Source organism: Amycolatopsis alba DSM 44262 (assembly GCF_000384215.1).
GTDB classification, from domain to species: domain Bacteria; phylum Actinomycetota; class Actinomycetes; order Mycobacteriales; family Pseudonocardiaceae; genus Amycolatopsis; species Amycolatopsis alba.
In genome coordinates this window covers 3,875,458-4,777,548 of record NZ_KB913032.1, presented here as the reverse complement: position 1 = coordinate 4,777,548, position 902,091 = coordinate 3,875,458, and the positions used below count along the sequence as shown (strand labels likewise).

General features: G+C 68.5%; 899 protein-coding genes, 12 tRNA genes and 1 pseudogene (2 of these 912 cut by a window edge). 357 read left to right on the top strand and 555 right to left on the bottom strand.

Annotated features, from left to right (window positions below; translation table 11 throughout):
* The 15 genes from AMYAL_RS0122965 to AMYAL_RS49285 form a co-directional block, all read left to right on the top strand.
* Window positions 1–370 carry the 3' portion of a DUF4433 domain-containing protein gene (locus AMYAL_RS0122965; protein WP_026467359.1) on the top strand. The gene continues 326 nt to the left of window position 1, outside the view, so the window shows 370 of its 696 coding nt (coding positions 327–696); its start codon lies off the left edge, out of view; it ends in the stop codon at window positions 368–370.
* A gap of 10 nt (window positions 371–380) precedes the next feature.
* Complete coding sequence (gene darG / locus AMYAL_RS48505; protein ID WP_084702143.1) at window positions 381–1,460, top strand: type II toxin-antitoxin system antitoxin DNA ADP-ribosyl glycohydrolase DarG; 1,080 nt, start codon at window positions 381–383, stop codon at window positions 1,458–1,460.
* A gap of 68 nt (window positions 1,461–1,528) precedes the next feature.
* A complete protein-coding gene (locus AMYAL_RS0122955) occupies window positions 1,529–2,767 on the top strand; it encodes a helix-turn-helix domain-containing protein (protein WP_026467358.1) in 1,239 nt (412 codons plus the stop codon).
* A 5-nt stretch (window positions 2,768–2,772) separates the two neighbouring features.
* Window positions 2,773–3,333 (top strand): flavoprotein, encoded by a 561-nt coding sequence (locus AMYAL_RS0122950; protein WP_026467357.1) that lies wholly within the window; start codon window positions 2,773–2,775, stop codon window positions 3,331–3,333.
* A gap of 105 nt (window positions 3,334–3,438) precedes the next feature.
* Entirely contained in the window at window positions 3,439–3,735 is a 297-nt protein-coding gene (locus AMYAL_RS0122945) for a hypothetical protein (RefSeq protein WP_020633608.1), read from the top strand.
* Window positions 3,736–3,757: 22 nt separating this feature from the next.
* On the top strand, window positions 3,758–4,219 hold the full coding sequence (locus AMYAL_RS0122940; RefSeq protein ID WP_020633607.1) for a hypothetical protein: 462 nt from the start codon (window positions 3,758–3,760) through the stop codon (window positions 4,217–4,219).
* 303 nt (window positions 4,220–4,522) lie between these two features.
* Complete coding sequence (locus AMYAL_RS0122935) at window positions 4,523–4,771, top strand: hypothetical protein (protein ID WP_020633606.1); 249 nt, start codon at window positions 4,523–4,525, stop codon at window positions 4,769–4,771.
* Window positions 4,749–5,003 carry an AMED_5909 family protein gene (locus tag AMYAL_RS0122930; protein WP_037319352.1) on the top strand — a complete coding sequence of 85 codons (255 nt, stop codon included), beginning with the start codon at window positions 4,749–4,751 and terminating at the stop codon, window positions 5,001–5,003. Before AMYAL_RS0122935 ends, AMYAL_RS0122930 begins: the two co-directional genes overlap by 23 nt.
* A 307-nt stretch (window positions 5,004–5,310) precedes the next feature.
* On the top strand, window positions 5,311–6,873 hold the full coding sequence (locus AMYAL_RS0122925) for an FtsK/SpoIIIE domain-containing protein (RefSeq protein ID WP_020633604.1): 1,563 nt from the start codon (window positions 5,311–5,313) through the stop codon (window positions 6,871–6,873).
* Window positions 6,870–7,256 carry a hypothetical protein gene (locus AMYAL_RS0122920; protein ID WP_020633603.1) on the top strand — a complete coding sequence of 129 codons (387 nt, stop codon included), beginning with the start codon at window positions 6,870–6,872 and terminating at the stop codon, window positions 7,254–7,256. The genes AMYAL_RS0122925 and AMYAL_RS0122920 overlap by 4 nt, the downstream gene beginning before the upstream one ends.
* Complete coding sequence (locus tag AMYAL_RS0122915; protein ID WP_020633602.1) at window positions 7,256–8,875, top strand: replication initiator; 1,620 nt, start codon at window positions 7,256–7,258, stop codon at window positions 8,873–8,875. The genes AMYAL_RS0122920 and AMYAL_RS0122915 overlap by 1 nt, the downstream gene beginning before the upstream one ends.
* Before the next feature lie 9 nt (window positions 8,876–8,884).
* On the top strand, window positions 8,885–9,076 hold the full coding sequence (locus AMYAL_RS0122910; protein WP_020633601.1) for a helix-turn-helix transcriptional regulator: 192 nt from the start codon (window positions 8,885–8,887) through the stop codon (window positions 9,074–9,076).
* Window positions 9,076–10,320, top strand: a complete 1,245-nt coding sequence (locus tag AMYAL_RS0122905) for a tyrosine-type recombinase/integrase (protein ID WP_020633600.1) — start codon at window positions 9,076–9,078, stop codon at window positions 10,318–10,320. The genes AMYAL_RS0122910 and AMYAL_RS0122905 overlap by 1 nt, the downstream gene beginning before the upstream one ends.
* A 128-nt stretch (window positions 10,321–10,448) precedes the next feature.
* Window positions 10,449–10,586 (top strand): hypothetical protein, encoded by a 138-nt coding sequence (locus AMYAL_RS49290; protein WP_020633599.1) that lies wholly within the window; start codon window positions 10,449–10,451, stop codon window positions 10,584–10,586.
* Between the two features lie 13 nt (window positions 10,587–10,599).
* Window positions 10,600–11,376: a DUF6338 family protein gene (locus AMYAL_RS49285; RefSeq protein ID WP_039794082.1), complete on the top strand. Its 777-nt coding sequence runs from the start codon at window positions 10,600–10,602 to the stop codon at window positions 11,374–11,376.
* 116 nt (window positions 11,377–11,492) lie between these two features.
* On the opposite strand, the gene AMYAL_RS0122895 is transcribed toward AMYAL_RS49285, so the two are convergent.
* Window positions 11,493–12,665: an acyl-CoA dehydrogenase family protein gene (locus AMYAL_RS0122895; RefSeq protein ID WP_020633598.1), complete on the bottom strand. Its 1,173-nt coding sequence runs from the start codon at window positions 12,663–12,665 to the stop codon at window positions 11,493–11,495.
* 104 nt (window positions 12,666–12,769) lie between these two features.
* On the opposite strand from AMYAL_RS0122895, the gene AMYAL_RS0122890 reads away from it, so the two are divergent.
* Window positions 12,770–14,419, top strand: a complete 1,650-nt coding sequence (locus AMYAL_RS0122890) for a class I adenylate-forming enzyme family protein (RefSeq protein ID WP_020633597.1) — start codon at window positions 12,770–12,772, stop codon at window positions 14,417–14,419.
* A gap of 90 nt (window positions 14,420–14,509) precedes the next feature.
* On the opposite strand, the gene purE is transcribed toward AMYAL_RS0122890, so the two are convergent.
* The 5 genes from purE to AMYAL_RS0122865 all read right to left on the bottom strand — a co-directional run bounded on the left by purE (window position 14,510) and on the right by AMYAL_RS0122865 (window position 19,680).
* Window positions 14,510–15,007, bottom strand: a complete 498-nt coding sequence (gene purE, locus AMYAL_RS0122885) for a 5-(carboxyamino)imidazole ribonucleotide mutase (RefSeq protein WP_020633596.1) — start codon at window positions 15,005–15,007, stop codon at window positions 14,510–14,512.
* A gap of 12 nt (window positions 15,008–15,019) precedes the next feature.
* The gene (locus AMYAL_RS0122880) at window positions 15,020–16,204 is read right to left on the bottom strand and encodes a 5-(carboxyamino)imidazole ribonucleotide synthase (RefSeq protein WP_020633595.1); all 1,185 of its coding nucleotides are present in this window, start codon (window positions 16,202–16,204) and stop codon (window positions 15,020–15,022) included.
* 13 nt (window positions 16,205–16,217) lie between these two features.
* Window positions 16,218–17,423, bottom strand: a complete 1,206-nt coding sequence (locus AMYAL_RS0122875; protein ID WP_026467997.1) for a glycosyltransferase 87 family protein — start codon at window positions 17,421–17,423, stop codon at window positions 16,218–16,220.
* A complete protein-coding gene (locus tag AMYAL_RS0122870) occupies window positions 17,398–18,750 on the bottom strand; it encodes a glycosyltransferase 87 family protein (protein WP_020633593.1) in 1,353 nt (450 codons plus the stop codon). The genes AMYAL_RS0122875 and AMYAL_RS0122870 overlap by 26 nt, the downstream gene beginning before the upstream one ends.
* Window positions 18,751–18,819: 69 nt before the next feature.
* The gene (locus tag AMYAL_RS0122865) at window positions 18,820–19,680 is read right to left on the bottom strand and encodes a hypothetical protein (RefSeq protein ID WP_020633592.1); all 861 of its coding nucleotides are present in this window, start codon (window positions 19,678–19,680) and stop codon (window positions 18,820–18,822) included.
* A 256-nt stretch (window positions 19,681–19,936) separates the two neighbouring features.
* Between AMYAL_RS0122865 and AMYAL_RS0122860 the strand changes: the two genes are divergently transcribed.
* The 8 genes from AMYAL_RS0122860 to AMYAL_RS0122825 all read left to right on the top strand — a co-directional run bounded on the left by AMYAL_RS0122860 (window position 19,937) and on the right by AMYAL_RS0122825 (window position 28,014).
* Entirely contained in the window at window positions 19,937–22,267 is a 2,331-nt protein-coding gene (locus AMYAL_RS0122860) for a sigma-70 family RNA polymerase sigma factor (RefSeq protein ID WP_020633591.1), read from the top strand.
* A 9-nt stretch (window positions 22,268–22,276) separates the two neighbouring features.
* Window positions 22,277–22,777: a GtrA family protein gene (locus tag AMYAL_RS0122855; protein WP_020633590.1), complete on the top strand. Its 501-nt coding sequence runs from the start codon at window positions 22,277–22,279 to the stop codon at window positions 22,775–22,777.
* Window positions 22,778–22,883: 106 nt separating this feature from the next.
* The gene (locus AMYAL_RS0122850; RefSeq protein ID WP_020633589.1) at window positions 22,884–23,423 is read left to right on the top strand and encodes a GtrA family protein; all 540 of its coding nucleotides are present in this window, start codon (window positions 22,884–22,886) and stop codon (window positions 23,421–23,423) included.
* Window positions 23,424–23,658: 235 nt separating this feature from the next.
* Window positions 23,659–25,017 (top strand): MDR family MFS transporter, encoded by a 1,359-nt coding sequence (locus tag AMYAL_RS0122845; protein ID WP_026467355.1) that lies wholly within the window; start codon window positions 23,659–23,661, stop codon window positions 25,015–25,017.
* A gap of 11 nt (window positions 25,018–25,028) precedes the next feature.
* Entirely contained in the window at window positions 25,029–25,865 is an 837-nt protein-coding gene (locus AMYAL_RS0122840) for an NAD(P)H-binding protein (protein ID WP_020633587.1), read from the top strand.
* A 299-nt stretch (window positions 25,866–26,164) separates the two neighbouring features.
* Complete coding sequence (locus AMYAL_RS0122835) at window positions 26,165–26,812, top strand: response regulator (RefSeq protein WP_020633586.1); 648 nt, start codon at window positions 26,165–26,167, stop codon at window positions 26,810–26,812.
* 151 nt (window positions 26,813–26,963) lie between these two features.
* Window positions 26,964–27,596 (top strand): helix-turn-helix transcriptional regulator, encoded by a 633-nt coding sequence (locus tag AMYAL_RS0122830; protein ID WP_020633585.1) that lies wholly within the window; start codon window positions 26,964–26,966, stop codon window positions 27,594–27,596.
* Between the two features lie 4 nt (window positions 27,597–27,600).
* Window positions 27,601–28,014 carry a Pvc16 family protein gene (locus tag AMYAL_RS0122825; protein ID WP_020633584.1) on the top strand — a complete coding sequence of 138 codons (414 nt, stop codon included), beginning with the start codon at window positions 27,601–27,603 and terminating at the stop codon, window positions 28,012–28,014.
* On the opposite strand, the gene AMYAL_RS0122820 is transcribed toward AMYAL_RS0122825, so the two are convergent.
* From AMYAL_RS0122820 to AMYAL_RS0122810, 3 genes are all read right to left on the bottom strand, one after another.
* Window positions 27,992–28,504, bottom strand: a complete 513-nt coding sequence (locus AMYAL_RS0122820; protein WP_020633583.1) for a hypothetical protein — start codon at window positions 28,502–28,504, stop codon at window positions 27,992–27,994. The genes AMYAL_RS0122825 and AMYAL_RS0122820 overlap by 23 nt on opposite strands.
* Window positions 28,505–28,567: 63 nt before the next feature.
* Window positions 28,568–29,851, bottom strand: a complete 1,284-nt coding sequence (locus tag AMYAL_RS0122815) for an ATP-binding protein (RefSeq protein WP_020633582.1) — start codon at window positions 29,849–29,851, stop codon at window positions 28,568–28,570.
* Window position 29,852: 1 nt separating this feature from the next.
* Complete coding sequence (locus AMYAL_RS0122810; RefSeq protein WP_026467353.1) at window positions 29,853–30,557, bottom strand: response regulator transcription factor; 705 nt, start codon at window positions 30,555–30,557, stop codon at window positions 29,853–29,855.
* Between the two features lie 42 nt (window positions 30,558–30,599).
* On the opposite strand from AMYAL_RS0122810, the gene hisN reads away from it, so the two are divergent.
* Window positions 30,600–31,385 (top strand): histidinol-phosphatase, encoded by a 786-nt coding sequence (hisN, locus tag AMYAL_RS0122805; RefSeq protein WP_020633580.1) that lies wholly within the window; start codon window positions 30,600–30,602, stop codon window positions 31,383–31,385.
* 15 nt (window positions 31,386–31,400) lie between these two features.
* Here hisN and AMYAL_RS0122800 read toward each other — a convergent pair whose 3' ends face one another.
* The 5 genes from AMYAL_RS0122800 to AMYAL_RS0122780 all read right to left on the bottom strand — a co-directional run bounded on the left by AMYAL_RS0122800 (window position 31,401) and on the right by AMYAL_RS0122780 (window position 35,050).
* Window positions 31,401–31,676, bottom strand: a complete 276-nt coding sequence (locus AMYAL_RS0122800; protein WP_020633579.1) for a hypothetical protein — start codon at window positions 31,674–31,676, stop codon at window positions 31,401–31,403.
* Complete coding sequence (locus tag AMYAL_RS0122795; RefSeq protein WP_026467352.1) at window positions 31,673–32,491, bottom strand: TNT domain-containing protein; 819 nt, start codon at window positions 32,489–32,491, stop codon at window positions 31,673–31,675. Before AMYAL_RS0122795 ends, AMYAL_RS0122800 begins: the two co-directional genes overlap by 4 nt.
* Before the next feature lie 120 nt (window positions 32,492–32,611).
* Window positions 32,612–33,544, bottom strand: coding sequence for a hydroxymethylglutaryl-CoA lyase (locus tag AMYAL_RS0122790; RefSeq protein ID WP_020633577.1), 933 nt, complete (start codon window positions 33,542–33,544; stop codon window positions 32,612–32,614).
* Window positions 33,544–34,128 (bottom strand): PH domain-containing protein, encoded by a 585-nt coding sequence (locus AMYAL_RS0122785; RefSeq protein ID WP_020633576.1) that lies wholly within the window; start codon window positions 34,126–34,128, stop codon window positions 33,544–33,546. The genes AMYAL_RS0122790 and AMYAL_RS0122785 overlap by 1 nt, the downstream gene beginning before the upstream one ends.
* 97 nt (window positions 34,129–34,225) lie before the next feature.
* On the bottom strand, window positions 34,226–35,050 hold the full coding sequence (locus AMYAL_RS0122780; protein ID WP_020633575.1) for a biotin--[acetyl-CoA-carboxylase] ligase: 825 nt from the start codon (window positions 35,048–35,050) through the stop codon (window positions 34,226–34,228).
* Between the two features lie 80 nt (window positions 35,051–35,130).
* Here AMYAL_RS0122780 and AMYAL_RS0122775 point away from each other — a divergent pair, with 80 nt between their 5' ends.
* Window positions 35,131–36,246: a C40 family peptidase gene (locus AMYAL_RS0122775; RefSeq protein WP_209447245.1), complete on the top strand. Its 1,116-nt coding sequence runs from the start codon at window positions 35,131–35,133 to the stop codon at window positions 36,244–36,246.
* 94 nt (window positions 36,247–36,340) lie between these two features.
* Here AMYAL_RS0122775 and AMYAL_RS0122770 read toward each other — a convergent pair whose 3' ends face one another.
* The gene (locus AMYAL_RS0122770) at window positions 36,341–37,168 is read right to left on the bottom strand and encodes an alpha/beta fold hydrolase (protein ID WP_020633573.1); all 828 of its coding nucleotides are present in this window, start codon (window positions 37,166–37,168) and stop codon (window positions 36,341–36,343) included.
* A 27-nt stretch (window positions 37,169–37,195) separates the two neighbouring features.
* Here AMYAL_RS0122770 and AMYAL_RS0122765 point away from each other — a divergent pair, with 27 nt between their 5' ends.
* The 5 genes from AMYAL_RS0122765 to AMYAL_RS0122745 all read left to right on the top strand — a co-directional run bounded on the left by AMYAL_RS0122765 (window position 37,196) and on the right by AMYAL_RS0122745 (window position 39,734).
* On the top strand, window positions 37,196–37,591 hold the full coding sequence (locus AMYAL_RS0122765; protein WP_020633572.1) for a nitroreductase/quinone reductase family protein: 396 nt from the start codon (window positions 37,196–37,198) through the stop codon (window positions 37,589–37,591).
* A 41-nt stretch (window positions 37,592–37,632) separates the two neighbouring features.
* Complete coding sequence (locus AMYAL_RS0122760) at window positions 37,633–38,028, top strand: MerR family transcriptional regulator (protein ID WP_020633571.1); 396 nt, start codon at window positions 37,633–37,635, stop codon at window positions 38,026–38,028.
* Window positions 38,029–38,364, top strand: a complete 336-nt coding sequence (gene trxA / locus AMYAL_RS0122755) for a thioredoxin (protein ID WP_020633570.1) — start codon at window positions 38,029–38,031, stop codon at window positions 38,362–38,364.
* 257 nt (window positions 38,365–38,621) lie between these two features.
* A complete protein-coding gene (locus tag AMYAL_RS0122750; protein WP_020633569.1) occupies window positions 38,622–39,245 on the top strand; it encodes a LysE/ArgO family amino acid transporter in 624 nt (207 codons plus the stop codon).
* A 54-nt stretch (window positions 39,246–39,299) separates the two neighbouring features.
* A complete protein-coding gene (locus tag AMYAL_RS0122745) occupies window positions 39,300–39,734 on the top strand; it encodes a VOC family protein (RefSeq protein WP_020633568.1) in 435 nt (144 codons plus the stop codon).
* Here AMYAL_RS0122745 and AMYAL_RS0122740 read toward each other — a convergent pair.
* The 5 genes from AMYAL_RS0122740 to AMYAL_RS0122720 all read right to left on the bottom strand — a co-directional run bounded on the left by AMYAL_RS0122740 (window position 39,731) and on the right by AMYAL_RS0122720 (window position 44,082).
* Entirely contained in the window at window positions 39,731–41,485 is a 1,755-nt protein-coding gene (locus AMYAL_RS0122740; protein WP_020633567.1) for a S9 family peptidase, read from the bottom strand. The genes AMYAL_RS0122745 and AMYAL_RS0122740 overlap by 4 nt on opposite strands.
* A gap of 4 nt (window positions 41,486–41,489) precedes the next feature.
* Entirely contained in the window at window positions 41,490–41,930 is a 441-nt protein-coding gene (locus AMYAL_RS0122735) for an SRPBCC domain-containing protein (protein ID WP_020633566.1), read from the bottom strand.
* Window positions 41,927–42,244 carry an ArsR/SmtB family transcription factor gene (locus AMYAL_RS0122730; protein ID WP_020633565.1) on the bottom strand — a complete coding sequence of 106 codons (318 nt, stop codon included), beginning with the start codon at window positions 42,242–42,244 and terminating at the stop codon, window positions 41,927–41,929. The genes AMYAL_RS0122735 and AMYAL_RS0122730 overlap by 4 nt, the downstream gene beginning before the upstream one ends.
* 67 nt (window positions 42,245–42,311) lie before the next feature.
* A complete protein-coding gene (locus tag AMYAL_RS0122725) occupies window positions 42,312–43,010 on the bottom strand; it encodes a lysoplasmalogenase family protein (protein WP_020633564.1) in 699 nt (232 codons plus the stop codon).
* 61 nt (window positions 43,011–43,071) lie between these two features.
* Complete coding sequence (locus AMYAL_RS0122720; RefSeq protein WP_020633563.1) at window positions 43,072–44,082, bottom strand: GlxA family transcriptional regulator; 1,011 nt, start codon at window positions 44,080–44,082, stop codon at window positions 43,072–43,074.
* Window positions 44,083–44,125: 43 nt separating this feature from the next.
* Between AMYAL_RS0122720 and AMYAL_RS0122715 the strand changes: the two genes are divergently transcribed.
* Complete coding sequence (locus AMYAL_RS0122715) at window positions 44,126–44,893, top strand: NAD(P)H-dependent oxidoreductase (RefSeq protein WP_020633562.1); 768 nt, start codon at window positions 44,126–44,128, stop codon at window positions 44,891–44,893.
* 4 nt (window positions 44,894–44,897) lie between these two features.
* On the opposite strand, the gene AMYAL_RS0122710 is transcribed toward AMYAL_RS0122715, so the two are convergent.
* On the bottom strand, window positions 44,898–45,467 hold the full coding sequence (locus AMYAL_RS0122710; RefSeq protein WP_020633561.1) for a flavodoxin family protein: 570 nt from the start codon (window positions 45,465–45,467) through the stop codon (window positions 44,898–44,900).
* A 98-nt stretch (window positions 45,468–45,565) separates the two neighbouring features.
* Between AMYAL_RS0122710 and AMYAL_RS0122705 the strand changes: the two genes are divergently transcribed.
* The 9 genes from AMYAL_RS0122705 (at window position 45,566) to AMYAL_RS0122665 (ending at window position 52,521) form a co-directional block, all read left to right on the top strand.
* A complete protein-coding gene (locus tag AMYAL_RS0122705; RefSeq protein ID WP_020633560.1) occupies window positions 45,566–45,979 on the top strand; it encodes a MarR family winged helix-turn-helix transcriptional regulator in 414 nt (137 codons plus the stop codon).
* Window positions 45,980–46,031: 52 nt separating this feature from the next.
* Window positions 46,032–46,850, top strand: a complete 819-nt coding sequence (locus AMYAL_RS0122700; RefSeq protein WP_026467350.1) for an SRPBCC family protein — start codon at window positions 46,032–46,034, stop codon at window positions 46,848–46,850.
* A gap of 68 nt (window positions 46,851–46,918) precedes the next feature.
* Window positions 46,919–48,070 (top strand): sensor histidine kinase, encoded by a 1,152-nt coding sequence (locus AMYAL_RS0122695; protein WP_020633558.1) that lies wholly within the window; start codon window positions 46,919–46,921, stop codon window positions 48,068–48,070.
* The gene (locus AMYAL_RS0122690) at window positions 48,067–48,729 is read left to right on the top strand and encodes a response regulator (RefSeq protein WP_020633557.1); all 663 of its coding nucleotides are present in this window, start codon (window positions 48,067–48,069) and stop codon (window positions 48,727–48,729) included. The genes AMYAL_RS0122695 and AMYAL_RS0122690 overlap by 4 nt, the downstream gene beginning before the upstream one ends.
* A gap of 264 nt (window positions 48,730–48,993) precedes the next feature.
* The gene (locus AMYAL_RS0122685; RefSeq protein ID WP_020633556.1) at window positions 48,994–50,631 is read left to right on the top strand and encodes an acyl-CoA carboxylase subunit beta; all 1,638 of its coding nucleotides are present in this window, start codon (window positions 48,994–48,996) and stop codon (window positions 50,629–50,631) included.
* Complete coding sequence (locus AMYAL_RS0122680) at window positions 50,628–50,846, top strand: acyl-CoA carboxylase subunit epsilon (protein ID WP_020633555.1); 219 nt, start codon at window positions 50,628–50,630, stop codon at window positions 50,844–50,846. Before AMYAL_RS0122685 ends, AMYAL_RS0122680 begins: the two co-directional genes overlap by 4 nt.
* Window positions 50,847–50,966: 120 nt before the next feature.
* Window positions 50,967–51,800, top strand: coding sequence for a helix-turn-helix domain-containing protein (locus AMYAL_RS0122675; RefSeq protein WP_026467349.1), 834 nt, complete (start codon window positions 50,967–50,969; stop codon window positions 51,798–51,800).
* 197 nt (window positions 51,801–51,997) lie between these two features.
* Window positions 51,998–52,204: a DUF397 domain-containing protein gene (locus tag AMYAL_RS0122670; protein ID WP_020633553.1), complete on the top strand. Its 207-nt coding sequence runs from the start codon at window positions 51,998–52,000 to the stop codon at window positions 52,202–52,204.
* Window positions 52,201–52,521 carry a hypothetical protein gene (locus AMYAL_RS0122665; RefSeq protein ID WP_020633552.1) on the top strand — a complete coding sequence of 107 codons (321 nt, stop codon included), beginning with the start codon at window positions 52,201–52,203 and terminating at the stop codon, window positions 52,519–52,521. The genes AMYAL_RS0122670 and AMYAL_RS0122665 overlap by 4 nt, the downstream gene beginning before the upstream one ends.
* Here the strand turns inward: AMYAL_RS0122665 and AMYAL_RS0122660 are convergent.
* Window positions 52,518–53,897 (bottom strand): serine hydrolase domain-containing protein, encoded by a 1,380-nt coding sequence (locus AMYAL_RS0122660; protein ID WP_020633551.1) that lies wholly within the window; start codon window positions 53,895–53,897, stop codon window positions 52,518–52,520. The genes AMYAL_RS0122665 and AMYAL_RS0122660 overlap by 4 nt on opposite strands.
* Window positions 53,898–54,058: 161 nt before the next feature.
* On the opposite strand from AMYAL_RS0122660, the gene AMYAL_RS0122655 reads away from it, so the two are divergent.
* Together AMYAL_RS0122655 and AMYAL_RS0122650 are read left to right on the top strand one after the other, a co-directional pair.
* Window positions 54,059–54,685 (top strand): PadR family transcriptional regulator, encoded by a 627-nt coding sequence (locus tag AMYAL_RS0122655; protein ID WP_020633550.1) that lies wholly within the window; start codon window positions 54,059–54,061, stop codon window positions 54,683–54,685.
* Complete coding sequence (locus AMYAL_RS0122650; protein ID WP_084702142.1) at window positions 54,666–56,279, top strand: DHA2 family efflux MFS transporter permease subunit; 1,614 nt, start codon at window positions 54,666–54,668, stop codon at window positions 56,277–56,279. The genes AMYAL_RS0122655 and AMYAL_RS0122650 overlap by 20 nt, the downstream gene beginning before the upstream one ends.
* Before the next feature lie 299 nt (window positions 56,280–56,578).
* Here the strand turns inward: AMYAL_RS0122650 and AMYAL_RS0122645 are convergent, their stop codons facing one another.
* On the bottom strand, window positions 56,579–58,384 hold the full coding sequence (locus tag AMYAL_RS0122645) for a glycoside hydrolase family 3 protein (RefSeq protein WP_020633548.1): 1,806 nt from the start codon (window positions 58,382–58,384) through the stop codon (window positions 56,579–56,581).
* A 166-nt stretch (window positions 58,385–58,550) separates the two neighbouring features.
* On the opposite strand from AMYAL_RS0122645, the gene AMYAL_RS0122640 reads away from it, so the two are divergent.
* Together AMYAL_RS0122640 and AMYAL_RS0122635 are read left to right on the top strand one after the other, a co-directional pair.
* The gene (locus tag AMYAL_RS0122640) at window positions 58,551–59,180 is read left to right on the top strand and encodes a Maf family protein (RefSeq protein WP_026467348.1); all 630 of its coding nucleotides are present in this window, start codon (window positions 58,551–58,553) and stop codon (window positions 59,178–59,180) included.
* A gap of 99 nt (window positions 59,181–59,279) precedes the next feature.
* Entirely contained in the window at window positions 59,280–60,638 is a 1,359-nt protein-coding gene (locus tag AMYAL_RS0122635; RefSeq protein ID WP_020633546.1) for a dicarboxylate/amino acid:cation symporter, read from the top strand.
* A gap of 161 nt (window positions 60,639–60,799) precedes the next feature.
* Here the strand turns inward: AMYAL_RS0122635 and AMYAL_RS0122630 are convergent, their stop codons facing one another.
* Window positions 60,800–61,483: a hypothetical protein gene (locus tag AMYAL_RS0122630; protein ID WP_020633545.1), complete on the bottom strand. Its 684-nt coding sequence runs from the start codon at window positions 61,481–61,483 to the stop codon at window positions 60,800–60,802.
* Between the two features lie 83 nt (window positions 61,484–61,566).
* Between AMYAL_RS0122630 and AMYAL_RS0122625 the strand changes: the two genes are divergently transcribed.
* From AMYAL_RS0122625 to AMYAL_RS0122605, 5 genes are all read left to right on the top strand, one after another.
* Window positions 61,567–61,851 carry an SAV_915 family protein gene (locus AMYAL_RS0122625; protein ID WP_020633544.1) on the top strand — a complete coding sequence of 95 codons (285 nt, stop codon included), beginning with the start codon at window positions 61,567–61,569 and terminating at the stop codon, window positions 61,849–61,851.
* Window positions 61,852–61,960: 109 nt separating this feature from the next.
* A complete protein-coding gene (locus AMYAL_RS0122620) occupies window positions 61,961–63,748 on the top strand; it encodes an acetyl/propionyl/methylcrotonyl-CoA carboxylase subunit alpha (protein ID WP_020633543.1) in 1,788 nt (595 codons plus the stop codon).
* A 46-nt stretch (window positions 63,749–63,794) separates the two neighbouring features.
* Window positions 63,795–64,259 carry a DUF1707 SHOCT-like domain-containing protein gene (locus tag AMYAL_RS0122615; RefSeq protein WP_020633542.1) on the top strand — a complete coding sequence of 155 codons (465 nt, stop codon included), beginning with the start codon at window positions 63,795–63,797 and terminating at the stop codon, window positions 64,257–64,259.
* Between the two features lie 41 nt (window positions 64,260–64,300).
* Window positions 64,301–64,675, top strand: a complete 375-nt coding sequence (locus tag AMYAL_RS0122610; protein ID WP_020633541.1) for a DUF1707 SHOCT-like domain-containing protein — start codon at window positions 64,301–64,303, stop codon at window positions 64,673–64,675.
* Between the two features lie 22 nt (window positions 64,676–64,697).
* Window positions 64,698–65,228, top strand: a complete 531-nt coding sequence (locus tag AMYAL_RS0122605) for a GNAT family N-acetyltransferase (RefSeq protein ID WP_020633540.1) — start codon at window positions 64,698–64,700, stop codon at window positions 65,226–65,228.
* A 108-nt stretch (window positions 65,229–65,336) separates the two neighbouring features.
* Here the strand turns inward: AMYAL_RS0122605 and AMYAL_RS0122600 are convergent, their stop codons facing one another.
* Window positions 65,337–66,800, bottom strand: a complete 1,464-nt coding sequence (locus AMYAL_RS0122600; protein WP_020633539.1) for an aldehyde dehydrogenase family protein — start codon at window positions 66,798–66,800, stop codon at window positions 65,337–65,339.
* 98 nt (window positions 66,801–66,898) lie between these two features.
* The gene (locus AMYAL_RS0122595) at window positions 66,899–68,638 is read right to left on the bottom strand and encodes a glycerol-3-phosphate dehydrogenase/oxidase (protein ID WP_020633538.1); all 1,740 of its coding nucleotides are present in this window, start codon (window positions 68,636–68,638) and stop codon (window positions 66,899–66,901) included.
* A 264-nt stretch (window positions 68,639–68,902) separates the two neighbouring features.
* On the opposite strand from AMYAL_RS0122595, the gene AMYAL_RS0122590 reads away from it, so the two are divergent.
* Both AMYAL_RS0122590 and glpK read left to right on the top strand, forming a co-directional pair.
* The gene (locus AMYAL_RS0122590; protein WP_026467347.1) at window positions 68,903–69,658 is read left to right on the top strand and encodes an MIP/aquaporin family protein; all 756 of its coding nucleotides are present in this window, start codon (window positions 68,903–68,905) and stop codon (window positions 69,656–69,658) included.
* A 15-nt stretch (window positions 69,659–69,673) separates the two neighbouring features.
* Window positions 69,674–71,188 (top strand): glycerol kinase GlpK, encoded by a 1,515-nt coding sequence (gene glpK, locus AMYAL_RS0122585; protein ID WP_020633536.1) that lies wholly within the window; start codon window positions 69,674–69,676, stop codon window positions 71,186–71,188.
* Between the two features lie 88 nt (window positions 71,189–71,276).
* On the opposite strand, the gene AMYAL_RS49280 is transcribed toward glpK, so the two are convergent.
* The 6 genes from AMYAL_RS49280 to AMYAL_RS0122550 all read right to left on the bottom strand — a co-directional run bounded on the left by AMYAL_RS49280 (window position 71,277) and on the right by AMYAL_RS0122550 (window position 76,088).
* Window positions 71,277–71,876, bottom strand: coding sequence for a hypothetical protein (locus AMYAL_RS49280; RefSeq protein WP_143267718.1), 600 nt, complete (start codon window positions 71,874–71,876; stop codon window positions 71,277–71,279).
* A 106-nt stretch (window positions 71,877–71,982) separates the two neighbouring features.
* Window positions 71,983–72,504: a hypothetical protein gene (locus tag AMYAL_RS0122570; RefSeq protein WP_051137541.1), complete on the bottom strand. Its 522-nt coding sequence runs from the start codon at window positions 72,502–72,504 to the stop codon at window positions 71,983–71,985.
* A gap of 5 nt (window positions 72,505–72,509) precedes the next feature.
* Window positions 72,510–73,178 (bottom strand): class F sortase, encoded by a 669-nt coding sequence (locus AMYAL_RS0122565; protein WP_020633532.1) that lies wholly within the window; start codon window positions 73,176–73,178, stop codon window positions 72,510–72,512.
* 147 nt (window positions 73,179–73,325) lie between these two features.
* On the bottom strand, window positions 73,326–73,919 hold the full coding sequence (locus tag AMYAL_RS0122560) for a hypothetical protein (protein ID WP_020633531.1): 594 nt from the start codon (window positions 73,917–73,919) through the stop codon (window positions 73,326–73,328).
* 212 nt (window positions 73,920–74,131) lie between these two features.
* Window positions 74,132–74,569 carry a hypothetical protein gene (locus AMYAL_RS0122555; protein WP_020633530.1) on the bottom strand — a complete coding sequence of 146 codons (438 nt, stop codon included), beginning with the start codon at window positions 74,567–74,569 and terminating at the stop codon, window positions 74,132–74,134.
* 115 nt (window positions 74,570–74,684) lie between these two features.
* Window positions 74,685–76,088, bottom strand: coding sequence for an NAD(P)H-quinone dehydrogenase (locus tag AMYAL_RS0122550; protein WP_020633529.1), 1,404 nt, complete (start codon window positions 76,086–76,088; stop codon window positions 74,685–74,687).
* Between the two features lie 128 nt (window positions 76,089–76,216).
* On the opposite strand from AMYAL_RS0122550, the gene AMYAL_RS0122545 reads away from it, so the two are divergent.
* Window positions 76,217–76,669: a gamma-glutamylcyclotransferase family protein gene (locus AMYAL_RS0122545; protein WP_209447244.1), complete on the top strand. Its 453-nt coding sequence runs from the start codon at window positions 76,217–76,219 to the stop codon at window positions 76,667–76,669.
* Window positions 76,670–76,732: 63 nt separating this feature from the next.
* Here the strand turns inward: AMYAL_RS0122545 and AMYAL_RS0122540 are convergent, their stop codons facing one another.
* From AMYAL_RS0122540 to AMYAL_RS0122515, 6 genes are all read right to left on the bottom strand, one after another.
* Window positions 76,733–77,575 carry a DUF559 domain-containing protein gene (locus tag AMYAL_RS0122540; RefSeq protein ID WP_026467343.1) on the bottom strand — a complete coding sequence of 281 codons (843 nt, stop codon included), beginning with the start codon at window positions 77,573–77,575 and terminating at the stop codon, window positions 76,733–76,735.
* Between the two features lie 238 nt (window positions 77,576–77,813).
* Window positions 77,814–79,112 (bottom strand): amidohydrolase, encoded by a 1,299-nt coding sequence (locus tag AMYAL_RS0122535; protein ID WP_020633526.1) that lies wholly within the window; start codon window positions 79,110–79,112, stop codon window positions 77,814–77,816.
* A gap of 239 nt (window positions 79,113–79,351) precedes the next feature.
* Entirely contained in the window at window positions 79,352–79,651 is a 300-nt protein-coding gene (locus tag AMYAL_RS0122530; protein WP_020633525.1) for a hypothetical protein, read from the bottom strand.
* A gap of 57 nt (window positions 79,652–79,708) precedes the next feature.
* The gene (gene meaB, locus AMYAL_RS0122525) at window positions 79,709–80,707 is read right to left on the bottom strand and encodes a methylmalonyl Co-A mutase-associated GTPase MeaB (RefSeq protein ID WP_020633524.1); all 999 of its coding nucleotides are present in this window, start codon (window positions 80,705–80,707) and stop codon (window positions 79,709–79,711) included.
* A 3-nt stretch (window positions 80,708–80,710) separates the two neighbouring features.
* On the bottom strand, window positions 80,711–82,879 hold the full coding sequence (gene scpA, locus AMYAL_RS0122520; protein ID WP_026467342.1) for a methylmalonyl-CoA mutase: 2,169 nt from the start codon (window positions 82,877–82,879) through the stop codon (window positions 80,711–80,713).
* Window positions 82,879–84,759, bottom strand: a complete 1,881-nt coding sequence (locus tag AMYAL_RS0122515) for a methylmalonyl-CoA mutase family protein (protein WP_020633522.1) — start codon at window positions 84,757–84,759, stop codon at window positions 82,879–82,881. The genes scpA and AMYAL_RS0122515 overlap by 1 nt, the downstream gene beginning before the upstream one ends.
* A 107-nt stretch (window positions 84,760–84,866) precedes the next feature.
* Here AMYAL_RS0122515 and AMYAL_RS0122510 point away from each other — a divergent pair, with 107 nt between their 5' ends.
* Window positions 84,867–86,639, top strand: coding sequence for a serine/threonine-protein kinase (locus tag AMYAL_RS0122510; protein WP_020633521.1), 1,773 nt, complete (start codon window positions 84,867–84,869; stop codon window positions 86,637–86,639).
* On the opposite strand, the gene AMYAL_RS0122505 is transcribed toward AMYAL_RS0122510, so the two are convergent.
* A complete protein-coding gene (locus AMYAL_RS0122505; RefSeq protein ID WP_020633520.1) occupies window positions 86,619–87,305 on the bottom strand; it encodes a MerR family transcriptional regulator in 687 nt (228 codons plus the stop codon). The genes AMYAL_RS0122510 and AMYAL_RS0122505 overlap by 21 nt on opposite strands.
* A gap of 75 nt (window positions 87,306–87,380) precedes the next feature.
* Between AMYAL_RS0122505 and AMYAL_RS0122500 the strand changes: the two genes are divergently transcribed.
* Genes AMYAL_RS0122500 through AMYAL_RS0122490 form a run of 3 tightly spaced genes read left to right on the top strand, consistent with a single transcriptional unit; the run spans window position 87,381 to window position 89,561 of the window.
* Window positions 87,381–88,355 carry a hypothetical protein gene (locus AMYAL_RS0122500; protein ID WP_020633519.1) on the top strand — a complete coding sequence of 325 codons (975 nt, stop codon included), beginning with the start codon at window positions 87,381–87,383 and terminating at the stop codon, window positions 88,353–88,355.
* On the top strand, window positions 88,352–88,783 hold the full coding sequence (locus AMYAL_RS0122495; protein WP_020633518.1) for an ABA4-like family protein: 432 nt from the start codon (window positions 88,352–88,354) through the stop codon (window positions 88,781–88,783). The genes AMYAL_RS0122500 and AMYAL_RS0122495 overlap by 4 nt, the downstream gene beginning before the upstream one ends.
* Complete coding sequence (locus AMYAL_RS0122490; protein ID WP_020633517.1) at window positions 88,776–89,561, top strand: purine-nucleoside phosphorylase; 786 nt, start codon at window positions 88,776–88,778, stop codon at window positions 89,559–89,561. The genes AMYAL_RS0122495 and AMYAL_RS0122490 overlap by 8 nt, the downstream gene beginning before the upstream one ends.
* Window positions 89,562–89,626: 65 nt before the next feature.
* Here AMYAL_RS0122490 and AMYAL_RS0122485 read toward each other — a convergent pair whose 3' ends face one another.
* A complete protein-coding gene (locus AMYAL_RS0122485) occupies window positions 89,627–90,784 on the bottom strand; it encodes a glycosyltransferase (protein ID WP_026467341.1) in 1,158 nt (385 codons plus the stop codon).
* A 29-nt stretch (window positions 90,785–90,813) separates the two neighbouring features.
* On the opposite strand from AMYAL_RS0122485, the gene AMYAL_RS0122480 reads away from it, so the two are divergent.
* The 8 genes from AMYAL_RS0122480 to hisS all read left to right on the top strand — a co-directional run bounded on the left by AMYAL_RS0122480 (window position 90,814) and on the right by hisS (window position 98,346).
* Window positions 90,814–92,451 (top strand): phospho-sugar mutase, encoded by a 1,638-nt coding sequence (locus AMYAL_RS0122480; protein ID WP_020633515.1) that lies wholly within the window; start codon window positions 90,814–90,816, stop codon window positions 92,449–92,451.
* Window position 92,452: 1 nt separating this feature from the next.
* A complete protein-coding gene (locus tag AMYAL_RS0122475) occupies window positions 92,453–92,905 on the top strand; it encodes a flavodoxin family protein (RefSeq protein WP_020633514.1) in 453 nt (150 codons plus the stop codon).
* Between the two features lie 323 nt (window positions 92,906–93,228).
* Window positions 93,229–93,621, top strand: coding sequence for a helix-turn-helix domain-containing protein (locus AMYAL_RS0122470; protein ID WP_020633513.1), 393 nt, complete (start codon window positions 93,229–93,231; stop codon window positions 93,619–93,621).
* The gene (locus AMYAL_RS0122465) at window positions 93,618–94,139 is read left to right on the top strand and encodes a hypothetical protein (protein ID WP_020633512.1); all 522 of its coding nucleotides are present in this window, start codon (window positions 93,618–93,620) and stop codon (window positions 94,137–94,139) included. The genes AMYAL_RS0122470 and AMYAL_RS0122465 overlap by 4 nt, the downstream gene beginning before the upstream one ends.
* Window positions 94,136–95,269, top strand: a complete 1,134-nt coding sequence (locus AMYAL_RS0122460; protein ID WP_020633511.1) for an MAB_1171c family putative transporter — start codon at window positions 94,136–94,138, stop codon at window positions 95,267–95,269. Before AMYAL_RS0122465 ends, AMYAL_RS0122460 begins: the two co-directional genes overlap by 4 nt.
* Entirely contained in the window at window positions 95,266–96,465 is a 1,200-nt protein-coding gene (locus AMYAL_RS0122455) for an amidohydrolase family protein (protein ID WP_020633510.1), read from the top strand. Before AMYAL_RS0122460 ends, AMYAL_RS0122455 begins: the two co-directional genes overlap by 4 nt.
* Before the next feature lie 168 nt (window positions 96,466–96,633).
* Window positions 96,634–97,023 (top strand): hypothetical protein, encoded by a 390-nt coding sequence (locus tag AMYAL_RS0122450; protein ID WP_020633509.1) that lies wholly within the window; start codon window positions 96,634–96,636, stop codon window positions 97,021–97,023.
* Between the two features lie 36 nt (window positions 97,024–97,059).
* Complete coding sequence (gene hisS, locus AMYAL_RS0122445; RefSeq protein WP_020633508.1) at window positions 97,060–98,346, top strand: histidine--tRNA ligase; 1,287 nt, start codon at window positions 97,060–97,062, stop codon at window positions 98,344–98,346.
* 84 nt (window positions 98,347–98,430) lie between these two features.
* Here the strand turns inward: hisS and AMYAL_RS0122440 are convergent, their stop codons facing one another.
* The 3 genes from AMYAL_RS0122440 to AMYAL_RS0122430 are packed head-to-tail and all read right to left on the bottom strand — an operon-like array spanning window position 98,431 to window position 100,840.
* Window positions 98,431–99,432 (bottom strand): aldo/keto reductase, encoded by a 1,002-nt coding sequence (locus AMYAL_RS0122440; RefSeq protein WP_020633507.1) that lies wholly within the window; start codon window positions 99,430–99,432, stop codon window positions 98,431–98,433.
* Between the two features lie 26 nt (window positions 99,433–99,458).
* Window positions 99,459–100,442: an aldo/keto reductase gene (locus tag AMYAL_RS0122435; protein WP_020633506.1), complete on the bottom strand. Its 984-nt coding sequence runs from the start codon at window positions 100,440–100,442 to the stop codon at window positions 99,459–99,461.
* Window positions 100,439–100,840 carry a MerR family transcriptional regulator gene (locus AMYAL_RS0122430; RefSeq protein ID WP_020633505.1) on the bottom strand — a complete coding sequence of 134 codons (402 nt, stop codon included), beginning with the start codon at window positions 100,838–100,840 and terminating at the stop codon, window positions 100,439–100,441. The genes AMYAL_RS0122435 and AMYAL_RS0122430 overlap by 4 nt, the downstream gene beginning before the upstream one ends.
* A gap of 84 nt (window positions 100,841–100,924) precedes the next feature.
* Between AMYAL_RS0122430 and AMYAL_RS0122425 the strand changes: the two genes are divergently transcribed.
* On the top strand, window positions 100,925–101,518 hold the full coding sequence (locus AMYAL_RS0122425) for a TetR/AcrR family transcriptional regulator (RefSeq protein WP_020633504.1): 594 nt from the start codon (window positions 100,925–100,927) through the stop codon (window positions 101,516–101,518).
* 103 nt (window positions 101,519–101,621) lie between these two features.
* Here the strand turns inward: AMYAL_RS0122425 and AMYAL_RS0122420 are convergent, their stop codons facing one another.
* Genes AMYAL_RS0122420 through AMYAL_RS0122405 form a run of 4 tightly spaced genes read right to left on the bottom strand, consistent with a single transcriptional unit; the run spans window position 101,622 to window position 104,635 of the window.
* On the bottom strand, window positions 101,622–102,905 hold the full coding sequence (locus tag AMYAL_RS0122420) for a hypothetical protein (protein ID WP_020633503.1): 1,284 nt from the start codon (window positions 102,903–102,905) through the stop codon (window positions 101,622–101,624).
* Window positions 102,902–103,507 (bottom strand): RNA polymerase sigma factor, encoded by a 606-nt coding sequence (locus AMYAL_RS0122415; protein ID WP_039794076.1) that lies wholly within the window; start codon window positions 103,505–103,507, stop codon window positions 102,902–102,904. Before AMYAL_RS0122415 ends, AMYAL_RS0122420 begins: the two co-directional genes overlap by 4 nt.
* Window positions 103,508–103,549: 42 nt before the next feature.
* On the bottom strand, window positions 103,550–104,173 hold the full coding sequence (upp, locus tag AMYAL_RS0122410; RefSeq protein ID WP_020633501.1) for a uracil phosphoribosyltransferase: 624 nt from the start codon (window positions 104,171–104,173) through the stop codon (window positions 103,550–103,552).
* A gap of 18 nt (window positions 104,174–104,191) precedes the next feature.
* Window positions 104,192–104,635 carry a protein-tyrosine phosphatase family protein gene (locus AMYAL_RS0122405; RefSeq protein WP_026467340.1) on the bottom strand — a complete coding sequence of 148 codons (444 nt, stop codon included), beginning with the start codon at window positions 104,633–104,635 and terminating at the stop codon, window positions 104,192–104,194.
* 105 nt (window positions 104,636–104,740) lie between these two features.
* Here AMYAL_RS0122405 and AMYAL_RS0122400 point away from each other — a divergent pair, with 105 nt between their 5' ends.
* From AMYAL_RS0122400 to AMYAL_RS0122380, 5 genes are read left to right on the top strand one after another with little or no spacing between them, the layout of a single operon-like run.
* Window positions 104,741–105,352, top strand: a complete 612-nt coding sequence (locus tag AMYAL_RS0122400; RefSeq protein ID WP_020633499.1) for a DUF1707 SHOCT-like domain-containing protein — start codon at window positions 104,741–104,743, stop codon at window positions 105,350–105,352.
* Between the two features lie 22 nt (window positions 105,353–105,374).
* A complete protein-coding gene (locus AMYAL_RS0122395; protein WP_020633498.1) occupies window positions 105,375–106,538 on the top strand; it encodes a serine hydrolase domain-containing protein in 1,164 nt (387 codons plus the stop codon).
* A 19-nt stretch (window positions 106,539–106,557) separates the two neighbouring features.
* A complete protein-coding gene (deoC, locus tag AMYAL_RS0122390; RefSeq protein WP_020633497.1) occupies window positions 106,558–107,532 on the top strand; it encodes a deoxyribose-phosphate aldolase in 975 nt (324 codons plus the stop codon).
* Between the two features lie 3 nt (window positions 107,533–107,535).
* Window positions 107,536–108,969, top strand: a complete 1,434-nt coding sequence (locus AMYAL_RS0122385) for an aldehyde dehydrogenase family protein (RefSeq protein ID WP_020633496.1) — start codon at window positions 107,536–107,538, stop codon at window positions 108,967–108,969.
* A complete protein-coding gene (locus AMYAL_RS0122380; RefSeq protein WP_020633495.1) occupies window positions 108,962–109,828 on the top strand; it encodes an aldehyde dehydrogenase family protein in 867 nt (288 codons plus the stop codon). The genes AMYAL_RS0122385 and AMYAL_RS0122380 overlap by 8 nt, the downstream gene beginning before the upstream one ends.
* A gap of 42 nt (window positions 109,829–109,870) precedes the next feature.
* Here AMYAL_RS0122380 and AMYAL_RS0122375 read toward each other — a convergent pair whose 3' ends face one another.
* A complete protein-coding gene (locus AMYAL_RS0122375; RefSeq protein ID WP_020633494.1) occupies window positions 109,871–110,506 on the bottom strand; it encodes a TetR/AcrR family transcriptional regulator in 636 nt (211 codons plus the stop codon).
* A gap of 216 nt (window positions 110,507–110,722) precedes the next feature.
* Here AMYAL_RS0122375 and AMYAL_RS0122370 point away from each other — a divergent pair, with 216 nt between their 5' ends.
* Together AMYAL_RS0122370 and AMYAL_RS0122365 are read left to right on the top strand one after the other, a co-directional pair.
* Entirely contained in the window at window positions 110,723–111,937 is a 1,215-nt protein-coding gene (locus tag AMYAL_RS0122370; protein WP_020633493.1) for a cytochrome P450, read from the top strand.
* 8 nt (window positions 111,938–111,945) lie between these two features.
* On the top strand, window positions 111,946–112,140 hold the full coding sequence (locus tag AMYAL_RS0122365; RefSeq protein WP_020633492.1) for a ferredoxin: 195 nt from the start codon (window positions 111,946–111,948) through the stop codon (window positions 112,138–112,140).
* 74 nt (window positions 112,141–112,214) lie between these two features.
* On the opposite strand, the gene AMYAL_RS0122360 is transcribed toward AMYAL_RS0122365, so the two are convergent.
* From AMYAL_RS0122360 to AMYAL_RS0122345, 4 genes are read right to left on the bottom strand one after another with little or no spacing between them, the layout of a single operon-like run.
* A complete protein-coding gene (locus tag AMYAL_RS0122360; protein ID WP_020633491.1) occupies window positions 112,215–113,030 on the bottom strand; it encodes a carbohydrate ABC transporter permease in 816 nt (271 codons plus the stop codon).
* Complete coding sequence (locus tag AMYAL_RS0122355; protein ID WP_020633490.1) at window positions 113,027–113,962, bottom strand: carbohydrate ABC transporter permease; 936 nt, start codon at window positions 113,960–113,962, stop codon at window positions 113,027–113,029. Before AMYAL_RS0122355 ends, AMYAL_RS0122360 begins: the two co-directional genes overlap by 4 nt.
* Window positions 113,962–115,302 carry an ABC transporter substrate-binding protein gene (locus AMYAL_RS0122350; protein WP_020633489.1) on the bottom strand — a complete coding sequence of 447 codons (1,341 nt, stop codon included), beginning with the start codon at window positions 115,300–115,302 and terminating at the stop codon, window positions 113,962–113,964. Before AMYAL_RS0122350 ends, AMYAL_RS0122355 begins: the two co-directional genes overlap by 1 nt.
* Window positions 115,295–116,299: a zinc-dependent alcohol dehydrogenase family protein gene (locus tag AMYAL_RS0122345; protein ID WP_020633488.1), complete on the bottom strand. Its 1,005-nt coding sequence runs from the start codon at window positions 116,297–116,299 to the stop codon at window positions 115,295–115,297. The genes AMYAL_RS0122350 and AMYAL_RS0122345 overlap by 8 nt, the downstream gene beginning before the upstream one ends.
* A 142-nt stretch (window positions 116,300–116,441) precedes the next feature.
* Here AMYAL_RS0122345 and AMYAL_RS0122340 point away from each other — a divergent pair, with 142 nt between their 5' ends.
* Complete coding sequence (locus tag AMYAL_RS0122340) at window positions 116,442–117,422, top strand: sugar-binding transcriptional regulator (RefSeq protein WP_026467339.1); 981 nt, start codon at window positions 116,442–116,444, stop codon at window positions 117,420–117,422.
* A 63-nt stretch (window positions 117,423–117,485) separates the two neighbouring features.
* Here AMYAL_RS0122340 and AMYAL_RS0122335 read toward each other — a convergent pair whose 3' ends face one another.
* Entirely contained in the window at window positions 117,486–117,863 is a 378-nt protein-coding gene (locus AMYAL_RS0122335) for a winged helix-turn-helix transcriptional regulator (protein WP_020633486.1), read from the bottom strand.
* Window positions 117,864–117,938: 75 nt separating this feature from the next.
* Here AMYAL_RS0122335 and AMYAL_RS0122330 point away from each other — a divergent pair, with 75 nt between their 5' ends.
* Together AMYAL_RS0122330 and AMYAL_RS0122325 are read left to right on the top strand one after the other, a co-directional pair.
* Window positions 117,939–118,532, top strand: a complete 594-nt coding sequence (locus tag AMYAL_RS0122330; protein WP_020633485.1) for an NADPH-dependent F420 reductase — start codon at window positions 117,939–117,941, stop codon at window positions 118,530–118,532.
* A 54-nt stretch (window positions 118,533–118,586) separates the two neighbouring features.
* On the top strand, window positions 118,587–119,231 hold the full coding sequence (locus AMYAL_RS0122325) for a hypothetical protein (protein WP_020633484.1): 645 nt from the start codon (window positions 118,587–118,589) through the stop codon (window positions 119,229–119,231).
* Window position 119,232: 1 nt separating this feature from the next.
* Here the strand turns inward: AMYAL_RS0122325 and AMYAL_RS0122320 are convergent, their stop codons facing one another.
* Window positions 119,233–121,737 (bottom strand): DEAD/DEAH box helicase, encoded by a 2,505-nt coding sequence (locus AMYAL_RS0122320; protein WP_020633483.1) that lies wholly within the window; start codon window positions 121,735–121,737, stop codon window positions 119,233–119,235.
* A 153-nt stretch (window positions 121,738–121,890) separates the two neighbouring features.
* On the opposite strand from AMYAL_RS0122320, the gene AMYAL_RS0122315 reads away from it, so the two are divergent.
* On the top strand, window positions 121,891–123,141 hold the full coding sequence (locus tag AMYAL_RS0122315; RefSeq protein ID WP_020633482.1) for a hypothetical protein: 1,251 nt from the start codon (window positions 121,891–121,893) through the stop codon (window positions 123,139–123,141).
* A gap of 189 nt (window positions 123,142–123,330) precedes the next feature.
* On the opposite strand, the gene AMYAL_RS0122310 is transcribed toward AMYAL_RS0122315, so the two are convergent.
* The gene (locus tag AMYAL_RS0122310) at window positions 123,331–124,539 is read right to left on the bottom strand and encodes an MFS transporter (RefSeq protein ID WP_039795652.1); all 1,209 of its coding nucleotides are present in this window, start codon (window positions 124,537–124,539) and stop codon (window positions 123,331–123,333) included.
* A gap of 65 nt (window positions 124,540–124,604) precedes the next feature.
* Window positions 124,605–125,705, bottom strand: a complete 1,101-nt coding sequence (locus AMYAL_RS0122305) for an adenosine deaminase (protein WP_020633480.1) — start codon at window positions 125,703–125,705, stop codon at window positions 124,605–124,607.
* A gap of 209 nt (window positions 125,706–125,914) precedes the next feature.
* Between AMYAL_RS0122305 and AMYAL_RS0122300 the strand changes: the two genes are divergently transcribed.
* Complete coding sequence (locus tag AMYAL_RS0122300; protein WP_026467337.1) at window positions 125,915–127,003, top strand: hypothetical protein; 1,089 nt, start codon at window positions 125,915–125,917, stop codon at window positions 127,001–127,003.
* A gap of 207 nt (window positions 127,004–127,210) precedes the next feature.
* Here AMYAL_RS0122300 and AMYAL_RS0122295 read toward each other — a convergent pair whose 3' ends face one another.
* The 8 genes from AMYAL_RS0122295 to AMYAL_RS0122260 form a co-directional block, all read right to left on the bottom strand.
* Window positions 127,211–128,491, bottom strand: a complete 1,281-nt coding sequence (locus tag AMYAL_RS0122295; protein WP_020633478.1) for a thymidine phosphorylase — start codon at window positions 128,489–128,491, stop codon at window positions 127,211–127,213.
* Window positions 128,488–128,877, bottom strand: a complete 390-nt coding sequence (locus AMYAL_RS0122290) for a cytidine deaminase (protein WP_020633477.1) — start codon at window positions 128,875–128,877, stop codon at window positions 128,488–128,490. Before AMYAL_RS0122290 ends, AMYAL_RS0122295 begins: the two co-directional genes overlap by 4 nt.
* 1 nt (window position 128,878) lies before the next feature.
* The gene (locus AMYAL_RS0122285; protein ID WP_093976516.1) at window positions 128,879–130,108 is read right to left on the bottom strand and encodes an ABC transporter permease; all 1,230 of its coding nucleotides are present in this window, start codon (window positions 130,106–130,108) and stop codon (window positions 128,879–128,881) included.
* Window positions 130,109–130,149: 41 nt separating this feature from the next.
* Complete coding sequence (locus AMYAL_RS0122280; protein WP_020633475.1) at window positions 130,150–131,238, bottom strand: ABC transporter permease; 1,089 nt, start codon at window positions 131,236–131,238, stop codon at window positions 130,150–130,152.
* Window positions 131,235–132,812 carry an ABC transporter ATP-binding protein gene (locus AMYAL_RS0122275; protein WP_020633474.1) on the bottom strand — a complete coding sequence of 526 codons (1,578 nt, stop codon included), beginning with the start codon at window positions 132,810–132,812 and terminating at the stop codon, window positions 131,235–131,237. Before AMYAL_RS0122275 ends, AMYAL_RS0122280 begins: the two co-directional genes overlap by 4 nt.
* Before the next feature lie 78 nt (window positions 132,813–132,890).
* On the bottom strand, window positions 132,891–134,030 hold the full coding sequence (locus AMYAL_RS0122270) for a BMP family lipoprotein (protein WP_020633473.1): 1,140 nt from the start codon (window positions 134,028–134,030) through the stop codon (window positions 132,891–132,893).
* 339 nt (window positions 134,031–134,369) lie between these two features.
* A complete protein-coding gene (locus AMYAL_RS0122265) occupies window positions 134,370–135,128 on the bottom strand; it encodes a hypothetical protein (protein WP_020633472.1) in 759 nt (252 codons plus the stop codon).
* A 2-nt stretch (window positions 135,129–135,130) separates the two neighbouring features.
* Window positions 135,131–137,983 (bottom strand): glycosyl hydrolase family 95 catalytic domain-containing protein, encoded by a 2,853-nt coding sequence (locus tag AMYAL_RS0122260; RefSeq protein WP_051137690.1) that lies wholly within the window; start codon window positions 137,981–137,983, stop codon window positions 135,131–135,133.
* Between the two features lie 421 nt (window positions 137,984–138,404).
* Here AMYAL_RS0122260 and sdhC point away from each other — a divergent pair, with 421 nt between their 5' ends.
* The 5 genes from sdhC to AMYAL_RS0122235 all read left to right on the top strand — a co-directional run bounded on the left by sdhC (window position 138,405) and on the right by AMYAL_RS0122235 (window position 142,939).
* A complete protein-coding gene (gene sdhC, locus AMYAL_RS0122255) occupies window positions 138,405–138,848 on the top strand; it encodes a succinate dehydrogenase, cytochrome b556 subunit (protein ID WP_081736504.1) in 444 nt (147 codons plus the stop codon).
* Window positions 138,849–138,850: 2 nt separating this feature from the next.
* On the top strand, window positions 138,851–139,264 hold the full coding sequence (locus AMYAL_RS0122250; protein WP_005165555.1) for a succinate dehydrogenase hydrophobic membrane anchor subunit: 414 nt from the start codon (window positions 138,851–138,853) through the stop codon (window positions 139,262–139,264).
* Window positions 139,265–139,292: 28 nt separating this feature from the next.
* A complete protein-coding gene (gene sdhA / locus AMYAL_RS0122245; protein WP_020633470.1) occupies window positions 139,293–141,047 on the top strand; it encodes a succinate dehydrogenase flavoprotein subunit in 1,755 nt (584 codons plus the stop codon).
* The gene (locus tag AMYAL_RS0122240; RefSeq protein WP_005165560.1) at window positions 141,047–141,817 is read left to right on the top strand and encodes a succinate dehydrogenase iron-sulfur subunit; all 771 of its coding nucleotides are present in this window, start codon (window positions 141,047–141,049) and stop codon (window positions 141,815–141,817) included. The genes sdhA and AMYAL_RS0122240 overlap by 1 nt, the downstream gene beginning before the upstream one ends.
* A gap of 156 nt (window positions 141,818–141,973) precedes the next feature.
* On the top strand, window positions 141,974–142,939 hold the full coding sequence (locus tag AMYAL_RS0122235) for a hypothetical protein (protein WP_020633469.1): 966 nt from the start codon (window positions 141,974–141,976) through the stop codon (window positions 142,937–142,939).
* 64 nt (window positions 142,940–143,003) lie between these two features.
* Here AMYAL_RS0122235 and AMYAL_RS0122230 read toward each other — a convergent pair whose 3' ends face one another.
* Window positions 143,004–144,215: a M14 family zinc carboxypeptidase gene (locus AMYAL_RS0122230; protein ID WP_245192993.1), complete on the bottom strand. Its 1,212-nt coding sequence runs from the start codon at window positions 144,213–144,215 to the stop codon at window positions 143,004–143,006.
* A 192-nt stretch (window positions 144,216–144,407) separates the two neighbouring features.
* On the opposite strand from AMYAL_RS0122230, the gene AMYAL_RS0122225 reads away from it, so the two are divergent.
* Window positions 144,408–145,274, top strand: coding sequence for a hypothetical protein (locus AMYAL_RS0122225; protein WP_143267717.1), 867 nt, complete (start codon window positions 144,408–144,410; stop codon window positions 145,272–145,274).
* Between the two features lie 54 nt (window positions 145,275–145,328).
* Here the strand turns inward: AMYAL_RS0122225 and AMYAL_RS0122220 are convergent, their stop codons facing one another.
* On the bottom strand, window positions 145,329–146,741 hold the full coding sequence (locus AMYAL_RS0122220) for a S8 family peptidase (RefSeq protein WP_020633466.1): 1,413 nt from the start codon (window positions 146,739–146,741) through the stop codon (window positions 145,329–145,331).
* 78 nt (window positions 146,742–146,819) lie between these two features.
* Window positions 146,820–147,074, bottom strand: coding sequence for an SCO4848 family membrane protein (locus AMYAL_RS0122215; RefSeq protein ID WP_026467335.1), 255 nt, complete (start codon window positions 147,072–147,074; stop codon window positions 146,820–146,822).
* 43 nt (window positions 147,075–147,117) lie between these two features.
* Between AMYAL_RS0122215 and AMYAL_RS0122210 the strand changes: the two genes are divergently transcribed.
* Together AMYAL_RS0122210 and AMYAL_RS0122205 are read left to right on the top strand one after the other, a co-directional pair.
* On the top strand, window positions 147,118–148,356 hold the full coding sequence (locus AMYAL_RS0122210; protein ID WP_026467334.1) for a D-alanyl-D-alanine carboxypeptidase family protein: 1,239 nt from the start codon (window positions 147,118–147,120) through the stop codon (window positions 148,354–148,356).
* A 132-nt stretch (window positions 148,357–148,488) separates the two neighbouring features.
* Window positions 148,489–148,716, top strand: coding sequence for a hypothetical protein (locus AMYAL_RS0122205; protein WP_020633464.1), 228 nt, complete (start codon window positions 148,489–148,491; stop codon window positions 148,714–148,716).
* Here AMYAL_RS0122205 and AMYAL_RS0122200 read toward each other — a convergent pair whose 3' ends face one another.
* Together AMYAL_RS0122200 and trpS are read right to left on the bottom strand one after the other, a co-directional pair.
* The gene (locus tag AMYAL_RS0122200) at window positions 148,717–149,745 is read right to left on the bottom strand and encodes a YhjD/YihY/BrkB family envelope integrity protein (protein ID WP_020633463.1); all 1,029 of its coding nucleotides are present in this window, start codon (window positions 149,743–149,745) and stop codon (window positions 148,717–148,719) included. It lies immediately after the preceding gene.
* Between the two features lie 35 nt (window positions 149,746–149,780).
* Window positions 149,781–150,800: a tryptophan--tRNA ligase gene (trpS, locus tag AMYAL_RS0122195; RefSeq protein ID WP_020633462.1), complete on the bottom strand. Its 1,020-nt coding sequence runs from the start codon at window positions 150,798–150,800 to the stop codon at window positions 149,781–149,783.
* 163 nt (window positions 150,801–150,963) lie between these two features.
* On the opposite strand from trpS, the gene AMYAL_RS0122190 reads away from it, so the two are divergent.
* Window positions 150,964–151,710: a S1 family peptidase gene (locus AMYAL_RS0122190; protein WP_020633461.1), complete on the top strand. Its 747-nt coding sequence runs from the start codon at window positions 150,964–150,966 to the stop codon at window positions 151,708–151,710.
* A gap of 516 nt (window positions 151,711–152,226) precedes the next feature.
* Here the strand turns inward: AMYAL_RS0122190 and AMYAL_RS0122185 are convergent.
* Entirely contained in the window at window positions 152,227–152,544 is a 318-nt protein-coding gene (locus AMYAL_RS0122185) for a hypothetical protein (protein WP_020633460.1), read from the bottom strand.
* Between the two features lie 401 nt (window positions 152,545–152,945).
* Here AMYAL_RS0122185 and AMYAL_RS0122180 point away from each other — a divergent pair, with 401 nt between their 5' ends.
* A complete protein-coding gene (locus tag AMYAL_RS0122180) occupies window positions 152,946–153,833 on the top strand; it encodes a glycoside hydrolase family 19 protein (RefSeq protein WP_020633459.1) in 888 nt (295 codons plus the stop codon).
* Between the two features lie 60 nt (window positions 153,834–153,893).
* Here AMYAL_RS0122180 and AMYAL_RS0122175 read toward each other — a convergent pair whose 3' ends face one another.
* A complete protein-coding gene (locus AMYAL_RS0122175) occupies window positions 153,894–154,391 on the bottom strand; it encodes a MarR family winged helix-turn-helix transcriptional regulator (RefSeq protein ID WP_020633458.1) in 498 nt (165 codons plus the stop codon).
* A gap of 65 nt (window positions 154,392–154,456) precedes the next feature.
* Here AMYAL_RS0122175 and AMYAL_RS0122170 point away from each other — a divergent pair, with 65 nt between their 5' ends.
* The gene (locus AMYAL_RS0122170) at window positions 154,457–154,957 is read left to right on the top strand and encodes a cupin domain-containing protein (protein WP_026467332.1); all 501 of its coding nucleotides are present in this window, start codon (window positions 154,457–154,459) and stop codon (window positions 154,955–154,957) included.
* On the opposite strand, the gene AMYAL_RS0122165 is transcribed toward AMYAL_RS0122170, so the two are convergent.
* Entirely contained in the window at window positions 154,951–155,847 is an 897-nt protein-coding gene (locus tag AMYAL_RS0122165; protein WP_020633456.1) for a hypothetical protein, read from the bottom strand. The two genes, AMYAL_RS0122170 and AMYAL_RS0122165, sit on opposite strands and share 7 nt — an antisense overlap.
* Before the next feature lie 12 nt (window positions 155,848–155,859).
* Complete coding sequence (locus tag AMYAL_RS0122160; protein ID WP_039794074.1) at window positions 155,860–156,666, bottom strand: exodeoxyribonuclease III; 807 nt, start codon at window positions 156,664–156,666, stop codon at window positions 155,860–155,862.
* 56 nt (window positions 156,667–156,722) lie between these two features.
* On the opposite strand from AMYAL_RS0122160, the gene AMYAL_RS0122155 reads away from it, so the two are divergent.
* Window positions 156,723–157,466, top strand: a complete 744-nt coding sequence (locus AMYAL_RS0122155) for an MBL fold metallo-hydrolase (RefSeq protein WP_020633454.1) — start codon at window positions 156,723–156,725, stop codon at window positions 157,464–157,466.
* A 61-nt stretch (window positions 157,467–157,527) separates the two neighbouring features.
* Here AMYAL_RS0122155 and AMYAL_RS0122150 read toward each other — a convergent pair whose 3' ends face one another.
* Together AMYAL_RS0122150 and AMYAL_RS0122145 are read right to left on the bottom strand one after the other, a co-directional pair.
* Window positions 157,528–157,830, bottom strand: a complete 303-nt coding sequence (locus tag AMYAL_RS0122150) for a hypothetical protein (protein WP_039795648.1) — start codon at window positions 157,828–157,830, stop codon at window positions 157,528–157,530.
* A 183-nt stretch (window positions 157,831–158,013) separates the two neighbouring features.
* Window positions 158,014–159,237: an NADP-dependent isocitrate dehydrogenase gene (locus AMYAL_RS0122145; protein ID WP_005166487.1), complete on the bottom strand. Its 1,224-nt coding sequence runs from the start codon at window positions 159,235–159,237 to the stop codon at window positions 158,014–158,016.
* 229 nt (window positions 159,238–159,466) lie between these two features.
* Between AMYAL_RS0122145 and AMYAL_RS0122140 the strand changes: the two genes are divergently transcribed.
* The 3 genes from AMYAL_RS0122140 to AMYAL_RS51065 all read left to right on the top strand — a co-directional run bounded on the left by AMYAL_RS0122140 (window position 159,467) and on the right by AMYAL_RS51065 (window position 161,657).
* Window positions 159,467–159,976 (top strand): hypothetical protein, encoded by a 510-nt coding sequence (locus AMYAL_RS0122140; RefSeq protein ID WP_245192991.1) that lies wholly within the window; start codon window positions 159,467–159,469, stop codon window positions 159,974–159,976.
* An 82-nt stretch (window positions 159,977–160,058) separates the two neighbouring features.
* The gene (locus AMYAL_RS0122135) at window positions 160,059–160,643 is read left to right on the top strand and encodes a hypothetical protein (protein ID WP_020633451.1); all 585 of its coding nucleotides are present in this window, start codon (window positions 160,059–160,061) and stop codon (window positions 160,641–160,643) included.
* A 21-nt stretch (window positions 160,644–160,664) separates the two neighbouring features.
* Entirely contained in the window at window positions 160,665–161,657 is a 993-nt protein-coding gene (locus AMYAL_RS51065) for a DUF2203 family protein (RefSeq protein WP_020633450.1), read from the top strand.
* A gap of 3 nt (window positions 161,658–161,660) precedes the next feature.
* On the opposite strand, the gene AMYAL_RS0122125 is transcribed toward AMYAL_RS51065, so the two are convergent.
* Both AMYAL_RS0122125 and AMYAL_RS0122120 read right to left on the bottom strand, forming a co-directional pair.
* On the bottom strand, window positions 161,661–162,548 hold the full coding sequence (locus AMYAL_RS0122125) for an esterase/lipase family protein (RefSeq protein WP_020633449.1): 888 nt from the start codon (window positions 162,546–162,548) through the stop codon (window positions 161,661–161,663).
* A 119-nt stretch (window positions 162,549–162,667) separates the two neighbouring features.
* Complete coding sequence (locus AMYAL_RS0122120) at window positions 162,668–163,282, bottom strand: LysE/ArgO family amino acid transporter (RefSeq protein WP_020633448.1); 615 nt, start codon at window positions 163,280–163,282, stop codon at window positions 162,668–162,670.
* A gap of 66 nt (window positions 163,283–163,348) precedes the next feature.
* On the opposite strand from AMYAL_RS0122120, the gene AMYAL_RS0122115 reads away from it, so the two are divergent.
* Both AMYAL_RS0122115 and AMYAL_RS0122110 read left to right on the top strand, forming a co-directional pair.
* Window positions 163,349–164,227 carry a LysR family transcriptional regulator ArgP gene (locus AMYAL_RS0122115; protein WP_020633447.1) on the top strand — a complete coding sequence of 293 codons (879 nt, stop codon included), beginning with the start codon at window positions 163,349–163,351 and terminating at the stop codon, window positions 164,225–164,227.
* A gap of 38 nt (window positions 164,228–164,265) precedes the next feature.
* The gene (locus tag AMYAL_RS0122110; RefSeq protein ID WP_020633446.1) at window positions 164,266–164,841 is read left to right on the top strand and encodes an HhH-GPD-type base excision DNA repair protein; all 576 of its coding nucleotides are present in this window, start codon (window positions 164,266–164,268) and stop codon (window positions 164,839–164,841) included.
* Here AMYAL_RS0122110 and AMYAL_RS0122105 read toward each other — a convergent pair whose 3' ends face one another.
* Window positions 164,842–165,420, bottom strand: a complete 579-nt coding sequence (locus AMYAL_RS0122105; protein WP_020633445.1) for a GNAT family N-acetyltransferase — start codon at window positions 165,418–165,420, stop codon at window positions 164,842–164,844.
* A gap of 26 nt (window positions 165,421–165,446) precedes the next feature.
* On the bottom strand, window positions 165,447–166,091 hold the full coding sequence (locus tag AMYAL_RS0122100) for a spermine/spermidine synthase domain-containing protein (RefSeq protein WP_020633444.1): 645 nt from the start codon (window positions 166,089–166,091) through the stop codon (window positions 165,447–165,449).
* A gap of 201 nt (window positions 166,092–166,292) precedes the next feature.
* Between AMYAL_RS0122100 and AMYAL_RS0122095 the strand changes: the two genes are divergently transcribed.
* Window positions 166,293–166,481 carry a DUF1918 domain-containing protein gene (locus AMYAL_RS0122095; RefSeq protein WP_020633443.1) on the top strand — a complete coding sequence of 63 codons (189 nt, stop codon included), beginning with the start codon at window positions 166,293–166,295 and terminating at the stop codon, window positions 166,479–166,481.
* Window positions 166,482–166,484: 3 nt separating this feature from the next.
* Here the strand turns inward: AMYAL_RS0122095 and AMYAL_RS0122090 are convergent, their stop codons facing one another.
* Window positions 166,485–167,654, bottom strand: a complete 1,170-nt coding sequence (locus AMYAL_RS0122090; protein WP_020633442.1) for an MFS transporter — start codon at window positions 167,652–167,654, stop codon at window positions 166,485–166,487.
* A gap of 222 nt (window positions 167,655–167,876) precedes the next feature.
* Here AMYAL_RS0122090 and AMYAL_RS0122085 point away from each other — a divergent pair, with 222 nt between their 5' ends.
* Together AMYAL_RS0122085 and AMYAL_RS0122080 are read left to right on the top strand one after the other, a co-directional pair.
* On the top strand, window positions 167,877–168,194 hold the full coding sequence (locus tag AMYAL_RS0122085; protein ID WP_020633441.1) for an ArsR/SmtB family transcription factor: 318 nt from the start codon (window positions 167,877–167,879) through the stop codon (window positions 168,192–168,194).
* A 194-nt stretch (window positions 168,195–168,388) separates the two neighbouring features.
* Window positions 168,389–169,561, top strand: coding sequence for an MFS transporter (locus tag AMYAL_RS0122080; RefSeq protein WP_020633440.1), 1,173 nt, complete (start codon window positions 168,389–168,391; stop codon window positions 169,559–169,561).
* Between the two features lie 4 nt (window positions 169,562–169,565).
* On the opposite strand, the gene AMYAL_RS0122075 is transcribed toward AMYAL_RS0122080, so the two are convergent.
* Window positions 169,566–169,865, bottom strand: coding sequence for a DUF3017 domain-containing protein (locus AMYAL_RS0122075; protein WP_020633439.1), 300 nt, complete (start codon window positions 169,863–169,865; stop codon window positions 169,566–169,568).
* A gap of 153 nt (window positions 169,866–170,018) precedes the next feature.
* Here AMYAL_RS0122075 and AMYAL_RS0122070 point away from each other — a divergent pair, with 153 nt between their 5' ends.
* Entirely contained in the window at window positions 170,019–172,688 is a 2,670-nt protein-coding gene (locus AMYAL_RS0122070; protein WP_026467330.1) for a TNT domain-containing protein, read from the top strand.
* A 68-nt stretch (window positions 172,689–172,756) separates the two neighbouring features.
* Here the strand turns inward: AMYAL_RS0122070 and AMYAL_RS0122065 are convergent, their stop codons facing one another.
* The 8 genes from AMYAL_RS0122065 to AMYAL_RS0122030 form a co-directional block, all read right to left on the bottom strand.
* Window positions 172,757–173,344, bottom strand: a complete 588-nt coding sequence (locus AMYAL_RS0122065; RefSeq protein WP_020633437.1) for a pentapeptide repeat-containing protein — start codon at window positions 173,342–173,344, stop codon at window positions 172,757–172,759.
* 4 nt (window positions 173,345–173,348) lie between these two features.
* Entirely contained in the window at window positions 173,349–174,434 is a 1,086-nt protein-coding gene (locus tag AMYAL_RS0122060) for a reverse transcriptase family protein (protein ID WP_026467329.1), read from the bottom strand.
* A gap of 139 nt (window positions 174,435–174,573) precedes the next feature.
* The gene (locus AMYAL_RS0122055; RefSeq protein WP_020633435.1) at window positions 174,574–175,056 is read right to left on the bottom strand and encodes a VOC family protein; all 483 of its coding nucleotides are present in this window, start codon (window positions 175,054–175,056) and stop codon (window positions 174,574–174,576) included.
* Between the two features lie 68 nt (window positions 175,057–175,124).
* The gene (locus tag AMYAL_RS0122050) at window positions 175,125–175,634 is read right to left on the bottom strand and encodes a hemerythrin domain-containing protein (protein WP_026467328.1); all 510 of its coding nucleotides are present in this window, start codon (window positions 175,632–175,634) and stop codon (window positions 175,125–175,127) included.
* A 106-nt stretch (window positions 175,635–175,740) separates the two neighbouring features.
* Window positions 175,741–179,094 (bottom strand): error-prone DNA polymerase, encoded by a 3,354-nt coding sequence (locus tag AMYAL_RS0122045; RefSeq protein WP_020633433.1) that lies wholly within the window; start codon window positions 179,092–179,094, stop codon window positions 175,741–175,743.
* 4 nt (window positions 179,095–179,098) lie between these two features.
* Window positions 179,099–179,251, bottom strand: coding sequence for a hypothetical protein (locus AMYAL_RS49920; protein ID WP_020633432.1), 153 nt, complete (start codon window positions 179,249–179,251; stop codon window positions 179,099–179,101).
* 2 nt (window positions 179,252–179,253) lie between these two features.
* On the bottom strand, window positions 179,254–180,855 hold the full coding sequence (locus AMYAL_RS0122035; protein ID WP_026467327.1) for a DNA polymerase Y family protein: 1,602 nt from the start codon (window positions 180,853–180,855) through the stop codon (window positions 179,254–179,256).
* A 14-nt stretch (window positions 180,856–180,869) separates the two neighbouring features.
* Window positions 180,870–181,574: a hypothetical protein gene (locus tag AMYAL_RS0122030; protein WP_026467326.1), complete on the bottom strand. Its 705-nt coding sequence runs from the start codon at window positions 181,572–181,574 to the stop codon at window positions 180,870–180,872.
* A 200-nt stretch (window positions 181,575–181,774) separates the two neighbouring features.
* Here AMYAL_RS0122030 and AMYAL_RS0122025 point away from each other — a divergent pair, with 200 nt between their 5' ends.
* Both AMYAL_RS0122025 and AMYAL_RS0122020 read left to right on the top strand, forming a co-directional pair.
* Window positions 181,775–182,593: a hypothetical protein gene (locus AMYAL_RS0122025; RefSeq protein WP_020633429.1), complete on the top strand. Its 819-nt coding sequence runs from the start codon at window positions 181,775–181,777 to the stop codon at window positions 182,591–182,593.
* 27 nt (window positions 182,594–182,620) lie between these two features.
* Window positions 182,621–183,211 carry an HD domain-containing protein gene (locus tag AMYAL_RS0122020; RefSeq protein WP_026467325.1) on the top strand — a complete coding sequence of 197 codons (591 nt, stop codon included), beginning with the start codon at window positions 182,621–182,623 and terminating at the stop codon, window positions 183,209–183,211.
* 4 nt (window positions 183,212–183,215) lie between these two features.
* Here the strand turns inward: AMYAL_RS0122020 and AMYAL_RS0122015 are convergent, their stop codons facing one another.
* The 3 genes from AMYAL_RS0122015 to AMYAL_RS0122005 are packed head-to-tail and all read right to left on the bottom strand — an operon-like array spanning window position 183,216 to window position 185,556.
* Window positions 183,216–184,562: a hypothetical protein gene (locus AMYAL_RS0122015; RefSeq protein ID WP_020633427.1), complete on the bottom strand. Its 1,347-nt coding sequence runs from the start codon at window positions 184,560–184,562 to the stop codon at window positions 183,216–183,218.
* A 58-nt stretch (window positions 184,563–184,620) separates the two neighbouring features.
* Window positions 184,621–185,058, bottom strand: coding sequence for a VOC family protein (locus AMYAL_RS0122010; RefSeq protein ID WP_020633426.1), 438 nt, complete (start codon window positions 185,056–185,058; stop codon window positions 184,621–184,623).
* A gap of 12 nt (window positions 185,059–185,070) precedes the next feature.
* Entirely contained in the window at window positions 185,071–185,556 is a 486-nt protein-coding gene (locus AMYAL_RS0122005) for a pyridoxamine 5'-phosphate oxidase family protein (protein WP_020633425.1), read from the bottom strand.
* Window positions 185,557–185,737: 181 nt separating this feature from the next.
* Here AMYAL_RS0122005 and AMYAL_RS0122000 point away from each other — a divergent pair, with 181 nt between their 5' ends.
* Window positions 185,738–186,445, top strand: coding sequence for an SRPBCC family protein (locus tag AMYAL_RS0122000; RefSeq protein WP_020633424.1), 708 nt, complete (start codon window positions 185,738–185,740; stop codon window positions 186,443–186,445).
* Here AMYAL_RS0122000 and AMYAL_RS0121995 read toward each other — a convergent pair.
* The 10 genes from AMYAL_RS0121995 to AMYAL_RS0121950 form a co-directional block, all read right to left on the bottom strand.
* Window positions 186,442–187,242, bottom strand: coding sequence for a hypothetical protein (locus AMYAL_RS0121995; protein ID WP_020633423.1), 801 nt, complete (start codon window positions 187,240–187,242; stop codon window positions 186,442–186,444). The genes AMYAL_RS0122000 and AMYAL_RS0121995 overlap by 4 nt on opposite strands.
* A 108-nt stretch (window positions 187,243–187,350) precedes the next feature.
* The gene (locus tag AMYAL_RS0121990; protein WP_020633422.1) at window positions 187,351–188,034 is read right to left on the bottom strand and encodes a hypothetical protein; all 684 of its coding nucleotides are present in this window, start codon (window positions 188,032–188,034) and stop codon (window positions 187,351–187,353) included.
* 79 nt (window positions 188,035–188,113) lie between these two features.
* Window positions 188,114–189,676, bottom strand: coding sequence for a bifunctional phosphoribosylaminoimidazolecarboxamide formyltransferase/IMP cyclohydrolase (gene purH / locus AMYAL_RS0121985; RefSeq protein ID WP_020633421.1), 1,563 nt, complete (start codon window positions 189,674–189,676; stop codon window positions 188,114–188,116).
* Complete coding sequence (gene purN, locus AMYAL_RS0121980) at window positions 189,673–190,290, bottom strand: phosphoribosylglycinamide formyltransferase (protein ID WP_026467324.1); 618 nt, start codon at window positions 190,288–190,290, stop codon at window positions 189,673–189,675. Before purN ends, purH begins: the two co-directional genes overlap by 4 nt.
* 76 nt (window positions 190,291–190,366) lie before the next feature.
* On the bottom strand, window positions 190,367–191,839 hold the full coding sequence (locus AMYAL_RS0121975) for a cell division protein PerM (protein WP_020633419.1): 1,473 nt from the start codon (window positions 191,837–191,839) through the stop codon (window positions 190,367–190,369).
* Between the two features lie 143 nt (window positions 191,840–191,982).
* Window positions 191,983–192,810 (bottom strand): DUF5336 domain-containing protein, encoded by an 828-nt coding sequence (locus AMYAL_RS0121970; RefSeq protein ID WP_020633418.1) that lies wholly within the window; start codon window positions 192,808–192,810, stop codon window positions 191,983–191,985.
* Between the two features lie 313 nt (window positions 192,811–193,123).
* A complete protein-coding gene (gene sucD / locus AMYAL_RS0121965) occupies window positions 193,124–194,011 on the bottom strand; it encodes a succinate--CoA ligase subunit alpha (protein WP_026467323.1) in 888 nt (295 codons plus the stop codon).
* Between the two features lies 1 nt (window position 194,012).
* Window positions 194,013–195,182 (bottom strand): ADP-forming succinate--CoA ligase subunit beta, encoded by a 1,170-nt coding sequence (sucC, locus tag AMYAL_RS0121960; RefSeq protein WP_020633416.1) that lies wholly within the window; start codon window positions 195,180–195,182, stop codon window positions 194,013–194,015.
* A 117-nt stretch (window positions 195,183–195,299) separates the two neighbouring features.
* A complete protein-coding gene (locus tag AMYAL_RS0121955; RefSeq protein WP_020633415.1) occupies window positions 195,300–195,659 on the bottom strand; it encodes a hypothetical protein in 360 nt (119 codons plus the stop codon).
* Window positions 195,656–197,482: a hypothetical protein gene (locus tag AMYAL_RS0121950; protein ID WP_051137688.1), complete on the bottom strand. Its 1,827-nt coding sequence runs from the start codon at window positions 197,480–197,482 to the stop codon at window positions 195,656–195,658. Before AMYAL_RS0121950 ends, AMYAL_RS0121955 begins: the two co-directional genes overlap by 4 nt.
* Before the next feature lie 576 nt (window positions 197,483–198,058).
* On the opposite strand from AMYAL_RS0121950, the gene AMYAL_RS0121945 reads away from it, so the two are divergent.
* Window positions 198,059–198,745: a M23 family metallopeptidase gene (locus AMYAL_RS0121945; protein WP_020633413.1), complete on the top strand. Its 687-nt coding sequence runs from the start codon at window positions 198,059–198,061 to the stop codon at window positions 198,743–198,745.
* A gap of 169 nt (window positions 198,746–198,914) precedes the next feature.
* Here AMYAL_RS0121945 and AMYAL_RS0121940 read toward each other — a convergent pair whose 3' ends face one another.
* From AMYAL_RS0121940 to pcrA, 4 genes are all read right to left on the bottom strand, one after another.
* Window positions 198,915–199,163: a hypothetical protein gene (locus AMYAL_RS0121940; protein ID WP_020633412.1), complete on the bottom strand. Its 249-nt coding sequence runs from the start codon at window positions 199,161–199,163 to the stop codon at window positions 198,915–198,917.
* A 221-nt stretch (window positions 199,164–199,384) separates the two neighbouring features.
* On the bottom strand, window positions 199,385–200,392 hold the full coding sequence (locus AMYAL_RS0121935; RefSeq protein ID WP_020633411.1) for a MerR family transcriptional regulator: 1,008 nt from the start codon (window positions 200,390–200,392) through the stop codon (window positions 199,385–199,387).
* Complete coding sequence (locus AMYAL_RS0121930; protein WP_020633410.1) at window positions 200,393–201,064, bottom strand: HEAT repeat domain-containing protein; 672 nt, start codon at window positions 201,062–201,064, stop codon at window positions 200,393–200,395.
* Between the two features lie 70 nt (window positions 201,065–201,134).
* The gene (pcrA, locus tag AMYAL_RS0121925) at window positions 201,135–203,540 is read right to left on the bottom strand and encodes a DNA helicase PcrA (RefSeq protein ID WP_020633409.1); all 2,406 of its coding nucleotides are present in this window, start codon (window positions 203,538–203,540) and stop codon (window positions 201,135–201,137) included.
* A gap of 90 nt (window positions 203,541–203,630) precedes the next feature.
* Between pcrA and AMYAL_RS0121920 the strand changes: the two genes are divergently transcribed.
* The 7 genes from AMYAL_RS0121920 (at window position 203,631) to AMYAL_RS0121890 (ending at window position 210,518) form a co-directional block, all read left to right on the top strand.
* Window positions 203,631–204,050 carry a DUF1707 SHOCT-like domain-containing protein gene (locus AMYAL_RS0121920; protein ID WP_020633408.1) on the top strand — a complete coding sequence of 140 codons (420 nt, stop codon included), beginning with the start codon at window positions 203,631–203,633 and terminating at the stop codon, window positions 204,048–204,050.
* Window positions 204,051–204,216: 166 nt separating this feature from the next.
* Entirely contained in the window at window positions 204,217–204,504 is a 288-nt protein-coding gene (locus tag AMYAL_RS0121915) for a chorismate mutase (RefSeq protein WP_020633407.1), read from the top strand.
* Window positions 204,505–204,621: 117 nt separating this feature from the next.
* Complete coding sequence (locus AMYAL_RS0121910; protein ID WP_020633406.1) at window positions 204,622–204,927, top strand: hypothetical protein; 306 nt, start codon at window positions 204,622–204,624, stop codon at window positions 204,925–204,927.
* A 339-nt stretch (window positions 204,928–205,266) separates the two neighbouring features.
* Window positions 205,267–206,502: a hypothetical protein gene (locus tag AMYAL_RS0121905; protein ID WP_245192987.1), complete on the top strand. Its 1,236-nt coding sequence runs from the start codon at window positions 205,267–205,269 to the stop codon at window positions 206,500–206,502.
* A 256-nt stretch (window positions 206,503–206,758) separates the two neighbouring features.
* Window positions 206,759–207,604 (top strand): hypothetical protein, encoded by an 846-nt coding sequence (locus AMYAL_RS0121900; protein WP_020633404.1) that lies wholly within the window; start codon window positions 206,759–206,761, stop codon window positions 207,602–207,604.
* Window positions 207,605–207,823: 219 nt separating this feature from the next.
* Entirely contained in the window at window positions 207,824–209,455 is a 1,632-nt protein-coding gene (locus tag AMYAL_RS0121895) for a serine/threonine-protein kinase (protein WP_020633403.1), read from the top strand.
* Window positions 209,456–209,468: 13 nt separating this feature from the next.
* Entirely contained in the window at window positions 209,469–210,518 is a 1,050-nt protein-coding gene (locus tag AMYAL_RS0121890) for a serine/threonine-protein kinase (RefSeq protein ID WP_020633402.1), read from the top strand.
* Here the strand turns inward: AMYAL_RS0121890 and AMYAL_RS0121885 are convergent, their stop codons facing one another.
* Together AMYAL_RS0121885 and AMYAL_RS0121880 are read right to left on the bottom strand one after the other, a co-directional pair.
* Window positions 210,519–211,187, bottom strand: a complete 669-nt coding sequence (locus AMYAL_RS0121885; RefSeq protein WP_020633401.1) for an alpha/beta hydrolase — start codon at window positions 211,185–211,187, stop codon at window positions 210,519–210,521.
* Window positions 211,188–211,305: 118 nt separating this feature from the next.
* On the bottom strand, window positions 211,306–212,205 hold the full coding sequence (locus AMYAL_RS0121880) for a LysR family transcriptional regulator (RefSeq protein ID WP_020633400.1): 900 nt from the start codon (window positions 212,203–212,205) through the stop codon (window positions 211,306–211,308).
* Between the two features lie 101 nt (window positions 212,206–212,306).
* Here AMYAL_RS0121880 and AMYAL_RS0121875 point away from each other — a divergent pair, with 101 nt between their 5' ends.
* Window positions 212,307–213,248 carry a DMT family transporter gene (locus tag AMYAL_RS0121875; protein ID WP_020633399.1) on the top strand — a complete coding sequence of 314 codons (942 nt, stop codon included), beginning with the start codon at window positions 212,307–212,309 and terminating at the stop codon, window positions 213,246–213,248.
* Window positions 213,249–213,373: 125 nt separating this feature from the next.
* Here the strand turns inward: AMYAL_RS0121875 and AMYAL_RS0121870 are convergent, their stop codons facing one another.
* The 3 genes from AMYAL_RS0121870 to AMYAL_RS0121860 are packed head-to-tail and all read right to left on the bottom strand — an operon-like array spanning window position 213,374 to window position 215,814.
* A complete protein-coding gene (locus AMYAL_RS0121870) occupies window positions 213,374–213,742 on the bottom strand; it encodes a DUF4345 family protein (protein ID WP_020633398.1) in 369 nt (122 codons plus the stop codon).
* Window positions 213,743–214,417, bottom strand: a complete 675-nt coding sequence (locus AMYAL_RS0121865; RefSeq protein WP_020633397.1) for a response regulator — start codon at window positions 214,415–214,417, stop codon at window positions 213,743–213,745. It lies immediately after the preceding gene.
* A 41-nt stretch (window positions 214,418–214,458) separates the two neighbouring features.
* Window positions 214,459–215,814 (bottom strand): ATP-binding protein, encoded by a 1,356-nt coding sequence (locus AMYAL_RS0121860; RefSeq protein ID WP_020633396.1) that lies wholly within the window; start codon window positions 215,812–215,814, stop codon window positions 214,459–214,461.
* A gap of 111 nt (window positions 215,815–215,925) precedes the next feature.
* Between AMYAL_RS0121860 and AMYAL_RS0121855 the strand changes: the two genes are divergently transcribed.
* Window positions 215,926–217,197, top strand: coding sequence for a PspC domain-containing protein (locus AMYAL_RS0121855; RefSeq protein ID WP_026467321.1), 1,272 nt, complete (start codon window positions 215,926–215,928; stop codon window positions 217,195–217,197).
* The gene (locus AMYAL_RS0121850; protein WP_020633394.1) at window positions 217,190–217,426 is read left to right on the top strand and encodes a hypothetical protein; all 237 of its coding nucleotides are present in this window, start codon (window positions 217,190–217,192) and stop codon (window positions 217,424–217,426) included. The genes AMYAL_RS0121855 and AMYAL_RS0121850 overlap by 8 nt, the downstream gene beginning before the upstream one ends.
* A 170-nt stretch (window positions 217,427–217,596) precedes the next feature.
* Here the strand turns inward: AMYAL_RS0121850 and guaA are convergent, their stop codons facing one another.
* Complete coding sequence (gene guaA / locus AMYAL_RS0121845; protein WP_020633393.1) at window positions 217,597–219,153, bottom strand: glutamine-hydrolyzing GMP synthase; 1,557 nt, start codon at window positions 219,151–219,153, stop codon at window positions 217,597–217,599.
* A 127-nt stretch (window positions 219,154–219,280) separates the two neighbouring features.
* On the opposite strand from guaA, the gene AMYAL_RS0121840 reads away from it, so the two are divergent.
* From AMYAL_RS0121840 to AMYAL_RS0121830, 3 genes are all read left to right on the top strand, one after another.
* Window positions 219,281–219,811, top strand: coding sequence for a DinB family protein (locus AMYAL_RS0121840; protein ID WP_020633392.1), 531 nt, complete (start codon window positions 219,281–219,283; stop codon window positions 219,809–219,811).
* Between the two features lie 88 nt (window positions 219,812–219,899).
* The gene (locus AMYAL_RS0121835) at window positions 219,900–220,934 is read left to right on the top strand and encodes a zinc-dependent alcohol dehydrogenase family protein (RefSeq protein WP_020633391.1); all 1,035 of its coding nucleotides are present in this window, start codon (window positions 219,900–219,902) and stop codon (window positions 220,932–220,934) included.
* 19 nt (window positions 220,935–220,953) lie between these two features.
* Entirely contained in the window at window positions 220,954–222,399 is a 1,446-nt protein-coding gene (locus AMYAL_RS0121830) for an aldehyde dehydrogenase family protein (protein ID WP_020633390.1), read from the top strand.
* Here the strand turns inward: AMYAL_RS0121830 and AMYAL_RS0121825 are convergent.
* From AMYAL_RS0121825 to AMYAL_RS0121810, 4 genes are read right to left on the bottom strand one after another with little or no spacing between them, the layout of a single operon-like run.
* Window positions 222,396–223,850 carry an FAD-binding oxidoreductase gene (locus AMYAL_RS0121825; RefSeq protein WP_020633389.1) on the bottom strand — a complete coding sequence of 485 codons (1,455 nt, stop codon included), beginning with the start codon at window positions 223,848–223,850 and terminating at the stop codon, window positions 222,396–222,398. The genes AMYAL_RS0121830 and AMYAL_RS0121825 overlap by 4 nt on opposite strands.
* Before the next feature lie 52 nt (window positions 223,851–223,902).
* Window positions 223,903–224,610, bottom strand: coding sequence for a flavodoxin family protein (locus tag AMYAL_RS0121820; RefSeq protein ID WP_020633388.1), 708 nt, complete (start codon window positions 224,608–224,610; stop codon window positions 223,903–223,905).
* 58 nt (window positions 224,611–224,668) lie between these two features.
* Window positions 224,669–225,388, bottom strand: coding sequence for a maleylpyruvate isomerase N-terminal domain-containing protein (locus AMYAL_RS0121815; protein ID WP_026467319.1), 720 nt, complete (start codon window positions 225,386–225,388; stop codon window positions 224,669–224,671).
* A 10-nt stretch (window positions 225,389–225,398) separates the two neighbouring features.
* Window positions 225,399–227,105, bottom strand: coding sequence for a GMC family oxidoreductase N-terminal domain-containing protein (locus AMYAL_RS0121810; protein WP_020633386.1), 1,707 nt, complete (start codon window positions 227,103–227,105; stop codon window positions 225,399–225,401).
* A 77-nt stretch (window positions 227,106–227,182) separates the two neighbouring features.
* Between AMYAL_RS0121810 and AMYAL_RS0121805 the strand changes: the two genes are divergently transcribed.
* From AMYAL_RS0121805 to AMYAL_RS0121795, 3 genes are all read left to right on the top strand, one after another.
* Complete coding sequence (locus AMYAL_RS0121805) at window positions 227,183–227,737, top strand: DinB family protein (protein WP_020633385.1); 555 nt, start codon at window positions 227,183–227,185, stop codon at window positions 227,735–227,737.
* 75 nt (window positions 227,738–227,812) lie between these two features.
* Window positions 227,813–228,454, top strand: coding sequence for a hypothetical protein (locus AMYAL_RS0121800; RefSeq protein WP_020633384.1), 642 nt, complete (start codon window positions 227,813–227,815; stop codon window positions 228,452–228,454).
* Complete coding sequence (locus AMYAL_RS0121795; protein ID WP_020633383.1) at window positions 228,451–229,572, top strand: PrsW family intramembrane metalloprotease; 1,122 nt, start codon at window positions 228,451–228,453, stop codon at window positions 229,570–229,572. The genes AMYAL_RS0121800 and AMYAL_RS0121795 overlap by 4 nt, the downstream gene beginning before the upstream one ends.
* Before the next feature lie 133 nt (window positions 229,573–229,705).
* On the opposite strand, the gene AMYAL_RS0121790 is transcribed toward AMYAL_RS0121795, so the two are convergent.
* The 3 genes from AMYAL_RS0121790 to guaB form a co-directional block, all read right to left on the bottom strand.
* The gene (locus tag AMYAL_RS0121790; RefSeq protein ID WP_020633382.1) at window positions 229,706–230,839 is read right to left on the bottom strand and encodes a GuaB3 family IMP dehydrogenase-related protein; all 1,134 of its coding nucleotides are present in this window, start codon (window positions 230,837–230,839) and stop codon (window positions 229,706–229,708) included.
* 171 nt (window positions 230,840–231,010) lie between these two features.
* Window positions 231,011–231,493: a DUF3574 domain-containing protein gene (locus AMYAL_RS0121785; RefSeq protein WP_020633381.1), complete on the bottom strand. Its 483-nt coding sequence runs from the start codon at window positions 231,491–231,493 to the stop codon at window positions 231,011–231,013.
* A gap of 81 nt (window positions 231,494–231,574) precedes the next feature.
* Window positions 231,575–233,086, bottom strand: a complete 1,512-nt coding sequence (gene guaB / locus AMYAL_RS0121780) for an IMP dehydrogenase (RefSeq protein WP_020633380.1) — start codon at window positions 233,084–233,086, stop codon at window positions 231,575–231,577.
* A 135-nt stretch (window positions 233,087–233,221) separates the two neighbouring features.
* On the opposite strand from guaB, the gene AMYAL_RS0121775 reads away from it, so the two are divergent.
* A complete protein-coding gene (locus tag AMYAL_RS0121775; protein WP_005166667.1) occupies window positions 233,222–233,608 on the top strand; it encodes a DUF5319 domain-containing protein in 387 nt (128 codons plus the stop codon).
* A 77-nt stretch (window positions 233,609–233,685) separates the two neighbouring features.
* Here the strand turns inward: AMYAL_RS0121775 and AMYAL_RS0121770 are convergent, their stop codons facing one another.
* The 5 genes from AMYAL_RS0121770 to AMYAL_RS0121750 form a co-directional block, all read right to left on the bottom strand.
* Window positions 233,686–234,639, bottom strand: a complete 954-nt coding sequence (locus AMYAL_RS0121770; protein ID WP_020633379.1) for an anti-sigma-D factor RsdA — start codon at window positions 234,637–234,639, stop codon at window positions 233,686–233,688.
* Entirely contained in the window at window positions 234,640–235,212 is a 573-nt protein-coding gene (locus tag AMYAL_RS0121765; RefSeq protein WP_026467317.1) for a sigma-70 family RNA polymerase sigma factor, read from the bottom strand. It abuts the gene before it with no gap.
* Window positions 235,213–235,594: 382 nt separating this feature from the next.
* A complete protein-coding gene (locus tag AMYAL_RS0121760) occupies window positions 235,595–236,191 on the bottom strand; it encodes a response regulator transcription factor (protein ID WP_003073605.1) in 597 nt (198 codons plus the stop codon).
* Between the two features lie 140 nt (window positions 236,192–236,331).
* Window positions 236,332–237,171 (bottom strand): hypothetical protein, encoded by an 840-nt coding sequence (locus AMYAL_RS0121755; protein WP_020633378.1) that lies wholly within the window; start codon window positions 237,169–237,171, stop codon window positions 236,332–236,334.
* A gap of 9 nt (window positions 237,172–237,180) precedes the next feature.
* Window positions 237,181–238,095 (bottom strand): MerR family transcriptional regulator, encoded by a 915-nt coding sequence (locus tag AMYAL_RS0121750; protein ID WP_209447315.1) that lies wholly within the window; start codon window positions 238,093–238,095, stop codon window positions 237,181–237,183.
* Window positions 238,096–238,343: 248 nt separating this feature from the next.
* On the opposite strand from AMYAL_RS0121750, the gene AMYAL_RS0121745 reads away from it, so the two are divergent.
* Entirely contained in the window at window positions 238,344–238,646 is a 303-nt protein-coding gene (locus AMYAL_RS0121745; protein WP_037335869.1) for a WhiB family transcriptional regulator, read from the top strand.
* Window positions 238,647–238,870: 224 nt separating this feature from the next.
* Here the strand turns inward: AMYAL_RS0121745 and groL are convergent, their stop codons facing one another.
* Together groL and groES are read right to left on the bottom strand one after the other, a co-directional pair.
* Complete coding sequence (gene groL, locus AMYAL_RS0121740; protein ID WP_020633376.1) at window positions 238,871–240,484, bottom strand: chaperonin GroEL; 1,614 nt, start codon at window positions 240,482–240,484, stop codon at window positions 238,871–238,873.
* 99 nt (window positions 240,485–240,583) lie between these two features.
* Window positions 240,584–240,877 (bottom strand): co-chaperone GroES, encoded by a 294-nt coding sequence (groES, locus tag AMYAL_RS0121735; protein ID WP_007031106.1) that lies wholly within the window; start codon window positions 240,875–240,877, stop codon window positions 240,584–240,586.
* A 305-nt stretch (window positions 240,878–241,182) separates the two neighbouring features.
* Here groES and ubiA point away from each other — a divergent pair, with 305 nt between their 5' ends.
* Window positions 241,183–242,046: a 4-hydroxybenzoate octaprenyltransferase gene (gene ubiA / locus AMYAL_RS0121730; protein ID WP_020633375.1), complete on the top strand. Its 864-nt coding sequence runs from the start codon at window positions 241,183–241,185 to the stop codon at window positions 242,044–242,046.
* On the opposite strand, the gene AMYAL_RS0121725 is transcribed toward ubiA, so the two are convergent.
* Window positions 242,043–242,705 (bottom strand): HAD family hydrolase, encoded by a 663-nt coding sequence (locus AMYAL_RS0121725; protein WP_020633374.1) that lies wholly within the window; start codon window positions 242,703–242,705, stop codon window positions 242,043–242,045. The two genes, ubiA and AMYAL_RS0121725, sit on opposite strands and share 4 nt — an antisense overlap.
* Window positions 242,706–242,847: 142 nt before the next feature.
* Here AMYAL_RS0121725 and AMYAL_RS0121720 point away from each other — a divergent pair, with 142 nt between their 5' ends.
* On the top strand, window positions 242,848–244,743 hold the full coding sequence (locus AMYAL_RS0121720) for an N-acetylmuramoyl-L-alanine amidase (protein WP_020633373.1): 1,896 nt from the start codon (window positions 242,848–242,850) through the stop codon (window positions 244,741–244,743).
* Window positions 244,744–244,758: 15 nt separating this feature from the next.
* On the opposite strand, the gene AMYAL_RS0121715 is transcribed toward AMYAL_RS0121720, so the two are convergent.
* Together AMYAL_RS0121715 and xrtP are read right to left on the bottom strand one after the other, a co-directional pair.
* Window positions 244,759–246,147 (bottom strand): XrtP-associated glycosyltransferase, encoded by a 1,389-nt coding sequence (locus AMYAL_RS0121715; protein ID WP_020633372.1) that lies wholly within the window; start codon window positions 246,145–246,147, stop codon window positions 244,759–244,761.
* The gene (xrtP, locus tag AMYAL_RS0121710) at window positions 246,147–246,638 is read right to left on the bottom strand and encodes an exosortase P (protein WP_026467316.1); all 492 of its coding nucleotides are present in this window, start codon (window positions 246,636–246,638) and stop codon (window positions 246,147–246,149) included. Before xrtP ends, AMYAL_RS0121715 begins: the two co-directional genes overlap by 1 nt.
* A gap of 428 nt (window positions 246,639–247,066) precedes the next feature.
* Here xrtP and AMYAL_RS0121705 point away from each other — a divergent pair, with 428 nt between their 5' ends.
* The 3 genes from AMYAL_RS0121705 (at window position 247,067) to wecB (ending at window position 249,301) form a co-directional block, all read left to right on the top strand.
* Window positions 247,067–247,843: a choice-of-anchor protein CoaP gene (locus AMYAL_RS0121705; protein ID WP_026467315.1), complete on the top strand. Its 777-nt coding sequence runs from the start codon at window positions 247,067–247,069 to the stop codon at window positions 247,841–247,843.
* Between the two features lie 21 nt (window positions 247,844–247,864).
* Window positions 247,865–248,044 carry an LPXTG cell wall anchor domain-containing protein gene (locus tag AMYAL_RS0121700; RefSeq protein ID WP_020633370.1) on the top strand — a complete coding sequence of 60 codons (180 nt, stop codon included), beginning with the start codon at window positions 247,865–247,867 and terminating at the stop codon, window positions 248,042–248,044.
* 105 nt (window positions 248,045–248,149) lie between these two features.
* On the top strand, window positions 248,150–249,301 hold the full coding sequence (gene wecB, locus AMYAL_RS0121695) for a non-hydrolyzing UDP-N-acetylglucosamine 2-epimerase (protein ID WP_026467314.1): 1,152 nt from the start codon (window positions 248,150–248,152) through the stop codon (window positions 249,299–249,301).
* Here wecB and tsaD read toward each other — a convergent pair.
* Genes tsaD through tsaB form a run of 3 tightly spaced genes read right to left on the bottom strand, consistent with a single transcriptional unit; the run spans window position 249,298 to window position 251,473 of the window.
* A complete protein-coding gene (gene tsaD, locus AMYAL_RS0121690; protein ID WP_020633368.1) occupies window positions 249,298–250,344 on the bottom strand; it encodes a tRNA (adenosine(37)-N6)-threonylcarbamoyltransferase complex transferase subunit TsaD in 1,047 nt (348 codons plus the stop codon). The two genes, wecB and tsaD, sit on opposite strands and share 4 nt — an antisense overlap.
* Window positions 250,344–250,817: a ribosomal protein S18-alanine N-acetyltransferase gene (gene rimI, locus AMYAL_RS0121685; protein ID WP_020633367.1), complete on the bottom strand. Its 474-nt coding sequence runs from the start codon at window positions 250,815–250,817 to the stop codon at window positions 250,344–250,346. The genes tsaD and rimI overlap by 1 nt, the downstream gene beginning before the upstream one ends.
* Window positions 250,814–251,473: a tRNA (adenosine(37)-N6)-threonylcarbamoyltransferase complex dimerization subunit type 1 TsaB gene (gene tsaB, locus AMYAL_RS0121680; protein ID WP_020633366.1), complete on the bottom strand. Its 660-nt coding sequence runs from the start codon at window positions 251,471–251,473 to the stop codon at window positions 250,814–250,816. Before tsaB ends, rimI begins: the two co-directional genes overlap by 4 nt.
* A gap of 353 nt (window positions 251,474–251,826) precedes the next feature.
* On the opposite strand from tsaB, the gene AMYAL_RS0121675 reads away from it, so the two are divergent.
* Complete coding sequence (locus AMYAL_RS0121675; protein WP_020633365.1) at window positions 251,827–253,242, top strand: acyl-CoA synthetase; 1,416 nt, start codon at window positions 251,827–251,829, stop codon at window positions 253,240–253,242.
* Window positions 253,239–254,570 carry a carboxyl transferase domain-containing protein gene (locus tag AMYAL_RS0121670; RefSeq protein ID WP_020633364.1) on the top strand — a complete coding sequence of 444 codons (1,332 nt, stop codon included), beginning with the start codon at window positions 253,239–253,241 and terminating at the stop codon, window positions 254,568–254,570. Before AMYAL_RS0121675 ends, AMYAL_RS0121670 begins: the two co-directional genes overlap by 4 nt.
* Here the strand turns inward: AMYAL_RS0121670 and tsaE are convergent.
* From tsaE to glmS, 8 genes are all read right to left on the bottom strand, one after another.
* Window positions 254,567–255,031, bottom strand: coding sequence for a tRNA (adenosine(37)-N6)-threonylcarbamoyltransferase complex ATPase subunit type 1 TsaE (gene tsaE, locus AMYAL_RS0121665; protein WP_020633363.1), 465 nt, complete (start codon window positions 255,029–255,031; stop codon window positions 254,567–254,569). The two genes, AMYAL_RS0121670 and tsaE, sit on opposite strands and share 4 nt — an antisense overlap.
* Window positions 255,031–256,128, bottom strand: coding sequence for an alpha/beta fold hydrolase (locus AMYAL_RS0121660; RefSeq protein WP_020633362.1), 1,098 nt, complete (start codon window positions 256,126–256,128; stop codon window positions 255,031–255,033). The genes tsaE and AMYAL_RS0121660 overlap by 1 nt, the downstream gene beginning before the upstream one ends.
* Window positions 256,125–257,264, bottom strand: coding sequence for an alanine racemase (alr, locus tag AMYAL_RS0121655; RefSeq protein ID WP_020633361.1), 1,140 nt, complete (start codon window positions 257,262–257,264; stop codon window positions 256,125–256,127). Before alr ends, AMYAL_RS0121660 begins: the two co-directional genes overlap by 4 nt.
* 28 nt (window positions 257,265–257,292) lie before the next feature.
* Window positions 257,293–258,384: an ABC transporter ATP-binding protein gene (locus AMYAL_RS0121650; protein ID WP_020633360.1), complete on the bottom strand. Its 1,092-nt coding sequence runs from the start codon at window positions 258,382–258,384 to the stop codon at window positions 257,293–257,295.
* A gap of 4 nt (window positions 258,385–258,388) precedes the next feature.
* Window positions 258,389–259,816: a xylulokinase gene (gene xylB / locus AMYAL_RS0121645; protein ID WP_020633359.1), complete on the bottom strand. Its 1,428-nt coding sequence runs from the start codon at window positions 259,814–259,816 to the stop codon at window positions 258,389–258,391.
* Window positions 259,806–260,621: a DeoR/GlpR family DNA-binding transcription regulator gene (locus AMYAL_RS0121640; protein ID WP_020633358.1), complete on the bottom strand. Its 816-nt coding sequence runs from the start codon at window positions 260,619–260,621 to the stop codon at window positions 259,806–259,808. The genes xylB and AMYAL_RS0121640 overlap by 11 nt, the downstream gene beginning before the upstream one ends.
* 234 nt (window positions 260,622–260,855) lie before the next feature.
* Window positions 260,856–262,301 (bottom strand): bifunctional ADP-dependent NAD(P)H-hydrate dehydratase/NAD(P)H-hydrate epimerase, encoded by a 1,446-nt coding sequence (locus AMYAL_RS0121635; protein WP_020633357.1) that lies wholly within the window; start codon window positions 262,299–262,301, stop codon window positions 260,856–260,858.
* Between the two features lie 15 nt (window positions 262,302–262,316).
* Window positions 262,317–264,179, bottom strand: coding sequence for a glutamine--fructose-6-phosphate transaminase (isomerizing) (glmS, locus tag AMYAL_RS0121630; RefSeq protein ID WP_020633356.1), 1,863 nt, complete (start codon window positions 264,177–264,179; stop codon window positions 262,317–262,319).
* 129 nt (window positions 264,180–264,308) lie between these two features.
* Here glmS and AMYAL_RS0121625 point away from each other — a divergent pair, with 129 nt between their 5' ends.
* A complete protein-coding gene (locus AMYAL_RS0121625; RefSeq protein WP_020633355.1) occupies window positions 264,309–265,133 on the top strand; it encodes a dienelactone hydrolase family protein in 825 nt (274 codons plus the stop codon).
* Window positions 265,134–265,335: 202 nt separating this feature from the next.
* Here the strand turns inward: AMYAL_RS0121625 and AMYAL_RS0121620 are convergent, their stop codons facing one another.
* From AMYAL_RS0121620 to AMYAL_RS0121600, 5 genes are all read right to left on the bottom strand, one after another.
* Window positions 265,336–265,872, bottom strand: a complete 537-nt coding sequence (locus AMYAL_RS0121620; RefSeq protein WP_020633354.1) for a hypothetical protein — start codon at window positions 265,870–265,872, stop codon at window positions 265,336–265,338.
* 28 nt (window positions 265,873–265,900) lie between these two features.
* On the bottom strand, window positions 265,901–268,291 hold the full coding sequence (locus AMYAL_RS0121615; protein WP_020633353.1) for a collagen-like domain-containing protein: 2,391 nt from the start codon (window positions 268,289–268,291) through the stop codon (window positions 265,901–265,903).
* Window positions 268,288–268,602, bottom strand: coding sequence for a hypothetical protein (locus AMYAL_RS0121610; RefSeq protein WP_020633352.1), 315 nt, complete (start codon window positions 268,600–268,602; stop codon window positions 268,288–268,290). Before AMYAL_RS0121610 ends, AMYAL_RS0121615 begins: the two co-directional genes overlap by 4 nt.
* Window positions 268,603–268,740: 138 nt before the next feature.
* Entirely contained in the window at window positions 268,741–269,046 is a 306-nt protein-coding gene (locus AMYAL_RS0121605) for an acyl carrier protein (RefSeq protein WP_020633351.1), read from the bottom strand.
* Window positions 269,036–270,742: a fatty acyl-AMP ligase gene (locus AMYAL_RS0121600; protein ID WP_039795643.1), complete on the bottom strand. Its 1,707-nt coding sequence runs from the start codon at window positions 270,740–270,742 to the stop codon at window positions 269,036–269,038. Before AMYAL_RS0121600 ends, AMYAL_RS0121605 begins: the two co-directional genes overlap by 11 nt.
* 15 nt (window positions 270,743–270,757) lie before the next feature.
* Between AMYAL_RS0121600 and AMYAL_RS0121595 the strand changes: the two genes are divergently transcribed.
* Window positions 270,758–271,690 (top strand): cytochrome P450 family protein, encoded by a 933-nt coding sequence (locus AMYAL_RS0121595; protein ID WP_020633349.1) that lies wholly within the window; start codon window positions 270,758–270,760, stop codon window positions 271,688–271,690.
* Between the two features lie 4 nt (window positions 271,691–271,694).
* Here AMYAL_RS0121595 and AMYAL_RS0121590 read toward each other — a convergent pair whose 3' ends face one another.
* From AMYAL_RS0121590 to rplM, 6 genes are all read right to left on the bottom strand, one after another.
* Entirely contained in the window at window positions 271,695–272,174 is a 480-nt protein-coding gene (locus AMYAL_RS0121590; RefSeq protein WP_026467313.1) for a hypothetical protein, read from the bottom strand.
* A gap of 19 nt (window positions 272,175–272,193) precedes the next feature.
* The gene (locus AMYAL_RS0121585; protein WP_020633348.1) at window positions 272,194–274,689 is read right to left on the bottom strand and encodes a hypothetical protein; all 2,496 of its coding nucleotides are present in this window, start codon (window positions 274,687–274,689) and stop codon (window positions 272,194–272,196) included.
* Complete coding sequence (locus AMYAL_RS0121580) at window positions 274,689–274,997, bottom strand: type VII secretion target (RefSeq protein ID WP_020633347.1); 309 nt, start codon at window positions 274,995–274,997, stop codon at window positions 274,689–274,691. Before AMYAL_RS0121580 ends, AMYAL_RS0121585 begins: the two co-directional genes overlap by 1 nt.
* Before the next feature lie 126 nt (window positions 274,998–275,123).
* Window positions 275,124–276,458, bottom strand: coding sequence for a phosphoglucosamine mutase (gene glmM, locus AMYAL_RS0121575; protein ID WP_020633346.1), 1,335 nt, complete (start codon window positions 276,456–276,458; stop codon window positions 275,124–275,126).
* A 251-nt stretch (window positions 276,459–276,709) separates the two neighbouring features.
* On the bottom strand, window positions 276,710–277,213 hold the full coding sequence (gene rpsI, locus AMYAL_RS0121570; protein WP_020633345.1) for a 30S ribosomal protein S9: 504 nt from the start codon (window positions 277,211–277,213) through the stop codon (window positions 276,710–276,712).
* Between the two features lie 14 nt (window positions 277,214–277,227).
* Window positions 277,228–277,680 (bottom strand): 50S ribosomal protein L13, encoded by a 453-nt coding sequence (rplM, locus tag AMYAL_RS0121565; protein ID WP_005166833.1) that lies wholly within the window; start codon window positions 277,678–277,680, stop codon window positions 277,228–277,230.
* A gap of 275 nt (window positions 277,681–277,955) precedes the next feature.
* Here rplM and AMYAL_RS0121560 point away from each other — a divergent pair, with 275 nt between their 5' ends.
* Both AMYAL_RS0121560 and AMYAL_RS0121555 read left to right on the top strand, forming a co-directional pair.
* Entirely contained in the window at window positions 277,956–278,846 is an 891-nt protein-coding gene (locus AMYAL_RS0121560; RefSeq protein ID WP_026467312.1) for a hypothetical protein, read from the top strand.
* Between the two features lie 2 nt (window positions 278,847–278,848).
* Complete coding sequence (locus AMYAL_RS0121555) at window positions 278,849–279,589, top strand: DUF4333 domain-containing protein (RefSeq protein WP_020633343.1); 741 nt, start codon at window positions 278,849–278,851, stop codon at window positions 279,587–279,589.
* A 113-nt stretch (window positions 279,590–279,702) separates the two neighbouring features.
* Here the strand turns inward: AMYAL_RS0121555 and AMYAL_RS0121550 are convergent, their stop codons facing one another.
* The 5 genes from AMYAL_RS0121550 to AMYAL_RS0121530 form a co-directional block, all read right to left on the bottom strand.
* Window positions 279,703–279,987: a WXG100 family type VII secretion target gene (locus tag AMYAL_RS0121550; RefSeq protein WP_020633342.1), complete on the bottom strand. Its 285-nt coding sequence runs from the start codon at window positions 279,985–279,987 to the stop codon at window positions 279,703–279,705.
* A gap of 53 nt (window positions 279,988–280,040) precedes the next feature.
* Entirely contained in the window at window positions 280,041–280,361 is a 321-nt protein-coding gene (locus tag AMYAL_RS0121545) for a WXG100 family type VII secretion target (protein WP_026467310.1), read from the bottom strand.
* Between the two features lie 232 nt (window positions 280,362–280,593).
* Window positions 280,594–280,956: a hypothetical protein gene (locus AMYAL_RS0121540; protein WP_020633340.1), complete on the bottom strand. Its 363-nt coding sequence runs from the start codon at window positions 280,954–280,956 to the stop codon at window positions 280,594–280,596.
* A gap of 12 nt (window positions 280,957–280,968) precedes the next feature.
* A complete protein-coding gene (locus tag AMYAL_RS0121535) occupies window positions 280,969–282,903 on the bottom strand; it encodes a type VII secretion-associated protein (RefSeq protein ID WP_026467309.1) in 1,935 nt (644 codons plus the stop codon).
* Between the two features lie 68 nt (window positions 282,904–282,971).
* Window positions 282,972–286,979 (bottom strand): type VII secretion protein EccC, encoded by a 4,008-nt coding sequence (locus AMYAL_RS0121530; RefSeq protein ID WP_020633338.1) that lies wholly within the window; start codon window positions 286,977–286,979, stop codon window positions 282,972–282,974.
* Between the two features lie 471 nt (window positions 286,980–287,450).
* Between AMYAL_RS0121530 and eccD the strand changes: the two genes are divergently transcribed.
* Together eccD and AMYAL_RS0121520 are read left to right on the top strand one after the other, a co-directional pair.
* Window positions 287,451–288,815 carry a type VII secretion integral membrane protein EccD gene (gene eccD / locus AMYAL_RS0121525; protein WP_020633337.1) on the top strand — a complete coding sequence of 455 codons (1,365 nt, stop codon included), beginning with the start codon at window positions 287,451–287,453 and terminating at the stop codon, window positions 288,813–288,815.
* Window positions 288,816–288,838: 23 nt separating this feature from the next.
* Window positions 288,839–290,497 (top strand): S8 family serine peptidase, encoded by a 1,659-nt coding sequence (locus AMYAL_RS0121520; RefSeq protein ID WP_020633336.1) that lies wholly within the window; start codon window positions 288,839–288,841, stop codon window positions 290,495–290,497.
* Between the two features lie 101 nt (window positions 290,498–290,598).
* On the opposite strand, the gene AMYAL_RS0121515 is transcribed toward AMYAL_RS0121520, so the two are convergent.
* The 3 genes from AMYAL_RS0121515 to eccB all read right to left on the bottom strand — a co-directional run bounded on the left by AMYAL_RS0121515 (window position 290,599) and on the right by eccB (window position 293,765).
* The gene (locus AMYAL_RS0121515) at window positions 290,599–291,750 is read right to left on the bottom strand and encodes a WXG100 family type VII secretion target (protein ID WP_020633335.1); all 1,152 of its coding nucleotides are present in this window, start codon (window positions 291,748–291,750) and stop codon (window positions 290,599–290,601) included.
* A 5-nt stretch (window positions 291,751–291,755) separates the two neighbouring features.
* A complete protein-coding gene (locus AMYAL_RS0121510) occupies window positions 291,756–292,070 on the bottom strand; it encodes a hypothetical protein (RefSeq protein ID WP_020633334.1) in 315 nt (104 codons plus the stop codon).
* Between the two features lie 72 nt (window positions 292,071–292,142).
* Entirely contained in the window at window positions 292,143–293,765 is a 1,623-nt protein-coding gene (gene eccB, locus AMYAL_RS0121505; RefSeq protein WP_084702141.1) for a type VII secretion protein EccB, read from the bottom strand.
* A 555-nt stretch (window positions 293,766–294,320) separates the two neighbouring features.
* Here eccB and eccE point away from each other — a divergent pair.
* From eccE to AMYAL_RS0121485, 3 genes are all read left to right on the top strand, one after another.
* Window positions 294,321–295,502, top strand: coding sequence for a type VII secretion protein EccE (gene eccE, locus AMYAL_RS0121495; RefSeq protein WP_020633331.1), 1,182 nt, complete (start codon window positions 294,321–294,323; stop codon window positions 295,500–295,502).
* On the top strand, window positions 295,499–296,221 hold the full coding sequence (locus tag AMYAL_RS0121490) for a hypothetical protein (RefSeq protein ID WP_005166815.1): 723 nt from the start codon (window positions 295,499–295,501) through the stop codon (window positions 296,219–296,221). The genes eccE and AMYAL_RS0121490 overlap by 4 nt, the downstream gene beginning before the upstream one ends.
* A gap of 255 nt (window positions 296,222–296,476) precedes the next feature.
* Entirely contained in the window at window positions 296,477–297,436 is a 960-nt protein-coding gene (locus tag AMYAL_RS0121485; protein WP_026467307.1) for an endonuclease domain-containing protein, read from the top strand.
* Here AMYAL_RS0121485 and truA read toward each other — a convergent pair.
* The 40 genes from truA to AMYAL_RS49915 form a co-directional block, all read right to left on the bottom strand.
* Window positions 297,406–298,239: a tRNA pseudouridine(38-40) synthase TruA gene (gene truA / locus AMYAL_RS0121480; RefSeq protein WP_084702326.1), complete on the bottom strand. Its 834-nt coding sequence runs from the start codon at window positions 298,237–298,239 to the stop codon at window positions 297,406–297,408. The two genes, AMYAL_RS0121485 and truA, sit on opposite strands and share 31 nt — an antisense overlap.
* A gap of 73 nt (window positions 298,240–298,312) precedes the next feature.
* Window positions 298,313–298,876, bottom strand: coding sequence for a 50S ribosomal protein L17 (gene rplQ / locus AMYAL_RS0121475; RefSeq protein ID WP_020633327.1), 564 nt, complete (start codon window positions 298,874–298,876; stop codon window positions 298,313–298,315).
* Window positions 298,877–298,951: 75 nt separating this feature from the next.
* A complete protein-coding gene (locus AMYAL_RS0121470) occupies window positions 298,952–300,025 on the bottom strand; it encodes a DNA-directed RNA polymerase subunit alpha (protein WP_005166811.1) in 1,074 nt (357 codons plus the stop codon).
* 127 nt (window positions 300,026–300,152) lie between these two features.
* Window positions 300,153–300,758, bottom strand: a complete 606-nt coding sequence (gene rpsD, locus AMYAL_RS0121465) for a 30S ribosomal protein S4 (protein WP_005166810.1) — start codon at window positions 300,756–300,758, stop codon at window positions 300,153–300,155.
* A 23-nt stretch (window positions 300,759–300,781) separates the two neighbouring features.
* Window positions 300,782–301,189 carry a 30S ribosomal protein S11 gene (gene rpsK / locus AMYAL_RS0121460; protein WP_004558885.1) on the bottom strand — a complete coding sequence of 136 codons (408 nt, stop codon included), beginning with the start codon at window positions 301,187–301,189 and terminating at the stop codon, window positions 300,782–300,784.
* Window positions 301,190–301,207: 18 nt separating this feature from the next.
* Window positions 301,208–301,393 (bottom strand): hypothetical protein, encoded by a 186-nt coding sequence (locus AMYAL_RS0121455; protein WP_005166807.1) that lies wholly within the window; start codon window positions 301,391–301,393, stop codon window positions 301,208–301,210.
* Window positions 301,390–301,770, bottom strand: a complete 381-nt coding sequence (gene rpsM, locus AMYAL_RS0121450; protein ID WP_005166805.1) for a 30S ribosomal protein S13 — start codon at window positions 301,768–301,770, stop codon at window positions 301,390–301,392. The genes AMYAL_RS0121455 and rpsM overlap by 4 nt, the downstream gene beginning before the upstream one ends.
* Before the next feature lie 205 nt (window positions 301,771–301,975).
* Window positions 301,976–302,089 (bottom strand): 50S ribosomal protein L36, encoded by a 114-nt coding sequence (gene rpmJ / locus AMYAL_RS0121445; protein WP_004558882.1) that lies wholly within the window; start codon window positions 302,087–302,089, stop codon window positions 301,976–301,978.
* 36 nt (window positions 302,090–302,125) lie between these two features.
* The gene (gene infA, locus AMYAL_RS0121440) at window positions 302,126–302,347 is read right to left on the bottom strand and encodes a translation initiation factor IF-1 (RefSeq protein WP_005166804.1); all 222 of its coding nucleotides are present in this window, start codon (window positions 302,345–302,347) and stop codon (window positions 302,126–302,128) included.
* Between the two features lie 429 nt (window positions 302,348–302,776).
* A complete protein-coding gene (map, locus tag AMYAL_RS0121435; protein ID WP_020633326.1) occupies window positions 302,777–303,553 on the bottom strand; it encodes a type I methionyl aminopeptidase in 777 nt (258 codons plus the stop codon).
* 44 nt (window positions 303,554–303,597) lie between these two features.
* Entirely contained in the window at window positions 303,598–304,152 is a 555-nt protein-coding gene (locus AMYAL_RS0121430; RefSeq protein WP_007031052.1) for an adenylate kinase, read from the bottom strand.
* The gene (secY, locus tag AMYAL_RS0121425; RefSeq protein WP_020633325.1) at window positions 304,149–305,456 is read right to left on the bottom strand and encodes a preprotein translocase subunit SecY; all 1,308 of its coding nucleotides are present in this window, start codon (window positions 305,454–305,456) and stop codon (window positions 304,149–304,151) included. Before secY ends, AMYAL_RS0121430 begins: the two co-directional genes overlap by 4 nt.
* 308 nt (window positions 305,457–305,764) lie before the next feature.
* Entirely contained in the window at window positions 305,765–306,397 is a 633-nt protein-coding gene (locus AMYAL_RS0121420; protein WP_026467306.1) for a LysE family translocator, read from the bottom strand.
* Between the two features lie 46 nt (window positions 306,398–306,443).
* Window positions 306,444–307,280: a hypothetical protein gene (locus AMYAL_RS0121415; protein ID WP_245192982.1), complete on the bottom strand. Its 837-nt coding sequence runs from the start codon at window positions 307,278–307,280 to the stop codon at window positions 306,444–306,446.
* 252 nt (window positions 307,281–307,532) lie between these two features.
* Window positions 307,533–307,979, bottom strand: coding sequence for a 50S ribosomal protein L15 (gene rplO / locus AMYAL_RS0121410; protein WP_020633322.1), 447 nt, complete (start codon window positions 307,977–307,979; stop codon window positions 307,533–307,535).
* Complete coding sequence (gene rpmD / locus AMYAL_RS0121405; RefSeq protein WP_005166796.1) at window positions 307,976–308,161, bottom strand: 50S ribosomal protein L30; 186 nt, start codon at window positions 308,159–308,161, stop codon at window positions 307,976–307,978. Before rpmD ends, rplO begins: the two co-directional genes overlap by 4 nt.
* A 1-nt stretch (window position 308,162) precedes the next feature.
* On the bottom strand, window positions 308,163–308,807 hold the full coding sequence (gene rpsE / locus AMYAL_RS0121400) for a 30S ribosomal protein S5 (protein WP_005166795.1): 645 nt from the start codon (window positions 308,805–308,807) through the stop codon (window positions 308,163–308,165).
* Window positions 308,808–308,838: 31 nt separating this feature from the next.
* Complete coding sequence (rplR, locus tag AMYAL_RS0121395) at window positions 308,839–309,237, bottom strand: 50S ribosomal protein L18 (RefSeq protein ID WP_039795639.1); 399 nt, start codon at window positions 309,235–309,237, stop codon at window positions 308,839–308,841.
* A gap of 2 nt (window positions 309,238–309,239) precedes the next feature.
* On the bottom strand, window positions 309,240–309,779 hold the full coding sequence (gene rplF / locus AMYAL_RS0121390) for a 50S ribosomal protein L6 (RefSeq protein ID WP_020633320.1): 540 nt from the start codon (window positions 309,777–309,779) through the stop codon (window positions 309,240–309,242).
* Between the two features lie 16 nt (window positions 309,780–309,795).
* Window positions 309,796–310,194: a 30S ribosomal protein S8 gene (rpsH, locus tag AMYAL_RS0121385; RefSeq protein ID WP_005166791.1), complete on the bottom strand. Its 399-nt coding sequence runs from the start codon at window positions 310,192–310,194 to the stop codon at window positions 309,796–309,798.
* 80 nt (window positions 310,195–310,274) lie between these two features.
* Window positions 310,275–310,460: a type Z 30S ribosomal protein S14 gene (locus tag AMYAL_RS0121380; RefSeq protein WP_005166789.1), complete on the bottom strand. Its 186-nt coding sequence runs from the start codon at window positions 310,458–310,460 to the stop codon at window positions 310,275–310,277.
* A gap of 4 nt (window positions 310,461–310,464) precedes the next feature.
* Entirely contained in the window at window positions 310,465–311,028 is a 564-nt protein-coding gene (rplE, locus tag AMYAL_RS0121375; RefSeq protein WP_005166787.1) for a 50S ribosomal protein L5, read from the bottom strand.
* Window positions 311,029–311,030: 2 nt separating this feature from the next.
* Complete coding sequence (gene rplX / locus AMYAL_RS0121370; RefSeq protein ID WP_005166786.1) at window positions 311,031–311,345, bottom strand: 50S ribosomal protein L24; 315 nt, start codon at window positions 311,343–311,345, stop codon at window positions 311,031–311,033.
* A 3-nt stretch (window positions 311,346–311,348) separates the two neighbouring features.
* Window positions 311,349–311,717: a 50S ribosomal protein L14 gene (rplN, locus tag AMYAL_RS0121365; RefSeq protein WP_005166785.1), complete on the bottom strand. Its 369-nt coding sequence runs from the start codon at window positions 311,715–311,717 to the stop codon at window positions 311,349–311,351.
* Between the two features lie 79 nt (window positions 311,718–311,796).
* Window positions 311,797–312,075: a 30S ribosomal protein S17 gene (gene rpsQ, locus AMYAL_RS0121360; RefSeq protein WP_005166784.1), complete on the bottom strand. Its 279-nt coding sequence runs from the start codon at window positions 312,073–312,075 to the stop codon at window positions 311,797–311,799.
* A complete protein-coding gene (gene rpmC, locus AMYAL_RS0121355) occupies window positions 312,072–312,320 on the bottom strand; it encodes a 50S ribosomal protein L29 (protein ID WP_005166783.1) in 249 nt (82 codons plus the stop codon). Before rpmC ends, rpsQ begins: the two co-directional genes overlap by 4 nt.
* Window positions 312,320–312,739, bottom strand: coding sequence for a 50S ribosomal protein L16 (gene rplP, locus AMYAL_RS0121350; protein WP_004558864.1), 420 nt, complete (start codon window positions 312,737–312,739; stop codon window positions 312,320–312,322). The genes rpmC and rplP overlap by 1 nt, the downstream gene beginning before the upstream one ends.
* 3 nt (window positions 312,740–312,742) lie before the next feature.
* Entirely contained in the window at window positions 312,743–313,594 is an 852-nt protein-coding gene (rpsC, locus tag AMYAL_RS0121345; RefSeq protein WP_020633319.1) for a 30S ribosomal protein S3, read from the bottom strand.
* Complete coding sequence (rplV, locus tag AMYAL_RS0121340; RefSeq protein ID WP_005166780.1) at window positions 313,594–314,010, bottom strand: 50S ribosomal protein L22; 417 nt, start codon at window positions 314,008–314,010, stop codon at window positions 313,594–313,596. Before rplV ends, rpsC begins: the two co-directional genes overlap by 1 nt.
* A gap of 28 nt (window positions 314,011–314,038) precedes the next feature.
* Entirely contained in the window at window positions 314,039–314,320 is a 282-nt protein-coding gene (gene rpsS / locus AMYAL_RS0121335) for a 30S ribosomal protein S19 (protein ID WP_003102083.1), read from the bottom strand.
* An 18-nt stretch (window positions 314,321–314,338) separates the two neighbouring features.
* Entirely contained in the window at window positions 314,339–315,172 is an 834-nt protein-coding gene (rplB, locus tag AMYAL_RS0121330; RefSeq protein ID WP_005166779.1) for a 50S ribosomal protein L2, read from the bottom strand.
* A gap of 16 nt (window positions 315,173–315,188) precedes the next feature.
* Complete coding sequence (gene rplW, locus AMYAL_RS0121325) at window positions 315,189–315,500, bottom strand: 50S ribosomal protein L23 (protein ID WP_005166778.1); 312 nt, start codon at window positions 315,498–315,500, stop codon at window positions 315,189–315,191.
* Entirely contained in the window at window positions 315,497–316,183 is a 687-nt protein-coding gene (gene rplD, locus AMYAL_RS0121320; RefSeq protein WP_020633318.1) for a 50S ribosomal protein L4, read from the bottom strand. The genes rplW and rplD overlap by 4 nt, the downstream gene beginning before the upstream one ends.
* Window positions 316,184–316,185: 2 nt before the next feature.
* Window positions 316,186–316,836 carry a 50S ribosomal protein L3 gene (rplC, locus tag AMYAL_RS0121315; RefSeq protein ID WP_020633317.1) on the bottom strand — a complete coding sequence of 217 codons (651 nt, stop codon included), beginning with the start codon at window positions 316,834–316,836 and terminating at the stop codon, window positions 316,186–316,188.
* 34 nt (window positions 316,837–316,870) lie between these two features.
* Window positions 316,871–317,176, bottom strand: coding sequence for a 30S ribosomal protein S10 (rpsJ, locus tag AMYAL_RS0121310; protein ID WP_003102098.1), 306 nt, complete (start codon window positions 317,174–317,176; stop codon window positions 316,871–316,873).
* Between the two features lie 410 nt (window positions 317,177–317,586).
* Window positions 317,587–318,780 (bottom strand): elongation factor Tu, encoded by a 1,194-nt coding sequence (gene tuf / locus AMYAL_RS0121305; RefSeq protein WP_005166772.1) that lies wholly within the window; start codon window positions 318,778–318,780, stop codon window positions 317,587–317,589.
* A 124-nt stretch (window positions 318,781–318,904) separates the two neighbouring features.
* A complete protein-coding gene (fusA, locus tag AMYAL_RS0121300; RefSeq protein ID WP_020633315.1) occupies window positions 318,905–321,004 on the bottom strand; it encodes an elongation factor G in 2,100 nt (699 codons plus the stop codon).
* Window positions 321,005–321,067: 63 nt separating this feature from the next.
* Window positions 321,068–321,538: a 30S ribosomal protein S7 gene (rpsG, locus tag AMYAL_RS0121295; protein WP_005166770.1), complete on the bottom strand. Its 471-nt coding sequence runs from the start codon at window positions 321,536–321,538 to the stop codon at window positions 321,068–321,070.
* Window positions 321,538–321,912 (bottom strand): 30S ribosomal protein S12, encoded by a 375-nt coding sequence (gene rpsL / locus AMYAL_RS0121290; RefSeq protein WP_003102113.1) that lies wholly within the window; start codon window positions 321,910–321,912, stop codon window positions 321,538–321,540. Before rpsL ends, rpsG begins: the two co-directional genes overlap by 1 nt.
* Window positions 321,913–322,322: 410 nt before the next feature.
* The gene (locus AMYAL_RS49915; RefSeq protein ID WP_020633314.1) at window positions 322,323–322,469 is read right to left on the bottom strand and encodes a hypothetical protein; all 147 of its coding nucleotides are present in this window, start codon (window positions 322,467–322,469) and stop codon (window positions 322,323–322,325) included.
* Between the two features lie 171 nt (window positions 322,470–322,640).
* Between AMYAL_RS49915 and AMYAL_RS0121280 the strand changes: the two genes are divergently transcribed.
* Genes AMYAL_RS0121280 through AMYAL_RS0121265 form a run of 4 tightly spaced genes read left to right on the top strand, consistent with a single transcriptional unit; the run spans window position 322,641 to window position 326,168 of the window.
* Window positions 322,641–323,216 (top strand): YbaB/EbfC family nucleoid-associated protein, encoded by a 576-nt coding sequence (locus AMYAL_RS0121280; RefSeq protein WP_020633313.1) that lies wholly within the window; start codon window positions 322,641–322,643, stop codon window positions 323,214–323,216.
* Window positions 323,216–323,554, top strand: a complete 339-nt coding sequence (locus tag AMYAL_RS0121275; protein ID WP_020633312.1) for a hypothetical protein — start codon at window positions 323,216–323,218, stop codon at window positions 323,552–323,554. Before AMYAL_RS0121280 ends, AMYAL_RS0121275 begins: the two co-directional genes overlap by 1 nt.
* Window positions 323,555–323,567: 13 nt before the next feature.
* Complete coding sequence (locus tag AMYAL_RS0121270) at window positions 323,568–324,731, top strand: hypothetical protein (protein ID WP_020633311.1); 1,164 nt, start codon at window positions 323,568–323,570, stop codon at window positions 324,729–324,731.
* A 9-nt stretch (window positions 324,732–324,740) separates the two neighbouring features.
* Window positions 324,741–326,168, top strand: coding sequence for a hypothetical protein (locus AMYAL_RS0121265; protein WP_020633310.1), 1,428 nt, complete (start codon window positions 324,741–324,743; stop codon window positions 326,166–326,168).
* Here the strand turns inward: AMYAL_RS0121265 and AMYAL_RS0121260 are convergent.
* The 10 genes from AMYAL_RS0121260 to rpoB form a co-directional block, all read right to left on the bottom strand.
* On the bottom strand, window positions 326,165–326,662 hold the full coding sequence (locus AMYAL_RS0121260; RefSeq protein WP_020633309.1) for a GNAT family N-acetyltransferase: 498 nt from the start codon (window positions 326,660–326,662) through the stop codon (window positions 326,165–326,167). The two genes, AMYAL_RS0121265 and AMYAL_RS0121260, sit on opposite strands and share 4 nt — an antisense overlap.
* 132 nt (window positions 326,663–326,794) lie before the next feature.
* Window positions 326,795–327,286, bottom strand: coding sequence for a hypothetical protein (locus AMYAL_RS0121255; RefSeq protein ID WP_020633308.1), 492 nt, complete (start codon window positions 327,284–327,286; stop codon window positions 326,795–326,797).
* Between the two features lie 62 nt (window positions 327,287–327,348).
* A complete protein-coding gene (locus tag AMYAL_RS0121250; RefSeq protein WP_020633307.1) occupies window positions 327,349–327,582 on the bottom strand; it encodes a hypothetical protein in 234 nt (77 codons plus the stop codon).
* A gap of 26 nt (window positions 327,583–327,608) precedes the next feature.
* Complete coding sequence (locus AMYAL_RS0121245) at window positions 327,609–327,842, bottom strand: hypothetical protein (protein WP_016331078.1); 234 nt, start codon at window positions 327,840–327,842, stop codon at window positions 327,609–327,611.
* A gap of 62 nt (window positions 327,843–327,904) precedes the next feature.
* A complete protein-coding gene (locus AMYAL_RS0121240; RefSeq protein WP_020633306.1) occupies window positions 327,905–329,656 on the bottom strand; it encodes a hypothetical protein in 1,752 nt (583 codons plus the stop codon).
* Window positions 329,657–329,737: 81 nt separating this feature from the next.
* Window positions 329,738–331,537, bottom strand: a complete 1,800-nt coding sequence (locus AMYAL_RS0121235) for a hypothetical protein (RefSeq protein WP_020633305.1) — start codon at window positions 331,535–331,537, stop codon at window positions 329,738–329,740.
* 828 nt (window positions 331,538–332,365) lie between these two features.
* Window positions 332,366–332,926 carry a serine hydrolase domain-containing protein gene (locus tag AMYAL_RS50825; RefSeq protein ID WP_280632826.1) on the bottom strand — a complete coding sequence of 187 codons (561 nt, stop codon included), beginning with the start codon at window positions 332,924–332,926 and terminating at the stop codon, window positions 332,366–332,368.
* A complete protein-coding gene (locus AMYAL_RS50820; RefSeq protein ID WP_280632809.1) occupies window positions 332,923–333,480 on the bottom strand; it encodes a serine hydrolase domain-containing protein in 558 nt (185 codons plus the stop codon). The genes AMYAL_RS50825 and AMYAL_RS50820 overlap by 4 nt, the downstream gene beginning before the upstream one ends.
* A gap of 280 nt (window positions 333,481–333,760) precedes the next feature.
* Entirely contained in the window at window positions 333,761–337,672 is a 3,912-nt protein-coding gene (locus tag AMYAL_RS0121225; RefSeq protein ID WP_020633304.1) for a DNA-directed RNA polymerase subunit beta', read from the bottom strand.
* A gap of 85 nt (window positions 337,673–337,757) precedes the next feature.
* Window positions 337,758–341,258 (bottom strand): DNA-directed RNA polymerase subunit beta, encoded by a 3,501-nt coding sequence (gene rpoB, locus AMYAL_RS0121220; RefSeq protein ID WP_026467304.1) that lies wholly within the window; start codon window positions 341,256–341,258, stop codon window positions 337,758–337,760.
* A 627-nt stretch (window positions 341,259–341,885) separates the two neighbouring features.
* Between rpoB and AMYAL_RS0121215 the strand changes: the two genes are divergently transcribed.
* Window positions 341,886–343,124, top strand: a complete 1,239-nt coding sequence (locus tag AMYAL_RS0121215; protein ID WP_020633302.1) for a hypothetical protein — start codon at window positions 341,886–341,888, stop codon at window positions 343,122–343,124.
* Window positions 343,125–343,148: 24 nt separating this feature from the next.
* Here AMYAL_RS0121215 and AMYAL_RS0121210 read toward each other — a convergent pair whose 3' ends face one another.
* The 14 genes from AMYAL_RS0121210 to rplJ all read right to left on the bottom strand — a co-directional run bounded on the left by AMYAL_RS0121210 (window position 343,149) and on the right by rplJ (window position 356,306).
* Window positions 343,149–344,102 (bottom strand): hypothetical protein, encoded by a 954-nt coding sequence (locus tag AMYAL_RS0121210; RefSeq protein ID WP_026467303.1) that lies wholly within the window; start codon window positions 344,100–344,102, stop codon window positions 343,149–343,151.
* Window positions 344,103–344,186: 84 nt separating this feature from the next.
* On the bottom strand, window positions 344,187–344,708 hold the full coding sequence (locus tag AMYAL_RS0121205) for a hypothetical protein (protein ID WP_020633300.1): 522 nt from the start codon (window positions 344,706–344,708) through the stop codon (window positions 344,187–344,189).
* 31 nt (window positions 344,709–344,739) lie between these two features.
* Window positions 344,740–346,005, bottom strand: a complete 1,266-nt coding sequence (locus AMYAL_RS0121200) for an MCE family protein (RefSeq protein ID WP_020633299.1) — start codon at window positions 346,003–346,005, stop codon at window positions 344,740–344,742.
* Window positions 346,005–347,207, bottom strand: coding sequence for an MCE family protein (locus AMYAL_RS0121195; RefSeq protein WP_020633298.1), 1,203 nt, complete (start codon window positions 347,205–347,207; stop codon window positions 346,005–346,007). The genes AMYAL_RS0121200 and AMYAL_RS0121195 overlap by 1 nt, the downstream gene beginning before the upstream one ends.
* Window positions 347,207–348,385: an MCE family protein gene (locus tag AMYAL_RS0121190; protein WP_020633297.1), complete on the bottom strand. Its 1,179-nt coding sequence runs from the start codon at window positions 348,383–348,385 to the stop codon at window positions 347,207–347,209. The genes AMYAL_RS0121195 and AMYAL_RS0121190 overlap by 1 nt, the downstream gene beginning before the upstream one ends.
* The gene (locus AMYAL_RS0121185) at window positions 348,382–349,368 is read right to left on the bottom strand and encodes an MCE family protein (RefSeq protein ID WP_026467302.1); all 987 of its coding nucleotides are present in this window, start codon (window positions 349,366–349,368) and stop codon (window positions 348,382–348,384) included. The genes AMYAL_RS0121190 and AMYAL_RS0121185 overlap by 4 nt, the downstream gene beginning before the upstream one ends.
* Window positions 349,365–350,396: an MCE family protein gene (locus AMYAL_RS0121180; protein ID WP_026467301.1), complete on the bottom strand. Its 1,032-nt coding sequence runs from the start codon at window positions 350,394–350,396 to the stop codon at window positions 349,365–349,367. Before AMYAL_RS0121180 ends, AMYAL_RS0121185 begins: the two co-directional genes overlap by 4 nt.
* Window positions 350,393–351,730, bottom strand: a complete 1,338-nt coding sequence (locus AMYAL_RS0121175; RefSeq protein ID WP_020633294.1) for an MCE family protein — start codon at window positions 351,728–351,730, stop codon at window positions 350,393–350,395. The genes AMYAL_RS0121180 and AMYAL_RS0121175 overlap by 4 nt, the downstream gene beginning before the upstream one ends.
* The gene (locus AMYAL_RS0121170; protein WP_020633293.1) at window positions 351,727–352,563 is read right to left on the bottom strand and encodes an MlaE family ABC transporter permease; all 837 of its coding nucleotides are present in this window, start codon (window positions 352,561–352,563) and stop codon (window positions 351,727–351,729) included. The genes AMYAL_RS0121175 and AMYAL_RS0121170 overlap by 4 nt, the downstream gene beginning before the upstream one ends.
* A 3-nt stretch (window positions 352,564–352,566) precedes the next feature.
* A complete protein-coding gene (locus tag AMYAL_RS0121165) occupies window positions 352,567–353,319 on the bottom strand; it encodes an MlaE family ABC transporter permease (RefSeq protein WP_020633292.1) in 753 nt (250 codons plus the stop codon).
* A gap of 38 nt (window positions 353,320–353,357) precedes the next feature.
* Window positions 353,358–354,530: an ABC transporter ATP-binding protein gene (locus AMYAL_RS0121160; protein ID WP_020633291.1), complete on the bottom strand. Its 1,173-nt coding sequence runs from the start codon at window positions 354,528–354,530 to the stop codon at window positions 353,358–353,360.
* A 307-nt stretch (window positions 354,531–354,837) separates the two neighbouring features.
* Window positions 354,838–355,170, bottom strand: a complete 333-nt coding sequence (locus AMYAL_RS0121155) for a Med9 domain-containing protein (protein ID WP_020633290.1) — start codon at window positions 355,168–355,170, stop codon at window positions 354,838–354,840.
* A gap of 149 nt (window positions 355,171–355,319) precedes the next feature.
* Entirely contained in the window at window positions 355,320–355,706 is a 387-nt protein-coding gene (gene rplL / locus AMYAL_RS0121150; protein WP_020633289.1) for a 50S ribosomal protein L7/L12, read from the bottom strand.
* A 48-nt stretch (window positions 355,707–355,754) separates the two neighbouring features.
* The gene (rplJ, locus tag AMYAL_RS0121145; RefSeq protein WP_020633288.1) at window positions 355,755–356,306 is read right to left on the bottom strand and encodes a 50S ribosomal protein L10; all 552 of its coding nucleotides are present in this window, start codon (window positions 356,304–356,306) and stop codon (window positions 355,755–355,757) included.
* Between the two features lie 340 nt (window positions 356,307–356,646).
* Here rplJ and AMYAL_RS0121140 point away from each other — a divergent pair, with 340 nt between their 5' ends.
* Window positions 356,647–357,492: a hypothetical protein gene (locus tag AMYAL_RS0121140; RefSeq protein WP_020633287.1), complete on the top strand. Its 846-nt coding sequence runs from the start codon at window positions 356,647–356,649 to the stop codon at window positions 357,490–357,492.
* Between the two features lie 99 nt (window positions 357,493–357,591).
* Here AMYAL_RS0121140 and AMYAL_RS0121135 read toward each other — a convergent pair whose 3' ends face one another.
* The 6 genes from AMYAL_RS0121135 to AMYAL_RS0121110 form a co-directional block, all read right to left on the bottom strand.
* The gene (locus AMYAL_RS0121135) at window positions 357,592–358,356 is read right to left on the bottom strand and encodes an alpha/beta fold hydrolase (RefSeq protein ID WP_020633286.1); all 765 of its coding nucleotides are present in this window, start codon (window positions 358,354–358,356) and stop codon (window positions 357,592–357,594) included.
* Between the two features lie 76 nt (window positions 358,357–358,432).
* Entirely contained in the window at window positions 358,433–359,146 is a 714-nt protein-coding gene (rplA, locus tag AMYAL_RS0121130) for a 50S ribosomal protein L1 (protein WP_020633285.1), read from the bottom strand.
* Window positions 359,147–359,227: 81 nt separating this feature from the next.
* A complete protein-coding gene (gene rplK / locus AMYAL_RS0121125; RefSeq protein WP_020633284.1) occupies window positions 359,228–359,662 on the bottom strand; it encodes a 50S ribosomal protein L11 in 435 nt (144 codons plus the stop codon).
* Window positions 359,663–359,740: 78 nt separating this feature from the next.
* A complete protein-coding gene (gene nusG / locus AMYAL_RS0121120; protein ID WP_020633283.1) occupies window positions 359,741–360,604 on the bottom strand; it encodes a transcription termination/antitermination protein NusG in 864 nt (287 codons plus the stop codon).
* Window positions 360,605–360,680: 76 nt separating this feature from the next.
* Entirely contained in the window at window positions 360,681–361,133 is a 453-nt protein-coding gene (gene secE, locus AMYAL_RS0121115) for a preprotein translocase subunit SecE (RefSeq protein ID WP_007031001.1), read from the bottom strand.
* 27 nt (window positions 361,134–361,160) lie between these two features.
* A tRNA-Trp gene (locus AMYAL_RS0121110) sits at window positions 361,161–361,233 on the bottom strand.
* A gap of 205 nt (window positions 361,234–361,438) precedes the next feature.
* Between AMYAL_RS0121110 and AMYAL_RS0121105 the strand changes: the two genes are divergently transcribed.
* On the top strand, window positions 361,439–362,668 hold the full coding sequence (locus AMYAL_RS0121105; protein ID WP_020633282.1) for a pyridoxal phosphate-dependent aminotransferase: 1,230 nt from the start codon (window positions 361,439–361,441) through the stop codon (window positions 362,666–362,668).
* Window positions 362,665–363,558, top strand: coding sequence for a TIGR03619 family F420-dependent LLM class oxidoreductase (locus AMYAL_RS0121100; RefSeq protein ID WP_020633281.1), 894 nt, complete (start codon window positions 362,665–362,667; stop codon window positions 363,556–363,558). The genes AMYAL_RS0121105 and AMYAL_RS0121100 overlap by 4 nt, the downstream gene beginning before the upstream one ends.
* 35 nt (window positions 363,559–363,593) lie before the next feature.
* Here the strand turns inward: AMYAL_RS0121100 and AMYAL_RS0121095 are convergent, their stop codons facing one another.
* On the bottom strand, window positions 363,594–363,809 hold the full coding sequence (locus tag AMYAL_RS0121095) for a hypothetical protein (protein ID WP_020633280.1): 216 nt from the start codon (window positions 363,807–363,809) through the stop codon (window positions 363,594–363,596).
* A gap of 118 nt (window positions 363,810–363,927) precedes the next feature.
* Between AMYAL_RS0121095 and AMYAL_RS0121090 the strand changes: the two genes are divergently transcribed.
* Complete coding sequence (locus tag AMYAL_RS0121090) at window positions 363,928–364,860, top strand: SGNH/GDSL hydrolase family protein (protein WP_020633279.1); 933 nt, start codon at window positions 363,928–363,930, stop codon at window positions 364,858–364,860.
* Window positions 364,861–365,051: 191 nt separating this feature from the next.
* Here AMYAL_RS0121090 and AMYAL_RS0121085 read toward each other — a convergent pair whose 3' ends face one another.
* From AMYAL_RS0121085 to AMYAL_RS0121060, 6 genes are all read right to left on the bottom strand, one after another.
* Window positions 365,052–365,456, bottom strand: a complete 405-nt coding sequence (locus AMYAL_RS0121085; protein WP_020633278.1) for a MaoC family dehydratase — start codon at window positions 365,454–365,456, stop codon at window positions 365,052–365,054.
* Window positions 365,453–365,902 (bottom strand): MaoC family dehydratase N-terminal domain-containing protein, encoded by a 450-nt coding sequence (locus AMYAL_RS0121080; RefSeq protein ID WP_020633277.1) that lies wholly within the window; start codon window positions 365,900–365,902, stop codon window positions 365,453–365,455. Before AMYAL_RS0121080 ends, AMYAL_RS0121085 begins: the two co-directional genes overlap by 4 nt.
* Window positions 365,903–365,990: 88 nt before the next feature.
* Entirely contained in the window at window positions 365,991–366,155 is a 165-nt protein-coding gene (gene rpmG / locus AMYAL_RS0121075) for a 50S ribosomal protein L33 (protein ID WP_005152047.1), read from the bottom strand.
* Between the two features lie 45 nt (window positions 366,156–366,200).
* A tRNA-Met gene (locus AMYAL_RS0121070) sits at window positions 366,201–366,273 on the bottom strand.
* Window positions 366,274–366,323: 50 nt separating this feature from the next.
* Window positions 366,324–366,396: transfer RNA gene (locus AMYAL_RS0121065), tRNA-Thr, on the bottom strand.
* 79 nt (window positions 366,397–366,475) lie between these two features.
* On the bottom strand, window positions 366,476–369,091 hold the full coding sequence (locus AMYAL_RS0121060; RefSeq protein ID WP_020633276.1) for a putative bifunctional diguanylate cyclase/phosphodiesterase: 2,616 nt from the start codon (window positions 369,089–369,091) through the stop codon (window positions 366,476–366,478).
* 280 nt (window positions 369,092–369,371) lie between these two features.
* Here AMYAL_RS0121060 and AMYAL_RS0121055 point away from each other — a divergent pair, with 280 nt between their 5' ends.
* The 6 genes from AMYAL_RS0121055 (at window position 369,372) to AMYAL_RS0121030 (ending at window position 375,791) form a co-directional block, all read left to right on the top strand.
* On the top strand, window positions 369,372–370,319 hold the full coding sequence (locus tag AMYAL_RS0121055; RefSeq protein ID WP_026467298.1) for a GNAT family N-acetyltransferase: 948 nt from the start codon (window positions 369,372–369,374) through the stop codon (window positions 370,317–370,319).
* Window positions 370,320–370,348: 29 nt separating this feature from the next.
* Window positions 370,349–371,197 carry an SAM-dependent methyltransferase gene (locus tag AMYAL_RS0121050; protein WP_020633274.1) on the top strand — a complete coding sequence of 283 codons (849 nt, stop codon included), beginning with the start codon at window positions 370,349–370,351 and terminating at the stop codon, window positions 371,195–371,197.
* Window positions 371,198–371,364: 167 nt separating this feature from the next.
* Window positions 371,365–373,767 carry an endopeptidase La gene (gene lon / locus AMYAL_RS0121045; RefSeq protein WP_020633273.1) on the top strand — a complete coding sequence of 801 codons (2,403 nt, stop codon included), beginning with the start codon at window positions 371,365–371,367 and terminating at the stop codon, window positions 373,765–373,767.
* A gap of 175 nt (window positions 373,768–373,942) precedes the next feature.
* Entirely contained in the window at window positions 373,943–374,143 is a 201-nt protein-coding gene (locus AMYAL_RS0121040) for a hypothetical protein (RefSeq protein ID WP_020633272.1), read from the top strand.
* The gene (locus AMYAL_RS49275; protein ID WP_143267661.1) at window positions 374,140–374,634 is read left to right on the top strand and encodes a helix-turn-helix domain-containing protein; all 495 of its coding nucleotides are present in this window, start codon (window positions 374,140–374,142) and stop codon (window positions 374,632–374,634) included. Before AMYAL_RS0121040 ends, AMYAL_RS49275 begins: the two co-directional genes overlap by 4 nt.
* Window positions 374,631–375,791: an alkaline phosphatase PhoX gene (locus AMYAL_RS0121030; RefSeq protein WP_020633270.1), complete on the top strand. Its 1,161-nt coding sequence runs from the start codon at window positions 374,631–374,633 to the stop codon at window positions 375,789–375,791. The genes AMYAL_RS49275 and AMYAL_RS0121030 overlap by 4 nt, the downstream gene beginning before the upstream one ends.
* 40 nt (window positions 375,792–375,831) lie before the next feature.
* Here AMYAL_RS0121030 and AMYAL_RS0121025 read toward each other — a convergent pair whose 3' ends face one another.
* Window positions 375,832–376,482 carry a DedA family protein gene (locus tag AMYAL_RS0121025; protein WP_020633269.1) on the bottom strand — a complete coding sequence of 217 codons (651 nt, stop codon included), beginning with the start codon at window positions 376,480–376,482 and terminating at the stop codon, window positions 375,832–375,834.
* Window positions 376,483–376,617: 135 nt separating this feature from the next.
* On the opposite strand from AMYAL_RS0121025, the gene AMYAL_RS0121020 reads away from it, so the two are divergent.
* From AMYAL_RS0121020 to AMYAL_RS0121005, 4 genes are read left to right on the top strand one after another with little or no spacing between them, the layout of a single operon-like run.
* Complete coding sequence (locus AMYAL_RS0121020; protein ID WP_020633268.1) at window positions 376,618–377,751, top strand: sensor histidine kinase; 1,134 nt, start codon at window positions 376,618–376,620, stop codon at window positions 377,749–377,751.
* The gene (locus AMYAL_RS0121015) at window positions 377,742–378,386 is read left to right on the top strand and encodes a response regulator transcription factor (protein WP_020633267.1); all 645 of its coding nucleotides are present in this window, start codon (window positions 377,742–377,744) and stop codon (window positions 378,384–378,386) included. The genes AMYAL_RS0121020 and AMYAL_RS0121015 overlap by 10 nt, the downstream gene beginning before the upstream one ends.
* A 43-nt stretch (window positions 378,387–378,429) precedes the next feature.
* Entirely contained in the window at window positions 378,430–378,720 is a 291-nt protein-coding gene (locus AMYAL_RS0121010) for an ArsR/SmtB family transcription factor (RefSeq protein WP_020633266.1), read from the top strand.
* Window positions 378,717–379,106: a VOC family protein gene (locus AMYAL_RS0121005; RefSeq protein ID WP_020633265.1), complete on the top strand. Its 390-nt coding sequence runs from the start codon at window positions 378,717–378,719 to the stop codon at window positions 379,104–379,106. The genes AMYAL_RS0121010 and AMYAL_RS0121005 overlap by 4 nt, the downstream gene beginning before the upstream one ends.
* Before the next feature lie 49 nt (window positions 379,107–379,155).
* Here the strand turns inward: AMYAL_RS0121005 and AMYAL_RS0121000 are convergent, their stop codons facing one another.
* The gene (locus AMYAL_RS0121000) at window positions 379,156–379,536 is read right to left on the bottom strand and encodes a VOC family protein (protein ID WP_020633264.1); all 381 of its coding nucleotides are present in this window, start codon (window positions 379,534–379,536) and stop codon (window positions 379,156–379,158) included.
* A 208-nt stretch (window positions 379,537–379,744) separates the two neighbouring features.
* On the opposite strand from AMYAL_RS0121000, the gene AMYAL_RS0120995 reads away from it, so the two are divergent.
* The 5 genes from AMYAL_RS0120995 (at window position 379,745) to AMYAL_RS0120970 (ending at window position 383,283) form a co-directional block, all read left to right on the top strand.
* Complete coding sequence (locus tag AMYAL_RS0120995; RefSeq protein WP_020633263.1) at window positions 379,745–380,383, top strand: TetR/AcrR family transcriptional regulator; 639 nt, start codon at window positions 379,745–379,747, stop codon at window positions 380,381–380,383.
* Between the two features lie 41 nt (window positions 380,384–380,424).
* Entirely contained in the window at window positions 380,425–381,639 is a 1,215-nt protein-coding gene (locus AMYAL_RS0120990; RefSeq protein WP_020633262.1) for a DUF4241 domain-containing protein, read from the top strand.
* Between the two features lie 17 nt (window positions 381,640–381,656).
* Entirely contained in the window at window positions 381,657–382,079 is a 423-nt protein-coding gene (locus tag AMYAL_RS0120985) for a PPOX class F420-dependent oxidoreductase (RefSeq protein WP_020633261.1), read from the top strand.
* Between the two features lie 244 nt (window positions 382,080–382,323).
* Window positions 382,324–382,869 (top strand): dihydrofolate reductase family protein, encoded by a 546-nt coding sequence (locus AMYAL_RS0120975; protein ID WP_020633259.1) that lies wholly within the window; start codon window positions 382,324–382,326, stop codon window positions 382,867–382,869.
* Between the two features lie 39 nt (window positions 382,870–382,908).
* Window positions 382,909–383,283: a hypothetical protein gene (locus AMYAL_RS0120970; protein ID WP_026467296.1), complete on the top strand. Its 375-nt coding sequence runs from the start codon at window positions 382,909–382,911 to the stop codon at window positions 383,281–383,283.
* Between the two features lie 102 nt (window positions 383,284–383,385).
* Here AMYAL_RS0120970 and AMYAL_RS0120965 read toward each other — a convergent pair.
* Window positions 383,386–383,467 (bottom strand) — tRNA-Tyr (locus AMYAL_RS0120965).
* A gap of 119 nt (window positions 383,468–383,586) precedes the next feature.
* On the opposite strand from AMYAL_RS0120965, the gene AMYAL_RS0120960 reads away from it, so the two are divergent.
* A complete protein-coding gene (locus tag AMYAL_RS0120960; RefSeq protein WP_020633257.1) occupies window positions 383,587–384,078 on the top strand; it encodes a YajQ family cyclic di-GMP-binding protein in 492 nt (163 codons plus the stop codon).
* Window positions 384,079–384,132: 54 nt separating this feature from the next.
* Here the strand turns inward: AMYAL_RS0120960 and AMYAL_RS0120955 are convergent, their stop codons facing one another.
* Window positions 384,133–384,819 carry a hypothetical protein gene (locus tag AMYAL_RS0120955; protein WP_020633256.1) on the bottom strand — a complete coding sequence of 229 codons (687 nt, stop codon included), beginning with the start codon at window positions 384,817–384,819 and terminating at the stop codon, window positions 384,133–384,135.
* A gap of 183 nt (window positions 384,820–385,002) precedes the next feature.
* On the opposite strand from AMYAL_RS0120955, the gene AMYAL_RS0120950 reads away from it, so the two are divergent.
* Together AMYAL_RS0120950 and rfbA are read left to right on the top strand one after the other, a co-directional pair.
* Window positions 385,003–386,151: a sialidase family protein gene (locus tag AMYAL_RS0120950; protein WP_020633255.1), complete on the top strand. Its 1,149-nt coding sequence runs from the start codon at window positions 385,003–385,005 to the stop codon at window positions 386,149–386,151.
* A 53-nt stretch (window positions 386,152–386,204) separates the two neighbouring features.
* Complete coding sequence (rfbA, locus tag AMYAL_RS0120945; RefSeq protein ID WP_020633254.1) at window positions 386,205–387,086, top strand: glucose-1-phosphate thymidylyltransferase RfbA; 882 nt, start codon at window positions 386,205–386,207, stop codon at window positions 387,084–387,086.
* On the opposite strand, the gene AMYAL_RS0120940 is transcribed toward rfbA, so the two are convergent.
* From AMYAL_RS0120940 to htpX, 3 genes are all read right to left on the bottom strand, one after another.
* Window positions 387,076–388,392, bottom strand: a complete 1,317-nt coding sequence (locus AMYAL_RS0120940) for an NtaA/DmoA family FMN-dependent monooxygenase (RefSeq protein WP_020633253.1) — start codon at window positions 388,390–388,392, stop codon at window positions 387,076–387,078. The genes rfbA and AMYAL_RS0120940 overlap by 11 nt on opposite strands.
* A gap of 3 nt (window positions 388,393–388,395) precedes the next feature.
* Window positions 388,396–389,466 (bottom strand): LLM class flavin-dependent oxidoreductase, encoded by a 1,071-nt coding sequence (locus AMYAL_RS0120935; RefSeq protein ID WP_020633252.1) that lies wholly within the window; start codon window positions 389,464–389,466, stop codon window positions 388,396–388,398.
* A 256-nt stretch (window positions 389,467–389,722) separates the two neighbouring features.
* Window positions 389,723–390,589 carry a zinc metalloprotease HtpX gene (gene htpX, locus AMYAL_RS0120930; protein ID WP_020633251.1) on the bottom strand — a complete coding sequence of 289 codons (867 nt, stop codon included), beginning with the start codon at window positions 390,587–390,589 and terminating at the stop codon, window positions 389,723–389,725.
* 134 nt (window positions 390,590–390,723) lie between these two features.
* Between htpX and AMYAL_RS0120925 the strand changes: the two genes are divergently transcribed.
* The 18 genes from AMYAL_RS0120925 (at window position 390,724) to AMYAL_RS50355 (ending at window position 411,230) form a co-directional block, all read left to right on the top strand.
* Window positions 390,724–391,692 carry a YncE family protein gene (locus AMYAL_RS0120925; RefSeq protein ID WP_020633250.1) on the top strand — a complete coding sequence of 323 codons (969 nt, stop codon included), beginning with the start codon at window positions 390,724–390,726 and terminating at the stop codon, window positions 391,690–391,692.
* Between the two features lie 39 nt (window positions 391,693–391,731).
* On the top strand, window positions 391,732–392,604 hold the full coding sequence (locus AMYAL_RS0120920) for an LLM class F420-dependent oxidoreductase (RefSeq protein ID WP_020633249.1): 873 nt from the start codon (window positions 391,732–391,734) through the stop codon (window positions 392,602–392,604).
* Between the two features lie 41 nt (window positions 392,605–392,645).
* Window positions 392,646–393,833: a BtrH N-terminal domain-containing protein gene (locus AMYAL_RS0120915; RefSeq protein WP_026467295.1), complete on the top strand. Its 1,188-nt coding sequence runs from the start codon at window positions 392,646–392,648 to the stop codon at window positions 393,831–393,833.
* 9 nt (window positions 393,834–393,842) lie between these two features.
* The gene (locus AMYAL_RS0120910; RefSeq protein ID WP_020633247.1) at window positions 393,843–394,367 is read left to right on the top strand and encodes an acyl-CoA thioesterase; all 525 of its coding nucleotides are present in this window, start codon (window positions 393,843–393,845) and stop codon (window positions 394,365–394,367) included.
* A 135-nt stretch (window positions 394,368–394,502) separates the two neighbouring features.
* Entirely contained in the window at window positions 394,503–396,428 is a 1,926-nt protein-coding gene (locus tag AMYAL_RS0120905) for a S8 family serine peptidase (protein WP_020633246.1), read from the top strand.
* Between the two features lie 288 nt (window positions 396,429–396,716).
* Window positions 396,717–397,952: a class I SAM-dependent methyltransferase gene (locus AMYAL_RS0120900; protein ID WP_020633245.1), complete on the top strand. Its 1,236-nt coding sequence runs from the start codon at window positions 396,717–396,719 to the stop codon at window positions 397,950–397,952.
* Window positions 397,949–398,746 carry a sugar phosphate nucleotidyltransferase gene (locus AMYAL_RS0120895; RefSeq protein ID WP_020633244.1) on the top strand — a complete coding sequence of 266 codons (798 nt, stop codon included), beginning with the start codon at window positions 397,949–397,951 and terminating at the stop codon, window positions 398,744–398,746. Before AMYAL_RS0120900 ends, AMYAL_RS0120895 begins: the two co-directional genes overlap by 4 nt.
* Window positions 398,743–399,396 (top strand): PIG-L deacetylase family protein, encoded by a 654-nt coding sequence (locus tag AMYAL_RS0120890; protein ID WP_026467294.1) that lies wholly within the window; start codon window positions 398,743–398,745, stop codon window positions 399,394–399,396. Before AMYAL_RS0120895 ends, AMYAL_RS0120890 begins: the two co-directional genes overlap by 4 nt.
* Window positions 399,397–399,401: 5 nt before the next feature.
* Window positions 399,402–400,424 (top strand): NAD-dependent epimerase/dehydratase family protein, encoded by a 1,023-nt coding sequence (locus AMYAL_RS0120885; protein WP_020633242.1) that lies wholly within the window; start codon window positions 399,402–399,404, stop codon window positions 400,422–400,424.
* A 28-nt stretch (window positions 400,425–400,452) separates the two neighbouring features.
* The gene (locus tag AMYAL_RS0120880) at window positions 400,453–401,871 is read left to right on the top strand and encodes a DUF4910 domain-containing protein (RefSeq protein WP_245192980.1); all 1,419 of its coding nucleotides are present in this window, start codon (window positions 400,453–400,455) and stop codon (window positions 401,869–401,871) included.
* A gap of 6 nt (window positions 401,872–401,877) precedes the next feature.
* Window positions 401,878–403,152: an MATE family efflux transporter gene (locus tag AMYAL_RS0120875; protein WP_026467292.1), complete on the top strand. Its 1,275-nt coding sequence runs from the start codon at window positions 401,878–401,880 to the stop codon at window positions 403,150–403,152.
* Complete coding sequence (locus AMYAL_RS0120870; protein WP_020633239.1) at window positions 403,149–404,099, top strand: glycosyltransferase family 2 protein; 951 nt, start codon at window positions 403,149–403,151, stop codon at window positions 404,097–404,099. Before AMYAL_RS0120875 ends, AMYAL_RS0120870 begins: the two co-directional genes overlap by 4 nt.
* Complete coding sequence (locus AMYAL_RS0120865; RefSeq protein ID WP_020633238.1) at window positions 404,096–405,283, top strand: polysaccharide pyruvyl transferase family protein; 1,188 nt, start codon at window positions 404,096–404,098, stop codon at window positions 405,281–405,283. Before AMYAL_RS0120870 ends, AMYAL_RS0120865 begins: the two co-directional genes overlap by 4 nt.
* On the top strand, window positions 405,280–405,828 hold the full coding sequence (locus tag AMYAL_RS0120860; RefSeq protein ID WP_020633237.1) for a dTDP-4-dehydrorhamnose 3,5-epimerase family protein: 549 nt from the start codon (window positions 405,280–405,282) through the stop codon (window positions 405,826–405,828). Before AMYAL_RS0120865 ends, AMYAL_RS0120860 begins: the two co-directional genes overlap by 4 nt.
* A gap of 4 nt (window positions 405,829–405,832) precedes the next feature.
* On the top strand, window positions 405,833–407,149 hold the full coding sequence (locus AMYAL_RS0120855) for a glutamate-1-semialdehyde 2,1-aminomutase (RefSeq protein WP_039794062.1): 1,317 nt from the start codon (window positions 405,833–405,835) through the stop codon (window positions 407,147–407,149).
* Window positions 407,146–408,645, top strand: a complete 1,500-nt coding sequence (locus AMYAL_RS0120850; protein ID WP_425332212.1) for a right-handed parallel beta-helix repeat-containing protein — start codon at window positions 407,146–407,148, stop codon at window positions 408,643–408,645. Before AMYAL_RS0120855 ends, AMYAL_RS0120850 begins: the two co-directional genes overlap by 4 nt.
* A gap of 55 nt (window positions 408,646–408,700) precedes the next feature.
* Window positions 408,701–410,134 (top strand): right-handed parallel beta-helix repeat-containing protein, encoded by a 1,434-nt coding sequence (locus AMYAL_RS0120845; RefSeq protein WP_026467291.1) that lies wholly within the window; start codon window positions 408,701–408,703, stop codon window positions 410,132–410,134.
* Between the two features lie 541 nt (window positions 410,135–410,675).
* Window positions 410,676–411,230 carry a hypothetical protein gene (locus AMYAL_RS50355; protein WP_020633232.1) on the top strand — a complete coding sequence of 185 codons (555 nt, stop codon included), beginning with the start codon at window positions 410,676–410,678 and terminating at the stop codon, window positions 411,228–411,230.
* A 74-nt stretch (window positions 411,231–411,304) separates the two neighbouring features.
* Here AMYAL_RS50355 and AMYAL_RS0120835 read toward each other — a convergent pair whose 3' ends face one another.
* The 11 genes from AMYAL_RS0120835 to AMYAL_RS0120785 all read right to left on the bottom strand — a co-directional run bounded on the left by AMYAL_RS0120835 (window position 411,305) and on the right by AMYAL_RS0120785 (window position 427,617).
* Window positions 411,305–411,943, bottom strand: coding sequence for a phosphatase PAP2 family protein (locus AMYAL_RS0120835; protein WP_020633231.1), 639 nt, complete (start codon window positions 411,941–411,943; stop codon window positions 411,305–411,307).
* Window positions 411,940–413,133 (bottom strand): glycosyltransferase family 4 protein, encoded by a 1,194-nt coding sequence (locus AMYAL_RS0120830; protein ID WP_020633230.1) that lies wholly within the window; start codon window positions 413,131–413,133, stop codon window positions 411,940–411,942. The genes AMYAL_RS0120835 and AMYAL_RS0120830 overlap by 4 nt, the downstream gene beginning before the upstream one ends.
* Complete coding sequence (locus AMYAL_RS0120825; protein WP_020633229.1) at window positions 413,130–414,347, bottom strand: O-antigen ligase family protein; 1,218 nt, start codon at window positions 414,345–414,347, stop codon at window positions 413,130–413,132. The genes AMYAL_RS0120830 and AMYAL_RS0120825 overlap by 4 nt, the downstream gene beginning before the upstream one ends.
* A 1-nt stretch (window position 414,348) precedes the next feature.
* Window positions 414,349–415,872: a right-handed parallel beta-helix repeat-containing protein gene (locus AMYAL_RS0120820; RefSeq protein WP_020633228.1), complete on the bottom strand. Its 1,524-nt coding sequence runs from the start codon at window positions 415,870–415,872 to the stop codon at window positions 414,349–414,351.
* Complete coding sequence (locus AMYAL_RS0120815; protein WP_020633227.1) at window positions 415,869–417,815, bottom strand: heparinase II/III family protein; 1,947 nt, start codon at window positions 417,813–417,815, stop codon at window positions 415,869–415,871. Before AMYAL_RS0120815 ends, AMYAL_RS0120820 begins: the two co-directional genes overlap by 4 nt.
* Window positions 417,815–419,995 (bottom strand): bi-domain-containing oxidoreductase, encoded by a 2,181-nt coding sequence (locus tag AMYAL_RS0120810; RefSeq protein WP_020633226.1) that lies wholly within the window; start codon window positions 419,993–419,995, stop codon window positions 417,815–417,817. Before AMYAL_RS0120810 ends, AMYAL_RS0120815 begins: the two co-directional genes overlap by 1 nt.
* 15 nt (window positions 419,996–420,010) lie before the next feature.
* On the bottom strand, window positions 420,011–421,918 hold the full coding sequence (gene asnB, locus AMYAL_RS0120805; protein ID WP_020633225.1) for an asparagine synthase (glutamine-hydrolyzing): 1,908 nt from the start codon (window positions 421,916–421,918) through the stop codon (window positions 420,011–420,013).
* A gap of 13 nt (window positions 421,919–421,931) precedes the next feature.
* Entirely contained in the window at window positions 421,932–423,716 is a 1,785-nt protein-coding gene (locus AMYAL_RS0120800) for a Wzz/FepE/Etk N-terminal domain-containing protein (RefSeq protein WP_020633224.1), read from the bottom strand.
* Window positions 423,713–424,993 (bottom strand): exopolysaccharide biosynthesis protein, encoded by a 1,281-nt coding sequence (locus tag AMYAL_RS0120795; protein WP_051137685.1) that lies wholly within the window; start codon window positions 424,991–424,993, stop codon window positions 423,713–423,715. Before AMYAL_RS0120795 ends, AMYAL_RS0120800 begins: the two co-directional genes overlap by 4 nt.
* A 139-nt stretch (window positions 424,994–425,132) precedes the next feature.
* A complete protein-coding gene (locus AMYAL_RS0120790; RefSeq protein WP_020633222.1) occupies window positions 425,133–426,320 on the bottom strand; it encodes a glycosyltransferase family 4 protein in 1,188 nt (395 codons plus the stop codon).
* On the bottom strand, window positions 426,301–427,617 hold the full coding sequence (locus tag AMYAL_RS0120785; protein ID WP_026467289.1) for a nucleotide sugar dehydrogenase: 1,317 nt from the start codon (window positions 427,615–427,617) through the stop codon (window positions 426,301–426,303). The genes AMYAL_RS0120790 and AMYAL_RS0120785 overlap by 20 nt, the downstream gene beginning before the upstream one ends.
* Window positions 427,618–427,931: 314 nt before the next feature.
* Between AMYAL_RS0120785 and AMYAL_RS0120780 the strand changes: the two genes are divergently transcribed.
* Window positions 427,932–429,347, top strand: coding sequence for an SdrD B-like domain-containing protein (locus AMYAL_RS0120780; protein ID WP_039795629.1), 1,416 nt, complete (start codon window positions 427,932–427,934; stop codon window positions 429,345–429,347).
* Between the two features lie 67 nt (window positions 429,348–429,414).
* On the opposite strand, the gene AMYAL_RS0120775 is transcribed toward AMYAL_RS0120780, so the two are convergent.
* From AMYAL_RS0120775 to ddaH, 3 genes are all read right to left on the bottom strand, one after another.
* On the bottom strand, window positions 429,415–430,101 hold the full coding sequence (locus AMYAL_RS0120775) for a glycoside hydrolase family 75 protein (protein WP_020633219.1): 687 nt from the start codon (window positions 430,099–430,101) through the stop codon (window positions 429,415–429,417).
* A 117-nt stretch (window positions 430,102–430,218) separates the two neighbouring features.
* Window positions 430,219–430,875, bottom strand: a complete 657-nt coding sequence (locus tag AMYAL_RS0120770) for a polysaccharide deacetylase family protein (protein WP_020633218.1) — start codon at window positions 430,873–430,875, stop codon at window positions 430,219–430,221.
* A 91-nt stretch (window positions 430,876–430,966) separates the two neighbouring features.
* Window positions 430,967–431,812 carry a dimethylargininase gene (gene ddaH / locus AMYAL_RS0120765; protein WP_020633217.1) on the bottom strand — a complete coding sequence of 282 codons (846 nt, stop codon included), beginning with the start codon at window positions 431,810–431,812 and terminating at the stop codon, window positions 430,967–430,969.
* Between the two features lie 74 nt (window positions 431,813–431,886).
* Between ddaH and AMYAL_RS0120760 the strand changes: the two genes are divergently transcribed.
* The 4 genes from AMYAL_RS0120760 to AMYAL_RS0120745 all read left to right on the top strand — a co-directional run bounded on the left by AMYAL_RS0120760 (window position 431,887) and on the right by AMYAL_RS0120745 (window position 436,358).
* Window positions 431,887–432,333, top strand: a complete 447-nt coding sequence (locus AMYAL_RS0120760; RefSeq protein WP_005151923.1) for an Lrp/AsnC family transcriptional regulator — start codon at window positions 431,887–431,889, stop codon at window positions 432,331–432,333.
* A 13-nt stretch (window positions 432,334–432,346) separates the two neighbouring features.
* A complete protein-coding gene (locus AMYAL_RS0120755; protein ID WP_020633215.1) occupies window positions 432,347–433,099 on the top strand; it encodes an enoyl-CoA hydratase in 753 nt (250 codons plus the stop codon).
* 290 nt (window positions 433,100–433,389) lie between these two features.
* The gene (locus AMYAL_RS0120750; protein ID WP_020633214.1) at window positions 433,390–435,297 is read left to right on the top strand and encodes a 2-oxoacid:acceptor oxidoreductase subunit alpha; all 1,908 of its coding nucleotides are present in this window, start codon (window positions 433,390–433,392) and stop codon (window positions 435,295–435,297) included.
* On the top strand, window positions 435,294–436,358 hold the full coding sequence (locus tag AMYAL_RS0120745) for a 2-oxoacid:ferredoxin oxidoreductase subunit beta (RefSeq protein ID WP_026467286.1): 1,065 nt from the start codon (window positions 435,294–435,296) through the stop codon (window positions 436,356–436,358). Before AMYAL_RS0120750 ends, AMYAL_RS0120745 begins: the two co-directional genes overlap by 4 nt.
* Window positions 436,359–436,424: 66 nt before the next feature.
* Here the strand turns inward: AMYAL_RS0120745 and AMYAL_RS0120740 are convergent, their stop codons facing one another.
* Both AMYAL_RS0120740 and AMYAL_RS0120735 read right to left on the bottom strand, forming a co-directional pair.
* Entirely contained in the window at window positions 436,425–437,756 is a 1,332-nt protein-coding gene (locus AMYAL_RS0120740) for a sunset domain-containing protein (protein ID WP_020633212.1), read from the bottom strand.
* A gap of 15 nt (window positions 437,757–437,771) precedes the next feature.
* Entirely contained in the window at window positions 437,772–438,797 is a 1,026-nt protein-coding gene (locus AMYAL_RS0120735) for a polyprenyl synthetase family protein (RefSeq protein ID WP_020633211.1), read from the bottom strand.
* Between the two features lie 159 nt (window positions 438,798–438,956).
* Between AMYAL_RS0120735 and AMYAL_RS0120730 the strand changes: the two genes are divergently transcribed.
* The gene (locus AMYAL_RS0120730) at window positions 438,957–439,907 is read left to right on the top strand and encodes a neutral zinc metallopeptidase (RefSeq protein ID WP_020633210.1); all 951 of its coding nucleotides are present in this window, start codon (window positions 438,957–438,959) and stop codon (window positions 439,905–439,907) included.
* Between the two features lie 10 nt (window positions 439,908–439,917).
* Here the strand turns inward: AMYAL_RS0120730 and AMYAL_RS0120725 are convergent, their stop codons facing one another.
* Complete coding sequence (locus AMYAL_RS0120725; protein ID WP_020633209.1) at window positions 439,918–440,223, bottom strand: DUF6204 family protein; 306 nt, start codon at window positions 440,221–440,223, stop codon at window positions 439,918–439,920.
* 179 nt (window positions 440,224–440,402) lie between these two features.
* On the opposite strand from AMYAL_RS0120725, the gene AMYAL_RS0120720 reads away from it, so the two are divergent.
* The gene (locus AMYAL_RS0120720) at window positions 440,403–441,062 is read left to right on the top strand and encodes a hypothetical protein (RefSeq protein ID WP_020633208.1); all 660 of its coding nucleotides are present in this window, start codon (window positions 440,403–440,405) and stop codon (window positions 441,060–441,062) included.
* A gap of 113 nt (window positions 441,063–441,175) precedes the next feature.
* Window positions 441,176–441,811 carry an SRPBCC family protein gene (locus tag AMYAL_RS0120715; RefSeq protein WP_020633207.1) on the top strand — a complete coding sequence of 212 codons (636 nt, stop codon included), beginning with the start codon at window positions 441,176–441,178 and terminating at the stop codon, window positions 441,809–441,811.
* Here AMYAL_RS0120715 and AMYAL_RS0120710 read toward each other — a convergent pair.
* Genes AMYAL_RS0120710 through AMYAL_RS0120700 form a run of 3 tightly spaced genes read right to left on the bottom strand, consistent with a single transcriptional unit; the run spans window position 441,787 to window position 444,883 of the window.
* Window positions 441,787–442,527, bottom strand: coding sequence for an HNH endonuclease (locus AMYAL_RS0120710; protein ID WP_020633206.1), 741 nt, complete (start codon window positions 442,525–442,527; stop codon window positions 441,787–441,789). The two genes, AMYAL_RS0120715 and AMYAL_RS0120710, sit on opposite strands and share 25 nt — an antisense overlap.
* Complete coding sequence (locus AMYAL_RS0120705; RefSeq protein WP_020633205.1) at window positions 442,524–443,711, bottom strand: AAA family ATPase; 1,188 nt, start codon at window positions 443,709–443,711, stop codon at window positions 442,524–442,526. Before AMYAL_RS0120705 ends, AMYAL_RS0120710 begins: the two co-directional genes overlap by 4 nt.
* A gap of 26 nt (window positions 443,712–443,737) precedes the next feature.
* A complete protein-coding gene (locus tag AMYAL_RS0120700) occupies window positions 443,738–444,883 on the bottom strand; it encodes a hypothetical protein (protein WP_245192978.1) in 1,146 nt (381 codons plus the stop codon).
* A gap of 305 nt (window positions 444,884–445,188) precedes the next feature.
* Here AMYAL_RS0120700 and AMYAL_RS0120695 point away from each other — a divergent pair, with 305 nt between their 5' ends.
* Genes AMYAL_RS0120695 through AMYAL_RS0120680 form a run of 4 tightly spaced genes read left to right on the top strand, consistent with a single transcriptional unit; the run spans window position 445,189 to window position 448,321 of the window.
* Entirely contained in the window at window positions 445,189–445,611 is a 423-nt protein-coding gene (locus tag AMYAL_RS0120695) for a hypothetical protein (protein ID WP_039795627.1), read from the top strand.
* Window positions 445,611–446,216 carry a DUF3558 domain-containing protein gene (locus AMYAL_RS0120690; protein WP_084702140.1) on the top strand — a complete coding sequence of 202 codons (606 nt, stop codon included), beginning with the start codon at window positions 445,611–445,613 and terminating at the stop codon, window positions 446,214–446,216. The genes AMYAL_RS0120695 and AMYAL_RS0120690 overlap by 1 nt, the downstream gene beginning before the upstream one ends.
* Complete coding sequence (locus tag AMYAL_RS0120685) at window positions 446,216–447,541, top strand: PPE domain-containing protein (RefSeq protein WP_020633201.1); 1,326 nt, start codon at window positions 446,216–446,218, stop codon at window positions 447,539–447,541. Before AMYAL_RS0120690 ends, AMYAL_RS0120685 begins: the two co-directional genes overlap by 1 nt.
* A 27-nt stretch (window positions 447,542–447,568) precedes the next feature.
* Window positions 447,569–448,321, top strand: coding sequence for an ESX secretion-associated protein EspG (locus AMYAL_RS0120680; protein ID WP_020633200.1), 753 nt, complete (start codon window positions 447,569–447,571; stop codon window positions 448,319–448,321).
* On the opposite strand, the gene AMYAL_RS0120675 is transcribed toward AMYAL_RS0120680, so the two are convergent.
* The 18 genes from AMYAL_RS0120675 to AMYAL_RS0120590 all read right to left on the bottom strand — a co-directional run bounded on the left by AMYAL_RS0120675 (window position 448,274) and on the right by AMYAL_RS0120590 (window position 468,107).
* On the bottom strand, window positions 448,274–449,053 hold the full coding sequence (locus tag AMYAL_RS0120675; RefSeq protein WP_020633199.1) for a DUF5753 domain-containing protein: 780 nt from the start codon (window positions 449,051–449,053) through the stop codon (window positions 448,274–448,276). The genes AMYAL_RS0120680 and AMYAL_RS0120675 overlap by 48 nt on opposite strands.
* Window positions 449,054–449,085: 32 nt before the next feature.
* Window positions 449,086–449,871 carry an alpha/beta fold hydrolase gene (locus AMYAL_RS0120670; RefSeq protein WP_020633198.1) on the bottom strand — a complete coding sequence of 262 codons (786 nt, stop codon included), beginning with the start codon at window positions 449,869–449,871 and terminating at the stop codon, window positions 449,086–449,088.
* Window positions 449,872–449,969: 98 nt separating this feature from the next.
* Window positions 449,970–451,535: an NADH-quinone oxidoreductase subunit NuoN gene (nuoN, locus tag AMYAL_RS0120665; protein ID WP_020633197.1), complete on the bottom strand. Its 1,566-nt coding sequence runs from the start codon at window positions 451,533–451,535 to the stop codon at window positions 449,970–449,972.
* 2 nt (window positions 451,536–451,537) lie between these two features.
* Complete coding sequence (locus AMYAL_RS0120660) at window positions 451,538–453,088, bottom strand: NADH-quinone oxidoreductase subunit M (RefSeq protein ID WP_020633196.1); 1,551 nt, start codon at window positions 453,086–453,088, stop codon at window positions 451,538–451,540.
* Entirely contained in the window at window positions 453,088–454,986 is a 1,899-nt protein-coding gene (nuoL, locus tag AMYAL_RS0120655) for an NADH-quinone oxidoreductase subunit L (protein ID WP_020633195.1), read from the bottom strand. Before nuoL ends, AMYAL_RS0120660 begins: the two co-directional genes overlap by 1 nt.
* 12 nt (window positions 454,987–454,998) lie before the next feature.
* The gene (gene nuoK / locus AMYAL_RS0120650) at window positions 454,999–455,298 is read right to left on the bottom strand and encodes an NADH-quinone oxidoreductase subunit NuoK (protein WP_005151882.1); all 300 of its coding nucleotides are present in this window, start codon (window positions 455,296–455,298) and stop codon (window positions 454,999–455,001) included.
* Complete coding sequence (locus AMYAL_RS0120645; RefSeq protein WP_020633194.1) at window positions 455,295–456,140, bottom strand: NADH-quinone oxidoreductase subunit J; 846 nt, start codon at window positions 456,138–456,140, stop codon at window positions 455,295–455,297. Before AMYAL_RS0120645 ends, nuoK begins: the two co-directional genes overlap by 4 nt.
* Entirely contained in the window at window positions 456,137–456,676 is a 540-nt protein-coding gene (gene nuoI, locus AMYAL_RS0120640) for an NADH-quinone oxidoreductase subunit NuoI (protein ID WP_020633193.1), read from the bottom strand. The genes AMYAL_RS0120645 and nuoI overlap by 4 nt, the downstream gene beginning before the upstream one ends.
* Window positions 456,663–458,003 (bottom strand): NADH-quinone oxidoreductase subunit NuoH, encoded by a 1,341-nt coding sequence (nuoH, locus tag AMYAL_RS0120635; protein WP_020633192.1) that lies wholly within the window; start codon window positions 458,001–458,003, stop codon window positions 456,663–456,665. The genes nuoI and nuoH overlap by 14 nt, the downstream gene beginning before the upstream one ends.
* Window positions 458,000–460,468 (bottom strand): NADH-quinone oxidoreductase subunit G, encoded by a 2,469-nt coding sequence (locus AMYAL_RS0120630; protein ID WP_020633191.1) that lies wholly within the window; start codon window positions 460,466–460,468, stop codon window positions 458,000–458,002. Before AMYAL_RS0120630 ends, nuoH begins: the two co-directional genes overlap by 4 nt.
* Complete coding sequence (gene nuoF / locus AMYAL_RS0120625; protein ID WP_020633190.1) at window positions 460,465–461,745, bottom strand: NADH-quinone oxidoreductase subunit NuoF; 1,281 nt, start codon at window positions 461,743–461,745, stop codon at window positions 460,465–460,467. The genes AMYAL_RS0120630 and nuoF overlap by 4 nt, the downstream gene beginning before the upstream one ends.
* A complete protein-coding gene (nuoE, locus tag AMYAL_RS0120620; RefSeq protein WP_026467282.1) occupies window positions 461,745–462,482 on the bottom strand; it encodes an NADH-quinone oxidoreductase subunit NuoE in 738 nt (245 codons plus the stop codon). The genes nuoF and nuoE overlap by 1 nt, the downstream gene beginning before the upstream one ends.
* Window positions 462,479–463,819, bottom strand: a complete 1,341-nt coding sequence (locus AMYAL_RS0120615) for an NADH-quinone oxidoreductase subunit D (protein WP_020633188.1) — start codon at window positions 463,817–463,819, stop codon at window positions 462,479–462,481. Before AMYAL_RS0120615 ends, nuoE begins: the two co-directional genes overlap by 4 nt.
* On the bottom strand, window positions 463,816–464,589 hold the full coding sequence (locus AMYAL_RS0120610) for an NADH-quinone oxidoreductase subunit C (protein ID WP_026467281.1): 774 nt from the start codon (window positions 464,587–464,589) through the stop codon (window positions 463,816–463,818). The genes AMYAL_RS0120615 and AMYAL_RS0120610 overlap by 4 nt, the downstream gene beginning before the upstream one ends.
* A 5-nt stretch (window positions 464,590–464,594) precedes the next feature.
* The gene (locus tag AMYAL_RS0120605; protein WP_005151847.1) at window positions 464,595–465,143 is read right to left on the bottom strand and encodes a NuoB/complex I 20 kDa subunit family protein; all 549 of its coding nucleotides are present in this window, start codon (window positions 465,141–465,143) and stop codon (window positions 464,595–464,597) included.
* Between the two features lie 6 nt (window positions 465,144–465,149).
* A complete protein-coding gene (locus tag AMYAL_RS0120600; protein ID WP_039795625.1) occupies window positions 465,150–465,557 on the bottom strand; it encodes an NADH-quinone oxidoreductase subunit A in 408 nt (135 codons plus the stop codon).
* Between the two features lie 563 nt (window positions 465,558–466,120).
* The gene (locus AMYAL_RS0120595) at window positions 466,121–467,407 is read right to left on the bottom strand and encodes a geranylgeranyl reductase family protein (protein WP_020633185.1); all 1,287 of its coding nucleotides are present in this window, start codon (window positions 467,405–467,407) and stop codon (window positions 466,121–466,123) included.
* A gap of 10 nt (window positions 467,408–467,417) precedes the next feature.
* Window positions 467,418–468,107 (bottom strand): demethylmenaquinone methyltransferase, encoded by a 690-nt coding sequence (locus tag AMYAL_RS0120590; protein WP_026467280.1) that lies wholly within the window; start codon window positions 468,105–468,107, stop codon window positions 467,418–467,420.
* Between the two features lie 309 nt (window positions 468,108–468,416).
* On the opposite strand from AMYAL_RS0120590, the gene AMYAL_RS48475 reads away from it, so the two are divergent.
* Entirely contained in the window at window positions 468,417–470,129 is a 1,713-nt protein-coding gene (locus AMYAL_RS48475; protein ID WP_084702139.1) for an ATP-dependent nuclease, read from the top strand.
* A 138-nt stretch (window positions 470,130–470,267) separates the two neighbouring features.
* On the opposite strand, the gene AMYAL_RS0120585 is transcribed toward AMYAL_RS48475, so the two are convergent.
* From AMYAL_RS0120585 to AMYAL_RS0120575, 3 genes are all read right to left on the bottom strand, one after another.
* Window positions 470,268–471,038, bottom strand: a complete 771-nt coding sequence (locus AMYAL_RS0120585) for an AfsR/SARP family transcriptional regulator (protein ID WP_020633183.1) — start codon at window positions 471,036–471,038, stop codon at window positions 470,268–470,270.
* A 69-nt stretch (window positions 471,039–471,107) separates the two neighbouring features.
* The gene (locus AMYAL_RS0120580) at window positions 471,108–472,211 is read right to left on the bottom strand and encodes a glycosyltransferase family 4 protein (RefSeq protein WP_020633182.1); all 1,104 of its coding nucleotides are present in this window, start codon (window positions 472,209–472,211) and stop codon (window positions 471,108–471,110) included.
* Between the two features lie 3 nt (window positions 472,212–472,214).
* Window positions 472,215–473,333 (bottom strand): glycosyltransferase family 4 protein, encoded by a 1,119-nt coding sequence (locus tag AMYAL_RS0120575; protein WP_209447242.1) that lies wholly within the window; start codon window positions 473,331–473,333, stop codon window positions 472,215–472,217.
* Between the two features lie 111 nt (window positions 473,334–473,444).
* Between AMYAL_RS0120575 and AMYAL_RS0120570 the strand changes: the two genes are divergently transcribed.
* Window positions 473,445–474,275, top strand: a complete 831-nt coding sequence (locus tag AMYAL_RS0120570; RefSeq protein WP_020633180.1) for an inositol monophosphatase family protein — start codon at window positions 473,445–473,447, stop codon at window positions 474,273–474,275.
* 263 nt (window positions 474,276–474,538) lie between these two features.
* Here AMYAL_RS0120570 and AMYAL_RS0120565 read toward each other — a convergent pair whose 3' ends face one another.
* From AMYAL_RS0120565 to menD, 3 genes are all read right to left on the bottom strand, one after another.
* Window positions 474,539–474,994: a DUF3592 domain-containing protein gene (locus tag AMYAL_RS0120565; protein WP_020633179.1), complete on the bottom strand. Its 456-nt coding sequence runs from the start codon at window positions 474,992–474,994 to the stop codon at window positions 474,539–474,541.
* Between the two features lie 22 nt (window positions 474,995–475,016).
* The gene (locus AMYAL_RS0120560) at window positions 475,017–476,537 is read right to left on the bottom strand and encodes a M1 family metallopeptidase (protein WP_020633178.1); all 1,521 of its coding nucleotides are present in this window, start codon (window positions 476,535–476,537) and stop codon (window positions 475,017–475,019) included.
* A gap of 108 nt (window positions 476,538–476,645) precedes the next feature.
* Entirely contained in the window at window positions 476,646–478,322 is a 1,677-nt protein-coding gene (gene menD, locus AMYAL_RS0120555; protein ID WP_020633177.1) for a 2-succinyl-5-enolpyruvyl-6-hydroxy-3-cyclohexene-1-carboxylic-acid synthase, read from the bottom strand.
* Window positions 478,323–478,379: 57 nt separating this feature from the next.
* On the opposite strand from menD, the gene AMYAL_RS0120550 reads away from it, so the two are divergent.
* From AMYAL_RS0120550 to AMYAL_RS0120535, 4 genes are all read left to right on the top strand, one after another.
* Complete coding sequence (locus tag AMYAL_RS0120550; protein ID WP_020633176.1) at window positions 478,380–479,303, top strand: 1,4-dihydroxy-2-naphthoyl-CoA synthase; 924 nt, start codon at window positions 478,380–478,382, stop codon at window positions 479,301–479,303.
* A gap of 59 nt (window positions 479,304–479,362) precedes the next feature.
* Window positions 479,363–480,487, top strand: coding sequence for an o-succinylbenzoate--CoA ligase (gene menE, locus AMYAL_RS0120545; RefSeq protein WP_020633175.1), 1,125 nt, complete (start codon window positions 479,363–479,365; stop codon window positions 480,485–480,487).
* Between the two features lie 62 nt (window positions 480,488–480,549).
* Window positions 480,550–480,708 carry a hypothetical protein gene (locus AMYAL_RS49905; RefSeq protein ID WP_167336152.1) on the top strand — a complete coding sequence of 53 codons (159 nt, stop codon included), beginning with the start codon at window positions 480,550–480,552 and terminating at the stop codon, window positions 480,706–480,708.
* Between the two features lie 93 nt (window positions 480,709–480,801).
* The gene (locus tag AMYAL_RS0120535) at window positions 480,802–481,671 is read left to right on the top strand and encodes a 1,4-dihydroxy-2-naphthoate polyprenyltransferase (protein ID WP_020633173.1); all 870 of its coding nucleotides are present in this window, start codon (window positions 480,802–480,804) and stop codon (window positions 481,669–481,671) included.
* A 256-nt stretch (window positions 481,672–481,927) separates the two neighbouring features.
* Here the strand turns inward: AMYAL_RS0120535 and cds1 are convergent, their stop codons facing one another.
* From cds1 to AMYAL_RS0120520, 3 genes are read right to left on the bottom strand one after another with little or no spacing between them, the layout of a single operon-like run.
* Window positions 481,928–483,010, bottom strand: a complete 1,083-nt coding sequence (gene cds1, locus AMYAL_RS0120530; RefSeq protein ID WP_020633172.1) for an L-cysteine desulfhydrase Cds1 — start codon at window positions 483,008–483,010, stop codon at window positions 481,928–481,930.
* Window positions 483,007–483,285: a DUF4229 domain-containing protein gene (locus tag AMYAL_RS0120525; protein WP_020633171.1), complete on the bottom strand. Its 279-nt coding sequence runs from the start codon at window positions 483,283–483,285 to the stop codon at window positions 483,007–483,009. The genes cds1 and AMYAL_RS0120525 overlap by 4 nt, the downstream gene beginning before the upstream one ends.
* A gap of 11 nt (window positions 483,286–483,296) precedes the next feature.
* Complete coding sequence (locus AMYAL_RS0120520) at window positions 483,297–483,770, bottom strand: Lrp/AsnC family transcriptional regulator (protein ID WP_020633170.1); 474 nt, start codon at window positions 483,768–483,770, stop codon at window positions 483,297–483,299.
* A 247-nt stretch (window positions 483,771–484,017) separates the two neighbouring features.
* On the opposite strand from AMYAL_RS0120520, the gene AMYAL_RS0120515 reads away from it, so the two are divergent.
* Window positions 484,018–484,230, top strand: a complete 213-nt coding sequence (locus AMYAL_RS0120515; protein ID WP_005151795.1) for a BldC family transcriptional regulator — start codon at window positions 484,018–484,020, stop codon at window positions 484,228–484,230.
* 150 nt (window positions 484,231–484,380) lie between these two features.
* On the top strand, window positions 484,381–484,563 hold the full coding sequence (locus tag AMYAL_RS0120510; RefSeq protein ID WP_005151794.1) for a hypothetical protein: 183 nt from the start codon (window positions 484,381–484,383) through the stop codon (window positions 484,561–484,563).
* On the opposite strand, the gene AMYAL_RS0120505 is transcribed toward AMYAL_RS0120510, so the two are convergent.
* The 8 genes from AMYAL_RS0120505 to hemL all read right to left on the bottom strand — a co-directional run bounded on the left by AMYAL_RS0120505 (window position 484,564) and on the right by hemL (window position 492,651).
* Window positions 484,564–485,904 carry a MinD/ParA family ATP-binding protein gene (locus AMYAL_RS0120505; protein WP_020633169.1) on the bottom strand — a complete coding sequence of 447 codons (1,341 nt, stop codon included), beginning with the start codon at window positions 485,902–485,904 and terminating at the stop codon, window positions 484,564–484,566. It lies immediately after the preceding gene.
* 79 nt (window positions 485,905–485,983) lie between these two features.
* The gene (gene ccsB / locus AMYAL_RS0120500; protein ID WP_020633168.1) at window positions 485,984–486,955 is read right to left on the bottom strand and encodes a c-type cytochrome biogenesis protein CcsB; all 972 of its coding nucleotides are present in this window, start codon (window positions 486,953–486,955) and stop codon (window positions 485,984–485,986) included.
* 5 nt (window positions 486,956–486,960) lie between these two features.
* Entirely contained in the window at window positions 486,961–488,538 is a 1,578-nt protein-coding gene (resB, locus tag AMYAL_RS0120495; RefSeq protein ID WP_020633167.1) for a cytochrome c biogenesis protein ResB, read from the bottom strand.
* On the bottom strand, window positions 488,535–489,308 hold the full coding sequence (locus tag AMYAL_RS0120490) for a cytochrome c biogenesis CcdA family protein (RefSeq protein ID WP_020633166.1): 774 nt from the start codon (window positions 489,306–489,308) through the stop codon (window positions 488,535–488,537). Before AMYAL_RS0120490 ends, resB begins: the two co-directional genes overlap by 4 nt.
* A gap of 96 nt (window positions 489,309–489,404) precedes the next feature.
* Window positions 489,405–490,076, bottom strand: a complete 672-nt coding sequence (locus AMYAL_RS0120485; RefSeq protein WP_020633165.1) for a rhomboid family intramembrane serine protease — start codon at window positions 490,074–490,076, stop codon at window positions 489,405–489,407.
* Between the two features lie 63 nt (window positions 490,077–490,139).
* On the bottom strand, window positions 490,140–490,721 hold the full coding sequence (locus AMYAL_RS0120480) for a TlpA family protein disulfide reductase (protein WP_020633164.1): 582 nt from the start codon (window positions 490,719–490,721) through the stop codon (window positions 490,140–490,142).
* A complete protein-coding gene (locus AMYAL_RS0120475) occupies window positions 490,718–491,350 on the bottom strand; it encodes a histidine phosphatase family protein (protein WP_020633163.1) in 633 nt (210 codons plus the stop codon). Before AMYAL_RS0120475 ends, AMYAL_RS0120480 begins: the two co-directional genes overlap by 4 nt.
* On the bottom strand, window positions 491,347–492,651 hold the full coding sequence (hemL, locus tag AMYAL_RS0120470) for a glutamate-1-semialdehyde 2,1-aminomutase (RefSeq protein WP_020633162.1): 1,305 nt from the start codon (window positions 492,649–492,651) through the stop codon (window positions 491,347–491,349). Before hemL ends, AMYAL_RS0120475 begins: the two co-directional genes overlap by 4 nt.
* Window positions 492,652–492,774: 123 nt before the next feature.
* Between hemL and AMYAL_RS0120465 the strand changes: the two genes are divergently transcribed.
* Window positions 492,775–493,266 carry a TspO/MBR family protein gene (locus AMYAL_RS0120465; RefSeq protein WP_020633161.1) on the top strand — a complete coding sequence of 164 codons (492 nt, stop codon included), beginning with the start codon at window positions 492,775–492,777 and terminating at the stop codon, window positions 493,264–493,266.
* A 6-nt stretch (window positions 493,267–493,272) separates the two neighbouring features.
* Here the strand turns inward: AMYAL_RS0120465 and AMYAL_RS0120460 are convergent, their stop codons facing one another.
* From AMYAL_RS0120460 to AMYAL_RS0120405, 12 genes are all read right to left on the bottom strand, one after another.
* Window positions 493,273–493,647 carry a hypothetical protein gene (locus AMYAL_RS0120460; protein WP_020633160.1) on the bottom strand — a complete coding sequence of 125 codons (375 nt, stop codon included), beginning with the start codon at window positions 493,645–493,647 and terminating at the stop codon, window positions 493,273–493,275.
* The gene (locus AMYAL_RS0120455; protein ID WP_020633159.1) at window positions 493,625–494,080 is read right to left on the bottom strand and encodes a hypothetical protein; all 456 of its coding nucleotides are present in this window, start codon (window positions 494,078–494,080) and stop codon (window positions 493,625–493,627) included. The genes AMYAL_RS0120460 and AMYAL_RS0120455 overlap by 23 nt, the downstream gene beginning before the upstream one ends.
* Window positions 494,077–494,628: a hypothetical protein gene (locus AMYAL_RS0120450; RefSeq protein ID WP_020633158.1), complete on the bottom strand. Its 552-nt coding sequence runs from the start codon at window positions 494,626–494,628 to the stop codon at window positions 494,077–494,079. Before AMYAL_RS0120450 ends, AMYAL_RS0120455 begins: the two co-directional genes overlap by 4 nt.
* Window positions 494,629–494,638: 10 nt before the next feature.
* Entirely contained in the window at window positions 494,639–495,610 is a 972-nt protein-coding gene (gene hemB, locus AMYAL_RS0120445; protein ID WP_084702138.1) for a porphobilinogen synthase, read from the bottom strand.
* A gap of 148 nt (window positions 495,611–495,758) precedes the next feature.
* Complete coding sequence (locus tag AMYAL_RS0120440) at window positions 495,759–496,157, bottom strand: hypothetical protein (protein ID WP_039795619.1); 399 nt, start codon at window positions 496,155–496,157, stop codon at window positions 495,759–495,761.
* Between the two features lie 144 nt (window positions 496,158–496,301).
* On the bottom strand, window positions 496,302–497,834 hold the full coding sequence (locus AMYAL_RS0120435) for a bifunctional uroporphyrinogen-III C-methyltransferase/uroporphyrinogen-III synthase (protein ID WP_020633155.1): 1,533 nt from the start codon (window positions 497,832–497,834) through the stop codon (window positions 496,302–496,304).
* Between the two features lie 60 nt (window positions 497,835–497,894).
* Entirely contained in the window at window positions 497,895–498,842 is a 948-nt protein-coding gene (gene hemC, locus AMYAL_RS0120430; protein ID WP_020633154.1) for a hydroxymethylbilane synthase, read from the bottom strand.
* Window positions 498,843–498,849: 7 nt separating this feature from the next.
* Window positions 498,850–500,154: a glutamyl-tRNA reductase gene (locus AMYAL_RS0120425; protein WP_020633153.1), complete on the bottom strand. Its 1,305-nt coding sequence runs from the start codon at window positions 500,152–500,154 to the stop codon at window positions 498,850–498,852.
* Window position 500,155: 1 nt separating this feature from the next.
* Complete coding sequence (locus AMYAL_RS0120420; RefSeq protein ID WP_026467278.1) at window positions 500,156–500,983, bottom strand: redox-sensing transcriptional repressor Rex; 828 nt, start codon at window positions 500,981–500,983, stop codon at window positions 500,156–500,158.
* A 916-nt stretch (window positions 500,984–501,899) separates the two neighbouring features.
* Entirely contained in the window at window positions 501,900–503,435 is a 1,536-nt protein-coding gene (locus AMYAL_RS0120415; RefSeq protein WP_020633151.1) for a molybdopterin-dependent oxidoreductase, read from the bottom strand.
* A gap of 58 nt (window positions 503,436–503,493) precedes the next feature.
* A complete protein-coding gene (locus AMYAL_RS0120410) occupies window positions 503,494–503,730 on the bottom strand; it encodes a glutaredoxin family protein (protein WP_005151738.1) in 237 nt (78 codons plus the stop codon).
* A 10-nt stretch (window positions 503,731–503,740) separates the two neighbouring features.
* Window positions 503,741–505,225 (bottom strand): AMP-binding protein, encoded by a 1,485-nt coding sequence (locus AMYAL_RS0120405; protein ID WP_020633150.1) that lies wholly within the window; start codon window positions 505,223–505,225, stop codon window positions 503,741–503,743.
* A 292-nt stretch (window positions 505,226–505,517) separates the two neighbouring features.
* Between AMYAL_RS0120405 and AMYAL_RS0120400 the strand changes: the two genes are divergently transcribed.
* From AMYAL_RS0120400 to AMYAL_RS0120390, 3 genes are all read left to right on the top strand, one after another.
* On the top strand, window positions 505,518–506,216 hold the full coding sequence (locus AMYAL_RS0120400) for a sigma-70 family RNA polymerase sigma factor (protein ID WP_020633149.1): 699 nt from the start codon (window positions 505,518–505,520) through the stop codon (window positions 506,214–506,216).
* A gap of 110 nt (window positions 506,217–506,326) precedes the next feature.
* On the top strand, window positions 506,327–507,415 hold the full coding sequence (locus AMYAL_RS0120395) for a DUF5667 domain-containing protein (RefSeq protein WP_020633148.1): 1,089 nt from the start codon (window positions 506,327–506,329) through the stop codon (window positions 507,413–507,415).
* Window positions 507,416–507,512: 97 nt separating this feature from the next.
* Window positions 507,513–508,415 (top strand): HAD family hydrolase, encoded by a 903-nt coding sequence (locus AMYAL_RS0120390; RefSeq protein WP_005151723.1) that lies wholly within the window; start codon window positions 507,513–507,515, stop codon window positions 508,413–508,415.
* Between the two features lie 109 nt (window positions 508,416–508,524).
* Here AMYAL_RS0120390 and AMYAL_RS0120385 read toward each other — a convergent pair whose 3' ends face one another.
* The 11 genes from AMYAL_RS0120385 to AMYAL_RS0120340 all read right to left on the bottom strand — a co-directional run bounded on the left by AMYAL_RS0120385 (window position 508,525) and on the right by AMYAL_RS0120340 (window position 518,910).
* Window positions 508,525–509,616: a lysophospholipid acyltransferase family protein gene (locus tag AMYAL_RS0120385; RefSeq protein ID WP_026467277.1), complete on the bottom strand. Its 1,092-nt coding sequence runs from the start codon at window positions 509,614–509,616 to the stop codon at window positions 508,525–508,527.
* Complete coding sequence (locus AMYAL_RS0120380) at window positions 509,613–510,662, bottom strand: NAD-dependent epimerase/dehydratase family protein (protein WP_020633146.1); 1,050 nt, start codon at window positions 510,660–510,662, stop codon at window positions 509,613–509,615. Before AMYAL_RS0120380 ends, AMYAL_RS0120385 begins: the two co-directional genes overlap by 4 nt.
* Before the next feature lie 287 nt (window positions 510,663–510,949).
* Window positions 510,950–511,051 carry a 30S ribosomal protein bS22 gene (locus tag AMYAL_RS48470; RefSeq protein WP_007030867.1) on the bottom strand — a complete coding sequence of 34 codons (102 nt, stop codon included), beginning with the start codon at window positions 511,049–511,051 and terminating at the stop codon, window positions 510,950–510,952.
* A 145-nt stretch (window positions 511,052–511,196) separates the two neighbouring features.
* Window positions 511,197–511,421, bottom strand: a complete 225-nt coding sequence (locus tag AMYAL_RS0120375) for a helix-turn-helix domain-containing protein (RefSeq protein WP_020633145.1) — start codon at window positions 511,419–511,421, stop codon at window positions 511,197–511,199.
* Window positions 511,422–511,614: 193 nt separating this feature from the next.
* Window positions 511,615–512,430, bottom strand: a complete 816-nt coding sequence (gene proC, locus AMYAL_RS0120370) for a pyrroline-5-carboxylate reductase (protein ID WP_020633144.1) — start codon at window positions 512,428–512,430, stop codon at window positions 511,615–511,617.
* 24 nt (window positions 512,431–512,454) lie between these two features.
* On the bottom strand, window positions 512,455–513,285 hold the full coding sequence (locus tag AMYAL_RS0120365) for a thioesterase family protein (RefSeq protein ID WP_026467276.1): 831 nt from the start codon (window positions 513,283–513,285) through the stop codon (window positions 512,455–512,457).
* A 141-nt stretch (window positions 513,286–513,426) separates the two neighbouring features.
* Window positions 513,427–514,224 carry a sugar phosphate isomerase/epimerase family protein gene (locus tag AMYAL_RS0120360; protein ID WP_020633142.1) on the bottom strand — a complete coding sequence of 266 codons (798 nt, stop codon included), beginning with the start codon at window positions 514,222–514,224 and terminating at the stop codon, window positions 513,427–513,429.
* A gap of 22 nt (window positions 514,225–514,246) precedes the next feature.
* Complete coding sequence (locus AMYAL_RS0120355) at window positions 514,247–515,815, bottom strand: hypothetical protein (RefSeq protein WP_026467275.1); 1,569 nt, start codon at window positions 515,813–515,815, stop codon at window positions 514,247–514,249.
* 105 nt (window positions 515,816–515,920) lie between these two features.
* Entirely contained in the window at window positions 515,921–516,910 is a 990-nt protein-coding gene (locus tag AMYAL_RS0120350) for a Ppx/GppA family phosphatase (RefSeq protein WP_020633141.1), read from the bottom strand.
* An 81-nt stretch (window positions 516,911–516,991) separates the two neighbouring features.
* A complete protein-coding gene (locus AMYAL_RS0120345; protein ID WP_020633140.1) occupies window positions 516,992–517,681 on the bottom strand; it encodes a response regulator transcription factor in 690 nt (229 codons plus the stop codon).
* Entirely contained in the window at window positions 517,678–518,910 is a 1,233-nt protein-coding gene (locus AMYAL_RS0120340) for a sensor histidine kinase (RefSeq protein WP_020633139.1), read from the bottom strand. The genes AMYAL_RS0120345 and AMYAL_RS0120340 overlap by 4 nt, the downstream gene beginning before the upstream one ends.
* Window positions 518,911–519,202: 292 nt before the next feature.
* Here AMYAL_RS0120340 and AMYAL_RS0120335 point away from each other — a divergent pair, with 292 nt between their 5' ends.
* Together AMYAL_RS0120335 and AMYAL_RS0120330 are read left to right on the top strand one after the other, a co-directional pair.
* Window positions 519,203–519,850, top strand: coding sequence for a helix-turn-helix domain-containing protein (locus tag AMYAL_RS0120335; protein WP_020633138.1), 648 nt, complete (start codon window positions 519,203–519,205; stop codon window positions 519,848–519,850).
* The gene (locus AMYAL_RS0120330) at window positions 519,847–520,764 is read left to right on the top strand and encodes a hypothetical protein (RefSeq protein ID WP_020633137.1); all 918 of its coding nucleotides are present in this window, start codon (window positions 519,847–519,849) and stop codon (window positions 520,762–520,764) included. Before AMYAL_RS0120335 ends, AMYAL_RS0120330 begins: the two co-directional genes overlap by 4 nt.
* A gap of 71 nt (window positions 520,765–520,835) precedes the next feature.
* On the opposite strand, the gene AMYAL_RS0120325 is transcribed toward AMYAL_RS0120330, so the two are convergent.
* The 7 genes from AMYAL_RS0120325 to AMYAL_RS0120295 all read right to left on the bottom strand — a co-directional run bounded on the left by AMYAL_RS0120325 (window position 520,836) and on the right by AMYAL_RS0120295 (window position 528,153).
* Entirely contained in the window at window positions 520,836–521,585 is a 750-nt protein-coding gene (locus AMYAL_RS0120325) for a phosphoglyceromutase (RefSeq protein ID WP_026467274.1), read from the bottom strand.
* Window positions 521,586–522,020: 435 nt separating this feature from the next.
* Window positions 522,021–522,938: a DUF4349 domain-containing protein gene (locus tag AMYAL_RS0120320; RefSeq protein WP_020633135.1), complete on the bottom strand. Its 918-nt coding sequence runs from the start codon at window positions 522,936–522,938 to the stop codon at window positions 522,021–522,023.
* A 68-nt stretch (window positions 522,939–523,006) separates the two neighbouring features.
* On the bottom strand, window positions 523,007–523,522 hold the full coding sequence (locus AMYAL_RS0120315) for a type III secretion system chaperone family protein (RefSeq protein ID WP_020633134.1): 516 nt from the start codon (window positions 523,520–523,522) through the stop codon (window positions 523,007–523,009).
* On the bottom strand, window positions 523,519–524,823 hold the full coding sequence (mshA, locus tag AMYAL_RS0120310) for a D-inositol-3-phosphate glycosyltransferase (RefSeq protein WP_020633133.1): 1,305 nt from the start codon (window positions 524,821–524,823) through the stop codon (window positions 523,519–523,521). The genes AMYAL_RS0120315 and mshA overlap by 4 nt, the downstream gene beginning before the upstream one ends.
* A 21-nt stretch (window positions 524,824–524,844) precedes the next feature.
* On the bottom strand, window positions 524,845–525,657 hold the full coding sequence (locus tag AMYAL_RS0120305) for an alpha/beta fold hydrolase (protein WP_020633132.1): 813 nt from the start codon (window positions 525,655–525,657) through the stop codon (window positions 524,845–524,847).
* 118 nt (window positions 525,658–525,775) lie between these two features.
* Window positions 525,776–526,954 (bottom strand): L,D-transpeptidase, encoded by a 1,179-nt coding sequence (locus tag AMYAL_RS0120300; RefSeq protein WP_020633131.1) that lies wholly within the window; start codon window positions 526,952–526,954, stop codon window positions 525,776–525,778.
* Between the two features lie 146 nt (window positions 526,955–527,100).
* Window positions 527,101–528,153: a UDP-N-acetylmuramate dehydrogenase gene (locus AMYAL_RS0120295; protein ID WP_020633130.1), complete on the bottom strand. Its 1,053-nt coding sequence runs from the start codon at window positions 528,151–528,153 to the stop codon at window positions 527,101–527,103.
* Between the two features lie 26 nt (window positions 528,154–528,179).
* Here AMYAL_RS0120295 and AMYAL_RS0120290 point away from each other — a divergent pair, with 26 nt between their 5' ends.
* The 5 genes from AMYAL_RS0120290 to AMYAL_RS0120270 all read left to right on the top strand — a co-directional run bounded on the left by AMYAL_RS0120290 (window position 528,180) and on the right by AMYAL_RS0120270 (window position 531,706).
* Entirely contained in the window at window positions 528,180–528,677 is a 498-nt protein-coding gene (locus AMYAL_RS0120290; protein WP_020633129.1) for a DUF2505 domain-containing protein, read from the top strand.
* The gene (locus tag AMYAL_RS0120285) at window positions 528,659–529,465 is read left to right on the top strand and encodes a hypothetical protein (protein WP_020633128.1); all 807 of its coding nucleotides are present in this window, start codon (window positions 528,659–528,661) and stop codon (window positions 529,463–529,465) included. Before AMYAL_RS0120290 ends, AMYAL_RS0120285 begins: the two co-directional genes overlap by 19 nt.
* A 74-nt stretch (window positions 529,466–529,539) precedes the next feature.
* Window positions 529,540–530,199, top strand: coding sequence for a DedA family protein (locus AMYAL_RS0120280; RefSeq protein WP_020633127.1), 660 nt, complete (start codon window positions 529,540–529,542; stop codon window positions 530,197–530,199).
* Window positions 530,177–531,061, top strand: a complete 885-nt coding sequence (gene purU / locus AMYAL_RS0120275) for a formyltetrahydrofolate deformylase (RefSeq protein ID WP_209447241.1) — start codon at window positions 530,177–530,179, stop codon at window positions 531,059–531,061. Before AMYAL_RS0120280 ends, purU begins: the two co-directional genes overlap by 23 nt.
* 15 nt (window positions 531,062–531,076) lie before the next feature.
* Window positions 531,077–531,706: a pyridoxamine 5'-phosphate oxidase family protein gene (locus tag AMYAL_RS0120270; RefSeq protein ID WP_020633126.1), complete on the top strand. Its 630-nt coding sequence runs from the start codon at window positions 531,077–531,079 to the stop codon at window positions 531,704–531,706.
* 25 nt (window positions 531,707–531,731) lie between these two features.
* On the opposite strand, the gene AMYAL_RS0120265 is transcribed toward AMYAL_RS0120270, so the two are convergent.
* The 3 genes from AMYAL_RS0120265 to AMYAL_RS0120250 form a co-directional block, all read right to left on the bottom strand.
* Window positions 531,732–532,730, bottom strand: a complete 999-nt coding sequence (locus tag AMYAL_RS0120265; protein WP_020633125.1) for an NADP-dependent oxidoreductase — start codon at window positions 532,728–532,730, stop codon at window positions 531,732–531,734.
* Window positions 532,731–532,828: 98 nt separating this feature from the next.
* Window positions 532,829–533,263 (bottom strand): SRPBCC family protein, encoded by a 435-nt coding sequence (locus AMYAL_RS0120260; RefSeq protein WP_020633124.1) that lies wholly within the window; start codon window positions 533,261–533,263, stop codon window positions 532,829–532,831.
* A 790-nt stretch (window positions 533,264–534,053) separates the two neighbouring features.
* On the bottom strand, window positions 534,054–534,950 hold the full coding sequence (locus AMYAL_RS0120250) for an ABC transporter substrate-binding protein (protein ID WP_020633122.1): 897 nt from the start codon (window positions 534,948–534,950) through the stop codon (window positions 534,054–534,056).
* A gap of 175 nt (window positions 534,951–535,125) precedes the next feature.
* Between AMYAL_RS0120250 and AMYAL_RS0120245 the strand changes: the two genes are divergently transcribed.
* Both AMYAL_RS0120245 and AMYAL_RS0120240 read left to right on the top strand, forming a co-directional pair.
* On the top strand, window positions 535,126–535,812 hold the full coding sequence (locus AMYAL_RS0120245; RefSeq protein ID WP_020633121.1) for an ABC transporter permease: 687 nt from the start codon (window positions 535,126–535,128) through the stop codon (window positions 535,810–535,812).
* Window positions 535,809–536,525, top strand: coding sequence for an ABC transporter permease (locus tag AMYAL_RS0120240; RefSeq protein ID WP_026467271.1), 717 nt, complete (start codon window positions 535,809–535,811; stop codon window positions 536,523–536,525). Before AMYAL_RS0120245 ends, AMYAL_RS0120240 begins: the two co-directional genes overlap by 4 nt.
* Here AMYAL_RS0120240 and AMYAL_RS0120235 read toward each other — a convergent pair.
* The 6 genes from AMYAL_RS0120235 to AMYAL_RS0120210 all read right to left on the bottom strand — a co-directional run bounded on the left by AMYAL_RS0120235 (window position 536,522) and on the right by AMYAL_RS0120210 (window position 541,306).
* Complete coding sequence (locus tag AMYAL_RS0120235) at window positions 536,522–537,796, bottom strand: hypothetical protein (RefSeq protein WP_063712239.1); 1,275 nt, start codon at window positions 537,794–537,796, stop codon at window positions 536,522–536,524. The genes AMYAL_RS0120240 and AMYAL_RS0120235 overlap by 4 nt on opposite strands.
* Window positions 537,797–537,863: 67 nt before the next feature.
* On the bottom strand, window positions 537,864–539,285 hold the full coding sequence (locus AMYAL_RS0120230; protein ID WP_020633118.1) for an aromatic amino acid lyase: 1,422 nt from the start codon (window positions 539,283–539,285) through the stop codon (window positions 537,864–537,866).
* Complete coding sequence (locus tag AMYAL_RS0120225) at window positions 539,282–539,836, bottom strand: YbaK/EbsC family protein (protein ID WP_020633117.1); 555 nt, start codon at window positions 539,834–539,836, stop codon at window positions 539,282–539,284. Before AMYAL_RS0120225 ends, AMYAL_RS0120230 begins: the two co-directional genes overlap by 4 nt.
* A 13-nt stretch (window positions 539,837–539,849) precedes the next feature.
* Window positions 539,850–540,143: a DUF2516 family protein gene (locus AMYAL_RS0120220; RefSeq protein WP_020633116.1), complete on the bottom strand. Its 294-nt coding sequence runs from the start codon at window positions 540,141–540,143 to the stop codon at window positions 539,850–539,852.
* A gap of 84 nt (window positions 540,144–540,227) precedes the next feature.
* On the bottom strand, window positions 540,228–540,905 hold the full coding sequence (locus tag AMYAL_RS0120215) for a hypothetical protein (protein WP_020633115.1): 678 nt from the start codon (window positions 540,903–540,905) through the stop codon (window positions 540,228–540,230).
* Window positions 540,902–541,306 carry a helix-turn-helix domain-containing protein gene (locus AMYAL_RS0120210; protein ID WP_026467269.1) on the bottom strand — a complete coding sequence of 135 codons (405 nt, stop codon included), beginning with the start codon at window positions 541,304–541,306 and terminating at the stop codon, window positions 540,902–540,904. The genes AMYAL_RS0120215 and AMYAL_RS0120210 overlap by 4 nt, the downstream gene beginning before the upstream one ends.
* 151 nt (window positions 541,307–541,457) lie before the next feature.
* Here AMYAL_RS0120210 and AMYAL_RS0120205 point away from each other — a divergent pair, with 151 nt between their 5' ends.
* Window positions 541,458–542,588 (top strand): methyltransferase domain-containing protein, encoded by a 1,131-nt coding sequence (locus tag AMYAL_RS0120205; RefSeq protein WP_020633113.1) that lies wholly within the window; start codon window positions 541,458–541,460, stop codon window positions 542,586–542,588.
* Here AMYAL_RS0120205 and AMYAL_RS0120200 read toward each other — a convergent pair.
* Genes AMYAL_RS0120200 through AMYAL_RS0120190 form a run of 3 tightly spaced genes read right to left on the bottom strand, consistent with a single transcriptional unit; the run spans window position 542,534 to window position 543,984 of the window.
* On the bottom strand, window positions 542,534–543,208 hold the full coding sequence (locus tag AMYAL_RS0120200) for an AAA family ATPase (protein ID WP_020633112.1): 675 nt from the start codon (window positions 543,206–543,208) through the stop codon (window positions 542,534–542,536). The genes AMYAL_RS0120205 and AMYAL_RS0120200 overlap by 55 nt on opposite strands.
* A gap of 2 nt (window positions 543,209–543,210) precedes the next feature.
* Complete coding sequence (locus AMYAL_RS0120195) at window positions 543,211–543,582, bottom strand: TFIIB-type zinc ribbon-containing protein (RefSeq protein WP_084702137.1); 372 nt, start codon at window positions 543,580–543,582, stop codon at window positions 543,211–543,213.
* A 33-nt stretch (window positions 543,583–543,615) separates the two neighbouring features.
* Window positions 543,616–543,984 (bottom strand): VOC family protein, encoded by a 369-nt coding sequence (locus AMYAL_RS0120190; RefSeq protein WP_020633110.1) that lies wholly within the window; start codon window positions 543,982–543,984, stop codon window positions 543,616–543,618.
* Between the two features lie 92 nt (window positions 543,985–544,076).
* Between AMYAL_RS0120190 and AMYAL_RS0120185 the strand changes: the two genes are divergently transcribed.
* Window positions 544,077–544,544, top strand: a complete 468-nt coding sequence (locus tag AMYAL_RS0120185; RefSeq protein WP_020633109.1) for a CGNR zinc finger domain-containing protein — start codon at window positions 544,077–544,079, stop codon at window positions 544,542–544,544.
* Between the two features lie 466 nt (window positions 544,545–545,010).
* On the opposite strand, the gene AMYAL_RS0120180 is transcribed toward AMYAL_RS0120185, so the two are convergent.
* Entirely contained in the window at window positions 545,011–546,309 is a 1,299-nt protein-coding gene (locus AMYAL_RS0120180; RefSeq protein WP_020633108.1) for a DUF445 domain-containing protein, read from the bottom strand.
* A gap of 29 nt (window positions 546,310–546,338) precedes the next feature.
* Here AMYAL_RS0120180 and AMYAL_RS0120175 point away from each other — a divergent pair, with 29 nt between their 5' ends.
* Window positions 546,339–547,502, top strand: a complete 1,164-nt coding sequence (locus AMYAL_RS0120175) for a pyridoxal phosphate-dependent aminotransferase (RefSeq protein WP_020633107.1) — start codon at window positions 546,339–546,341, stop codon at window positions 547,500–547,502.
* Window positions 547,503–547,517: 15 nt separating this feature from the next.
* Here the strand turns inward: AMYAL_RS0120175 and AMYAL_RS0120170 are convergent, their stop codons facing one another.
* On the bottom strand, window positions 547,518–547,991 hold the full coding sequence (locus AMYAL_RS0120170; RefSeq protein ID WP_020633106.1) for an RNA polymerase sigma factor: 474 nt from the start codon (window positions 547,989–547,991) through the stop codon (window positions 547,518–547,520).
* Between the two features lie 365 nt (window positions 547,992–548,356).
* Here AMYAL_RS0120170 and AMYAL_RS0120165 point away from each other — a divergent pair, with 365 nt between their 5' ends.
* The gene (locus AMYAL_RS0120165; RefSeq protein ID WP_020633105.1) at window positions 548,357–549,466 is read left to right on the top strand and encodes a hypothetical protein; all 1,110 of its coding nucleotides are present in this window, start codon (window positions 548,357–548,359) and stop codon (window positions 549,464–549,466) included.
* Between the two features lie 443 nt (window positions 549,467–549,909).
* Here the strand turns inward: AMYAL_RS0120165 and yczR are convergent, their stop codons facing one another.
* The gene (yczR, locus tag AMYAL_RS0120160; RefSeq protein ID WP_039794057.1) at window positions 549,910–551,364 is read right to left on the bottom strand and encodes a MocR-like transcription factor YczR; all 1,455 of its coding nucleotides are present in this window, start codon (window positions 551,362–551,364) and stop codon (window positions 549,910–549,912) included.
* 61 nt (window positions 551,365–551,425) lie between these two features.
* Here yczR and yczE point away from each other — a divergent pair, with 61 nt between their 5' ends.
* A complete protein-coding gene (gene yczE, locus AMYAL_RS0120155; protein ID WP_020633103.1) occupies window positions 551,426–552,091 on the top strand; it encodes a membrane protein YczE in 666 nt (221 codons plus the stop codon).
* 5 nt (window positions 552,092–552,096) lie between these two features.
* Here the strand turns inward: yczE and AMYAL_RS0120150 are convergent, their stop codons facing one another.
* Window positions 552,097–552,612 carry a Clp protease N-terminal domain-containing protein gene (locus AMYAL_RS0120150; protein ID WP_020633102.1) on the bottom strand — a complete coding sequence of 172 codons (516 nt, stop codon included), beginning with the start codon at window positions 552,610–552,612 and terminating at the stop codon, window positions 552,097–552,099.
* Window positions 552,612–552,821, bottom strand: coding sequence for a sigma factor-like helix-turn-helix DNA-binding protein (locus AMYAL_RS0120145; RefSeq protein WP_004559389.1), 210 nt, complete (start codon window positions 552,819–552,821; stop codon window positions 552,612–552,614). Before AMYAL_RS0120145 ends, AMYAL_RS0120150 begins: the two co-directional genes overlap by 1 nt.
* 62 nt (window positions 552,822–552,883) lie before the next feature.
* Between AMYAL_RS0120145 and AMYAL_RS0120140 the strand changes: the two genes are divergently transcribed.
* Window positions 552,884–553,657 carry a protein phosphatase 2C domain-containing protein gene (locus tag AMYAL_RS0120140; protein ID WP_020633101.1) on the top strand — a complete coding sequence of 258 codons (774 nt, stop codon included), beginning with the start codon at window positions 552,884–552,886 and terminating at the stop codon, window positions 553,655–553,657.
* 53 nt (window positions 553,658–553,710) lie between these two features.
* A pseudogene (locus tag AMYAL_RS48465) lies at window positions 553,711–554,262 on the top strand (DUF998 domain-containing protein); the annotation flags it as partial.
* Window positions 554,263–554,340: 78 nt separating this feature from the next.
* Here AMYAL_RS48465 and AMYAL_RS0120125 read toward each other — a convergent pair.
* Window positions 554,341–555,345, bottom strand: a complete 1,005-nt coding sequence (locus tag AMYAL_RS0120125) for a D-cysteine desulfhydrase family protein (RefSeq protein ID WP_020633098.1) — start codon at window positions 555,343–555,345, stop codon at window positions 554,341–554,343.
* 88 nt (window positions 555,346–555,433) lie between these two features.
* Here AMYAL_RS0120125 and AMYAL_RS0120120 point away from each other — a divergent pair, with 88 nt between their 5' ends.
* The 7 genes from AMYAL_RS0120120 (at window position 555,434) to AMYAL_RS0120090 (ending at window position 561,864) form a co-directional block, all read left to right on the top strand.
* The gene (locus tag AMYAL_RS0120120; RefSeq protein WP_020633097.1) at window positions 555,434–556,816 is read left to right on the top strand and encodes an amidase; all 1,383 of its coding nucleotides are present in this window, start codon (window positions 555,434–555,436) and stop codon (window positions 556,814–556,816) included.
* On the top strand, window positions 556,813–557,361 hold the full coding sequence (locus tag AMYAL_RS0120115) for a TetR/AcrR family transcriptional regulator (protein WP_020633096.1): 549 nt from the start codon (window positions 556,813–556,815) through the stop codon (window positions 557,359–557,361). Before AMYAL_RS0120120 ends, AMYAL_RS0120115 begins: the two co-directional genes overlap by 4 nt.
* Window positions 557,358–558,200, top strand: a complete 843-nt coding sequence (locus AMYAL_RS0120110; protein WP_020633095.1) for an oxygenase MpaB family protein — start codon at window positions 557,358–557,360, stop codon at window positions 558,198–558,200. The genes AMYAL_RS0120115 and AMYAL_RS0120110 overlap by 4 nt, the downstream gene beginning before the upstream one ends.
* A gap of 112 nt (window positions 558,201–558,312) precedes the next feature.
* Window positions 558,313–559,761: a hypothetical protein gene (locus AMYAL_RS0120105; RefSeq protein ID WP_026467266.1), complete on the top strand. Its 1,449-nt coding sequence runs from the start codon at window positions 558,313–558,315 to the stop codon at window positions 559,759–559,761.
* Window positions 559,762–559,769: 8 nt separating this feature from the next.
* The gene (locus tag AMYAL_RS0120100; protein WP_020633093.1) at window positions 559,770–560,171 is read left to right on the top strand and encodes a FixH family protein; all 402 of its coding nucleotides are present in this window, start codon (window positions 559,770–559,772) and stop codon (window positions 560,169–560,171) included.
* An 18-nt stretch (window positions 560,172–560,189) separates the two neighbouring features.
* On the top strand, window positions 560,190–561,323 hold the full coding sequence (locus tag AMYAL_RS0120095; protein WP_020633092.1) for a hypothetical protein: 1,134 nt from the start codon (window positions 560,190–560,192) through the stop codon (window positions 561,321–561,323).
* On the top strand, window positions 561,316–561,864 hold the full coding sequence (locus AMYAL_RS0120090; protein WP_026467264.1) for a hypothetical protein: 549 nt from the start codon (window positions 561,316–561,318) through the stop codon (window positions 561,862–561,864). Before AMYAL_RS0120095 ends, AMYAL_RS0120090 begins: the two co-directional genes overlap by 8 nt.
* Before the next feature lie 58 nt (window positions 561,865–561,922).
* On the opposite strand, the gene AMYAL_RS0120085 is transcribed toward AMYAL_RS0120090, so the two are convergent.
* On the bottom strand, window positions 561,923–562,177 hold the full coding sequence (locus AMYAL_RS0120085) for a DUF397 domain-containing protein (RefSeq protein WP_020633090.1): 255 nt from the start codon (window positions 562,175–562,177) through the stop codon (window positions 561,923–561,925).
* A gap of 349 nt (window positions 562,178–562,526) precedes the next feature.
* On the opposite strand from AMYAL_RS0120085, the gene AMYAL_RS0120080 reads away from it, so the two are divergent.
* Both AMYAL_RS0120080 and AMYAL_RS0120075 read left to right on the top strand, forming a co-directional pair.
* Complete coding sequence (locus AMYAL_RS0120080; protein WP_020633089.1) at window positions 562,527–562,799, top strand: hypothetical protein; 273 nt, start codon at window positions 562,527–562,529, stop codon at window positions 562,797–562,799.
* Window positions 562,800–562,804: 5 nt separating this feature from the next.
* Complete coding sequence (locus AMYAL_RS0120075) at window positions 562,805–563,071, top strand: hypothetical protein (protein WP_026467263.1); 267 nt, start codon at window positions 562,805–562,807, stop codon at window positions 563,069–563,071.
* Between the two features lie 4 nt (window positions 563,072–563,075).
* Here AMYAL_RS0120075 and AMYAL_RS0120070 read toward each other — a convergent pair whose 3' ends face one another.
* Genes AMYAL_RS0120070 through AMYAL_RS0120060 form a run of 3 tightly spaced genes read right to left on the bottom strand, consistent with a single transcriptional unit; the run spans window position 563,076 to window position 565,656 of the window.
* Entirely contained in the window at window positions 563,076–563,933 is an 858-nt protein-coding gene (locus AMYAL_RS0120070; RefSeq protein ID WP_020633087.1) for an SAM-dependent methyltransferase, read from the bottom strand.
* Window positions 563,934–563,948: 15 nt separating this feature from the next.
* The gene (locus tag AMYAL_RS0120065) at window positions 563,949–564,764 is read right to left on the bottom strand and encodes an SAM-dependent methyltransferase (protein ID WP_026467262.1); all 816 of its coding nucleotides are present in this window, start codon (window positions 564,762–564,764) and stop codon (window positions 563,949–563,951) included.
* Window positions 564,765–564,798: 34 nt separating this feature from the next.
* Window positions 564,799–565,656, bottom strand: a complete 858-nt coding sequence (locus tag AMYAL_RS0120060) for a helix-turn-helix domain-containing protein (protein ID WP_005163455.1) — start codon at window positions 565,654–565,656, stop codon at window positions 564,799–564,801.
* Between the two features lie 220 nt (window positions 565,657–565,876).
* On the opposite strand from AMYAL_RS0120060, the gene AMYAL_RS0120055 reads away from it, so the two are divergent.
* The gene (locus AMYAL_RS0120055) at window positions 565,877–566,785 is read left to right on the top strand and encodes an MBL fold metallo-hydrolase (RefSeq protein WP_026467261.1); all 909 of its coding nucleotides are present in this window, start codon (window positions 565,877–565,879) and stop codon (window positions 566,783–566,785) included.
* 5 nt (window positions 566,786–566,790) lie between these two features.
* On the opposite strand, the gene AMYAL_RS0120050 is transcribed toward AMYAL_RS0120055, so the two are convergent.
* Window positions 566,791–567,717, bottom strand: a complete 927-nt coding sequence (locus AMYAL_RS0120050) for an NADP-dependent oxidoreductase (protein WP_020633084.1) — start codon at window positions 567,715–567,717, stop codon at window positions 566,791–566,793.
* Between the two features lie 48 nt (window positions 567,718–567,765).
* Between AMYAL_RS0120050 and AMYAL_RS0120045 the strand changes: the two genes are divergently transcribed.
* Both AMYAL_RS0120045 and gndA read left to right on the top strand, forming a co-directional pair.
* Window positions 567,766–568,140 carry a winged helix-turn-helix transcriptional regulator gene (locus AMYAL_RS0120045; protein WP_020633083.1) on the top strand — a complete coding sequence of 125 codons (375 nt, stop codon included), beginning with the start codon at window positions 567,766–567,768 and terminating at the stop codon, window positions 568,138–568,140.
* 214 nt (window positions 568,141–568,354) lie between these two features.
* Window positions 568,355–569,794, top strand: coding sequence for an NADP-dependent phosphogluconate dehydrogenase (gene gndA, locus AMYAL_RS0120040; RefSeq protein ID WP_020633082.1), 1,440 nt, complete (start codon window positions 568,355–568,357; stop codon window positions 569,792–569,794).
* A gap of 114 nt (window positions 569,795–569,908) precedes the next feature.
* Here the strand turns inward: gndA and AMYAL_RS0120035 are convergent, their stop codons facing one another.
* The 3 genes from AMYAL_RS0120035 to AMYAL_RS0120025 form a co-directional block, all read right to left on the bottom strand.
* Window positions 569,909–570,628 (bottom strand): Clp protease N-terminal domain-containing protein, encoded by a 720-nt coding sequence (locus AMYAL_RS0120035; protein ID WP_020633081.1) that lies wholly within the window; start codon window positions 570,626–570,628, stop codon window positions 569,909–569,911.
* A 32-nt stretch (window positions 570,629–570,660) separates the two neighbouring features.
* Entirely contained in the window at window positions 570,661–571,875 is a 1,215-nt protein-coding gene (locus AMYAL_RS0120030; protein WP_020633080.1) for an NAD(P)/FAD-dependent oxidoreductase, read from the bottom strand.
* A gap of 128 nt (window positions 571,876–572,003) precedes the next feature.
* On the bottom strand, window positions 572,004–572,525 hold the full coding sequence (locus AMYAL_RS0120025; protein ID WP_020633079.1) for a hypothetical protein: 522 nt from the start codon (window positions 572,523–572,525) through the stop codon (window positions 572,004–572,006).
* Window positions 572,526–572,771: 246 nt separating this feature from the next.
* On the opposite strand from AMYAL_RS0120025, the gene AMYAL_RS0120020 reads away from it, so the two are divergent.
* Complete coding sequence (locus AMYAL_RS0120020; protein WP_020633078.1) at window positions 572,772–575,549, top strand: sensor domain-containing protein; 2,778 nt, start codon at window positions 572,772–572,774, stop codon at window positions 575,547–575,549.
* Complete coding sequence (locus AMYAL_RS0120015; protein WP_020633077.1) at window positions 575,546–575,845, top strand: GNAT family N-acetyltransferase; 300 nt, start codon at window positions 575,546–575,548, stop codon at window positions 575,843–575,845. Before AMYAL_RS0120020 ends, AMYAL_RS0120015 begins: the two co-directional genes overlap by 4 nt.
* A 4-nt stretch (window positions 575,846–575,849) precedes the next feature.
* Here AMYAL_RS0120015 and AMYAL_RS0120010 read toward each other — a convergent pair whose 3' ends face one another.
* From AMYAL_RS0120010 to AMYAL_RS0119965, 10 genes are all read right to left on the bottom strand, one after another.
* Window positions 575,850–576,671 carry an arylamine N-acetyltransferase family protein gene (locus tag AMYAL_RS0120010; RefSeq protein ID WP_020633076.1) on the bottom strand — a complete coding sequence of 274 codons (822 nt, stop codon included), beginning with the start codon at window positions 576,669–576,671 and terminating at the stop codon, window positions 575,850–575,852.
* 39 nt (window positions 576,672–576,710) lie between these two features.
* A complete protein-coding gene (locus AMYAL_RS0120005) occupies window positions 576,711–577,202 on the bottom strand; it encodes a hypothetical protein (RefSeq protein WP_020633075.1) in 492 nt (163 codons plus the stop codon).
* An 8-nt stretch (window positions 577,203–577,210) separates the two neighbouring features.
* The gene (locus AMYAL_RS0120000) at window positions 577,211–578,413 is read right to left on the bottom strand and encodes an ABC transporter permease (protein ID WP_020633074.1); all 1,203 of its coding nucleotides are present in this window, start codon (window positions 578,411–578,413) and stop codon (window positions 577,211–577,213) included.
* Entirely contained in the window at window positions 578,410–579,114 is a 705-nt protein-coding gene (locus tag AMYAL_RS0119995) for an ABC transporter ATP-binding protein (RefSeq protein WP_020633073.1), read from the bottom strand. The genes AMYAL_RS0120000 and AMYAL_RS0119995 overlap by 4 nt, the downstream gene beginning before the upstream one ends.
* Window positions 579,111–580,343, bottom strand: coding sequence for an efflux RND transporter periplasmic adaptor subunit (locus tag AMYAL_RS0119990; protein WP_026467260.1), 1,233 nt, complete (start codon window positions 580,341–580,343; stop codon window positions 579,111–579,113). The genes AMYAL_RS0119995 and AMYAL_RS0119990 overlap by 4 nt, the downstream gene beginning before the upstream one ends.
* Window positions 580,344–580,543: 200 nt before the next feature.
* Window positions 580,544–580,617: transfer RNA gene (locus AMYAL_RS0119985), tRNA-Phe, on the bottom strand.
* Between the two features lie 31 nt (window positions 580,618–580,648).
* Window positions 580,649–580,722: transfer RNA gene (locus tag AMYAL_RS0119980), tRNA-Asp, on the bottom strand.
* 28 nt (window positions 580,723–580,750) lie between these two features.
* Window positions 580,751–580,823 (bottom strand) — tRNA-Glu (locus AMYAL_RS0119975).
* A 145-nt stretch (window positions 580,824–580,968) separates the two neighbouring features.
* Window positions 580,969–581,748, bottom strand: a complete 780-nt coding sequence (locus AMYAL_RS0119970; RefSeq protein ID WP_020633071.1) for an SCO6745 family protein — start codon at window positions 581,746–581,748, stop codon at window positions 580,969–580,971.
* Between the two features lie 127 nt (window positions 581,749–581,875).
* Window positions 581,876–582,133, bottom strand: a complete 258-nt coding sequence (locus tag AMYAL_RS0119965; protein WP_020633070.1) for a hypothetical protein — start codon at window positions 582,131–582,133, stop codon at window positions 581,876–581,878.
* A 547-nt stretch (window positions 582,134–582,680) separates the two neighbouring features.
* On the opposite strand from AMYAL_RS0119965, the gene AMYAL_RS0119960 reads away from it, so the two are divergent.
* Window positions 582,681–583,100, top strand: coding sequence for a hypothetical protein (locus AMYAL_RS0119960; protein ID WP_020633069.1), 420 nt, complete (start codon window positions 582,681–582,683; stop codon window positions 583,098–583,100).
* Between the two features lie 117 nt (window positions 583,101–583,217).
* Here AMYAL_RS0119960 and AMYAL_RS0119955 read toward each other — a convergent pair whose 3' ends face one another.
* Window positions 583,218–583,421, bottom strand: coding sequence for a cold-shock protein (locus tag AMYAL_RS0119955; RefSeq protein ID WP_003097368.1), 204 nt, complete (start codon window positions 583,419–583,421; stop codon window positions 583,218–583,220).
* Window positions 583,422–583,842: 421 nt separating this feature from the next.
* Between AMYAL_RS0119955 and AMYAL_RS0119950 the strand changes: the two genes are divergently transcribed.
* The 6 genes from AMYAL_RS0119950 (at window position 583,843) to AMYAL_RS0119925 (ending at window position 588,907) form a co-directional block, all read left to right on the top strand.
* On the top strand, window positions 583,843–585,081 hold the full coding sequence (locus AMYAL_RS0119950; RefSeq protein ID WP_020633068.1) for a L,D-transpeptidase: 1,239 nt from the start codon (window positions 583,843–583,845) through the stop codon (window positions 585,079–585,081).
* A gap of 227 nt (window positions 585,082–585,308) precedes the next feature.
* Complete coding sequence (locus AMYAL_RS0119945; protein ID WP_020633067.1) at window positions 585,309–585,656, top strand: hypothetical protein; 348 nt, start codon at window positions 585,309–585,311, stop codon at window positions 585,654–585,656.
* Entirely contained in the window at window positions 585,657–586,214 is a 558-nt protein-coding gene (locus AMYAL_RS0119940; protein WP_020633066.1) for a SigE family RNA polymerase sigma factor, read from the top strand.
* A 4-nt stretch (window positions 586,215–586,218) separates the two neighbouring features.
* On the top strand, window positions 586,219–586,683 hold the full coding sequence (locus AMYAL_RS0119935) for a hypothetical protein (protein ID WP_245192973.1): 465 nt from the start codon (window positions 586,219–586,221) through the stop codon (window positions 586,681–586,683).
* 214 nt (window positions 586,684–586,897) lie between these two features.
* Window positions 586,898–588,313 (top strand): MFS transporter, encoded by a 1,416-nt coding sequence (locus AMYAL_RS0119930; protein WP_020633064.1) that lies wholly within the window; start codon window positions 586,898–586,900, stop codon window positions 588,311–588,313.
* A gap of 9 nt (window positions 588,314–588,322) precedes the next feature.
* Window positions 588,323–588,907: a PaaI family thioesterase gene (locus tag AMYAL_RS0119925; RefSeq protein ID WP_020633063.1), complete on the top strand. Its 585-nt coding sequence runs from the start codon at window positions 588,323–588,325 to the stop codon at window positions 588,905–588,907.
* A 1-nt stretch (window position 588,908) separates the two neighbouring features.
* On the opposite strand, the gene AMYAL_RS0119920 is transcribed toward AMYAL_RS0119925, so the two are convergent.
* Complete coding sequence (locus AMYAL_RS0119920; protein ID WP_020633062.1) at window positions 588,909–591,572, bottom strand: tetratricopeptide repeat protein; 2,664 nt, start codon at window positions 591,570–591,572, stop codon at window positions 588,909–588,911.
* Window positions 591,573–591,706: 134 nt separating this feature from the next.
* Between AMYAL_RS0119920 and AMYAL_RS0119915 the strand changes: the two genes are divergently transcribed.
* From AMYAL_RS0119915 to AMYAL_RS49270, 4 genes are all read left to right on the top strand, one after another.
* On the top strand, window positions 591,707–592,459 hold the full coding sequence (locus tag AMYAL_RS0119915) for an ESX secretion-associated protein EspG (RefSeq protein ID WP_245192971.1): 753 nt from the start codon (window positions 591,707–591,709) through the stop codon (window positions 592,457–592,459).
* 94 nt (window positions 592,460–592,553) lie between these two features.
* A complete protein-coding gene (locus AMYAL_RS0119910; protein WP_020633060.1) occupies window positions 592,554–592,970 on the top strand; it encodes a hypothetical protein in 417 nt (138 codons plus the stop codon).
* Window positions 592,971–592,982: 12 nt separating this feature from the next.
* The gene (locus tag AMYAL_RS47805) at window positions 592,983–593,534 is read left to right on the top strand and encodes a DUF3558 family protein (protein WP_020633059.1); all 552 of its coding nucleotides are present in this window, start codon (window positions 592,983–592,985) and stop codon (window positions 593,532–593,534) included.
* A gap of 17 nt (window positions 593,535–593,551) precedes the next feature.
* Window positions 593,552–595,039, top strand: coding sequence for a PPE domain-containing protein (locus AMYAL_RS49270; protein WP_020633058.1), 1,488 nt, complete (start codon window positions 593,552–593,554; stop codon window positions 595,037–595,039).
* Window positions 595,040–595,079: 40 nt separating this feature from the next.
* On the opposite strand, the gene AMYAL_RS0119895 is transcribed toward AMYAL_RS49270, so the two are convergent.
* The 9 genes from AMYAL_RS0119895 to AMYAL_RS0119855 all read right to left on the bottom strand — a co-directional run bounded on the left by AMYAL_RS0119895 (window position 595,080) and on the right by AMYAL_RS0119855 (window position 603,080).
* Window positions 595,080–596,045 (bottom strand): glutamate ABC transporter substrate-binding protein, encoded by a 966-nt coding sequence (locus tag AMYAL_RS0119895; RefSeq protein ID WP_020633057.1) that lies wholly within the window; start codon window positions 596,043–596,045, stop codon window positions 595,080–595,082.
* Entirely contained in the window at window positions 596,045–597,439 is a 1,395-nt protein-coding gene (locus AMYAL_RS0119890; RefSeq protein ID WP_020633056.1) for a hypothetical protein, read from the bottom strand. Before AMYAL_RS0119890 ends, AMYAL_RS0119895 begins: the two co-directional genes overlap by 1 nt.
* 106 nt (window positions 597,440–597,545) lie before the next feature.
* On the bottom strand, window positions 597,546–598,184 hold the full coding sequence (locus AMYAL_RS0119885; RefSeq protein ID WP_020633055.1) for a response regulator: 639 nt from the start codon (window positions 598,182–598,184) through the stop codon (window positions 597,546–597,548).
* The gene (locus AMYAL_RS0119880; protein ID WP_020633054.1) at window positions 598,181–599,302 is read right to left on the bottom strand and encodes a sensor histidine kinase; all 1,122 of its coding nucleotides are present in this window, start codon (window positions 599,300–599,302) and stop codon (window positions 598,181–598,183) included. Before AMYAL_RS0119880 ends, AMYAL_RS0119885 begins: the two co-directional genes overlap by 4 nt.
* A gap of 8 nt (window positions 599,303–599,310) precedes the next feature.
* Window positions 599,311–599,433 carry a hypothetical protein gene (locus AMYAL_RS50815; protein WP_279629241.1) on the bottom strand — a complete coding sequence of 41 codons (123 nt, stop codon included), beginning with the start codon at window positions 599,431–599,433 and terminating at the stop codon, window positions 599,311–599,313.
* Window positions 599,434–599,511: 78 nt separating this feature from the next.
* Complete coding sequence (locus AMYAL_RS0119870) at window positions 599,512–600,393, bottom strand: NAD(+)/NADH kinase (RefSeq protein ID WP_020633052.1); 882 nt, start codon at window positions 600,391–600,393, stop codon at window positions 599,512–599,514.
* 182 nt (window positions 600,394–600,575) lie between these two features.
* Window positions 600,576–600,779, bottom strand: a complete 204-nt coding sequence (locus AMYAL_RS0119865; protein ID WP_005163378.1) for a cold-shock protein — start codon at window positions 600,777–600,779, stop codon at window positions 600,576–600,578.
* 233 nt (window positions 600,780–601,012) lie between these two features.
* A complete protein-coding gene (locus AMYAL_RS49900; RefSeq protein WP_020633051.1) occupies window positions 601,013–601,183 on the bottom strand; it encodes a hypothetical protein in 171 nt (56 codons plus the stop codon).
* 235 nt (window positions 601,184–601,418) lie between these two features.
* A complete protein-coding gene (locus AMYAL_RS0119855; protein WP_280632825.1) occupies window positions 601,419–603,080 on the bottom strand; it encodes a thiamine pyrophosphate-binding protein in 1,662 nt (553 codons plus the stop codon).
* Window positions 603,081–603,196: 116 nt separating this feature from the next.
* On the opposite strand from AMYAL_RS0119855, the gene AMYAL_RS0119850 reads away from it, so the two are divergent.
* The gene (locus AMYAL_RS0119850) at window positions 603,197–604,483 is read left to right on the top strand and encodes a hydroxyacid-oxoacid transhydrogenase (RefSeq protein ID WP_020633049.1); all 1,287 of its coding nucleotides are present in this window, start codon (window positions 603,197–603,199) and stop codon (window positions 604,481–604,483) included.
* Window positions 604,477–604,896, top strand: coding sequence for an acyl-CoA thioesterase (locus AMYAL_RS0119845; protein WP_020633048.1), 420 nt, complete (start codon window positions 604,477–604,479; stop codon window positions 604,894–604,896). The genes AMYAL_RS0119850 and AMYAL_RS0119845 overlap by 7 nt, the downstream gene beginning before the upstream one ends.
* Here AMYAL_RS0119845 and AMYAL_RS0119840 read toward each other — a convergent pair.
* The 4 genes from AMYAL_RS0119840 to lanKC all read right to left on the bottom strand — a co-directional run bounded on the left by AMYAL_RS0119840 (window position 604,852) and on the right by lanKC (window position 611,103).
* Window positions 604,852–606,588: an ABC transporter ATP-binding protein gene (locus AMYAL_RS0119840; protein WP_020633047.1), complete on the bottom strand. Its 1,737-nt coding sequence runs from the start codon at window positions 606,586–606,588 to the stop codon at window positions 604,852–604,854. The genes AMYAL_RS0119845 and AMYAL_RS0119840 overlap by 45 nt on opposite strands.
* Complete coding sequence (locus AMYAL_RS0119835; protein WP_020633046.1) at window positions 606,585–608,252, bottom strand: ABC transporter ATP-binding protein; 1,668 nt, start codon at window positions 608,250–608,252, stop codon at window positions 606,585–606,587. Before AMYAL_RS0119835 ends, AMYAL_RS0119840 begins: the two co-directional genes overlap by 4 nt.
* Before the next feature lie 112 nt (window positions 608,253–608,364).
* The gene (locus AMYAL_RS49265; RefSeq protein ID WP_093976479.1) at window positions 608,365–608,511 is read right to left on the bottom strand and encodes a SapB/AmfS family lanthipeptide; all 147 of its coding nucleotides are present in this window, start codon (window positions 608,509–608,511) and stop codon (window positions 608,365–608,367) included.
* 39 nt (window positions 608,512–608,550) lie between these two features.
* Entirely contained in the window at window positions 608,551–611,103 is a 2,553-nt protein-coding gene (gene lanKC, locus AMYAL_RS0119825; protein WP_020633044.1) for a class III lanthionine synthetase LanKC, read from the bottom strand.
* A 426-nt stretch (window positions 611,104–611,529) separates the two neighbouring features.
* On the opposite strand from lanKC, the gene AMYAL_RS0119820 reads away from it, so the two are divergent.
* Both AMYAL_RS0119820 and AMYAL_RS0119815 read left to right on the top strand, forming a co-directional pair.
* Entirely contained in the window at window positions 611,530–611,895 is a 366-nt protein-coding gene (locus AMYAL_RS0119820; RefSeq protein WP_020633043.1) for a hypothetical protein, read from the top strand.
* Entirely contained in the window at window positions 611,888–612,310 is a 423-nt protein-coding gene (locus AMYAL_RS0119815) for a hypothetical protein (RefSeq protein ID WP_020633042.1), read from the top strand. The genes AMYAL_RS0119820 and AMYAL_RS0119815 overlap by 8 nt, the downstream gene beginning before the upstream one ends.
* A 702-nt stretch (window positions 612,311–613,012) precedes the next feature.
* Here the strand turns inward: AMYAL_RS0119815 and AMYAL_RS0119810 are convergent.
* Both AMYAL_RS0119810 and AMYAL_RS0119805 read right to left on the bottom strand, forming a co-directional pair.
* The gene (locus tag AMYAL_RS0119810; protein WP_020633041.1) at window positions 613,013–613,999 is read right to left on the bottom strand and encodes an MCE family protein; all 987 of its coding nucleotides are present in this window, start codon (window positions 613,997–613,999) and stop codon (window positions 613,013–613,015) included.
* Between the two features lie 111 nt (window positions 614,000–614,110).
* Entirely contained in the window at window positions 614,111–614,503 is a 393-nt protein-coding gene (locus AMYAL_RS0119805) for a MerR family transcriptional regulator (protein WP_020633040.1), read from the bottom strand.
* Between the two features lie 55 nt (window positions 614,504–614,558).
* Between AMYAL_RS0119805 and AMYAL_RS0119800 the strand changes: the two genes are divergently transcribed.
* Window positions 614,559–615,515 (top strand): SDR family NAD(P)-dependent oxidoreductase, encoded by a 957-nt coding sequence (locus AMYAL_RS0119800; protein WP_020633039.1) that lies wholly within the window; start codon window positions 614,559–614,561, stop codon window positions 615,513–615,515.
* Here the strand turns inward: AMYAL_RS0119800 and AMYAL_RS0119795 are convergent.
* On the bottom strand, window positions 615,512–616,600 hold the full coding sequence (locus AMYAL_RS0119795) for an alpha/beta hydrolase family protein (RefSeq protein WP_026467257.1): 1,089 nt from the start codon (window positions 616,598–616,600) through the stop codon (window positions 615,512–615,514). The genes AMYAL_RS0119800 and AMYAL_RS0119795 overlap by 4 nt on opposite strands.
* A 138-nt stretch (window positions 616,601–616,738) precedes the next feature.
* On the opposite strand from AMYAL_RS0119795, the gene AMYAL_RS0119790 reads away from it, so the two are divergent.
* Together AMYAL_RS0119790 and AMYAL_RS0119785 are read left to right on the top strand one after the other, a co-directional pair.
* Window positions 616,739–617,941 carry a sensor histidine kinase gene (locus AMYAL_RS0119790; protein WP_020633037.1) on the top strand — a complete coding sequence of 401 codons (1,203 nt, stop codon included), beginning with the start codon at window positions 616,739–616,741 and terminating at the stop codon, window positions 617,939–617,941.
* The gene (locus AMYAL_RS0119785; protein WP_020633036.1) at window positions 617,938–618,585 is read left to right on the top strand and encodes a response regulator; all 648 of its coding nucleotides are present in this window, start codon (window positions 617,938–617,940) and stop codon (window positions 618,583–618,585) included. The genes AMYAL_RS0119790 and AMYAL_RS0119785 overlap by 4 nt, the downstream gene beginning before the upstream one ends.
* Here the strand turns inward: AMYAL_RS0119785 and AMYAL_RS0119780 are convergent.
* From AMYAL_RS0119780 to AMYAL_RS0119765, 4 genes are all read right to left on the bottom strand, one after another.
* Window positions 618,575–619,219: a GNAT family N-acetyltransferase gene (locus tag AMYAL_RS0119780; protein ID WP_020633035.1), complete on the bottom strand. Its 645-nt coding sequence runs from the start codon at window positions 619,217–619,219 to the stop codon at window positions 618,575–618,577. The two genes, AMYAL_RS0119785 and AMYAL_RS0119780, sit on opposite strands and share 11 nt — an antisense overlap.
* Window positions 619,220–619,294: 75 nt before the next feature.
* On the bottom strand, window positions 619,295–620,524 hold the full coding sequence (locus AMYAL_RS0119775; RefSeq protein WP_026467256.1) for a lipase family protein: 1,230 nt from the start codon (window positions 620,522–620,524) through the stop codon (window positions 619,295–619,297).
* 219 nt (window positions 620,525–620,743) lie between these two features.
* Complete coding sequence (locus AMYAL_RS0119770) at window positions 620,744–620,947, bottom strand: cold-shock protein (RefSeq protein WP_005149851.1); 204 nt, start codon at window positions 620,945–620,947, stop codon at window positions 620,744–620,746.
* 128 nt (window positions 620,948–621,075) lie between these two features.
* Window positions 621,076–621,771, bottom strand: a complete 696-nt coding sequence (locus AMYAL_RS0119765; RefSeq protein ID WP_020633033.1) for an SDR family oxidoreductase — start codon at window positions 621,769–621,771, stop codon at window positions 621,076–621,078.
* Between the two features lie 27 nt (window positions 621,772–621,798).
* Between AMYAL_RS0119765 and AMYAL_RS0119760 the strand changes: the two genes are divergently transcribed.
* From AMYAL_RS0119760 to AMYAL_RS46005, 4 genes are read left to right on the top strand one after another with little or no spacing between them, the layout of a single operon-like run.
* Window positions 621,799–622,398, top strand: a complete 600-nt coding sequence (locus AMYAL_RS0119760; protein ID WP_084702134.1) for a TetR/AcrR family transcriptional regulator — start codon at window positions 621,799–621,801, stop codon at window positions 622,396–622,398.
* 34 nt (window positions 622,399–622,432) lie between these two features.
* Complete coding sequence (locus AMYAL_RS46010; RefSeq protein ID WP_020633031.1) at window positions 622,433–622,975, top strand: alpha/beta fold hydrolase; 543 nt, start codon at window positions 622,433–622,435, stop codon at window positions 622,973–622,975.
* Window positions 622,972–623,265, top strand: a complete 294-nt coding sequence (locus tag AMYAL_RS50350; RefSeq protein WP_020633030.1) for a hypothetical protein — start codon at window positions 622,972–622,974, stop codon at window positions 623,263–623,265. The genes AMYAL_RS46010 and AMYAL_RS50350 overlap by 4 nt, the downstream gene beginning before the upstream one ends.
* A gap of 32 nt (window positions 623,266–623,297) precedes the next feature.
* Complete coding sequence (locus tag AMYAL_RS46005) at window positions 623,298–623,918, top strand: MerR family transcriptional regulator (RefSeq protein WP_245192969.1); 621 nt, start codon at window positions 623,298–623,300, stop codon at window positions 623,916–623,918.
* Here the strand turns inward: AMYAL_RS46005 and AMYAL_RS0119745 are convergent.
* Complete coding sequence (locus AMYAL_RS0119745; RefSeq protein ID WP_020633029.1) at window positions 623,884–624,444, bottom strand: dihydrofolate reductase family protein; 561 nt, start codon at window positions 624,442–624,444, stop codon at window positions 623,884–623,886. The two genes, AMYAL_RS46005 and AMYAL_RS0119745, sit on opposite strands and share 35 nt — an antisense overlap.
* Window positions 624,445–624,521: 77 nt before the next feature.
* Window positions 624,522–625,397, bottom strand: a complete 876-nt coding sequence (locus AMYAL_RS0119740; RefSeq protein WP_020633028.1) for a trypsin-like serine peptidase — start codon at window positions 625,395–625,397, stop codon at window positions 624,522–624,524.
* A 156-nt stretch (window positions 625,398–625,553) separates the two neighbouring features.
* Here AMYAL_RS0119740 and AMYAL_RS0119735 point away from each other — a divergent pair, with 156 nt between their 5' ends.
* From AMYAL_RS0119735 to AMYAL_RS0119725, 3 genes are read left to right on the top strand one after another with little or no spacing between them, the layout of a single operon-like run.
* Window positions 625,554–626,765, top strand: a complete 1,212-nt coding sequence (locus tag AMYAL_RS0119735; RefSeq protein WP_020633027.1) for an amidohydrolase family protein — start codon at window positions 625,554–625,556, stop codon at window positions 626,763–626,765.
* A 46-nt stretch (window positions 626,766–626,811) separates the two neighbouring features.
* Window positions 626,812–627,792, top strand: coding sequence for a glycosyltransferase (locus tag AMYAL_RS0119730; RefSeq protein ID WP_020633026.1), 981 nt, complete (start codon window positions 626,812–626,814; stop codon window positions 627,790–627,792).
* Window positions 627,789–628,382 carry a DUF2625 family protein gene (locus AMYAL_RS0119725; RefSeq protein ID WP_143267681.1) on the top strand — a complete coding sequence of 198 codons (594 nt, stop codon included), beginning with the start codon at window positions 627,789–627,791 and terminating at the stop codon, window positions 628,380–628,382. The genes AMYAL_RS0119730 and AMYAL_RS0119725 overlap by 4 nt, the downstream gene beginning before the upstream one ends.
* Window positions 628,383–628,418: 36 nt before the next feature.
* Here the strand turns inward: AMYAL_RS0119725 and AMYAL_RS0119720 are convergent.
* Window positions 628,419–628,491, bottom strand: a tRNA-Lys gene (locus tag AMYAL_RS0119720).
* A gap of 99 nt (window positions 628,492–628,590) precedes the next feature.
* Between AMYAL_RS0119720 and AMYAL_RS0119715 the strand changes: the two genes are divergently transcribed.
* The 3 genes from AMYAL_RS0119715 to AMYAL_RS0119705 all read left to right on the top strand — a co-directional run bounded on the left by AMYAL_RS0119715 (window position 628,591) and on the right by AMYAL_RS0119705 (window position 631,605).
* Window positions 628,591–629,130 (top strand): DinB family protein, encoded by a 540-nt coding sequence (locus tag AMYAL_RS0119715; protein ID WP_020633024.1) that lies wholly within the window; start codon window positions 628,591–628,593, stop codon window positions 629,128–629,130.
* 25 nt (window positions 629,131–629,155) lie between these two features.
* The gene (locus tag AMYAL_RS0119710) at window positions 629,156–630,529 is read left to right on the top strand and encodes a nitrosuccinate lyase (RefSeq protein ID WP_020633023.1); all 1,374 of its coding nucleotides are present in this window, start codon (window positions 629,156–629,158) and stop codon (window positions 630,527–630,529) included.
* A gap of 83 nt (window positions 630,530–630,612) precedes the next feature.
* Window positions 630,613–631,605: an SCO0930 family lipoprotein gene (locus AMYAL_RS0119705; protein WP_020633022.1), complete on the top strand. Its 993-nt coding sequence runs from the start codon at window positions 630,613–630,615 to the stop codon at window positions 631,603–631,605.
* A 10-nt stretch (window positions 631,606–631,615) separates the two neighbouring features.
* Here the strand turns inward: AMYAL_RS0119705 and AMYAL_RS0119700 are convergent, their stop codons facing one another.
* Window positions 631,616–632,212, bottom strand: coding sequence for a DUF4383 domain-containing protein (locus tag AMYAL_RS0119700; RefSeq protein ID WP_020633021.1), 597 nt, complete (start codon window positions 632,210–632,212; stop codon window positions 631,616–631,618).
* Window positions 632,213–632,396: 184 nt separating this feature from the next.
* On the opposite strand from AMYAL_RS0119700, the gene AMYAL_RS0119695 reads away from it, so the two are divergent.
* The gene (locus AMYAL_RS0119695; protein ID WP_020633020.1) at window positions 632,397–633,308 is read left to right on the top strand and encodes a serine hydrolase; all 912 of its coding nucleotides are present in this window, start codon (window positions 632,397–632,399) and stop codon (window positions 633,306–633,308) included.
* Between the two features lie 45 nt (window positions 633,309–633,353).
* Entirely contained in the window at window positions 633,354–634,241 is an 888-nt protein-coding gene (locus tag AMYAL_RS0119690; protein ID WP_020633019.1) for an oxygenase MpaB family protein, read from the top strand.
* Here the strand turns inward: AMYAL_RS0119690 and AMYAL_RS0119685 are convergent.
* Window positions 634,180–635,397, bottom strand: a complete 1,218-nt coding sequence (locus tag AMYAL_RS0119685; protein WP_020633018.1) for an alpha/beta hydrolase — start codon at window positions 635,395–635,397, stop codon at window positions 634,180–634,182. The two genes, AMYAL_RS0119690 and AMYAL_RS0119685, sit on opposite strands and share 62 nt — an antisense overlap.
* Window positions 635,398–635,533: 136 nt before the next feature.
* A complete protein-coding gene (locus AMYAL_RS0119680) occupies window positions 635,534–636,481 on the bottom strand; it encodes an alpha/beta hydrolase (RefSeq protein ID WP_020633017.1) in 948 nt (315 codons plus the stop codon).
* A 143-nt stretch (window positions 636,482–636,624) separates the two neighbouring features.
* Here AMYAL_RS0119680 and AMYAL_RS0119675 point away from each other — a divergent pair, with 143 nt between their 5' ends.
* The 5 genes from AMYAL_RS0119675 to AMYAL_RS0119655 all read left to right on the top strand — a co-directional run bounded on the left by AMYAL_RS0119675 (window position 636,625) and on the right by AMYAL_RS0119655 (window position 641,654).
* A complete protein-coding gene (locus AMYAL_RS0119675) occupies window positions 636,625–637,092 on the top strand; it encodes a MarR family winged helix-turn-helix transcriptional regulator (RefSeq protein ID WP_020633016.1) in 468 nt (155 codons plus the stop codon).
* Between the two features lie 27 nt (window positions 637,093–637,119).
* Entirely contained in the window at window positions 637,120–637,968 is an 849-nt protein-coding gene (locus tag AMYAL_RS0119670) for an SAM-dependent methyltransferase (RefSeq protein WP_020633015.1), read from the top strand.
* A gap of 118 nt (window positions 637,969–638,086) precedes the next feature.
* Window positions 638,087–638,623 (top strand): PadR family transcriptional regulator, encoded by a 537-nt coding sequence (locus AMYAL_RS0119665; protein WP_020633014.1) that lies wholly within the window; start codon window positions 638,087–638,089, stop codon window positions 638,621–638,623.
* Between the two features lie 10 nt (window positions 638,624–638,633).
* Entirely contained in the window at window positions 638,634–640,652 is a 2,019-nt protein-coding gene (locus AMYAL_RS0119660; protein WP_026467253.1) for an FAD-dependent oxidoreductase, read from the top strand.
* Between the two features lie 48 nt (window positions 640,653–640,700).
* Window positions 640,701–641,654, top strand: coding sequence for a prephenate dehydrogenase (locus AMYAL_RS0119655; RefSeq protein WP_020633012.1), 954 nt, complete (start codon window positions 640,701–640,703; stop codon window positions 641,652–641,654).
* Between the two features lie 69 nt (window positions 641,655–641,723).
* Here AMYAL_RS0119655 and AMYAL_RS0119650 read toward each other — a convergent pair whose 3' ends face one another.
* The 5 genes from AMYAL_RS0119650 to AMYAL_RS0119630 form a co-directional block, all read right to left on the bottom strand.
* The gene (locus AMYAL_RS0119650; RefSeq protein ID WP_020633011.1) at window positions 641,724–641,954 is read right to left on the bottom strand and encodes an antitoxin; all 231 of its coding nucleotides are present in this window, start codon (window positions 641,952–641,954) and stop codon (window positions 641,724–641,726) included.
* Between the two features lie 63 nt (window positions 641,955–642,017).
* Entirely contained in the window at window positions 642,018–642,950 is a 933-nt protein-coding gene (locus AMYAL_RS0119645; protein ID WP_020633010.1) for a TauD/TfdA dioxygenase family protein, read from the bottom strand.
* Window positions 642,951–643,154: 204 nt separating this feature from the next.
* Entirely contained in the window at window positions 643,155–643,493 is a 339-nt protein-coding gene (locus AMYAL_RS0119640; RefSeq protein WP_020633009.1) for a hypothetical protein, read from the bottom strand.
* A gap of 117 nt (window positions 643,494–643,610) precedes the next feature.
* Complete coding sequence (locus tag AMYAL_RS0119635) at window positions 643,611–644,543, bottom strand: carbon-nitrogen hydrolase family protein (RefSeq protein ID WP_026467252.1); 933 nt, start codon at window positions 644,541–644,543, stop codon at window positions 643,611–643,613.
* A 150-nt stretch (window positions 644,544–644,693) separates the two neighbouring features.
* On the bottom strand, window positions 644,694–646,658 hold the full coding sequence (locus AMYAL_RS0119630; RefSeq protein ID WP_020633007.1) for an FUSC family protein: 1,965 nt from the start codon (window positions 646,656–646,658) through the stop codon (window positions 644,694–644,696).
* Window positions 646,659–646,707: 49 nt separating this feature from the next.
* Here AMYAL_RS0119630 and AMYAL_RS0119625 point away from each other — a divergent pair, with 49 nt between their 5' ends.
* On the top strand, window positions 646,708–647,148 hold the full coding sequence (locus AMYAL_RS0119625) for an SRPBCC family protein (RefSeq protein ID WP_020633006.1): 441 nt from the start codon (window positions 646,708–646,710) through the stop codon (window positions 647,146–647,148).
* A gap of 180 nt (window positions 647,149–647,328) precedes the next feature.
* On the opposite strand, the gene AMYAL_RS0119620 is transcribed toward AMYAL_RS0119625, so the two are convergent.
* The 6 genes from AMYAL_RS0119620 to AMYAL_RS0119595 form a co-directional block, all read right to left on the bottom strand.
* Window positions 647,329–649,782, bottom strand: coding sequence for a CHAT domain-containing protein (locus AMYAL_RS0119620; RefSeq protein ID WP_020633005.1), 2,454 nt, complete (start codon window positions 649,780–649,782; stop codon window positions 647,329–647,331).
* Window positions 649,783–649,974: 192 nt separating this feature from the next.
* Window positions 649,975–650,454, bottom strand: coding sequence for a hypothetical protein (locus AMYAL_RS0119615; protein WP_007030725.1), 480 nt, complete (start codon window positions 650,452–650,454; stop codon window positions 649,975–649,977).
* A complete protein-coding gene (locus AMYAL_RS0119610; RefSeq protein ID WP_007030724.1) occupies window positions 650,451–651,056 on the bottom strand; it encodes an RNA polymerase sigma factor in 606 nt (201 codons plus the stop codon). The genes AMYAL_RS0119615 and AMYAL_RS0119610 overlap by 4 nt, the downstream gene beginning before the upstream one ends.
* Before the next feature lie 329 nt (window positions 651,057–651,385).
* Window positions 651,386–651,553, bottom strand: a complete 168-nt coding sequence (locus tag AMYAL_RS49895) for a hypothetical protein (RefSeq protein ID WP_020633004.1) — start codon at window positions 651,551–651,553, stop codon at window positions 651,386–651,388.
* A 124-nt stretch (window positions 651,554–651,677) separates the two neighbouring features.
* Entirely contained in the window at window positions 651,678–652,394 is a 717-nt protein-coding gene (locus tag AMYAL_RS0119600; RefSeq protein ID WP_020633003.1) for an SGNH/GDSL hydrolase family protein, read from the bottom strand.
* Between the two features lie 84 nt (window positions 652,395–652,478).
* Window positions 652,479–653,111, bottom strand: a complete 633-nt coding sequence (locus tag AMYAL_RS0119595; protein WP_020633002.1) for an NAD(P)-dependent oxidoreductase — start codon at window positions 653,109–653,111, stop codon at window positions 652,479–652,481.
* Between the two features lie 96 nt (window positions 653,112–653,207).
* Here AMYAL_RS0119595 and AMYAL_RS0119590 point away from each other — a divergent pair, with 96 nt between their 5' ends.
* Window positions 653,208–653,798, top strand: a complete 591-nt coding sequence (locus AMYAL_RS0119590; protein WP_020633001.1) for a TetR/AcrR family transcriptional regulator — start codon at window positions 653,208–653,210, stop codon at window positions 653,796–653,798.
* A 62-nt stretch (window positions 653,799–653,860) separates the two neighbouring features.
* Here AMYAL_RS0119590 and AMYAL_RS0119585 read toward each other — a convergent pair whose 3' ends face one another.
* On the bottom strand, window positions 653,861–654,364 hold the full coding sequence (locus AMYAL_RS0119585) for a GbsR/MarR family transcriptional regulator (RefSeq protein WP_026467251.1): 504 nt from the start codon (window positions 654,362–654,364) through the stop codon (window positions 653,861–653,863).
* Window positions 654,365–654,458: 94 nt separating this feature from the next.
* Between AMYAL_RS0119585 and AMYAL_RS0119580 the strand changes: the two genes are divergently transcribed.
* Both AMYAL_RS0119580 and AMYAL_RS0119575 read left to right on the top strand, forming a co-directional pair.
* Window positions 654,459–655,355 (top strand): ABC transporter ATP-binding protein, encoded by an 897-nt coding sequence (locus tag AMYAL_RS0119580; protein WP_020632999.1) that lies wholly within the window; start codon window positions 654,459–654,461, stop codon window positions 655,353–655,355.
* Window positions 655,352–656,974 (top strand): ABC transporter permease, encoded by a 1,623-nt coding sequence (locus AMYAL_RS0119575; RefSeq protein WP_020632998.1) that lies wholly within the window; start codon window positions 655,352–655,354, stop codon window positions 656,972–656,974. Before AMYAL_RS0119580 ends, AMYAL_RS0119575 begins: the two co-directional genes overlap by 4 nt.
* 54 nt (window positions 656,975–657,028) lie before the next feature.
* Here the strand turns inward: AMYAL_RS0119575 and AMYAL_RS0119570 are convergent, their stop codons facing one another.
* The 5 genes from AMYAL_RS0119570 to AMYAL_RS0119550 form a co-directional block, all read right to left on the bottom strand.
* Window positions 657,029–657,352 carry a superantigen-like protein SSL4 gene (locus AMYAL_RS0119570; RefSeq protein ID WP_020632997.1) on the bottom strand — a complete coding sequence of 108 codons (324 nt, stop codon included), beginning with the start codon at window positions 657,350–657,352 and terminating at the stop codon, window positions 657,029–657,031.
* 53 nt (window positions 657,353–657,405) lie between these two features.
* Window positions 657,406–657,981: a TetR/AcrR family transcriptional regulator gene (locus AMYAL_RS46000; protein WP_020632996.1), complete on the bottom strand. Its 576-nt coding sequence runs from the start codon at window positions 657,979–657,981 to the stop codon at window positions 657,406–657,408.
* 62 nt (window positions 657,982–658,043) lie between these two features.
* A complete protein-coding gene (locus AMYAL_RS0119560; RefSeq protein WP_020632995.1) occupies window positions 658,044–658,829 on the bottom strand; it encodes a metal-dependent hydrolase in 786 nt (261 codons plus the stop codon).
* Window positions 658,830–658,886: 57 nt separating this feature from the next.
* A complete protein-coding gene (locus tag AMYAL_RS0119555; protein ID WP_005149764.1) occupies window positions 658,887–659,240 on the bottom strand; it encodes an STAS domain-containing protein in 354 nt (117 codons plus the stop codon).
* A gap of 214 nt (window positions 659,241–659,454) precedes the next feature.
* Entirely contained in the window at window positions 659,455–659,763 is a 309-nt protein-coding gene (locus AMYAL_RS0119550) for a WhiB family transcriptional regulator (RefSeq protein ID WP_020632994.1), read from the bottom strand.
* A 136-nt stretch (window positions 659,764–659,899) separates the two neighbouring features.
* Between AMYAL_RS0119550 and AMYAL_RS0119545 the strand changes: the two genes are divergently transcribed.
* From AMYAL_RS0119545 to AMYAL_RS0119535, 3 genes are all read left to right on the top strand, one after another.
* The gene (locus AMYAL_RS0119545; RefSeq protein WP_020632993.1) at window positions 659,900–660,316 is read left to right on the top strand and encodes an ATP-binding protein; all 417 of its coding nucleotides are present in this window, start codon (window positions 659,900–659,902) and stop codon (window positions 660,314–660,316) included.
* Complete coding sequence (locus AMYAL_RS0119540; RefSeq protein WP_020632992.1) at window positions 660,313–661,086, top strand: SigB/SigF/SigG family RNA polymerase sigma factor; 774 nt, start codon at window positions 660,313–660,315, stop codon at window positions 661,084–661,086. Before AMYAL_RS0119545 ends, AMYAL_RS0119540 begins: the two co-directional genes overlap by 4 nt.
* 77 nt (window positions 661,087–661,163) lie before the next feature.
* Window positions 661,164–661,571 carry an ATP-binding protein gene (locus AMYAL_RS0119535; protein ID WP_020632991.1) on the top strand — a complete coding sequence of 136 codons (408 nt, stop codon included), beginning with the start codon at window positions 661,164–661,166 and terminating at the stop codon, window positions 661,569–661,571.
* On the opposite strand, the gene AMYAL_RS0119530 is transcribed toward AMYAL_RS0119535, so the two are convergent.
* The gene (locus AMYAL_RS0119530) at window positions 661,558–662,022 is read right to left on the bottom strand and encodes a MarR family transcriptional regulator (protein ID WP_020632990.1); all 465 of its coding nucleotides are present in this window, start codon (window positions 662,020–662,022) and stop codon (window positions 661,558–661,560) included. The genes AMYAL_RS0119535 and AMYAL_RS0119530 overlap by 14 nt on opposite strands.
* Before the next feature lie 55 nt (window positions 662,023–662,077).
* On the opposite strand from AMYAL_RS0119530, the gene AMYAL_RS0119525 reads away from it, so the two are divergent.
* On the top strand, window positions 662,078–662,713 hold the full coding sequence (locus AMYAL_RS0119525; protein ID WP_020632989.1) for a nitroreductase family protein: 636 nt from the start codon (window positions 662,078–662,080) through the stop codon (window positions 662,711–662,713).
* Here the strand turns inward: AMYAL_RS0119525 and AMYAL_RS0119520 are convergent.
* Together AMYAL_RS0119520 and AMYAL_RS0119515 are read right to left on the bottom strand one after the other, a co-directional pair.
* Entirely contained in the window at window positions 662,691–663,347 is a 657-nt protein-coding gene (locus AMYAL_RS0119520; protein ID WP_020632988.1) for an alpha/beta fold hydrolase, read from the bottom strand. The two genes, AMYAL_RS0119525 and AMYAL_RS0119520, sit on opposite strands and share 23 nt — an antisense overlap.
* 28 nt (window positions 663,348–663,375) lie before the next feature.
* Window positions 663,376–664,044: an HNH endonuclease family protein gene (locus AMYAL_RS0119515; RefSeq protein WP_026467249.1), complete on the bottom strand. Its 669-nt coding sequence runs from the start codon at window positions 664,042–664,044 to the stop codon at window positions 663,376–663,378.
* Between the two features lie 156 nt (window positions 664,045–664,200).
* On the opposite strand from AMYAL_RS0119515, the gene AMYAL_RS0119510 reads away from it, so the two are divergent.
* Window positions 664,201–665,208 (top strand): SEL1-like repeat protein, encoded by a 1,008-nt coding sequence (locus AMYAL_RS0119510; protein ID WP_020632986.1) that lies wholly within the window; start codon window positions 664,201–664,203, stop codon window positions 665,206–665,208.
* Here AMYAL_RS0119510 and AMYAL_RS0119505 read toward each other — a convergent pair.
* Both AMYAL_RS0119505 and AMYAL_RS0119500 read right to left on the bottom strand, forming a co-directional pair.
* Complete coding sequence (locus AMYAL_RS0119505; RefSeq protein ID WP_020632985.1) at window positions 665,205–666,098, bottom strand: SWIM zinc finger family protein; 894 nt, start codon at window positions 666,096–666,098, stop codon at window positions 665,205–665,207. The two genes, AMYAL_RS0119510 and AMYAL_RS0119505, sit on opposite strands and share 4 nt — an antisense overlap.
* A gap of 4 nt (window positions 666,099–666,102) precedes the next feature.
* On the bottom strand, window positions 666,103–666,771 hold the full coding sequence (locus AMYAL_RS0119500; RefSeq protein ID WP_026467248.1) for an SDR family oxidoreductase: 669 nt from the start codon (window positions 666,769–666,771) through the stop codon (window positions 666,103–666,105).
* Window positions 666,772–666,807: 36 nt separating this feature from the next.
* Between AMYAL_RS0119500 and AMYAL_RS0119495 the strand changes: the two genes are divergently transcribed.
* Window positions 666,808–667,368, top strand: coding sequence for a TetR/AcrR family transcriptional regulator (locus tag AMYAL_RS0119495; protein ID WP_020632983.1), 561 nt, complete (start codon window positions 666,808–666,810; stop codon window positions 667,366–667,368).
* Between the two features lie 72 nt (window positions 667,369–667,440).
* On the top strand, window positions 667,441–667,821 hold the full coding sequence (locus tag AMYAL_RS0119490; RefSeq protein ID WP_039794054.1) for a very short patch repair endonuclease: 381 nt from the start codon (window positions 667,441–667,443) through the stop codon (window positions 667,819–667,821).
* Window positions 667,822–667,830: 9 nt separating this feature from the next.
* Here AMYAL_RS0119490 and drmB read toward each other — a convergent pair whose 3' ends face one another.
* From drmB to AMYAL_RS0119465, 4 genes are read right to left on the bottom strand one after another with little or no spacing between them, the layout of a single operon-like run.
* Entirely contained in the window at window positions 667,831–669,675 is a 1,845-nt protein-coding gene (gene drmB / locus AMYAL_RS45995) for a DUF1998 domain-containing protein (protein ID WP_039794053.1), read from the bottom strand.
* A 10-nt stretch (window positions 669,676–669,685) separates the two neighbouring features.
* Window positions 669,686–672,901: a helicase-related protein gene (locus AMYAL_RS0119475; protein WP_020632979.1), complete on the bottom strand. Its 3,216-nt coding sequence runs from the start codon at window positions 672,899–672,901 to the stop codon at window positions 669,686–669,688.
* Window positions 672,898–674,793 (bottom strand): UvrD-helicase domain-containing protein, encoded by a 1,896-nt coding sequence (locus AMYAL_RS45990; protein WP_020632978.1) that lies wholly within the window; start codon window positions 674,791–674,793, stop codon window positions 672,898–672,900. Before AMYAL_RS45990 ends, AMYAL_RS0119475 begins: the two co-directional genes overlap by 4 nt.
* Window positions 674,793–679,550: a DEAD/DEAH box helicase gene (locus AMYAL_RS0119465; RefSeq protein WP_039795599.1), complete on the bottom strand. Its 4,758-nt coding sequence runs from the start codon at window positions 679,548–679,550 to the stop codon at window positions 674,793–674,795. The genes AMYAL_RS45990 and AMYAL_RS0119465 overlap by 1 nt, the downstream gene beginning before the upstream one ends.
* A gap of 443 nt (window positions 679,551–679,993) precedes the next feature.
* On the opposite strand from AMYAL_RS0119465, the gene AMYAL_RS0119460 reads away from it, so the two are divergent.
* The 3 genes from AMYAL_RS0119460 to AMYAL_RS0119450 are packed head-to-tail and all read left to right on the top strand — an operon-like array spanning window position 679,994 to window position 683,945.
* The gene (locus AMYAL_RS0119460) at window positions 679,994–682,087 is read left to right on the top strand and encodes a helix-turn-helix domain-containing protein (protein WP_020632976.1); all 2,094 of its coding nucleotides are present in this window, start codon (window positions 679,994–679,996) and stop codon (window positions 682,085–682,087) included.
* A complete protein-coding gene (locus tag AMYAL_RS0119455) occupies window positions 682,084–683,064 on the top strand; it encodes a hypothetical protein (protein ID WP_020632975.1) in 981 nt (326 codons plus the stop codon). Before AMYAL_RS0119460 ends, AMYAL_RS0119455 begins: the two co-directional genes overlap by 4 nt.
* On the top strand, window positions 683,061–683,945 hold the full coding sequence (locus AMYAL_RS0119450) for a DUF6339 family protein (protein WP_051137535.1): 885 nt from the start codon (window positions 683,061–683,063) through the stop codon (window positions 683,943–683,945). Before AMYAL_RS0119455 ends, AMYAL_RS0119450 begins: the two co-directional genes overlap by 4 nt.
* On the opposite strand, the gene AMYAL_RS0119445 is transcribed toward AMYAL_RS0119450, so the two are convergent.
* The 10 genes from AMYAL_RS0119445 to AMYAL_RS0119400 all read right to left on the bottom strand — a co-directional run bounded on the left by AMYAL_RS0119445 (window position 683,905) and on the right by AMYAL_RS0119400 (window position 693,370).
* A complete protein-coding gene (locus AMYAL_RS0119445) occupies window positions 683,905–685,107 on the bottom strand; it encodes a DNA cytosine methyltransferase (RefSeq protein ID WP_020632973.1) in 1,203 nt (400 codons plus the stop codon). The genes AMYAL_RS0119450 and AMYAL_RS0119445 overlap by 41 nt on opposite strands.
* Before the next feature lie 40 nt (window positions 685,108–685,147).
* Window positions 685,148–686,140 (bottom strand): DNA cytosine methyltransferase, encoded by a 993-nt coding sequence (locus AMYAL_RS0119440; protein ID WP_026467245.1) that lies wholly within the window; start codon window positions 686,138–686,140, stop codon window positions 685,148–685,150.
* A 154-nt stretch (window positions 686,141–686,294) separates the two neighbouring features.
* Window positions 686,295–686,368 (bottom strand) — tRNA-Arg (locus tag AMYAL_RS0119435).
* A 42-nt stretch (window positions 686,369–686,410) separates the two neighbouring features.
* Window positions 686,411–686,499: transfer RNA gene (locus tag AMYAL_RS0119430), tRNA-Ser, on the bottom strand.
* Between the two features lie 65 nt (window positions 686,500–686,564).
* Window positions 686,565–688,220: a phosphatidylglycerol lysyltransferase domain-containing protein gene (locus AMYAL_RS0119425; RefSeq protein WP_051137534.1), complete on the bottom strand. Its 1,656-nt coding sequence runs from the start codon at window positions 688,218–688,220 to the stop codon at window positions 686,565–686,567.
* Between the two features lie 106 nt (window positions 688,221–688,326).
* A complete protein-coding gene (locus tag AMYAL_RS0119420) occupies window positions 688,327–690,303 on the bottom strand; it encodes an acetoacetate--CoA ligase (protein ID WP_020632970.1) in 1,977 nt (658 codons plus the stop codon).
* 19 nt (window positions 690,304–690,322) lie between these two features.
* Entirely contained in the window at window positions 690,323–691,084 is a 762-nt protein-coding gene (locus AMYAL_RS0119415) for an ESX secretion-associated protein EspG (protein WP_020632969.1), read from the bottom strand.
* Window positions 691,084–692,211 carry a PPE domain-containing protein gene (locus tag AMYAL_RS0119410; RefSeq protein WP_020632968.1) on the bottom strand — a complete coding sequence of 376 codons (1,128 nt, stop codon included), beginning with the start codon at window positions 692,209–692,211 and terminating at the stop codon, window positions 691,084–691,086. Before AMYAL_RS0119410 ends, AMYAL_RS0119415 begins: the two co-directional genes overlap by 1 nt.
* A complete protein-coding gene (locus tag AMYAL_RS0119405; RefSeq protein WP_245192964.1) occupies window positions 692,211–692,690 on the bottom strand; it encodes a hypothetical protein in 480 nt (159 codons plus the stop codon). The genes AMYAL_RS0119410 and AMYAL_RS0119405 overlap by 1 nt, the downstream gene beginning before the upstream one ends.
* A gap of 47 nt (window positions 692,691–692,737) precedes the next feature.
* Window positions 692,738–693,370 carry a dienelactone hydrolase family protein gene (locus AMYAL_RS0119400; protein ID WP_020632966.1) on the bottom strand — a complete coding sequence of 211 codons (633 nt, stop codon included), beginning with the start codon at window positions 693,368–693,370 and terminating at the stop codon, window positions 692,738–692,740.
* Between the two features lie 97 nt (window positions 693,371–693,467).
* Between AMYAL_RS0119400 and hisC the strand changes: the two genes are divergently transcribed.
* Window positions 693,468–694,523 (top strand): histidinol-phosphate transaminase, encoded by a 1,056-nt coding sequence (gene hisC / locus AMYAL_RS0119395; RefSeq protein ID WP_020632965.1) that lies wholly within the window; start codon window positions 693,468–693,470, stop codon window positions 694,521–694,523.
* 42 nt (window positions 694,524–694,565) lie between these two features.
* On the opposite strand, the gene AMYAL_RS0119390 is transcribed toward hisC, so the two are convergent.
* Both AMYAL_RS0119390 and AMYAL_RS0119385 read right to left on the bottom strand, forming a co-directional pair.
* The gene (locus AMYAL_RS0119390) at window positions 694,566–695,327 is read right to left on the bottom strand and encodes a sulfite exporter TauE/SafE family protein (RefSeq protein ID WP_026467244.1); all 762 of its coding nucleotides are present in this window, start codon (window positions 695,325–695,327) and stop codon (window positions 694,566–694,568) included.
* 143 nt (window positions 695,328–695,470) lie between these two features.
* On the bottom strand, window positions 695,471–696,097 hold the full coding sequence (locus AMYAL_RS0119385) for a GNAT family N-acetyltransferase (protein ID WP_026467243.1): 627 nt from the start codon (window positions 696,095–696,097) through the stop codon (window positions 695,471–695,473).
* Window positions 696,098–696,172: 75 nt separating this feature from the next.
* Between AMYAL_RS0119385 and AMYAL_RS0119380 the strand changes: the two genes are divergently transcribed.
* Both AMYAL_RS0119380 and AMYAL_RS0119375 read left to right on the top strand, forming a co-directional pair.
* A complete protein-coding gene (locus AMYAL_RS0119380) occupies window positions 696,173–696,865 on the top strand; it encodes a FadR/GntR family transcriptional regulator (RefSeq protein ID WP_020632962.1) in 693 nt (230 codons plus the stop codon).
* Between the two features lie 77 nt (window positions 696,866–696,942).
* Window positions 696,943–697,758 (top strand): class I SAM-dependent methyltransferase, encoded by an 816-nt coding sequence (locus AMYAL_RS0119375; protein ID WP_020632961.1) that lies wholly within the window; start codon window positions 696,943–696,945, stop codon window positions 697,756–697,758.
* Window positions 697,759–698,055: 297 nt separating this feature from the next.
* Here the strand turns inward: AMYAL_RS0119375 and AMYAL_RS0119370 are convergent, their stop codons facing one another.
* Window positions 698,056–698,556, bottom strand: a complete 501-nt coding sequence (locus tag AMYAL_RS0119370) for an FBP domain-containing protein (RefSeq protein ID WP_020632960.1) — start codon at window positions 698,554–698,556, stop codon at window positions 698,056–698,058.
* A gap of 84 nt (window positions 698,557–698,640) precedes the next feature.
* Here AMYAL_RS0119370 and AMYAL_RS0119365 point away from each other — a divergent pair, with 84 nt between their 5' ends.
* Complete coding sequence (locus tag AMYAL_RS0119365; protein WP_020632959.1) at window positions 698,641–700,122, top strand: adenylate/guanylate cyclase domain-containing protein; 1,482 nt, start codon at window positions 698,641–698,643, stop codon at window positions 700,120–700,122.
* Here AMYAL_RS0119365 and AMYAL_RS0119360 read toward each other — a convergent pair.
* Window positions 700,109–701,146, bottom strand: coding sequence for a beta-ketoacyl-ACP synthase III (locus AMYAL_RS0119360; RefSeq protein ID WP_084702133.1), 1,038 nt, complete (start codon window positions 701,144–701,146; stop codon window positions 700,109–700,111). The genes AMYAL_RS0119365 and AMYAL_RS0119360 overlap by 14 nt on opposite strands.
* Before the next feature lie 155 nt (window positions 701,147–701,301).
* Here AMYAL_RS0119360 and AMYAL_RS0119355 point away from each other — a divergent pair, with 155 nt between their 5' ends.
* Both AMYAL_RS0119355 and AMYAL_RS0119350 read left to right on the top strand, forming a co-directional pair.
* On the top strand, window positions 701,302–701,775 hold the full coding sequence (locus tag AMYAL_RS0119355; protein WP_020632957.1) for an Lrp/AsnC family transcriptional regulator: 474 nt from the start codon (window positions 701,302–701,304) through the stop codon (window positions 701,773–701,775).
* A 207-nt stretch (window positions 701,776–701,982) separates the two neighbouring features.
* Window positions 701,983–702,387 (top strand): SsgA family sporulation/cell division regulator, encoded by a 405-nt coding sequence (locus AMYAL_RS0119350; protein WP_026467240.1) that lies wholly within the window; start codon window positions 701,983–701,985, stop codon window positions 702,385–702,387.
* 112 nt (window positions 702,388–702,499) lie between these two features.
* Here the strand turns inward: AMYAL_RS0119350 and AMYAL_RS0119345 are convergent, their stop codons facing one another.
* On the bottom strand, window positions 702,500–703,609 hold the full coding sequence (locus AMYAL_RS0119345; RefSeq protein WP_020632955.1) for a S1 family peptidase: 1,110 nt from the start codon (window positions 703,607–703,609) through the stop codon (window positions 702,500–702,502).
* A 473-nt stretch (window positions 703,610–704,082) separates the two neighbouring features.
* Here AMYAL_RS0119345 and AMYAL_RS0119340 point away from each other — a divergent pair, with 473 nt between their 5' ends.
* From AMYAL_RS0119340 to AMYAL_RS0119310, 7 genes are all read left to right on the top strand, one after another.
* On the top strand, window positions 704,083–707,022 hold the full coding sequence (locus tag AMYAL_RS0119340) for an ATP-binding protein (RefSeq protein WP_026467239.1): 2,940 nt from the start codon (window positions 704,083–704,085) through the stop codon (window positions 707,020–707,022).
* A 212-nt stretch (window positions 707,023–707,234) separates the two neighbouring features.
* Window positions 707,235–708,086 (top strand): ESX secretion-associated protein EspG, encoded by an 852-nt coding sequence (locus AMYAL_RS0119335; protein ID WP_026467238.1) that lies wholly within the window; start codon window positions 707,235–707,237, stop codon window positions 708,084–708,086.
* 30 nt (window positions 708,087–708,116) lie between these two features.
* A complete protein-coding gene (locus AMYAL_RS0119330; protein ID WP_026467237.1) occupies window positions 708,117–708,527 on the top strand; it encodes a hypothetical protein in 411 nt (136 codons plus the stop codon).
* 11 nt (window positions 708,528–708,538) lie between these two features.
* Window positions 708,539–710,548 (top strand): WXG100 family type VII secretion target, encoded by a 2,010-nt coding sequence (locus AMYAL_RS0119325; RefSeq protein ID WP_020632951.1) that lies wholly within the window; start codon window positions 708,539–708,541, stop codon window positions 710,546–710,548.
* Window positions 710,545–710,874 carry a type VII secretion target gene (locus AMYAL_RS0119320; protein ID WP_020632950.1) on the top strand — a complete coding sequence of 110 codons (330 nt, stop codon included), beginning with the start codon at window positions 710,545–710,547 and terminating at the stop codon, window positions 710,872–710,874. Before AMYAL_RS0119325 ends, AMYAL_RS0119320 begins: the two co-directional genes overlap by 4 nt.
* Entirely contained in the window at window positions 710,871–711,386 is a 516-nt protein-coding gene (locus tag AMYAL_RS0119315; protein WP_020632949.1) for a YbaB/EbfC family nucleoid-associated protein, read from the top strand. The genes AMYAL_RS0119320 and AMYAL_RS0119315 overlap by 4 nt, the downstream gene beginning before the upstream one ends.
* 36 nt (window positions 711,387–711,422) lie before the next feature.
* Window positions 711,423–716,396, top strand: a complete 4,974-nt coding sequence (locus AMYAL_RS0119310; RefSeq protein ID WP_020632948.1) for an RHS repeat-associated core domain-containing protein — start codon at window positions 711,423–711,425, stop codon at window positions 716,394–716,396.
* 63 nt (window positions 716,397–716,459) lie between these two features.
* Here the strand turns inward: AMYAL_RS0119310 and AMYAL_RS0119305 are convergent, their stop codons facing one another.
* The 4 genes from AMYAL_RS0119305 to AMYAL_RS0119290 form a co-directional block, all read right to left on the bottom strand.
* Window positions 716,460–717,596: a GGDEF domain-containing protein gene (locus tag AMYAL_RS0119305; protein ID WP_425332209.1), complete on the bottom strand. Its 1,137-nt coding sequence runs from the start codon at window positions 717,594–717,596 to the stop codon at window positions 716,460–716,462.
* A gap of 294 nt (window positions 717,597–717,890) precedes the next feature.
* Window positions 717,891–719,153, bottom strand: coding sequence for an MFS transporter (locus AMYAL_RS0119300; RefSeq protein WP_020632946.1), 1,263 nt, complete (start codon window positions 719,151–719,153; stop codon window positions 717,891–717,893).
* Window positions 719,154–719,259: 106 nt separating this feature from the next.
* Complete coding sequence (locus AMYAL_RS0119295; RefSeq protein WP_245192962.1) at window positions 719,260–719,940, bottom strand: hypothetical protein; 681 nt, start codon at window positions 719,938–719,940, stop codon at window positions 719,260–719,262.
* Window positions 719,941–720,036: 96 nt separating this feature from the next.
* Window positions 720,037–720,861: an SDR family NAD(P)-dependent oxidoreductase gene (locus AMYAL_RS0119290; protein WP_020632944.1), complete on the bottom strand. Its 825-nt coding sequence runs from the start codon at window positions 720,859–720,861 to the stop codon at window positions 720,037–720,039.
* Between the two features lie 144 nt (window positions 720,862–721,005).
* Between AMYAL_RS0119290 and AMYAL_RS0119285 the strand changes: the two genes are divergently transcribed.
* Window positions 721,006–721,767, top strand: a complete 762-nt coding sequence (locus AMYAL_RS0119285) for a trypsin-like serine peptidase (RefSeq protein WP_020632943.1) — start codon at window positions 721,006–721,008, stop codon at window positions 721,765–721,767.
* Window positions 721,768–721,774: 7 nt separating this feature from the next.
* Entirely contained in the window at window positions 721,775–721,993 is a 219-nt protein-coding gene (locus tag AMYAL_RS0119280; RefSeq protein ID WP_005149665.1) for an RNA-binding S4 domain-containing protein, read from the top strand.
* A gap of 8 nt (window positions 721,994–722,001) precedes the next feature.
* On the opposite strand, the gene AMYAL_RS50345 is transcribed toward AMYAL_RS0119280, so the two are convergent.
* The 11 genes from AMYAL_RS50345 to AMYAL_RS0119220 form a co-directional block, all read right to left on the bottom strand.
* Window positions 722,002–722,256 (bottom strand): hypothetical protein, encoded by a 255-nt coding sequence (locus AMYAL_RS50345; RefSeq protein ID WP_245192960.1) that lies wholly within the window; start codon window positions 722,254–722,256, stop codon window positions 722,002–722,004.
* 473 nt (window positions 722,257–722,729) lie between these two features.
* Window positions 722,730–723,170, bottom strand: coding sequence for a hypothetical protein (locus AMYAL_RS0119270; protein WP_245192958.1), 441 nt, complete (start codon window positions 723,168–723,170; stop codon window positions 722,730–722,732).
* A gap of 17 nt (window positions 723,171–723,187) precedes the next feature.
* Window positions 723,188–723,886 carry a vWA domain-containing protein gene (locus tag AMYAL_RS0119265; protein ID WP_020632940.1) on the bottom strand — a complete coding sequence of 233 codons (699 nt, stop codon included), beginning with the start codon at window positions 723,884–723,886 and terminating at the stop codon, window positions 723,188–723,190.
* Between the two features lie 16 nt (window positions 723,887–723,902).
* Window positions 723,903–724,823 (bottom strand): protein kinase domain-containing protein, encoded by a 921-nt coding sequence (locus AMYAL_RS0119260; protein WP_020632939.1) that lies wholly within the window; start codon window positions 724,821–724,823, stop codon window positions 723,903–723,905.
* The gene (locus AMYAL_RS0119255) at window positions 724,820–725,848 is read right to left on the bottom strand and encodes a serine/threonine protein phosphatase (protein ID WP_245192955.1); all 1,029 of its coding nucleotides are present in this window, start codon (window positions 725,846–725,848) and stop codon (window positions 724,820–724,822) included. Before AMYAL_RS0119255 ends, AMYAL_RS0119260 begins: the two co-directional genes overlap by 4 nt.
* A gap of 10 nt (window positions 725,849–725,858) precedes the next feature.
* On the bottom strand, window positions 725,859–726,803 hold the full coding sequence (locus tag AMYAL_RS0119250; RefSeq protein WP_245192954.1) for a hypothetical protein: 945 nt from the start codon (window positions 726,801–726,803) through the stop codon (window positions 725,859–725,861).
* Window positions 726,804–726,814: 11 nt separating this feature from the next.
* A complete protein-coding gene (locus tag AMYAL_RS0119245; protein WP_020632936.1) occupies window positions 726,815–728,956 on the bottom strand; it encodes a hypothetical protein in 2,142 nt (713 codons plus the stop codon).
* Between the two features lie 15 nt (window positions 728,957–728,971).
* Window positions 728,972–729,679, bottom strand: coding sequence for a nucleotidyl cyclase domain-containing protein (locus AMYAL_RS0119240; RefSeq protein ID WP_039795596.1), 708 nt, complete (start codon window positions 729,677–729,679; stop codon window positions 728,972–728,974).
* Window positions 729,680–730,198: 519 nt separating this feature from the next.
* On the bottom strand, window positions 730,199–730,900 hold the full coding sequence (locus AMYAL_RS47800; RefSeq protein ID WP_020632934.1) for a Crp/Fnr family transcriptional regulator: 702 nt from the start codon (window positions 730,898–730,900) through the stop codon (window positions 730,199–730,201).
* Window positions 730,897–731,862, bottom strand: a complete 966-nt coding sequence (locus tag AMYAL_RS0119225) for a hypothetical protein (RefSeq protein WP_020632933.1) — start codon at window positions 731,860–731,862, stop codon at window positions 730,897–730,899. The genes AMYAL_RS47800 and AMYAL_RS0119225 overlap by 4 nt, the downstream gene beginning before the upstream one ends.
* Window positions 731,863–732,020: 158 nt before the next feature.
* Window positions 732,021–732,965 carry an Ldh family oxidoreductase gene (locus AMYAL_RS0119220; RefSeq protein WP_020632932.1) on the bottom strand — a complete coding sequence of 315 codons (945 nt, stop codon included), beginning with the start codon at window positions 732,963–732,965 and terminating at the stop codon, window positions 732,021–732,023.
* A gap of 113 nt (window positions 732,966–733,078) precedes the next feature.
* Here AMYAL_RS0119220 and AMYAL_RS0119215 point away from each other — a divergent pair, with 113 nt between their 5' ends.
* The 3 genes from AMYAL_RS0119215 to AMYAL_RS0119205 all read left to right on the top strand — a co-directional run bounded on the left by AMYAL_RS0119215 (window position 733,079) and on the right by AMYAL_RS0119205 (window position 733,899).
* A complete protein-coding gene (locus tag AMYAL_RS0119215; protein WP_020632931.1) occupies window positions 733,079–733,357 on the top strand; it encodes a DUF2277 domain-containing protein in 279 nt (92 codons plus the stop codon).
* 28 nt (window positions 733,358–733,385) lie between these two features.
* A complete protein-coding gene (locus AMYAL_RS0119210) occupies window positions 733,386–733,766 on the top strand; it encodes a DUF4190 domain-containing protein (protein ID WP_020632930.1) in 381 nt (126 codons plus the stop codon).
* A gap of 44 nt (window positions 733,767–733,810) precedes the next feature.
* Window positions 733,811–733,899, top strand: a tRNA-Ser gene (locus tag AMYAL_RS0119205).
* 50 nt (window positions 733,900–733,949) lie between these two features.
* Here AMYAL_RS0119205 and AMYAL_RS0119200 read toward each other — a convergent pair.
* Window positions 733,950–735,737 carry an RICIN domain-containing protein gene (locus AMYAL_RS0119200; RefSeq protein WP_026467235.1) on the bottom strand — a complete coding sequence of 596 codons (1,788 nt, stop codon included), beginning with the start codon at window positions 735,735–735,737 and terminating at the stop codon, window positions 733,950–733,952.
* A 102-nt stretch (window positions 735,738–735,839) separates the two neighbouring features.
* Here AMYAL_RS0119200 and AMYAL_RS0119195 point away from each other — a divergent pair, with 102 nt between their 5' ends.
* Window positions 735,840–736,247, top strand: coding sequence for a YciI family protein (locus AMYAL_RS0119195; RefSeq protein WP_020632929.1), 408 nt, complete (start codon window positions 735,840–735,842; stop codon window positions 736,245–736,247).
* A gap of 8 nt (window positions 736,248–736,255) precedes the next feature.
* Window positions 736,256–737,398 carry an RNA polymerase sigma factor gene (locus AMYAL_RS0119190; protein ID WP_026467234.1) on the top strand — a complete coding sequence of 381 codons (1,143 nt, stop codon included), beginning with the start codon at window positions 736,256–736,258 and terminating at the stop codon, window positions 737,396–737,398.
* Here AMYAL_RS0119190 and AMYAL_RS0119185 read toward each other — a convergent pair.
* Entirely contained in the window at window positions 737,388–737,891 is a 504-nt protein-coding gene (locus tag AMYAL_RS0119185) for a MarR family winged helix-turn-helix transcriptional regulator (protein ID WP_039794052.1), read from the bottom strand. The two genes, AMYAL_RS0119190 and AMYAL_RS0119185, sit on opposite strands and share 11 nt — an antisense overlap.
* Window positions 737,892–738,432: 541 nt before the next feature.
* On the opposite strand from AMYAL_RS0119185, the gene ypfJ reads away from it, so the two are divergent.
* A complete protein-coding gene (gene ypfJ, locus AMYAL_RS0119180) occupies window positions 738,433–739,359 on the top strand; it encodes a KPN_02809 family neutral zinc metallopeptidase (protein WP_020632926.1) in 927 nt (308 codons plus the stop codon).
* Window positions 739,360–739,427: 68 nt separating this feature from the next.
* On the opposite strand, the gene AMYAL_RS0119175 is transcribed toward ypfJ, so the two are convergent.
* A complete protein-coding gene (locus tag AMYAL_RS0119175) occupies window positions 739,428–740,975 on the bottom strand; it encodes a M28 family metallopeptidase (protein WP_026467233.1) in 1,548 nt (515 codons plus the stop codon).
* 80 nt (window positions 740,976–741,055) lie between these two features.
* Between AMYAL_RS0119175 and AMYAL_RS0119170 the strand changes: the two genes are divergently transcribed.
* A complete protein-coding gene (locus AMYAL_RS0119170; protein WP_020632924.1) occupies window positions 741,056–742,033 on the top strand; it encodes an NAD(P)H-quinone oxidoreductase in 978 nt (325 codons plus the stop codon).
* Here the strand turns inward: AMYAL_RS0119170 and AMYAL_RS0119165 are convergent.
* Window positions 742,030–743,229 carry a cysteine desulfurase-like protein gene (locus AMYAL_RS0119165; protein WP_005149639.1) on the bottom strand — a complete coding sequence of 400 codons (1,200 nt, stop codon included), beginning with the start codon at window positions 743,227–743,229 and terminating at the stop codon, window positions 742,030–742,032. The genes AMYAL_RS0119170 and AMYAL_RS0119165 overlap by 4 nt on opposite strands.
* Before the next feature lie 135 nt (window positions 743,230–743,364).
* Between AMYAL_RS0119165 and AMYAL_RS0119160 the strand changes: the two genes are divergently transcribed.
* Window positions 743,365–743,967, top strand: coding sequence for a bacterial proteasome activator family protein (locus AMYAL_RS0119160; RefSeq protein WP_020632923.1), 603 nt, complete (start codon window positions 743,365–743,367; stop codon window positions 743,965–743,967).
* On the opposite strand, the gene AMYAL_RS0119155 is transcribed toward AMYAL_RS0119160, so the two are convergent.
* The 5 genes from AMYAL_RS0119155 to AMYAL_RS0119135 all read right to left on the bottom strand — a co-directional run bounded on the left by AMYAL_RS0119155 (window position 743,955) and on the right by AMYAL_RS0119135 (window position 748,720).
* Window positions 743,955–745,070, bottom strand: coding sequence for an epoxide hydrolase family protein (locus AMYAL_RS0119155; RefSeq protein WP_020632922.1), 1,116 nt, complete (start codon window positions 745,068–745,070; stop codon window positions 743,955–743,957). The two genes, AMYAL_RS0119160 and AMYAL_RS0119155, sit on opposite strands and share 13 nt — an antisense overlap.
* Before the next feature lie 114 nt (window positions 745,071–745,184).
* On the bottom strand, window positions 745,185–745,430 hold the full coding sequence (locus tag AMYAL_RS0119150) for a hypothetical protein (RefSeq protein WP_020632921.1): 246 nt from the start codon (window positions 745,428–745,430) through the stop codon (window positions 745,185–745,187).
* A gap of 4 nt (window positions 745,431–745,434) precedes the next feature.
* Window positions 745,435–747,012, bottom strand: a complete 1,578-nt coding sequence (locus AMYAL_RS0119145) for a hypothetical protein (RefSeq protein WP_020632920.1) — start codon at window positions 747,010–747,012, stop codon at window positions 745,435–745,437.
* Window positions 747,009–747,977, bottom strand: a complete 969-nt coding sequence (locus tag AMYAL_RS0119140; RefSeq protein WP_020632919.1) for a hypothetical protein — start codon at window positions 747,975–747,977, stop codon at window positions 747,009–747,011. The genes AMYAL_RS0119145 and AMYAL_RS0119140 overlap by 4 nt, the downstream gene beginning before the upstream one ends.
* Window positions 747,974–748,720 (bottom strand): cytidylyltransferase domain-containing protein, encoded by a 747-nt coding sequence (locus tag AMYAL_RS0119135; RefSeq protein WP_020632918.1) that lies wholly within the window; start codon window positions 748,718–748,720, stop codon window positions 747,974–747,976. The genes AMYAL_RS0119140 and AMYAL_RS0119135 overlap by 4 nt, the downstream gene beginning before the upstream one ends.
* A 49-nt stretch (window positions 748,721–748,769) precedes the next feature.
* On the opposite strand from AMYAL_RS0119135, the gene pseB reads away from it, so the two are divergent.
* Both pseB and AMYAL_RS0119125 read left to right on the top strand, forming a co-directional pair.
* Complete coding sequence (pseB, locus tag AMYAL_RS0119130; protein ID WP_020632917.1) at window positions 748,770–749,753, top strand: UDP-N-acetylglucosamine 4,6-dehydratase (inverting); 984 nt, start codon at window positions 748,770–748,772, stop codon at window positions 749,751–749,753.
* A complete protein-coding gene (locus AMYAL_RS0119125; protein WP_020632916.1) occupies window positions 749,746–750,882 on the top strand; it encodes a DegT/DnrJ/EryC1/StrS family aminotransferase in 1,137 nt (378 codons plus the stop codon). The genes pseB and AMYAL_RS0119125 overlap by 8 nt, the downstream gene beginning before the upstream one ends.
* Here the strand turns inward: AMYAL_RS0119125 and AMYAL_RS45980 are convergent.
* The 5 genes from AMYAL_RS45980 to AMYAL_RS0119100 form a co-directional block, all read right to left on the bottom strand.
* Entirely contained in the window at window positions 750,879–751,949 is a 1,071-nt protein-coding gene (locus tag AMYAL_RS45980) for an SMI1/KNR4 family protein (RefSeq protein ID WP_143267679.1), read from the bottom strand. The genes AMYAL_RS0119125 and AMYAL_RS45980 overlap by 4 nt on opposite strands.
* Window positions 751,950–752,097: 148 nt before the next feature.
* Window positions 752,098–753,153, bottom strand: coding sequence for a pseudaminic acid synthase (gene pseI, locus AMYAL_RS0119115; RefSeq protein WP_020632914.1), 1,056 nt, complete (start codon window positions 753,151–753,153; stop codon window positions 752,098–752,100).
* A gap of 10 nt (window positions 753,154–753,163) precedes the next feature.
* Window positions 753,164–753,679: a GNAT family N-acetyltransferase gene (locus AMYAL_RS0119110; protein ID WP_020632913.1), complete on the bottom strand. Its 516-nt coding sequence runs from the start codon at window positions 753,677–753,679 to the stop codon at window positions 753,164–753,166.
* Complete coding sequence (locus AMYAL_RS0119105; protein ID WP_020632912.1) at window positions 753,676–754,116, bottom strand: hypothetical protein; 441 nt, start codon at window positions 754,114–754,116, stop codon at window positions 753,676–753,678. The genes AMYAL_RS0119110 and AMYAL_RS0119105 overlap by 4 nt, the downstream gene beginning before the upstream one ends.
* A 38-nt stretch (window positions 754,117–754,154) precedes the next feature.
* On the bottom strand, window positions 754,155–754,784 hold the full coding sequence (locus AMYAL_RS0119100) for a glycosyltransferase family 29 protein (RefSeq protein ID WP_026467231.1): 630 nt from the start codon (window positions 754,782–754,784) through the stop codon (window positions 754,155–754,157).
* Between the two features lie 145 nt (window positions 754,785–754,929).
* Here AMYAL_RS0119100 and wzm point away from each other — a divergent pair, with 145 nt between their 5' ends.
* The 4 genes from wzm to AMYAL_RS45975 all read left to right on the top strand — a co-directional run bounded on the left by wzm (window position 754,930) and on the right by AMYAL_RS45975 (window position 759,511).
* Window positions 754,930–755,883, top strand: coding sequence for a galactan export ABC transporter permease subunit Wzm/RfbD (gene wzm / locus AMYAL_RS0119095; RefSeq protein WP_020632910.1), 954 nt, complete (start codon window positions 754,930–754,932; stop codon window positions 755,881–755,883).
* A gap of 3 nt (window positions 755,884–755,886) precedes the next feature.
* A complete protein-coding gene (wzt, locus tag AMYAL_RS0119090) occupies window positions 755,887–756,711 on the top strand; it encodes a galactan export ABC transporter ATP-binding subunit Wzt/RfbE (protein WP_026467230.1) in 825 nt (274 codons plus the stop codon).
* A complete protein-coding gene (glfT1, locus tag AMYAL_RS0119085; RefSeq protein ID WP_020632908.1) occupies window positions 756,708–757,616 on the top strand; it encodes a galactofuranosyltransferase GlfT1 in 909 nt (302 codons plus the stop codon). Before wzt ends, glfT1 begins: the two co-directional genes overlap by 4 nt.
* 173 nt (window positions 757,617–757,789) lie before the next feature.
* Window positions 757,790–759,511: an arabinofuranosyltransferase AftB family protein gene (locus tag AMYAL_RS45975; RefSeq protein WP_020632907.1), complete on the top strand. Its 1,722-nt coding sequence runs from the start codon at window positions 757,790–757,792 to the stop codon at window positions 759,509–759,511.
* A 55-nt stretch (window positions 759,512–759,566) separates the two neighbouring features.
* Here the strand turns inward: AMYAL_RS45975 and AMYAL_RS0119075 are convergent, their stop codons facing one another.
* The 4 genes from AMYAL_RS0119075 to AMYAL_RS0119060 all read right to left on the bottom strand — a co-directional run bounded on the left by AMYAL_RS0119075 (window position 759,567) and on the right by AMYAL_RS0119060 (window position 763,013).
* The gene (locus tag AMYAL_RS0119075; protein ID WP_020632906.1) at window positions 759,567–761,051 is read right to left on the bottom strand and encodes a hypothetical protein; all 1,485 of its coding nucleotides are present in this window, start codon (window positions 761,049–761,051) and stop codon (window positions 759,567–759,569) included.
* Window positions 761,052–761,063: 12 nt separating this feature from the next.
* Complete coding sequence (locus AMYAL_RS0119070) at window positions 761,064–761,612, bottom strand: DUF3558 family protein (RefSeq protein WP_020632905.1); 549 nt, start codon at window positions 761,610–761,612, stop codon at window positions 761,064–761,066.
* A gap of 5 nt (window positions 761,613–761,617) precedes the next feature.
* On the bottom strand, window positions 761,618–762,094 hold the full coding sequence (locus tag AMYAL_RS0119065; protein WP_143267678.1) for a hypothetical protein: 477 nt from the start codon (window positions 762,092–762,094) through the stop codon (window positions 761,618–761,620).
* Window positions 762,095–762,248: 154 nt separating this feature from the next.
* The gene (locus AMYAL_RS0119060; RefSeq protein ID WP_020632903.1) at window positions 762,249–763,013 is read right to left on the bottom strand and encodes an ESX secretion-associated protein EspG; all 765 of its coding nucleotides are present in this window, start codon (window positions 763,011–763,013) and stop codon (window positions 762,249–762,251) included.
* Window positions 763,014–763,127: 114 nt separating this feature from the next.
* Between AMYAL_RS0119060 and AMYAL_RS0119055 the strand changes: the two genes are divergently transcribed.
* A complete protein-coding gene (locus tag AMYAL_RS0119055) occupies window positions 763,128–763,370 on the top strand; it encodes a hypothetical protein (protein WP_020632902.1) in 243 nt (80 codons plus the stop codon).
* On the opposite strand, the gene AMYAL_RS0119050 is transcribed toward AMYAL_RS0119055, so the two are convergent.
* The 3 genes from AMYAL_RS0119050 to AMYAL_RS0119040 form a co-directional block, all read right to left on the bottom strand.
* Window positions 763,367–764,380 (bottom strand): acyl-CoA dehydrogenase family protein, encoded by a 1,014-nt coding sequence (locus tag AMYAL_RS0119050; RefSeq protein WP_020632901.1) that lies wholly within the window; start codon window positions 764,378–764,380, stop codon window positions 763,367–763,369. The two genes, AMYAL_RS0119055 and AMYAL_RS0119050, sit on opposite strands and share 4 nt — an antisense overlap.
* A 105-nt stretch (window positions 764,381–764,485) precedes the next feature.
* Window positions 764,486–766,411: a glycosyltransferase gene (locus AMYAL_RS0119045; RefSeq protein ID WP_020632900.1), complete on the bottom strand. Its 1,926-nt coding sequence runs from the start codon at window positions 766,409–766,411 to the stop codon at window positions 764,486–764,488.
* Between the two features lie 6 nt (window positions 766,412–766,417).
* On the bottom strand, window positions 766,418–766,900 hold the full coding sequence (locus AMYAL_RS0119040) for a GtrA family protein (RefSeq protein ID WP_020632899.1): 483 nt from the start codon (window positions 766,898–766,900) through the stop codon (window positions 766,418–766,420).
* Window positions 766,901–767,037: 137 nt separating this feature from the next.
* On the opposite strand from AMYAL_RS0119040, the gene dprE1 reads away from it, so the two are divergent.
* The 6 genes from dprE1 (at window position 767,038) to AMYAL_RS0119005 (ending at window position 772,482) form a co-directional block, all read left to right on the top strand.
* Window positions 767,038–768,372 carry a decaprenylphosphoryl-beta-D-ribose oxidase gene (gene dprE1, locus AMYAL_RS0119035; protein ID WP_209447313.1) on the top strand — a complete coding sequence of 445 codons (1,335 nt, stop codon included), beginning with the start codon at window positions 767,038–767,040 and terminating at the stop codon, window positions 768,370–768,372.
* On the top strand, window positions 768,369–769,124 hold the full coding sequence (dprE2, locus tag AMYAL_RS0119030; protein ID WP_020632896.1) for a decaprenylphospho-beta-D-erythro-pentofuranosid-2-ulose 2-reductase: 756 nt from the start codon (window positions 768,369–768,371) through the stop codon (window positions 769,122–769,124). Before dprE1 ends, dprE2 begins: the two co-directional genes overlap by 4 nt.
* A 73-nt stretch (window positions 769,125–769,197) precedes the next feature.
* Complete coding sequence (locus AMYAL_RS0119025) at window positions 769,198–769,689, top strand: YbaB/EbfC family nucleoid-associated protein (protein WP_020632895.1); 492 nt, start codon at window positions 769,198–769,200, stop codon at window positions 769,687–769,689.
* Window positions 769,686–771,176, top strand: a complete 1,491-nt coding sequence (locus AMYAL_RS0119020) for a WXG100 family type VII secretion target (protein WP_020632894.1) — start codon at window positions 769,686–769,688, stop codon at window positions 771,174–771,176. The genes AMYAL_RS0119025 and AMYAL_RS0119020 overlap by 4 nt, the downstream gene beginning before the upstream one ends.
* Window positions 771,173–771,889, top strand: coding sequence for a hypothetical protein (locus tag AMYAL_RS45970; RefSeq protein ID WP_020632893.1), 717 nt, complete (start codon window positions 771,173–771,175; stop codon window positions 771,887–771,889). The genes AMYAL_RS0119020 and AMYAL_RS45970 overlap by 4 nt, the downstream gene beginning before the upstream one ends.
* Complete coding sequence (locus tag AMYAL_RS0119005; RefSeq protein ID WP_020632892.1) at window positions 771,889–772,482, top strand: hypothetical protein; 594 nt, start codon at window positions 771,889–771,891, stop codon at window positions 772,480–772,482. Before AMYAL_RS45970 ends, AMYAL_RS0119005 begins: the two co-directional genes overlap by 1 nt.
* 159 nt (window positions 772,483–772,641) lie before the next feature.
* On the opposite strand, the gene AMYAL_RS0119000 is transcribed toward AMYAL_RS0119005, so the two are convergent.
* The 5 genes from AMYAL_RS0119000 to glf all read right to left on the bottom strand — a co-directional run bounded on the left by AMYAL_RS0119000 (window position 772,642) and on the right by glf (window position 777,416).
* Window positions 772,642–774,147, bottom strand: coding sequence for a hypothetical protein (locus AMYAL_RS0119000; RefSeq protein ID WP_026467227.1), 1,506 nt, complete (start codon window positions 774,145–774,147; stop codon window positions 772,642–772,644).
* 89 nt (window positions 774,148–774,236) lie between these two features.
* Window positions 774,237–774,629, bottom strand: a complete 393-nt coding sequence (locus tag AMYAL_RS0118995; protein WP_020632890.1) for a hypothetical protein — start codon at window positions 774,627–774,629, stop codon at window positions 774,237–774,239.
* Window positions 774,630–774,725: 96 nt separating this feature from the next.
* A complete protein-coding gene (locus tag AMYAL_RS0118990) occupies window positions 774,726–775,685 on the bottom strand; it encodes a decaprenyl-phosphate phosphoribosyltransferase (RefSeq protein WP_020632889.1) in 960 nt (319 codons plus the stop codon).
* Window positions 775,682–776,197 (bottom strand): phosphatase PAP2 family protein, encoded by a 516-nt coding sequence (locus tag AMYAL_RS0118985; protein ID WP_026467226.1) that lies wholly within the window; start codon window positions 776,195–776,197, stop codon window positions 775,682–775,684. Before AMYAL_RS0118985 ends, AMYAL_RS0118990 begins: the two co-directional genes overlap by 4 nt.
* Entirely contained in the window at window positions 776,190–777,416 is a 1,227-nt protein-coding gene (gene glf, locus AMYAL_RS0118980; RefSeq protein WP_020632887.1) for a UDP-galactopyranose mutase, read from the bottom strand. Before glf ends, AMYAL_RS0118985 begins: the two co-directional genes overlap by 8 nt.
* Window positions 777,417–777,498: 82 nt before the next feature.
* Between glf and AMYAL_RS0118975 the strand changes: the two genes are divergently transcribed.
* A complete protein-coding gene (locus tag AMYAL_RS0118975; protein WP_020632886.1) occupies window positions 777,499–779,508 on the top strand; it encodes a DUF6541 family protein in 2,010 nt (669 codons plus the stop codon).
* A gap of 416 nt (window positions 779,509–779,924) precedes the next feature.
* Here AMYAL_RS0118975 and AMYAL_RS0118970 read toward each other — a convergent pair whose 3' ends face one another.
* Window positions 779,925–780,818 (bottom strand): LLM class flavin-dependent oxidoreductase, encoded by an 894-nt coding sequence (locus tag AMYAL_RS0118970; protein ID WP_020632885.1) that lies wholly within the window; start codon window positions 780,816–780,818, stop codon window positions 779,925–779,927.
* 82 nt (window positions 780,819–780,900) lie between these two features.
* On the opposite strand from AMYAL_RS0118970, the gene AMYAL_RS0118965 reads away from it, so the two are divergent.
* Window positions 780,901–781,701: a Cof-type HAD-IIB family hydrolase gene (locus tag AMYAL_RS0118965; protein WP_026467225.1), complete on the top strand. Its 801-nt coding sequence runs from the start codon at window positions 780,901–780,903 to the stop codon at window positions 781,699–781,701.
* Here AMYAL_RS0118965 and AMYAL_RS0118960 read toward each other — a convergent pair.
* The 3 genes from AMYAL_RS0118960 to AMYAL_RS0118950 are packed head-to-tail and all read right to left on the bottom strand — an operon-like array spanning window position 781,698 to window position 785,524.
* Entirely contained in the window at window positions 781,698–782,429 is a 732-nt protein-coding gene (locus tag AMYAL_RS0118960; RefSeq protein WP_020632883.1) for a lysophospholipid acyltransferase family protein, read from the bottom strand. The two genes, AMYAL_RS0118965 and AMYAL_RS0118960, sit on opposite strands and share 4 nt — an antisense overlap.
* Before the next feature lie 48 nt (window positions 782,430–782,477).
* Window positions 782,478–783,917, bottom strand: a complete 1,440-nt coding sequence (gene wsfD / locus AMYAL_RS0118955) for a glycan biosynthesis hexose transferase WsfD (protein ID WP_026467224.1) — start codon at window positions 783,915–783,917, stop codon at window positions 782,478–782,480.
* The gene (locus tag AMYAL_RS0118950; RefSeq protein ID WP_020632881.1) at window positions 783,914–785,524 is read right to left on the bottom strand and encodes a hypothetical protein; all 1,611 of its coding nucleotides are present in this window, start codon (window positions 785,522–785,524) and stop codon (window positions 783,914–783,916) included. Before AMYAL_RS0118950 ends, wsfD begins: the two co-directional genes overlap by 4 nt.
* Before the next feature lie 292 nt (window positions 785,525–785,816).
* Here AMYAL_RS0118950 and AMYAL_RS0118945 point away from each other — a divergent pair, with 292 nt between their 5' ends.
* Window positions 785,817–787,736, top strand: coding sequence for a DUF6541 family protein (locus tag AMYAL_RS0118945; protein WP_020632880.1), 1,920 nt, complete (start codon window positions 785,817–785,819; stop codon window positions 787,734–787,736).
* A 227-nt stretch (window positions 787,737–787,963) separates the two neighbouring features.
* On the opposite strand, the gene AMYAL_RS0118940 is transcribed toward AMYAL_RS0118945, so the two are convergent.
* The 7 genes from AMYAL_RS0118940 to AMYAL_RS0118910 are packed head-to-tail and all read right to left on the bottom strand — an operon-like array spanning window position 787,964 to window position 794,372.
* On the bottom strand, window positions 787,964–788,935 hold the full coding sequence (locus tag AMYAL_RS0118940) for a lysylphosphatidylglycerol synthase transmembrane domain-containing protein (protein WP_020632879.1): 972 nt from the start codon (window positions 788,933–788,935) through the stop codon (window positions 787,964–787,966).
* 34 nt (window positions 788,936–788,969) lie between these two features.
* Window positions 788,970–790,211 carry an acyl-CoA reductase gene (locus tag AMYAL_RS0118935; RefSeq protein WP_020632878.1) on the bottom strand — a complete coding sequence of 414 codons (1,242 nt, stop codon included), beginning with the start codon at window positions 790,209–790,211 and terminating at the stop codon, window positions 788,970–788,972.
* The gene (locus tag AMYAL_RS0118930; RefSeq protein WP_020632877.1) at window positions 790,208–791,260 is read right to left on the bottom strand and encodes a LuxE/PaaK family acyltransferase; all 1,053 of its coding nucleotides are present in this window, start codon (window positions 791,258–791,260) and stop codon (window positions 790,208–790,210) included. The genes AMYAL_RS0118935 and AMYAL_RS0118930 overlap by 4 nt, the downstream gene beginning before the upstream one ends.
* Window positions 791,257–792,666 carry an AMP-binding protein gene (locus AMYAL_RS0118925; RefSeq protein WP_020632876.1) on the bottom strand — a complete coding sequence of 470 codons (1,410 nt, stop codon included), beginning with the start codon at window positions 792,664–792,666 and terminating at the stop codon, window positions 791,257–791,259. The genes AMYAL_RS0118930 and AMYAL_RS0118925 overlap by 4 nt, the downstream gene beginning before the upstream one ends.
* Window positions 792,666–793,391, bottom strand: a complete 726-nt coding sequence (locus AMYAL_RS0118920) for an SDR family NAD(P)-dependent oxidoreductase (RefSeq protein WP_020632875.1) — start codon at window positions 793,389–793,391, stop codon at window positions 792,666–792,668. Before AMYAL_RS0118920 ends, AMYAL_RS0118925 begins: the two co-directional genes overlap by 1 nt.
* On the bottom strand, window positions 793,391–793,630 hold the full coding sequence (locus tag AMYAL_RS0118915; protein WP_005149592.1) for an acyl carrier protein: 240 nt from the start codon (window positions 793,628–793,630) through the stop codon (window positions 793,391–793,393). The genes AMYAL_RS0118920 and AMYAL_RS0118915 overlap by 1 nt, the downstream gene beginning before the upstream one ends.
* 10 nt (window positions 793,631–793,640) lie before the next feature.
* Window positions 793,641–794,372, bottom strand: a complete 732-nt coding sequence (locus AMYAL_RS0118910) for an acyl-ACP--UDP-N-acetylglucosamine O-acyltransferase family protein (protein ID WP_020632874.1) — start codon at window positions 794,370–794,372, stop codon at window positions 793,641–793,643.
* Between the two features lie 158 nt (window positions 794,373–794,530).
* Between AMYAL_RS0118910 and AMYAL_RS0118905 the strand changes: the two genes are divergently transcribed.
* Together AMYAL_RS0118905 and AMYAL_RS0118900 are read left to right on the top strand one after the other, a co-directional pair.
* Entirely contained in the window at window positions 794,531–795,637 is a 1,107-nt protein-coding gene (locus AMYAL_RS0118905) for a DegT/DnrJ/EryC1/StrS family aminotransferase (RefSeq protein WP_026467222.1), read from the top strand.
* Window positions 795,634–796,593: a Gfo/Idh/MocA family protein gene (locus tag AMYAL_RS0118900; protein WP_020632872.1), complete on the top strand. Its 960-nt coding sequence runs from the start codon at window positions 795,634–795,636 to the stop codon at window positions 796,591–796,593. Before AMYAL_RS0118905 ends, AMYAL_RS0118900 begins: the two co-directional genes overlap by 4 nt.
* Before the next feature lies 1 nt (window position 796,594).
* On the opposite strand, the gene AMYAL_RS0118895 is transcribed toward AMYAL_RS0118900, so the two are convergent.
* From AMYAL_RS0118895 to AMYAL_RS0118875, 5 genes are all read right to left on the bottom strand, one after another.
* A complete protein-coding gene (locus tag AMYAL_RS0118895) occupies window positions 796,595–797,350 on the bottom strand; it encodes a hypothetical protein (RefSeq protein WP_020632871.1) in 756 nt (251 codons plus the stop codon).
* On the bottom strand, window positions 797,347–797,856 hold the full coding sequence (locus AMYAL_RS0118890) for a SigE family RNA polymerase sigma factor (protein WP_020632870.1): 510 nt from the start codon (window positions 797,854–797,856) through the stop codon (window positions 797,347–797,349). Before AMYAL_RS0118890 ends, AMYAL_RS0118895 begins: the two co-directional genes overlap by 4 nt.
* Window positions 797,857–797,927: 71 nt before the next feature.
* Complete coding sequence (locus AMYAL_RS0118885; protein WP_020632869.1) at window positions 797,928–798,491, bottom strand: copper resistance CopC family protein; 564 nt, start codon at window positions 798,489–798,491, stop codon at window positions 797,928–797,930.
* Between the two features lie 179 nt (window positions 798,492–798,670).
* A complete protein-coding gene (locus tag AMYAL_RS0118880; RefSeq protein WP_020632868.1) occupies window positions 798,671–799,246 on the bottom strand; it encodes a Uma2 family endonuclease in 576 nt (191 codons plus the stop codon).
* Window positions 799,247–799,397: 151 nt separating this feature from the next.
* Complete coding sequence (locus AMYAL_RS0118875) at window positions 799,398–799,661, bottom strand: hypothetical protein (protein WP_143267821.1); 264 nt, start codon at window positions 799,659–799,661, stop codon at window positions 799,398–799,400.
* Between AMYAL_RS0118875 and AMYAL_RS0118870 the strand changes: the two genes are divergently transcribed.
* Window positions 799,651–799,992: a hypothetical protein gene (locus tag AMYAL_RS0118870; protein WP_020632866.1), complete on the top strand. Its 342-nt coding sequence runs from the start codon at window positions 799,651–799,653 to the stop codon at window positions 799,990–799,992. The two genes, AMYAL_RS0118875 and AMYAL_RS0118870, sit on opposite strands and share 11 nt — an antisense overlap.
* On the opposite strand, the gene AMYAL_RS0118865 is transcribed toward AMYAL_RS0118870, so the two are convergent.
* The 4 genes from AMYAL_RS0118865 to AMYAL_RS0118850 are packed head-to-tail and all read right to left on the bottom strand — an operon-like array spanning window position 799,993 to window position 803,896.
* On the bottom strand, window positions 799,993–800,619 hold the full coding sequence (locus tag AMYAL_RS0118865; RefSeq protein WP_020632865.1) for an acyltransferase: 627 nt from the start codon (window positions 800,617–800,619) through the stop codon (window positions 799,993–799,995). It lies immediately after the preceding gene.
* Window positions 800,606–801,802 carry a glycosyltransferase family 4 protein gene (locus AMYAL_RS0118860; protein ID WP_020632864.1) on the bottom strand — a complete coding sequence of 399 codons (1,197 nt, stop codon included), beginning with the start codon at window positions 801,800–801,802 and terminating at the stop codon, window positions 800,606–800,608. The genes AMYAL_RS0118865 and AMYAL_RS0118860 overlap by 14 nt, the downstream gene beginning before the upstream one ends.
* A 26-nt stretch (window positions 801,803–801,828) precedes the next feature.
* Window positions 801,829–802,758 carry an NAD-dependent epimerase/dehydratase family protein gene (locus tag AMYAL_RS0118855; protein ID WP_020632863.1) on the bottom strand — a complete coding sequence of 310 codons (930 nt, stop codon included), beginning with the start codon at window positions 802,756–802,758 and terminating at the stop codon, window positions 801,829–801,831.
* 7 nt (window positions 802,759–802,765) lie between these two features.
* Window positions 802,766–803,896 (bottom strand): DegT/DnrJ/EryC1/StrS family aminotransferase, encoded by a 1,131-nt coding sequence (locus AMYAL_RS0118850; protein ID WP_039794051.1) that lies wholly within the window; start codon window positions 803,894–803,896, stop codon window positions 802,766–802,768.
* A 158-nt stretch (window positions 803,897–804,054) separates the two neighbouring features.
* Here AMYAL_RS0118850 and AMYAL_RS0118845 point away from each other — a divergent pair, with 158 nt between their 5' ends.
* Entirely contained in the window at window positions 804,055–807,189 is a 3,135-nt protein-coding gene (locus AMYAL_RS0118845) for an AfsR/SARP family transcriptional regulator (protein ID WP_020632861.1), read from the top strand.
* On the opposite strand, the gene AMYAL_RS0118840 is transcribed toward AMYAL_RS0118845, so the two are convergent.
* Entirely contained in the window at window positions 807,159–807,854 is a 696-nt protein-coding gene (locus tag AMYAL_RS0118840; protein ID WP_020632860.1) for a hypothetical protein, read from the bottom strand. The genes AMYAL_RS0118845 and AMYAL_RS0118840 overlap by 31 nt on opposite strands.
* Window positions 807,851–808,048: a hypothetical protein gene (locus tag AMYAL_RS0118835; RefSeq protein ID WP_020632859.1), complete on the bottom strand. Its 198-nt coding sequence runs from the start codon at window positions 808,046–808,048 to the stop codon at window positions 807,851–807,853. The genes AMYAL_RS0118840 and AMYAL_RS0118835 overlap by 4 nt, the downstream gene beginning before the upstream one ends.
* Window positions 808,049–808,170: 122 nt before the next feature.
* On the opposite strand from AMYAL_RS0118835, the gene AMYAL_RS0118830 reads away from it, so the two are divergent.
* Window positions 808,171–809,268, top strand: coding sequence for a C45 family autoproteolytic acyltransferase/hydrolase (locus tag AMYAL_RS0118830; protein ID WP_020632858.1), 1,098 nt, complete (start codon window positions 808,171–808,173; stop codon window positions 809,266–809,268).
* Window positions 809,265–810,851, top strand: a complete 1,587-nt coding sequence (locus AMYAL_RS0118825; RefSeq protein WP_020632857.1) for an MFS transporter — start codon at window positions 809,265–809,267, stop codon at window positions 810,849–810,851. Before AMYAL_RS0118830 ends, AMYAL_RS0118825 begins: the two co-directional genes overlap by 4 nt.
* Here the strand turns inward: AMYAL_RS0118825 and AMYAL_RS0118820 are convergent.
* Window positions 810,807–811,298 carry a nuclear transport factor 2 family protein gene (locus AMYAL_RS0118820; RefSeq protein WP_020632856.1) on the bottom strand — a complete coding sequence of 164 codons (492 nt, stop codon included), beginning with the start codon at window positions 811,296–811,298 and terminating at the stop codon, window positions 810,807–810,809. The genes AMYAL_RS0118825 and AMYAL_RS0118820 overlap by 45 nt on opposite strands.
* Entirely contained in the window at window positions 811,295–811,891 is a 597-nt protein-coding gene (locus AMYAL_RS0118815) for a TetR/AcrR family transcriptional regulator (protein ID WP_020632855.1), read from the bottom strand. The genes AMYAL_RS0118820 and AMYAL_RS0118815 overlap by 4 nt, the downstream gene beginning before the upstream one ends.
* A gap of 8 nt (window positions 811,892–811,899) precedes the next feature.
* Between AMYAL_RS0118815 and lhgO the strand changes: the two genes are divergently transcribed.
* On the top strand, window positions 811,900–813,156 hold the full coding sequence (lhgO, locus tag AMYAL_RS0118810) for an L-2-hydroxyglutarate oxidase (RefSeq protein ID WP_342364871.1): 1,257 nt from the start codon (window positions 811,900–811,902) through the stop codon (window positions 813,154–813,156).
* On the opposite strand, the gene AMYAL_RS0118805 is transcribed toward lhgO, so the two are convergent.
* From AMYAL_RS0118805 to serS, 3 genes are read right to left on the bottom strand one after another with little or no spacing between them, the layout of a single operon-like run.
* Window positions 813,153–814,157, bottom strand: coding sequence for a DUF3558 family protein (locus tag AMYAL_RS0118805; RefSeq protein WP_020632853.1), 1,005 nt, complete (start codon window positions 814,155–814,157; stop codon window positions 813,153–813,155). The two genes, lhgO and AMYAL_RS0118805, sit on opposite strands and share 4 nt — an antisense overlap.
* 47 nt (window positions 814,158–814,204) lie before the next feature.
* Window positions 814,205–815,215: a DUF3558 family protein gene (locus AMYAL_RS0118800; RefSeq protein ID WP_020632852.1), complete on the bottom strand. Its 1,011-nt coding sequence runs from the start codon at window positions 815,213–815,215 to the stop codon at window positions 814,205–814,207.
* 25 nt (window positions 815,216–815,240) lie between these two features.
* Window positions 815,241–816,509 carry a serine--tRNA ligase gene (gene serS / locus AMYAL_RS0118795; protein WP_026467221.1) on the bottom strand — a complete coding sequence of 423 codons (1,269 nt, stop codon included), beginning with the start codon at window positions 816,507–816,509 and terminating at the stop codon, window positions 815,241–815,243.
* Window positions 816,510–816,641: 132 nt separating this feature from the next.
* Here serS and AMYAL_RS0118790 point away from each other — a divergent pair, with 132 nt between their 5' ends.
* Window positions 816,642–817,925, top strand: a complete 1,284-nt coding sequence (locus tag AMYAL_RS0118790) for an aspartate aminotransferase family protein (RefSeq protein WP_020632850.1) — start codon at window positions 816,642–816,644, stop codon at window positions 817,923–817,925.
* Between the two features lie 129 nt (window positions 817,926–818,054).
* On the opposite strand, the gene AMYAL_RS0118785 is transcribed toward AMYAL_RS0118790, so the two are convergent.
* The 4 genes from AMYAL_RS0118785 to AMYAL_RS0118770 are packed head-to-tail and all read right to left on the bottom strand — an operon-like array spanning window position 818,055 to window position 821,295.
* Entirely contained in the window at window positions 818,055–818,960 is a 906-nt protein-coding gene (locus AMYAL_RS0118785) for a haloalkane dehalogenase (RefSeq protein WP_020632849.1), read from the bottom strand.
* Between the two features lie 54 nt (window positions 818,961–819,014).
* Entirely contained in the window at window positions 819,015–819,467 is a 453-nt protein-coding gene (locus tag AMYAL_RS0118780; RefSeq protein WP_005149563.1) for a DUF350 domain-containing protein, read from the bottom strand.
* A 55-nt stretch (window positions 819,468–819,522) separates the two neighbouring features.
* The gene (locus AMYAL_RS0118775; RefSeq protein WP_020632848.1) at window positions 819,523–820,689 is read right to left on the bottom strand and encodes a glutathionylspermidine synthase family protein; all 1,167 of its coding nucleotides are present in this window, start codon (window positions 820,687–820,689) and stop codon (window positions 819,523–819,525) included.
* Window positions 820,690–821,295: a hypothetical protein gene (locus AMYAL_RS0118770; protein ID WP_020632847.1), complete on the bottom strand. Its 606-nt coding sequence runs from the start codon at window positions 821,293–821,295 to the stop codon at window positions 820,690–820,692.
* A gap of 94 nt (window positions 821,296–821,389) precedes the next feature.
* Here AMYAL_RS0118770 and AMYAL_RS0118765 point away from each other — a divergent pair, with 94 nt between their 5' ends.
* The 4 genes from AMYAL_RS0118765 (at window position 821,390) to AMYAL_RS0118750 (ending at window position 824,746) form a co-directional block, all read left to right on the top strand.
* Complete coding sequence (locus tag AMYAL_RS0118765; RefSeq protein WP_026467218.1) at window positions 821,390–822,409, top strand: septum formation family protein; 1,020 nt, start codon at window positions 821,390–821,392, stop codon at window positions 822,407–822,409.
* A gap of 4 nt (window positions 822,410–822,413) precedes the next feature.
* Window positions 822,414–822,764 (top strand): metallopeptidase family protein, encoded by a 351-nt coding sequence (locus AMYAL_RS0118760; protein WP_020632845.1) that lies wholly within the window; start codon window positions 822,414–822,416, stop codon window positions 822,762–822,764.
* A gap of 215 nt (window positions 822,765–822,979) precedes the next feature.
* Window positions 822,980–824,251 carry an MFS transporter gene (locus AMYAL_RS0118755; protein ID WP_020632844.1) on the top strand — a complete coding sequence of 424 codons (1,272 nt, stop codon included), beginning with the start codon at window positions 822,980–822,982 and terminating at the stop codon, window positions 824,249–824,251.
* Window positions 824,252–824,311: 60 nt separating this feature from the next.
* Complete coding sequence (locus tag AMYAL_RS0118750) at window positions 824,312–824,746, top strand: hypothetical protein (RefSeq protein WP_020632843.1); 435 nt, start codon at window positions 824,312–824,314, stop codon at window positions 824,744–824,746.
* Here the strand turns inward: AMYAL_RS0118750 and AMYAL_RS0118745 are convergent.
* The 3 genes from AMYAL_RS0118745 to pheA all read right to left on the bottom strand — a co-directional run bounded on the left by AMYAL_RS0118745 (window position 824,743) and on the right by pheA (window position 827,067).
* On the bottom strand, window positions 824,743–825,396 hold the full coding sequence (locus tag AMYAL_RS0118745) for a DUF4232 domain-containing protein (protein ID WP_026467217.1): 654 nt from the start codon (window positions 825,394–825,396) through the stop codon (window positions 824,743–824,745). The two genes, AMYAL_RS0118750 and AMYAL_RS0118745, sit on opposite strands and share 4 nt — an antisense overlap.
* Window positions 825,397–825,541: 145 nt before the next feature.
* Window positions 825,542–826,162 carry a histidine phosphatase family protein gene (locus tag AMYAL_RS0118740; protein WP_020632841.1) on the bottom strand — a complete coding sequence of 207 codons (621 nt, stop codon included), beginning with the start codon at window positions 826,160–826,162 and terminating at the stop codon, window positions 825,542–825,544.
* Window positions 826,159–827,067, bottom strand: a complete 909-nt coding sequence (gene pheA, locus AMYAL_RS0118735) for a prephenate dehydratase (protein ID WP_020632840.1) — start codon at window positions 827,065–827,067, stop codon at window positions 826,159–826,161. Before pheA ends, AMYAL_RS0118740 begins: the two co-directional genes overlap by 4 nt.
* A gap of 97 nt (window positions 827,068–827,164) precedes the next feature.
* Here pheA and AMYAL_RS0118730 point away from each other — a divergent pair, with 97 nt between their 5' ends.
* From AMYAL_RS0118730 to AMYAL_RS49890, 3 genes are all read left to right on the top strand, one after another.
* Entirely contained in the window at window positions 827,165–827,806 is a 642-nt protein-coding gene (locus AMYAL_RS0118730) for a macro domain-containing protein (protein WP_020632839.1), read from the top strand.
* 159 nt (window positions 827,807–827,965) lie between these two features.
* A complete protein-coding gene (gene coaA / locus AMYAL_RS0118725; RefSeq protein ID WP_020632838.1) occupies window positions 827,966–828,898 on the top strand; it encodes a type I pantothenate kinase in 933 nt (310 codons plus the stop codon).
* Window positions 828,899–829,331: 433 nt separating this feature from the next.
* Window positions 829,332–829,502, top strand: a complete 171-nt coding sequence (locus AMYAL_RS49890) for a hypothetical protein (protein WP_020632837.1) — start codon at window positions 829,332–829,334, stop codon at window positions 829,500–829,502.
* Between the two features lie 126 nt (window positions 829,503–829,628).
* On the opposite strand, the gene AMYAL_RS0118715 is transcribed toward AMYAL_RS49890, so the two are convergent.
* The 5 genes from AMYAL_RS0118715 to AMYAL_RS0118690 form a co-directional block, all read right to left on the bottom strand.
* On the bottom strand, window positions 829,629–830,045 hold the full coding sequence (locus AMYAL_RS0118715) for a type II toxin-antitoxin system VapC family toxin (RefSeq protein WP_020632836.1): 417 nt from the start codon (window positions 830,043–830,045) through the stop codon (window positions 829,629–829,631).
* Entirely contained in the window at window positions 830,042–830,341 is a 300-nt protein-coding gene (locus AMYAL_RS0118710) for a type II toxin-antitoxin system Phd/YefM family antitoxin (protein WP_245192951.1), read from the bottom strand. Before AMYAL_RS0118710 ends, AMYAL_RS0118715 begins: the two co-directional genes overlap by 4 nt.
* 69 nt (window positions 830,342–830,410) lie before the next feature.
* Window positions 830,411–831,967, bottom strand: a complete 1,557-nt coding sequence (locus tag AMYAL_RS0118705) for a DUF1841 family protein (RefSeq protein ID WP_020632834.1) — start codon at window positions 831,965–831,967, stop codon at window positions 830,411–830,413.
* Window positions 831,968–832,166: 199 nt separating this feature from the next.
* Window positions 832,167–833,480: a hypothetical protein gene (locus AMYAL_RS0118695; RefSeq protein WP_020632833.1), complete on the bottom strand. Its 1,314-nt coding sequence runs from the start codon at window positions 833,478–833,480 to the stop codon at window positions 832,167–832,169.
* A complete protein-coding gene (locus AMYAL_RS0118690) occupies window positions 833,477–834,400 on the bottom strand; it encodes a nitrate- and nitrite sensing domain-containing protein (RefSeq protein WP_020632832.1) in 924 nt (307 codons plus the stop codon). The genes AMYAL_RS0118695 and AMYAL_RS0118690 overlap by 4 nt, the downstream gene beginning before the upstream one ends.
* Window positions 834,401–834,521: 121 nt before the next feature.
* Between AMYAL_RS0118690 and AMYAL_RS0118685 the strand changes: the two genes are divergently transcribed.
* The 4 genes from AMYAL_RS0118685 to AMYAL_RS0118670 all read left to right on the top strand — a co-directional run bounded on the left by AMYAL_RS0118685 (window position 834,522) and on the right by AMYAL_RS0118670 (window position 839,716).
* Entirely contained in the window at window positions 834,522–834,839 is a 318-nt protein-coding gene (locus AMYAL_RS0118685) for a nucleotide pyrophosphohydrolase (protein WP_020632831.1), read from the top strand.
* Window positions 834,840–834,908: 69 nt separating this feature from the next.
* A complete protein-coding gene (locus AMYAL_RS0118680) occupies window positions 834,909–837,440 on the top strand; it encodes a M14 family zinc carboxypeptidase (RefSeq protein ID WP_026467216.1) in 2,532 nt (843 codons plus the stop codon).
* A gap of 9 nt (window positions 837,441–837,449) precedes the next feature.
* Window positions 837,450–838,076 (top strand): response regulator, encoded by a 627-nt coding sequence (locus AMYAL_RS0118675; RefSeq protein ID WP_020632829.1) that lies wholly within the window; start codon window positions 837,450–837,452, stop codon window positions 838,074–838,076.
* On the top strand, window positions 838,076–839,716 hold the full coding sequence (locus tag AMYAL_RS0118670; protein WP_020632828.1) for a hypothetical protein: 1,641 nt from the start codon (window positions 838,076–838,078) through the stop codon (window positions 839,714–839,716). The genes AMYAL_RS0118675 and AMYAL_RS0118670 overlap by 1 nt, the downstream gene beginning before the upstream one ends.
* Here the strand turns inward: AMYAL_RS0118670 and AMYAL_RS0118665 are convergent.
* The 10 genes from AMYAL_RS0118665 to AMYAL_RS0118620 all read right to left on the bottom strand — a co-directional run bounded on the left by AMYAL_RS0118665 (window position 839,676) and on the right by AMYAL_RS0118620 (window position 853,442).
* Complete coding sequence (locus AMYAL_RS0118665; RefSeq protein WP_020632827.1) at window positions 839,676–841,868, bottom strand: tetratricopeptide repeat protein; 2,193 nt, start codon at window positions 841,866–841,868, stop codon at window positions 839,676–839,678. The two genes, AMYAL_RS0118670 and AMYAL_RS0118665, sit on opposite strands and share 41 nt — an antisense overlap.
* A gap of 73 nt (window positions 841,869–841,941) precedes the next feature.
* Window positions 841,942–843,207, bottom strand: a complete 1,266-nt coding sequence (locus AMYAL_RS0118660) for an HAD family hydrolase (protein ID WP_020632826.1) — start codon at window positions 843,205–843,207, stop codon at window positions 841,942–841,944.
* A gap of 42 nt (window positions 843,208–843,249) precedes the next feature.
* Window positions 843,250–843,858 carry a histidine phosphatase family protein gene (locus AMYAL_RS0118655; RefSeq protein WP_020632825.1) on the bottom strand — a complete coding sequence of 203 codons (609 nt, stop codon included), beginning with the start codon at window positions 843,856–843,858 and terminating at the stop codon, window positions 843,250–843,252.
* A 9-nt stretch (window positions 843,859–843,867) separates the two neighbouring features.
* Window positions 843,868–844,500 (bottom strand): class F sortase, encoded by a 633-nt coding sequence (locus AMYAL_RS0118650; protein WP_020632824.1) that lies wholly within the window; start codon window positions 844,498–844,500, stop codon window positions 843,868–843,870.
* Complete coding sequence (locus tag AMYAL_RS0118645) at window positions 844,497–844,976, bottom strand: excalibur calcium-binding domain-containing protein (protein WP_020632823.1); 480 nt, start codon at window positions 844,974–844,976, stop codon at window positions 844,497–844,499. The genes AMYAL_RS0118650 and AMYAL_RS0118645 overlap by 4 nt, the downstream gene beginning before the upstream one ends.
* Before the next feature lie 112 nt (window positions 844,977–845,088).
* Window positions 845,089–846,234 carry a GAF domain-containing sensor histidine kinase gene (locus AMYAL_RS0118640; protein ID WP_020632822.1) on the bottom strand — a complete coding sequence of 382 codons (1,146 nt, stop codon included), beginning with the start codon at window positions 846,232–846,234 and terminating at the stop codon, window positions 845,089–845,091.
* Window positions 846,235–846,248: 14 nt separating this feature from the next.
* Window positions 846,249–849,500, bottom strand: coding sequence for a thiol reductant ABC exporter subunit CydD (gene cydD / locus AMYAL_RS0118635; RefSeq protein WP_020632821.1), 3,252 nt, complete (start codon window positions 849,498–849,500; stop codon window positions 846,249–846,251).
* The gene (cydB, locus tag AMYAL_RS0118630; RefSeq protein WP_020632820.1) at window positions 849,497–850,504 is read right to left on the bottom strand and encodes a cytochrome d ubiquinol oxidase subunit II; all 1,008 of its coding nucleotides are present in this window, start codon (window positions 850,502–850,504) and stop codon (window positions 849,497–849,499) included. Before cydB ends, cydD begins: the two co-directional genes overlap by 4 nt.
* A 390-nt stretch (window positions 850,505–850,894) precedes the next feature.
* A complete protein-coding gene (locus AMYAL_RS0118625; RefSeq protein WP_020632819.1) occupies window positions 850,895–852,406 on the bottom strand; it encodes a cytochrome ubiquinol oxidase subunit I in 1,512 nt (503 codons plus the stop codon).
* A gap of 82 nt (window positions 852,407–852,488) precedes the next feature.
* Window positions 852,489–853,442: a S41 family peptidase gene (locus AMYAL_RS0118620; protein ID WP_020632818.1), complete on the bottom strand. Its 954-nt coding sequence runs from the start codon at window positions 853,440–853,442 to the stop codon at window positions 852,489–852,491.
* A gap of 188 nt (window positions 853,443–853,630) precedes the next feature.
* Between AMYAL_RS0118620 and AMYAL_RS0118615 the strand changes: the two genes are divergently transcribed.
* Window positions 853,631–854,218 (top strand): TMEM165/GDT1 family protein, encoded by a 588-nt coding sequence (locus AMYAL_RS0118615; protein ID WP_020632817.1) that lies wholly within the window; start codon window positions 853,631–853,633, stop codon window positions 854,216–854,218.
* 88 nt (window positions 854,219–854,306) lie between these two features.
* A complete protein-coding gene (locus AMYAL_RS0118610; protein WP_020632816.1) occupies window positions 854,307–854,978 on the top strand; it encodes a DUF998 domain-containing protein in 672 nt (223 codons plus the stop codon).
* A 32-nt stretch (window positions 854,979–855,010) separates the two neighbouring features.
* Here the strand turns inward: AMYAL_RS0118610 and AMYAL_RS0118605 are convergent, their stop codons facing one another.
* On the bottom strand, window positions 855,011–855,652 hold the full coding sequence (locus AMYAL_RS0118605) for an IclR family transcriptional regulator (RefSeq protein ID WP_020632815.1): 642 nt from the start codon (window positions 855,650–855,652) through the stop codon (window positions 855,011–855,013).
* Entirely contained in the window at window positions 855,649–856,503 is an 855-nt protein-coding gene (locus AMYAL_RS0118600) for a hypothetical protein (protein WP_020632814.1), read from the bottom strand. The genes AMYAL_RS0118605 and AMYAL_RS0118600 overlap by 4 nt, the downstream gene beginning before the upstream one ends.
* Window positions 856,504–856,588: 85 nt before the next feature.
* Between AMYAL_RS0118600 and AMYAL_RS0118595 the strand changes: the two genes are divergently transcribed.
* From AMYAL_RS0118595 to AMYAL_RS0118585, 3 genes are all read left to right on the top strand, one after another.
* Window positions 856,589–857,761 carry a homogentisate 1,2-dioxygenase gene (locus AMYAL_RS0118595; protein WP_020632813.1) on the top strand — a complete coding sequence of 391 codons (1,173 nt, stop codon included), beginning with the start codon at window positions 856,589–856,591 and terminating at the stop codon, window positions 857,759–857,761.
* A gap of 118 nt (window positions 857,762–857,879) precedes the next feature.
* Window positions 857,880–859,697, top strand: a complete 1,818-nt coding sequence (locus tag AMYAL_RS0118590; protein WP_020632812.1) for a substrate-binding and VWA domain-containing protein — start codon at window positions 857,880–857,882, stop codon at window positions 859,695–859,697.
* A gap of 11 nt (window positions 859,698–859,708) precedes the next feature.
* Window positions 859,709–860,449 carry a hypothetical protein gene (locus AMYAL_RS0118585; protein WP_020632811.1) on the top strand — a complete coding sequence of 247 codons (741 nt, stop codon included), beginning with the start codon at window positions 859,709–859,711 and terminating at the stop codon, window positions 860,447–860,449.
* A 133-nt stretch (window positions 860,450–860,582) separates the two neighbouring features.
* Here the strand turns inward: AMYAL_RS0118585 and AMYAL_RS0118580 are convergent, their stop codons facing one another.
* Window positions 860,583–861,590 (bottom strand): hypothetical protein, encoded by a 1,008-nt coding sequence (locus AMYAL_RS0118580; RefSeq protein WP_026467213.1) that lies wholly within the window; start codon window positions 861,588–861,590, stop codon window positions 860,583–860,585.
* A 95-nt stretch (window positions 861,591–861,685) separates the two neighbouring features.
* Between AMYAL_RS0118580 and AMYAL_RS0118575 the strand changes: the two genes are divergently transcribed.
* Window positions 861,686–862,474: a DUF2470 domain-containing protein gene (locus AMYAL_RS0118575; protein ID WP_020632809.1), complete on the top strand. Its 789-nt coding sequence runs from the start codon at window positions 861,686–861,688 to the stop codon at window positions 862,472–862,474.
* Here AMYAL_RS0118575 and AMYAL_RS0118570 read toward each other — a convergent pair.
* Window positions 862,471–862,932 carry a PPOX class F420-dependent oxidoreductase gene (locus AMYAL_RS0118570; protein WP_020632808.1) on the bottom strand — a complete coding sequence of 154 codons (462 nt, stop codon included), beginning with the start codon at window positions 862,930–862,932 and terminating at the stop codon, window positions 862,471–862,473. The two genes, AMYAL_RS0118575 and AMYAL_RS0118570, sit on opposite strands and share 4 nt — an antisense overlap.
* Before the next feature lie 23 nt (window positions 862,933–862,955).
* Here AMYAL_RS0118570 and AMYAL_RS0118565 point away from each other — a divergent pair, with 23 nt between their 5' ends.
* The 3 genes from AMYAL_RS0118565 to AMYAL_RS0118555 all read left to right on the top strand — a co-directional run bounded on the left by AMYAL_RS0118565 (window position 862,956) and on the right by AMYAL_RS0118555 (window position 865,687).
* Window positions 862,956–863,753: a CPBP family intramembrane glutamic endopeptidase gene (locus AMYAL_RS0118565; protein WP_020632807.1), complete on the top strand. Its 798-nt coding sequence runs from the start codon at window positions 862,956–862,958 to the stop codon at window positions 863,751–863,753.
* A 13-nt stretch (window positions 863,754–863,766) separates the two neighbouring features.
* Window positions 863,767–864,978, top strand: coding sequence for an arginine deiminase (locus AMYAL_RS0118560; protein ID WP_084702129.1), 1,212 nt, complete (start codon window positions 863,767–863,769; stop codon window positions 864,976–864,978).
* A gap of 157 nt (window positions 864,979–865,135) precedes the next feature.
* Window positions 865,136–865,687: a ferritin gene (locus AMYAL_RS0118555; protein ID WP_020632805.1), complete on the top strand. Its 552-nt coding sequence runs from the start codon at window positions 865,136–865,138 to the stop codon at window positions 865,685–865,687.
* A gap of 84 nt (window positions 865,688–865,771) precedes the next feature.
* Here AMYAL_RS0118555 and AMYAL_RS0118550 read toward each other — a convergent pair whose 3' ends face one another.
* From AMYAL_RS0118550 to AMYAL_RS0118530, 5 genes are all read right to left on the bottom strand, one after another.
* Window positions 865,772–866,611: a hypothetical protein gene (locus AMYAL_RS0118550; RefSeq protein WP_020632804.1), complete on the bottom strand. Its 840-nt coding sequence runs from the start codon at window positions 866,609–866,611 to the stop codon at window positions 865,772–865,774.
* A complete protein-coding gene (locus AMYAL_RS0118545) occupies window positions 866,608–867,120 on the bottom strand; it encodes a SigE family RNA polymerase sigma factor (RefSeq protein ID WP_026467212.1) in 513 nt (170 codons plus the stop codon). Before AMYAL_RS0118545 ends, AMYAL_RS0118550 begins: the two co-directional genes overlap by 4 nt.
* A 205-nt stretch (window positions 867,121–867,325) precedes the next feature.
* Window positions 867,326–867,679, bottom strand: coding sequence for a DUF952 domain-containing protein (locus AMYAL_RS0118540; RefSeq protein WP_020632802.1), 354 nt, complete (start codon window positions 867,677–867,679; stop codon window positions 867,326–867,328).
* Window positions 867,680–867,762: 83 nt separating this feature from the next.
* Entirely contained in the window at window positions 867,763–868,647 is an 885-nt protein-coding gene (locus AMYAL_RS0118535) for a DUF5926 family protein (protein ID WP_020632801.1), read from the bottom strand.
* Between the two features lie 82 nt (window positions 868,648–868,729).
* A complete protein-coding gene (locus AMYAL_RS0118530; RefSeq protein WP_020632800.1) occupies window positions 868,730–869,305 on the bottom strand; it encodes a hypothetical protein in 576 nt (191 codons plus the stop codon).
* A 350-nt stretch (window positions 869,306–869,655) separates the two neighbouring features.
* Here AMYAL_RS0118530 and AMYAL_RS0118525 point away from each other — a divergent pair, with 350 nt between their 5' ends.
* A complete protein-coding gene (locus AMYAL_RS0118525) occupies window positions 869,656–869,865 on the top strand; it encodes a hypothetical protein (RefSeq protein WP_020632799.1) in 210 nt (69 codons plus the stop codon).
* A 53-nt stretch (window positions 869,866–869,918) separates the two neighbouring features.
* Window positions 869,919–871,088 (top strand): cytochrome P450, encoded by a 1,170-nt coding sequence (locus tag AMYAL_RS0118520; RefSeq protein WP_020632798.1) that lies wholly within the window; start codon window positions 869,919–869,921, stop codon window positions 871,086–871,088.
* 28 nt (window positions 871,089–871,116) lie between these two features.
* Here AMYAL_RS0118520 and AMYAL_RS45965 read toward each other — a convergent pair whose 3' ends face one another.
* From AMYAL_RS45965 to AMYAL_RS0118460, 12 genes are all read right to left on the bottom strand, one after another.
* Entirely contained in the window at window positions 871,117–871,362 is a 246-nt protein-coding gene (locus tag AMYAL_RS45965) for a PIN domain-containing protein (protein WP_020632797.1), read from the bottom strand.
* A 26-nt stretch (window positions 871,363–871,388) separates the two neighbouring features.
* On the bottom strand, window positions 871,389–871,640 hold the full coding sequence (locus tag AMYAL_RS0118510; RefSeq protein WP_020632796.1) for a hypothetical protein: 252 nt from the start codon (window positions 871,638–871,640) through the stop codon (window positions 871,389–871,391).
* A gap of 75 nt (window positions 871,641–871,715) precedes the next feature.
* Window positions 871,716–872,657: a DUF4328 domain-containing protein gene (locus AMYAL_RS0118505; RefSeq protein ID WP_020632795.1), complete on the bottom strand. Its 942-nt coding sequence runs from the start codon at window positions 872,655–872,657 to the stop codon at window positions 871,716–871,718.
* 35 nt (window positions 872,658–872,692) lie between these two features.
* Window positions 872,693–873,043, bottom strand: a complete 351-nt coding sequence (locus AMYAL_RS0118500) for a rhodanese-like domain-containing protein (RefSeq protein WP_039794049.1) — start codon at window positions 873,041–873,043, stop codon at window positions 872,693–872,695.
* 47 nt (window positions 873,044–873,090) lie between these two features.
* Window positions 873,091–874,722 (bottom strand): solute symporter family protein, encoded by a 1,632-nt coding sequence (locus AMYAL_RS0118495; protein ID WP_020632793.1) that lies wholly within the window; start codon window positions 874,720–874,722, stop codon window positions 873,091–873,093.
* The gene (locus AMYAL_RS0118490) at window positions 874,719–875,063 is read right to left on the bottom strand and encodes a DUF485 domain-containing protein (RefSeq protein WP_020632792.1); all 345 of its coding nucleotides are present in this window, start codon (window positions 875,061–875,063) and stop codon (window positions 874,719–874,721) included. The genes AMYAL_RS0118495 and AMYAL_RS0118490 overlap by 4 nt, the downstream gene beginning before the upstream one ends.
* A 139-nt stretch (window positions 875,064–875,202) precedes the next feature.
* A complete protein-coding gene (locus AMYAL_RS0118485; RefSeq protein WP_026467211.1) occupies window positions 875,203–876,993 on the bottom strand; it encodes a sodium/solute symporter in 1,791 nt (596 codons plus the stop codon).
* A gap of 31 nt (window positions 876,994–877,024) precedes the next feature.
* Window positions 877,025–877,549, bottom strand: a complete 525-nt coding sequence (locus AMYAL_RS0118480; protein WP_020632790.1) for a hypothetical protein — start codon at window positions 877,547–877,549, stop codon at window positions 877,025–877,027.
* 6 nt (window positions 877,550–877,555) lie between these two features.
* Complete coding sequence (locus tag AMYAL_RS0118475; RefSeq protein WP_039794048.1) at window positions 877,556–878,392, bottom strand: LytR/AlgR family response regulator transcription factor; 837 nt, start codon at window positions 878,390–878,392, stop codon at window positions 877,556–877,558.
* Between the two features lie 149 nt (window positions 878,393–878,541).
* Window positions 878,542–879,495: a glycoside hydrolase family 16 protein gene (locus tag AMYAL_RS0118470; RefSeq protein ID WP_026467209.1), complete on the bottom strand. Its 954-nt coding sequence runs from the start codon at window positions 879,493–879,495 to the stop codon at window positions 878,542–878,544.
* A gap of 173 nt (window positions 879,496–879,668) precedes the next feature.
* Complete coding sequence (locus tag AMYAL_RS0118465; protein WP_020632787.1) at window positions 879,669–880,514, bottom strand: S49 family peptidase; 846 nt, start codon at window positions 880,512–880,514, stop codon at window positions 879,669–879,671.
* 19 nt (window positions 880,515–880,533) lie between these two features.
* Window positions 880,534–881,829 (bottom strand): histidine kinase, encoded by a 1,296-nt coding sequence (locus tag AMYAL_RS0118460; protein WP_020632786.1) that lies wholly within the window; start codon window positions 881,827–881,829, stop codon window positions 880,534–880,536.
* A 169-nt stretch (window positions 881,830–881,998) separates the two neighbouring features.
* Here AMYAL_RS0118460 and AMYAL_RS0118455 point away from each other — a divergent pair, with 169 nt between their 5' ends.
* Window positions 881,999–883,123: a serine hydrolase domain-containing protein gene (locus AMYAL_RS0118455; RefSeq protein WP_020632785.1), complete on the top strand. Its 1,125-nt coding sequence runs from the start codon at window positions 881,999–882,001 to the stop codon at window positions 883,121–883,123.
* Here AMYAL_RS0118455 and AMYAL_RS0118450 read toward each other — a convergent pair whose 3' ends face one another.
* The 3 genes from AMYAL_RS0118450 to AMYAL_RS0118440 all read right to left on the bottom strand — a co-directional run bounded on the left by AMYAL_RS0118450 (window position 883,124) and on the right by AMYAL_RS0118440 (window position 886,116).
* On the bottom strand, window positions 883,124–883,987 hold the full coding sequence (locus AMYAL_RS0118450) for an Fpg/Nei family DNA glycosylase (protein ID WP_020632784.1): 864 nt from the start codon (window positions 883,985–883,987) through the stop codon (window positions 883,124–883,126). It lies immediately after the preceding gene.
* Between the two features lie 32 nt (window positions 883,988–884,019).
* The gene (locus AMYAL_RS0118445) at window positions 884,020–884,460 is read right to left on the bottom strand and encodes a hypothetical protein (RefSeq protein WP_020632783.1); all 441 of its coding nucleotides are present in this window, start codon (window positions 884,458–884,460) and stop codon (window positions 884,020–884,022) included.
* Window positions 884,461–884,565: 105 nt separating this feature from the next.
* A complete protein-coding gene (locus AMYAL_RS0118440; RefSeq protein WP_020632782.1) occupies window positions 884,566–886,116 on the bottom strand; it encodes a sigma-70 family RNA polymerase sigma factor in 1,551 nt (516 codons plus the stop codon).
* Between the two features lie 197 nt (window positions 886,117–886,313).
* Between AMYAL_RS0118440 and AMYAL_RS0118435 the strand changes: the two genes are divergently transcribed.
* Window positions 886,314–886,386: transfer RNA gene (locus tag AMYAL_RS0118435), tRNA-Gly, on the top strand.
* Between the two features lie 280 nt (window positions 886,387–886,666).
* Here the strand turns inward: AMYAL_RS0118435 and AMYAL_RS0118430 are convergent.
* A complete protein-coding gene (locus tag AMYAL_RS0118430; RefSeq protein WP_245192949.1) occupies window positions 886,667–888,415 on the bottom strand; it encodes an ArnT family glycosyltransferase in 1,749 nt (582 codons plus the stop codon).
* Window positions 888,416–888,587: 172 nt separating this feature from the next.
* Between AMYAL_RS0118430 and AMYAL_RS50810 the strand changes: the two genes are divergently transcribed.
* On the top strand, window positions 888,588–888,716 hold the full coding sequence (locus AMYAL_RS50810) for a hypothetical protein (protein WP_020632780.1): 129 nt from the start codon (window positions 888,588–888,590) through the stop codon (window positions 888,714–888,716).
* Here AMYAL_RS50810 and AMYAL_RS0118420 read toward each other — a convergent pair.
* The 7 genes from AMYAL_RS0118420 to AMYAL_RS0118395 all read right to left on the bottom strand — a co-directional run.
* Window positions 888,713–889,006, bottom strand: a complete 294-nt coding sequence (locus tag AMYAL_RS0118420; protein ID WP_026467208.1) for a YiaA/YiaB family inner membrane protein — start codon at window positions 889,004–889,006, stop codon at window positions 888,713–888,715. The genes AMYAL_RS50810 and AMYAL_RS0118420 overlap by 4 nt on opposite strands.
* Window positions 889,007–889,137: 131 nt before the next feature.
* On the bottom strand, window positions 889,138–889,632 hold the full coding sequence (locus AMYAL_RS49260; protein WP_143267914.1) for a hypothetical protein: 495 nt from the start codon (window positions 889,630–889,632) through the stop codon (window positions 889,138–889,140).
* A gap of 10 nt (window positions 889,633–889,642) precedes the next feature.
* A complete protein-coding gene (locus tag AMYAL_RS45960) occupies window positions 889,643–896,506 on the bottom strand; it encodes an RHS repeat-associated core domain-containing protein (RefSeq protein ID WP_020632778.1) in 6,864 nt (2,287 codons plus the stop codon).
* A 55-nt stretch (window positions 896,507–896,561) separates the two neighbouring features.
* The gene (locus AMYAL_RS0118410) at window positions 896,562–900,710 is read right to left on the bottom strand and encodes a LamG domain-containing protein (protein WP_143267915.1); all 4,149 of its coding nucleotides are present in this window, start codon (window positions 900,708–900,710) and stop codon (window positions 896,562–896,564) included.
* Between the two features lie 182 nt (window positions 900,711–900,892).
* Complete coding sequence (locus AMYAL_RS0118405) at window positions 900,893–901,294, bottom strand: immunity 7 family protein (RefSeq protein WP_020632776.1); 402 nt, start codon at window positions 901,292–901,294, stop codon at window positions 900,893–900,895.
* 38 nt (window positions 901,295–901,332) lie between these two features.
* Window positions 901,333–901,872, bottom strand: coding sequence for a DUF2716 domain-containing protein (locus AMYAL_RS0118400; protein ID WP_020632775.1), 540 nt, complete (start codon window positions 901,870–901,872; stop codon window positions 901,333–901,335).
* Window positions 901,873–902,059: 187 nt separating this feature from the next.
* Window positions 902,060–902,091, bottom strand: partial view of a hypothetical protein gene (locus AMYAL_RS0118395; protein WP_020632774.1) — the 3' end only. Its footprint extends 577 nt past the window's final position; the window shows 32 of its 609 coding nt (coding positions 578–609); its start codon lies off the right edge, out of view; it ends in the stop codon at window positions 902,060–902,062.

The following is a 902,091-nucleotide window of genomic DNA, read 5'->3' as shown; positions in this document are numbered from 1 at the left end:
CGGAGGCGACACCGATCTCGTATTTCTAGGCCTTTCGATTGGCGCAATTGAAGACTCGGGAGTAACATGGTGCGCGAGTGACTCCAATGCAGCCTGCACTATCGTAGAATTCAGTCGGAAGGTGGACAACATCGGACAACTTGTTGACTACGACTTACTTTGCCAGAAGTGGTGGGGCAAGACTCCCGATGACCAAAACCGGCCCAGCAGGCGAGCGGCCGAGGTCCTGGTACTCGACACAGTCCCTCTTGAGATGATCACCCATGTCGTAGCTAAGACGCAGGTCACGCTGGACAAGGCTCGCGACCGACTCACTTCTGTCGGTGGCGTGCGGGAGTATCACGTGCTGCCAAGCTTCTACTACAACTAAGGGACTACAAATGATTGTCAATGGAACAGGCGACCTCCTTGCTTCCGACGTGGACGCATTAGTCAACACGGTTAATTGCGTCGGCGTGATGGGCAAAGGAATTGCCCTTCAGTTCAAGCGTCGATACCCCGACAACTTCGAGAGTTACGCTAAAGCGTGCAAGGTGCATGAAGTTCAACTTGGGAAAATGTACGTGGTTGAACTTCATTCGATCACCGGCCCTCGCTTTATAGTCAACTTCCCCACGAAAGATCACTGGAAGTCACGGTCCAAACTGAGAGATATCAGCGAAGGACTTAACGACCTAATCAAGGTAATCAAGGACCGCGGTATCCAATCTATCGCCATCCCCCCTCTCGGAGCAGGAAATGGCGGGCTCCCCTGGGAAGAGGTAGAGCCTCTTATCTACGAGAAACTGTCAGCTTTACCTGATACTAAAGTTGTACTGTTTACGCCATCCAATGCCGCCCGAAACCTCGCGCCAGATCCAGTAAAGATGACCTGGGGAAGAGCAACCCTTATCGAACTAATCAGAAGGTATACGCACGTAAGGCTTGAAGTTGAACCCTGGGAGGACTTTTCGGGTGCCTCCCACCTCGAAATCCAAAAATTGATGTATTTTGCCCATCTTGTAATGCCGCAGCTTCGCCTGCGTTTCGATCGCGGATTCTACGGGCCATATAGCGAGCAAGTTCGCCATCTCGTCCAGGGCATGGAGGGCACTTTTACTAGCGGTCTAGGCGATGGTACAGCGCCGGTCCAGAACCTTGACCCCATAAGCCCAACCAAGGAAGGAATTAGCGAAGCGGAGGAGTACCTTCGCCGCTTCGCTAGCGAGAAGGATGTCCACGGCCAAATTGTTGAGCCCGTAATGGAAATTATCCGCGGGTTCGAAGGTCCATACGCTATCGAGCTTCTTGCGAGCACTCATTGGACTAAGACACAGATGGGCGCAAACGATCCTCAAACAGCTTGGCGCGCGATACAAGAATGGACATCACGCAAAGGTCGCTTGTTCACCGAGGCTCACATTGAGGCAGCTTGGACCCATCTTTTGGAGGTCGAACCACTAGTCAAGAATAGCGACTAGCGAGGCATGAAATGGCTGTCGCTGGAAACGCGGGCGCAACGGTTGGCCAACACTGTTAGCCTGAAGGCATGCGTGGTGCGGGTGATCAGCTCAGCATCGGGGAGCGTATTGCCTTCTACCGGCGGCGGCGTGGTCTGTCGCAGGCGGTCCTTGCTGACTTGGTGGGTCGTACTGAGGACTGGCTGAGCAAGATCGAGCGCGGTGAACGCGAGATCCGGCGCCTGGATGTACTCGCCGACGTGGCGCGGGGCCTGCGTGTGACGCTGGGAGACCTCCTCGGCGAACCGGTGCTCATGGAGGACGAGGACAAGAACGACGACGTCCCGGCCATCCGTGACGCCCTGATGGCACCGAGGCGCCTGTCCCGCACCCTGTTCTCCTCGGCCATGTCGCCGGAGTACATCGACCCGGCCCCGGTGGCTCAACTGGTGGAAGGTGCCTGGTCCAGCTATCAGAAGGGCGACCTCGGCCGTGTCGTGGCCGCGCTGCCGGGCCTGATCAAGACCAGCCAGGGCATGGAGTCCGCCTCGGCCGATGATGCGGCCTACCGGCGGGCCTGTGCGGCGGTGTCGGCCCGCGTTCACCACCTGGCAGCGACGACGCTGAGCAAGATCGGTGAGGCTGACTTGGCGTGGATCGCGGCGGAACGCGCCATGCAGGCGGCCGACGAAGCGGATGATCCGCTGGTGCTGGCCTCGGCTGCCCGGTCGGGCACGCATGCGCTGCTGGCGGTTGGCCGGTTCGATGACGCGCTTGAGCTGGGCGACGTGGCCGCGAAGTGGCTGGTCCCGAGGATGCGCGACGGTGACCCGTCCGCGCTGAGTCTCTACGGCATGCTCTACCTGCGGACGGCCGTCGCCGCTGCTCGGCAACAGGACCGGTCGACGGCCAACGAGCTGCTGTCTCACGCGGGACGGGCGGCTGATCAGCTCGGCGTGGACGCCAACCACTGGCAGACCGGGTTCGGCCCGGCCAACGTCGAGCTTCACCGGCTGTCGGCGGCCCTGGATCTGGGCGACATTTCGCAGGTGATCGAGTCGGCTCCGAGGATCAGCGTGGACCACCTGCCGGTGGAACGGCAGGTCACGCATCTGATCGACTTCGCGCGGGCGTTGAGCCTGGTCGCGAAGGATGATGAGGCGTTGTCGGCGCTGCTGACGGCGGAGCAGAAGGCTCCGGGGATCGTCCGGCACAGCACAGCCGTGCGGGAGGTCGTGCGGTCGATGTATCGCCGTGCCCCGGCGACGGCTGGTAAGAAGTCCTCGCCCTTGTTGGCGTTGGCTGAGCGCTGCGGCGCGGTGAGGTAGGTCGGGTGGCGTCGCGTGTTCTGGGCCTGGTCGGCTCGGGTGCTGGTGGTGTTGAGGACCTTCTACCGCGCGTGATCCGGCCTCTCCAAGAGGATGGCTGGACGGTCGCGGTGACGTTGACCCCGACGGCGGGGCGCTGGCTGGACGAGAACGGCGGTCGCGCCGAGATCGAGGAGGCCACCGGGTTCCCGGTCCGGGTCGAGCCGCGCTCGCCGGCCGAAACCAGCCCGCATCCGGCCCCGGACTGCTACCTGGTCGCGCCCGCCTCGGCGAACATGGTCGCCAAACTCGCGATGGGCATCGCCGACAATCAAGCCCTGACGCAGGTCAACGAGGCCATCGGAACCCTGAACCTGCCAGTCATCGTCTTCCCGCGCGTGAACGCCGCGCACGCTCGTCACCCGTCCTGGGAAACCCACATCGACGCGTTGCGGCGAGCTGGCGTGCGGCTCGTGTACGGGGACGACGTGTGGCCGCTGCACGAACCGCGGAGCGCTCCGGGCCGAGAACTGCCCTGGTCAGCGGTGCTTTCCGCGGTGAACGAGGCCGTTCCGCTCCCCCGCTAGTCCCTACCCGGACAGTTTGTCCGGGGTGAGGCTCCTCACTGGGTGTCTCCTGTGTCCAGCGCGCCCGACCGGGCTCGCCGAGACCGAGACATCGGGAGAGCACACATGGGCATTCACGTGGTGATTCAGCCCCTCGTCGGCTACGGCGCGGCGGTGGTTTCACCCTCTCCTGGCGTTCGTCAGCTCGTCGCCGGAAGCGAAGAGACCTCCTTCATCGTCCAGGTGCCCGCCCGTATCGGCGGCCTGATGGACACCGCACGGTTCGCGCAGAGTCTCGCGACCGCTGCCAGCGAGTTCAGCGAGTGGTGCGAAACCCAGCACCGCACGCGCTCGCATTCCTCCTCCTTCCACGACCAATGGTCCGACGCTACCGACGACGCCGTCACGCGCAAAAAAGACTGATCACACGCACCTAGGAGCAAAAATGGCTATCTACAAGGGTTTCCGGTTCCCCATCGATTTCGACGACGCTTTCGGCCAGGGCTTGGTCATGGTCGGTGAGGTCTCGCCGGACAACGAGTACCAGTCGCGAGAGGACCGGGCCGCGGGTCGCCCGGCGCGTCAGCGGGTCGACGAGGTGACGGGCAAGCGTCAGTGGAAGGTCACCGTGACCGACCCCGACGAGGTCAAGGCCAAGCGCGCGTCTTTCGAGATCACGCTGCTGGCCGACGTGCAGCCCGTGCCGACCACGTCCGAGGTGCTGCCGGGTATGCGGCCGATCGAACTGGAGGGCCTGACGGCTGAGCCGAAGGTGGCTGGTCAGGGCGAGTTCAAGTACCAGTCCTACATGTTCCGCGCGACCGGCTTCAAGGCTGCGGCTTCGGGTGGGGCGTCGAAGTCGTCGCGGACGTCGGGCGCTGCCGAGTCAACGCCCAAGGCTGCGTGATGCCGGGCGGGGTGCCGGGGAGCCACCGTGTGGCCGTGGTTCCTCCGCACCTGGTCCAGGCGTGGGAGATGGCCTACCGCCACTACAGCGCACTGACGACCAGGACGGCATCCGCCGCCGATGCTCTGGCGGCGCATGACCTGGCTGTCGCCTCGGTGGCAGTGGCGGCGTCCTGGCGGGACCTGGCCGCTCATGGCCAGTTGCCGTGGTGGGTTCTCGCGGCCGTAACGGCTGCGGCAGAAGGTTTCGAGGAGAACGCGCGGTCGTGGGAGATGCGCGCCTACAGCGAGGAAGGGCAGGTCCGTGGCGTTCAACGCGATGTGGAAGCCGGGGCCGCAAGCGGTCGCGGGAATGCAGGGCAATGGTTCGGCGAACCCGGCACTGGTGATCTACCTGGATCCGGACAGCCTGGCGATCCTGCCGCCGTCCGACCCGGCCGCGTGGCCGGAGTTCATCCGGCTCCTTCGCCAAATCCGCGACAGCGCGGACGAACTGGCCGTGTTCCTCGGCAAGCACAAGGCGGTGCGCGATGACGACACCGGGCCGGAATGAGCCACAGACATTGGCGGACGCGCACCTGGTCGCCTCGGCTCATCGTCCGAAGCCAGGGGCGAATCTGACGACGTGGCTGAAGTTTCATCAGGCCAACGCGCGCATGTACCGCGCGGTGTCCGATGTGGATCGCGCGCACCACCACGAACTCCGTTACTGGGTGGGCTACGAGGAACGCAAGGCGGAGGAGGTGGCCGCGAAGATCCAAGAGGGGAAGTCGCAAGCCAGCTGAAACTGAATGACAGAGCGAAAAACGCACGTGGCGACGTGCGGCGTACAAACACGTCCTCACACGCTTTTCTTGTCTTGTAAGGCGCAGAAGCGGAATCCGGCTACCAACCTTGCCGCTCCTGCGCTGTCCACAACCTCTGGAAGTGAACAATGACAACGCTAAACGATGGCAACAAGCGACCGCTAGACGGGGTCACCCGAACGCGCTGCACAGTCTGCAAGCGGTTCGCCAAGCTGCTCCCCGGTGAGACGGAATGTGCTCCCTGCCGGGGAGTGCTGCCGCTGGACCTGACCGGCGGTGGTCGCCGATGAACGGGATCGGTTTCCTTCTCGTCGGCGGTGGAGTGCTCGGCGTGGTGGTGTGGCTGCTGCACAAGATCGGTCGTGCTCTCGCCTCGATTTTGGAAGTCCTGGCGGCGGCCGCACTGGTGTTCATCGCCCTCTGGTGGCTGCTGAAATCGTTGCTGTGGCTGGGAAAGCAAGTCATCACGCGCTGGCGGACCAGCCTCACCGTCGTGGGAATCATGGCGTGGTGGCAGTACCTCGGGTGGCTGTCCCTGGCGATCGTGACAGGCTCGGTCGTCGCCGTGCTGGCGTCGTGGCGGCTGATCGACGTGGTGTCCTATGACCACCACTGCGGCCGCTTCCTGCGCTCCTGGTGGATGCGCTGGGCGGTCTACGCGCGCAAGCTCCCGGCCTGGCTGCACGCCTGCGGGCTGAGCATCCGAGACGAGACGCTACCGGTGGAAGTGACGGTGAACCTGGTCGGCCGCCGACGTTTGCTCTCCCGCAAAGCTGCCTCGGCATCACGGGCTGTTCAGGTGCCGAAGGTCCTCAAGGTCCGATCGGGACCGTCGTGGGATGAGGTGCGGGTCCAGCTCGTTCCGGGGCAAAAGCCCGAGGACTTCGACGAGGCCGCGCGGGTACTCGCCGTGGCGCGCAAGGTCAAGCGCTGCCAGGTGCGGGAGCTGGAGCCCAACGTGGTCTCCATCGACTTCCAGCGCCGTGACCTACTCAAATCCGCGGTGACCTCCCTGCCTGTTCCCGACCTGGTCTCGCCCGATGGGCTCGGCGTGGAACTGCGGCATGTGTGGTCCGGGACCACGGAGTACGGCTCGGACTGGCGGGTTCCGCTGGTCGGCTCGGGCGCGCATTGCCTGACCGCTGGCGCGACCGGATCGGGCAAGAACTCGGTGATGTGGTGCCCGCTGGTGTCGGCCGCACCCGCGATTCGGTCCGGTGTGGTCCGGGTGTCCGGTATCGACCCGAAGGGGATGGAACTCGCCTACGGGCGCGGGATCTTCGCCCGGTATGCGGTGACCGGTAAGCAGGCGCTCGAACTCCTCGACGGCCTGCTTGAGGAAATGGAAGCCCGCAAGCATGAGTTCGCCGGACGCGTGCGCATGATCCCGATCAGCGTCGAGCATCCGCTTGAGGTGCTGGAGTTCGACGAGATCGGTGCGCTGACCAAGTACACCGACCGCAAGACCCGTGACGCGATCGTCGAGAAGGTCGCGCTTCTCACGACGCAGGGGCGGGCCTTGGGCATCACGGTGCGCGGCTACGTCCAGGAACCCACGAAGGACACCGTCCCGGTTCGAGAACTGTTCCCGCGCCGCGTGTGCCTGCGGGTGACCTCCAAGACCCATGTCGGGATGGTCCTCGGCGACGGCGCATACGAACGAGGCGCGTGGGCGAACCGGATCGGTGATTCCGAAGCCGGTGTCGGCTACGTCTGGGGCGAAGGCGTCCGCGAACCCCTGCGCGTCCGGGCTGGATGGGTCGCCGATGAGGAGATCAAGGCCCTGGAGACCTACGTGACCAACTGTGGCACTCACGTGGTTGGACTCTCCGAAGGGAGGGCGGCATGAACCGGCTGATGGTCTTCCTCGACGCGATCCGCGACCACCTCGACTCGTTCGCCCTTCCCCCGGCCGCCTCGGTGCGGGTCGGGGTGGGTCCTGATCCGATCACGGTGCAACTCGACTCCGACCGCCTGGAGGACGTCGCCCGTGGGCTGCTCACCTGGGCTGCCTCGCTCGACGACGTGACGGCGTCCCTGTGGCGTCCTGCGGGCGGCGGGTCGGTGCACCTGGAACTGAGCGGCAGGACTCCGTGCGGCATCCCGGTGGTGGTCTACGGCGGTGTCTGGTTCGACGAAGCGACTTTCCCTGATCTGCCTGCGGGGATGCGGCAGGACATGCCGGTGTTCGTCCTGCGGCAGTGGAACGCCCCTGGGGAGATGGCCGCCTGATGAGCACCCACGAATCCGCGGTGACCATGCCGGCCAAAACCCGGGCCGTTCGGATGCGGGAACCCCTCGCCTCCGACGTAGTGAAAGCGACCGCTGAGAAGCACGGCGTCTGTGTCCGGCCGTTCACGATGGAGGTCGGCGACACCGACACCGGAGAACTCCGCTACGTCCCCGTTCCCTGCGGCTCGACGGTCGAATCGGTGTGTCTCCCGTGTGCTCGGAAAGCGAAGGCGCTGCGACAGGTCCAGTGCCGCGAGGGCTGGCACATGGAGACCGAACCCGACTTCACCTCCGAGCCGCCCTCCGAGACCCAAACGGACCTGCTGGCATTCCGGGCTGACCTCGTCGCCGCTTACCGGCAACAGACGGACCAGACGGAGGCCGACGAACTGCGAGAGGAGATCCAGAGTGTCGACGAAGAACTTCGGCAACTCGGCATGCGCGGCCGCCTACCCTCCATCGACCTGCCCACGAAGAAGGCAGTGAAGCGCTCGACCAAGCGGCGGCAGGAGGCGCCGAACCTGCCTCGACGCAAGGTCACCAAGACCACGGTCGGCCGTGAGTACGCGGGGCGGTTCCGGCCGTCGATGTTCGTCACGCTCACCTGCGACACCTACGGCCCGGTCCGCTCTGATGGCGCACCGGTCGGCCCGTCGACCTATGACTACCGGCGGGCCGCTCGGGACGCGGTCCACTTCTCCGCGCTCGTCGACCGGTGGTGGCAGAACCTCCGGCGGGTCGTGGGCTGGGACGCGCAGTACTTCGCGACCGTAGAACCGCAGCGGCGGGCGGCTCCGCACCTGCACGCGGCGATTCGGGGATCGGTCCCGCACGACGTGATCCGCCAAGTCACCGAAGCGACCTATCACCAGGTCTGGTGGCCCAACCATGACCAGGTCGTCTACGTCGACCGAATGCCGCTCTGGGACGGCGACCGCAGAGTGTTTGTCGACCCGGACACGCGAGAGCCGCTGACCGACTGGGACGACGCGGTAGAGGCCGTGGAGGACCCGGCGCACGTGGTCACCTTCGGACGACAGGTGCACTCCAAGGGCATCCTCGGCGGCTCGGAGGAGGCCGGACGGCACATCGGCTACCTGACCAAGTACCTCACCAAGTCCACCGGTGAGGTGGTCGAAGCCGACACCGTCAGGCAGAGGGATCACCACGACCGGTTGCACGCGGAGCTGTCGGTGACGCCCTGCTCGCCTCGGTGCGCGGTGTGGCTGCTCTACGGCATCAACCCCAAGGGCGCCAACGGAAAGACCACGCCAGGGCACTGCAAGGGACGAGCCCACCGGCGGACCACCCTCGGCCTGCCGGGGCGTCGCGTGCTGGTGTCGCGCAAGTGGTCCGGGAAGACCCTCGTGGACCACAAGGCCGATCGGAAAGCATTCGTCCTGGAAGCGCTGGCGGCAGTCGGGATCGAGAAACCAGCACCGGACCCGGCTCGGCTGATCTGGCGCAAGGTCGACTCCGGCGACCCCTCCGTGCCTCCTCGGGACCACCTGGTCATGCACGCCATCTCCGAACGCATCACCTGGAAAGCCGAGTACGACAAAGCACTACTAGCCGCGCAGAGTCCACCGGATCTTTCGGCAACTCCGCTAGCGGCCTGAGGAGGCGAGATGGACAACGTAAGCAGTGTTGACCGGCTTTGGTCGGTAGAGGACGTCTCGGCCTACCTCGGCGTGCCGGTCAAGACGCTCTACCAGTGGAAGTGGCTCGGCGAAGGTCCGCCGGTCCGCAAGATCGGCCGTCACCTCCGGTACGACCCGGCCAAGGTCCGCGCTTGGAGCACAGACGAGGCGGCGGCCTGATGGGACACATTCAAGATCGCTGGTACCGCCCCGCCCGTGACAAGGAGACCGGAAAGGTCATCCTCAACGGGCGGGGCAAGCCCGTGCTCGAAAAGACCGACCTGTACGGCATCGGCATGCGGTACAAGGTCCGCTACCTCGACCCCGACAACGAGGAACGCTCGAAAGCCTTTCCAGACAAGCAAAAGAAGCGCGCTGAAGACTTCCTCATCGGTGTGGAGTCGGACAAGCGTGAAGACAAGTACATCGATCCGCGGGCGTCGTCGAAGGTCTTCCGGAAGCAGGGTGAGAACTGGCTCAAGGCCACCTCACCCGATCCGGCCACGCGTGAGATTCTGCGTAGCCGACTGGAAAGTCAGATCTATCCCACCTTCGGACACTTGAAGTTCGGCCAGATCAAGCCGTCCACCATTCGTGACTGGGTGGGCGATATGGACGAACGGGGGCTGTCCTCGAACTACCAGGTAGTCCTGTTCACCATCGTGGCTGGAGTGCTGGACTCAGCGGTCGACGACAGGCTGATTCGAGAGAACCCCTGTCATGCCAAGACGGTTCGACGGCCGGTCGGTGAAAGCCCGCAGGTCGTCGTGTGGCCGGAGGAGCGAGTGCACAAGGTGCGGAAAGGGCTCGCCGAGCGGTTCCGAATCGCTGTCCCGCTGGGCTCTGGGCTGGGCCTGCGGCAAGGGGAAATCCTCGGGTACTCCCCGGACGACATCGACCGGGACGCGATGACCGTCCACGTTCAGCGGCAGATCAAGACCGTCAAGGGCGTGATGATGTTCGCCCCACCGAAGGGTGGCAAGACGCGAACTGTGCCGCTCTCCCCCGCCATGCTCGCCGAGATCGACGACCATCAGGACCGGTTCCCGTCCGTCGCGGTCACGCTGCCCTGGCGGAAGCCGGACGGCGAACCCGTGACGGTCCGGCTCCTGATGACAGGAGAAGACGGGCGGCTCTACACCGGAGACCTGTTCACCAAGGTGGTCTGGCAGGGCGCGTTCAGGACGGCGGAGATCACCTACCGTGGCCGGGCGGACGGCATGCACGCGCTGCGGCACTTCTTCGCCTCGACGCTGCTGTCTCGCGCCGTGTCGATCAAGGAACTCGCCGAGTACCTCGGCCACTCCGATGCCGGGTTCACCCTGCGGACGTACACGCACCTCGTCCCGTCGAGCCACGAGCGGGCTCGTCAGGCGATCGACGCGGTGTTCGGGCAAGCGACCGCAGCAGCGGACGCGGCATAGCCGCCTAACGCTCTACAAGAGCTACTACCGGAGATGGCGCCGCACGGCCGGTTGGCGTAACACCAACATCACCTCGCGCGACTACGTGCCACAGCCTTATACCGACATTGGCGCCAAGGAGGAAACAAATGAACAAGGACAACGCTGGCAAGAAGTCGCAAAGCCCGAAGCAGCCGATCAGCAAGACCGGAGGAAAGCCACAAGATCGCGGCCAGATGGACAAGAACAAGAGCACACCTCCAGTGAAGGGTGGCGACGTCGACTAACTAGTACAGCACGATGATCCCACAGACATTAGGCGCCCTATTCGCATTCCTTGGCCTAGTAGCACCCGGCCTCGTGTTTGAACTAACCCGCGAACGCAAGCGACTTCATGCACCATGCTCAACTTTTAGGGAAGCATCACGCGTAGCTCTGGCCAGCTTCAGCTTAATCCTCGGCGCAGCGACCATACAGGCAGCTGTCTGGACAGTCTTTCCCGGTCTCTCAATAAATCTGAGCGAGTGGCTAAGAACCGGTGGATCGTACACACAGGAACACATCACCAGGATTACCGGCAACCTTATCTTCACGACAGCGACGGCCTGCGCATTAGCGTTGATCGTCGCTCAGGCAGTATCGGCCATAAAGCGCGAGACAGCCTCGTTGTCGAACGGAAACCCCTGGCAAGAAGCGCTTCGATCCGATCGACCACGAGACAGCAACGCCTGGGCACATGTGCAGCTACAGGACGGGACAGGCTTTTTTGGCTATGTCGAGTCATGGACATTGAACGAGAAGTCAGAGGAGCGAGACATACTGCTCTACGGAACGAGCATGAAGAGAGTCAAGTCGACAGCCGCGAGTACGGACGACGCTGACGACATAGGCCTACGCTGGGAGAAAGTTGTTATCTCCGCTTCCCAAATATCCTACATTCGAGTTCAGTACCGTGATGCCCTCGGCGAGTTGGTTCCTTCGAAACGAAGGAAGGTTGAGCTGAACGTTTTGGAGCAAGCACACGAGGATCTAGCGGCAACCGCTACCGGTCCGACAACCGACAAGCTTGAATCTTGAGCCATGCCGTTCGAAGGAACTGCCACAGCAGCCGGGCGGCCTGGTGCCCATGACGGCCTGGAGGCGGCCTGATCATGAGCAGCCAGGGCCGCCCGAACTACCGGGTCAAGATCAAATCAGCCCTTGAGCAGGGCGCGCGCCATGACCATGCGCTGGATCTGGTTGGTGCCTTCGTAGATCTGCGTGATCTTCGCGTCGCGCATCATGCGCTCCACCGGGAAGTCGCGCGTGTAGCCCGCGCCGCCGAAGAGCTGCACCGCGTCCGTCGTGACCGACATCGCGATGTCCGACGCGTACGCCTTCGCGGCCGCGGCCATGTAGCCGCCGCGCTTGTCGCCGCGTTCGGTCGCCGCGGCGGAGGCGTAGACGAGGTTCCGGGCGGCCTCGATCTTGATGCCCATGTCGGCCAGCATGAACTGGACACCCTGGAACTCCGAGATCGACTTGCCGAACTGCTTGCGCTCCTTGACGTACGCGATGGACGCGTCGAGCGCGCCCTGCGCGATGCCCAGCGCCTGCGCGCCGATGGTCGGGCGAGTGTGGTCGAGGGTGCGCAGCGCGGTCTTCAGGCCGGTGCCGGGCTCGCCGATGATGCGGTCGGCCGGGATGGTGCAGTTCTCGAAGTGGATCTCGCGGGTCGGCGAGCCCTTGATGCCGAGCTTCCGCTCCTTCGAGCCGACGGTGAAGCCGGGGTCGTCCTTGTGCACGACGAACGCGGAGATGCCGTTGGCCTTCTTCTCGGCGTTGGGGTCGGTCACCGCCATCACGGTGTACCAGGACGATTCACCCGCGTTGGTGATCCAGCACTTGGTGCCGTTCAGCACCCAGTGGTCGCCGTCGAGCTTCGCGCGGGTGCGCATCGAGGCGGTGTCCGAGCCGGCTTCGCGCTCCGAAAGCGCGTAGGACGCCGAGGTCTCGCCCGAGGCGATCGACGGCAGCACGAGCTTCTTGAGGTCTTCCGACGCCGAAAGGATGATCGGCACCGTGCCCAGCTTGTTCACCGCCGGGATCAGCGACGCCGACGCGTCGACACGCGCGACCTCTTCGATCACGATGCAGGCGGCGATGGCGTCCGCGCCCTGGCCGTCGTAGGCCTCCTCGATGTGGACGGCGTTGAAACCCGACTTGACCAGCGCGTTGTACGCCTCGATCGGGTAGCGCTCGTCCTCATCGACCTCGGCCGCGTACGGCTCGATCTCCTTCTCCGCGAGGGCACGCACCGCGGCCCGCAGCTCCTCGTGCTCCTCGGCAAGCTGGTACAGACCCGGACCGTCAGACACCTTCGTCACCTCTTCTAACCGCGCTTGGGAGTTTGTCCGATGTTAGCGCTCGTTCACATTGAGCGACATCGCGAGCCTTGTGTCCTTGGCCGCAAAGTCCGTACGTTCGGGTGATGCAGCTCACCCAGGTCCCCCGGTCGCTCGACTATCCCGAGGTCCCGGTCGGCTCGGTGCTGGCAGGCGCCGCTGCTCGCTGGGGCTCCCGCACGGCCTTCGCCCACGGAGACCAGCGCCTCACCTTCGCCGAGACGTACAGCGCGGCCTGCCGGTTCGCGAACGCCCTGCGCGCCGAGGGCATCGGCCGGGGCGACGTCGTGGCGCTCCACCTGCCGAACTGCCTGGCGTACCCGATCGCGTACTACGGGACGCTGCTCGCGGGGGCCACCTTCAGCCCGGCGAATCCCCTGCTCCCGCCGGACGACCTCGCCTTCCAGCTGGCCGACGCCGGAGCGGTCGCCGCTGTCACCGTCGGCCCGGTCGCGCGCGTGCTGGCTTCGGTGCGTGATCGGACGTCGGTCCGGCTGAGCATCGTCGTCCACCCGCCGGACGGGCTCGCCGAGGGAGAGATCGAGTTCACGGAGTTCTACTCCGGTCACCCCGACGAGCGGCCGGACGTCGAGATCGACATCTACCGCGATCTCGCCCACCTGGCGTACACCGGCGGCACCACCGGCCGCTCGAAAGGTGTCTGCCTGCCGCATCGGAACGTCGTGGTCAACAGCCTGCAGAGTTCCTGCTACCGGCTGGGCGCGGTCCCCGCCGTCGACGCCTCGGGCGAGGTGATCGTCGAGCAGTTCGGGGAGCCGGACGAATGGCCGTCCCGGATCGGCACCGGGATCGCCCTCAACCTGACGCCGTGGTTCCACGCGATGGGCACCATCGCCGCGCTCAACGTCCCGCTGCTCGACGGCGCCACCATCGTCCTGCACGACCGCTTCGACCCGGCCGCGTACGTGGCCGACGCCGAACTGCTGCGGGTCACCACCATCGGCGGGGCGCCCGCGCTGTTCGCAGCGCTGCTTTCCTGCCCCGAGTTTCACACAGCCGACCTGTCCTCGGTGCTGACCATCGGCTCCGGCGCGGCACCGATGAACCACGCGATGATCCGCGCCCTGCAGAACCGCTTCCCCGGCGTACTCATCATCGAGGGTTACGGCCTCACCGAGGTCACCATGGGCGCCGTCATCGCGCCGTCCTACCGGTCCGCCGTGCGGAAGGTCGGTTCGGTCGGCCTGCCGCTCCCCGACACCGAGATCAAGATCGTCTCGGCCGAAGGCGGCGAAGATCCTTTGCCCGCCGGGGAAAGCGGCGAGGTGTGCCTGCGCGGCCCGCAGGTGATGGTCGGCTATCGCAACCGCCCCGAGGAAACCTCTGCCGCGCTCGTCGACGGCTGGCTGCACACCGGCGACATCGGCCTCCTCGACGAGGACGGCTATCTATCCATTGTGGACCGCAAGAAGGACATGCTGCTGTACAAGGGCTACAACGTCTTCCCGCGTGAACTGGAAGAGCTGCTGATCACCCTGCCCGGTGTCTCCGCGGCGGCCGTGGTCGGCAAGCCGGACACCGAGGTCGGCGAGCTGCCGGTCGCGTTCGTGGTCCGCAGCGACGAGAACGTCACCGCCGAGCAGCTCTTGGAGGCCGTCGGCGCTCGCGTGCTGCCGTACAAACGACTGCGGGCGGTCCACTTCGTCGACCAGATCCCGGTGTCGGCCGCCGGGAAGGTGCTGAAACGGGAACTACGAAAGCAACTCACCGACTGAACTCAGTGGCCGGGCACCTTCGGTCGAACTGACCGAAGGTGCCCGGCCGAAACCTTACAGTTATCGGCAGAATTCAGAGGACGAAATGCGTCAGCCTTCGACGCGTTTGCGCAGGGCGGCGTCCTTGTCGAGCACCAGCTGCTCCAGATCCGCCTGGAAACGGGCCATCTTCGCCTGCAGCCCCTCGTCGGACGCGGCGAGGATGCGCACCGCGAGCAGGCCGGCGTTCCGTGCCCCGCCGACGGAAACCGTCGCGACCGGGACACCGGCGGGCATCTGCACGATCGAGAGCAGCGAGTCCATGCCGTCGAGGTACTTCAGCGGCACCGGCACGCCGATCACCGGCAGCACCGTCGCCGACGCGACCATGCCCGGCAGGTGCGCGGCCCCGCCGGCGCCCGCGATGATCACGCGCACGCCCCGCGAAGCGGCCGAAGTCGCGTAGTCGAGCATCCGCTGCGGAGTGCGGTGTGCCGAGTAGACGCCGACCTCGTATTCGATACCGAACTCGGCCAGGGCCTGCCCGGCCGCTTCCATCGTCGGCCAGTCCGAATCGCTGCCCATGATCAGGCCAACCTGCGGCGACATTCTCAGTTACTCCTAGTGGATCTCGTAGCCGTCGAGCCAGACGGCGTGGGAAAGCCAGTGCGCGGCGAGCAGCGCGCGGTCGCGCAGCTCCTCCATGCGTTCGCCAACGAGGTTGACGTGGCCGAGTTTGCGGCCGGGCCGCTCCCCCTTGCCGTACAGGTGGACGCGGATGTCCGGGTACCGCGCGAACAGGTGGTGCAGCCGCTCGTCCGGCCCCATCTCCGGCGCTTCGGGAGCGCCGAGGACGTTCGCCATCACGCAGGCGGGGGCGATCAGGTCGGTCAGCCCGAGCGGGTAGTCGAGCACCGCCCGCAAGTGCTGCTCGAACTGCGACGTCCGCGAGCCATCCTGCGTCCAGTGTCCCGAGTTGTGCGGGCGCATGGCGAGTTCGTTGACCAGCAGGCCTTCGTCGGTCTCGAACAGCTCGACGGCGAGCAGCCCGGTCACGTTCAACGTGGCCGCGATCCGCAGCGCGAGGTCCTGCGCCTCCTGCGTGCGCTCGATGCTCAGCCCCGGCGCCGGGGCGAGCACCTCGGTGTTGATCCCGCCGGACTGCACGGTCTCCACGACCGGCCACGCCGCGCCCTGCCCGAACGGGGACCGGGCCACCAGCGCGGACAGTTCGCGCCGCATGACGACCTTTTCCTCGACCAGCAAAGGGGTTCCGGCGTCGAGGAGTTCGGGGACGGTCTCGCGCGCGTGCTGCGCGGTGTCGAGCATCCAGACGCCGCGGCCGTCGTAGCCGCCCTGCGCCGCCTTGAGCACCACCGGCCAGGAGTGCTTGTCACCGAAGAAGATCACGTCGTCCACAGAGGACACTTCGGCGAAGTCGGGGCCGGGGATCTCCAGCCCCGCCATCATCTCGCGCATGACGAGCTTGTTCTGCGCCATCGACAACGCGGCCGGATCTGGCCGGATGGTGACGCCTTCCATCGCGAGCGTCAGCAGGTGCTCGCCGGGAACGTGCTCGTGGTCGAAGGTCAGCACGTCGACCCCGGCGGCGAACGAGCGCAGCGCTTCGAGGTCGGTGTGGTGCCCTTGCACGACCTCGCCCGCGACGAGGCCGGCGGATTCGTTCTCCCCGGCGGCCAGCACGCGCAGGGACTGGCCGAGGGAGATCGCCGCCTGGTGGGTCATCCTGGCCAGCTGTCCGCCGCCCACCATGCCCACGATCGGAAGACCGGTTCGTTTGTCCATAACAAGGTGCAGATTACTTGGCCGCCACGGCCGCGACCTGGGCGGACCCGCGTCGCAGCTCCCGCACGGCCAGGGCTGTGATGGCGATCGCAGCGGTGAGGACGTAGACGTTGCCGAGCAGCGACCAGCCCAGTCCCCAGCCGAACTCGGTCACCCCGCCGTTGGGCACGAACATGATCACGCCGCTCGCGAACAGCACCGCGACGCCCGCGGCCGGAACCCACGACCGGCGGATGACGAGCAGGACCAGCAGCGGCACCGTCCACACCCAGTGGTGTGACCACGACACCGGCGAGAGCAGCAGCCCGTAGAACGCGGTCACCAGCAGCGCGCCGACCACGTCGCCGCGGCGGTGCAGGCGCACGACCAGCCAGACGGCGGGAACAGCGAGGACGGCGGCGATCGCGATGGCCATCGTCAATGACCACGGCGCGAGTTCCGAAGCGCGGTTCACCAGCCCGTTGAGTGATTGGTTGAAGATCCAGTGCACGGAGCCGACCCGGCTGGGATCGGTCGCCGACTCGGTCCAGAAGCGGACGGCGTCGCCGGGGATCACCGCGAACATCACGGCTTCGAGCCCGGCGAACGTGCCGAGCGCCCGCAGCGCGTCCTTCCAGCGACCGGTGAACAGCAGATGCGGCACGAAGATCAGCGGCGTCAGCTTGATCGCCGCCGAGATCCCGATCAGCACCCCGGCCCAGCGCGAACCGCGGGCCGAAAGCACCAGGACGTCGAGGACGACCAGCGCCATCAGGATGAGGTTGATCTGCCCGAGGAAGAGCGTCTTCCACACCGGCTCCAGCGCCAGCGCGCCCGCCGTGGCCAGCGGCAGCACCCACCACCGGGTGATCGGCGCTCCGCAGGCGCGGGCGACCACGGAGATCACGACGCTCAGGCAGACCAAGGAGAGCGCGCCGGCGACGCCCCAGGTCAGCCCGGCCGGGACGATCGCGAGCGGCAGGAACAGCGGCGCCGCGGCCGGGGTGTAGGTGAACGGCAGCAGCACCCACGGCGGCAGCGTCGTCAGCGCCTCGCGGGTGTAGAGCGGTTCACCTTTCAGCAGGGTGAGGGCACCGGCGCGGTAAACGGCGCTGTCCGCGCCGAGGTGCCATTCGCCGAGCCAGGCGACGACGCCCAGCGCGAGCATCGCCAGCGCGAGCGCGCCCGCCAGCGCGGCCCCGAGTACACGGGGCTCAGCCGCCGGACGCGACTTCAGCATGTTTTTCTTCGTCCCCCGTGCCCTGCTTCCGGCGCAGGTACCACCAGCGCCCGGCCAGCGCGAGCGCCAGCACCAGCGGCATGAAGATGTACGCGCTGCCGAGGATGTTCTGCCACACCTTCCAGTGCAGCTCGACGTTGCGGCCGTTCGGCAGGATCAGCAGCACGCAGCTGATGAAGACGAAGAACACCGCGAAGGTGCCGAGCCAGCGTTTCCACGCTGTCGCGGGAGTGGTCTTCGGCAGGCGCGAGACCAGCAGGACGACCAGCGGCGCCACCCAGACCCAGTGGTGGGTCCAGGAGATCGGCGAGATCAGCAGGATCCAGAACGCCGTCACCAGCATCGCCGCGAGCGCCTGGCCCTTGCGGTGGAAGCGGAGCACCAGCCAGATCGCCGGGATCGCGAGCAGCGCGCCGATCCCCATCGCCGCCTTCGACGCCCAGGGCGCGAGCTCGGTGAAGCGGTTCATCAGCGCGTTCAGCGACTGGTTGCCCGCCCAGTGCACCGGGCCGATCCGGCCGGTGTCGGGCAGCGTGTAGGTCCAGTACCGGGCCGCGTCGTGCGGGATGATCAGGAACATCAGGCCCTGCAGCACGATGAACGTGATGAGCCCGCGGATGGCGTCCATCCGGCGGCCGGTGATGAACAGATGCCCCAGGAAGACGATCGGGGTGAGCTTGATCGCGGCCGCGACGCCGACGAGCACCCCGCCCCAGCGGCTGCCCCTCGCCCCGATGACCAGGATGTCCAGCATCACCAGCGCCATCAGGATGATGTTGATCTGGCCGAGGAAGGTCGTGCGCCACACCGGTTCGAGGCCGAGGAAGACCAGGAAGAACGCGATCGTGGACCGGGCGGGCGAGGCCCACCAGCGGGGGCCGTCGGTCGAGGGCTTCGGCAGCGCGCCGATGGCGATCCGGACGCACAGTGCCAGCGCGAGCAGCGAAACCGCGGTCAGGAGCCCCCAGGCGACCTGCGTCGGGACCAGCGCGAGCGGGATGAAGAACAGCGCCGCCGTCGGCGGATAGGTGAACGGCAACAGCGCCCACCACGGCTCCACCGGAAGCGTGTTCGCGTCGTACAGTGGATCACCGTTGAGCAGTGTCTCGGCACCGGCGCGGTACACCGCGCTGTCCACGCCGAGCACCCAGTCGTGCTGCCAGCCCCAGATACCGAAACCGATCGCGACCAGCGGGATCACCGACAGGATCAGGATCGATCTCGGCCGGACGGACAAGCGGGCGAGCGACCTCCGCAGCGACAGACGATGCTGCGGGCGGCTCGCCGAAACGTCGCCGTTGGTGTCGGCGGGAACAGTCCGGGTCACGCAAACAGGAAATCATGAACCGGGTCCCCGCACCTCGACAGGGTCGCCCGCGACCTGGAGAACGTCCGGTCAGGACCGGGCGAGACCGCTGAGGAGATCGCACGCCTGGTCGTAGGTCGCCGGGAGCCGGACGGCCGAAATCTGCGGGCGGCCGGTGTCCCGCAGCTGGGCGTCCACCGAAAGCCGCTCGTTGAGCGCCCTTCGCAGCGCGACGCCGGACGAAGCGAGCCTCACGTCCTTCGGCACCAGCACACCCGCGACGGACGGCCCGAGCGAGGCGACGCTCTCCCCGCCGTCGAACACCTGCTTCAACGCGTCCGCGACCAGGATCATGCCGGTCAGCCGGGGCCAGCCCGCGACCGCACTGAAGTCCATCGAGACCACGAGCAGGGTGTGCACCTCCGAGACCGGCCGTTCGTCACGGCGGGCCTGGCGGTACAGCTCACTCAACCGGGTCCTCAAGTACGCGGCGGTCGGCAGCCCGGTGAGAGGTTCGGTGACTTCGGTGTTCACGAGCTGATCGGTCGCGACGTCCGCCCAAGCCAGCGCTGTCACCCGGAGTAACCGGGAGGGCGTGGTGTCGACATCCGGTGCGATGAACCCGTCCACCGCGTCCGGGTCGGCGAGCACGGCGTGCAACGCCGCGAGATCCGCGAGCGTTTCGGCCAGCCCGGCACCCGCCGCGGCACGCGCCCGGCCCAGCCCCGCGAGGGCGGTTTCCGCCACCTCCGCGGTGGCGACCCGGCCGTTCTTGATCACCGCCGCGCAGACGGCGTCGACCTCGGGGAGGCCCCAGTCACTGGGGAAACGCCAGCCCGCGGCCAGGCTGGCCGTCCGCCAGCGGGCCCGCAGGGCGCGAAGAGAGCGATCTCGTTCGAACCGGTTCCAGGCGGCTTGCCCATCGGGCGCACCAGTCGCCGGTACGTCCACTGCCCACCGCCCCTTCCATTCCGATCTTTTCGATCTTGCGATCGCTTCACGGTGGGGACGCCGGTCCACGTCGTGCGTGACGGCGTTTTCCAAGGATCTTTCCGAACTCTTCGGTAACCCGTCATGGGTGAAGGCGTTGCGCTCTCCGGGTCATCGGCGGGGCCGCGAGGTGACGTGCGTCGCCCGTTCCGTCACACTGAGCGTGTTCAGGCGTTAGGAAGAGTAGACCCGCCTAACCCGCAGATGAAGGAGTCCCGTGTCCACCGTTCCCGCCGATCTCACCGGTAAGAGTGACGCCGAGCTGATCGCCGAGGTGCGTGACGGGAAGATCGCGTCTTACGGAACGCTTTACGAACGTCACGCCGGCGCGGCGCACAATCTCGCCCGCCAGCTCGCCCGCTCGAGTTCCGAAGCCGACGACCTTGTTTCGGAAGCCTTCGCGAAGGTGCTGGACACGCTGCGCGGCGGCAAGGGCCCCGACGCCGCTTTCCGCGCGTACCTGCTGACAGCGCTGCGGCACACCGCTTACGACAAGACGCGCAAGGACAAGCGCGTCGACCTGAACGAGGACATGTCCGACGTCGGCGGTGCCGTCGGCGAAGCTCTGACGGTCCCCTTCTCCGACACCGCCGTCGCCGGGCTCGAGCGCACGCTCGCCGCGAAGGCGTTCGCCCGGCTGCCCGAGCGGTGGCAGGCGGTGCTGTGGCATACCGAGATCGAGGGCCAGAACCCGGCCGAGGTCGCGCCGCTGCTGGGGTTGACCGCGAACGGTGTCTCCGCGCTCGCCTACCGCGCCCGTGAGGGCCTGCGGCAGGCCTATCTGCAGGTCCACCTGGCCGAGAACTCCGGCGAACGCTGCCGCGCGAGTGCCGACAAGCTCGGCGCGTGGACTCGCGACGGGTTGTCCAAACGTGAACGCGCCCAGGTGGAGAGCCATCTGGACGAATGCGAGAAGTGCCGCGCGCTGGCCGCGGAACTGGCCGACGTCAACACCGGTCTGCGCGGGATCATCGCGCCGATCGTGCTCGGTGGCGCGGCTCTCGGGTACCTCGCGACGACTGGGGCGGGCAAAGCCGCCGCGGCCACCGCGGCCGGGACGGCCATCACCGCGGGCACGACTTCGGCCGCCGCGGCGGGCACGACAGCGTCGGGCACGGGCGCGGCGGGTTCGAACGCGAGCGGTGCCGCCGGCGCCGCCGCGGCCGGACCGCGCCAGTTCGTCACGGTGGCCGGATCGAGCGCGGCCATCGTCGCCGCCGTCGCGGTGGCGCTCGCCGCCGGTGGTGGCACCCAGGAGATCCCGGCCGCGGCCGCCGTCCCGCCACCCGCCGTGGCGCCGGCACCGGCCCCGGTGAACCCGCCGCCGGTAGTGCCGCCCGCGCCGCCGGTGGCTCCTCCAGCGCCGCCCGCGCCACCTGCTCCTCCCGCGCCTCCCGCGCCGCCTGCTCCCCCCGCTCCTCCCACGGAGCAGCCGCCGCCCGCTCAGCAGCCTCCGCCCTCCCAGACGCCCCCGCCCGCGTCCTCGCCGACGATCCCGTCGCCTCCGGCGATGACGGCGTCGACCCCCGCCGGGGGCGTCCACCTCGAACCGGGTGAAGACGCCAACCTGCCGATCACCGTGCGCAACGACGGTGGGTCGAAGTCCGAGCCCGTCGCGGTTTCGCTGAACCTGCCGAAGGGTGTGACGGCTGTTCCCGCCGGTGGCGGTGGCGCGATGGGCGTCACCGGCTTCCGGCAGCAGGCGGGACCCGCCCCGATCGCGGTGAGCTGCCCCGGCGGCAGTGGCACGGTGACCTGCAAGACCGGGACCGGTCTCGAACCGGGACAGTCCGCGGTGCTGACGTTCCGCCTGCGTGCCGACGAGACGGCCGAACCGGGCAGCATGGTGACCGGTTCGGTGACCGCGGGCGCGCAGATCAAGGTGTCGGTTGCGGTGAAGGTCACCGTGAAGCCGCCGCCGGACGACCTCACCCTGCGGGCCGAGAGCGACGGGCTGTCGGCGTTCCCGTGGAACCGCAATCCGCTGGTGCTGATCCGCGTGAAGAACACGGGCAAGTCGACGAAGCCGGTGACGATCACCCTCGACCACCGCGTGCTCAGTTCCTGGAGCGTGTACGGCATCCCGTGCACTCCGACCGGCGAAGGCGCTTCGTGCACTTCGCGCGGCTCGCTGGCTCCGGGCCGTCAGGCCAGCCTGTGGGTCCGGCTGAAGGGCCGCCCCGCGGACAATGTCCCGGTGACGGTGAACGCCACCCTCGGTGTCGCGAAGGCGAAGCCTGTCGAGGTCCACTTCGGCTGCTGGCACCACTGGTGCGACGACAACGCGCTGCTTCCGCCCACCACTGTGCCGACGATGCCTACGCTGCCTTCGGTCACTTCGAAGCCTCCGTCCACTTCGCAGACTCCGAAGCCAGGGCGGCCTGGGTGGCCTTCGCCGTCGAAGAAGCCTTTGCCGTCCGTGACGCCTTCAGAGTCGGCGAAGCAGGTGCCCACCCCGCCCGCCGCGACCACGAGCGCGCCGCCGCGACCGGGCAAAGCGAAGCCGACCACGCAGCCCAACGGGATCGTGGACCGCGTCTTCGAGTAGCGTGCCCGCATGCTGGGGAGGCACCGGGAGCTGCTGCGTTTCGCCGTGGTCGGGGGCGCGAGTTTCGTCATCACGATGACGATCACCTACGGGCTGAAGTTCACCGTGCTGACCGACAAACCGGTGACCGCGCTGATGATCGGCGTGCTGGTGGCGACCGTTTTCTCCTACGTCGCGAACCGTGAATGGTCGTTCCGTTTCCGCGGTGGCCGTGAGCGTGCCCACGAAGCCGCGCTTTTCTTCTTCCTCAGCGCGATCGCGCTCGGCCTCAACGCGCTTCCGCAGCTGATTTCGCGGCACGTGCTCAACCTGGAAGAACCGCACGTCGATCTGCTGACGCAGGAGATCGCCGATTTCGTCAGCGGCGTGGTCATCGGGACGCTGCTCGGCACGGTGTTCCGCTGGTGGTCGTTCAAGAAGTGGGTCTTCCCGGAGGCGGGCGCGCGGCCGCGGCTGCTGCGGGGCGAGGGGCGGCGCGCTTCCGACATTCCCGAGGACCCCGCCGCCTGACAGGCGACAAGAATTCCGCCTACTGGAAACACCCAAACTGCCCTATACCACTCCACCTCGCCCCCTCCCGACCCATTCGATGGCCCGCGCGAATTAGACTGACCGAGTGACCGTGGTCGAATCCGTCCTTTCCCGGACGCCCGAGCCGCTCCGATCGGTGCTGATCAAGCACCGGGAGCTGCTGAAGTTCGCGATCGTGGGCGGTACGACGTTCCTGGTCGACAACGGCGTCTGGTACCTGCTGAAACTCAGTGTGCTGGAGTCGAAGCCGACCACGGCGAAGGCGATCGCGATCATCGTCGCGACGATCGTGTCCTACATCCTCAACCGCGAATGGTCCTTCCGGACCCGCGGCGGCCGCGAACGGCATCACGAGGCGGCGCTGTTCTTCGTGATCAGCGGGATCGCCGTGGTGGTCAACCTGATCCCGCTCTACACGTCGCGCTACGTCTTCGATCTCGAAGTACCGCACGTGACGCGGTTCGTGCAGGAGTTCGCGGACTTCACGAGCGGGTCGATCATCGGCATGCTCCTGGCGATGTTCTTCCGCTTCTGGGGTCTCAAGAAGTGGGTCTTCCCCGACGAGCTGGGCAAACGCCGCCGGGACAGCGACGAGCCGGACGAAGACGTCGTCCCTCTTCGCTAACTACTTGCCAAAAGACATGTGATTGTCTAGGGTCATCCATGTCAACGTACCTTCACTGATGACGCCGGCCGGGTTCGTACGGTCGAGCGGGACGAATTCGAGGTGATCGCCAAGCGCGAAGAGGACCGCATCCGGTTCGGATGACGGTTGAGCCTTTTCCCGTCTTGGCGGGGATACGGAGCACTGCTCCGCGTCCTTCGCGATCCCTCGTTTCTTCCAGTGAACGGATCCTTTCTTGAGCACCGCTCTCGGCGCGCCTCCGCGCGCCCGAAACACCCTTGCCCTCGTCGGGCTCTTCGTCGCCGTGTTCCTGGCGATGCTCGACTCCCAGGTCGTCGCGACCGCCCTGCCCCGGCTGGTCGGCGAACTCGGCGGCGCCACGTCGTTCGCCTGGGTCACCACCGCCTACCTGCTGGCGGGCAGCGTCAGCGCGCCCGCCTACGGAAAACTCGGCGACCTCTTCGGCCGCAAACGCGTCGTTCTCGTCGCGATCGCGCTGTTCGTCCTCGGCTCCCTGGCCTGCGCGCTCGCCCCGACGATGCCGCTCCTGATCGCCGCCCGCGTCCTGCAGGGCGTCGGCTCCGGCGGCCTGTTCGTCGCGGTCGCCGCGATCATCGGCGAACTGTTCCCCGGTCGCGAAGGCGCCCGCTATTTCGCCTGGTTCTCGATCTGCTTCGCCGGTTCCTCGCTGGCGGGTCCTGTCGTCGGCGGCGTGCTGACCGACTTCGCGGGCTGGCGCTCGATCTTCGGGCTCAACGTGCCGATCGGACTGGTCGCGCTCGTCATCGTCGCGCGATTCCTGCGGCTCGAGCGACGGCGGACGACCGCGCCGTTCGATTTCGCGGGTCTCGTCGTCCTGTCCGGCGCGATCGTCGGCCTGACCCTGGCGACTCCCTTGTCCGCGTCGATCGGCGCCGTGCTGCTCGTCGCCTTCCTGTTCATCGAACGGCGGGCGGCCGAGCCGATCATCCCGCTCCGGCTGTTCCGCGCCAGGATGTTCAGCCTGAGCGTGCTGGCCAGTGCCGCGGCCGGGTTCGTCTTCCTGGGTTCGGTCAACTACCTGGCGCTCTTCCTGCAGACCGCGGGTGGCGCCGGACCTTCGGAAGCCGGTCTCCTGCTGCTGCCCATGACGCTCGCGGTCGCCGCGTCGTCGATGGTCGCGGGCAAGATCATCGCCAGGACCGGCGCCTACCGGTGGGCGCCGATCCTCAGCATGACCCTCGGCCTCGCCGCCGCGCTCGCGATGTCCACAATGGACGAATCGACACCTTTGCCGCTCGTCGTCACCTATCTTGTCGTATTCGGCGCGGCGGCAGGGCTCAACATGCAGGTGCTCTCCATGGCGGCCCAGCAGAACGTCGCCCGGACCGATCTCGGCGCCGTGTCCGCGACCGTCGGTTTTCTCCGGTCGCTCGGCACCACGGCCGGGCTGACCGTTTTCGGCGCGGTGTTCACGGGCTCGTTCGGCACCGACAGCCCGGCCGGGTACGCCTCCGCGCTCAACGGCGTGTTCTGGGTGATGGTTCCCGCCCTGGTGACCGGCCTCGCCGCCGCCCTCTTCCTGCCGCGCGTTTCGCTGCGGCGCAACCACTAAGGAGTTCTTCGATGATCCTCGTTCTCGGTTCCACCGGCAAAATCGGCCGGGAACTCGTTCCCGCGCTGCTGGACAAGGGCGCTCGCGTGCGCGCACTGACCCGTGACCCCGCCCGCGCCCGGATCGATCCGCGCGCCGAAGTCGCCGCCTGCGATCTCGACGCTTTCGATCCCGCGCTGCTCGACGGTGTCGAACGTGTCTTCCTCCTGACCTCCGGGCACGGCTCCGATCCGCTCGCCCAGGAACAAGCCGTGCTCAAGGCCGCTTCCGACGTCCAGCACGTCGTCAAGCTGTCCACCACCGGCGTCCACTTCGGACAGACCGATCCGATCTCACTGGTGCACACCGCGGCCGAGCGGTCCGTGCGCGAGGCGGGGCCGGACTGGACGATCCTGCGACCCGGCACGTTCATGGACAACCGGTTCGCCTGGCTGCACGCCGTCCGCGGCGACGGGGTCATCCGCGTGCCCGAAGGCGATCCGGCGTCCGCGCTGGTGCACGTCCGCGACATCGCCGCCGTCGCCGCGACCGTGCTGACCACCGACGGGCACGCGGGCAAGACGTACCCGATCACCGGCGGCGAAGCGCTCACGACGCGGCGACAGGTCGAGATCCTCGGCGAGGCCCTCGACCGGCGGCTGACCTACGTCGAAGAACCCGAAGCCGACGCGCGCGCCCGGATGCTCGGCTTCGGCTGGCCCGCTTCGGCGGTCGACGGGATCTTCGAGCTCAAACGGCAGTCAGCCGGGAACGAGGAGATCGTGTTCGGCACCGTCGGCGAACTTCTCGGCCGGGCGCCGCTGACCTTCGCCGACTGGGCTCGCGAACACGCCGCCACCTTCGCCTGACCTGCGGAAAGACAGCAAGGGACCTTTGCTGTCGCGGTCCGTGAAGGCCTCCTTCCCTACCCTGAGAGTAGGGAAGGAGGCCTTCACGGACTTGCGACTCTCTCGACATCAAGAGAAGCGATAGCAAAGGTCCCTTGCTCCCCCGCCTGGTCCGAAAGGGTTAATGACTTGGGGCGGATCCCCGCGATACGCGACACTCATCAGGCGTTTAATTTATCGCCGGTCCGCTGTCCGGACCACGCGTTGTCCGCGACCGGCCCTCTCGCTAACGTGCCGCGTCGGGGAGACAGGGGGAGCCCATGAACGAACGCCTTCGCGTGCTCGTGGTCGACGACCATCCGCTGTTCCGGTTCGGGGTCTGCACGCTGCTCGCCAACGAGCCCCACGTCGACGTGGTCGGTGAGGCCGCGAGCGGGGCGCACGCGATCAGCGCGGCGAGCGCCCTCGCACCCGACGTCGTGGTCATGGACCTGCACTTGCCCGACATCAGCGGCGCCGAAGCGACCCGGCACATCGTCGCCGAACAGCCCGGCGTCGGCGTGCTCATGCTGACGATGGCGGACGAGAGCGAATCCGTTTTCTCCGCGATGCGCGCCGGGGCCCGCGGATATCTGCTGAAAGACGCCGAACCCGACGAAATCATCCGTGCCGTTCACGCTGTCGCGAGGCGCGAAGCGATCTTCGGGCCTGACATCGCGACGCGAGTCCTCGGCTTCTTCAATCACTCTCTGCCCAGCGCGGACACGGTGTTCCCGGAATTGACCGGCCGCGAACGAGAGGTCCTCTCGCTCATCGCCGGCGGGCACAGCAACACCGCCATCGCCAGCACGCTGTGCCTGAGCCCGAAGACCGTGCGGAACCACATTTCCAACGTGTTCAGCAAACTCCACGTCGCGGACCGCGCCGAGGCGATCGTGCTCGCCCGCGAAGCCGGGCTGGGCCGCTGAAAAGCGCCCCGGTGAAAAAGCGACCCCGATAGGGGCGGCTTTTCGGGCAATTTCGGGACCGGAGTCCCATGCGCACGGGACACCTCACCCGGCAGGGTGAGTAGCGCGAGGGGTGGGACCTTCGCATCGTTCGAGGGGAATGGGGAATCACATGTTCGAACCGAACAGGACACCGGTGGTCGTCCGCGCCACGGATCCGATCCTGCACAACGGCGTCTGCATGACGCTCCGCTCCCGTGACGACGTCTGGCTGGTGGACGGGGAGACAGCCGACCCGAGCATGGTGGCCCTCCTGGTCACCGACCGCCTCGACGAGGCGATGACTCAGCTGCTGTCCGCGTTGCACCACCAGGGGTTCACCCGCATCGTGCTCATCGCGGGTGAGGTCGACGACAACGAGATCCTCAACGCCATCGAGCACGGCGTCTGCGCGGTCGCCCGCCGTTCGGAGGCGGGTGCCGACGTCCTGGTCCGGTTGATCAAGGCGGCCGCCGCCGGGGAAGGCGCGCTTCCGCCGGACCTGCTCGGCAGGCTCCTGCACCGGGTCTCGCGGTTGCAACGTCAGGTCCTGCAGCCGCGTGGCCTGCATTTCGGTGGCATGAGCAGCCGGGAAACCGAGGTGCTCAAACTGGTCGCGTCGGGGTTCTCGACGCAGGAGATCGCCGATCAGCTGTGCTATTCGCAGCGCACGGTGAAGAGCATCCTGCACGACGTGACCAACCGGTTCCAGCTCCGGAACCGGTCGCACGCGGTGGCTTACGCACTGCGTGAGGGACTGATCTGACACCGTGATCAGTCAGGTCGACGAGGCGTTGTGCCGGCTCATCGCACCGCATCTGCCGGAGGGGACGGTGGTCCGGCTGGATCCGCCGAAACCCACCTGGCAGACCGGGACACCGGTGTCGAGCGTCGATCTGTTCCTCTTCGCCCTGCACGGCGCCGGCACGGGAACCGGCGCCGTGCGGGCGAAACGGTGCGAACTGTCCTATTTGATCACCGCGCGGGCGGACAAGGTCCGGGACGAGCACACCCTGCTCGACAGCTCGCTCCGGGTGTTGCTCGGGACCGAATTCCTCGTGGTCGACGAGCGGCCGCTGCGGCTGGCCATCGGGAAGACCGATCCGACCGGGCTGTGGGTCAGCCTCGGCCTGCCCGCACGGGCGGCGTTCGTCGTCACGGTCACGGCGGAGTACCGAGACTGAGCACCGAGGCCCGCCGCAGGACCACCCCGCCGATGGACGCCAGCTGCGCGCCGAAGAGTTCGCACCATTCGGTCGCGGTCTCGGGCGGGCCGCATTCGCCCGCGCGCGGGGCCCAGCAGGCACGGACTTCGAGGCGGTAGCCGAGCACGCCGGTCAGGGTCAGCCCGTTCCGGCTGGTACCGACCCAGCACCTGCCCTGGTAGACCCAGCTGCCCGGTGGCTGGAACACGGCGCTCTCCTGGACGAACCGATGCCCCGCCGTGCCGGTGACGGTCGCGACAGGGGTGTCGATCCCGCTGACGAACAGGCCTTTCGAAAGCAGGTCGAGGGCTTCGGCTTCCATCCGCTCCACCACCCCTGGCGGACGACGGCACGCGTACAGGTCGCCGTCGAAGGACAACTCCAAGGAGATCGCCACCTTGCCGATCTCCACGGTCGCCGCGGCCACCGGACTCACCGGCGGGCGGTACCGGAACGCCGTCGCTCGCACTCCCCGACGTTAGGGCGGCGCGCTTTCGTGGCCCTGCCCGATCGGGAGATCCTTCGGGAGTTCTTAGCGGGGGACCCGTTCGGCGGGCCACCGCACTTCGGCCACATCGCCCGGTCGCGGGACCTTCAGGAAGAGACTGAACACCGCGGGCTGCTTGCTCGACAGCTCCAGCCGTCCGCCGTCGGCCTCGATGAGCGCGCGGGCGAGGGCGAGCCCGACGCCGGTCGACCCGCCGCCGGAGAATCCGCGTTCGAAGATGTGCGGCGCCAGCTCGTCGGGCACCCCAGAGCCGGTGTCGGCGACCTCGATGACGACGGTGCCCTCCGTGTCACCGCGCCGGGCGGCGAGCGTGACCGTTCCCGCGCCGTGGCGCAACGCGTTGTCGAGCAGGACGCCGACGACCTCGCGCAAGCGGCCCGGCGTCGCCCTCGCCCTGAGCCCATCAGTGACGCGGATCCGGAGATGCCTGCCTTCGGCGCGAAGCAGCTGTCGCCATTCCTCCGAAATCTCGGGCAGCATCTGCGGCAGGTTCACCGGTTCCGCGCCGACCTCGCGCGCCGCCCGCGCGGCGGCCAGCAGTTCATCGAGCGCCTCGGCCAGCCGGTCCGCCTGTTCCTGCGCGGCCTTCGCCTCGTCGACGACGTCCTGATCGGGGTGGACGGTGAGCGGTTCGAGCCGCAGCTGCAACGCGGTCAACCGGCTCCGCAGCTGATGGGAGACGTCGCCGACGAGCTGTCGTTCTCGCTGGACGAGCTGGGCGAGCGCCGTGCCGGAGGCGTCGAGCGCTTCGGCGACCATGTCGAGTTCGCCGACGCCGTAGCGCTTCGGATCCGGCCGGAAATCACCGCCGCCGAGTTTGACCGCCCGATCGGCGACATGTCTGAGCGGTTTCGCGAGCCGCCGCGCGGTCACGGTCGCGACCACCGTGCCGGTGCCCACCGACAGCACGACCAGCAGCACCACGAGCAGGGTCACCTGGGTCTGGCGGGTGCGCATCGGCCCGGCGGGCACGGCCAGCTCGACTTCGCCGTGCAACGCGATCGGCGCTTTCTCCGACACCACGTCGGAGCCGGGATCGGAGCCGTACCGTTTCTCGATCTGGCCCTGCGCGCGGACGGTCAGCAACCCGCCCTGCGGGACGGCCACCCGGACCAGGTCGAGATTGATCGGCTGGCCGACGGCGATCTCGTTGTCCAGCGTCGCCGCGATCCCGCGGGCCGAGGACGCCAGGTTCTCGCGGTTGAGGTTCTCGACCAGCTGCCAGGCGGTGATCCCCAGCGGGATGCCCAGCACGGCCGCGGTGACCGCGACGGCGAGCAGTATCGCCAGGAGGATGCGGCGGCGCATGCTATTCCGCGTTGAAGCGGAAGCCGACGCCGCGGACCGTGGCGATCCGCCGTTCGCCGTCGCCGTTCCCGCCGGGTTTCCCCGACCGGCCCGCTGCCTCGTCCGCCGCGATGGAGAGCTTCCGGCGGAGCCAGGACATGTGCATGTCGAGCGTCTTCGAGGTCTTCGATTCGAGGTCGTTCCACACCTCGGCGAGGATCTCGTCGCGGCTGACCACCTGGCCCGCACGGCTCATCAGCACCCGCAGCAGCTCGAATTCCTTGTTCGCCAGCTGCACCTCGTGCAGGTCCACGGTGACCATCCGGGCACCGAGGTCCATCCGCACTCCCCCGGCTTCGAGCACTTCGGGGGCCCGCCGCCGGAGCAGCGCCCGGATGCGGGCCAGCAGTTCGGCGAGCCGGAACGGCTTGGCGACGTAGTCGTCGGCGCCGGCGTCGAGCCCGACCACGAAATCGACTTCGTCCGTGCGCGCGGTCAGCATCAGCACCGGCACCTCGGTGCCGCTGGCGCGCAGGCGGCGGCACACTTCGAGGCCGTCCATCCCCGGCAGGCCGAGATCGAGGACCAGCAGGTCCACCCGATCGCTCGCGGTCGCGTCGAGGGCGGCGGGCCCGTCGCCGACGACACGCACGTCGTATCCCTCCCGCTGGAGGGCGCGGGAAAGCGGATCGGCGATGGCCGGGTCGTCCTCGGCGAGTAGCACCATGCTCACCTGGCCAACTCTACGACTGCCGGGCGTGAAACCATCGTGACCGTGCCTGGCTACGAGAATGATCTGGAACTCGCCACCCGGCTGGCCGACGCCGCCGACGCCATCACCACCGCCCGCTTCCGCGCGCTCGACCTCGCCGTGGAACGCAAACCCGACCGGACCCCGGTCACCGACGCGGACACCGCGGTCGAAGACGCCATCCGTGCGATCCTCGCCACAGACCGGCCGGACGACGCGGTCCTCGGCGAGGAACGCGGCGGTTCGGCCGCGACCGGCCGCGCCTGGGTGCTCGACCCGATCGACGGGACCAAGAACTTCCTGCGCGGCGTCCCGGTCTGGGCGACGCTGATCGCGCTCGTCGAAGACGGCGATCCCGTGGTGGGCATGATCAGCGCTCCGCTGCTCGGCCGCCGCTGGTGGGCCGCCACCGGGGACGGCGCCTGGATGAGCGACTCCGCCGGGGAGCGCCGCATCTCGGTGTCGAAGGTCGCGTCGCTCGAAGACGCGTATCTGTCCACAACGGACCTGAACTCGTGGGTGGAGTACCACTCACGGGACAAGTACATCGACCTCGTCGACGCGTGCTGGGAAAGCCGCGCTTTCGGCGACTTCTGGCACCACTGCCTGGTCGCCGAGGGCGCGCTCGACGTCACCGCGGAATGCATCGTGAACCCGTGGGACGTCGCCGCGGCCCAGGTGCTGATCACCGAAGCCGGTGGCCGGTTCAGCGACCTGAACGGCGAAGCGCGCTATGACAACGGCTCGGCCCTGTCGACGAACGGCCTGCTCCACGACGAGGTCCTGGCGATCCTGAAGCGCTGAGTCACGCGCTCGGGGTCACTGCGCGCCGGGCAGCAGGCCGACGGCGCCCCGTGCGACCTGTGACCAGGCGAGACGTCCGAAGAGGTAGTGGCAGGCGACCTGTTCGCTGGTGAACCGTGCCCAGTCGTACCGGTTGCCCTGCTCACGCCAGAAAACCTCCCAGGCGGGCTCGGCTCCCTCTTCTTCGCTGAGCATGAGACACCAGGCGTTGTCCGCCTCCGTGCCGACCGAGACCACCTCGGCAGGCACGCCCAGCGCGGCCAGCCACCGCAAGATCGTCCCCGTGTTCACCGGACCTCCCCCGTGACGTCCGCCAGGAAGCCCAGCGTGACGAGTTCATCGGCGCCCAGCACCGTGCGAAAGCGCACTCCGCCGCCTGGCTGGCCGAACCACTCGGCGGCCACCGAGCGCCAGACCGGCAGTGGCCGGACGACGCGGTAACGCCGGTACGCGGCGACCCGGTCCGGCGGCAACGAGCGCATCGAAAACAAGGTCGCGTCCTCGGCGAGCATCCGGCCGTGCTGATCCCCGAAGCGGTCGAGATGGGTGCCGACGTCGAGCATCACCGGCGTCGCCGGGCCGATACCGCCGTCATCGGGGGGCCACACGTAACCCGTTTCACCCGCGAAGCGCTCTCGCCAGCCTTCCGGGGACTCCCCGCCCCACGGATCGTGTCCCCTGGTCAACGCGGGCGGAGCGGCGGCGGCCGGAGTCGTCGGCGAGCGCCGGAAACCACTGCTGACGTGCGACAACGCGTCGAGATCGTCCAGCACGCCCGCCTCGGGATGAGCCAGCGGGCCGGAACCGCCGTCGGGGAGCGGCAACTGGCGCGCCGGTTTCCCCATCGCGACCGGGAGATGCCCGATGGGGAACATGTGCACGAGGAACAGCGCGATCACGCTCTCGCGTTCGGTCCGCAAGGCCCCCATAGGCGGCAGCGGGGCGGGTTGAGGGGGCGGCTGCGGGAAGGGCACTCGCAACGGTGCCACCGCGGGCGGCCACGGCGAAGGCACGTACGGGGCGCGCGCCCCGTGAGGTGGTGTCGGGTCGTCGTAGCCGACAGGCAGCCGGATCGGCCCCGTTCCGGCCTCGCTCGGATCGGTCACCGCACCTCCCCCAAGAAATTCGGGCTCCACCGGTGGAAGGAGGAGGCAGCGGACAGGACGCGCTACGACTTTAGCGTCGACCGGCGTCCTCGTTGGTGGATACCCGAAAGCGCGCGAACCTCAGCCTGCCAGCGCGTTGACCACACGGGACGGGCTGGGCCTGCCGAGCTTCCCGGCCATCCACTTGCTCGTCGACACCAGCGCGTCGAGATCGACACCGGTTTCGACGCCGAGGCCGTCGAGCATCCACACCAGGTCCTCGGTCGCGAGGTTCCCGGTCGCCGATTCGGCGTACGGGCAGCCACCGAGCCCGCCCGCCGAAGAGTCCACAGTGGACACACCGCAGCGAAGGGCGGCGAGGGTGTTCGCGAGCGCCTGGCCGTAGGTGTCGTGGAAATGGACGGCCAGCGTGCCGACGTCGGGGAACTGCCCGATCAGCGCCTCGACCTGGCCCGCGGTGGCGACGCCGATGGTGTCCCCGAGCGAGAGCTGCGAGCAGCCGAGGTCCAGCAGCCGTTTGCCCACCCCGGCGACCTGCGTGGCCGGGACCGCGCCCTCCCACGGGTCGCCGAAGCACATCGACACGTACCCGCGGACGTCGAGACCTTCGGCCCGCGCGCGGGTGACGACCGGTTCGAACATCGCGAACTGGTCGTCCACCGTCGAATTGAGGTTCTTCTTGGCGAAGGTCTCGGTGGCGCTGGCGAAGATCGCGATCTGCGAGACCCCGGCTTCCAGCGCCCTGTCCAGTCCGCGCTCGTTCGGGACGAGCACCGGGTACCGGACGCCCTCGCGCTGGTCGAGCCCGGTGAGGAGCTGCTCGGCGTCGGCCAGCTGCGGCACCCATTTCGGGCTCACGAAACTGGTCGCCTCGAGCGTGGTCAGGCCCGAATCGGCGAGTCTGTCCAGGAATTCGAGTTTGACCTCGACCGGGACGATCGCCTTCTCGTTCTGGAGGCCGTCGCGCGGGCCGACCTCCCAGATCGTCACCCGCTCCGGCAGGGCCGAGGCGGACGGGACACGGTCGGGCAGGCCCAGCTCTCGCGTGCCCATCAACGACGCCGGTTTCCGCGAGGCTGGTGCCCCTGCGGCGGAAGCGGTTCGGTCTGCTGCGGTGCCCCTGGGACGGGCGGCGTGTAGTCGTCGTACGGGTTGTCGTTGACTTCGCGGTAGATGACCGTGTGCACGCGCTCGACCTTGGGGATGTCGTCGAACTTCAGCGGTTCGTCCGACGCGGACTCGATCACCAGCGTGCCGCAGCCGAAGACGCGGTCCAGCAACCCGTGCTCGAACTGGACGCTGTTGATCCGCGACATCGGGATGTCGATCCCGGTCCGCTTGAGCACCCCCTCACGGGCGATCAGCCTGTCCGTGGTGACGATGAAATGCGTCGTGCGCCAGCGGACGAACGGCGCCAGGAAGAGCCACACGACGAGACCGAGCCCGACCGCGGCGATCGCGATCTCGGAGATCAGGTCCCACGGGGCCGTCGCCTCCTTCGCGATGATCGCCAGCCAGATCCCCACGCCGAGCGTGACGATCAGCGCGAGGAAGGGGAAGATCAGCATCTTGAAATGCGGGTGACTGTGCACCACGACGTGCTCGTTTTCGCTGAGCAAATCGTCCGGATAGGCCACGACGGACGCTCCCAAAGTGTGGTCGACGCTGGTGAGCTCACCGTACCGGCGAACGGTCCCGGCGGAAGACCGGACGCCGCAAAACGCACCGCACGGATCAGGACGCGGCTGGCCGCACGTGGACGACGTCTCCGGCGAACACCGTGTACCGCTCACCACCGGGAACGTCGACCTGGAGCTGACCGGCGGGATCGATGTCGGCCGCGCGGCCGGTCAGCGACGAACCGTCGGGCAGCTGGACCTCGACGTCCTGGCCCAGCGTGGCGCAGTGCCTCCGGTAGTCCCCGAGCAGGCCCGCCTCGGCCAGCGAACCGCCGGCGAGGCGCCAGCGGCGTTCGAGGTCGTCGAACCCGGCGAGCAGCCGCGCGGCGATCTCGGCGCGGTCGGTCTCCGTCGCCCCCTGCTCGGCCAGCGACGTCGCGGGCAGGCCGCCGGGCCCGGCCGGGACGTTCTCGCCAAGCGGCAGCACGTTCAGGCCGATGCCGAGGATCACGGTGGTGTCGCCACCGGCGACGGCCTCCGCCAGGATGCCCGCGCATTTGGCGCGGCCCGGCCCAGCCAAGACGTCGTTCGGCCACTTGAGGACGGCGTCGACGCCCAGATTCGCGGCGACCTCCCGGACCGCGAGCCCCGCGACCACGGAAAGTGAACCCAAATTGGCGAACGGGACCTCGCGCGGGCGCAGCAGCACACTGACGTAAAGGCCGGATCCCTTCGGCGAGGACCACTGCCGGGCGCGGCGGCCGACCCCGGCCGTCTGCTCCTCGGCGATCAGCACCGTGCGGTCTTCAGCCCCCTTCGCGGCGGCTTCCCGCAGGTCGGCGTTGGTGGACCCGGTGCTCGCCACGACCTGGATCGCGGCGTACCGGCCGGACAGCGCGGCACTCAGACGCTCGGCGTCGAGCGCTCCCGTCTCACTCATCTGCCCAGAATATGAGAGTCCCCCTAACGTGCAAGGCGTTCGCTCGTTACGCAGAGGTGGTCTCAAATAACCTGGACGGCGTGACCGAGCCCGAGCCTGCCCCGAGCGCCTCCCCTGCCGCCCCGAAGAAGTCGTGGGCGCACGGCGTGGCGATGCGCGGCCTGGTGGCCCTCCCGCTGGTCGCGGGGCTCGCGACGGCGGGCTGGCTGCTGGCGGGCGGCAACGATCCGGCGCCCGCCGACGGGAACCAGCCGGTGCCGGTCCCTGCCGCCAAACAGGATCCGGCCACCGTGGGCGGCGGCGCCGGTCCGTCGGTCCTCGAAGTCAGCGCCCCGGTCAAGGCACAGGAGACCCCCAAGGGCGTCCGGCCGCTCGAAGAGTGGGCCACGAAACTCGCCGGGCCGCTCGACATCCCCGCGAAGTCGCTCATCGGTTACGCGAACGGCGAGCTGGCGCTGCGCGGCGAGCAGCCGAACTGTCACCTTTCCTGGGTCACCCTGGCCGGGATCGGCGCGGCGAGCTCGAACCACGGCCGCGGCGGCGACAATCCGCTCGGGCTTTCGGCTCAGCAGTGGAAGAAGCACGGCGCGTCGATCCCCGGCATCGCGAAGCCCGCGCTGGCCGATCCCGACTCCGCCTCGGTCGCCGCCGGTCGCGCCCTGTGCGCCTCCGGGGCCGACCTCGGCGGCGGCAACGGCTGGTGGAAGACGATCGCCGGCTACCAGGGCGGCAAGGGCAACGAGGCCGAGCTGTTCCGCCAGCGCGTCCTGGGCAACTCCCAGCTGTACGCGACCCTGTCCCTGGACCCCGCGCGGAGCGCGAGCCCCGCGGTGAAGGCGACCCGGTTCGCCCTCGGCCAGCTGGGACTCCCGTACGTGTGGGGCGGCAACGGGCCCGAAGCGGGCGCGGCGGGCTTCGACTGCTCCGGGCTGACGAAGGCGTCCTACGACGAGGCCGGGGTCGCGCTCCCGCGCACCGCGGACAGCCAGTTCCGCGCGCTGCTGCAGGTCCCCGGCGAGCCGAAGCTGGGCGATCTCGTGTTCTACGGGAACCCGGCGACGCGGATCCATCACGTCGGGCTGTACCTCGGGAACGGCCTGATGATCAACGCGCCCACCGAGGGCCAGGCGATCCAGATCCACACGTACCACTCGAAGGGCGACGACTACACCGGCGCAGGCCGCCCCTCTGCCTGATCCCCGCCTGATTTCCGCCTGATTTCCGGTGTCCCGAGCGCCACGCTTGAGACGTTGAGCGTCCCGTGCGTGGCGCTCGGGGCACCGGCGCAGGTCACAAGCGGTCGGCCAGCCAGTCGAGGGCGGCTACCGCGTGGCGCAGGACCGAGATGTGCCCGTCTTCGGGAAAGACGCGCAGTTCGGCCGTGGCGCACTGCCGGGCGAGCCACTCCCCGTGCCCGACGGGCGCGATCCGGTCGGCGCCGCCGTGCACGAGCAAGACCGGCGCCTTGACGTCGGACGGCTGGAATCCCCAAGGTGCGACATACGCGAGATCGTCGTCGATCAGCGCGCCGGGGCCGCCTTCGATCGCGGGGCCGACGACGTCGAGGAGCCACTTCCAGTCACCCGCCAAGGCCGCGTGATCCGACGGGGTGAACATCTCCGCGTCGTACTCGGCCGCCGCCTCGTGGCGTTCCTTCTCTTCCCGTCCCGCCAAAGCCGCCGACAGCGAGCCGACTCCGGCCGCGCTCATGCCCGCGAACCAGTCCCAGCTGTCGGAGTACGGAGCCATACTCGCGACGCCGACCATCGCCGAAACCCGCTTCGGCAGCAGAGCCGCGCACGCGAACGCGTGTGGTCCGCCGCCGGAATGCCCGAAGACCGCGAACTGCTCGATGCCCAGGGCGTCGGCGACCTTCTCGACGTCTGACGCCGCCGACGCGACATCCCGGCCGGGGCGCGGGGACGAACCGCCGTAACCGGGCCGGTCGTAGGAGACCCACCTCAGTCCCAGCCGTTCCGCGGCCGGGAACAGCGGTGCCGGCGGGGCGCCGACGTTCGGGGTCCCGTGATGCCAGATGACCACCGGACCGGTGCCGCCGGTGTCGTAGGCGTGCAGTGTGGTCCCGTCCCCCAGGTCCACGTCGGACTCGTTCACCATTTGCCGAGCGTAGGGCACCCTGGACCCATGTCGCGCTATCACGAGATCAAGCACCGGGTGGCCACGACCTTCCAGCGGCACGTCGGCAACCCGATCCTCGGCCGGTTGCCGAACCAACCGCTCCTCGAGACCACCGGCCGCAAGTCCGGGGTCCCCCGGCAAACGCCGATCGGTGGCCGCCGGGTGGGCCGCGAGTTCTGGATCGTCTCGGAGTTCGGCGAGAAGTCGCAGTACGTCCGCAACATCCACGCCGATCCGCGCGTCCGGCTCCGGCTGAAAGGCCGGTGGCACACCGGCACGGCGCACGTCCTCCCGGACGACGACCCCCGCGCCCGGCTGAAGGCACTGCCCAGGTTCAACAGCGCCGCCGTGCAGGCGATCGGCACGGACCTCCTCACCATCCGGATCGATCTCGACGACTGAGCTTTGCCTTGACGCCAAGGTCAAGGTTTACGCTCGGAACCATGCGGATCGGCGAACTCGCCGCGCGGACCGGGACCACCACGCGCGCGCTGCGTTTCTATGAGTCACAAGGGCTTCTCGACGCACGGCGCGCGTCGAACGGGTACCGGGAGTACGACGAGGACGACTACCGCCTGGTGAACGAGATCCTGACCCTGCAAGCGGTCGGGCTCAGCCTGGAGGACACCAGGCCGTTCGTGGAGTGCCTGCGCGCCGGTCACGAGACCGGCGACTCCTGTGCCGATTCGATCGAGGTCTACCAACGCAAACTCGCCGAGGTGGACGCCTGTCTCGCCAGGCTCAACGACGCGCGGGACAACCTGCTCGCCAAGCTGGCCGGCGCGTTGAAAACGCCGCCGGGACCGTGCGTCGTCGTGCCGCGAACCGAGGAGACCTGAATGTCCCTTTCCACCGTCACCGACGAAACCTTCCAGGAACTCGTCCTGGACCAGGACAAGCCCGTCCTGGTGGACTTCTGGGCGCAGTGGTGCCCGCCTTGCCACATGATCGTGCCGGTGCTGGCCGAGATCGCCGAAGAGCGCGCTGACACGCTGATCATCCGCAAGCTCAACTCCGACGAAAACCCGCTCACGGCGAGGAACTACCAGGTCATGTCCCTGCCGACGCTGATCCTCTTCCGGAACGGCAGTCCTGTGTGGACAACCGTCGGTGCCCGGCCGAAGGCCCGGCTACTGGCCGATCTGGACGCAGTTCTGCAAACAGCCGACGCGTGACTCACGTGATTGAGCACGTGACTCGCGTGATCAGAGACGGAACACGGGTGTGCGGCGTCTGAGCACGCGAGTTCCGGCTCTGATCACGCGAGTCCGGGGTTCGAGCACGCGATAATTGTGTTGCGCGCGGGGCCGTCCGTTCGCATCCTTCTGCACATGACATCGACCCTCGCCTTCCTGCCGTCACCCACCGTCGTCCGACGGGTGCGGGTGCAGCAGCAGAAGACGTCCTGGCGGAGGCCGACACCAGTCCGACCGTGAGCGCCGCGCTCGTCGCGGGCCTGCTCGCCGGCTATGGCATCGCCATTCCGGTGGGCGCGGTCGGCACCTATCTCGTGGTGCTGACGGCTCGCGCAGGACTCAAGATCGGCGCGTACGCCGCGTTGGGCGTCGCTACGGCGGATGGCCTCTACGCCCTGGTCGCGGTGCTCGGGGGCAGCGGCCTCGTCCGGGTCATCCAACCGATCGCCGAACCGTTGCGCTGGGTTTCGGTCGCGGTACTTCTCGTGCTGGCCATCCACATAGGAATCACCGGGGTAAGGAATTTCCGCGATTCGGCGAAACCCGAGGCGGCCGAGCCTGCCGCGATCGGACCGTTGAAGGCCTACGCGAGCCTGCTCGGGATCACGCTGCTCAACCCGACGACGGTCATCTACTTCACCGCGCTCGTGCTCGGCAGTGAGGACATGGCCGCTGCGACCACACCGGAACACGTGGTCTTCGTGCTCGCGGCGTTCGCAGCCTCGGCCAGCTGGCAACTGCTCCTCGCGGGCGGCGGCGCGGTGCTGGGCAAGGCGTTGACCGGACGTCGTGGACGGCTGGCGACCGCGCTCACGTCCAGCGCGCTCATCGCCGGGCTCGGCATCCGCCTGATCTGGTGACGCCGAAAAGAATCGAGGACCGTGGCTGTCCGCATCGGTTGCGAAGCTGTGCCCATGACCGAAACCCAGGAACGCCTCGCTTCTCTCCACTCCTACCTCGCCTACCGCGACGCCGCGAAGGCGCTCCGCTGGCTCGAACGCGCCTTCGGCTTCGAAACCGTCATGGAATACCCGGACGACAAGGGCCTGATCCAGCATTCGGAACTGCGGCTCGGCGGAGCCTCCATCATCGTGTTCAGCGCGGAGGAGGACTACGACCGCGCGACCCGCAAGGGGGAAACGGTCGGCCACGGCCTCTACGTCGGTCTTCCGACGCAAGAGGCCGTGGACGCCGTTTTCGCCTCCGCCATCGAGGCCGGTACGACGCCGGTCTGGAAGCCGGAGAAGACCGAATGGGGCAACTACCGCTGCCGCGTCGACGATCTCGAAGGCTACGAATGGACTTTCGGCACGCACATCCCCGGACAGCCGCAGACCGAGTGGAGCTAAAGCAAACGCGCGAACCACTCGTGCATGCGGCGAAGCAGATCCAGCTGGTTTTCCCGCTTGCGGAACGAATGCCCTTCGCCGGGGTAGACGACGAGGTCGTGTTCGACGCCGAAGTGCCGTAGCGCACGGTGGAAGTATTCCGCCTGGGACAACGGGACGTTCGTGTCGTCCGCACCGTGCGCGATCAGCACGGGGGTCTCGATCTTCGACGCGTAGGAGATCGGGCTCAGCCGATCGTGCCGGTGCGGGCCTTCCCCTTCCCAGCCGGTACTTCCGCCGAGGATGGCATCGTACGGACCGAATTCGCCGGTCCCGGCGAGCATCCCCCAGTCGCAGATCCCGGCCACCATCAGGGCCGCCTTGAACCGGCTGGTCTGCCCGACCGCCCAGGCCGTCATGAACCCGCCGTGACTCCCGCCCGCGATCCCCAGCCGGTCCGGATCGGCGACCCCTTCGGCGACAAGGAGGTCGATCCCGGTTTCGATGTCCCTCCATTCTTCGAGGCCGACCCGTCCGGCGACCGCAGCGGCGAACTCGTGGCCATGCCCTTGTCCCCCACGGGGATTCGGCAGGAAGACGGCGTGCCCCGCCGACGCCAGCCATTGCGCGGACGGGAACCAGCCGAGCCGGAACCCGTCCGCGTGCCGGTCGTACGGTCCGCCGTGCGGGATCGTGATCAGGGAGAAAGGTCCGTCTTCCCGCGTCTTCCCCGGCGGGAGGACGAGGAGACCGTCCAGGGTGAGGCCATCGAAAGCCTGGTAGGACAAACGTTCCTGCGATCCCCAGGTGATCCCGGCGAACTCCGGCACCAGGTCACCGACTCGTGTCAAAGCTCCACCCAAAGGTCCACTGTGGATGTTCTTCGGATGATGGGCGGTGCTCCGCACGATGGCCACGATCTCGCCGTTCGAAGCGAGCGCGTCCGCTTGACCGCGCCAGAGCGAAACCTCGCCGGACCCGAGCCGATACAGGGCGGTGTCGAGCCCGACGGCGACGAGCATCAGCGGAGCGCCGGAATCGACCTGCGCGAGCCTGATCGGGCAAGCCGATTCCGGTGTCAGGTTCCGATGCTCCCCCGTTTCCACGGGAACGTCGAAAACCCTCCGGCCACCCACCTTCTCCGGTGTCGCGAGATACGCGACGTGCCAGCTGTCGCCATCCCGCCACCAGACCGGGTTCTCGGCCTCGAACGAGGTCTTCCCGAGATCTCGCCGTTCCCCGGTTTCCAGGTCCAGCAAGGAAAGCCGGGGTTCGAGCCCGCCGGGGTCGAGTTCGGGCGTCCGCCAGGTGAGGACGGCGAGCGCCTCTTCGTCCTGACGACCTGCGAACTCGACCACGTGGTCTTCGATCAGTGTGGTGATTTCGCCGGTCTTCGGGTCGAAGCTCCGCAGCCGCGCCGGGCGGACGCTTTCGCTCCAGACCCAGATGTCCGTGACCGGCGTCTCGTCCTCGGCGATGAACACGATCCGGTCGCGCATCGGGACGAACGCGGTGATCTCACTCTCCCAGGCGAACAGCGGTCCGTCCACCGTGTGGACCTTGCCGTCCCGCAGGAAGTAGAGGGATTCCGACGACCATTTCGGCGAAGTTCCCTCGGCCAGCTTCCGAGGCTCTCCACCGCTGTCCGCGAGCCAGATCTCGGGGGCGCCTTTGGCGACAGCCTCGACCTGGTACGCGATCCGGTGTCCATCCGGGGACAGCGCGGGTTCCGACGGGACACGGTGGTCGACGATCAGCTCAGCGGTCAGCATGTTTTCATACTGCCGAAAAAACCTTTCCCAGGTTGTCGAGCCAGGTTCCGGTGCCCTGTTCCCGCCAGCTCGGTTCTTCCTGCCCGTCAAGGAAAGTGCCCTGTTCGATCAGCGTCAGCCGGGTGCCGTCGCCTTCGGCTTCGAGCAGCACCGTCGTGACCGACACGGTCGCGAGGACGTCGTTCGCGGAGAGCGTCCCCGAGTAGACGATCCGCTCGTTCTCGGCGATGTCCTCGTAGCGCGCGTCGAAGACCATCCCCTTTCCGTCATCGGGAGGACCGCTGGTGACCTCCCGGCCGCCGACGCGAAAGTCCAGGGAGTGCCCACCGCCGGGCACGGTGAACCAGCCGGCTTTCGCGGCGGGGTCGGCCCAGGCCGCGAAAACGCGCTCCGGCGACACGGGGTAGACGCGTTCGAGGGTGAAAGTGGCGTGCTTGACGGTCATGACCGTTTCCCTTCGTCGGTGTTCAGAAAGCCACCAAGACGGTCGAGCCGGTGTTCCCAGCCGGTGCGCTGCCCGCCGAGCCAGTCCTCGGCCATCCGCAGGCCGTCCGGTTCGAGATGACAGGTCCGCACGCGGCCCGCCTTCTCCGACCGGACGAGCCCGCAGGCTTCGAGCACCTGGAGGTGCTGCATCACGGCGGGCAGCGACATCGACAACGGCTGAGCGAGCTCCCCCACCGAGGCGGGGCCCCATGTGAGGCGCTCGATCATCTCGCGGCGCGTCCCGTCGGACAGCGCCTTGAACACCTGATCCATCCGTTGGTTAGGCACATGCTTAACTATGCGCCCACGCAGAGCAATAGTCAAGTAAGTCCTTAACTTTCTAGTCTTCCGCTGTCATGCCTTCGACGAGCAGCCACTGCGAGGCGAGGTACGAAGTCAGCACGAAAGTCTCGAGATTGGCCCGCACTCGCTCGCTGGTGACGAAGTTGCGACGGATCAGGATCGCCAGGTCCGACGCGGAGAACAGCAGCGCGCCCGCGGCGATCCAGGTCCGGCGGTCCCCCGACGGGACCACCATGCCGCCCGAGACCTTGGCCTTCGGCGCCAAGACCGGGTCTGCCGCGAGGGTCGACGTCGTACTCAGCAGACCTCCGTAGGCCGAAAGCACCGAAGACACCGGAGACGGCTTCGGCAGTGCCATCGCCACCGCGGCGGCCGCCCACGCTCCGAGCCGGGGCGGCGCGGTCGCGGCCCGCGGACGAGCACCGCGACGCCACAGCAGCACGGAGTACAGCACCTGCATCGCGCCGAACGACGTCGCGCCCTTGATCAGCTCGCCGTCCTCGTCGGACCTGCCCATGAAGTGGTCGCCCGCCCCGGCCGCGACCAGTGCGGCGACGAGCAGGCCCTTCTCTCCCGGCGCGAGCCCTCGCGCACGCGCGACCCTGGCCGCGAGCACCGGCACGGCGGCGGGTTTGGCCACCAGCTGCAGTTTCCGATTGCCCGTCCTGGCGGAATACACCGTGCCGATCGCGGCGGCGCCGAACAACACTCGTTCGGCGAACTTGAGGGCCTTCACTGACCACCTCCGGAACTTATTTCTGGGTAAGTTACCAGGAGGTCAGCACTCGGGTCGTCTCCTAGACGGCCTCGCGGAACGTATTCCGGTACGCGCTCGGCGAGACCCCCAAGGCCGCTTGCAGGTGCTGACGCAGTGACGCGGCGGTGCCGAAACCAGCCTCGGCGGCGACCTTGTCCACCGGCAGATCGGTCTCTTCGAGCAGCTGACGGGCCCGTTCGATCCGCTGCTGGGTCAGCCATTGCAATGCCGAGATCCCGACCTCGTCGCGGAACCGCCGGGTGAACGTCCTCGTGCTCATCGCCTCTTTCGCCGCGAGCTCGCGCAAAGTCAGCGGCCGGTCGAGGTTCTCCAGCGCCCAGGTCCGCGCGGTCGCCGTCGACGAGGACTGCGGTTCCGGCACCGGACGCCGGATGAACTGCGCCTGCCCGCCCTCCCGGTGCGGCGAGACGACCGTTCCCCGCGCGACCTCGTTCGCGACGGCGGCACCGTGGTCGCAGCGGATCATGTGCAGGCAGAGATCGATACCGGACGCGACACCCGCCGCGGTCAACACGTTCCCGTCGTCGGTGTAGAGCACATTGGGATCGAGGGCGACCTTCGGGAACTTCGCCTGGAAGTCCAGTGCCGAGCGCCAGTGCGTGGTCGCCTTCCGGCCGTCGAGCAGGCCGGCGGCGGCGAGCACGAAGGCACCCGTGCAGATCGACGCGATCCTGGCGTCCGGCCGGATCAGCTCCAAGGCCCTCGCGAGCGGTTCGGTGAGGTCCTGCCCGGTCGGCTCGTACTCGGTGGACGACGCCGGGATGACGACGGTGTCGGCCTCGGCCAGGACTTCCGGACCGGCCGGGACCGAGATGGTGACATCGGCGTCGGTCCGGATCTGCCCTGGCTCCGGTGTGCAGGTGACGACTTCGTAGAGCCGCTCGCCGTCGGCCGCTTTGGCCGTGCCGAACAGCCGGGTGACGATGCCCAGCTCCATCACCAGCATCCCGTGCCGGACCAGCACGGCGACCCGGTGACGACCGGGGTGCACGAAAGAGCCCATGGCTTGATTCTTGCACATGTTGGCCATCGGGCCACTCGCGCCGACTATCCGGCCACGAGACGGTGAGGAGATGAACGTGCTGTGGATCTTCGCCCACCCTGAACCCCGTTCCCTCGGCGGCTCGCTGCGCGACGAAGGCGTGCACACCCTCCGCGAGCGAGGCGACGAAGTCCGGGAATCCGACCTGTACGCGATGAAGTGGAACCCCGTCGTCGACGCCGACGACTTCGGCTCGGCCGCCGAAAGCGATCGGCTGATCGTCGGCTCGACGTCGAAGAACGCCTTCCGGACCGGCGAACTCAGCGCCGACATCCGCGCCGAACAGGAAAAGCTGGCGTGGGCTGACGCTGTGATCGTCCAGTTCCCTTTGTGGTGGTACGGAATGCCCGCCATCCTCAAGGGCTGGTTCGACCGTGTCTTCGTCAAGGGATTCGCGTACGGCGTTCAGCGGCCCGACGGCCGGACAGCCCGCTACGGCGAAGGCGCCCTGGCCGGAAAACGCGCCATGGTCGTGCTGACCGCGGGCGCACCGGAAGCCACCATCGGACCGCGTGGCGTGAACGGCGAAATCAACGACCTCCTTTTCCCTCTGCAGCACGGAACACTGTGGTACGCGGGGATGTCCGTCCTTCCCCCGCTGACGATCTGCGGCGCCGACCGCGTCTCCGCCGAGGAGTACGTCGCCGCCGCGGAAGCACTACGGGAGCGCCTGCGGACACTGTCCACTCAGGACCCGATCCCGTTCCGCCACCAGAACGGCGGCGACTACGACGACAGCCTGGTCCTGCGCGACGAACTCGCGCCCGGCCGGAGCGGCATCGGCGTGCACATCCTCTGAACTGCTAGGCGCGCACGAGGTCCGCCCCGGTGAAGAAGGTCTCGGCCGCCTTGAGCGCTCCCTCGTCGAGCAGGACGTCACCAGGGCGGCTCCCATTGCCGAGCAAGTGCCCACCCCACCGCATTCCGAGATATCCGGCGGTTTTGCGCAGCGTTCCGATCAGCGGTTCCGCCTGCTCCGGCGCCTCGGCGAGCGCGCTCACACCCCACAGGGTCTTGTCCCGCATCCGCCCCTTGAAATCCAGTTCCGGCTGATCCAGCCAGCTCGCCCAGTGGTCGAAGTACAGCTTCACGGACGCCGAAACGCTGTACCAGTACACCGGCGACGCGATCACCAGATCCGTGGCCGCCATGGTCGCGTCGAACAGCAACCTTTCGTTTCCGGCAGGCGGGATCAGGTCTTCGCCGTCGTGCTTCCGGTCGACGAAGGGCGTCAACGGAACCTCGGCCGTCCGGATCCACCGCTGCCCGGCGGCACGCGGCAGGGCCTTCGCCGCCCGCCTCGCCAGGATCTCCGTGTTGCCACCGGCCCGTGCACTGCCGACCAGGAACAAAAAGCTGCGTTCGTCGCTCATGGCGACCCCCTCCGAATCGTCGCAAAGTACATGTATGTACAAGCAGATGTTCGCACTGCATGTAAACTGCTGTCAAGCAAGGACCAAGGGAGGTCGCCATGACCGACGAGTCGTCATGGGGTCGCGTCGTCGCGTTGCACGGCCGCATCGAGCAGGAACTCGCGAAAGCACTGCAACGAAGGCACGGGCTCGGCCTGTCCGAGTACCGCGCGCTCGGCAAACTGGCCGCCAACGAGAAGGGCGTCCTGCGCATGCAGGAACTCGCCGAGGCGATCGGCCTCAACCAGAGTTCCGTGAGCCGGATGGTCGCCCGCCTCGACCTCGCCGGACTGACCGAGCGGGATCTCTGCGAGAACGACCGCCGGGGCGTCTATTCATGCATCACGCACGAAGGCCGGAAGCGACACGCCGAGACGGAGCCGACGTATCACGAGGTCCTGAAATCAGCCCTCGACAAGGCGGGGGCCGACCCCGAACTGAAGGCCGCTGTGTCGGCACTTCGCGGCGTTTGACCCAATATCACTTTGCGGTTATATTCCCCTGGAGGCACATTAGGAGGTAACCGTGCACCCTCGCGCCCGGTTGGAAACCACCGGAGAACGTCCCGCGCTGCGGATCGAACGCCGTCTCGCGCACCGCCCGGAACGCGTCTGGCGGGCCGTCACCGAGCCTTCGGAGCTCGCGAAGTGGTTCCCCGCGGCCGTCACCGTCGATCTGCGACCGGGCGGAACCATCGAGTTCACCTTCGAGGGCGAAGAGACCCCGACAGCGGGCAAGGTCCTCGAAGCCGACAAGCCTCGCGTGTTCGCGTTCAGCTGGAACGACGACGTGTTGCGCTGGGAGATCAGCCCGGAAGGTGACGGCAGCCGTCTGCTGTTCACGCATACGTTCGGCCGGGGCGAACCCGCCATCGCCAGGATCGCGGCGGGCCGCACCGCCGCCGGCTGGGACAGCTGCCTTGTCGCGCTCACCGCCCTGCTCGACGGCGAAGAGTACGAACGGCCGAAGGACTGGGCCGGCCCCATCGAGGCCTACGTCGAGGAGTTCGGGCTCGCGGACGGCGAAGTACTGGAAACCGGCGACGGCACCGTGATCCGCTTCCGCCGCGACCTGGTCTGGAAACCCCTTGACGAGGCCTGGGCCCTTCTCGCCGCCGAAAAGCCCGTGGGCACGATCATCCGCGAGGAACCCCCGCGGCTGCTGGAGTTCTCCCTGCCGCAAGGCGGCACCGTCCGCTGGGAGTTCACCCATTCCGAACTCGACGGCACCATGGTCGAGCTGACGCAAACCGTCCCGGACGGACACGAAGACGTCGTTCCCGAGGCGCTGCGAAGCTGGCGCGAGAAGCTGAAGGAGTTCTTCGCGGCGGCGCACGAAAGCTGATCTCCACCCAGGGGATGACCTCCACCGGATGGACGCGGAGACGCCGCGAGTCCGGTTAGGTTCGCCGTATGAAACAGCCGTCGGCGCTCCCCCGCCGGATCGCGAACACGATCGACGCGCTCCTCGCGCTGGTACTCGTCGTGGCCGTCGGCGGGAACCTCGGCGCGGGGACCTGGATGTTCATCGTCGCCCTCCCGATGTGGCTCGCCTGGGCGACGGTCGCCGCCAGCGGCATCGCGATCGCGCTGCGCCGTCACCGGCCCCTGGTCGCCTACGGACTCGGCCTCGGCAGCTTGATCCCGGCCCTGCTCGCAGGCAACGGGCTGGGCCCGGCCGCGCTCCTGGCCACCGGATGCGCCCTCTACACCGTCGCGCTGGAACATCCGCGGACCCGTTCGCTGATCGCGATGGGCCTGGGCCTGGTCGTCGTCATGATCTTCGAGCTCCTGCGGCTCGGGCCGAACACGATCGCGTCGACGGCCTTCGCGGGCGGCGGGGTGGCCGGCTCGTGGGCGCTGGGCTGGATGACGCGGCAACGGCGCGCGAATCTGGCCCAGCTCGCCGAAACCCAGGCCGATCAGGCGGTTTCCGACGAACGGCTGCGCATCGCCCGCGAAATGCACGACGTGGTCGCGCACAGCATGAGCCTGATCGCGGTCAAGGCGGCCGTCGGCAACCACGTCGCGAAGGAACAGCCCGAAGAAGCGCGCGAAGCGTTGCGGGTCATCGAGCTCACCAGCCGCGAAACCCTCGTCGAACTCCGGCGGATGCTCGGCGTCCTCCGGTCCGGTGACGGCACGCCCGAGGCCGCGCTCGGCCCCGCGCCGAAACTCGCCGACCTGCGCACCCTGGCCGAACGCGCCGGGCAGGCCGGGGTGCGCGTCGAGCTGACCGGAGAGGTGGTGGACGACCTTCCCGAAGGTGTCGCGCTTTCCGTCTACCGCATCACCCAGGAGGCGGTGACCAACGTCGTGAAGCACGCGGGGCCGTCGGCCTGCCGGATCACGATCTCCGAAGGCCCCGGCGAGGTCAGCGTCGAGATCGTCGACGACGGCCGCGGCGAAGGCTCGCCCGCGAGCGTCGGCGGCCACGGTTTGATCGGCATGCGCGAACGTGTCGCGGTCTACGGTGGTGACTTCGAAGCGGGCTCGCTGCCCGCCGGGGGATTCCGGGTGTACGCGCGGCTGCCGTACGCCGCCAAGGAAGTGGGGACACGATGATCCGCGTACTGATCGCCGACGACCAGGCGTTGCTGCGTGGCAGTTTCCGCGTGCTCGTCGACAGCGCGCCAGACCTCGAAGTCGTCGGTGAGGCGGGCGATGGCGCGGAGGCGGCGGCGATGGCCGAAAAGGAGCGCCCCGACGTCGTGCTGATGGACGTCCGCATGCCGGAACTGGACGGGATCGAGGCGACCCGGCGGATCTGCGCGTCGGCCGCCACCGAAGGCGTCCACGTGCTGATCCTGACGACCTTCGATCTCGACGCCTACGTTTACTCGGCGCTGCGCGCGGGCGCGAGCGGATTCCTGCTGAAGGACACCCCGCCCGCCGAGCTGCTGACCGCGATCCGCGTCGTCGCGGCGGGCGAAGGGCTGCTTGCCCCTTCGATCACGCGAAGGCTCATCGCCGAGTTCGCCCGGCTGCCCGAACCCGGCCAGCGCGTCGCGGCCTCGCTCGACAACATCACCACGCGCGAACGCGAGGTCCTGAGCCTGATCGCGCGCGGCCTCTCGAACGACGAGATCGCCGGGACCCTGCACCTCGGGCTGGCGACGGTGAAGACGCACATCGGCCATCTGCTGCACAAGCTCGCCGCACGGGACAGGGCGCAGCTGGTGATCGCGGCCTACGAGTCCGGCCTGGTCCGCGCCTCCGTCTAGCGCCATGTCCGTCTGGCCACGCGAAAGTAGCGTTTCGGGTTAGCGCCAGCCGTGTCTTAGGTACCTACGGGCGGGGGTTTCGCGTGACCGGTGGGACGACACGCGTGATCAGACGGACGGCACGCGGCGGGACACGACCCGCACCTCGCCCGGTACCCGAGACGCCTCGACCCCGGCATCCGGGCTGGTACACGCTTCCGCCCAGCCGAGGACGTTGCCTACGCCACACGCGAAGTGACCGTCGAGTAGCTAGGCTGCGGTTTCATGAGCAGTGCGACGGAGCCGCTCGGGACGCCGCCCGAGAACGAACCGGACATCCACACCACGGCCGGCAAGCTGGCCGACCTGTACCGCCGGTACGACGAGGCGGTGCACGCGGGTTCCGCGAGGGCGGTGGAGAAACAGCACGCCAAGGGCAAGAAGACCGCTCGTGAGCGGATCGAGCTGCTGCTGGACGAAGGCTCGTTCGTCGAGCTGGACGAGCTGGCGAAGCACCGCTCCGTCAACTTCGGCCAGGAAAAGAACCGGCCCTACGGCGACGGCGTTGTCACCGGCTACGGCACCGTCGACGGCCGCCCGGTGTGCGTGTTCAGCCAGGACGTCACCGTCTTCGGCGGCTCGCTCGGCGAGGTGTACGGCGAAAAGATCGTCAAGGTGATGGACCTGGCGATCAAGACCGGCCGCCCGATCATCGGCATCAACGAGGGCGGTGGCGCGCGGATCCAGGAGGGCGTCGTCTCGCTCGGGCTGTACGGCGAGATCTTCAACCGGAACGTCAAGGCGTCCGGCGTCATCCCGCAGATCTCGCTGATCATGGGCGCCAACGCGGGCGGGCACGTCTACTCCCCCGCGCTGACCGACTTCGTGGTGATGGTCGACAAGACCTCGCACATGTTCATCACCGGCCCGGACGTCGTGAAGACCGTGACCGGCGAGGAGGTCTCCTTCGAGGAACTCGGCGGCGGGCGCACGCACAACACCCGTTCGGGTGTCGCGCACTACCTCGGTTCCGACGACGAAGACGCCATCGCGTACGTCAAGGAACTGCTCTCGTTCCTCCCGGCGAACAACCTGTCCGAAGCGCCGCTGTTCGAGACGGACGCGGCGCCGGGCGGCTTCTTCGACGACGTCACCGAGACCGACCGCGAGCTGGACACGCTGATCCCGGACTCGCCGAACCAGCCGTACGACATGCACGAGGTCATCAACCGCGTCGTCGACGACGGTGACTTCCTCGAGGTGCACGAACTGTTCGCGCCCAACATCCTGGTCGGCTTCGGCCGGGTGGACGGGCGCAGCGTCGGCGTCGTGGCGAACCAGCCGACCCAGTTCGCCGGCTGCCTCGACATCGACGCGTCCGAGAAGGCCGCCCGGTTCGTGCGCACCTGCGACGCGTTCAACATCCCGGTACTGACCTTCGTCGACGTCCCCGGCTTCCTGCCCGGCACCGACCAGGAATGGAACGGCATCATCCGGCGCGGCGCGAAGCTGATCTACGCCTACGCCGAAGCGACCGTCCCGCTCGTCACCGTCATCACCCGCAAGGCCTACGGCGGCGCGTACGACGTCATGGGATCGAAACACCTCGGCGCGGACGTCAACCTGGCCTGGCCGACCGCGCAGGTCGCGGTCATGGGCGCCCAGGGCGCGGCGAACATCGTGCACCGCAAGACCCTCGCCGCGGCGGCCGCCGACGGCAAGGACGTCGACGCGCTGCGCGCGGAGCTCATCCAGGAGTACGAGGACACGCTCCTGAACCCGTACGCGGCAGCCGAGCGCGGCTACGTCGACTCAGTGATCGTGCCCGCGCACACCCGCGGCCACATCGCGAAGGCGCTCTCACTGCTCCAGGGCAAACGGGAAACACTGCCGCCCAAGAAGCACGGGAACATCCCGCTGTGACCGCGCCCGAAACCCCGCTGTTGCGGGTCGTCCGGGGCAATCCGAGCGACGCCGAACTCGCCGCGCTGACCGCCGTCGTCGCGGCGGCGGCGAGCGCGCGGGCACCGGAACCGGCGCCGAAACGGGATTCGTGGTGGGCGGACAAGTCTTCGCTGGTGCGAGCCCCGCTCGCTCCCGGCGAAGGCGCCTGGCGGGCTTCGGCACTTCCTCGCTGAAGCGGCTTCTCCGCGAACAGCGCGGAGAGGGCTTACGCGGGCTATCGTTGCAGATCTGGCAGTCCGGCTCGCCCGGTTTGCCAGGTCTTCGGTATCCGCGATCGCCCCAGAAAGCCGTGCGTGACGAACCAAGACCACCTCTCCGCTGAATTGCGCCGTCTTCGCAAGGCCGCCGGGCTGTCCGGCACCGAGGCGGCGAGTCTCACGAGCCTCAGCCAGTCCAAGGTTTCGCGCGTCGAAACCGGTGCCTTCATGCCGACCGAGGAGCAGGTCGTCGCGCTGTGCCGCGCCTACCGGGCGCCCGCGAAGATCCGGCGGGAACTGGTCGCGATCACACGGGACCTCCGCGAGGAGGCGTCGTCGGCCCGTGTCGTCTTCCAGCGCGGTGCCTGGCGGATGCAGCAGCGCATCGGCAAGATCGAGACGGCGTCCGCCCGCATCCGGAGTTTCCAGCCGACCATCGTCTTCGGCCTGCTCCAGACCCGCGCCTACATCACCGCGCTGTTCGGCGATTCCCTGCCGGACGGCGAACGCGACCAGACGGTCGACGCCCGGCTGGAGCGCCAGCGGATCCTCGACTCGGAGCGCGAGTTCCACTTCGTGGTGACCGAAGGCGCCCTGCGCTGGAACATGGGCGGGGCGGCGACCATGCAGGCCCAGCTCGATCACCTCATCGAGCTGTCGTGCCGCGGCCGGGTGCGCCTGGGCGTGATCCCGTGGACGACGGAGGTGTCGGTCCCCGTTCTCCACGGCTTCGACATCTACGACTCGCGCGCGGTGCTCCTCGGGACCCAGACGGCCACCGCGCTCGTCACGGACGAGCGGGAAGTCGCCGACTACGAAAAGAACTTCACCGAAGTCGAGCGCTACGCCACCTATGGCGACGTCGCCTGCTCTCATCTGGCGCGGATCGCGGCCGACTACCGACAGCTCGCGGTCGCACCACTTCGGTGACCAAAGACCCTTTGCGCTATGCACCCTCAGGGTGCATCGTGAGTAAAGCGGCTGTCGGTGAAGGTCCCTTTTCGTGCGCCGAACGCGATCACTCGAACCGCTTACCGACCAGCGGGAACAGATCACCCGATCTCGCCAACCTTGCTGCGGCGCAACCCGTCTACTTGCCGAAACAGTCACTGGGGAAAGGCCCTCCTATGACCACCTGGCACGAATACATGACCGACTGGCACAAGTCGACCTACACCCACTGGGAAGAGAACGCCTGCGTCGAAATCGGCGCCGCGCCCGGTCTCGTCGGCATCCGGGACACCAAGCAGTGGGCGCTGCCGGACGAGAACCGGCCGATCCTGGTACTCCCGGCCGGATCCTTCACCGCGCTCCTCGATCACCTCGGACGATGAACGACGTCGCCGAGCCGTACATGGTCCACCATCCGCAGGAGATGGCGGGCCAGCTGATCAACGGCAACTGGATCGTCGCGAGGTGGGAGCACCTCGGCGAGGACGAGGACCTGGACCACTGGACCGCCGTCCTGCGCGAGTACTGCGAAGAACTCGACGTCGATCCGTACGTCATCAACATCCCGAGGAAGAGCCTGACGATCGTCTTCAACGGGGCACTCCCCGCGCCGACGTTCGAACAGCTGGAGAATTCGATAGCGGCCATCGAGTACCACCGCTTCCTCGAGCGCGAGATCGGGCCGAGACCGCTGAACTAGGCGTCCTTCGGCGCGGCACGCATCCCGATGTAGACGCAGTCGGTGCCGTTCGACAGCGTCGAGAACACCACAGGCATCCAGTCTTCGCTGAACGACGGCCCGGCCCCTGCCGCGGCGAAGACCGTGTCCGTGACGGGCGTCAGGTCCATGTCCAGCGGCGGCGAGTAGCCCGCCATCCCGCCGACGAACTCGTACGTCAGTTTCAGCTCTTCGGTCACCGTGATGACCACGCCTTCCCGCCGGTAGACACCCGCGAACCGCTTCATGTCCACGACCGGCGGTTCGGCAGGCGGCGCGAAGGCGTCGGGGATCCGGACATCGGCGAGTTCGGCGAGCAGTTCACGGAACAGGGCCGCGTAAAGCTGCCGCGCGCCGCCGCCGTTGGTGACCAGTGCGACGGCGACGCCCGCCGACGGAATCACCCGCAGGTAGGCGTACTGCCCGATGGCCGCGCCGTCGTGGCCGAAGCCGGGCGTGCCGTCCCAGTCGTAGAGGGTCCAGCCGAGCCCCCAGCCGTCCGCGCTGACCGTCCACTTGTCGGGAACGTCCGTCTCGCGGCACTGCATCGCCTCGACCGTTTCCGGCGCCAGGACACGGGTCCCGTCCGGCGCCAGACCGCCGTCGAGGTGCATCCGCGCCAGCCGGACGACGTCGCCCGCGGAAGCGATGACCCGCGCGCCCGGTCCCGCCGATCGCGGCATCAGATCCCACGCGGGCGCCGGTTCCGGATCCTGGCCAGGGTCGCCGAGGTGGCTCATCGCCGCGCGGAAACTCAGTGCCTCTTCGGGCAGGGTCATCGACTGCTTCAGCCCGAGCGGCGCGAAGATCAGCTCCTGCAGCGCCTGATCCCAGGTCAGCCCGGTCACCACCTCGGCGATCCGGCCGAGCACGACGTAGCCGACGCTGCTGTAGGAGACCGCGGTTCCCGGCGGGCAGTCCATCGCGATGCCCTTGCTCGCCTCGACGTAGCGGGCGATGCAGTCGTCACCCCGGCCGGTGTCGAGGGTGAAATCGCAGGTGAGGCCACTGGTGTGGCTCAGCAGCCGCCGAATGGTGATCGCCTTGGTCGCCTCGGGATCGATGGTCTCGAAGTCCGGCAGCACCTCGACGACCGGAGCGTCGAGGTCCAGTTCGCCCGCTTCGGCCAGCCGCATGATCAGGGTGGCGGTGTAGATCTTGGCGATCGAACCGAGCTGGAACACCGAATCGGTCGTCGCGTCGACCCCGGTGCCGCGGTGCAGGACACCGCTCGCGAGCTCGTGGATTTCGCCGCCTGCCAGCACCGCGAGCGCGGCACCCGGAACGTGATGGGCCGCGCGGAGCTCGTCCAGCTTGGCCTGCCAGCGTGCCGCGTCCCAGTTCACCGTGGTCGTCATGGGTTTCCCTCTCGTTCGCGAGTACAACGTTCTCGCCTTGCGCACACTGTACGCATAAGCGATCGATGTGCGCAATCTCGAGAACCACTTGAAGACGATCTTGGTTCTGCCATATATTCCACGCGGAATACTCGACAAGGAATCTTCCGAGAGGAACAGGCGTGGCCACGAAGCTCACCCCGCTCGCGATGGCGGTGCTGGAACTCCTCCACGAGCGAGCCATGCATCCGTACGAAATGGCGCAGCTGATGAAGGAGCGCTACGTCAGCACTCGCGTCAAGGTGAAGGCCGGCTCGCTGTACCACACGGTGGATCGCTTGGTGCAGAACGGTTTCGTCGAGGTCGTCGAGACACAGCGGGACGGGAGGCGGCCCGAACGCACCGTTTACGCGATGACGGAGGCCGGTCGCGACGAGTTCGTCGTGCGCGCACAGAACATGCTGAGCACGCCGGCCGAGGAGTACCCCGAGTTCCTCAGCGCGCTCGCCGTCATCGACGAACTCGGCCCGGAAATGTCGATCATCCAGCTCAAACACCGCGTGCTGCGGCTCCAGGCCTCCTCCGCCGCCGACAAGGTCGTGCTCGACAGCATCGTCAACGAGCAGCACCTGCCCGAGATCTACTGGCTCGACTGGTCCTACGCCTCCGCACGGCGCGCCTTCGAGCTCGAGTGGACCCAAAAACTGATCGAAGACCTGGAATCCGGCCGCGTCCGGTTCCAGGACCACTGCAAGTCACATCTGAACCTGGTCACCGAGGACGACACCGATGAACGCAAGACAAGCTAATCCCTGGGCGGCACTTTCCGCGCTGTGCCTGGGTTTCTTCATGATCCTGCTGGACACCACGATCGTTTCGACGGCGATTCCCGCGATGCTGCGCGAACTCGGCGCCGGATTGAACGCCATCGTCTGGGTGATCAGCGTCTACCTGCTCACCTACGCGGTGCCGATGCTGTTCGCCAGCCGCCTCGGTGACCGCTTCGGCCCGAAGCGCGTCTATCTGGCCGGGCTCGTGGTGTTCACGCTGGCCTCGCTGTGGTGCGGCCTGTCCGGCTCGGTCGAGATGCTCATCGTGGCCCGCGCGGTGCAGGGTCTCGGCGCCGCGTTGATGACGCCCCAGACCTTGGCGTTCATCAGCCACCTGTTCCCGCCGTCGAAGCGCGGCCCGGCGATGGGCCTCTGGAGCGGGGTCGCCGGGATCGCGGCCATCGTCGGGCCGCTGCTCGGCGGCGTGCTCGTCGACCACCTCGGCTGGGAATGGATCTTCTTCGTCAACCTGCCGGTCGGCGTGGTCGCGATCGCGCTGGCGCTGCTCAAGGTGCCGGACTGGCAGCCGAAGCACTCGCATTCCTTCGACGTACCGGGAATCCTGTTGTCCGGCGCGGGACTGTTCTGCATCGTCTACGGCGTCCAAAATGGACAGCACTACGACTGGGGCCGCGTGTTCGGGCCGATCACCGTGTTCGAGATCATCGGCTTCGGTGTCGCCCTGCTGGTCGCCTTCGTGGTGTGGCAACGATTCAACCGCAAGGAACCGCTTCTGCCGCTGAACGTCTTCGGGAACCGCAACTTCTCGGCCGGGACGCTGACCTCGGTCACCGTCGGTTTCGCGATGACCGGCATGTTCCTGCCGCTGGTGATCTACATCCAGGCCGTGCTCGGCGAGACACCGACGATGTCCGGGCTGCTGTTCGCGCCGATGTCGCTGCTGGCAGGCATGATCGGCCCGTTCGTCGGGCGCGCTTCGGACAAGGTCAACGGCAAGGTCCTGCTGATCATCGGGCTGACCGCGCTGGCGGCGGGGATGGCGCTGGTGGCTCTGATCGCCCGCGCGGACGCCAACGCGTGGGCGCTCACCCCGGCGCTGCTGGTGGCGGGCGCCGGTATCGGGTTCATCTTCGCGCCGATGGGCAACCTGGCGATGAGCTCGGTCGAACCGCGGCTCATCGGGACCGCGTCGGGCATCTTCAACACCGCCCGCCAGGTCGGCGGGGTGCTCGGCAGTGCCGCCGTCGGCGTGCTGCTGCAGGCGCGGATCAGCGCTTCGATCGCCGACGAGGCGGCGATCGCCGCGAACGCGTTGCCGGAGCAGTACCGGGCGCCGTTCGCGGAAGGTATCGCGAAGGCCGCGGAATCGACCGGCGAGTTCGGTTCGTCCGGCCCCGCGACGTTGCCCGGCCTGCCTTCCGGCGTCGCCGAGCAGGCTCAGCGGCTGGCGCTCGAAGCCGTCCACAATGGACTGACCGACGCGGCTCGGGTGACGCTGCTGCTTCCGGCGGCGGTGCTGCTGCTGGGTGTGCTGGCCGCGCTGACCATGCGGCGCCCGGTTCCGCGGGCTCACCACTCCCCGGCTCCCGAGCCAGCCCCCAGCGCCGCCTGACCTCAGGGCCTCGTGAGTGATAAGGACGGTTAGGGCCAAGGGTGTCTTAGGTACCTGCTGTGGTGCGCGGGTGGCGGTGTCGTGTGTCCAGCGGGACGACACGCGTGACGGGATGGACGACACGTGTGTCTGGCGGGACGACTCGCGAGTCGTCCGTTGGCTCACGCGTGTCGTCCGTTCAATCACGCGTGTCGTCCGGGCAATCACGTGAGACGGCCAGTCTCGCATCGGGGTCGTGAGCGGTCAGGACGGTTAGAACCGTCCTTATCAGTCACGAGCTCCGCAGGAGGGGCGGAGTCTTACCGGCGGTACCGCAGGCCGTAGCCGTACGGGTACAACGCCTTCTTGCCGTCACCGACGTTCACCGGCTCCTGCGCCGCACTGGACGGCCAGCTGAACGTCAGCTTCCCGGTCGGGTTGTAGTCGCCGTAAAGGACATCGGCGACACCGGCGCCTTCGCTACCAGGGAGCCAGGCGGCGACGAGCCCGTTGAACCGCGGCAGCTGCGAAGCGATGTCGAGCGGGCGTCCCGACACGGTCACCGCGACGACCGGGACACCGGAGCTCTTCAGCTTGGCGATCGTGGCGAGGTCTTCCGCGTCGAGCCCGAAACCGTTCGGACGGTCTCCCTGCCCTTCGGCGTACGGCGTTTCGCCCACCACGGCGACCGCGACCCGGTAGCTCCTGTCGATTCCGTTACCCGCACGGTCATAGGTCACCGTGGTTCCCTTCCCGGCACCCGATTTCAGGCCGTCGAGGATGGTCGTGCCGGGGATGACCGGGCCGCTCTGGCCCTGCCAGGTGAGCGTCCAGCCGCCCGCCTGGTTGCCGATGTCGTTCGCGTTCTTGCCCGCGACGAAGATCTTGTTGTCCTTCTTCGCCAGTGGCAGCACACCGTCGTTCTTCAGCAGCACCTGGGATTCGCGGACGGCCTGCCGGGCCAGTTCGCGATGTTCCTTGCTGCCGAACGTCTTCTGGAGCGAGCGGTCGGTGTACGGATGCTCGAACAGGCCGAGCTTGAACTTCTCCGCCAGGATGCGGCGGTTCGCGTCGTCGATCCGGTCGCGCGAGACACGGCCGGCCTCGACCTCGGCCTTCAGGTAGGCGATGAACTGCGGCGCGTCCCACGGGACCATGAACATGTCGATACCCGCGTTGACCGAGAGCCGCACCTCCTCGGGGGTGAAGCCTTCCTTGCCGTCGATCTGGTTGATCGCGTTGTAGTCCGAGATCACCAGGCCCCGAAACCGCAGTTCCTTCTTGAGGACGTCGGTGATCAGGTACCGCTGGGCGTGCATGCGCACCCCCTGGAAGCTGGAGAACGAGATCATCACCGAGCCGACGCCGCGGTCGATCGCCTCGCGGAACGGCGGCAGGTGGATCTGGCGCAGTTCGCGTTCGCTGATCTCGGTGTTGCCCTGGTCGACGCCGTTCGTCGTGCCTCCGTCGCCGACGTAGTGCTTCGCCGTCGCGAGCACCGAGCCGGGCTTCTCCCCCAGTTCGCGCCCCTGAAGACCGGTGATGGCCGACGCGTTGGCGATGGCGTCGCGCGGGGATTCGCCGAAGGATTCGTAGGTCCGGCCCCAGCGGTCGTCGCGGGCGACGCACAGGCACGGCGAAAAGTCCCACTGCGGACCGGTTCCGGCGACTTCCAGCGCCGTCGCGCGGCCGATCTTCTCGACCAGGCGCGGATTGTTGGCGGCACCGAGACCGATGTTGTGCGGGAAGATCGTCGCGCCGTAGACGTTGTTGTGGCCGTGCACGGCGTCGACGCCGTAGAGCGTGGGAATGCCGAGCGGCGTCGAAACCGCCGCCTTCTGGTACGAGTCGACCATGTCGGCCCAGCCGGTCGGCGTATTGCTGGCGGGCACCGAGCCACCGCCGGACAACAGGGACCCCAGTCTGAGCGCGGCGGCCTGGTCGGGGGTGACAGCGCCGCGTTCGGCCTGCGTCATCTGGCCGATCTTGTCGTCGAGGCTCATCCGCTTGAGCAGGTCGTTCACCCGCGCGGACGTCGAAGCGTGAGGATTCTTGTACAGCGGCCCTGGAGCGGCCGACGCCATCGGCGCGAGGGCCGAACCGGCCACGAGCAGGCCTGCGAGCACTGTGGTTTGCGTCGTGCGAAGTGATCTTCTGACGCGGAGGCGGGGCGACATTGGTTCCTCCGTAGCTCGAACAATCCATATGTTGCGCGCCACAACAAACTAACCGCACGGTCGGGTGTTCCAGGTCACAATCGGGCAACGGAGGGCCGTCGAGTACCTTCCGGAGGTGCGTTTCGTCCTCGCGTCCCAGTCCCCCGCCCGCCTCGGCGTCCTGCGTTCCGCAGGCTTCGATCCGAGCGTCGTCGTCTCCGGCGTCGACGAGGACGCGGTAGCCGCGTCCCTGACCGATCCGGCCCCCGTCGAACTGGTCCGCGCGCTCGCCGTCGCGAAGGCCGAAGCCGTCTACGAGACGCTCGCCGGAACGCACGCCGACATGGTCATCGTGGGCTGCGACTCGATGCTGTCGATCAACGGCGAGATGGTCGGGAAGCCGATCACGCCGGAGGTGGCGCGCGAGCGCTGGGCGTCGATGGCGGGCAAAACCGGTGAACTTCTCACCGGGCACTCGATCATCCGCGTCGAGAACGGCGAGAGGACGAAGGAAGCGTCCGGGACCGAGGGCACCACTGTTCGCTTCGGCACACCGTCACACGAAGAGATCGAGGCGTACATCGCCTCCGGCGAGCCGCTTCAGGTCGCCGGCGCCTTCACTCTGGACGGTCTCGGTGGCTGGTTCATCGAGGGGATCGACGGCGACTTCTCGAGCGTCATCGGGATCAGCCTGCCGCTGACCCGGCGCCTGCTGACCGAGATCGGCGTGAGTGTCGTCGATCTCTGGACCCGTCCCGCATCCTGAGACAGCTCCCACACGATCGGGTGATCCGGAAGAGTCCCGCCTTGTCGAACGTTCTTCACGTTCGGCTAACAGGAAACTTTCACGCACCGGAGTCGCCCCGTGTCTTTCATTCGGACCTACACCAGGCCAAAAGTCTTCGCGGTGGCAGTCCTCGGCTCGCTCGTCGTGGGTGCCCTTCTCGGCGTCCTCGCCAGGAGCACCGACGCGAGCTGGCTGACCGAACTGCTCGCCCAGATCGGCTCGATCTTCACGACGCTGCTGCAGATCGCGGTGATCCCGCTGGTCTTCACGGCGATCGTGGTCGGCATCAGCAGCCTGCGCAACCTCGGCGGCGGCAAGAAGGCCGCGCGGCTGGGCGGCAAGACCGTGCTGTGGTTCGCGATCACCTCGTTCATCGCGTCGCTGATCGGCATCGCCGTCGCGAAGCTGTTCAACCCCGGCAGCGGCGGCCTCGGCGAAGGCGTCGCCGCGACCGCGAAGAACACGGACAAGGCAGCCAAGGCCACCTGGGGATCGTGGAGCGACTTCATCAACGGGTTGCTGCCGAAGAACTTCCTCACCGCCTTCACCGAGGGCGAGACGCTTCAGGTGCTGTTCCTGGCCGTCCTGATCGGCGCGGCCGCCTACAGCCTCGGTGACAAGGCGAAGCCGTTCGTCGACTTCACGAGCAGCGTCTTCGAGATCATCCAGCGCTACCTCGGCTGGATCGTGCGCCTGGCCCCGATCGGCATCATCGGCCTGATCGGCAAGGCCGTGTCGACCTACGGTGACTCGCTGTTCAAGCCGCTGTTCACCGCCACTCTCGCGGTGTACGTGGGCTGCTTCCTGGTGCTTCTGGTGGTCTACCCGATCCTGCTGCAGTTCGTGGCGAAGGTCAGCCCGCTGAAGTTCTTCTCCAAGGCGGGCACCGCGATCCAGTTCGCGTTCGCGTCGTCCTCCTCGGGCGCGACCCTGCCGCTGACCCGCCAGGCCGCGGTGAACCTGGGCGTCCAGCCCGGCTACGCGGGCTTCGCAACTCCGCTGGCCAGCGCCACGAAGATGGACGGCTGCGCGGCGGTGTTCCCGGCGATCGGGGCGATCTTCATCGCGAACCTCTCCGGTGTTTCGCTGAACTTCTGGCAGTACGTCGGGATCGTCGCGGCCGCGGTGTTCGGCGCGCTGGCGACCGCGGGCGTCACCGGCTGGCTGGCCGCGCTGACCCTGACCGCGTCGGTCATCGGGCTCGACCCGGCGCAGGTCGCGCTCGGGATCGCGCTGATCTACTCGGTCAACCCGATCATGGACATGATCCGGACCGCGACCAACGTCGCGGGCCAGATCGTCGTGCCGGTCGTCGTCGCCCGCAGCGAAGGCCTTCTGGACGACGACGTGCTCAACTCGCCGACGGACCCTTCGCCCACCGACAACGGCGAAGCGGCCACCACCCCTGAAAAGGAACCGGCCACCGCTGGCGCCTGACGGTTCTTCTTGAGGTCCGTGAAGGCCTCCTTCCCTACCTTCAGGGTAGGGAAGGAGGCCTTCACGGCGTTCTGACCTCGCGCGGGCGGCAGGAGAGCAAGGGACCTTTGCTCACGTTAGTTAGCGTGCTAAGCAACGTGAGCAAAGGTCCCTTGCTTCCCTCAGGGGCAGGCGCGCAGGTCCGCCTTCGTGAGCCGCACGTCCGGCCAGCCCCTCAGCTCCGACGGCGCGGTGTACCGGCGCGTGCAGCCCACCGACCCGCGGCCGACGTCATAGACCTCCGCGAGCACCGGCGCCGCCTGGCACCGGGCCGATCCGGATTGCGCGCCGGGGCATTCGTGCCGCACGACGATGACGTCCGCGACCCCGTCGGCGGTCACGTCGGCCAGTGCGACCGTCCCCGCGTCCGAGAAGTACGGCTTCCCGGTGTCCCGCCAGATCCCGCCGCGCGCGACGAACAGTTCGCCCGCCGAGCCTCCCCCGGTTTCACCGCGCACCAGACAGACCGGAGTCGCACCGTCGACGCAGCGCAAAGAATCGCCCTTGAGGGTGACCCCCATGTCGTTGATCATCAGCGGGATCACCGTGTCCGCCCCGATCTTGACCGTGCCCTGCTTCCCCGCTTCGTCGGCCAGCAGCACGACGGGCAGCCCGCCGACGGTCATCGCCCCGATCTCCCGGCAGGCCGAGTGGCCGCAGTTGACTCCGGGCGAGGCGGGAACGGTTTCGGTGACCGGGTATCCACCAGGCGCTCCCGACGGCGTCGGGGCACTCGGGCGGAGCAGGACGACGGCCACGATCACACCCGCCGTCACCACCACCGCCAGCAGCGCGGTGAACAGCACGGATCGCGGCGCCCGCGCTTCCTGAGTCCGCATATCCGAGAGCGTAAGTGATCTAGCACAGAGTGCACGTCTATGTTGTTCCTGTGACGAACCCCGGACTGCCCAACGCCCTGTTCCTCCCCACGGCGAAAAAGCCGAAGGACTACGCGAGCGCGGAGATCGAACTCCGCCCGACGAAGGACGGCCGGATGGCGCTGGTCGCCTTCAGCACGGTGCAGCGCCTGGTCGAGTGTTGCGGCCCGCATCAGCCGTGGGCGCTGGTCAAGGCGGAGCACCTCGGCCGGGTTTACCAGACACAGCCCTACGACCTGATCGTGCTCGATTCCGACCTTCCGGAAGAACTGCGGCACCGCCAGGCGCTGGTATAAAACAATGGTCACCGGGTGGCCTTGCTCTCATTATTCGGGGCGGTAACTTCCGTAAACTGCTGCGGAGCCGCATCGGGGCGGCCCGACGTGCGAACGCAGGAGGTACGGCGTGACCGAGCAGGCCGGCACAGGTGGTCCGGTGACCAAGATCCTGATCGCGAACCGCGGGGAGATCGCGGTACGGGTGATCAGGGCGGCGAAGGATGCCGGGCTGACCAGCGTGGCCGTCTACGCCGATCCGGATCGTGACGCACCCCATGTCCGCCTCGCGGACGAGGCCTTCGCTCTCGGCGGCACCACCGCGGCCGAGAGCTACCTGGTCTTCGACAAGCTGCTCGACGCTGCCAAGCGGTCGGGCGCGGACTCGGTCCACCCCGGTTACGGGTTCCTTTCCGAGAACGCGGACTTCGCGCAGGCCGTGATCGACGCGGGGCTGACCTGGATCGGGCCGAGCCCGCAGGCGATCCGCGACCTCGGCGACAAGGTCACCGCGCGCCACATCGCGCTGCGCGCCGGGGCCCCGCTCGTGCCCGGCACGAAGGATCCCGCCAAGAACGCCGACGAGATCGTCGCGTTCGCCGACGAGCACGGCCTGCCGGTCGCGATCAAGGCGGCGTTCGGCGGCGGCGGCCGCGGCCTCAAGGTCGCCCGCACCCGCGAGGAGATCCCGGAGCTGTTCGAATCCGCGACGCGTGAGGCGATCTCCGCGTTCGGCCGCGGTGAATGCTTCGTCGAGCGCTACCTGGACAAGCCGCGGCACGTCGAGGCCCAGGTCCTCGCCGACCAGCACGGCAACGCCATCGTCGTCGGCACCCGCGACTGCTCGCTGCAGCGCCGCCACCAGAAGCTGGTCGAGGAGGCGCCCGCGCCGTACCTGACCGACGATCAGCGCAAGCGCATCCACGAGTCCGCGAAGGCGATCTGCAAGGAAGCCGGTTACTACGGCGCCGGGACCGTCGAGTACCTCGTCGCCGTCGACGGCACGATCTCGTTCCTCGAAGTCAACACGCGGCTGCAGGTCGAGCACCCGGTGTCCGAGGAGACCACGGGCCTCGACCTCGTGCGCGAAATGTTCCGCATCGCGCGCGGCGAGAAGCTGCGCATCACCGAAGACCCGGAACCGCGGGGCCACTCGATCGAATTCCGCATCAACGGTGAGGACGCAGGCCGCGGTTTCCTGCCCGCGCCCGGCACCGTGACGAAGTTCGTCGCGCCGAGCGGCCCCGGAGTCCGGGTCGACTCGGGTGTCGAGTCCGGCAGCGTCATCGGCGGCCAGTTCGACTCGATGCTCGCGAAGCTGATCGTCACCGGTTCGGACCGGCAGAACGCGCTGGAGCGCAGCCGCCGGGCACTGGCCGAGATGGTCGCCGACGGCATGGCGACGGTCCTGCCGTTCCACCGCGTGATCGTGGACGACCCGGCCTTCATCGGCGACGAGAACGGGTTCAGCGTGCACACCCGCTGGATCGAGACCGAGTTCGAGAACAAGATCGAGCCGTTCGTGGCACCGGAGACCGAGCCCGAAGAGGAGCAGGCCCGCCAGAACGTCGTCGTCGAGGTCGGCGGCCGTCGTCTCGAAGTGTCGCTGCCCGGCGGATTCTCGCTCGACGGTGGTGGCGGCGGGACAGCCGTCAAGGCCAAGCCGCGCAAGCGCGCGGGCGGCACCAAGGCCGCGGTGAGCGGCGACGCGGTCACCGCGCCGATGCAGGGCACCATCGTCAAGGTCGCCGTCGAGGAAGGCCAGCAGGTCGAAGCGGGTGAGCTGGTCGTCGTGCTCGAAGCGATGAAGATGGAGAACCCGGTCACCGCGCACAAGGCGGGCACCGTGACCGGTCTTTCGGTCGAGGTCGGCGCCGCTGTGACGCAGGGAACCCAGCTGTTCGAGCTCAAAGACTGACGAATGTCGTGGTTGACGGACCCTCGCTCGGCTTACCATCGGAAGGGTGAGCGAGGTTCCGTCTCCGCAGCTGCGGATCAGTGATCAGGATCGCGAGTCCGCGCTGGCCGCGCTCGGCGAGCACATGAGCGTCGGCCGGATCGACATCGACGAGTTCGGCGAGCGGTCCGCCAAGATCACCGCGGCCAAGACACGCGGCGAGCTGTCCGAGGTCTTCCTCGACCTGCCCGAACCGCATCCGGGCTTCGACAAGGCCGAGGCGGTCGTGAGCGAACCGGTGAAGGCGGCGTCGCCGTATCCGGGTGTCTCCCCGGCGCAACGCGTGCTGGGCGCGCTCCTGCCGCTCCTGTTCATCGCCACCATCGTGTTCATCATCGGCACCGGCGCCAGCTGGTGGTTGATCGCCATCCCGATCGGGATCAGCGTCGCCGGTGAAGGGCTCTGGGGCAAAGGCTGGGAGAACACCCACAAGAAGCTGGGGAAGCGGCGTCGCCGGGAACTGGACGGCTGATCCGCCCGTAGACTCGGGACGTGAGTGCCGAGAGACCGGACATGCGGCTGAGCGACGCCGAACGCCAAGACGCGCTCGACGCGCTGGAGGAGCATGTCCGCACCGGCAGACTCGATCTCGACGAGTTCGGCACGCGGTCGGCGAAGGTCAGCACCGCGAGGATGGCGAGCGACCTCGAACCGCTGTTCACGGACCTGCCCTCGCCCCGGCCCAGCGCCCTGCTCCCCCTTCCGCCGATGCCCGGCGTCGCCCAGGCGTCCGCGAAGAACGACGTCCAGCCGTCGAAATGGCTGACGGCCAGCGCCGTGCCGATCGCCGCGGCGGTCGCGATCGCGTTGTTCTTCTTCACCCGCGGGACGTTCATCGTGTTCCTGCTCCCGCTGGCGGTCGCGCTGATCATGAGCCGCCGTCGCTGAAGCGCCGGTTACCCTCGTAAGGGTGGAACCGGTGGAGATCAACGCGGGCGAGTACTACCTGCGACAGCTGCGAGCGGACAAGGCCCTCGACGACCGTCCGGCGCTGGTCGCGGCCTTCGCCGACCCGACACATCGCAAGTACGTCCTGAACTACCGCCTGCGGGACCTCGCCGAGGCGACCGAGTACGTCGCGTTGCGCGCGGCGCAGTGGGCCGGTGACGAACGCTGTTCCTGGGCGGTGGCCGAGCCGACGACCGGGGATCTGCTGGGCGAGGTCGGCCTGCGGGACCTCGATCTCGACGTCGGGTACGCGGAGGCGTCGGTCTGGGTGCGCGCGGCTTCGCGGGGCAAGGGTGTCGCGAGCACCGCGCTCAGCGCGGCCCTGCGCTTCGGCTTCGGCGGGCTCGGCCTGCGCGAGGTCAGCTACCGCTACGAGGAGACGAACGAGGTCTCGGCCTCGGTCGCCCGCAAATGCGGGTTCACCCTGGTCGGGCCCGAGCTGGACCCGGCCCCGACCGGGGAACGCCTCATCCGCTGGCGCCGCACCGCCTGACCTGCGTTTCGCACGAGGTCACGAGCGCCACGCTCGAGACGTTGAGCGTCTCAGGCGAGGCGCACGACACGTTCACTACCGCGTCCAGAGGACGAAATGCGTGGGGTCTCAGAAGGGGTAGGTGGGCGGAGGGTTCCGGACGGTGACCCAGCGCGTCTCGGTGAAGGCCTCGATGTTCGCCGCCGCACCACCGAAACGGCTTCCGGTGCCCGAAGCGGCGACGCCACCGAAGGGGCTGTTCGCCTCGTCGCTGACGGTCTGGTCGTTGATGTGCACGATTCCGGTCGGGACGCGGTCTGCCAGCTCCAGTCCTTTGAGGACGTCGCGGGTGACGATCCCCAGCGAGAGACCGTATTCGCTCGCCGTGGCGAGGCGGACGGCCTCCTCCGCGTCGGAGAACCGCACGACCGGCGCGACCGGGCCGAAGATCTCCTCGGCGACCGCGGGCGCCGTCGGCGGCACGTCGGCGAGCACCGTCGCGGAGTAGAACAGCCGGTCGTATTCGGCGCCGGCGGCGACCCTGGCACCCGCGGCGACACTGGCGGTGACCAGCTCGTGGATCTTGTCCCGCTGCCCGGAGTCGATGATCGGCCCGAGCGCGACCTCTTCGCGTGCCGGGTCGCCCACTCGCAACGCGGCCGCCTTCGCCGCCAGCCGCTCGACGAAGTCGTCGTAGAGCCGCTCGTGCACCAGGTGCCGTCCGGTGGTCATGCAGATCTGGCCCTGGTGGAAGAAAGAACCGAACGCGGCGACCCCGGCGGCCTCGTCGACGTCCGCGTCGTCGAGCACGATGAGCGCGGAGTTCCCGCCCAGCTCCAGATGCGCCCGCTTCAGATGCTTTCCGGCGAGCTCGCCGACCTTGCGCCCGGCACCGGTCGACCCGGTGAACGAGATGACCCGGACCGCCGGATGCGTCACCAGCGTCTCGCCGACGTCCGCGCCGCCCGGCAGCATCTGCAGCACTCCCGGCGGCAGGCCCGCTTCCTCGAAGATCCGCGCGAGCACCACGCCACCGGTGACGGCGGTACGCGGGTCCGGCTTCAGGATGACCGCGTTGCCCAGCGCGAGCGCCGGGGCGACCGAGCGGATGCCCAGGATGATCGGCATGTTGAACGGCGAGATCACCGCGACGACCCCGGCGGGAACGCGGCGCGCCATCGAAAGACGCGGTTCCTCGCTCGGCAGGAGTTCGCCGTACGGGCGGCCGGGCAGCGCCGCCGCCTCGTAGCACTCCTGCTCCGCGACGTGCAGCGAAAAGCCCGCCACTCCCGGCACGGCGCCGACTTCGCGGACGTTCCACCAGCGGATCTCTTCGGCGTACTCGGACCACAGCCGCGCCGCCGTGCGCAGGACGGCGGCGCGCTGGACGTGCGGTGTCGCCGCCCAGGCCCGCTGCGCCTCGGCCGCGGTTTCCGCCGCCTTCGCGGCGTCTTCGGCCGAGGCGATCCCGATACTTCCCAAGACCGCGCCCGTCGCGGGTTCCGCGACCTCGCGGGTCCCGCCGGTACCGGGAACCCACGAGCCTCCGGCGAAGATCCGGTCCGTCCAGGTCGACGAGTCGAGAAAAGCCACGGGGCCACCTTCCGTATCGGGGATGGCCGACGCTATGCCAGATTCGCCCGATCAGGCAACGATCCCTGCGCGCGTGGCACACCGCCCCGCGGGAAGGGTCAACTCACCGGTTCGATGATCCCCGTCCGGGCTTCCGGCGCGGCCGAACGCAACGCGTCGGCGGCCTCGTCGCTCGGCTGCGACTGGGACTCCCGTTCCGCGTTGACCCGCGCCGTGTACACCTCGACCTCGCGCTTCTCCTGGTCCTTCGACCAGCCGAGCACCTCTCCGACCAGCGACGCGACCTGAGCGGCACAGTCGACGCCGCGGTGCGCGTACTCGATCGAGATCCGCGTCCGGCGCGCCAAGACGTCTTCCAGGTGAAGCGCGCCCTCGTGGCTGGCCGCGTAGACGACCTCGACACCGAGGTAGTCCGGAGCGTGCTCCAGCGGCTTCAGCAGTTCCGGCCGTCCTTCGCCGAGCGCGAGGACCTCGTGCACCATCGAGCCGTACCGGTCGAGCAGGTGACGGACGCGGTACGGGTGCAGCCCGTGCTCGGAAGCCAGGTGGTCGGCCTGGTTCACCAGCGCGTGATAACCGTCGGCGCCCAGCAGCGGCACCTTGTCCGTGATGGACGGCTGGGGCCTGCCGGGCAGGTCGACGGCCGCGGCGTCGACGGCGTCGGCCGCCATCACCCGGTAGGTCGTGTACTTGCCGCCCGCGATCGCGACCAGTCCCGGCGCGACCCGTGCGACCGCGTGCTCACGCGAAAGCTTCGACGTCTCTTCGCTTTCTCCGGCGAGCAAAGGCCGGAGTCCCGCGTAGACCCCTTCGATGTCGTCGTGCGTCAGCGGTGTCGCGAGCACGGTGTTGACGTGTTCGAGGAGGTAGTCGATGTCGTGCTTCGTCGCGGCGGGATGCGCGAGATCGAGATTCCAGTCCGTGTCGGTGGTTCCGACGATCCAGTGATTACGCCACGGGATGACGAACAGCACGGACTTCTCGGTGCGCAGGATCATGCCCGATTCCGAGACGATCCGGTCGCGCGGGACGACGATGTGCACGCCCTTGCTCGCGCGGACGCGGAACCGGCCGCGGCCACCGGAGAGCCGCTGCAGTTCGTCGGTCCAGACGCCGGTGCAGTTGACCACCGCGGACGCGTGGATGTCGGTCTCGCGGCCGTCCTCGACGTCGCGCACGCGGACGCCGGAAATGCGGTCCGCCTCGCGGAGGAACCCGACCACCTGGGTGGAGGTGCGCACCACGGCGCCGTAGTGCGCGGCGGTGCGGGCGACGGTCATCGTGTGCCGCGCGTCGTCGGATTGCGCGTCGTAGTAACGGATCCCGCCGATCAGCGCGGACCGCTTCAGCGCCGGGACCATCCGCAGCGCGCCCGCGCGGCTCAGGTGTTTCTGGCCGGGGACCGACCGCGCGCCGCCCATCGTGTCGTACATCAGCAGGCCTGCCGCGGTGTACGGCCGTTCCCAGATCCGGTGGGTCAGCGGGTACAGGAAGCTGACCGGCTTCACCAGATGGGGTGCGATCGTCGTCAGCATCAGCTCGCGTTCACGCAGAGCTTCCCGCACCAGGCCGAATTCCAGCTGTTCGAGGTAACGGAGCCCGCCGTGGAAGAGCTTGCTGGACCGGCTCGACGTCCCCGAAGCGAGGTCGCGCGCTTCGACCAGGGCGACCCGCAGACCGCGCGTCGCGGCGTCCAGCGCGGTGCCCGCGCCGACCACTCCGCCGCCGATGATCACGAGGTCGAACTTGTCCTCACCCAGCCTCTGCCACGACTCTTCCCGCTTGAGCGGTCCCAGCCTGGCGGGGCTGTTTTCGGCTTCGCGCTGAGAGCTTGCCACGTGACATTCCTCCTTGGTGCCGCTGTGGCTCCAGCATCGCACGATCGGCCGCGACCGGTCCGTTGTGCGGGTGACACGTGTGGCGTAACCCTCGCCGATCTTGCAGTGTGGCCCTCAAGGCGTAATTCGTACCCGCGACGCCTGGAAGGAACAAATACGCGGCGGTAACGTGCCACGAACGTGGGTCGGCAAGGGCGCCGTAGCACACTGTGTTCGGCCCTGCGCGGAATGTCCCATGCGGTATGTCCACAGTGGAGGTCAGCGGTGAGCGCAGGAGCCATATTCGTCTGGGAGTTGCTGGGAACGGCGGTCCTGATCCTGTTGGGTAACGGCGTGGTCGCCAACCACGTGTTGCGCAAGAACAACGGCCACAACGGCGGCGTCGTGATGATCACCCTCGGCTGGGGGTTCGCGGTCTTCACCGGTGCCAGCATCGCCGCGCCGAGCGGCGCGCACCTCAACCCGGCGGTCACCCTGGGCCTCGCCATCGCCGACAAGATCGAATGGGGCGACGTCCCGATCTACATCGCCGGGCAGATGATCGGCGCGATCCTCGGTGCCATCCTCTGCTGGGCCACCTACAAACTGCAGTTCGACGACCACCCCAACCGGGACGAGACGCTCGGCATCTTCTCGACCGGGCCGCAGATCCCGAACCGGGCGTGGAACCTCGTCACCGAGATCATCGGCACCTTCGTGCTGGTCGCGTGGATCCTGCTCAGCCCGGTCTACGCCAACGCCTCGGGTGAGGGCGGCACGCCGAACTTCGGGAACTCCGCGCTCGGTTACGCGGGTGTAGCGTTCGTCGTGCTGGTCATCGGCCAGTCCCTCGGTGGCCCGACCGGTTACGCCATCAACCCGGCCCGAGACCTCGGCCCCCGCATCGCGTACGCGTTCCTGCTGCCCATCAAGAACAAGGCCAACCCGAACTGGGGCTACTCCTGGGTCCCCGTCGTCGGCCCGCTGGTCGGCGGTGCCCTGGCCGCCTTGCTGTTCCTCGCCGTCCACAACCTCACCTGAGACTGGAGTTTTTCGATGACTTCGTACGTAGCCGCGATCGACCAGGGCACCACGTCGACCCGCTGCATGATCTTCGACCACTCCGGCCGCGTGGTCGCCGTCGACCAGCGGGAGCACGAGCAGATCTTCCCGAAGGCGGGCTGGGTCGAGCACGACGCCGAAGAGATCTGGGAGAACACGCGGGCCGTCGCGGCGGGCGCGCTCGCCAAGGGGGACCTGGTCGCAGGCGACATCGTCGCGGTCGGCATCACCAACCAGCGCGAGACCACGCTGGTCTGGGACCGCACCACCGGCAAGCCGGTGTACAACGCGATCGTGTGGCAGGACACCCGCACCGACAAGATCGTCAGCGACCTGGGCGCGCTCGGCGGCGGGCAGGAGCGTTACCGCGCGAAGGTGGGCCTGCCGCTGGCGACCTACTTCTCCGGGCCGAAGATCAAGTGGATCCTCGACAACGTTGACGGCGCCCGCGCACGGGCCGAAGCGGGCGACCTGATCTTCGGCAACATGGACACCTGGGTGCTGTGGAACATGACCGGCGGGGTCGACGGCGGCGTGCACGTCACCGACCCGACCAACGCGTCGCGGACCATGCTGATGGACCTCGACACGCTGACCTGGGACGCCGGGATCGCCGAAGAGATGACGATCCCGCTGGCGATGCTGCCGGAGATCCGGTCGTCCTCGGAGACCTACGGCAAGGTCCGCGAGAAGGGCGCGCTGGCCGGGGTCCCGATCTCGGGCATCCTGGGCGACCAGCAGGCGGCGACGTTCGGACAGGCATGCCTCTCGCCGGGCGAAGCGAAGAACACTTACGGCACCGGCAACTTCATGCTGCTCAACACCGGCACCGAGAAGGTCATGTCGGACAACGGGCTGCTCACCACGGTCTGCTACAAGATCGGCTCGAACGACACGGTGTACGCGCTCGAAGGTTCGATCGCGGTCACCGGCTCGCTCGTGCAGTGGCTGCGGGACAACCTCGGCCTGATCAGCTCCGCCGCCGAAGTCGAACAGCACGCCCGCACCGTCGAGGACAACGGTGGCGCGTACTTCGTGCCGGCGTTCTCGGGTCTCTTCGCGCCGTACTGGCGCTCCGACGCCCGCGGCGCGATCGTCGGCCTCACCCGGTTCGTCAACAAGGGGCACATTTCGCGGGCGGTCCTGGAGGCGACGGCGTTCCAGTCGCGCGAGGTGATCGACGCGATGAACGCCGACTCCGGTGTTCCGCTGAAGTCGCTGAAGGTCGACGGCGGCATGGTCGTCAACGAGCTGCTCATGCAGTTCCAGGCCGACATCCTCGGCGTGCCCGTGATCCGTCCGGTGGTCAACGAGACCACCGCGCTGGGCGCGGCTTACGCGGCCGGTCTCGCGGTGGGCTTCTGGAAGAGCGAAGACGACATCCGCAACAACTGGGCGCAGGACAAGCAGTGGGACCCGTCGATGGACGAGGCGCGCCGCGAGTCCGAGTACCGCAACTGGAAGAAGGCCGTCACGAAGACCTTCGACTGGGTCGAGGGCGAGGACTGACCGGCCCCTGCTGCGCGGTCCGTGAAGGCCTCCTTGAGGGACTCTGAGTCCCTCAAGGAGGCCTTCACGGACTTCCGTATTCAGAGGACTAAGCGCCGCCTCCGGTCTGCGGAGCACCCTTCGGGGTGACCTTCACCTGCGGCGTCTTGCCCGGTGACGGCGGCGTACCGCAAGGCTTCGTCAAGGCCGCCGGGACGACGTCGCCCGCGCTCGACGAGGGCGCACCGCTACTGCTGGACGGCGGGCGGCTGGTCGAAGGCGGCCTGCTGCTGGACGGAGGCTTGCTGCTCGACGGCGGCGTGCTCGACGGCGGTGTCGTGGGCGGCACGCAGGCGATCTCGAACTCGACGGTCGCCGTCCCGCTGGCGGCGGGGAGGTTCGGCCCGCCGTCACAGTGGAAACTGGCCTTGAACTTGCCGATCTTCCCGGCCGCCTTCCCGTGCCCGACGTACGGCGCGGTCCCCGAGCCCGGCTGGAGCGTGACCGGCCCCGTCAGACCCGCCGACGTCACCGCGGTGCGGGTGCCATAGCAGCTGGCCGTGAATTCCAGCGCCTGCCCCGGCGCGACCTTCGCCGGGCTGACCCAGAGCTTCGGCGGCGGCGCCGTCGCCGACGCCTGCGGGGCGAGGAACACCCCCGCCGTCATCGCGAGCAGACCCGCGCCCGCGACCATTCCCTTGATTCCCATGATCTTTCTCCCTCAGTGCGAGCCCTCGCCTCAAGAACACCCACGGGAAAGGGAATCGGTTGCCTTTCGACGGCGAAAAGCCCGCGAATTACTCCCTTCGCGAGAATCAGTGAGCCGTGCCCCCGCCGCCGGTTTGCGGCGCGCCCACCGGAATCTTCGAAACCTGACGGCCCGAAGCCGGTTTCACGACTGACACCGACGACGGAGGCCGCGAAGTGGGCTTATTCGAAGAAGTAGGCGTCTTTCCCGGCAAGATCTGCAGATTCGCCGTGATCGTCGTCTTCCCGCAGGTCGCCGTGATCGCGTAGAAAGCGGGCCGCGCCTTGGCGTCGATATGCGCGACAGCCCCCTGGATCACGGGCGTCTCGTTGGTCACCGAGAACTCGCCGACGCGGTCCAGCACCATCGACTTCACCTCGCCCAGCTCGCCGACCGGGCAGCCGACCGAAACCAGGATCTCCTCGTCCGCCGTCGACTGCTGCGGCGAGAGCCCGAGGAACGGGTACGGATCCGTCTTCCGGCTGGTGGTCGTGGTCGGCGGGGCCGAGACGTCTTGCGCGTACGCGACGGCCGGGGCGGCAAGGGCCACCCCGCACGCCACCACCAAGGCGGACCGGCACCTGATCATGGATCTCACCTCGCGATCAGCCGAGCGAAAACGATGATGTTGTCGAGATAGTTGCGCGACGTCTTGTCGAAGACCCCGCCGCAGGTGATGAGCCGCAGTTCCGGCGCGGCGGTGTCGCCGTAGACGGCGTCGGTGGGGAACTTGTCCTTCGCCACCCGCTCGACCTTCGTGACCGCGAACTCGGCCGTCGTGCCGTCCTTGCGGGCGATCGAGACCTTGTCGCCGGGCGCCAGTTCCTTCAGCCGGAAGAAGATGCCCTTCTGCTTGTTCCCGTCCACGTGCCCGAGGATCACCGAAGGCCCGACCTCCCCTGGCGTCGGCCCGTTCTCGTACCAGCCCGCCTGCAGCGGCTGGGTCACCGGCGGCACCTCGACGGTGTTGTCCGCGTTGAGGCCGAGCGGGACCAGGCTGGACTTCGCCTCGATCTTCGGCACGTCGATCGAGACCGGTTCGGCCTTCGGCATCCCTTCGACGGCGGCCCCTCCGTCGGCGGGTGTCCCTGACTCACTCGGCTCGGCCGACGGCGTCTCCGCCTGGCTCGCGACCGTCTGCGGCGCGGCCAGGCCGGTCTCCCCCGGACCGGACAGGACGATCGCCAGTGTCGCCAATACGGCCAGCAGGGCGACCGCGAGCAGCAGCGGTGCCCGGCGCCCTCGCCACCATGTCGACTTCATGTTCACCCCTGTAGTGAAACGGTGTGGCGGCGACGGAGCCGGTCCCGGCCCCCAGACCGGGACCGGCTCGTCGTTCACCCCCACGCCTGCCTTACGCCACGCGCGACCGGACGGTTGCCCGCCCAGGTCACGAAATGATCGCGATCGCTACGCCCGCGCCGCACGACGACGGTACGCCGCGATCCCGACTCCGCCCGCGGCCAGCGCGAGGCCGCCCCCGACGGCGGCGAGGACGCCGGTGTAGTCGGCGGGTCCCTCGGTGCCGCCGGTCTGCGGAGCACCGGCCGGCACCTTCGCGACCTGGTTCTTCTTGGCGAGCACCTCGAAGGTGACCGTCGACTTCTGGCCCCAGCAGGTCAGCGTCACCGGGTATTTGCCCGGCTTGATGTCCTTGACCGTCGCGGACCATTTCGCGGAGTCGATGGAGTTCGCGGAGTTGACGCTGAGGGCCACCGAAGTGACCTTCGGGCCGCCCTCGTTGTTGCGGGTGGCGCACTGGAAGTCCAGCTTCACCTTGTCCCCTGGCTTGCCCTTGGCGGGCGAGACGGTCAGATCCTTGAGAATCCCGACCGGCGACGCGTGCGGGCCGGGGCCGTCAGGGTCCTCGGTGGGCGTGGGAGAAGGCGAAGCCGAAGGAGTCGGGGAAGGGGACGCCGACGGGGTGGTCGCGAAAGCGGCGCCCGGCGCGAGAAGAAGGAATCCGGCGACGGTACCGGCGGCGAGCATGATGGTGCGCTTCATTGGTTTACCCCTGAAAGATGAATGTGGATGGAAATCGGAAAAGAAGAATCCCGCGCCCCTGTTCCCCCAGTGGCGGTTCTCTGTTTTTCCGACACCCTCATGACGCCTCGACAGGGGGTCGGGTTGCCCGGTTTCATCACGAAAAGGTCGCGAAATTCCGCACGACAAAAAACCGCCCCCGGACCAGATCCGAGGGCGGTTCGCGAGAAAACTCAGGAAGCCATACTGCCGTCACCCGCGTGAGCGGAACCGGAAGGCACCGCGCTCACCTGCCGCGGCGGCACGGTGAACGTTGCCGTATAAGGCTTTCCGTTGCAGTTGACGGTCAGCGGGTAGCGGCCCGGCGCCGTGCCCGCCTTGAGTTCGACGTCGGCGCTGACGTTGGCCGGGACCCCGATGAGCGGCCCGTAGTCGTACTTCCCGACGCTCAGCACCGGCGAAGAGAACGTCGTCGACGTCGGTGCCTTCAGCCCCTCGCCGGGGCACTGCGCCAGCGCGACGTTCGAATCGCCGTGCACATACTTGTTCACGAGCCCGAGGTCGTAGGCGGTGTTGTCGTTGAGCTGCACCGTGACACCGCCGGTATCGGGCTGGGGTTGCCGGGCGAGACCGGTCGACTGCCCGGCCAGCAACGCCGCCCCGATCGCCATCACTCCGACGACACCCCTGCGAACCCTGCGAACCACGAAAACCCCTAGCTGTCAACGAAACACCGACACGCGCTAGACGCGGTCACCCCCGCGAGGGTTGCTTCGCCGGAGAAGATCAGTTCAAGTCGTCGTGCCGCATCAGCTGGCGGCCCGCCTCGGTGATCGACCCCGACAGCGACGGGTACACCGAAAATGTCAGTGCCAGATGTTCCACTGTGAGCTGGTTCTGGACGGCGAGCGCGATGGGAAGGATGAGTTCGCTCGCGTTCGGCGCCACGACCACCCCGCCGACGACCACGCCAGTGGCGGGGCGGCAGAACAGCTTCACGAAACCGCGTCGCAGGCCTTCCATCTTCGCGCGGGCGTTCGTCGCGAGCGGGAGCATGATGGTGCGGGCGGGCACCTCACCCGAGTCGATCGCCTGCTGGCTGATGCCGACGGTCGCGATCTCGGGGTGGGTGAACACGTTGGCGGCCACGGTCTTGAGCTTGATCGGCGCGACACCCTCGCCGAGCGCGTGCCACATCGCGATGCGGCCCTGCATGCTGGCCACGGAGGCGAGCATGAGCACACCGGTGCAGTCGCCGGCGGCGTAGATGCCGGGCGCGCTGGTGCGGGAAACACGGTCGACGCCGATGTAGCCGCCGGGGCCGGGCTCGATGCCGACCTTCTCCAGGCCGATGTCGGTGGTGTTGGGCACCGAGCCGACGGTCATCAGCGCGTGGCTGGCTTCGATCACGCGGCCGTCGGCGAGGTGGATCTCGACGCCCTTTTCGGTGCGCACGACCTTGTCGGCGCGGGCCTGCTTGGCGACCGTGGTGCCGCGCTGGGAGAAGACCTCTTCGAGTACGGCGGCCGCATCGGCGTCTTCGTGCGGGAGCACGCGGTCGCGGCTGGACACGACGGTGACCTTGACACCCATCTCGGTGTAGGCCGAGGCGAATTCGGCGCCGGTGACACCCGAACCGATGACGGCCAGGTGCTCGGGCAGCTCGCGCAGGTCGTAGAGCTGACGCCAGTCGAGGATGCGCTCGCCGTCCGGCACCGCGCCGGGCAGCACCCGCGGGGTGGCGCCGGTCGAGATGAGGACGACGTCGGCGTCGAGCACCTCGGTCGAGCCGTCGTGCGTGGTGACGGCGACCTTGTGCGTGGCGAGCCCGGTCTCGTCGTCGTCGAACCGGGCCTGGCCGATGACGACGCGGACGCCCTCGCGCTGGACACGGGCGCGGATGTCGGCGGACTGCGCGAGCGCGAGGCCTTTCACCCGGCCGTGGACGGTCGGCAGGTCGACACTGGTGTCGGCCATGTCGGTGTTGATGCCGAGCTCACTCAGGTCGTGCATCTTCGCGAGCGCGCCGGACGAGGCGATGAACGTCTTCGACGGGACGCAGTCGTAGAGCACGCACGCGCCGCCGAGACCGTCGCGTTCGACGACGGTGACGTCGGCTCCGTGCTGGGCCGCGACCAGTGCCGCTTCGTAACCGGCGGGTCCTCCGCCCATGATCACGATCTTGGTCACTGGTTCTCCTCCTCGCAGCGGTGTCTGTGACTGCGTTTACCGTACGCGGACGACCGCTGGGCGGATTGAGTGGCCGGACACGGCACGTGCGTCCAGCCGGGTGACCGACAGGTCGCTACTCTGTCACCGTGCCGTTGTATGCCGCGTATGGATCCAATATGGAGCCCGCCCAGATGTTGGAGCGCGCTCCGCACTCGCCCATGGCCGGCACCGGCTGGCTGGAGGGCTGGAGGCTGACCTTCGGCGGCGAGGACCTCGGCTGGGAAGGCGCGCTGGCGACCATCGTCGAAGACCCCGGCTCCCGTGTCTTCGTCGTGCTGTACGACGTCACCTCCCTGGACGAGCCCAACCTCGACCGCTGGGAAGGCGGCGAGATGGGCATCCACTCCAAGATCCGGCTCCGCGTGCAGACCATGGACGGCTCCGTCCTGGCTTGGCTGTACGTCCTGGACGCCTACGAGGGCGGTCTCCCGTCGGCGCGCTATCTCGGCGTCCTGGCCGAGGCGGCCGAGACAGCCGGAGCTCCCGCGGACTACGTCGACGCCCTCCGGACCCGCCCCTGCCAGGGCATCTCCGGCTGATCACGCGAGTTCCGCCTTCAAGCACGCGAGTCGCGCCTTCAAGCACGCGAGTCCCGGCGCCGATCACGCGAGTCGCGCCGTACGACGCGCGAACGCCGCACGCAACTCCGTCAGCAGTCGCCGTGGATCCCGCAAGTCAGCCGCCGTCGCACGGATCGTGATCCATCCGCGCGCCGCCATCCGGGCGTCTCGTTCCGCGTCGTAGTCCTGCCTGCCCTCATGAGCGGCGTAGCCGTCGTACTCCAGGGCGATGCGCAACTCCGGCCACGCGAGGTCGAGCACGTACAGCTTCCGCCCGTCGATGGTGTTGATCTCGTACTGGGCGTCCGGTACCGGCAGCCCGGCCTCCACGACGATCAAGCGGAGCACACTCTCCGACGGCGATTCGGCCTCGCCCGTGGCAAGTGCGAGCAGCATCTGCGCCCTGTGGATACCTCGCCGGTCACGGCGGTCGACAAGACGATCGCGCACGTTGGTGTGAAGAATTCCCCTGTGGTCCGGCGTGAGGTTGTGCAGCGCCTCCTCGAGTGCGGCGAACGCTGTTCGCTTGTCGCCGTCGCAGAGGTGGTCGGCCAGCGCTCGATCCAACGAGAACACTGGAAGTTCGTCCAGTTCGACGATATCGGACGGGTGAAATTCCGCCCTGTGCACCTGTAGCCCTGGCCTCGATTCGACCCGTCTCGAGTAGGGCACGGTCAGGTGGACCGTCGTGCTGTCGGCAGCCGAAATCCCATGCAGGGAAAGGGATGTGGCAGAGGAAAGCACTGCAGGCCGGCCGACAGCGAGCAGCGCCGCCTGTGCCAGGCTCGGCAACTTGAGCAGATCTGCCGCGTGGACGACGACGCCTCGCCAAGGCTGAGCCAGCACACCAGATGCCAGCCCTTCGACGACGGCTCGCCGCCCCAAAATCTTGTCGGCCTCACTACGCAAGACCGCCCCATGACGTCCTCCCCAGTTGATCACATCTCCGAGAATCGGAGACCGGATCGGACTTGGGAAGGGCCAGTTTCCCGAGCTGTGGATAACTCACCCTGGCTGTGGATAACTCTGTGCACGGGTGTTCGGACCCGATAGGGCGAACACCCGTGCACAGAGACGGGGCTTGCGTGATTGGAGACGGAACTCGCGTGATTGAGGGCGGGACTCAGGCCAGGGTGGCCAGGGCGGTGTGGACCAGCGTGCGGACGCCGCACAGGAGCGAACGCTCGTCGAGGGTGAAGGTCGGGCGGTGGATGTCGGCCATCGGGCCTTCACCGGGCCACACGCCGAGGCGCGCGAAGGCACCCTGGACGTGCTCCAGGTACCACCCGAAGTCCTCGCCGCCGGACGACTGCTCGGTCCCGGCCACGGCGTCCTCGCCCAGCGCGGCTTCGACACCGGCCCGCATCAGCGCGTGCGACTCCGGGTCGGAGACGACCGGCGGCACCCCTCGGCGGTAGTCGAGGGAGAACCCGACGCCGGTCGGCGCGAGCAGCGACTCCACCGAAGACGCGACGAGCGGCTCCAGCATCGTCCACACCTCGTGGTCCGCGGTCCGGAGCGTGCCGCGCAGCACCCCGTCCTGCGGGACGGCGTTCGCGGCTTGCCCGGCGTGCACCGCGCCCCAGACCAGCACGGTCCCGGAACGCGGGTCGACCCGCCGCGAAAGGACCGCGGGCAGCGACGTGATCACGGTGCCGAGCGCGTGCACCAGGTCCGCGGTCAGATGCGGCCGCGAGGTGTGCCCGCCCGGCGAGGTGAGCCGCAGCTCGATGAGGTCGGCGGCCGAGGTCAGCGCGCCTTCGCGCAGTCCGACCTTGCCGACCTCGAGCCGCGGGTCGCAGTGCAGCCCGTAGATCCGCTCGACGCCTTCCATCGCGCCGGCGGCGATCATGTCCAGCGCGCCGCCGGGCATGACCTCCTCGGCGGGCTGGAAGATCAGCCGCACTCGTCCCGGCAGTTCCGGCGCGCCTGCCAGCGCCCGCGCCGCGCCGAGCAGGATCGCGGTGTGCGCGTCGTGCCCGCACATATGCGCGGCGCCGTCGTTCTTGGAGGCGTACGGGAGTCCCGTGGCCTCGGTCAGGGGCAGGGCGTCCATGTCGGCGCGGAGCGCGACGCAGCGGTCACCGCTGCCGATGTCGCAGACCACGCCGGTGCCCGTGGGGAGCACCCATGGCTTGAGCCCCACCGAGCGGAGCAGGGACATGACCATTTCGGTCGTGGCGAACTCGTGGCGGGAGAGCTCCGGGTGCGCGTGGATGTGCCGACGCCACGCGAGGACGTCGGTGGCGTTCGCGCGGAGCCAGTCGTCGAGCCAGAAAGGGCCGCGCCCGGCGCCCAGATCATGCACAGGTGCCATGCTGACGCCGACCTCGGAAATCAGCGCGGTGGGCGCTCCTATCGGGGTGACGACGCGACCCTCGGGGTCGCCTGGAATGTCCGGTCGTGAGTCGAGCACGGTCACGCCGCACCTCCTCCCGCAACACTGTTGCCTTCGTCTACCACCGTACGGGTGGTCGCTGAAGGCACGCTGGGTGCCGTTCGATCTGTGATACGCATTTGCGATAGATCGTGCACCATGCAGATGACAAGCCGCTCGTCGAGTGATCGAGCCGGAGATGGCCGGTAGTGGATCTGCGATGAACGGCTGCGAGGAGTTCGGTCCGGGCTAAGCGGAGAGTCCTTCTACTTACCGCCGGCGGTTCAGGACTTCTTTTTCTTGGAGCGGGAGCGACGGCCGAGGATCACCAGGCCGAGCAGGATCGCCGCGGCGATCCCCGCGATGACCTTGTTCTTGGTCTCCTGGCTGTTGGCCTTGTCGGTGTCGGCGGGGTCGAGCACCGGGCCGGGAGGCGCCTGTTCGAGCACCTCGTGCACCGCCGCTGCCTGCGCGATCGCCGGCGCGGACGCCTGGATCTCACCGGCCTGCGCGGCGGGCGCGCAGACGATCAGCCCGGCGGCGGCCAGACCGGCCAGCTGCCCGAGACGAGACCTTGTAGGCATGACTCCCTTTCGTCGACAGAGCGCGCCTTCGATTCTGCACTCTGCCGCGTTCCCGCGTCAGCCGCCACGCGGAGGACCGGAGAACGCCTCCAGAATCCGTTGAGCGGCCAGCGTCGGGGTCAGTTCACCGTCCCGGACCGCCCGTTCGACGTCCGGAACGACCGCTCGCACGTCCGGATGCGCGGCGAGGCGGCCGAGCAGCTGTTCGCGGACCATCGACCAGGTCCACTCGACCTGCTGCCGCCGTCGCCGCCCGTCGAGTTCGCCGGACGCGGTCAGCACGTCGCGGTGACGGCCGATTTCGGCCCACACCTCGTCCAGCCCGACGTCGGTGAGTGCGCTGCAGGTGAGCACCGGCGGCGTCCACTCGGCGTCCCGCCCGTAGATCATCCGCAAGGCGCCGGCGAGTTCGCGGGCCGCGCGCTTCGCGTCACGTTCGTGGTCGCCGTCGGCCTTGTTGACCGCGATGACGTCGGCGAGTTCGAGGACACCCTTCTTGATGCCCTGCAGCTGGTCGCCGGTGCGGGCCAGGGTCAGGAACAGGAAGCAGTCGACCATGTTCGCCACGGTCACCTCGGACTGCCCGACGCCGACGGTCTCGACCAGCACGATGTCGTATCCGGCCGCTTCCATCAGCACGATCGTTTCGCGCGTCGCGCGCGCGACACCGCCGAGCGTGCCCGAAGTCGGCGAAGGGCGGATGAACGCCTTCGGGTCCACCGCGAGCCGGGCCATCCGGGTCTTGTCGCCCAGGATCGAGCCGCCGGTCCGCGTCGACGACGGGTCGACGGCCAGCACGGCGACCTTGTGCCCGGCCTCGGTCAGATCCGTGCCGAGCTGGTCGATGAAGGTCGACTTGCCGACACCGGGGACGCCGGTGATGCCGACCCGCCGCGCGCCGCCCGCGTGCGGGAGCAGCTCGACCAGCAGTTCCTGCGCCTGCGCCCGGTGGTCTTCCCGGCTGGACTCGACGAGCGTGATCGCCTGCGACAGCAGGCCGCGGTCACCCGCGAGGACACCCTTGGCCAGCGCCCCGACGTCGATCTTGCGCGGCAACGCTCAGGACTCCTGTGCGGTCAGCTGCCCGATCAGGTCGATCGCCGCGTCGGCGATGACCGTGCCGGGGCCGAAGATCGCCGCCGCGCCCGCCGCGCGCAACTCCTCGTAGTCCTGCGGCGGGATGACACCGCCGACCACGACGATGATGTCCTCGCGGCCCTGGCCGGCGAGCTCGGAACGCAGCGCGGGGACCAGCGAGAGATGCCCGGCGGCCAGCGACGAAACGCCGATGACGTGCACGTCCGCCTCGATCGCCTGCCGCGCGACCTCGCCGGGGGTGGAGAACAGCGGGCCGACGTCGACGTCGAAACCGATGTCGGCGAAACCGGTCGCGATCACCTTCTGGCCGCGGTCGTGGCCGTCCTGGCCCATCTTCGCGACCAGGATCCGGGGACGGCGGCCTTCCTCCTCGGCGAACTTCTCGACCAGCTCGCGCGCCTGCTCGACGTTCTCGGCCTTGCCGACCTCCTCGCGGTACACACCGGAGATCGTACGAATCTGGCCGGAGTGGCGCCCCCAGATCTTCTCCAGCGAGTCGGAGATCTCGCCGACCGTGGCCTTCGCCCTGGCGGCGTCGATGGCCAGCGCGAGCAGGTTGCCGTCCGACTGGGCGCCCGCCGTGAGCCGTCGCAGCGCGTCCTGTGTGGCGTCCTCGTCCCGCTCTTCGCGCAGCCGACGGAGCTTCTCCAGCTGCTGTGTGCGCACGCCCGCGTTGTCGACCTTGAGCACGTCGATCTGCTCATCGTCGGTGACCAGGTATTTGTTGACCCCGATCACCGGCTGACGGCCGGAGTCGATCCGCGCCTGAGTCCTTGCCGCGGCCTCCTCGATGCGCAGCTTCGGGATGCCGGCGTCGATCGCCTTCGCCATCCCGCCCGCCTGCTCGACCTCGCTGATGTGGCCCCACGCCTTGCGCGCGAGGTCGTAGGTCAGCTTCTCGACGAACGCGCTGCCACCCCACGGGTCGATGACGCGCGTCGTGCCGGATTCCTGCTGGAGCAGCAGCTGCGTGTTCCGCGCGATGCGGGCGGAGAAGTCCGTGGGCAGCGCGAGCGCCTCGTCGAGGGCGTTGGTGTGCAGCGACTGCGTGTGCCCCTGCGTCGCCGCCATCGCCTCGACACAGGTGCGGACGACGTTGTTGTAGACGTCCTGAGCGGTCAGCGACCAGCCCGAGGTCTGCGAATGCGTCCGCAGCGAAAGCGACTTCGACGACTTGGGCTCGAAGCCCTTCACCAGCTTGGCCCACAGCAGCCGTGCGGCGCGGAGTTTCGCGACCTCCATGAAGAAGTTCATCCCGATCGCCCAGAAGAAGGACAGGCGCGGCGCGAACTTGTCGACATCGAGCCCCGCGTCGACCCCGGCGCGGATGTACTCGACGCCGTCCGCGAGCGTGTACGCCAGCTCCAGATCGGCGGTCGCCCCGGCTTCCTGCATGTGGTAGCCGGAGATGGAGATCGAGTTGTACTTCGGCATGTTCCGCGAGGTGAACGAGAAGATGTCCGAGATGATCCGCATCGACGGCTGCGGCGGGTAGATGTAGGTGTTGCGGACCATGAACTCCTTGAGGATGTCGTTCTGGATGGTCCCGGCCAGCTTGTCCGGCGAGACACCCTGTTCCTCGGCCGCGACGACGTACAGCGCGAGCACCGGCAGGACGGCGCCGTTCATGGTCATCGAAACACTCATCTTGTCGAGCGGGATGCCGTCGAAGAGCTGGCGCATGTCGTAGATCGAGTCGATCGCGACGCCCGCCATGCCGACGTCACCGGCGACGCGCGGGTGGTCGGAGTCGTAGCCGCGGTGCGTCGCGAGGTCGAAGGCGACCGAGAGGCCCTTCTGCCCGGCGGCGAGATTGCGGCGGTAGAAGGCGTTCGACTCCTCGGCGGTGGAGAACCCCGCGTACTGGCGGATGGTCCACGGCTGGTTGACGTACATCGTCGGGTACGGGCCACGCAGGTACGGCGCGACACCGGGATACGTCCCGAGGAAGTCCACTCCGGACAGATCGTCGGCGGTGTAGACCGGCTTGACGCCGATGCCCTCCGGGGTCTCCCACGCGAGCGCGTCGGGGCCTTTGCCGGTGGCGGCGTGCAACGCTTCGGTCCACTGAGGACGGTCGGCCGGGTCCGGGCCGCCGAGGTCGACACCGGCGAAGTTCGGGATGGTCATCACTGCACTCCGAGCTCGTTCAACGTGCCGGTCAGGACTTCGAGGGCGTCGCAGCCCGTGAAGAGATAGCCCGTGACGTCCGGGTGGTCGCCGGGTTTCCCGGCGAGAAGCACCGACGTGGCGCCCGCTTCCTTCAACGCCTTCGCGACGCTGTCCGCTTCTTCCGCGTAGGAGGTGTTGCTTCCGCAGAGACAGGCGACCGTCGTCCCGCTGGCCCGGAATTCCGCCACAATGTCTTCGGGGGCACCGGGGTTCACGGCCTCGATCCCGCCGGCTTGGAACAGGTTCGCCGCGAAACTCGCCCGCCCGGTATGCGCCGCGACCGGGCCGAGCGTGGCGAGGAAGACGCGAGGACGGCTGGGGTGCGCGTCCGCCCGGTCCCGCAGGGCTTCGAAGACCTCGGCGTACCGATAGCGGGGCAGCCCGCCGCCGGGCAGGTCTTCGACGGCGTCGCGGACGACCGTTTTCTCCGTCAGGTTGGGGAATTCGCTGACGCCGGTGATCGGATCGCGACGCGTCCCGATCCGCTTCGACCGCTTTTCCCAGGTTTCGGCGAGGCGTCCGGCGAGCGCGCCGGAGGCCAGTTCGGCCTCGATCCCGCCCGCCGCCTCGATCGCGGTGAACTCACGCCACGCAGCCTGGGCCAGGTCTTCGGTGAGGTTCTCGACGTACCAGGAGCCACCCGCCGGATCGATGACCCCGGCCAGTTTGGACTCCTCCAGCAGGACGGCGTGCGTATTGCGCGCGATCCGCGCGGAGAAGGCGTCCGGCTGGCCGATCGCGGCGTCGAACGGGAGCACGGTGATCGCGTCCGCGCCGCCGACCCCGGCGCCGAAACAGGCGAGCGTGGTCCGCAGCATGTTCACCCACGGGTCGCGCTGGGTCAGCATCGCGGGCGAGGTGACCGCGTGTTGCCGCATCCCCGCGCCCTTGCCGCCCGAAACCTCGGTGACACGGGCCCACAGCCGCCGCGCGGCGCGGAACTTGGCGATCGTGAGGAACTGATCCGCCGTGGCGGCGAGCCGGAATTCGAGCTGCCCGGCCGCGGCGTCGACGTCCAGCCCCGCTTCGGTGAGCGCCCGCAGATAGGCGACGCCGGCCGCGATGGTCGCGCCGAGCTCCTGCGCGTCCGAACCGCCCGCCTCGTGGAACGGCAGGCCGTCGGCGACGATCGTTCGCACCTTCGGGTGACTCTGCGCGACCCTCGCCGCCAGCTGAGCGGCGGGGGCGAGCGGATGCGCCGTGCCGGTGCGCGCGGTCAGTCCGATCGGGTCGGCGGCGAGGGTCGCGGTGACCGCGCTCGCCGGGATCTCGCGCTCGGCGAAGAGAGTGAACAACTCGTTCGCGGCGGCTTCGTACTCTTCGCCCGCGTCGAGGGTGACGGGCGCGAGGTCGACGTAGACCTCGTTCAGCGCGTCGCCCAGGTCCGCGACCGGGACCCCGGTCGCGCCGGCGCGCAGCCAGATCGAACTGACGCCGCCTTCGAGGTCGGCGAGGATCGCGGTGTTCGTGGCCTTGGCGTCGCGGCGCGCGTACCGGGCGCGGATGTCCCAGCCGGTCGTCACCGAACCCTCGGGCCGGGCACTTCGCACGAACGGCGGCAGACCGGGGAAACCCGTTCCCTCGACCGCGTCCTCGGCGGTGTAGAGCGGCTGGATCTCCAGGCCGTCATACGTCCGGGTGACCAGCTTGCTTTCAGGCAGGCCTTCGAAGCCTTCGTCGATCGCGCCGCTCTTGCGCAGCACTCCGGCGACGAGCTCCCGCCACTGCTCCCGGCTCGCTTCCGGGAACTCGGCCGCGAGCTTCAGCGCGTCGGGCTCGGCAGGTGCAGCGTGTCCACCGGGGGTCGGCACTGACTCCGTCTCGGCCACTTCCGTCATAACCAACGATGCTAACGGCCCACAAGAGGACCCACCTGTGACGCTAGTCGCGCCTGAAGGGTGACGTCGCATAGGCCCGCCACGGGGGCATACGACACAATTGGGCCGTGCCGTCCGACACCACCGAGTCCCCCGAGAGCCCTGGCGAAGAGAAGCGTGTCGTCGCCGGGCGATATCGGTTGCGCTCGGTGATCGGCTCGGGATCGATGGGCACGGTCTGGTCGGCCTACGACGAGTTCCTGCACCGCCCGGTCGCGGTCAAAGAGGTCCGCCTCCCGCCCGGCGTCCCGACCTCGCAGGCCGACGAACTGCGCGAACGCACTCTGCGCGAAGCCCGCGCGATCGCCGTTCTGAGTCACCCGAACGTGATCATCCTGCACGACGTCGCGCGCGAGAACGACGAACCCTTCGTCGTCATGGAGCTGCTGCCGTCGCGCAGCCTCGCGCACATCCTGCGCGACCACGGGCCGCTGACCGTCGAGCAGGCGGCGGCGGTCGGCATCGCGGTGGCGTCCGCGCTCGAGGCCGCGCACGCCGCCGGGATCACCCACCGTGACGTCAAACCGGGGAACGTCCTGGTCGCCGGGGACGGCCGGATCAAGCTCACCGACTTCGGCATCGCGCGCAACGTCTCCGAAGCCACCATGACCCGCACCGGGATGATGCTGGGCTCCCCCGCCTACATCGCGCCCGAGGTCGCCTCGGGTGGCGCGGTCGTGCCCGCCGCCGATCTGTGGGGTCTCGGCGCGACGTTGTTCGCCGCCATCGAGGGCTCGCCGCCCTACGACGCCGACGGTGACCCGCTCGAAACAGTCGGCAAGGTCGTCAACGGAAAGGTGCCGAAGCCCGGCCCCGGTCCGCTGTCCGACGTCATCGGCGCGCTCATGAAGAAGGAGCCGTCGAAGCGGATCACCCTGCGCGAGGTGCGGCGCCGCCTGTACCCGCTGCAGGCCAAGACGTTGATCGACCTCTTCCCCACCGAGCTGTTCCACACGCCCGACGGCAAGAAGACCATCGCGCATCTCGACGCGACCGACACCCAGGTGATCAAGACGGTCGCCCCGGAAAAACCGGCCGAAGGCACGAGTTCCGAACTCGCCGCCGACCCCGGCCCGCTGCCGTTCCTGAACCAGCCCGCCGCGGCACCCGTGCCGCCTGCCGAACTGCCGCCGATGCCGACCGTCGTCCCGCTGCCGCCCCGCCCGCCGGGCCGGTCCGCGGTGGCCCTAGTGCTGCTGGCGCTCGCGTCGGTCGTCGTCTTCCTGCTGGCCGCAGGCGGCGGGTTCGTGCTGGCCAGGACCGTCGGCGGGCAGGATCTGATGCCGCCGGTGGAGCAGCAGCAGGGCGACACGATCGCCACCCAGCCGCCGCCAAAGCTGATCACGCAGCAGGGTGACGCCAGCACGGTGAACGGCATCAAGGGCGGCCGGTTCACCATCGGTGTCCCGGAAGGCTGGCAGAAGTTCGTCGCGCCGCACATCACCAGGGGTGTGCCGAGCACGGTGGTCCAGTACGTCTCGCCCGACGGCCGCCAGGTCATCCGGATCGAGCGGCTGAGCGGTTTCCTGTCCGACAGCCCGCCGCCCGCCTACTTCAGCTGGCTGAAGTCGCAGCATCCGGACATCGCGCCCATCAACGATCCCGTCGCCGTGCCCGGCCGGGGCGAAAACAGCCTGCGCTACACCTACCGGACGAGCGAGCGCTCGCCGGGAGCCAGGGACGCCACGAACGAAACCATGCGGCGCACGACGTTCATGGACCTGTTCAGCGGCGGCACGGATCTGTGGATCTTCTCGGTGACCTCGCCGATCGAGCAGGAGTCCTCCACGAAGACCGCGGTGTTCGAGCCCGTCGCGCTGTCACTCATCGTCGACGGCTAGCCGCGCGAAGTGCGCCTTCGACGCGCGCTGCTGCGCCAGCCTGCGCAGTACCGAAAGCAGCCTGTCGCCCAGAACGGTTTCGACGACGGCGATCTCGATGATCCGTTCCAGTGACTCGACCCCGGCGATGCCTTCGAGGTCCAGGTCGGCGGTCCGGTCGGCGATCTCGGCGTAGGCGTCGAGTTTGTCGAGGTACCAGCCGTGCCCGACGTCCCGGATCGCGCACAGGACACCGATCAGGGCCTGGATGATCGGGTCTTCGGGATCTTTGCATGGCCAGTCCCGGCGCTCGGCCAGGTCGCGGACCGTGGCGAGGGCCCACTCCCGGCTTTCTTCGTCGACGACCTGGCGAGAGCTCGTGATGCCTTCCTGGGCGATGCCGAGGATGCGGTGGGGACTGGCCTTCCCTTCGTCGACCGCGGCGAGCACCTCGCCGACCGTCGCGAGGGAAAGGCCGCCGACGTCCATCAGCGCCCTGATCAGCTTGATCCGCTGGACGTGCCCGTCGGCGTACTTCGCCTGATTGGGGCTGGTCCGCTCGCCCGGCGGGAGCAGTCCTTCCCGCAGGTAGTACTTGATCGTGGCGACCGGGACCCCGGCTTTTTCACTCAGCTCCGCCATCCGCACGCGTAGCAACTCCGATCTCGGGGACGGTTCCAGGGTCATCCCTGAAGATTTCTCAGCATGGATAGTTTAACTTCCCATAACGGAGAGCTTGACTATCCATTCTGGGAGGGACCCATGACCATCTTGACCGATCTCCAGGACAGAACCCGCACCTGGCACCGTGGTTCGTATCGCTGCGCCCAGGTCTTCGCCGTGATCACCGCGCTGTGCGTCCTGGCCATGCTGATCGACCAGCGGACGCTGGAAGGCGCGCCGATCTGGGCGAAACCGTTCAAATTCGCCGTCTCCGGCTCGCTGTACTTCTTCACCTGGAGCTGGCTCGTCACGCTGCTGCCGAAGTTCCGGCGGACCGCGAGCGTGCTGACGAACGTGCTCGTCGTGATCTTCTCGGCCGAGTACGTGCTGGTGGTGTTCCAGGCCGCCCGCGTCCGCGCGAGCCACTTCAACAACGCGACCCCGCTGGACAACACGATCTTCCAGACCATGGGCGGGATGATCGCCGTGCTGTGGATGGTCAACCTCGTCCTGACGGTCGCCGTCATGTTCGTCAAGGTCCCCGACCGCGCGACCGGATGGGCGGCCAGGATCGGCGCGGTCCTCGGCATGATCGGGATCTCGCTGGCGACGCTGATGAGCAGCCCCACCCCGGACCAGCAGGCCCTGCTCGACGCGACCGGCCAGTCCGCGATGATCGGCGCGCACACCGTCGGCCTCTCCGACGGCGGCCCCGGCCTGCCGATCCTCGGCTGGAGCACGGTGGGCGGCGACCTGCGGATCCCGCACTTCCTCGGTCTGCACGGACTCCAGGCGCTTCCGCTGCTCGCGCTCGCTCTCGGCGTCCTGGCCGCGCGTTACCCGCGGCTGCGCGACGACGTCGTCCGGCTGCGGCTGGTGCTGATCGCCGGCGTCGGTTACGCGGGCCTTCTCGCGCTGCTCACTTGGCAGGCGCTGCGGGGCCAGTCCATCGTCGCCCCCGACGGCCAGACGCTGGCAGCCTTCGCCCTGCTCATCGCGGGCATCGCGTTCAGCGGGCTGATCGCGATCCGGCGGCCGGCGAAAGACCGAGAGCTGGAGGCTTCCGTCCGATGAGCGTCGAGACCCTGTTCACCTGGACCTTCCCGCTGGCGACGCCGTTCTGGCTGCTGATGATCTTCCTGCCGGGCTGGTCCTGGACGCGCCGGATCCTGTCCTCGCCCTGGGTGCCGCTGCTGCCGCTGATCCCCTACTTCGTGCTCGCCATCGCGCACCTCGGCGAGCTCTGGACGGCGGTCAGCAGGCCGGACCTGGACGTGCTCAGCGCGTTCACCGGAAGCCCGTACGGGGCGGCGACGATCTGGGCGCATCTGATCGCCTTCGACCTGTTCATCGCGCGCTGGATGTACTTCGAATCCCGCGAACACCGGATCCACCCGCTGGTGACCGGCCCGATCCTGGCGCTCACGATCTTCCTGTCGCCGTTCGGGCTGGTGGCGTTCCTGCTCGTGCGAAGTGTCCGGATACGCTCGTCGCATGAGTGAGAACGAGGTCGCGGCGGCCGCCGCCATCGCCGAACGCACCGGCGTCGAGAAGCACGACATCGCCGTCGTGCTCGGTTCGGGCTGGCGCCCGGCGGCGGACGTCATCGGGGAGCCCGAGGCGGAGATCCCGCTGGGCGAACTGCCGGGATTCGTCGCGCCGGGCGCGGTCGGGCACGGCGGGACCGCCCGGTCGGTCCGCGTCGGCGAGAAGCGCGCGCTGATCCTGCTGGGCCGCACGCATTTCTACGAGGGCAAGGGCATCGACCCGGTCGTGCACAACGTGCGCACCGCCGCGGCGGCGGGCGCCAAGACGGTGCTGCTGACCAACGCGGCAGGCGGCCTGCGCGAGGGTTTCCGCGTCGGGCAGCCGGTGCTGATCTCCGACCACCTGAACCTGACCGCGCGTTCGCCGATCGTCGGCGCGAACTTCGTCGACCTGACGGACCTGTACTCGAAGCGGCTGCGCGACATCGCGCGCGAAATCGACCCGTCGCTGGAAGAGGGCGTCTACGCGGGACTCACCGGGCCGCATTTCGAGACCCCGGCGGAGATCCACATGCTGCGGACCCTCGGCGCCGACCTCGTCGGCATGTCGACGGTGCTGGAGGCCATCGCCGCCCGCGCCGCCGGGATCGAGGTGTTCGGGCTTTCGCTGGTGACCAACCTGGCTGCCGGGATGACCGGGGAACCGCTGAACCACGAAGAGGTCCTCGAGGCGGGCCGACAGTCGGCCACCCGCATGGGCACTCTCCTGAAGGAACTCGTCACCCTCGCCTGAAGCTGAAGTACATGAAGGCCCCCATCCTTGCGCCTGGCGCAAGGATGGGGGCCTTCATGTACTTCTCAGCCCGCGAACTCGGGAAGCCGCTGGGCGACCTCCGCCGGCGACGGCATCGCGGCGACCTCATCGCCGAGTTTCCGTGCCGCGCCGAGGACCCCTTCGTCGGCGAGCAGCGTTCGAGCCTGTTCGTGGATGGCGTCCTCGACGATGGCGCCACCGATCAGCTGCGCGCCCACCCCAGCGGCGACGACGGCTTCGGCGTTCGTGAACTGGTCCGCCCCCTGCGGAAGCACCAGCTGCGGCAGCCCGGCCCCGAAGGCACCCAGCGTCGTCCCGCTACCACCGTGGTGGACCACGAGGTCGACGTGCGGCAGGAGCTCGGCCTGCGGCACCCACGCCTCGACCCGGACGTTGGCCGGGACGTTCCCCAGCTGCGCCGGGTCCACCGTCGGGCCCGCCGCGACGATGACGTCCGCGTCGATCCGTGCCAGGCCGCCGATGGCCCGCTTGAGCACGTCCTCGTCACCGAACGCGGTGCCGAGGGTGAGGTAGATCAGCGGACGGCTCTTGTCCCGCCCCACCACACCCGGCGGGAGATCGCCGGGCTCGGCCCAGCCGACGGGCCGCAGCGGGATCCGGTTCGCACCGGCCAGGAAATCCGGTGATTGCACCGATTCCGGGCAGATGTCGACGACCGGGTCGCCGTACGAGTGCAGGGCCGCACCCTCGAAACCGACCTCCGTGGCGAATTCCGCGAGACGGCCGTTGATGACGTCGATGACCTCGCCCGGCGAAACCCGGCCGAAACCGTGCCCGATCGCGGGAACGCCCGCCAGCCGGGCGGCGATGGCACCACCGGCGTTGCCGCTTTCGTAGACGACGAGATCCGGCCGGTGCCGTTCGAGCAACGGCGTCAGATCGGCGAGGAACCGACGCGGCAGCACATTTCCGAACACCTGCCCGATAACGGGATAAAACTCCTCGGGCGCACCGTTCGAGGCACGGGGCGGGGAAGCGTCGGGACCGAAGAAGGCGGCGAACGCCTCGCGCATCCCGAATCCGGCACTTTCCGAGGCCAAACCGGCCTTTTCGACCACCGGCCGCATGTCGTCACCGGTGGCGAACAAGACATCGTGCCCGGCGTCGCGAGCGGCGACGGCGAGCGGTAGTAGGGGATAGAGATGACCATGACTCACCAGAGAAGTGAAGATCAATCGCACCCTCTCCAACGTACCCGTAGGCTGACTCGGTGACGACTTCCTTGACCCCGGAACTCCGGGATCGGGCGTTCCGCTGGATCGCCGATGATCCGGACGACGATTCCCGCGTCGAACTGCAGGACATCCTCGCCCGCGCGATGGGCGGCGAAACCGGTGCGGCCGACGAGCTCGCGGACCGGATGGCCGGACCGCTCGAATTCGGCACCGCCGGACTGCGCGGCCCGGTGCGCGCGGGCCCCAACGGGATGAACGTCGCGGTCGTGACCCGCACGACCGCCGGGGTCGCGGACTGGCTGGCCGCACAAGGACATTCCGGTGGGGTCGTGGTGGTCGGCCGGGACGCGCGGCACGGTTCGGCAGCCTTCGCCAAGGCCGCCGCCGAGGTGCTGACGGCCGCCGGATTCGCGGTGAAGGTGCTGCCGGGGCCGCTGCCGACACCGGTACTCGCGTTCGCCGTGCTGGAACTCGGCGCGGTCGCGGGCATCCAGATCACCGCGTCGCACAATCCGCCCGCCGACAACGGCTACAAGCTTTACGACGCGACAGGCGGCCAGATCGTCCCGCCGTCGGACGGCCTGATCGAGCGCGCCATCGAAGCCGCTCCCCCGGCGATCAGCGTGCCGCGCGCGCCGGGCGCCGAGGTCCTTGGCGAGGAGCTGCGGGACGCGTACCTGGCCAAGGTCGCGCTTCTCCCGCGCGGCCCGGAACGCGGGGTGAAGGTCGCCGCGACGGCGTTGCACGGCGTCGGCGCGGAGACCCTGCGTGCCGCGTTCGAGCGGGCTGGTTTCACCGAGCTGAGCCTGGTCGCCGAGCAGTCGACCCCGGATCCGGACTTCCCGACGGTCACCTTCCCGAACCCGGAGGAACCGGGCGCGACGGACCTTTTGCTGGCGCTGGCGTCCGAAGTGGACGCCGAGCTGGCGATCGCGCTCGACCCCGACGCCGACCGGTGCGCGCTGGGCGTGCGCGAACGGGACGGTTCGTGGCGGATGCTGCGGGGCGACGAGACCGGCGTTCTGCTCGGCTGGCACGTTCTGTCCACTGTAGACAGCGTGGATCCGCTGGTGGCCACGACGATCGTGTCGTCGTCGATGCTCGGCGAAGTCGCGAAGGAGTTCGGCGCGCGCTACGCGGAGACGTTGACCGGCTTCAAATGGCTGGTCCGCGCGGGCGACGGGCTCGTGTTCGCCTACGAAGAGGCGCTCGGTCTCTGCGTGAACCCTGGTTTCGTCCGCGACAAGGACGGCATCTCCGCCGCCGTGCTCGCCGCCGGTTTGAGCGCTTCCCTGCGCGCGGCGGGCCGCGGGCCGCTGGACGTCCTCGACGAACTGGCCGTGAAGCACGGCGTGCACGTGACGGATCAGGTCTCGCTGCGGGTCACCGATCTGTCGGTGCGGGAGAAGCTGATGGCCGGCCTGCGCGCCACTCCCCCGGCGTCGCTGGGCGGCACCGCCGTCACCATGGAGGATCTCCTGCCCGACGCCGATGTCCTGCGCCTGACCGGAGAAGGCCTGCGCGTCGTCATCAGGCCTTCCGGAACCGAGCCGAAGCTGAAGGCGTACCTGCAGGTGAAGGAGCCGGTTTCCGGCGATCTCGCCGAGGCGCGCACCGCCGCGAACGCCCGGCTGGCCGCGCTCCGGGCCGACATCGAGTCCCGCCTGGCCTGACATGCCCAAGCTGCTGATCGTCCACCACACGCCGTCGCCCTCGACGCAGGCGATGTTCGAAGCCGTGCTCTCCGGCGCGAATCATCCCGACGTCGAGGGCGTCGACGTCGTGCGCCGTCCGGCGCTGGGCGCGACCGTGCCCGACGTCCTCGACGCGGACGGCTACCTGCTCGGCACCCCGGCGAATCTCGGCTACATGTCGGGCGCGCTGAAACATTTCTTCGACACCGTCTACTACCCGTGCCTGGATTCCACGCGCGGGAGGCCGTTCGGGTTCTTCGTGCACGGCAACAACGACACCGCGGGCACCGTGCGGGGGATCGAGAGCATCGCCACCGGCCTCGGCTGGGAACGCGCGGCTTCGCCGGTCCTCGTGACGGGAGAACCGGGCAAAGCGGATTTGGCGGCCTGTTTCGAACTGGGCGGCACCCTCGCCGCCACTCTCATGCCCTGACCCGGCCGGAAAAGTAAGGGGCCTGTCACCGGAAGCCCTGGGGGTCGACCTCCGGCAACAGGCCTAGGTCAAGGGTTCGCCGTGATGGCGATCAACCTCGACTGACCAAGCGTACTACATCCGGCACGATCTTGTGCACTCGCCTGGAAAAACGCCTCTCACTCCGGTGTCCGTACACCCCCAGGGCACGGATTCCGGAGCGAGAGGCCGGAACGCGGCACGAAACCGCCTGACAACTGTAAACCACTGCATACACATGCTGTCAACAGCTGCGGACAGCCCGAATCGCGTTACACTCCGACTACAGAACGGATGGGGGGATCATGTCGCCGGACCACACCTTCGCCCGGAAACTGAGCGCGCTGATCGACTCGGCGCGCGCGGACGAAGGCGCCCCGCACAGCTATCGCGAGCTGTCCGCGGCGATCGATCGCGCGGGCGGGCCCGCCATGTCGCCCGCGTATCTCCAGCAGCTCGCCACGGGCAAGCGGATCAACCCGAAGATCCATTACGTCGAAGCGCTGGCGAGGCTGTTCGGGGTCCCGGTCACCTACTTCTTCGACGAAGAGGAACCACAACCCACGGGAGAGGCGAAGCTCATGGCCATGCGCGCGCAGGAACTCTCCCCGCAAGGACGGCGTCAGGTCATGGACCTGCTGGAACTCGTCGAGCGGTACGAACGGGCCGAGCGCGACCAGCCGGGCGAGAGCCGATGAAGGAACGGGAGCTCCGCAAGCGCTGCCGCAAGATGCTGAACAACCTCGACATCGAGCCGCCACTCGACGTCGGCGTGCTGTGTGAGCGGCTCGGCGAGCAACGCGGCAGGCCGATCCGGCTGATGCCGTATCCGCTGGAGGTCCCCGGCCCGTTCGGCTGCTGGATCGCCACCGGCTCGGCGGACTACATCTTCTTCCAGCAGGAGACCACGAAGTCCCATCAGGACCACATCATCCTGCACGAACTCGGGCATATGCTCGCCGATCACCACCCCGGCGGCGACGCCCAGCCAGCCGACTTCCTGCGCGGCCCCGCCACCGGTCTCGACGGCGACGCCGTACACCGTGCCTTGCGCCGCACCTCCTACGATGAGGCGCACGAATGGGAAGCCGAGACCGTGGCGACCATCATCCTCGAATGGGCGTCGGTCTTGAACTACACGATTCCCCGTCGCGCCGACGACGATGACGTCCGCCGCGTCCAAGGCGCGCTGGGCGACCATCAAGGGTGGCTGTGAACGCACTGTTCTCCCCTCTCAACGTCGTGGCGATGGCGCTGTTCGCGACGGCGCTCGCCTGGCGGATCTACCAGACGTACCGGGCGCCGCGGGTCCTGCCGAACTGGGCGATCACCATCACGATCATCTGTGTCGCGGGTTCCTTCCTCGCGCAGCAGAAGGTCATTTCGGGCTGGCTCGACGGGCTGACCGGCAAAGGCACCGGACGGCTGGTCAACAACGTCCTGCTCGCCGTCGGGGTCTGCGCGCTGCTGATCGTCTTCCTCGGCTCCGCGCTGGGCCCGCGCAGACCGGGACGGGTCCTGTTCGAACTGCTCCCGCTGTCCGGCGCGATCGCGCTGATGCTGGTCGCGATGGCCGTCACCCCGCCGGAGGCGCGCGGGCTCGCGCTGAGCCCGAAGCTCGTGCACGAACCCGGCGTGGCGCTGTTCTACCTGGGCGCCGGGCTGTACCTGATCTACGGCCTGTCCGCCTGCGCCTGGTGGATCTTCCGGTACATCCGCACCGCGGACCGCCATCTGCGGACCGGGCTGAAACTCAGTGCCGCCGGGCTGATCGCTCTCTCGGTGGGCAGCGTCTTCCGCGCGCTCTACATCGTGATCGCCTGGGCGTTCGGGCCGTCGATCCCGCTTCTGCTCGCCGTCGCCGTCCCGTTGGTGCTCCTCGGGATCGTGCTCTTCCTCGCCGGGGTCACCTATCCCGGCGCCCGCGCCCGGTTCGCCGCGCTGCGACGCCGCCGCCAGCACCGGCTGCACCACGAACGGCTCACGCCCCTGTGGACCGCGCTGGCGGAGATCTACCCGAACATCGTGCTCCGGACGACACCGCAGGGGGTGTGGGAACGGTGGCGCCCGCGCACGGTCCACCGCCGGTACTACCGCCGGGTGATCGAGATCCGGGACGGGCTCGTGCAGCTGAGCCCCTATCTGGAAACCGATCTCACCGCCCTCGCCGCCGACGATCCGCGGGCGGCGGCGGACGCGCTGAAGACGGCGATCGCCAGGCAGACCGCGGGCGAGGAGACCGACGGGCGGGCGAAACTCGTGCTCCCCGGCGGCGCCTCGGACATCGAATCCGACGTGCGGCCCCTGCTCGCGCTGTCGGCCGCCGTATCCCGGAACGAGGCGTGACCTTGCAGCTTCTCCTTACCGCGGACCGGATCCTGCCGCGGCCGGGCACCCCCGTCCGGGACGGCGCCGTTCTCGTCGAGGACGGCCGGATCCTCGCGGCGGGACCGCGCGCCGAGGTCGTGGCACAGGCGGCACCGGACGCCGAACGGCTCGACTTCCCCGGCGCGACCGTGCTGCCCGGTCTGGTCAACGCCCATGTGCACCTGGCTTTCGACGCCACTCGCGAGATGCTGCCGAACTTCCTGGCGAGCGACGACACAGCTCTCCGCGCGGGCGCCAAGGACCGGTTGGGACAGCTGCTGCGCAGCGGCGTCACGACCGTGCGGGACCTCGGCGATCGCGACGCCCTCGGCGCACGGGTCCGGGCGGAACTCGACGCCGAGGGCACCGCGGCTCCGCGGCTGCTGACCGCGGGATCACCCCTGACAGTCCTCAATGGACACTGCCACTTCTTCGGCGGCGAGGTCGGCGACGACGACTCCGTCCGGGCCGTGATCGACGCCAACGCGGCCGACGGCGCCGACGTGATCAAGGTGATGGCCAGCGGCGGCCAGATCACCGAGGGCGGCGCGGACATGTGGGAGTCCCAGTTCGACGTCCGGACCCTGCGCCTGATCGTCGAACACGCGGCGGGCCACGGGCTCCCGGTCGCGGCGCACGCCCACGGCGCGGACGCGATCGAGGCGTCGGTCGAGGCGGGGGTGGCCACGATCGAGCACTGCACGTGGATGACCGGCCCGCAACGACAGGACCGGCGTGAAGACGTCGCCAAACGCATGGCGGCCGAAGGCATCGCGGCGTGTTCGACCAGCAGCCGCAACTGGCGGACGCTCGCCGAGCGCATGGGCGAGGAACTCGCGAAAACCGTCTACGGCAGGCTGTCCTGGCTGGAGGAACTGGGGGTCCCGCTCCTGGCGGGGACGGACGCGGGGCTGCCCGGTTCGGTCTTCGACGATCCCGTCGGCGCCCTCGAACTCTACGAATGGCTCGGTTTCGGCAGGCGGCGGATCCTCGAGATCGCGACCGAGGACAGCGCCGCCGGACTCGGCCTCGGCGCCGTCACCGGACGGCTCGCCCCCGGCCTGAGCGCCGACGTCCTGGTGGTCGACGGCGATCCGCTCGCCGACCTTTCCGCACTCCGGAACCCGCGCCTGGTGCTCGCCCGCGGGTCGGTCGTGAGGGGCGATTCGGGCTAGGCACTTTCGCGTGACCGAGTGGACGGCACGTGTGACTGGATGGACGGCACACGTGATCAGACGGACGACACCCCGGCCACGGCCGCCAAAGTGGGACGCAAGGTTTGGTGACAACGTTTTAAAACAGTGTTATCGTTCCCTTCGCACCCCACTGCGAAGGGAAAACCCATGGAAGGCCCGATCAGGCTGTTCACCGTCATCGCGCTCGTTTCGCTGCCGACGGTGATGTACGGCGGCTACGCGCTGATGGGCGTCTTGCGCGACAAGAAACTGACCGAACACCAGCGCGGGATGTTCCGCGCCGGGCACGCCCACGCCGGTGTCCTGCTGGTCCTGGCGCTGGTCGCGCTGCAGATCCTCGGGCAGACCGGGCTGCCGGGCACCGCGCGGTGGATCGTCTGCTTCCTGCTGCTGTTCGGCGTGCTCGCCCAGTCCGGCGGCTTCTTCCTGCACCTGCTGCCGAACAAGGGCAAGCTCGGCGGACGGGTCACCAGCGCCGGCGCCGTCCTGCTCGGGGCCGCGATCCTGACCACCGCGTACGGCGTCGCCTTCCCCTGACAAAAGCGGTGGCGACCGCTCGTTAAGCTTGCTGACGTGCCTGAATACCTGCCGACAGCCCCCGCCAAGGGGACCCGCGACTTCCTGCCCGCCGAGATGTCCGTCCGGACGCAGGTGTTCGGCCATCTCTACGACGTGCTCGAACTGCGGGGTTTCCTCCGCTACGACGGGCCGATCCTCGAACCCGCCGAGATCTACGAGCGGAAGTCCGGGCAGGAGATCGCGGACCAGCAGCTGTACACGCTGACCACCAAGGGCGGCGAGCGGCTCGCGCTGCGCCCGGAGATGACCCCGTCGGTCGCCAGGATGATCGCGGGCAACGCCAAGTCGCTGCAGTTCCCGGTGCGCTGGTACAGCCACCCGAACTGCCACCGCTACGAGCGGCCGCAGCGCGGGCGGGTCCGCGAACACTGGCAGATCAACGCGGACATCTTCGGTTCGGACAGCGCGAACTGCGAGATCGAGATCTTCGAGCTCGTCCACGACATGATGAGCGCGCTCGGGGCCACCCCGGACATGTTCCAGGTGCGGGCGAACGACCGGAACCTGCTCTCTTCGGCGCTCACCGACATCGTCGGCGTGACCGCGGAGCAGCTGCCGCAGGTGTTCACCCTGGTGGACCGCTGGGAGAAGTCGGACCGCACGAAGCTGAGCGACACCGCGACCGAGATCGGCCTGACCGAGAAGCAGTTCGAGAAGCTGGCCGAGATCCTGTCGTCCGGCACCGCGCTGCTCGACGAGCTGCCCGAGCAGGTCAAGGAGAACTCGAATCTGGTGAAGGTGCTGAACAGCGGCGCCGCGGACCTGATCACGTTCGACCCGATGATCGTGCGCGGGCTCGCGTACTACACGTCGACCGTGTTCGAGGTCTTCGACACCTCGCCGGAGAACCGCCGTGCCCTCTTCGGCGGCGGCCGGTACAGCGACCTCGCGTCGTTGTTCACGTCGCAGCAGATCCCCGGCATCGGCTTCGGCATGGGCGACGTCACGCTGATCGACTTCCTCGACACCCACGGCCTGACCCCGAAACCGCGCAGTGAGACCGATGTCGTGGTGATCCCGGTGGTCGAAGAGCTCACCGACGCCGCGCGCGAGGTCGCGGGACGGCTGCGCAAGGCCGGTCTGCGCACGTCCACCCCCGTCGAGCTCCGCAAGCTGGGCAAGGAACTCACCCGCGCCGACAAGGCCGGGGCGCGGGCCGTGGTGATCGTCGGCCAGGAGGACTGGGACGCCGGGAACGTGACCGTCCGCGGTCTCGCGACCCGTGAGCAGCAGACCGTCGCCGTCGACGGCGTGGTCTCGGCGGTCAATTCCCTGCTCTGACAACGTGACTCGCGTGTTTGGAGCCGGATCACGATGATCCGGCTCCAAACACGCGTGTGACGTTCCTGAGCACGCGAGTCAGGGTCAGCGTGACAGCGTCTTCATGGACGCTTCGTGGTAGCGCTCCCCCGCGATCGCGTCTGCCGGGACCGCCGCCTCGATCGCGGCCACGTCCTCGGCGGTCAGCTTCAGGCCGACGGCCGCGACGTTCTCTTCGAGGTACTTGCGCCGCTTCGTTCCCGGAATCGGCACGACGTCGTCGCCCTGGGCCTGCACCCAGGCCAGCGCGAGCTGTCCGGCGGTGACGCCCTTCTGCTCGGCCAGCGCGCGCAGCGCCTCGACGATCGCCAGGTTCCGCTCCAGGTTGCCCTCGGCGAACCGCGGCTGGATCGTCTGCCGGAAGTCGCCGTCCTCGAAGTCCTCTTTGGACTTGAAGCGGCCGGTGAGGAAACCGCGGCCCAGCGGGGAATACGGCACCAGCCCGATACCGAGCTCACGGCAGACCGGCACGACCTCGTTCTCGATGTCGCGTGACCACAGCGACCATTCGGTCTGCACCGCCGTCACCGGATGCACGGCGTGCGCCCGCCGGATCGTCTCCGGACCCGCCTCGGACAATCCGATGTGCCGGATCTTGCCCTGCTCGACCAGCGAGGACAGCGCGCCCGCGGTCTCCTCGATCGGCACGTCCGGGTCGACGCGGTGCTGGTAGTAGAGGTCGATGTGGTCGACGTTCAACCGGCGCAGCGACGCCTCGACCTGTTGCCGCACATAGAACTCGTCGCCGCGGATCCCGCGCTTCGATGGGTCGGCCTCGTCACGGACGACGCCGAACTTGGTCGCCAGCACGACCTGGTCCCGCTTGCCTGCCAGCGCGCGGCCGACCAGTTCCTCGTTGCGGCCGAAGCCGTACATGTCGGCGGTGTCGAGCAGGGTCACGCCGAGGTCGATCGCGCGGTGGATCGTCGCGATCGATTCGGTGTCGTCACCTTGGCCGTAGAACTCGCTCATGCCCATGCAGCCGAGCCCCTGCGCGCCGACTTCCAGCGTGCCGAGCCTGCGTGCGGGCAGGGTGGAACCCGTCATGATTTCTCTCTCGCAATTCTCTGGTTCTATTTACCGGCCGCGCGGGCGAGCCGCTCCGGGTACCGTTCCCCGGCGATCGCCTCGACGGGCGCGGCCTTTTCGATGGCCTCGATGTCCACTTCGGACAGTTCCAGCTCCGCGGCGGCGGCGTTCTCTTCGAGGTACTTGCGCCGCTTGGTGCCGGGGATCGGCACGACGTCGTCACCCTGGGCCTGCACCCAGGCCAGCGCGAGCTGTCCGGCGGTGACGCCCTTCTGCTCGGCCAGCGCGCGCAGCGCCTCGACGATCGCCATGTTGCGCTCGAAGTTGCCCTCGGCGAACCGGGGCAGCCCGCAGCGCAGGTCGTCCTCCGGAAGGTCCTTCACCGACGTCACGCTGCCGGTGAGGAAACCGCGGCCGAGCGGCGAGAACGGCACGACGCCGATCCCCAGCTCGCGGGTGGTCGACCGGATCTCGCCTTCGATGCCGCGCGTCCACAGCGACCATTCGCTCTGGAGCGCCGTCACCGGGTGGACGGCGTGCGCGCGACGGATCGTCCCGGCACTGGCCTCGGAGATCCCGGCGAAGCGGATCTTGCCCTCCTCGACCAGCTCCGCGAGCGCGCCCCAGGTCTCCTCGATCGGCGTGTTCGGATCGACGCGGTGCTGGTAGTAGAGGTCGATGTGGTCGACGTTCAGCCTGCGAAGGGACTCTTCACAGCTCTGCTTGACGTACGCCGCGTCGCCGCGAGCGGACATCCCGCCGTCCTTGTCCCATACGATGCCGAACTTGGTCGCCAGCACGACCTGGTCCCGCTTGCCCGCGATCGCCCGGCCGACCAGCTCTTCGTTCGCGCCGGCGCCGTAGACGTTCGCGGTGTCGAGCAGGGTCACGCCCAGTTCGAGGGCACGGTGGACGGTGGCGATCGACTCCGTGTCGTCGTCACGGACGCCGTAGGCCTGGCTCATCCCCATGCAGCCGAGCCCCTGCGCCCCGACTTCCAGACCGCCGAGCCTCCTGGTGCTGATCACGCTGAAATTCCCTCCACGGTGGCGCCGATGCCGAGCACGCTGCGCTCCACCTGGTCGTAGTGGTCGATCTTGTAGTCGAGGATGTCGAGGCAGGCCTGCAACTCGGCGATCCGGTCGGCGACCGAAGTGCGCTGGTCGACGAGGATCGCCTTGCGCCGCCCCGCGCTCGCCGCCCCGTGGTGGCGCAGGGAGGCGTACTCCCGCATGCGCTTGATGGGCATGCCGGTCAGGCGCAGCTTGGTCAGGAACCCCAGCCACCCGAGGTCCTCGTCGGTGTAGGCGCGGCGCCCCGCGGCGTCCCGCGCCGGGGGCTCGACGAGTTTGATGCGCTCGTAGTACCGGAGAGTGTCGATGGACAGTCCGCTACGTCGCGCGGCTTCCGCTATCGAGTAGCTCATGTGAACGACAGTACGACCTGGAGTGCGCTCCAGGTCAACTCCGAATCCGAGCGATTGATAACAGCGTTGCGATACGCTTCGATCATGCCCCGTCCCAGGACGCACGACGAGAACCTCCGGCTGAAACTGCTGGACCGCGCCGGTGAGCTCATCTCGGCCGACGGCCCGAAGGCCCTCAGCCTCCGCAAACTGGCCGCCGACGTCGGCACGTCCACCACCGCGGTCTATTCACTCTTCGGCGGGAAGACGGATCTGGTCGGTGCCCTCTTCGCCGAGGGTTTCCGCCGCTTCGGCCTGCGGATGTCCGGGGTCTCGCTGAGCGGTGACCCGGTCGAGGATCTCGTGCGGCTCGGCGTCGCGTACCGCGAGAGCGCGCTGGCCGATCCGCACCTCTACGCGATCATGTTCACGAAGTCGGTGCCGGGTTTCGAGCCGGCGGAGGAGACGTCCGATCAGGCTCGCGCGACGATGGCGCCGCTGGAGGAGACGATCCGGACGGCCGTCGCCGACTGCGTCTTCCTCGACGTGCCGCCCGAGGTCGTCACCGTGGCCTGCTGGGGATTCGTGCACGGACTCGTGTCGCTGGAGCTGACCGGGAACCTGCCGGACGAGTTCACCGTGAGCGCGGCCTACGAGACCGCGCTGCGGGCGAACGCCTCCGGCTGGCTGCGCCGCTGACCCCCGCACCCCACCCCTCGCCGCTCCGCGCTGCCGCCGCCGAAGTCCTTCACGGACCACACTGTCTGCCCCCGAGGCCCCTGGGAACGTGGAGCGGCAGGGGTCACGAGAGTGGCAGGGTGCCCTGGTGGAGCGTCTTTCCTGCGGCGTCGAGGACGACGATGCCCACCTTCGCGTTCGGGTCCGCCGGGTTGACGTCTTCCGGTCGCCACACCGCGAACGTCCCCGCGGTGACCACGGCGTCGACCTTTCTTCCCGCCCCGAAATCGAGCTTCACCGTGGCCGCGGCCTGGGGCACGATCCCGATGAACGGGGTCTTCCCGCGGCCGCTCCCGCCCTGTTCGGCAGCGCCGAGCGTTTCGGCGAACAGGGTGCGCACCGGCCGGGGGTCGGCGCGAGCATCCATGTCCTGGAAGACGCGGTAGTACTCGCTCTTCCCGTCGTGATAGCCGAGCCCGCCCTGACAGACGGCGGCCCTGTCACCGAGCCGTGCGACGACCACCTTCACGTCATCGCCTTCGAGCAGCGTGCCGACCTCGTAGGCGTCCTCGTCGGGCAGCGGTTCGGTCGCCCCCCGCACGCAGGTGTTGAAGAACTCACCGGCTGGTGTGTCCCGCGCCGGCACCGAAGGCGGGATGCGATCGATGTCCGTCACCGCCGGATCGGGCGCGGGCCGCAGGGCGTACGGCCCGACACCGCTCCCGTCACCAGGTGCCCCTGGGTACGGCCCGACCGAGTACGTCGTCCGCGACGGGATGCTCTGCGAAATCATCACGAACAGGTTCCCGTTCCGGAAGACGTTCACGTCGGTCGATCCGGTCCCGTCCGCGGTCCGGGAGTAGATCACCATTTTCTCCCATCCGGGGTCCGCAACGCCCGCGACCGTCCCGTAACGGCTCGTCAACAAGGCGGCGGTCTTGGTGCCGGTGGCGTAGAGCGGGGCGGCGGCGGGATCGGAGACCGTCACGGTGATCAACGTGGTCTCGCAGAAGAAGACCTTGTCTCCCCCTTTCACCGCGACGACCGTGACGGGTGTCCAGTACGGAGCGACGGTGAACTGCGGCACCCATTCGTCCCGCGCGGGGAAGTTCGCCGTCCGGTTCTGTTTCTGGATCGCCGCCCAGCAGCGGTCCATCGCCGGGATCGCCTTCGGCAGGTCCAGGGCGAAGTCGGGGTCCGAAGCGACCGCCGGTCCGTCCGGCTCACGGATGAGCACGGTCGTGACCAGCGCGCCCGCGAGGACCAGGACGACGGCAGCCGCGACGGCGACGACCGGCCATCGCCGCCGCGGCGGTTTTCCCATCCCCTCCCGCAACGACATCCGCAGGGTGTCCAGCACTTCCGGAGGGAGTTCACGCCTGCCGGGCAGGCCGAGGTCGTCGGTCATTTCTCCTCCAGGGCAGCCCGCAGCTGCGCGCGGGCCCGCGAGATGTGGGCGCGAACGGTCACCTCGGCGACACCGAGCAGTTCAGCGGCGTCGGAAAGGGAGAGATCCCCGAGAAGGCAGAGTTCGACGGACTTACGTTGTGACTTGGGCAGCTTCGCGACCAAGGCGAGCACCTGCCGGAGGCGCTCTTCGCCGTCGAGCTGATCGACGACGGTGTCGGCGTGGTCGGACACCGTCCTGGGTTCCGGCAGCCGCCGGACGAGCCGGAGCCGCCGCCCGGAGCTGCGGTGTTCGGTCCGCGCGAGATTCCCCACGACGGTGTACAGCCAGGGCAGTGCGCTCTCGCGGATGAGCGTGATGTCCGCCCTGCGCCGCCAGGCGGTGAGGAACGTGGTGGACGTCAGGTCTTCGGCCGACGCCCAAGACCCCGTCAGCCGATACGCGTGATTCCACACGGACTGGACGTGGCGTTCGAACAGCTCGGTGAACGCGGTGTGATCACCGCCCGCCGCCGTCTGCCAAAGCTCCGTGTCGCTCCTGCCGGGAGGAGGTTCGCACGAGTCCACCGGCACCCCCGCCGATCCGGTCGCTGTTCTGGTCACATCATTCAGTGGCCGTCAACGGCGGGGGGGTTGCGAAAAACGTCAGACCGCGCCGTACTGCCGGTCCCCGGCGTCCCCGAGCCCCGGCACGATGAAGCCGGAGTCGTTCAGCCGCTCGTCGATGCTCGCGGTCACCACACGCAGCGGCAGCCCGGTCTTCTCCAGGTGCGCGATGCCCTCGGGCGCCGCGAGCGCGCAGATCGCGGTGACGTCGGTGGCGCCCCGGCCGGTCAGCAGCCGGATCGTGTACTCCATCGATCCGCCGGTCGCCAGCATCGGATCGAGCACCAGCACCGGGCGGTCGGCGAGCGATTCGGGCAGCGACTCGAGGTACGGCGTCGGCTTGAGCGTCTCCTCGTCGCGGGCGAGGCCGACGAAGCCCATCTGGGCGTCCGGGATCAGCTTGTGCGCCTGGTCCGCCATGCCCAGCCCGGCCCGCAGCACCGGCACCAGCAGCGGCGGGCTCGCCAGCGCGTAACCGTCGGTGCGCGCCACGGGCGTGTGGATCCGCTCGATCCGCACGGGCATTTCGCGCGTGGCTTCGTAGACCAGCATGACGGTCAGTTCGTGCAGCGCCGCGCGGAAGGCGGCGCTGTCGGTGCGCGCGTCGCGCATGGTGGAGAGCCTGGCCTTGGCCAGCGGGTGATCAACGACGTGCACATCCATGCCGGTCAATTTATCTCCTCAGGCCTGCCGCGCGAACCAGCCGACCCAGCGGCGCTGCCACGGTGTCTCCACCGAACGCTTGTCGTGGTTCGCCCGCGCCCAGGCCACGGCCTCCTCGGCGGTCAGCCCACCGAGCGTGGCCAGACAGGACAGCACGGTCCCGGTCCGCCCGAGACCGCCGTAACAGGCGACCTCGACACCTTCCCCCGCCGCCGCGCGCTCGTGCAGGTCCACGATCCGCCGTCGCGCGTCCGCCCAGTCCGTCGGCAGCAGGAAGTCCGGCCAGCGGATCCACGCCCGCTCCCAGTCCATTTTGTGGTCGTGCTTCCGGCGCAGCTTCGCGCCACCGAGATACAGCCCGAAATCCGGCGAAGGCCCGTCTGGCCAGGGCCGACCCAGGCCCCGTCCCCGTACCTTCACCCCGTCCGGCAGCTCCAAGGCTCCGGGTAGTGAGTTCCCCATCACGGGAGAATGCCACTGTCGGCCATAAGATGGACGTCCGGCCCTCTCACCGGCGCTAGGCTCCTGCGGGTGAGCGAAGAGCCGGCCTTGCCAGGACCCGAACAGATGCGCATCTCCGACGCCGACCGCGAGCAGGTCGCGCAGGTGCTGCACGCGGCGATGTCCGAAGGGCGCATCACCATCAACGAGCTGGAAGAGCGGCTCACCGTCGTTTACGCGGCCAAGACCGTCGGGGACCTGAAACCGGTCACCGCGGACCTGCCGCAGCAGTCACGGTCGGCGATCGAACCCGCGACGTCGCGTGCGCTGGGCCTGCCCGACGACCGCATCGGCGGGCATCCGGGCTCCGGCGCCTCGATCGCCGTCATGTCCGGCGTCTCCCGCAAGGGCAGCTGGGTCGTCCCGCCGCAGCACAACAGTTTCGCGTTCTGGGGCGGCGCCGACCTCGACCTGAGGAACGCGCGGTTCGCCGAGAAGCACACGACGATCACCGCGGTCGCGATCATGGGCGGGATCGACATCATCGTGCCCGACGACATCAACGTGGACGTCACCGGAATCGGCTTCATGGGCGCCTTCGAGCTGGAGGACCGCGCCGGGACACCTGCCGCACCGCCGACCGCGCCGACGGTGAAGATCACCGGCCTGGCGTTCTGGGGCGGCGTCGTCGTCAAGCGGAAGCCACGTAAGAAAGAAGTACCTGAAATCGAAATCTGAGCCGAATCGGGGGATTCGAATCATGCGCCGAAGTTTCGTCGCCATCGCTTGTGCCGTAACGCTTTCCGTCACCGCCTTCCCGGCGTCCGCCGCCGGGAAGACCGATCCGCGCCAGGCCGCGATGGACGCTGCCGTCGCCGCGGGCATTCCGGGCATGGTCGCCGTCGCCGACGATTTCCGCGGCGTCAGTGGCGTCGCGAAGATCGACAGGCAGGGCAAGCCGGACGCCTCGGGACGCTGGCGGGTCGCGAGTGTTTCCAAGGTGTTCGTCGCGACACTCGTCCTGCAGCTCGTCGCCGAAAAGCGCGTCGGACTGGACGAACCCGTGCAGCGCTACCTGCCGGGGCTGCTGCCGTATCCGGAGCCGATCACCGTCCGCCAGCTGCTGCAGCACACCAGCGGAATGCCGCGTGACCTGCTCCCCGAGGATTCCTGGGCGTCGCTGCCGGAGATCGACGCCGAACGCTTCGAGCACTTCGACAGCGACGACGAGATCCGGCTGAGCACCTCGAAGCAGCCGCTGCTGTTCAAGCCGGGGACGAGCTGGGCGTATTCCAACACCGGCTACAACATCCTCGGCCTGCTGGTCGAGAAGACCACCCGGAAGCCGCTGGAACGCGCGCTGGCCGAACGCATCACCGGCCCGCTGCACCTGCGCGACACGTCGCTCCCGCGCGACTTCCCCTTCCTGATCGGGGCGGCCGCCCACGGCTACGAGCAGCTGTACGACGCGCCGCGCGGCCTCACCGACATCACCACCTACAACTACTCGCGCTACTTCGGCGCGGGTGACATCGTCTCTTCGGGCAAGGACCTCAACCGCTTCTTCGAGGCCCTGCTCGGCGGCCGTCTGCTGCCCGCGGACCTGCTCACCCAGATGAAGAAGACGGTCCCGGCGGGCGGCGCCCTCGAATACGGCCTCGGCCTGATGAAGCTGAACCTCAAGACCGCCGGTGCCTGCGCGGAGGATCACGTCGTCTGGGGCCACGGCGGTGACCTGCCGGGGTACAACACCCTCAGCTTCCACGACGAGTCCGGCAAGAACGTCTCCACACTGGCCACCGTGGACCTCACCGCGTCGCCGGACGCCGCGCTGAAGCGTCAGCTGCCGATGATCGCCGAGTTCTGCGCCCCGGCGGTGCCCTCGGCCATGGCCGCCGCCCAGGCCCCGGTGCCCAGCTTGTAGGCCGCTTACACTCACCCGTATGACAGCTACGACCAGCTCGTCGGCGGCGACGGCAACCCCGTCGCCGCTGACGGACGCGACTCGCGACGAGGCGAGCCTGCGCCGGTTCCTGCACGGGCTGCCTGGTGTCGACCAGGTCGGCGTCGAGCAGCGGGCCGCGGGCCTCGGCACGCGCAGCATCAAGAAGGCCGCCAAGCTCTGGGCGATCGACACCGCCATTTCGATGGTCGACCTGACGACCCTCGAAGGCGCCGACACCCGTGGCAAGGTCCGCGCGCTCGCCGCGAAGGCCAAGCGGCCGGACCCGGAACGCCCGGACACCCCGCAGGTGGCGGCCGTATGCGTGTACCCGGACATGGTCGAGACGGCTGTCGAGGCGCTGCGCGGCACCGGCATCCACGTCGCGAGTGTCGCCACCGGGTTCCCGGCAGGCCGCACGAGCCGCGAGATCAAGCTGGCCGACACCAAGATCGCCGTCGACGCCGGAGCCGCCGAGATCGACATGGTGATCGACCGCGGCGCCTTCCTGGAGGGCCGCTACCTGGAGGTCTTCGAGGAGATCCAGGCGATCAAGGCCGCCTGTGGCAGCGCTCACCTCAAGGTCATCCTCGAAACCGGTGAGCTGGCCACCTACGACAACGTCCGCCGCGCGTCCTGGCTCGCGCTGCTGGCAGGCGGCGACTTCATCAAGACCTCCACCGGCAAGGTGTCGCCCGCCGCGACGCTGCCGGTCACCCACGTCATGCTGCAGGCCGTCCGCGACTGGTTCGTCCAGACCGGTGAACTGCGCGGCGTCAAACCCGCCGGTGGCATCCGGACGACCAAGGACGCGATCAAGTACCTGGTCGCGGTGCACGAGGTCGCCGGCGAGCAGTGGCTGAACCCGGACCTGTTCCGCTTCGGGGCGTCCAGCCTGCTCAACGACCTCCTGCTGCAGCGCCGCACCCAGGCCGACGGCCACTACAGCGGCCCCGACTACGTGACGGTGGACTGATCCATGGGCATCTTCGAGTACGCGCCCGCGCCCGAATCGCGCGACCTCGCGAACCTCAAACCGCATTACCGGCCGTTCGTGAACGGCGAGTTCGTCGACGGCTCGGGTGAGCCGCTCAAGACGATCAACCCGGCCACCGAAGAGGTGCTCGCCGAGGTCGGCACCGCGTCGGTGTCCGATGTGGACATCGCGGTCAAGGCCGCGCGCAAGGCGTACAACACTGTCTGGTCCAAGATGCCGGGCTCCGAGCGCGCCAAGTACCTGTTCCGCATCGCGCGCCTGATCCAGGAGCGGTCGCGGGAGCTGGCCGTTCTGGAAAGCCTCGACAACGGCAAGCCGATCAAGGAATCACGCGATTCCGACGTGCCGACGGCCGCCGCGCACTTCTTCTACCACGCCGGCTGGGCCGACAAGCTCGACTACGCGGGCTACGGACCGAACCCGAAGCCGCTCGGCGTCGCGGGCCAGGTCATCCCGTGGAACTTCCCGCTGCTCATGCTGGCGTGGAAGATCGCGCCCGCGCTGGCCACCGGCAACACCGTGGTGCTCAAGCCGGCGGAGACCACGCCGCTGACCGCGCTGGTGTTCGCGGAGATCTGCCAGCAGGCCGAACTCCCGCCGGGCGTGGTCAACATCCTGCCCGGCGCCGGGGACATCGGCGCCGCGCTGGTCGGCCACGGCGACGTCAACAAGGTCGCCTTCACCGGATCGACCGAGGTCGGCAAGGCCATCCAGCGCCAGATCGCGGGCACCGCGAAGAAGCTGACGCTGGAACTGGGCGGCAAGGCGGCGAACGTCGTCTTCGATGACGCTCCGCTGGATCAGGCCGTCGAGGGGATCGTCAACGGGATCTTCTTCAACCAGGGCCACGTCTGCTGCGCGGGTTCGCGGCTGCTGGTGCAGGAGTCCATCGCCGAGGAGCTGATGGACAAGCTGCGCCACCGCGTCTCGACGCTGCGGCTGGGCGACCCGCTGGACAAGAACACCGACATCGGCGCGATCAACTCGGCCGAGCAGCTCGCGAAGATCAAGGGCCTGGTGGAATCCGGCGACGCCGAAGGGGCGGAGCGCTGGACCAGCCCGTGCCCGGTGCCGGAACGCGGTTTCTTCTTCGCCCCCACGGTGTTCTCGGACGTGCAGCAGTCGATGCGCATCGCCCGCGAGGAGATCTTCGGGCCGGTGCTTTCGGTGCTGACCTTCCGCACGCCGGACGAGGCCGTCACGAAGGCGAACAACACGCCGTACGGGCTCTCGGCCGGTATCTGGACCGAGAAGGGCTCGCGCATCCTGTGGATGGCGAACCAGCTCCGCGCCGGCGTCGTCTGGGCCAACACGTTCAACCGCTTCGATCCCGCCGCGCCGTTCGGCGGCTACCAGGAGTCGGGTTTCGGCCGCGAAGGCGGACGCACCGGACTGGAGGCCTACCTCGATGTCTGACCGTATTTCGGTAGCCAAGACCTACAAGCTCTACATCGGCGGCAAGTTCCCGCGCTCGGAATCGGGCCGCGTGTACCCGGTCAGCGACAGCAAGGGCAAGTTCCTCGCGAACGCCTCGCACGCGTCGCGCAAGGACGTCCGTGACGCGGTTTCCGCCGCCCGCAAGGCTTTCGGCGGCTGGTCGGCGGCGACGGCGTACAACCGCGGCCAGGTGCTGTACCGGGTGGCGGAGATGCTGGAAGGCCGTCGCGAGCAGTTCGTCGCGGAGGTGTCCGCGTCCGAAGGCGTCGCGGCGAAGAAGGCTCAGTCCCTTGTGGACGCTTCGATCGACCGCTGGGTCTGGTACGCGGGCTGGACGGACAAGATCGCGACCGTGCTCGGCGCGGCCAACCCCGTCGCGGGTCCGTACTTCTCCTTCACCGTGCCCGAGCCGACCGGCGTGGTCGGCGTGCTGGCTCCGCAGCAGTCGTCGCTGCTGGGCCTGGTGAGCGTGCTGGCCCCGGTGCTGGCGACGGGCTCGACCGCGGTGGTCGTCTCCAGCGCGGACAGGCCGCTGCCCGCGATCACGCTTTCGGAGGTCCTGGCGACGTCCGACCTGCCCGGCGGGGTCGCGAACATCCTGACCGGCCGGGCGTCCGAGCTGGGCTCGTGGCTGGCCTCGCACGGCGACGTCAACGCCCTCGACCCGACAGGCGCGGAGCCGTCCGCGCGGGCGGACCTGGCGCGCGACGCCGCAGGCACCGTGAAGCGTGTCCTGACCGTGCCGGACGCCGAGCCGGACTGGACGGCCGACGCCGACATCGCGCGGCTGCGGCGGTACCTGGAGGCGAAGACCGTCTGGCACCCGCTGGGCGTCTGACCTCTTATCCCCGGCGCGTTCGGTCCGCTGAATGCGCCGGGGTCACGGGTCCAGGTCGGCCCCGGTCAGCGCCCGGCCGGGAAGCGGCTCATTGTCCCCGGCCCGCAGACCGTCGATCATGATGCCGATGCACCGCCGGATCGCCATCCGCGCGACCTCGCCGTTCTTTCCCGGCATCTGCCGCAGCAACGTCGCGAACAGCATCGCGACGTCACCGGTGGCGACGTCCTTGCGGAGCCTGCCCTCCGCCTGCGCTCCCTGGACGAAACCGCCGAGCACCACCAGCAGTTCGTCACGCAGGGCCTTGATCGCGGGATCGCTCTTGAGGATCACCAGCGCCCGCGGGGACACCATCGCGAGCTGAATGCTCAGCTGCAACTCCATCGACTGGTGCAACAGCCGGATCAGGGCGTCCCAGTCCGAGGACTCCTGCTCCTTCGCGGCCCTCGCGTCCCTGAGGACCTTGTCGAAGTTGTCGACGGCGACCGCCCGGATCAGCGCGTCCCGGTCCGGGAAACGCCGGTAGAGGGTGCCGACGCCGACGCCGGCCGAGCGCGCGATCTCCTCCATCGGGACCTCGGCGCCCTGGGCGGCGAAGATCAGTCTCGCGGCGGCCAGGATCTGATCCCGGTTCCGGCGCGCGTCGGCACGCAAGCGGGTCTCGGGGTCGGCTGTCATGGTCCTCGCCTCTCGAAGGTCCTTCAGGCCCGTGATTCTCGCACGTGAGGACCTCCCCTTCACGCTTCCCGGGAAACCACCCCTTCGCGAGTGGACGACCTGCCTCCGCTTGAGTACCTTGGTGGCATAAGCGGAATGAAACCATCCGCATACGTTTTGGGGCCCCCTGTCCGATATCGCCCGAACCCACCCGACATTCTGGGGAAGGACAACCCGATGACCGACGTAGAGGAAACCACCGCGAACTTGCCCCTGATGCGCAAGTGCCCCTTTTCGCCACCGCCGGAATACGACGCGCTTCGCACGGAAAATCCGGTTTCACGGGTCGGCCTGCCTTCCGGGCAAACCGCTTGGGCCTTGACCAGGCTCGACGACATCCGCGAAATGCTGAGCAGCCCGCATTTCAGCTCCGACCGGCAGAATCCGGATTTCCCGCTGATGGTCAAGCGGCCGGTCCGGCGCGAGAACAAGCCGTTCCGCGCATCCCTCATCTCGATGGATCCGCCACAGCACAGCCAGGCCAGGCGCGATGTCGTCGGCGAATTCACGGTCAAGCGGATGAAAGCGCTGCAGCCGCGAATCCAGCAGATCGTCGACGAACATATCGACGCCCTGCTCGCGGGCCCCAAACCCGCCGATCTCGTCCAGGCGCTTTCGCTGCCGGTTCCGTCCTTGGTGATCTGCGAACTGCTCGGCGTCCCCTATTCGGACCACGAATTCTTCCAGGGCTGCAGTTCCAAGCTGCTCAGCCGGGAGGTCTCCGTCGAAGAACGCCAGGCGGCGTTCGAGCAGCTCGAGAACTATCTCGACGAGCTCGTCGACAAGAAAGAAGCGAACGCCACCGAGGACGACCTCCTCGGTCGCCAGATCCTCAAGCAGCGGGAGACGGGCGACGCCGACCACGACGAACTCGTCGGCCTGGCGTTCCTGCTGCTCATCGCCGGTCACGAGACGACGGCGAACATGATTTCGCTCGGCACGGTGACCCTGCTGGAGAACCCCGAGCAGCTGGAGAAGATCAAGGCGGACCCCGGCAAGACCCTCGCCGCGATCGAGGAACTCCTGCGGGTCTTCACCATCGCCGAGTCGGCGACCTCACGCCTCGCGACGGCGGACGTCGAGATCGGCGGCACGCTCATCCGTGCGGGTGAAGGCGTCATCGGCCTGAGCAACGCGGGCAACCACGACCCGGACGGCTTCGAGAACCCCGACGACTTCGACATCGAGCGCGGCGCGCGGCACCACGTCGCGTTCGGATTCGGGGTGCACCAGTGCCTCGGCCAGAACCTCGCGCGGATGGAACTCCAGATCGTGTTCGATACGTTGTTCCGGCGTATTCCGGGGATCAGGATCGCCGTTCCGGTCGACGAGCTGCCGTTCAAGCACGACTCGACGATCTACGGCCTCCACGCCCTCCCGGTCACCTGGTAGGAGGAGCCATGAAGATCATCGCGGACACCGGGAGGTGTGTGGGCGCGGGCCAGTGCGTGCTCACCGATCCCGATCTGTTCGACCAGAGCGAGGACGACGGCACGGTCATCGTGCTGAACGCCGAGCCCGAGGGGGAAGAGGCGGAAGAGAACGCCCGCACCGCCGTGCACATCTGCCCTGGTCAGGCGCTGTCGCTCGCGTAAGTCCGTGAAGGCCTCCTTGAGGGACTCTGAGTCCCTCAAGGAGGCCTTCACGGACCGGCCACGACGCCAGAGAGCTACTTGACCGCGCCCATGGAGAGGCCGCGGACCAGGTGGTTCTGCGCGATCCAGCCGACGATCATCACCGGCAGCGATGCGAGCAGGGCGGCCGCGGACAACTGCGCCCAGTACAGGCCCTCACTGGTGATGAACCCGACCAGGAACACCGGCACCGTCCCGGCCCGCGCGGCGGTGAGGTTGACCGAGTAGAAGAACTCGGTCCACGAGAAGATCACGCAGATCAGCGCGGTCGCGGCCACGCCGGGCGCGACCACCGGCATGATGATCTTCCGCAGCAGCACCGGCAGGGTCGCGCCGTCGATCCGGCCAGCCTCGATCATCTCGTGCGGCACTTCCAGGAAGAACGATCGCATCATCCAGATGGCCAGCGGCAGGTTCATCGACGTGTACAGGATGATCAGCGCCCACACGTTGTCCAGCAGCTGGGTGTTCTGCGAGATCACGTACAGCGGGATGATCGCCGCCACGATCGGCAGCATCTTCGTCGACAGGAAGAACCCGAGCGCGTTGCTCGTCCCCTTCACCGGCGCCAGCGACAGCGCGTACGCCGCCGGGATTCCCAGCAGCAGCACGAAAATCGTCGAAACAATGGTGACGAACGCCGAATTCGACAGGTACGGCAGGAAACCGCGTTCGAGCACGCCCGCGAACTGGTCGAGCGTCGGGGTGAAGAACAGCCGCGGCGGATCGGTATAGGCGTCGGCCTCCTGTTTGAAGGCCGTGAGGATCATCCACAGCAACGGGAACACGAACAGGATCGCGATCACCCAGGTCGCGACCGTCAGCGCGCCCGCGCCGAACCGGCCTTTCATTTCGCGCCTCCCTGCACCGAGAACGTGCGGAACATCAGCCGCAGCGCGAAGGTCGCGACGATCATCGTCAGGATCACGACGATCACGCCCATCGCGGACGACTGCCCGACGTCGAAACCTTGGAACGCCCGCTGATAGATGTAGAACGGCAGGTTCGTGCTGGCCGTCCCCGGACCACCCTGTGTCATCAGGAAGATCGCGTCGAAGCTGTTCACGATGTAGATCGCGCCCAGCAGCGTCGCCAGCTGCAGGAACCGGCTCAGATGCGGCAGCGTGATCGCGGTGAACGTCCGCCAGCGGCCGGCGCCGTCGACCGACGCGGCCTCCAGCACGTCCTTCGGCTGACTCTGCAGCCCGGCCAGGATCAGCAGCATCATGAACGGCGTCCACTGCCAGACGACCTGGGCCATCACGGCGGCCAGCGGGAATTCCGAAAGCCAGTCGACGTCGGTGCCGAACACGAAGTGCAGCAACCCGTAGGTCGGGTCGAACATCGTCGTCTTCCACAGCAGCGCGCCCGCCGCGGGCAGGATCAGGAACGGCGTGATCAGCAGCGTCCGGACCACCCCTCGGCCGAGGAACTTGCGGTCCAGCAGGATCGCGAGCCCCAGTCCGAGCAGCAGCGAGAAGAACACGCAGACGACCGTGAGGACGACGGTGTTCAGCAGCGCGCCGAGGAACGTCGAGTCGGCGAAGACGTCGATGTAGTTCTGCAACCCGACGAAATGCCGCGAGCCCGGCCGCACCAGGTTCCACGACTGGAACGAGTAGAACACCGTCAGCACGAACGGAAGCTGTGTCACGGCGACGACGAACAGCAGGGCGGGCAACAGCGGGAGCCGTCGTTTGAACGGCGTGTCGGTGCCGCGCTTCGGGGCCGCCTTCTTGGCTTCGGCGGGCTCGGTGCGGGCAGGAGCGGAGAGCGTGGCCATCACTGCACCTCCTGATACGACTTGCCGACGGTCTGCGCGTACTCCTGGGACTGCTTCAGCGCCTCGTCCACGGTGATCTGACCCGCGATCGCCGCCGAAAGCTGCTGGCTCACCCGTGTCCCGAGATCCTGGAACTCGGGGATGCCGACGAACTGGATGCCCGGATACGGCACCGGATTCGCCATCGCCTTGCGCTGGTCGGCGTCCGCGATCCCGTCCAGCGTCGGCTGCGCGTAGGCCTTGGCGGCTTCGCGGTACTGAGGAATGTCGTAGGTCGACTTCCGCACACCCGGCGGGACGCGGTTCCAGTCGCCGAACTCCTTGGCGACCCGCTGCACGTAGGCCTTGTCGGTCATCCAAGACATGAACTTGAAGGCGGCGTCCTTGTCTTTGGCGACCTTCGGGATCGCCAGCGCCCAGGTGTAGAGCCAGCCGCTCGCCTGCGTCTTCTCCACCGGCGCCGGGGCGTAGCCGGACTTGCCGACGACCTTGCTGGCCGACGGGTCCTCGTTCGTGCCGGCCATGACCGTGGCGTCGTACCACATCGCGGCCTGGCCTTGGGTGTACCGCGTGCCGCATTCGGAGAAGCCCGCGCTCGACGCGCCGACCTCGCCGTGGTTCCGCACGAGGTTCACGTAGAACTCGGCGGCCGCCTTGAACTCGGGGCTGGTCAGCTTGGCGTTCCAGTCCTTGTCGAACCACTGCGCGCCGAAGGTGTTGGCGACCGTGGTGAACGGTGCGAGACTCTCGCCCCAGCCGGGTTTGCCGCGCAGGCAGATCCCTGCGACCCCCTTCGCCTTGTCGTCGAGCTTCGCGGCGAACTCCGCGATCTGCGACCACGTCGGCTTGGCGGGCATCGTGAGTCCGGCCTGCTCGAACAGATCCTTGCGGTAGGCCAGGAACGACGACTCACCGTAGAAGGGCACCGCGTAGAGCGATCCGTTGTGCGACAAGGATTCCTTGATACTCGGGATGAAATCGCCCGCGTCGTAGGAGGGATTCGCCGCGATATGCGGTTCGAGGTTTTCGAGCCAGCCGTTCGCGGCCCACTGCGGTGCCTCGTAGTTGCTGATCATGACGACGTCGAATTCGCCGCCTTCGGTGGCCGTCGACGCGGTGATCTTCGCGCGGGCCTGGTTTTCCGGCAGCGAAACGAACTTGAGGGTGACACCGGGGTTCGCCTTCTCGAACTCGCCGGAAAGCTCGATGGCGTCCTTCATCTGCGGGTTCGCGACGATGCCGACGACGAGCGTCCGGTCGCCGGTCCCGAGGGCGCCCGCACCGGCGCATCCGGTGAGCGTCAGCAGGAGAACTCCGAGCAGAGCGGCTGCTTTACGCACTTTCGCCTCCCGGCAGGACCTGCACCTTCAAGCCGGCGCCGCTGCGCATGAGGGCGAGCGCGTCGGGGTACTGCTCCAGCGGGAGGGTGTCGGTGAGCAGCGCGCCGGTGTCGACGGCGCCACTGGCGACCAGGTCGAGTGCGGCACCGAAGCTGTTCATCACGGCCATCGAGCCGACGACGGTGATCTCGTCGTTGTAGATCCGGAACGGCGAAAGCGCGACGCGTGCTTCGGCGGGCGCGACCCCGAAGACCAGCAGGCGGCCTCCGCGCTGAAGCGAGTCGAAGGCGGCTTCGATGGCCGGTGCGGCGCCGGTGCAGTCCGCGGCCGCGTCGAACTTCTCGTCGTCGAGGTCCTTCACGTCACCCGCGACGGCGACCGCGCCGAGGTCCATGGCCCGGCCGAGGCGGCTGGTGTTGCGGTCGACCACCGTGACCTGGGCGCCCGCGCGCTGCAACAGCTGCTGCATGATCAGCCCCATCGTGCCCGCACCGACGACGAGGAACCGCTCCCCCGCCTCGACCCCGATCCGGCGCACGCCGTGGACCGCGCAGGAAACCGGCTCGACGAGGGCGCCCTGTTCCCAGGTCATCGTGTCCGGCATGCGGTAGCAGTTCGCGGAAGGAACGGCGACGTACTCGGCGAAAGCGCCGTTCACCGTGTCGCCGGTCGCGTTCCAGTTCTCGCAGAGGTTGCCGCGGCCGGACCGGCAAGGCTTGCAGTAGCCGCAGAACAGCGACGGGTCGACGGCCACCCGGTCGCCGACCTTCCAGCCGCCCGGCACGTCGGCGCCGAGTTCGACGATCTCGCCCGCGAATTCGTGGCCGGGGACGATCGGGTACGGCGTCGGCGGGAAATGCCCGTCGGCGATGTGGAGGTCGGTCCCGCAGATCCCGCAGGCACCCACCTTGACGACGACCTGGCGATCCCCCGGTTTGGGATCGGGTACCTCGCCGACCCTGATCTCCCCCGGCTTGTCCACGATCGCGGCACGCATGCCAGCTCCTCTTCTCTCGCTCAAATGAGCGGGGTGGGCCTATGCTTCGGACTGCATGTCAGGCTGTTGATGTCCCCGCATGGTGAACTTTTCCCAGTTGTTACGTCAACCTTTCGGGTTGTTTTCGCGCTATAGTGCTCAGATGAGCGGGAAGAAACAGAGTCCCGGCCTCGTGGAGTCACTGCTCCTCGCCGCCGTGGCCCGGCGGTTCTACGAACAGGGCGCCTCGAAACTGGAGATCGCCGACGAGTTCGGCGTCAGCCGGTTCAAGGTCGCCCGGATGCTGGACACGGCCAGGGAAGCCGGCATCGTCACGGTCGAATTCCGCTTGCCGGCGCCGGTCGATCTCGTACTGTCCGAGGAAATCCGCGTCGCGTACCGGCTGGACCGCGTCCTTGTGCTCGAACGAGCACCGGAACCGGAATCCCGCGAAGTGGCACGGCGGAAGATCGGCTCGCTCGCCGCCCGCCTCCTGACCGAGATCGTCACTACGGGCGACGTCATCGGCCTGTCCTGGGCACGTTCCGTGAACGCGATGACCGAAGCGATCGAGTCGCTGCCGAAATGCCCGGTCGTGCAACTGTGCGGGGTGCAGGCGGGGATGGACATGCGGGACCGGTCGGTGGAGACGGTAAGCCGGGTCGCGTCGGTGTCCGGCGGCCAGGCGTACCCGATCTTCGGCCCGCTCGTCCTCCCCGACCGCCGCACCACCGAGACACTGCGCAGGCAGCCGGGGATCGCGGAGACCTTCGGGCAGTTCAAGAACCTGACCAAGGCCGTCGTCAGCATCGGCGCGTGGAAGCCCGAGGAGTCGACGGTCTACGACGCGCTCGACGAGACGGAGCGGAGCGCGATAGCGAAACGCGGTGCCAAAGCGGAGGTTTCCGCGCGCCTGTTCGACGCCGACGGGACCCCCATGTCCACCGGGCTGGCCCACCACGTGCTGGCCATCAGCGCCGAAGAACTGCTGGCGGTCCCCGAGGTGATCGCGCTGGGCTACACGGAACCGAAGGCCGAAGCCATCGACGCCGTCCTGCGCTCCGGCATGGTCTCGACGCTGATCACCGACGCCGCCGCGGCCGTCCCCCTGCTCAAGCTGGCCGAGGCCCGCCCGCTTCCCTGACCGATCACGCGAGTTCCGCCTTCAATCACGCGAGTTCGCCGTCTGATCACGCGTGATCGTCGTTCAATCACATGTGATCGCCGTCTGATCACGCAGGGCCGGGGTCACCATGTCCTGAGCCGCCATCACCTCGTCGCCATGGCGGTGAGCCCACTCCCCGAAGGCCTCGATGGGCCCCAGCAAGGTGACCCCGAGGTCCGTCAGCGAGTACTCGACCTTCGCCGTCCGCCCGCAGTCGCGCCGGTGGACCAGGCCGTTGAACTCCAGCCGCCGGACCGTTTCCGTGAGCACCTTCGTGCTGATCCCGCCCAGCCGTCGCCGCAACTCTGCGGGTCGCAGCGGCCCCTCGCGCAGGGCCCACAGGACGACCGGGTTCCACGTGTTCGCCATCAGGTCGAAGGCGAGCCTGGCCCGGCAGTCGGCGAGGAAGACGTCGTTCATGGGACCTCCGGTAACCACTTGGTACCCGCGCCGCTTTCTACGGTCGTGTCGTAACTCGATCTTAGGGAGCGGCACATGCGTATCGGTATTTTCGGCGCGGGCGGGATGGCGGAGGCGCTCGGCGGCCAGTGGTCCGGGCACGAGATGATGGTCGCCGCGCGCGACCGGGCCAAGGCCTCGAAGATCGCCCCTCGAACCGGGAGCTGGGAAGAGACCGCTCGCGCGAGCGACGTGATCCTCCTGGCCCTCCCCGCGCCGTCGGTGACGGAAGTCCTTGCCGCGGCCGGGAATTCGCTCGCGGGGAAGATCCTGATCGACTGCACCAACGCGGTCGGCCCCGGCGCCGTGCTCACGATCCCCGCCCAGGCGGAGCGAATCGCCGCCGCCGCGCCGGACGCGCACGTGGTCAAGGCGTTCAATCTGTGCCATGTGGACGTCTGGCGGATGACTCCCCCGGTGTTCGACGGCCGCCCGCTCGCGGTGCCGCTCTGCGGCCCGCCGGAGGCTGTCGAGGTGGTGAGTTCCCTGGTGCGCGACATCGGTTGCACGCCGCTGAACGCCGGCGGGCTCGACCGGGCACGGCTCATGGAGGCGACCATGGCGTTCACGGTCGGGCTGTGGTTCGACGGCCACGACGCCCAGGCCTGTTTCCCGCCCCTTCCGGCCTGATTTCAGGGTCGCCCCGGATGTGCCGGGCGGGGCGGTCACGCGAAGGTGTGCGGCATGGGGAAGAAGACATGGCGGCAGCTGACCGTCTGGCTGCACGTCATCACCTCGGTGGGCTGGATGGGGCAGGCCTTGGCACTGTTCACCCTCCTGGCGATCAGCCGCACCACCGAGGATGACGCGATCCGCGTCGCCGCGACGTCCATGGCGCACGAGATCGACTCGCTCCTGCTGGCCCCGCTCGCCAACGCGTCGGCCTTCACCGGTTTCATGCTCGCCGCGGCGACGGCCTGGGGATTCGCCCGGCACTGGTGGGTGCTGGCGAAGTTCGCGATCACGCTCGTGCAGCTCTACGCCGGGATCTTCCTGCTGTCAGGCGCTTTGCAGGATTCCGTCGTGGCGGCGCGGGTGGGTGAACCGGCACCGGTAGCCCTGGTCGCCGGAACCGCGCTGATGGCGAGCGCGCTGGCGTTCCAGGCGTGGCTTTCGGTGGCGAAGCCGTGGGGCAAAGTCCGGACCGGCCCGAAGCTGCCCGTGGCGCCGACGTGGATGTTCGTCGCCGCCGTCGCCGCGCCGCTCATCGACATCACGGTGGGCCTTCTCCTGGGCTACCCGCTGCCCGCGCTCTCGTTGGTCGTGCTGATCGTGCAGCTGGTGCGACGCCGCCGGGAACTCCGCCCGGCGGCTGTCCCCGCCACCTGAATCAGAGCTGGTCCACCGCGGTGATCCGGATGACCGCTGAGCCCGCCTCGTCCGAAGCCGCCAGGTCGACCTCCGCGCTGATGCCCCAGTCGTGGTCGCCCGCCGGGTCGTCGAAGATCTGCCGCACCCGCCAGATCTCCGTCTCCTTCTCGATGATCAGCAGCTTGGGCCCGCGCGCGTCCGGCCCGATGCCGAGGGTTTCGTGCTCGTCGAAGTAGTCCTCGATGGCGTCTTCCCACGCGTCCGCGTCCCAGCCCGAAGCCGCGTCCAGCTCGCCGAGCGTCCCGTAGGACCGCCGGGCGGCCAGTTCGACCCGGCGGAACAGCTCGTTCCGCACGAGCACCCGGAACGCCCGCTCGTTCCGCGTGACCGCGGGCGGTTCGGACGGCGGCCGCGCCGAGACCGGGCCTTCCTCTTCGGGGTGCCGCAAGGCTTCCCACTCGTCGAGGAGGCTGGAGTCGACCTGGCGCACCAGTTCGCCGAGCCATTCGATGAGGTCCTGCAGCCCCTCGTCCTTGGCCTCGTCGGGAACCGTGTGCCGGAGCGAGTCATAGGTGTCGGTGAGATACCGCAGCACCAGCCCTTCCGAACGGGCGAGCTGGTAGAAACCGATGTACTCCACGAAGTTCATCGCGCGCTCGTACATGTCGCGCACGACCGATTTCGGCTTCAGCTCGTAGTCCTCGACCCACGGATGCCCTTGCCGGTAGCGGGAATACGCCGCCTCCAGCAATTCCTCCAGCGGCTTCGGGTACGTGACGTTTTCGAGCAGTTCCATCCGCTCGTCGTACTCGATGCCCTCGGCCTTCATCGCCTGGACGGCCTCGCCACGCGCCTTGAACTGCTGCTGCGAAAGCACCGGGCGCGGATTGTCCACTGTGGATTCCACAATGGACACGACGTCGAGCGGATACGACGGCGATTCGACGTCGAGCAGTTCGATCGCGGCCAGCGCGAACGGCGAGAGCGGCTGGTTCAGCGCGAAGTCGAACTGCAGGTCCACGGTGAGCCGGACGATCCGGCCCTGCTCGTCGGGTTCGTCGAGCCGCTCCACGACACCGGCCGCGAGCAGCGCTCGGTAGATCGCGATCGCGCGCAGGATCAGTTTCCGCTGGGCGGGACGGTCGGAGTGGTTGTCCTCCAGCAGATGCCGCATCGAGTCGAACGCGTTGCCCGGTCGGGAGATGACGTTCAGCAGCATCGAGTGGCTGACGTGGAAGCTCGACGTGAGCGGCTCCGGCTCGGCCGCGATCAGCCGGTCGAAGGTGCTCTCCGTCCAGTTGACGAACCCTTCGGGCGCCTTCTTGCGGACGATCTTCTTTTTCTTCTTCGGGTCGTCACCCGCCTTCTCCAGCGCCTTGGCGTTTTCGACGACGTGGTCCGGCGCCTGCACGACGACGTAGCCGTCGGTGTCGTACCCGGCCCGCCCCGCGCGCCCGGCGATCTGGTGGAACTCGCGCGCCTTGAGATGCCGTTGCCGTACGCCGTCGTACTTCGTCAGCGCTGAAAAGACCACTGTGCGAATAGGTACGTTGATGCCGACGCCGAGCGTGTCGGTCCCGCAGATCACCTTCAGCAGCCCGGCTTGCGCGAGCTGCTCGACCAGGCGCCGGTACTTCGGCAGCATCCCGGCGTGGTGGACGCCGATGCCGTGCCGGACCAGCCGGGACAACGTCTTCCCGAACCCGGCCGAGAAGCGGAAGTCGCCGAGCATCTCGGCGATCGCCTCCTTTTCCGCCTTCGAGGTGACGTTGATGCTCATCAGCGTCTGCGCCCGCTCGATCGCCGCCGCCTGCGAGAAGTGCACGACGTAGACCGGCGACTGACCGCCGTGGAGCAGCTCGGACATCGTCTCGTGCAACGGTGTCAGCGCGTAGCGGAAGGTCAGCGGCACCGGCCGTTCCGCCGAGGTGACCACCGCGGTCGGGCGGCCCGTGCGCCGGGTGAGATCTTTTTCGAAGAACGAGACGTCGCCCAGCGTCGCCGACATCAGCACGAACTGCGCGTTCGGCAGTTCCAGCAGCGGCACCTGCCAGGCCCAGCCGCGATCCGGCTCCGAGTAGAAGTGGAACTCGTCGGCGATGACCTGGCCGACCGGCGCGTCGGCACCGAACCGCAACGCCATGTTCGCCAGGATTTCCGCGGTACAGCAGATGATCGGCGCGTCGGCGTTCACCGCCGAGTCGCCGGTCATCATGCCGACGTTCTCGGGGCCGAAGATCTCGATGAGCTGGAAGAACTTCTCCGAGACCAGGGCTTTGATCGGCGCGGTGTAGTAGCTGCGGCGGCCGTGCGCGAGCGCGGTGAAGTGCGCCCCGACCGCGACCAGGCTCTTTCCCGAGCCCGTCGGCGTCGACAGGATCAGGTTCGCCCCGGAGACCACTTCGATGATGGCCTCCTCCTGCGCGGGGTACAGCTCAAGCCCGCGCTCGGCTGTCCAGGTCGAGAAGGCTTCGAACAGCGAGTCGGGGTCGGGAGCCGCAGGCAGGAGGTCTGTAAGTGTCATCAGAAGGCCTATCGTGCCATCCGTTGGTCGCTTCTTGCCCAGGGGTGATCGCGCCCATCGGCGGAAACCCGTAGGCTTCGCGGTACCGCGCACCCACCGGGCAAGCATCACCCGGCCGCGCGCACACAGGCGGTAATCCGAGAGGGCTAAGGAATGGCACAGGACATCATCCCGATCGAACTCGGCCTGCCACAGGGTGACGTCGTCACTCTCTGGGCGCCGCGCTGGCGGGAAGACGGCGAGGAGTGGGAAGCCTTCCTCGGCGACGAGGAGGACCTGTACGCCTTCCCGGACGCCGCGCACCTGGCCGCATTCGTGCGGACCTCCGAGCAGCACGACCTGCTCGACCACCCCGCGTGGGAGGTCGTGCCGGCACTGAACGTGCCCGAGCTGATCCCGGACGACGACCACACCTACGACCTGGTGGGCGTCCCCGAGCTGGTCGCCGAGAAGCCGGACCAGTGGACGCTCGGCGAGCTGGCCGAGATCATCGGCATCGTGCGTTCGCTCGCGGACGTGTGCGAGCTCGAAGAGGTCCACGAGGTCCTCGACGCGCACGAGAGCTTCTCGCTGCTGGACCAGGGCACGCTGCCCTTCTCCGGCCGTGACGGCGAGCGCCTCTGGGCGGACCTGTCCGAGGCGGTCTCCGAGAAGTGGGACATCGTGCTCGACGCGATCGACGGCCTGGTGACCGCGCCCGACGTCGACGAGAAGGTGCTGGAGCAGACGGCGGAGGAGCTCGCGACCTTCCTCGCGGAGTCCGCCGAAGCCGAGGCGGCCGCCGCCGAGAACGAGGACCTCGAAGACGTCGACGCGGATGACGACGAGGACGAAGACGACGAGCCCGTCGGTTTCTGGGGCGAGGTCGGCATCGACCCGATCAAGATCATCACCTCCGGCGCCGAGTACTACACGCTGCGCTGCTACCTCGACGACAAGCCGATCTTCCTCGGCAGCGAAGGCGAGATCGACGTCTTCTCCTCCGAGAAGGCGCTCCTCCGCGCGATCGCGGACGGCAAGGAGCTGGCGGGCAACGACCTCGCCCAAGTGTCCACTTGGGACGAGGTGACCACGAAGGCCACCGCGGGCGAGCTCGAGATCGACGTCGACTCCGAGAACACCTACGTGCTCAACGGCATCGCCGACGACATCGCCGAAGGGCCGGAGTCGATCGATCCGATCCAGCTGGAGCTGGCCGTCGAGCTGATCACCGACGCCGCCGACTGGGCCGACGACGACAGCGTCGAAACCGCGCTGGCCGCCAACGAAAGCCTCGGCTGGCTGGTGTCGTTCGTGCTGCGGCCGGACCCCTCGCGTCTCGAGCCGAGCGCTCCGTTCGACGCCGAGCAGTCCGAGTGGCGCAAGCTCGTCGAGACCTTCGAGAACCGGCTCACGGTGTTGTAGCTCGCGCGCTGACGAAAAGCGCGATGAAGGGGCGGTTCCCGTTCAACGTCACGTTGGGCGGGGAGGCGCCCCTTCATCGCGCTTTTCGTGGGCCTTCGGCCCGAAAGAGGGCGCGCGAGGTGAAGTCTCTCGTCGCGCTGGCGCGCTTCCGAGAGACAGTCCGCCGGTCACCTTGCAGGGCACGTCCGGTCACTTGGTGGGGCGCGCGGTCTTTTCGTCTTTGACGGGTACCAGGGCCACGGCCAGCGCCGGGAAGACCGCGGCCACGCAGAAGGCCAGCGCGTACCGCGAATCACCGATCACCAGGCCCAGCATCGGCGGGGTCAGCGCGGCGGCGATGTTCTGGCCGGTGTTCTGCGTGCCCATCGCCCGCCCCGCCCACGCTAGACCGGCCATCTCCGCCGACGCGGTGAATCCGAGCCCGTTGTCGGACACGGTGATCACCGCGGCCAGGACCAGCGCGAGCAGCACCAGCCATGGCCACGTCGCGTCCCCCAGCGCGACCAGCAGCATCGCCCCGGCGCTCGAGATCGCCAGCTGCCGCATCGGCCGCAGCCTGCTGCCGACGCGGTCGGACCAGTAGCCCGACACCAGCCTGCCCAGCGCGCCGAGGATCTGGACGGCGCCGACGAACCAGCCTGCCGACGCGGCCGTCCAGTGGTGCATGGTCACCAGGTACACGGGGGTGAACGCGGAAACGGTGAACTGCGGGACGACGAGCAGCGCGCTCGCGCCGTGGACCCGCCAAAGAGCAGGCTTCCGGTACGGCGACGGCGGCTTCTCCTCCTTGCCCGCTTCGGACTCCGGGCGCGGCGGGTCGACCAGGAGCCAGGCGACCAGGAGCGCGACGACGATCGCGGCCAGCGCGGGCAGCATCAGCGAGACCTGGAAACCCCAGCGGTCCGCGAGCGGCGGGAGGCCGAAGGCGGCGACCCCCACCCCGAGCGGCTGGGCCATCTGGCGGATGCCCATCGCGAGGCCGCGTTCGGCCGGGCCGAACCAGCCGAGGACGGCCCGGCCGCTCGCGGCGTTCACTGACGCGGTGCTCGCGCCGGCGAGCAGGAACACTCCAAAGAGAGTCCCGAGCGAGTGATCACCGACGGTCGCGTACACGAGGAGTAACCCCGAGACGCCGAGTCCGAGGGCCATTACCAAACGCTCTCCGTAACGGTCCGCGGCCGCACCCCACAGGATCAAGGTGAACAACAGGCCAAGACTCGGCGCCGCGACCACCGTTCCCGCCTCGGCGAGCGTGAGACCCTCCGCACGCTGCATGGACGGCACCAGGAACGGGATCCCGTAGAGGAACGAACAGCTCGCGGTCTGCGCGGCGAGGCCGAGCGCGAGGATGAGCCAGCGCCGTTTGCCGCCGATCCCCACGTTCGCGACCTGCGCCATCTTCGCCACCGTTTCACTATTTGGGATTGAACTCCTACATAGTGAACGATAGTTGCCGGTGCTAACTAACGCAAGGCGGCGTATCCGGGCTTGATCACCGTGTTGATGATGTCGAGCCGCTGGTCGAAATCGAGGAACGCGGATTTCATCGCATTGATGGTGAACCACTCGAGATCGGCCAGGCCGAAGCCGAACGCCTCGGCAAGGGCGGCGAATTCGCTGGTCATGGAGCAGCCGCTCATCAGCCGGTTGTCGGTGTTGACGGTGACCCGGAACCGCAGCCTGGCGAGCAGGCCGATGGGATGTTCGCCGATCGAGCGCGCCGCTCCCGTCTGGACATTGGACGTGGGGCAGATCTCCAGCGGGATCCGGCGGTCGCGGACGTAGGCGGCCAACCGTCCCAAATGGACCGTGCCGTCACTGTCGGTCTTGATGTCGTCGACGATGCGCACACCGTGGCCGAGCCGCTCCGCGCCGCAATGCTGAATCGCCTCCCAAATCGACGCGAGCCCGAACGCCTCACCGGCATGAATCGTGAAATGCGCATTATTCGTCCGCAGAAACTCGAATGCGTCGAGATTTCTGGTAGGCGGAAATCCGTCTTCCGGTCCGGCGATGTCGAACCCGACCACGCCGGCGTCGCGGTAGCGGACGGCGAGACCGGCGATCTCGAGCGCCCTGGCGTGCTGGCGCATCGCGCAGAGCAACGTCCCGACGCGGATCCGGCCGCCCGCCGCCGCCACTCTCCGTTCACCTTCCTCGAACCCGGCCTGAACAGCCTCGACCACCGCATCGAGTGACAGTCCGCGTTCGACGAAGAGTTCGGGCGCGTACCGCACCTCGGCGTAGACGACGCCGTCGGCCGCGAGGTCTTCCACCGCCTCGGCGGCCACTCTGACCAGCGCTTCCTCGGTCTGCATCACGCCACAGGTATGCGCGAACGTCTCAAGGTACGAGACGAGGGAGCCGGAATCGGCGGCGTCGCGGAACCATCGCCCGAGCTCGACGGGATCGCTGGCAGGCAAGGCCTGGTACCCGGTCCGTTCGGCGAGTTCGGCGACCGTGGCCGGACGGAGGCCGCCGTCCAGATGGTCGTGCAGGAGGACCTTGGGAGCGCGGGCCAGTACCGCCTCCGGGATGCGGGAACTGCTGCTTTCAGAGGACATACGTAACGGTAACCAGGCTGTCATTCCCCTACATGGCGGTAAGTCTCGCGCTTGACTTAACCCTCAGCTTTGTGGATCACGAGCTGAATCGGCCATCAGGGCAGAGCTCGGCATTGTCCGATACACGGGGGCCATACGCACAGCAATTTCGCAATGGATAAGCTTCACGGCACGTCCCTCCCATTTCCCCGCCCACGAAGGACACCGCAGTGACCACTGACAACCACATTGCAGCCCCGTCCTTCGACCGGATGCGCAACATGCTGGTGCGCGCGGCCGAAGTGCGTGAGAGCGAACAGCAGCAGATCTTCGACGCGCTCGACGACATCTACGCACGTCTGGCGCCGGTCGACTCGCTCGGCGCGGTCCGCAAGCGCCTCTCGGAGATGCCCGACCGCACCGAGACCAGCGTGCTCGCCGAGCGTCTCGACGAGACCATGTCGCGGCTCGAAGCGCAGGACACCGCGATCGCCGCGCTGACCCGCGCCGTCGAAAGCATCGTCGACAAGCTGGCCAAGCCGTTCGCCCAGCTCGACGGCCGCCTCGACGGCATGGCCGCGCGCCTCGAAGGCGTCGGGGGCCGGATGGACGGGCTCGAGGACAAGCTCCAGAACATCCACCGCCGTCTCGACGAGCTCGGCGCGCACCTCGACAAGCAGGACGTGAAGACCGACTCGCTGCCGCAGTCGGTGATCGGCCCGGTGCGCGAGCGCGTCGAGCAGGCCGAGTCGGCCCTGCGCGACCGCGTCGACACCGTCGACCGCGAGCTGCGCACCCGCGTCGAGAACCTCGACAAGGCCACCAAGGACAGCCTCACCGCGAACACCGAAGCGCTGAAGACCGCGCTGACCGAGACCGGCGAGATGATCGACGCCTCGGAGCGCCTCGACGGCCTCGGCGACCGCCTCGAGAAGGTCACCTCGCGCCTCGACGACCTGGCCGAGCGGCTCGACAAGGTCGAGGACGGCTTCACCGGACGCCTCGGCGACCTCGACGGCTCGATCCGCAGCGGCCTGTCGAAGGTCGAGAGCACGCTGCAGAAGCAGCCGGACACCGACTCGGTCGACACGCTGGTGCGCAAGAGCAACGACGAGTCCGTCCGCCGCATCGGCGGCCAGCTGGACGAGGCCATGGCGACCTTCGCGGAGCTGATGCTCGGCGGTGGCCCGGCCGTGCAGCAGATCGCCCCGCCGCCGCCCGCCCCGCGTCAGCCGCGTCGCAGCTCGCGCAACGGCCGTGCCCCCAAGGCGGCCGACGCCAAGGCGAAGGCCGACGGCACCGACGAGACCACCGACTGATCTCGCTTGACGCGTGAAGGCCCCCTTCCCCGGCTCCGCCTCGGGAAGGGGGCCTTCACGCTTCTCCGCCCCTCCGCTCCGCCGGCGCCGGACGTCCTGAAGGCCCCCTTTGAGACGTTGAACGTCTCAAAGGGGGCCTTCAGGACGCGAGGCCGCAACCCAGGGGTCCCGCGCCGCCACAGATCGCGATTAGCCCGCGAAAGTCGATTAGGCGCGCACGGTCTCCAGGACGAGCGGAGCGGAGTCCGGCGCCGAGGAGCCAACGGCGTAGGCGCCTTCGAGCGCAGCGAGAGCCGAAGGAACGGCGTCCGGAGTGTCGGTGTGCAGCTCCAGCAGCGGCTGCCCGGCCGTCACCTTGTCGCCCGGCTTCGCCAGGCACAGCACGCCGGCCGCGGCCTGCACCGGATCCTCCTTGCGCGCCCGCCCGGCCCCGAGCCGCCAAGCGGCGACCCCGACCGAATACGCGTCCAGCGAAGCCAAGACACCAGACGACGGCACCGGGACGATGTGGACATGCTTGGGCCGCGGCAGAGCGGCCTCCGGATCCCCGCCCTGAGCGGCGATCATCCGGCACCACGTCTCGTAGGCCTGACCCGACGCGAGCACCGCGGCCGGGTCCACATCGGACAGCCCGGCCAGCGCCAGCATCTCCCGCGCCAAAGCCACGGTCAGCTCGACGACGTCCGCCGGGCCACCGCCGCGCAGCACCTCGACCGACTCCGCGATCTCGATCGCGTTGCCGACTGCATGCCCCAACGGCACGTTCATGTCCGTGATCAGCGCCGTCGTCGCGACACCGTGCGCGGTCCCGATCTCCACCAGGGTCCGCGCGAGTTCCCGCGCCTGCGGCAGCGTCTTCATGAACGCGCCCGAACCGGTCTTCACGTCGAGAACGAGCCCGGCCGAGCCCTCGGCGATCTTCTTGCTCATGATCGAGCTCGCGATCAGCGGGATCGACTCCACCGTCGACGTCACGTCCCGCAGCGCGTACAGCTTCTTGTCCGCCGGAGCCAGCCCCGACGTCGCCGCGCACACCACCGCGCCGACCTCGTCCAGCTGCCGGATGATCTCCGACGTCGACAGCGCGGCACGCCAGCCGGGGATCGACTCCAGTTTGTCGAGCGTCCCGCCCGTGTGCCCGAGCCCGCGTCCGGACAGCTGCGGCACGGCCGCGCCACAAGCCGCGACGAGCGGTGCCAGCGGCAGCGTGATCTTGTCGCCGACCCCGCCGGTCGAATGCTTGTCGATCGTCGGACGGCTGACCTTCAGGTCCAGCCGCTCCCCCGATTCGATCATCGCGCCGGTCCACCGCGCGATCTCCCCGGAGTCCATCCCCCGCAGGAAGATGGCCATCGCGAGCGCGGCCATCTGTTCCTCGGCGATGTCTCCGCGCGTGTACGCGTCGATGGTCCAGTCGATCTGCTCGTCGGTGAGCCGTCCACCGTCCCGCTTCGCGCGGATGACGTCGACGGCGGCGAACGCGCTCATGGCAGGTCGTCCGGCCCGAAGGCGTCCGGCAGCACCGACGACATCGGCAGGATGCCGCTGGGAGTGTCCACAAGGCACTCCGCGCCGCCGTGCTCGAACAGGATCTGACGGCAACGTCCGCACGGCATCAGCAGATCGCCGGAGCCACTGCGGCAGGCGACGGCGACGAGCTTGCCGCCGCCGGTCAGCCGCAGCTGCCCCGCCATCGTGCATTCCGCACACATTCCCAAGCCGTACGAAGCGTTCTCGACGTTGCAGCCGACGACGATCCGGCCGTCGTCCACCACACCCGCGACACCGACGTGCAGGCCCGAGTACGGCGCGTACGCCGACTTCGCCGCTTCGACGGCTTGAGCCCGCAGGGCTTCCCAGTCGTACTCCGCCATGTCAGTCCTCACCTCGTCGGTACAGCGCGCCGTCCGCCTTGGGCGGCCGCAGCCGCTGCGAAGCCACCGCCAGCACGATCAGCGTCACGAAGTGCGCCGTGTACGGGATGAGGTCGCTGGGCAGGTCGTCGTTGGTCCAGTAGATCGCGTACAGCGCGCCCGCGCCGACGACACCGAGCGCGGCGGCGATCCACTGACGGCGGAACAGCTGCACGGCCACGATCACGGCCAGCAGGATCACCGCGCCGTAGAGCAGCGCGAGCACCGCCGTGCCGCCACCGGCGAGCTGGAGACCGTCGGCGTACCCGAACAGCGCCGCGCCGCCGAGCAGGCCACCCGGCCGCCAGTTGCCGAAGATCATCGCCGCGAGGCCGATGTACCCGCGGTTGTTGGTCTGGTTCTCCAGGTAGTCCGCCCCGCCCGCGAGCAGCACGAGCGACGCGCCACCCATCCCGGCGAGCCCGCCGGAGATGATCATGGCGACGTACTTGTGCAGGTAGACGTTCACGCCGAGCGACTCGGCCGCGACCGGGTTCTCCCCGCAGGACCGCAGCCGCAGGCCGAACCGCGTGCGCCACAGCACGAGGTAGCTGATCGGGACCAGCGCGATCGCGATCATCGTCAGCGGCGCGACCTCGGTGACCAGGCCGTTGAGGATCCCGGCGAGGTCGGAGATGAAGACGCGCTGCATCTTTTCCAGATCCGACAACCAGTCCGAGAGGAACGTCGCCGAATAGGTGTCGAACTTCGGCACCGGCGGCGACTGGCGCGGGTTCCCCGAAAGCGGGGTGAAGATCAGGTTCGCGAGGTACTTCGCGACCCCGAGACCGAGCAGGTTGATCGCCACACCGGAGACGATGTGGTTGACGTTGAAGGTCACCGTCGCGACGGCGTGCAGCAGACCGCCGAGCGCGCCGAACACGACCGCCGAGATCAGCCCGGCCCAGACCCCGCCGTGGTACGCGCCCCACGCGGCGCCCCAGGTGCCGAGGATCATCATGCCTTCGAGGCCGATGTTGATCACGCCCGCGCGTTCGGCCCACAGCCCGCCGAGCGCGCACAGCAGGATCGGCAGCGCCAGCCGCAACGCGGTGTGCGCGGTGTTGGTCGAGGTCAGCGTGTTGACGCCGGTGGCGTACGACGCGATCGCGAGCACCCCGACCGCCAGCAAACCCCAGATGGCGCCCTTGGCCCAGCCGGGGATACGCCGCTTCGGCGGTTTCACCGGCATGGTGGTCCCGCCCGAGTTGGGCGAAAGTACATCCGCGGTGGTCACACCGCACCTCCCTCGGACACGCTGGAACCCTTGCCCGCCAGCGCGCGACCCACGCGACGCTGTTCGGCGGCCAGGTCCGCGCGGCGCACGATCTCGTACGCGATGACGACCGACAGCACGATCACGCCCTGCATGATCGTGGCGATCTCTTTGGACACGTTGATCTGTTCGAGCGACACCGCGGACCGGTCGAGGAACGCCCACAGCAGCGCGCCCAGCGCGATCCCGGCCGGGTGGTTACGGCCGAGCAGCGCGACCGCGATGCCGGTGAAGCCGTACATCTGGGTCGAGGTGATGCCGTAGGTGAAGTCGCGGCCGAGCAGTTCCGGCATCGCGATCAGACCGGCGACGCCACCGGAAAGCAGCATCGCGATCAGCGTCATCTTCTTGGCGTTGACCCCGCCCGCGGCGGCGGCCGTCGTCGATTCGCCGGAGGCCTTCAGCTCGAACCCGAACCGGGTCCGGTTGAGCATGAACCAGTAGGCCGCGCCGATCAGCGCCGCGATGAACACGAAGCCGAACAGTTCGCCCGACCCGATCGGGACACCGGGGATCCGGCCGGTTTCGGCGATCTCGCGGGTGGCGATGTTGTTGCCGGTCTGCACGCCGAACTGGTCGGCGTTGACCAGGAACGCCACGATGCCGCCGACGATCGCGTTCAGCATGATCGTCGAGATGACCTCGGAAACGCCTCGGGTCACCTTCAGCACCGCGGGGATCGCCGCGTAGAGCATGCCGCTCAAGACCGCGACGACCAGGATCGCGAGCACGTGGATCACCGGCGGCAGCTTCAGCGCCCCGCCGATGATGGCGGTGACGATGGCGGCGAACCGGTACTGGCCCTCGACACCGATGTTGAAGAGGTTCATCTGGAAGCCGATGGCCACCGCGAGCCCGGACAGGTAGTAGACCGTCGCGAGGTTCACCGTGTCGACGGCTGTCGAGCCCTTGAAGAGCTGGCCGATCATCGTGCCGTAGGCCTGGAGCGGATCCGCGCCCGAGATGATCAGCGCGATGGCCGTCAGGATGACCGCGAAAACGATCGCGAGCAGAGGCGGCAGCAGCCTCGTACGCCAGGAACTCACGATGCACCTTCTTCGGAGTCTTCGGAGGCACCCGTCATCGCGGAGCCCAGTTGCTGCGGGGTCACGGTCGCGGGGTCGGCCTCGCCGACCAGCCGTCCGCGGAGCATGACCTGGATGGTGTCCGACAGCCCGATCAGCTCGTCGAGGTCGGCCGAAATCAACAGCACGGCCAGCCCGGCCGCTCGGGCCTGGCGGATCTGCTCCCAGATCAGCGCCTGCGCGCCGACGTCGACACCGCGGGTCGGATGTGAGGCGATCAGCAGGACCGGGTTACCGGAAAGCTCGCGCCCGACGATCAGCTTCTGCTGGTTGCCACCCGAAAGCGCGGCGGCGGGGACGTCGATACCCGGCGTGCGGACGTCGTACTCCTCGACGATGCGGCGGGTGTCCTCCCGCGCGCCGTCGATGTCGAGCAACTGTCCTTTCGCGACCGGCTTGCGGGTCTGGTAGCCGAGGATCCGGTTGACCCACAAGGGTTGCGTGAGCAGCAGGCTGTGCCGCGTGCGGTCTTCGGCGATGTAGCCGATGCCGGCCTCGCGGCGGGCGAGCGTCCCCAGTTTGTGGAGTTCGACGACGTCGCCGTCGGCCTCGGTCAGTTCGATCCGGCCGCCGCCCTTGCGCATGCCCATGATCGTCTCGACGAGCTCGGTCTGGCCGTTGCCCTCGACCCCGGCGATCCCGAGGACCTCACCCGCGTGCACGGTGAAGGAGATGTGGTCGAGCACGTTCCGCTCGGAACCCTCGACCTTCAGGCAGACGTCGTCCAGGCGCAGGACGTCCCGGTCGGTCACGGTGGACTCGCGGGTCTCCGGGCTGGGCAGCTCCGAGCCGACCATCATCTCGGCCAGCTGGCGCGAGGTGATCGTCTTCGGATCGGCCGAGCCGACCGTGGTGCCGCGGCGGATCACGGTGACCGTGTCGGCGATCGCGCGCACCTCGTCGAGCTTGTGCGAGATGAAGAGGAAGGTGAAGCCGTCCTTCTGCATGGCACGGACGGTCTCGAACAGCGCGTCGACCTCCTGCGGCACGAGCACCGCGGTGGGCTCGTCGAGGATGATGATCCGCGCGCCGCGGTAGAGCACCTTGACGATCTCCACGCGCTGGCGGTCGGCGACGCCGAGTTCCTCCAGCAGCGCGTCCGGGCGGGCGTGCAGGCCGACCCGGCCGGCGAGTTCCGCCAGTTTCGCCCTGGCGGCGCGGCCGATGCCGTGCAGGTTCTCCGCGCCGAGGAAGACGTTCTCCCCGACGGTGAGGTTGTCGGCGAGCATGAAGTGCTGGTGGACCATCCCGATCCCGGCCTTGATGGCGTCCTGCGGGTTGCGCAGTTTCACCGGTTCGCCGTTGATCGCGATGTCGCCCTCGTCCGGCTGTTGCATGCCGTAGAGGATTTTCATCAGGGTCGATTTGCCCGCGCCGTTCTCGCCGCAGACGGCGTGCACCTCGCCTTTGGTGACGGTGAGGTTGACGTCGGAGTTGGCCACGACACCGGGGAATCGCTTCGTGATCCCGGTCAGCTGCACGGCCGGTTCACCCCGGTCGGGGGCGTCGGTGACCTCGGCCTGGGGAGCGCTCATCAAAAAGCCATCCAGTTCTGGGTAAACAGGTGAGGGCTCGGAAGGGTCGTCCTTCCGAGCCCTGCTACCTGGTGGAGCTTACTTCTGCGGCTTGTCCGAGACGGTGATCGCCCCGGAGACGATCTGCGCCTTGTAGCCGTCGAGGACGTCCTTGATGTCGTCGATCTTGCCACCGGAGGTGGCGTAGCCGACGCCGTCGACCTTGAGGTCGAAGCGCTTCGGCAGCGACGTCAGGTCACCCTTGGCCAGGGCGCGCAGGTAGTCGAACACCGCCACGTCGACGCGCTTGAGCATCGAGGTGATGATGACGTCCTTCGACGCCTCGACCGTCTTCTGGTTGTACTGGTCGGAGTCGACGCCGATGGCGAGCGCGTTGTTCGACTTCGCGGCCTCGAAAACGCCCTTACCGGAGGCACCGGCGGCGTGGTAGACGACGTCCGCGCCCTTGGCGATCTGCGCGGCGGCCTTCACGTTGCCCTTCGCCGGGTCCTGGAACCCGGAGAAGTCACCGGCCGGGGTGAGGTACTCGTCCTCGATGACGGCCTTGGTCGACGCGGCCTTCACACCCTGCAGGAAGCCGGCCTCGAACTTCTGGATCAGCGGCGTGTTCACGCCGCCGACGAAGCCGACGTGGCACTTCTTCGACTTGTACGCGGCGGCGACACCGGCCAGGAACGAGCCCTGCTCCTCGGCGAAGACCAGCGGGGTGACGTTCGGCGCCTTGACGGAGTCGTCGTCGACGATCGCGAACTGGGTGTTCGGGTACTTCGGCGCGATGGCGCCGACGGCCTTGGCGTAGGCGAAGCCGACCGCGATGACCGGGCTGAAGCCCTGCGACGCGAGCTGGTCGAGACGCTGCGACTTGGCGGCCTCGTCCTCGGTCGCGGCGGCGGTGCTTTCGGTGACCGCGGTGACGCCGAGCTCGGTCTTGGCCTTGTCGGTACCGGCGGCGGCGGAGTCGTTGAACGACGCGTCGCCACGGCCGCCGACGTCGAAGGCCAGCGCGACCTTGAGCTTGCTGCCGTCGACCTTCTCACCGGCCTGCGCGGAGCTGGTCGTGGCGGCCGCCGCGGCGGGCGGCTTCGGCGCCGTCACGCAGCTGGCGGACTGGTCCCCAGTGCTCGCGTTGTTGTTGTTCCCCGCACCTGAATCCTTCGCGCACCCGGCCAGTACCAATGCACCGGCCATGGCGGCGGCGGCCAGCGCGGTTCCACGCATGCGACGCAACGTGTGTCTCCCTCCCCGCTGATCCAGCGGATGGTCCGAAGAAAGCGACCCGGCGACGCTGCCGGGTTCGACCGAGAGACGGTACCTAACGGCCGCTTTGCTGCCATAGGAAAGGCACGCTACGTAACACAAACGTTTACTCATGAGTCGTAAGCGCGACGAATGGAGTACTTACGGTGATCACAACGGAGCAGTCGCGGGACGGTCCCCTTCCCCCGTTCGAGCCGGGCGACGAGGGCGTTCACGCCCTGTTCAGGACCCCTGCGCGGGCGTGCCGAGGCGACGACCGACGCCCTGTCACCGGGGACGCCGTCGCCACCGTCGGTGACCTCAGACCAGCTGCGAGGACATCAGGCCGCGGATGTTCTGGTGGCAGTTCTTCAGGCCGGACGAGTTCAGGCTGCGGTAGACGCCCCATTTCGGCCGCAGGTAGTTCACGTCCCGCCACAGATCCGCGGCCTTCCGGACGTCGGCGACGGTCCGGGAACCGTCCTTGAGCACGCAGTGCAAGTAGCCATTGTGGGAGGCCTTGAACTCCCAGGACACGTCGATCCACTTGTTCTGGAGCGGCGCGTAGTCGGCGAGGTCGGCTTCCGCGCCCGAGTCACCGGCGATGGTCAGCACCCCTTTGCCGCCCTTCTGGCGCGGCGTGAGGGTCCACTGCGGAGGCCCGACGTCGGGGACCTTCATCTGGAACAGGTGGGTGAACGCCGTCGTCGCGGTCAGTTCGGTGGGCCAAAACGCCTGGTAGGAGATCCGCCAGGTCTCGTCCTTCAGGATCTTGTACGTCTTGTCGCCGTCGCGCATCCCCTTCGCCTCGTTGCGCTGCCGATCTGTCGATGTGTCGACATCCCGCGTGTGCATGTCGAAGCGCCAGTGGTCGCCTTCGGGGTAGATGTGCTTCACGCCGGGATGCGATCCGGCGCGGTCGTCCTCCAGGCCCTCGAACGCGCGCAGGCCGTCCTTCGCCGGGTCCGGGCTCCATCGCGGTGTCCAGGTGGCCGCGTGCGCGGTCCCGGTCCCGAGCGCGGCCGCGCCGAGCACGCCCGCTCCCAGGATGAGCGCCTTCCGGCGGTCGAAGTTCTCCATGGCTACTTTCCCTTCTCCAGGGTGACCGCGAAGACGTGCGGCCTCGGGGTGGCGGCGGGGAGCGTGACCGACACGACCTCGCGCGCCGGGTCGAGCGGGATCCGCTGGTGGAAGATCGCAAGCTTCACGGGCTGGATCCCGGACCGTGAGTGCAGCTGGTTCGTGGTGACGGCCTCGCTCTCGCCGAACGCCGCCGCCGCGCGCCAGCCGGTGAGCCGCAGGGGGACGTCCGCCGATCCATCCACATAGGACACCTTCAGCGTGGTCACGACGTTGCCGGTGTCGGCGGCGCCGAGCAGGTGCAGGGTGGCGTACTTCCCGGCGGGCAACGGGATCGTCGCGCCGACGACGTTGTTCGGCGTGCCCTCGCTGCCGTTGACGAACAGGAACGGGACACCGTCGTCGGCGACCTGTCCGGTCTGGGGCAGCTGGGCGGCGGGATAGGTGTTGCCCGAACCGTCGAAATCGCCGTCACCGAGGTAGAACTCACTGGTCACGCCGTCGGAGTTCAGCACCGCGGCGAGATCGACCGGGACCAGGTCACCGGCGGGCGGCAGCGCGGGAAGCCCCCACGCCGCCGCGGGCTCGCCGACCGGCACCGGCGCGATCGTCGTGTCCGGACGCCTCCCCCGCGCGTGGATCAGCACTTCGCGGCCCCGCACGAGGTCGATGGTCACCGTGCCGTCGGGACGCTGCCGCCAGGACCGCGCGCCTTCGACCTCCAGCCGTCCGGGGATGGACGGCCTGAGTTTCAGCGGCTCGCCCGCCAGGCTCAGGACGCGGACGAACTTCGTGACACCGGCCCTGCGCACTGCGCTGACCAGGAACGCGCCCTGCGTGCGGAAGTCGTGCAGAGTGACGTCGCGCCAGCCGTCAGGTACGGCGGGGAAGATCCGGATCGTGTCGCCCCAGCTCTGGCAGAGCATGTCGTGGATCGACTGCGCCGCGGACAACGGCGTTTCGATGACCGGGCCCGCTTCGTAGTACATGGTGTTGGGCTGCGCGAACCGCGTGACGAACGCGCGCAGATGCTTCAGCGCGTCGTCCCCGCGTTCCAGCGCCGCCGAAAGCGAAGCGGCGCCGGTGAAACTGAACCCGCGCAGGGCGCCCTCGAAGCTGATCCAGTGCGCCAGCGACTTCGAGATCAGCTCCGTCTGCGCGGGGTCGTCCACGTTCAGCAGATACAGCGGATAAGCCGCGAGGATGTGCGAGTAGTGGCGATGTGACTTGGCGAACGGGACGCCGGTGCCGACCATCAGGCCGTTCTCGTCGACGGGGAAGGCGACGAGCTTGTCGAGCACCTCACGCCACCTCAGCGCCTGCGGATCGTCGACCCGCAGGGTCTTCGCGGCGTCGAGCAGGGTTTGGCAGCTCCACCGGATCAGCGCGAGGTCGTAATTGCAGTCGGGCGCACGGCCGTACTCCGGCGAGAAGGTCGGCGGCAGGTGCAGCCGACCGTCGGCGCCGGGCTTCAAGAAGTGCAGGTAGTAGTTCATCGCCTTGCGCAGCACCGGGAACAGGACGTCGCGCAGAATCCCGGTGTCCATGGTGTGGCGGTAGCTCAGCCAGACGTTGTGCAGCAGCCACGGCAGATCGCCGATCTCGGCGTCCGCGTCCGGCCCCGGCACACCGACGAACCCGGCGTCCGCGAACCGCGCGTCGGCGCTGCGCCGCAGCCCCATCGAATCCGCGCGGTACTCGGGCCGCAGGCCGTCGATCAGCGTCCGGCCGTTCTCGGCGATCGTCCGCGGGATCGGGTCCAGTTCGAGGTGGTTGGACCCGTGCACCGGCCAGTATTCGAGCTGGGCGTTGAGGTTGTACCAGACCGACGGCCACGGCGTCGGCTCCAGCCAGGGCCCGGTGGTCGCCATGATCGGCGCTTCGGCGCGGGCGGCGGACGCCAGTTTGTACAGCTGGATCCAGTAGAAGCTCTGCAGCCTCGCGTCCGGAATGGACAGGAAGCTCCGGCGGTGGAACGCGTGCCACCAGCGCCGGTGGAGCATGGCCAGCGCGTCCACCGTGGACACTCCGGCGACGACGGAGCGCACCCGCCCCTCCGCCTCCGTGCCCGGATGACTGTGTGCCGTCGACAGGAAAAGCGTCTTGCCGCCGTGCCCCGCCCGGCGCGTCCGGTACGCCGTCGCGTTCTGCCCGCCCGCCACGAGCGGCTGGACGACCACGGTGGTGTCGCCCTCGGTCCGGGTCACCGGCGGCGGGTTGGGCTCGAAACCCTTCGGCGGCTGCTCGCGGACGATCCGCGGGCTCACCGCGGGCACCGGCGCGAAAGTGAGACCGAACCCTCGCTCCCCCGCGCTCGGTGCGACGTCCACCACCAGCAGATCGCGCGAAGCGTGCACGAACGCGCGGATCTCGAGGGTGCCCTTGTCGGTGGTCACGGTCCCGGTGAGCTCGGCGTTCCAGAGGTCGAGCCGCAGCCGGGCGCCGGTGAGTTCACCCACTGGTGTGAGCAGCACCTTCCCGATCGGGAGCCGCGCGACCCCCCATTCGTTACCGAAAGCGGGCCGGTGGTCCTGGGATTCGCTGTGGTCGACGGTGAATTTGAGCGCGTTCCGGTCCCGGTAGACCTGCGCGCCGACGAAACCGTTGCCCAGGAACGGGCCCTCGTACCAGGTGCGCGGCAACCGTTCCCAGCGTGGATCCTGCCCGGCGAGGAACCGCGACCAGTCCGCGTCCGTGCTCATCCCGTGGCATCCGGACGTCGTATCGCCGGTGTCCACAGAGGTCTCCGCGGCCTCCGCGGTCGCTGCGGTCTCCATGGGGAGTGCCCCGAGGAGGAGCCCGGCGGCGGTGCCGCCCAGCAGGTCGCGTCGTGGGAACCCAGCAGACTGGCCCATGATCACCCCATCGTGAACTCGGCCGATTCATCGGATGTCTGACCGAGTGAACGTAAGATATGACATATAACTCGTCAACAAGTCACTGGATTGACAACTCCTTCGGCCGAACCTTTCCGGATGTACCACTGAGAGAGATCAGATGTTCGGCGTCCGGAGCACCTGCGACCAGGGCGACTACGAGGGACTGGGGCGGATTCGCCGGTATCACCCGCGACAGGGCGTGATGTCTGGTCCATCACACAGACGAACCCGGAAGTGAGCCCACCGTGAGGAGCGGGTCTAGCATCCTTTTCATCCACGCTCGATGACCATGATCTCGGCACCGTCGCCGGAGCCGTCCCCAGGCGGACGTCCCGGCGGCAGGCGCGGAAACCAGCGGTCAGCGGGCCCAAGCCATGACGTTGGAGGCCGTTCACCGATGTCCACCACGGCTAGCACCGCCTCTGAGGCGGCCGCGAGCGATCGGGCGGGTGCCTCACGCCGGCAAGGGACTTTCTACCGGGGAGACCCCGGTATGTGGTCCTGGGTGCTGCACCGCATCACCGGCGTGCTGACATTCTTCTTCCTTTTCGTGCACGTGCTCGACACCGCGCTCGTGCGCGTGTCGCCCGACACGTACAACGAGGTCATCGAGACCTACAAGACCCCGCTGGTCAACCTCCTCGAGGTCGGCCTCGTCGGCGCGGTGCTGTTCCACGCGCTCAACGGCATCCGGGTCATGCTGGTCGACTTCTGGGAGAAGGGTCCCAAGTTCCAGAAGCCGATGCTCTGGACGATCCTGGCCATCTGGGTCGTGGTGATGATTCCGGGCGCCTTCTTCATGATGAAGCGCACCGTCGAGACGCTGTTCGGGGGTAACTGACCATGGCTGAACTCGCTCTCGAGCGCCCGCGCGCCCCGAAGCGCGCCGCCGCCCGTCGCAGCAACTTCGAGCTCTACAGCTGGCTCTTCATGCGCATCTCGGGCCTCGCCCTGATCGTGCTGGTGCTGGGCCACCTGTTCATCATGAACATCCTCGACGGCGGCGTGCACCGCATCAACTGGGGCTTCGTCGCCGGCCGCTGGGCTTCGCCGTTCTGGCAGTTCTGGGACCTGTCGATGCTGTGGCTCGCCGAGATCCACGGCGGCAACGGGCTGCGCACGATCATCGACGACTACGCCCGCAAGGACAGCACCCGGTTCTGGCTGAAGATCGTGCTCTACGTCTCGATGGTGCTCATCCTCGCCGTCGGCACGATGGTGATCTTCACCTTCGACCCAGGTATCTCGGCCAACTGACGCCCACCACACGTTAAGCGGAGTCCCCATGCAGTTCCACAAGTACGACGTGGTGATCGTCGGCGCCGGTGGCGCCGGCATGCGCGCGGCCATCGAATCCGGCCAGCGCACGCGCACCGCGGTCCTCACCAAGCTCTACCCGACGCGTTCGCACACCGGCGCCGCCCAGGGCGGTATGTGCGCCGCGCTGGCGAACGTCGAAGAGGACAACTGGGAGTGGCACACCTTCGACACGATCAAGGGCGGCGACTACCTGGTCGACCAGGACGCCGCCGAGATCATGGCGAAGGAAGCCATCGACGCGGTCCTCGACCTCGAGAAGATGGGCCTGCCGTTCAACCGGACGCCCGAAGGCAAGATCGACCAGCGCCGCTTCGGCGGGCACACCCGTGACCACGGCAAGGCCGCGGTGCGCCGCGCCTGCTACGCCGCGGACCGCACCGGGCACATGATCCTGCAGACGCTGTACCAAAACTGCGTCAAGCACGGCACCGAGTTCTACAACGAGTTCTACGTGCTCGACCTGGTGCTCACCCCGGACGAGAACGGCAACCCGGTCGCCTCCGGCGTCGTCGCCTACGAGCTGGCCACCGGCGAGCTGCACGTTTTCCAGGCGAAGTCGATCGTGTTCGCCACCGGCGGCGCGGGCAAGATCTTCAAGACCACGTCGAACGCGCACACCCTCACCGGTGACGGCCTCGGCATCATCTTCCGCAAGGGCCTGCCGCTGGAGGACATGGAGTTCTTCCAGTTCCACCCGACAGGTCTCGCCGGGCTCGGCATCCTCATCTCCGAGGCCGTTCGCGGTGAAGGCGGCATCCTCCGCAACGCCGACGGCGAGCGGTTCATGGAGCGCTACGCCCCCACCATCAAGGACCTCGCGCCGCGCGACATCGTCGCCCGGTCGATGGTGCAGGAAGTGCTGCAGGGCCGCGGTTGCGGGCCGAACAAGGACTACGTCGTCCTCGACGTCACGCACATCCCGGAAGAGACGCTGAACGCGAAACTCCCGGACATCATGGAATTCTCGCGGACGTACCTGGGCGTCGACCCGGTCACCGAGCCGGTGCCGGTGTTCCCGACCTGTCACTACGTGATGGGCGGCATCCCGACGAACATCCACGGCGAAGCGTTGCGGGACAACGAAAACGTCATCCCCGGCCTGTACGCCGCGGGTGAGGTGGCGTGCGTGTCCGTGCACGGCTCGAACCGGCTCGGCACCAACTCGTTGCTGGACATCAACGTCTTCGGCCGTCGCGCCGGCATCGCCGCCGCCGAATACGCGCTGGCGCACGACTTCGTCGAACTGCCGGAGAACCCGACCACCGTCGTCGAGAACCAGCTGTCGCTGCTGCTTTCGGAGCACGGTGACGAGCGCGTCGCCGACATCCGCACCGAACTGCAGAAGACGATGGACTCGCACGCTTCGGTGTACCGCACGGAGGACACGCTGAAGCAGGCGCTGACCGACGTGCAGGCGCTGAAGGAGCGGTACGAGCGGATCACCGTGTCGGACAAGGGGAAGCGGTACAACACCGACGTCCTCGAAGCCGTCGAGCTGGGCTTCCTGCTCGAACTCGCCGAGGTCCTCGTCGTCGGCGCCCTGGCGCGCAAGGAATCCCGCGGCGGGCACGCACGCGAGGACTACCCGAACCGCGACGACACGAACTTCATGCGGCACACCATGGCCTACAAGGAGGGCGACGGTCTTTCCGCCGATGTCCGCCTGGACTACAAGCCGGTGACCTTCACCCGCTACGAACCGATGGAGCGGAAGTACTGATGACCACGGCCACCCCCGAGAAGTCGGAGGCCGTGTCCTCCGACCACACGCCGATCACCGTCACGCTGAAGATCCTGCGGTTCAACCCCGAGGTCGACACCGAGCCGCACTGGGAGTCCTACGACGTCCCGGCGCAGCGCACCGACCGGCTGCTGAACCTGCTGTTCTACGTGAAGGACTACATCGACGGGACGTTCTCGTTCCGCCGCTCGTGCGCGCACGGCGTCTGCGGGTCCGACGCGATGCAGATCAACGGCATCAACCGGCTGGCGTGCAAGGTCCTGATGAAGGATCTGCTGTCGCAGGACGGCAAGAAGACGACCATCACCATCGCGCCGATCAAGGGTCTGACCACGCTCAAGGACCTTTACGTCGACATGGACCCGTTCTTCGAGGCGTACCGTGCGGTGAAGCCGTACCTGATCGCCTACGGGAACGAGCCCACGCGCGAGCGGATCCAGTCGCAGGCCGACCGCGACCGGTTCGACGACACGACCAAGTGCATCCTGTGCGCCTGCTGCACGTCCTCGTGCCCGGTGTATTGGAACGACGGCTCGTACTTCGGCCCGGCCGCGATCGTCAACGCGCACCGGTTCATCTTCGACTCGCGTGACGAAGGCGCCGAAGAGCGGCTCGACATCCTGAACGACTCCGAGGGCGTCTGGCGCTGCCGCACGACCTTCAACTGCACCGACGCCTGCCCGCGCGGCATCCAGGTCACCAAAGCAATCCAAGAGGTCAAGCGCGCCCTGCTCTTCAAGCGCGTCTAACGCTTCTGGCAAGTCCGTGAAGGCCTCCTTCCCTACCCTCAAGGTAGGGAAGGAGGCCTTCACGGCGTTCCGGGAGTTATCCACAAGTACCCGGTTATCCACAGGTTCGCAGAGTGTGACTGCCGCAGGAGGGCCCAGGCGGACAAGCTGGGCCACGTGGTCAAAAGGGGAAGATGGGCACAGCATCCCGAACTGCTGCTGGCGCACAGCCGTAATGGCGTCGCCAGGGCCGCCGACCTGGAATCACTGGAGATGCCCAGCAAGACGATCTACCAACGCTGTTTGCCGGGCGGGCCATGGCAACGGCTCCTTCCGGGCATCGTCCTTCTGCACGACCAGAAGCCGTCCTCGTCGGAGTTGGTCACCGCCGCCCTCCTCTATGCGGGGGCGAAGGCAATGCTCACCGGCATCGAAGCCTGTCGGCTCCACGGACTGCGCCCGTCCGCGCTGCCGGACGACCCTGGGCTGCATCTGTTGCTGCCGCACGACAGGAAGGTACGAAGCGTCGGCTTCGTGACCACGGAACGAACTGTGCGGCTACCGCCACCGACAGCCAGGGACGGGGTACAGCTCGCACCTTTGGTCCGCGCTGCGACTGACGCTGTCCGGCGGTTCACTGATCCGCACGCGTCGGAAGAACTCCTCATCGAGGCGATCCAGCAGGGCAGATGTCATCCCAAGTCGCTGCTCTGGGAACTGAATCACGGAACTCAGCGAGGAACCGCGGTGCCCAGGCGGCTCCTGACCGGCTGGGTGGACATCCGCTCGATGGCCGAGTCACGGGCGAAGGTACTCAGTCGGCGGCTGGAGACGCCTCCCAGCCATTGGAATGCCGAGCTCTTCGACGTTTCCGGCAAGTATCTGGGGCGGCCGGATGCTTGGTGGGACGACGTCGGCCTGGTCTGGGAAATCGATTCGTTCGATTTCCATTTCCGTCGTACCGGATACCAACGAACCGTGGACCGGAACACCCGGTACGCGACTTCCGGGATCGTCGTCGTCCAGACACTGCCTTCCCAGCTGCTGAACGATCCAGCCGCCGTGGTCGCCGATCTGGAGTCCGCCTGGCGGATCGCGGCTTCCCGCCCCCGCCCGCCGGTCCGCCTGGCCGTCGCTGCCTGATAGTCCGTGAAGGCCTCCTTCCCTACTCTGAGGGTAGGGGAGGAGGCCTTCACGGACCGACGGTCTACTCGAGGGTGCGAGCGGCCGACTCGGCGGTGCCGGGCAGCAGGTCGAAACCCTCCGGATCGATATCGCCGACGGCACCCGTGCTCACGTCCCGCAGCATGTTGTACAGCCCCGCCATCACCGCACGCGTGAAGTGCTCCCGGTACTGCTGCCCGAGCGTCTGCGTCTGCCCGCGCACCTCGAACAGCACCGTCCCCGTCCCGTTCAGAGCGAACGAGCACCGCGCCTGCCCCGGCAGATCGCGATCCGCGGCATGCGGATAGCGCGCCCCGACGAACCCGCGCGACGTCATCCCGGTGAACCCGCTGATCGCCAGCTGCCGTGATTCGTCCTTTGTGTACACATCGCGGTACTTCGCATATTTCTGGCCGGGTTCGAAGAACTTGTCGGGCAGCGGCGGATAGTCGATGCCGACGTCGAGGAGCCGGTTGCTGCCTTCCTGCCGGACGCACGCACCCTGGTGGTGCAGATCGACGTAGACGTCGGGCACCTTCCCGCGCTGCTTGGCCAGCCCGACGTACACCGAGCGCAAGGCCCGCGCCTCGGGCGTGATGAACCACCCCGGCTGATCGGGCGCGCCGGGGAAGTCTTCCGCGCGCGGGACGTAGTTCAGCTCCGGATTGAAGTCGCGGTTGACGTCGAAGCCGGGGCGCTTCCGGTAGTCGTCGCCCTGGATGACGTCGCTGAGGTAGTTCCAGGCGGGCGGGCGGTCCTTGAGCTGGGGGAACTTCTGCTGCACCTCGGCCAAGGACAGGTCGTTGCCGCGCCGGTCGAGTTCGGCGCCGTCCGGGTTCAGCTTCGGCACCGCGACGAACGTGATGGTCTTCCGCAGCCGCTCGGCGTCCCGCGACTCCGACGTGCCGAGATAGTCGAGGATGCGCAGAAGCGCGTCGGTGCCCGTCTTCTCGTTCCCGTGGATCTCGCTGGAGACCACGAAGACCTTCGGCCCGGTCCCGACGGTCGCCCGGTGGATCACCCGGCCGTGGTTGGACCGCCCGGCCTCCTCGACCGCCACCCGCCCCTTGCTCACGCGTTCGAGCCTGCCGAGTTCCCGCACCATCTCGCGATAGTCGGTGAACTCGTTGACGGGCAGTTCCCGCGGCTCCTCGCTGCAAGCCTGGACGGGCGCCGCCACCGCGGCGGGTGCGCTGACGAGCGGGAGTACCGCCAAGCCCACCATCACGGGAACCAACCGACCGAACACCGACATCGTGAACTCCCCACCGTCGAAGGTGTTCACAACGTAGCGAGAAGGACACCGCTCGCGAATCCGGCAAAAGTGCCGAGACACAGTGAACACGTGATCGAGCTAGCCTGGACGGTCATCGGCTGATCGATCCGAGGGGATCCCATGGAAGCGATGACCGAAGTGCGCACGACCTTGTCCCGGCGGCTCCTGCCGTTGCTCTCCGATCTCGAAGATCTCGTCTACCGGCACGGCTACCTCCGAATCATCGCGAGCGCCGTCGCGACCTTGGGCACGATCGGGCTACTCGGCCAGGTCCTCGGACTCACCTGGATGCGCACGACTTTCGCGACAGCGGCCGTCGTTCTTTTCGTCACCGCTGCACTGATCTCATTCTCCGCCACCCGGAAACTACGAGACCGCTTGACACAGACCGAGCAACTCCTTCATTCCTACCTTCCTGACTTACCCAAGACGGATCCGGTGAGCATTCGCCGATGGAAACAGGAGACGACGATCGAGGAGAACGGAGACACCTGGATTCGTCGAGAAGTGACGATGGTCAGGGCGGCTGATCGTCACCTTCGCTACCTCACATTCACCGCGGCCTGCTACCGCGTTGTCAAGTACACCGACCGCGAAAAACGAAGTGTCACGTATGACGTGGTCCACGCCACGGCAGGGACGTCGGGATCCGGAATACGGGTTCCCACCACGTCGAGATGGTCGGAGACGGAACGAGGCGAACCCACGCTGACGGTGTACATCCATCTCGGACGTGCCGTCGAAGAAGGCGATGTGGTGACCACCGAATGGTACTGGCCGAAGTGCTCGGCCGACCTGATGAAGGGAATTCGACCCGAGGAGTTCGACGTCTTTTTCGCCACCACGGTCGCCGAGTTCGATTTCACAGTGACGTTCCGAAACCTCAAGAACGACGCGGCACTGAGCGTGAAGTCTCTGCCCACGACAGAGGTGAAACGTTCACGGGATGGCCGAGACACGGTTCTCCGGCTCTCGGGTATCTCGCCGCGAAACGACGAACGCTTCGGTTTCATCGCCGACGTGCGGCGGGCCGAATGACCGGAGGCCGGCCCACGAACGTGGACCGGCCTCCGGAAACGCGCTACCAGCGACTTACTTCACCGCGTCCAGGGCGTTGACGCGGCCGTGCCCGTAGTACGAGTTGTCCTTCGCCGGGCCTTCACAGACCGGCGCCGCGGTTCCGCAGGGAACCGCGTCCGCCTGGTGTTCGAGCAGCCACCTCAGCGCCACGGGCGGCGCGTGACGGAAACGGGACGCCAGCAGCGCGGCGACGCCGGCGACGTGCGGGGACGCCATCGAGGTGCCGCACTTGGTGCCGTACGCACCGTTGAAGATCGTCGACAGCGGGCAGCCCGCACCCTGACCAGCGGGCGGCAGCTGGGCGCGGTCGCCGCCGGGGGCGGTGACCGAAACGTCGTCACCGTAGTTGCTGAACGACGACTTCGTGCCCGCGTAGCCGATGGACGAGACGTTGACGACGCCGTCGATGGCCTTGGGCAGGATGCCGCAGCTCTGGTCGACCGGGTGCGGCCGGTTCGGGTCGGTGGTCTGCTTGTCCGGGTCGAAGCCGCTGTTGCCTGCGGCGGCGACGTTCAGCACGCCACGGCCGGTCGAGTAGGTCACCGCGCGGCGGACGGCCTCGAACGCGGCAGCGTCGCCCGGCTCCTTCGTGCAGTAGAACATGCCAGGGTCGATGTAGTAGCTGTTGTTCGTGACCGGGAAGCGGTGCTTCGCCGCCCACATGAACCCGCACACGGCGGCTTCGGGGAGGATCAGGCCGTCGTCGTTCACGACCTTCACCGACGCCAGCTTGACGCCGGGCGCGATGCCCGTGAAGCCGCGCGCGGCGTCCTTGCCCGCGATGGTGCCGGCGACGTGCGTGCCGTGGTCGGAGTTCGTGGGCGCCCAGGCGGCGGGCGTCGTGTCAGGCGCGCCCGTGTTGCAACCCGCGGACGTCTTCGGGTCGATGGCCGCCTTCAGCGCGGGGTGGGTGGGCTCGATGCCCGAGTCCAGCACGCCGACGGTCACCGAGCGGCTGCCACCGGAGACCTTGTTCGCCTCGGGAGCCTGGATCGCCCGCATGTCCCACTGCTGGGCCGACAGGTCGTCTTCGGCGGCGACGCTGGTGGTCTCTTCGCTTTCCTTGGTGTCGACCACGGCGGAGCGGGTCGAACGGGCCGAGGCCGCGGGCGGGAACGCCACGTCACGGCCGCCCGAATAGGCGCGGAAGACGCCGATCTTCGCCTGGAAGTCGGCGTTGCGCGAGGTCGCCACCGCGACCCCGATCTCGGGGTAGTACGCGACCTTCTCGCCGCACTTGGCGCGCAGCTCGGTGTCGACCTTGCGCTCCGGGGTACGCGGGTTGTAGAGCACCACGTAGTTGAACGGCGCGCTCGCGGTGTCGCACTGCGGCGCGGGCGCCGCGCTCGCCGACGGGGCCGCGAAGACACTTCCCGCTGCCGCCGCGACGAGCGCGGGGACGAGCAGGCGTCTGATCCGGGACATTCCACCTCCATGATTCGGTGGAGTGAACGTAAGCGAGCCGAAGCCCGCCCACCACCGACAAAAGGACGACAAACCGGATCAGGCGTCAGCCTTTTCCGCGTCCCGTGACTTGGCGCCACGAAGCGTGCGCAGACCGATCAGGCCGATGATGGTGCCGAGCACGAACGAGACGACCGTCAGCACGGCGTGCACGATGAAGTAGGCGGTGGGCGAGCCGTCGGCGGCCCAGGCGCGGTCGCTGTCCCAGAGGTTCTTGGCGAACGTGATCCAGATGATCCACGACCACACGCCGAAACCCAGCAGGAACATCGAAGTACCTCGCGAAATGCGCATGCCCCTGAGTATGCAGCGGGCCCGGCGACGCTACATTGCTCGGGTGCACAGCGCTATCTCCCGGTCGCTCATGGTCCTCGTTTCCGGTGTGCTCGCCCTCGCGGTGACGCCGGTGGCCACAGCCGCGCCGAAGCCACCAGCCCAGGCGCAGCCGTGCGCGAACAAGACGACGCCTCCCGCGCCGATCGACACCTCGGAGAAGCCACGCCCCGGCGAGGCCGTGCCGGCGCCGTTGCCGGTTCCGCCGGTTCCGGTGGGCGGCGACCGGATGGCCGAATGCGGTCTCGTGCTCCCGAAGCGCGCGCTGAACCCGCCGGACGGCGACACCTCCGCGTCCTGGGTGCTGCAGGACCTGGAGAACGGCGACGTCATCGCCGCGAAGGATCCGCACGCCCGTCAGCGGCCGGCGTCGCTGATCAAGGTGCTGCTCGGGCTGGTCGTGGTCACCGAGCTCCCGCCGGAGAAGGTCATCGTCCCGACCAAGGAGGACGCCGAGCAGGAGTGCACCTGTGTCGGCATCGCCGCCGGCGGTCAGTACACAGTGGACCAGCTGCTGCACGGGCTGCTGATGCACTCCGGCAACGACGCGGCGCACGCGCTGTCCACCGTGCTCGGCGGTGTCGACGCCACGGTCGCGAAGATGAACGCGCTGGCCGCCCGCATCGGCGCCACGGACACCCGCGCCGCGACCCCGTCCGGGCTCGACGGCCCCGGCATGTCGACGTCGGCCTACGACATGAGCCTGATCTTCCACTACGCGATGAAGAAGCCGGAATTCGCGCAGGTGGTCAAGACCAAGAGCTTCGAGATCCCGCCCATCGCGGGAAAGCCGGTCATCACGATCTACAACGACAACAAGCTCCTCGGCTCCTACCCCGGATTCATCGGCGGGAAGACCGGCTTCACCGACGACGCGCGGCACACCTACGTCGGCGGCGCACTCCAGAACGGGCACCGGGTCGCGGTCGTGATGCTCCGTGCCGAACAGCGCCCGACGCGGGTCGTCGAACAGGCCGCGAAACTCCTCGACTACGGCATCGCGCTGCGCGAGGCCAAAGCCGAACCGGTCGGGCGTATCGAATACAAGGCGACGGAGGCCGTGGACGCGGGTCAGGCGTCGGCCACGCCGAACGCTGACGGCACGTCGAACAGCGGCGCCGCGGCGGCGGCCGAAGATCCGTTCGGGGTGACCGGCTGGATCATCACGCTGGTGGTCTTCCTGATCATCGTGGCGTCCTTCGTCATCGGTCACCAGCGCAAGAAGGCCATGGCGGGCGAGTAGGAAACCAGGACGCGAAATCGGCGGACATCGCGGCTGGAGACCGCTAACCTTTCGGTCTCCACCTGCGGACCGTTCGGGGGACGGCCGTGGGTGTCCCCGATTTCACGTACTCATTTCCGAGGTGTCTTTTCCATGCAGAGACTCGCGTTCCTGTTCATCCTGCTCGGTTTCGGCTCGGTGGCGCTGACCTACACCGACCGTCAGTTCGTCCTGCTGATGTGGGCCGAGGACTACCAGCCGGTGCTCGGCATCGTCGTCGGCGTTCTCGGTGTGGCCCTACTCGTCGCGGGCCTTCTCCGCAAAAAGAAGGTCGCGCAGGCGCCCGTCGCCCAGTCGGCGCCGCAGCAGCCCGGCCAGTAGTCACGGCTTCCGTCGGCCGAACCAGCCCAAAAGCGCTCCGGTCGCGAAAGCCCCGCCGACGGCACCGAGCCCCGGCCCCTGCTGGACGGTCACCCGAGGGTGGATCAGCACGGGGGCCGGTGGCTCGATGACCGTCTTCAGGTTCTCCTTCGCCGTCGCCGTCCACGCGGTGACGAACAGCAGGAACCGCGAGACGAGGTTCGCGAACACGAGCAGCCCGATCACCGGGCCGAACAAGGTGAACGCCGGTGATTTCGTGACGCTGCCGAGGTAGATGGTCGCGGCCTGCTGGAGCACGATGAACCCGACGGCGGCGAAGATCGCGCCCTTGACCGCGCTGCGCAGCGCGACGTGCTCACGAGGCAGCCTCGCGATGACCCACAGGAAGACCAGGGTGTTCGCGATCAGGCCGAGCAGGATCGTCGCGACCTTCAGCAGGAACACGGCCCAGCTCTGATTCTCCAGGCCGACCAGTTCCAGCAGGAAACGCCCGACGCCGCTGCCCGCCGCGGTGAGGCCGAACGAGACCACCAGCGCGAGACCGAGTCCGACGAGGGACAGCAGATCCTTGATGGTCGTCGAAACCAGCGGGAGCTTCTGCTTTTCCTGACCCCATTGGGCGGTCAGCGCGTCACGCAGGTTCGCCATCCAGCCGATACCGGAGTACAGGGCGAGCAGCAGGCCGAACACCCCGATACCGCCGCCGGAGTCCAGCGCGGCCTGGATGATGCTGCCGACCAGATCGCTCAGCCCTTCCGGGACCGACTTCTTGATGCCGTCGACGAGCTGGTTCTTCACCGCCTGGTCACCGGCGAGCACGATCTTGATGATCGCGAAGGCGACCATCAAGATCGGGATCACCGAAAGCACGCTGAAGTAGGTGATGGCGGCGGCGTAGTGGTTGCCGTAGCGCTCGGTGAAGGCGTCGTTGGCCCGGATGAGGTGATCGAGCCAGCCGTACTTCCGCCTCAGGCGCGGTAACAGCTTGTCCTCATCCGGCTTCGTGCCGTCATCTTTCGCCACCGTCAAACGCTAACCACGCATCGGCGACAGCGCAGCGCGAATCAGCCTGCCGGGGGAAGGAACCCGATGTTCTCGTAGACGTTCCGCAACGTCACCGAAGCGACTTCCCGCGCCCGTTGCGCACCGAGGGCCAGCGCCTTGTCGAGCTCGGCGACGTCGTCCATGTAGGACTGGACGCGTTCCTGCACCGGCGTGGCCCACTCGACGAACGCCTCGGCGACACCCTTTTTGAGGTCGCCGTAGCCCTTGCCTTCGTAGGCGGTGACGAGTTCGGCGACCGGCTGGTCGGTCAGCGCGGACAGGATCGTCAGCAAGTTGGAGACGCCCGGCTTGTTCTCGGTGTCGAAGACGATCTCGCGGCCGGTGTCGGTGACCGCCGACCGCACCTTCTTCGCCGACTTCTTCGGGTCTTCGAGCAACTCGATGAGGCCGTTGCCGGTCGACGAGGACTTGCTCATCTTCGCGGTCGGGTCCTGCAGGTCGTAGATCTTCGCCGTGTCCTTGACGATATGCGGCTCCGGCACGGTGAACGTCTTGCCGTAGCGGTTGTTGAACCGCTGCGCGAGGTTGCGCGTCAGCTCCAGGTGCTGCCGCTGGTCCTCGCCGACGGGGACCTCGTTCGCCTGGTAGAGCAGGATGTCCGCGGCCTGCAGGACCGGGTAGGTGAACAGGCCGACGCTGGCGCGATCCGTGCCCTGCTTCGCGGCCTTGTCCTTGAACTGCGTCATCCGGCTCGCCTCGCCGAACCCGGTCTGGCATTCCAGCACCCAGCTCAGCTGGGCGTGCTCGGGCACGTGGCTCTGGACGAACAAGGCGCTGCGTGCCGGGTCGACGCCGAGCGCGAGCAACTGCGCGGCCGACCGTCGCGTGCGCTCGCGCAGCACCTTCGGGTCCTGCTCGACGGTGATCGCGTGCAGGTCGACGACCATGTAGAAGGTGTCGTGGGTGTCCTGCAGCCGCACCCATTGCCGCAGCGCACCCAGGTAGTTGCCCAGGTGGAACGAGTCGGCGGTCGGCTGGATCCCGGAGAGCACCCGCGGGCGCTTCAGTTCGTCGGACACGTCCGGATTCTGTCAGGCCACGTCGCGGCGGGTCATCCGAGGTCGATCCCGCCAAACGGTCTAAACGGTTAAATGACACATACTTCCGACGGTTCTGGGCGCGGTGTCCGATTCCTAGCGTTCATGGCACCGGATCTTCCGGCCACACCGAAGGAGAACCCAGATGAAGGCACGATCCCTGCTGATGGGCTTGGCCATCGCGGCTGCGGCCGTGTTCACGCTTCCCGGAGTCGCGACGGCTGCCGAGCCCACCGGCGGCGTCCAGCCGAACATCGTCGGCGGAGGCAACGCGACGCAGGTCTATTCGTTCATGGTGTCCCAGCAGTCGAGCAGCGGCGGGCACCAGTGTGGTGGGTCATTGATCAGCGCGACCTGGGTGGTCACCGCGAAGCACTGTGGCACGCCGGCTCAGGTGCGCGTCGGGACCACGAACCGCACCAGTGGCGGCACCGTGGCCCGCGTGGCCCAGCGGATCGCCCACCCGAGCGCCGACCTGGCGCTGCTGCGGCTCTCGTCGTCGGTTTCGCAGGCGCCGGTCACGATCGCCGACGCGTCCGGGGCCGTCGGCACCGCGACGCGGATCATCGGCTGGGGCCAGACCTGCGCCCCGCAGGGTGGCTGTGGTGCCCCGGTCACCCTGCAGCAGCTGGACACCTCGATCGTCGCCGACAACAAGTGCCTCGGGATCAGCGGCGCGAGCGAGATCTGCACCAACAACCCCGGCGGGAACAAGGGCGCCTGCTACGGCGACTCGGGCGGCCCGCAGGTGAAGCAGGTCAACGGTGTCTGGCAGCTGATCGGCGCCACCAGCCGCGCCGGGAACAACAGCAGCACCTGCGCGACCGGGCCGTCGATCTACGTGGACGTCCCCTACTTCCGCAGCTGGATCCGCAGCAACGCCGGAGTCTGATCCGGTTCCCGCGTCGCCCCACCGTCCCCTGGGGCGACGCGGTCCCAGCCGGTTCAGCAAGGAACCGCGGGGAAGTTCGAAGAGCCGCTCCAGCAGCGCGACCGCCTTCAGGGAGTCGCACCGCTCGGGGCGGCTTCTTCCCGTCCGCCAGTAGCTCAAGGTGGCGACACTGATCCGGACGCCCTGCTGGGCGAGCCGGTGGCGGATCCGGTCGAGTCCGAGACCGCTGTCCGCGATCGCCTGGTCCAGGGCACGCGGGAAGGGATCCCCCGGCCGGCTGCGACGCCGCGTCACCGTCATGCACCTGAGCGTGGCGACCGCCACGTACCTAAACAATCCGGGCGGGACTAGGTGCCGCTACCCAAGAAATCCGCACTTCGACTTTCGCGGGCTAATCGCGATCTGCCCTGCCCCGAGCCCGTCTCGACTTTCGCGGGCTAATCGCGATGCGCCCCTGCCCGAGGGACCAGGTCGACTTTCGCGGGCTAATCTCGATCTGGGACGGGAAGGCGCAGGTCAGGGGCGCTGTTGGCGGGTGAGGGCGTCGTCGGCGAGGACGGCCTCGGCCATCGCGGCGACGTGCGGGGTGGCAGGCTGAGCCGGGGCGGCGGCAGCGGCCGCGCGGGCCTTCCGCCGCTGACGGAACACACCGAAGGCCATGCCGACGATGCCGAGCGCGACGGCGATCAGGCCGACCGGGCCCAGAAGACCGAACGCCATCTCCGAGCGCGAAGTCGCCTCAGCTGCCGACGCCGGGACTGCGCCCGCGACGAGCAATGCGACCGGGATCGCGATGACCGCGGCCGCCTTGGCCGCGAGCAGGGCCGATCGCATCAGGAGATGAACTGGGTTCCGCACCGGAGTGCCTCCCGTGACGTGACTTTGCCGAACCGGAACGCTAACCCGAACGAGTGAGCATTTCCAGGCTGCTGGTCAAAAAACTACCGAGCGTGTCAAGACCTGTGGGTTTTGATCAACTCGGGGCACGAGACTAGCCCCTCACAGGGGGGATCTTTCGAGCACCCCTCTTCCCAGAGTTGTCGTGCACGGAAACGGTTTCTGACAAAACCGGACAGGGTTAGGCCGTTCGGATGTCACCACACGGCCGAACAGGCACGATCCGACTTTCCCCGGTTGGTTTCTTGTCCGCAATGGTCTATACCTGTTGGCCATACCCCTTAAAAGGTATAGACCAATATCTCCCTGCATGGTCCCCTCGTACGAAGGAGCCACCGATGTCTCTTCGACGTATTCTCGCGGCGGTCGCCGCCACCTTCGCCGCCACCACGGTCGCCGTGGTCGTCCCGGCCCAGTCCGCCTCCGCCGCGGACTGCGTGGCACCGTGGAACGCGAGCTCGGTCTACTGGGGCGGCAACACCGCCTCCCACAACGGGCACAACTGGTCCGCGAAGTGGTGGACACAGAACGAAACCCCTGGTTCGGCGCAGGTTTGGGCCGATCAGGGCGCCTGCGGCGGCGGCACGACCAACCCGCCGAACCCGTCCGGCTTCGTGGTCAGCGAAGCTCAGTTCAACCAGATGTTCCCGAGCCGGAACGCCTTCTACACCTACAACGGCCTGGTCACCGCCCTCAGCGCGTACCCGGCCTTCGCAGGTACGGGCAGCGACACCGTGAAGAAGCAGGAAGCGGCCGCTTTCCTGGCGAACGTCAGCCACGAGACCGGCGGCCTGGTCTACGTCGTCGAGCAGAACGAGGCCAACTACCCGCACTACTGCGACACGAGCCAGTCCTACGGCTGCCCGGCGGGCAACGCCGCGTACTACGGCCGCGGCCCGATCCAGCTGAGCTGGAACTTCAACTACAAGGCCGCCGGCGACGCGCTGGGCCTGCCGCTGCTGACCAACCCGTGGCTGGTGCAGAACGACGCGGCTGTCGCCTGGAAGACCGGCATCTGGTACTGGATGACCCAGAACGGACCCGGCACGATGACCCCGCACAACGCGATGGTCAACAGCCGCGGCTTCGGCGAGACCATCCGCAGCATCAACGGGAGCCTCGAGTGCAACGGCGGCAACCCCGGCCAGGTGCAGAGCCGCGTGAGCAAGTACCAGCAGTTCACCGGGATCCTCGGCGTCGACCCCGGCGGCAACCTGTCCTGCTGATCCATCCAGGGAACTGAAGGGGCCCTTCGCCGCAAGTGACGCGGCGAAGGGCCCCTTTCGTCATTCCAGCGAACCGAGCAGCCGGCGCAGTGCCCCATCCAAGACGTCGAGCTCCGCACCCAGCGGCGAGAGGAGCTTCGCGACGTTCGCCGTGTGCTCGGTCATCGCGGCGTCGACGACCTCGAAACCACGCTCGGTCAGCGTCACCCGGAAGCTGCGCCGGTCCTCGGGATCGAGCGCCCGCTCGACCAGTCCCGCCGACTCGAGCCGGTCGATCCGGCTGGTCATCCCGGCCCTGGACATCATCAGCGTCGCGGACAGCTCGGACGGGATCAGCGTGTACGGCTTCCCGGACCGCCTGAGCGCCGCGAGCACGTCGAACTCACCTTGTTTCAAGCCGTGTCTCGCGAACACGGCCTCCACCATCGGCGTGGTCAGCATCGTCACGCGGCCGAGGCGACCGGCGACCCCTATCGCGGTCAAGTCCAGTTCCGGCCGTTCCCGCCGCCAGGCGCCGACCACCTCGTCGATCGCGTCGACGTTCCGCTCTTCACTCACGCCCGCCAGTCTATTCGACGGGAGATAGTTTGACAGCGAACTATCAGTGGTGGAACTATCTGGACATGACACAGCGCACCGAAACCCGCGAAACCGTCCTCGTCCGTGCCGCCGAAGCCGAGACCGTCGGCGCGGCCCCCACCCTCGTCACCCTGCTCGCCGACGTCTCGACCACAGGCGGAGTCCTGAGCAGCGCGAGAACACAGCTGGGCGTCGGCGCCGATGGAGCCGCGCCGCACTATCACACCGGCTCCTCCGAGATGTTCTTCATGCTCGGCGGAAAGCTGGAAGTCCTTGTGGGCGAAGAGATAGTCACCGTTTCCGAAGGTGACATGCTCGTGGTCCCGCCGCTGACCACACACGCTTTTCGCGCGGCCGTGGACTCAGCGGCGGACGTGCTGATCGTGTTCATTCCCGGCGTGGAACGGTTCGACTACTTCCGCCTGCTGGAAAAGGTCGGACACGGCGAAGCGACCGTCCAAGATCTCTTGGACAGCCAGGAAAAATTCGACAACCACTTCGTCGAAAGTCCAGTGTGGACGGAGAGCGCGAAGTCCCGTCAATAACCGCGCGGCGGGTATCCCGGTGGCGGTCCGTACGGCCCCGGCTGCGGATAACCCTGCGGCGGATACCCAGGCTGCGGATACTGCGGTGGCGGGTACTGGGGCGGCGGATATCCCGGATGCTGCGGCGGATACGGCTGCTGGCCGTACTGCGGCGGGGGCGGGTACTGCTGCGGATACCCTGGATTCTGCGGTGGGTACGGCTGCTGCGGGTGCTGGGGCTGCTGCTGCGGAGGCGGCGGGGCGGACTGCCCGCCACCGAGGTGGAACGGCAGCAGCGACACCAGGAGCCCGAGGTGTCCCAGCGTCAAGAGCACGTCGTCCGGCTTGGTCCGGCCGAACGTCGGATTCTCGACGTAGACCAGTTCCGCGCCCACCAGCGACCAGGTGTGCAGCTTCGACGACCGCATCGTGGCGGCGACCTGCGGCGTCAGCACTCCGACCGCGACATTCGGGTCAGTGTCGATCAGCTTGTACCAGCGATTGAACTTCCGGTCCGCGGTGGCGGGCTCGGGATACTTGTCGACGTCCCAGGCGGCTTCGATGCTCGACACGATTTGGAAGTTCGGCATCGGCGCGGGCAGGGCGACCACCCAGACGGTGTCGATCGAGATCGTGTCGAGCTCGTTGACCTTCTTGTTGGTCCACCGCGTGTGCACGCTCGTGACCGTCGGGCGGCGGTGGTAGTCGAAAACGCTGAACCGAAGCCCGTTGTACACGCCGCTCAGCGCGCCGAACGCCATCCGCTTGTCCCCGCGCTGGTTGAACGGCAGCACCGTCCACCGCTCCAGCAGGTTCGGCGCGTCCGGGCTGAACTCCCAGCCGTACTGGCCGGACATCGCGTAGCGCTCGGCGTTCGTCGCCTCGATCCGCCTGGCTTCGTTCGTCTCCATCGCAGCCTCAGGTCAGCCGGAGTACGTCGCCGTCACCGGCGCGTGGTCGGACCAGCGCTGGTCATAGGACTCGGCGCGCTCGACCACGACGGACGTGCACCGCTCGGCCAGACCGGGAGTGGCGATCTGGCAGTCGATGCGCCAGCCCGAGTCGTTGTCGAACGCCTTCCCGCGGTACGACCACCAGGTGTACGGGCCGGGGCCTTCCGGATCGAGTTTGCGCTGCACGTCGACATAACCGGCCTCGGTGAACACGCGGCCGAGCCATTCCCGCTCCTCCGGCAGGAAGCCCGAGCTCTTCTGGTTCCCGCGCCAGTTCTTCAGGTCGGTCTTCTCGTAGGCGATGTTCCAGTCGCCCACGACGACGACCTCACGGCCACCGGCCTCGGCCTTGGCGCGCAGATCGACGAGGTACGGCAGGAACGCCGCCATGAAGCGCTCCTTCTCGTCCTGGCGCGGGGTCCCGACGTCGCCGCTGGGCAGGTACAGGCTCGCGACCACGACATTCGGCAGGTGGATCTCCGCGTAACGGCCGCTGTCCTCGAATTCGGGCTCGCCGAAACCGATGCGGACCTCTTCCGGCTCGGCCCGACTGAAGAGCATGACGCCGTTGCGTCCCTTCTGCACGGACGGCGCGTGCACCACGTGCCAGCCCTCGGGCGCGGCGGCACCGGCCGGCAGCTCCTTGAGCTCGGCCCGGACCTCCTGGCAGGCGACGACATCGGCCTTCGTGGAGCCCAGCCACTCGACGAAGCCCTTTTTCGCGGCGGCACGGAGGCCGTTGACATTCACAGTGGAGACGGTCAGCACTCTCCGCACGCTACCCGGAGGGTCCGACAGAACCGTCAGGGAGTTCTCTCTGCGAGACTGCGCGCATGAGCGAGCTGACCGTGCTGGGCAGCTGCGGCGCCTGGCCGGAACCGGGGCGGGCCTGCGCCAGATTCCTCCTGGTCCACGAGGGTTTCAAGGTCGTACTCGACCTCGGCTACGGGGCTGCGTCACGGCTGTTCGAACACGCCCCCGGTGGCCGTGTCGACGCGGTGGTGGTGACGCACGAGCATCCCGATCACTGCGCCGACGTGAGCGCACTCGGCCGCGCCCGCGCCTACGGGCTGCCGGACGAGCCGAGGATCCCGCTCCACTGCACGCCGGGCACGGTGCGGCGGCTCGAAGCGATGGAGCCGCGACCGCATCCGACGACGATTTTCGATGTGCACGAACTCGGCCCGCCGCGCGAGGTCGGGCCGTTCCGGATGACGACGTTCCCGTTGCCGCACCATGTGCCGAACCACGGGGTCCGGCTGAGCGCGCCCGGACTCACCGTCGCGTACACCGGCGACAGCGGGCCCAGCCCGGTCCTGGCGGAGCTGGCGCGCGACGCCGACCTGCTCATCGCCGACGCCACCTTGCAGGGCCCGTCTCCCGACGAGACGCCGCGGCTGGTGTCGACGGCGGGCGAGGCCGGGTACTGGGCCGAGCGCGGAGGTGCCCGGCGGCTGCTGCTGACCCACTTCTGGCCCGGTTCCGACCTCGAGGTCTCGGTGGCCGAAGCGCGGGAGGAGTTCAGTGGCGAGGTGCTGGCGGCCGAGGAAGGCGCCCACTTCAGGTTCGCGGGCTAATCGCGATCCCCCAGGTCAAGGCACCCACTCGACTTTCGCGGGCTAATCGCGATCCCGCAGGTCAGGGGCCGCATTTGGCGCCTTCGACCGGGGGCGCGAACTGGGCCGAGACCCATTTGCCCTCGGCGATCTTGCGGAAGCCGTTCTCGACGACCGGCTGCGCGTCGATCTTCGCGTCCTTGACGTACTTGCCGACGATCTTCTGTCCACCGGGGACGTCGCGCGCGTTGAGCACGTCTGCCGTCACCACGACCTGGCAACCGGTCGGGCTCGCGCTCGACGCCTTGTCCTGTCCCGAGATGGCGACGACGACGATCAGCGCCGCGCCGGCGCCGAGGAACAAGACCGGTTTCGAGATGGCCATGATGGTCACTCCTCGAACAAGGGAATCGTTTTCTGTCTGTACCAGAGTGGCAGAAGCCGGGGCTGTCGCCCAGATCCCGGATTGCCAACCACCCGGAGGCGCCAACCGGACGGTGCCCGTACTACCCAGGGTCACAACGCGAAAAGGCCCCCTTCCGCGAGGAAGGGGGCCTTCAAGCGAGACTCAGCCCTGGGCGATCTTCTTGGCCAGGTTCTCGTCCAGCGTCGCGAGGAACTCCTCGGTGGTCTGGAACGCCTGCTCCTTGCTGATCAGCAGCGCGAGGTCCTTGGTCATCTTGCCGCTCTCGACGGTCTCGATGACGACCTGCTCCAGCTTGTTCGCGAACCCGATCAGCTCCGGGTTCGAGTCCAGCTTGCCGCGGTGCTCGAGGCCACGGGTCCACGCGAAGATGGACGCGATCGGGTTGGTCGAGGTCGGCTTGCCCTGCTGGTGCTGGCGGTAGTGCCGGGTGACCGTGCCGTGCGCGGCCTCGGCCTCGACGGTCTTGCCGTCCGGGGTGCGCAGCACCGACGTCATCAGGCCCAGCGAGCCGAAGCCCTGCGCGACCGTGTCGGACTGCACGTCACCGTCGTAGTTCTTGCAGGCCCAGACGTAGCCGCCCTCCCACTTCATCGCCGCGGCGACCATGTCGTCGATCAGGCGGTGCTCGTAGGAGATGCCCTTGGCGTCGAAGTCGGCCTTGAACTCGGCCTGGTAGATCTCCTCGAACACGTCCTTGAACATGCCGTCGTAGGCCTTGAGGATGGTGTTCTTGGTCGACATGTAGACCGGGTACTCGCGGTCGAGGCCGTACTGCAGCGAGGCGCGCGCGAAGTCCTCGATGGACTTGCGGTAGTTGTACATGCCCATGGCGACGCCGCCGCCCTCGGGGAACTTCGCGACGTCGAACTGCATCGGCTCGGAGCCGTCGTCCGGGGTGTAGCTGATGGTCAGCGTGCCGGGGCCGGGGACCTTGAAGTTGGTCGCCTTGTACTGGTCACCGTGCGCGTGACGGCCGATGATGATCGGCTTGGTCCAGCCGGGCACCAGGCGCGGGATGTTCTGGATGACGATCGGCTCGCGGAAGATCACGCCGCCGAGGATGTTGCGGATCGTGCCGTTGGGCGAGAGCCACATCTTCTTCAGGCCGAACTCTTCGACGCGCGCCTCGTCCGGCGTGATCGTGGCGCACTTGACGCCGACGCCGTGCTTCTTGATCGCGTTGGCGGAGTCGATGGTGATCTGGTCGTCGGTGCGATCCCGCTCCTCGATGCCCAGGTCGTAGTACTCCAGGTCCACGTCCAGGTACGGGTGGATCAGCCTGTCCTTGATGAACTGCCAAATGATGCGGGTCATCTCATCGCCGTCGAGCTCGACGACGGTGCCCTGGACCTTGATCTTGGCCATGAGCAGCGGTGCTCCTTCCGCGGATCTTCGCGTTCTTCTTCAGTCTCTCCGGTAGCGGTACAAGCGTACTGCTTTACGGTCCTGGATGGTTCCAGTAGTGGTGGGTATCAAGTCTCCACGAGGCCGATGTGGCCGACGTCACCCGGTCGGACGACGGCCATCCGGCCGTCACGGAACCCACGGGGACCGCGTCATCATCGAACCGCACTCCTCAGAAAGGGCGGTCCCCATGTCCACCAACCCCTACGCCGTGCCGCCGCACGAGCAGCCGTCGGCGCCGGAGCCTTACCTCCAGCCTAGGCAAAGCGGTCGCGCCGTGCCTCGTGTGATCAGCGCGCTCGGCGGGGTCCTCCTCACGCCGGTCGCGCTCGGGCTGGTGATCTACGGCGGCTCGCGGCTGCAGCGGACGTACGCGCAGGCCTACACCGTCGGCGAAGACCCGCTGGGCTTGACCCTGCTGATCGTCGGCGGCCTTCTCCTGCTCGGCGTCGCGCTGCTCGGCGTGCTGTCCGGACTCGGGCCGGTGCTCGGCGGCCTGCTCTGGGGAGTGATACCGGGACTGACCACGCTGCTGGGCGGGACAAGCGTCATGAGCACCCTGTACGACGTCGGCGGCCGCGAACTCGGCGTCGGCCTGGTGACCTGGCTGGTGATGGGCGCCCTGTTCGGGAGCGGTTTCCTGCTCGTCGGGGCGGGCTTGGTCGGGACCCTGACCCGGCGCGGCTCAAATCGCGTTTAGCGGGCTAAACGCGATCTGCGGAGATCGAAGTGAACCGAAAGGGCTTCGCGTCCGTAGTCCGGTTCAGGGAGGTGGCCCGCCCATGTCATCGCACCGGTACGTCGCGGAGTACGACGACGAGGACTACCAGGAGTACGGCGAGTACGAGCAGCCCAAGGATCCGCGAAGGCCGTACGAGGACGTCGAGTCGTATGAACCGTACGAGCCCTTCGAGGACGACGTAGGTTCCGAAGACCCCCGCGCGGGCCGAGGCGTCCGTCGCGTCCTCAGTGGCGCGGGCGGCCTGATCCTGACGCCGGTCGCTCTCGGCCTGCTGGCTTGGGGCGGTCTGCGGCAGCAGATGCTCGTCCAGGCGACGCTCAGCACCCAGCGTGACGTCCTCAGCATCGGCCTGCTCGTGGGCGGCGGGATCCTGCTGCTGTCGGTCGGGCTGCTCGGCGCGCTGTCGGCGACCGGCCCGATCCTCGGCGGGCTCGTCTGGGGCGTCGCACCCGGCGTGGCCACCGTCGCGGTCCCCGAATGGGGCTTCCGGCTCATGAAGTACCTGCCGCAGAACGACGTCACCTACGGCGTCACGAGCTGGCTGTTCATCGGCGGCCTGCTCGGGACGGGCTTCCTCCTGATCGGCGCGGGCCTCGCGTCGAGACTCGCCCGGCGGCGCCGCTGAGCGGGCTGGGACCATCGGCGCATGGGATTGTTCACCGTTCCTGAAGCCCGCGCCGAACTCGCCCGGCTACGCCCCGTGCTCGACGAACTCGTCCGCCTCCGCGCCGACGCCGCCGAACTCGCCGCGTCCTTGCGCCCTGGCGGCTGGGAGACCACGCTCGGCGGAATGCCGGAGTGGAAGGCCGCGCAGGCCCGGCTGGACGATCTGATGACCACTGTCCAGCGGACGGGCGCGGAACTGAAGGGGTTCGCCCCGCTCCTGGTCGACTTCCCCGCCGAACTCGACGGCGTCGACGTCCTGCTGTGCTGGCTCGAAGGCGACCCCGAGCTCTGCTGGTATCACCGCGTCGACCTGGGTTTCGCCGGACGCCGACGCCTGCCGGACAGGGTCGTCGTGACCGAGGAGATCGCGGCCGGACTGTTCGACGGCATGGCCGCGCACTACGACGAAGACACCTTTCACGGCCTCGTCGCCGAAGCGCTCGTCGACGGCCTCGGCCGCACGGCTCCCGAACGCGTTCTCGACGTCGCGACCGGCACCGGTGTGGCCGCGTTCGCCGCGCTGCGCCTGGAACCGGGCGAAGTGCTCGCGATCGACATCTCGCCGGGCATGATCGCCCAGGCCGAGATGAAAGCGGCGACACGCGATCCCGGCAAGGTCATCACCTGGCAGGTCGCTTCGGCTGTTCCGTCGCCGGTGGAGGACGACGGCGCCGACGCCGTGCTCTGCGCGTCCTCGCTGCACTTCCTCGGCGCGGCCGCGCTTCGCGACTGGCTGCGGGCGCTGCGCCCTGGCGGCAGGGTCGGTTTCAGCCTGCCGCTGGCGTCGGCGTTCCGGCCGTCGGAGGCGTTCGCCGCGATCGTCCCCGCCGACCTGAAACTGCCGGAAACCGAGGACGACGCGGCGGAACTGGCCGCTGAAGCAGGCTTCACCGAGGTGACCGTGAAGCGCCTCGACGTCGAGTCCGAGGACAGGGTCCGGTCGGTGTTCGTGGTGCACGCGACCAAACCCTGAGGCCTACAGCGGCGCGAAGAACGGCACGCACTTCGGCGCGGGCGCGCCTGCCGGGTCGAGCGCCTTGAGGATCAGGCTCGTCACGTTCGGGTCGATCGCCTGGCTCAAGTGCCCGGAGACGTCCACGCCACATTTGTCCTGAAGCGTGATGTCGGTCGTGCCCGGCTCGTTCAGCACACCGCTGGTGTACGGCGTGACCACTCGATCGTGGCGGCTGACGATGCTCGTGTAGGTCGGCCCCGGCACGCTCACCCCGCCGCGGGCGAGGTCGTCGAGGAAGGCCGACGGCGGGAGGTATTCGCGGCACGCCCCGCAGACGCCGTCGGCGAGCAGGTCGATGCCGGGCAGCGAAAGCGCGGCTTTGGCCAGCCCGGAAAGGCCGTTGAGCGACGTGCCCTTGAAGTTCGAGCCGAACCCGACGAAGTGCTTCACCTTCTCCGCGCCGCCCTCGAATTTGAGGTAGTACGCGGGCATCGTCGTGCCCTCGGAGTGCCCGACGATGTCGACCTTGTCCGCGCCGGTGCTCGACCGCACGCGGTCCACGAACGAGCCGAGTTCGACGGCGCTCTTCCGCATCGAGGCCATCCCGCCGAACAACTGTCCACCCAGGACGGTGCCGCCGTAGGTCAGCGAGTAGACGCAGTAACCGGCGTCTTTGAGTTTCGGCGCGTGATAGAACCAGTTGGTCGTCGCGTTGCCGCCGAGGCCGTGCACCAGCACGACGGGCTCGGGGTGGTTCGCGCCCGGTTTGCACGACCAGTCGTTCCAGCCGCTCGACGGCGCCGCGCTCGCCACCGCCGGGGCGGCGATCGTGAACGTCAAGGCCGCGACAAGCGTGGTGAGGATCTTCCTGGTCTTCGTGGCACCGCCGTTGGTGACCCGAGCCCGCATCCGTGCCTCCGGTTACTCGCCAGTATGGGATGCGATTCATCATGCGTCACAAACCCACGGCCGGAACCAGGAGAAGAACCAGACTTGCGCCTGGGGTTTTGTGATGGGTCACAAGCCGCTCAGGCGCTGGCCACCAGTGTCACCCCGAGGGCGATCATCGTGGCGGCGACCAGGCCGTCCAGCACCCGCCACGACGACGGTTTGCGGAAGAACCCACTGAGCAGCCTCGCGCCGAAGCCGAGCGCGAGGAACCAGAGCACGCTGGCCGTCACCGCGCCGGCGCCGAACGCCCACCGGCCGCCGCCGTGTCCCGCCGCGATGGCGCCGAGCAGGAGCAGGGTGTCGAGGTAGACATGCGGGTTCAGCCAGGTGATCGCCAGCGTGGTCAGCACGATGCGGCGCAGCGATCCGCCGGTCTCCGGGCCATCGGTTTCCAGTGCGGCCGGCCTGAACGCGCGACGGGCCGCGAGAGCGCCGTAGCAAAGCAGAAAAGCGCCGCCGACCAGGGCGACGATGGTCAGAGCTTCGGGCGATGTCCCCACCAGCGCGCCCACGCCGCCGACGCCGAGGCTGACCAGGATGGCGTCCGAGAAGATGCAGATCAGCACCACCACGAGCACGGCTTCGCGGCGGATGCCCTGGCGCAGCACGAACGCGTTCTGCGCGCCGATCGCGACGATGAGGGCCATGGTGGCGCCGAACCCGGCGCCCGCGCTGAACAGAACGTCTCCCATACGGGTGACACTAGGAAGCGGATCACCAACAGTACAGCTAAAGATTCTTACGTAACATTAGCGCTCATGATGACCGATCTGCCTCTCGACCTGGTCCGCACGTTGCTGGCGGTCGCCGACGAAGGCACGTTCGACGTGGCGGCGTCGGCGCTGCACGTGACGCCGTCGGCGATCAGCCAGCGCGTCAAGGCGCTCGAACAGCGCACCGGCCGGGTCCTGCTGATCCGCACGAAACCGGTGCGCCTGACCGAATCCGGCCAGGCCGTCGTGCGCTTCGGCCGTCAGCTGGCCCTGCTGGAGGCCGACACCCGCGCGGAACTCGGCCTGACCGCCGGCGACGAACCGGTCCGGCTGCCGATCGCGGTGAACGCCGATTCGCTGGCGACCTGGTTCCTGCCGGCGCTCACGCGAGTGCCGCCCGAGCAGAAGATCTGCTTCGAACTGCACCGCGAGGATCAGGACCACACCACGACCCTGCTGCGGGAGGGCCTGGTGATGGCCGCCGTGACGTCGTCGCCGGATCCGGTCACGGGGTGTTCGGTGCACCGGCTCGGGCACATGCGTTACCTGGCCGTCGTGAGCCCGGCCCTCGGCACGGATCTCGACCTGGCCGAAGCGCCCGTCGTCGTCTTCGACCGCCGCGACGACCTTCAGGACCGTTTCGCCCGCGAACGCGGCACGATCGCGAGTTCGCTGCGGCACTACGTCCCGTCGTCCGAAGGGTTCTTCGACGCCGTCGCCGCCGGGATGGGCTGGGGCATGGTGCCGCTCGCGCAAATCGGCGACCGGCTGCGCGACGGCAGGCTCGTCAGTTTCGACCCGGACCACCCGATCGACGTACCGCTGTTCTGGCAGCAGTGGAAACTCGACTCCCCCGCGCTGGCGGCGGTGTCGGCCGCCGTCACGAGCGCGGCCGCGGACCTGCTCGTCGACCCACACGGATGAGGACGCGCGCGGCGGCCCGGTCGTGAGATCCTGGGCGCATGACGCGCGCATTGCACCTGGTCGGGGAAGAGGAAGCGGACCGGCTGCTGACCGAAGACCCGTTCGCGCTGCTCGTCGGGATGCTCCTCGACCAGCAGTTCCCGATGGAACACGCGTTCCGCGGCCCGCAGAAGATCGCGGACCGGATGGACGGTTTCGACATCAAGAAGATCCACGCGATGGACACCGAGACCTTCGTCGAGCTGTGCGTGGTCCCGCCCGCGATCCACCGCTACGGCGGCTCGATGGCCCGCCGTGTGAAGGATCTCGCGGAGCACGTGGTCGAACGCTACGACGGCGACGCGGCCGGGATCTGGACCGCCGGGCGTCCCAAACCGGACGGCCCCGAAGTCCTCAAGCGACTCAAGGCGCTGCCCGGTTTCGGCGACCAGAAGGCCGCGATCTTCCTCGCGTTGCTCGGCAAGCAGCTCGGCATTCACCCCAAGGGCTGGCGCGCGGCCACCGGTTCCTACGGCGACCGCGGCTCCCGGCGTTCGATCGCCGACGTCGTCGACGCGAAGACCCTCGGCGAAGTGCGGGCGTTCAAGAAGGCGGCGAAGGCAGCGGCGAAGTAGCTACTTCTTCGCGGCTCCCGGCCACGGTCCCGGCGTCGTGGCGGGCAGTTCGGCCTGCTCGACCTCGGTGCGGAACAGCCGGAAGCCGCGGGCCTGGTAGTTCTTGAGCGCGGCGGGGCCGTCCGTGGTGCAGGTGTGGACCGTGACGTGGCGCGTCGGCGTCTTGCCCGGCCAACGCTCCGCGAGCGCCCACGCCTCCCGAAGCGCGACGGTCAGCAAATGCCCGCCGATCCCCTTCCCGACGAAGGACGACATCAGGCCGAAGTACGCGAGTTCCACAGTGCCCTCAAGACCGGCCTTCTCGCTGCCGTCGAGCTCGAAGTAGCCGCACGGAGTTCCCTGCACGTAGGCCACCCAGGTCTCGACGCCCGGCCTGTCCAGCCATTCGATCCACTGGGCCCAGCTCCAGCCGAGCCTGTCGATCCAGAACCAGTCGCCACCGACCGCCGTGTAGAGGTAGCGGTTCAGATCCGGGCTGACCAGCTCGGAGCGAGTGACCGTCACCGGGACGGCGGGCGGCTTCGCCGCGCTCAGGTCGTCCGGTGCGGTCTGTTCGAGGTGCCAGGTCGTGATCTCCATGCGGCGATCATTTCAGCCTGCGTCCGCTACACCCGCGCGAACCACAGCACGTCCGGTTCGCCTTGCGGCACCGGGATCTTCAGCTCCCGCACCTCACCGAACCGCGCTCTCAGCCGCTTCGCGAACGACGGCACCGACTCGGCGCTCCACACCGCGAGCACGCCGCCGGGCCGCAGCCGCGCGGCGAGCATGTCGAGCCCGTCCTCCCGGTACAGCTTCGCGTTGCCGTCGGTGACCGTCCATTCAGGACCGTTGTCGATGTCGAGGCACAGCGCGTCGAACCGTTCTTCCGTCCGGCGTAACCATTTCACCAGATCGGCCTCGACGACGGTGACCCGCTTGTCGGAAAGGGCGTCGTCATGGACGTCCCTGAGCGGGCCTTCCCGGTTCCACCCGATCACGGCGGGTTCACGTTCGATGACCACGACCTCACCGACACCGGGGTGGTCCAGCGCGGCGCGCAGCGAATAACCGACACCGAGGCCGCCGATCAGCATCCGCGCCTTGCCCGGCACCAGGTCTGCCGCCACCGATACGAGCAGCCGTTCGGATTCCCCGTTCCGGGTGTCCATCAGGAAGACGCCGTTGGCGATGACCTCGAAGTCGTTTCCTGCCCGGCGGAGCACCAATTCGCCGCTCTTCCCCGCCACTGTGTCGAGCACGTCGGTCATCCGGGCAGCCTATCGACGACGGTCACGGCAAGCCCGCCATTTTGCACAACACGAGACTGCCCGCATCGGCGAAAGGGTTCCGGGATTCGCGCCGTGCGGCGGCCACAGCGTCCGTGCCTCCAAGGATTTCGAGGATCATGCCCACGCTGTAGCGGGATCACCTCCGACGCTCCTAACCTTGAAGCGTCGGAGGTGGTTCTCATGCAGGCGACCGTCGGAGACGAGATCCACGTGCACGGACGCACGGTGGGCTCGGCCGAGCAGCGCGGCGAAATCCTCGAAGTACGCGGCGAACACGGCGGCCCGCCGTATCTCGTCCGGTTCGCGGACGGGCACGAAGGGCTGGTCTTCCCCGGCCCCGACTGCGTAGTCCAGACTCGCGCCGAATAGACGTCACTCGGCCATGGCGGGCTGCCTCACGCGGCTCCGCCAACCTGCCACGACCACGGCCGCGGCGATCGCGGTCAGCACCGCCGCGATCTCGGGCAGCAGGAGCGGCCCGCCGCCGCTGAGCACGGCTCCTCCGACCAGCCCGGAGAGGCCGACGCCGAGGTAGATCGCGGACGCGTTGAGCGACAGGAGAAGCCCGGCGTTCTGGCTGGACAGCTCGATCAGCCGGTGCTGGATCGGCGGGTTGATCGACCAGGTGGCCAATCCCCAGAGGAACAGCACGACGGCCGCGCCCGCGATGCTCGTCGCCACCAGCGGCAGCATCGCGAGCACCACCGTGATCCCGCCGAACACGACCAGCAGCGGCACCCTCGCACCCCACCGGTCGGTCGCACGCCCGCCGAGGACGTTGCCGAGCGCGCCGCCCGCGCCGTAGACGAACAGCAGCAGGCTGACCGTCGTGCCGTGGACGCCCGCCGTGGCCGACAGGACCGGCGAGATGAAGGTGTAGACGGAGAACGCGGCGAGGCAGCCGAGCACGGTCGCGCCGAGCATGGCGAGTACACGCGGGTCCTTGGCGACGGTGAACCGTTCGGCCAGCCGGACCGGAGGCGGCGCCGGGACGGCGGGCAGGACCAGCCGGACCGCGAAGGCGCCGAGGAGCGAGAAGGCCGCGACGAGCGCGAAGACAGCCTGGTAGCCGACGCTCTGCGAGAGGACGCTGCCGAGCGGGACGCCCAGGATCGTCGCGACCGTCAGGCCACCGAAGACGAGCGCGACCGCGCGGCCCCGGCGTTCCGGCGAGGTGAGTTCGGCGGCGACGGCACTCGCGGCCGGGGTGAAGACCGCCGCGCCGATCGCGGTGACGACCCTGGCGAGGAGCAGGGTCACGTAGCCGGGCGCGAGGGCGGCGAGAGCGTTGCCGATGGCGGTGACGACGAGGGCGGCGACCAGGAGCGAGCGCCGTTCCCAGCGGCCCGTGACCGCGGCGAACAACGGCGAGCCGATCGCGTACGCGATGGCGAAGGCGGTGACCAGCTGGGCGGCGGCCGTCTCGGAGACCGCGAGCTCACCGGTCAGCGCGGGCAGCAGCCCGGCGACCACGTAGCCACTGGTGCCGACCGCGAAGGTACCCAGCGCCAGCACCGCGGTCCTGGGTGGTGCGAAAGTCATGACTCCCCAGCTCCAGACCCCTTTTCACGCCTGCTCCGCGGTGGCAGCCAGATCGCGATTAGCCCGCGAAAGTCGATCCGGGGCCCCTGGGCGCCCTGCTGCCGCCAGATCGCGATTAGCCCGCGAAAGTGGCGTGGGGTCGTTGTTCGATGGTTGTCGTAGTTCGATGCAGACCGTACTACGAACTCGCGGAAAGTTCGAGAGGCGTCGTACTATGGGCGGATGGCCGCGACCGCTCAGCAGTACGTCTACCCCGATCAGGACGAGATCCGGATCGAGGCGGTCCTCGCCGCGCTGGCGGACCCCGTGCGGCTCGACATGGTCCGCCAGCTGGCCGAACCCGGCACCGAGATCTCGTGCAGCGGTTTCGACGTCGCCGTGACCAAGTCCACACTCACCCATCACCTGCGCACCCTGCGCGAAGCGGGCATCATCATGGGCCGCCAGCAGGGCACCGCCCGCTACAACTCCTTGCGCCGCAACGATCTCGACGAGCTCTTCCCCGGACTGCTCCAGGGAGTGCTCGCCGCCCGCCGCTGAGGGTGGGCAGCCTCACCCGAAACCGGGATGACAAAGGGCCCCTTGATCCGTTGAACTGGACGCCGGACAGCTCGTCGACGTCGAGGCCACACGCGCTGTCTTCTTTTGTGTCCGAGACCTAAATCGATTCAGCTCCCCATCCGCGACGCTGGGCGAGTAATCGTTTACTCACTTACCACCCCGGAAGGAGAGCCGTGCCCGTCGCGCTGCTCGCGCTCGCCATCGGTGCCTTCGGCATCGGGACCACCGAATTCGTCATGATGGGCGTGCTGCCCGAAGCCGCCGCCGACTTCGGCGTGTCGATCCCGTCGGCCGGCTACCTCATCTCCGGGTACGCCCTCGGCGTCGTGGTCGGCGCCCCGCTGCTCACCGCCGCCGCCGTCCGGCTGCCGCGCAAGACCATGCTGCTGGCGATGATGGGGCTGTTCACGCTCGGTAACACCCTCTTCGCGCTCTCGCCGAACCAGGAGTTCGGCGTCGCCTTCCGCTTCCTCGCCGGCTTGCCGCACGGCGCGTTCTTCGGTGCCGGCGCGGTCGTCGCGTCCAGCCTGGCCAAGCCGGGCGAACGCGCGAAGGCCGTCTCGATGATGTTCATGGGCCTGACCCTGGCCAACGTGGTCGGCGTGCCGCTGGGGACGCTGCTCGGCCAGAAGGTCGGCTGGCGCGCGACCTTCGGCGTCGTCGCCGTGATCGGCCTGCTCGCCATGGCCGCGATCGCGAAAATGGTCCCCCACCAGGGCAAACCGGTCGAGCCGTCGCTGCGCGGCGAACTCGGCGCCTTCCGCCGTCCGCAGGTGTGGCTCGCCCTCGCGATCGTCACCTTCGGCCTCGGCGGCGTGTTCGCCTGCCTGTCCTACATCGCGCCGATGCTGACCGACGTCACCGGCTACTCGCCGTCGAACGTCACCCTGCTGCTCTCACTCGCCGGGGTCGGCATGACGATCGGCAACTACCTCGGCGGCAGGCTCGCCGACAAGGCGCTGATGCCGAGTCTCTACGTCTCGCTGTTCGGGCTGGCCACGGTACTGGCGATCTTCACCTTCACCGCGAACGGCAAGGTCGGCGCGGCGGTGACGATCTTCTTCGTCGGCCTCGCCGGGTTCATGATCGGCCCGATGATGCAGGCCCGGATCATGGAGAAGGCGGGCGGGACGCCTTCACTGGTCTCCGCCGCCGTGCAGTCGGCGTTCAACATCGCGAACTCCATCGGCGCCTACCTCGGCGGCCTGGTGATCGCGGGCGGGCTCGGCCTGGTCGCGCCCAACTGGGTGGGTGCGTCGCTGGCCGTCCTGGGGCTCTCGCTGGCCGCGGTGTCCGGCGGTCTGGACCGCCGCGAAGCGCGGCTCACCCCCGCCATGGCCTCCTGACCCTTCAGGACAGTGGGCCACCGGTGATCGTGAAGGCGATGAACATGATCAAGACGGACAGCGCCCCGTAGGTCAGGACGTCGACCGGCTTGCCCCGGATCGCCAGCAGCCCGGCCTTCGCCTCGGGCAGGGCCGCCCGGAGCAGGCCGGCGAGCAGCAACGCCCCGCCGATCAGCACGGCGCCCTGGCGCCAGTGGTACTGGCCGATCCGCAGGGCGGCGACGGCCACCACCAGCATCACCAGCAGGAACGGCAGGTGATGGAGCAGTGCCCCACGGTCACGCCGCTGTCCGGCCACCGCCATCAGTCCTCGTCCTTTGTGGTCTCGCGGGCAAATCGGTTCACGTTTTCAGTATCCAGGGTGAGTGACGAGGCACCAGGTCAGGGCATCTTCCGGATTGTCAAGAGCGGCAAAACCCACATGCGGGGTGCACACGAGCGCGGATACGGTCAAAATGTGACCGTGGCACAACCGACGACTCAGTTGAACGCGACCGAGCAGGACACCCTGGTCAAACAGATCGGCCTCGCCCTGCTGCGGGCCGCGCCGCGCGATTGGCGGAAGGTGACCGCCGAGTACCGAGCCGTCGGCAGGTACCACGAGATGACCGGCGAGATCATCACCGAGGACGGCACCTCGCACGAGTGGGTCGCGACGCATGACATCGCGACGCTGTTCGGCAGGCTCCGTGCCGGGATGTACCGCGACGGCCGCGGCACCTGGTTCAACGCGCGTTACCAGCTAGACCACCCGTCCAGCTACAACCTCGAGTACAACCGCGACGAGCCCCAGTGGCGCCTCGCGCCGCCTCCGCAGGCGCTCTCGGACGAGCTGCGCATGTTCCCCCGTTCCGAGGAGAATGTGCCCGAATGGCTGATCCGGCGCATGTCCGGCCTCGGCCCGGAGCAGCCTGGGCCGCATTTCCGCATCGCCCGCATCTTCGACACCATCGGCCCGGCCGGGCGTCCGGTGATCAACCGGCCCGACCTGGAGATCGAGGAGCAGGACAGGCTGCTCGAGTACCTCGACCACGCGCCGCTGGTGGTCACCGAACGCGGCTACGACATCGACAGGCTCGCGCAGACCCCCGAGGCCACCGTCCCGGTCGCCTTCCACAGTGACGGGCAGTGGATCTGGCCCGCCGCCGTGAACTTCTACCTGCGTGAATACGGCGTCTCACCGGAACTCGACCTGATCGACCACGTCCGGCAGAACGACTTCGCGCTGCCCGAGGTCGACGCCCCGACGCTGCAGGCCGCGGCGGGGTACCTCACGCGGGGGAATCAGCCGCAGCAGCAGCGCCCCAACGGCCCGGCCGGACCGGGTGGCCCCAACGGCGGCCCCGTGGGCCCGCCTCCGCAGGGCCCGCCGCAGAACGGCCCCGTGCCGCCGCAGCAGCAGGCCCCGGTCAACCAGCCCGGACCTCAGGGTCCCGCGGGCCCTGGTCCGAACCAGGCCGCTCAGCCGCCCGTCCCGCCGCCGCATCAGCAGGGCCCGGACCCCGCCGTGGCAGCGGCCGCGGCGGCCGCACCGGTCGCCGCCGCGGCGGCCGTTCCCGCCGCCGAGTCCACGCTTCCGGATCAGGCCGAGCAGGCCCAGCGGTACGAAGAGGACTACGACACCCAGGACTACCAGGCGCAGGACTTCCACGAAGCCGCCGCCGAGCAGCGGTACGAAGACGGCTACGAAGACCAGTACGCGCACGACGAGGCGCAGTTCCACGAGTCCGAACAGGACGTCTACGCCGACCAGGAGCGGCAGGACGAAGCGCCGCACCAGCGTGCCGAGCCCGAACCGGAGCCGCAGGCCGCCGACCCGGAGGCCACCACGTACGCGCGGCCCGCGCAGGTCGACGCCTACGAGCAGCCGCACGAGGAAGAGCGGGACGCGTACACCCGCGCCGAAGAGAACCAGCCGTACGCGCCCCCCGAGGAAGAGACGACCGCCGGTTACACGCCGGTCGAGCAGGCCGACGCCGGTCCCGAACTGCCTCTCCTGACGCACGACGCGGAGCCGAACGTGCCCCCGCCGTCGGACTCCGAGGTCACGCAGGTCGACGCCCCGCCGCAGGAGCGGGGGACCTTTGCTACCGCCCCCGTGCCCCGCCCGGAGCCGGAGCGCGAGGAGGCCCCGCGCCGCGTCGAGCACCCCGTGCCCGTGCTGAACGAACTGCAGTCGAAGTTCGACGACCTCGACGTGCCCGACGACGTCTATCGCATCGGGGCTCCCGCCGACCACGGCTGGAGCGTCGAGCAGGTCGACGGCGGCGGCTGGCGGGTCGGCTGGTACGACGGGAAGCTGACCAACCCGGCGGTGTTCGGCGACGCCGAGGACGCGGCCGCGTTCATGCTCGGCAAGGTCCTGCTGAACCCGAACGGCGCTCCGCCCGCGGATGAGCAGGCCTTCGACGAGGAACCCGCCGCCGAAGAACCGCCTGTCGAGGAACCCGTTCCGGCGCGGCCCGTGCTGGCGACGCTGTCCCCCGAGATCGCGACCGGTTCGCATCCGGTGCCCCCGCGGGAGTCGATCCCGGCGCAGGAGCAGACGGCGTTCACGACGGCCGAGGAGCTGCTCGGGGACGATCTGGACGACGAGCCCGCCCCCGCACCGGTCCCGCCCGCGCCCCCGGTGCGGCCGAACCCGGTGCTGGCGAGCCCGCCGCCGCCAGCGCCGCCGCGCCGCGAACCGCCGGTGGCCCCGCCGCCGATGCGGCGCGAGGAACCGGCGCGCCCGCCTGCCGCGGCGAACGCCGGGCCTCCGGACGCCAAGCAGAACTGGCCGATCTCGCCGCTCAACGGCGAGCCGCCGCTGACGCTGTTCCGCGGCAAGGAACTGCGTGAGCTGCCCGCGGGCAGTGAACTGGACCGCTTCGGCGGCCCGAACGGCAACCTGACCTACGCGGCCGGGACACCGTTCGAGGAGCGCTCGCTCGTGCCGGAGTGGGTGAACCGGCCGTACCACGTGTATCGCGTGCAGCGGCCGCTCGAGGCTCTCGCCGGTGTCGCGATCCCGTGGTTCAACCAGCCGGGTGGCGGGTCGGCGTACCTGCTGCCGGCGTCCATCGAGGAGCTGCTCGCCGAGGGCGACCTCATCGAACTGGACCCTGGCGAACCGCCGATCGACTAGTCCGTTCCGCACCGAAGGGGCCTTTCACCGCGAATTTCGCGAGGAAAGGCCCCTTCGTCGTACGCGGGTCAGTGGATGACGAGGCCGTGCGCGGCGGCGTAGGCGATCGCGGTCTCGGTGTCCACGTGCACACCCGAGAGGTTCGCCTGCACCAGGCCGTTGGCGTCGATCCGCGCGCCCCGCAGGTCGGCACCCTCGAGTTTCGCGCCGGCCAGCCGGGCACCGGTGAGGTCGGCGCCGCGCAGGTCGGCGCCGGTGAGGTCCGCCTCCGTCAGGTTGGCCTCGCGCAGCCGCAGCCCGGAAAGATCCACTTTGGACAGACGGTTCCGGCTCAGTGACACCAGCGAAAGATCACATTCGGTGAAAGCGATCTTCTGGAACCGGCAGTCCACAAAGGACGATCCGAGCATCGAGCAGGAACTCCACCGGGTACCGGCGAGCACACTGCGGTCGAAGGTGCACGAGCGGAACGCCGACGCTTCGTGGCGCGAGCCCTCGAAGTCGACCTTGGTGAAGTCGCACTGGTCGAACGTGCACCCTTGGGTGCGCAGGCCCCGCAGATCGGCTTCGGTGAAGTCACAGCCGACGAAACTGCGTTTTTCCCACCATTGCTGGGAAAGGACGGCTTCTCGATAGTCTTCGGCGGTCTCGATCACCCGTTCAGGATCGCACACCCGCTCCAGGCCAGACGATCCCGTCGAACAACGCGCGCAGCTTCGCCGCCCGTGCCTGCGAAGACGCGGCGATCCAGCCGATCCGCCCGAGCAGATGAGCACGGAAATCCGGATGGGCGGCCCGGTTCTGCGCCTCCGGGCCGGTCCGGACACAGTTGTGGAGCAGCGCGCGCAGAGCGTCGTAGTCGGCGCGCGTCGCGGCGGGCGCGCTGTTGACCACCAGGCCCGCGACCCGTTGCCGCTGGTGCGCGGCGGCGACCGACGTCTTGTCGTCCCGCAGGCGGAAACCCTCGTCGGTCACGATCCGCCGGACACCGGGCAGCAACCGGTGCAGCGGCAGGGAATCCCCGGAGAACGCCAGATCGTCGGCATAGCGCGTGTACGCCGCGCCCAGCACTCGCGCGAGGCCGTCGAGCCGCCGGTCCAGGTGGTGCGTGACAGCGTTCGCGACCGCGGGTGAGGACGGCGCGCCCTGTGGCAGGTGCGTGGCCGCCAGGTTGTTCAGCAGCCGCGCCCTGGCCGGATCCCGTCGCCCGCCGGGCGCGGCGGCGAGGACATCGGGCGGAACGGCCGTGGTGAGCACGCCCGCCAGCGCCTCCGCCACGGCCGGCGGGTAACCGGCGAGCGCGAGCAGCGCCGAGATCCGACGCGCGGACACCGCCGGGAAGAACCCTTCGAGGTCCATCCTGACCACGGTCTCCCGCCCGGCGTGCGGCGCGGCGCAGGTCAGGGGTGAACGTCCGCGCCGGAACCCATGCGCGGCTTCGTGCACCGGCAGCGCCTCGACGACGTGCCGCAGGATCCGGCGCTGCAGTTCGGCGATCCGCGGTTTCGGCCGTTCGATGAGCCGCACCCCGCCGGACGCCGTCGGGATCCAGCGATAGCCGTAGTGCCGGACCGGATCGGCCGCGCGCCGGTTCCAGCCCCGCGAGTCGGCGAACCACGAGAGTTCACCCGGCGTCAGGTCGAGCGCGGCGGCACACTCGTCGAACGTCGTCCAGCGGGCGACCTGCCACCGCCAGACCGGCATCGGCCCGAGAAGCGACGCGGAGGTGACTCTTTCTCCTGTCATCCGCGCGAACCCGCACGCGAAGCATGCCGCTCTCGCGCGGGGCGCCTCGTCTTGCTGTCTTCGTGCTCTCCGGGGTTGCCCCGGAGTGGGTGGTGATCCACCGGCTCACCTCCGCGTCGCGAACACCACCCTACCGAATTCAGCGGCTCGGGATGATCTTCGAACCCGACACGTACCGCATGGCCTCGATGAACTTCGGATCGTTCATACGGCGTTCCATCTCCGGGAAGTCGAGGTCGACGAGCCGGGTCTGGATCCACCACAGGTTGCCGAACGGGTCGCGGACCCGGCCGACACGGTCGCCGAAGAAGAGTTCGGTCTGCCTGGTGACCTCTTCGGCGCCCGCCTCGACGGCCCGGCGCTGCGTCTCCACGCTGTCCTCGACGTAGAGCCGCAGATACGCCGGGGTGTCGATCCAGTCGTCCTGCGCGTCGAACAGCATGACGACCGAATCGCCGATCCGGACCTCGGCGTGCCCGATCTTCCCGCCTTCGACGTACACCGGATCGCCCAGCGGCTCGGCGTCGAAAACGCGCTTGAGGAAGTCGATCACGCCCGCGGTGTCGTGCGAGATGATCCACGGGGTGACCGAGTTGTAGCCGTCGGGGATCGGGTTGGTCATCGGAGTTCTCCTCAGTCGTCTTGGTGCGATGAGAAGAACGCTAGAACCCGTATAGGACAGATCGTGTCCTAATGGTTCTTCAGCAGGAAAGACGGCTTCGTCTCCCGCCACTCCGGCATGTCCAGTGAGTTGAGCGCCTCGACGATCCGCTTCTCCTCATAGCGGAAATGCGTCTCCATGATCGCCGTGAGCCCGTCGAGTTCCCGCTGCACATAAAGGATCTCGGCCTGGCTCGACTCCGGGCCGACCTCGGCGACGAGTTGTTCGAGCCGTTCGAGGATCCCGGTGACGATGTCGTGGTCATGCGCGAGTTCTTCGAGCACCGGCCGCAGTTCGGGGAATTTCTCCGCCAGCACGAGGAAAGCACCGCCGTCCTCGCCGGTGTGATGCCTGGTCAGCGCCGAGCAGAAGGTGAGGCAGTGCGCTCTGAGATCGCGCAGCCGCTCGGCCCGCCCTGCCGCGACCGACCCGAGGTCGTCGTGCAGCCTGGCCAGTTCTTTACGCAGCCACTGATGAACCTGAATGAGTTGATTTCCGAACGCCGTCAACCGGCCGTCCGTTCGAGAGGGGGTTTCCATGATTTCCCATGGTCCGGCGCCTCCATGCCCGCGACGGTCTCTTTGCCGGGTGCACTGCGACGCTGGAAGCACTTCAGCACGGCCTCCGGGTGATCGTCAAGGGGAATCAGTGGAAGTCACGGGACTTGGCGGTGATCCGCAGCGGCAGGTGCCGGATCTGTTCGGCGAGGACGTTCACCACCTCGCCGGTGCGCTCGACCACGCCGCGGACCAGCAACGCGGGGCTGCCGCGGGCGACCCGGTGGTAGCGCTGCCACACACCCATCGTGCAGATGACGTTGATCATCCCCGTCTCGTCTTCGAGGTTCATGAAGGTGACGCCGCCCGCGGTCGCCGGCCGCTGGCGATGGGTCACCGCGCCGCCGGTCAGCACCCGCGTGCCGTGCGGGACCTCACGCAGGCGCTCCGCCGTGACGACCCCGAGTTCGTCGAGGTTCTCCCGGATGAACTGGGTCGGGAAGCTGTCCGGCGACACCCCGGTGGCCCAGACGTCCGCGGCCGCGACGTCGATTTCGTCCATCCCCGGCAGCATCGGCGCCTTGACCCCGGTGGTGAGGCCCGGCAGTTTGTCCAGGCTTTCGTCGGCGACCGCGCCCGCCGCCCAGAGCGCGCTCCGCCTGCTCTCGCCGAAACAACCGAACGCGCCCGCCGCGGCCAGCGCCTCGACCTGCGGCGTGGTCAGCCGCACCCGCCGCGCGACCTCGGGCAGATCCGCGAACGGACCGGCGCGGTCCCGTTCCCCGACGATCTCCTTCGCCAGGTTCTCGCCGATCATCCGCACGGTGGACAGGCCGCCCCGCACGGCGAGCAGCTCTCCCCCTGCCGGCAAGGGTTCCAGCGTCGCGTGCGGGAGGCTCGCGTTGATGTCCGGGCCGAGCACGCGCACCCCGTGCCGCCGCGCGTCGGCGACCAGCGACTGCGGCGAGTAGAACCCCATCGGCTGGGCACGCAGCAAACCAGCCAGGAACGCGTCCGGGTGGTAGTACTTGAAGTACGCGCTCGCGAACACCAGCAGAGCGAAACTCAGGGCGTGACTCTCCGGGAAGCCGAAATTCGCGAACGCCTTGAGCTTGCCGAAGATCTTCTCCGCGAGCTCTCCCTCGATGTCGTTCTTCGCGGCTCCTTCGAGGAAACGCCGTTTGAGCCGTTCCATCTTCTGTTCGGAACGTTTGGCGCCCATGGCGTGCCGTAACCGGTCCGCTTCCGCCGGGGTGAAATCGGCGACGTCGAGCGCGATCTGCATCATCTGTTCCTGGAACAACGGGACACCGAGGGTCTTTCCCAGCGCTTTGGCCAGTTTCGGATGGTCGAAATCCCATTTCTCCTGGCCGTTCTTGCGCCGGATGTAGGGATGCACCGAACCACCCTGGATCGGGCCGGGCCGGATGAGCGCGACCTCGACCGCCAGATCGTAGAACTTCCTGGGGCGCAAACGAGGCAGCGTGGCCAGCTGCGCGCGGCTCTCCACCTGGAAGACGCCGATCGCGTCCGCCCGGCAGAGCATTTCGTAGACGTTCTGGTCCTTGAGATCCAATTCGGAGATGTCGACCTCTTCCCCTTTGTGGTCGCGTACAAGGTCGATCATATAGTTCAGGGCCGACAACATCCCGAGCCCGAGCAGATCGAATTTGACCAATCCCGCGGCGGCGCAGTCGTCCTTCTCCCACTGCACGACACTGCGGTTCTCCATCCGGGCCCATTCGATCGGCACCACTTCACTCACCGGCTGTTCGCAGATCACCATCCCGCCGGAATGGATACCGAGGTGCCGGGGGAAGTCTTCGAGCGCGCAAGCGAGTTCCACGACCTCTTCCGGAATGTCGTGGTCGTGGTCCTTCTCCGTGGCCCGCAACGCGCCCCAGCGGTCGATCTGCTTGCTCCACGCGTCCTGCTGGCCGGGCGAGTACCCCAGCGCCCGCGCCGCGTCCCGGACCGCGGACCGCGCCCGGTAGGTGATCACGTTCGCCACCTGCGCGGTGTTCAACCGCCCGTATTTCCCGTAGACGTACTGGATCGCCTCCTCACGACGATCGGATTCGATGTCGAGGTCGATGTCCGGGTAGCCGTCGCGATCCGGGGCGAGGAACCGTTCGAAGAGCAGGCCGTAGCGCACGGCGTCGACCTTGGTGATGCCGAGCGCGTAACAGACCGCCGAATTCGCGGCCGAACCCCTGCCCTGGCAGAGGATGTCGTTGTCCCGGCAGAACCGGACGATGTCCCAGACGATCAGGAAGTAGCCGGGGAAACCCAGCTTTTCGATGATCTCCAGTTCGTGGACGATCAGCTTCCGGGCTTTTCGGCGGTACTCGGGAGACTTGTTCTTCTCGTGCTCCTTCGCGCCCTCAAGGGTGAGCTCCTTCAAGTAGGACGCCTCGGTGTGCCCCTTCGGCACCTCGAACGGCGGCAGCTTCGGCTCGATGTGGTGCAGCTCGAACGCGCACTCCCGGCCGAGCAGCGCCGCCCGCTGCACCGCGCCGGGGTACCGCTTGAAGATCTCGGCCATCTCCTCCCCCGACCGCAGGAACGCCGTCCCCGCGGCGGGCAGCCAGCCCTCCATGTCCTCCAGCCCGCGCCGGGCGCGGATGGCGCTGAGCGCGTCGGCGAGCGGGGCCCGCTCCGGCCGGGCGTAGTGCGCGGCCGTGGTCGCCACCGTCGGGAGCCCGAACTCCTGGGCCATCTCGCTCAGCAGGTCGTTGTGCGTGCTGTCGAGAGGGAGACTGTGGTCGATGAGTTCGACGTAGACGTTTTCCCGGCCGAAGCAGTCGATGAGTTCTTTCAGTCTCTCGACGGCCGCGGCGGGACCGCCGGTGACCAGCGCCTTGCGCACCGCGCCCTTGCGGCAGCCGGTGAGCACGACACACTTCCCGTCGACCTCTTCGGCGACCGCGCGCAGGTCGTAGACGGGCCTGCCCTTCTCCGCCCTTTCCTTGGGCGACAACGACTCCCTGTCGAAGCCGTGCAGCCGGCCCGCGGTGATCGCGCGGTTCAGACTCAGGTAGCCGTCCTGTTGCTTGGCCAGCAGGAGAAGGTGCTCGCCCTCGGGATCGGCGAATCCGTTCTGCGGTCCGGACAGGCCGAAGCTGAGCTCCGTGCCGAAGACGGTGTGCACGCCCAGCTCCCTGGCCGCTTCGGCGAAGCGCACCACGCCGTACATGCCGTCGTGATCGGTGAGCGCGATCGCGTCCAGCCCCAGCCGCGCGGCCTCCTCCACCAGTTCCTCGGGATGACTCGCCCCGTCGAGGAAGCTGAAGTTCGAATGGCAGTGCAGTTCGGCGTACGGCACCCGGCGCGCGGTGGCCCCGTCGTCTCCGCCGAGCTGTCCCGTCAGATCCGGGGGCCGCTGATAGCCCTCCCGTTTGGCACTCCACGCGGGGCTGTCACCGCCGTCGCCGGGCTGGACCTCGCCCGCGAGCTCGCGGGCGAGATCCTTCCACGGCCGCGGAGGATTGTTCCAGCCCATCGGGTCACCGGTTCTCGGCCGAGCGTCTCGGCGCGGGGACGAAAACTTCCGCGCGAGGGACGCACGCCGCCCAAGCCGTGTCCAACTCCGCGCGCTGCACCGGGATGGCTGGTTCTTCCAGCCAGCGCCGCACCAGCCGCGTGTACTCCTCGTCCATGTTCAGTCGTACTTCCCTTCCAGTGTCCACATCGGATTCCCGTGGTGCTCGAAGCGGAGCAGCACCGCCTCTTCGTCTTCGTTCCCGTCGGCCAGCAGCACCTGCAACCGGATCCGGGTCCCCGACCGCGCGTGACCGGAGCCCGCCCGGACACCGACCAGCCACGGCCCTGCCCAGGCGAGAACCTCACGCGGCTCGTCTCCCTCGAAGCTCACGAGGAACGGCGCGGCGGTGACCCGCCGGCGCGCGGTGATCTCCACGACGCGCCCGTTCCCGTCCAGTACCTGGGCGGGCACCGGCCGGGCGAACACCGTCGCCGGGGAAGGCGACGGAAGCCTCCCCGCCCAGTTCGCGTCCGCCTGCGCCGACTTCTCCCGCCTGTCGCCCCACGGCACCAGCCGGACGCGCTCGACGGGATCACGGCCGCCGTCGAGCACCGCGGTGAAGACGCTCTCCGGGCCGAGCAACCCCTGCACCCGGACCAGGGCGCGACCGGCTCGCTCCCCGGACACGCCTTCGTCCTCGGTGGACGGCCGCAGGACGCCCGCCGCGCCCGGTCGCCACAACCCGAGTTGCAGCGACCGGCCTTCCACGGTCTCCTCCGGCTCCAGCCGCAGCCGGACGACGCCGGATCGCGGCCGCGCCGAGGTGTCCCGGACCTTCAGCCAGCCTTCGAACTGCCAGCGCACCCTGTCCGCGACGCCGAGCGGGGTCAGCGGTTCGGCGCAGCGCCATACCCGGCCGAGTTGTTCGCCGGTCTCGGTGGTGGCGTAGATGCCGAGGCGGGTGCAGGCCAGTCCGTGCGCGGAGAGCCCGGCGTGGAAGCGTTCGCCGAGCCCTTTCGCCACGAACGCGGCGGCGTCGACCCTGTCGATCGGCGGATCGAACGTCTTCGCGAGCGAGAGTTCGGGCGGCGGACGACGACGTGACGGCGGCCGTTCGGACCGCCCTCGTGCCAGCCTGTGGGCGAGCACTCCTTCCATTCCGAAACGCGCTGAGACGTCGCTTTCGTCAAGCGCCGCGAAGGCGCCCAGCGTGCGAAGGCCGAGCTGCTTGAGCAAGGTGACCAGCTCGGTTCGGCCGGCTTCGGGCTGGTCGAGTTCGCGGATGGGCAGCGGGGCCAGGAACTCCGCCGTCTCACCGGGCCCGACCAGCGTCGAACGACGGGCGGCGAGCGTCGCGGCGAACAGTCCTTCGGCGACGCCGACCTGGCATTCCACCCCCGCCGCCACGGACACCTCGTCCACCAGCCTTTCGAGGAGGCCGTGCTCACCGCCGAAATACCCGGCCGCGCCGCCGACCGGGACGGCGACGATCCCCGGCCGCACCACCTCGACCCCGACGGCCAGCTCCTCCACCGCCCGTGCGACGGATTCGAAGAGCCGGGCGTCACGACCGTCGTCCTCACCGAAGACCGCCAGCTCCGGGCAGCAGGACTGGGCCTCGCGCCGCCGCATCCCGCGGCGGACGCCGTACCCTCTGGCCACCGCGGTGCAGGCGACCACACGGTTCGCCGAGAAGACCGCCGCCGGGCGGCCGACGGCCTCCCCCGCGACGGCCGCGGCGGCGACCGCGGGCCAGTCCGGGCACCACAGCACCAGCATGCGTACAGGCAGGTTCACGCCGTCCCCCACCTCGCCGCGGGAAAGCCGACCCGCTGGACCTCGCCTTCACCGGGAAACCGCAGCGACACCGACATCGGCCGGGCGGCCGCACCCCGGCCACCCGTCCGTACCTCCACCTCACGAGCGCGCAGGTAGCCCGCGCCGTCACCGGTGAAACCCGTCCAGCGCGAGCGACGGCAGCTCAGTTCGACCTCCGCACCGGGCCAGGAACCCAGTGAGAGCAGCACCGAGCCACGGTTGCGGGCACGGGCGGACAGCCGTCTCGCCACGTCGGGCCGGGCGAGCCCCGGACCGACGACCACGAGATCGAAGCCGTCGAGCAAGGCCGCGGTCACCGCCGGGAACTCGGCACCGGGACGGGGGACCAGCGCCAGCCTGCCCACCTCGACCCCGAGTTCCGCGGCGGCGACCACCCCGAGCGCGGGCAGGCCGACCGCGACCGCCCACGCACCGCCGGCGGTCGCGGCGGCCAGCAGGGTGAGCATCAGTGACGTGGACCCCAGCACCGAAACGGTGCTCCCGCGCCGGAGCCCCGCGGCGGGCAGCAGACCGGACAACGCCGGGGACACCGGGAGCACCCTTCCCGTCGTCCTCGCGTGTTCGGCCTCGGAAGCCACGCCACTGGCCGTGCTCACTCCTGGCAAAGCCGCCAGCCTCGCCAACGGCAAGGCCCGTGCCTCGACCACCTCCGCTGTCACCGGACCTCGCCTCCCCACGACACCTAGACCGTCTTTTATGGACGGAACTGGACGCGCCACGGGGAAGGCGGCACTTCGAACGCTTGTTCGATATCTCCAGTAGACCGGGTCCCACGGCGGTTGTCAAGCGAGGTGGGAACGATCACCGGACCTGTCACGTCCGAGACCGGGAATCCCCGCACCGGAAAGGAAAACCCGCAGTGAACGACGCTTGGCCCGAGACGGTGAACGGCTGGGAACTCGCCAGGGAGGGCCACATCGAGAACTACCGCAAACGCTTGGCCAACCGGGTCACGGTCACCGCGACCTGGGAGAACGGGACCGGCCGGGGCCGGGTGGACGCCCGCACCGAACCGCTCGGCGGCGGCCGGACCCTGACCGGCAGCCGCAAGGACTTCCGGGACAAGGAGGCGTTCTGGACCGCCGCGACCTGCGTCCTGGAGATGGCCGCGAACCTGCCGTCACTGGACTGGCACACGAGCCCGGCGCCCACAGCGCTGGCGGGGACCGTGGCGGGCATGGTCGAGGCGGAGCCCGGCACCAGTGGCTACCCGGAGGCGGAACTGACGTTCACGCTGACCGACGGGCACACCGTGACCCTGTGCATGAGCGACGAGCAGGCCTTCGATCTGAGCAACGCCATCTCGCGGCTCGACCATCACGTGTGGTCCGAACAACGTGACGACGAAGATGAGGACGAAGACGACGAGTTCGAAGAAGCCGACTCTGACATCGACGAAGTTCCCGACGTCGAAGAAGTCCAGTCCGGTCCGGACACCGGGCACGACCTGGTCACCGTCCTGGATGAACGGTTCGGGATCACCGAGGACGACCTGCTGGCGCACGTCGACTGGTCCGCGCTCATCGTGGTGGGTGAACCCGCGGTGAGTTCGCTGATCGACCGGGGTGACGAGCTGACCGCCGCGGTCGCGCCACGGTGGTATCCGGTCGTCGCGGACCGGCCCGGCGAGCGCTGGGTCGTCCTCAAGCGCACCGGCGTGCGCTACCACGGGGAATGAGCGGCGGTTTCTGTCATTCTGGACGTCATGCCCTCGTCAGCCTTGCGCCGCGCCTTGACCGACACCGGCGAGCCGCCGCTCCGCCCCCTGCCGGACGAAGTGAGCGAACTACTGGAGGAACTGGCCGCTCCCCCGCGGCTGGCCGCGCATCTGCGCGCGGTCCACGACGTGGCCTGGTCACTGGCTGACTGGCTGGAGAAACATCATCCGGAAGTGGGCTTCGACCGCGAAGCGGCCTTGTTCGGCGCGGCCGTGCACGACATCGGAAAGACGATCCACCGCGAAGAACTGTCCGGTCCCGGCTCCGCGCATGAGCAAGCAGGCTACGAACTCCTTGTCTCCCAAGGAATCGACGCGAACCGGGCCCGGTTCGCGCGGACACACGCCGCCTGGGGTGCAGACGTCGGCATCGAAGATCTGCTCGTGAGCATCGCGGACAAGGTGTGGAAGGCGAAGCGGGTCACCGATCTCGAACAGCTGCTGGTCGACCGGCTGGCCGTCGCGAGTGGACAGCCACCGTGGGAGGTCTTCCTGACGCTGGACGACCTGCTCGACCGGATCGCGGCGGCCGCCGACGGGAGGCTGGCCTTCCAGGCGAGCCATCCCGTCGACGGCTGAGGCGTCAAGCCGGACGGGGCAACGGGGCCGGGTGATACCGCCGGAAAGCGGGGGCGGCGGTACCCGGCTCACCGTGCAGCCAGTCGTAAAGGAAACGGAGTTCCGGCGCGAACCGGTTCGCCTCGGCGTTCAGCCGTTCCGGTGACGTCGACGGCCAGCGGCCGGTCTCGACGCGGTCCCGCAACACTCGCAACGCCGTCAGTTCCTCGGCGGCGGTGTGCTGGCAGTGCCCGCCCCGGTTCACGAACAGCTGACGGATCCGGCCGGGATCGACGCGGTCGCCATAGGTCCGCTCGTGTTCGGGTGCGACGCCGTCACCGATCGGGTGCAGGGTGACGACGGGCTGACGCCCCTGCCCGGTCGGCGTCCCGGTGCGGGCGAGCCATCGGGCGGCGACGGTGTCGGCCTTGACGCGGGGCGCGGCCGCGAGCTTGGCGAGATCGGCGCCGAGGTCCAGGCCCGCGTCGCGGTAAGCCTGGTTCACGAGGTCACGTTCACTCGACCGCGCGAGCAGGCCGCGGTAGTCCACTCCGGTGTTCCCGGTCGGGTTCCCGCCGGCCTGCGCCTCCAGATCGGCCCGATGGGCACCCCAGGACAGCTGGTCGTAAACCGCCTCGACGAACTTCGTCTGCTGGCGGATCTGCCCGGCGACGTCGGCGGGACGAGGGTGGTGCGCCGTCGACCAGCCGGGGACGTCGGCGAACGCGTTGGCGAGGGCGAGCCGGGCTCGCCCATCGGGTGATTCCAGGGCCTTCGTGATCACCTGATGGGCTTTCGCGAGGTTCGCCCCCGTGTCGGCGACGCGGACGACCTCCAGTTCGGGCGCCAGCAGCGTCCGGACCGCGAACCCCAGGTCCAGCGCCTGACCGAACAACGCGGAGCCGCCTGCGACGGGACCGCACATCGCCAGCGCGCCGTCGATCCGCTGCGGGAGCCGTTCGGACAGCAGGACCGCGTTGAGCCCGCCGCCGGAAGCTCCCCAGGTGAGCACCTGCGCCGGACGGCCGACGTTGCGGTCGAACCAGGACAGCAGCGCTGTCTGGTCGTGAACGGCTTCGCGGGCCGAGAAGCCGTTCGGCTTGCTGTAGAGCGACGCGGCCAGCGCGTACCCCTCGCCGAGGAGGACCGGTTTCGCCTCCGGCCGGTTGGCGAGTTCGATCTCCTCGGGAACATAGCCCGGCGGGTAGATCCCGTGGTTGTACAACAACAACTTGCCGTTCCAGTGCGGCGGCACCTCGACCCGGTACTGGGCGCCGTCGAGCGCTCCGGTGTGGACACGGACGTCGTCCGCGGGGAGGGCGGGCGCGCCGGTGACGATCAGCGCGGCCGCCAGGATTCCTGTCAACGTCATGGCGGAAATGCTGGCAGCGCGCGGCTTCGCGGGAATCCGTCGAAACGCGGCTTCTCGCCTACGCTTCCCGGCGTACGAGCTCTTCCGCCAGCTCGACGGTGATCCCTTCCGGGCCGCGGACATAGCAGAGCCGGTAGCTGTCCTCGTACTGCACCAGCTCGCCGACGAGCTCGCCGCCATGTGACAGCAAGCGCTCCAGGACCTCCTCGATGCCCTCCACCGAGAACACGAAGTGGCGGATGCCGGGCGTGTTCATCGGCACGCGAGAGTCTCCGCCGCGGCTCGGGGCCCGGTACTTGATCAGCTCCAGCCCTCCGTGGCCGTCCGGCGTCCGCATCATCGCGATGTCCGTCCGGACGTCGTCGAGCCCGGTGAGGCGATCGACCGTGTCGCCCTTGAGTGACGCCTCGCCCTCCAGTTCGAGGCCGAGTTCGGTGAAGAAGGCCTTGGCCGCTTCGAGATCGTGGACGACCACGCCGATGTGTTCGAGCTTCATGACCGGTTCCTTTCAGGCGCTCTGCCGACGCATGAGCTCTTCGACGGCGGTGGGCAGCGTGTTCTCGAAGTCGATGAGCTTGACCCAGGTCGGGGTCACCACGACGCGGACCATGCCGTCGTAGAGCGACCGCACCTGCTTCTCCCACTCGACCCGCTGCTCGGGCGTCATCTCGTAGGTGCCGCTCCACTGCAGGTACTCGTCGGGGATGCCGTCGACGTGGTCCAGTTCGACCGTGCCGCGGATGAGCAGGATCTTCGGCGGATGCGATTCGGTGTCGATGGTCAGGGCGACCGCGGGGTTGCGGCGCAACGACGGCAGCTTCGGCGCGTTCGTCGGGGTGCACATGACGATCTCCCTGCCGTTCCAGTGGATGCCGATCGGGATCGACCGCGGTGTGCCGTCGAGCGCGGTGTAGGCCAGGCGGGCCAGGTCACGGGCCAGGAGCTCCTGGCTGAGCGGGCGGTTCAGGATCTCGTCGATCGTGTGCTGCTGCATGTCGCTCTCCTCGGGTCGCCGTCTTCGCGGACACCCCAGGGACGCCGCCGTCCCCCGCACTTCTACATCCCCGACCTGTGACCCGAGTCACATCGACTTTAGCGGGCTAATCGCGATCTGTGTGTCGAAACGGGCCCTGACCAGGCGACGCGTCAGTGAGGGAACGAAAGAGAGGACAGTCATGGCGAAGGAATCCGAGGTCCGCTTCGAGGGCTTCCTGCCCACCACACCCGCCGACACCTGGGCCGCGATCACCACCGGCAGCGGCGGGTGGCTCTGGCCGATCCAGTACGAGCCGCGGGACGGCGGCGCCGAGTCCGGCCTCACCCCGAACGGCGGCATGGTGACCGTCTGGAAGCCGTCACAGCACTTCGTCACCTACGCGGAAGACGAGAGCGGCTGGTTCAACACGCTCGAGTACGTCCTCGATCCGAAGGACGGCGGCACGTACTTGCGCTACGAGCACACCACGGTCCTCGACGACGTGGAGTACGACGCGTGCAAGCGGCACACAGCGTTCTACTACCACTCGCTGGGCGAGTACCTGACGCACTTCAACCGGCGCGAGGTGAAGTACTTCAAGACTGACGCGCCCGAAGCGTCGAAGGCTCCTGAAGCGTTCGAGGTCGTGCGTACGGCGATCGGCGCGACCGTCGCCGGCGACGAAGTGCGCTTCGAGGTGCCGGGGGTCGGCACCGTCGAAGGCGTCGTCGACTACATGACGTCGGCCTTCATCGGCGTCCGGACCGAAGACGCGCTGTACCGCTTCTACGGCCGGAACGCCTGGGGCTGGCCTGTCGGCATCGGGCACCACCTGTTCGCCGAAGACGCCGATGCGGACAAGGCCGCGAAGGCGTGGACGGCCTGGCTGAACGGCCTGTACGCCTAGCGGGGCAAGTTCTTCGCGATCTCGGCGCCGACGGACTTCGCCGCTTCGGCGGACTCCGCCGGCGGGATCGGCGAGTTCGAGAAGAACCCCTTGTCCCAGCCCTTGTAGGTGACGATGGCGACGTACACGCCCTGGGTGAAGCGCAGCTCGGCACCGCTGAAGGCGCTGTCGGTGTCGAGAGAGACGAGAACGGCCTTCTCCCCGATGCCCTGCACCTGCTGCTGACGCTCGGACGGCGCGGCCGACCCGACGGAGGACTCCTTCGCGCGCTTCTCGGCGTCCGGTCCTTCGTGGCGGTAGACCATGACCTGGAGGGCGCGGTCGTGGACGTTGTCGCCCTCCGGCGCCAGCCAGGAACAGCCGTACTGCTTGGTGACGATCTCGCCCGCCTTGATCTCGTTCTCGCGGACGCCCTGGAAGCTGTTGGTGACCGTCTTGTTCAAGGTCTCCGGGGCGACCTTGCACTCGGGAGGCGGCTGCTGGGAGACCGGCGCCTTGCCGACCGACGAGTAGTACTCCGACGCGAAGATGCCGCCGGGAATGCCCAGTCCGAGCAGCACCACGCCACCCACGACCAGGCCGACGATCAGCCCGGTCTTTTTCTTCTTGGGCGGCGGCCCGTAGCCAGGCGGGGCGTAACCGGGAGGCGGACCGTAGCCAGGTGGCTGCCCGTAGCCCGGCCCACCGGGCTGAGGCTGGCCGTAACCCGGCTGCTGTCCGTAGCCCGGCTGGCCTCCCTGTCCAGGCGGCGGGCCGTAACCCGGCCCCTGGCCGTACCCCTGCGGCGGCTGGTGCACCGATCCTCCTACCGATCCCTCACGTACGTCCCGCATCGCGATTAGCCCGCGAAAGTCGACACGCGGTCAGCATGGCACGGCGGCCGGGGTCGCGGGTGGCCAACGGGGTCAGCGCACCGAATCGAAGACGGCCATGGCGACCGTCTTGGTCTCGCCGGAGAGCACGTCGGCCGGTACGCGCTCGTCCACGAAGAAGCCCTTGTCCTTGGCGGAGTACATGACCCAGACCTGGACCTTGCCGCGCCGGGCCCACAGCTCCGCCGTGCTGTGCGCGCCGCCGGAGCTCTCGATCCGGGACCATGCCCGGTCCGAGATCTCCGGCAGCGGGACGATCTCGCCCTGCGTCGGAGGGTTGTAGTCGCTCGCCTGCCGCTCGGCATCAGGCCCGGTGAAGGCCTTGATCGTGACGTACAGAGATCGGTAACGCACGTGTTCGGCGGGGGTGGGCCGCCAGGTGCAGGAGGTGTCTTTCGACGACGTGGCGGCCGCGGACGGCAGGGTGACCTTGACCTCGTTGACGTTCGGGACGCCGAGGCGCTCCATCGTCGGCCGTAAGGCCTCGCACTCCGGCGGGACCGGGGTCGACGTCGGCGCCGCCCCTGTCGACTTGTAGTACTTCGACGCGAGGATGCCACCGGTGACACCGCCACCGACGAGCAGCGCCAGCAGCGCGACGATCACCAGGATCAAGACGATCCGGCGCTTCTTCTTCGCTTTCGCCTGCACCCAGGGCGGCTGAGGCGGAGCGAACCCCGGCGGTGGCCCGCCCGGCCCCTGCGGCTGCTGATACATCCGAGTTCCCCCCTCGGGATCGACTTTCGCGGGCTAATCGCGATCCGGATCGCGATTAGCCCGCGAAAGTCGAGACGGCCTAGTGAGCGAAGTGGCGCGTGCCGGTGAGGTACAGGGTGACCCCGGCGGCCTCGGCGGCGGCGATGACCTCGGCGTCGCGGATCGATCCGCCCGGCTGGACGACGGCGCGGACACCGGCCTCCAGCAGGACCTCGAGCCCGTCCGGGAACGGGAAGAAGGCGTCCGAAGCGGCGACGGAGCCCTTCGCCCGGTCGCCCGCCCGCGAGACCGCGAGCCGCGAGGAGTCGACCCGGTTGACCTGGCCCATGCCGACGCCGACGGTCGCGCCGTCGTTCGCCAGCAGGATCGCGTTCGACTTCACCGCGCGCAGCGAACGCCACGCGAACTCGAGGTCGGCCAGCGTCCGCTCGTCGGCGGCCGCACCGGTGGCCAGGGTCCAGTTCGCCGGGTCGTCGCCCTCGGCGGCGATCGTGTCGACGGTCTGCACCAGCATGCCGCCGGAGATCGGCCGGAACTCGATCGGATCCGGCGACGTGATCGCGGGCAGCTTCAGCAGCCGCACGTTCTTCTTGCGCTGCAGGATCTCCAGCGCTTCGGCGTCGAAGTCCGGCGCCAGGACGACCTCGGTGAACACCTCGGAGATCTGCTCGGCTGCCTCGCGGGTGACCGGCCGGTTGGTCGCGATCACCCCGCCGTAGGCCGAAACCGGGTCGCAAGCGTGCGCCTTCCGGTGCGCCTCGGCGATGTCCTCGCCGACCGCGATCCCGCACGGGTTGGCGTGCTTGATGATCGCGACGGCCGGGGCGTCGAAGTCGTAGGCGGCGCGGCGCGCGGCGTCGGTGTCGACGTAGTTGTTGTACGACATGGCCTTGCCGTGCAGCTGTTCCGCGTGCGCGAGGCCCGGCCGCCAGTGCTTGTACAGCGCGGCCTTCTGGTGCGGGTTCTCGCCGTAGCGCAGCACGTCGCCGCGCTCCCACGAAGCGCCGGTGAAGTCCGGGAAGCCGGAGTCGTCCGCGGGCGCGTAGACGTTGGCGAACCACGCGGCGACGGCGGTGTCGTACGCCGCCGTGTGCGCGTAGGCCTGCGCGGCGAGCCGCTTGCGGTCGGCCAGCTCGAAACCGCCGCCGGCGACGCGCTCCAGCACCCACTCGTAGCGGGACGGGTCGACCACGACGGCGACGCTGTTGTGGTTCTTCGCCGCGGCACGCACCATCGCCGGACCGCCGATGTCGATGTTCTCGACACAGTCCTCCGGGCTCGCGCCCGAGGCGACGGTCTGCGTGAACGGGTACAGGTTGACCACGAGCAGGTCGAACGGCGCGATGTCGAGCTGCTTGAGCTGCTCGACGTGCTCCGGGCGGTCACGGTCGGCGAGCAGGCCCGCGTGCACGCGCGGGTGCAGCGTCTTGACCCGGCCGTCGAGGGACTCGGGGAACCCGGTGACCTCTTCGACCGGTGTCACCGGCACCCCGGCGTTCGCGATGACCTTCGCCGTTCCGCCGGTCGACACGATCTCGACGCCCGCCGCGTGCAGCCCGGTGGCGAGCTCCAGCAGGCCTGCCTTGTCGGAGACGCCGATCAGCGCGCGCCGGACGGGACGCTGTCCCTGTGCGGTACTCACGAAAACCTCACCTTTCGTCCCTCGACCGCGCACCCGCTCCGGCCGAGTTTTTCGATCGTTTCCACCAGGAGCCTGCGTTCCACGGCCTTGATCCGCTCGTGCAGGACGTGTTCGTCGTCGTCGGTCTCCACGATCACCGGCTCCTGCGCGATGATCGGCCCGGTGTCGACTCCGGCGTCGACGAAATGGACCGTCGACCCGGTGACCTTGACCGCCATCGCCAGCGCGTCGGCCACGGCGTGCGCGCCGGGGAACGACGGCAGCAACGCCGGATGCGTGTTGATCACGCGGCCGGGGAACCGCGCGAGGAATTCGGCGCCGAGGATCTTCATGAACCCGGCCGAGACGACCAGATCCGGCTGGTAGGCGGCGACGGCTTCGGTGATCGCCTTGTCCCACGCCGCCCGGTCCGGGTGGTCGGCCATCCTGACGGTGAACGACGGCACGTCGGCGTGTTCGGCCCGCGTGAGCGCTTCGATCCCGGTGCGGTCCGCTCCGACGGCGACCACTTTCGCCGGGAAGTTCGGTTTTTCGACCGCGTCGAGCACGGCTTGCAGCAGCGTGCCGGAACCGGACGCGAGGACGACGAGCTTCACCGGAGTGGGCAGGTCCAACCGACTAGCCAGAACGGGCTCCTTGCCACGGCGGTACGCACTCGGGCGTACGGCGCTTCACCTGGTCGCGACAACCCTAACGGTCGCCGCCGGGGGCGCTTTCGTCGCCGGACCCGTCGGTGGACTCGGTCACAGCGTCGTCGACGGCACCGTCCTGCTCGGGCGCTGTTTCCGCCGGGGTCTCGTCGAGGTCTTCACCCAGTTCCCGCGCGAGTTCCGCCTCGGCTTCGTCGTCGAACTCGGCTTCGGGTTCTTCCGCGGGCTCCGCCGCTTCGTCCTCTTCAGTCTCGACGGCGTCTTCGTCGACAGCGACATCCTCGGCGATGACTTCGGCCTCGGGTTCCCCTGGAGGCTCCGGCGGCTCATGCGCGCCGGCGAAGAACGCGACGAAGCCGCCAGGGAGGACGATCCAGCAGAAGGCGATCACCGACGCGACCCCGACCGGCACGCTGACCGGGTCGAACGGCCCGTCGCCGAGCCTCCCACCGGCGAAGGTCCCGAGGACGACGCAGCCGAACGCGACGAGCGCGCCCGCGACGGCGACCGCCCGCATCCGCAGCATCGGGTCCTCGTCGATCGTGCGGATCTTCCAGCCGACCAGCACACCGACCAGCGCGGGCAGGAGCAGCAGCACCGGCCACCACACCGCGTGCTGCGACGGGATCCCCGCCAGCACCGGCACCCCCGGCAGCCGCCCTTCCCGGTAGCCGAACATGCCGACGGTCAGCGAACCGACCGAGAAGCCCGGCCCGGTGGCGAAGGACAACGCGGCGACGACCGCGTTCGGCAGGTAGGCCACGGAAAGCACGAACATGCCGAAGCTCGCGCCGAAGCCGGATTCGAACAGACTGTCCACAGTGGACCACGAGAGCGCGGTGGCAACGGTGAACACCACCGCGCCACAGGCGATCAGCGCGGCGAGGCCGAGCGCGCCCGCCCGCAGGCCGTGGACGGCCACCGGGTCGAACCGGTCCCGCACCGCGGCCGGGAGCCCGCAGACCTTGGCGACCCCCGCGACGGCGGCGAGCCCGGCGAGCAGTCCCGGCACGCAGAAGGCGGTCAGCGGGTTCACCGCGATCGGCGATCCGGCGGTCAGCATGGCGATGAGCACGCCGAACAGCGCGTGCGCCCCGGCGATCACGGCCACCACCGGGACGGCGTCCGCCGGGGTCCGGCCGCCGATCCGGCGGGCGGCCCGCGCGGCAGCCCTCGCCGTGAGCCACGCGACGACGAGCGTCGGCAGCAACGGCAGCACGCCGAGCGGATGCCCGCCGAGTTCGAGTTCCACCTGCCACGAGGCGAGCCAGCCCGGACCGGCGGCGAGCAGGGCGCCGGTGGCGGAGAACCGGGACCGGTCGGCGGTGAATGAGACCACCGCGAGGACGAGCGCGACGGCGGTGTAGGAGAACAGCAGGGGCGCGCAGGCCGCGGCGAGCGACACACGAACCCGCTTCGCCCTGGACACCTCCGGCTCGGGGACGAGGTCGCTCACCGGCTCTTCGCCCGGCGGGCGTTCGTCGCGGGTGAGCAGCTTCATGATCCGCACCATGACATCCGGGCTGGTCCGTCCGGGTGAGGCACGCCGCCGCCGGACGGCGCACGTGGCTCAACCCACCCGGTCGGGTAACCCGGAAAAGAAAAACACCCGCTGTGACACGGAGAGTCACAGCGGGTGTCTTACGTGCGAAAGATTCAGCTCTGCTGGCCGAAACCGCCCGGCGGCGTACCGGGGTTCTGGCTCTGCTCCGGCGAGGAAGACGGCGGCTGCTGGAAGAACTGGCCCTGCTGCGGCGCGTACGTCGTGGCCTGCTGGCCCGGCGGCTGCGTGACCGGCGGCTGGAACCCGCCAGGCTGCGCGAACGGGCCGGACGGCTCGCCCTGCTGCTGCCCCGGCTGACCCGGCTGCCCCTGCTGGCCCGCGCCGGGGAACGGCTGGACCTGGGTGGCGGCCGGACCCTGCTGGCCCTGCTGGCCGAACGGACCCTGCGGGCCCTGCTGCGCGAACTGCTGGCTGTAGGGGCCCTGCGTCGCCTGCTGCTGCGGCTTCGCGGCGGGCAGCTTGATGACGTCGTGCTCGAACAGCAGCGCCGCGACCGCGACCAGCATCTGCAGGATGCCGAGGATCAGCACCACGGTGAGGATGCCGGGGACCGAGACCTCTGCACGGCCGCTCCCGTAGCCGATGATCAGGTCGAGGCCGCCGAACGCGCCGAGGACGCTGAACAACGCGGCGAACGGCAGTGTCTTCGGGCCGCGCGGCAACGCGTGCAGCGCCGCGAGCAGACCACTGACCAGGAGGAAGACCGAGACCTGCCCGGCGGCGTCGGCTTCATCGGAGAAACCGATGAAGAACTGCACCAGGCCGAGGACGGTGACGGCGAGCGCGAGCAGCAGCGCCAGGTTCAGCGGAGCAGCCGCTGACGGCGCCTGCTGCTGCGGAAAGGCTCCCGAGCCGGGGTTGGGGTGTTGCTGGCCGCCACCCTGCTGGGGGTAGCCGGGCCCACCGCTGGGATAGGACATCCGAATGCTCTCCTGTCGTTCGACCGGCACCCCAGGGCGCGCGGAACTCCTGGGACAAACGAGGCGGCTGTGATGCTCGAACGCTAGCGCACGCACGCGGCCACCTCGCGTCTCGGGCTCTGAGACGTCTGTACACCCGATCGGGTTCCCGGCGGAACCCCTCCACGACGTCCGGATCGCGATTAGCCCGCGAAAGTCGACACGGCCCGGACTCGACTTTCGCGGGCTAATCGCGATCTGAAGGGCGAAAGCAGGCGGGCCGGGCACCGGTGAAGGTGCCCGGCCCGCCGGGGAAAGCTCAGTCTCCGAAGGATCAGAGGCTGTTGTACAGCTCGCGCGCCAGGACGGCGGTCTCGCTCGGGGTCTTCCCGACCTTGACGCCGGCGGCCTCGAGGGCCTCCTTCTTGGCGGCGGCCGTGCCGGAGGAGCCGGAGACGATGGCGCCGGCGTGGCCCATGGTCTTGCCCTCGGGCGCGGTGAAGCCGGCGACGTAGCCGACGACCGGCTTCGTCACGTTGTCCTTGATGTAGGCCGCGGCACGCTCTTCGGCGTCGCCACCGATCTCGCCGATCATCACGATGACCTTGGTCTCGGGGTCCGCCTCGAACGCCTCGAGGGCGTCGATGTGCGTGGTGCCGATGACCGGGTCGCCGCCGATGCCGACACCGGTCGAGAAACCGATGTCACGCAGCTCGTACATCATCTGGTAGGTCAGCGTGCCGGACTTCGACACGAGACCGATCGGGCCGGCACCGGTGATGTCGGCCGGGATGATGCCCGCGTTCGACTTGCCGGGGCTGATCACGCCGGGGCAGTTCGGCCCGATGATGCGGGTCTTGTTGCCGGTCGCGACGGCGTGCGCCCAGAAGTAGGCCGAGTCGTGCACCGGGATGCCCTCGGTGATCACCACGGCGAGCGGGATCCCCGCGTCGATCGCCTCGATGACCGCGTCCTTGGCGAACTTCGGCGGCACGAAGATGACCGAAACGTCGGCGCCGGTCTCCTTGATGGCCTCCTCGACCGTGCCGAACACGGTGAGGTCCTTGCCCTCGATGGAGACGGTCTGACCGGCCTTGCGGGCGTTGACGCCACCCACGATGTTCGTGCCGGACTTCAGCATCTTGGTCGCGTGCTTCATGCCCTCGGAGCCGGTGAGCCCCTGGACGATGACCTTGCTGTTCTCGTTGATGAAGATCGACATCTCACGCACCTGCCGCGGCGAGCTCGGCGGCCTTGTCGGCCGCGTTGTCCATTGTGTCCACCACGGTGACCAGCGGGTGGTTCGCGTCGGCGAGGATCTGGCGACCCTCGACGACGTTGTTGCCGTCCAGCCGCACGACGAGCGGCTTGGTGGCCTCGTCACCCAGGATCTTCAGCGCCTCGACGATGCCGTTCGCGACCGCGTCGCAAGCGGTGATGCCACCGAAGACGTTGACGAACACGCTCTTCACGTCGGTGTCGTTGAGGATGACGTCCAGACCGGCCGCCATGACCTCGGCCGAAGCGCCGCCGCCGATGTCGAGGAAGTTGGCGGGCTTGACGCCGCCGTGCTTCTCGCCCGCGTACGCCACGACGTCCAAAGTGGACATCACGAGGCCCGCGCCGTTGCCGATGATGCCGACCTCGCCGTCGAGCTTGACGTAGTTGAGGTCCTTGGCCTTGGCCTTCGCCTCGAGCGGGTTCTCCGCGTCCTTGTCGACCAGGGCCTCGTGGCCCGGCTGACGGAACGAGGCGTTCTCGTCGAGGGTGACCTTGCCGTCGAGGGCGATGATCTTGTCCTGCGGGTCACGGACCAGCGGGTTGACCTCGACCAGCGTCGCGTCCTCGGAGACGAAGGTCTCCCAGAGCTTCACGACGACGTCCGCGGCCTCGTCGACCACGTTCTCCGGGAACTTGCCCGCGGTCAGGATCTCGACGGCCTTCGCCTTGTCGACACCCACGATCGCGTCGACCGGGATCTTCGCGAGCGCTTCGGGACGCTCGACGGCCAGCTGCTCGATCTCCACGCCGCCTTCGGCCGAAGCCATCGCGAGGAAGGTGCGGTTCGCACGGTCCAGCAGGAAGGAGAAGTAGTACTCCTCGGCGATGTCCGAGGCTTCGGCCACCAGCACGCGACGCGTGATGTGGCCCTTGATGTCGAGACCGAGGATCGCCTCGGCCTTCTCCGCGGCCTCGTCGGGCGTCTGGGCCAGCTTGACGCCGCCGGCCTTGCCGCGGCCGCCGGTCTTGACCTGGGCCTTGATGACGACCTGGTTGCCGATCTTCTCGGCGGTGGCCTTGGCTTCTTCGGGGGTGTTTGCCACGGCACCCGGCAGAACCGGTACTCCGTGGGCGGCGAAGAGATCCCTCGCCTGGTATTCGTAGAGGTCCACTACTCCAGTCTCCTGACGACACGCCACTGTGGTGGTCCGTTGCCGGACCGCGCTGTCGGACCAGTCGAGGTTAGCGACCTGCGCAGAAGCAGGGGACTCCGCACCTGGTGAAGTCGGTCACCGTACGCGGTCAGACGGGGTTTCCACGGTGTGAGACCGCACACCGGAAACCCAGTTCGACGCCTCTTCCAGGCTTTCGAAGCCGTTTTCGAACCCGCTCGTGCCGTTACCGACCGCGAAGAGGAGAACGTCCGGGAGCGTTTCGGCGAGCCCTTCCGGTTCGCTCGCGCCGCACACGACACCCAGGATGTCCGGATCCTCCTGTTCGGCCGTCCGGACCAGTTGCTCGGCGGTGTCGAGGCGTCCCGTGTAGACGACCTCGACCCCGTCGTCGCGCAGCAGCCGCCCGAGCGCGACCGCCGAACCTTCCTCGACGCCGAACTCGGCCAGCACGACACGGAGGAGACGACGGGTCACTCGGGCCGCCGTGCGCCCGCGACGGCCATCCCGGCCGCGACGAGGGAGACGACGGCGGCACCCAGCGCGAGCCAGAACCCGATCCCCGCCGAGGCCGCGTCGTACTCCGAGCCGACGAGCGGCAGTTCGGCCGCGCGCAGGCCGAGCACCAGCGCGGCACCGGCCAAGGCGGCCGCGGCCGCGGCGGGCCGCGAACGCGGGACGAGCGCGTACAGGCCGAGAACCACGGCGAGCGCGCCGAGCAGGCCCCACGACGCCGCGCCGAAGTCCGACCACAGGCCCGGAGCGGTGTAGCCGGGCGCGATGAACACCGGCGTGCCGAACGCGGCGATCGCCAGCACCGCCGCCGCGACGACCGGGGTGAGCACGTTCCCGTTCGCCCGCGGTTCGTCCATTCCGCCGTCTTCGGAGACGTCGCGTTCCACTACACCGGTGATCACGGCGGCGAGCGCGGCCACGGCGGCCAGCGCGAGCGCGATGAACGTCCACGTGACGCCCTGAGCCGCCGAGTAACCGACCCTGTCCGGCAACGGCAGCGGAAGGTCGACGCCGAACGACGCCGGATCCACCGCCTTGTCCTCGGTCACCGACAGGGCCGCGCTCAGCACGGCCGCCCCGGCGAGCACGATACCCGCCCACGTCGCCGCGACGATGCCCCTGGCGAACGCCGAGAGCCGCGGCACGAAGACGAACAGCGCGGGCACCGCGAGCACGACGGCGGCGCCGAGCAGCAGCCAGCGCGCCGGCGTCTCGGGGACGGGCGTCGGACCGTTGGCCTTCAGTACCGGGGTCAGCGCGCCAGCGACCGCCGCCGCCGCGGCGAGCAGCGCCAGCCCACCGGTGGCCAGCCGCCACCAGAACAGCCCCGGCAGCCTGGCCTCACCGGCCAGATCCCCGGTGACCGCCTCGCCCGTTTCCTCGACGTCGAACCGGGTGAAGGCCAGCCCGAGCAGCCCCAGGCCCGCGACGGTCACCAGCACCGAACCCGGCGCGACCGAGAGCCGGTCCACGACCAGCCCCGCGACCATCGGCGGCACGCCGACCGCGAGCGCCGCCAGCCCCGCCCCGGCGAACCCGCCCTTGCCGACCCCGGCCGAGGGTGAACTCACCGCCACGAGCACGGTCAGCGGCAGCATGGCCGCGAGCAGCAGGTACCCGGCCATCGCGACCGTCGGTCCCTCGAAGGCGTTCTTGGCCAGGAGGTACGCGTTGCCCGAACCGAGCGGCGCGAGCAACAGGCCGATCCCGCCCGCGACCCCGAGCACGGGCCCGAGCAGCCGCCAGCGACGCCGTCCGTCGAGTTCACCGGCCAGTTCCGCCTCGTCGCGGGCGGTCCCGGCGGCGAACACCCCGGCGGCGAGCGTGAGCAGATGGCCGGCCACCAGCGGCCACAGTCCCGGCCCCGCCGGAGGCAACGTGAGGAGCCTGTCGGCGAGGAACAGTTCCGGACGCGCGGCGAGTGATCCGTCCGCGAGCAGCTGCAGGTCCAGCAGCAACCGCCCTGGCGCGAGCGCGGTCAGCCCCAGCACCAGCCCGGCCGCGAGCCCCGGACGTCCCGTCACCACCGCGTAGAGCACGGCCACCGCGGGCGCCAAGGCCAGCACGACCAGCAACGGACCGGCGGTGAAACCAGGCGAACCGTCGCGGACGGCGGGCATCAGCGCGCCGGCGGCCAGCGCGACCGCACCGGCCGACACCAGCCCCGCCGACAGCAGAAGCGCTCGCGGGCGGGCGCCCGGTTCGTTCCGGAGAAGTTCGGCGGACTCGGTCCCGTGGACGGCTTGCCCGGCGGTCTCGCCGGGGGGCCGTGAGCGCGAAGTCATCGACGGCGACGCTAGCAAGCCGGGCCTGGCCGGGCCCGCCAGCAGGGGCACCACAGGTCCTGGCGAGGTCTCGGGCACGGCTGAAAGCGGGTAAGCCTCCTTCAACATCACCGGGCAACCGGTTATTTCCCTCGTTTGCCTCCTTTCCGACCCTCCGGTACCCCCGAACGGCCGCATGATCTTGTAACGCAAATCACAAGGTTAAGAGTAAACCCACTCTAACTTTGAGTAATCTTCACTGGATAACAGCTAGATCTCCGTCGCCCGATCGGCCGAGGGCGCCGCCAGATCTTGCTGACCGGGGTGCCGCTTCGTTACTGTCCTCGGGTCCCCATTACAGTCAGATCACGAATGAGAGCACCGAACGAACCACCCCCGAGGTTCTTCACCGGGTTCCCCCGCCCGAGCTCTTGATCCGACTCCCCGAACACGGAAGGCCCCGTCTTGGCTTCACACCGCTCCCCCGGCGGCCAAGCTCCTTCCCCGGCGCTCGAGAACGCACTCGATGGTGCGGTCGTTCGCGTCCGGGGCTCGCACCGACTGTCGCCCCCGTCCTCGGCCCTTCGCGGCCGTGTCGTGGTCGCGGCCGTCGCTGCCGGCGCCTTCGCGGCCGCCGCTGCCGGGCAGACCCTGAAGTCCGTTTCGGAATCTTCCGACGCCGCCGTCACCCCGCTGGCCAGCACCCAGGACGCGAGCGCCTCGTTCGCCCTCGGTGGCGGAGCCGCAGGTGGCGCCCCGGAACTGCTGCCGACCAGCCAGTCGGCGAACGCCTCCGCCGAGGCCCAGAAGCTCTCGGACAACAACAGCATCACCCAGGCTCGCGTCAAGCGTGAGGCCGAAGCGGCCCGCAAGGCCGAAGAAGAGGCCAAGCGGCCCAAGACCTGCATGCCCGCCAAGGGCACCTTCACCTCGGGCTTCGGTGCCCGATGGGGCACGAGCCACCTCGGCATCGACCTCGCGGCCCCGATCGGCACCCCGATCGTCGCGGCCTCCGACGGCACGGTCATCGAAGCGGGCCCGGCCAGCGGTTTCGGCCTCTGGGTCAAGGTCCAGCTCTCCGACGGCACCATCCACGTCTACGGCCACATGAACTCGTTCTCCGTCCGCGAAGGCCAGAAGGTCAAGTGCGGCGAAGAGATCGCCGAGGTCGGCAACCGCGGTCAGAGCACCGGCCCGCACCTGCACTTCGAGGTGTGGCAGAACGGTACGAAGAAGATCGACCCGCGTCCGTGGCTCGCGGCCCGTGGCGTCAACGTCGGCTGATCGACTCTCGCTTCTCTTCTCACCGGTGATCCCGTCCGAACCCAGGGCGCGCCGGACCATGACGTTCTGACGCGTCTGCAAGACCTCCGCTTCCCCCGTTGAGGGCATCGAGAAGCGTCGTAGGCCTTCCGACCCGGAACTCAGGTGGTTTTTCGCACCCTGAGCACCCTCAGGTGACGTTGTCGGGCAGTTTTCGGATGAAGTACCCCACGGCGATCTGCCAGACCGTGCAGAGGCCCGCCGGGCGCCGTTCGATCGGCCGCCATCCGGCGAGAAATCCCCGTGAAAGATTTCGGTACCCGGCTGGCCGCGGCCCGAACAGCCATCGCCGCGCGTGCCCGCATACGGCACACCGTCCGGCCCCGTCCGGTTCGTGTGCCCGCAGTAACGCGCGCCAGGCCGCGACCAGCCTGAGCACTTCCGGCGGCTCCGGACCCCGATCCGGCCCCGCCCCTTTTTCAACACCCCGCAAGTACTCGAGTACCCCACTCGAGAGAACCCCAAACAAGACCCCGTCCACACCGGGCACCCCTCCTCTGATCGGGGGACACCGGCCTGTCCAGCATACCCCAGTGCATCGAACTCGTGTTCGATGACACAGGTATACGGGAGGGGTCCGACAGTTTTGGACGCGAGCCCTCAAGCGCGACGTCCGAGCACCCCCGCGAGCGCCGACGCGAGGCGGGCGACGGCCCGATCTGCGTCTTCGGACAGGCACCGCAGGGCGTCCCGTGCGAGGTCGGGCGGCATCTCGGCGAGGGCCTGGACGAGGCGTATCCGTGTCGCGGAATCCGCGGCGGGTGCGGCGAGCGCGCCGGTCAGCTCGCTCAGGATCCGGTCCGCGCGGACGGCGTCGCCCGCCAGGGCTCCGAGGACCTCCGCCGCCTCGACGTCGGTCGTGCCCTCGGCGACCATGCGGACGAGGGCAGGCACCGCCGCGGTCTCGCCACGCGAACCCAAGGCCAGCGCGGCCCGGCCGTGGACCGCCGGGTCCGGATCGTGAAGTGCCTGCGCCAGCACCGCGGCCGCCTCCTCACCGGGTATCCCGGCGATCGCGAGGACCGCACGCCGCCGGACGTCGACGTCCTCCGAACGCGCGCCGGCCGCCAGGCTCGCCACACCGTCGCCGCCCGCCCTCTCCAGGGCCCACCGCAGGGCCCCGGCGACGTTCGGATCGGCTTCGGCGAGGATCGCCTCGGCCAGCAGTTCGGTGGGCATCGGCACGTCCTCGGCCGGGGCCAGGACGGTCTGCTGCCGTCGCGCGGCGTGGGGCGAGTTGAGCCCGTGCAGGAGTTCGACGATGCGCAGGACACCCTCCCAGCCGAACGGCGCCGACGCGTCGACAGCCCGGAGCCGTTCGAGCAGCTCCTGCTCCCGCTTCAGCCGTTCCTCGGTCCGCTGGATGAGGTCGCCGACCAGATCGGACGGCTCGAAGGCGGGATCCTCCAGCGCGCGTCCGATCTGGCGCAGCGAAAGACCGAGGGACCGCAGGCTTTCCACATGGAAGATCCGGCGGATGTCCTCCTCGGAGTACTCGCGGTAGCCGCCGAAGGTACGGCCCGTCGGCCGCACCAGCCCGAGGGAGTCGTAATGCCGGAGCATCCGGCTGCTCACCCCCGAGCGGCGCGCCACCTCACCGATCAGCATTCACGCTCCCCCGGCTCGTTCCGGGCCGAGCGCGACGATCCGCCTCGCCTCGTCGAAACCGGCGTCCGGGTCGCGCGAGAGCTGTTCCGTGGCGCGAGCGTGCGCGCTCACCTCGGGGTCGGCACTCGCCAGGCCCGTCCGCAGGGCGGGCCTGATGGCGTCGTCTCCGAGCGCGACGAGCGCCCTGCTGAGACTCAGCCGCACCTTCCGGTCACCGCGGCCGAGCTGCGCGACCAGGTCCTCTGCCAGCCTCTGCCGCTCCCCGTCGGGGACGAGGACGACGGCGGCACGCCAGGCGCTTCGCGCGACCTCGTCGTCGGCGTCGTGCAGCAGCGACCGGGTGATCGCGGGCCACGCGGTGCCGTCCCCGATCTTGGACAGCGTGTGCAACGCCTGGCTCCGGGCCTGGGCGACCTCGGAACGGAGCTCCACCAGGAGCGACGGCACCGTGCTCGCCGACGGCAGGCGGGTCAACGCCCAGGTCAGCATGTCTCGTACGTAGAAGTCCGGCTCGATCGCGCACCGCGCCACCAGCGTGCCGACGAACCGGACGTCCGGGTGTGTCCCGGCAGCCAGGGCCGCTTGGAGCCGCGTCGACGAGTTCTCGGAGCTCAACGCGTCGAGCAGCCGTACGTCCGGCGAAGTCTTCTGTGTCGTGTCGATGGGGATCACCTCCTGCCCACCAGTGAAGACCTTGTCATCGTGTCAAGGTCAACAACGACAGAGAAGTCGCAGGTCAGGGTTACAGCTTGACCATCGGGACACTGCCGATGAGCATCAGCCGGACCTTGCCGGCGGCGCCGAAGTCGATCGTCGCCGTCGCGCGGGGCCCGGCACCGTCGCAGGCGACGACCGTCCCGAGCCCGTACTTGTCGTGGCTGACCCTGTCACCGACGTCGAGTTTGAGCGCGACGGTGTCCTTCCAGCCCTTGCCGAACGGGCTCGTGCTCGTCGACCTCGACGACGTCGAGCCGCCACCGCGGCTTCCCCATGTCGTCGCGGCCCGCGGCGAACCTCCCGAAGAACCGAAACCACCGGAAGAGGAGGAAGGCGCGAGCCTGCGCCAATCGACCAGTTCGGCGGGGAGCTCGTCGAGGAACCGCGAAGCCGGGTTCATCTGCGGCTGCCCCCAGGCGGAGCGCACCATCGAACGGGAGACGTACAGCCGCTTCCTGGCCCGCGTGATCGCGACATAGGCGAGACGGCGTTCCTCGGCCAGTTCGGCCGGGTCACCGAGCGCGCGCATATGCGGGAAGATCCCGTCTTCCCAGCCCGTGCCGAAGACGACCGGGTACTCGAGACCCTTCGCGGTGTGCACGGTCATCAGCGTGACGACGCCCGCGTCGTGCCCGTCGCCGTCTTCGCCGCCGTCGGCCGCGGGGATCGAGTCCGCGTCCGCCACCAGGGAGACCCGCTCCAGGAACGCGGGCAGCGAACCCGGCTCCGGCACTCCGGGATCCGCCTCGGGCAGTTCGCCGTCCGGACCGGCGACCTCGGCGGTGAATTCGGTGAACTCCCGCGCGACGGTGACGAGTTCCGTCAGGTTCTCCACCCGCGACGCGTCCTGCGGGTCGTCGGACTCCTCGAGTTCCGCGCGGTAGCCCGTGCGTTCCAGGACCGCTTCGAGGACGTCGGCGACTTCGGCGCCGCTCTCGACGACCTCGCCGAGTTCGTCCAGCAGCTCGACGAAACCGGTGATCGCCTTGGCGGAACGCGGGTTCAGCAGCGGGATCTCGCCGTTGACGGCACCGCGCAGCGCCTGCGCGAACGAGAGGCGCTCCCGCTCGGCGTACGTCGCGATGACCGCTTCGGCGCGGTCGCCGATGCCGCGTTTGGGGACGTTGAGGACCCGGCGCAAGCTGACTGTGTCCTCCGGGTTCGCCAGCACCCGCAGGTACGCGAGCATGTCGCGGACCTCGCGCCGTTCGTAGAACCGCACGCCGCCGACGACCTTGTACGGCAGGCCGAGGCGGATGAAGATCTCTTCGAAGACCCGCGACTGGTTGTTGGTGCGGTAGAAGACCGCGACGTCGGAGTAGTCCGCTTCGCCCTTGTCCGCCAGCGCGTCGATCTCGCCCGCGACGAACGCCGCTTCGTCGTGCTCGTTGTCCGCGACGTAACCGACGATCTTCTCGCCGTCACCGGAGTCGGTCCAGAGCCGCTTCGCGCGCCTGTTCGGGTTTCGCGCGATGACCGCGTTCGCCGCGTTCAGGATGGTCTGGGTCGAGCGGTAGTTCTGTTCCAGCAGAACGGTCCGCGCGTTCGGGAAGTCGCGTTCGAACTCCTCGATGTTGCGGATGGTCGCCCCGCGGAAGGCGTAGATCGACTGGTCCGCGTCGCCGACGACGCACAGCTCGGCTGGCTCGATCCCGTGCTCGTTCGTCTCGGTGCCGACCAGTTCGCGGATCAGCGTGTACTGCGCGTGGTTCGTGTCCTGGTACTCGTCGACCAGGACGTGCCGGAACCGCCGCCGGTAGTACTCGGCGACGTCCGGGAAGGTCTGCAGGAGTTCGACCGTCCGCATGATGAGGTCGTCGAAGTCGAACGCGTTGGCCTGGTTCAGCCGTCGCTGGTACTCGACGTAGACCTCGGCGACGCGGCGTTCGAGGTCGTTGCCCGCGTCGGCGACCGCGGTGTCCGGGTCGATCAGCTCGTTCTTGAGGTTCGAGATGTGCACGGCCAGCGTGCGCGCCGCGTACTTCTTCGGGTCGATGTCGAGATCGCGGGCGACGAGCGTGATGAGCCGCTTCGTGTCGTCCGAGTCGTAGATGGAGAAACTCGACGACATCTCCAGTGTTTTGGCCTCACGGCGCAGGATCCGCACGCACATGGAGTGGAACGTCGACACCCACATGGCGTTGGCGCGGCGGCCGACGAGGTCGCTCACCCGCTCCCGCATCTCCGCGGCCGCCTTGTTGGTGAACGTGATCGCCATGATCTGGCCGGGATGCACGTCCCGTTCGGCCAGCAGGTACGCGATCCGCCGGGTCAGCACCCGTGTCTTGCCGGAGCCCGCGCCCGCGACGACCAGCAGCGGCGAGCCCGCGTGGGTCACGGCCTCGCGCTGCGCCGGGTTCAGGTCGTCGAGCAGGTCCGTGTGCCGGGGCTTGGCCGGACCGTCCGCTGGGAGATCGAAGAGGGTGTTCATCGCCGGTCCACGCTACAGCGCCGGGCGTAGGCGGTGTTGTCGCCTGCCGTCCGACGCGCGGGCGGTGTTCGCGGCGGAGGATCGGATGCCATGGACACCAACGGAATTCCCTCCCGGCTCAGGGCGGCCGACGCGGACCGGGAGCGGGTCGCCTCGCTCGTCCAGGCCGCCGGCGGCGAAGGCCGTCTCACCCTCCAAGAAGTGGAAGACCGGCTCAGTGCTGTGTATTCCACCAAGTACACAGACGAACTCGCCGCGCTCACCTCGGATCTGCCGAAGCCCGCGCCGAAGCGGCGTCCCGTCGTCTTCGGGCATCGGGCGGTGCGGATCCACCTCGCGGTCGCCGTGGTGCTTTCGGTGCTGCTGATCGTCCGCTGGACGGCTTCGGGGGCACCGTTCTTCTGGCCCGCGATGCCGATGTTCTGGCTGGCCATGAGCGTCCTCGTGCACGCTCGGGTCCGCGGGGCGCGCCGCCGCTTCGAGCCTGAGGAGGGTTTCGCTGTGGCATAATGATCGGTATGCGGCACGCGACGCGATTTTTTTACGGGACCCGGACTCCGGCTCCCGTGATCGCATAGTGCCGAATGCCATCACCCGAAGCCCCGGAGTCCGCGGACCTCGGGGCTTTACGCTGTTCCGGGGGCCAGCAGGGAATCCGGACCGAAGAGAGGTCCCGATGAACACCACACAGAAGCCGGACGCCGAAGAGCCCTCCGCCACCGCCGAAGAGATCGGTGAACTCCGCCAGGAAATCGACTGGCTCGACGGCGAGATCCTGCGGCTGGTCAAACGCCGCGTGGAGGTCTCCAAGACGATCGGCGCGGCCAGGATGGCGGCGGGCGGCACCCGGATCGTCTACAACCGCGAGATGGACGTGCTGGCGCGGTACCGCGAACTCGGTCCGGAAGGACGACAGCTGGCGATGGCGCTGCTGAACCTCGGCCGGGGCAGGCTGGGGCGCTAGGAGCCGGGGCGATAGCAAAGGTCCCTTGCTCCCGCCGCGTCACGATCCCGTGCCGTGAGGTGAAACTCAGGGTGTTCCCCGAGCCACGACGGCTCGGGACCAGGCAAACTGGACAGCATGATTAACCTCATCGCCGTGATCATCGCGATCGCCGGTGTCCTGGCGGCATTGGGCCATCTCGGGTATCTCGCCATGCTGAACAACGCGGCGGGTAAGCGCGCGGGTGGTACTCCCATCGCCCAGTACGTCAAGACGCGCTGGCCGATCGCAGCGGGTACCACCGCGGCCTCCCTGTTCGCCTGGCTGCTCACGAGTGGGGGAACGCCGCTCGACATCATCGCCATTTTGCTTGCAGCGGGTAGCGGGATCACCGCCACCAAAGCCTTGCAATCGACCCAGCAGAAGTACCGCAGCGGCAGCTGATCCGGGCCACCAGCACCGATAGCACTGCGTAACGTCACCGAGGCCCATTCGGGCGCGCCCGACCGAGTGAAACATCTGCAACTTGCAGAGTGGGTGAAGACTTGCGGGGCGTCGGGCTCTTAATGTGGACCCCGTGAGGACCCTTGCGTCTGGGTCGGGCGGTGCCCGAATGGCGCGCGGGGGCTACGGCCCCGCGCGCCCGCAGTCGCATGCGCGTGCATTTGCTCACGAGAGTGCTTGGGAGTCTGCAAGCGAGGGATCCCGTGAAACCGCTGCTCCGTTCGGCTTAACCGGTGTCACATCGCCGTCAGGGCCGGCCCACGAGGGGGTCGCTCGGACATGAACGGCTGGGTGGAACACCAAGGACGGGACGGCGCCGCGCACGCGGGCCGCCACCGGGCGGGCGGCACCGAGAGCTGGACCCCACCCGTGCCGCCGCGGCGGCAACGCCCCACCGGGCACGGGCATCACGCACCCCGTGAGTTCGCCCCGCCCTCCACCGGTTCCCTTCCTCTGCCGCCACCGCGGAACGGGAGGGCGCCGAGCCCCGGCTATGCCCCATCGAGCGGCCGTCTGCCGCTCCCCCAGCCCGCTCGCGAGGTGCCCGTGGAACGCCCGGCCCGCGTCGAGGTCTCGTTCACGGAACCCGTCCTGTCCTCCGTCGAGGAAAGGCGTGCGAAGGCCGCGCAGCGCACGAAGGTGACGCTGACAGCGCCCGCTCCCCGCCGCCCCCAGCCGGTCGAGATCGACAGTGACGACGACGTCCGTGTCTACCTCGCCCCTCCCCTTGACGGCCTGAGCACGTTCGATCTCGGTTCGGTGCCCGCGTCGGTGACCCCGCCCAAGACCTGGCGCAAGGCCGCCTGGTTCGCGGCGGCGGCGTCCGCGCTGGTCGTCGTCGGCCTGCTCTTCGCCGGTTCGTTCCTGGTCGGCAAACCCGCCCCGGAGCAGCAGAGTCAGGGCGGCTGGCCCGGCTACCGCGGCGGCAGCCCGCTGACCAACGAAGGTCTCGCGGGCAATCCGGCCACGCCACCACCGGGCGGCGCGGCGGGCAACCCGTCCGATTCCGCGACCGACTCCTCCGCCAAGGACGACCGCAGTTCCAGCAACTCGGCCACCTCCGCGGACAGTGAGAACACCGGCAACAGCGAGTCGCGGCCCGGCTCGGGCGGGCCGGTCACGACCGGGCAGCCCACGTCGTCGTCGAGCGAGCGGCCGCAGAAACCGCCGGTCATGCCCGCCGCCCGCACCACCACGACCTCCCCCTGGTACGCGTCGCAGCCGGACGCCCAGGCGATGGGCGACAACACCGAGACCTTCCTCAACGCCGTCACCACCAACCCCCAGGAAGCCGCCGCGGTGACCTCCGGCGGCCTGCGCGAAGAAGGCGCACAGGGCCTCCGTGAGCGCTACGCCGACGTCGCCTACTTCGAGGTGAAGAAGGTCAGCATCGACCAGCGCCGGGGCGTCACGGTCAACACCGTCGAGGTCACGCACAAAGACGGAACGAAGACCATGGAGCAGCGCACACTGACCTTCGGTGACGACGACAAGATCGTCGACGACGGCATGTAGCCCGATCGCGCACGTGCAAGTGTCCTGTTCCGCTGCACGTGCGGTGCGCCGAGCGGTTGCCCCTGGTCCGGGTGGGTGACCTAAGCTGCCGTTCGTCGTATCGCGACGGCATTCCGGCGATAGATCCTGGCCGTGGGCCGCCTCCACAGGGTTACCTGACGACAGCAGGGTTCGCACCGTCCAGAAGACGGCCGCGCGGACCAGTGGCGTCGGCCGAACGGCCCAGCGCCTGCCCCGGACCAGAGCGAGGAATTTCGTGCTTGATCGACAGCGCATACGGCGTGAGGACGCCGTACGTGTCGAGGACGTCATCCCGGAAGAGATCCTGAACGACACCCGCGTCGACCGCGAGTACCTCGAGCAGGTCTTCCGTGAGCCGCAGAAGTTCGTTCCCGCCCGCACCCGTGAAGAGCCGTCGCCACGCCCCGAACCCGACGAGGAAGAGCCGGAAAGCCGCGCCGCCCGGCGGGCCAAGATGGCCGGTCTGGTCGCCGCCGGGCTGCTGGTCGCGGGCGCCGTCGTCACGGCGGGCGTGCTCGCGGGCAGCCAACGGCAGAGTCCGGTGGCGGGTGCCGCCGCACCCGAGGTGATGAGCGGTGCCGCCGCGCTCGGCGGGCTCGCCGTCCCGGACTCCACCGAACCGCAGCGGAACCGCGAGGCGCCCACGTCCACGGTCACCAGCACGACGGTCCAGCCGTCGTCGGGGACCGGCTCGGGCTCACTCTCGCGGCAAGGCTCGGCGACCAGAAGCACCAGTTCGGCCTCGGCCGTCAAGCCTGCCGCGATCAGCACGGCCGAGGGCAAGATCGACGCGGTCCGGAAGTTCTACCAGACCGTCGACGCCGATCCCTACGGCGCGAAGTCGCTGCTCGCGCCGGTGCTAGCCGAGTCGGAAATGGGCAGGCTGATCGAGGCGTGGAGCTCCATGGACGCCATCCAGCTCCAGGACGTCCGGGAACAGGCCGACGGCACCATCCTCGCCGTGGTGACCATGCGCAACGCCGACGGCGGCCTGGTGCGGGTCACGCAGGTGCTGGCGTTCGCCGACGAGAAGACGGGTCTGATCACCGACGCCCGGCTGCTGTCGGCGCAGCACATGTGACGGACACCCCGCGTAGATCGGCCCTCCACCCAGGGCAATCAGTGCGTACCGCGTGTGTGTGCGCAGAGTGAGCGCCTAGCCTTGTCACGAGTCGGTCTCGGAAAAGCCGGCACACAGACCACTACATGTGCATACGCTCCAACGCTGTGGCGTGCTGAAGGCCGCACCGCGTGCGCGGACGACTCCGCGACGTGAAGACGGAGCCCAAAGGGAGGTCGCGTGAGCGACGAGGGTCGCCTGGTCGCCGGTCGATACCGCATAGTCCAGCGGATCGGCACAGGCGCGATGGGTGCCGTCTGGCAAGCGCATGACGAGGTACTCGGGCGCACGGTGGCGATCAAGCAGCTGCTGCTGCAGCCCGGCCTCGAGGCCCAAGGCGCCGAGGACGCCCGCCAGCGCACGATGCGGGAAGGCCGGATCGCCGCCAGGCTGCACCACCCGAACGCCATCTCGGTGTTCGACGTCGTCACCGACGACAACGGTCAGCCCTGCCTGATCATGGAGTACCTGAACTCCACCAGCCTCGCCCAGGTGCTGCAGGAGGAGCGGACGCTGCCGCCGACGGAGGTGGCCCGGATCGGCGCGCAGGTCGCGGCGGCGCTGACCGAGGCGCACGCGGTCGGCATCGTGCACCGGGACATCAAGCCCGGCAACATCCTGCTGGCGCCCAACGGCACCGTGAAGATCACCGACTTCGGCATCTCGCGGGCGAAGGACGACGTCACGGTCACGAAGACCGGGATGATCGCCGGAACCCCCGCCTACCTGGCGCCCGAGGTGGCCATCGGCGGCGACCCCGGCCCGGAGTCCGACGTCTTCTCGCTCGGCTCGACGCTCTACGCGGCCTGCGAAGGCCAGCCGCCGTTCGGCCTCAGCGAGAACACGCTGAGCCTGCTGCACGCGGTCGCGGCCGGGCAGATCATCCCGCCGCGCCAGTCCGGCCCGCTCGCCAGTGTGCTGGCCGTCCTGCTGCACCCGGAGGTGCGGCACCGTCCCACCGCCGAAGAGTGCGAAGAGCTCCTCGCCGCTGTCGCGCGGGGTGAGACGCCGCTGGGCGGGCCCGCGGACGAAACCGTGCTCGCCGCCCCGGTCGCGGGCGCGCTCGCCGGCGGTCTCGCGGGAGCGGGCGTGACCCAGGCGCTCGACAGCGAATCGGCCGGTCATTCGGGCTCGCTCCTCGACGAGCAGGCCGCGGCGGGTTCGTACTACGACGAGGACGACTACCACCAGCCGCCCGCGTCGGGCTACCCGGAAGACGACTACGACGGGTACGACAACTACGACGAGACGGCGCTGCTGTCCGAACGCGGCCACCCCGGCGGCCCGGCGCCCACCCGCGCCGTCCCGATCCCCGCGAACGCCTACGACGACGATCCCTATGACGACGACTACGACGACCAGCCGCCGCCTCCTCCGCCTCCGCCGCCCACCAGGGCGCAGACCAGCCCGGTGGACGAGGACGACGAGAAGCCGGGCGCGTGGAAGAAACCCGCGATCATCGGCGGTGTCGTGGTCGTCGCGCTGGCCGCGCTGGGCTTCTGGCTGCTGAGCCCGAACAACCCGGAAGCGCCCGCGCAGGTGGGGAACTCCTCGACGAAGCCGTCCCCGACCCCGACGTCCTCGGCTCCCGAGACGACGGAATCGCCGTCGGAGACGCAGTCGGCCGAGCCGCCCAAGGAGACGTCTTCGTCGAAGAAGACGTCGAGCAAGGCGACGCAGACGCAGGAGCCGGATCCGCCGACGCCGACGAGGACGCCCACCAAGACGACTCCGACGAAGACGTCTCCAACGACGACGACGCCGCCGACGAAGTCCGAACCGACCGACACGTCCCCTCCGGCGACCCCGTGATCCGAGGCTGCAATTGAGTTCTGAAGGTTCCATCGTCGGCGGCCGGTACCGCCTGGACCAGCCCATCGGGCGTGGCCGGGCGGGCATCGTGTGGCTGGCGTTCGACACCCGCCTGCTGCGCACGGTCGCGATGAAGCGCATGTACCTGCCCGTCGGACTGCCGCCGGACCGGGCGGAGCAGGCCAAGGCCGTCGTCGTCCAGGAGGGCAAGGACGCGGCCAAGTTCGAGCACGCCACCGCCATCAAGGTGTACGACGTGCTGCCCGACGGGGCGGACGTGTGGCTGGTGATGGAGTACATCCCGTCGCGCGGGATGGCGACCTTCCTCGCCGAGCACGGCAGGCTGACCGCGGAACAGGCCGCCGCGCTGGGCATCATGCTCGGCCAGGCGCTGGCCGCGATGCACGAGGCCGGGGTGGTGCACCGGACCGTCGAACCGGGCACCGTCCTGCTGGCCGACGACGGTGGCGTGAAGCTCACCGACATCGGCATCACCGGTGGCGGCGCGAGTCCGGCGTACCGGGCGCCCGAGGTGGCGCGCGGCGAGCCGGCGACTTCGGCGTCCGACGTGTTCTCTCTCGGCGCGACGCTGTACACGGCCGTCGAGGGGGTGCCGCCGTTCGGCGAGGACGGCGAGTCTTCGGAACGGCCGCCGCAGACCGCCGGTCCGCTGGCAGGCGCGCTGCGCAAGATGCTGCGGGCCGAGCCGGACGTGCGGCCGACGATGGCCGACACCGTCCGCTCGCTGAGCGCGATCACCGAAGGGCGGCAGACGGCGTTCATCCCGCCGACCGCCCCCGCCATGCCGACGATGCCCGCGTCGATGCCGGTCCCGATGCCCCCGGCGCCGCAGCAGCAGTTCCCCCAGCATCAGCCGCAGCAGTACCAGCCGCCTCAGCCACCACCGCAGCAGCAGTACGTGCCACCGGTACAGCAGCAGTACGCTCCCGTCGCGCCGGCCGCGGCGAAGTCGCCCGACACCCGCAAGTGGCTGATCACCGCGGGTGCCGTACTGGCGGCGATCCTCATCGGAGTGCTGTTCGCGGAACTGTTCCTGATTTAGCTAAAGCTGCTCGCGGACCAGTGTCGCGAGTTCGACGGGACGGCTGAGGTACGGGCTGTGGCTCGCCCGCCAGGTCACCGTCGTCTGGCAGCGCGCGGCGAAGTGGGCGACCATTTCCGGGGCGAGCGCCCGGTCTTCGGAGCAGACGATGTAGGTGTTCGGGGTGTCCTTCCAGGACGCCCCGGTCGGCGATTCGGTGAAGATCGAGACGGGCTCCGGGCGCAGCAGAGCGGTGGCCCGCTCGACGACTGCGTCGGAGCAGTCGGCGTACATGGCTTCGCGGACGACGGCGTGGTCGAGGTGGGTCATGCCCTTGTCGTCGAAGATCAACGGCAGCGGCTCGGGTTCGCGGCCGGTTTCCTCCTTGACCCGGTCGATCCAGTACTGGGCGGTCTCACCCGGCTCGCTGACGATCGCGGCCAGGAGGATCAGGTGCGCGACGCCTTGCAGCCCGCCGGCGATCACTCCGCCGTAGGAGTGCGCGAGCACCACCGGTGGTTCGGCCGACCCGTCGACGATTTCCTGGACGGTCCGGGTGATCTCGGCGATCGGGCGTGCGCCGACGTCGGGGACGGTGACCTCGGCGCCTTCCCGGCGCAGGCGTTCGGCGACGTCGTCGAAATGGGCGGGCTGGTGCCAAGAGCCGTGCAGGATGATCAGGGGACGCACGGAGGTCCTTTCGCCGGCGGAGTTTGTGGGCTCTCTGCCAGGTTGTCGACCGCCGGTACGGCTGTTCAAGCTCAGCCGGGTTTCCTGCCCAACCGATCAGTCCCGCCTACCCGTAAGGTCAGGCCGCTCGGGCACCCTCGCGGATCGCGCTGAGGAACCGCCGCACCGCGGGGTGTTCCCTGGCGTGCGCGGCGATGGCCGCGTGGATGGACCGCACGGGATCGGGACGGCGGACCTTGCGGATGACGACGCCGGGGTGCGGGGCGCCGAGGCCGAGTTCCGGGATCAGCGCGACCCCGAGCCCGGCGGCCACGAACCCTTGCGCTGTCTGGTAATCCTCGGATTCGACGACGTGGTTCGGGGCGAATCCGGCCGCGCCGCAGGCGTCGAGGAGGATGTCGCGGCATGCGCCGGGGAGACCGTCGACGCCGACCCACGGATCCTCCGCCAGCTCGCCGAGGTCGAGGACGCGTTTGCGGGCGAGCCGGTGGTTCTTCGGCAGGATCGCGCGGTACGGGTCGTCGAGGAGGTGAATGTACTCGGCGCCCTTGATCCGGGGGTTGTCGCTGGGGAGCACGATCATCGCGACGTCGGCCTTGCCCGACTCGATCTCGGGCAGCGAATCGTCGGGCTCGACCAGTTTCAGGTCGAGACGGACGCCGGGGAAGTCCCTGCGCAGCGCGGCGACGGCCAAGGGCACCAACGAAGCGCCAGCTGTGGCGAAGTAGCGGATCGCGAGCCTGCCTGTGCGGCCTTCCTTGAGTTCGGTGAGCGCGGCTTCGGCCTTCGCGAGCTGGGTGCTCAGCGTTTCCGCGTGTTCGGACAGCAGCGAACCGGCCGGGGTCGGCCGCACGCCGCGGCCGACGCGTTCGAGCAACTCGACGCCCGCTTCCCTTTCCAGCGTGGACAATTGCTGGCTGATCGCGGAGGGTGTGTAGCCGAGGTTCCGGGCGGCGGCGGTGATCGAACCGCTGCTGATCACGGCTCGGAGGACCTGCATGCGGCGGACGTCCAGCATGCTCCGATCTTACAGTTCTCCTTAAGGCTTCCTGCAGTTATTTTCGCTTGTCCTTACGCGTCGGCGCGGCGAAGCTGGGCCAGGCACTTAAGGAGGACCGGGTGGGCGAGACGAAGACCCTGCTGCGGATCGGCGCGCTGGCGCTCATGTGGGGATCGAGTTTCTTCTGGATCAAACTGGGACTGGGCGCGTTTTCGCCGGTGCAGCTGGTGCTGGCGCGGGTCGCGCTCGGCGCGGCGGTGCTGATCGGGCTCTGCTACCTCGGCCGGGACCGGCTGCCGTCGGGACGGCGGATCTGGGGACATCTGGCCGTCGCGGCGTTCTTCCACAACGCGCTGCCGTTCCTGCTGTTCGCGTGGGGCGAGCTGACGGTCGACTCAGGGATCACCGGCGTCCTGAACTCGACGACACCGTTGTGGGTGCTGCTCGCCGCGCCGATGCTGGGAACGCGGACGAAGATGACCGCGCTCCGGGTCGCCGGGCTGATCGCCGGGCTCGCCGGGATCCTGCTGATCTTCGCGCCGTGGGAAGCGTCCGGCCTGCTCAGCTGGGGCGCGCTGGCGTGCCTCGCGGCGGCCGCGAGCTACGGTTTCGCGTTCGTGTACGAGGGCAAATACCTCACCGGCACCGGTGACTCGCCGATGTCGCTGGCTGGCGGACAGATGCTGCTCGCGACCGGGTTCCTGCTGCTGGCGCTGCCGATGGGCGGCTTCGAACCGGTGCACCTGAGCACCGGTGCGATCGTGGCGGTGGTGATCCTGGGGATCGGGTCGACCGGGATCGCCTTCGCGCTGAACTACCAGCTGCTCGCGAGCGAGGGCGCCGTCGCGGCGTCGATCGTCGGGTACCTGCTGCCGGTGGTCTCGGTGCTGCTGGGGGCGGTGTTCCTGGCCGAGCCGCTGAGCTTCCGGGTGATCGCCGGGATGGTCGTCGTGCTGGGCGGGGTCGCGCTGACCCGGCTCCGCCCGCGGGAGCGAGGGACCTTTGCTACCGCCCCCGTGGTGGAGCGCCCGCTCGCCGCCGCCGGGGAGGCCGCGCCGTGACGACCTGGAGCGTGCGGTTCGACGGGTCCGGCTCCGCGGCCTGACTCGACTTTCGCGGGCTAATCTCGATGCGGTGAGGCCCTGGACCTGCCGGATCGCGATTAGCCCGCGAAAGTCGAGACGGGTCAGAGGGCCGCGAAGACGAGCATGGCGGCCATGACGAGCTCGACCCAGAAGTAGAGCCAGCTCGGGTAGAACCGTTCGGGCCGTTCCGCGAATCGCGCGACCAGCCGCCCGAAGGCCATCCCGACGAGCGCGACGGCCACCGCGATCGCGGCACCCCGCTGGATCCCGCCGACGTCGAAGGCCGCGAACCCGAGCAACGCCGCGACAGCCACCCCGAAGCCGCCATAGACCGCGCGCACTTCGGTCCGCGCCGTGGCGGAGTCCAGCGTGATACCGAACGGCCGGATCAGCCGCCGCGGATCGACGAGCCCGAGCAGCCCCATCCCCAGGAAGAACACGGCCACCAGGCCGATGAGGACGGCCGCCACCTAGACGAGACGCCGGTCGGAAGCCCAGCGCGAAAGCTCGTACCGGTTCGAAAGCTGCGTCTTCCGCAGCACGCTCGAAACGTGCGTCTCCACGGTCTTCACCGAGATGAACAGCTCGGACGCGATCTCCTTGTACGCGTACCCGCGCGCGAGCAGCCGCAGCACGTCGCGTTCCCGCGGCGTCAGCAGGTCGAGGTCGGGGTCGCTGATCGGCGCGGAACCCGGCCGGTCGGCGAAAGCGTCGAGCACGAACCCGGCCAGCCGCGGCGAGAACACCGCGTCCCCGTCCGAGACCCGCACGACGGCGCGCACGAGTTCCTTCGACGAGATCGTCTTCGTGACGTAGCCGCGCGCCCCGGCGCGGATCACGGCGATCACGTCCTCCGCGGCGTCGGAGACCGACAGCGCGAGGAACACGACGTCCGGCAGTTCCGGCCGGACCCGGCGCAGCACCTCGGCGCCGCCGCCGTCCGGCATATGCACGTCGAGCAGGACGACCTGCGGTTTGGTCCGGACGATCCCCGCGACCGCCTCGGCCACCGAACCCGCCTCACCGACCACGCGGACGTCGTCGGTGATCGAATCCAGTTCGGTGCGCACGCCTGCCCGGAAGAGCGCGTGGTCGTCGACGAGGAAGACCTTGACCGGCTCCCGCGTCTGCTGGTTCTCCGTCACGATGCTCCCTCGCTCGCCCTGTCGGAGTGAGCATAGCGACCTCACGCCGCGCCCTTCCCCGCCTTGACCGGCATCTCCAGCTGGACCTCGGTTCCTTCACCCGGTGCGGTACGCAGTTTGAGCTTCCCGCCGTGCCGTTCCATCCGGCCGCGGATCGAATCCGCGAGACCGTGCCGGTCGCTCGGCACGACGTCGGGGTCGAACCCCTTGCCCCTGTCCCGCACGAAAACCGTCACCGCTGTCGGCTCGACCTCGGCATACACACTGACCTCGTCGACCCCGGCGTGCTTCGCGGCGTTGACGATCGCTTCGCGGGCCGCCTGAACCAGCGCGGTCAGCGGCTCGTCCAGTGTGGCCTCCCCCACGACGACCTGCTGCACCGAGATCGCGAACGCGTCCTCGACCTCGCCGCACGCGGCCGCCAGCACTTCGGACAGCTGCCCGCTGACGGCCTCTTCCTCGGTCTTCTTGCTCTTGCCGTACCCCGACGGCCCGTACAGCCAGCCGCGCAGCTCACGTTCCTGACCGCGCGCGAGCCTGGCGACCTCACGCGGCGATTCCGCCTGCTTCTGGATCAGCGCGAGGGTCTGCAGGACCGAGTCGTGCAGGTGCGCGGCGATCTCGGCGCGTTCGTCGGTGCGGATACGCGCGGTGCGCTCGTCGGACAGGTCGCGGACCAGGCGCAGCCAGAACGGGACGGTCAGCACGGCCACCCCGATCAGCGTCGCGATCACGGCGACGAGCGCGAACTTGACCTGGTCGATGCTGCCGCTCTCCAGGACGACGACGCCGATGCCGGTCATCACCAGCGCGACGCCGGCGACCACGCGGATCGCGGCCGACCAGCCACCGCCGCCGAGGAACGCCGTGGCGACCCCGCCCTTGGTGCTGAGTCGCCAGCGGCGTCGCTGCGACTCGTCGGCCTCACGCCAGACGACCGCCGCACCGATCATGGCCAGCGCCAGCGGGATGGCGACCCAGCCGCTGATCAAGCCGGTCAACGTGCCGCTGGCGACGGCGAGACCGACGCCCAGCGCTATCAGGCCGAAAGCCTGCTGCTTCTCCTTGGACGCCGGCTTCTCCGGCTCGACCTCACCGGATTGCTGCTGGACGAAGACCCAGAGCAGGCCGTACGCGAGAAGACCGGCGCCATTGAGCGCGGCCAGCAACGCGAACGCGGTCCGGACCCAGAGCACCTTGACGCCGAGGTGGTCGGCGAGGCCGCCGGCGACACCCGCGATGGCGCGGCCGGAGCGGCGGCGGTACATCTTGGGCGGCTCGAACGGTGCCGGGGACAGGCTGCCGGGAACGGGCACCGGAGGGCGCTCGATGATCGTCGGCTTCACCTGCGCGGCGAGGTCGTTGGGGGCGGATTCCTGCACGTTCTCCATGGTCACATGGAGTGTGGCACTGATCCATCGGGGAAACCCCTGACTCTTCCCGCTGGGGGAAACCTCAGGGACGATCCCGGATGTGGCGGGGGGTCATCGGCGCGCATTCTTTGTGGCATGAGTGGGAGTGAGACACACGTGCCGAAGCAGGGCCCAGCGGCCGGCTTCGAAGAGACCGTCAAGGATTTCTGGCGGAGCAGGCCGGTCCGGCCGGCCCACGGCCGCAAGTTCGCCGGCGTCGCCGCGGGGATCGGCTACCGGTACGGCATCGACCCGACCGTGGTCCGCGTCGCGCTGGTCGCCGCGACCGTGTTCGGCGGTTTCGGTGTCTTCGTCTATCTGCTGGGCTGGCTGTTCCTGCCGCAGGAGGGCGACCAGGTATCCGCGTTCGAGGGCCTGATCGGCCGGGGCCGCGCGTCGAGTTCGCCGGCGTTCGCGGTGCTGCTGCTGATCCTGCTGTTCCCCGGTCTCACCTGGACCTTGAGCGGGGGCTGGATGGCGGACGGCACCGGGCTGATCGGCTTCGCGCTGATGGCCGTCGCGCTGTACCTGCTGCACCGCAACCGCGGGCAGTTCAACCGGCCGACGATGCCAGCCCCGGCTCAGCCTGCCGCCGCGTTCTCGATGGCGTCGGCTTCGGCGGCCTCCGCTTCGACGGCGACCGAGGGCGGCTGGGACCCGCTCGCGGCCGACCCGTCCGCTTGGGACCTGCCGAACGCTTCGCCGTCCGGTGGTCTGCCGCCGCAGACGCCTCCGCCGCCTTCCGCGCCGCCGATGCCTCGTCGCCGCAAGTCGAAGATCGGCGCCGCGACCTTCGGGTTCGCCGTGCTGGTCGGCGGGGTCGGCACCGTCATGGGCCTGGACGGCGAGCCTTGGTTCACCATGCAGCACGTCGTCGGGCTCACCCTGGGTGTGGTCGGCATCGGGCTGGTGGCCGGTTCGTTCGTGCGGGGCGGTCGTGGGCTGATCGGGCTGGCGGTGCCGCTGGCGATCGTCGGGATGGCGCTGACCACGGTCCCGTTCGAGAACATCTCGGTGAAGGGCGGTCTCGGGGACCTGACGGCCACGCCTGTCCAGGCGTCCGAGGTGCTGCCGGAGTACCACCGCTCGGCGGGCGACATCGACCTCGACCTGACCAAGCTGCCCGCGGGAGCGTCGGTGTCCACGAAGGTCTCCAGCGGGGCAGGCAACTCGACGGTGCTCGTGCCGGCGGGTGCCGAAGTGAAGGTGTCCTGCGAGACGGGTGCGGGCGACGTCAACTGCCTCGGACAGGCCCGGTCGGGGGTCGGCGAGGACACGATCGACTTCACCTCGGCGGGCGACAGCGGGCAGAAGATCACTCTGAAGGTCAAGAACGGTGTCGGAAACGTGGAGGTGCGTCGTGGCTGAGTACGACGACTACGACAGCTCGCAGACCCAGGCGGCTCAGCCTGCGAAGCGCGGGGCGGACGTCATCACCCTGTTCGTCGGGATCGCGACGCTGCTGGTGGCGGGTTACGTCCTCTCGGACGGCGCCTCGTGGCTCCCGCGGTTCGACTTCCGGTGGGTCATGGCGGGCGGGGCGATCTTCGTCGGCGTCCTGCTGCTCGCCGCTTCGCTGCGCAAGAGCCGCCGCTAGCGGCCGCGCCCACGATCCACCCCACTCCGAAGGCCCCGGCCCCTCGCCGGGGCCTTCGCCTTGCTCCCACCCCGGCCCCGTTTCGACTTTCGCGGGCTAATCGCGATCAGGTGCCCACGGACCACCAGATCGCGATTAGCCCGCGAAAGTCGAGTCCGGGCGGGGGCGGGTCACTCCCACTCGATGGTGCCCGGCGGCTTGGACGTGACGTCCAGGACCACCCGGTTCACCTCGGCGACCTCGTTCGTGATGCGGGTCGAGATACGCTCCAGCACCTCGTACGGCAGCCGCGTCCAGTCCGCGGTCATCGCGTCCTCGGACGAGACCGGCCGCAGCACGATCGGGTGCCCGTAGGTCCGCCCGTCGCCCTGCACGCCGACGCTGCGGACGTCGGCCAGCAGCACCACCGGGCACTGCCAGATCTCGCCGTCCAGCCCGGCCGCGGTGAGTTCCTCGCGCGCGATGGCGTCCGCCGCGCGCAGCGTCTCGAGCCGCTCGGCGTCGACGGCGCCGATGATCCGGATGCCGAGTCCAGGGCCGGGGAACGGCTGCCGCTGCACGATCGTCTCCGGCAGCCCGAGCTCCAGCCCGACGCGCCGCACCTCGTCCTTGAACAGCAGCCGCAGCGGCTCGACGAGCTCGAACTGCAGGTCGTCGGGCAGCCCGCCGACGTTGTGGTGGCTCTTGATGTTCGCCGCGCCCTCGCCGCCGCCGGATTCGACGACGTCCGGGTACAGCGTGCCCTGGACCAGGAACTTGTAGTCGCCCTCGGCTTTGAGGTCACGCTCGGCCTGCTCGAACACGCGGATGAACTCGCGGCCGATGATCTTGCGCTTCTCCTCGGGGTCGGTGACCCCGGCCAGCGCGTCGAGGAACCGCTCACGCGCGTCGACGGTCACCAGGTTGACCCCGGTCGCGGCGACGAAATCGCGTTCGACCTGGGTGCGCTCACCGGAGCGAAGCAGGCCGTGGTCGACGAACACGCAGGTCAGCCGGTCACCGATGGCCCGCTGGACCAGCGCGGCGGCCACGGCCGAGTCGACGCCGCCGGACAGCCCGCAGATCGCCCGGCCGTCGCCGACCTGCTCGGCAATGCGCTTGACCTGGTCTTCGGCGATGGACGACGTCGTCCACTGCGGCTTGATGCCCGCGATGTCGTGCAGGAAGCGGCGGAGCACCTCTTGGCCGTGCGGCGAGTGGTGCACCTCGGGGTGGTACTGGACGCCGGCGAAGCGGCGCTCGACGTCTTCGAACCCGGCAACGGCCGCACCATCGCTCGACGCGGTCACGGTGGCGCCTTCGGGCGCCTTGGTGACGCTGTCGTTGTGGCTCATCCACGCGGGCTGGCTGCTCGGGAGCCCGGCGTGCAGGACGCCGCCTTCACCGGCGACGCGGACCTCGGTGCGGCCGAACTCGCGGATCCCGGTCGGCTCGACCGTGCCGCCGAGGGCCTGCGCGAGCACCTGGTGGCCGTAGCAGATGCCGAGGATCGGCACGCCCGCGTCGACCAGTCCGGGGGCCAGGGCGGGGGCGTTCTCCGCGTACACGCTGGAAGGACCACCGGAAAGGATGATCGCGGCGGGGTCCTTGGCGAGGATGTCCTCGGCGGTGGCGGTGTGCGGGACGACCTCGGAGTAGACCTGCGCCTCGCGCACGCGGCGCGCGATCAGCTGCGCGTACTGCGCCCCGAAGTCCACGACGAGTACCGGACCGGTGGGACTGGGCACCTGAAACCTCCAGATCAGAGCAGTACGCTTCCCCACCATCGTCCCAGGTGGGCCCGGTCACCCCGCCGCCAACCCCCTCACGATTCAGGACAGCGGATGACCGCGACGCGGCCTACCGTCCGAAGGCATGGGCATCGACTGGAGCAAGGAACTCTCCGAACAGCTCGACTGGCACTGGACGCACCACCTCCGGCCCCGGCTGGACACCCTCGCGGACGACGAATACTTCTGGGAGCCCGCCGAGGACTGCTGGACGATCCGACCGGACGAGAACGGCAAGCTCATGATCGATTGGGCGTACCCGGAGCCGTCACCGCCGCCGGTGACGACGATCGCCTGGCGCCTCGCGCACATCATCATCGGCGTCTTCGGGATGCGGAACGCGTCGCACTTCGGCGGCCCGCCTCTCGACTATCAGACCTTCCCGTACGCGGCCTCCGCCAAGGAAGCGCTGGAGCAGCTCGACGACGCGTACGCGCGCTGGCGCGACGGCGTTCGCGGCCTGACCGCCGAGGGCCTCGAGCGCCCCTGCGGCGACGCTGAAGGCCCGTACGCCGAGTACCCCTTCGTGGCCCTCGTCCTGCACATCAACCGCGAGGCCATCCACCACGGCGCCGAGGTCCTCCTCCTGCGCGATCTCCACGCGCATCGAGATTAGCCCGCGAAAGTCGATCCCGGCCCGGATCGCGATTAGCCCGCGAAAGTCGACGCGCCCATACTGGGGCCAGCCCAGGAAAGGACCCGTCTTGCGAGCGACTGTCATCTACGGCGCCGGCGACGTGCGTGTCGAGACCGTCCCGGACCCGAAGCTCAGCGAACCCACCGACGCTCTCCTCCGCGTGGTCCGCTCGTGCATCTGCGGCAGCGACCTCTGGCCGTACGGCAGCATGCCCGCGCGCGACCGCGGCGTCCGGATCGGTCACGAATTCCTCGGCATCGTCGAGGCCGTCGGCGCCGACGTCACCACGCTCAAGACCGGGGATCTCGTCGTCGCGCCGTTCGTCTACTCCGACAACACCTGCCGGTTCTGCCTCGAAGGCCTCCACACCTCATGCCTGCACGGCGGGAACTGGGGCGCGAAGGGTGTCGACGGCGGTCAGGGCGAGGCCGTCCGTGTCCCCCAGGCCGACGGCACGCTGGTGAAATTGCCGCACACCGAGGACGACGACCTGCTCGCCTCGCTCCTCACGCTCTCCGACGTGTTCTCGACCGGTCACCACGCCGCGGTCAGGGCGGGCGTGAACGAGCGCACCACGGTCACCGTCATCGGCGACGGCGCCGTCGGCCTCTCCGCGGTCCTCGCGGCGAAGCGCCTCGGCGCCGAACGCGTCATCCTGATGGGCAGGCACCAGGCCCGCACGGACCTCGGACGCGAGTTCGGCGCGACAGACGTCGTCGCCGAGCGTGGTGACGAAGGCATCGAGAAGGTGCGAGAGCTGACGAGCGGCGAAGGCACGCACACCGTCCTCGAATGCGTCGGTACGAAGCCCGCTTTCGAGATGGGCGTCGGCGCGGTCCGTCCCGGCGGCACGGTGAGCCGCGTCGGCGTGCCGCAGTACGACGAAGGCCCGATCGGCCCATCACTCTTCCGACGCAACATCACCGTCACCGGCGGGGTCGCTCCCGCCCGCCACTACATCCCCGAACTGCTCGACGACGTCGTCGAGGGCAGGTACCAGCCGGGCAAGGTGTTCGACCGGACCATCGGCCTGGAAGAGGTGCCCGGCGGTTACCGCGCGATGGCGGACCGCGAAGCGCTCAAGGTGCTCGTCAAGCCCTGACTGCAATACCTTGTCATCCATGGACATGATCACCCCGGAGCCGCGTCCCGCCTGGATCGCCGGCCGCCCTGAGCAGGGCGCTTCGACGCTCACCGTGCACCACCCCTACGACGGGAGCGAAGTCGCCACCGTCGCGGTGCCCGGTCCCGAGCAGGTCGAACGAGCGGTGAGCGCGGCGGCGAGCGTCGCGAAGGAGTTCCGGCGCTCCTCGGCGCACAGCCGCGCCGCGGCGCTCGACCATGTTTCGCGGGTCATCGCGGGCCGGGCCGAGGAGATCGCCGAGGTCATCACCGCCGAGAACGGCAAGCCGCTCAAGTGGGCCGACGCCGAAGTGCGGCGCGCGGTGTCGGTGTTCCGGATCGCCGCCGAGGAAGCCCGCCGGTTCAGCGGCGATCTGCAGCGCCTGGACACCGACCCGGCGGGCGAGGGCAGGCTGGCGATCACCCGCCGTATCCCGCGCGGCCCGGTGCTGGGTATCGCGCCGTTCAACTTCCCGCTGAACCTGGTGGCGCACAAGGTCGCGCCGTCGCTCGCGGTCGGCGCGCCGATCATCGTCAAACCCGCGCCGCGCACGCCGCTGGCCGCTTTGATCCTCGGCGAGATCCTGGCCGAGACGGACCTGCCGGAAGGCGCGTTCTCGGTGCTGCCGCTCGGCAACGAGGAGACCTCGGCGCTGGTCGCGGATCCTCGGCTGCCGGTCGTGTCGTTCACCGGATCGGGTCCGGTCGGCTGGTCGCTGGCGGACGCCGCCCCGCGCAAGCACGTGGTGCTCGAACTCGGCGGCAACGCGGCCGCCGTCGTGCTCCGGGACTGGCCGGATCCCGAGGGCGCGGCGCACCGCATCGCGACCTTCGGCAACTACCAGGCCGGACAGTCCTGCATCGCCGTGCAGCGGGTCATCGTCGAACGCGAGGTCGCCGAGGAATTCGTACCCGCCTTGGTGGAAGCCGTGCAGTCACAGCAAACCGGGGACCCGTACGACAAGAACACCGACGTGGGACCGGTCGTCGACGAAGCCGCCGCGGAGCGGATCGTCGCCTGGATCGACGAGGCCGTCGCCGCGGGCGCGAAGATCCTCACCGGCGGCAAACGGGACGGCGCGACGGTGGAGCCGACCGTGCTCACCGACGTCTCACCGTCCACAAAGGCCTGGGCGGAGGAGGTCTTCGGCCCGGTGCTCGCGGTGTCCATTGTGGATGGTGTCGACGAGGCTTTCGCTTCGGTCAACGAATCCGCGTACGGCTTGCAGGCCGGGGTGTTCACGCGCGACGTGCATCTCGCCTTCTACGCGTCGACCGAACTCGAAGTCGGCGGCGTGATCATCGGCGACGTCCCGTCCTACCGCGCGGACCAGATGCCTTACGGCGGCATCAAAGGATCGGGCGTCGGGCGCGAAGGTGTACTCGCCGCGATGAACGACCTCACCGAGGAACGCGTCACCGTCTTCACCGGCATCGATCTTTAAGCCGGGGTGACGGCCTGCGCGAACCCGAACACCTTGTCCGGGTCGTAGGTCTTCGCCACCTGCTTGAGCCGGGTGGCGTTGTCGCCGTAGTAGGCCGTCATCCAGTCGGGCAGGGCGGGGTCGATGTAGTTGACGTAGCCCCCGCTCAGCCCGATCCCCGTCACCACTTCCGCGACGGAATCCGTTGCCGCGGAACGGTTGCGAGTGTCGGCCTGGCTGTAGATCTGCACACTGCCGATCGCCTTCCGATGCCAGAACGCGGTGGCGTCCGGGGCGACGTCGGCGACGGCGCCGCCGAGACCGTCGACCAGAAGATCCATCCCACGCCTGCCATTGAGGATCGACGTCAGCTTCGCGGGATCCGCCGGTTCGCCGAGAATCCGCGATGAGGCCACAAAGGACTGTCGGCTCTCGCTGCCGGAGAAGTACTTCATGGCACCGAGATAGTCGAGCTGCTTCACCGTCCGCGTTCCGCCGACCTTGCCGGTCAGCTTGTCCAGCACCTTGGCGAGCGAAGCGGAATCGCCGACATAGCAACCGGAAATCCTCGCACCGACAGCAGATCCGCCGGACAGCACGACGTTTGCCCACAGTTCCGGCGGGGCTTCGGGCAGCCAGCGCTGCCATTCGGCGAGGACCTCGTTCGCACTCCCGGCCGGGAAGTGCAGGGAGAACACCGAAACGACCGAAGGTGACGGGTCGGTGCGGAAGGTGAACGACGTGACAACACCGAAGTTGCCACCTCCCCCACCACGCAACGCCCAGAACAGATCGGGTTCGGATTCCGCCGACGCTGTCCGGAGTTTCCCGTCCGCCGTGACCACTTGCGCGGACACCAGGTGATCACAGGTGAGGCCGTATTTGCGCGCGAGGACACCGATTCCGCCGCCGAGCGTCAGCCCGGCGATCCCGACACTGGGGCAGGAGCCCGCGGGCAGGCAACGGCCCGCACCGCCGAGCTTGGCGTAGACGTCCTTCAGCTTCGCGCCCGCGCCGATCACGACCTGTTCGCCCCGAACGTCCACTGAGGACATTTCACCGAGATCGATCATCAAGCCACCGTCGGGAACCGAGTAGCCGGCGTAACTGTGGCCGCCGCTACGTGCGGCGATCGGAACTCGCCTCGCCGCCGCTTCGACAGCGGCCTGCACGTCTTCCGGCCTGGCACATTTCGCGATCGCGGCGGGTTTGAGCCCGTCGAAGGCCGGGTTGAAGACGCGTTTGGCGCTTTCGTAGCCGGAATCCCCCGGCAGGAGCAGTGAGATCTTGGTCCGCAACGCCGCCCAGTCCGGCGGCCCGGACGGCGCCGTGACACTGGTACTCGGCGGCAACGACACACCCGGAGCCGAGGTGGGCGCTTGCGCGGGAGGCGTGCTGGAACACGCCGTCGCGGCCGCCCCGACCGCGGTCGCGCCGGCGAGCTTGAGAAAGTTCCTTCGCCCCAGCTTCATACTTGTGAAGACGCGCGGACCACGACGAGGTTGCCGTGATCACCCGGCCGGGTCAGCGGTATTCGGGGTTTTCGAAGTCGAAGCGGCAGCCCGCGTCCCACTCCGAGCGCTGGTTCCCGTGCGCGGGAACGCCACCCGCACGATGCAGCATCGAGGCCAGATGCAGCAGGTTCCAGGTCATGAACGTGGTGTTCCGGTTGGTGAAATCGTTCTCCGGTCCGCCGGAACCGGCGTCCAGATAGGACGGACCTGGCCCCGCCTCCCCGATCCACCCGGCGTCCGCCTGGGGCGGGATGGTGTAGCCCAGATGCTGAAGGCTGTAGAGCACGTTCATCGCGCAGTGCTTGATCCCGTCCTCGTTCCCGGTGATCAGGCAACCGCCGACACGACCGTAATAGGCGTACTGGCCGGCGGCGTTCAGCAGCGACGAGCAGGCGTAAAGCCGTTCGATGACGCGTTTCATCACCGAACTGTTGTCGCCCAGCCAAATGGGCCCGCAGAGCACGAGGATCTGCGCGTCCATCACCTGCCGGTACAGCTCCGGCCACGCGTCGGAGGCGGCGCCGTGCTCGGTCATGTCGGGCCAGACGCCGGTCGCGATGTCGTGATCCGCAGCGCGGAGCACGGAGACCTCGACGCCGTGCTTGACCATGATGTCGCGGCTGATCCCGATGAGGCCGTCGGTATTGCTCTTCTCCGGGGATCTCTTGAGGGTGCAGTTCACGAACAGGGCCTTGAGACCGCTGAAGTCGTAGTCCATCGGTCAAGGACAGCATCGGCGGCCGCGCGGGGAAAGCCCCCGAAGGCTTACGGATTTCTTAGAGCCAGTGCGGCAGCGGCGGCGCCTCGCCGTCCAAAGTGGATCCGTCACCGCGGCCGGTGATCCAGGCAAGGACATCGCCGGGTGAGCCGACCACCTTGACCGCGTCACCGGTGCCCATCCGCCACTCGTGCCGGGTCCCGTCGGCGGCGGCGACCAGGAGAACAGCGGGAAGCCCGTCACCGTACGACGCGATCGCGCTGCTCACGACCACTTCGAATTCGCTTCCGAGGAGAGCGGCGACACGGGCGAAGTCGTAGCCGAAGTCCAGGTCCACGAGATGAATCGAAGCTTCGGACAGCCGCTTGCCCAGCACACCTTCACCGGTCAGCTTATTGCCCAGCCGATCACGAGCCTCACCGGTCCACGCCTCGTCCGGCAGGGACGCGGCCAGGTCCGTGAACCGCTCGCCGGAATCCACGACGTCGGCGATGATCGCCGCGGCGGAGCGGTCGGCTCCGGCCTCGATACCCTCGTCGCGAGCCGTGGCCGTGGCGTACATCGGCGTCTCGACGCCGGTCTTGGCCCAGGTCAACAGGTTGCCGAGGCCGTCGGCGTTGCGCGCGACGTGCGAAAGCAGATGCGCTCTCGTCCAGCCGGGCAAGGCGCTGGGGGCACGCACGGCGTCCTCGTCGAGCGCGCGCACCACCCGCGCCCATTCCTCGTGCAAGGCACGGACTCGTCGGATCAGGACGTGGGCGCGTTCGGCGGCTGTCACGACTCCCAACCTAGCGCCGAAGTGCCGCCGGTGCGTCGGCCGGAACGGACGGGTTCTTCGGCGCGATCGGCTCGACCCGCGCGTATGGCGAGTCCTGCGAGGGCCGATTGTCCTTTTCGCCCTTGTTGGGCCACAGCGAGAACGCCCGCTCGGCCTGCGCGGTGATGGTCAGCGAGGGGTTCACGCCGAGGTTGGCCGTGATCGCCGAACCATCCACAATGGACAAACTGGGGTAGTTGAACACCCGGTGATACGGGTCGATCACGCCGTTGTCGGCCGCCGTGCCGATCGGGGCGCCGCCGATGAAGTGCGCCGTCAGCGGGATGTCGAAGATCTCGCCCCAGGTGCCGCCCGCCATTCCTCCGATGCGTTCGGCGGTGCGGAGGTTGGCTTCGTGTCCGGCGGGAATGAAGCTGGGATTCGGCTCGCCGTGGCCTTGTTTGGAGGTGTACTTGCGGCGGCCGAAGAGGCCGGGCTTGGTGTAGGTGGTGATGGAGTTGTCGAGGCTCTGCATCACCAGCAGGATCACCGTGCGCTCGCTCCAGCGGTAGCCGTTGAGCAGCTTCACCGTCTGGACCGGGTGTTTGAGCATGAAGTTCACGGCCTGGCGCCAGCGCGGGACCGCCGAATCGCCCTCGGTGGCGATGGTCTGGAGCAGGCTCATCGCGTTGCTGCCCTTGCCGTAGCGGACGGGCTCGATGTGCGTGTTGTCGTCGGGGTGGATCGACGACGTGATCGCGACGCCGCGGCTGAAGTTCCGCCCCTCGTCGACCGAGGTGCGGGCGGCGCCGATGATGGCCTCGGAGTTGGTGCGGGTCAGTTCGCCGAGGCGCGGCGAAAGCTTCGGCAGCTTGGCGGTGTCGCGCATGCTGTGGAGCAGGTTCTGCGTCCCCCACGTGCCAGCGGCCAGCACCACCTGCGCGGCGGTGAGCTTGTGCCGGAACTTGCGCGAAGTGGTCCCAGTCTTCTTGACGCTCACTTCGTACCCACCCGACTTCAGCGGGCTGATCGCGCTCACGGTGGTGAGCGGGATGACCTGCGCTCCGTCCTTCTCCGCGAGGTAGAGGTAGTTCTTGACCAGGGTGTTCTTGGCTCCGACGCGGCAGCCGGTCATACAGGCGCCGCATTCGGTGCAGCCGGTGCGCGCGGGGCCCGCTCCGCCGAAGTACGGGTCCTCGGCGCGCTCCCCCGGCTTGCCGAAGTACACGCCGACCGGCGTCGGGTGATACGAATCGGCGACGCCCATGTCCGCCGCGACGCCCTTCATCACGACGTCCGACGGTGTGACGCTGGGGTTGGTGACGACGCCCAGCATGCGGCTGGCCTGGTCGTAATGCGGGCCGAGCTCGGACTCCCAGTCGGTGATGTGGGACCACTGCGGGTCGACGTAGAACGGCTTCAGCGGGCGGTACAGCGTGTTCGCGTAGACCAGCGAGCCGCCGCCGACGCCCGCGCCGGCGAGCACCATGACGTCCTTGAGCATGTGGATGCGCTGGATGCCGAAGCAGCCGACTTGCGGCGCCCAGACGTAGCGGCGAAGGTCCCAGGACGTCCTCGCGAACTCGTCGTCGGCGAAGCGGCGGCCCGCTTCGATGACGGCGACGCGGTAGCCCTTCTCGGTCAGGCGGAGGGCAGCGACACTGCCGCCGAACCCGGAACCGACGACGATCACGTCGTAGTCGAAGTCGTCTTCAGTGGTGGTGTTACTGGCAGTCACACCCTCGACTGTAACCCCGGCCACCCCTTCTGACCAGAGGTAAGTTACTCGCCGGTTACCTTCCACTCGGATGGTGCATGCTCGGACTCGTGATCGATGACTTCGCGAAGGAATACCTGCACAGTGACCTGCGAGAAATCCGCGAAACGATGCTGGCGAAGCTCGACGGGCTGTCCGAGTACGACATCCGTCGTCCGCTGACCTCGACCGGTACCAACCTGCTCGGCCTGGTCAAGCACCTGGCGACGTGGGAGGCCCGGTACTTCGGCGAGGTCTTCGACCGGCCGTTCCCCGAGACTGTCCCCGAGCGCGGGACCGACCTGTGGGCGACCGAGCACGAAAGCCGCGAGGAGATCACCGGCTTCTACCGGCGCGTCTGGGAGCACTCCGACGCGACCATCGCCGCTCTCGACGTCGACTCACCGGGGCACGTGCCCTGGTGGCCGCGTCCCGACGTGAAGCTGTTCAACGTCCTGGTCCACATCCTCACCGAGACCAACCGGCACGCCGGGCACGCCGACATCCTGCGAGAGCAGCTCGACGGCACCGTCGACGCCCCTGGCGAGGACGCGGCCTTCTGGGAAGCCCGGCGGACGGAGATCGAACGAGCGGCTCAGGCGGCCGGGGCCTGACCGACTGGAAACGCGGAAAAGCCGGAACCTGCTTACAGTTCCGTGGACGAGTTTACCGAGGAGAGGAACAGTCGGGTGAGCACCAGCACGCGACAGCCGCCGGAAGACTGGGTTCCGGTCGAACACCGGCTCCTGGGACTCGATCGGCGGACTTTCAAGCCCGCGCTGATCGCGCTCGGCATCGCTCTGGTGCTGATCTACGGGCTCCCCGCACTGAACGCCTCGATCCCGTGGCGCAACGAGATCCGGGCCGGTGACGTACTGGATCTCGGCGCCGGGGCGACGGCCGTCCCGCCGGTGGGCTGGCAGCTGGAGAGCGGGACCCTCACCGGATCCGGCGCTCCGGCGAACCCGGCGAGCCTGCAGATCACGATCGCCGCGGGCGGCGCGTCGATCGAATTCCGCGGCACCGGGTACACCGGATCGGCGGAAGCGTTCCTCGACCAGGTCGAACGGGCGGAAGGGAACACGCCCGGCGTCGACGGCGAGCGAGGCACGGTCACGACCGCCGCCGGGCTGACCGGGGTCGCGCAAGCAGGCACCGGACCGGGCGGCGACGCACTCGACGTCGCGTTCAAGGTGCCTGGCCCCGGTCAGGCCGCCGAAACCGCGCCGGCGTTGCTCGTCCGGGTGCGCACCGCACCCGACCAGTTCGAGCACTACCGCGACGACGTGACGTCGCTCCTGCGCAGCATCACTCCCGGGGCGAACCGATGAGCGGCAAGGCGGCGCAGCTGACCGCGATCGAAGAGTCCGGCTGGGGAACCCCCTTCCGTTTCCTCCAGCGGCACAACCTGGCCTTCTGGGTCTACCTGCTCGGCCTGGGCGGGGGTGCGCTGACGATCGTGCGGTACTTCGGCTCCACGGGCTACTACACCCCGGCGCTGGCCGGAGGCATCCTGCTGTTCGGGCTCTACCTCGTGCCGTGGCTGATGCTGCTACGACAGCAGAACCGCTACACGTCCCAACCGGCAGGGCTGCTCGCGGCGGGATTCGCCTGGGGCGGTGTCGCGGCCCCGTTCTGGATCGCGCTCCCCGCCAACACCGCGCTGCTGGAGATCTGGTCGAAACTGGGCGGCACCGCTTTCGCCGGGAACTGGGCCGCCGGGCTCACCGCCCCGATCACCGAGGAATGGGGCAAGGCGCTCGGCCTCGTCCTGCTGATCGGGCTCGCGCCGCAGCTGATCCGCAGTGCCTACGACGGGTTCATCATCGGTGCGTTCATCGGCCTCGGCTTCCAGGTCTTCGAGGACGTGCTCTATGTGTACAACGGCGCGGCCCAGAGTTTCGGCGCCGACCAGTTCACCACCTCGCTGCAGGTGTTCGCCGCGCGCGGCGCCTCCGGGATCGTGTCGCACGCGCTGTTCAGCGCCATCTTCTGCGCCGGGCTGATGTGGATACTGGGCCGCGAACGCCGCGTCGCACTGGGCGTGTCGAGCATGCTGGCGGCCATGGTGTTCCACTTCGCGTGGGACGACATGGGTGGCATCGGCGGCGGCGGGCCGCTGGCCGTGGCGCTGCCGTTCGTGATCGCGGTGATCGAGCTCGTCACGTTGTTCGCCGTGCTGCGCCGGGCCGCCCGCGTGGAACGCGGCTGGATACGTGACCTGCTCGGGCCGGAGGTCGACGCCGGGGTGATCGACACCGCCCTGTTCGACGCCGTCAGTGGCCTGCGCAAGGACCGCCAGGCCTACCGCAAGCACGTACGCGGCCGCGGCCGGGCACGCCACCGCGTCGAAGCGGCGGGTGACCTCGCCCGGGAAATCGCCCGGGCAGGCGGCCGGGAAACGCACCGGGTCGCCCACGCCCGGGACGAGGTCGCGCGACTCGGCTAGGGACCGCTCCGCGCGACTTTAGCGGGCTAAACGCGAAACTGAAGGGGCGCGTGGGGCTGCTGGGACACGTGAACGCAAAGCGGCCCGGATCGCGTTTAGCGGGCTAAACGCGATCCGGGCCGGGAAGCGAGCGTCAGCGGCGGACGGTCAGGCCGACCCGCTGGAACTCCTTCAGGTCCGAGTAGCCCGTCTTCGCCATAGCGCGGCGAAGCGCGCCGAAGAGGTTCACGACGCCCTCAGCGTCCGCAGACGGCCCAAAGAGCAGCGTCTTGAGGTCGACGGCGTAGTCCGGGCCCAGTGCCACGCGCGAACGCGGCAGCGACGGGTGCGCGGCCGCCGACGTCCAGTAGAGCCCCTGCCCCGGCGCCTCGGAGGCGGCCGCCAGCGGCGCGCCCAGCATGACGGCGTCAGCACCGCAGGCGATGGCCTTGGCGATGTCGCCGGACACGCTCATCCCGCCGTCGGCGAGCACGTGCACGTACCGGCCGCCGGTCTCGTCGAGGTAGTCACGGCGCGCGGCCGCGGCGTCGACGATCGCGGTCGCCATCGGCGTCCCGATCCCGAGCACGCTGTCGGTGCTCGTCACGCCACGGCTGGCACCGTGCCCGACGATGACGCCGGCCGCGCCGGTGCGCATCAGGTGCATCGCGGTGCGGTAGTCGCTGACGCCGCCCGCGATCACCGGGACGTCGAGGCGCCCGATGAAGTCCTTCAGGTCCAGCGGCTCGGCGTCGCGCTGGACGTGCTCGGCGGAGATGATCGTGCCCTGCACGACGAGGATCTCGACACCCGCCGCCAGCAGGTCCGGCGTGAGCTCGGCGGCGTGCTGAGGGCTGACCCGCGCGGCCACGGTGACCCCGGACTCGCGGACGGTCTTGATCGCCTCGGTCAGCAGGTCCAGCCGGATCGGGGCGGAGTGCAGTTCCTGCAGCTCACGCACGATCGCAGTCGGGTCCTCCGTGTCTTCGGCGGCCCGGACGAGGCGGAAGATCGCCTCCTCGACGTTCGGGTGCCGGGCCCAGAGCCCTTCCGCGTTCAGGACTCCCAGCCCGCCGAGCTCGCCGACGGCCACCGCGGTTCCCGGCGACACGATCGCGTCGGTGGGGTGCGTGACCAGCGGCAACTCGAAGCGGTACGCGTCGATCTGCCACGCGGTGGACACGACCGAAGACGACCTGGTGCGCCGCGACGGCACGATCTCCACGTCATCGAGGTCATACGCCCGCCGCGCGGTGCGGCCCATGCCGATCTCGACCAGATCCCGCACGTCAAGTCCCTTCTCACCGACGACCGTTACACCCCATTGTCGCTAGGCCGCGTGGGTGACCTGCGACGGGGCTCCCGAACCGGGCCCGAAGTCACACCAGCCCCGCTCGCCCCACCCGTTTCGCGATTAGCGGGCTAAAGTCGCACAGGTGGGGCGGGTGGGGCAGGTGGGTCAGAAAGAGACCTTCTCCACCGAGTCGGTCCGGAGGACGGATTCCTGCTTGAAGGCCGTCTTGTAGGCGGTCCGGATCTCTTCGATCTCGCGGTTCGCGTCGCGGTCGCTGAACGGGTACACGACGACGATCACCTTCGACTTCTCCCGCGAGATCACCCCGCCCGAACCGCGCCACTGGCCGCGCCCGGTCAGCTCGGTGAACCCGTCCGGGAACCTCGGCGTGACGACCTTGTCGGTGAAGGCGGTGAACTCGGCGTCGGTCAGCTCCCCGCCGTCTGGCTTCGTCGTGCCGAAGTACAGCTCGGTGCGCTTCCACAGCTCACCCGGCGACGCCTGGAGACCGGCGGCCTCGACGACCGGAGGCGCGGCGGAAGCGCTGGGGACGGCCGAAGCCACCACCCCGCCCCCGAGCCCAAGGGCCGCGGCGGCGGCGACGGCGACGGCGAGCGCGGTACGCCGTGACATGGACGAAAAAGACATCCGGTTCCTCCCAGGAGACTTGATCAGCGGACCAAGTCTCCCGAGAACGGAACCGGATGCGTAAGTGTCCTAAAGGGCGGACTACCGGGTGGTGTAGTTCGGCGCCTCGACGGTCATCGTGATGTCGTGCGGGTGGCTCTCCTTGAGCCCGGCCGCGGTGATCCGCACCAGCTGCGCCTCCTGCAGCTCGGGGATCGTCGACGCGCCCGCGTAGCCCATGCCCGACCGCAGCCCGCCCACCAACTGGTGGACGACGTTCGCGAGCGGCCCGCGGAACGGGATCCGCCCCTCGATGCCCTCGGGGACCAGTTTGTCCTCGCTCAGCACGTCGTCCTGCGCGTAGCGGTCCTTCGAGTAGGACTTCGCCTGACCGCGCGACTGCATGGCGCCCAGCGAGCCCATGCCGCGGTAGGTCTTGAACTGCTTGCCGTTGACCAGGATCAGGTCGCCGGGCGATTCGGCGGTGCCCGCGAGCAGGCTGCCGAGCATCACCGTGGACGCGCCGGACGCGATCGCCTTCGCGATGTCGCCCGAGTACTGGATGCCGCCGTCGCCGATCACCGGGATCCCGGCCGGACGGGCAGCCTGGTCGGCCTCGTAGATCGCGGAGATCTGCGGGACGCCGACCCCGGCGACGATGCGGGTGGTGCAGATGGAGCCCGGTCCGACGCCGACCTTGATCCCGTCCGCCCCCGCCTCCACCAGCGCCTGCGCGCCGGCCCTGGTCGCGACGTTGCCGCCGACGACGTCGACGGTGTCGCCCAGTTCCTTCTTCAGCAGCGCGACTGTCTCGACGACGGCGCGGGAGTGCCCGTGCGCGGTGTCGACCATCAGCACGTCGACCCCGGCGTCGGCCAGCGCCATCGCGCGCTTGTGCCCGTCCGGGCCCACCCCGACGGCGGCACCGACCAGCAGGCGGCCGTTGGTGTCCTTCGAGGCGTTGGGGTACTGCTCGGTCTTCACGAAGTCCTTGACCGTGATCAGGCCGCGCAGCTTGCCGGCGCCGTCGACGATCGGCAGCTTCTCGATCTTGTGGCGGCGAAGCAGTCCGAGCGCGGCCTCCGCGGTGACCCCGACCTGCGCGGTGACCAGCGGCGGCTTCGTCATCACCTCGTGCACCGCACGGGTGAAATCGACCTCGAATCGCATGTCACGGTTGGTGATGATGCCCACCAGGCTGCCGGCGGCGTCCGTCACCGGCACACCCGAGATCCGGAACCGCGCGCACAGGGCGTCGACCTCGGCGAGAGTGTCCTCCGGCGAACACGTGACCGGGTCGGTCACCATGCCCGCTTCAGAACGCTTCACGACCTCGACGGCGGACGCCTGGTCGTCGATCGGCAGGTTGCGCTGCAGCACACCCATCCCGCCCTGGCGCGCCATCGCGATCGCCATCCGGCCTTCGGTGACCGTGTCCATGGCCGCGGAGACCAGCGGGATGTTCAGGGTGACGTTGCGGGAGAGCCGGGTGCGGGTGCTGACCGCACTGGGCACCACATCGGACTCGGCCGGCAGCAGCAGCACGTCGTCGAAGGTCAGCCCGAGCATGGCGAACTTGCTCGGGACGGGGGCGGTGACGCTGTCGCTGGTCATAGCAGGCGAAGGGCCTTCCTAGCGGTGACTAATGAGAGCCGCCGTGGCTTGTGACAACACGGCGGGGGCCTGCCCCTCATGATATCCGGGCCGGGCGGCCGCCCGGTCCGGGTGGGCGCCCGGTAGCGTGCAGGCGTGCCGCAAGATGCGTTGCCCCCAGACCCGTTCGCGGATGACCCGGACGACCCGGCCCGCGCGTTCATCGACGACGCTGACCGGCTCGACGAGCCGATCAGCGACGAAGAGCGCACCGAGTTGCTGGCCGACCTCTCCGATCTCGCCGTCTATCAGGCGCTTCTCGAACCGCGAGGAGTGCGCGGGATCGTGGTCGACTGCGGTGAATGCGACGAACCCCACTACCACGACTGGCATCTGCTGCGCGCCAGTCTCGAGCAGCTGCTCGCCGACGGCCGCATGCGGCCGCACGAGCCCGCGTTCGATCCGAACCCCGGTGACTATGTGAGCTGGGACTACTGCCGCGGCTTCGCGGACGGTGTGACGGCCAACGAGAGCGCCTACTGATCGCGATTAGCCCGCGAAAGTCGAAACGGAAGGGCCTGGTGAGAGATCTCACCAGGCCCTTCCGGCGTTCTGGGGTGCTACGGCGTCTGGACCGCGGCGGCGGGCGCCTGCGCTCCGGCTCCCGGCGACGGCTCGTTACGCGAGCCACCGGGGTCGTTGCCCGAGGCCGGCGGTGTCGTCGACGTCGTGGGCGGCGGAGGCTCGCTCGTCTTCGTCGAAGTCGGCGGAGTCGGTGTGGGAGTCGTGGTGCCCGGCAGACTGGTGCCGGGGTTGCCGCCTCCTGGCAGCGACGTCGGCGGAGCGGTCGGCTGCGGAGTGGGCTGCGGGGTCGTCGCGACCGGGGTCTGCGTGGTCGTCTGCTGATCCGGGGGCAGCGGCTGCTGACCGGGGTTCTGCAGCTGAGCACTCAACTGGCGGTGCTGCTCGAGCAGCTGGTCGCGGTTTTCGTCGTCGGTCACCTGGCTCAGCGCGGCCTGCGCCTCGTCGAGCGCCTTGCGCGCGTCGTCGAGGCGCCCGCCGGCGAGCGCGAGGTTGGCCTTCTCCAGATCGAGTTTGGCTGCCGCGGCAGCCTCGACCGACCGGGCGTGGTCGGCGTAAAGCACCTTGGTCAGGCCCCAGAGCGTGTCACCAGGCTGCGCGTCCTTCGCGGCGAGGCCAGTACCGGCGAAGGCGATGGCCAGGACGGCCGCGGCGGCGGCCACCGGGACCAGCAGCCGACGTCTTCCCCCGTGCTTGCGGGCGAGCGCGGCCGTCTTCACGGTGACGACGGCGGTGTCGACGTCGACGAGTTCCGCGAGCGGCTCGCTGTCGATGTCACGCCGCCAGGCCAGCAGCAGCGCGTTGAGTTCCTGATCGCCGAGGTCGTCGGCCATCTTCGGGTCGGAGCCACCGAGGGCGTCGAGCAGTGCGTCATCGGCCTGAACGGCCGACAGATCAGCGGCGAACTCGGCTTCGGAGGACGTCAGCCCCCTCTCGAAAGCCGTCAGTTCACGATCGGTCCCAGGGGAGAACCGATGGTCGCGGTCGGTCACTCAGATCACCTCCTCAGCGGCCAGAACCTTACGTAGGCGCGCCAAGGCGCGATGCTGGGCCACCCGGACGGCACCGGGCGTGGACCCCACGGCCTCGGCCGTCTCTTCGGCGGACAGCCCCACGACGACGCGCAGGACCACGATCTCACGCTGTTTGTCGGGCAGGACACGCAACAGCTGCGACATGCGCTCGTTCAGCTCGCCCTGAAGGGCGCGCTGTTCGGGGCCGACGCCGCCCTCGACCTCGTCGGGGACTTCGGCGACCGGTTCGGCGCGGTTACGGGCCGCGGCGCGATGCGCGTCGGCCACCTTGTGCTGGGCGATCCCGTAGACGAAGGCCAGGAACGGGCGGCCCTGATCACGGTACGAAGGCAATGCCGTGAGCACCGCGAGACACACCTCCTGAGCAACGTCGTCTGCGGAAGCGAACGAACGCTCCTGCCTGCCAACCCGAGCGCGGCAGTACCGCACTACCAAAGGACGGATGGCCGCCAGCAACCGCTCGACCGCTTGAGGATCACCCTCAACAGCCGCGGCGACCGGCTCATCCAGTCCGTCCCCCACATTGGCCATCGCAGACAACAGTCCCAGTGTTACGTATAGGCGTGCAAAGAGTCCGGCGTGTGACTTCGGATGCCACTACCGGTGACAGCTACCGTACCGCCCGGACGCGCCGCCTTGATTGACGACCGCCATCGGCGCGCCGCCTTTCCGGCGAGCACGCTGAACCCGGATCTTCCTGGCTCCCCGCACTCGTAGTCGAACTTTCAACGAGCGGGAACGCAGTGGGGTACGACGGTCCGCCCGGAGGCGGACACGCTCGGGCCAGAGTGCCCGAGCGGTGAGCATAAGTGTGCGAAGCGTGACAGGAAACACAGGTACGGGCCAGGGGTACGCCCCCGGCCCGTTTCGTCACCCGTCGTGCGATCCAACCAGCGAAGTCGAGAAAGCGGTGTCAGGAAACAAGTCCACGGCGGAATCCGTGGGCGACCGCCTGAGCGCGGTCCCGCACGCCGAGCTTGCGGAACAAGCGGCGCGCGTGGGTCTTCACGGTGTCCTCGGACAGGTACAGCTCGCGGCCGATCTGTCCGTTGCTCTTGCCCTGGCTCATCCCGCGGAGCACCTGGAGCTCGCGCTCGGTGAGCTGGACACCGGGGTCCGACGGCTGACGCGGCGCCGGCACCGAAGTGCTGGCGAGCGTATGCGCCAGTGCGGCGACCAGCTCGGGACGCGAGGCGTCCCAGCGCAGGTAGCCGCGGGCTCCGCCGGCGATGGCGGCGGCGATGCTGCCCGCATCGTCCGGGGCGCCGAACACGATCACGTTCGCTTGGGGGTTCGCCGAGACGAGCCGCCTGGTGGCTTCGACGCCAGTCGGGACAGCGCGCTGGGTTCCGACCAGCACGACGTCGACCGGCTGACGGGAGTACCGGGCCAGCAGCTCGTCACCGTGCGCTACGCAGTCGATGCGACTGACCCCTGGGACCGCGGACATCACTCGAGTGAGCCCTTCGCGGACACTGCGTCGGTCGTCGCAGATCAAGACCGTCGTCACGGGGTTTCCTTCCTGCAGCCGGGTGACATTCCACTTCCCCTATCGGACGCTTTAGCCCGAACCTTGACACGATCCGGTGGCTTTTTTTGAAAGTTCTTAGCCCGGTTGCCGGAATGGGCCCTCCAACAGGCTAGACGCCCTCAGAGGGGGACCCACGGAGATTCCCGTGCGAGCCACCTCCCGCAAGGATCCGCATGCCGTAACACTGCGTGCAACAGTTCGGCACCTCTGAATCGATACTCATCGGCGTGTCCTGCCGCCAAGTCGGCCTCGACCAGGCACGCCACCCACAGAAGTGAATTGAATTCGTATTTCTCGGCGGTCTCTCGCGCGCTCTCCACCAGCGCTTTCGCGCGGTCCCGCTCAGCGGAACTTCCATTCGCGACGGTCACGCCGAGTACAAGCTGCGATTTGACGACATGTCGGCACGCGCCACGGACCCGCGCTGTTTCCAGCGCCATTTCCGCAGGTGCGATCGCGGCGCCGGAAATGTTACTCGCCAGTTCGATTTCCGCGCCCACCCAACCGGCCCTGGTCCGGGTACGCCAGTTGCCGATGTGCGGCTCCGCACGCGCCAGCAACCGCCGGGCGGCGGTCAGCCTGCCGCGCCCGAGGTTGTCCGCCGCGAGACCGAGCAGGGCGTCCGCCCTCGCCCCCTCGGCGTCCAGGCCGTCGGGGTCGGGTTCGTCTCGCGGCTCCCCGATCGTCAGCGCGAGCGCCTCACCGTCGAGGACGAGAGCCGCCGCGTGCCCGCCAAGCTGCCGCCGATGCGACGCCAGCGTGCTCGCGGCCAGCGACGCGAGCACCGGATCGCCGCTCGCGCGTAACCCGGTCAGCAGGGTGGCCGCCGCCGCGTACCGGCCGCGGGCGCCGAGCCCGATCGCGGCGAGCAGCCGTCCGCGAGGTGACGCGGGCACCGCGAAGGGGTTCGGCGGCGGGACGCCGTCACCGAACGCGGCGGACCGCAAGGACTCTTCCATCGGTCCTTTCTAGCGCCTTCCACCGACAAGAACATGCTCGATCCGGTCCGCGGCCGTCTTCAGTTCGCCGAGGAGTTCGATCTTGTCCGGGAGCGTGGCGGGATCCCAGCCGGGGCCACAGGCGAACAGCCTGCTGCGCTGACGGCCGCGGGAGACCCTGGCGAACAGGCGCGGGTCCGCGGTCGCGGGCCGTCCCGACCACAACACCACCGCCGCCGGGACACTGCGGCGGACCGTCACCGCGAGCACCTCGGCGGGCAGGGAGGCGCCGAACAGCTGGGCGCCGATCCGCCGGCCGCCGAGCGCCGCCGCGAGCGCGTACATCGGCAGGTTGTCACGCTCGTCCGGCACGCAGGTCAGCAGAACCGGCCGCTGGTTGCGCGGTTCTCGGAGCACCGGCGTCGCGCGGACGAGGGCCGCGTAGACGCATTCGGCGAGCAGGTACTCGACCTCAGCGCCGGCGCTGACGCCGCGCCAGCGCGCGCCCAGCGCGGTCAGGACCGGCGACACCACCCCGGTCCAGGCGGGCAGGACGCCGAGTTCGCGGATCGTGTCGGCGAGCATGCGCTGAACCGCGCCGAAGTCCATCGCGAGCGCCGCCGTGCTCAAGCGTCTGGCGAGACGGGACGGGACGTCGTGATCCTCGGCCGTCGGCGCGGCGGCCCGCTCGTCCACTTGGACCACGGAGGATTCCGGGGTCTCCGTGGCCGTCCGGGGCATCTGTTCGAGCGCGTACTTCGCCGCTTCGGCCGTCGAGGCGCCGCGGAGCAACGCGCGCTGCATCAGTTCGAGACGGCCGATGTCGGAGCTGCCGTAGCGGCGGTGACGGCCGTTGGTGTGGCGGCTCGGCCCTACGCCGTATCTACGGTCCCAGGTGCGCAGGGTGGACGGTGCGACCCCGAGCCGGCGAGCGACCGAGGCCACCGGCAGGGTGGGTTCTTCACTGCTGATCCGAGATCCCACTCGACCCAATATCCAGGCAGGCCGGGGCGGGGGCAACCGGAACGGAAAGTACCGCTCACACATCCGGGGGATGCCTAACGGCTGAATCGTCTTGAATCTCTTGAACAAGTATTGGCGCGCTTCTAACGTTACGGCCGTTGCACCGAATGGAGTATCCGCAGCGCAGCAGAGCAGGTAAACGCTTCGACCGGATGACGGAGGCGGTCAGGATGGCGGACACACGCAGGCTCCCAGGACCCAACGCGGATGTGTGGGACTGGCAGCTGGAGGGGTCGTGCCGGGGCATGGACAGCGCGTCCTTCTTTCACCCTGACGGCGAACGCGGGCCTGCCAGAGCCCGCCGCGAGGCGAGGGCCAAAGCCGTGTGCCTGGCTTGCCCGGTGCTGGCCATGTGCCGGAACCACGCGCTCGCCGTGCACGAGCCGTACGGGATCTGGGGCGGGCTGTCTGAATCGGAACGCGAGCACATCATCAAGGCGGACAAGCGCACATTGAGCATGTCGAACGGCTGATCCGGCCGAGTCGGCGACGCGGAAGGGCGGCATCCGGGTGGGGTGCCGCCCTTCCGCGTCCCCGGCCCCGGATCGCGATTAGCCCGCGAAAGTCGATCTGCCTGCTCCTGGGCTCCCCCGCCACCGGATCGCGATTAGCCCGCGAACATCGCTCCGGTTCGAGGTCGGGACAGCAAAGCGGGGCGGCACTCCGGGTGGAGTGCCGCCCCGCTTCGGGGGTGGAACTAGTGCGCGTGGCCGTGACCGGCCGCGGCGGGCTCTTCCTCGGCCGGCTTCTCGACGACGGAGCTCTCCGTCGTGAGCACGAGCCGGGCGATGGAAGCGGCGTTCGCCACCGCGGACCGGGTCACCTTGACCGGGTCGACGATGCCGGCGGCCAGCAGGTCGGTGAGCTCACCGGTGGCGGCGTTGAAGCCGTGCCCCCAGTTCTGCTCCTGGACCTTGTTCACGATGACCGCACCCTCGTGGCCCGCGTTGGTCGCGATCCAGAACAGCGGGGCGGACAGCGCGTCGCGGACGATGCGCACACCGGTCGCTTCGTCGCCCTCGAGGCCGAGGCCACCGTCGAGCTCCTTGACCGCGTGCACGAGCGCCGAGCCACCACCGGGCAGGATGCCCTCTTCGACGGCCGCCTTGGTCGAAGCCACGGCGTCCTCGATGCGGTGCTTACGCTCGTTCAGCTCGGTCTCGGTGGCCGCGCCGACCTTGATCACCGCGACACCGCCGCCGAGCTTCGCCAGCCGCTCCTGCAGCTTTTCGCGGTCCCAGTCGGAGTCGGTGTTCTCGATCTCCTTGCGGATCTGCGAAACGCGCCCGGCGATGTCGTCCTTGGTGCCGGCACCGTCGACGAGCGTGGTGTCGTCCTTGGTGACGACGATCCGGCGCGCGTTGCCCAGCTGGGCGAGCGTGGTCTCGGACAGCTTGTGCCCGATCTCGGCCGAGATGACCTCGCCACCGGTGACGACCGCGAGGTCGTCCAGGAACGCCTTGCGGCGGTCGCCGAAGAACGGCGCCTTGACCGCGACGGCGGTGATCGTCTTGCGCAGCGAGTTCACGACGAGGGTCGACAGCGCTTCGCCGTCGACGTCCTCGGCGATGATCAGCAGCGGCTTCTTGGCCTCGACGACCTTCTCCAGCACCGGGAGCAGCTCGGCCAGGGCCGAGATCTTCTCGCGGACGAGCAGGATGTAGGCGTCCTCGAGGATCGCCTTCTGCTCTTCCGGGTTGGTCGCGAAGTGCGCCGACAGGAAACCCTTGTCGAACTGCACACCCTCGGTGATCACGAGCTCGGTCGCCAGCGTGGACGACTCCTCGATCGTGATGACGCCGTCTTCGCCGACCCGCTCGACGGCCTCGCCGAGCAGGGCGCCGATGGCCGCGTCACGCGAGGTGACGGTGCCGACCTGGGCGATGTTGTCGCGGCCCTTGACCGGGGTCGCCTTCTCCTTGAGGACCGCGATGACCTTCTCCGCGGCGGCCTCGATGCCGCGGCCGACGGCGGTCGGGTTGGCACCGGCGGCGACGTTGCGCAGGCCGACCTTCACCAGCGACTGCGCGAGCACGGTCGCGGTCGTGGTGCCGTCACCAGCGACGTCGTTGGTCTTGGTGGCGACGCTCTTGGCGAGCTGGGCACCGAGGTTCTCGAACGGGTCGTCGAGCTCGATCTCGCGAGCGACGGTGACGCCGTCGAGGGTGATGGTCGGGCCACCGAACTTCTTGTCGAGCACGACGTGGCGACCACGCGGGCCGAGGGTGACCTTGACCGCGTCGGCGAGCTTGTTCACCCCGCGCTCGAGCGCGCGACGAGCGTCCTCGTCGAAACTGATCTGCTTGGGCATGCCTGTTCCGCTTACCTTCCAGTCTTACTGCTCGGAAAACACGAACGCCCCGGTCCCCGGCAATGCGGGGCCCGGGGCGTCATGCGCTGAGAGCGGACGTCAGTTGATGACGGCCAGCACGTCGCGAGCGGAGAGGATCAAGTAGTCCTCACCGTTGTACTTCACTTCGGTGCCGCCGTACTTGGAGTAGATGACGACGTCGCCGACGGAAACGTCGAGCGGGACGCGGTTGCCCTTGTCGTCGATGCGGCCCGGACCAACGGCCAGAACCTTGCCCTCCTGGGGCTTCTCCTTGGCGGTGTCGGGGATGACGAGGCCGGAAGCGGTCGTCTCCTCGGCCTCACTCGTCTGGACAACGATCTTGTCCTCGAGCGGCTTGATGTTCACGCTCACCGGGTTGACCTCCACGGTCGTCGAAAGCGTTGGCAGGATGAGTTACGGCTCCTACCCACCCCCGCCGTCGCGGGTGCCGGGGCGTGTTCGGGCCGTGCAATTAGCACTCTAGCCATGTGAGTGCCAGTCTCGCAAGGAGGGTCCGCTCACCTCCCGAAAACGGCGTCGCCGAAGCCCTGACCGGCCGTTTTACCGCGCGGTGTGCCCATCCGATTACAGCACCTTGCCCCTGGGGGCCGAGTTCGGACCGCATCCGCCGTCGTGCCCCTACCTTCGGATCGACGCACGCCGGAGGGGGAGGAACGATGTCGCTGCTCCTCGCGCGGGACAAGCTGCCGGTGTACCTGCGCCTGATGCGGGCGGACAAGCCGATCGGCGCACTGCTGCTCCTGTGGCCGGCACTGTGGGCGTTGTGGATCGCCGGCCCGCCGTCGCCTTGGATCCTCACCGCTTTCGTCGCCGGGGTGTGGCTGATGCGCGCGGCGGGCTGTGTGGTGAACGACTACGCGGACCGCGGGTTCGACGGTCACGTCAAGCGCACCGCGAATCGTCCGCTGCCCAGTGGCGCGGCGACGGGCAAGGAGGCGCGCTACCTGTTCGGCGTCCTGGTCCTGCTTTCGTTCCTGGTGGTCACGACGCTCAACTCCTTGACCATCGTGCTCTCGGTGGTGGCACTGGCGCTGGCGTGCGCGTATCCGTTCGCGAAGCGCTACACGCATCTGCCGCAGGTGGTGCTGGGCGCGGCGTTCGGCTGGTCGATCCCGATGGCTTTCGCCGCCTCGGGGGAATCGCTGCCGCCGGTTTGCTGGCTCCTGTTCCTCGCGAACCTGCTGTGGGTCGTCGCGTACGACACGCAGTACGCCGCCGTCGACCGGGACGACGATCTGAAGATCGGCGTGAAGTCGACGGCGATCCTGTTCGGCCGCCACGACAGGCTGGCCGTCGGTGTCCTGCAGGGCGCGATGCTGGTGCTCATGGTGGTGATCGGCCACGTGGGCTCGCTCGGCTGGGAGTTCCACCTCGCCGTCGTGGTCGCGGGCGCGCTGTTCGTCCACCAGGCCCGGCTGACCGCGCGCCGGGAGCGAGACGGCTGGTTCCGGGCGTTCCTGAACAACAACCAGGTCGGCATGGTGCTCTTCCTGGGCTTCCTGCTGGCAGATCGCGTTTAGCCCGCTAAAGTCGAGTCCGCGAGGGCGCTCACCAGGGCATCGGGGTCGAGGGCGGCGAGAGTCCGGCGCTTGGCGGGCGTCGTTGCGAGAGCGATCGAAGCGACACCGGCGGCGCGGGCGGCCAGGACGTCCGCGGCCGAGTCGCCGACCATGACGCACTGCCGAGGCGAAGTGCCGAGAGCCTTCACAGCGGCGTCGAGGAGCGTCGGGTGCGGCTTCAGGTGCGCCGGGTCGCTGGTCGTCCGCGCGCTGATCCGGCGAACTTGTCCGGTGAGCTCGTGCAGCGTGAGGAAGGACCGGATCGCGTCCACGGAGTTGTTGCTGACGATCGTCACCGTGTACCCCTTCGCGACCCATCCGCGCAGCACCTCCTCGACGCCGGGAGCCGGCGAGACCTGCGCGACAGCCTCCCCCTCGAACCGGCTGAACTGCCGCTCCACGACGTGCGCGGTATTCGGACCGCATGAGGCCGCGTACCGGAGCACGTCGAACGGATCGGCGGAAGCGCTCACCTCGGCAGGCAGATCGGGCCCGACGAGGCGCTTGAGCCTGTCCGCCACCTCGCTCGCCGTCAGCTTGGCGAACACGTCGCACACCGGACCGTCGAAATCGAGGAAGACGTGGTCCTTCTCCCGCAGAAGCTCCTCCACCCCGGTCATGCCCCCCACCTTGCCACCGACTCGACTTTCGCCCCCTAATCGCGATCTGGAGGGACCTTACGGAAGGGGCGGGTTTCTGGTTAGGTTCCGACCATTGGGGTCGGTCCTGTTCAGCAGACCTAGTCACTGGGGGTATACGCCCATGTCGCGTCCCTTCCGTCCCGTTGCCCTCGAGCCGCTCCGGCGCCGGTCCAAACGGACCGCCGGGCTCGCGGTCCTCACCCTCGCCGCCGGCCTCCTCGCCGCCGCCCCCGCCGACGCCGCCCCGGCGGATCAGCAGCGGCAGCGGGACTTCACGGCCGCCGCGCGGGAGTTCGGCGTCCCCGAGCACGTCCTGCTCGGCGTCTCCTTCCTGGAGTCGCGCTGGGACTTCAACGCCGGCACGCCGAGCACGTCCGCCGGTTACGGCCCGATGCACCTGACCGACCTGCGCGAAGCGGGCACCGGCACGCATCACGACGCGGGCGAGGAGGATCCGCGCGGCGACGAAGCCCGCAGGCCGAAACTCCCCGTGACACCGGCGCCGAAGCCTCCCCCGCCCGGCCTCCAGACCATCGACGAGGCGGCCGCGCTGACCGGCCAGGCCGTCGCGACGCTGCGCACGGACACCACTCAGAACATCCGCGGTGGTGCCGCCCTGCTGGCGAAGTACCAGCGCGAAGCCGGTGACTGGTACGCCGCCGTCGCGCGCTACAGCGGCGCGAAGGACGAAGCGGGAGCGCGGTCCTTCGCCGACGAAGTCTTCGACACCATCTCCAAGGGCGTCAGCCGCAAAACCGACGACGGTCAGAGCGTCACCCTCGCCGCCACACCGGTGAGCCCGGTCCGCGCGCAGGCGGAGGACCCGAAGACGGAGTGCCCGAAGAAGGTCTCGTGCCTTTCGGTGCCCGCGCCATACCAAGAGCTGCCGAACAACGACTACGGCAACCACGACAAGGCGGACCGGCCGAAGAGCCAGAAGGTCGAATACATCGTCATCCACGACACCGAGGGCTACTGGGACACGGCGATGGACCTGGTCCGGGACCCGACGTACGTGAGCTGGCACTACACGATCCGCTCCTCCGACGGCCAGATCGCACAGCACGTGCCGACCAAGGACGTCGCCTGGCACGCGGGCAACTGGTACGTCAACGCGAAGTCCGTCGGCATCGAGCACGAGGGCTTCGCCGCGAAGGGCACTTGGTACACGGAGGCGATGTACCGCACCTCCGCGAAGCTCGTCGGCTATCTCGCGCGGAAGTACGACGTCCCGCTCGACCGCGCGCACATCATCGGCCACGACAACGTCCCCGGCACGATCCCCTCGACCATCAAGGGCATGCACTGGGATCCGGGCCCGTACTGGGACTGGTCGCACTACTTCGACCTGATGGGCGCGCCGCTGGCTGGCTTCGGCCGTCCCGGTTCGCCGCTGGTGACCATCACGCCGGACTTCGCCACGAACCAGCCCGCGTTCACCGGCTGCGAAGGCGGCGGAAAGCCTTGCCCGGCAAGGGGTTCCGGTTCGGTCGTGCTGCGCAGCGAGCCGACCGACGCGGCGCCGCTGCTCAAGGACATCGGCCTGCGCCCGGACGGTTCGGTGAGCACGATGGACGTCTCCGACGTCGGCAGCCGGGCGGAAACCGGCCAGCGGTACGTGATCGCCGAACGGCGTGACGGCTGGACGGCGATCTGGTACCTGGGCCAGAAGGGCTGGTTCCGCGACGCACGCGCGACGAGCCCGTCGTTCGGCCTGGTCGTCACGCCGAAGCCCGGTCTGGCGACCGTGCCGGTGTTCGGGCGCGCGTATCCCGAGGCGGAGGCCTATCCGGCGAACGTGCCGGTGCAGCAGGTCGTCCCGCTGCCGTACACGTTCTCCGCCGGGCAGCGGTACTCGCTCGGCAACGTGGTCGGCTCCGAGTACTTCTCGGCGACGACGTTCGACCCGGCGAACCATGTGGTCGTGAAGGGCAAGACGCGCTACGTGCAGATCCAGTTCGGGCACCGCATCGCCTTCGTGAAGGCGGACGACGTCCGGATCCTGCCCGCGTTCTGAGGCACGGGCCTGGGGTCAGGAGTCGAGGGCGACCTTGACCCCAGGAGCGTGCTCGGTGTTCCGCCGCGTCTTCGACCAGCCGTTCCGGCCGCGCACCAGGCGGAACAGCGCCCGCCACGACGTGATGTAGAACGTGTAGATGTACAGCGCGTAGGCGAAGCCCATCCCGATGCCGCGCAGCAGATTGCGGCTCTTGAGGCATTTGAACTCGTAGATCGGGCCCCACACGATGAACGGCAGCAGCCCGAACGAACCGTAGATCGCGAAAAGGATCCACGCGCCGTCGTCGGCGAACCAGGTCCACACCTGCGCCGGATCCCCCGCCGTGCTGAACAGCAGCAGGAGGAACGGGATCGGGTACAGCAGCGAGCCGAGCAGCTGCATCCACGGCTGCGCGAGGTAGTACATCATCTCCGCCGCGCCCAGCGTACTCACGTGCGGCGAATCCCAGATCCGCCGCAGATACCGCGAACACTGCATCGTGCCCTGGCCCCAGCGTGTGCGCTGCACCAGGAAACGCCGCAGGCTGTACAGACCTTCTTGTTTCACATGGGAATCCGGCGTATACCCGGTCCGCCAGCCCGCGGTCAGCAGGTGCACGCCGAGCTCGAAATCCTCCAGCAGCGAACCGCGCCACGGCTGTTCGTCGTCCCCGGCGATGGAGTCCAATGCGGACAGCCGCGTGAACTGACCGTTGCCGCCCATGGAGATCGTGCCGGTGAACCCGCGCGAGGTCTGGATCGCGGCGATGGCCGTGCGGAACTCGAGATCCTGCATCTGGGCCAGCTTCAGCCCGAAAGCGCGGGAGAACCAGTTCTTGCCGGGAGGACGGCTGTCGGCGTTGCCCATCCAGACGTCGAGTTGCACCGCGCCGATCGTCTCGTCGCCGAACAGATGGTCCGCGGCGCACACCTCGAGGCAGTTCTCCGCCGGGCGGCCGTCCGCGTCGACGACCACGACGACCACGTCGTCACGGCTCGCGTTCGGGCCCATCCAGAAGTTGAGCGCCTGGTAGGCGGCGTTGAGCGCGTCGCCCTTGCCTGTCCTCGCTTCCGGACGCCGCCGGGGAACGAGGTGCAGGTACGGGTCGTAGCCGCCGTTGCGCCGCCAGATCGACTTGACGACTCGGGCGGTGCGATCCTCGGAATCGTCGTCGACGACCCAGACGTGCGCGTGCCGGAACGTGGAACGCAGGTACCGCACCGTTTCGCGGATGACGGTCTGCTCGTCCCGGCACGGGACGAAGAAGTGCCAGGTGAAGTCGGCGGCGTCACCGACGGGCGCGGGTTTGCGCCGCAGGTACGGCACGACGATCACGACCACGTACACGATGAACGCGACGCTCATGGTGAGCGCGAACGCCTGGGTGATCGCGAGCAGGATCTTGATCGAACCGCCGCCCATCAGGCGCCCCTGGGCTTGCGGGTGCCCAGCCAGACGAACAGCACGAGGGCGACCGCGCCGCCGACGACGCTGACCATCGACCCGAGCAGGGTGTGACCCCAGTAATAACCTTCGTCCACCCCGAGCCGGTTCACGAGGCCGACGATCGCCAAAACCCTCATCTGATTGACAAGAATGACCACGACCGCCGAAATCGCCAGCGAGAAGAACAACCTCTTCGCATTCTTCGGGCGGAAATACAACATGACGGCTGTCACCAACAACAAGGGCAGCAGCATGAATGCCGAAGAGCATTCCGGCGTCATTCTCAACCCGAGTGGAGTATCGCCGGACAACCCAAAGTAGACAGTCTCGCGTTCACCGGCGACGAAGACACCCGATGTGGTGATAACCCTGAGTATCAAGCCCGCAAGCTGCACTTCGAACACCCGGTAGAGGCGTTCGGCCAGCACCAGGCCGACCGCGACGGCGATCACCGCCAGCACCGTCAGACGCAGCGGGAACCGGCTTGAACTCGGCAAAGGAGTGCTCGCAACAGCCACGATGACCCTCTCAGGAAAGGCGCAGCAGACGACGGGATTCAGCGAAACGGACAGGGACCTCGCCGACGAGAGTAAGTCAGCGGGAACCGGCCCTTTCGACCGGGGTTCGCATTCACAACGTGATCATGAGCCCTTTCGGCACGATCGTGGAAAAACTAACTAGGCCGAAAGAGTGACACTGTCGGCGACCTGCGACAAATGGCCGCAAGACCACCTGATCCGGTGATCCTCGCAGTTTTTCGTTCAATTTGGGAAACACTCGGCGATAGACGATCCGCGAGCCTAGTCAGGCCTGCTGAGGATTCGTCCGTAACGGTTGTGCCCACGTGCCGACCGCAGCTGAGAGAAACCCCCCACGAATCAATTCGGAGGACCAGTTGAAGAACACGCACCTCTTGCGACGAGGCGGACTGCTCGCCGCTGTGGTGGCGAGCGTGGCTCTCGCCGGTGCGGCGCCCGCCTCGGCGGCCCCCGGTGACGGCTCCGCGTACGGCGTCAAGGTCGATGTGAAACTCCTCGGCGCAGACGCGGTGAAGGCCGGACCGCTCGCCGAAGCGAAGACCTCCGGGCCGACCACCAACAGCCTCGCGAAGGCCAGCCTCACCGGCGTGCTCACCGCCGGCGCGATCAACACCGAAGCCAAGCGGGACGACAACTCCGGCGCCGTGACGGCCAAGGCCAGCACCGCCGATGTCGGCTTGCCGCTGCTCAAGGGCGCTCTCGGCGACGTCGGCGTCAAGGTCGTCGAAGCCACCTGCACCGCGACCCAGAAGGGGGTGCAGGGCGCGACGAACCTGGTCGGGGCGAACCTCGGCAGCGCGGGCGCGATCGACTCGACACCGGCGCCGAACACCCAGGTCAAGGTCGGTCTCGGCGCAGTCAACGTCGCGACGATCATCCTCAACGAGCAGATCAAGAACGGTGACGGCAGCCTCACGGTCAACGCGATCCACGTGAAGCTGCTCGGCGACGCGCTCACCCCGCTCGGCTCCGGTGACGTGATCGTCTCGTCGGCCACCTGCGGCCCGGCCGGTCTGCCCGTGCCGCTCGCTTCGGGCGCGGGACTGTGGATCGGTCTCGGCCTGCTCGGTGCCGTCGCCGTTCCGGTCGGTATCCGCGTCGTCCGCCGCCGTCGCCCGGCGACCACCGCCTGAGAAGGGTGAAGTGAGGTCGAGATGTACAAGTTGCCTGGCGCCGGAGTCGGCGTGGCCGGTGGCGGGGTGGGTGCCCTCGCCGCCACCGGAGCCGATGTCGGCTGGTGGCTGGCGGTCGGGGTGATCCTGCTGGTTCTCGGAACCATCGCGGTCATCGCCGGTTACCGCCGCACGAAACGGCTCGGCCAGACCGGGAGCTGACGCTCTCCCGGACAGGACGGCCGCCGGCGTGGGCCCCTCGCACGCCGGCGGCCGCCACCCGCGTTTTGCGGGACACTCGAAATCGTGGATGAGGAGCGCGAACGCGTGGACGTGATGTTGCTGGCCGGGACCCGGCCGGAGGCGGTCAAGCTCGCTCCGCTGGCACTGGCGCTGGCGGAGCACCCGAACCTGCGGCCCTTCGTCGTCCACAGTGGACAGCATCAGGGCATGGTCGAGCAGGCGCTGATCCCGTTCGGCCTGCCTGTCGACGCCTGGCTCGACACCCCGCCCAGAGCCACCGGCACGCAGGCGGAACTGGTTTCCGGGCTGCTGCCCGCGCTCGACGAGGTGCTGCGCCGGGTCGCACCGGCGGCTGTCGTCGTCCAGGGTGACACGACGACGGGACTGGCGGGCGCGCTCGCCGCGTTCTGGCTGGGTATCCCGGTGGTGCACCTGGAAGCGGGGCTGCGCACGCACGACCTCGCCGCGCCGTTCCCCGAAGAGGGCACCCGGCAGATGATCTCGCGCATCGCCGCCCTGCACCTCGCGCCGACACCGGCCGCCGCGGCCGCGCTGCGCACGGAAGGTGTTCCGCGCCAACAGATCGCCGTCACCGGCAACACCGTCGTCGACGCCGTGATCGCGATCGCCGAGCGCGATCTCCCGGCGAGGGACACCGCGCTCGCGTTGCTGGAGATGGAGATCGCCGAAGCCGGCGAACGCCTCATCCTCGTGACGTCACACCGGCGCGAGTCCTGGGGCGAGCCGCTGAGCCGCACGCTCGCGGCCATCGAACTGATCGTCGCGGAGCACAGCGACGTCCAGGTGCTGTTCCCCGCGCACCCCAATCCGGCCGTGCGGAAGCAGGTCGTGACCGCGCTCGGCGGGACGCCGCGGGTGACGATCACCGAGCCGCTCGAGTATCCCGATCTCGTGCGCGCGCTGCGGCTGGCCGAGCTCGTCCTGACCGATTCCGGTGGTATCCAAGAGGAAGCGCCGACCTTCGGCACGCCTGTGCTCGTGCTCCGCGACGTCACCGAACGACGCGAAGCCATCGAGGCGGGCTGCGCCTGGCTGGTCGGGACGGACACCGGTCTCATCGCCGACACCGCGGCGAAGATCCTGCGCGGTGATCTCCATCCGACGCATGCCGGAAACCCTTACGGCGACGGCAATGCCGCCGCCCTGACGGTGGCAGCGCTGGAAGAGCTGCTCAACCTCGCCCCGGCGCCGCGCACCGCCGCCGAACTGCGTTAGATCGAGACGATCTGGACCGGCAGCGCCGGATTGGCGGAGAAGTCGAGCGACGCTTGCGGACGTCCGGCGGCGACCACGTGCGCGCCGAGCGCGGCGATCATCGCGCCGTTGTCCGTGCACAGCCGCGGCCGCGGGACCCGCAGGGTGATCCCGGCCTCCGCGCAACGCTCGGCGGCGAGTTCGGACAGCCGTGAATTCGCCGCCACGCCACCGGAGATCACCAGCGTGTCCACTCCGTGTTCCTTGGCGGCCCGGATCGCCTTCTTGGTCAGAACGTCGGCGACGGCTTCCTGGAACGACGCGGCGACGTCGTCGACAGGGATCTCCTCGCCCCGGCGCTCGGCGCCCTCGACCCAACGCGCGACAGCGGTTTTCAAGCCGGAGAAGGAGAAATCGAATTTGGCGTCGCGCGGTCCGGTCATGCCACGAGGGAACGCGATGGCCGCGCCATCGCCGTTCTTGGCGGCCTTGTCGATGGGCGGGCCGCCGGGATACGGCAGTCCGAGAACGCGGGCGACCTTGTCGTAGGCCTCACCCGCCGCGTCGTCCACAGTGGACCCAAGTTCGGTGATCCCGGACGCGATGTCGTCCACCAGAAGCAATTGCGTATGTCCACCTGAGACGAGCAGGGCGAGGCAGCGCTCGGGCAACGGGCCGTGCTGGAGCGTGTCGACGGCGATGTGCCCGGCCAGGTGGTTGACGCCGTAGAGCGGGATGTCGAGCGCGGCGGCGTACGCTTTGGCCGCGGCGACACCGACCAGGAGCGCGCCGGCGAGACCGGGTCCGGCGGTCACCGCGATGGCGTCCACATCGGACAGTTTCAGCCCGGCCTTTTCGAAGGCCCGCTCGACCGTCGGGACCATCGCCTCGAGGTGCGCGCGGCTGGCGACCTCGGGCACGACGCCGCCGAAGCGGGCGTGCTGATCGACGCTGGAAGCGACCTCGTCGGCGAGGAGTTCGACCGTGCCGTCGTCGTGCAGGCGGACGAGGCCGACACCCGTCTCGTCGCACGAACTCTCGATGCCCATGATGATGCGTGGCATCAGCCCGCCACCTCGTCTCGGACCCGCGGACGGGCCATTGTGTAGGCGTCGGCGCCGGAGGGCTGGTAGTAGCGTTTCCGGAGGCCGACGCGTTCGAAACCGTGCCGCTCGTAGAGCGTGATCGCCGCGTCGTTGTCGGTGCGGACTTCGAGGAAGACCGGCGCGGCGAGTTCGTCCGCGCGGTCGAGGAGCGCCTTCAGCAGGATGGTGCCGATGCCCCTGCGCTGGTTCTCGGGGGCGACGCCGATGGTGTGGATGCTCGCCTCGTAGTCGCCGCGGCGGCCGACGACGGCGAGCCCGGCGTAACCGATGACCTCGTCGCTTTCATCCGGACGGGTGACCAGGTAGTAACCACCGCCGTCGAGTTCCGCGTGAAAGGCGTAGGCGGTCCACGGCGAATCGCCGGGGAAGAGGATCTTCTCTATCTCGACACAGCGGGGAATATCCTTGCGGCGTAAGGGTTCCAGCCTCACGGCGAGGTCACCTTCTTGCGCGCGGCCGGTTCGACGGCGTCCGGGCGGCGGAGGTAGAGCGGGGTGAGCGGGGCGGGCTCTTTGGTGAAGTCCTCGCGGGCGGCCTTGACCAGTCCGATGGGTGACGGGAAGCGCGGCTCGATCGGCTGGACGCCGAGGGCGTCCGCGTAAAGGAGGGCTCCGTCGCCCGCCGCGACCTTGACGGTGGTCTCGAGGTCGGCCGGGCGCTGGACGTGCGGGCCATCGATGCGGGAACCGTCGGCGGCGTACGCGGCCCAGTAGACCTCGCGGCGCCTCGCGTCGGTGAGGACGAGGAAGGGCGCTTCGCCGGGGGCGACGTCGGCTGCGATCGCGTCGAGGCTGCAGACCGGATGGGCGGGGATGCCGAGCGCGTGGGCGAGCGACGCGGCGGTGGCCATACCGGCGCGGAGGCCGGTGAAGGGGCCGGGGCCGACGCCGCAGACGATGGCGTCGAGGTCGCGAAGCGTGACGCCCGCGGCTTTGACGGCTTCGAGGGCGTGGGGCGTGATCAGCTCGCCGTGGGCTCGCGGGTCGACCGTCACGCGGTCGCCACGGGTTTCGAGCGTGTCGCCGTCCAGGGCGACGAGGCCCGCGGTGACCGCCGGGGTCGAGGTGTCGATGGCCAGTACCAGCACGGTTACCCAGCCTACGACCAGCGCCCCGGAGCGATGTTCGCGGGCTAATCGCGATCCGGTGCCGTGGCCGCTCCCCCCGCCGCCAGATCGCGATTAGCCCGCGAACATCGAAACGGCCGAGGCCGCCCTCCGGACCCACAGCCCTGGGCGCCAGATCGCGATTAGCCCGCGAAAGTCGAGTGGGCTGGGGGCGCCCGCCGGTCCCGTAGCCCGGTACCGGATCGCGATTAGCCCGCGAAAGTCGAGTGCCCGGCGCAGGGTGCGGGGGTGCAGGTGGGTGGGGCGGTACGGTCCGGAGAGGGGCCCTCGGATCCACGTTCCCCGGCAGGCGGAGTCGAGCAGGAGGTCACACGGTGAGGTTGTTCCCCACACTGGCGAGCGGCTCGGGCAAGGAGGCCCTGCGCTTCGGCGACACCTCCCTGACCTACGCCGACGTCGCGGCCATCGCCGGCACGCTCGCCCGCGACCTGCCGAGCGGCCGTATCGCCGTCTGGGCGACGCCGACCGTGCACACCAGCGTCGCCGTGATCGCCGCGCTGCTCGCCGGCGTCCCCGCCATCCCGCTCAACCCGAAGATCGGCGAGCGCGAACTCGCCCACATCCTCGCCGACAGCGAGCCCGTTCTCGTACTCGCCGAACCGGGCGCCGACCTGCCCACGGGTCTCGCCGGTCTGCCCCGCCGCGACATCGTCCTCGAAGGCACCCCCGGCGATCTCCCCGCGGAACCGGACACCGAAGCCCCGGCGCTGATCGTTTACACCTCAGGCACGACCGGCCCTCCCAAGGGCGTCGTCCTCCCCCGCCGCGCGATCTCGGCCACCCTCGACGCGCTCGAGGACGCCTGGGAGTGGACCTCGGACGACGTCCTGGTCCACGGTCTCCCGCTCTTCCACGTGCACGGCCTGATCCTCGGCATCCTCGGACCGCTCCGGCGCGGCGGCTCGGTCCGGCATCTCGGCCGATTCTCCACCGAAGGCGTCGCACGCGAACTCGCCGACGGAGCGACGATGATGTTCGGCGTCCCGACGATGTATCACCGCATCGCGGGCGAAGTCGCAGACGATCCGGCGCTCGCCGCGGCCCTGCGCGGCGCCCGGCTGCTTGTCTCCGGATCGGCCGCGCTGCCCGTCCACGATCACCAGCGAATCACAGCGGCGACCGGCCAGCGGGTGATCGAGCGCTACGGGATGACCGAGACCCTCATGAACACCAGCGTCCGCGCCGACGGCGAGCGCGTCCCCGGCACCGTCGGCGTCCCGCTGGGCGGCGTCGAGCTGCGGCTCGTGGACGAAGCAGGGCACCCAGTCGAGGAGCTCGAGACCGTCGGCGAGATCCAGGTCCGCGGGCCCAACCTGTTCACCGAGTACCTCAACCGTCCTGACGCCACCGAAGCCGCCTTCGACGACGGCTGGTTCCGGACCGGCGACATGGCGACCCGCGACGCCGCCGGTTACGTGAAGATCGTCGGCCGGAAGGCGACGGATCTGATCAAGAGCGGCGGCTACAAGATCGGCGCGGGCGAGATCGAGAACGCGCTGATGGAGCACCCCGGCGTCGCGGAGGTCGCGGTGACCGGCGAGCCCGACGACGACCTCGGCGAGCGCATCGTGGCCTGGGTGGTGCCCGACGGGGAACGCCCGGCGGAGTCGGAACTCGCCGACCATGTCTCGCGCCTGCTGTCGCCGCACAAGCGGCCTCGGGTGGTCCGCTATCTGGAGGCGTTGCCGCGCAACGACATGGGCAAGGTCATGAAACGGGCGCTCGGATGAGCAGGTCCTCCGCGCGGTCGGTGATCGAGCAGATCGCGACCGGTTTCGAGGACCTGGACGTTCCGCGTTCCGCCGAGCCCACCGACGGGCCGATCGACTGGCCGGGCTACCGCGCGGCGCGCGAAGCCGCCGAAAAACGGACTGGCGAGGACGAGTCCGTGCTCTGCGGGACAGCGAGGATCGGCGACGTCGAGGCGGTCGTGATCGCCTTCGAGTTCGGTTTTCTGGGCGGGTCGATCGGTCGGCGGACCGGTGATCGTGTCGAGGCGGCGTTCGCGCGGGCGGTGGCGTCCCGGTTGCCGGTGGTGTCGCTGATCGCGACCGGCGGCAGCCGCATGCAGCACGGGATGCGCGCGCTTTCGCAGCTCCAGCGCATCGCGCGGGCGACGGCGGGAGCCCGGTCGGTGCCGCAGATCTCGGTGCTTCGCGATCCGACCACGGGTGGCGGCTGGGCGACGCTCGGTGCGAGCGCCGACGTCGTTCTCGCGCTCCCTGAAGCGCAGGTCGGCTTCGCCGGTTCTCGGGTACGGCCTGCAGACGCGCCCGCCGAGGCGTACACGGCCGAGGCGAAGCTCGAGTGGGGCCAGGTCGACCGGATCGTGCCGCCCGCGGACCTTCCCGAAGTGCTGGAACGGTGGCTGCGCTTGCTGGCTTCGCCGTCGACGGAAGCCGTCAAGCCTCCCGACGCGCTCGGGTCGGCCGACTTGCCCGAAAGCGGGTGGGCCGCTGTTCAGGCGGCGCGCTCCGCTGATCGGCCGAGAGCAGCGGAGTACCTCGACGCGTACTTCGACTGGCGTGAGGACGTCTCGGGCGACAGGTGCGGCGGAGTCGACTTCGGCGTCTTGTGCGGCTTCGGCTGGCGAGGTGGCCGCGCGATCGCGTACGCGGCGCAGTGCGGGACGCCGACGCTGCCCGCGGGCTTCCGCACGGCGGCGCGTCTGGTGCGGCTCGCGTCGCGGCTCGGCATCCCGGTACTCACGCTCGTCGACACCCCTGGCGCGGCGAACGACGCGGCGGCCGAACGGGCCGGGGCCGGTGCGGCGATCGCGGAGTTGTTCGAGGCGGTCGCGGGCGCGGCCGTGCCGGTCACGACGCTGGTGATCGGGGAAGGCGGGTCCGGCGGCGCGCTCGCGTTCGCTGCGCCGGGTTCGACCTGGGTGACGCCCGGAGCGTATTTCTCGGTCACCTCGCCCGAGGCGGCCGCGGCGATCCTCAAGCTGCCTGCCGACGAAGTCCCCGCCCTCGCGGATCGGCTGCGGCTACGCCCCCAAGACCTGGTCAGCCTGGGAATCGCCCGCGCCGTCGTCGGTCCCGCAGATCGCGATTAGCCCGCGAAAGTCGATCCGGGCGTACGGGAGGCCCAGGTGCCGTGCGGCTCCAAGGTGACCTCGCGGACGTCGTCCTCGCGGCGGTCCATGCGCACGACGAGGTAGTCGTCCGACAGGCGCTCCGCGGCTCCCTCGCCCCATTCGACGACCAGAGCGGACCGCTCGAGTTCGGTGTCGAGGTCCAGGTCGTCCAGCTGCGAGAGATCCCCGCCGAGCCGGTACGCGTCGACATGCACCATGGCGACCCCGGATTCGCCCGCCGGATGCACCCTGGCCAGCACGAACGTCGGCGAGCTGACCCGCCCGCCGACACCGAGACCGTCCGCGATCCCGCGCGTCAGCGTCGTCTTGCCCGCCCCGAGCGGCCCGGCGAGCAGGACCAGGTCGCCCGCGCGCAGTGAACGTCCGAGTTCGCGCCCGAACTCCATCGTCGACTCGGGAGTCGGGAAAGCGAAATTCATCAGCGTTGCCACCACCAGGTTCGCCGGTCGGAAGATTCACCATCGGTGCCCGTGCACCGTTGCACCAAGTCGATCAGGTGACTGTTCACCAGTTCGGGTTGTTCCAGCTGCACCATGTGCCCCGCGCCGCGCACGCGCACCAGCTCCGCGTCCGGCAGTTCCGCCGCGATCCGCTCGGCGTGCGCGACCGGCGTGAACCGGTCGGAATCCCCGCCGACGACCAGCACATGCGCGTGCTTCAGCCCGGCGAGGGCGGCATACCGGTTGTGGCTGCCGAGCGTGTCGACGAAGTTCACGAGCCCGCGTACCGGCGTCACTTCGAGCATTTCCAGCATGAAGTCGACGAGCCGCGGAGACACGTCCCGGCTGCCGAAAGCCAGCCTGCGCACCGCCTGCCGGGTCAGCTGCCCTCCGGCCGCGCGCACGAACTCGACGAGTCCCGGCTGCCAGCCCGCCAGCCCGCCGACGCCCCGTGTGAGCGGGTTGTACTTCGAAAGCAGCGACCGCGGCAGTCCCCGAGCGCCGACTTCGCCCGCGGCCGTCGCGATGAACGCGACACCTTCGACGCGGTCGTCGAACAGCTCAGGATGCTCCGCGGCGAGCTCCATGATCACCATGCCGCCCATCGAGTGCCCCATGAGCACGATGGGCCCGTCCGGCACCACCGAGCGCAGGACCATGTCGAGGTCGCGCGCCAGCTGCTCGATGGTGCTGGTTTCGGCGGTCGCGGCGCCGGATTGCCCGTGCCCGCGATGGTCGTAGTAGACCTGACGCACCCGCGGCAGCTTCAGCGACGCGAGGTCTCGCCGCTGGAAGTGCCAGCAGCGCTTCGACAACGCGAAACCGTGCACGCCGACGACGGTCAGCTCCGATTTTCCCCCATCGGCCGGATCGATCTCCTCGACCGCCAGCGGCGTGCCGTCCTCCGCCGCCACTGTCGACGTCCGATCCGGTTCAAGATCCCCCAACGGCTCGTCCACGAACGGATCCTCACTCTGCCGCCGCTGCTGTGCGGCGACGGCGATCGCGGCGGCGGTGCCGGTGGCCACGGCTCCGACACCGCCGACGATGGCCAGCAGTCTCCGTGAAGGTGTCACGAACCCGCCTCCAGATACGTCCGGCGGAGCCGCGGCCGGTACATCGAGGTCACGATCTCGTAGTCGATCGTCCCCAGCTTGTCGGCCCATTCCCTGGCCGTCGGCTCGCCGAAAGCGCCCTGGCCAAAGAGGATGACTTCGCTGCCGACAGCCGGTTCGTCGTCCCCGCAGTCCACGATCAGCTGGTCCATGCAGACGCGGCCGACGACCGGACGGCGCTGTCCGCCGAGCCAGACGTCCATGCGTCCGGACAGCGACCGCGGCACGCCGTCGGCGTATCCGACCGGGACCAGGGCGAGGGTGCTGTCGCGCTCGGCCGTCCAGCTGTGGCCGTACGAGACCGATTCGCCGGCCGGGATCCGCTTGGTGAGGACGACCGACGACTTGAAGGTCATCGCCGGGCGCAGATCGTCGTCGGTGGGCACCGGGTTCAGCCCGTAGATCGCGATTCCGGGGCGTACGAGGTCGAAGTGCAGGTCGGGCCTGGTCAGGACGGCGGCGGAGTTCGCGAGGTGCCGCATCGGGTTCAGGCCGGCCGCGCGGGCGATGTCGTACGCCTCGTCGAACCGCTTCGCCTGCCCGTCGATGGAGGGGTGGCCGGGCTCGTCGGCGCAGGCGAGGTGCGACCAGATCGCGACGACCTCGACGAGCGGCTTCGCGGCCGCTGCTGCCTTGACCAGCGTCGGCCATTCCGCAGGTGGGCAGCCGTTTCGAGACAGCCCGGTGTCGATTTTGAGGTGCACCCTCGCGATCGAGATTAGCCCGCTAAAGTCGCGTGCCCGGCGCGCGCCGTCGGCTACGCGGGCGAGCTCGTCGAGGGAGCTGACGGCCACATCGATGTCTTCGGCGACCGCGGCCGCGAAGTCGGCTTCGGGAGTGTCGAGCCAGCTGAAGAGCCGGACCCCGATCCCCGCCCGGCGCAGCGCGAGCGCCTCGTCAAGGGAGCAGGTGCCGAGCCACGTGGCCCCGCCCTCGACGGCGGCACGGCCGACCTCGAGGGCTCCATGGCCGTAGCCGTCGGCCTTGACGACGGCCATCGTCTGGGCACCGGCGGCACGGGATGCGAGCAGGGCGACATTGTGCCGGATGGCGGACAGGTCGATGACGACCTCGGCACGCGGGAAACTGGCGGTCATAACGACCACCAGTTTCCCACGAACCGGCTCAGGACAGGCGCGCCCCGTCGGTGGCGGAGAACACGTGCAGCTCGTCGGGACGAACCCGCAGGTGCAGGGTGTCACCCATGGTCGGCGGTGTGCGCGGGTCCACACGGGTGACGACGTTCGACTTCGTGCCTTCGGCGTCGGTCTCGGCGAGCTTGCCGTAGACGTAGGCGTCCGAGCCAAGCTCCTCGACGAGGTCGACCTTGATCGGCAGCGTGCCGTCTTCGCTGGTGGTCACCTCGAGCGACTCCGGGCGGAAGCCGAGGGTGACCGTGTCGCCGTCGGCCTTGGCGAGGATCTCGCGGGGCAGCGGCACACGAGCGCCGCCCAGCTCGGCGCCGTCTTCGGTGAGCTTCGCGGTGACGAGGTTCATCGCGGGCGAACCGATGAATCCGGCGACGAAAGCGTTTGCGGGCTTGTCGTACAGCGCGCGCGGGGTGTCGCACTGCTGCAGGAGACCGTCCGAGAGGACGGCGACCCGGTCACCCATCGTCATGGCCTCGACCTGGTCGTGCGTGACGTACACGGTGGTGACGCCGAGGCGGCGCTGCAGCGCGGCGATCTGCGTACGGGTGGAGACACGCAGCTTCGCGTCGAGGTTCGACAGCGGCTCGTCCATCAGGAAGACCTGCGGCTCACGCACGATGGCGCGGCCCATCGCGACACGCTGGCGCTGACCACCGGAGAGCGCCTTCGGCTTGCGGTCGAGGTACTGCTCGATGTCGAGCAGCTTGGCCGCGTCGAGCACCTTCTGCTTGATCTCCGAAGCCGGGCGGCCCGCGATCTTCAGCGCGAAGCCCATGTTCTGACCCACGGTCATATGCGGGTACAGCGCGTAGTTCTGGAACACCATCGCGATGTCGCGGGCACGCGGCGGCAGCTGCGTGACGTCACGGTCGCCGATCCAGACGGCGCCTTCGTCGATGTCCTCGAGGCCGGCGAGCATCCGGAGGCTGGTGGACTTGCCACAGCCGGAAGGCCCGACCAGCACGAGGAACTCGCCGTCGGCGATCTCGAGGTCGAGTGCGTCCACAGCGGGCCGCTCGGAGCCCGCGTAGCGCCGGGTCGCCTTGTCGTAGGTGATCGTGGCCATCGGTTCAATCCTCTTTCGGTTTCGCGGAAATGCCGTGCCCGAGTTCGCGGGCTTCGAGATGTCGTTGCTGGATCCGGTGTCCCTCGGCGCGGTCGGCCTCGGTCGGTTCGAGCGGGGTGTCGCCGTGGTCTTCCTGCCAGCGGGGAGGTTCCGTGCTGGAAGCGAGTGCCCAGGCCGCCTGACGCGCGGCGCCGACCGCGACGTACTCGGCGACCTCGGGGATGACGACGGGCACGCCGAACACGATCGGCGCAACCGCGCGGACGGCGGCCGATTGCGCGCCACCGCCGATGAGGAGGACACGGCGGACTTCGAGCCCCTGATCACGCAGGGCGTCGAGACCGGCCGCGAGTCCGCACAGCATGCCTTCGACGGCGGCGCGCGCGAGATTCTCGGGCGTCATGTTCGCGCGGGTCAGGCCGAAGAGCGTGCCGTTGGCGTCCGGGAGGTTCGGCGTCCGCTCACCGTCGAGGTACGGGAGGAAGGTGAGGCCACCGGCGCCGGGCTCGGCGGCGAGCGCCAGCTTGTCGAACTCCGCGAGCTCGACACCGAGCATCGCGGACGTGGCGGTGAGGACGCGGGCGGCGTTGAGAGTGCAGGCCAGCGGGAGGAAACGGCCGGTGGCGTCGGCGAATCCGGCGACGATGCCGGAGGGGTCGGCGCTCGCGGTTTCGGAGACGCCGAAGACGGTGCCGCTGGTGCCCAGCGAGACCACGACGTCACCGGGAGCGAGTTCGAGTCCGAGCGCGGCGGCCATGTTGTCGCCTGTCCCGGCCGAGACCAGGATCCCGTCCGGGGTGTGGCCCGCGGCTTCGGCGGGGCCGATCACCTTGGGCAGTTCGGGGGTTCGGCCGCCGAAGGCAAGCGCGAGGAGGTCTTGGCGGTAGGTGCCGGTGGGCGGCGAGAAGTAGCCGGTGCCGGAGGCGTCGCCGCGATCGGTGACCGGTTCGGCGCCCGCGCCCAGCAGTCGCCAGGTCAGCCAGTCGTGGGGCAACAGGACGCGGGCGACGCGATCGGCCAGCTCGGGCTCGTGCTCCGCCATCCACCGCAGCTTCGTGACGGTGAAACTCGCGACCGGCAGCGAGCCGACCGACTTCGCCCAGTTCTCGGGGCCCAGTTCGGTGCCGAGGTCTTCGGCCGCCTTCGCGGACCGGGTGTCGTTCCACAGCAACGCGGGACGGACGACCTCGCCTGCCTCGTCGAGGGTGACCATGCCGTGCTGCTGACCGCCGACGCCGATGGCGCGCACGCCGTCGAGAAGGCCGTCGGTGGCCTCGCGGAACGCGTCCCACCACGCGGAGGGGGCGACTTCAGTGCCTTCGGGGTGCGAAGCGCGGCCGGTGCGGACGATCTCGCCGGTGTCCGCGTCGCAGACGACGACCTTCGTCGACTGGGTCGAGGAGTCGATTCCGGCGACCAGGTCAGATCTCATATTCCGGCCCTTCCGGGTCGCACTCGACCTGCTCGATGGCCGTTCCCGCGTTCAGCGCGGCCTCGATCTCCTCGGTGGGCGTCAGATCGTCGGTGATCAGGAGGTCGTAGTCGCCGATGTCGCCGTGCGCGAAGGTGGCTGTGCGGCCGAACTTGGAGTTGTCGACGACCAGCACGTTGTGGCTCGCGGTGCGCAATGCGGCCTGCTTGAGCGCGGCGTAGTCCTGGACCGGGTGGAACAGGCGGCCGACCGCGACCGCGGCGACCGAGACGAACGCGATGTCGGCGTGCGTGCGCTCGAGGAACGCGAGGACGTCCGGACCGGCGCACGAGTCGTACTCGTGGTGGTAGCGGCCGCCCGCGAGCACGACCTCGACGCTCTTGACCGGGCCGAGGATGCGGGCGGCTTCGAGCGAGTTGGTGATGACGGTGAGGTCCTCGATCCGGCCGAGGCGACGGACGAGCGGGAAAAGCGTCGTCGAGTCGTCGACGAAGACCGTCTGGCCGGAGTGGACGTGCGCCGCGGCGGCCTCGCCCAGCGTGTCCTTCGTGGCCTGGTTGAAGGTGTCGCGGAAGCGGGCGGCCGACTCCATGGTCGTCGCCGGATAGGCCTCGACCTTGCCGCGGAGTTTGCGGAGGAGGCGGCGCTCGGCGAGGTCGTCGAGGTCGCGGTGCATCGTCATCAGGCTGACGCCGAACCGGGTGGTGAGATCGTCGATGCGGACCTCGCCGGTGGCGATGACGTGGTCGAGGATCTCCTGGCGGCGGTGCTCGACGGCGGCGTCCGAAGGCCTGGTCTTAGACATGGGCGACACCGTTCACGACCCGGACCTTCACGGTCTCGGCGGGGTGGGTGTCGGCGCTCACACCTGCTTCTTACCAGATTATTCGCCCAGAGTTAACACGTAACTCGATAACTCTCATATTTCCCCGCCACCCGCCCCTGCCCCCTCCGTTTCGATGTTCGCTGCCTAATCGCGATCTGATGGCACCTGCCCGCAGAGCGCGATTAGGGGGCGAACATCGAAACGGGGCCCTGGTCAGGGGGTCAGGGAGAGGGCGGCCCGGATGGCGGCCGGGACGGCGCTCAGGATGCCGGACGCCGAGGTGGGGGCGCCGTCCGCGGCCAGGGACCCGGCGAGCGAATGGACGTGCGCGGCGGCCCCGGCCGCCAGCCACGGGTCGAGCCCGGCGGCGAGCAGCGCGCCGACCAGACCGGACAGCACGTCCCCCGAACCGGCCGTCGCGAGCCACGATCCTCTCGGCGTGTTCACCAGCACGCGCCCGTCCGGCGCCGCGACCACCGTGCAGTGCCCCTTCAGGAGCACGACGGCGTCGTACTTCCGCGCGGCCGACCGCGCCGCCGCGACCCGGTCCGCCCCCGGCGGCGAACCCATCAGCCGCTCGAACTCCCCCGCGTGCGGGGTCAGCACGAGCGGCGTGTCCGGATCCCGCGCGTCGAGCACGTCGGGCGATCGCGCGATGATCGTCGTCGCGTCCGCGTCCGCGCACACCGGCACGCCACGCCCGAGCACGAACCGCAGCACCTCCCGCCCCTCGTGCCCGGTGCCGATCCCCGGCCCGACGACCCACGCCTGCACCCGTCCGGCGTCCGTCACCGAACCCGTCGCGATGATCTCGGGCCAGTGCCCGCGCACCACGTCCGCGGCATGACCGGCGTACCGCACCAGCCCGGACGTCGCCCGCACCGCGGCACCGGCCGCGAGCACGGCCGCCCCCGGATACGTCGCCGATCCGGCCGCGACGCCGACCACGCCTTGGCTGTACTTGTCGTCGTCCGGACCGGGCGTCGGCCACGCCGCGGCGACATCGGCCGTGTCCAGCCGTCGCAGATCAGGCTCGCCGAGTTCCGGCCGCAGCCCGATGTCCACCAAGGCGATCTCGCCGCAGGACTCGGGCGCGAGGGCGTGCACCGGTTTGAGCGCGCCGAAGGTGACCGTCCGGTCGGCGACGACCGCCGGACCGTCGACGGCACCGGTGTCCGGATCCACCCCGCTCGGCAGATCGACGGCCAGCACCGGCGAGCTCACGTGCTCCAGCAGCGCGGCGGCCTCCGCCCGCAAGGGCCCGCGCGCCGAAATGCCGACGATCCCGTCGATGACGAGATCCGCTCGACGAATCCACTGTGGACCGTCTTCAATGGACACCACCTTGCCGCCGGATCGCTTCAAGGCAGCCAAACCCGGACCATGAGCGCGTTCGGGCTTCAGCAGGATCGCCGAGACGGCCACGTTGCGACGACGCAAGAACGCGCCGGCCCACAGGGCGTCACCGCCGTTGTTGCCCGACCCGACGAGCAGTGTCACCCGCCGTCCGGACACCGAACCCGTGTGCTCGGCCAGCATTTCGGCGGCGTGCACCGACAGGCCGAAAGCCGCGCGCCGCATGAGCTCGCCGTCGGGCGTGACGGCGAGCAACCGGTCCTCCGCCGCGCGAATCCGTTCCGTGGTCCAGATTCCCTGCACGACGCCTCCGGTCTTCTACTCGACGGTGACCGACTTCGCCAGGTTACGCGGCTTGTCGACGTCGTACCCGCGCGTGCGGGCGATCTCGGCCGCCAGCACCTGCAGCGGAACGGTGGAAACCAGCGGCTGCAGCAGGGTCGGGACGGCCGGGATTTCGATCAGCTCGTCGGCGAACGGGCGGACGGTCTCGTCGCCTTCCTCCGCGATCACGATCGTGCGGGCGCCGCGCGCCTGGATCTCGCTGATGTTCGACACCAGCTTCGAATGCAGCACCGCACGTCCCTTGGGCGACGGCATCACCACGACGACGGGCAGGCCTTCTTCGATCAGCGCGATCGGACCGTGCTTGAGCTCTCCCGCGGCGAAACCCTCGGCGTGCATGTACGCCAGTTCCTTGAGCTTCAGCGCGCCTTCGAGGGCGACCGGGAAACCGACGTGGCGGCCGAGGAACAGCACGGCCTTCGAGTCGGCGATCCGACGGCCGAGATCGCGGACCTGATCCACAGTGGACAGGACCTTCTGCACCGCGGCGGGCATGGCTTCGAGCTCGGCGAACTCGCGGGCGACCTCGTCCGGGTACTTGGTGCCGCGGGCCTGCGCGAGCGCCAGGCCGACCAGGTAGTTCGCCGCGATCTGCGCGAGGAACGCCTTGGTCGAGGCGACACCGATCTCCGGACCTGCGTGCGTGTAGAGGACGGCGTCGGACTCGCGCGGGATCTGCGCGCCGTTGGTGTTGCAGACGGCCAGGACGCGGGCCTTCTGTTCGCGCGCGTGACGGACGGCTTCGAGAGTGTCCGCGGTCTCGCCCGACTGGGAGACGGCGACGACCAGGGTCGCGCGGTCCAGCACCGGGTCGCGGTAGCGGAACTCGCTGGCCAGCTCGACCTCGACCGGGAGACGGCACCAGTGCTCGATGGCGTATTTGGCGACGAGGCCCGAGTGGTACGCGGAACCACAGGCGACGACGAAGACCTTGTCGACGTCACGCAGGTCCTGGTCGGAGATGCGCTGCTCGTCGAGGATGATCCGGCCGCCGTCGAAGTGACCGCGCAGCGTGTTCGCCAGCGCTTCCGGCTGCTCCTCGATCTCCTTGAGCATGAAGTACTCGTGGCCGCCCTTTTCCGCGGCCGAGAGGTCCCAGTCGACGGTGAACGGCTTGGCCTGGGCGGCGTCGCCGTGGAAGTCGGTGACCTCGTATCCCTCGCGGGTGATCACGACGAGCTGGTCCTGACCGAGCTCGACGGCCTCGCGGGTGTGCTCGATGAACGCGGCGACGTCGGAGGCGACGAAGTGCTCGCCCTCGCCGACGCCGACGACCAGCGGCGAGGAGCGGCGGGCGGCGACGATGGTGTCCGGCTGGTCGGCGATGGTCACGACCAGGGTGAACGCGCCCTCGAGACGACGGCAAACCGTGGCGACGCTGGCCGGGAAGTCGCCCTTCGTGTCGCCCTCGGTGTAGGCGCGGGAGATCAGGTGCGCGGCGGTCTCGGAGTCGGTGTCGCTCGCCATCTCGACGTTGTCGGCCTCGAGCTCGGCACGCAGGGCGGCGAAGTTCTCGATGATGCCGTTGTGCACGACCGCGACGCGCTGGGAGGCGTCGCGGTGCGGGTGCGAGTTGCGGTCGACCGGGGCGCCGTGGGTGGCCCAGCGGGTGTGGCCCATCCCGGCCGTGCCGGTGAAGGCGTCTCTGCCGACTGTGTCGAGCTGGGTCTCCAGGTTGGCCAGGCGGCCCGCCTTGCGCTCGACGTTCAGCGCGCCTGCGCCGTCGAGGACGGCGACGCCTGCCGAGTCATAGCCGCGGTACTCCATCCGGCGAAGCCCGCCGATGACGACGTCCAGGGCCGGGCGGTGTCCGACGTATCCCACGATTCCACACACGGCCGCCAGCCTAACGACGAAAATCCGGCCCCCGTCTTCCGGGCGGCCGCGTGCGACTTTCGCGGGCTAATCGCGATGCGCGGGGCGGCGCGCGGGCCGGACGGGGGTGCGGGCAGTAAGGTCACGCGCATGGCCAGCAAGCCCAAACAGCTGCTCGCGGAGCTGTCCCACCCAGGTCCGCACGAGGTGCTGCGCGGCAACCTCGCCCTGGTCGGACTGCCCGGTGTCGTGTTCACGCCCCGCTCCGGACTCGGTCTGCCCGCGATCGCGTTCGGACACGGCTGGCTGCAGCCCACCGGGAGCTACCGGCACCTGCTCCGGCACCTCGCGAGCTGGGGCATCGTCGCGGCGGCTCCGGCCACCCAGCGCGGACCTTTGCCGTCGCACCGGCTGCTGGCCGGTGACCTGCTCACCACGCTCGACCTGATCACGACGGTCCGCCTCGGACCGGACGGCATCAGCGTCGACCCGGCGAAACTCGGCTTGGCGGGGCACTCGACGGGCGGCGGTTCGGCGGTGTTGGCCGCCGCGCAGGCGGCCGAGAACGACGACCGGCCGCAGATTCGCGCCGTCGCGACCATCACCCCCGCGCAGACGCTGCCGCCGGCGACGGTGTCGGCCCGGTCGGTGACCGTGCCCGGCCTGCATCTCGCGGCTGGCGAAGACCTCGTCGCGCCGCCTGTCGGGCACGCCGAGGCCATCGCGGACGCGTGGGGCGGGCCGGTCCAGCTGCGGACGCTCGGGAAGTCTTCGCACCTCGGCGTCACCGAGGGCAGGCACTGGAGCCAGCTGCTGCTGCACGGGAAGCCGCACCGCGGGACCCAGCAGCTGACGAGGGCGCTGTTCACCGCGTTCTTCCTCACGCACCTGACGGGGACGACGAAGTACCAGCCCCTGCTGGACGCCGACGTCAAGCGCGCCCCGATCGAGGTCCAGGACGAACCCGCCGCCTGATCGCGATTAGCCCGCGAAAGTCGAAACGGGGCCCAGCAGAGCGCGGCGGCACCAGATCGCGATTAGCCCGCGAACATCGAAACGACCCCAGCCAGGGCACGACCGCGCCAGATCGCGATTAGCCCGCGAAAGTCGAGACGGGGGCCGGGCAGCAAGAAGGGCCCGGCTCTGGTGAGCCGGGCCCTGAAGTGCGGTGAAGCGGTCAGTCGACCATCCACGAGTTGTTCGAGAAGTCGTCGTCGTCGAAGCCCTTGTCGCGAGCGTGACGACCCCGACGACGCGCGGGCGTGCCGGGCGCTTCGGGTGCTCCGGCGCTCGGAGCGGCGGTGGGCGCTGGCGCAGCCGGCGGGACGTCCACGGTCGCGGGCACTCCCGGCGCGACCGGAAGAGGCGGCGGCGGAGGCATCGGCCGCGAAGTGTCGGTCCCCTGACGGGCACCGAATTCGGCGAACCGGGCGTCCGGCTTGTCGTCGTCCTCGATGTCGAAGCCGATCATGTGGCTGCGGTCGGCGGTCGTCTTGCCGGTCAGCCAGCCACCCGCCTCCTTGCTCCGCTTCCCCAGTTCCTGCATGTGGGCGGCGTACTTGTCGTGGACGGCGGCGTCCTTTTGCATGGTCTCCACCGCCTGGGACTTGGCATCGGCGAGATGCTTTTCCCGCAGCCCGCGCTGCTCCAACTGCTCCGTGATGGCGGCGTCCTGCCTGGACATGGCGGCCGCCAGCCGGTCAACAGCGCTCATCGGTCCTCCCTCGTTCCCCGGCTACCGATCATCGCTCGTAGCTGATCGAACGGTCGCCGCCCTCGTCGTCGAGCGATCCGCTGATCCGGCCGCCCGCGCCACTGGTCTCGAAAATGCCACCCTCGACGCGGTACTGGCTCGACCCGCGCTGCGTGTCACCCCCGCCACCACCGGCCGCGCCGCCCATGGCACCCATTCCACCCATCATGCCGCCCATTCCGGCGGACGAGCCAGAGGCACCCGCCCCGGCACCGGCGGGCGCCGGGTCCATTCCGCCGGGAGCCGCCCCGAGACCGGCATCGGCCGCGGCCGGCTGCGCGCCGCCCCCGGACTGGTTCCCCGTCTCAAGCGAACCGGCTTCGTTCAGCGACCCCGCCGAACCACCCTCGCCGACGCCACCGAGCGCGCCTTCGAAGCTGCCGCCGCCTCCGCCGCCACTGGCCGTCGGCACGGTGCCATCACCACCCGCGCCCGACGCGGCACCACCGGAAGCCTCAGCGGCGGTCCCTTCGGCGCCGACGCCCACCTCGACGCCCCCCGGAGCGCTGAAGCCACTGCCGCCACCGCCAGGAGGGGCCAGGCCATCAGCCGGGGCGGGCATCGTGCGGACCTCGTCGAGCTTTCCGGGCTGCGGATTACCGGGATTCCGGTCGTCGAGGCCGTTCTTGATGTCGTCGGTCTGGACGACATCGCCGGGCTTGAGTTCCTTCTTTTCACCCTTTTCATCGAGGGTGTAGGTGGTCGGCTCACCCTTGCCGTCGTCGACGGTCACCACGGTCGGGCCGTTCGGGCCGTCCGGCTGCTCGGCGGTGATCTTCAGGTTGCCGTCCTGAATGTGGATCTTGCCGTCCGGGCCGGGCCGGTAGACGCCGTCCTTGCCGGGCTCGCCTTCCTTGACCGCACCCTGCGGACCGAAGTCGCCGTCCTTGCCGTCCTTGGCCTTCTCGCCGTCCTTGCCCTCTTCGCCCTTGGGGTCGTCGAAGTCGAGCTTGTAGTCCTTCTCGTTGCCTTTGCCGTCGTCGACCTTGATATCCATTTTGCCGTCTTTATCCGGCTCGGACATCTCGATCTTGTTGTCGCCCTTTTCGACGGTCATGGTGTCCTGGCCGTCGATGCCGTCCTTGATCGCCTCACCCGTCGCCGGGTCGATCGGGTACGGCTTGCCGGTCTCGGGGTCCAGTTCGAGCGGCTTCCCGGTGACCGGGTTCGTGCCATCGGCAGGCTTGTCCTCCGGCTTCGGCGCCTCGGGGACAGAGGCCGCCGGCGGCGTGCCGCCACCTCCGCCGGGAGGCGTGCCACCCCCGCCACCGGGCGGAGTTCCGCCGCCACCACCGGGCGGGGTCCCGTTGCCATTGCCGTTTCCGTCGCTGCCCGGCGGCTTCTGGTTGCCCGGCGGCTTCTCGGATCCCGCCGCGGGGAACGGGTTCGTGTAGTCCTCCATGAACCGCGAAAGCTCGTGGTACTGCGTGTTGATCGTGTCGGTCGCGTTCTTGCAGAGCTTCTTGAAGTTCTCGAACCGCTCGCCGAACTCCGTGGCGAACGACCCCTTCAGCCACTGCTTCGCGGCCCCGATCGCGTATTCCTTGTTCCCGTCGTTCAGGTCGCAGTCGTCGTGACGCAACCGGTCGGCGAGGTTGTTGCCGGGGCACGCGGAGTCGAGCCAAACCGCGACGTCCATGAGCTTGTCTTTGGAGTCGACCTTGCCGTTCGCGATCTCGACGACCTGCTTCGCCGTGAACAGCGGCGCCGTGGCGACCTTGTCGACACGCAGCTTCAGCGTTTCGTCGACCTTCAGCTTGAGCGCGGTGTAGATCTTGTCGATCGTCGCGGGCACCAGTTTGATGGCGCCGTCCATCTGCGCGACGAGTTCCTTCGCGTCAGGCTGGATCCGCTGCTCGTACTTGACCTTCGCCGCCGTCGCGCCCTCGCCCTTCCAATCGTGGAAGAGCGTGGTCAGCGCCGAAGTGGCGTCGGTCCCGGTCTGCTCGACGGCCTTCTTGGCGTCGGTGAGGTCCTCGACCTCGTCGAACATCGCCTGGAAGTTGATCTCGCGGTTCTCGTGGAACCGGTCCCAGATGTCGGTCTTGTAGTTCATCTCGGACGGCTTGTCCGGCATCTTGTTCCAGACCTGCTCGATCCAGTCGGAGAAGAAGTCCAGCGCCGGGTTGCCGAGGTCGAGCACCTGATCGGACTTGGTCGTCGCACCGCCCGCGGCAGGCCTGGCCATGGAGTCGAGATCCTTGTCCGCCTTCTCCACGGCGGACTTCTGTTTCTTGTCCGCCGCCGCGTTCGAGTCACGCTCGGCGATGGCCTTCTCGTAGGCCGCGTCCCCACCGAAGATCAGCGCGTTCTTGGTGCCCTGCGTGATGTACGGGTCGTCGAGCAGAGCCTTCTTCTGCTCCCACGTGTACTTGCTCATTGCGTCCCCGCCTTGTTGGCAGCCGCGGCGTTCGCCTGGTCGGATGTGGTGTAGCGGGTCGACGCGGTGCTGACCCCGCCGGCGAGCTGGGTGAGCTGGCCCGCGTAGCCCTTCATCGCGTCGGAAATGGCGAGGATCCCGGCGGCGTAGCCCTTTTGGTAGTCCTTGTGCACCCGGCCGAAGTCCGCGGGCTGGACCTGGGTCGGCCCGACCTTCCCCGCCTCGGACGTCGTGTGCTGAGCCGCGCGATCCAACGACGTCGACGCCGTGAGCATCGCCTCTGAATCGGCTTTGTAGCCCCCGTCCGGCATGACCGGTGCCCCCTTCGTCCCGCTGTATCCGCCTCGTTGACCTACCTACGACGCACGACGGCGGCATCAGGTGCCGTCGCATATGCACACAGAATGTACCCACCGGTCACCGAAGCCGCAGGGACATTCATACCTTTGCTAACTCAAACGATTTCGGCGCAAGAAGCCTGGTAGACCGCGTTTTCGCGGTTTCGCGCCTGCCTCGACGGCTTCGGCGAGAACGGTCGCCGCGCCCCGGATGTCGACGAGGCGATCCAGCTCGTCGAGGTCGATGTCGATGCCGAACTCCACTTCGACCGTCGCGAGGAGACGGACCCGGCGCCGCGAGTCGACCCCCATCTCGGCGAAGGGCGTGTTCTCGTCGATGGTGTCCGGATCGACGTCGAAGGTCTCGCAGACGAGGGCCTTGATCTCGTCGACGTACTCGCTCCCGTCAGCTGCCATGGAGGGATTCTGTCCCATCCGCGGTCCAATACCGCGTTCTGGCCGCGGAACGCGCGACCTTGCCGCTGGACGTCCGCGGCAGCCCGCCGGGTTTCACCAGGAAGAAGGCACGAAGGCGCACGTCGTGCCGCTCGGCGACGGCGCGGGTGGCCGCCCGCGCGATATCGGGTTCGTCGAAGTCGGGGGCCTTCCGAGCGCGCTCGGCGACCACGACGACCCCCTCGCCTTCGTCGCTGTCGACCGCGAAGGCGGCGACGCGCTCGGGCCCGAGAAGCGGGTGGGCGTCGGCGACCGTCTCTTCGATGTCGTGGGGGCTGTGATTGCGGCCGTCGATGATGATCAGGTCCTTCAGGCGTCCGGTCACCGACAGCCTGCCGTTCCGGATCGTCCCCAGGTCGCCGGTGCGGAGCCAGCCTCGTTCCCCGTCGAGCTCGGCGTCGAACACCTCGGCGGTCAACTCCGGACGCCGCCAGTATCCGGCCGCAACGTTGGGCCCCTTGACCCAGATCTCGCCCGCCCCGCCCGTTTCGACTTTAGCGGGCAAATCGCGATCCGGTGGGGCGACGACGCGGACCCGCTGCCCACGGGGCCAGCCGATCTCGACGACTTCGCGGCCGTCCACTTCGGTCACCACCGGGCCGCTGGAATCGCCGCTGGCGACGTAGACCGTCGCTTCGGCCAGACCGTAGGACGGCCGGAAAGCACCCCGCGGGAAGCCGTGGGGTTCATACGCGGCGAGGAACTCCCGGACGGTCGCCGCCCGGACCGGTTCGCTGCCGCTGAGCGCGATCGACACCGTCGAGAGGTCGTACTCGGCGCGTTTCGGCTCGGGCACGGCCTCTGTCACCAGGTCGTATGCGAAGTTCGGGGCAGCCGTGAGCGTGTTCGGATACGCCGACATCAGCAGCAGCCAGCGCTCCGGGCGCCGGATGAATTCCAGCGGCGCGATGAACACCGTCCGGCCGCCGGAGTGCATCGTCCCGGCGAGCAGTTGCGCCAGCCCCATGTCGTGGAAGAACGGGATCCAGCCGACGCACGTCGTGTGCTCGCCGACGTCGTAGGCGTCGCAGATCTGCCAGCACGCGGCCGACAGCGCCCGATGCGTGATGATCACGCCGGCGGGTGCCCGCGTCGTGCCGGAGGTGTACTGCAGGTAGGCGGGGTCTTCGGGAGAGAACGGTGACGGCAGGGACCGGTCCGCCGGGTCCAGCGGCAGGGTGTCGACGGCGACGATCTCGCGGGGAGCCGGGACCGGCTCGGCCTCGGCGAACTCCGTCAGCCGCTGGACCAGGGCATCGGAGGTGAGCCAGATGTCGGCGTCGCAGTCGTTGAGGACCCCGACGAGCCGCTCGCGGTGAGCGCGGACGTCCGGAGCGGACAGTGGCACCGCGACGGCCCCGGCGTACAGCGCGCCGAAGAACGCGACGACGTAGGAAAGGTCCTGGCGTGCCGTGATCGCGACACGGTCTCCAGGCTGGATGACCTCGCGTAGCTTCGCCGCGACGGCGCGGACGTGAACGAGAAGATCGGCCCAGGTCAGCGTGTCCTCGACGGGCTCATGCCGGTTCGAGCAATCGAGGTGCGTGTACGCGGGGCGCTCGACGTCGGCGCGATCGAGCAGGCGACGCACGAGCGGGGTCCGCAGCACTTCTTCGGGCACTTCTCCTGACACTTGCACATCCTCCGGCCGCGGCATGGGCATCATACGAGCGTGGACGACTTCTTCGTGCTGAACGATCCGGCGGACCGCGTCAAAGCCCTGCGCGACCGCGAGCTCAGCTCGAATCCCGGTGGCGGCGCCGCCGAGACCCCGAACCTCCTGCTGATGGACGGCGCGGACCACCGGCGGCTGCGCGCGGTCGTCAAGGAGGTCATCGCCCTGGTCGAGCCCCTGCCGGACACCCTGCTCGCCGACCTGCGCATCGCGATTAGCCCGCTAAAGTCGAGTGCGCGGTTCGACCTGGTGGCCGACTTCGCCAGGCCCGTGGCGGCCAGGGTGACGGAAGCGGTGCTCGGCACGGTCGAGCCACTCGGCGAGACGCTGCTGACGAATCTGTCGGAGACCGCCGCGAACCTGGACGTCTGGTCGGGCGGGCCGGGCGGAGCCGACACCGCCGCGCTCAGGGTCGCGATGTTCTTCCTCAAAGCGACAGCCATCGAAGGCGGCGGGCTCGCGCTGCTCCGCGAAGCGCACGAAGCGGACCGCATCACCGCGGACGAGCTGATGATCACTCCGGTGATGCTCGCCCACGCGGCGTACGAGAACTCCATGAACTTCCTCGCTCTCGCCGGTCTCGAACTCCTAAGCCGCCCGGACGCCCTCGACGACGTACGCGGCCTGATCCACGAGATCGCCCCGACCCGCTTCGCCGCCCGCCGCGTGACCACACCGTTCTCCATGGCGGGCAAGGACTTCACAACCGGGGACAAACTGGCCATCCCGCTGGGCCCCGACGCCGAACTCGCGTTCGGCCTCGGACGGCACACCTGCCCCGGCTCCCGCGTCGCGGTCGCCGAGGGCGAAGTGGCGCTTCGTGCCCTTGCCGAGATCCTGACTCCCGACCATGTGGCCGAAGACGTGCGCTACAAGACGCACGCCGTCTTCCACGGTGTCGAGCGGGCCATCGTGGTGCGGCGAACCTGAGCGCTCAGGTCGCCAGCCAGTCGGTGTCGGCGAAATCGTCGTCGTCACTCCGCGCGGCCGCGCGCCGATGCCGTCCGGCGGGACGTTCTTCCGGCACGGGCGCCGGAGGAGGCGGGGGCGGCGGCGGAACCGCGGCAGGAGCGGGCGGCCGGTACGAGATCGGCGGCTCGTCGGCCGCGCGGTACCCGGCGCGGCGTTCGTTCTCGCTCTCGTCCTCCTCGAACCCGAAGTCGCCGTCGTCTTCGACCTTGTCGGCGAGGGTCGCCTCGGTCGCCCAGCCACCCGCGGCTTCCGCCCGCCGCTTCTGCTCGCTCCGCGCGGTCAGCGCCGCGCTCGTCTCCTGCTTGAGCTTGTCGCCCGCGGCCTGGGTCTCCTCGACGGCCTTGGCCGCCCGGTTGTCGACCAGGTACATCCGGTCGCCGTTCTCGCGCTCCAGCCCGGCCAGCTTGTGCCGGAGTCTGGCGAGATCCTCCTCAGGATTCACTGATCCCCTCCCGTGACCGCTAACGGAAGCCGATGACGCCGTCGTCGTCGAGCGAGCCGCTGATCCGGCTGCCCGTCGTCGTCGCGGTGTCGAACAGGCCACCGTCGACCCGGTATCCGCTGGACGTGCGCTGCTGGTCTTCACCGGACCCCTGCCCGCCGGCCGCACCGCCGCCCATCATGCCCATGCCGCCCATCATCCCCGCTCCGCCCGCGGCCGGATCTTGGGCGCCCCCACCAGGAGCGGAACCGAGTCCGGACGGCGCCGAGGGAGCGGCCGAGCCGCCACCGGCCCCGGCGGGATCCGAGGTGTCGCCGAGACCGTTGTCCCCGCTGTCGAGCGGATTGCCCAGCGACTGGGCCGTCGTCGATTCGGAAGGACCGTCGGCCGCCGCCGCCACCGGTTCGACCGGGTGCGCGGGTACCTCAGCGGGTGCTCCGCCACCGGTACCACCGGACGTCGTTTCGTGCGGGCCGGCGGCCTGCTCGGCGTGCTGACGAGCGACGTCCTCGACCGGCCGGGCCGCGACGTTCTCGACCGGTTGGGCCGCGGCGCTTTCCGCGGCGTGCCGTGGTGCCGCCTGCGGCGTGGACTCCGGGCTCGCGTGACGGCCGCCCGCGGGTTCGTCCTCACCCAGGGTGTACTTCGACGGATGCCCCGACCCGTCGTCGACGGTCACCAGCGTCGGCCCATCGGGACCGCTCGGCCGTTCCGCGGTGATCTTGAGGCCGCCGTCCTCGATGTGGATCTTGCCGTCGGGGCCTGGCTGATAAATCTGCCCCTGGCTCGCCGTGGGGCGCGAGGCCGCCTGCTGGTCCAGCCGCTCGGCGGTGTCCTTGTGGACAGGGCCGCCCGCCGCGTCTCCGGTCCCAGGTGTGGCCTTTCCGTCGCCGAAATCGAGGTTGTAGTCCTTGGCCTGACCGGCGGCGTCCTGGACGGAGATGCCCATCTTCCCGTCGGCGCCCGGCTCGGCCATGGAGATCTTGCGATCGCCCTGCTCGACCGTCACCTTCTCGGGTTCGGTGCCGGCAGCGTCGTTCTTGATCGACTCGCCCGTGCGCGGGTCGATCGGATACGGCTCCCCGGTGGCCGGGTCGATGTCGAGCGGCTTGTCCGTGACCGGGTTCTTCTCCTGTCCCGGCGCTTCGGGCGTCTCGGGCTTCTCCGGCTGCTTGTATTCGACGGCGCTCGGCGGTGGTTTCACACCGCCACCCGAGGAGTTCCCGCCTCCGCCGGAGGACGGGCCGCCGCCACCGCTGCCGGTGTCCTTGCCGCCGCCACCCTTCTCGACGGGCTTCTCGCCGCCCGTCTCCGGGGTCTTGCCCAGATCCGCGAACGGGTTCTCGACCACCTGACCGAGTGAATCGAAGTAGGCCTTCCACGCGCCGTTGATTGCGTCGCGGGTGTTCTTGCACACCAGCTGGAAGTTCTCGATGTGCTTGCCGAACCAGCCGAGGAAGACGTTCTTCAGCCAAGCCACCGACTGGGGTTTGAGGACCTCGTCGATGGTGCTCTGGTCGATGTCACCGCCGTCGTCGTTGAACGCGTTCTTGGCTTCGATGCTCAGGAACTTGATGCAGTGGATGATGTCGTTCTGGCTGCACGAACCGTCGGCGATGCGGATGATCCGCTCGATGTCCTGCGCCGTGGCACCGTCGATGTTGTCGGTGTACCACTTCTGCAGCCAATCGACCTTCTCCCGGCAGAACTTGCCCACCGAGGCATTGGTCCGGAGAAGCCCGTCACCGGCGGCCTTGAAGGCCTCGGCGACCAGACCGGTCTTGTCCGAATAGGCCTTCTGATAGGCACGCGCCTGGTCGGCCGCGGGGCCTTCCCAGGTGCCGAGTGAATTCCCCAGTTTCCCGGAGACGTCCTGCGCCGATCCGGTGATGGCCGTGCCGACCGCGGTCAGCTCGTCCGCGCTCGCCTTGAACAGGTTGAACGGGATGTTGTCCTGCTCGTGGTACAGCCGCTGGAGTTCGCCGAGTGAGATGGCCGCCCCGCCACCGGCCAGGCCCAGCGCGCGGACGTAGAGCGGGTGGAAGATCTCGTAGACCTTGAACCCCGACAAACCGGGGACCATGATGTCGTTCGAATTCCCGCAGCCGGGATCGGTTTCGGTGGCGCGCCCGGCGATCTCCTGGCTTTTCGCCGCGTCCCTGTTCAGCGCGTCGCGATCGCCCTGCCGCCCGGCGGCCTGGTTCGCGTCGTACTTCTCGTGCGCTGTCTTGTAGGCCTTTTTGACCTCTTCGAGCGAACCGTCGTTGACGTTGAGGTCGCCCTCGGTGATCCAGTCACCGTTCATCGACTTGAGGTAGTCCCGGAAACCGTTCCGCTCGGCTTCGCTGGCGAAACCGCAGCTTTCCGGCGACTCGTCTTCGATGTAGTCGATGTAGTTGAGGGCGAGTTCGCGTTTGGTGTCGCGGTCGATATTCGGGTCGTTGAGGATCTTTTCGACTTCGGCCCGACTGGGAATGTCGTGACCGGTGTCACCACCGACATCTGCGAGAGGCATCAGTGCTTCCTCATCTCGGCGGAGTTGGCGTCCTCATTGGACTGGTAGAGGTCCTTGGACTTCGCGAGTTTGCGGCCGAACTCGTCCGACGCCGCGAGGTAGCTGCGCGCGCATTTCGCCATGCGCTGGATGCTCGCGGAATAACCGGTGAAGCAATCACCGTGCGCCGGTCCGAAGCTCGCGGCGCTCAGATTGATCTGCTCGACCGCCCCGATCGGCCCTTCACAGGCCTGCTTCGGCAGGTCCTGCAAGACCTTGGCTGCCTCGTTCAGCTGCGCCGGATCGACCTTGTGCCCTTTGCCCGCCACTCTTCACCCTCCCCTGAGTGCTCACGTCCAGTCCATGATCGGACGCGCGCGACACCGTTTCGGTGCCGGTGACCCGCACACGGAATGTACCGGGCCGGTAACCAGGGCGCAGCGACTTGGGAAGACTTACGAAGCGGAGGAGACGACTCCCGCGAGCCTGTCGGCGGCCGCCTGTGCGGTGTCGTGCGCCGGGGCTTCGACCATGACGCGGACCAGCTGTTCGGTGCCCGACGGGCGCAGCAGGACACGGCCCTCTTCGCCGAGTTCGGCCTCGACGGCGCCGACGGCGTCGCGGACCGCGGCCGAGACGGCGACCGCCGCCTTGTCCGCCACCGGGACGTTCACCAGCACCTGCGGCAGGCGGTTCATGACGGCGGCGAGGTCGGCGAGCGATTTGCCGGTGGCCGCCATACGACTCATCACCCGCAGCGCGGTGAGGAGACCGTCGCCGGTGGTCGCGTAGGCGGGAAGGACGACGTGGCCCGACTGCTCGCCACCGAGCGCGAACCCGCTCGCGCGGAGCTCTTCGAGGACGTAGCGGTCGCCGACGGCGGTGGTGACGAGGTTGATGTCGTGCGCGCGCATCGCCAGGTGCAGGCCGAGGTTGCTCATCACGGTCGCGACCAGGGTGTTCTTGGTCAGCTCACCGGTCTCGGCGAGGGCGAGCGCGAGGACGGCCATGATCTGGTCGCCGTCGATGAGCTCGCCCGCGGCGTCGACCGCGACGCAGCGGTCGGCGTCACCGTCGTGCGCGATCCCGAGGTCGGCGCCGTGCTCGACGACGGCCGCGCGCAACGCGTCCGGGTGATTCGACCCACAGTGCTCGTTGATGTTGACGCCGTCCGGGTCGGCGTGGATCGCGATGACCTCGGCGCCGGCCTTGCGGTAGACGTCGGGGGCGGCGAAGGACGACGCGCCGTTGGCGCAGTCGACGACGACACGCAGGCCCGCGAGCGGATGCGGGGTGGCCGACAGCAGGTGCTCGATGTAGCGGTCACCCGCGTCGGGGACGTCCTTGACGCGGCCGACGCCGATCCCGGTCGGCCGGGTGACGGGAGCGGCGAGACCGGCCTCGATCTCGTCCTCGATCCCGTCGGGGAGCTTGTGGCCGCCCGCCGCGAAGAGCTTGATGCCGTTGTCGGGCATGGGGTTGTGGGAGGCGGAGATCATCACGCCGAGATCCGCTTCGAGCGCGCCGACCAGGTACGCGACGGCGGGCGTCGGGAGGACGCCGAGGCGGAGCACGTCGGCCCCGGCGGAGGTGAGACCCGCCACGACGGCGGCCTCGAGCATCTCGCCGCTGGCACGCGGGTCACGGCCGACGACCGCGACCGGACGGTGCGAACGGTCGTGGGCGGCGAGGACGCGCGCGGCGCTGGCGGCGAGCGAGAGCGCCAGCTCCGGGGTCAGCTCCTCGTTGGCGAGGCCACGTACGCCGTCGGTACCGAAAAGACGTGCCATCTGTCGACCTCCTTGAAAAACCACCACGACAACCTAGCCAGTGCCCCGGCCAGTCTCCCCGCACCCCCGGTTTCGACTTTCGCGGGCTAATCGCGCGATCCGCGTCGCGATTAGCCCGCGAAAGTCGAACGTGTGGGGCACGCGGGACTGCTGTGACAACGGGGTCCGAAGGAACGAAGGGACCCCGAAAACACGGAAGCGCCCATCCGAGAGACGGATGGGCGCTTCCGCGGGTTGCGCCAGAGGCGCGATCAGCGCTTGCTGTACTGCGGAGCCTTACGGGCCTTCTTGAGGCCGTACTTCTTCCGCTCCGTGGCGCGGGCGTCACGGGTCAGGAAGCCGGCCTTCTTCAGGGCCGGGCGGTCGTCGGCGTCGACCTCGACGAGCGCACGGGCGATCGCGAGACGGAGCGCACCGGCCTGGCCCGAGATCCCGCCACCGTGCAGGTTGGCGAAGATGTCGAACGAGTCGGGCTTGTCGACCGTCACCAGCGGCTCACGGATGAGCTGCTGGTGCACCTTGTTCGGGAAGTACTCTTCGAGCGTGCGGCCGTTGAGCTTGAACTCACCGGTACCGGGAACGACGCGCACCCGGACGACGGCTTCCTTGCGGCGGCCGACGGTCTGGGCGTTGCCACCGGCGGCACGCGACGGGCGCGGGGCGGCGGGGGTCTCGCTGGTCGCGACGGCGTCGCCGACCGGAGCGGTCTCCGTGGCCACGACGGCCTCGGTCACGGTCTCCTCGGTGCTGGTCACAGACTGTTCCTCACTCACTGCGCGACCTGCGCGATCTTGGTGATCTCGCGCGCCTGCGGCTGCTGCGCGGCGTGCGGGTGCTCGGCGCCGGCGTAGACCTTGAGCTTCTTCGCCTGGGCGCGGCCGAGCTTGTTCTTCGGGAGCATGCCCTTGACGACCTTCTCGAGCAGGTGCTCGGGCTTGGTGTCGAGCAGTTCGCCGAAGGAGCGCTTCCGCAGACCGCCGGGGTAACCGCTGTGCCGGTACGCGAACTTCTGCTCGCGCTTGTTTCCGGTGAGCGCAACCTTCTCGGCGTTGACGATGATGACGAAGTCACCGGTGTCCACGTGCGGGGCGTAGGTCGGCTTGTGCTTGCCGCGCAGCAGCGTGGCGACCTCGGTCGCGAGCCGGCCGAGCACGACATCCTCGGCGTCGATCACGTGCCAGGCACGAGTGACGTCGCCGGGCTTGGGGCTGTACGTGGGCAAGGGTCTACCTCGTCGTCAACATTGCGTGTGGGTTCTGTGCGGGCCTAGCGCTTACGCGCCGCAGCGCACAACGACATATGAAGATACCCCCACGCCCGACCCTACTGCGAAGCGGGGGTCGGTCCGGGGTCCCATACTAGGACCGGCGCCCGGCGGGCGCCCCGCAACTGTACCCCGCCGGTGTGGCGGAACCGCCCACGGCATCGTCGTTCGCGGGAGAGGATGAGACGATCCGGACGCGCACCGCGCGCGGGGACTCGATCAGGGGAACGGCGATGAACAAACGGCCAACGACCATCTTGTGCGTGCTGAGCGCCGTGCTGGCGCTCACCACCGCCTGCGGCCAGGGACGTGCGGGCACCGCCGTGCCGAAGGGCGACGACGCGGCGACCTACGTCGGCGTGAAGTTCGAAACGGCGATGAACAAGCTGCAGGAGACCATCGGCGACCAGCGCGACGTGACCAGCGAGTCGGGCGCTTACTTCCGGTTCGACGAGAAGTACGTCCGCAGCACGATCTCCTCGGCCCGCACCGGTTCCCCGGAAGGCCGGGTCAGCAGGCAGCGCTCGCAGAAGAACCCGGACGACAGCATCGACTGGTACACCCCGGCCGACGGCCCCGTCGAGTACGTGTACCTCGGGCCCGCCTACAAGAGCCTCGCCCCGACACCGTGGGTCTCGATGCTGAAGTCCGAGGCCGGGCTGACCATTCCGTGCGCCTGGGTCGGGATCATCACCGCCTGCAAGATGGCCGACGCGATCGCCGTGTCCTACAACGCGGACAAGAAGGTCGTGAAGGGCGCCAAAAGCCTCCCGGACAAGCGGATCGAACTGACCGCCGACGTCCCGTTCGGGAAGTTCATCGAACGGCGGGTCGAGATCCTCCCGCCGTCGATCAGCGGGGGGATCACGGACGAGATGAAGAAGGCGCCGGTGCGGACCACCGTCTCCCTGAACTCGGACGGGACGCTGAACCAGATCGTGATGGACGCGAAGATCGAGGGCAACGGGCACAAGATCGAGCTGCGCTACGACTTCCGCTTCACCGGCAAAGCGAGCACGCAGGATCTGCCGAAGCTGCCGGACGCCTCGCAGATCACCGTGCTGCCGGACAAGGCGGCCAAGGACGACTTCAACCGCCGGTTCAACGAGCTGAAGGGCGTCTGAGCATGACCGAGCAACAACCTCAGCAGCCGCAGCAGTGGTGGCAGCCGCCCGCGAATCCCGCGAACCAGCAGCAGGGCTGGCAGCAGGAGGGCCAGGCCACCGGGCCGCATGCCGGGCAGTGGCAGCAGAACGACGCGGGCGCGGCGAGCACCGGCTCGTACACGGGGCAGTGGCAGCAGGCCGGCCAGCCCGGCGTCACCGGCTCGTTTTCCGGGCCCTGGCAGCAAAGTGGCCCGCCGGCGCCGGGCGCGGCCTGGCAGCAACCGCAGCAGCAGCCCGCGCCCCAGCAGGATTGGCAGGCACAGCAACAAAATCCGGGCACTCCCCCGCAAGGACAGTACGGCGGAGGGTTCCAGCCCGCACAGCCCGCACAGTCGTCGCAGTACGGCGGGCTCGGCGCTTTCGGGTCCGGACCGGAGAAGAAGCCGAAGGTTTCCAAGAAGGCTTTGCTGATCGGCGGAATCGCCGCGGCCGTGGTGGTCGCGGGCGGTGTCGGGGCCTGGCTGCTGGGCGCGTTCGCCGGCGACACCCTCGATCAGAAGTCCGTTCAGGACGGTGTCACCCGTGTGCTCAGCGAGCACTACGGGGAGCCGGACGTGAAAAACGTGGCGTGTCCTTCCGGCCAACCGGTGGAGAACGGCACCACCTTCGAGTGCACGATCGATCTTTCCGGACAGCAGAAGAAGGTCACCGTCCGGGTGCTGAACACCACCCCGGAATTCGAGGTCGGCGCGCCGCACTGACGCGAAAATCCGCGGCGGCCCACCCGTCGCGGCTTTTTTCTTCCGGACAAACGAAACGGCGGGCTCGGCATCCGAAGATGCCTGCCCGCCGTTGCTCGTTCCGAGCGTGAGACTCAGAACAGGCCGGTGACGCCCTGCTCCGTGCTCTGGTAGCCGTCGGCCAGCTGCGGCAGCACGCCGGCGACCTGCGCGAGAAGCTGCTTGAGCTCCTCGAAGCTGTTGTCCCACTCCTGCTGAGCGGCCATGTACGCGACCTTCGCGTCACCGTCCCAGGTGTTGACCAGCGGCGACAGGTCGCTCTTCAGCTGCCCGAAGAGGCCTTCCAGCTCGCCACCGGTGCTCTTGCAGTCGTCGGCCGCCGCGTGAATCGTGGCGTAATCGACCTTCATCTCGCCCATAAGATCCTCCAGTCAAAAAGAAAAGTCGTGTGTTTTGGTGCGGTGGAGCCGAATCAGCCGAGGACGCCGAAGCCCTGGTTGACCGACTTGATGAGCTCCTGCTGCTGCTGCTCGGTCGCGTTGTACTTCGAACCGGCCTGCTCGAGGAGCTCACCGATGTTCTGGAGGGCCTGGTTGAGCTTGCGGCCCGCACCGTCGAAACGGGTCATCACGTTGTTGAACGCGAGCGCCGCGTCGCCGGTCCAGCCCGCGCGGGTGGCCTCGATGTTGTCGCGGAGCTTGCTGAGGTTCTGGTCCATCGCGACGCGGACCTCGGTCACGCGCTTCTCGGACTCGGTGAACTGCTCAACTGTCCCGGTAAATCCGCCAGCCATGGGAGTTGCCCCCTTCGTTCGTGGTTATCCGTACTCGGTGAAGTTCGTTTGGTACGGACCTACGACGGAGACACTGCCACGTCTGGTTCCCTCTTGTCGCTCCTTGGTTTCAAGTAGTTGCTTGCGTTAACGCTCCCGGCGGGAACCGAACGCGAGGACCCGGCGGGCACGCGGGGATTCGCGCGAAGAAAAGCGCTTTCACCACGGGATTTCGCAAGTGCACAGTGAACGATCAATCGACGCGGCGCATGATTCGCGACTGCGAAAAGTCCTCGTCGTCGTCACCCACACGTGGCCGCCGGGACACCGGTTCTGGCCGAAAGGGAACCAAGTCTGCCGCCGGGGGCAAAGCGGGAACCGGAAGACCGGCGCCCGCGCGGAACCGTTTCGCGGCGTTCCGCAGGACGCTCGGCGTCGGCGCGGTCTCGCCGCCGGCGAGCCGCCCCTTGCCGAATTGCTTCGCCAGTTCGGCGTTCTCGCCCCGGCGGCGTTCGTATCGCGCCTTGGCCGTGCGGGCGACCTGCCGGGCATAGGTGACCGCGTCGCGCCCTGTACGCGCGAAGTGTTCAGCGGCTGTCTCGGGTTCGGGTGGCATGCGCCTCCCCCTTCAGTTGACGACCGCCATCGTTTTGACGACCTGCTCGCAGGCCGCGCTCACCCGCTGTTCGAACGGTGAGCCGGTGCCGTACTGGCAACCGATGTGGACGCGGATCTTGCCCTGGGCGACGACGTACCAGTCGACGCGGGCCTTCGGCTTGGTCTCGCGGTAGTAGACGACGGTCTTGCCGGCGTAGTTCGCGGAACCGTTGAAGCCGCTGTATTTGGCCGGATCCGCTCCCGCGCCGGTGCCGAGTTCGTCGACGAGTTTCTGTCTGTCGGCGGTGGCGTCGTAGTCCATCACGTACTCCTGGGCGACCACGAGGTCGTCCCCGTCGAGGGACTCGTTCGGATGGATCACCACCTGGCGCTTGGCGACGCGGTCGTCGGTCTGGGTCCAGTCCATCGGCGCGATGAAGCGGTAGTCGTACTGGGCGAACGTCCGGCCTTCCGGCTCGGCATCCCCGCTGTTGACCGCGAAGAGGACACCGCCGACGACCGCCGCCACGGCCACCGCGGCCGCGGCGATGATCCAGGGCGTCTTCTTGCTCTTCCCGCCCCGCTCGGCGGGCTTGGTCTCGCGGGACGGCTCACCCGGCCGCCACGGCGCCGGGGCCGCTATCCCCTGCTGACCCATGGGCGGCGACGGCGGCCCCTGCGGCCGTGTCGAGTTTCGCGGGCTAAACGCGATCTGCGGGGGCGGGGCAGGCTGGTGGGGGAACTGGGGGCGCCGGTCGGCGGGGGCCGGGGCGGGGGCGCCACCGACCCGCGAGACCGCGGAGCCCGCCAGCGAGCCCGTCCGGTCCGGGTCGATCAGCACCGCGCGCAGGGCACCGCGGGCGACCACGGTCTCCGGCTGGTCCAGCGTGGTGGGCACGACACCGGTCCGCTCGTGCACCAGCCGGGACACCATCGGGATCCGGCTCGACCCGCCCACCAGGAAGATCGCCGTCAGCTGTTTGGGCCGCAGCCCGGAGTCACCGATCGCGGCCACGGTCAGCTCGACCGCCCGGCCGAGCGGGCCCGCGATGATCCGCTCGAGGTCCTCACGGGTCACGTGCGCGTCGGCGAACGGCGGCGGCATCGGCACGTCGGTGTACGCGTGCCGGGACAGCGTCTCCTTCGCGCCGCGCACGTCCTGCCGCAGAACTCGGCGGCGCCGCCTGTCGGTCAGTTCGCGGCCTTCGACCAGCTTCCGCCATTCCGGCGGGTCGGCGGACGACACCAGCGAACCCACGTGCTCCAGGAGCGCCTGGTCGACGTCGGCCCCGCCGAAGCTCGGATCCCCGCGGGTGGCCAGCACCTGGAACCCAGCGCGTTTAGCGGGCAAACCTCGATCCGCCGGTCCGCCGGGCATGCGCTGGACCACGGAGACGTCGACGGTGCCGCCGCCGAGGTCGAGTACCGCGAGGGCGTCGCCGGGGCGGCCGCTGAACTCGACGGTGCGTTCGGAGTTGAGATCGGCCGGGGCGAACGTCGCCGCGTGATAGACCGCCGCGGCGACCGGCTCCGGCACGAGGGCGACCTGACGCGCGAGCCCGCCCGCCGCCTGCCGGAGCAGACGGGTCCGGGTCGCGCCCCAATCGGCCGGGTGGGTCAGGACGAGCAGTTCGACCTCGGCGTCACCGGCGAGCCGGCGCGCCTCGGTCACCGCGCGTTTCAGCACGGCGTGGACGACGTCGGTCACGCGGAGGACGTTGTCACCCAGCAGCAGGTCGCCTTCGTCGATCCGGCGCTTCGGATTCGGCTCGTAGCGCGACGGATCGACCGCCGCCTGCCGTTCCGCCTCCTGGCCGACGAACAGCGTCCCGTCCGGCGCGGCGTAGACCGCCGACGACATCAGGGGCTGCCCGTCCACCACGACGACCTGCGGTTCGCGGCCGTTGATCGAAGCGACTACGCAGGTGCTCGATGTCCCGAAGTCCACCGCTACCCGCACAGTCACAAGCCACTCCCGCAGATCGTCGTCGTCACCCCACGCCCGGCCCGTCCCTCACCTGGTTCCGCGGGAGGTCAGTCCGGCTGGATCCACGAGACCTGCATGAGCTGCTTGCCGTGCTTCCGGGTCACCAGGTTTCCCCGGCCCGGAGGCATCTGGCTCGGCTTCACGTTGCCGACGAGGTTGCCCTCGTCCCGTGAGCCGTTCATGACCATACCGGGCGCCGCGATCTCCCTGAGCTTGCCGAGGATCGGGTCGAACATCGCCCGGCTCGCGCCACCGCTCCGGCGCACCGCGATGACGTGCAGACCGACGTCCTTCGCCTGCGCGAGGAACTCGGCGAGCGGCTTCAGCGGGTTGGCCGACTGCGTGGCGACCAGGTCGTAGTCGTCGACGATGACGAACAGCTCCGGACCGGTCCACCACGACCGGGTCTTCAGCTGCTCCTGCGTGACGTCCGGACCGGGGAGCCGCCGGGTCATCGACCCGTGGACGTCCTTGACCATGCTGTCCAGCTGCGCGGCGGAAACCGCGTAGCCGAGCAGCTGGTCCCCGCCGACGAAGCCGAGCATCGTGCGGCGGTAGTCGACGAGGATGATGACCGCTTCCTGCGTCGTGTACCGCTCGGTGATGCCCCTGGTGATCTGCCGCAGCAGGTTCGTCTTGCCCGACTCGCCGTCCGCGAACGCGTAGAAGTGCGAATCGGCGGCGAAGTCGAGGTAGATCGGCTGGAGGTCTTCCTCGTTGACGCCGATCGGCACCAGCTTCGTGTTGCGCTTGGAATCGATGGACAGGACCTCGTCGTAGGTGACCATCTCGGGCAGCAGGCGGACCTGCGGCGCCGGGCGGCCCCGCCACGCGGCCTTGATCTTCGCCACCGCGTCGGCGACACCGGCGGCGACGTCGTCCGGGTTGCTCGATCCGTCGATACGGGGAAGCCCGGTCAGCAGGTGCAGCTTGTCCCTGGTCAGCCCGCGGCCGGGACGTCCGGCCGGGACGTTCACCGCGACCCGGCGGTCGATGTCCGATTCGCTCGGGTCACCGAGGCGCAGCTCGAACCGGGTACCGATCATGTCCTTGATCGCCGGGCGGATGTCCGCCCACCGGTTCGCCGCGATGATCACGTGCACGCCGTAGGAAAGACCCTGGGTGGCGAGCTTGGTGATCGAGACCTCCAGCTCGTCGAAGTCGTCCCGCAGCGCCTTCCAGTTGTCGACGATCAGGAAGGCGTCACCGAAGGCGTCTTCCTCGGGCTTGATCTCGCCGCGGCGCTTGCGGTTGCGGAACTCGTTCATGGAGTCGATGCCCATGGCACCGAACCGGCCTTCCCGCTCGGTGAGCAGGGTGGTCAGCTCGGCCACGATCCGGCGGGCCTTGTCCGGCTCGCGCCGGGCGACGGCGACGCCACCGACGTGCGGCAGGCCCTGGAGACCGGCCAACGTACCGCCACCGAGGTCGAGCGCGTAGAACTGCGCTTCCTCGGGGGTGTGGGTCAGCGCCATCGACATGATCAGCGTCCGGAGCATGGTCGACTTGCCCGACTGCGGGCCACCGACGATCACACCGTGCCCGGCGGCACCGGCGAAGTCGGCCCAGAGCAGGTCACGTCGCTGTTCGTACGGACGGTCGACGATGCCCATCGGCACCTGCAGCCGTCCGTTGCCGAAGAACCCGACCGGGGAAAGACCGCGGTCGTCGGTGGGGTTCAGGTTCGGCAGCAGCGTATCGAGCGAGTTCGGTTCCTTCAGCGGCGGCAGCCACACCTCGTGCGCGGGCGGGCCCTGGCCGATCAGCCGGGACACGATCACGTCGAGCTCACTGGGCTCGACGGCCTCCTCCGACTTGGCCTCTTCCACCGGGGCGGCCTCGATCTGCTGCGGCTCCGGTTCCTTCGGCAGCTCGACGAAGTCCGGGACGAACAGCTGCGGCCGCTTGTCCGCGCGGACCACGGTCGCGACCGGGCCCGCCGCCTTGATGCCCGCGGGCCGGTACGGGCCCGAGACGTACGAGGCCTTGAAGCGGACCAGCGTCGAGGTGTCGTACTTGAGGTAACCGCCACCGGGCACGGACGGCAGCTCGAACGCGTCGGGCACGCCGATCGCGGCACGGGATTCCGCGGCGGAGAAGGTCTTCAGGCCGATGCGGTAGGACAGGTGCGAGTCGAGACCGCGCAGCTTGCCCTCTTCCAGCCGCTGCGACGCGAGAAGCATGTGCATCTGCAGCGACCGGCCCAGCCGTCCGATGGCGACGAACAGGTCGATGAAGTCCGGCTTCGCGGCCAGCAGCTCGGAGAACTCGTCACAGACGATGAAGAGCGCGGGCAGCGGGTCGAGGTCGGCGCCGTTCTCGCGGGCCTTCTCGTACTCCCAGACGTTCTTGAAGTTACCGCCGTTCTTCAGCGCCTCCTGGCGCCGGTTCATCTCGCCCGCCAGCGCGTCCTTCATACGGTCGACCAGCGTGACCTCGTCCGCGAGGTTGGTGATGACCGCGGAAACGTGCGGGGCGGCGTCCAGACCGAGGAACGTCGCACCACCCTTGAAGTCGACGAGGACGAAGTTCAGCGTGCTCGACGAGTGCGTGGCGAGCATGCCCAGCACCAGCGTCCGGAGGAACTCGGACTTACCGGAACCGGTCGCCCCGATGCACAGGCCGTGCGGGCCCATGCCCTCCATCGCGGCTTCCTTGATGTCCAGCTCGACCGGCTGGCCGTACTCGCCGACGCCGAACGGGACGCGGTAGCGGTCCCGCACCGGGCGCGGGCGCCAGGCCTGCTGGACGTCGAAGGTCATCGGGTCGCCGGGGATGCCCAGCAGTTCGAGCAGACCAGGGTTGGACAGCAGCGGCTCTTCCTCGGCGGCGTCCTGTGCGGCGGTGCCGACGCGGTACGGGGCGAGGAGGCGCGCCAGTGCTTCGGATTCGACCACGCTGAGCGTGTCCGGGCGGCCGAACCACTCGACGCCGCCGGCGCTGCGCGCGCCGAGGCGGTCTTCCTCGACGACCAGCCGCAGGCCACGACGGGCCGCGAGGTTGCCGATGGAGTCGGAAAGGTCGATCAGGGTGACGCCGACCAGACCCTCTTCGAGGATGATCTGCTCTTCGCGGGTGACCTCGGCGTCGTCGACGATGATGACGACGTGCGGCTGGTCCGGGGCGGGCGTCGCGTTGCGGGAGAACCGCTGGCGGTCACGGAGTTCCTCGTCGAGCCACTGCTCGATCTGCGCGAGGGAACCCGCCATCATGCGCAGCTGGCCGATACCGTCGGCGAGCGCCGGGTGCTGGGCGTGCGGCAGCCACTTCGCCCACTCCCACTCCTCCTTGGCGCGGCCCGCCGTCGCGACCGCGATGAGGACGTCGTCGGGGCTGTGGAAGGTGACCAGCTGGGCCAGCATCGCCCTGGTGAGGCCGCGGGTGAGGCCGCGGTCGCCCTGCATGCTGACCGCGGCGAACCCGCGGAGGGTGATCTGCGTCGGCAGGTCCGGGACGATCGAGTGCGCGCGGACGAACCGGCGCAGGGCCAGCGTGGCGATCGGCTCCAGTTCGTCGACCGGGCCGGTCTGCGGCGGCACGAGCCGCGTCGCGAGACGGTGCGAGCTGCGGCCGACGCGGAGGTGGAGGAAGTCCTGGTCGTTCTGGCGGCGTTCCCACATACGGCGGCTCGCGGCCAGCGACCACAGGGTCTGCGGGTCGGGGTGGACCCATTCGAGAGCGGCGCGCTGGTCGACCATGGCCTCGCGGGCCCTGTCGCGCATCTGGCCGAGGTAGCGCAGGTAGTCCTTGCGGTCCTCGTCCATCTCGGCCTTTTTGGCGCCGCCGCCCTTGCCCCCACCACCGGCCATCATGCCGACGGTGCTGAGCACCATCATGCCGCCCATCATCATCATCATGGGATTGCGTCCACCCGTGGTGAACATGAAGACCATCATCCCGAGGGAAGCGACGATCATCACCGCGGGAAGCAGCTTCATGACGATGTTGCCGGGGATAGTGCGCGGCACCTCAGGCGGCGGTTCGAGATGCACCTCGCCGCCCGGCGGGCGCGGCGCCGCCAGCCGCGGTGACTTCTTGAACTGCAGCGTGCTCATCGAAGGACCCCTCTTCAAACTCGACGATGGCGGCCACCGTTGGTGCGCGTACTGGTGCGCGAGACAACCTATCGAACGTGACCGGTGGAAATCCGGACAACGCCGAGAACGGCCCCTTCCGGGACCCTACGCATGTCGGGAGTGTAGGGCTCCGGCCCCGCCGACGTGCGTTTAGCGGGCTAATCGCGATCCGGCCGCCCCAGACCCCGGTCTCGACTTTCGCCCCCTAATCGCGATCTGGGGGCGGGCGCCCTCCGGAATGCTTAGGGACCCTAAGCATCGCGATTAGGGGGCGAAAGTCGAGTGCCGGCGGCCGCACGGAGGGGTCCCGGAGGTCGGCTCTCCTACTTTTGCCGGTCTTTTTCCGACAGTCGATGATGTGGGCACTCGGGTTCGGTATAGGTTCCCCGAGGACCAGAGTCTCAGGGCAGGGGGAAGGCAGTGGCAACGGGCACGACGGTATTCAGCAGGGTGACGGTGGTCGCGCCACGCACCCGGATCGACGTGGCTTTGCCGGCTGACGTCGCGGTGGCGGACCTGCTGCCCATGCTGTTGGAAATGGCGAAAGAGGCGACGCCGGACGGCGGCGCCCGCCACGGCGGCTGGGCATTGGCGAAACTAGGCGACGCGCCGCTCGACCCGAGCCGGACCCTCGCGTCCCTCGGTGTCGTCGACGGCGAACTGCTGCAGTTGCGCAAGCGCAACGAGAACCCGCCGCCCCCGCTGTACGACGACGTCGTCGACGCGATCGCCGAGTCGTCCCCGGACAGCTTCCGGCCGTGGACCAAGGAGACGGCGCGCCGCTTCGGGCACATCGCGGGTGGCCTGGCGCTGTTCTTCTCGGCTCTCGCGCTCTTCACCAGCGGGTCGTTCTACGGCGGGAACGCCCTCGCCGCCGCGATCGCGGGCGGTGTCGGCGCGATCGCGTGCGTCGCGGTCGGCGCGACGCTGGCCAAGGCCTACAAGGCCGAGGCGACCGGGGTGCTGATCGCCGCGACGGGCGGTCTGCCGCTGGCCTTCGTCAGTGGGTTCTACATCGTGCCGGGGCTGTCTCTGTGGGCGAATCTGCTGCTCGCGAGCACCCTCGTGATCATCGTGGCGGCGGTCTGCATCCTCGTCATCGGGCACGGGATCACCACCTTCATCGCGGCCGCGACGACGGCCACGATCTCGGCGCTGACGTTCCTGGCCGCGACCCTCATCGACACCCCGATCGCCGGTGTCGCCGCCGGCGCGACCGCGTTCTCGCTGGCCTGCATCTCGATCCTGCCGCGCGCGACGATCAAGCTCGCGGCGCTGCCGACACCGCATGTTCCCGGCAGCGCCGAAGAACTCAAGGAAGACTCGGGCTTCCCCGACTACCGCGCCATCGAGCGCCGTACCGCGGTCGCCCACGAATACATGACCGGTCTGCTGACCGGCTGCGGCGCGGCCACGGCGCTGTTCGCGATCATCGCCTCCACGTCTCCGTCGATCTTCGGGAAGATCCTCGGCGTGGTCGCCACGCTGGTCCTGCTCTTGAGGGCTCGGGCGTACGCGAACGGCGCGCAGGCCATCGCGCTGCTGACCACCGGCATGGTGTCCGGCGCGGGCATCCTGCTCGGCTGGATGTGGTCGGCGAGCCCGCTGAACCGCGTCCTGTTCGTGTTCGGCGCGCTGCTGCTGATCGGCGCCGCCGCGCTCGTGGTCGGCGTGATCTTCCCGAACCAGCGCTTCTCGCCGCCGCTGCGACGGACCGTGGAGATCTTCGAGGCCGTTTTCATCGCGACGGTGCTCCCGCTGGCGCTCGGCGTCATGGACCTCTACACGACGCTGCGCCACCTCAACTTCAAGTGACGACCCGATCGGATGATGCTCTGATGGCCGCAGCGCGGAAGTCCAGGGGGACGCGCGTCCGCCACCTCGGCCTCGCCGGACGTACCGGAACGGTGCTGCTGGCGGCCGGAATCGGTGTTCTCTCGCCGGCGTCGGTGGCGCTTCCCGCGTGGGCGCAGCAAAGCAATGTCGCGCCGGACGCCGGTGGCTACTACGCGACGCCACCTCCGGTGGACCCGTCCAAGAGGCCGGCGGACACAGGCAAGCCGGACGAGACTTACGAGCAGAAGACGCAGTGCGTGCAACGCAGCAAGCTCGGCGGCGACCAGGTCGACATCAAGAACCGCCCGTGGGGCCAGGAGTACCTGCAGATCCAGAAGGTGCACGAGCTCATGCGCGGCGCCACCGGTTCGGTCGGCGCGAACATCAAGGTCGCGGTGATCGACACCGGTGTCACCGCGCACCCTTACTTCAACGGTCGCGTCGAATCGGGGGGCGACTACGTCGCGACTCCCAACGGCGGCAAGGCACCGGGGCTCGAAGACTGCGACGGCCACGGCACCGAGGTTGCGGGGATCATCGCCGCGAACCCGCCCGACGCGAGTATCGGGTTCCGCGGGGTCGCACCGGACGCCACGATCATGTCGATCCGGCAGTCGAGCCAGAACTACGAGAAGGCGGAGAAGAAGGCCGAGCCGCCTGCGCCGCCCTCGTCCAGTTCCGGTCCGCCTGCTTCGTCGAACAACCCGCCGGGTTCACAGCTTCCGCCGTCCTCACAGGGAAACGGCGCTGTCGGAGGTTCGGCGGACGGGACAGCGCCCGGTCAGGACAAGGGCGGACGCCAGCAGGAACAGGGCAAGACCGCGGGGACTCTGAAGACGCTCGCGCAGGCCGTGGTCCGCGCCGTCGACAGGGGCGCTCAGGTGATCAACATGTCGGTCGACAACTGTCGCCCGGCCACCGGCGGCATCACCGAAGGCGAGCAGCAACTCCAGGCGGCGGTGAACTACGCCGTCGAGCACGACGTCGTCGTCGTCGCGGCGGCAGGCAACGTCGGTGACAAGTGCCCGCAGAACGACCAGCCGGACCCCAAGTCTCCCAAGATGATCGTCACGCCGCCGTGGTTCGCCGACGACGTGCTGTCCGTCGCGGCGATCGACGACACCGGCGGTGTCGCGGATTTCAGCGTCAACGGGCCGTGGGTCAGCGTCGCCGCCCCGGGCACCAAGATCATTTCGCTCGACCCGGCGGACGGATCGAGCAGCCTGGCCAACCTGACCATCGAGGGCAACGGGCAACCCGGCGCCATCCAGGGGACCAGCTTCGCCGCACCGTACGTCGCCGGAGTGGCCGCTCTTGTGCGCGCGAAGTTCAGAGGGCTGAAAGCGCGTGAAGTGATGAACCGGATCAAGGCGACGGCGCAGCACCCCGCGGCGCCGGGCGGCCGGGACAACTTCGTCGGCTTCGGGGTCATCGACCCGATCGCGGCGCTGACGGCGATCGTGCCGTCGGAGGCGGACAAGGCCAAGCCGGTCCCGCTGCCCGCGAATCTGCCGCCGTCGAACGACCGCGATTCCGCGCCGATGATCGTCGCGCTCGCCGGGACCGGCGGGGGCCTGGTGGCGTTGCTCGTCACACTGTTCGTGGTGCACTCGGTCCGCCGCAACCGGCCGACCCCCGCCCCCGCCCGCAAGACCCCCTAGAACGTGCGATGTTAGCGGGCTAATCGCGATCTGCCGGGACTCGCCTTCGAGCCGTCCAGATCGCGATTAGCCCGCGAACATCGAGTCGCCCGTGAGGGCACCTACTTGGCGGGCTTGGGTTTCGGAGCGGGCTTCCGCGGGGTGTCGTCCTCGCCGATCACGGGCGGGACGACCTGACCGGGCTCACCGACCACATCGGACGGTTTCGAGGCAGGCCGCGTCTTCGACTGGTGAGCGGTCCCGCCTCCGCCGCCGCCCGCGCCCATCCCCATCATGGGCGCCATCCCCATCGGCATCATCCCCGATCCCGACCCGGTGGCCTGCCCCTGAGCCGGAGCGGCCTGCACGGGCGCGACCTCCGGGATCGGCGCCTGTCCCTGCTCGATCAGAGGTTCCTGAGACCCGGTCTTCCGGCCGTCGGCCGGATCGGCCGCGGACGGCGACGTCGACTGCTCGTCGGACGCGGCACTGGAATCCGTTTCGGGGACGCCCTTCTCCTGCACCGGCTCGCTCGCCGGCGCGGAATCGTCTTGGAGCTTGAACTCGTCCTGCGGGTACCGATGGGCGATCTCGATGCTCCGCGACGCGCCGTCAGGATCGTCGACGCCATCACAAAGCCGTACGAAGCCCTCGATCACGTTGCGAGCGGCTTCGTAGAGCGCCTTGGCCGACTCCTGCGCGTCCTCCAGCTGAGTCCGCGCCCGTCGAACGCCGCCGACCGGCAGCATCGCGGTCTCGGAGGTCAATTCGGCCGTATCGACCAGGACCTCGACGAGATCGGTCAGGATGCGACGGATCGACAGCACCAGTTCGTCGAGCGAACCCGCCAGCGTGGTGAGTGCGTCCTCGACGTCGGAGCCCGCGATCTTGATGTCCCCGATGTACGCGACGAACGCGTCAGCGTCCTTGCCGGACCAGCCTGCGTCGAGGCGGCCGAGATCCTCCGACAGTTCTTTCGAAACGGTGCCGGCAGTCGCCGCCGCTTTCCGGAGCCGGTCGGCCTCGTCCTTCAGGTCCTCCCAGCGCCCCGCCAGCGGCGTCAAGTAGGCCTCGACAGGATCGATCAGTCCCAGGTGGCCGGACAGCTCCGAGACGAAGGCGAGATGCGGTGCCGCGGCCTCGACCAGGTCTTCACCGCCCGCCCCAGTCGAGTTTAGCGGGCTAATCTCGATCCGGGCCGCCTCCGGAGCGGCGGCGCGGGTGGCCTTCGGGTGCGGGATGGAATCGGTCGGGTTCTCCGACTCGGCGATCATGCGATTCAGAGCTCCACGGCGCGTTTGATCATCTGGGCGGCTTCTTCGTCGTGCCCGGCGTGCCGCGCGGTCACCGTGTGCAGGGCCTCCGACGCCGACCTCAGCGCGGCCGCGCCCTCCTCCAGCTGACGTCGGATGGCCTCGGCCGCACGCCCATAAGACGCGCCGAGGCCCAACTCCTCCCCCAACGCCCCGTGGGACTCGACGGTGATGCCGTCCCCGGTCACCTCGGCGGCCGCCAGATCGAGCTCTCCGGCGGCCGCGTCCACCCGCTTCGCATAGTCGACGACGATGGTGCCGTCGATCTTCAGGCCGGCCACTGCACCCTCCACTCACCCGATACCGCTTGGGCGTTCAGACGCGCGCGCCGTCCAAAGGGTTCCCCAGAACAGCTACCCGCCGGAGCCCTGCTGCGGCTGCGTGGCGACCGAGCCCGCCCTGTCGTCGATCGGCACCGTGTCGAAGGTGCGGAGCACGTCCTGCGTGTTCAGCGAAGCGCCCGTGGGCAGGATCCGGACGATGGACTCGGGCGCGGGAACGCGTTTGTTGAGCCCGATCGAGTCCGCCGTCACAGCGTCAGGGACGCCGTAACGGATGCCGCGATCGGAGATCAGCTGGATCGGCCCTTTGTCGAAGGTCTCCTTGCCGGTCGCCGACTGGACGACGGCCGCGTACCCCGGCTCCATGTAGAAGCTGTTGATCGGCGCGCCGACCGGGCCGGGAGTGCCGATCTTGACGCCGGGCGCGGATCCGTCGGCGTTCCTGCCCTTCGGCAGCTTGTCGTCGACGAAGACCGCGGTGTGCCCGTCCCGGCTGCCGCCTTCGCCGGCGATGGACCAGCTCAGGCAGGAGACCTTGGAGCCCTGAGTCGCGTTGAGCACCGTCGGCACGCTCTGGGGGTAGGCATCGAGCTCGACGAAGCCGTTTTGCCCTGTCGTCACCCGCGTGACGTTGCGGATCTTGCCCTGCGCGACGGACATCACCGAGGTGCTGCCGTCGTTCTTACCGGTCTGGACGATGTCCGCCACCGCCGGGGAAATGGGCTGGATACCTTCCCTCAGGATGAGGTGGAAGTTCTTCTGTCCTTCGGCCTGCTCGGTGGAGAAGACGTCTCCGACCCTCAGGCCTTCGATCTCGTAGTTGGGCTTCTCCCCCTTGCCAGGGACGTCCGGCAGCTTCAGCTCGGGCACCTCGGGAATCGCGTCCAGCAGGCCCTGGGAGATCCCGCGGGGCTGGTCCGGCAGCTTCAATGCGGAAAGGACGGCGCTCGCGTCGGGCTTGATCTCGGCTTTGACGGCGTTCGCGTTCGGCAGGTTGGGATTCGCCGCCAGCCGGTAGACCAGATAGGTCCTGCCGTTGGCCCCTTTGGCCAGCAGAGCCTCGTTCTGACCGAGCTCACGGCTTCCCAGCTGCTTCACACCCGCGTAGACGGTCGTCTCCGTCTTGGAGAGATCGGGCTTCGGCACCGACGGGTCGTAGATGACCTCATCGCACACGCCCCAGTCCGGGCTGGCGCGCTGGGCTTCCGTCGGCATCAGTTGCGGGCCGTTGGGAATGCCCATGAGCTGACCGCGGGGAATGCTCTTCAGTTGTTCATCCGAGACGACTGTGGGGTTCTTCACCTCGGAGGCCTGTTGCGGCCCGGAAGGCTTGGTCCCCGCTTGCTGCGCCCCTTGCTTCGACTGCGCGATGATCAGCAGCCGCGCGGAGGCGAGATTGAAGGTCGGAACCAGTTTCTTCGGGTTCCCCGCGACGACGTACACCGTTCCGGACTGTTCACCGATCACGATGTTGCCCGCGTCCGGCACGGAAGGCTTCGGGCTCAGCAGTCCCCAGATGACGAAGACCAGGACGCCCAGCGCGGCCAGCACGATACCCACGATGGTGGCTCGCGTATGCGTGCGCATCGGGTCATGGAGCATGACTGCATCGCGACGGACCAGCGCGGATTGCATCCGGCGCAGAACGAACTGATAAGCCTGAACTTGAGACTTAGTAGTCGGTGTTGATGGCATTCTCGACCTACAGTCCTCCCCGTCGCGGTACGGTTCCGCAGGATAGCCGTACGGGGACCGTCTGGTGTGGGGTTTCTACCAACTCCAGCTAGTGTCAAGTTCCTCGGGACCGGCTTTCCGGGTACGCAGCACGCACGAGGGGAAGAGAAAGCGCGGATGTCCGTCACCACTCCTCCACGTCCGCCCGGCCCTCCGGGGCCGCAACCGCCGGGTCGTCCGCCGGGGCCGCCGCCGAGGCCCGGCAGACCAGGCGGCCCTGGTGGCCCGGCCGGAGGCCCTGGCGGTCCCGGTGTTCCTCGCGGTCCCGGTGGCCCTGGAGGGCCCGGCGGACCACAGGGCCCTGGCCCCGGTGGTCCGGGAGGTCCTGGTGGCCCAAGAGGGCCTGGGGGCCCCGGTGGCCCTGGTGGTCCGGGAGGCCCCGGTGGGCCAGGCGGCCCTGGCGGTCCCCCGCCCGGTGACCCCGGCCCGCAGTCTGGTCCGCCCGCCGCTCCAGCGGCACGGATCGCCGCGCCGACGCGACGACGGACCGGCGGGATCAATCTCGGTCCGCTTCCCGTGGCGAATCTGGTCGTGCTCGAACTCGGGCTCGCGATCGGCCTGGTCCTGCTCGCGATCGACATGAAGCTGAAGTGGATCGCGATCGGCGTACTCGGGTTCGCGATCATCATCGCGTTCCTGCGCTGGGGCGGCCGCTGGTTCACCCAATGGGCCGGCCTCACCACGCGGTACATGTTCCGTTCGCACGATCGTGTGGCGAATCCGCTTCCGCCGAGCAGCATCGAGACGCTCGCCGCCGAAGAGGACGCTGTCACCGGCCCCGACGACGCCAGAGTGAACCTGCTTCGTCTCGCCGTTCCCGATCTCGTCGTCGCGCACGGCGTGGACCACGAGCGCCAGCAGGTCGGCCTCGCGTGGAACGACGGGACGTGGACCGCGGTCCTGCTCGTCGAGCCCGCGCCCGCGCTGATCACCCAGGCGGGTGGCGCGCCGAGTCTGCCACTGTCCGCGCTCGCTCCGTGCCTCGAGGACCGCGGCGTGGTCCTCGACTCGATCCAGATGATCTGGCACTGCTATCCGGGCAGCGCCGCGCTTCCGTCGGACTCGCCGGCACTCAGCTCCTACATGGAGGTGCTCGGCCCGCTTCCCGCGGCCGCGCGGCGGACCACATGGGTCGCCATCCGGCTCGACCCGCGCCGATGCCCGGCCGCCATCCGCGAACGTGGCGGCGGCGTCGTCGGCGCGCACCGCGCGCTGATCGGCGCGCTGTCGCGGGTGCGCAACGCCCTGGAGTCCCAGGGCGTGCCGACCCGGCCGCTCGACCCGGACGAGTTGCTGCGATCCAGCATTTCCGCCGCGGAACTGACCGCGGTCGCCGGTTCACCCGCGAAAGTCGGTCTGCAGGAACGCTGGACCGGCGTCACCGCGGCGGGCATCGGGCACGCGAGCTACGCGATCACCAGCTGGCCGAAGGGCAAGATCAGCGGCAGTCTGAACGCGCTGACCAGTGTCCGCGCGCTGTCGGCGACGGTGGCGATGTCGATCTCGCCGTCCGCGGACGAAGGCAAAATCGGCCTGCGGGGAATCGTGCGCCTGAGCGCGCGGAACCCGCGTGAACTGGACGCCGCCGACCAACGGCTGCAAAGTGTCTCGGACAAGCTGGGTGTGGCGCTGACGCCGTTGCGCGGCCTGCAGATCTCCGGGTTCTCCGCGACTTTGCCGATCGGAGGCACCGCATGAGTACCCGTATGCGCGACGCCGGCCAGAGCACCGGTGTCGCCCCGGAATTCACCGTCGACCCGGCGATGCTCGACGCGATCAGCCCGTCCGGCGACCGAGGCGGGATCGTCCTCGGCTCCGGGCTCAAGGGCGAACCGCTGACGATCTCCGCGCTGCGGTCGACGCCGACCCGGATCGTGCTGGTCGGTGGCCTGTACCTGGCTCGGCAGGTCGCGCTGCGGGCGATGGCGGTCGGGGCGTGGGTCGTCGTGGCGACCGGTCGCCCGGCCGCGTGGCAGGTCCTCCCGCAGGCCGCGGGGAATCAGCCCAACGGCAGGCCTTCGCCGCTGGTGCAGATCCGGCGGCTGTCGCCTGTGGACCTTCCGCGCCCGTCCGAGGACGCGCCGCTGCTGGTGGTGACCGACGGCGGTCCGACACCGCAGGACTTGTTCCCACCGCGGTCGCCGTGGCAGACGACGGTCTACGTGCTGCCGTACCTGCACCCGCAGGCCGGGGCGACCGCGAACGCGGCCGACCTGGTGCTGATGCAGCGGCTCCCGCCGGGACAGGCCGAACTGGCCGCACGGATCTGGCGTCTCCCGCCGCAGATGATGAAGCAGCTCACGACACTGAAGGACGACCAGGTCGTCGCCTTGGGCCGGAACCTCTGGCGCCCGCTTCGCCTGGTCACCACCGCGAAAGAGCAACAGCTCCTAGGCCCCGTACGCCGCGGCGACTGACCCGCCCGCGTCGACTTTAGCGGCCTAATCGCGATCTGCGGGGGCATTGTCCACATCGGACAGTGCCCCCGTTTTGCGTCCCACCCGCGTCGCGATTAGGCCGCTAAAGTCGACTTGGGTCGGGAAGCCGGTGGGAAGTTGGTCCGTCAAGGGGCAATAGCGCCGACTGTGGACAAGGCGGGGGTTGTGGATAGATAGCCCTTGCGGGGCCGGTGATGGCCAGGTGTTGTCGGCCTTGTCTATCACCGTGCAGACATGACCAAACCCTTCGATTCATCTCATCTCCCCGAAGTCTTCCGCGGCTCAGTGGCGCGCAAGGCGGGCCTCATCACGGCGAGCCAACTACTTGGCCCCAGCGTCCGAAGGCTGTTCCAGGACGTCTACACGCGTGCCGACGTGGAGGTCACGCACGAGCTGCGTTGCCGCGGCGCCGCATTGCTGGCGCCTCCGGAAGCTGTGCTGACCGGACGATCGGCCGCGACCATTCAAGGTGTCGAGCTGGCCAGGCCCAATGATCCGGTTGAGATGGTCGTACCGGAGAAACAACGCTTCGGCCCGATAGTCGGTATCAAGGTCCGGCGTACCGAGATCAAGCCCGAGGAATCGAAGCCGTGGAACGGCATTCGTATCGCGCGTAAAACTCGAATCGCACTGGACCTGCTACTCCGGCTTTCTCCTCGCAAATCCGGGTGGGTGCGACGACTCCGGATCGGCGTCCCGGATCTGGACCAGTTCATGAAAGCCGAGAAGCTGAGCGATCTACATCTCAACGGGGAGTTCTACGGACGCCGGAATCGGGGAATTCGCTTGGCCAGAACCGCTTTACGGCTGTCCGACCCTCGCGCGGAATCACCTCCGGAATCGGAAGTCCGCATCGTGCTGGCCGCCGGCGGCATTGCCGCGACACCTCAAGTCGAGGTCTTCTCCCGGACAGGCCACTTCATCGCCCGCCTCGACCTTGGAGACAAGGAGTACAAGGTCGCCATCGAATACGACGGCCAATGGCACAACACACCAAAACAACAAGCCTACGATCGCAAGCGCCGAAGACGTGCGGAGGCTGAGGGTTGGCGCTTCGTCATCGTCACCGCGGAAGACCTGGCGAACGACTTCAAAGGCATCGTCGATGCCGTCTGGCGCGCCCGCCGCAGCGCGATTAGCCCGCTAACGTCGCCGCGGCCGGGTCAGGAGGGGGTGCGCATGGCGCGCGTTTGATCGGCGCGGGCCGCGAGTTCGGTGTCCGGCGGGTAGTCGACGGCCATCAGCGTAAGGCCGTGTGCGGGAGCGACAGCGCTGTCTCGCGTCCGGCTCTCCAGGACGTCGCCTGGCCACGTCAGCGGACGACGGCCGTCACCGACCAGGAGCAGCGCACCCACCAGGCTTCGGACCATCGAGTGGCAGAAGGCGTCAGCGGAGACATCGACCTCGACAGCGTGCGGTCCGGTCCGGCGCCAGACAAGCCGCTGCAGCTCACGAATGGTCGTCCCGCCTTCGCGCTGTTTGCAGAAGGCCGCGAAGTCCTGAAGCCCCAAGAGAGACTCCGACGCCTCGTTCATCGCGTCGATCGAGAGCGGACGTCCCCAGGCCAGGGTGTCGTGACGCCTCAACGGATCGACACCCCACGGCGCGTCCGAGACGCGGTAGCGATAGTGCCGCCGCACGGCCGAGAACCGGGCGTCGAATCCGGGCGCGGCCACGCGAGCATCGAGCACGCGCACGTCACCCGGCAGGTACCGATTCCAGCGATGGCGCATCCGCCCCAGGTCAGGAATGCCCTGCCCGTCCAGTTCCAAGCGACCGGATCGAGTTTTGCCCGCTAAAGTCGACACGTCGACGTGGACCACCTGGCCGGCGGCGTGCACACCGGCATCGGTGCGGCCGGCGACGACGACGGACTTCGGGACCGAGGCTCCTGGAGGCTGCTTCGCGAGCGCCTCTTCGAGGACTCCCTGCACCGTGCGCCGCTCGGGCTGTCGCGCCCAGCCGGAGAAATCGGTGCCGTCGTAGGAAACGTCCAGACGCAGACGAACGAGCCCGCCCTCCGCAGTGGGAGTGGCGGGCTCGTCCGGGGTGTTCGGTGCCGTCAGGACGTCAGTCCTTCTTGCTGTCCGCGTCCGCGGCGGGGGCCTCAGCGGCCTCGTCAGCGGCGGGAGCCTCGGTGGCCTCCGGAGCCTCGGTGGCGGCCGTGTCGGCAACCTCAGGGGCCTCAGTGGTCTCCTCGGCGGCCGGGGCGGCAGCCTTCGGCTCGTCCTTGGCGAACTTCGTCTTGCGCGCGGCCTCGGCCTCGGCGGTGACGGTCTTCTCGGCCACCAGTTCGATGACGGCCATGGGGGCGTTGTCGCCCTTGCGCGCCATCGTCTTGGTGATCCGGGTGTAGCCACCCGGACGCTCCGCGAAGAACGGACCGATCTCGGCGATCAGCTTGTGCACGACATCCTTGTCGCGCACGATGCGCTGGATCTGACGACGGTTGTGCAGGTCGCCCCGCTTCGCCTTCGTGATCAGCTTCTCGGCCAGCGGGCGCACCCGCCGGGCCTTCGCCTCGGTCGTCGTGATCTTGCCGTGCTCGAACAGCTGGGTGGCCAGGTTGGCCAGGATCAGCCGCTCGTGCGCGGGCGACCCGCCGAGACGGGGTCCCTTTGTGGGGGTGGGCATCGGTTCTCCTCGTTCAGCTCACAGCTGGAGGCCGGGGCTCCCCCACCCCTACCGGTGAGGGAGCCGTAGCTGGCCTTACAGCTGCTCCGTCTCTGCGTAGTCCTGGCCATCGTCGTGGCCGTTGTCCGAAATTCCGTCCGTGATGCTGTCGACGCCCTCGGACCAGCCTTCACCGTCGTAGCTGGCCGCAGCCGCGGTCGGGTCGAACCCAGGCGGGCTGTCCTTCAGCGCGAGGCCGAGGCCGACGAGCTTGAGCTTGACCTCGTCGATCGACTTCGCACCGAAGTTGCGGATGTCCAGCAGGTCGGCCTCGCTGCGCGAGACCAGTTCGCCGACGGTGTGGATGCCCTCGCGCTTGAGGCAGTTGTACGACCGGACGGTGAGGTCCAGGTCCTCGATCGGCATCGCGTAGGCGGCGATGGTGTCCGCCTCCTGCGGCGACGGGCCGATCTCGATGCCCTCGGCGTCGACGTTCAGCTCGCGCGCGAGACCGAACAGCTCCACCAGCGTCTTACCGGCCGACGCGACGGCGTCCCGCGGCGTGATCGACGGCTTCGTCTCCACGTCCAGGATCAGCTTGTCGAAGTCGGTGCGCTGCTCGACACGGGTCGCCTCGACCTTGTAGGTCACCTTCAGCACCGGGGAGTAGATGGAGTCGACCGGGATCCGGCCGATCTCCGCGCCCGCCTGCTTGTTCTGCAGGGCCGGAACGTAACCGCGGCCGCGCTCGACGACGAGCTCGATCTCGAGCTTGCCCTTGCCGTTCAGCGACGCGATGTGCAGATCCGGGTTATGCACGGTGACACCGGCCGGGGGCACGATGTCGGCAGCGGTGACCTCACCGGGGCCCTGCTTGCGCAGGTACATGGTGACCGGCTCGTCCTCTTCCGAGGAGACCACGAGCTCCTTGAGGTTCAGGATGATGTCGGTGACATCTTCCTTCACTCCGGGAACGGTGGTGAACTCGTGCAGCACGCCGTCGATGCGGATGCTCGTCACGGCCGCGCCAGGAATGGACGACAGCAGCGTGCGCCGCAGCGAGTTGCCGAGCGTGTAGCCGAAGCCGGGCTCCAGCGGTTCGATGGTGAACCGGGAGCGGGTCTCGTTGACCGTCTCTTCGCCGAGAGCCGGCCGCTGGGAAATCAGCATCTTTCCTAATTCCTTTCCAAACGGCGCCCGCCATATGACACCGAAAGGGATGGCGACGCGGCGGCGCACTCTGGGCGCCGCCGCGCGAACCCATACCGGGCCGGAGGATCTCCGGCCCGGTAATGGATCACTTCGAGTAGAGCTCGACGATCAGCTGTTCCTGAACCGGAACGTCGATCTGAGCGCGCTCCGGGAGCTGGTGGACCAGCACCCGGAGGTTGGACGGAACAACCTGGAGCCACGCGGGAACGGGACGCTCGCCGAACGACTCCTTGGCAGCGACGAAGGGCAGCATCGCGAACGACTTCGGCCGCACGTCGATGATGTCCCACTTCGTGACCTGGTAGGACGGGACGTTGACCTTGACGCCATTGACCACGAAGTGGCCGTGGCTCACCAGCTGACGCGCCTGACGGCGGGTGCGGGCGATGCCGGCGCGGTAGATCACGTTGTCCAGACGGGACTCGAGGATCTGCAGCAGGTTCTCACCGGTCTTACCGGGACGCCGGACGGCTTCCTTGTAGTACCGGACGAACTGACGCTCGAGAACGCCGTAGGTGTAACGAGCCTTCTGCTTCTCCTGCGACTGCAGGAGGTACTCGGACTCCTTGATGCGCCCGCGGCCGTGCTGGCCCGGCGGGTAGGGGCGACGCTCGAAAGCCTGGTCGCCGCCGATGAGGTCAACCTTGAGGCGACGCGAAATACGCGTCGCGGGGCCGGTGTAACGAGCCATTTCTTCTTACTCCTCCCCGTTCCTCAGACCCGGCGCCGCTTGGGCGGGCGGCAGCCGTTGTGAGGCTGCGGGGTCACGTCCTGGATGGTGCCGACCTCGAGGCCGGCCGCCTGCAACGAGCGGATCGCCGTCTCGCGACCCGAACCAGGGCCCTTCACGAAGACGTCGACCTTCTTCATGCCGTGCTCAGCAGCCTTGCGGGCGGCGTTCTCGGCGGCCATCTGCGCGGCGAACGGGGTGGACTTACGCGAGCCCTTGAAGCCCACGTGACCACTCGACGCCCACGCGATCACGGCACCGGTCGGGTCCGTGATCGAGACGATGGTGTTGTTGAAGGTGCTCTTGATGTGCGCGTGACCGTGCGCGACATTCTTCTTTTCCTTACGGCGGACCTTCTTGGCCCCCGCCGCAGTACGAGACTTCGGTGGCATGTTTTGAGGGTTCTCCTGTTAGCGCGCGTTCTCTTGGTGAGCGGCGACCGCTTCGGCCTGTCCGCGCCGGATGATCGAACCGGCGTCGGTGTACAGGTTGCGGAGCGCCATCGGGCGGGCGTAGAGCGCCTTGGGCGAGACACAAGCCGAGCCGCGGCGGTGAACGCCGCCCATCCGCACGACCTTCTTGCCCTGGACGCTCACTTCTTGCCAGCCTTCTTCTTGCCGGCGACCGTCTTCTTCGGACCCTTACGGGTGCGGGCGTTCGTCTTGGTGCGCTGACCACGGACGGGAAGTCCGCGACGCCAGCGAAGGCCCTCGTAGCACCCGATCTCGATCTTCCGACGGATGTCGGCGTTCACCTCGCGGCGAAGGTCACCCTCGACCTTGAAGTTCTCCTCGATGTAGACCCGCAGCTTGGCGAGGTCGTCATCGCTCAGATCCTTGACGCGAGTGTCCGCGTTGAGCTCGGCAGCCGCGATGAGCTGCTTCGAGCGAGTACGGCCGATGCCGTAGATGTAGGTCAGCGCGATCTCCAACCGCTTTTCGCGGGGGAGGTCTACGCCAGCGAGTCGTGCCATTGGCGTTGATGCTCCTTCATAGAATTCATCTTCAGGTCTGCTCCCCGTCCGGTCCCGGGACCGACTCGCCTGTCGTGCCCTTGGCTTGCGCTTCGGGTGTCCCGGCCCCGGCCTGAAGTCCGGGGGTGAACCGGGCCGTTCGCACGGCCCGGCAGGTGCGGGGAGATTGTGTAGCCGTCAATCCACTCTGTACGAGTGCGAGTGATCAGCCCTGCCGCTGCTTGTGCCGCAGGTTCTCGCAGATCACCATGATCCGGCCGTGACGGCGGATCACCTTGCACTTGTCGCAGATCTTCTTGACGCTCGGCTGGACCTTCACGTCTCCTGCTCTCCTGCTTGTGCTAACTCGTCGTGATCACTTGTAGCGGTAGACGATGCGACCACGAGACAAGTCGTAGGGCGAGAGCTCCACGACAACCCTGTCCTCGGGCAGGATGCGGATGTAGTGCTGCCGCATCTTGCCGCTGATGTGTGCAAGGACCTTGTGGCCGTTCTCCAACTCGACGCGGAACATCGCGTTGGGGAGCGGCTCGACTACGCGGCCTTCGACCTCGATGGCCCCGTCTTTCTTGCCCATGTCCTCCGCATTTCCTGTCGCTACGCTGTGTTATCAGTCAGAGCTTGAGTGCTTGGCTGGGTGGTGCTTCGGCACACTCCTCCACGGGTCCAATGTCCGTTCGCGAGAATTCACGAGCGCGCAGGATCCGGGCGCGATGAGTACACCGACTTGACAGTGTACGCAACCCGTGTCGTGAGCCCCAAACGGGGGGTGACTGTGTTAGATGTCCCCCGAGTTCGCCGGAAGCGACCTTCACCATCGTACGCCTCCGCCGACCTGCGTTTAGCGGGCTAAACGCGATCTGACGGGCGGGTGCCCTGGGGCGCTCGGCGGAGGGGGTGCCTCCGATGAGGGCAGCGGGCGGGCGTCTCATCGGCGGGCCTGGGCACTGCGCCGACCAGCGGACGGACTCGACTTTAGCGGGCTAATCGCGATCCGGGGTGGGGGTCAGGCGTCTTCGGGGGCGGTGAGGACCCACGGGCCGTCATCGGTGATGGCGACGGTGTGTTCCCAGTGTGAGGCCCGCGAGCCGTCCGCGGTCACGACTGTCCAGCCGTCGTCGAGCTCGACGGTCTCTCCCCCGCCGCCGGTCAGCATGGGCTCGATCGCGAGCGCCATACCGGTCTTGAGCCGCGGTCCCTTGCCCGGTTTCCCGAGATTCGGCAGGAACGGGTCCATGTGCATCTGGCGCCCGATCCCGTGACCGCCATACTCGACGATCATCCCGTACTCGATGCCGTCATCCTGGCCTGCCTTCTCGGCAGCCGTCTGCACCGCGTACGAGATGTCCGTCAGCCTGCCGCCCGACGACACCGCGGCGATCCCAGCCCACATCGCCGCCTCGGTGGCCGCCGAGAGCGCCAGATCCGCCTTCGACACCTCACCGATCGCGAGGGTGACCGCGGAGTCGCCGTGCCAGCCGTCGAGGATCGCGCCACAGTCGACGGAGATGATGTCCCCATCGTTCAGGACCTGCGTCTTCGACGGGATGCCGTGGACGATCTGCTCGTTCACCGAAGCGCAGATCGACGCCGGGAACCCGTGGTACCCCTTGAACGAGGGCACCGCGCCGGCGTCGCGGATCGTCTGCTCGGCGAGTTCGTCGAGGTCGGCCGTGGTCACGCCCGGTTTGGCGATCTCGCCCACCGCGGTGAGGGTGCGCCAGACGACCAGGCCCGCGGCCCGCATCGCCTGGAGCTCACCAGGTGTCTTGATTTCGATCATGCGCCCACGACGAAGCCGTTGCAGTACACGCAGTCCTCCGAGGTTCACGTGCGGTCGCGCAGCGCTTCCAGCACGCGGGCGGAGATCTCGTCGACCGAGCCGACGCCGTCGACCGTGACCAGGATGTCCGCGTAGTACTCGAGCAGCGGAGCCGTCTCGGACACGTAGATCTGCTGGCGACGGCGGATGACCTCTTCGGTGTCGTCCGAGCGGCCGCGGGACAGCAGCCGCTCGACGACGACGTCTTCCGAGACCTGAAGCTGGATGACCGCGTTCAGTTTGGTGTCGACCTCGCCGAGGATCTCACCGAGGACGTCGGCCTGCTTGGTGTTCCGGGGGAACCCGTCCAGCAGGAAGCCGACCTTGGCGTCGGGTTCGGCGAGGCGCTCGCGCACCATCTCGTTCGTGACCGAGTCGGGCACGAGTTCGCCGGAGTCCAGGTAGCGCTTGGCTTCCTGGCCCAGCGGCGTCTGCTCGCCCACGTGGGCGCGGAACAGGTCGCCGGTCGAGATGTGCGGGATCCGGAGCTTCTCCGACAGTGCTACCGCCTGAGTACCTTTGCCCGCGCCAGGAGGGCCAACGAGAACCAGGCGCGTCACTTCAAGAACCCTTCGTAGTTACGTTGCATCAGCTGGCTTTCGATCTGCTTCACGGTGTCGAGACCGACACCGACCATGATCAGCACAGCCGTGCCACCGAACGGGAAGTTCTGGTTGTTCCCGCTGCCGGTGACGGACAGGAAGAAGTTCGGAAGGATCGCGATGATGCCCAGGTACAGCGAGCCCGGCAGGGTGATCCGGCCCAGGACGTAGCTGAGGTACTCCGCGGTGGGGCGACCCGGACGGATACCGGGGATGAAGCCACCGAACTTCTTCATCTCCTCCGCACGCTCGTCCACGTTGAACGTGATCGTGATGTAGAAGTACGTGAAGAAGATGATCAACGCGAAGTACAGCAGGACGTGTGCCCAGCTGGACTGGTTGACGATGTAGTTCTGGATGAAGACCTGCCAGCCGGAGTTGCTGTTGGCGTCGCCGACGAGGCGGCTGATCAGGTCCGGCAGGTAGAGCAGCGACGAGGCGAAGATGACCGGGATGACACCGGCCTGGTTCACCTTGATCGGCAGGTAGGTCGAGGTCCCGCCGTACATGCGGCGGCCGATCATGCGCTTGGCGTACTGCACCGGGATCCGGCGCTGCCCCTGCTCGACGAAGATGACGCTGGCGATGATCACCAGGCCGAACACGCAGACGAGAGCGAAGACCATGCCGCCCGCGCTGCTGAGGATGTTGCCACCCTCGATCGGGATACGCGCCGCGATGTTCAGGAAGATGAGGACGGACATGCCGTTGCCGACGCCGCGCTCGGTGATCAGCTCACCCAGCCACATCATGACGGCGGTACCGGCGGTCATCGTGACGACGATGATGGCCAGCGTGTAGACGCTGTTGTCCGGGATGATCGGGGTGTCGCACTGCGGGAAGAGCTGCTTGCGGTCGGCGAGCGCCACCACACCGGTGGCCTGCAGGACCGCGAGGGCGATCGTCAGGTACCGGGTGTACTGGGTCAGCTTGCCCTGACCGGACTGGCCTTCCTTCTTCAGCTCCTCGAACCGCGGGATGACCACGGTGAGAAGCTGGACGATGATGCTCGCCGTGATGTACGGCATGATGCCGGTCGAGAACAGCGAAAGCTGGAGCAGTGCGCCGCCGCTGAACAAGTTCAGCAGCTGATAGACGCCCTCCTGCGACCCGGTTTCCGTGCATTTCTGGACGGCGGAGTACGAGATGCCCGGAGCCGGGATGGTGGCACCGATTCGGTAGACCGCGACAATGGCTAGCGTGAACAGGATCTTCTTACGTAGATCCGGCGTCGCGAGAGCCGAGCGGAAGGCGCTGAGCACGCGGGGGACCTCCTCGGCGTCGTCGGCTGTCTTACCGACGATCGGCTTGGCCGACCTGGGGCCGGCGGGAACACACAGCTTTCTGGCACAAGCCAGGAACGCTTCGGGGCACACTCGTCCCGAAGCGTGTCGCCGACTCTAACAGCTTCACAGGGCGTGTCCGCAGTGCGTGTGGGTTTTCCGGACGAAGGTTGGTCCGTGGGGTTGATCGACTTGCGCTTCTTGCTCAGGAACCTTGACAGATCGCGTGAGCGTTCCCTGCTTTCCGGACCCATCAGATCGCGATCAGGCCACTGAACGCAACGTGATCAGGAGCTCGATGTGGCGAGGGCTCCCGCCATGCCGAGGAGCACGACACCTGTTCCGCGGTCGACGTTACGAGTCGCGCGGCGGGACAGCCGGAGCGACTTCACGAGCGTGCCTGCGCCGATGTAGGTCGCGCCCGCGACGAACTCGGCGAGCAGGTAGATGGCGCCGAGAATCGCGATCTGGCTGGGAAATGAGCCGTGAGCTGCGTCGATGAACTGGGGTACGAACGCCGTGAAGATGAGGATCGCCTTCGGGTTCGTGACCGCGACGACGAATTCCTTCCTCGCGATCCGCAGCGCTGATACGGACTCGGCGTCCTGCGGCGCCTGGACCAGCGCGGTTCGTCCGGCACGGAACGTCGACCACAGCAGCCGCCCGCCGATCCAGACCAGGTAGGTGACACCTGCCCATTTGATCACCGTGAGTGCAAGCTCCGAGGCCGCGAGAAGCTGCCCGAGCCCTGCCGCGACAGCCGCGATCAGCACCGTGAATGCGGCCAATCGGCCTAGCAGGCCGACGAGCCCTTTCCACGCCCCTTGTGTCATGCCGTGGTGCAGGCCGAGCAGGTTGTTCGCCCCTGGCGTAAAAGCCACGAGCACTGCCGCTCCGAAGAAGACCACTGCCCAAGTCATCGGCTACCTCCTCGCACCCCCGATATGAAGGATCGCGTTTAGCGGGCTAATCGCGATCCTTCGGAGGCGCGAAGGCTGAGTAGTCCGGCGGCTCCGGCGGAAGCACCGTGATGGAGATACCGTCTTTCGGCGTCGGCAGATCCGCGAGACTCGGGTGACCGCTCAGCGAGACCTCGTCCTCCTGGACGCGATGGCTCATCACGGCCGCAGCGACAACGGCGACGACCGCAGCGAAGAGCGCCCACATACCCGCTTCGAGAGTCAAGGTCACCTTGACGTCATCTCCCAGCTGGCGTCCGGCCCCCAGCGTGGCGACGCAGCTGACGACGCCGGTGAGGAACACCGCCGCGATGGTGGTGAACCACCTGTCCAAAGCTCCCGGTCGATGACGCCAGGCGAACCGCGTGCTGACGACCGCGGCCGCCAGCAGGAGCGTCGTGGCAATCAGGAGCGGAATACCGATAGGTGTCGTCGACGACACGACGGCAGGTTGGTCGCGCTGCTCCGCGATCGTGTCCCATGCACTCTGCACCAACACGAACATGCTCTGGTCGCTGGTGTCGAAGGCGAACCGATGCTCGGTCCTGAAGAGCGGGAAGAAGCAGCCTGCGAGGGTCAGCACCAGGGCCAGAGCGGCCAGCCCCGCCGCGACGAGCCTGCGGGGCTCAAGCCGACCGGACCGACTTGGTTCGCCTAGGGGATCCATGGGACCTGAAACGGATACGACCATCGGCGGGGCATCCGGCTGCTGGAAGGGCTGCGGATCCTGCCCGGAAGGTATGGCCACCTCATGATTCTTCCAGGTCAGCCCCCCGGCCGCCACGCTCGCGGCCCGAGGCCGGATCGACTTTAGCGGGCTAATCGCGATCTGGGCGGTGGGCACCTGGGCGACCGACAGATCGCGATTAGCCCGCTAAAGTCGGGTCGGCCGTTCCGGGGCCCGGATCGCGATTAGCGGGCTGAACAGAGGTCGTCGCAAGCGTGGGGAGCCCGAGGCGCCGGATCGCGATTAGCCCGCGAAACTCGATCCGGGGTGAGCGCAAGCGAAAGGCCCGCCGGGCGGAGCCGGGCGGGCCTTTCGGTGAAGCTGAGGCTCCCGCAGCGAAGCGGAGGGAGCCGGGTGAAGCGGGAGCGCTCAGAGCGTGGTGGCGGAGCCACCGGCGGCGGAGAGCTTCTCCTTGGCGGAGCCGGAGAAAGCGTCGGCGGTGATGTCCAGCTTGACGCCGTTCAGGTCACCGTTGCCGAGCACCTTCACGAGCTTGTTCTTGCGAACAAGGCCCTTCGCGACGAGCTCCTCGTTGCCGACCGTGCCACCGTCCGGGAACACGCGGGCGATGTCGCCCAGGTTCACGGGCTGGTACTCGGTGCGGAAACGGTTCTTGAAACCACGCAGCTTCGGGAGCCGCATGTGGATGGGCATCTGCCCACCCTCGAAACCGGCGGGCACGTTCTTCCGGGCCTTGGTGCCCTTGGTACCGCGACCGGCGGTCTTGCCCTTCGAGCCCTCACCACGGCCGACGCGGATCTTGTCGCGCTTCGCGCCCGGAGCCGGACGAAGGTGGTGGATCTTGATGGCAGTCATGCCTTGACCTCCTCGACCTCCACCAGGTGGCGGACCGTGTGGATGAGGCCGCGAACCTGGGGGGTGTCTTCACGCACGACGCTCTGGCGGATCTTGCGCAGCCCGAGGGTGCGCAGCGACTCGCGGTGAGCGTGCTTCGTGCCGATCTTGCTCTTGACCTGGGTCACCTTGAGCTGAGTCATGTCAGACCCCCTGGCCCGCGCGCTGACGCAGCATCCGAGCCGGGGCGACGTCCTCGAGCGGGAGACCGCGGCGGGCCGCGACCTCTTCGGGACGCTGGAGACCCTTCAGGGCCGCCACGGTCGCGTGCACGATGTTGATCGCGTTGTCGGAGCCAAGCGACTTCGACAGCACGTCGTGGACACCCGCGCACTCCAGCACCGCGCGCACCGGGCCACCGGCGATGACGCCGGTACCGGCCGAGGCCGGACGGAGCAGCACGACACCGGCGGCTTCCTCACCCTGGATCGGGTGGGGAATGGTGCCGCCGACGCGGGGAACGCGGAAGAAGTTCTTCTTCGCTTCCTCGACGCCCTTGGCGATGGCCGCGGGAACTTCCTTGGCCTTGCCGTAGCCGACGCCGACCTGACCGTCGCCGTCACCGACGACCACCAGAGCGGTGAAGCTGAAGCGACGACCACCCTTGACGACCTTGGCGACGCGGTTGATCGTCACGACCTTCTCGAGGTGCGGGGTCTTTTCCTGGCCGGCCCCGCCACGGCCACTGTCGCGCCGGTCACGGCGGTCGCGACGGTCATTGCGGTCGTTGCCGCCCTGCCCGCCGGGTCCACCCTGGCCGCCGCCGAATTGCCGCGTACGTCCCGGCATCAGGCTTTCCTTCCATTCACGAGCATCTGCATCAGAACTCCAACCCCGCCTCACGGGCAGCGTCGGCGAGCGCCGCGATGCGGCCGTGGTAGGCGTTGCCACCACGGTCGAACACCACGGTCGAGACGCCGGCGTTCTTGGCACGGGCGGCGAGAAGCTCCCCGACCTTGGCGGCCTTGGCCTTCTTGTCGCCGTCCAGCGCGCGAACGTCCGCCTCGAGGGTGGACGCCGACGCCAGGGTCTTGCCGACCAGGTCGTCGATCAGCTGCACGGCGATGTGCCGCGACGAACGCTTGACGACCAGGCGCGGACGCTGGTCCGTGCCGTTGATCTTCTTGCGAAGGCGGAAGTGCCGACGGGCCTTCGCGACGCGGCGGCGGGTCGAGATGTCCTTGCCGACCGGCTTGCGCTTCGTAGTCGTGTCGCTCATGATCACTTACCCGTCTTTCCGACCTTGCGGCGGATCTTCTCACCCTCGTAGCGCAGGCCCTTGCCCTTGTACGGGTCCGGGCGGCGCAGCTTGCGGATGACCGCGGCGATCTGGCCGACCTTCTGCTTGTCGATGCCCGAGACCGAGAACCGGGTGGGGGTCTCGACCTTGAAGGTGATGCCTTCCGGGGCCTCGATCTTCACCGGGTGGCTGTAGCCGAGGGCGAACTCGAGGTCCGAGCCCTTGGCCTGCACGCGGTAACCGACACCGTGGATCTCGAGCTTCTTCTCGTAGCCCTCGGTCACACCGACGACGAGGTTGTTGACCAGCGTCCGGGTGAGACCGTGCAGGGCACGGCTGGTGCGCTCCTCGTCGGGACGCTTCACCTCGAGAGTGCCGTTCTCGGCCTTCTCGACGATGATCGGCTCGGCGATGGTGTGCTCAAGGGTGCCCTTGGGCCCCTTGACCTTGATCTGCTGACCGTCGATGGTCACCTCGACCCCGGAGGGGACGGCGACCGGCAGCTTTCCGATGCGTGACATGTCTGTGCCCCCTTCCTTACCAGACGTAGGCGAGGACTTCGCCGCCCACGCTGTTGCGCTTGGCCTGACGGTCGGTCTGGAGGCCGGACGACGTCGAGATGATCGCGACGCCGAGGCCACCGAGAACCGACGGCAGTTCGGTCGATTTTGCGTAGACCCGCAGGCCGGGCTTGGACACGCGGCGGAGGCCGGCGATGCTGCGCTCACGGTTGGGGCCGTACTTCAGCTCCACGATGAGGTTCTTGTGCTTCTCGCCCGGCTCGTCGCGGTAGCCCGAGATGTAGCCCTCGCGCTTGAGGATCTCGGCGATGTTCGCCTTGATCTTCGAGTGGGGAAGCACGACCTCGTCGTGGTAAGCCGAGTTCGCGTTACGCAGACGGGTCAAGAAGTCTGCGATGGGGTCGGTCATCGTCATGGTGACCTGTCAACCTTTCTCGCCCTGGTTCCCTGCATTCGATGCAAGGCCTGTGGCGAAGTGGGAGTTAAAAAAGACTCTTACCAGCTGGACTTGCGGACACCGGGCAGCTCGCCCGCGTGTGCCATCTCGCGAAGGCAGATCCGGCAGAGCCCGAACTTGCGGAACACCGAGTGCGGGCGTCCGCACCGCTGGCAGCGCGTGTAACCGCGAACCTTGAACTTCGGCGTCTTCGCGGCCTTGTGGACCAGTGCTTTCTTGGCCATCGACTCAGTTCTCCTTGAACGGGAAGCCGAGCTTGCGAAGCAGCGCGCGGCCCTCGTCGTCGGTGTTGGCGGTGGTGACGACAGTGACGTCCATACCGCGGGGGCGGTCGATGGCGTCCGGGTCGATCTCGTGGAACATGGACTGCTCGTTGAGACCGAACGTGTAGTTGCCGTTGCCGTCGAACTGCTTCGGCGAAAGCCCGCGGAAGTCACGGATACGCGGAAGCGCGATGGTCAGCAGCCGGTCGAGGAACTCCCACATCCGGTCGCCGCGCAGCGTGACGCGCGCGCCGATCGGCTGGCCCTCACGCAGCTTGAACTGCGCGATGGACTTGCGGGCCTTGCGAACCTCGGGCTTCTGCCCGGTGATCGCGGCCAGGTCCTTGATGGCGCCTTCGATCAGCTTGCTGTCACGGGCGGCGTCACCGACACCCATGTTCACGACGACCTTGACGACGCCAGGGATCTGGTGGACGTTCTCGAAGGAGAACTCCGCCTGGAGCTGTCCCTTGATCTCCTCGCGGTACCGCACCTTGAGGCGCGGGGCGATCTTCTCTGCGGTGGTCATGATCAGATGTCCTTACCGTTCCGGCGCGAGACCCGGACCTTCTTGCCGTCCTCGCCGATGCGGTAGCCGACGCGGGTCGGCTTGCCGTCGGAGTCGACGACCATCACGTTCGAGACGTGGATGGGCGCCTCCTGCGTGACGATGCCGCCGGACTGCGCGCCGCGCTGGGTCTGGGAGATCCGCGTGTGCTTCTTGATCCGGTTCACGCCCTCGACCAGGACGCGCTCGCGCTCGGGGTAGGCCTGGATGACCTTGCCCTTGGCACCCTTGTCCTTGCCGGCGATGACGACGACCGTGTCGCCCTTCTTCACCTTCATGCTCTACAACACCTCCGGCGCGAGCGAAATGATCTTCATGAACTTTCGGTCGCGCAGCTCGCGGCCCACCGGGCCGAAGATGCGGGTGCCGCGGGGCTCATTGTCGTTCTTGATGAGCACAGCAGCGTTCTCGTCGAAGCGGATGTAAGAACCGTCCGGACGACGGCGCTCCTTGCGCGTGCGAACGATGACCGCCTTGACGACGTCACCCTTCTTCACGCCGGCAGCCGGCATGGCGTCCTTCACGGTGGCGACGATGATGTCGCCGATGCCCGCGTAGCGCCGCCCCGAGCCACCGAGAACGCGGATGCAAAGGATTTCCTTCGCGCCCGTGTTGTCGGCAACCCGAAGCCGCGACTCCTGCTGGATCACGTCTACTCCTGTATGTCGCGCTGGTTCTCGCGTTGAACTGCGAGCCTTGCGGAACTAAGGGACTCAAAAAGAGCCCTACTTACTTGGCCTTCTCCACGATCTGCACCAGACGCCAGCGCTTGGTCGCCGACAGCGGGCGGGTCTCCATCAAGGTGACCCGGTCGCCCACGCCCGCCTCGTTGTTCTCGTCGTGCACCTTGACCTTGCTGGTGCTGCGGAGAACCTTGGCGTAGCGACGGTGCTTCTTGCGGTCCTCGAGCTCGACCACGATCGTCTTGTTCATCTTGTCCGAGACGACATAGCCCTCACGGACCTTACGGTCGTTGCGGCCGGCCGCCTCGGTGGGCTGCTCGCTCATGCGGCACCTTCACTCTCGGCGTCAGGGGAAACGGACAGGCCGAGTTCACGCTCGCGCATGACCGTGTAGATCCGCGCGATGTCCGTGCGGACGGTACGCAGACGGCGGTTGTTGTCGAGCTGTCCGGTCGCCATCTGGAAGCGGAGGTTGAAGAGCTCCTCCTTGTATTCCTTCAGACGCAGGACGAGCTCTTCCGCGGTGAGCTCACGAAGCTCCGATGCCAGAGCGGCACCTGCCTTCGCCATCAGAACTCACCACCTTCACGGGTCACGATGCGGCACTTCATGGGCAGCTTGTGGATCGCGCGACGGAGCGCCTCACGGGCGGTCTCCTCGTTCGGGAACGAGATCTCGAACATCACGCGGCCCGGCTTCACGTTGGCGATCCACCACTCGGGCGAACCCTTACCGGAACCCATGCGGGTTTCCGCCGGCTTCTTGGTCAGCGGGCGGTCCGGGTAGATGGTCGTCCACACCTTGCCGCCACGCTTGATGTGACGCGTCATGGCGATACGAGCGGACTCGATCTGCCGGTTGGTCACGTAGCTGTGCTCAAGCGCCTGGATGCCGTACTCGCCGAAGCTCACCTTCGTACCGCCCTTGGCGGCACCGTGGCGCTTCGGGGAGTGCTGCTTCCGGTGCTTGACCCTGCGCGGGATGAGCACGTGTCAGCCCTCCGTCTTTTCTGCAGTCTCAGCAGCCGGGGCCTCAACGGCCGCGGGGGCGGTGTCGTCGCTCTTGGCGGCGGCAGCGGCCCGACCGGCTTCGGTCGAGGTCGGCGTCGTGCCCGACGAGCCGGAACGGCGCGGTCGGGACGGACGGTCACCACGGTCACGGCGCGGGGCGCGCTCGGCGGCCGCGGCGGCGTCACGCGCCTCCTTGGCCTTGAGGCCACCCACGAGCTCGCCCTTGTAGATCCACACCTTCACGCCGATGCGACCGAACGTCGTCTTGGCCTCGAAGAAGCCGTAGTCGATGTCGGCGCGCAGCGTGTGCAGCGGGACGCGGCCATCGCGGTAGTGCTCGGAGCGGGACATCTCGGCACCGCCGAGACGACCGCCGCACTGCACGCGGATGCCCTTGACCTGCGGCGAACGCATGGAGGTCTGGATCGCCTTGCGCATCGCGCGGCGGAACGCCACACGGTTGCTCAGCTGCTCCGCGACACCCTGAGCGACGAGCTGGGCGTCGGCCTCGGGGTTCTTGACCTCGAGGATGTTCAGCTGGACCTGCTTGGCGGTCAGCTTCTCCAGCGCGCCGCGGATACGGTCGGCCTCCGCGCCGCGACGGCCGATGACGATGCCCGGCCGGGCGGTGTGGATGTCGACGCGGACCCGGTCACGGGTGCGCTCGATCTCGACCTTGGAGATCCCGGCGCGCTCCATGCCCGTGGACAGCAGCTTCCGGATCTTGACGTCCTCGGCCACGTACTCCGCGTACTGCTTGTCGGCGTACCAACGCGACTTCCAGTCCGTGGTGATACCCAGGCGGAAGCCGTGCGGGTTGATCTTCTGGCCCACTACCGGCCACCTGCCTTCTTCTTGCCCTGTGCCTTCTTGGCCTCGGCCTTGGGACGCGACTCCACCTCGACGGTGATGTGGCTGGTCCGCTTGCGGATCCGGTACGCACGGCCCTGGGCCCGCGGACGGATGCGCTTGAGGGTCGGGCCCTCGTCGGCGTAGGCGTTCTTGACCCAGAGGGTGTCAGGGTCGAGATCGAGGTTGTTTTCGGCGTTGGCCACGGCGCTGGCGAGCACCTTCGCGACCGGCTCGCTTGCCGCCTGCGGGGCGAACTGGAGCACGGCCAAGGCGTCGGCGGCGCTACGTCCCTTGATCAGCTCGATCACCCGGCGCACCTTGGTAGGCGAGTCCCGGACGAAGCGAGCCCGCGCGTAAGCCGTCGGCAAAGCCTCGGCCACGTCGTTCTGGGCGTTCATCGCTAGTTCCTTGTTCTCTCGTGCCCGCTCAGCGGCGGCGCGACTTGCGGTCGTCCTTGATGTGGCCCTTGAAGGTCCGAGTCGGAGCGAATTCGCCCAACTTGTGACCCACCATCGCCTCGGTGACGAACACCGGGACGTGCTTGCGACCGTCGTGCACCGCGATCGTGTGACCCAGGAAATCCGGGATGATCGTGGAGCGTCGCGACCAGGTCTTGATGACGGTCTTCTTGCCCGACTCGTTGAGAGCGTCCACCTTCTTGAGCAGGTGGTCGTCCACGAAGGGGCCCTTTTTGAGGCTACGTGGCATGTTCTTCTACCTCCCTGCTCAGCGCTTCTTGCCGGTACGCCGGCGGCGGACGATCATGGCGTCGGAAGCCTTGCGGCGGCGGGTGCGGCCTTCGGGCTTACCGTTCGGGTTCACCGGGTGGCGACCACCGGAGGTCTTACCCTCACCACCACCGTGCGGGTGGTCGACCGGGTTCATGACGACACCACGGACGGTGGGGCGCTTGCCGCGCCAGCGGTTACGGCCCGCCTTGCCCCAGTTGATGTTGGAGTGCTCGGAGTTGCCGACCTCGCCGATGGTGGCGCGGTTGCGCACGTCGACGTTGCGGATCTCGCCCGAGGGGAGACGAAGCTGGGCGTAAGGCCCGTCCTTCGCCACCAGCTGCACCTTGGCACCGGCGGACCGCGCCATCTTCGCGCCGCCACCGGGGCGGAGCTCGATCGCGTGGATCACGGTACCGACCGGGATGTTGCGCAGCGGCAGGTTGTTACCCGGCTTGATGTCGGCGCGGGGGCCGTTCTCAACCGTGTCACCCTGCTTGAGCTTCTCCGGGGCGATGATGTAGCGCTTCTCGCCGTCGGCGTAGTGCAGCAGCGCGATACGAGCGGACCGGTTGGGGTCGTACTCGATGTGCGCGACCTTGGCGGGAACGCCGTCCTTGTCGTTCCGGCGGAAGTCGATCAGCCGGTACGCACGCTTGTGGCCACCGCCCTTGTGGCGGGTGGTGATCTTGCCGCTGGAGTTACGGCCGCCGGACTTGCTCAGCGGACGCAGCAGCGACTTCTCCGGCGTGGACCGAGTGATCTCGGCGAAGTCGGAGACGCTGGAACCGCGACGACCCGGAGTCGTCGGCTTGTACTTGCGGATGCCCATGTGTCAGCTCAGTCCTTTACGCGGTGGGTCCGCCGAAGATCTCGATCGGCTTGCTTTCAGCCGAAAGAGTCACGATGGCGCGCTTGGTGTCCTTGCGCTTGCCGAAGCCGGCGCGAGTCCGCTTACGCTTGCCCTGGCGGTTGGCCGTGTTGACGCTGACCACCTTGACGCCGAACACCTTCTCGACCGCGATCTTGATCTGGGTCTTGTTGGCGTCCGGGCGGACGATGAACGTGTACTTGTGGTCCTCGAGCAGCCCGTAGGACTTCTCGGAGATCACCGGCGCGAGCAAGATGTCGCGGGGATCGGGGATGGCGATCGCACTCACTGCTCGTCACTCCCTTCAACCTCGCTCGACCGCGCGCTGGCCTTCGCGCCCTTGCCCCGGACGGGACCGGCGACGAACACGTCGTAAGCGGCCTTGGTGAACACCACGTCGTCGTTGACCAACACGTCGTAGGTGTTGAGCTGGTCGGGCGTGATGATGTGGACCTCGGCCAGGTTCCGCAGCGAGTTCCAGCTCAGCTCGTCGTCGCGGTGCAGCACCACGAGAACGCGCTTGGCCTGGGTCACCGCGGCGATGGCGGCCTTGGCGGATTTGGTGGACGGCTTCTCGCCGGTCACCAGTTCGGTGACGACGTGCAGCTGTCCGGCACGGGCCCGGTCGGAGAGGGCGCCACGCAGAGCGGCGGCCTTCATCTTCTTCGGGGTCCGCTGGGTGTAGTCACGCGGCGTGGGGCCGTGGACGACGCCACCACCGGTGAACTGCGGCGCACGGGTCGAACCCTGGCGGGCGCGGCCGGTGCCCTTCTGGCGGTACGGCTTCTTGCCACCACCGCGGACTTCACCGCGGGTCTTGGTGTCATGCGTGCCCTGGCGCGCGGCGGCCAGCTGGCCAACCACGACCTGGTGCATGAGGGGCACGTTGGCCTGCACGTCGAAGATCTCCGAGGGGAGCTCGACCGTGCCGTCGGCTTTACCGGCCGGGGTCTTCAGCTCGACGCTGCTCATGTTCAGTTACCACCCTTCGCGGCGCTGCGAACGAACAGCAGGCCGCCCTTGGGACCGGGCACGGCGCCCTTGATCAGCAGCAGGCCGTCTTCGGCACGCACCGCGTGCACGGTCAGGTTCTGCGTGGTGACCCGGTCGTTGCCCATCCGGCCCGCCATGCGCAGGCCCTTGAAGACACGGCCCGGAGTGGCGCAGCCACCGATCGAGCCGGGCTTGCGGTGCACGGCCTGGGCACCGTGGCTCGCGCCCTGGCCCTTGAAGCCGTGACGCTTCATGACACCGGCGTAGCCCTTGCCCTTGCTGGTACCGGTCACGTCGACCTCGATACCGGCCTCGAACACCTCGGCGGTGATCTCCTGGCCGACCTCGTAGGTCTCGGCGTCGGTGGTACGCAGCTCCGCAAGGAAACGACGCGGGGTCACGCTCGCCTTGTCGAAGTGGCCGGTGCGCGGCTTGTTCACCCGGCGCGGGTCGACCGCGCCGAAAGCCAGCTGCACGGCCTTGTAGCCGTCGTTTTCCTGGGTCCGAACCTGGGTGACCACGTTCGGACCGGCCTGCACGACGGTCACCGGGACGACCCGGTTGTTCTCGTCGAAGACCTGGGTCATGCCGAGCTTGGTGCCCAGGATGCCCTTCACTTGCCTGTCAGACATGAGTCTCTTACTCTCCGCCGCTCGCCAGCCGCTGCTACTGGATGTTGACGTCGACGCTCGCCGGCAGGTCGATGCGCATGAGCGCGTCGACCGTCTTCGGCGTCGGGTCGAGGATGTCGATCAGACGCTTGTGCGTGCGCATCTCGAAGTGCTCGCGCGAGTCCTTGTACTTGTGCGGCGAGCGGATGACGCAGTAAACGTTCTTCTCGGTGGGCAGCGGCACCGGCCCGACAACACGGGCGCCGGTGCGCGTGACCGTCTCGACGATCTTGCGCGCCGAGGTGTCGATCGCCTCGTGGTCGTAGGCCTTGAGCCGGATGCGGATCTTCTGTCCCGCCATGGTGGCTGCTCGTTCCTTGTCGTCTCGTGCCGCTTTTGTCTTTTCAAACCTCAGTCTGACTGAGGTTTTCCCAGCTCAACGGCCCTGTCCCCGGTCCACGCGGTCGGGCGTGTCGTGCCCGACGCACAGACGGATCCCGCGGGATCTTCGTCTTGCCTGGTCTTCCTCAACGTGAGGAGGCATCGAGCCGGCTGAAAAGCTTGAATCGCCGTCTCAAACGCCCTTGCCCGCTAGCCTCACCCGAAGGAAGTGCTCCGCGGACCGTGGCCGCTCATACCAGGGCGGCCGGAACCCGATTTCCGAAGAAGAACGAGTTCGGCCGCCCCAGGACGAGCAACCTGAATAGTGTCGCACACGTGATTTGACGCCTTGAATCCGGGGGTGTATCAGACCCCCGGATCGGCGTTAAATCACTTGTTGATCTTGGTGACCTGGCCGGCGCCGACGGTCCGTCCACCCTCACGGATGGCGAAACGCAGGCCCTCGTCCATGGCGACCGGCTGGATCAGCACAACGCTGATGTCCGTGTTGTCGCCCGGCATGACCATCTCGACACCCTCCTTGAGGGTGACGACGCCGGTCACGTCCGTGGTACGGAAGTAGAACTGCGGGCGGTAGTTGTTGAAGAACGGGGTGTGACGGCCACCCTCGTCCTTCGACAGGATGTAGACCGAGCCCTCGAACTCCGTGTGCGGGGTGGTGGTGCCCGGCTTCACGACGACCTGGCCGCGCTCGACGTCCTCGCGCTTGATGCCGCGGACCAGCAGACCGACGTTGTCGCCGGCCTCACCCTGGTCGAGCAGCTTGCGGAACATCTCGACACCGGTGACGGTGGTCTTGGTCGACTTCTCCTTGATGCCGACGATCTCGACCTCTTCGTTCACGTTGACGCGGCCACGCTCGATACGGCCGGTCACGACCGTGCCACGGCCGGTGATCGTGAAGACGTCTTCGATCGGCATCAGGAACGGCTTGTCGAGCTCGCGCACCGGGTCCGGCACGTTCTCGTCGACGGCCGCCATGAGCTCGAGAACGCTCTCGCCCCACTTGGCGTCGCCCTCGAGGGCCTTCAGGCCGGAGACCTTGACGACCGGAGCGTCGTCACCAGGGAAGTCCTGGGAGGACAGCAGCTCGCGAACCTCGAGCTCGACGAGCTCCAGGATCTCTTCGTCGTCGACCATGTCGGCCTTGTTCAGCGCGACCACGATGTAGGGCACGCCGACCTGCTTCGCGAGCAGCACGTGCTCACGGGTCTGCGGCATCGGGCCGTCGGTCGCCGCGACCACGAGGATCGCGCCGTCCATCTGCGCCGCACCGGTGATCATGTTCTTGATGTAGTCCGCGTGACCGGGGGCGTCCACGTGGGCGTAGTGACGCTTCTCGGTCTGGTACTCGACGTGCGAGATGTTGATCGTGATGCCGCGCTGCTTCTCTTCCGGCGCGTTGTCGATCTGGTCGAACGCCGACGCCGTGTTCAGCTCGGGGTACTTGTCGTGCAGAACCTTGGTGATCGCCGCGGTCAGAGTGGTCTTACCGTGGTCGACGTGACCGATGGTCCCGATGTTGACGTGCGGCTTGGTCCGCTCGAATTTCGCCTTCGCCACTGGAATGTCCTCCTGGACTGTTTTGCTTACTCACCGGCCAACGTGGCTGTCGGACGGAGATTCGTTTGTTGACGGATGCTGCGGACGGTCAGGAGTGTCCCTTATGCCCGCGAGCGGACGGGAACTACTCCCCCGTCGCCTTCGCGATGATTTCCTTCGCGACGTTCGCGGGAACCTCGGCGTAGGAATCGAACACCATGGAGTAGTTGGCACGTCCCTGGGTGCGCGACCGCAGGTCACCGACGTAACCGAACATCTCCGACAGCGGGACCAGTGCCTTGACGACACGGGTACCGGCGCGCTCCTCCATGGCCTGGATCTGGCCACGGCGGGAGTTGAGGTCGCCGATCACATCGCCCATGTAGTCCTCGGGCGTGGTGACCTCGACCGCCATCAGCGGTTCGAGGATGACCGGACCGGCCTTCTTCGCGGCTTCCTTCATCGCCATGGAGCCGGCGATCTTGAAGGCCATTTCCGAAGAGTCGACCTCGTGGTACGCGCCGTCCAGCAAGGTGAACTTCAACCCGACGAGCGGGTAGCCGGCCAGCACGCCGTACTGCATGGCGTCCTGTGCGCCCGCGTCGACCGACGGGATGTACTCCCGCGGCACGCGGCCACCGGTGACCTTGTTGGAGAACTCGTAAAGAGCACCGTCGGTGGACTCGAGCGGCTCGAGCTTGACGATGACCTTCGCGAACTGACCGGAACCACCGGTCTGCTTCTTGTGCACGTAGTCGAGCTTCTCGACCGTCTTGCGCACCGTCTCGCGGTAGGCGACCTGCGGCTTACCGATGTTCGCCTCGACCTTGTAGTCGGACTTCATGCGGTTGACCAGCACCTCGAGGTGCAGCTCGCCCATACCCGCGATGATCGTCTGGCCGGTGTCCTCGTCCAGGTTGACCTGGAACGTCGGGTCCTCTTCGGCCAGCTTCTGGATCGCCAGGGACAGCTTCTCCTGGTCGGCCTTGGTCTTCGGCTCGATCGCGACGCGGATGACCGGCGCCGGGAACGTCATCGACTCGAGGACGACCGGGTTCTGCGGGTCGGCGAGGGTGTCACCGGTGGTGGTGTCCTTCAGGCCGATGACCGCGTAGATGTGGCCCGCCTGGGCCTCGTCGACCGGGTTCTCCTTGTTGGAGTGCATCTGGAAGAGCTTCCCGATGCGCTCCTTGCGCTCCTTGGTGGCGTTGATCAGCTGCGCGCCGGAGGCGACCTTGCCCGAGTACACCCGGATGTAGGTCAGCTTGCCGAAGAACGGGTGCGCGGCGATCTTGAACGCCAGAGCGGAGAACGGCTCGTCGACGGACGGCTTCCGGGTGACCGGGGTCTCGCCGTCGGGCAGCGTGCCCTCGACGGCGGGGACGTCCAGCGGCGACGGAAGGTAGTCGATGACCGCGTCGAGCATGGGCTGGACACCCTTGTTCTTGAACGCGGAACCGGTGAGCACCGGGTACGCCTCGCGGGCGATGGTGAGCTTCCGGATACCGGCCTTCAGCTCGGCCTCGGTCAGCTCTTCACCCTCGAGGAACTTCTCCATCAGTGAGTCGTCGGTCTCGGCGATGGCCTCGACCAGCTTCTCCCGGTACTCGCGCGCCTTGTCGGCGAGCTCGGCCGGGATCTCCTCGACGGCGTAGTCCTCGCCCTTCTGGACCTCGCCGCGCCAGGTCAGCGCCTTCATGCGGACCAGGTCGATGACGCCTTCGAACTCGTTCTCGGCGCCGATCGGCAGCTGGATGACCAGCGGGCGGGCGCCGAGGCGCTCCTCGATGGTGCGGACGGTGAAGTAGAAGTCCGCGCCGAGCTTGTCCATCTTGTTGACGAAGCAGACACGAGGAACCTCGTACTTGTCCGCCTGACGCCAGACCTGCTCGGACTGCGGCTCGACACCTTCCTTGCCGTCGAAGACGGCGACGGCACCGTCGAGCACGCGGAGCGAACGCTCCACCTCGACGGTGAAGTCGACGTGGCCGGGCGTGTCGATGATGTTGATCTGGTGATCGGCCCAGAAAGTGGTGGTGGCAGCCGAGGTGATGGTGATACCCCGCTTCTGCTCCTCCTCCATCCAGTCCATGGTGGCGGCGCCATCGTGGACTTCACCGATCTTGTAGTTGACCCCGGTGTAGAACAGGATCCGCTCGGTGGTGGTGGTCTTACCGGCGTCGATGTGGGCCATGATGCCGATGTTGCGGACCTGGTTCAGGTCGGTCAGCACTTCACGTGCCACGAGAGTGTTCCCCTGTCTCAAAATTGGGGCCCGGCAAGGCTTTGATCGGCAGCCGGGCGGTCATCACCAGCGGTAGTGCGCGAAGGCCTTGTTGGACTCGGCCATCTTGTGCGTGTCCTCGCGCCGCTTCACGCTGGCGCCGAGGCCGTTGCTCGCGTCGAGGAGTTCGTTCTGCAGGCGCTCGATCATGGTCTTCTCGCGGCGAGCCGCGGAGAAGGAGACCAGCCAGCGGAGCGCGAGAGTGGTCGAACGGCCCGGCTTGACCTCGATCGGCACCTGGTAGGTGGCACCACCGACGCGGCGGCTCTTCACCTCGATGGTGGGCTTCACGTTGTCGAGGGCGCGCTTCAGCGTGACGACCGGGTCGGTGCCGGTCTTCTCGCGAGCGCCTTCGAGGGCGCCGTAGACGATGCGCTCGGCCAGGGACCGCTTGCCGTCCTTCAGCACCTTGTTCACCAGCTGGGTGACCAGCGGGGATGCGTAGACGGGGTCAGAGATCAGCGGCCGCTTCGGGGCCGGACCCTTGCGGGGCATTAGCTCTTCTCCTTCTTCGCGCCGTACCGGCTGCGCGCCTGCTTACGGTTCTTGACACCCTGGGTGTCGAGCGAACCGCGGATGATCTTGTAACGGACACCCGGCAGGTCCTTCACACGACCACCGCGCACGAGCACCATCGAGTGCTCCTGCAGGTTGTGGCCTTCACCGGGAATGTAGGCGGTGACCTCGATGCCGCTGGTCAGCTTCACACGAGCGACCTTGCGAAGCGCCGAGTTCGGCTTCTTGGGGGTTGTGGTGTACACGCGAGTGCACACGCCACGCCGCTGCGGGCTCCCCTTGAGGGCCGCGGTCTTCTGCTTGGCAGCCTTGTCCTGGCGGCCCTTACGGACCAGCTGCTGGATCGTGGGCAATGGACCAGCTTTCTGTTCGCGATCTTGCTACTACGTGTCTGTCTCCGGCCCCCGCGGTCGGGCGTGTCGGCCCGCGTCACGGTCTTGCGACCGGTAACTTCCCGTAGGGATTTTCCGTCGGATCCCGTGTGGGCGAAGCCTTTGGACCGGATGCCTGAGCACCCCGTCCATGCCGCACGGCACACGGGACGGCCCGACGCCTGCCGGGCACGGTCTCCAAAGATACCCGGCCACTTCCGGCCCGACCAAATCGGGGGGTCGATAACTATATCGTGCCGGGCGTCACGCCGCGGCCACCCTGATGGAACGGCGTTTCGGGGCTGATTCATTCCCCGTAGGCCTCCGGCGCCGGATCTCCCGGTAGAGGGTCATTCCTGCCCCGCCCTCACCGGAGGCGCCGCGGCCTGCCATCACTCCTCGTCGGGCTTGGCGTGATCCGCCCGGCCCGGATGCGGGTCCCGGTTGAGGTCGATCAACGGGTGAACGGGCGCCCCCTCCGGCGCCGCGTGACTCCCCCGCCTGGGTTCTTCGGTGCTTTCCTGCTGCTCGGCGTCCACGACGCACTCCCCTCGTTCGTACTGATACCGCCCTGCTCGGCAAACCACGCTACCTATTCCCCTAACGGGTGAGCCGGATGGATCCGGAAAGCGCACCATCGCGTCCAACCGGTGAATGGGTCACGATGACTGCGGTGATAGCGGTCACACGCACTTGCACGGGGAGGCTCCATGTCGGCCGAGTTCGAACAGCTGGTCGCCGAGTTCGAAAAGTTCCAATCCAAGATCAAACAGGCCGAGACGCAGTTCGCGAAGGTCGGCGAAATGCAGAGCGAACTGGCGGAGCTGGAATCGGTCGCGGCGTCGCCGGACCGCTCGGTCACCGTCGTCGCGGGGCCCGGCGGGTCCGTGAAGGACATTCGCCTGTCCCCGGAAGCCCTTAGGCAGCAACCACAACAGCTCGCCGCCGCCATTCTGTCCACTTTGCACACCGCGGTGGCCGACGCGGCGCGGAAGCAGGCCGGGATCGTCGACGCGCAGTTCGGCGGGGCGTTCCACACGAACGTCGAAGAACAGGTCCTCGAAGCCCAGGCGGAAGCGTTGGGAACCACGAAGGACGATCTGCGGTCTCAGATGTCGGAGGAGCCGCCACAGGACACCACCCGCCGCCCTCGGAACGAGGACGACTTCAGCGAGGACACGGTGCTCCGGCGGTCGGACGAGCCGACCGCCGGGCAGCCGCCCGCGGGCGGGAACTCGGCCGGTGACCAGTTCCTCAAGAACCTGTTCGACGAGGAGGACCACTGATGACCGGACCAGGCGCCGGCGGGCACGCGGTCAAGACGCAGGACTTGACCGACTACGCGAACAAGCTCGGCTACTACAAGGACGAGGCCGGCAAGTTCGGCGGCCTCGTCGACCAGGCCGACGTCACGGACAAGTCGTGGGGGCTGATCGGGCTCGCGGTGAAGCAGACCTACACCGGCAAGCTCTCCGACCTGCGGGAACTGCTCGAACTGATGAAGACCGGGGTGGACTCGTTCTCCGGGAAGATGACCCAGGCGGCGTCGATCTACAACGGCTTCGAAAACGACGCGACGATCACCCTGGGGAAGTACGAAGCCAAGATCGACGGACCGAAGTGAGCTGGGGGACGGCATGACCGACGAGAAGGCGAGTATCGCCGGCGGCGTCAAGATCACGGGTGACGACAGCTTCGGCAAGAACGCGCTCGACGCGGCGAAGAAGGTGCCGATCGCGGGCAAGGGCGTCACCACGGTCGCCAACGCCTACGACAAGTTCAGTGCCGCGCAGGGCCCCGGCGACGTCGTGGCCGCCGGTGGGCAGCTGGTGCAGGACGGCGCCGGTTTCATCGCGGGCGCGGGCGCGGACCTCGCGAGTTTCGTGCTCGACCCGGTCGGCTGGCTGGTCAGCAACGGCCTGAACATCCTGATCGAGCTGATCCAGCCGCTGCAGGACGCGCTGCACTTCGTCACGGGTGACGGTCCGGCACTCAAGACCGCGGCAGGCAACTTCGGCAACATCGCCAAGGGTTTCGTCACGCTGGCCGACGACTTCGTGAAGACCGGCGACGAGTCGCTGAAGGACTGGGTGGGCGACGCGGGCGACGCGGCTCGCAACGCGCTCGGCGACTTCGCCGTCGGCATCAAGGGCATCGGCAACAGCGCCGGGACGGTGGCCGAGACGCTGCAGATGTGGTCGATGGTGATGACGGTCATCGAAGAGGTCGTCAAATCGATCATCTCCGAGCTGGTCACCTGGGCGATCTACATCTGGCTGCCCGCGCTGGCCGCGTCGATCGTGAGCCTCGGCTCGTCGGTGGCCGCCGCGATGACCGCGACGATCGCCAAGGCCGCGAGCGCGATGGGCAAGATCACCAAGCACCTCGGCAAACTCGGCAAGCTGCTCGACAAGTTCATGGGATTCATGCTCAAGTGGACCGATGACCTGGTGAAACAGGGTTCGAAGCTGACGAAGGCCGGCAAGATCGGGATGACGCCCGGTCAGGAGAAGTCGATCGTCGGCGCTTTCGCCAAGGGCTCCGGGACGCAGCTGGGCACGTTCGGCGATGCCGCGAAGGACGTCCTCAAGGGTGTGCCGAACCAGGCGATCAAGCAGGTCGTCGGGGTCAACCCGGCCGACATCTCGAAGGGGTCGGCGTACGCGGGCAAGGCGGGCTTCGACTTCGTGAACAAGACGATCGACAACTCGAGGACCACCATCGCCGGGCAGGAGTACGGCGACACCGGCGGGCACCACAGCGAGAAGGAGACCCGCGAGAACCTCGACATGGACCAGTAGGGTCGCCCGATGGACGATCAGCTGGCCGGGCCGTGGCTCATCGCCGGTGGCTACACCGTGGCCCTCGCGCTGTTGCTGCTCGGCGGGCGATTCGACGGACGGCGGCCGACAGCGGCGGCCGTCAGTTACGCGCTCAGCGGGGTCCTCGTCTCCGAGACGTCGCTGTACTGGCTCTCGACGGGGTCCGGCAGTGCGGTGCCCGGCTGGCTGTGGTTCGCGTTCCCGCTGGTCATCGCGGCTTTGGCGGCGTGGCGGGGGTATCGGCAGAAGACGTGGACCGGCAGGCTCGACGGGTCCGGTGAGCCTTCGTTCGGTGTGCTTCCCGTGCGCGGGATCGCGGTCACCCAGGCGTCTTCCGAGTCCGTGGTGACGGCGGTCGAGTTCGGCCACAACGGGCATCGGCTGCTCGGGGTCGAGTACCGGCTCGAAGCGTTCCCGGAGCCGGGCAGGACGGCTGACCTGATGGATGGGACGTACGCCCTGATCCAGCTTCGGACGCCGGTCGTGCCGTCGGTCGTCATCACCCCGGCCACGGGCGCTTTCGAGCCGGAGCGGTTCACGCCGTTGGAGGACGCCCGGATCACGCGGAACACCGTCGGGGCGCCGAAGCCGGACGCGTTGCTGCAACGGTTCGAGACCGGCACGGAGTTCGACCGCCGGTTCACCGTGACGACGTCGGATCCGGCGTTCGCGGAAGCGCTGCTCTCCACTGGCGTCCGGGAACTGCTGGAGCGCGATCCGTGGTTCCGGGTCCGCGAAGTGGCTTTCCACGGTGGTTCGCTGTGGGCTTCCGAAGCCGGGACGCTGACCGAGGAAATGATGTTCGCCGACTCCCGTCGCCTGGCCGTCCTGGCGTCCACGGTGGACTGGGATGACGCGGACTTCCGTTCGGTCGCAACGACTTCCGACACCAGTGACGCCGGATGGCTCGGCGGACGGCGGGGTCCGCTCGCCGGGCTCCGAGGCCCGCTCAACGCGCGCCGGGAAGCGACCGGCCGTCAGCCGCTGTCTTCGCTGTCGCTGGTGGCGCGGACGGTCGTCGCGCTCGCGCTGGTGCTGCCGGGGCTGGCGCTCGCGGTGAACTCGCTGACCGCGTTGACCGGGCTCGCGCCCGAGGCGCGGCTCACCGTGACCGCGACCCTGCGGGCGGAGGCGGGCACGTCGAACTGCACCAGCTGCGGCAACGGCAACCTGGTGGACGGCACCTACGAACTCGACGGGGAGCCGCACGAGGTCAAGGACCTGCGATGGATGTCGTTCGGGACGTTCCCGGAACGGGGCGACGTCGTCGACATCGCCGTCACGCCGCTGTGGTGGCATCCGCTGATCGAGGGCAAGGACACGGGCTTCTTCCTGCTGCTGATCGGCTTGGCCCCCGTCCTCGCCGGTGCCCTCCTCGCGAAGGCGACCTTCCGCCCGCGCCCGCGTCGCGTTTAGCCCGCTAAACGCGATCCGGCCAGGGACTTCGCGAAGTAGTGATGGGCGAAGGGGTCGTCGTTGAAGGGCTCGACCGTTTCGTAGCCGAGGCGCGCGTACAGGGCCCTCGCCTCGACGAGGTCGTCACGGGTGTCTAGGCGGATGGTCGTGGCCCCGAGATCGCGGGCGACGTCCTCGGCGGCGGCCACGAGCAGCGCCGCGCCGCCCTTGCCGCGTTCTTCCCGCCGGAGGAAGACGCGGGTGAGTTCGGTGATGTCGGGCGCTACGACCCGCAGCCCGGCGCAACCGGCGAGCACCCCTTCGCGCCAGGCGAGCAGGAAGGCGCCGGTCGGCGGGGTCAGGTGCCTGCTGTGGTGCTCCTCGAGCGCGGCGTCGAGCTCCTCGTCGGTGATCTGGCGCCCGTAGAACCGGGAAGCGATCTCGTCCAGGTACTCGCGCAGCAACTGGGCGGCGTCCGGGTGATCGACGGGCGTGACTTCGAAGCTCCAGGTCATGCCCCCATTCTGCCCACCCTGCCCAGCGAATTTCCCCGGCCACCAGATCGCGATTAGCCCGCTAAAGTCGCTCCGCCGCCCAGGCGCGTCCAGGGCCCCAGATCGCGATTAGCCCGCGAACATCGAAGTGGGTCAGGAGGGGGCGAGGCGGCCGGCGCAGGTCGCGACCTCGCCGGGGGCGGACTTCTCCGAGGTGACGACGGCGCCGCCCACGGCCACCCGGCATTCGACGGCACCCTCGCCCTGCCCCATCACCTGGACGGTCGGCGGGGTGCCGGTGTTCTTCCACGTGAGCTCCTTGCGCCACGGCAGCGTCACCTGGAGCTCCTGGTGCACGAGCCCCAGCCCGTTCGAGTCGTAGACCACGGTCGCGGTCCCCGTCCCGACGAGTTCGTAGGCGATCTGCCAGTCGTTCGACACCGGCTGCGGCTGCGGCTGGCTCAGCGTCCGCGTGATCGTGCGGTCCGGCCCCCGCGACGGCGCGGCCTCGGTCGGCTCGCCGACGACGGCCACGGTCTCGGCCCGTGGCTCCTCACCACCGTTGAGCAGCACCACACAGGTCGCGAGCGCGGCCACCACGATGCCCGCGATGGCGATGCGCCCGATCAGTTGTCTGTCGGCCATCGGTTCTCCTCACCGGAACGCCGGAAGCGGCGGCGCGGCCCGGAAGCCGCGCCGCCACGGGATCAGGACGGCAGCAGCTTGCCGGGGACGCCGTTGAGCGACTGGATGAGACCGAGCACCGGGACGCCGAGCGGAGCGAACGTCCAGATGTTGTTGAGGTCGCTCGTGTCGGGTTCGTCGACGACCACGACGTCGTTCGGGGCGGACTGGACGGCGAGTGCCGGGGCGGCCGAGCCGAGGACGACGAGACCGGCGAGCGCCGCGCCGGTGACCGCGCGGACGAACGTCTTCTTCATGAGATTCTCCTTTGCTGGTAACGGTTTTACGAAATGGGCGTGATGATCCCGTAGATCGGGGCGAGGACGTCGGTGGGCACGGGAACGGTCGGGCCGAGCAGTCCGCCGAGGTCGAGGCCGGGGATCAGCCAGACCGCGGGGTTGCCGCCGCCGGTGGGCAGGCCCGGCAGCGGGTCGGCCGAGGCAACCCCGCCGGCGAGTCCGGACAGCGCGCCCGCGACGGCGAGCGGCAGCAGCACACGGGCCGCGATTCGCTTCATCTCTTCTCCCTTTTCTTTCGTTGAAATCGAGCCTTACCGCTGCTGGAATCGAGCGGAATCCTTCACCGCAGTACCGAGCTGACCGGCACGATCGTGCCATCGGGGATCCATTGCCCCGCGTAGTTCCGGTCGGCGATCATCCCGACGGCGTGCGGTTCGCCGGGGTACATCGGCATGGCGTTGACCTGTGCGGCCGCGAAGATCTGGACGTCGCCGTTCAGCGGGGCTCCCAGCCAGTTCCGGAAGCCGCCGAGCGTGGGGCTTTCGCCGCCGAAAGCGTTGCCCGCGGCGACGGCGAAACTCACGGCGACCTGCTCACGCGGGTCGAACCTCAGCGGTACCGACGAGCTGGCGACGGAGTTGACGATCGGTCCGTTGAGCAGCCAGGGCGCCAGGTACAGGCCGTATTGGTGGGTCGGTTTGAGCCGCTGGGACTCGGCCGCGCGGGTCATCGCCGTGTAGCCGCCGGACCAGCCGGACACGACGACCAGCGCGGTGTTCGGGCCCGCTTCGGCCTGCACCGGGAGCCCGGAGCGCGCGGCGGTCTCCCGGACGAGCTTCGCGGCCGCGGCACTGCGCGGCGAGGTGTCTTCGACGAGGGTGAGCGCGGAAGGTTTGCGCACGGCGAGGAACTCGACGAGTTTGACGAGAGAACCGCTGTCCTCGCCGGAAAGCGCGTCCGCGGGGCATGAGGTGAGGACTTCGTGGCGGTCGGCGATCAAGCCGCCCAGCGCGGCCGAAGCGCATTCGGGCGCGTCCGCGTCCGCGATCACGGGTCCTTGCTCGTCACCGGCGTCGACCTCGACCGTCGTCTTCTCTTCGCCACGGCTGATGATCAGGTCACTGCGGCCGGCGGGGAGGTCGACCTCGGCCCAGGTGCCTTCGGCGCCGGGGCGCACGATGGCCTTGCCGATCAGGCCGCCTTCGATCCCGGCGGACAGGTCGTCTCCCGCGCTCGCGGGGAAATGGACGAGGTTCTTGCCGGGCCGCTGCGGGCTCACGAGCACCGGGAACTGCCGGTCACCGAGGGAAGCGTCGGCGAGCAGCGCGACACCGGGAGCAGGTGGTTCGGGTGGTTTGGGGATGGCCGCGAGGGCACTCCAGGCAACGAACCCGACCGTCACGGCGGCCGCGCCGATGCGGTAGGCACGCGTGGAGTCCTTGCCCGTGAAGAAAACTCCGGCGACGACGGTGGCGAAGACCGGCAGTACGGCGATCACCAGCAACGCGGCACCGAAGAGCGTGCCGTAGATCCTGCGGTCGAAACCAAGCCCTGAGGAAAACAGCTGGACCGTGCCCGCGACGACCAGAAGTCCGCCCAGGGTCAGGGAAAGCGGGCCGAGCCGGAAGTTCGTCTGGCGCCACTGTCCGGCGGGCACCCAGACGGAAAGAACGGTGACACCGAACCACAAAGCCGCGGCCGCGACGTAGACGGTGTCGATGGCGAACTCGACGCCTGTCCGCCCGAGCGAGGTTTCGAGCACCACCAGAGCGGCGAGCGCGAGGGAGGCCCAGCGGACGGCGGACGGCCTGCCGATCAGGACGGGGACGGCCAGCGCGAGCACGAGATGCACGATCAGCGCGATGACGTTGACGTCGGTCGCGAAGGCGGAAACAGTGGCGAGCGCGGCGGAAAGCCCGCCGAGGACGGTGATGGTGAGACGCAGGCGTTTGGGCAGCTCGCCCACCAGCGGGCGGAGGATTCCCGTACCGGCGAGGAAAGCGGTCGCCAGCAGGAGACCGAGCCGAAGCAGGACCAAGGCGATGTCGACTCCGGCCGAACCCGAGCTCGCCGGTATGACGTGGTGATCCATGGGGACCCTCTCCGAGTAGATCGGCGGGGTCGTGGGTGGCGGAGTGTGCCCGCCACCCACGACCTTCCGCGCCGAGCAGGGTTACTTGAGATCCGCGTCAGCCACGACGAACAGTTCGGAGTGCGGCTTGGCGTTGCCGAAGGACCCGTGCGGCCAGGTCTTCCGGTTGAAGTTGATCCCGACCTGTCCGGTGAACTCGTCGCGGAAGTTCTGGTCGACCGCGAGCTTTCCGTCCTGGCCGAGGTTCAGCAGGTTGACCTTGTGGTCACCGTCCAAACCGGACCGTGCGACGAAGTAGTTCGACACCGCGAGATGCTGCGGCTTGTCGGTTTCGTGGTAGAAGCCGTCGTCACCGAGCACGAAGTTGTCGTACGCGCCCCAGTGCGGGCCACCACCAGGGGTGCCAGGGTTGATCGGCGCCGCGCCGACGACGGTCGGCAGGTCGCCGCCGCCACCCTGCTGGGACTTTTCCTTCGTGTCGATCCGGCCGTTGATGTTCTCGACCTTGTCGCCCGCGGCGAGCAGCTTCTGGATGTCGAGGACGTACACGCCACCGGTGGTACCGGGGTCGTCCGGGCCGAGCGCGCCCTTGGACCGTCCGGTGATCGCGCGGTAGAGGTACTTGTCGTCGGGGCTGGTCTGGATCCAGCCACCGTTCGAGCCGCCGCCGTTGGAGTCGTTGTTCGGGTGGATCGCCTTGTTCGCGGCGCCGTCGTCGAACACCTGGATCCAGTGCGGCTCCTTGGCGGTGATGTCCGGCGTGTAGAACACCGCGCCGCCCTGCATGGTCTGGGCGAAGGCGCCCTTGTGACCGGGCAGATTGGTCACCGTGGTCTCCATGACCGCGCGGCTTTCGGCGTGCAACGGGTCCGCGGGATCGGCCCTCGGGCCGTCCGGCAGGTACGAAACCGCCTTGAGCTTCGGCTTGTTGCGGTCGGAGATGTCCCATGTGCGGACGGTCGGCCGTCGCAGATACGGCGACGGCTGCTTCACCGGGTCGAGGATGATGTTGCGCGGCTCGGCGTAGTCGCTGGTGACCAGGGTGTTCAGGTCCTCGCGGGCTTGGATGCCGTGCGGGTTGGCGCAGGTCGGCTTGTCCAGTTGCGGGAGGTTGTCGCACAGCTTCTTGTTGTCGCCCTGCGGTGTGGCAGCCGGGGACTCGGAGAGCACCTGCGCGTTCTGGTCGAAGTGGACGACCTCGCCGGGGCTGCCGGCGAAACCGTTGCCCACCACGGTGGAACCGTTGGCGTAGGTGTGCGGGCCGGGCACGACCGGGCCGCCCATGTACGTGCCGTAGGCGGTGCCGTCCTTGAGCACCCAGTACGCGTCCGGCACGGAACCGCCGAGGGTCTGGGTTGGCAGGCTGACACCCTTGAGCTTCAACTGCGGCAACGCGGAGACGTCAAAGGCGTACGTCGCGGCGGCGAACAACGCGCCGGCGTAGATCGTGTCGCCCTTGTGCCACACGTACTGCATGTGGTGCGGCTCGTTCTCGACGAGCGGTCCCACGGTGGCGGTGTTGACGACCTTGCCGTAGGTCGGCGAACCCTGCGTCGCGTCGATCACGGCGAGGAAGTCCGGACCGGGCAACGCGTTCTTGATCTTGTTCAGGCCGCCGCCGAGTGAACCCGGCAGATTCTTGATGTCCTTGACCAGGGTGTCGGCGATGTTCTCGTCGCCTGCCCAGACCAGCAGCCACTTCTTGCGCTGACCGTCCGCACTCCGGGACGCCGCGACGTCCTTGGACACCAGATGGTTCTGGACCCAATACTCCTTGCCGTCGGCCGCCTTCTTCGCGTCCTTGACGACCTGGACGTCGGCGTAGGCACTCGTCGCGGAACCGGTATAGGTCACCGCTCCCACGGCGAGCACCGCCGCCATGGCGCCTATCACCACTTTTCGCCACTTAGGCGAGTTGGATAGCATTCTTTCTCCCTGTTTTCGCTACCGAAGCGCCAGACAATCGGCACACCTCTCCCCCTTTTCGCGCAGACCTCACCGGCCCGGAGCAGAGGAAAGCAATCAACCGCGGGTTCGAGCAGCGAACCGTTGCGGCACAGCGGAAAGTGTCAGCGCGCGAAGAAGGGGCGCATCCGTTTGGGATACGCGGATTCAACTACGTCGCGACAAGCCCGGAATTGGTCAGGAATCCATACACAGCGCGCTTGCTTGCTGCCGCAAGTCAACGTGCCGGCGCCACACCAAGGCGACTGGGGATTGCATGGGCGAAATACTCGTGTGAACCCGCCGGAGTGTCAATCTCGTGATCAAAGAATGGGACATGCCACGACAGAGTGAATTTCCCACGATGCGGATAGGCCATTAGGCCGAACGAGTGGCGATTTTCCGAGTGCTGGGAACTAGGCCACTTGGCGGCACTACTGCAGGTCACAACGGACGAGTAACCTGCGTCCGGCACGCACGATGGCGTTACTAGTTCGTTATGCAATCTCGGGAACTCTGGGTCCGCAAGGCCGCTTGAGGAGGCAAGAAGGGCGCCTGCTGTCGCCGCGCTCGCCGCGATTCCCACGCTGCCCTGGCTTCGGAGCGAAGGGGCTGCACAACTTCCGACGGGTTCCGGAACCTCGCCGAGGAGTGGTGGCACTACACGCTCAACAGGGAGCCTTCCCCGTGTCCCACCACTCCCTGACCTGCGCTTCCCCACCCCCTGATCGCGATTAGGGGGCGAAAGTCGAGTCGGTCGCGGGGTCAGGCGGGGCCGCAGAGGGCCTGATGCTTGAGGGTCGCGAGAGCGACGTCGATGGGGTGCGGTGTTCCGTCGTCGGTCGGCTTGCGCCACCGCACGAGGTTGAACGCGGCGGAGAACTGCTGACCACCGTCGGGACGGGTCCAGGACATCGTCAAGGCTCCCCAGACCGTGCCGTCGTGACCCCAGAAGGTGCCATGATCAGGGAAGACGGTCTTGTACAGGCCGAGGCCGTAGTCGAGAGTCCGACCGTCCTGGGCGATGACCGGGACGGTGCGCTGCATCTCCGCCAGCGACGACGGGCTGACGATCTCGCCGCCGAGCAGCTTGCGGTAGAAGCGGTTGAGATCCTCGACGGTCGAGATCAAGCCGGCGCCGGTCATCACCCAGGACATGTTGTAGACGCTGTAGTCGCGCGGCGGATCGATCGCGCCGAAGAACGCTTCGTACATCCGCGAGTGCGGCCCCTCGATCTGAGGACCGGCGGGAAAGCCGGTGTTCGCGAGGCCCGCGGGTTCGATGATGGCGCGGGAGATGTGCTCCTCCACCGGAGTTCCGGTCAGGTGTTCCAGGAGTTCGCCCAGGAGCAGGTAGTTCGTGTTGGAGTAGATGCCGGGGTGCCTCCGGGCTCACCGGTCGCGGGTGCGCCGACGCCCAGCACGATCAACTCGGCCGGACGGAACTGCCGGAACCGGTTGTCGTCGAGGCTCCCAGGGGCGATCTCCTTGAACGACGGGAACGCGTAGGGCAGGTATTCGGCGAGGCCGCTGGTGTGGTTGAGCAGCATGCGGATCGTGATCTTCCGGCCGCGTTCGCCGGAGACCAGCAGCGGCAGGTGGTCGCCGATCGGCGTGTCCAGCTCGATCCGGCCGTCCTCGACCTGGCGCAGCACCGCGGCCGAGACGAAGGTCTTGGTGATGCTGCCGACGCGCTGCCGCATCGCGGGCTCGACGGGGCGGCCGGTTTCGAGGTCGGCGACCCCGGCGGCGCCGCGCCAGGTCAAGTCGCCTGCCCGCACCTCGGCGAACGCGCCCGGCACCCCTGCCCGATGGACGCCGTCCAAGGCGGATCGCAGGTTCTTCGTGGTCGTGCTCTCGTCTGTCTCAAGGGACTCCATGTCGACCATCCTTTCGGCCGACAGCACCGGGATCGCCCGCCAACCGTCGCGCATCCAGGCGGATACCGCACCGATCGTCGCCCTCCGGCCGGATCGACTTTAGCGGGCTAATCGCGATCTGCGGGGGCGTCGACTTTAGCGGGCTAATCGCGATCTGCGAGGGCAGGAAGCGGGACTCGACTTTCGCGGGCTAATCGCGATCCGGCAGGTGGGAGGGGGTGGGGAAAGCGAAGCGCCCCTGGCCGGGGGCCAGGGGCGCTTCGGGGTGGAGCGGGGTGGATCAGCGGAAGTCGCGGCCGAAGTCGTAGTCGTCCAGCGGCACCGCGGCGCCCGGCGTGGAGCCGAACACATCCGGGGTGTAGTAGCCGTCGTCGTAGGACGGGATCGCGTAAGCGGCGACCCGCGCCTCCTCGGTCGGCTGCACCTGGATGTTGCGGTACTTGTTGATCCCGGTACCGGCCGGGATCAGCTTACCGATGATCACGTTCTCCTTGAGGCCCACGAGCTTGTCCGAGCGGCCGTTGATGGCCGCGTCGGTCAGGACACGCGTGGTCTCCTGGAACGAGGCCGCCGACAGCCACGAGTCCGTGGTCAGCGAGGCCTTCGTGATCCCCATCAGCACCGGGCGACCCGAAGCAGGCTCGCCGCCTTCGGCGACCGACGCACGGTTCTTCGCCTCGAACTTGGTCCGCTCGGGCAGCTCGCCCGGCAGGAAGTCCGTGGCACCGGAGTCGATGATCGTCACGCGGCGCAGCATCTGCCGCACGATGACCTCGATGTGCTTGTCGTGGATCGACACACCCTGCGCCCGGTACACCTTCTGGACCTCGTCCACCAGGTGCATCTGCGCCTCGCGCGGCCCCATGACCCGCAGGACCTCGTGCGGGTCCGGCGTGCCCTCGAGCAGCTGCTGACCGACGGCGACACGGTCACCGTCGCCCAGCGGGCCGTTCGGGGTGTTCGCGAGCCGCTGACGCTTGGACAGCTTGTCGAAGACGATCTCTTCGCTGCCGTCGTCCGGGATCAGCGTGATCTTCCAGAACCGCTCGCTCTCCTCGATGCGCACGCGGCCATCGACGTCGGCGATCGGCGCCTTGCCCTTCGGGACACGGGCTTCGAACAGCTCCTGGACACGGGGCAGACCGGTCGTGATGTCGTCACCGGCCACACCACCCTGGTGGAACGTACGCATCGTCAGCTGCGTACCCGGCTCACCGATCGACTGGGCCGCGACGATACCCACGGCCTCGCCGACGTCGACGAGCTGACCGGTCGCCATGGACCGGCCGTAGCAGGTGGCGCAGATACCGACGGCCGACTCGCAGGTCAGGACCGAACGCACCTTGACCTTGGAGATCCCGCTGCCGATGAGCTTGTCGATCGCCGGGTCACCGATGTCGTCACCGGCGTTCAGCACGACGTTGCCCTTGGCGTCGACCGCGTCGGTCGCCAGGTTCCGCGCGTACACGCTGGTCTCGACGTGCTGGTCGCGCAGGACCTTGCCGTCGCCGATGTCCTCACCGATCGGCATGTTGATGCCGCGGGTGGTGCCACAGTCGATCTCGCGGACGATGACGTCCTGCGACACGTCCACCAGACGACGGGTCAGGTAACCCGAGTCGGCGGTACGGAGCGCCGTGTCCGCCAGACCCTTACGGGCACCGTGCGTCGCGATGAAGTACTCCGCCACCGACAGGCCTTCACGGAAGTTGGCCTTGATCGGACGCGGGATGTACTCACCCTTCGGGTTCGACACCAGACCACGCATACCGGCCAGCGACCGGACCTGCGTCATGTTGCCCGCCGCGCCCGACTTCACGATCATCGCGATCGGGTTGTCGTCCGGCAGCGCCGTCTCCATGATCTTGTGGACCTCTTCGGTGGCCTGCGTCCACACCTTGACGAGCTCGTTGTTGCGCTCGGCGTGCGACAGCTGACCACGCTGGTACCGCTTCTCGACCTGGTCGGCCTTGCCTTCGTACTCGTCCAGAATGGCCTTCTTGCCCTTCGGGACCAGCACGTCGGAGATCGCGACCGTGACGCCCGAACGGGTCGCCCAGTAGAAACCGGCGTCCTTCAGGCGGTCCAGGGTCTGCGCGACCTGGGTCATCGAGTAACGCTCGGCGAGGTCGTTCACGATCAGGGCCTGACGCTTCTTCGGCATCGGCTCGTTGATGAACGGGTAGTCCGCCGGCAGCAGCTCGTTGAACAGCACGCGGCCCAGGGTGGTCTCGGCCAGCCAAGCCTTGCCCGGCTCCCAGCCCTTCTCCGCGAGCGCCGCTTCGTCGGCCTTGGCGGGCTGACGGTCGACGATGCGGATCTTGACCGGAGCGTGCAGGCTCAGCGCCTTGCGGTCGTACGCCATGATCGCTTCGGCAGGCGAGGAGTACGCGAAGCCCGCGCCGTCGGCCTTTTCGTTCAGGCGGGTCAGGTGGAACAGACCGGTCACCATGTCCAGACGCGGCATGGCGAGCGGACGGCCCGACGCCGGCGAAAGGATGTTGTTCGCCGACAGCATCAGGATGCGGGCCTCGGCCTGCGCCTCCGCGGAAAGCGGGAGGTGCACGGCCATCTGGTCACCGTCGAAGTCCGCGTTGAACGCTTCACAGACCAGCGGGTGCAGCTGGATGGCCTTGCCTTCGACCAGCTGCGGTTCGAAGGCCTGGATACCGAGGCGGTGCAGGGTCGGCGCACGGTTCAGCATCACCGGGTGGCCGGTGATGACCTCTTCGAGGACGTCCCACACCTGCGGCCGCGAGCGCTCCACCATCCGCTTGGCGGACTTGATGTTCTGCGCGTGGTTCAGGTCGACCAGCCGCTTCATGACGAACGGCTTGAACAGCTCGAGCGCCATGTCCTTCGGCAGACCGCACTGGTGCAGCTTCAGCTGCGGGCCGACGATGATGACCGAACGGCCGGAGTAGTCGACACGCTTGCCGAGCAGGTTCTGACGGAACCGGCCCTGCTTGCCCTTGAGCAGGTCGGACAGCGACTTCAGCGGGCGGTTACCGGGACCGGTGACCGGGCGGCCGCGGCGGCCGTTGTCGAACAGCGCGTCGACGGCCTCCTGCAGCATCCGCTTCTCGTTGTTGACGATGATCTCGGGTGCGCCGAGGTCGATGAGCCGCTTCAACCGGTTGTTCCGGTTGATGACCCGGCGGTAGAGGTCGTTCAGGTCGGAGGTGGCGAACCGGCCACCGTCGAGCTGGACCATCGGGCGCAGGTCCGGCGGGATCACCGGGACGGCGTCGAGCACCATGCCGCGCGGGTCGTTGCCGGTGGCCTGGAAGGCCGCGACGACCTTGAGCCGCTTCAGCGCGCGGAGCTTCTTCTGCCCCTTGCCGTTGCGGATGGTGTCGCGCAGGTTGTCGGCTTCGGCCGCGACGTCGAACTCGGTGGCCAGCTTCTGGATGGCCTCCGCGCCCATGCCGCCGGTGAAGTACTCGCCGTACCGGTCGATGAGCTCGCGGTAGAGCAGCTCGTCGGCGATCAGCTGACGCACGTCGAGCTTGGTGAAGGTCGTCCAGACCTCTTCGAGACGGTCCAGCTCGCGACCGGCGCGGTCACGCAGCTGACGCATCTCGCGCTCGCCGCCTTCCTTGACCTTGCGGCGGACGTCGGACTTGGCGCCCTCCGCCTCCAGCTCGGCCAGGTCGGCTTCCAGCTTCTGCGCCCGTGCCTCGATGTCCGCGTCGCGCTTGGTCTCGAGGTTCTTGCGCTCGACGCCGATCTCGTTCTCGAGGGTCGGCAGGTCGTTGTGCCGCAGCTCGGTGTTCACACCGGTGATCACGTAGGCCGCGAAGTAAATGATCTTCTCGAGGTCCTTCGGCGCCAGGTCGAGCAGGTAGCCCAGGCGGGAGGGAACACCCTTGAAGTACCAGATGTGGGTGACGGGGGCGGCCAGCTCGATGTGGCCCATCCGCTCACGGCGCACCTTGGCGCGGGTGACCTCGACGCCACAGCGCTCGCAGATGATGCCCTTGAAGCGGACCCGCTTGTACTTACCGCAGTAGCACTCCCAGTCCCGAGTCGGGCCGAAGATCTTCTCGCAGAAGAGGCCGTCCTTCTCGGGCTTGAGCGTCCGGTAGTTGATGGTCTCCGGCTTCTTCACCTCGCCGAAGGACCACTGACGAATGTCGTCGGCGGTGGCGAGGCCGATGCGGAGCTCATCGAAGAAGTTGACGTCCAGCACGTCTTTACATCCCCTTGGGGTTGATGCGACTAGAGGAGTTGGCGAGCGGAGGTGGGAGCCTGGCGGGCTCCCACCTCATCGCGGGTCAGTGCACGACGTCGTCCACCGAGGGCGACTCGTTGCGGGACAGGTTGATGCCGAGGTTGGCCGCGGCACGCTCGAGGTCCTCGTCGTCGGAGTCGCGCATCTCGATCGCGGCGCCGTCGCTGGACAGCACCTCGACGTTGAGGCAGAGCGACTGGAGCTCCTTCAGGAGCACCTTGAACGACTCCGGGATACCCGGCTCGGGGATGTTCTCCCCCTTGACGATGGCCTCGTACACCTTCACGCGGCCGACCACGTCGTCCGACTTGATCGTCAGGAGCTCCTGCAGGGTGTATGCGGCGCCGTACGCCTGCATCGCCCAGCACTCCATCTCGCCGAACCGCTGGCCACCGAACTGCGCCTTACCACCCAGCGGCTGCTGCGTGATCATCGAGTACGGGCCGGTGGACCGGGCGTGGATCTTGTCGTCGACAAGGTGGTGCAGCTTCAGGATGTACATGTAGCCGACCGAGACCGGGTACGGGTACGGCTCGCCGGAGCGGCCGTCGAGCAGCGTGGCCTTGCCGTTCTGCTTGACCATGCGCTCGCCGTCGCGGTTCGGCTTGGTCGCCGCGAGCAGCCCGGTGAGCTCCTCTTCCTTGGCGCCGTCGAACACCGGGGTGGCGGTGTTCGTGCCGGGGTCGACGTCGTAGAGCTCCTCGTTGAGGTTCTTCGCCCAGTCGGGGTTGCCCTCGATCTTCCAGCCCTGCGACGCCAGCCAGCCCAGGTGAAGCTCCAGGACCTGACCGATGTTCATACGACGCGGGACACCGTGGGTGTTCAGGATGATGTCGACGGGCGTGCCGTCCTCCATGAACGGCATGTCCTCGGCGGGGAGGATCTTGCCGATGACACCCTTGTTCCCGTGGCGGCCGGCGAGCTTGTCGCCCGGCTGGATCTTCCGCTTCTGGGCCACGTAGACGCGGACCAGTTCGTTGACGCCGGGGGGCAGCTCGTCGTCGTCCTCGCGCGAGAACACGCGGATGCCGATGACCTTGCCGGTCTCGCCGTGCGGCACCTTCAGCGAGGTGTCGCGGACCTCGCGGGCCTTCTCACCGAAGATCGCGCGGAGCAGACGCTCTTCCGGGGTCAGCTCGGTCTCACCCTTGGGCGTGACCTTGCCGACCAGGATGTCGCCGTCGCGGACCTCGGCACCGATGCGGATGATGCCGCGCTCGTCGAGGTCGGCGAGGACCTCCTCGGAGACGTTCGGGATGTCCCGTGTGATCTCCTCGGCGCCCAGCTTGGTGTCGCGGGCGTCGATCTCGTGCTCCTCGATGTGGATCGACGTGAGCACGTCGTCCTGCACCAGGCGCTCGGAGAGGATGATCGCGTCTTCGTAGTTGTGGCCCTCCCACGGCATGACCGCGACGAGCAGGTTCTTGCCGAGCGCCATCTCACCGTTCTCGGTGGACGGGCCGTCGGCGATGACCTGACCCTGCTCGACCCGGTCGCCCTCGTTGACGATCGGGCGGTGGTTGAAGCAGGTGCCGTGGTTGGAGCGGCGGAACTTGTACAGTCCGTAGCTCTTCCGCGTGCCGTCGTCGTGCATGATCGTGATCAGGTCGGCCGAGAGCTCCTCGACGACACCGGACTGCTCGGCGACGAGCACGTCACCGGCGTCGACCGCGGCGCGCAGCTCCACACCGGTGCCGACGTACGGCGCCTGGTTGCGCAGCAGCGGAACGGCCTGACGCTGCATGTTCGCGCCCATCAGCGCGCGGTTCGCGTCGTCGTGCTCGAGGAACGGGATCATCGCCGTCGCGACCGAGACCATCTGCCGCGGCGAGACGTCCATGTAGTCCACGTCGAGCGGGTCGATCAGCTCGACCTCGCCGCCCTTCTTACGGACCAGGACGCGATCTTCGACGAAGGTGCCGTCGTCCGAGATCGGCGCGTTCGCCTGCGCCTTCACGAAGCGGTCTTCCTCGTCCGCGGTGAGGTAGTCGACCTGGTCGGTGACGCGACCCTCGACGACCTTGCGGTACGGGGTCTCGATGAAACCGAACGGGTTGACCCGTGCGTACGAGCAGAGCGAACCGATCAGGCCGATGTTCGGGCCTTCCGGCGTCTCGATCGGGCACATGCGGCCGTAGTGCGACGGGTGGACGTCACGGACCTCCATGCCGGCGCGCTCACGCGACAGACCGCCGGGGCCGAGGGCGGACAGACGACGCTTGTGCGTCAGCCCCGACAGCGGGTTGTTCTGGTCCATGAACTGCGACAGCTGCGAAGTACCGAAGAACTCCTTGATCGCCGCCACGACGGGGCGGATGTTGATCAGGGTCTGCGGCGTGATCGCTTCGACGTCCTGGGTGGTCATCCGCTCGCGGACGACGCGCTCCATCCGGGACAGACCCACGCGGATCTGGTTCTGGATGAGCTCGCCGACGGTGCGGAGACGACGGTTGCCGAAGTGGTCGATGTCGTCGGTCTCGACCGGGATGGTCTGGTCGCCGACGGTGACCTTGTCCTCGCCCGCGTGCAGGCGGACCAGGTACTCGATCGTCGAGACGATGTCCTCTTCGGTCAGCGTCCCGGTGTCGTACGGCGTGGTCAGGGCGAGCTTCTTGTTGACCTTGTACCGGCCGACCTTGGCCAGGTCGTAGCGCTTCGGCTTGAAGAACAGGTTCTCCAGCAGCGTCTGCGCGCTCTCCTTGGTGGGGGGTTCGCCCGGACGCAGCTTGCGGTAGATGTCGAGGAGCGCCTCGTCGGTGCCGGCGGTGTGGTCCTTCTCGAGGGTGGCGAGCAGCGTCTCGGAGAACGAGAAACGCTCGCGGATCGCCTCGGTGGTCCAGCCGAGCGCCTTCAGCAGCACGGTGACCGGCTGGCGGCGCTTGCGGTCGATGCGGACGCCGACGGTGTCGCGCTTGTCGACGTCGAACTCGAGCCAGGCACCCCGGCTCGGGATGACGCGGACGTTGAAGACGTCCTTGTCCGTGGTCTTGTCGACGCTGGTGTCGAAGTACACACCGGGCGAACGGACCAGCTGGGACACGACGACACGCTCGGTGCCGTTGATGACGAAGGTGCCCTTGTCGGTCATCACCGGGAAGTCGCCCATGAAGACCGTCTGGCTCTTGATCTCGCCGGTGTTGTTGTTCACGAACTCGGCGGTCACGAACAGCGGGGCCGCGTACGTCATGTCCTTGTCCTTGCACTCCTCGACGGAGGCCTTGACCTCGTCGAAGCGCGGGTCGGAGAAGGACAGCGACATGGATCCGGAGAAGTCTTCGATCGGCGAGATCTCGTTGAGGACCTCTTCCAGGCCGCCGACCGGGTTTTCTTCACCTTCTTCGACGCGGCGTTCGAACCACGCCTCGTCGCCGGTGAACCATTCAAAGGACCTGATCTGCACGTCGAGCAGGTTCGGGGTGCTGAGCGGCTCGCGAATCTTTGCGAAGGAGACCCGTTTGGGGGCTCCGGGGATTCCCGTGGACTCCGAGCGAGATACAGCCGAGGTGGTCGCAGCAGTGGCCTGGTTCGCGGGAGAGACTGCCAAGATGCGTCCTTCCGGGGACAATGAGCGGTGAGCAGCCGCGTCAGCAACAGCTGATGCGGACTGTCAAGGGTGCCGTGTGCCCACTATCCTAACTACCGGCTCCGGGCAGCCTGAAAGAGGGCAGCGCAAAGAAGCAGTCTAGCCCGAACGTCGCGGTCTGTCCAGGGGGCGCTCCCGATGGGGCCCAGCCTGCATCGCAACGTCTTCAGGTATGCCTCTCCTGGCTTCCCCGGACCGTCCCTCCCGCAAGGGCACCGCCGGTTCTCACCGTTGCCAGTAAGCGTGACCCCACAGGGGCTCTGAGTCAAGATGCCGCGCGGTGGTCCCGCCGGTTGGCGCAGCGTGGAAGTGGCTCCGCGCAGGACGCTTCACAGGACGATCATCCTGGTTACCGCCCGGTACCCGCAGGTGACGACGCTGGGGCGCCGACCTGCGTTTAGCGGGCTAAACGCGATCCCGCCGGTGGGGTGTTCCCCAGAGTCACCGGGTCGGAGCGGGGCGCTCCGAGGCCGCTGGGGGCCTGTGGCGGCTGTGGCCGGTGGGCTGGCTGGTGCGGCGCACAGGAAGGCCCCCGGATCGCGATTAGGGGGCGAAAGTCGATCCGGCCGACACTGCGAGACTGGAGGCATGACCGAGCAGAGGCCCGAGTCCGACGCGCCGCCGCCGATGCGCGCGGCTGTTCTGCCCACGGAGGCCGAGCTGCGGGTCGCCGCGGAGCAGAGCCTCGTCCTGAAGGACCTTCGCCGCTACGTCGCCGCTTTGGGCGAGCCCGGCGAACCTGACAACGCGCTGATCCCCCGCTGGGCCGAGGCCTGCGGGCTGGTCCGCGTCGTCGACGGAGCGCACGTAGCCGTCGAGGAGAACGCGAACCTCCTCGACAGCCCTGTCGAGCTCTGGGAGCGGGCGTATCTGACGATCGGCGAAACCGGCCCCGTCTTCATCGCCGAGGACGGCGACCTGCCTCCAGGTTTCGACCTGATGCTTCCCCGGCTGGTCTCGACGATCGCTTTCACGCTCTACGGATCGGGTCCGACCCCGATTCCCGTCGACCTCCTCCCCGAGGTCTTGGCGGCGCTGCTCGGCCTCGAACCGGGCGAGTCGACACGTCACGCGGTGGCGGTCACGCTGGACCTCCTGGAACGGCTCGGCGCCCTCCATCAGGGCGTCGCGGATCCGGCCGAACTCGCGGCGGTCACCAAGGTCACGGGCGATCCCAGCCCGTCACCGGCGATGATCTGGCTCACCCCGATCGCCGTATGGGCGATCAACCGGGAACTCCGCGCGGCCGGGGTGGACGCGCCGGTCGTCGGTGAATCCGCGGACGAAAGTCTCGACAGCCTGTGTTCGGGCCTCATCGGCACCGCACCGTCGATCATGGACGCCGAGCTGAAGGCCTGGGCCCGGCACCGATCGCCCTCCGCCACGATCGAGGAAGCGAGTGAGTTCCTCCGGACCACGAAGCGTCCCGAGGGGCGACTGTTCGCCCTGGTCGTGCTCGGGGCCACCGGCGAGCCCGGTATCGAAGCCGCGGCCGGAGTCCGCGCCGAGGGCGGCCTGCCCGGCGCGGTCGCCGCGATGTGGCTGTCCGAGCGGGGAGCGATCCGGCGCGAAACGGTCACCCGCGACGAAGTCGCCATCGGGATGACCGACCACTACGCGGCCATGCACGTGCTCGGCTCGTTCGTCCATCAGCTCGCCGACCTGGACGACGGCTTCGACGTGGTCGACCTGCTGACGTCCTCCGGCCACCCGGCCACCCGCGAGCTCCTGGACGTGGTCGGCGCGGAGCATCCGGACCGGGCGATGGCCAAGAAGGCGCGGACGGCGAGCTTCAAGCTCCGGTCCAGGGGGCCGGATCGCGTTTAGCGGGCTAAACGCGATCCGGGGGCGCTACTTGGAGGGGGCCGGGGAGGCGGGGGGTGAAGCGGAGGCCTGGGAGGCCGCCGGGTTCGGCGGAGCGGCGTAGGTGTTCATCGCCGTGATCTTCCACTTGTCGCCCTGCAGCTCCGCGTTCAAATGCAGCTGCGCGCTCCCGGCGGTGGTCTTGTTCGTGTCGGCCCGCGTCGAGCTCTGGTCGACGAACACCATAACGTCGGCCCGGTCGCCTTCCAGCCGGATGACGGCGCTGCGGGTGACCTTGCAGGTCACGACCATCTTCTGCTGCGGGGCCAGCCGCTTGACCTCGCCCATCAGCAGGTTGTACTTCGCCCGCACCTCGTCGTTGACCAGCAGGTCGCCCGCCGCGGTCTCGGTCTTCGAGATGTTCTTGTAGTCGTACGAGAACAGCGCCTCGGTCGCCTTCGCGACCTGGTCCTTGACCTGCGCGGTCTTCGCGACGTCCAGCAGCGCCGTGTTGTCCGTCGAGCTGGACACGTCGTCGGCCTGGATCTTGAACAGCACCGCGGTCGCGGCCAGCAGCAGCCCGATGACGACCAGCGCGCACGCCAGGATCAGCTTGCCGGAGCCCGGCTTCTTCTCGACCTCGGAAGCCTCAGCAGGCTCGGCAGGCTCGGAAGCGATCGCGGCTTCGGCCTCTTCGATGTCGTCCGGCTTCTGCTCGGCGACCGCACGCGTCTTCGCACGCGGGCTCGGCTTCGCGACGACCTCTTCTTCGGGAGCCTCTTCGACCTCCGTGGGCTCCTCGACGGTCTCGACAGCCTCAGCAACGTCAGCAACGTCCTCAGAGGACTCGGCAGGCTCAGGCTCAGGCGCCGGGCGCGGAGCGGGCCGCGGCGACGGACGGCGCACCGGCGTCTCGTCGACCTCCGAGACAGAGACTTCCGAAGCAGAGACCTCCGAGGCGGGGGCCTCGGGAGCGGAAGGGGGCCGCCGCAGACCGGCCACCCGTGGGCGGCGCACCGGTGGAGTGCTGCGAGGGGGCTGGCGACGGGAGGGGGGCACTACGAGGCTCCGTTCTAGGTGACGCGCTTACTGACCGGCCGCGACGAGGGGCACGTTGTCGATCCCGGACAACTTCCACTCATCGCCGACCCGTGTCATCGAGACCTCCAGGCGCAACGCCTTCGAGCTCGACTTGTCGCCCTGGGTGACCTGGGTGGTGATGGCGGCGAGGAAGCTCGCCTTGCCCTCGTGGTCGTCGAGTTCCTCGACCGCGATGTCCTGGATCGTGGTCGCGACCTTGGTCTTCGCGTCGCTGAGCGCCTTGCGGTAGGTCGGCTCCAGCTGCGCCAGCTGCTGGCTCATCTTGTCGTCGGAGACGGCCTTCTGCTGGTTGAAGAACGCGTCGAGGTTCTCGAAGTCGACCTCGGTGTACGCCTTGATCGCGCGGCCGCCCGCATCGGCCACCGCGTCCCGCGAGCGCGCCAGGTCGGCGTTGTCGTCCGACGCGGCCACGGCCCACTGGACACCGAAGATCGCCGCGGCGACGAAGGCGGCCAGGGCGAAGGCGGCCGCCCCGAGGACCAGGGTCCGCGATCGAGAAGAACTCATGACACTCCAGGGTAGGTATACGGTCTCGGGCTCAGCCGGGCAGGCCCAGCAGCGCACCCAGGCTGGCCAGGCTGACACCGGGGCTCTGCAGGACGCTCGGCATACCCTGTGCCGCGCGCAGGGCCGCCAGTTCCTCGGCGGACCGGCCGGCGTTCTTCGCGACGTCGCCTTCGGTCGGGATCTGCGGGACCCCGTTGTACGGCACGTTCTGCGAACCGCGCACGTTGATCGGGCTGCCCTTCGGCTCGGCGCAGTACGCGTCGTCCTTCGGCGGGCGAACCGTCGTGTCGGTGCCTTCGCGGTACTTGTCGAGGCCGATGTAGCCCTTGGTGCACGAAGGCGGGTTGAACAGGTTGAGCGCGAGACCCAGGTGCGCGGTGCCGTCGTTGGCGACGCTGTTCGCGCCCGCGGCCAGCATCGGGTACGTCACCAGGCCCTGCTCCAGCCCGTCCAGCCGGGTCACCAGCAGATTCGACGTCGTGAGCAGGTTCGCCGTCAGCGCGCCCAGCCCCGGTCCGGATTCGGCGAGCACCGAGCTGATCTGGTTCGCCACCTGCGGGGTGATCCCGATCAGCTTCCGGATGTCGGCGTCGGAGTTCTTCAGCGTGCCGGACAGCTTGTTGAGATCCGCGCTGAACGACTTCATCGAGCTCGCCATGTCGTTCTGCGTTTCGAGGACCTGTCCGCCCTTTTCCAGCAGCTGGACGGTCTGCGGCAGGTACTCCTGCGCGGTCGCGGTGAAGCTCCGCGCGGTGTCGAGCAGCCGCTGCAGGTCCGGGCCGGTGCCGTTGAAGGCGTTGTACGACTCGTCGACGACCTTGCGCAGCGAGTCGGTCGGCACCGACGCCGCGAGGCTGTCGAGGTCGCCGATGAGCTGTTCGGTGGGCACCGGCGTCTTGACCTTGTCTGCCGGGATGACCGAGCTCGCGTTGAGGAACGGCCCGTTCTCGCTCTTGGGCCGCAGGTCGACGAACTGCTCGCCGACCGCCGACCGGTTCGCGACCACGGCGTCCAGATCGGCGGGCACCTGCGGGGCGTCCGGCGCGATGTTGAGGTCGGCTTCCAGGCCGGTCTTGGTCAGGCGCAGCTGGCCGACCCGGCCGATGTTGAAGCCCCGGTAGGTGACCTCGGCGTTCTCGAAGATGCCGCCGGACTGCTTGAGCTGCATTTTCACCGTGTAGCCCTCGTCGCCGAAGACCTGGCCGAGCCCGGCGAACCGGATCAGCGCGTACACGATGAAGACCACGGAGATGATCGCGAACGCGACCAGCTGGATTTTCGTCCTACGGACCAGCATCAGCCGGCACCTCCCGACAGCAGGCCGAAGATCCCGGCGGGTCCGGTCTGTTGCGGCTTCCCGCCGCCCTGCGGCACGCTCGCCTGGCCGCCTGCCTGGGTCCCGCCGACACTGTCGGGGATCGGCAGCGGCGGGTTCACGCCCGGCCCTTCGGTCCCGCCGGTCAGCCCCGGCACCGGGATGACGTCCTGGAGCGGGTTCTGCCGGCTGCGGCCGAGGTTCTTGAGGATCTCGTTCAGGTTCAGGTCGACCTTCGCGAACAGGTTGAAGTAGTCGCCCTTGACCCCGTCGTACGCGGCGTCGCTGAACGGGAAGGTCAACAGGATCTCCAGGGCCTTGGGCAGATCCGAGCCAGCCTCGCCGAGCTTCTGCAGCGTCGGCTGAAGCGCCTTGAGGTCGGCGACGAGGTCTTCCTTGCTCTTGTTCACCGTGTCGACGGCGACCCCGGAGAGGCTGTTGAGCGCGTTCAGCATGGTCACCAGCTGGCCGCGCTGCTGTTCCAGCACGCCGAGGCCGGGGCCGAGGTTGTCGACCGCGCCGACCAGCTTGTCCTTCTGACCGTTCAGGGTGAGCGAGAGCCGGTTCAGCCCGTCGAGCGCCCGCGTGATGTTCGCGGACTGCCTGTCCAGGTTCGAGACCAGCTCGTTGGTGTTGTTCAGCAGCGCCTTGAGCTCCGGCGAGCGGCCGCTGGTGGCGTTGTTGAGTTCCTTGGTGATGGTGTTGAGCTGGTCGACGCCACCACCGTTGAGGAGCAGCGAAAGCGCGCCGAGCAGTTCCTCGACCTCGACGCTGCGGTTCGTGCGGGCCAGCGGGATCACCGCGTTGTCGGCGAGTTTGCCCTGCCCGTCGGCGGGCGCGGCCAGCTCGACGTACTTCTCGCCGAGGAGGCTCGACTGCTTGACGTTGGCCAGCGCGTTCGACGGCAGCTTCACGTCGCCGTTCACCCGGAGGGTGACTTCGGCGTTCCAGCCGTCCTGGGTCAGCCCGATCGCTTCGACACGGCCGATGGAGACCTCGTTGACCTTCACCCCGGCCTGCGGGGTCAGGTCGAGGACGTCCCGGAACTGCACTTTGACCGTGTACGGGTGGTCGCCGAGTTCGGCGCCACCGGGCAGCGGGACGTCGTAGATCCCGCTGAACCCGCAGCCGCTCAACGTCAGCGCCGCGACGGTCCCGACGGCCGCGAAAGCAAGTTTCTTCATCACTTGGCCGCCGATCCGTAGAGCTGCCCCGCGATGGGCAGCGGAAGCGGTGGCAACTGGCCCGCCTGCGAGGACTGGATCACCTGCGCGATGGACGGCAGCGGCACCAGCCCGTCGACCAGTCCGGCGATCCCCTTGCACGCGTCGCCCAGCGCGTCGAGCGCGTCCGGGGTCTGCTTGAGCAGGTTGCACACCATCACCAGCGGCGGCTGGGTGAGCTCGTTGAGGTTGGCCCGCGCGTCGAGCGTGCCCGACGAGGCGTTGTAGGTGTTGACCAGGTTCCCGAGGCCGACCGGGGCGACGTCGAGGATCTCGGCGAGCGCGCCGCGCTGGTCCACGAGCACCTTGGTCACGCTGGCCAGTTTGTCCACATTGGACTTGAGTCGGTCACGGTTCTTCTCGATGAACGCCTGGACCGCGGTGAGCGTGTCCGACAGCTGCTTGACCGTCGCGGCGAGGTTGTCCTTCTCCCCCGCGAGGAATCCGCTGACGTCGGCGAGCTGCCGCTCGAAGTCGCGGACCTGCGAATCGCTGTTCACCAGCGTCTGGGAGAAGGAGCCGAGGTTCTCGACGGTCTTGAACAGGTCGCCGGAGTTGCCGGACAACGTGCCCGCGGCCTGGCCGAGCTTCGTGATCGTGTCGTGCAGCGCCTGCCCGTTGCCGTCGAAGTTCTTCGCGGCGGTGTCGAGCAGGTTCGACAGCGAACCGTTCTTGTTGGCGCCGTTGGGCCCGAGCGACTTGCTGACCCTGGACAGGCTGGCGGCGAGTTCGTCGACTTCGAGGGGGACCTCGGTGCGGTCGAGGCCGATGACGGCGCCGTCGGCGATCCGCGCGCCGCCCTTGTAGGCCGGGGCCAGCTGCACGTATCGGTCGCTGACCAGCGACGGCGACACGATGATCGCCTTCGCGTCGGCGGGCACCGCCACCGAACGGTCGTATTCGAGTTCGACGCGGACCTGGTTGCCCATCGGCTGGATCTTGGTGACCGTGCCCATGTCGACGCCGAGCATGCGGACGCTGTTGCCCTCGTAGAGGCCGACAGCTCCGGCGAAGTAGGCGGTCACGTGGTTGCGGCCGGCGTCCTTGAGCGTCCACCACAGCGCGCCGGCGACGACCAGCGCGAGCACGATCGCGATGGTGAAGCCGCGCGCGAGGCTGGAACCGAGACGGGTACTCATTTCTCGTAGCACCCCTTGTCGTTGATCGGCCCGAACGACGGCAGGACCAGTCCGCAGATGTAGTTGTCGAACCAGCGGCCGTTGCCGATCGTGTTCGTGAACACCCGGATGAACGGCGCGAACCGCGCGACGCCCTGGCCGAGGGCGTCCTGGTTGCGCTGCAACATCGAGGTCAGCTGGTCGAGCTGGGTGAGTACCGGGTCGAGCTGCGCGTCGTTGTCGTCGACCAGGCCCTTGAGCTGGGTGGCGAGGTTGCGCGAACCGTCCAGCAGCGCGGTGATCGCGTCCTTGCGGCGGGACACCTCGCCGAGCAGCTTGTTGCCGTCGGCCAGGAGCTTCTGGAACTCGGCGTCGCGGTCGACGAGCGTCTGCGAGACCTGCCGCGTGTTCGCGAGCAGGCTCGACAGCTGCGAGTCACGCTTGGCGATCGTGTCCGAGAGACGCGAAAGGCCGTTCAGGGCGCCCTTCACGTCGGCCGGGGTGTCGGCGAAGGTCTCTGTGATGACGTCGAAGCTCTTCGCGAGCTGCGTCGTGTCGATGTCGTCGACGGTCTGCGAAAGCCCGCGGAAAGCGTCGAGGACGTCGAACGGCGACGCTGTGCGCTCACGCGGGATGGTCGCGCTCGGGTCGAGCGTGCGCTGGCCCTGCGGGTCGAGCGCCAGGTACTTCTGGCCGAGCACGGTCTTGATCTTGATCGCCGCGCTGGTCTTGTCGCCCAGCCAGGCGTCCTTGACCTTGAAGGAGACCCGAACCTTGTCGCCGTCGAGCTTGATGTCGGAGATCTTGCCGACCTTCACCCCGGCGACCCGGACGTCGTTGTCCTGCTGCAGCCCGGAGGCCTCGCTGAAGTCCGCGGTGTAGGTGGTGCCGCCGCCGATCACCGGCAGGTCCTCGGAGTTGAGCGCGGCGAGGAAACCGAGCAGCAGCACCGAGATGCCGACCAGCGCGATCGGGATCGGATTGCGTTTCTGGAACGACTTCATGCCGTGCACCTCGCCCGGTTCACCGGCAGCAGCGGCAGATCGATCGGCGCGTTGATCAGCGGAGGCAGGGCGACGGCCCCCTTCAGCTCGCAGGCGAAGAAGTTGAACCAGGAGCCGTAGTCGGCCGTGCGGGTCAGCGCCGTCACCTTCTGCGGCAGGAACTGGATGAAGTGCTCGACGATCGGCTGGCTGTCGTTGAGGTTCTTCGTCAGCGTGCCGAGCGCAGCGATGTCCTGCTTGAGCGGCTCGCGAGCCTCGCCGAGCAGGCCGGACGTGGTCTGCGCGAGCGTGCCGAGCGAGTCGATGGCGTCACCGATCGGCTCGCGGTCCGCGGCGAGGCCGGAGACCAGCTGCTGCAGCTTGACGATCAGGTCGTTCAGCTGCGGCGTATGCGCGTTGACCGTGTCGAGGACCGAGTTCAGGTTGTCGATGACCTCACCGATCACCTGGTCCTTGTCGGAGATCGTGGTGGCCAGCGAAGCAGTGTGCTTCAGCAGGCTCTCGATCGTGCCACCTTCGCCCTGCAGGACCTGGATGACCTCGTAGGACAGCTTGTTGATGTCGTCCGGGTTGAGCGCGGTGAACAGCGGCTTGAACCCGTTGAACAGCTGCGTCAGGTCGAGCGCGGGCGTGGTCCGCTCCAGGGGGATGTTGCCGCCGGGCGCCAGGTTCTTCCCGGAGGAGTCGGTGCCCTGTCCGAGCGAGACGTAGCGCTGGCCGACCAGGTTGCGGAACTTGATCTGCGCGGTGACCCCGGCGGGCAGCTTGCGGCCGGCGTCCACTTCGAACTCGACCTCGGCCTGGCGGCGGTCGACGATGCGGACGTCCTTGACCTGCCCGACCCGGACACCCGCGATGCGGACGTCGTCGTTGGGCAGCAGCAGGGTCGCGTCGCTGAACCGCGCCTTGTAGGCGTTGGTGCTGGTGGTGTTGATGTTGGCGATGCTGATCCCGAGGATCGTCGTGAACAGCACGGTGACCACGACGAAGACACAGAGCTTGATCAGCGGCGCGAGCAATCCCCTCACTGGACGTGCACCTCCGCTCCCCGGTAGAGCGGACCGACGAGCAGCGAACCCCAGCCGGGCACGTCCGAGGCGGACATGCCGACCTGCGGGGCGACCAGCTGCGAGAGGAAGTCCGATTCGGACGCGCTGTAGGACGGGCTACCGCCGGGCGCTCCCCCGCCGTTGTAACCGCCGATGTTCGCGTAGCCGTTCGAGGGCGAAAGGCCGTCGTTGGCCGACCGCGCCGGCGGTTTGGCCGTGCTGCCGTCCTTGATCGGGCCGTCCGGCGGGTACTGCGGGAACGGGTCCGGGAACTGCTTCAGGTCGTAACAGCGCGGACCGCGTTTGTCCTCGAACCTCGGCTCGTCCTTGCCCGGCAGGTACGGCCCGCGGTTGACGGTGATCTCGATGGTCGCGTGCAGACCGGGCCGGTCCGTGCCCTTGCCGAGGGCCTTGTCGATCTTCGGCAGGTTGGCGGCCATCTGCCCGATCACACACGGGTACTCCGGCGCGTACTTCGCCAGCAGTTCCGCCGTCGGGCGGGCGCTGTCGGCGAGCCGGATCAGGTTGTCCGCGTTGTTCTGCAGGAAGGTCTGCAGATCGACCGAGGCCTGGGTGACGCTGCCGTAGAGGTTCTGCAGGTTCATCTTCTGGTCCACCACGGTGCGTGTGGTGGTGCTCAGGTTGTCCAAGGTCTGCACCAGGTCCGGGGCGACGGCGTTGAGATTGTCCGAGAACTTCGCGAGTTCCTTGAGGTTCTGCTGGAGCTGGGGCTCGTGCGGGTTCAGGTCCCCGACGTAGGAGCCGAGCTGGGAGAGGGTGTCGCCGAGCTGACCGCCGCGGCCGTTGAGCGCGGTGGAGATCGCCGAAAGCGTGCTCGACAGCTTCTGCGGCTGGACGGCCTGAAGCACCGGCATCAGATGGGCGAAGGCCTGCTCCAGCTCGACAGCGCCGGACGTCCGGTCCTGGGGGATCACGTCACCCTCGGCGATCGTCCGCGCCGAAGGGGCGTCCGGGATTTCGAGGGAAACGAAACGCTCACCGAACAACGTCTTCGGCAGGAATCGTGCGGAAACGTTCTGGGGGATCAGTTTCGCCGACTCCGGATTCAGCGCGAGCGTGAGTTCCGCGCCGTCCGGGGTCGCGGCGATGTCCTTCACCGAGCCGACGATGAGACCGCGGACCTTCACGTCGGACTGCTTCAGCAACTGGTTCCCGATGCTGCCCGATTGGAGCTTCACGCTCACCACGGGCGTGAAGGCCTTCTGGTACAGCGCGATGCTCAGCACCACCCCGCCGACGAGCACGGCGACCAAGAGCAGGCCGAGCAACCTGCGCCGGACTGTCGCGATCATCCTGCGATCCTCACCGTGACGTCGGTTCCCCAGATCGCGAAACCGATGAAGAAGTTCATGATGGACACCGTGACGATGCTCAGCCGCACCGCCTTGCCGACAGCCACGCCGACACCGGCGGGGCCACCGGAGGCCCGGTATCCGAAATAGCAATGGGACAGGATGATCAAGACGCTGAACAACAGCACCTTGATGAACGAATAGAGCACATCCTGCGGTGGTAAGAACAGGTCGAAGTAATGGTCGTAGGTACCCGCTGACTGGTTGTAGATGTAGATAACGACCAACCGGGAAGCGAGATACGAACTCAGCAGGCCGATGACGTACAGCGGGATGACCGCGACGAAACCGGCGATGATCCGCGTGGTCACCAGGTACGGCAGGCTGGGCACGCCCATGACCTCGAGCGCGTCGATCTCCTCCGAGATCCGCATCGCGCCCAGCTGGGCGGTGAACCCGGCGCCGACGGTCGCCGAAAGCGCGAGGCCGGCGACCAGCGGCGCGATCTCACGGGTGTTGAAGAACGCGGTCAGGAAGCCGGTGAAGGCCGAGGTGCCGATCGAGTTCAGCGCCGAGTAGCCCTGCAGGCCGACGAGGACACCGGTGAACAGCGTCAGGCCGACCATCACGCCGACCGTGCCGCCGATGACGGCGAGCGAACCGGAACCGAAACTCACTTCGGCGAGCAGCCGCAGGACCTCTTTGGTGTAACGGCGCAGCGTCCGCGGCGTCCACAGCAACGCGCGGCCGTAGAACGACATCTGGTCACCGAGGCTGTCCAGCGTCTGCAATGGACGATTGGCGACCCGCTTGGCGCCCTGGAGGAAGGTCATGCGTCAGTCCAGCTTTCCGGGCACGATCTGCAGGTAGATCAGCGTGATCACGAAGTTCACCACGAACAGCATGAGGAACGTGATGACGACCGACTGGTTCACCGCGTCGCCGACGCCCTTCGGGCCGCCGGACGGGTTCAGTCCCCGGTAGGAGGCGACGACCGCGGCGATGAAGCCGAAGATCAGCGCCTTCAGCTCACCGACCCAGAGGTCCGGCAGCTGGGCCAGCGCGGAGAAGCTCGCCAGGTACGCGCCCGGCGTCCCACCCTGGAGGACGACGTTGAAGAAGTAGCCGCCGAGCACGCCGATGACGCTGACCATGCCGTTCAGCAGGAGCGCCACCAGCATCATCGCGAGCACACGCGGCACGATCAGCCGCTGCACCGCGGAGACGCCGAGTACCTCCATGGCGTCGATCTCTTCACGGATGGTCCGCGCGCCGATGTCGGCGCAGACCGCGCTGCCACCGGCCCCCGCGACCAGCAGCGCGGTGACCAGCGGACTGGCCTGCTGCACGGTGGCGAGCACCGACCCGGCGCCCGTGTAGGACTGGGCGCCGAGCTGGCGGGCAAGGGAACCGAACTGCAGCGAGATGACCGCGCCGAACGGGATCGCGACGAGCGCCGTCGGCAGGATCGTGACGCTCGCGATGAACCAGGCCTGCTGGATGAACTCCCGCAGCTGGAACGGGCGCTGGAAAATGCCACGAACGATGTCGAGGCCGAGAGCGAACAGGTTCCCGGTCTCGCGCAACATGCCGATTCCGGGGATCTTCGCCGATGAAGCGGGAGAGCTCACGCGCCACCTGACCCCGGATCATGTGGCCGCAAGCGGTGGTTGCCCGGTCTCCCCGGATGCGGGATCGAGGCGACCTGATCGTCGGGCAGCTGCCCCTGGTGGTGGTTCGGCATCGGACCGTCGCTCTGCGGTGCGGAACGGTGCCCCGCGGCGGCGAGGCGCTGCGGGCGGACGCCGTAGCGCTGCTGCTCCTCCGGGGAGAGCGACTCGATGATGCTCTGCTGTGCCTCGTGCGGCAGACCGGACAGGATCTGCATGACGCGGTCCTTGCGGCGGACCGCGCCCATCCGCGTCGGCACGCCAGGCGTCGGCTGCATCTGCGGCGGCACCCCGCTGATGTCCTCGACACCGCCCGCGTGGTGACCGGCCTCGAACATCGCGCGCTCCGCGGCGAGCTGGGCCGAGTCCTTCTCCTCACTCATGCCGATGGGGCCGTCCATCTTGCCGTTGAGGAACTGCTTGACGACCGGCTCCTCGCTGGTCAGCAGCACCTCGCGCGGGCCGAACATGACCAGTTCCTTGCGGAACAGCATGCCAAGGTTGTCCGGGACGGTGCGGGCGAGGTTGATGTTGTGCGTGACGATCAGGAACGTCGCGTCGATCTGCGCGTTGACGTCCAGGAAGAGCTGGGAGATGTAGGTGGTGCGGACCGGGTCGAGGCCGGAGTCCGGCTCGTCGACCAGGATGATCTGCGGGTCCAGCACCAGGGCGCGGGCGAGACCGGCGCGCTTGCGCATACCGCCGGAGATCTCGCCGGGCAGCTTCTTGTCGGCGCCGTTGAGGCCGGTCATCTCGAGTTTCTCGAGCACGATCCGGCGGACCTCGGTCTCCGACTTCTTCGTGTGCTCCCGCAGGGGGAACGCCACGTTGTCGTAGAGGTTCATCGAGCCGAAGAGGGCGCCGTCCTGGAAGAGGACACCGAAGAGCTTGCGCACCTCGTAGAGCTGGTGTTCGGAGCACGTCACGATGTCGACGCCGTTGATCATGCACCGGCCCTTGTCGGGCTTGAGCAGACCGATCATCGACTTCAAGAAGACGGACTTACCGGTTCCGGACGGACCGAGCATCGCCGAAACCTCGCCCGGAGGCAGGGTCAGCGTGACGTCCCGCCAGATGGCCTGCTTACCGAAGGACTTGGAAAGACCTTCGATGACCACCTCGGCACCCATCGCACCTCCAGGAGCTGTTCCGCGTCGTCGCGCACTGCCGTCCCGTGCCACTGGCCCGAGAGGACGCATGCGTTCGCGCAGCGATACCCGCGTCAACCAGGTGCAACGAGCTGAGTGCGAACAGGTTACTCACCAGTTTTCTTTTCTGGCCAGACCCGCGGGTAACTTTTCGCGCAGCCCGCCGCCCGCCCGTGCACCGCTAGCGGCACCGTAGTGCACGTCACCCCCGGCCGCAGATCCACAACTGGCCCCTCCCTCGGCGCCCGGATCGAGTTTCGCGGGCTAATCGCGATCCGGTGCCCTGGGCCTAGCAGCGATAGAGGCCGCAGTAGGAGGAAGACGACGAGCTGCTGGAGTGGGCGTTGGCCTCCGTGACCTGGACGGCGATGACGATCGCGCAGATCACCGAGGCGGCGACACCGAGCACGGCGATGACGGCGAGGGTCAGCAAATAGCGCCGAGCGGCGACCTGTTGAGCGAGAATCTCGACGAGCAACTGATCGGTGTAGACGGGACTGGGCTCATCCACGCCGTCAATGCCTTCGACCTGGGCCTTTGCGTTCTTGATCCGTTTCTCGACTTCATAGGGGTCGAGAGACGCGGTCGCGAAGTATCTGACGCGTGTGTGGCCGTCGGTCATCGCAAGTCACCTTCCGCAGCAGGACAAGTCCTCTGTAATCGGAGAGCATGAACCGGACGCAACGGTCGTGACCAAAGCGAAAGGGCGGGCATCCGTGGTGGATGCCCGCCCCTTCGACGGTGCTGCGGTAGGCGCTTACGCGCCCGAGATCACTTGATGGCGATCTTGGCGCCCGCGGCCTCGAGCTTCTCCTTGGCGGCCTCGGCGGCCTCCTTGTCGACCTTCTCCAGAAGGGCCTTGGGAGCGGCCTCGACCAGCTCCTTGGCCTCCTTCAGGCCCAGGCCCGAGACGACCTCACGGACGACCTTGATGACCTGGATCTTCTTCTCACCAGCGGACTCGAGGACGACGTCGAACTCGTCCTGCTCCTCGGCGGCGGCCGGGGCAGCGCCGACCGGGCCGGCGGCGACGACGGCAGCCGGGGCGGCCGCGGTCACGTCGAAGGTGGTCTCGAATTCCTTGACGAACTCGGACAGCTCAAGAAGGGTGAGCTCCTTGAAGGCGTCGATCAGCTCGGTGGTGCTCAGCTTCGCCATGGTGGCTTTCCTCTCTGAAACGAACTAAAAGTTCGGGGTGGGGGGTGTTCAGCTCTCGGCGGGTGCTTCGGCTGCTTCGGTACCGGCGTTGCGCTGCTTCTCCTCCAGCGCGGCAGCCAGGCGAGCGACCTGGGACGCCGGCGCCTGGAACAGCGCGGCGGCCTGGGACAGCTTCGCCTTGAACGCGCCCGCCGCCTTGGCGAGCAGGACCTCACGGCTGTCGAGATCGGCGATCTTGTTGATCTCGTCCACGGACAGCGTCTTGCCGTCCATGAAGCCGCCCTTGATCACAAGCGCGTTGTTGTCCTTCGCGAAGTCGCGAAGCGCCTTCGCGGCGTCAACAGCTTCACCTTCGACGAAGGCGATCGCGGTCGGGCCGACGAACAGGTCTTCAAGGCCCTCGATGCCCGCGTCCGTGGCGGCACGCTTGACGAGGGTGTTCTTCGCGACCCGGTACTTGGCACTGGTGCCGAGAGCGCGGCGCAGCTGGGACAGCTGGGACACGGAGAGGCCGGTGTACTGGGTAACGACTGTGGCCGAGCTGCTGCGGAAGCTCTCCGCGATCTCGGCGACGGCCGCCTCCTTGTCGGGCTTCGCCATGGTCGCCTCCTCTCTTGGCTAGTGGTCCACTGGCCTTGAGAGCCCTGAAACGACGAAACGCCCCAGCGCAGACAGGCGCGGGGCGTCAGGGCACACGACGACATGCATCGTGGACGAGCCTCGTTCCTCCTGCGCGGGTCGCCCGCCCTAGCGGGGCCTTCGTTCTCCAGGCCAGATGACCAGGAGAAGACCAGCGGTCTTCGGTAGAACCTTGACAAGAATACGCGACCCTCTCCCGCCCTCCGCACGGGGTCCGTTGAGGGTGGCGGCGGGGGCATGGATGGAGGGCTAAACGCGACCGGCGGAGTGCGCGGAAGGTCTCGGGAGGCATCATGGTGACGTGGCGGAGCAGCGTGATGACGGAAAGCCGGTCGACCAGCCCGGCACGGGCATCGAGCCCAAGGCGGGCGGTCAGCCCGCGCCCCGGCTGGACGAGGAGCAACTGCGCCAGTTCCAGCAGTTTCAGCAGTTCCAGGACTATCTGAAGTTCACCGAGGCGCAGAACCAGGGCCTCGTCCCGGCCCAGCCCACCCAGCCCGTGACCCAGCACTACGGAGGACAGCCACCGGCGCCTCCGGGACCGCCACCCGGCGAGCTCGTGCCCGCCCCTCGTCCGCGCCTGCCGCGTTGGCTGCGACGTCTCGGCGGGAAACTCCTCGCTTGGGTGATCGTGATCGTGCTGATCTGCGTCGGGGCCACCATCGCCTACCGGCAGATCTTCCCCAGCGACGCAGGTCAGGACACGGCGACGTTCGTCCAGGGCGGCGGCGGCAAGCACCACACCAACCAGGTGCTTTCGACCAATCCCTGGGAAGCCGTCCGGGCCATCTACGACACGATCGGCAAGCCGTACCCGCCCGCCACCCGTGTCGAGAAGGTCTGCCTGTCGATGAGCGAGCAGGCGCAAGCCCAGTTCGCCCGAGACCTCGGCTACCCGGACTGCGCGACCGCCGTCCCGGCGCTGAACGCCAAGGTCACCGACATCACGCCGTACATCTACGCGGTGCGCCCGATGTCGAGCGTGGTCCCGCGGCAGAACCTGACGATCCACTCCTGCTGGTACAGCATCCGCGGCGGCCCCCTGCTGGGCAGCTTCACCCTGCAGGAAGTCGAGATGGGCCAGTGGCTGATCACCGGCCACGCCAACTCCCCGGAGCCCTGCCCCGCTCCCCCCACCGGCAACTGACCCCCGCTGACCTGCGCTTCCTGCCACCAGATCGCGATTAGCCCGCGAAAGTCGAGTGGGCGCCGGATCGCGATTAGCCCGCGAAAGTCGACACGGGGGTCAGAGGTCGTGGGAGGTGAGGAAGGCGGCCAGGGTGGAGCCGAAGGCGGGGTGCATGACGGCGGCCATGTGGTCGCCGGGGACGCGGACGAGGCGGGCGCCGGCGATGGCGGCGGCCAGGCGTTCGGGTTCGGCGGCCAGCGGGTCGGTGTCCCCGGCCAGGATCAGGGTCGGGACGGCGATCGCCGTCAGGTCCAGTTTCGGGTTCGCCGTCCCGCGCGCGACGGCGGCCAGCGCGATCCTGTCGGCCCGCAGGGCGTCGGCCAAGGCCCGGAAAGGCGCCGAAGACGGCGGCAGGGTCGAAGGGTCCGAAGCGAGCAGCGCCTCGCTGATCGCCTCCGGCGTGACCACCCGCGTGTCCACGCCCCCGAAGTCGACGATCCCCGAACCGACCCCGCCGATGGCGAGACACCGGATCCGCGGGTCCGCGGCCACCGCGCCGAGCGCGATCATCGCGCCCATCGAGTAGCCGACCATCGACACCTCGTCGAGGTTCAGCTCGTCGAGCAGTGCCGACACGTCGCGGACCATCGCGTCGTCGCCGTAGCTCGCGTCGTCGTGCGGTTTCGCCGACCGCCCGTGCCCGCGCGCGTCGAGGCTGATCACGGGCAGCCCCGCGTCCTGGAGGGTGTCGACGACGCCGGGTGCGATCCAGTTGGCGTTCGTGTCCGCTGCGAAGCCGTGCTGCAGCAGCACCGGACGCCCTTCACCTTCCCAAGCGGTGTAGCTCAGCTGAAGCCCGTCGAACGACGCGAAGGTAGGCATCCCTCCAGCAAACACGAAAAAGGGGCGCCCCCGCCGTAGCGGGACCGCCCCTTTCTCAGTGATGTCTAACTCAGACTCACGCGTCCTCGGAGAGGAGGTTGCGGGTCCGGGCGGGGTCCACCGGGACACCAGGGCCCATCGTCGTGGAGATCGTGACCTTCTTCAGGTAGCGACCCTTGGCCGACGACGGCTTGGCGCGGAGGACCTCGTCCAGCGCGGCCGCGTAGTTCTCCACCAGCTTCTCGGTGTCGAACGAGGCCTTGCCGATGACGAAGTGCAGGTTGGCCTGCTTGTCCACGCGGAAGTTGATCTTACCGCCCTTGATGTCCGAAACGGCCTTCGCGACCGCGGGGGTCACGGTGCCGGTCTTCGGGTTCGGCATCAGGCCACGCGGGCCGAGGATCCGGGCGATACGCCCGACCTTGGCCATCTGGTCCGGCGTCGCGATCGCGGCGTCGAAGTCGAGCCAGCCACCCTGGATGCGCTCGATCAGTTCGTCGGTGCCGACCACGTCCGCGCCGGCGGCCTCGGCCTCGGCGGCCTTGTCACCAACGGCGAAAACGATGACGCGGGCGGTCTTACCGGTGCCGTGCGGCAGGTTCACGGTGCCGCGGACCATCTGGTCGGCCTTGCGAGGGTCGACACCGAGGCGCATGGCGACCTCGACGGTGGCGTCCATCTTCTTGGAGGAGGTCTCCTTGGCCAGCTTGGCGGCGTCGAGCGGGGCGTAGAGCCGCTCGCGGTCCACCAGCTCAAGAGCCTGACGGTAGGCCTTGCTGTGCTTGGGCATTGCTTCTGTCCTTAACTCTTCAACGGATCAGTGTGGTGTTGGAGCCAGCACTGGCTCTCCCACGGTGGTGCGGGGTGGAACTCAGTCGACGACCGTGATGCCCATCGAGCGGGCGGTGCCGGCGATGATCTTCGCGGCCTGGTCGATGTCGTGCGCGTTCAGGTCGGATTCCTTGGTCTTCGCGATGTCGCGGACCTGGTCCCAGGTGACCTTGGCGACCTTGGTCTTGTGCGGCTCGCCGGAGCCCTTCTCCACGCCCGCGGCCTTCAGCAGCAGCTTCGCGGCCGGCGGCGTCTTGAGCTTGAAGTCGAACGAACGGTCTTCGTACACGGAGATCTCGACCGGGACGACGTCCCCGCGCTGCGACTCGGTCGCGGCGTTGTAGGCCTTGCAGAACTCCATGATGTTGACGCCGTGCTGACCCAGCGCGGGGCCGACCGGCGGCGCGGGGTTGGCCGCACCCGCCTTGATCTGCAGCTTGATGATCGCCGCAAGCTTCTTCTTCTTGGGTGGCATTTCGTTTGTTCCTTCTTACTGACTTGAGTCCCCCGCACACCTGCCAGTACGCGGGGACTGCCGGCCGTCTGGCGGCCGTCAGATCTTGGAGACCTGGTTGAACGACAGCTCGACCGGGGTCTCCCGGCCGAAGATCGACACCAGGACCTTCAGCTTCTGTCCGTCCACGTTGACCTCGGAGATCGTCGCGGGCAGCGTCGCGAACGGGCCGTCCATGACGGTGACCGACTCGCCGATCTCGAAGTCGACCTCGACCGCGGGGGCGCCCAGCTGGGACTCGGCGGAGGAGGACTCGCCCTTGCCGGACTTGGCGGGGGCGGCCGTCTCGACCTTGGGCGCGAGGAACTTGAGCACCTCGTCCACGGTCAGCGGCGACGGACGCGACGTGGCGCCGACGAACCCGGTGACACCAGGGGTGTTGCGCACCGCGCTCCACGAGGCGTCGTTCAGGTCCATCCGGACCAGGATGTAGCCGGGCAGCACCTTGCGCTGCACCTGCTTGCGCTGGCCGTTCTTGATCTCGGTGACCTCTTCGGTCGGGACCTCGATCTGGAAGATGTAGTCCTCGACGTCCAGCGTCTGGGTACGGGTCTCGAGGTTGGTCTTCACCTTGTTCTCGTAACCCGCGTACGAATGCACGACGTACCACTCACCGGGAGCGGCGTTGAGTTCCGCGCGCAGCTTCGCGACCGGGTCGACGTCCTCGTCGGCCTCGGCCTCGACGGGCTCGGCGGCGGTGTCGTCGGCTGCGTTGTCGTCGGTCTCGTCGGACGCCTCATCGGCCTCCGCGACATCTCCGGCTTCGTCGACCTCGTCGCCTGCGGCGGGCACCTCGACGGAGTCCAGGTGCTCGGACTGCTCGTCGCCGAGTGCCGCGTGCACCTGCTCGTCGGAAAGCTCGGTCAGCTCATGACCGGCTGCTGTGCCGTTGTCGGAGGTCACGTTCCGTCCTCTCAGTTGATCGGTTGCCGTGGCGCAGGCCACCGTGCGGTGCGCTCAAGCACCGCTACCGGCTGCCTCAGCTGCCGAAGACGGCACCGACGACCTCTTTGAAGGCCAGGTCGAGGCCGCTCACCAGCGCCACCATGAACACCACGAAGACCAGCACCACCGCGGTGTAGGTGACCATCTGCTTGCGGTTCGGCCAGATGACCTTGCGCAGCTCGGCCCAGACTTCGCGGATGAAGCGCATCAGCCGGGCGAAGATCGACGCCTGCTTCGGCTTGCGGTCGCGCTTCGGGGTCGCCGTGCCCTTGGCGTCCTTGGACTTCTCGGTCTTGTCCCCGGCCTTCGCCTTGCCGGCGGGGCGGGTCTTGTCGTCCGACTTGGCGTCGGCCTTACCGGACGGGCGCGCGGACGCACGGCGCTCACGCCGGGCAGCGGCGGTCACCGGGCGGGACTGTTCGTCGGGCTTCTGCCCGGCGCCGTCCTGCGCCTTCTCACCGCTGGCGTCGCTGTCGCTCACGACCACTCCTCCGCCTTCACCAGTTCGCTTACGCAGGGGTGACAGGACTTGAACCTGCAACCTGCGGTTTTGGAGACCGCTGCTCTGCCAATTGAGCTACACCCCTTTGGAGCCCCGATGCTCTGGAGCTCCCGAGGACGCATTCCATCGTCCCCACCGCCGTGGCGGGGATGACCGTAGTGCGTTCCGAGACCAGAAGTCTACGGCAACCCCCGAACAGCTTCGCAACCGCGCCCCTCAAAGCGGCGCGGAGCAGCCTTCCGCGGGGAAACTCCCCACGGCCGACCCCATGATCGTGCCACGATGTCGCCATGAGCGCTCCCGCACCCTCGTCTTCGGCGGCTTCACGGGTCTCGGCCCGCATCGGTGCCATCACGCCGTCGGCCACGCTGGCCGTCGACGCGAAGGCCAGGGAGCTCAAGGCGCAGGGCCGCCCGGTGATCGGGTTCGGCGCCGGGCAGCCGGACTTCCCCACCCCGGCGAACGTGCTCGAAGCCGCCGAAGCGGCCGTCCGAGACAAGGTGAACCACGGCTACACCGCCGCGGGCGGGCTCCCGGAGCTGCGCGAGGCGATCGCGGCGAAGACCGCCCGCGACTCCGGATTCGAGGTCGACCCCGGCCGCGTCCTGGTGACCAACGGCGGCAAGCAGGCGGTCTACTCGGCGTTCGCGACGTTGCTCGATCCCGGCGACGAGGTGCTGCTGCCCGCGCCGTACTGGACGACCTACCCGGAGTCGATCGCCCTCGCCGGCGGGGTCGGAGTGCAGGTCACGGCCGACGAGACGACGGGTTACCTGGTCACCGTCGAGCAGCTCGAAGCCGCCAGGACGCCGCGCACGAAGGTGCTGCTGTTCGTGTCGCCGTCGAACCCGACGGGCGCGGTGTACCCGCGTGAGCAGGTCGAGGCGATCGGGCGCTGGGCGTACGAGAACGGCCTCTGGGTCATCACCGACGAGATCTACGAGCACCTGGTCTACGACGGTGCCGAAGCGCCCTCGATGCCCGTCCTGGTCCCGGAACTGGCCGACCGGACGATCGTCCTCAACGGGGTCGCGAAAACGTATTCGATGACCGGCTGGCGGGTGGGCTGGCTGCTCGGCCCGCAGGACGTGGTCAAGGCGGCGACGGCGTACCAGTCGCATTTGTGCGGCAACGTTTCGAACGTCGCGCAGCGGGCCGCGCTGGCGGCGGTGAGCGGTCCGCTCGACGCCGTCCACGCGATGCGTGCGGCGTTCGATTCACGGCGCAAGACGGCGCTCTCCCTGCTTTCCGAGATCCCTGGCGTGGAGACTCCGGTGCCACTCGGCGCTTTCTACCTCTACCCGTCGGTCAAAGCCTTGCTGGGCAAGGAGATCCGTGGCGAGCGACCGGCCGACACGGTGGCGCTGGCCGATCTGATCCTGCGCGCGGCCGAAGTCGCCGTGGTGCCGGGCGAGGCGTTCGGGACGCCGGGGTATTTCCGGATTTCCTATGCGCTGGGCGAAAACGATCTCGCCGAAGGGATCACCAGGATGGGCGGCCTGCTCGCGGAAGCACGATGACCGTGATGCGCCTGGGGATCGCTCTTCCGCAGTACGGTCCCCTCGCGTCGATGGAAGCCGTCACCGGTTTCGCCACGGCGGCGGAGGAACTCGGGTACGAGTCCCTGTGGGTCGGCGATCGGGTGCTGGCGCCGGTCTCACCGTCGGATTTCTACCCCGGCGGCACCCCGGAACGGCCGTATCCGCCCGAATTCGTCACCTTCGGTGATCCGCTGATCCTGTTGACGGTGGCCGCGAGCGTCACGAGGAAGGTCCGGCTCGGCACCAGCACGCTCACCGGGACGGTGTATCCGGCCGTGGTGCTCGCACGGATGCTCACTTCACTGGATCAGGTGAGCGGGGGCCGTCTGGACGTCGGGCTGGGCACCGGCTGGCTTCGCGACGAGTACACCGCGACGGGCACCCCCTGGCCGGGGCGCGGCGAGCAGTTGGAGGAGCTTCTCGACGTCCTTCGGAAGTTCTGGACCGGCGACCCGGTCGAGCACGAAGGCGAACGCTGGCGGATCCCGGCGTCGAAGGTGGGGCTGCGACCGGCGCAGCGCCCGCATCCGCCGGTGTTGCTGGGCGGGCGGTCGGCGACCGCGCTGGAACGCGTCGGCCGCCGGGCGGACGGCTGGCTGCCCGCGGGACTGCCCGCGCCGTATCTGGGGAAGCTCTGGGAGACCGTGACGAGCGCGGCTGAGAAGGCGGGCCGCGATCCCGGCGCGCTGCGGCGCGTGCTGCGGATCAATCCGAAGCCAGGCACGGATCTCAAGGACGTCGCGGCGCAGCTGGAGTCGGCCGCCGAAGTCGGGATCACCGAGGCCTTCGTCGATCCGCATTACCTCGCGCGGAACGTCGGTCATGCCCTGGAAATCGCCGCTGAGCTGCGCGGTCTCGTCCCGGACTGAAGGCCCCTCCCCGGCAGTGAAGGGGCCTTCAGCGGTCAGGATTCGCCGTCGGCGAGCTGGATGAGCGCGTGGGCCTTCGCGGCGTACTTCCAGTTGCCGAGGTCCCGGATGGTCTTGATCTTGAGTTCCGCGAGGAGTTCGTCGTGCTTCTTGGTCAGCCCCTCGAGCGCGGACGGCGGCGCGTCCAGCAGCTCGTTGATGCCCTTGTCCTCCCATGCCTTGTCGACCAGCTTGTTCAAGTTCAGGCTCACGTCGTTCGCCTTTCCTCGGGGCCAGGTACGCGCCTCACCCTGAACGTGATCCACGTCTCAGGCAACAGGTGATCACCCGTTCACGCGTAGTTCACCGACGGTCGGACCGATGACAAACGTGACCCTGGTCGAGTACAACGAACGGGTGACGCAGCGGAGAACTGGCGGCGGCTGCCTCTTCCTGGTGATCGTGCTGTCCGTCCTGGGGATCGCTTACCACCTGTGGGAGCGAGGGACGTCGGTGACACCGGCGGGGGTCACCACTTCGGATGGCGCGGGCCGGTATGTGGCTCTGGGTGATTCCTATACGGCTTCGCCGGGCACCGGACGGCCCGTGGGCGCGCCGTCGGGCTGCGACCGATCGGACAACAACTACCCGAGCCTGCTCGCCGCGAAGCTGCGGCCGGCGGAGTTCGTCGATGTCAGCTGCGGTGGCGCCACGACCGAGCACCTCACCGGCGAGCAGAAGACCCGTGACGGCACGAACGCTCCCCAGCTCGACGCGGTCACCGGGAGCACGACGCTGGTGACCGTCGGGATCGGTGGGAACGATGTCGGCTTCGTCGGCTTCGGGGGCCAGTGCGCGACGCAGAACCAGGCCGCTTCGCCCTGCAAGACCCAGCTGACCGCGGGCGGTCGTGACCAGCTCGCCGAGCGGATCACCGCCGCGGCGGACCGGCTCGGCGGGGTGCTGGACCAGATCCGCGCGAAGGCGCACGAAGCCCGCATCGTGGTCGTCGGGTACCCGACGGTGCTTCCGGACGACAACGGCGGCTGCTGGCCGGTCCTGCCGGTCGGAGAAGGGGACGTGGCCTACCTCCGCGACTCGCTGAAGCGGCTGAACACCACGCTGCAGGAGACGGCTAAGGCGCACGAAGCGGGCTTCGCCGACATGTCGACCGCGAGCAAGGGGCGCGACATGTGCAGCGCCGCGAACCGGCGGTGGGTGGAGGGCCCGGCGCCCGCGGTGCCGGGGGCGCCGCTGCATCCGAACGCGCGGGGCGAGGAAGGGATGGCGGAGGTCATCCAGAAGCTGCTGAAAGTCGCGTAGCGACGTTATTGGTTTAAGCGCGCGAAGCAGCCCCTCTTGGGCCTGCGAAGCGCCCTTCGCAGCGCTACGCGGGCCGACCTGGGTTCCCCGCACCCGCGTTGACCTGCGAAAAGAGAGCAAGGGACCTTCGCTATCGCTTCTCTCAACGTTGAGAGAGGCGATAGCAAAGGTCCCTTGCTATCGCTTTGAGGTCAGGTTCGGACGACCGCTTGCGCCTTCCCGAGGACGGCCTTGCCCTCGAATTTGGCGGTGATGTCGACGCGTGCGGTGCCGTCGTCGTTGACGACGGCGACCTTCCCGGTGAACTCGATCGTCGCGGCGCCGTCGTTCGGCACGACCACGGGGCGCGTGAAGCGCGCGAAGTAGTCGACGAGGCGGCCGGGGTCGCCGAGCCAGTCGGTGACGAGCCGCGCCCCGAGCGCCATGGTCAGCATGCCGTGCGCGATGACGTCCGGCAGGCCGACCTCCTTGGCGAAGGTCTCGTTCCAGTGGATGGGGTTGAAGTCCAGCGAGGCGCCCGCGTAGCGCACCAGCTGCTCCCTGGTGACCTCGATCGTCAGCGGAGCCAGTTCTTCCCCGGCGGTGAACGTGCTCACGCGCCCTCCCCTCGGACCACGAGCTGGGCGTACGTGGTGGCGATCGGGCCGCCGTCGGCGCCGGAGATCTCGGCGCGCAGGTTGATGAAGTCGTTCCCGGCGCGGGTCATGATGTTGTCGATGTACGTGGTGAGCGACAGGACGTCGCCCGCGTGCACCGGCCGCGTGTAGGTGAATCGCTGGTCGCCGTGGACCATCCGCGAGTAGTCGAGCCCCAGTTCGGGGTCGGAGACGATCGCGTTGATCGACGCGAGGTTGATGATCGTGAGGAACGTCGGCGGCGCGATGACGTCGGGGTAGCCGGCCGCCTTCGCCGCTTCGGTGTCGCGGTAGAGCGGGTTCGTGTCGCCGAGCGCGTCGGCGAACTCCCGGATCTTCTCGCGACTCACTTCATAGGTACTGGTCGGCGGGTACGCCCGCCCGGTGAACGACTGGTCCAAGGCCACCCGAGCAGGCTACCGAACCCGGAAAATACTCGAAGCCGCCCTGGTGACCAGGACGGCTTCGAGTAAGACAGGTAGAACCGCTAGACGCTCAGCGGGTCTCTTTGTGAGTCCGGTGCGTACCGCAGTTCGGGCAGAACTTCTTCATCTCCAGGCGATCCGGGTTGTTGCGCCGGTTCTTCTTGGTGATGTAGTTGCGGTGCTTGCACTCCTCACACGCGAGCGTGATCTTCGGTCGCACGTCAGTGGCAGCCACAGCATTTCCTTCTCTACTAGGCCTGGGAAACCCAGGATTACCGCGTAGCGGTGGCCGGACTTGAACCGGCGACACAGCGATTATGAGCCGCTTGCTCTGCCAGCTGAGCTACACCGCCCTTACATAACCCTAACCGCGACACGCTTGCGTGACGCGGTTGAGGTTGCGAGCCCCTTTACGGAATCGAACCGTAGACCTTTTCCTTACCATGGAAACGCTCTACCGACTGAGCTAAAGGGGCCTTGCCCTCTCGCGAGGACTTGGAAAGATTAGCAGGCCGGTCGAAGGGCCTGAACCGGGGGCCCAGTTACCGCAAAACCTCAGGTCAGCAGGGTCAAGACAGTCTCGGAGTGCCGTCCGGGCGAACGCGCCGTGCGGGCCTGCAGCCACGCCTCCAGGCGGTCCTCCGGCAGCGGCCGCGAGATGAGGTAGCCCTGTGCCACGTCACATCCCATGGCCTCGAGCTGATCCCGCGCGACGTCCTCCTCGACACCCTCCGCCACGACCGTGAGGCCGAGCGAGTGGCCCAGTTCGACGATGGAGCGCACGACGGCGAGGTCTCCGAGATCCGTGCCCATGCCGAGAACGAAGCTCTTGTCGATCTTGACCTGGTCGACCGGCAGCTGCCGCAGGTACGCCAGTGACGAGTAGCCGGTGCCGAAGTCGTCGACGGCGAGCACGATGCCCAGCGAGTGCAGTTCCCGCAGGATCGGCAGCGCCTTCTGCGGGTCGGACATCACACCGGATTCGGTGAGCTCGAAGGTGAGCAGCTCGGGCGGGATGCCGAAACGGTCGAGTTCACGCGCGACCTTCGTCGGGAAGTCCTCGTCGGCAAGGTTGCGCACCGAGAGGTTCACCGCGGCGGAGATCCGCAGGCCCTCGTCGAGCCACTTCCGCACGCGCTTCAACGACTCTTCGAGCACGAAGGACGTCAGGACACCGATGAGGCCCGCCGCTTCGATCGCCGGGACGAACTCGTCCGGGCCGAGCCTGCCGAACTCCGGGTGCACCCAGCGCACGAGCGCCTCGACGCCCTGGATCTGCCGGTTCGGCAAGGTGATCTTCGGCTGGTAGTGGACGCTCAGCTGGCCTTCTTCGAGCGACTGCCGGAACTGCGTGACCATCTGGAACCGGCGCATGAAGATCTGGCCCATGCTGGCCATGTAGCCGCGGACCTCTTCACCGCCCTTGGTCGCGCGGACGGCGACGTCGGCGCGCTGCAGGAGCCCGTCGACGTCGACCTGCTCGTCGTCATCGGCCGACGAAGTGACGTAGCCGATCATCGCGTTGGCTTCGACAGAGAGCCTGTCCACCGGGTACGGGGCGACGAGTTCCGCGCGGAGCAGTTCCGCGGCGGCCTGGGCGCGTTCCGGCGCGCAGCCGACGAGGAGCGCCGCGAAGGACGCGCCTTCGAGCCTGGCGAGCGGGACGTCGGGGCCGAGCGCGTCGCGGATCCGGCGACCCGCGGCGATGACCATCCTGTCGGCCCACACGTAGCCGAGTGCGTCGCTGACGGTGGAGAAGACGTCCAGGTCGACCCGGAGCACGACCGCGTCGACCTGTTCCCGCAACGGTTCCTTGGCGACCTGGCGGAAGCCCGGCCGGTTGAGGAGGCCGGTCAGCGGGTCGTGGTAGGCGTCGTGGCGCAGGGTCGCGAGCAGGCGCCGGTTGTCCAGCGACGTCGCGAGGTGGCTGGCCATGGTGCCGAGCAGCTGGACGTCGTACTTGCCGAAACCGCGCCAGCGGGACAGCCTGTCGTGCGCTTCGACGACGCCGAGGAGCTGGTTCGCGCTCCGCAGCGGTACGACCAGCGCCTCCTGCGCGCCGCGGTCGAGCAACGCGGAGCGGACGTCGGGATTGGCTTCGGTGATCCGGAAGTGCCGGACGTGCGCGCCGGGCAGGCGCAACAGCGGGTCGTCGGCGGCCGGGTCGACGGGTGGCAGTTCGTCACCCGCGACGACCATGCGCATGGTGTCCTTGGGTTCCAGCCGCAGCCTGAGCACGACACGGCCGGCGGCCAGCTGGTCCTTGATGCGTTCGGCGATGGTCGCCCACTCGCGGACGTCGACGCCGCCGACGAGTTCGTCGGCCCGCCCGGCGGGACGCGCGGCGGCCTGCTGGCCGGATCGCGCGACCATCAGGCTGACGTCGGACAGCGCTTCCATGTCGCGCTGTTCGCGGAGCAGATCGGAGTACGCCCAGTACAGCGCGGTCAGTCCGAGGAAGACGGCCAGCACGAGCGGCCAGGCCTTCGGCGTACCGGAAATGACCAAATAACCGGAAAGACCGACCGAGGCGTTGACGAAGCCGACGACGAGGATGCGGCCGGTCAGCCGGATCGCGGTGCTGACGCGCATGCGTCGGCGCAGCACGCGGACGGCGGCGAGCGCGAGCAGCGTGCTGACCAGCGGCGCGGTCAAAGTGCCTGCCAGCGCGGCGATCCACGTCATGTCGTGGGCGCCGGAGGCCTGTTTCACCAGTCCTGCCACGGCGAACGCGCCGGTGATCTCCAGCAGGAAGGCGCCGGCGTTGTAGAGGACGCGGCCCGCGACCTTGCGGGCCAGCAGGGTTCCGATGCCCGCCGCGAGATGCGCGGCGAGGACGACTTCGAAAGGTGCGACGAAGAATCCGATGACCAGCGGGATCTCGGTGAACGAGATCGTCCACGAGATACCGCTGCGGACGTCGACGTTGATCCCGAGCTGTTCGGCGAGGAGGAACGCGAGCGCGAGGATCGGCCCGATCCACAACAGATCGTCCGAGGCCTCGAAGTCCAGCCACAGGCTGACGGCGGCCGCGGCGGCGATGCCCATGGTGAGTACCGCGAAGGTGTAGACGCGGAACCGTCGCTCGTCGGTACGAGCCTCCGTAACGGCGCCTCCCTTGCCCGCTGCCGCCTGTGCGGCGCTCACGGGCCTGCCGTTCGTGTCCGGCATCCGACCTTCCTTCCCGGCTGCCCAACCGGTCTTGTCCTACCGCGACCTCGGGGACGAGGGCAATACAGTACCCCGGAGGGCGTACCCAAGTCCCATTCGAGACAGTATGAGATCACCCCAGGGTTAACAATGGGCGCGTCGCGCTGACCTGCGTGGACCAAGGGGTGAAATGGGAGCGATATTCGCGTTCCTTCCGACTACCGGAAGTCACCTGGCGGCACGGCGGAGCCAATCTCGTGAAGTTCCCGGCGGACCCGTCAGTAGGGGCTTGAATAGTCGTATGAATAGCCACGCCATCGCCGCCGGGCATACCGAGCGGCTCGCCACCGTGGACGCCCTGCTCCCGGAAATGCCTGCACTGGAGCCTGTCGAGGGCGCCGTGTCACTCTCCGCGACAGCAGGCGACTCGGTCGCCGCCGGATTGTCGGTACGGACCGAAGCAGGCCCCGATTCTGTTGACTCTCCGTGGCGGGCCCTCGTCGAGCATCGCCTCGAAGCCCGGCTCACCGGCCCTCGTCCGGAAGCGGCCCTTGACGCATTACTCACCCGATGGGATGAACATCTGAAGGCGGTCGCCCCACCTGGGGATGCCGAAACGGCGGCGACCGTGGTGCGGCCCAGCCGGGATTCGCCCGGCTCGGCCGAATTGCTGCGCCGAGGATTCGCTCCGGTGCTGGTGATCGCGGTCCGCCCGGCCGACCGGCTCGCCGTGACGGGGCCGCCCGCCACACCCGGCGTGCACATCCGGCCCGCCGAAGCGGATGATCTCGAAACCGCCGTCGGACTCGAACTGGAATTGCAGCGCTATGACGCGCAGTTCGGTTCCGTCACTTTGCGCGAGGGCGCGGAGGAAGCGATCACGGCGGACCTGTCGAAACAGCTGGGGCGGGAAAATCCGACGTTGTGGATCGCCGAGCTGTACGGACGTCCGCTGGGCATGGTGCGGGTGCAGTTCCCCGGCGAGACATCGTGGATCGGCCACCGGGTCGCGGCCGAGCGGGTCGGTTACCTGTCGTCGCTGGCGGTCGCCGAACCGGCGCGGTCGAGCGGGGTGGGATCGGCGCTCGCCGCGCACGCGCACCAGGTCTTCGACGAATGCGGGACCGAAGTCGTGCTGCTGCACCACGCGCTGGCCAATCCGCGGTCGACGCCGTTCTGGTACGGGCAGGGCTATCGGCCGCTCTGGACGTACTGGCAACGGCGACCGGCGGTGTACCGATCCCGATAGGCTCGGTCCTGGAAGATCAGGGGGGTTCTGTGACCAGGGACGATGAAACGGCCCCGGTGGCGCCGACCGGGGTCGACACCGAAAAACCGTCCGCGGCGAGGATCTACGATTGGTTTCTCGGCGGGACCCACAACTGGGCGGTCGACCGGGAGTTCGCGCGGCGGCTGGAACGGCAGTGGCGCTGGGTGAAACCGGGCGCGCGGCACAACCGCGAGTTCATGAACCGCGTCGTGCGCGCGGCGCTGGACGCCGGGATCCGGCAGTTCGTCGATCTGGGTTCCGGTGTCCCGACAGCCGGGAACGTGCACGAGATCGTCCGGGACGAACTGGCGCCCGGCGAAGAGGCGAAGGTCGTGTACGTCGACTACGAGCCGGTGGCGGTGGCGCACGCGGAGCTGATCCTCGAACGGCATGAGGCGACCGACTGGGCCGGGATCGTCCAGGCGGACATGCGACGGCCGAAGGACGTCCTGCGGCATCCGGAGACGCTGCGGCTGATCGACTTCTCGCAGCCCGTCTGCCTGATGATGATGGCCGTGCTGCATTTCGCCGGGCCGCACGACGATCCGCCCGCGCTCGTCGCGACCTATCGGAACGCGCTGGCGCCGGGCAGCTGGCTGGGGATTTCGCATATGAGCTTCGGCGGCCAGACCGGCGAGGACGCCGACGGGCTGCGCTGGATGGTCGAGCAGTACCGGCAGACGAGCAACCCGGTGTGGATGCGGGACCGCGAAGACATCGAGCCGCTCTTCGGGGACTGGCCGCTGCTGGAGCCCGGCGTCGTCCACCTGCCCGAGTGGCGGCCGGTCCGGGAGCTGCGGCGGGACGAGGAAGGCGCCCGGCCGTTCGCCTGGTGCGGTGTCGCCACCCACCCCTGACCTCCGACCTCTTCCCGCACCGTATCGACTTTAGCGGGCTAATCTCGATGCCTTTGGGCGGAGAGGTCGGAGGGGTGGGTGATCGCTGACGGCGAACGCGAGGAGGAAACAAACGGGTCGATCGGAGAGTTGAGCTAGGCAGACTCAACTAACCGAGGAGTGCACAGATGACCGACAACCGCCTCCTGCCCGTCCTCCCGCTCGATGACGACGTCGTGCTGCCGGGCATGATCGTCCCGCTCGACCTCGCCGACACGGAGACGCGCGCCGCGGTGGAGTCCGCCCAGGCCAACACGCCTGCCCAGGCTTCCTTCCCAGGGATCAGGTCCAGCGCCGCCACCAAGGCCGAGGTGCTGATCGTCCCCCGCGTCCACGGCGAGTACGCCGGGCTCGGCACCATCGCGACCGTCGAGCGCATCGGGCGCGTGCCCGGCGGCAAGACCGCGGTGCTGCTGCGCGGTACCCGCCGCGCCGTCGTCGGCCGCATCGCCGACGGTCCCGGCGCCGCCCGCTGGGTCCACGCCGAGGTCGCCACCGAGACCACCGACGACAACTCGGCGACGCTCGCGTCCGAGTACAAGAGCGTCGTCCTCGCGATCCTCCAGCAGCGCGGCGGCTGGCAGATGATCGACGCCGTCCAGGAGGTCGAGGATCCGTCCGCGCTCGCCGACCTCGCGGGCAACTCGTCGTACCTGAACACCGAGCAGAAGCTCGAATTGCTCTCCGCGCTCGACGTTTCGGCACGGCTCGAAAAGGCCCTCGAATGGAGCCGCGAGCAGCTGGCCGAACTGGAGGTCACCGACACCATCCGCAAGGACGTCCAGGAGGGCATGGAGAAGCAGCAGAAGGAGTTCCTGCTGCGCCGCCAGCTCGAAGCGATCCGCAAGGAGCTGGGCGAACTCGACGGCACCGCCAACGACGACGACTACCGCGCCCGCGTCGAGGCCGCCGAGCTGCCGGACGCGGTCAAGAAGGCCGCACTGTCCGAAGTGGACAAACTGGAGCGGACCTCGGACCAGTCCCCCGAGGGCGGCTGGATCCGCACGTGGCTGGACACCGTCCTCGAACTGCCGTGGAACGAGCGCACCACCGACGTCCACGACATCGCCGCCGCACGCGACATCCTCGACGCCGATCACGCCGGTCTCGACGACGTGAAGGAACGCATCATCGAGTACCTGGCCGTCCGCAAGCGCCGGGCCGAATCGGGTCTCGGCCCGGTCGGTGGACGGCGTTCGGGCGCCGTGCTCGCGCTCGCCGGTCCTCCCGGAGTCGGCAAGACCTCGCTCGGCGAGTCCGTGGCGAAGGCGATGGGACGCAAGTTCGTCCGCGTCGCACTGGGCGGCATCCGCGACGAGGCCGAGATCCGCGGGCATCGCCGCACCTATGTCGGCGCGCTGCCCGGCCGGATCGTCCGCGCCATCAAGGAAGCGGGGTCGATGAACCCGGTCGTGCTGCTCGACGAGATCGACAAGGTCGGCGCCGACTACCGGGGCGACCCGACGGCCGCGCTGCTGGAGGTGCTGGACCCGGAGCAGAACCACACGTTCCGCGACCACTACCTCGAGGTCGAGCTGGACCTGTCCGACGTCGTGTTCCTCGCGACGGCGAACGCGCTCGAGACCATCCCCGGCCCGCTGCTGGACCGGATGGAGCTGGTCACCCTCGACGGCTACACGGAGCACGAGAAGGTCACCATCGCCCGCGACCACCTGCTCCCCCGCGAGCTGGACCGCGCCGGCCTCGGCAAGGACGACGTCATCCTGACCGACGGCGCGTTCAGCCGTATCGCCGCCGAGTACACGCGGGAAGCCGGGGTGCGCAACGCGAACCGGACCATCGCGAAGGTGCTGCGGAAGGTGGCGACCAAGGTCGCGCTGGACGAGGTCGAGCTGCCGCTGACGATCGACGCCGACGGGCTCGAAACCTACCTCGGCCGCCCTCGGCACCTGCCGGAGTCCTCGCTGCCCGCGTCGACCCAGCGCACGTCGACGCCGGGCGTGGCGACCGGCCTGGCGGTGACCGGCGCCGGCGGTGACGTCCTCTACATCGAGGCGTCGCTGGCGGATCCGGAATCCGGCTCGACCGGGCTGGCCCTGACCGGTCAGCTGGGCGACGTGATGAAGGAGTCGGTGCAGATCGCGTTGTCGTACCTGCGCTCGCACGGCGCGGAGCTGGAGCTCCCGGTCGGTGACCTGAAGGACCGCGGCATCCACGTGCACGTCCCCGCGGGCGCGGTGCCCAAGGACGGGCCGAGCGCCGGGATCACGATGACGACCGCGCTGGCGTCGCTGCTTTCGGGCCGCGTCGTGAAATCGGACGTCGCGATGACCGGTGAGGTGTCGCTGACCGGTCGCGTGCTGCCGATCGGCGGGGTCAAGCAGAAGCTGCTGGCCGCGCACCGGGCCGGGATGAAGACGGTGATCATCCCGCAGCGCAACGAGCCGGATCTCGACGACGTCCCGGCCGAAGTGCTGGCGCAGCTGGATGTCCACGCTGTCGCGAACGTCCGCGAGGTACTGGACATCGCGCTGGCCCCGGCGTCCACTCCGGTCACCCAGGCGGCGTAAGGCGTAACGACCCGAGCGGGAGCCCCGGATCCGTCCAGGATCCGGGGCTCCCGGCATTTCCGGATCCGGACGAACCCGGACATTAATCGCCCTTAAACTCCCTATCACGGTTTGATAACGTATATTCCGTGCCACCCCGCCGGGTGCGGCCGCTGAACCTTGAGAGGGCAAGGTCATGAGTCACGGAATCCTGTCTTCCCCACAGCCGAGGCGCCGGTGCGTTTCGGCCGGTCAGATCGTTTGCCTGAGCATTCTCACCACATTCACCACACTGCTGACCTTCACCGGTACGAGCGCGCCGATCGCGGCGGGGATCGCGATCTCCCTGTTCGGCGCCGTCCTCGGCCGGACAGTGCCCGGACACGCGCGCCGATGAACACGGAATCGGAATTCATGGCGCGTTTACGCGAACTCCGCGACCGAAGCGGCCTCAGCATCCGCGCGCTGGCCGCCGCGACCGGCCAGTCCCGCAGCACCCTTGCCGACACCTTGGCCAGGAACACGTTGCCGGGCAACGAAAACCAGATGAGAGTCCTGCTCATCGTCCTGCTCCGGGCCGTCCCTGGCGAGCCCGGACTCGACGACCATCTCGCCGACTGGCGCCACCTGATCGGACGTCGTCACCACCGCAATGGCGGATATGCGCCGCTCGATCGGATACTCCTCGCTTTGGACGTCGCGGAACAGCGCGGCGGTGCCGAAGTGCCGGGCCTCCGCAAAGCGCGGGAAATAGTGCTGAGCGAAGGTTCCCTACGAAAGTTCCCCACCACCGGCGAATACGCCGCGAATTCACCTGGAAGTCCCGTTCCGCCCGTAACCTCCCCTCCGCTCCTTCCCGCACCACCACATCAGCGGAGGCACGAGTGAAGCGACGGAATTTCCTGCGCGCGGCCGTGGTCGGCGCCGGCGTCACGGCGTTCGGAAACAGGCTGTCGGGGACGGCTTTGGCGGCGCCCGCGCAGAACGGCCCCAGCCCGTACGGCGCGCTCCAGGCCGCCGACGCGAACGGGATCCAGCTGCCCGCGGGATTCACCAGCCGCGTCATCGCGCGGTCCGGGCAGAAGGTCGCGGGCACCGCGTACACCTGGCACAACGCGCCCGACGGCGGCGCGGTGTTCGCCGACGGCAGCGGCTGGATCTACGTGTCGAACTCGGAGATCAACCCCGGTGGCGGGGCCGGCGCGGTCAAATTCGACGCGAACGGGACGATCACCGGCGCCCACCGGGTACTGGCGAACACCCGCCAGAACTGCGCGGGCGGCAAAACTCCTTGGAACACTTGGCTTTCCTGTGAGGAGATCGACCTCGGCTTCGTCTACGAGTGCCAGCCGAACGGGCCTGCCTCGGCCGCCGTCCAGCGGCCCGCGATGGGGAAGTTCAAGCACGAGGCCGCGGCGGCCGACCCGGTGCGCAAGGTCGTCTACCTGACCGAGGACACCACGGACGGCTGTTTCTACCGCTTCGTCCCGACGACCTGGGGCGACCTTTCCGCCGGAACACTGCAGGTACTGAAGGCGGGTACGGCCACTTCTGGCAGCTTCACCTGGGCGAACGTGCCCGACCCCGACGGCTCCCCCACCGCCACGCGCAACCAGGTGTCCGGCGCGAAGCGGTTCAACGGCGGCGAAGGACTGCACTACGCCAACGACACCGCGTGGTTCACCACCAAGGGTGACAACCGCGTCTGGCAGCTCAACCTGACGAACAGCACTTACGAACTGGCTTACGACGACTCGCTGGTCAGCCCCGGTTCGGCGCCGCTGACCGGCGTCGACAACGTCACCGGGACCTCATCGGGTGACCTGTACGTCGCCGAAGACGGCGGCAACATGGAGATCTGCGTCATCACGCCGAACGACATCGTGGCACCGTTCCTGCGGATCACCGGGCAGAGCTCGTCGGAGATCTGCGGTCCCGCGTTCACCCCGGCGGGGAACCGGCTGTACTTCTCCTCGCAGCGCGGCACTTCCGGCTCGTCCTCCGGCGGGATCACCTACGAGGTGACCGGCCCGTTCCGGTCCTGAGACAGCGGTATGGGGCGCGCCAGGCGCCCCATACCGGCTCTCAAGCGTTGGTGCGGTTCTTTTCGCGGAGGCGGCTGACGACGAACAGCGCCAGCGCGATCGCGACGGCGGCGATCACGAAGTACTGGAAGAACCCGGCGTACTCCTCGACCAGGTGCCAGCTTTCCCCGAGCACGTAGCCGGCCAGCACGAACACCGTGTTCCAGATCAGGCTGCCCAGCGTGGTCAGGGTCAGGAACCGCCAGAACGGCATCCGCTCGATCCCCGCCGGCAGGGAGATGAGGCTGCGGAAGATCGGCACCATCCGGCCGAAGAACACCGCCTTGGTGCCGTGCTTCTGGAACCAGGCTTCGGTCTTGTCGAAGTCGGACGCCTTGACCAGCGGGATCTTCGCCATCAAGCGGCGCGTGCGGTCGCGGCCGAGCAGCAGGCCGAGGTAGTACACGATGATCGCGCCCGCGACCGACCCGAAGGTCGTCCACACCAGCGCTTCCAGCAGGGTGAACGTGCCCTGGCTGGCGGAGAACCCGGCGAGCGGCAGGACCAGCTCGCTGGGGATCGGCGGGAACAGGTTGTCCAGCCCGACGATGATCGCGGCTCCCGGACCGCCCAGTGAGTCCATCAGTGACACCGCCCAGCCGGCGAGACCGCCCATCGGTTCACTGGCGGCTTGGGCGAGGAGGAGGTTCATGGCGGCCTTTCGTGGTCGTCTGCAGGTGTCAACGAACGTACGAATTGCCCTGGTTCCGCACCCTGCGGTGAAGCGGCACAGATCACTGGGGAAAACCGCAGTACCGATCTCCGGTCACGCCGCTAGCCTGGCGTTATGCCTGCTCCGCGCCGCTACCTGCGCAAGATCCCCCGCGGCACGCTCGGCCTGGTGATCGGTTCCGCGACCGCGTTCGTGGAGCTCTTCTACGTCGTCTTCGGCGGTGCCGCGCTCGCGATCCCCGCGCTGCGGCGGCCCGTCTTCGCCGGCGCACGAGCACTGTCCGAAGTGGAGCGACGGCGGCTGGAGAAGTATCTCGGCGCCGAGAACGCGACCGACTACACCGGACGCCGCGCGATGACCTACCTCGTGCCGCGCTGCGTCGTCGGCCTCTTCAGCGCCGGGATCTTCCTGCTGGTCGGCTACGGGGTGGTGATCGGGACCTACGTCGCGTACCAGAAGACCTTCGGCGAGTGGCCGGGTGAAGGTGACGTCTCCGACCAGATCGCCACCGTCCTGCTCGGCGTCCTCCTGCTTTTCCTTTCCGTGCAGGGACTCCTCGGGATCGCGACGCTGGAGCGCAAGCTGGCGAGACACTTTTTCGGGCCCAGCAAGAAAGAACAGTTGCGCCGCCGGGTCTCCGAACTCGCGACCAGCCGGGCCGAAGTGGTCGAAGCGGTCAACGGCGAGCGCCGCCGGATCGAACGGGATCTGCACGACGGCGTCCAGCAGCGGCTGGTCGCGCTCGGGATGCTGCTCGGCCGGGCGCGGCGGACCGGTGACCCGGACCACGCGGCGGATCTGCTCCGTCAGGCGCACGAGGAGTCCCAGCGCGCCCTCGAAGACCTTCGCGAGGTGTCGTGGCGGGTGTATCCGATCGCGTTGGACTCGGACGGGCTGCACCCCGCGCTGGAGGCGCTCGCGGAGCGCTCCGACCTCCCGGTCCACCTGCGTGTCGACCTTCCGGAACGGCCACCGGCGGCGATCGAGACCGTCGTCTACTTCGTCACCTCCGAAGCGGTGACCAATACGATCAAGCACGCCGCGGCGACGCGGATCGACATCGAGGCCGGGCGGGACGGGGGCAGGGTGCGGGTGCGGATCACCGATGACGGCGCGGGCGGGGCGCGGGTGTCCGGCGGCGGTCTTTCCGGCCTCGCGCGGCGCGTCGCGGCGGCGGACGGCGAGTTCTCCGTGGACAGTCCGCCCGGCGGTCCGACCGTGGTGACGGCGGTGCTGCCGTGCGGGTGATCCTCGCCGAGGACTCGACCCTGCTGCGCGAGGGCCTGGTCCGGCTGCTGGTCGAAGAGGGGCACGACGTCGTGGCGTCGGTCGGCGACGGTGACTCGCTCGTCTCGACGACCGCCGCGTATCAGCCGGACGTGGTCGTCTCCGACGTCCGCATGCCGCCGACGCACACCGACGAAGGTCTTCGCGCGGCGCTCGAGATCCGGAAGCGCTGGCCGGGGATCGGGGTCCTCGTGCTTTCGCAGTACGTCGAGAAGCGCTACGCCGCCGAGCTGATCACCGGCGACGGCGAACGCGTCGGCTATCTCCTGAAGGACCGGGTCGCCCAGGTGGGCGAATTCCTGGACGCGCTCGACCGGGTCGCCGCGGGCGGGGCGGCGTTCGATCCGGAGGTGGTCCGGCGGCTGCTCGCGCGGACGACGCACACCGATCCGCTCGCGAAGCTGACCGCCCGCGAGCGCGAAGTGCTGGAGAAGATGGCGCAGGGCCACACGAACGCCGGGATCGCCGAGTCGCTGTACGTGTCGCAGAGCGCCGTCGAGAAGCACGTGAACGCCATCTTCGACAAGCTCGGACTGGCCAACACCGCGGGCTACAGCCGTCGCGTCCTCGCGATCCTGCGCTATCTGGGTTCCTGACCCGAGTTGACAGGCAAGTGACGACTTGCCTATAACTGGAGCGGTGGACGGCGACCTGTTCAAGGCGATCGGCGACGCGACGCGGCGCGTCATCCTGGACGAGCTGACCGAAAAGGACGGTCAGACCCTGTTCGAGATCTGCGGCAGGCTGACCATGAAGCACGGCCTGACCTCGTCGCGGCAGGCCATCTCGCAGCATCTCGCGATGCTCGAACAGGCAGGCCTGGTGCGCACCCGGCGACAGGGCCGCTACAAGTTCCACCACATCGACACGAGCCCGCTGCGGTCGATCGTCGAGCGGTGGCCCATCGACCGAGAGGAACCGAACCCGTGATCCGCATCAACATCACCAGCGTCTTCGTCGACGACCAGGCCAAGGCTCTCGCCTTCTACACCGAGAAGCTGGGGTTCACCAAGAAACACGACGTGCCCACCGGCGGCGCCCGCTGGCTCACCGTGGTCTCCCCCGCCGACCCCGACGGCGTCGAGCTGCTGCTGGAACCGGACGGCCACCCCGCGGCGAAGCCGTTCAAGAAGGCTCTCGCGGGCGACGGGATCCCGTTCACCCAGTTCGCCGTCGACGACGTGTACGCCGAGGTCGAGCGACTCAAGGGGCTGGGCGTCGAATTCACTCAGGACGCCGTCGATCTGGGGCCGGTGGTCACCGCCGTCTTCGACGACACCTGCGGAAACCTGATCCAGCTCGCCACGATGAAGTAGCCGAACCGGGGCTTGGTCCACTGTGGACCAAGCCCCGTTTCGTTTTTCCTTACTGCTGCACCCATTCCACGAGTTCCACGGGCACGCCGTTCGGGTCGGTGACCATGAAGAGGCGTTCTCCCCACGGCTCTTCCCGCAGCGGCAGCGTGATCTCGACACCTTCGGCGCGCAGGCGCTTCTCCTCGGCTTCGAGATTCTCGACCGTGAAGGCCACGATCACCCCGGACGCGCGCTTCTGCCGCAGCTCCTCCGGCAGGACCTCGATCCCCGCCTGGAGCAGGACGATGGCCAGCTTCGCGGTCTCATGCCCGAGGGAGACGAAACCCTCCGCGGCCATCTGTTCGGTGAAGCCGAAGTGCTCGGTGAAGAAGCGGCTGGAGGCGGCGACGTCGTCGACGGTCAGCGAGACGGTGGAGGCAAGGACGTTCATGGGCTATCCCCTTCGGTCGGCAGTGCGTTTCGGATGAGCTGATCGGTCAGTACGACCGGCGGACCTGCGCGCGGTCGGCGCCTTCGCTGCCTTGGGGGATTCGAGCGGTCAAGGATCCTCTTCTCTCTCATTCGGTAGTACGGACGTAAGTTTACATCCGGACTACTATAAGTCAAGAGTATTTTTACGACGGTGGTAAACTTCGCCCATGACCAGTGCGGATGTGGGTTTGCGAGAGCTCAAGAAGCAGGAGACGCGGCAGCTGATCTCCGACAAGGCGACGCTTCTCTTCATCGAGAAGGGCTTCGAAGAGACGACGATCGCCGAGATCGCCACGGCGGCGAGGGTCGCGAAGAAGACCGTGACCAACTACTTCGCGCGCAAAGAGGATCTGGCGCTGGACCAGCACGCGGAGTTCACCAACGGGCTGGCGGACGCCGTCCGCGACCGGAAGACGGGCGAGTCGGCGCTGGCCGCGCTGCGACGCACTTTCCTGGACGCGCTGGCGGAGCACTCGCATGTGATCGGTTTCACCGGGCCCGCCTTCGCGACGATGGTGCTGGAGAGCCCGACCCTGACCGCACGGCTGCGTGAACTGCACGAACTACGGGAGGCGGCGCTCGCCGGGCTGCTCGCGAACGAGACCGGAGCCGACGCGGACGACGTCACCCCGGTCATGGCGGCCGCCGAGCTCAACGCGATCGACCGCGTCCTCTTTCGCGAGGTCATGCGCCGCTCGCACGCCGGCGAGAGCGACGACGAGATCGCCGAAGCGGTGACGAAGGCCGCGCAGCGGGCTTTCGAGTTGCTGGAACCGGCCTTCGGCGACTACGCGATCCGCGGGTAACTCCTGGTTTTTTGTCGGCGGTGCCCACTAGGGTCCGCTCCATGTCTGAGGGGACTTCGCTCGAAGTCATCTGTTGCGAGGGCTGGGATCCGGCCGCCCGCGCGCTGGTCGGCAGGCTCACCCCCGACATCGCGCGGGAACGTGACGCCACCGGCGAGCAGTACGCCGTCGCCCTGGTGCCACCTGGCACCGAAGCGCCGTCGGTGCTGCTCGAAATCGCGTGGACGCACCACTTCGCCCGCTGCCGTCACCTCGACGAACAAGGCAGGCGGAACGCTTCGTACGAGTACCGCTTGCTCGAAGACGGCACGTTGTTCCTCGTGCGCGTCGAGCGATGGACGTACAAATCCCCCGATCAGGAAGAGTTCGACAAGAAGACCGCCGGTCGCGTGGAACTGTCCTTCGGCCCCGACGGCGAAGGCTGGGCGTATCAGGCACCCGACGGCTACGCGGGCGGCTCCAGCAGCGGCCGCGCGCACAAACCGCTGTCCGAGCTGACCATGCCGAAGCCCGCCTTCGGTGACTGGGAATCCCTCGCGAATTCGGGACCGGTGACCCTTCAGTTCCCGGACACCCCCGAGACCGATCCGCCGCTTCCCGACGAAAAACGTCCTTGGCGGCCGTCCGTTCCGCTGCGGCCGTCCGGCATGGGCGAGATGTTCACCGCGGGCACGCGCTTCGCGTTGAGCAACAACCGCGGCCTCGTCGAGATCGAGCTTCGGGACGCCGGGAAACTCCGGATGCCCAGCGGCAGGCTCGTCGCGTCGGACCCGGCCTTCCTTGACGCGGAATCCGATCACTTCACGGTCACGGCCCCGGCCGGGGAGCACCGGGTCGAACTCGCCATGATCCGCTTCGTCGACGAGCCGACGCACGAGCGGGTCGCCGCCGCCAAACTCGTCGTCGCCGACGTCCCGGTGACCACGTGGGAAGTCGCGCTCTGGCCGGGACAGAACGCGCTTTTCCTGGGAGACGGGGAGTTCTACGGCTACGGCGTGGACAGCGGCACCGGCTGTTTCGCCGACGCCGACGCCCTCCCCGACGAAGTGGACGACGAGCTCATGGAGAAGTTCGCCGAGGTGGATCCCCACGTCGACATCACCCCGGACGGAGCGAGCGGCAACATCATCGCTTTCGCCACCGGCTGGGGAGACGGGAGCTACCCGACCTGGATCGGCCGGGCAGCCGACGGCACCCTGGTCTGCTTCGTCACCGACATGCTGATCCTCAACGACGCGGAGGCGCTCACGGCTTAGGCGAGGATGATGGCGTCATGGCCTTCACCGAAGAGGAGATCGCGTACCTGCGCTCGCAACCCCTGGCCCGCTTCGCAACGCTGTCCGAGGACGGCGAGCAGCCCGACGTGGTCCCGCTGGCGTTCGAATTCGACGGGACACATTTCTGGGTCGGTGGCGGGGGCGCGTCAGTCCTCGCGACCCGGAAGTTCCGCAACATCCAAGCGGGACAACGGAAAGCCGCCTTGGTCATCGACGACCTGGTCTCACTGGACCCATTCGTCGCGCGTGGTGTCCGGATCTACGGCGAGGCCGCCGATCCCGTCGAACGCACGGGGATCGTCGGTCCGGGCACCTATGCGCGCGTCACGCCCACGGTGTCGTGGAGCTGGAACATGGCGGGCGAACCCGCGGGTGAGACGTGGTACCCATCGAGGCGCGCGGTTCACGGCGACACATAGAGGAGCAGAATCCCGATGCCTTCGGAGAGTTTCCGCAGCCAGAGACCGATCGTGCCGACTGCCGCCCCGTCCGCGGTGATCACGAAGGGGTAGCACCTTCCCTCGGCGTGCCGGGTCTGCTGCCGTCGCACCCAGTCTTCGGCTTCCTGGCGGGTCGGGTGCGCGGGCCCGCGACGCGGCGGGCCAGGGTGGCAGCGCGGTCATCGGTCCATTCTTGTCGGAGGGCGGCGGTACGGTCGGGCTCATGCGGGATCTGATCGTCACGGAGAACTGCACGATCGACGGCGTGATCGAACTGACGGGCGACTGGTTCACCCCAGGCGGCGATCCGGACGTCCTGGCCGCCCTCCGCGAGCAACGTGAAAACGCCGACGCGTTCCTCACCGGACGCGTCACCTTCGAAGACATGCACGGCTACTGGCCGAAGCAGACAGAGGACACGACAGGTATTTCGGCCTATCTGAACTCAGTGCGCAAATACGTGGTCTCCAGCACGCTGACGGAGCCGGAGTGGGAGCACACGACGGTGCTCTCCGGTGCCCTGCGCCCGGAGATCGAGCGGCTGAAGGCCGCCGAGGGCAAGGACATCGTGACCACCGGCAGCATCTCGCTGGTGCGGGCGCTCATCGCCGAGGGGCTCGTCGACGAGTACCGGCTGTTCGTCCACCCCGTCGTGGCCGGGGAAGGCCGTCGGCTGTTCGAGAGCGCCACCGGCGTACCGAAGCTTCGGCTCGTGGAGGAGCGGGCATTCGCTTCGGGGATCGTGCTGCTGCGCTACCGGGCTCGGTAGGGTCGGCGTGGCGGCGGGAGAACGACGGAGGTGCCGATCATGGTCGACGCGTCGAAGTTCACGGCCGAGGTGTTCCGCCTCGCGGCGGAGCGGCCCGACGCCTCGCCGCGGCTGACTCGGGCGGCGAACTGCGTCCGGGAGGGCAAGTTCAGCTGGGACGAGGTCGCCGCGGGGACCTGCGAGCATCCACTCGCGCAGGCCCTGTTCGCGCCGAAGGCCCAGGAGAAGCTGTGGCCGCAGCTGGCCGAGGTAGCCGCGAGCCTGGAGTCGGCCCCCGAACCGGCGGCCGCACCCCGGCGCGCGCGGAGAGCGCCCGCGACGGACGACGACTTCAGTGAGCACACGTACCTCGAAGACCTGGCCGAACCGAACAGCCATCCGGCGTGGCCGCAAAGGCGTGATCGCGGGCGATGAGCAGGGCCACCACCTGCTACCAGCCGCGCAGGGCTGCACACGACCGCACGAAACAAGATCGGCCCCCGGTCCTGGTTTCCCAGGTCAGAGGGCCGATCTGTGTGGCGAGTGAGGGATTCGAACCCCCGAAGGCGTAGCCGTCTGATTTACAGTCAGATCCCTTTGGCCGCTCGGGCAACTCGCCGTGGCCGGGCAAGCCCGGTCGAGACGAAAGAATACCCAATGCCGTGGCGGGCCGGTCAACCGGGTTCCACAGGGCTAGGGTGGAAGCTCCTGACAAGCGAGTACGAGGTGTGAGAACACGTGGCGGATCCCTCTTTCGACGTGGTGAGCAAGGTCGATCGCCAGGAGGTGGACAACGCCCTGAACCAGGCCAGCAAGGAACTCGGTACACGGTTCGACTTCCGGGGTACCGGGACCAAGATCGACTGGTCCGGTGAAGAGGCGATCGCGATCGAGTCCGAGACCGAGGAACGCGCGCTGGCCGCGGTCGAGGTGTTCAAGGAGAAGCTGATCAAGCGCAACATCTCCCTGAAGGCGTTCGAGGCGGACGAGCCGGCGTTGTCCGGCAAGATCTACAAGGTGGGCGGCAAGATCCTGCAGGGGATCGCGTCGGACAAGGCGAAGCAGATCGCCAAGTTCATCCGCGACGAGGGCCCCAAGGGTGTCCAGGCGCAGATCCAGGGCGACCAGCTGCGGGTGTCCGGCAAGAAGAAGGACCAGCTGCAGGACGTGATCGCCTTGCTGAAGGGCAAGGATTTCGAGATCGCGCTGCAGTTCACGAACTATCGCTGACAGCGGCACGGCAAGGGCCACCTTCGGAAGCCTCGAAGGTGGCCTTCGTCATCCCTACGACGCGGTGACCGTCCAGGTCCCGTCGCCTTCCACCGAGACGAAGGCCGGGCCGGAGACGGGCACGTCGCCCTTGTAGTCGCCGAGCTGGTTCACCGGGAGATCCGAGTAGTCGCCGCTGTGCACCCAAACCGCGGTGCGACCGCTGTTCTTGGTGGTGACGGCGACCGACGAGACGGCGTCGGGCACGGCGAAGACCGCTTCGCTCTTGCCGGAAAGGGGCTTGCCCGGTTCGAGCACGGGCAGGCCGCTTTCGTCGGTGATGGTCAGCGTCCAGGCGGCGTTGGCCTTGATGGTGAACGTCTTCGCCTGATCGCGGGGCATGTCGTTGATCCACTGCGTGCCCTTGTACGGGCCGACGTCGTTGACGATCAGCTCGTTCTCGGTGTTGACCGCGACGTGCCCGGAACACTTCGGGCAATCGAAGGTCACGAAGCCGAGGCGCGCCGGCCAGGTCATGGGGACCGACGCGTTCCCCTTGCCCGAGTGCTTCTCTTCCGGCTGCGGGCCGGGGCGCGGGGTGGTGGTGGACGTCGGCGGCGGCGTGAGGGTCGCCGACGGTGAGCGCAGCCCGTCCGGGGCGGCGGCCTGCGGGACGACGCGGCCAAGGTTCGGCGGCGAGCAGGCCATCAGGCCGACGGTCAGCAGCACGGCGGTCGACGCCGCGCACAAGCGCCTGATCACGGACTTCCCCCTAGTTGTTCAGTCATGGGATCTTCGTCGACCGATAGCCCAGCGTTACCGAGCCACCCGGCCGGGCGATTCAGGCCACTCGGGCGTGGGTTTCTGCCGCAACGCCTTCCTGGGAGTCCGAAATGGACAAATGTCCGTGTTGTAATCCGGCGACCGCGTTCGAGGAAGGTCCCGATGAAGCGCCGTTTCAGCTCCGCACTCGCACTCGCGCTGTCACTCACCGTGATCGCGTCCCTGTTCACCTCCGCGCAGGCCGCGGAGCGACAACAGCTCGTGCCCGGCTACGGCTCGTACGCCCGGCTCATCCGTTTGGAGCATTCCGCGATCGGGAAGGGCCGCATCATCGCGTCGCTGACCAGCGAAGACGCGAGCGGCAAGTTCACCCCGATCATGGAAAGCACCGACGAGGGCGAGACCTTCCACAAGATCGGCGAGGTCCGCGACCGTGACGGCCGCTACGGCATGTGCTGCGGGACGCTGTACGAGCTGCCGCAGCGGGTCGGCAGGCTTCGCGCGGGCACCCTGCTGTGGGCCGCGAGCTACCGCCAGGACGCCGGTCCGCAGCGGCGGATCGGCATCAAGATCTGGTACAGCCGCGACGCCGGCCGCACCTGGTCCTTCCTGTCCGAGGCCGCCCGTTCGCACAACCACGACGGCATCTGGGAGCCGGAGTTCGTCACCGACGCGGGCGGCACGCTGTGGCTGCACTACGCCGACGAGACCGAGGCGCCGCAGTTCGCGCAGGTGATGAACCGGGTCGCCTCCACCGACGGGGTGAACTGGGGCACCAAACAGCGCACCATGGCCATCCCGCCCCACCGGGTGCGGCCGGGGATGCCGATCATCCGCCGCCTGCCCGACGGCCGGTACTACCTGGCCTACGAGATCTGCAACTACGGCGACCGCTACTGCGACCCGTACTTCAAGATCTCCTCAGACGGCGCCAACTGGGGCGATCCTCTCGATCCCGGCACGCGCGTCACCACCGCCAGCGGCAACTACTTCCAGCACGCCCAGACGATCACGCTGTTCCCCGGCGGCCCGAACGGGGTGCGGCTGGTGATGGTCGGGCAGATCTACACCGACGCCGCCGGTGTCCCGCAGGACAAGAACGGCCAGGTCCTGCTCGCCAACGACAACTTCGGCGCCGGGAACTGGTACGAACTGCCCGCTCCGGTGCACATCGTCGGCATCCACAACAACTTCTGCCCCAACTACAGCTCGACGCTGCTGCCCGTCGACGGCGGCAAGAACGTGCTGCAGATCTCCACCGAGTACAACCTGGGCTGCAAGGCGTACTTCGCGAAAGGGCCGGCGTTCTGATCCACCCGGTAGTGTGAGTAGTCGAGGGAACGGCTACGGAGCGGGGGCTGCGGATGAAGGGCATCGTGCTGGCGGGGGGCAGCGGGACGCGTTTGCATCCCATCACCCAGGCGATCTCGAAGCAGCTGCTTCCGGTTTACGACAAACCGATGATCTACTACCCGATCTCGGTGCTGATGTTCGCCGGGATCCGCGAGATCCTGATCATCTCGACCCCCGTCGACCTGCCGCATTTCCGGCGGCTGCTCGGCGACGGCAGCCAGTTCGGGCTCAGCTTCAGCTACGCCGAACAGGCCGCCCCCAACGGGCTGGCCGAGGCGTTCGTCATCGGCGCGGACTTCATCGGCGATGACGACGTCGCGCTCGTGCTCGGCGACAACATCTTCTACGGCCAGGGGTTCTCCAGCAGGTTGCAGGCCGCCGCGACCACGCTCGACGGCTGTGTGCTGTTCGGCTACCCGGTCAAGGACCCGCAGCGCTACGGCGTCGGCGAGATCGACGCCGACGGCAAGCTCCTCTCCATCGAGGAGAAACCCGAGAGGCCGAAGTCGAACAAGGCCATCACCGGCCTGTACTTCTACGACAACGAGGTCGTCGAGATCGCCCGTGCCCTCAAGCCCTCGCCGCGTGGCGAACTCGAGATCACGGACGTCAACCTCACCTACCTGCGGCAGGACCGCGCGACCCTGATCGATCTCGGCCGCGGGTTCGCCTGGCTCGACACCGGCACCCATGACTCGCTGCTGGAAGCGGGCCAGTTCGTGCAGGTCCTCGAACACCGGACGGGCGTCCGGATCGCGTGTCTCGAGGAGGTCGCGCTGCGGATGGGCTTCATCGACGCGGACCAGTGCTTCGCGCTCGGCGCGAAGCTGGCGAAGTCCGGCTACGGCGAATATCTGATGAACGTCGCGAAGACCCAGGGCGCTACCGGCTGAACAGATGCTCCCGCAGGGTGTCTCCGGTGTAGTCGGTCCGGAAGACGCCCCGTTCCTGCAGGTGCGGGACGACGTCGTCGACGAAAGCGTCGAGCCCGCCAGGGGTCAGGTGCGGCACCAGCACGAATCCGTCGGCGGCGTCGCCCTGGACGTACTCGTCGATCGATTCCGCGACCTGGCGGGCGGTGCCGACGAACTGCTGGCGCGCGGTCACCTCGATGACGAGTTCGCGGATCGAGAGTTTCTTCTCCTCCGCGATCGAACGCCATTTCGCGGCCACGGCCAGCGGATCCTTCTCGTGCCGGACACGGCCCCAGGTCAGCGGTTCGGCGTCGGGATCCGGGTCGACCTCGGGCAGCGGGCCGTCGGCGTCGTAAGCGGAGAGGTCGCGGCTCCAGACCTGTTCGAGGAACTGGATCGCGGTCGCCGGGCGCACCTGCTGGTAGCGGATCTCGCGGGCGTACTCGTGCGCGTCCTCCTCGGTTTCGCCGAGGACGAAGGTCGCGGCGGGCATGATCAGCAGCTCGCCGGGCTCGCGGCCGTACGCGGGAAGCCTGCGTTTGACGTCGGCGAAGAACTCTTTGCCGCTTTCCAGCGAACCGTGGCGGCTGAAGATGACGTCGGCGGTCTTGGCGGCGAATTCCCTGCCCTCGTCGGAATCCCCGGCCTGGATGACGATCGGCTGTCCCTGCGGTGTCCTCGGGACGGTGAATTCGCCGCGGATGTCGAACTGCGGCCCGCTGTGGGCGAAGCGGTCGATGCCGCGGGCGAAGACGCCGTTCTCCTTGTCTCCCACCACCGCGTCGGGTGCCCAGCTGTCCCAGAGTTCACGCACGGTGGCGAGGAACTCCTCGGCACGGCGGTAGCGGTCCTCGCGTTTCAGGAAGCCGCCTCGCCGGAAGTTCTGCCCGGTCCACGCGTCCGGTGAGGTGACGACGTTCCACGCGGCGCGGCCGCCGGAGAGGTGGTCGATGCTCGCGACCTGCCGCGCGACCTCGTACGGCTCGTTGAAGGTCGACGACAGCGTGCCCGCGAGGCCGAGCCTGCTGGTGACCGCGGAGAGCGCGGCCAGCACGGTGGTGGTGTTCGGCCTGCCGACGACGTCGGAGTCGAGGATCTTGCCCGCGTGCTCGCGCAGGCGGAGGCCCTCGGCGAGGAACAGGAAGTCGAATTTGCCCCGCTCGGCCGTGCGTGCGAGATGTTCGAAGGACGAAAAGTCGATTTGACTACCCGAACGCGGGTCGCTCCACACGGTCGTGTTGTTGACGCCGGGGAAGTGTGCGGCGAGTTTGACCTGTTTGGGCATCTGTCACGCCTCCGCGTACTGGTTGGCGGCGATCCCGAGGCCGAGATGGTCGCGCAGGGTGGTGCCGGTGTAGGCCTGCCGGAACACGCCCGCGACCTGGAGCGCGGGGACGGTCTCGGCAGTGAAGAGCGCCAGGTCGTCAGGCAGGACGGCGGGGCGGAGGTGGAAGCCGTCGAGGCCGCCCGACGCCGCGATGCGGGGTAACTCGGCGGCGAGGTCTGCGGGAGTGCCGGTGAAACTCAGGCCTGGCGCGAAGGGCGCGTAGGCCTCTAGTGCGCGACGGCGATCGATGGCTGCCTGCTCGGTCTCGGCGAGCACGATCGACAGGCCGGCGAGGAGTTTGGCATCCGGGAATCGCTCGCGAGCGCCGCGGATCTCGTCGATCAAGACGACGTCGGCGCCGTGCGCGTACGGCGAGTCGCCGTAGACCGCGGTGACGGGATGCCCCTGCGGCGGGCGCGGCGTGATCGAAGGTCCCTTGATGCTGAAGAAGCGACCTTCGAAGTCGACGTAGTGGAGTTTCTCGCGGTCGATGAAGCGGCCGGTGGGCTCGTCGCGGATGATCGCGCCGTCCTCCCAGCTGTCCCAGAGGCGCGCGATGACGTCGACGACCTCGGCGTTCTCCGCTTCGGCGTCCACCTCGGACGGCAGCGTGCGCCTGCCGAAGTGCGCGACCTCGGCTTCGGTGCGCGAAGGCACCGCGAGGACGCCTGCGCGGCCGCGGCTCGCGAAGTCGAGCGAAGCGACGGCCGTCGAGATGTGGAACGGCTCGGTGTGGGTGGTGGTGACCGTCGGGACGAGGCCGATCCCGCTGGTCACGGGGGCTATCGCGGCGAAGGTCAGCAGCGCGTCGAGCCTTCCGCGGACGACCTCCTCGCCGCCCGGCTGGAGCGTGAGGGTGTCGTCGAGAGTGACGAAGTCGAGCGAAGCCGCTTCGGCGAGCTTCGCGTGGGCTAGGTAGTGGGCGGCGGTGAACAACGCGGCCGGGCGGACGCCGGACACCCGCCAGGCGGCCGGATGCTGCCCGGCCCCGTCGAGCGCGACCCCGAGGTGCAACTGCTGTGCGGAACCCATGCACGGGGAACTCCCCTGCTCACCCCTCGATTCCCGCTCCCACGACGTGGGACTTCGAGTTTCGCGGGCTAATCGCGATCCGGGGCGCTTCGATGTTCGCGGGCTAATCGCGATCTCGGCGGCAGATCGCGATTAGCCTGCGAACATCGATCTGGGGGCGGGAGACGGCAGATCGCGATTAGCCCGCGAACATCGATCTGGGGGCGGGAGGGGGCAGATCGCGATTAGGCCGCGAACATCGAAGCGGGGGTGAGGGTCAGAAGGGGTGGCGGGCCATTTCTTCGAGGCGCCGGATGCGCTCGGCCATGGGCGGGTGGGTCGAGAAGAGCTTCGTGAGGCCTTCGCCGGGGCGGAACGGGTTCGCGATCATCAGGTGCGACTGCGAGACCAGTTTCGGTTCCGGCACGAGCGGCGCCGCGCGTGTTCCCTGGTCGAGTTTCCGCAGCGCCGACGCGAGCCCGAGCGGGTCGCCGGTGAGTTCCGCGCCCGAAGCGTCGGCCTGGTACTCCCGCGACCGGCTCACCCCGAGCCTCACGATCGCGGCCGCGATCGGCCCGATCAGCACCAGGAGCAGCGCGACCAGCGGGCTGTCGCCGTCTTCGCGGTCGTTGCCGCCGAAGACGGTCGCGAACATCGCGATGTTGGCGATCACGCTGATCACGCTCGCCAGCGCGCCCGCGACGCAGGAAATGAGGATGTCCCGGTTGTAGACATGGGACAGTTCGTGCCCGAGCACCGCCCGCAGCTCGCGCTCGTCGAGCAGGTCGAGGATGCCGGTGGTGCAGCACACCGCCGCGTGCCGGGGGCTGCGACCGGTGGCGAAGGCGTTCGGGGCCTGCGTGGGACTGATGTAGAGCCTCGGCATCGGCTGACGCGCCGTGGTCGCCAGTTCGCGCACGATCCGGTACATCGCCGGCTGCTCGGCCTCGGAGACCGCCCGTGCCCGCATGGCCCGCAGGGCCAGTTTGTCGGAGTTGAAATACGCGTACGCGTTGACGCCGAGCGCCACCGCCAGGCCGATGAGCAGCGCTCCCCTGCCGAAGAACCCGCTGATCGCGACGATGAGCGCGGACAGCACGCCGAGCAGGACGACTGTTTTCAGCCCGTTCTGGTGTTTGTGCACGGCGTCCTGCTCCTTCCTTTCTCCAGGGTGGGGGTTACTCATCAGAAACAACGCGATCGGGGGACGCGAAGTTCCTTCGGCCGCCCGGATCGCGGGTTATCGTCGAACCCCGGAACGATCATGGGGAGGCGCCCGTGCGAGGACCCGAACTGAGCCGCCGAGCCCTGCTCACGCTGGCCGCGGCCGGAGCTTCCGCGGTCGCCTTCGCGCCGGCGGCCAGAGCCGAGGAAGTGCTCCTTGTCGAGGTCGGGGGCGCCCCGGAGGCGGTCGCGGTGAATTCCGTCACCGGCTTCGCCTACATCTCGGACCCGGCCACCGGCACGATCGTCGTCCTCGACTCGCGGAGCGGCACCGTCGGCGAGGTGATCCCGGTCGGCGGCGAACCCGCCGGGCTGGCCGTGGACACCGTGACCAACCGCGTCTACGTCACCAACCCGCCCGCCGGGACCGTCCTCGTCCTCGACGGACTGACCAACGACGTCGTCAGCGTGGTGCCCGCCGGTCCGGGAGCGTCCGATGTCGACGTCGACGAGCAGGCGAACCGCGTCTACGCGGTCAGCGATCTGACCGGGACACTCGCCGTGATCGACGGTGTCGGCTGCCGCCTGCTGAACCTGGTTCCCGGCCCGACGCGGGGATTGTCGTCGGTGGCGGTCGACAGCGGACGCAAGCTCGCGTACTGCACCAGCCCGGACACGGACTCGCTGGAGGTCTACGACATCGGTGCGCGGAAGTTCGCCGACGGGATCCCGGTCGGACAGTCACCGACCGGGGTCGCCGTGCACCGCGCGTCCGGGACGGTGTTCGTCGCGAATTCGGCGATCCACCACCTGTCCGTTGTGGACGGCGGCGCGCGCAAGGAGAAGGCGACCGTGCTGCTGCGCTCGGAATCGTCGGCGGTCGCGGTCCACGAAGGATCGAACACCGCCTACACCAACGGAGGCCCCAACGGGGTCGCCAGGATCGACGGCGTGACAAGCCTGCTCACCGGCGACCTGTCACTGGGCGTGAACCCAGGCGCGGTCGCGATCGACCAGCGCACCAGAACGGTGTACGTGACGGATCCCTTGCGTGGCAGGGTTTCCTTGATCAGGGATTTCTGAGCACTCACGTGGAGTAACTCCGGGTATACCGTCGATGACATGAAACTCGGTTTGCAGATCCCGGACCTCACCTGGCCGAAGGGTGCGAGCGCGCTGGGCGCCGATCTGGCGGCCGTCGCCAGGAAGGCCGACGAAGCAGGCTTCGACTCCATCGCCCTGATGGACCACTTCTTCCAGATCTCGGTCGTCGGCCCGCCCGAGAACGACATGATCGAGGCGTACACCGCGCTCGGTTTCCTCGCCGCGCACACCGAACGCGCGAAACTGCTCACCGTCGTCACCGGTGTGCACTATCGCGAGCCCGGCCTGCTGGCGAAGGCCATCACGACCCTCGACGTCCTTTCCGGCGGCCGCGCCATTCTCGGTATCGGCGCGGGCTGGAACGAGGAGGAATCACGCGGGCTCGGCTTCCCCTTCCCGTCGACAGCGGAACGGTTCGAGCGGCTTGAAGAGACGCTTCGGTACATCCGGCAGATGTGGAGTGACGACGACGGTCCCTTCCAGGGCAAGCACTATCAGGCCGACAGGCTGATGAACGTGCCGCAGGCGCTGTCGAAGCCGCATCCGCCGATCATGATCGGGGGCGGCGGCGAAAAGAAGACGCTGCGGTTCGTCGCGAAATACGGCGACATGTGCAATCTGTTCAACGGACCGGAACTCGTACGCAAACTCGACGTGCTCAAGCAGCACTGCGAGAACGAAGGCCGCGACTACGCCGAGATCACCAAGACCGTCTATCACCCCCTCGACATCGGGCCGAAGGGCGAGAAGACCGGCGAGCTGAACGACGCTCTCGGCAAGCTGGCCGAACTCGGCGTCGACGTCGCGATCGGGTCCATTCCGGGGCTCCCCGACCTCGACCTCGTCGAGAGGATCGGCGCGGACGTCATCCCGGTCGCGGAAAAACTCTGACGGCGCTCGCTCACCCCGCCGCCCGCGGGCATGATGGCGGGGTGAGCGAGTACGCATTGCGCGGCGGCCTGCAGCCGGACGTGTCGGCCGTGGCCGCCGTATTGGCACACCACGGTGTCGAAGGGCCGGACGGGCAGGCGCCCGGCGAGGCGCTGATCTTCGCCGTGTCGGGCGGGATCGGCGCGGGCTACATCCTGTGGGACTTCGCGCACGAGAAGACGTCGACGATCGTGTTCGGTTTCCGTGCGCGCTGGCAGTATCCGCAGGAATGGCTGAAGTCCACTGTGGACAGACTCGGGCTCGGCGCCGACCTCCACACCACCGGCGGCAAACGCGCCGCCGCGAAACGGCTCACCGCCGACCTCGAAGCGGGACGGCCGGTGATCGTCCTCCCCGACCGCGAGTCGCTCGGCTACTGGCAGCTGCCGCCGGAGCTCTCCGGTGGCGGCGGCCATTTCGTCGTCGCGTACGGCGAAGAGGACGGCCGGGTGCTCGTCGACGACCGGAACCTCGCGCCACTGACGGTCGACCGGAAGACGTTCGACACCGCGCGCGGCCGGGTCGGGTCGTACAAGAACCTGCTCGCGACGATCACGCCCGGTGAGGTCCCGGACTGGCGGGCGGCCGTGCGCGGCGGGCTGACGGACTGCGCGCGGAATCTCTCGGCGCCGTCGAAGTCGTTCTCGCTGCCCGCCTGGGGCCGCTGGGCGAAGGCGATGACCGACGAACGCGACCCCAAGGGCTGGCCGCGCGCGTTCGGCGAGCGGCGCGGGCTCGTCGGCGCGCTGTTCACCGTCTGGGAGAGCATCACCCCGGCCGGGATGGAGGGCGGGCACCTGCGCGGCCTGTTCGCCGACGCGCTCACCGAGGCCTCCGGTCTGCTCGAACTCCCCGAACTGGCCGAACAGGCCTCGACGTGGCGCGGGATCGCCGAACGCTGGGCCGAACTGGCCGAGGCCGCCGTCCCGGCGTCGGCAGCGGAGTTCGGTTGGATGCGCGGGCTGGTCAGCGCGGTCTCGGCGGGCGTCCGCGAAGGCGACGCCGGCCAGGAGGCGGCCGCGGAGGCCGGCGCGGAGATGTGGAAACTGCGCACGCACTACGACGACGAAACGCCGTTCACCGACGTCGAGGCCCGTGACCTCTTCGCCGCGATGGGCACGATGATCGGCGACATCCACACCGCCGAGACCGCCGCGATCCGCGAACTCTCCGAAACCCTGATGGAGTGAACCGGGCCGGTGTCGGCGGCGCCGTGCGGCGGGAACACCGCGCGATCGTTGAAGATCCACATCGTGCACGCACATCCGCTGGGGACGACCGGTGCGAATCCCGCCTCCGAAATCCATCTCTACCGTCATCGCCTGCGGGTCACCGACCTGGACCACCTCGGTCACGTCGGGAACGTGCGACTGCTGGACTACTTCCAGGAAGCCCAGGTCGCGATGCTCGACCCGCGGCGTGACCGGGTCTTCCAGACGAAGGGACCCACCTACCTGATCGCGAAGCACAACGTCAGCTACGTGCGGCGGCTGACGTTCCGCGACAACCCCGTCGAGGTGGAGACCGTGGTCGGGCGGGTCGGGACCTGCGACATCTTGGTGAACAGCAGACTGCGCGACGAGAAGGTCGTCTACGCGCGCTGTCGCACCATCTGGGTCGCGTGCACCCTGCCCGAAGGCAGCACGCGACGCCTCGACGAAGAGGAACGCGAGCGGCTGACGCGGTTCAGCGGGACGATCGACGAGATCCCCACCGCCCACTGAACGAGTTTTTAACCGTTTATGCTCCATTTCCCGCGGCGACGGAAAAGCGCTGGGCCGTTCAGCGGCTGATCATCGGGCATTTCGGTCGGTACCTTCGAAAGATCTCTCTCCCCGCAGAGCTCACCGGAGGTATTCATGCCACGGCCGAAATCTGTCCGCTTCCTCGCGCCCCTGGTCGGCGCGATGCTCCTGACGAGCGGGGTGGCCGCAGCCTCCCCGGCTCCCGAAGACCCCCAGTTCATCCGCCTGGCCAGCAGGACCTTCGACCCGCTCACCCAGCGGACCGCCGCGAGCAAGGACTGGAAGGGCTCGTACCTGCTACAGGTCCGGAACGCGCTGACCGACGCGCAGCGAGGGCAATTACGCGGACTCGGCGTGCGAATCGGGACCTACATTCCCGATTTCGCGTACGTGGTCAGGCTCAAGCCCGAGAACCGCGAATCGATCGCGAAATTGAGTTTCGTCCGCTGGCTCGGCGAATACCGGCCGGAGGACAAGACCGAAGTCTCACTGGCCGGGACGGGCAGCTACCTGGTGACGCTGGTCGAACCGGACGCGCGGGACCAGCGCGCGGTGGCCGAGCGGATCCTGCGGCTCGGCGGCGGCATCGAGGCGATCTCCCAGAGCGGCCAGCACCTTGTCGCGACCCTCGGCTCCGGTCAGATCGCGAACGTGGCGCAGGGCGCCGAGGTGCTCGCGGTCGGCGCGATCACCGCGCCGGAGACCGACATGGCCAACGCCAGGGAGAGCGGGGGCGCGAACTACATCGAGAGCGTCGGCGGCTACCGCGGCCAGGGCGTGCGCGGCGAGGTGATGGACGGCGGGCTGCGCGCCACCCACCAGGAGTTCAAGGCGCGGCCGACCGTGCTGCACGGCTCGAACTCGGCCGACACCAGCCACGGCACCTCGACGTACGGCGAGATCTTCGCTTCCGGGGTGAGCTCGGCGCACCGTGGCCTGCTGCCCGAGGGCCAGGGCATCTTCGCCCTCTACAACACGCCGAACCGCTACGCGCACACCAAGGAACTGGTCGACCCGGCAGGCAAGTACCGCGCGGTGTTCCAGAGCAACAGCTGGGGTGGCGGGCTCACGACGGCGTACAACTCGGTTTCGGCCGAACTCGACAAGATCGTCTTCGACCTCGACCTGCTGATCTGCCAGTCGCAGAGCAACGCGGGGACCCAGCAGTCACGACCGCAGGCGTGGTCGAAGAACGTGCTGTCGGTCGGCGGGCAGTACCACTACAACACCCTGAGCCGCACCGACGACAAGTGGAACCGCGGCGCCAGCATCGGCCCGGCCGCCGACGGCCGGATCAAGCCGGAGCTGTCGAACTACTACGACAAGATCGACACCACGTCGTCCGGCAGTGACACCTCGTACACGACGTCGTTCGGCGGCACGAGCGGCGCGACCCCGATCACCTGCGGAAACGCCGGTCTGCTGTTCCAGATGTGGGCCGACGGCGTATTCGACGGCGGACCGGGCAAGGGCCGCGACGTCTTCGCGAGCCGCCCGCACGCCGCGACCGCGAAGGCGCTGCTGGTCAACGGGGCCGACCAGTTCGCGTTCAGCGGCACCTCGCACGACATGACCCGGACGCATCAGGGCTGGGGCACCGCGAACGTGCGGTACCTGCACGAACAGGCCAAGGCGAACGGGTGGAAGCTGCCGGTGCTGGTCAACGAGACGGATCTGCTGGGCACCGGGCAGGCCATGAAGTACACGGTCGCGGTGAACGGGACGAAGCAGTTCAAGGCGACGCTGGCCTACACCGACCCGGCGGGCTCCCCGAGCGCGTCGGTCGCCAGGGTCAACGATCTGACACTGAAGGTCACCGCTCCGAACGGGACCGTCTACTACGGCAACAACGGGCTGAACGTGGGCAACTTCTCGACCGCGGGCGGATCGCCGAACACCGTCGACACGGTGGAGAACGTCATCCTCGAGAAGCCCGCCGCCGGTACCTGGACGGTGGAGGTCGTGGCGACGCAGGTCAACGCCGATGGACACCCGGAGACGCCGGCGACCGACGCTGACTACGCCCTGGTGGTTTCTTGACGATGTGAGCGGCGCCACTCGCCGCCTTTTCGGAAATGCGCGTGAAGGCCCCCTTCTCGGCTCAGTCGCGGGAAGGGGGCCTTCACGCGCGAACGGATCGCGTTCAGGTGACCGAATGCGATCGGGTTCCGAGATACCCGCGCCCGGATGGCCGAGGCAGGCACACCGATGGACGAGACGGCAGGTTTCGGTTGTGAGACGGAAGCGTGAGACCCAGGAAAGGCCTGTAACGAGGTGGCCCGAGGTGCCGACGTCTGGGATACGTGACGCGAGCCAAGGAGCCTCTCGATGACCACCTGCCGACTCTGCGGATCGGCCCATCTCGCCAGCGTCGTCGACCTCGGGGCGACGCCGCCGTGCGAACGATTCCTGACCGCGGAACAGCTCGCGGAACCGGAGCAGACCTATCCCCTGCACCTGCGGGTCTGCACCGAATGCTGGCTCGCCCAGATCCCGCCGCTGATCACCCCGGAAGAGACTTTCACCGAATACGCGTACTTCTCGTCGTATTCCGCCTCTTGGGTCGAACACGCCAAAACGTTCGTCGACGGCGCCGTCGAACGACTCGGGCTCGACGAGTCCTCGTTCGTCGTCGAGGTCGCGAGCAACGACGGCTACCTGCTGAAACACGTTGTGGCGCAGCAGATCCGCTGTCTTGGCGTGGAACCCTCGGTGAACGTGGGCCAAGCCGCTCGTGACGCCGGGGTGCCGACGAAGACCGCTTTCCTCAGCCCCGAAAGCGGACGTGACGTCCGCGAGGAGCACGGTCCGGCCGACCTCGTCGTGGCGAACAACGTTTACGCACACATTCCGGACATCATCGGTTTCACGCACGGGCTCCGCGCCCTCGTCGCCGATGACGGCTGGGTCAGCATCGAAGTCCAGCACCTGCTGACGCTGATCCAGGAGAACCAGTACGACACGATCTATCACGAGCATTTCCAGTACTACACGGTGGAATCCGCGCGCCGGGCCCTTTCGCGCGGCGGATTGTCCGTTGTGGACGTCGAACTGCTGCCGACCCACGGCGGGTCCATCCGGCTGTGGGCGCGCCCGGACGCCGTCGCCGGTGAGCCGAGCGAGCGGATGATGCAGGTCCTCGACGCCGAAAAGGCAGCCGGTCTGCACGAAATGTCCGGCTACACGGAGTTCTCCGAGCGGGTCACCAAGGTCCGGCTCGAGCTGAACAAGTTCCTCACCGACGCGGCGCTCGAAGGCAAGACCGTCGTCGGCTACGGCGCGCCGGGCAAGGGCAACACGCTGCTGAACCACTGCGGCATCCGCCCGGACGTGCTGCGCTACACCGTCGACCGCAACCCGTACAAGCACGGCCGCTTCACCCCCGGCACCCGGATCCCCATCCTGCCGCCGGAACGCATCGAAGCGGACAAGCCCGATTACGTGCTCGTCCTTCCGTGGAACCTCCGGAAGGAGCTGACCGCCCAGTTGTCCTTTGTGGACGAATGGGGCGGGAAACTGGTCTTCCCCATCCCGCACCTGGAAATCGTCGAGGTGAAGTCGTGAAGGTAGTCCTCTTCTGCGGCGGCTACGGCATGCGGATGCGCAACGGTGACGCGTCCGACGTGCCGAAGCCGATGGCCATGGTCGGCCCCAGACCCCTGATCTGGCACGTGATGCGCTATTACGCGCATTTCGGCCACACCGAGTTCGTGCTGTGCCTCGGTTACGGCGCGCACCACATCAAGGAGTTCTTCCTCAATTACCAGGAGACCGTCTCCAACGATTTCGTGCTGCGGAACGGCAAGGCGGAACTGCTGTCGACCGACATCGCGGACTGGTCGATCTCCTTCGTGCAGACCGGTCTCGAATCGGCCATCGGCGAGCGGCTGCGCCGGGTGCGCCCGTATCTCGAAGGCGACGAGATGTTCCTCGCCAACTACGCCGACGTCCTCACCGACGCCCCGCTCCCGGAGATGATCGAGCGGTTCAAGGACTCCGACGCCGGCGCGTCGATGATGGTCGTGCCGCCGCAGTCGTCGTTCCACTGCGTCGAGATGAACGAGGACGGCCGGATCGGCGCGCTGACCCCGGTCAGCGAGATGCCGCTGTGGGAGAACGGCGGCTACTTCGTGCTGCGCCAGGAGGTCTTCGACCACATCCCCGAGGGCGGCGACCTGGTCGCCGACGGCTGCGGTGAGCTCGCCAAACGCGGCAAGCTGCTCGCGTACCCGTACCGCGGGTTCTGGAAGCCGACCGACACCGTCAAGGAACGCGTCCAGCTGGACGACGCGTACGCGCACGGAGACCGCCCCTGGGCGCGGTGGGAACGCGAACCCGCGCCGGCGGTCACGGCGTGATCGGACTCGGCACCGGCCGGATCGGGCGGATCGTGGCGCTCGGCGCGCATTGTGACGACATCGCCATCGGGGCGGGCGGCACACTGCTGACGATCTGCGCGGACAATCCGGGCGTCCGGGTCGACGCGCTCGTCCTGTCCGGCGGCGGCACCGAACGGGAGGCCGAGGAACGCGCCGCGCTCGCGGCCTTCTGTCCGGGCGCCGACGTCGAGGTCACCGTGCTCAAACTGCCCGACGGCCGGTTCCCGTCGCATTGGGAAGAGGCCAAGAACGGGCTGGAGGACCTGCGCCGCCGCACGGATCCGGACCTCGTCCTGTCCCCGCGCACGGCCGACGCGCATCAGGACCACCGAGGCCTGGCGACGCTGGTGCCGACGGTGTTCCGCACCCATCTCCAGCTGGAGTACGAGATCGCCAAATGGGACGGCGACCTCGGCAAACCCACCGCCTACGTGCCGCTTTCCCCCGAGCGCGCCGAAGAGAAGGTCCGCCTGTTGCAGGAGCATTACGCCTCGCAGCGGCACCGGCCTTGGTACGACCGGGAAGCCTTCCTCGGCCTCGCCCGCATTCGCGGTATCGAATGCGGGCAGCGCTATGCCGAGGCCTTCGACCTCAAAAAACTGACGCTCGACCTCACTGCGAAAGGCTGAAAGTCATGCGTGTGCTGCTGACCGGGCACAAGGGTTACCTGGGCACGGTGATGGCCCCGGTGCTGGCCGCCGAAGGCCACGAGGTGATCGGCCTCGACTCCGGTCTCTACGACACCTGCGTGCTGGGCCCCCAGCCCGAAGACCCCGAGGGTTTCGAGGTCGACCTTCGTGACGTCACGGCCGAGCACGTGGCCGGGGTGGACGCCGTGATCCACCTCGGCGCGCTGTCCAACGACCCGCTCGGGTCGCTGGCGCCGGAGCTGACCTACGACATCAACCACCACGCTTCGGTCAAGCTCGCGAAGCTGGCGAAGGACGCCGGGGTCAAGCGGTACCTCTACGCCTCGACGTGTTCGGTCTACGGCGCTTCGGGCGGCGACGGCCTGGTCGACGAGGACGCGCCGCTGCGCCCGGTGACGCCGTACGCCGAGTCGAAGGTGCGGGTGGAGGACGACGTCCAGGAGCTCGCCGACGGCGACTTCAGCCCGGTGTACATGCGCAACGCCACCGCGTTCGGCTTCTCGCCGCGGCTGCGCGGCGACATCGTGCTCAACAACCTCACCGCGCACGCCCACCTCTCCGGCGAGGTGCTGGTGCTCTCCGACGGCACGCCGTGGCGGCCGCTGGTGCACGCCAAGGACATCGCGCGGGCCTTCGCGGCGGCCTTGGTGGCACCCAAGGAGGCCGTGCACGGCAAGGCGTTCAACATCGGCACCGAACGCAACAACGTGACCGTCGCCGAGATCGCCGAAGAGGTCGTCGAGGCCGTCCCCGGCTCCACGCTGCGGATCACCGGCGAAGCGGGCGCGGACCCGCGGTCCTATCGCGTCGATTTCTCCCGGTTCCGCGCGGCGATCCCCGGCTTCGACTGCGACTGGTCGGTCAAGGACGGCGCGCTCGAACTGATCGACGCCTACAAGACCCACGGCCTCACCGAACACGGCTTCCAGCGCCTGTTCACCCGGCTGGCGCGGCTGCAGGACCGCACCGCCGCCGGCGAGCTCGACGACACCCTCCGGCGTCGCTGAAAGCCTGTTGGCGGAGCTGGAGATGGACATGACAGGCGACGGAACGCGTGAACCCGCCCCGGCCGAAGGCCCCGCTATCGCGGTGGCAGGGCGCGTTGGCCGCAACCGTGACACGGATGACCAGGCGGCGCCCTGCCGACGTCGATCGCGGACGCGGGTTCACCAAACGGCACAGTCGTACCGGGGCCTCGAGACGAGCGCCGACCTGCGAAAGCTGGTCGAGCGCTTGTACCCGTTGTGCCGCAGCATCACCGGCGACGGCGTCCGCCGCACGCTGGAGATCGTCGGCGAGCACATCCCGTTGGAGATCCACGAGGTCCCCACCGGCACCCAGGTATTGGACTGGACGGTGCCGCAGGAATGGAACATCCGCGACGCGTACGTCAAGGACGCCTCCGGCCGCCGCGTGGTCGACTTCGGTGAGTCGAATCTGCACGTCGTCGGCTACAGCGTCCCGGTGTCGCGGAAGATGCCGCTCTCCGAGCTGCGCGAACATCTCCACACCCTGCCCGACCAGCCGTCCTGGGTGCCGTACCGGACCAGCTACTACGCACCGACCTGGGGTTTCTGCCTGGCGCAGGAAACCCTCGACGCGATGCCGGACGGCGAGTACGAGGTCTGCATCGACTCGACGCTGGCCGACGGGAGCCTCACCTACGCAGAGCACGTCGTGCCGGGCGAGGTCACCGACGAGGTGATCATCTCCTGTCACACGTGTCATCCGTCGCTGGCGAACGACAACGTCGCCGGGATCGCGATCGCCGCCGCGTTCGCGCAGACGCTCGAAAAGCCCCACTACACGTACCGGTTTCTGTTCATGCCGGGCACGATCGGCGCCATCACCTGGCTCGCGCGCAACAACGAACGCGTCGGCCGGATCAAGGCCGGGCTCGTGCTGGCGTGCGCCGGTGACCCTGGATCGCTGACGTACAAGCGAAGCCGCCGGGGCGACGCCGAGATCGACCGCGTACTCGCGTACGTCCTGGCCGATCGCGCGCACGAGATCGTGGACTTCTCGCCGTACGGCTACGACGAGCGCCAGTTCTGCTCCCCCGGCTTCAACCTGGGTGTCGGCTCGCTGACGAGGACGCCGTACGCGGGTTATCCCGAGTACCACACCTCGGCCGACAACCTCGATTTCGTCTCCACCGAGGCCATGGAGGAAACCCTCCAGACCCTGAAGGACACGTACGCCGTCCTCGACCGCAACCGCAGCTACGTCAACCTCAGTCCCTACGGCGAGCCGCAACTCGGCAAGCGCGGACTGTACGGCTCGCTCGGCGGGCGAAGCGACGCCAAACAAGCCCAGATGGCGATGCTCTGGGTGCTCAACCTCTCGGACGGCGAGCACAGCCTGCTCGACGTCGCCGAGCGGTCCGGGCTGCCGTTCGATTCCGTCGTCGCCGCCGCTCAGGCGCTGCACGACGCCGGATTGCTCAAGGATTAGAGGCCCATGCGATCACTTCTGCGTTCCCAAGCCATCCGGGCGATGGCCGGACGACTCAGCTGGGGCCTCGGCGACCAGGCCGTCTCGAGCATCACCAACTTCGTGGTCGGCCTCTACGTCGCGCGTTCCCTCGGCACGTTCGCGTTCGGCATGTTCAGCCTCGCCTGGGTCAGCTACGGCGTGGTGCTCAACCTTTCACGCGGGCTGACGACGGATCCGCTGATGGTGCGGTTCTCCGGGGTGTCCACCGAATCCTGGCGCGCCGCGACCGCGAGGGCGACCGGGACGGCGCTCACGGCGGGTGTCTTGTCCGGGATGATCAGCGTGGCCGCCGGTCTCATCGTGGGCGACACCACCGGCGGGGCGTTCGTCGCGCTCGGCGTCGTCATCCCCACGCTGCTCTTGCAGGACGCGTGGCGGTTCGCCTTCTTCGCCGCCGGGCACGGGAAGAAGGCGTTCCTCAACGACGTCGTCTGGGGGATCGCGCTGATCCCGGCCTTGTTCATCGCGCACCACACGTCCGACACGGTCGTCGCGTTCATCCTGGCGTGGGGCCTTTCCGGGGCGGTCGCCGCGGGCTTCGGCTGCCTGCAGTCCGGAGTCCGGCCGGATCCGCGCGGCACGCTCGACTGGATCAAGGCGCACCGCGACCTCGGCGCCCGCTACGTGATCGAAAACGTCAGCAACAGCGGCTCGTCGCAGCTGCGGATGTACGGGCTCGGCGCGATCGCCGGGATCGCGAGCGTCGGCGCGGTCCGCGGCGCCGAACTGCTCCTCGGGCCGTTCTTCGCCCTCTTGATGGGACTTTCCCTGGTCACAGTGGCCGAAAGCGCGCGGGTGCTCCAACGGGCCCCGCACCGCTTCCGGAAATTCTGCGCCGTCCTCGGCGCCGGCCAGGCGGCGGCGGCCCTGCTCTGGGGCCTCGCCTTGCTTCTGGTACCCCACGACGCCGGCCGGTTCGTCCTCGGTGACGTCTGGGATCCCGCTTCGAAACTGATCCTCCCGGTGACCATCGGTATCGCCGCGGCGGGATTCAACACCGGAGCGGCCGCCGGACTGCGTGCGCTCGGCGCTGCGAAACGGAGCCTTCGCGCCCAGCTGATCAACTCCGCCGGCTATGTCGGCTTCGGGCTCATTGGCGCCTTCTTGGCCGGGGCGTCCGGATCCGCTTGGGGGGTCGCGTTGGCGATCACCAGCGGTTCAGCGGTGTGGTGGCTCCAGCTGCACATCGCCTTCAGAGAACACAAGACTTCGGAGAAGGAAGAAATGAGGACGTCATGAGCACCGCTCCTCGGCTGAGCATCGGGCTCCCGGTCTACAACGGCGAGGACTACCTCGCCGAATCGCTGGACGCACTCCTCGGCCAAAGCTTCGGCGACTTCGAGCTGATCATCTCGGACAACGCGTCCACCGATCGCACCGAAGAGATCAGCCGTGACTACGCGAAGCTGGACTCCCGCGTCCGGTACGTGCGCCAGCCGGTGAACGTCGGCTGCTCGCCCAACCACAACTACTGCGTCGACGTCGCCCGCGGCGAACTGTTCAAGTGGGCCTCGGACGACGACCTGTACGCACGCGACCTGCTGGAGCGCTGCGTCGCGGCGCTCGACGAACACCCCGAGTTCGTCCTCTCGCATTCGTGGACGGCGATGATCGACGAGAAGGGCGTCGTCACGCAGGCGCTGGAGTACCCGCTCAACACGGTCTCGCCGCACGCCGCGGAACGCTTCCGCAGCACGCTGTTCGCCCCCGGCGGGGACGACGACGGCGCGGTCATCCGCACCGAGGTGCTGCGCCGCGTCGCGCCGCTGGACAGCTACCACCACGCCGACCGCACGATCATCTCGGAACTGGCCCTGCACGGCCCGTTCCACCAGGTGCCCGACTGGCTGTACTTCCGGCGCGACCACCCCGGCCGTTCCGAGCACGAGCACCCGACCGTGCGACGGCGTGCCACCAATCTCGACCCGAAGCGGGCCGACAAGCTGCGCCACCCGATGATCCGGCTGCTCGGCGAGTACGTCCTGGGGTACGTCAACGCGATCCGCAACGCGCCGATCTCCGGCGCCGAGAAGCGCGAATGCTTCCGCTACCTGCGGCAATGGGCGCTGAACCGGGCGGGGAACCCGGCCATGGGCCGGATGCCGGTGCAGGCCGAAGCCGAAACCGGCCCGCGTGAGGTCTCCGTCGTCTCAGTCGTCGCCGGCCAGGAGGGACGAGTCCCTTGACCCCGCCCGCGAGGATCGGGCTGTTCGGCCTCCTCGGATCGGGGAACCTCGGCAACGACGGTTCCTTCGAGGCGGTCCTCGGGTTCTTGCGCACGGACCATCCGGACGCCGCCATCAGCGTGATGTGCGGCGGACCGGAAATCGTCGCGTCGCGCTACGGGCTCGAGACGACCGCGTTGAACTGGTACGAGGGCGAGTACCGGACGGTCTCGGGACCGTTGTCCGTCGTGCTGAAGGGCTTCGGCAAACTCGTCGACGCCTTCCGCACGGCGGCTTGGGTACGACGTCACGACGTGGTGATCGTGCCGGGAATGGGTGTCCTGGAATCCACCCTTCCCTTGCGTCCCTGGGGTTTCCCGTACGCGTTGCTGCTGCTCTCGGCGTCCGGCCGTCTGGTCGGGACCAAGGTGGCGCTGGTGAGCGTCGGTGCCAGCGTGAGCTCGCAGCGGGCCACCCGGTCGGTCATCGGCTGGGCCGGGCGGCTGGCGTCGTTCCGGTCCTACCGGGACGAGCCGTCGCGGGACGCGATGCGCGAAATGGGGGTCGACGTCACGAACGACCGCGTCTACCCCGACCTCGCCTTCGCCCTCCCGGCACCCTCGGAACCGGTGCTGCCCCGCTCCGTCGGGGTCGGGGTGATGGCCTACCACGGCGGGAACGAGGACAGGGCGCGCGCCGCGGACATCTATGAGTCCTATGTGGACAACATAACACGGTTCGTCGCCGGACTGGTCTCGGATGGCCGTCCGGTGCGGCTGTTCATCGGCGACCGGGCCGACCGCCAGGTCGTCGACGAGATCATGCGGGAACTGGATTCCCCGCTGATCACCGCCGCCGACACGTCCACTTTGGACGACGTGCTGCGGGCGATGTCGGCCGTCGAGACCGTCGTCGCGACCCGCTACCACAACGTCCTGTGCGCGCTGAAACTGGCGAAACCGACGTTGTCCATCGGGTACGCGAACAAGAACAAGGTCCTCATGACCACACTGGGACTGGGGGAATTCTGCCAGTCGGCCAAGGAGATCGACTTCGACGCGCTGGTGCGCCAGTTCGCCGAACTGGAGTCCCGCGCCGCCGAACTGAGCGAGATCGTGGCGAAACGAGGCGCGAAGCAGGTGCGGCTACTGGACGAGCAGTTCGCCGAACTGTCGGCCGCCTTCCTGCCGATGGGAGTCCGATGAAGGTGATCCCGGTGCCCGCCATCGCGGGCGCGTACCTGTTCGAGCCGACCCCGCACGCCGACGAGCGCGGCTTCTTCAGCCGCACGTTCGACGCCGACGTCGTCCGGTCCGTCGGGATCGACCCGAACGGGTTCCTCCAGGACAGTGTTTCCCGCTCCCGCAAGGGAGTGCTGCGCGGGATGCATCTCCGCTCGGGTCTCGGCGAAGCGAAACTGGTCCGGTGCTCGTGGGGCGCCGTCTTCGACGTCGTCGTCGACCTGAGGCCGGATTCGCCGACGTACCTGGGCAAGGAGACGTTCGACCTGTCCGGGGAGACGCAGGTCTCGCTGTACATCCCGGCGGGCTGCGCGCACGGGTTCCAGGCGCTCACCGAGTACGCCGACGTCTCCTACCGGATCGACCGCACGCACGACGCGAGCGAAGACGTCGCGATCGCCTACGACGACCCGGAACTGGCGATCCCCTGGCCGCTTCCGGCGGCCTTCGTCTCGGAACGGGACCGCCAGGCCCTCCCCCTTTCCGCGGTCCTACAGAACACGAGGTGAAAGCATGACCCGTCATCTTCCCAAGTCCATGCGGGCCAACGAGCGCCTCCACGCGATGATCCCCGGCGGCGCGCACACCTACGCCAAGGGAGACGACCAGTACCCGGAGAACCTGGCGCCGGTCATCTCCCACGGGCGGGGCGCGCATGTCTGGGACGTCGACGGGAACGAATACATCGAGTACGGCTCGGGGCTGCGCGCGGTCAGCCTCGGGCACGTGCACCCGCGGGTCAGCGAAGCCGCCCACCGCGAGATCGACCGGGGCGCCAACTTCGCTCGTCCGTCCATTGTGGAGGAACGGGCGGCGGAGAAGTTCCTCGCGACCGTCCCGACCGCCGAGATGGTCAAATTCGCCAAGAACGGCTCGGACGCCACCACGGCCGCGGTCAAGCTCGCCAGGGCGGCCACCGGCAGGCCGCTGGTGGCGATCTGCCGCGACCACGCGTTCTTCTCCATCGACGACTGGTTCATCGGCACCACGGCGATGTCGTCGGGCATCCCCGGCGAGATCACCGATCTCACCGTGTCGTTCCCCTACGGCGACCTCCCGGAGACGGAACGGCTGCTGCGGGAAAACGCGGGCCGGATCGCCTGCCTCGTCCTGGAGGCGTCCGCCCAGCTCGAACCGCCCGCCGGGTACCTCGTCGGCCTGCGGGAACTGGCCGACCGGTACGGCTGCGTCCTGATCTTCGACGAGATGATCACCGGTTTCCGCTGGTCAGAGGCGGGAGCGCAGGGTCTCTACGGGGTCACCCCTGACCTCTCGACGTTCGGCAAGGCGCTCGGCAACGGGTTCGCCGTCTCCGCGCTCGCGGGCAAACGCGAGCTGATGGAGCTCGGCGGCCTGCGCACCGGCGGGGAACGCGTCTTCCTGCTGTCCACCACTCACGGCGCCGAGACGCATTCGCTGGCCGCCGCGATCGCGGTCATGGAGACCTACACCGAAGAAGGCATCGCCGCGCGGCTGCACGCGCTCGGCGACCGGCTCGCCGCCGGGGTCCGCGAAGTCGCGGCCTCGGCGGGGGTCGGGGAACACGTCGTCGTGCGCGGCCGGGCGAGCAACCTCGTCTTCGCCACGCTCGACGCCGAGAAGAAACCGTCGCAGGACTACCGCACGCTGTTCCTGCGGCAACTGGTCACGGGAGGGGTCCTCGGGCCGTCGTTCGTGGTCAGCAGCGCGTTGTCCGAAGAAGACATCGACCGGACGGTCGAAGTGGTCTCGCAGGCCTGCCTCGTGTACCGCAAAGCGCTCGACGCGGATGATCCGGTGCCGTGGCTGGGTGGTCGTTCGGTGAAGCCGGTTTTTCGGAGAAGGGTATGAGTCCAGGGAGAATATCTCGCTCGGCAGGCAGACGGACGCTCTGCGTCGCACTGTCGGCATTACTGCTCCAGGTCGCCGTTGAAAGCCCAGCGGTGGCATCCGACGAGCCGGTACGAGGGGTGTGCGACACGACCGTCGGTGTCCCCTCCGCGCCGGAAGGCGCCCAGGTCGTCCAACCGGGCACCGATCTGAACGAACGGACCCGGTCCAGCCCGCCGGGTACCACGTTCTGGCTGGCACCGGGCACCCATTACCTGGCCGACGACCAGTTCGGGCAGGTGCTGCCCAAGGACGGCAACGTCTACCTCGGCGCACCCGGTGCCGTGCTCGACGGACGCAGGCTCAACCGCGCGGCGTTCACCACGGCGGCCAGGGATGTGGTCATCCGCGGCCTCACCATCCGCGGCTTTCTCGGCCAGACGGATCAGGGCGTGGTCAACCACGACTCCGGCGAGCGCTGGACCATCGAAGGCAACGTCATCGAGGACAACGACGGCGCCGCGATGATGACCGGATCCGGCCAGCGGGTGATCGGGAACTGCCTGCGGAACAACGGCCAGTACGGCATCAACGCCTACCGCGCCGGCGGCGGGCTGGCCGGCCTGGTGATCGAAGGCAACGAGATCACCGGGAACAACACCGGTGACTGGGAGACGAAGATCCCCGGCTGCGGCTGCAGCGGCGGGGCGAAGTTCTGGGCCGTGAACGGCGCCGACATCGTCGGCAACTGGGTCCACCACAACCACGGTGTCGGGCTCTGGGCCGACACGAACAACAACGACTTCCTCATCCAGGACAACAAGATCGAGGACAACGCCTCCGAGGGACTGTTCTACGAGATCTCCTACAACCTGGAGCTGGTCGGGAACACGTTCCGCCGCAACGCGCTGGTGCAGGGCCGCAACCGGGCCGCCAAGGGCGACAGTTTCCCGGTCGCCGCGGTGTACATCAGCGAGTCCGGCGGAGAGCCGAGACTGCCCGCCCGGACCAGTCAGATCGACATCCGCGGGAACCTGTTCTCGGACAACTGGTCAGGGATCACGCTGTGGGAGAACGCGGACCGGTTCTGCAACAGCCCGGCCAACACGTCGTCGCTCTCCTGCACGGCGCTGGTCTCACCGACGTCCACCTGCTCGGATCCCGGCATCGCGACCGAGCCGCTGTACAGCGACTGCCGATGGAAGACCCAGCGCGTTTCGGTGCACGACAACACGTTCGAGTTCGATTCGACGCTGGAAGGCTGCCTGGAACGCTGCGGCCGGATGGCGGTGCTCTCGAACTACGGGACCTTCCCGGCTTGGTCGCCGTACCGGGGGAACGTGATCTCCGAGGCGATCACCTTCCGGCAGGAGAACCGGTGGTACGACAACCAGTACTACGGGCCATGGACGTTCGTCACCCAGGACGCGTCACGGCGGCTGACGGCGGCACAATGGCAGGCCGAGCCCTACCGGCAGGACGCCTGCAGCGGGTTCGAAGCCCCGGCGACCTGCTGAAGTTTCACCTGTAAGTGTCCACCTGGGACGGTCTACAGTGGCTTACCGTTTCGGTATGCCCGTGTTCCTGGTTGCCCTGCTGCTGCTCGCGACAGGAGTCGTCACAGCCTCTCCGGCTTCGGCGGCTCCTGTCGCGGCTTGCGACGCGGGACCGGTAAGCCCTTCGAAACCGGACGGCGCCGTGATCGTCCCGCCGGGGACCGACCTCTCCGAGAAGACGCGCGAACTCCCGGCCGGCACGACGTTCTGGCTGACCGAGGGCAAGCACACCCTGGGCCCGGACGAGTACGGCCAAGTCATCCCGAAGGACGGCAACACCTACCTCGGCGCACCCGGCGCCGTGCTGGACGGCGGCGGCGTCAACCGCTACGCGTTCACCCAGCAGGCTCGTGACGTCGTCATCCGCGGCCTCACCATCCGCGGTTTCGCGGCGCCGCGCGATCAGGGCGTGGTCAACCACGACTCCGGTGAACACTGGACCGTCGAAGGCAACACCATCGAGGACAACCGCGGCGCCGCGATGATGGCGGGCCCGCGTCAGGAGGTCCTGCGGAACTGCCTGCGGAACAACGGCCAGTACGGCATCAACGCCTACCGCGCGGGCGACGGGATCACCGGGCTGCTCGTCGAGGGCAACGAGATCACCGGGAACAACACCGACGACTGGGAGAAGCAGGTCCCCGGCTGCGGCTGCAGCGGTGGCGCGAAATTCTGGGCGGTGAACGGCGCCGACATCCGGGGGAACTGGGTCCACCACAACCACGGCGCCGGCCTGTGGGCGGACACGAACAACAACGACTTCCTCGTCGAGGACAACCTGATCGAGGACAACGAGGCGGAGGCGTTGTTCTACGAGATCTCGTACAACGCCGTGGTCCGCGGGAACACCTTCCGGCGGAACTCCCTCGTACAAGGGCGCGCTTTCGCCGCTCGCGGGGACAATTTCCCGGTCGGGACGATCTACCTTTCCGAATCCGGCGGCGAACCGCGTATCCGGGCCCGGACATCTTCGGTGGAGATCGTGGACAACGTCTTCGAGGACAACTGGGGCGGGATCACCGCTTGGGAAAATGCGGACCGCTTCTGCAACAGCCCGGCGAACACTTCTTCCGGGTCGTGCACGCTCCTTGTTCCTTCGGTCTCTTCGTGTTCTTCTCCGGGAATCGCGTCTCGTCCTTTGTACGATGACTGCCGATGGAAGACTCAGCGGGTTTCCATTCATGGCAACAAGTTCTCTTCCGGGTCCGAGTGTTCGGGGTTGTGCGGGCGGATGGCGCTACTGGCGAACTTCGGGACTTATCCGGAGTGGTCGCCTTATCGGGGCTCTTCCGTTTCGGACGCGGTCACTTTCCGGCAGGGGAATCGGTGGTACGACAACGCTTACTCGGGCTCTTGGCGATTTGTCGTTCAGGACACTTCGCGGACTGTGGGGGCTTCGGCTTGGCAGAGGGCTCCTTACTCGCAGGATGCTGGGTCGAGCTTCGCGTGACCGGAGGCGGCGGGCGACGGTGAAGGAATTGGGACGTTCAATGTCCCAATTCCTTCACCGTCGCGGCACTCGGGTTCGTGACTGGGACTTTCGTGCACACAAGAGCGAAATTGTCGGTGCTCGGCGGCACAGTGATCAGGTGCTACGAGGAACCTGGATCACCGATCCCTTACTCACCTCCCCGGACCGGCCGGAAGTGGTCCGCGCGACCGACCTCGAACGGATCGGCGTGCCACGCCGGACCGTGTCCCGACGCTGCGCGCCGGGCGGACCCTGGCGAATGTTGCTGCCCGGCGTCGTGCTGCTGAGCAGCGGGGCACCAACGGACGAGCACCGCGTGCGTGGCGCTTTGCTCCATGCCAGGAAGGACGCGGTACTCACCGGCACATGGGCACTCCGGCGCCACGGTTTGGAGAGGATCCCCGAGCAGGATGAAGTGCATGTCCTCATACCCGCGAGCCGCGACATCACCGATACCGGCTTCGTGCACGTCGAGCGGACAAGACACTTACCTCGCCCTCACCTGCGAGGGGATCTCCCGGTGGCACCGGTCCCACGGGCCGTCATCGACGCCGCCCGGCGGCTCACCGACGAAGACGAGATCCAAGCGATGATGGCCGAGTCCGTCCAACGCCGCTTCTGCACCACCGCCATGCTCACCGAGGAACTCGATCAAGCAGGCCGAACCGGAACAGCCTTACCCCGGAAAGCCCTGGTCCCGCTCCTGGCAGGAGCGAGATCCGTCGCCGAGGCCGACGCCTGGCGCCTCTGGCGAAGATCCGGTCTCCCGCCGGGCCACTGGAACGTCCCGATCTTCGACGCGAACGGGAACCACATCGCCACCCCGGACTTCTGGTGCGACGAGTTCGCCTTGGCCTGGGAGATCGACTCCTACCGCCATCACGCGAATCTCGACGACCATCGCGCCACCGTCGCCCGCAACGCCCGGTACGTGGCTGCGGGGATCGTCGTGCTCCAGACGCTGCCGTCCCGCCTTCGCACCGAACCGGAGCTGGTACTCGGCGAGCTTCACGCCGCCTTCCGGACCGCGCGAGCCCGGCCAAGGCCGAACGTCGTGATCAAGCGGGCCGCGTAGAGCGGGTGGAGGCCCCGAGCCGTCGCCGGTTTTCGGCGACAGCAGTGTGCTTCTCCATGCCCTCAGGCCGAACGTCAGGCGGGCCGCCGCGTGAGCCGGTCCACCGTCCACCCCACCACCGGCACCACCGCGACAGCGACCCCGAAACCCCCGAAGGTGTCCGTCGGGTAGTGCGCCCCCAGCGCCACCTCGGCCCACCCCATCACGAGCCCGGCGAAGGCGACCAGTCCCACCAGCACCCCAACACTGCCGACAGGTCCGAGCTCCCGCACGTCGATCACCAGCAGCGCGACAACGGTCGCCACGGTCACCGCGAAGGCCGTGTGCCCACTGGGGTAGGACAGGAACTCGCCGTGGATCAGCCTGCCGACCAGGGGTTTCAGCCCGGTGGTCAGCGCCACCGTCACCCCGCTGGCGGCCACCATCAGGATCGCGATCCGCGGCCGCCGGTGCCGCAGGCACAGCCAGCCGAACAGCGCGATGACCACGACCGCGCCCACCGGTTCGCCCGCGAAGTCGACAGCGGTGGCCACGTACCAGAGCGGGCCCTCGACCCGGTCGATGACGGGGAGCACGAGGGCGTCGAGTCCGGCGAGGTGGGAGGTTCCGGCGTAGCGCAGGCCGAGGACGAGGGCGACGACGAAGCCGAAAGTCCCCAGAACCCAGAGCGGAATCCGTGCGCGCGGCGGGAGCGCGGGCGGACCGGCGATCACGCGAAAGACGCGGCGTCGATCGCGGCCTGGTAGCCGCCGATGAGTCGTTCCAGACCGACCTTCGGCGTGAACTCCTGCTCGTAGACCAGCCGCGCGGCCCAGCCCATCTCCTGGTTCCGTTCGGCGTCGCCGACGATCTCCCGCAGACTGGCCGCCAGGGCCTCCGGGTTCCCTGGTTCGTGCAGCAGGCCGGTGACGCCGTCTTCGACGAGTTCGCGGAAGGCGCCGTGGGCGGCGGCGACCGTCGGGACACCGGCGGCCATCGCCTCGACCACGACCAGGCCGAAGGTCTCCAGCCATTCCGAGGGAGCGAGGACGGCGTTCGAGCGGGCGATCAGGTCGCGGCACTCCTCTTTGGACTGAAGACCGAGGTAGCGGACGTCGTCGCGGCCCTCCGCCCAGCGCGCGACCTCGTCCTGCATCGGGCCGGTGCCTGCGATCACCAGCGGCGGCAGCGGGCCGCCCGCCGCGACCAGCAGGTCCCAGGCGTTCATCAGCAGCCCGATCCCCTTTTCCGCGGTGATCCGGCCGAGGAACAGCAGGTGCTCCCCCGTGCCCTGGCGCGTTTTGCCGGGGTCGGCGACGTAGTTGTACTTCACCCCGAGCCGGTCGGCGGGCATCCCAGCGGCGATCAGCACCTCGCGTTGCGCCTTGGAGATACAGAAGAACCGCGACACCCCGGACCACCAGCGGGCGCGGTTCAGCATCAGGCTCGCCGCCATCGGCACGGTGGCGAGCCCCGAACCGCGGTAACACCCGTGCCGCACGGCGGGCACCGGCGACCGTCCGACACAGTCGGTGCACACCTGACCGTCGCGGTACAGCGTGCCGGGTGGGCAGATCAAGGTGTAGTTGTGCACGGTCGCGACCGTCGGGACCCCGGCGTCGGCACACGCCGCCAGCACCGACGGCGAAAGCAGCGGGAACGTGTTGTGGATGTGGACGACGTCCGGCCGGTCGTCGGCGAGGCGCCGGGCCAGGTCCGCGCGCACGGCCCGGTTCCACGGCACCTGGAGCGGGACGATGGCCTTGCGGGGCAAGGACATCTCCGCGATGTCGTCACTGCGGCGCTCGAACAGGCTGACCTCGTGCCCGGCCTCGGCCAGCAGCGCGGTCTCCTGGTCGACGACGTTGTTCTCACCGCTGGGCTGCTCGGATCTGTACCGGTTGTGGATCACGAGGACCTTCACGCGGGCTCCTTCAGAAACTCGGGTTCTTCGGCGGGCACACGCACGAGCAGCGACGCGGCCAGGGCCAGGTGCAGCAGGTACGGCGACGCGTCGCCGAGACCGGCCTCGGTGTAAGAGGCGGAAAGACAGTAGGTGATCAGGAAGATCGCGCAGGCCCGCGCCGGCGACGGCGGGCGCAGCACCGCGACCACGACCAGCACGAGCAGGAACGCCCCCACGATCACGATCCCGACGTACCCCTGTTCGTGATACACCGCGAGCCAGCTGCTGTCGATCGGGAGGCCGTCGTAGGACTTGTCGGTCAGGCCGACGCCGAACAGGTACTCCAGTGTCGTCCGCGGCGCGTCGAGCAGCGCGTCCCACACCTTCGCGCGGCCGGTGAGGCTGGAGAAGTTCTCCTCGGACTGGCCTCGCAGGAACCACGTCTGCAGCAGCCCGCCCAGCGCCACCACGACGAACACGCCGCCGAAGACCAGGCCGGTGAACACCTTGCGGGCGCGGGCGCTGGACATCCACTGCGACATCAGCGCCACGATGGTCCCGACCACCAGGCCGAGCATCGCGGTGCGGGTGTGGGTCAGCAGCAGGACCCCGAACGACGGGATGATGACGGTCAGCGCGTGCCGCCGGTCCAGCTTCCCCCCGAGCCACAGCAGGACCGTGAGGCCGATGACGATGGCCGCGTACTGGCCGACCTGCGGCGGGGTCAGCGGCCAGACCGTCCCGGTGAGCCGTCCGCCGTATTCGAACGGCAGCGCGTTGCCGGGGCTCAGCGCGAGCCCGATCACCACCGTGACCAGCATCGCGCCGTAGGTGCGGATGTGCTGGCGGACGAGGTCGAGGCCGCCGTCCCACCAGCGGGTCAGCAGCCACAGGGTGCTGAGGAAGAGACTGAACCGGAAGCAGCGGAACAGCGCGCCGAACCCGCCTTCGAGGTTCAGGCTCGCGACCACGCTCAGCACCAGCAACAGCGTGAGCAGGGACAGGTAGGCGCTCGGCCGGATCCGCAGCCTGGGGTTCAGGGCCAGCGCGATCACGAAAGCGGCCCCGAGCGAGCCCATGGTGATCAGCTGGCTGACCGACCTCGGCAGCGGGATGACCGTCTTCGCCCCTGTCGAGCCCAGAGTGTTGATGATCAGCAGCGTCCAGGCGATACCGGCCGCCTTGGGGAAGCCCCGGATCGCGGGAGCGGGCCGGACGGCGGGATCGAGCATGTCAGCCACCTCCCACGCGGGTCAGTTTGCTGCCTTGATCCTGACGATAGGGCGCGCCCTGCCATTCGCCGAAGCCCAGCACCCGGCTCGGCTCGAAAGCCACGAAGTTCCACGGACCGGAGTAGGTGTTGTCGTGGAGCCGGTTGTCCTGGTCGAAGGTGATCGCCTGCTGGACGACCTCGCCCTTGTACGGCGACCACTCCGGGAAGGTGCCGAAGTTCGCGAGCATCGCCATCCGCGCGCAGCTTTCCTCGCAGTTGGCGACGGCCGGGTCGAGCACGAACCGGTTGTGGTGGATCTCGACGCGCTGGGTCTTCCACCGGCAGTCCTCGTTCAGCGTGCCCGCGGCGATCGCGGGCTGCGCGCATTTCGCCTGTTCGGGCACCAGCCGTGTGCAGGATCCGGACGAGGTGTTGGCGGGGCTGTTGCAGAACCGGTCGGAGTTCTCCCACAGGGTGACGCCGTTCCAGTTGTTCTCGAACGAGTTGCCGGAGATCTCCAGTTTGTCCGTGCGCGCCTTCACCCTCGGCTCACCGCCGGATTCGGAAATGTAGATCGACGCCACCGGGAAGCTGTCGCCGCGGTCGATGTAGCCCTTGCCGTCCACCCAGTTGTTCCGGCGGATGGTGTTTCCCCTGATGACGGCGTTGTAGCTCGTCTCGTACATCAGGGCGGAGCCGTCGTTGTTCTCGATGACGTTGCCCTCGATGAGGAAGTCGTTGTTGTTCGTGTCGGCCCACAGCCCGACGCCGCGGTTGTCGTGCACCCAGTTGCCCCGGATGTCGGCGCCGTCGACCGACCAGAACTTGATCCCGCCGGAGCAGCCGCAGCCGTCGATCTTGCGTTCCCAGTCGCCGGTGTTGTTGCCGGAGATCTCGTTGCCCTCGACGACGAGACCCTTGATCGCGTTGTCCTGCGCGTAGGCGTTCATGCCGTACTGCCCGTTGCGCCGCAGGCAGTTCCCGCGGACCTGCTGCCGCGCGCCCGCCATCAGCGCCGCGCCGTCGTTGTCCTGGACGGTGCTGTGCTCGACGACCCAGCCGTCGGCCGAATCGTGGTTGACGACGCCTTCGTCGTGCGGCGCGGCGAAGCCCTGCACGGTCAGGTACTGGATCTTGACGTCGGCGGCGTGACCGGAGAAGGCGTACTGGTTGATCTTCCGGCCGTCGAAGACCGCGTTCGGCCCGCCGAGATAGACGTTGCCCGCCTTCGGGGTGACCTGGTCGTAGCGGTCGTCGCCGAGTTTGTGCGTTCCCGGCGCCAGCCAGAACGTCGTCCCGGCCGGGCTCGACCGCGTCTTCGCGGCGAGGTCGCCCGGCACCGCCGGGTCGATCTTCACCGCCCCCGCCGGCGCTTCGGCCGGCCCCGCTGCCACCTTCTCGCACACCTGCGCGACCGAACCGGACGGCGCCTGCGCCGGGTTCGGTCCGGATTCTTCGGCCGGGCTGGTGCAGGCGGTGAGCGTCAGCGGGCCGAGCAGCACCAGAAGCGCTGCCCGGCGGAGACGGTGCGATCGTGCGGTCACAATGGGGGATCCTCGTTACCTGAATCGAAGGTGAGCTCGGTGGTGAAGGTGGCGCCGTCGGCCGCGATCCCGCCGCCGAACAAGGTCCACGCGGGCTCGCGACGGCCGAATCCGGCCGAGTACCAGCCCATCGGCAAGCCAGTCTCGCCGCGATGCGCCGACCAGTCCAGCTCCGGCGGCAGCATGAGCGAAGCCGTCCGGACCTGGCCGTCGACCGTCCAGGACAACGTCGCCGTCCCTCCGGAGAGCGAGACCTCGACGGCCGGGCCGAAGTGGAACGCGAGACGGCAGTGCTGTGCCTCGCCGCCGCGAACCTCGTCGAGGATCCGGAGCACCGGGTCCTCCAGCTCGACCGAACGACGGTGGACCGCCGGGGCGTAGCCGTCGTGTTCCGCGCTCCAGCGCGACGGCGTTCCCGCCGCGATCACGGTGGTGACGGCGTGTTTCGTCCACAGGAACGGGCCACCGGAGACGGACTGGTCGGTGCGGGACAGTTCGAGCGTGTTGTGCGCGGCCGTCGACCGGAAGTACGACCGCCACTTCGGTTCACCGTGGTAGCAGTAGGTCCCCGGATCGGCGAGGATGTCGACGCCGTCGTGCCGGACCTCCACCGAGAGCGCGTCCGCGTGCGCGTGGGCGGCGATGGACAGGAAGCCGTGCGGCCCGCCGTCGCAGCGAGCCCAGATGTCGCCCTCGCGCAGGATGGTCATCCCGGCGTCGGCGAAGTCGTCCCGCCGCCGCACCGGACGCTGGACACGGACCTGGATGTCCTTGGCCAGCGAAGAGAACAGCGGCGTGCGAACGTCTCCGCCCCGCGTCTCCGGCCACCAGTCCAACCGTCCGAAAAGGACGGATCCGGTGTTGAGCAGCGACGCCCAGCGACTGGTCTCGTCGCCGTCCACGATCAGGCCGAAGCCGTCGTCCGCGTCGCCTTGCCGAGGCGGCCGCAGCCGGTTGTCCACAATGGACGCCAGTGCGTCGGTCATCCGAAGCAGCACGAGCCAGGTCGACTCGGGCACCGCGACCCCGGCGGCCTTCGCCTCCAGCGCCCCGGCGAGTCCCAGTTCCAGGACGAGCCCGTGGTACTCGGTGGCGAGTTCACGGTTGATCCCGGAATCGAAGGTGTTGTGGCGCAGCATCTTGTCCAGCGACGTCAGCGCCGCGTCCCGCCACCGGTCCGATTCGGGGAACCAGGCGAACGCGCAGGCGGCGGCGAGCTGCCCGGCGTCCTCGGCGATCACGTGGTTGTTCGCCGACGATCCCCGGCTCGGGAAGGCAGCCAGCCAGCGCTGGTGGTGCCAGATCTGCGTGAGGGCCTCGGGGTTGTCCTCGAACAGCGCCGGGGCCTGCGCCCAGCCGTCGAGCAGCCGCCGGACCCACACCCACGACAGCAGCCGGATGCCGAGTTCGATCCCGCTGACCCAGTGCACCCCGCGCAGCGGCGGGTTGGCCGCCCACCACGACTTCAGATGCGCGGCGACCCGCTCGGCGTACCGGTCGTCACCGGTCAGGGCGTACGCGGCGGCCAGCACGGTGAGATGCTGGTGCCGCGACGGCTCCCAGATCTGCTTGATGTCGCCGACGGTGTCCTCGCTTCGGTACGGGATGTCGAAGGAGTACACATCGGCAGGTGCGCGGCGGCCGGTCTTCGGGTCGTAGGACCAGTCCGGGTCGACGAGGTCGTCCCGTTCGACGCCGAAGTACTCGGCGTGCCCCTCCATCAGGCGATCCGCGGTGACGACCAGATCCTTCACCGCGTCACCCGAGACGGCGGCGAGGACGTCTTCACCGGGCACCGACGCGAACCGGCGGTCCGGCAGCCACGTCGGCTTGTCCCCCGCGACCCCGCGCCACTGGCGTTTGCGCACGACGTCGGTGACGCGGCCCGCGACCTCGGCCGGTCCCATCCGCGACAGTCTTCGCAGGTACCAGGACGGATCCATCAGCCCAGCCCCTCCTTGGCGTTGATCCGCACCGGGGACCCGGTTTCCAGGCTGCGGTTGACCGCGAGCGTGGCCAGCGTCGTCGAGACGAGGGACTCGACCGACACCGGCATCGCGACCCCGGTCTTCAGCGCGTTCACGAACGCTTCCAGCTCGGCGGCCTGGCCCTTGTCCCGGCCCTTGGGGATCCGGGAGCTGGCCCACTTCTTGCGGCCGAACACCGAAGCGCGCGCGAAGTCGTCGAACTTCAGCACCTTGCCGTCGGCGGTGACGTCGATCGTCTCCTTGGGGAACGCCGACGAACCGCTGGTGGTGTACGCGATCGACGCGGTCGAGCCGTCCGGGTAGCGCAGCAGGATCTGCAGGTCCTGGTGCCCCGGCGTCGCGGTGGCGTACACCGAGACCGGGTCGGCGCCCAGCAGCCAGCTCACCGTGTCGATGAAGTGCCCGCCCTCACCGGCGAAGCGGGAACCCTCGCTGTCGGCCTGGTTGTACCAGCTGCCGGCGTCGAGCTGACCGGCGTTGACCAGGTACCGCACGGAGGCCGGGCCGATCCGCGGGCCGAAGTGGAGCACGGACTCGTTCAGCAGCGGGGCGAACCGGCGGTTGAACCCGACCTGCAGCCGGTCGTTGCCGGACTCCTCGATCGCGCCGAGCACGACCTCGAGTTCCTTTTCCGACAGCGCGAGCGGCTTCTCGACGAAGACGGCCTTGCCCGCGAGCAGCGCCCGCCTGGTCAGCTCGGCGTGCGAGCTGTGCCGGGTCACGATGAACACGGCGTCGATCGAGGAATCGTCGAGCATCGTATCGAGGTCGGTGGTGGCGCGGGCGAAGCCGAACTTGCGCTTGGCGTTCGCGCCCGAGAGCGCGGAGGTGGTGACGACCTCGGTGAGGTCGACGCCCTCCATCTCCGTCAGATGCGGCAGGAGCATCGAGGACGCGTAGTTGCCGGCACCGATGAAGCCGATCCGCACGTTGCCGGACTTCGGCATCGCTCGCGCGGTCACCGTCTTCGGCACGGAAACCGAGGTGACCTGCTCGTTCGCGGCGGCGGCCCGCTTCTCGTACTCGAACAGCACCGCGACGGCCTTGAGCTCGCCCTCGTTCAGCTTCCGGTACGTCTCGACGGCGTCGGAGAACTCCGAGACGTGCGAGATCAGCGGCTCGACGTCGAGACGGCCGCTGCCCATCAGGTCGACGACGCATTCGAGGTTGCGGCGCTCGGTCCAGCGGACCTGGCCGATCGGGTAGTCGCGGCCCTCGAGTTCGTACTCCGGGTCGTAGCGACCGGGGCCGTACGAGCGGGAGAACCGGACGTCGAGTTCCTTTTCGTAGTAGGCGTTCCACGGCAGGTTCAGCGAGCACTTGCCGATGTCGATCACGCGGCCGCGGTCGCGGGCCAGCTTCGCGGCCAGTTCCACCGGCTCGTTCGTGCTGCCGCCCGCGGCGAGGTACACCTGATCGACGCCGTGCCCGGAGCTGATCTCCGCGACCGCTGTGTCGATGACGCCGGACGACGGGTCGCCGCACTTCAGGGCACCGAGCTGCTCGGCGAGCGCGCACCGCGACGGGTCCGGGTCGACGCCGACCACGCGGACCCCGGAGGCGACCAGCAGCTGCACGACCAGTTGGCCGATCAGGCCGAGGCCGATGACCAGCGCGATGTCGCCGATCTGCGGTTCACCCTGGCGGACACCCTGCATCGCGATCGAACCGACCGTGCCGAAAGCGGCGTGCCGGGGATCGACCCCGTCGGGCACCTTGGAATACAGGTTCTTGGGCACCCAGTTCAGTTCCGCGTGCAGCGCGTGCTCGTTCCCGGCGCACGCCACGTAATCCCCGACGGCGACGTCGTGGATGCCCGCGCCGACCTCCTCGACCACACCGCACAGCGAGTACCCCAGCGGCGTGTACGAGTCGAGTTTGTTCATCGCCTTGCGGTAGGTGGCGCCGAGCCCGTTGGTCGCGACGCTCTGCATCACCTTCGCGACCTGGTCCGGCCGTGCCTTCGCCTTGCCCACCAGGGAAAGGCTCGCCTCGGACACCTTCATCATCTCGGTGCCGGTGGAAATCAGCGAATAAGCGGTGCGGACCAGCACACCTCCCGGCTTGCACGCGGGAACTTCGACGTCGAGGAGCGCCAGCTCCCCGCTCTTGTAGTTCTGCACTACCTGCTTCACGTCGCTCCTCAGCGATCAGGTGGTCCGGGCCGCGACGGCGCCGCGGTACCAGTACTCGAGGGTCAAGATGTGCCAGAGGTGCTTGGACCGGTCCTGCTGCCCGGACGCGTCTTCGTCCACGAGCTTCTGCAGGGCCTCACGGCGGAGGAACCCGGCCTTCACCAATTCACCTTCGTTCGTCACCTCGCGCACCAGTGGCGCGAGGTCGCGGCTCATCCAGGCCCGCAGCGGCGCGCTGAACAGGCCCTTCGGCCGGTGCACGATCTCGGCGGGGAGGATCGACAGCGCCGCTTCCTTCAGCGCCATCTTCCCTTGGCGCTTCACGATCTTCTTGTCACCGGGGATCCGGAACGCGGCCTTCACGACCTCGATGTCGACGAACGGCGTGCGCACCTCGGTGGAGGCCGCCATGCTGGACCGGTCGGTGTAGGTGAGGTTGAGCCCCGGCAGGAAGAGCCGGGAATCGGCGAGGCACATGCGGTTCACGAAGTCCGACAGCGTGTTGTCGTGGTAGGTGTCCGCGTGCTCGGTGATCACGTCGTCGACGGCGCCGGCGAGGTCCGGGTTCAGCAGCCCGGCGAGTTCGGCCTGATCGTACATCGTGTAGCTGCGCCGGAACGCGGTCTCCTCCGGCAGTTCCGCGAACGAGAGGAACCGCTTGGCGAACCGGACCGAGCGGAACCCACGCTTCGACGTCGCCACCGGCAGTCTGTCCACAAGGGACTCGACCGGACGGCGGACGAGACCGGGAACCCGCTGGTACTGCACGGCGATCTTGTTCGCGAGGTGCTTGCGGTACCCGGCGAACAGCTCGTCCGCGCCCATGCCCGAGAGCATCACCTTGACGCCCGCCTCGCGGGCGGCGGTGCAGATCAGGTAGCTGTTGATCGCCGCCGGGTCGCCGATCGGCTCGTCGAGGTGATACGTCATCCGCGGCAGCAGGTCCAGCACCTGCGGCGCGATCTCGATCTCGTGCAGGTCGACACCGAACTTCGCGGCGACCTTCTTCGCGTACATCAGGTCGTCCGGCATCGCCTCGAACTTCGCGTCCTCGGCCCGGAAACCGATGGTGTACGCGGAGATCCCCGGCTGCTCGCGCGCGGCGAGCGCGGTCAGGTAGCTGGAGTCGAGGCCGCCGGAGAGGAACGTCGCGACCGGGACGTCGGCCATCAGGTGCTTGCGCGTGGAGTCCTCGATGACGGCGTTGAGGTCGAACTCGCCCTCGTACGCGGCGCCGTCTTCGGCCACCTGGCGCAGCGACCAGAAGGTGCCGCGTTCGACGTCGCCGTTCGGCCGGAACCGCGCCCAGCTGCCCGGCGGCAGCTTCTCGGCCTCGCTGAACGCGCAGCGGCCGTCCGGGACCCAGTAGTAGAGCAGGGACGCGACGAGCGCGGTGTCGTCGACGGTCAGCGAGCCGCCCAGTTCGGCGGCGAGCGCCTTCAGCTCGGACGCGAACGCGACGCCCTTGCCGCGGCGCACCAGGAAGAGCGGTTTGATGCCCAGCTGGTCCCGCACCAGGGTCAGGGCGCCGGTGCGCTCGTCGAAGACGCCGAACGCGAACATGCCGCGCAGCCGGTGCAGGCCCTCGGTGCCCCATTTGCGCCAGGCCTCCAGTACGACCTCGGTGTCGGAGGTCCCCCGGAAGCGCACACCGGCGGCTTCGAGTTCCTTGCGCAGTTCCGGCGAGTTGTACAGCTCGCCGTTGTAGGTCAGCGCGAGCCCGTCCTTGACCATCGGCTGCGCGCCGGTCTCGGTCAGGTCGACGATCGACAGCCGACGGTGTCCCAAGTGGACTTCACCCTCGCCTGCCCGGTGGTCGTACCGGCCCGAACCGTCGGGTCCGCGATGGGCGAGGATCTTCGTGAGCCGATCGGTGAGCGGTCCTCCGTCCGGCCAGAAGTAGGCCCCTGCGATGCCGCACATCTGTTTTCGCTCCTTAAAGCGCTTCGGCGTTATCCGGTGACACAGGTGAGAATCGTTTGGTCGGCTGATCGGCGTTGTCGTGGTCCTCGGGCCGCTTGTACGGCGTCGGTGGACGACGTCGCGCGGTCTTCTTCTCTCGAGGCGGCTCCAGCACCCGCTCGACGGTGCGCTCGGCGTCCGTCTCGACCGGCGCCACCGTGGAGAGCCGCCGCACCGGAGTGTCCTCGGGGAACATCTCGACCGGCTTCGGCGCGGGACGCGGCACCCGTCGTTCCGGCGCGGCCTTCCGCTCGGGCAGGACCTTGCGCTCCGGCGCCACCGGGCGGGCGGGCGCCACCGGACGCGCGGTCATCACCGGCCGCGCGGGCACGGGCACCGGTTCCGGCACGGCGCCTGCCCGTCCGCGCAACGCGGTGTGCAGGCCGTCCCACAACGTCCCGTCGGTGTGGTCACGCGGATCCGGATCCACCACGACCACCCCGATGACCGGGATGCGCCGGTCCGCCAGCTGACGGGCGACGGTGTGCAGCCATTCGGTGTTCGCGTGCGCGGTGCGGACGACGAGGATCGTCTCCTCACCGAGGAATTCGATGTCGGTCCACGCCGTGCCCGGCTCGATCGAGCCGACGCCGATGCGGCGTTCCTTGCCTGCCACCGGCGCGTCGGCGCGGTCCAGCACCTGGATCGGGCCGTCACCCGCCAGCTCGCGGAGGTTCGCCTTCGGCAGGTCGTCGACGAGCGAAACCGGCCCCTTCCCGGCCAGTTCGCGCGCCATGTCGACGGCGAGCTCGGCGGTGACCTTGCGGGCGCCGAGGTCGAGCAGCGACACCGAACCGCCCTCTTGCCGGACGGCGCGGACCAGGGTCGCCGCGACCCGCTGCCGCCGGGTGACCGCCCGCGAACGCCGCAGGAACCGCGGCGGTTTGGGCAGCTGCGCGATGACGGAGGCGCCGAGGTGCCGCGAAATCTCCCGGCGCAGCACCGGCCGGTCCTTGATCACGCTCAGGATGGCCGCGAGCCCCAGCCCGGTGAGCAGCCCGAGCGCGAGACCGACCCCCATGTCGGTGCCGAGGGTCTTGAGCAACGACTTCGGCAGGATCCGCGGCGCGTCCACGATCTGCGTCCCGGCGGCGACCTTCGGCGTGCCGATGCCCGCTTCCTGCGCGCGGCCGTCGTAGTCGGAGATCTTGGAGGTCAGCTGTGCCCGGCGCGAGTACAGCCGTTCCAGCTGCGCGGGGTTGGCGTTGCGGCCCTTGGCCTCTTCGGTGACGATCGACGCTTCGATCGGCGTGAGCTCGTTCTGCGCCTGGTTCCGCTGATCGAGCAAAGCCTTCTGCTGCGCCGCCGCGGCTGCCTGGTTGCGGCCGACGTACTCGGTGATGAACGCGTCGGAAATCGCCTGCGCGCGGGCCAGCGCCTCGTCCCTGGTCTTGCCCTTGACCGTCAGCTGGAGGACGTTGTTCGTCAGCCCGAGCCCGTCGTAGTCCTTGAGGAACTCCTCCGGAGCTTGCGTGCTGTTCAGCTTCTTGAGCGCCTCACCGGCGGTCTTCGTGGTCTTGAGGACGGCGACGTCGGTCCGCATCAGCGTTCCGCTGTCGGTCGGCGAGTCGTCGGGGTGGATGACGAGGATCTGCGCCACCGCGGTGGGCGGCGACGGCAGGAGCATCGCCACCAGGCCGCCGGCGATCAGCCCCAGCAGGGCGGTCGCCGCCCAGAGGCGACGCCGTCTCCTGATCGAGACGACCAGCCGCTGCAGGTCGATGAGCGGTTCGGATTTGGTCTTTTCGGCGCTGGTCACGCGGTACCTGCCAGAGCTTCGTGGTCGGAAGGGGTGGCGGTGCCGGACCGGGTGCGCGTCGGCCGGACCGGACGGATCAGCACGGCGCCCGCCACGGCGAGACCGGCGTCGGCGACGGCTTCGGCCATCCCGACCAGCTCCCAGGCGGACCGGGAACCGAGGCCTGCCACGACGACGATCCCCTCGGCGTCGGTGTCTTCGATGACGGGCCGCACCGGGGAAACCGTCACCACGGTGCACCACCGGCCGGTGAGGGCGGCGAGCCGTTCGGCGGCCGCCTGCCCGGCGTGATCGTCATCGGCGGCCACGATGAGCAGCCGCCGGTCCGGGAGCCGGGAAGCCAGCCGCTCGTAGTGGACGTCGACGTCGATCTCGTCGGCGTAGACGTCGACCCGCGGGATGTTCCACGGTCTGTCGTCACGGAGGAGCTTGGCGCGCAGGGTCTTCGCGGCGGGCCGTGCCTCGACGGCGTCGAAGGTGGCCAGCACCGGGGCGCCGATCGCCGCGGCGATCTCTTCCTCGTCCTTCAGCCGCCGGTCGGTGCGGGCGGTGAAGAGATGCCCGAACAGGCCGATGATGAAGAACAGCGCCGCGCCGCCGAGGGCGAGCTGCGGCAGCGTGGGCGCCGCGCCCGCGGACGGCAGCTCGGCCGAACCCATCACGACCATGTTGCCGAGCCCGCTGGCGGTGTCGGCCGCGTTGAGGCTGGACATGGCCGACTCGATCGACGTGCGCAGGCCCTGCAGTTCGGTGCGGAGCTGGACACTCTCGACGGTCGTCTTGCCTTCGTTGACCTTCGTGGAGAGTTCACTGATCCGCTGGTTCGTCTGCGCGACCTGCTGCCGCAGTGTCTCGCGGCGTTCCTGCGCCAGCTGGACCGCGGCGTCACCGGAACCGGCGATGATCTGCGTCGAGTACTTCACGAACTCGTTCGCGATCTGGTCGGCCGTCCGCTGCGTCTGTTCGGCGGTGTCACCGGTGACCCCGATGGTGATGACATTGCCTTGTGCGACCGACGTGGCCACCTTGTCCCGCAGGTCGGCGCCGGTCTCACCGTCCCCGAGAGCGGCGGCGGCCCGGTCGAGCACGACCGAACTGGTCGCCACCTCGGCCTGGGTGAGCAGTTCGTCCGCCTGGCGCGGGCCCTGCAGCAGCACGCTGGACGAGGTCCGGTAGCCGGGGGAAAGGATCACCGACGATCCCGCGCCGAGCAAGGCGCCGAGCAAGGCGAGGACCACCAGGGTCCGCCATCGCCCGCGCAGAACCTGTCCGATCATCGACAGGCGCACCGTGTCGTCAGTCAAAGCCGGGATCTCCCATCGGTGCGTGCGGGTGCAGCATCAATCCCGTCGGAGCGACCGCGATGTTGGTTACAGGTTTGCGCGAGTCTTGTTCAAAACGCGATCGGGAAGTCGATCAACGGACGGCGGCCGCATAGGCCGCGAGCAGGGCTTTCTGGGAGTTCTCCCAGGAGAGCGGACCGGCGACGCGCGCCCTGCCCAGCTCGCCCATCTTCGCGCGCTCCTCCGGCGAGTCGAGCAGATGCGCGATCAGCTTCGCGAACTCCGGCTCGTCGTTCGCCGGCGCGTACAGCGCGGCCTCCCCGGCCGAGACCCTGGCCTCCCGCAGTTCGAAGGAGACGATCGGACGGCTCATCGCCATGTACTCCATGATCTTGTTCATGGTCGACACGTCGTTGAGCGGGTTCAGGGGATCCGGTGACAGGCACACGTCGGCCGAGGACAGGTAGCGCAGCAGATCCTCGTCGGAGATGCGGCCGGTGAACTCGACCTGGTCGTCGAGCTTCAGTTCCTTGGACAACGCCACCATGGCGTCGAAAGCGTCGCCGGAGCCGATGAACACGGCGTGCCAGTCCGTGCGGCCGAGGGCGTCACGCAGCGAAGCGAGCGCGCGCAGGGCGTAGTCGACGCCGTCCTGCGGGCCCATCACGCCGAGGTATGCCAGCAGATGCGGCTTGCCCCTCTTCAGCTCGGGCTCGGCGGGGACCATGTGGAACCGCTCGACCACGGGCGCGCTGCGCACGACGAAGACGTCGTCCGGCGACTTGCCGCCGCGCTTCACGGCGACGTCCTTGTAACTCTCGTTGGTCGCGATGACGACGTCGGCCGTCTTGTAGGTGCGGCGCTCCAGCGCGCAGACCGCGCGGTAGAGGAGGTCCTCGCCGCGGTCGAAACGTGAAAGGTACAGCTCGGGGCAGAGGTCGTGCTGGTCGAAGATGAACTTCGCGCCCTGGCGCTTGAGGTACAGCGCGACGAGGAACAGCATGTCCGGCGGGTTGCAGGCGTGCACCACGTCCACGCGGCCGACCTTGCGGGCGAGCCGGAGCGTGTGCCACAGCGCGGAGCCGTACTCCTGGACGTACCCCGCCGGACCGCCGGTGGCGGCCTTCAGCGGGTACCGCAGGATGTGGACGCCGTCGATGGTGACTTCGGCTTCGGTGTCCCGTTTCGTCCCTTGTGGACAGATGACGTGGACTTCCCAGCCGGCGTCGCGGAGTGTCTGGCATTCCTGCCAGACGCGGCGATCGAAGGGGACGGAAAGGTTCTCGACGAGAATGAGAGCTTTACCAGGCAAGGCCGACATATCCCTCTTCAGCCCGGCGCCGGTCGGCGTCGGGTACGCGGACGAGATCGATGATGGTGCGGCCGCCGCCCACCGGATGCGCCGCGAGGACGTCCGGGTCGTTGCAGCCGATGAGGGAGACCTCGGCGTGGTCGAGGACCTCGTCGATGGAACCGGCCAGCAGCTGGCCGAGATGCGGCAGCCTGCCCTCGATGTACTCGCGGTTCGCGCCCATCAGCCGGGAAAGGCTGACGTTGGCGTCGTAGATGCGGAGGTCGTAACCCTTGCCGAGCAGCCGTTCGGCGAGCTCGACGAGCGGGCTCTCGCGGAGGTCGTCGGTGCCCGGTTTGAAGGACAGGCCGAACAGCCCGATCTTGCGTTTCCCGGTGTGCGCGACCAGATCGAAGGCACGCTGGAGGTGTTCGTCGTTGGAGGGCAGCACATGCGAAAGGATCGGGACGGCGACGTCCGCGCGGTGCGCCGCGTAGACCAGGCCGCGCAGATCCTTGGGGAGGCACGAGCCGCCGAAAGCGAACCCAGGGCGGAGGTAGGCGGGGCTGATGTTGAGCTTGCGGTCGGAGAGGAAGACGTCGATCACCTGGTGCGAGTCGAGCCCCAGTGCGCGGCAGATGGCGCCGAGCTCGTTCGCGAAGCCGATCTTGAGGCCGTGGAAGGAGTTGTCGGCGTACTTCGTCATCTCGGCGACCGGGATCGCGACACGGAAGACCTCGCCGGGAAGCCCTTCGTAAAGCGCCGCGACGACGTCACCGCTGGCCGGGTCGAGCTCGCCGATGACGGTCTTGGGCGGGTCGAAGAAGTCCTTGACGCTGCTCCCCTCGCGCAGGAACTCGGGGTTCACCGCGACCCCGAAGTCGACGCCGGCGGTGAGACCGGACGACTTCTCGAGGATGGGTACGAGCAGGTCCAGGCAGGTGCCGGGGAGCATCGTGCTGCGGAAGACGACGGTGTGCCGCTCGGCCTTGTCCCTGAGCGCCTCCCCGATCTCCTCGGCGACGCGCTCCAGGTACGCCGTCGACAGGCTGCCGTTCGGCGCCGACGGGGTACCGACGCAGATCAGGGAGACTTCGCTGTCCGCGATCGCCTGTCTGACGTCGGTGGTCGCTCTCAGCTTGCCTTGGGCGACCACTTCGGCGGTCAGTTCCCCGATGCGTTCTTCGACCACCGGCGCCTTGCCCCCGGAAATGAGGTCGATCTTCACCGGGTTCACGTCCACCCCGACGACCTCGTGCCCGCGCCCGGCAAGGCACGCCGCCGACACACAACCGACGTAACCGAGCCCGAAGACACTGATCTTCATGACGAATTCCTCCAGCCGCATTCCGCTGCCCGTTGGTCGGCGGACGGACCGGGTTCGTTACCGGCGTCCGCAAGTCGCCTACTTTTGGCGGAATGCCTGTGCGGCAAGGGAATTACCCATCGCTCGGAGGGCGCGAAACGCTACAGGGTGAGCGTAAGGGTTTCGTCTCGATTAGGACGGGGAGAGCAGTTGGTCATCCACTGGCCAATCGGACACTTCGCCCTCTAAGTTCGATCTAGTCAACGATGAACGCCGTGGGGGTGGCCGTCACGAGGGCGGACCACGCGTCCCACCTGTTCTCCAGGGGGAAATCGATGCGAAGAACCTTGTCCGGCAGAGCGATCCGTGGTCTCGGAGCGCTGACAGTGGCCTTCACGCTCGCCGGGACGGTGGCCGCCGCGCCCGCGTCCGCCGCGCCCGGCCCGAACCTCAAGATCACCGCGGTGGCCGCCGAGGGCCGGTGGCTGCGCGGTGACACGATCCCGATCGACCTCCAGGTCACCAATACCGGCGATGCCCCGGCGACCGGCGTTCGGGCGCAGGGAAGCACCCAGAGCGGCCCGTATTACGCATACGACTCGAACTCGTTGGGCGATCTGCGCTTCGACGGCCCAGGAGCGTCCTTCCAGCCGGGCGAAAGCCGCACTTACCGCCTGACCGGCAAGGTCTGGACCACTGAGGCGGGCAATCCGCTGGTGCGGATCAGCGTGCAGGCCGCGGCCGACACCGACCTCTCGGACAACACCGTCGACGTTCTGGTGGCACTGGTCCCGCTGGACACCACCGAGCGGGTCGCGGGTCAGGTCTACGGTGACGCGAACGGCGACGGCGTGGCCGGTCCCGGCGAAGGATTCGCCGGGCTCACGGTGCGAGTGGAGTCGTTCGACCTGCCGAACGAGCTGGTCACGGTCACCGGTCCGGACGGGCGCTTCTCCTTCGACGCGGTTCCGGTCGGCCCCCAGCGAGGGTTGCGCATCCAGCACGGCCCCGACGGCTGGTACTTACCGACGTACCAGGTGCTGCGCCTGGACGGAGGCGACGGGAACCTGGCCGTGAACATTCGCGGCGTCCGTCCGCTCACCGAGTCACTTCAGGCGAGCATCGCACTCGACAAGACGACTTACACGATCGGCGAGACGGCCACGGCCACCGTCACGCTGACGAACAAGGGCACCCGTCCGCTGTCCGGCCTTTACGCGACCTGCGACGATCCTCTCGGTTTCGGCACGAACCTCAAGATCCCGCAGGAACAGTGGGGCGCGTTCGGCTCTTCGCGGACCGGGGCGCTGGCCGTGGGTGAAAGCAAGGTCTTCACCTTCTCCAGCAAGGTTCCGGACAACGCGATCGACTTCGGCAGGACCTTCCTCGAGTGCGAGTTCAGCGGCACGACCGAACTCGCCGGTCCGCGTCCGTCAGCCGAAGGCAAGGTGCCGGGAAAGCGCGGCGACGTCCGTGGCCAGGTATGGGTGGACCGGAACGAGAACGGGACCCTTGACCCCGGCGAAGGGCTGGCAGGCACGGCCGTCTCCCTGTACACGTACTCGGCCGACGAGCAGCTGGTTTCCCTCGCACAGACGGACGCCAACGGTTTCGCCACCTTCGTCGACGTCGCTGTCGGCGAGTACACGCTCCGCCCCGCCGCTCCGTGGCGGGCGGCCGGCGACCCCGCCGTCCACCACTACGCGGCGCCCCACAACGCCGAGTGGAAGATCAAGGTGATCTCCGGCTGATGTGCTGAACGACGAACGGCCCCGGAGCGGATTCCGCTCCGGGGCCGTTGCCGTACAAAGACTTTCGTCAGCCGACCCACTTCGCGGCGAGGCCTTCGCCGACCGAGGTCGCCTTGTTGTGGTCTTCGGTCGGCGTCACCTTCGAGTTCTTGAAGCAGATGTAGGTGACCCCGGAGTCGACGCCGCCGTTCGCCGGGTCCGGGTTGATGCCCAACGCCTTCGCTGCCGCGTAGGAAGCTTCGCCGATGATGTCCTTCGGGCCGGTGTCGCCGATGACGGTGTACAGCACCTTGTTGTTGTAGATCACCGCGCACGATCCGGCCCCCTTGAGGCCGGCCTTCTCGAAGTTCCACGTGCTGCTGATGCTCGGCACGACGATGTAGGGCGTCTGGTCGGCGATCAGCGCCTTGCCGTCGGAGCGCGGGTACGCGGTGCCGTCCTGGAACCACGGGTCGGTGTTCTTGTTGCATCGCGGGGTCGGCTGCCCGTCGCAGTCGACGTCCATGTCGGCCTTCCAGAACACGGCGCTGCCCGCATCGCAGACCGCGATGGTCCGGCCGGTTTCCTCGTCGGTCTTGTACTTGCCGTTCGAGACCTGCTTGCAGCTGGTGGTCTTCGCCAGCAGCTGCTGAGCTGTCGGGCCCGCTTGAACGGAGACAGGCGCGGCCGAGGTCGCCGGTGAGGCCACGGCCACCGCGGCGGGGGCCAGTCCTGCGGCCACCACCATCGCCGAGAACAGGAGCAACTTCCGCATACCGTGCACCCCTTAGTTAATAAGGTTTCTTTACCGAAGGTGCTCAGGATGCAGCCAGTCACGGGCAGGCTCAAGAGCTAGCGGGGTGTTGTTTTCCAACTACGCAACGAAAATCGGTCAAAAGCGGGCAAGCCTGACGACTCGCGCCATCATCCGTCCCGCTCGGCGGTACAGGCCGTCCCGCTCACCGAGGACGCTGTCGATCCAATCCTGATCGACGTCGTGCCGGATCTCGGTCCGCGGCCGCAGCCAGCTGTCGCGCGACACCTCGCCACCCCCGGTCGTGTAGACCCTCGTCGCACCGGAACGCCGGAGCCTGCCGAGCACCCGCCGGTCATAGGCGCCGAACGGCGGCGCGTACGCGCGCACGGGCTTCCCACTCAGATCCTCGATCAGCTTCGGCGCGGCTTCGAGTTCGCGCCGGGCGTGCCTGCCGTCGAGCCGCCGCCAGTCACGGTGCTCCCAGCCGTGCGAACCGATCGACATCCCCGCGTCGGTCAGGCTCCGGACGTCGTCGGCGTCGACGAAGCCCCGCTGGCCGATCCGGCCCGCCAGCGGGAAGAACTCCGCCGTGAGATCGCGCTCCACCAGTTTGGGGAGCGCGATCTCGACGTCGGACACGTTGCCGTCGTCGAACGTGAGCCCGACGTCGTCCCGTCCGGCCACCGTGTCGAGCACACGCTCGAACTGGTCGACCGTCACCCAGGTTTCGTTTTCGCCTGGATCGAGCGCGCGCACGGGCCTGCCCACGCCGCCAATCGCCAGGATCACCATCCGCGCCTCATTCGGGACCGAGTGTGTTTCCCGATTAATCGAGTTGGCGAATGGAGTAGTTACACAATCCAGCGAAGTGTCCACGAACGGATTACTTGCGGATCTCCAGGGTGCAGCACTTCGGGCCGCCGCCGGCCTTCCTGAGCTCGGAAATGTCCAGGAAGACGACTTCGTAGCCGCGTTCGGTCAGCCGCGCCGCCAACCCGGTCGCCTCGACCGGCAGGACGACGTTGCGGCCGTCGGACACCCCGTTCAGCCCAAAGCACTCCGCGTCGGCCCGGTCCGCGATTACCGCGTCCGGGAACATCCGCTCCAGCACCTTGCGTGACCCGGCCGAGAAGGCCTCCGGGTAGTAGACGATCTGCGCGGACGTGGTGTCGGTGGCCTCGGCGAGCACGAACAGCGCGGTGTCGAGGTGGTAGTAGCTCGGGTCGATCAGCCGCAGCGAGACGACCGGGACACCAAGGACCTCCTGCGCCTCGGCGTGCGCGGCCGGGTCGGTCCGGAAGCCGGTGCCGGCGAGCAGGATCTTGCCGGTCCAGGCGAAGTCGCCTTCGGCTTCGTTGATCTTCTCGGGCATGGTGATGTCGCGGTAGCCGTGCTCGACGAACCAGCGGCGGAAGTGCTCGGCCTCGGCGGTGCGCTGCGGGGCGCGGAACCGCGAGCCGAGGACGCGGCCGTCGACGACGGTGCCGGAGTTCGCCGCGAACACCATGTCCGGCAGCCCTGGCTGGGCGTCGATCTCCTCGACCGTATGGCCGAGCCGTCGATAGGTGTCACGGAGTTCGGTCCATTGCGCCATCGCGGTGTCGACGCTGACCGGGACGGACGGATCCATCCAGGGGTTGATGACGTAGTCCACCGCGAAGTACCGCGGCGGGCACATGAGGTAGCGGCGCGTCGTGGGTACACGGGGCTGCTGCTCCAGTTCCGGCATACCCGAAGGGTAAGGCTCACCTAATTCCGCAATCAATCGCTGTTCGCTGCGCACATACCTGCTAAACATTGCGTGTGAACACCATCGACCAGCGAATCGTTTCATGCCTGATGGCCAACGCGAGATCCAGCTACGCCGACATCGGCAAAGTCGTCGGCCTGTCCGCGCCCGCGGTGAAACGACGGGTCGACCGGCTGCTCGAAACCGGGGTCCTGCGCGGGTTCACCGCGGTCGTGGACCCCGAGGCGCTGGGCTGGGGCACCGAGGCGTTCGTCGAGATGACCTGCAACGGCAACATCACCCCGGCCCGCATCCGTGCCCGGCTGGAGCCGTTGCCGGAGGTCGTCGCGGCCTACACGGTGTCCGGCGCGGCCGACGCGATCGTCCACCTGCGCGCGTCGGACATCCATCACCTGGAGACCGCGCTGGAGCGGCTGCGCGGGCTGGAGATCGTCGACCGCACGGTCTCCACCGTCGTGCTTTCCCGGTTGCTGGAGCGACCGCCGACCCCGGAAGCGTGACACCCTCGGCTCCGTGACCGATCAGATCCGCTCCAGCCACGACGGCGGCGTCGCCGTGCTCACCATCGACGCCCCCGCGACCCGCAACGCCCTGACCCTCGACCTGTCCGCGCAGCTGGCAGCGGCCGTCGCGCGCGCCGAAGCCGACGAGAGTGTCCACGCCTTGGTCGTCACCGGTGCGCCGCCCGCCTTCTGCGCGGGCGCGGACCTGGACACGCTCGCCACCGCGCGGGAAGACGGGCTCCGCGCTATCTATGACGGATTTCTCTCGGTGGCGCACTGTTCCCTGCCGACGATCGCCGCGGTCGGCGGCGCGGCCGTCGGCGCCGGATTGAACCTCGCACTCGCCGCGGACGTCCGCATCGTGGGACCGAAGGCGAAGTTCGTGGCCAGATTTCTCGATCTCGGCATCCATCCCGGCGGCGGGATGACGTGGATGATCCAGCGGCTCGTCGGACCGCAGAAGGCCGCGGCGATGACACTCTTCGGCGAAGTCGTCGGCGCCGAAGCCGCTGTAGAAACCGGGCTCGCGCTCCGGCTCGTCGAGGGGGATCTGGTCGAGGCCGCCCGTGAACTGGCGAAACCCGCCGTCGGTGCCCCGCGCGACGTCCTGCTGGCGACGAAGCGGACGCTCCGGCACACCGCGTCACTGACCGACCATTCGGCCGCCGTCGACGCCGAGATCGAGCCGCAACTCGCGTCACTCACCGCACCCGCGTTCCTCGAACGGCTCACCAGGTTGCGGGCGGCGATGACCGGCCAATGACCGATCCTCGACCGGACTTCACTACGCTGGAAGGAGATACGCCTCACAATCGGGGCGCATCCTTAACCGTTACCATCGGTAACACATAAACCGGAAAACCCCCGCTCAGCGCCGAGCTCAGGACACTCGAGGAGTAGGTCCAGACCCTTTTTGGGGCAACCTGGGAAGTGTGCCGAGGACTAACCTCGGGACATGGCACCTGTGACCTGGCCGACATCGCCGGGCGAGGCACGCCGATCTCCGGCACTGCCGGGGACGACGCACGTCGGGAGAGAGGGAATCCCTGTCCTATGAGCACGAGTGCGAACGGCAACGGCTCCTTGTCGGCCGTCAGGCCGACCGAGGTCGCCAAGCTGGACCGGGTGGTCATCCGGTTCGCCGGCGACTCCGGTGACGGCATGCAGCTGACGGGCGACAGGTTCACCTCGGAAGCGGCCGCCTTCGGCAACGACCTGTCCACCATGCCGAACTTCCCCGCGGAAATCCGCGCACCACAGGGCACCATCCCCGGCGTCTCGAGCTTCCAGGTGCACTTCGCCGACTACGACATCCTGACACCGGGCGACCGGCCGGACGTCCTGGTCGCCATGAACCCCGCCGCGCTGAAGGCCAACCTCGCCGATGTCCCGTCCGGTGGGACGATCATCCTCAACACCGACGAGTTCACGAAGCGGAACCTGGTCAAGGTCGGCTTCGAGAACGACCCCCTCGACGACGACACCCTTTCGGCCTATCAAGTCCACCGGGTGGCCATGTCGACGTTGACCAGAGGCGCGCTCGAAGCGACCGGACTGTCCAAAAAGGACGCCGAACGCGCGAAGAACATGTTCGCGCTCGGGCTGCTCTCCTGGATGTACCACCGGCCCACCGAGGGCACGGAACGGTTCCTGCGCGAGAAGTTCGCGAAGAAGGCCGACATCGCCGAGGCCAACATCCTGGCCTTCCGCGCCGGCTGGAACTACGGCGAGACGACGGAGTCGTTCGCGACGACGTACGAGGTCGCGCCCGCGAAGCTGAACCAGGGCACGTACCGCCAGATCACCGGGAACACCGCGCTGGCCTACGGGCTGGTCGCCGCCGGGCAGCAGTCCGGCCTGCAGATCCTGCTGGGCACGTACCCGATCACCCCGGCGTCGGACATCCTCCACGAGCTGTCCAAGCACAAGAACTACGGCATCCTCACCTTCCAGGCCGAGGACGAGATCGCCGGGATCGGCGCGGCGCTCGGCGCCTCCTACGGCGGCGCGCTGGGCGTCACCTCGACGTCCGGGCCCGGTGTCGCGCTGAAGTCCGAGGCCATCGGCCTCGCCGTGATGACCGAACTGCCGCTGGTCGTCGTCGACGTCCAGCGCGGCGGCCCGTCGACCGGGCTGCCGACCAAGACCGAGCAGGCCGATCTGCTGCAGGCGATGTTCGGCCGCAACGGCGAATCCCCGGTACCGATCGTCGCGCCGCTGTCCCCCGCGGACTGCTTCGACGCGGCGATGGAAGCCACCCGGATCGCGCTGAAGTACCGCACGCCGGTGTTCCTGCTGTCGGACGGCGCGATCGCGAACGGCTCTGAGCCGTGGCTGGTCCCGGACGTCGAGCAGCTGCCGGACCTGCGGGTGGAATTCGCCACCGAGCCGAACGCCGAGGACGGCTCCGGGGAGTTCTGGCCCTACGTCCGCGATCCCGAGACCCTCGCCCGCGCGTGGGCGGTGCCGGGCGCGGCCGGTCTGCAGCACCGGATCGGCGGGCTGGAGAAGGCCGACAAGACCGGCCACATCTCCTACGACCCGGACAACCACGAGAAGATGGTCCGCCTGCGCCAGGCCAAGATCGACGGCATCGACGTAGGAGACCTCGTCGTCGACGACCCGAGCGGCGGCAAGGCCAGGGTGCTCGCACTCGGCTGGGGCTCCTCCTACGGACCGATCGGCGCCGCGTGCCGCCGGGTCCGCAAGGAGGGCATGCCGATCGCGCAGGCGCATCTGCGGCATCTCAACCCGTTCCCCGGCAACCTCGGTGACGTACTCCGTTCGTACGACACCGTGGTCGTCCCTGAAATGAACCTCGGCCAGCTTTCGATGCTCCTGAGGGCCAAGTACCTCGTCGACGTGAAGTCGTACACGAAGGTCGCCGGGCTGCCCTTCAAGGCGGAGGAGCTGCAAGGCGTGTTCACGGAGATCATCACCAGTACGGAGGCGGCGAAGTGACCGCGATAGACCTGGGGATTCCTACACTCGGTGGCTTGGACCTCGTCCCGGCCGAAACCGAACCGCAGAAGGCGAAGGACTACAAGTCGGACCAGGAGGTCCGCTGGTGTCCCGGCTGCGGGGACTACGTCGTGCTCAACGCCGTGCAGTCGTTCCTGCCGACGCTCGGCCTCAAGCGCGAGAACATCGTCTTCATCTCGGGCATCGGGTGCTCGTCCCGGTTCCCGTACTACCTGAACACCTACGGCATGCACTCGATCCACGGCCGCGCGCCGTCGATCGCGACCGGGCTCGCGACCGCGCGGCCGGATCTGTCGGTGTGGGTCGTCACCGGTGACGGCGACGCGCTGTCCATCGGCGGCAACCACCTGATCCACGCGTTGCGGCGCAACGTGAACATCAAGATCCTGCTGTTCAACAACCGGATCTACGGTCTCACCAAGGGCCAGTACTCGCCGACGTCGGGGCCGGGCATGGTCACGAAGTCCACCCCGATGGGCTCGGTGGACACCCCGTTCAACCCGCTTTCGCTGGCGATCGGCGCCGAAGCGTCGTTCGTGGGCCGCGCGCTCGACTCGGACCGCAAGGGCCTGACCGAGGTGCTGGAGGCCGCCGCGAAGCACCGCGGGTCGGCGCTGGTGGAGATCTACCAGAACTGCCCGATCTTCAACGACGGCGCGTTCGACGTCCTCAAGGACAAGGACGAGGCCGCCACCCGGCTGATCCCGCTGCAGTCCGGCGAGCCGATCAAGTTCGGGCCGCAGGGCGAGTACGGCGTCACGCGCGGCGGCTTCGCCGGGCTGGAAGTCGGGAAGGTCGCGAACATCGGCGAGGAGAACCTCGTCGTGCACGACCCGACGATCGAGGACACGGCGTACGCGTTCGCACTTTCTCGGATCGGTGACCAGAACCTGAACCACGTGCCGACCGGCATCCTGCGGCAGGTCGAGCGGCCCACCTACGACGACCAGGCCCGCGCCCAGGTCGAAGAGGCCCGCGCGACCCGCAAGCCGGACCTGCAAGGGCTCTTGCGCGGTAAGGACACCTGGACGGTCGTGTAGCTAGTCAGAAGTACATGAAGGCCCCCTTCCTTGCGCCTGGCGCAAGGAAGGGGGCCTTCATGTACTTCAGGTGAGCGGACGGAAGCCCACGCGCTCCGCGTCGGCGGCGGTGCGGAACCAGACCTCCGCGACCATCTTCGGGAACTGGGGCGACTCTTCGGTGCAGTACCGCAGGGCGGTCACGCTGGCCTTGACCGCGAAGTCGTCGGCGGGACGGCCACCGCCCGGCCGCGGCATCGCCGAACCGGGACCGAACGGGCCGGGCGGAACGGACTCGGCCACCGGAGCGGCGGCCTGGCGCGCGGGCGGCGGTTCCGGGGCGGGCATCGCGTCACCCGGCTGGACGGCGGGCTCGAACAGCGAACCGCTCTGCCCACCGGACAGTTCCGGCTCACGACGTTCGATCGCCCGCATCGACGGCTGGATCGGCTGGGGCGGCTCGAAACCGCCGCGCACCGCTCCCCTCGGCGTGCGCTTGGGCAGCACCTGGGTGGCTTCGGCGGGTGTCTCGGGCTCCGAGTCGAGAAGGCCTGCCTGCGCCTCCTCGTCGGAACCGAAGGCGTACGCGGGTGGGTCGTGGAGCTCTTCTTCCCGCTCGAACCAGTTGGTCTCGGCGGGCGGCTGCTCCGTGTCCACGCGCGACGCGGGACTGAACAGCGACACCGGCTCCGGCTGCGACTCGGCGCCCTCGGGGTCCAGCTGGATCTCCAGGCGGGACCGGTACGGCGCTTCGACCGGCTGGACCGGCAGAGGCTCGGGCTCGGGCTCCGGTTCGAGTTCGACGTCCAGCTTCGAGGCGGGCTGGAGGTACTCGGTCGCCGCCGCGGCGTACGGGTTCTCCGGCTCGGGCTCGGGTTCCGGCTCCGGCTGCGCGGCGGGGATGTACTGCGTCCGTTCGGCCGCCTGCTCCGGCTCCGGCTCGGGCTCCAGGTCCGCCTGGGGCTCCGTGCGGTACTCGGCCTCGTACTTGTCTTCGTGCTTGTCTTGGGGCTCGAAGGTCTGCGTCGCGGCCGCGACGGGCTCCTCGACGACGTCCTCGACAGGTTCCGGAGCCTGCTCCTCGACCGGTTCCGGTTCGGTCCACTGCTGCGCGGGCTCGTGCTCGGTGAGCGTCTCGGGGTACGCGGGCGCCGGCTTCTCGGCGGCCGCGAACTCCTCGTCCAGCTCGTCGTGCGACGGCTTCGTGAGGTACGCGGTTCCGCCCGCGACGGCCGCGGCACCCGCGCCGAGGCTCACCCCGGCGGGCAGCCGGGACGTCTCGACGTGCGAGGCGGCCAACGAGCTTTCCAGCTCACGGATGCGCTTGCGCGCCGGGATCACCAGCACCAGCCAGGTGAGCAGCGCGCCGACGACGAACGCCAGCAGACTCCACAGCCAAACCTGTCCGAAAATGGACATCCAACCCGCCCTTTGTCAATGCGTTCGCGCGACCAGGTAGTCGGCGACCGATTCGCAGGCGTCCCGTGCGGGCGACGCGGGCAGCGCCGCGAGCTCGGCACGCGCCCGACGAGCGTAGTCGGAAAGAGTTTCGCGTGCGCGTTCGAGTCCGGACGAGGCGCGCAGCAGGTCCAGGGCCTCGGCGACGAGCTTGTCGTCGGAGATCGGCCCCGACAGCAGCTCGACCAGGCGCGGGTCGGTGGCCGGGTCGGCCAGCGCGTACAGCATCGGAAGCGTGCGGACACCTTCGCGCAGGTCCGTGCCCTGCGCCTTGCCGAGCTCGTCCGAGGCGGACGCGATGTCGATGACGTCGTCGGAGATCTGGAACGCCGTCCCGATGATGTCGCCGAAGCGGCGGAGCGCGTCGATGTAGTGATCGGGCGCGCCGGACATCATCCCGCCGAAGCGGCCGGAGGTCGCGATCAGCGAGCCGGTCTTCTGCGCGATGACCGTGAGGTAGTGCTCGACCGCGTCGTCGCCCTCGGCCGGGCCGACCGTCTCACGCATCTGGCCGGTGACCAGCTCGCCGAAGGTCTCGGCGATGATCCGGGCCGCGTCGGTGCCGAGGTCCGCGACCAGCCGCGAGGCGTGCGCGAACAGGAAGTCGCCGGTCAGGATGGCGATGGTGTTGTCCCAGCGGGCGTTGACGCTTTCCGCGCCGCGGCGCATCGTCGCCTCGTCCATCACGTCGTCGTGGTACAGCGTCGCGAGGTGCACCAGCTCGACCGCCGCGGCGGCGGTGACCACCTGGTCGCCCTGCTTCGGCCCGAACTGCGAGGACAGCAGCGTGAACAGCGGACGGAAACGTTTGCCCCCCGCCTCGACCAGGTGCGAAGCGGCGTCCTCGACGGCCTTGACGTCACTGCGGACGACGTCGCGGAGCAGGGTCTCGACCTCGGCGAGACCGGTCGCGAGGGTGCGCAGGAGCTGTTCGTCGGCGATCTGGAGCCCGACGGACGCGCGCAGGTCCTCGATGGCACCACCTGGGGCAGGTGAAGACACAGACACGTCGGCTCCGCTCTCTTTGACACCGTTCGGGATTGCTTCCAGCGTAGTGGCTACCCGCTGAGCCCTGTTGACCTGCTGTCCAGGGGAAACGGTGACGAACATGACACCCCCGCCGCGTATCCTGCCGACCTTGGCACGAACTGGGGGAACACCATGGAAAGACCGGACGATTCCGGCGACAGACCGGCGTGGGCGCCTCCCGCCGAAGACCACCGGGAGCAGCGTTCGACGGTGTGGATCACCGTCGTCCTCTTCGCCGTGTTCATGGCGGTGATGCTGGTGGTGGCCGTGCTCGTGGTGGGCGGCATGAAGGAGTCGAAGGCGGGCGCCGTCCAATCCCGGCCGCCGACCCCCACCACCACGTCCGTGACACCTGTGACGCCGTCGCCGTCGTCACGACCGGAGGTGCCGACCCGTAAGTACGAGACGGCGGCCAACCCGATCGTCGCTCCCGGCGCGACGATGCCGAAGGTGACCTGCGACCTGCCCAGGCTTCGCGGCACGAAGGAGCAACTGGAGGCGTTCTACCTGGCGCTGATCCCCTGCCTGGAGCGGGCGTGGCATCCGGTCCTGACCCAGGTCGGCGAACCGCGGATCCCGGTCACAGTCAACGCCGAGGACGTCAAGAACACCGCCTGTGGTCCTCCGCCGCCTCCGGAGGAGGCTCTGGGCTTCTACTGCGGGGAGGGCGCGACGATCTTCGTCCCGCTGCCGAGGCAGCTCGCGGACGGCGGGCCCGACCTCCTGACGCAGCTGTTCCTGCTCGCGCACGAGTACGGGCACCACGTCCAGGAGCAATCCGGCATCCTCTCGAAGCACGACATGCTCTACGGCGAGGCGGACGGCGACCGAGCGAAGATCCTCGACCTGAGCAGGCGGCTCGAACTGCAGGCCGACTGTTTCGGCGCGATGTTCCTCGCCAACGCCGCGGGCCGCGGTTCGATCGGCGCCGGGATGGTCACCCAGCTCAGGCAAAGCACGTTCGAGGACAGCGACACCCATGGCTCGTCGAAGAGCTCGGCTTTGTGGCGGAAGCGAGGCTTGAACGCGAAGGACACGTCGGCGTGCAACACCTTCGCCGCACCGGCGAACGAGGTCTCCTGAAGCTCCGGGTTCAGCGGCGGCGGATCTTGATGTCGTCCATGCAGGTCGCTTTCCCCGCGACGTCGCGATACGGGTAACCCTTCGCTTCCAGCAGCTCCATGACCTTCAGCTCGGCCTCGTCGAGCACGTCGCGTTCCTCTTCGCCTTGCAGCGTGACGCGATAGGTGAACGCGCCGAGGTGCGCGCTGTAGGTGAACAGGCCCTCCTCGGTGAAGCCGATCGCCTGGTGCCGATCCAGCTCGGCGAGGAGCTTCGCGCGGGTGTCGGCGTCCGGATGGTCGAACTTGCCGTTGACGAGGACGCGGTAGGTCGGCATGCGTTCGAATATACAGACCTGTATCCGGATACGAATCCGAATATCCAATGGGTGTCCATGATCCACGGTCGAGTGAAACGACCGTCACGCACGCAACGGTCGAATCCGACACGCAGATAGTGATCACAAAGGAAGAACGGCCGATCCGGCTCGCTCTCCGTCACGTGAGGAGGAAGCCCATGCGTATCACCATCGCAAGCCGGGCCGGCCTGGTCGGCGCGCTGCTGCTGGCAGGTCTCGGCGCCGGGGTGACACCGGCCGCCGCCGCGAACCCCGCGGGCGTTGCCTCGCTCGGCTCCGCCGCCTTCACCAAGGGCAGCTCGGCGCCGATTTCGATCCCGTCGCTCGCGGACTGCGCGGTCGAGGGACCGACCAGCAACTCGTCCGGGGCCGTGAGCAGGACCGGGATCACGTTCGGTGGCGGCACGTCGACGTGCACGACCACCGTCGTCGACCCCGCGAACGACGTGACCACGACGAAGTCGGAGGCCAAGGGGGAGAACTTCGAACTGTCGGCGCTGGTCTCGTCGAGCGGCCCGCGGATCAAGATCAGGTCGTACTCGGTCAGCTGTACGGCGACCCAGAACAACACGAACGCGAGCTGGACCTACGGCGGCGCGACCGGGATCGGCACCCTGCCGTCACCGGTGCCGGTGGGCTACGTCAAGCCGATCACCAAGTCCAACGGCACCTTGCTCGCCGAAGCGATCTTCAACGAGCAGACGCTGCCGGGTGACGGCAGCATCGGGCTGACCATGCTGCGGATCAAGTTCGCACCGGCGTCGAACATCACCGGCGAAGTGGTCCTCGGGCGCACGGCCTGCTCCCCCACCCCGTAAGCCACCCCTCCGAGAAGGGGCGTCCGCGGCCTTGCACGGGCGCCCCTTTTCTCTTCTGGCTTATATAAGCTTACGCTGATATCTTGGCCGCAACCGAGCCGAGGAGGGCACCGATGGCCGACGTGACCAGCCAGATCGACTCCGTCCAGCGCAAGCTGGGCAAGCGTGTGGTCGAAGCGGGCGAGGCGGTGACGGCGACCGTCAGCCAGGTCTACGACACCGGCATCGACGATCTCTGGAACGCCTGCACCGACCCCGAACGCATCCCGCGGTGGTTCCTGCCGGTCAGCGGCGACCTGCGCGCCGGAGGCAAGTACCAGCTCGAAGGCAACGCGGGCGGGACGATCGAACGCTGCGATCCGCCGAAGAGCTTCGCCGCGACCTGGGAGTACGGCGGCGACGTCAGCTGGATCGAAGTCCGGCTGAGCCCGGAGGCCGACGGACGCACCCGGTTCGAACTCGACCACACCGCCGTCCCGAACGAGCACTGGAACCAGTTCGGGCCAGGTGCCGTCGGCATCGGCTGGGACATGATGCTGAACGGGCTCGCGCTGCACCTCGAATCCGGCGAGGCCGCCGACCCCGAAGCGGCCATGGCCTGGATGACCAGCGAAGAGGGCGTGCGATTCATGACCCTGAGCAACGAAGCCTGGTACGAGGCCGACGTCGCCTCCGGAACCGGCGCGGCCACCGCCCGCACACGTGCCGACGCCACCCTGGCCGCTTACACGGCACCGCCGGAGAGCTGAAGGTCTTCGGCGAGTTCCGGGGTGCGAAGCAGGTCGATGAGCTCGTCGTCCGCCCGGAACACGGCGCGGGCTCCGGGCATCCACGCCTGCCGGAGCATCGCGTGGAGGACGTCGGCGTGCGGCTGGTCGAGCAGGGTCCAGGCCATCGCGCGGCGCTTCGCGTCGTCCCCCAGTTCGCGCGCGGTCCACCAGCCCACGACGAGCGCACTCACCTGGTTGACCGCCGTTTCCCGCCCGCGCGCCAGTTGCGCGCGGTTCAGCCCGCACACCTTGATGGTCTGCTCGCCCTTGTCGGTCAACGCGCGGTAGGTCCCGATCGACAGCACCAGGAACAGGTGGTCCAGCGGGTCTTCGGCGGTCGGGTCGATCAGCAGGCTGTTGCCGTCTTCGTCCACCGGGAACAGGTCGCGTTTGTGGTGGCTGTTGCAGTATTCGCAGGCGAGCACGTGGTTGAGCCAGTCGAACGCGCGCCCCGGATTCCGCGCGATCGGCTCGAAATGGTCCACAGTGGACCCAAGGCTGTCGCCGCAGTACATGCAGTAACCGCGGCCCGCGGCCATGACGTCCAGTCCTGCCCGCAAAGAACGCCGTACGGTACGGGAAACCCGCCAGAGTCGACGCGCCTCTTTGCTGTCACCGGAAGGGATCCGCGCGGTCAGGTCTTCGAGATCGGCCACCACCCGCTCCGGCAGCGCGATCCGGCGGATCCCGATCACCGATCGTCGGCCTCGAACCGCCTGGCCACCTCGTCCACCCGGCTCGGCGGCGAGCTGCTCAGCATGCCGCGCAGGCGCTCCCATTCCCGGACGCCCTTCGCGTCCGCCCGCCCGGAAGCCACCTGGAACTCGAGCTCGGCGAGATGCTCCCGCAGTTCGACCGCCTGCGGCGAATAAGGCGTGTCCAGTCCGAAAAGGTCGGACAGCACGGCGTCGTCCCCGCTGCCGAACACGACCCGCTCGTACAACTCCTCGGAAACCACGCGCGGCGGGACCTGCTCGTCGGGCCCGGAAAGCCGGATGAGGCCGCCGGGGTCGGCTGCCTGGCAGACATAGGGGCTGTGCGTGGTGACGATGAACTGGATCCGCGGGAAATGCGCCTTGAACCACGGCCCCATGCGTTTCTGCCACGACACGTGGAGATGCGCGTCGACCTCGTCGATGATCACGACACCGGGACTCTCGTGATCGAGGCCCGCGACGTCGAGTTGTTTGAGCAGGTCGACCACCAGCGCGGTCACCGTGCGATAGCCGTCGCTCATCTCGCGCAACGGAAACCGGTCGCCGCGATACTCGACCCAGAGCCCGTCCGAGTCGACGTCCCGGATCCGGTAGCCGCCGGGCAGGAGACCGTCACCGAGGATCTCCAGCGCCGTGTCCTTCAGCTCGCGCGCGCCCGCTTTTCCTTCCAGGGCACGGAGATGCTGGTTGATCAGCCAAGTGACCCCCTCGGCGAGCGAGGCGTCTTCGTGGAACAGGCTCGCCATCCGCGCCAGCGACCCCGCTCCCCGCATCCACGACTCGGCCTCACCGCTGCCGCCCGCAAGCCGCCGGAAAGGCCCGTAGGCCGCGCAGAACGGCTGGCCCGGCGGAAGCCCGGAGATCGGCAGCAGACCCGAGTCGAGCCAGCGAACCTCGACCGGCGCGGGCCCCTCCTCGCGCATCACCGACAACTCGATCGACCCGGAAGTCTGGTCCATCGAAATCCAGCTGCCCGCGTCCGACAGCAGCCCCCAGGCCACGTCCGGCGCCGCCGCGACCGCGATGGCCCGCAGCAGCGACGTCTTGCCCGAGCCGTTGCGCCCGGCGAGCACCACCCAGCCGGGGCCGGGCAGCCGGAGGTCGACGGCGCGGGCACCGCTGAAGCCGCGGATGTTCTCCAGCCGGACCCGCTCGATGTACATGGAGAAAGCTTACGACGCGGCGGGCGTCACCTGGGCGTCCGAAAGTGGGTCGCCATCACGAGTTCCATCACAGCGTGTGCCCTGGCGGCGTCCACCACCGAAACGCTCTTCGAGCGGTCCCAGTCGTCGATCCCGCGCTCCTGCTGGGGCGAGATCCTGAGCCGGACATGCCCTACTTTGCCGAGGTCGCCGAGCGGCGAGACGTAGAGGGAGAATTCGCGGTCGTCCTTCGAGCGGAACGTGACACCCGGATTGCCGCTGAAGGAGACCTGATGGTGGTCTTTGTAGATCTTGTTCGGATCCGCGAGCCACTCCCCCGGCGCGCCGCCGTTCGCGGTGGCCCCGGCCTCGATCTGCAGCCGATGCCGTGGCTCGACGAAGTAACAGGAACCCTGCGTGGCGATCGGCTCGAAGTCCTGGCCGAAGGTCTTCTTGACCGCGTCGCGGAACACCGCGCATTCGACGTTCGGGTCGGCGGCGCCGGCAGCGAGGATCAACTCGGCGCCCGTGGGCACCTGCGCGTTTGTGGCCGGATCACAGTTCTCGCCTTTGGTGTTGGAGACCCAGTCGGCGCAAGCCCCGACGCGCTCGTTGTCCTGGCCGCCGGGCGGGTAGACGAGGTCACGGGGAAGTTTCGCGGCTCCGGCGGTGGCGAAGTCGCGGAGGAGTCCGCAGTCCTTGCTCCGGCTCATCCCGAGTTCGAACTTGACCGCCCGCCGGAAGCTGACCGGCACCGTGATCGCACAGCCGCTGACCATGCCCTCACGACGGGTTTCGACCTGGTAAGCCTTCACCCCGCCCAGGTCGACGACAGCTCCGTCGTTCCGGAGCGATGTGTACTGCGGATCCATGTCCTGGACGTAAACGAGGTCTTCGTAACCGTCGCGGTAGAGCGTGCACGTCTTCCTGCCGTCCTTCACCTTGGGCTCGCGCGTGACGGGCCGGGGGTTGCCGCCCTTCCTGCGGTCGTAGGCCGCCAGGTCGATCAGCTCGCAGAAGTCGAGGGCGGCCAACGCCGCGTCGACAGCCTGTTCGTCACGATCGGCGGGACGCGGTTGTTTCGGCTGCCATTTCGGAAACTGCGGTCTCGGCGGGGGTGTATCGACGGAATCCGTACAAGCCGCCAACAGGCTGACAAGCACTGCGCCGAGAATCACTCTTCGGAACTTCATTACGCGGAGTATGCGAATTCAGGGTGTCCACTACCAGGTAGAACCCGATTTCCCTGACCAGGTTCACCTGAACGGTTTTCACGGATAGTCACCAGGTTCATTGACACTATTCAGTGAGGGACGGGACTTTATGCAGTCGGGTTCGCCCTTCCGGGAACCCTGGTAATCTTCCCGGCGTCGGATTACGCAGGGTGCATCGGGGAGACGCGCCTTGTAGCCACGGGAGGGGCATATGACGACGGTGACTTCGGGGCGGCTTCGGCCATTCAGCGGGGATCGGTTCGAGGCGTCAGGGGTGCATGGGCATGCCTGACGGGTCGCCGACTTATGAACCAGGGATTCGCTGGAACGACGCCCTCGGTATCGTCGCCCGGCCCACCGGGGGCTCGTACGGGACGCCTGTCACGGAAGGCGCGGGGTTCAAGTACGACGAGGCGACCCTTCACGAACTGGTGAAGGAGTGGACCGACCTCGCCAAGGAGTACGTGGCCGACCTCAACGATGCGAGGCGGATCGCCAAGGCTCAGCCGCCAGGACAGGAGTATGCGAGCGGCGATAACGCCGGAGTCACTCGACAGTCCGGCTCTGCGCTCATGGAAACCCTTGACCAGCGCATCACTTATTGTCAAAACATGGCCGCCAAGTACATAGCCGCACTCGGTAAGTACGCCACAGCTGAAGACCACGCCGTAACCGTCATCAACCAACAGCCGAAGGGCATCGCCTGATGCGCCGCACCATCCTTCTCGTCAGCGCCATCACGCTTGTCCTCACCGCGTGCTCACCCTCGAACAACGGCACTCCTAACCCGACCACCGGGGCAGCAAACTCGAGCTCGGCGAATCCGGCTTCTGACGTGCCAAGAGTCCAAAACTCGATCGACCTGGCACGGTTCAAACAGGCACCTTGCAACTCGCTAAGTGATCTCCAGGCTGAAGAGCTCCTCGGAGCCCCCACGGATCACAAGGCACGGGACGGCAATGCGGGCCCCGCCTGCATGTGGTCCATCCCGTCCTCTTCCCGGCCGACAGTTGACGTGATCTTCGGCAGGTCACCGGACGGAGGCACCGCAAAGGTCTACGAAGCCAAAGGGAAGGCTTACGAGCTCGTTGAACCGATCGAGCCGATCGATGGGTACCCGTTGACCATCTACGACACAAAGGATGAGCGCACGAGCAAGGGCCGCTGCTCGGTGGCGCTAGGAACCAGCGACACCGAGACGGTCAGCATCTCGCTGGAGCAGTCCGAGGCCAACATCGGCCACAAGGATCCCTGTGATGCAGCGCGCCAAGCGGCAGTCAGGGTGCTCGCCACCATCCGAGGGGGCAATTGATGGCCGCCGAAGGACCGCTCACCGCCGCTCAGATCTACGAGCAGATCACGAAGGGCGACGGCACTGACTCGCTCTCCGATGCTCAGCAAGGTGCCTACAACCTGGCCAAGCGGCATCAAGAGCGCATGCAGCGGCTCACGACGCTCGCCCAGAAGACCGCCTCGGGCTGGCAGGGCGGAGCCAGCGACGCTGCCGTAGCCGCGACGAAGCCACTCGTCGAGGCATCGATGGACGACGCCATGCATCTGGCGCGAGCTCAGAACGCCATCACAGCCCAGATGGACGCGTTCGGGTCCGCGAAGAACTCCGTCAAGCCGGTGCCGCCGCAGCCTCAGCCCACCGCTCAGGACGCGCTCGACCTGATGGCGGGCAAGCCTGTCGGCTACTTCGACAAGTTAAAGAGCTACCGGGACGACAGCCAGCACAACATCGATACCTTCTCGACTTACCACGCGGCCAGCACTTCCAACGGGGACGAGCTGCCCGCCCAGTACGCACAGCTCACCGACCCTGGCGGCAGCGTCACCCTGGACGACGGCGGCTCCGGGAAACCGACGGCGAAGGGGTTCGGCGACGGGTCCGACGGCAGGCGCGATCCCGGTATCGGCGAGCCTTACCGCGGCACGGGCGGGCCGAGTGGGCCGAACGGGCCGGGTACCGGCGCGCCCGGACCGGGGCAGGGCGGCCCCGCCGACAGCGGTCCGCAGCCGGGCCAGGGTCCGCAGCCCGGACAAGGCCCACAACCGGGCCAGCATCTGCCGGGCCAGCAGCCGGGCACGCACCAGCAGCCCGACGACGGCACCCGCGCGAATTCGTACACGCCGCCCCAGACCACACCGGTCGTACCACCGGCGACGAACCTCGACTTCGGGCCGAATGGCAGGCCTCCCGCCTCGTACAACCCGCCCGGCACCTTCCCGCCCGGCTACGGCCCGTTCGGTCCGGGAACCGGAGGGCCAGGGGTCGGCGGGCCAGGAACCGGAGCACCGGGAACGGGCGGCAAGGCGCCCGGAATGGCAGGCGGCGGCTTCCGAGGAGGCGTCCCAGGTGGCACGGCGGGGCAGCCCGGAATGGGTGGCCGGAGCGGCGCCGGGATGCCGGGCGAGGGCGTCGGCGGCAGGGGTACGGCGGGGGCAGCCGGGGCAGCCGGTCGTGGCGGCGCGAACGGGATGCCGATGGGGGCGGGCGCGGGTCGCGGCGGGAAGGGCGAGGAGGACAAGGAGAAGAAGGCTCCGGCCTACCTCCAGAACCCGGATCCGGACGAGACCTTCGGCGGCTACACCGAGAAGCCGATGCCGCCGGTGATCGGCGAGAAGAAGAACTAGCACCACAGTCCCAGGGGAGGGAGACACGTGGTGCTCGCGCGCCCGGTCGAGATCACGCTCGACACTTTGTTGACCGCGTTCCGTCACGCCGGTTGCGGGGATCCGCATCTGATCTTCGCGGGCGGGCTGCGGTATGTGCCGCCGTCGTCGCGGAACGGCGAAGACCGGGCGGCGTTCGAGGAGCTCGGGGGGCTCGGGTTCACCGAGGGCAGGCGGTTGACCAGCGATTTCGAGGACGTGCTGCACGTACTCGACCGGCCGAACACCGAGTACTACGCGACGGTGCGGACGGAGGCGGAGCAGTACAGCGTGCTCGTGGCCGTGCGCGGACGGGCCGCGGTGACGGCGATCTGCGAGGGAAGCCGGGTGTGGCTGAAGGAAGTGCGGACCGCCGATCGCGCGGCGGCGCTCGTGATGAACCTGCCCGAGTACCCGCCGGCGCGGTTCGCGCCGTTCTCCCTGCCTCAGGACGATTTCAAGCTTGACGCCGGAAACGAACTCTACGACGAACCCGAATCGCGAAGCCGCGAAGCGCGGAGGTTGGACGAAGTCTTCGAGCAGCCGTATTTCGGCGTCGGGTTCTTCGCCGCGGCGAAGCGTCCTGACGGGGGAAAACGCACCGAGGCCGTGGACGGCCTGACGTATCTGGACCTCGACACCGGACGGGTCGCCATGCACGTGACCGGTTCGCCCCGGAACCGGTACATCACCGTCCTGCCCGGCGAGCCCACGTTATTGGCCCAGAAGGTGGCCGCCTTGCGGGCCGGCCTCGATCACTGACTCGATCAGGCGCACCGACCGTGCGGGGTCCAGCGCCACTGCGTCCACAGTGGACTGTAGATAGGGTTCGACGTCGGCGGGGCGGTGCAGGAACAGTCCGGATCGCCGATGTTCCAAGTACACCACCGAACGCGCGTCGCCGAATTCCAGCAAAACGTAGGCGCCGCCGGGATGCGCTCCGGCCGCGAAGGGAATGACCCGTACTTGGACGTTGGGGCGTTCGGCCATCGAGACGAGGTGCCGGAGCTGGTTCGCCATCACCCGTGACCCCCCGACCTGACGGTGCAGCGCCCCTTCGTCGATATAGGCGACGACCTTCTTCTGCCGTTCGACAGCCGCGACGGGAGAACCGACAACCCTCGCGTAAGACGGGGTCCGAACCAGGCCAGGCAAGAGCACGGTGCCGAATTCGACGATCTTCACCGCCTCTTTTTCATACTGCGCAAGGGTTTTCCTCTGCAGAGACAAATCCGCGAACCACCAGGGCCCGCTGTCACGTGACAGCGAGAGCAGCACGTCCCGCGTCTCTCCGGTGACCCCGTAGACCGCCAGCAGCGCCGACGCCTCTTCGGCCGACGCCGCCCGCGCGCCGGTCTCGATCCGGCTGATGGTCGGCTGGGACCACGCCAGCTTGTCCGCTACCTCGGTCGCGGCCAGTCTGGCGGCCCTCCGCGCGTCTCGAAGTCCTTCGGCGAGCGCCCTCGCCTGGGGTGTGGGCTTCTGTTTCGGCATCGCCAGCAATCTGCCCGATGCGCCCCGGCAAGTCATTCCCCGAGGTGGGCGACCTCGCGGATCGCAGCCGAAATGGACTGGAAGTCCTTCTTCAGCAGCGCGCCGTGGTTGCTTTCGACCTTCGCGCTCACCTTGATGTTCGGGTTGCGGGCGGTCACGCCGTCGAGGCTGGTCCGGATCTGCTCCTGCTCGTCACCCTTGCTGCCCAAGGAAGTTCCCGAAGCGACGACGTAGCGCGTCTGGACGGTGATGCCGTCGAGCACCGGGCCCAGCTCGGACTCCCGCGAGAGTTTGCCGAGTTCGATGTTGCTTTCCGCCTGCTGTGCGGCGGACATGCGCGGCGCCAGGCCGGTCGGGCGCAGCAGCGGCATGAACAGGTTCAGGCGCTTGAACAGCTTCCGGATCCGCGCCTCCATGGCGTCGTCCAGCCAGTCGTACGGGAAGGCACCGTCGACGAGGACCGTGCCGAGCGTGCGCTCCGGGTTGCGGGCGGCCCAGTGCGCCGCGACGACCGCGCCGTAGGACCAGCCCACCACGACAGCCTTCTCCACTCCGCGGGCCGCGAGAACGGCATCGACGTCGCGGACGGCGGCTTCGAAGGAGTAGTCGGCCGAACGACCGGACTTGCCGCGCGCCCGCTCGTCGAAGGTGATGTGGCGGAAGTCCGTCCCCAGGTCGGCGAGGATCCGCTTCCAGTAGCCCTGGGTCGCGAACTGGCCGTTGAGGTAGACGACCGGGATGCCGGTGCCGCCGGTGTCGGTGACGGCCAGCTGGGTGTCTTCGACCGGGAGCATTCCGGTCCAGGAGGAGGAAGTCATGAGGGAACTATCGCGGCCCGGCCTGACACCATCCTGACGTCGCTCTGACACGAAAAAGCCCCCTCACGACAGCGAGGGGGCCTTCCGCGACAGCAGGACTACTTGAGGGCGAAACCGCCGGAGCCCGCCCAGTCGAGGGCGAACGCCGGGACCAGGCCCAGCACCAGCGTGACGATGACGCCGAGCGTGATCGCCGTCGTGGTGAACGCGCCGGGCACGGTGACGGTCGGGCCGTCGGCGGCCGGCTCGGAGAAGTACATCAGCACGATGACCCGCAGGTAGAAGAACGCGGCGACGGCGCTGAAGATCAGGGCGACGACGACCAGCGGCGCCATCCCGTCGGACAGGGCCGCCGAGAACACCACGAACTTGCCGACGAAACCGCTGGTGAGCGGGATACCGGCCAACGCGAGAAGCAGGAACGTGAACACGCCCGCCAACACCGGAGACCGCTTCGCAAGCCCTGCCCAGGCGGACAGGTGCGTCGCCTCGCCGTTCGAGTCCCGCACCAGCGAGACGACACCGAACGCGGCGAGCGTGGTGAAGCCGTAGGCCAGCAGGTAGAACAGCGTGCTCGACAGGCCTTCCTCGGTCATCGTGATCGCACCGATGAGCAGGAACCCGGCGTGCGCGATGGACGAGTAGGCGATCATGCGCTTCACGTCGGTCTGGGTCAGGCCCAGCACCGCGCCGATCAGCATCGAGAGGATCGCGACGCCCCAGAGCACGCCGCGCCATTCCCAGCTGGTCGATTCGAACGCCACCGAGAACACCCGGAGGATCCCGCCGAACGCGGCGACCTTGGTGCAGGCACCCATGAACGCGGTGACCGGGGTCGGCGCGCCCTGGTAGACGTCCGGGGTCCAAGTGTGGAACGGACCGACCGAACCCTTGAACAGCAGGCCGACCGCGAGCAGCCCGAGCCCGGCGAACAGCAGCGTGTCCGAACGGTCCGAACCGGCGGCCGCGTTGGCGATGTCCGACAGCTTCACGGAGTTCGCGTAGCCGTAGAGCAGCGCGAGACCGTAGAGGAAGAACGCCGACGAGAACGCGCCGAGCAGGAAGTACTTGACCGCGGATTCCTGCGAGAGCAGGCGGCGACGGCGGGCGAGACCGCACATCAGGTACAGCGGCAGGCTCAGCACTTCGAGCGCGATGAACATGGTCAGCAGGTCGTTGGCCGCGACGAACGCCATCATGCCGCCGAGCGCGAACAGCGTCAGCGGGAAGACCTCGGTCTGCATGCCGGTGGTGCCGACCTGCGCGCGGTCCTGGACCGTGCCGGGACGGATACCGGCCTGCGCGACGAACGCGCCGCCCGGTTCGACCGAACGGTCCGCGATCAGCAGGAGCGCGCCGAGCGCCAGCGCCAGCAGGGTGCCCCACAGGAACAGCGACGGCCGGTCGACGGCGATCGCGCCGCTGAAGGTCGTGACACCGTTCTTCGGCGCGGACGAGCTGGCGTACCAGACGAGGAAGACGGCCGCCGCCCCGATCCCGACCAGGGACAGGAAAACCTGCGAAGGCCACCGCATGTGCTTGGGCAGGAAGGCCTCGAACAACACGCTGACACACGCGGCCCCGAGGATGATCAGGATCGGTGTGACGGCGAAGTAGTCGATCGACGGCACCTGCACCGCCGGCGCCTGAGTCAAGAAGTGCACTGTTACTTGCCTCCCTGTACGGACGACATCGTCGCCTGCACCGACGGGGTGATCGTGTCGAGCACCGGCTTGGGATAGAACCCGAGCGCGATGATCAGCACGACCATCGGCGCCAGGATCGCGATCTCCTTGCCGCCGAGGTCCTTGATGGTCTTCTTCGCCCCGAGTTCGGGAGCGATGGCCGTGCCGGGGCCGCCGCCGGCGCCGAGAAGGGCGTCACCGCGGACGGGGCCCTGCATGACGCGCTGGTAGAGCCAGAGCACGTACGCCGCGGCCAGCACCATGCCGACCGTCGCGATGATCGTGTACACCGGATAGTCCACAAAGGACCCCAGCAGCACCAGGAACTCGCTGATGAAGGAGTTCGTGCCGGGCAGGGACAACGTGGACAGACCGGCGATGAGGAGCATCCCGCCGAGCAGCGGGGTCACCTTCGCCATGCCGCCGTAGTCGGAGATCCTGGTGGATCCGCCACGCATCACGATCAGCCCGACGACCACGATCAGCATGCCGGTGGCGAGGCTGTGGTTCAGCATGTACGACACCGAGCCGACCATCGCCTGCTCGTTGAAGGAGAAGATGCCGAGCGCGATGAACCCGAAGTGGGCGATCGACACGTAGGCGATGAACCGCTTCATGTCGCGCTGCCCGGCCGCGAGGATCGACCCGTAGAGGACACCCGCGACGGCGAGCACCAGCACCCACGGCGCGAGTTCCTTGCTGGCCTCGGGGAACATCGGGAGGCAGTACCGCAGGAACCCGAACGTGCCGACCTTGTCCAGCACACCGACCAGCAGCACCGCGACGCCGATGGGCGCCTGGCCCGCGGCGTCCGGCAGCCAGGTGTGGAACGGCACCAAAGGGGCCTTGATCGCGAAGGCGAGGAAGAACCCGAGGAACAGCCAGATCTGAGTGCCTGTCGGGGCGTCGCGGACGACGGTGACGAGCGTGGCCCAGTCGAAGGTGCCCTTGCCGAGCTTGTCCGACGCCAGCGAGTACGCCCCGATCGCCGAGGCCAGCATGATCAGGCCGCCGAGGAACGAGTACAGGAAGAACTTGACCGCCGCGTACTGCCGGTTCGCGCCGCCGTAGCCGCCGATCAGGAAGTACATCGGGATCAGCATGATCTCGAACAGCACGTAGAACAGGAAGACGTCGGTCGCGGCGAACACCGCGATGGTCAGCGCCTCCTGCACCAGGATCAGCGAGAGGAACCCGCCCGCCGAGCGCCCGGCCGGGAGCTTGTCGGTCAGGCCGAGCGCGCCGACCACGATCGGCACCAGCAGGCCGATGACCGCGATCATCACCAGCGCGATGCCGTCGATGCCGAACGAGATGTGGATGCCGAAGTTCGGGATCCAGTCCATCGACGTCTTCTGCTGGATCCGGTCCCCGGCTGGCGCGTAGCTCGCCCACATCGGGATCACCAGCAGGAACGTCAGGATGGACACCACGAGCGCGGTGAGCGTCGCCAGGCGGTCGTTTTTCTTCAGCCCGGCGACGACCGCCGCGCCGAGCAGCGGCAGCAGGATGGATGCGAGAACCCAGGTCATCAGGAGAACCTCACCAGCAGGAGTGCCGCCAGAAGCAGGAATGTGCCGCCCAGCATGGACAGTGCGTACGAGCGGACGAAGCCGGTCTGCAGGCGGCGCAGGCGCCCGGATCCGCCGCCGAGCCCGGCGGCGAGGCCGTTGACCGCGCCGTCGATCCCGCGGTTGTCCACGTAGACCAGCGCGCGGGCGAGCCAGGTGCCCGGACGGGCGACCAGCGTCTCGTTCAGGGTGTTGCCGTAGAGGTCGTTGCGCGCGGCCTTGACCACGGCGGAGACCCGCTCTGGCCGTTCCACCGGAACTTCCTTACGACCGACGAAGAGCCAAGCGGCGAGCGCGCCCACCACGGACAGCGCCACGGTGAGGATCGGGACCAGCGCGTGCGGGATGACACTGTGGCCACCCTCTTCGAGCGGGCCGACCACCGGCGAGAGCCATTCGGCGAACCGGTCACCGAGGGCGAAGAACGCGCCGGCGCCGATCGAACCGATCGCCAGGATGATCATCGGCCACTTCATCACCGCGGGGGACTCGTGCGGGTGGAAGTCGCGGCCGTCGCTGGACTTGATCTCCTTCCAGCGTTCCTTGCCGAAGAAGGTCATCACCATCAGGCGCGTCATGTAGAACGCGGTGAGCCCGGCGCCGAGCAGTGCCGCGCCCCCCATCACCCAGCCGCGCCAGCCGCCCTGGCTCAGCGCCGCTTCGATGATCGCGTCCTTGGTGAAGAAGCCCGAAAGCGGCGGGATGCCGATCAGCGCGAGGTAGCCGAGCGCGAAGGTCCAGAAGGTGACCGGCATGTGTTTGCGCAGCCCGCCGTACTTCCGCATGTCGACCTCGTCGTTCATGCCGTGCATGACCGAACCGGCCCCGAGGAACAGCCCGGCCTTGAAGAAACCGTGCGCCACCAGGTGCATGATGCCGAGCGCGTAGGCGATCGGCCCGAGGCCGACGGCGAGCATCATGTAACCGATCTGGCTGACCGTGGAGTAGGCCAGGACCTTCTTGATGTCGTCGTACGCGCAGCCGATGATGCACCCGATCAGCAGCGTGACCGTACCGACGAGGGTGACGATCAGGCGGCCGTCCGGGGTGGCGTTGAAGATCTCGTGCGCGCGGGCGACCAGGTAGACGCCGGCGGTGACCATCGTCGCGGCGTGGATGAGGGCCGAGACCGGGGTCGGGCCCTCCATCGCGTCCGGGAGCCAGGCCTGCAGCGGGAACTGGCCGGACTTACCGCAGGCGCCCAGCAGCAGCAGGATTGCGATCGCGGTGATGGCTCCGGTCGGGATCTTGTCGATCGCGCCGAAGACCTCGGCGTAGCCGGTGCTCCCGACGTACTTGAACATCAGGAAGATCGCCAGCGCGAGCCCGACGTCACCGACGCGGTTCATCAGGAACGCCTTCTTCGCCGCGGTGGCCGCGGACGGGCGGTCCTGGTACCAGCCGATGAGCAGGTACGACGCGAGGCCGACGCCTTCCCAGCCGAGGTACAGCGTCACGAAGCTGTTGCCCAGCACCAGGATCAGCATCGAGGCGACGAACAGGTTGAGGTAGGCGAAGAACCGCGAGCGGTCGCGGTCCTCGGCCATGTAGCCGATCGAGTAGAAGTGGATCAGCATGCCGACGCCGGTGATCAGCAGCACGAACGTCAGCGAAAGCGCGTCGATCCGGAGCCCGAAGTCGACCTGCAGCGCCGAGACCGGGATCCACGAGAACAGCTTGACGTCCGCGATGGCCTTCGTGTCGGCGGTGAAGAAGAGGATCAGGCCGTACACGAAGGACAGTGAGACGGTCGCGCTGCCGAGGAGGTGTCCCCAGCCCCGTGCTCGTTTACCGGCCAGCAGAAGGATCAGGGCGCCGAGGGCGGGAAAGGCCACCAGCAGCCACGATGATGCGGTCACTCTCGGTGCTCCCTAGTACTTCAGCAGGTTGGTGTCGTCGACCGAGGCCGAGCGCCGGGTGCGGAAGATCGCCATGATGATCGCGAGCCCCACCACGACCTCCGCGGCGGCGACGACCATCACGAAGAACGCCATCACCTGGCCGTCGAGCGACCCGTTGATCCGGGCGAACGTGACCAGCGACAGGTTCGCCGCGTTCAGCATCAGCTCGATGCACATGAACACGACGATCGCGTTGCGGCGCACCAGCACCCCGACCGCGCCGATGGCGAACAGCAGCGCGGACAGGAGCAGGTAGTAGGTCGGGGTCATTCCTCGTCCCCTTCTTTCTTGCCGACGAGCGCGTGGGCGTCCGGGCCCGGTTCCGAGCCGGTCACCTGCTTGCGCTCGTTCTCCAGCTGCGAGGCCGAGGTCGACTCGATGATCTCCGAGAGCGACTCCGGCGCGATCGAGCCGTCCGGCAGCAGCGCCGGGGTGGCGACCGAGTTGGCTGTCGCGAAGACACCGGGGCCGGGCAGCGGAGAAGGCCTGTCGTGCTTGCCGGTGAACCGGTCGACGACGAGTTCCTTCTGCGACTTCTTGCCGCCCTTGGCGTGCCGGTCGGTGAACGCCAGCACCATCGCGCCGAGCGCGGCGGTGATCAGCAGCGCCGAGGTGAGCTCGAACGGGAACAGGTACTTGGTGAAGATCAGCCGTCCCAGCCCGCCGGGGCCGCCGCCGTCGAGGTTCGCCGGGTCGCGCGGCAGCGCCGGGGTGACGTTGGCCAGCGCGCGGGCGAGACCCGCGGCGAGCAGCCCGCCGGTACCGATGCCGAGCAGGGTCGCCATGACCCGCTGCCCGCGCAGCACTTCCACGACCGAGTCCGAGCTCTCCCTGCCGACCAGCATCAGCACGAACAGGAACAGCATCATGATCGCGCCGGTGTAGACGATGATCTGCGTGAAGCCGAGGAACGGCGCCTGCTGGATCATGTACAGCGCGCCGAGGCACAGCATCGTGAGGACCAGCCACAGCGCCGAGTGCACGGCGTTGCGGGAGAAGATCATGCCGAGGCCGCCGAGCAGCGCGAGCGGGCCGAGCACCCAGAACGCGATGGTCTCGCCGGTGGTGATCCCGGCGGAGACGTCCGTCTGCGCGAGGAAAGCCGTGATCACTTGGCCGGCTCCTTCGGCTCAGCCGGCTGCCGGGCGAGTTCCGGGCCGTTGACGTAGTAGTCCTGCTCGTTCTCGCCGAGCCGCATCGGATGCGGCGGCTGCTCCATACCGGGCAGCAGCGGCGCGAGGAGGTCTTCCTTGGTGTAGATCAAATTCTGCCGGTCGTCGTCGGCCAGCTCGTAGAAGTTGATCATCGTCAGTGACCGGGTCGGGCAGGCCTCGACGCACAACCCGCAGCCGATGCAGCGCAGGTAGTTGATCTGGTAGTCGGCGCCGTACCGCTCACCGGGCGAGAAGCGTGCCTCTTCGGTGTTGTCGCCGCCTTCGACGAAGATCGCGTCCGCCGGGCAGGCCCACGCGCACAGCTCGCAGCCGACGCATTTCTCCAGCCCGTCCGGATGCCGGTTGAGCTGGTGCCTGCCGTGATAGCGCGGGGCGGCGGGGGCGCCCGCCTCCGGGTACTCCTCGGTGGCGACCTTCTTGAACATCATGCCGAAGGTGACACCGAAACCCTTGATGGGATCAAACATCCCCATCGCCGGCCTCCCTTCCACTGGAAACCGCCGCGGGCTTGCGCTTGGCAGCACGGGCTTCGGCCTTCTCGATGGCCTTCTGACGCGGAGTCTTGTCCGGAACCTGGAGGTCGAGCGGCGGCACCGGGAACCCGCCGCCGGTCACCGGGACGTAGTCGCCTTCCGGCACCTTCTTGTCCGGCAACAGCATGCTCACGATGACCAGGAAGACGAGGATGGCCCCGCCTCCGATGAGGATCTGCGGCACGGTCAGCCCGCCCTCCTGGCGCCGCAGCGCGCGGACCGTGACGATCACGACGATCCAGACCAGGTTGACCGGCACCAGGACCTTCCAGCCCAGCCGCATGAACTGGTCGTACCGCAGCCGCGGCAGCGTGCCGCGCAGCCAGATGAAGCCGAACAGCAGGATGAACAGCTTCGCGGTGAACCACAGCAGCGGGAGCCAGCCCTGGTTGAGCGCGTGGTCGGCGCCGACGAACGGGAACTTCCAGCCACCGAGGAACAACGTGGTCGCGAACGCCGAAACGATCACCATGTTGACGTACTCGGCGAGGAAGAACATCGCGAACTTCATCGAGCTGTACTCGGTGTGGAAACCGCCGACCAGCTCGGATTCGGCCTCGGGGAGGTCGAACGGGGCGCGGTTGGTCTCACCGACCATGGAGATCAGGTAGATCACGAAACTCGGCAGCAGCAGGTAGAAGTACCAGCCGCTCTGCTGCGACTCGACGATCTGCGAGGTCGACATCGAACCGGCGTAGAGGATCACGCCGACGATGGACAGGCCCATCGCGATCTCGTAGGAGATCACCTGGGCCGCGCTGCGCAGCCCACCGAGCAGCGGGTACGGCGAACCGGAGGACCAGCCGGCCAGCACCAGGCCGTACACGCCGATCGAGGAGCAGGCCAGGATCACCAGCACGCCGACCGGCAGGTCGACCAGCTGGAGCACGGTCTTCTCACCGAAGATCGAGACCACCGGGCCGAACGGGATCGCCGCCAGCGCGATCAGCGCGGGCACCGCCGAGATGACCGGGGCGAGGAAGTACACCTTGCGGTCGGCGGTGTCCGGGATGATCTGTTCCTTGAACGGCAGCTTGATCGCGTCCGCCAGGGACTGCAGGTAGCCGCCGGGGCCGACCCGGTTCGGGCCGGGACGGTTCTGCATCCGGCCGACGGCCTTGCGCTCCCAGACGATCAGGAAGATCGTCAGGATCGGGCCGATCAGCAGGATGACGACCGTCTTGATCAGGATCAGCCACAACGGGTCGTCCGCCAGCAGCGCCGCCCGCTCGGCGGCGTCCGGCATCTGGCTGAGCAACGGAGTCACTTCTCACCTCCGGTGAGCGAAACGGCCGAACCATGTCCGGCCGCGAGCGCGGCGCGGACGGCCGAGCCGTCGGAATTGCCCGGAAGCCACACGACGCCGTCCGGCAGGTCCGCGACCTCGATCGGCAACGTGATGGAACCGCGTTCGGTGGAGACCTTCACGGTGCCGCCCAGGCCTTCGGCGGTCTTCGCCGAGAGCTTCGCGACGATGTCGCGCTGGGTGCCCTTGAGGTGCGGCTCGTCGTCCTGCAGCGAACCGTTGTCGATCAGCTGCCGCCAGGTGGAGAGGAGGACCTTGCCGTCACCCGCGACCGCGGCCGCCGCGGCGACCGGCTCGAAGGTGGCGGGCTCGGTCTTGCCGGGCAGCTTGGCCAGATCGGCTGCCGAAGCGGCCGGGGTCTGGGTGAACAGGTCCGCGTCCATCTCGACGGCGAGGGTGTCGAGCACCCGGCAGTCCGGCAGGGCGCCGGTGCCTTCGAGGGTGACGGCGAACTCGCGGCGGCGGCCTTCCCAGTTCAGGTAGCTGCCCGCCTTCTCGACCGCCGGGGCGATCGGGAGGACGACGTCCGCGTGCTCGGTGACCCCGCCGGTCCGCAGTTCCAGGCTCACCACGAACTTCGCGTTCTCGAGCGCGCGGCGGGCCAGGTCCGGGTCCGGCAGGTCGTCCGGGTCGACGCCGCCGACGAGCAGGCCGTCGAGGTCGTTGCCGGAAGCGGCTTTGAGGATCGCGGTGGTGTCGCGGCCCGCGGCGGCGGGAAGCTCGACGCCCCAAGCCTTTTCGACCTCGGCGCGAGCCGCGGCGTCGGTGACCGAACGGCCGCCGGGCAGGAGCGTCGGCGCCGCGCCCGCCTCCAGTGCACCGCGTTCACCCGCGCGACGCGGGATCCACGCGAGCCGGGCGCCGGTGCGCTCCACCAGCCGGTGCAGGGCCGAGAACAGGCCGGGGACCTCGGCGGCACGTTCGCCGACGAGGATCACCGCGCCCTCCGACGTCAGTGCCTGGTCGACGTCCTGCGCGTGCTGCGCGATGCCGTCGATCGCGGCGGCTTCGCTGCCCGGCGCGCAGGCCAGCAGCTCACCGAAGGTCTTGCGGACCGACGAAGTGGTCCACTGTCCCAAGTGGACGACGCGGGTGCGGTTCTTGCGGGCCGCCTTTCGCAGCCGCAGGAACACGATCGGCGCCTCGTCCTCCGGCTCGAACGCGACGCACAGCACCGTGCGCGCCCGCTCGATCTCGCCGAAGGTGACGCCGCTTTCCGGCGTCGTCCCGACCACGTGCGCGGCGAGGAAGCCCAGTTCCTCGGCCGAATGCGGGCGGGCGCGGAAGTCGATGTCGTTGGTGCCCAAGGCGATCCGCGCGAACTTCGAGTACGCGTAGGCGTCTTCGACAGTCAGCCTGCCGCCGGTCAGCACCGCGGCGCCCTTGCCGTCACGTGCCTTGGCCAGCCCTGCGGCGGCCGCGCGCAGCGCGTCGGTCCAGGAAGCCTCTTCCAGCACACCGTCGGCGTTGCGGATCAGCGGACGGCGGATGCGGTCGTCGGCGGTGGCGTAGCGGAAGCCGAACCGGCCCTTGTCGCAGAGCCACTCTTCGTTGACCTCGGGGTCGTCGCCCGCGAGCTTCCGCATGACCTTGCCGCGGCGGAAGTCGGTCCGCTCGGCACAGCCGGACGAGCAGTGCTCGCAGACGCTCGGCGAGGACACCAGGTCGAACGGCCGCGAACGGAACCGGTACGCGGCCGACGTCAGCGCGCCGACCGGGCAGATCTGGATGACGTTGCCGGAGAAGTACGACTGGAACGGGTCACCCGACGTCGTGCGGGAGGCCAGGTCCAGCACGTCGGCGGTCTCGGCGGTGCCGATCTGCTGGTGGGCGCCGCGTTCGAGGAGTTCGATGAACGGGTCGCCGGCGATCTCGCGGGAGAACCGGGTGCAGCGCTGGCAGAGCACGCAGCGCTCCCGGTCCAGGAGCACCTGTGAGGAGATCGGCAGCGGCTTCGCGAACGTCCGCTTCGTGTCGACGAAGCGGGATTCCGCGCGGCCGTGCGCGAGCGCCTGGTTCTGCAGCGGGCACTCGCCGCCCTTGTCGCAGATCGGGCAGTCCAGCGGGTGGTTGATGAGCAGCAGCTCCATCACGCCCTGCTGGGCCTTGTCCGCGACGGCCGAGGTCAGCTGGGTCTTCACGACCATGCCGTCGGCGACCGTCATGGTGCACGAGGCCTGCGGCTTCGGCATCGGACGGCCGCCCATTTCGACCTCGACCAGGCACTGGCGGCAGGCGCCAGCCGGGTCGAGCAGCGGGTGGTCGCAGAAGCGCGGGATGACCGTGCCGAGCCGTTCGGCGGTGCGGATCAGCAGCTCGCCCTTGGGCGCGATGACCGTTTCACCGTCGATGACCAGCTTGACGTGGCCCTCGGGAACCGGAATGTCCTCTGTGGACGTTTCGGGCTTGTCGGGTGCGATCGTCATGCCTGCGCCCCCACCAATTCGCGCTTGTTTGCTTGACACAAAGCCAGGAACTCGTCCCGGAAGTACTTGATCCCGCTCTGGATCGGCGAGACCGCGCCGTCGCCGAGGGCGCAGAACGAGCGGCCGAGGATGTTGTCGCAGACGTCGAGGAGGGTGTCGATGTCCTCTTCGGTGCCCTTGCCCTCGACCATGCGCTCCAGGATCTGCGCCAGCCAGTACGTGCCCTCGCGACACGGCGTGCACTTGCCGCAGGACTCGTGCTCGTAGAACTGTGTCCACTTCATCACGGCCCACGGCACGGAAACGGTCTCGTTGAAGACCTGCACGGCCGTCGTGCCCAGCATCGACCCGGCTTCCGCCGCGCCCTCGAAGTCCAGCGGAACATCGAGGTGTTCCTTGGTGAACATCGGCGTGGACGAACCACCCGGCGTCCAGAACTTCAGCGGGACGCCGTCCTTCATGCCGCCCGCCATGTCCAGCAGCTCGCGCAGCGTGGTGCCGAGCGGGCATTCGTACTGGCCGGGGTTCTCGACGTGGCCGGAGATCGAGTAGATCTTCGGGCCGGGCGACTTCTCGCGGCCCATCTGGCGGAACCAGTCCGAGCCGCCGTTGATGATGTACGGCGCGCTGGCGATGGTCTCGACGTTGTTGACCGTGGTCGGCGCCGCGTAGAGACCGGCGGCGGCCGGGAACGGCGGCTTGAGCCGCGGCTGGCCGCGACGGCCTTCCAGCGAGTCGAGCAGCGCCGTCTCCTCGCCGCAGATGTACGCCCCGGCACCCGCGTGCACGGTGATGTCGAGGTCGAATCCGGAGTCGAGGATGTTCTTGCCGAGGTAGCCCGCGTCGTAGGCCTCGCGCACGGCCGCGTTGAGGCGGCGGATGCAGTGCAGCGCCTCGCCGCGGACGTAGATGAAGCAGTGGTGCGAGCGCATCGCGTACGAGGCGATGACGCAGCCCTCGATCAGCGAGTGCGGGTCCGCCATCATCAGCGGGATGTCCTTGCAGGTGCCCGGCTCGCCCTCGTCGGCGTTGATCACCAGGTAGTGCGGCTTGTCCTCGTTCGGCGGCATGAAGGACCACTTGATGCCGGCCGGGAAGCCCGCGCCGCCCCGGCCGCGGAGGCCGGAGTCCTTGACCAGCTGGACGATCTGCTCGGGAGTGGCCTTGAGAGCCTTGCGGATCGCGGTGTAGCCCTCAAGGGCTTCGTAGGACTGGATCGTCCAGGAGTTGGGCGAAAGCCAGCGCTTCGTGAGGACCGGAGTGATGGGGTCTGCCATTACTTCTTCTCCACTTCCGGGAGGGCCACGTCCTTCATGGCGGGCGCGGTCCAGCCGCGGTCTTGCGCGACCTGCGCGCCCCGCAGGGTCTCGACGGCCTGCGAAGGACCGTCGACGTCCGTGCGGTACTGCTGCGCGTCCTCCGGGAAGAACCCGGCGAGCTGCAGTTCGGCGCCCTTGAAGTCCGACAGCGGCGCGCCGCGCGTCGGGGCGGGCTTCTTGCCGGCCTGCAACGCGTCGACCAGCGCGACGGCCTTGTCCTCGGTCTGGTTGTCGAAGTACTCGTAGTTGACCTGGATGACCGGGGCGAGGTCACAGGCCGCGAGGCATTCGGCGTGTTCGAGGGTGATCGAGCCGGGCTCGTTCGGCGTGCCCGCGGTCTCGTTGTGCCCCAGCGGCTTCTCCTCGGAACCGAGGTGCGTCTGGAGCTTCTTGTAGATCGCGTCGCCGCCCATGGCCGCGCAGAGGGTGTTGGTGCAGACGCTCACCAGGTGCTCGCCGCACGGGCGGCGCTTGTACATGGTGTAGAACGTCGCGACCGCGCTGACCTCGGCGTCGGACAGGTCCAGGTTGCTCGCGCAGAAGGCGATGCCCTCCTGGCTCACGTAACCCTGCACCGACTGCACCAGGTGCAGCATCGGCAGCAGCGCCGACCTCGACTGCGGGTACCGCGAGATCAGGTCCTGCGCCTTGGCGACGATGTCGTCGTCGAAGATCACTTCAGGTGCTGCGGTCATCGGTCCACTCCCCCCATGACGGGGTCAATCGAGGCGATCGCGGCGATGACGTCCGCCACGAGCCCGCCTTCGGCCATCGCCGGCATCGACTGCAGGTTCACGAAACTCGGTTCGCGCACGTGGACCCGCAGCGGCCTGGTGCCGCCGTCGGAGACCAGGTGCACCCCGAGCTCGCCGCGCGGCGATTCGACCGCCGTGTAGGTCTGGCCCGGCGGGACCTTGAAGCCCTCGGTGACCAGCTTGAAGTGATGGATCAGCGATTCCATCGACTGGCCCATGATCTTGCGGACGTGCTCCAGCGAGTTGCCCATGCCGTCGCTGCCGAGCGAGAGCTGCGCGGGCCAGGCGACCTTCTTGTCCTCGACCATGACCGGGCCCGGCTCGAGCTTCTTCAGGCACTGCTTGATGATCCGCAGGCTCTGGTGCATCTCCTCGACCCGGATCAGGTACCGCGCCCAGCAGTCCGCGTCGGTCGAGGTCGGGATGTCGAACTCGAACTCGTCGTAGCGGGAGTACGGCTCGGTCTTGCGCATGTCCCACGGGAGACCCGCGCTGCGCAGCACCGGACCGGTGACACCGAGCGCGAGGCACGCGTCGACCGGCAGGTATCCGACGCCCTTGAGCCGGTTGCGCCAGATCGGCTGACCGGTGAAGAGCTTGTCGTACAAGGGAAGCCGCTCGTCCATCGTCTTGACGAACGCGCTGACGACCTCTTGGTAGTCGTCCGGCATGTCCTGCGCGAGACCACCGGGGCGGATGAACGCGTGGTTCATCCGGAGACCGGTGAGGTGCTCCAGCAGGTGCAGAACCTCTTCGCGCTCACGGAAACCGAGCGTCATCGCCGTGGTGGCACCGAGTTCCATCCCGCCGGTGGCGATGTAGACCAGATGCGAGCCGATGCGGTTGATCTCCAGCAGCATCACGCGCAGCAGCTCGGCCCGGCGCGGGGCCTGGATGCCGAGCAGCTTTTCGACGCCGAGGCAGTACGAGAGTTCGGTGGAGAGCGGCGCGAGGTAGTCCATGCGCGTCACGAAGGTGACGCCCTGGGTCCACGTGCGGTACTCGCAGTTCTTCTCGATCCCGGTGTGCAGGTAGCCGATGACCGAGCGGAGCTGGGTGACGGTCTCGCCCTCCATCTCCAGCACGAGCCGGAGCACGCCGTGCGTCGACGGGTGCTGCGGGCCCATGTTGATGACCATGCGCTCGTCGTGGCGGGAGTCCTCGATGAGGTCTTCCCAGTCACCGCCGGAAACGGTGTAGACGCGGCCTTCGGTGGTGTCGCGCGAGTCGGCTTCGGGGAGTTCCGTTGCTTCTGCTGCGTTCTCGCTGATGCTCACGAGTAAGACCTCCGCTGGTCCGGCGGCGGGATCTCCGCGCCCTTGTATTCGACCGGGATCCCGCCGAGCGGGTAGTCCTTGCGCTGGGGGTGACCGTCCCAGTCGTCCGGCATGAGGATGCGGGTGAGCGCCGGGTGCCCGTCGTAGACGATGCCGAACATGTCCCAGGTTTCCCGCTCCTGCCAGTCTGCGGTCGGGTACAGCCCGACCAGCGACGGGACGTGCGGGTCTTCGATGTCGAGGGTGACTTCCAGCCGGATGCGGCGGCGGTAGGTCATCGACGTGAAGTGGTAGACCGAGTGCAGCCGCTGCGGGACGTCCACGCCGTAGTCGACGCCGGAGACCGAGCTCAGCAGCTCGAAGCGGAGACCGGTGTCGTCGCGCAGGGTCCTGGCGATCTCGACGAGGTGCTCGCGGGCGACGTAGAAGGTGATCTCGCCGCGGTCGACCGTGGTCTGCAGGATCGCGTTCGCCGGAACCTTGTTGTCCGCCAAGGCCGCGTAGAACTCGTCGGCGAATTCGTCGAACCAGCCGCCGTACGGGCGCTCCGCCGGGGGCGGGCTGTACGCGGGGAGACGGACGCCGCCGTAGCCGGAGGTGTCACCGGTGCCGCGCACGCCGAACATGCCCTGGCGCTCTTTACCGGTGACGACCGGCTCGGCCGGGCGGGCACCCTGCGGTTCGAGACCGCCTTCGGGCCTGTCCGCGCTCGACTGCTCGCCGCCGGTCTCGGGGACTTCGGGAGTGTTGGCTGTGTTGTCGTCGGGCACGTCGCTCACTTCTTCGCGTACTTGATCGAGGAGGCGATCAGCTCGGTGCGCTCACCACTGGCGGCGCGGATCGCGGCCCGGCGGGCGTTGATCGGCTCGTCCTGGATCTTGGCGTGCAGCTTCAAAATCGCGTCGAGCAGCATTTCGGGGCGCGGCGGGCAGCCGGGGAGGTACATGTCGACCGGGACGATGTGGTCGACGCCCTGCACCACGGCGTAGTTGTTGAACATCCCGCCGGACGAGGCGCAGACGCCCATCGCCAGCACCCACTTGGGCTCGGCCATCTGGTCGTAGATCTGGCGCAGCACCGGCGCCATCTTCTGCGTGACCCGGCCGGCGACGATCATCAAGTCCGCCTGGCGCGGCGTCGCGCTGAAGCGCTCCATACCGAAGCGGGCGATGTCGTAGCGGGAACCGCCGACGGTCATCATCTCGATCGCGCAGCAGGCGAGACCGAAGGTGGCGGGCCACATCGAGTTCTTGCGGGCCCAGTTCACCAGGCCTTCGAGACTGGCCAGGAGGATGCCGTTGGGGAGTTTTTCTTCGAGGCCCATGCTTCTCTAGTTCCAATCCAGGCCGCCGCGACGCCATACGTAGGCGTACGCGAAACCGACCGTCGCGATGAACAGCACGATCTCCACCAGGCCGAACATGCCCAGCGCGTCCGCGGAGACCGCGAACGGGTAGAGGAAGACCATCTCGATGTCGAACAGGATGAACAGCATCGCGGTGATGTAGTACGCGACCGGCATCCGGCCGCCGCCGACGACCGGCTGCGGCGACGGTTCGATGCCGCATTCGTAGGCCGCGAGCTTCGCCTTGTTGGCCCGGCTCGGGCCGACGAGCGGGCCGAGCAGCACCGAAAGCACCGCGAATCCGAGCGCGAGGACGAACAGGAGGACCAAGGGGAGGTACATGTCCAGATTGGGCACCTTCGTGGTGTCCGCCTGGGCCAGCACGGGCAACATCAGCACGGGGTTTTCGCCATCCTTTCCGCGCCGCTGCGGTTTTCGAGTCGGGGTTCACCGCTTCCCTCGGTCGGCACCCTAAGTCACCTGGGTCACACCGCCGAGGGTTAGGCAACCCTTACGGGCCGTGCATGACGGCCCCCTTGCTTGTGAAATAGTTCACAAGCCTCCCGTCGAGGATGTGAAGCGATTCACAAAGCATGGGGGGAGTGTAGGACGTGACTCACATTCTTGTCCCTAGGCCCCGTGCTATAAGGCTGCCCTAACTTGACCGCACGGCCAGTACGGTTTCTTCCCGTGTGCGGTACCGGTGACCTGCGACGTCGTTCTCAAGATCGAGTCGGGGAGTCCGTTTGACCACGTTTGTCCTGTGACCGATACCACTGCCCGGAGTACCCGTGACTGGTCCAGACGTGTGGTCCGGCGCAGGTGGGAGCCGGGGTGAGCGGGCGCGCGACTCCCCCGGCGAGACGTTGCGAAAGCCACTTTCGCAACCTTCAGCGTTGCGAAAGTGGCTTTCGCAACCTCCCCGAGCAAGAGCGTGCGTTAGCGCGGAGTCGGCGTCAGCGCGGAGTGGGAGTGGCGCGCGCCAGAGCGGCGATGAGGCGGTCCACGCCGTCCCCGCCCTTGGCGTCGTAGCAGCCCGAGAGTCCCTTGTAGACCAACGGAAGGATCGAGTTGATCCGCAGCCCGTACTTCGTCGCGGCGTGCATGACCTTCGGCTTCCCGATCAGCTTCGCGAACACGTTGCCGAGCCGGTAGTAGCCGCCCATCAGCTCCCCGACGGCGCGCGGGTAGCCCTCCAGCGCACGCTCGCGCGAAGGTCCTTCGCGCCGCGCCAGCGCCTGCACGACGAACTCCGATGCCAGCTGCGCGGACTCCATCGCGGCCGAGATGCCCTCGCCGTTGAACGGGCTGACCATGCCGCCCGCGTCGCCGAGCAGCAGCAGGCCGTCGCGGTAGTGCGGGGTGCGGTTGAAGCCCATCGGGAGACCGGCGCCGCCGACCTTGCCGATGGCGTTCTCCTCGCGGTAGCCCCATTCCTCGGGCGTCCCGTCGAGCCACTGGCGCAGCAGCGCGCGGTAGTCGGTGCTGCGGAACGCGGCCGACGTCGACAGCATGCCGAGGCCGACGTTCACCGTGCCGTCGCCCAGCGGGAACGCCCAGCCGTAGCCGGGCAGGAGCTTGGGGTCGCGCGGGTCCGAGCGGTCCCACAGCTCCAGGTGGCCCTCGATGAACGGGTCGTCGTGGCGCGGGCTCTTGTAGTACTGCCGCACCGCGACGCCCATCGGGCGCTTCTCGTTCTTCTGGATTCCGACGCTCAGCGCGAGCCGCGCGGACACGCCGTCGCAGGCCAGGACCAGCGGAGCGCGGTAGCTCACCGGCGTCTTCTCCGGGCCGACCTTCGCCTCGACGCCGATCACGCGCCCGGTGGGGCTGGTGATCGCGCCGGTGACGGTGGTGCGCTCGTAGAGCCGCGCGCCCGCCTTGACCGCGGTCTTCGCGAGCAGGTCGTCGAAGTCCTGCCGGGTCCGCGAGACGCCGTAGGGCGGGTAGCTGGTGAGGTCCGGCCAGTCGAGTTCCAGCGTCAGCTCGCCGGTGAGGATCCGCAGACCGCGGCTGTGCACCCAGCCCGCGTCCTCACTGGTGTCGATCCCGAGGTCGATGAGCTGCTTGACGCCGCGCGGGGTCAAGCCGTCGCCGCACACCTTCTCGCGCGGGAACTCGGTCTTCTCCAGCAGCAGCACGTCGACGCCCGCGCGGGCGAGGTACGTGGCGGCGGTGGACCCGGCCGGACCGGCACCGACGACGATGACCTCGGCGTCGTGGTCAGGGTTGCGACGTGTCATGGCCGCGAGTTTAGGCGGGCTTTTTGGCGCGGTGGATGGCGACGACGCCGAACGTGAGGTTCAGCCACTCCACCTCGGTCCACCCGGCGCTCGCGATGATCTCCCCCAGCGTCCGCTGATCCGGCCACGCCAGCATGGATTCGGCCAGGTAGGAGTAGGCCTCGGGGTTCGTCGAGGTCCGGCTGCCGACCCAGGTGAGCAGCCGCAGGATGAACTTGCGGTGCAGGAACCGGATCGGCGGGAATGTGGGCGTCGACACCTCGCAGATCACCAGGCGACCGCCCGGTTTGACCACGCGCGCGATCTCGGTGAGCGCGGCCTTGGTGTCGACGAAGTTCCGCAGCGCGAGCGAGATGGTCACCGCGTCGAAGCTGTCGTCGGCGAACGGCAGCCTCAACGCGTCGGCGGCCACCATCGGGACGCCGCGATGCTTGCCCGCCTTGAGCATGCCGACCGAGAAGTCCGCGGCGAGGCACCAGGCGCCGTTGCGCGCGTACTCGACGGTGGACACGCCGGTGCCCGCCGCGAGGTCCAGCACCTTCTCGCCGCGTTTGGCGTCCAGCACCCGCGCAGTGATGGTGCGCCAACGGCGATCGAAGCCGAAGGTCATGAACGAATTCGCGCGGTCGTAGCCGTCCGCGACGTCGTCGAACATGGCGGCGACTTCGTGCGGATCCTTGTCAAGACTCGCTCGGGACATACCCCGAACACTAACCCGACTCCGCTGAGACACTGCGCACTCAGCCTCGCTGAGCGCGAAGCGGCAGCACCTTCCGCCCGACCGGCGCACGCGAAGTAGGCGTTTCATAAAGCCCCTGCCAGCACACGAGCCGCAGGGCTGACGTTCAACATTGCGCAACGCGCATCGATATCACACTTCGTGCATATGCAGTAACTTGAAGTAGCCATTCGCGTTAGGCTCGCACCTGACGGAGAGCCGATGATGCAGGTCACACGGCAGCAGCTAACCTCGTCGGTCGTTCCGGATGCAGTTCGCGAGGGGTAGTAGATGAGGCTAATAAAGACCGTAAGAGTCGAAAGCTTTCGGTCAATTCGAAATCTCAACGTGGACGACATCGAAGGATACGTGCCGATCATTGGACTCAACAGTTCAGGAAAGTCAAATATTTTACGCGCACTGAACCTGTTCTTCAACGGACTGGTCGATGAACGACACTCTAACGTCGACATGAGCAGAGATCTCTCCGATTATGCACCTCAAGGAAAAAAGAAGTTAATTTCAGTAGGCGTCGAATTCAACCTAGCCGATGGCTTCAAAGTACGCAAGCAAGAAGACTTTTTAAAAGAACACGGTCTCAAAGATCAGATTGCGATCCAAAGAACTTGGACAATCGACCCTCAAGGACAAGGGATTGCAGACTCGTTTTCATTTGGCCCAAGTCTTGACAAACTGCAGAATGCAGACCCGTCACAGGTTCCCAACCTCGCACTGTTCACGCGAGCGGTAACATTTAGATATATTCCAAATCATGCACGTCCTGCCGACCTAATCCAGCAATATGCGCAACCATTGCGCAGTGAACTAGTAAGACGCCTGCAGGGCACTCAAGCCTATAAGCAAGACGACGTCGCCAACCTCATGCTAGCCCTCTCTCGAACCGGCGAACAGATGCTATCCGACGTTTCCAAGAACGTCGGATCCGGAATTAAGAGCCTTTCGGTAAACCCGGCACTTCCAACTGATTTTGCCGAACTTGCCTTCGATGTGGCGATACAATCCGTATCAAACGGAGCTGGCCGCTCGCCAGAGTTCGAAGGCTCAGGCGCACAATCATTCATTTTGCTTCACTTTCTCGATCTGGTCGATAGGGTTTCCCGAGGAAGGGCGTTTGGCTGGGTCCAGGCAAGCATTTGGGCAATCGAGGAGCCCGAGTCCTTCCTGCATGCCGGACTTCGGACCAGGTTCGCGCAAGACCTCTTCAAATATGCACAAGATCCTCGTCGTCAAGTCTTCTTAACTACTCATCAGGATGAGTTTGTCCGGGTGGCTTCGCAAACATGGCTTGCGTCGCATCCACATACAGGCACTACCGTAGAGAAGCTCACGCCGCGCGATGCTCTAACCAGATCTACCAGACTTGCTATAACAACTTATCGCCATCCATTGCTTGAGTACTCAGATTTTCCAATGGTCATAGTCGAGGGCGCATTCGATGCGATTCATTTGAATGCGGCACTAAAGGAGGGCGGCATCCGACCAAGGTGGCGCCTGGTGGCACCTGACGAGATCTTCGGGGAAGGTACCGCCGGAGACACTCTTCTGCAGTACTTGAAATACAACAAGGGCGCATTGGCTTCTCGTCCCAATATAGCTCCCGTCCTAGTCCTTCGCGACTGGGAGACAAAAGATCTTGCACAATATCAAAAGGTAATCTCTCCACATGAATACTCAGGGGCAGCAATAACCCCCGTGGAGCTCGTTAATCCACTTCTTGGCGAGTCATTCAGAGGTATCGAACGCTATCTCGACAAGGACCTTATTGAATCGACAGCTCAAGCTCACATGCTTCTAGAAGACAAAGGCAAAAAGCCAGTCCTTGAGATCAAGAAGAGCGAGCTAAACTCGATAAAGAAGAAGATCGCAGATGCAGTTATAGAAAGTGGAAGCGTCGGCAAACACGCAGTTGACCTTGCAAAATGGGTAAATGAGGAGGTAGCGCGCCTTCTGTCCGCAGTGCCAGTAGATGAATTCTTGCGCTAACCTCATAGCCGAAGTATCCCGCTCCGGCTATGAGGTCCGTACTGCTTAGGCAGATTCAGGGCTTCTGGGACCCCGAACACTAACCCGACTCCGCTGAGACACTTCGGCCAAGCGGGAGCAAAGCGACGCCCCGTAGGTTCACCTGGTCCGGTGAAGCAACGCCGGGGCACGGTGCGCACCGGCCCCCGCGACCTCACCGGCGAGGATCCTCCGCTCCAGCACCCGCAGTTCCGGCCCCGGTTCGAGGCCGAGCTGGTCGACCGAGAACCGGCGCGCACGCCGGTACGCCGCCAGCGCGTCGGACGTGCGCCCGGCTCGCCACAGAGCGTCCATCAGGAGGTACTGGGCCCGCTGCCGCAGCGGATGCCGCCGCACCAGCTCCGTCAGCTCGACGGCCGCGCTCGCGTGCCGCCCGAGGTCCAGTTCGGCCTGGTAGAGCTCTTCGAGCAGGACCAGACGGTGTTCCGAGAGCCGCATCGTCTCGTCCGAAAGCAGCGGGACGTCCAGGCCGTCGTAGGGCGCGCCGTGCCAATGGGTGAGGGCCTGCCGGATCAGCGAGGCGCGCTGCGCGGGGTCCGCGGACTTCAGCGCCTGGCTTCCGAGCGTTTCGAAGGTCTCGACGTCCAGTTCGCCGGGGTGGACCTCCAGCCGGTAGCCGCCGTTGTCGAACCCGAGCCGGTCGCCTTCGGGCAGGGCCTGCCGCAGCTTGTGGACGTGCCAGTGCAGCTTCGGCACCGCGCGAGGCTCCCAGCGGCTCTCCCACAGGGCCTCGGTGAGCACGTTCACGGGCACGTAGGTGTTCGCGCGGACCAGCAGCACGCCGAGGAGGGTTCTTCTCATCCGGCCGTGCAGCGGGACCGACCGCGAACCGGAAGAGATGCTGAACGTTCCCAGTACTTCGAACCTCACGTGCCGTCCTCTCGCTCGATGGCGTGAGGGGACGATGAATGCCGGTTGTACAAAGAAGATACAAAGTGATCAAGTGTGCGCGGAGAGCATTCCCTGTACCGATCGTGGCCAGGCGAAATCCTCCGCGCGCGCCCGCGCCGCCGCACGCCGGGCGATCTCTGGTCTCTTCAAAAGCTCGGTGACCGCGCCCGCGAACGCCGGGGCGAGATCGTCGACGGCCGCGCCGCAACCCGGCCGGACGATCTCCCGCAGCGCCGACGACGCCGAGACCACCACCGGCGTCCCCGAAGCGAGCGCCTCCAGCGCGGCCAGCCCGAACGTCTCATGTGGACCGGGTGCGAGGGAGACGTCGGCGCTGGCCAGCAGGCGCGCGACGTCGCCGCGTCCGGCGAGGAAACCGAGGAAGGTCACCGGGAGCCCGCGCGCCCGGCGTTCCAGCGTTCGCCGCCGAGGCCCGTCGCCCGCGATCACGAGCCGTACGCGGTGTCCTGACTCGGTCAGCTCGGCGACGGTGTCCACGCTGCGCTCGACGTGCTTCTCCGGCGACAGACGTCCACAGTGGACGAGCAGCGTGTCCGCGTTCCCGGACAGCGTGTGCCGCCAGCCGTCGTCGCGCCGGGCCGGGGCGAACGTCGTGAGGTCGACACCGAGCGGGACCCGCCGCACGTTCGGCGCGGCGATCCGGTCGAATTCCGCGCGGGCGAACCCCGTCGTGCAGACGACCGTGTCATAGTGCCGCGCCATCCGCCGGTTCGCGACGTCCGCGACGCGCCGCGCGACGGGCTCCGGCATCAGGAACTGCTCCAGCAGCCTGTCCAGCCGCTCGTGTGAGATCACCATGCTGGGCACGCCGTTGCGCCGCGCCCAGACACCCATGCCGCGCAGCGTGAGCCTGTCGGACACTTCCAGTCTGTCCGGTTCGAGGCGATTCAGCACCGCGCGCACCCGATGCGGATCGACCGCGCGATAGCCGCCGGTGCCGGGGATCCGCGGTGCCGGAAGGGAACACCGGCGGACTCCCGACGGCAGCGTCTCGTCCGCATAGCGCTGCCCTGGCACCACGAGCGTCACCTGATGGCCGCTCGCCACATAGCCCGCGCCGAGATGGTGCAGCGCCGTCCGCAGCCCGCCCGAGCGTGGCCCGTAGAAGTTGGCGAGCTGGACGATGTGCACCGGTCAGGCCGCGCGAGCGACTTTGCCCTGAACCGCCTCGTAGTGGCCGACGAGTTCCCGGCAGACGGCGGGCCAGGTCCGGCCCAGCACCACCTTGCGCGCCTTCTCCCCCAGCCTGGCGCGCAGCGCGTCGTCGCGCAGGTCGTTCACCTTGTCCACCAGCGCCGTCGCGAACCCGGCCCGGTCCGCGGGCAGCAGGTAGCCGGTGCGGCCGGGCAGGACCAGATCCTTCGGGCCGCCCGCGTCCGGGGCGAGCACCGGCAGCCCGGACGCCATCGCCTCCTGGATGGCCTGGCAGAACGTCTCGTGCGGTCCTGTGTGGACGAAGATGTCGAAACTCGCGTACGCGGCGGAAAGCTCTTCGCCGTATCGGGCACCGAGGAACGCGGCGCCGGGGATCCGCTCGCGCAGCATCGGCAGCTCCGGCCCGTCACCGACGACGACCACGCGGATCCCGTCGACCCCGGCGAGCGCCGTCAGCCGCTCGACCTCCTTTTCGGGCGCGAGCCTGCCGACGAAACCGACCAGCAGTTCGCCGTTCGGCGCCAGCTCGGCGCGCAACGCGGGATCGGCGTGGACCGGCGAAAACCGCTCGATGTCGACACCCCGCGCCCAGCGGTGCACCCGCGGGATCCCGTGCAGTTTCAGCTGTTCCATCGAATCCGACGACGGCGCGAGCGTGCGGTCGGCCCGCGAGTGCAGGCGCCGCACCCAGCGCCAGGCCGCGCGGGCGGCGAGGCCGAAGCCATACGCGGCGGCGAAACCGGCGATGTCGGTCTGGTACACCGCGACACACGGCACCCTCAGCCGTCTCGCCGCGGCGAGCCCACGGGCCCCGACCACGAACGGCGACGCCAGATGCACCACGTCCGGCCCGAAATCGGCCAGCGCGGTGAGCACCGTCCGCGTCGGCACCCCGACCGGGAGGGAGTTCACGCCAGGGAAGTCGAGGGCGGGGATACGCACGACCGGGGCGCCGAGATACTCAGCGGGACCCGGCCCAGGAGCGATGATCAGCACGTCGTGCGCGCGGTCGCGGAGGTGTTCCACGACGCGGAGCACGGAGTTGGTCACGCCGTTCACCTGGGGCAGGAAACTTTCGGTGACTATCGCGACTCGCACGACGATCACTTTCGCATCCGGTTGTGACGCCCACGCCAACAAAAACGGAACAGACGACATGTCATCTCAAGGTCGTGTTCCGTAAACCAGTTTCGGCCACACTAGGCAGGCATGACCCTCCTGTCGTCAAGGGCGCCTCAGCCCGTCGAGCCCGGACTGCTGTCGAGGGCCCTCGAAGTGGCCGGGCGGCTGGCCAACGACGCGACCGACGTGATCACCGCGACCGCGGGCCGGGGCGCCCAGCCCGATCCGAGGGACTCACCCTTCGACTGGGTCACGGACACGGACCGCATCCTCGAACGCCACACCCGCCGCGTACTGACCGCCGAGTTCCCCGGCATCCCCGTCGTCGGCGGTGAATTCGGCGCCGACCACGGCGCCGACGTCGCCAAGTACCGCTGGGTGGTCGACCCGGTCGACGGCACCGCGAACTACGTCGCCGGTGTCCCCTGGTGCGCGTACAGCCTCGCCCTGATCGACGCGTCAGGACCGGTGGTGGGCGTGGTCGCGGACCCCTACCGCGCCCAGATCTACGCCGCCGCCCGCGGCCGCGGCGCCCGTGCCAACGGCAAGCCGATCACGCTCACCGACCGCCGCGGGACCGCCGGGGCGATCGTCTGCACCGAACTCACCCGCAAGGGCGTCTGGCCGGGAATGGGCCAGTTCATCGAACGGGCCGCCGCCGCGCACGCCGGGGTCCGGGTGCTCGGCTCGGCCGCACTGGCGATCGCGCAGGTCGCGCTGGGTCACGCGGCCGCGGCGGTGCTGCACAGCTACCGCGAATGGGACGTCGCCGGCTCGGTCGCGCTGGCCATCGAGGCGGGGGCCGTGGTGCTGGACCGGCACGGGGAAGACGCGGCGCTCCCCGTCGACGCCCTCCTGGTCGCGGCCCCTGGAGTGGCCGACGAGGTCTTGGGCTGGTGGCAGGAGTCGGTCGGCTGAGTCCCGCCTCCAATCACGCGAGTTCCGCCTCCGATCACGCGAGTTCGCCGCCTGATCACGCGAGTTCGCCGCCTGATCACGTGTGATGTCCGTCTGATCACACGTGCCGTCCGCCTGATCACGTGTGTCGTCCATCTGATCACGCGAGTTCGCCGATTCCGCACAGCGGCCTCGCGGACCGATCCGGACGACACGCGTGATCAGACGGACGACACGCGTGATTGGAAGGGGGACTCGCGTGATTGGAGGCGGGACTCGCGTGATCAGGCGGGGGTCGCCTCGGTGAGAGAGCGCCGGTAGGCCAGCCGCTGCCGCCGGATCCACCACAGCAGCGGACCGGCGATCAGCCAGGTGAAGAAGATCATGCTGCCCAGCGGCAGCAGCGTGTTCGCCGCCGAGCGCCCGGCCACCCGCGCGAGTTCCGGGTCGCCGACGTCGTACTCGATGTTCACCAGCTGCCCGGCGGCCAGGCCTGCCGGGTAGAGCACGCCGTTGGACGGGCTGTGCATGATGCCGTCGGGGGTGGCGTAGTTGATGATCGTCCGGTCGAACGCCACCGACTCGACCTGCGCTGTCGCCTGGCCGAGCTGGGCTTCGATCGCGCTGTCGTTGCGGAAGGCGGCGAACAGCAGCGAGACGCAGAGCACGGTGACGAGTGAGGCGACAACGAGGGCGGCAAACCACCCGATGCGCCTCACCCGCTCCGTTTTGGCCGTCACGCCGCGAGCGTATCGCTACCCGTCAGTGGGCGTGTCGCTCGGCGAGCAATTCCTGGGTCGCCTTGATCTGCGGGTAGGACTTGGGTGCGACCGGGGCCACAGCGGCCCGCTGAGCCGCGGCCGACACACCGTTCGGCCCCACGGCGGGCTTGCCCTTGGTGTACAACCAGGTCTGGAACAGGTCGTACAGCGGTTTGCCCGAGATCTTCTCCGCCAGCGCGATGAACTCCGGGATCACCGCCGACTTGCTCTTCTTCGCCTGCTGCCAGGTCTGCAGGATCCGGAAGAACGTGTCGTCACCCACAGCCTTGCGCAGCGCTTGCACCGCGAGCGCGCCGCGGTCGTAGACGGCCGCGTCGAACTGCTTGTCCGCACCGGGGTCGGCGGGCAGGACCTGCCAGAACGGGTCGGTGGCCGGATGCGCGTCGTAGATGTACTGGGCGAGTTCGTCGGCCGTTCCCTCGCCGGTCGCCTCCGACCACAGGAACTGGGCGTAGGAGGCGAAGCCCTCGTTCAGCCAGATGTCGCTCCACTTGCCGAGCGTGACGTTGTCGCCGAACCACTGGTGCGCCAGCTCGTGCGCGACGACCGAGGTGTTGGACCCGGACCGGAACGCCCGCGCGCCGTACACCGGCCGCGTCTGGTTCTCCAGCGCGAAGGTGATGCCGGTGGTGGCGACGCCGCCCTGCGCCTCGAATGGGTAGGGCCCGAACTTCGAGGCGAGGAACTCGGTGATCTCCGGCGTCCGCTCGATGCTGGCCTTGGCCGCGCCGAGCGAGTCGCCGAGGTCGGCGCCGTAGGCGGTGATGAACGGCTTGCCGTCCGGCGTGGTCTGCTCGTTCACCTCGAACTTGCCGACTTCCAGCGACGTGAGATACGTCGCCTGCGGTTTGGTGCTGCGCCAGTTCCAGCGCGTCCAGCCCGGCCGCTGCACGGTCTTGCGCACGAGCGTGCCGTTCGACAGCGCCGCGACGTCGTTCGGGACCTCGACCGAGATGTCGTAGGTGGCCAGGTCGGTCGGGTGGTCGTTGGACGGGAACCACCAGGCCGAGCTCTGCGGCTCGTCGACGGCCAGCGCGCCGTCCGGGGTCTTCTTCCAGGCGGTGAAGCCGTCGATCTTCACCTTCGACGGCGTGTCCGCGTAGGCCACGACGACGGTCGCCGTCTGGCCCTTCTTCAGCGGCGTGGCGGGCGTGACGCTCAGCTCGCCGGTGCCGTCGGTCGACGTCGCGAACTGCGCGGGCCGGTTGTCGACCCGGACGCTCGACACCTTCAGGCCGAAGTCGAGGTTGAACCGCGACAGGTCCTGAGTCGCGGTCAGCAGGATCGTCGTCGAGCCGGACAGCAGGTCCGTCGAAGGCTGATAGGTCAGCCGCAGGTCGTAGTGCCCGACGTCGTAGCCGCCGTTCCCGGCGTGCGGGTAGTACGGGTCACCGATGCCGATCGAGCCGGGTGCGGCCGCGGCGGACGCGGTGCCCACGAGCAGCACCGAGACGACGCCCGCGGTCAATCCGGCGAAGCCGGCGCGAGTCTTCAAGCGCATTGCGAATCCTCCCAGGATTTGTCAGCGCGCTCGAAACTATCCAGATGATCATGACGGAGACACGTCCGAAGGAGGGGTTCCTACCCTCTGGACTGAGACGCAAATCGGCTAGACAGCGCCCACCGCGGAGGAAACCGCCGTACGGAGTCGCGCGTGCAGCTCGCGGTGGCGCGTTCGGTCCACCCGGACCTCCACCACCCGCAGCCCCGGCGCGGGCTTCAGCGCCGCTCGAAACTCCGTGAGCGTCTCGGCGACGACGTGCGGGACGCGGTAACCGGCGCACAGCGCGCCGAGATCGGCGCCGTGCGGGGTCCCGAAAACGCGCTCGAAACCGGCGTTGTGCTCGGGCGCGCCCTGCTCCAGCAGGGAGAAGATCCCGCCGCCGTCGTCGTTGAGCACCACGATCGTCAGGTCGGGGCGCTGTTCGGCGGGCCCGGTGAGCAGGCCGCTCGCGTCGTGCAGGAAGGTCAGGTCGCCGAGCAGGGCGTACGAATGTCCCCTGTGGACGGTCGCGGCGCCGATCGCGGTCGACACCATGCCGTCGATCCCGGCGACGCCGCGGTTGCGGTGCACGAGGACGTCGGGCCGCAGCCGTCCGGCGAGCGCGACGTCACGGGTCGGATTGGACGAGCCGACGACCAGCAGCGACCCCTCCGGAACGGCGTCGACCAGCTCGGTGGCCAGGCGCAACCCGCTCGGCCACGGTTCGGCCGCCAGCGCTTCGGCCACCGCCGAAGACGCCGCCTTGTCCGCACGCTGCCAGCTGGCCAGCCAGTCCGGATCGGCCGGTTTGGTCGGCTCGTCGAACCACTGGCCGACCTGGCGGACGTTGTGCGCGGGCGCGGGCCAGTCCGAATCGGGCCGGACCAGCAGCACCTCGACGTCCGGATCGGACAGCACCCGCTGGACCTGCCGGAACACCGTCGGACGGCCGATGCACAGGACCTGCTCGGGCTTGTGCCGCGAGATGAACTCCTCGACGCCGAGCAGCCACGCGCCGGACGAGATCGCCGTCGCGCCTGCCAGCCCGATACCGCCGGTCTCGGAGACGACCGGCCAGCCGTGCTGCTCGGCCCATTCGCTGGCGGCCTGCACGCCGGTGTCGCACGCGATGACCAGGCCGTGGCGTGCCGAGGGCACCACGAACGAGGGAAGCGCGCCGAAGTCGGGGAGCTCGGTCCAGCGAGCGCCGTCAGGACGCCCTTCGAGTGACTCGTACCACTCGCCGTCATCGTTGATGTCGGGGACGAGCGGCTCGCGGAACGGGATGTTCAGATGCACCGGCCCGCACCGCCACTCGCCGTACGCGGCGTTCCAGGCGCGGCAGATCTGGCCACGCCAGTACGAGTTCTGCCCGGCGCGGCGTTCGGCGACGGCGAGCTCGTCGAAGTACCGGATGGCGTTGCCGTAGAGCTGATGCTGGTCGATGACCTGGCTCGCGCCCGCGGCCCGCATCTCGGGCGGGCGGTCGGCGGTCAGCACGATCAACGGGACACCCGCGCGGTCGGCCTCCAGCACGGCGGGGTGGAAGTTCGCGGCCGCGGTGCCCGAGGTGCACAGCACGGCGACGGGGCGGCCGGTGCGCGCGGCGATGCCGAGGGCGAGAAAGGCGGCGCCGCGTTCGTCGATGCGGACGTGCAACTGGAGCCGTCCGGCGGCCGCCGCGTCGTAGAGCGCGATCGACAGCGGGGCGTTGCGTGAGCCCGGACAGAGGACGACGTGCGAGACGGTGTTGCGGACGAGTTCGTCGACGATGACCCTTGCCTGCGCGGTGGAAGGATTCACCGGCAGACCTCGGGTTTCACTCTACGACTCACGGCCACACGTCCTATTCTCCCAAACGTGGATGACGCCCAGGTTTCCGAGCTGTTCGACCCCGCCTTGTGGACCGAGATCGAAGGTTTCGACTTCACCGACATCACCTATCACCGCTCCTCTGAGAGCCGCTCAGGCAAACGTGTCGTGCGTGTCGCGTTCGACCGTCCCGAGGTCCGCAACGCCTTCCGTCCGCACACCGTCGACGAGCTCTACCGCGCGCTCGACCACGCGCGGATGAGCTCGGACGTCGGCTGCGTCCTGCTCACCGGCAACGGCCCGTCGCCGAAGGACGGCGGCTGGGCGTTTTGTTCCGGCGGTGACCAGCGTATTCGCGGACGCTCCGGGTATCAGTACGCGGACGGGGAGACCTCCGACACGATCGATCCGGCCAGGGCCGGACGGCTGCACATTCTCGAGGTCCAGCGGCTGATCCGGTTCATGCCGAAGGTGGTCATCGCCGTGGTCCCCGGCTGGGCGGCGGGTGGCGGGCACTCGCTGCACGTGGTGTGCGACCTCACGCTCGCCTCGGCCGAGCACGCGCGGTTCAAGCAGACCGACGCCGACGTCGGCTCCTTCGACGGAGGCTACGGCTCGGCGTATCTGGCCAAGCAGGTCGGGCAGAAGTTCGCGCGGGAGATCTTCTTCCTCGGGCGCGAGTACACGGCCGAGCAGATGCAGGCGATGGGCGCGGTCAACTCCGCCGTCCCGCACGCGGAGCTCGAGGCCGAGGCGCTGGACTGGGCCTGGGCGATCAACGGCAAGTCGCCGACCGCGCAGCGGATGCTGAAGTACGCGTTCAACCTCACCGACGACGGTCTGGTCGGCCAGCAGCTCTTCGCCGGCGAGACCACTCGGCTGGCGTACATGCAGGACGAGGCCGTCGAAGGCCGCGACTCCTTCCTGGAGAAACGTTCCCCCGACTGGTCGGCCTTCCCCTACTACTACTGACCAGGCAAATCGCGTTTAGCGGGCTGAACGCGATCCGGGGGCGGACGTAGGGTGGCGGGATGCGTGCGGTGGAGGTGGACGGGAGTCCGGCGTCGATCACCGGGCTGACCTCGGCATTGGCCGAGGCGCTCGGCGGCGGCCCGGCCGTCCTCCCCTACGCGTCGGACGCCCTGCGGGACGCGATGGAGCCGACACGCCCGGCCGAGCACGGGACGGCGGTGATCATCGCCACCTCGGGATCCACCGGCGAACCGAAGGGCGTCCTGCTCTCGGCCGCCGCGCTGGCCGCGTCGGCGCACGCCACCCACGCGCGCCTCGGCGGACCGGGGCACTGGCTGCTCGCGACCCCGGCGCAGTACATCGGCGGACTGCAGGTCCTGGTCCGCTCGCTGCTGGCCGGGACGACGCCCGCCGCGATGCCCACCTCCGGGTTCCGGCCGGACGACTTCGCCGAGGCCGCCGCGCCGCTGCTCGCCCTGGACGGGCCGCGCTATACCGCTCTCGTGCCGACCCAGCTCGGACGGCTGCTCGACGCCGGTGGCGCGGGGCTCGCGGCGGCCCGCGCCTTCGACGCGATCGTGATCGGGGCCGCGGCGACCACCGCCGGGCTCCGCGAGCGCGCGGCCGAAGCGGGCGTGAAGATCGTCCCCGCGTACGGCATGAGCGAGACCGCCAGCGGCTGCGTCTACGAAGGCGTACCGCTGGACGGAGTACACGTCGAACTCGAAGAAGAGCGGGTGTGTATCACGGGTGACGTGCTCTCGCATGGCTACCGACTGCGACCTGACCTGACTTCGGAGGCTTTCGAGGGCGGCCGCTTCCGGACTTCCGACCGCGGCCGGTGGTCGGCCGACGGGCGGTTGGAGATCCTCGGGCGCGTTGACGACATGATCAACACCGGCGGGGTGAAGGTGGCCGCGGCCGCCGTCGAACGGATCTTGACCGCGCAGCCCGGAATCCGGGACGCGTGCGTGGTCGGAGTACCTGACCCCGAGTGGGGCGAGGCCGTCGTCGCGCTCGTCGTCGGCGCTGGTTGCGACGTCGATTCGCTCCGTGCGGCATGCCGCGAAGAGGCCGGTGTGGCGGCCGCGCCGAAGCGGGTCGAGTTCGCCGCAGAGCTCCCCTTGCGAGGCCCCGGCAAGGTCGACAGGACGGCCGTCAGGAATCTCCTACGAAGGTCGTGAATTCTCCACCGATTACCGGGACGTTGTTGACACGATCATTACCCACGGGTTTACGTCTAGGTATGACGCGCTGGACACGCACAGTATTGGCCTGCACCGCCGTCACGATGGGCCTGGTCGCTTTGGCCGGGCCCGCGCTGGCGGACGAACCGGAAACCGCCGTTCCGAACAGCGGCACACTCACCTGGACCCTGGAAGACACGATCAACAACCTGAAGTAGCGCGACCCGTCGTCCGCTCGCGGTGGCTCGGCACCGCGAGCGGGTGACGAGCCCCGCATACCGGCCGGTAGTGGCCAGGGCCAGAATGGCGGCATGGCGACTGCTGGTGAATGGATCGAAGGGGCGCGCCCGCGGACGCTGCCCAACGCGGTGGCGCCGGTGGTCGCCGGAGTCGGCGCCGCGATCGCGCTCGACGGCTTCTCCTGGTCCCGATCGGTTCTCGCGCTGCTGGTCTCACTGGCCTTGATCGTCGGTGTCAACTACGCCAACGACTACTCCGACGGCATCCGCGGCACCGACGAGAACCGCGTCGGCCCGCTGCGACTGGTCGGCTCCGGCGTCGCGAAGCCGAAGGCGGTCCTGGCGGCCGCTCTCGTTGCTCTCGGGCTCGCCGGAGTTCTCGGGCTCGTGCTCGTCGCGATCAGCGGCCTGTGGTGGCTGCTGGCGATGGGCGCGGTCTGCATCCTCGGCGCCTGGTTCTACACCGGCGGCAAGAAGCCTTACGGCTACTACGGTTTCGGTGAGATCGCGGTCTTCGTCTTCTTCGGGCTCGCCGGCGTGCTTGGCACGGTGTACGTCCAGGCCGGACAGCTCAGCTGGACCGCGCTCGGCTGCGCTGTCGCCGTCGGTTCGTTCTCGACCGGCGTACTGACCGCCAACAACCTCCGCGACATCCCGACCGACATCGAGTCCGGCAAGCGCACACTCGCCACCCGGCTCGGCGAGAAGGGCACCCGGAGGCTCTACCTGGTGCTGGTCACGGTGCCGTACGTCGTGAGCGTGCTGCTCGCCTTCGTGACGCCGTGGGCGCTGCTGGGCCTGCTGACCGCGCCGCTGCTGCTGAAGTCGGTCAAGGCCGTCGGCGGTGGCGCGCAGGGGCGGGCGCTGATCCCGGCGCTGCGGGACACCGGATTCGCCATGCTGGGGTGGGCGGTCCTGACCGCGGTCGCCCTCACGCTCTGAACGGGGCTGAACGGACCGTTCATCCCTTGGGTTTCCCGCTTCGACCCACTACCCGTGCCCGTCGCGGCACCAGGCAGCCACAAGATACGGCCCCGGCGATAGCAAAGGTCCCTTGCTCCTTTGGTGATCCGGCGAACCTGAGGTAGGGCCGCCCAGCCGAGGTTGCGAAAGCCACTTTCGCAACGTTGAAGGTTGCGAAAGTGGCTTTCGCAACACCCCCGCGGCACGCTGGATCAGCACCGAGCGACCCTGCCGGTCAGGCTTCCGGAGCGAGCTTCCCGCTCACCAGGAACTCCCGGTACTTCTCCAGGTAGGGCGCGATGTCGATGTCCTTCTGCGCCAGCCACGCGTCGTCGTAGTACGTGTTCGCGTACCGCTCGCCGCCGTCGCACAGCAGCGTGACGATGCTGCCGGCCTGGCCTTCCGAAACCATCCGCGAGATCAGGGTGAAAGCGCCGAAGAGGTTCGTGCCGGTCGAGCCGCCCGCCCAGTGCCCGGTCCGCTCGCGCAGCACGCGGATCGCCGCCAGCGAAGCGGCGTCCGGCACCTGCAGCATCTCGTCGATCACACCGGGCACGAACGACGGCTCGACGCGCGGCCGCCCGATTCCCTCGATCCGCGACGGCATGCCGGTCGCGTAGTCGAGCGCGCCGGTCTCCCATGCGCCGTAGAACGACGAGTTCTCCGGGTCGACGACGGCGATCTTCGTGGTGTGCCGCTTGTAGCGCACGTAGCGGCCGAAGGTCGCGCTCGTGCCGCCGGTCCCGGCGCCGACCACGATCCACGTCGGCACGGGGTGCCGCTCGGACTGCATCTGCGCGTACACCGATTCGGCGATGTTGTTGTTTCCGCGCCAGTCGGTCGCGCGCTCGGCGTAGGTGAACTGGTCGAGGTAGTGGCCGTTGCACTCCGAAGCGAGCCTCTCGGCCTCCGGGTACATGTCCGGCGCGCGGTCGACGTAGTGGCATTCGCCGCCGTAGAACTCGATGAGCGCGATCTTCTCCGGCGAGGTGCTGCGCGGCACCACGGTGATGAACCGCAGGCCGAGCATCCGCGCGAAGTACGCCTCCGAAACCGCCGTCGAGCCGCTGGAGGCCTCGACGAGCACGGTGTCCTGCCCGATCTGGCCGTTCACCAGGCCGTACAGGAACAGCGAGCGCGCGAGCCGGTGCTTGAGCGAGCCGGTCGGGTGGACGGACTCGTCCTTCAGGTACAGGTCGATGCCCCAGTCGACGGGCAGCGGGAAGACGTGCAGGTGCGTGTCAGCGCTGCGGTTCGCGTCGGCCTCGATGATGCGGACGGCTTCGCGGACCCAGCTGCGGCTGTGCAGCCGGCTCACGCTGCCCCGTCCACCCGGTCGCCGCGCAGCTGAGAGCGCAGATCGGCACGGGCGCGAGCCCGCTTTTCGTTGCGGCGGGCGAGCCCGGCCGTCACGCGCGCGTTCAGCGAGCGGAGCAGCAGCATGCCCAGCGGCAGCCCGACGACCAGCCCGATCAGCAGCGAGACCAGCAGTGGGACGTTGGCCAGCAGCAACCCGCCGGCGATGACCCCGACCAGGGCGAACCTGGCCAGCACATACAACGTCAGGTCGCGGGGCAGGTGATTGTCGCTCACATCAACGCAGGCTACGCGTTGCCGTTCCGCTCGTCCTCCAGGCCCGCGTTGTTGGGCCGCCCTTCGAAGCGGGTGGAGAGCACGACGGTGGTGTTCGTCCGGCCGACGCCGGGGATCCTCCGCAGCCGGTTGAGCGACCGCTCCAGATCGTCGACGGTCGCCACCCGCACCTTGACCACGAACGCTTCGTCACCTGCGACGGCGTAGCAGCTTTCGACCTCGTCCAGCGCCCCGAGCGCGGCCGCGACGTCTTCGTCGGTCGCGGTGTCGGTGGGGTGGATGCCGACCAGTGCCGTCACGCCCAGTCCGACCGTGCTGGGATCGACCATGGCGTGGTACCCGGTGATCACGCCGGCTGCCTCGAGTTTGCCGACCCGCTCGTGCACTGATGACGCCGAGAGGCCGACAGACCGGCCGAGGTCGGCGTAGGTAGCCCGACCGTTCTCCCGCAATGCCGCGATGATCTTCCGATCCACCTGGTCCACCGCTACACCTTAGGGGCCACGGCGGGATTCGCGGGATCAGGGCGCGTTTTCGTACTTCTGTGACAAGACCGCGGTGCCCGGCGGCCATGTCGCGGTTGTCGGTTTTGACCTTTAAGGGCTCTTTACTGTTGGACAACCGTTCGAGTACCTGACGGGTGAGATGCAACGATTGCCGTGTTGGCTACCCGGCACGACGGGCACTGTGCCCGCCTCCGGTTTAGCAGTGAAGCCGTGAAGGAGGCGGAAAATGACCGCGACCATGGGCGGAAGGTTGCTCACCCCCGGTGAAGTGGCGGCCCTGTTCCGGGTTGACCCCAAGACCGTTACCCGCTGGGCGACCGCGGGCCGGATCGGCTCGATCCGCACTCCCGGCGGGCACCGCCGGTTCCGTGAGGCCGAAGTGAACGAGCTCCTCGCCGAGCTGACCACCGACGCCAGCGAGCCCGCCCGCAAGGTCTGACCTGGGCATTTCTCCCAATTGGGACTCCGGTGACGAAGGGACCGCAATGGCCCTTCGTCACATTGGGGTATCCGTGGGTCCCCCCGTGCGCGGCAAAGAGGCTAGCCTCGTGGGACTGAGCAACGTCCTCCACGCGGAAAGGGACCGAGCATGATCTATCTGCTCGCGGCCATCGGAGCGCTCACCGTCGCCGTGGTGTTGTGGCGCGCGTTCGGGATCGAGCGAGTCGGAGTGCCCTCGTCGCGGCCGACACTGGCCCCGGACGACGACCCCGACTTCCTGCGCAAGCTCGGTGAGCAGCAGCGCAAAGGTAAAGACGAGGACAAAGAGTAACTAGGGCTGGATCGGCTGGTACTGCTGACCACCGAAGCCGTCGGCGACGGTGGCGGCCAGTTCCAGCAAGGCCAGCCGCGTGTCGGCGCCGAGCCGGTCCAGCTCGATCTCGGCGCCCTCTTCCAGGTGCGGGTCGAACGGGATGCGGCAGACCGAACGGACTCGCGCGCCGAAGTGCGCGGAGAGCTTGTCGAGGTCGACGGAGCCACCCTTGGGCCGGACCGAGTTGATCACCGCGACGGACCGTTTGACCAGGTCACCGTAGCCGTGCGCCTCCAGCCAGTCGAGGGTGGCCGAGGCACTGCGCGCCCCGTCCACGGAGCCTGACGAGACCACCACCAGCGCGTCCGCGACGTCCAGGACGCCCTTCATCGCCGAGTGCATCAAACCGGTCCCGCAGTCGGTGAGCACGATGTTGTAGAAGTGCTCCAGCAGGTTGACCGTACGCCGGTAGTCGTCCTCGGAGAACGCCTCCGAAACCGCCGGATCCTGCTCGCTGGCGAGGATCTCCAGCCGGCTCCCGCCCTGTGAGGTGTAGGAACGGACGTCGCTGTACCTGGTGATCTTGTCCGCGTCACGCAGCAGGTGGCGGACGGTCGCGGTGGTCTCGATCGGGATCTTCTGCGAAAGCGTCCCGCGGTCCGGGTTCGCGTCCACGGCGACGACCCGGTCACCGCGCAGCGAAGCGAACGTCGAGCCGAGCGTGGTCGTCGTGGTGGTCTTGCCGACGCCGCCCTTGAGGCTCAGCATCGCGATCTTGTAGCACCCGCGCAGCGGCTGGTTGATCTGCGCGATCAGTTCGCGCTTACGGGTGTCCGCGGGGCTCTCCCCAGGGTTCACGAGCTTGCCGGAGCCGACGTAAAGCGCCTTGCGCCAGCCCGACTGCGGCTTGCGCTTCTGCGGTTTGACCAGGCTCGCGGTGGCGAGCTCGTCCGGGAGCGCGTGCCTGCCCTGCGGCTGCGGGAGGCCCGGCACACCGGGCTGCTGGACGGCCTGCTGCGGCTGCGGCGCGTACTGCTGCTGCGGCGGGTACTGCTGGGCGGCAGGCTGCTGCTGCGGTGGCGCCTGCTGGGCCTGGTGCGGGTGCAACGGGGGCAGGTTCTGGTCGTAGGGCTGCTGGTACTGCCCTTGCGACGGCTGCGGCAGCGCCTGCTGCTGGGCGTACTGGCCCTGCTGCTGCGGGTACTGGGGCTGGACGACCTGGGTCGGCTCGGCCTCGAAGGCACTCGCGGCAGGGTGCGGCGCCGAGTCCGTCCTGTCCTCGGAGAACAGCTCCGAGGACTGGTCGCTCTCGGCGGGTTCGGGGTGGCCAGGAGCCGATTCTTCACTGGGTCCGGTCACCGCTGAATTCCTCCTCCGCGCACGTCTTCCCCCGCTACCTCAGTATTGACGGTAGTCGGCTCGCGTGCAGCGGCGACGGTCAGCCCCCGGCGTAGGAGTGCAGGCCCGAAGTCACCAGGTTCACGAAGAACAGGTTGAACACCGTCGCCGAGAATCCGACGACGTTGATGATCGCGGCCCGCTTCCCGCGCCAGCCCGCGGTGGCGCGGGAGTGCAGGTACGCGGCGTAGATGACCCAGGCGACGAACGCGACGGTCTCCTTCGGGTCCCAGCCCCAGAACCGGCCCCAAGCCGCTTCGGCCCAGACGGCGCCGCACAGCACGCCGAAGGTGAAGACGGGGAACGCGAAGATGGTCGTGCGGTAGGCGATGCGGTCGAGCACGTCCGCGGTCGGCAGCTTCGGGCCGAACTTGGGGAACTTGGCCGGGTTGTCCTCGTGGGCGGAGCGGAAGAGGTAAAGAACGCTCGCGACACCGGGGACCAGGAAGACGCCCGAGCCGATGATCGCCGCGGACACGTGGATGATCAGCCAGTACGACTGCAGCGCGGGCTGCACCGGCGCGGCCGTGGTGTACAGCATCGTGCCGTTGATGAACATCAGGATCACGACCGGCGTGAGCAGGAAGCCGGTGAGGTGGCGGACCGGGAACTTCCGCAGGATGACGATCCAGGTCAGGACCGCGATGAACGTCGTGGCCATGCCGTACTCGTACATGTTGCCCCAGGGCGCGCGGTGCACGGCGAATCCTCGCAGCACGATCGCGGCCAGGTGCAGCAGCGCGGCGAGCACCAGCAGCGCGGCGCCCATGCGGCCGATGCGCTCGGGGCGGCCGACCTCGCGGAGCGGCTCGGCGGGCGTCACGGTGGTCACCGAAGGACCGCCCGCGCCGACCAGCTCGCGGGCCTTCTGCTTGGAGCGCTCCGCCGCCAGGCGGCCCTTCGCCCCGAAGCCCTGCTCGATGAGCGCGAACATCAGCGCGAGGACGTAGATCGCCGTCGCGGTGGTGTAGGAGTAGTCGCTGTACTGGGACAGCGTCTCGTTGATCGGCATGACCTCTAGTTGCCTCTCTGCCCCTGGACCAGCTTGTCGCTGATCCGCTGGAACTCTTCGCCGTAGCCCGCCTGATCGGTGCGCGCCAGCCCGGCGACCTCGATCACGGTACCCGTCTCACCTTCACGCGCCGGGGTCACCCGGATCCACACCCGGCGCCGTTTGACCAGCAACGATCCCGCCAGCCCGATCAGCATCGCGACCGCGCAGCCCAGCACCCAGCCCTGCACCGGATCGTGCGAGACCTGGATGGCCACCCACTCCTGGACGCCGTCGAAGCGGACCTTCGTGCCGTCGTCCAGCACGGTCTCCTGGCCCTGGTCCAGGTTCTGCCGGGTGAGCTTCTTGAGCCTGCCGTCCTCGACGAGCGACTGGTCGATCTGGAAGACCGACTGCCCGCGACCGGCGTCGAGGCCGAGGTCGCCGCGGTAGATGTCGACGGCCACCGCCGGCTTGTTCGCCTCGGGCCGCGACGACGTCAGCACGTTGCCGTGCATGAACGCGGTCGGGGCGAGCAGGCCGGTGATCGCGAGCTGACGGGTGCGGCGTTCGATCGGGTCGGCGATGCCCGGCTGGTCGATCTTGGTCGCGCCTTCGGAGAGCTTCGTCGGCTCGTCGGCGGGACGCCACGGCGTGATGTTGGTGCGCACGGTGCCGTCGGGGAAGGTCACCGTGAACTTCGGGGAGTAGCCGAAGTTCAGCAGGTAGACGCGGTCGCCCGCGGTGCGCAGCGGCGAGTTGACCTCGAGCCCGTACGGCTTCCACGCGCCGGTCTGCAGGTCCTCGCCGGACTGGTACTCCATGTTGGAGTGGTAGTAGTTCGCCTGCCCGGACGCGGTGTAGCGCGCCTCGAAGTCCTTCAGCCGGATGCAGAAGGCGTTCAGGTCGGTGCCGTCGACGCGCAGCCCGGCGTTGAAGGTGTCGTAGCCGAGGATGCCGGAGTTGCACCACGGGCTGTTGTCGGCCTGGACGATGACCTGGCCTTCGTAGCCGAAGAGCTTGCCGAGCGCGAAGAAGACGATCAGGCCGAGCATGCCGAAGTGGAAGACGAGGTTGCCGGTCTCGCGGAGGTATCCGCGCTCGGCGGAGATGCTTCGGACCCCGTCGGCCTCTTCGCGCTCTACGCGACGCCAGCCTTTGAGCAGCTCGTGCGTGTCCTTCACGACCGTCTCGGGGGTCCGGTCGGTCGTGGTGGACAGGTGATGCGGCATCCGCGAGAGCTTGCGCGGCGTGATCACCGGCTTCGCGCGCATCGCCTTCGCGTATTCGAAACTGCGCGGCGCGAGACAGCCGATGAGCGAGACCATCAGCAGGATGTAGATCGCGGAGAACCAGACGCTGCCGTAGACCTCGAAGAACTGCGTGCGGTCGAGCAGCTCGCCCCACCAGCCGTGCGCGGCGATGTACTCGTCGGTCTTGGCGACGTTGAGGTTTCGCTGCGGCAGCAGGGCGCCGGGCATCGCGGCGAGCGCGAGCAGGAACAGCAGCACCAGCGCGGTGCGCATCGACGTCAGCCCGCGCCAGGTGTTGCGCAGGAAGGCGAGGACCCGCTTCAGCGGCGTCGGGCGGTATTCGGTGGTCACAAGGGCAGCCTGAGGTCGGTCACGAGGGTGTTCCTGATCCAGCCGGTCATGTCGCCCCACAGGCCGGTCACCAGCAGGAGGCCGACGATCAGCAGGAGGACGCCGCCGAAGATCTGCACCTGACGGCCGTGGCGGCGCAGCCAGTCGGTGGCCCGGACGGCCCAGCGGGCACCGAACGCGATGAGGAGGAACGGCAGGCCGAGGCCGAGGCAGTAGACCAGGATCAGCACATAGCCGCGTGCCGCCGCCCCGCCGGTGGCGCTGGCCATGGAGATGACCGCGGACAGCGTCGGCCCGATGCACGGCGTCCAGCCGAGCCCGAACACCGCGCCGAGCACCGGCGCGCCCCACAGTCCGCCGCGCGGCACGTGGTGCGACCGGAACTCGCGCTGCAGTCCGGGGATCCAGCCGATGAAGACCAGCGCCATGGCGATCGTCAGCACGCCGCCGATGCGCTGGAGGACTTCCAGGTTGAACGCGACGACGTCGGCGATCCAGACCAGCGTCCCGAGTGTCACGACGAAGACGACGGTGAACCCGAGCACGAACAGCGCCGCCGCGCCGACGACGGCGTAGCGGCCCTTCTTGCGCTCCTCGTCGGCGCTGACCGCGGGGGCGTCCGCGCCGACCAGCGCCGCCAGGTACGCGAGATATCCGGGCACCAGCGGCACGACGCACGGCGACGCGAAGGAGATCGTCCCGGCCAGCAGCGCGACACCCGCGGCGAGCAGCAACGGCCCGGAGAGGGCCAGCTCGGAAACGGAGTTCACCCGGCTGAGCGTAGGCAGTGTGGTCGAAGTGAAAACGCCGGGGCGTCCTCAACGGGACCTACGTCGCACCCGGTCAGGACGTTGGTCCCGGCTCGGCTACTTGAGAGAGTCGGGCGGCGTGAGCGGGATGGTCGGGAACGCGGGCGCGGTGACCTCCGGCTTGGGACGGCGGTCCCGGAACACCCAGCCGCCGATCAACCCGCCCAGGAAACCGAAGAGATGCGCCTGCCAGCTGACCCTCGCGTCCTGCGGGAACAGGTTCGTGAACTGGTACGCGAAGCACAACGCCATGACCAGGCCGATCACGATGTCGATCTTGTGCCGGTCGAAGATCCCGCGCACGAGCACGTACCCGAAGTACCCCATGACCAGGCCGCTCGCACCGACCCCGACCGTGCCGGAATCGTGCAGGGCCCACGCGCCGAGGCCGCTCGTCACCGCGATCAGCACCGTGACGCTGAGGAACTTCTTCACCCCGCGATACGCCGCGAGGAACCCGAAGATGAACAGCGGCCCGGAGTTGAACTCGATGTGTCCCCAGCTGGAGTGCATCAGCGGCGCGGTCAGCACGGTGGGCAGCGAGCTGATCTCCCGCGCCCGCGTCCCGTATTCGAGGGCGAGCGTGTAGCCGTCGATGGCGTTGTAGATCTGGATCAGCCAGAGCACCACGAGCAGGCCGACCATGACGAAGAGGGCCTTCTTGGCCTCCGCGATCATGGCCTCGGCGTCACGCTGACCGGATCTGGGCACGTCCGAAGCGGTCGTCATTTCTTTCTCCCCAGTTCAGAGCCGCTCCACGCGGCGGAACAGGAGGATAACCGCTCGCCGTGGTCAGGCCGGTTCGGCGGCCAGGCGCTGCACGACCGGCAGCAGATCCGAGGCCAGCAGATCCCGCAGGAACACCGCCGCCACGCGGTGCTGTTTGTCCAGCACGATCGTCGACGGGATGATGTTGCGCGGGTAGCCCGAGAGCTGCAGCAGCGTCCGGCCCGACGGGTCGTAGATCGACGGGTACGTCAGCTTCCGGTCCCGCATGAAGTCCTGCGCCGGGGCCCGGTCGTTGTCGCGAAGGTCGATGCCGACCACCTGGACACCGGACGCCTTGGTCTGGTCGTAGACCTTCTGCATCTCCGGCGCTTCGACGCGGCACGGCCCGCACCACTGGCCCCACAGGTTCAGCACGATGACCTTGCCGGGGAAGTCGGCGATCGAAAGCTGCTTGCCCTCGTTCATCAGGTCGTCGCCGGACAGCGTCGGCGACGGCTGGCGGTCCGCGACGTCGTAGGTGATGTCGACCTTCCCGCCCGGCGACACGAAGTTGAACGAGCCGCCGGTGACGACAGCGTCCTTGCCGGTGCTGCAGCCCGTGACCACGAGCGCCAGCACGGCAACGGCCGCCATGAGCCGCTTCATGCCCCGGTCACCTTCGGGTCGGTCGTGCCGGCGGGCTCGCTGTAGACGATCCGCACGAGTTCCTCGCCCTCGAAGACCAGGCTGGTCAGCGACGCGAGCGAGCACTGCCGGTTGCGAGGGTCGTGCCAGAGCCGCTTCGCCTCCAGGAACCGCCGCACGGTCCAGATCGGCAGCTGGTGCGAGACGCACAGCGCCTCGTGTCCCTCGGCCGCCCGCCGTGCCCGGTGGATCGCGCCGAGCATGCGGTGCGCGATCTCGACGTACGGCTCGCCCCAGGACGGCCGGAACGGGTTGACCAGCTTCGGCCAGTGCTTCGGCTGGCGAAGGGCGCCATCGCCGACGGCGACGCGCTCGCCCTCGAACTGGTTGTCCGCCTCGATGAGCCTTTCGTCGGTCTCGACGTCCAGCCGATGCGCGGCCGCGATCGGTGCCGCGGTCTCCTGAGCGCGCTGAAGCGGCGAAGCGACGACGTGCGTGATGTCGTGCGTCGCGACGGCTTCGGCGACGGTCAGTGCCTGGCGCTGACCGCGGTCGGAGAGCTTGAAGCCGGGCAGGCGGCCGTACAGGATCTTGTCCGGGTTGTGCACCTCACCGTGGCGGAGCAGGTGCACGATCGTCGTCTCGCTCACGCCTGGACCGCCTCGGCGGCGGCACGGGCGGCCACGCGCAGCGCGGAGGAGATGATCTCGAACTCGGCGTCACCCATCGCAGCGTTGACGAACCACGCTTCGTACGCGCTCGGCGGCCCGTACACGCCGTTGTCCAGCAGCGCGTGGAAGAACGCCGGGAACCGCCAGGTCTCCGATGCCTGCGCGCCGGGGTAGTTCGTCACCGGGTTCTCGCCGAAGAACACGCTGACCAGGTTGCCCGCGTACTGCACGGTGTGCGCGACGCCCGCTTCGGTCAGCGACCGGTCGAACAGGTCACCGAGCCGCTTCGCGTTGGCGTCGAGGGCCGCGTACACGGCGTCGTCGGCCGCGCGCAGTGTCGCGAGCCCTGCGGCGACGGCCACCGGGTTCCCCGACAGCGTCCCGGCCTGGTACACCGGCCCGCCCGGCGCCAGCTTCGCCATCACGTCGGCGCGACCGCCGAAGGCCGCGGCGGGCAGCCCGCCGGACATCACCTTGCCGAAGGTGTAGAGGTCGCCCGCGACGCCGTCGAGGCCGAACCAGCCCGCTTTCGAGACGCGGAACCCGGTCATCACCTCGTCCATGATCAGAAGCGCGCCGTGTTCGTGCGCGATCTCCTTGAGCCCGGCGTTGAAGCCTTCGGCCGGGGCGACGGCGCCCATGTTGCCGGCGGCGGCTTCGGTGATGATCGCGGCGATCGAGTCCGGGTTGTCCACAAAGGACTTGCGGACCGCGTCGAGGTCGTTGTAGGGCAGGACGATCGTGTCGGCCGCCTGCGCGCCGGTGACACCGGGCGACGTCGGGAGGCCCAGCGTCGCGACGCCGGAGCCCGCTTCGGCGAGCAGCGCGTCGACGTGACCGTGGTAGCAGCCCGCGAACTTGATGATCTTCGCCCGGCCGGTGAACCCCCTGGCCAGCCGGATCGCGCTCATCGTCGCCTCGGTGCCGGAGTTGACCAGGCGGACCTGCTCCACCGGCTCCACGCGCCCGACGATCTCCTCGGCCAGCTCGACTTCACCGCGCGTCGGGGTGCCGAAGGACAGGCCGTCGATGGCGGCTTCGCGGGCCGCGGCGACGACGTCCGGATGCGCGTGCCCGAGGATCATCGGCCCCCACGACGAGACCAGATCGACGTAGCGGTTGCCGTCGGCGTCCCAGAGATACGGACCCTCGCCGCGCACCATGAACCGCGGAGTGCCGCCGACGGAGTTGAAGGCCCGCACCGGGGAGTTCACCCCGCCGGGGATCGCGGCCTTCGCTCGTTCGAACCATGCCTTGGACTGATCGACTCCGGTAGTCACGCCTCCAGTCTCGCAAATCCTCCGATGACACCCGCCGCTGAGTCCTCGCGGTTCCGGGCGTGGCGTGACCAGCCCCACTAGGCTGGGAGGCACTCCCGTCGAAACCCTCGCGGAGGAATCCACGTGTCCACGGTGCCTTCACCGCCGACTCATCACCGCCGCCTGCGCTGGCAGGCCCTGGCCGGATTCGTCGCGCTGTCGGCGATCGTGGGGGCGGTGGCCGCGCTCGCCGTGGCCACCCGCCCGGAAGCGCAGGACGCGATGGCCCGCCCGTCGTGGGCGCCGCCCGGCTGGCTCTACGGCCCGGTGTGGTCGGCGCTGCTCCTTTTGGTCGCCGTCGCGGGCTGGTTCTACTGGCGGACAGACGGCGAAACGCGCGGCTTCGCCTTCTACGGCCTCTGCCTGCTGCTGACCTTGCTGTGGACGCCGTTGTTCTTCGCAGGCAGCGCGCACGCCCTGGCGCTCGCCGACGTCGTCGTCCTGGACTTCGTGGTGCCCATCACGATGATGGAATTCGGGCGCCGGTCGAAGCTCGCGGCCTGGCTGCTGGTGCCGTACCTGCTGTGGCTGCTGTTCTCGACCGCGGTCAACGCCGCCTTCGTCTGGCTCAACTAGGCCGGGCTAGTCCTTGGGCTTGCGGCCCTTGGCCCGGACGGCGAGCAGGAACTGGCGGATCGCGTCCACCAGCAGGATCGCGGCCAGCACGACCAGCCCGATCGCACCGGCGAGCGGACCACCGAAGTAACGCTGCGATTCCAGCGTCGTCGTTTCGCTGTAGGTGATCACGACCGGGACGACACCGGCCTTCCAGCACGCGAAGGCGCCCCACACCGCGAGCGCGGCGAGGATCACCTCGACAGCCCCCACCAGAGCGCGCAGGGGTTTGTGCAGCCGGGCTTCTCGCCGGGTGTCCTCCGGTGGCCACAGATCGGCGCCGGTCGGCTGGGGAAGGTCGATCACGGTGAGCAGTTTCTCATGACTCTGTGGTGCGAGCACGCACCAAATCCTCGAGAGCCTCGCGGAGGGCGTCCGGATCCTTGGCCCAGGCGCGCACGAAAACGCCGTCGTCGAGCTTCAACCCGACTTCGCCGTGCTTCTTGGGGATCGTCCAGCCACCGCCGAGGACCCGCGATCCGACCGGGGCTTCGTCCTCCCCGAGAACCTCGGAGAGCCGCGCCGCCTCCAGGGTTTCGCGGCCCTGCCGGTAGCCGTCGGCGGTGACTTCGAGCGAGAGGTACCGACGGCGGGCGTACACCCACGGCACGGTGATCGCCACCAGTCCCACCGCGACCAGGATCCAGGCGAGCCAGTGGACCGGACCGCCGGTCGCCAGCTCGGCGAGCAGACCGGCGAGCGCGAACAGCGGCGCCCACAGCAACGCTGTCCAGCCGACGCCGGGTTCGCTGTACAGAGCCGGCTCGGGCGTCATGGCAGGTTGCGCCCGACCTTCGGGAAGTAGTCGGAGACGCTGGGCAGGTACATCAGGATCAGCGCGATCGCCACCAGCAGGGTGGCCACCAGCAGGAAGACGTTGAGCGAGCCGCCGAGGACCAGCAGTTCCACCAGCACCAGGAACACCGCCCCCACGGTGAGGACCGTCCTGGCCGAACGCGTTCCCTCACGGGCCTTGTACGCGAACAGCGCGAACAGGACGGCGAAGGTGATCGCGCCGCCGAACAGCATCCACAGCAAGGTGGTCACGCCGGACGCGACCAGCGCCGGATCCGCGGGCTGGCCGTCGACCGGGTGCTCCTTGAGATTCTTGAGGATCCCGTCGATCAGTTCCTGTTTCAGCACCAGCAGGGCGATCTGGCCGGCGACCAGGACGACCCCGGCCAGGATCCACAGCCAGAACGAGATGGCGACCGGCTTCGGCGCCGTGATCTTCGGCGGCACCATGCCAGGGAGGATCGGGTCGGGCGCGCGGCCCCGCTTGCGGCGCTCGTCGTCCGTTTCGCCCGTTTTGCTGTCGCTCACGCGAGGCAGCCTAGTCCAGGCAAGCAGCGGCTTCGGCGGCCCAGTAGGTGAGGATCATGTCCGCGCCGGCGCGGCGGATCGACGTCAGCACCTCGAGGATCGTGCGCTCGCGGTCGAGCCAGCCGTTCGCGGCGGCGGCTTCGACCATCGCGTACTCACCCGAGATGTTGTACGCCGCCACGGGAACCGGCGAGGCTTCGGCGGCGGCCCTGATGACGTCCAGATAGGACAGCGCGGGCTTGACCATGACCATGTCGGCGCCCTCGGCGATGTCCAGCTCGATCTCCCGCAACGCTTCGCGCACGTTGCCAGGGTCCTGCTGGTACGTCTTACGGTCGCCCTTCAGCTGCGAGTCGACGGCCTCACGGAAGGGGCCGTAGAACGCGCTGGCGAACTTCGCCGAGTACGCGAGGATCCCGGTGTCGGTGCGCCCGGCGCGGTCGAGCGCGGCGCGGATGACGCCGACCTGGCCGTCCATCATGCCGCTGGGCCCGAGCAGATGCGCCCCGGCTTCCGCCTGCGCGAGACCCATTTCCGCGTACAGGCGCAGGGTCGCGTCGTTGTCGACACCGCCATCGGCGTCGAGGACGCCGCAGTGACCGTGGTCGGTGAACTCGTCGAGGCACGTGTCCGCCATCAGGACCGTCGCGTCGCCGAGCTCGGACCTCAGGTCGCGCAGGGCGACGTTGAGGATGCCGTCGGGGTCGATCGCGCCGGAACCCTCCGCGTCCCGCGTCTCCGGGATGCCGAACAGCATCAGGCCGCCGACACCGGCGTTGGCCGCGTCGACGGCGGCTTTGCGCAGCGTGTCACGGGTGTGCTGGACGACACCGGGCATGCTGGAGATCGGGCGGGGCGCGTCGATGCCCTCGGCCACGAACATCGGGAGGATCAGCTGGCGCGGGCGCAGCGTCGTCTCACCAACCAGCCTGCGCATGGCCGGAGTGGTACGGAGCCTGCGGGGACGATGCTCAGGAAACACCCTTACGACGGTACTCCGGCCCGATCGAGAGGCGGTCGCAGGCGCGGCGAACGGCCTCGTCGGCGAGGGCAGTACGTCCCGAGCGCCACGTTCGAGACGGTGAGCGTCCCAAGCGTGGCGCTCGGGACACGCTCACCGGCACGAGGAGCTACAGCGGCACTGTCACCGTGTTGCACCCAGGCGTGGGACCGACGGCGCAGGCGCTCACGATCAGTTCGGTGAAGGCGTCCGGCGCCGTGATCACCTGCCGCTTCGACTCGTTGTCGGCGTCGACCAGCTGCGCCAGGGACTGCGGCCCGCTCAGGACGAACCGCGCGGAAAGGGACGACGTCGTGGAACTGTCGGTGACGGTGGCGATGATCCGGGTCAGGCCTCCGGTCCTCTCGACGGTGCCCTGCACGCTCTGCACGGCACATCCGAGCGGACTGCAGACCTGGAACGGCGTGGGCAACGGCGCCGCGCCGGCGGTCCCCGCGAGAGCGGCGAAACCGAGTGCGAAAACGCCGGCGGCGGTACCGATCCTGGCAGCATGGGCCAGAGATTTCATGATCACTCCCCAGTGAGTTTTCCGGTGGACCATCGACGCTAGCGTTCGCCGCCACCCGCCCACCGCGGTTTCACCGGGGATTGAAAACGCCCCCTCACTCCGCGGGAAATGCGGAATGAGGGGGCGTTCCCGGTCTGCGAATCGTCAGGAGCGCCGGGCCCGCTTCGCCTTGCGCGGCGGCGGAAGCGCACCTTCGGCGCGGAGCCGGGCGGCGTGCTCGGCGAGCGCGTCGACCAGGTGCGGGACGTCGGCCTTTTCGGGCTGGACGTCGACCCGCAGCCCGAACTCCACGGCGGTTTCCGCGGTCTTCGGGCCGATGCACGCGACCAGCGTGCGGGTGTGCGGCTTGCCGGCGATGCCGACGAGGTTCCGCACGGTCGAGGACGAGGTGAAGCAGACCGCGTCGAAACCGCCGGTCTTGATCATCTCGCGGGTCTCGGCCGGCGGCGGCGCGGCCCGCACGGTGCGGTACGCCGTCACGTCGTCGATCTCCCAGCCGCGTTCACGCAGGCCTGCCGACAGGGTTTCGGTGGCGATGTCCGCCCGCGGCAGCAGCACGCGGTCGACCGGGTCGAGGACGTCGTCGTACGGCGGGAACTCGGCGAGGAGACCTTCCGAGGACTGCTCACCTTCCGGGATCAGCTCGGGGATGATGCCGAACGAGCGCACCTTCGCGGCGGTCGATTCGCCGACGCAGGCGATCTTCACGCCGGAGAACGCGCGGGCGTCCAGGCCGAACTCCTCGAACTTCTCCCACACCGCGCGGACGGCGTTGGTCGAGGTGAAGACGATCCACTGGTAGCGGCCGTCGACGAGGCCCTTGACCGAGCGCTCCATCTGGGCGGGGCTGCGCGGCGGCTCGACCGAGATGGTCGGGACCTCGTGCGAGGTGGCGCCGTGGCCGCGAAGCCGCTCCGCCATCTCACCGGCCTGCTCCTTGGTGCGCGGCACCAGGACCTTCCAGCCGTACAGCGCGCGCGACTCCCACCACGACAGCTTCGAGCGCTGGCCGACGGCCTGGCCGATGGTCACGATGAGCGGGCCGACGAGCTCGCCCGCTTCGTTCGCGACGGTGGCCAGCGTGGTGTCCAGGGTGCGCTGGGTGTTGATGGTGCCGTTGGAGGTCACCGCGACCGGGGTGGTCGGCGCCAGCCCGTGCTCGGTCAGCGCGGACGCGGCTTCGGCGAGGTGCGCCGACGTCGCGTGCAGCACGATCGGGCCGGGGGTGGCGGCCAGTGCGGCCCACTCCACGTCGCCGCGGACGTCGACCTCGGTGTGCGTGCCGCCGAGCGCGACACCGGCGTACGCCGGGACGGCCGCGCCGGGCGAGACGCCGGGGATGATGTCGAACACGGCGCTGGTCCGGGAAACGGCCTGCACCTCGGCGACGACGGCGGGCTGGGTCAGCGGGTCACCGGCGATCAGCCGGAGCACGAGCCGTCCTGCCTTGGCCTCGTTCACCAGGTCCTTGGCGACCTCGGTGGCCTCGCCGACGGCGGGGCGCACTTCGGCGCCCTCGGCGGTGAAGGCCAGGACGCCCGAAGGGACGTCCGGGTCGGTCACCACGACCTCGGCCTTGGCGAGCAGCTCCTGAGCGCGGACGGTCAGCAGACCGGCGTCACCGGGGCCCGAGCCCACGAAGGCGACACGCCCGGTGGTCTTACGCGCGGGGGTCATCTGTGCGTTCTCCTCTTGAGCGGCCGCAGTCGAGCGCGGCCCTACCTTCAACGTTCTGACTCACTGGGCGGGGCCGGACAGCGCGCCCGCCCCCAGGTCGAGCAGCTCGGCGGCCAGTGTCCGGCCGAGCTGTTCTGCATCACGGATGTCGGCGAGCGCGGAAGCGCGCACCATGTCGACCGCGTCCCCGTCTCCTTCGACGGCGGCGGTGCCGCGCAACGAGATCCGCTCGACGACCCGCCCTTCGGCGTCCAGGTCCTCGACGATCTCCGCCAGCGCTCCGACCGGTGCGCTGCACCCGGCTTCCAGCGCCGCGAGCAACGCCCGCTCGGCGGTCGCCACGGCACGGGTGCCTTCATCGTCCACTGTGGACCCGAGCAGGTGCTCGATGTCCACGTCACCGGTCCGGCACTCCACCGCCAGCGCACCCTGAGCGGGCGCGGGCAGCATCTGGATCGGGTCGAGGGTCTCGGTGATCTCCTCCGCCCGGCCGATCCTGGCCAGTCCGGCACGCGCCAGGACGACGGCGTCGAGCTCTCCGTCGGTCACCTTGCGCATGCGGGTGTCGATATTGCCTCGGATCGGCACGATTTCCAAACCGAGACCGAGCGAGCGCAGCTGCGCGGTGCGCCGCGGCGAGCCGGTGCCGACGGTCGAACCGGGCGGAAGCTCACCCAAGGTCAGCCCGTCACGGGCGATCAGCGCGTCACGCGGGTCCTCGCGGGACGGCACGGCGGCGAGCGTGATGCCCGGCTCCGGCTTCGTCGGCAGGTCCTTGTAGGAGTGCACGATGACGTCGACTTCTTCGCGCAGCAAGGCTTCGCGCAGCGCGGAAGTGAACACGCCGACCCCGATCGTGGGAATCGGCGCGGACGACCTGTCGCCAGGGGTCGTGACGGTGACGAGCTCGACCTCGGCCCCGGTGGCGCGCAGGGCGTCGGCGATGGTGCCGGTCTGCGCGAGGGCGAGTTTGCTGCCGCGCGTCCCGATGCGGATGACTCTGCTCACTGGATGATCACTCGTCTTTCGTAGCGGTGGGACTCGCCACGGCGGCGGGCGCCTGCGGGTCGAGGCAGAACAGCTCGCGCAGCGCGTTGGCGTAATCGGTGTCGGCCGTCTCGGCGGCCAGCTGCTTGACCCGCACCGTCGGCGCGTGCAGCAGCTTGTCGACCACGCGGCGGACCGTGCGGCCGACCTCCTCGCGGACCCCGGCTTCGAGGTCCGGCAGGCGATTGTCCAGGCGCAGCAGTTCGGCGTCGACCACCTCGGCCGCCCGGCGGCGCAGCGCCGTGACCGTCGGGGTGACCTCGGCGCTGCGCTGTCCGGCGAGGTACTCGCGCACCTCGTCGAGCACGATGCCGGTGGCCTTCGCGGTCTGGCGTTCGGTGGTCGGGGTGCCCGCTTCGCGCATGCGGCGCTGGATGGTTTCGAGGTCGACCACGGTCACGTCGGCCAGCTCGGCGACCTCGTGCTCGACGTCGCGCGGGAGGCCGAGGTCGCAGACGACCAGCGGGCGCCCGGCGCGGGCCGGGACGTGCTCGGTGGTGAACACCGCGGCGTTCGCGCCGGTGCAGCAGACGACGACGTCCGCCTCGGCGACGGCGGCCGCGATCCCGCTCATCGGGACGGCCTTCGCGGGCACGCCCTGCTCGACGCTCGCGGCGGCGAGACGGGCGGCCCTTGCCTCGGTGCGGTTGGCGATGGTGATCTCGCCGATCCCGGATTTGCGCAGGTGGGAGGCGGTGAGCGCGCCCATCGAACCGGCGCCGACGATCAGCGCGTGCTGGCCGGCGATGTCCCCGGCCGCGGCGAGCGCCTCAGAGACGACCGACGCGCCGAGCTTGTCCAGCCCGGTCTCGCTGTGGACGCGCTTGCCGACGCGGAGCGTGGTCTGGATCAGCTCGTGCAGCGTGCGGCCGACAGTGCCCGCCTCGCGCGCGGTGGCGTAGGAGGACCGGATCTGGCCGAGGATCTGCGTCTCGCCGACGACCATCGAGTCCAGCCCGGAGGTGACCGAGAACAGATGCTCGATCGCGGCGCCCGCGTAGTGCACGTACAGCGAGTCGTAGAGGTCCGCGGGCTGCATCCCGGCCTGGCGGGCGAGCACGTCGGAGACGTCGTTCAAACCGCCGTGGAAGGTCTCGACGACCGCGTAGACCTCGATGCGGTTGCAGGTCGAGACGAGGATCGCCTCGCTGACGTGCTCGGCCTGCTGCAGTTCGTGGAGCACCTTGGTCACCTCGGTCGCGGGGACCGCGACGCGTTCCAGGGTGTTCAGCTCGGCACTGCGGTGCGAGAGCCCGACCGCCAACACGCTCATTTCAGCGCACCACCATTCCGTTGCCGTGGCCGTTCACGCTGCCATTCTCGGCGCCCCCTGGGCCACCGTCTCCTCCGCCGTTGCCGTTAGCGGCCAGATCCGCACGACGAGCGACGTGGAACGACAGGATCTGCAGCTCGACCGCGAGATCGACCTTGCGAACCTCGATATGTGCCGGAACCTGCAGCACCACCGGGGCGAAATTCAGGATGCACTGCACGCCACCTGCGACAAGCCGGTCGCAGACCGACTGCGCGGCGGTGGGCGGAGTGGCGATGACGCCGATGGAGATCTGCCGTTCGGCGCAGACTTTGGGGATCTCGTCGAGATGCGAGACCAGGAGACCGCCGACCGGGACACCGACCAGATCCGGGTCGAGGTCGAACAGCGCCTCGACCGGGAAGCCGCGGCCGGGGAACCCGCCGTAGTTGGCCAGCGCGTGCCCGAGGTTGCCGATCCCGACCACGGCGACCTTGTGCTTGCGGGTCAGGCCGAGGATCCGTTCGATCTGGCTGACCAGGACCTGGACGTCGTAGCCGACGCCGCGGGTGCCGTAGGAGCCCAGGTAGGACAGGTCCTTGCGCAGTTTCGCGGAGTTGACGCCCGCGGCCTGCGAGAGTTCCTCGCTGGAGATCGTCGTCGCGCCCTGCTCGGCCAGTCCGGAGAGGACCCGGAGGTAGACGGCGAGGCGGGCGACGGCGGCCTCGGGGATCGACTTCGCGCGGACCGCTTCGGGTTCGGCGGTGGCCGCGACGGCAGGCATCTCCGCGGTGGGCGCGTTGTCGGCGTCCGGTGTCACCCGTGCGCGCCGGCCTCGTTGCGACACCACGCTTGTCCGCTCCTCTGGTCCTGCTGACGACATGATTCGCCCGAACCTGGAAATCGGCTCTTGACCCGCGGCGCTGAGTCCGGTTCGATGCCGGGCGCTTCCGGTGGCGACGTATCTACGGTAGCCACTTGTGAACGCAGGCACAAAGTCACTGGTAGGTGCTGTGGTCAAGGTCGCGTAAGGCCCGCCTCGGTCGTCCGGGCGCGTGGGTCGTGAGTGGTAAGTGTCGTTCCAGCGGACTCGTATCTCCCTGTCTACTGGGTCCGCACGTCGTCTGACACTGGACGTGGACGGCCTCGATCAGCGCGGCGCAGGTTGCGAAAGCCACTTTCGCAACGTTGAAGGTTGCGAAAGTGGCTTTCACAACACGAGCACCCCGCCCCGGCGGTCTCGGCGGCATCGAGCGTCGCGAAAGCCACTTTCGGGACACCAGACGTCCTGAAAGTGGCTTTCGCGACACGCCGCAGTGAGCCCTCTGAACACCCCGGCTGCCGGACTGGCGCGACCCCGCCACCACTCACGCGCAGGTCGGGCGTGGGTCGTGAGTGGTAATTGTCGTTCTGACGGACCCGTATTTGCCTACCCACTGGTGCGACTGGCGGTCGAGTGTGGAGGATTTGGGACGTTGAACGTCCCAAATCCTCCACGCTCGGTCTCGGTGATGAGGGATTCGGGACGTTGTACGTCCGGAAGCTTCCCCCGTCGCGTATCTGCCACCGGTCGTGACCGGTACGACCTTGAACGACGGAGAACTGGGGACGGTGAGTGTCCCGGATCTTCCGTCGATCAAGATTCAAGACCGGGCGACCCGCCCGACAGCCGCGAAACCGCCACCTTCGCTCAGGTCAGACGTGGGTAGGTAAATGCTGGTCCGCTCTAACGACACTTACCACTCACGATCACGGTGACCGAGGCGCTAACGCGCGTTGACCGTCACCGTGTGCCATCCGGTGGCGCCGTCGGGCACGGTACCGGCGCGTTCTTGAGTCTGCGTGTAGCCGGACTGGTCCGTCGCCCGGACGGCGATCTGATGCTGACCAGCGGCGACGTCGACCTCGGTCCACCACATCCGCCAGGTGTCCTTGGACGTCTCGGCGGACAGGACGGTCTCCTGCCACTTCCCCTCGTCGACGCGGACCTCGACCTTCGCGACGCCGGTGTGCTGCGCCCAGGCGGTCCCGGACACGACGACCTTGCCCGCGTTCACCGCCGAACCGGGCGCGTCGATCCGCGACTGCGTCTTCACCGGTCCCTCGCGGCCCCAGCCGCGGTCGAGCCAGTACGCCTGGCGCTCCTCCCAGGTGGTGATCTCCAGTTCGGTCACCCATTTCGTGGCGGACACGTAGCCGTAGAGGCCGGGGATCACGATCCGAGCGGGGAAGCCGTGCTCGATCGGGAGCGGTTCGCCGTCCATGCCGATCGCGAGCATCGCGCCGCGGCGCGGGTCCAGGGCCGCGTCGACCGGGGTTCCGCAGGTCCAGCCGTCGACGCTGGTCGCGAACATCTGCTCGGCGCCGGGTTTCACGCCCGCTTCGTTCAGCAGGTCACGCAGGTCGATGCCGAGCCAGCGCGCGTTGGAGATGTACGGGCCGCCGACCTCGTTGGAGACGCAGCACAGGGTGACGTCGCGTTCGATCAGCGGCCGCGAGCGGATGTCGTCATACGTGTAGGTGACCTCGCGGTCGACCATCCCGCGGATCTGGAGACTCCAGTCCTCGGTGCGGACCTGCGGGACCACCAGGGCCGTGTCGATCCGATAGAAATCCTTCGATGGGGTGAGATACGGCGGGGTGCCGAACTTCACGAAGTCCGCGTCGGGCGGGATCGGCGGCGCGGTCCTCGTCGCGACGATCCTGCCGACGGCGGCGCGCGAGTCCTCGGCGTTCTTCCTGGTCCCGGCGATCTGGCCGGTCAGCGCGGCGACGCCTGCCCCCGCCGCGACGGAGACGCCGGTGATCAGCACCTTCCGCCGGTCCGGCCCCTCGCCTTCGCGGTCGTCGAAGAACACTCGCGGGCGGAAGAACAGGTGCAGCCGGGTGAAGACGACCAGACCGGCGACCGTCGCGGCCACCGGCGCCAGCAGCGCGATCTGGCCGAGGTCGGTGCGGACGTAGACGGCGGCGACGCCCGCCGCGCCGAGCAGGCCGACGATCACCTGGCCAGGGCGCGGTTTGCTGCGCGACAGCTGCCCGGCGAGCAGCGCGATCAGCACCAGCACCACGGCCAGGCCGATCTTGAGGATCGGCTTGTCCCAGGTCTCCAGCGTCCGCTCGGCCCAGGCCACGACGGCGTGCGGGCTGTGGTCGATGACGAAGTTCGCGACGGCGACGAACGGCGACGCCGAGTACCCGACGAAGCCCGCGACGAGATGCCCGACGCCGAGCGCGGCCGCGAGTGACAGGAGCCCGGTCAGAGCGGCTTGCGGAAAGGTGAGCCTGCGTTCGTCGTCCACGACTCCATCTTCGGAGCGAATGCCGCTTCGGGTCGGCCGATCGCCCCTTACGAGTGTGTTACGCCAGTGCTTTCCGGAGCCTGTCCTCTTCGACGCGCCAGTAGCCGTGCTCGGCGTCGTCGATCAGGATCACCGGCACGCGGTCGCCGTATTCGGCCCGCCATTCGGGGTCGCTGTCGACGTCCTGCGCCGACCAGGCGACCCCCAGTTCGCCGCAGATCCGTTCGATGTCCTGTTCCGCGACCTCGCACAGGTGGCAGCCGGTGCGGGTCATGACGGTCACGTGGTGCGCCATGCGTCAATCCTTACCTGAGACGCAAACGCCGGAGCTTCCCGGTGGCCGAATGCGGCAGCGACTCGGCGAACTCGACGGTGTGCGGCACCTTGTACCCGGCCAGGTGCTCCGCGCAGTGCTCGACGACCTGCTGCTCCGAAAGCGACGCTCCGGGCGCGGGGACGACGACGGCCTTCACCGCTTCACCGGTCCGCTCGTCGACGACGCCGACGACACCCGCTTCGGCGACCTCGTCCAGCATCGAGATCACGTTCTCGACCTCGTGCGGGAAAACGTTGAAGCCGTTGACGATGATCAGGTCGTTGGCGCGGTCCACCAGGTGCAGGTCACCGTCGGTGTCGAGGTAGCCGACGTCGCCGGTGCGGAACCAGCCTTCCTCGTCGGGACCGTGGGAGCCGTCGGGCCAGTAGCCGGAGAACAGGTTCGCGCCGCGGATCGACACCAGGCCGGTGCCGCCGTCCTCGTCGAAGGCGTCGCCCAGGTCGTCCGGGTCCAGCGGGACGGGCTCGGCGTCGCCGTCGCTGTCGACCAGCCGGAGTTCGACACCGGGCAGCGGCCGCCCGACCGAGCCCGGCTTCGGATAGCCGGTGACCAGGGTCGTGGTGACCACGGGCGCGCATTCGGTGAGGCCGTAGCCCTCGTAGACGTCCAGGCCGGTGGCACCGCGCAGCGCGGTGAGGATCTTGGGGTGCAGCGGCGCCGCGCCCGAGGTCATCCGCCGGACGGTGGAAAGGCCCTGTCCGAGCTCGTCGGGGTCCATCGCGGCGAATTCGGCGTACATCGCGGGCACGCCGGCGATCGAGGTCACCCGGTACTCGGTGCAGTCGGCGAGGGTCCGCTCGGCGAGGAAACGTTCCGACAGGATCGCCGTCGCGCCGACCGAGGTGGTCTGCAGCAGGCCGGGTCCCAGGCCGTAGACATGGAACAACGGGATGGTGATGAGGACGCGGTCGCCGTGCACGAGCGGCGTCGGGACGATCCGGCTCAGCTGGTCAAGGTTCGCCAGGAGCGCCCGGTGCGACAGCATCACGCCGCGCGGCGGGCCGGTCGTGCCGGAGGTGTACGAGATGACCGCTATGTCCTCGCCGGAGCCTGCCGCGTCGACCGGTTCGGCTGCTCCATCCGAGGTAACAGGCGGTGAGAGGCTTGTCACTCCGTCGGGGAGTTCCTCGGTCGCTTCGCGTTCGAGGACGAGCCGCGCGCCGCTGTGCTCCAGCAGCCCGGTCAGCTCCGCGACCGGAGCCTGCGGCGAGATCGGGACGACCACCGCGCCCGCCCGGAGCGCCCCGAACAGCGAGACGGCGAAAGCGGCCGAAGTCGGCAGCCGCAACGCCACCCTGTCGCCGCGTTCGATTCCCGCGTCGAGCAGGGCGCGCGCCAGCGTGTTGGCGACGTTGTCGAGTTCCGCCCAGGTCAGCGCGACCCCGCCACCGGTCTCCTGGACGGCCGCCTTGCCGGGCCACTGGCGGGCGGCCTCGACGAGCAAGGTGGGCACACTTGAATCGGCAACCTGCTCCGCGCTCAACTGCGAACCTCTTCCCTCGGTGAACGGCGTTGCCAGTTTGTCATCTCGGCCACCGTCATGGGTGTCACTCGCTTTCGTCGCAGTTCCGTAACCCCGGCACCGCTACCTACTTCGCGGTAACTACACGTATGCTGCTGGGCGTCGTCGAGTGGTGTTGATCACTCGATGGTGAGAAAGGGAGTCCGGACGTGCAGATCTTGCAGGCCCACGCGGCGGTGGGACATGCGGGCCGGTCCTCCCTGTCCGGAACGGGAGGTACCGCGTGACTCTTCCCGCGCCGAACCCCGTCTCGATGCTGGCGGGCCACATCCTCCGCCGGAGCGGTTTCCCCGCGGCACCATCCTCCCGGCCGAAGGTCGAAGAGAACGACGCAGCCGCCGAAGCCGCGAAAGCCGAGGCCTGGGAGCTGGTCAGCGCCGCGCAAGGCGGCGACACGTCCGCCTTCGGCAGGCTCTACGACCGCTATGTCGACGTCGTCTACCGCTACGTCCTGTTCCGTCTCGGCGACCGGGACCTCGCCGAGGACGTCACCAGCGAGACCTTCCTCCGCGCCCTGCGCCGCATCACCTCGGTGAGCTACCAGGGACGTGACGTCGGCGCCTGGTTCGTCACCATCGCGCGCAACATCATCCTCGACCACGTGAAGTCGAGCCGGTTCCGGCTCGAAGTCGTCACGGACGAGGTCGCCGAGCCGAACGGGGCACCGATCGGGAACGTCGGCGTGCAGGCCGTCGCGGGGCCGGAACAACAGGCCATCAGCCGCGCCACCCGCGCCGAACTGCTGCGATGCGTCGCCGAACTCGGCGAAGACCAGCGCGAGTGCATCGTGCTGCGGTTCATGCAGGGACTTTCGGTCGCCGAGACCGCCGCGATCATGAAGCGCAACGAGGGCGCCATCAAGGCCCTTCAGCACCGCGCGGTACGCCGTTTGGCACAACTTCTGCCCACGGGACTGCGTTAAAGTTCCATATTTGGTCGTCACCGGGCCTTGCCGTAACCCATGGGCGTCTCCGCTCGTTTTCACTGCCAGACCGGTGGTCAGGACCGGGCTGATCAGATGGAGACTTCGCCGTGGGCGTGCCGGGATGGTTCGCGCGTGAGCGGGCGGACGGTGACCGCTTCGCAGACCTTGTCGACGGCACGGACACCCCGGAAGACGACGAGTTCGCGCACGAACTGGCCCTCGTCGGTGGCTTGCGCGAACTGGGCGCCGGTGGCGCTCCCGACGCGGAGACCCGGCAGCGGATCCGCGACGAGATCGCCGGACGCCTCGCCGAAGACGAAGTCCCGTCGAAGCGTCGTGGTCACGCCGTCGCCAACCTGGCCGCGGCCGCCGTCGCGCTCGTCCTCGCGCTGGGCGGCATCACCCTGCTGCTGTCCAAGGACGCGTTGCCGGGCGACCCGCTCTACGGCATCAAACGGGCGGGTGAATCGGCCGCGCTCGGGCTCACCTTCGACGAGCGGGACAAGGCGAAGAAGCATCTGGAGTTCGCCGCGAACCGCGTCGGCGAACTCGACGAACTGACCCGGCAGAACGCGTCCACCTCCGCGTACTTCACCGGCCTCGCCGATTTCGAGACCGATCTGCGGGCCGGCGTCTCACAGCTGACGGCGATCGTCACCGATCAGGGCGGCCAGACGCGGCTCTCCGAGCTCCGCACCTGGGCGCGGCAGCAGTCCGACCGGCTCGGTCTCCAGTCCGGGCACGCGCCCGCCGAGGCGCGTGACAAGTTCGCCGCGGCCCGCGTCCTGCTCGACAAGGTCCAGGCGCGCACGACGGATCTCGGCTCACGGCTGGTCTGCTACACGATCACCACGGGCTCGTCCGACGAACTGGGCGCGGTCCCGGCCGCCGGTGACTGCGTCCGCAACCCCGACTCCCCCGACGCCGTCCTGCCGCCGATCACGTCGGTCCCGCCGTCGTCGGCGCCGACCGGGTCACCGTCACCGACCTCGGCGCCGCCGACGTCGTCGTCCGGCGTGGACACCGCGACCCCGACCGGACCGCTCGTACCGCCGGCGGGCGGAACGCCGCCGCCCGTCGTGGCCACGCCCGCCCCGACGACGAGGACCGTGCCGCCGACGACCACCACGCCCAAACCGCCGCTGATTTCGATTCCGCCGCTCATTCCGGGATTACCCCCGATAACCATCGGCTGACACGGCGTCACGTGAGGGAGGCGCCACACCCGAGGACAGCGTGGTCGGCCGCTCGCTACGCTGTGTCCAGGCACCTGGGATTCCGGAGGCGGTGTGCGTGTCAGTTTGGCGGGGCAAGGATAAGAGTCAAGAGCTCGAACGGCTGGCCGAGCTGGCGGGGGAGGCTTCGGCCGAGGCCGCCATGGCGACCGCGTCCGCCGAAGCCCTCGAACCGCCCGCGCCGCCCGCACCGCCGGACCTGACAGCGGCCGCGTTCTTCGACGTCGACAACACCATGATGATGGGCGCGTCGATCTTCTACTTCGCCCGCGGCCTGGCCGCGCGCAAGTTCTTCACCTCCGCCGATCTGGCCGGATTCGTCTGGCAGCAGGTGAAATTCCGGCTCGGCGGCCGGGAGAACAAGGAAGACATCAAAACCCACCGCGAACGCGCACTGTCCTTTGTGGCCGGTCGCACCGTGCAGGAACTGACCGACATCAGCGAAGAGATCTACGACGAGCTGATGGCGGACAAGATCTGGTCCGGCACGCGGGCGCTCGCGCAGATGCACCTCGACGCCGGACAGCGCGTCTGGCTCGTCACCGCGACCCCGATCGAACTCGCGGCCATCATCTCGCGGCGCCTCGGCCTCACCGGCGCGCTGGGCACGGTCGCGGAGACCAAGGACGGGGTCTACACCGGCCGTCTCGTCGGCGACCTGCTGCACGGCCGCGCGAAAGCCCACGCGGTCCGCGCGCTCGCGTCACGCGAAGGACTGAATCTCAAGCGCTGCACGGCGTATTCGGACTCGCAGAACGACGTCCCGATGCTTTCGGTCGTCGGGACCGCGGTCGCGGTGAACCCCGACGGCGGTCTTCGCGACGTCGCGCGGGCACGTGGCTGGGAGATCCGCGACTTCCGGACCGGACGCAAGGCCGCGAAGATCGGCGTGCCTTCGGTGCTCGGCGTCGGTGCCGTGGCCGGTGCCGTCGCGGCCGGAATGGCTTACCGCCGCCGCTGACCCGTCACACGCGTGATCCAGACCGGAACTCGCGTGATTGGGGCCGGAACTCGAGAGTTCCGGCCCCAATCACGCGAGTTCCGGCTTCAAGCACGTGAGTGACGTGGCTCTAGCCCTTGAAGACGCTCTTACGCTGCGAAAGGCGTTTGTACAGCGACTGCTGGATCGACTCCCGCACCTGGTCGGTCAGCGTGAACACCAGCATCGGGTCGTCCACGGCGTCCGCGTCGTAGGTGTCCGTGCGGATGGGCTCGCCGAACTCGATGCTCCACTTCGTCGGCAGCGGGACCGCGCCGAGCGGGCCGAGCAGCGGGAAGAACGGCGTCACCGGGAAGTACGGCAGGCCGAGCACCCTGGCGAGCAGCTTGATCTCGCCCAGTTTCGGGTAGATCTCCTCCGCACCGATGACCGACACGGGAATGATCGGCACCCCGGTCCGCAGCGCGGCGGAGACGAAACCGCCGCGGCCGAACCGTTGCAGCTTGTACCGCGACGCGAACGGTTTCCCGATGCCCTTGAACCCTTCCGGCCAGACGCCGACGAGTTCTCCCTTGCGCAGCAAGCGTTCCGCGTCGGCGTTGCAGGCGAGTGTCTGCCCGGACTTGCGGGCGAAGGAGCCGACCAGCGGCACCTGGAACACCAGGTCCGCGCCGAGGCCGCGCAGGTACCGTCCACCGGGGACATGGTCGTGCACGGCGACGGCGGTCATCAGCGCGTCGAGCGGCAACGTGCCGGAGTGGTTCGACACCAGCAGCGCGCCGCCGTCGGTCGGCAGGTTCTCGACGCCGAAGGTGTCGACCCGGAACCACTTCTCGTACAGCGCGCGCAACGGCGGCAGCAGCAGGGTTTCGGTGAGCTCGGCGTCGAAGCCGAACTCGTCGACGGTGTAGTCACCGGTCAGCCTGTCCCGCAGGAACCCCAGCGCCGACCTGAGCGGGGCCGGGAGGAGGTCCGCGTCGGCGGGACGGGTCCTGGCGGGTGAGACCCGCGCCGTACCGGGGAATTCGACGACGGGCGCGTCCGCCCGGCGCTCCTGCTCGAGGTGCTCTTGCGCTTCTTCGGACTCGCGTAGATCCCGATCGGCCTGAGCGGCCGAGTCCGGCTTCTCTCTTCCGGGGCCGTGCAACGGGATGACCTGCGCTTCAGCGCCGCTCACGTCTTCCGCCTCGCCTTCATGAGAGTTCTCGTAAGGCCTGCTCACCGGCTCACCGCCTGCCCGGTCGCCGCGGCCACCAGGACCTTGTCCGCGAACCCGGCGAGCTTGCCGCCGTCCACCACGGGCCGGAGCCCGCGGCCGGTGATGTAGTCGTCGAACGCTTCCCGCGTCGTCCACCGCGGGGTGTAGCCGAAGTCCTTCTTGAGCTTCGTGATGTCCACGACGCGGCCGAAGTTCAGCAACCGGACCTGGTCGGCGGAGAAGTCGACCACCCTCGCTCCGCGCAGGACCTTGCCGATCGACGGCACGACACCGCTGGGCATCGGCAGTTCGACCCGGCCTGCCCGCCGGATCGCCTGAGACAGGGTGAGTACCCCTTCCGAGCCGACGTTGAACACGCCGGGTTTGTCGTTCAGCGTCGCCTGCTCGAACACTGCCAGCGCGTCACTGGCGTGGAGCAGCTGGATCCGCGCGTCGTAGCCGAAGACGGTCGGGACCACCGGGAGCGCGAAGTAGCGCGAGAGCACGGTGTCGATCTCAGGGCTGATGATGTTGGCGAACCGGAGCAGCGTCGTGGTGATGTCGGGACGGCGGCGCATGAGCCCGCGGACGTATCCCTCCATCTCGACGGCGTCCTTCGCGTAACCGCTGGTCGAGGTGGGGATGAGCTCGGAATCCTCGGTGAAGACCGCCTGCGAGCGCGCGCCGGCGCCGTAGACCGCGGCCGTCGACTTCACCACGAGCTTGCGCACGAGTGGCGAGCGCTGGCAGGCCGCCAGCAGGCGCATCGTGCCGATGACGTTGACCTCTTTGATCGCCGTGCGGCGAGCGGGACCGGCCGGATGCGCGGTGCACGAGGCGTGCACGACGGTGTCGACCTTGGCCGTGCTGATCACCTTGGCGATCAGCGGATTACGGATGTCGGCCCGGACGTATTCAGCGTGCCCCATGCGCTGCAGAACCGACTTCTGCGGGGGCGTGGTGTCCACGCCGATCACCCGCTCGAACTCCGGATTGTTGCCGAGTCTGGCGAGCAGCTTCCCGCCAAGGTCTCCCCCGACCCCGGTCACGAGCACGATGTTCGACGGCATAGGACTCCCTGCGTCTTTCGGGCGGTTCTCGGACTTCGATCACGGGGTCCTGATGACCTTTGAGCGCGAACTGATCTACCGAGTGTGCGCGTACCTGCACTCACTGGAAGCATCGCGCGGCTGCCCTTGAGATGTTACCGCTCATTAGGGGTAGTCGAGTCAGCGCTTACATGCTATTAACCCGCCGCTCGCAGAGGGGATGCACGTCTCACTCGAACGGGCGGACAACGTCCACCAAATGGGAATGGCCCGTCCAGAAACTGGACGGGCCATTCACCGGCTGTGTCTTACTTGCCGGCCTTCCTACGCTGAACTCGCGTCCGGCGCAGCAACTTGCGGTGCTTCTTCTTCGACATGCGCTTACGGCGCTTCTTGATCACAGAGCCCATCGAGAGCGCTCCTTCCTTCGTCGTCGGTCACGCTGCCCGGCGCAGCGTCCAACGGGTGGAGCGCACAGGCACGAGCGGTCTTCCAGGGTACTCGCGCCCCGGAAGACGCCCTCGGGCGGGCGGTCTGTGCTCCGCGAAGCGGGACTCAGCCCACGTCGAAGTACGCGCCCTGCAGATATTCGTGAACGGCCTTTTCGGGCACTCTGAACGACTTCCCGACGCGCACCGCGGGCAACTCGCCCGAGTGAACGAGGCGATAGACGGTCATCTTGGAGACCCGCATCAGCGTGGCCACCTCGGCGACCGTCAGGAACTGGACCTGTCCCACCGTGTTGACCTTGGGCAGATCATCCTTCTTGTTCGGCGGCATGATTCACCGTGTCCTTCGACACGTGTCGCGCCACGAGGCTTCCCCACCTGTGGTATCGACACGCACGTGCTCTCTTGAGAGTAGCGGGACACATGTGGCTAAAGCGACGCGAGTCACCGAGATGGGCCTGTCCGACTACGCATTTCGTCCTCTGAACGCGGTAGTTCGCCGGTGAACGACCGCTTCCAGCGGACTAAACGCGCGGATCGTGGGCGCGGCCCAGCTCGGTCGAGCGGTCCTTCGCGGCCTCGATGGCGGCCAGGAGCGCCGCGCGGACGCCGTGCTTCTCCAGCTCGCGGATGGCGTTGATGGTCGTCCCGGCGGGCGAGGTGACGGCCTCGCGCAGCAGCACCGGGTGCTCGTCGGACTCCGCGAGCATCTTCGCCGCCCCGACCGCCGACTGGATGATCAGCTGCCCGGCGAGCGCACGGGGCAGCCCGAGCAGGATCCCGGCGTCGATCATGGCCTCGACCAGGTAGAAGAAGTACGCGGGCCCGGATCCCGACAGCGCCGTGACGGCGTCCTGCTGCGACTCCGGCACCTCGACGACCTGCCCGACGTGCGAGAGCAGGTCCTTCACCACCGCGATGTGCTCGGCCGTCGCGTGCGCGCCGGCGGAGACGGCGCTCATCGCCTCTCCGACGAGCATCGGCGTGTTCGGCATGACCCGCACCACCGGGACACCCTCGGGCAGCCTGCGCTCGTACAGGGCGGTCGGCAGGCCCGCGCACAGCGAGACGACCAGCGACTCCTGGCCGAGCAGCGGCGCGAGCTCGTCCAGCACCGGGTCGATGTCCTGCGGTTTGACCGCGACGACCAGCACGTCGGCCCGGCGGGCGGCTTCGGCGACGGTGCCCCCGTGCACGCCGTAGCGCTCGGTCAGCTCGGCCGCGCGCGCCGGATATCGCTCGGTGAACAGCAGGTCGTCGGGGCTGTGCCCGCCGTGCAGCAGGCCCGAGAGCAGGGCCTCCCCGATCTTCCCGGCACCCAGAACCGCGATCACGCTCATGCGGTTCAGCGTGCCAAACCGTCGTCAGCCACCCGGCGCCGGGGCAAGCGCCAGCTGACGCGCCTGGCAGACCAGCCTGCCCTGCGAGTCCACCACGACGGCGTCGGAGTCGAACCAGGCCTCGTGCACCGACTGGGCCTGCACGATCACCCGGAGCCAGCCCGGCGCGGGCCGGGTGCGCAGCAACGCGGTCAGCTGCACGGTCGGCGCCCAGCCGACCCGGCCGAGGTTGTAGACCACCGGCGGGTTCACGTCGCTCGCGAGCAGGGCGAAGTACGGGTCGGGAAGACCGTGCCGGGGCCGGACCCACAGCCGGATCTTCGGCGGGTCGCCGATCCGGCCGTGCAGGTAGCCGACGCTCGCCGGGTCGAGCCGGACCTCGCAGCCCTTCGCGAGGTTGAACAGGCCTTCGGAGGTCTCGCCGGTCACGGGCACCGCGCCGGGCGGCGGCTCCGCGGGCATGGCCGGGACGTCGGTCCACTCGGGCCGCCGCATCGGCAGCCGCCCGGTGGTCACCCTGGCCTCGACGCAACTGCGGCCCCGCTGCTCCAGCAGGACCGCGACGACCGAGGCGCGCCTTCCGACCTTCCGGACGTCCATGCGCAGCAGCACCGGCCCCACGGCGGGCGGGTGCAGGAACTCCGCGCTGATCGCGAGGGGCTCGGACGGCGGCTCGCCGCGTTCGTGCAGGAACGACAGCGCCGCCCGTGCCATCAAGGCCATCAGGAAGCCGCCGTGCGGATGTCCGCCGATCGACCATTCGGTACGCAGTACCGCGGTGAACGTGCCGTCACCCAAAGATCTCGTCGCGCAAGCCGCGTCGAAGGAGGTACCCGTTTCGTCGGCCGCGTTCACCGAGCACTGACCCAGGCCACGAGCCGATCCATCGGGGTGCGGGAGATCAACAAGCGCAGCTGGTTCACGGTCGGAACTTTACGTGTACCAGCGCCTCGGGCGCAGGGAGGAATGAATCTCCGCACCAGGGGACGATCTTTGTCACTGGCCGAGGTGGAACCTCGCGAACAAGAGTGACTCCGCGAGATCTCTCGATCGCTGCGCCGCGCTCGGCGACCGGCGGGTGTTGATCTCCAAGACGATCTGTCCCGAGAAATCGCTGTTCACGAGCTTTTCGAGCAGTTCGGCGCAAGGTTCGATCCCGCGTCCGGGCACCAGGTGCTCGTCCTTCGGGAGGCCCGTGCCGTCCGCCAGATGGACGTGGGTGAGCCCGGAACCCATCCGTTCGGCCAGCGCGAGGGCGTCCATCCCGGCTGCCGCGGTATGGGACAGATCGAGCGTGTAGTGGCGAAACCCTACGTCCGTAGGGTCGATCGAGGGCCGGAAGGCCGACACACGCGAGGTCCGGGAGCCGCCGGGCGGGCGGACCTTGAACATGTTCTCGACCGCGACCTCGATGCCGCTGGATTCTTCGAGCTCGTCGACGAGATCGCCGAACGCGTCGCCGTAGCGGCGCTGCCACCGGAACGGCGGATGCACCACGACCGTGCGCGCGCCCAGTTCCAGTGCCGCGTCCACGGACATCCGCAGGCGCACCTCGGGATCCGGCGACCACACGCGCTGGGTGATCAGCAGCGACGGCGAGTGGATCGACAGCACCGGCACCCCGGTGCGACGCGACCAGCGGCGCAACGCGGAGACGTCCTGACTGACCGGGTCGGCCCAGACCATCACCTCGACACCGTCGTAGCCGAGGTCGGCGGCCAGCTCGAAGGCCGAACCGGCCTTCAACGGCCAGACGGACGCGGTCGAGACGCCTACCGGAATCTGCTGAACCATTCCGGCATCCTTCCCGAGGCCGCTAACGCGCGACCAGCAGGAGTGCGGCCGGTGAGACCGTCACCACCAGTCCGACCAGCACCGCGAGCACCAGGGTCTGCAGATCCTCCGCCTTGCGGATCTTCCGGACGATCCACACCAGCGCGACGATCACCAGCAACGCGGCGACCAGCGCGGCGGCGGGGATGTTCACCCACAGCCAGTTGAAGCCCAGCCAGACCCCGGCACCGCCGACCACGCCGAGCGCGAGCTGACCGGCCAACGCCAGCCACTGCTTCCCCGGCGAAGCGTTCTCCGCGGGCGCCTCGGGCTCGTCGTCCTCGACGTCAGCGACGCTGTCCTCGACCCGGTCGTCTTCGTAGTCGTCCTCGTACTCGTCGGCGCGGTACCCGTAGTCGTCACGCTCGAAGTCCGGGCCGCCGTCGGGGTACGCCGGGTCGGCGAACTCGCGCTCGTACTCGTCGAGGTTGTCCTGCCGCGTGCGGTCGTCGAGAGAATGCGGCGGCGCGAACGGCATCGGTGCGGGATGACCCATGGTCGGGGGACCCGCGTCGAACTGGTCCGGTTCGGGGTCGATATCCGGTTCGACCGGCGCGACCGGGGGCGGCACCGGCGGGATCCCGCCGATCTCGGTGTCCTCGGACTGCACCTTCTGCCTGCGCTTGCGCCAGCCGGCGAGCCCGGCGGGCGGCGCCGCCTGCTCGACGGGCGCGGGCGCCTCGGATTCGAGCGCGTCTTCGTCGCCGACCGCGGCGAACTGCTCCGTGCTCGGATCGGCCTTCGGCTGCGGCGGGCGGGCCGCCGGACGACGGCGGCGCGGCGGCTGCTGCACGGGCGGGGTCTGGAACGCGCCGCTGGCCATCGGGCCGGGCTGGTCCTGAACGTCGTCGGGCGCGGCGTCGAGACCGTCGAGCCTCGCCGACAGACCCGCGGACGGAGGTCCGGCGGGCGGTTCAGGACGGCGACGGACCGGCGGCACCGCGCCGCGAGTCTCCTCCGGACCGGCGGGACGCGGGCGGCCACGCGGGGGAAGGCCCTCGGAGTCCGGCGGACGCTGCTGATAGCCGGACTGCTCCTGCGGCGGGGCCGGCCGCGCGAACTGACCCGACTGCTGTGGCGGCTGCGGCGGACGCTGCTGGTAACCGCTCTGTTCCTGCGGCGGAGCCGGGCGCGCGAACTGACCCGACTGCTGGGGCGGCTGCGGCGGACGCTGCTGATAGCCGCTCTGCTCCTGCGGCGGGCGCACCGGCGGCGTCTGCCTGGTCGGGGTCGCGGCGTTCGGCGGCACCGGCAGCGACGCGGAGTCCTGCTGCGGCGGAAGCGGGCGCTGGCCGGAATCCTGGGGCCGCGCCCGGCGCGGAGGACGGTTGGGCGGCGGCGGGGTGTCACCCGACACCCTGTCGATGATCGCCTGCGGCGCGGTGTCGCTCACCGACGGCGCGCGACGGCTACGGGTGGGCTCGGGAGCCTCTTCCTCGTCGTCGGCCGCGCGGCGTCGCCGCCGACGGCCGCCTTCGGGCTGGGCTCCGTGCTGCGCGAGCAGCTCCGCCACGGTCTTCTGTGGCTGGCCGCTCTCTGTCTCGTCCGTCATACCGTGCTGTCCAATGCGCGCTCAAGCCGTTGCGAACCGGCACGCGACGGGGCATCGGCGGCGTCGCGCGCGCTGTCCACCGTCATCCGCATTTCCGTCACCTCTTCACCGTGCCCGTTCTCCGTCGACTAAGTCCAGTCGGGCGCTGCCGCCCACAGTCTCGTCCGCACCGTTCGAATGGTCCAGCCGTCGAAGGATGACACCTTCTCGCAGCGCCCACGGACAGATCTCCAGTTCTTCCAGGGAAAGCGCCCGCATGGTGGCTTGTGCGACGAGCGCGCCCGCCACCAATTGGTGCGACCGGCCGGCGCTGACCCCTTCGAGTTGTGCCAGGTCCTGGGCGGTCATCCGGGAGATGAACGCGATGAGCTGGCGCAACGCGGTGTCGGTCAGGGTACGACGCACATGCGGCCCGTTGGCCGACGGCGCCGCTCCGGTCAGCCGGGCGAGTGACCGGAACGTCTTCGACGTCGCCACGACACGATCGGGTTCACCCAATTTGGCGACCTTCTTCGCGAGCGGGGCGAGTTGTTCTTCGAGCCACGCCGAAGTCGCGATGAGCTCCGAGCGGGTCGGCGGGTCGTGGTGGAACCGGGTCCGGGTGGTCCGGCCCGCCCCGAGGGGAAGCGATTCGGCCAGGTCCGGCTCCTCGTCGCGGCCCATCGCGACCTCCAGCGAGCCGCCGCCGATGTCGAGCACGAGCAGCTTGCCCGCCGACCAGCCGAACCAGCGGCGGACGGCGAGGAAGGTGAGCCGGGATTCGTCGATCCCGGAAAGCACCTTCAGTTCGACGCCGGTCTGCTCGTGGACCTTCGCCAGCACCTTCGGGGCGTTCTTGGCTTCGCGGACGGCGGAGGTCGCGAACGCCATGACCTCTTCGCAGCCGAGCCTGGCCGCGGCCGCCTTCGCCGATTCGACCGCCCGCACGAGGCTGTCCGCGCCCGCCCGGCTCAGGTCACCGGAACGGGTGATCTGTTCGGCGAGCCGGAGGACGGCCTTTTCGGAATGCATCGGGGTCGGGTGGGCGCCACGGTGGGCGTCGACCACGAGCAGGTGGACGGTGTTGGAACCGACGTCGAGTACCCCTAGGCGCACGAGCGTCTACGGTACCCGCCCCTGCGCCAGGTCACGAAACCGTAACCGTGATCTGTATCGCAAGAGGCGGGTACCGGCAGCTCACGTCTCGAACTTGTAGCCCAGGCCACGCACCGTGACCAGGTGCCGGGGCGATCCGGGGTCCGGTTCGATCTTCGACCGCAGGCGCTTCACGTGGACGTCCAGCGTCTTGGTGTCGCCGACGTAGTCCGCGCCCCACACCCGGTCGATCAGCTGCCCGCGGGTGAGCACGCGGCCCACGTTGCGCAGCAGGTATTCGAGCAGGTCGAACTCCTTCAGCGGCAAGGAGACCTCCTGGCCGTCGACGGTCACCACATGCCGCTCGACGTCCATCCGCACCGGCCCGGCGGTCAGCACCAGGGGTGCCAGGTCGCCTTCGGCGCCCGGCTCGCCACCGCGGCGCAGCACCGCGCGCACCCGCGCGATGAGCTCACGGGCCGAGTACGGCTTGGTGACGTAGTCGTCGGCGCCGAGCTCCAGCCCGACGACCTTGTCGATCTCGCTGTCGCGCGCGGTCACCATGATCACCGGTACCGCGGAACGCTGCCGGAGCTGCTTGCACACGTCCGTGCCGCTCATGCCGGGGAGCATGAGGTCGAGAAGGACGATGTCGGCGCCGTTGCGGTCGAACTCCTCGAGCGCCTGCTGCCCCGTCACGGCGACGGCGGCGGTGAAGCCCTCTTTGCGGAGCAAGAACGCGAGCGGGTCGGCGAACGACTCTTCGTCCTCGACGATGAGAACCCTCGTCACAGGTTTCCTCCATGGTCGGGGCTTTCTTGCCCTGTTGCCACGAGACGGGGTGTCCGCTCGGGGGTCTTCTCCGGCCGGGATGCCGGCGGAGCCTGTTTCGCGGCCGCGGCCGGTTCGGCACCGATGTGCGCGGGGATCCGCAGGGTGAACGTCGACCCGGTGCCGGGACGGCTCCAGAGGCCGACCGAACCGCCGTGGTTGGCGGCCACGTGCTTGACGATCGCCAGCCCCAGCCCGGTGCCACCGGTGGACCGCGACCGCGCCTTGTCCGAACGGAAGAACCGCTCGAAGACACGCTGCTGCTCGTCCTCGGCGATGCCGATGCCGCGGTCGGTCACCGCGATCTCGACCTTGCCGTCGACCAGCCGCCTGCTGATCGACACCGGGCTGCCCGCCGGCGAGTACGCGACGGCGTTCTCCAGCAGGTTCGACAGCGCGGTGACCATCAGCGTCCGGTCACCCTCGATGAGCAGGCCGCTGGCCGAGTCGGTGGTGATGGTGATCTCGGCGGATTCCGCCGACAGCGTCGTCCGGCCGAGCGCCTCGCGGACGACGGCGTCGACCTCGACCACGTTCAGATCGGGCAGCCGCTCGGCGCCCTGCAGCCGCGAAAGCGCGATCAGCTCGGTGACGAGCTGGCCGAGCCGGGTGGACTCGCGGAGGATCTTGCCGCCGAACCGGCGGACCTCCTCGACGTCCTCCGCGGCGTCGAGGACGGCCTCGGTGAGCAGCGCGATCGCGCCGACCGGCGTCTTCAGTTCATGGCTGACGTTCGCGACGAAGTCCCGCCGGACGGCTTCGAGGCGGATCGCCTCGGAGTGGTCGACGGCCTCGACCACGGTGAACCCGTCGCCGAGCGGGCGAACCTCGCCGAGGACGGCTTCGGGCTGACGGCCCCTCGCCTCCAGCGGCGACAGGTCGATCTCCATCGGGTCGTCGGTCTCGACCACCTGCTCGGCGGCCTTGCGGGCCCGCGGATCGGCCTGGTTGACCTTCACCAGTCCGAGCTCGTAGGCGCGCGGGTTGTGCAGGACCATGTCCCCGAACTTGTTGAGGACGACGACGCCGTTGTTGCTGGAGCGCACGAGGCGTTCGAGCAGTTCGGCCACGGTGGGGCCGGTCGGGCGCCGCTCCTCGCGGCGGGCGCGGCCCCTCGCGATCAGGAAGCCGACGACCACACCGACGATCAGTCCGCCGATGGCCAGGGCGAGTGCAACAGGCGTGGTCACAGGGGAATCGTAAGCGTGCGGGTAGCCTTTTGGCCTAGTCCCGGCCGCGTACTCGTGATGCCTATGACACCTCCCGAGGCCCTGTTCGCCTGCGGGTCAGCCGCCGTTCACGTGACCGATTCCTGGCCGAGATCTCCTGGGTGAGGCGGGTCACCCGGCTCAGGGGCGCCGAGGGCGGCGCGTGCCCGGATCGCGACTTTCGTCGTGACTGTCCGGGCAGTGATCGTCCCACTCACGGGCGAATAGCGACGTTCCCGTCACGGCTGCCGGGGAATGTTGGAAGACTGTCGCCGTGGAACTCGTCAGTGACATCTCCCTGATTCGCGGAGAAGAAGAGCTGTTCGACCGGACGGCTCATCTGTTCGTCGCGGCGACCGACATCGCTTGCGCGGCCGACGACCTCTACACCTGGGCGCTTTCCCGGCCGTCGCTCACGCGGCAGGGCGAACGGCTGGTCCGGGACAAGCGGATCCGCAAGCTGTACCGGCCCGGTGTCCTGCTGAACGAGCAGACCGCGCAGCATCTGCACCGCCTCTCCGGCCTCGGCGCGCAGATCCGGATCGGCACCGAGGAGATCAACGAGACGATCCTGCTCGACGAACGGGTCGCGATCATGGCGGGCGACGAGGGCAAGGAAGTGCGCTCCTACAGCGTCATCTCGCGGCCGGAACTGGTGCAGGGCATCCTGTCGCTGTTCGAAACCGCCTGGCTGGCGGCCGCCACCCTGGAGACGTTCGACGCGCGGTTCGCCGACATCCGGGGCGAGACACCGCAGATCCTCGAGTTCCTGACCACCGGCCGCAAGGACGATCAGGCCGCGAAGAGCCTCGGCATGGGCGTGCGCACCTACCAGCGGCGTGTCTCGGAGCTGCTGGTCGCGCTCGGCGTGACGTCACGGCTCCAGGTCGACGCGCGGGCGAGGGAGCTCGGCCTCCTGTGAAGCGCTGGGCGGGACTCGCCGTGCTGCTCGCGCTCGCGGGCTGCACCACCTCGGTCTCCGGCACCGCCCGGCCCGAACCGGAGAGCCCGCCCGCGAATCTCGCGCTGGTCGATCCCGCGCGGACCGCGTCGGTGCTGACGGCCGTGAAGACGGCCACCGAAGCGGTGTTCTCCTACGACAGCACCGCCGCGCCCGCCTACGACAAGGCGCTCGCCGAGAACCTGACGCCGGGCGCGCGCGACCAGCTGACGAAGCTGTTCTCCGAGGTCCTGAACTCACCGGAGCCGATCAAGCTCGTGACACGGGTGATCGTGTCGGCCGCCGTCGAGCAGACGCCGGACAAGGCGCGGGTGCTGACCGTGCTCGACCAGACCAGCACCAGGGCGGGCGCCACCAGCAAGGGCGTCGCGTCGGTGCTGCTCGCGACGGTGCGAGAGGGCGAACGCTGGCGGATCGGCGAGGTCAAGGTGAACACGGCGGAGCCCCCGCCTGCGCCCGAACGGCCGGGCGCGGGAGACCGGGTGATCGCACGGGTGCGGGACTCGGCCCGCGACGGCGCCCTCCGCGTCGCGGGGGTCCTGCTGACCATCGATCCGGCTGATCCCGAAGCCGGCTACGCCCGCTACGAGTCCGTGTCGACCGGCGAGCTGCTGGCCGGTTTCCAGCGGGACAAGGCGGGGCGGATCGCCCAGATCCGCGCCGCGGGCACGAAGTCGTCGTTGGATCCGAACGCGGCGGCCGCGGTCATGGAGATCGTGGACGACAAGGCGAGCGTGCTGCTTCACGCGACGACGACCGTCTCGGACGCGGCAGGCCAGTCGACCAAGAAGTACCTGCCGATCGTCCTGCGGGTCCAGCGGCTGCCCGAGGGATGGAAGGCCGCCGGTATCGAGGCGGTCCAGCCTCTCCCCTGACGCAATTTCGTCCTCCGGACGCGATGGTTCGAGAGCGAACCACCACATCCGGAGGACGAAGTGCGAAAGGTCTAGCGGCCCTGGTTGGCGACGGCGGCCGCGGCTTCCTTGGCCGCTTCCGGGTCCAGGTAGGTCCCGCCGGCGGTGACCGGCTTGAGGTCCTCGGTGAGGTCGTAGCGCAGCGGGATGCCGGTCGGGATGTTGAGCCCGGCGATGGCGTCGTCGGAGATGCCGTCGAGGTGCTTCACCAGCGCCCGCAGCGAGTTGCCGTGCGCGGCGACCAGCACGGTCTTGCCCGCGCGCAGATCCGGCACGATCTCGGTCTCCCAGTACGGCAGCAGCCGCGCGACGACGTCCTTGAGGCACTCGGTCAGCGGGGCGGAGTCGCCGAGGTCGGCGTAGCGCGCGTCGCCGGACTGGCTGAACTCGTCGGCCGGGTCGATCGGGGGCGGCGGGGTGTCGTAGGAGCGGCGCCAGAGCATGAACTGCTCCTCGCCGAACTCGTCCAGGGTCTGCTTCTTGTTCTTGCCCTGGAGCGCGCCGTAGTGCCGCTCGTTGAGGCGCCAGTCGCGCTTCACCGGGATCCAGTGCCGGTCGGCGGCGTCGAGCGCCAGGTTGGCGGTCGAGATCGCCCGGCGCATCAGCGACGTGTGCACGACGTCCGGCAGCAGACCGGACTCCGCGAGCAGCTGCCCGCCCTTGCGCGCTTCCTGCTCGCCCTGGTCGGACAGTGGCACGTCCACCCAGCCGGTGAACAGGTTTTCGGCGTTCCACGTGCTCTGCCCGTGACGCAGCAGCACCAGAGTCCCAAGCTCAGCCATATGGTCAGCCTGCCAGAGTGAGCGGAAGCGCCGGTCAGAGGGCTGCGCTTGCGCTTTCTTCTACGGAGAGTGCGTTACCCGCGAGTAACACCTTCACCCGTCCAGAAGACGGGTTGCCAACAAGTCCAATTCCCCGGCAAACAAGCAGCGCTCCGTTATCCCGGTTTTCGAAGTTCACTCGAACGGAGTAACCGGTAGTCTTGTGATTACAGGTGGAGATCTGACAGGTTGACTAAGTCCCGCGCGGCCGGATTCCACGCACTCCCCGGCTCGACGCGGGTGACGACCGCGACTCGTCTCCCCCCTGCCGAGTCGCGGCGCCCGCCGGCCCCGTTGGCATCCCCCTCGTCACCGGGTCCACCTTGGCGGGAACTTCAGCGGGGCGGCTCGAGATCGCGACTCCCCCCTCCCTCGAGCCGTCCCGCCTGTTCATCTTCAGTCAAGCGGAGGCGCGGACGGCAGCTCCGAGGCGGTCGCCATCGCCGGTTCCGCCACCCGGCGCCGCTTGCGCAGCCACCACACCAGCGCCGCCGCGGGCACGCCGAAGACCAGCAGGAAAGGCGCCATCGCGCCGAGCACGGTCAGCAGGCCGCCGCCGAAGGTCAGGAACGCGTCCCAGCCTCCGGTGAGCCCGCCGAAGAACCCGCTGCGGGATTCCTCTTCCGCCGCCGCGACCGTCTCCGCCTTCACCTGCAGCGAAATCGTCGACATGGCGACACTTCCGGCCAGGCTCTCGCGCCGCTTCAGAAGCGACTCGAGTTCGGCTTCGCGGCTCGTCAGCTCGCTCTCCACGGAGGAGATCTCCGAAACCGACGTCGCCCTCGCGAGCAGCGCGCGGATGCGCTCGACACTCGCCCGCTGGGTGGCCAGCCGCGAATCGACGTCGACCATCTGCTCGGTCACGTCCGTCGCGGTGACCTCCCGCCGGATCTGCTTCCCGAGCTTCCCCAGCTGGTCCAGCACGCCGTCGAGGCGTTCGGAAGGCACGACGACGTTGATCGTCGCCCGCTTCTCCTGTGTGCTCTCCTGCCCGGTGTAACCGGCGGCGCCCTGGGTGATGACGCGCACCTGCGAGAGCACGTCGGCCACGTTGGGCGCGGTGAGCTCCAGGCTCGCCGTGCGCACCAGTTTGCGGTCGGCGATCCCCGGCTGCCCCGACGGCGCCTTCTCCTGGCCCGCTTTGCCCGCGCTGTCGGTGGCTTCCTTGTTCGGCGCGCCCTGATTCGGTGCCGCCTGCTTCCCGTCGGCCGTCATCGGCATCGCGGCGGATTCGCCGCCGGACTGGCTCGCCGAACAGCCGGCCAGCGCCAGCGCGACGCCGACGACGGCCACCCATCTCAATCGCTTGTACATCGGTCCGTTCTCCCTCCAGTGCTGCGGAGAGAGACGGAACCGCACTCGGCGCGGTTGCACCGTCCGGGTCACGAGTCGGTCAAGGCTCCGGGCTCGTGCCCGTTCGCGGGCTCGACGAGATGTTTGAACGCCGCCAGGTTCGCCAGCGACTCTCCACGCGAGACACGCCAGTCCCATTCGCGTTTGATCGACTCGGCGAACCCGAGTTCCAGCAGCGTGTTGAAGTCGCCGTCGGCGGCCTCCAGCACCTGCCCGAGGATCTTGTCCAATTCGGACTCGGTCACCGTGTCCAGGCCGAATTTGCCGACCAGGTAGATGTCGCCCATCGCGTCCACCGTGTAGTGCACGCCGTACAGTTTCGCGTTGCGGCGCAACAGAAAGCGGTAAACGTCCTCATGGGACTCGTCGGGACGGCGGCAGACGAAGGCCTCGACGGCGAAGGCGTGATCCCCGGCGACGAGCCAGCAGTTGGTCTGCAGCTTCTTGGTGCCGGGCAACGTGACGAAGTACTTTCCCTCGCCGCGCCTGTCGTACTCCAGGCCCGCACTGTCCAAAGAGGACCGCAAGGTCTCGTCGAGCGTCAAACCGCCACCTCCGCGCGCTGTTCGAGGGCACGCCGGAACGCGCCGGTCGCCTGAGCGTACGTGTCCAGCAGGCGGTCCGTCGTCCGGCGCCAGGAGAAGCGCCGCGCGTGGACGACGGCGTTGGCCGAAAGCTCGGCGCGCCAGCCGGGACGCAACGCGACGTTCGCGAGCGCGCCCGCCCAGTCCTTCGGATCGTGCGAAGGCACCAGCAGCCCGGAAACCCCGTGCGGGACCGCGACCGGCAGCCCGCCGACCTCGGCCGCGATCACCGGTGTCCCGCAGGCCTGCGCCTCGAGCGCGACCAGCCCGAACGACTCGTTGTAGCTCGGCACGGCCACGAGATCGGCCGCACGGTAGACGTTGACCAGCGACCGGCCCGGCTGCGGCGGCATGAACCGGGTCTGCTCCTCGATCCCGAGGGAGACGGCCAGTTCGCGCAGGGCCTGCGGCTGCTCCAGCCCGGTCCCGGACGGGCCGCCGACGATCAGCACCACCAGCCGCGACGCCAGCTCCGGACGTTCGCGCAGCATCTCGGCCGCGGCCAGCAGGAGCACGTCCGGCGCCTTCAGCGGCTGGATCCGGCCCGCGAAGGCAAGCACGATCGCGTCCTGCGGCAGACCGAGCGCGCGGCGCGCGGCCGAGCGGGAGCCGGGCGTGAAGCGGTCGAGGTCGACCCCCGGCGGGATGGCGTGCACGGCGTGCGGATCGGCGTCGTACAGCTCGATCAGCTCGCGGGCCTCGACGCGGGTGTTCGCGACCAGGCAGTCCGCCTCGTCGACGACCTGCTGCTCACCGATCACGCGGGTGCGCGGCTCGGGGGTGTCGCCCTCGGCCAGCGCGGCGTTCTTGACCTTGGCCAGGGTGTGCGCGGTGTGCACCAGCGGCACGCCCCAGCGGTCACGGGCGAGCCAGCCCGCCTGGCCGGAGAGCCAGTAGTGCGAATGGATGAGGTCGTAGTAGCCCGGCTCGTGGAACGCCTCGGCCCGCAGCACCCCGGCGGTGAACGCGCACAGCTGCGCGGGCAGCTCGTCGCGTCCCAGCGGCTCGAACGGCCCGGCCGGGATGTGCCGGACCAGCACGCCCGGCGCCAGTTCGGCCACCGGGGGCTGATCCGAAGACGTGGCCCGCGTGAACACCTCGACCTCGACGCCGCGGCGGGCCATCTCGGTGGCCGTCTGGCTCACGTAGACGTTCATCCCGCCCGCGTCGCCGGTACCCGGCTGTTCCAGCGGAGAGGTGTGCAACGACAGCACCGCGACGCGCCTGGGCGCGGCGTCGAACCCGTGCAGAGGGATCGTCACCTGGTCAACACTCCTGAAGTCCTACTGATCGGCGAATCCGCGCAGCAGCTCACCGAACTCGTCCGCCGCTTCGGCGAACGGCAGATGCCCCACCTCAGGTAACCAACGCAAGACGGCACCCGGAATCTTCCCGGCCGCGTATTCCGCGGACGTCGGATCGATCACAGCGTCCGCGAGACCATGGACGATCAGCGTCGGTTTGTCCAGTTCGCGAAGAACGTCCTCGCTGCCGACGTCACGCCGGAACAGCGCGGAACGCACCGCGGGCGGGGTGGACAGGCAGGCTCCGAGCAGCGACTGGGCGAGCGTACCGGACACCGGCGAGGCGGTCATCCGCGCGCTGAACTGCACCAACGCGGGAATCGCGACCGCCGGATCGTCCGACAGCACCGCCGGGATGGCCTCGCGCATGGCCGGGCCGACCTTGCCGCCGGGCCGGTTCTTGCCGATTTCTGTGATCGCGCCCACAAGGACGACACCACTGAGCCGGGACGAGCCGTGCACGCGAAGGTAGTCCGCGATGACGAGCCCGCCGTAGGACCAGCCGACGACGATCGCGTCGTCACCGGCGAAGTCGAGGACGGAGGCGAGGTCCTCGGCCCAGACACGGGAGTCGTCGTAGCCGGCGGAGGGCACTTCGGAGTCCCCGTGACCGCGCAGGTCCATCGCGACCAGGCGGAACCGCTCACTGAGCGAGGGATCCGCCAGCTGCGGCGCCCAGGCCCGGCCGGACTGGGCCCAGCCGTGCACGAACACGATCGGACGGGTGTTCTCGGCGCCCTCGACCCACAGGCCGATCCGCGTTCCGCCGTAGCCGACGACCTCGGTCTTCATGCCTCGCAGCCTAAAGGTCGACCTGGGTCACCCCCACCCGCCAGAAGTCCGTGAAGGCCTCCTTCCCTACCCTGAAGGTAGGCAAGGAGGCCTTCACGGACTTGCGGACCCGCGGCGACTACTTGATCGCGGAGAGGGCCTTCCAGGACTTCCAGTCGTAGAACCAGTTCTTGACGTCCGATTTGGTCGGACTGCCCAGTTTGGAACCGGTGATCTCGACCGGGTCGCCGATCAGCGCCGAGTCGAAGTACTTCTTCGCGTCCGCTTCCAGCAGGTTCACGCAGCCGTGCGAGGTGTTGGACCGGCCGATGTTCGACGCGTTGTCCTGGTTCTCGTGGATGTACTCGCCGTTGTTCGAGATCCGGCAGGCCCACTTCTTGTTGACGTTGGTGTAGCCGTAGCGGGCGTTGTCGAACCGCGCCGTCGGCTCCTTCGTCATCACGATGAACGTGCCGTTGGGGGTGTTGCGCTGGACGTCGCCGTCGAGCCCGTTCGAGCACGGGTAGCTCGCCGACTCGGCGCCACCGCGGTAGACCTTCATCGTGTGGTCCGGGGTGTTGACCTTGACCACCTGGTTGCGGCCGATCTTGAACTTGGTGGTGACGTCGGCCTTGCCGTACGCGCCGCCGCCGAGCGCGACGCCGTAGAGCTTCGCCTCGACGTTGACCGTGATGTTGGCGGGCCAGTACTCCTTGGGCCGCCAGTCGACCTGGGTGTCCGAAAGCCAGCCCCAGGAGCCCTCGACGTCCTTGTCGGTCTTCACCTTGAGCGCCTTCTCGGCGGCCGCCTTGTCCTTGACCGGGGACGCGAACTTCACGCTGATCGGCATCGCGACGCCGACCTCGGCGTTGTCGGCCGGGTTCAGCGTGGCGCGGACCTCTTTGGCGGGCTTGAGCGTGGTGAAGGAGCCCTTGAACTCGGCGGGCTTGTTGTCGCTGCCGGTGGCCTTCGCGGCGTAGGTGTACGTCTTGCCATAGCCGAGGACCTCGGAGCTGGTCCAGGTGAGCCCGTCGGCGGACAGTTCGCCCTTGACGTCCTTGCCGCCGTCCGCGGTGACCTTGACCTCGGTGAGCTTGCCGTCGGCGACCTTCACCACGACCGGGGTCACCACGGGGGCGTCCTTGGCGTCAGCGGCGGGCTCGGCGGTGATCTTGGCTACCGGAGCGGCTTCCTGCTCCCCGCCACCGCTGCTGCCCTCCGGCTTGGCGCTGCCGCCTTCTTCGCTGGAGCAGGCAGCTGCCAGCATGGCCGCACCCGCGGCGAGCGCGGCCTTGAACACCGTGCGCCGTTCGATCACCGTGTACCTCCCATGAGCCCCCCGCGAGCTTCTACCCGCTCAGCGCTGAAGACCTCTCCGACGTTACCCGTGGCGACGGAACTCACCCTCGCCCCTCGGAGTGATAGACGCACGTGGGTGGCCTGGGGTTGTTCACCCTCCCGCATTTAAAGCGAGCAGTTGATGAGCAGGGGCTCCGGGTGCAGCGAAACACCGAAGCGGGCCTCGACGCCGTCACGCACTTCGCGCGCCAGAGCGAGCAGGTCCTCCGTTGACGCCTTGCCCCGGTTGGTGAGCGCGAGCGTGTGCTTCGTCGAGAGCGAGACCCGGCCACCAGGCCCTTCATGGCCCTTCCCGAACCCGGCCCGCTCGATCAGCCACGCCGCGGACAGCTTCGTGCCGCCGGGCGCCGGGTACTGCGGGACGCGCACGTCCTCGCCCACCACGTCCACGATCCCCGCCAGCACCTTCGCCAGCTGCGCCTCACCGATGATCGGGTTGGTGAAGAACGAGCCCGCGCTCCACGTGTCGTGGTCGTCGGCGTCCAGGACCATGCCCTTGCCGCGACGCAGCCCGAGGACCGCTTCGCGTGCTTCGGCCACCGGGACCCGGTCTCCGATCTCGACGCCGAGCGTGCGGGCGAGTTCGGCGTAGCGGACCGGGGCCGAGAGGCCGTCTTCCGTGACCTTGAAGCGCACCGTGAGCACGACACCCGCGTCGGTCCCCTTCAGGATCGACGTGCGGTAGCCGAAGCCGAGTTCTTCGGCGGTCAGCGTGCGGATCTCGCGGGCGGCGCGGTCGTAGAGGTCGACCGAGACGAGTGATTCGGCGACCTCGCAGCCGTACGCGCCGACGTTCTGGATCGGCGTCGCACCGACCGAGCCGGGAATCCCGGAGAGGCATTCGAGCCCGCCGATGCCCTCGGCGACCAGGCCCTCGACGAAACCGTCCCAGTTCTGGCCCGCCGCGACCTCGACGAGACCTCCGTCACGTGTCCAGCCGGTATTGCCGACCTTCAGCACAGCGCCGTCGAAGCCGTCGTCGGCGACGATCAGGTTCGAGCCGCCGCCGAGCAGCAGGACCGGCTCGCCGGCGTCGTCGGCCTCGCGGACCGCGTCGACCAGGGCCTGCACGGTCTTCGCCTCGGCATAACGCCGCGCCGGGCCGCCGAGGCGCAGCGTGGTGTGGTCGGCGAGGGTGGGAGTTTCGGCAGTGCTCACGCCCGTGAACGGTACTGTCTGGCGCCATGGCCTCCCGTATCGAGCACCGCTCAGCGTTCTCCGCAGACCTCGCGACCACGTTCGACGCGGTCGCCGGCGAGACGGCGCTGCGGGCCAGGCTGGAGCAGATCGGCGGCGACGACGCGGAGCTGCTGGAGTACGCCCCGGCCGAGGACGGGGTGCGCTACAAGCTGCGTCAGGGCATCAGCTCGGACAAGCTCCCGTCCGCCGTGCGGACCCTGCACCGGGGCGATCTGATCGTCGAGCGCGAGCAGATCTGGAAGACCGCCGGAGCCGGGTACACCGGCACGGCGACGGCGTCGGTGTCGGGCGTGCCTGGCGAGATCACCGCGAAGACGTCCCTGACCGACGATGGTGAGCGGACGACGCTGGTGAACAGCGGCGAGGTCAAGGTGCGGATCCCGTTCGTCGGCGGGAAGCTGGAGAGCGTGATCGCCGAACAGGTCACCAAACTGCTGGAACGCGAGGCGGAGTTCGTCGCGAAGTGGCTGGCCGAGAGCTGAAGCCGGTCGGGGCACCGACTCGCGGGACGACCAACCCCAACCGGCTGCGCCGCGTCGACCGCTGGCTCGCGAGCGACGCAGGTGTGACGCGGCTGCTGCGCCGCGCGGACGAACCGCTGGTGGTCGACCTCGGCTACGGCGCCTCCCCGGTGACCACCGTGGAGCTGGCGCGCCGGCTGCGGTCCGTGCGCCGCGACGTCCGCGTGCTGGGCCTGGAACTGGACGCCGAACGGGTCGCCGTCGCGCAGTCCGCCGTCGACAAACCGTGGCTGGACTTCCGGCGCGGCGGCTTCGAACTCGCCGGGACGCGGCCGGTGCTGGTCCGCGCGTTCAACGTGCTGCGCCAGTACGACGAGGCCGAGGTGCCGGGGGCCTGGTCGCTGATGCTGGACGCGATGGCGCCGGACGGACTCCTGGTCGAAGGCACCTGCGACGAGATCGGACGGCTGAGCACCTGGGTCGCCGTCGGCAACGACGGACCGCGCACGCTGACCCTTTCGGTCCACCTCGCCAGCCTGGAACGTCCGTCCACAGTGGCCGAACGGCTGCCCAAGGTCCTCATCCACCGCAACGTTCCCGGCGAGCGGGTCCACGAACTACTGTCCACTCTCGACGTCTGCTGGGCGACGGCGGCGCCGCACCGGAACTTCGGCGTCCGTGCCCGCTGGGCGCATACCGTGCACCTGCTCACCGGCCGGGGCTGGCCGGTGCTGAACCGGCCGTCGCGCTGGCGGCTCGGCGAGCTGACCGTGCCCTGGTCCGCCGTCGCACCGCGTGACCCTGACTAGGACATTCGCGGGAATTCACCGGTAGCACCCCACTCCGTCACCCCGTAGCGACCTGCGGTGATCACCATGGAACCGTGGAACTGCTGGAGTACGTCACCGAGCTGCTTCGCGGCACGCTGGGATCACCCTGGCTGTGGGTGATCGTGTTCCTCGTGTCCGGGTTGGACGCGCTCCTGCCGTTCATGCCGAGCGAGACGGCGGTCATCACCGTCGCCGTGCTGATCGGCCCGGACTTCCCGCAGCTGATGCTGCTCGCGCTGGTCGCCGCGCTCGGCGCGTGGGTGGGCGACTGCCTCGGCTACACCGTCGGCGCGGCCGCGGGCCCACGGGCGCTCGCCCGACTCCAGCGCGGCCCGGACGGGGTCCGGCGCTACGAATGGGCGAAGATCCAGGTGCGGCGCAACGCTGTCCTGCTGATCCTCGCCGCCCGCTATCTGCCCGGCGGCCGCGTCGCGAGCGGTCTCGCCAACGGCAGTCTCGGCTATCCGCCGGGCAAGTTCGTCTGGCTCGACGCCGTCGGCGCGAGCATCTGGGCGGTGTACAGCGTCCTGATCGGTCTCGTCGGCGGAGCGGCCTTCGCGGACGAACCGGAGAAGGGCCTTCTGCTGTCCTTCACGCTCGGCCTGCTGCTGGTCGTGGCGATCGAGATCGGGCGGCGGGTCCGCGTCCGCATCCTGACCCGGCGCCGCGCGGCGGCCGAGACCAGCGACAATGGTGTGCGTGTCGAACCCTGAACGTCGCTATGTGATCTCCTTCGGCTGCCCCGACCGCACCGGCATCATCGCCCGGATCTCGGGCTTCCTCGCCGAGCACGGCGGCTGGATCGTCGAAGCGGCGTATCACACGGATCCGGACACCGGCTGGTTCTTCACGCGCCAGGTCGTCCGCGCCGACTCGCTCCCGTTCGACGCCACCGAACTCCGCACGCGCTTCGCCGAGGTCGCGAAGTCGCTTTCGGCCGAGTCGAGCTGGCAGGTCAGCGACACGGGTGAGCGACGTCGCGCCGTGATCCTCGTCTCCAAGGCCGGGCACTGCCTCTACGACCTCCTCGGCCGGGTCGCGTCCGGGGAACTGGACGTCGACGTCGCCGCCGTCATCGGCAACCACGCTTCGCTGGGCGACATCACCCGCGCCCACGGCATCCCGTTCCACCACGTCCCGTTCCCCGCGGGCGACGCCGCCGCCAAGGCGTCCGCCTTCGCCGAAGTACGGAAACTGGTCGACGAGCACGACCCGCACGCCGTCGTCCTCGCTCGGTTCATGCAGGTCCTGCCCGCGGAACTGTGCGAGGCCTGGGCCGGGCGGGCGCTCAACATCCACCACAGCTTCCTGCCGTCGTTCGTCGGCGCGCGGCCGTACCACCAGGCCCACGCGCGCGGGGTGAAGCTCATCGGCGCGACCTGTCACTACGTCACCGCGGACCTCGACGCGGGCCCGATCGTCGACCAGGACGTCATCCGCGTCGACCACGGCGACTCGGTCGACGACATGGTCCGCAAGGGCCGCGACATCGAGAAGGTGACGCTGGCACGCGGGCTGCGGTGGCACCTGGAGGGCCGCGTGCTGGTGCACGGTAACCGAACTGTCGTCTTCTGATGATTCACTGAGGTCATGGGGACTTCAGAGATCAAAACGATCGAGACGCTCGATGCGCTGCGTGAACACCTGGGCCACCCGGCCGAGCGGACGCGGGGGAAGATCATCCCCTTCATCGATCAGCACGCGCGCACGCTGATCGAGCACTCGCCGTTCTACCTGCTGGCGACGGCGTCGTCCGACGGCACCTGCGACGTCTCCCCGCGCGGCGACCCGGCGGGTTCGGTGAAGGTGCTCGACGACAACACCCTGGTGCTGGCGGACCGGCCGGGCAACAAGCTGCTCGACAGCCAGACCAACATCATCGAGAACCCGCACGCCGGACTGCTGTTCCTCGTGCCGGGCATGAACGAGACGCTGCGGATCAACGGCCGCGCGAAACTGGTCGCGGACGCGCCGTTCTTCGACGAACTCGTGGTCAAGGGCAAACGGCCCGCGCTGGCGATCCTGATCGAGGTCGAAGAGCTGTACATGCACTGCGCCAAGGCTTTCCTGCGATCCTCGCTGTGGAAGCCGGACACCTGGCCGGAGCGCTCCAGCCTGCCGACCGCGGGTCAGATCTTCCGTGACCAGATGAAGCTGGACGTCACGGCGGAGGCGCTCGACGCCGCACTGACCGAAGGCGCCCTCACGACGCAGTACTGAGCGGGTGAGGGCGCCGGGAACGGCGTCAGACGCGGACCAGCATCTTGCCGGTGTTCGCCCCGCCCAGCAGGTCCAGGAAGGCCTGCGGCGCGTTGCGGATACCGTCCACAATGGTCTCGGAGTACTTGAGCTCGCCGGAGGCGACCAGCGGCGCGACCTCCTTGACGAACTGCGGCTGCAGCGCGAAGTGGTCTCCCACGAGCATGCCGCGCATGGTGAACCGCTTCGCGATGATCGACGCGAGGTTGCGCGGTGCCGCGGCCGGTTCGGTGTTGTTGTAGACCGAGATCATCCCGCAGATCGCCATCCGGCCGTGCAGGTTGATCGAGTCGATGGCCGCTTCGAGGTGGTCGCCGCCGACGTTGTCGAAGTACACGTCGATGCCTTCGGGTGCCGCCGCGCGCAGCTGCTCGATGACCGGGGCGTCCTTGTAGTTGAACGCCGCGTCGAAGCCGAGCTCGTCGGTCAGCCACTTGACCTTGTCGTCCGTGCCCGCGCTGCCGATGACCCGCTTCGCGCCCTTCAGCTTCGCGAGCTGCCCGACGACGGACCCGACCGCGCCCGCCGCACCGGACACGAAGACGGTGTCGCCCTCCTTGAACTCCGCGACGTCGAGCAGCCCGGCGTACGCCGTGAGCCCGGTCATGCCGAGAACGCCGAGGTACGCGGTGACCGGCGCGGCCTCCGGGTCGACCTTCACCGCGTGCTTGGCGTCGACGACGGCGTGCGAACGCCAGCCGAGGCCGTGCAGCACGATGTCGCCCGGTTTGAAATCGTCCACCGTGGACTCGAGCACTTCACCGACGGCGCCGCCGTGCATGACCTTGCCGACCTCGTACGGCTCGGCGTAGGACTTCGCGTCGCTCATCCGGCCGCGCATGTACGGATCCACGCTCAGCACCTGGTTGCGGACCAGGATCTGGCCTGGCGCCGTCACCGGGATCTCGACGTCGGCGATTTCGAAATTCTCCAGCGTCGGGACACCGTGCGGACGGGAGGCGAGCCGGATCTCGGTTGCGTTCACGAGGTAACTCCAAGTCTGTTGCCGAAGCGGGGCGATCGCCCGTATTCATGCCCGGTACAACGGGCTAACCGGGGCGACCATTCCGATTGTGGCGAGCGCTACACGACCTCGGCGAGTTTGCCGAGGACTCCCTCGTAGATCCGCTTGAGCCCGCCGGGCGCGAAGGTCTTCTCGAAGAAGCCGCCGATACCGCCCGCGCCGTCCCAGGACGTCTCGATACGGACGAGGCTGCCGTCCGGCACCTCGCGAACGGTCCACGTGGTGACCATGCTGGAGTTCGCGTCGGTCTCGACGTAGGTGCCTTCGGACGGCTCGGTCACTGTTGCGGCGACGTCGCGTACGCGCTTCGACGTCGCCTGCAGCTTCCAGCTCGCCTTCGTGCCCGCGCCGACTCCGCCTTCGGTGACCTCGTAGTCGCGGTAGTGCTCGGTGAGCAGCTTCGGTCGGGTTTCGGCGTAGTCCGCGACGAGCGCCCTGACCTTGTCCGCCGGCGCTTCGATGGTGCGCTCCGCGATGGCCGTGACCTTTCCCATCCCACTCCCTTTCACCCGTGTTGCAAGACAGCGTCCACGATTCCACCGCCGCGCGCAGGAGGAGCGAGCGGGCCCTGCCTCGGACGCGAGAAAAGGTCCCTTGACCTCAGGCCTGGGTCACCGTGGTCGTGAGTGGCGTTTCGGGTTAGCGCCAAAGGCGCCTTAGGTACCTGCGGTCGCACGGTCTCGCGTGATCAGATGGACGACACACGTGACTGAACGGACGACGCGCGTGACGGGACGGACGACACGCGGCGGACACCGGCGGCGAGCGTGTCGTCCAGCCAGTCACGCGTGTCGTCCATCTGATCACACGTGCCGTCCACTCAGTCACGCGAAAGTACCGAGCTGGGCCACCTGCGCGAAGGTGGCGGTTCCGCGGCTATCGGCTCGACGGTGAAGGAATCAGGACGTTCAACGTCCTGATTCCTTCACCACCACGGGGTCGCCCGGTCTCGGATCTTGATCAAGGTCGTGCCGGTCATGTCCTGGGGCAGACGCCGCGACGGGGGAGGTTCCCGGACGTTCAACGTCCGGAATCTTCCCCGCTCGACCGCACCAAGACGAAGCAGGTCCACGAGTGTGGAGGATTCAGGACGTTCAACGTCCTGAATCCTCCACACCCGACCGCCACTCGCACCAGCGGATAGGCAAATACGGGGTCCGTCAGAACGATCATTGCCACTCACGACCACGGTGACCAAGCGCTCCGGCAGCGCCGCAAGTACATGAAGGCCCCCTTCCTGTACCTAGGCGCAAGGAAGGGGGCCTTCATGTACTTCAGCCGGGACTAGATGAGGGACTTTTCCTTCAGCCAGTCCTTCGCGACGTCGCCCGGCTTCTCGCCGTCCGAGTCGACGCGCTTGTTCAGCTCGCGCAGTTGCACGGTGTCGAGGGCCTTGCTCACGGCGTTGACGGCGGCCGCGAAGTCGGCGCCGCGCTCGTCGAGGACCTTCTTGTTCACCGCGGGCACGACGTTCTCGGTCGGCACGATGGCGAGGTCGTCCTCCAGCGCCACGAACTGCGGGTCGCCGACGAGCGGGCTCACCGAGTCGACCGGGATGACGGTGACCTTGCCGGACCGCAGCTGCTCGACGCGCGGACCCGCTTCCTGCACGGTCTGGAAGGTGGCCTTCAGCTTGTAGACGTCCGTGAAGCCCTTGAAGCACGGAAGCCGCTTCTCGCACTCCGGGCCGCCCGCGACGATGACGTTGTCGACCTTGGACAGGTCGCTGATCTTCGTGAGGCCCTTCTCCTTGGCGAGGTCGGCCTTCACGATGTAGGTGTTCTTGTCCTCCGCCGGCGAGTAGTCCAGCAGGCCGACGCCGTCGGCCTCGAACAGCTTCTTGAGCTGCTCGTGCTCACCGGCCGCGTCCTTCGCGGCTTCCTTGCCGAAACCGGTGGTGATGGCGGCGCCTTGGTACTCCGGGATGAACTGGAGTTCGCCCGACTTCAGTGCCGGGTAGATCAGCTCGCGCGAACCGAGGTTCAGCTTGCGGGTGATCGGGTAGCCCTTGGCCTCCAACGCGTTCGCGTACAGCTCCGCCAGGACCAGGCTGTCGGTGAAGTTGAAGGACGCGACGACGATCGGCGCCCCGCCCTTGCCCTGAGCGGCAGGGGCCGCCGCGTCGTCGCCGCCCCCGCAGGCGGTCATACCGAGGACGGCGGCGGCGAGCACCGCGCCCACTCGAACATTCCGTGTCCAGCGCACGTGCACACACTCCTATGACTCGTTCAGAGGAATGGACAGTATCTCCGGGTCACGACAGAATCCACATTTTGAGAGTTCCGCCCCGCGTGCTCCCGGATACCGGAATCGGGACGCCCGAACGGGGTAAGGTCGGCCGGTGCGAGCCTCCTCCGTGTTCCCCGTACCCGCCCAGGGCGGGCGGCCACTGTTCGAGTGGCGGTGGGTGGACCGCCACCTCGACGAGATCTTCGAGCGGCTCGGCGAGCACATCACGCTCACCGCGGTGGCGCTCGCCATCGGACTGGTGGTGTCGATCGGTGTTTCCGTGGTTTCGCTGCGTCGCCGGTGGTTCTACGCGCTCGCGCTGGGCGCGGCCGGTTCGTTGTACGTCATCCCGAGCCTCGGCGCCTTCGCCGTACTCGTGCCCTTCACCGGCCTGACGTCCTTCACCACGGCTGTCATCCCGCTGGCGACGTACACGTTGCTGATCCTCATCCGCAACATCGTCACCGGCGTCGAACAAGTGCCCAAGGAAGTCCGCGAAGCCGCGATAGGCATGGGTTTCACGCGTGCACGGTTGCTGTGGCAGGTCGAACTGCCGCTCGCGCTGCCGGTGGTGATCGCGGGCCTGCGGGTCGCGGCGGTGACCACGATCGGGCTCGTGACGGTCACTTCCATGCTCGGCAAGGGCGGTCTCGGGTACTTCATCCGCAACGGCATCCAGACCGCGACACCGAACCCGACGTCGATCATCGTCGGCGTCGGGCTTTCCGTGGTACTGGCCGTGGTGGTCGATCTGCTGCTGTGGCTCGGCGGGCGCGCGCTCGCGCCGTGGTCGCGGAAGGTGGCGTCGCGATGAGCATCATCGACCAGACCATCGACTGGTTCGGCGAACCGAACCGCTGGAGCTGGACCGATCCGGCCGGCGTGCCGTACCGGACCGTCGAGCACCTTCAGTTTTCGTTGCTGGCACTGGCGATCTCGGCCGTGCTGACGATCCCGGCCGCGTTGTGGCTCGCGCACTACCGCCGCGCCCAGTTCCTCGCGACGAGCGCGGTGAACATCGGCCGCGCGATCCCCAGCTTCGGGCTGGTGATCCTGTTCTGGTTCCTGGCTTCCCGGCTCGAAGTCGACACGACGTTCTGGCCGCTGATGCTCGCGCTGGTGGCACTGGCGCTGCCCCCGTTGTTCACCAACACCTACGCGGGCGTCATCCAGCTGGAGCAGGAAACCGTCGACGCCGCGCGCGGAACCGGCTACCGCGAGTGGCAGATCATGCTCCGCCTGGAGTTGCCGCTCGCGTCGCCGGTCATCCTCGCGGGTGCCCGCGTCGCTTTCCTGCAACTGGTGGCGACCGTCGCGATCGGCGCGATCGTCAACGACGGCGGCGGGCTCGGACGGTACATTGTGGACGGTTTCGCACTCGGGGATCCGGGCCACGGCGAAATCCTGGCGGGCGGCATCGCCGTCGTCGCACTGGCTTTGGTGTGCGAGGGCGTTTTCGCGCTCATCACGCGTTGGGTGACTCCGCGCGGGCTGGCGATCCAATCCCGCGCGGAAACCCGCTCCTAGTAGAGGATCCAGACCCAGTAGGTGTCACCGTCGAGGATGTGGTGCCTGCTGAGGAAGTCGTTCACGCTCCGCTCCATCGCCAGGTAGTCGCCCTCGAGGACCGGGTTGACCGCGAACGACGAGCCCTCCGAAGTGCCCGGCGAAAGGGCCGCCCCGTCCTTCGTGCTGTTGAACGGATAGACAGCGCACTCGCGGGGCCACCCGTTCGCGTCGCGGTGCCACTTCGGGCCCCACCGCTGCTGGCAGTACCGCTCGGCGATCAGCTTGTTGGCTTGCCAGGCCGCCTGGTCGTGGTGGATCCGGGTGATCGGGTGGTTGCGCTTCCCGTTGCTGTTGGAAAAATTCCCCGGAATGTAATGGCCTTCCAGTCTCCCCGGATAGACGCTGGAGACACTGCCGTGGAGCGCGTCGGCCACCAATCGCCCGTATTCCGCGGTCTCCGGATCGTGAAGATCCACGTAGAACATGGCAGGCCTCGGGAAGACACACTTGCTTCCTTGGACGTAATCGGCCACGTCGCACCGCGCTTGGGTCGAGAGGGTCGGCGCGTCCAGCACCTTGCCGTTCTCGCCCTCGACGAACAGGGTCCGGCCGAGGTTGTACCAAGCGCGCTTCTCGGCCCGGATCCCCGGCGGATCGGCGGGATCCGGGGCGTCCTGGCCGCGCATGGTGAACACGGTGTTCTCGACGGGCCGGGCCTTCCACTCCGCGATGCTCTTCGTGACCTTGGCTTCGGGCACGTCACAGACCGCGGTCCCGCCGGTGTTCTTCGCGGCGCACGTCATGGCGGCGCCGAACCGCGTGGTGTCGGGAAGGCCGCGGAGGACGGCGAATTGTATCCGGTGGCCGATGACGACGCGGCGCTGAGAAGGCACCATGTTCCGGGTGACGACCACGTACACGACCGCCTCGCCGATCAGCGGGCAGGCCGACGCGGGGCAGGCGTACCGCTGATAATGCAATTGCGTGATCTGACAGGTGGAAAAACGATTCTTGAAGTATCCGTCCGCGGGAGGCCGACTGACATAACATCCGTCGAAGGTGACCGGCTCCGGCGTGTTCTTGTCGGTGAGCGACTGTTCCGCGGTACCTTTTTCCGGAACCGTGCGCAGGTCCACGCCCGCCGGGAGATTCTCCCCCGGTGGTGACTCCCGCAGTATCTCCCAAGGTGTCGCGAGGGTGGCGGCTTGTGCCACGCTCACCATCGGAGCAACGAGCGAGACCACCGCGGAGATCATGAGCGCGACGCGCCAAGGTCTTCGAAAATTCATGGGTGTCCCCAATCAATAAACACTGTGGACTGCCCAGATTAAGGGAGCGCCGACGTCGGAATCGCCGTCAGAACGGCCCAAATCCGCCGGAGGAAAACGCGGCGACAAGAGCAGTCACTTCCGGCCCCAATGACCGATCGACGGCGACCGGCGGCACCAACTCCCGTAGCCGCGAGTACGCCGCCCGGAGTCCGGGCGCTCCCTCGCCGGACGCCAGCCACCGCGCCTGTGCGCCCGTGATCAGCTCGCAGGCCGTAATGGCGGACATCCGCGCGCAAGCGTCACGAAGCTGATTCCCCGCCGCCCACGCGAACGCCTGCACGTCCTCCTGCCCGGCGGAAGTGTCGACGGAGCCCAACGTCGCCGGTGTGGCCAGCCGCCGCAGCGCGTGCAACTCCCCCACCGCGCGTTTGTGCAGCGGTACCAGTCCCGCCTGCGGCCCCGGATCCGCCGCCAGCTGGGCGGGCAGACCGCTGAATCGCTCGTCCAGCAGCCGGTGCGTCCGCTGGACGCTCACCTCGCCGAGATGGACCAGCGCCGCCGTCACCGCGTCCATCCGCAGCCCGAGTTCGACGGCGTGGAAACCCGTCGTGGACACGAATCCGCCATCGAGGAACGCCGGGGAGTCGGTCGGCATCGAGCGGCGCACCGCCTCGTCGAGCTCACCGGAAACCCTCTCCAGATGGGCGATCGCCCGCGGAGCGACCCGGACGGAAACGGGCGCTTGCACGACCTCCGGCCGTTCGGCGGAGCCGCGGATCAGTCCGCTCACTTCGAGCAGGACCGAACGGAGAACCTGATCGTCTCCCGCCAGCGCGGGACGGTAGACCGCTTGCGGCGCACCGAGAACGTCGATCGCGATCGCCGCGGCCAGCGTCTGCAGCTCCCCGAGCCGCCGGACCTCGGTGAGTGCGAAGGCGGCGAGTGTCTCGGCCAGCGGCGAGCCCTGGATGAGGGTCGCACCCTCCTTGAGGCCCGGCTCGTACGGCTTCGCCAGCACCTCCGACGCGGGTGTCTCGACGCCGCCCACCAGCACGGTCCCGACGCCGAGGAAGGTCTGGAAGGCATGCGCCAGCGGGATGATCTCGCCGGCGCTGCCCAGCCCCGTCCTCGGCACGGCGGGCGTGAATCCCTCGTTCAGCCGGTCGACGAGGAACGTCACCAGTTCCGGGCTCGCGCCCGCCTCCGGCGCGAGCAGATCCCGCAAGCGCACCAGCAGCAGCCAGCGCACCTCCTCCGCCGAGAGCCAGGGCGGCCCGCCGACGGCACGGCCGATCAGCAGGTTCCGCTGATGCGCGCTCGACGCGGGCGAAGCGACTCCCGCGAGCCGCCCCATGCCGGTGTTCACGCCGTAGACGGGGCGATCGGTCAGCGCGCCGAGGACGCGGGCGCGGTTCTCCCCCAGCGTCGCCAGCAGCACGGGGTCGAGCTCGATGGACTCGGCCTCGAAGGCCAAGGCCAGCTCGAAGTCCTTTGTGGACAGCCTCACTCGACGGGACGGGCGAGCCCGTCGATCACCTCGGCGCCGGGCAGCGAGGCGAGGACCGGGCCGGGGATCAGCAGTTTGCCGCCGCGGACACCGCTTCCGATGACCAGTTCGGGTTCGTCGGCGACGCGCTGGTCGACGAGGATCGGCCAGGCCTCCGGCAGGCCGACCGGCGTGATGCCGCCGTACTCCATGCCGGTGAGCGAGACGGCCTCGTCCATCGGGGCGAAGGACGCCTTGCGGACGTCGAGACGGCGTTTGATCACGCCGTTCACGTCGGCGCGGGTGGTGGCGAGGATCATCGCGGCGGCGAAGCGGACCTCGCCGGCGCGTTTGCCGGAGACCACGACACAGTTCGCGGACGCGGAGAGCGGTGAGCCGTACGCCTCGCAGAAGGCGGCAGTGTCGGCCAGTTCGGCGTCGATCTCGACGACGCCGACGGCGTCCGGATCGGGAAGGGCGGCGAGCGCCTTGGCGACGGGCTCGGCGAGCAGGTCCGTCCGGGAGAGGGCGGGGACGACGGTGAGGCTTCCGGCGATGGTCCAGGTAGTCACGTCGCCACGATAGTCACCAATTGCGGCCGCCGCGCTGCACCTCGATGAGCTTGGGCCGGACGTCGACGAGGTAGACCAGGACCGCGACCAGGGCGGGCAGCCACAGGATCATGCCGCCGCCGTAGAACTTGAAGAGGGTCATCACGACGGTGGCCCCGCCGGTGATGAGCATCCAGATGGGTTTGGTCTTCCGATCGGCGGCCGAATACGCGTCCGAGCGCTGGAGCAGCGCATGCACGAAAGCGAATAGCCCCGTCAGTGCGCCGCCCCAATGGATGGCGATGAGGATCCAGTCGGCAACGAACACGAAGTCAGCTTACGTCAAACCGGGCGAATGCCCCCGACCCCTGGCACCGGAGCGGTGCCAGGGGCCAGGGAGTTCACGCGGACCTTACTTGTCGGTCGTCTTCGGCGCGGTGGCCGGCTTCTTGGCGGCAGGGCTGGTGGTGGTGCGACGCGGGGCCGGGGAGGTGGTCTTCGGCGCGGTCTTGTTGGCGACCTTGCGCGAAGCCGAGCGGGTCTCGTGCGCGAGGTCGTCGCCGATCTCCTCGACCTCGTCGGCGATCTCGCCCGCGACCTCGGTCACCTTGCGGGCGGTCTTCTCGCCCACCGAGCGGGTGCCCTTGGTGACCTTGCCGAGCACGGTGTCGATGCGCTCACGGGCGTCGGTGGTCACGTCTTCGACGCGGTCCTGCGCGGTGCTCAGCGCCTCTTCGATCTGCTCGATGGTCTTCTTGACCTGCGGCTGCGCGGCGAACTTGTCCCACGCCTGCTCGCCGGACTCGGCCAGCTTGTTGTACAGCTTCAGCGCGGCTTCGGTGTACTCGTCGATGACCTTGCGCAGCTCGGCCGGGTCCAGCTTCTCGCGGATGCCCTCGACGTCGTGCGGAAGCTCCTCGATGTTCTTGCGAGCCGCTTCGCCGCTCTCGACGACGCGCTCCTTGGCCTTCGACACGGCGTCGACGACGGCCTGGCCCGCCAGGTTTCCGGCGCCCAGCGCGGCCAGCAGCGGGGTGCGGACCTGGTCGAGGGCGGTGTGCTTGCGTTCGGTCTTGGTGGCCGTGGTCATGCTGACTCCTTGGTGTCTGCGGCTTGATCTGGGGTGGTCGCCTGCGCCGGTTTCGCGGCGGCGTTCTCGCGGCGGAACGATTCGTAGACGTCGAGCAGGACCTGCTTCTGCCGTTCGGTCAGCTCGGTGTCGGCGCGGATCGCGTCGCCGACCGGGCCGCCTGTCGGCAGATCGAGGATTCCCGCTTGCACGTAGAGCGCCTCGGCCGAGATTCGCAGGCCCTTGGCGATCTGCTGCAGGATCTCCGCGCTGGGTTTGCGGACCCCGCGCTCGATCTGGCTCAGGTACGGATTGGAAACGCCGGCGAGTTTCGACAGCTGCCGCAAGGAGATCTTCGCGTTGCTGCGCTGCTGGCGGATGTACTCGCCGATGTCGGAAGCGATGTCCGCGACCTTCTCCATCGGTCCGCCCGATGCGGGCTGATCCCGGTTGGTGTCTGACATCGGTCACCTCCTCGCGACGTCTTCAACGCTACGCGCGAGTGCTAGCTATTGCAAGCACTCTGCTTGCAACCATCGGGTGTGTTGGTGCTCACCCCGCTACCGTGGAGGGATGTCGAACGCGACGCGGCTGCGGCGGCGACTCGTCGAGCATCTGCTCGGCGAGGGCGTACTGCACGACGCGCGCTGGATGACCGCGTTCCGCACCGTGCCGAGGCATGTCTTCCTGCCGCGGTTCTTCGTGCCGGCGGCCAACGGCTGGGCCGCGATGGAGCACGGCGACGAAGGCTGGCTCAACCGCGTTTACTCCCCCGACGTGCTGGTCATCCAGCTCGACGACGATTCCGGGCTCTGGGAACGGGCGCGCTATCTCGGCGCGCAGCCGGGGACGCCGACGAGTTCGTCCAGCCAGCCGTCGATCATGGCGATCATGCTCGAAGAGCTCCGGGTCGCGGACGGGCACCGTGTACTGGAGATCGGCACGGGCACCGGCTACAACGCCGCCCTGCTGTGCCAGCGGCTCGGCTCCGGGCTCGTGTACACAGTGGACATCGACCCGGAACTGGTCGACGCCGCCCGCAAGCGGCTCGCGGAGGCGGGGTACGCGCCCTCGTGCGCCGCTGCCGACGGCGCTCAGGGCTTCCCGGCGGGCGTGCTCTACGACCGGGTGATCTGCACGTGTTCGGTGTCGTCGATCCCGCCCGCGTGGCTGGAACAGACGGTGCCGGGCGGTTTGATCGTCACCACGCTGAACCGGCCGATCGGCGGCGGGCTGGTCCGCATCGTCGCGGGCGAGGGCGCGACGGGCCACGGACGCGTGCTGGCGCGCGACGGTCGCTTCATGCCGCTGCGCGCACACCGGTTCAGGCCGTCGAAGATGCCGGACGGCGACATCGCCTGGCGGCCGACACCGCTGCCGCTGGGCGTGATCACCGAAGTCCGCAGCCGCTTCGAGTTCTTCGCCGGGCTCCAGCTCCCTGGCGTGACGGCGTTGCGGGAAGGCCAGCGCACCGCACTGGTCCATCCGGACGGCTCATGGGTACGGCATCGGCAGACCGGCGGCGAGTTCGAAGTGGCCGAAGGCGGCCCGCGGCGGCTGTGGGCGAACGTCGAACGCGCCCACGAGGAATGGCTGGAACTCGGTCAGCCGTGGCGGGACCGGTTCGGGCTCAGCCTCGACGGCGAGGATCAGGTGATCTGGCTCGACTCGCCCGATGGCCGCACCTGGCCGCTCTGCCCTTGAAGCAGGCGCCGCACCCACGACTCGACGTGGTCGACGGCGGCGTCCACCGGGATGCGGGTGGTGTCGAACAGCTCGACCGGCGGATCCATCGACGGCGCTTCCCGGCGCAGCCAGTCGTTGAACTCCAGCATCTCCTCGACCCGTTCCTCGTCCCACTCGCGCCAGGCCGGGCGCGCCAGCAAGCGTTTGCGCAGGGCTTCGGGCTCGCTGACGAGCGCCAGATAGTGGATGCCGGAGAAGAAGACGCGCTCGGGCAGCCGCTCGAACTCGGGCGGCGCGACAGTGCCGCAGAGCACGACCGGCCGCCCGTTCTGGTGCAGCATCGCCGCCATCCGCAGCCAGGTCGAGCGGAACGCGGGATGTCCGGGGACGTCGTCGCGCAACGCCCCGGTCCACAGCACGTCCTGCTCGACCACGAGCGCGAGGTCGCCGAGACGACGCGCCAGCAGCGGCCCGACCGTCGACTTGCCCGCCCCGCTCGGCCCGGTCAGCGCGAGCAGCGGCAGCCGCCGGAACGGCCACCGGTGCGCGCATTCCGCGCACACCAGCAGCCCGCTCTCGACTCGTGGCCGTTCGGCGCGATCACCGCAGGCCGGGCAGATCTTGAGATCGAGGACCACGGTCAGTCGAAGAGACCCTCGAGGAAGCCGCCCTTACGACGCTTGTGGCCGTACCCGTGCGGCGAGTCCGCGTAGCCACCGCGGTATCCCTTGGGCGAGTCGGCGTAACCGCCCCGGTAGCCCTTCGGCGAGTCCGCGTACCCGCCGCGATGCGGTCGCGGGGAGTCCGGACGGCCGTAGTGCGGCGCCGGCGCGTGCCCACCTCCCTGATACGGCGGAGGCTGGTGCCCGCCGTAGTACGAGTTCTCGGCACCGGCGATGGCCTCCAGCTCGCCCCTGTCCAGGAAGATGCCGCGGCATCCCTGGCACTGGTCGATGTGGATGCCGTTCTTGTCGACGGTCTTCATGGCGTTCTGACACTTCGGACAAATCACGTATCAGAGATTACGCATTTTTCGGGCCCGAGGTCAGCAGGCGCACAGGCAAAACGGGTGCCCGGCCGGATCCGCGTACACCCTGAAGGTCTCCGGGCCGTCGTCGAGCAGCTTCGCGCCGATGGCCAGCGCACGCTCGTGAGCGGCTTCCAGGTCGGTGACGTCGAGATCGACGTGCGCCTGCTGCGGGTTCTCCGCGGACGGCCAAGCGGGCGGCCGGTAGTCCGGCACGCGCTGGAACGAGAACCGCGCGCCGCCCTCCGGGTTCCGCAGGGTCACCCAATGCCCGTCCTCGGCGACGTCGGCCGCCTTCCAGTCCAGCAGCTCGCGGTAGAACTCCGCCAGCGCGACCGGGTCCGGGCAGTCGAGGGCCACCGCGCCGAAGGTCGGTACCGCACCCATGATTCAGCCTCCAGGATGATCGAGTAACCAGTGAAACGATTATGTAGGTTATCGGAGCCGATGACAACCGGTCCCGCCCGTACACTGGGGAGGTGAACACCGACGCGTCCCTGGTGGTCGAGTTTTTGAACACGGTGAGCGTCGAACGCGGCGCCGACCTCCTGGACGATCTGGAGACCTGGCAACGCTGGGCACGAGATCACCGGCTGCGCGCGGACACCCCCGCGGCCGCACGCGAAACACGGGACGCGCTGCGGGCGGCGCTCGGCGACCCGCGGCTGCCCCGGCTCGGCCTGCGCGCGCCGACGGAGATCGTCCTCGGCCCGGACGGCCCGCTCCTGGTCGCGGAAACGGTCAACGAAGCGGTGATGGCGGCGTCGACCCGGCTGACCGTGCTCGGCGAGTGGATCCGGCTCAAGATCTGCCCGGCGGACGACTGCCTGTGGGCGTTCTACGACGAATCGCGCAACCGGTCGAGGACGTGGTGCTCCATGCGGTCGTGCGGGAACCGGGAGAAGGCGCGGACCTGGCGGGCGCGCACCGCGGACGTCTCGACCTGAAACCCCGCACTTGGTCGACCACTTGCGGCGGTGAGACACGCGGAACTCACGTGCTCGGGCCCGTCAGTCACGTGCTTGGAGACGGGACTCGCGTGCTTGGAGACGTCACGGCTTCAAACACGCGAGTTCCGCCTTAAAGCCCGCGAGTCCCGTCTCCAAGCACGCGAGTGCGGCGCCTGATCACGCAAGTCACGCCTTCACCCCGGCTACCGAGGCCCGTCCCGAGGCCGGGCGCAGTCCGTGAAGGCCTCCTTGAGGGACTCTGAGTCCCTCAAGGAGGCCTTCACGGACTTTCGCGGACGCCACCGAACACAAGTTGTGGGGTCACCCACCCCCGAGTTACCCCCAGGGGTTGTGCACACCGTTAGGCCAAAGACGTGAAAAGCTGTGGATAACCCTGGGGATGACTCCACTTCCTGTGGACAACTCCGGGTGAGGCCTCCGGAGTGTGGTATAAGCCGAAGCCTCAGAAGAGCAGCTGCGCGACCGCGTAGATGACCAGCCCGGCGAGCGCGCCGACCACCGTGCCGTTGATCCGGATGAACTGCAGATCCCGGCCCACCTGGAGTTCGATCTTGCGCGACGTCTCCTCGGCGTCCCAGCGCTCCACGGTGTCGGTGATGATCGTGGTGATCTCCTTGGAGTAATGCGTGACCAGATAGGCCGCCGCACCCTCCACCCAGGTGTCCACTTTGGACCGGATCTGGTCATCGGAGACCAGGCGGCCGCCCAGCGTCTCGAGTCCGGTGCGCACGCGGCGCCGCAGCTCGCTCGACGGGTCCTCGGCGGCGTTGAGCAGCATCTCCTTCGCCGTCGCCCACGCCGAGCCGATCAGCTTCTGCACCTCGTCGTGCCCGAGCATCTGGGCCTTGACCTGCTCGGCGCGGGCCATCACCTCGGGGTTGGTCTGCAGGTCGATGGCGAATTCGCCGAGGAACTTGTCCACCGCCAGCCGCATGGGGTGGTTGACGTCGGTCTTCACCGCCCACACGAAGGACAGCACCTCGCCGTAGACCTTGTCCGCGAGCATCTCGTCGACGAACTTCGGCGACCAGCTCGGCGCCCGGTCGGAGACCACGCGCAGCATCGTCGTGTGGTTGTCCCGCACCCATTCGTAGGCGCGGTCGCACATCAGGTCGACCAGTTTGTGGTGCGCCCCGTCGGCGAACACGCCTTCCAGGATCTTGCCGAGCGGCGGGCCCCACGGCTTGTCCACGATCCGCTTGACCACGGCCTGTTCCATGATCGCCTGGACGTCTTCGTCGCGGAGCACCTTGACCGCGGCCCGTACGACGGTGGCGAGTTCGGAGGTCACGCGTTCGGCGTTCCGCGGCTGCGAAAGCCAGCCGCCGAGCCGCTTCGAGACCTCGACCCGGCTCAGTTTCTCGCGGATCACGGATTCGGAGAGGAAGTTCGAGCCGACGAAGTCACCGAGGCTGCTGCCCAGCGCGTCCTTCTTGTTCGGGATGATCGCGGTGTGCGGGATCTTGATCCGCAGCGGATGCCGGAACAGCGCCGTCACCGCGAACCAGTCGGCGAGCGCGCCGACCATCCCGGCTTCGGCGGCGGCGCGGACGTAGCCGACCCAGGCCGGCCAGCCCGCGGCCTCGGCCCAGCTGGTCAGCAGGAAGATCACCGTGGCGCCGAGCAGGAACGACAGCGCGACCATCTTCATCTTGCGCAGGCCGCGGCGCTTCTCCTCCTCGGCGGCTGTTCCACCTGGCGGATCGGCTGGGGTCACCTTGGCGGGCGTCAGTTGCTCCACACCACCATTGTCCGTGAGGATGGCTGATCGTGCGCGAACCTCTCCTCGTACCCCGCCTCCAGCCCTTCACGTCGACCATCTTCGCGGAGATGACGGCACTGGCCGTCCGCCACGAAGCCGTCAACCTCGGCCAGGGCTTCCCCGACACCGACGGGCCTGCCGGAATGCTCGACGCCGCCAAGAACGCGCTGTTCGGGGGCGCGAACCAGTACCCGCCGGGGCCGGGACGGCCGGAGTTGCGCGCGGCGATCGCGCGCCACCGCCTCCGCTACGGCGTCGAGTACGACCCAGCCACGGAGATCCTGGTCACCGCCGGTGCCACCGAGGCGATCGCGGCGTCACTGATCGCGCTGACGCAGGCGGGCGACGAGGTCATCGTCATCGAGCCGTACTACGACTCGTACGCGGCCGCTGTCGCCATGGCGGGCGCGGAGCGGCGTGTCGTCGGCCTGGTGGAACGCGACGGCCGGTTCGCCCTCGACGTCGAGGGCCTCCGCGCCGCGGTGACCGGGCGGACCAGGGCGATCCTGATCAACTCGCCGCACAACCCGACCGGCACAGTGTTCACGCGAGCCGAACTGGAGGCCGTCGCCGCGCTCTGCGTGAAGCACGACCTGATCGCGATCACCGACGAGGTGTACGAGCACCTCGTCTTCGACGACGCCGTGCACTTCCCGCTCGCGACCTTCCCCGGCATGCGCGACCGCACGGTCTCGATCTCCAGCGCGGGCAAGACGTTCAACTGCACCGGCTGGAAGATCGGCTGGGTCTGCGCGAGCCCGGAACTGGTCGCGGCGGTGAAGGCGGCGAAGCAGTTCATCACCTTCGTCTCGGGCGGCCCGCTGCAACCGGCCGTCGCCCACGCGCTGGACCACGAAGTGCCCTGGGCCGAGGACCTGCGCACGAGCCTCCAGGGCAAACGGGACCGGCTCGCGGCGGGTCTCGCGGAGGCCGGGTTCGCGGTCCGGCCGACCGCCGGGACGTACTTCATCTGCGTCGACGTCCGTCCGCTCGGCTTCGACGACGCCGCGGAACTCGCCTGGGAGCTCCCCGAACGGGTGGGTGTGGCGGCCGTGCCCGTAAAGGTGTTCACCGATCACCCGGACGAGTGGAAACACCTGCTGCGGTTCGCGTTCTGCAAACGCAACGAGGTCATCGACGAAGCGGTCACCCGATTGCGCAAACTCAAGTGACTCGTCCGATGTCCGTCACGCCCAACCACCTTTTTCGAGCATCCGTCCGATCCGGTCCAGACACCGTCTTCGCAGTCTGCCGACACTGGCCGGGCTGATCCCCAGCTCCCCCGCGAGCTGGGCGTAGGACAGCTCCGGCCGGTGCGCGAGCAGCCAGACGAGCCGTCGGTGCACATCCGGCAGACGGTCGACAGCCACCCAGAGCGCGCGGTCGCGTTCGGCGCGGACGACCTCGGTCTCCGGGGTCATCCCGGCGTCCGGGAGCGGATGCGGTTTTTCGCGCCTGTTCCTGGTGATCATCCGGAGCGCGCGACGCCGCGCGGTGGTCGTCAGCCAAGCCCCGAGCTTCGCTTCGTCGCGTAGCGCGCCAGGCGTGCGAAGCAGTTCCAGCCAAGCGTCCTGACAGACGTCCCTGGCGTCGGATTCGCTCAGGCGATAGGTCTTCAACGCTCCGAGCACCGCCGCCGAAACCCCGTTCACGTCCCACATCCCGGACTCTCCTCTCCAGGCGGCCCGCGTCCGCCGCGTCGATCACCGAACGCGACTTGGACGGCACGCACCGCAGCAGGGATCCGAAAAAGGTCAGGTCATCGAGGATTTGAGTAGTTCCACCCGTGCCCGGACGGCCGTCGGGCACACACCGAGAGTGATCAACTTCGGTACTCCATGCACCGGAGCCGGTTGCGTCGTTCCGCCTAACGGGCTGGATCAGCGGCGGCTGAAGTGAAACACTCCCCTCCGATGCTAAAACTGTTGCGGCCCCTGGGGAGCTGCGACCTGACTGGAATAGACCCCAAGCAAGATCGAACTCACGCGGAGAACGTGGGTTTCAGGCGCGGACGGTGGTGATTGCTGTGAGTGGTGCGGCAGTCGTGCCCCGTCGCGGCCTCACGGCCCCGAAAACCGGCGCGCGAATCCTTTTCGCGGGCGGGCTCGCGCTTACCGGCTGGCTCCTCGGCGCCGTCCTCGGTACTCCGGCTTCGGCCGACGAACAGCCGACCCCCGTGACACCGGAGACCTCCGTGGTCCAGCCCGCGAATGAGGCCGGATCCGGGAAAACGACTACTCCAAACGAGTCCACTTCGGACTCCGGGACGGTCGAGGCCACGAAACCCGTTGCGGCCGTGGAAACCCAGAAGACCGAGACCCCGAAGGAAGAGCCCGCTCCCGTTTCGAGCAAGGAGCCCGAGGCCACCGCCGAGGAAAAGGCCGTTTCCAGCGCGAGTTCCGTCGAGAAGTCTTCTTCTCCGGAACCGGAAAAGAAGACCGCGAAACCCCAGGCGTCCAACGGTTTGCTGGGCGGACTTCTCGGCGGCGTGCTGGATCTCGTCACGAACACGGTCGGCGGAGTGGTCGAAACCGTCGGCGGGGTCGTCGGCGGAATCGGCGAACACGTCGTCGAGCCGATCGTCAAACCGGGTCCGTGCTGCGGATCGAGCAACCCGGTGACCCTGCCGGGCTCCGGCGGCATTCTCGACCCTGTCTTCGGCGGCGGCTCTGGCCAGTCGGCCGGCGGCTCGGTCACCATCGCCGTCCCTGCCAAGACAGCCACGACGCCCGCGTCCGAGCCCGCCACGCCGGACCCGCGTCCGTTCGTTCCCGCCACGACGCCCGCGACGGCGCCGGCCGTCCAGAACCACCGCGTCGTCACGCTGCCCGAGCAGGCCCCGCTCAAGTCCGACGCCAAGCCCGCCCCTGCCGCGCCCGTGTCCGGCACGCACGCGTCCAGGGACGGCGGCGGCTCGGGCGGTGGCGGCGGCCTGCCGAACGCCCCGGCGACCCCGGTCGCGCCCGCGTCGAGCGCACAGCCGGGGCACGACACCTCCGGCGGCGGCCGCGGGCCGCTCGCCGTGCTCGACTCCGGAATGCCCGCCACGCAGCTGAAGCTCATCGGAACCGGCTGCGACCACGAAGGCGAGCGCACCGGCCGGGAAGCCGCGCTTCCCGCCACCTCCCCCGACTGACCTGACCGGGTCGCCGGGGAGAACCACGTCCAAACCAAGATCAACTTCGGTTTTCGACGTCCTCTGAAGTCCTCGGCCCGAGTCCGTTTTCGCCTGCCCTCGTTTCAGGCATCCCCTTTGTCTTCCCGAACGGCCGACCGCGCCCGGCCGGTTCGGATCCCGGCCCCGGCGCCGCATTGCCTCTGCGGCGCCGGGACCAGCACCGGGTGGACTTCGGGGGCTTCTGCTCACCGCGCCGAGCAGGAGCCGGCCAAGCTCGAAGTCCACCTGAACCGCGGGCGGTTCCCGGCACGTCGAGGGGCTGTGCCGGGTAACCGCCGCGGTGCCCGTCCGCGAGACCTCGGTCTCGCGGGCGGGCCGGATAGCCGGTGCGCTGGTCGTGCGGCGCCGATGCCCTCCCTGGAGCATCGGCCGCCCCGCCGGCGCACCGGCTATTTCCGTCCTCAGGTGACCTGAACGGCCACGGGGGCGACGGTGGCGGGTGTCGCCGCCACCGAAGCGGCGGCCGCGCCCAGCCGTCGCACGGCTTCGAAGAGTCTGTCGGCCGAAAGCGCGTACGGCAGCCGCAGCCAGCGCTCCAGTCCACCGTGGACACCGAACCGCGAACCCGGCGCCACCTGTACCCCGTGTCCCGCCGCCGCGACGGCCAACCGTGTGCTCATCGGCTCCGGCAGACGGCACCACAGCGAAAGCCCGCCGGACGGCGCGGTGAACGTCCACTCCGGGCAGTACCGGTTCAACGCCCCGATCAGCGCGTCACGCTGGGCCAGCGTGTCCTCGCGACGGTGCGCCAGCGCGCCCCCGCCGTCGTCGAGCAATTCGGCGAGGACGAGTTGCTCGAAGACCGGAGACCCCAGGTCGACGGCGAACCGTGCCGCGATCAGCCTGCCGATGACGTCCTCGGAGGCGCGGATCCAGCCGAGCCGCAACCCGGCCCAATGCGACTTCGACGCCGAACCGATCGTGATGCCGAGATCCCCCGCGAACGCGCCCAGCGGCGGCGGCCCGTCCACCGGATCACCTTCGTGGTCCAGCTCGACCAGGGTCTCGTCGATGATCGCGGGTGTCCGTGCGCGGCTCAGCGCGGCCGCGAGCCGTTCGCGGGCGGCGGCGTCCATGCGCAGGCCTGTCGGGTTCTGGAAGTCCGCGACGAAGTACGCGAGCCTTGGCGCGGACTGCCGCAGCGCGGCCTCGATCCCGACGACGTCCCAGCCGGTGACCGGGTCCAGCGGGACAGGTACGCCGATGGCGTGCGCGGCGCCGATGGCTTCGAGCGAGTTCGGATACGTCGGCTGCTCGACGAGCACCCGGTCGCCAGGACCGGCCAGCATGCGCAGGACCTGCACGAACGCGTGATGCGCGCCGTTGGTGACCATCACCTGATCGGCGTTGGTCGGCAGCCCGCGTTCGGTGTAGCGGCGGGCGATCCGCTCGCGCAGGACCAGCAGGCCGCGCACGTGATAGCCGTTCTCGCCGAGGTGGTCCACCAGCGCCTTCCGCGCGGCGTCCACGGCCGGAACCAGGCCGGGGATGGCGGGCGGACAGGCCTGGGCGAGGTCGATGAGGTCCGCCCCGGACGGCAGGATCGGGTCCCGGCCCCGTCCGCCGGGGGACGCGATCCAGGACCCGGCCCCGCGACGGCTGGCGACCAGCCCGTCGGCCCGCAGCTTGTCCAGCGCGGCGCCGATCAGCGTGCGGCTGACGTCCAGCGCGTCGGCGAGCTCCCGTTCGGCCGGGAGTTTCGTGCCGAGCGGCAGCCTGCCGTCGAGGACCAGCAGCTCGACCGCCGCCGCGAGATCCATGGCACCGTGTCGAGAACCACTCTGGCGCCAACCTCCCAGCAAAAGGGCCAATTTTGACCCTGAAACGCGTCCAGTCAGCGGGATCAGCGGCTCCATAAGACCAATTGTTGCAGATTGGCCATGGTCAAGGTAGCCACTTACCCCTGATGGTGCACACGTGGCACTCAAACTCGACCTCAGACCAGTCGGCATCTCCCAGGACACCACCCGCCGCTCGATCCAGCTCGTCGGCGGGCTCGCCCTCTACGGCGGCAGCATGGCCATGCTGACCAGGTCGGGACTCGGACTCGACCCGTGGGACGTGCTCCACGAAGGCCTGATGAAGATCACCGGTCTCTCGTTCGGCACGGTCACCGCGATCGCGTCGGTGCTGGTGCTCCTGCTGTGGATCCCCCTGCGGCAGCGGCCCGGCGTCGGCACGCTCGCCAACATCGTGGTCATCTCGCTCACCGTCGACCTCGTGCGGATGTTCCTGCCCGACCAGGACGTGCTCGGCTGGCAGCTCCTCAACCTGGTCGCCGGTGTGGTGCTCAACGGCCTCGCCGCCGCGATCTACGTCGGCGCGCGGCTCGGTCCCGGCCCCCGCGACGGGCTGATGACCGGCTTCTCGGCCCGGACCGGCAAGTCGATCCGGCTCGTCCGGACCCTCATCGAGATCACCGTCCTGGCCGCCGGCTGGCTGCTCGGCGGCACCGTCGGGGTCGGCACGGTGCTCTACGCGCTCGCCATCGGGCCGCTCACGCAGGCCTTCCTGCCTTACGTCGTGTGGCGGGAGCGTTCTCCTCGACCCCGGATGCCCCGAGCGCCACGCTTGGGACGCTGAACGTCTCAAGCGTGGCGCTCGGGGCGCCGGACGGCGAGGTAGTCGATGCCCCGCTGCGCGAGGACATCGGCGGCCGCACCGGGGACGGACGTCAGCGCGAGCAGAAGGTGCTCGGGCTCGATGCGCTTGCTCCCGACATCGATGGCTTCGCGAAGGCTCTTCTCCACCGCCTTTTTCGCCTCCTGCGTGAGGGGCCGATGACCACGTCCGCCGCGCTGCCCCCTGGTCAGCGCGCCGGGTCCGTGGGTCTGCTCGACCCGCTCGACGATGTGCTCGACGTCGATACCGAAGCCGCTCAGTGCCTCGACGTCGGCGTCGCTCATGCCGCCCCGGCGACGGACGCGCCCGACGTCGTCGGCCAGTTCGTCCGCCGGGCAGCCCAGGGTGGCCAGGACTCCGGTGTGCCGCGCGAGGGACGTCAGCAGGTGCAGCGGGTCGATATTCGCGGACGCCTCCTCCGAAGCGACACGCTGAGCTCCCATGACGACCTCGCGGAGTTCGATGGTGAACCGTTCGAACATCAGTGCCTCCCGTACTTCTTGTGCACCGCTTGCCTGCTGACCCCCAGCTCGGCCGCGATCTCCTGCCAGGACCAGCCGTGCACCCGCGCGCTGCGGACCTGCACGGCCTCGAGTTGTTCCAACAGCCGGCGCAAGGCGGCGACGGCGCGCAGTCCCACGCGGGGATCGCGGTCACCGGCTCGCGCGGCCAGATCTGTCGCTTCGGTCATGATGTCAACCTACGTTGACATCTCGGCCACGTCAACCTCGGTTGACAGTTAGGGTCGGGGCCATGGTCGAAATCGCAGTGGCGGAAAGGGACGGAGTAAGCGCGGACGGAGCATCGCGCCCGACCGAAGACCACGTCGCCGTACTCGGCAACGCCGTGGTGGTGCTCGACGGGGCGACCGCGCCGCGGCCGGATCTGCCGTCCGGCGGCTGGTACGCGGGCCTGCTCGTCCGCAGCCTGTCGCAGGCGCTGACCGCGGCACCCGAGGCGGATCTCGCGGTCGTGCTGGCCGAGGCGATCGCGGACGTCGCGAGCCGCGAAGGTCTCGAACCGGGGCGATCACCGTCGAGCACGGTCGCGATCGCGCGCTGGACGGACGACACCGTCGACGGCCTGGTGCTCGCCGACAGCCCGATCATCGCCTTCGGTCCCTCGGGCGCGGACCCGCTCACCGACGACAGGCTGGTCTCGCTCCGTGACAGCGGTCAGCTCCGCACCGGCGCCGACGTCCGCGCGAAACGCAACGCGCCGGACGGCTTCTGGGTCGCCGAAGCGGAACCGAAGGCGGCCGCCGAGGCCGTACGCCGCAGTTGGCCGCGCTCGGCGGTCGAAGCCTTGCTGCTGGCGACGGACGGGGTCGCGATCGGGGTCGACGAATACGGCCTGTTCGGCTGGCCGGAAGTACTCGCCCTCAGCCGGGAACGCGGTCCGGACGCGGTACTCGACGCGGTCCGCACGGCGGAGAAACAGGACCCGGACGGCGTCCGCTGGCCCCGCGCGAAAAGGCACGATGACCAGCTACTGGTACTGGCGGAGTTCGGGGTAGCCCCAGGGTAGAACCGGGGGCTTCCCGGATCGGAAAACCGCGTCCGCGCGAGCAGGCTGGACGCATGACGTTCCCTGGGGAGAGACCACGGGCCAGGCCCTGGCTGCTGGCGTCGGGCGCGGCCATCGGATGGGCCCTGTTCACCATGGTCGTGCTCCATCTGATCAGCTCACGCGACCCGATGTTCGACACGCTGTCCAGCTACGCCTACGTCGACCGGGGCACCGGCATGCTCGGCGCCAGCGTGCTCTCGCTGTCGATCGGCTCGCTCACCGCGCTCGGGGCGCTGGCCGCGGCCGGGATCCCGCTCAGCCGCACCACGAAACTGCTGTTCGTGCTGTGGTCGCTCGGCCTGGCGGCGGCCGCGATCTTCCCGGCCAGCTACCCCGAATACCCGGACCCGGTCAGCGGCGAGATCCACCTGTACGCGTGCCTCATCGCGTTCCTCAGCCTGCCGGCCGCCGGGTTCACCCTGCGCGACAACCTGCGCGGCACCCCGGCGGCCAAGCCGATCGGCCGCCTCGCCTGGGGCAGCGCGGCGGGCCTGGTCGTCTTCGGGCTCAGCTTCATCTTCGTGCGCCTGTCCGACATCCCGTTCTTCAAAGCGCTGACCGACATCGTGCCGGTCGGGGTCACGCAGCGGCTTTCCCTGGTGGCGCACGTGATCCTGATCGCCGGGATGCTGAAGGTCGCGTCAGCGGCGCACCGCGTCGGTGAATTCGGGCGCGTACCCGTAGAGGCCGGGCAACCCGCCCGTGTGCAGGAAGACAACGTGTTCGTCGGCCGCGAACTGGCCTTCGGCCGCCCACTCGACCAGCGCGGCGCCCACCTTGCCGGTGTACACGGGATCGAGCGCGATGCCTTCCGTACGACCGAAAAGGCGCACCGCGTCCCACGTCGCCTCGGTCGGGATCCCGTAGCCGGGGCCGATCGTGCGGTCGTCGATATGCAGTCCGTCGAGTGACGGCGGCTCGGTTCCCAGCAGTACGGAGGCCGCGATGGTGAGATCGGCCAGGTTGTCCAGGGCTTCGTCGACCGGATGACTGACGCACGCGATGTCCAGCGTCAGCCAGTCGAGATCCGCCGTCCCGACGACGAGCCCGGCGGACGTCCCGCCGCTGGCGTGCGGGGCGACCAGCCGCGCCTTGGTGACGCTCAGTTCGGCGAGTTGCCCGGCGAGCTCCCGCGCGGCCGCCACGTACCCGAGCGCCCCGACGCCGTCGGAACCGCCGACCGGGAACGTCGCCACCTTGCGGCCCTCGGCCGCGGCCTCGGTGATCAGCCGGTCGTAGGTTCTGCCGGTCTCCTCGCCGTCGCGGCAGACGTGCACGTTCGCGCCGAAGAGGTGGTCGAGGGAGACGTTGCCGGACCGCTCGTACGCGTCGCCGTCGCGAGGGACCTTCGCCGTGAGCACGAGCTCGCACCGCAACCCGAGCTTCGCGCAGGCCGCGGCGGTCTGGCGGCCGTGGTTGGTCTGCAACGCGCCGAAGGTGATCACCGTGTCGGCGCCGTTCTCGATCGCGGCGCCGAGCAGGAACTCGAGTTTGCGCAGCTTGTTGCCGCCCACGCCGAGCGGATGCACGTCGTCTCGCTTGAGCAGCAGGTTCGCCACGCCGAGGGCCTCGCCCAGCCGGGGCGCGGGATGCAGCGGCGTCGGGTAGCCGCCGAGGTCGACGCGGGGGAAGCGATCGAGGTTCATGCAGGTCACGTAACCACACCGATCGACGGCGATCGAGGTTACCCGATGGTATCGTTCGTTTGAACGAACGAGAGACGCAGGGGGAGCCATGACCACAGCGAAACCGGAGCTCGCCTTCACGGGCTTGGCCGAACAGGCTTCGATGCTCGCCACCGGCGCCACGACGTCGGTCGAGCTCACGCGCCTGGCGCTCGAAAAGGCCGAGGCCAGCCAGTCGACTCTCAACGCTTTCAAAAGCCTTCGCGCCGAAGAGGCCCTTCGCGAGGCTGAGAACGCCGACCGCCGGCTGGCCGCTGGAGAGACCGCTCCCCTGCTCGGCGTCCCCACCGCGATCAAGGACGACCTCGACGTCACCGGGATGCCGACGGCGTTCGGCTGCGAAGGCGACTTCGCCCTCGCGACAACGGATTCCCCGCCTGTCGCCGCGCTCCGCGAGGCGGGCGCGGTGCTCATCGGCAAGACCAACACCCCGGAACTCGGCCAGTGGCCGTTCACCGAGGGCCCGGCGTTCGGCGCGACCCGCAATCCCTGGGACACCGAGCGCACCCCTGGCGGTTCCTCGGGTGGCGCGGCGGCGGCCATCGCGTCGGGGGTGATCGCCGCCGCGCTGGGTTCCGACGGGGCGGGGTCGATCCGGATCCCGGCCGCGTGGACCGACCTGGTCGGGATCAAACCCCAGCGCGGCCGCGTCCCGACCGACCGGGAGCTCTTCCACGGCCTGACCGTGGTCGGCCCGCTCGCCCGCACCGTCGCCGACGCGGCCCTGCTGCTCGACGTCGCGGCGGGCACCGGCACCGCTTTCCAGTCGGCCGCGCGCCGCGAACCGGGCCGGATGCGGATCGGCCTGTCCACCAGGATCCCTTTCACCGCCACGAAAACCCGGCTGGACCCGCAGGCGCACGCGGCCGTCGTCCGGCTCGCGGAGCGGTTCGCCGAACTCGGCCACGAGATCGTCGAGATCGAACCCGACTACCGGCTGATCGGCCTCACCTTCCTGCCGCGTTCGCTCGTCGGCGTGCGTGACTGGTCCCGTCGCGTCCCGGACCAGGCACGGCTCGACCCGCGCACCCGCGCCAACGCGCGGCAGGGTTCGGCGCTGGCCGGACCGGCGCTGCGGCTCGCCAGGGCCACGGAACCGTTGCTGCAGCGGCAGATCGGCTCGGTGTTCGGCCGGGTGGACGTCGTCCTCACGCCGACCACCGCGACGCCGCCGCCGCGGATCGGCACCTTCGACAAGCTCACCGGCTGGCAGACCGACCAGGCCATGATCGCCGCGTGTCCGTACGCTTGGCCGTGGAACGTGCTGGGCTGGCCGGGGGTCAACGTCCCCGCCGGGCTGAGCCCGGAAGGCCTGCCGCTCGGGGCGCAGCTGCTCGGCCCCTCGCACGCGGAGGAACGGCTGATCTCGCTGGCCGCGCAACTGGAAGAGGTCGAACGGTGGCAGGACCGCAAGCCCGAGACCGCTTGGTGAACACCCGCGAGACGATCCTGCACGCCGCGCTCAAGGTGGTCGGGGAACAGGGTGTCGGCGGGCTGACCAACCGCCGGATCGCGACCGCCGCCAGTGTCTCGCTCGGCACGCTGACCTACCACTTCCCCAGCCAGACCGCGTTGCTGCGCGAGGCGATGCTGCTGTTCGTCGAGGAGGAGACCACGAAGCTGACCGGCTTCGTGGACGCGTACCGCGAGCAGGGCCTGAGTGTCGAGCAGGCCGCGTCGGTGGTCGAGCAGGTCATCTCGCAGCTTCCGTTCGGCACCGACGAACTCGGCGCGCATGAGCTGTACCTGCAGGCCGCGCGCGACCCAGGGCTCCAGGACGCGGCCGCGCGGTGTTTCGCCGCCTACGACGAACTGGCGCTGGTGATCCTGAAGACCCTCGGCGTGCCGTCGCCGGATCGGCTGACCGGCCCGGTCGTGGCGCTCATCGCCGGATTGCAGTTGCGCAGGCTGGCCACCGGCGACGACGGTGTCGGGGTGGCGCAGTCGCTGATGATGCTCGTCCGCGGCGCGTCGTGAACGGTCCGCCGATCGTCAAGGGGACGGCGGCGTGGCGGTACTTCGGCGACTTCCGGACCGGCCTGCTGGCTGGTCAGGTGCTGGTGCTGCAGGTCGCGCATCCGGTCGTCGCGGCCGGGGTGCGCGATCATTCGGACTACGTCGAGGATCCGTGGACCCGGCTGATGCGCACGGCCGCGTCGCTGTCGATCTACGTCTACGGCGGCCCGGAAGGCGCCCGCTACGAAGCGGACCGGTTGCGCGCGCTGCATCGCGAGTTCACCGGGGTCGACGCCGACGGACGCCGCTACGGCGCGCTGAACCCGCACGCGTACGCCTGGGTGCATGCCACGCTCGTCATGGCTCCCGTCGACACGCAACGGTTCTACGGCACCCCGATGACACCGTCCGAATTGGACGAGTACTACGCGCAGATGAGCGATGTCGGAAGGATTCTCGGCCTGCGCGAGCAGGATCTGCCGTCGACATGGCCGGAATTCGAACGGTACTACGCGGACATGATCGACGGTTTCGGTCCGAACGACACGATCTCGACGCTGTTCGAGACGTTCCGGACGGTGGAGAAACCGTGGCGATGGCTGCCCGGCAAAAGCTGGGCGCGAATCCGGCGGGGCCAGCTGTTCCTCATTCGCGCCACCCTTCCGCCCGTACTGCGCGAGCGACTCGGTCTACAGTGGACAGAGCGGGACCAGCGCCGGTTCGACCGGTTCCGTGCCGTGGCGAGGGTGGCGGTCGGGCTGGTTCCGACGACGCTGCGGTCCTCGCTCGTGCGCCGGATCGGCAGGCTCAACGTCTGGTTCCGCGCCCATCCGCGTGCATACCGCTTCCTGGGCGGCTGATCTCCAGGGTCATCCCCGGCCGGAGTAGGGGCCGTGGTCCCCTTTACGGGGGACCACGATTCACCCCGCGCCGTGACGCTTTCCCCGGCCGTCGTCATTAACTTCAGGCGGGATGGGGAATTCACCGAGGGGGCGGCGCGCGACGCCGTCGGTCATGGCCCGCGTGCTCGTGCTCTGCGCGCTGGCGTCCTTGCTGTGGGGCGGCACGGCCCAGGCGGACGGCGTTTCGAGCGGAGCGGACGTCCAGGTCGCGCAGACGCTCGGCACCCGTGACCTCACGATCGTGCTGCGGCGGATGGACATCGCACCCGGACCGCTGCACGTCGACGTCGTCACGCACACCGGAAGCGCGCCGGGAACCCTGAAGCTGCGCGCGTCGACAGCCGGGAAGACGTTTTCCGAGACCACGGTCCAGCTGAACGGAAGACCCGGCGCCCATCCGGCGCTGCTGAAGGTCGACCAGCCGGGGCCGTGGGAACTCGGGCTGGACGACGGGACCGACAGCGCGTCGATCCCGTTCCTCGTTCCGGCCAGGATCATTCCCCCGTGGGAGAAAGCCACCTTCGGCGGTTTCGTCGGCGCGGGCGTCTTCCTGGTGATCGGGCTCGTCGTCGCGATGCGCGTCCGGCGGCCGCTGCTCGCGCTGATCCCCGCCGGCGGCATGGTCGCCGCGCTCGCGGTCGCGGTCACCGGCGCGATGCTCTCGGCGTCCACACCGGCCCCGCCCGCGCCGGGCGCGGCGCTGGACCCGACGATCGACAACGTCCAAGACCCGTACGCGAACGCGCAGATGTCCACGGTGGACTTCTCGCGGCCGCCGGTGAACCTGGCCGTACGGTCGCCGAACGCGCGATCGGGCAGCCTCAGCGAGGTCCGGCTCGCCTTCGCGGACGGCTCGACCGGCCGCGCCGTCGACGACCTTTTGGTGCACGACAACGCCTTGGTGCATCTCGTCGTCATCTCGCCGACGGGCAGGCTCTGGCATCTGCATCCGGTGCGGGTCGGCCCCGGCGACTACCGCGTGAAGTTCACGCCACCCGAGGCCGGGACCTACGCTGTCGCCGCGGAAGTCGCCCGGCGAGGCGGCGGGGTGCAACTGGTCCGCGCCACGATGGCTGTCGCGGCGGGCACCGACTCCCCCGCCGAACCCGTGCCGTCGGGGGCGGGCCGGAAGGTCGTCGACGGGAACCCGGTCGACGTCGAGGTCAAGCCGGGGGCGCCGACCACCATCACCGCGCGGTTCGGCAAAGCGGATCTCCAACCCTGGCTGGGCATGCTCGGCCACCTGATCGTCGTCGGCCCGATAACCGGCGACAACCGGGTCGGCGCGGATGCCGCTGCCGCGCCGACCTGGGCCCACGTGCACTCGATGATCCCGCAATCGCCCGGTATGCCGGGAAAGCCCGACGAGACCGTCGCCGCGTACGGCCCCGACGTCCCGTTCACCTACACCTTCGCCGCACCCGGCAAGTACCGGATCTGGCTGCAGGCCGAACGCGACTACACGGTGCTGACCGTGCCCATGCAGATCGAAGTCCCACCGGGAGGGGCACCACAGTGAGTTCCACAATGGACACTCAGAGACGCAAACCGGTCCTGCTCATCTCCGTGGTCGCCGTGCTGGTGGCGGCGATCGTGGCCTGGCTGGTGTGGCCGAGCGGCGGCGGGGAGCAGGTCCAGCGCTCGACGCAGGGCCCGTACACCGTGCAGCTTTCGGTCGTGGATCCGCATAAGGGCGGCAATGTCTTCGCCCTGACCGTCACCGGCGCCGTGCCGGAAGTCGTCACCGTCGAACCGGTGATGCCGCAGATGGGGCACGCGCTCGCGCCGTCGCCCGCGATCGCGGAGGCACCGGGCCGGTTCCGCACCGGCGACGTCCTGCTGCCGATGCCGGGGCAATGGGAGATCACCGTTTCACTGCGCGGGCCGTCCGGCGCCACGCAGCACGTTTTTCCTTTGCTGGTCAAGTAAGAGAGGGAGGTCGCGGGTATGGATCTCACCGCGGGTGGGGCGAGGGTCGCCTCGGTGCCACGAAGTGAACGCACCGGTCTCGTGCCGGCGGGAACGGTGCTGGCCGGATCGGTGATCTCGCTGATCGGGCTGACCTGGGACATCCAGTGGCACGGCGACGTCGGCCCGGACACGTTCTTCACGCTGCCGCATCTGTTCCTGTATTCGGGCAGCGCGATCTCGGGGCTCGCGAGCCTGGTGGTCGTGCTGATGACCACGGCCGCGCGCCGGGCGGGCCGCGACGTCGACGCGCGGGTCGGCGGCCGCGCGATCAACGTCTTCGGCAGGCTCTTCGCCGCACCGGCCGGCTACCTGGTGGCCGGGACCGGCGCGGCGATGTTCCTGCTGTACGGCCTGTGGGACCAGTGGTGGCACGGCCTGTACGGCTTCGACGCGGTGATCGACTCGCCGCCGCACATCGGGCTGCTGCTGTCGATCACGCTGAGCATCATCGGCACGGTCATGGTGTTCGCGGCCGCGCGGGAACACCGCTGGGGCACGCTCGGCGTGGTCGGCAGCCTCGGTGTGCTGATCGCGTTCAGCACGGTCACCGTGCTGGGGCTGCAGCAGATCGACGTCGATCTGGTCGACGTCATCTCCGTGGGGATCGCGCTGCTTTCGGTGCTGCTGGTCTCGGCGGGCGCCGGATTCTGGCGGCGGCCCGGCGGCGCGGTCCGGGTCGCCGCCTCGCTGGCGGTCATCCAGGCGATCACCTGGTGGTTCTCGCCGTGGGCGGCGGAGGCGTACGCGAGCGCCGTCGGCCTGCCGATGCGGGACTACATCGACGGTGTACCCCAGATGCCCGCGATGATGCCGATGGCGTTGCTGCCGATCGCGGTCGTGCTCGAAGCGGTCTACCTGCTTTCGCGGCGTGGCCTCTCCACCGGCCGGGTTTCGGTGCCGGCAGGCGGGATCGGCGGATTTCTGATCGGCGCGAGCATGCCGCTCCAGAACATGCTCGTCTACGGGGCCAAGCACGTCGATTGGCCGGTCGTGGCCGGGACGGCGGTCGCAGGCGCGGTGTTCGGGCTGCTCGGCGGGTTCGCCGGGTGGCGGTTCGGCGGGATGCTGCGGCTGCTGGCCCCGGCGAAGGAGGACAACGCGCATGCGTAAGACATTGCTGGCCTTGGCGGCGGCGATCGGGTTGCTGTTCGCGACCACCCCCGCGGCGAACGCCTACGAACCGGTGAACATCGTCCACACCGAGCGGGTGCAGGTCGGCCCGTACGGGATGACGGTCGGGTTCAGCACGTGGCCGTTGCGTGCCATGCAATCGCTGGACTTCACGTTCATCCCGGACGACGGGATCGCGGGGAAGTCGGGAACGCTCGCGTTCGTCGATCCGGAATCCGGGCGACAGAGCCGTGCCCAGCCGCTGGCGAAGCATCCTCGGAAGCTCGAGGTGTGGGGACTGGACATCCGGGCGCTGCAGACGCAGGGCTCGTGGACGTTCCGGTTCGCGCTGGACGGGCCCGCGGGCAAGGGCACGGGGGAACTCCGCGATCTGGCGGTGCTCGAACAACCGGGGCCGCCGATGGCGGTGAGCTGGTCGATCAGCCTGATCCCGCTGATCGTCCTCGCCGTCCTGATCACCATCGCCTGGCGGCGCACGAAAGCCAGGCTGCGAGGGGACGGAGTCCCGGCGACGGGGTGACTCGAAGTGACCGAAGATCGGATGGCTCGCGTGTCCTACGGGACGCGCGAGCCTTCCGTCATGGGCTCAAATCGAACTGCCCTGCCTTGACCGCGGTGAGGAAGGCGTTCCACTCACCGGCATCGAAGACGAAGACGGGACTCTCGGCGAGTTTGGTGTCACGGACTCCCACCAGGCCTTCTTTGCCGAGGTTGACCTCGACGCAGTTGCCCCCGTTGGGCTCGCTCGCGAAGGACTTCTCCCACGCGGAGTCGTCGAACAGCGACACGGCCGTGGTCGGATCGTAATCCGCCGCCGATGGATAATCGGCCATTGGTCGTACCTCCGAACGTCGGTCGGGGGTGCGGGTCGCGACCTGCGCGAACCGTCACGGCCCCAGCTTCTCCCTGGCTCAACGGGACTATCCCGCACGGCCAAGTGGGTGATCAACTCTGCCCACTCTCGACATGAAGATTATTCCAGGAGTAGGATTAATCGCAGCGGCCGGGGCTCGGTTGTTGGTGATTCGCCCGCAGTATGCGAGAACCTCGGCGACAGCGTCATCGAGGGGTTGTTCAGCAGGGAGTTTCGCCGTTCCGGCAGGTCATCGACGGCAGGTGACCGGCGGGGCACGGCCCTGGGCGCGTGACCACCCACCGCCGACCTCGTGGGGGAGGATCAGCGTGATCATTCAGGACACGATGCCTGCGACGGTACTCGCCGTCGGCAGGCTCATGGCCGGGACGGCAGGCGAAAGCCGCCGCTCAGCGCACCTTTTCGACCTGCATTCCGGGGGTTCACAGCCCGAGTTCCTGCATGCCCGTTGTGGCGCGGCGATGCCTTACGACCATCTGGAATGGATCCCCGTCGGTTCGGGGATGCCGTGTGAGCGTTGTCTCGGTCTGGCCGGTTCGGCCGACCAGACGCGGTTGCCGCGGCCGAGCCGGGGGGCGTGACCGTCATGGCCGTCCGCCTCACCACGTTGCTGTTCCGCCGTGAGGACGAACGCCAGGCCTCGGCGAAGCGCCGCAACATCGGGCTCGAACTGCGTCAGCGGTTCGGGTTCAGCCTCATCCAGGCCCCGTTGCGCAAGCAGCCACCGTGGAACTCCGAAGTCGATTTCCCCGTCCGCCTCGGCATGAACCGGGACCTGATCAGGACCGGACGGCCGCTCGAAGGTCACTTCGAGCTGACACCCTTGATCGGGAACCTGACCGGCCGGGCCTGAGCAGTCAGGGCTTGCGGCCCAAGCCGCCGAGCCCGCCGGTAAACGTCGGATCGTCGGCGAACCGGTCGCTCGCGCGGGAAGTCGCTTCGTCGAGATGCCAGGTGGCCATCCAGTCGATACCCGGCTCCACCAGCTCCAGTCCGTCGAAGAACGCGGTGAACTCCGCGCGGGACCGCAGATGGAACGGCGCGCTGGTCTTCTTGTAGAGCTCCTGGACGTTCTCCCGGTTGTCGCCTTCCTTGCGGGTGACGCCGTCCTCGGTCAGATGCGAGGACAGGAAATACGAGCCCGGCGGCAAGAAGTCGAGGTAGCGCTGGACGATCTCGTGGACGGGTTCGTCCGGGCCGAGGAAGTACAGCAGGCCGACGAGGCACAGCCCGATCGGCTGCCGGGGGTCGAGCACCCCGGTTTCGAGGGCACGCTTCCAGATGTCGGCGGGATCCCGCACGTCACCCTGCAGGACCGCGTGCCGCCCGAGCAGGCCTTCCCGTTCCAGCAGCAACTGCGAATGCGCGACGGCGACCGGCTCGATGTCGACGTAGACGACCCGGCTGTCCGGGTTGACGGCGCTCGCGATCTGGTGGACGTTGCCGACGGTGGGCACCCCGGAGCCGATGTCGAGGAACTGGGTGATCCCCTGGCGGGCCAGATATCCCACGCCGCGGGCGAGGAAGTCGCGCCCGACCCTGGCGAACGTCTTGACCTCGGGGAACTGCTTGAGCACCTGCGAGCCGAACTCGCGGTCGATGGCCCAGTTGGCGGAGCCGCCGAGGAACCAGTCGTACACCCTGGCCACGTTGGGTCGTTCGAGATCGACGCCCTCGGGCGCTTCAGGGTCTCTGGGGTCCTGCTGCGTCGTCATTGCCGTCACACCTCGTCAGAAACCGGGTTTGCGGGCGACCCCGCCGATGGCGCAGTTAAGCGCAGGTGAGCGGGGGTCGTCCAGCCGCCACGCGCCGACCGGGACCAGACCCGGTGCCACGAGGTCGAAATCCCCGAAGAAACCCAGGAGTTCCGCCTTGTCGCGAAAGGACGCCGGTGTGCTCGACTGCTCGTACTGCTTCACGACACGTTTGATCTGCTCCAGCTCGTCGCCTTCCACGCCGGACATCGTGACGTGGGAAAGAACGTAGAACGAGCCCGCGGACAGCAGCCTCCGGTACCGCGCGATGGTGGCGGCGAGTTCGGGGCCCGGCACGAAATGCAGGACCGCGACGGTGAGCAGGGCCACCGGTTTGGCCGGGTCGAGCACGCCGGTGTCGAAGGCGCGCTCCCAGATGTCGTCCGCGTCGCGCAGGTCGCCGCCGATCACCGCATGCCGGGCGGGGTCCCCGCCTCTCTCCAGCAGGATCCTGGCGTGCGCGACGGCGACCGGTTCGTTGTCGACGTACACGCAGCGGCTGTCGTCGTCGATCTCTCCGGCGATCTCGTGGACGTTGCCGACGGTCGGCACGCCGGAGCCGAGGTCGAGGAACTGGTTGACGCCGTGCTCGACGCAGTGCCGCACCGCGCGACCGAGGAAGGCCCGGTTGGCCCTGGCGAGGGAGCGGATGAGCGGGAAGGCCTTGACCAGCTGCTCGCCGAATTCCCTGTCCACCGCCCAGTTCGCGGTTCCGCCGAGCGCCCAATCGTAGATCCGCGCGGCGTTGGGCCGCTCGAGATCGACACCCTCTGGCAGGAACTGCGGGTCCACGTCCATGACCCTACCGAAGGGACGCCGTCGTTCTTCAGGATTGCATCTGATTGCGGTACAGCTCGGCGAGTTCCTTGAGGAACTGCCGGGTCTCCTGGCGTTCCAGCGCGGCGCCGCGCAGCCGGTCCCAGGAGTCGACGAAAATGTTGAAGTCCTTGACGTCGTCGAGGTACAACCCGCCCGCGGAATGCTCGATGTAGACGAAATCCCTGGTGCGATCGGGAAAACGCATGATGGTGAAGTCGTTGGGCACCGCGGCGAGCCGGGCGCCGAACGGCAACACGTGCACATACACGCGCGGATGCTTGTCCAGCGCCAGCAGATGTTCGACCTGGTCCAGCATCACGGCCGGGGCGGAACCGCCGGGAGCGCGGCGCAGAGCGCCTTCGCTGATGATGAACCGGTAGTAGGGCGGCTGCTGTTGCTCGAAGACGGCCTTGCGGTCCAGCCGGTTGCGGACCAGCGAAGTGACGTCTGTGGCGCCGGCTTCGGTGAACTGCTTGAGCATGTAGTGCTCGGACTGCAACGGGCCGGGGATGCGCTCGCCGTGCCAGGTGAGGATCTCCGCGGCCGCGGGTTCGAGGTCGGTGAAGGTGCGGAACCAATGCGGCACCACTGATCGGTAGCCGGACCAGTGGCCGCGCTGCCCGGCCGCGGCGCGGGCCAGGTTCATCAGCGTGTCGGCCTCGTCGCCGTTGATCCCGAACGCGTTCAGCATCGATCGCACATCCCCGAGCTTGACCCCGACGGCACCGGACTCGATCTTGTTGACCTTGCCCTGGGTGCAACCGAGAACCTCGGCGACCTGCTGCTGTGTCATCCGCGCGGCGTTGCGGGCATGCCGGAGCTCGTTCCCGAGCTGCTTCCGGCGCGAGGTGACGGTGCTGGCCATCAGCCTTGCTCTCCCGGACCACATAGCCAGGACCGCGGCTTCCCGCCGTCCTGCGCGCGAATACTCGAACCCACCCAGGGTACTTCACCTTGCGGGGTTCGATGATGACATTGCGCAGCGTTCCAGGAAACGGCCGAAAACACCAGTCACCTGGTACGTCACCCTGGTGGCGGAACGATCTCGTCACATTTCGGGCACGTTCAGCGGGCATAGTGACCAGGTGGACCAATCCCCCTTCGCCCGGCAAGTCTCCGACGACGTGTTCGGGTACGTGCAACCCGACGGCTCGTGGTGGATCAACAACTGCGGCTTCGTCGCCGCGGGCGAGCACACCGTGGTCATCGACACCTGCTCCACCGAACGGCGCACGCGTGCCCTGCTGGAGACGGCGGCGGCGACCGGCGGGGCGCCGGTGACCACCGTGGTCAACACGCATCACCACGGTGATCACACGAACGGCAACTACCTGGCGGCCGGGGCGACGATCGTCGGGCACCGGAAGACCCGCGAGGCGATGGTCGCGACCGGGATCAACACCTACGGGAACTCGTTCACCGGGAGCGACTGGGGCCATCTGGAGCTGCGGCCGCCCGAAGTGGTGTTCGACGACCGGCTGACCGTGCACGCGGGCGAAGTCCGGCTGGAGCTGATCCACCCAGGGCACGCCGCGCACACCACCAACGACGTGCTGGTCTGGCTGCCGGAGCGGCGGGTGCTGTTCGTCGGCGACCTGATCTTCAACGGCGGCAGCCCGTTCGCGCTGATGGGCTCGCCCGCCGGCTGGCGAAAGGCCCTGGACCTGGTCCGCGAGCTGGACCCGGAGACGATCGTGCCCGGCCACGGCCCGGTGTGCGGGCCCGAGGCGATCGACGTCGTCGACGGTTACCTGGGTTTCCTGCAGAAACTCGCCGCGCACGGGAAGGCCGCGGGCCTGACGCCCCTCCAGGCCGCTCGCGAAGCGGATCTCGGGCCTTACGAGGCACTGTCCGAACAGGAACGACTGCCCGCGAACCTGCACCGGGCCTACGCCGAACTGGACGGTCTCGACTGGGGCGCGCCGATCGATCTGGGGGCCGCGATGGCGGACATGGTCACCTTCAACGGCGCCCCGATCCGCTGCTTCTCCTGACGCGCTCAGACGGTGAGGACGAGCTTGCCCCGGAGGTGGCCGTCGTCGAGTAGCCGGTGCGCGTCGGCGACGCGCTCGAACGGGAACGTCTCCTGCACTTGGACGCGGAGCCTGCCCTGCTCGGCCAGGTCGGCGAGACCTCGCAGGGCGACCGGGTCGGGGTCGACCCCGATGCCGCTGAAGCGCTTACCGGCCGCCTCGTAACTGGCGGCGAGCTCCGCGTCCTCGTCGGCGACCGCCGTCACCAGGTGACCGCCAGGGCGGAGCACCGCGAGCGAGCGCTCGGCGGTGTCGCCGCCGATCGTGTCGAGTACGACGTCGATGTCGCGAACCGCCTCGGCGAAGTCGACCGCCGTGTAGTCGATCACCTCGTCGGCGCCGAGCTTCTCGACGAACTCCCGTTTCCTCTCGCCTGCGGTCGTGATGACGTACGCGCCGAGCGCCTTCGCGATTTGGATCGCGACGTGGCCGACCCCGCCACCGCCGCCGTGGATCAGGACGCGGTCGCCCTCGGTCACGCCGCCGAGGTCGACGAGGCCCTGCCACGCCGTCAGCCCGGCGATCGGCAGCGCCGCCGCCTCGACGTGCGAGAGCGACGCCGGTTTGCGCACCAGGTGCACCGCCGGGGCCGCCACGACCTCGGCGTACGCGTTCGCCGCCCGCGGGAACAGCGGCATCCCGAACACCTCGTCGCCGGGCCTGAACCGCCACGTCCTGGCCTCCTCGACCACGCCGCTGACGTCCCAGCCGAGAACGAACGGCGGCTGTCCGAGCAACGGGAACTCACCGGCACGCAGGCGCGCTTCCAGCGGGTTGAGCCCGATCGCCTTGACGCGGACGAGAACTTCGGTGGGCAGGGGTCGGGGCTCGGGCGCGTCCACGACGGTGAGCACCTCGGGGCCGCCGAGCGTCTGCTGGGTGATGATTCGCATGACTTCAAGCTAGGTATCCGATAGGAACCGGCAGGTACCTTTGGCGCTGTGAGCGGTTCCGGTGAGCTTTTCCTCGCCGACTGTCCGGCGCGGCTGGCGGTCGAGCTGATCGCCGACAAGTGGACGGTGGTCGTGCTCGCCGGGCTGAGCAAGGGACCGGTGCGCCATGGCGAACTGGCCGCGCTGATCGGCGGCGTCTCCCGCAAGGTGCTCACCCAGACGCTCCGGCGGCTCGAAGCGCACGGACTCGTCCGCCGCCAGTCCTACGCCGAGGCTCCGCCCCGCGTCGAGTACGAGCTCACGCCACTCGGGGCGACGCTGATCGACCCGATCCGCTCGCTGACCGAGTGGGCAAGGGCGAACGGCGACGCGGTGCTCGACGCACTCGACGCCGCTCCGGAACAGCTCGCCGACCCCGGCTGAAAACCCTCAGTCCCGAACCCAGCCCCCCACCCATCCCTGGGGGACGGCCCCGAACCCAGCGTACTGGCACCCCCTGTCGGGCAGGGGTGGTCGTGCCGAGTTGTCCACAGGCAGGCCAGGTTGTGGACAACTCCCGGTTGATCCCTTCTCACCCCGGCGCCGTATCCCTCAACGGGGATAGGCTCGGCACGGGAATCGAAGCGGAAGGGTGCGGATGAGCAAGAAGGCGAGCATCGGGGTCACCGGCCTGGCGGTCATGGGCCGCAACCTGGCCAGGAACCTGGCGAGGCACGGGCACACGGTGGCCCTGCACAACCGCTCCGAGCAGCGGACGAAGGAACTGGTCGACCAGTTCGGCGACGAAGGCGACTTCATCCCGGCGTATTCGGCGCAGGCGTTCGTCGACGCGCTGGAGCGGCCGCGCCAGGTCGTGATCATGGTCAAGGCCGGTGCGCCGACGGACGCCGTGATCGACGAGTTCGCCCCGCTGCTGGAGAAGGGCGATGTGATCGTCGACGCGGGCAACGCGCATTTCGCGGACACCCGTCGCCGCGAGGCCGCGCTGCGGGAGCAGGGCATCCACTTCGTCGGCACCGGTGTGTCCGGCGGCGAAGAGGGCGCGCTGCACGGGCCGAGCATCATGCCGGGTGGGTCGAAGGAGTCGTACCAGTCGCTCGGGCCACTGTTCGAGGACATCTCGGCGAAGGTCGACGGCGAACCGTGCTGCACGCACGTGGGCGCGGACGGCGCCGGGCATTTCGTGAAGATGGTGCACAACGGCATCGAGTACGCCGACATGCAGCTGATCGCCGAATCGTTCGACCTGCTGCGCGGTGCGGGCGGCTACTCCCCCGCCGAGATCGCCGGCATCTTCCAGAACTGGAACTCCGGACGGCTGGACTCGTACCTGATCGAGATCACCTCGCAGGTGCTGGCCCACACCGACGCCGCTTCCGGCAAGCCGTTCGTCGACATCGTGGCGGACCAGGCGGAGCAGAAGGGCACCGGCCGCTGGACCGTCCAAATCGGACTGGACCTCGGCGTGCCGATCAGCGGGATCGCCGAGGCCGTCTTCGCGCGTTCGCTGTCCGGTTCGTCGAACCTGCGTGAGGCCTCCCGCGGCCTCGGCGGTCCTTCGCGCGCTCCGCTCACGGGGTCCGCTCTGGACACCTTCGCGGACGACGTCGAGCAGGCGCTGTACGCGTCGAAGGTGGTGGCGTACGCCCAGGGCTTCAACCAGATCCAGGCGGGCGGTGCCGAATACGGCTGGGACATCGACCTCGGCAAGGTCGCGTCCATCTGGCGCGGTGGCTGCATCATCCGCGCGAAGTTCCTGAACGACATCACAGCCGCGTACGCCGACGAGCCCGGCCTGCCGACGCTCTTGACCTCCGGCGGCTTCCGCAAGGCCGTCGAGGACGCCCAGGACTCCTGGCGTTCGGTGATCTCCACGGCGGTGCGGCTCGGCATCCCGACCCCTGGCTTCTCGACCGCGCTGGCCTACTACGACGGTCTGCGCGCGGAGCGGCTCCCCGCCGCGCTGGTACAGGGACAGCGGGACTTCTTCGGTGCCCACACGTACCGCCGGGTCGACCGCGAGGGTTCGTTCCACACCGCTTGGGCGGCCGACGGCCGTCCCGAGTCCTCCGCCTGACCGAGGTACATGAAGGCCCCCTTTATGTACCCAGGCGCAAGGAAGGAGGCCTTCATGTACAGGCGGCAAGGAGGACGAGGGCGACGAACACCAGGACAGTGAGCGCGATCCTGGTCATTCCCCGCGCGCCGCGACGATCTCCGCCAGCGCCCGCAGGATCACCGCCTCGGTCGCGTCCTTCGTGAGCCCGAGCTCGGTGAGCAAATCGTCGCCGAGTTCGAACAGGGCCAGCAGGATGTGCTCGGTGCCGATGTAGTTGTGCCCGAGCCGCAGCGACTCCCGCATCGTCAGCTCCAGCGCCTTCTTGGCCTGCGCCCCGAAGGCCATCTTCGCCGCCTCCGCCGGGTCTTCGGCGGGTTCCGGCAGCTTCGCCACAGCGGCCTCACGGACGGCGTCAAGGGTCACCTTCTGCGCCACGATCGCCCCGGCGGCGAGCGCGGCGGGTTCGGCGAGCAGGCCGAGGATCAGGTGCACGGGCTCGATCTGCGGGCTCTTCGCCTCGACGGCCGCGTCCCGCGAAGCGACGACGACATGCCGCGCGCGGTCGGTGTAGCGGCTGAACACCTTCACCAGGTCTTCGAGTGAAGAGCCGCTGGATTCGACAAAGCGTTTCTGGGCGGCCTGTTTGGACACCCCCATGTTCTTGCCGATTTCGGTCCAGGAGGCGCCGGAGCGCCGCGCCTGGTCGACGAAGTGGCCGATCAGGTGATCGGCCACTTCGCCGAGGTGCTCGCCGAGGAAGACCGCGTCGGACAGCTGTCCGAGCACGTCGCCGTCGGGATGCTGCTGCTTGATGTGGGAGATGAGGTCGTCGAGACGAACTGGAGAAGTCATGCCGTCAACTCTAGGTTGACGATCTTCAATCGTCAACCACGGGTTGACGCGAAGGTCGCCTTGAGATCGAAGTCGTGCGCCTCCAGCGTCTCGAACCGCGGCGCCGGATCCGCACCGAACAGCCGCCGTGCGGCGATGTGGTCCGGCGGCCGGTTCACCGACTCGACCCCGGCGAGCACCCCGTCCCGGAACGACAGCACCGAGAACTTCCCGCTCTCCCGGTCCCCGGTCACGACGGTCTTCTCCGCCCCGGTCAGGATCCCGGCGATCTGCAGTTTCGCGCCGAGCTGATCGGTCCAGAACCACGGCAGGCTGTCGTAGGGCGCGGGTTCGCCGACGATGACGGCGGCCGCCGCCCGCGCCTGGTCGACGGCGTTCTGCACCGATTCGAGCCGCGTCGCCGTCCCCGCCTGGACACACGGGAAGTTCGCGCAGTCCCCGACCGCCGAGATCTTCGGATCGCTCGTGCGCAGGTGTTCGTCGACGACGACACCGTTCGCCACGGCGAGCCCGGCCTCCTCGGCGAGCCGCGTCCTCGGCTCCACACCGACCCCGACCAGCACCAGGTCAGCGGGCAGCAGACTGCCGTCGCTCAGTTCGACCTCGGTCACCCGGCCCTCGCCGCGCAGCGCGGCGACACCTTTGCCGAGCAGGATCGTGTGCCCGGCTCCCTCGTGCAGAGCGGCGAAGTACGCCGAGACCTCTGGGGTCGCGACGCGGGCCATCAGCCTGTCCTGCGCCTCGACGATCGTCACCGGCCGCCCGGCGTGCGCGGCGAACTCCAGCCCGATGAAGCCGCCCCCGACCACGACCACGTTTTCCGCGCTTTCCAGTGCGGCACGCAGGACGTCGGCTTCGTCCTTGGTGCGCAAGGTGAACACACCGTCCAAAGTGGACCCTGGAACCGGCAGCACCCGGTTGACCGATCCCGTCGCCAGCACGAGATGGTCGTACTCGTGGGCACTCCCGTCCTCAAGCACCACCTTCGCGCCGTCGCGGTCCACCGACGCGACGCTGCCGGGGATCAGCTCGATGCTCTTCTCCGCGAAGAAGTCCTCGGGCCGCAGACGCAACTGAGCGTCACCCGCGGTCCCGGCGAGATAGCCCTTCGACAACGGGGGACGTTGATACGGCAGCCCCGGTTCGTCGCCGATGAGCACCACCCGCCCGTCGAACCCCTTGTCCCGCAGCGAGGTCGCGACCCCGAACCCGCTCTGCCCGGCCCCTACGACGAGGACGGTCTCCATCGGCGCTCCTTCCGTTGTGCCCGGAGTCCATTCAACACAGCTCCGGCCCTGGGCACACCGATCTCGCCACCGACAGGCTTTCGTTCAGAACGTCGAACTCGTGCAGACGATCGGGGCGCGCAGGCGCCTCAACACCACAGCCACTTCGGCCACAGGTTGCATTCTTCGGCGGGTGTCGTGGAGGGCGGCGGCGGAGTCGGGTTGGGCGGCTGCGGAACGACCGTGGACCCGGTCGTGCGCGGCGGGTCGGCGGGCTCTTTCGACGACGTCGGCGTGGTGTGTTCCGGGGAATCGGACGTCGACGCGGCCGAGCTCGACGTGCGGCGGCTCGACGTCGTCCTGCTGGGCCGTGACGAAGTCCCGCCCTCACCGGTTTCGACCGTCTCGGTGGACGGGACCGCCGAGGTCGCGTCCGCTCCCCTGTTCTCCGAAGGCCGCTTCGGCATCTCGATGACGCTCATGTTGTTCGGCTGCGCATTCTGCTCGGGATCCGAGTCGAACCCGACCAGAACACCCGCCGCGCCACAGGCGACGACCACGGCGATCACCACCGCGATAACTCTCCAGCGTGACTTTGCCCGTGACTCCTCGTGGTCATCCCAGCCCTCGCGAATGAGCAGGTCGGCGACCGAAACGTCGTCGTCATCCACCAGTTGAGACCTTTCGCACCGGGAACGAGCGAACAGTAGTTTTACCGCAACTCACCGCCGAATGGGTGAAGTTGGCCAAAAATTATTCACCCGATGGAACACGTTAGCGCATGCCGATCACACAGCGTGTATTCATATGCTTTCGCGCATATCTGCGGTGACCCACCTTCGGTTCGCGTATACAGCGCCCTCCGCGGGTGGTGTAATCGACGGTGCCAGCACCGGAAGAGGGGGTTCGGACGGATCATGGAGGCTGACGCCCTCGCCGTGCCTGGAGCCGGAAATTCCGGTCGTCCGACAGGCACACCGCTCGGGAACGAGCCGGTCGGCGATCTCGGCCTCGCCGGCGATCACGCCGCCATCTGGTCGTACGACTTCGAGAGCGAGACGCTGTCCTGGCTGCCCGGACTCGAGAACCTGCTGGGTGGAGCCGCCCTCACCGAAGCCGAGATCGAGTCCCGGCTCGCCGAACTGGTGGCCCCGCTGACCTCCGGCACCCGCACTTCCCCGCCTTGGCTCGAATTCGAACTCGAGCAGTCGTTCCGGAACCCGGCGAGCGAGATCCGCTGGGTCCGCCTGCGCGCCCGCACCATCGGTGACGACAACGGCTCGTCGGGACTGCTCGGGATCGCCACCGACGTGACCGACGTCCGCGAGAACCGGCAAGCCCTCGAGGATCTCACTGACCGTTACAGGCTCTTGGTGGAGCTGAGTCCCGACGCGGTCTGTGTCCACGAAGCAGGCGTCGTCACGTACGTGAACCGGGCCGCCGTCACCGCGCTCGGAGCGTCGTCGACCGCCGAGCTGATCGGGCGGCCGATCATGGACTTCGTCGCCGACGAATCGCTCCCGGCCCTCCTGGACAGGATCGCGTCGCTGCACCGCCAGGGCGCGTCGACCGATCCCACCGACACCGTCATGCTCCGCCTCGACGGCACGAAATACCTGGTCCAGAGCATCTCGGTGCGGACGACCTGGGAAGGCAGGCCCGCGTTCCAGGTCATCATGCGCGACATCAGCGCGCAGAAGGCCGCCGAAGCGACGCTGCGCTACCAGGCCGCGCTGATCAGCCACGTCAGCGACGCGATCATCGCGACCGACGGCACCGGCATGGTGACCAGCTGGAATCCCGCCGCGGAGAACGTCTACGGCTGGACGGCAGGCGAGGCGATCGGTGGCACGGTGAGTGACCTCGTCGGCGCCGCGCTCGACCCGGAAACCGTGCTGCGCAGGGGCGGCGTCCTGCGGACGACCCACCGCCATCGCAACGGCTCGACCCTGGCCATCCGCATCTCGGCCGCGGAGATGAACGACGGCTTCGTCCTGGTCTGCGCCGACGAAACGGCCCGGCGGCGAGCCGAACGGCACTACAGCACCGTGGTCGCGTCACTCGACGAAGGTGTGGTCGTGATCGGCCCCGGCGGCCTCATCGAATCGGCCAACCCGGCGGCGTGCCGGATCTTCGGCGTCGACCACGACGACCTCATCGGCATCCCGTGCGTGACGCTGGAGCTGTACGACGAACAAGGCCGCCTCCCGCCTGCCCGGATGCCGTCGGTGGTGACCAGGCGCACCCGCGTCACGCAGACCGGTCTCGTGCTGCGGCTGCGCAGGCCCGACGGCGGCGACGTCTGGATCTCGCTGACCTCGCGGCTGCTGACGCCGGAAGATCCTTCGGCCATGGCGGTGGTCACCTCGTTCACCGACATCACCGAACGGCGCGCCATCGGCGAACGCCTCGCCCACGAGGCGACGCACGATCCGCTCACCGAACTCGCGAACCGGACGCTGGTACTGGACAGTCTCGCGGAGGCGCTGTCCGGCGCGGGCCGCGCGGAACTGACCACGCTGCTGTTCATCGATCTCGACAAGTTCAAGGTGATCAACGATTCGCTCGGGCATTCCGTCGGTGACAAGGTGCTGCGCATCGCCGGCGAACGGCTGCGCCAGGGAATCGGCGAGAACGACCTCGTCGGCAGGCTCGGCGGCGACGAATTCGTCGTCGTCACCGCGGAGATCACCGAACCGGACGAGATCAAGACGCTGGCCGAGCAGCTGCGCGAGGCGCTGACCGAACCGATCACGGTCAACGGCAGGCAGCTGCACATCGACGCCAGCATCGGCATCGTCACCGCGGCCAACGACGACACCCGGACCGCCGAGGACCTGCTGCGGGACGCGGATGTCGCGATGTACCAGGCGAAAACGCTCGGCCGCGCGCGCTACGAGTTCTTCGACGTCGAGCTGCGCGAGCGGATGCAGCGGCGGCTTCGCATGGAGCAGGACCTGCGCGACGCCCTGCAGAACGAGGAACTCTGGTCCGCCTACCAGCCGGTCGTGGACATCGAATCCGGCGAGATGGTCGCCGTGGAGGCGTTGCTGCGCTGGAAACATCCGGCGCACGGCACGATCTCGCCCGCCGAGTTCATCCCGCTGGCCGAGGAAAGCGACCTGATCAACCTGATCGGCAAGTACGTCCTGCGCACGACCACCCGTGAGATCGCCAAGCGGCGTGAACAGCTCGGTATCGACCTGAATCTCAAGGTCAACCTGTCGGCCCGCCAGCTGGACGACCCGCAGCTGGTGGCCGGGGTGCAGGACGCGTTGCAGACGACCGGGCTCCCGCCGCACGCGCTGACCCTGGAGGTCACCGAGAGCGCGCTGATGCGGGATCAGGCCGCGGCCGCCGAAGTCCTGACCTCGTTGCGCGATCTCGGTGTCTCGCTGGCGATCGACGACTTCGGCACCGGCTATTCGTCGCTCGCGCAGCTGCAACGGCTTCCGCTGGACACGCTCAAGATCGACCGCACCTTCGTCACCGGCATCGCGGAATCACGCGACGCGGCCGCGATCGTCAAGAGCATCATCGCGATGGCGCACGCCGTCGACCTGATCGTCGTCGCCGAAGGTGTCGAAGACGAAGACCAGCTCACCGTCCTGCGTGAGCTGCGCTGTGACCAGGCGCAGGGCTTCCACCTGGGCCGCCCCGCGCCGCCGGACCAACTTTTCGGAGCCGTCGAATGAGTGTCGAGATCACCTCGGGAACAGACCGCTACGACATCGTCGTGGACGGGAAACCCGCCGGGCTCCTGGAAACCCGCACGCGGCCGGACGCGATCCTGTTCCTGCACACCGAGATCTCGGACGACTTCGCGGGCCAGGGCCTGGCGGGCAAGCTCGTCACCGCCGCGCTCGACGATGTCCGTTCGCAGGGCAAGTCCGTCCTGCCCTACTGCCCGTACGTGCGCTCGTACATCGCGAAACACCGTGAGTACGTGGATCTCGTTCCCGAGGACAAGCGCGCCGAGTTCGAACTTTGAGCCCTCAGCCAGGGTAAATCGTCAGCAGTTTCGCGAGTTCGTCCTCGGTGAGGACGACGTCCAGCTCGCGCAGGGTCGCGTCGAGCCGCCCGGCCGGGATCTGCGTGGTCTCCGTCGTCCCGTCCGGACGCTCGACGATGAACTCGGTGCCGACCAGTTTGCGGCTGCGCCCTTCTTCCAGGCGCATGATCACCAGCTGGCCGGTGAACGGCGAACGCGGATGCGTCGACGTGTAGTGGTGATAGACCTCGTAGTCGATCCGGTGCATCGGCGTGAGTGTGAAGGCGTGCAGGTCGGTCCAGTCCTCGCCTTCCTTTTTCTGCAGGCGCCACCGGTCGCCGTCCGCGACGAGCCGGTGCGGCCAGCCCGCCTGGTCCACCACGGCACCGTCGACCAGCGGCATCGGCACCAGCATCCCGGCCCCGAAACCGACGTCGACCAGGTGCTGGACGCCGTCGGCCTCGATGGCGAGCGTCATGTGCGTGTACGGGCCGTTCTTCTGCGGCTGCACCCGCGCGACCAGGCGGCGCACGGGGTAGCCGAGCTGTTCGGCGGCCGCGGCGAAGAGGCTTCCGTGCTCGTAGCAGTAGCCGCCGCGATGACGGTGTACGAGCTTGCCGATCACGTCTTCGAGGGCGATCCCCTTGTGCTGTCCCAAAACCACGTCGACGTTCTCGAACGGAACAGCCAGGATGTGCGCCTTCGCCAGCTCACGCAGCGCGGCGGCGGAAGGCTTCGCGCGGTCCTGGCCGATCCGGTGGAGGTACGCGTCGAGGTCGAGGGTGTCGACGGTCCATTCGTCGACCTTCTCAGGTGCGAGTGTCATACTCCCAGCCTGACACCTCGACCTAGATCGAGGTCAAGATCAGCGGCCCGCCTCCTGGGTGATCGACCGCGCAGCCACCGTCCCGTCGTCACCCGCCTGTCCCTGGACGACGACCGTCGAGCCCGGCTTCAGGTCCGCGAGCTTGCCCGCCTGCGTGACGCCGACCGTCGTGTCGTCCGTCGTGGACACCGTGACCTCACCACCCTGCGCGTTCTTGACGTAGACCTTCGTCCCGTCGACACGGTCGACCGTGCCCGTGGTGCCGCGGCCCGCCGCGCCGCGAGGGGCACCCGCCTGTCCTTGCCCACCCGGTGCCGCGGCCTGACGGGCGGGCGCCGGGGTCGAGGCCGAGCCGAACGCCGCGTGCGTCCAGGCGCCGCCGGCGAACACGGCAGCCAGCACGACCAGACCGGCCAGCACCTGCGTCGTCCGGGAGAACGGCCGGGCGGCGCGGCGCATCTCGCCGTGGAGATCACCGGTCACCGCCGGACCGGCGACGATCTCCTCCGCGGTCGGTTCAGTGGACGACATCGAGACTCCTATTCATGACGCAACGCGTCGATCGGCCGCAGCTTCGCGGCCCGGTTCGCTGGGAAGACCCCGAAGAACAGCCCGATCAGGGCGGAAACCGCGAAGGCGAGGAAGATCGAGGACGGCACCACGACCGGCTGGATCCCGGAGATCGTGAACCGGCTGCCGATCAGCCCGATCGCGACGCCGAGCAGCCCGCCGAACAGGCTGAGCATGGTCGCCTCGGCGAGGAACTGGCCGAGGATGGCCGAACGCGGTGCCCCGACGGCCTTGCGGATGCCGATCTCGCGGATCCGCTCGGTCACCGTCACCAGCATGATGTTGGTGACGCCGATCCCGCCGACCAGCAGGGAGATCGCCGCGACGGCGGCGAGCAGCACGGTGAACGTCTCGGTGGCCGAAGTGCGCGTCGCGAGCAGCTGTTCGGAGTTCTGGATCTGGTAGTCGGCGGTGCCACCGGCGCGGATCCCGTGCCGCGCGTCGAGGATCGCGGTGATTTCGGCCTGGGCGAGGGAAACGGAATCCGCGCCGGTCGCCTGCACGGCGATCTGGTTCAGACTTCCGTAGCCCGCCAAGGAGTTCTGGACCGCCGAGATCGGCGCGATCGCGACGTCGTCGGCGTTCTGCGGTCCGGTGCTCCCTTGGGCCTTCAGCACCCCGGCGACGGTGAACTGGATACCGTTGAGCAGCACGTTCCCGCCGACCGGCTCGGCCGTGCCGAAGATCGACTGGGCCGTCGTCGCGCCGAGGACGACCACCTTCCGCGCGGCCGTGACGTCCTCGGCGGTGAACGGCGCGCCGTCGGCGATCTCTTTGTTGGTGGTGGTGAAGTACGCGGGTTCGGTGCCCACCACACTCGGGATGTCGTAGGACGTCTGGCCGCGGGTCGCGGTGGCCGTCGTCGTGACCACCGGAGACGCCGCCTTGACGTCCGGCGCGCCGACCGGGTCGACGAGCGCGTGCGCGTCCTGCACCGTCAGCGGCCGCGCCTTCGCGCTCTGGCCGCCGCCGCGCACGGGGGAGACGTTGACGACGTTGGTGCCGAGCCCCTGGATGCTCGCCGCGATGGCGGCCGAAGCGCCGTTCCCCACCGCGACGAGCAGGATCACCGCCGCGACGCCGATGGTGATGCCGAGCGTCGTGAGCGCCGAACGCAGCTTGTTCGCGGTGAGACCGCGGATCGCGAACCGCAGGATCTCCAGGAAGTTCACGATGCCACCCCCACGGCGCGGGTCGTCTCGTCGGAGACGATCAGCCCGTCGTCGACGCGGACCACCCGGCGGGCGTGCGCGGCGACCTCGTCTTCGTGCGTGATCACCACGATGGTGCGGCCGAGCCGGTTCAGCCGATCGAAGACCCCGAGGACGTCCGCGGTACTGCGCCGGTCGAGGTTCCCGGTCGGCTCGTCGGCCAGCAGCATCGCCGGCCCGGTGACCAGCGCCCGCGCCACCGCCACCCGCTGGATCTGACCGCCGGACAGCTCGCTCGGCAGATGCTTGGCGCGGTCGGAAAGCCCGACCATCTCCAGCGCGGCGAGCGCGCGTTCACGCCGCATCGACCTGCGGAGTCCACTGTAGACCAAAGGAAGCTCCACATTGGACACAGCGGAGGTGCGGGGAACCAGGTTGAAGGACTGGAAGACGAAGCCGATCTTGCGGTTGCGCAGCAACGCCAGCTGACGCTCGTTGAGTTCGCTGACGCCGAAACCGTCGAGCAGGTACTCCCCCGAAGTCGGCACGTCCAGGCAGCCCAGCATGTTCAGCAGCGTCGACTTGCCCGAACCGGACGCGCCCATGATCGCGACGTACTCACCGGGCAGGATGGCCAGATCGACGCCGCGCAACGCGTGCACGGCGGTTTCCCCTTCGCCGTAGGTCTTGCGCAGCCCGGAGACCGCGATCACCGGGGTCATCCCCGACCGCCGAATCCGCCTCCGGGACCGGTGCCGCGCTGGCCACCGCCGGGGATCCAGCCGGTCCCGCCGCCGGGGAAGCCGCCCGTCCCGCCCGTGCGTCCGGTGCCGGTGGCGGCCGTCGCGGTCAGCACGACGTTCTCCCCTTCGGTGAGCCCCGACGTGATCTGCACCGTCGACTCGCCGCGGATCCCGACCTGTACCTGGCGCTGGACGTCCTGGCCGTTCTCCTGCACGGTGACGACGTTCGTGCCGCCCGTGGTCCGCACCGCGGCGGCGGGGACGCTCAGCGCGTTCTGCGCTTCGGCGACGGTGACCACGACGCTCGCGGATTGGCCGGGTCGCAGGCCCTCCGGCGGGTTGGTCAGCGCCAGTTTCGTCTTGTAGGAGACGACGCTGCCGCTCGTCGTCGGCGTCAGGTCGACGCTGGAGACGGTCGCCTGGACCGGCTTGTCGGGCGACGAGTTCAGCGTCACCGTCGCCTTCTGGCCCGCCTTGACCTTGCTGACGTCGATCTCCGCGATCGAGGTGTCGACGACCAGGTCGGTCATGTTCGTGATGGTGATGAACCCGCTGCTGCCTGCCGAAGACGACGTCGCGGCGTTGGAATTCCCGCTCTGAGTGGACGGCTGCGAGTTCGAGGAGGAGGACCCGCTGGACGACTGCTGTCCGACGGTGCCGCTGATCGCGGTGACCGTTCCCGCGCCGGGCGCTTCGAGCGTGGTGTTGTCGAGCGCGGTCTGGGCGTTCTGGACGTCGAGCTCGGCCTGGTCCACCTTGGCCTGCGCCGAGGTCACGGTGTTCTGCGCGTTCTGGGTCGTGTTCTGGCCTGTCGCGGGCACGGCATCCGCCGTCTCGGCGGTGTCGAGGTTGTCCCGCGCGACCGCGAGGTTCGCCTTCGCGACCTGAAGCGCCTTCGCGGCCTGCGCCTTGTCGATGGTCGCGAGCCGCTGTCCGACCGACACGACGTCGCCGACCTTCACGTCGATCGACGCGACCTTGCCGGCCGTGGCGAAGTTCGCGGTGCCGGTGTACCCGCTGGCGAGCGTCCCGGCGGCGGAAACGGTCTCGGTGACCGTGGCCCGGCGGACCGGCGTACTGCGGGTCTGGGCCTGCGCGGTGTTCTGTCCGGGAGTGAATGCCTGATATATCCCGAAACCTGCTCCGGCCAGCAGCACGATCAGGACACCGTTGAGCACCCAGGCCTTGGAAGGGCGAGCTCGCGTCATGCGATGACCCTGCTGCCGTTGCTTGGCAATGACCTGTTGATTGCCTGTGAGCCCGCTGTGTATCCACGGGGCGAGGCTTCAGAGGATGGTCGTCGCCCTCGGATCCAGTATGAGGACGCTCACTACGAGGTTCACGGGCCCGGTCTTCCACGGGCATGAAAAAACCGCCTTGACCTGGGTCAAGACGGTTTCAAGAGCGGTGGCCAGGGCCGGGGTCGAACCGGCGACCTTCCGCTTTTCAGGCGGACGCTCGTACCAACTGAGCTACCTGGCCGGGAACGCCGGCAAGGAGCCGAACGATCTTGCGACCCTGACGGGACTCGAACCCGCGACCTTCGCCGTGACAGGGCGACGCGCTAACCAACTGCGCCACAGGGCCTTGCATACTGCTTTGTAACTGTACTACGTACTCCCAACGGGATTCGAACCCGCGTTGCCGCCTTGAAAGGGCGGAGTCCTAGGCCGCTGGACGATGGGAGCCCGGTTCGGTTTCGGCGAACCGTCCGACCCGCGCTCTCCGGTTTCCTCGGGAGCGAACATAACTATAGGACACCCCTTTTCGGGCTCTCGCACAGGGGGTCCCTTAGTTGCTCACAGGGCTGGGACCTGCGAGAACGCGATCAACTCAGGACTTCAGGGCCAAGGCGTCCCGAAGGGCGCCGAGACGCCGCGAAAGCTCTTCCCGCTCGTCGTCCACAAGAGTGACGCGGAGGAGTTCGGCCACGCGCCGGTCGGTGAGGTCCTCGGCGTACCGCCACCGGTCCCGCAGATCGCCTTTGGCCTCCGCCGCGGCGATCAACTCACCGGCGGCTTCCTCGGACCAAGCGGTGCGCAGGAGACGTCCGCGTCCGCCTTCCGGGTCGGCGACGACAGCCTCGGGCACCGTCAGGCCCACCGCGCGGAGGGCGGCGAAGTGAACGCCGCCGCGGAACTCACGGAAGACCATGAGCGCGAACGCCAGCCGCTCGATGTCGTCTTCCGGGCGTTCGGCAAGTTGCCATCCGGCGAACAATGCGAGACCGCTGGCGTCCGCGGCGTCGACGAGACGGAAGAGCAGATCCGCCAGACGGCCGGGGTCTTCGGCGCCCGAAAGGCTGACGTGCGCCCACTTCGCCGATGACCGCGAGTAGGCACGGACCGCGGAGGCCGCGTCGAGAGCCGCCATCGCGGGCGGCAGAGCGAACTCGAAGAGCCAGGACGGGAAGATCCCGAACAGCTTCGCGACCACCTTCGGCGGCGGGTCGCCCAGCACCGCCGAACGCCCTCGCAGGTACAGCGTCCGGGGCGGCAGACCCACTTCGGCCTCGATCTCGGCGAGTTCCGGGGAGGTCATGAACTTCCCTCCCAGCACCTGCACCACGCCCCGGATCTCCCGCGCCGACACGATCGCCGCTTCGTCACCCATGTTCGCCAGCCACCTTCCCGCCCAGTTGAATAAAAACAGTGTTACACAACTGATGGGACCCCGGTCAAGGGCAAACGAAAGCCCGGCCGAGCGGTGAACACCGCACGACCGGGCCTCGCGAACGAACTCAGCGCTGAACGGGCGCCTGCCCGTCCTCATCCAGCGTCAACCCCAGCATGTCCAGCAACTGGACACAGTCATCGACACCCAGCGCCCCATTGGCCACGGCCAGCCGAGCACGCCGCACCTGGTCGTCGGACACCCGCTGGGCATCCCCCTGACCCGTGCGCTGCGCCGGCAGCCCACCCGCCAATGTCGTCGAGCTTCCCCCATCGGCACCTTCGTACCGAAGGAGGAACTGTCGCACTTCCACAGACCCACCCATGGTTCCTCCAGACGGCCAACGAACAGCTTGGCCGCGAGGCTAACCAGAGCCGGCCGCGACACACAGCCCCCCGGAGAGTGAACCTGTCGACACGCTCCGCACAACGCAGAGCAATCACGCGCACACCGGCACCACATGAACCACAGGCGAATCACAGGTGGCGCCCCGACCGGAATTCTGCCCGCGCCCACTCGCCCTTCTCAGCAAACCGTGCAACAATCGATTTGCTGACACACCCCCGGTCAGCGCCTGTGGAGATCCCCTCCGACCCCCGCGTTCCTCCCCCTGGCGCGGGGGTCGCTCCGTGTTTTGGGGGGCCACCCCCCAAACCCCCAGGGTCCGTTCTGTGGCGGTTGGCAGCCCATGCCCGGTCCGGATCTGGACCACATCTCACGCTTGTGAATGAATCCCATCGGCCACATTGATCGCGCCTAGTGATCATGGGAAATCGGTTTCCTGTCGGGGTTGGGCCGAATGGGACAGAAAAATGGGTGTGTCGTGGCTCACTGTGGTTGGTTTGCCGAGACCGAACCGTTATCGTGGCCCGGTGCCCCTTCCTTCCCTGAGCCGTCGTAGCGGCAGCCGCACGAACCTGAAGCCGGTCAACCCCGGTCGTCACCGCAACTCCTCCACCAAGGAGGCCGAAGCGGTCGTCGAAGACACGGAGCTCACCAGCTACCTTCGCGCCCTCGCCCCGGACAACGACCCGGAGAGCACCGGCACCGGCAAGCGCTTCGGCGAAGCGCAGGTGTTCCAGCTGCGGATGAACCTCATCGCCTGCGAACAGCTCAAGGACGCCGCCGCCGAGCGCAACCTGTCCCCGCAGGCCCTGGCGCAGGAATGGATCCTCGAGCGCCTCTCGTGGGAATCGCAGGCCAATTCGGCCCAGCAGCGCCGCCACGAGGAAGCCCACACCGACGAATTCCGCTTCGACGCCAACGCGTTCGAGCAGCCCGTCACCCGCTGAGCCCCGTCGCCCCGGAACGGAACAGCACACCAGAAGAAGCTTTCGAAACAGAGAAAAGCCCCCGGCGAGATCGCCGGGGGCTTTTCTGATCAGTCTGAGCAACGCCGAAGGGCGGACTCAGATCGCGCGGACCTTTTGGGCCTGCGGGCCCTTCTGACCCTGACCGACTTCGAACTCCACTCGCTGATTCTCCTCGAGAGTGCGGAAACCGCGCCCCTCGATCTCCGAGTAGTGAACGAAGACGTCGCCCTCGCCGCCATCCTGCGCGATGAAGCCGAAGCCCTTCTCCGCGTTGAACCACTTCACAGTGCCTTGCGCCACCGCTTTACTCCTCGTTGCACATCCGCTTCGAGTGCCTCCGAAGCGACACCCAGACCGTCCCGGGCGGTTCCAACGAGTCGAGCGAAGAGCGCGTCACCGGCTCATGGCTCGCGTCAGAAGTTCCGCGAGTGTGAAGCCACGAACACGCAAAACGACGGCCTGATGGCAGAGTACCGGGATCTGGCCATATTTGAAGCCCGTGATCGGACTCTGGGCACCCCCAAGTACCAAGGTCACCGGAACGTCGTATACCGATCCGTCTTCTGTCGGACCCTCTCGCTACCCTGTCGCCGCACGCCGACCTCAGGTCTTCGCCGGACACGGACCGAAGTCGGCCATGCCCCGATCGTGAACTATGATCCACCCGATTGTGACTCGCATCACTCTCGGAGGGATCAACTCAAGCGGTGGTCCGGACGTCATGATCGGTGTACAGGGGAGCAAAGGGGAAGCTTTGAGGTTCACGGAAACCGCACGCCGCCGGGCGGCGATCGCGGCACTGGGGTTGGTGGCCGTTCTGACGCTGGGGGCGTGCAGCAGCGAGCCGACGGTGTCGGCCAGCGGGCCGGACGGCGGCGGCCCGGTCAGCAGCGAGGCAGGCGGCAAGGCGGCGCCTGCCAAGCTGACGTACGAGCCCGCCGCGGGCGCGCAGGACGTCGCGCCCGGTCAGCCCATCAAGGTCAGCGTCGCCGACGGCACGCTCGACCAGGTCGTGCTGACCAATCCGGACGGCAAGCAGGTCGCGGGCCAGCCGTCCGAAGACAAGAAGAGCTGGTCCACCACCGAACAGCTTGGCTACGGCAAGGGCTACACGTGGTCAGGCAAGGCCACCGGCACCGACGGCAAACCCGTCGAGATCGGCGGGGCCTTCACCACGGTCAAGCCGCGCAAGCAGGTGGGCGCGAACATCAACGTCTTCGACGGGCAGACCTACGGCATCGCCATGCCGATCACGCTGACGTTCCCGAGCGCGGTCACCGACAAGGCCTCGGTCGAGAAGGCGCTGTCGGTCGAGACCACGCCGAAGACCGAGGGTTCCTGGGGCTGGGTCCACGACGACACCTCGGTGCACTGGCGGCCGAAGACCTACTGGCAGCCCGGCACCACGGTGAAGTTCAACGCCAAGATCTACGGCGTCAAGATCGGCGAAGGCGTGTACGGCAAGGAAGACCGTTCGGCGAGCTTCACGATCGGCCGCTCGCAGATCGTCAAGGGCAACACCCAGACCCACCGGCTCCTGGTGGTCCGTGACGGTCAGCAGATCGCGGACTACCCGGCCAGCTACGGCCTCGACGCCGACCCCGGCCGGGTCACGCCGAGCGGCACGCACGTCGTGATGTCCAAGCACGACACGTACTCGATGAGCAACGAGCGCTACAAGTACGAGAACGTCGTCGTCCCGTCCGCGGTGCGGTTCTCCACCAACGGCGAGTTCATCCACGGCTACGCGAAGTCGATCTGGGCGCAGGGCAACAAGAACATCTCGCACGGCTGCGTGAACCTGGCGCCGGTCAACGCGAAGGCGTACATGGACGGCGCCTTGGTCGGTGACCCCGTCGAGATCGAGGGCAGCACCCAGAAGATCAACCGGGCGCGCGACTACAGCGACTGGACCTACGAGTGGGCCGAATGGTCCAAGCTTTCCGCTCTCGCGAGCTGAACTACTTCCATGGAACCGGGCGGCCGGAGACCCCTGCGGTCTCCGGCCGTTCGTGCTTGACCGGGAACGCGTCTTCCAGGAGCGCGCCAGTGCTGGGCGCCGTAGGTGTGAACCGCCGCTCACCTGCGGTCGAGCGCCCGGCGAAATATTTCCGTCAGCGCGCGGAAAGTCACTGCAACCCGAGGTGGGACCAGACGCATGTGTAACCACGCAAGGCGCCGCGGCCAATGAGCGGCGCCCGGATCGAGGAGACACTCTTGCGTACTCGTATCGCTCTTACTCTCGGCGCGCTGCTGCTGGCGGGCGGCGCCGCCTTCGCGACCACGTCGCTGGCGTCGGCCGACCAGAGCGCCCCGTCGTCGACGGTCACCCCGGCGCCCCAGCCGCCGACCAAGGCTCCCACCACCGACAAGCCGGCGCCTGCCCCGACACGGGTCACCACCGCGCCGCCGCGGGAGGTCCCGAGGACCCCGGCCGTCGCCGCTCCGGGCGAGCACCGTGTGCCCAAGGCCGTCCCGGCCGGGCCGACGGGCGACCTGCACCTCCCCGCCATCGTCGAAGGAGCCGGTAACTAGGTGTCGTTGAGCCGCTCGTCGAAGACCGGGACGGGCTCGCCGTGGGATGGCGAGTTCGCCCGGTACTTCGACGAGCGCGCGCACAGCCTGCGTGCCACCGCGTACCTCCTGTGCGGGGACTGGCACCAGGCCGAGGACATCACCCAGGCCGCGCTGCTGAAGCTGTATCTGGCTTGGCCGAGGCTCTCCCGGCACGACGCGCTCGACGGCTACGCGCGCAAGATCGTGCTGCGGACCTTCCTCTCCGAGCATCGGCGCGTCTGGCGCAAACGGGAGAAGCTCACCGACGCCCTCCCCGAGATGCCGAGCGAAACCACCGGCACGGAACAGGAGATGCTGGTCAGGCATGCCCTGTCCGGCATCGCCCCGAAGCAGCGCGCCGTGCTGGTGCTGCGCTACTTCGAAGACCTCAGCGTCGAAGAGACGGCCACGGCGCTGGGCTGCAGCACCGGGAACGTGAAGAGTCAGGGCGCGCGGGGTCTGGCGACCCTGCGCAAGCGGCTCGGACCGCATTTCAGCGAACTGGCCTTGAGCGGAGCGCACGACGATGGGAGGTGAGGAGATGGACGAGGACATCAAAGGCGTGCTTTCGCACGGGGCGAGCGGTCCCCCGCTGGGCATCCGGGCGGCGGACATCATCGAACGCGGTGGCCGGATCCGGCGACGGCGCAAGCGGCTGGCCGTGGCGGGGAGTTCGCTGGCGACGGTCGCGGTGATCGTGCTCGGCGCGATCGCCGTCGGCGGTCACGGCGGTGAGGGGTCCGCGCCGGTGCAACCCGCCGGGCCGGGGTTGTCCACCGTTTCTCCCCCGCCGGTCACGCCCGCTCCCTCCGAGATGCCCTCCAGTCCGGAGGTCGCCCCGCACGAACCGCCGCCGGTGACTCCCGAGACGTCCTCGCGACCCGGCCAGACGCGCACGACGCCCAAGACCCCTACGCCCGGACGCACGACGGTCGTCCCTCCTCGCGCGCCCAGCGCGACGAAGACGTCGAGCGAGACGCCGCCGACGGCGGCCACGACGCGGTGACCTCACGCCCGGAACGTCCGAATTCCGAGTTGTGACCCAAAGTAATCGGAAATTCTCCTACCTCGGCTTCACCTGGTGCTTCTTCACCGTTTTGGGGGAACGGCACTCGTGCGATCGACCCAAAGCGCTGAGCCTGGACGTTTGAACACCTACGGTCGGGGGAACAAACCCTCGTCGATGGGTAAGTAAACGGGTGGGTCGGGAGGTCAAACCCATGACCGAAGAGGCGCTGAGTGCGTCAAATCAGGAAAAAGGGGAACCTGCGGAGGCCCCACCTGAGCAGATCAGAAAGGCCGTCGCCGGAGCGGCGATGGGTAACTGCATCGAGTGGTACGACTTCGGCGTTTTCGGCTTCATGCCCGCCATCCTGGGGCAAGTCTTCTTCAACGCTTCCAGCACTTCCGAAGGCGCGCTGGCGACCTTCGCGGTCCTGGCGATCACGTTCATCGTGCGGCCGTTCGGCAGCTTCGTGTTCGGTCCCCTGGGGGACAAGATCGGCCGCCAGAAGGTTCTCGCGCTGACGATCATCCTGATGTCCGGATCGACGTTCATCATCGGTCTGCTGCCGTCCTACGCGACGATCGGTCCGGCCGCGGCGGTCCTCTTGATCCTGTTGCGGACCATCCAAGGGTTCTCGGCAGGCGGTGAGTACGGCGGCGCGGCGACGTTCATCGCCGAGTACGCGCCCGCCCGGCGCCGGGGTTTCTGGGGCAGCTGGCTGGAGTTCGGCACGCTCGTCGGGTTCGCGATGGGCGCCGGCTTCGTCACGATCTTCACCGTCGTCCTCGGCGACGACGCCATGCGCGAATGGGGCTGGCGCCTGCCGTTCCTGATCGCGGGCCCGCTCGGCATCGTCGGTCTCTACCTGCGGAACAAGCTGGAGGACACCCCGCTGTTCCAGGAGATCGAGAAGAAGGACCAGGTCGAGAAGTCGCCGCTGAAGGCGCTGCTCAAGAAGCACTGGACGTCGATCCTGCACCTGATCGGCATCGTCGTGATGCTGAACGTCGCCGACTACATCGTGATCACGTACCTGGAGACCTATCTCAAGGACGTGGTCGGTTTCAGCGGGCATACGCCGTTGCTGATCATCCTGGCGACCATCGCGCTGATGCTGATCTTGATCGTGCCGGTCGGCATCCTGTCCGACAAGATCGGGCGAAAACCCATCCTGATCGCGAGTTGCGCGAGTTTCCTGGTGTTGCCGATCCCGGCGTTCTCGTTGATGGGCGCGGCCGCGGACGACCGGAACGCCTGGCAGCTCATGCTCGGCCTGGTGATGATCGCGGTGCCGCTGGTGCTGATCCTCGCCGTGCTCGCGGCGACGCTGCCGGCGATGTTCCCGACGCAGGAGCGCTACGGCGGCTTCTCCATCGGGTACAGCGTTTCCACCGCGCTCTTCGGCGGGACGGCGTCGTACGTCATCGGCAGCCTGGTGACTTCGACCGGCGACAACCTGTGGCCCGCTTACTACCTGATGGGCGCGGCGGCGATCGCGGCCATCCCGATCCTGCTGCTGCCCGAGACGGCCGGAGTTTCGCTGCGGGGCATCGTGAACTCGCGGATCGCGCGGCGCCGGAAGCCGGAATCGGCCACTCCCGGCGGCGCCTCGGAGCTACCCGCGAGTTAACGTCTGTCCATGAGCCGTATCTCGCAGCCGTGGCCGCCGGTCGAAGTCGAACCGGCGACCGTCCACCCGAAAGCCCCTCAGCCGGGCAGCCATCTCGGCATCCACTTCGGTGAGTGCTTCGGGTGCGGCGACGAGATCGAGGCCGGGCTCCACCTCCATTCGACGGTGGGCGAAGGGACGACGGTGTACTCCAAGTTCACCGTCACCTCCGCCCACCAAGGTGCGCCCGGCCTCGCCCATGGCGGCCTGCTTGCCTGCGCTTTCGACGAGGCGCTCGGGGCGACCGTCGGCAACCTGCTGCGCCGTCCCGCCGTCACCGGGAAGCTGGAGACGGATTTCCTCCGGCCGGTTCCGGTCGGTTCGACCCTGTACATCGCCACGAAACTGGACGGCGTCGCCGGCCGGAAGATCTACGTGAGCGCCGACGGACGACTGGACGCCGAGGACGGCCCCGTCGCGGTGCGGGCGCGGGCGTTGTTCGTGCGGGTCGAGTTCGAGCACTTCAGCACCCACGGGGATCCCGAGGCACTGCAGAAGCTCGCCGCCGCGCACGAGAAGGCCAAGCGCGAACGCGAGTGGGACATCAACCCGTGAGCTAGGTCAGTGTGCGCGGCCGGATCGCGTTGGCCTTGTCGACGAGTTCGACGCGCTGGTCGACCGATCCGGCCAGCCGCGCCAGCGTCCGGTAGCAGCGTTCGAGCCCGAAACGCAGACCCCGCTCTTCCAGGTCGCAGCCCAGCACCTTCGCCCCCGGCGTCGGCCGGTTCTGCGCGTTGAGCCAGCCATGCGCGGCTTCGAGCACCTCCGCCGACAAACGCGTGCGGCGTTCGGCGTCGAGTTGAAGGCGCTCAAGCCGCGTCGAAGCGTCGACGAGATCCCGCTCGGACACCATCACCGGGTCCTTGCCGCCGCCGTTGATCCTCGTCTTGATCTTGATCGCGGCCACCTGCGCGGCGACGTAGTGCGAAGACGACGCCGGGACGGCCTCCAGCACCTCGATCGCGCTGGCCCTGGCGCCCTGCGCGAGGTACACGCGAGCGAGCCCGAAGGCGGCGCTGACGTACGACCGGTCCGTTCGCCACACCAGCTCGTAGTAGCGCGCTGCACCGAAGTAGTCCCCGACGCCCTCCGCGCTGACAGCCAACGCCAGCTTCGGCGCGATCTCACCGGGAAGGTCGTCGTACACCGCTTCGAACGCGACGTGCGCGACGCGGGATCGACCACCCGCGAGCTCGATCAGGCCGCGGTACCAGTCGATCCGCCAGTCGTGCGGGAAACCGGCCTTGATCGCGAGGTACTGCGCGGCCTGCAGCTGCCGCTGCGCCTCGACCAGCTCACCGAGCTCGATCCGGGCCCGGACGATGCGCAACCGGACCTCGATCGACTCGCGCGGCGCCCCGGCCAGCGACTCGATCGCGCCCCCTGGATCGAGCGCGACCGTCGACGCGAGCACGCCCGCCGCCGGGTCGTCCGTGTCGACCTGTGGGATCGGCAGACCCGAGACCACCTCGCCCGGATCCGGCAGCGGAACGCTTCCGCCGTGTTCCGGGACGACCAGCTCGACGCCGAACGTACGGGTCTCCGGGCCGAAGACGGTCGACGCACCAGGACGCGGTTTCCCGGTGCCCAGCGCCATGATCTCGCGGAGCACCCCGGTCAGCTGGTCGCCCATTTCCTCGGCCGCGATGAACCGGCGGTCCGGGTCGGTGTGCGTCGCGCGCTTCAGGAACCGGTAGTACGAACCGAAGAGCGCGAACAGCGGGACGACGTCCGGACCGGGCAGGGTCGCCTTGTACTTGCTGGTGTACCCGGAGAATTCGAAGCTGAGGACGGCGAGCGTGCGGCCGACCGTGTACAGGTCCGATGCCACCGAAGCGCCGTGCGTCGCCAGCTCGGGCGCGCTGTAGCCGGTGGTGAAGAACAGCGGGCTCTCGTAGTCGTCGGTGCGGCGGACCGCGCCGAGGTCGATCAGCTTGAGCTGTTCGTGCGTCTGGATGACGTTGTCGGGCTTGAGGTCGCAGTACAGCAGGTTCTGGCCGTGCAGATAGCCCATGGCGGGCAGGATCTCGAGCCCGTAGGCGATCACCTGGCCGATCGGCAGCGGCTCCGGGCGCTTCGTCTCGCGGTGGTGCGCGAGCGCGAGCTGGCGCAGCGACTGGCCGCCGACGTACTCCATGACGATGTAGCCGACGGAGTTGCCGGTGTCGCCGTCCGGGTGCTGCACGAAGTTGTGGATCTTGACGATGTTGGGATGCTCGACCTCGGCGAGGAACCGCTGCTCGTTGGCGGCGGCCGCCATCGCGGTCGCGTCACCGGTGTCGATCAGGCCCTTGAGCACCACCCAGCGGTCGCTGACGTTGTGGTCCTGCGCGAGGTAGATCCAGCCGAGCCCGCCGTACGCGAGGGCGCCGAGCACCTCGTACTGGCCGCCGACGATCTCGTTCGGCCGAAGCTTCGGGACGAAGGAGAACGGGTTCCCGCATTTCTCGCAGTTGCCTTCCGGCGAACCGGGCTTGCCGTCCTTGCCGCGGCCGACCTTGGCGCTGCAGCCGCCGCAGAAGCGTTTCTCCTCCGACACCATCGGGTTGTCGAGGACGGCGGACGCCGGGTCGCGGTACGGCACCTGCGGGACGTCGACGAGCCCGGCGCCGAGACGGCCGCGGCGGGAGGTGCGGGACGACGTCCGGCGCGCGGTACCGGGGAACGACCCCGTTCCGGTGCCGGTACCCCGGCTTCCCGATCCGGTACCCGTGCCGGTGCCCCGGCTTTCACTCGCCCGTTCGGGGAGGACGCTTTCCGTGCCAGGATCCGGCAGCACGCCGGGTCCGTTGTCGACGCGCGGCGCCGGCGGCATGATGCTCTGCGTCTCCGGCGTGGGCGAGGAAAGCACGCTGGTCGGCTGCGGGGCGTCGACGGGTGCCTGCCACGCGGGGCGGACGACCTGGGTCTGCGGGCTCACGGGGGCCATCTCGCCCGGCGGGCGCGTCGGATCCTCGGCGCCGGGGATCGGCCGCTGCTGGCCGCGCGGCGGCGTCTGCGGACGCTGGACCGGGGCGTGGAAGATCGTGCGCTCGGCGTCCGTCTCCGGCTGGGGCTTCGCCTTCGGCGGTTCGGAGAAGTCGAGCCTGCCGGAAATGGACGGTTCGGGCGTTTCCCAGCGGACCGGCGCCGGCGGCGTCCAGGATGCGGGCTCCGCCTCGCGGTCCGGCGTGGCGTCATCCGGTGCTGCGTGCCGAGGACGGCGCGGCTCTTCCGACACTGGTACCTCCCGAATCCCCGCGACGGCTTCGGTCCTGATCCTAGACGTGCGCGAGCAGGTCCTGCCCGCGCCGGGTCGAACCCGATACGGTGCAGGAGAGAACCGATTCAGCAGGTGATGAGGGGGAGGACCGGGTGCCTGCGTCATTTTCGATGTCGATGGCCCAGCTCGACGTCGTACTCGAAGAGCTCGGGCTCGGCAGATTCGTGCTGCCCTTCGAAATCCCGACCGTCGGAACCACCGTCACCGAACGCGAGCAGCACTGCGAGAAGGTGTGGGCCGAACTCGCCGACCGAGGCTTCGCGCGCGGCCGCGAACTCCTGCGCGACTACGAACAGACGCTCCGGCTCTGGGCCACGGGGGACTTCGTCGTCACCCTGGAGGCGCACGAGGTCGAGCAGGACGCCGAGTACCTCTACCGGGGTGGCTGGAACCGGAGCCTGGGCGTCGTGAGCCAGCAACGCGGATTCGACATCCTGTTCGAGCCGGTCTACCCCGAACAGGTCGTCACGACCCTCCTCGGCAACCTGCCACCACTGCCACCGTTCCCCGGACGGGTGACGACGTCCAGCACCCTCCCCCCGTCCAGACGACCGGACGACCCGTTCGACAAGGACCCCGGCAACCTCCGCCTCGGCGCGGCAAGCCGATTCTTCGAATTCCCGCTCGCGAGGCTCGGCACGCTCGGCATCACCCTGCGCGACGATCGCGGCAAACCGCAGCAGAAGAGCGTCCAGTGGTTCGACAGCGTCCAAGGGCGCTTCATGCTCACCACCGACCGCTTCCCCGACGGCGAAGTCCGCCGCACGTTCACCCCGACCAGCGGCTCTCACCTGGCACGATGGATCCACGACCTGGTCGAAGCCGCCCGCGTCGGCAGCGCGTGATCCTCACCGGAACGCGGCCTTCGAGGCCGTTTCCGCTGATATCGTGACCTGACGAGCGCTACGAGTAACCGGGACTTGGTACAGGGGAGAGACCATGACTGACGGCACCGGCGGACCACCGGGTGACTTCTCGCAGATGCTGGGGGACTTCTCGGCGCAGGCCGATCTGATGGTGACGGCGGCGAAGGAAGGGAAGTTCGCGGTCAGCGAGGAAGCCGGGGAAGCACTGAAGACCGCCATCACCGAGTACGTCGATGACTGGCGCAAGAACCAGCGAGCCTTCCAACGTCTTTCCGAAAAACCGATGCTCGGCACCGGCCCTTTCGCGCAACAGGTCGGACACCACGCGGCCTTGGTTGCCGACGGCGACGAACTGTCGGCGAAAACTCAACTGGACATGCTTCAAGACGTGCTCAACCGAGCCATGGACGCGATCGACCTGGCCAAGTCCAAATACAAACAACAGGACACGGGCGCCGCCGACCACCTCAATTCTCTCAAACGGGGCTGACAAGAACTCGACATGATCATCAAATCACGGCTATTGAAGCTCGCCGGCCTGTCACTCGCACTCGCGGTCACGGTGTCCGGCTGTTCGCAGGAGAAGCCTGGGAACGCCACACCTGAATCGACGCCGTCAAAACCGGCCTCACAATCGCAGAGCAGTGGACCCGCGGATGTATTCGGCGGCTTGAAGGCCTGCGACCTGCTCGAGCCGACCACGACCCCCAAAGGCTTCGATCCCCCGGAAGTCGAGACCTACGAAAGCGACAACGGCTGCGCGACCGAGAAGAGCGGCTTCGCGTCCGTGAGCATCTATCTCGTCTCCAAGGCCGGAATCGATCAGTTGTCGGCCGGGCAAGGAACCAAGGTGCCGACGAAAGTCGGCGATCGTGAGGCTGTGGAAATCCCAGGCGACTCCGGCACACAAGCCTGCACGGTGGCGATCGCGGTGACACCGACATCCCGGATGACGGCGTCGACCTCCCTGAACAGGGGAACCAACGAAGAAGCCTGCGCGCTGGCCAGGGAGCTCGCAACGGCCGCTGAACCGAAACTGCCCAGAGGCAACTGACTCGGAAGGGGAGGACCATGGCCAACGTCGGGCAAGACGACTTCAACAGCGCGTTCTCGATGACGGGTAAGGCGAGCCGCGACTACGAGGGCAAGCGCTACTCCGACACCTACAACGAGACGAACGCAGGCCCTGGCGGGAACTCCCTGACCGCCAAGCTGACCGCCGAGGCGAAGGCGGGAGAGTACTCCGGCGAGCAGGCAGCGACGCTCTCGCAAGGGCAGCAGTTCCGCACGGGCCTCAATCCTTCGGAACAGCGCTACGAAGCGGTCCCGCACGGTGACCTGAAGAACATGGTCACGCAAGACCTCGATCCCCGCGACATCGACGAGAAGGGTGAGCTCTGGAACAACCAGGGCAACTCGCTGAACACCTTCAGCAACGCCGTCAACGCCGCGATCAGCAAGGAAGGCGAGCACTGGCAGGGAGACGGTGCCAAAGCTGTCACGAACTTCTTCTCCAACGTCAGCAAGTGGGCCGACACCGCGGGTGACGGCGCGTATCTCGCGTCCAACCGGTTCTCCCAGTCGGCGGCCGCGGCCACCACCGCGAAGAACTCCATGCCCGAAGAGGTCCCTTTCGACCGCAACGCCGAGTACAAGAACGCGATGCAGCAGCTCGGGTCCGGGAATTTCGCGGGCGCGGTGGAGACGGTCGGCAACATCTCGGCCAAGCAGGAGCAGTCGTTCCAGGCGCATCAGCAGGCCGCGCAGGTGATGCACACCTACGACCAGTCGCTCTTCGACGTCAATTCCAAGCAGCCCACCTTCGCCCCACCGCCGGAAATGGGCGATTCGACGACGGCGTCCGGGTTCTCCGGGGGTACCGAGGTCAAGGGCTTCAGCGGAGGGCCGGGCTACACGGGCGGGCCAGGACCCGGACCTGGAACCGGACCTGCGCCTGGGCCTGGGCCTGGCCCGACGTCGGGTCCCGGTCCGGGGATCACCACGGGCGGCGGGCATACCGGGGTGCCGAGTCCTGGTCAGCCGGTGAGCGGGCCGCCGGGGTCGTTCCGGCCGGGGCCAGGGCCGGGGCTGGCGGCCATGAACGGTCCTGGGCCTTCCGGGCTCGGACGGCTGGGCAGTGAGCAGTACCGCGGCAAGCCCGGCCGGACGACGGGCGGGCCGGGCGGGAGCGCGGCGAGCCGGTTGACCGGCGGCGGGAGCGGTGGGTTCGGGCGCAACGGCGGGTCGGGCAACGTCGCCGAGCGGCTCTCCGGCGGCAAGGTTTCGGCCGGCGAGGCCGGGAAGCTCGCGGGCAAGGGCGGCGGGTCCGGGTCGGGCAAGCTGCCGGAGGAGCGCGTCACCCGCGGTGGCGCGGCGGCCGCGGGCAAGGGCGGCCAGGGGCCGATGGGCGGCGGCGCTCCCGGTGGCAAGGGGAAGAAGGACGAGGACAAGGAAAAGAAGGCCCCGAACTACCTGCAGGAGGAAGACGCCGACGTGTTGTTCGGCGGCTACGACGGCGAAATGAAGCCCGTGCCGCCGGTGATCGGCGAGAAGTCCTGAAAAACGGGCCGTTCGGGAGCGAATCCCGAACGGCCCGTTCTCATTTGTACTGGGGCGAAGGTGGCGTCCCGCCTTCGAGTTTGTTCCCGATCCACTTCGCGTAGCTCGCCTGCCACGCGCCGCCGCGGACGTTCTCCAGCACGGCGTTCACGTACTTCACCATGTCCTCGTTCTCCTTCGGGACACCGATTCCGTAGTTCTCCTCGGTGAACCGGTCCCCCACGATCTTCAGCGTCGGGTCCTGCGCGAGCATCCCGGCGAGGATGACGTCGTCCGTCGAAACGGCTTCGACCTGCTTCTGCTGCAGCATCACCAGGCAGTCCGACCAGTTGTCCACCGAGACCGGCACCGGCTTCGAGGGATCCGCCGCGATCTTCGTCAGCGAGGTCGACGTCTTGGTCGCGCACACCCGCCGCCCGGCGAGGTCCGACAGCTGCGCGACCTTGGACCCGGATTCGACCAGGATCCGTTGCCCCGCCTGGTAATACGCCGTCGAGAAGGCGACCTTCTTCAACCGGGTGCAGGTGATGCTGTAGGTCCGGACCACGATGTCGACCTGCTTCCGCTCCAGCACGTCTTCCCGCAGCTTCGACGGGATGGCCCGGAACTGCACCCGGCCTTCCGCACTGCCGAAGATCGCCTTCGCGATCTCGTTGACCATGTCGATGTCGAAGCCTTCGAGCTGACCCGAAGTCGGATTCCGGAAACCGAACAGAAACGTCGTCTGGTCGACGCCGGCGATCAGTTTGCCCTTTTCCTTGATCTTCGCCATCGTCGAGCCGCTGGTGATCGACGTGCCGTTGGTCGGCCGCAGACTGGCCAGCGGGTTGCAGCTCGTGTCGGCCGTTCCGCCGCCGCCCGCGTTGTCGGCGCCGCCGACGTTCGCGGGCTGCGGCGGGGCGACGTCACCGGCGGGTGCCGGGTCGACCGGCGCCCCCGCGCTGCCGCAAGCCGTCGCCAGCACCAGGACCGCGCCGAGCACGGCCCCTCGCAGACCGTTCCGCATCACCGGTACTCCCTCAGCCGTTCACGGATTCCCAACGCGGACCCCGCCGCCGCGATCAGCGCCAGCACCGCGATCCCCGGCGCGAGCAGGGTCAGCGCGCGTTCGGCGCCGCGGGTGTCGTCGAGGAACTCCTGCCGTCCCACGTTGATCGCGGCCACGAGGTTCTCGTCGAGCCGCAGGAACGCCCCGGCCGCGCCGTCCTTCTTGTCGTCACGGATGGCCGTGTCGACAGCGTCCTGATAGAAGCCGTCGTCGTCGAGGCGCCGCACTTCGCGGTGCGCCTTGAACCACGCCGACGCCGCCTGGATCGCCGCGTCCACCTTGTCCGCCGCGCCGCCGCCCGCCGCGAGGCCTCGGACCTCGCCGAGCAGACCGCCCTGGCCGTCCGTCCCGCCGAGTTGCGCGGCGAGATCGCCGAAGTCCTTCTCGTACGCCGCGCCGTCGCCGCGCGCGACGAGGGTCAGTGTTTCGTCGGCTCGTGCCTGCAGCGCCGCGATCCGGGCGCGGACGAGGACGTCCACCTGGTGCGAGCCGTCTTCCTCGCCGCTGCCGACGAGGCTGCTCTGCACGATCAGTCCCACCGCGCCCCACAGCAGGGCGACCACCACCGACACGGTCGCGACGACGAGCCCGACGTTCAGCAGCCGGTTGGTCTTCCGGGTCAGGTGCACCTGCGTGACGATCAGCGCGGCGAGCAGAGCGAGCAGCAAAGCCGTTGCCAGCCAAGGGAATCCGGTCGCGTCGTCCTGTTCGGCGGCGAGCCGGTCGGTGTCGATGCGGTACAGATCCTGTGCGGCGGGAAGGATTTTCGCCCGCATCAGCTCGGAGGCTTCCCGCAGATACGAGGCACCGACGGGATATCCCTGCCGGTTGTAGGTGCGCGCGGTCTCGATCAGTCCTGTGTAGACGGGGATCTCGCGGCCGAGGGTGTTGATCTGCTCGGCCGCGTCGTCGACGCCGGAAGAGTCCGACGCCGCCTTCGCGAGCGCCGCACCGGCCTCCGCGACGTCGCGTTCGTACCGCTGACGCATCGGGAGCGGCTCGGTGCCGATCGAGAGGAACGAACTGGCCGCGGTCGCGTCGGCGTCCGAAAGCGCGCGATAGACCTGTTGGGCGGCGGCCGCGAGAGGTTCGCGGTGGTCGATCAGGCCGTTGATCGTGTCCTTCTTGTCCTGCGCGGCCAGCGCGCCGAACAGGCCGGCGACCAGCGACAGCAGGACGATCCCGATCGCGATGACCGACAGCCTGCCCGGTGTGGTCGCCGCGGACCGGACGACCGCCCGGACGCCGTTGCCCGGCAGTTCGAGCAGCCCGGCGATCCCGCCGCGGCCTTCCGGCGCAGGGGGCGGCGCGGGGCTGCCCGGCGGCCCCGGCCGGGTCACAGTGCTCGTCATCGCCGATCCTCCCCATTGGCTCTACCCGCAAAGAAGGTATCCGAGTCGGGATCGGTGCAGCCAGTGACACCGGGGTGTGTCATCGGCACGTGATCTCCCGGCTGGTTCAGAGGCCTTTTTCCAGGCCGTACCGCACGGCCTCCGCACGATTGCGCACACCGATCTTCGCGAAGGTGTGGTTGATGTGGCTTTTCACGGTGGCCTCGCCGATGAACAGCTCGGCGGCGATTTCCGGATTGGACAACCCGCGCGCGATGAGGCCGAGCACTTCGGCTTCGCGTGCGGTGAGGCCGTCCGGGAGTTCGGCCTTGGCACGGGTGACCGTTCTCGATTCGAGCGCGGCGACGAGCCTGTCGGACACTTCGGCGGCGAAGATCGCCTGCCCGTTGGCGGCGGAGCGGACGGCCGCCCCGATCTCGGCGCGGCCGGCGTCCTTGGTCAGGTAGCCGCGGGCGCCGGCTCGCAACGCGTCGGCGATCGAAGCGTCGTCCGCGTACGTCGTGAGGACGACGACTGCGACATCCGGGTGATCGCGTTTGAGCAGCCTGGTCGCGGCCACGCCGTCCAGGACTGGCATGCGCAGGTCCATCAGCACGACGTCGGCCGCGGTGTGGCGGAGCAGGTCGAGCGCCTGCCGTCCGTCGCCCGCGGAGCCGGCGACCTCGACCCCGTCGATCAGCCCGAGCAACGCGACGAGCCCTTCCCGCATGACCTGCTGGTCATCGACCACGACCACCCGGATCACGCCCGCACCACCGCCTCCACCGTCCAGCGCCCGTCGTCCGGGCCCGCGGTCAGCGTGCCACCGGCGAGCGCGAGCCGCTCCCTCATCCCGGTGAGACCGAAACCGCCGGTGTCCTCGACGGTTTCACCGAGGTCGTTCCACACCCGCAAGCGGACCTCCGACGGGGTGAAGAGCAGCCGGAGCGACACCGGCCGCCCGGAAGCGTGCTTGGCCGCGTTGGTCAACGCCTCCCGTGCGACCCCCACCAGCGAGACCACCTGGGCGGACGGCAGCGGCCGCTGCTCCCCCGAGACCTCGAAGCTCACCCCGTCGTGGTGCGCGTCCGCCAACTGGCGCAAGGCTTTGGCCAGCGAAGGGACGTCGCTGCGCAAGGCCGCGACGGCGTCACGCGCCTCGGCGAGCCCGTCCGCCGCCAGCCGGCGGGACAACCGGACCCTGCCGAGCGCACCGTCCACATCGGACTTCTCGGCCAGCAGGGCCTCGGCGACCTCCAGATGGATCCCCAGCGCCCCCAGCGAATGCGCGAGGACGTCGTGGATCTCCCTGGCGATGCGGGTGCGCTCGTCGAGCGCGGCCGCCCGCGTGTGTTCGCTCTGCGCCAGCTTGGTCTGCTCCAGCAGGGCGGCCGCCTGCGCCGCCTGCACCTCGTACTGCCGCCGGTTCAGCCCCAGCAGCATCAGCACGAGCAACACGCCGACGTTGCCGAACACCAGCGGTTCGGACGCGCCCGCGACCAGGCCGGTGACCGCCGCGAGGCTCGCGTCGAGCCCCACCACCCCCAGGATGGCGGCCACCGACGGCTCGGTCAGGGTGGCGAACCGGCTGACCGTGACCACCGCCAGCACGATGGCGGAGGAGTCCTCCGCCCAGCCGAGCGCGATCGACGGCGCGACGCTCGCCACCGCGAGCAGCACGGTCGCCGTCCGAGGGAAGCGCGGGGAGGCCGCCACGAAGCCCAGCCAGCCGGCCCCGCAGACGCCGTACGCCGCCCAGATCCAGGCACTGGACTCGCGTGCGGTCAGCAGCACCACCACGACCGCGGCCGTGCCGAGCAGCTGGACGACCAGCCAGCTCGGCGCGATCGTGTCCGGCAGGAGCGGCCTTTCACGTTTCCCCATCGTCCCCCTCAGTGATCGCTCAGCCGCGTGATCATCTCGACCAGGATCAGGCGATACGCCAGGAACCCCAGCAGGACGACGACACCGATGACTACCAGCCCCAACAGGCCTTTCACGTTCATTTTTCCCATGGATCGAACGTTAGGCACGCCGAGGGGTGGACCGGGACCGTCGCCGGGTTGAGCCGGGGGTGGAGGTTCAGGCGCGGCTCACCCGGTGAAGGGCGCGTCCGCCAGGTGGTACTTGGGAAAGGCCCCCTGCGGCCGTCGTCCCAGCAGCAGGCCGGTCCTGGTGGCCTCGGCCATCACGGCACGGACGTCGACGCACCACGGACCGTCGGGCTTGAGCTCGACGAAAGCGCTCTCTCCCGGCCTGAGCACGAAATGCGGCTGGCCGTCGAGCGCGATGGAACCACCGCCGGCGGCGAGGTCGACGCGGACGCCGGGATCCAGCACGCTCCAGCCCCGGACACCCACCGACCGGACTTCGCCGGGCGCGATCGGCGCCTGCACGACGTACGGTGTCTCCTCGACCGGTCCGAGCGAGACCGCGACGCCGTCCACAGTGGACTTGGGGCTGGGGCACAGCCGTCCGGGGATACTCGACAGCCCGATGCCGTCCGGTACGGCGAACGTGCAGTACAGCTCGGTCAGCGACGCGGGATCCCACCGGCTCTCCGAACACACGCTGACGTCGTTCAGGGCGATCTCGCGGCGGGCCTTCGTGACGACTTCGAGGATGGTCGCACGGTTCGTGACCAGGTCCGCGTCCACCTGATGGGTGGCCAGCAGGCCCGCGGCGAGCCCGGCGACGGTGGGCTCGGGCAGCGTGTCGGTGCTGCCGGTCGGCAGCATGAGCAGCGGGACGTCGCCGCAGGCGGCCGCGGCGGCCCGCATCAGGCCGTCGTCACCCAGGCAGATGACCACGCTCGCGCCCGCGTCCACCATCCGGCGGACGGTGCCGATGATCTTCCCCGCCTCGGTCCACACCATCACCCGGCCGACCCCGGCCACGCGGAGTGCCGAGCGCAGGCTCTGGATGTCACGCTCCGAAGCGGGGTTCGCCACGATCCCCGCAACCGCTTCGCCCACATGTCCTCCGCTGCCGCGCCAAGTCCCTATAAGGAAACGACGTCAGGGCCGGGAAAGAAAGAGTTGCACGACGTTGCATCACGACTTGCAGTGTGAACAAGGCCATTTTGGTCAGTCCGACCGTGGAAAAGCAGCAGGGCCGCCTCCCCGAGGGGACGGCGGCCCTGCTTCGAAAACCTGGATCAGATCACGGTGACCGAGGTGGCCTGCGGACCCTTCGCGCCCTGCCCGATTTCGAACTCCACGCGGGCGTTCTCCTCGAGGGTACGGAAACCGTTGCCCTTGATCTCGCTGTAGTGCACGAAGACGTCGCCGCCGCCGTTGTCGGGAGTGATGAAGCCGAACCCCTTCTCGGAGTTGAACCACTTCACAGTGCCCTGAGTCATAAAATCTCCATATGCAACACAAACAAACAGGAAGCCACGTCGGCAGCCCGAGTCATGACCAGACGGTTTGCTTCCCCGGAAACACGAGGAGACACTACGCCCGCTGAGTTCTGCGAGCGTGAACCAACACGAACACAAAAATCGAGACCTGGAGCAGTAAAGCACACCACAAGCGGCCCGACAAGGACCTTCACTCGGGTGTGCGCAGCCGCACTGTACCCTGTTCGGCCCAGCTATTCGCCGCTGGCCGCGCGCAACGGTACTTCGGCGCCGAACGGCGAACGGCGCAACGCCTCCCGGTTCGTGGCCACGACGGCGATGTCGTGGGTCTCCGCGTCCGCGCTGAACAGCACCGGCACCACGCCGGAAACGGACCTGTCCTGTGGCTTCGTCTCGTCAGCCATGTTTTCTCCCAGTGTCAACACAACGTGCGATGTACTTGCGTGCCAACAACCCCACCGGTGATCACTCCGGTCCTTATCGGACTCTCGGTGTTGCGGCGATTGTGCCACGGCCGACCGACAAAATCCGGTCTCCGCGACCGAATGTCGGCCGAGTCGTCATCTCGTTCCCACCCTTTGGAGCAGGTGAAGGCGACGCCACAAGGGTTTCTGTGTATCCCCTGAGAAAACCGCGCCCCTACTGCTGCCCCTGCTGCGGCCTCGCGGCGCCCAGCAGGCTCGTCAGCCGGATGTCCGGGGTCACCACGTCCGGATCCGTCCTGATGTCGATCACGCACGGCCGTTGCCGGACCAGCGCGCTCGCGATGATCGGCTCCAGCTGCTCGCGGTCGTCCACGGTGTACCCGGCGGCGCCGAGCCCCCGTGCCCACGACGCGAAGTCGGTGACGGGGACGGTGACCCCGGACAGCCGCCCGTGCTTGCGCGCCTGGTGCACCGCGAGCGGACCGTGCAGTCCGTTCTGGAACACCAGGACGGTCACCGGCACCCGGTAGCGGACGGCGGTCTCGATCTCTTGCCCGGTCATCAGCGCGCCGCCGTCGCCGACCATCGCGATCACCGTCCGGCGCGGCTCGGCGAGTTTCGCCGCGACCGCCGCGGGGACCGCGTACCCCATGGCCGCGTTGCTCGGGCCGAGCTGACTGCGTGGTGCGGTGAAGCACCAGTAACGGTGCATGAACTGGGCGAAGTTGCCCGCGTCGCTGGTCACGATCGCGTCTTCGGGTGCGAGTTTGCGCACCGCGCGGATGACGTCGGCGGGGTGGACGCGGGTGGCGCCGCTGGTGTCGGGCGGCGTCATGAAGGTGTGCACGGCGGCGTTCGCGGCCGACGCGCGCCGCTGTCGTGGCGAGGCGACGTCACGCAGTTCTCGCAGGAACGGCTCGACCTCGGAGTCGACCCGGAAGGTCAGGCCGCCGCGCCGGGCGGGCTCGATCCCGGTGCCGACCAGCACCAGCGTCTGCGACGGCGTCGGGTAGCGGAAGCACTGGGTGGTGACCTCGTCGAGCTGCGTGCCCAGCGCGAGCACCAGGTCGGCGCGCTCCAGCGCGTCGAGCTGCCGCGCGGGGATGCCGATGCCGAGGTGGCCGGCGTAGCGCGCGTGGTTCTCGGGGAAGGCGTCCTGACGGCGGAACGCGTTGTACACCGGGAGCGCGAGTTCGTCGGCGACGGCGATCAGCTCTTCCCGTGCCGCGCGGGCCCGGCCGCCGACGATCACCACCGGGTAGCGGGCCTCGTCGACCAGCTGCGCGACCGCCTCGGCGGTCCGGCCGAGCGCGCCGGTGGCGGGCGCCTTGACGGCGGCGACCGGTTTCGCCGAATCGAACGGGACACCCCAGAAGTCGGCGGGGACGGCGACGACGGTGGGCCCCGGCCGCCCTTCCCGGCAGCGGGTCAGCGCCTCGACCAGCAGGCCGGGGACCTCGTCCGGGGATTCCGCGCGGCCGGTCCACTTGACGATCGGCTCGAACATCGCGGTCAGGTCCGCGGTGGGCAGCTCGCTGGTCGGGCCGGGGCTGGACGGCGGGTTCTCCAGGAGGACGACCATCGGGCTCTCGTCCTGGTACGCCGTCGAGACGCCGATCGCGAGGTTCGCCGCGTTCGGCCCCCGGCCTGCCAGCAGTACCGCCGGATGTTCGGTGAGCTTGCCCTCGGCCTCGGCCATGAAGGCGGCGCCGGAGTCGTGCCTCGCCGAAACGAAGGTGATCGACCGCTCGCGCTGCAGCGCGTCGAGCAGATCCAGGAAGGACTCACCCGCCACCGCGTACACGCGGTGGATCTGCGCCTCGGTCAGGATCCGCACGGCCGTCTGGGCGACGGACGCTCCCGGTTGGTATCTAATGAGATGAGCTTAGGCGGGCGGTGATCGGTGCCGTCAAGCGATCTTCCGATTCCGGCAACCCCGGAGCGGCGGAATGTCCGATATCGGAACGTGTTCGAGCAAGGGAGCACGAAAACGTGACCTCAGCCACCGCCGGACGTGAAACTGTTTTCACTTACGGGGCCCCGGCCTTGAAATACGGCACCGGATCGAGTGATGAGATCGGCTACGACCTCACGCAGTACGGCGCCCGCCGGGTACTCGTCCTGACCGACGCCGACGTCGCCGCCACGGGCTGGCCACAACGGATCGCCGAAGGCATCGAGACGTACGGCATTGAAGCGGTCGTCTTCGACGGCGTGCATGTCGAGCCGACCGACGTCAGCATGCGGAAGGCCGTCGACTTCGCCCGCGGGCAGGGCGAGTGGGACGCCTTCGTCGCCGTCGGTGGCGGATCGGCCATCGACACCGCCAAGGCGGTAAACCTGCTGACCAGCAACGACGGCGACCTGCTGGACTACGTCAACGCCCCGGTCGGCGGCGGCCGGGCGCCGAGCGCGCCGCTGAAACCGCTGGTCGCGGTGCCGACCACCACCGGGACCGGCTCGGAGAGCACCACGGTCTGCGTGCTGGACGTGTTGTCACTGCGAGTGAAGAGCGGCATCAGCCATCTCCGGCTGCGGCCGAGCCTCGCCGTGGTCGACCCGAGGCTGACCGTGTCGCAGCCGCCGGAGGTCACCGCCGCGAGCGGGATGGACATCCTTTGCCATGCCGCGGAAAGCTACACCGCCAAGCCGTACACCGAGTTCGACCGGAAGCGACCCGAGGACCGGGTTCCTTACTGTGGCTCGAATCCGCTGGCCGACATGTTCGCCGAGCAGTCGCTGCGGCTGCTGTCGTGGGCGCTGCCCGCGGCTGTGCGGGACGGCTCGGACCTGAAGGCGCGCGAGGCGATGGCGCTCGCGGCGACGTTCGCCGGGCTCGGCTTCGGCAACGCCGGCGTGCACATCCCGCATGCCAACGCGTATCCGATCGCCGGGCAGGTCCGGGACTTTCATCCGTCCGGGTATCCGGGTGAGGAAGCGATGGTGCCGCACGGGATGGCGGTCTCGCTGACCGCGCCCGCGGCGTTCCGGTTCACCTTCGACGCCGCCCCGGACCGGCACGAGCGGGTGGCCAGGCTGCTCGCGCCGGACTACGAATGGCCGGGCGATCTGCGCGACCACCTGCCCGCGGTGCTGCGGCAGATCATGCGGGAGATCGGGATCCCCAACGGCATCGGCGCCGTCGGCTACGCCGAGTCCGATGTAGACTCACTGGTTTCCGGCACGGTGAAACAGCAACGGCTGCTGGCGACGGCGCCGCGTGAGGCGTCCGAAGAGGACCTCGCCGGGATCCTGCGGGATTCGGTGACGCTGTGGTGAACGCCGAGTACCCGCACTGGCAGACGGTTCCGCTGCGGTGGAAGGACAACGACGTCTACGGGCACGTCAACAACGTCGTCCACTATTCGGTGATGGACACCGTGATCAACACGTGGCTGATCGAACGCGGCGGGCTCGACATCGAGACCGGCGGCGTCATCGGGCTGTGCGTGGAATCGCAGTGCAAGTACCACGCTTCGGTGTCGTTCCCCGGAGAACTCGAGGTCGGACTGCGGGTGGGCCACCTCGGCCGGTCCAGCGTCCGCTACGAGGTCGGGATGTACTCGAAGGAGACGGTGATCGCGGAGGGGCGTTTCGTGCACGTCTTCGTCGATCGAGAGTCCCGGCGCCCGGTTCCCGTCGAGGGTCTACTCAGGGGCGCGCTGGAAGAACTGCGCGCTGGGCTGGGGTAGCCGCGGCGACCATGCGTGCATGAGCTGGGCGTAGCGCGTGGACCGGTCCATGAGTTCGAGGTGGGTGCCCAGCGCCGTTTCCTTGCCGTCCATCACCAGGACCCGGTCCGCGCGCAACGCCGATGTCAGCCGGTGCGCGATCACCACCAGCACCCCGCCCCGTTCGGCGAACGCCCGTTCCGCGCGGGCTTCGGCGGGCGGGTCGAGATGCGACGTCGCCTCGTCGAGGACGATGACGTCCGCGTCGCTCGCGTACACCCGCGCGAGCGCGATCAGCTGCGCCTCACCGGCGGACAACGTGCCGTGCCCGATCTCGCCGTCGAGCCCGCCCAGCCGGGTGACCAGCGGTTCCGCGCCGACGGCCGTCACCGCCGCCAGCAGTTCACCGTCCATCGCGGTCTGCGCGAACAGGCCTACATTGTCCCGCACGGACCCCGCGAAGACGTAGGCCTCCTGCGGGATCAGCGCGACCAGCCGGTGCCGTAGCGCCGCCGGGATCTCCCGGACCGGGACCCCGCCGAGCAGCACCCGGCCTGCCTGCGGTTCGAGCATCCCGGTGAGGAGCCCGGCCAGTGTCGACTTGCCGATTCCGCTCGGTCCCACCACCGCCAGCCGCTCACCGGGCCGCAGATGCAGGTCGAGACCGCGCACCACCGGTTCCGCCGCCGCGCCCCAGCTGAAGGTCAAGTCGCGCACGTAGATCGCGGTCCCGTCGGGTTCGGCGGTGCCGTCGGCCTCCGGCTCGGCCTGCGCGGTCTCCGCCAGCCGTCGCAACGCGACGATCAGCCTCAGCACCACGGTGCTCGCGGTCGCGCCCAGCCCCCGCAACGCCGGTTGCATCGTCGTCGCCAGGTAGACGAGCGCGCCGAGCGCGGCCCCGGCGGTGAGCACGCCGTCCTTGACCAGCCCCGGCGCCACCAGCAACGCCAGCAGCAGCGGCACGAACCCGCCTGCGGCGATCACCACCGCCCGCGCCGCCCCGGACCTCGCCACCCGGACCGCCGCCTTGGCCTGTGTGTCGATGGCGTCGTAGAGATCGAGCGCGGCCAGGGGTTCGGCGCCGCACGCGACGATGTCGCGCATGCCGGACAGTGTCGCCCCGGCGACCTCGGCGGTCCGCTCGTCGGCCAGCGCGAGCGCCCGCTGGCGGCGGGCCAGCGACGGGAGCAGGCAGGCGAACACGACGACCGCGACCACCACCGGGATCGCGACGATCAGCGCCAGCGAACCGGCGACGGTGAACAACCCGGCCAGCGCCGCCACCGTCGTCACGATCATCCCGCGCGCCTGCACCAGCAACCCGGCCGTGGCGTCGCGGACCACCTCGACGTGCTGGGTGATGCGGGCGACACCGCTGGCGTCCGGCTGGTTCCGCGGTGGCGCCGGATCGTGCAGGACCCCGCGGACGACCGCCGTCACCAGCGCGTCTCGCAACGGCTCGACGACCTTGCCGAGCTGATGCCACACCAGCCGTGAACCGAACGCCCCGAGCACGGCGACCAGCCCGAAGACCGCGAGCCAACGCAGTCCGGTGCCTGGCCGACCCGCGGCAAACCCCTCGTCAACCGCGAGTTCGACCAGGCGACCGGACAAGAACGCGGGCGCGCTCTCCAGTACGGAGCAGGCCAGCAGGACCAGCCCGCCTCGCCACTGCCCGGCCAGCGCCGAGCGGTAAAGCCCCCAGACGCTCACTGCGCGCCCTCGGTGAAAACAGCCTGGTAGACCGGGTTCCGCCACAACTGCCCGTGCGGGCCGACCGCGCGGACCCGGCCGTCTTCCATCCACACCACCATGTCCGCCCGCGCCGCGGTGGCCGCGCGATGGGTCACCACCACCCGTGTCCTGCCGGGCAGGGTGCGTTCGATCGCTTCTTCGACGGCGGCTTCGGTGACCGTGTCGAGGCTGGCGGTGGCGTCGTCGAGGATGAGCACCCTCGGCGCGTGCGCGATCGCGCGCGCCAGTCCGATCCGCTGCGCCTCCCCGCCGGACAGCGGCGTCTCCGAAAGCGGCGTCCGGTACCCGTCCGGCAGCCGGACGATGAGGTCGTCGACCTGTGCGGACCGGCAGGCGCCCCGCACGGCGGCCTCACCGGCCCACGAGCCGTACCCGACGGCGTCGCCGATGGTCGCGCCGTGCAGTGCGGGCCGTTCGAAGGCGAACCCGACGACCGCACGGAGTTCGTAAGGCCGCAGCCGCTCCAGCGGGCGGCCGTCGAGCGTCGCCGTCCCCTCGTCCGGGGTCAGCAGGCCGCCGAGGACGTTGACCAGCGCGGACTTCCCCGAACCGGACCGCCCGACGACCGCGGTGAAGCGGCCGCCTCGGACGAGCAGGTCGACGTCCCGCAACGCGCCTTCGACGGTGACCTCGCGCAGTTCGAGCGTGCCCCGGCCGGGGACGATGCTGAGGTCGCCCGGTTCCGGGACCGGCGAGTCCAGCACCTCGTTGATCCGCCGCGCACACGACCGCGCGCGGGAAAGTGTGGTGAGCAAAGGAATCTGGGTGACCAGGCCCATGCCGAGCGCGACGTAGCCGAGCGCGGCGAGGACCTGTCCGACGGTCAGCCTGCCCTCCAGCACGCCGAAACCGGCGGCGGCGAGCACCGCGAGTTCCGCCGCGGGCAGCAGCAGCCCGGAACGCCACACCATCCTGGCCTGCGTACGCCACATCCCGCGGCCGGCGAGGCTCAGTTTCGGCAGCGGCCGCAGCACGCGTTCGGCCTCGCGGTCGGCGGTGCCCGACGCGGCGATCGTGCGGAGCCCGGCGACGGCGTCGACCATCCTCGCCGCCAGTTCGCCGGAAACCTCCTGATAGGTCAGGACGTCGTCGGCGGTGTTCTTCAGATGGGTGCGCGCCAGCATCAGTCCGAACGGGATGCTGCCGAGGAAGACGAGCGCGAGCCGCCAGTCCATCAGCGCGAGCAGGACGACGGATCCGCCGGAGATCAGCGTGGTCGACCCGAGCTGGACGACGACCGAGGCGACCAGTCCGGCGCCGGTGCAGTCACCGGTGAGCCTGCTGATCGCGTCACCGTCGGCGAATGTCGAACGGGTACCGAGCGCGAGATGACGATCGGCCAGCCGACGGCGCAGCCAGGCCGTCGCGGAACTGGTCATCCGCGCGGAAAGGATCCCGCCGATCAGTCCGACGAGGATCTCGACGATCCCGAGCGAGAGCAGCCAGGAGACTTCGGGGAAGCTGGGACGTCCGGCCACGACGGCGTCGACGGCGGCCGCGAGCGCTCCTGGCAGGAGCAGTCCCGACGCCGTCCCGGCGAGCGCGCTGAGCACCAGCGCGACCAGGCGGGGGCGGTCGAGCGCGGTCACCTCGACCAGCAGCCGATCGGCTGAACCCGCCATCCCACTCCTTACAACGTGATCCCATCGAGACGAAGCAGAAGGCAAAATGAGGGCGCGGGAGCGGCGCACTTGGCCTGTGCCGCTCCCGCGCCCTTCATCGATCAGACCGTGATCAGTGGCAGGTCAGCAGGCTGATGGTGCTGTTCGCGCAGGACGCGAGCAGGCTCAGGTTGCTGCCGCCGCCGTGCCCGCCGCCGCCGTGGCCACCGTCGAGAACCTCGGGGGCTTCCAGGGCCTGCAGGTCGAGAACCAGTTCCATGGTGTTCCCTTTCACTAGTTATCTCTTGGTCCGCCGTCCTCAATGGACGGCAGTTCTGGAGGACAGGAAAGGCAGCGCGGCCTTCCCGTCCAGGGTCGCGGCGAGGGCGAGCAGAACACCCGCGCCGCCGGTGACGACGTCCATCGACAGCCGCAGCAGCTGGTTGCCGGGGAACGCCAGGCCGCCCTTGTACGGCACCGCGTACCAGGCCAGCCGGGAAAGATGCAGGTCGATGGCGTCGCGGGCGCGCCGGTCCGGTTCGGCGCCCATGGCCAGCGCGGTCATCAGCCCGCCCCTGCCGAACAGCAAGCCGGGATGGATGACGAACTCGCCGCGGCAAGCTTCACGCAGGCCGGGAAGGCTCTTCAGCGCCTTCGCGTCCGGGCGGTACTTCGCCAGCTCCTCGGCGACCATCAGGATTCCGGCGCTGCCGACACCCACGTAGGGCAGCGTCCGGGTCTCACCGTCGCGGACCTGAAGCGAGCCGTCGTCGGACTCGACGCACTCCTCGATGTCCCGCTCCAGCGCCTGGTCGGCGAAGGACAGCCAGCCCTCTTCGCGGGTGCGCTCGAACAGCCGGACGAACAGCAGTGCCGGACCGGACCAGCCGTTGAGCAGTCCTGCCCTGGCGAAGTCACCGGGCGGGTCGGCGATCTCGAGGGCTTCGGCGAGCCGGACGGCGGTCGTGAGCGCCTGCCTGCCGAACTCGTTGTCCTTGCGGGCCACCGCGAAGTGCAGCTGCGTGAGCCCGATCCCGGACAGGCCGCCTTCCAGGCCGTGGTCGGTGGTCTGCTCGACCAGGGTCGCCGACGCCGCCAGCAATTTGGTGGCCTCGTCGCGGTAGCCGAGCTCTTCGAGGACGTACGCGATCCCGTACGAGCCGTCGTAGAACCCCGGTCGTCCCGGCGGATCGCGACGGATCGAGTCCAGCAGCCAGCGTTCGTGGCCGGGGTGACGCTCGCCGCCGACCGTGTTCAGGGTGTGGAGGACGCCTGCCGCGCCGTAGCCGAAGCACGCCCCGCCGACACGGAACTGTTCGATGTCGCCGGGGAAGAGCCGGTCGGTGCGCTCGGGGGTCGCGCTGGCGAGGATCGCCTCGGTGATCTGCTTGCGCACCAGCGCCCAGTCCGGTTTGCCCTGGTCCAGCTCGGTGGCGCTGGTCAGCGGCGGGATGTTCCGGGGCGCGAGCTCCGCGACGATCGAGTCGGCGTAGCCCTCCGGGACGGCGAAGCGCTTCTGGACGAAGTCCGCGAGCCCGCGCAGCTTCGCCGGGGCGAGCTCCAGGAGCGTGGTGAGCGGCAGGAAGATCCACAGCTTCAGGACGGCCAGCGCGTACTCGTCGACCTCGAACCCGTTCCGGTCGCGGGGGGCGCGGAACCCTGGCGCGCCGAGCGCGGGCCGGTCGCCGCTTTCGACGTCGGACGCCATCTCGAAGTCGATCAGCGAGACCGCCGTGTCGTCCTTTTCGTCCCCGTCGACCAGGATGTTCAGCGAATGCAGGTCGCCGAAGACGATCCCGCGGCCGTGCACGTCGCCGACCATCTTCTCCACCCGCCCGACCAGCGCCAGCGCGCGTTCGGTGTACGCGGCGATGTCGGCCTCGGTGGTGTCCCGCCGGGTGAGCGGGTAGTTGCGGGCGAGCCAGTTGCCGAGCGAGATGCCCGGCATGTACTCCATCGCCAGGAAGTGGTGCTCCCAGACGGTGAAGCGCTCGAAGGCGGCGGGGATGCCGTCGACACCCTTCAGCCGCTCCAGCACCTCGTGCTCGCGGCGGAGGCGTTCGACGGCGTCGATCTCGTCGCGGTCCAGGCCGGCGAACGGCCTGGCCTCCTTCAGGACCACGCGCTCGTCGTCGGCGTTCCGGTCGGCGAGGTACACGCCGCCACCGTTGGAGAAGTGCAGTGAACTTTTCACCCGATAGGGGAACTGATCCACTCCGCCGCTCTTGCGAGCCGCGAGATGAGGCGCGAGGAACTCCGGAATCGTCACCCAGTCAGGTACGGAGAAGGTCGGCTCGCGCTTGTCCGGAACCAAGGTTCCGTCCGGTTTGCGCACCGCGAGGACACGTTTTCCGTCGAGTTCGACCCATTGCTCTGCGAATCCGCCATAACGGACGTAGAGCGGACCGGCACCGTATCGAAGATCACTGAGAATGTAGGCGCCGGGCTCCCCGTCGAGCTTCACGGACAGCTCGACGAGAACGCGCTCGAGCTCGTTGTTGTCAGCTGGATAAAGAGTCAGTAACTTGCCACTCCCGTCACGCGGAGCGTATTTGGAATTTCTGGCCAGCAGTGTGCTCCGCGAACGCAGGTGCTTGTAGGACAGCGTGTGCTCAAGACAATGCTCGTGCACCTTCGCGAGCACTCGCTCAGCGTTGCCCAGCCCGGCCGACACATGGATTTTCCAGCCCTGCAAGGGAAGGTTCCGAGCAACAGGGTGCAGCATCCGCCACACTCCGCGCACCCCGGTGCGCCAGCCCGACTCGGGAGCGGGCAACAGGGAGGCGAAATCGTCGGCGGCGTTCCCGGTTTCCTGCTGCTCATCGAAGAACAGCGGATCGGCGAAGCAATATGCTTCGTACCGGACGTCCATCGAGCGCCCCCTCCTTCGGCACCAATCGGATGGGCCATGTGCACCATCGCGATGGAGAATATTCCACCCGCCGGAAAGCAAACGGCCAATCCGCCATACCGGGGGTTCGGATGGGCTGTTCAGGGACGTGAATTCGAAACCTACCGAATGGTAAGGGTACCCAGCGTGAGATCAACTCTGTTTTCAACCACCCGGTCGGTGTGTAACAGGAACGTACCTGCGACGTAATCCCAGGTAGCGCCGCCGATCACAATCAGGCACCGGGGAATTGACAGAGCGCCAACCCGGCGCGCTTCGTGATCTATTCACCCGAGGTCTGGACCACTGCTCGTTCCGTGGTGCCCGCCACGCCCGTCACCGGTCGCCCGTCGGCGATGATCGGCCCGGAGGTACGTTGTCGCCGGTGGAGCAGGTAAGGAGGCGGGCGTGATCACAGGCTTCGCGGTGACCGTCGCGATCTGCGCGTCGCTGGTCGCGGTGTGGAGTTTCGTGCAGTCCGTGCGTAAAAAACTCCCCGACAACGCCTTGCTGACCGGCCTCGCCGTCGTCGAACTCCTCCTGGTGGCCCAGCTCGTGATCGGTGTCGTGCTGCTGCTCGGCGGCGACCGTCCGGGCAGCATGGCCACCTATCTCGCCTACCTGATCGGCAGCCTGGTCGTGCTGCCGCTCGGGACGTTCTGGGCCTTGGCCGAACGGACCCGGTCGAGCACCGCGATCCTCGGGATCGCCTGCCTCGCCATCCCGGTGATGGTGCTCCGGCTGCACGAGGTCTGGGCGGGCGCCAGTGCCTGAAGAAACCGAGGAGAAGACGGTGGACACCCACCCGGACAAGACCTCCGGCCCCGGACGGATCCTGGTCGCGGTGTACGCGATCTTCGCGCTGGCGGCGACATCGCGCGCCGCCGTGCAGATCAGCACCAAGTACCAGGAAGCTCCGCTGGCCTACATACTCTCCGCGTTCGCGGCCGTGGTTTATCTACTGGCCACCGTGGCGCTGGCCCGCCGCGGCGCGGGCTGGTGGCGGATCGCGCTGGCCGCCTGCGGGATCGAACTGCTCGGTGTGCTGACCGTCGGCACGTTCAGCCTCTTCGACCGCGAGGCCTTCCCGCACGCCACCGTGTGGTCGGTGTACGGACAGGGCTATCTCTTCATCCCGCTGGTGCTGCCGGTGATCGGGTTGTTCTGGTTGCGGCGCACCAAGCCCTGACGGACGGCGTCGGTGCGGCTGGTCGTGAGTGGCGATTCGGGCTCTATTGAGGGGTAAGGCAAACGTGTCGTGTCGTTGGGGTGTGCGCCGAATGTGGCATTGGGGACGTTGAGTGTCCCCAATGCCACATTCGGGGCGACCTGGGATCGGGCGACTCGGGCGCCGTGTCTCGAAGGCCCCCTGTGGGACGTTCACCGTCCTGAAGGCCCCCTTTGAGACATCCCGAAGTGCGGCCAAGGGCACCAGAGAACCCGGCAGGGCTTGACGCGAAGGATGCCTTCACGGACTCGCCGCCTGCCAGGACACATCTGACTTACCCCTCAATAACGGACCGGTATTACCCCACTGGTGCGACTGGCGGTCGAGTGTGGAGGATTCAGGACGTTGAACGTCCGGAATCCTCCACGCTCGGCCTGCTTCGTCTCGGTGCCGGGTCGAGCTTGTGCTGATGCGGGTGTGGTCCACGGGGGAAGTTTCCGGACATGACCGGCACGACCTTGATCAAGATCCGAGACCGGGCGACCCCCGTGACGGTGAAGGAATCAGGACGTTGAACGTCCTGATTCCTTCACCGTCGAGCCGACAGCCGCGGAACCGCCACCCTCGCGCAGGTCAGGCGTAGGTAGGCAAATGCTGGTCCGCGCTAACCCGAATCGCCACTCACGACCAGCCCGACCGAACGGCCACCGGCGCCCCTTCCGCTCACTTCTCGAAGCAGCCCTTTTCGTTGAGCGGGCCGAACGAGGGCAGGATCAGCCCGCACAGGTAGCCGTCGATCCAGTGCCCGTTGCCCGCGACGTTGGTGAGCACCCGGATCGCCGGGGCGAACGCGGCGATCCCCTTGGCCAGCGAATCCTGGTTGCGCTGCAGCATCGACGTCAGCCGGTCGAGTTGTTCGAGCACCGGCCCGAGTTGCCCGTCGTTGTCGACGATGATGCCGTCGAGGGCGGTCGCGAGCCGTTTCGAGCCGTCGAGCAGATCCTTGATCGCCTGCTGCCGGGTGGAGATCGCGCGCAGCAGGGCGTTGCCGTCCTGGATCAGCCGCTGGACCTCGGTGTCGCGGTCGACGAGGGTCTGCGAGACCTGTCGCGTGTTCGCCACCAACGTCCGGAGTTGCCGGTCGCGTGAGGCGATGGTGCCGGACAGCTTCGAGACGCCGTCGAGCGCGGCGCGGACATCGGCGGGAGTATCGGCGAAGGTGGCCGAGATCGCGTCGAAACTCTTGGCGAGCTGATCGACATCGATGGCGTCGACGGTCTTCGACAGATCCCGAAACGCTTCAAGGACATCGTATGGCGCGGTGGTCCGCCGCAGCGGGATCGCGTCGCCGGGGTCGAGGATCGCTTCGCCGCGCGGGTCCAGCGCCAGATACTTCTGCCCCAGGACGTTCTTGATCCGGATGGACGCGCTCGTGGCGTCGCCGAGCCAGGCGTCCTTCACCCGGAAAGAGACGAGCACGCGATCGCCTTCGAGGTCGATCTCGGACACCTTGCCGACCTTCACCCCGGCGATCCGGACGTCGTTGTCCGCGCGAAGCCCGCCCGCGTCGGAGAATTCCGCGGAATACGTCGTGCCGCCGCCGATCACCGGCAGGGCGTCGGCGTTGAGCGCCGCCGCCATCCCGAGAGCCATCGTGGTGAGCCCGGCGAGCGCCATCTTGACCGGATCCACCGCGCCGAAGGATCGCATCGCCTCACCTCGCAGGTCACGAGCGGCAAACTCTAGGGGCCGTTCGCGTCCCTTGCCAGGCGAAACGTTGCACCGATCGGGTACTGTCGAATGTCCATTAAGGACATTCGATCAGCGCCAGAGCGCGTCCGCCGTTCCCCGCGCGACATGTTCTTCGTAGACCTCGACCTTCCGGCTGATCAGCTCCAGGCAGTCGGCCAGTTCGGCGATCCGGTCGCGGACGGTGTCCTGATGCGCCCGTAGCAGTCCCAGCCGCTTTTCCTCGTTGCCCGGCCCCTGCCGGACGAGTTCGGCGAACTCGCGGATCGTGGCGAGCGGCATTCCGGACGCCCGGAACTTCGTGCAGTTCACCAGCCATTCGACGTCGTACTCGGTGTACACGCGACGGCCGTTCGTGTCCCGCTTCACCGGTGCCGCGAGCAGCCCTTCCTTCTCGTAGAAGCGAAGGGCGTGCACGCTGAGGCCCGTCCGGTCGGTGACCTGGCCGATCGCGAGTTCCGTCACGCGGACGACCCTAGCTGTTGACCTAGAGAGCCCTCTAGCTCCTACCGTTCGCCGCATGATCACCTCACAGCACAAGATCGGGTCCGGCTTCGACGCGCGCAGCACCGCCGCGGAGGTCTTGGACGGGATCGACCTTTCGGGCAAGCTCGCACTCGTCACCGGCGGATATTCGGGGCTGGGCCTGGAAACCACCCGTGCGCTGGCGAACGCCGGCGCGCACGTCGTCGTCCCCGCCCGCCGTCCCGCCGACGCGGAAGCGGCCCTCGCCGGGATCTCCGGCACCGAGGTCGGCGAGCTCGACCTCGCCGACCTGACAAGCGTCGAGGCCTTCGCCCACCGGTTCCTCGACACGGGACGCTCGATCGACCTGCTGATCGCCGGCGCCGGGATCATGGCCGCGCCGGAACGACGGGTCGGCCGCGGCTGGGAGTCGCATTTCGCGATCTGCCACCTCGGCCACCACGCCCTGGTGAGCCGTCTTTGGCCCGCGCTGACGGCGTCCGGCGGTGCCCGTGTCGTCACGGTCGCCTCCTCCGGCCACCATTCCTCGCCGATGCGCTGGCACGACGTCCACTTCGAGCGCGGTTACGACCGGTGGCTCGCCTACGGCCAGGCCAAAACGGCGAACGTGCTGTTCGCAGTGCACCTGGACAAGCTCGGCGCCGGACACGGGATCCGCGCGTTCAGCCTGCATCCGGGCGCGATCCTCACTCCCCTGCAGCGGCATCTGCGGCCGGAGGAGATGGTCGAGCGTGGCTGGATCGACGAGCACGGCAACCAGGCCGACCCGGATTTCAAGTCGCCTGAGCAGGGCGCGGCCACCCAGGTCTGGGCGGCGACGTCACCGTCGCTCGACGGACTGGGCGGGCTGTACTGCGAGGACTGCGACGTCGCCGAGATCGCCGAGGAAGAAGGCGAGTGGGTCGGCGTGCGCCCCTACGCGATCGACGCCGGTGAGGCCGCGCGGCTGTGGAAGCTGTCCGACGACCTCACCGGTGTCTCCTTGGGCTAGTTCCAGAACTTGATCTCGGGGTTGCCCGCCACCGGCCCGTCCAGCAGCGGCTGACGCCCGCCGTACAGGTGCTTGTCGAAGAACGCCGAGACATACGCCCTGGTCAGCTGCATTCCGCGCGCGCCGTCGAGCACACCGGGTTCCCTCAAGCCGAGCTGTTCACCGAGTACGCCGACATCGGTGAAGGACGGATGCGCGGCCGCGGCGACGCTGATCCAGCGTTTCCAGCCGGTGAGGTTCGGCCAGTTGGCGGCCCAGGTCGTGTCCGGACCGGCCGGGGTGTACTCGCTTTCGCGGCCGAGCAACAGGAACGGCCGGTCGATCCCGGACGCGGGGATCGGCGACCACAGCCTGCCGTCCAGATCGGCGCCCGCCCGGATCCGCTGGTCGGCGACCATCGCCGTCGGCGTGCTGTACCCGCCGATGGAATGCCCGGCCATGCCGATCCGCGTCCGGTCGATCAGCCGGGACCACGGCGACGAAGCACTGGTCAGCGTGTCGAGAAGGAACGAGACGTCCGCGGCGCGCACCGGCGGGAGCAGCTTCGAGTCCGACCCGCACGCGACGCAGTCGGTGACGTGCCCGTCGGGGAAGCCGGTGGCGAAAGCCTCGTAGTTGTGGCCGACCACCGCGACGACGAAACCCTTGCTCGCCAGTTCTTCCGCCAGCCCGGTGAGTGTGGTGCGCGGCTTGTTGAACCCCGGTGACAGGACGACCAGCGCGCGCTTCCCCGGCAAGGGCGGGGCGTCGACCCGTGCGCTGGTCCGGATCCCGGCGACCCGTGCGGGGTCGATGTCGGGCAGGCCCGATCCGGCCAGGAACATCTTGGCCTCGGCCAAGGTGAGATACGGCCGTTTCGGGCCGACCGGCAGCAGCGCCGGGTAGAACATCGACACCATCAGCTCTCGTGGCCCCGTCGGCACCCAGGGGTCCTTGCGCGCCCGGTCGACCAGGTGCAGGTCGGTGGAACCGACGGGATAGGAGCCGGTCGGCGGCGGCAACGTCAGCCGCGGGACGGCCGAAGCCGGGCTCGCGAGGGACACCAGGCCGGCGATGACCGCCACTGCGACGAGAAGCCTTCTCATGAGCGTTCCGTTCTGTCGAGGATCTTCCGTTCCCCAGCCTGGGACCGGGCGGCGTATTCGCGCGTCTGCCGCAGGTCGTATCCCGATGTCTGCCGTGAGGCGGATCCGCTGCGTCCGATCGGGGATTACGCTCGGCTGGTGCTGGTCAACCTCAGAAGCCACCCCAGGGCCGTCGACGTCGGGCTGACCGTACTCATCGGACTGTCCACTGTGGTCTCTGCCGATGATCCGGAAGGTCTGGAGTGGTGGCTGACTTCCTTGGCGGGTCTGGCTTCCTTGCTGGTCCGCCATCGCAATCCGCTGATCACCTTTTCGGCCGGGATGGCCGTGTCACTCCTCCACCTGGCCATGGGCAACGATCTCCGCCCGGTCGACGTGGTGCCGTTGATCGGCCTCTTCTCCGTCGCGGCATGGGGATCGCGGCGGCTCTCCGTGACGCTGCTGGCGGCAGGGCTGCTCGTCGCGGGAGCGTGGACGTTCCATGCCTCCCAGGCGAATTCGCGGGAACCGGGACCGCCACCGCCGCGGATCATCATCATCGACCCGTTGGCGCCCTTCGACGTCGACACCGACCACAGGCAAGTGCAGGACTGGGGCGGTTTCCCCGGCATCGGGCTGTCGCTCGCGGTGGCGTGGCTGGCCGGGCTGAACACGCGGCAGCGCCGGATCCGCCTGTCGGTGCTGGAGCAGCGCGCCGCCGATCTCGAACGCGAGCGCGACACCCAGGCCGCGCTGGCCGTGGCCGCCGAACGCGGCCGGATCAGCCGCGAACTGCACGACGTCGTCGCGCACTCCCTTTCCGTGATGGTGCTGCAAGCCCAAGGCGCCCAGGCGGAAATGGACCGGCGGCCCGAGCGAGCACGTGAGGCGATGGACGCCGTCGTCGGCACCGGGCGGACCGCGTTGAGCGAGATCCGGCGGCTGCTCGGGGCGCTCGGCCAGGACGAGCCGGACTGGGAACCGCGGCCCGGTGCGGAACGGCTGCCGCGGCTGGTCGCCGACGTCCGGTCCGCGGGCACGCCGGTCGAGTTCCTGGTCGAAGGGGAACCGCGGCCGCTTCCGTCCACAGTGGACCTCGCGGCGTACCGGATCGTGCAGGAGGCGCTGACGAACGTACTGAAGCACGCCGGCCCGGACGCGTCGGTGACTATCGTGATGCGATACGGGCCGGTGGCACTGGAGATCGAGGTGACCGACGACGGCGTCGCGGCGGAACCGCCGTCCTGCACCGGGCACGGCCTCGAAGGGATGCGGGAACGAGTGAACGTACTGGGCGGCACCTTCGAAGCGGGATCGCGGCCGGACCGCGGTTTCGCCGTCCGCGCGACCCTGCCGTCATGACGATCCGGGTGGTGATCGCCGACGACCAGGCGCTCGTGCGCACCGGCCTGCGGATGATCCTGGAGAACGCGGACGACATCGACGTCGTCGGCGAGGCAGGCGACGGCGCGGAGGCCGTCGGGCTGGTGGCGGACCTCGATCCCGACGTCGTGCTCATGGACATCCGGATGCCCGAGATGGACGGCGTCGAGGCCACCGTCGCGATCGCCGCGGCCCATCGCGCCCGTGTCCTGGTGCTGACCACCTTCGATCTGGACGAGTACGTCTACGCCGCGCTCCAGGCGGGGGCCAGCGGCTTCCTGCTCAAGGACGCGCTGGCGCCGGACCTGCTCTCCGGCGTCCGCGTCGTCGCCGCCGGTGAGGCCACGCTGGCGCCCACCGTCACCCGGCGGCTGCTCGACCGCGTCGTCACCGGCCTGCCCGCCTCGGCTTCCGACGAAAGGCTCGCCCTGCTCACCGGGCGCGAAAACGAGGTACTGCGGCAGCTGGCCCGCGGCCTGTCCAACGCCGAGATCGCCGAGAAGCTGTACCTGTCGCCGGGGACGGTGAAGACCCACGTCGGCCGCATCCTGACGAAACTCGGCCTCCGCGACCGCGTGCAGGCCGTCGTCTTCGCCTACGAGTCCGGGATGCTCAGCCGCTGACCGCGGCGGGCGCGCGCCAGTGCTTGCCGCGGCGGGGCCGCCGGTGCTGGCCGCGTCCGCCGAGGTCGGCGGGGGCTTCGGCGGGACGTGCGGCGAACTCCTCCACCGTGATGCCCATCCGTACCAGGTACTTGATCTCGCCGCGCACCACTTCGGTGTCGCGCAGCCTGCCTTCCTCGCGGAAGCCGAGGCCGGCGTGCAGCGAAAGCGACGCCAGGTTGCCGCCGTACACGGTGACCTCGCATTTGCGGAAGCCGCGTTGCTCGAACATATGCGCCAGGAGAACGGTGATGGCGTCCGCGGCGTATCCGCAGCGCTGGTGGCGAGGGGCGATCCCGATGCCGTAACCGAACCGGCCGGTCACCGGGTCGGCGCCGATGGTGCAGACCGACCCGACCAGCATCCGGCCGCGGACCGTCTCGATGCCGAAGTGGATGTCGTCGCCCGCGGAACCCGAACGGTGCGAGGCCCAGTGCCGGTGACCGCCGCCGATCAGCGTCGACGCCTCGCGGGCCATGTCACGATCGAAGCCCATCAAGACCCGCCGGTCCCGGAGGCCGACCTCGCGCAACCGCACCTTCCGCCCGACCTGCTCCGGCTCGAGGGCGGAGCGGCTCACCGCGTCCGGCCGCACGGGTGCTCACGAACGATCACAAGCATCCCTTGACGATATCGGTAGCCGCCCGGCCCGGCGTCCTGGGCCCGTCGTCTAGAACTGGCCGCAGTTCCCCGGCGCGGGCTTCCCGGCGAACCGCTCGGCCAGCCAGTTCGCCGCGTCACCCTGGGCGCCGTTGATGCCCAGGACGTGGGTGAAGATCGGGCTCAGCGACGGGATGTCCTGGAACCGCACGTTCGCCCCCTTGGCGCACCAGTCCTTGCCGAGCTGCTTGCCGATACCCGACGGGATGACGTCGTCGTTGGGCACATGTTCGACCAGCACCGGCGCCGCGGGCTTGAGCGTCCCGACGCGGTTGGCCGCGACGATCCCCCGGAAGGGTTCTTGTTCCAGGTAGGCCGAGACCGGCCGCCCGTCCTTGGTCAGCTGACCGGTGCTCCGGTACATGTACTTGAGGACGCCGTCCAGCGTGCAGGTGGTGCGCGCCTCGGCGAAGAGCTGTTTACCGGCGTCGTTGGCCAGGTCCAGGATCCCGGCTTCCGGATAGGCCGCGTCCAGGCCGATCAGCGAGTAGCCCAGGAATCCGACGTACATCCCGCCGTCGAGGCTCTTCGCGAGGACCGCCTTGTCCGCGGGAGCCGCTCCGACGTAGGCGCCCTTCAGATCGAGCTCGGGAGCGTACGCGGGCGCCAGCTCGACAGCCGAGGCCGAGGCGCCGCCGCCTTCCGAGTAGCCCGCGATGCCCACGGGCGACGCGGCCGAAAGTCCGGCGCCGGGCAGTCGCTGGGCCGCCCGCAGGACGTCGAGCACCACGTGCGCTTCGGCCTCCCGCACCACATACGTGTGCTCGCCCGGCGTCCCGAGTCCCTGGTAGTCGGTCTGGGCGACCGCGAAGCCCTTGTCCAGCAGGGAGCTCACGAAGGAGCTCTGGAACGACGAGACCAGGTCGCCGCCTTCGCCCGCCAGCGCCTTCGAGGGCGCGCATTGATCACCCATCCCGGCGGTGAACGGCGCGTACGCCACGATCGGCCGCTGCCCCGGCCCGGTCCACGCCTTGTCGGGTACCAGAACCGTTCCAGTCACCGGGATGGCGCGATTCGCGGTATCCCTGCTCAGGTACATGACCCTGGTCGACTTGGCGCCGTTGAACCGCGACGGCAGCGTCTTGAGCACGTCGCCGTCGGCACCGGATGGAAGCGGTGACGGCGGCTCGTAGAAGCCGGGATCGGCGCCGGCGGGCGCGGCCCCGAAGGACAGCAGGGCGGCGACGAGACCGGCGGTCACCGCGCTGGACAGCAGGGCAGGCCGGGCGGAAAAGCGCATGCTGAACTCCACTGATGAGCTCGGGTTCCTCTCGCCGGACCGGCGAGAGAAGCCCACAGTGGAGGCAGGCGGGCAGGCCGTCAACCAGCGATTCCGGGCCTTGTCAGCTCGCTGAGCACGGGTTTCGGCGTTTTTGTCACACGCCGCCGGGTGACCCGCCCCTCAAACGCCCGAAGGCCCCCATCCGGAGAGGATGGGGGCCTTCGAGGTGGAGAAAAGTCAGATGGCGACGACGCGCTGGGCCTGCGGGCCCTTCTGACCTTGGCCGATCTCGAACTCAACGCGCTGCCCTTCGTCCAGGGACTTGAAGCCGCTGCCCTGGATCTCCGAGTAGTGCACGAAAACGTCCGGTCCGCCGTCGTCCTGAGCGATGAAGCCGAAGCCCTTTTCGCCGTTGAACCACTTAACGCTGCCCTGAGCCATACTTTTTTACCTGCTCTTCATAGCGAGTCTGAGCCCATTCGATGCCCCGATCTCACTTGTCATTCTCGCAGGTGTCGCGCCGGAACACACGTCGCCGTCCCAAATTAGTACAAATCCCCAGGTCAACGTCACCCTTGGCGAGTCGGCCGGATGGTCAGATCGCCGATCTCGACGTCGTCGGGCTGGTCGATCGCGAAGGCGATCGCCCTCGCGACCGCCGCCGGGTCGATCCCGAGGCTGGTGTCTTCGATGAGCTCGGTGCGGACGTAGCCGGGTGAGATCGACGTCGTCCGCAGCGTCCCGTCGGTGTTCTCCTGCCGCAGGCCCTCCAGGAGGGTGCGGACCGCGTTCTTCGTCCCGGCGTACACCGCCTGGGTGGGGACGATCCGCAGGCCCGCCGTCGAGACGACGGTCACGAAATGGCCGCCGCCCTGCTGCCGGAACACCGGCAGGGCGGCCGCGATGCCGTGCAGGATCCCCTTGAGGTTCACGTCGACCATCGCCGCCCAGTTCTCGACGTCCAGGTCGGCGAGCGGGCCGAGCTTGGCGATGCCCGCGTTGCCTACGAAGACGTCCAAGCGGCCGAAGCGCTCGAGAGCGACGTCGACCAGCGTTTTGAGGTCGCCGGGATCGGTGACGTCCACGCGGGTGGCGGCCGCCTCACCGCCGTCGGCCCCGATCTCGGCGACCAGCCGGTCCAGCCGGTCGGTGCGGCGGGCGCCGAGGACGACGGACACGCCGAGCGAGGCGAGGTGCCGGGCGGCGGCCTCGCCGATCCCGCTGCTGGCTCCGGTGATGGCGACGACCTTGCCGTGAAGGGTCATGCGACTTCCTCCGCCTAGAGTGGACACATGTCCGGTTACCCCGACCACCCTAGCGGACACGTGTCCGCTTCTGCCGAGAGCGGCGGCACACTGCGCGCCGACGCCCAGCGCAACCGAGAACGGATCCTGCGAGCGGCACGTGATCTCGTGCGCGAACCGGGCGAGCTCAAGCTCAACGCCGTCGCGAAGGCCTGCGGCATCGGCCAGGGCACGCTGTACCGGCACTTCCCGACCCGCGAGGACCTCCTCGTCGAGGTGTACCGCCGCGAGGTGGAAGACCTGGTCACCGCGGCTTCGCGGCTGCTGGAGGCACACCGGCCGCTGGACGCGCTGGCGGCGTGGTTCGACCGGGTGGCCGCCTACGCGAGGGTCAAACGCGACGTGTTCGCGGCCGTCGAGGCGGCCACCTGGCGCGACCTCGCCGCCCACAGCCTCGGGCCGATCGGCGAGGCGGTGGAGCTGCTGCTGGCCGCCGGGCGCTCGGACGGCAGCATCCGGCCCGACGCCGAAGCACGGGACGTCATCGTGCTCATCAGCTGGCTGTCACGGCTGGAGGAAGCCGAAATCGACGCGCGAGGGCAGCGGCTGCTGTCGATCCTCGTCGACGGACTTCGCACGCGGGCTTGACCTTGACCCTGCGTCAGGGCCGGAGCCTTGCCGCATGACGAACACCCCACCCGTCGGCGGGTTCCAGGAGATCGACGGCCGCCGCCTTTTCGTGCACCGGTCGGGCGACGGCGGTCCGGCCGTCGTGTTCCTGCCGGGCGCGAGCGCGGTCGGCCTGGACTACTTCGGTGTCCAGCAGGAGGTTTCGCGGTTCACCACCGCCGTGGTCTACGACCGCGGCAGCACGGGCTACAGCGCTCCCCTGCCGCTGCCGCGCACCGCCACCGCGGTCGCCGCCGAACTGCGCGAACTGCTGCTCACCCAGGGCATCGCCGCCCCTTACGTGCTGGCGGCGCATTCCCTCGGCGGCCTCTACGCGCACCGGTTCGCGCAGCTCTACCCGCACGACGTCGCCGGGCTGGTCTTCCTGGACGCCCTCCACCCTGCTTGGGACGACTTCATGCCGCCCGCGGCGAGCCTGGCCGAGGCCGAGCGGACTGCGCCCGATCCGGACCGCCTTGCCCTTCGCGAGATGTATGCCGAGCTGCGCACGGCCTATCCGGAAGACGTGGCGAAGCCCTGGTCGAGGCGAAAGTGAGCGAAGACTGGCTCCGCGCCGGTGCCGCCGAGCGCACCGGGCTGGTCGCCCTCGCCGCCGAACTGCGAGCCGGGCCGGACCTGCCCGACGTCCCGGTCGTCGCGCTCACCGTCGTCGGCACCCCGTCCTCCGAGCTCGACGACGCCAAGACAAAGCTGGATGCGGCCGTGGTGGGCCGGTTCTCCCGCGGGGAGCAGCGCGTCCTCACCGGCACGCTCCACCACCGGCTCTGCTTCGACCGCCCCGACGCCGTGGTCCAGGCGATCCGCGACGTCGTGGACCGCTCCTAGACTCGGCCGTGTTTCCGGGACCAGGAGGACGGGTGCTCACGATCGGCCAGCTCGCGGCGACCGCCGGCGTGACCGTGCGCACCGTCCGCCACTACCACCACGTCGGCCTGCTGCCCGAGCCCGGACGCGACGCCTCCGGCTACCGGCGGTACAGCGCGCAGGCGGCGGTGGATCTCATCCGGATCAGGACCCTCGCCGACGTCGGGGTGCCTTTGGCCCGCGTCGACGCGCTGCTGCACGCGCGGCCCGAGGAGTTCGCCGCCGCCATCACCGACATCGACGCCGAGCTGCGGCGCAAGATCGACAGGCTCACCGAGAACCGCCTCCGGATCGCCGACCTGACCGGCGGGGAACGGCTCGTCCTGCCTCCCGAGGTGGTCGCCCTCCTGGACCGGATGCGCGGCCTGGGGATCAGCGAACGTCGCGGGTCTACCTCGCCTGTGATCAGGCCGTCGGCTGGGACCCGCGCGACCCGCGCCTGGACCGGCTCATCGACGACCTGGACGCCTGGGAGATCCGGCACGAACAGGACGGTGGCCGGTCCGGGTACCGCGAGCTGGTCGTTTCCCGGATCTCGGAGGCGTCACCGGCGTGGCAACGCGTCGTCGACGAGCTCACTCACCGCGCGCGGACGCGAAAGCGCAGGTGAGTAGCGATCCCCGCGACAGGCGTGCCCTGCGGGATCAGCTCGCCCAGGTGACCGGCGAACAGCCCGGTCCCCCGCCCCAGCACCACGGGGGCGAGATGGAGGTGGACCTCGTCGAGCAGGCCCGCGCCGAGCAGTTGCCCGGCGACGTCCGCGCCCAGCACCAGGACGTCCTTGTCCCCGGCGGCGGCTTCGGCACGCCGGACAGCGGCCTCCAGCCCGTCGAAGGCGAACGTCCCGCCGTTGTCACCGAGGAGGTCTTCCCTGGTCCGATGGGTGACGACGAAGCTCGGGACACCGGGCCAAGGCGTCCCGCCCCACGGGCGCAGACCGAGGTCGAAGGTGCGGCGCCCGATGACGGTGGCCCCGACCCTCGCGTTCACCTCCTCGAAGGCGCGGGCGTCGGCTCCGTCCCCGGCCATCCACTCGTGCAGCCGTTCGCCTCCGTCGCCCATGGGCTCTTCGGCCCGGACGTCCGGGCCGGCGGTGAAGCCGTCCATCGACATCGACACATCCAGCACCACCTTGCTCATCACAAGGCCTCCTTCTCTTCCGATGCTTTCGGAGGAGGAGTCGGAGCCGATCCGGCCTTCTCGACACCGGGCGTCGCTCAGAGTTCCCCGGCTCGCTCGTACAGCTTCCGCACGGGCTCCGTGAAAGCGGCGCCGCTCAGGTCCGTGGTCACGCCGTCCTCGGTCATCGTTCCCCGGCTCGTGACGCTGAAGATGGTGCCCTTTCCGGTGGCGGGATCGAAATTCCGCAGCCATGGACCGCCGCTGGAGCCGCCCGCCAGGTCGCAATCGGTGTTCCACGTCGTGCTGACCGAGTTCTTTTCGAGCGTGGCGGGCCGCACGCAGGAGAACAACGCCTCACCGCCGGCCGCCTTCGAAACGGGGTAGCCGAGCATGGTCGTGTCCACGGTGGACGGAAGCTCCTCGAACGAGATGTCCTGGGTGCCCGCGACGTCCGCGACGTGCCGGCCGTCGACCGGGTCGAGGGCGAGCACCGCGTCGTCGTCCGACCCGCTCATCGGCCCCGAGTACGTGCCGGCCCAGGCGAAGGACCGGGCCGCGAACACCCCGTGCGGCGCTTTGCCGTGGTCGTAGCCCGGCACGAACACGACGTTCACGATCTTGATCGGATTGTCGAACCGGTCCAGCCCGCCGTTCACGCAGTGCCCGGCGGTGAAGGCGACATCCTTGCTGGCACTGGGGACCACCGTCGCCGTGCAGGATCCGTCGACACCGGGCTCGGCGGTGAAGAACAGCCGCCCGACCCCCGAGGGCACCGGCCCCTCCCATTCGCGGCCGATCTTCTCGGCGGGCGGCAGGTCCTCCTCGCCCACCCACTGACTCATCCGCTCCGGCGTCCAATGGGCCAGCGCCGCCGCCCGGTCGGCCTCGCTCACCGTGGTCACCACCTGGTCATCGGCAGCGGACGCCGGTGCGGCCACCGCCACCGTCGCGGCGCCGAGAACGGCTGACAAGGCAACGACCCGGCGAACTGCTTGCTTCAAGTCCATACACAGTGGACGTCCCGGCGGCAGGGAGGTTGACCATGATCACTCCGCGTTGCCCACGCTCGGTCCATTTGGTATACCAAAGTGGGTCGCTTCGAGGCCCCGTCGAGAAAGGTGCCCTCTGTGTTGATCCGGAACGTTCGCCCGTGGGGTGGACAGCACAGTGACGTCGAAGTGGCGGAAGGCCGGATCGCCGCGGTGCGACCACACGATCCCACCGCCGCGCCGGCGTCCGACACGGTCGACGGGCGCGGACGGCTGCTGTTCCCGTCGTTCAGCGACGTGCACGTCCATCTGGACTCGACCAGGATCGGCCTGCCGTTCCGGCCGCACACCGGCGCGCCGGGCGTGTGGGCGATGATGCTGAACGACCGCGAGAACTGGCGCGACGCCGAGGTGCCGCTGCCCGAGCGCGTCGCCGGGACGCTGGAGCGGATGATCGCCAACGGCACGACGCGGGTGCGCACCTACGCACAGGTGGACGTCGACTGCCGGCTGGAAAAGCTCGACGCCGTCCTCGCCGCGAAGGAACGCTTCGCCGGGCACGCGGACGTCGAAGTGATGGCGTTCCCGCAAGCCGGGATCCTGCGCGAACCCGGCACCGTGGACGTACTGGAGGCCTCGCTGCGCTCGGGCGCCACGGTGGTCGGCGGGATCGATCCGTGCTCGCTCGACAAGGACCCCAAGGGACACCTCGACGTCGTGTTCGGCCTTGCCGAGAAGTACGGCGTCGAGGTGGACATCCACTTGCACGAACCGGGGCACCTCGGCGTTTTTTCCACCGACCTGGTGATCGAGCGGGTCCGCGCGCTGGACATGCGCGGCAAGGTGACCATGTCGCACGCGTACGAGCTGGGCTCGGTCTCGGAATCGGTGAGCCGCCGCCTGATCGACACGTTCGCGGAACTGGACATCGCGATGGCGACCGTCGCGCCGTCCGTCGACGGGCAGCTGTCCTTGGCGGACCTCACGACCGCGGGCGTGCGCGTCGGTCTCGGCGAGGACGGCCAGCGGGACTACTGGAGCCCGTACGGCAACTGCGATCTGCTCGACCGCACCTGGCAGCTGGCCTTCACGCACGGCTTCCGCCGCGACGACCTGATCGAGATGGCACTGGCCGTCGCGACGATGGGCGGCGCCTCGATCATGAGCCACGACGTCCCGCGGCTGGCCGGTATCGCCGACCGTCCCGGTGTGGCCGTCGGCGACCGCGCCGACCTGCTGCTGGTGGACGGCGAAACCCCGACGAGCGCGGTGATGGACCGCGGCAAGGACCGCACGGTGCTGCACGACGGCGTCGTCGTGGCGGACGGCCTGTCGGTGGTGCGGCTCTGATACGGTCATTTCAGATGATGTCAACATCTGAAATCTGGGGTCGCCGATGCGCGTGCTCTTCACCAGCCTCGCGTCGGCAGGCCACACCTACCCGCTGATCCCGCTCGCGATCGCCGTCAGGGACGCCGGGCACGAGGTGCATTTCGCCACCGGCGAGCACGTCCACGCGCCACTGCTCAGGAACGGCCTCCGGCCCTTTCGCCCCGCGGACTCGTTCTACGAGATCTATGCCGAGGACCTCGAACCGGAGCTGGCGCTGCTACGGCCCGATCTCGTCGTACACGAATGGGGTCAGCCGGGAGCAGCCATCGCCGCGCAGCAAGCCGGGATTCCGGGTCTCTGGCACGGATTCGGCCGCCTGTTCCCCGACGGAATCGGACTCCGGTCCCCCATGTCCCCGGCCCGCCCGCATCTGGACATCTGCCCACCGTCCTTACAGGACAAGGACTTCCTCGCGACAGCCGAACGCGTCGAACTCCGGCCCGTGCCCTACTCCGAGCCGTCACTTCCCCCGTGGCGCCCACCGTCGCGACCGCTGATCTACCTGACCCTCGGCACCGCGTTCGGCACACCCGAAGTGCTCACCACCGCCATCCAGGGCCTGGCAGCGCTCGACGCGAACGTCGTGGTCGCCACCGGACGAGTCCGGCCGGAGCAACTCGGTTCCATGCCGGACAACGTCACGGTCCAGGCCTGGATACCGCAAGCGGATCTGCTGCCGCATGTCGACGCCGTCGTGCACCACGGCGGCAGCGGCACCACCCTCGGCGCGCTCGCCGTCGGCGCCCCGCAACTGCTTCTCCCCCAGGGCGCCGACCAGTTCGCCAACGCCGAAACCCTCACCTCCGCGGGCGCCGCGCTGTGTCTCCCGCCCGGCGAACTGAGCGCGGACGCCATCGCCGAACACACCCGGAAACTGCTGCGAAACACCAGCCACCGCGACGCGGCCCGCGAAATCGCCGAGGAGATCGCCCGCATGCCTTCCCCCGACGACGTCGCCCGTGAGCTGCCGCGGTGGGTGGCGTGACGACATCCGCGTGGGACGAGGTAGCGACAGCAGTCGCGGCGGCCCCTTACCCGGTCACCGTGCTCGCCCCGGACAGTGATCGCGCCGCCCACTGCCTGCGTGAACTGGGCATCACGACCGGCTCATGGCTGGGCGCCGTCATCGGCCACACGGGCGGGTTGCTGGTCGACCATGGATGGCTGCGCGTTCTCGGCTGCGGAACGGAGACCATGCCCGCCGCTTCCCTGACGGTCGCCTACGACGTGTTGGGCGGCGTGTATGACTGGACGGTCAATCCCGCGGGGCGGCCGACCATCCACTACTTCGGGCCCGACGCCCTCGCGTGGGAAGACCTTGAGCTGGGGTACGCCGAATGGCTGCACGCCGTGCTCGCCGGTTCGCTCGACCGGTTTTACGAAACCCTGCGGTGGCCCGGCTGGCAAGCCGAAGTCGGCGCGGTCGCGGCCGACCGGGGCATTCACACCTTCCCGCCGCCTTGGAGCAAGGAAGGCAAAGACCTCTCGACGGTGTCGCGGGCGGTCGTCTCGCTGGCGGAGCTGGTGTCGGTCCATCAGGAAACCGCGCGGCAGTTGGACGGCCAGGATTCCTGAAACAAAGGCCTACTGCACGTGGACCGGGCGAAAGAGTGGGCCGCCTGGGGCTCGAACCCAGAACCTACGGATTAAAAGTCCGCAGCTCTACCAATTGAGCTAACGGCCCGTGCGGCCGAGTCTAGTAGACAGCCGTCGACCACCAGGATGGTGGGGCCGCCGCCGGAGCGCCACGGAATTGTCGGGGGTCTCTGCCAAGGTCGGGGGCATGGACACGATCCCTGACGAGAACTACTCGGCGAGCTGGCGGGGTGATCGTCCGGAGTCTTCGCGGGTGGCGAGCGAGCGCGAGATCCTGACGTCCACCCTGGACTGGCATCGCCGCACGTTCGAGCTGAAGTGCGAGGGCCTGACGCCGGAGCAGATGGCCGCGCGGGCGGTGGAGCCGTCGAGTATGTCGCTGCACGGGCTGCTCAGGCACCTCACCGGCACCGAGCGCTGGTGGTTCCGCCTGCAGTTCGCGGGCGAGGACGTCCCGATGCTCTATTACTCCGACGAGCGGCCCGAGCAGGACTTCGACGACACCGACGGTGACGTCGAGGCCGCGTGGGCGGCGTGGCGTGAGGAGTGCGCGCGGTCCAGGGAGATCGTCGCGGCGGCCTCGCTCGACGACACGGGCACGAGCCGCCGCGACGGGGAGCCGTTCTCGCTGCGGTGGCTGCTGACGCATCACATCGCCGAGTACGCGCGCCATGACGGCCACGCCGACCTGCTGCGCGAGCGCATAGACGGGAGGACAGGCCACTGAAACCCGGTAGTGCGATGCTGGGCCGATGAACGCCGATCCCGATTCCGGCCTCCTCTCACCGGTCCGCGCCGGCACGCCCTCCGAGGCGGCGACGGGTGATCTCGCCTGGCTGCGGGCGTTGCTCGACACGGAGGCGGCGCTGGCCAGGGCGCAGGCCGGGACCGGGCTGATCCCGCGCGAAGCCGCGGAGGCGATCACTGCGGCGGCCGCGACAGTGGAGATCGACGTGGTCGCGCTGGCGAGGGCGGCCCGCGAGACGGCGAACCCGGTCGTGGGGCTGGTCAAGGAGCTGACAGCGGCGGCCGGGACCGAGTACGTCCATCGTGGCTCCACCAGCCAGGACATCTTCGACACCGCGATGATGCTGGTCGCCGCCCGGACACGGACGCTCCTCGCGGCCGACCTCGAGACGACGGCGGACGCGCTGGGGGACCTCGCTCGCGTACATCGCGACACGGCCATGGCCGGGCGAACCCTCACCGCCCACGCGGTCCCGACCACGTTCGGGCTCAAGGCGGCGGGCTGGCGTCAGCTGACGCTCGACGCGCTCGACAGGCTGAACCGCGTCGTCCTGCCGGTCTCGCTCGGTGGCGCGGCCGGTACGCGAGCCGCGTACGCCGAGTACGCGCGTCTCGCCGGGCTGCCCGAAGGCTATCCGCAACGCCTTCAGACAGCCTTCGCCGAAGAGACCGGTCTCGCCGAGACCACGCTCCCCTGGCACACGCTCCGCACCCCGACGGCCGACCTCGCGGCGGCCCTGTCGTTCACCGCAGCCGCGCTCGGGAAGATCGCGGTCGACGTCCAGTTCTTGACTCGCACCGAGGTCGGTGAGGTCGCCGAACCCGCGGGTGCGGGCCGTGGCGGGTCTTCGGCGATGCCGCACAAACGCAATCCGGTGCTGGCGACGTTGATCCGCTCGGCCGCGCTGCAGGTACCGGTGCTGGCCACCGGCGTCACGCAGGCCCTGGTCTCCGAGGACGAACGGTCCGCGGGCGCGTGGCACGCCGAGTGGCAGCTGCTGCGCGACTGCCTCCGCCTGACCGGCGGCGCCGCGCATACGGCGGCCGAACTCGCGCGCGGTCTGGTCGTCAACGAGGAACGGATGCGCGAGAACCTCGGGCTCACGCACGGCCAGATCGTCTCCGAACGACTTTCGACCGTGCTCGCCCCGCTGCTCGGCAAGACACGGGCCAAGGAGGTCCTCGGGCACGCGTCGAAGCTCGCCCTGGAGCAGGGCAAACCCCTCGGCGAGGTTCTTTCCGACCTGCCGGAGGTAACCGGAGTCCTCCCCGCGGATTCCCTTGCCGACCTGCTGGATCCCTCGAACTACACCGGTTCGGCCGGGGTGCTCACGGACGCCGCGCTGGAGGGCCTCGAAGAAAATCCGGGAACTTCTTGAACCGGTCCCGCCGAGGGCCCGTGTAGGGGGTACAAGCTCACCGCGCCGAGCCGCGGAACCCCCTACGAACAAGGAGAAATCCCATGCTTCGCAAGCGTTTCGTCGTCGCTGCGGCGTCCGCGGCCGCGGGCCTGGTGGCGCTGTCGGCCTGCTCCGGTGGCACCGAAGCGGCGGCTCCGGCCGTCGCACCCGCCGCCGCGGTGGCCGGGGCGGGCGGGAACGCCCCCGCGGCCAAGGGTGAGACCAAGGTGGCCGTGGCCGAAGCCGGGAATCTCGGTCAGATACTCGTCGACAAGGACGGGTTCACTTTGTACCGCTTCGACAAGGACAGCGCGAAGCCGCCGAAGTCCAATTGCGACGGTGACTGCGCGAAGGCCTGGCCGCCGGTGCTCGCCGAGGGCGAAGTCCGGATCGAAGGGGTGGACCAGTCCCTGGTCGGAGAGGTGACCCGCACCGACGGCCGCAAGCAGGTCACCGTCGGCGGCTGGGCGCTTTACCGCTACGCCAAGGACGCCAAGGCGGGCGAGACGAAGGGGCAGGGTGTCGGCAGCACTTGGTACGCCGCGAACACCAAGGGCGGCAAAGCGGGCCAGGCCGCGAAGGAGGCTCCGGCCGAGCAAAAGGATGCCGCCACGAAGCTGGCCGCGAGCAACGTCGACGGCATCGGACCGGCCATTGTGGACAAGGACGGCTTCACCCTCTACATGTTCACCAAGGACAAGAAGAACAAGCAGCCGACCTGCAACGGCGACTGCGCGAAGGCCTGGCCGCCGGTGCTCGCCGAGGGCGACGTCCAGCTCGAAGGCATCGAGAAGAAGCTGCTCGGCATGGTGAAGCGGGCGGACGGCACCATGCAGGTCACCGTCGGCGGCTGGCCCGTCTACCGCTACGCCAAGGACGCGAACGCCGGCGAGGCGAACGGTCACGGCGTCGGCGGCACCTGGTTCGTCATCGAGCCCGCCGGGTGCAAGAGCTCCGCGCCGGTGAAGGACAAGGCGGCCCAGAGCGGGAACGCCGCCCCCAAGAAGGAGGAAGGCGCTCCCGCCCAGTCCGGCGGTTCGGAGTACGGCTACTGAGCCCGAAGACCTAGTGGGCAAGGCCCGGCGGTCGCTCTTCACGAGCGACGGCCGGGCTTTTCTCATGCTTGGGCCGTCGCGAACCGTCCGGAACGGGTTCGACGACCGTCGCGCTGTCGGCGCGGTCCGTCACCACGGTCTCGTCTTCGTCCTCCGGCAGCAGCACCTTGTGCCGCGCGGGCAGGAACGCGATCACCAGTCCGAGCGCGGCGAGGCCGAGGTGCACCCAGTTGTCCGGCCCGTTGAGGTTGAACGGGTTCCCCGCCTGTGAGACCGGGTTGCTCGAAACGGTCCCGGCGATCATGAGACCCCAGACGAACAGCGCCCCGAAGGCGACGAACGTCAGGAGACCGAAGACACGGGACCGGCCCGAGCCGAAGGTCAGCAGCAGACCGATCGCGCCCAGCAGGACGAACCCGAGGTTGTAGAGGGGGTTCACCGAGAACCCGAGAACGGTCGCGTCGTTGCGGCCGATGAAATCGGCGAACCCGGTCCTGGTGAAGCCCACGATCCCGAACACCAGATAAGCCAGGCTCACCAGCCCGGCGAGGATCTGCGCGGGCTGGAGTCCCGCCGTCCGGATACGAGCGCGTTGTACACGTGCCATTGCTCCGCCTTCCAGAGTTGGCCACCTAAATTCACGCTGGGGGTCACATACCCCGGTGATCTCCCGGACAAACCGGAAGACACACTGCGCGTTCGGATCATCACCAGATCCCTTTCAAACGAGATCTGCATCACACGAGTCACTCGATTGCGAACACGAATGGGTGATCCGGCCAACAAGTCGTGTGGGCAAGGTGAGCGGAGTCTTCCTCCTGGCGGGGCTGTGCCTGGGAGCCATCATGGCGATGCTGCTGGTTCCGTCGTCGCGTCCCGGCCCGTCGGCGGTCGCGGACGCAGCGTCGGGGACCGCGGCGATGACCATCGAAGCCGAATCGGAAACACCCGAATCCCCGCCGCCGTCACCCTCGGTGCCGTCGAAGTCCGCCGATCCCGGCAAGCCACCGGCGGTCGTCGACGCGCAGGCCCTCGCGGACCTCGTTCCCGGCGGGCAGGTGAGCGTGGTCGTCTACGACCGCGTCGCCAAGAAGAACACGGTTTCCCTTAAATCAGAACGTTCCTACACCTCGGCGTCCCTCGTGAAGCTCCTCATCGCACTGGAAGCCCTGCAAGCGGGCGCGCCGCCGAGCACCGTGCAGCGGATGCTCTCGGTCAGCGACGACGACATCGCCAGCAGGCTGTGGACCGCGTACGGCGGACCCGCCATCGTCACCCGCTGGGCGACCAAGATCGGCCTCGCCGGCACGCATCCGCCCGAGGATCCCGGCCGCTGGGGCGACACCCGGATCACCGCCGCGGACATCGCGAAGATCTACCGCTACCTGATGGAGCAGGCGGGCGCGGGAACCCGTACGACGATCATGCGGGCGCTGAGTGCCGCGACGGAGAACGGATCCGACGGGATCCGGCAGTATTTCGGCATCGCGGACGCCGTCGGCGATCTTCCCTGGTCGATCAAACAGGGCTGGGCGTGCTGCCGCGGCTCACGGATCCTGCACAGCTCTGGTGTCGTCGGGAAGGACAACCGTCACATCGTCGTCGTGCTGACCTCTCAGCCGACGTCGACCACCTATGTCAGTGGCGGCAAACGGGTGACCGACGTAGTGAAAGCGCTGCTTCCCGCTATTGACGACCTGTAAACAGGGTGGGACAGTGGCCGCACGCCGCTCTTCCGGGAGGTCGTCATGAGCGCCGAAGCCCGCCTGCCCGCCGTGACCCCGCTCGGCCCGGATTCCGTTGCCTGGCAAGTGGTCGGCGACCGGAGGCTGCTGCTCGGCGCGGGGACCGCGTTGCTGCTGCAGGTCGCGCATCCGGTGGTCGGCGCCGGCGTCCACGATCATTCGAACTACACCGAAGACCCGTGGGGCCGCCTCGACCGGACCATCGATTCCTTGCTGTCACAGGTTTTCGGCGGCCAGGAGGCGATCGCGGAGGCCGAGCGGCTCCGCGAGCTGCACAAGGCGATCAAGGGTGTCGACCACCACGGCGAGCGCTATCACGCGCTGAACCCCGAAGCGTATCGATGGGTGCACGGTTCGACCTTCTGGACGACCGTCCGCATGCGGGAACTCTTCATACATCCCTTGCCACGCGAGGAAAAACGCCGCTTCTACGCGGAATGGCGACACCTCGGCCTGATCCTCGGCCTCCGCGAGCACCACATGCCGCCGGACCTCGAAGGGTTCGAAGCGTACTTCGACGACGTCGTCGCGAATCGGCTCGAAGACAACCACACTGTGCGGGAACTGCTCGACTCGATCACCATGCGGGACACCCCGCCGCCGCCTTGGTGGTTCCTGCCGGAAGCCTTGTGGCGTCCCGTCCGGCCCGCGGGCGGGAACGTGCTGACCCTGTGCGCGATCGGGTTGCTGCCACCGGCGCTCCGCGACCGGCTCGGTCTCAAGTGGACGAACGCTGACGAGCGTCATCTCCGGCGGCTGGGAGCTGCCACGAGGGCGGCCGGGAACCGGGTTCCCGACCGGCTTCGCTTGTACCCCAAGGCGTACCTGGCTACTCGACGACGTCGACCAGAGCGCCCTTGGCGCCGGTGTTCGGCAAGGGCCACGGGGTGACCCCGCCGTTGGAGATGATCTTCTTGTCCTGCGGCGCGCTCGGCGGCACGGTCCGCGCGCCGATCCACGCCAGCACGTCGGGCACCTGAGCCTTGAAGGTGTTCATGTTGTGCCCGGCGTCCGGGATCCGCCACGACGAGAGCGTCGCGGGCGCGCGGACGGCCGACTGCAGCTGGTCGATCGAGAAGCTCTCGAAGCTTTCCTTCTCCCCGGCGATCGCGAGGATGTCGACCGGCGACGGATGCTTCTGCAGGTTCAGCGAGACCGTGTTCGCGTCGATGATGTCCTGCCTGCCCTTGAACAGGTTCTCCGTCTCCGCGTCCACCGAAGCCTTGTAGTAGCCGCTCACGCTCGCCGCCTGGCCGTACCACTGCGGGTGCCGGGTCACCAGGTTCATCGCGCAGTACCCGCCCGAGGACCAGCCCGCCATGGTCCACGCCTTCCGCTGCGTGCCGGCGCCGAGCTTCTCGATCGCCCAGTCTCGGATGTCGGCGGTCAGGTAGGTGTCGTTGGCGGTCCCGTTGACCTCGTCGATGCATTCGGTGTCGTGACCGATCTTCGGCTTCCCTGTCGGGTCCGGGATGATCACCAGGGTCGGCGGGAGCGTGTGCTTCGCGATGGCCGCGTCGAGTTTCGCGGGCAGTTCGTAGGGTCCGGTGACCACTTCCGGACCGGACGGGTAGTTCGGGATCCATTCGATGACCGGGAACTTGAGCGCCCGGAACGCGGGGTCGTAGTACTGGGGCGGGAAGTACACCGAGACGTCACGCGTGAGGCCGGTGCGCTTGCCGGTCACCGTCATGTGCACGACGGAGCCCTTGCCCTCCTTGGCCCGCATCGCCCCGGCGTCGCGCAGCTTGTCGAGGTCCGAGCCGTTCTGACCGGCGACGGCGTCGGTGCTCTCCCCCGAGTAGACGCCAGTGCCGAACAGGGCGCCGACCGTCGGGAAGAACCCGCCGATCATGTTCCCGCCCATCCCGGTGCTGACCACGATCAGCACCACCGCGACGAGGATCGTGCCGCTGCGGCCGACCACCTTGCGACGCCAGCGCTCCCAGAAGAACGGCACGGCGATGATCGCGAGCAGCGTCAGCACCACGACGATGACGAGGTTCAGCGTGGAATCGAGCCGGATGGCACTCAGTCCCAGTCCCATGGCGATCGTTTTCCTCCCCGGCCGCGGCACGCCCCCGCACCGCACTTCCCACATCTGGACCAAGAGACGTGCGACCACGGGGAAGTGTTGTCCAGGGTGACGCGTGTCACCCTGGACAAAACGTGTCCTAGGGTACTCAGCCCGCGAGGGCCGTGCGCAACACCCCGATCGCCTGCTTTATCGCCGCCTCCGCGGCGTGCGTTTCACGCAGCGTGTTGAGCATGACGAAGTCGTGGACGACGCCCTGGTACCGCACGGCCGTCACCGGCACTCCGGCCTGACGCAGCTTCGCGGCGTACGCCTCGCCCTCGTCGCGCAGGACGTCGGCTTCCGCGGTGATCACCAGCGCGGGCGGCAGGCCTGCCAGCTCGTCGAGGCTCGCCCGCAGCGGTGACGCGGTGATCTCCGCACGCTGCGCCGGGTCGGTCGTGTACTGGTCCCAGAACCACTTCATGCCGTCGAGGGCGAGGAAGTAGCCCTCGGCGAACTGCCGGTAGGACTCGGTGTCGAAGTTCGCGTCGGTGACCGGGTAGAAGAGCACCTGCTGACGGAACGTGACGTCGCCGCGCTGTTTCGCGAGCAGGGTGAGCGCGGCGGTCATGTTCCCGCCGACGGAGTCACCGGCGATCGCGATTTTCGTGCTGTCGAGCCCGTTCTCGGCGCCGTGCTCGGCGACCCATTTCGCCACCGCGTAGTTCTGCTCGATGGCGACCGGGTAGCGCGCCTCCGGGGAGCGGTCGTATTCGGGGAAGACCACGGCCGCGCCCGCGCCGACGGCGAGCTCGCGGACCAGGCGCTCGTGGGTGTGGAAGTTGCCGAAGACCCAGCCGGCGCCGTGGATGTAGACGATCACGGGTAGCGGCCCGGTGACGCCCTGCGGCCGGACGATGCGGACCTCGACTCCGTCGACATGCGTGGTCTCGACGTCCGCGGCGGGCAGTTCGACGTCGCCGCCCTGGACCTCGTCGACGGCCTTGCGACCTTCGGCGGGCGGAAGCTGGAAGAGGAACGGCGGCGTGGCGGTCGCCTCGACGAAGGCCTGGGCGGCCGGTTCAAGGGCCAGGTTGTGTGGGTTGGCGGTCATTTCTGCCTCCTGGGAGCCGAAGTCGATGAACCAAAGGTAGCTCGCAACTAAGTTGTGCACAACTAAAATGTCCTCAAGGAGATTTAGCCCACTCAAGTGGCGGACTGAGGCATGATCGACGCACCATGGGACGAGGAGGACCGATGCCGACAGACAACAACGCGTCGCTGTGCCTGGACGATCAGCTGTGCTTCGGGCTCTACGCGGCATCGCGGGCCGTGACCGCGCTTTACCGCGTGGTACTCGACGATCTGGGCCTGACCTATCCGCAGTACCTGGTGATGCTCGCGCTCTGGGAGGAGGACGAGCGACTGGTCAAAGAGCTCGGCACCGTGCTGAGCCTCGACTCCGGAACGCTGTCACCCTTGCTCAAACGCCTGGAGAAGTCCGGACTGGTCCGGCGAGACCGGCGCGCCGACGACGAACGGTCCGTGCGCATCAGCCTGACCGAGGACGGCGCCCGGCTCAGGGACCGCGCGAGCGGGATCCCGAAGATCATCGGCGACGCGATGGGCCTCGACGCGACCGGGCTCGCCCGCACCCGCGCGGAACTCGATCGCCTGACCGAATCCGTCAACGCCTACCGCGAGGCCTACGTCCCGGCCGGTTAGCATGGGATTTCCGGCGCGGACAAAGGGATGACGATGATCGATCACGACGCGGCGCTCAAGGCCGTCGAGAACAGCTTGGACCGGCCGTCCGCGGCACGGGTCTACGACTACTTCATCGGCGGGGACACCCACTACGCCATCGACCGCCTGTTCGCCGAGAAGGTGCGCCAGCGCCTGCCGCTCATGGGTGACTACTGCAAGACCAGCAGGCAGTTCCTCGGCCGGGCCGTGCGGCATTGCGCGGAACTGGGCATCCGGCAGTTCGTCGACATCGGCTCCGGCCTGCCGACGGCGGGCAACGTGCACGAGGTCGCCGACGAGGCGCGGCCGCAGGAGGACACGCACGTCCTCTACATCGACAACGAGCCGATCGCGCTCGCGCATTCGACGCTGCTGCTCGCCGACACCGCCGACCCGGACCGGCACCACGCGATCGCCGCGGACCTGTTCGACCCCGAGGACCTCTGGGAACGGGTGATGGACTCCGGCATCATCGACGTCGAGGAGCCCGTCGCGCTGGTGATCAACGCGGTCATGCACTTCATCAAGGACGAGCAGGACCCGGACGCGCTGCTGGACTTCTACCGCGACCGGCTCGCGCCTGGCTCGCTGCTGGTGATCTCGCAGATGACCAACGAGAACCCGGCCAACGACGAGGAGCGGCAGGCGCTGCTCGACATCCTCGAGTACTACGAGACCACGACGAACCCCGGTTTCCTGCGCACGATGGACGAGTTCCGGCGGTTCTTCGGCGGCTGGCCGCTGCTGGAGCCGGGCCTGGTCTACGCGCCGGCGTGGCACCCGGACGAGAGGACGGTCTTCGCCGCCGCGCCCTCCGAGTCGCGCGTCATCGGCGGGATCGCCCGCAAGCCGTAACAGCTCCAGAAGTACGTGAAGGCCCCCTTCATTGCGCCTAGCGCAGTGAAGGGGGTCTTCACGTACTTGTGACGCGCGTCGCCTTGCAGTGCAACTAGGTGCATATGAAACTAGGTGCATGGCACTGGAGCACGCGATCCTGGTCTCCCTGTCCGAGCGGTCCGGCTCGGGCTATGAGCTGACGCGCCGCTTCGAGAAGTCCATCGGACTGTGGTGGAACGCCACCCACCAGCAGATCTACCGCGTTCTCAAGCGCATGGAGGACGCGGGCTGGGTCAGCGTCGACCAGGTCGCGCAGTCCGGGAAACCCGACAAGAAGGTCTACACCGTCGGCGACGCGGGCCGGGCCGAACTCGCCCGCTGGCTCGCCGAACCCGATCCGTCGGCCACCGCCAGGGAGCTCGCCGTGAAGATCCGCGGCGCGGCGCTCGGCGATCCGGCCGCCGTCGCCGCCGAGGTCACCCGGCATCGCGACGCGCACGCGGCACAGCTCGACGCCTACCTGCTGATCGAGAAGCGCGACTTCCCCGACCCCAGCGTCCTCAGTGGACAGTCGTTGCACCAGTTCCTCGTGCTGCGTGGAGGAATCCGAACCGAACAGGGCCACGTCGAGTGGCTCGAGGAAGTCCTCCAGGCATTCCACCACGATGCGTAAGGACCCGGCGATGAGCCAGTACCCGAACCTGCTGTCCCCGCTCGACCTCGGCTTCACCACCCTGCGCAACCGGGTGATCATGGGCTCGATGCACACCGGCCTCGAAGACAAGGAAGCGCATTTCCCGCAACTGGCCGAGTACTACGCCGAACGCGCCCGAGGCGGCGTCGGGCTGATCGTCACCGGCGGGTTCGCGCCGAACCGGACCGGCTGGCTCCTGCCGCTGGCGTCGAAGCTCTCGACGCGCGCGGAAGCCAAGGCGCACAAGCGACTCACCGATCCCGTGCACGAGGCGGGCGGCAAGATCGCGCTGCAGATCCTGCACGCGGGCCGGTATTCCTACCACCCGCTGAGCGTCTCGGCGTCGGGGATCAAGGCGCCGATCAACCCGTTCAAACCGCGGGCCCTTTCCGGCTACGGCGTGCTGCGGCAGATCCGCGCTTTCGCCGATTGTGCCTTCCTGGCCAAGGAAGCGGGCTACGACGGCGTCGAGATCATGGGCTCCGAGGGCTATTTCATCAACCAGTTCCTCGCCGAGCGGACCAACAAGCGCGCCGACAAATGGGGTGGCAGCGCGGAAAACCGGCGCCGGATCGCCGTCGAGATCGTGCGCCGCACCAGGGAAGCGGTCGGCGAGGACTTCATCATCATCTATCGACTGTCCATGTTGGACCTCGTCGAGGGCGGCCAAAGCTGGGAGGACGTCGTCGCGCTGGCCAAGGCGGTCGAAGAGGCGGGCGCGACGATCATCAACACCGGCATCGGCTGGCACGAGGCGAGGGTGCCGACGATCGTGACGTCCGTGCCGCGCGCGGCCTTCACCTGGGTGACCGGGAAACTCAAGCCGCACGTGGGGATCCCGGTGGTCACGTCGAACCGGATCAACATGCCCGAGGTCGCCGAGGAGGCACTGGCGGGCGGCGACGCGGATCTGGTGTCGATGGCGCGGCCGTTCCTCGCCGACCCGGAGTGGATCCGCAAGGCCGAGACCGGGCGCGAGGACGAGATCAACACCTGCATCGCCTGCAACCAGGCCTGCCTCGACCACGCGTTCAAGCGGAAGCTGGTGTCCTGCATGGTCAACCCGCGGGCAGGCCGCGAGACCACGCTGACCCTGTCACCTGCGCGGAAGACCAAACGCGTCGCCGTCGTCGGGGCGGGTCCCGCCGGGCTCGCGGCCGCGACCAGCCTCGCCGAGCGGGGGCACACCGTCGAGCTGTTCGAGGCCGAAGACGAGATCGGCGGCCAGTTCGGGATCGCGCGGAAGATCCCCGGCAAGGAGGAGTTCGCGGAGACCATCCGGTACTACACGCGACGGCTGGAGGTCACCGGCGTCAAGGTGCGCCTCGGTACCCGCGTGACCGCCGCCGCCCTGATCGACGCGGGGTTCGACGAGGTCGTGCTGGCCACCGGCGTGACCCCGCGGGTGCCGTCGCTCCCCGGCATCGACCACCCCAAGGTGCTGTCCTATGTGGACGTCGTCCGGCACGGGAAACCGGTGGGCGGCAAGGTCGCCGTGATCGGCGCGGGCGGGATCGGCGTGGACGTCAGCGAGTTCCTGACGCACACCACCTCCCCCGCGCTCGATCTGGACGCGTGGATGGCCGAATGGGGCGTCACCGATCCCGAACAGGCCGACGGCGGGCTGACCGAACGGAAGGTCGAGCCGTCACCCCGGCAGGTCTTCCTGCTGCAGCGCAAGAAGTCCGGTATCGGCGCGGGGCTGGGCAAGACCAGCGGCTGGGTGCACCGGGCCGCGCTGAAGGCGAAGCGCGTCGAGCAGCTCACCGGGGTCACCTACGACCGCATCGACGACGACGGCCTGCACATCACCGTCGGTGACGAGCCGCGCCTGCTCGATGTGGACACCGTCGTCGTCTGCGCGGGCCAGGAGCCGGTGCGCGACCTCGCCGACGACCTGCGGGCGGCCGGTCTGCCGGTGCATCTGATCGGCGGCGCCGACGTCGCGGCCGAACTGGACGCCAAACGGGCCATCGATCAGGGAACGCGCCTCGCCGCCGTTCTCTGACGAGTGGGCCTGTAGATGGCAGGATGAACCCTTGTGCGGGACGTATGCGTGATCGGGCTCGGGTTGATCGGCGGGTCGCTGCTGCGCGCGGCGAACTCGATCGGCCGCACCACGTTCGGGGCGACGACCTCCGAAGCTGACGCGGACGCGGCCAGCAGAGCCGGTTTCGACGTGACGACGCAGGTCGAAGCGGCACTGAGCAAGGCCGCGGAGCGGGACGCGATGATCGTGCTCGCGGTACCGCTGCCCGCGGTCGAAGAGGTGCTCCGGACCGTCTCGCGGGTCGCCGGGCACTGTGTGCTCACCGACGTCACCAGCGTGAAGGGCCCGGTGCTCGACGCCGTCCGGCGCCGCGCGCCGTACGCGAAGTTCGTCGGCGGGCATCCGATGGCCGGGACCGCCGAGTCCGGCTGGAAGGCGAGCAACCCGGCGCTGTTCGGCGGCGCCGCGTGGGTGCTGGGCGTCGAACACGACACCGATCTGACGGTGTGGGCCGAGGTCGCGCGGCTGGTGCTGGACGTCGGCGCGCATGTCGTGCCGCTGCCCGCGGACTCGCATGACGAGACGGTCGCGCGGATCTCGCATCTGCCGCATATCTTCGCGGCCATCCTGGCCACCATCGGCGCGCAGGGCGGGCCGCTGGCGATGTCGCTGGCCGCCGGGTCCTACACGGACGGCACGCGCGTGGCGGCGTCGAGCCCGGCGCTGGTGCGGGCGATGACCGAAGGCAACCGGGACGCGCTGCTGCCGATCGTCGACGAGGCGCTCGGGCGGCTGGGTGCCGCGCGGGGTTCACTGGCTTCGACAGGCGGCCTCGCGGTGACGGTCAACGCCGGTCACGAGGGTGCGCAAGCGTTTGCGAGCAGCAAAGACGCGGAACGGGCCGGAGTGCGCGTCAGCCTGACCGCCCCGGACGCGCGGGACGGCCTGATCGCCCTCGGCGAGCGCGGTGGCCGGATCACGGCGATCGAGGGAGACACCGCGATCGGCGAGGTCTCCTGACGCGTTTCGTCCTCTGGTTGCGGTAGTTGCGCGTGCGACTACCGCATTCAGAGGACGAAACGCGAAGGCTTACTGGCCCTGGGGCGACTGCTGGCCCTGGGGCGGGTTGTCGGGGGTGTCGTCGAACTTGTTGAGGAAGTCCTTCGCCTTGTCGACCCCGGAGTCGATCTGGGAGTCGTGGCCGGAGAACTTCGACTTGGCGAAGTCCGCCGCCTTGTCCAGGCCGCCCTCGATCTTGTCGTTGTGCTCGCGAAGAGCGTCGGTGGCCTTGTTCTTCAATTCATCGAAGTTGATGCCCATGCCCCAATCGTCACACAGGTACCGGTGAAGCCGCCTCGACGATCACCCGTCGCGGGGACAACCTCAGAACGGCCGGTCCCCCACGATGGCGACGCGTTCGGCCACTCGCGCGTACGGGTGGTAGTCGTTGACGGCGTAGTGCTGTGTGGCGCGGTTGTCCCAGAAGGCCACCGAGCCGGGTTTCCAGGCGAAGCGCACCTGGAATTCCGGGATGTGCGCCCGGCTGAACAGGTAGCGCAGGAGCCTGTCGCTCTCGTCGCGGTCGATGCCGGCGATGTGGGTCGTGAAGGCCTGGTTCACGAAGAGGGTGCGCCGCCCGGTTTCGGGATGCGTGCGGACGACGGGATGCTCGACCGGCGGGAAGGCGTCCTGGTGGCGCAGCAGCAGTTCCGGGTCGGAGAAGCGGGCGAAACCGGGGATGAAGTCGTGCACCGCGTTGAGGCCGTCGACGCGCTCGCGGACGTCTTCGGGCAGGTTGTCGTAGGCGGCGGCCATGTCGGCCCACATCGTGTCGCCGCCGACCGGCGGGACCTCGATCAGCCGCAGGACCGAGCCGAGTGCCGGCGCGGGCCGGAACGTGACGTCCACGTGCCAGATGTTCTCGAACGCGGGCATGGTCGCCGACCGGGTGAACCGGGTGGTGTCTTCGGTCTCCCCCTTCGGGATGAACGGGTTCGTCTCCAGGTCGCCCCAGTTGGCGGCGAACGCGCGCTGGTGCGCCGAAGTGATGTCCTGGTCGCGGAAGAACAGCACCTTCCACTCCAGCAGCGCGCGGTTCAGCTCCGCGTGGAGGGCGGGCGTCAGGGGTTCGGCGAGGTCGACGCCGCCGATCTCGGCGCCGATCACCCGTCCCAACGGTCGCAGGGCGAAAAGCTCGTAGGGACGGTCTTCGACGCCCTCCGGCAGGCGCCGCAGCACGCGCGGTCCTTCGAGGATCCCGCCGTCGGGGACGGTCGCGGGGCGGAGACGGACACGGTCGGGCAGTTCGATGGACATACGTGCTCCCTGGATTTCACCGTCGGACGACTTGGCGAGATGAGGAGCTACGCGGGCGGTGAACCCAGACGTCCACGGCGCAGGAGAAGTGCGACGACACCTTCGCTCGCCGAGCGGATCGGCGAGAACTGCCGGGTGGTGGACACGTACTCATGGTGTGCGTGCGGGGAGAGCGCGGTCAACCTTGTCCAGCAGACGGGATGTTCACCGTCGCCGTTCGTAGGGGAAGCTTCCCGACCAGGTGTTCCGCTCCTCGCGCGGGCGCAGCGCCTCGGCAAGCACCCACTGCGAATGCGTGGTGCCGCCCCTGCCGACCGGGCCGAGCTGGAAGGTCACCCAGCCGACCCAGTGCGCCGTCGTCGTCGCCCGCCACATGCCCAGCAGTCCGGGGACCGTGGCGGTCAGGTCCAGGCCGTCGGGGAGGCGGGTTTTCGTCGCGTCTACGGGATAGACCAGCTTGAGGTCGACCCAAACGGGCTGGTGGGGCCGCACCATGTGCAGGTGACGCGGCCCCGGCGGCAGCGTGTCACCAGTGTCGAGCATGCGTCGATTATGCGTGAAAACTCGAACATTAGTTCGAGACTATGCTCACCCATCCCCCGTCCGGGTGGGTTGTTCACCGAGCGGGAGGAACGCCGGCCGACCGGGCCCTTCACGCGGCTAATCGAGGAAGGCCGCGGAGGACGGTCGTGTCCGGTCCACGGTCACCTGAAAGACGTCCGGCCTGCTGTAGCGCCCGGTCGGGTCGACGTTCTGCCGGGCGCCCCGCACTTCCACGGGGTCGATATCGGCGATGACGAGCCGCTCTTCGTCCTTGACAGGTTCGACGATCCACCGGCCGTTCGGCCCGGCGATCGCGGATCCGCCGTCGTAGGGGGAGTTCTGCTCGGCCGCCAGGATCGCGTCCCGCAGGGGGAAACCGGCGGGCACGTCCGCGTAGTCGATCAGCGCGCCGGCCGCGAGTGAGTACATCCGGCCCTCCAGCGCGATGAAGCGGGTGATGTCGCCGGTCAGCCTCGTCGACCCCGGCCACACCGACACATGCAGGTCGGGAGCCTGCGCGTAGAGGGCATGCCGCGCCAACGGCATCCAGTTCTCCCAGCAGCACAGACCGCCGACCCGCGCCCCGCCGACCTGGTGCACCCGCAGACCGTGCCCGTCCCCGTTGCCCCACACCATCCGTTCCTCGAAGGTCGGCACGAGCTTGCGATGCACGCCGCATACCCCGGCCACCGGGTCGATCGCGAGCAGCGTGCAGTACACGGTGCCGTGTCCCGGTCCACGCTCGGCGATCCCGAGGTAGGTGAACACACCCTGGTCCCGGACGCACTCGGTGATCATGCGCAGCTCGGGGCCGGTCAGCTCGACCGCGGCCTCCTGGTACGCCGCATAGGCCGGCTCCTGTTTGGGGTCATCGAGTCCCGCACCACCGGCCTGAGTGAGCCAGAACGGGTAACCCGGCAGGAAAGTCTCCGGGAACACGACGAGTTCGACCGCCGCCTCCGCGGCCCGCCCGACAAAGTCGATCACCTTGCGCACACCGGCCTCACGGTCCATCCACGGACAGCGGACCTGGGCAGCGGCAACACGCATCATGAGCTCCTCCGGCTGGGTGACATCGCCAACCTAGCCGCCAAGATCGGGACCGACTGCCCTTCCGCCGGAATCTCGCACTGGCCAGCCGTTGGTCGGCGCTCGCGGTCACTGGTCAGCGTTCGACCGAGCGCGGCGCCTGCCGTCACATCAGGCGCGGCGGTGGTACGGCAGGAACCGCCGGACCAGCCGCAGCGGCGCGTGTTCGACGAGGTCGGGGCCGCGCACGGCGTCGAAGGCGGCGCCGATCTGGTCGACGACACCGGACAGTTGTTCGTTGTCGGGCATCGGCATCTCCGCCGGGTCCCGTTCCTCGCGGATGGCGGCCGCGAGTTCGGCGAGCGCGGCCGTCAGCAGGGCGATGTCGGCATCGCCGGGGACGGGGGCGCCGCGGCCGAGGGTGACGCCGACCTCGGTGACGGCGTCGGCGACGCGTTCGAGTCCGGCGATCACGGGCCACCAGGCGACGGCCTGCCGTCCGGCGGCGGAGGGTTCGACGACGACCTGCTGGAACGCGGTCCTCAGGTCGGCGAGTGCGCGGTAGGCGCGGCGGCGGGCGCGTGAGCGTTCCAAGCGGGCTTCGCCGGACGGCGCGAGCACGAGGCCCTTGTCGACGTAGTCCACCAGGCTGTCGAGGCCGTCGGCGAGCCGTCCGCCGACCTGCGGCCGTCGGCTGCCCGGCCAGAGCAGGTAGCCGAAGAGCAGGACGATCGCGCAGCCGAGCACGGTGTCGACGAGCCTCGCGAGCACGACGTTCCAGCTTCCGGTGCTGGCGAGGTCCATCTGCAGGATGATCAGCGGCGTCACGAAGGCGCTGAGGATGCCGTAATTGCGGACCTTGCCGACCGCGACGCCGCCCGCGAACACGGCGATCAGCAGGACCAGCAGCCAGCCTTCGCCGCCCGCGGCGAGCACGGCCGCGCCGATGCCCACGCCGATCACCGTGCCGATGCCGCGCAGGACGGCGCGGCCGAAGACCGAGCCGAAGTCCGGTTTGAGGACGATGCCGACGGTGAGGGTGATCCAGTAGGAGCGTTCGAACGGGACGAGCAGCGCGACGATCTCGGCGATCGCGACGCACAGCGTGAGGCGGAGCGCGGCGAACCAGGTGAGCGGGCCGGAGATGAGCGCGCCCGCCCAGCCGCGGAGGCGTTTGTGCCACGGCTGGACCTCGCGCCGTTTCCGGTTGTCGCCCTTGCCTATGCGGGCGAGTCCGGCGTAGAGCGCGGCGAGGACAGGGTCGGCGTCGTCGGGCGCTTCGGGGGGTTTCGGGGGTTCCTGGTTCGCGAGTACGGCGGCGGAGGTCGCGATGAAGTGGTCGATCACGTCGCGCGGGGTGCGGCGGCCGGCGTTGACCATCGCGACCGACGCTTCGACGGCGGGGGTGCTGGCCGACAGCAGGTTGAGCAGCTGTCGGTAGGTGGCGTCGCGGCCGGACAGCCAGGACCGCGCGGTGAGCAGCCGGTCGTACGCGGTGTTCATCGCGGTCGTGAGCTGGTGTCGCGCGACGCGGGAGGTGGCTTCGTCGGTCGCGGACAGCATCGCGGCGAGTTCGACGTAGACGTGGGCGACGGCGCCGCGTTCGGGGCTGGTGGCGCGGAAGGTCCAGGTGGCGAGCGCGATGAGCAGGCTCCAGGCGGCGCCGACGCAGAAGTAGCCGAGGAGGATTTCGACGCGCAGGCCGGTGACGTGCTGGCCGGTGCCGAGGACACAGAAGACGAACATCTGCAGCCCGGCGACGGAGGCGTTGCTGCCCGCCGCGCTGATCAGCGCGGAGATCGCCGCGACCGCGACGACGACCGGGATGGAGGCGGCGGGGACGCCGCCGGTGATCAGTCCGGCGAAGTAGCCGACGGCGGCGGCCGCGGTGGCGCCGCCGAGCCGACGGGCGCGGTAGCGGTACGGGCCGGCGGATTCGGACAGGACGGTGGGGAGCGCGCCGGTGGAGATGAGCGCGCCGACGCCGATGTCGCCGAGCGCGTAGCCGACGGCCAGCGGCACGGCGAGCGCGAGGACGGCGCGGGCGACCATGTTCCACGGGATGGGAACCGGTGTGCTGCGCAGCAGCTGCACCAGCCAATGCGGTGCGGCGATCTCGCGGCGCGTGGTGCTCACGCCTCTATCTTGACTTATCCGTCGCGACTGGAGCGGTTATCGTCGCCACATGGGCAAGACGTACTCCTTCGAGATCAACCGGACGAGCAGCGCCTCGCCCGCCGCCCTTTTCGCGTTGGAAGCCGACGGTTCCCGATGGTCGGAATGGGCGAAGCCGATCGTGTTCCACTCGCGCTGGGCGCGGAAGCCGGGCGAGGACGAAGTGGGCGCTGTCCGGGCTGTCGGCCTGTGGCCGGTGTACATTCACGAAGAGACACTGGAGTACGAACAGGACCGAAAGCACGTCTACGGCTTCGCGGGCCTCGCACCGCTGAAGGACTACCGCGCCGAAGTCTCGTTCACGCCGAACGCCTCCGGTGGCACGGATCTGCGCTGGACCGGCCAGTTCACCGAATCGGTGCCCGGCACCGGCGCCGCCACCCGCGCGGCCCTGCGTACCGTGGTCTCACTCCTGGCCACTCGCCTGGTGAAACACGCCGAACGCCCCTGACCCCACCCCCCACCCGTCCCAGGGGGGCGACCCCGAGTCCAGTCTATCGGTGGTGGGCGACGGGAAGGGCTGCCCACAGGAGTTGTCCACAGGTGGCGATGGTTGTGGACAACTCCTGTGGGTAGCTCATGGCCGTGCAGGGAGTGGTCAAGGGAACCGTACGAGACGCGGGGAAGGCCTTCAGCCCGCGCCCAGGCACAGGAAGGGGCGTCGCAGCGGATCGGCGGCGGTCGCCTCGGCGAGCGCCAGAGCGGGCGCGGTCCCCGAAGCCAGCCGCCGGTGCAGGTCGGACATCGCGTCGGCGGCGGCCTTGTCCCCGACCCGCGCGATCGCGCCGATCACCGTCCGCGAACCGCTGGCGAGCAGCGTCCCGGCGAACCCGAGCGCCTCCTCACCCGGCCGGATGTGACTCATCGCGAGTTCGCACGCGGCCAGCACCACCCGTTCCGGCGGCTTCGCGAGCCGGGCGGTTTCGTGCGCGTACAGCGGGCCGCCGACGAGTTCCAGCCGCGAGAACAACGCGTTCGCCGGTTCGTGCGCGCCGTGCGCGACCAGGTGCGCCATCCCGGAACCGTCCAAAGCGGACAGTACGGTGTCGCTGGTCGCGTCCTTCCCGTCGACGAGCCGCGCCTGCGGGTACACCGTCCGCAGGTTCCGCACCTCACCGACCGAACCCGGCACACCGGGGCCGCCGGCGAGCAGGACCGGCCCGTCGCTCCGCCGCCCGGACGCGGTCACCCAGGCGGTCGCCGACGGCGCGATCGACACCGGATGCCCGTGCAGCGAGGGCAAAGCGCCCCACGGCAACGCGTACAGCGAACCGATCGGCACGATGATCAGCTCGCGGTTCTCCAGCGTCTTCGCCAGCGACGCGGAGATCAGCTTGTCCAGTTTGTCCGCCCGGCGGCGTGCGGAACCGGTGACGACCTCGACCAGCGGGGCGGGCAGGTTGTCCGGGGCCAGCGCGTCGAGGTCCGCGTGCAGCTGCCGCGCGGTCTCGACGATCTCCGCGAGCGGCCCCAGCTTCAGGAGCCGGAACCGGCCCCGGTCGACGACCACCGCGTACAGGGTGTCGCGATACCCCATCAGGCTGACGAGCACGCGATCCCCGAGCCGCTCGACCACCTCTTCGGGTGCCGAGACGGGCCGCGGACGCCCCCATTGGCTGGTGTACCAACCGAGCCGGGTCGCCTCCCGCTGCAACCGGTCGTAGCGTTCCTCGAGTTTCCCGACCGGTTCGCCGGACAGCCGCCGCGCCTGGATCGTCCCCTGCACGTGCCGCATTTCGTTGATGTGCCGGGCGAGCGCGGGGTCTTCGATGATCGGGAGCGGTTCGTAGCGGTACACCTGCGCGCGCGTGCGTTCCAGCCACGCGAACAGGCTCTTCGCCCCGGCGCCGCTGCGCCTCGCCTTCTTGAGTACCAGCGTCAGCGCGAGTTTGCCCAGTTCCTCACCGTGCGCCGCCGTCCCGCAGACGAGGTCGAGCCCGCCCATGCGGTCGCGGATCTGGCCGAGTTCCACCAGTCCGGCCCGCGCCTGCGCGAGTGCCGAACGCGGCCGGTGCGAAGCCACCGCGAGTTCCGCCCGGCACAACCGCAGCAGCATCCGGTGGTCGATCGGCGTGGTCTGCCGTGGTTTCGGCACCTGGGCCAGGAGTTCCTGCGCGGCGGCCGTCTCGTCGCGGCGGATCAGCAGCCGCACCGCGAACATCCTGGCCGCGCCCGCTTCGTCACGCAGACCGAGTTCGGCCAGCCGGACGGCGAGATCGGCCAGTTGCTCGGGCAGTTTCGCGGACGGCTTCTTGTCCCGGTCCGCCAGCACCTTCACCGCGTCCGCGCGGAGCCGGGTCAACGCGGCGATCTCCGCCCAGCGGCCCTTGCCTCGCCGCAGGAAACTCCGTCGAGCCGACGCCGCGAGCTTCTTCGCCAGCGCGTAGTCACGCTCCAGGATCGCGGCACCGGCCCTGGCGACCTCCGCCTCGGCGACGAGATGCACCGCGCCGTTGCCCTGGAGTTCCGGGATCGCGTCGTCGAGATGCCGCGCCGCTTCTTCGGCGAGACCCGCGGTGAGCAGTGCCTTGGCCTGGTCGAGCCGGACGAGTGGCAGCGAACCGGGGCCGTCGGTCACGAAGATCGTGGCGGCCTGTTCGTAGTGACGCAGCGCTTCCGGGATGTCGCCGAGCAACTGGGCGTGATCACCGAGGTTGTGCCGGATCTTGCCCTCCAGCAACCGATGCCCGTGCTCGACCGCGAGATCCGACGCCTCGACCAGGTCCCGGTAGGCCGCGTCCGGATTGCTCATCTCCAGGTGCAGCCAAGCGCGGTTCACGAGCGACCTGGTCAGCACCGCGCTGTATTTGCCTGCCTCGGCGGCGAGACCGGGGAGGAAGGCGTTGTTGAGCGCGAGCGACTCCTCCAGCCGACCGGCGCGCATCAGCACGACGGCGCGCTGGAGCCCGACGACGAAGCGCAGCTCGTGGCGGACGTCGCCGCCCGGCAGCAGCAGCCGGATGCGTTCCGCCTCGTCCAACCGGGCGAGACCGTCCTCTTGGGACACGAATTCCGCCTCGGCGGCCGCCAGGCTGATCAGGATCCGGACCCGGATCTCCAACCGGGCGACCAGTTCCGCGTCCACCGGCCCCAGTAGCGCGAGCGCGCGCCGAAGCAGCCGTATCGGCCGGCTGAGGCCGTGATCCGAAGCGGCGGCCCTCGCTTGACGATGGAGGTCAGCCGCCTCTTCGGCTACGGGATCGACGACAGGAGGAGACGGCGCGGGCACACGCACTATGGGAGCACACCCCCGCCGCATAACGGAACAGCCGTCCGGTCAGAGCACCACTGTCGGGGTGACCACTGTCCGGCGGCAGGTCACGTCACCGAGATGGATCACGATCTGGGTGGTCCCCTGGGGAACGTTGTCCAGCACGAACCGCCCTCCCTCGTCGGCGGTGGTGGAACTCGTGCCGTGCTCGGCGACGCGAACCTCCACTCCGTACTCGCCGGCGGGCACGAGCCAGCCGTCGATCCGGTGCTTCTTGCCGATCTTGGTGAGGTTGATCATCACCGTCAGATCGCTGACGGTGAAGGTGATCGTGCCGGTGTCGCTGCCTCGGACACCGGCCGTGGCGTCCATCCGTTCCCAGCGGGCGACCTCGACGTCGAGGTTTTCGAGCGCGAGCGCGAACTGAACCCGCTGCACCAGATCTCCCGGCGGCGGGTCCAATTCGTCCATGAAGCGCCCGATATCGGCTAACAAGGCCTCATCGCCCGGGGAGGTCATCTCCCCCGGCGTCCCGAGGTCGTTCATCGGCTTCCCCCTTCGTGGGCCAGTAGGTCGCGCATCGATTCGAGGCAACGGCCCCTGGTCGGGCCGACACTTCCGCGCGGCATGCGGAGTGCTTCGGCGACCAGTTGGTACTCGGCTCGCCCGGCGAGCACGGTCAGCCGAAGGAGCTGCTGACAGCGGTGCGGCAGGCGGAGGAAGGCGCGCCAGACCCGGCGATCCCGGTCGGCGCGGACGGCTTCCTCTTCGGGGGCCGGGTGGGTGCTCTCCATGCTTTCGGCCAGCTCGTCGGTCAGCGGGACGGGCTGAGCGCGGCGGCCGAAAGGATGTTGGGCTTCACGTCTGGTGGTCGTGATCAACCAGGCGGCGAGCGCCTTGGGGTCACGAAGTTTCTCGAGCTGGCTGAACAGGGCGAGCCATACCGTCTGGACGACGTCCTCGGCGGTCAGGCGATCGAGCCCGTTCGCCCGCGCGACATGCCACACGAGCGGGGTCAGCTCGTGCACAAGTCTGTCCATCGCCTGGCGGTCACCGGCCCGCGCCGCGCGCATACAAGCGGCATGCAGGTCGGCACCGGTCAGTCCTTCCCACGGCGGGTCTACCTCGGTCGTTTGCACGTCGGTCACCGTATCTGCCCCACTTCGGACGTGTCTTCGTGTCGGCGCTGGCAGTATCGCGGGCCTTTCGGGGGAAAGGAGCGTGCAAGAGGCTCTGGGATACATCAAGTCACTAACTTTTTTGTCGGGCATCAGGGCGTCCCCTCGGTCGATGGCGAGGACAAAGGCACCGGCCGGCGCGAGTGGTGTGGACTGCGCACCGGCCGGTCCTTTTTTCCCTCCCCCCGAGCCCGCTCCCCAACGGGCCCGCGTCCAGGTGTCCCCCTCCCCCGAGGGAGCACCCGGAGGTGATGTCCGGAGGCCCCCTCGGCCTCCGGACATCACCTGTCCGTGGTAATTCAGTTCACCGGCGGCTTGGTGCCGTGCGGGTCCCAGTTTCCGTTCGGGGTGGCTCCGGGACGGGGCGGGACCGGCGCCGTGATCGGGCCCGGCTTCGGGGTCTCTTCGAGGTCCTCGGTGGCCTTGTCCTCGTCCTCGACGGGTGCGGTGTTGGTCTCGGTCGTCATCGGGCTCCCTCATTTCCTCGACTGCTCCATAGGACGCAACGAGGCTGCCACCAGATACACACAGAGCCAGGTTTTTCGCAGAAATTTCTTAATCTGTGGCAGGCGGGTGACCTGATCAGTGCCTTTACCGACGAATTGTGTCGCTGAGTAATTGACGGCTCACGTCCGCGAGTTGTTCGGCCCAGCGCCGGTAGCCCTCGGGACCGGGGTGGAAACGGTCCTCGGCGAAGGTCGCGGGATCCAGCATCGCGGCGGGCATCGGGACGTGGACGACGCCGGGCAGTGACGCCAGCCGGGCGGCCGCGGCGTCGAGGGCGGCCGACCGCGCGCCGAGGACGTCCCGCAGCGGACGCGGCAACGAAGGGAACCGGCCCATCGGCGGCACGCCTGCCAGTACCACCGGGAGCCGCCCGGCGCGGCGCCGCAGGGAGACGATCAGGTCGAGCAGGTCACGCCGGTAGCGCGTGGCCGAATGCAGTTCGATCGTGTCGTTGACGCCCAGCGCGATCACCACGAGGTCGGCGGGTTCGAGCAGCGGGAGCAGGTCCTGGCGCACCACACGGGCGTTGGCCCCGGTCCTGCCGATGGCCTGCCAGGCGACCGCGTGGCCGTCCCGCGCGAGTTCGGCCGCGAGCCGTCCGGTCAGCGCCTCGGCGTGCGTCGCCGCGCCGACGCCGTCCACAGTGGACTCGCCGAGCACCGCGAGCCGCACCGGGCGGCCGTCGCCGTCGACGAGACCGCGGACCGGCCCCGCCGCGCCGGGCAACCTCGGCGTCGTACGGCGCACCCGGACGGCTTGCGCGAGCAGGATCGGGGCGAGCACCACCGCACGGCTGATCACTCCGCGACTCTACTTCCGCGTTTCGTCCTCTGAACGCGATCGTTGCGCACGCAACAACCGCGTCGAGAGGACGAAACGCGGAAGTCAGCCTTGGGCGATCGAGACGGTTTGGCGGATGAGCGAGTCGTCCGCGGCCGCGCGGAGCAGGTAATCGGCGACGTCGGCGCGGTTGATGCTGTAGCTCCCGCGGACGTTGCCGTCGGTGCGGGCGGTGATCGCGCCGGTGTGCGGCCCGTTCAGCAGCCGCGGCGGGCGCACGATCGTCCAGTCGAGGTCGCTCGCGCGCACGATCCGCTCGGCAGCGATCATGTCCGCGAAGGAGTGCCGGAGGAGCTTGCCCAGGATCGGCTTCACGACGTTCCTGGTGAAGAAGGCGTCCCCGTCGACGAACGGACCGCTGGCGCTCACCAGGAGCAGCCGCCGGGTGCCCGCGGATCCGAGCGCGGCGAGGGCGGCGTTCGCCCCGTCGGTGACGACGGTCGTCGGGTTGCGGTCGCGGGCGCCGAGGGCCGAGATCACCGCGTCACGCCCGGAAACCGCCTCGGTCAGCGCGCCGTGCTCGGACAGCCCGGCGACGACGACCTCCAGCAGTTCACCCGTGGCGGTCAGCCGGGACGGGTCGCGGACGACCGCCGTGACGTGGTGGCCCGCGGCCAGCGCCTGCTTGACGACCTCGGAACCGACCCCGCCCGTGGCACCGAAAACGGTGAGCTTCATAGTCGCGCCTTTCTGGGTTAGTGAACACTCACCCCCTATGGTGAGTGTTCACTAACCACTTGTCGAGCGAACGCTGAGAACCCCTCAGGAGCGAACATGGGAAGCCGCGAGGAGATCGTCGCCGCGGCGGCGAAGATAATGCGCGAGCAGGGCTACGCGCACGCCACGACGAAGGCCATCGCCCAGGCGGCCGGCTACTCCGAAGCGTTGCTGTACAAGCACTTCAAGGACAAGACCGAGCTCTTCACGAGCGTGCTGACCGAGCAGCTGCCCGCACTCGGGACGACCTTGGACGAGCTGATGGCGACGTCATCGGACACCCCGCTCGCGGCGAACCTCGCCCGGCTGGCGCGGATCGCCCTGTCGTTCTACCTGGAGAGCTTCCCGATCGCGGTGTCGCTGTTCTCGTCACGGGAGCTGCTCGCGACCCACCGGGAACAGGTCACGAGCAGGCGGCGCGGGCCGGACGTCCCGCTCGCGCGCGTCACCGGATACCTCAGCGAAGAGCTCCGGCTGGGCCGGATTCGCGAGGACGCGGATCTGGAGGCGTCGGCGTCCCTGCTGCTCGGGGCGTGTTTCCAGTACGCGTTCCTGGCTTCGTTCGAGGACCGGGAACCGTCGGAAGCGGAGCTGGACGAGTGGGCGGAGCGGCTCGCGACGACGCTGGCGGTCTCGTTGGTCGCGTAGGCAGGCAAAGTGGCCTCGTCGGAGAACGTTGCGAAGCCGACCACCGCGCCGCCCACACCCCACTACTTGCCCTTGGCGGCCTTCATCTCGTGCCACTTCGCGTACATGTCGTTGAGCTCCTTGATCATGAAACTCAGGAAGTCCCGCATCTCGGCGATCCGCTCACCCGCCGGGGTGTCCGAGCCGAGGGCCGAAACACCGTCGTCGGCAGCGTCGCGCCACAGGGCGATCATGCGGTCACGCTTCATGAAGGTGGCGTACCAGAGGTCGTCGAAGAGGCGGTAGTGATCGCGGCGTGAGCCCGGCTCGCGTTCCTTGGCGACCAGTCCGATCTGTTCCAGCCAGCGCACCGCCCCCGAGATCGCGGCGGGGCTCACCGAGAGCTGGTCGGCCAGTTCGGCCGCGGTGAGACGACCGGCGTCGGTGGTCATCAGCGCGGCGAACACCCTGGCGGGCATCCGCTGCATCCCGATCTGGGAAAGCGTGAGGCCCAGGTGCTCCACGTAACGGCGGACGGCGTCCTCGTCTCTCTCGGTGCTCGAAGCACTCTCAGGCGTCGTCGTCATGAGCACATCCTCTCTTACCTCCCCCAGAGTGATCACATCGTCCATACGTTTTCTTAACTTCACAACTTCGTGAAATCACTGTACCTTCAGATTCATGGAAAACGCCATCTCCATCTCCGGCCTCCACAAATCCTTCGGCCGGACCAAGGCTTTGGACGGCCTTGACCTGCAGGTACCCGCTGGGGAGGTGCACGGCTTCCTCGGTCCGAACGGCGCGGGGAAGTCGACCACCGTCCGGGTCCTGCTCGGCCTGCTCCACGCAGACTCGGGCGACGTCCGCCTGCTCGGCGGCGACCCCTGGAAGGACGCGGCGAGCCTGCACCGGCGCCTCGCCTACGTCCCCGGCGACGTGAACCTCTGGCCCAACCTCTCCGGCGGCGAGGTGATCGACCTGCTGGGACGGCTGAGGGGCGGCCTCGACCAGCGCCGCCGCAAGGACCTCATCGAACGCTTCGACCTCGACCCCAAGAAGAAGGGGCGCACGTACTCGAAGGGCAACCGGCAGAAGGTCGCGATCGTGGCCGCGCTGGCCTCGCACGTGGACCTGCTGATCCTCGACGAGCCGACCTCCGGGCTGGACCCGCTGATGGAGGCCACCTTCCAGTACGCGATCCAGGAGGAGCGCGAGCAGGGCCGCACAGTGCTGCTGTCGAGCCACATCCTCGCCGAGGTCGAGGCGCTCTGCGACAAGGTCAGCATCATCCGCAACGGGCACACCGTCGAGACCGGCACGCTCGCCGAACTCCGGCACCTCACCAGGACGTCGATCTCGGCCGAACTCGCCGGACCGCCGAACGGGCTCACCAGGCTGGCGAACATCCACGACCTCAAGGTCGAGGGCAACCGGGTCCGGTTCGACGTCGAAACCCGTTCCCTCGACGAGGCGCTGCGTCAGCTCACCGAGGTCGGCGTCCGCAGCCTGACCAGCCAGCCGCCGACGCTGGAGGAACTGTTCCTCCGTCACTACACCACCGAAGCGAGCGCGAAATGACCGCGACGCTCGCTTCAGGACCGTCGCACGGCCTGGTCGGCACCTGGCACCTGACCAGGCTGGCGCTGCGGCGCGACCGGATCGTCCTGCCGATCTGGATCGTGCTGCTCGGGATCATGCCGTCGACGTCCTCGGGGACGTTCGAAACGCTGTACCCGACGGCCGCCGAACGCGCCGGGCTCACCGCGAGCATGGGTGCGAACCCGTCACTTTCGCTGATCTACGGCCCGGCCTTCGACCTCTCGACCGCGGGCGGGTTCACCGCGTGGCGGCTCGGCGGCTTCCTGGCCCTGATCATCGGGCTGATGGCGGTCTTCACCGTCACCCGGCACACCCGCGCCGAGGAGGACACCGGCCGCGCGGAACTGCTGGCCTCCGCGGTGGTCGGCCGGTACGCCCTGCTGACCTCGGGCGTGCTGGTGTCCGCCGGGGCGAGTGTCCTCATCGGACTCGTCGAGGTCGGGCTGATGGTCGGCGCGAAGCTGCCCGCCGGCGGCGCCTGGGCGCTCGGCGCCGCCACCGCGGTGACCGGGCTGGTCTTCACGGCGGTCGCGGCCGTCGCCGTCCAGGTGGCCGAGTATTCGAGGACGGCCAACGGGATCGGCGCCACCGCCGTCGGCGTCGCGTTCCTGCTGCGCGCGGTCGGCGACTCGACGTCGGACGCGACCTGGGTCTCGTGGCTGTCCCCGATCGGCTGGGCGCAGCAGGTCCGGCCGTTCGCCGAGGAGCGCTGGTGGGTGTTCCTGCTGCCGCTGGCCGCGACCTTGGTCGTCGGCGCCGCCGGCTACGCGCTGCTCCCGCGGCGCGACGTCGGGACCGGCATCATCCCGCCGCGCCCAGGGCCCGCCGAAGCGGCGACGTCGCTGCGCAGCCCGTTCGCGCTGGCGTGGCGGCTGCACCGGGGCCCGTTGATCGGCTGGCTGATCGGCACGGCGGTGTGCGCCGCGGTGTTCGGCTCGGTCGCGAGCGGGATCGGCGACGTCGTCGGGCAGAGCGCGCAGGCGAAGGAGATCTTCCAGCGCCTCGGCGGCACGGACGGGCTGATCGACGCCTTCATGGCGGCGATGACCGGCCTGTTCGCCATGGTCATCGCGCTCTACGGGGTGCAGGCCGCGTTGCGGATCCGGGCCGAGGAGACCGCGATCCGCGTCGAGCCGCTGCTCGCGACGGGTGTCGGCAGGCTGCGGCTGCTGGGGAGCCATCTCGTGTTCGCGTTCGGCGGCACGGCGCTGATGATGGTCGTCAGCGGTGTCCTCTTGGGACTGTCGAACGGGATGCGGGCGGGCACCGTCGGCGACTCGGTCGGGGACATGGTGGTCGCTTCGCTGGCGCAGCTTCCGGCGGTCTGGGTGATCACGGGCCTCGCCGTGACGCTTTTCGGCCTGGCGCCGAAGTTCTCGACGGCGGCGTGGGCGATCGCCGGGGTGGCGTTGCTGCTCAGCCTGTTCGGCGCGGTGCTGAACCTGCCGCAGGTGCTGCTGGACGCCTCACCGTTCTCGCACGTTCCGAAACTGCCCGCCGCGGAGTTCACCGCGACACCGCTGCTCTGGTTGAGCGGGGTCGCCGTGGTCGCGCTCGTGGCCGGGCTCATGGGCTGGCGGCGTCGCGACGTCGGCTAGCCACAGGGGAAACCGTGAAGGCCGCCTCTTCGGGGTGGGCGGCCTTCACGGTGCTCAGTCGTTCCGGTATCCCGTGGTCGAGGTCTGCGGAAGTTCCGTCGAGGTGGCCGAGGGCGTCACGGTCCGGGTCACCGTGCGTGGCGCCGGCGTGCTGGTGCGCGTGACGACCAGGGGTTCCGGGACGATCCCCGGCACGGTCACCGTGATCGGCCCGACCGAACGGGAGGTCGTGGCCGGGGCGGGGGTCGTGCCGACTTCGTGGACACGGGGCTGCGGCTCGCGACCGGCCACCAGAAGGGCGGCGACGAGCAGTCCGGTGGCGAGGCCCGCGAGAGCCGCGACCGTGACGGAACCGGTGGTGGGACCCTGACGGAACATCCGGCACCCCCTCGCCATGCGAAGCGCAGGTACGAGGACTTCTCGCGTTGATCTTACTTTTTGTTACGCAGCGTGCAAGTTGAGTGGAACGTTCGCAGTCCGTCGATCACGATTCGCACGAGATGGCGTTCCTCGAGCGAATACCGTTCGGCGGCGAGGCAACCGGCGATCAGGGCGCGCAGATCGTCGCCGTCGATGTCCTCGCGCACCGCGCCCGCGGCCTGCGCCCTGGTCAGCAGCGCCTGCGACGCCGACCGGAAATCGTCGGCCGCGCTCGCCTTGAAGCCCAGCCCGGTCGTCTCGGCGAGGGCGTCGCACAGGGCCCGGTTCCGGGACGCCTGCTGGACGACGCGTTTGAAGAAGTCGAAGAACGCCTCGCCGGCGTCTTCGGCGGTCAGCAGGTCGCGCGCTTCCTGGGCGAACTGCTCGACGCGGTCCAGGACGACGGCCTGGAACAGTGCGTCCTTGCTGGGGAAATGCCGGTAGACCGTGCCCGCGCCGACACCGGCGATGCGGGCGATCTCGTCGAGGGGGACGGCGACGCCGTCGACGGCGAAGGCCTCCTCGGCCGCCGCGAGCACCTTCGCTCGGTTGCGTCGCGCGTCGGCGCGCAGCACGGGCTTGTCCACTGTTCCCCTCCTCAACCGGGTCCGGCGTTCCGATTCAACGCCACCGCCGGTGAGGACATTCCTCACTGGACCGCGGTCTGTGCCCCGTCCGGCGTGAACAGGCTCTGGGCCGTGGTGAACAGGTACTCCCGGACACCGGGGATCAGCAGTACCGCGGCGACCGCGAACACCGGGAAGATCAGCCGGTTCTCCACCTTCTTGCCGGTGCGGAACCGCAGCGGCTTCGGCGGCCGGATCTCGTACCAGGTCTCGCCCGCGATCGGGATCGGGAACAGGAACGGGCAGCCGGACTCGGTCAGCGCGTCCCCGAGGCAGTGCACGAAACACCCGGCCGCGACGGCGATGCCGAGCCAGCCGGAGATCTCCGCGAGCTGCGCCGCCTTGTCCGGCGGGGCGGTCCACACCCACCATCCGATCGCGGCGCCGCTGACCGGCAGGAGCCAGTCGCCGAGCGCGCCTTCCGCGAGCAGCAGGCCGAGGACGACGACGCCGAAGACGGCCCAAGGTCCGCCCTCGGTGGTGCCCCAGGAGGTCAGGAAACCGAGGCCGACGGCGAACAGCACGGTGTGCGAAAGATGACGGTGCTTACCGGTGACCTTCTCGTCCCGAGGTCCCTTGGTCAGCGCGTAGAGGGCCGCCGAAACCCGGCGAAGCAGCCAGGAGATCGCGCCGGTGAACCAGCCGAGCAGCCTCGACGCGCGGGCGCCGGGGTGGTCGAGGTCGGGAAGGAGGGCGAAGCCTGCCGTGGTCGCGGCGAACACGACCGCTTGATGCACTGTTCCCGCTCCGACGGCGGGCGCGAGCGCGAGGCCCGCGCACCAGCCGGTCAGGGCATGCGTCCGCCCCATCATCGTGCTGCTGCCCCCAGGTGTCGCGGATCACGAGCCCACGACCGTAGCGGGGGATCAGGCGGGGGGCTCTTCCGACACGCTGAGGTGCTCGGCGACGCCGGTGAGCTCGATCACGCGGCTCACCTGCGGGCTGGGCACCAGTTCGAGCTCGACCGCCTTCTCGGCGGCCTGGCGCTGAGCCTGGAGCACCACGTTCAGCGCCGAGGAGTCGAAGAAGGTCACTCCGGTCAGGTCGGCGACGACCCGGCCCGACGGCTTGTCCGTGATCAGGGCCCCGAGGGTCTCCTGGAGCTGCGGGCTCGTCAGCAGGTCGAGCTCACCGGTGACCACCACGCGCGGTACAGACGCGTCGGCGTCCAGCGTGATGCTGAAACCGGGCGGCGTGGTGTTCTGGTCCGCTGCGGGCATGCACATTCTCCTCATCAGGTGAGAACCGACGCTAAGCGCCGGAACGCGCCTGTGGTCTCAAGCGACGGCCGCGCCCAGTCCGGACACGGACGCACGCTCTTCTTCGGCGGGTTGGCTTGGCTGTCCCCGCAACGACAGTCTCAACCCTAACCCAGTACGGACGGGGCGCCACGATCGCCGTCGCGCGCGTCGCCGACCGGTGTCCGGGGCGCGCTCAATGCGCGGTCAAGGCCTTGCGCCCGGCGCGGCGTTCCCGGAGGAACAGCTCGCGGCGCTCGATCTCGCCGAGGCCACCCCAGATGCCGTAAGGCTCCTGGACCGCCAGCGCGTGCTTGCGGCACTGCGCCAGCACGGGGCAGGTGTGGCAGATCGCCTTGGCACGCGTTTCGCGCCGCTCGCGGGCCGAACCGCGCTCGTTGTCCGTGTGGAAGAACAAGCTGCTGTCGGCGCCTCGGCACGACCCACGGAGCTGCCAATCCCACTCTTCCGCCACCACGTTGGGCAGCCGGCTCACGTCAGCCACGTCGGTCCCCGCCTTTCCAGGAGATCGTTTGTCCCCGGTTACATGCCCGCCGCCTGCGCGAGTCAAACGTGGGTTTGGTTTGCTCACACTCCGGGCAATCGACGACTCGGCAGCGCAGCTCGAGAGAGGAACACACGTGGTGGACAACACCCCGCCCAGCGGGGAGGGCGCTCAACTCATCGAGGTACGCACGGCCGCGGTACCGCACGTGGTACCGACTCTCCGGACGATCGTCGCGGACATAGCGATGCGCCAGGACTTCGACCTGGACGCGGTCGAAGATCTCCGGATGGCGGTGGACGAGGCCTGCTCCATGCTGCTCCCCTCCGCCGCCGACGGCAGGCTGAACTGCGTTTTCTCGTGGAAGGACGGACGGATCGAGGTGACCGTCTCGGTGCTTTCGGACTCCCCGGAACCCGACGACGAGACCGGTCTGTCCTGGCAGCTGCTCACCGCGCTGGCGACGTCCGCGCGGCGGAGCGTCATCCCTGCCGACGGCGGCTACCTGTCCAGGGTGGAGCTCATCCGGGAGAGCGAGGCGGCCCGGCCGTGACCGAACCCGTCGAGCAAGACGGCGCGGACGTCCCGGCCCTGTTCGAGCGCATGTGCGCGCTGCCCAAAGACGCTCCCGAACGTGAACCGCTGCGGGACGAGCTGGTGCGCGCGCATCTGGAACTCGCGCGCAACCTGGCCCGCAAGTTCCGTAACCGGGACGAGTCGATGGAGGATCTGGTCCAGATCGCGACGATCGGGCTGATCCACGCCGTCGACCGGTTCGACCCAGGCCAGGGCAGTGACTTCCTGGCCTTCGCGGTCCCGACCATTTCCGGCGAGCTTCGGCACCATTTCCGCGACAACAGCTGGTCGGTCCGGGTGCCGCGGCGGCTCAAGGAGCTGAACGCGAACATCTCGGCCGTGCGCGAGGAGCTGACGGTCCGGCTCTCCCGCGCGCCGAAGCCCAGTGAGATCGCCACCCATCTCGGTATCCCGATCGACGAGGTCTACGAAGGCCTCCGTGCCGGCCAGGGCCGCTACGGGACATCGCTGGACAACCTCCTGGAGAACTCGGCGCACACCCGCTTCGGCGAGGCGGACGCCAACCTGAGCCAGGCCGAACTCCGCGAGGCGCTGCGGCCGATGCTGGAACGGCTGCCCGACCGCGAGCGCAAGATCGTCGCGCTGCGGTTCGGGTCCGGGATGAGCCAGTCGGACATCGCGCGCCGTGTCGGTGTTTCGCAGATGCAGGTGTCACGGCTGCTGGCCGCCACGCTCAAGAAACTGCGTGAAGGACTGACCGAGACAGAACTCACGGACGGACCCTGATTCGACCTCGACCCTTGTGGGTATCTGGGAGGCGAACAGCGGATCTGGGAGTCTCTCGTGAGGGGAGGTGCGGAACCATGACGATGTCCAAGACGCGATCGGAGGGCACGTCGACGGTGGTCTCCCTGCCCCTGCCGGTCGATGTGACGGCCCCCGCGGTCGCGCGGCAAGCGGTACGGGCCACCCTGTCGGGTCTCGGCCTCGACGGCCCGGAGGTCGACGATGTCCTGCTCGCGACTTCCGAGCTGGTCACGAACGCTTTCGAACACGGCGAGAAGCCGGACAGGCTCGACGTCGAGTACGCCGACGGCAGGCTCACCCTGCGGGTCTACGACTCCGGCTCGGGCAGGCCGAAGCTGAAGGAACCTTCGCCGATGGCGGCGCGCAGCCGTGGTCTTCAGCTGGTGCACGCCTTGTCGGACGACTGGGGATTCGAGCCGTGCAAGGGCGGCAAGTACGTCTGGGCTGTGTTCAGCCTTCGCTGAGCCTGAGCGCGGCGTCCGTTTCGGCGATGCGTTCCCGGAGTGATTTCCGCTCCAGCGCTTCGACGGCGGCGACCAGCACCTCCCTGAGCGGGTACGGCAGTTCGGCTTCCAGCTGTTCGGCCGCGGCGCTGGTCGCCGCCCACTCGGCTTCGAGCGTCGGCATCAGCCCGAGCGTCTTCTCGGTCAGCGAAACGATCCTCTGCCGGGCGTCGCGTCCCGGCCTGAGCGAGACGAGATCCTGTTTCGCCATCTGCGCGATGGTCTGGCTGGCCGCGGAGTGCGTCACGCCGACCTCGGCGGCGAGGTCGCGGATGGCCAGCGGCCCGTGCGCGACGATCGCGCGGACGAACGGGGTGAACCGCGGGCGGTAGTCCCCCAGTCCGATGTCCTCGAAGAACGCGGAGACGTCCGCTTCGGTCATTTCGAGGACATGCCGGAGCAAGGTACCCATCCCTCGTTCGCGCGGCGGCCTCCCCATCGGCGGATCATAACGACATAATTTCCGGATGACGCCCGAAGAGCTGCTGACGACCACCCGAACCGTCCGCAAACGACTGGACCTGACCCGCCCGGTCCCTCTCGAACTGGTGAAACACGCCCTGCAGGTCGCGCTGCAGGCGCCGAGCGGGTCGAACACGCAGCGTTGGCACTGGCTCGTGATCACCGATCCCGGCCAGCGGGCCGAACTCGGCAAGCTCTACCAGCGGGCGTGCCGTGACTACCTGGATTCCCCTCGGGCGGCGGGGAAGCTGTTCGCGGACGACCCTCAGCGCTCGAAGGTGCAGAAGCGCGTCGGCTCCAGTGTCGAGTACCTGGCCGACCGGATGGGCGAGGTGCCGGTGCACGTCATCCCGTGCCTGGAGACGGAGAGCGCCGAGCTGCCCGCCGGCAACCAGGCCGGGCTGTGGGGGAACCTGCTGCCCGCGGTGTGGAGCTACATGCTGGCGGCGCGGGCGGTCACGCTCGGCACGGCGTGGACGACGCTGCACCTCGCGTACGAGAAGGAGGCCGCGGAGATCCTCGGCCTGCCGGAGAACGTGCACCAGGCCGCGCTCATCCCGACCGCTTTCTACACCGGCGACACCTTCAAGCCCGCCGCGCGTCAGCCGCTCGAAGAGGTCATGCGCCTGGACCGCTGGTGAGATAGGACTCCAGCCGGTCCGCGAGGGCCTTGGGGTGGCTCAACGGCACGGAATGCGAACCATCGATCTCGTCGGGCGCGAATCCGAGCCTGTCCTGGACGACCCGGCGCAGGAACTCAGGCGGGAAGAACTGGTCTTGCCGCGCGATGAGCACCTTCGTCGGGACGTCCGGCCACTTTTCCAGCGGCCAAGGCTGTCCCCATTCGGCGCTGACCTGGTTCCGGGCGTGCGAGCCCGCCTCCGCGACGATGTCCGCGGGGACGCCGTTGTAGAACTGCTCTTCCTCGCTGAGGCTCTCGTCGGACTTGAAGCCCGTGTTGCCCCACCAGTCCCCCGGTGTCTCGCCCGGCTTCGGGATCATCGCGGTCAGCATCACGAGCAGCCGCGCGGAAAGCTTCCCGGCGACGATCGGCGCGGTGAAGCCGCCGTAGGAATGGCCGAGCACCACGAGGTCCCCGCGGTCCCCGATCGCGTTCACGACCGCGTCGACGTGCTCGGGGAAGCCTGCTTTCTCGTCTTCGATCGGCAGGTTCACGGCCACGACGTCATGGCCGCGACCGGTCAGTTCCGCCTCCAGGAGGTGGAAGTCCCAGGCGCTGCCGCCACCGCCGTGGATCAGTACGAAGGTCGCCATCGCCCCAGCCAACCCGAAGCGGGCGAGATCAGCAACGACCGAGCATGTCGCCGAGTGCGCTCTTCTCCGCCGTGGTGATCGTGAGGCCGTAGTAGTGCTTCACGGTGATCCAGTCGGTGGCGTAGGTGCACCAGAACGAGACGAGCGGCGGCTTCCACTGGTCCGGCGCCTTGTCGCTCTTCTCCTGGTTGACGTTGTCGGTGACGGCGAACAGCTGCGGCCGGGTCAGGTCGTTCGCGAACTGGCGCCGCTTCTCGTCGGTCCACGACTTCGCGCCGCTGACCCAGCTCTGGGCGAGCGGGACCATGTGGTCGATGTCGACGTCGGTCGCCTTGGTCCAGGTCTCGCCGTCGTAGATGCTCGTCCAGCTGCCCGACGTCGGGGCGCAGTCGGAACCGGTCTTGACGTCCTTGCCGTCCCGCTTGAGCACGAACTCGCGGGTGTTGCAGTTGTTCCCCTGGTTGTCCCAGTGCGGGTACTTCTTGCGGTCGTAACCGTCCATCGAACCGCGCGGCGCGACGGTGAGCTCGTCCAGCTGCTTGCGCGCGTCGGCGGCGCTCGCGGTGTTCTCGGACTTGGGTTGCAGCGCGTCGCCCTTGCCGCTGACGAACCAGAACACCGCGAGCACGACGGCGCCGAGGGTGATCAGCAGGAGCAGTCGCTGAGCCGTGGTCATCTGCCGGGTACGCGTGGCCACCGCGCGATTCCTCTCGACGGGGATGGGGAGAGTCCCAGTATCGCCGTACCGCGTAAGGAAACCGGGAGCGACACGGCGATGACAGCAGGTAGTTGTTGTCACATCGGGGCCCTGAGCAGCGACTACCCCTGGGACGCTGCCGGAAGGAGCGGGCTTGTGGGCGCCGAAAAACGTAAGTGGAACACCAGGGTCGACGACTATCTGAACCGTAAGGCCGCGGAACGCGGGCACGTGATCGCCATGGCACGTATGGGATCCACCGCGCTGGAGCGCGGCGATCTCGACGAGGCCGAGGTGTGGTTCCGCAAGGCCGCCGAGGGCGGGGACAGGGTCGCGATGGGCAACCTGGCGCACCTCCTGCGCGAACGTGGCGTACCCGAACAGGCCGAACGCTGGTACCGCGAGGCCGCGCTCGCCGGTGATTCGCATGCCATGGCGCATCTGGGAAATCTCTGTGCGCGACGCGACGATCAGGACGCCGCCGAGGACTGGTGGCGACGGGCCGCCGTCGAGGGCAAGGTCGAGGCGATGGCGGAACTCGCGCGGGCGCTGCACCGGCGCGGCGAGCTCGAAGAGGCCGAACGCTGGGCGGGCGAGGCCGCCGAAGCGGGCAACGTCGACGGGATGATCACGCTCGGCGCCCTGATGTGCGACACCGGCCGCACGGTCGAAGCGGAACCCTGGTGGCGCAGGGCGGGCGAAGAGGCCGACGCGCCGTCGCTGGTCAAACTCGGTCTCAAGGCCGAGCGACGGGACGACCTCACCCGCGCCGAAAGCTGTTTCCACGCGGCCGCGGCCGCCGGCGCACCCGAAGCCGCCGTCCGCCTCGGCCTGGTGCTGCACCGGCGTGGCGAACTGGAGGAGGCCGAACGCTGGTACCTCAAGGCAGCCAAACGGGGCGACGCCGCGGCGATGACGAACCTGGGGGTGCTGGCCAACGACCGGCACGATCCCGGCGAGGCCACCGCCTGGTACCGGAAGGCCGCGGAACTGGGCAGTGTCCCCGCGTACACCAACCTCGGCAGGCTCGCCGCCGAGCACGGCAACTTCCAGGAGGCCGAACACTGGTTCCGCGCGGCCGCCGACACCGGTGACCAGGCCGGGCAACGGGATCTGGAGGAGCTGTACCGCAATTCGGGGGTGCGGCACCGGCGGGGTTATTAGGCCTGCCAGTTCCGCATCGCCGCGAATCCCTCGCGCAGCCGCTGGAGTTTGCGGCTGCGGTACGGGTCCTCGCCGTCGTCGAGCCGCCACCGTTCCTCGACGCCGGCGCGGAACACCGCGAGCCCCTCGAAACCGAGCCCGGTGGTGAAGTCCGCGATACTCACGTCGACGCGGCCCGAACCGTCGAGATCCAGGCGTAGCAACCACTCCGCGAGTTCCTTGGGCTCCGGCGGCGTTTCCGCGCAGGCCTCCGCGTACAACGCGAGCGCCGCGCGGACCTCCTCGCCGAGCGCGCCGAACGAGTCCTCGACGAAGTCCAGCGCCTCGACGACGAGTTCGACGACACGGCACAGCAGCGGCGCGTCCATGAGTTCCTTGGCGGTGGCGAGCACCTCGCGGACCTTCTCGGTGTACGCGAGCGTGCCCTGGAACCCGACGAAACCGCGCAACCGCAACGTTCCCTCGACGTGCCGCCGCAACGCGCCGAGGTCTTCGCGGCCCGCCTTGAGCGAAAGCTTGCGGAAGAGAACGGGGTCCTCGTTCGCGTGCCCGACCAGTAGCTCGACCAGCTCGGCGCGGTCCAGGGTTTCGACGTACCCGCGGATGTCGGCCGCGCCGCCGTCCACCACCCCTTCGAGGACCAGCAGCCCGACGGCCACGCAGTGCTTGCAGAAGAAGCCGTCCGCCGCGTGCGGGCAGGAACACTCGCCGACGAGCTCGCCGCCGACGTCGCGCAACCGGACCGTGTACCGGTCTGTGCCGCTGACCACCGCCGCGACCCCGCCCGCGACGTCGTCCAGCGCCTCGACCGACTCCAGGTACTTGGCCCCGCGCGCGAACGAGACATCACCGGCCTGCCTGCGGAGTTCGTCCTCGCTGAACCACGTCACCGCCCTATTGAACCCCTTGGGCCGGCGGCCCGAGGAACAACCCGCCGCTCGCGTCGAGGACCTGCCCGGTCACCCAGCGGGCGTCGTCCGAGGCGAGGAACGCGACGACGTCCGCGATGTCTTCCGCGGTGCCGAGTCTTTGGTGGGCGGTGAGGGTTTCTATCGCTTTTGTCAGCTCCGGCGTGAAGATGGCTTCGTTGTCGGCGGTCCTGGTGGCGCCGGGCGCGACGACGTTGACCGTGATCCCGCGGGGTCCGAGCTGGTGGGCGAGGGTGCGGCTCATCGTCTCGAGCGCGCCCTTGGTCATCGCGAAGGACGTCTGCGCCGGGTTGGCCATCCTGGTGGCGACCGAGGAGACGTTGATGATGCGGCCGCCGTCGTTCATCGGTGCCCGTTGGATGAGGAAGTACGGCGCCCTGACGTTGACCGCCATCAGATGGTCGAAGTTTTCAGGCGTGTCCGTCTCGATCGGTCCCGCCGGCTGTGCGGCCGCGTTGTTGACCAGGATGTCGAGGCTGTCGATGCCCTCCAGGGCTTTGTCGACTCCCTCCATTGTCGACAGGTCTCCCTGACTGCTGTCATGCCTTCGGACTTTGACGCCGTCTCTTTCGAGCCGCCGCGCGATCGCCGCCCCGATCCCTTTGGACGCCCCTGTCACCAATGCCGTCTTCATACTGTTAGTTACTACCACTTTGATAGTCTCTACCACATGAACCTGCGAGCCCGCCAGCGCGCCGAAACCCGGCTCCTCGTGCAGACACACGCCGTCCGCCTCTTCACCGAGGTCGGCTACGACGCGACCACCGTCGCCGACGTCGCCGCGGCGGCCGGCGTCTCGGCGATGACGGTGTACCGGCACTTCCCGACGAAGGAGGACCTGGTCCTCTACGACGAATACGACCCTGTGACCGCTTCGGCCGTCACTGCTCAGCCTGCTGGTCCTCTGTCTTTGCGGATCGGGCGTGGTTTGGAGTCGACTGCGGCTCTGGGCACTTCTGAGGAGAAGGCGTTCCTGCTGGCGCGGCTGCGGCTGATGATCTCGGTGCCGGCGCTGCGGGCGCGGCATCTGGACAGCCAGTACGCGACCGCTGATGCGATCGTGGCTGCTCTCGGTTGCTCTTCGCCCGAGGAGGAGTTCCGGGTGCGGGCTACGGCCATGGCGTGCCTGGGGGCGGCGCATGTGGCGCTGATCCGGTGGGCTGAGACGAACGGAGACGGCGACCTGCCGGGGTTGATCCGAAAGGCCCTGACCAGTGTCTTTGGGGACTAGTGGACCGCCCCAACATGGTGTTGCGAGTATGTGGGTGTGAAGCTGGAGGCATCAACGGGCGTCCGGGCCAGGATGAGCAAGCAGAAGTCTCGGAACACTCGAATCGAGATGGAACTGCGCAAAGCCCTGTTCGCCCGCGGGTTGCGCTACCGCGTCCACCGCAGGCCGGTGAAGGGTGTACGTCGGGAGGCCGACGTCGTGTTCGGTCCCGCGAAGGTCGCGGTCTTCGTGGACGGTTGTTTCTGGCACGGCTGCCCGGAACATGCGACATGGCCGAAGAACAACGCTGATTTCTGGCGTACGAAGATCGAAACCAATCGCCGGCGCGACCTGGACACCGACGCTCGCCTTGCCGACGCGGGCTGGCTGGCCGTACGGGTGTGGGAACACGAAGCAGTCGAAGCCGCGGCCGCCCGCGTCCACGAAATCGTGCTCGACAGGCGGCCGGGCTGACACTTCGGTTCACACCCCAGAGGCTTGGAAGTATCCAGGCACCTCTCCGGAAGGAGCGCCGATGAGCAGCGTGCGATCCAGGAAACTGTTGTTCAGCTCGCAACTCGTTTCGGGCAACAACACACACGCGTGACATGCCGCGAGGTTGACGCTGTCCGCACCACTGGCACCGGATTCCATGCACAAGGGGTCGTTCGAGCACCACGAAGCCCGAGCGAGCGCAGACCTCAGCGTTTCGGAAAGGCTTTTCGGATCGCCCTGGGCGACGATGCCACCGAGGCTGCCTGCCGAGTCGCTGGTTGCGGTGTAGAGAAGGATGCCGGCCATCGACTCGTTCGCGTACAGACGCTCCCGCAGAGCGGACGCCGGGTATCCGCCGTCAAGGCTCCACTCGTTGATCAGGACGTGGGCCAAGGTATGGAGCAGCACGAAACGTGGGGACACCGGTGATCCGGACGCCTTCGCCTTCGAGTCCGCCGGTGTTCGCTCACGCAGAAGCGCGAGATGATTCAGCCGCATCTGCTCGACCTGCTTGATCACCTCGGGCTTGGTCTCCCACGCCTGCAATCGGTCTTCGTCGAGCCTGAGGAACACCCCCTCCCCCTTGACCTCGATCGCAGGCAGCCAGTTGATGTCAGACTGATGAAGTGCGGCAAGTCGATGATCAGGTTCACTCTCCAAGGGTGCAACGCCGCGGGTGAATCCCTGCAACGCCCGAACTTCGCGCAGGCGCTTCACCAACATGATTTCGACGACGCCCAGTTCGCGCACTGGCGCGATATCACCTTCGGGCCTTTCGCAGATGAAATCTTGCCGTTCGGCCGAGTGTCGCTCCGGATTGCCGTTGCGCAAGCGTTTGTATTCCTGCTCCCGCAGGCCGGCATAGAGGTCATCCGAACCAGCTTCAGCCCCGGCCGACGCAGCCTTCTGAGCGGCTATTTCACGCGCGATGATCACCACCTCCTCGACGGTCGCCTTATTTCTTTTGAGAAGCGCAGGACGCTGCTCAAAATGCCAGCGGATAACACTTTCCGGCGCATCGAGCAACTTCTCTTGCACGAGCAGCTGGTGAATGCCTTCACCCCACGGCGGAATCGACAAGGCGCTTCGCATCACCGGATGCCATGCCGACGATGAACCTCGCTGCATGGTTCGAGGATGACGGGCACACGGCTGCGGCTTGGCTCCGCCGAGCCACGGACGGCGTCCCTCGCAGCGAATTCCCAATTCTTTCAGCGCCTTGACACGGAACGCACCCTCCATCGAAACACTCTGGACGCCACACGAACAGCTCACGACAACGGATCGGAGAGACGCGGCGCTGCCTTCCGTTTTCAGCGTCAATTTCCCACCACAGAAGCCGCTCTGCAACGCGTTTCCCCGATGGACCCACTTCCAGTAGGGGAAATCATCTATATGTCCGTCGTCGCACGCGAGGACGAATCGAGAGGGGACCAGGTCTTCGTCACAGTCGGGACAACGAGCACGTCCCGGCAGGCAATTGAATTCCTTGTAGGACTGGAGGGCATTGCAATCCGGACAAGAGTAGAATTCGGGGAATCGCCGTACCCGGACACCGTCGATCCCGTACTCGGGATCAGGTGCGGGAGGCAAGCGAAAGAAATCGATGCCGGGAAACGCGTTCGCAAGCCTGCCTTCGTTGATTATCGGCGCATCGTCGATGTTCCACGAGTCGATCCCGGAGACGATGAACGACTCGTTTTCGACTGCGATCATCGCTCCGACCCCGTACGTGGTGACGAGCTGGGAACGCCGCACCGCACCGAGTTTGCGCGCCCGCGGACGAGCTGGGCCACCGGAGCCACGGCCCCTGGAGGATGGAGGAGGAGTCATCCGTTCGTCCCTACCGTTTCTCGAGAAAAAGTGTCGACTCGGCATCGACATCGCGGAGACTCCAGAGCGTGTCCCAGCTCCTGTCGTCTTCGCCGCTGTCAAAGCTCTTCAGCAGTGAAGGCTGCCGGGTTCCCCGCTTGGGCTCATACACCAGACCTGGCTCGTCCTCCGCTTTCTCACGCCACCAAGTGATGAAATCGTCGAAGCACTCCTCTGCCGCTTTCAACTCCTTATGATCGACCGACTCGACTCGGCTCAATATCGCGGGTCGGACGGTCGAGTTGATCTCGGGCAGGAAGGTCTCGATGTCGGCGGCCGCGTCGTTGGGAGACGCCTTCGTGATCGTCAGTCGGGTGAGCGCGACGACGACCGCGTGGAAGCCACGGTCACGAGCGCGAGCAGAGAAGGGCGTCACACTCGTCGACTCCACCTCACGGTAGAGAGCCGAGTGGAAGCCGGGGAAGTTCTCGTAATGGGATCGGTCTCTCGAACGCGCCGAGTTGAGCATGACGGCGATGAGGCCGGGATGCTGACGACCGACCCGACTCGTCGCCTGGATGTACTCGGCCGTCGTCTGCGGCTGCCCCATGACGGCCATGAGACCGAGCCGGTCGATGTCGACCCCGACGGAGATCATGTTCGTCGCCAGCAGCAAATCCAGAGCCTTGTCCTCCGGCAACGTACGTTTGAGCAATTTCAGATAATGGGGAACGGCGCTCGAGTCCGCACGACTGCTCAGTTCGATGTGAGCCTTTATGGACCGCGCCTTGTTCGAATCCCGCTTGGCCAACAGCTCCATGCGATCCTGCACGTCGTCGAGTACCTGCAGTTCGGCCGCCGAAAGAAGGCGCAGGCTGTTGAAGTATCCGACGAGCGTCCAGTAGGCATCACTCACCGCGAGGTCGGTCGCGGTTCGCGACACGGCATGGAACAGGGCCGCATAGGTCCTGACGAGCAGAGTCGCCTGACTCGTGGCAGGCGTGAGCAACCCGATGTAGCGTCGAGATGCCTTGTCCGACCGCGGGGTTTCCACCGCGAACCACGAGTCCCGCGCGTCGAGACCCGCAGGCGGGAACTGGGCCAACTTCCGATCGAACAACGCTCCCACCTGCCCCGACGCACGCCGGATCGTCGCGGTCGAGGCGACGACCTTGGGCCGGTCCGCCAAGACGTCGACTGCCGTCTCGTAGAGACCGGTGAGAGTGCCCAGAGGCCCGGAGATGAGATGCAGCTCGTCTTGGACGATCAGTTCCGGTTTCCGCACCTCCGTACCGAGATCGCGGTTGAACAGGGCAGCCGTCTCGGGTCGCCAAGGCATGGAGGCGAATTTGTCCACTGTGGCGATGACAAGTGTCGGATGGGCGTCGTACACGGCCTCGTCCACGAGATGCACAGGCAAGCCCGCGTCACTGTTGAACTCGCAGTCGCCGTGCGGGCAACGGACGATCATGCGAGCCGCTCGAAGACGTACCTTGTAGTCGGTGGCGCTCAAAGGCTCTCCGCACCATGGACAGGAGTGAAGCTGCACCGGGTTTTCCTTCTGCAGCGGCTTGTCCGGTTTCGCCCGCAGCTCGTCGAGCCTCGCCTGCGCCCGATCGAGCTTGTTCGGGGTCGCCGACCTCCCCACCCACATGCCGATCGACACGGGAGTGGTGCCGAGGTCACCCTCGCTCCGCTCGGCACGAACCCGCTCCATGGCACAGATCAACGCCGCCGCACGCTCGAACTGTTGGAGAGTCAGCAAGCGCAGGGTGTAGCGCATCAACACGGTCACGCCTCCACCGTGCTCACCATCGCGGAGACGGCGGAGGAAGACGGTGAATGCCACAAGGCCGAGATAGGCCTCGGTCTTGCCACCACCGGTCGGGAACCACAGCAGGTCGGCGATCTCCCGATCCTCATGGTGCGGATCGACGATGCCTTCCAGGCAAAGCAACATGAAAGCGACCTGGAAGGGGCGCCACTGGCCTGCTTCGGGATCGGGCGAACCCGCTCGCCCCTTTTCGATCCAGTCGGCCCGGCCGCGTTGGCGGCTCATCGCCTGATTCGCCAGACGAAACGCCTCGAACGGCAGCGGCTGTTCGGGATCCTCGAGCAACGCGACTCCGCGCCGCATCCGCTCGAGCGCTCGGGTGCAGAACTCGATCTGCCCTCGCGCGACGTTGTCGTATTCCGTCCCCTTCAGCTCGAGCATCTCTCGCCGACGGTCCTCGATCCAGTTCGAGTACCCGTCGAGCAGGCCGCCGAGAGCCTCGCCGACCTCTTCGACGCTTCCATTCCCGAGCCGATGCATCCCGAGTGCGTCGGCGTCGATATCCGGGTTCGAGTCGGTCAGGAGCACCTCATGGCTGGGCATGAACTCCGTACGGACGGACGAAACCGCAGCACGTGCGTGCATGGGAGTCCGGATCGGCGGAGCCGTCCAGTCCCAGGCGACCGAGCAGCCGTGACCGGTGGCGAAATTGGGCGCGTGCCGGTGCAACAGCCGACTCAACGCGTGTTCGTCGTCGACCGCTTCGAGCAAAGCCCTTCGCTCGACGAACGGTCGCGTTCCCTCCGTGCTGAATACCTCCAGCTCGGACTGGAAGAAACAGGCTGCGTCCTGCAGGGCGTAGACACCCACGCGGCGCGTATTGACCAGGGTCACCGTCACCGACACCACGCCGTTGACGTCGGCAGGCCGGACCAGTGTGCGTAACTCGAGTTCATTGCCGAACTCTGTTCCGGACATTCCTGGCTTCGTGACGTCGATCTGCACCGGCCCGAACTCGACAGGTAACCGACGCCAGCGTTCCCGCTGCTCCTTGATGCTTCGGGCCTCGCCGCGATGCGGCTCGACAACCCTGCCCTCTTCATCCTCGGGTACATACGTCGCGACTCGGACTTTCGCGTACACGACGGCCGCGACATCGGCATCGACTGCGAACGTCATGCCCATCGAGGAAGGTTTCCGCTGGTTGGCCAGCGCGATCCCGAGGTCGGTTTCACCTTGCTCCGGATCATCACCGCGGACGATGTCCGGCGGCGTGTCCACCCCGTCCTCTTCGGCAGGCTGGTCCGACTCCTCGATTTGCGGGAACAGGACACCGATGGGGTACGCCGTGACAGGGGCATCGGAGGCCAAGACCTCCTCCGCACTTCCCTCCGGACCGAGCAGGTCCGCGCGCAAAGCGGCACGAAGTTCGGTGCGGAGTGCATAGTGCGCCGCATGGCGGGAGGCGGTCACGAGTGGTCATGTCCTTCCGGGAGTCGATCGGCGTGGGTCCAGTCGAATCGGCCGAGGCCGCACAGACGAGGAGCGAGCCATACGCCGCGGTCGCCGAGGCCGTGGCGTTCGGTGAGAGCGCCGGGGCCGACGACCGATTCCACGCAGTCGACCTGCAGGCCGGTGATCCGACACGGCCATCGCTCCACGCGGAAGTTGGCCGATTGCTTGAGCAGGCGCCACAAGTCATGTCGAAAGCTTCTCGAAATCTCGCCGATGGGCATTCCCTCGTGGACGATTCCGTACGGCGGTGTTTCGGTGTCCGACGACGGCAGATCGTGAAGCCTGTCGAGACTCACCAAGTCCCCCGGTCGAACGGAACCGACCAGGTACTTCTGCGCGGCCACGGGATCGGCCCCCGGCCCGTGTATGCGGGCCGGCGCCTCGTGGCACACGTCGGTCTCGATGCTCTCGATGCCGGCACGGACCCAATTCTTGTGACCGGTCGCGTACCAACGCGCGATCGGCTTGTAAAGCTGCTCGCCTTTGCGCAATGCCCAGGTCTTGGGGCCTTCGACACGAAACAGGTCGTCGCGAGGACGTGTCATCGCGACGTACAGAAGCCGCGCCTCGGCGGCCAGGTCGGTCTCGTCGGTACGGCGCTGCTCTTGTGCGGTGAAGCCGGCGACCAGCACACGGTCGAACTCCAGTCCCTTGGCGCGATGAACCGTGGACACGACGATGGACCGGGAAGGCAACGCCGTCAGGTCGTCCGGCAACCGGCTGTCGGCTGTCGCTCGGCGCAGGGCTTCCGGGTCGAGCCGGTTACGAGCTGCTCCCGCGACTGTCCTCAACGAACGCCACGTTTCGGCGACGTCGAGATCTCCGGGCGCGCTGAATTCGGGTACCAGCTCTTCGAATCGTTCCTGGCTCAACGTCGCCATGCCGGTGGCACCGATCAACCCCGCCACCCAGGCAGGTGCGGCGCCCGACCTGGGCGACCTCTGGATGCGGTGTGGTACTCCCAGTTTCACCAGCTGCTCGGCCATCAACAGAACCTGAGCGTTGTCACGGCACAGAATCGCCGTCGTGCCGTTGAAGTACCGCAAGGAATCCTGCGCGAAGGGTGTATCGAGCCCCCCGAAGAGCGGAAGGGTGGCGAGGCATGACCGGAGTTGCGGGAGACAGGCCACCGCCTCGTCGTCGTTCCGCAACTGTGCTCCGAGAGGCAGCGCCACCCGCGCCTCGGCGGTACGGGCACGGAAGTTGTCGTCCAGCACCACTTCGTGGACTTCGTCTCCGAAAGAACCGCGCACCCAGCTGAAGAAATAACCCGTCTCGTCCGCCCTCTCCTGCGGGTCCGCCACCTGAAAGCCGTAGATCGACTGGGCTGTGTCACCGACGACGGTGAAACCGATGTCGGGGAAGTGATCGAGAAAGCTTTCGACCATGTCGCGCCGCAACCCGACAAGGTCCTGCACCTCGTCGATGATGACGTGGGCGGGCTTGCCTCGTTCGGTGTTCTCGACGGCACCGTTCAGGATTTCCTGTCTGGCCAGCTCGATCCGATCGTCGAACGTCATCCTCGCCAGCTGTTCGGGCAGGTAGCCCACTTCGGACAGAAACGATGACGCCCAGCTGTCGAAGGTCTGGGCACGCACTCGTCTGCCGGCGACCGCGTTCCGCCCCACCCTGCCGCGCAGGACCTGAGCGGCAGCACGGGAAAACGTCCAGATCAGGATCTCCGAGGCCCCGATTCCCTCGGCCTTCATCAGGTGCTCGACCCGATGGACCAGCGTGGTGGTCTTGCCCGCCCCCGCTTGCGCCGGGACCAACACCTTGGCGTCCCGTGTGCTGGTGACGACTCGTTGCTGAGCAGGCGTGAGTGTGAATCCGACGTCCTCTGGCGCCATCACCCTCGTCCCTTCTGCCAGAGGTACTCGAACTTCGTGAACGCGAGGTCCTGGCGGAAGTTCGTGATGTTGTCACGCACGTCGAGGATGAGGCAGCTGTCCTTGCCACCATTGCGGGTACCACGCAACCCCCGCCCGATCATCTGCTGATAGTCGTTGGGGCTGTACACAGGCCGGGCGATGACGACAGCACGGGTTGCCGGCGCGTCGAATCCTTGGGAAAGAACGCCGTAGTTGGTGAGGACCCGAATCCGTCCCTTCCGGAAGGACTCGATTCGCTGCCGCCGCTCCGGCGGCGGAGTCGCGGAGTCGATCGCAGCGGATCGGATACCTCGATCGCCGAGCTTGGCTGCCAGGAACTTGGCATGGCTGACCGACGTCGCGAAAACGAGAACCGGCCAGTCCTCCGGCAGAGCCGCGATTTCCTCCAGGAGAAGCTTGTTGCGGGCATCGTCTTCGGCAAGGCGTTGCTCCGCCTTTCGAGGAAGGAAACCCGTGATCCCGCTCAGCTCGTCAGGGTCCAGCACGATGTCCGCACCGGACAGCTCGCGATGTTCCACCCGTGCGAGCACTCCGCGATCCTGCAGGCTGACAATCGGTTCGCCGGAGAAAATCCCGTCGTCCAGACGCAGGTTGCCGAACCTCTGCACCAGCCGTCTCGTCAGCTCCGCGTCGGTACGGAACGGCGTCGCCGTCAGACCCACGAGGTGACGCTCGGTCTCACGATGGGTAAGACCGAGCTGCTCGAAGATCAAGGTGTACTCGCGGGAAATCGCCATGTGAGCTTCATCGACGAAAACGATCGAAGCGTTGCGCAACCAAGCGTATTCATCCGAGCCCAAGCAGCTTCGCAACTTCGCGTCCGTTGCGACGACAAGGTGCGGCCGACCGGTGACGGGCGTCGCGGAGTTCGACGTCCACAGGCGGTCGATGACCAGCGACCGCTCGGGGCCGACCTTCTCCCAGACATGCTTCCAGGACTGAACAGCCTGCTCACAAAGTTCACTGGTCTGCGCGATCCACAGGATCGGCCCATCGGGGACGCCGTCCTCCCGCACCCACCGGATCGCGCCCTCGGCCGCGACACGGGTCTTCCCCGCTGCCGTCGGCAAGCTCAACATTCCCCGTTCGGGGACCTCGGCCCGCAGCAGCTCGGTCAGTCGGATCGCGAGAACCTCCTGGTAGTCGTGCAGCACGGGGAACGCGGTCGGACCGTCGGCCTCCTCGCGCATGGGAGGAGCAGGGATCCGAACGCCGGCGAACGAGTCGGGGAGGCCGAGATCGGTCACGAACCGCAACGCCGCGGGGCCTCCGTCGAAATGGGTCGGAGCGGTCTCGAAACGCTCGGCGATGTCCCTCGCGTGCACTCGGAGCACACCGTTGTCATGCGCGTTGTACGCCATCTGAGCGAGCCTGTGGCCATCCGGCTCCCGGCCTGTTTCCGACTCTTCACTTGCGACCAGACCGGTCGGCAGCCCTTCGCGCAGGTTGTCCTCTCCCACCAGGAGAACGATCTTCTCGACCAGACTGTCGCTTTCCCGGATCGTCGCCAGTCGGGCTTGGACAGCACTGTTCTTTTGCTGATCGCGGTGTGCCTCGAGGACTCTCCGGCACCCGACGACGCCAAGGTCCCAACCGAATTCCTTGTCTGCCAAGACGAGAACATCCTCGGAAGACGTGTCTTCCGGAACAAGCACCGTGTTGTCCTGCCGAGCGCTTCGCAACGCGGTGGTTCGCGTGCCTTGAGGAGTTCTGGTCATCTCCTCGAGCTCGCTGCACCACTGCAGCCGCAGTCCCTGGACCGCCATCGCACCCAGACGCTGCCGAAGCGGCGGGTATTCGTCGCTGATCAAGGTGGCAGGCCTGCTGTAGACCGCGCGCAGGCGCTTCTCGACGACATCGGCCACCCTGCGCATGCCGAGCTCACGGACCATGAACTCGACCTGGTCGATCTGGTCCGGGGAATCCACCAGTACAGCGGGATGACTCTCCTGGACCAGGGTGGCGTACTCGTCATCGGTCGTGGCCACCGCGATGTCACCCCGCGGCCGCAGCTCCCACGCCTGGCCGACTTGGCAACGCATGGTCTCTTCTCCCTCGACGAGATCGGAGGCGTACCGCGAGAGCAAGGCGTACGCGTGACCGACGAACCTCTCGTCAGCGCTCACCCGCACACGTCCGAGGAACTGGGACCACCGCCACGGCTCCAGGTCGTCGACGGACACGGTCATCCCCAACCGCCGGGCTTTGTCCGGACTGATGTCCGCGACGGGGAGCGCGGACGCGAACTCGCTCAGCTGAGGTCCGACCGCTTCGCTCACGGCGACGAGCCCCGTCGAGGTCTCGACCATGCCCTGGTTCCGCAGCAACCAATTGACCGGCGACAGCACCCGTGCCCTGGTGCTCACCTTGGCGCCGATCTGCCTCGTCCAGTGTTCGATCAGGCCCTCGTCGGGCATCGTCGACAGGAACGCGGCCTTGCCTTCGTCGGACAGCTTGTGGAACAGGTGCAGCGGTCCGGCTGTCGGAGGACCTTTCAGTACCACCGTCTGAAGCTGCACCCTGCTCGCGGTCGCCTTCAGCGTCCGGCAGTAGTCGTCATGCGCCCACTGGTGGTACTCCTCGAACCAGCCGTTCGACGGCGGTCGATGGCCCGGAGTCGGCCGGTCCGTCATGCCGAGTTCCCGCAGAGCGGCCAGATCGTCGGTGTGGAATCGGACATCCACGGTCATGCGGGAGTCACGCGAGCCGTCCTCGGGTACGACCGGCCCCGGCAGGAGGCATGACTCGATCGGACGGAAGACCCCGGCCATGGTCATGACCCGGAGTCCGGCCGACTTGTCCTTGACCACGTTCACGAGTTCCACGCCGCCCGCCGCGTTGAACAGCTCCCAGAACCTGGTCCACTGTTCTGCGCCGTAGCCGGAGAACCCCTGGTCGAGGACGCTGCGAAAGCGTCCCTCGGCATCGGCTTCACGGATGCCGAGCCGGTCGAGGTCCCGGAGGATCTTCGGGTCGCCGGAGATCCTGCGATCCACGTACACCAGGTCGTCCTCGAGACCGTCTTCGTCGTTGAGTCGGAAAACGCGGCCGGCTGTCGGCGCGACGAACTCACCGCCTTCGGTCAGGACGACCTTGGCCGTCCTCGCCGAAGCCGCGAGCTGAAGGCTCTTGACGTCTTCGTCCGCGAGTTCCTCGAAGTGCGCCACGATCCGAATGGCGGCGACGGAAGCCTCCGGCGTCCCGTCCTCGACGAGAGCCTCCAGCCATGAGACGACGCTCTCGGTCTCTGCACCCGCCGCGGCGAGGACGTGGCTCACCTTTCCCCGACGCAACCCGGTCAGGTCCGCCGACCCGTGCAGCCAGTTCTTCGGCCTGCCTGGATAGTCGGCCCACAGCATCAGGGCCGCTTGGCCCAACTCCGGATGGACGCGCAGATCGGCGGGTTTGCGCAGGACCCCGTCCTGATCGGGAAGCGAAGGTCGGTCTGCCGCGAGTGCCCAGACCTTCTCGGTCAGGTACTCGCACGCCCAGTTCGGCGACTCTTTGGCACGTCCGGGCAGCAGCGGCAAGTACGCGGCAGGGTCTTCGGCCACCACCAGATCCGGCAGCGAAGAAAGCACAAGTTCGGCGGTGGCGTCGAACAGCTCGACGTTGAGCTCGCTTCCGGACAGGAGGTGCTGCCGGTCCTCGTTGGTCTTCCACGCGGCATTGACGACGCCGCTGAGTGTGGTCGCGTACTCGGTCGGGAAGTAGGCCCAGAACTCCCCCCGCTCATGCGGCACCTGACACACGGTCTGTCCGCGGTCGTTCTTCGTGACCGAGTACTCCGGAACAGCCCACGACATGTCGATCACGACACGGTCGTGCAGTTCACCCGCACCGAGTCGCGTGCGCTCGCTGACCTGGTGCTTCCGGGAAAACACGCGGTACCGCTCCGAGCGCGATTTCCGACCGCCACGGGCCTCGTGGATCACGTGCCGCACGCCGTCGTGCTCGACGGTGATCTCGCGACGGACGACCGGCAACTCCCGACGGTCCTCGAGCACCATCTTGCGGACGTGGTGCGAGAACACCTGGAAGAGGCGAGGGAACTCGATGATGTCCTTGCCGAGCAGATCACTGACGCCGGTCACCAGCGGCAAGCGGACGACGGTGGCCGCTCCCGCACTCATCAGCTCGTCGAGGATCGGGTCGGACGAGCGATGCCTGTCCTCGTCCAGCGGCCAAGCGAGCCTCAGCACCGGAGTGTCGCCCACCGTTTCCAACGGTTCCTCGCCGTTCTCCACCCGCGCGGCGTTGACGGCCGTGAGGATCTCCTCGGCGGAACGCTCCGCGTCGAACCCGAACGCCCCTGACCGGCTGAAGAACTGCGGAGTGTCGGTCACGGTCAGCACCGACTTCACTCCGACACCGAAGCGACCGATCTGACCGCCGCTCTTCTGCGACACCCCCATGCGCAGGATGGTGTCCGCTCCCTGCTCCGAGATGGGCGCACCGTCGTTCGCGCAGTACATATGGGTTTCGGTGAGAACGACCTGGATCGTGCCGTTCCGGTGTTCGAGCGCCCGCATCTCGTCCGCACCGTTCTGCACCAGCTCGTACACCTGGCGTTCTCCGTAGCCACCCTGATGGATACGACGCTCCGCGTTGGCGTCCTCCTTGATGCGATCGGGGTCGAGCGCGTAGGTCCTCAGTGCCAGGCTGTCCAGCCTGGCGATCATGCCGAGCACGGCACTGGCCGCGCGGTCGATCATCGCCACTTCTTCTCGCTCCTTGAGCGACGGGTTCAACGACCAACGTCGCCTTGGTCCTGAGTCGGATCGGGGTTCGAGGGCGCGGCACACCGTCGCGTGTCGGACACCTCCGATACGCATTCGGGCACGGTGGAACTACGACCCGACCACGGGCCGCGCTGGGATTCGATCGTGCGTGGGCAGTCAGTGGACTGTCGCTGCCCGAGTCCCTCCCCGTCGGGGTGAGTCGCCACTCCGAACCGCGCGTCTGCCTGTCGGAGTGATGAGGTGAGTAGTCATACTTTGAGTAGCCATAGTGTGGCACACCCCGACCAAGACCAGCCGTCCGAGGGTAAAACAAATCTAATTTGACGGCGCGCAAGTGTCAAACTTGCCTGCTAGACTGCACCCTGGGACCTCTTGCCGGGAGGTCGCCGCAGGCACCAGGGAAGGCGATCGGACGAATGAGCGCTCAGCAGGCCGAGGACTTCGGCCCGTGGCTCGGACGACAGCTGCGTCGGGCATCGAAATCCCAGGCCGAGCTCGCGCAGCATCTGGCTCTGACCCGTGCCGCCGTGTCCGCCTGGATCACCGGACGGGCCGAACCTCGGGAGGAGGTCAAGCGCCGGATCGCCGAGTTTCTCGGCATCGACGTGGCCTCTCTGCACAACCGCACCGCGGACGTGGTCGCCAAACTCCCGCTGGAATGGCACCACAGGCCGGCACATGCGGACGGTGGACGTGAATACGGCAACGCCGCCGCCTTCGCCTTCAACGCCGACCTTGCCGTCCTCGCTCGCGAGGCGACCCAGAACTCGCTCGACGAACGCCATGATCCTTCCAAACCGGTCCGGGTCCACTACACGTTGCACGAGTTGAGCGGCGCACACCTCGACTCGTTCCTCGATGCGTTGCAGTGGGACAAGCTACGCCCGCACTACGACAAAGCCGCTTCGGCCGAACAGAAGGTCTCCCGCAGTCTGCGGGCGGCGCTGGACGACCTGGATCGGACCAGGTCGCTGCTGCTGTTGAGGGTGGACGACTACAACGCCGCCGGCCTCACCGGCCCCGAGTACAGCGACGGTCGCTTCGCGGCTGTCGTCCGGAGGCAGCTCGACAGCCACAAGCAGGCAGGCAAACGAGCAGGCGGGTCCTATGGACTCGGGAAGGTCACTCTTTGGGCCACCAGCCGCTTCGGTCTGGTCTTGATGAACTCGACGCTGTCGATTCCCCATGAGGGCCGGACCGAACGTCGTGTCATCGGCAGACTCGACTTGCCTTGGCGAACCGTGGACGGGACGGCTTACGCGGGGCCGGCCTGGTTCGGTGAGCCGGACACCACGCAGAGCCACAAGGGTGTCTCCCGGTCATGGTGGGCGGACGAGGAGTCCGTCCGGGGACTGCAGCTCGAACGGGCCAACGCGGAAACAGGCACGTCGTTCCTCATCGTCGGGGCGCATGACGCCTCAGGGGACGCGGAATCGCTGGAGGAGATGCACGAGAAGCTGGTGCGATCTCTGGCCGATGGCTTCTGGGCCGCGATGATCGGTGGTGACCGGGCAGGCGCGCTGCTCGAAGCCCGCGTCACGACCTTGCGCAACGGCCGGGTGCTGGTACCCGAACAGCAGGTCAACCCCCATGCTCACCATCCCGCGCTGAGCAGAGCCCTCAAGGCGTATCTGGACAACGAGACCGTGACCGAGCGGACCGCGGGCGATCAAGTGGCCAGTGTCGACGTACCGCTGTTCGTCACCCCGATGAAAGGCGAAGATCGGGTACAAGGCAAAGGCGCAAGACACTCCGCCGTCCTTCTGCTCACCCGTGCCGAGGGCGAGGAACGAACCAACCGAGTGGTCTGCATGCGCGGCAACCGCATGACGATCATCGAGAGACGCCCCAGGGATCTCCCGCTGGGCACGGATGCCTTCCAAGCTGTCCTTCTCGCCGGCCATGCGACCGAGAACGAAGGCGAAGACGTCGATCTCGCAGAACGGTTTCTCCGTGCGTCCGAGCCCCCCGAGCACCACAAGTGGGATCGCACGGAAGAGCTGACGTCCCTGTACCAACGAGGAGCGCTGTCCCGTATCAGCGAGTTCCTCGAAGAGATCGACAAGGCGGTACGCGAGCTTGTCGGGCGTCGGGAGATCGGCCATCGTGGTGGCCCGAGCGTCCTGAAGGAGTTGCTGAAACTCGACGGTGCCGCCGCCGGCAGCAGACGCGCACAGGGCGTGCCGACGGTCCGGAGCATCAACGCGCAACTGGACGACTCCGGCGCCTGGCACGTGAGCGTCGACATCAAGCTGCCCGGCGCGGAAGACCCGTGGTTGCTGACCCCCGTCGCCAAGTTCGACGTCAGGTCCGGCGGACGACCTGCCGTCGAGTGGAGTCTCCTCACACCGGCGAAGAACTGCGACATCGAGAACGGCAACCTGGTCGTCCCGCCGGGGACGCGATCGGCCTCGTTCATCGGTGTCACGGATCCGGGAAGTCATCCCGTTCAAGGTCGGCTGTCCCGACTGGTCGTGGACGTCCAGAAGGCCCGCGGAGGTGTCGCGTGAGAGCCGCGTTCCCCTACCCGACGCTCTTCGGTGACGTGAGCCTCGACGTGACGGCCGTGAGTGTGGACGGTGCGGAGCTCCCGTACTCGCACGTGTCCAAGGTCGAGCAGACAGTGGCGCTGCATCGAACCGGACGAGAGGAATGGGAGGTTGCGACTCTGCACCTCGCCGCCAAGCTCCCCGAGGAGGAGCTCGCCGAAGGCCCTTGGGTCGATCCGGTGTGCCTGGCGGTGCTCACCGAGAAAGCCACCAATGCCCGGTCGACAACACGACTGACCCGTTCTCGTGACGGTAGTTGGCGCGGGAGCATCGAACTGGCTCATGCCCGCCATCTCAACCGCGCCTCACTCGGTCTGACGGTTGTCGCCACACTCGACGACATGGCCTGCCGCTTCATCGGCGCCGCCGAGAAGGACTGGTTCGTGGACCTCAAGGTCACCACCCCGGTCCGACAACGCGATATCGAAATCGTGGAGATCGACTTCCGTGAAGGGCCGCACGAATGGCTGCGTCCGTTCAAGGAATCACCTTGGATCGTCGAAACCACCGGTGACATCCCGACGGTCTATCTGAACACGAGCGCGGTGGAGGGTTTGGTCGATGCCCTGCACGGCACCGGCGGCAGCCCGGAAGAGAAGATGTTGCGGGAGATGACGGCGAGCCAAGTCGCCCAGGATGCGTGGACAGCCATGTTCCACACGGCCATCAGCGATCTGGACCTCGACGAGGACGGGACACCTCAGATGCCTGCCGGCTGGCGCGAGGCCGTGGTGCGGATGATGCTGCCGGACGTGCTGCCGGGACGGCAGCTCACGGACGCGCTCTTCGACATCAACGAACGTCGTACCAAGGGGTTCGGTTGGTCCGAACTCCAGACGAGTGTTCAGTACGCGGCAGGCAGGCGAAGTCAGATCACCAAGAAGCTGACCAACGCCGTGCGATCTGTCCATCGTTCGGACAGGAGCGATGAACAATGAGCCTCGAAAACAGGACCGACCTCCCGCTCGCTCTGGGCCTGTTGCCGAACGCGGCGGTGGCCAAGTTCCTGACTCGCGGTATGCAGTCAGGGCAGGAAAAACCGCCGCTTGTGGCATTACGCAAGGCTTCGAGTCCCCTTCCGTCGTCGGAAGCCCGTTGGAGGATCGCGCCGATCCGGGAGTTGCTCGACGTGGCAACAAAGCGCTTCGAGGGAAGGCCCGTGGATGCCGACGGTTGGTTGGCACCGAGACTGCATGCCACCCTGCGGATGACCAGGGCCGAAGCTGCCGACAGTCGCTTGTGGAACTTCCTCTCCATGATCGCGGCCCCGGATTACGTGGTATGGCGCCACAAGGGCGCCGAAATCACGCAGGCCTCCCGATTCAGCGGCCCCCACTACACCCAGGCCTTCGCCCGTCTGTGGTGGGCGGCCGAGCTGTTCCGCAACGCGGACGACTACGGCCCGGTGGAAGTCGCCTGCAGCATTCAAGACGTCCTGAACACGACGATGCGCCTGGACGTCATCGACCATCGCCCGACCGCGTTCGCGATAATTCGCGTGCTCGAAGAGTTGAAGCGTTCGAACGTTTCACGTCTGGGAGACCGGGCCAACGCGTTGTCGTCCGCTGTGAACGCGGCGGGAAGCACCCTGCTGTACGACGTTCTGGCGCCTGACGAGCCGGTGGATCAAGACGCGGTGCACGACTGGATCGCCGAGGCCGAGGACATGGCACCGGTGCACTGGGACCGTCTTCCCGACGGACCGGACGACGGCGAAGTCAGCGAGGACTCTGCCGAGGCCCTGATGCCGCTGTTCAGGCAGTTACTCGAAGAAGCGCCTATGCGACTTCGGAAGAAGGCTGTCGATTCTCCGGAATGACGTCCTTTTCGGACGGAGTCGCGACAGGCGTCGAGGGCAGCTGAGGTCGGTCGTAAACTCCCGGATCCCACTTCGCGGCGACAACCTTGTCGAGGTCATCGGCTTTGAACTCGCGTCCCAAGGCCGCAGCGAGCACATGTGCGGCCAAGCGCGGCGGAATGGCATTGCCGACCTGCTGTGCGATCTCTTTGCCGGACCAGGGGTAGTCGAAGGGGAAAGTCTGCAACTGGCCGGCTTCCTCCTTCGTCAGCCGATCGAGCTCACGCCTCGACGAACCGGACGAATACAGCCGATTCCGTGAGATCTTTCCGGTGACCGTGGCGGAAGGCTCGTCGGACCTGCGCCTTCCCCGCAACTTGGGATCACCGCCGGTACCGTAGTTCGACACCACTTCGAACGGCTCGTCCCTGTCGCGCAAGGCATCCGACATCGTCACCCACGGCTTGAGAGTGGCTACTCCCTCGGACCGGTCCTTGCCCTTGTAGTACCGACGATGCGTCGGCGTCGGCAGAGAAGCCTCGCCGTCGAGTCGTGCAATGAGGATCGCGCGACGGCGAGTTTGCGGGACTCCGAACTCTTCGGTGTGCAAGACGCCGCAGGCGACGTTGTAGCCACGTTCCTTCAGAACACCGGCGTATGCCTGCCAGACCGGCAGGACCGTCGGAACCTGTTCCAGCACGATGGCTTCGTAAGGCATTTCGTAGTCGAGAGCTTCCAATGCCCAGCGCAACGGCTCGAGTACCAAGCCGGAACGCTCTTTGCCATTGCGATTGTCGTCGCCTGCGCGTTCGTCGTCTTCGTGCATCTTCTCGAGTTCGGCGCTGATGTCGTCACCTGCGGCCATCCGCTCGACGAAGCCGAGAACCGTGTCCAGCGCACGACGGCCGGCACCACCTCCCGCGACGGTGTACGTCTGGCACGGAGGTCCACCCGAGAGCACGGTGGCATCGGGGAAGTCCTTGGGGCCGAAGGCCCGCACGTCGTCGTGCTTGGTGCCGAGACCTGCGGCCGTCCTGGTCTTGCAGGCGTTGTCGTCCCACTCGATGCCGTCGACGTGCACGCCCAACCAGTGCGCGGCGACGTCCAGTCCGCCGGGCCCCGCGAACAGGTCCACCATCTGGATCTGCGCAGTCGTGAACAGCTGCGGCTGCACAGGGGTCATGGGGTGGAAGCTTAACTCGTGTATGACGGCCTTGAAATCATCAGGCTCCACCGCGTGTCAGTGCGGCACGAATGGCACATCCCAACGCGTGCGCGACGGGTGGCGGCGAGGCATGGCCGACCTGTCGATAACGAGCGGTCTTCCTGCCCTCGAATCGCCAGTCCGGGGGGAAACTCTGCAGGCGTGCGGCTTGCTCGACGGTCAGCTTGACCATGCCTTCCCGGCCGAGCGCCGGGTCCCACACGAAGTCGGGACCTGGCACCTCGTTCGCGACCGTGGCGCCGTCCACGCCCATCTTGGCCCACGCCCGCTTCGACCCCGTCGGGCCGAGGTCCGGACCTCCCCGTTCCCAGGATCCGCCGACCAAGGTCGGCGCCAGTTTGTCCGCGTACCGGGCCCACTCGCTTGCCTGAGCCCACCCGCGGGCCCTCATCGACTCTTCCAGCGCCTCACCCACCGTCACCGGCGGTTCCAAGCTCGGTTCAGGTTCTTCGAAGGCGTCCATGGCATCGCCTTTGAGCGCCACCAGAACACCTTGCTCGCGACTCTGGGGCACGCCATGGTCGGCCGCGTTGACCACGAACCACTTGTGTCGATAGCCCAGGTGATCGAGCTCTGTACCGACGAATCCCCTGATCGGGCTGTAGGCGTCCTTGGTGACGAGGTCCGGAACGTTCTCGACCAGGAGCGCACGCGGCTGAACTCCGTGCATCAGCATGATGGTCGCCTTGAGCAGCTCGAGCTCGATGTCACTGCCACGAGTCCTGTTCACCGTCGCGGATGCCTTCACCCGCGGAAGGCCAGCGGACAGCAGATCGACGTCATAGACCTGCTGGTGTTCGTCTGGAACGAACTCGAGCAGATCCAGTTCGAGGACATCCCAATCAGGGCGATTCGCTCGCAGCGTCTGACACGCCACATCCCGATTGTCCAGCAGCAGAACAGGATCGAAGCCTGCTTGTTCCAAGCCCAGTGCGAGCCCACCCGCTCCAGAACAGACATCGAGCGAGGAAAATCGTTCTGCTTCCGGCATAGTCCCCACCGCGCCCCTCGACCATTGGACGTTTTTCAGCGTAACCCAGAACAACGACGCCGGATGATCGAAGGCTTTCCTTTACGGTCCACAACGGACAGACAAAAAGGCCCTCCCGCGAACGGGAGGGCCTCAGTGCTGTCTCAACCAGACGTGCGCCCGAAGGGATTCGAACCCCTGACCTTCTGATCCGTAGTCAGATGCTCTATCCAGCTGAGCTACGGGCGCTTGTTCAGTTTTCAATCTAGCACCTGCCGGAACAGGTGCCAGCGGAGGCTCCGGGATTTGAACCCGGGAGGGGGGTTACCCCCAACCGCATTAGCAGTGCGGCGCCATAGACCAGACTAGGCGAAGCCTCCTGGGCCCAACGACCACTGCTCAAATAGGTTACACACCCCGCGAACCCCCGCGAAAGGGACCCCCCTTAGATCCGCCGCAACGCTCTGAGCAGGCCGGATGGGCGTCCGCCGAGTCCTTCGGCTTCGAAGACGGCGATGCCGACTCGGGGTAGGTCGCGGGCCGCGGGGTAGGCCAGGTAGCGCGGGACCCACCGTGGCTGGAACTTGGCGTTGAAGCGGTAGAGGGTCTCGATCTGGATCCAACGTGAGAAGAATCGCAGTGTCCTGGCGGAGAGGCGGGCGACGGGGCCGGCGCCGATGCGTTGGCCTTGCTCCAGGACGGCGCGGAAGGCGGCGAAGTTCAGGGAGACGTGCTGGGCGGGGGTCGTCAGGAGCAGTTCGGAGATCATCAGCTCGTTGATGCCGTTGTCGGCGGTGCGGTCGCGGCGCATGACGTCCATGGACAGGTCCTTCTGGCCCCACGGGACGAATTGGAGGACTCCGCGCACCCTGCCCTCGTGCTCGGCGGTGACGAGGACCGAGCCTGGGTCGCCCATGCGGCCGAGGGCCATCGAGAAGCCGCGTTCGGTGTCGGTGCCGCGCCAGGTGGCGGCGAGGGCGCGGAGTTCGTCGAGCTCCGACGGCGACAGGTCTTCGGCCTTGCGGACGCGGACGGTGTAGCCGGCGCGCTTCGTGCGTGAGACGGCTTGGCGGACTCCGCGCATGACGCGGCCTTCGAGGGTGAAGGTGGCGGTGTCGACGACGGCCTCGTCGCCGATCTCGAGCACTTCGAGCCCGAAGCGGGCGAAGACGGTCGCGCCCAGCTCGGAACAGCCCATGGTCGCCGGGGTCCAGGCGTACCTGCGGCAGACGTCCAGGTACTCCTCGATCGCGCCGGGCCACGCTTCCGGGTCGCCGAGGGGGTCCGCCGAGCACAGTGCGACACCGGCGATCACGCGATAGGTCACCGCGGCCTTCCCTGACTTCGAGAAGACCACGAACTTGTCCCGGCGCAGGGCGAAGTACCCCAGCGAGTCCCGCTCGTCCAGCAGCGCCCTGAGCCGCTCGACCTCGTCGTCGGTCAGTTCCGGGGCGGGTTCGGCGGAACGGAGCAGGAAGTACGCCGCCGGCAGGACCGCGGCGATGCCGAACAACACCCCGACGGCCGCCGACAGGTCCTCCAGCCACAGCGCGCGGAACACGGCGGGGCCGCTGACGCCGACCAGTGCCAGCACCGACTGCGCCAGCCGGTCGCCGACGTCCAGGGGTTCCACCGCCCGCGCGACCGACAGCAGCACGAAGTTGATCGCGACCCCGGCCACCGTCAGCTGCAGGAAGACCCGGACCGCGCGCCACCTTCCCGTCACCGGGTCGGGGAGCGCGATGAAATACCGCCGCGTCGCGATCAGGGCGATCAGCAGCGCGAGCGAAACGAGGCCGGGGCCCAGGACGTGACGCAGCCCGAAATGCGACACCGTCAGCAGCGCCGCGGCGGCGACCGCCAGCTGCCAGGCCCGGCGTTTGCGTCGTTTGAGGCCGGTGGCGAGCAGCATCAGCAGCACCCCGGTCACCAGCGCGACCGTGGCCGCGCCGACCGTGGCCTCGTGCGGCAGTTCCAGCCATACGGCGACGTGTCCGCGCAGGGTGCGACGCCCGGCCGGGACCAGCACCGAGACCAGGGCCAGCAGTCCGGCCAGCCGTGTCACCCAGGTGATCGCCACGACCGAGGTGGCACCCGCCACCCGCCAAACGCCCGCCAAGTTCTGCCCCCGTCAGGTCGTGTCCTGTGAGTCTTTTCGATGGGCCGCCTGGGCGCGGAGACCGCGAACGTGACTCGCAGGACGCGGCCTAACTCCTTGCCAGTTCTACGAACGGTACAAGGGCGTCGGGGTTCAGGAGCGCATCCCGGCTGACGGCACGGTCAGGTGAAACCCCCGAAAGGATCTTCTTGACCGGAACCTCGCATTTCTTGCCGTTGAGCGTCCGGGGCACCTCGCGCACCTGGACGAACCGGTCGGGCACGTGCCGCGGCGAGAGAGCCCCTCGCAGCTCCTTGCGCAGGGCGGGCTCGACCTCGTCGAGTGACGCGCCGTCGGCCAGCACGAGGAAGCACAGCAGTTGCCCGTCCTCGTTCCCGGCCGCCGACGTGTCGATCACGAGCGAGTCCGCGACCTGGTCGAACGACTCGACGACCCGGTAGAACTCGGCCGTACCCATCCGGACGCCGCCACGATTCAACGTCGAGTCGCTGCGCCCGTAGATGACCGCGGAGCCGCGTCCGGTGATCCGGATCCAGTCGCCGTGCCGCCAGATCCCCGGATACATCTCGAAGTACGCCTCGCGCAGCCGTGAGCCGTCCGGGTCGTTCCAGAAGAACACCGGCATCGACGGCATCGGCTGGGTGATCACCAGTTCGCCGACCGTCTCCACCACCGGCTTCCCGTCCTCGTCGAAAGCGGCGACGGCGGCGCCGAGCGAGCGCACCGACAGCTCGCCCAGCCAGACCGGGACGTCCGGGGCCGCCGCGACGAACGCCGCGCACAGGTCCGTGCCGCCGGACACCGAGCAGATCTGGACGCGTTTGCCGACCTCGTCGACGATCCACCGGAATCCTTCGACGCTGAGCGGCGCACCGGTGGATCCCAAGGCCCGCAACGCGGTGAGGTCGTACCGCTCCGCCGGTTTGATCCCGGCCTTCAGACAACTCTGGATGTACGGCGCCGACGTGCCGAAGTAGGTGACGCGGTGCTGTTCGGCCAAGTGCCACAGCACGTTGAGGTCCGGGCTGCCGGGGCTGCCGTCGAACAGCACGATCGTGGTTCCGGTCAGCAGGCCGGAGATGAGGAAGTTCCACATCATCCAGCCGGTGGTGGTGAACCAGAAGAACCGGTCACCTGGACCGAGATCGCTTTGCAGCGCAAGGGCTTTGAGGTGTTCGAGGGTGATCCCGCCGTGCCCGTGGACGATGCCCTTCGGCAGGCCGGTGGTCCCCGAGGAGTACAGGACCCACAGCGGGTGGCCGAATTCGACGGGCTCGAAGGCCAGTTCCGCGCCGTCGTTGTCGGCGAGCAGGGTGTCCCAGTCGAGGGTGCCGTCGAGACGGCCGCCGGCGTAGTCGATGAGCACGGTCGCTTCGAGGGTGGAGATCTCGTCCCGCAACGAGTTCACCGTCGACCGGCTGTCGAACCACCGTCCATTGTAGACGTAGCCGTTGACCGCGATCAGCACCTTCGGCTCGATCTGCGCGAAGCGGTCGGTGATCGCGCGGACACCGAAGTCCGGCGAGCACGACGACCAGATCGCGCCGAGGCTCGCGGTGGCGAGGAAGGCGATCAGGGTCTGCGGGCAGTTCGGCGCCAGCGCGACGACCCTGTCTCCCTTGGACACTCCCAGCTTTCGCAGCCCTTCCCGCGCGGAGGCGACGGCGGAACGCAGGGCACCGTAGGTCAGCTGCGACGAGAGGCCGTCTTCGCGGTGGAAGATCACGGCGACCTCGTCGTCGGCCTTCGCGGCGCCCGCGACGCCGGGCATGAGCGAGTGCTCGGCGTAGTTCAGCGTGCCGCCCTCGAACCACCGGGCGTTCGGCATCTCGCCGGTGAGCACCTCACCGGGCTCGTCGTGCCAGCGCAGGCCGAGGAAGTCGCCGACGGCCGACCAGAACTCCGGCCCGCGCTGCACGGAGAACTCCCACAACGCGTTGTAGTCGTCGACTTCCACGCCGCGTTCGGCGCGCAGCCACTGGCGGAACGCGTCGATCTTGGTGTCGGACAGGCGGCTCGGCTCGGGGCGCCAGAGCACTTCGGGGGCGTCGGCGGTGTGCGTCACCCCGCGATGTTAACCTTCGTTAACCTACTTGGCGAGCCCCCGTGAACAGCTCGTACGCCATCGTCTTGAGACGGCCCGCGTCGAGCGGGGTGATGGTCAGCCAGCCTCGGTCGCGGCGGAGACCGTAGCGGCCGTCGGGGGTGTCGACCCAGGTCAACGTACCCTCTCCGCGCACCCAGCGGCCCTCCCACGACTTCCTGGTCGCGCCGAGCCGACCGCTGCCGATCCGCTGGGTCGCGATCCGCACCATCACGATGACCTCGGGTTCCCGCAGCCCGGCGTCGCGCAGGACGTCGGAGAACGCCGGCTGTCCGCCGCTCTCCCCCGCCTCGCACGCGGCCGTGTAGTCGTCGACGCGCAGGTTGACCGACAGGCCCCGCCCCTGCTCGCACGGCGGCAACGCCTGCAGCAGGGTCGCGGCGACGAGCGGTTCCCGCAGTGCCGACAACTCGACATCGGTGCCCGAGACACCGATCGCGACGGCGCCGCGATCGGACACGCAGCCGACGGCCCGGTACGCCGGGTCGCCGTCGAGCCGCAGGTCCAGCGTCAGTTCGCTGTTCGCGAGGGTGTGCAGCAGCCCCACCAGCCCAGGCGCGGGCGCCTCCACCGTGCCGAGGCCGCGTTCCGCCAGCGTGCGGCTCGCCGTGGCCACCAGTTCCGCCCGGAACTCCGGCGTCCGCCCGGCGTGCGGGATCTCCAGCACCGCGGGCAGTTCGTCGCGGCCGTGCGCCGACCAGAGCAGGAACAGCTCGCCGATGTGCAACCGGATCCAGTCCATCAGCGGCCTCCCCTCGGGTCTTCGCCGATGACCGGCGGCGTCACCTGTCCGCTGAGCCCCCAGATGTCGGAGTCCTCGACGAGGTAGCCGGGCGCCTTGTGCTGGTCTTCCTCGCCTTGCCGCCCTTGTGCACCCGCCATCCCCATCGGCATCCCGCCGAAACCGCCCATGCCCGCGGCCGCAGCCCGTGTCCCGGCGACCTGACCTGGTTGTCCCGATGGCCCGAAGCCGCCGACGCCGGATCGGTTGCCCTGTCCGAGCTGCTCCTGGGTTCCGCCGGAGGTGCCGGGCGGCGGCGGGACGTAGGCGCCGCTGCTCGCACCGGGCGAGCGTGGTGCCTCGACCGGCTCCCGCACCTGGATCGGAGCGGCATCGTCGGTGGCGCTGCGGTGCGTCGAGTCGTCCGGCGGCGGGACCGGCACCGGCACCGGTTCCGGCTTGGGTTTCGGTTCCGGCTCTTCGGGTGTCTTGAGGAGCTGCGGCTGCTTGCCGTACGAGGTGAAGCGAGGGACGCTCTCGTAGACCTCGCCGGAGTTGCGCTGCATCCGTGTCATCACGTCGGCGGCCTGACGGTGCAGGTCCTGCGAGCTCTCGTCAGTGGGTTCGGCGACGATCCGCCCGGCCTCGGCGAAGCCGGATTTCGACGGCGACGCGGCCGACATGGCCTGCGTCGAATCGGAGACCGGGATCGGACGGCGTCTCGGCGGCTCCGGCACCTTGGGCCGCGGGGCGGTCCCCGGTGGCTCGGGCATCGTGCGCCGGGCTGTCTCGGCGAGGTCCGCCTGACGGCGCACGCAGTTCGCGACGTTCTCCGCGCGCCAGCCTGTCTCGCCTGCCCAGTCGACGAGTTTGATCGCGGCGTCACGGGCCCTGTCCGCGCCTTCGCCCGTCCAGCCGTCGGCGGTGGCGACGATGGCCGCCCTGAGTTCGGTGCCGACCCGGTCGAGGAACGCGCTGATCTTCGCCCACTGCGCGGCGACGGCTTCCGCGCTCGCCAGGTCCAGCTCGTTGTGGACCATTTCGTAGAGCTCGCGGTGCGAGTAGCTCATCCAGTCGATGTCGGCGCCGAGGTGATCGGGGCCGGGCTCGGGCTCCGGCGGCGGCCACGGCGAGGGCAGGATGCGCATCAGTGCTCGTCCTTCCGCTCGTGCTCGACGATGTCCTCCATGTCGAACCGGCGGGCGACCCGTTGCAGCTGCTCCTGGCCTTCCTCGTCCGCGGCGACGTACATCTTCCGCGCCGCCATCACGGTGAGCTGGAAGTCCTTGAGCACCACGGCGAAGTCCTCGAGGACGGGCACGGCGCCTTCGGTCCCCTCGGTCGCGGCGCCCTGGAAGCGTTCGCTCATCGTGTGCCCGACGAAGTTGTCGCCCAGTTTCAGGGGTGCTTTGAACTCGGTCGAGTCCTTGATCAGCGCGTTCAGCTCGTGACGCGCTTTGAGCAGCGCGTCGACGAGCTTCTTGGCGGCGTCCTCGGTGACCTTGACGGTCCCCTTCTTGGCAGCGGTCTTGGTGTCCCGGATCTGGCCCGCCACGGGTGCCAAGGCCGGAGCCGACGCTCCGAATGCGGCTTGTGGTGTCGCGGGAACCTTGGGTGGCTGTGCCATTTGACCCTCCCCTGTCACATTCAAGGGAGATGTTAGCGCGAATGGAGTCAGCGCAGGTGGGCGTCGAACCAATTCAACGTGCGCTGCCAGGCCTCCGCGGCGGCGTCCGGGTCCGCGTCGAAGCGGTGGTTGGCGCCTGGGTAGTGGACGACGTTCGTCGCGACGCTCGCCGTCGCCGCCGCGTCACGCAGCTGTTCGACCTCGGCGCCACCCTCCTCGTCGCCCGCGTCGCCGTACATGCCGAGCCACGGACTGGTGAGCCGTCCCGCGATCTCGACGAGGACCGGCAGCCCGGTGACACCCTGCCCGCCGACGCTGACCGCCGCGCCCAGCCTGCGGTTCGACGCCACGACCAGCGCGGCCGTCCCGCCGAGGTCGAAACCGACGACACCGACGAGATCCGCCTGGACACCGCGTTCGGCGAGCCAGGCGAGCGTCGCGTCGGTGGCTTCGAGCAGGTCCTGCTGCGTGAGGTTGTCGCGGTCGAGATGCGGGGTGACGGTGAGCCAGCCTTCGCCGGCGAGCCCGGCCAGGAGCAGGCTCAGACCCTCTTCGACCTCTTCGGTCTCCTCATGCAGCACCACGAGCCCGCCTCGGACGACGCCATCCGGTTCGGCGAAGGTCAGGCGCAGCGTGTGGCCGTCGGCATGCTGGTGTTCCACCGTGGTCGTCAGGGTCATTCCTCCATCAGACCACTCTTAGGTAAATATTCGGAGCTTGCCGCAGCGCGGGAGGATACGGTGTCGAAACCGTCCCCCCGACGTAGGAGCGCCGAAGATGTCCCCTGTTTCGCCGCGTGCGGATCTCGAATCGTTGCCGAAGTACGTCCCTGGCCGGACAATCCAGGGTGCGATCAAGCTGGCGAGCAACGAGGTCCCCGGTGGACCGCTGCCGAGTGTGGCGCAGGCCATAGCCGAGACCGCGCAGGGCATCAACCGGTACCCGGACATCACGGCGTCCGCGCTCGTCGAGCGGCTCGCCCGCGAACTGAACGAGCCCGTCGAGCGGATCGCCGTCGGCTGCGGTTCGGTTTCCCTTTGCCAGCAGATGATCCAGGCGCTGTGCGGCCCCGGTGACGAGGTCATCTTCCCGTGGCGTTCGTTCGAGGCGTACCCGATCGTCACGCAGGTGGCGAACGCCGTCAGCGTGAAGGTGCCGCTGACGGTCGAGCATGGGTTGGATCTCGACGCGATGCTCGCCGCGATCACGCCGAAGACGCGGCTGGTCTTCGTGTGCAACCCCAACAACCCGACCGGGACCGCCCTGCGGCGCGCGGAGCTGGAACGCTTCCTCGACGCGGTGCCCTCGGACGTGCTCGTCGTGCTCGACGAGGCGTACAAGGAGTTCGTGACCGACGTCGAGGTGCCCGACGGCGTCGAACTGGCGCGCGGCAGGGACAACGTCGCGGTGCTGCGGACGTTCTCGAAGGCGTACGGCCTCGCCGGTCTTCGCGTGGGTTACGCGGTGGCGCCGGAAGCGATCACCGTCGCGCTGAAGCAGGTGTACGTCGCGTTCTCGGTGAACCTGATCGCCCAGGCGGCGGCCATCGCCTCCCTCGACGCGGCCGACGAACTGCTGGAACGCTGCAAGGAGATCATCTCGGAGCGGACCCGCGTGCGGGATGCCCTGGTGGCCCAGGGTTACGAGGTCCCGGAGACGCAGGCGAACTTCGTCTGGCTGCCGCTGGGCGAGCGGACGACGGCGTTCGCGGAGCACGCGCTGGAGCGCAAGCTGATCGTGCGCCCCTTCGCGGGCGAAGGCGCGCGAGTGACCATCGGGACGCCCGAGGAGAACGCCCTCTTCCTTGAGGCAGCCGGAGACTTCCCGCGCTGACAACGCTTCCAGACGGCCCGCCCTTCGTGGTGCGGGCCGTTTCTATTTGAGGAGCAGTTGCACCATCGCGGCGAGGCCGACCACGACGATCACGCCGCGCAACACCTTCGGCGGGAGCTTGCGGCCGATCTTCGCGCCGATCTGTCCGCCGATCACCGATCCGACCGCGAGCAGGCCGACCACGGGCCAGCTGACCGGCGCGATGAAGGCGTAGATCGCGCCGGCGACGATGTTCACGACAGCGGAAAGCGCGTTCTTGACGCCGTTGAGGCGCTGCAGCGACTCGGACATCAGCATGCCCATCACGGCCACCATCATCACGCCCTGCGCGGCCGTGAAGTATCCGCCGTAGATGCCGATCAGGAAGATCAGGAACAGCAGGAGCGGCCCGATCTTGTGGACCTTCCCGTTCTCCTCGCGGCGCTTCGCGACCCAGGCGGCCACCCGCGGCTGGACGATCACGAGCACCACCGCGAGCCCGACCAGCGCGGGCACGATCGTCTCGAAGGCGTCCTTCGGCAGCGAGAGCAGCAGGATCGTCCCGCAGATCGCGCCGAAGAACGACGCCACGGCGAGCTTGGCGACCTGGGGCCAGTAGCCCTTCAGCTCGTCGCGATAGCCGATCGCCCCGCTGACCGTGCCGGGGGCGAGGCCGATCGCGTTGGACGTCGTCGCCGTCAGCGGCGAGTAGCCGAGCGCGACCAGGACCGGGAAGGTCACCAGCGTGCCCGAGCCGACGACCGTGTTGATGGTGCCCGCCCAGAGCCCCGCGATGAAGATCACTACCGCGTGCCACCACGTCATAAAGCGCTCACTTGCGCACCCTAAGCACCGTTACCTCCTTTCGCGCTCTGGATGTGTCTAGTCGAACAATCAGCAGGTCCGTTATGTCTTGTTCGGCCCGAGGCGATGATTCGTGACGCACCGGACGGCACGGACGAGGCCGGTCAGTTCTTCTCCGGCAGGTGGGCCGCCGTGATCTCCGTGGCCACCGTCCAGCCGAGGGTCAGGTACAGCGCCCGTCCCTCTTCTGTCGCGACCAGGACCGCACGATCCGCCCCTGCCGCGACCGCCACCTCGTCCAGCCTGCGCATGACGAACCGGCCGAGCCCCCGCCGCTGGTGCTCGGGCTCCGTCACGACCTGATCTATCACCGCTGTCCCGCCGGCTATCGCGACCCGGCCGGTGGCCGCGCGCGAGCCGTCGGGCGCGCGCACCACCACGTCGGTGACCACGCCGTCGCCGACCAGCTCCGCCCGGTACGGCTCGGGCGCGGCCATGACGGGCCGCACCGCGAGCGGAGCGCTCATCAGGTACTCCGGTGGGCCGACCTCCCAGCTCGGCGGAACCGTCTTCGCCACCTCTTCACGCGAACCGCTCACCTTCAGCCAGGTGCCGGGCTCCGTCAGCGCGCGAGCCCGGCGCTCGACCGACCCGGCGTCCGCCAGTACATATCTCACGCGATGCCCCGGACGCCCGACATCGAGCCGGTAACCGTCCGGTTCGGCCACCGGGATCCCGACACCGCGGGAAAGCGCCCAGCCGTGCACCCATGCCTTGATCAGTCCTGCCACCCCAGTCATTCGTCAGATGATGGCACCCCCCACCGACATTTCCTGGCGTTCCGCCGAACCTGCGAGGATGAGTCCGTGGCCGACGACGAGCGCGAGCAGGTGTGGAGTGCGACCGTCGATCATCTGCGCACGATGATCGATTCGGGCAGGCTCGCCGCCGGATCGAGACTGCCTGCCGAACGGGCGCTCTGCGAACAGCTCGGGATCAGCCGCGGTTCGCTGCGGCAGGCGTTGCGGGTGCTGGACTCCATCGGCTACGTGCAGGTGCGGCCGGGTTCGGGCACGTACGTCCGCGAGAACATCGACGAACAGCCGCTCCGAAGCTGGTTCTCCGAACACGAGCAACTGGTCGAGAAGCTGTTCGACCTGCGGACCACCGTCGAGCCGACCCTGGCCGAGCGGCTCGCGCTCCAGCACACGCCGCGGGTGCTGGAGCGGCTGGAGGGCACCGTCGACGAGATGGATCAGGCCGCCGCCGACGGTGACATGCTGCGCGTGATCGCGGCCGACGCGGAATTCCACCGGGTGATCGCGGGCAACGCGGGCAACGACGACGTCACCGACCTGCTGCGTTCGGTGCTCTCACTGGTCGGCGAGGAGCGGCGGGCCGCGCTGCGGCTCCCAGGGCAGATCCGGAAGGCCGTCGACGAGCATCGCGCGATCCTCGAAGCGATCCGCCGTTCGGACGCGGCCGCCGCGCGGGACATCACCCGGCGGCATCTGCTCGACGCCAAGACCTACGTCCACGACTACACGGCACGGGATTGACGATTCCTTGATGGCCAGGAGGCCCGCGCGCGAGTAGTGTTTTCAGAAGTTTGTGAAACTTCTGATGGGGGTGTGCGGTGGAGAAGGTCCGGTTCACCGAAGAGAAGGCGACGATGCTGGCCACGCTGTACGGCCGGGCGCTCGACGCCCGCAGCGACCGGCCGGTCCTCGGCGACAAGGCGGCCGACGAGGCCGTCAAGCAGATCGACTACGACTTCGGTTCGCTCGGCGTCGACGGCCAGCTCGGGCTGACCGTCGCCCTGCGGGCCAAGCCGATGGACGACTGGGCGGCGGAGTTCCTCCGCGAGCACCCGGACGCGACCGTCGTCCAGCTCGGCTGCGGGATGGACAGCCGCGTGTACCGCCTCGACCCGCCGTCGTCGGTGCGGTGGTTCGACGTCGACTATCCCGAGGTCGTCGACCTGCGCGGCCGGATCTACCCCGCGCGGGACGGGTACCGGACGATCGGCACTTCCGTGACGGACTTCGGCTGGATCGACGAGATCCCGTCGGACAAACCCGGTCTGGTGATCGCGGAAGGCCTCACGATGTACCTGCGGCCTTCCGAGGGCGAGGAACTGCTGCGGCGGCTGATCGCGCGTTTCCCGCAGGGCGGCGAAATGGTCTTCGACACGTTCAGCAGGCTGGGGATCAAACTGCAGAAGCTCAATCCCGTGGTCCGCAAGGCGAACGCGACACTGTATTGGGGCATCGACGAGATCTCCGAACTGGAGCGGCTCGGGCTCACGCTGGTCTCGAAGCTCGACTCGACGGATTACGCGACGCCCGAGGTGAAGGACCGGCTTTCGGGGTCGCTGCGGGCGCAGTTGTGGGTCGCGGGGCTGATCCCGGCGTTCAAGAAGATGGGGCGGATCCTGCGGTTCCGGTTCTGAGGCGGCCGGGCCTGGCGGTCGGGGAGCGGTCGAGGGATGTCGCGAAAGCCACTTTCGCGACATCTGATGTCCCGAAAGTGGCTTTCGCGACACGGCGGCCGGGCAGTCTCGTGAGTAGGTACATGAAGGACCCCTTCACGTACTGGTGACCTCGGCGACGCGGGACCGTACTCGCGTGATCAGGCACCGCACTCGCGTGCTTGAGGACGTGACTCGCGTGATCAGACACGGAACTCAGGTGATTGAACGGCGAACACGCGTGATCAGACAGCGAACTCGCGTGATCGGACGGCCGGGTCAGCGTGCCTCCAGTACCCGTTCCACGAACCGGTGCAGCTTGTCCTCCAGCCGGGAGACGCGCTCCTCGAGCGTCAGCGTCTCCGACGGCTGTGGCACATCCGACTTCAGCTCGCCGCGGATGTACTGGCTGCACGCCAGATTCGCGCACGCGTAGATGCCGAGGGTGTTCCCCTCCCGCCCGGATTTCCCCGCGCGGCGCCCGGAGAACAGCGCGATGTCGGACAGCGGATGTGTCGTCGTGCACAGGCCGCACATGTTGCTCAGCAGGACACGGCCCTTCGGCCGGGGCGCGGCGCGAAGGGACAGTCCGACGGTTTCCCCTCGGTACGGCAGCACGAGATACGCCCGAGCGGTCGCCTTCGGATCGCGCCAGCCGAGGAAGTCCCTTTTCTCCCAAGGGATCTCGTCCGGCCGGGCGGGCAGCGTGACCCCTTTGGCCTCGCCGCGCGTGCAGTTCACGAAGGACGCCCTGATCTCGTCCTGGCCCAGCGGTTCCATAGCGGCACGGTAACCACCGCGGGTGAGAACTGGCGAACCGTTTTCCGGCGGAGGTCATACGATCACCGGGTGCGCGGGAAGACGATGTCGAGCCGGTTCCGGCTGGTGCTCAGGACCAGCCTGGGGTTCGCCGCGCTCGGCCTCGGATCCAGTGTGTGCGGCGCCGGGGTGGTGGCGTTGCTGCTGCTCCTGCAGGGCCTGCCGAGCGAGGTCGGCGACAACGGCTGGATCCTCGGGGTCACCGCGGCCGGGATAGTGGCGCTGTCGCTGGTGGTCGGCACCGTGTGGACGGCGTGGCTGCAGCGGCGCACGGCGGTCTGGTTCGTCTTCGGCCGCCCGCCGACGAAGGCCGAGGCCGCGCGGGCGCTCCGGATCCCGGTCGACATGGGGATCGTGAGCGGGACGCTCTGGCTGATCGGCACGATCGTGCTCGGGGCGCTGGCCAGGGTGCTCGGGTCCTGGATGGACGCGCTCGGGATGGCGCTGGTCATCGGGCTCGGCGGGCTGACCACGGTCGGCCTCACCTATCTCGCCGCGGAATGGGTCGCGCGCCCGGTGATGACGATCGCGCTCAAGGTGACGCCACCGAAGGGGACGCTCAAGGTCACCGTGCGGACCAGGGTGATCGTCACCTGGTCGCTGGCGAGCGGCGTCCCGTTCCTCGGGGTCCTGCTGGTGGCCACGCCGCCGGACCTCGGCCAGGGCGACCACGTCGCGAGCCTGATCATGCTTTCGGTGATCGGGCTCGGGGTGGGCGCGATCGGGACGGGGCTGCTCGCGAAGGCCGTCGCGACCCCGTTGCACCGGTTGCGGATCGCGCTCGACGAGATCGCGCGCGGCAACAAGGAGATCGTGGTCGACGTCGACGACTCCAGCGAGATCGGCCTGCTGCAGACCTCGGTCAACGACCTCGCCGCCGGGCTCCGCGAACAGGAGCGGATGCGGGACCTGTTCGGCAGGCACGTCGGGGACGAGGTAGCCCGGCATGCGCTCGAATACGGCGCCTCCCTTTCGGGTGACGTGCGCGAGGTGACGGCGCTGTTCGTCGACGTCGTCGATTCGACGGCACTGGCGAGCCGCACCCCGCCGGAAGACCTGGTGACGATGCTGAACCGGTTCTTCACCAGCGTGGTGCTCGCGGTCGGGGCGCGCGGCGGGCTGGTCAACAAGTTCCAGGGTGACGCCGCGCTCTGCGTCTTCGGCGCGCCGACCCGGCTCGCGGACGCGCCGACGGCGGCGCTTTCGGCCGCGCGGGCGATCCGGGACGCCGTGCAGGAGACCGGGGAGCTGGACCTCGGGATCGGGGTCGCGAGCGGTCGGGTCTTCGCCGGTCAGCTCGGGACGAGCAGCCGGTTCGAGTACACCGTCATCGGCGACGCGGTGAACGAGGCCGCGCGCCTCACCGAGCACGCGAAATCCGCCGACGGCCGGATCCTGGCGAGCGAGGCTGTGCTCAAGGCCGCGCTGGAGAGCGAGCGCTCGCACTGGGAGCCGTACGCGGAACTCGAACTGCGCGGACGTCAGGAGCCGACGCAGTCCTGGGAGGCGACGCTCAGCCGGGAATGATCTCCGGCCAGCGCAGCAGCGTCGAACCCCAGGTCAGCCCGGCCCCGAAGGCGCCCATCACGACGCGGTGCCCCGGCTGGAGCGTCCCGTCCTTGGCCGCGTCGGCCAGCGCGATCGGGATCGACGCGGCGCTCGTGTTGCCCACCTTCTCGATGTTCGAGTACATGACGTCCTCCGCGAGCCCGAGCTGCTTCGCGCAGGTCTGCAGGATGCGGATGTTCGCCTGGTGGCCGATGAACCGGTCGATGTCGCCGACCCCCCAGCCCGCGGCATCCAGCACCGCGCGCGCCGATTCGGCCATCCGCGCGCAGGCGTGCCGGAAGACGGTCTGGCCCTGCATCACCAGATAGTGGTCACGCGGGTCTTCCGAGCGGCGGTTCTTCGCGCCGCCGGCCTCGACCCAGAGCAGCTCCGCGAGCTCGCCCTCGCTGTGCAGGTCGAACGCGCCGAGCGCGCCGAGCTCGTCGGCGTCACCCGCGCGCAGCAGGACGGCGCCCGCGCCGTCGCCGAAGATCGGCACCGTGCCGCGGTCTTCGGGGTCGACGAGCGAGGTGAAGACGTCCGCCCCGATCACCAGCACGCGGCTCGCGATCCCGGCGGCGATCAGTCCGGCGCCGGTGGCGAGCCCGTAGACGAACCCGCTGCACACGGCGTTGACGTCGAAAGCGGCGACGCCGTTCAGCCCGAGCTGGGTCGCGACCTGCGGCGCGCTGGCCGGGCACAGCTGGTCGGCCGTCGACGTCGCGAGCACGACGGCGTCCGCCCCGCCCTCCCCCGCCGACGCCAGTGCCCGGCGGCCAGCCTCGGCCGCGAGGTCCACAGTGGACGTACCGGGGTCGACGACCCGGCGTTCGGCGATGCCGGTCCGCGTGCGGATCCACTCATCGGAGGTGTCCAGGCGCTGGGCGATCTCCTCGTTCCCCACCACGCGCGGAGGCAGCCAAGAGCCGAGACCGGCGAGAACGGCCGCCTGAGATGAGGGCACCAAGAAATCCTTTCGCGGGGTGAATGCGGGGTCTGCCATTCACTTGTAAGCGCTACCATTCAGTAGACCCGTCAGTTGTGTTCCGGGTCACAATTCAAAGAATTCTCACCTTCCTCGATGGCGTGATCCACGCCGCTCGGCGGCGCGGCGCGGAGATCGGGCGCCCGGACGAGTCGTCCGGTTAGCCTGGCCAGGTGCACACACCCGACCTCGACCGCCTGGACGTCGCCATCCTCGCCTGCCTGCAGTCGGACGCCCGCACGATCGCCGAGAGCATCGGCGCCAAGGTGGGCCTGTCCGCCGCCGCCGTGCAGCGGCGGATCAAGCGGCTGCGTGAGGCGGGGGTGATCGAACGCGAGGTGGCGGTGCTGTCGCCGCAGGCGCTCGGGCTGTCGATGACGTTCGTGGTGATGGTCGAGATGGAGCGGGAGAACCTCGCGGTGCTCGACGGGTTCCGGCGGCAGGTGCTCGCGGACGACAACGTCCAGCAGTGTTACTACGTCACCGGCAACGCGGACTTCGTGCTCGTGGTCACCTGCCGGGACATGACGGACTTCGAGGCGTTCACGCGGCGGATGTTCTTCGACAACCCGAACGTGCGGCACTTCACGACCTCGGTGGCGATGGACCGGGTCAAGACGGGACTGACCCTGCCGCTGGACCCCTGAGCGGTCCAAAAAGGACTCCTTAGCCCCGTCACCACGGGTATCGGCCCGAACGCAAGGGGTCTGTGCCCCGCGTTACACCACTGTGGACATGTGCAGCCGATAGCGTGAACGTGGCTACAGCCGCGTCATCGGGCCCGCGTCCGGCCATCTCCTCCCCGAGACGAAAAGTTCGCGCCGCGCGAACCACGAGAGCACCGAGGAGTGGCCGTGCACACCGACGCAATTCACCAGAGCCAGTTCGTCCTGCTGAACAACAGCAGCACGCCCGTTCTCTCCCGCCTGTCCTTCCACGCCGGCGAACCGTTCGCGGTCACCGTGTCGTTCCGGACGGAGCGCGGCCGGTGGGTCGAGTGGACCTTCGCGCGTGAGCTGCTCGCCACCGGCCTCACCGACCCCGCCGGGCTCGGCGACGTCCGCGTCCGCCCCGACCTCTCCGAGGACGAGGACATGCTGACGCTGGAGATCGAGTCACCCGACGGTTATGCGTCGTTCGAGCTGGAGCGCGAGGACGTCGAGACGTTCCTCGAGTCCACCTTCGAGCTGGTCCCGCTCGGCGCCGAAAGCGAGCACTTCGACGTCGAGGCGCTGATCGAAGAGATCAGCAACGTGTAGCCCCCCGAGCCACCGCTCCCGCGGTACGAAGACGAAGGGCGGCCCGAGTGCGCTGGAGGCACTCGGTCCGCCCTTCGTCCTTTTCTGCGGTTCTCGGTGACCGGGGACGGTGTCAGCCGAGGACCAGGGAGGTCCCGGTCGCGGACAACGCCGGCCGGACCGGGAAGAAGTACGTGACGGAGCTGTTGCCGCCGGACAACATGCCCTGGGCCTGGTTGCCCGCGATGAGCGAGCCACCGGAGTCGCCAGCCTGCGAGTGCACGTTGGTGGCGGTCATGCCGTAGACCGTGCCTTCGGAGTAGCGGACGGTCTGGTTCTTGGCGCCGACGGTGCCGCAGGTCCAGCCGGTGGTCGAACCCGACTTGCAGATCGAGGCGCCGGTCGCGGCCTCGCTCGAACCGCTCACGCGGGTGCCGTTGTTGATGACGCCGCGCGGCGTCCAGTTGCTGTTGACCCGCACGTGGGCGTAGTCGTTGCTCGGGAAGCTGACGCGGGCGAACGAGCCCATCGCGACCCGGTTGGAGCCGGTCACCGTGCCGGGGCCGCAGTGTCCGGCGGTGAGGAAGCCGCCGTTGACCGAGAAGCCGACCGAGCAGCGCGAAGAGTTGTTGATGTAGTAGGCGTCACCGCCGCGGACGTCGTACTTCAGGGTCGGCACCGAAGAGGTCTCGACCACCGAGACGGCGGCCTTGTCCACGCCGGTCTTCTCCAGGTACGAGTCGACGACGCCGCTCTCGCCCGGCAGGACGTTCAGCGTCACCCGGTTGGTCTTGGCGTCGACGCCCCAGCCGGTGATCGCGCCGTCCGCCGCGCGCTCGCCGGCGTTCAGTTTGTCCACAGTGGAATCGAGCTGGGCCGCGGAGAACCGCACGAGTTCCGCTTCCGCGCCGCTGGCGAGGACCTGGCCCAGTTTCGCCGCGTCCGTGACACCGACGCGGAGTTTGCCGGTGGCTTCGTTGTAGCTCGCGCCGCCGAAGCTTCCGGCCAGTGCCGAGGCGAGCGACTGTTCGAGCGCGCCGGCGGCGGTCTCGCTCTGGATCCTGGCGAGCGCCTGCCCGGCGGTGAGGCCGAGGTCCCGTTGCAGGGCGGGGACCATTTCTTGATTGAGCAGAGCAGGGTTGAGCAACGTGTCCGAGGACGCCGCCGCGGGGGTGCCCGTGACGAGCGCGCCAGTGGCCAGTGCTGCCGTGGCGGCCACACCGAGGAGCTTCGTGATCTTCATGCTTCTCCCTCGTCATCACGCACGGCTCCGGTTCGCCATGCGATAACCCTCCCCTGACGGGTGAGAGTCGTGGACCGGGACGAGGCAGGCAATCCGGGTCGGCGCGGGATAGGTATACCCATTCTTCGGAAACCGAAGGCCCTGCTCCAGGTGTGCTCACGGAGAGCGGACACCCGTACGGGCACGTCCGTAAGTAGGGTTTCGAATGAATACCTTGCGTAGTCGTTGCCACCCCCTGAACGTGGGATGAATCGCCGGATCGGGTTTTTCGCCGATGTTTCGGGCGTCCGGTGATTTTCCAACCGACGATCCGTGGTCCAACCGGTGACAGTCTGTTGGCGGACGGCCTAGCGAGATGCCCGTGCTGTCCGTGTTGGGTGGTTTACGACCCGGTAGGCAGTGCTTAGGCTCCGCAGGACAACGCACAAGATCGTGTCGGGGCTCACCGGGAACTCCCCACCGAGGAGCGCATGATGTGGCTTGCCACCCCTCGCCCGACCTCGGTCTCGGTCCGCGCCGGATCGACGGCACTGGTGGGCCGCGACGCCGAGGTCTCGGCGATCGTGAAGATCCTGCTGCGCCGTCCCGCCGCCGTGCTGATCGAAGGCGAACCGGGGATGGGCCGCAGCAGGCTGCTCGAAGAACTGGCCGGACGCCGTGAGTTCGCGGCGGGCAGGGTGCTCACGGGTGCCTGCCAGCCGATGCGCGAGCCGTTCCCGTTCGGACCGGTGCTCGAAGCGCTGCGTTCGGCGGGCGACCGGCCGCTCGGCCCGCTCAGCCCGGTCGCCGGGGTACTGAGACCCTTGCTGCCCGAACTCGCGGAAAGCCTTCCACCCCAACCCGAACCACTCTCCGACCGGTGCGCCGAACGGCATCGCCAGTTCCGTGCCGTCCGGGAACTCCTGATCGCCTGCGGGCCCGCGCTCGTCCTGATCGACGACCTCCAGTGGGCCGACGAGGGCACCCGTGACCTGATGCGGTTCCTCGCCGCGGCCATGCCCCCCGAACTGGCCGTCGTCGCGGCCTACCGGACCGGCTCGCCGTCGAGGTCCGGCGCCGGGATCCCGTTCCGCACCCCGCGCTGCGTCCAGACCGCCCGCGTGACACTGGGCCCGCTCGACGTCGAGGCCGTCGGGAAGCTGGCGGAAGAGCTGCTGGACCTGCCGAGGGTTTCCGCGGCGTTCACCGCGAAACTCCACGAAAGCACCGCCGGGATCCCGTTCGTGGTCGAGGAGACCCTGCGGGCGTTGCGGGACGCCGCCGGGCGGCTGCCGATCGGCGAAGTGCTCTCGGACCGGCTCCTGGAGAGCCTCGAAGTGCCGATCTCCCTGCGCGAGGCCATCACCGAACGGCTCGAAGCGCTGCCAGAACCCGCGGTCCGGCTGGCCCGCGCGGCGGCGGTGCTCGCCGTCCCGTCCGAACCCTCGGTGATCGGCGAACTCGCCTGCCTCACCGGCGACGAGCTCCGCTCGGCCCTTCTGTCCACTTTGGATGGCGGCGTCCTCGGCGAACTCGGCGGCGACCGCTACGGCTTCCGGCATCCGTTGGCGCGCAAGGCCGTCTACGACACCGTCAGCGGTCCGGAAAGGACCTTGCTGCATTCGCGCGCCATCCAGGTGCTCGCCGGTCAGCCGGTCCCGCCGCTGACCCTGCTGGCGAACCATTCGCGCGCGGCGGGCCGGACCGGACAGTGGCGCCACTACGCCGAAGCCGCCGCCGACGAGGCCATCGCCCATGGCGACACGTCACGCGCGATCGACCTGCTCCAATCCGTGCTGGCCGCGGCGGGACTCGGTGAGGACGACGTCGCCCGGCTGGCCACGAAACTCAGCCAGGTCGCGCTGCGCGGCTTCCGCCCGGACGTCATCGAGACACTGGAGCGGATCCTCGAAGACCTCACCGACCTGCGCCCGAGCGTGCGCGGGACGATCCGGCTCAGCCTCGGGATGCTGCTGGTCCGCACGATCGGGCGGCTCGGCCGGGGCCGGGTCGAGGTGGAGAAGGCGATCACCGAGCTGGTCGACGAGCCGGAGCTGGCCGCCCGCGGGATCAACCTGCTCGCCCAGCCGATCGACGGGCTGACCCCATTGTCCTGGCACGAGGTCTGGATGGGCCGGGCCCGCGAGGTCTTCGACCGGATCGAAGACCCGGAGCTGCGGCTCGCGCTCCTCGGCGACCGGATCTCCTCCCAGGCGCACGTCGGCGACGGTTCGGCCTGGACAGAGTTCACCGAGCTGCCGGAAGGGGGCAACGGCGTCGCCGAACGTGTCCAGCTGGCCCGGCTGTGGTGCAACCTCGCCGACGCGCAGTCCTGGGCCGGGCATCTGGCCAGGGCGGAAAAGCTGGTCACGGAGGGAATCCGCCGCGCGACCGACGCCGGCGCGCTCTACGCCGCGGGCCTCGCGCAGGGCACCAGGGTCCGGCTGGCCTGGGTGCGCGGTGACTGGTCCGGGCTCGCGGAGACCACCGAACTGCTCCGCGACGACTATCCCGACCTCGGCCCGATCGTCATGGAGTCCTCGCTCGTCCTCGGCGGGCTGGCCGCTGTCCGCGGGGAATTCGCCGCCGCGCAACGACATCTGACCGCGGCGAGCGTGCACGCCCCGGAGCACGGGCCCATCCCCGTCGTCCTTTCCGCGGCGGGAGTCCTGATCCGGGTGCTCCTCGCGACGGACGACGTCGAGGGGGCGTGCGCGGCGGCCGACAACGCCGTCGCGGCGGCCCGGCGCAAGGGCGTCTGGGTGTGGGCGGCGGCACTGGTCCCCGCCGCGGCCGAGGCCTACACGCGGGCGGGCCGCTGGTCGGAGGCGGACGCGGTGGTCGAGGAATTCGCCCGCGGCGTCGAAGGCAAGGACTCGCCGGTCTCACGGGTCGCACTGCTGGCGGGCCAGGCGATCCTGCTCGACGCGCGCGGCAAACACCCCGCCGCGGCAACGGTTTTCGACGAGGCGGCGGCGGGTTACGAGGCGCTGCCGATGCCGTACCAGGCCATCGGCGCCCGTGAGCGCGCGGCGCTGTGCCGTCTCACCGCGGACCGGCTCACGGCAGGCCGGCTCACCGGAGGGAACCGCAAGGCGATCGAGGAGCTCATGGCGGCCGCGGAGGCCTACGAGCGGCTCGGCGCGACCAGGGACGCCGGCCGGTGCCGCCACCTGCTGCGGGAGCACGGCGCGTGGGCGCCCTCGCAGCGCGGGCGGCGCGGCTACGGCCAGGAGCTTTCGCCCCGCGAGCTCGAGGTCGCGAGGATGCTTTCCGACGGACGGACGAACCGGGAGATAGCGGACGGACTGTTCCTTTCTCCGCGTACCGTGGAACAGCACGTGGCGAAGGTTCTGCGAAAACTCGGGGCCCGTTCGCGGACCGATGTGGCCCGCCGGATGACGACGTATGCGCCCGCGGCGGTCGACCGGTAACATCGCGGTGAACGGCCGTTATTCCTTTAGGGGCAAGAAAAGTGCCCGATCGGGCATTGTGATCCATTCCATCGGGTTGAGCGGTGTTCGTGTGGTTCCGTACAGTCATGCGCTGTGCTAGTTTGTTTTGGCCATTAACAAAGTCGGCCCCCTCTATGCAGGTCAGCCGATCGTGACGGGGCATGGCCCCCGCGAGGGAGTAGCGCAGAAGCATGGCTGAGCGAGCCGATTTCGCGCTGGGGACGGTAGAGGCGACAGTGGTCGGGCAGGCGCTGGGCGTCGATGCCCGGCTGTTTCCTTTGCGCATACGCAACACTTCGATCGACCCGGAGCGGTACACCGCGATCATCCGGAAGGTCTATACCGATCTCGAACAGCGCCGCCTGTCGGTCAACGGCGAGCTGAGCCCGGCCGTCCGCACCGCGTTCGCGCTGCTGGCGAACCACCGGATCACCGTTTCGATCAACGGTATCGACGGCATCGGCCAGGACATCGCCGTCCTCACTCTCACCGACGGCAGGCAGGCGCTCGGCATCACGCAGGCCCACGGGGAGGACGAGCTCCAGTTCGCGCTCTTCGACGACGAAGAGCTGGTCGAGGTCCTGTCCGGCGTCCTGCCCCGGATGCGTCCCGCGTCGACGGGCCGCCGCAAGATCGTGCAGAAAGAGGAGCGCGCCGTCTCCGCGATGGCCGCGCGCCGCCAGGCCGAGGCCGAGTTCGACGAGGAGGAGACCGACGCGTTCGGCAACCTCCAGTTCACCGGCGTCGTCCGCGCCCGGACCGAGGCTCCGGCCCAGCGCAACGACGAGAGCGACCTCGAGGTCCTCGAGAAGGTGCTGTCCGGGACCCGCCTCGGCGGCGGGTACATCATCGTGAGCGGGATCGGCCGCCGTGGCGAGCGTCTCCGGTCGACGCCGTTGAGCTGGCTCGACACCGAGGACGGCCGGTACCTAGTCTGGACCGAGACCGACGAAGCCTCGGGCGCCGTGATCGGTCACTACGACCCGGCCAGTCAGTCGGGCGTGGCGAACGCGATCCGGGACGCCATCGCTGACATCTACTGACCTTCCTGAACCCGGCGAGAGGATCCTCCGTTGACTGAGGAAGCACAAGAACTGCAGCCGTTGATGGCGGCGCGCAAGGTGGCGTTCGCGAGCGCGCGGCTGAAGGAGATGGCCAAGCAGGGCGGGTTCGCCGTCGACGAGAGCACCGGCCGGGAGATGATCCGTTCACTCCAAGGTGTGATCGACAGCCTCGAAGAGCGCTGGAGCGCGCTGTCCAAGCTGCAGAAGTCACCGGCGATGAGCTCCACCGCGACCGCGCAGTGGGTGTCCCAGCACATGCACGGCACCGCGACCGACGCGCAGGGCCTGCTCACCCAGCTTCAAGCCGCTCGCGCCGAATTCCCGACCTACGTCGAGGCGATCGAACTCGCCAAGAAGAACTACCGGGAACGTGACAACGAGAACCAGCGCAACCTGAAGCGGATCGACACCGAGTTCTAGAGGAGAGACCAGTGACCGAATCCGCGGAGAAGACGGCGAAGGTCTCCGACCCGAAGTCCAAGGAATACGACCGGGACAGCCCGTTCTACGACGTCACGGCCGACTCGTCGAGCAACTACTATGTCGGGCCGTTGGCGGACAAGGCCGCCTCCGGCGACGAGATCCGGGCCGGGGCCACGGTCGGCACCGATGTCCTCTTCCAGCTCTTCGGCTGGGGTGACACCGCGCTCAACGGCTTCAAGGACCAGTTCACCCAGAAGATGTACGAGGGGCAGCTGGAGAAGGCGCGGGAAGGTCTTTCGAAGGACCTGGACATGCGCAAGCCCGGCGAGCCGCCGTCCACGGTCTGGAGCAACGCCACCCACGAGCAGATGCAGTCCGCGATCGCGGACAACGCGGATCCGGCGGCGGTCGGTGAGACCTCCGAGGAATGGGTCCGGGCGGGCAACGACCTGGCGAGCCACCAGCGCAACCTGGCGAAGGCGATCAACGCGAGCACGGGTAACTGGGAGGGCGAAGGCGGCGACGCGGCCCGCGAACACCTCGCCGGTGTCGGCAAGTGGCTCGGTTCGACCGCGAACGGCGCGACCTTGACCGGCCGTCAGCAGCAGATCCACTCGCAGACGCTCAACGAGACGCAGAAGCTGATGGCGGCGAACCCGCCGGTGGCGTTCAGCGTGCAGGAGGCCAACGCCAACCTGCAGACGATCAAAGACCCGCAGCTGTACATGGCGCAGCTCGGGAAAGACCTCGGCACCTTCAAGAAGCAGCAGGACGCGCGCGACCAGGCCGCGAAGGTGATGACCGACTTCGACAAGACGGTCGGCTCGGCGATCGCCACCCCGGCGTTCCCTCCCCCGCCGAAGCTGCGGTCGGCGCAGGCGACCCCGCAGATGCAGGGCACACCGATGTCCGGTGGCGGCGCCGGCGGTGGTGGGCTCCAGCCCGCCATGCAGGGCACCCCCATGTCCGGAGACGGCACGCAGCGCCCCAGCCCCTTCAACGTGGGCTCGGACGGAACGCGTCCGGAGGGCATCGCCGCTTCGCTCGACGGATCCCCGCAGGGCGGACCCGGCGGCACGGGCGGTGGCCCCGGCGGCATGAGCCCCTTCAACGCGCCGAACGGCGGACCGGGCGGCGGCGGTCCCGGCGGCGGCATTCCGGGTGGCGGTGTCCCCGGTGGCGGTATCCCTGGCGGCGGTGTCCCCGGTGGCGGTGGTCCCGGCTACAACCCGACCATGCCCACCATCCCGAACGGGCCGACCGGCGGCAACTACTCCGTGCCGGTGTCGAGGCCGGGCTTCAACCCGCCGAACATCGACGACGGTACGCACACCACGGGCTACACCCCGCCGTCCGTCTCGCCGCCGTCGTACACCCCGCCGAACATCCCCATTCCCGAGGTCGGCGGACCGCGTCCCGGCGGTGGTCTCCCGTACAACCCGCCGAACATCGGCATCCCGAACATCCCCGGTCCCGGCAGTGGCGGACCGGGGGCGATCCCGCCGCGGGTCCCGCCGATCGGCCGCCCGAACATCCCCAACTTCCCGGAGCCGGGGTCGACGTACAAGCCCACGCCGTACACCCCGCCCAAGATCGGCATGCCGAACATCCCCGGCCCCGGTGGTGGCACCGGCGGTAGCGGCTTCGGCGGCGGCAGTGGTGGCAGTGGCTTCGGCAGCGGCGGCAGCGGTGCCGGCGGCTCGGGCGCCGGCGGCCTCGGTGGCGCCGGAAGGTCGACGGGCTCGCTCGGCATGGGCGGCGCCGCGGGCGCGATGGAAGCCGAAGCGGCCGCGGCCCGTGGGGCCGGTGCGGGTGCGGGTACCGCCGGCAAGCCGGGCAGCCCCGGCATGGGCGCGATGGGCGGTATGGGAGCCGGTGCCGGCAAGGGGAAGGGCGAGGACGACAAGGAGCACAAGGCCGCCGGTTACCTCGAATCCGACGACCCGTCCTTCTTCTCCGCCGACGAGGTCGTCGCACCGCCGGTGATCGGTGACTGGAAGAACAAGGACTGGAAGTGACGGCTTCGTTCGAAGTCGATCCGGACGACCTGACCGCGCACGCGAGCCATCTCGACGGGCTCGTGGACCGGTTGGACACCGCGCACGGCGCGACCGGTTCGGCGATGTCTCCGGACGCGTACGGCTTGCTGTGCGCGTTCCTGCCGCCGATCGTCAACCCGACCGGCGAACGCGCGGCGGAGGCGATCAAATCCGCCGCGGAAGGGATCCGGACGACGGCGGACAACGTCCGCACCGCCGCGAAGTCCTACGTGGAAGGCGACAAGAACAACGCGGAACCGTTCAAAGCCGACTTCAAGGCCTTGGACATCGGAGGGAAGAAGTGACCCGCCCCAACGAGCTCGGGGATCTCATCCGGGATCCCGACGAGGCAGAACGCAAGCTGGACCAGTGGGCCCAAGGTCTCGAAAACAAGGCTCAGCGCTACGCGGCCGCCCAGGAGCGGACCGAGCAGTTGCGGCTGTCCGCGTCCAGCTCCGACGGTGCCGTCAAGGTGACCGTCGGGGCGGACGGCGGCGTGACAGGCCTCGAATTCGGGAACAAGGCGAGGACGTACCCGCTGGAGGAGCTGTCGAGGCAGATCCTCGCGACCATGCACCAGGCGCAGGCCGGGATCGCGGGCCAGGTCGCCGAGGTCATGCAGGAAACGCTCGGCGACGAGGACCAGGAGACCCGGTCGCTGATGATCGGCACCCTGCGCAGCCGGTTCCCCGAAATCGAGGAGGAAGAAGAGCCTCCGCCGGACGACGCGCCTCCAGCGCCGTCCGCCGACACCCCGCAGGCGCCTCGCGAGAAACGCCACGAAGCGCCGGAAGACGAGGGCAACTCACCCTGGTGAGCCCGTCGTTCCTGAACATCGAAGAAGGTTTTTGTCTTGGGTAACCCACTGGTCGCTGACGTAAAGGACTCGACGAAGGCCTACACCGGCTCCTCCCTGCTGGAGTCGGCGTTCGATCTGAAGTCGGCCATCGAAAGCGGCGATTGGGCTTCGGTGGCGCTGGGCGCGGTCGGGACCGCGCTCGACGCGCTGTCGATGGCGATGGACCCCTTCGGCGCGATCCTCGCGAACGGCGTCGGCTGGCTGCTGGAGCACGTCGGCCCGCTCAAGGAAGCGCTCGACGCGCTGACCGGCAACGCCGACGAGATCAGCGCGAACGCCGAGACCTGGAAGAACATCGCGGGCGAACTCGGCGCGGTCGGCGCGGATCTGGCCGGGATGGTCTCCGCCGATCTGCAGAGCTGGACCGGGATCTCGGCCGACACCTACCGTGACCGGGCCAAGGACACGGCCACCTTGCTGGACGCGGCGAAGAATGGCTGCGAAGGCGCCTCCAGCGGGGTGAAGACGGCGGGCGAGGTGGTCGCCGCCGTGCGCGCGCTGGTGCGCGACATCATCGCCGAGCTGATCGGGCACATGATCAGCTGGGCGCTGCAGGTGCTGTTCACCCTGGGCATCGGGCTGACCTGGGTGGTCCCGCAGGTGGTCAACGCCGTGGCGAAGACCGCGAGCAAGATCGCGAACCTGACGAAGAAGACCGTCAAGGCGCTCAAATCGCTGATGCCGCTGCTGAAGCGGGCGGACGACCTGTTCGCCGACGCGGCCAAGGCGTTGAAGAAGTTGCAGCCCGGCAAGGGCGCGCCGGGGCCCAAGCCGAAGAAGCTGGACGAAGGCACGACACCCAAGGGCAGTCCCGACGGTGACAAGGGTGGCGGCACGTCGCCGTCCGGCGCGCCGCCGAAGAACGACCCGCCGCCGCCTCCCAAGAACGACCCGCCGCCTCCGCCGAAGAACGAGACCCCGGACGGGCCGACCACGCCGTCCGGCAGCCAGCCGCCACCGCCGCCCAAGGACCGCGGCGCCCCCAAGCCGGAGCCGGACAACCGGATCAAGAACAACAACAACGATCCGGGCAACGGGGTCCCGCCCAAGAAGCGCGACGACTGCGGTGACCCGATCGACGTCGCGACCGGCTCGATGATGCTGACGCAGGACGACGTCGTGTTCGCCGGTGTCCTGCCGCTGACCGTGTCGCGGACGCATCTTTCGTCGTACTCGCTCGGCCGGTTCTTCGGCTCGTCGTGGGCGTCCACTTTGGACCAGCGGATCGAGGTCGAAGACGACGGCCTGCATCTCGCGCTCGCCGACGGGTCACTGCTGACCTACCCGGTCCCGTTGTCCGACGCCCCCGTCTACCCGGCCTTCGGGCAGCGGCTCGCCCTGTCCAAAATGGACCATGGCTACGCCGTGTCCACTCCGGACGGCATGCTGCTCTTCTCCGGGGACGGGGACACGCTTCCGCTGCGCGGGATCGCGGCAGGCGACGGGCACCGGATCTTCCTGCGCTACGACGACAACGGCGTCCCCCTCGAACTGGAGCACACCGCGGGTTACCGCCTGCTCGTCGAGTCGAAGGACGGTCTCGTCACCGCGCTTCGCCTGCCCGGCGCGGAAACCGCGCTCCAGACCTACCGCTACGACGAGCGGCGCCGTCTGGTCGAGATCGTCGACGGCGCCGGTTCGCCGCTGCGGTTCACCTATGACGCCGCGGGCCGCATCGTGCGCTGGGAGGACGTCAACGGGCGCTCGTACGGGTACGGTTTCGACTCCGAAGGCCGCGTCGTCCGCGCACAGGGCACCGGTGGGTTCCTCGACGTCGACATCGAGTACGACCGGGAAAACCTGGTCACGTCGGTCACGAACTCGCTCGGCCACGTCACCCGCTACCAGCTGGACGAACTGCACCGCGTCGTCGCCGAGACCGATCCGCTGGGCAACACCACGCGGTACGAACTCGACAGCTTCGGCAAACTGCTCAGCCGTACCGACGCCCTCGGCCGCACGACGCGGTGGGAGATGGACGACGAGGGCAACGTCGTCACCGTGATCCAGCCGGACGGCGGCCGCGCGCTCGCGGAGTACAGCGCGCTGAACCGGTGGACCAGCATGACCGGACCGGACGGCGCGGTCTGGCGCCGCGAGTACGACGCGCGCGGGAAGGTCGTCCGCGCCACGGATCCGACCGGCGCCGCCACCACCTACGGATACGACGAGGCCGGCAACGTCGCGGTCGTGACCGACGCGCTCGGCGGGGTCACGCTGATCGAGTCCGACGCGGCGGGCCTGCCGGTCTCCGTCACCGATCCGCTCGGCGGGGTCACGCGGTACACCTACGACGAGTTCGGGCGGACCACCTCGGTCACCGACCCGCTCGGCGAGGTCACCAGGACGAAGTGGGACGGCTTCGGTGAGATCGCCGAGCAGATCGAACCCGACGGCTCCGTGTGGCGCTGGAACCGCACCACCCAGGGCTCCACCGACGAGGCCGTGGACGCCCGCGGGCTCTCGGTGCGCACCGAGTACTCGCAGTTCGACCTGCCCACCGCCGAAATCGGCCCGGACGGCGATCGGCTGTCCTATGTGTACGACACCGAACTGCGGCTGGCGTCGGTCACCAACGAACACGGCCTTTCCTGGCGTTACGACTACGATCCCGCCGGGAACCTGATCAGCGAGACCGATTTCAACGGCCGCACCACCCGCTACGGGTACGACGCGGCGGGGCAACTGGTGTTGCGCGCCAACAGCCTCGGCCAGACGGTCGCCATCGAACGCGACGCGCTCGGCCGGGTCGTCAGCAGGCGGGCCGGCGACGACGTCGCCACGTTCACCTACGACGCGGCCGACCGGATGACCTCGGCGCGCAACGCGCATTCCGAGGTCACCATCGCCTACGACGCGCTGGGCCGGATCGTCGCGGAATCCCTCAACGGAAGGGCGGTCCGCTCGGAGTACGACGCCGCCGGCCGCCGGGTCAGCCGCCGCACCCCGTCGGGCGCCGAGTCGTTCTTCGCCTACGACGCCGCGAGCCGTCCCGTCGCGCTGCGCACCGCCGGGCGTACCTTGCGCTTCGAATACGACCCCTCCGGTCGTGAAGTGCTGCGACGCCTGGACGGCACGCCGGTCGAGCTGCGCCAAGGCTGGGACGCCTCCGACAGGCTGACCTCCCAGACCGTTTCGAGTGGCCGCGGTGTCGTTCAGCATCGCGAGTACGGCTACCTGCGGGACGGGCTCGTCTCGTCGATCTCGGACCTGATCTCGGGGCCGCGGTCGCTGCGGGTGGACCGCGCGGGCCGGGTCGTCGACGTCCAGGGGCAGGGCTGGCGCGAGAGCTACGGCTACAACCTCGCCGGCGCGATCACGCAGGCGGGCTGGCCCGGCGCGGATCCCGCCGTCGGGCCGCGGCACTACCAGGGCACCCTGGTGACCGGTGCCGGTTCGACGTCGTACCTGCACGACACCGAAGGCCGCACGATCGCCCGCCGCAAACTCGGCCGTGACTGGACCTACCAGTGGAACTCCGACGACCGGCTGACCGGCGTCGTCACGCCCGAAGGCGAGCGGTGGCTCTACCACTACGACGCGCTCGGGCGGCGGATCGCGAAACAGCACCTCGATCTCCAGGGCCGGATCCTCGAACAGATCGACTTCGCCTGGGACGGCTCGAACCTCGCCGAGGAGATCCGAGGCGGCACCGCCGTCGTCTGGGACCTGGAGCCGGGCACGGAACGGCCGATCACCCAGATCGAACGGGTACCGGGACAGGACGCCCGCTTCCACGCCATCGTCACCGACCTCGTCGGCTCACCGAGCGAACTGCTCGACGAAGCGGGCAACGTCGCCTGGCATCTGCACACGTCGTTGTGGGGCAAGGTGCTTTCGCCGCCGGGGCAGGCGTACACGCCGTTGCGCTTCCCCGGCCAGTACCACGACCCGGAAACCGGGCTGCACTACAACTTCAAGCGCTACTACGACCCGGACACCGGGCGGTACCTCTCGCACGACCCGCTCGGCCTCGAACCGGCGTCGGACTCGCTGGCCTACGTCGGCAACCCGACGGACATGATCGACCCGCTCGGTCTCGTCGCGACGAAACCGCAGGCGGGTCCCTGCCCCAAGGCGGTGGCCAAGGCCGCCCTCGGCAAGAAGAAGTCGCCGGGTAACCGGGTCTCCAAGCCGAAACCGACGCCAGGACCGAAGAAGCCGAGGCAGCCACGGCAGAGCTACGCCGACGGGACGCACGGCGCGAAGACCCGTGAGCAGAACCGGCTCACGGGGAAGTACGACAACGAACTCAAGGCAGACGGCCGGGACAAGGTCTCCGGGAAGTCCCACGAGTCCGAGCACCCGATCCCCTACGAGGCGATCGGCCGCGGCAGTGGCGGCTCACGGGGTTCGAGCCACGACCAGAAGAACCTGGAGAACCACGCCTGGGCCTACCAGGAGGCCAAACCCGCGCACTCGTCGCATATCGGGACCGGCAACAAGGGCGACCAGGACCTGACGGCAGGTTCGGCGAAGCCGAGCGGCTTCAAGAACAGCCAGGAGTACCGCGACGCCGAGCGCAACGCGCTGGAAGGCGGCGACCCGAACACCGCGATCCAGCTCAACCAGCTCGACTACGCGTACCGGGACGGGTTCAAGAACACCAACAACACCCTCGACGGCAAGATGGCGGACGACTCGTACCACAAGATGATCGACGACGCGCACGCCAGCGGCAAGGGCCTCACCTACTCGACCGGCCCCGGTACGACCGCGACCACGCCGCCGCTGTCCAGCCACGACGTCAAGGAACTCCACATGACCCGTGACACGATCCGGGACGGGGACTGGCCCGAGGAGATGAAGCGGCAGAACCGCGAGAGCTACGAGGACGAGGTCTCGCGGATCCACGACGAGACGTACAAGAAGCCGACCAAGGAAGACTGGGACAAGCTGGAGGCCGGCGGCTTCGGTCCGCTCGACACCGGCAAGAAGAAGGACCCCAACGCGATGGACGTCGACTGACCTCGTCGCGTTTCGTCCGCTGGACGCGGTATCACGGCATCCAGCGGACGAAACGCGGGTGAGTCAGGCGGCGGCGAGGGAGACGACGCGGTTCCGCCCGCTTCTCTTCGCCTGGTAGAGCGCGGAGTCGGCGACGTGCAGCAGCCGCTCCAGCACGGTCCCCCCGGCCGGGTAGACCGCGGCCCCGATCGACACCGAAAGCCCCCGCACGGTCCGTGGCCCCGACGCCGTCACCACGTCGACCTCGATCGCCATCACCGCCTGCCGGACCCGCTCGGCCACGGGGATCACCTCGGTCTCCGTCGCGCCGGGAAGCAGCACGACGAACTCTTCGCCACCGAAGCGGCCGACAGAGTCGTAGTCGCGTACGTGATCGGTGATCGTCGTCGCGACGACCTTGAGCACCGCATCGCCCGCGAGGTGCCCGTAGACGTCGTTGACCTGCTTGAAGTGGTCGAGGTCGAGCATCAGCACCGCGAGTTTGCTCTTCGCCCTGGCCGCCGACGAAAGCTCCCGTTCGCTCAGCGCGTGCCACGCGTGCGCGTTCAGCACCCCGGTCTTGCCGTCGATGTTCGCCGCGATCTCCAGCTGCCGCACCAGCACACTGCGATGCAGCACCAGCACGGGCAGCAGGACGAACGGGACGAGCGCGGGCGCGTGCACGACACCCAGCGCGGTCGAGGTGCCGAGCACCAGGGTGGTGACCTCCAGCAGGTTGTCGTCGCCGCTGCCGAACAGCGAACGCGGTGACCGGCCCCCGGTGTGCAGGTAGACCGAGAGCGCCACGATGGCGGCGTTGGCCGCGGTGAACACGGCCGCCGCCTCGACGATCCGCAGCGAACCGGAGAACCCGACGGGCAGGCCGTTCCACCCGGCCACGATCGCTCCCGAGGCCAGGCAGGAGAGCACGATCGCCGCCGCGCAGTACACGACACGGTATGCCGGGCGGTGGCTCATCCCCCGCCACACCCGGAGCCAAAGATGCAGGTAGATGAGCAGCCCCAGGGCCACCGCGAGCCCCGGCGGCAGGACGAGCACCCCCGCGAACGTCCACACCGAAGTCATGTTGATGTGTGGTCTGTCACAAAGAGTACGCCGTAATCGTTCCACCGAACGGGAAAGCTCGGCCTGCAGGAACGCGAGGCCGAGCAGTGATCCGAATCGGACGAATTCCGTAGTCTCATAGTTCGATCGGAGCAAGGCGATTACGGCGACTGCAGCCGCAAGTCCTTCCACCACAAGAAAAACCGCAGGTACGCCGCGTGGTCCGGACCATAACTCCCACTGCCGCACCCAGGCTCTCAGACGTGTACCGGCCCCTTCTCCGGCGAGTTCCACATCCCCCATAATCATCGTCACCGGTCCCCCTTCCGTACACATTTCAATGTATCCGAGGTAGTACTGAGGGTGGCCCGCGTGAATTCCGGAACACACAGATGGAGCAGTGGGAGGGAGGATCATCATGAACGGTCGCGAGGACTGATCCCAGCCAATTCAGCCGGTCCGGCTTCCGGCCGGAAGCCATACATCGGGCCCGGTGGTGATGGCGCGTTTCCACGCCATCACCATCGGGCCCGCCGAGGCGACGGCGACCGTCGCGGCCACCCCGACGGCCACGAACGGGCCGGTCAACTGGGCGAGACCGCCCGCGAGCATGATCCCTATTCCTTGCACCGTCACCAAACTCGTCGAGGTCAGGCCCATCACCTGTGCCCGGACACCGTCCGGGACCGCGCGGGCCATCAACGCGACGGCCTGCAGGTGATACGGCGCCGCGAAGGCCCCGCTGAGCCCGATCAGCGCGAGACAGAGCGGCAGCGGAGGGCGAAAGAAGACAAAGACCAAAGGAACTGCGGATGCCAGGGCGAGAATGCCGACCATTCGCGTTTTCCGTCGCGCCGGAACCCATTTCGTGAAGATCCACGACCCGATTACCGAACCCACCGGATCCGCCGCGAGAATAAGCCCGACCGCGAAACTGCCCGCGTCGAGTCCGACGGCGAGCGGGGCCGCGAGTCCTTCCGGGGCGATGGCGAACCCGGCGAGCATCTTCAATCCGAACAGCACGCGGATTCCTTTGCCCCGCCACAGTTCCCTGGCGCCTTCACCGCTGAAAGCCCGTGCCACCCGGCTTTTCACCGAGGATTCCGTGACGGCGGGCGGCCTGCGACGCACCCCTGTGGACACGAGCAGCGCGGAGACCACAAAGGTCACCGCGTCGATCACCAGTCCCCAGTAGGGCGTCACGAGCCCGATCACCAGCCCGCCACCGCCGAAACCGGCCAGCTGTGCCGTTTGGATGGTGATCGTGCGGAGCGCGAGCCCGGCGACGTACCGTTCGCCGTCGAGGATGTCCGGGAGCAACGCGAGCTGCGCCGCCCGGAACGGTCCGCCCGCCATCGTCAGGATCACCAGCAGTCCGGCCAGTACCGTGAGCGGCATCCCCGGCACGGCCATCAACGCCGCGAGCGCCGCGCGCAGCAGGTCGCAGGCGATCATCACCGTCCGCCGCGGGTATCGGTCCGCCAGTCCGGCGAACAGGGTGCCGCCGATCAGCGTCGGCAGATACGTCAGCCCATAGGTGAGCCCGGTCAGCCCCGCCGACGCCGTTCTTTCCCAGACCAGAACCGACAACGCGACCCTGGCCAGCTGATCACCGGCCTGCGAAAGCGCCTCGGCCGCCCACAACGCACGGAACTCACCGACCGCGAAAGCGGCCTTGAATCCGGTACTCCGTGCGGGATCCCCTCTCTCCATGAGCCCCTCCCCTTGGCTCACGGTAGTGGATCAATTCCGCAGTGTCAGCGGCCATCCGGCCCACGACCCCGACCGGTGTCCACTGTGGAGAGACGTTTCCGCGCGGTCAGCGACCGTCGCCGTACCCCATCATCCCCTGCGCCATTTCCATCGCCAGCGAACTCGCCATGACGGGATCCATCATGTACCGCAGGTCCTGTGTGGCCTTCTGCTGCGCCGTGATGTCGGTGCGCGGCTGCTCCGTCTGCCGGGGCCGTTCGGGCGGCAGCGCGACGGCCTGCTCCTTGGCGGCCTTCTTCTTCGCCGGCGCGGGCACCTGCTGCTTCACGGTGACCGGGACATAGACGGTCACCGGGGCGGCCTGCGGCGCGGGCTGCGTGACCGGCGGCGCGGCGGGCTGGGCCGCCACGGCGGGCAGCGGCTGCTCGGGCAGCGCGGTGTCGTCGACCGGCTGGAAGGTGAACGTGCCCGCGAACCAGCCGATCGCGAGCAGCGCCGCGCCCGCCCCGCCGACCAGCCAGGACCTGGCGCGGCGATGGATGACGACGGCCTTGGGGCGCAGATCCTTGTCGACGACCGGCGCGCAGACCGGGGTCCGGACCGGCGCCGGCTCGGGCTCGACCTCGTTCTCCGGGCTGCGCCGCCGTTTCGGCAGGCTCGCCGCGATGATGCCCGTCCGGTCCAGCAACTCTGCTGTCTCGATGGGCACACTCGCGCAGAGGGCGGCATCGGTCGGCGTACGGCGCTGGGCGGCGCGCGGCATGGGGACCTCCGGAAGCGGAATCACGAACTTGAGCATTGTGGTGCATTTCCGACGCTGCCGTAAGTAACGCACCCCGATCGAGTTATCCCGAGCCGTCCGGACCACGGAGGGTTACTCCATTCAGAGGTTCTTCATCCCCAAGCGCCCCAGTAGCGCCAACGGGCGTTGATAAAAAGCGCCGAGAACGCGGGGAATCGCGTCGATGACATAGGCGTCCGGGCCGATCAGGATGCGCGGCGTCCCCCGTTCGATACCACGCACGATGGTCTGAGCGGCCTTCTCCGGCGTCGTCCTCGCGATCTTTTCGAATCCCTCGGCGGCTTTGTCGATGTCCCGCTCGACGCCGCCCCGCGCGTCGCGGGCGATGTTCGTCTTGATGCCACCGGGATGCACGCAGCTGACCTTCACCGGATGCCGGGCGATCAGCATTTCCTGCCGCAGCGCCTCGGTGAACCCCCGGACCCCGAATTTCGCCGCGTTGTAAGCGCTCTGCGTGGGCACGCCGATGAAGCCGAACACACTCGAAAGGTTGACGATGTGCCCGTCACCCGAAGCGATCACCTGCGGCAGAAAGGCTTTCGTGCCGTTGACCACGCCGCCGAGGTTGATCCCCATCAGCCAGTCGTAGTCGTCCCAGGTCATTTCCTCGACCGTCGCGCCGAGGGCGACCCCGGCGTTGTTCACCACGACGTTGGCGCCCCCGAAATCGACGGCGACCTCCTCGGCGTGTGCGAGAACGGCGTCACGATCGGCGACGTCCAGCTCGTAGGCTTTCGCGGTCGCGCCCGCTTTCTCGCACAACGCGGCGGTGCCTGCCGCACGGACGGCGTCGACGTCGGAAAGCGCCAGCCGCGCCCCGCGTCCAGCCAGTTCGATCGCGAGCGCCCGGCCGATTCCCGAGCCCGCGCCCGTGATCACCGCGACCTTGTCCGTGAACGACTTCATACCCGCTCCCAAGTTCGACTGTTACCGGAGGTAACACATACTACGGCTGTGAGCTTGCTGTGCGTTGATCGATTCGGGCTGTGTTCATGGACCACTTATGGTGATCTGTAACCAGGACAGCCGTGGACGACCGGAAGGAAGGCGATGCGCCGCGCCCTGTTGCTCGTGCTCTGTGTCGTTCTGACCGGTTGTTCGGCCGCGTCCGAACCCGCCGAGACCGAGCCCGAAGAGACCGCCGCGACGGTGGCGGTCACCCCCGCCACGCCGAAGACCAACCCGGCGATCGGCGCGCTCTTCCTCGACGGATCGCATTTCTGTACGGCCAGCGTCGTCCACAGCGGCCCCGGAGATCTCCTGATCACCGCGGCGCACTGCCTCCACGACGGCGAAGGCGGCGAGTACGCGGCGGGGATCTCGTTCGCGCCCGGCTATCACGACGGCGTCGCGCCCTACGGCTACTGGGACGTCTCGGATCCGCAGGTGCCCGACGGCTGGGCCAGTTCGTCCGATCCGGACCTGGATGTCGGATTCGCGACCGCGCGCCAGGCTGGCACCACGAAAACCCTCGAAAGCGTCACCGGCGCCAACACCCTGCTGACCGGCGGCGGCTTCGACCACACCATCACCCTGACCGGCTACCCCGACGAACGGGAGGCCCCGGTCGTCTGTCACGGCGCCAGCGGCCAGGCCGACACCTATCAGATGCGCGTCGGCTGCCCCGGCTTCACGACCGGCACCAGCGGCGGCCCATGGATCGTCGACCCCGATCCGCAGACCGAACTCGGCACCGTCGTCGGCGTGATCGGCGGCTATCTGTACGGCGGGGACGATCCGGACACGTCCTACAGCAGCTACTTCGACACCGACGTCGCCACCTTGTACCGGAAGATGGACGCGCGGGGATGATCTCCCCATGAGCATCCACGACGTCCCGATCACCGGCGAGCCGATCCGCCTCGGCCAGTTCCTCAAGCTGGCCAACCTGGCCGAAGACGGCTCGCACGCCAAAGACCTCCTCGACGCCGAAGAGGTCACCGTAAACGGCGAGGTGGAGGTCCGGCGCGGCCGTCAGCTGACGAACGGCGACGTCGTGGAGGTCGGCGGCGAAGGCGGCCGCGTCGTCCTGGCCTGAATGCCGGCCTAGGCGGGGGAGGTCGAGCTGTCCAGCAGGACCTCCTTGCCTCGGGTCACCACCAGCCTGCCCGGCTTGATCTCGTACGTGTACGCCCCTCGGCTGGCCGTGTACCCGCCCTCGGTCCGCCGCGCCGGGATCTGCAGGTGGTATTCGTCCGTCACCGGTTTGCCCTTGCCCTGCCCGTCGTAAAAGAGTCGCCCGTCAGCCGTTTCGCAGACGGTGACGACGTGTTTGTCGGTCTGTAATCGAATCTTGAGCATGCCCTCCCCACCGGGCAGGAATCGAGCCGCTTCGGACGGGCAAGGGCTCACGTCGGGGCGGTCCTCTACGGAACGCGCCTTCCTGCCGCCACCGATGGCGGTCGCGATGAGCGGTATGACACAGAAGAGCGCCATGAGAAACACCAGGCCCAGCACCACGAAGGGCAAGACTCCGTGTTTCGGCCGGAACGACGTCGGCGAAGCAGGCCGATGCGGCGCACCCGACGTTGGCCGCGCTGCATGCGGACGTGACGGCGGCGGAGCAGTGGCGTATCCCGTCGGCGGCTCGGCATGACGGGGTGGCGGTGCCACCAGCGGCGGCTGCGGTCGCTTCGGCCGGTGCCCCCGGACGATCGTCACCGGTGAGGAGGTAGTGCTCCCCGCCTCTCGTTCGCAGCGTCTGCACGTCCTGGAGGCACCGTCGTTGATGGTGTCGCAGCCGTCGCAGGACCACTTCATGAGCGCTACTTCCCTCAATCCGGAGAACCAGGGAAACCACCGTGTCCCAGTGACCGGAAACCGACCCAATCCGGCGTCACGGGGATGTGGGAGAAGTCGAGCCTCGGGAGCGAGGGCTTCTCCGACCGGGGGCTCGCGGGAACACCGCCGTTCAGCGGCGGGAACGAGCCCGCCCAAGGGGCGTTTTCCCGCGGAGCGGCGGCGCCGGCCGTGATGGAATCCGCCAGTACGACCAGGTCGTCCCAGAGCGAGGCCGGGAAATGCAGGACGATCTCCCCCGACGGCTCGCCGTCCGGCGCCGCCCAGCGGAATCCCAGTCTCGCCCGGACCTCGTTGTCGGAGGTCGTGACGTGGCCGAGCCGGACTTCGGAACAGTTCGCGAGCGGGAGGTCCAGACCGACACCCGCCGCGTCGACGGTCACCCGCTCACGGTCCCAGCCCACCGCCACGCCCATGCCATGCAGGGTCGCCATCACAGGCTGTTCGCGATGGTGTTGATGATCTCGCCCATTTCCCACTCCTCCAGGCCCTCGCCCGCGTTGGAGGGGAAGAACAAGGTGTTGTTCCAGTCATCCGCGATCTCCGGCCAGGGGGAGACCTCCGGCGCGAACAACAACAGCCGCTTCGCCGAGTTGTCCATGACGGAACGCTGGCTCCGGGCGTGCCCCCACTGCTCGAACAGTTCATCGATCGAACCGGGGACCGACGCCGGATAGGTGGCGGCCGCCCGTTGCCGGGGCGATCCCAGCGGATGCGCCGGGGCGTCGGTGAAGAGCACGACCACGTGCCGCCGCCGGTCGAGGCCGCGTTCCCAGGGCGCCTGCACCGCGAGGGCGAGCGCCTCGAGACCGGATTCCGGGATGTCACCGCCGCCGTCGGCCTCCAGACCGTGCACGAACTTGTCGAACTCCACCGAACGTTCGGGCAGAACGAGGAAGTCCGTCTGTTCCATGGCGTCGTCGGCACAGTCGCCGAAGTCCCGGAACGCGATGACCTTCAGCCTCAGCCTGCTGATGGCCTTGCCCTTCGCCCGCATCTCCGCGATCAGCCTCTCGTGGAAGGACAAGGCACTCGCCTTCACGTCATCGAGGACGTGCGCCATGCTGGCCGTGGCATCGATGCACAGCACGATGTCGACCGCGTACTTCAGCGCCTGATGGGGGCGGCTCATGAAAATCGCCTTCTCTCTAAACGTTGATCCGCAGCCGAGACCGCTTGGTGTCCACAAAGGACTTGTCGCCGAGCGCGCGCAGCACTTGCTCCGCCGTCGGCCTGGAGCGCGGAGCGAACCCGAGCAGCGCCCGGATCAGGGACGCCGCCCCGTCGCTCAGCCTGCTGTCGAGCCGGACGTCCGCTCCGGCGTTGACCGCTTCCGCGACGGACCCGTTGGCACCGGCGAACCCTGGTGGGGCCCCGGTGAGATATCCGTGCAGCAGCAGGCCGAAGGCGAACATGTCCGCGGCGGTGGTCAGGTGTTCCGGCCGGATCGCCGGGTCGTTCTTCAGGTAGCGCAGCAGTTCCGGGGAGGCATAGCCCGCGTCTCCGCCGATCGTGTCGCGATCCGGTGGCGAACCCGAAAGGTAGGCGTCGTCGAAGTCGATGAGCTTCGCGGTGTAGAGGTCGCTACGCGGTGGCCGGTGCAAGAGCACGTTGTCCGGTTTGAGATCACCGTGCACGATGTTCTTGCGGTGCAGCAGGGCAAGACTGTCGCCGAGCGTTCCGAGCAGCACGATCTTCTGCTGCGCCGAAAGTGCTTCCGGCGAGGGCATCGGCACCGGTTTCATCCGGGCCGTCACCTTGTAGTACGTGGTCCCCACGCAGAAGAAGTCGAGTGCCGTGACCAGGTTCCCGGCGTAAGGATCGGTCGGGTCGAGCTGGTTGATCACCGCCCAGTGCCTGCGCTCGAACTCCTCGCACTGCTCCCGGCGGAGCCGTTTGGACTCTTCATCGCCCATCGAGTACGGCCCTGGCCGTTTCGGATCGAGGAACTCCTTGACGAAGTACTCGTGCCCGTCCCGTTCCGCGAAGGCCCAGAGGCACTTTCCGGCTCCTTCGTTGGTCGGCTTGGTGACGACCAGATAGCCGTTCAGGCTGTCTCCTCGCTTCATCGGCCTTCCTCCTTGACCGGCATCCGTCGTTCGTAACCGGACCGATAGCGCTCCCAGGAACCCTTGCGGGCGGCGACGAACCCCTCCCGATCCGTCCCCGACTCCGCCGCCCGCAACGGCTCCCAGAACTCGGCCCGAACCTGGCCGAGTCGCGCGGCATAGCGGCCGCGCAGGTCTTCGAAGTCACGGAAACCGAACGCCACCAAGGAAAGCGAAGCGTCGTCTCCCGTGTAGGAGCAGACCGTCTCGATGAGATTGGCCGCCCAGTGATCGAGGTCCACCGCGGTGCTCAACGACCTCAGCAGGAAGTACTCGAAGTCGGCCGGACCGCGCACGTAGCCGAAGAAGCCATCCGTCGCGCAGAGCAGCACGCAAGGTGCCGGCGCGTCGCCGTGCGCGGAGTTGATCACGAACTGCCTGTCCGCGGAGACCAGGTTGGTCATCGGCGGGTCTTCGACGAGCAGGGTCAGCGCGTCGGCAGAGTCGGCGTCGTCGAGCGACAATTGCTGCAGCCCGGACTCTTCGAGGAGGTAGCAGCGCGAGTCCCCGGCCCAGAAGACCTGCCAACGGACGGCACCGTCACCGACCTCGTAACGCAGCGACGCCAGGGTCGTCGGCAGGGTCCGCCGCATGCTGCCGCCCAGCTTGCCGGGATTCCCGATGGCCATCTGACCGAGCCGGAGGTCGAGCAGGCCCTTGAGGCCGAGGGCGTCGGGGGCCGCGTTGTCGTCGGCGACACGCACGTACCACTCTTCCGTCGCCGCCCGTGCCGTCCGGGAGCCGACCCAGGCGCCGGTCCGTTCACGGCCGTCCGGCGTCAGTCCGGCACTCCCCGAACCCGCTCCGCCGGCGCCGTCGAAGACCGCGATGAGGCCTTCGGCGAGGTGCTTTCGATGAATCAGCAGGGGTTCCGCGTCCTCCCCCGCCTCCGCCTTCCGTTCGGTCCAGACACCCAGTGCCTGGAGCCCCCGCGCCTGCCACCGCCAAGACGCGGTGCCCGAACTCTCGACCGCGACTATCTCCACGTTCGCCCCCTCAGGCGTCCGGATCGGATCGTTCCGGCCCCGTGCCACGGACCCGGTTCACCGGCTTCTCCTGCGCTTCGGGAGCCGGGTCGGCGGCGGGAGCGAGGGAACCCGTCACGCGTGACTTGCGTTTCTTCGGGCGCTCCTCGACCGGCTCACCGATCAGCTTGGCCGTCAGCTTCTTCCGTTCCGCCCGGAACGCGAACGGTTCGGCGCCTTCGCTGGGTTCGAGGGCCTTCATCGTCTTCAGCATCAGCTCGGCTTCGTCGGCTCTCGCGGTCGCTTCGAACTCCAGCAACTGCGAAGGATCCCCACCGCGTTTGGCGAGCCACTGGGCGTACATCGCGTCGCGGCCGCCGCGCACGACATCGGCCATCGGCTCACGTCGCATCCGGTCCATCCTGATCGCGCGGCTCGTGTCGTGGTACTCCGCGCTGCTCTGCTCGACAGCGCCGCCGACGTGGAGCTCGACGAGGTAGCCACCCAGGTAGACGGCGGAGTCTCCGGTGAATTCCGCCAACCGCGCGGTCAGCGCGGCCTCGGCCTGGTTGAACTCCGAGATGTCGTATTCGCGGGCGACCTGCCGCATCAGCCTGGCCATCGAGAGCCTGAGCGATTCGGTCATGTCCGGCAGCCGTCGTCTCGCGATCTCCACGGGGTTGTGCACCCGGCAGGTGAAGCTGACGGTCGCGGCGAACTGGAACGAGGGATCCGCGCTGGGCACCCGTTCTTCCAGCTGGAGCGCGTAGTTGCGGAGGTCGATGAGGTACGACCGGCGGTACTTGCCGAGCCGGGCTTCGGGAACGAGATCACCGGCCTCGATCACGAGAGGCTGCCCTTCTCCCGGTTCCAGTACGAGACTGGTTCCGAGCCGCGGCGCGGTGATCGTGCTGAAGACCCGGAACCGGGGCAGTTCGCGGAATTCGAGAATCGGGTTGTAGGTCACGTGGGGCATGAAGGCTCCGTTCAAGCGGATACGGCCAGCTCGCGCAGGATTTCGGCGGCCGAAGCGGAGGAATTCCCGTCGGCGTCCGCCCACAGTTCGAGGTGGTATTCGAGGCGCTCACAGTCCAGGTCGCTGAGCTCGGCGACGGTGAGAATCTGGTCACGGACGACCTTGAAGACACTCGGATCGCGATCGGCCAGCCTCAGCCACTCGCGCAACGCGTCCAGCGCCATCGGCCGGACCTGGGCGTTCGCCAGCGCCCGCGCCCAAAGTTCGGCGAGCTCCCCCGGTGCGTTCACCGCGTTCGCGAGCAACGTCGGCAACCCCGGCCGCCGGACCGGGACCACCGTCGTCTCCGGTTCGGCACGGCTCGCCGAGCTCCTGGCGGCGAAGGTGAACGCCACCAGTCCCTTCTCCACCAGCGCGCTCTCGTCCTGCCGATCGGTCCAGGCGAGCAGCGCCCGGAGAACCTCCGTGAAGGAACCACCGTCGAGGAGGTGCAGGACCCCGACGGCGATGACCTCCAAGGCATCCCAGTCGTCGTCCTCGGCCAGACACTTCAGCAGCCTCAGCGCCCTGCTGGGGTTGTCCAAGCCCCAGGGGCCGCCTGCCACCAGCCCCGCCGTCGCGGCCATACGCCGTTCGTAACCGTTCTCCGGCGCTTCGGCCCAGTCGCGCAACAAGGTCCAGACGGCGTCGGTGTGCTCGGACAGCGAGCCGATGACGCTCAACGCCAGGGCGATGCTCTGCTGGAGCTGGACGGCTTTGCTTCGCGCCCACGGCCTGAGATAGCGGTGCATCGCGTGCTGGAGATCGCCTGACGCGATGATGCCGACCGCCGTTCCCGCCCGTGCCCGCACTTCGACGTCCGGATGTCCGCACAGGTTCTTCAACCAGGCCAGCAGAACCGGCCGGTACATGTCGTAGCCGTACCAGATGTGGGTGAGCACCACGGGCTGCAGGCGCGGGTTGCGGAACTTCACCAGCTCCACGGTCCCCGGCCCGTCGCCGACGTCGAGCCTGATCCAGGGGTGGTCCTTCCGCAGCGTGCCCCGGAAGTGCATCGGTTCCTCGTCGGGCGCGTCGGGAAGCCTGGTGAACAGTTGCGCCGCGGCGTCGGAAAGCGTGAGGTAACTGCTTCCCTCGAGAACCGCGACCGCGAACACGAACGCGAGGTGATCGTGCCTCTTGTGTTCGGCGAACCACTCCCGGACGAGTTCGCCGGGCCGGTCGAGTCTCGCGACCGCGTCGCGCAGATCGCCACCGTCGCCGACGACCCTGATGACCTCGGTGGCGAACTCGACGGCGAACCCCGGCCTCGGCCGGGCCTCCAGCAACGGCCTGGCACCCGCCTCGGTCAGCTGCCGTTTGATCGTCTCCCGGTCGAACAGACCCGTCCGGCTCAACCGTTCCGTGACCACGTCGAAGGAATACGGCGCCGCGAGGTTCTCGACCGCGAAGTCCGCACGCCAAGGGGCCTGGGCAGGCTCATCGCCGAGAGGTTCGGTGAGCACCACCAGGTAGGCGCCTGCCTCCTCCAGTCCCTTGGAGACGGCGTCGAACCACGTCTCACTGAGCAGCTTCGACGAGGCGTCGTCCCGCGGGACGAGGTATCCGGCCGCGTCGTGCGGCGGCACCCAGGTGCGGTCCCCCAGCACCTCCAGCGCGTCCAGCTTGTACAAGACCGGCTCGTCGACACCGAGCGCCCGCCGCAGCAGCTCCAGGGCCGCCGTGCGCTGCCCGAGCCCTTCGGCTGCGGCGAGGGTGACGACGTGCTTCCGGGCGAGCACCCGCATCGCCCGGCTGAACCCCGCCGGTTCGACGAACGCCGCCGTGTACTCGACGATCTCGGTGCCGTCGATCGGCACGAGAGTCGCGCCGGAGCCCCGCTTCCGGCTCTCCCCGCCACCCCCGATGACGAAGTCACGGCTCGCGTGCACCTCGCTGGCGAAGTAGTTGATCGTCGTGACGTTCCGTTCGAGCCAGTTCCGGTGGATCGCCTGCGAACGGTCGCTGTCCTCCCAGTCCGGGCCTTCGCTCTTCAGGGCTTGGAGAGCTTCTTCCTTGGTCCGCGAAGGCCCGGAGTCGTTCTCCGCCTCCGGAATCTCGCCGTACCCACCGGTGTCGGACGGCTGGTCCTCGCCGCTCTCTGTCGTTTCCATGGTGTTTTCCGCGGCTCAATCGTTGTTGATGACGAAGTCGCGATGGGCGGTGACCGGGCCCGCGAACAACGTGTTGGCGGTCATCCCCGAGGTCTTCGGCCCGGCTGTCTTCTTCTCCGGAGCCGGGCTCTCCGGGAGCCGGGTGAAACCGGGAACCCGGACCCAGGCGGGTTTGCCGATCCTCGCGACGGTGATCTCGTGATAGTGCGCCGCACCGGTCTCGTCGGGACGATGGCGGATGAAGTCGTGGAAGAGCCGGTCCGAAGCGATGACCACGCACTGGGCCCGCTGGACCTCGCGGAAGCGTTCCTTCAGCTCGTCCGCGTCAAGCAGGCGGAACGCCGAGTTGAGCGCGTCGCCGCCGTAGCCGTGTCGATCACGGTGGACCTCGCCCGCATGCAGCGCGATCCTGAGCCGCAGCCACTCCGAGAGCGCATTGGACCGGTTGTGTTCCTCCAGCAACCTGACGAGGTGCCCGACGAACGTCCCGGCCAGGTGGACCTTGGGAACCGCGGAGTCGACGAGGACCATGACGCCGTCGCCTCGATCTTCCCTGACCTGGTGGTGCTCGCTCACCCCCGCCCGTTCGAAAGCCTCGTCGAGGATCTCGTAGAGCGCCTTTCTGGCTTCCATCTGAGCCGGTTCGAGCAGCTTCGTCGAGCCCTCTACGTCGACGAGCACGATGGATCGATACTCGGTGACCGGCGGCACCGACTGGTTCATGAAGACCAACTTCTCTGACTCCACTCGCACGATTTCTCCGGCAACTGGCGGCAAGTTTCGAAGGCCGAAGCCCTCGATACAAGGACAGAATCAGGACAACAGGCTGACGTATCCCAAGAAAGTGACAAAAAGTGGACAGAACCGTGCCGCCGGGCCCGGTGCGGCCGACCCCCCTCGAGCCCGCCGCCCCCGGTCCCCCTCAGCCGAACAGAACACTCACCAGCACGAACAACAGATGCGGCTCCATCGAAACGGTCACCTCCTCTCCGTTTCACCGGTCAAGGCCGGACGGTCAACCGAGAGAAACGCCGATGAGAAGTCCGACGAAGAGCGAAAACGCACACAACTTGAACATCAGATTCGCGTCGCACATGACTTTCACCGATTCACCTCTCGGAAGAGTCAGAGATCCGAAGTATTCGATTCGCGCCCCTCGTCGAATCACCGGATCAACTCAATGAGAAGAATTTATGACGGCACGAAGAAACGTTCCACATCAGATGATGCGGAACGGAGAATTCATGAACCTGACTGGATGAGCGAACGCAGCCTGTCCGTTTCGATGGCCATCCGGCCCCTGCCGGTACGAAGCGCGCCGGCGTCGCGGAGATCTTCCAGGATCCGGGTCACCGAGGGCAGCGACGCCGGCACCATGTCGGCGAGTTCCTGCTGGGTGAGCGCGATCGGCACGCACGAGCGGGTGACTTCGGAACGAGCGTCTTCGGCGATCGAGAGCAGGCAGAGAATGGTGCGCTTGCGGACATCGAGCCGGTACTGCTGGCGCTGATCGTCACTGTCCCTCAGCCGGGCGACGGCGGTCCGGAGCACGGTCCAGGTGATGCCGGGCCGCGCGTGACACAGCTCCACGAATCGGGCGGCCGGGAGCACGAGGAACACCGAGGCGGACAACGTCCGCACCGTCGCCGAGGCGGGCGATCCATCCACGGCCGACATCTCACCGATGAGCTGCCCTGGCCTCCGCCTGGCCAGGATGGTGCGAATACCGCCCTCGTCCTGGCGGAAGACCTCCGCCAGACCGGTGCACAAGAGGTGGACGGTGGACGAGTGCCTGCCCTGCCTGCAGATCTCGACCCCGCGCGATACCGACCTGCGTGTCCCGGCGTCGCTCATCGCTCGCCGGTCATCCAGCGACAGGGTCTCCCAGAAGGCGCCCGGTTCGCTCTCCGGTACCGGATCCCGCCAGGTCAGGCCGTCGTTCACGGCATGGTCCATTGAACGCCGTACCCGAACCCCGGCACCAGGTCGCGGAACACGACATGGAGCTCGCCCGCCTTGTCGGGCAGCAAGACGTCACCCTCGGGGGCCTTCTCGTCGAGGTCACGATGGAAGACCTCTTCGACTCGCCAGATCCGCTGAGGCGGATCGACGAGCCCGAACCGGACCCGGAGATCGAAGAGGCGGCACCGCCGGGGCGACGTGTACACGTAGTGCTCGCGCATCGCCTGGCCTTCGGGGATCCGGTACCTCATCCCGTACTCGTGCCGTTCCCCTGCCCGGAGCGGCTTCGGCAAGGTGAGAACGAACTCGAAACGACTGCCTGCCGGGCGCCTCCGGCAAAGGAGGGTCCCGCCGAAAAGGACTTCCGCCGCCAGGTCCCGGTCTCTGCTCTTCTCGGCGGACACCGTCGGCAGGCTGAGCGCGACGACGATCTGGTCGAGGTCGTCGCGCTCGGCGACGATCGTGCGCCTCTCCAGCGCTTCCGGGGCGCCGCGATCCAGCATCAGGACCGCGCTGAAATGCTCGACGTGGAAGTCGCCGTGATCGTTCTCCGGCTGCGGAGGTGGCGCGCTGAGACAACGGGCCGCCACCTCCGCGAGCTGGGCGATGCCGTCGTCCATCCGGCGACGGACGGTCCGCTCGTCCCGCCCGATCTGCTGGGCGAGCCAGGTGATCCGCCCGGTCAGGAACTGGTGCCGGGCACCGGGATGGAGCGCGACCGCCGCCGAGGCGGCCACCCGCAGGTCAGCGGGCAACGAGGCCGCCACATCGCCGAGGTGCCGCAGGAGCTTCTCTCTGACCTCCGGCACCTGGTCGTCCGCCTGGACGTGGCAAAGCTCGCGCAGGGTGGGCCCGATCCGCCGGGTGATCTCAGCGGAGAAGATCCCCCGTCCTTTGCGCAGAGCCCGCAATTCGGCAAGCAGGCCGGTGTAGTCGGCCGCCATGGTTCCCCCTCTGGCACCGTCTCCTCGAACCAGCAATCAAACCAGAGAAGACACACCGAACGGGACCGCGTATTCGCTGTCACATCGGCTGGCTCCGGCAGGCGGACGACAGGATCACCCGGTCAGCCCAACAGGGAAAGATCGAGCATCTCTCGTGCTCACCGGCCGGTCAGACCCGGCAACCTGAGCGCCTTCGCGAGCTCCTCCAGTTCGTGGTGCACCGGCTCGTTCAGCGGGACCCCCAGCGCCTGGCACTGTTCGAGGTACTGCGCCTCGCGCCAGCCGGGGTAGCGGACCGGGTTCCCGCGCTCCCAGCCGAGCAGGCTGCCGAACAACGCGCTCGCGGCCTTGTAGAAACCGTCGGCGCTGCGCAGCGTCGTCGGGGCGATCGCCATCACCATGAGACCGGTGTCGTGATCGTGGTCGCCGACGCCCGACAGCACCCCGGCGAAGATCTCGACCAGCAGCGCGAAGCCGGCGACGGCGGTGCTGTCGACGTCCGCCAGCGTGTCCATGTCGAGGACGAATTCGGGGTACGCCCCGGCGGGGGCGGCCATGCCGAGCGGGTTCGCGGCCGTCCCGCGTTCCCCGCCCGCCGCCATGACGAGCCCGATCATGGTGTGCGGCAACGCCCTCGCCGCGTGGTGCCCGGCGCGGCCGAACGGCCCGACGCCGCGGACCGACATCAGCCCGACGCCGTACCGGCCCGCACGGGTCACCGCCCGGTCCATCGCGTCGCCGACGGCCCACAGCCCCGGCGCGCGGCGGTAGTCGATCAGGGCGGCGGCGCCGCGGTCGGCGATCATCAGCGGTTCGGCCCTCGGCCGGACCAGGCCGTCGACCAGCATCGGCAGATGCAGCCGGGTCAGTTCGGCGACCCCCGATTCCGGGGTCCCGGTGAGGTCGCCGTGGCACAGCGCCTCGGCGGCCATCCTGGCACGGGACCACGGCAGGTCGTGCGCGGTGAAGATTTCGGTGACGAGGTCGATCAGGGCGTCGATCGGGACGCGCTGCCAGACCTGTTCCGGGATCGGGGAGGACTCGGCCGGTTCGAGGATCGGCTCGGCGGGCGCACGGCGAAGAGAGCGGGGTCTGAGGGGCACCCCGCCGAGGGTGCCTTCGCACGTTTTTCGGCGTCAACGGACCGGGGCAGCTTCTAACCGACTGTGTGATCGACGCACCCGGAAACGTCGGTGGGCGGACGTACCATCGGGGCATGTGCCGGAACATCACCACGCTTCGAGGCCTGGAGCCGGCGGCGACGCCGGACGAGATCGAGGCCGCCGCCCGCCAATACGTCCGCAAGGTGTCCGGGGTGCAGAGCCTCTCCGACGCCACGCGTGAGCCGTTCGAGGCCGCCGTCGCCGAGATCACCGAGATCACCCGGCGGCTGCTGACCGAACTGCCCGCCCGCCGTCAGCCGCCGACGACGGTGCCGCCGTTGCGCCGTCCCGAGGTCCAGGCGCGAATCGCCGCGAAGAGTCAAGCGTCCTGAACCAAGTACCGGCGGTTACGGTGAGCCGGTGACATATCCGCAAGACCCGTACGGTCAGCAGCAGCCCTACGGTCACCAGCCTCCGTATGGGCAGCAACCTCCGTACGGGCAGCCGTACCAGCAGCCGGGCTACGGCTACGGCCCCGCGATGCCGCCGCAGGAGCAGGGCCTGGCGATCGCCGCACTGGTCGTGTCGATCGCCAGCCTGGTCGTGTGCACCGGGCTGCTGTCGGTCATCGGCGTGATCATGGGGCATATCGCGCATTCCAAGGCCAAACGCGGCGAAGCCGGTGGCCAGGGCATGGCGCTCGCGGCGATCATCATCGGCTACATCGGCGTCGCGATCGTCTTCGGCCTCACGCTGTTGTTGGTCATCGTCGGCATCGCCACCGACTGGGACTTCGACTAGATCCGAAGCGTTCCGGCAAAGGGCCGTCGGATACCCTCGATAGCGGTAGCGTGTCCGAGCGGCCGAAGGAACATGTCTTGAAAACATGCGAGGGCTCTGTCCTCCGTGGGTTCGAATCCCACCGCTACCGCCAGTCTTGAAAACGAAGCTCCCCAGGCCGGTTCGACCTGGGGAGCTTTCGTATCAAGCGGGCACGAGGGCCCAGACGGTCTCATCGCTACGGCCGCCCACGAACGGACGTTGCTCCAGGATCGAAGCCGTGCCGTTGTTGACCTGCCGCACCGCCAGCGAACTCGCCCGGTTCACCAGCCCGTAGCGCATATCGGCGCTCCGGAGCAGCTTCCACTGCTGGTTGGTGGCCGATCCGCAGTGCGTCTGCTCGAGCAGGGCTCCGTCCGCCGTGCTGCCGGCGACCGGCCGCACGCACTGACCGCTCCGCTCGTTGACGATCTTCCAATACCCGCCGCCCGCGTCGGTGAGCTTCCACTTCTGGCCGTTGTCGTCCTGCCTGGCGACGTTGGTGATCTTCGCTCCGGCGGACGACGAGCCGTCGACCACGGCCGCGCTGTTGCCGTTGGTGGCCACGGACAAGTAGTACTTCTTGCCCGCCTGCGGACCGGGGTCGGCGATGGGGTTCAGGGTCCACTGCTGGTTGGCCGCGCCGGTGTAGGGCTGCTGGACGAGCGGCGCCGGGTACGCGCCGCCGTCGGTGATCGCGAAGCCCGTCAGGTAGTTGAAGATCGCCACCTTGCCGTTGCCGAGCGGCTGGAACGCCCACCGCATGCCGTTCTGGCCGTTGCAGTTGTACTGCAGGATCTCCGTGCCGGGCGCCGTCCCGCTCTGGGCGCTGTCGGCGCACAGCTGACTGTTGGCGTTGACCAGCTGCAGACCGGTGTTGTAGCCCAGGATCCACTTCTGGCTCGTAGCGTCGGTCCGGGTCCGCTGGCTGAGTTTGGTGAGGCCGCCGGTCGAGGAACCGATGACGTCGATGGCGTTGCCGCTCGCCCCGGTGATGACGTAGGTCTTACCGCCCTGCGCGTGGCCGTCGTCGTTGTCGGGGGTGTCCTTCTTGATCAGGAAGGCGCTGTTGGCGACGTTCCAGTGGGTGGCGAGCCAGCTGCCGGGGACGGGGTTCGTGCTGAAGTAGTCGTCGTTGCCGCAGTCCAGCAGCCGATCGGCGTCGCGCTGCGGGCAGTCGAAGGACTGGGTGTCGCCGTAACACATCAGGTCCCATTCCTGGGAGCAGTGCCCGCCGCCCTGGTAGTGCGGTGCCCCCGGCAGGACCGCGCCGAGCATGTGGCCCAGTTCGTGGCCCGCGGCGTTGACCCCCCAGCAGGGGACGGCGATCTCGGTGTAGTGCCTGCCGTTGTTGAAGGCGTTGGCGGGACCGGGCTGGTCGTCGTTGTCGCCCCAGGTGCCCGCACAGGTGAGCGGGTTGTCGGAGAACAGGATGTAGTCGCGGTCGGCGTTGTAGAAGCCGGCTTGGATGGCGCGGTCGCGGATCGCGCCGGACTGGTAGGTGCCGTCGGGCACCACGAGGTTGGCGACGGCCACCTGACAGCCCGCGCCGGCGGTCGTCACGTAGCGGATGTGCCTGCTGCCGCCCGTCACGGCGGCACTGTCGTTGAAGCCGTCGTCCATCCCGGACGCGTAGGCGCGCAGGGACGGGGCGACGGTCGAGTACCGGTCGGGCTGACCGGCCTCACGGACGTAGACGAGCTCGACACGTTTGCCCGAGACCCCGTCCCCCTCGCAGACCACCGGGTTGGCGGCGATCTGCGCCTGGGCGACGGAGGCGGCGAGCGGGGGCACCGGGGTCGCGCCGGGCGGCAACGGCCGGCTGTGGTCTCTGGCGACGGAAACTGCGGAATCATCGGAGGCGGCGGCTCCGGCCGTCTCACCCGCGAGCAAACCGCAGATGAGACCGACGGTCACCAGCACGCCGGTGTAGCGCCGTTTTGCTTTGGACAAGTGCTCTTCCTTTCGCAATGGAGGACGCGATAAGAAGGCTAGAGATCGGATGTATAGACCACCAGGCAGAACGACCGGCAGACTGCCATTACCCTTCCCGCCATGGCCAAGTACTTGCTGCTCAAGCACTACCGAGGCGCTCCGGCCGCGGTCAACGACATCCCAATGGAGCAATGGGCACCGGAAGAGGTCACGGCGCACATGCAGTACATGAGGGACTTCGCGAACCGGCTCGTGGAAACCGGCGAGTTCGTCGGCGAACAGGCTCTCACCCCCGAAGGCACCTTCGTCCGGTACGACGGTGAGGGCAAGCCGCCGGTCACCGACGGCCCCTTCGCCGAGACCAAGGACCTCATCGCGGGCTGGATGATGATCGACGTCGACAGCTACGAGCGGGCACTCGAACTGGCGGGCGAGCTGTCGGCCGCTCCGGGAGCCGGTGGGAAGCCGATCCACGAGTGGCTCGAACTGCGTCCGCTGTTCAGCGAACAGCTCATCGTCACGGAGTGAGCACCGAAATCGACGAGGCCCTGCTCCGGAGCCTCACCCCGAACGTCCTCGGGATCCTCGTCCGCCGCGGAGCCGACTTCGCGACGGCCGAGGACGCCGTGCAGGAAGCGCTGATCGAGGCTGTCCGCGTCTGGCCGGGCGACCGGCCGAAGGATCCGAAGGGCTGGCTCGTCACCGTCGCCTGGCGCAAGTTCCTCGACGTGGCCCGGTCGGACGCCGCCCGGCGCCGCCGCGAGGGCCTCGTCGACGACGAGCCGGAGCCGGGACCCGCTCCCGCGGTGGACGACACGCTGCAGCTCTACTTCCTGTGCGCGCACCCGTCGCTGACGCCGTCGTCGGCGGTCGCGCTCACCCTGCGCGCCGTCGGCGGGCTGACCACCCGCCAGATCGCCCAGGCGTACCTGGTGCCCGAAGCGACCATGGCGCAGCGCATCAGCCGGGCCAAGCGCACGGTCTCGGGAGTGCGCTTCGACCAGGCGGGCGACGTCGCCACCGTGCTCCGGGTGCTCTACCTGGTCTTCAACGAGGGCTACTCCGGCGACGTCGACCTCGCCGCCGAGGCCATCCGGCTCACCCGGCGGCTCGCGGCCGCGATCGACCATCCCGAGGTCGCGGGCCTGCTCGCGCTCATGCTGCTCCACCACGCCCGGCGCGCCGCCCGGACGTCGCCCGACGGCGACCTGGTGCCGCTCGCCGAACAGGACCGCGGCCGCTGGGACACGCGGCTGATCGCCGAGGGCGTCGAAATCCTGCAAGCCGCGCTGGCGCGTGACAGCCTCGGCGAGTTCCAGGCGCAGGCCGCGATCGCGGCACTCCACGCCGACGCGCCCGCCGCCGAGGAGACCGACTGGGTACAGATCGTCGAGTGGTACGACGAACTCGCGCGCCTGACCGGCAGCCCGGTGGTGCGGCTGAACCGCGCGGTGGCCGTCGGCGAGGCGGACGGACCGCGCGCGGGGCTGGCCGCGCTCGCCGAACTGGACGCTTCCCTGCCCCGTCACGCGGCGGTGGCGGCGTACCTCCACGAACGCGACGGCGACCTGGCGACGGCGGCGCGGCTGTACGCCGAGGCCGCCGAGAAGGCGGCCAACCTCGCCGAGCGCGCCCACCTGACGCGTCAAGCCGCGCGGATCAACGCCCTCAAGAAGTGACCGGCGGCAGGCGCGGGAGCCCGTCGATCTCCGACAGATGCTCCAGCACCCGCCCGAAAGCCTGCCCCAGCACCCGCTGCTCCTCGGGGCTCAGCAAGTCGATCAGGTGCTCCCGGACCCCTTCGACATGCGTCGGCGCCGCGCCCCGCAGCAGTTCCGCGCCGCGTTCGGTCAGCTCCGCGACGACGCCGCGTTTGTCCGCCGGGTCGCGGGTGCGGCGGATGATGCCCTCGGCCTCCAGCCGGACCATCTGGTGCGAAAGCCTGCTCTTGGTCGAGCCGAGCATGCTCGCCAGCTCCGTCATCCGCATCCGGTTGTCGGGCTGGAGCGAGAGGCAGACCAGGACTTCGTAATCGGCGAGCGAGACGTCGTGGCGCTCGGAGAGCTCGCGGTGGAGGCGCTGTCGCAGCCGCATGGTGGCGACGATGTACGAGCGCCAAGCGATCATCTCGGGCTCGGACAGCCAGCGCACTTCCTTCTGCTCCACCGCCATCCACGCAGGGTAGATCCTTGATCGCACGGGACGCATACCCACCGGTCACTTTTCGGCCCCTGAAAAATCCGGGGGAACATTCGCCCGAAGGAGGGTTACGAAAAGGTTGAGACTCGGCGCGAAAAGGCGCATTCTGCTTGTCAGCGGATGGTCGGGCAAGTAACGGGCGATCTCCTAGGACGGTCGCCGGACCTGCTCCCAGCCGGGAAAGGTCAGGTGGTGGTATGGCGGGTGATTCTCGCGGTTGACCGCCTGCTGTGTCCCCGCGACCGGAACGGAAAGGACCGGGTCGGTCGCGACTGCGAACAGCGACGAGCGCGGGTGTCTCAGATGCGCTCGACCATTCTCGCGCATTCGGCGTCACTCCAGCCTGTTTCGGGTTCGCGGCCTCTTCGACCGCCTCGGCAGCGCAGGACGTCGGCCCGGTGATCGCGGCCAACCGGCGATCAGTAACTGAAGACAACCTCGGTAGACCTGGGTGCGGCCATGGCGAAGTGGCCGCACCCAGGCATATCCGGGTCCATCCGGCTACGCTGCCCTCGTGCGATTCGACGAAGGCGCGGGCCTGGACACCTCCGAAGTCGAGGACCTGCGAGGCGGCGGCGGTGGCGGCGGTATCGGCGGCCGGGTGGCACTCGGCGGCGGCGGGCTCGGCGTGGTCGGCCTCGTCATCTACTTCCTCATCTCCCAGTTCGGCGGCGTGAGCCTGAACCCGTCCTCCGGCGGGCTCGGCGGGCTGGGCGCCGTGGGCTCCGGGCAGCAGAAGGACAACACGTCGCTGTCACAGGAGTGCAAGACCGGCGCGGACGCGAACCGGAAGCACGACTGCGCGATCGTCGGCATCATCAACTCGATCCAGGACTACTGGGGCCAGGAGTTCCAGCGCTCCGGGTCGACCTACCGCAAGTCCACCACCAACTTCTTCAACGGCGGCGTGAACACGGCCTGCGGCAACGCGACTTCGGACGTCGGGCCGTTCTACTGTCCCGGCGACTCAAAGGTGTACATCGACCTCGGGTTCTTCAACGAACTCCGCACCAAGTTCGGCGCGGAGGGCGGGCCGTTCGCGGAAGCGTACGTGCTGGCCCACGAATACGGTCACCACGTGCAGAACCTCACCGGAGTGTCCAAAAAGGGCACCGGCAGCGGGCCGACATCGGGTTCGGTGCGGCTCGAACTTCAGGCCGACTGCTACGCCGGGGCCTGGGCGAACCACGCGACGACCACGCCGGGCGAGACCGGGCGGCCGCTGCTCAGCGAGGTCAGTCAGCAGGACGTCAACTCCGCGCTGGACACCGCTTCGCGGATCGGTGACGACTACATCCAGTCCAAACTCGGTGGCGGCCGGGTCGACGAGTCGAAGTTCAGCCACGGCACCTCGGCGCAGCGGAAGAAGTGGTTCACCACCGGCTTCCAGACCGGCCAGCCCGCGCGGTGCGACACCTTCGCGACCAACAACCTGGGCTGAGCCCCGGAAGTACATGAAGGCCCCCTTCCTTGCGTCTAGCGCAGGAAGGGGGCCTTCATGTACTTCGGCTACGCGGCGACGGCGCCGTGGTGGTCGTCAGCGTGGACAGAAGCCGTCAGGCTCCGCTGCTTGGACCGCTCGGCCGCGCGAAGCGACTTCGCCTTCGCGGCCTTGCCACCGGGAACGCCGTTGATGTTCTCGGTGCTGGTCGCGTACACGCCCAGCGCCCAGGCGACGGCGTCGGAGTTGCGGTCGAGCGCGACGCGGTCGATGTTGCCGAGGTTGTCGCACTTCTGGTGGTAGCACTTGTCGTAAGGAACGTTGGCGCTACCGCCCCACTTGGCGGCCTGTGCCGCGGTCTTCACGCCTTCGGCGCCGGTGAACAGGCCACCGGCCGGGATGCCGACCGCGATGAACTGGCCGTAGTCGGAACGACCGGTGAAGTCCGTGCCCTCGACCGGGACGCCCTTGCCGTTCTGGAGGTAGTCCACGAGGGTCTTCTCCAGCTCGCCGGAACCGTACGGGCCCGCGCCCGCGCCGACACCGTCGGAGTCGTCACCGTCGTAGGCGAAGTACCCCGTGTTCGGCGAGGCGATCATGTCGTAGTTGTAGTACAGCGCGATGTCGAGCTGCTGCTCGAAGGTCAGCGAGTTGACGTAGTACGTCGAGCCGACGAGCCCGAACTCCTCGGCGCTCCACCAGCCGAAGCGGACGGCGTTGTTGACCTTGGCCTTGCTGCCCAGCTGCAGCGCGGTCTCCAGCAGTGCGGCGGAACCGGAGCCGTTGTCGTTGATACCGGGGCCCTCGATGACGCTGTCGAGGTGCGAGCCGAGCATCACGACGTTGTCCTTGCGACCGGTCTTGGTCTCGGCGATGACGTTGTAGCTGGTCCGCGCCTCCTGGAAGGCACGCAGGTCGAGGGTGACCGAAGCGCCGGCCTTCGTGGCGAGCGCCTGTCCGTCGGCCTGGGTGATGCCGCCGGTCGGGATCTTGCCCGCGGCCGGGTCGCTGAGGGTGCCGTTGACCGGGCCGGGGACGTTGTTGTAGATGATCGCGCCGACGGCGCCCGCGGCGGCCGCGGTCGCCTGCTTCTGCGCGAAGGAACAGCCGCCGCGCTGGATCAGCGCGATCTTGCCGGTGACCCCGCCGGCGTAGTCGGCCGCTTCGCAGCCGCTGGTGTCGTCGACCGGGACCACCGCGAGCGGGGCGGTGATTCCCCCGGCGGGCGTCGACGGGCTGTAGGACATGATGATGATCGGGACGTCGGCGCCCGCGACGGTCAGCTTCTCCGCGACGGTTTCCGCGTAGGTGAACGGGAACTCCTGCCGCGTGACCGCGAAGCCCGCCTGCTCCAGCTTCGTGGCGACGTACTCGGCGGACTTCTTGTGGCCCTCGGTGCTGGCCGCGCGGCGGCCGCCGTTCGCGTCCGAGATCCGCTGAAGGGCGATCAGGTGCCGATTCACATTGGCGCCGTCGACCTTGTTGACGAGCTGCTTGGCCAGCGCGGGGCCGTCGATCGACGGTGCGGCTGTCGCAGCGGGAGCCATTCCGACCGTGAGCGCGGCGGTGGCCATCACCACGATCGAGGGAACAATGCTTCTTCGCGAATATGACATGAGCGTCACCTTTGTGTGGTTTGAGTCATAGGTCAACCGACGTTCGGCGGACTTCCCATCACCGTTATAGGGTCGTCTGTATGTACGCGATCACCATCCGTGAGCCCGGCGATCCCGATGTTCTCGAATGGACCGAGGTCCCCGATCCGGTGGCGGGTGAAGGCGAAGTCGTCATCGATGTCGCCGCGAGTGCCGTCAACCGTGCTGACCTGCTGCAACGCCAAGGCAACTATCCACCCCCGCCGGGTGCGAGCGACATTCTCGGACTCGAATGTTCGGGCACGATCGCCGAAATCGGCGAAGGCGTCGAAGGATGGCAAATCGGCGACGAGGTTTGTGCTTTGCTCGCCGGTGGTGGCTATGGGGAAAAGGTCGCCGTTCCGGCCGGACAACTGCTTCCGCTGCCCGCCGAAGTCGAATTGCTCGCGGCCGCCGGGCTGCCCGAAGTCGCCTGCACGGTTTGGGCGAATGTCGTGATGCACGCCGGATTGTCCGAAGGTGAGGTTCTGCTCGTCCACGGTGGCGCGGGCGGGATCGGCACGCACGCGATCCAGGTCGCCAAGGCGCTCGGCGCGACGGTCGCGGTGACCGCGGGTTCGGAAGAGAGACTGGAGAGCTGCCGCCAGCTCGGCGCCGACATCGCGATCAACTACAAGGAGCAGGATTTCGCCGAGGTCCTGCGCGCCGAGACCGGCGGCGCGAATGTCATCCTCGACAACATGGGCGCGAAGTACCTGGACCGCAACCTCGACGCGCTGGCCATGGACGGCAGGCTCGTGGTGATCGGCATGATGGGCGGCGTCAAGGGCGAGCTCAACATCGGCAAGCTGATGGGCAAACGCGCGAGCGTGTTCGGCGCGGGCCTGCGGTCGCGGCCGCTCGACCAGAAAGCGGCGATCGTCGCCAACGTCCGCGAGCGGCTGTGGCCGTTGGTGGCGCAGGGTTCGGTCAAGCCGATCGTCGGTCAGGTCGTCCCGATGGCCGAAGCCGCGTCCGCACACCGCGCGCTGGAGGAAGGCACGGTTTTCGGCAAGGTTCTCCTCGCGGCGAAGTCTTAGCGGATCTCTTCCAGTACCCGGACGAGCTGGTTGACCTCGAAGACGTTCGAGTAATGCGCGAGTCCGATGCGGACGGCGCCGCCGACTTCGGCGGCGCCCAGTGATCCGAAGACACCACTCGTGCCGTCGTCGGCGAAGGCGCAGAGCCCTTGGGACGCGAGGTACTCCGCGACCTCGGGCGACTTCTTGCCCGCGACGGCGAAGGCCAGCGCGGGGATCCGGCGCATGGCGTCGCCGATGACCATCACGTGCCGCAGCGAACGCAGCTCCGTGGACAGTTGCGCCAGCAGCCCCGCGTGATACGACTTCGCCGAACCCAGCGACGTCACCAGCTTTTCGCGCCGCGAGCCGATCGCGGCGTCGTCCAAACCGGCCAGATAGTCGATCGACGCGATCAGCCCGGCCAGCAACGGGTACGCGTGCGGGCCCAGTTCCATCCGGGCCGGGCCGCGCGCGGCCGGATCGAGCGAGACCGACGGCAGGCGTTCGAGCAGTTCGGGATCGCGGAAGACCAGCGCCCCCACCGACGGCCCGCCCCAGGCCTGCGCCGAAACCACCATCACGTCGGCGCCGAGCGCGTTGAGGTCCAGCGGCACGAACGGCGCCGCGTACGTCGCGTCGACGACGACCAGCGCGCCGACGCGTTTGGCGAACTCGATCACCGTCGGGACATCGGGCCGGGTGCCGACCGAACCGGACGCCAGCGTGACCGCGACGGCCTTGGTGCGCGCGGAAACGAGGTTCTCGTACTGCCAGGCGGGCAGCTCGCAGGTCTCGATGTCGATCTCGCCCCAGCGCACGACCGCGCCGACCCGTTTCGCGGCGCGGCGCCACGGCGCGAGGTTGGCCTCTTCGTCCAGCCGGGACACGACGACCTCGTCGCCGATCGTCCAGCGGTCGGCCATCGCGTCGACGAGACGGCGGATGAGGTCGGGCGCGTTGGGTCCGAGCACGACTCCGGCCGGATCGGCGCCGACCAGGTCGGCGACCGCCCGGCGAGCGGCCGTGACAATGCTTTCCGCGCGCTGTGAGGCCGGAAACGCTCCACCCGGCCCGGACACCGGAGCACGCATGGCCGTGGACACGGCCGAAGCGACCTGTTCAGGTACGAGCATTCCGGCGGCGCCGTCGAAGTGAATCCAGCCGTCACCCAGCGCGGGAAACAACCCACGGATACGAGCGACGTCGAACGCCATGGGGACACCGTACGGACGTGCGGTTTGGCGCTTTACGCGGGGTTGGCCAGCCGACCACGGGGCGCGACGATTCCCGCTACGCTCGGAGACGGCGCCGGAAAACCACACTGCGCTTCGCGCCCGACGTAGGCCAGGATGGAGCACATGACCGACCCAGTTTCCCGCGAATCGAACACCCCCGGTGACGGCGGCGGAGACTCGTCACCCCACGTGGTGGTCGTCGGGCCCGACGGCGTTCCGGTCGGCACCGCGCGGCTCGCCTCCCCCGGCTCCGACGAAGAGACACCTCAGGAGGAATCGCTCGGCGACCTCGTCGAGGAACCCGCGAAGGTGATGCGGATCGGCACGATGATCAAGCAGCTGCTGGAGGAGGTCCGCGCCGCACCGCTGGACGACGCCAGCCGCACGCGCGTGCGCGAGATCCACCAGACCTCGATCCGGGAGCTGGAGCAGGCGCTCGCGCCGGAGCTCCAGGATGAGCTGGAGCGGCTGGTGCGGCCGTTCACCGAGAACTCGACGCCGTCCGATGCCGAGCTGCGGATCGCGCAGGCCCAGCTCGTCGGCTGGCTGGAAGGGCTGTTCAGCGGCATCCAGACCGCGCTGTTCGCGCAGCAGATGGCCGCGCGGGTGCAGCTGGAGCAGATGCGGCGCGGGCTCCCGGCCGGTCCTTCGGCTGGCGGCGCGCTGGGCGGGCACGGCGCCGGTGGCGACTCTCACGGGCCGGGTCAGTACCTCTGAAGTGCGCTGAAGGGGCGCAGCGGGCGGAAGAACGTCCGCAGGTCCCCGATGAGCAGGTCCGGCACCTCCAGGCCGGGGAAGTGACCCCCTCGGTCCAGAGTGGACCAGTGCACGATGTCGTCGGTGCGCTCGGCCAGGTGCCGGACAGGCGGGCCGGTGTCCTTCGGGAACACGGCCACCCCGGTGGGCACAGTGGACTTCGGCGGCTCGGCGCCCCAGTCGGGCCCTGACGCGGCGTAGATCCGCGAAGACGAGTTCGCGGTGCCGGTGAGCCAGTAGAGCATCACGTTGGTGAGCAGATCGTCGCGATCGATCGCCTCCTCCGGGACGTCCCGCGAGTCCGAAAAGGACTTGAACTTCTCCACCAGCCAGGCCAGCTGCCCGGCCGGTGAGTCGGTGAGCCCGTAGGCAAGCGTTTGCGGCTTGGTCGCCTGGATCATCGCGTAGCCCAGCTCGCCGGACCGCGACCCGGTCTCCGGCACCGCGCTCGGCAGCATCGTCAGATGCGCGCCGATCACCCGTTCCGGGCACCGGACGCCCACCTGACGCGAAACGAGCGCGCCCCAGTCGCCGCCGTGCAGCCCGAACCGTTCGTACCCGAGCCGCGACATCAGCACCGGCCACGCGCCGGCGATCCGGTCAGGACCCCAGTCCGCCTCGGTCGTCGGCCCGGAGAAGCCGAACCCCGGAAGCGACGGCACGACGACGTGGAACGCGTCCTCGGGATCGCCTCCATACGCGCGTGGATCCGAGAGGGGACCGATGACGTCGAGGAACTCCACAATGGACCCCGGCCAGCCGTGCGTGAGCATCAGCGGGATCGCGTCCGGCTCCGGTGACCGCGCGTGCAGGAAGTGGACGTCGGCGCCGTCGATGTTCGTGAGGAAGCCGGGGAAACCGTTGAGCCGCTCCTCGTGGGCGCGCCAGTCGTAGCGGAGACGCCAGTACTCGGCGAGTTCCTGGAGATATCCGAGCGGCGTGCCGAGCTCCCAGCCGACGCCGTCGATCTCGTCGGGCCAGCGCGTGTTCGCGAGGCGAGCGTCGAGGTCGTCGAGATCCTGCTGGGGGACGGCGATCGTGAACGGCACGATTTCGTCGGTCATGACGACGACGGTAGGGCGGATCGAGGACAGCCTCGGTCCTCGATCGAAGGGTCAAACCCGGTACCTGGGCAGAGCCCAATCGGTCATCATCTCCGCGATTCCAGTGTCAGCGCCCTACAAGCGATATTCCCTCGGAACCCAGTCCGACATCAGGTCGGCGACATCCTCGACACGTTCTTCTTCAGTCTCCCGGCCCTGCTCACGGAGAAGCAGGATCGTGTCGAGCAGTTCTTGATACAGCTTCTCCCGCGAGACACCGCGCTCGAGCTCCGCGGCGAGCAGGGGCCGGATCTCGAAGATGGTCAGCCCCTCGGCGACAACCTCCAGAAGGCGGGTCCGAAAATCCGTACTCACCTCCACGCCCTCAACCTCCCTGCAGTTGACCGCGCAGGCGGTCGAGCCAGCGGTCGATGGTGCCCTCGTACCGGCCAGGGTCGTTGCGGCGCTGCGCCTCGTCGACGGACGCGGAGACGGCGGCCTTGACCTGGGCCGCATACTCGGGCAGGACGAAGATCTCCTGGTAGTAACCGTCGCGCATCTGGACGTCCGCGACGAACTCGTAGTCCTTCGCCACCTCGGGCACCTTCATGCGGTACGCGACGCCGGGGATCGCGCCCGGTCCGAACGCGGTGACCACGATGACCGTGGGACGCGCCGCCTTGACGACGTCGGTCGGCTCGGCGCCGTGCGCGATCGCCTCGTCGTTGAGCCCGATGTAGTCGATCGCCTTCCAGCCGCTGTAGTACGGGATGGCCCCGGCGTCGGACACCGCGAGGCGGCGCGCGGCCTCGGGGACCCGCGCAGCGGCGAGGCCCTTGCCGATCGCGACATGAGCACGCTGCAGATCGGGACCGTAGTTGGCGGTCAACGGCAGTTCCGCGGACGTCGCGCCGGCGACCGCCACCCAGCCGACCGCGACGGTGCCGGCCAGCGCCGCGATCCAGCGGCGGCCGAGGTGCGCCATCGCCAGCCCCGCGCCGAGGCACAGCACCGGGAACGCGTGGAAGGCGAAGCGGTACAGGTAGTCCATGGTCGGCCCGGACACCGCGTAGGTCATCCCCGTCAGCAGCACGACCGAGCACAGCACCAGACCCGCGCCCCGGCTCGCCTTCCTGATCAGGAGCGAGGCGGCCAGGATGAGCAACGGCAGGAAGAGCAGGGCCGTCGTCTCCAGCCACACCGAACCGGCGTCGAGATTGCCGAACTTGACGTAGAAGGTGTTCGGGAACAGGTGCCCGAAGTAGGACCACCGCCAGCCGAAGTAACCGCCGCCCACGACGACGACCGCGGCGACCAGTGCCCAGGTCCGGCCTTGACGACGGCGGAGCCAGCACCAAACCAGGAAGCCCGGCAGCGTGGCGAGCACCCCTTCCGGGCGGATCATCCCGGCGAGCAGCAGCAACAGCGGCGGCTCCCAGTCCCGCACGGCACGGCCCTGGACGAGGTCCACGCCGACGATCGCCGCGCGAAGCACGACGGCGGCGAAGGCGATGGTTTCCAGGCCCGCGGTCACATGGAAGTACGTCGGCACGAACAGCACCAGCGCACCGGCGGCCACGAGTGCCCCGAGTACACCGGCGGCGCGATGCCCCGCGCGGACGAGCATCACGAGGATCCCGGCGCCCAGGACGACGGAAGTCACCTTCGCGACGGTTTCCAGCGGCAGTCCGGCGAGGGCGAACGGGACGTGCCACAGCATCCAGAGGAAGTTGGTGAATCCTTCGATCGGATCCTCGCCCACGTTCCACACTGGACCGTGACCGTCGGCCATGTTCGCCGAGTACCGGAAGGTGATGAAGGCGTCGTCGATGGTAAAGAACCACGCCGCCCAGCAGCCCACGAGGAACAGCGCGCCCAAGCCCGCCGTGATGACGAGCGGGCCCCGGCCCGGCTTCGGTTCCGGGGCGGCGCCGGTTTCGGCGGTCTCCGTCGTGGTCTTCATTCCACCGACCCCATTTTCTCGATCCGGTCCAGCACGCGGTCCACGCCCCGGCCGTCGACGACGGACGACGCCGTCTCGGAGAACCGCCGCCGGGTCTCCCGGTCCAGCAGCAAGGTCCGCAACGTCTCCACGGCGTCGCCGTCCAGCGCGGCGGCGCTCCCCAGCCCGGCCGCCAGTCCGAGCTCCAGCGCGCCCCGGTATCCCGTCTCCTGGTTGTCGACCAGCTTCACGACCCCTGTCGGCACACCGAGGCAACACAGTTCCAGCAAGGTGACGCCGGCCGCGCTCACCGCGACATCCGTCTCCACCAGCAGGTCGAGCAGGCCGGGGCCGGGCGGCTGAACGCGGAATTCCTGTCCCGGCAGCGTGCTCGGCACGACCGGTTCACCGCGCACGAGGACATCGGCGACGAACGTCAGCTCCGTGTCGCGCAAGGCGTGCAGCAACGCGCTGACCGTGCCCGCCCACTCCGTCCCGCCGCCGAGCACCACGGTCACATGGGCCGGCTCGGCGGCTTCACGGCCGAGGCGCTTTTCCCGCGCGTCCCGGACGACGTCTCGCATCGGCGCGTAGGCCACGCCTCGGAGCAGCACGCCGGAGCCGTCGCCAGGCCTCGGCGCGGGGACGAAACCACAGTCGACGACGAGGTCCGCCGCGCGCCTGCCGAACACGTCGTCCTCGATGGACACCAGCAGCGCCCCCGCGGCGTTGACCTCCTGGCGCAGCTCACCGAGGCCGTAGTGATCGACGACCACCGCGTCGAAGCCGTCGAACGGCACGGACGGCACCACAGGGACGGCGAGCTCGCCGAACCGGGCGGCCAGCCACTCTGCGTTGTCCACCTGACCGGAGAAGACGACCTCCCAGCCTCGCGCGACCGCGCGTTCGGCATAGGCGACCATGCGCGAGACGTGGCCCGCGCCGATCGTCCCGGAGGCTTCGGCCCGCAGCAACAGCCTCGTCACCTGGCCACCTTCTTCTGCTCGATGTGCTGGTTGAGCGTCGCGAGATCGGGCAGGGAACGCAGAATCGCGACCACCTCCCGCCAGGCGCCGACGCGATCGCCCAGCTCCGCCACGACGCCTTCGATGACCGACCAGTCCTCGACGGTGTCCAAGGTCACGCGGAGGTCGTCGGCGGGAGGACTGACCACGACACCGGAGCACGCGTACTTCTCCGGACGTGAGTAGATGCCCGAAGTCACATGTTCCCGGTCGGCGCCGCGGGCGATCTCGACCTGCTCGGCCAGCACTCCCGCGCGCACAAGTTCCGCGTCGAAGCCGCGGGGCAGCGTGCGCACGAGGGTCGTGCTCAAGTAGTCCAGCGAAGGACGTGCCCGCCACAACGTGACGAGCTGTCCGATCAGCTCCGAGTCCAGCAGCGGGCAGTCCGCGGTGAGCCGCACCACGGCGTCGGCCGGGTACAACTCGGCTGCCACCGCGAAGCGCGCGAGGACGTCGTCGAGCGGCCCTCGGGCGACCAGTGCGCCGTGTCGGGCGGCTTCTTCGGCCACCGCGTCGTCGTCGGCCTCCGTGGAGGTCGCGACCACGACGTTGTCGATCCCCGGCGAACTCGCGGCGGCACGGACGACCCAGCCGAGCACGCTCCGGCCTGCCAGCGGGCGGAGCACCTTGCCGGGCAGCCGGGTCGACGACGCGCGCGCCTGGATGACGGCGTTGACCACGTGGGCCACGGGGTCTGGATCCATGGGTGACATGATGTCCTGCGGCAGTAGCACCGAAACGCGGAGGTCAACGATGTCCGAGCTGGATGGCTCCAGCATCCTGCTCACCGGCGGGACCGGTTCGTTCGGCAAGGCGTTCATCACCTACGCCCTGGCCGAGCTGAACCCGCGACGGCTGGTCGTGCTCTCCCGTGACGAGCTCAAGCAGTACGAAGCCCGGCAGCAGTTCGACAACGACCCGAGGCTGCGCTGGTTCATCGGCGACATCCGGGACCGCCGCCGCCTTGAGCGCGCGATGCACGGAGTCGACTACGTCGTGCACGCCGCCGCGCTCAAGCAGGTCGACACGGGTGAGTACAACCCGTTCGAATTCGTGCAGACCAACGTCGTCGGCTCGCAGAACGTCATCGAGGCCGCGATCGACACGGGCGTGAAGAAGGTCGTCGCGCTGTCGACGGACAAGGCGTCCAGCCCGATCAACCTCTACGGCGCCACGAAGCTGTGCGCCGACCGGATGTTCATCAGCGCGAACCACTACGCCGCGACGCACCCGACCAGGTTCTCCGTGGTCCGCTACGGCAACGTGATGGGCTCGCGCGGCAGCGTGATCCCGTTCTTCCGCGCGCTCGCGGCCAAGGGCGAGTCGCTGCCGATCACGCATAAGGAGATGACCCGCTTCTGGATCACGCTCCCGCAGGCCGTGCAGTTCGTGGTCGACTCGTTCGACCAGATGAACGGCGGCGAGCTGTACGTGCCGCGGATCCCCAGCATGCGGCTGGTCGAACTCGCGCAGGCCATCGCGCCCGGTTCGCCGATGCACGAGGTCGGCATCCGGCCCGGCGAGAAGCTGCACGAAGAGATGATCGCCCCCGACGACTCCCGCCGGACGGTTCAGCTGAGCGACCGCTACGTCGTCCAGCCGCATATCGCGGGCTGGGGTTACGAGCCGCCGTCGGACGGCAAGGCGGTGCCGGAGAACTTCGCGTACCGCTCGGACACCAACGATCTGTGGCTCGACGCGGAGGAACTGCGCAGCCTGGTCGAGCAGTATGGCTGAGCAGTTCCTTCCCTACGGCCGTCAGTCCATCTCGGACGAGGACATCGCCGCGGTCACCGACGTGCTGCGTGGTGACTGGCTGACCACCGGCCCCGCCGTCACCCGCTTCGAAGCCGACCTCGCCGAGCACACCGGCGGCACACCCGCGGTGGCCGTCACCTCGGGCACGGCCGCGCTTCACGTCGCGTACGCGGCGGCAGGGATCGGCCCCGGTGACGAGGTCGTCACCTCGCCGATGACGTTCGTCGCCACCGCCGCGACGGCCGCGCTGCTCGGCGGCGAGGTCGTGTTCGCCGACGTCGAGGCGGACACCGGGAACCTCGACCCGGCGGCGGCCTCGGCGGCCGTCACGTCGCGGACGAAGGTCGTCGCGGCCGTCGACTACGCCGGCCACCCGGCGGAACTGGACGAACTCGGCCGCATCGCCCGCGACAACGGCGTGCTGCTGCTGGAGGACGCCGCCCATTCCGTCGGCGGGAGCTGGCAGGGCAGGCCTGTGGGTTCACTCGCCGACCTCACCACGTTCTCCTTCTTCCCCACCAAGAACCTCACCACCGCCGAAGGTGGCGCGGTGGTCGCCGGTTCGGACGAGCTGCTGGCGCGGGCCCGCGGTTTCCGCAACCACGGTCTGGTGCGGGACAAGGCGGCGCAGCGCTTTCCGGACGAGGGCGCGTGGCACCAGGAAGTGCACGAGTTCGGCCTCAACTACCGGCTGCCGGACGTGTTGTGCGCCTTGGGAAGCAGCCAGCTGCACAGGCTCACCGAGTTCAAGAAGCGACGCGCGGAGATCCACGCGCGCTACACCGCCGCACTGTCCTCTTTGGACGGCGTGTTGACGCCTGCCGTACGCGAAGGCGCGGACCCAGTGTGGCACCTGTACCCGCTGCGAGTCCTCGAAGGACGCCGCCGAGCACTGTTCGATCACCTGCGCGCCAAGGGAATCGGCGTGCAGGTCAACTACATCCCCGCGTACTGGCACCCGGTGTTCGAAGACCTCGGCTACCGACGCGGGATGTGCCCGAACGCGGAGCTGTACTACAGCCAGGAGCTCTCGCTGCCGCTGTTCCCGGCGCTGACCGACGCCGACGTGGACCGCGTCATCGACGAGGTCCACGCCTTCTTCGGCTAGGCCTGCTCAGGGGCAGGGCTTACCCCTTCGAAACGGATCGTTTCGAAGGGGTCGGCTTCGTCCACGAAAAGCCTGACGAAGCCGTCCGTGGTGAAGTTGCCGCGAAGCCACTCAAGGATGAGATCTGTGAGCAGTCCGGTGAGCGGCGGCCCTTGGTCGTTGTGGCGCGGATAGACGATGACCGGCCACTCATCCGGCTCGCCCAGCGTGAGCCATCCGATCTCATCCCCGCCCTGGGTCTCCAGGACCGGAAGGAATCCGCCGGGTTCCGGCCACACCGCGAGTGGCTGGTAATCGGGGGCGTCATTACGAAGGTCGCGATAGTTGTACAACGACTCTTCCACCGACTTGGCCAGTCCCCGATGGTCGGAACGAAGTGGCGCGGGAACGTGCAGCCAATCGGCGAAATATCCATAGCCGTATCGCTCTGTCAAGGCGACGAACTCGGTGGGCAGCCGCGTGCCGAGCCGCTCGAAGAGTTCTTCCCAAGAACCCTCGCCAAGGTAGGGCGCCTCCGGAGGGGGAACCAACTCACACAAGGCGTCCAACCCGGTCCCTTGGGTAAACGCGGCGAGCCTTCGCGGATCCGGAGCGGGTTTCGGTTCAGGCGGTGGCGGCACGCCCCAGGAACGCGCCTTCAGGTAGTCGAGGCTCCGCTCGACCGTCGGCGCCAACGGCCCCAAAGTGGTATCGGGGAACCGGACTCCGGTCCGGACGATGGCGGTCAGCGCCTCCTCGAAGGGCATTTCCAAGTCGAACCAAGGATTCTCTCCCTGGTTGAGCGCTCTCTGCTGGTGGACCACGACCGGCCAGTGCTCGGGATCGTCCGAAGCGCCGGTATCCCAGAACAAATGCTCCGAGAAAGTGGTGCTCCCCCAGACGAGCAGACCACCCGGCTTCGGATGGAATCGAGGCCTGTCGTCGACGGGAAGATCCATCGACACCGCGCCGCAGAACTTGTGCACGTGAGCGAGTTCGTCCGCGTAGTCGAAGCGATCGTCACGGGCGACAGGAGCCTTCAGCAAGAGACGCCCGCCGACGAACACCGGGCCATAGACGTCGACCAAGGCCTTGTAGGAACTCGGCAAACGCAGCCCGAGCCAGGCTTCGACACCGGGCCAATCGACGGGGATCGGATCGGGAGGTGGTGGGCCGAGCAGTTCGGCGAACGAGATGGTCACCGCGCGATGGTGCCAGCCAACCCTGACAATTCCGCTAGATCAGGCCCCAGGTGAGCGCGGTGCCCTTGGGGACATCGGAAGCGAAGGTACGGCCGAGCACGTTCACGATCTCGGCCGGAGCCAGCCCACCGGCCGGCCGGATCGACCGGACGTTTTCCCGCGTCACCGTGTCCCCGGCGCGCACGTCCTCGACGACGTAGAGGGAACGCCGGAACCGCAGTCCTTCCTTCTCGCTCTCGCGCGGTCCGATCACGGCGGCGCCCAGCGCCTCCCACGCGCGGTGCGACTCGGTGACCAGCGCGGCCAGTTCGGCGGGCTCCAGGGAGAACTCGGAGTCGACGCCGCCGTCGTTCCTGGCCAGCGTCACGTGTTTCTCGATGGCGACGGCGCCGAGCGCGACGGCGGCGAGCGGGGCGCCGATACCGGGCGTGTGGTCGGACAGGCCGACGAGCGTCCCGGTCACGCCGGCCAGGACGGGCAGGCCACGCAGGTTGCTCTCGGCGGGCGACGCCGGGTAGCTGGCGGTGCAGCCGAGCACGATGAGCTGGTCGTTGCCCGCCTCACGCGCCGTCCGCACCGCCGCGTCGATCTCGGCGACGCTGGCCATCCCGGTCGAGATGATCAGCGGTTTGCCGGTCTTCGCGCACAGTTCGATCAGCGGCAGGTCGACGATCTCCGACGACGCGATCTTGTACGCGGGCGCGTCCAGCGACTCCAGCAGGTCGACGGCCGTGGGGTCGAACGGGCTGGAGAAGATCTCGAGACCGTGGGCGCGGGCGCGCTCGAACAGCGGCTCGTGCCACTCCCAGGGCGTGTGAGCGCGCTCGTAGAGCTTGTAGAGGTTCTCGCCGCCCCACAGCGAGTGCGAGTCACCGATGCGGAAGTCCGGCGTGTCCACGTCGATGGTGATCGTGTCCGGCCGGTAGGTCTGCAGCTTGACCGCCTGCGCGCCGGTTTCGGCGATCGCGTCGACGATCTCGAGTGCCCGGCCGAGGTCACCGTTGTGGTTACCGGACATTTCGGCGATCACGAACGGCGGGTGCGCCGCCGAGAGGACATGTGCGCCGATGCGCACCTCGCTGGCGGTCATCGGGGTGGGACTACCTCTTCTTCCTGGTCCGGCGGTCGGCGGCACGCAGTTCGGTCCAGACGACCTCGCGCGGCTCGCCGTCGACCTCTCGAACATACCTGCGTGTTTCGGTGAAGCCGAATCGCTTGTGGAGCTGCAGGACCTGACGGTTGTCCGCGAGTGTCGCGCCGCCAAGCAGGTTCAGGCCGAGAACGTCGAAGCCGTAGTCGACGGCCGCGCCCTCCAGCTTCAACCAGGCGGGGAGGATCTCGCGGCCGAGCCCCTCGACGTCCAGGTAAAAGTGCCATTCCGCGCTTCCGGTCTCGGCGTCGATGTCGCTGAACAGCACGACACCGGCGGGCACCTCACCGTGCCGGTAGACGAGCACGCGACGGCTCGGGTCCGCGCGGACCGCGTCGAACCAGCCGCGGTGTTCTTCGGCGCCGATCTCGTGCGTGGTGAAGCTGACCTTCCGGACCGACGGATGGTTGCGCCACCGCCGGATCCGGTCGAGGTCGTCTTCCCCGGCTTCGGCCAGCACGGTCACAGAGCCTGGTCGACGTTCTCGCGCTGCTGGTCCTCGAGGCGGCGCAGCCGGTCCTCGTAGCGGGCGATCCCGGCGAGCCGGATGCGGATCTGGGCGTGCTGGCGCTGGATCTCCTGGATCAGGCTGCGCGCCTCGGCCAGTTCGGGCTTGTCGGCGTGCGTCGGCAGCGACAACGACTCGCGCAGGTCCTCCAGCTGGGCCTCCTGGGCCGCGACGCTCGGGATCAGGCGGTCCAGCTCGGCGCGGGTCCAGCGCAGGTCTCCGCGCGTGTGCTCGAGGCCGCCCTCGGCGCCGTCGAGCCGTCGGCGGTGGTCCGCGGTGGCGTGTTCGAGGTCGTTGACGCGCCCGTTGAGGTCACGGAGCCGCTCGTCGATCCGGAAGTCGATGAGCCTGGCGATCCGGCCGATCACGCCGCTGCGGAGTTTCTGCACTGCCATGGGGTGGTGTTCCTTCTCGGGGTGGGCTGGCTGGAAGTTCAGCGCAGGAGTTCGGTTTCACCGGTCTTCGTCCACGAGTCCAGCAGCCTGCCCTCGGCGGCGATCCGGTGTTCGGGTCCGACGATGCAGGAGTCGCCCGCGGCGTGCTCCCAATGGGTCTGGGCGGGGTCGTCGATGAACGAGAACCCGGACAAGACCAGCGTGGCGTGCGGGAACGACGTGCGCGCGATCCAGGCGGCCAGCGTCCCGGTGGTCGACCACAGGCCCTCTTCGCGGCTCGGCAGGCCCAGCGCGTCGGAGAGCGGCAGGACGACCTCGCGGTTCGGCACCGGCACGTAGCCGAGGTCTCCTGGCCACCAGCCGGGGATGTCTTCGGGCTCCCAGTGCATGCGCCCCGGCTCGACCAGCAGGTACAGCCGTTTGCGGTAGTCACGGAAGACGTGCTTGGTGGCGCGGACGGCGCGGTTGAACACGACGACGTGCACCCGGCTGCCGACGGCTTCGGGGCCGCCCGGCTCGTCGACGACGAAACCGTTGACCCTGATCACGAGGTCGCAGGCGTCGATGGCCTTCGCTCGCCGGGGGTCCGGCGGCAGCGGCTGGTTCCCGACCACGGCCACCGAACGGGGCTCCGGCCGGTCGGCGTATGCGGCGAGCAGATTGACCATCAGGCTCGCGTCGCCGAGTGCAGCAGTCATGAGGGCAGAAAGTACCAGCACACGCACCGCGTTCGGGTGCAAAGCCGACGGTAGCTTTCCGTGGTCGGGACGGGGTGTCCCAGCCACCATCGGCCCCATCGGTACCCTCGTTCCCGTGCATGCCACCAGCACGGTTCACGCCCCCGACGGTGCTGCGCCGACCTCGGTTCCGCCGATTTCGGACAGCAAGACCTTTTCGCGGGCGTTCGCCGACATCAAGACCGGGTTCGCCGCCAAAGAGCTGTGGGGACACCTCGGCTGGCAGGACATCAAGCAGCGCTATCGCCGCTCGGTGATCGGCCCGTTCTGGATCACCATCAGCCAGGGTGTCATCGCGCTGGGCCTGGGACTTCTGTACTCACAGTTGTTCCACATGCCGACGCCGACGTTCCTGCCCTACATCAGCACCGGGTTCATCATCTGGGGCTTCATCAGCGGCTGCCTGTCCGAGGGCATGGAGACCTTCATCTCCAACGAGGGGCTGATCAAACAGCTCCCGGCACCGCTGTCGGTCTACGTGCTGCGCACGGTGTGGCGCCAGACCTTGATGCTGATGCACAACCTGATCGTCTACGTGATCGTCGTCGCGATCTTCTTCACCGCGCTGAACCATCCGTATTCGCTGAACACCGGCAACTGCGATCCGGGTTTCTCCGGGATCTGCCACCCCGGCATCGGCTGGTACTCGCTCACCGCGATCCCCGGCTTCTTCATGCTCGCGCTGAACGCCGGCTGGGTCACCCTGCTGCTGGGCATCATCTCGACCCGTTACCGCGACATCCCGCAGGTGATCAGCTCGATCATCCAGCTGCTGTTCTACATGACGCCGATCGTGTGGCCGGTCGACCAGCTGATGGCGGGCGGCGCCAGGGTCGACACCTCGTGGGCGTTGCCGTTCGTCCACGGCAACCCGTTGTTCCACTTCATCCAGATCGTGCGCGCGCCACTGATCGGACAGGAAGTCAGCATCAACAGCTGGTACGTGGTGGCCGGCTTCACCGTCGTCGGCTGGATCCTCGCGCTGGTCGCGATGCGCAATTACCGTTCCCGCGTCTCTTATTGGGTGTGACAGATGGTCAGCATTGATGTGCACAACGCCTACGTCGACTTCCCCATCTTCGACGCGAAGACCCGCTCCATGAAGAAAAAGGTGCTGGGCAAGGTCGGCGGCAAGATCGGTACCGAGACCAAGGTGCCGATCATCGAAGCCCTGCACGACGTGACGCTCCAGCTGAAGGAGGGCGACCGCGTCGGCCTGGTCGGCCACAACGGCGCCGGCAAGTCGACGCTGCTGCGGCTGCTGTCCGGGATCTACGAGCCCACTCGTGGCTCGGCGAAGATCTCCGGAAAGATCGCGCCGGTCTTCGACCTCGGCATCGGCATGGACCCGGAGATCTCCGGGCTGGAGAACATCATCATCCGCGGCCTGTTCCTCGGGATGACCGCGAAGCAGATGGAAGCCCGCGTCGACGACATCGCGGAGTTCACCGAACTCGGCGACTACCTGCAGATGCCGCTGCGGACGTACTCCACCGGTATGCGCGTGCGGCTGGCGCTGGGTGTGGTCACCTCGATCGACCCGGAGATCCTGATCCTCGACGAGGGCATCGGCGCGGTCGACGCGGCGTTCCTCAACAAGGCGAAGGACCGGTTGAAGGCCCTGGTGAAGCGTTCGGGCATCCTGGTGTTCGCCAGCCACTCGGACGAGTTCCTCTTCGAGCTCTGCGATTCCGCCATCTGGATGGACGAGGGGCATGTGAAGCAGCGCGGTTCGCTGCGCGACGTACTCACCGGTTACAAGGGCCGCGACCCGTTCGAGAACATGAGCAAGGAGACGCTGGAGCGGTTCGGCGTCGAACCCGAGACGGTGTCGACGACGAACGGCGGTCAAGGATGACCAGCGAGACCCGGCAGTTGCCCGAAGGCGCCGTCGTCGGCGTCGTCGTCACGCGCCATCGGCGGGAACTGCTCGCGGACTCGCTCAAGGTGATCGCCGCGCAGACGCGGCCCGTCGACCACCTCGTCGTGGTCGACAACGGGCCGGACAAGTCGGCGCGGGACATCGTCGAGAACTACCCGCTTCCCTTCACGTACCTGCCTTCGCACCGCAACCTCGGCGGTGCGGGCGGATTCGCGCTCGGCATGCTGCACGCGCTTTCGCTGGGCGCGGACTGGGTCTGGCTGGCCGACGACGACGGCCGTCCCGCCGACGAGAACGTCCTCGCGATCCTGCTGGAAGAGGCCGAAAAGCGGGATCTGGCCGAGATCTCGCCGGTGGTGTCCAACATCGACGCGCCGGACAAGCTCGCGTTCCCGTTGCGGCGCGGGCTGACCTGGAAGCGTTCGTCGTCGGAACTGGGCGTCGACTTCCTGCCCGGCATCGCCTCACTGATGAACGGCGCGTTGTTCCGCGCGTCCACTTTGGACGTCGTCGGCGTGCCGGATCTGCGGTTGTTCTTCCGCGGCGACGAGGTCGAACTGCACCGGCGCCTGGTGCGGTCGGGGCTGCCGTTCGGCACCTCGCTCAAGACCGCGTACCTGCACCCGGACGGCTCGGACGAGTTCAAGCCGATGCTGGGCGGCCGGTTCCACGCGCAGGACCCGGAGAACGAGGTCAAGCGCTACTACACCTACCGCAACCGCGGCTACCTGCTGTCACAGCCGGGCATGCGCAAGATCGGCGCGCTCGAAGTGGTGCGGTTCGGGCTGTACTTCGTCGGGGTGAAGCGGGACCCGAAGGCTTTCCTGCAGTGGCTGAAGCTGGTGCGCCAGGGCCACAAGGAGAAGTTCTACCGCTACTGAGAGATACGAAAGACCGAGGGTGGCCGCCCTTGCCGGTGAGGAAACTCGTCGGCAAGGGTGGCCATTTTTTGTCAGCGCTACTCACGAGAACGGCCAGGCAACCTGTGCCCCGCTTCGGTCGTATTCCCAGAGACTGACCTTGCGCAAGGTCCAGACCTTTGGGGGATTAGCTCGTGGATACGACCCTGCTCGCTCCGGACACTCCGGAAGCGAGCCCCAGCCCCGGACGCAGACCTGGGTTCGACTGGAATCTCGTCAGCATCGGGCTGGTCGTGGCCCTGTTCGCGGTGATCGCATGGAACCGAAGATGGGTGTGTGACGATGGACTGATCGTGCTGCGGACCGTGCAGAATCTTCTGGACGGCAACGGCCCGACGTTCAACGCCGGTGAACGTGTCGAAGCGAACACCAGCACGCTGTGGACATACATCGTCGCACTTGTCGGCCTTTTCGGCGTCCGGCTCGAATGGGCGGCCGTCATTCTCGGGCTGCTCTTCGCGGCCGCCGGGATGGCGCTCGGCCTCGACGGCGCTCGTCGCCTGCACCCCTCGAAACTGATCGTTCCGGCCGGAGCACTCCTGCTTCTCGGCCTCTCTCCGTTCTGGGACTTCGCGACGTCAGGTCTCGAAACCGGCCTCGTCACCTGCTGGCTCGCGGGTGTGTGGTGGCTCTTGGTCCGCCACGCCACCCGTCCCGGCACGCGACCGTGGGCCACGGTCTTCATTCTCGGGCTCGGCCCGCTGGTCCGCCCCGAATTCGCACTGGTGACCGTGCTCGGTGGCGTCGCCTTGCTCCTCATCGCCAAGCCGGGCTGGAAACGCGCCCTGCTCTGGATTCTCGTGGCAGGCGTGCTGCCTGCCGGCTATCAGATCTTCCGCATGGGTTACTACGGCCTGATCACGCCGAACACGGCGCTGGCGAAAGAAGCCTCGAAGGCCCGCTGGGACCGCGGCTTCTACTACATCGCCGACCTACTCGACCCGTACCTGCTGGTGATCCCGCTGCTCACGCTGGTGGTCGTCGCGGCGTTGGTGCTCCGGAAGCTGTCGCGTGCGACGACCATCGTGGTCGTGCTGCCCGTCATCGCCGCGCTCTGCCTGCTCTTCTACGTCACCCGTGTCGGCGGTGACTACATGCACGGCCGCATGCTGCTTCCGCCGCTCTTGCTGCTTCTTCTCCCGGTGCTCGCGGTGCCGCTCGGCAAATGGACCGCGCTGCCGCTGCTGGTGCTCGGCGTCTGGGCTCTAGTGAGCGGGGGCTGGTTACGGGCGCCTTCGGCGGTCGATCACAAGATCGGCGCCCACTCCATCACCGATTCCCGCGTCTTCTGGGTCGACACCACGGGCGAGTCCCATCCGATCCTGGCCGAGGACGCCGCTCAAGCCCCCGGCTACCTGCCGGAACTGGCCAAGGCGATGGAAGGCAAGGAGGGGCCTGTCGTCGCGGTGTCGCTCGACCATCGATGGCTCGTCGTACCGGCGCGGGAGCGGACCGTGGTCTCGTCTCCCGGCGCGCTCGGCTTCCCCGGCCTGCTGCTGCCCTACGACTACAAGGTGGTCGACGACCTCGGGCTGGCGAGCCCACTGGCGTCGCACTCGCTCTCGATCAAAGGCTGGCCGATGGGGCACGACAAGCTGCTCTCGGTCGCCTGGACCCTCGCGGACGCCGGCCGGGGCACTCCGGAAGAGCTGGCCGCGGCGACCGGCGGCGCGGTGGACGCGGAGGAAATCGCCTCCGCGAGGCGTTCCCTCGCGCGACCCGAGATCCAGGAAATGCTGGCTTCCGTGCGCGCGCCGCTGACCGGAAGCCGATTCTGGGAGAACCTGGTGCACTCGGTCGGCCGGTCCGGTCTGCGCTACGACCGCAACCCGTACATCGCACAACACGGGCGCTGACCAGGAACGCGCAAAAGGCCCTTTCCCTCGCGGGAAAGGGCCTTTTGTCTGCGGCCTATTCGCCGATGACCGGCGGAGCGGTGCGCATGTCGGTGCCGAAGACCTCGTCCGGGTCGCCCTCGACGAGGTACGTCGGACGCTGGTGCTCGGTGTCCTCTTCCCCGTCCGCGTGCTGACCGCGGCCACCCATGCCGCCGCCCATACCCGGACCGCCACGGCCGGCGGAGCCACCGCCGAGGCCGCCCATACCGCGGCCTGCCGCCGCTTCGGCGGCGCCGACACCACCGGGCCGGGCCGCGCCGGACGCGGAACCCGAACCGGGCGTGGAGCCCGAACCGCCACCAGGGCCGAACCCGCTTCCGCCGCCGCCACCACGGCTGTTCCGCCCGTTGTACTCGGAGTCGCCCATGCCGCCGCCCATCATGGGCGACATCGGCATCGGGCTCATCGGCATGGAGTTCATGTTGTTGTTCGGGCCGGGCGTGGTGACCGGCGGCTGGTTGCCCAGGAAACCCGACGGCGTCGTGCTCGACGGGATGCTGCCCGTCCCCGTGGTGCTGCCGGGGCCGGGGATGTGGCCGCCACCACCACCACCGCCGCCTCCGCCATTGCCGCCACCACCGCTGCCGCCACCGCCGCCGTTGCCGGGCGGGATGTAGGTGTTGCCGGGATTGCCGTGGCCGGGCTGGCCGTCACCGGGGTTTCGCGATCCGGGCGGCAACTCGTAAGGCTGCGGCTTGTCGATCCCGCCGCCACCGTCCACGCCGAACTTGGGCGGCTCGGCGAAGGCGGGCTGCTTCGACGCGGCGTCGTACAGCGCCTTGTCGTAGTTGTGCATGGCCGAGGCGGCCTCGGTGTGCGCGTCCTGGCTGTCCTTCTGCTTCTGGATGGACTTGTCGATGTTGTCGCCCAGGTTGAACGGGTTCGACGTCACCCAGCCGCCGACCTCGTCCTTCCAGTTGAAGGGGATCGGCTTGGGCATCGTGTTCTTCACGGTGGAAGCCGCGGTGCCCTGGTCGTAGATCGTCTCGGAGGCGAGCTTCGCGTTCTGGGAGTTCGCATCGGACCACTTGCTGAGGCTCTTGAAGTAGCCCTGCGCGTTGCCCGCCGCGTCACCTTCCCAGGTGCCCTGCGACGCCGTGACCGCTTGGTCCATGGTCTTCGAGAAAGTGTCGAAGGCCTTGTGCATCTCGTGGTACGCGGTCGAAACGTCGGAGACCTGCTCGACGTTCAAATTGCTGTTGACGAACTGTTCGAGCTTCTCGTGGTCGTAGCCCTGGTAGTCCGCGTTCGACGGCTCCAGCCCCTCGACGTACTGGACGTCGCCGTTCTTGGTCAGCTGGTCGACGTTCTTGTCGCCGACCTCCTGGGACTGCTGGTGCGCCTTCCCGGCGGCCATGAACTGCTTGACCGCGCCGAACAGCCAGCCGTCACTGGGGTCGACGCCCTCCTGGGCCTTCTGCTGGAAGTACGTGTCACGTGCCGCGGGCGAAAGGTCGGAGACCTGCTTCTCGCTCAGGTTCGGTGTCTTCGTGGTCATCCTGATTCCCCCTTAGCTCTTCGGAAGCTTCGGTTCGACGATGTCGGCGATCTTCTCGGCGATCTCGCAGGCCTGTTTGGTTTCGGCGGCCGCGACCAGGACATCGACCCGCGCCGACGGGCCGAGTTCGAGCGCCATCAAGCATCCGCCAGGCTTCGGCGCGAGCACCGCTTTGCGCCCGTTGACGTTGCCTGTCGTCTTGCCGTTCCCGGCGTCACCGACACTGTCGACGTTCTGCGTGTCCCGGATGTCGACGCCCAAGGACACGGCGTCCGCGGCGCTCGTCGCCGCCTTGTCGAACTGGCAAGAGCGGGCTCCGCCCTCGTTCGCCGTCGTCGGCGGCTTGAACGTCCCGTAGGACGTGAGGTCGGCCACGCCGAGGAGCGAGCACGGATCGATCGACTTGGTGTCGCCGGCGCCGGTGGCGGGTGCCGAACTGGATCCGCCGGTCTGGGCGGGCGGCGCCGACGGAGCCGGGCTGGCGTTTCCCGGCTTCTCGCTGGAGCACGCGGCCAGTACCAGTGCGGCCGCGGCGAGCGGCACCACGTAGAGCTTCTTCATCGTCCTCAGGCCTGAACCTTCTTGGTGGCGTCGATCGCGCGGTCTTCGACGCCCTTGTACAGCCCGGCGGCCCTGGCCAGCGCCTCGTCCGCGTCGCGGACGACCTGCTTGAACTGTTCGAGGATCGCGCTCGCGGAGTTGCTCGCCTGGGCGGCGCCCTTGTGGTCGTGGGCCGCGACGGCCTTCCCGTACGGGTGGTCACCGAGCTGAGGCGCTTCGGAAAGCCGCATCGTCTTCCTGCTGAGGGCGGTGAGCTCTTCGGACATCTTCGTAAGCGCCTCGCGAAGCGGCTTGACGCCCTCTTCGCTGATCTTGAAGCCACCGCTCTTGGCGGCCGAAACGAGCTTCTGGGTCTCGGCGCTGACCTTGGCGATCGCGGCCTGGTTCAGGCCACCCGCCTCCACGTAGTTCGCCGCCGCACCCACCGCGGCGCCGATCGAGAAGTTCGGTGCCGCCTGTCCGCCGTCCGCTTCGAAAGCCATCGTCCGCCCCACTGCATCGTCTGCTCGCCCGTGCGTACCGCCCGGCAGTCTACTAGCCGAGCACTCAGCGCAACGAGGATCGAACCTATTCGCCGATCATCGCAGCACGCGCCTGAACTGTGACGAAACGGGCGTCACCCCGGTTCCCGACTGCTCAGAACTGGCCTTCGAGCTGGGCGTACAGCTGCTGCGCGATCCTCGCGTTGTCCGCCGGAGCGTAGGTCAGCCAGCTTTGCCCGTCGGCCGCCTGGCGCGAGGTCATCATGAACCGGCCCGCTTCGGTGTCGAACCACGCCAGCGGCGGGAAGACCTGGCCGCCGCGGATGAACACACTGAACTGGCCCACGCGCGTCTTCGGCTTCTCGAAGATCCGCTCCACCTGCCGCTGCTGCGGGTTCGAGCCATGGGACCGGGGTCCGCTGACCTTGGCGAAGGGGTCGTACGCGTCGTCGTTGCGAGGCCGCTTCGGCGCACTGGCCGGCTTCGCGATGGTGACGGACTGGCCGGGCCCCGCCGGGGTCAGCGGCAGCAGGTCGACGATCGACGCGACGATCGCGGTCGGCCTGGTCTCCTCGAATACGAGCAGGTTCTCGTCCTGGCGCACGACGACCGCGAACTGGCCGTTCGTCGCCGACCTCGCGAACAGCTGCTTGCCCTTGTCCATCTGCGCGACCGTCCACACGGCGAGCTGAGGATTGACGAACGTGGCGATCGCGAGTTCGACGTCGGCGTCGAGCCTGCCGCCGCGCATCAGGCCGCGGCCTTCGAGGTCACGGAAGACGGCCTCGCGCACCAACGCGCGCTGATCCGTCGTGGTGCCGATATGCGGGACTTCGAACGGGACCGGCGCCGGGCCGAACCGGCCGTGTTCCAGCAGGATGTCCATCGCCGCCAGTGACAACGAGAACGAATGCGGCATCGCCATTTCCCCCCGCGGGTGTCTTGTTCGTCGGGATGAACGTAGTCCACGCACCCGGTACGCCCGCAGCGAACCCGCTTGCCCGGCCGTGATCAATGCTGGTGCCATGGGTTCATGGCAGACCAGAAACCCGCGCTCGTACTCCATCTCGCCGCCGGTGGTGAGCCGCTGCTCTTCGCGCTCACGACGGACGAAACCGAACGGCTGACCAAGGACCTCTCGCATTTCGTCCGCACCGGTTCGGTCCAGACGATCAAGACCAAGGACGACTCCGAGGTGGCGATCAACTTCACCCACGTCGCCGCCGCCTACATCGACGACCTCAACCGCAAGAACCGGGTCTTCGGGCTTCACTAACGCCGGGAGAACAGCTCCAGCAGGCCCGACTTGATCTCCGGGCGGCTGGCGGCGACCAGTAGGAAGGTGGCTTCCCGGACGAGCCGCTGGGGGTGTCGTCCGGCGAGTACCGACGTGCTGCCGCTGGCCGCGACCAGTGCGCCCGCGGCCCGGAACGCGAGTTCCGCGCCGGCCGCCCGTGCCGCGGGCAGGGACGGCGGATCGGCGAGGCCCGCGTCGAGCCGTCCGCGGACGACGTCGATCTCGGCCCTGATCCCGACGGCGACGTCGGCCTTCCCGAGGTCGTCGATGAGCCGGGCGGCGCGGGCGGCCAGGCCGAGCGGGGCACAGCCGTTGAGCCGGGAAGGGAACGTGTTGCCCGCGACGAACTCCGCGTGCGGGGTCTTCCCGTAGACGCGGTCGTCGGCCAGGAAGTAGCGGGTGAAGCCGAGGTGCACGGTGGACGTGCCCTGCGCGGCGACGAGGTCGAGCGGCTGGACCTCCAGCCCCTCCGCCGGGACCGCGTCGACCGCGGCACCGACGACGGTGTCGCCGTCACGGGCGCACAGCTGGAGCAGGTCGATGACACCCCAGCCGCTGACGAACGGCGCCTCGCCGTCGAGCAGGTACCCGCCGTCGACGCGTTCCGCGCGCAGCCTGGGCGGGGTCGGGATCACCGCGGCGAACGCCGCACCCGCCTTGAGTTCGCCGCTGATCAGCGCCGGGAGGTAGCGCTCGCGCAGGTCCACGCGGTCGGTGGCGGCCAGTCCGGCGACCAGACCGTGGTGCTGGACCCAGGTGAACATCGTGCTGAGGCAGCCGCCCGCCAGTGCTTCGAGGACTCCGACGATCGTCGGGAGGTCGACACCGGGACCGCCGACCTCTTTGGGCGCGGCGAGGCCGTAGAAGCCTTCGGCGGCGAGGGCGTCGAAGTGACTCGAAGGGACTTCGCCCTTGAGGTCGACTTCGGCGGCTGCCGGGAAGAGAAGGTCATCGGCGAGGGCTTGGGCGCGGGCGACCGGATCCGTCATGAAGTAAGGCTACCCTAACTTCTGCCGGTCGTGGGGTGCCCCGGACGCACAGAAAGGCCCCTTCACCCGCGAAATTCGCGATGAAGGGGCCTTTCTGTGCACGCTTTACAGCTTGTAGAGCCGCTTCCAGTTGTCCCGCGAGGTCAGCTCGGGCATGGAGCGCTTGTACTGCTCCTGCACCGCCGCGCCTTCCTTACGGAGCCGCTGGATGACCTTCGCACCCTTCCGGGCCAGGTCGAACATCTTCGCGCGGTCGTACGAGCGGACCCGCACACCTTCCTGCGAAGCGTCGGTGACGACGGCGGTGTCGAAGGTCGCGACGTGCCACCAGTGGGCCTCGTCGATCGGGATCGCCCCGAGCGAGTGACGGCTGCGGCCGAGCACCCGGTCGAGGATCCGCTTGATCAGCACCAGGCGCTGCATGCTGGGCCGCGGCGCGCTGTTGATGATGCCGATGTCGTTCGACGCGATACCGGGGACGTCGGTGGCCTTGTGCCGCTTGGTCTCGGGGTACTCGTCGCGGATCCGGCGGATCTCCTTCATCGCCGCGACGCCGCCGTCACGCAGGACCTCCGGCCCCTCGAGGAAGTCCTCGACGGCCTTGATCAGCGTGGCGGACAGGCCGTACTGCATGCCGAGCAGGTACCGGACCAGCTGCGCGATGAGCACGCGCGAGAGCAGGTTCAGGTTGAACGGCGAGTGCAGCGCGGCGGTGATGATCGAGTTCCGCAGGTTGAAGTAGCGGTGCCACTCGTCCCAGTCCTTCCAGTGGAAGTCGGCGTGCCAGACGCCGGCGCCCGGAAGGGTGACGGTGGGGAAGCCCGCACCGCGTGCGCGGTAGCTGTACTCCGCGTCGTCCCACTGGAAGAAGAACGGCAGCGGGTAACCCGTGGCCTTGACGACCTCGTACGGGATCAGGCACGACCACCAGCCGTTGTACCCGGCGTCGAGGCGGCGTTCCTGGCGGTTCGGCTTGAGGGTGTCCTCGTCGACGCCGAGCAGGTCGGCGGTCGAAAGCGAGTGCGGCACCGGCTGACCGGGCTCCAGCGTGTTCAGCCGGGCGTACTCGGCGCCGACGTGCAGCTGGTTCGGGTGCAGCAGGTTCAGCATCTGCCCGCCGACGATGACCGGGTTGACCGTGCGGTTGGAGAACGCGGTCATCCGGATCACCAGATCCGGCTCCAGCAGCACGTCGTCGTCCATGAACAGGACGTTCGCGTGCTCGGTCTCGGTGTGCCCGGCGACCTCGTAGAGGCCGCGGGTGAAGCCGCCGGCGCCGCCGAGGTTCGGCTGCTTGATGTAGTGCAGCTTGTCGCCGAGGTCCTTCGTGACCTGTTCGAAGCCGTCGCGCGACTCGACGAGGTCGGTGCCCTGGTCGGCGACGTAGATCGCGTCGAGCGTCTCCAGCGAGGAGACGTCGGCGGCGAGCGCCTGCAGGTTCGACAGGCAGTCGTCGGCGCGGTTCATCGTGCAGATGGTCACCGCGGTCGGGCGGATCTTCTCCGGCGCGTCGACCGTCCAGCGGACGTTCTCGACGCGCAGCGACTGGCCGCCCTCGGTCTCGATGTCGAGCCAGAGCGCGCCGCCGTCGTAGAACTTGTCGAGCTTCGCGGTGAGCGTCACCTTCCGCTGCTTCGCGCCCGCGACGATCTCGGCGGCGACGACACGCGCGTCACCCTCGATGTCGGAAGCGCCGACGGACAGCTGACCGTCACCGGTGACGACGGCCTCGACCTGGACCTCGGTCACGTCGGTCCAGCGCTGCCAGTAGCTCGCGGGGAAGCGCCCGAAATAGGTGTTGCCGGACACCTTCGACGCCGGCTCGATGGAGATGCCCGCGCGCTCGCGCACGGCACTGCCCCATTCGAGTTCGGCGTAGAGGTCCTTGCTGACGATGGGGGCCGGGCCGGCGTAAAGCCCGCGCTGCGCGGTGAGACGGCCCTGCGGGGTGCGTTCCGCGAAGCGGGTGTCGTCGATAGTGCTCACCATGGCGCTCGGGGCCTCTCCGGTGACGGCGGCTTTACCGGGCATGAATCCTCAGTTCTCCTCTGTGCTTGACACGACTGTGCGGGGCTCACGGAAGACGACCCACTTGAGCATGACGAAATTGATCACGGTCGCGGTTGCCTGCGAGACGACCCAGCCGAGGGTGGCCTTCCAGGCCGACTCCGGCAGGACGTGCAGCATCGTGCGGTTGACGCCGACGGCGACAAGGAAAGTCACGGCGTACAGGAGTACGAAGCTACCGATCTGACGTGCGCCCTCCTGGCGTCCACCGGCGAAGGTGAACTTGCGGTTCAGGAAGAAGGCGGTCGTGGTGCCCACGATGAAGCTGAGCGCGCGGGCGATGTCCACCCACGGCGACACGTCCATTCCGAGGGCGCGGAGCCCCTGGTAGACACCGAAATCGACCAGGGCGCAGAAGCCGCCGATGAGGCCGAAGCGGATGAGCTGCCCGAGCAGCCCAGGGGAGGACGGCTCTGCTGCCGTCACGCCGGCTTTCGGGTCGGTCGCCACCACTGCTCTACCTCATAAACTGCTGGGGCTGATGCGCAAAGTGTAGAAGCGAGCACTTCAGGGTCACGTTCCGGGCAGCGTTCGGCGTGGTTACCCTGGTCGGCGTGACCCAAGCACCCAAGACACAGCGGCAGTCGCTCATGGGCTGGGCAAGGACGTCGCCGAGCATCGCGGACGTCCTGAGCACCCCTGACGTGGAGGCCATCGCCAAGGCGGTGACCCAGGCCGGGGAACGCGGGGTCATCGCGCGTGGTCTCGGCCGGTCCTACGGCGACCCGGCGCAGAACGCGGGCGGTCTGGTCGTCGACATGACCACGCTGGACCGCATCCACTCGATCGACCCGGACTCCGGCATCGTCGACCTCGACGCCGGGGTCAGCCTCGACAAGCTGATGCGCGAGGGGCTGCCGTACGGCCTGTGGGTCCCGGTGCTGCCGGGGACGCGCCAGGTGACCATCGGCGGCGCGATCGCCAACGACATCCACGGCAAGAACCACCACTCGGCTGGCAGCTTCGGCAACCACGTGGTGTCGCTGGACCTGATCACCGCCGACGGGCAGGTGCGCACGATCACGCCGGACGGCCCCGACGCGGAGCTGTTCTGGGCGACCGTGGCAGGCATCGGCCTGACCGGCATCATCGTCCGGGCGAAGATCCGGATGACCAAGACGGAGACGGCCTACTTCAAGGCCGACATCCAGCGCACCGCGAACCTCGACGAGACGCTGGCGCTGGTCACGGACGGTTCCGAGGACAACTACACGTACTCGTCCGGCTGGTTCGACTCGATCTCCAGGGGCGCGAAGCTCGGCCGCGCCGCCTTCCAGCGCGGTTCGCTCGCCAAACTCGACGAACTGCCGCCGAAGCTGCGAGCGGACCCGCTGAAGTTCAACCCCGGCACCCTGGCGACCCTGCCGGACATCTTCCCGAACGGGCTGGCGAACAAGCTGTCGTTCTCCATGGTCGGCGAGCTGTACTACCGCAAGACCGCGAAGAACGCGCGCGACCAGATCCAGAGCCTGACCGCGTTCTACCACCCGTTGGATCTGTTCGGCGAGTGGAACCGCGCCTACGGCACCAAGGGTTTCCTGCAGTACCAGTTCAGCACGCCGCTGAACGCGCACGAGCCGCTGCGCCGGATCATCCAGAAGGTCGCGGACTCCGGGCACGTGTCGTTCCTCAACGTGTTCAAGCAGATGGGCGAGGGCAACGCGGCGCCGCTGTCGTTCCCGCACCCCGGCTGGATGGTCTGCCTCGACTTCCCGATCAAGGACGGGCTGAGCCGGTTCTGCCAGGAACTCGACGAAGACGTGCTCGCGCTCGGCGGCCGTCTGTACACGGCGAAGGACTCGCGCACCTCCGCGGAGAACTTCGCGAAGATGTACCCGCGGCTCGAGGAATGGCGCAAGGTCCGCGCTTCCGTTGACCCCGAAGGCGTTTTCGCCTCTGACATGTCCCGAAGGTTGGAACTGTGATCGACGCTGTTGGCAACCCCCAGTCCCTGCTGCTGCTCGGCGGCACCTCCGACATCGCGCTCGCGATCGCGGAGAAGTACCTGTCCGAGAAGCCCCTTCGGGTCGTGCTGGCCGGACGTCAGTCGCCGCGGCTCGACGCGGCCGCCCAGCGCCTGAAGGACAAGGGCGCCGAGGTGGCATGCGTGGACTTCGACGCCAAGGCGACGGACACCCACCCGGCCGTGCTGGACAAGGCGTTCGAGGGCGGCGACATCGACGTCACCGTCGTCGCGTTCGGCCTGCTCGGTGACCAGGAAGAGCTGTGGCAGGACCACGCGAAGGCAGTCGAGGCGGCGACCGTGAACTACACGGCCGCGGTGTCGGTGGGCGTCGCGCTGTCGAACAAGCTGAAGACGCAGGGGCACGGCAAGGTCATCGCGCTGTCGTCGGTCGCCGGTGAACGCGTCCGCCGCTCGAACTTCGTCTACGGCTCCTCCAAGGCCGGTTTCGACGGCTTCTACCTGGGCCTCGGCGAGGCGCTGGCCGAGTTCGGCGTGCAGATCACCGTCGTCCGTTCGGGCCAGGTCCGGACCAAGATGACCGAAGGCCTCAAGGACGCCCCGCTGACCGTCGACGCCGAGCAGGTCGCCGAGACCTCGGTCGCCGCCTCGCGCGCGGGCAAGGAACTGGTGTGGTCGCCCGCGCCGTTCCGCCTGGTCATGTCGGCCCTGCGGCACATCCCCCGGCCGATCTTCCGGAAACTGCCGATCTAGGGAACGAGCCCGCTACGCCATTCGTCTCAACCCGTGCACGGACGCCCATCCGTCCACGGGTTGAGAGGAATCGATGGCTGACCAGGAAGCCAAGCTCGACGCGGCCATCCGGTCGTTTCAGGAGCAGGCCGCCAAAGCAGCGGAGCTGAAGGACAAGATCGCCGGGCTGCGCGGATCCGCGCGCAACGCCGACGGCTCGGTGACGGTGACCGTCGCCCCGTCCGGCGCGCTGCTGGGACTCCAGCTGTCCCCCAAGGCGATGAACCGCACGCACACCGCGCTGCAACAGGACATCCTGAACGCGATCAGGGAAGCCACGCAGCAGGCCGCGGCCGCGATGCAGCAGACCGTCCAGCCGATTCTCGGCGACCGGGCGGAGCAGTTCAAAGAGGCGTTCAACGCCCACGTCGAGCCGCTCGGGCCGAGCGCTCCCCCGCCCGCGGAATCCCTCGCCGGACCCGCTTCGCCCGTTCAGCAGCAGCCTGTCCGCACGCAGCGTCCGGCGCGCCCCGCTCCCGCCGATGACGACGACTTCGGCGGCCCGATCCTGCGGAGGGACTCATGACCGGCTTCGGCGTCCAGACGGAAGCGCTCACAGCGCACGCGACGGGCTCCAAAGAGGCGTCGGGGAACTTCGGCAGTCTCGCGAGCCTGCTGGAGCAGGCCAGGGTCTCCGACGACTGCTTCGGGCCGCTCGGCGAGCTGATGGCGTTCAAGTACTTCGAAGGCCTGCAGGAATGCCAGGACCTCGCCGAGCAGGCGAAGTCCTTCATGGACCAGATCGCCGACAAGACCACCACCGCGGCGAAGACCTACCTCGACCACAACCAGGGCACCGCCGAGGTCATCACCGGACTCGGCGCCGGACTGGACGACGGCGGCAGCGGCCCCGGCAGCCTCGGTGACCTCAACAGCGCCGGCGACTCCGGCCGCAAGGGGTTCTGGGAGCAGAACGGCGGCTACGGCAGCTCGTGGGTCAGCACGTCCTCGGACGTCGCCAGGGCGAGCAGCCCGCCGGACGTCGCGATCGCGGCCGTGCACGCGCGGATGGAACAGCTCCAGCTCGTGATGAGCCCCGGCCAGTCCTTTTTGGACAACGGGCTCGGTTTCCTGATCGGGATCGTGATCAGCCCGCTGGTCGAACTGGTGCTGGAACCCGCGATCGGCGACCCCGAGCAGATGCGCAGCACCGCCAAGGGCTGGGAACAGACGGCGAAATGGCTCGACGGCGTCGCCGAGCACGAGCAGAAGCGGGCCGACGGCACCAAGGAAGCCTGGAAGGGCGACGCCGGCGAGGCGTTCCGCGGCCAGATGACCGAGTTCTCGGGTGGCGCCAAGGCGTTCGCGAACGACGTCCGCGGGCTGCAGCAGATCCTGGAGATCGCCGCCGACCTGTTCGACGCGTTCGTCGAGATCGTCATCGACATCATCGGAGAACTGGTGATGGGCCTGATCATCGAGTGGCTGGCCGCGCTGGCCGCCTCGTGGATCACGGCGGGCGCCTCGGTCGGCGCGGCGGGCGCGGCGACGGCCGGTCAGGTCGCGGTGACCGGCGGACGGCTCGGGATGAAGGTCAAGCAGCTGCTCGGCAAGCTCAAGCCGTTGATCGAGAAGCTCGAAGACATCCTGAAGATGCTCCGCAACGGGCCGCTGAAGAAGGTCGTCGAGCGCGCCGAAGGCCTGCGGGACGGCAACTGGCTGCAGAAGCGGCTGGCCGACCAGATCGACAAGAACCCCCTCGCCAAGATCGTCACGAAGGCCAATCCGGCGACCGGGGCCTCCAAGACGGCCAACAAGTTCGCGGACCGGTTCGGCGTCGGCGGCGAGGGCTCGGACGCGCTCACCACGAACCTCACCGAGGCCGGCCTGCGGGCGATGGGCATGAGCGGGACGACCAGCGTCGGCAAGGCCGCTTTCCGCGGCAGTGCCGGTAACCTGACGGAGCTGGGCGTCGAGCAAGGCGTCAAGGCCGGTTACAACGAGTCGCAGGATTCGTCGTCCGAGGAAGAGCGCCGCGCGGCGACCGACAGAGGGTTCACGATCGAAGAATGAATCTCGGCTACCCGCTCGGGGCCGCGTCGCAGGCCCTGCCTTCGCTGCACCCCGGCGAACGGTTGCTGTGGGCCGCGTACGGCCGCACGCTGAACTACGACGTACGCGGCCTCGATCCCTGGGGTGTCCCGAAGAAGAGCGTGCTGGGCAAGATCGGCTCGGGCGCGGCGAACTTCGCCGGCGACATGGTCGGCGCGGCGCTGGGCGGGGGCGACGACAGCGGTGCGTCGAATCCGCCGTCACCGCAGGTCATCGTGCTCGGCGAGCAGGGCGGCATCGCGCACGCGGCCGTGCGGGAGATGTCCACCAGCGGTTCGCTTTCGCGGCTCTGGGCGCTGACCAGCACGCGGCTGCTGGTGCTGGAGAAGTTCGTCCCGCCTCCGGAGCCGTCGATGCCTGCCGAGAAGTCGTTCATGTCGAAGGCGATCGGGTTCGGCAAGGGCGTGGTCAAGACCGGCAAGGAGATCGCCGCGATCATGACCACGAAGACCTACGGCGAGAACGCCGAGGGCGTCCCGATCGCGCGGCACGAGATGGTGCCGCGCACCGAGATCCCGCGCGGGTCGATCGCCGGTTTCGCGGTGGCCGAACACGGCAAGAAGCGCCGCCCGTGTCTTCGTGCGTCCTTTGTGGACGAATCGGGGATGGATTTCCTTTTCGACTGCGACGATCCGCGGCAGTTCGCTTGGCTGTACTCGGTGACGGTGAGCTGATGGAGAACACGCTTCCGATCGCGAAGTCCGTCGACGAGATCGTCGAACGGGAACTGCACCAATTCTGGCTCGCGCCCGGCGAACGCCTGATCATCGGCTGCCCGCCGGCGCACGGCTACGTGGGTCTCCTGCTGGACGGGAAACTCACGCTTCCCTACGAGCCGTCACGGGAAACCCCGGCGGTGACAGGGAAAACCCGATGGCCGCTGCCCGCGCCGGACGTCCTCGAAGGCGACTGGACCGACGACCCCACGATCGCCTATTGGGTCATCGCGCGTTCGGCGGAGCAGACCGCCGCACGGCTCGCGGATCACCTCGCCGGTGGCCACGGTGAGGCGCGGCTGACGCTGTCCGACCGGCGGCTGGCCGTCGTGTACCCGGCGAAGCTGCTGGAAGGCGAGGATCCCGCCCAGCCGTTCCGGACCTTCGACGAGATGCCGTCAGGAGTCGTGCGGTCGGTGTCCGCGCTGTACCTGGGTCGGAGTTTCCCGGCGCGGCCGGTGCTCCAGTTCGTCTTCGCCGACGGTTCCGTGCTCTACCAGCGGGACATGCTGGCGGCCACGAAGGCCGACCGCGCCCACTCGCGCCGCTGACCCCTCCGTGCCGTCCGCTCAATCACGCGTGCCGTCCATCTGATCACGCGTGCCGTCCATCCGATGCTCGGCGGCAAAGGGTGGGTTCACGTGGCTGGAGGGACGACACGTGTGATTGAACGGACGACACGTGTGATCAGACGGACGACACGCGCGGGGTCAGCGGGCCGGGAGCAGGTAGAGGCTTTGGGTGCCCATCCACGGCGAGTGGATCGTCCAGGTCGCCAGCGCGTTCGACGGCGGGGTCTTACGGGTGGTGGCCAGCACCAGATCCGGGGTCGCGGGCGGGACGCTGTGGTCGAAGAACCGGAAGTTCGCCGCCAGCAACGCCTTGCCGAGGTCGCTGCTGCGGTTCTTCGTCTCGACGATCGCCGGATCGACCGAGCCGCGGTCGGAGAACTGGTCCACGATGTCGCAGTCGCAGGCATAGGCGAGCGCGCCGACCTCGCCCGCGCTTTCCACCTTGCGCCCCTTGGTCAGTTCGGCCAGTTGTGAGCCGATCCGGCGGTATTCGTCGGTCGCGGCGTGGTTGCTGGTGATGGGCGCGAACCGGCGCGGCAGTTCGGGGGTCGCGTAGGCGACGGCGCTCACGAGCAGGAACGCGCCGGCGAGGACCCCCGCACCGAGCCGGGCCCGGCCGGGGACCACGCAAGCGGCGGCGGCGAGGAAGATCGTCGCGCCGATGATGCTCGGCGCGTAATACCAGTGGTACGGCGGGACGTTCAGCCAGCAGTAGGCCAGATAATGTGCCGCACCGGCGATCGCGAGGGTCGCGAACGGCGCCAGCCGCTTCGCCCGCTCCGAACCGCGCCGGTAGTGGAATGTCCACAGCAGACCGGCGAGTCCGCCGATCACGAGCGGCAGAAAGGAAAGTGTCGCTTCGACCGGGAAGTTACGCCAATACAGCAGCGGGCCGTTGGTGAAACTGAACGGCCCCCACGAACGCTGCATGATCTTGATGACCAGGGTGTCCGGCACCGCCGAACCCAGCACCAGCCAGCTGAAGCCGAACCACGGCAGCATCACCGCGAGCGCGGCGAACGTCAGCCGCCAGATGCCCGCCCAGAATTCGCGGCGCGCGAGGAACAGCACGAACGCGATCAGCAGCAGGTCGATCCGGATCAGCGCGATCAGGCCGATCACCGCGCCCGCGGCGGCCGGACGACGTTCGTGCAGCATCACCATCAGCCAGACGACGGCTGTCGCGCCGAGGGTGACTTCGAGGCCGACCGACGACAGCAGCAGCGGGTTCACCAGCAGCAGACCCAGCGCCAGCGGGGCGAACCCGCCGGGAAGAGCCGTCGCGGCGCCGATCCGGCGCAGACCGAGGACGAGCAACACCTGACTCGCGACGAAGACGACCCCGGCGGCGAAGACGGCGTCGCGCGCGACGAACGTGACCAGCGCCAGCACGAGGACGTTCAGCGGCGACGTCGCGGTGTTGGCGGTGCCGTCTTCGATCAGGCCCCAATGGCCGTGGAAGGCGAGGTTCTTCGCATACGACAGCGTGATGTACGTGTCGTCGATCAGATGCCCGCTGACCAGCACGAACACCAGGGCCGAAGCCACCGCCGCCCCGGCTGGCAGTACCCAGGGGCGGGTGAGGACGGCGACTCCCGGCAGCGCACCGGAAGCCTGGGGCAGTTCAGCGGAGGCGCTTCGCATCACGAACACCGTACACGGTGCCGTGATGATTCCGTTACCTACCCTCCGTGGGACTCGTCACCTGCGACGGTCCCACGGACGGATGATCTTCAGTTCCCGTCGTGACGCCAGCCGCGGTCACCGGGGCCGTCACGGAAGTCTCGGTGCGCGTTGGGACCCGGACCACGGTGTTCGCGGGAGAAGCCGGGCCGATCGCCGTCGCGGGAAGCCAGGCCGACGGCGGTACCGATGATCCCGCCGCCGAGGATGAATCCGATGAGGCCGACCCCGACCAGCTGCGTCGCGCGATGCCCGGCGAAGCGCCGGAAACCGCCCTTCTTCGGCGGAGCCTGCTGCACGGGCACCCAGCCGGGCGGCGGCCCGGCGGGGGCGGCAGGAGTCTCGGCAGGGGTCTCAGCGGGTTTCTTCGCCGTCTCGTCACCGGCGACGGGCTGCTCGACCGTCTTGTCCTCGTCTTCGGACGGCCGCTGCGGGTCGCTCATCTTCGCTCCTAGGTCGATGGGAGCGGGCGCACTACCCGCTCCCATCACCGAGGATGCGTGCGCAACCTGTGGATGCGCTGTGCCGAAGCTGTCGAATCAGAGATAGAACGACAGGAACAGCGTGACCACCCAGCTCGCACCGAGCACCTGGAGCACGCGGTCCTTGAGCGCGATCTCCTCCGGCTCGCCCGCGTTGCCGCCGTCGACGTCGACGGCGTAGCGCAGGACGGCGACCACGAACGGGACCATCGAGACGACCGCCCAGACCGAGTCGTGCTCGACCTGGCGGATCTCGAACGCCCACAGGCAGTACGACATGATCAGGATCGCCGCGGACGTCGCCCAGACGAACCGCAGGTAGCTCGCCGAGTACTTCTTGAGCGAGGACCGGATCTTCGCCCCGGTGCGCTCGAAGAGCATGATCTCGGCGTAGCGCTTGCCCGCCACCATGAACAGCGAGCCGAACGCGGTGACCAGCAGGAACCACTGCGACATCGCGATGCCGCCCGCCACACCACCGGCGATCGACCGCATCAGGAAGCCCGAGCCGACGATGGCCAGATCGACCACCGGCTGGTGCTTGAGCCCGAAGCAGTAGCCCAGCTGGACGGCTTCGTAGACCGCCAGCACGACCGCGAGCTGCCAGCTGGCGAAGAACGAGATGCCGAGACCGAGGGCGAAGAACACCACCGCCGAGACGTAGGCCACCGGGACCGGCACGATCCCGGCCGCGATCGGCCGGTTCCGCTTGGTCGGGTGGGCCTTGTCCGCCTCGACGTCGACCGCGTCGTTGATGAGATAGACCGAGGAGGCCACCAGCGAGAACGCCGCGAAGGCGATCAGCGCGGCGACCAGCAGGCCGGTCCGGTCCGTCGACTTCGAAAAGGCGAAGAACGGTGCGGCGAACACCAGCACGTTCTTCACCCACTGGCGCGGGCGTGCCGTCTTGATGATGCCGCCGACGAGACCGCCGGCGACCTTCTTCGGTTCGGCGGCCCCGGCCACGGGATCTACGTCGTCAGGCTTGGAATCGGCCTTCTCGGTCGTTTCACTCATCGTCGCTTCAGCTTCCTACGTATCAAGCCGCCGACTACGCCCCCAAGGGCCGCTCCGGCCAGAACGTCGGTCGGGTAGTGGACGCCGAGCACGAGCCGGGAGGCCAGCATCGGCGGTACCAGGGCCGGGACCAGGTTACGCCCGGTCAATCCGGAGTAGAGCACCGCCGCCGCCGTAGTCGAGGTCGCGTGCGAGGACGGGAAGCTCAGCTTGCTCGGCGTGGAGACCAGGACCTCGACGCTCGGGTGGTCCGGTCGTGGCCGCCTGACCACGCGCTTCACCGCGATCGACGCGGCGTGCGCGCCGACGACGCCGACCGCCGCGACCAGCCAATCCTTGCGGCGCTTCTTGTCGACAGCGGCCCCGACGAGGCCCAGCGCGAACCATCCCGCGCTGTGCTCGCCGAAGTGCGAAAGACCCCGTGCCGCCTTCACCGTGACGTCGCTCTTAAGGACGCCCTGCGCCTTCGCGAGAACAGCCACTTCGCCCGTGGGCGCACCCTTCTCAAGCATCGAGGGACCCGTCCAGAGGCGCGCCATCGGTCAGGTGCGGCGCGATCTTGTTGTCGAACGCGGACAGCGCCGAGCCGATGGCCATGTGCATGTCGAGGTACTTGTAGGTACCGAGACGGCCGCCGAACAGCACGTTCTTGTCCTTGGCCTCGGCCTTCGCGAGCTCGCGGTACGCCTCGAGCTTCTCGCGGTTGTCCGGGGTGTTGATCGGGTAGTACGGCTCGTCGGCCTCACCGGCGAAGCGCGAGTACTCGCGGAACACGACCGTCTTGTCGTTCGGGTAGTGCTTGCGCTCCGGGTGGAAGTGCCGGAACTCGATGATCCGGGTGTAGGGCACTTCTTCGTCGTTGTAGTTGACCACCGAGGTGCCCTGGAAATCACCGGTCTCGACGACCTCGGACTCGAAGTCCACCGTGCGCCAGGTGAACCGGCCTGCGGAGTAGCCGAAGTAGCGGTCCAGCGGTCCGGTGTAGACGGTCGGGGTGCCGGCGGGGATGTGCTCGCGGACGTCGAAGTAGTCGACGTTCAGCCGCACCTCGATGTTCTCGTGCTCGGCCATCTTCTCGAGCCACGCGGTGTAGCCGTCGACCGGCAGGCCCTCGTAGGTGTCGTTGAAGTACCGGTTGTCGAAGGTGTAGCGGACCGGGAGCCGGGTGATGATGTCGGCGCCGAGGTTCTTCGGGTCGTTCTCCCACTGCTTGGCCGTGTAGGCCCGGATGAACGCCTCGTAGAGGGGGCGGCCGATCAGCGAGATCGCCTTCTCTTCGAGGTTCTGCGCGTTCGCGGTCTCGAACTCCGACGACTGCTTGGCGATCAGCTCACGGGCCTCGTCCGGCGTGTGCGACTTGCCGAAGAACTGGTTGATCAGCGCCAGGTTCATCGGCAGCGGGTAGACCTGCCCCTGGTACTTGCCGAACACCCGGTGCTGGTAGCCGGTGAACTCGGTGAAGCGGTTGACGTACTCCCACACGCGCTTGTTCGAGGTGTGGAACAGGTGCGCACCGTAACGGTGCACCTCGATCCCGGTCTCCGGCTCGGCTTCGGAGTAGGCGTTGCCACCGATGTGATGGCGCCGCTCCAGCACGAGGACCTTCTTGCCGAGCTCGGCCGCGGCCCGTTCGGCCACGGTCAGCCCGAAGAATCCGGACCCGACCACGATGAGGTCGTAGCCGGCGAAATCGGCTTCAGTAATCTTGTCGGGGTTCGTGTGCGCGCTCACGGGCGTCGAGGGTACGCAGGTCACCTCCGTGCCCTGCACCGAGCACCGGTTTTCACCTTCGACAGACACATTTTAGGAAGCAGTGCCTACTCCGGACACCTTCTGGTCGTACTTCGGTGCGACCGTCACGTACCTGGCCGTGCTGGCGATCCCCGGCGGACTCGTCGGCCGGGCCGCCGGCCTGCGCGGCTGGGCCCTCGCGGGGCTGGCCCCGCTGTTGTCCTACACGGTAACCGGCCTGGCCGGTCCGTGGCTGGCACTCGCTGGCGTGTCGTACAACCCCCTGACCGTGGCGGGCGTCACGGCCGTGCTCGCCGGGATCGGCTTCGGCCTCAGAAGGCTGGGCCAGAGCCGCGGCTGGATCAAGCCGGGCGCCGAGGAGCCGCCGACGAAGTGGCACCCGCGCGCGCACTACGCCGTCGCGGCCTGTGTGGCGCTGGCCGTCGGCATCTCGATCCTCGTGGTGCTCTCGGCCAGAGGCGGGACGACGGCGGTGTTCCAGCGCTGGGACACCGTGTTCCACGCGAACGGCATCCGCTACATCGCCGAGACCGGCGACGGCTCGCTGACCGGCATGGGCACCATCAACTGGTACCCGGACGGCTCGTTCTACCCGAACGCGTATCACCTGGTCGGCTCGCTCGTGTACTCGATTTCGGGCACGACGATCCCGGTCACGCTGAACGCCATCACCATGCCGGTCGCCGGGATCTTCGCGTTGTCGATGGTCGCCTTGATCCGCCAGCTCGGCGGGCGGGCGGTGTTCGCGGGCTGCACGGCACTGGTGGCCGCCGCGGCGACCACCGGCGCGTACGAATCGGTGTCGAGCGGGCTGCTGCCGTTCGCGCTCGGGATCGTGCTGACGCCGCTGGCCGTGGTCGCGCTGGCCCGGTTCCTCGCGCGGCCGGGCCTCGACACCGGCTACGTGCTCGCGCTGACCGCCGTCGGCCTGCTGGCGGCCCACTCGTCGGCGCTGTTCGGCGCGCTGCTGTTCGCCTTCCCGCTGGTGGTGCAGCGCTGGTACCGCGCGCTGCGGCGCAAACCGCTCGACGGGGTGCCGGAAGGCCGCGGCGGCTGGCGGATCATCGGCGGCGACGTCGTCAAGATGGTGCCGGTGATGGTGGGCAGCGGGCTGCTCGCGGCGCCGCACATCCTGGGCGCCCTGAAATTCACTTCGGGTTCATACCCTTATTACGCGTGGGGCTCGCAGCTGCCGGTGCTGAAGTCGCTGGGGCTGCTGGTGACCTTCCGGCAGGTGCTGAGCGCCCCGCAGGTGTGGCTGACGGTGCTGCTGGCGATCGGCGCGCTGAGCCTGTTCCGGCTCGGCCGGATGCGCTGGGTGGGGCTTTCGGCGATCGGTTTCTCGGCGCTGTTCGTGCTGGTCGCCTCGTTCGGCGCGGAGCCGTGGGTGATCTCGCTGTCGCGGCCGTGGTGGAACGACCGGTACCGCCTGATGGCGCTCGCCGCGATCCCGCTCTGCCTGCTGGCCGGGCACGGGATGGCGGAACTGCAGCGCTGGTTCGCGAAGTGGGCGAGCGGACGGTCCTGGGTGAAGAGCCGTCCCGCGCTGCCCGCCCGGCTCGGGCTGGCGACCGCCGTGTTCGTCGTGGCCGCGTCGGCCGTCCTGACCAAGGGCTTCTACACCGAGTCGAACGCGCACGCGGTGTCGTTCCTGTACTACAACGGGCCCGAGGGCGAGGTCACGCCGCCGGTCAGCGCCGACGAACTGGCCGCGATGAACGAGCTGACCAAGATGAACATCGGACCGGACGAGAAGGTGCTCAACGAGCGCTTCGACGGGACGGCGTGGCTGTACGCGATCACCGGCATCCACCCGGTCGCCGGGCACTACGACCCCGGCGTGCCGCCGCCGGACGCGAAGTACCTGGCGCTGCACTTCCGGGACTACGACACCGACCCCGAGGTGCAGGCCGCGGTGAAGCGGCTGAACATCAAGCATGTGCTGATCGGGAGCACGCCGATCAAGATCGGCGAGCCGCCGGCGCCGGGGCTGCGGGATCTGGACGGACTGAACTTCCTGCGCAAGGACTTCGGCAACGCGGGCGCTTCGATCTACACCCTGACCCGCTGACCGCCTCACGGTTCTCGAGGTTCAGGGCAAACCTGTCGTGCTCGGCTGCTCGCGCCTGCCGGCTTCGGGTGTCGCGAAAGCCACTTTCGGGACGTCTGATGTCGCGAAAGTGGCTTTCGCGACATGGGTGCTGCGGGAGCCGTTGGCCGAGGACCGAGGACCGAGGGCCGCGAGTGTGTCGTCCGGCTGATCACCCGCGTCGTCCATCCAGTCACGCGTGACCGCCCGAAAACAAATCAGCTCGCGTGGTCGCGGACTGCCCCTGCCGCGACCACGCGAGCCTCCGTCCCCCATTCACCCCCGGGGTGACCCATGAGGGGTAGCCGCCTGACGGCCACACCCACTCGCGGTACTTCCCTTCAGACGACAGATAGGCGGAACCGGTTGAGCTTGCCCGCCAATGTCACCCGATCGGCCTAAGAGTTTCTTCCCTGAAGTACCGGGAGTACGTCATTGACGACCTCTTCGAGCGTCGACTCGCGGCCGACGTAGTAGTCCCCGGATCGCGGCCAGTGCGTGACGATGTCGGTGAATCCGAGCTCACCGGCCCGTCCGGCCGCGTCGGTGAACGCGCCCACGCTGGAGAGGGAGAAGACCGGCGCCGAGTCGAGGCTCAGGAACCGCTGCACGCCCGCCTTCTCCCGGCCCACCGCCTCAAGCCGTTCGTCGAAGGTCTTCACGAGTCCCGCGACGCCCTTCCACCACTCGTCCTGGGTTTCCGATTTGATGCCGGTGGTGGCCCAGCCCGCGCCGAACCGCGCGGCGAGCGTCATCGTGCGCGGGCCGTTCGCGGCCACCAGGAACGGCAGCCGGGGCCGCTGCACGCAGCCGGGCAGGTTCCGTGCGCCCTTGGCCCGGTAGTGCTCGCCCTCGAAGTCGAAACCGTCGGTCATCAGCAGCCCGTCGAGCGCTTCGACGAACTCGGTGAAGCGGTCCGTGCGCTGCCTGGTCGACAGTTCCGGGCCGTCGAGGACGGCCGCGTCGTAGTGGGTCTGCGGGACGCCGGCACCCACCCCGAGGATGAACCGGCCGTCGGAAATGTCGTCGAGGGTGGTCAGCTCGCGGGTGAACGGCACGGGATGCCGCGCGCCCGGCGACGCGACGAAGGTGCCCAGTCTGATTTTCGACGTCACCATCGCGGCCGCCGTCAACGTTGGCATCGCACTGAACCACGGGCCGTCGACGAGATTCCGCCAGCCGAGGTGGTCGTACGTCCAAGCGTGGTCGAAGCCGTATTCCTCGGCGGCCCGCCATTTCGGCTCGGCCGCCCACCAACGATCTTCCGGAAGGATCACGATGCCTACGCGCACACGGGGGAAGGTACTGGTCCAGACCGACGCTTCGCCCGATGGGCGGATCTTCGGGGACAATGAACCGGTGGAAAAACCCCTTCTGATCGCGTCCGACGTCGACGGCACCCTGCTCGGCCCGATGGAGGTCCTGACCGAACGCACGATCGGCACCGTCCGGCGCGTCACCGAGGCCGGAGTGCCCTTTGTGCTGGTCAGCGGCCGTCCGCCGCGCTGGATCGCCCCGATCGCGAACCCGCTGGACCTGACCGGGTACGCGGTCTGCGCGAACGGCGCGGTGCTTTACGAGATCGGGACGGACCGGATCGTGGCGGTCCACGGCATGCTGGAACCGACGCTGCTGCACGACGCGGTGAGTGCTCTTGATCACGCTCTTCCCGGCTGCCGGTACGCCACGGAACGGATCGGCGAGTCCGCGCTCGACCCCGAAATGCGCAATTTCGTGATCGAACCGGACTATCACAACCCGTGGGGCGACAACGAGGGCACGCAGGCACCGCGGGCCGAGGTGCTCGGGCATCCGGCGATCAAGCTGATGATCAGCAGGCGCGGGATGACCTCCGACGAGATGGCGCGGGCGGCGCGCGAGGTGCTCGAAGGCTCGGTCGACATCACCTATTCGACGAACGCCGGCCTGATCGAGGTCTCCGCGCACGGCATCACGAAGGCGACCGGGCTGGCCGAGGTCGCCGAGCGGCTGGGGGTCCCGGCCGGGCGGGTGATCGCGTTCGGTGACATGCCCAACGACATCGAGATGCTCGGCTGGGCCGGACACGGGGTGGCGATGGCGAACGCGCACCGCCAGGTCCTGGACGTCGCCGACGAGGTGACCGCGCCGAACTCCGAGGACGGCGTCGCGCAGGTGCTCGAACGCTGGTTTTAGCGGCCTTCGCGGTCGAGCTTCGCGGCCTCTACCGGCGTCGGCGCGGTGCCGCCGAGGTGCGCGGGCAGCCACCAGCGCTCGTCGTCGGACGGCTTTTCCGGGTAGTCCGCCTGGACGCGGTCCACGAGCGCGGACATCCGCACGCGAAGGTCCTTCGAAAGGACTTCGGCGTCCTCGTCGGCCTTCGGGTGGATCGGCTCGCCGACGAGGATCGAGATCGGGACGTGGCGTTTGGTGAGGTCCTTCGGACGGCCCTTGGTCCACAGCCGCTGGGTGCCCCACAGCGCCATCGGCACGACCGGGACGCCCGCTTCGACTGCCATCCGGACGGCGCCGGACTTGATGTCCTTCACGGTGAACGACCGGCTGATCGTGGCTTCGGGGAACACCCCGACGACCTCTCCTGCCTTCAGCCGTTCGACGGCTTCCCGGTACGACGCGAGACCCGCGCCGCGATCGACGGAGATGTGGTGCATGCCGCGCATCAGCGGCCCGGCGATCCGGTTGGCGAAGATCTCCTTCTTCGCCATGAACCTGACCAGACGCTTCGCCGGCTGCGCGCCGAGGCCGCAGAAGATGAAGTCGAGGTAGCTCACGTGGTTGCAGGCGATGACCGCCCCGCCCGTGGCCGGGATGTGCTCGGTCCCCTCCACTCGGATGCGGTTGTCCAGCACCCGGAACATGAGCTTCGCCGCCATGATGACGGGCGGGTAAACGAGTTCGGCCATTCGACCAGGTTACGCTACCGTAGGGTAACCAACCTACGGTCGCGTAGGTCACATCGTCCGGCGCGCGAAAGTCGCCAGCGCCAGGACGACACCGAGCAGCGTGCAGTACAAGGCGATCACCTGGTGCTTGACGTTCTCCAGGCCGTCGCCCAGCGCGGCCAGCGCGAACTGCCCGGCGGCGACGGCCAGCAGGAACCCCAGCACGACACCCACCGCGTCGCGCCGGGTTTTCCAGCCACGCCAGGCCAGCAGGGCCCATATCGGCAGCAAGGCGAAGAAACCCAGCGGCGCCAGGGCTTTCGTGATGGTCGACATCACCGGGACACGGTATTCCTGTGCCTCCGGCGCGAAACCGGCCGACTGGTCGAAGCTGCCGAGGTAGGGCGGCCGCGCGGTGAGCAGATCGCCCGCCGCGCGGTCCAGGATTCCGACGGTGCGCCAGGGATGCGTCGCGAAGTACTCGATGACGTTGCGCCTGCTGATCCGGTCGCGGTATTCCGGGTACGCGGGATCCATCGTCGCGGGCTTCGCATGCCACCAGCCGTTGCCGGCGTACTGGCCGAACGAGGCGGGCAGGCCCAGCGCGGCGAGGTCGGCCCCGGTGTCGTGCCGACCGTCCACAATGGTCAGGAAGATCGTGTTGAACATGTTGATCTCGCGTGAATCGTCGCCAGGACGCGCGGCCAGGGAACCGTCGGGCAGCTTCGCCGGTTCGACGGTCTGCTGCGCGTAAGCCGTGCCTCCGGCGAGCGCACCGATGACGAACACCACGGGAAGCCAGCGCTTCAGTCCGCTGACCCCGGCCGGGCGGACGAGCAGCGCGGCGAGCGCGAGCAGCGGCAGGATCATCAGCGTCTGGACCTTGGCGTTGACCGCGATGACGCCACCGAAGAGAAGCACGGCCAGACCCGCGTAGCGCCACCATCCGGGCCGCGCGGAGACCAGCAGGCCGCCGGTGGCGAGCAGAAGTCCGAGGAACGCGGCGCCTTCGCCGAGCACGGAGGCGAAGTAACCGAAGAACGCGGAGTCCGCGACGACCAGCAGCAGCCCCGCGGCCACGAAGCCGCGGACACGACGCGAGTACGGCAGTCCGACGACGATCAACGCGACCGCCGCGGCGGCGAGGACGCTGGTGAGCACGCCGAGCACGACCAGGCTGAGCGTCGATTCGAGGCCGAGCAGCCCGCCGATCGATCGCGCGATCCGCGCGAACCAGCTCTGGGTCAGGAGATACGTGGCGTCGCATTCCCCCGCCGGCGCGGTGTAGGCGAGGCGCACGAACTGTTCCGGCTTGCCCTTCCACGGGATACCCGCGCCGCACAGCACGCGGAAGCCGTCGCCGTTGTCGGACATCGCGACCGGCCGCGGTACGAGGAAGCGGACGAGCAGCACGGTGAGCGCGGCGGCGAACACGCCGAGGCCGAACAGGCGCGAAGGTGCTTCAAGCGCTGCTGGTCGGCTGGGGGAAACGCGTTCGTCGACACTCACGAAGGGCACGGTACGTGGCGGAAATCGGGTGAGCGGTCGAGGGCCGCCCTCACCGAACGCTCGACGTCCGCCCGCAAGAACACGCTGAGCCAGGACGACGTTCCTTCACGCGCGAAGGTCGCGACGCGGTACCTCGCCGCGTACGCGGGGTCGATCGCGCAGGACTGCCTCGCCGAGTAGCCGCTGTCGGTGATGACGGCGATCGTCGGACGTCGCCGGGAGACGACGGCCTCGCCCGCTTCCTCGGTCTGACCGCGGACGCCGACGATCTGCAGCTGCGTCCCGGCGTGGTACGACAGCACACCGGGCGCGGACGTGCTCACGACCGAACCGGGCGGCAGGTAGGCGTCGAGCCAGCGGCCGATCTCCTCCAGCTGCGCGCCGTGGTCGTGCCAGGCACGCACACGGGCGAGCATCTCCGGGCTGAACACCGAGACCAGCACCGCGAGCCCGGACAACGCCAGCGCGGCGGCGGGCATCAGCCGCTGGACCCGCGGACGCGGCCGCGGGCTCGGTTTCGCGGTCGCGGTGAGCACGCCGTAGACCGACACGGCCGCCACCGAAAGCAGCGGCGGGATCGGCGCCAGCAGCCGCCAGGCAGGCCTCGCGTCGCCGCCGAAGAAGACCACGAAACCGGTGATCGCGACGGCGGTGCCGAGCATCAGCCAGGTCAGCGCCCTGGCCTCCGCCTCGTCCGGCGTCCGGCCGGTGCGGCGCAGGAGCAGCGCCACCGCCGCGACCAGGCCGAGCAGCAGGAACCCCTGATGGACCAGCGAGAAACCCGACAGGTACTGCCAGCCGCGGTCGATCCGGGACGGGACGTCGAGATCGAAGGGGATGACGACCGAAGTCGGCAGGACATGGTCGTAGTAGGTCATCCGCCACGCCGTCCACGGCGCGGCGAAGACGAGCCCGCCGAGCAGCCAGGCCGCCGGGGACCACCAGGTGTAGCGGCCGCGCAGGGCGCCGACGACCAGCCAGCCCCCGACGAGCACCGCGAGCAGGACCCCAGCCGGGCGCGTCATCATCGCGAAGGCGACGAGCACGCCCGCGACGACCGGGCGCCGGGCCGCGAGCGAGGCGAAGACACCGAACACGAGCAGCACGAACAACGGCGTTTCGGTGCCGGATCCGCCGTACGCGGCGAGCCCGCCGGCACCCGCGACGAGTACCGCGGCGGCCACCCCGCAGGCCGGGCGCGGCTCCCCAGCCGCCCGCTCGACCACCCGGTTCACCGTCACGTACGCGAGCAGGACGGCCCCGAGGGTGGCGAGGACGCCGAGCACGATCGCGGAGGTTTCGATATCGGCACCGAAAGCGGCCTTCGGCAACGCGATCGCGATCATCCAAAGGAAATTCGCGTAACCCTCGATCCGCTCGCCGGTGTTGAACACCGGACCATTGCCGTCAGCGATGTTCTGGACGTAGCGGAAAGTGATGTACGCGTCTTCCGCGATGGTCGAAAACACCAGCTGATGCACCAGGGAGAAACCGAGGGTGAGCAGCAGCGCGACCGCGCGCCAGTTCTTGTCCGCGCCGATCCTTGGCCAGGCCACCATGACGAAGATCGCGAGCACAGACCAGGCGAGGACGAGCGCGATCACCACCAGATCCCCACCCTCCCGTGCCCGGCCACTCCCCTGACGAAAGACTACGGTCAAGTATCGATCACGGAGCCAAGGTGTTTCTTTCGGCGCAGTCAATTGACACGAATGGGGGAATTGAGTGCGCACGGAGTAGGCGACGTTCCGCCGTTTTCCCCGTCGGGATGTGACTCCTTCGGGTAACGGCCTACAGCCGTTAATCTGACTCCCATTCCGTCCGCACCTCGGGGGTTCTGTGCGGATTTCCCACTCCGCTTGCAGACGCCGAGGAAGCCTTGTGCCCACCCAGACCTCCATGCTGACCGACGTTCTCACGGTCTGTGTCGCACTACTCGTCATCGGCCTCCCCGGTCTGCTCACCGGTCTCGCCGCCGGCCTGCGCGGCTGGGTGCTCGCGGGGATGACGCCGCTGCTGAGCTACGCCATCGGCGGTCTCGCCGGGCCGTGGACGGCCGCGATCGGCCTCCCGTTCACCCCGGTGACCTACGCGGCGGCGACGGCGTTGTTCGCCGGAGCCGCGTACGGCCTGCGACGGCTCACCCTGCGCCGATGGCCGCCCGCACCGGAGGAACCGCTCTGGGGACGGACAGGGCATCTCGCCGTCGGGGCGTGCCTGCTGCTCGCGGCCGCCGTCGGGATGTACGCGGTGGTGCGCGGGCTGGGCAAGCTGGACGCCATCCCGCAGGGATTCGACGCCGTGTACCACGCGAACGGTGTCCGGCAGATCGCCGAAACCGGCGACGGCAGCCTGTTCGGCACCGGCGACGTCAACTGGTACGGCGACGCGGCGCCGGTCTTCTACCCCAACGCGTACCACCTGCTCGCGTCCGTGATGTACCGGCTGAGCCCGGCGAGCATCCCGCTGACGCTGGACGTGAACACCGCACTGCTGCCAGCACTGCTGGCGTTGTCGCTGGTCACGATGGTGCGCGTGTTCCGAGGCCGGGCGGTGTTCGCGGGCGCGGTCGCGCTCGTCTCCATCGCTCCGGTGATGGGGCTGTACGAATCGATGAGCAGGGGACCTTTGCTGCCGTTCCTGCTCGGTCTCGCGCTGACCCCGCTGGCCGCCGTCGCGGTGAAGCGGTACCTCGACCGCCCCGCGCCCGACACCGGCTTCGTGCTGACGGCAGGCGCCGTCGGGCTCCTGTGCGTGCACTCGTCGGCGTTGTTCGGCGCGATCCTGTTCGCCGGCCCGCTGCTGCTGCAACGCTGGGCCGCGCCCGGTGAACGGTGGCGGCGGATCGGCCGGGACCTGCGGGCGCTGGCGATCGTCGGTGTCGTCGCGGTCGTCGTGGCGTGGCTGCAGCTGTTCGGCGCGATCGGCCTCGCGAACGGCGACGTGCCCTACCGCAGCTGGCCGGTCGAATGGCGGGCGACGACGGCGCTCGGGGCGCTGCTGGGCTTCCAGCACTACGAGCCCTATCCGCAGATCTGGCTTTCGGTCGCGCTGCTGCTGGGCTTCATCTTCTTCTCACGGGCGGGCGCGCTGCGCTGGATCGGCGTGACGGCGTTGCTCACCGGGCTCGCCTACATCGCGGTGACGTCGTCGGAGCAGCCTCTCGTGCTGGCGCTGTCCCGGCCGTGGTGGAACGACCCGTACCGGTTCATGTCGATGGCGGCGATCCCGCTGTCGATCATCGCGGCGCACGGACTCGCCGAGACGCAGGCGTGGCTGCGGGACACCGTGACCCTCCGGAAGGTGCCCGCTTTCGTCGTCGCGGTGGCGGTGTTCAGCGGGTTCGCCTTCGTGAGCAACGGTTTCTACGCGGGATCCAACGCGGCGAAGGTCGCGACCGGCTACGCGAACACGCCGGGGATCAACCCGCACAAGCTGCCGGTGAGCCCGGACGAGGTCGTGGCGATGGAGAAGCTCGCCGGGCTCGCGAAGCCCGGCGAGCGCGCGGTGAACGACCGGCTGGACGGGACGGTGTGGACCTACGCGCTTTCCGGCGTCCGGACCACTTCCGGGCATTTCGACGAGACGCTGCCGCCGTCGGACGCGCGGCTGCTGGAGGGGCATTTCCGCGAGTACCCGTCGAACGCCGCCGTGCAGGCGGCGGTGGAACGGCTGAACGTGCGGTGGGTGATCCTCGGGCAGTACGGCTACCCGACGGGTGCCCCGCGTCAGGCCGGGCTGCGCGATCTGGAGGGGCTGAACTTCGTGACCGAGGTGTACCGCAACGCGGACGCCGTCATCTACCGCCTGAACCCTTGACGCGTCTCCCGCCAGTAGGTGGCTGATCGCGGTCGTCACGGCCGCGTGTGTCGCGAAAGCCACTTTCGCGACACGCACCATCTCCCAGGACGTCGCCCAAGGTAGTGAAAGCCTCCTTCACTACCTTGAGGGTAGGTAAGGAGGCCTTCACGGACGCGGCGGGGGCTCCACGGGCGAGCATGTTGTGAAAGTGGCTTTCGCAACGTCGCCGGGCCCGACTGAGTCGGCTAGATGCGAGAGGTGACGAGGCGGGCAGAGAGGGCGGCGGCACCGGCGGTGATCAGGTCGGCGACGGTGAACATCACGCGCGAAGCGATGGCGAACGCCGTCGCCTGGACGACGGTGAGGCCCGACGCGGTCAGCACGGCGACCTGCGCGACCTCGCGGACGCCGACCCCGCTGGGCAGGATGAACGCGAACGTCCCGACGGTCATCGCGACGGCCATCGCGCCGACACACAGCACGAAACCGCTGAAGCCCGGCGTGCCGACGGAGTTCGCCAGCAGCCAGAGGTGCACGCCCTGCAACGCCCACGCCGCCGTCGACGAGCCGAAGACCTTCCCGACGACCGACCAGCTCAGCCGGTGGTCGAGCGGCGGGCGGCGCAGAATGCGCAGCACCAGCGAAGTGCCCCAGGTCAGCACCTTCGGGTGCAGCATCGCGAGACCCACCGGGATGAGCACGAACAGCCACATCGCGCGCGGGCTGTTGCTGAACACCGCGGGCGCCGCGAGCAGCGAGACGACCAGCGCGGACACCACGCCGACGCCGAGCTGGATCAGCGAACCGGTGAAGATGCGGGCCCTGGCGAGCCCGGCCTTGCGGCCCAGTTCCATCTGCAGCAGGTACGCCCACACCGAACCCGGCACGTACTTGCCGAGCGAGCCGACCAGGCAGATCTGCGCGCCCCTCGCGTAGCCGATCGGCTTGCCGAGGTCGTCGACCATGACCTGCCAGCCGTAGGTCGACACCATGATCGCGGCGATGAGCGCGAGCAGGCTCAGGGTGGAGGATTCCCACGCGACGTCGGACAACGTCCGCCAGAATTCACCCCAATTGGTGACGAGTGTCTTCGCCGCGAAAGCGACGACCAGCAGAATCGCGACCCAGCGGACGACGTCGAGAACCTTCGCCTTGGTGGATTTCGGCTGTTTAACACTTACCGAAGTGTCCTCTTCGGGCGTTTCGACAGTCGTCACTGAACCTCCTCTGCTGTACCTCTGTCGCCGCAGGTCAGGCCTGTACGGTCACCAAGCGGCTGAACTCGGTCAGCAGATCGTAGCCGTCCCAAATCGCGGAGAACGTCAGGGCCGATCCGAAGGGAACGACACGGTCGACGCCGCGGCCAGCCAATTCCGTCACGAATTGCGTCAATTCTTCTTTGCTGAAGCCGAATTGACCGACGGTTTGATCTTTGCGGAGGACGATCGGGACGAGGTCGGAAAGCGTGTCGACCCGCGCGTTGGCGAAAGTGCCCGCGCCGAGCCATTCGCGCGGCAGGATCGCGGGGTCGGCCAGCTCCAGCGTCGCAAGGCCGTTGCCCTGGAAGTCGATGCCGTTGACGAGCCCGTCGACGGCCGCGCCGTACGCCGAGACCCGCTTCTGGACGGCCATCGCGGGCTCGGTGACGTGCTGTTTCGTCGCCAGCACCTCGGCGAGCAGCTTCCGGAACTCCTGCCCGGCTTCCCTGGCGCCCTCTTCTTCGCCGACCCAGAACACCGCGCGCGGCGACGAGCAGGCGGCCTGGTCGAACCAGTACGAGTCGTTGTAGAAGCCTTCGGCGGCACCGCGACGCTCGGTCTCGGAGGCGTTCTGCCAGCCGCGCACCGACGCGACCGCGAACGACGACCGGTCCGGGAAGGTCAGGTCGCGCGCGTGCGGCGCCAGCGGGTACTTGCGCAGCGCCGCGACCGACGCGTCACCGCCCCAGATGACCCGCAGGTCCGCGGCGACCGACAGCGCGCCGCTGATCGCGTCGCTGCGGTCGTAGGTGACCATGCGCTGCGTCGCGGTGATCGCGGCGGCGGTGTCTGCGTCCACTTCGGACAGTGCGGCGTTCAACGCCTCCAGCACCGTTTCGGCGGCACCGGCCGAACGCGAGGACACGCGGACGACGTTGTGGTTGCCCGCCAGGGCCGAAAGCGCCCACGAGTACACGAAGATCGTGTCGACGTTGGCAGGCGGGACGTGGAAGACGAGCCCGCGCGGGAAGCGCAGCGCGTCACCCGAAGTATCCAAAGTGGACAATGCTTTGGCGATTTCTCCCTTGCGCAGGAAGAAACCGAGCGATGCCAGCTCCGGGAAACGTCGAGCCGTCGCGGGTGCGAGCAGCTTGCGCGCGAACTTCGTCAGGAACTCGACGACTCGCGGGTCGCCCACACGCAGCCGTCCGCCGACGGGCTCGGCCCGCAGCTCGTCGACCAACGAGGAGACCTCGATCGCGTCGCCGAGCGGAAAACGCTGGTTGAGAGTCATGCCGCCGCCCCCTGGAAGGTGTCCGAGCAACCGCGGGCCTCGGCCTTGGGCAGCCTGCCCATGACGGAGAAGTGCTTGCCCGGCCAGTCGCCGTCGTCGATCCCGTTGTAGACACCGAGGTCTTCGGTGAGCAGGACGTGCCCCGGATACGAATGCGGCAAGGTGCTGACGACCTCGATCACACCCGGCTCGCCGACCGGCTGCTCTTCCCAGGTTTCCGGGTTCCGGATCACGACATCCGCGAAATCGGGGCAGTACAGCGAGTTCCCGGAAGGCCCTTCGAGGAACACGGTGCCGATCTGCTCGATCATCCCGTAGTAGTTGTGGATCCGGGTGAGGCCGGTGTCCTCTTTGAAGCGGCGGCGGAACTCGGTGTTGTCCACCGCGCGGTCGATCAGCTTCTTCCAGCCGCCGGAGTGGATCAGGATCCCGTTGGACAGATCGAGCTTGTGCTCGCGCGCGACCTCGTAGAGGTACTGCCACACCATGAAGGTGAAGCCGAAGATCAGGAACGGCTTGTCGCCGTAGGTCGCGAGGAAGGTCTTGACCGCCTCGACGTCCGGCTGGTCGTTCTCGTCGAGCACGTAGGTGTGCTTGCGGCCGAAGTTCGCCATGCCCAGCACACCGGCGCCGCGCGCGGAGAACGAGCGGCGGTTCTTGATGATGCCGATCGTGTCGACCATCAGCATCGGCAGCCGCTCGTTGCCGAGGACTTCCTGCAGCGTGGCACCGAGCTGCTTGGTCTGCGCGCCGGCGGCGGCCTTGTCCAGGTAGATCCGCGACGCGCCCGCACCGGTGGTGCCCGAGGACGTCAGCGTCTTGAAGATCTCGGACTCGGGGATGCTGCGCAGGTCGTGGGTCTTGAACATCCGCACCGGCAGCCACGGCAGGTCCGCGATGGAGGCGAACTCCGCGTCCCGCGCGATACCCAGCGACGAGAGGATGCGTTCATAGCCCTCGGAGTTCTCGCGGTGGTGCGCGGTGAGCTCGGCGAGCTGCGGAAGCAGGTGCTTCTCACGCTCCGCCTGCGACAGCGTGAACACACTCATACCTGGGCCTCCAGCGACCGGTAGTCGATCTTGCCGCTGGCGAGCAGCGGCACGGTGTCGATGGGGCGGACGTCGAACCCGCTGGTGTGCAGGTGCAGCCGCTCGGACAGCGCCTTCGCGGCGTCCTTGCAGATCTCCTTGGCGCCGTCGCCTTCCGGCAGCTCCGCGAACAGGACGACCTTGTCCCCGGCCGGGACGGCGGCCACGACGTCGATCCCCACCGAAGCAGAACGCACGGCGTGCTCGAGATCATCCAGGCTGACCCGGTTCCCGAAGACCTTGCCGATCCGCTTCAACCGCCCGGTGATGTAGAGGAACCCGTCCTCGTCGAGGTAGCCGAGGTCGCCGGTGGCCAGCACGCCGCCGTACTCGTCGCCCGCGGCCAGCCCGGCCTCGTCTTCGGCGTACCCCATCATCACGTTGGGCCCGCGGTAGACGACCTCGCCGACGATCTTCGGATGCTTGGTCTCGGAACCGTCCTCGCGCCGGACAGCGAACGAGCCGCCGGGCAGCGCGGGCCCGGCCGAGCCGAGCTTCTCCGCGAGCCGTTCCGCCGGGACGGTGGTCATCCGCGGGGCGGCCTCGGTCTGCCCGTACATGACGAACATCCGCCCGCCGACCTCGCGGATCTTGTCGTTGAACTGGGCGACGAGGTCGTCGCGGAGTTTGCCGCCCGCCTGCGTCAGCGTGCGCAATGTCGGGTACTTCGCCGGGTCGAACTTGAGACGCCGCAACATCTCGTAGTGGTACGGCACGCCCGCGAGCGAGGTGACCTTGTGCTCGTTGACCGCGTCCCAGAACCCGCGTCCGAGCACGCCGGAGGGCTCGATGACCACTGTCGCGCCGCGGACGAGGTGTGAGTTCAGCACGGACAGGCCGTAGCTGTAGTGCAGCGGGAGGCTGGTCGGCGCGACCTCGTCGCGGTCGATGCCGAGCACCTGCGCGATCGCGTCGGCGTTGGAGAACACCGCGCCGCGCGAAAGCCGGACCAGCTTCGGATTTCCGGTGGAACCGCTGGTCGGCAGCAGGACCGCGAGATGCGGATGCGGTTCGACCCCTTCGGCGGACTTCCGGACCCAGTGCCCGTCGGAGACGCCGTAACCCTCGGGTGCGGGCGCGTCCGGCGCGGACAGCACGGCGGCCGGGCGGAAACGCTCGATGAGCCCCGCCAGGACGTCGGCGTCGAGCGCCGGGTCGATCAGCGCGATCGCGCGGCCCGCCTCGAAAGCGCCGAGGTAGTTCAGCACGCTGGGGAGGTCCACCGACATCCGCGCGAACAGCGCGCCCGGCGGCAGCAGCCCCAGCGCGGCCCCCACGCGGGTGACCTCGGCGTCGAGCTCCTCGCCCGCGAGCGTTTTGCCGCTCGTGACGTCTATCAGTCGTGCACCCACACCCAAAAGGGTCATCAGAGAACAAGTCCTCCATCGATGCCCAGCACCTGGCCGGTGATGAACGAAGCGTCATCACTGACGAGGAACCGGATCGCGTTCGCCACGTCCTCGGGCGTCCCGAGCCGTCCGAGAGGCGTCTTGCCGATGTTCTCGGCCTTCGCGTCTTCGGTCAGGCCCGAGGTCAGGTCAGTGTCGATGACGCCGGGCGCCACCGCGTTGACCCGGATCCCGGAGCGGCCGAGTTCCTTCGCGGCCGAACGCGCGATGTTCGCCACCGCCGCCTTCGAGGCCGCGTACACCGTCTGACCGGCGCTTCCGTGCTCACCGACGATCGAGGCGAGAACGACGATGGCGCCGGTCTTCTTGCGCATCATCGCCCTGGCCGCGGCCTGGACGGTGTGCAGCGTGCCGGCGACGTTCGTGCTCAGCGTGGTGTCGACGAGCTCTTCGCGGATCATGCCGAGGAGCGCGTCCTCCATGATCCCGGCGTTGGCGACCACGATGTCGAGCTTGCCGTGCTCCTTGGCCACGCCGCGGACCAGCGTCGACACGGCCTTGGCGTCGGTGACGTCCAGCGCGAGCCCGCTCGCGGCCCCCGCCGCGGCCGCCGCTTCCTTGGCCTTGGCCTCGTCACGACCGGTCAGCACGACGGTGGCGCCCGCCTCGGCGAGCGCCCGCGCGGTGGCGAGCCCGATGCCACGGGTACCACCCGTGACCAGGGCGACCTTGCCGTCCAGCATCACTTGGACTGGAGGTCGGTGACCATGTCGACGGCGACCTTGAAGCTGGACATGTCGATCACCTGGTCGGTGTCGAATTCCACATCGAACTCGTCCTCGATGGCCGCGACGAGCGCCATGTGACCGACCGAGTCCCACGCCTCGATGTCGCGGTACTTCAGGTTTTCGACGTCGACCTCGCCATCGAGGTCCAGCGCCTCGACGAAGACCTCACGCAGCTTGCCGGCGACTTCCGCCATGTCCGTACTCCTAATGATCGTCGCGTGGACGGGCGTCCCACGCCTTCACCAAGGTAGAGAGGTCGCCGGGCAGCCGGTCGGCCAGCCCGTCCTCAGGGAGACCGGCCTTACCCTTCAGCCACGGTCCCAAGGCCTCGATGGTGGCCTCGTCCAGCCCGCGGCGGGACAGCCCAACGGTATTGACGCCTGTCACCCGTGCGGGGTTGCCGACGGCGATGGTGAACGCGCCCACCTCCTTGCGGACCGCGGAGCTCATCCCGACCATCGCGCCGGGGCCGATGACGACCCGTTGGTGCAGGATCGCGCCCATGCCGAGGTTCGCGCCGGACCAGATGTGGCAGTGGCCGCCGGTGATGACGTTCGATGCGACCGTGACGACGTCCTCGACCAGGCAGTCGTGCGCGATGTGGGAGCCGCGGAGGAAGTAGCCGCCGTCGCCGATCGTGGTCGTGCGCCAGGTGCCCTGGTGGACGCTGACGTACTCGCGGATCCGGTTGCGGCTGCCGATGACGACGCCGTGGCCGTCGTGATCCGGATCACCGTTCGGCGCGGATTCCCAGGCCGCGGGGTGTTCGCGGCCGCGGTCCTCGCCGGGGGTCCCGATGGTCACGTGCGGGCCGATCCAGTTGCCGTCGCCGATGCGCGCGGGGCCCACGATGACCGTGTACGGCCCGATGACGTTGTCTTCGCCGAGCTCGACACCCTCGCCGATGATCGCTGTCGGGTGGATGCGGTTCACCACGTGAGATCCGTTCGTCGTGGCTGGGAGGCAGCCTGGGGTAATGGGCGCTTCGGCGGTCCCGGTAACGTGTGGCCCGCGCCAGAGAGGGCGGCCGGGCGCAGAACCGGCGGCTCACTGTACCGGACGCACCAGAACGCCCAGTCGAGAGAGACTTGCAGATGATCCCCATTACCGTGGTCGACGTCCGTGACGCGGAGGACCTCGTCGTCGAGGTGCTGCGATCCGGCGCCATCGCACAGGGACCGATGGTCAAGCGCTTCGAGGACGCGTTCGCGAGCGTTTCCGGCACGAAGCACGCGATCGCCGTCAACAACGGCACGACCGCGCTGGTCGCCGCCATCCAGGCGCTCGACCTCAAACCGGGCGACGAGGTCGTCACCTCGCCGTTCACCTTCGTGGCGACGCTGAACGCGATCCTGGAAGCCGGCGCGACCGTCCGCTTCGCCGACATCCGCCGCGACGACTTCGCGATCGACCCCGACGCCGTCGCCGCCGTGATCACCGACCGCACCAAGGTCCTGATGCCCGTGCACCTCTACGGGCAGACAGCGGACATGGGCAAGCTCGCGCCGCTGGCCGCCGAGCACGGTCTCAAGGTGATCGAGGACTCCGCGCAGGCCGTCGGCGCGTCGTTCGAGGGCAAGCAGGCCGGCTCCTTCGGGATCGGCTGTTTCTCCTTGTACGCCACCAAGAACATCACCACCGCCGAGGGCGGCGTCATCACCACCGATGACGACGAGCTGGCCGACGCGCTGCGTGTGCTGCGCAACCAGGGCATGCGCGCCCGGTACCAGTACGAGGTCGCCGGGCACAACTACCGGATGACCGACCTGCACGCCGCCGTCGGCATCCCGCAGCTGGAGAAGCTGGACCAGCTCACCGCCGCGCGCCAGGCCAACGCGAAGCGCCTCTCCGAGGGCCTCGCCGGCACGCCGGGTCTCGACATCCCGCAGGTCCTGCCGGGCCGTGAACACGTGTGGCACCAGTACACCGTGCTGGTCGGCCCGCACGCCTTCCTCTCGCGCGACGAACTCGCCGCCGCCCTCACCGAAAAGGGCATCGGCAACGGGATCTACTACCCGAAGATCGTTTTCGACTACGACTGCTACCGGAACAACCCGCTGATCCCCGACGCGAAGGTCGAGGACTTCCCGGTGGCCGCTTCCGTCGCCGCGCAGGCGCTTTCGCTGCCGGTGCACCCGCACCTTTCCGAGTCCGATCTGGACACCATCATCGAAACGGTTCGCGAGGTACTCGGCGCATGACGACGCACAAGATCGCCCTCATCGGCACCGGGAACATGGGTTCGCTGCACGCCCGTGTCCTCGCCGCGAACGAGCGCGTGGACCTCGTCCGCGTGATCGACCCGCGCGAAGAGGCGGGCCGCAAGGTCGCCGAGCGCTACGAAACCCAGTGGACGCCCGAAATCGGCTCACTGTCCGATGTGGATGCCGTCGTGCTCGCTTCGGCCACCGAGGCGCATTACGAGCTGGCGCAGGAGATCCTGGGCCAGGGCAAGCCTTTGCTGGTCGAGAAGCCGGTCTGCAACAGCCTCGAATTCTCCAAGGAGATCGTATCGCTGTCGGCGAAGAAGGACGTCCCGCTGATGTGCGGGCTCCTGGAGCGCTACAACCCGGCCGTGATGACCGCGCGGGCGCTGGTCAACGAGCCGATCCACCTGATGGCCCGTCGCCACGGCCCCTACGCGCCGCGCATCAAGACCGGTGTCGCGTGGGACCTGCTGGTGCACGACGTCGACCTGGCGATCCAGTTCTTCGGCGGCGCGACCCCGCAGCGGGTCGCCTCCGGCGCCGGCTACTTCCACCCGAATTCGGTCGAAGGCGCCGAAGACACCATCGAGACGGTGCTGTCGTTCGAGTCTGGGCTCGCCACGGTTTCCGCTTCCCGCCTCGGGCAGCGCAAGGTCCGTTCGCTCTGGGTGTCCGAGCTGGACCGCATGATCGAGATCGACCTGCTCCGCCGCGACGTCACCATCTACCGGCACGTCTCGCACGACTCGGTCACCCCGGACGGCCTCGGCTACCGGCAGCAGACCGTCATCGAGATCCCGGAACTGGTCACCGCGCGCGAGCCGCTGGCGACCCAGCTGGACCGGTTCCTGGAGCTGCTCGAAGGCAAGATCGACGCCGACACCGAGCGCGACCTGATCCTGCCTTCGCACGCCGTCGTCGACCAGGTGCTGACGCAGGCCGCGGCCTGAGCTATTTGGTGAGGCGCTGGCCCCTCGCGTCGTAAGCGATGAGAGGGGTCAGCACTCCCGCCGACTCCACCTGGGAACCGTCGAACCAGAAGAGGGCGACCGACGGGTCTTCGCTCCAGCGCACCACCTTCGCCTCGACCGGCTTTCCCCGGACCGTGCTGGTGATCCGCTCCGCGCCGCCGACGAAGTAGCCGAACACGGGGACGAACGCGCCCCGGATCACATCTCCGCCGTCCACCGCGTGGAAGCCGAACGACCGGTCGGATTTCTTGTACTCGTTGCTCATCATCAGGTCCTCGTACGAACCGTCGCCGTTCCGATAGGCGATCCGCAGGCCGAACGCGACGTTCGGCAGATCGGGCTCGTCGAGCGCGGAAGCGTAGAGCACCATCTCCCGGTCACCGTCACCCCTGGTCTCGAGGGAGATGATGTTGCCGAAGGGCGTCGAGGTCGACGGCGCCTTGGTGCTCGTCGGCCGCGGTGCGGGCGTCGGCGCCACCGACGACGACGAGGACGGGGCGCTCGCGGCGGGCGGAAGCGGCTGCTGCTGGGCGGGCGGCGGTTTCCTCAGCGCGACCGCGCCGACGATGACCAGCACCGTCACCACGGTGGCGGCGACCCCGCCCGCGCCGGTCGCGAGACGGCGACGGCGACGGATACTCCTGCCCTTGGTCATGATCGCGCCGAGGTCGGGCTCGGTGAACTCCTCGGCAGGCGGTTCCCGCAAAGCCGAGCGCAGCGTCTCGAGGTCGGTCATCGTCCCAGCCCCCCGATCAGTTCCGTTCCGTCCTCCGCGGTAATCCGCAGCTTCGTCAGGGCGCGGGAGTTGGTGCTCTTCACGGTGCCCACCGAGACACCCAGCTCACCGGCCACATCGGATTCCTTCAAGTCGAAGAAGTGCCGGAGCACCACGACGGCTCTCTCCCGGTCTGTGAGCGTACGCAACGCGTCAAGGAGCCATTTCCGCTGGACAACGGCCCCGGCGACGTCCAGCCCGCTCGGCTGCTCGGGGATGTCCTCGGTGGCGTTCTCGCGAATCGGACGCCGCCAGCCGTCGATGACATGGTTGACGAGGACCTGCCGCGCGTAGGCGTAGGCGTCCTTGCGACGTACCCGCGACCAAGCCGCATACGTCTTGGCGAGCGCCGTCTGGGCGGCGTCCTCGGCCTGATGGCGGTCGCTGGTCAGCAGGTAGGCCGCATGCTGAAGACGGGTCGTCGAGTTCCGCACGAACTCGACGAACTCGTCATCGCCGCGAGCCACCCTGGTCCTCATCTCCGTTCGACGGTTGACCATCTGAAAGGTTGCCTCAACCGTTGTCGTTGCGTGAAGGCTCAGTCCTTCCGTCGAGTGAACCGGAGAGCGACGACGATACCGGCGGCGACCACGGCGACCGCGAGGACGATCCACACCCAGACCGGCAACAGCCCTCCGGGAGTGGTCTCGTCCGTCGACGGCGCCGGGGTGGCACTGGCCTGGCTGCTCGCCGGGGCCTGGCTGCTCTGGGCCTGGCTGGACGGCGGCGCGACCGGGTTGCTGAGGTTGAACTTCACCGAGCCGCTCGCGGCGTGCGAGTCCTCGAAGACGACCTTGTAGCGAAGGGTGTACTCGCCCGCGGGTCCGACGGCCTGGACGGGCGCCGTGACGACGGCGCCGGCGACCTCCGCCCGGCCGACCGTCCATGACGCGTTCTCGGGTCCGGTGATCTGGATCGGGTTCTCGGCGAGCGTGACCGGGCCGGTGAAGGTCAGCTTGATCTGTGTCGGAGGCGTCGCCAGCGACGCGCCCCTGGCCGGGTCACTGCTCTTCAGCTCCGAGTGGGCCAGCGCCGGTGTCGCGGCGCCCAGCAGGGCCAACCCGGTGACCAGCAACGACGCACCGAACCGCTTGAACCTCATCTGACCACCCTCCGGCCGGGAAACTCGCATTGCTGAGCCTAGTAGTCGGCTCAGGAGGGGTGGTGGTTCCCGTCGGCGTCGGGGCTCAGCGGCCGGCGGAGGCGCGACTCGCGTGATCAGACGGCGATCTCGCGTGATTGGAGGCGGAACTCGCGTGATTGGACGGCGATCTCGGTGTGTCAGGGGCGCTGGGCGTGGCGGGTGGTCAGCGCGTCGAGGTCCAGGGTGAGCGGGGTGCCGTCGAAGTCGAAGCTCACCTTTCCGGTGTGCTCGCCGAAGTTCTCGTACTCGCCGTCGACCAAGCGGTAGGTGACCATGCTGGCCGGGTCTTCGAGGTCGACGATCCAGTAGTGCTCGATGCCGACTTCGGCGTACTCGGAGAACTTGGTGACCCGGTCGGTGCGGACGGTGCCCTCGGACAGGACCTCGATCACGAGACTCACGTCCTGAGCCGCATAACGTGCCGGGTTCGTTTCCACGAGCTCGGTCGCCGCGACGAGGACATCCGGGACCCGAACCGTCAACGGAAGTTCCGTGACGACGAACTCGGCTTCCGAGAGAGCCATGAGCGATTCGGGCAGCTGCTCGTTGAGCAGGTAGCCCAGGCGAGTGACCGCAAGCTGGTGGAACGACATAGGCCGGGGGGCCACGACCAGCACTCCTTCGACGACTTCTGCGCGGTGTTCCGGATCTTCCGGCAACGTGGCCCAGTCATCGAGCGTCAAGAGGCGGTGATGCCAATGCACGACACTCATCGAACTCCTCCTTCGCCTGCGATCACCAGACCATCTTCCCACGGGATCGCCGACAACGTAGCAACACGGAAAGTAGTGAATCATTACGGTGAGGAGTTGCGTGGCAGCAAGCCGATTGTCCGGTCGTGATCACCGGTTTTCCGCAGGTCAGCTAAATTTCCAGCACGAGAAGACCCTGAGGGTTCCTGACCGTCGGCCTGCTCTTCCTCGCCGCGGCCTGTTCCATCGAGATCGAGATCCCGGTCCGCTCGCAGACGACTCCGAGGTCTTCGCTCAAGGCCGCCACGCCGATACCCGCGTCGCCCGCCACGGTCACCGACGCGTGCCCGTTCATCGCCGTCGGCGAACTCGCGCAGATCCTCGGCACCTCGGCGGAAATCCAGGCGAAGGAACAGTCCGCGGACGTGGAAGGCACCGAGAAGCGGTACAGCTGTCTCTACGAGGACATCCATCAGTCGCCCGACGGCGCACCGCGGCTGCACATCACCGTCGCGCCGGAGATCGGCGCGGACAGCACCGCGGCGGTGGACAACACGGCGAAGGCGTTCTGCCGTGAGCCGATCACGACCGTCGGCGGCGTGGGCGACAGGACCGTCCATTGTGAGCACGGCCAGGACTCCACGCGGGCGTACGTCGCCGTCGACAAGCTCAGCAACGGACAGGTCCGGCTCGCCCTCGTCGACCTCCCGAAGTACCGCGCGGACGTCTACGAAACGATCGCGAAGCTGCTCGCCGAACGCCTCTGACTACTCCGTGAAGTCGCCTGCCGGTGCGCCCCAGGACGAAGAAGCGTCCCCCCGCTCCTCCGCCAGCGCGCGCCGCCGCGCGTTCTCGCCGCGCACACGCTCCACTTCGGACTGGATGTACTCGTCGTCGTAGCGCTGGAAGACACGCGCCGGGTTGCCCGCCACCAGGGTGCGCGGCGGGACGTCCTTGGCGACCACGGAGTTCGGCTGCACGGTGGCGAAATCGCCGATCGTCACGCCTGCCATGATCACGACCAGGCCGCCGATGAAGCAGCCCTTGCCGATCTTCACCGGCTTGCGTTCGATGAGGTCGCTGCCGGAGTGGTTCTGCAGCGTCATGTTCGCGAGCCAGCTGGAATGCGTGAAGATCAGCGTGTTCAGGCCGATGCTGGTGTGCTCGCCGATCTCCAGCCCACCGCTCGCGTCGAGCGCGGCGCCCTCGCCGATCCAGCAGTGTTCGCCGATCGTGAGGTTCTCCGGGCTGATGATCTTGACCCGTTCGCGGACCCGCGTCGACTCCGGCAGCCCGTAGAAACGAGCGCGCTCGGCGTCGTTCATGTACTGCGAAACGAGTTCGGTCAGGATCTGCGGGCGCAGCCGGTTGCTGCGCTCGTCATCGAAGAACATCGGCCTCGGTCACCAGTTTCTCGAAGGTGCGCAGGTGTTCCTCCGCGACGACGTCGAGGCCGAAGTTGGCCCGCACCATCGCGCTTTCGCGCTGTGCCACCAAAGCCCGCTTTTCCGGGTCGTCGAGCAGTTCGATGACGGTGTTCGCCACAGCCTCGCTGTCGTCCGGGCGCACCAGCAGGATGTTCTCGCCGTTGCGGAGTTCGATGCCGGGATAGTTGTCCTCGGTGACCGAAGCGATGGTCGCGGTGCCCGAGAGCATCGCCTCCAGCGAAGCGGTGCCGCAGCCGCCGTTGAGGTCGTGCGTGACGATGTCGGCCGCCGCGAAGTACGCGGGGACGTCCGCCTTCGGCACGGCGCCGGTGACGATGATGGCGTCCGCGACACCGAGTTCTTCCGCTCGCTTCAGGAAGACGTCGTGGTACACGCGGCCGACGACGACCACCTTCACGCCGGGGTGCTTGTCCAAAATGGACGGCAGCGCCTCGACCAGCGGAAGCCGGTTGCGCAGCGGGATCACGTGCCCGAGCGAGACGATCACCGGACCGTCGCCGAGCTTGTGTTCCGCCCGCACATCGAGGGTGAGCGGCTTCTCGAAGTTCCCGGTGTCGACGGCGATCGGGAAGTAGTCCGAGTTCGCGTCGCTGGTGCCGTAGCGCTCGACGCAGTAGTCGACCCCGAGTTTGTCGAGGATGACGTACCGCGGCTTGAGGTAGCGCAGGATCGGGTTCACCAGCACGGTGTCCAGGAACCGGAAGACACCGCCGTACAGCTTGTTGTCGCTGATCAGCAGCGTGTGGATGGTCAGCAGCATCGGCAGCTTGTGCCGCCGCGCGTACCGCCCGGCCAGCCACGACAGGTCGAAGAACTGCCCGTGCAGGTGGATCGCGTCGGGTTTGAACTCGTCCAGCAGCTTCCGCAGCCGCCGCCAGTTCCCCGGCCGCAGCGAGGCGAAACTCATGTCGAAGTCGATCGACAGGCCCAGCTGCGGCATCTTCACCGCGGGCAGGCGGACGACGCGGTAGCCGTCCTTCGTCTCGTCGGCCGGGGCGTCGGCATAGGCCGCGGTGATCGCGAGCACCTCGTGCCCGCGCGCCGCGTACTGCTCGGCCAGGGACGCCGCCATGTGCGCGCTTCCGCCCACCCTCGGCGGGAAGAAGTTGTTCACGACCGCGATGCGCATGGGGCGGCTCTCCCCTGGCCCGGCACTCACTCCGAAGCCTTGACCAGTTCGTGCATGCCCTCTTCCACGGAGATCTTCGGCTCCCAGCCGAGGACCTCGCGGGCACGGGTGATGTCCGCGGCACGCCGCGAAACGAGCACGTCGCGCTCGTTGAACAGCGGCTCGACGTTGACGCCGACGGCGTCGATGAGGATCTTCGCCAGCGTCGCGATCGAGGTGTCGATCCCGGTGCCGATGTTGATCGGCAGGTTCGCCTGCTCCGACTCGAGCGCCGCGACGACGGCGCGGGCCAGGTCCGTGACGTGCACGAAGTCCATCGACTGGTCGCCGCGGCCGTCGATGATCGGCGGCTGGCCGGCGCGCAGACGCTGGATGAAGTGGTTGATCACCGACGTGTAGTAGGCCTCGATCTTCTGGCCGGGGCCGTACACGTTGAAGAACCGCAGCGCGTTCCAGGACAGGCCCTGGGTGCGCTCGTAGAAGCCGAGCATGTCCTCGCCCGCGCGCTTCGAGATGCAGTACGGCGTGAGTGGCTTGAGCTCGTCGTCCTCGTGCATCGGCAGCCGCTTCGGTTCGCCGTAGACGGACGCGGTCGAAGCGAACACGACCCGCTCGACACCCTCGTCCGCCGCGGCGGCGAAGACGTTGTGGTTGCCGACCATGTTGATGTCGATCGACTCGTGCGGATCCGCGACCGACTTGTTGATCGACACGGTCGCGAAGTGGATGACGTGGGTGCAACCGCGCATGGCCTCGCGCACGGCGCCGCCGTAGCGCACGTCCTTCTCGACCAGTTCGACCTTGCCGGTGGCGACGAACTCGTTGATCCGGGCGCGGTCGCCGCGGGTCATGTTGTCGAAGACGCGGACGGTGTAGCCGCCCTCGATCAGCATCGGGATGACGTGCGCGGCGATGAAGCCGCCGCCCCCGGTGAAGAGGACCTTCTTGTCGGGCATTTCTCTCCTAGCTCGGCAGTGCGGCGCTGACGGTCCCGATGACCCGGTCGACCTGGTCATCGGTGAGGTTGGCGTGCATCGGGATGGCGAGATGACGGGCGAAGAGGTCCGCCGAAACCGGCAAGGTCTGCTTCTTGCCGTAGATGGGCTGGAGATGCGAGGAGTAGGTGCCGAAGTTGCACTGCACGCCCTGCTCGCGGATCCGCAGCGCGAGCGCGTCGCGATCGATCTCCGGGGCCACGGTGAGGATGTAGGCCTGCCACGGGTGCTCGCGGTCCGGCAGTTCCACCGGGACGTCGAGACCGGGCAGGTTTTCGAACGCCTCGTGGTAGCGCTTGGCCACCGAACGGCGGGCCGAGAGCAGGTCCGGAAGGCGGTCCAGCTGGACGTTCATGATCGCGGCCTGCACGTCCGAGAGCCGGAAGTTGTAGCCCAGCTCGTGGAACTCCGGGATCGGCAGCGCGCCGGAACCCTCGCGGGTGATGGCGGGCTCGATGCCGTAGGTGTGCAGCTTGCGCGCGCGTGCGATGAGGTCTTCGCGGTCCGAGACCAGCGCGCCGCCTTCGCCCGCGGTGATGCCCTTGCGGCCGTGGAAGGAGAACGCGGCCAGGTCGGCGAGGCTTCCTGCCGGGCGGGTCTTGTACGTCGCGCCCGCGGCGCAGGCGGCGTCCTCGAAGAGCCACAGGCCGTGCTTGTCGGCGATGGCGCGGTACGCGTCGAAGTCGCCCGGCTGCCCGGCGACGTCGACGGCGAGGATGCCGACCGTGCGCGGGGTGATCAGGGCTTCGATCGACGCCGGGTCGGCGCTCCAGTCGTCCGGGCGGATGTCCGCGAACACCGGCGTCGCACCCGCCTGGAGCACGGCGTGGCCGGTGGCGGGGAAGGTGTAGTCGCCGACGATGACCTCGTCGCCCGGCTTCACGCCGAGCACACTCAGCCCGAGGAAGAGTGCCGACCCACAGTTGCTGGTGGTCAAGGCGTGCGCGGTGCCGACGGTCTTCGCGAAGCGTTCCTCGAAACGGCGGCACGCGGGGCCGGCACCGGCCAGCCAGCCGGACCGGAACACCTCCGCTACCGCAGCGAGTTCTTCTTCGCCCACGGTCGGCTGACCGAGGACCACAGGTTCCTGCGTTGACATATCTCTCCCATTGCGTGGGGACCCGGCGAAGTGTATAGACGCCATTCGGCGGATCTCGGGCGGGCTGGATCCGCCCAGGTCAACGACGCTCTAGTCCATCCATGCCCCCGCCACCGCCCTCAACGGAGAAGCTGCGCTTCCAGGCCTAACCTCTAACCATGCGATTCGGCGTTCTGGGGGCGACGGAGGTGCGCCGCGACGACGGCACCGTCGTCGGACTCGGCGGCCCCAGGGTCCGGACGCTGTTCGCGTTGCTCGCGCTGGAGGCGGGCCGGGGCGTCCCGGCGGAGCGGCTCATCGACGGTCTCTACGGCGAACAGCCACCCGAAGGGGTGGCGAACGCGCTGCAATCACAGGTCTCGCGGCTGCGCGGCGCGCTGAAGGATCTCGCGCCCGTCGAGTTCAGCCCGGCGGGCTACCGGCTGGCCGTGGACCCCGGCGACGTCGACGTGCACCGCTTCGAGCGGCTCGCCGCCGAAGGCCGACGCGCTCTAGTGGCGGGAGACGCTGCGAAAGCGTCTGAACTGCTTCGCGACGCTCTCGGTCTCTGGCGTGGACCTGCGTTCGCGGACATCACCGACGCGCCGTTCCGCGATCCGCAGGTCACCAGGCTGAACGAGCTGAAGACGTCGGCGATCGAGGACCGCGCCGAGGCCGAACTCAAGCTGGGAAGACACGAAGACGTCCTAGCCGGGCTTCGCGAGGTCATCGACGAGCAGCCGTTGCGGGAACGGCCACGGGCGCTGCTGATCCGCGCGCTGCACGCCGCCGGACGCCAGGCCGACGCGCTCACCGCGTTCGAGGACGCCCGCCGTGTCCTGGCCGACGAACTCGGCGCCGACCCCGGACCGGAGCTCGCCGCCGCGCACCTTGCCGTGCTTCGCGGCGAGACGCCGCCTGTCAAAACCACGACGGCGCCGCTCCCCGCGCAGCTCACCAGCTTCATCGGCCGCGAAGGCGACCTTCGGCACGTACTCGGCCAGCTGGACCGCTCGCGGCTGGTGACGCTGACCGGTCCAGGCGGGGCGGGCAAGACGCGGCTGGCCGTCGAGACCGCCACCGCGTCGGACCTCCCGGCGGTCTTCGTCGAACTCGCGCCCTACAGCGAGAACGCCGACGTCGCCCACGCCGTGCTGACCGCGCTCGGCCTGCGGACGGTCCCGCTCGGGGCGGTCACCGTGGAGAACGCCCCGCTGGAGCGGCTGATCGACGCGCTGGCCGACCGGGCGGTGCTGCTGGTGCTCGACAACTGCGAGCATCTGGTCGAGGCCGCCGCGAAGCTGGTCGCCCGGCTGCTCGGCGCGGCCTCGGCGCTGCGTGTGCTGGCCACCAGCCGGGAACCGCTGGGGATCACCGGCGAGGTCGTCTCCCCCGTGCCGCGGCTCGCCGTACCGCCGCCGGGCACGCCGCCCGCCCGGTCGCTGGAGTTCGCCGCGATCCGGCTGTTCGCCGACCGCGCGCTGGCCAACGATCCGGGCTTCGCCGTGGACGACACCACGGCGGGCGACGTCCAGCGTGTCTGCGCCGCGCTCGACGGGCTCCCGCTGGCCATCGAGCTCGCCGCCGCGCGGGTGCGGACGCTGCCCGTCGGCGAGATCGCCACCCGGTTGGACGACCGGTTCAAGCTGCTCTCACGAGGAAGCCGGGGCGCCGAGAGCAGGCATCGCACGCTGCGCGGCGTCGTCGAATGGAGCTGGGATCTCCTGGACGAGGACGAACGCCTGCTCGGCAGGCGGCTGACCGTCTTCGCGGGCGGCACGACCCTCGCCGACGCCGAAGCGGTCTGCGCCGTCACGGACACCGCGGAGCTGCTTCCGTCCCTTGTGGACAGATCGCTGGTCGAACGCACCCGTGACCGGTATCGGATGCTCGAAACCATCCGAGCCTTCTTCGCCGAGAAACTCACCGAAGCCGGTGAAACCGAACAGATGCGGCGCGCGCACGCCGAACACTTCCTCGCCCTCGCCGAGGAAGCGGACCCGCTCCTGCGCACCGGCGACCAGCTGGTCTGGCTCGGCCGTCTCGACGCGGCCTACGACGATCTCCTGGCCGCGTTGCGCTGGGCCGCCGAAGCCGACGTGCGGATCGCGCTCCGGCTTTCGGCCTCGCTGGTGACGTACTGGTGGATGCGCGGGCGCCGGTTCGAAGGTTCGACGCTGTGCCTGGAAGTGGTCAAGAACCTCGACTCGAAGCCGCCGGACGGCCTCGAAGAGGAGTACCAGCTCTGCGTGCTCAACGCCGCCGCCGGACTCCGCGGCGGCGCTGAACATGAAGCCCTCGGCCGTCACTTTCCCGAGGTGGACAGCCTCGTGCGGAACATGGTCAGTGCGCCGAGGAACCCGGCGCTGCTGATGCTGATGGGCGTGGTGACCGGGCCACCCGGTGACGACGACGAGCTGCTCAAGCGCGGCCAGGCCCTCTTGGCGCGCAGTGACGCGTGGAGCCTCGCGCTGGTGCCGACCGGCTACGGGCTGCGCATGCTGATGCAGGGCAAACTCGAAGCGGCGGAAGGACTTCTGCGCGAAGGGGAGGCCGCGTTCCGCGCGATCGGGGAACGCTGGGGCCTTTCGATGGCGCTCGACCATCTGTCGCAGATCCTGATCTGGACGAACCGGCAGGCCGAAGCCCTGGAGATGATGGACGAGGCGCTCCGGCTGATGCGGGAACTCGGCGCGTCCGACGACAACGCGGACCTCCTGTGCCGCCGGGGCACCAGCAAGCTGCTCCACGGCGACCCGGCGGGAGCGCGGGCCGACTTCGAATTCGCCATCGAGATCGCGCGCCGCGCCGGGATGCCGGAAAGCCGGGCATTCGGGTACGTCGGCCTCGCCACCCTGTCGCGGCACGGAGGTGATCTGGCCACGGCTCGCGCGCTGAGCGAACTCGCGCTTTCGGAGTGCTCCGGTGGCTCTTTCACGTCCGAGGGTGGCCGCTCCGGGGCACGGATCTCACTCGGCTGGGTCGCGGCCGCCGAGGGCGACGTTGACCAGGCCGAGGAACTGCACCGGCAGGCGCTCCTGTCGGCGGACCAGTGGAACGACAGCACCACCGCGGCCTGCGCCGTCGAAGGCCTCGCGGGGGTCGCGCTGCTCCGCGACGACCCCGAGCGGGCGGCGGTCCTGATCGGCGCCGCGGTGACCATCCGGGGCACCCCGTTCGCCGTCGACCTGGACGCCGCCCTGCTCCGGACGTCCACGCGGAAGCGGCTCGGCGACGACTTCGACCTGGCCTATCGCCGAGGGCTCGGCGTCCGCGGCGCCGCTCAGCTGGCCGGGTTGCCCAGGGAGTCCTGAGCGCGGGTCAGCCGGACCCCTTGCGGCGCGAAGCGGCCGATGGCCTCGGTGAGCAGCCGCGGGTCGAGTTCGCTGTCCTGGACCGCGACGTACAGCGGTTCCGCGTCGGCTCCGACCGCGCCGAGCCGCGTCATTCCCGGCCCGACCGGGTCGGTGGTGAGCCGGGTGACGTCACGCCAGGGCACGATCGTCCGCTCGACCCGGACGCCCACCGCGTCCAGTTCGAAGAGCACCCACTGCTGATCGTGCAGCGACTTCACGTAGGCGATGGTGCCGACGCCGCCCGCGATCAGGACGAAGCGCAGTGGACTGGGAGCCCCGATCGACCCGAGCAGGGCGGCGATCCCGAAGAAGGCCACCAGGAGCCCGGTCAGCTTCGCGGCGCCGACGAGGCCCGCGTTCGGTTTGTGCACCCGGAAGCGCACGTTGCGCATCAGGTGTTTGGTGAGTGCCCCGCCACCGACCGCGGCGGCCAGCGCGATCAGCGTCACCACCAGCGATCCCGGCGTGAAGTCGACCAGCGCGTTGTACCCGGCGATCAGCGCGACGAAGCCGCCCGCGACGGTCAGGAGCAGCGCGCCCTTGCCCTTGCGCACCTCCCGCTCGCGGAGTTCGAGCGCGGCCTGGTCCGGGGCGGCGAGAAAACCGCCGTCGATGTTCCTCATCGGGCGTCACGACGCTCGCGCTGGCGGCGGTCGAGGACGTACAGCAGGGTGCCCGCGCCGGCGCTCAGCGCGGCGTAGAACAGGTCCTGCAGACCGTCGTCGGGGTAGCCGGTGGAGAACTCGGTCATCGCGAGCACGATGAAGAGGACGGTGAACACGCCTCCGGCGATGATGTACACCTTGTTGCTCAGCATGGTTCCCTCGCTTGTTCGTTTACCGTGGTGAGAGCACCTTCCCGCGGAGCACATGACATTCGGATGACAAGCCGTCAGCGCTTGGTGCGCGGACGGTCAGCGGCGGCGGACACGCTCCCGGCATGACCTACCTCGCAGGCTCTCCCGAAGACTTCCTCGCCGTACGGCACCTGACGCTGCGCGGCACCCAGACCGAGATCGGCCATGCCCTCGGCGCCGAGACGAAGGCGCGTTCGGACTGGTCGCCGCCGCCGGTCGACCCGATCGTCGCCAGGGCGCGGCGGACCTGGTTCGCGCGGAACTGGCCGCAGTACGCCGAACGCACGGCCGGGTTCGCCGAGGCCTACGGGCTGCCTGCCGACGCGGCGGTCTGCTTCGACAACGCTTCGGCCCTGCCCGCCGGATCGGGCTGTTCTGCGCTGTGGACGGGGAGCACGCTCGGCCGGAACTACGACTTCTTCACCTTGAGCTGGTCCCAGCTCGGCGCGGTGATGGCGGGCGCGGAGCCGGTCGACGACGGGGCCGTCCCGATGGCGTCGCGACCCTACGTCCTGACCACGATCCCCGACGACGGCCTCGCCTCGACGTCGCTTTCGATGTCCACAGTGGACGGTGCGATGGAAGGGGTCAACGAGGCGGGACTCGTCGTCGCGCTGCTGATGGCCGACCTCGAAGCGGCCACGCCGCTGGATCACGATCCGGGGCCGCAGGCGGGGCTTTCGGTGCCCCAGGTCTGCCGATACCTGCTCGACACCTGCGAAAACGTCGACGAGGCCAAGGAAGCGCTGATGCTGGCCAAGCAGTACACGCACGGCGCGCCCTGCCACTACATCGTCGCGGACGCCTCCGGCCGCGGCTTCGTCTACGAGCGCGGGGCGCACGACATCGAGTACTTCGTCGAGGTCGAAGACGGACCGCTGTGCGTCACGAACCACCTGCTGCACCGCCATCCGGACCTCGAAGCACTGCCCGAGGACACACCGGAGACCATGCTCACCTACCAGCGGCTGCGCACCCTCACCAAGGAGGCGGAGTCCGGGCCGCGCGACGCGCTCGACGCGGTGTCCGTCGCGATCGAGCCCGGCGCGCCGTGGCGGACGTTGTGGCGCACCGTCCTCGACCCGGCGGCCCGCACCATGAGCACCCGGTTCTACCTGGGCGACGGCGAGCACGGCACCGCGCGGCACTCGCCGGAACTCACCTTCGGCGCTTCGCGATGAACATCGGCAAGGGCCGCAAGATCGGCACCGTCGCGGTCTGCGTGCTGGCGCAGCTGCTGATCGCGATCGACCTGACCGTGCTGCATCTCGTGCTGCCGTCGCTTTCGGAGCAGCTGCATCCGTCGACGACGGAAATGCTGTGGATCGCCGACGCGTACGGGTTCGCGCTCGCCGGACTGCTGATCACGATGGGGAACATCGGCGACCGCGTCGGCCGCAAGAAGCTGCTGCTGATCGGGGCGTCGCTGTTCGGTGCCGCTTCGGTGATCACCGCGTACGCGCCGACGCCGGAACTCCTCATCGCCGCCCGCGCGCTGCTCGGGATCGCCGCCGCGACGCTGATGCCGTCGACGCTGTCGATCGTGCGGAACGTGTTCACCGGCAAGGAACGCGCGGCCGTGATCGGGGTTTCGAGCGGGCTGACGATCCTCGGTTTCGGCATGGGACCGCTCGTCGGCGGTTTCCTGCTCGACCATTTCTGGTGGGGTTCGGTGTTCCTGGTCAACGTGCCGGTGGTGGTGGTCATGGTGATCGCCGGCGCGCTGATCCTGCCCGAATCGAAGAACCCCGCGCCGGGCCGGATCGACGTGCCCAGCGTGCTGCTGTCCGTCCTCGGCATGGTCGGGATCGTCTACACGATCAAGGAAGTCGCGTACCAGGGCTGGGGGCACTGGGACATCGCCGTCGCCGCGGTGCTCGGGCTCGGCTGCCTGATCGCGTTCGTCCTGCGCCAGCCGCGGCTGGCCGAGCCGCTGATGGACCTGAAGCTGTTCGCGCAGCGGGCGTTCTCGGCGACCGTGGGCACCACGATCCTGGCGATGTTCGCGCAGCTCGCGGTCTCGCTGATGTTCGCGCAGTACCTGCAGCTGGTGGTGGGCTGGTCACCGCTGAAGTCCGGGCTCGCCGGACTGCCGGGGATGGGCGGCGCGATCCTCGGCGGTGTCCTCGCGCCGCTGGCGATCAAGGCGCTCGGCCGGGCGGTCACGATCGCGCTGGGCTGCGCGTTCTCGGCCGTCGGCTTCGCGATGTACTCGGGTATCGGCGTGACGATCGTCTACTCGGACCTGCTGTTCGCGATGATCATCTTCGGGGTCGGGCTTTCGCTGGTCCTCGCCGTCGCGACGGACACGGTGCTCGGTGTCGTGCCGAAGGACAGGGCGGGCGCGGCGTCGGCGATCTCCGAGACGGCGACCGAACTCGGCGGGGCGCTGGGGATCGCGATCCTCGGCAGTGCGCTCGGCGCGCTGTACCGGCGCGAACTCGTCATCCCGGACGGCGTGCCGCCCGAGGCCGCCGGGGCGATCTCGGACACGCTCGGCGGCGCCGTCCAGGTCGCGGCGCAGCTACCGCCCGAGCAGGGCGCCTTGGTCCTCACCACGGCGAAAACGGCGTTCGTCGACGGGTTGCAGGTGACGATGCTGTGCTCGGCGGGGTTGATGGCGCTGGTGGCGGTGAGCGCGCTGTTCACGCTGCGCGGGGTCCCGAAGGTGCTCGAAGACCCCGAAGACGCTTCGGATGCTTTTAGTCCTCTGGATGCGTCAGGTTCGGGGGCCGGCGAGCGGGACGGCGCGACGGTCGCCTGACCGCACCATGGCCAGCAGCGGTTTCGTGGCGACCGAGAGCAGCCGGGCCGCGAAGGTGCGCCCGTTGCGGCGCGCGACGTCCGGGCCGAAGGCGTTCATCAGCGTGACGATCCCCGGCAGCGGCCGCACGAACAGCGTCACCTCGGTGATGAGCCCGTCTTCGCCGAGTTTCAGCACCGCCGCCTCTTCGATCTCCTCCTCGCCGATCCGCGCGGCGTAGACGACCACCCGCGTCGACGCGTCGCCGGTGTCGGTGTGGAACCGCACGTCGCGCAGATGCGAGTAGGCGACTTCCAGCAGCGGCTTGAGTTCCGCGTGCCCGGTGAAGCGGACCCGGCTGGTCAGCGGGGAGTGAATGACCGCGTCGGGCGCGAAGGCGCTCAGCGCGAGTTCGACGTCCTTGGTCTCGAGGGCCCGGCGGTACCGCTCGGTGGTGTCGATGCTCATGTGTCCTCCTGGATCAGATTCCCCAGACCACGCCACAACAGATCCGTCGTGAGCGCGACGACTTGGTCCCGCGGGATGTCGCGGTTGCTCCACCACCAGGTGGCGATGGCGTTCAGCGCGCTCTTCGCCGCTTCGGCGAGCGCTTCGTTCGCGCGGTCGCGCGGCAGGTCCGCGGTCAGCGCCAGGCGCGGGATCCTGGCGAACACCTCGGTCAGCTGCCCGGTGGCCCTGGCCTGGCCGCGCCGGTGTACCTCGGCGACACCCTCGTCGGACGGCGTCTCGGCGAAGATCATCCGCCAGCCGCGTTCGTTCGTCTCCATCCAGGCGAAGATCGCCGCGACTCGGGCGCGCAGCAGCTCTTCGGCGGTGTCCGACGGCGGCAGCCCGTCCCAGCCTGCCAGCAGACTGTCCACTTCGGACTCCAGTAGTCCCGCGTACAGCTCCGCCTTGGACGGAAAATGGTCGTAGAGCACGGGAGTGCTGATCCCGGCCGCGGTCGCGACCTCGCGCATCCCGGCCGCGTCGTACCCGGACGCGGCGAACACCCGCGCCGCCGCGGCCAGGATCCGCTCCCGGCGTTCGTCCTTGCTCAACCGTTTACCTGACATCGGTCAGGTACGCTACCAGTCAACCTGACGACTGTCAGGTTGCATTCCGGGTAACCTGGTCGATCGTGCGCACAGTCGTAGTCATCGGGGGCGGGATCGTCGGTCTCGCCACAGCCTGGGAACTGACCAAACGAGGCCTGGACGTCACGGTGCTCGAAAAGGAGGACCGCTGGGCGGTCCACCAGACCGGGCACAATTCGAACGTCGTGCACGCGGGGCTCTACTACAAGCCGGGTTCGTTCAAGGCGAGGATGTCCACCGCGGGCAATCGGTCCATTGTGGACTTCGCACGGCAGTACGGGGTGCCGGTCGAGGTGTGCGGCAAACTCGTCGTCGCCACCTCCGAAGCGGAGCTCCCGGCGCTGAAGGTGCTCGCCGAACGGGCCGAAGCGAACGGCGTCCCGGCCAAGCTGATCACGCCGAGCGAGGCCCGCGAGTACGAACCCGAGGTCTCGTGCGTCGCCGCCCTGCGCGTGGAGTCCACCGGCATCATCGACTTCCCCGCCGTCTGCGCCGCCTTGGTGCGGCTGCTCGACGAGTCCGACGCCGACCTGCGCCTCGGCACGCCCGCGCTGGGGATCCGCCCCGGCCGCACCGGCGGCGTCGAGGTGGCGACCGGCGACGAGGTGCTCCACGCGGACGCGCTCGTCAACTGCGCGGGCCTGCACGCGGACCGCGTCGCACGGCTCGCCGGGCTCACCCCGAGCGCGCGGATCGTGCCGTTCCGCGGCGAGTACTACGAGCTGAAGCCCGAACGCCGCCATCTGGTGCGCGGCCTGATCTACCCGGTCCCGGACGCGTCGCTGCCGTTCCTCGGCGTGCACCTGACCCGCATGCTCGACGGCAGCGTGCACGCCGGTCCCAACGCCGTGCTCGCGCTGCGCCGCGAGGGCTACACCTGGCGCGACATCTCCGCGAAGGACCTCGCCGAGGTCGCCCGCTTCCCCGGCGTCTGGCGGCTGGCGCGCAAGTACGCGTACCCGACCGGTCTCGACGAGGTCCGCCGGTCGTTCTCCCGCCGCCGCTTCGCCGAAAGCCTCGCGCGGCTCGTCCCCGCCGTCACCGAGGACGACATCGTGCGGCACGGCTCCGGTGTCCGGGCGCAGGCGCTGCGCCCGGACGGCGCGCTCGTCGACGACTTCCTGATCGAGACCGCGCGGAACCAGGTGCACGTCCTCAACGCGCCCTCACCGGCGGCGACCAGCGCGTTGGAGATCGCGAAGCACATCGCCGATGAGGTTTCGCACTAGGAGGACGCGGGCAGGTTCCCGTTCAGCATCGGAACGGCGGCCTTGATGACGTCGCACGCCTTCGCGGGGTCGTCGAGGTTGCCCGCGATGATCGCCACCGTCGACGTCGCGGTGATCGAGATGCCCGCCGCGCACAGCTTGCTGCCCGACTCGGTGTACAGCTTCCACTTGCGGTCGCCCGAGTCGAAGTCCTGCGGCTCGCCCTGCGTGATCAGCGACGGAGCCTCGTCGATCGCCTTCGTCGTGTAGAACCACAGGTCGAAAGCCTTCTCGCCCTTCTCGCCGTCCGTGTCGGCCCACTCGCAGCCGACCTGGTTCGGGTCGGAGGAGGACTTCATCGGCTCACCGGTGGGGCCGAGGCGCAGCTGGGCGGTCTGTTCCGGCTTGAGCATGGCGCACGGGTCGGTGGTCACGAGCGGACCGCCCGGCTCGGCGGGCTTCTGCCCCGGCGGAGCGGTGATCTGCGGATTCGGCTGGCCACCCGGCAGCTTCGACGCCACGGCCGGGGCCGCCGCCTTGGCCAGGTCGCACGCGTTGCCCTCGGTGTGGTCGGGGCTCTCGCTGGCGATCTCCACGAAGGAGTCCGGGGTGAGCTCCGTGCTCAGCGAGCAGTATTTCGGACCGAGGATGGTGGCGTACCGCGTCCAGGTGAAACCGCCGAGCCCGAACTTCTCCCCCGGCTGCGCGCCGCTCATGTACTCGTTCAAGGACAGGTCCTTGCTCAACGAGACCTCGAGGTTCGACGCCTTGCGCACGTCCTCGAGCTTTCGGAACCGGCAGACTCCGGGGACCTTCTGTTCGGGCTTGGCGGCACGTTCCTCACCGGGATACGTGACGCCCAGCGCCGTCGCGTGCTCCTGGGACAGCAGCGCGCACGGCTCGGCCTTCGTGACCACCGGCCCCTGCCCCGGCACCGGCGAGGCCGTACCTGAAACCGTCGACGTACAGCCGCCGAGCGTCAGCACCGCCAGTCCGATCGCGAGCGAATTCCGAAACCGCATGCGTCCCCTCCTCTTCGGCTCGCACACTACTTGTGCGCGGCCGCCGTTCACGAATCGGCGGGCAGCGCGGCGCTCACCGTCGGCAGCGCGGCCCGCAGCAGGTCACAGGCCTTCGCCTCGTCGTCCCCATGACCGCTGGAGACCTTCACGGTGGACGTCCCGGTGATCGGCAGCGCGGCCGTGCAGTACTTGAGGGCGGTGTTGGACCGGACCGTCCACTTGCGACCGGCGAGGTCCGTCTCCTCGGGAGTGCCTTCGAGCCCGGCGACGTCGGCGACGGCCGTCGAGGGGAAGAACGTCACGTTCAGCGGACGCTGTCCCTTGTCGCCGTCGGAGTCCTTCCACTCGCAGCCCTTGTCCTCGGGATTGGCGAGATACTTCTGGTCGACGGGTGTTCCCGCGGCGATGGCCAGCTTCGCGGCCTCGTCCGGCTTCAGCAGCGCACACGGATCGACCCGCAGCAGCGGTCCGGAAGGCTCGGGTTTCTTCTGCCCCGGAGGGGCGACGATCTTCGGGGCAGGCTGCCCGCCGGGCAGCTTCGATGCGATCGCGGGGGCGGCGGCGAGCGCGAGGTCGCAGGCCGTGGTTTCGGCCGCGCCCGGCTGGGTCTCGCTGCCGAGTTCGACGAACGACGACGGCCCGAGTTCGGTGCTGAGGGAGCAGGCCGTCGGGCCGAGCGGTGACGGGTAGCGCGTCCACGTGAAGCCGCCGATGCCGAACTTCTCGCCGGGCTGGGCACCGGCGTAGAACTCGTTCAGCGTTACGTCGACGCTTTGGGTGATCGAGAGGGACACGCCGTGCGGTGAATCGTCGCGTTCGGACAGCAGGCACATCGGCGGGAGCTGCCGGGACCTGTCGCCCTTGGTCTCGACACCGGGCAGCTTGAGGGCCAGCGCGTCCGCGTGTTCCGGGGTGAGCAACGAGCACGGCGCCGCCTTGGTGAGCACCGGCCCTTGGCCGGGCACCGGCGACGCCGTACCCGAGATCGTCTCGGAACACCCGCCGAGCAGGAGGACCACCGCGAACAGCACGGCGATCGGCTTGCGGCGGCGGTTCATGCGGGGTCCCTCCTCGGCGCGGACCCTACTTCGATGTCGGCGTGAGCACCTCGGTTCCGCCGAGGAAGGGACGAAGCGCTTCCGGCACCCGGACCGAACCGTCTTCGAGCTGGTGGTTCTCCAGGATCGCGACGATCCACCTGGTGGTGGCGAGCGTGCCGTTCAAGGTGGCGACGGTCTGCGGGCGGCCGTCGTCGTCGCGGTAGCGGATGCCGAGACGGCGGGCCTGGAACGTCGTGCAGTTCGACGTCGAGGTCAGCTCGCGGTAGGTGTCCTGCGACGGCACCCACGCCTCGCAGTCGAACTTCCGGTACGCGGAGGTGCCGAGGTCACCGGTGGCGGTGTCGATCACCCGGTACGGGACCTCGATCTTGGCGAGCATCTGCTCTTCCCAGTCCAGCAGGCGCGCGTGCTCGGCCTCGGCGTCCTCGGGACGCGTGTAGACGAACATCTCGACCTTGTCGAACTGGTGGACGCGGATGATGCCGCGGGTGTCCTTGCCGTACGAACCGGCCTCGCGGCGGTAGCAGGACGACCAGCCCGCGTAGCGCTTCGGGCCCTTGCCGAGGTCGAGGATCTCGTCGGCGTGGTAGCCGGCGAGCGGGACCTCGGAGGTGCCGACGAGGTACAGATCGTCGTCGCGCAGCCGGTAGACCTCCGACGAGTGCGCGCCGAGGAAACCGGTGCCCGCCATGATCTCCGGCCGGACCAGGGTCGGGGTGATCATCGGCGTGAAGCCGTTCGCGGTCGCCTGCGCGATGGCCATGTTCAGCAGGCCGAGCTGCAGCTGGGCGCCGATGCCGGTGAGGAAGTAGAACCGCGAACCCGAGACCTTCGCGCCGCGCTCCATGTCGAGCGCGCCGAGGCCCTCGCAGAGTTCGAGGTGGTCCTTCGGCTTGAAGTCGAACTTCTTCGGCTCGCCGACGTGCTTGAGCACGACGTAGTCGTCCTCGCCGCCTTCGGGCGCTTCGGGGTGGACGAGGTTCGGCACCACGCGGTGCAGCTGCTCGAACTCCTCCGACGCCTCGGCCTGCTCGACCTCGGCGGCCTTCACCTGGGCGGCGAGGTCCTTCCCCTTGGCGAGCAGCGCGGCCCGTTCGTCGCCCTGCGCCTTCGGGACGAGCTTGCCCAGCGACTTCTGCTCGGCGCGCAGCGTGTTGGCGGCGGCGATCGAAGACCGGCGACGGGAGTCGAGGGAGAGCAGCTTGTCGACCACTCCTTCGTCCTCGCCACGGGCGCGCTGCGAAGCGCGCACGACGTCCGGGTCATCGCGCAGAGTCCTGGGGTCAATCACGAGTGATGAGGGTAGTCCGTACGAGTCGCACAAAATGTGCGGGTCCGCGCGAATAACCAGACAGTCTGATCGTTGCCGCCCGTTTCGGCCGCTCCCCATACTGGGATCTCCTGCTGCGGACGGAGAAACTCGATGACCGATGCGGACCTGCTGGCGCGGCACAAGGCGGTACTCCCGTCCTGGCTGGCGCTCTACTACGACGAGCCGATCGAGATCGTGCACGCGCAGGACCGCCGGGTCATCGACTCGACCGGGCGGAGCTACCTCGACTTCTTCGCGGGCATCCTGACGAACTCGATGGGCTACGACGTCTCGGCGATCAGCGACGCCGTGCGCAAGCAGCTCGACACCGGGATCCTGCACACCTCGACGCTGTACCTGATCCGCTCGCAGGTCGAACTGGCCGAGCGGATCGCGAAGGTCTCCGGCATCCCGGACGCGAAGGTGTTCTTCACCAACTCCGGGACCGAAGCCAACGACACCGCGCTGATGCTCGCCACCCAGTACCGGCGCAGCAACCAGGTGCTGGCGATGCGGAACTCGTACCACGGGCGGTCGTTCGCGACGGTCGGCATCACCGGCAACCGGGGCTGGTCGGCTTCGTCGCTCAGCCCGGTGAAGGTGAGCTACGTGCACGGCGGCTACCAGTACCGCAGCCCGTTCCGGGCGCTTTCGGACACCGAGTACATCGACGCCTGCGTCGCGGACCTGGTCGACGTGCTGGAGACGGGCACTTCGGGCGACGTCGCCTGCATGATCGCCGAACCGATCCAGGGCGTCGGCGGCTTCAGCTCACCGCCGGACGGCCTGTTCAAGGCGATGAAGGAGGTCCTCGACCAGTACGGGATCCTCTTCATCTCCGACGAGGTCCAGACCGGCTGGGGACGGACCGGGGAACACTACTGGGGGATCCAGGCGCACGACGTCGTCCCCGACGCGATGACCTTCGCGAAGGGCCTCGGCAACGGTCTCGCGATCGGTGGTCTCGTGGCACGCGGCGACCTCGTCGACTGCCTGACCGCGAACTCGATCTCGACCTTCGGTGGCAACCCGGTCGCGATGGCGGGTGCGGCCGCGGTGCTCGACCACATCGCCGACCACGACCTCCAGGCCAACGCGCTCGCGCGGGGCAACGAACTGCTGTCCGGCCTGCGCGCTTCGGGTCACCCGCTGATCGGAGACGTCCGCGGTAAGGGCCTGATGATCGGCGTCGAACTGGTCGAGCCGGGCGGTATGACGCCGAACACGGGGGCCGCGGCGCGGATGATGGAGGAGACCAAGGCGCGCGGGCTGCTGATCGGCAAGGGTGGGCTGCACGGCAACGTGCTCCGGATCGCGCCGCCGATGACGCTCACCGCCGACGAGGCCGCCGAAGGCCTCGGGATCATCGTGGACGCGCTGGCCGCCATCTCCTGACGAGCGGTCCGCGCTCCGTCCGTCAGACGCGTGTCTCCGGCCGGATCTCGCGTGTTTGGCGGCGGAACTCGAGTGTTCCGCCGCCAAACACGCGTGTTCGGCCTTCGATCACGCGTCTTCCGGCAAGCGTCAGGAGGCCGCGAACCGGGCGATGACCTCGCCCAGCCGCACACCCGCGTCCTCCTGCAGGAAGTGACCCGCGCCGGTGATCGTCGGATGCTCGAGTTCACGGGCGCCGCGCATCGAGCCCCGCAATTCGAGGCCCCACGGCGCGGTGATCGGGTCGCCGTCGGAGAACGAGACCAGGAACGGCTTGTCCATTTCGGAGAGCGCCTTCAGCGCGGCCCGGTTGGCGGCCGACGCCGGATCGTCCGGGGTGATCGGGACGAGTGACGGCATCGCGCGGGGCGCCGCCTTGTACATCTCGTTCGGGAAGGGCGCGTCGTAAGCGGCGCGCACCTCCTCGGACAGCTTGGTCTGGCAGCCCGACTGGACGAATCGCCCGACGTCGATGACCTGGGCGTTCTCCATGGTGTCCCGGAACTTGTGCCAGATCTCCGGCATGTCGGTGTCCCCGGTGGGGAGGCCGGTGTTGGCCGCGACGACACGGGAAAACCGGTCGGGGTTCTCGGCGACCAGCCGCAGGCCGATCAGGCCGCCCCAGTCCTGGCCGACCAGGGTGACGTCGGTCAGGTCGAGCACGTCGAAGGCGAACGCGCGCATCCACTCGACGTGCCGCTGGTAGGTGTGGTCGACCATGTCGCCGGGTTTGTCGGACCGGCCGAAGCCGACCAGGTCGGGCGCGATGGCGCGCAGTCCGGCGTCGGCGAGCACCGGGATGACCTTGCGGTAGAGATAGGACCAGGTGGGCTCGCCGTGCAGCAGGAGAACCGGCGGCCCGTCCGCGGGTCCGGCCTCCACGTAACCCACTCTGATCACGCCGCCGTGGAGGTCGACGATTTCCGCGTAACGCGGTTCGAAATCGAAATCGGGCAGGTCCGAGAACCGGTCGTCCGGTGTCCTCAAAAGGCGCACGGCTCCCACGTTAGTGGGAATCGTGCGCCTATGCCGGTTTCGGAGGTCAGAAGATCACGAGATGGCCACGGCCACGATCAGGCCGAGGGCCAGGTGCGCGGAGGCCACCACGACACTGGCCGGGGCGAACTTCTCGCTCTCGATGGTCGAACGGATGTCGATGCGGGTCGCCCACTCCAGCAGCCGGACCGCGAGCACCTGCACGATGATGCCGAGCAGGCCGTAGACCAGCGAGGTGATGAGGCCCTCGGTCAGATCACTGGCGGAGTTCGCGATGGCCACGACGATGATGAACGCCATCGACAGCAGCCCCGACGCGGTGACGATGACCGCGTTCGGCAGGCCCCTGGTGACCAGCTGGGACAGCTTGCCGGGCGTGGTCCAGTCGATCGCCCAGAACCCGGCGAACATCATCAGCAGGCCGACGACGCCGTACAGCAGGATCGCGCCGATCCCTCGCACGAGGTCGGAGCCGAACGTGTCGGACAGCGCAAGGGTGGTGGTCACAGGGTGCTCCCGGAGAGATACAGGCGAAAATGTCAGGTTTGTGCGGTTGCTTCTATCACGTCTCGACGATGCGGTGCGGGACGAACGCCGCACCGTCGTCCGTGACGAGTCCCGCGGTCTCCCGGATCCCGAGGCCTGCGGCCTGGTCCCCGACGATCCACGCACCCAGCGCGGGCCGGTACCCCTGGAACTCCGGGAGCGGGTCGAACGCCTGGTAGACGTAGCCTTCCGCGCCGTAGACACCGTCGGTCTGCGTCTCGTACCCGGTGGCGACGATCTGCACGTTCGCGCCCTCGCGGCCCAGTTTCGGCTTGCGGACGTACTCGGTCAGCAGACCGGGGTCGTCGGCGAAGGCGGGCAGCAGGTTCGGGTGACCGGGGTAGTTCTCCCACAGGATCGCGAGCAGCGTCTTGTTGGAGAGGATCATCTTCCACAGCGGCTCGACCCACAGCGTGCGCGGCATGGTCTCGACGGCGAAGCGGCCGAACTCCTCGTCGACCACCCATTCCCACGGGTAGAGCTTCACCACGGTCGCCATCTGCGCCTCTTCGAGGTCGACGAACCGCTTGAGCACCGGGTCCCAGCCGATCTCCTCGATCGACAGGCCGACGGTGTCGAGCCCGGCCTCGGCCGCGGTCTCCTGCAGGTACGCCGTCGTCACGTGGTCCTCACCGGACGGATCCGCCGACGACCAGGTGAAGTGCAGTTCGTTGGAGGGCAGCTTGTCGGCGAGTTCGCCCCAGCGCTCCACCAGCTTCTCGTGGATCGAGTTCCACTGGTCGTCTTCGGGGAAGACCGCGGTCTTCCAGTGCCACTGGAGCACCGCGGCCTCGAGCAGCGAGGTCGGGGTGTCGGCGTTGTACTCCAGCAGCTTCGCCGGGCTCTTGCCGTCGTAGCGCAGGTCGAACCGGCCGTAGACGTGCGGATCCTGCCGCTTCCACGACTCCGCGATATGCGGCCAGACCCACTCGGGGATGCCGAAGCGGTGGTACTGCTCGGTGGTGATCACATTGTCGACCGCTTCGAGGCACATCGAGTGCAGTAGTTCGACGTCCGCCTCGACGGACAGGATCTCGTCCATCTCGAAGACGTAATGGACCGACTCGTCCCAGTACGGCCTGGACTTGCCGGCACCGTCACGGGCGGGGGTGCCGAAGACCAGGCCCTGCTCCTCGACGATCTTCTGCCAGTCCCGCCGGGGCGGCTTGGAATCCCGATACAACTACGAGCCCCCGCTCTTGCCGGTACCGCCGGAGGTACCGCTCTTGCCGCTGATGCCGAACCCGCCGCGCTGGACGGACTTGCCCGATTTGGTGCTGATGTTCGCGTTCGGCGGCGCGGTGTACGAGCCGCCCGACACCCGCTGCCCGATCGCGCCGGTGCCGCCGTAGTTGTACCGGTAGCTGTTGAAGCCGCCACCGACGATCGGGATGAAGAAGAACCCGCCGCTGACGTGACCGCCGTGCGACCGTACGTAGTTCTCGTCGCAGTTCTGGTCGTTGTCGACGATGTCGTCGTGAGTGCAGGTCGCCGTGACGTTCTCCGGCTTCGCGACGGTGTAGAACGTCGCGATCAAGCCGACCAGCCCGACGGTCACACCCGTGCCGATCAGGAGTTTCTTCTTGGTCGAAGACTTCTTCTCGGCGGCGCGAGCCGCTTCGGCGTCGAGCGCCTCTTGTCGTTCCTGATCCGCCAGCGCCTGCTGCCGTGCCCGCTGCTCGGCCAGCGACGGCTGACGTGCCTGCGTGCTGCCGTCCTGAAAGCGCATGGTGCCGCGCTTGGGCGGCTCTTGAGGCGCTTGTGCCCCCTGGTTGTCATCCTGCGTCATCGAAGCTCCGTAATCGCCCGCCGGCCCGAACCCGTGTCCAACACTAACCACCCGGTACGCGCACCTTACGTGCGGCGCGGGCATCATGGAGTGGATGTCTCAACAGGCCGAGCGGTTCCGTGATCCGCGAAACGCGCTGAGCACCCTGCGCACCCGGCTCGTCATGGCCGGTGTGTTCGTGGGCGCGATCATCGCGCTTTCGCTGAGTGTGGCTTTCTCGTGGAACGTAGGCCCGGAGGGCGGTGCGGGCGGCGGCGCCCCCAAACTGTCGCCCGCCGCGGTCGAAGCGTTCCAGTCTCCCCCTGGCACCTGCCTTACCTGGAACAACCCGGACGCCACCGACGCGAAGCGCGTGGCGTGCACGGAGTCCCACTTGTTCGAGGTCACCAGCATCGTCGACATCGGCGCGCAGTACCCGGCGGGCGTGCCCAGCCCGAACCTGGAGCAGTGGCAGGAGATCTCCCGGTCACGCTGCACCGTCGACGTCAAGCCGTACCTCGGCCGGACGCTGGATCCCTACGGCAAGCTGAGCATGAACCTGCTCCGGCCGACGCCCGCGCAGTGGGAAGACGGCGACAGGCAGCTTCGGTGCGGCCTGCAATGGGCGGGCCAGGGCGGCAAGCTGCAGCCGACCAAGGGACCGGCGAAGGAACAGAACCAGTCGGCAGTCTGGGAGCCGGGTACCTGCCTCGCCCTGCTCAACAACAGCTTCGGCGACCCCGTCGACTGCGCCCAGCCGCATTCGTACGAGATGATCGCGACGCTCGACCTCAAGACGAAGTTCAAGGACGGCTACCCCTCGCAGGAGCAGCAGAACACCTGGCTGGACACCGAATGCTCGACGGCCGCGCAGGAGTACACCGGCAACGCGGACCTGACGGCGAAGAAGGTGATCCTCAGCTGGGACGTCCGCGAGCAGGAGAGCTGGGACGCCGGGTCCACGCTGGTGAACTGCAAGGTGGCGGCGGTCCTGCCGGACAACAAGGGGCTCGCCCCGGTCACCGGCAGCGTCAAGGTCGGCAACGGCGGTGGCAACGGCGACGCCCCGCCCTCCGACGGCGGCGGCCCGGCGAGCCCGCCGGCGTCCTCCTCGGCTCCGAAGACCGGCGGGTGATCGAGTGCCCGTCGAGATGACCCGGCAGCGCTTCGAAGAGCTGGTTTCGGAGGCGCTGGACGAGCTCCCGCCCGAATTCGCGGACGCCATGGACAACGTCGTCGTCCTCGTCGAGGAGTTCAACGAGGAGTCGCCCACGATCCTCGGGCTCTACCACGGTGTCGCGCTGACGGAACGGACCCACGAGTACGGCGGGGTGCTGCCGGACCGGATCTCGATCTACCGGCGCCCGCTGCTGCAGATGTGCGACACCGAGGAAGACGTCGTCGAGGAGGTGCTGATCACGGTGGTCCACGAGGTCGGCCACCATTTCGGCATCGACGACGCACGGCTGCACGAACTCGGCTGGGGCTGAACCCCGGCACGGGCGATAGCAAAGGTCCCTTGCTCCCTTCCTGGCGGATTTCGTGCCGAAGGTGGCACGGTGGGTGATTTTTGTGCGTCGGGCACCAAGGGTTCTCCGGATTCTTAACTGGCCGTAACAACCCGACCACTTTGGGCGACAGCCCCGCTAAACTTTTCGACACGTTGTCGTCGGCCGGTGCCGGCGAATGCCTGGGGAGGCGGTGCATGGCCGAGTCGACGGTGCGCGGCCGGCGCGACCGGCGGTTGCGCTGGCTGCTCGCGTCCAGTGCGGCATCGAACCTCGGCGACGGGATCGGCAAGGTCGCGTTCCCGTTGCTCGCTGTCACCCTGACCCGTGATCCGCTGCTCATCGCCGGCCTCTCGGCGACCCAGTTCCTGCCGTGGCTGCTGTTCGCGCTCCCGGCGGGCGCGCTACTAGACCGGATCGACCGGCGGCGCGCGATGATCCTCGCGAACACCGCCCGCGCGGTGGTCGTCGGCGGAACGGCCGCCCTGGTCGCGGTCGGCGGGGTGACGATCTGGATGGTCTACGCCGCCGCCCTGCTCATCGGCGTCGCGGAAGTGGTCGCCGACAGCGCCGCGAACGTGCTCATCCCGGCCGTCGTCGGCGAGGGCTCGCTCGACAGCGCGAACAGCAAGCTCCAGGCCTGCGAGATCGTCGGTCAGACCTTCCTCGGCGGGCCGGTCGGCAGCGCCACCTTCGCGCTCTTCGCGACGTTCCCGTTCCTGCTCAACTCGGTGGGCTTCGCGATCGCGGCGGTCGTGCTGATCGGCCTTGCCGGAAGCTACCGAGCTCGTCCTTCGACCACAGCCTCCGAGGATTCACGCACCGCCCTTCGTGCCGAGCTGGCGGAGGGTTTCCGCTGGCTGAAGCGCAGCGGTCTGGTGTTGCGCCTGGTCGTCGTCGCCGGGTTGATCAGCCTCGCCAGCGAGCTCGCGCAGGCACAGTTGGTGCTGTACGCGATCGACTACCTGCGTCTCAGCGAAGCGGCCTTCGGACTCTTCGCGTTCGTCGGCGGCATCGGAGGGTTGCTGGGCGCGGGCCTGGCTCCGCGGCTGGTGAAGGTGTCCAGCCGTCGCGCGGTGCTCCTCGGGGGCACCGCTTTCTGTGGCGTGGCGTTCACCGGCATGGGCCTGACGAGTTCGCCGGTGGCGGGAGCGACGCTGTTCGGCCTGTTCGCGGCCGCCGTCGTCGCGGTGAACATCGTGCTGGGGACGGCGCGGCACACCCTCGTCCCCGGCGAACTGCTCGGCCGGGTCCTCGGCGTGTGGCGCACCGTCGTCTGGGGAGCGATCCCGGTCGGCGCGCTGCTCGGCGGAGTCCTCACCCACGTCCTCGGTTCCCCCGCCCGGACGTTCCTGACGTCCGGGATTCTGCTGTTCGGCGTAGCCGGTTTCGCGTTCGTCTCGTTACGGCGAGGCGCCTTCGATGACGAAACGGCCACGGAGGAGCGGGTTCTCCACCAAGACCGGTGAAAACCCCGGCCTTTGGTGCTGGAATAGCCCATCACCGCCACAGGTGACGGGAGGTCCGCGATGCAGCAGACACTGGTGCCGGAGGCCGGCGTGGGGACGACAGAACCTTCCAGACGTCCGCAAGTGGTCACCGCCGTCGCCGGCTTCGTGATCGGTGGCGGCGTGATCGGCATGCTGTGGGCGCTCTCGGGCGTCAACGCGGGAGCGCTCGAAGACGCGCAAGACGCGTGTTCGGCCCTGGCCAGGGTCGGCACGATCCCTGACACCACCGACTCCCCCGGCGACCGGACCGTTGCCGTGCTGGCCCCCGAGGTGCTGCACCGGATGACGGCCGCGCGTGAACTCTCCGCCGCGGCGGCCGCCGCCAACGACACCTACCGGCCACTGGCCGAACACATCGACGGCGTCAGCCGGATGGTGTTCAGCCTGCACTTCAACGAGATCGCCGGGCAGCGGCATCTGGCACAGGCCGAACAGCTCTGCACCCAGCTTTAGCCCTTCTGGACCGTCTTGACGGTGAGCTGGTTGCCGGGGATCTTCCCCGAGCAGCCGAGCCCCTGCAGCGCCACGAAGTTCGACGCCGTCTCCTGCGGCAGGTACACCCGCAACCCTCGGGTCTCGGTGGGCTTGCAAGCCGCCTCGTCGTAGTTGCGGACGTTCACGAAACCGAGGTCGGCGAACGCGGTCTCGCCGTTGTTCAGCTGGACCGGCCCGCCCTTTTCACCGGCCCGGAACGCGGCCTCGCCGACCTGGTGGCCGTCCGCGCCGGTCACGTAGGAGACGCCGGGGAAGCCCTGGACGGTGCACTGGTGCCCGCTCGTGTTGGTGATGACGAGCTTCCGGTACACCGTTCCCGCGGCCGCGTCGCCACCCCCGATGGACAGCTTGACGTCGCCCGCCTTGCAGAGCCCGTCGCTCTTCGACGCCGGGGCGGGGGCCTGCGCGGGCGGCTGCGAGGCCGGCGCCGGACTCGAAGAACTCGCGCTGGGCGCGGCCGAGGTGTCCGGTGCCGAACTGGACGAGGACGAGGACGAGTTCTGCGCGACGGGTGCGGTTTCCGAACCGCAGGCGCTGAGCAGCAGGAGCCCGGCGGTGCCCGCGACGAGACCGCCGATGGAGATCATCTTCGAACTAACCATGGTCATTCGCCTCCCTGTAGCCGGGTGACCCATCGCTTAGTAGACGTGTTGTCCGCCGCGCGGGTTGCGCTCCCCCGGTTAATTCCCCACAAGGTGTTAATCGATCTTGTGGGGGGTATTCCCCGGCGAGAGCGGAGGCAAACGTCGCTGGTCAGCCTTCGACGGGGGCGTCCGCCCAGGTGAGACAGGTCCAGCCGGCCGGGGTCGCGACGAGTTCGACGACGCCGGTGTTCGGGATGAGGCCCTGGTTGGCGATCCCGGCGGTGACGTTGCCGGCGAGCCACTCACCGCCCAGCCGGATGGCGCCACCGTGACTCACCAGGACCACCGTGCCGTCCGGGTCGGCCTGCTCGTGCTTGGCCCGCAGCCGGGCGACCGCGTCGAGCATCCGGGCGCGGACCTGCGCGCCGGTCTCGCCGCCGGGGATCGGCGGGTCGAGTTCGCCGAGCGTCCACCGGCGCACGACGCTCATGTAGGTCGTGATCGAGTCCTTGTCGGTCTTGCCTTCGAGGTCACCGGCGGCGACCTCGTGCACGCCGTCGACGACCTGGACGTCGAAGCCGAGCAGGGCAGCCAGCGGCGCGGCGGTCTGCTGGGCACGGACGGCCTGCGAGGCGTAGACCGCGACGATCGGCTCGCCACCGAGCCGCGTCGCGAGGTCCTGGGCCTGTTCGCGGCCCAGGTCGGTGAGCGGCGGGCCGGGCAACGCGGTGTCGAGGGCGCCCCGCACGTTGCCGTCGGTCTGGCCGTGGCGGACGAGGAGAAGTTTCACGCCTGTGCTCCCTTCCGTACCGACGCGACCCAAGCGATCGCCTCGGTGAAATCCTCGTTGGCGGCGCCGGGCTCGATCTCGGTCGTGCCGTTGTCCGCGCGCGGGTGGGAGCCGAGGAACCGGACGTTGCGGCACCGGCGGCGCAACGCGGCCAGCACGTCACCGATCCGCGGCTCGGTCACGTGGCCCTCGAAGTCGATGAAGAAGCGGTACTCGCCGAAGTTGTTCCTGGTCGGGCGGGCGTCCAGCTTGGTCAGGTTGATCCCGCGGACCGCCAGTTCGGTGAGCAGTTCCGCCAGGGCCCCGGTCCGGTTCGTCGCGGCGGCGACGATCGACGTGCGGTCGGCCCCGGTCGGCTCCGGCAGCTCACCGGGCCTGCGGACCAGCAGGAACCGGGTCTTGGCGTCGCGGACGTCGGCGACCTCCGTGGCCAGTACCTCAAGCGGGTAGTGCTCGACGGCGACCGGCGCGGTGACGGCGGCGTCGAACTCGCCGTCGTCCACCGCCACGGCGGCCGCCGCGGTGGACGACGTCGCCACCGGACGCGCGCCGGGCAGATTCGCCTCGACCCAGTGCCGGACCTGGGCGAGCGCGTGCGGATGGCTCGCCACGGTGCGGATCTCGGTCGTGCCCGGCCGCGTCAGCACACTGAAATGGACCGGCAGCAACACTTCCGCCACCGCGACGAGCGGTTCGGCCTCGCTCAGGCTGTCGAGGGTGGCGGTGACCGCGCCCTCCACGGAATTCTCGATCGGGACGCAGGCGGCGTCGGCCGCACCCGAGCGCACCGCGGCCAAGGCCGCCGGGATGGTCTCGGCGGGGATCAGCTCCTCGCCGGGAGCGAGCCGCCGCGCGGCCTGTTCGGTGAAGGTTCCCTGGGGGCCGAAGTACGCGATCCGAGACACCCCGCCAGATTACGCACGCCGCGGGCGATGACTTTCACTCGGACAGCCGGTACGCGCACCGGTTACGCCAAGTGGCTTTTTTTGCCATGCTTAGGGCGTGACCGCCGAACCGGGCACGCACACCGGCCGCGAGGACGTCGTCTCCTCTTTCGCTCCTCTGCCGGACCGTCCCACTCCGGAGCTGGTGCTGTGCGCCGTCGATGACCTGCTCGCCCAAGCCTGGACCACCGTCGCGGACACTGTGGACGGCCGGATCTTCGTGCACCGCGGATCCGTTCTCGACGTCGTCGCGCAGGCTGTCGTCAGCCCCGCGAACTCCTACGGCTGGATGCGCGGCGGCATCGACGCCGTCTACGCCCGCGCCTACCCCGACGTCGAGCAGAACGTGCGCAGCGCCGTCCTCGCCTACCACGGCGGGGAACTGCCGATCGGCGAAGCGGTGATCGTGCCCACCGGCGAGGCGGAGCCCGCCTGGCTGATCAGCGCGCCGACGATGCGGGAACCCGGCGAGCTTCTCCCTCGCGAGACCGTGCACCCGTACCTGGCCGCCAGGGCGGTGTTCCAGCAGTGGCGCGACGGCAGCGTCGACCAGGGCCGGATCCGTGATCTCGTGCACACGATCGCGATGCCCGGTCTCGGTACCGGTTTCGGCGGGGTCGCGCCCGCCGCCTGCGCCCGGCAGGTCGCGGCGGCGTGGGACGAAGTCTTCGCCCCCGGCCGCCCCCGTAACGGACGGTAACGCCCCGAAGCGGGGTACATCACATCGCAGCGCGTTCACGAGCCGTAAGCCCTACCGTTAAAGCGGCTTCATCCGGTTCGCGGCACGTCCACATCCGCCGAGAACTCGTCAACACGGTTTTGTACGGCGCCAGCGCAGGCGACGGGCGAGGAGTGTGCGATGCCGCGGGTCCGTGAGCTCAGTCCCTACGTCGAGCTGCACCGTGAGCAGTGGCGCGAGTTGCGCAGGGCGACCCCCCTGCCACTGACCGCAGCGGAACTGCTGCGGCTGCGCGGTCTCGGCGAACAGGTCGACCTGGCCGAGGTCGCCGAGGTCTACCTGCCGCTCTCCCGGCTGATCAATCTCCAGGTCGCCGCCCGGCAACGGTTGTACGAGGCCACCACGACCTTTCTCGGTGAAGACAGTCGGGGCACCAAGGTGCCGTACATCATCGGGATCGCCGGCAGCGTCGCCGTCGGCAAGTCGACCACCGCGCGCATCCTGCGCACCCTGCTCGCCCGCTGGCCGGACCACCCCAGGGTCGACCTGGTCACCACCGACGGGTTCCTCCACCCGCGGGCGGAACTGGTGCGGCGCGGGATCATGCACCGCAAAGGCTTCCCGGAGAGCTACGACCGGCGGGCGCTGCTGCGCTTCGTCACCGAGGTGAAGTCCGGGGCGGAACGGGTCAGCGCGCCGGTGTACTCGCACCTCGCCTACGACATCCTTCCCGACGAGGAACAGGTCGTGCAGCAACCCGACATCCTGATCCTCGAGGGACTGAACGTCCTCCAGCCCGGCCCTCGGCTCAGCGTCTCCGATCTGTTCGACTTCTCGATCTACGTGGACGCGGCGACGACCGACATCGAACGCTGGTACGTCGAGCGCTTCCTCAAGCTGCGGCACACCGCTTTCGCGGACCCCGCGTCACACTTCCACCACTTCGCCGGCCTTCCGGACGACGAGGCGCGGGCCGAGGCCCGCCACCTGTGGCGCACGATCAACGAGCCGAACCTGATGGAGAACATCAAGCCGACCCGGCCCCGCGCGACCCTCGTGCTGCGCAAGGACGCCGACCACGCGATCAACCGGGTCCGGCTGCGCAAGCTCTGAACCGGGGCCGGCCGATTCTCGATCAGACAGCGAACTCGCGTGATCAGACGACGAACTCACGTGATTGGGCGGCGAACTCGCGTGATTGAAGGCGGAACTCACGTGACGGTACTCTGAGTAATCGTTCGCGCACGGAATCTCTACTCACTGCTAGCGTTCACGGCGATATCCAAGATCACTTCACCGGAAGCCGATCACCTGGGCGATTCCCGGCCGTTCCCTCACAGGGACCAGCCTTCGCACGACCGGCTAGCCCTGGTCACGGGCCGGTCGCGCACCGCGACCGGTGAGCGGCTTTGATCGGCCGATCGGCCGATCCACGCTTGGTACGTGTAACCGGTTGGCCGATACCGGCTACAGCCCCCCGAGGCGACCCTTGTGTCAGGGGTTCAAGAGGTCTCGAAAAGGACCTTGAGCAGGGAGGAGGCTCACGATGTTCTCGATCATCCTGACCTGGGTCGGCTCGATTCTCGGACTCGCACTCCTGGTGGCCATGGCCGTCGGCGCTTTCGTCGTCGACTTCGACGACGCCCGCGGGGACCGTCGCCGGAAGAAGCAGCAAGTCACGGAGAGCAAGAGCACTCCCGCGGCCCCACTGAGCTGAGCCCGTCAAGACCAGGGCCGATCAAGACCAGGGCCCGTCAAGACAGAGCCAACCGAGACAGAGCCGATCAAGACAGAGCCGATCAAGGCGTCCGGACGTCTTGATCCGTTCCCCGCAACGGGGACCTCAGTCGAACGGGTTGTGCACCTGCGCACCGAGTCCGGCCATGTCGGCGAGGTTCCGGGTGACCAAGGTCAGGTCGTGGACACGGGCGGTCGCGGCGATCAGCCCGTCGACGGACGGCACTTTCCGCGGCGCGTACTGCCTGCCCCATTCGGCCGCGATATCGGCGGTCACCGGAAGGATCCGTTCCGAGAACTGCGCGGTGAGCCCGGCCAGCCATTCGGCCAGCGTGTCCGCCCGTTCCCGGTCCTGGTCTCCTCGATGCTTGAGTTTGCTTATCCCCCTCTCGATCTCGCCCACGGTCAGCGCGCTCAAATAGAGCCTGCTCGACGACACCCCGCCCCACCACCGGGCGAAACCAGGGTTCTGGGTGCGGCGCCGAGCCTCGGACACGATGTTCGTGTCCAGCAGAAAGCTCACCCGCTCACCTCCACGGCATCTCTCGGCAGATCCTCCGCGCGTTCGGCGGCGATCTCTTCGAGCACGTCGGCCAGTGCCTCCCCGTACTCGGGGTGGTGATACTCGCCGGAGAGCACGAGTTTGAAATCGACGGCTTCACCGCCTCCGGTCAATCTGCGGTAGTCCGCGATGTCCAGCACCACGGCCACCTCCTCCCCGTGCTTGGTGACGAACTGCGGCCCTTCGGCCACGGCCCGGCGCAGCAGCTCGCTGAGCCGCTGCTTGGCGTCCTGCACTTGCCAGGTTGCTGCTTCCATCTAGACAGACTAGACAGACTGGGGAGGGTTGGCAAGCTCGACTGAGGTGGGACCGGCGGGAAAGGGACGTCAGGCGAGGTCGCCGAGGGCTTTCCGGTAGTCGTCGACGTCGTAGTCCATCTCGTGCTCGCCCGACTCGGTCAGCTGGGCGGACAGCGCGTCGATGAGGCTTTCGAAGATCTCGTCGCGCTCCTGCCCGGCCTCGCTCAGCCGCCGCACGGCCTGCCAGACCTCGGCGGGCTCGTCGGCCCAGAGCTGGTCGACGATCGTGGTCTTGAGCGCGAGCCGCATCCTCGGCTCACCGTCGAAGGTCTCTTCGGCCAGCGCCTCGTGGTACTCGGGGTGCTCGCCGATCACCAGCAGGCGGCGCTGCTCGGGGTCGGCGGGCTCAAGCTCCAGCTCCTCGTCGCCGATCTCCGTGTAGACCGTCGGGACGGCGAACATCCGGCGAGCGAGCGCCTCCGCGAGGTCCGCCGGGTCTTCGATCCCCTCGGAACCGTCGAAGTAGACGTCGAGCGTGGAGTCCTCGTCCTGCGCGAACTCCTCCAGGAACTCGGTCGTGCTCTCCAGCAGCGCCACGCGCGCGGCCTCGGGGAGCCCGGCGCGGTCGGCGGCCCAGGTGACCCAGCCGAGCAGGGCGGGCTCCAGCGCGCCCTCGTACTCCTCGTCGACCTCGAACTCGCCGTCCAGCAGCGACTCGAGGAACCTGGCGAGCTTCTCGGGCCCGACCCGCAGCGGGCTGCCCGGCTCGGTCTCGCAGCCGTAGTCGACGAGCAGGCGCGCGTAGAACCGCGTCGCCTCCGTGTCTTCGACGAGCCCGGACCCGATGAAATCGGCGACGACTTCTTCGCGGACCTGCTGGGGCCATTCGGTGATCTCGGGCGAGGGCTCGGGAGCGGGAAGCGCCCGGATCCAGGCCAGCGCGAGCGCGTGGAACCGCGCGTAATCCTCGCTGACGTCGGGCTCCTCGACGACGTCCGTCGCGGCCAGCCCGTCCGCGAGCAGCTGGTGGGCGCGCTCGGGCAGCACCCGCTCCAGCGTGACCAGGTCCGGGTCGTCGGCGGCCTGCTGCCGCATCTCGGCCAGGACGTCCTGCGGCTTGTCCACCACGACGACGTCGCGGATCCGGCCGCCTTCGGTGAAGTCGACCAGCGCGAGCAGGCCGTGCTCGACACCGGCGCGGGAGAAGACGCAGAGCAAGGAGGACTCGTCGCCGAAGACGTCACCGGTCCGCCAGCAGTCCCCGACGGTCACCGCGGCCAGGTCCGCGACCCATTCGGGTTCCGGGATCCCCCGGCCCAGCACGGTGTTCAGCGCCGAGGCGGCCGCCTCGCGCTCCTCGTCGGTCTCGGCGAAGACCCGCAGGCCGGCGAGCAGCGCGGCCGCGGCGGGGGTGATCTTCCGCTCGGCGAACGCGATGAGCTCCATGCCCAGCGGCTGCTCGCCCTCCTCGATCTCGATCTCCCACCACTGGCCGAGCACCTCGGAGGTCAGCAGCTCGACGTCGAGCACCTCGGGTTCGGCACCGAGGGTCGAGAAGTCCCGGAGGACGTCCTTGAAGAGGCCCGTCACACTCGGGGTGGAGGGCTGGGCTGCCTTCTTGCGGGCACGGCTCACCGGACTCATGGCGACATGTTTTCACGCGTCCCCGAAACGGTTCGTCGCGGTGGTCCCGTGCGCGAAACGCGGTGTCCAGATCGCCGGGAGGACGCTGGCGGACACCGGTTCGGGACCACCGCGACTTCGTCGGTCCGCTCGTTCGGCTCGACCTTCTTCGCCGGATTTCCCTCGGTTCACTTCGCATAACGAGAGGAGCCGGGAGCGGTTACGCCCTGACCGGTTTCGGAATGGCGATTCTCGCCGCCTTGACCTCGGCGATCAGCCTCGTCTTCCGTTTGTGTATTTCCACCAGGTTGCCGAGGTAGGAGCTGAATTCTCCAGCCGTACCGGCCTTTTTGTGCACCGCGCGGAGTTTGCGCAGCTGCCGGGCCGCCTCGCGATAGGAATTCGGATCTTTCTGCGTGATCAATTCTTCGACATGGTCCCGATAGACGGGAATGGTTTCGGCCGGATGGGCGACGGAACGCGAATCCGCGAGTTCGACGCGCATCGACAAAGAAGCCTCGAAACGCACCGCCGCCCGCCAGGCCTCGTCGGTGCGGTCCTCGCCGAGCAACGCCCGGACGAGCTCGTCGGCGGCCTCCGTGCTTCCGGCGGCGAGTTCCCGCAACCGGGCAAGCGCGATCTTCCGCTGCGCGACCCACCGCCCCGTTTCCAGCGACTCCTCGCGCAGGGCGAGGTAGGCCGCGGCGCCGGGATTCTCGTCGAAAGCCTTGCGAGACAAGGGAATTGGCTCCTCTTCGAGCGGAGGCGCCTCCTCCTTCTTGTCGTGCGTGAGCGCCCGCGCCGCGTGGGCGATGGCCTCGCTGTGCCGTCCCGCCGCGCGCAGCACGCGCACGATCTTGAGGCTGACGTCGACCCGCGGCGGTTTGGCGGCGAGGATCGCGACGAGCGCGTCGACGTCGCCGGACACCTCCGCCAGCTCCTCGCGCAACCGCTCGGCCGTCTCGCGTTTCACGCCGGACGGATACTCGTCCAGCACACTGTCCACAGTAGACTTGATTCGGGCGAGTCCCTTGTCCCCCAAGGCGGAGGCGAAGTCCGCCAGCTCGATGGCAGGACGGCCGGGTCCGTCGAACTCCACTTCGAGGATCCAGTCCGCCAGGCTTTCCGGATCCGGCGGGCGGGCGACGCAGGCCCGCGCGTACAGCTCGACGGCCCGGTCCAGCCTGTCCTCGACCTCGCCCGAGGAGTCGTCGATCTGCTCCAGCATCTCGCTGATGTCGTCCACGGTCCGGCGGGCGAGCGGGGCGAGATCGGCCCGGCTTCCGGCGTCGAGGAGTCGCTGAAGCGTGTCGAGGACGGAGCCGACCTTCGCGGCGTACTCGACGTTGCCCGCCGTCACGGCGGTGTCGAGCAGGCGGTGGGCCTCGGCGAGGTCACTCCCCTGGGTGACGAATCGGCTCTCCAGGGCCTGCCGTAACACAGGGTCACGCTCAGCCTGGGCGTGCAACAGGTCCGCCAGCGTCTCCGCGTCCAAGGTGCGCAGGTAGGGGCGCAGATCCGTCGTGGAACTCACCTGGACAAGTCTGCCCGACCGCTTCCCCGACTCGTGTGGGCCAACAGCGTGCTCTTTTCGGCGTAATCGCTCACCAGGCGTGACCAGGCCTCCGGCGTCGCTTCGACCCGCGAAGGGCAGCGGATGACCGGGATCGGGAGCCGCCGGGCGAGCTGCATCGCGATCGCCATCACCACCCCCGCGAGCAGCGAAATCGCCGTCGCGGAGGCGAGGGCACCGCCCAGCACGCGGCGTCCGCCGTCGATCGCGAGCTGCGCCGAGTACTCGATCTGGCGGGCGGCGAGCTGGCCGAGGGTGCGGCCGACGACGCCGGCCGCGACACGCCAGGCCTCCTGGCCGACGGGTGGCGGCGTGGCCGCGCTCAACGCGGTTTCGACCGCGCCGAACCGGCTCCAGTCCTCACTCGCGACGAGATTCCGGTACGCCTGACGATTACTTTCCGTCAGCTTCCCGGCGACCGCGTCGAGCCTGGACCGGTAGGCGCCGACGGCCGCGGCATAGGAGCGCCGTCCTTCGTCGTCGATCCCGGCGACCGCGAGGGAGTCGCTGCGGTCCATGCCTTCGACGGCGGTGAGCACTTCGACAGCGATCGTCTGCTGGTAGCCGATCTCGGCGTCGGGAGCCGTCCTCGCGATCTCGCGCAGGGACGAAAGCGAGGTGTCGATGCGATCGGCGTACGCGAGATAGGTGGCGGAACGGCTGCCCGGCGCCTGCAACGCGATCGACCGCTCCCGTTGCAGCGTCGCGATTCCCCGGCTCGTCTCGGCCATGGTCATCGCCCCGTTCTCGGCGTCGTCCCGGTCGCGGATGGCCTGCTGGACGAGGAACCCGCCGATGAACAACGCGACGAGCAGCAAGGCCGCACACGGAACGAAGGCGATGGAGAGGATGCGAGAGCGAAGGCTTCGCTGGTACGTCAAGGCTTTCCTTCCGGATCGGTTCCCCGACGCGGAGCGACGTTAGGCAAATCGCGAATCGCCCGTCAACGCTCGTCCGCCATACGGCCGTTAGCGCACCGTGACGATCTGGTAGGCACGGCATGTGACTCTCGAGAACCTCAACCAGCGCCTCCGCGACTTCGCCGCCGCACGGGACTGGGAACCTTTCCACACACCGAAGAACCTGGTCATGGCGCTGTCCGGCGAAGTCGGCGAGCTGACTTCGCTGTTCCAGTGGCTCACCCCGGAGGAGTCCGCGAAGTGGCGCTCCGACCCTGAGCTGGCACACAACGTCGTCGACGAGATCGCCGACGTCACGCTGTACCTCCTCCAGCTCGCGAACAGCCTCGGGGTGGATCTGATCGAGGCGGCCAACGCCAAGATCGACCGGAACGAGCACCGTTTCCCACCGTCCGATTAGGCGCCTTTCGGCGCTTGTGGGGCGTTCGGTCGAGCGGAAACACTGGGCCGACGTCCCTGGAGGTGGCCCTTGTCGCGTTCGGCTCGCACCGTGGTCCTGGCCCTGATGCTTTCCCTGAGCGCGGTCGCCGCTCCGGCGTACGCGGCACCACCGCCGACGACACAGCCGGCGCCGCACCGGGATCCCGGCAACGGCCCGGAACGCAACGACGTCGCCGCGACCGACCCGTCGACGGGTGCCGCGCGGGCAGCGACCGGCGAGAACGTCGCGGGCGACCATTCCGGTTATCCGCGCAAGACCAAGTTGCGCGTGTACCCGGAGAACGCGGCCGACAAGTCGATCAAGCTCGGGCTCGCGCCGTATCACGCGCTCGCGCCGAAGCTGAACGCGTTGCAGGCGCGCAGCGACCGGATCTCGGTCGAGATCGCGGGGCAGTCGGGCCTCGGCCGTGACCTCTACCTGGTGACGGTCACCGCGCCCGAAAGCCGGTTCGAAACGCGACAGCAGGACGCGTGGCGGTCGCTGATCGAGAACGACCCGGCCCGTGCCGCGCGCGACCCGTTCCTGCGCCACGGCTACAAGGCGCCGGTGTGGATCAACAACAACATCCACGGCAACGAATGGGAAGGCACCGACGGCGCGCTCCGCGTCATCGAGAAGCTGGCGACGTCGAACGATCCCAAGACCGCCGAACTGCTGAAGCGGAACCGCTTCTACTTCAACGTCACCGCCAATCCGGACGGCCGGGTCGCCGGAACGCGGCAAACCGCGCAAGGTTTCGATCCCAATCGCGACTTCGTCACCGCGTCGCAGCCGGAAGTGCGGGCCATGCGCGCGATCGCCATCGGCAAGCAGCCGCTGATGATGCTGGACGAACACGGTTACGTCGAGAACACGCTCATCGAGCCGACCACCCCGCCGCACGGCCAGAACTACGATTTCGACCTCTACATCAAGCACGGGTACGCCAACGGTCTCGGCATGGAGCAGGCTGTCAAGGCGCTTGGACGGCCGGAGACGGCGAAGCCCGAGATCCCGTTCCGCGACTACGAACCCGGCACCTGGGACGGCTGGGCGCCGATCTACACCGCTCAGTACGCGATGTACCACGGCGCGGTGTCGTTCACGGTCGAGATCCCGATGCGGGTGAACAACGCGGACTACGAAACGCAGCCGGTCACGGAACTCCGGCGACGCTCGGTGATCAACACCGAGGTCGTCGAGGCCACCATCGGCAGCACGCTGACCTACGTCGACCGCAACCGCCGTGAGCTGATCGCGAACCAGATCGAGATGTTCCGCCGCGGCGGTGCGGGCGAGGCGCAGCGCGAGATCCCCGACGGGTTCGTGCCCGGCTTCGGGCCGGAAGACCGCTACCGCACGGAGTTCCCGCGCGCGTACGTCATCCCCGCCGGCGCGGACCAGCGTTCGGCCGTCGCCGCTTCACGGCTCGTCGATCACCTGGTGGCCAACGACGTCCGGGTGCGGCAGGCCGAGCGCCCGTTCTCGCTGGCCGGACGCCGGTATCCGGCCGGTTCGTACCTGGTCGACATGCACCAGCCGAAACGCGGGCTGGCGAACGTGATGCTGGAGCAGGGCAGCGACATCTCGGCGAAGGTGCCGGTCATGTACGACATCTCCGGCTGGAGCCATCGTCTCCTCTGGGGCGCTTCGGTCGACATCGTCAAGCAAGGCAGGCTCGACGTCCGTACGCATGACGTCGCCGCGGCCTCTCCCATCGGCGGTATCGACGCGGCGCCCGGCCGGGACCTGGCGCTGAAGCTCGTCGACGGCAAGGACGTCAGCGCCGTCAACGACCTGCTGAACCGGGGTTTCGCACTGGGCCGCACGGACGACGGCACGGTCGTCGTCCCCGCGTCGGCGCGTCCGGCCGCCGCCGAGGTCGCGGATCGCTACGGCGTCCGGTTCACCGAGGCGAGCGGGACGGCGGCGCCGTTGGGCCGCAAGACGATCGCGGGCGCCGTCGGACCGGACGAGCTGAAAGCGTTGCGGGACATGGGCTTCGACGTCCGGCCGGTGTCGGCGGCGGTGCTGAACGCGGGCTTCGACTGGTCGCGGATCGACCTGCTGTTCGTCTCTTCGGGACTGCGGTACACCGACCTCGACCAGGGTGCGAAGGACGCTTTGCGTGCTTTCCTCGCTCGTGGCGGCGTGGTCACCCGCGGTGCGACGGGCGCGCGTTTCAACACCGACGCGGGACTGCTCGAAGCGCGTCCGGTGGCGGGCTGGGAGGACGGGAACGGCGTCGTCTCGGTGGTCGGCGGGACCGGTCCGGTGGGCGGCGGCGCGCTGCCTGACTCGTTCGTCTACGGGCCGTTCTGGTTCACCGATCTCGGCTCCTCGGTGCGGGTCGAGCAGCGCTACGCGAGCGGGAATCCGCTGGTCGCGGGGCATTGGCGGCCGCGGGACGACGGGACAGGCGGACCGATGGAGGCGGCGGGTCAGGCGGCCGTCGTCTCCGGGACTTCGGGGCCCGGCGGCCGGGCGGTGCTGTTCGGCACCGAACCGCTGTTCCGCGATCACCCGAAGGGCTTGTACTCGCAAGTGGCCAAGGCGATCTACTGGGCCGCGTCGAAGTAACGTGGGGGTATGCCGATCCAGGTGCTGCTCATCGACGACCACGAGGTGGTGCGGCGCGGTCTGCGCGACCTCCTCACCGACGAGCCCGACATCGAGGTCGTCGCCGAGGCGAGCGGGGTCGACGAGGCCCTCGCCGTGGCGATGCACGTCGAGCCGGACGTCGCGGTCGTCGACGTGCGGCTCGGGGACGGTGACGGCATCGCGCTCTGCCGCGAACTGCGCTCGAAGGCGAACCCGCCGCAGTGCCTGATGCTGACCGCGTTCGACGACGAGGAGGCCATGGTCGGCGCGATCATGGCGGGCGCGGCCGGGTACCTGTTGAAACAGGTCCGCGGGCAGGACGTCGTCAACGCGGTCCGTGAGGTCGCGGCAGGCCGGTCGCTGCTCGACCCGCTGTCCACCGCGCGGGTGCTGGACAAGCTGCGGCATCCGCCCGAGGACGAGCTCGGTTCGCTCACCGAACGCGAGCGTGAGGTGCTGGACCTGATCGGGCAGGGCATGTCCAACCGTGAGATCGCGGAACGCCTGTTCCTCGCCGAGAAGACGGTGAAGAACTACGTGACGTCCGTTCTCGCGAAGCTGGGTATGCAACGGCGCACCCAGGCCGCGGCGTGGATCGCGCGCCGGGACAGGTAGTGCGCGAGAACGGCTCCCCCCCCCCGTCGTTTTGGGCGAAGGTCCCGGTCGACCCCGATTTCGACCAGTGGCTCACCATCGGCGTCGAACGCAAGGTCCTGGTCGTCGTCCGCACGGTCACGACGCTGACCAGGTTGCTGGACATCCTGTCGCTGATCGAGAACGACCGCCGTATCCAGCTGGTCTTCACCTACGACACGGACAGCACCGCGATCTTCGGCGCCGGTGTCCCCGAGTTCCTCGGCACGCTCCGCGCCTCTGTCGTCCCGTGGCGGCAAGCCCTCCAAAGCCGCTTCGATCTGGTGATCGCGGCCAGCGAGAACGACGATCTCCACCTCTTCGACGCGCCGATCGTCCTGGTCCCCCACGGGATCGGTTTCCAGAAGTACTACCCGCGCAGCCGGACGGTCGCCGGGATGGATCCGGCCAGGCTCGTGCGCGACGGCCGGGTCGTCCCGGCCATGGTCGCGCTCTCCCACGCCGAGCAACGCGCTCACCTGCGGGAAGCGGGTCCGGAAGCGGCGGCCCGCGCGGTGATGGTCGGGGATCCGTGCCACGACCGCCTGCGAGCGGGACTCCATCGCGCCTCCGCCTACCGCGCGGCCCTCGGTGCGGCAGGCCACACCCTGGTGGTCGTCGCCTCCACCTGGGGACCCGGTTCGCTGCTGGGGACCGTGCCCGATCTCCCGCTGCGGCTGGTCTCCGAACTCGAGTACGACGGCTATCGCTGCTGCGCTGTGCTCCATCCCGGCATCACCGCGGCGCACAGTCCCTGGCAGGTCGACGCGTGGCTTTCCGAAGCACGGCAAGCGGGTCTCCGGGTGCTTCCGCCCGAAGCCGGCTGGCAGGCCGCGCTCACCGCCGCTTCGTGCGTCATCTCGGACTTCGGTTCGCTGGCGCTGTACGCCGCCGCCGTGGACCGGCCGTTGCTCCTGATCGGCGACGGCGGCGAGACCATGGTGCCCGGTTCGCCCATCGACGCGCTCGCCGGACAGACCGCGCGGCTCGACCCGGACGAGGCGCTAGGACCGCAGATCGATCTCGCGATCCACCGGCACAGCCCCGGCGACCACGCGGCCGTCGTCAAACAGGCCGTCGGCGCCGCGGACCTGTCGGCAGGCCTGCTGCGGCCGTGGCTGTACCGGCTGATGCGGCTTTCCGAGCCCGCCACCGAAGCCTCGTTCCCGCCCCACGAGGTACCCGACGTCGAACCGCAAGAGGTCGCCACTTTCGTCGTCGGCGCGGAGGAGGACGGTCCCGCGATCAGGATCGTGCGGTTCCCGAGCACCGGCCGACGCCACGACCTGGTGGGCAAACACCTGGTGGCGCACGAAACCAGGGCGACACTGCGGCAATTGGCCTCGGCGGCGATCGTCTACGTCCGGTTGGAAGACGGTGACCGGTTTCCGCAGTGGTCGGAGGAGATCCTCCGCCAGTGGCCGGACGCCTCGGTGGCCGCGGCGACGGTCGGCAGGAGCACCTGTCTGGTCCGGACCCGTGACGGCGGCCGGTACGAACTGACCTTGGCGAGCACTTCACTCGACCCGCTGATCGCCGCTTCGCTGGCCTACCTGGACCGGTTGTCGACGGCCGAAGTGGTCAAGATCGGCGATCGGGCGGTGACGGTTCGAGTGCGGTGAAGTACCGGTCGGCCCGCGGGTGGCCGATCCGCGTCGCGTCGTAGGCGAGCCGTCCCCAGACCTCGATCGCGCCAGGGTCACCCTCGGCCGTCATGAGCCGCGCTTGCAGTTCCCTGAGTTCCCAGACGTACTGAGTGGCTCGCTGGGCCGCCATCTGGTTCCACGCGGAGTCGAATCGCGCCCGCGCTTCGGCGAATTCCCCGAGCGCCAGATACGCGTTGGCGTAGACCATCTCGATCCGGGCCTGATTACGTCCCGCGGCGGTCATCGTGCCGAGGACGGCGATCGCTTCGGCCGGTTCGCCGGATTTGATCAGGACGTTCGCGAGCATCCGAGGATGAATGGCGAGTGCGGGACCATCGGCGAGTTCCGTGCTCAGGGCGCACGCGACCCGGAGCTGACGGACGGCCTCCGCGAGCTCTCGCGTGATTTCCGCGTTCCCGGCGTGGCGGTGGACGAGCAGGTCCGCGCGTTCTTCGTGGAACCGTCCCCGGAACTCCGCCAGCGACGCCTGGAGCTTGCGCCACCGGCTTTCCGTGATGCCCGCCGCCGGACCGGCGAGAATCTCCGACGACCTGGCGAGATCCTCCAGCGCGGCCGGGAACCAGCGGGCCATGTAGCGGGCCTTGCCGCGCATCATCAACGCCCGTGCGAGCTGCGCGGGTTTCGCGTCCGCTTCGGCGGCTTTCACGGCCCAGTCACTGATCTCGATGAATTCGCGCCAGTACCAGCGTTTGTTCACGAGCGTCTCGAAAGCTCCGGCCAGCTGCAGGGTTTCCTTGTAGCGGCGGCGCAGGCAAGCGAGCTTCACCAGCTCACCGATCAGCGACCGGTGCCACTCCAGCCAGTCGATGTGATCGACACGCAGTTCCCAGACCGGATTCGGCGGAACGACGTAAGTGCGCAGACGCTTGGAGTTCTCCCGGAAGTCCGCGGCGACCGCCGTGTCACGGACATACGCGAGCAACCGGTCGAAGCCCGCGTCCCGGTCCGCTGGCAGGGTGCGCGCGTACTGGCCCACGAGGAACGTGAGCGAATACCAGTCGCCGACCTGCTGGGTCAGCCGCGCGGCGATCAGCTCGTCGAGGACCTTCGGGTCGCCGGTCATCGCCGCCGCTGTCGCCCGCGTGAAGAATCCGCCGGGGTGCTCGGCCAGCAGGGCGCAGGCCTCGACAGCGGCGTCCGAAAGCTGCGCGAACGTCCGCCGCAGGGAGTCCTGGATGACTCCTTCGGCGTCGACGACACCCGTCGCGTGGTACTCGTCGAGCAGCGTCGCCACCGGCCGCGCTTCCCCGGCGCGACCGGCGAGGGTGACCCCGACCTCGCGGAGCGCGAACGGCATCCGGTCGCAGAGCGCGATCAGCCGATCGGCCTCGACCGGTTCGTCCTGCGGCCGGACCTTGCCGCAGAAGTCCATGAGCAGCTGCCGAGCGCCCTCGACGTCGAGCCCTCGCAGCTCGATGGCCGTGGGGTCGCACGCTTTCAGTTCGCGGCTGTACACCGAGGCCGTCGCCAGCACCAGGCTGGTGCGGAACCTGGTGAACAAGGCCAGCTCGGCGGCCAGTTCGACGTCGTCCAGGATCAGCACGAACGACCGGGTGACCAGCACCGACAGGAACTGCCGGTCCAGCTGTTCGTCGTCGACCGGGATCTCACCGTGGGGGATCCCGAACTCCTGGAGCACGAACCGTTTCACCGCGGCGGCGTCGAATTCGTCGCCGTCGCGATACCGGGCGAGCGAAACCTCGACCCGTCCTGACGGAAAGTCCCCTTGGACCCGGTCCGCGAGCTGGCGGGCGAGTTCGGTCTTTCCCGAACCGCCCTGGCCGACGATCAGTTTCAGCCCGGCCCTCGGCGGGTCGGCGAGGATGGCGAGGTGGTTGCGGAAGTTCTCGATACCCGCTGTCGCCGTCGAGGCGTTGTCCTCGTGGAGCGCGGACACCGCCTCGATCAGGCGATCCGCCCACTCCTTGTCGGCGCGGGCGGCGGCCAGCGCACGGGAACTCAGCGCGTCCTTGCCGGTTTTCGGGGTACCGAGCCGTTCTTTGAGCAGCGACACCACGTTCCGGGTCGCTGTGGAGACCGTCCCCACCGCCGAGGCGGCGGCCGCTTTCGCGGCTTCGTCCACGACGACCTGCAACAGGTCAACCACGGCCTCCCCCTCACTCAGCCAAGAACGCCACGGTAGCAGCGGGGCGAGGAAGGGTCACGCATCGTGAACGCGCTCAGGGGTGGACGGTGTCCCGCTGGTCCGGGATGACCGTGCCGTCGTCGCGCAGCACCGGACCGTGGGTGCCGTCGGCGTTCTCGTACGCCGTCGTCGAGCAGGGGTAGGTGCGGTTCAGCGCAGGGAAGGGCTCGATGAACATCGGGTTCACCGCCCACTTGCCGTCCGCGTTGTCGTAGGCGCGGCACATCAGCTCGTCCTTGTTGCGGTTGAGCGTGACGCGGACTCCGGTGGCGTCGCGCAGCATCGTGACGTCGGTGGTCGCGTCGCCGCCGGCGAGCGCCTGCCGCTTGCCCGCCGGTGCCGCTTCCATCGCCTTCGCGCCGCGGATGCCGAGGATCCGCTCGTTGATGAAGCAGCGCTTGCCGTCGATGTAGGTCATGATCTCGTCGGCGCCGTCGGCGTGCCCGCCGCAGCCTTCGAGGTGCCCGTTGATCCGGCCGTTCGTGGTCTGCGAGTAGATCCCGAGCGTGCGGTTCGGCGGGATGCCGACCGCCGAACCCCAGACGTCCGCGAACTCCTTGGGCGACGCGGAGACGACCCAGGTCGAGAAGCCCGCCTTGTTCAGCGTCGAGATCAGGTCCTTGATCTCCGGGTAGTAACGGATCCACGCGACCTGGGTGCTCGAACCGACCTTCTGGGTCGCCCCGATCGGCGCGAGCAGCGCCGCGGCCCTGGCCTGCCGGGCGATCGCGCGGACCTCGTCCGGCCGGTATCCGGCGTTGATCTGCGCGACCCAGGCGTAGGCCGCCTCCATGTAGCGCCGGTTGTTCCCCGCGAAGACGTCCTTGCCCGTGGTCGTCTTCGCGTTCTTCCGCACCGAGAGGAGCTCGTCCGCGCAAATGATGTTCTTGCTGGTCGGAAGCGGTTTTCCGGCCGTGGTGGCGGTACCGCAGGCCTTGCTGAGCGCGTTCGCGCCGTCGTCGGTCATGAACCGGCTGGTGGTGCGCCAGTCCTGGTTCCGCGGCTGCAGGACCTTGTCGTGCCGGAGCATCCAGAAGACGGTCTGGTCGGAGATGTCGTTCTTGACGACCGTGTTGTCCCAGTCGAACACCGCGACCGGACGCTCGCCGTGGTTCGTGGCGCAGCGGCCGCGTTCGTCGATGACCTGCTGGATCTTCGCCGCGTTGCCGCCGTACCAGTTCTCGGCCAGCCGCAGCTGCGGGCAGCGCTGGGTGGTCGAAGCGGTGGCGGCCGAGGGCAAAGCCACCGGTACGACCGCCACGGCGGCGGCAAGGGCCACGGCTCGCAGGAACCTCGGCATGTCATCTCCCCACGTGATCGTCGGCTGTCCGGGGAGATCCTGTCATTTCCCGGCGAGCGTGACGACCTGCCGGTTGTGAAAGTAGTCGTCCTCACGAAGCACGGTGACGCTGCCGGGCGAACCGCGGAAGTCGACGTATCCCGCCGATTCGAGCGGCATCCGGATCCACGCCGCGATGACGAAGGTGAGCGCGCCGCCGTGGGTCACGACGATCTGGTGCTCGCAGCGGCTTTCCAGGATCGACTTCATCGCCGCGTACACCCTGGCGGCCATCGCACCCTTGGTTTCGGCACCGGGAACGCCCTCGTCGTGCCCCAGCCGATCACCGATGGCGGGCGGCGGGACGAACCGGGCGTCCAGCCACTCCTGGGGCTTGCCCCCGGCTTCCCCGTACGACTTCTCACGCAGCCGCCGGTCCAGGACCGGTGTCACGCCGAGCCGTTCGCCGATCACCTCCGCCGTCCGGGCGGTGCGGCGCAGGTCCGACGAGTGGATCTCGACGTCGCCCGGCACCTTCGCGCGCAGCGACTCGGCGACGGCGGCGGCCGCGCGCTCGCCGTCGGGAGTGAGTTCGGAATCGAACCACCCGCCCACCACTCGATCGACGTGATGGGTGGCCTCCGGATGCGTGACGACGTAGACGGTGCGCATCCGGCGAATCTACGTGCGGGTCAGCTTCGCGAAGGCGACGACGTTGTCGAGGTAGTTGCCGGTCGAGGAGTCGAAATCCCCGCCGCAGGTGATCAGGCGCAGTTCCGGCCCGGTCGTGTCGCCGTAGACCCTCTCCGTGGGGAAAGACGTCTTCGGATGCCGTTCGACGGCGTACACGGTGAACACCGCCGCGACCCCGTCCTCACGGTGGACGATGGCCTCGTCGCCGGTCTTGAGTTCCTTGAGCCTGCCGAAGACGCCGGGGATCTTCTTGTAGTCGACGTGCCCGGCGAGGACCGCGGGCCCGATCTCGCCGGGTGCCGGGCCGCCGGTGAACCAGCCGGTGGTGATCGCGTCGTACGGCACCTGCAGGCTGCCGTCCCCGGCCAGGCCGAGGTCGGCGATCTCGCCGGTGCGGACGCCGATCGCGGGGATCTCGAGCGTCGCCGGTGCCGCGGGCGCGAGCGGAAGGGTCTCGGGAGCCGAAGGCGCCACCGCGGTCACGGTGGAAGGCGCCGCCGGCGACGCGATCCTGCCCGCCTCCGGGGTGACGCAAGCGGTCAGCGCGGCCGCGAGCACCACCCCGATGAACGTGCCGACGACCAGCGGAACCGGCCATCGGCACCAGGAAGCCCTGGTCATCGCTCGACACGCCGCCGAAGCAGCAGGGAGGCGCCCGTGGCCGTCGCGGTCAACAGGACTGTGCCGGCCAGTGCGACCGCGCCGATTTCCAGGAGACCGCCGTTGGGTTCGTCGGGTTCCCCGCCGCCGGTCGCGACCCCGCCGACGGGTTTGACCTTGACCTGCTCGGCTCTCGCGGGTTTGCCGAACCGGGATTCGCAGGCGTATCCGTCGTGGTCACCGTCGAGCTTGTACGGATCACGCGGGTTCTTCTTGAGTTCGGCCTGCGCGGCCGCCTGCGAGGGGAAATCGGCACAGTCCTTGTCCGGGAATTGCGACAGCCGTGTTTCACAAGCGATTCCGTCGAACTGGAAGCCCTCACAGTCCTGGTCGGCGACAGCGGGCAACTCCAGCGCGAATGCGACGGAAACCGGGCCGAAAACAGAGAAACCGGCGAGTATCGCGGCCGTGCCTATGGCGCGACGAACCGAGGACATGCGGAGTCCTTTCACTGGGAATTTCCCTTAGAATCGCGCCCCGGCCGCCACTGTTACGGATTAATCCGTAATCCGTGACAGTCACTCGAATGACCGCAAAGGACCGTTAATTTCACACGGTTTGATCGAGGGGAACGTCGAAGGCGACCAAGGTCCCCAGGCTCGGCGACGAATTGATCGAAAAGCGCCCGCCGGACGTCGTAGCGCGTTCGGCCAGATGACGGAGACCGCGTTTGGCGACCCCCTGCGGAACCCCGGATCCGTTGTCCCGCACGCGAAGTTTGACACCTTCCACGTCGCGGCTGAGCGTCACGCGGGTCTCGCTCGCCCCGGAGTGCCTGACCACATTGGACAGTGCTTCGCGGAGCGCGGCCCGGATGTGGTCCGCCTGTTCGGCGGGGATGTCGGCGAGTTCTCCCGACAGTTCGAGGGTCGGCGGGTAGCCGAGCAGCTCACCCGCGATACGCACCTCGCCCCGCGCGGACTCGGCGAGGTCGGTGGCGATGACCGTCTCGTTCGCCGGTTCCGGGCTGCGCAGGGCGCGTACGGTGCCGCGGATCTCTTCGATGGTCTGGTCGAGCTGGTCGATCGCCTCGGACAGCCGCACGCCGTCGGCCTGCGCGAACCTCTTCCGCATGTTCTTGCGGACGCGGTCGAGCTGCATCCCGGCGCCGTAGAGCCGCTGCACGATGACGTCGTGCAGCTCACGCGCGATGCGTTCGCGCTCTTGGTAAAGGGTCACGCGGTGCCGGGCGTTGGCGCCTTCCGCCAGCGCGAGCACCACGCCCGCCTGCGCCGCGAAGGCCGTGAGCACCTCGACCGTGCTGGCGGAGAACGGATCCCCGCCGTGACGCCGGTACACGGTGAGCGCGCCGAGGACGCGCCCGCCCGCACCGAACGCCGATGCCGCGAAAGGCCCGAAGCCCTGGAGCTCCGGCGGGACGAACCGCGCCGTGCGGGGATCGACGGTGAAATCCTCGCTGACCACGGGTTCGCCGCCGCGGGCGACCTGTCCGGCGGCGGAATCGGCGGAAAAGGCCAGTCCTCGAAGTCCCGTTATGTCGGCCCCGTGCGCGGCTTCGGCGACCACCTGGCCATCGTCCGCGCGCACCATGACGAGACCGAGGTCGGCCTCGGCCAGTTCGACGGCGCGGGCGACCACGGTCTCCAGCACGTCACCAGGGTCGTCACCCGACAGGGCGGTGCCGGTGATCTCGGTGGCGGCGGACAGTGCGCGCGCGGCAAGCGTGGGATCCATGAGCGCTATCGACATTAGTCCGCTCCGGCCAGTACGCGCGTTGTGACGCGGCCCTCTCGTACCTCCAGGATCACGTCGGCCCCGTCGGCTTCGGCCGCGCTGTGCGTGACGTGGACGACGGTTTTCCCGGTGAGTGCCTCGCCGAGCCGTTCACGGACGGTCCTCGCCGTGGGCTCGTCGAGATGCGCTGTCGGTTCGTCGAGCAGGACGAGATCGGCTCGCGCGGCGCCGAGCACGGCCCGCGCGAGCGCGACCCGCTGCGCCTGCCCGCCCGACAGCCCGGCGCCCGCGCTGTCCAGCATCGTGGTGAGCTCGACGTCCTCGAGAACGGCCTGGTACAAGGCTTTCCGCAGGTCCGCCTCGGACGCCGTCGGCTTGGCGAGGCGCAGGTTTTCGGCGACGGTGGTCGAGACGAGCATCGGTTCCTGCGGTGCCCAGGCGACGTTCTCGGGAGCGGCGACTTCGCCTCTGCTCGGCTTGAGGAAGCCGAGCAGGGCCGCGACGAGCGTCGACTTCCCGGCGCCGCTCGGGCCGACGACGGCGACGTGCGTGCCGGGCGCGATGTCGAGGTCGACACCGGTGAGGACCGGGTGTTCCGTGCCGGGCCAGCCGAGGTCCGCGTTCCGGATCCGCACCCCGCCGCCGCTGTGGACGGTCCGTTCCTTGCGGAATCTGCCAGGAACGGACCGTTCATCGCACGCGGCGAGGCGCAGCCGGGCCTGGCGCAGGGTGTCCCAGTGCTGCGCGGCCGGCGGAAGAAGGGAGAGGACCTCCGCCAGCGCAAGCGGCACCAGGGCGACCACCGGCGCAAGCACCGGGTCCAGCGCGCCGGCGGCGACGGCGCTCACGGCGAACCCGGTGCTCACGACGGTGGCAGCCCCTGTCGCCAGGATGATCAGGGCGTCAGCCGCTCCGGCGCCGAAAGCCTGTCGCCGTGCTTCGGCGGTCAGCGCGGCATCGGTGGTGGCGATTCGACGACGCCGGACTTTGTCGGTCCCGTACGCGATCAGTTCGGCGGCGGCTTCGAACAGGCTCAGCACCTGCGCCGACACCGAACGCCGTCCGGCGGCCAGCGCGCTGGTCGCGCGGCGTTCTGCCCGAAGCGCGAGCAGCGGCGCGAACGCGCTCACCAGCACGGCCGCGGCCAGCGCGAGCCCGGCTTCGGGCAGCACGGCGGCCTGGACCGCGACGGCACCGGCGGCCACCAGCGCGACCACGATCAGCGGCGTGATCACCCTGGGCAGCAGATCGCGCACCGTGTCGGTGTCGCCGACCAGCCGCCGCTGTTCCTCGCCCGCCCGAAGCGCCCGCGCCGGCCCGAGCCGTACGAGCGACTCCCACAGCCGGACCCGCAGGCTCCCGGCGATCCGGAACGCGGCGTCGTGCGTGACCAGCCGTTCGAGGTAGCGCAGCCCCGCGCGGCCGAGGCCGAACGTCCGCACGCCGACGATCATCACCGTCAGGGTCAGGATCGGCGGCTGTTGCGACGCCTTGGCGATCAGCCAGCCCGAGAGCGCGGTCAGCGCGACCCCGGCGAGCAAGGCGGCGGCGCCGAGCAGCGCCCCGCCGAAGAACCGGGGCTGCAGCAGGTCGCGCCAGGGCACCGGCCTCGTCTCCGCCCGCTCCTCGGTCGTGACGGCTTCCTTTGCGATACCGGTCGATATGTCGACACCTGAGGTGCGTTCGTGGGCGGCGATGATCGCGGCGGCGCCGTTGTCGACGGCCCTGGAAACGGCGGCCATGACGAGTCCGGCGTTGGCCTCGTCGAGATGGGCGGTGGGCTCGTCGAGCAGGAGCAGCCAGGCGCCCGACCGGACCCGCACGAGTGCCCGCGCCACCGCGACGCGCTGACGTTGTCCCTGTGACAGCTTCGAAACCGGCCGGTCGGCCAGTCCGTCGAGGCCGAGTTCGCCGAGGATGTCTTCGGCGCCGACCTCGTCGCGGACCGTGCCCCCGCCGAACACCGGCGACTGCGGCACCCAGGCGACGTTCTCGCGCCAGCGGTCGAGATCGGCGCCGTCGAGGCTGGTGCCGTCGACGGTGATCGTCCCGTCGACGGCCTGCACGAAGCCGAGCAGTACGGCCAGCGTCGTCGACTTGCCGCCGCCGCTGGGCGCCCGCAGCCAGGTGATCTCGCCGGGCCGGGCGCTGAACGTCTCGCCGTCGGGCGCGAAGCCGCCGCGTCGGACGACGCGGAGCCCGCCGACGTGGATCTCGCCCTTGCCCAATGTCTCGGAACCGTTGGGCGGCAAGGGTTCCGCGAGTACGTCCGCGACCCGGCGCACGGCTTCGACGCCGTCTTCGCTGGCGTGGAACGCGGCACCGACCGCGCGCAGCGGCTGGTAGCACTCCGGGACGAGGATCAGGACGCCGAGCCCGATGGCCAGCGGCAGTTCTCCGGAGACCAGGCGGACGCCGATGACGACCGCGACCAGCGCGACCGAAAGCGTCGCGATCAGTTCGAGCGCGAACGCCGACGCGAACGCGACCTTCAGGGTTTTGAGCGTCGCGCGGCGATGGCGTTCGGAGATCTTCCGCACCGTCTCGGCCTGCGCCTCGGCGCGTCGGAACGCGCTGAGGATCGGCAGCGCGCGGACGAGTTCCAGCAGATGTCCCGACAGCCGTTGTTCGGCGTCGGCGGCTTCGGCGACCCGCTCGGCGGTGTGCTTGCCGATCAGGATGGCGAACAGCGGTATCAACGGCACGGTGATCACGACGAGCGCGGCCGACGGCCAGTCGGCGAACAGGATCGCGGCGCCGGCGGCGAGTGGCACGATCGCGGCGGTCACCAGCGCCGGGAGGTACTGGGTGAAGTAGGCGTCGAGCGCGTCGAGTCCCTTGGTGGTCAACGAGGTCAGCTCGCCGTGACCGCGGCGCGCGATCCATTCCGGGCCGAGTTTCAGTGCGTGGTCGAGGGCTTTGGCACGCAGTTCTTCCTTCGCGCGGGCGGCGGCGCGGGCGGAGACGATCCGCACCGCCCAGCCGGTCAACGCGCGCCCTGCGACGAGCGCGAGCAGCACGGCCAGCTGGGCGGTGCGGTCCCCCATGGTTCCGCGGACGACCGCGGAGAGGACGTCGGCCAGCAGGAACGCCTGGCCCACCAGCAGTACGGCGTTGCAGAAGGACAAGATCGCGCTGAGGATCAACGCCCGGCGCGCCGCACTCGAAAGTGGAGCCAGCGCGCCGAGCGGACCCTTCCCCGGTCGCGCTGGGTCCATTGTGGACTCCGTGGCGGAAAGGGTGTCGCGGCCGGGAAGTTCGGTCATGGTGCGTGCACCGGTGGGATGTGCCGGGTGCCGATACGCTTGCGGAACACCCAGTACGTCCAGCCCTGGTAGATCAGGACGGCGGGTGCGCCGAAGAGCGCGACCCAGGTCATCACCGTCAACGTGTACGGGCTCGACGCCTCACCGGCGATGGTGAGCGTGTTCGCCGGGTCCACTGTGGACGGTAGGACGTTCGGGTACAGGGCCACGAAGATCGCGACCGCGGCGGCTCCGATGACCCCGCCGAGCGCGGCGAACGCCTGCCCTTCCCTGCCCACGCGGATGCGGAACCAGGCGAGGACCGCGGCGATGACGGCGATGCCGATGAGGAGCAGTGTCCACAGGTCACCCGAGCGCAGTTGCACGACGATGAGGAACGCGAGCAACGGCAGCAGGGCGACCGGGAGCAGGCGTGTGGCCAGCTTCCGCGCGCGGTGGCGGAGGTCGCCCTCGGTCTTGAGGGCGAGGAACGCGGCGCCGTGGACCAGCGAGAACCCGACGACCGCGATCGCGCCGAGCAGCGTTTCGAAGCTCAGGGCGGCGAACGGGCCGCCGACCCGGTTGCCGTCGGCGTCGAGCGGGAGGCCGAGGACGGTGGTCGCGAGGAGCAGGCCGACGCCGAACGGCGGGATCCACGAGCCGATCCCGATGACGCGGTCCCAGTTGCGGCGCCAGCGGTCGGAGTCGACCTTGCCGCGGTACTCGAACGCGACGCCGCGGCCGATGAGCGCGAGCAGGACGACCAGGAGCGGGAGGTACGCGGCCGAGAACAGCGACGCGTACCAGCCGGGGAACGCGGCGAACATCGCGCCGCCGGCGACGATCAGCCAGACCTCGTTGCCGTCCCAGACCGGGCCGATCGTGTTGACCATGACGCGGCGCTCGGTGTTGTCCTTCGCGAGGACGGGCATGAGCATGCCGACGCCGAAGTCGAAGCCTTCGAGGAAGAGGTAGCCGAGCCAGAAGAGGGCGATGACGCAGAACCAGATCGTTTCGAGGGTCATCGGGTGTTCCCTTTCCTGGCTTCCCGTGGCTGCGTGGGCTTGGGCTGCGTGGGCCTCAGGCCTTCGCCTCGTGCGATGCGGTGAAGGGTCCCTCCGGCCTGCCCTGCCCCCTGCTCACGCTTGTGCCCGGCCGCCTGCCCGCTCCGGACGTTGCGAAAGCCACTTTCGCAACGTTCAAGGTTGCGAAAGTGGCTTTCGCAACCCGCCGCTACCACGCCTGCCCGCCCGAACCGGCCCCTCAAGCCTCCGTAGCCCTGAGTTATCCACAACCGCTCAAGTTGTCCACAGATTGGCTGTGGGTAACCCGCCTGAGCGATACCCCCGATACGCTGGGTGTGGGGCCGCCCCCAGGGAAGGGCGGGGGGCTGGGCAGGTGAGGTCAAGAGGCGATCAGTAGGCGAAGGCCAGCGCGTCGTCATCGCTGTCACCGCCTTCGGAGTCGTCGTTCTTGCTGGTCGAGGCTGGTTTCTTGGGTGGCATGACGGCGTCGACACCGCCGCGCACGTACTTGCGCATCAGGAAGACTTCGACAACGCCGAGCGCCGCGTAGACGGTCGTCAGAGCGATCAGCGACGTCCACACCTCGCCTGTGGACAACTTCGAGACCGCTTGCGCGGTGAACATCCACACGCCGTCGACACCGGTCGGGTTCGGCACCACCACGAACGGCTGACGCCCCATCTCGGTGAAGATCCAGCCGGCGCTGTTCCCGATGAACGGCGTCGCGATCCCGCCGAGCACGAGCCACGGGAACCACCGCTGCCCCGGTATCCGCCCGCGCCGGGTCAGCCACAGCGCGAGCAGCCCGATCCCGGCCGAAATCGCGCCGAACCCGATCATCGCGCGGAAACCCCAGTAGGTCACCGGCAGGTTGGGCACGTAGTCGATCGGCTTCCCCGCGAGCGAACCGAGCTGCGGGTCGTCCGGGTAGTTCGTGCCGTATTTCGCCTGGTACTCGGTCACCAGGTTCTCGACGCCCTTGACCTCGGTCGTGAAGTCGTTGTGCGCCAAGAAGGAGAGCAACGCGGGCACGTTGAAGGTCTTGACGTCCTCGCAGTTCGAGCCGCTGACGTCGCCGATCGCGATGATCGAGAAGCTCGCCGGTTTCTCCGTGTGGCACAGCGCTTCGGCCGAAGCCATCTTCATCGGCTGCTGCTCGAACATAAGCTTGCCCTGCATGTCACCGGTGATCGCCAGCACCGCGAACGCCACCACCCCGGTCCAGCCGCCGAGACGCAACGACGAACGCCACACCGCGCGGTGCTCGTCGTCCTCCGAACGCTTGCGCCACAACTGCCAGCCCGCGACACCGACCAGGAACGCCGCCGCCACCGAAAAGGCGCCCGCGAGCGTATGCGGGATCGCGGCCAGCGCGGTGTTGTTCGTCAGCACCGCCCAGATCGAGTTCATCGTCGGCTTCCCGTCGACGAATTCGACCCCGACCGGATGCTGCATCCACGAGTTCGCCGCCAGGATGAAGTACGCGGACGCCACGGTCGCCAGCGAGTACGCCCAAGCGCACGCCAGGTGGACCTTCTTCGGCAGCTTGTCCCAGCCGAAGATCCACAGCCCCAGGAAGGTCGACTCGACGAAGAACGCGACGAGCCCTTCCATCGCCAGCGGCGCGCCGAACACGTCACCGACGAACCGTGAATACGCGCTCCAGTTCATCCCGAACTGGAACTCCTGCACGATCCCGGTGACGACGCCCATCGCGAAGTTGACCAGCAGGAGTTTCCCCCAGAACTTGGTCATCTTCAGGTAGCGCACGTCACCCGTGCGGACCCAGGCCGTCTGCATCCCGGCGACCAGGACCGAAAGCCCGATGGTCAGCGGGACCATCAGGAAGTGATAGACGGTGGTTATGCCGAACTGCCACCTAGCGAGATCGAGAACCTCCACGCCCCAAGCCTGCTCAACCCGAGGTGGACCCGCCAGTTCAAGTGGTCCTGATCTCGACAGGACGTAGGTCCCACGCCCTGGTTCAGCCGAGCCGGGCGAGCGTGAGCCGCGCCTCGTCGGCGACCGGCCGCCGCACCCCGGAATCCCCCAGTGTCAGCACGTGTTCCAGCGCCAACGCGTACGCGGTGTCGAAAGCGGCCTCGACGTCGACGGCGATGTCGGGCCGGACACCGACGCCTTCCCAGTTGGTCCCCGTGACCGGGTTCACGGCCCGTCCACCGGGGACGGTGATGTCCAGGTAGGTGTCCACTTTGTACTGCCGACGCGGGTTCGCCCCGCCGCCGGTGACCGCGCCCACCGTTTTCGCCCGATCGAGTTGCTGCAACGAGTAGCTCAGGTCCTCGGCGCCGGAGAACGTCGTCGGCCCGGTCAGCACCCACACCGGCTTGTCCGCGCCGAACTTCCGGCCCGGCACGTACGGCAGCGTCCAGAACTGGTTCGTCACGTCGCCGTCGCGCAGATAAATACTGTTGTAGTGCACGGGCTCGTCGACCAGGTAGCTGATCAGCAACGCGACCGCCATCGGATCGCCGCCCCGGTTCTCCCGGACGTCGACGATCAGCGCGTCGGTGGTCGCGAGCAGCGTCATCGCCGCGGAGAGGGCCTCGCCTGCGATGTCCGGCCCGTAGAGCAGCTTCGTCTCCAGGTAGCCGACGTTCCCCGGCAGCCGCCGCGCCGACGCGATGCCGTGACCGTTCAGTTCCGCCTCGCGCCGGAACTGCTCGGGATCGAAGGACTCCCCGTCCACCTCGGGCAGCGGGTCGACGTGATGCCGCAGCCGCAGATGCTTGTCCCCGTTGAGCGACTGCAGGTCCTGGGTGACCGCGACGGCGAACGCCTCGTCGTCCAGCCCCGCGTACGCGCCCTCGCTCAGCTTCGCCTGCAAGACCACTGTCAGCTTCTCGGCGATGTCAGGGAACACGTAGTGGTTCCGCAACCGTCCGCACACGTCGTCGATCCGCGCTCTCTCGTCCACGATCGCGGACGCTACCAGCGAAGCCGGAAAAAAGAATTCGGTTCGCCGAAATCTCCTTTCCGCCCCGCCGAGAAACACAATTCGCCCGCGCATGCCGCACGATTCGGAAAAACGATCAGCTTGCCTTTCTCTGAATCGCACCTTTATCGTTGCAGCGAAAGGGGTGAGAGATCATCATGTCTGGCTCGATGCTGGCGCTCATCAGCGCGTTCGGCCTGGTACTGGCGGTGGAACTGCCGGACAAGACCCTCGTCGCCACCTTGGTCCTCACCACCCGTTTCCGTGCGTGGCCGGTATTCGTCGGGGTCACCGCCGCATTCGCCGTGCAATGTGCGATCGCCGCCACTTTCGGCAGTGTGCTCACTTTGCTGCCGGAGACACTGGTGACAGCGATCGTCGCCGCGATGTTCGGTGTCGGTTCGTACATGCTCCTTCGCGAAGGGTTCAGCCCCGGACAGGACGGTGGCGAAGACGCCTCGCGCTCCGGAGCGGGTCCCGCGACCTTCCTGCGCTCCGCGCTGACGTCGTTCGGCGTGCTGTTCGCCGCGGAGTGGGGTGACGCCTCTCAGCTCGCGACGGCCAGCCTCACGGCCCGCTTCGGGAACCCGTTCGCGGTCGCGCTCGGCTCCTTCGTCGCGCTGGTCGCCGTCGCCGGGCTCGCCGTCTTCATCGGTGCGAAGGTGCGGAACCGCATCCGCCCGAAGCTCATCCAGCGCGTGGCGGGCTTCGTCTTCGCCGGATTCTCGCTGTTCGCGCTGGCCCAGCTGGCCTTCTGAGGCGCACGGCATTTTCACAGGTTCGCCGGGTAACCTTTCGGGAACGAAAAGGTGAACACCCGCCCCGACGTGCCTGGAGAAACCGGTCGTGACCTCGCCCAAGATCCTCGCGGCCCGTGCCGTCTCCCCACTGCACGGCAGGCTCGCGATCTTGGGCATGGCCGTCGCCGTCGCGATCTCGATCGACCTCCACCTGCGGCTGTCCAGTCAGGTCAGCCCGGTCTGGCAGACGCTGTCCGAGTACGTCTACGGCTATCTTTCGCCCGGTTCGACCGCGGCCCCGCTGTTCGGCGCGATGTGCCTGGCGCTGGGGTTCGGTTCGCTCGCCCTGCTCGGCGGTATCGCGAAGGCGCACCGCCGCGGTTACGAGTCCGTTCTCGTCCTGCTCGGCGTGTGGTGCGCCGGGCTGCTCGTCCTCGCGCTCGTCCCTGTCGACCCGGAAGGCCAGGCCCGTTCGCTGGCCGGGCAGATCCACAACTACGCCGCGCTGACGGCCTTCCTCGCGCTTCCCGCCGCGGCCTGGGTGCTGACCCGCCCCGGCCGGGCGCGCTGCCCCTGGGAGCCGCGTCGCACGACGATCCGGCGGCTTTCGGTGGCCAGCTTCGCCGCCGTGGTGATCGTGCTCGGCGGTTTCGTCTGGACGATGATCACCGGGCCGTCACACCAGGAGGTCACGCTCGGCCTGTTCGAGCGGCTCCTGTTCGCGGTCGATCTCACCCTGCTGGCGACCATGGTGCGCCCGCTGCTCAGCACCCGCTGACTAGGCGGTGTCCTGTACGTACAGGACACCGCCTACTCGGGCTGCTTCAGCACCTCGGCCAGCCGGACGGCCGCCCCCACGACCGCGGGCCCGACCACGGAGGCGTCCAGCGGCTCCAGTGAGACGACGCCGAGGCTGGCCTTCAGACCCGGCACCCCGCGCACGGGCGCGGCGACTCCGGAAGCGCCCGCCTCCAGCTCACCGGACGACGTCACCCAGCCTTCGCCGCCGCCGGGGCGCAGCGTCATCGCCTTGCCCGCGGCACCGGCGGACAGCGGATGGCGCGTGCCGACGCGGTAGGCGACGTGGAAGCTCGTCCAGGACGGTTCGACGACCGCGACGGCCTGCGCCTGGTCCCCCTGCGCGACCGACAGGTGCGCCGTCGCGCCGACCTTCTCCGCCAGCTCCCGCAGGACCGGCCTGGCCGCCTCCCGCAGCTGCGGGAGGACCTGCCCGGCGAGCCGGAGCAGGCCGACGCCCAGCCGCACCTTGTTCCCGTCACGCCACACGAGGCCGCGTTCGGAGAGCGGGACGAGCAGCCGGTAGACGGCGGCCCGGCTCGCGCCGATGGCGACGGCGAGTTCGGAGATCGTCGCCGCCTCGCCACCGGCGTCCGCCACCGCTTGCAGCAGCGCGAGCCCTCTGTCGAGGGTGAGGGACCCTTCGCGGGTCACAGCAACCCGAGTTCCCCGAGGTCGGCGACCGGCTCGTCGAACGAGGCCGCCGCGTAGGAGGCGAAGAGCCCGCGAACGGCCTTCGCGGCCGGCTCCGACATCTCCTTGGCCTCGCTCGCCAGCGCGTCACTGTCGGTCGATTCGAGCGCGGCGCGCACGTCGCCGCCCGAGAGGCACCGTGCCGACGCGACGATGAGGTTCAGGAACCCGTGATGGGTGAATCCGCTGGTCTCGTCGGTGTGCCGGACGGCGCGGTGCAGGCTGTTGGTCGCCTTGAACGACGCCCCGGTCGAGCCGCTGACCACCGCGAGGAAGTCCGCGACCTCGTCGACGCTGGGGAAGTTCTCGCCTGCCTTGCCGCCGCAGCGGATCTTCGGCCAGCTGCCGTGCTCGATGACCTTCCGCACGCCGTCCAGCCAGCCGACGCCGCGGCGCGGCTCGACCACGCGGATGACGTCCTCGGGCACGAACTCGGAGACGCGCTCCAGCCAGACCTCGTCGACGTCCGACGGGGCGGGCATCTCCACCATCCGCAGGGCGAGGATCTCGCTGCGCGACTCGACGATGGAGATCGCCTTCGGGACCCCGCCGAGACCGGTGTCGATGATCAGCGACAGCGGTAGCGGTTCCTTGGGTTTGATCTTGATGAGTTCGGTGATGAGCTCGGGCAGCCTCGACGCCTGGCACAGGAACACACCGAGGACGCCGGAGTGCTCACCGGCCCTCGACGCGAAGTGCGCACGCAGCGCTTCGGGCATGGACGCCTCACCGGGCGGGAACAACGCCGAGTCGTCGACGAGCCGCGCGAACAGGGGAGGGATTCCTCGGGGGCCGGGTGGCGTGAGTTCCACAGCGCTTGACACGACTGACACGCTAGTAGCGTACGACATCAGGACAAAATCGTTCGCACAACGGACACGTTCCGGGGAGATTCCGATGCCTTACTACCGGCAGGTAGGCGAGATCCCGCACAAGCGCCACACGGCGTTCCGCAAGCCCGACGGTGGCCTGTATGCCGAGGAACTGATGGGTGTCGAGGGCTTCTCGGCGGACTCGGCGCTGCTCTATCACCGCGGCCTGCCCACCGCGATCGTCGACGCCGTCGCGATCGAGGACGAGCGCGGCCCTATCACCCCGAACCACCCGCTCAAGCCCCGCGCGTTCAAGACCCACGACCTCAAGTTCGGTGACGCCGACGCGGTCACCGACCGGCGGCGGCTGTTCGGCAACGCCGACGTCACCATCGGCTTCGTCCACGCGAACCGGCCTTCGCCGCTGTACCGCAACGCGGCGGGCGACGAGCTGTTCTACGTCCAGGGCGGCAGCGCGACCGTCGAGACCATCTACGGCTCGCTGGAGATCGGCGACGGCGACTACCTCGTCATCCCGACGTCGTGCACCTATCGCGTGCTCCCGCACGACGACGGCGTCAAGCTGCTGACCATCGAGGCGCGCGGCCACATCGGCCCCCCGAAGCGGTACCTGTCGGCGAAGGGCCAGTTCCTGGAGCACTCGCCGTACTGCGAGCGCGACATCCGCGGCCCGTCCGAACCACTGGTCGCCGACGGCACCGACGTCGAGGTCCTCGTGCGGCACCGCGCCGGGCTGACGCGCTACACCTACGCGACCCACCCGTTCGACGTCGTCGGCTGGGACGGCTGCCTGTACCCATGGGTGTTCAACATCGACGACTTCGAGCCGATCACCGGCCGCGTGCACCAGCCGCCGCCCGTGCACCAGACGTTCGAGGGCCCGAACTTCGTGGTGTGCTCGTTCTGCCCGCGCAAGGTCGACTACCACCCCGAGTCGATCCCGGTGCCGTACAACCACGCGAACGTCGACTCCGACGAGCTGATGTTCTACGTCCGCGGCAACTACGAGGCGCGCAAGGGCTCCGGGATCGAGGTCGGCTCGCTTTCGCTGCACCCGTCGGGGTTCACGCACGGGCCGCAGCCCGGCGCGGCGGAGGCGTCGATCGGGGCGCAGTTCTTCGACGAGACCGCGGTCATGGTGGACACCTTCGCGCCGCTGGAGCTCGGCGAAGCGGCCGACGCGTCGGAGGACGACGGCTACGCGTGGACCTGGTCCGGACGCGGTCCGGGTGCTTGACGGCCCCCTCGCGGCCGTGGCGGGATAAGTACCGCCACGGCCGCAACGGTTCGGCAACGCCAAGCCGGACAAGGCGAAACCTCCGGATAATCGGTGTTCCCACCGGCGGAGGTTCTCCATGGTCGTGAATCCTCAGCAGTCCCGCGGCGGCCGCAAGGTCCTGGCGTTCGCGGCCGCGGCGGTGGTCGCCATCGGCCTGATCATCGGGTTGCGCGCGATCACGAGCGACTCCGGCGAGGAGGCCGCGGCGGCGAAGTGCACGACGGGCGACGCGGTCAAGTTGCAGGTGTCGTCGTCGCCGGAGAAGGCGGGCGTGGTCTCCGAGATCGCCAAGGACTACAGCGGCCGCACGGTGGCCGGTCGCTGCGTCGACGTGCTCGTGCAGTCGAAGTCCTCCGGGACCGCGATGCAGGCGCTGTCCCGCGGCTGGAACGAGGCGGTGGACGGCCCGCGGCCGGACGTCTGGACGCCCGCCGCGTCCGGCTGGGTGAACCTGCTGCGCCAGAACCTCACCGGCACCGATCATCCCGCCCTGGTGCCCGAGGGCGACCCGGAATCGGTCGCGAACGCGCCACTGGTCGTCGCGATGCCGAAACCGATGGCCGAGGCGCTCGGCTGGCCGGGCAAGGGCATCGGCTGGAAGGATCTCGCGGCGCTCGCCACGGATCCGCAGGGCTGGGCGAAGTACGGGCATCCGGAATGGGGGAAGTTCCGGCTGGGCAAGACGAACCCGAACATCTCGACGTCCGGTCTCAACGCCACCATCGGCGCCTACTACGCGGCGACAGGCACTTCTTCGGACCTCACCGCGAACGCGCTCGCGAAGCCGGAGGCGCGGACGTTCGTGCAGAACGTCGAGCAGGCCATCGTGCACTACGGCGACAACACGCTGACGTTCCTGACGAACCTGCAGAAGGCCGACGACCGCGGCGCGGCGCTGTCGTACATCTCGGCGGTGACGGTCGAGGAGAACTCGCTCGTCGGCTACAACCAGGGCAATCCCACCAACGACCCGGCGAAACGCGGCCAGCACGCGCCGCCGAAAGTGCCGCTCGTCGGGATCTACCCGAGCGACGGCACGCTCAACTCCGATCACCCGTTCGCCGTGCTGAACTGGGCCGACGACGTCCACAAGCAGGTCGCGGCGGACTTCCTCGCGCATCTGCGGGGTGCCGAGGCGCAGCAGAAGTTCAGCGACATCGGTTTCCGTACGTTCGACGGGAAGCCCGGCTCGCAAACCACGAAGGAGAACGGCGCGCAGCCCGACGGGAAGCTCAACCTGATCCGCCCGCCGAGCCCGCCCGTGCTGACCGAGGTGCTGAAGTCGTGGAAGGACCTGCGGAAGAAGGCGAACGTGCTGCTGGTCGTCGACGTCTCCGGTTCGATGGGCGACAGCGTCAGCGGGACCGGGAAGAACAAGATGGATCTCGCGAAGCAAGCGGCCGTGGCGTCGTTGCCGCAGTTCAGCGACGCGGACAAGGTCGGGCTGTGGATGTTCTCGACGAAACTGAACAGCGACAAGGACTACTTCGAGCTCCGTCCGGTGTCGCCGATCGGCGGTGAGCCGGGCAGGCAGGAGCTGGCGTCGCGGCTGAACGGGCTGACGCCGCAGAGCGGGACAGGGCTCTACGACTCGTCGCTCGCGGCCTACGAGTACATGAAGCAGAACCTGGATCCGAACGCGATCAACGCCGTCGTCGTGCTCACCGACGGCCGGAACGAGGATCCGGGCGGCATCGACCTGCCGAATCTCCTCGGGCAGCTGCGGACCGAGGGCAGCGGCGAGGCGGTGCGGATGTTCACCATCGCCTATGGCTCCGACGCGGACTTGAACGTGCTCAAGGAGATCGCCGAGACCACCCAGGGTGTGGGATACGACTCGTCCAAACCGGACTCGATCGACCAGGTCTTCACCGCCGTGATCTCGAATTTCTGAGATCCTCGGATATGCGCTTCGTTCGTGAGCTCGCCGAACCGTGGGGACTGCTCCTCGCGGCGACGTCGGCGGGGGCGGCCTGGGCGGTGCAGCTGCCGGTGGTCGCCGCGCTCGGCGTCGGCGTGACCGTGCTCGCCGCCCGCGCCGGGGTCGCCGCCGCCACCCGTGCGAAACCCGCTCCAGAGCCGGAAGAGCGGGCTCTGCCCGAGGTCGAACCGGGTTCTCCCGAGGCGGACTGGCTGCGGCGCGCGGAGGCCGCGGCGCACGGCTTCCGGTCGATTTCGGATTCGCTCGAAGCCGGACCGCTCGCCGACCGGGTGGCCGACATGGAACCGGTGGTGCGGGAAACCGTCGACACGCTCCGGCGGCTGGCCGGCCGCGCGACGGCCACCGCCAAGGCGTTGACGCGGGTGGACGTCGGCGCGGTGTCCGCCGAAAAGGCCCGGCTGCGGAAGGAACTGAAGACCGCCGACGACGACATCCGCGGCGACCTGACGCAGTCGCTCGAAGCCGTGCAGGCGCAGGAAGACGTGCACGCGCGGCTTTCGAGCGCGCAGCGGAAACTGCTGGCACAGCTGCGATCCGGCGCGCTCGGGCTCGACGGGCTGGTCGCCAGGGCGGCGGAATTGTCAGCCGCCACCGGCGATTCGCTGCTCGACACGACCACGATCGGTGAGCTGGGCGAGCAGCTGGAAGGGATCCGGCGGGGTGTCGTGGAGACCGAGGAAGCGACGCGGCGCTCACTCTCGTGAGTGGCAAGGACCCTCATCACCGAGACCGAGTGTGGAGGATTCAGGACGTTCAGCGTCCCAAATCCTCCACGCTCGACCACCAGCCACACCAGTGGGTAGGCAAACACGAGTCCACCAGAACCGTCCTCGCCACTCACGAGCTGAACTTGACCGGCCCGAAAACCGCGTGACCGGGCACTCCGGCCTTCGCGGCCTTTCCGGCCACCGGCATCCCGAGTACCCAGAGCCGTCCGGTCGCGGCGATCCCGGCGGCCAGCGACGGATCCGATCCACCGGCGCGGACGGTGACCTCACGGCCGTCTGGCAGCACCGTCCGGCCCTTCACGGTGACCATGCCGAAGAGGTTGACCGACGCCGGTCCGGAGATGACGGCGAGTTCGGTCCAGCGCGGCTCCGGGGACGGCCGGGCCATCACGAGGGCCGTGATGGCGAGCCCGATCGTCGCGAGCAGGCAGAGGGCGGCCAGTACCTGCAGTTCCGGCACGAGAAGGCTGCGGCGGTCCGGGAGGTCGACGGCGACCCAGATCGAAAAGCCGGCCGCCACCAGCGTGACACCGGCGCCGAGCAGGTAGTAGGAGGACAGCAGCCGCCGTTGCAGGGTGAGCATCCGCCCCGGCGTGACCGGCTCGGCCGCCAGCGGCTTCGAACCCTTCACGGGGGCGTCCCGGAACTTGCCGCGCCGCGGGCCGATGATGCCGGGAAGCAGGAAGAACGGGCCGAGCACCCACAGCCGCCGCTGGGCCGCGAGTTGCGCGCGGAGCGGGGCGGGCAACCGGACGACGAGCCAGCGGCCGTCGAGCGGGACGCTCACCCGCGAACCGGCGACGACGGCGTCGTCCAGCCCGCTCACCAGGCGGAACGGCTTGGCGGCGAGCTTCCGCATCGGCGAGAATCCGGCGAGTACGAGGTAGCCGAAGTAGAGCGAGACCGGTGTCATGAAGGTGAGCAGGAACGCGGGCACGGCGACCCCGTACCGGCCTGTCACCGCCAGGACGACGCCCAGCACCACGAGCAGGCTGGACGCGAAGGCCGTCGTCCCCGCCGTCACGGTGAGCCGGTCGAGCAGGGGCACCAGAACTGGCATGTCCGCCGCCCGCACCCCTTCGGGTGGTTCGAGCACCTGGATTCTGCGGTCTTCCACCTGGTCAACGTATACGCGCACGACGAGAAGTGATCCAGGCTACTTCCACTCGCTGCGTAAATCAGGTTAGGCTCACCTAACTTAGGAGGTGAGCCGTGACCACACCGACGTCCATTCGCCGCCCGCCGGCGCCGAACCCCGCGGAACGCGCGAAGACGATCGCCACCCGCAACGGACCGGCGACGCTCATGCCGACCGCCGAACAGCGCGACCAGCCAGGACAGTACGGCCGCGTCATCCCCGAACTGCACCACGTGCACCCGAGCGGCAGCGTCAGCATCCTGCTGCCCGACGAGCACCACCTGGTGAAACGCGCGCACGAAGCGCAACGCGGCGAGCTCGCGGTGATGGTCGAACTGACCGATCAGGCGCCGGTCGACCTGCGTGAACCCATCCGCGGGCTGCTGTGGATCACCGGCTGGCTCCACCCGCTCTCCGAGGTCTCGGCGCGCGCCCGCGCGGTGTCCATCGCCGAAACCCGGCCGGACGAGCGGCTGCTGGACGTCGGGCACGGCGTGACGCTGCTGAGGCTGACCCCGGCGTCGCTGGTGCTCGCCGACGCCGAGGGCACGCACTCGCTCCGGCCGCACATGTTCAGCGCCGCGCCGCCGGACCCGTTCCACGACTACGAAGCCGCGTGGCTGCAACACCTGGAGAGCGACCACGCCGACGTCGTCGCGCAGCTCGCCAAACACGTTCCCGCCGAACTGCGCGACGGCTGGATCCGGCCGCTCGGGCTCGACCGCTACGGCCTGCGGCTGCGGGTCGAAGCCGACTCCGGCGACCACGACGTCCGGCTCGCGTTCTCGCGTCCGGTCGACGGCCCGCAGCAGCTGAGCGGCGAGATCCGCAGGCTCGTCGGCTGCCCGTATTCGTTCGGTTAGGCGAGTTCCGCCGGGAAGCCGCCCTTGGCGATCGGGCCCCACGAGTCGATGGTGACGCGGATGATGCTCTTGCCCTGCTTCACCATCGCTTCGCGGTACTCGTCCCAGTCGGGATGCTCACCCGAGATCGCGCGGAAGTAGTCGACCAGCGGCTCGACCGAATCGGGCAGGTCGAGCACCTCGGCAGTGCCGTTCAGCTGGACCCACTGGTCGTTCCACTCGTCGGACAGGACGCAGGCGGACACTTTCGGCTCACGCCGGATGTTGACCACCTTCGCGCGCTTCGGGTACGTGGAGATGACCAGGCGGCCTTCGCCGTCGACGCCGCAGGTCACCGGGGAGAGCTGCGGGGCGCCGTCGGCCTTGGTGGTCATCAGGATGGCGCGGTGGCGGGTGGACAGGAAGTCGACGAGCGCGGCACGGTCGACGGTTTCGTTGGTCGCGATACTCCTGGGCATGACCCGACGGTAACGTGCGGCCGATGAGCTGGCTGCGTCCCGAACGCCCGGCGCTGCCGGAGTTCGTGGAAGACCCGGCGCGCCGACGAGCGATCGTCATCGAACTCGTCGTGGTCTTCGGGATCACCCTCGGCCTGTCCGGGCTGCGCAGCCTGTTGTCCCTTGTGGACTCGCTGCTGCAGCCTGTCCCGCTGGCGCAGCAACAGGCCCAGCTCAACGTCCCCCAGGCGACACTGAGCCTGGTCGACCTGCTCAAACAGCTCCTGAGCGCGGGCCAGCTGATCGGCTGGGGCGCACTCGGGCTGTACCTGTTGTGGCGCGGCGGGATGAAACTCGCGGAGATCGGCCTCGACAGAACGCGGCCCGGCCGTGACGTCGTCCACGGGCTCCTGCTCGCCGCGGTGATCGGGATTCCGGGGCTGGGCCTGTACTTCCTCTCCTACAGCCTCGGGTTCAGCCTGTCGGTGCAACCGTCCACTTTGGGCGAAACGTGGTGGCGTCCGATCACGTTGACGTTGTCGGCCTTCGGGAACGCGTTCGCCGAAGAGGTGCTCGTCGTCGCGTATCTGCTGACCAGGCTGCGGCAGCTCGGACTGCGCGAGAACACCTCGCTGGTCGCGTCTTCGGTGCTTCGCGGGTCGTATCACCTGTATCAGGGATTCGGCGGCTTCGTCGGCAACGTCGTGATGGGCCTGGTGTTCGGCAGGCTGTGGCAGAAGACGAACCGGCTGTGGCCGCTGATCGTCGCGCACACCGCGCTGGATTTCGTGTCCTTCGTCGGATACGCGCTGCTCAAGGGGCGAGTTTCCTGGCTTCCCTAGCTACTGTGAACCGGTGATTGACGAGACGACTCCACCCCGAGTTGACAGCGAAGTCGGCCCCCTGCGTGCGGTGCTGCTGCACAGGCCCGGCAACGAGCTCAAAAGGCTCACGCCTCGCAACAACGACCAGCTCCTGTTCGATTCCATCCCCTGGGTGGACCGCGCGCAGGAGGAGCACGACGCGTTCGCCGAGGTGCTGCGCGGCCGCGGTGTCGACGTGCTGCTGCTGGCGGACGCGCTGCGCACGGCGCTCGGTGACCCGCGTGCCCACGCGGCCGGTGTCCACGCGGCCGTCGACGAGCGGCGGCTCGGGCCCGACCTGGCCGATTCGCTCCGTTCCCATCTGTCGAGCGTCTCGCCCGCCGTGCTGGCCGAGGTCCTGATGGCGGGCATGACCTTCGAGGAGCTGCCCGCCGCCGAGGGTGCCTCGCTGGTCCGGCTGATGAACCATCCGAACGACTTCGCCGTCGACCCGCTGCCCAACCTGCTGTTCACCCGTGACTCGTCGGCGTGGATCGGCAACCGGGTCGCGGTCTCCTCGCTCACCATGCCCGCCCGCGTCCGCGAGACCGCGGTGCTGGATCTGATCTACGCCTACCACCCGTGGTTCCGTCACGCGGCCCGCGCGTACGGCGCGCATTCGGCGCCGATCGAAGGCGGCGACGTCATGCTGCTCTCGCCCGGTGTCCTGGCCATCGGCGTCGGCGAGCGGACCACCGCGGCAGGCGCGGAGTCCCTCGCCCGGTCGGTGTTCGCCGACGGGATCGCGCACACCGTGCTCGCCGTCCCGATCCAGCAGACCCGCGCGACCATGCACCTGGACACCGTCTGCACGATGGTCGCGGCCGACGCCGTGGTCATGTATCCGCTTTCCCGTGATTCGCTGACCGCGTTCACCATGCGCCCCACCGACGACGGTTCGGTGAAGGTGGAAGGACCAGCCCCATTCCTCACCGCGGCCGCCGAAGCAATGGGAATCGACCGGCTCCGGGTCATCGACACCGGACTCGACCCGGTCACCGCGGAACGCGAGCAATGGGACGACGGGAACAACACCCTCGCCCTCGCTCCGGGCGTCGTCGTCGGGTACGAGCGTAATGTGGAAACCAACGCACGCTTGGCGGAAGCCGGTATCGAGGTGCTGGCCATCACCGGGTCCGAGCTGGGCTCGGGCCGGGGCGGGCCGCGGTGCATGTCGTGCCCGATCCGGCGCGAAAGCATCTGAAACAGAAATAAAGTAAGCCTTCCCTAATTGATTGCCATTAATTAGGGAAGGCTTACTTAATTGAGGTGGACCTATTATTGGGAATGGTAACCTAATAGGGGGTACATCACCAGACAAAAGTGGAAATCCACCAGGGGAATGACGTATCTTCGAATACATGGCCCTCACCAAGAAGCAACCGCGCTCGAAGTTCTACGAACTGCTGCAGGCGCAGATCCACAACGAGTTCAACGCCTCCCAGCAGTACATCGCGCTGGCGGTCTGGTTCGACGCCGAGGACCTGCCGCAGCTCGCGAAGCACTTCTACAAGCAGTCCGTCGAGGAGCGGAACCACGGTATGGCGCTCGTCCAGTACATGCTGGACACCGACCACCACGTGGAGATCCCCGGCACCGGCGACGTGCGCAACGACTTCTCCGACGTCCGTGAGCTCATCGAGCTCGCGCTGCAGCAGGAGAAGGACGTCGCGACCGACATCCAGCAGCTGGCCAAGGCCGCTCGCGCCGAAGAGGACTACATCGGCGAGCAGTTCACGCAGTGGTTCCTCAAGGAGCAGGTCGAAGAGATCTCCCAGATGTCCACGCTGCTCAACATCGTCAAACGCGCCGACGGCAACCTGTTCGAGGTGGAGAACCACCTGCACCGCGAGGCGGTCGGGGACGGCGGCACCGACTCGAGCATGCCCCCCGTCGCGGGCGGCGCGCTCTGACCCACTGACCAACGCTCCCACCACAGGGAAAACCCGTGCTCTCCCCCTTGGAGCAGCACGGGTTTTCCCTTTTTCGCGGCCGCGTCAGCCGAACTGGCAGTCCTGGTTGATGCTGGTCAGCAGGATACTGACGGTCGACCCGTCCTTGGCCACGAAGATCCGGTACGCGCTCACCGCGCTCACCGGCGCGACATACGCGCCGCCGTCCTTGGTGCTGCCGGGATAAGCGGCGAGGATGTCCGCCTCGGTCGAACCGACCCCGATCCCCTCGGGGGTGTGCACCGTGCCGGACGGGTTGATGACGGTGATCCCCTCGGCCTCGGTCAGCGACACCGACGTCGGCCCGGGGACGGCGGCGCCCTCCGCGTAGCCGTACGTACAGGTGCCCCGGACCTCTTTCGCCCGCAGCGGACCGGCGGTGGCTTCCGCCTCGGACTCGCTCATGCCGAGCCGGAGCTTGCCGAAACCGGCGGAGGTCAGCAGCGCGCCACTGGTCACCTTGCCCTGCATGGGCGGCTTCGTGGCGGCGGTGCTCTTCGGCGGCCTGACGGGCCCATCGGAGACCGTCGAATGCGACGGCACGGACGTCGGGTCCGGCGGCTCCGGCGCCGACGACACCGGCGGCGCCTCGCTCCCCGGCCCCGGCCGCACCAGCGTCGACGAGGCCGCGCCCATGGTCAGCTGGTCTCCGGGAAAGGCCGCGCCGTTGTCCGTGTCGTGAATCGTGAAGACGGTGAGCCCACCGCCCACCATGATCACGGCGGCGGCCATCCCGCTCGTCGTCTGCATCAGCTGACGGCGGCGACGGCGGCGACGGGCACCCGCGACGATCGTCTCGGGATTCAGCGTGGATCCCGCGCCCAGCCGATCATCGGAGAACAGGTCGCGCAGCTTCTGCTGCACGTCTTCTTCGGACATGTTCATCCCGCTTCCCTCCCTTCGTCCTTGGGCTCGAACAGCGCGAGCTTCGTGCGCAGCGACGCGATCGCCTTGCTCGCCTGGCTCTTGACGGTGCCCTGACTGACGCCGAGCGAATCCGCGATCTCCGCTTCGGACAGCCCCTCGTAGTAACGCAGGACCATCACCGCGCGTTGCCTCGGCGGCAGCGCGCGTAACGCCAGCCACAGCGGCTCGTGCTCGAACGGGTCGGCCGGGCTGTACGGCTGGGTGTCCGGGAGGTCGGCGACCAGGCTCTCCCGTTTGGTGCGGCGCCAGCGGCTGATGTGCGCGTTGGCCATCGAACGGCGGATGTAGGCCATCGGGTCGCCGGTCTTGTGCTGGACGTAGGACCAGCGGGAGCCGATCTTCTCCAGCACGGTCTGGACCAGGTCGGCCGCGTCGTGCGGGTTCCCGGTGAGGGCGTGCCCGTACCTCAGCAGGCCGGGCAGGCTGGCCTGCACGAAGTCGCCGAAGTCGGTGAGCTCGCCCGGCACGTCTCTCCCTCGGCTCTCGCCGGCTCCCCAGACGTCCGTGCTCGGGATGACCGTCGCGGCAGCGGTCACCGTATCGCCTCCTCCCGCGCTCACCGGGCCAGGTCCACCTGGCTCACCTCTCCCGAAACGCATGACCGCCCCCACAGGTTGTCTCTTGCCGCGAACACTTTCGGGAGACGCCCGGCCGGATGAGGAGTTGCCTGCCTCAGCGTCTCGACACGGACTCGGGAATTCTGAACGAACCGTCCCCCTGAACAGGGAATTCGTGCACGGCCACTACGGCGTTACGCGGTATCGGGCCGTACACGTGGGGGAACTGGACACCGGCCGGATGCGGCGGGTCGCCGTCCTCCCAGACCACGGGCGCGCCGACGAGCGCCGGGTCGATCTCCAGCAGCACCAGGTCGGTGCGGCCGGGGAACACGGCGTTGGCCGGGATATGCGCGGTTCCAGGGTCCGAGCAGTGGATGAAGCCGTCGGATTCGAGGGACGCGGCGGTGTAGACGCCGCCTTCGGGCACCTCGGCCCACTCGCCCTTGGCGCAGATATGAAGGATCACGCGACCATCCTCGCGCACTTCGTCCGCTGAACGCGGCGGTTGCGCGTGCAACCACCGCGTTCAGCGGACGAAACGCGGGGTGGTCAGCGGATGGTGAGCTGCCGGCCGATCAGGCCGTCGCGCGAGCGGCGCTCGGCGGCGTTGAGCGGCTCGGTGTCGAGGGACTTCAGAGCGGCGTCGAGGCGGACACCGAGCTGGTCCTTCGCGTCGGCCCACTCGCGGGCGTGGGCCTCGGGGTCGAGGTCCCACACCGGGACGAGCAGCCCGTGCGCGCGGAACGAACCGGCGTAGCGGGAGCCCTCGCCGAGGCCGAGTTCACCGGCCGCGGACAGCCGCGCAAGCGCTTGCAGCAGCAGGTTCTCCGGTTCGGGGCGAACCCAGCGCAGGTGCGCCTTCTCGCCGGCGAGCACCCAGTAGGCACCCGCGCCGAGGCGCTCGGTCGGCATGATCGCCGCGTTCGCGCGCTCCAGCGACAGCGCGACGTCTCCGCTCGCGTCGGCGTCCTCGGGCAGCCACCAGGCGAAGTCGTTGTAGAGCGTGGCGTCGAGCTCGACGCCCGTCTCGAGCAGGTCCTGCAGGCGGGCCTTCTCGTCGGCGGTGGGCGGCGTCGTGGTGTCCGGCACGGACAAGACGTCACCCTCCTTGGCGTCCAGCACCCACTGGAGCGCCCGGCCGAGGTCACGGCTGATGTCCGAAGACCGGGTCTGCACCTGCATCCCGATGTAGCGCTCGCCGTCGGACCGGACGAACGCGGCCGCCGCCATCGGCAGCACCGTGCCGAGGGTGACCTTCTCGCCGGAGCCCGCCAGCGTGAGCGACGCCGTCGCCGAAGGGACGAACTCGCGCAGCGCGATCAGTTCGGTCTCCGCCGCGAGTCCCTCGAAGGGCTGGCCGACGAAGACGTCGCGCACCTTCGGCTTGCGATCCGAGGTCGTCTTGGGACCCTTCTTGCGCGAACCCTTGCCCACGTCAGCCTCCTCAAGCTCGGTTCGAAACGCTATCGCGGGAAGGGCGCGCGCCTCGTAAGGCCCCCGCCCTTCCCGCGCGCGATCAGGACCGCGAGGCCGGACGACGGCGCATCAGCACCGCGCCACCGGCGCCCGCCACCCCCGCTCCGGCCAGCCCGGCGATCAGCCAGCCTGCCGAAGCGGGCTCGTCGACGGGCCCGCCACCGGTCTGCGGCGCTCCCGCGGGCACCTTCGCGACCTGCTTCTTGACCGGCTCCGACTTGGCCGGTTCCGGCTTCTTGGCCGCCGGGACGACCTTCACCGTCGCCGCGCGCTCGTTGGCGTCGCACAGCAGGACGAACAGCAGATCGCCGGACTTGACGTTCGACCGCACCTGGTAGGTCACCTTGACGTCGGTGCCGCCGTCACGCTTGACCGACTTGTCGGAGAGCTGCGTGACGCCCTCCGGAGCGACGATCGAGAAGTCGTGCGGCGTGACGCAGCGGCCCTGCGCGGTCACCTGCCCGCCCGCCTCGACGGTCTTCGGCGACACCCAGAACTTGGTGCCCTTCGGCTTCTCCGGCATCTCTACCGGTGCTTCGGCGGCGAAAGCGGTCGCGGGCAGCAGCGCGAGCGCGGCGGCGGTGACCCCGGCGAAAACGGCATGACGAATACGCATGGAAATACCCCAGTTCCCGAAAGAGACGAATTCATTCCGGACCAGACGGCCACGGAATCCCCTTGCCGTCCCGCGCTACCGCGTTCCGACACCACTAGAGACGCCAAGCGATGCCCGAGGTTCACCGGGGTTGGTAACGAAACCGTCGCGGACGACACCCCTCCGTCCACGGGGTCTACCGGATCGGCCGGTTTCAGCGGCCGATCGGGTATCACGCAAACGTGACTGAAAACGGTTGTCATCATCCGGTCGATCTAATCGCGGGTGATCAGCCTGCCGTTTTCCCCTCACCGCACCGAATACTCGATGACGGCGCCATCCGGCGTCGTAGTGCGGAGAAGGGATCACAGATGAGCACCTCGAAACGCCGGGCCGCGCTGGCCGCGTTTCCCGTGGCACTCGGGCTGATGCTGGCCGGCCCCGCCGTGGGTACGGCTTCGGCCGCGCCACAGACGAGTTCAGCCGACCAGGCTCGCCACTGCTTGCTGTTGTGCGTCGGCCACCACGGGCACCATCACCACGGCATCGGCCTGCACCTGGGCCTCTGGCTGCATCTGTGACCCCCGCGCCGCGCCGGGACGGGCTCCCGGCGCGGCGCGGCTACAGTCGGGACGTGTTCGACCTCGCCGACCCGGCCTTCCTCGCGAATCCGTATCCGTATTTCGCCGAACTCCGCGAGCGCGGCGAAGTCCACCGCCACGACGGCCTCGGCATCGCCGTGGCGGTGTCGCACGCGGCGTCGGGCGCCGTCCTGCGGCATCGCGGACTCGGCCGGATCTGGCAGGACGCGCTGCCGGTGGAACGGTTCGCGTCGTTCAACCTGCTGCACCGCAACTCGCTGCTGGAGAACGAGCCGCCCGCCCACACCCGGCTACGGCGGGTGATCGCGGGCGCGTTCGGGCGCGGGCACGTCCAGCGGCTGCGGCCGATGGTCGCCGAACTCGCGGACGGCATGGTCGCTCGCCTCGCCACCGAGATCGCCGAAACCGGGTCGGCCGATCTGCTGGCGCACCTCGCGCAGCCGTTGCCGGTCGCCGTCATCGCGGAACTCCTGGGCGTCCCGATCGAAGACGGACCGCGCATGGTCACCCTTTCGAACCACATCGTCAAGATGTACGAATACGGACTCGCCGAGGAGAAGCGCGACGCCGCCGAAGCCGCGGCCGCCGAGTTCGTCGACTACCTGCGTGGGGTCGCGAAGCAGCGCGCGAACTCCCCCGGCGAGGACATCGTCAGCGATCTCCTGCGCAGCGAGCTCACCGAGGACGAACTGGTCGCGACCGCAGTCCTGCTGCTGATGGCCGGGCACGAGGCGACGGTGAACGTCATCGGGAACGGCGTCAACGCGCTGCTGACCCACCGCGACCAGTGGGAGCGGCTGGTGACCTCCCCGGATCTGCTGGACCCGTGCGTCGAGGAGCTGATCCGCTTCGACGCGCCGCTCCAGCTCTTCGAGCGGACGGCGACCGCCGACGTCGAGATCGCCGGATTCCGGGTGGCCGAGGGCGAGAAGATCGGCGCGCTCCTCGGCGCCGCCGCACGGGACCCGAAGGTGTTCGACCGGCCGGACACCCTCGACATCGGCCGCACCCCGAACGCGCACCTCGGCTTCGGGATGGGCATCCACTACTGCGTCGGCGCCCCGCTCGCGCGGGTGGAGATCGCGGCCGCGCTGACCTCGCTGGCGACGAAGCTGCCCGATCTGGAGCTCGCGGAGATGCCGGAGCGGCGGCCCGAGTTCGTGATCCGGGGCTTGCGCTCGCTACCGGTCACCACGCGATAGCAAAGGTCCCCTGCTCTCTTTCCGCTGGTCAGCGAGCCGTTTCGGGGTAGAGCGTGAAGTGGGAGACGTGCACCGGCTTGATGTGCTCGAAATGGCGGCGGTCCACCGTGGCCACCTCGACCGTTTTCAGCCTTTCCGCGGTGGCCACGACCGCCGCGTCCGCCAGGCCGAGCGGCCAGTCCGAGTACTGCCGCATCAGCACGGCCATCCGCCGGAAGTCGTCGTCCATGGGGTGATAGAGCGGGTCGGCATCCACCACGATCGGACGCGCCATCGACTTCGTTCGTTCTCGTTGTGAAGTCAGGCGACTTCTTGGCCGCGCACCACGGCCTTCACGCGCTCGGACGCGTCAGCGGGAAGATCGAACATCCCCAAGAACGACGGCGGCGAGTACGGCTTCGAAGGCTCATCCGCGACCGGCTCAGGCCTGCGGATTCCATGACCGGCGAGCCTCGTTTTCACCCCACGTGAAGAACGCAGACCGAGCACCGCAGACCTGGCCCGGCCGATCTCCCCGGCGGGCAGGTCACACTCCTGCTGGTCGCTGTTCATACCGCCATGTTACCGAACGATCCGCTTTCGGCAGAGTGTGTGGATCCGCATTCAACGGTTGGTGGAAAAGTTGCGTCAGCGCACGGAAGTGGCGGGACGGTCCCGGCGTTCCGGGTCCGGAGCACCATCCACCTTCAGCACGCGAAGCAGGCGAAGGCGCTTCTCCGCCACAGGCGCGAGCAGGCCGGACATGCGCTTCACGAGCAGCGCCGTCACCACCGCCAGCCCGGCCGCGGCCAGGTCGGTCAGCGCGACCAGCACGACGCCGTCGGCCAGCGCCTGGACGCCGTCACGGAACCGCCAGACGACGACCAGTCCGAGCAGCAGCCAGTTGAGCACCCAGACGCCCCACCAGACCATCACGAGCCGCGACGGCTTCGGCCGCGTTTCCCGCGTCCGGCGCAGGACGGCGTGTTCGAGTTCGGCGACGATCGGCAGCGCCATGACCAGGTTCACCACCGGCACCAGCGTGAACACCAGCACGTGCCACAGCCGCCTCGGCGGCGTCTCGCCGGAGGCGTCCGCGGCGGCGTGCCTCGCCACGAGCAGCCACCACACGGTGAGCCCGGAAGGCAGCAGCGAAAGGATCGTCGTGAGCAGGCCCGCGGTGATCACGAAGCTGTCGGACACCGAGACGACGGACGTCGACAACGCCGAGTCGCGGCTCTGCACGAGCAGGATGTAGCGCCAGATCTCCGCGGCCGACGCGATGACGGCGAGTGCGGCGAAGGCCCACAGCACCGGCAGGAGGCTGCGCGTGATGACCCGCAGCCGCTCCCCGGCGGTGACCTCGCCGGACGCCGTCCCCGGAACCGCGGTCGGGCGGCGCCAGACCAGGTTCGGGAAGCCCCAGCGCGGCGGGACCGGGTAGGACGGCGGACCGGAGTAGCGCTCGGCCACGGGTTTGCGCCGCTGCGGCCAGGCACCGGGAGGCGGCGAAGCGACCCAGCGGACGCGATGGTGCCGCATCGGCTGGGGTCGCGGCTGCTGCATCGGCGCCGGACGCACCGGCGGCACCGGTGTTCTCGGCGGGTAGTGGCCTGGCTGCACGGTTACAGCACTTCGGGTTCGACGCCGGGATGGTCGCCGACCATCGGGCGCCCCTCCTGCTTCCAGGAGCCCATCCCGCCGGCGACGTTCACCGCGTCCCAGCCGCTCGCGTTGAGCCACGCGGCGGCGCGGGCGGACCGGCCGCCGCTGCGGCAGATCACGTAGACCGGCTGGTCGTCGGGCAGTTCGTCGAGTTCGCCGACGCGCGCGGGCAGTTCACCCATCGGGATGTGCTTGGCGCCAGGGGCGTGCCCGGCGGCCCACTCGTCGTCCTCGCGGACGTCGAGCAGCGCGACACCGTCCTTGGGCAGATCACGGACGGCGACGGTCGGGATGTCAGCAGGGCTCACCACGCTGCCATCCTCGCATCCCGACACGTCACGCGCGCGTGAAGAACAACTCAGTGCTGGGTCGCCTTTTCGGCGCCGGCACCGGTGAGCGAGCGGACCTCCATCTCCGCGTACTTCTTCTGGTTGTGCTCCTTGGACAGCACCGTGCCGAGCCAGCCGAGGAAGAAAGCGATCGGGATCGAGACGATGCCGGGGTTGTCCAACGGGAACCAGTGGAAGTCCACACCCTGGATCATCGAGGCGCTCTTGCCGGTCTTCGCGTCGACAGGCTTGCCCGAGACCGCCGGCGAGAAGACGATCAGGATCACGCACACGATCAGCCCGCCGTAGATGCTCCACAGCGCGCCCTGGGTGTTGAAGCGTTTCCAGAACAGCGAGTACAGGATCGTCGGCAGGTTCGCCGACGCCGCCACCGCGAACGCGAGCGCCACCAGGAACGCCACGTTCTGGTTCTTCGCGAGGATCCCGCCGACGATCGCGACCGCCCCGATCACCAGCGCGGTGATCCGCGCGACGCGGACCTCGCTGTCGGGGTCGGTCTTGCCCTTCTTGATCACGTTCGCGTAGACGTCGTGCGCGAACGACGCCGACGCCGTGATCGTCAGTCCCGCGACCACCGCGAGGATCGTCGCGAACGCCACCGCCGCGATGAACCCGAGCAGCACCGGGCCGCCCAGTTCGAGCGCCAGCAGCGGCGCCGCCGAGTTGGTCGTCCCCGGCGCCTTCGCGATCACGTCCGGGCCGACGAGCGCGCCCGCACCGTAGCCGAGCACCAGCGTGAACAGGTAGAAGATGCCGATCAGCGCGATCGCCCAGACCACCGAACGGCGCGCGTCCTTCGCGGTCGGCACCGTGTAGAAGCGCATGAGCACGTGCGGCAGGCCCGCGGTCCCGAGGACCAGCGCGATGCCGAGCGACAGGAAGTCCAGCTTCGTCGTACCGGTCTTCCCGTACTGCTTCCCCGGTCCGAGCAGCGCCTCCCCGGCCTTGCCGCCCTTGTCGACGGCGGCCTGGAACAGGTCGGAGAGGTTGAAGCCGTACTTCCCGAGCACCCACAGCGTCATCGCGAACGCGCCCGCGATGAGCAGGACGGCCTTGATGATCTGGACCCAGGTGGTGCCCTTCATCCCGCCGATCAGCACGTACAGGATCATGATCACGCCGACGACGGCGATCACCAGGTCCTGGCCGAGGTTCCCCTCGATGCCGAGCAGCAGGTTCACCAGGCCGCCCGCCCCCGCCATCTGCGCGAGCAGGTAGAAGAACGAGACGGCGAGCGTGGAGATCGCGGCCGCCGCGCGGACCGGCCGTTGCTTCATCCGGAACGCCAGGACGTCGCCCATGGTGAACTTGCCGGTGTTGCGCAGCAGTTCCGCGACCAGCAGCAACGCCACCAGCCACGCGACGAGGAACCCGATCGAATAGAGGAAACCGTCGTATCCGTTGATCGCGATCGCACCGGCGATCCCCAGGAACGACGCCGCGGAAAGGTAGTCGCCCGAGATCGCGATCCCGTTCTGCGGACCGGTGAACGCGCGCCCCGCGGCGTAGTAGTCGGACGCGGTCTTCGTATTCCGGCTCGCCCGGAAAACGATCACCAGCGTGATCGCGACGAATACCGCGAAAATGGTGATGTTGAGTGCCGGATTGCTGCCCTGGACGCCCGCTGCCAGCGTTTTCACCGTTCGGCTCCCTCGACTTCGTGCCTGATCTTGTCGGCGAGCGGATCGAGTTTCCGGTTCGCGTACCGGACATAGAGGCCGGTGATCACGAAAGTGGACACGAACTGCAGCAGCCCGAAGACCAGGCCGACGGTGATGTTGCCGAAGAGCTTGGTGCTCATGAACGCGGTCGCGTAGTCGGCGAGGAGCACGTAGAGCAGATACCAGAGGAGGAACAGGGCCGAGACCGGGAAAACGAATACCCGGAGCCGTCGCCGCAGCTCGGTGAATTCCGGACTCGCCTGGACCTTTTCCCAGTCGGATTCCGGATCCGCCCCGAGACCTTGACCGGTATCACTCACTTCGGACCTCCCATCTACCGCACCATCCGGTGATTTCGATGTCACGGAAGATCATGCCCCTCATAGCGCGCGCAAGGGGCAATCCATTTGAGTGAACGAGACGACTCTGCGTAGAGGGTCGAAACTCGAAAGAGTGACTTTACTTGCGGTGACGGCCCTTACCGGTAGCGCGGGTCTTCTCTTCGGCCTGCCCGAACCGGGCGACCGCGCGATCACGCATGAACCCGAGCGGGTCGGGCGCGTGCAGCCGCAGCATCACACCGTGGACGTCGTCCGGCCGTCCGTACCCGGTCGCCCGGCTCACCACATAGGTGGTCAGGAACGCCGACGGCACGGTGATCAGCGCGGGCTGGTTCGAGAACCACGGCGCCCAGCCGCCGGTGTACTTGCTGACGATGTTGACCACCAGCGCGGTCAGCACCAGGCCACCGCCGACGAGCATCCCTGCCAGCGCACCCGGCCAGCTGAGCTTGCGCCACCAGACCCCGAGCAGCAACAGCGGGCTGAACGTCGACGCGGCCAGCGCGAACGACATCCCGACCGAAAGCGAGAGGTCCTCCGACGGCAGCAGGACCGCCAGCCCGAACGGGATCAGCGCCACGATCCCCGTCGCCACCCGGAAATCGCGGACCCGGCCGGGCAGGACGTCGGTCGAGACCACCCCGGCCACGCTCACCAGCAGCCCGGACGAACTCGACAGAAACGCCGCGAAGGCACCCGCCGCGGTCACCGCGCCCAGGATCTGCCCCCAGAGCCCCGGCAGGACCGCGGACGGCAGCAACAGGACGGCGGCGTCGGTCTTCCCGGTCACCAGCAGTTCCGGGACGTACATCCGGGACAGCGCGCCCAGCAGGGTCGGGAACAGGTAGAACAGCCCGAGCAGCAGGAGGACGTGCACCGTGGTGCGGCGGGCGGCCTTGCCGTCGGGGTTGGTGTAGAAGCGGACCAGGACGTGCGGCAGCCCCATCGTGCCGAGGAAGGTCGCGAGGATCAGCGAATAGACCTGCAGCAGATCGGTGAGACTGCCCGAACCCGGCCGCAGCCAGTCGCCGTTGGAGGTGGGCGCGTCGCTGACCACCGGGACCGGGGTACCCGCGGTGAACTTCAGCGTCGTGCCCTTGGCGACCTTGTGCCCGGCCTCCGGCGTCCACACCGCGAAACCGTTGGCGCGCGCGCCTTCCACCTGGCCGTACGCCTCGAGCACGGTCACCGAGGTGACCTTCAGCGTGACGTCGGCCTGCACCGAGACCGTGGTGTTCTCGGGGAACAACGGCGGGGCGGGCTGTCCCAGCGGGCGCGCACCGCCCGGCGGGCCCGCACCGAGGAACACGATGCACAGGATGAACGTCGGCACCGCGATGGCGAACAGTTTCAGCCAGTACTGGAAGGCCTGGACGACGGTGATGGCGCGCATGCCGCCCGCGATCACGTTGAACCCGACCACGCAGGTCACCAGGATCGCGCCTGCCCAGGCGGGCACGGGCAGGATGGTCGCCAGTGTCAGCCCGGCGCCCTGCAGCTGCGGGACCATGTAGAGGATCCCGATGAACACCACGAACGCCGTCGAAACCCGGCGCAGCATCGTCGAACCCAGCCGCATCTCGACGAAGTCCGGCAGCGTGTACGCGCCGGACCGCCGCAGTGGCGCGGCGACGAACAGCATCAGCGCGAGATAGCCCGCGGTGAAGCCGATCGGGAACCACAGCGCGTCGGCGCCGTCCTTGAGCACGATGCCGGCGACGCCCATGAACGACGCGGCGGACAGGTACTCACCGGAGATCGCGGCCGCGTTGCGCCGGGAACGCACGGTGCGCCGGGCGACGAGGAAGTCGTGCGTGCTGACCGCCGACCTCGAGGAGCGATGCCCCAGGTAAAAGGTCAGGACCGCGACCAGCACTATGCCGGCCATGGCCCACGGATTCAGCTGCACGGTGTGGATCCTCGCATGTGCAGCTCCGCAATCAGTTCTCGATCATGTCGACGAAGTCGCGTTCATGACGTTCGGCGAGCCGGTTGTACCAGAGCCCGATGCCGAACAGGAAGGGAAAAGGTGCCACGCCGAGGATCAACCACGGCAGCGGAATGCCCACGACCATCACCCGTCCGAATGACGGGATCAGGTAGAAGAGCACCGGCAGCGAACACAGAGTGACCATCACCAGCAGCGCCAGCAGGGAGGCCGTCCGCAGCTGGATCTTCACCAGGTCCCGGACCAGGAGTTTTCCCCAGCTGGTCTGTTCTTCGAGTTCGACACGGGCCCGCAGGGTGCTCGTGGCCTGTCTCGGATCGGCGAGGATCACCCGCTGCCGCTTGGGCTTCGCGTGGTGCTCGGGTTTGGCCTGCTCGTGCTTCGGACCGGCGGGCGCACCCGGCACCGGCTCGACGGCCGCGCCTTCGGGCGGCGCCGGCTTCTTGTTCCTGCCCTTGCCGAGCGTCGGATCCGGTTCGCGAACTCCGTTGACCCGGCGGTAGAAGTCGTCGGTCATGTCCCGCTACGTCGACCGGTTGGCGCCGACGAGCCGGTCCTTGAGCGCGCGCGTGTGGCGGCGGCTCACCGGCAGCACCTTCTCCTCGTTGCCGATCACGACCTGGTAGCCGCCCTGACCCATGCGCAGCTCGGTGATCAGCGGCAGCGAGACCAGGAACGACCGGTGGATCCGGACGAAACCCGCCTTCTCCCAGCGTTCTTCGAGCTGTGCGAGCGGAATCCGGACCAGGTGGCTGCCGTCGTTGGTGAACAACCGGGCGTAGTCACCCTGCGCCTCGACCCAGCGGACCGAAGAGCGCGGGATCAGCTTCGTGGTGCCGGCGAGCTCGACGGGGATGACCTCGTCGTCGTTCTTGATCTGCCCTGGGCCGCCTTCCGGGCCGTACTGCGGCGCGGCGTTGGCGGCGAGTTTGTCGATCACGCGGGTGATCGCGCGGTCGAGCCGATCCTGCTGGTACGGCTTGAGCACGTAGTCGAGCGCGCCGAGGTCGAAGGCGTTGACCGCCTCTTCCGCGTGGCCGGTCACGAACACCAGCGCCGGTGACGGGCGCAGCGCGGCGAACACGCGCGACATCTCCATCCCGGACAGGCCGGGCATGTCGATGTCGGCGAACACCGCGTCCACGATCGGCAGGCCCCGCGTCTTGCGGTCGGCCAGCCTCGGATCGTCCGCGGACAACAGGCGCAGGGCCTCCGAAGCGTCGATCGCCGGATAGACCAAGGCGACGTGCGGGCTGTTCCGGAGACAGTGGACGAGTTCGTCTAGCCCTTTGGGCTCATCGTCCACCGCCAGGACAATGAGCTTCCGGGTGTCATCGTGAGCACTCACAGTGAGACGCATCCTGCCGATTGCCGGGTTCCTTGTCCAGCCCGGTTCACGAAAGTCGAACGAAAGGACGGCACCGGCACCCCCGCGCCAGGGGTGGCCGGTGCCGTCATCTTTTCCGGTGACACGAACCGCCCAGCCGTGCCACGTCTGGAGGTCGATGCTCAGGCGCCGCGCGTCAGGACGGTGACGTAGTCGACGAGCATCGGGTGCCCCGGCACGATCCCCGGCCCCGGAGTCGTGGTGCCGGAGTTGTTGTTCGGGAATGCCCCACCGATCGCGAGGTTCAGCAGCACGAAGTAGCCGGCGTGGTTCGTCATGTTCGCCCACGTGGTGGCGTCGACCTGGTTCTGGGCGACCGAATGGAACTGCTGACCGTCCACCAGCCAGCGGAACACGGTGGGGCTGACGCTCGTGTCCCATTCGAAGGTGTAGGTGTGGAACGCGCTCTGGCAGCTCGCACCGGGGCAGGTCCGGCTGCCGACGAGACCGGTGGTCTCGCCGCACGGGCCGCCGGGGTTGACGCCGCAGTGCAGCACGCCCCAGACCGAGTTGATCCCGTTGACGTTCTCCATGATGTCGAATTCGCCGACGGCGGGCCAGTTCCAGTAGTTGCCGCGATACGGCGAGCCCAGCGCCCAGAACGCGGGCCAGTAGCCGAGCGCCGCGGCGCCGGTGACGTTCGGCATCTGAATGCGGCCTTCGATCCGCAGCGCGCCACCCTGTGGCGGTTTGAAATTCGCACGCTGCGTCTCGATCCGCGCCGAGGTCCAGTTGCCCGCGCCGTCACGCAGCGGTGTGATCCGCAGATTCCCGGAACCGTCCTGGGCGAGGTTGGCTGGGTCCGCCGTGTAGTTCTGGATCTCGCCGGTGCCCCAGTTGCCGGGGCCGCCGGGGTACGCGTGGCCGGTGTCGACGATCCAGTTCTCGTTCGACGGGAGCGAGCCCGCGGCGCCGGTGAAGTCGTCGGTGAACACGGTGGTCCAGCCGGACGGCGGGGGCGGGACGGCGGCGGACGCCGGGAAGGCCAGGGGGACCACCAGCAAAGCCGCGCCGAGCGCCGAGCCGAGCGCGATCTTCCAGCGACTCCGGCTCCGGCGGGGAGAAGTAACGGACATCGGGCCTCCTCGTCAACGTTGTCGAGGTTTGTTGCCGTTCACAACAAAGCGGTATGTCCGATATGAGACCTGGTCTGAACCACTTACGCCTACCACCGTTCGGGTGAACCATTCTTGGCCCCGGCGCAAAGAACGGCCCGATCCGCGAGGACCGGGCCGTTCATCTCGGCAGTTCAGAGGCCGAAGCGGCTCCAGGCGGCCTTGTGCTGGACGGCGTCGAGCAGCGCGCTCGCCGCGGCCGGAGCACCGATGCCGAGCCTCGCCAGCAGCGGCTTCTTCGGTTCGGCGATCGCGATCTCGGCGTCCGGGTACCGCTCGGTGACCACCTGGCGCAGGCTGCCGACCCCGTCGATCAGGCCGAGCTCGACCGCGCGGGCGCCCAGCCAGACGTCGCCGTTGAACAGGTCGTCGGAGCCGGAAAGCCGGTCTCCCCGGCGTTCGGTGACCCAGTCGACGAACAGCTCGTGGAGCTGGCCGTGCATCTTCTTCAGCCACTCGACGTCTTCCGGCTTCTCCGGGCTGAACGGGTCGAGCCGGGACTTGTTCGTCCCCGCGGTGTGCAGCCGCCGCTCGATGCCGAACCGCTCCAGCAGGCCGGTGAACCCGAACCCGCCGCTGATCACGCCGATGGAACCGACCATGGACGTCCGGTGCGCGTAGATCTCGTCGGCGGCGCAGGCCAGCCAGTAGCCGCCGGACGCGGCGACGTCCTCGGCGAAGGCCAGGACCGGCACGTCCTTCTCGTCGGCGAGCTGGCGGATCCGCTCGGCGACCAGGCCCGACTGCGTCGGCGCCCCGCCCGGCGAGTTGATCTGCAGCGCGACGGCCTTCAGCCGCTCGTGCGCGAACGCGCGGGTCAGCGCCGATTCGACGGCGGCGAGGTTGATCGACCCTCTTGCCAACGGCGACGGGGTCGGCGTGATCACCCCGTGCAGCTTGACCACGGCGACGACGTCCTTGCGCTCACCCCGGTCGCCGATCATCGGGAGACGGGAGGTCAGCTTGTCCGCAACGCTCATACCCCCAGGTTACCGACGTTCAGGACGGCAGCACGCCGCTGCGCGAACCGCTCACCCCGCTGGACTCGCTCGGACCACCCTGGGGTGGGACGGCGGCGCTGTCGGCGGAGAAGTCCGGCAGGTTCGGCCGGACGCCGGGCATGAACTTCGGCACCCGCAGGGTCACCTTCATGCCGGCGCCGGGCGCTGTCTCGACCATGAGCGCGTAGTCGCGGCCGAACACCTGCTGCATCCGCTGGTTGATGTTGCCGAGGCCGACGTGCGCGCCCGTACGGTGCTGGCTGCGGAGGTCCGCGAGCTTGGCGGGCTCCATGCCGATGCCGTCGTCCTCGACGCTGATCAGCGCCTCGGCGCCGTAGTCCTCGGCGATCACCGTGACGCAGCCGCCCGACGGCTTCGACGCGAGGCCGTGTTTGACCGCGTTCTCCACCAGCGGCTGGATGATCAGGAACGGGACGACCACCGAAAGCACCTCGGGCGCGATCTTCATCCGTACTTCGAGCCGTCCGCCGAAGCGGGCGTTCTCGATGGTCAGGTACCGGTCGATGTTGCGCAGTTCTTCGGCGAGCGAGGTGAACATGCCCGACGTCCGGAACGAGTAGCGCGTGAAGTCCGCGAAGTCCTGAAGCAGCTCTCGCGCTTCCTCCGGATCCGTCCGGATCAGCGACGAGATGGTGTTGAGCGCGTTGTAGACGAAGTGCGGCGAGATCTGCGCGCGCAGCGCCTTGATCTCCGCCTGCTGGAGCTGGTTCTTCGATTCGTCCAGGCGCGCGAGCTCGAACTGGGTGCAGACGAACTGCGCGACCGCGTCGGCCATCTGCACCAGCCGCCCGCGCGTGCGCCCGACGACCAGCAGCGCCGCCTCCGTCTCGCCCTCGACGATCAGCGGCACGATCACCGCTGTCCGCATCCGGCAGGTGCCGCGGTGGTTGCACGGCATCTTGTCGTGCGCGACGACCTCGCGGCGATGCTTGCGGATCGCGTTGCCGATGGCGTCGACGAGGTCGACGTAGTGGTCGTTGGCCTCGCCGTCCCAGGACAGCAGCGTGCCTTCGCTGTCGGTGATGCCGACGGCGACACAGTCGAGCATCTCCAGCAGCTGGCTGGTGATCTTGTCGGCGACCTGCTCGTCCAGCCCCTCGCGGAGGTCCGGTGTCGCCTTCGACATGCGGTGGACGGCCTGCAGCACCGCGTTCTCCACGATGCTCGCGGGCCGCCTCAGCTTGATCAGCAGGACGACGACGAGGATCGCGAGCAGCAACGCCACACCCCAAGGGATGATCTGCGCGATCTCGAGCCCGGACACGGCGTCCATGCTCTGCGCTCGACCAACCGGGTGCAAGGTCTGCTCCCCACTTTCCGTTGAGTTGTGACAACCGAGGGTGGGGCCGACCCTACCCAAGACCGGGGTGTTCTCCCCATGGTCACTCCCCGTGGCACGGGAAAGACTGTCCGCAGGCAATCGCTTCCGGGAGAGGAACACAATGCGCGGATCGGGGAAACTCGTGGCGGGGGCGCTGGCGGGGGTCCTGCTGGCGGGCGCGTCGGCGGGGACGGCGGCCGCGGCCGGGGATCCGGTGCGCGCGGCGGTCGGGAACCTGGTCGCCGAAGGGGGTTTTCCGGGAGCGGTCGCCTTGGTCCGAAACGGTGGGGCGGTCTCGCGCTTCGGCGCCGGGTACGCGAACCCGGCCACGCGCGAAGCCGCGGGGCCGCACCACCGGTTCCGGATCGCCAGCAACACCAAGGCGTTCGTCGCCACGGTCGTCCTGCAACTGGCGGGCGAAGGCGCGCTCTCGCTCGACGATCCGGTGGAGCGGCGGCTGCCCGGCGTCGTGCGCGGATCGGGCTACGCGCCGGAAAAGATCACTCTGCGCATGCTGCTGAACCACACGAGCGGCGTGCACGATCCGCTGGATCCGCACTTCTTCGACCCGTACCTGGTCAAGGGGAACCGGGCGCACGTCATCACGCCGTCGGAGGTGATCCGGCGGTCGCTGGCCGACCCGCCCTCGTTCGCGCCGGGCGCTGCCGTGAAGTACTCGAACACCGGATATCTGCTGCTGGGCAAGGTGATCGAGAAGGTCACCCGCGACGACGTCCGCGAGGAGATCCAGCGGCGGGTCCTCGATCCGCTCGGCCTCCGCCGGACGGACTTCCCGCTCCGGTCGCCGTTCCTGCCCGGCCCGCATCTGCACGGTTACGACCTGGGCGGGCAGGACATGACCGTGTTCAGCCCGTCGTATGACTGGACCGCGGGCGCGATGGTCTCGACCGTCGACGATCTCGCGACGTTCCATCGCGCGCTGCTGGCAGGACGGCTGCTGGCGCCCGCGCAACAGGCCGAACTCGAACGGCTGGTGCCGTACGGCGAGTTCGGCGCGTACGGCGCCGGCGTCGAGACGCTCAACCTGCCCTGTCCTGGCGGATCGAAGACGGTTTGGGGGAACACCGGGGCCGGGCCGGGGTTCTACAGCGTCTCGATGAGCACCGAGGACGGCTCGAAACAGATCGTGCTGGCGCTCAACGTGTACGACCTGGCGAAGGACGTGGCGCACGAGGCCCCGCTGCCGAGCAGCCCGCTTCCGGCGGTCGCCGCCGCCCTCTGTTGATCACTTGAGCAGGCGCGACATCCGCCGGTCGGCCAGGGGTTTCCCACCGGTCTGACAGGTCGGGCAGTACTGGAAGGACTTGTCCGCGAACGAGATCTCACGGATCGTGTCGCCGCAGACCGGGCACGGCAGCCCGGTCCGCGCGTGCACCCGCAGCCCGGACCGCTTCTCCCCCTTGAGCCGGGCCGCGGACTGGCCGACCGAACGCGTCACCGCACTGGTCAGCACCTCGCGGATGGCCTCCGAGAGCCCGTCGAGCGCGCCTTCGGACAACTTTCCGGTTGTGGCGTAAGGAGAAAGCTTCGCCATGTGCATGATCTCGTCGGAGTAGGCGTTGCCGATCCCGGCGAGCAGCGACTGATCGGTCAGCGCCGTCTTCAACCGCTCGGTGCGCCCGGCGAACAGCTTCTCGAGCCCCGTCCGGTCCAGCGAAAGCGCGTCCGGCCCGAGCCGCGCGATACTGGCGACCTCCTTCTCCGGATCACGCACGATCCAGACCGCCAGCCCCTTCTTCGTACCGGCTTCGGTGAGGTCGAAGCCCGGCCCGGCGGCCGCGTCGAGGTGGACGCGCAGCGAGATCGGCCCCTTGCCGGGTTTGAGCGGCGTCGGCGACAACGCGTCGGACCAGCGCAGCCAGCCCGCCCTCGCCAGGTGGACGACCAGATGGAGGTCCCCGGCGACGAGGTCCAGATGCTTGCCGAAGCGGCCGACCCCGGTGACCTCGCGACCGTGCAGTTCGGTCCACGGCGGTGTCGCCGTCTTCAGCACACTGAGGGACGACACGTCGACACGGAAGACCGTCTTGCCCACCGCGTGTTCACGCAGGTGGTGAGCGAGCGCTTCGACCTCGGGTAACTCGGGCATGGCCCCAGTCTCGCGCGTTCAGGCCGCCGCGACTACTCCACCGGGTGCAGCGGGCCGTCGAAATCCGGCAGTGAGTGCTTCTGGATGGTCTTGGTGATCTTCGAGACCTCGCCGCGCACGGTGAACATGCCGCGGATGGTGCCCACCCAGCGCTCGGACGGCCTGTCGCCCGCCAGATCGCCCTCGGTCTCGGCGACCACGGTCCACGGACGGCGCAGAATCCACCGCAGCGGGAAGAACAACGCGATCAGCAAAAGCGCCAGCGGAACCCAGGACGGGATCATCACGTCGGCGGGTGTCCACATGATGAGCACGATCGCGAGCAACGACGTCACGGCGATCATCGCGATACCCGGACCATAGCTGCCCGCCACATCGTGCTCGAAATCGTCCGCTGTCGCGGGAGCACGCCATTCCATCTGGGCTCGGACCACCCAGTCACGGCCGTCCTCGCCGTGCACCAGCCGGTTCATTCAGTCGCCTCCCGCGCGGCCGCTCGCTCGTCGTGAGCGAGTTCCACCGTACCGTGATGGCGGCCGGATTCGCGAGAGTTCGTGGGCGATATGCCCGCTCGGGCGTTATGGGCACGTCGGGTAGTCGACACCTGGTTCCGGATAGTGAGAAGTCGGTTTCACCGGGCTCGGCTCGTGCTCCGACGGGTTACCGGACGGTGTCCCGGACGTGCTTTCGGGAGTGCCTGTCACCGGCGAAGAAGACCCTTCCGGGTCAGTCGTCGACTCAGGCGTGTTCGACTCCGAAGGCTTCGTCGCGTCCCGTGACGTCGTCGTGGTCGGGCTCAGCGACTCGTCGGTGGGATTGAGCGATTCCCCCGGCGGGATGTCGTCCCGCTTCGAGGTGGTCTGGTTCGTACCGGTTCCCGGCGGGACCTCGTTCCGCGGCGAGGTCTCCTGCAGCGGCTTCCCCTCGGACGGCGGCTGCACGACGTCAACGCGGCCCAGCTCCTTCCGCGACGTGCTCACGCCCGGCAGGCTCGGCACAGCCGCCACCCCGAGCTCGGCACTCGGCCCCCGCCCGGTCTCGGACGGCTGGGACCCCTTGCCGTGCAGCCGGTCCTCGGCGATCCGCTGCGGCGGGATCTCCACCGGCTGGTCACCGACGGGCGGAGCGACCTGCGCCGGCAGCAGCGCCAGCTCCGGCAACCCGCCACCGGACAAGCCGACGGTGTGCGTGACATCGGTACCGAACACGGCCGGACCGGCGACGATCCCGACCGCGCCCGCGGCCGCCGTCGAGGCCACCGCCAAACCGACCTTCACCTTCGACCCGAGCAGAAGTCCCTTGACCGACGTGGCGAACCCGGACAACGCCCCGCTCGCGTGCGCCCCGGCGGCCGCCGGCACCAGCAAAGCCACCACACCGGCGTGCGCTCGCAGCGAGGAACAGACGTCACGCAGCTCGTCGTGCGTCGCCCGGCAGGACTGGCACCCGATCAGGTGGGACTTGATCCGGCGCGCCTCGGCCCCGGTGACACTGCCCGCGGTGAACCCGCCCAGCTTCTCCACCACCGCCCGGCACGAATCCGGCCCGCGGTTCACCGACAGATGCGCCTGCAGATACGCCGCCCGCAGTCCTTGCCGCGCCCGGCGCGCCAACGCCGCGGTCGCGTTCGCGCTCAACCCGAAATGCGGCGCGACCATCGACGGCTGCTCACCCTCGACCTCCGTCTGCCACAACACCGAACGCCAACGCTCCGGCAAACTCGTGAACGCGGTCGTGATCAGCGAATGCTCGGCCGTCCGGGCATGCGTGTCCGCGCCCGCCCCGGCCCGGAACGTCAGCTCGTCGTCGCTCACCGGCACGTCACGGCGCGCGCCATGCCACTCCCACGACACCCGGCGAGCCACCGTCAGCAGATACGCCCGCACGTAATCCCGCGGCCCGGCACCCCGGCGCAACGCCTGAAGCACCCGGAAGAAGGTCTCGGCCGTGATGTCCTCGGCCTCCGACCGATCGGAAGCCAGACTGCGCGCCAGCCGTCGCACCGCCGCGGCGTGAAGTTCGAAAAGCTCCCCGAAGGCGGCGTCCTCCCCATCACGGAGCCGCTGGAGCAATGCCTGCTCGTCGGATTCCGAGGCCGCCTGAAGCGGCACCGTGCCCTGCTCGGTCATCCGGCCAGGCACCTCCTCCCCGAAGGACTCACCATTCGGTCGAATGGGGACACCATACGGAGGTATGCAGCCGTCGTCACCCCTTGTACGCCAGGTGTGACACCGAAGCACCTGTAGGGGTGGGTCAAAACCACTACAGACGGTCGGTGTATGGTTTGTCCACTGCTTCAAACGAGTGCCGGAGCAGAGCAACACATGCGGATGTAGCGCAGCTGGTAGCGCATCACCTTGCCAAGGTGAGGGTCGCGGGTTCGAATCCCGTCATCCGCTCGCATGTGGGCGTGTCGTGTCCAGGGAACACCTGGACCGGGGCATGCTCGCCATACTTCTCAGGGGGCCGAGCCCGCTGGAACCCTACGTCGCTTGTATCTCACCTTTTCGGGTGGGTATTGGGTGCGTGGGGTTTTTGCTTTTTGGTCCTTTGGCCTCTGATCTTGATGGTTACTACGTGCTACAGGTTCGGTGAGCGGAGTCACACGACCGTAGTAATTCGGATTTGTGCATATGTGGGGTGCAGGGCGCACCGGTGCGGACCGGTGCGCCCTTCCGCTCAGGACGGCACGCAGGCAGGCTGCGGCCTATGCCACAAGGTCACCAGCCGACCGTTCGGTAGGGGCTGCGTCGCGACCGGGGTGAACCCCGTGGCAGCCGCCGCCGCGGCCATGGCGGGCGGATCCACCTTCGGCAGGAACTCGTTGTTCAACCCGGTCGCGGTGAACAACAGGCAGGCAGTGCTCGCGTCACCGGAAATGCTGTCCTGATACCGCGTCAGCCAGCGCTCGTAATCCGGCTGCGAGTTCCCAGCCTCGACCGGCCGGATCTGCGGCACGGCCACGCCGTAACCCAGCTTTCGGAGCACGGCCAGCTGGACCGTGTTCGTGTTGAAGATCCGGTCACGGAAACCGAACGCCGTCACCCCGCGGATCGCGTGCCGGTCGACGATCTGCTGCGCCGCCCAATCCGCGACGACGACCCACTGCTTCGCGTCCTCCTCGCTCACCGGCTGCGGTTCGACGGACTCGACCCCGAGCCCCGCGAACTTCTGCGGAACACCCCGGCCGTCGGTGATCGTCACCCGCCCGACCAGCGGTAGCTCCGCCTCCCACAGCCGCGCCGTCGGCGCCCCCAGGTCCAGCTGAGGAACCAGCGCCACCACGCTGACCACCGCGACCACGACCGGCAGCGCCTTCCGAAGCCGGACATGCACGCGGTACAGCCCCCACAACGCGACCAGCGTCATCGACGGGACGAGCGGCAGTGTGAACCCGTTCCCAGTGGTCTTGGACGTTACGAAGGCCGTCACTCCTTCGACTACGAGTACCGCCGGCGGGAACAACGGCGAAGCGACCATCGCCTTCGCCGTCTCCTTCACCTGCCCGCCCCTCAGCATGCGGATCGCGACGAAGACGGCCACGACGAGGCCGACACAGATGAAGAGGACATGCGGCAGGTACTGCTCGAGAGTCAGCAGGTGCAGCCGGTACGCCCAGGCCGCGGGGTTGAAGATCCCCGCCTCGGTCCCGTACTCGGCGGACTGGGGCCCGTAGCCGAAGCCGGTCAGGTAGCGGTAGACCTGCGCGCCGTTGGGGATCAGCCAGATCGCGGCCACGCCGACGGCCGCCACCGCGGCGACCCCGAACCGGATCAGCCGCATCTTGCGGTCCGGAGCCAGTACGGCCTGGACGAACGCGGCGAGCACCAACGCGGGCACGAACGCGATGATCATCGTCCTGGTGAGTGGCATCAGCCCGACGAAGACACCGAAGGCGATCGTCGGCTTGATCTTCGTCAGCCCCTCGGAACGGATGAGGAAGTAGACGGCCGCCAACGTCACGGCGGCCGCGGGCGCTCCGAAGTGATAGGCCCTGGCCTCGACGATCACGCCGGGCATCGTGGCGACCAGCGCCGTGGCGAGCCACGCGAACGGCCTGCCCGCGACCCGGTTCGCCACCGCGTGCGTCAGCAGGATGATCGACAGACCGGCCAGCAGCGGTACGCCGAAGGAGGCGACGACGCTCGTCCCAGTCACGAAGTACTGCAGCGAGGTCAGCGCGGGGGTGACCGGAGCCTGGATTCCCGGCGCCTCGACGGCCTGGATCCAGCCGAGCACGCCGTCGCGCACGGCCGCGTAGTGATCGTTGAGCGCCATGCCGATGTAGCCGGCTTCGTCGATCTCCAGCACCTGGCCCTGGCGGTAGCTGATCAGCCACCGGACGTTGACGACGAGCCACACGATCGCCACGCCGAGCAGTACCCATGTGTTCACCTGGACGCGGCGAATCCCCCTGGTCAAGACCATGGTCGAGAATGTAGCCGCGCCGCTTGACCGGCTAGAGCGCGGGCGCTTTGTACGGGTCGCGATGCCGGGTCGACAGCGGCACCGTGAGCCAATGCGTCCTCATAGCGGACGACGCGGGCAAGGTCGTCGGCGGAGGCACGGTCGGGCTTCCCGCGACGACATCTCACAGCTCATGAACGGCACCGGCCGCTTCGGCTGGGAGGCCGTCGCGGCCCCCGCGGTCAAGGACCCGGTCGTCCTCGCCTATCGCGACGGCGTCTACCACCGCATCACCACGATCAAAGATGCGGGGAAGAGCTAGAGCGCGGGGGCTTTGAACGGGTCGTGCTCGGACAGGAGCTTGTCGACCCGTGCCTGGTCGACTCTGCTGACGACGGTGTTCTCGTCCTGGCGGTCGCGGATGCACTTGGCGAGCGTGAACGCCGACGTCGTCAGGAAGAGCATGCCGAGGGCGAGGAAGCCGCGGACCCAGCCGTCGACCGGCAGGTACCAGATGCCGACGACGACCACGATCAGCGCGAGGCCGAACGAGAGGGCGGCCTGGACGAAGAACGCGACGGTGGTGGGAGGCGCTGCGGAGGTTTTCGTCATGTGTACCAAGGTCGCGCCGAACACCCCGCGGTGTCTTGAGTATCGCTACTCAAGAAGTGTTGCGGTTCAGCTCTCGTAGCCGTCCGGCGCCGTCGATGCGACCGGCTTCGAAGCACCAAAGCCGCCAACCTTCACGCATGCAACCAGTGCACAAAAGGCTCAACTCTTGAAATTGAAGAACCGGCAGCCTCGAGCGCCTCGGCAAAGGTTTTCGCCATTCCAGAAAGCATTGAATCTAATTCAGCACGGGAAACCGTCTCAAATTCAAGCAGTGGGACCCAATCAGTTCTCGAAAGACATTCGATCACCACCTGCTCACCACGTGGGTTAAATTTCAGCGCACATTCGACCCCCTGAGAATAGAGATCAACCTCAACCTGTCGAGCCTCGCGTACACCATCGATCAGAGCCGGGAACTGCTCCATAAAAACCGATAAATCGTATGCAACATCCAGCGCCCAGACAGGCTTGCCGAAACCTGTCATCTGGAATACGCAACCGGCGTCTTCCAGAATTTCACAGGCTTCCATGACCAAGTGTTCATAGTCGAATTCCCGCCAGTCACCCTCCTGCCTCCTTGCCATTCGACAGGGAGGATGACAGATCAAAGAAACCGAAAACGCCATCGCATTTCCCTTACCTTGGCCCAACAATGGGATACGCCGTCCTATAGAGACCGTTGCGACTTGGTATCAGTGTCGCAGCGGTAGCTTGAACGATACTCCCATCAGGCATGACTACCTGTCCAAGCCCTCTCGGAATTCTCACCGACCTATCACCCGCGTCCGCCATGTGAGAGTTCTTCAGGAAGGTCGCGGCAGCATCATCGTCAAGCCATTGACCCTGCTCGTTTCCCGTTCTGGCTGCACGACCGGTCAGACTCCTTGTTTTCTTCGCCCCGGCGCCATGTCTCGAGAAGGAATGCCCGAAGGTCGGCACGCTCTTAGGACTCCAGTTGGCGCAGCTATCAGCATTGTGCACCAGTACTGCGATGCCGCCTGCGAGCACATAGAACGTGTGGAGGTCATCGACGGTCAGGTTATAGACGCGAGTATCTACGTCGAAGGTACGAATGGCACCCACCTGCACCTGACCGGATGAACTGGTTTGCAGCCACGCTCCCAGTCGCAGGTCCTTTGCCAGCACCCATTCCCGAGCATCGGGAAGCCAGAAGGGATGATCTTGGGTAGCTACTATGGAGGCCGCACCCACGGGAGTGACCTCAACCAGGTGCTTCGGCCCGTCACCCACGATCGTGGCAACAACGTCGCGTGAAATTGTGGTACCCGTCTCGGGGTCCGTGGCTTGCACCTGATCGTTAAGTGTCACCTGCTCGATCGGCTTCGTCGTGCCATCCGCCATCAAGACCTGCGTACCGGGGACGAAGCTGTTGCAGCCCGAGCCGCTCGCCGCGGCGGCGCCGCCCATGGCCGCGGCGGCCGCACCGACGACGCCTTCACCTTCACTGGCGGCAACCACCGTTTGCACCGCGTTCGCCGCCATCTCGGCGTCGGCCAGGATGCGCTCGGTGTCGGCGATGACCTTCTGGGCCTTCTCCACTTCACGGCCGAAGGTGGCCAGAGCCCGCGCGCCCTTCCAGAAGCTGGCGACGATCTCGCCGACCTTCAGGATCTTGCCCCAGGGGATGAAGTTGAGGAGGGTGCTGATGCACGAGCCGACCGAGCCCTCGATGCAGCCCATGATGTCGTCCCAGCCGATGAGGCTCTTGATCAGTTCACCGGCCGCGTCTATGAAGACGTCCCATTTGGACTTCTTCATGACGGCTTGCGCTTCTTTGTAGGACTTCTCGTTGTAGCCCCGTTTGGCCTTCTCCCGCTCCTCGGCCGCGTATTTTTTGCCCTGTGGGGAAGACGGGGAGCTGGCCATCACCGTGCAACTACCCGTGCACTTGGCCGCTTGTTCGGTGCCTTCGTGGCAGAACAGACCGTCCTCACCCATGTGGAAGCAAGCCGACATGCCGGACGGGTCCGTCATGGTCGCCGGCGAGTTGTTCGCGTAGGAGTACGGATTCCACAGCTGCGGAACGGCCGGATCCAGCACCGGGTCGGCCTTGGTGAACCTGCCCAGCGCCGGGTCGTATTCGCGTGCGCCGAGGTGGGTCAGGCCGGTCGCGTCCTGGTAGCCGCCGACGAAACCGTGCTTGTCCGGCCAGGTGGACGGGGCCGGGCCGCGCGGATTACCGAAGGGATCCATGTAGCGCTGAGTGGGCGTGAGCGTCCCCGCGGAGATCGCCAGGCCGTTCGTGCCGTGAAGATCACCGAGCATCCACTTGAGGGCGGAGCCACCGACTCGGACCGCGACCTGGACTCCGCCGTGCTGATAGAAGCGGGTCGCGGAGACACCGGTCGTGCCGGTGGTGGTGACCAGCTCGAGGTCGCCGATCGCCAGCGTGGTGCCGGTCGGAGCGCGGGTGACGAGCCGAGTGCCGTTCGCGTCGTAGATGTACTTGCTTTCCCCCGAAGCCGTCGTGACGCCTTCGGTCCTGCCTTCGTGGTCGTAGGTGAACGTCTGGGTGTCACCGCCGACGTTCCGCGTCAGCATCGAGCCGGCCTGGTCGTAGGTGTAGCCGCTCGTCGAGGTTCCGTTCGGGCCGCTCGTGTCCACCTTCTGCAGGGCGTGCGGCTTGACCGCGGTCGGCCCGGCCGCCGGGTAGATGGACGTGTTCGTGACGTCACCGGTCGACTTGTGGTCGACCTCCTTCGTGCGGTTCCCGGTCTTGTCGAAGGAGTACGACTTCCAGTACGGCGCGGCGCCGCCGAGCGCGGAAGCCGACTTGGCCGTCGCGCAGTCGGCCGAAGACGGAGTCCAGGCTTCGGTCATCCGCCGCTGGTAGTCGTATTCGAAACACTGGGTGTCGGCAGGCGCGCCCGACGGGGTGTCGGAGATCTTCGTGACGTTGCCGGCCGGGTCGTAACCGTAGGTCCGGTTGGTCAGCTGCGAGCCGATCTGGGTCGCCCGGTTGACGGTGGTCGTCTGCGGGCGCCGCGTGATCTCGTCGTAGGTCTGCGTCACGCCGACGTTCACGGTGGACTTCTCACCGTCGAACTGCATGCGGGACATCTCGTTGAACGAGGTGTAGTCGGTCTTCGAGATCAGGTTGGTCGTCGTGCCCAGCGAGTCGATCGCGTACGTCGTGGACGGCAGTCCGAGCTCGTTGTACGTGTGCCGCACGTGTTCGAGCGGCAGGTTGCCGGCCTTCGGGCTCACCGTGGACGCGATGGCACCCGTCGCCGTGTACGTGGTGCTGAACTCGTAGGTCCCGGCCAAACCCTTTTCGACGGCCGGCACATCGACGGCGTTCTTGGTCGACCTGCCGTACTTGTCGTAGGCCACGACACGCGTGGTGTACGCGTCCGTGCCCACCCACCGGGTCGACGAAGCGGGCAGACCGATGCCGTTGGGGAGGGTGTCGTAGGTCCAGCCCGCCAGTTTGGTGCCGGTGGCCGAATCCGCGTTGGTCTGGGTCTTCCGGCCGAGTTTGTCGTAGGTGTAGAAGGTGGCCTTGCCGCGGGAATCGGTGGACGAGGTCAGCTGCCCGGCGTCGTCGTAGGCAAAGGTCGACTCCCCCGCGTCCGGATCGGTCTGCCGGATCTTGCGGCCGCGCAGGTCGTAGCCGGTCGACCAGACATTGCCCGCGGCGTCGGACATCGACGTCATGGCGCCCGCGGCGTTGTACGCGTAGTTCGTGACGTCGGCCGGATTGGCCGCTCCCGGCGTGTATCCGTCCGTGTAGAGCAGTCGCTGGACGGTCTGCCCGTGTACGTCGGTCACCACGGTCTGCGGTGACGCGCCCCTCGGCGGAATGGTCGTGACCCGGTCGCCGCCGTAGATGGTCGACGTCTGCCACTGCTTGACGCCCTTGGACATCAGGATCGACGCCGTCGCGCGGGCACGGCTGTCGTACTCCGTCACGGTCTGGTTGAACACCGTGTTGTCCGCGACGGTCACCAGCTTCGCGACGGGCCCGGAAGCGTCGTTGAAGTAGCCGTTGTTGGACTTGAACGGAAGCCCGCGTGAGTCGTAGACGGTGTCGCTGATGATCCGTCCGCCACCGGACGCCACGGACTGTGCCTGCCTCGTCCGCCCGAGGCCGTCGTAGATCGCGTACGACGTCGTGTACTCGCCGTTGTCCTGCAAGGCTTTCGTTGCCACCGTCGTGGGGACGGCGGTCGGTGAAGTCGCCGCGTCGGTGTAGGCGAAGGTCGCTGTCGCCTTGTCGCCGTCGAGCTTGCTGCGGCCCGGATTCCAGACCGCCGTCTTGCGTCCCAGTGCGTCGTAGGTGATGTCCGTGCGGACCTTGTTCACGTCGACCGAGAACACCGGGTTTCCCCGAGCGGGTTCCTTGGTGGTCGTCGAGACCCAGCCCAGCGGGTTCGTCACGGCGACTTCGGTGACCTGTCCGCCGGCACTGTGCGTGTACGCGGTCTTCGTCACCGCACCGGCCACGTCGGTGGACAACGTCTCACGGCCGTAGGCGTCGTACTCGTTCGTCGCGGTCGTCAGGAACTTCTTGCCTGTGGCGTCCCAACCGCTGAGCGTGTCGGTACGCGTGATGTTGCCCGCCGTCGGCGGAACACCGAAGGCCTGCTTGTCATAGGAGACCCGAGCGTTGGTGATGACCGTGGCCGCCGTCGCCGTACCCGCGCAGGTCCCGGCGAACATCTCGACTTCGCTCGACTTGTCGAACATCCCCGCGGCGTTCGGGACGTAGGTCGTCTTGGTACAGGTGTCGTCCGTGGGGACGCCGGTGTCGCCGAGGTCCTCCTGCTCGATGACGAGGCCGTTGTCGTTGAACTTCTTGTTCACCTGGTTACGGCGGTAGGTCTTGCCGTCGGACAGCAGGGTGCGGCCCCGCACGGTGGCGGTGTCGACCGAATGCGCTTTGAGCAGGCCGTCCGCGCTCGTCGCCGTCGGACCGCGGAGCCAGGGGTCGTTGATGGCCGCGTTGTCGACCGTCGTCGTACCGGGAAGGTAGGTCCTGGTTTCGCGGAGGAACCCTTGGAAGGGATCCTGGTCGACGATCGTTCCCTTTTCGGAGTCCTCGACGGAGACCGTGCGTTTGCCGTTGTTCGGCAAGTGGTCGCCGTCCATCCCGCGCAGGTACACCGACTCCGTCACCGTCTGGGTGGCGGACGGCTGGCCGATGGACGTCCGGACGACGCCGTAGCCACGCCACTGGCTCCAGGTCTTCCGCTCCTTCGGCGTGAACTGGCCTTCGTCGTAATGCCACGCGGCGTCGCCGAGGTAGTCGTAGTGCGTCTTGACCGCGACCCCGCCCGCGGTCAGGTCTTCTTCGGAAATGTCCGTGACGACGTACTTGTGGAACCAGTCGAGGACCGGGTCCTTCGCCGCCGGCGGGCTCCAGAACGACGCGTAGCAGCGCATCGTGTCGGTCTCGGGTGACGCGGGCATGCGTGTCCCCGCCACGCAATCGGGGCCGGAGTAGGCGACGCCGATCCGTCCGCCGGTCTCGGTCCTGATCTCGTTGACCCGGTAGCGGGTGATCGGGTTGTACTTGTCGCCGACCGTGTCGACCCGGTTCGCGAACATGAATCCGCCGAACGTCGTGGCCGGGAGGGTGATGCTCCCGCCACCGCCCTTCCCGGTGTGGGTGACCGAGGACAGCCACAGCGCGGACGGAGAGGCGTCACCTGTGCCGGGGAACGTGTGGGCCAGGTTCCAGACGTCGACGTCGGTCTGCGTGCCCGCGTTGTTGTACTGCGTCCGGACCGTGGTCAGCCGTTTGCGGGTGAAGAACGCCGGCGACCCGTAGTCGCAGGGTTTGTCCTTCGCGCAGATCTGTTCGGACGGGACATCCGGCCAGGACGAGGCGGTCGTGGAGTTCAGTTGCTCGGGGGCACAGGTCACCGCGCCGGACGGGAGGCAGCGCTCCGCGGTTTCGAAAACGACCTGGTTCGTGGGCGCGGAACCGTAGACGCTGCCGTCCTTCAGCCGCAGGCCGTATTCGATCCGCAGCGGATATCCACCGGCGGTGTATTCGGTTCCGGCGGTCGTGACGTTCTGGTTGAGCCCGTAGTAGTTGATCTCCGGCTGGTAGTAGTACGTGCTGGCGTTCCCGTGCGGGTCCACCACGTAGTCCAGGTTCCAGCGCCACGGTTGACGGCACGACGAACCGGCGAAGTTGTTCGGCTTGTAGCAGGCTTCGCCGTCGTTGTTGCCGAACACCGGGACCGTCCAGGTGGACTGGGTCTCGGCTTTGCCGGACGACCAGCCGGGCGGGCGGTTGAGTCCCAGGAAGTACTGGGTCCCGTCGCCGGTGGTGACCTTCCAGTGCTGCCCGTCCTGGGCGGTGTTGGCGGCTCCGGTGAGCAGTTCGATCTTGGAGCCGTCGTCGTTCTTCGGCCGCCACTGGTTCGTCCCGGCGAGTTTGATCAGCTCCGTCGACTTGCCGCCGAGGACGAGGGTCGCGTTGTCGATCCCCCAGCACTGGTCACCGGTCTTGGTCTGCCCGTTGTTGCCGCCGAGGTCCTCGCTGCACGGCAGGTAGTTGCGGACCACGTAACCGCCCGGCGTGAAGTCCCATCCATCGCCGACCCAGGACGCCTGGTTGTTGGTCGCGGAGGTCAGCCCGTCGACGCCACTGGAGGAGTACGAAAGCGCGAGGCTCGGCGCCGCTCCACTCGGCGCGGACGGGACCGCGAACGGGTAGCTGTAAGAGAAACTCCCGGAAGACCCGCCGCTGGACCACGATCCGGCCGCGGACAACGGCTGGGCGGACACGTTTCCGGCGGAACCGCTCGCCGCGGCCGTCACGGCGAAGACACGGGGCGCGGCGCTCCCGAGCGCGACGTCCGCCGAGACTTGCCGTGTCTTGCCGTCGTTCACCGTCCCTGGAACCGGGGTTTTCGTCCGGCACTCGGCCTTCGCCGGTGTCACCAGCGCGCAGCCCGGCAGTTCCACCAGTTGCAGCCGATCGGCCCAGCCCGCGCCGTAGGCGCTCCCGAACGCCCGGTAGTCCACCGCGACATTCACCGGTTCGGCGCCGACACCGGTGTCGGTCACGGCGAGCACGACACCGCGGAGTCCGAGTGCGTCACTGGTCTTCTGATCCGCGACACGGACGCGAGCTTTCGGCGCGGGCCCCGCCTTCTTGGCGGTGGCGTCCTTCGCCTTCGCCCAGCCGAGTTTCACCGGGGTGCCGTTCGCCACGCTCTGGACACCGAGCCCCTGCGGCTGACGGCCGGCGAGCACTTCGACCTCGGTTTCCGCCGCTCCCGGCCAAACCGGCGGAGTCACCTTCGCGTCCGGCAACACCGGCGGTGGCGACGCCGGGGCGACGAGCGGCGTGACCGGGACGCTCTGGTCCTTCTGACCCGGCCCGAGCGACCAGCCCGGTGTGCTGCCCCTGCTTTCGAGCGCGATCGCCGCGCCACCGGACGCGAGCATGATCGCGGTCACGGCCAACGCGGTGACACGGGAAAACCGGCCGATGCGGGTCCAGCGGGTTTCTTTACGCATGACGAAGCCTGCCCAAGGGTTCAGATGGAGCGTCTGCCGAGCCGGAGGGGAAGAATCAGGGGTGGTCGAGGATCATGTCCGCGGCGATGCGTTGCGCGTCGAGCACACCGGTGTAGACGCGAACTCCGCGGACATCGCCGTACCAGAAATCGGATTTGTATCCGTCCCAGATACCCCGTCCGATCAGGAAACTCGCGATATCGCTGTTGCCTGCCCAGCCCGCGACGCCAGTCCGGCACACGGGTTGAAATTGCCGCTCGTCGGTCTCCGCATAGAGGCAGGCCACATCGGTGACCGCGTCGTAGGTTCCGGTCAAATGCGTCCACGTGTTCTCGTCGACGCTTTCCGACGTGACCCCGATCGCCGGAGTCGGCTGCCCAGCGGTGGCGGACGGCGAACTGGCCAGCCAGCTCCACTTGCCGTACCAGTTGCCTGCCGCGTCCTTGGACGGCCTGTACCCCAGAAGGAAAGGCGAGAACTTCGGATCGTTCAGCGCGACAGCGGCTCGGGTGGCATCGTCTCCGCCCACGCTGTTCGCAGGACTGCGAAGCTTGGCGTCCTGGACGTCCTCCGGAGTCCACTTGTGCTTCACCCAGGCTTCGACGGTGAAGCTCCGGTCGGCCCGAAGTGCGGGCGGGCGCGGCCCCTCGATCGACCCGCTCCAGGACTTGTCGAACTTCGCGACGTTGACGCCGTTGTCGTTGACCATGGCCGCGCCGCCCGAGACGACACCGGCCGCGCCGGTGACTCCGTCGGCGGTGCTGCCGTCGAGCTGGTAGTTGGCCCGGAGCACAGCGGTGTTGGCCAGATCGGCGGTCTCAGCGGCGGGGAGCGCCCGGTCCCAGACCTGAACCTGGTCGATGCTGCCCTTGAAGTACGGCGACGGATGGCCCTGCCACCGCACCTGCCCGACGGCGAAGCCGCCGGCCGCGGTCCAGGTGGTCCCTGCGGGAATGGCTGTCTGCCCTTCAAGAACACCGTTCACGTAGATCAGCGCTTTGGCCGTGGAAGAGTCGTAGACGCCGGTCAAATGTGTCCAGACACCCGCCTGCGGGACGCTGGTGGAGGACGCCCACCGATACTTGTCCGTATCGTCGTCTGCGGCCGAAAGCCCCATGATCCACCGGTTCACGTCCGGGGAGTAGCGCAACTGGAAGGCACTGGAGCGGGTGCCGTCTTGTCCGGCCACGACGTAGTAACCGTTGGTGTCGGCCAGTTTCACCCACGCCGAAACGGTGAAGCTCTGCGCGGTGTCGATCACCGGTGTCTTCGTCTGCCCGTATCCGGGGCCGTCGCTGACGAAAGCCTGGCCGGACGACAGTCCGACCTTGCTCTCCGTGGCGGATTGTCCGGCGGAGTCGCTGTAGCCGGTGGCATACCCCGAGCCAGGAGCGAAAGTGAGGGCGCCGTCTTTTCCGGTCGCGTCCGCCGTGCTGCTCTCGAACGCGTACTCGCGGGTGGCCGAAAGACCGGTCGGAACGCCGTTGTTTCCGTGCAGCGAAGACACTTCCGCAGCGGTCAGCGCACGGTCGAAGAGCACGGCCTCATCGAGTTTCCCGGAGTACAGGTTTGCCCGCACACCGCCGGATTTCCCGCCGCCCACGACCAACGGTCCCGAGCTGCCGGAACCGGTGGCGCTGACCGTGGCTTGTGCTTGCCCGTTGACGTAGAGCGTCGCCGTTTTCGCGGTGGCGTCGTAAACACCCGTGAGATGTGTCCACGCGCCCTCGGTCGGAGCAGCGGTGGAGAAGGCGGAACTTTGCGCCGGGTTGGCCTGGGCCGAGTCGGCGATGCTGAAGGCCCACTTGCCGGATTCGTGGTACTGCAAGGCGAAACCGCTGCTCTGGCTGCCGTCCTGGGAAAGCACGACCCGCCTGCTGGTCAGGCCTGTGGGATTCACCCAAGCGGAAGCCGAGAAGGACTTCGTCGTGTCCAGCACCTGCGCACCGGTCGCGAAGTAGTCGCCTGCCTGGCCCGACATGGCCGCGCCTTCACCGATCTTGCCGTCGGTGAACGCTCCCCTGCCCTCACCGACGTAACGCAGGCCGGTCGCCTGGGAAGCGCCGTTGCCTTCGAACTGCCAAGACGCGAGAGGCGCTGTGACGTCGCGGACGCTGAAGTTGTAGTCGACCCTGGTCGACGGTGTCTTCGCCCGGTTGCACGACCAGACGCTCAGGACGTGCGCCCCCTTCGTCTGTGGGGCGATGGCGGCGGTCACGGGGCCGCTGTACGCGGCGGGTTTGACCGTGCCGGGCTCGGTCCCGTTGCAGGTGGGCGGCGCGGTGTTGTCGAGCTTCCACACATAGCTTCCGACCGAGGTCGGGGTGTTGGCCACCGAGAAGGTGAAGTCACCCGCCCGGCCGGGGCCACCTCCGAAGCTGCCACTCGGATACGTCTGGGACGACACCGACGGGGCGGCGGGAGCGGAGAGTTGGACTTCGACTTCGCAAGCGCCCGCCCAACTGGTTTCCCGGCCGTCGGTGACGTGCGCGTCGAAGGAGTAGATCCCGTCCGCGGGCATCGAGTCCATGAACAGAGTCGCCTGAGCGTTGCGATTGGCGACGTTCGAGTCGCTCAAGACGTTGTCGACAACGGCCTCACGGTTGTCCCAGAAGTAGTTCCCGGTACTCACCCAGCCCTTGTAGACACGGAAACCGGTCCAGAGCATGCCGCCGTCCGGGTCCTGGACGTTCGCCTTGACCACGTAACCGGTGCTGGTGCGACCGAGCACCGGGCGGACCCACGGCTGGCCAGGGGCGGGCAGGCCACAGGGATAGGTCGCAGTCCCGTTGACGATGGCGAGGTTGGCAGGCGACTTCGGAAGCGAGTTGTAGGTGATCGAGAAACCGACCTGAGGGGAATACTTCTTCCAGGTCTTCTGATCGTTCTCGTTGGGCGAGAGGATGCCGAAGGTGAAGGTCGCCCCACCGCCTCCCACCAGGTCCTTGACGGCTGGTAAGACGTCGAAACCGACGTTGGTCGGGCAGCCACTCACGCGTCCGAGCCACCGGCCCTGTGCCGGGCCGCTCCCGAACTTCAGTCCAGGACCGATCGGATTGGTCAGAACCACCTCGTTGTAGCTGGTGCAATCGTTCGGGTTGGTCACCGCCAGGTTCAGTTGCGCGCTGTAGATCAGCTTCCCGGCCAGTCCCCCGAGGTTCATTTCCACAAAGGAGCGCGCGGTGACGAGGTGCCCCGCGCAGCTCGCCTGGGAGTCGTAGATGTACCCGACCTTGAGCTGGTCGGCCGAGTCCCAGACCGCGTCGCCCGGCGTCTTCGAAGCGCCGCAGGCGTGCTGGACCAGGTAGTGGTTACGGCCGCAGTTGGAGCAGTAGTTCGTCTGCCAGGTCGGGTCGACGTAAACCGGGTAGGCGGCGTTCGCCAGCAGGTCGGCGTCAGGCGTGAGGAGCAGCGACTTACCCGAGATCTCGGTCGACACCTTGGCCTGGCGACCGCCCGTCCCCGGACCGCGGACGAAGTCCGTCGCGTCGGGTTCGACTCCCGACGAGTCCCACATCAAGGGCGCCTTGGCCAGGAAGACGTCGGCTCCCTTGGCGTCCTTGACCCGGAGCGCGCCGTCCTCGTCCTTGGTGAGCTTGCCGTTCTTCACCGGCAGGCCCAGCTTGATCTTCGCGATGGCCGGGTTCTTCGCCGCCTCCGGCGTCTTGATCACGACGACCTCGTGAACCTTGTCCACGTCGACCTCGACCTTGAGGTCGACGCCGGGAAGCACGTCGGGGTAGGTGGCGGTGGCACCCGAGACGATCGGCTGGGGAAGCACCCCTGGCCAGTCGAGCCCCACCGAGGTGCCCCTGGCGCTCAACTGCAGCAGCGGTGCGGCTCCCGCGGTCTGGACATCCCCGCGCCGACCTGCGGAAAGCGCGATATCGGCCATCGCGGCCTTCGGGGACAGCGCCCCGCTCGGGCCAGGGCTCAGCGTGGAGTCCGCGGGAACCCAGTCACCGTCACGAGAGACCCGGACCGGCCGGGTGGTCTGCGTCTGAGTCAGGGAGCCGTCCGGGTTGGCGACGGTTTCCGAACGCTCGGAGGTCAGGTCGTCGACCCGGACCTTCTTCTGGCCCTGCTTGGCGAATTTCGTCGCGGCCGCGGTGTCGGGCGCGGAATTCGGCACCGCCGACGGCACCGGGGAAGCGCTTTCCTCTGGAGATGCGAAAGCCGTGGCCGGGAGTACCCCGAAAGCCACGGCCACCACGATGCTGACAACACCGAGACGCGATCTCAGACGCGACGATCTCACGGCGATTCCCCCTCGTTCCGCGGGGATGTGCCGCCCGCGCCCAGGTGAACTCTGTCCTATTCGGACGGCTGGGGAAAGCAGCCGAACAGCGTAATTCGATCACCCGCGAAACAGCAGGCAGAGGGGCTTTAGATCTCGTAGCCGTCGAGCACGGTCGGCGCGACCGGGGACAGGTGGTCGTCGGCGCGTTCGGTGACCAGGCCGCGGGCCATGCGGTACACCTTGAACTCGTTGTCGTGCTCGGGATCCTGGTCGTCCCAGACGTGCAGGAGGCCGTAGGAGCCGGGCGCGAGGTCGCCGACGCGGGTGAACAGGTCCACCAGCTCGGTCGCGATCGCCGTGCCGTGCTTGTCCATGCCGCCCAGATGCAGCACCGGCACCCCGGCGGCCCAGCGCAGGTCCACCAGATCGCCGTCGTCGAAGTCGCGGACGGCGCGGTGCACCCGCTCGACGATGCGCTCGAGCAGCGCCGCGTCATCGTCGCCGGAAGGGCTCGCTTGGATGGTCACCCACCCGTGGTATTCGAACACCAGCCTCAGTTTAGGCAGGTCCGCTGGCCGGACGGCGGTCAGCCCGCCATCACCGACGGCGCCCCGTCACGACGCAGCGGGTTCTTGAACACCTGTTCGCCATGCTTCTCGAAGGCGGGTACGAGCTTCTCGCCGTAGACGCACAAGGTCCGTTCCCAAGGGTGCCCGAGCGTGCCGAAGCGGAAGTCGTTCGCCAGGAACATGTGATAGTCCGTGCGCGGGAACACCGGGACCGGCCACGGGTCGAGCGCGGCGTGCCGATGCGGGTAGAAGCGATACGACTGGTGCTGCCAGTGCAGCACCCAGACCCACTCGTCCTCGGCGACGCAGTCCTTCAGCGCCGAGAGCGCGACACGGGCGACGTCGTTCTGCTCGACGGCATACGGGCCGAGCCGGAATTCGGCCGACGCGCGGTCGAGCCCGCCGGGCGCGAGATCCCACGCGACGGACGGCGCGGGTTCACGGAAACCCGGCCAGGCGTGGGCGTAGGTACTCGGCCAGAACGCGAGCTTGTCGTAGACCCAGTACCAAGCGGGCTCATCTGCGACCCTGGAGATGGCTTCCCAAGCGTTGTTCACGAGCGACCCTCGGTGGTTCGGCCGGTTAAGACTGGGAAAGCTTCGTGTTCGGGACCCGAGTTGTCCAGCTCGTGGGCATACTCCGTGAAACTGTCACCTGATCAGGTGTCTTGCGCCGTCGCTGGAACCATGAGAATGACGGTGCGTGAACGGCGAGCCCACGGGAAGCGGGCTCGCCGTCGTTCGATCATGCGGCCGCCTCCCAAAGGCTCATGAAGG

Excerpts from the sequence above, each read along its gene's own strand:
- darG (WP_084702143.1), top strand. The coding sequence starts at position 381 with ATGATTGTCAATGGAACAGGCGACCTCCTTGCTTCCGACGTGGACGCA.
- AMYAL_RS0122955 (WP_026467358.1), top strand. The coding sequence starts at position 1,529 with ATGCGTGGTGCGGGTGATCAGCTCAGCATCGGGGAGCGTATTGCCTTC.
- AMYAL_RS0122945 (WP_020633608.1), top strand. The coding sequence starts at position 3,439 with ATGGGCATTCACGTGGTGATTCAGCCCCTCGTCGGCTACGGCGCGGCG.
- AMYAL_RS0122940 (WP_020633607.1), top strand. The coding sequence starts at position 3,758 with ATGGCTATCTACAAGGGTTTCCGGTTCCCCATCGATTTCGACGACGCT.
- AMYAL_RS0122930 (WP_037319352.1), top strand. The coding sequence starts at position 4,749 with ATGACGACACCGGGCCGGAATGAGCCACAGACATTGGCGGACGCGCAC.
- AMYAL_RS0122925 (WP_020633604.1), top strand. The coding sequence starts at position 5,311 with ATGAACGGGATCGGTTTCCTTCTCGTCGGCGGTGGAGTGCTCGGCGTG.
- AMYAL_RS0122920 (WP_020633603.1), top strand. The coding sequence starts at position 6,870 with ATGAACCGGCTGATGGTCTTCCTCGACGCGATCCGCGACCACCTCGAC.
- AMYAL_RS0122915 (WP_020633602.1), top strand. The coding sequence starts at position 7,256 with ATGAGCACCCACGAATCCGCGGTGACCATGCCGGCCAAAACCCGGGCC.
- AMYAL_RS0122910 (WP_020633601.1), top strand. The coding sequence starts at position 8,885 with ATGGACAACGTAAGCAGTGTTGACCGGCTTTGGTCGGTAGAGGACGTC.
- AMYAL_RS0122905 (WP_020633600.1), top strand. The coding sequence starts at position 9,076 with ATGGGACACATTCAAGATCGCTGGTACCGCCCCGCCCGTGACAAGGAG.
- AMYAL_RS49290 (WP_020633599.1), top strand. The coding sequence starts at position 10,449 with ATGAACAAGGACAACGCTGGCAAGAAGTCGCAAAGCCCGAAGCAGCCG.
- AMYAL_RS49285 (WP_039794082.1), top strand. The coding sequence starts at position 10,600 with ATGATCCCACAGACATTAGGCGCCCTATTCGCATTCCTTGGCCTAGTA.
- AMYAL_RS0122890 (WP_020633597.1), top strand. The coding sequence starts at position 12,770 with ATGCAGCTCACCCAGGTCCCCCGGTCGCTCGACTATCCCGAGGTCCCG.
- purE (WP_020633596.1), bottom strand. The coding sequence starts at position 15,007 with ATGTCGCCGCAGGTTGGCCTGATCATGGGCAGCGATTCGGACTGGCCG.
- AMYAL_RS0122880 (WP_020633595.1), bottom strand. The coding sequence starts at position 16,204 with ATGGACAAACGAACCGGTCTTCCGATCGTGGGCATGGTGGGCGGCGGA.
- AMYAL_RS0122875 (WP_026467997.1), bottom strand. The coding sequence starts at position 17,423 with ATGCTGAAGTCGCGTCCGGCGGCTGAGCCCCGTGTACTCGGGGCCGCG.
- AMYAL_RS0122855 (WP_020633590.1), top strand. The coding sequence starts at position 22,277 with ATGCTGGGGAGGCACCGGGAGCTGCTGCGTTTCGCCGTGGTCGGGGGC.
- AMYAL_RS0122840 (WP_020633587.1), top strand. The coding sequence starts at position 25,029 with ATGATCCTCGTTCTCGGTTCCACCGGCAAAATCGGCCGGGAACTCGTT.
- AMYAL_RS0122835 (WP_020633586.1), top strand. The coding sequence starts at position 26,165 with ATGAACGAACGCCTTCGCGTGCTCGTGGTCGACGACCATCCGCTGTTC.
- AMYAL_RS0122830 (WP_020633585.1), top strand. The coding sequence starts at position 26,964 with ATGTTCGAACCGAACAGGACACCGGTGGTCGTCCGCGCCACGGATCCG.
- AMYAL_RS0122815 (WP_020633582.1), bottom strand. The coding sequence starts at position 29,851 with ATGCGCCGCCGCATCCTCCTGGCGATACTGCTCGCCGTCGCGGTCACC.
- AMYAL_RS0122810 (WP_026467353.1), bottom strand. The coding sequence starts at position 30,557 with ATGGTGCTACTCGCCGAGGACGACCCGGCCATCGCCGATCCGCTTTCC.
- AMYAL_RS0122790 (WP_020633577.1), bottom strand. The coding sequence starts at position 33,544 with ATGGGCACGCGAGAGCTGGGCCTGCCCGACCGTGTCCCGTCCGCCTCG.
- AMYAL_RS0122780 (WP_020633575.1), bottom strand. The coding sequence starts at position 35,050 with ATGAGTGAGACGGGAGCGCTCGACGCCGAGCGTCTGAGTGCCGCGCTG.
- AMYAL_RS0122770 (WP_020633573.1), bottom strand. The coding sequence starts at position 37,168 with ATGGTGAACGAGTCCGACGTGGACCTGGGGGACGGGACCACACTGCAC.
- AMYAL_RS0122765 (WP_020633572.1), top strand. The coding sequence starts at position 37,196 with ATGTCGCGCTATCACGAGATCAAGCACCGGGTGGCCACGACCTTCCAG.
- AMYAL_RS0122760 (WP_020633571.1), top strand. The coding sequence starts at position 37,633 with ATGCGGATCGGCGAACTCGCCGCGCGGACCGGGACCACCACGCGCGCG.
- trxA (WP_020633570.1), top strand. The coding sequence starts at position 38,029 with ATGTCCCTTTCCACCGTCACCGACGAAACCTTCCAGGAACTCGTCCTG.
- AMYAL_RS0122745 (WP_020633568.1), top strand. The coding sequence starts at position 39,300 with ATGACCGAAACCCAGGAACGCCTCGCTTCTCTCCACTCCTACCTCGCC.
- AMYAL_RS0122740 (WP_020633567.1), bottom strand. The coding sequence starts at position 41,485 with ATGCTGACCGCTGAGCTGATCGTCGACCACCGTGTCCCGTCGGAACCC.
- AMYAL_RS0122735 (WP_020633566.1), bottom strand. The coding sequence starts at position 41,930 with ATGACCGTCAAGCACGCCACTTTCACCCTCGAACGCGTCTACCCCGTG.
- AMYAL_RS0122730 (WP_020633565.1), bottom strand. The coding sequence starts at position 42,244 with ATGGATCAGGTGTTCAAGGCGCTGTCCGACGGGACGCGCCGCGAGATG.
- AMYAL_RS0122720 (WP_020633563.1), bottom strand. The coding sequence starts at position 44,082 with ATGGCCAACATGTGCAAGAATCAAGCCATGGGCTCTTTCGTGCACCCC.
- AMYAL_RS0122715 (WP_020633562.1), top strand. The coding sequence starts at position 44,126 with ATGAACGTGCTGTGGATCTTCGCCCACCCTGAACCCCGTTCCCTCGGC.
- AMYAL_RS0122710 (WP_020633561.1), bottom strand. The coding sequence starts at position 45,467 with ATGAGCGACGAACGCAGCTTTTTGTTCCTGGTCGGCAGTGCACGGGCC.
- AMYAL_RS0122705 (WP_020633560.1), top strand. The coding sequence starts at position 45,566 with ATGACCGACGAGTCGTCATGGGGTCGCGTCGTCGCGTTGCACGGCCGC.
- AMYAL_RS0122695 (WP_020633558.1), top strand. The coding sequence starts at position 46,919 with ATGAAACAGCCGTCGGCGCTCCCCCGCCGGATCGCGAACACGATCGAC.
- AMYAL_RS0122690 (WP_020633557.1), top strand. The coding sequence starts at position 48,067 with ATGATCCGCGTACTGATCGCCGACGACCAGGCGTTGCTGCGTGGCAGT.
- AMYAL_RS0122685 (WP_020633556.1), top strand. The coding sequence starts at position 48,994 with ATGAGCAGTGCGACGGAGCCGCTCGGGACGCCGCCCGAGAACGAACCG.
- AMYAL_RS0122670 (WP_020633553.1), top strand. The coding sequence starts at position 51,998 with ATGACCACCTGGCACGAATACATGACCGACTGGCACAAGTCGACCTAC.
- AMYAL_RS0122665 (WP_020633552.1), top strand. The coding sequence starts at position 52,201 with ATGAACGACGTCGCCGAGCCGTACATGGTCCACCATCCGCAGGAGATG.
- AMYAL_RS0122660 (WP_020633551.1), bottom strand. The coding sequence starts at position 53,897 with ATGACGACCACGGTGAACTGGGACGCGGCACGCTGGCAGGCCAAGCTG.
- AMYAL_RS0122650 (WP_084702142.1), top strand. The coding sequence starts at position 54,666 with ATGAACGCAAGACAAGCTAATCCCTGGGCGGCACTTTCCGCGCTGTGC.
- AMYAL_RS0122610 (WP_020633541.1), top strand. The coding sequence starts at position 64,301 with ATGCGGCTGAGCGACGCCGAACGCCAAGACGCGCTCGACGCGCTGGAG.
- glpK (WP_020633536.1), top strand. The coding sequence starts at position 69,674 with ATGACTTCGTACGTAGCCGCGATCGACCAGGGCACCACGTCGACCCGC.
- AMYAL_RS49280 (WP_143267718.1), bottom strand. The coding sequence starts at position 71,876 with ATGGGAATCAAGGGAATGGTCGCGGGCGCGGGTCTGCTCGCGATGACG.
- AMYAL_RS0122570 (WP_051137541.1), bottom strand. The coding sequence starts at position 72,504 with ATGATCAGGTGCCGGTCCGCCTTGGTGGTGGCGTGCGGGGTGGCCCTT.
- AMYAL_RS0122565 (WP_020633532.1), bottom strand. The coding sequence starts at position 73,178 with ATGAAGTCGACATGGTGGCGAGGGCGCCGGGCACCGCTGCTGCTCGCG.
- AMYAL_RS0122560 (WP_020633531.1), bottom strand. The coding sequence starts at position 73,919 with ATGAAGCGCACCATCATGCTCGCCGCCGGTACCGTCGCCGGATTCCTT.
- AMYAL_RS0122555 (WP_020633530.1), bottom strand. The coding sequence starts at position 74,569 with ATGGCGATCGGGGCGGCGTTGCTGGCCGGGCAGTCGACCGGTCTCGCC.
- AMYAL_RS0122530 (WP_020633525.1), bottom strand. The coding sequence starts at position 79,651 with ATGCCTACAAGGTCTCGTCTCGGGCAGCTGGCCGGTCTGGCCGCCGCC.
- scpA (WP_026467342.1), bottom strand. The coding sequence starts at position 82,879 with ATGACCATCCCGAACTTCGCCGGTGTCGACCTCGGCGGCCCGGACCCG.
- AMYAL_RS0122515 (WP_020633522.1), bottom strand. The coding sequence starts at position 84,759 with ATGACGGAAGTGGCCGAGACGGAGTCAGTGCCGACCCCCGGTGGACAC.
- AMYAL_RS0122505 (WP_020633520.1), bottom strand. The coding sequence starts at position 87,305 with ATGACCCTGGAACCGTCCCCGAGATCGGAGTTGCTACGCGTGCGGATG.
- AMYAL_RS0122500 (WP_020633519.1), top strand. The coding sequence starts at position 87,381 with ATGACCATCTTGACCGATCTCCAGGACAGAACCCGCACCTGGCACCGT.
- AMYAL_RS0122495 (WP_020633518.1), top strand. The coding sequence starts at position 88,352 with ATGAGCGTCGAGACCCTGTTCACCTGGACCTTCCCGCTGGCGACGCCG.
- AMYAL_RS0122490 (WP_020633517.1), top strand. The coding sequence starts at position 88,776 with ATGAGTGAGAACGAGGTCGCGGCGGCCGCCGCCATCGCCGAACGCACC.
- AMYAL_RS0122475 (WP_020633514.1), top strand. The coding sequence starts at position 92,453 with ATGCCCAAGCTGCTGATCGTCCACCACACGCCGTCGCCCTCGACGCAG.
- AMYAL_RS0122470 (WP_020633513.1), top strand. The coding sequence starts at position 93,229 with ATGTCGCCGGACCACACCTTCGCCCGGAAACTGAGCGCGCTGATCGAC.
- AMYAL_RS0122465 (WP_020633512.1), top strand. The coding sequence starts at position 93,618 with ATGAAGGAACGGGAGCTCCGCAAGCGCTGCCGCAAGATGCTGAACAAC.
- AMYAL_RS0122450 (WP_020633509.1), top strand. The coding sequence starts at position 96,634 with ATGGAAGGCCCGATCAGGCTGTTCACCGTCATCGCGCTCGTTTCGCTG.
- AMYAL_RS0122440 (WP_020633507.1), bottom strand. The coding sequence starts at position 99,432 with ATGACGGGTTCCACCCTGCCCGCACGCAGGCTCGGCACGCTGGAAGTC.
- AMYAL_RS0122430 (WP_020633505.1), bottom strand. The coding sequence starts at position 100,840 with ATGAGCTACTCGATAGCGGAAGCCGCGCGACGTAGCGGACTGTCCATC.
- AMYAL_RS0122425 (WP_020633504.1), top strand. The coding sequence starts at position 100,925 with ATGCCCCGTCCCAGGACGCACGACGAGAACCTCCGGCTGAAACTGCTG.
- AMYAL_RS0122420 (WP_020633503.1), bottom strand. The coding sequence starts at position 102,905 with ATGACCGACGACCTCGGCCTGCCCGGCAGGCGTGAACTCCCTCCGGAA.
- upp (WP_020633501.1), bottom strand. The coding sequence starts at position 104,173 with ATGGATGTGCACGTCGTTGATCACCCGCTGGCCAAGGCCAGGCTCTCC.
- AMYAL_RS0122405 (WP_026467340.1), bottom strand. The coding sequence starts at position 104,635 with ATGGGGAACTCACTACCCGGAGCCTTGGAGCTGCCGGACGGGGTGAAG.
- AMYAL_RS0122400 (WP_020633499.1), top strand. The coding sequence starts at position 104,741 with ATGCGCATCTCCGACGCCGACCGCGAGCAGGTCGCGCAGGTGCTGCAC.
- AMYAL_RS0122395 (WP_020633498.1), top strand. The coding sequence starts at position 105,375 with ATGCGCCGAAGTTTCGTCGCCATCGCTTGTGCCGTAACGCTTTCCGTC.
- deoC (WP_020633497.1), top strand. The coding sequence starts at position 106,558 with ATGACAGCTACGACCAGCTCGTCGGCGGCGACGGCAACCCCGTCGCCG.
- AMYAL_RS0122385 (WP_020633496.1), top strand. The coding sequence starts at position 107,536 with ATGGGCATCTTCGAGTACGCGCCCGCGCCCGAATCGCGCGACCTCGCG.
- AMYAL_RS0122380 (WP_020633495.1), top strand. The coding sequence starts at position 108,962 with ATGTCTGACCGTATTTCGGTAGCCAAGACCTACAAGCTCTACATCGGC.
- AMYAL_RS0122375 (WP_020633494.1), bottom strand. The coding sequence starts at position 110,506 with ATGACAGCCGACCCCGAGACCCGCTTGCGTGCCGACGCGCGCCGGAAC.
- AMYAL_RS0122370 (WP_020633493.1), top strand. The coding sequence starts at position 110,723 with ATGACCGACGTAGAGGAAACCACCGCGAACTTGCCCCTGATGCGCAAG.
- AMYAL_RS0122365 (WP_020633492.1), top strand. The coding sequence starts at position 111,946 with ATGAAGATCATCGCGGACACCGGGAGGTGTGTGGGCGCGGGCCAGTGC.
- AMYAL_RS0122360 (WP_020633491.1), bottom strand. The coding sequence starts at position 113,030 with ATGAAAGGCCGGTTCGGCGCGGGCGCGCTGACGGTCGCGACCTGGGTG.
- AMYAL_RS0122355 (WP_020633490.1), bottom strand. The coding sequence starts at position 113,962 with ATGGCCACGCTCTCCGCTCCTGCCCGCACCGAGCCCGCCGAAGCCAAG.
- AMYAL_RS0122345 (WP_020633488.1), bottom strand. The coding sequence starts at position 116,299 with ATGCGTGCCGCGATCGTGGACAAGCCGGGGGAGATCAGGGTCGGCGAG.
- AMYAL_RS0122340 (WP_026467339.1), top strand. The coding sequence starts at position 116,442 with ATGAGCGGGAAGAAACAGAGTCCCGGCCTCGTGGAGTCACTGCTCCTC.
- AMYAL_RS0122335 (WP_020633486.1), bottom strand. The coding sequence starts at position 117,863 with ATGAACGACGTCTTCCTCGCCGACTGCCGGGCCAGGCTCGCCTTCGAC.
- AMYAL_RS0122330 (WP_020633485.1), top strand. The coding sequence starts at position 117,939 with ATGCGTATCGGTATTTTCGGCGCGGGCGGGATGGCGGAGGCGCTCGGC.
- AMYAL_RS0122325 (WP_020633484.1), top strand. The coding sequence starts at position 118,587 with ATGGGGAAGAAGACATGGCGGCAGCTGACCGTCTGGCTGCACGTCATC.
- AMYAL_RS0122320 (WP_020633483.1), bottom strand. The coding sequence starts at position 121,737 with ATGACACTTACAGACCTCCTGCCTGCGGCTCCCGACCCCGACTCGCTG.
- AMYAL_RS0122315 (WP_020633482.1), top strand. The coding sequence starts at position 121,891 with ATGGCACAGGACATCATCCCGATCGAACTCGGCCTGCCACAGGGTGAC.
- AMYAL_RS0122310 (WP_039795652.1), bottom strand. The coding sequence starts at position 124,539 with ATGGCGCAGGTCGCGAACGTGGGGATCGGCGGCAAACGGCGCTGGCTC.
- AMYAL_RS0122305 (WP_020633480.1), bottom strand. The coding sequence starts at position 125,705 with ATGTCCTCTGAAAGCAGCAGTTCCCGCATCCCGGAGGCGGTACTGGCC.
- AMYAL_RS0122295 (WP_020633478.1), bottom strand. The coding sequence starts at position 128,491 with ATGAGCGCGTTCGCCGCCGTCGACGTCATCCGCGCGAAGCGGGACGGT.
- AMYAL_RS0122290 (WP_020633477.1), bottom strand. The coding sequence starts at position 128,877 with ATGGCGGAGTACGACTGGGAAGCCCTGCGGGCTCAAGCCGTCGAAGCG.
- AMYAL_RS0122285 (WP_093976516.1), bottom strand. The coding sequence starts at position 130,108 with ATGCCGGTGAAACCGCCGAAGCGGCGTATCCCCGGCTGGGCCAAGGGC.
- AMYAL_RS0122275 (WP_020633474.1), bottom strand. The coding sequence starts at position 132,812 with ATGAGCGCTCCCCAGGCCGAGGTCACCGACGCCCCCGACCGGGGTGAA.
- AMYAL_RS0122270 (WP_020633473.1), bottom strand. The coding sequence starts at position 134,030 with ATGCGTGGAACCGCGCTGGCCGCCGCCGCCATGGCCGGTGCATTGGTA.
- AMYAL_RS0122265 (WP_020633472.1), bottom strand. The coding sequence starts at position 135,128 with ATGGAGAACTTCGACCGCCGGAAGGCGCTCATCCTGGGAGCGGGCGTG.
- AMYAL_RS0122260 (WP_051137690.1), bottom strand. The coding sequence starts at position 137,983 with ATGGGCCAGTCTGCTGGGTTCCCACGACGCGACCTGCTGGGCGGCACC.
- sdhC (WP_081736504.1), top strand. The coding sequence starts at position 138,405 with ATGTCCACCACGGCTAGCACCGCCTCTGAGGCGGCCGCGAGCGATCGG.
- AMYAL_RS0122250 (WP_005165555.1), top strand. The coding sequence starts at position 138,851 with ATGGCTGAACTCGCTCTCGAGCGCCCGCGCGCCCCGAAGCGCGCCGCC.
- sdhA (WP_020633470.1), top strand. The coding sequence starts at position 139,293 with ATGCAGTTCCACAAGTACGACGTGGTGATCGTCGGCGCCGGTGGCGCC.
- AMYAL_RS0122240 (WP_005165560.1), top strand. The coding sequence starts at position 141,047 with ATGACCACGGCCACCCCCGAGAAGTCGGAGGCCGTGTCCTCCGACCAC.
- AMYAL_RS0122230 (WP_245192993.1), bottom strand. The coding sequence starts at position 144,215 with ATGTCGGTGTTCGGTCGGTTGGTTCCCGTGATGGTGGGCTTGGCGGTA.
- AMYAL_RS0122220 (WP_020633466.1), bottom strand. The coding sequence starts at position 146,741 with ATGTCCCGGATCAGACGCCTGCTCGTCCCCGCGCTCGTCGCGGCGGCA.
- AMYAL_RS0122215 (WP_026467335.1), bottom strand. The coding sequence starts at position 147,074 with ATGCGCATTTCGCGAGGTACTTCGATGTTCCTGCTGGGTTTCGGCGTG.
- AMYAL_RS0122205 (WP_020633464.1), top strand. The coding sequence starts at position 148,489 with ATGCAGAGACTCGCGTTCCTGTTCATCCTGCTCGGTTTCGGCTCGGTG.
- AMYAL_RS0122190 (WP_020633461.1), top strand. The coding sequence starts at position 150,964 with ATGAAGGCACGATCCCTGCTGATGGGCTTGGCCATCGCGGCTGCGGCC.
- AMYAL_RS0122185 (WP_020633460.1), bottom strand. The coding sequence starts at position 152,544 with ATGCGATCGGCCCTGCTCGCGGCCAAGGCGGCCGCGGTCATCGCGATC.
- AMYAL_RS0122180 (WP_020633459.1), top strand. The coding sequence starts at position 152,946 with ATGTCTCTTCGACGTATTCTCGCGGCGGTCGCCGCCACCTTCGCCGCC.
- AMYAL_RS0122170 (WP_026467332.1), top strand. The coding sequence starts at position 154,457 with ATGACACAGCGCACCGAAACCCGCGAAACCGTCCTCGTCCGTGCCGCC.
- AMYAL_RS0122165 (WP_020633456.1), bottom strand. The coding sequence starts at position 155,847 with ATGGAGACGAACGAAGCCAGGCGGATCGAGGCGACGAACGCCGAGCGC.
- AMYAL_RS0122155 (WP_020633454.1), top strand. The coding sequence starts at position 156,723 with ATGAGCGAGCTGACCGTGCTGGGCAGCTGCGGCGCCTGGCCGGAACCG.
- AMYAL_RS0122150 (WP_039795648.1), bottom strand. The coding sequence starts at position 157,830 with ATGGCCATCTCGAAACCGGTCTTGTTCCTCGGCGCCGGCGCGGCGCTG.
- AMYAL_RS0122145 (WP_005166487.1), bottom strand. The coding sequence starts at position 159,237 with ATGGCCAAGATCAAGGTCCAGGGCACCGTCGTCGAGCTCGACGGCGAT.
- AMYAL_RS0122140 (WP_245192991.1), top strand. The coding sequence starts at position 159,467 with ATGTCCACCAACCCCTACGCCGTGCCGCCGCACGAGCAGCCGTCGGCG.
- AMYAL_RS0122135 (WP_020633451.1), top strand. The coding sequence starts at position 160,059 with ATGTCATCGCACCGGTACGTCGCGGAGTACGACGACGAGGACTACCAG.
- AMYAL_RS51065 (WP_020633450.1), top strand. The coding sequence starts at position 160,665 with ATGGGATTGTTCACCGTTCCTGAAGCCCGCGCCGAACTCGCCCGGCTA.
- AMYAL_RS0122125 (WP_020633449.1), bottom strand. The coding sequence starts at position 162,548 with ATGCGGGCTCGGGTCACCAACGGCGGTGCCACGAAGACCAGGAAGATC.
- AMYAL_RS0122120 (WP_020633448.1), bottom strand. The coding sequence starts at position 163,282 with ATGGGAGACGTTCTGTTCAGCGCGGGCGCCGGGTTCGGCGCCACCATG.
- AMYAL_RS0122115 (WP_020633447.1), top strand. The coding sequence starts at position 163,349 with ATGATGACCGATCTGCCTCTCGACCTGGTCCGCACGTTGCTGGCGGTC.
- AMYAL_RS0122110 (WP_020633446.1), top strand. The coding sequence starts at position 164,266 with ATGACGCGCGCATTGCACCTGGTCGGGGAAGAGGAAGCGGACCGGCTG.
- AMYAL_RS0122105 (WP_020633445.1), bottom strand. The coding sequence starts at position 165,420 with ATGGAGATCACGACCTGGCACCTCGAACAGACCGCACCGGACGACCTG.
- AMYAL_RS0122100 (WP_020633444.1), bottom strand. The coding sequence starts at position 166,091 with ATGACCGACGTGCTCGACACAGTGGCGGGGAAGAGCGGCGAATTGGTG.
- AMYAL_RS0122095 (WP_020633443.1), top strand. The coding sequence starts at position 166,293 with ATGCAGGCGACCGTCGGAGACGAGATCCACGTGCACGGACGCACGGTG.
- AMYAL_RS0122090 (WP_020633442.1), bottom strand. The coding sequence starts at position 167,654 with ATGACTTTCGCACCACCCAGGACCGCGGTGCTGGCGCTGGGTACCTTC.
- AMYAL_RS0122085 (WP_020633441.1), top strand. The coding sequence starts at position 167,877 with ATGGCCGCGACCGCTCAGCAGTACGTCTACCCCGATCAGGACGAGATC.
- AMYAL_RS0122075 (WP_020633439.1), bottom strand. The coding sequence starts at position 169,865 with ATGGCGGTGGCCGGACAGCGGCGTGACCGTGGGGCACTGCTCCATCAC.
- AMYAL_RS0122060 (WP_026467329.1), bottom strand. The coding sequence starts at position 174,434 with ATGACAGGAGAAAGAGTCACCTCCGCGTCGCTTCTCGGGCCGATGCCG.
- AMYAL_RS0122055 (WP_020633435.1), bottom strand. The coding sequence starts at position 175,056 with ATGACCAACCCGATCCCCGACGGCTACAACTCGGTCACCCCGTGGATC.
- AMYAL_RS0122050 (WP_026467328.1), bottom strand. The coding sequence starts at position 175,634 with ATGGAAACCCCCTCTCGAACGGACGGCCGGTTGACGGCGTTCGGAAAT.
- AMYAL_RS0122045 (WP_020633433.1), bottom strand. The coding sequence starts at position 179,094 with ATGGGCTGGAACAATCCTCCGCGGCCGTGGAAGGATCTCGCCCGCGAG.
- AMYAL_RS49920 (WP_020633432.1), bottom strand. The coding sequence starts at position 179,251 with ATGGACGAGGAGTACACGCGGCTGGTGCGGCGCTGGCTGGAAGAACCA.
- AMYAL_RS0122035 (WP_026467327.1), bottom strand. The coding sequence starts at position 180,855 with ATGCTGGTGCTGTGGTGCCCGGACTGGCCCGCGGTCGCCGCCGCGGCC.
- AMYAL_RS0122020 (WP_026467325.1), top strand. The coding sequence starts at position 182,621 with ATGCCCTCGTCAGCCTTGCGCCGCGCCTTGACCGACACCGGCGAGCCG.
- AMYAL_RS0122015 (WP_020633427.1), bottom strand. The coding sequence starts at position 184,562 with ATGACGTTGACAGGAATCCTGGCGGCCGCGCTGATCGTCACCGGCGCG.
- AMYAL_RS0122010 (WP_020633426.1), bottom strand. The coding sequence starts at position 185,058 with ATGAAGCTCGAACACATCGGCGTGGTCGTCCACGATCTCGAAGCGGCC.
- AMYAL_RS0122005 (WP_020633425.1), bottom strand. The coding sequence starts at position 185,556 with ATGCAGCAGCACACGATCGACGAGATCCTGAACCGCCCGCTCAGCCAG.
- AMYAL_RS0122000 (WP_020633424.1), top strand. The coding sequence starts at position 185,738 with ATGGCGAAGGAATCCGAGGTCCGCTTCGAGGGCTTCCTGCCCACCACA.
- AMYAL_RS0121990 (WP_020633422.1), bottom strand. The coding sequence starts at position 188,034 with ATGTATCAGCAGCCGCAGGGGCCGGGCGGGCCACCGCCGGGGTTCGCT.
- AMYAL_RS0121975 (WP_020633419.1), bottom strand. The coding sequence starts at position 191,839 with ATGGTGCGGATCATGAAGCTGCTCACCCGCGACGAACGCCCGCCGGGC.
- AMYAL_RS0121970 (WP_020633418.1), bottom strand. The coding sequence starts at position 192,810 with ATGTCCTATCCCAGCGGTGGGCCCGGCTACCCCCAGCAGGGTGGCGGC.
- sucD (WP_026467323.1), bottom strand. The coding sequence starts at position 194,011 with ATGTCGATCTTCATCAACGAGAACAGCAAGGTCATCGTCCAGGGGCTC.
- AMYAL_RS0121950 (WP_051137688.1), bottom strand. The coding sequence starts at position 197,482 with ATGACTTCGCGCTCACGGCCCCCCGGCGAGACCGCCGGGCAAGCCGTC.
- AMYAL_RS0121935 (WP_020633411.1), bottom strand. The coding sequence starts at position 200,392 with ATGCTGATCGGTGAGGTGGCGCGCCGCTCGGGGGTGAGCAGCCGGATG.
- pcrA (WP_020633409.1), bottom strand. The coding sequence starts at position 203,540 with ATGAACACCCTCTTCGATCTCCCAGCGGACGGTCCGGCCAAGCCCCGG.
- AMYAL_RS0121920 (WP_020633408.1), top strand. The coding sequence starts at position 203,631 with ATGGACACCAACGGAATTCCCTCCCGGCTCAGGGCGGCCGACGCGGAC.
- AMYAL_RS0121915 (WP_020633407.1), top strand. The coding sequence starts at position 204,217 with ATGAACACCACACAGAAGCCGGACGCCGAAGAGCCCTCCGCCACCGCC.
- AMYAL_RS0121910 (WP_020633406.1), top strand. The coding sequence starts at position 204,622 with ATGATTAACCTCATCGCCGTGATCATCGCGATCGCCGGTGTCCTGGCG.
- AMYAL_RS0121905 (WP_245192987.1), top strand. The coding sequence starts at position 205,267 with ATGAACGGCTGGGTGGAACACCAAGGACGGGACGGCGCCGCGCACGCG.
- AMYAL_RS0121880 (WP_020633400.1), bottom strand. The coding sequence starts at position 212,205 with ATGCTGGACGTCCGCCGCATGCAGGTCCTCCGAGCCGTGATCAGCAGC.
- AMYAL_RS0121855 (WP_026467321.1), top strand. The coding sequence starts at position 215,926 with ATGAGTGGGAGTGAGACACACGTGCCGAAGCAGGGCCCAGCGGCCGGC.
- AMYAL_RS0121840 (WP_020633392.1), top strand. The coding sequence starts at position 219,281 with ATGGGCATCGACTGGAGCAAGGAACTCTCCGAACAGCTCGACTGGCAC.
- AMYAL_RS0121830 (WP_020633390.1), top strand. The coding sequence starts at position 220,954 with ATGGACATGATCACCCCGGAGCCGCGTCCCGCCTGGATCGCCGGCCGC.
- AMYAL_RS0121825 (WP_020633389.1), bottom strand. The coding sequence starts at position 223,850 with ATGAAGCTGGGGCGAAGGAACTTTCTCAAGCTCGCCGGCGCGACCGCG.
- AMYAL_RS0121820 (WP_020633388.1), bottom strand. The coding sequence starts at position 224,610 with ATGGACTACGACTTCAGCGGTCTCAAGGCCCTGTTCGTGAACTGCACC.
- AMYAL_RS0121805 (WP_020633385.1), top strand. The coding sequence starts at position 227,183 with ATGCTCGGACTCGTGATCGATGACTTCGCGAAGGAATACCTGCACAGT.
- AMYAL_RS0121795 (WP_020633383.1), top strand. The coding sequence starts at position 228,451 with ATGAGCGGCAAGGCGGCGCAGCTGACCGCGATCGAAGAGTCCGGCTGG.
- AMYAL_RS0121785 (WP_020633381.1), bottom strand. The coding sequence starts at position 231,493 with ATGTCTTTTTCGTCCATGTCACGGCGTACCGCGCTCGCCGTCGCCGTC.
- guaB (WP_020633380.1), bottom strand. The coding sequence starts at position 233,086 with ATGACCAGCGACAGCGTCACCGCCCCCGTCCCGAGCAAGTTCGCCATG.
- AMYAL_RS0121765 (WP_026467317.1), bottom strand. The coding sequence starts at position 235,212 with ATGGCCAATGTGGGGGACGGACTGGATGAGCCGGTCGCCGCGGCTGTT.
- AMYAL_RS0121755 (WP_020633378.1), bottom strand. The coding sequence starts at position 237,171 with ATGGAAGAGTCCTTGCGGTCCGCCGCGTTCGGTGACGGCGTCCCGCCG.
- AMYAL_RS0121745 (WP_037335869.1), top strand. The coding sequence starts at position 238,344 with ATGGCGGACACACGCAGGCTCCCAGGACCCAACGCGGATGTGTGGGAC.
- groL (WP_020633376.1), bottom strand. The coding sequence starts at position 240,484 with ATGCCCAAGCAGATCAGTTTCGACGAGGACGCTCGTCGCGCGCTCGAG.
- ubiA (WP_020633375.1), top strand. The coding sequence starts at position 241,183 with ATGTCGCTGCTCCTCGCGCGGGACAAGCTGCCGGTGTACCTGCGCCTG.
- AMYAL_RS0121725 (WP_020633374.1), bottom strand. The coding sequence starts at position 242,705 with ATGACCGGGGTGGAGGAGCTTCTGCGGGAGAAGGACCACGTCTTCCTC.
- AMYAL_RS0121720 (WP_020633373.1), top strand. The coding sequence starts at position 242,848 with ATGTCGCGTCCCTTCCGTCCCGTTGCCCTCGAGCCGCTCCGGCGCCGG.
- AMYAL_RS0121715 (WP_020633372.1), bottom strand. The coding sequence starts at position 246,147 with ATGGGCGGCGGTTCGATCAAGATCCTGCTCGCGATCACCCAGGCGTTC.
- AMYAL_RS0121700 (WP_020633370.1), top strand. The coding sequence starts at position 247,865 with ATGTACAAGTTGCCTGGCGCCGGAGTCGGCGTGGCCGGTGGCGGGGTG.
- tsaD (WP_020633368.1), bottom strand. The coding sequence starts at position 250,344 with ATGCCACGCATCATCATGGGCATCGAGAGTTCGTGCGACGAGACGGGT.
- AMYAL_RS0121670 (WP_020633364.1), top strand. The coding sequence starts at position 253,239 with ATGAGCAGGTCCTCCGCGCGGTCGGTGATCGAGCAGATCGCGACCGGT.
- tsaE (WP_020633363.1), bottom strand. The coding sequence starts at position 255,031 with ATGAATTTCGCTTTCCCGACTCCCGAGTCGACGATGGAGTTCGGGCGC.
- alr (WP_020633361.1), bottom strand. The coding sequence starts at position 257,264 with ATGACCGCCAGTTTCCCGCGTGCCGAGGTCGTCATCGACCTGTCCGCC.
- AMYAL_RS0121650 (WP_020633360.1), bottom strand. The coding sequence starts at position 258,384 with ATGGCCACGATCACCTACGACAAGGCGACCCGGCGCTACGCGGGCTCC.
- xylB (WP_020633359.1), bottom strand. The coding sequence starts at position 259,816 with ATGAGATCTGACCTGGTCGCCGGAATCGACTCCTCGACCCAGTCGACG.
- AMYAL_RS0121640 (WP_020633358.1), bottom strand. The coding sequence starts at position 260,621 with ATGTCTAAGACCAGGCCTTCGGACGCCGCCGTCGAGCACCGCCGCCAG.
- AMYAL_RS0121625 (WP_020633355.1), top strand. The coding sequence starts at position 264,309 with ATGGCCAGCAAGCCCAAACAGCTGCTCGCGGAGCTGTCCCACCCAGGT.
- AMYAL_RS0121620 (WP_020633354.1), bottom strand. The coding sequence starts at position 265,872 with ATGAGCGCTGTTGACCGGCTGGCGGCCGCCATGTCCAGGCAGGACGCC.
- AMYAL_RS0121615 (WP_020633353.1), bottom strand. The coding sequence starts at position 268,291 with ATGAGCAAGTACACGTGGGAGCAGAAGAAGGCTCTGCTCGACGACCCG.
- AMYAL_RS0121610 (WP_020633352.1), bottom strand. The coding sequence starts at position 268,602 with ATGCCGGACGGGGGCTACAAAGCCGATTCAGAGGCGATGCTCACGGCG.
- AMYAL_RS0121605 (WP_020633351.1), bottom strand. The coding sequence starts at position 269,046 with ATGGCAGCTGACGGGAGCGAGTACGTCGACGAGATCAAGGCCCTCGTC.
- AMYAL_RS0121600 (WP_039795643.1), bottom strand. The coding sequence starts at position 270,742 with ATGCCGCGGCCGGAGGATGTGCAAGTGTCAGGAGAAGTGCCCGAAGAA.
- AMYAL_RS0121585 (WP_020633348.1), bottom strand. The coding sequence starts at position 274,689 with ATGCCTCTCGCAGATGTCGGTGGTGACACCGGTCACGACATTCCCAGT.
- glmM (WP_020633346.1), bottom strand. The coding sequence starts at position 276,458 with ATGGCACGTCTTTTCGGTACCGACGGCGTACGTGGCCTCGCCAACGAG.
- AMYAL_RS0121560 (WP_026467312.1), top strand. The coding sequence starts at position 277,956 with ATGAACAAACGGCCAACGACCATCTTGTGCGTGCTGAGCGCCGTGCTG.
- AMYAL_RS0121555 (WP_020633343.1), top strand. The coding sequence starts at position 278,849 with ATGACCGAGCAACAACCTCAGCAGCCGCAGCAGTGGTGGCAGCCGCCC.
- AMYAL_RS0121550 (WP_020633342.1), bottom strand. The coding sequence starts at position 279,987 with ATGGGCGAGATGAAGGTCGATTACGCCACGATTCACGCGGCGGCCGAC.
- AMYAL_RS0121545 (WP_026467310.1), bottom strand. The coding sequence starts at position 280,361 with ATGGCTGGCGGATTTACCGGGACAGTTGAGCAGTTCACCGAGTCCGAG.
- AMYAL_RS0121540 (WP_020633340.1), bottom strand. The coding sequence starts at position 280,956 with ATGCCACCCGAACCCGAGACAGCCGCTGAACACTTCGCGCGTACAGGG.
- AMYAL_RS0121530 (WP_020633338.1), bottom strand. The coding sequence starts at position 286,979 with ATGAGCACGCTGCAGTTCAAGAAGTCACCGCGGCTGGCGGCGCCGCGC.
- AMYAL_RS0121520 (WP_020633336.1), top strand. The coding sequence starts at position 288,839 with ATGGCCGCAGCGCGGAAGTCCAGGGGGACGCGCGTCCGCCACCTCGGC.
- AMYAL_RS0121515 (WP_020633335.1), bottom strand. The coding sequence starts at position 291,750 with ATGATCGCCGAGTCGGAGAACCCGACCGATTCCATCCCGCACCCGAAG.
- eccB (WP_084702141.1), bottom strand. The coding sequence starts at position 293,765 with ATGCCATCAACACCGACTACTAAGTCTCAAGTTCAGGCTTATCAGTTC.
- AMYAL_RS0121490 (WP_005166815.1), top strand. The coding sequence starts at position 295,499 with ATGAGTACCCGTATGCGCGACGCCGGCCAGAGCACCGGTGTCGCCCCG.
- AMYAL_RS0121485 (WP_026467307.1), top strand. The coding sequence starts at position 296,477 with ATGACCAAACCCTTCGATTCATCTCATCTCCCCGAAGTCTTCCGCGGC.
- rplQ (WP_020633327.1), bottom strand. The coding sequence starts at position 298,876 with ATGCCCACCCCCACAAAGGGACCCCGTCTCGGCGGGTCGCCCGCGCAC.
- AMYAL_RS0121470 (WP_005166811.1), bottom strand. The coding sequence starts at position 300,025 with ATGCTGATTTCCCAGCGGCCGGCTCTCGGCGAAGAGACGGTCAACGAG.
- rpsD (WP_005166810.1), bottom strand. The coding sequence starts at position 300,758 with ATGGCTCGTTACACCGGCCCCGCGACGCGTATTTCGCGTCGCCTCAAG.
- rpsK (WP_004558885.1), bottom strand. The coding sequence starts at position 301,189 with ATGCCACCGAAGTCTCGTACTGCGGCGGGGGCCAAGAAGGTCCGCCGT.
- rpsM (WP_005166805.1), bottom strand. The coding sequence starts at position 301,770 with ATGGCACGACTCGCTGGCGTAGACCTCCCCCGCGAAAAGCGGTTGGAG.
- infA (WP_005166804.1), bottom strand. The coding sequence starts at position 302,347 with ATGGGCAAGAAAGACGGGGCCATCGAGGTCGAAGGCCGCGTAGTCGAG.
- map (WP_020633326.1), bottom strand. The coding sequence starts at position 303,553 with ATGATCGAAATCAAGACACCTGGTGAGCTCCAGGCGATGCGGGCCGCG.
- AMYAL_RS0121420 (WP_026467306.1), bottom strand. The coding sequence starts at position 306,397 with ATGACTTGGGCAGTGGTCTTCTTCGGAGCGGCAGTGCTCGTGGCTTTT.
- rplO (WP_020633322.1), bottom strand. The coding sequence starts at position 307,979 with ATGACTGCCATCAAGATCCACCACCTTCGTCCGGCTCCGGGCGCGAAG.
- rpmD (WP_005166796.1), bottom strand. The coding sequence starts at position 308,161 with ATGACTCAGCTCAAGGTGACCCAGGTCAAGAGCAAGATCGGCACGAAG.
- rpsE (WP_005166795.1), bottom strand. The coding sequence starts at position 308,807 with ATGCCGGGACGTACGCGGCAATTCGGCGGCGGCCAGGGTGGACCCGGC.
- rplR (WP_039795639.1), bottom strand. The coding sequence starts at position 309,237 with ATGAGCGACACGACTACGAAGCGCAAGCCGGTCGGCAAGGACATCTCG.
- rplF (WP_020633320.1), bottom strand. The coding sequence starts at position 309,779 with ATGTCACGCATCGGAAAGCTGCCGGTCGCCGTCCCCTCCGGGGTCGAG.
- rpsH (WP_005166791.1), bottom strand. The coding sequence starts at position 310,194 with ATGACGATGACCGACCCCATCGCAGACTTCTTGACCCGTCTGCGTAAC.
- AMYAL_RS0121380 (WP_005166789.1), bottom strand. The coding sequence starts at position 310,460 with ATGGCCAAGAAAGCACTGGTCCACAAGGCCGCGAAGACGCCGAAGTTC.
- rplE (WP_005166787.1), bottom strand. The coding sequence starts at position 311,028 with ATGACCACCGCAGAGAAGATCGCCCCGCGCCTCAAGGTGCGGTACCGC.
- rplX (WP_005166786.1), bottom strand. The coding sequence starts at position 311,345 with ATGAAGGTGAAGAAGGGCGACACGGTCGTCGTCATCGCCGGCAAGGAC.
- rpsQ (WP_005166784.1), bottom strand. The coding sequence starts at position 312,075 with ATGAGCGAGCAGCCCACCGAGGCGGCCGGCCGCAACGACCGTAAGGTC.
- rpmC (WP_005166783.1), bottom strand. The coding sequence starts at position 312,320 with ATGGCGAAGGCAGGTGCCGCTCTGGCATCGGAGCTTCGTGAGCTCACC.
- rplV (WP_005166780.1), bottom strand. The coding sequence starts at position 314,010 with ATGAACGCCCAGAACGACGTGGCCGAGGCTTTGCCGACGGCTTACGCG.
- rpsS (WP_003102083.1), bottom strand. The coding sequence starts at position 314,320 with ATGCCACGTAGCCTCAAAAAGGGCCCCTTCGTGGACGACCACCTGCTC.
- rplB (WP_005166779.1), bottom strand. The coding sequence starts at position 315,172 with ATGGGCATCCGCAAGTACAAGCCGACGACTCCGGGTCGTCGCGGTTCC.
- rplD (WP_020633318.1), bottom strand. The coding sequence starts at position 316,183 with ATGAGCAGCGTCGAGCTGAAGACCCCGGCCGGTAAAGCCGACGGCACG.
- rplC (WP_020633317.1), bottom strand. The coding sequence starts at position 316,836 with ATGTCTGACAGGCAAGTGAAGGGCATCCTGGGCACCAAGCTCGGCATG.
- rpsJ (WP_003102098.1), bottom strand. The coding sequence starts at position 317,176 with ATGGCGGGACAGAAGATCCGCATCCGGCTCAAGGCCTACGACCACGAG.
- rpsG (WP_005166770.1), bottom strand. The coding sequence starts at position 321,538 with ATGCCCCGCAAGGGTCCGGCCCCGAAGCGGCCGCTGATCTCTGACCCC.
- AMYAL_RS0121280 (WP_020633313.1), top strand. The coding sequence starts at position 322,641 with ATGTCGGCCGAGTTCGAACAGCTGGTCGCCGAGTTCGAAAAGTTCCAA.
- AMYAL_RS0121275 (WP_020633312.1), top strand. The coding sequence starts at position 323,216 with ATGACCGGACCAGGCGCCGGCGGGCACGCGGTCAAGACGCAGGACTTG.
- AMYAL_RS0121270 (WP_020633311.1), top strand. The coding sequence starts at position 323,568 with ATGACCGACGAGAAGGCGAGTATCGCCGGCGGCGTCAAGATCACGGGT.
- AMYAL_RS0121265 (WP_020633310.1), top strand. The coding sequence starts at position 324,741 with ATGGACGATCAGCTGGCCGGGCCGTGGCTCATCGCCGGTGGCTACACC.
- AMYAL_RS0121260 (WP_020633309.1), bottom strand. The coding sequence starts at position 326,662 with ATGACCTGGAGCTTCGAAGTCACGCCCGTCGATCACCCGGACGCCGCC.
- AMYAL_RS0121255 (WP_020633308.1), bottom strand. The coding sequence starts at position 327,286 with ATGGCCGACAGACAACTGATCGGGCGCATCGCCATCGCGGGCATCGTG.
- AMYAL_RS0121250 (WP_020633307.1), bottom strand. The coding sequence starts at position 327,582 with ATGAAGAAGACGTTCGTCCGCGCGGTCACCGGCGCGGCGCTCGCCGGT.
- AMYAL_RS0121245 (WP_016331078.1), bottom strand. The coding sequence starts at position 327,842 with ATGAAGCGAATCGCGGCCCGTGTGCTGCTGCCGCTCGCCGTCGCGGGC.
- AMYAL_RS0121240 (WP_020633306.1), bottom strand. The coding sequence starts at position 329,656 with ATGGATCACCACGTCATACCGGCGAGCTCGGGTTCGGCCGGAGTCGAC.
- AMYAL_RS0121235 (WP_020633305.1), bottom strand. The coding sequence starts at position 331,537 with ATGGCGGCGGTGCTCGCCGTGGGAGCGGTGACCTATACCGGTTCCGCG.
- AMYAL_RS50820 (WP_280632809.1), bottom strand. The coding sequence starts at position 333,480 with ATGGAGTCCCTTGAGACAGACGAGAGCACGACCACGAAGAACCTGCGA.
- AMYAL_RS0121215 (WP_020633302.1), top strand. The coding sequence starts at position 341,886 with ATGACCGAGCAGAGGCCCGAGTCCGACGCGCCGCCGCCGATGCGCGCG.
- AMYAL_RS0121205 (WP_020633300.1), bottom strand. The coding sequence starts at position 344,708 with ATGAGTTCTTCTCGATCGCGGACCCTGGTCCTCGGGGCGGCCGCCTTC.
- AMYAL_RS0121200 (WP_020633299.1), bottom strand. The coding sequence starts at position 346,005 with ATGCTGGTCCGTAGGACGAAAATCCAGCTGGTCGCGTTCGCGATCATC.
- AMYAL_RS0121195 (WP_020633298.1), bottom strand. The coding sequence starts at position 347,207 with ATGAAGAAACTTGCTTTCGCGGCCGTCGGGACCGTCGCGGCGCTGACG.
- AMYAL_RS0121190 (WP_020633297.1), bottom strand. The coding sequence starts at position 348,385 with ATGAGTACCCGTCTCGGTTCCAGCCTCGCGCGCGGCTTCACCATCGCG.
- AMYAL_RS0121185 (WP_026467302.1), bottom strand. The coding sequence starts at position 349,368 with ATGAAGTCGTTCCAGAAACGCAATCCGATCCCGATCGCGCTGGTCGGC.
- AMYAL_RS0121175 (WP_020633294.1), bottom strand. The coding sequence starts at position 351,730 with ATGATCGCGACAGTCCGGCGCAGGTTGCTCGGCCTGCTCTTGGTCGCC.
- AMYAL_RS0121170 (WP_020633293.1), bottom strand. The coding sequence starts at position 352,563 with ATGACCTTCCTCCAGGGCGCCAAGCGGGTCGCCAATCGTCCATTGCAG.
- AMYAL_RS0121165 (WP_020633292.1), bottom strand. The coding sequence starts at position 353,319 with ATGTTGCGCGAGACCGGGAACCTGTTCGCTCTCGGCCTCGACATCGTT.
- AMYAL_RS0121160 (WP_020633291.1), bottom strand. The coding sequence starts at position 354,530 with ATGGGTGCCGAGGTGGTCATCGAAGGTCTTTCCAAGTCCTTCGGTAAG.
- AMYAL_RS0121155 (WP_020633290.1), bottom strand. The coding sequence starts at position 355,170 with ATGACCGACGGCCACACACGCGTCAGATACTTCGCGACCGCGTCTCTC.
- rplL (WP_020633289.1), bottom strand. The coding sequence starts at position 355,706 with ATGGCGAAGCTGAGCACCACCGAGCTGATCGACGCCTTCAAGGAGCTC.
- rplJ (WP_020633288.1), bottom strand. The coding sequence starts at position 356,306 with ATGGCGAAGCCCGACAAGGAGGCGGCCGTCGCCGAGATCGCGGAGAGC.
- AMYAL_RS0121135 (WP_020633286.1), bottom strand. The coding sequence starts at position 358,356 with ATGCCTACCTTCGCGTCGTTCGACGGGCTTCAGCTGAGCTACACCGCT.
- rplA (WP_020633285.1), bottom strand. The coding sequence starts at position 359,146 with ATGCCCAAGCACAGCAAGGCCTACCGTCAGGCTCTTGAGCTGGTGGAC.
- rplK (WP_020633284.1), bottom strand. The coding sequence starts at position 359,662 with ATGCCACCCAAGAAGAAGAAGCTTGCGGCGATCATCAAGCTGCAGATC.
- AMYAL_RS0121105 (WP_020633282.1), top strand. The coding sequence starts at position 361,439 with ATGAGCGCTCCCGCACCCTCGTCTTCGGCGGCTTCACGGGTCTCGGCC.
- AMYAL_RS0121100 (WP_020633281.1), top strand. The coding sequence starts at position 362,665 with ATGACCGTGATGCGCCTGGGGATCGCTCTTCCGCAGTACGGTCCCCTC.
- AMYAL_RS0121060 (WP_020633276.1), bottom strand. The coding sequence starts at position 369,091 with ATGCCGGACACGAACGGCAGGCCCGTGAGCGCCGCACAGGCGGCAGCG.
- AMYAL_RS0121055 (WP_026467298.1), top strand. The coding sequence starts at position 369,372 with ATGAATAGCCACGCCATCGCCGCCGGGCATACCGAGCGGCTCGCCACC.
- lon (WP_020633273.1), top strand. The coding sequence starts at position 371,365 with ATGACCGACAACCGCCTCCTGCCCGTCCTCCCGCTCGATGACGACGTC.
- AMYAL_RS0121040 (WP_020633272.1), top strand. The coding sequence starts at position 373,943 with ATGAGTCACGGAATCCTGTCTTCCCCACAGCCGAGGCGCCGGTGCGTT.
- AMYAL_RS49275 (WP_143267661.1), top strand. The coding sequence starts at position 374,140 with ATGAACACGGAATCGGAATTCATGGCGCGTTTACGCGAACTCCGCGAC.
- AMYAL_RS0121025 (WP_020633269.1), bottom strand. The coding sequence starts at position 376,482 with ATGAACCTCCTCCTCGCCCAAGCCGCCAGTGAACCGATGGGCGGTCTC.
- AMYAL_RS0121020 (WP_020633268.1), top strand. The coding sequence starts at position 376,618 with ATGCCTGCTCCGCGCCGCTACCTGCGCAAGATCCCCCGCGGCACGCTC.
- AMYAL_RS0121000 (WP_020633264.1), bottom strand. The coding sequence starts at position 379,536 with ATGAACGTCCTTGCCTCCACCGTCTCGCTGACCGTCGACGACGTCGCC.
- AMYAL_RS0120995 (WP_020633263.1), top strand. The coding sequence starts at position 379,745 with ATGACCAGTGCGGATGTGGGTTTGCGAGAGCTCAAGAAGCAGGAGACG.
- AMYAL_RS0120990 (WP_020633262.1), top strand. The coding sequence starts at position 380,425 with ATGTCTGAGGGGACTTCGCTCGAAGTCATCTGTTGCGAGGGCTGGGAT.
- AMYAL_RS0120985 (WP_020633261.1), top strand. The coding sequence starts at position 381,657 with ATGGCCTTCACCGAAGAGGAGATCGCGTACCTGCGCTCGCAACCCCTG.
- AMYAL_RS0120975 (WP_020633259.1), top strand. The coding sequence starts at position 382,324 with ATGCGGGATCTGATCGTCACGGAGAACTGCACGATCGACGGCGTGATC.
- AMYAL_RS0120970 (WP_026467296.1), top strand. The coding sequence starts at position 382,909 with ATGGTCGACGCGTCGAAGTTCACGGCCGAGGTGTTCCGCCTCGCGGCG.
- AMYAL_RS0120950 (WP_020633255.1), top strand. The coding sequence starts at position 385,003 with ATGAAGCGCCGTTTCAGCTCCGCACTCGCACTCGCGCTGTCACTCACC.
- rfbA (WP_020633254.1), top strand. The coding sequence starts at position 386,205 with ATGAAGGGCATCGTGCTGGCGGGGGGCAGCGGGACGCGTTTGCATCCC.
- AMYAL_RS0120940 (WP_020633253.1), bottom strand. The coding sequence starts at position 388,392 with ATGCCCAAACAGGTCAAACTCGCCGCACACTTCCCCGGCGTCAACAAC.
- AMYAL_RS0120935 (WP_020633252.1), bottom strand. The coding sequence starts at position 389,466 with ATGGGTTCCGCACAGCAGTTGCACCTCGGGGTCGCGCTCGACGGGGCC.
- AMYAL_RS0120920 (WP_020633249.1), top strand. The coding sequence starts at position 391,732 with ATGAAACTCGGTTTGCAGATCCCGGACCTCACCTGGCCGAAGGGTGCG.
- AMYAL_RS0120905 (WP_020633246.1), top strand. The coding sequence starts at position 394,503 with ATGCCACGGCCGAAATCTGTCCGCTTCCTCGCGCCCCTGGTCGGCGCG.
- AMYAL_RS0120900 (WP_020633245.1), top strand. The coding sequence starts at position 396,717 with ATGACCACCTGCCGACTCTGCGGATCGGCCCATCTCGCCAGCGTCGTC.
- AMYAL_RS0120885 (WP_020633242.1), top strand. The coding sequence starts at position 399,402 with ATGCGTGTGCTGCTGACCGGGCACAAGGGTTACCTGGGCACGGTGATG.
- AMYAL_RS0120880 (WP_245192980.1), top strand. The coding sequence starts at position 400,453 with ATGACAGGCGACGGAACGCGTGAACCCGCCCCGGCCGAAGGCCCCGCT.
- AMYAL_RS0120875 (WP_026467292.1), top strand. The coding sequence starts at position 401,878 with ATGCGATCACTTCTGCGTTCCCAAGCCATCCGGGCGATGGCCGGACGA.
- AMYAL_RS0120870 (WP_020633239.1), top strand. The coding sequence starts at position 403,149 with ATGAGCACCGCTCCTCGGCTGAGCATCGGGCTCCCGGTCTACAACGGC.
- AMYAL_RS0120860 (WP_020633237.1), top strand. The coding sequence starts at position 405,280 with ATGAAGGTGATCCCGGTGCCCGCCATCGCGGGCGCGTACCTGTTCGAG.
- AMYAL_RS0120855 (WP_039794062.1), top strand. The coding sequence starts at position 405,833 with ATGACCCGTCATCTTCCCAAGTCCATGCGGGCCAACGAGCGCCTCCAC.
- AMYAL_RS0120850 (WP_425332212.1), top strand. The coding sequence starts at position 407,146 with ATGAGTCCAGGGAGAATATCTCGCTCGGCAGGCAGACGGACGCTCTGC.
- AMYAL_RS0120845 (WP_026467291.1), top strand. The coding sequence starts at position 408,701 with ATGCCCGTGTTCCTGGTTGCCCTGCTGCTGCTCGCGACAGGAGTCGTC.
- AMYAL_RS0120825 (WP_020633229.1), bottom strand. The coding sequence starts at position 414,347 with ATGCTCGATCCCGCCGTCCGGCCCGCTCCCGCGATCCGGGGCTTCCCC.
- AMYAL_RS0120815 (WP_020633227.1), bottom strand. The coding sequence starts at position 417,815 with ATGGATCCGTCCTGGTACCTGCGAAGACTGTCGCGGATGGGACCGGCC.
- asnB (WP_020633225.1), bottom strand. The coding sequence starts at position 421,918 with ATGTGCGGCATCGCAGGGGCCTACTTCTGGCCGGACGGAGGACCGCTC.
- AMYAL_RS0120795 (WP_051137685.1), bottom strand. The coding sequence starts at position 424,993 with ATGATCGGACAGGTTCTGCGCGGGCGATGGCGGACCCTGGTGGTCCTC.
- AMYAL_RS0120790 (WP_020633222.1), bottom strand. The coding sequence starts at position 426,320 with ATGTCGGCCTTGCCTGGTAAAGCTCTCATTCTCGTCGAGAACCTTTCC.
- AMYAL_RS0120785 (WP_026467289.1), bottom strand. The coding sequence starts at position 427,617 with ATGAAGATCAGTGTCTTCGGGCTCGGTTACGTCGGTTGTGTGTCGGCG.
- AMYAL_RS0120780 (WP_039795629.1), top strand. The coding sequence starts at position 427,932 with ATGCGAAGAACCTTGTCCGGCAGAGCGATCCGTGGTCTCGGAGCGCTG.
- AMYAL_RS0120775 (WP_020633219.1), bottom strand. The coding sequence starts at position 430,101 with ATGCGGAAGTTGCTCCTGTTCTCGGCGATGGTGGTGGCCGCAGGACTG.
- AMYAL_RS0120770 (WP_020633218.1), bottom strand. The coding sequence starts at position 430,875 with ATGGTGATCCTGGCGATTGGCGGCGTGGGCAGGCCCGTGCGCGCGCTC.
- ddaH (WP_020633217.1), bottom strand. The coding sequence starts at position 431,812 with ATGCCGGAACTGGAGCAGCAGCCCCGTGTACCCACGACGCGCCGCTAC.
- AMYAL_RS0120750 (WP_020633214.1), top strand. The coding sequence starts at position 433,390 with ATGAGCACGAGTGCGAACGGCAACGGCTCCTTGTCGGCCGTCAGGCCG.
- AMYAL_RS0120740 (WP_020633212.1), bottom strand. The coding sequence starts at position 437,756 with ATGTCCATTTTCGGACAGGTTTGGCTGTGGAGTCTGCTGGCGTTCGTC.
- AMYAL_RS0120730 (WP_020633210.1), top strand. The coding sequence starts at position 438,957 with ATGGAAAGACCGGACGATTCCGGCGACAGACCGGCGTGGGCGCCTCCC.
- AMYAL_RS0120725 (WP_020633209.1), bottom strand. The coding sequence starts at position 440,223 with ATGCCGACCTACCGCGTCCTCGTCAACGGCAAGTTCGACCATCCGGAC.
- AMYAL_RS0120720 (WP_020633208.1), top strand. The coding sequence starts at position 440,403 with ATGCGTATCACCATCGCAAGCCGGGCCGGCCTGGTCGGCGCGCTGCTG.
- AMYAL_RS0120715 (WP_020633207.1), top strand. The coding sequence starts at position 441,176 with ATGGCCGACGTGACCAGCCAGATCGACTCCGTCCAGCGCAAGCTGGGC.
- AMYAL_RS0120705 (WP_020633205.1), bottom strand. The coding sequence starts at position 443,711 with ATGTACATCGAGCGGGTCCGGCTGGAGAACATCCGCGGCTTCAGCGGT.
- AMYAL_RS0120700 (WP_245192978.1), bottom strand. The coding sequence starts at position 444,883 with ATGAAGTTCCGAAGAGTGATTCTCGGCGCAGTGCTTGTCAGCCTGTTG.
- AMYAL_RS0120695 (WP_039795627.1), top strand. The coding sequence starts at position 445,189 with ATGCCTGACGGGTCGCCGACTTATGAACCAGGGATTCGCTGGAACGAC.
- AMYAL_RS0120690 (WP_084702140.1), top strand. The coding sequence starts at position 445,611 with ATGCGCCGCACCATCCTTCTCGTCAGCGCCATCACGCTTGTCCTCACC.
- AMYAL_RS0120685 (WP_020633201.1), top strand. The coding sequence starts at position 446,216 with ATGGCCGCCGAAGGACCGCTCACCGCCGCTCAGATCTACGAGCAGATC.
- AMYAL_RS0120675 (WP_020633199.1), bottom strand. The coding sequence starts at position 449,053 with ATGCCGAAACAGAAGCCCACACCCCAGGCGAGGGCGCTCGCCGAAGGA.
- AMYAL_RS0120670 (WP_020633198.1), bottom strand. The coding sequence starts at position 449,871 with ATGACTTCCTCCTCCTGGACCGGAATGCTCCCGGTCGAAGACACCCAG.
- AMYAL_RS0120660 (WP_020633196.1), bottom strand. The coding sequence starts at position 453,088 with ATGACCTGGGTTCTCGCATCCATCCTGCTGCCGCTGCTCGGCGCGGCG.
- nuoK (WP_005151882.1), bottom strand. The coding sequence starts at position 455,298 with ATGACCCCGACCTACTACCTGCTCCTGTCCGCGCTGCTGTTCGCCATC.
- nuoI (WP_020633193.1), bottom strand. The coding sequence starts at position 456,676 with ATGGGGATGTTTGATCCCATCAAGGGTTTCGGTGTCACCTTCGGCATG.
- AMYAL_RS0120630 (WP_020633191.1), bottom strand. The coding sequence starts at position 460,468 with ATGACGATCGCACCCGACAAGCCCGAAACGTCCACAGAGGACATTCCG.
- nuoF (WP_020633190.1), bottom strand. The coding sequence starts at position 461,745 with ATGGCAGACCCCATCACTCCGGTCCTCACGAAGCGCTGGCTTTCGCCC.
- nuoE (WP_026467282.1), bottom strand. The coding sequence starts at position 462,482 with ATGACCGCAGCACCTGAAGTGATCTTCGACGACGACATCGTCGCCAAG.
- AMYAL_RS0120605 (WP_005151847.1), bottom strand. The coding sequence starts at position 465,143 with ATGGGCCTCGAAGAAAAACTCCCCAACGGCATCCTCCTGGCCAGTCTC.
- AMYAL_RS0120600 (WP_039795625.1), bottom strand. The coding sequence starts at position 465,557 with ATGTTGCCCGTGCTGGCCCAGGCGGACACCACGAAGGTGCCCAATCTG.
- AMYAL_RS0120595 (WP_020633185.1), bottom strand. The coding sequence starts at position 467,407 with ATGACACGTCGCAACCCTGACCACGACGCCGAGGTCATCGTCGTCGGT.
- AMYAL_RS0120590 (WP_026467280.1), bottom strand. The coding sequence starts at position 468,107 with ATGTCCCGAGCGAGTCTTGACAAGGATCCGCACGAAGTCGCCGCCATG.
- AMYAL_RS48475 (WP_084702139.1), top strand. The coding sequence starts at position 468,417 with ATGAGGCTAATAAAGACCGTAAGAGTCGAAAGCTTTCGGTCAATTCGA.
- AMYAL_RS0120570 (WP_020633180.1), top strand. The coding sequence starts at position 473,445 with ATGACCCTCCTGTCGTCAAGGGCGCCTCAGCCCGTCGAGCCCGGACTG.
- AMYAL_RS0120560 (WP_020633178.1), bottom strand. The coding sequence starts at position 476,537 with ATGCGCTTGAAGACTCGCGCCGGCTTCGCCGGATTGACCGCGGGCGTC.
- menE (WP_020633175.1), top strand. The coding sequence starts at position 479,363 with ATGCGTGCGGTGGAGGTGGACGGGAGTCCGGCGTCGATCACCGGGCTG.
- AMYAL_RS49905 (WP_167336152.1), top strand. The coding sequence starts at position 480,550 with ATGACGCGCTGGACACGCACAGTATTGGCCTGCACCGCCGTCACGATG.
- AMYAL_RS0120535 (WP_020633173.1), top strand. The coding sequence starts at position 480,802 with ATGGCGACTGCTGGTGAATGGATCGAAGGGGCGCGCCCGCGGACGCTG.
- AMYAL_RS0120515 (WP_005151795.1), top strand. The coding sequence starts at position 484,018 with ATGACCGCGACCATGGGCGGAAGGTTGCTCACCCCCGGTGAAGTGGCG.
- AMYAL_RS0120510 (WP_005151794.1), top strand. The coding sequence starts at position 484,381 with ATGATCTATCTGCTCGCGGCCATCGGAGCGCTCACCGTCGCCGTGGTG.
- ccsB (WP_020633168.1), bottom strand. The coding sequence starts at position 486,955 with ATGCCGATCAACGAGACGCTGTCCCAGTACAGCGACTACTCCTACACC.
- AMYAL_RS0120485 (WP_020633165.1), bottom strand. The coding sequence starts at position 490,076 with ATGACGACCGCTTCGGACGTGCCCAGATCCGGTCAGCGTGACGCCGAG.
- AMYAL_RS0120480 (WP_020633164.1), bottom strand. The coding sequence starts at position 490,721 with ATGAAGCGGCTCATGGCGGCCGTTGCCGTGCTGGCGCTCGTGGTCACG.
- AMYAL_RS0120455 (WP_020633159.1), bottom strand. The coding sequence starts at position 494,080 with ATGACGCCCGAGCCGGCTCTGTACAGCGAACCCGGCGTCGGCTGGACA.
- AMYAL_RS0120440 (WP_039795619.1), bottom strand. The coding sequence starts at position 496,157 with ATGAAATCTCTGGCCCATGCTGCCAGGATCGGTACCGCCGCCGGCGTT.
- AMYAL_RS0120435 (WP_020633155.1), bottom strand. The coding sequence starts at position 497,834 with ATGACCCCCGCGCGTAAGACCACCGGGCGTGTCGCCTTCGTGGGCTCG.
- AMYAL_RS0120425 (WP_020633153.1), bottom strand. The coding sequence starts at position 500,154 with ATGAGCGTGTTGGCGGTCGGGCTCTCGCACCGCAGTGCCGAGCTGAAC.
- AMYAL_RS0120410 (WP_005151738.1), bottom strand. The coding sequence starts at position 503,730 with ATGGCGCACCACGTGACCGTCATGACCCGCACCGGCTGCCACCTGTGC.
- AMYAL_RS0120380 (WP_020633146.1), bottom strand. The coding sequence starts at position 510,662 with ATGCCGTCGAACATCGTGCTCGTGACCGGGGTCGGGGGAGACCTTGGC.
- AMYAL_RS48470 (WP_007030867.1), bottom strand. The coding sequence starts at position 511,051 with ATGGGCTCTGTGATCAAGAAGCGCCGTAAGCGCATGTCGAAGAAGAAG.
- AMYAL_RS0120375 (WP_020633145.1), bottom strand. The coding sequence starts at position 511,421 with ATGCCGCCGAACAAGAAGGATGATCTGCCCAAGGTCAACACGGTGGGA.
- proC (WP_020633144.1), bottom strand. The coding sequence starts at position 512,430 with ATGAGCGTGATCGCGGTTCTGGGTGCCGGGAAGATCGGGGAGGCCCTG.
- AMYAL_RS0120360 (WP_020633142.1), bottom strand. The coding sequence starts at position 514,224 with ATGGTTCAGCAGATTCCGGTAGGCGTCTCGACCGCGTCCGTCTGGCCG.
- AMYAL_RS0120355 (WP_026467275.1), bottom strand. The coding sequence starts at position 515,815 with ATGACGGACGAGACAGAGAGCGGCCAGCCACAGAAGACCGTGGCGGAG.
- AMYAL_RS0120325 (WP_026467274.1), bottom strand. The coding sequence starts at position 521,585 with ATGGCTGAGCTTGGGACTCTGGTGCTGCTGCGTCACGGGCAGAGCACG.
- AMYAL_RS0120320 (WP_020633135.1), bottom strand. The coding sequence starts at position 522,938 with ATGTACAAGCGATTGAGATGGGTGGCCGTCGTCGGCGTCGCGCTGGCG.
- AMYAL_RS0120305 (WP_020633132.1), bottom strand. The coding sequence starts at position 525,657 with ATGAAGACCGAGGTCGTCGGCTACGGCGGAACGCGGATCGGCCTGTGG.
- AMYAL_RS0120290 (WP_020633129.1), top strand. The coding sequence starts at position 528,180 with ATGGCCTCCCGTATCGAGCACCGCTCAGCGTTCTCCGCAGACCTCGCG.
- purU (WP_209447241.1), top strand. The coding sequence starts at position 530,177 with ATGGTGTGCGTGTCGAACCCTGAACGTCGCTATGTGATCTCCTTCGGC.
- AMYAL_RS0120270 (WP_020633126.1), top strand. The coding sequence starts at position 531,077 with ATGGGGACTTCAGAGATCAAAACGATCGAGACGCTCGATGCGCTGCGT.
- AMYAL_RS0120260 (WP_020633124.1), bottom strand. The coding sequence starts at position 533,263 with ATGGGAAAGGTCACGGCCATCGCGGAGCGCACCATCGAAGCGCCGGCG.
- AMYAL_RS0120240 (WP_026467271.1), top strand. The coding sequence starts at position 535,809 with ATGAGCATCATCGACCAGACCATCGACTGGTTCGGCGAACCGAACCGC.
- AMYAL_RS0120235 (WP_063712239.1), bottom strand. The coding sequence starts at position 537,796 with ATGAATTTTCGAAGACCTTGGCGCGTCGCGCTCATGATCTCCGCGGTG.
- AMYAL_RS0120215 (WP_020633115.1), bottom strand. The coding sequence starts at position 540,905 with ATGACCACGGCCACCAAGACCGAACGCAAGCACACCGCCCTCGACCAG.
- AMYAL_RS0120210 (WP_026467269.1), bottom strand. The coding sequence starts at position 541,306 with ATGGAGAAGGTCGCGGACATCGCTTCCGACATCGGCGAGTACATCCGC.
- AMYAL_RS0120205 (WP_020633113.1), top strand. The coding sequence starts at position 541,458 with ATGTCGAACGCGACGCGGCTGCGGCGGCGACTCGTCGAGCATCTGCTC.
- AMYAL_RS0120190 (WP_020633110.1), bottom strand. The coding sequence starts at position 543,984 with ATGGGTGCGGTACCGACCTTCGGCGCGGTGGCCCTCGACTGCCCGGAC.
- AMYAL_RS0120170 (WP_020633106.1), bottom strand. The coding sequence starts at position 547,991 with ATGTGGGACGTGAACGGGGTTTCGGCGGCGGTGCTCGGAGCGTTGAAG.
- yczR (WP_039794057.1), bottom strand. The coding sequence starts at position 551,364 with ATGGAGCCGCTGATCCCGCTGACTGGACGCGTTTCAGGGTCAAAATTG.
- AMYAL_RS0120150 (WP_020633102.1), bottom strand. The coding sequence starts at position 552,612 with ATGTTCGAACGGTTCACCATCGAACTCCGCGAGGTCGTCATGGGAGCT.
- AMYAL_RS0120145 (WP_004559389.1), bottom strand. The coding sequence starts at position 552,821 with ATGACCGAAGCGACAGATCTGGCCGCGCGAGCCGGTGACCGCGATCCC.
- AMYAL_RS0120140 (WP_020633101.1), top strand. The coding sequence starts at position 552,884 with ATGGTCGAAATCGCAGTGGCGGAAAGGGACGGAGTAAGCGCGGACGGA.
- AMYAL_RS0120125 (WP_020633098.1), bottom strand. The coding sequence starts at position 555,345 with ATGAACCTCGATCGCTTCCCCCGCGTCGACCTCGGCGGCTACCCGACG.
- AMYAL_RS0120120 (WP_020633097.1), top strand. The coding sequence starts at position 555,434 with ATGACCACAGCGAAACCGGAGCTCGCCTTCACGGGCTTGGCCGAACAG.
- AMYAL_RS0120105 (WP_026467266.1), top strand. The coding sequence starts at position 558,313 with ATGGGGAATTCACCGAGGGGGCGGCGCGCGACGCCGTCGGTCATGGCC.
- AMYAL_RS0120100 (WP_020633093.1), top strand. The coding sequence starts at position 559,770 with ATGGACACTCAGAGACGCAAACCGGTCCTGCTCATCTCCGTGGTCGCC.
- AMYAL_RS0120095 (WP_020633092.1), top strand. The coding sequence starts at position 560,190 with ATGGATCTCACCGCGGGTGGGGCGAGGGTCGCCTCGGTGCCACGAAGT.
- AMYAL_RS0120090 (WP_026467264.1), top strand. The coding sequence starts at position 561,316 with ATGCGTAAGACATTGCTGGCCTTGGCGGCGGCGATCGGGTTGCTGTTC.
- AMYAL_RS0120085 (WP_020633090.1), bottom strand. The coding sequence starts at position 562,177 with ATGGCCGATTATCCATCGGCGGCGGATTACGATCCGACCACGGCCGTG.
- AMYAL_RS0120075 (WP_026467263.1), top strand. The coding sequence starts at position 562,805 with ATGGCCGTCCGCCTCACCACGTTGCTGTTCCGCCGTGAGGACGAACGC.
- AMYAL_RS0120070 (WP_020633087.1), bottom strand. The coding sequence starts at position 563,933 with ATGACGACGCAGCAGGACCCCAGAGACCCTGAAGCGCCCGAGGGCGTC.
- AMYAL_RS0120060 (WP_005163455.1), bottom strand. The coding sequence starts at position 565,656 with ATGGCCAGCACCGTCACCTCGCGCCGGAAGCAGCTCGGGAACGAGCTC.
- AMYAL_RS0120050 (WP_020633084.1), bottom strand. The coding sequence starts at position 567,717 with ATGCGAATCATCACCCAGCAGACGCTCGGCGGCCCCGAGGTGCTCACC.
- gndA (WP_020633082.1), top strand. The coding sequence starts at position 568,355 with ATGAGCAAGAAGGCGAGCATCGGGGTCACCGGCCTGGCGGTCATGGGC.
- AMYAL_RS0120035 (WP_020633081.1), bottom strand. The coding sequence starts at position 570,628 with ATGACTTCTCCAGTTCGTCTCGACGACCTCATCTCCCACATCAAGCAG.
- AMYAL_RS0120030 (WP_020633080.1), bottom strand. The coding sequence starts at position 571,875 with ATGGAGACCGTCCTCGTCGTAGGGGCCGGGCAGAGCGGGTTCGGGGTC.
- AMYAL_RS0120020 (WP_020633078.1), top strand. The coding sequence starts at position 572,772 with ATGGAGGCTGACGCCCTCGCCGTGCCTGGAGCCGGAAATTCCGGTCGT.
- AMYAL_RS0120015 (WP_020633077.1), top strand. The coding sequence starts at position 575,546 with ATGAGTGTCGAGATCACCTCGGGAACAGACCGCTACGACATCGTCGTG.
- AMYAL_RS0120010 (WP_020633076.1), bottom strand. The coding sequence starts at position 576,671 with ATGACACTCGCACCTGAGAAGGTCGACGAATGGACCGTCGACACCCTC.
- AMYAL_RS0120005 (WP_020633075.1), bottom strand. The coding sequence starts at position 577,202 with ATGTCGTCCACTGAACCGACCGCGGAGGAGATCGTCGCCGGTCCGGCG.
- AMYAL_RS0119995 (WP_020633073.1), bottom strand. The coding sequence starts at position 579,114 with ATGACCCCGGTGATCGCGGTCTCCGGGCTGCGCAAGACCTACGGCGAA.
- AMYAL_RS0119990 (WP_026467260.1), bottom strand. The coding sequence starts at position 580,343 with ATGACGCGAGCTCGCCCTTCCAAGGCCTGGGTGCTCAACGGTGTCCTG.
- AMYAL_RS0119970 (WP_020633071.1), bottom strand. The coding sequence starts at position 581,748 with ATGGGTGACGAAGCGGCGATCGTGTCGGCGCGGGAGATCCGGGGCGTG.
- AMYAL_RS0119965 (WP_020633070.1), bottom strand. The coding sequence starts at position 582,133 with ATGGGTGGGTCTGTGGAAGTGCGACAGTTCCTCCTTCGGTACGAAGGT.
- AMYAL_RS0119950 (WP_020633068.1), top strand. The coding sequence starts at position 583,843 with ATGATCGGTGTACAGGGGAGCAAAGGGGAAGCTTTGAGGTTCACGGAA.
- AMYAL_RS0119945 (WP_020633067.1), top strand. The coding sequence starts at position 585,309 with ATGAGCGGCGCCCGGATCGAGGAGACACTCTTGCGTACTCGTATCGCT.
- AMYAL_RS0119935 (WP_245192973.1), top strand. The coding sequence starts at position 586,219 with ATGGACGAGGACATCAAAGGCGTGCTTTCGCACGGGGCGAGCGGTCCC.
- AMYAL_RS0119930 (WP_020633064.1), top strand. The coding sequence starts at position 586,898 with ATGACCGAAGAGGCGCTGAGTGCGTCAAATCAGGAAAAAGGGGAACCT.
- AMYAL_RS0119925 (WP_020633063.1), top strand. The coding sequence starts at position 588,323 with ATGAGCCGTATCTCGCAGCCGTGGCCGCCGGTCGAAGTCGAACCGGCG.
- AMYAL_RS0119910 (WP_020633060.1), top strand. The coding sequence starts at position 592,554 with ATGACTGACGGCACCGGCGGACCACCGGGTGACTTCTCGCAGATGCTG.
- AMYAL_RS47805 (WP_020633059.1), top strand. The coding sequence starts at position 592,983 with ATGATCATCAAATCACGGCTATTGAAGCTCGCCGGCCTGTCACTCGCA.
- AMYAL_RS49270 (WP_020633058.1), top strand. The coding sequence starts at position 593,552 with ATGGCCAACGTCGGGCAAGACGACTTCAACAGCGCGTTCTCGATGACG.
- AMYAL_RS0119895 (WP_020633057.1), bottom strand. The coding sequence starts at position 596,045 with ATGCGGAACGGTCTGCGAGGGGCCGTGCTCGGCGCGGTCCTGGTGCTG.
- AMYAL_RS0119890 (WP_020633056.1), bottom strand. The coding sequence starts at position 597,439 with ATGACGAGCACTGTGACCCGGCCGGGGCCGCCGGGCAGCCCCGCGCCG.
- AMYAL_RS0119880 (WP_020633054.1), bottom strand. The coding sequence starts at position 599,302 with ATGGGGAAACGTGAAAGGCCGCTCCTGCCGGACACGATCGCGCCGAGC.
- AMYAL_RS50815 (WP_279629241.1), bottom strand. The coding sequence starts at position 599,433 with ATGGGAAAAATGAACGTGAAAGGCCTGTTGGGGCTGGTAGTCATCGGT.
- AMYAL_RS0119865 (WP_005163378.1), bottom strand. The coding sequence starts at position 600,779 with ATGACTCAGGGCACTGTGAAGTGGTTCAACTCCGAGAAGGGGTTCGGC.
- AMYAL_RS49900 (WP_020633051.1), bottom strand. The coding sequence starts at position 601,183 with ATGGCTGACGAGACGAAGCCACAGGACAGGTCCGTTTCCGGCGTGGTG.
- AMYAL_RS0119835 (WP_020633046.1), bottom strand. The coding sequence starts at position 608,252 with ATGGCGGGTTCAGCCGATCGGCTGCTGGTCGAGGTGACCGCGCTCGAC.
- AMYAL_RS49265 (WP_093976479.1), bottom strand. The coding sequence starts at position 608,511 with ATGGAACTGGTTCTCGACCTGCAGGCCCTGGAAGCCCCCGAGGTTCTC.
- lanKC (WP_020633044.1), bottom strand. The coding sequence starts at position 611,103 with ATGGACGTCCGGTACGAAGCATATTGCTTCGCCGATCCGCTGTTCTTC.
- AMYAL_RS0119810 (WP_020633041.1), bottom strand. The coding sequence starts at position 613,999 with ATGCGATCCTTCGGCGCGGTGGATCCGGTCAAGATGGCGCTCGCCGGG.
- AMYAL_RS0119800 (WP_020633039.1), top strand. The coding sequence starts at position 614,559 with ATGATCACCTCACAGCACAAGATCGGGTCCGGCTTCGACGCGCGCAGC.
- AMYAL_RS0119795 (WP_026467257.1), bottom strand. The coding sequence starts at position 616,600 with ATGAGAAGGCTTCTCGTCGCAGTGGCGGTCATCGCCGGCCTGGTGTCC.
- AMYAL_RS0119785 (WP_020633036.1), top strand. The coding sequence starts at position 617,938 with ATGACGATCCGGGTGGTGATCGCCGACGACCAGGCGCTCGTGCGCACC.
- AMYAL_RS0119775 (WP_026467256.1), bottom strand. The coding sequence starts at position 620,524 with ATGCGCTTTTCCGCCCGGCCTGCCCTGCTGTCCAGCGCGGTGACCGCC.
- AMYAL_RS0119770 (WP_005149851.1), bottom strand. The coding sequence starts at position 620,947 with ATGGCTCAGGGCAGCGTTAAGTGGTTCAACGGCGAAAAGGGCTTCGGC.
- AMYAL_RS0119765 (WP_020633033.1), bottom strand. The coding sequence starts at position 621,771 with ATGACCCTTCACGGCAAGGTCGTCGCCATCACCGGAGCCAGCAGCGGG.
- AMYAL_RS0119760 (WP_084702134.1), top strand. The coding sequence starts at position 621,799 with ATGTCCGGTTACCCCGACCACCCTAGCGGACACGTGTCCGCTTCTGCC.
- AMYAL_RS46010 (WP_020633031.1), top strand. The coding sequence starts at position 622,433 with ATGACGAACACCCCACCCGTCGGCGGGTTCCAGGAGATCGACGGCCGC.
- AMYAL_RS0119745 (WP_020633029.1), bottom strand. The coding sequence starts at position 624,444 with ATGAGCAAGGTGGTGCTGGATGTGTCGATGTCGATGGACGGCTTCACC.
- AMYAL_RS0119730 (WP_020633026.1), top strand. The coding sequence starts at position 626,812 with ATGCGCGTGCTCTTCACCAGCCTCGCGTCGGCAGGCCACACCTACCCG.
- AMYAL_RS0119715 (WP_020633024.1), top strand. The coding sequence starts at position 628,591 with ATGGACACGATCCCTGACGAGAACTACTCGGCGAGCTGGCGGGGTGAT.
- AMYAL_RS0119710 (WP_020633023.1), top strand. The coding sequence starts at position 629,156 with ATGAACGCCGATCCCGATTCCGGCCTCCTCTCACCGGTCCGCGCCGGC.
- AMYAL_RS0119705 (WP_020633022.1), top strand. The coding sequence starts at position 630,613 with ATGCTTCGCAAGCGTTTCGTCGTCGCTGCGGCGTCCGCGGCCGCGGGC.
- AMYAL_RS0119700 (WP_020633021.1), bottom strand. The coding sequence starts at position 632,212 with ATGGCACGTGTACAACGCGCTCGTATCCGGACGGCGGGACTCCAGCCC.
- AMYAL_RS0119690 (WP_020633019.1), top strand. The coding sequence starts at position 633,354 with ATGAGCGCCGAAGCCCGCCTGCCCGCCGTGACCCCGCTCGGCCCGGAT.
- AMYAL_RS0119685 (WP_020633018.1), bottom strand. The coding sequence starts at position 635,397 with ATGGGACTGGGACTGAGTGCCATCCGGCTCGATTCCACGCTGAACCTC.
- AMYAL_RS0119680 (WP_020633017.1), bottom strand. The coding sequence starts at position 636,481 with ATGACCGCCAACCCACACAACCTGGCCCTTGAACCGGCCGCCCAGGCC.
- AMYAL_RS0119675 (WP_020633016.1), top strand. The coding sequence starts at position 636,625 with ATGCCGACAGACAACAACGCGTCGCTGTGCCTGGACGATCAGCTGTGC.
- AMYAL_RS0119670 (WP_020633015.1), top strand. The coding sequence starts at position 637,120 with ATGACGATGATCGATCACGACGCGGCGCTCAAGGCCGTCGAGAACAGC.
- AMYAL_RS0119665 (WP_020633014.1), top strand. The coding sequence starts at position 638,087 with ATGGCACTGGAGCACGCGATCCTGGTCTCCCTGTCCGAGCGGTCCGGC.
- AMYAL_RS0119660 (WP_026467253.1), top strand. The coding sequence starts at position 638,634 with ATGAGCCAGTACCCGAACCTGCTGTCCCCGCTCGACCTCGGCTTCACC.
- AMYAL_RS0119650 (WP_020633011.1), bottom strand. The coding sequence starts at position 641,954 with ATGGGCATCAACTTCGATGAATTGAAGAACAAGGCCACCGACGCTCTT.
- AMYAL_RS0119645 (WP_020633010.1), bottom strand. The coding sequence starts at position 642,950 with ATGTCCATCGAACTGCCCGACCGTGTCCGTCTCCGCCCCGCGACCGTC.
- AMYAL_RS0119640 (WP_020633009.1), bottom strand. The coding sequence starts at position 643,493 with ATGCTCGACACTGGTGACACGCTGCCGCCGGGGCCGCGTCACCTGCAC.
- AMYAL_RS0119635 (WP_026467252.1), bottom strand. The coding sequence starts at position 644,543 with ATGCGTGTTGCCGCTGCCCAGGTCCGCTGTCCGTGGATGGACCGTGAG.
- AMYAL_RS0119625 (WP_020633006.1), top strand. The coding sequence starts at position 646,708 with ATGGGCAAGACGTACTCCTTCGAGATCAACCGGACGAGCAGCGCCTCG.
- AMYAL_RS0119615 (WP_007030725.1), bottom strand. The coding sequence starts at position 650,454 with ATGAACGACCTCGGGACGCCGGGGGAGATGACCTCCCCGGGCGATGAG.
- AMYAL_RS49895 (WP_020633004.1), bottom strand. The coding sequence starts at position 651,553 with ATGACGACCGAGACCAACACCGCACCCGTCGAGGACGAGGACAAGGCC.
- AMYAL_RS0119595 (WP_020633002.1), bottom strand. The coding sequence starts at position 653,111 with ATGAAGCTCACCGTTTTCGGTGCCACGGGCGGGGTCGGTTCCGAGGTC.
- AMYAL_RS0119590 (WP_020633001.1), top strand. The coding sequence starts at position 653,208 with ATGGGAAGCCGCGAGGAGATCGTCGCCGCGGCGGCGAAGATAATGCGC.
- AMYAL_RS0119585 (WP_026467251.1), bottom strand. The coding sequence starts at position 654,364 with ATGACGACGACGCCTGAGAGTGCTTCGAGCACCGAGAGAGACGAGGAC.
- AMYAL_RS0119580 (WP_020632999.1), top strand. The coding sequence starts at position 654,459 with ATGGAAAACGCCATCTCCATCTCCGGCCTCCACAAATCCTTCGGCCGG.
- AMYAL_RS0119575 (WP_020632998.1), top strand. The coding sequence starts at position 655,352 with ATGACCGCGACGCTCGCTTCAGGACCGTCGCACGGCCTGGTCGGCACC.
- AMYAL_RS0119570 (WP_020632997.1), bottom strand. The coding sequence starts at position 657,352 with ATGTTCCGTCAGGGTCCCACCACCGGTTCCGTCACGGTCGCGGCTCTC.
- AMYAL_RS0119560 (WP_020632995.1), bottom strand. The coding sequence starts at position 658,829 with ATGGGGCGGACGCATGCCCTGACCGGCTGGTGCGCGGGCCTCGCGCTC.
- AMYAL_RS0119555 (WP_005149764.1), bottom strand. The coding sequence starts at position 659,240 with ATGCCCGCAGCGGACCAGAACACCACGCCGCCCGGTTTCAGCATCACG.
- AMYAL_RS0119535 (WP_020632991.1), top strand. The coding sequence starts at position 661,164 with ATGACGATGTCCAAGACGCGATCGGAGGGCACGTCGACGGTGGTCTCC.
- AMYAL_RS0119530 (WP_020632990.1), bottom strand. The coding sequence starts at position 662,022 with ATGGGTACCTTGCTCCGGCATGTCCTCGAAATGACCGAAGCGGACGTC.
- AMYAL_RS0119525 (WP_020632989.1), top strand. The coding sequence starts at position 662,078 with ATGACGCCCGAAGAGCTGCTGACGACCACCCGAACCGTCCGCAAACGA.
- AMYAL_RS0119520 (WP_020632988.1), bottom strand. The coding sequence starts at position 663,347 with ATGGCGACCTTCGTACTGATCCACGGCGGTGGCGGCAGCGCCTGGGAC.
- AMYAL_RS0119500 (WP_026467248.1), bottom strand. The coding sequence starts at position 666,771 with ATGAAGACGGCATTGGTGACAGGGGCGTCCAAAGGGATCGGGGCGGCG.
- AMYAL_RS0119495 (WP_020632983.1), top strand. The coding sequence starts at position 666,808 with ATGAACCTGCGAGCCCGCCAGCGCGCCGAAACCCGGCTCCTCGTGCAG.
- AMYAL_RS0119490 (WP_039794054.1), top strand. The coding sequence starts at position 667,441 with ATGAGCAAGCAGAAGTCTCGGAACACTCGAATCGAGATGGAACTGCGC.
- drmB (WP_039794053.1), bottom strand. The coding sequence starts at position 669,675 with ATGACTCCTCCTCCATCCTCCAGGGGCCGTGGCTCCGGTGGCCCAGCT.
- AMYAL_RS45990 (WP_020632978.1), bottom strand. The coding sequence starts at position 674,793 with ATGGCGCCAGAGGACGTCGGATTCACACTCACGCCTGCTCAGCAACGA.
- AMYAL_RS0119465 (WP_039795599.1), bottom strand. The coding sequence starts at position 679,550 with ATGATCGACCGCGCGGCCAGTGCCGTGCTCGGCATGATCGCCAGGCTG.
- AMYAL_RS0119460 (WP_020632976.1), top strand. The coding sequence starts at position 679,994 with ATGAGCGCTCAGCAGGCCGAGGACTTCGGCCCGTGGCTCGGACGACAG.
- AMYAL_RS0119450 (WP_051137535.1), top strand. The coding sequence starts at position 683,061 with ATGAGCCTCGAAAACAGGACCGACCTCCCGCTCGCTCTGGGCCTGTTG.
- AMYAL_RS0119445 (WP_020632973.1), bottom strand. The coding sequence starts at position 685,107 with ATGACCCCTGTGCAGCCGCAGCTGTTCACGACTGCGCAGATCCAGATG.
- AMYAL_RS0119440 (WP_026467245.1), bottom strand. The coding sequence starts at position 686,140 with ATGCCGGAAGCAGAACGATTTTCCTCGCTCGATGTCTGTTCTGGAGCG.
- AMYAL_RS0119415 (WP_020632969.1), bottom strand. The coding sequence starts at position 691,084 with ATGGACTGGATCCGGTTGCACATCGGCGAGCTGTTCCTGCTCTGGTCG.
- AMYAL_RS0119410 (WP_020632968.1), bottom strand. The coding sequence starts at position 692,211 with ATGCGCATCCTGCCCTCGCCGTGGCCGCCGCCGGAGCCCGAGCCCGGC.
- AMYAL_RS0119405 (WP_245192964.1), bottom strand. The coding sequence starts at position 692,690 with ATGGCACAGCCACCCAAGGTTCCCGCGACACCACAAGCCGCATTCGGA.
- AMYAL_RS0119400 (WP_020632966.1), bottom strand. The coding sequence starts at position 693,370 with ATGACCCTGACGACCACGGTGGAACACCAGCATGCCGACGGCCACACG.
- hisC (WP_020632965.1), top strand. The coding sequence starts at position 693,468 with ATGTCCCCTGTTTCGCCGCGTGCGGATCTCGAATCGTTGCCGAAGTAC.
- AMYAL_RS0119390 (WP_026467244.1), bottom strand. The coding sequence starts at position 695,327 with ATGACGTGGTGGCACGCGGTAGTGATCTTCATCGCGGGGCTCTGGGCG.
- AMYAL_RS0119370 (WP_020632960.1), bottom strand. The coding sequence starts at position 698,556 with ATGGAACCGCTGGGCCAGGACGAGATCAGGGCGTCCTTCGTGAACTGC.
- AMYAL_RS0119365 (WP_020632959.1), top strand. The coding sequence starts at position 698,641 with ATGTCGAGCCGGTTCCGGCTGGTGCTCAGGACCAGCCTGGGGTTCGCC.
- AMYAL_RS0119360 (WP_084702133.1), bottom strand. The coding sequence starts at position 701,146 with ATGGCAGACCCCGCATTCACCCCGCGAAAGGATTTCTTGGTGCCCTCA.
- AMYAL_RS0119345 (WP_020632955.1), bottom strand. The coding sequence starts at position 703,609 with ATGAAGATCACGAAGCTCCTCGGTGTGGCCGCCACGGCAGCACTGGCC.
- AMYAL_RS0119340 (WP_026467239.1), top strand. The coding sequence starts at position 704,083 with ATGTGGCTTGCCACCCCTCGCCCGACCTCGGTCTCGGTCCGCGCCGGA.
- AMYAL_RS0119335 (WP_026467238.1), top strand. The coding sequence starts at position 707,235 with ATGGCTGAGCGAGCCGATTTCGCGCTGGGGACGGTAGAGGCGACAGTG.
- AMYAL_RS0119300 (WP_020632946.1), bottom strand. The coding sequence starts at position 719,153 with ATGGAGAGAGGGGATCCCGCACGGAGTACCGGATTCAAGGCCGCTTTC.
- AMYAL_RS0119290 (WP_020632944.1), bottom strand. The coding sequence starts at position 720,861 with ATGAAGTCGTTCACGGACAAGGTCGCGGTGATCACGGGCGCGGGCTCG.
- AMYAL_RS0119285 (WP_020632943.1), top strand. The coding sequence starts at position 721,006 with ATGCGCCGCGCCCTGTTGCTCGTGCTCTGTGTCGTTCTGACCGGTTGT.
- AMYAL_RS0119280 (WP_005149665.1), top strand. The coding sequence starts at position 721,775 with ATGAGCATCCACGACGTCCCGATCACCGGCGAGCCGATCCGCCTCGGC.
- AMYAL_RS50345 (WP_245192960.1), bottom strand. The coding sequence starts at position 722,256 with ATGCTCAAGATTCGATTACAGACCGACAAACACGTCGTCACCGTCTGC.
- AMYAL_RS0119270 (WP_245192958.1), bottom strand. The coding sequence starts at position 723,170 with ATGGGCGTGGCGGTGGGCTGGGACCGTGAGCGGGTGACCGTCGACGCG.
- AMYAL_RS0119265 (WP_020632940.1), bottom strand. The coding sequence starts at position 723,886 with ATGAGCCGCCCCCATCAGGCGCTGAAGTACGCGGTCGACATCGTGCTG.
- AMYAL_RS0119260 (WP_020632939.1), bottom strand. The coding sequence starts at position 724,823 with ATGAAGCGAGGAGACAGCCTGAACGGCTATCTGGTCGTCACCAAGCCG.
- AMYAL_RS0119250 (WP_245192954.1), bottom strand. The coding sequence starts at position 726,803 with ATGCCCCACGTGACCTACAACCCGATTCTCGAATTCCGCGAACTGCCC.
- AMYAL_RS0119245 (WP_020632936.1), bottom strand. The coding sequence starts at position 728,956 with ATGGAAACGACAGAGAGCGGCGAGGACCAGCCGTCCGACACCGGTGGG.
- AMYAL_RS0119240 (WP_039795596.1), bottom strand. The coding sequence starts at position 729,679 with ATGAACCAGTCGGTGCCGCCGGTCACCGAGTATCGATCCATCGTGCTC.
- AMYAL_RS0119225 (WP_020632933.1), bottom strand. The coding sequence starts at position 731,862 with ATGGCGGCCGACTACACCGGCCTGCTTGCCGAATTGCGGGCTCTGCGC.
- AMYAL_RS0119215 (WP_020632931.1), top strand. The coding sequence starts at position 733,079 with ATGTGCCGGAACATCACCACGCTTCGAGGCCTGGAGCCGGCGGCGACG.
- AMYAL_RS0119195 (WP_020632929.1), top strand. The coding sequence starts at position 735,840 with ATGGCCAAGTACTTGCTGCTCAAGCACTACCGAGGCGCTCCGGCCGCG.
- AMYAL_RS0119185 (WP_039794052.1), bottom strand. The coding sequence starts at position 737,891 with ATGGCGGTGGAGCAGAAGGAAGTGCGCTGGCTGTCCGAGCCCGAGATG.
- AMYAL_RS0119175 (WP_026467233.1), bottom strand. The coding sequence starts at position 740,975 with ATGTCATATTCGCGAAGAAGCATTGTTCCCTCGATCGTGGTGATGGCC.
- AMYAL_RS0119170 (WP_020632924.1), top strand. The coding sequence starts at position 741,056 with ATGTACGCGATCACCATCCGTGAGCCCGGCGATCCCGATGTTCTCGAA.
- AMYAL_RS0119165 (WP_005149639.1), bottom strand. The coding sequence starts at position 743,229 with ATGGCGTTCGACGTCGCTCGTATCCGTGGGTTGTTTCCCGCGCTGGGT.
- AMYAL_RS0119160 (WP_020632923.1), top strand. The coding sequence starts at position 743,365 with ATGGAGCACATGACCGACCCAGTTTCCCGCGAATCGAACACCCCCGGT.
- AMYAL_RS0119155 (WP_020632922.1), bottom strand. The coding sequence starts at position 745,070 with ATGACCGACGAAATCGTGCCGTTCACGATCGCCGTCCCCCAGCAGGAT.
- AMYAL_RS0119145 (WP_020632920.1), bottom strand. The coding sequence starts at position 747,012 with ATGAAGACCACGACGGAGACCGCCGAAACCGGCGCCGCCCCGGAACCG.
- AMYAL_RS0119135 (WP_020632918.1), bottom strand. The coding sequence starts at position 748,720 with ATGGATCCAGACCCCGTGGCCCACGTGGTCAACGCCGTCATCCAGGCG.
- pseB (WP_020632917.1), top strand. The coding sequence starts at position 748,770 with ATGTCCGAGCTGGATGGCTCCAGCATCCTGCTCACCGGCGGGACCGGT.
- AMYAL_RS0119125 (WP_020632916.1), top strand. The coding sequence starts at position 749,746 with ATGGCTGAGCAGTTCCTTCCCTACGGCCGTCAGTCCATCTCGGACGAG.
- pseI (WP_020632914.1), bottom strand. The coding sequence starts at position 753,153 with ATGACCGCCAGCGAGGTGCGCATCGGCGCACATGTCCTCTCGGCGGCG.
- AMYAL_RS0119105 (WP_020632912.1), bottom strand. The coding sequence starts at position 754,116 with ATGGCAGTGCAGAAACTCCGCAGCGGCGTGATCGGCCGGATCGCCAGG.
- AMYAL_RS0119100 (WP_026467231.1), bottom strand. The coding sequence starts at position 754,784 with ATGGTCAATCTGCTCGCCGCATACGCCGACCGGCCGGAGCCCCGTTCG.
- wzt (WP_026467230.1), top strand. The coding sequence starts at position 755,887 with ATGGTCAGCATTGATGTGCACAACGCCTACGTCGACTTCCCCATCTTC.
- glfT1 (WP_020632908.1), top strand. The coding sequence starts at position 756,708 with ATGACCAGCGAGACCCGGCAGTTGCCCGAAGGCGCCGTCGTCGGCGTC.
- AMYAL_RS0119075 (WP_020632906.1), bottom strand. The coding sequence starts at position 761,051 with ATGACCACGAAGACACCGAACCTGAGCGAGAAGCAGGTCTCCGACCTT.
- AMYAL_RS0119070 (WP_020632905.1), bottom strand. The coding sequence starts at position 761,612 with ATGAAGAAGCTCTACGTGGTGCCGCTCGCCGCGGCCGCACTGGTACTG.
- AMYAL_RS0119065 (WP_143267678.1), bottom strand. The coding sequence starts at position 762,094 with ATGGCTTTCGAAGCGGACGGCGGACAGGCGGCACCGAACTTCTCGATC.
- AMYAL_RS0119060 (WP_020632903.1), bottom strand. The coding sequence starts at position 763,013 with ATGCCGCATTCGTTCTCGTTGTCACTGGCGGCGATGGACATCCTGCTG.
- AMYAL_RS0119055 (WP_020632902.1), top strand. The coding sequence starts at position 763,128 with ATGGCAGACCAGAAACCCGCGCTCGTACTCCATCTCGCCGCCGGTGGT.
- AMYAL_RS0119050 (WP_020632901.1), bottom strand. The coding sequence starts at position 764,380 with ATGACGGATCCGGTCGCCCGCGCCCAAGCCCTCGCCGATGACCTTCTC.
- AMYAL_RS0119045 (WP_020632900.1), bottom strand. The coding sequence starts at position 766,411 with ATGCCCGGTAAAGCCGCCGTCACCGGAGAGGCCCCGAGCGCCATGGTG.
- dprE1 (WP_209447313.1), top strand. The coding sequence starts at position 767,038 with ATGGGCTGGGCAAGGACGTCGCCGAGCATCGCGGACGTCCTGAGCACC.
- AMYAL_RS0119025 (WP_020632895.1), top strand. The coding sequence starts at position 769,198 with ATGGCTGACCAGGAAGCCAAGCTCGACGCGGCCATCCGGTCGTTTCAG.
- AMYAL_RS0119020 (WP_020632894.1), top strand. The coding sequence starts at position 769,686 with ATGACCGGCTTCGGCGTCCAGACGGAAGCGCTCACAGCGCACGCGACG.
- AMYAL_RS45970 (WP_020632893.1), top strand. The coding sequence starts at position 771,173 with ATGAATCTCGGCTACCCGCTCGGGGCCGCGTCGCAGGCCCTGCCTTCG.
- AMYAL_RS0119005 (WP_020632892.1), top strand. The coding sequence starts at position 771,889 with ATGGAGAACACGCTTCCGATCGCGAAGTCCGTCGACGAGATCGTCGAA.
- AMYAL_RS0119000 (WP_026467227.1), bottom strand. The coding sequence starts at position 774,147 with ATGCGAAGCGCCTCCGCTGAACTGCCCCAGGCTTCCGGTGCGCTGCCG.
- AMYAL_RS0118995 (WP_020632890.1), bottom strand. The coding sequence starts at position 774,629 with ATGAGCGACCCGCAGCGGCCGTCCGAAGACGAGGACAAGACGGTCGAG.
- AMYAL_RS0118990 (WP_020632889.1), bottom strand. The coding sequence starts at position 775,685 with ATGAGTGAAACGACCGAGAAGGCCGATTCCAAGCCTGACGACGTAGAT.
- AMYAL_RS0118985 (WP_026467226.1), bottom strand. The coding sequence starts at position 776,197 with ATGCTTGAGAAGGGTGCGCCCACGGGCGAAGTGGCTGTTCTCGCGAAG.
- AMYAL_RS0118960 (WP_020632883.1), bottom strand. The coding sequence starts at position 782,429 with ATGGCCGAACTCGTTTACCCGCCCGTCATCATGGCGGCGAAGCTCATG.
- AMYAL_RS0118945 (WP_020632880.1), top strand. The coding sequence starts at position 785,817 with ATGCTGACCGACGTTCTCACGGTCTGTGTCGCACTACTCGTCATCGGC.
- AMYAL_RS0118935 (WP_020632878.1), bottom strand. The coding sequence starts at position 790,211 with ATGACTCTCAACCAGCGTTTTCCGCTCGGCGACGCGATCGAGGTCTCC.
- AMYAL_RS0118930 (WP_020632877.1), bottom strand. The coding sequence starts at position 791,260 with ATGAGTGTGTTCACGCTGTCGCAGGCGGAGCGTGAGAAGCACCTGCTT.
- AMYAL_RS0118925 (WP_020632876.1), bottom strand. The coding sequence starts at position 792,666 with ATGACCCTTTTGGGTGTGGGTGCACGACTGATAGACGTCACGAGCGGC.
- AMYAL_RS0118920 (WP_020632875.1), bottom strand. The coding sequence starts at position 793,391 with ATGCTGGACGGCAAGGTCGCCCTGGTCACGGGTGGTACCCGTGGCATC.
- AMYAL_RS0118915 (WP_005149592.1), bottom strand. The coding sequence starts at position 793,630 with ATGGCGGAAGTCGCCGGCAAGCTGCGTGAGGTCTTCGTCGAGGCGCTG.
- AMYAL_RS0118905 (WP_026467222.1), top strand. The coding sequence starts at position 794,531 with ATGATCCCCATTACCGTGGTCGACGTCCGTGACGCGGAGGACCTCGTC.
- AMYAL_RS0118900 (WP_020632872.1), top strand. The coding sequence starts at position 795,634 with ATGACGACGCACAAGATCGCCCTCATCGGCACCGGGAACATGGGTTCG.
- AMYAL_RS0118895 (WP_020632871.1), bottom strand. The coding sequence starts at position 797,350 with ATGACCGACCTCGAGACGCTGCGCTCGGCTTTGCGGGAACCGCCTGCC.
- AMYAL_RS0118885 (WP_020632869.1), bottom strand. The coding sequence starts at position 798,491 with ATGAGGTTCAAGCGGTTCGGTGCGTCGTTGCTGGTCACCGGGTTGGCC.
- AMYAL_RS0118880 (WP_020632868.1), bottom strand. The coding sequence starts at position 799,246 with ATGAGTGTCGTGCATTGGCATCACCGCCTCTTGACGCTCGATGACTGG.
- AMYAL_RS0118865 (WP_020632865.1), bottom strand. The coding sequence starts at position 800,619 with ATGTTCTTCGATGACGAGCGCAGCAACCGGCTGCGCCCGCAGATCCTG.
- AMYAL_RS0118860 (WP_020632864.1), bottom strand. The coding sequence starts at position 801,802 with ATGCGCATCGCGGTCGTGAACAACTTCTTCCCGCCGAGGGTGGGCGGA.
- AMYAL_RS0118855 (WP_020632863.1), bottom strand. The coding sequence starts at position 802,758 with ATGCCCGACAAGAAGGTCCTCTTCACCGGGGGCGGCGGCTTCATCGCC.
- AMYAL_RS0118850 (WP_039794051.1), bottom strand. The coding sequence starts at position 803,896 with ATGTCAACGCAGGAACCTGTGGTCCTCGGTCAGCCGACCGTGGGCGAA.
- AMYAL_RS0118845 (WP_020632861.1), top strand. The coding sequence starts at position 804,055 with ATGCGATTCGGCGTTCTGGGGGCGACGGAGGTGCGCCGCGACGACGGC.
- AMYAL_RS0118840 (WP_020632860.1), bottom strand. The coding sequence starts at position 807,854 with ATGAGGAACATCGACGGCGGTTTTCTCGCCGCCCCGGACCAGGCCGCG.
- AMYAL_RS0118835 (WP_020632859.1), bottom strand. The coding sequence starts at position 808,048 with ATGCTGAGCAACAAGGTGTACATCATCGCCGGAGGCGTGTTCACCGTC.
- AMYAL_RS0118830 (WP_020632858.1), top strand. The coding sequence starts at position 808,171 with ATGACCTACCTCGCAGGCTCTCCCGAAGACTTCCTCGCCGTACGGCAC.
- AMYAL_RS0118825 (WP_020632857.1), top strand. The coding sequence starts at position 809,265 with ATGAACATCGGCAAGGGCCGCAAGATCGGCACCGTCGCGGTCTGCGTG.
- AMYAL_RS0118820 (WP_020632856.1), bottom strand. The coding sequence starts at position 811,298 with ATGAGCATCGACACCACCGAGCGGTACCGCCGGGCCCTCGAGACCAAG.
- AMYAL_RS0118805 (WP_020632853.1), bottom strand. The coding sequence starts at position 814,157 with ATGCGGTTTCGGAATTCGCTCGCGATCGGACTGGCGGTGCTGACGCTC.
- AMYAL_RS0118800 (WP_020632852.1), bottom strand. The coding sequence starts at position 815,215 with ATGAACCGCCGCCGCAAGCCGATCGCCGTGCTGTTCGCGGTGGTCCTC.
- AMYAL_RS0118790 (WP_020632850.1), top strand. The coding sequence starts at position 816,642 with ATGACCGATGCGGACCTGCTGGCGCGGCACAAGGCGGTACTCCCGTCC.
- AMYAL_RS0118770 (WP_020632847.1), bottom strand. The coding sequence starts at position 821,295 with ATGACGCAGGATGACAACCAGGGGGCACAAGCGCCTCAAGAGCCGCCC.
- AMYAL_RS0118765 (WP_026467218.1), top strand. The coding sequence starts at position 821,390 with ATGTCTCAACAGGCCGAGCGGTTCCGTGATCCGCGAAACGCGCTGAGC.
- AMYAL_RS0118755 (WP_020632844.1), top strand. The coding sequence starts at position 822,980 with ATGGCCGAGTCGACGGTGCGCGGCCGGCGCGACCGGCGGTTGCGCTGG.
- AMYAL_RS0118750 (WP_020632843.1), top strand. The coding sequence starts at position 824,312 with ATGCAGCAGACACTGGTGCCGGAGGCCGGCGTGGGGACGACAGAACCT.
- AMYAL_RS0118745 (WP_026467217.1), bottom strand. The coding sequence starts at position 825,396 with ATGACCATGGTTAGTTCGAAGATGATCTCCATCGGCGGTCTCGTCGCG.
- coaA (WP_020632838.1), top strand. The coding sequence starts at position 827,966 with ATGCCGCGGGTCCGTGAGCTCAGTCCCTACGTCGAGCTGCACCGTGAG.
- AMYAL_RS49890 (WP_020632837.1), top strand. The coding sequence starts at position 829,332 with ATGTTCTCGATCATCCTGACCTGGGTCGGCTCGATTCTCGGACTCGCA.
- AMYAL_RS0118710 (WP_245192951.1), bottom strand. The coding sequence starts at position 830,341 with ATGGAAGCAGCAACCTGGCAAGTGCAGGACGCCAAGCAGCGGCTCAGC.
- AMYAL_RS0118705 (WP_020632834.1), bottom strand. The coding sequence starts at position 831,967 with ATGAGTCCGGTGAGCCGTGCCCGCAAGAAGGCAGCCCAGCCCTCCACC.
- AMYAL_RS0118675 (WP_020632829.1), top strand. The coding sequence starts at position 837,450 with ATGCCGATCCAGGTGCTGCTCATCGACGACCACGAGGTGGTGCGGCGC.
- AMYAL_RS0118660 (WP_020632826.1), bottom strand. The coding sequence starts at position 843,207 with ATGCCGAGGTTCCTGCGAGCCGTGGCCCTTGCCGCCGCCGTGGCGGTC.
- AMYAL_RS0118655 (WP_020632825.1), bottom strand. The coding sequence starts at position 843,858 with ATGCGCACCGTCTACGTCGTCACGCATCCGGAGGCCACCCATCACGTC.
- AMYAL_RS0118650 (WP_020632824.1), bottom strand. The coding sequence starts at position 844,500 with ATGACCAGGGCTTCCTGGTGCCGATGGCCGGTTCCGCTGGTCGTCGGC.
- AMYAL_RS0118645 (WP_020632823.1), bottom strand. The coding sequence starts at position 844,976 with ATGTCCTCGGTTCGTCGCGCCATAGGCACGGCCGCGATACTCGCCGGT.
- AMYAL_RS0118640 (WP_020632822.1), bottom strand. The coding sequence starts at position 846,234 with ATGGATCCCACGCTTGCCGCGCGCGCACTGTCCGCCGCCACCGAGATC.
- cydD (WP_020632821.1), bottom strand. The coding sequence starts at position 849,500 with ATGACCGAACTTCCCGGCCGCGACACCCTTTCCGCCACGGAGTCCACA.
- cydB (WP_020632820.1), bottom strand. The coding sequence starts at position 850,504 with ATGACCCTCGAAACGATCTGGTTCTGCGTCATCGCCCTCTTCTGGCTC.
- AMYAL_RS0118615 (WP_020632817.1), top strand. The coding sequence starts at position 853,631 with ATGCTGGCGCTCATCAGCGCGTTCGGCCTGGTACTGGCGGTGGAACTG.
- AMYAL_RS0118595 (WP_020632813.1), top strand. The coding sequence starts at position 856,589 with ATGCCTTACTACCGGCAGGTAGGCGAGATCCCGCACAAGCGCCACACG.
- AMYAL_RS0118590 (WP_020632812.1), top strand. The coding sequence starts at position 857,880 with ATGGTCGTGAATCCTCAGCAGTCCCGCGGCGGCCGCAAGGTCCTGGCG.
- AMYAL_RS0118585 (WP_020632811.1), top strand. The coding sequence starts at position 859,709 with ATGCGCTTCGTTCGTGAGCTCGCCGAACCGTGGGGACTGCTCCTCGCG.
- AMYAL_RS0118570 (WP_020632808.1), bottom strand. The coding sequence starts at position 862,932 with ATGCCCAGGAGTATCGCGACCAACGAAACCGTCGACCGTGCCGCGCTC.
- AMYAL_RS0118565 (WP_020632807.1), top strand. The coding sequence starts at position 862,956 with ATGAGCTGGCTGCGTCCCGAACGCCCGGCGCTGCCGGAGTTCGTGGAA.
- AMYAL_RS0118555 (WP_020632805.1), top strand. The coding sequence starts at position 865,136 with ATGGCCCTCACCAAGAAGCAACCGCGCTCGAAGTTCTACGAACTGCTG.
- AMYAL_RS0118550 (WP_020632804.1), bottom strand. The coding sequence starts at position 866,611 with ATGAACATGTCCGAAGAAGACGTGCAGCAGAAGCTGCGCGACCTGTTC.
- AMYAL_RS0118530 (WP_020632800.1), bottom strand. The coding sequence starts at position 869,305 with ATGCGTATTCGTCATGCCGTTTTCGCCGGGGTCACCGCCGCCGCGCTC.
- AMYAL_RS0118525 (WP_020632799.1), top strand. The coding sequence starts at position 869,656 with ATGAGCACCTCGAAACGCCGGGCCGCGCTGGCCGCGTTTCCCGTGGCA.
- AMYAL_RS45965 (WP_020632797.1), bottom strand. The coding sequence starts at position 871,362 with ATGGCGCGTCCGATCGTGGTGGATGCCGACCCGCTCTATCACCCCATG.
- AMYAL_RS0118510 (WP_020632796.1), bottom strand. The coding sequence starts at position 871,640 with ATGAACAGCGACCAGCAGGAGTGTGACCTGCCCGCCGGGGAGATCGGC.
- AMYAL_RS0118480 (WP_020632790.1), bottom strand. The coding sequence starts at position 877,549 with ATGACCGACGACTTCTACCGCCGGGTCAACGGAGTTCGCGAACCGGAT.
- AMYAL_RS0118475 (WP_039794048.1), bottom strand. The coding sequence starts at position 878,392 with ATGCGTCTCACTGTGAGTGCTCACGATGACACCCGGAAGCTCATTGTC.
- AMYAL_RS0118470 (WP_026467209.1), bottom strand. The coding sequence starts at position 879,495 with ATGTCCGTTACTTCTCCCCGCCGGAGCCGGAGTCGCTGGAAGATCGCG.
- AMYAL_RS0118465 (WP_020632787.1), bottom strand. The coding sequence starts at position 880,514 with ATGAGCGTTGCGGACAAGCTGACCTCCCGTCTCCCGATGATCGGCGAC.
- AMYAL_RS0118460 (WP_020632786.1), bottom strand. The coding sequence starts at position 881,829 with ATGGACGCCGTGTCCGGGCTCGAGATCGCGCAGATCATCCCTTGGGGT.
- AMYAL_RS0118455 (WP_020632785.1), top strand. The coding sequence starts at position 881,999 with ATGCGCGGATCGGGGAAACTCGTGGCGGGGGCGCTGGCGGGGGTCCTG.
- AMYAL_RS0118450 (WP_020632784.1), bottom strand. The coding sequence starts at position 883,987 with ATGCCCGAGTTACCCGAGGTCGAAGCGCTCGCTCACCACCTGCGTGAA.
- AMYAL_RS0118445 (WP_020632783.1), bottom strand. The coding sequence starts at position 884,460 with ATGAACCGGCTGGTGCACGGCGAGGACGGCCGTGACTGGGTGGTCCGA.
- AMYAL_RS0118440 (WP_020632782.1), bottom strand. The coding sequence starts at position 886,116 with ATGACCGAGCAGGGCACGGTGCCGCTTCAGGCGGCCTCGGAATCCGAC.
- AMYAL_RS0118430 (WP_245192949.1), bottom strand. The coding sequence starts at position 888,415 with ATGGTCTTGACCAGGGGGATTCGCCGCGTCCAGGTGAACACATGGGTA.
- AMYAL_RS50810 (WP_020632780.1), top strand. The coding sequence starts at position 888,588 with ATGAACGGCACCGGCCGCTTCGGCTGGGAGGCCGTCGCGGCCCCCGCG.
- AMYAL_RS0118420 (WP_026467208.1), bottom strand. The coding sequence starts at position 889,006 with ATGACGAAAACCTCCGCAGCGCCTCCCACCACCGTCGCGTTCTTCGTC.
- AMYAL_RS49260 (WP_143267914.1), bottom strand. The coding sequence starts at position 889,632 with ATGGCGTTTTCGGTTTCTTTGATCTGTCATCCTCCCTGTCGAATGGCA.
- AMYAL_RS45960 (WP_020632778.1), bottom strand. The coding sequence starts at position 896,506 with ATGCGTAAAGAAACCCGCTGGACCCGCATCGGCCGGTTTTCCCGTGTC.